The sequence below is a fragment of the Paenibacillus sepulcri genome (assembly GCF_042647105.1).
GTDB lineage: Bacteria > Bacillota > Bacilli > Paenibacillales > Paenibacillaceae > Paenibacillus_Z > Paenibacillus_Z sepulcri.
Map to the genome: position 1 here is coordinate 7,052,547 of NZ_JBHRUP010000001.1, position 922,746 is coordinate 7,975,292.

The 922,746-nt window shown below is 51.6% G+C and carries 779 protein-coding genes, 2 tRNA genes, 7 pseudogenes and 1 riboswitch (1 of these 789 cut by a window edge); of the genes and pseudogenes, 650 read left to right on the forward strand and 138 right to left on the reverse strand.

The features are described from left to right. Window positions 1–20: 20 nt before the first annotated feature. From ACFOLF_RS30635 to ACFOLF_RS30660, 6 genes are all read left to right on the forward strand, one after another. The gene (locus tag ACFOLF_RS30635; protein ID WP_379113749.1) at window positions 21–1,778 is read left to right on the forward strand and encodes a sensor histidine kinase; all 1,758 of its coding nucleotides are present in this window, start codon (window positions 21–23) and stop codon (window positions 1,776–1,778) included. A gap of 209 nt (window positions 1,779–1,987) precedes the next feature. After that, window positions 1,988–3,556: an extracellular solute-binding protein gene (locus tag ACFOLF_RS30640; RefSeq protein ID WP_210045724.1), complete on the forward strand. Its 1,569-nt coding sequence runs from the start codon at window positions 1,988–1,990 to the stop codon at window positions 3,554–3,556. 194 nt (window positions 3,557–3,750) lie between these two features. Then, window positions 3,751–4,425 (forward strand): HAD family hydrolase, encoded by a 675-nt coding sequence (locus ACFOLF_RS30645; RefSeq protein ID WP_210045725.1) that lies wholly within the window; start codon window positions 3,751–3,753, stop codon window positions 4,423–4,425. Between the two features lie 22 nt (window positions 4,426–4,447). After that, the gene (locus ACFOLF_RS30650; RefSeq protein ID WP_210045726.1) at window positions 4,448–5,182 is read left to right on the forward strand and encodes a metallophosphoesterase family protein; all 735 of its coding nucleotides are present in this window, start codon (window positions 4,448–4,450) and stop codon (window positions 5,180–5,182) included. A gap of 43 nt (window positions 5,183–5,225) precedes the next feature. Further along, entirely contained in the window at window positions 5,226–5,936 is a 711-nt protein-coding gene (locus ACFOLF_RS30655; RefSeq protein WP_210045727.1) for a PIG-L deacetylase family protein, read from the forward strand. A 31-nt stretch (window positions 5,937–5,967) separates the two neighbouring features. Beyond that, the gene (locus ACFOLF_RS30660) at window positions 5,968–6,918 is read left to right on the forward strand and encodes a 6-phosphogluconolactonase (RefSeq protein ID WP_210045728.1); all 951 of its coding nucleotides are present in this window, start codon (window positions 5,968–5,970) and stop codon (window positions 6,916–6,918) included. A gap of 85 nt (window positions 6,919–7,003) precedes the next feature. On the opposite strand, the gene ACFOLF_RS30665 is transcribed toward ACFOLF_RS30660, so the two are convergent. Further along, window positions 7,004–7,516 (reverse strand): DoxX family membrane protein, encoded by a 513-nt coding sequence (locus tag ACFOLF_RS30665; RefSeq protein WP_210045729.1) that lies wholly within the window; start codon window positions 7,514–7,516, stop codon window positions 7,004–7,006. Between the two features lie 337 nt (window positions 7,517–7,853). On the opposite strand from ACFOLF_RS30665, the gene ACFOLF_RS30670 reads away from it, so the two are divergent. From ACFOLF_RS30670 to ACFOLF_RS30695, 6 genes are all read left to right on the forward strand, one after another. Continuing rightward, complete coding sequence (locus tag ACFOLF_RS30670; protein ID WP_210045730.1) at window positions 7,854–8,339, forward strand: hypothetical protein; 486 nt, start codon at window positions 7,854–7,856, stop codon at window positions 8,337–8,339. A 33-nt stretch (window positions 8,340–8,372) separates the two neighbouring features. Beyond that, window positions 8,373–9,026: a response regulator gene (locus tag ACFOLF_RS30675; RefSeq protein WP_210045731.1), complete on the forward strand. Its 654-nt coding sequence runs from the start codon at window positions 8,373–8,375 to the stop codon at window positions 9,024–9,026. A 25-nt stretch (window positions 9,027–9,051) separates the two neighbouring features. Next, a complete protein-coding gene (locus ACFOLF_RS30680) occupies window positions 9,052–10,179 on the forward strand; it encodes a PAS domain-containing sensor histidine kinase (protein ID WP_210045748.1) in 1,128 nt (375 codons plus the stop codon). A 185-nt stretch (window positions 10,180–10,364) separates the two neighbouring features. After that, entirely contained in the window at window positions 10,365–11,114 is a 750-nt protein-coding gene (locus tag ACFOLF_RS30685) for an NlpC/P60 family protein (RefSeq protein WP_379113719.1), read from the forward strand. A gap of 243 nt (window positions 11,115–11,357) precedes the next feature. Continuing rightward, a complete protein-coding gene (locus ACFOLF_RS30690; RefSeq protein WP_210045732.1) occupies window positions 11,358–12,563 on the forward strand; it encodes a multidrug effflux MFS transporter in 1,206 nt (401 codons plus the stop codon). Window positions 12,564–12,672: 109 nt separating this feature from the next. Further along, window positions 12,673–14,013 carry an IS3 family transposase gene (locus ACFOLF_RS30695; RefSeq protein WP_379219578.1) on the forward strand — a complete coding sequence of 447 codons (1,341 nt, stop codon included), beginning with the start codon at window positions 12,673–12,675 and terminating at the stop codon, window positions 14,011–14,013. 169 nt (window positions 14,014–14,182) lie between these two features. On the opposite strand, the gene ACFOLF_RS30700 is transcribed toward ACFOLF_RS30695, so the two are convergent. Continuing rightward, entirely contained in the window at window positions 14,183–15,985 is a 1,803-nt protein-coding gene (locus ACFOLF_RS30700) for a histidine kinase (protein WP_210039625.1), read from the reverse strand. A gap of 15 nt (window positions 15,986–16,000) precedes the next feature. Continuing rightward, entirely contained in the window at window positions 16,001–16,729 is a 729-nt protein-coding gene (locus ACFOLF_RS30705) for a response regulator transcription factor (protein WP_210039624.1), read from the reverse strand. Between the two features lie 264 nt (window positions 16,730–16,993). Between ACFOLF_RS30705 and ACFOLF_RS30710 the strand changes: the two genes are divergently transcribed. The 28 genes from ACFOLF_RS30710 (at window position 16,994) to ACFOLF_RS30845 (ending at window position 44,581) form a co-directional block, all read left to right on the forward strand. Next, window positions 16,994–18,316 (forward strand): ABC transporter substrate-binding protein, encoded by a 1,323-nt coding sequence (locus ACFOLF_RS30710; protein WP_210039623.1) that lies wholly within the window; start codon window positions 16,994–16,996, stop codon window positions 18,314–18,316. A 45-nt stretch (window positions 18,317–18,361) separates the two neighbouring features. Beyond that, a complete protein-coding gene (locus ACFOLF_RS30715; protein ID WP_379113023.1) occupies window positions 18,362–19,306 on the forward strand; it encodes a carbohydrate ABC transporter permease in 945 nt (314 codons plus the stop codon). Beyond that, window positions 19,303–20,139 carry a carbohydrate ABC transporter permease gene (locus tag ACFOLF_RS30720; RefSeq protein ID WP_379113025.1) on the forward strand — a complete coding sequence of 279 codons (837 nt, stop codon included), beginning with the start codon at window positions 19,303–19,305 and terminating at the stop codon, window positions 20,137–20,139. The genes ACFOLF_RS30715 and ACFOLF_RS30720 overlap by 4 nt, the downstream gene beginning before the upstream one ends. A gap of 34 nt (window positions 20,140–20,173) precedes the next feature. Beyond that, on the forward strand, window positions 20,174–21,460 hold the full coding sequence (locus ACFOLF_RS30725) for a hypothetical protein (RefSeq protein ID WP_210039622.1): 1,287 nt from the start codon (window positions 20,174–20,176) through the stop codon (window positions 21,458–21,460). 145 nt (window positions 21,461–21,605) lie between these two features. Then, window positions 21,606–21,707, forward strand: a riboswitch (TPP riboswitch). Window positions 21,708–21,824: 117 nt separating this feature from the next. Beyond that, window positions 21,825–22,460 carry a thiamine phosphate synthase gene (locus ACFOLF_RS30730; RefSeq protein WP_379113028.1) on the forward strand — a complete coding sequence of 212 codons (636 nt, stop codon included), beginning with the start codon at window positions 21,825–21,827 and terminating at the stop codon, window positions 22,458–22,460. After that, window positions 22,444–23,598: a glycine oxidase ThiO gene (thiO, locus tag ACFOLF_RS30735; protein ID WP_210039621.1), complete on the forward strand. Its 1,155-nt coding sequence runs from the start codon at window positions 22,444–22,446 to the stop codon at window positions 23,596–23,598. Before ACFOLF_RS30730 ends, thiO begins: the two co-directional genes overlap by 17 nt. Continuing rightward, window positions 23,582–23,785, forward strand: a complete 204-nt coding sequence (gene thiS, locus ACFOLF_RS30740) for a sulfur carrier protein ThiS (protein ID WP_210039620.1) — start codon at window positions 23,582–23,584, stop codon at window positions 23,783–23,785. Before thiO ends, thiS begins: the two co-directional genes overlap by 17 nt. Window position 23,786: 1 nt before the next feature. Next, a complete protein-coding gene (locus ACFOLF_RS30745) occupies window positions 23,787–24,554 on the forward strand; it encodes a thiazole synthase (protein ID WP_210039619.1) in 768 nt (255 codons plus the stop codon). Then, window positions 24,551–25,567 (forward strand): thiazole biosynthesis adenylyltransferase ThiF, encoded by a 1,017-nt coding sequence (locus ACFOLF_RS30750; protein ID WP_210039618.1) that lies wholly within the window; start codon window positions 24,551–24,553, stop codon window positions 25,565–25,567. Before ACFOLF_RS30745 ends, ACFOLF_RS30750 begins: the two co-directional genes overlap by 4 nt. Before the next feature lie 115 nt (window positions 25,568–25,682). After that, a complete protein-coding gene (locus ACFOLF_RS30755) occupies window positions 25,683–27,038 on the forward strand; it encodes a uracil-xanthine permease family protein (protein WP_210039617.1) in 1,356 nt (451 codons plus the stop codon). Beyond that, window positions 27,035–28,174, forward strand: coding sequence for a LuxE/PaaK family acyltransferase (locus ACFOLF_RS30760; protein WP_210039616.1), 1,140 nt, complete (start codon window positions 27,035–27,037; stop codon window positions 28,172–28,174). The genes ACFOLF_RS30755 and ACFOLF_RS30760 overlap by 4 nt, the downstream gene beginning before the upstream one ends. Then, complete coding sequence (locus tag ACFOLF_RS30765; protein WP_210039615.1) at window positions 28,167–29,672, forward strand: acyl-CoA reductase; 1,506 nt, start codon at window positions 28,167–28,169, stop codon at window positions 29,670–29,672. Before ACFOLF_RS30760 ends, ACFOLF_RS30765 begins: the two co-directional genes overlap by 8 nt. A gap of 21 nt (window positions 29,673–29,693) precedes the next feature. Then, on the forward strand, window positions 29,694–30,461 hold the full coding sequence (locus ACFOLF_RS30770; protein ID WP_210039614.1) for an SDR family oxidoreductase: 768 nt from the start codon (window positions 29,694–29,696) through the stop codon (window positions 30,459–30,461). 332 nt (window positions 30,462–30,793) lie between these two features. Next, a complete protein-coding gene (gene thiD, locus ACFOLF_RS30775) occupies window positions 30,794–31,609 on the forward strand; it encodes a bifunctional hydroxymethylpyrimidine kinase/phosphomethylpyrimidine kinase (protein ID WP_210039613.1) in 816 nt (271 codons plus the stop codon). Between the two features lie 4 nt (window positions 31,610–31,613). Continuing rightward, window positions 31,614–32,252 (forward strand): thiamine phosphate synthase, encoded by a 639-nt coding sequence (gene thiE, locus ACFOLF_RS30780; protein ID WP_210039666.1) that lies wholly within the window; start codon window positions 31,614–31,616, stop codon window positions 32,250–32,252. A 304-nt stretch (window positions 32,253–32,556) separates the two neighbouring features. Beyond that, window positions 32,557–33,573: a fatty acid desaturase gene (locus ACFOLF_RS30785; protein WP_210039612.1), complete on the forward strand. Its 1,017-nt coding sequence runs from the start codon at window positions 32,557–32,559 to the stop codon at window positions 33,571–33,573. 200 nt (window positions 33,574–33,773) lie between these two features. Continuing rightward, window positions 33,774–34,478, forward strand: a complete 705-nt coding sequence (locus tag ACFOLF_RS30790; protein ID WP_210039611.1) for a cupin domain-containing protein — start codon at window positions 33,774–33,776, stop codon at window positions 34,476–34,478. 345 nt (window positions 34,479–34,823) lie between these two features. Then, window positions 34,824–35,039, forward strand: coding sequence for a hypothetical protein (locus tag ACFOLF_RS30795; protein WP_210039610.1), 216 nt, complete (start codon window positions 34,824–34,826; stop codon window positions 35,037–35,039). A gap of 28 nt (window positions 35,040–35,067) precedes the next feature. Then, entirely contained in the window at window positions 35,068–35,781 is a 714-nt protein-coding gene (locus ACFOLF_RS30800) for a hypothetical protein (RefSeq protein WP_210039609.1), read from the forward strand. After that, window positions 35,778–36,983, forward strand: coding sequence for a glutathionylspermidine synthase family protein (locus ACFOLF_RS30805; RefSeq protein ID WP_379113031.1), 1,206 nt, complete (start codon window positions 35,778–35,780; stop codon window positions 36,981–36,983). The genes ACFOLF_RS30800 and ACFOLF_RS30805 overlap by 4 nt, the downstream gene beginning before the upstream one ends. Beyond that, window positions 36,980–37,666: a signal peptide protein gene (locus ACFOLF_RS30810; RefSeq protein ID WP_379113034.1), complete on the forward strand. Its 687-nt coding sequence runs from the start codon at window positions 36,980–36,982 to the stop codon at window positions 37,664–37,666. Before ACFOLF_RS30805 ends, ACFOLF_RS30810 begins: the two co-directional genes overlap by 4 nt. Then, complete coding sequence (locus ACFOLF_RS30815; RefSeq protein ID WP_210039663.1) at window positions 37,666–38,058, forward strand: DUF350 domain-containing protein; 393 nt, start codon at window positions 37,666–37,668, stop codon at window positions 38,056–38,058. Before ACFOLF_RS30810 ends, ACFOLF_RS30815 begins: the two co-directional genes overlap by 1 nt. Window positions 38,059–38,168: 110 nt before the next feature. Next, window positions 38,169–39,185: an ion channel gene (locus tag ACFOLF_RS30820; protein ID WP_210039608.1), complete on the forward strand. Its 1,017-nt coding sequence runs from the start codon at window positions 38,169–38,171 to the stop codon at window positions 39,183–39,185. A 145-nt stretch (window positions 39,186–39,330) separates the two neighbouring features. After that, on the forward strand, window positions 39,331–39,894 hold the full coding sequence (locus tag ACFOLF_RS30825; RefSeq protein WP_379113036.1) for an NUDIX hydrolase: 564 nt from the start codon (window positions 39,331–39,333) through the stop codon (window positions 39,892–39,894). A gap of 508 nt (window positions 39,895–40,402) precedes the next feature. After that, the gene (locus ACFOLF_RS30830; RefSeq protein ID WP_379113039.1) at window positions 40,403–41,596 is read left to right on the forward strand and encodes an asparaginase; all 1,194 of its coding nucleotides are present in this window, start codon (window positions 40,403–40,405) and stop codon (window positions 41,594–41,596) included. 20 nt (window positions 41,597–41,616) lie between these two features. Next, window positions 41,617–43,413, forward strand: coding sequence for an asparaginase domain-containing protein (locus ACFOLF_RS30835; RefSeq protein ID WP_210039606.1), 1,797 nt, complete (start codon window positions 41,617–41,619; stop codon window positions 43,411–43,413). 167 nt (window positions 43,414–43,580) lie between these two features. Then, window positions 43,581–44,006: a GNAT family N-acetyltransferase gene (locus ACFOLF_RS30840; RefSeq protein ID WP_210039605.1), complete on the forward strand. Its 426-nt coding sequence runs from the start codon at window positions 43,581–43,583 to the stop codon at window positions 44,004–44,006. Window positions 44,007–44,119: 113 nt separating this feature from the next. Then, the gene (locus tag ACFOLF_RS30845) at window positions 44,120–44,581 is read left to right on the forward strand and encodes an NUDIX hydrolase (protein ID WP_210039604.1); all 462 of its coding nucleotides are present in this window, start codon (window positions 44,120–44,122) and stop codon (window positions 44,579–44,581) included. A gap of 112 nt (window positions 44,582–44,693) precedes the next feature. On the opposite strand, the gene pdxR is transcribed toward ACFOLF_RS30845, so the two are convergent. Further along, window positions 44,694–46,127, reverse strand: coding sequence for a MocR-like pyridoxine biosynthesis transcription factor PdxR (gene pdxR / locus ACFOLF_RS30850; RefSeq protein ID WP_210039603.1), 1,434 nt, complete (start codon window positions 46,125–46,127; stop codon window positions 44,694–44,696). Between the two features lie 249 nt (window positions 46,128–46,376). Here pdxR and ACFOLF_RS30855 point away from each other — a divergent pair, with 249 nt between their 5' ends. The 9 genes from ACFOLF_RS30855 to ACFOLF_RS30895 all read left to right on the forward strand — a co-directional run bounded on the left by ACFOLF_RS30855 (window position 46,377) and on the right by ACFOLF_RS30895 (window position 54,755). Beyond that, entirely contained in the window at window positions 46,377–47,507 is a 1,131-nt protein-coding gene (locus ACFOLF_RS30855; RefSeq protein ID WP_210039602.1) for an MSMEG_0568 family radical SAM protein, read from the forward strand. Between the two features lie 64 nt (window positions 47,508–47,571). Then, window positions 47,572–48,063 (forward strand): MSMEG_0567/Sll0786 family nitrogen starvation N-acetyltransferase, encoded by a 492-nt coding sequence (locus ACFOLF_RS30860; protein ID WP_210039601.1) that lies wholly within the window; start codon window positions 47,572–47,574, stop codon window positions 48,061–48,063. Continuing rightward, the gene (locus ACFOLF_RS30865) at window positions 48,020–48,970 is read left to right on the forward strand and encodes an amidohydrolase family protein (protein ID WP_379113042.1); all 951 of its coding nucleotides are present in this window, start codon (window positions 48,020–48,022) and stop codon (window positions 48,968–48,970) included. Before ACFOLF_RS30860 ends, ACFOLF_RS30865 begins: the two co-directional genes overlap by 44 nt. A gap of 51 nt (window positions 48,971–49,021) precedes the next feature. Continuing rightward, window positions 49,022–49,534, forward strand: a complete 513-nt coding sequence (locus tag ACFOLF_RS30870; RefSeq protein WP_210039600.1) for an MSMEG_0572/Sll0783 family nitrogen starvation response protein — start codon at window positions 49,022–49,024, stop codon at window positions 49,532–49,534. Window positions 49,535–49,575: 41 nt separating this feature from the next. After that, entirely contained in the window at window positions 49,576–50,499 is a 924-nt protein-coding gene (locus ACFOLF_RS30875) for a methylenetetrahydrofolate reductase (protein ID WP_210039599.1), read from the forward strand. Between the two features lie 32 nt (window positions 50,500–50,531). Next, on the forward strand, window positions 50,532–51,698 hold the full coding sequence (locus tag ACFOLF_RS30880) for an MSMEG_0565 family glycosyltransferase (protein WP_210039598.1): 1,167 nt from the start codon (window positions 50,532–50,534) through the stop codon (window positions 51,696–51,698). Beyond that, window positions 51,673–52,632: an AIR synthase related protein gene (locus tag ACFOLF_RS30885; RefSeq protein WP_210039597.1), complete on the forward strand. Its 960-nt coding sequence runs from the start codon at window positions 51,673–51,675 to the stop codon at window positions 52,630–52,632. The genes ACFOLF_RS30880 and ACFOLF_RS30885 overlap by 26 nt, the downstream gene beginning before the upstream one ends. Then, window positions 52,629–54,212 (forward strand): nitrilase-related carbon-nitrogen hydrolase, encoded by a 1,584-nt coding sequence (locus ACFOLF_RS30890; protein ID WP_379113045.1) that lies wholly within the window; start codon window positions 52,629–52,631, stop codon window positions 54,210–54,212. Before ACFOLF_RS30885 ends, ACFOLF_RS30890 begins: the two co-directional genes overlap by 4 nt. Before the next feature lie 3 nt (window positions 54,213–54,215). After that, window positions 54,216–54,755, forward strand: a complete 540-nt coding sequence (locus tag ACFOLF_RS30895) for an NADPH-dependent FMN reductase (RefSeq protein ID WP_210039596.1) — start codon at window positions 54,216–54,218, stop codon at window positions 54,753–54,755. Between the two features lie 108 nt (window positions 54,756–54,863). Here the strand turns inward: ACFOLF_RS30895 and ACFOLF_RS30900 are convergent, their stop codons facing one another. Continuing rightward, the gene (locus ACFOLF_RS30900; RefSeq protein ID WP_210039595.1) at window positions 54,864–55,112 is read right to left on the reverse strand and encodes a type B 50S ribosomal protein L31; all 249 of its coding nucleotides are present in this window, start codon (window positions 55,110–55,112) and stop codon (window positions 54,864–54,866) included. A gap of 306 nt (window positions 55,113–55,418) precedes the next feature. Here ACFOLF_RS30900 and ACFOLF_RS30905 point away from each other — a divergent pair, with 306 nt between their 5' ends. Both ACFOLF_RS30905 and ACFOLF_RS30910 read left to right on the forward strand, forming a co-directional pair. After that, window positions 55,419–55,676, forward strand: coding sequence for an AbrB/MazE/SpoVT family DNA-binding domain-containing protein (locus tag ACFOLF_RS30905; protein WP_210039594.1), 258 nt, complete (start codon window positions 55,419–55,421; stop codon window positions 55,674–55,676). A gap of 171 nt (window positions 55,677–55,847) precedes the next feature. Next, entirely contained in the window at window positions 55,848–57,047 is a 1,200-nt protein-coding gene (locus ACFOLF_RS30910) for a GTP-binding protein (RefSeq protein ID WP_210039593.1), read from the forward strand. Between the two features lie 142 nt (window positions 57,048–57,189). Here ACFOLF_RS30910 and ACFOLF_RS30915 read toward each other — a convergent pair whose 3' ends face one another. Next, entirely contained in the window at window positions 57,190–59,454 is a 2,265-nt protein-coding gene (locus tag ACFOLF_RS30915) for a stalk domain-containing protein (protein ID WP_210039592.1), read from the reverse strand. 315 nt (window positions 59,455–59,769) lie between these two features. Here ACFOLF_RS30915 and ACFOLF_RS30920 point away from each other — a divergent pair, with 315 nt between their 5' ends. The 19 genes from ACFOLF_RS30920 (at window position 59,770) to ACFOLF_RS31010 (ending at window position 74,364) form a co-directional block, all read left to right on the forward strand. Next, window positions 59,770–60,252 (forward strand): TcaA NTF2-like domain-containing protein, encoded by a 483-nt coding sequence (locus tag ACFOLF_RS30920; RefSeq protein ID WP_210039591.1) that lies wholly within the window; start codon window positions 59,770–59,772, stop codon window positions 60,250–60,252. A gap of 103 nt (window positions 60,253–60,355) precedes the next feature. Then, window positions 60,356–62,332: a hypothetical protein gene (locus ACFOLF_RS30925; protein WP_210039590.1), complete on the forward strand. Its 1,977-nt coding sequence runs from the start codon at window positions 60,356–60,358 to the stop codon at window positions 62,330–62,332. A gap of 98 nt (window positions 62,333–62,430) precedes the next feature. Further along, window positions 62,431–63,216, forward strand: a complete 786-nt coding sequence (locus ACFOLF_RS30930) for a GNAT family N-acetyltransferase (protein ID WP_210039589.1) — start codon at window positions 62,431–62,433, stop codon at window positions 63,214–63,216. 158 nt (window positions 63,217–63,374) lie between these two features. Further along, window positions 63,375–63,830 carry a VanZ family protein gene (locus tag ACFOLF_RS30935; RefSeq protein WP_210039588.1) on the forward strand — a complete coding sequence of 152 codons (456 nt, stop codon included), beginning with the start codon at window positions 63,375–63,377 and terminating at the stop codon, window positions 63,828–63,830. After that, a complete protein-coding gene (locus ACFOLF_RS30940) occupies window positions 63,808–64,536 on the forward strand; it encodes a YjjG family noncanonical pyrimidine nucleotidase (RefSeq protein WP_210039587.1) in 729 nt (242 codons plus the stop codon). Before ACFOLF_RS30935 ends, ACFOLF_RS30940 begins: the two co-directional genes overlap by 23 nt. Continuing rightward, window positions 64,509–65,375 (forward strand): HAD family hydrolase, encoded by an 867-nt coding sequence (locus ACFOLF_RS30945; protein ID WP_379113048.1) that lies wholly within the window; start codon window positions 64,509–64,511, stop codon window positions 65,373–65,375. The genes ACFOLF_RS30940 and ACFOLF_RS30945 overlap by 28 nt, the downstream gene beginning before the upstream one ends. Window positions 65,376–65,442: 67 nt before the next feature. Then, window positions 65,443–66,216, forward strand: a complete 774-nt coding sequence (gene hisA, locus ACFOLF_RS30950; protein WP_210039586.1) for a phosphoribosylformimino-5-aminoimidazole carboxamide ribotide isomerase — start codon at window positions 65,443–65,445, stop codon at window positions 66,214–66,216. A gap of 22 nt (window positions 66,217–66,238) precedes the next feature. Continuing rightward, window positions 66,239–66,742 carry an NUDIX domain-containing protein gene (locus ACFOLF_RS30955; protein WP_210039585.1) on the forward strand — a complete coding sequence of 168 codons (504 nt, stop codon included), beginning with the start codon at window positions 66,239–66,241 and terminating at the stop codon, window positions 66,740–66,742. 57 nt (window positions 66,743–66,799) lie between these two features. Then, window positions 66,800–67,603 carry a GNAT family N-acetyltransferase gene (locus ACFOLF_RS30960; RefSeq protein ID WP_379113050.1) on the forward strand — a complete coding sequence of 268 codons (804 nt, stop codon included), beginning with the start codon at window positions 66,800–66,802 and terminating at the stop codon, window positions 67,601–67,603. 53 nt (window positions 67,604–67,656) lie between these two features. Then, window positions 67,657–67,905, forward strand: coding sequence for a DUF2164 domain-containing protein (locus ACFOLF_RS30965; protein ID WP_379113053.1), 249 nt, complete (start codon window positions 67,657–67,659; stop codon window positions 67,903–67,905). A 25-nt stretch (window positions 67,906–67,930) separates the two neighbouring features. Next, window positions 67,931–68,695 (forward strand): class I SAM-dependent methyltransferase, encoded by a 765-nt coding sequence (locus ACFOLF_RS30970; protein WP_210039584.1) that lies wholly within the window; start codon window positions 67,931–67,933, stop codon window positions 68,693–68,695. 42 nt (window positions 68,696–68,737) lie between these two features. Next, window positions 68,738–69,040 carry an antibiotic biosynthesis monooxygenase family protein gene (locus ACFOLF_RS30975; protein ID WP_210039583.1) on the forward strand — a complete coding sequence of 101 codons (303 nt, stop codon included), beginning with the start codon at window positions 68,738–68,740 and terminating at the stop codon, window positions 69,038–69,040. A gap of 17 nt (window positions 69,041–69,057) precedes the next feature. Further along, window positions 69,058–69,693 (forward strand): HAD family hydrolase, encoded by a 636-nt coding sequence (locus tag ACFOLF_RS30980; protein WP_210039582.1) that lies wholly within the window; start codon window positions 69,058–69,060, stop codon window positions 69,691–69,693. A 101-nt stretch (window positions 69,694–69,794) separates the two neighbouring features. Further along, on the forward strand, window positions 69,795–70,244 hold the full coding sequence (locus ACFOLF_RS30985) for a GNAT family N-acetyltransferase (protein WP_210039581.1): 450 nt from the start codon (window positions 69,795–69,797) through the stop codon (window positions 70,242–70,244). A gap of 180 nt (window positions 70,245–70,424) precedes the next feature. Then, window positions 70,425–70,898, forward strand: coding sequence for a GyrI-like domain-containing protein (locus ACFOLF_RS30990; RefSeq protein ID WP_210039580.1), 474 nt, complete (start codon window positions 70,425–70,427; stop codon window positions 70,896–70,898). Between the two features lie 103 nt (window positions 70,899–71,001). Beyond that, window positions 71,002–71,802 carry a PhzF family phenazine biosynthesis protein gene (locus ACFOLF_RS30995; RefSeq protein ID WP_210039579.1) on the forward strand — a complete coding sequence of 267 codons (801 nt, stop codon included), beginning with the start codon at window positions 71,002–71,004 and terminating at the stop codon, window positions 71,800–71,802. A gap of 58 nt (window positions 71,803–71,860) precedes the next feature. Continuing rightward, window positions 71,861–72,583, forward strand: a complete 723-nt coding sequence (locus ACFOLF_RS31000; RefSeq protein ID WP_210039578.1) for a metallophosphoesterase family protein — start codon at window positions 71,861–71,863, stop codon at window positions 72,581–72,583. Window positions 72,584–72,712: 129 nt separating this feature from the next. Beyond that, window positions 72,713–73,045 carry a PadR family transcriptional regulator gene (locus ACFOLF_RS31005; RefSeq protein ID WP_210039577.1) on the forward strand — a complete coding sequence of 111 codons (333 nt, stop codon included), beginning with the start codon at window positions 72,713–72,715 and terminating at the stop codon, window positions 73,043–73,045. Next, window positions 73,042–74,364: an FtsW/RodA/SpoVE family cell cycle protein gene (locus tag ACFOLF_RS31010; RefSeq protein WP_210039576.1), complete on the forward strand. Its 1,323-nt coding sequence runs from the start codon at window positions 73,042–73,044 to the stop codon at window positions 74,362–74,364. The genes ACFOLF_RS31005 and ACFOLF_RS31010 overlap by 4 nt, the downstream gene beginning before the upstream one ends. A 93-nt stretch (window positions 74,365–74,457) precedes the next feature. Here the strand turns inward: ACFOLF_RS31010 and ACFOLF_RS31015 are convergent, their stop codons facing one another. Beyond that, window positions 74,458–75,717 (reverse strand): stalk domain-containing protein, encoded by a 1,260-nt coding sequence (locus tag ACFOLF_RS31015; RefSeq protein ID WP_210039575.1) that lies wholly within the window; start codon window positions 75,715–75,717, stop codon window positions 74,458–74,460. Between the two features lie 235 nt (window positions 75,718–75,952). Further along, window positions 75,953–77,155: a GGDEF domain-containing protein gene (locus ACFOLF_RS31020; RefSeq protein ID WP_210039574.1), complete on the reverse strand. Its 1,203-nt coding sequence runs from the start codon at window positions 77,153–77,155 to the stop codon at window positions 75,953–75,955. A gap of 233 nt (window positions 77,156–77,388) precedes the next feature. On the opposite strand from ACFOLF_RS31020, the gene ACFOLF_RS31025 reads away from it, so the two are divergent. From ACFOLF_RS31025 to ACFOLF_RS31035, 3 genes are read left to right on the forward strand one after another with little or no spacing between them, the layout of a single operon-like run. After that, the gene (locus tag ACFOLF_RS31025; RefSeq protein WP_210039573.1) at window positions 77,389–78,531 is read left to right on the forward strand and encodes a glycosyltransferase family 4 protein; all 1,143 of its coding nucleotides are present in this window, start codon (window positions 77,389–77,391) and stop codon (window positions 78,529–78,531) included. A 22-nt stretch (window positions 78,532–78,553) separates the two neighbouring features. Further along, complete coding sequence (locus tag ACFOLF_RS31030) at window positions 78,554–79,900, forward strand: metallophosphoesterase family protein (protein WP_210039572.1); 1,347 nt, start codon at window positions 78,554–78,556, stop codon at window positions 79,898–79,900. Beyond that, entirely contained in the window at window positions 79,897–83,421 is a 3,525-nt protein-coding gene (locus ACFOLF_RS31035; RefSeq protein WP_210039571.1) for an AAA family ATPase, read from the forward strand. The genes ACFOLF_RS31030 and ACFOLF_RS31035 overlap by 4 nt, the downstream gene beginning before the upstream one ends. A 14-nt stretch (window positions 83,422–83,435) precedes the next feature. Here ACFOLF_RS31035 and ACFOLF_RS31040 read toward each other — a convergent pair whose 3' ends face one another. Beyond that, the gene (locus ACFOLF_RS31040; protein ID WP_210039570.1) at window positions 83,436–84,476 is read right to left on the reverse strand and encodes a YkvI family membrane protein; all 1,041 of its coding nucleotides are present in this window, start codon (window positions 84,474–84,476) and stop codon (window positions 83,436–83,438) included. 100 nt (window positions 84,477–84,576) lie between these two features. Then, window positions 84,577–85,281 carry a hypothetical protein gene (locus ACFOLF_RS31045; RefSeq protein WP_210039569.1) on the reverse strand — a complete coding sequence of 235 codons (705 nt, stop codon included), beginning with the start codon at window positions 85,279–85,281 and terminating at the stop codon, window positions 84,577–84,579. Between the two features lie 191 nt (window positions 85,282–85,472). Between ACFOLF_RS31045 and ACFOLF_RS31050 the strand changes: the two genes are divergently transcribed. From ACFOLF_RS31050 to ACFOLF_RS31080, 7 genes are all read left to right on the forward strand, one after another. Further along, window positions 85,473–86,042 carry a xanthine phosphoribosyltransferase gene (locus ACFOLF_RS31050; protein WP_210039568.1) on the forward strand — a complete coding sequence of 190 codons (570 nt, stop codon included), beginning with the start codon at window positions 85,473–85,475 and terminating at the stop codon, window positions 86,040–86,042. 92 nt (window positions 86,043–86,134) lie between these two features. Beyond that, window positions 86,135–86,455: a hypothetical protein gene (locus ACFOLF_RS31055; RefSeq protein ID WP_210039567.1), complete on the forward strand. Its 321-nt coding sequence runs from the start codon at window positions 86,135–86,137 to the stop codon at window positions 86,453–86,455. Window positions 86,456–86,559: 104 nt separating this feature from the next. Continuing rightward, window positions 86,560–86,778 (forward strand): hypothetical protein, encoded by a 219-nt coding sequence (locus tag ACFOLF_RS31060; RefSeq protein WP_210039566.1) that lies wholly within the window; start codon window positions 86,560–86,562, stop codon window positions 86,776–86,778. An 81-nt stretch (window positions 86,779–86,859) separates the two neighbouring features. Next, complete coding sequence (locus tag ACFOLF_RS31065; RefSeq protein ID WP_210039565.1) at window positions 86,860–87,294, forward strand: NucA/NucB deoxyribonuclease domain-containing protein; 435 nt, start codon at window positions 86,860–86,862, stop codon at window positions 87,292–87,294. Between the two features lie 115 nt (window positions 87,295–87,409). After that, window positions 87,410–87,727, forward strand: coding sequence for a TFIIB-type zinc ribbon-containing protein (locus tag ACFOLF_RS31070; RefSeq protein ID WP_210039564.1), 318 nt, complete (start codon window positions 87,410–87,412; stop codon window positions 87,725–87,727). Window positions 87,728–88,044: 317 nt separating this feature from the next. Next, a tRNA-Leu gene (locus ACFOLF_RS31075) sits at window positions 88,045–88,131 on the forward strand. A 203-nt stretch (window positions 88,132–88,334) separates the two neighbouring features. Next, the gene (locus ACFOLF_RS31080; RefSeq protein ID WP_210039563.1) at window positions 88,335–89,258 is read left to right on the forward strand and encodes a haloalkane dehalogenase; all 924 of its coding nucleotides are present in this window, start codon (window positions 88,335–88,337) and stop codon (window positions 89,256–89,258) included. A gap of 6 nt (window positions 89,259–89,264) precedes the next feature. Here the strand turns inward: ACFOLF_RS31080 and ACFOLF_RS31085 are convergent, their stop codons facing one another. After that, window positions 89,265–90,179: a LysR substrate-binding domain-containing protein gene (locus ACFOLF_RS31085; protein ID WP_210039562.1), complete on the reverse strand. Its 915-nt coding sequence runs from the start codon at window positions 90,177–90,179 to the stop codon at window positions 89,265–89,267. A gap of 118 nt (window positions 90,180–90,297) precedes the next feature. Here ACFOLF_RS31085 and ACFOLF_RS31090 point away from each other — a divergent pair, with 118 nt between their 5' ends. Then, window positions 90,298–90,990: an O-methyltransferase gene (locus ACFOLF_RS31090; RefSeq protein WP_210039561.1), complete on the forward strand. Its 693-nt coding sequence runs from the start codon at window positions 90,298–90,300 to the stop codon at window positions 90,988–90,990. 165 nt (window positions 90,991–91,155) lie between these two features. Continuing rightward, a complete protein-coding gene (locus ACFOLF_RS31095; protein ID WP_379219581.1) occupies window positions 91,156–91,497 on the forward strand; it encodes a DUF1801 domain-containing protein in 342 nt (113 codons plus the stop codon). A 41-nt stretch (window positions 91,498–91,538) separates the two neighbouring features. Here the strand turns inward: ACFOLF_RS31095 and ACFOLF_RS31100 are convergent, their stop codons facing one another. Then, complete coding sequence (locus ACFOLF_RS31100; protein WP_379113056.1) at window positions 91,539–91,751, reverse strand: hypothetical protein; 213 nt, start codon at window positions 91,749–91,751, stop codon at window positions 91,539–91,541. A gap of 1 nt (window position 91,752) precedes the next feature. Here ACFOLF_RS31100 and ACFOLF_RS31105 point away from each other — a divergent pair, with 1 nt between their 5' ends. The 5 genes from ACFOLF_RS31105 (at window position 91,753) to ACFOLF_RS31125 (ending at window position 96,860) form a co-directional block, all read left to right on the forward strand. After that, entirely contained in the window at window positions 91,753–92,700 is a 948-nt protein-coding gene (locus ACFOLF_RS31105; RefSeq protein ID WP_379113058.1) for a sensor histidine kinase, read from the forward strand. Beyond that, entirely contained in the window at window positions 92,697–93,332 is a 636-nt protein-coding gene (locus tag ACFOLF_RS31110) for a response regulator (protein WP_210039559.1), read from the forward strand. Before ACFOLF_RS31105 ends, ACFOLF_RS31110 begins: the two co-directional genes overlap by 4 nt. A 157-nt stretch (window positions 93,333–93,489) precedes the next feature. After that, window positions 93,490–94,422, forward strand: coding sequence for an ABC transporter ATP-binding protein (locus ACFOLF_RS31115; protein WP_210039558.1), 933 nt, complete (start codon window positions 93,490–93,492; stop codon window positions 94,420–94,422). Between the two features lie 66 nt (window positions 94,423–94,488). Further along, complete coding sequence (locus ACFOLF_RS31120; RefSeq protein WP_210039557.1) at window positions 94,489–95,754, forward strand: ABC transporter permease; 1,266 nt, start codon at window positions 94,489–94,491, stop codon at window positions 95,752–95,754. Continuing rightward, the gene (locus ACFOLF_RS31125) at window positions 95,754–96,860 is read left to right on the forward strand and encodes an ABC transporter permease (RefSeq protein WP_210039556.1); all 1,107 of its coding nucleotides are present in this window, start codon (window positions 95,754–95,756) and stop codon (window positions 96,858–96,860) included. The genes ACFOLF_RS31120 and ACFOLF_RS31125 overlap by 1 nt, the downstream gene beginning before the upstream one ends. A 97-nt stretch (window positions 96,861–96,957) precedes the next feature. Here ACFOLF_RS31125 and ilvD read toward each other — a convergent pair whose 3' ends face one another. Both ilvD and ACFOLF_RS31135 read right to left on the reverse strand, forming a co-directional pair. Beyond that, window positions 96,958–98,649, reverse strand: coding sequence for a dihydroxy-acid dehydratase (gene ilvD / locus ACFOLF_RS31130; protein WP_210039555.1), 1,692 nt, complete (start codon window positions 98,647–98,649; stop codon window positions 96,958–96,960). Between the two features lie 21 nt (window positions 98,650–98,670). Then, the gene (locus ACFOLF_RS31135) at window positions 98,671–99,336 is read right to left on the reverse strand and encodes a GntR family transcriptional regulator (protein WP_210039554.1); all 666 of its coding nucleotides are present in this window, start codon (window positions 99,334–99,336) and stop codon (window positions 98,671–98,673) included. 171 nt (window positions 99,337–99,507) lie between these two features. On the opposite strand from ACFOLF_RS31135, the gene ACFOLF_RS31140 reads away from it, so the two are divergent. Continuing rightward, complete coding sequence (locus ACFOLF_RS31140) at window positions 99,508–102,846, forward strand: tetratricopeptide repeat protein (protein WP_210039553.1); 3,339 nt, start codon at window positions 99,508–99,510, stop codon at window positions 102,844–102,846. 133 nt (window positions 102,847–102,979) lie between these two features. Here the strand turns inward: ACFOLF_RS31140 and ACFOLF_RS31145 are convergent, their stop codons facing one another. Then, complete coding sequence (locus ACFOLF_RS31145; protein ID WP_210039552.1) at window positions 102,980–103,378, reverse strand: response regulator; 399 nt, start codon at window positions 103,376–103,378, stop codon at window positions 102,980–102,982. Between the two features lie 171 nt (window positions 103,379–103,549). Here ACFOLF_RS31145 and ACFOLF_RS31150 point away from each other — a divergent pair, with 171 nt between their 5' ends. The 9 genes from ACFOLF_RS31150 (at window position 103,550) to ACFOLF_RS31190 (ending at window position 110,506) form a co-directional block, all read left to right on the forward strand. Beyond that, complete coding sequence (locus tag ACFOLF_RS31150) at window positions 103,550–104,506, forward strand: glycosyltransferase family 4 protein (protein WP_210039551.1); 957 nt, start codon at window positions 103,550–103,552, stop codon at window positions 104,504–104,506. 81 nt (window positions 104,507–104,587) lie between these two features. After that, window positions 104,588–104,674, forward strand: a tRNA-Leu gene (locus tag ACFOLF_RS31155). A 306-nt stretch (window positions 104,675–104,980) separates the two neighbouring features. Beyond that, complete coding sequence (locus ACFOLF_RS31160) at window positions 104,981–105,349, forward strand: DoxX family protein (RefSeq protein WP_210039550.1); 369 nt, start codon at window positions 104,981–104,983, stop codon at window positions 105,347–105,349. 243 nt (window positions 105,350–105,592) lie between these two features. After that, the gene (locus ACFOLF_RS31165) at window positions 105,593–106,030 is read left to right on the forward strand and encodes an RrF2 family transcriptional regulator (RefSeq protein WP_210039549.1); all 438 of its coding nucleotides are present in this window, start codon (window positions 105,593–105,595) and stop codon (window positions 106,028–106,030) included. A gap of 172 nt (window positions 106,031–106,202) precedes the next feature. Then, window positions 106,203–107,351, forward strand: coding sequence for a serine hydrolase domain-containing protein (locus ACFOLF_RS31170; RefSeq protein WP_210039548.1), 1,149 nt, complete (start codon window positions 106,203–106,205; stop codon window positions 107,349–107,351). A gap of 500 nt (window positions 107,352–107,851) precedes the next feature. Then, complete coding sequence (locus tag ACFOLF_RS31175) at window positions 107,852–108,577, forward strand: N-acetylmuramoyl-L-alanine amidase family protein (protein ID WP_379113062.1); 726 nt, start codon at window positions 107,852–107,854, stop codon at window positions 108,575–108,577. Window positions 108,578–108,757: 180 nt separating this feature from the next. Beyond that, window positions 108,758–109,177: a MarR family winged helix-turn-helix transcriptional regulator gene (locus ACFOLF_RS31180; protein WP_210039547.1), complete on the forward strand. Its 420-nt coding sequence runs from the start codon at window positions 108,758–108,760 to the stop codon at window positions 109,175–109,177. Between the two features lie 62 nt (window positions 109,178–109,239). Next, complete coding sequence (locus tag ACFOLF_RS31185; protein WP_210039546.1) at window positions 109,240–109,878, forward strand: pentapeptide repeat-containing protein; 639 nt, start codon at window positions 109,240–109,242, stop codon at window positions 109,876–109,878. A gap of 22 nt (window positions 109,879–109,900) precedes the next feature. Further along, entirely contained in the window at window positions 109,901–110,506 is a 606-nt protein-coding gene (locus ACFOLF_RS31190; protein WP_210039545.1) for a pentapeptide repeat-containing protein, read from the forward strand. A 193-nt stretch (window positions 110,507–110,699) separates the two neighbouring features. Here ACFOLF_RS31190 and ACFOLF_RS31195 read toward each other — a convergent pair whose 3' ends face one another. From ACFOLF_RS31195 to ACFOLF_RS31205, 3 genes are read right to left on the reverse strand one after another with little or no spacing between them, the layout of a single operon-like run. After that, on the reverse strand, window positions 110,700–112,598 hold the full coding sequence (locus tag ACFOLF_RS31195; RefSeq protein WP_379113065.1) for an LTA synthase family protein: 1,899 nt from the start codon (window positions 112,596–112,598) through the stop codon (window positions 110,700–110,702). Window positions 112,599–112,637: 39 nt separating this feature from the next. Further along, complete coding sequence (locus tag ACFOLF_RS31200; RefSeq protein ID WP_210039544.1) at window positions 112,638–113,525, reverse strand: TIGR03943 family putative permease subunit; 888 nt, start codon at window positions 113,523–113,525, stop codon at window positions 112,638–112,640. Further along, entirely contained in the window at window positions 113,522–114,436 is a 915-nt protein-coding gene (locus ACFOLF_RS31205; RefSeq protein WP_210039543.1) for a permease, read from the reverse strand. Before ACFOLF_RS31205 ends, ACFOLF_RS31200 begins: the two co-directional genes overlap by 4 nt. Window positions 114,437–114,807: 371 nt before the next feature. Between ACFOLF_RS31205 and ACFOLF_RS31210 the strand changes: the two genes are divergently transcribed. From ACFOLF_RS31210 to ACFOLF_RS31220, 3 genes are all read left to right on the forward strand, one after another. Continuing rightward, complete coding sequence (locus ACFOLF_RS31210; RefSeq protein WP_210039542.1) at window positions 114,808–115,167, forward strand: MarR family winged helix-turn-helix transcriptional regulator; 360 nt, start codon at window positions 114,808–114,810, stop codon at window positions 115,165–115,167. A 28-nt stretch (window positions 115,168–115,195) separates the two neighbouring features. Beyond that, the gene (locus tag ACFOLF_RS31215; RefSeq protein WP_210039541.1) at window positions 115,196–116,830 is read left to right on the forward strand and encodes an MDR family MFS transporter; all 1,635 of its coding nucleotides are present in this window, start codon (window positions 115,196–115,198) and stop codon (window positions 116,828–116,830) included. A 138-nt stretch (window positions 116,831–116,968) separates the two neighbouring features. Further along, entirely contained in the window at window positions 116,969–117,796 is an 828-nt protein-coding gene (locus ACFOLF_RS31220; RefSeq protein ID WP_210039540.1) for a divergent polysaccharide deacetylase family protein, read from the forward strand. On the opposite strand, the gene ACFOLF_RS31225 is transcribed toward ACFOLF_RS31220, so the two are convergent. Continuing rightward, window positions 117,764–118,528 carry an N-acetylmuramoyl-L-alanine amidase family protein gene (locus ACFOLF_RS31225; RefSeq protein WP_210039539.1) on the reverse strand — a complete coding sequence of 255 codons (765 nt, stop codon included), beginning with the start codon at window positions 118,526–118,528 and terminating at the stop codon, window positions 117,764–117,766. The genes ACFOLF_RS31220 and ACFOLF_RS31225 overlap by 33 nt on opposite strands. Before the next feature lie 173 nt (window positions 118,529–118,701). On the opposite strand from ACFOLF_RS31225, the gene ACFOLF_RS31230 reads away from it, so the two are divergent. After that, window positions 118,702–118,890, forward strand: coding sequence for a YqzE family protein (locus ACFOLF_RS31230; protein WP_210039538.1), 189 nt, complete (start codon window positions 118,702–118,704; stop codon window positions 118,888–118,890). 21 nt (window positions 118,891–118,911) lie between these two features. Here the strand turns inward: ACFOLF_RS31230 and ACFOLF_RS31235 are convergent, their stop codons facing one another. The 3 genes from ACFOLF_RS31235 to ACFOLF_RS31245 all read right to left on the reverse strand — a co-directional run bounded on the left by ACFOLF_RS31235 (window position 118,912) and on the right by ACFOLF_RS31245 (window position 122,736). Further along, complete coding sequence (locus tag ACFOLF_RS31235) at window positions 118,912–119,808, reverse strand: hypothetical protein (protein ID WP_210039537.1); 897 nt, start codon at window positions 119,806–119,808, stop codon at window positions 118,912–118,914. Window positions 119,809–119,977: 169 nt separating this feature from the next. Next, window positions 119,978–120,928 (reverse strand): YqhG family protein, encoded by a 951-nt coding sequence (locus ACFOLF_RS31240; protein WP_210039536.1) that lies wholly within the window; start codon window positions 120,926–120,928, stop codon window positions 119,978–119,980. Further along, window positions 120,925–122,736, reverse strand: coding sequence for a DEAD/DEAH box helicase (locus ACFOLF_RS31245; RefSeq protein WP_210039535.1), 1,812 nt, complete (start codon window positions 122,734–122,736; stop codon window positions 120,925–120,927). Before ACFOLF_RS31245 ends, ACFOLF_RS31240 begins: the two co-directional genes overlap by 4 nt. A 254-nt stretch (window positions 122,737–122,990) precedes the next feature. Between ACFOLF_RS31245 and ACFOLF_RS31250 the strand changes: the two genes are divergently transcribed. From ACFOLF_RS31250 to ACFOLF_RS31260, 3 genes are all read left to right on the forward strand, one after another. Beyond that, window positions 122,991–125,390 (forward strand): glycoside hydrolase family 95 protein, encoded by a 2,400-nt coding sequence (locus tag ACFOLF_RS31250; RefSeq protein ID WP_210039534.1) that lies wholly within the window; start codon window positions 122,991–122,993, stop codon window positions 125,388–125,390. A gap of 355 nt (window positions 125,391–125,745) precedes the next feature. After that, window positions 125,746–125,904 (forward strand): hypothetical protein, encoded by a 159-nt coding sequence (locus ACFOLF_RS31255; RefSeq protein ID WP_210039533.1) that lies wholly within the window; start codon window positions 125,746–125,748, stop codon window positions 125,902–125,904. Between the two features lie 297 nt (window positions 125,905–126,201). Next, the gene (locus ACFOLF_RS31260; RefSeq protein WP_210039532.1) at window positions 126,202–130,956 is read left to right on the forward strand and encodes a DUF3320 domain-containing protein; all 4,755 of its coding nucleotides are present in this window, start codon (window positions 126,202–126,204) and stop codon (window positions 130,954–130,956) included. A 152-nt stretch (window positions 130,957–131,108) separates the two neighbouring features. On the opposite strand, the gene ACFOLF_RS31265 is transcribed toward ACFOLF_RS31260, so the two are convergent. Then, window positions 131,109–132,011 (reverse strand): AraC family transcriptional regulator, encoded by a 903-nt coding sequence (locus ACFOLF_RS31265; protein ID WP_379113068.1) that lies wholly within the window; start codon window positions 132,009–132,011, stop codon window positions 131,109–131,111. Window positions 132,012–132,145: 134 nt separating this feature from the next. Between ACFOLF_RS31265 and ACFOLF_RS31270 the strand changes: the two genes are divergently transcribed. After that, window positions 132,146–132,997: a sugar phosphate isomerase/epimerase family protein gene (locus tag ACFOLF_RS31270; RefSeq protein WP_210039531.1), complete on the forward strand. Its 852-nt coding sequence runs from the start codon at window positions 132,146–132,148 to the stop codon at window positions 132,995–132,997. Window positions 132,998–133,014: 17 nt separating this feature from the next. After that, window positions 133,015–134,055, forward strand: coding sequence for a Gfo/Idh/MocA family protein (locus ACFOLF_RS31275; protein ID WP_210039530.1), 1,041 nt, complete (start codon window positions 133,015–133,017; stop codon window positions 134,053–134,055). Between the two features lie 171 nt (window positions 134,056–134,226). On the opposite strand, the gene ACFOLF_RS31280 is transcribed toward ACFOLF_RS31275, so the two are convergent. Together ACFOLF_RS31280 and ACFOLF_RS31285 are read right to left on the reverse strand one after the other, a co-directional pair. After that, window positions 134,227–134,844 carry a TVP38/TMEM64 family protein gene (locus tag ACFOLF_RS31280; protein ID WP_210039529.1) on the reverse strand — a complete coding sequence of 206 codons (618 nt, stop codon included), beginning with the start codon at window positions 134,842–134,844 and terminating at the stop codon, window positions 134,227–134,229. A 90-nt stretch (window positions 134,845–134,934) separates the two neighbouring features. Then, window positions 134,935–135,297, reverse strand: a complete 363-nt coding sequence (locus tag ACFOLF_RS31285; RefSeq protein ID WP_210039528.1) for a MerR family transcriptional regulator — start codon at window positions 135,295–135,297, stop codon at window positions 134,935–134,937. A 116-nt stretch (window positions 135,298–135,413) separates the two neighbouring features. On the opposite strand from ACFOLF_RS31285, the gene ACFOLF_RS31290 reads away from it, so the two are divergent. Continuing rightward, window positions 135,414–136,346, forward strand: a complete 933-nt coding sequence (locus ACFOLF_RS31290) for a zinc-binding dehydrogenase (RefSeq protein WP_210039527.1) — start codon at window positions 135,414–135,416, stop codon at window positions 136,344–136,346. Window positions 136,347–136,749: 403 nt separating this feature from the next. Next, the gene (locus tag ACFOLF_RS31295) at window positions 136,750–138,144 is read left to right on the forward strand and encodes a hypothetical protein (protein WP_379219583.1); all 1,395 of its coding nucleotides are present in this window, start codon (window positions 136,750–136,752) and stop codon (window positions 138,142–138,144) included. Window positions 138,145–138,452: 308 nt separating this feature from the next. Here the strand turns inward: ACFOLF_RS31295 and ACFOLF_RS31300 are convergent, their stop codons facing one another. Next, the gene (locus tag ACFOLF_RS31300; RefSeq protein WP_210039525.1) at window positions 138,453–139,421 is read right to left on the reverse strand and encodes a quinone oxidoreductase family protein; all 969 of its coding nucleotides are present in this window, start codon (window positions 139,419–139,421) and stop codon (window positions 138,453–138,455) included. Between the two features lie 232 nt (window positions 139,422–139,653). Here ACFOLF_RS31300 and ACFOLF_RS31305 point away from each other — a divergent pair, with 232 nt between their 5' ends. From ACFOLF_RS31305 to ppsA, 24 genes are all read left to right on the forward strand, one after another. Further along, entirely contained in the window at window positions 139,654–140,577 is a 924-nt protein-coding gene (locus ACFOLF_RS31305) for an AraC family transcriptional regulator (RefSeq protein ID WP_210039524.1), read from the forward strand. Between the two features lie 239 nt (window positions 140,578–140,816). Continuing rightward, window positions 140,817–141,824 carry an SDR family oxidoreductase gene (locus ACFOLF_RS31310; RefSeq protein WP_210039523.1) on the forward strand — a complete coding sequence of 336 codons (1,008 nt, stop codon included), beginning with the start codon at window positions 140,817–140,819 and terminating at the stop codon, window positions 141,822–141,824. 211 nt (window positions 141,825–142,035) lie between these two features. Then, window positions 142,036–143,238: a macrolide family glycosyltransferase gene (locus tag ACFOLF_RS31315; protein ID WP_210039522.1), complete on the forward strand. Its 1,203-nt coding sequence runs from the start codon at window positions 142,036–142,038 to the stop codon at window positions 143,236–143,238. A gap of 394 nt (window positions 143,239–143,632) precedes the next feature. Then, window positions 143,633–145,384 carry an ABC transporter ATP-binding protein gene (locus tag ACFOLF_RS31320; protein WP_210039521.1) on the forward strand — a complete coding sequence of 584 codons (1,752 nt, stop codon included), beginning with the start codon at window positions 143,633–143,635 and terminating at the stop codon, window positions 145,382–145,384. Beyond that, a complete protein-coding gene (locus ACFOLF_RS31325) occupies window positions 145,381–147,174 on the forward strand; it encodes an ABC transporter ATP-binding protein (protein ID WP_210039520.1) in 1,794 nt (597 codons plus the stop codon). The genes ACFOLF_RS31320 and ACFOLF_RS31325 overlap by 4 nt, the downstream gene beginning before the upstream one ends. A gap of 378 nt (window positions 147,175–147,552) precedes the next feature. Further along, the gene (locus ACFOLF_RS31330; protein WP_210039519.1) at window positions 147,553–148,389 is read left to right on the forward strand and encodes a nucleotidyltransferase domain-containing protein; all 837 of its coding nucleotides are present in this window, start codon (window positions 147,553–147,555) and stop codon (window positions 148,387–148,389) included. Between the two features lie 215 nt (window positions 148,390–148,604). Continuing rightward, window positions 148,605–149,342, forward strand: a complete 738-nt coding sequence (pyrH, locus tag ACFOLF_RS31335) for a UMP kinase (protein WP_210039652.1) — start codon at window positions 148,605–148,607, stop codon at window positions 149,340–149,342. Window positions 149,343–149,550: 208 nt separating this feature from the next. Further along, window positions 149,551–151,683 (forward strand): GMC family oxidoreductase, encoded by a 2,133-nt coding sequence (locus ACFOLF_RS31340; protein WP_210039518.1) that lies wholly within the window; start codon window positions 149,551–149,553, stop codon window positions 151,681–151,683. Between the two features lie 184 nt (window positions 151,684–151,867). Then, window positions 151,868–152,593 (forward strand): Stf0 family sulfotransferase, encoded by a 726-nt coding sequence (locus ACFOLF_RS31345; protein ID WP_210039517.1) that lies wholly within the window; start codon window positions 151,868–151,870, stop codon window positions 152,591–152,593. 125 nt (window positions 152,594–152,718) lie between these two features. Continuing rightward, complete coding sequence (locus tag ACFOLF_RS31350) at window positions 152,719–153,246, forward strand: GNAT family N-acetyltransferase (protein ID WP_210039651.1); 528 nt, start codon at window positions 152,719–152,721, stop codon at window positions 153,244–153,246. A gap of 176 nt (window positions 153,247–153,422) precedes the next feature. Further along, the gene (locus ACFOLF_RS31355; protein ID WP_379113072.1) at window positions 153,423–153,746 is read left to right on the forward strand and encodes a nucleotidyltransferase domain-containing protein; all 324 of its coding nucleotides are present in this window, start codon (window positions 153,423–153,425) and stop codon (window positions 153,744–153,746) included. After that, complete coding sequence (locus ACFOLF_RS31360) at window positions 153,746–154,024, forward strand: hypothetical protein (protein ID WP_379113075.1); 279 nt, start codon at window positions 153,746–153,748, stop codon at window positions 154,022–154,024. Before ACFOLF_RS31355 ends, ACFOLF_RS31360 begins: the two co-directional genes overlap by 1 nt. Before the next feature lie 131 nt (window positions 154,025–154,155). Continuing rightward, window positions 154,156–155,256 carry a protein kinase family protein gene (locus ACFOLF_RS31365; protein WP_210039516.1) on the forward strand — a complete coding sequence of 367 codons (1,101 nt, stop codon included), beginning with the start codon at window positions 154,156–154,158 and terminating at the stop codon, window positions 155,254–155,256. Window positions 155,257–155,554: 298 nt separating this feature from the next. Continuing rightward, window positions 155,555–156,385 (forward strand): ABC transporter ATP-binding protein, encoded by an 831-nt coding sequence (locus tag ACFOLF_RS31370; RefSeq protein WP_210039515.1) that lies wholly within the window; start codon window positions 155,555–155,557, stop codon window positions 156,383–156,385. Then, window positions 156,382–156,546 (forward strand): hypothetical protein, encoded by a 165-nt coding sequence (locus ACFOLF_RS31375; protein WP_210039514.1) that lies wholly within the window; start codon window positions 156,382–156,384, stop codon window positions 156,544–156,546. The genes ACFOLF_RS31370 and ACFOLF_RS31375 overlap by 4 nt, the downstream gene beginning before the upstream one ends. Window positions 156,547–156,595: 49 nt before the next feature. Continuing rightward, the gene (locus ACFOLF_RS31380; protein WP_210039513.1) at window positions 156,596–157,162 is read left to right on the forward strand and encodes an FtsX-like permease family protein; all 567 of its coding nucleotides are present in this window, start codon (window positions 156,596–156,598) and stop codon (window positions 157,160–157,162) included. Between the two features lie 14 nt (window positions 157,163–157,176). Then, window positions 157,177–157,536: a YxeA family protein gene (locus ACFOLF_RS31385; RefSeq protein WP_210039512.1), complete on the forward strand. Its 360-nt coding sequence runs from the start codon at window positions 157,177–157,179 to the stop codon at window positions 157,534–157,536. 31 nt (window positions 157,537–157,567) lie between these two features. Next, complete coding sequence (locus ACFOLF_RS31390) at window positions 157,568–159,751, forward strand: M1 family metallopeptidase (RefSeq protein WP_210039511.1); 2,184 nt, start codon at window positions 157,568–157,570, stop codon at window positions 159,749–159,751. Window positions 159,752–159,876: 125 nt separating this feature from the next. Beyond that, on the forward strand, window positions 159,877–160,584 hold the full coding sequence (locus ACFOLF_RS31395) for a response regulator transcription factor (RefSeq protein WP_379113140.1): 708 nt from the start codon (window positions 159,877–159,879) through the stop codon (window positions 160,582–160,584). A 3-nt stretch (window positions 160,585–160,587) separates the two neighbouring features. After that, complete coding sequence (locus ACFOLF_RS31400; RefSeq protein ID WP_210039509.1) at window positions 160,588–162,000, forward strand: sensor histidine kinase; 1,413 nt, start codon at window positions 160,588–160,590, stop codon at window positions 161,998–162,000. A gap of 74 nt (window positions 162,001–162,074) precedes the next feature. After that, window positions 162,075–162,986, forward strand: a complete 912-nt coding sequence (locus tag ACFOLF_RS31405) for an aminoglycoside phosphotransferase family protein (RefSeq protein WP_210039508.1) — start codon at window positions 162,075–162,077, stop codon at window positions 162,984–162,986. A 274-nt stretch (window positions 162,987–163,260) separates the two neighbouring features. Then, on the forward strand, window positions 163,261–163,683 hold the full coding sequence (locus ACFOLF_RS31410) for a DoxX family protein (RefSeq protein ID WP_210039507.1): 423 nt from the start codon (window positions 163,261–163,263) through the stop codon (window positions 163,681–163,683). Between the two features lie 308 nt (window positions 163,684–163,991). After that, on the forward strand, window positions 163,992–164,585 hold the full coding sequence (locus ACFOLF_RS31415) for a YdeI/OmpD-associated family protein (protein WP_210039506.1): 594 nt from the start codon (window positions 163,992–163,994) through the stop codon (window positions 164,583–164,585). A gap of 262 nt (window positions 164,586–164,847) precedes the next feature. Next, the gene (ppsA, locus tag ACFOLF_RS31420; RefSeq protein WP_210039505.1) at window positions 164,848–167,442 is read left to right on the forward strand and encodes a phosphoenolpyruvate synthase; all 2,595 of its coding nucleotides are present in this window, start codon (window positions 164,848–164,850) and stop codon (window positions 167,440–167,442) included. Between the two features lie 229 nt (window positions 167,443–167,671). Here ppsA and ACFOLF_RS31425 read toward each other — a convergent pair whose 3' ends face one another. Further along, window positions 167,672–168,574: a manganese catalase family protein gene (locus tag ACFOLF_RS31425; protein WP_210039504.1), complete on the reverse strand. Its 903-nt coding sequence runs from the start codon at window positions 168,572–168,574 to the stop codon at window positions 167,672–167,674. A 486-nt stretch (window positions 168,575–169,060) separates the two neighbouring features. On the opposite strand from ACFOLF_RS31425, the gene ACFOLF_RS31430 reads away from it, so the two are divergent. The 5 genes from ACFOLF_RS31430 to ACFOLF_RS31450 all read left to right on the forward strand — a co-directional run bounded on the left by ACFOLF_RS31430 (window position 169,061) and on the right by ACFOLF_RS31450 (window position 175,936). Further along, complete coding sequence (locus tag ACFOLF_RS31430) at window positions 169,061–170,662, forward strand: extracellular solute-binding protein (RefSeq protein WP_210039503.1); 1,602 nt, start codon at window positions 169,061–169,063, stop codon at window positions 170,660–170,662. Between the two features lie 104 nt (window positions 170,663–170,766). After that, window positions 170,767–171,723, forward strand: a complete 957-nt coding sequence (locus tag ACFOLF_RS31435; RefSeq protein ID WP_210039650.1) for an ABC transporter permease — start codon at window positions 170,767–170,769, stop codon at window positions 171,721–171,723. A gap of 12 nt (window positions 171,724–171,735) precedes the next feature. Continuing rightward, a complete protein-coding gene (locus ACFOLF_RS31440) occupies window positions 171,736–172,614 on the forward strand; it encodes a carbohydrate ABC transporter permease (protein WP_210039502.1) in 879 nt (292 codons plus the stop codon). 142 nt (window positions 172,615–172,756) lie between these two features. Beyond that, window positions 172,757–175,063, forward strand: a complete 2,307-nt coding sequence (locus tag ACFOLF_RS31445; protein ID WP_210039501.1) for a helix-turn-helix domain-containing protein — start codon at window positions 172,757–172,759, stop codon at window positions 175,061–175,063. Between the two features lie 246 nt (window positions 175,064–175,309). Then, complete coding sequence (locus tag ACFOLF_RS31450) at window positions 175,310–175,936, forward strand: isochorismatase family protein (protein ID WP_210039500.1); 627 nt, start codon at window positions 175,310–175,312, stop codon at window positions 175,934–175,936. A 102-nt stretch (window positions 175,937–176,038) separates the two neighbouring features. On the opposite strand, the gene ACFOLF_RS31455 is transcribed toward ACFOLF_RS31450, so the two are convergent. Then, window positions 176,039–176,866: an alpha/beta fold hydrolase gene (locus ACFOLF_RS31455; RefSeq protein ID WP_210039499.1), complete on the reverse strand. Its 828-nt coding sequence runs from the start codon at window positions 176,864–176,866 to the stop codon at window positions 176,039–176,041. Window positions 176,867–177,014: 148 nt separating this feature from the next. Between ACFOLF_RS31455 and ACFOLF_RS31460 the strand changes: the two genes are divergently transcribed. From ACFOLF_RS31460 to ACFOLF_RS31500, 9 genes are all read left to right on the forward strand, one after another. Further along, entirely contained in the window at window positions 177,015–177,458 is a 444-nt protein-coding gene (locus ACFOLF_RS31460; protein ID WP_210039498.1) for an Lrp/AsnC family transcriptional regulator, read from the forward strand. Between the two features lie 185 nt (window positions 177,459–177,643). After that, complete coding sequence (locus ACFOLF_RS31465; protein ID WP_210039497.1) at window positions 177,644–178,195, forward strand: DUF5412 family protein; 552 nt, start codon at window positions 177,644–177,646, stop codon at window positions 178,193–178,195. Window positions 178,196–178,403: 208 nt separating this feature from the next. After that, window positions 178,404–179,807, forward strand: coding sequence for an alpha-L-fucosidase (locus ACFOLF_RS31470; protein WP_210039496.1), 1,404 nt, complete (start codon window positions 178,404–178,406; stop codon window positions 179,805–179,807). Window positions 179,808–180,148: 341 nt separating this feature from the next. Further along, on the forward strand, window positions 180,149–181,129 hold the full coding sequence (locus tag ACFOLF_RS31475; RefSeq protein WP_210039495.1) for an ABC transporter permease: 981 nt from the start codon (window positions 180,149–180,151) through the stop codon (window positions 181,127–181,129). A gap of 15 nt (window positions 181,130–181,144) precedes the next feature. Beyond that, window positions 181,145–182,044: a carbohydrate ABC transporter permease gene (locus ACFOLF_RS31480; RefSeq protein ID WP_210039494.1), complete on the forward strand. Its 900-nt coding sequence runs from the start codon at window positions 181,145–181,147 to the stop codon at window positions 182,042–182,044. 224 nt (window positions 182,045–182,268) lie between these two features. Beyond that, window positions 182,269–183,909 carry an extracellular solute-binding protein gene (locus ACFOLF_RS31485; protein ID WP_210039493.1) on the forward strand — a complete coding sequence of 547 codons (1,641 nt, stop codon included), beginning with the start codon at window positions 182,269–182,271 and terminating at the stop codon, window positions 183,907–183,909. 169 nt (window positions 183,910–184,078) lie between these two features. Next, window positions 184,079–186,292, forward strand: coding sequence for a helix-turn-helix domain-containing protein (locus ACFOLF_RS31490; protein ID WP_210039492.1), 2,214 nt, complete (start codon window positions 184,079–184,081; stop codon window positions 186,290–186,292). Between the two features lie 125 nt (window positions 186,293–186,417). Further along, the gene (locus ACFOLF_RS31495) at window positions 186,418–187,461 is read left to right on the forward strand and encodes a glycoside hydrolase family 18 protein (RefSeq protein ID WP_210039649.1); all 1,044 of its coding nucleotides are present in this window, start codon (window positions 186,418–186,420) and stop codon (window positions 187,459–187,461) included. 67 nt (window positions 187,462–187,528) lie between these two features. Then, on the forward strand, window positions 187,529–188,401 hold the full coding sequence (locus ACFOLF_RS31500) for a sugar phosphate isomerase/epimerase family protein (RefSeq protein ID WP_210039491.1): 873 nt from the start codon (window positions 187,529–187,531) through the stop codon (window positions 188,399–188,401). A 115-nt stretch (window positions 188,402–188,516) separates the two neighbouring features. Here ACFOLF_RS31500 and ACFOLF_RS31505 read toward each other — a convergent pair. After that, window positions 188,517–188,690 (reverse strand): annotated as a pseudogene (locus tag ACFOLF_RS31505) (arginase family protein); the annotation flags it as partial. Between the two features lie 48 nt (window positions 188,691–188,738). Here ACFOLF_RS31505 and ACFOLF_RS31510 point away from each other — a divergent pair. The 15 genes and pseudogenes from ACFOLF_RS31510 (at window position 188,739) to ACFOLF_RS31580 (ending at window position 206,803) form a co-directional block, all read left to right on the forward strand. Next, a pseudogene (locus ACFOLF_RS31510) lies at window positions 188,739–188,993 on the forward strand (winged helix-turn-helix transcriptional regulator). A 194-nt stretch (window positions 188,994–189,187) separates the two neighbouring features. Next, window positions 189,188–191,515: a helix-turn-helix domain-containing protein gene (locus ACFOLF_RS31515; protein ID WP_210039490.1), complete on the forward strand. Its 2,328-nt coding sequence runs from the start codon at window positions 189,188–189,190 to the stop codon at window positions 191,513–191,515. A 418-nt stretch (window positions 191,516–191,933) separates the two neighbouring features. Further along, entirely contained in the window at window positions 191,934–192,764 is an 831-nt protein-coding gene (locus ACFOLF_RS31520) for an ABC transporter permease (RefSeq protein ID WP_210039489.1), read from the forward strand. 1 nt (window position 192,765) lies between these two features. Beyond that, the gene (locus ACFOLF_RS31525; RefSeq protein WP_210039488.1) at window positions 192,766–193,641 is read left to right on the forward strand and encodes a carbohydrate ABC transporter permease; all 876 of its coding nucleotides are present in this window, start codon (window positions 192,766–192,768) and stop codon (window positions 193,639–193,641) included. Window positions 193,642–193,690: 49 nt separating this feature from the next. Beyond that, window positions 193,691–195,241: an extracellular solute-binding protein gene (locus ACFOLF_RS31530; protein WP_210039487.1), complete on the forward strand. Its 1,551-nt coding sequence runs from the start codon at window positions 193,691–193,693 to the stop codon at window positions 195,239–195,241. 77 nt (window positions 195,242–195,318) lie between these two features. Then, window positions 195,319–196,197 carry an MBL fold metallo-hydrolase gene (locus ACFOLF_RS31535; protein WP_210039486.1) on the forward strand — a complete coding sequence of 293 codons (879 nt, stop codon included), beginning with the start codon at window positions 195,319–195,321 and terminating at the stop codon, window positions 196,195–196,197. A 37-nt stretch (window positions 196,198–196,234) separates the two neighbouring features. Beyond that, the gene (locus tag ACFOLF_RS31540) at window positions 196,235–196,972 is read left to right on the forward strand and encodes a tyrosine-protein phosphatase (protein WP_210039485.1); all 738 of its coding nucleotides are present in this window, start codon (window positions 196,235–196,237) and stop codon (window positions 196,970–196,972) included. A gap of 133 nt (window positions 196,973–197,105) precedes the next feature. Continuing rightward, window positions 197,106–197,897 (forward strand): endonuclease/exonuclease/phosphatase family protein, encoded by a 792-nt coding sequence (locus ACFOLF_RS31545; protein WP_210039484.1) that lies wholly within the window; start codon window positions 197,106–197,108, stop codon window positions 197,895–197,897. A 419-nt stretch (window positions 197,898–198,316) separates the two neighbouring features. After that, window positions 198,317–200,557 (forward strand): helix-turn-helix transcriptional regulator, encoded by a 2,241-nt coding sequence (locus tag ACFOLF_RS31550; RefSeq protein WP_210039483.1) that lies wholly within the window; start codon window positions 198,317–198,319, stop codon window positions 200,555–200,557. Between the two features lie 500 nt (window positions 200,558–201,057). Further along, window positions 201,058–202,113 (forward strand): amidohydrolase family protein, encoded by a 1,056-nt coding sequence (locus ACFOLF_RS31555; protein WP_379113078.1) that lies wholly within the window; start codon window positions 201,058–201,060, stop codon window positions 202,111–202,113. A gap of 18 nt (window positions 202,114–202,131) precedes the next feature. Further along, window positions 202,132–202,527, forward strand: a complete 396-nt coding sequence (locus tag ACFOLF_RS31560; protein WP_210039481.1) for a Rieske (2Fe-2S) protein — start codon at window positions 202,132–202,134, stop codon at window positions 202,525–202,527. 25 nt (window positions 202,528–202,552) lie between these two features. After that, a complete protein-coding gene (locus ACFOLF_RS31565; RefSeq protein WP_210039480.1) occupies window positions 202,553–203,527 on the forward strand; it encodes an ABC transporter permease in 975 nt (324 codons plus the stop codon). A gap of 12 nt (window positions 203,528–203,539) precedes the next feature. Next, on the forward strand, window positions 203,540–204,439 hold the full coding sequence (locus ACFOLF_RS31570) for a carbohydrate ABC transporter permease (protein WP_210039479.1): 900 nt from the start codon (window positions 203,540–203,542) through the stop codon (window positions 204,437–204,439). A 59-nt stretch (window positions 204,440–204,498) separates the two neighbouring features. Next, window positions 204,499–206,280, forward strand: a complete 1,782-nt coding sequence (locus ACFOLF_RS31575) for an extracellular solute-binding protein (protein WP_210039478.1) — start codon at window positions 204,499–204,501, stop codon at window positions 206,278–206,280. A gap of 340 nt (window positions 206,281–206,620) precedes the next feature. Next, window positions 206,621–206,803 (forward strand): hypothetical protein, encoded by a 183-nt coding sequence (locus ACFOLF_RS31580; protein ID WP_210039477.1) that lies wholly within the window; start codon window positions 206,621–206,623, stop codon window positions 206,801–206,803. Between the two features lie 155 nt (window positions 206,804–206,958). Here the strand turns inward: ACFOLF_RS31580 and ACFOLF_RS31585 are convergent, their stop codons facing one another. The 6 genes from ACFOLF_RS31585 to ACFOLF_RS31610 all read right to left on the reverse strand — a co-directional run bounded on the left by ACFOLF_RS31585 (window position 206,959) and on the right by ACFOLF_RS31610 (window position 213,848). Continuing rightward, window positions 206,959–208,311, reverse strand: a complete 1,353-nt coding sequence (locus ACFOLF_RS31585; protein WP_210039476.1) for a family 4 glycosyl hydrolase — start codon at window positions 208,309–208,311, stop codon at window positions 206,959–206,961. A 76-nt stretch (window positions 208,312–208,387) separates the two neighbouring features. Then, the gene (locus tag ACFOLF_RS31590; protein WP_210039475.1) at window positions 208,388–209,248 is read right to left on the reverse strand and encodes a carbohydrate ABC transporter permease; all 861 of its coding nucleotides are present in this window, start codon (window positions 209,246–209,248) and stop codon (window positions 208,388–208,390) included. A gap of 66 nt (window positions 209,249–209,314) precedes the next feature. Next, a complete protein-coding gene (locus ACFOLF_RS31595; protein WP_210039474.1) occupies window positions 209,315–210,688 on the reverse strand; it encodes an ABC transporter substrate-binding protein in 1,374 nt (457 codons plus the stop codon). A gap of 16 nt (window positions 210,689–210,704) precedes the next feature. After that, window positions 210,705–211,649, reverse strand: coding sequence for a carbohydrate ABC transporter permease (locus ACFOLF_RS31600; RefSeq protein ID WP_379113081.1), 945 nt, complete (start codon window positions 211,647–211,649; stop codon window positions 210,705–210,707). A gap of 195 nt (window positions 211,650–211,844) precedes the next feature. Continuing rightward, on the reverse strand, window positions 211,845–212,621 hold the full coding sequence (locus tag ACFOLF_RS31605; protein ID WP_210039473.1) for a helix-turn-helix transcriptional regulator: 777 nt from the start codon (window positions 212,619–212,621) through the stop codon (window positions 211,845–211,847). A 423-nt stretch (window positions 212,622–213,044) separates the two neighbouring features. Continuing rightward, window positions 213,045–213,848, reverse strand: coding sequence for an IclR family transcriptional regulator (locus tag ACFOLF_RS31610; protein ID WP_210039472.1), 804 nt, complete (start codon window positions 213,846–213,848; stop codon window positions 213,045–213,047). A gap of 262 nt (window positions 213,849–214,110) precedes the next feature. Between ACFOLF_RS31610 and ACFOLF_RS31615 the strand changes: the two genes are divergently transcribed. The 16 genes from ACFOLF_RS31615 to ACFOLF_RS31690 all read left to right on the forward strand — a co-directional run bounded on the left by ACFOLF_RS31615 (window position 214,111) and on the right by ACFOLF_RS31690 (window position 232,818). Then, the gene (locus ACFOLF_RS31615; RefSeq protein ID WP_210039471.1) at window positions 214,111–215,271 is read left to right on the forward strand and encodes a mandelate racemase/muconate lactonizing enzyme family protein; all 1,161 of its coding nucleotides are present in this window, start codon (window positions 214,111–214,113) and stop codon (window positions 215,269–215,271) included. A 60-nt stretch (window positions 215,272–215,331) separates the two neighbouring features. Beyond that, a complete protein-coding gene (locus ACFOLF_RS31620) occupies window positions 215,332–216,324 on the forward strand; it encodes a zinc-dependent alcohol dehydrogenase (RefSeq protein ID WP_210039470.1) in 993 nt (330 codons plus the stop codon). A gap of 96 nt (window positions 216,325–216,420) precedes the next feature. Then, window positions 216,421–217,191 carry an SDR family NAD(P)-dependent oxidoreductase gene (locus ACFOLF_RS31625; RefSeq protein ID WP_210039469.1) on the forward strand — a complete coding sequence of 257 codons (771 nt, stop codon included), beginning with the start codon at window positions 216,421–216,423 and terminating at the stop codon, window positions 217,189–217,191. Between the two features lie 30 nt (window positions 217,192–217,221). Then, window positions 217,222–218,220 carry a sugar phosphate isomerase/epimerase family protein gene (locus ACFOLF_RS31630; RefSeq protein WP_210039468.1) on the forward strand — a complete coding sequence of 333 codons (999 nt, stop codon included), beginning with the start codon at window positions 217,222–217,224 and terminating at the stop codon, window positions 218,218–218,220. Further along, window positions 218,220–219,029 carry an SDR family NAD(P)-dependent oxidoreductase gene (locus ACFOLF_RS31635; RefSeq protein WP_210039467.1) on the forward strand — a complete coding sequence of 270 codons (810 nt, stop codon included), beginning with the start codon at window positions 218,220–218,222 and terminating at the stop codon, window positions 219,027–219,029. The genes ACFOLF_RS31630 and ACFOLF_RS31635 overlap by 1 nt, the downstream gene beginning before the upstream one ends. A 61-nt stretch (window positions 219,030–219,090) precedes the next feature. Then, window positions 219,091–220,437: an ABC transporter substrate-binding protein gene (locus ACFOLF_RS31640; RefSeq protein ID WP_210039466.1), complete on the forward strand. Its 1,347-nt coding sequence runs from the start codon at window positions 219,091–219,093 to the stop codon at window positions 220,435–220,437. Between the two features lie 122 nt (window positions 220,438–220,559). Next, window positions 220,560–221,489, forward strand: coding sequence for a carbohydrate ABC transporter permease (locus ACFOLF_RS31645; protein ID WP_379113085.1), 930 nt, complete (start codon window positions 220,560–220,562; stop codon window positions 221,487–221,489). A 2-nt stretch (window positions 221,490–221,491) separates the two neighbouring features. Next, a complete protein-coding gene (locus tag ACFOLF_RS31650) occupies window positions 221,492–222,331 on the forward strand; it encodes a carbohydrate ABC transporter permease (protein WP_210039465.1) in 840 nt (279 codons plus the stop codon). Window positions 222,332–222,399: 68 nt separating this feature from the next. Beyond that, complete coding sequence (locus ACFOLF_RS31655; protein WP_210039464.1) at window positions 222,400–223,164, forward strand: SDR family NAD(P)-dependent oxidoreductase; 765 nt, start codon at window positions 222,400–222,402, stop codon at window positions 223,162–223,164. Between the two features lie 252 nt (window positions 223,165–223,416). Next, the gene (locus ACFOLF_RS31660) at window positions 223,417–224,226 is read left to right on the forward strand and encodes a class I SAM-dependent methyltransferase (protein WP_210039463.1); all 810 of its coding nucleotides are present in this window, start codon (window positions 223,417–223,419) and stop codon (window positions 224,224–224,226) included. 323 nt (window positions 224,227–224,549) lie between these two features. Then, window positions 224,550–227,255, forward strand: a complete 2,706-nt coding sequence (locus ACFOLF_RS31665; protein WP_210039462.1) for a UxaA family hydrolase — start codon at window positions 224,550–224,552, stop codon at window positions 227,253–227,255. Window positions 227,256–228,074: 819 nt separating this feature from the next. After that, the gene (locus ACFOLF_RS31670; protein WP_210039461.1) at window positions 228,075–228,224 is read left to right on the forward strand and encodes a hypothetical protein; all 150 of its coding nucleotides are present in this window, start codon (window positions 228,075–228,077) and stop codon (window positions 228,222–228,224) included. Further along, window positions 228,224–228,400 carry a DUF2961 domain-containing protein gene (locus tag ACFOLF_RS31675; protein ID WP_210039460.1) on the forward strand — a complete coding sequence of 59 codons (177 nt, stop codon included), beginning with the start codon at window positions 228,224–228,226 and terminating at the stop codon, window positions 228,398–228,400. Before ACFOLF_RS31670 ends, ACFOLF_RS31675 begins: the two co-directional genes overlap by 1 nt. Before the next feature lie 1,057 nt (window positions 228,401–229,457). After that, window positions 229,458–230,759 (forward strand): 4-hydroxybenzoate 3-monooxygenase, encoded by a 1,302-nt coding sequence (locus tag ACFOLF_RS31680; protein WP_210039459.1) that lies wholly within the window; start codon window positions 229,458–229,460, stop codon window positions 230,757–230,759. A gap of 505 nt (window positions 230,760–231,264) precedes the next feature. Beyond that, entirely contained in the window at window positions 231,265–231,669 is a 405-nt protein-coding gene (locus ACFOLF_RS31685; protein WP_210039458.1) for a hypothetical protein, read from the forward strand. Window positions 231,670–231,828: 159 nt separating this feature from the next. Further along, window positions 231,829–232,818: a phage baseplate protein gene (locus tag ACFOLF_RS31690; protein ID WP_210039457.1), complete on the forward strand. Its 990-nt coding sequence runs from the start codon at window positions 231,829–231,831 to the stop codon at window positions 232,816–232,818. A gap of 27 nt (window positions 232,819–232,845) precedes the next feature. Here ACFOLF_RS31690 and ACFOLF_RS31695 read toward each other — a convergent pair whose 3' ends face one another. After that, on the reverse strand, window positions 232,846–234,150 hold the full coding sequence (locus ACFOLF_RS31695) for an ABC transporter substrate-binding protein (protein ID WP_210039456.1): 1,305 nt from the start codon (window positions 234,148–234,150) through the stop codon (window positions 232,846–232,848). A gap of 465 nt (window positions 234,151–234,615) precedes the next feature. On the opposite strand from ACFOLF_RS31695, the gene ACFOLF_RS31700 reads away from it, so the two are divergent. The 13 genes from ACFOLF_RS31700 (at window position 234,616) to ACFOLF_RS31760 (ending at window position 252,428) form a co-directional block, all read left to right on the forward strand. Then, window positions 234,616–235,737, forward strand: coding sequence for an ATP-binding protein (locus ACFOLF_RS31700; protein WP_210039455.1), 1,122 nt, complete (start codon window positions 234,616–234,618; stop codon window positions 235,735–235,737). A gap of 247 nt (window positions 235,738–235,984) precedes the next feature. Beyond that, on the forward strand, window positions 235,985–236,455 hold the full coding sequence (locus tag ACFOLF_RS31705) for an RNA polymerase sigma factor (RefSeq protein WP_379113142.1): 471 nt from the start codon (window positions 235,985–235,987) through the stop codon (window positions 236,453–236,455). Beyond that, entirely contained in the window at window positions 236,448–237,686 is a 1,239-nt protein-coding gene (locus tag ACFOLF_RS31710) for a hypothetical protein (RefSeq protein WP_210039453.1), read from the forward strand. The genes ACFOLF_RS31705 and ACFOLF_RS31710 overlap by 8 nt, the downstream gene beginning before the upstream one ends. A 584-nt stretch (window positions 237,687–238,270) precedes the next feature. Then, window positions 238,271–239,182: an ABC transporter permease gene (locus tag ACFOLF_RS31715; RefSeq protein WP_379113144.1), complete on the forward strand. Its 912-nt coding sequence runs from the start codon at window positions 238,271–238,273 to the stop codon at window positions 239,180–239,182. A gap of 73 nt (window positions 239,183–239,255) precedes the next feature. After that, window positions 239,256–240,134, forward strand: coding sequence for a carbohydrate ABC transporter permease (locus ACFOLF_RS31720; protein WP_210039451.1), 879 nt, complete (start codon window positions 239,256–239,258; stop codon window positions 240,132–240,134). A 39-nt stretch (window positions 240,135–240,173) separates the two neighbouring features. Then, window positions 240,174–241,685 (forward strand): extracellular solute-binding protein, encoded by a 1,512-nt coding sequence (locus ACFOLF_RS31725; protein ID WP_210039450.1) that lies wholly within the window; start codon window positions 240,174–240,176, stop codon window positions 241,683–241,685. 150 nt (window positions 241,686–241,835) lie between these two features. After that, a complete protein-coding gene (locus ACFOLF_RS31730) occupies window positions 241,836–244,292 on the forward strand; it encodes a helix-turn-helix domain-containing protein (RefSeq protein WP_210039449.1) in 2,457 nt (818 codons plus the stop codon). 201 nt (window positions 244,293–244,493) lie between these two features. Next, a complete protein-coding gene (locus ACFOLF_RS31735; protein ID WP_210039448.1) occupies window positions 244,494–245,429 on the forward strand; it encodes a carbohydrate ABC transporter permease in 936 nt (311 codons plus the stop codon). Beyond that, window positions 245,429–246,277, forward strand: a complete 849-nt coding sequence (locus ACFOLF_RS31740) for a carbohydrate ABC transporter permease (protein ID WP_210039447.1) — start codon at window positions 245,429–245,431, stop codon at window positions 246,275–246,277. The genes ACFOLF_RS31735 and ACFOLF_RS31740 overlap by 1 nt, the downstream gene beginning before the upstream one ends. Window positions 246,278–246,439: 162 nt before the next feature. After that, a complete protein-coding gene (locus ACFOLF_RS31745) occupies window positions 246,440–247,816 on the forward strand; it encodes an ABC transporter substrate-binding protein (protein WP_210039446.1) in 1,377 nt (458 codons plus the stop codon). A gap of 181 nt (window positions 247,817–247,997) precedes the next feature. Further along, on the forward strand, window positions 247,998–249,809 hold the full coding sequence (locus tag ACFOLF_RS31750; RefSeq protein ID WP_210039445.1) for a sensor histidine kinase: 1,812 nt from the start codon (window positions 247,998–248,000) through the stop codon (window positions 249,807–249,809). Window positions 249,810–249,833: 24 nt separating this feature from the next. Continuing rightward, entirely contained in the window at window positions 249,834–251,438 is a 1,605-nt protein-coding gene (locus ACFOLF_RS31755; RefSeq protein WP_210039444.1) for a helix-turn-helix domain-containing protein, read from the forward strand. A 24-nt stretch (window positions 251,439–251,462) separates the two neighbouring features. Continuing rightward, window positions 251,463–252,428 carry a GNAT family N-acetyltransferase gene (locus tag ACFOLF_RS31760; RefSeq protein ID WP_210039443.1) on the forward strand — a complete coding sequence of 322 codons (966 nt, stop codon included), beginning with the start codon at window positions 251,463–251,465 and terminating at the stop codon, window positions 252,426–252,428. Window positions 252,429–252,649: 221 nt separating this feature from the next. Here the strand turns inward: ACFOLF_RS31760 and ACFOLF_RS31765 are convergent, their stop codons facing one another. After that, complete coding sequence (locus tag ACFOLF_RS31765; protein WP_210039442.1) at window positions 252,650–253,936, reverse strand: hypothetical protein; 1,287 nt, start codon at window positions 253,934–253,936, stop codon at window positions 252,650–252,652. A 138-nt stretch (window positions 253,937–254,074) separates the two neighbouring features. On the opposite strand from ACFOLF_RS31765, the gene ACFOLF_RS31770 reads away from it, so the two are divergent. The 12 genes from ACFOLF_RS31770 to ACFOLF_RS31825 all read left to right on the forward strand — a co-directional run bounded on the left by ACFOLF_RS31770 (window position 254,075) and on the right by ACFOLF_RS31825 (window position 265,052). After that, on the forward strand, window positions 254,075–254,866 hold the full coding sequence (locus ACFOLF_RS31770) for an AraC family transcriptional regulator (protein ID WP_210039441.1): 792 nt from the start codon (window positions 254,075–254,077) through the stop codon (window positions 254,864–254,866). A 266-nt stretch (window positions 254,867–255,132) separates the two neighbouring features. Next, complete coding sequence (locus ACFOLF_RS31775; RefSeq protein ID WP_210039440.1) at window positions 255,133–255,993, forward strand: sugar phosphate isomerase/epimerase family protein; 861 nt, start codon at window positions 255,133–255,135, stop codon at window positions 255,991–255,993. Beyond that, a complete protein-coding gene (locus ACFOLF_RS31780; protein ID WP_210039439.1) occupies window positions 255,993–257,012 on the forward strand; it encodes a Gfo/Idh/MocA family protein in 1,020 nt (339 codons plus the stop codon). Before ACFOLF_RS31775 ends, ACFOLF_RS31780 begins: the two co-directional genes overlap by 1 nt. Before the next feature lie 28 nt (window positions 257,013–257,040). After that, the gene (locus ACFOLF_RS31785) at window positions 257,041–257,904 is read left to right on the forward strand and encodes a sugar phosphate isomerase/epimerase family protein (RefSeq protein ID WP_210039438.1); all 864 of its coding nucleotides are present in this window, start codon (window positions 257,041–257,043) and stop codon (window positions 257,902–257,904) included. 27 nt (window positions 257,905–257,931) lie between these two features. Then, window positions 257,932–259,017, forward strand: a complete 1,086-nt coding sequence (locus ACFOLF_RS31790) for a Gfo/Idh/MocA family protein (RefSeq protein ID WP_379113090.1) — start codon at window positions 257,932–257,934, stop codon at window positions 259,015–259,017. A 60-nt stretch (window positions 259,018–259,077) separates the two neighbouring features. Next, on the forward strand, window positions 259,078–259,956 hold the full coding sequence (locus ACFOLF_RS31795; protein WP_379113093.1) for a sugar phosphate isomerase/epimerase family protein: 879 nt from the start codon (window positions 259,078–259,080) through the stop codon (window positions 259,954–259,956). Window positions 259,957–260,153: 197 nt separating this feature from the next. After that, window positions 260,154–260,585, forward strand: coding sequence for an NUDIX hydrolase (locus ACFOLF_RS31800; protein ID WP_379113096.1), 432 nt, complete (start codon window positions 260,154–260,156; stop codon window positions 260,583–260,585). Between the two features lie 201 nt (window positions 260,586–260,786). Next, the gene (locus ACFOLF_RS31805) at window positions 260,787–260,945 is read left to right on the forward strand and encodes a hypothetical protein (RefSeq protein ID WP_379113100.1); all 159 of its coding nucleotides are present in this window, start codon (window positions 260,787–260,789) and stop codon (window positions 260,943–260,945) included. 69 nt (window positions 260,946–261,014) lie between these two features. Continuing rightward, complete coding sequence (locus ACFOLF_RS31810; protein ID WP_210039436.1) at window positions 261,015–261,593, forward strand: hypothetical protein; 579 nt, start codon at window positions 261,015–261,017, stop codon at window positions 261,591–261,593. 209 nt (window positions 261,594–261,802) lie between these two features. Further along, a complete protein-coding gene (locus ACFOLF_RS31815) occupies window positions 261,803–263,038 on the forward strand; it encodes a Ger(x)C family spore germination protein (RefSeq protein ID WP_379113103.1) in 1,236 nt (411 codons plus the stop codon). 283 nt (window positions 263,039–263,321) lie between these two features. After that, on the forward strand, window positions 263,322–264,260 hold the full coding sequence (locus ACFOLF_RS31820) for a hypothetical protein (protein WP_210039434.1): 939 nt from the start codon (window positions 263,322–263,324) through the stop codon (window positions 264,258–264,260). A gap of 189 nt (window positions 264,261–264,449) precedes the next feature. Further along, the gene (locus ACFOLF_RS31825) at window positions 264,450–265,052 is read left to right on the forward strand and encodes a YjgB family protein (protein ID WP_210039433.1); all 603 of its coding nucleotides are present in this window, start codon (window positions 264,450–264,452) and stop codon (window positions 265,050–265,052) included. 195 nt (window positions 265,053–265,247) lie between these two features. Here the strand turns inward: ACFOLF_RS31825 and ACFOLF_RS31830 are convergent, their stop codons facing one another. Then, window positions 265,248–265,907, reverse strand: a complete 660-nt coding sequence (locus tag ACFOLF_RS31830; protein ID WP_210039432.1) for an NADPH-dependent F420 reductase — start codon at window positions 265,905–265,907, stop codon at window positions 265,248–265,250. A gap of 203 nt (window positions 265,908–266,110) precedes the next feature. Here ACFOLF_RS31830 and ACFOLF_RS31835 point away from each other — a divergent pair, with 203 nt between their 5' ends. The 5 genes from ACFOLF_RS31835 (at window position 266,111) to ACFOLF_RS31855 (ending at window position 275,165) form a co-directional block, all read left to right on the forward strand. Further along, window positions 266,111–267,550: an ABC transporter substrate-binding protein gene (locus ACFOLF_RS31835; protein WP_210039431.1), complete on the forward strand. Its 1,440-nt coding sequence runs from the start codon at window positions 266,111–266,113 to the stop codon at window positions 267,548–267,550. 230 nt (window positions 267,551–267,780) lie between these two features. Next, on the forward strand, window positions 267,781–269,499 hold the full coding sequence (locus tag ACFOLF_RS31840; protein ID WP_210039643.1) for an RNA polymerase sigma factor: 1,719 nt from the start codon (window positions 267,781–267,783) through the stop codon (window positions 269,497–269,499). 228 nt (window positions 269,500–269,727) lie between these two features. Further along, window positions 269,728–272,829: a GNAT family N-acetyltransferase gene (locus ACFOLF_RS31845; protein WP_210039430.1), complete on the forward strand. Its 3,102-nt coding sequence runs from the start codon at window positions 269,728–269,730 to the stop codon at window positions 272,827–272,829. Window positions 272,830–272,892: 63 nt separating this feature from the next. After that, a complete protein-coding gene (locus ACFOLF_RS31850; RefSeq protein WP_210039429.1) occupies window positions 272,893–273,774 on the forward strand; it encodes an amidohydrolase family protein in 882 nt (293 codons plus the stop codon). A gap of 149 nt (window positions 273,775–273,923) precedes the next feature. After that, window positions 273,924–275,165, forward strand: a complete 1,242-nt coding sequence (locus ACFOLF_RS31855) for an aminopeptidase (RefSeq protein ID WP_210039428.1) — start codon at window positions 273,924–273,926, stop codon at window positions 275,163–275,165. A 91-nt stretch (window positions 275,166–275,256) separates the two neighbouring features. On the opposite strand, the gene ACFOLF_RS31860 is transcribed toward ACFOLF_RS31855, so the two are convergent. After that, window positions 275,257–276,459 (reverse strand): MFS transporter, encoded by a 1,203-nt coding sequence (locus ACFOLF_RS31860; RefSeq protein ID WP_210039427.1) that lies wholly within the window; start codon window positions 276,457–276,459, stop codon window positions 275,257–275,259. A 278-nt stretch (window positions 276,460–276,737) separates the two neighbouring features. Between ACFOLF_RS31860 and ACFOLF_RS31865 the strand changes: the two genes are divergently transcribed. The 32 genes from ACFOLF_RS31865 to ACFOLF_RS32020 all read left to right on the forward strand — a co-directional run bounded on the left by ACFOLF_RS31865 (window position 276,738) and on the right by ACFOLF_RS32020 (window position 320,443). Beyond that, window positions 276,738–276,923: a hypothetical protein gene (locus tag ACFOLF_RS31865; RefSeq protein WP_379113106.1), complete on the forward strand. Its 186-nt coding sequence runs from the start codon at window positions 276,738–276,740 to the stop codon at window positions 276,921–276,923. Between the two features lie 139 nt (window positions 276,924–277,062). Then, complete coding sequence (locus tag ACFOLF_RS31870) at window positions 277,063–277,968, forward strand: helix-turn-helix transcriptional regulator (RefSeq protein ID WP_379113146.1); 906 nt, start codon at window positions 277,063–277,065, stop codon at window positions 277,966–277,968. 140 nt (window positions 277,969–278,108) lie between these two features. After that, a complete protein-coding gene (locus ACFOLF_RS31875; protein ID WP_379113109.1) occupies window positions 278,109–279,080 on the forward strand; it encodes a hypothetical protein in 972 nt (323 codons plus the stop codon). A gap of 97 nt (window positions 279,081–279,177) precedes the next feature. After that, the gene (locus tag ACFOLF_RS31880) at window positions 279,178–280,155 is read left to right on the forward strand and encodes a hypothetical protein (protein ID WP_210039425.1); all 978 of its coding nucleotides are present in this window, start codon (window positions 279,178–279,180) and stop codon (window positions 280,153–280,155) included. Between the two features lie 150 nt (window positions 280,156–280,305). Beyond that, entirely contained in the window at window positions 280,306–280,731 is a 426-nt protein-coding gene (locus ACFOLF_RS31885) for a MarR family winged helix-turn-helix transcriptional regulator (RefSeq protein ID WP_210039424.1), read from the forward strand. 16 nt (window positions 280,732–280,747) lie between these two features. After that, complete coding sequence (locus tag ACFOLF_RS31890; protein WP_210039423.1) at window positions 280,748–281,716, forward strand: ring-cleaving dioxygenase; 969 nt, start codon at window positions 280,748–280,750, stop codon at window positions 281,714–281,716. A 755-nt stretch (window positions 281,717–282,471) separates the two neighbouring features. Beyond that, entirely contained in the window at window positions 282,472–284,118 is a 1,647-nt protein-coding gene (locus ACFOLF_RS31895) for a response regulator transcription factor (protein ID WP_210039422.1), read from the forward strand. A 380-nt stretch (window positions 284,119–284,498) separates the two neighbouring features. Next, a complete protein-coding gene (locus tag ACFOLF_RS31900) occupies window positions 284,499–286,295 on the forward strand; it encodes a sensor histidine kinase (protein ID WP_210039421.1) in 1,797 nt (598 codons plus the stop codon). 102 nt (window positions 286,296–286,397) lie between these two features. Further along, window positions 286,398–287,501, forward strand: coding sequence for a beta-galactosidase BglB (gene bglB, locus ACFOLF_RS31905; RefSeq protein WP_210039420.1), 1,104 nt, complete (start codon window positions 286,398–286,400; stop codon window positions 287,499–287,501). Then, window positions 287,498–289,414, forward strand: coding sequence for a heparinase II/III domain-containing protein (locus ACFOLF_RS31910; RefSeq protein ID WP_210039419.1), 1,917 nt, complete (start codon window positions 287,498–287,500; stop codon window positions 289,412–289,414). Before bglB ends, ACFOLF_RS31910 begins: the two co-directional genes overlap by 4 nt. 58 nt (window positions 289,415–289,472) lie before the next feature. Further along, window positions 289,473–290,630, forward strand: coding sequence for a trans-sulfuration enzyme family protein (locus ACFOLF_RS31915; protein WP_210039418.1), 1,158 nt, complete (start codon window positions 289,473–289,475; stop codon window positions 290,628–290,630). Between the two features lie 432 nt (window positions 290,631–291,062). Then, a complete protein-coding gene (locus tag ACFOLF_RS31920) occupies window positions 291,063–292,025 on the forward strand; it encodes an ABC transporter permease (protein ID WP_210039417.1) in 963 nt (320 codons plus the stop codon). 63 nt (window positions 292,026–292,088) lie between these two features. Beyond that, complete coding sequence (locus ACFOLF_RS31925; RefSeq protein WP_210039416.1) at window positions 292,089–293,012, forward strand: carbohydrate ABC transporter permease; 924 nt, start codon at window positions 292,089–292,091, stop codon at window positions 293,010–293,012. Between the two features lie 415 nt (window positions 293,013–293,427). Then, on the forward strand, window positions 293,428–295,116 hold the full coding sequence (locus tag ACFOLF_RS31930; RefSeq protein ID WP_210039415.1) for an extracellular solute-binding protein: 1,689 nt from the start codon (window positions 293,428–293,430) through the stop codon (window positions 295,114–295,116). A 104-nt stretch (window positions 295,117–295,220) separates the two neighbouring features. Beyond that, a complete protein-coding gene (locus ACFOLF_RS31935) occupies window positions 295,221–297,944 on the forward strand; it encodes an alpha-L-rhamnosidase (RefSeq protein WP_210039414.1) in 2,724 nt (907 codons plus the stop codon). Window positions 297,945–297,964: 20 nt separating this feature from the next. After that, window positions 297,965–300,160, forward strand: a complete 2,196-nt coding sequence (locus ACFOLF_RS31940) for a heparinase II/III family protein (RefSeq protein ID WP_210039413.1) — start codon at window positions 297,965–297,967, stop codon at window positions 300,158–300,160. A gap of 45 nt (window positions 300,161–300,205) precedes the next feature. Beyond that, on the forward strand, window positions 300,206–301,027 hold the full coding sequence (locus ACFOLF_RS31945) for a phytanoyl-CoA dioxygenase family protein (RefSeq protein ID WP_210039412.1): 822 nt from the start codon (window positions 300,206–300,208) through the stop codon (window positions 301,025–301,027). 131 nt (window positions 301,028–301,158) lie between these two features. After that, window positions 301,159–301,584, forward strand: coding sequence for a DUF1284 domain-containing protein (locus ACFOLF_RS31950; RefSeq protein ID WP_210039411.1), 426 nt, complete (start codon window positions 301,159–301,161; stop codon window positions 301,582–301,584). 343 nt (window positions 301,585–301,927) lie between these two features. Further along, window positions 301,928–302,737 carry an HAD-IIA family hydrolase gene (locus ACFOLF_RS31955; RefSeq protein WP_210039641.1) on the forward strand — a complete coding sequence of 270 codons (810 nt, stop codon included), beginning with the start codon at window positions 301,928–301,930 and terminating at the stop codon, window positions 302,735–302,737. Further along, window positions 302,734–303,882, forward strand: coding sequence for a sn-glycerol-1-phosphate dehydrogenase (locus tag ACFOLF_RS31960; RefSeq protein WP_210039410.1), 1,149 nt, complete (start codon window positions 302,734–302,736; stop codon window positions 303,880–303,882). The genes ACFOLF_RS31955 and ACFOLF_RS31960 overlap by 4 nt, the downstream gene beginning before the upstream one ends. Window positions 303,883–304,094: 212 nt before the next feature. Next, a complete protein-coding gene (locus ACFOLF_RS31965; protein WP_210039409.1) occupies window positions 304,095–304,856 on the forward strand; it encodes a DeoR/GlpR family DNA-binding transcription regulator in 762 nt (253 codons plus the stop codon). A 49-nt stretch (window positions 304,857–304,905) separates the two neighbouring features. Then, window positions 304,906–305,961: an ABC transporter ATP-binding protein gene (locus ACFOLF_RS31970; RefSeq protein ID WP_210039408.1), complete on the forward strand. Its 1,056-nt coding sequence runs from the start codon at window positions 304,906–304,908 to the stop codon at window positions 305,959–305,961. Continuing rightward, window positions 305,951–306,829 carry a carbohydrate ABC transporter permease gene (locus ACFOLF_RS31975; protein ID WP_210039407.1) on the forward strand — a complete coding sequence of 293 codons (879 nt, stop codon included), beginning with the start codon at window positions 305,951–305,953 and terminating at the stop codon, window positions 306,827–306,829. Before ACFOLF_RS31970 ends, ACFOLF_RS31975 begins: the two co-directional genes overlap by 11 nt. A gap of 41 nt (window positions 306,830–306,870) precedes the next feature. Further along, window positions 306,871–307,704: a carbohydrate ABC transporter permease gene (locus ACFOLF_RS31980; protein ID WP_379113111.1), complete on the forward strand. Its 834-nt coding sequence runs from the start codon at window positions 306,871–306,873 to the stop codon at window positions 307,702–307,704. Window positions 307,705–307,763: 59 nt separating this feature from the next. Beyond that, window positions 307,764–309,116 carry an ABC transporter substrate-binding protein gene (locus tag ACFOLF_RS31985; RefSeq protein ID WP_210039406.1) on the forward strand — a complete coding sequence of 451 codons (1,353 nt, stop codon included), beginning with the start codon at window positions 307,764–307,766 and terminating at the stop codon, window positions 309,114–309,116. 15 nt (window positions 309,117–309,131) lie between these two features. Beyond that, window positions 309,132–309,890, forward strand: a complete 759-nt coding sequence (locus ACFOLF_RS31990) for a glycerophosphodiester phosphodiesterase family protein (RefSeq protein ID WP_210039405.1) — start codon at window positions 309,132–309,134, stop codon at window positions 309,888–309,890. Window positions 309,891–310,407: 517 nt separating this feature from the next. Then, complete coding sequence (locus ACFOLF_RS31995; protein WP_210039404.1) at window positions 310,408–312,765, forward strand: helix-turn-helix domain-containing protein; 2,358 nt, start codon at window positions 310,408–310,410, stop codon at window positions 312,763–312,765. 227 nt (window positions 312,766–312,992) lie between these two features. Continuing rightward, the gene (locus ACFOLF_RS32000) at window positions 312,993–313,961 is read left to right on the forward strand and encodes an ABC transporter permease (RefSeq protein ID WP_210039403.1); all 969 of its coding nucleotides are present in this window, start codon (window positions 312,993–312,995) and stop codon (window positions 313,959–313,961) included. Between the two features lie 14 nt (window positions 313,962–313,975). Further along, entirely contained in the window at window positions 313,976–314,854 is an 879-nt protein-coding gene (locus tag ACFOLF_RS32005) for a carbohydrate ABC transporter permease (protein ID WP_210039402.1), read from the forward strand. 150 nt (window positions 314,855–315,004) lie between these two features. Then, window positions 315,005–316,564, forward strand: coding sequence for an ABC transporter substrate-binding protein (locus ACFOLF_RS32010; RefSeq protein WP_210039401.1), 1,560 nt, complete (start codon window positions 315,005–315,007; stop codon window positions 316,562–316,564). Window positions 316,565–316,917: 353 nt separating this feature from the next. After that, window positions 316,918–317,982, forward strand: a complete 1,065-nt coding sequence (locus ACFOLF_RS32015; protein WP_210039400.1) for a Gfo/Idh/MocA family protein — start codon at window positions 316,918–316,920, stop codon at window positions 317,980–317,982. A 361-nt stretch (window positions 317,983–318,343) separates the two neighbouring features. Continuing rightward, window positions 318,344–320,443 carry an Ig-like domain-containing protein gene (locus ACFOLF_RS32020; protein WP_210039399.1) on the forward strand — a complete coding sequence of 700 codons (2,100 nt, stop codon included), beginning with the start codon at window positions 318,344–318,346 and terminating at the stop codon, window positions 320,441–320,443. Window positions 320,444–320,485: 42 nt separating this feature from the next. Here the strand turns inward: ACFOLF_RS32020 and ACFOLF_RS32025 are convergent. Further along, a pseudogene (locus ACFOLF_RS32025) lies at window positions 320,486–320,575 on the reverse strand (ParA family protein); the annotation flags it as partial. 124 nt (window positions 320,576–320,699) lie between these two features. After that, window positions 320,700–321,725 carry an aldo/keto reductase gene (locus tag ACFOLF_RS32030; protein ID WP_210039398.1) on the reverse strand — a complete coding sequence of 342 codons (1,026 nt, stop codon included), beginning with the start codon at window positions 321,723–321,725 and terminating at the stop codon, window positions 320,700–320,702. Window positions 321,726–321,960: 235 nt separating this feature from the next. Between ACFOLF_RS32030 and ACFOLF_RS32035 the strand changes: the two genes are divergently transcribed. The 11 genes from ACFOLF_RS32035 (at window position 321,961) to ACFOLF_RS32085 (ending at window position 335,769) form a co-directional block, all read left to right on the forward strand. Continuing rightward, complete coding sequence (locus ACFOLF_RS32035; RefSeq protein ID WP_210039397.1) at window positions 321,961–322,872, forward strand: AraC family transcriptional regulator; 912 nt, start codon at window positions 321,961–321,963, stop codon at window positions 322,870–322,872. A gap of 637 nt (window positions 322,873–323,509) precedes the next feature. Continuing rightward, window positions 323,510–324,526 (forward strand): LacI family DNA-binding transcriptional regulator, encoded by a 1,017-nt coding sequence (locus ACFOLF_RS32040; protein ID WP_210039396.1) that lies wholly within the window; start codon window positions 323,510–323,512, stop codon window positions 324,524–324,526. 13 nt (window positions 324,527–324,539) lie between these two features. Then, window positions 324,540–325,412, forward strand: a complete 873-nt coding sequence (locus ACFOLF_RS32045) for a carbohydrate ABC transporter permease (protein WP_210039395.1) — start codon at window positions 324,540–324,542, stop codon at window positions 325,410–325,412. A gap of 12 nt (window positions 325,413–325,424) precedes the next feature. Further along, window positions 325,425–326,252: a carbohydrate ABC transporter permease gene (locus tag ACFOLF_RS32050; RefSeq protein ID WP_210039394.1), complete on the forward strand. Its 828-nt coding sequence runs from the start codon at window positions 325,425–325,427 to the stop codon at window positions 326,250–326,252. A 139-nt stretch (window positions 326,253–326,391) separates the two neighbouring features. Then, window positions 326,392–327,744, forward strand: a complete 1,353-nt coding sequence (locus ACFOLF_RS32055) for an ABC transporter substrate-binding protein (protein WP_210039393.1) — start codon at window positions 326,392–326,394, stop codon at window positions 327,742–327,744. Between the two features lie 149 nt (window positions 327,745–327,893). After that, entirely contained in the window at window positions 327,894–329,159 is a 1,266-nt protein-coding gene (locus tag ACFOLF_RS32060; RefSeq protein ID WP_210039392.1) for an amidohydrolase family protein, read from the forward strand. 16 nt (window positions 329,160–329,175) lie between these two features. Then, on the forward strand, window positions 329,176–330,531 hold the full coding sequence (locus ACFOLF_RS32065) for a sedoheptulokinase (RefSeq protein ID WP_210039391.1): 1,356 nt from the start codon (window positions 329,176–329,178) through the stop codon (window positions 330,529–330,531). A 21-nt stretch (window positions 330,532–330,552) separates the two neighbouring features. Continuing rightward, on the forward strand, window positions 330,553–332,976 hold the full coding sequence (locus ACFOLF_RS32070; protein WP_210039390.1) for an alpha-mannosidase: 2,424 nt from the start codon (window positions 330,553–330,555) through the stop codon (window positions 332,974–332,976). 361 nt (window positions 332,977–333,337) lie between these two features. Further along, window positions 333,338–333,481, forward strand: a complete 144-nt coding sequence (locus tag ACFOLF_RS32075; RefSeq protein ID WP_210039389.1) for a hypothetical protein — start codon at window positions 333,338–333,340, stop codon at window positions 333,479–333,481. A gap of 404 nt (window positions 333,482–333,885) precedes the next feature. Further along, entirely contained in the window at window positions 333,886–334,542 is a 657-nt protein-coding gene (locus tag ACFOLF_RS32080; protein WP_210039388.1) for a GntR family transcriptional regulator, read from the forward strand. Between the two features lie 57 nt (window positions 334,543–334,599). Then, window positions 334,600–335,769 carry a helix-turn-helix domain-containing protein gene (locus tag ACFOLF_RS32085; RefSeq protein WP_210039387.1) on the forward strand — a complete coding sequence of 390 codons (1,170 nt, stop codon included), beginning with the start codon at window positions 334,600–334,602 and terminating at the stop codon, window positions 335,767–335,769. Window positions 335,770–335,844: 75 nt separating this feature from the next. Here ACFOLF_RS32085 and ACFOLF_RS32090 read toward each other — a convergent pair whose 3' ends face one another. Further along, window positions 335,845–336,750, reverse strand: coding sequence for an RraA family protein (locus ACFOLF_RS32090; protein ID WP_210039386.1), 906 nt, complete (start codon window positions 336,748–336,750; stop codon window positions 335,845–335,847). A 313-nt stretch (window positions 336,751–337,063) separates the two neighbouring features. Here ACFOLF_RS32090 and ACFOLF_RS32095 point away from each other — a divergent pair, with 313 nt between their 5' ends. The 4 genes from ACFOLF_RS32095 (at window position 337,064) to ACFOLF_RS32110 (ending at window position 341,292) form a co-directional block, all read left to right on the forward strand. Beyond that, window positions 337,064–338,023, forward strand: coding sequence for a carbohydrate ABC transporter permease (locus ACFOLF_RS32095; protein WP_210039385.1), 960 nt, complete (start codon window positions 337,064–337,066; stop codon window positions 338,021–338,023). Beyond that, a complete protein-coding gene (locus ACFOLF_RS32100) occupies window positions 338,020–338,853 on the forward strand; it encodes a carbohydrate ABC transporter permease (protein ID WP_210039384.1) in 834 nt (277 codons plus the stop codon). The genes ACFOLF_RS32095 and ACFOLF_RS32100 overlap by 4 nt, the downstream gene beginning before the upstream one ends. Window positions 338,854–338,890: 37 nt before the next feature. After that, window positions 338,891–340,231 (forward strand): ABC transporter substrate-binding protein, encoded by a 1,341-nt coding sequence (locus ACFOLF_RS32105; protein ID WP_210039383.1) that lies wholly within the window; start codon window positions 338,891–338,893, stop codon window positions 340,229–340,231. A 98-nt stretch (window positions 340,232–340,329) separates the two neighbouring features. Further along, entirely contained in the window at window positions 340,330–341,292 is a 963-nt protein-coding gene (locus ACFOLF_RS32110) for a mannonate dehydratase (protein ID WP_210039382.1), read from the forward strand. A gap of 312 nt (window positions 341,293–341,604) precedes the next feature. Here the strand turns inward: ACFOLF_RS32110 and ACFOLF_RS32115 are convergent, their stop codons facing one another. The 4 genes from ACFOLF_RS32115 to ACFOLF_RS32130 form a co-directional block, all read right to left on the reverse strand. Beyond that, entirely contained in the window at window positions 341,605–342,993 is a 1,389-nt protein-coding gene (locus ACFOLF_RS32115) for a mandelate racemase/muconate lactonizing enzyme family protein (protein WP_210039381.1), read from the reverse strand. A gap of 33 nt (window positions 342,994–343,026) precedes the next feature. Then, window positions 343,027–343,764 carry an SDR family NAD(P)-dependent oxidoreductase gene (locus ACFOLF_RS32120; RefSeq protein ID WP_210039380.1) on the reverse strand — a complete coding sequence of 246 codons (738 nt, stop codon included), beginning with the start codon at window positions 343,762–343,764 and terminating at the stop codon, window positions 343,027–343,029. Window positions 343,765–343,806: 42 nt separating this feature from the next. After that, window positions 343,807–344,601 carry an SDR family NAD(P)-dependent oxidoreductase gene (locus ACFOLF_RS32125; RefSeq protein WP_210039379.1) on the reverse strand — a complete coding sequence of 265 codons (795 nt, stop codon included), beginning with the start codon at window positions 344,599–344,601 and terminating at the stop codon, window positions 343,807–343,809. 160 nt (window positions 344,602–344,761) lie between these two features. After that, window positions 344,762–345,802 (reverse strand): ParB/RepB/Spo0J family partition protein, encoded by a 1,041-nt coding sequence (locus tag ACFOLF_RS32130; protein WP_210039378.1) that lies wholly within the window; start codon window positions 345,800–345,802, stop codon window positions 344,762–344,764. A 202-nt stretch (window positions 345,803–346,004) separates the two neighbouring features. On the opposite strand from ACFOLF_RS32130, the gene ACFOLF_RS32135 reads away from it, so the two are divergent. Beyond that, window positions 346,005–346,682, forward strand: a complete 678-nt coding sequence (locus ACFOLF_RS32135; protein WP_210039377.1) for a TetR/AcrR family transcriptional regulator — start codon at window positions 346,005–346,007, stop codon at window positions 346,680–346,682. Between the two features lie 200 nt (window positions 346,683–346,882). Here the strand turns inward: ACFOLF_RS32135 and ACFOLF_RS32140 are convergent, their stop codons facing one another. Further along, on the reverse strand, window positions 346,883–347,509 hold the full coding sequence (locus ACFOLF_RS32140) for an FMN-dependent NADH-azoreductase (RefSeq protein ID WP_210039376.1): 627 nt from the start codon (window positions 347,507–347,509) through the stop codon (window positions 346,883–346,885). 166 nt (window positions 347,510–347,675) lie between these two features. On the opposite strand from ACFOLF_RS32140, the gene hprK reads away from it, so the two are divergent. The 10 genes from hprK to ACFOLF_RS32190 all read left to right on the forward strand — a co-directional run bounded on the left by hprK (window position 347,676) and on the right by ACFOLF_RS32190 (window position 357,713). Next, window positions 347,676–348,584, forward strand: coding sequence for an HPr(Ser) kinase/phosphatase (gene hprK, locus ACFOLF_RS32145; protein ID WP_210039375.1), 909 nt, complete (start codon window positions 347,676–347,678; stop codon window positions 348,582–348,584). A gap of 122 nt (window positions 348,585–348,706) precedes the next feature. Continuing rightward, complete coding sequence (locus ACFOLF_RS32150) at window positions 348,707–349,381, forward strand: MBL fold metallo-hydrolase (RefSeq protein ID WP_210039374.1); 675 nt, start codon at window positions 348,707–348,709, stop codon at window positions 349,379–349,381. Between the two features lie 146 nt (window positions 349,382–349,527). After that, window positions 349,528–350,232 (forward strand): winged helix-turn-helix domain-containing protein, encoded by a 705-nt coding sequence (locus tag ACFOLF_RS32155; RefSeq protein ID WP_210039373.1) that lies wholly within the window; start codon window positions 349,528–349,530, stop codon window positions 350,230–350,232. Next, the gene (locus ACFOLF_RS32160) at window positions 350,233–351,387 is read left to right on the forward strand and encodes a sensor histidine kinase (protein ID WP_379113115.1); all 1,155 of its coding nucleotides are present in this window, start codon (window positions 350,233–350,235) and stop codon (window positions 351,385–351,387) included. 357 nt (window positions 351,388–351,744) lie between these two features. Next, the gene (locus tag ACFOLF_RS32165; protein ID WP_210039372.1) at window positions 351,745–352,524 is read left to right on the forward strand and encodes an ABC transporter ATP-binding protein; all 780 of its coding nucleotides are present in this window, start codon (window positions 351,745–351,747) and stop codon (window positions 352,522–352,524) included. After that, window positions 352,499–354,421: an ABC transporter permease gene (locus tag ACFOLF_RS32170; RefSeq protein WP_210039371.1), complete on the forward strand. Its 1,923-nt coding sequence runs from the start codon at window positions 352,499–352,501 to the stop codon at window positions 354,419–354,421. Before ACFOLF_RS32165 ends, ACFOLF_RS32170 begins: the two co-directional genes overlap by 26 nt. A 135-nt stretch (window positions 354,422–354,556) precedes the next feature. Further along, window positions 354,557–355,375 (forward strand): hypothetical protein, encoded by an 819-nt coding sequence (locus ACFOLF_RS32175; protein ID WP_210039370.1) that lies wholly within the window; start codon window positions 354,557–354,559, stop codon window positions 355,373–355,375. 128 nt (window positions 355,376–355,503) lie between these two features. Next, window positions 355,504–355,854: a PH domain-containing protein gene (locus ACFOLF_RS32180; RefSeq protein ID WP_210039369.1), complete on the forward strand. Its 351-nt coding sequence runs from the start codon at window positions 355,504–355,506 to the stop codon at window positions 355,852–355,854. 181 nt (window positions 355,855–356,035) lie between these two features. Beyond that, window positions 356,036–356,674 (forward strand): HD domain-containing protein, encoded by a 639-nt coding sequence (locus ACFOLF_RS32185; RefSeq protein ID WP_210039368.1) that lies wholly within the window; start codon window positions 356,036–356,038, stop codon window positions 356,672–356,674. Between the two features lie 118 nt (window positions 356,675–356,792). Further along, a complete protein-coding gene (locus ACFOLF_RS32190; RefSeq protein ID WP_210039367.1) occupies window positions 356,793–357,713 on the forward strand; it encodes a LysR family transcriptional regulator in 921 nt (306 codons plus the stop codon). 74 nt (window positions 357,714–357,787) lie between these two features. On the opposite strand, the gene ACFOLF_RS32195 is transcribed toward ACFOLF_RS32190, so the two are convergent. Next, complete coding sequence (locus ACFOLF_RS32195; RefSeq protein WP_210039366.1) at window positions 357,788–359,377, reverse strand: FAD-dependent monooxygenase; 1,590 nt, start codon at window positions 359,375–359,377, stop codon at window positions 357,788–357,790. A 139-nt stretch (window positions 359,378–359,516) separates the two neighbouring features. Here ACFOLF_RS32195 and ACFOLF_RS32200 point away from each other — a divergent pair, with 139 nt between their 5' ends. The 6 genes from ACFOLF_RS32200 (at window position 359,517) to ACFOLF_RS32225 (ending at window position 364,314) form a co-directional block, all read left to right on the forward strand. After that, complete coding sequence (locus tag ACFOLF_RS32200; protein WP_210039365.1) at window positions 359,517–360,155, forward strand: TetR/AcrR family transcriptional regulator; 639 nt, start codon at window positions 359,517–359,519, stop codon at window positions 360,153–360,155. 355 nt (window positions 360,156–360,510) lie between these two features. Beyond that, window positions 360,511–360,999: a MarR family transcriptional regulator gene (locus ACFOLF_RS32205; RefSeq protein WP_210039364.1), complete on the forward strand. Its 489-nt coding sequence runs from the start codon at window positions 360,511–360,513 to the stop codon at window positions 360,997–360,999. A gap of 218 nt (window positions 361,000–361,217) precedes the next feature. Beyond that, window positions 361,218–361,619: a RidA family protein gene (locus ACFOLF_RS32210; RefSeq protein WP_210039363.1), complete on the forward strand. Its 402-nt coding sequence runs from the start codon at window positions 361,218–361,220 to the stop codon at window positions 361,617–361,619. Window positions 361,620–361,646: 27 nt separating this feature from the next. After that, window positions 361,647–363,152 carry a monooxygenase gene (locus ACFOLF_RS32215; RefSeq protein WP_210039362.1) on the forward strand — a complete coding sequence of 502 codons (1,506 nt, stop codon included), beginning with the start codon at window positions 361,647–361,649 and terminating at the stop codon, window positions 363,150–363,152. Between the two features lie 44 nt (window positions 363,153–363,196). After that, window positions 363,197–363,778, forward strand: a complete 582-nt coding sequence (locus ACFOLF_RS32220; protein ID WP_210039361.1) for a nitroreductase family protein — start codon at window positions 363,197–363,199, stop codon at window positions 363,776–363,778. Window positions 363,779–363,831: 53 nt separating this feature from the next. Continuing rightward, window positions 363,832–364,314: a nitroreductase family protein gene (locus ACFOLF_RS32225; RefSeq protein ID WP_210039360.1), complete on the forward strand. Its 483-nt coding sequence runs from the start codon at window positions 363,832–363,834 to the stop codon at window positions 364,312–364,314. 159 nt (window positions 364,315–364,473) lie between these two features. Here ACFOLF_RS32225 and ACFOLF_RS32230 read toward each other — a convergent pair whose 3' ends face one another. After that, the gene (locus ACFOLF_RS32230) at window positions 364,474–365,301 is read right to left on the reverse strand and encodes an oxidoreductase (RefSeq protein ID WP_210039359.1); all 828 of its coding nucleotides are present in this window, start codon (window positions 365,299–365,301) and stop codon (window positions 364,474–364,476) included. Between the two features lie 259 nt (window positions 365,302–365,560). Here ACFOLF_RS32230 and ACFOLF_RS32235 point away from each other — a divergent pair, with 259 nt between their 5' ends. The 10 genes and pseudogenes from ACFOLF_RS32235 (at window position 365,561) to ACFOLF_RS32280 (ending at window position 373,434) form a co-directional block, all read left to right on the forward strand. Further along, entirely contained in the window at window positions 365,561–366,121 is a 561-nt protein-coding gene (locus ACFOLF_RS32235) for a TetR/AcrR family transcriptional regulator (RefSeq protein ID WP_210039358.1), read from the forward strand. A gap of 203 nt (window positions 366,122–366,324) precedes the next feature. Beyond that, window positions 366,325–366,666 (forward strand): annotated as a pseudogene (locus ACFOLF_RS32240) (YugN family protein); the annotation flags it as partial. 24 nt (window positions 366,667–366,690) lie between these two features. Continuing rightward, a complete protein-coding gene (locus ACFOLF_RS32245) occupies window positions 366,691–367,095 on the forward strand; it encodes a CBS domain-containing protein (protein WP_210039638.1) in 405 nt (134 codons plus the stop codon). 109 nt (window positions 367,096–367,204) lie between these two features. Next, window positions 367,205–367,906 (forward strand): metal-dependent hydrolase, encoded by a 702-nt coding sequence (locus tag ACFOLF_RS32250; RefSeq protein ID WP_210039357.1) that lies wholly within the window; start codon window positions 367,205–367,207, stop codon window positions 367,904–367,906. A gap of 285 nt (window positions 367,907–368,191) precedes the next feature. Further along, a complete protein-coding gene (locus tag ACFOLF_RS32255; protein WP_379113117.1) occupies window positions 368,192–368,581 on the forward strand; it encodes a DoxX family protein in 390 nt (129 codons plus the stop codon). 23 nt (window positions 368,582–368,604) lie between these two features. Then, the gene (locus ACFOLF_RS32260) at window positions 368,605–369,207 is read left to right on the forward strand and encodes a TetR/AcrR family transcriptional regulator (protein WP_210039355.1); all 603 of its coding nucleotides are present in this window, start codon (window positions 368,605–368,607) and stop codon (window positions 369,205–369,207) included. Window positions 369,208–369,213: 6 nt separating this feature from the next. Then, window positions 369,214–369,675, forward strand: coding sequence for a DUF2269 family protein (locus ACFOLF_RS32265; RefSeq protein WP_210039354.1), 462 nt, complete (start codon window positions 369,214–369,216; stop codon window positions 369,673–369,675). A gap of 167 nt (window positions 369,676–369,842) precedes the next feature. Then, window positions 369,843–370,820 (forward strand): aldo/keto reductase, encoded by a 978-nt coding sequence (locus ACFOLF_RS32270; protein ID WP_210039353.1) that lies wholly within the window; start codon window positions 369,843–369,845, stop codon window positions 370,818–370,820. Between the two features lie 127 nt (window positions 370,821–370,947). Next, window positions 370,948–371,616, forward strand: coding sequence for a fructose-6-phosphate aldolase (gene fsa / locus ACFOLF_RS32275; RefSeq protein WP_210039352.1), 669 nt, complete (start codon window positions 370,948–370,950; stop codon window positions 371,614–371,616). 186 nt (window positions 371,617–371,802) lie between these two features. Continuing rightward, on the forward strand, window positions 371,803–373,434 hold the full coding sequence (locus tag ACFOLF_RS32280; RefSeq protein ID WP_210039637.1) for an NAD(P)H-hydrate dehydratase: 1,632 nt from the start codon (window positions 371,803–371,805) through the stop codon (window positions 373,432–373,434). A gap of 213 nt (window positions 373,435–373,647) precedes the next feature. Here ACFOLF_RS32280 and ACFOLF_RS32285 read toward each other — a convergent pair whose 3' ends face one another. Continuing rightward, window positions 373,648–374,505, reverse strand: a complete 858-nt coding sequence (locus ACFOLF_RS32285; protein WP_210039351.1) for a hypothetical protein — start codon at window positions 374,503–374,505, stop codon at window positions 373,648–373,650. Between the two features lie 212 nt (window positions 374,506–374,717). On the opposite strand from ACFOLF_RS32285, the gene ACFOLF_RS32290 reads away from it, so the two are divergent. The 6 genes from ACFOLF_RS32290 to ACFOLF_RS32315 all read left to right on the forward strand — a co-directional run bounded on the left by ACFOLF_RS32290 (window position 374,718) and on the right by ACFOLF_RS32315 (window position 381,340). After that, window positions 374,718–375,869, forward strand: coding sequence for a type III polyketide synthase (locus ACFOLF_RS32290; RefSeq protein ID WP_210039636.1), 1,152 nt, complete (start codon window positions 374,718–374,720; stop codon window positions 375,867–375,869). Next, complete coding sequence (locus ACFOLF_RS32295) at window positions 375,862–376,587, forward strand: methyltransferase domain-containing protein (protein ID WP_379113119.1); 726 nt, start codon at window positions 375,862–375,864, stop codon at window positions 376,585–376,587. Before ACFOLF_RS32290 ends, ACFOLF_RS32295 begins: the two co-directional genes overlap by 8 nt. Window positions 376,588–376,599: 12 nt before the next feature. Continuing rightward, entirely contained in the window at window positions 376,600–377,742 is a 1,143-nt protein-coding gene (locus ACFOLF_RS32300; RefSeq protein ID WP_210039350.1) for an NAD(P)/FAD-dependent oxidoreductase, read from the forward strand. Between the two features lie 25 nt (window positions 377,743–377,767). Next, the gene (locus tag ACFOLF_RS32305) at window positions 377,768–379,819 is read left to right on the forward strand and encodes an MMPL family transporter (RefSeq protein WP_210039349.1); all 2,052 of its coding nucleotides are present in this window, start codon (window positions 377,768–377,770) and stop codon (window positions 379,817–379,819) included. A 182-nt stretch (window positions 379,820–380,001) separates the two neighbouring features. Beyond that, window positions 380,002–380,946, forward strand: coding sequence for a DnaJ C-terminal domain-containing protein (locus tag ACFOLF_RS32310; RefSeq protein WP_210039348.1), 945 nt, complete (start codon window positions 380,002–380,004; stop codon window positions 380,944–380,946). Between the two features lie 184 nt (window positions 380,947–381,130). Beyond that, complete coding sequence (locus ACFOLF_RS32315) at window positions 381,131–381,340, forward strand: cysteine-rich CWC family protein (RefSeq protein ID WP_379113121.1); 210 nt, start codon at window positions 381,131–381,133, stop codon at window positions 381,338–381,340. A gap of 173 nt (window positions 381,341–381,513) precedes the next feature. On the opposite strand, the gene ACFOLF_RS32320 is transcribed toward ACFOLF_RS32315, so the two are convergent. Next, entirely contained in the window at window positions 381,514–382,146 is a 633-nt protein-coding gene (locus ACFOLF_RS32320; protein ID WP_210039347.1) for a GntR family transcriptional regulator, read from the reverse strand. Window position 382,147: 1 nt separating this feature from the next. Beyond that, a complete protein-coding gene (locus ACFOLF_RS32325; protein WP_210039346.1) occupies window positions 382,148–382,963 on the reverse strand; it encodes a sugar phosphate isomerase/epimerase family protein in 816 nt (271 codons plus the stop codon). Between the two features lie 476 nt (window positions 382,964–383,439). On the opposite strand from ACFOLF_RS32325, the gene ACFOLF_RS32330 reads away from it, so the two are divergent. The 8 genes from ACFOLF_RS32330 (at window position 383,440) to ACFOLF_RS32365 (ending at window position 392,563) form a co-directional block, all read left to right on the forward strand. Beyond that, window positions 383,440–385,074 (forward strand): extracellular solute-binding protein, encoded by a 1,635-nt coding sequence (locus ACFOLF_RS32330; protein WP_210039345.1) that lies wholly within the window; start codon window positions 383,440–383,442, stop codon window positions 385,072–385,074. A 190-nt stretch (window positions 385,075–385,264) separates the two neighbouring features. Continuing rightward, entirely contained in the window at window positions 385,265–386,125 is an 861-nt protein-coding gene (locus tag ACFOLF_RS32335; protein ID WP_379113148.1) for an ABC transporter permease, read from the forward strand. Window positions 386,126–386,137: 12 nt separating this feature from the next. Next, entirely contained in the window at window positions 386,138–387,022 is an 885-nt protein-coding gene (locus ACFOLF_RS32340; protein ID WP_210039343.1) for a carbohydrate ABC transporter permease, read from the forward strand. Window positions 387,023–387,062: 40 nt separating this feature from the next. Further along, window positions 387,063–388,397 carry a glycoside hydrolase family 140 protein gene (locus tag ACFOLF_RS32345; protein ID WP_210039342.1) on the forward strand — a complete coding sequence of 445 codons (1,335 nt, stop codon included), beginning with the start codon at window positions 387,063–387,065 and terminating at the stop codon, window positions 388,395–388,397. Window positions 388,398–388,511: 114 nt separating this feature from the next. Beyond that, window positions 388,512–389,366, forward strand: coding sequence for a phosphogluconate dehydrogenase C-terminal domain-containing protein (locus ACFOLF_RS32350; RefSeq protein ID WP_210039341.1), 855 nt, complete (start codon window positions 388,512–388,514; stop codon window positions 389,364–389,366). Next, entirely contained in the window at window positions 389,366–390,439 is a 1,074-nt protein-coding gene (locus ACFOLF_RS32355) for a Gfo/Idh/MocA family protein (protein WP_379113123.1), read from the forward strand. The genes ACFOLF_RS32350 and ACFOLF_RS32355 overlap by 1 nt, the downstream gene beginning before the upstream one ends. 181 nt (window positions 390,440–390,620) lie before the next feature. Next, on the forward strand, window positions 390,621–391,892 hold the full coding sequence (locus ACFOLF_RS32360) for a hypothetical protein (RefSeq protein WP_210039340.1): 1,272 nt from the start codon (window positions 390,621–390,623) through the stop codon (window positions 391,890–391,892). 248 nt (window positions 391,893–392,140) lie between these two features. Then, window positions 392,141–392,563: a VOC family protein gene (locus tag ACFOLF_RS32365; RefSeq protein WP_210039339.1), complete on the forward strand. Its 423-nt coding sequence runs from the start codon at window positions 392,141–392,143 to the stop codon at window positions 392,561–392,563. Window positions 392,564–392,690: 127 nt separating this feature from the next. Here the strand turns inward: ACFOLF_RS32365 and ACFOLF_RS32370 are convergent, their stop codons facing one another. From ACFOLF_RS32370 to ACFOLF_RS32380, 3 genes are all read right to left on the reverse strand, one after another. Next, entirely contained in the window at window positions 392,691–393,059 is a 369-nt protein-coding gene (locus ACFOLF_RS32370; RefSeq protein WP_210039338.1) for a c-type cytochrome, read from the reverse strand. A 30-nt stretch (window positions 393,060–393,089) separates the two neighbouring features. Then, the gene (locus tag ACFOLF_RS32375; RefSeq protein WP_379113125.1) at window positions 393,090–393,716 is read right to left on the reverse strand and encodes an SCO family protein; all 627 of its coding nucleotides are present in this window, start codon (window positions 393,714–393,716) and stop codon (window positions 393,090–393,092) included. Between the two features lie 263 nt (window positions 393,717–393,979). Continuing rightward, window positions 393,980–395,161 carry an FtsW/RodA/SpoVE family cell cycle protein gene (locus ACFOLF_RS32380; protein WP_379113127.1) on the reverse strand — a complete coding sequence of 394 codons (1,182 nt, stop codon included), beginning with the start codon at window positions 395,159–395,161 and terminating at the stop codon, window positions 393,980–393,982. Between the two features lie 276 nt (window positions 395,162–395,437). Here ACFOLF_RS32380 and ACFOLF_RS32385 point away from each other — a divergent pair, with 276 nt between their 5' ends. The 5 genes from ACFOLF_RS32385 to ACFOLF_RS32405 all read left to right on the forward strand — a co-directional run bounded on the left by ACFOLF_RS32385 (window position 395,438) and on the right by ACFOLF_RS32405 (window position 399,596). Beyond that, window positions 395,438–395,938 carry a GNAT family N-acetyltransferase gene (locus tag ACFOLF_RS32385; RefSeq protein WP_210039337.1) on the forward strand — a complete coding sequence of 167 codons (501 nt, stop codon included), beginning with the start codon at window positions 395,438–395,440 and terminating at the stop codon, window positions 395,936–395,938. Between the two features lie 152 nt (window positions 395,939–396,090). Further along, window positions 396,091–396,396 (forward strand): ArsR/SmtB family transcription factor, encoded by a 306-nt coding sequence (locus tag ACFOLF_RS32390; protein ID WP_210039336.1) that lies wholly within the window; start codon window positions 396,091–396,093, stop codon window positions 396,394–396,396. A 161-nt stretch (window positions 396,397–396,557) separates the two neighbouring features. Continuing rightward, window positions 396,558–397,352, forward strand: a complete 795-nt coding sequence (locus ACFOLF_RS32395) for an SDR family NAD(P)-dependent oxidoreductase (protein ID WP_210039335.1) — start codon at window positions 396,558–396,560, stop codon at window positions 397,350–397,352. A gap of 113 nt (window positions 397,353–397,465) precedes the next feature. Continuing rightward, complete coding sequence (locus ACFOLF_RS32400) at window positions 397,466–398,566, forward strand: SDR family oxidoreductase (RefSeq protein WP_210039334.1); 1,101 nt, start codon at window positions 397,466–397,468, stop codon at window positions 398,564–398,566. Window positions 398,567–398,837: 271 nt separating this feature from the next. Continuing rightward, window positions 398,838–399,596, forward strand: coding sequence for an SDR family NAD(P)-dependent oxidoreductase (locus tag ACFOLF_RS32405; RefSeq protein WP_210039333.1), 759 nt, complete (start codon window positions 398,838–398,840; stop codon window positions 399,594–399,596). On the opposite strand, the gene ACFOLF_RS32410 is transcribed toward ACFOLF_RS32405, so the two are convergent. Further along, window positions 399,585–400,502, reverse strand: a complete 918-nt coding sequence (locus ACFOLF_RS32410) for a helix-turn-helix domain-containing protein (protein WP_210039630.1) — start codon at window positions 400,500–400,502, stop codon at window positions 399,585–399,587. The two genes, ACFOLF_RS32405 and ACFOLF_RS32410, sit on opposite strands and share 12 nt — an antisense overlap. Window positions 400,503–400,675: 173 nt before the next feature. On the opposite strand from ACFOLF_RS32410, the gene ACFOLF_RS32415 reads away from it, so the two are divergent. The 4 genes from ACFOLF_RS32415 to ACFOLF_RS32430 all read left to right on the forward strand — a co-directional run bounded on the left by ACFOLF_RS32415 (window position 400,676) and on the right by ACFOLF_RS32430 (window position 405,911). After that, complete coding sequence (locus ACFOLF_RS32415; protein ID WP_210039332.1) at window positions 400,676–402,811, forward strand: glycoside hydrolase family 52 protein; 2,136 nt, start codon at window positions 400,676–400,678, stop codon at window positions 402,809–402,811. Window positions 402,812–402,866: 55 nt separating this feature from the next. After that, window positions 402,867–403,829: a hypothetical protein gene (locus tag ACFOLF_RS32420; RefSeq protein ID WP_210039331.1), complete on the forward strand. Its 963-nt coding sequence runs from the start codon at window positions 402,867–402,869 to the stop codon at window positions 403,827–403,829. A 303-nt stretch (window positions 403,830–404,132) separates the two neighbouring features. After that, window positions 404,133–405,101, forward strand: a complete 969-nt coding sequence (locus ACFOLF_RS32425; RefSeq protein ID WP_210039330.1) for a 2-hydroxyacid dehydrogenase — start codon at window positions 404,133–404,135, stop codon at window positions 405,099–405,101. A gap of 162 nt (window positions 405,102–405,263) precedes the next feature. Next, complete coding sequence (locus ACFOLF_RS32430; RefSeq protein WP_210039329.1) at window positions 405,264–405,911, forward strand: hypothetical protein; 648 nt, start codon at window positions 405,264–405,266, stop codon at window positions 405,909–405,911. Here ACFOLF_RS32430 and ACFOLF_RS32435 read toward each other — a convergent pair whose 3' ends face one another. Genes ACFOLF_RS32435 through ACFOLF_RS32450 form a run of 4 tightly spaced genes read right to left on the reverse strand, consistent with a single transcriptional unit; the run spans window position 405,912 to window position 409,948 of the window. Further along, window positions 405,912–407,009 (reverse strand): GerAB/ArcD/ProY family transporter, encoded by a 1,098-nt coding sequence (locus ACFOLF_RS32435; protein ID WP_210039328.1) that lies wholly within the window; start codon window positions 407,007–407,009, stop codon window positions 405,912–405,914. It abuts the gene before it with no gap. A gap of 29 nt (window positions 407,010–407,038) precedes the next feature. After that, a complete protein-coding gene (locus tag ACFOLF_RS32440) occupies window positions 407,039–407,284 on the reverse strand; it encodes a hypothetical protein (RefSeq protein WP_210039327.1) in 246 nt (81 codons plus the stop codon). A 4-nt stretch (window positions 407,285–407,288) separates the two neighbouring features. Further along, window positions 407,289–408,416 carry a Ger(x)C family spore germination protein gene (locus tag ACFOLF_RS32445; RefSeq protein WP_210039326.1) on the reverse strand — a complete coding sequence of 376 codons (1,128 nt, stop codon included), beginning with the start codon at window positions 408,414–408,416 and terminating at the stop codon, window positions 407,289–407,291. Between the two features lie 5 nt (window positions 408,417–408,421). Next, entirely contained in the window at window positions 408,422–409,948 is a 1,527-nt protein-coding gene (locus ACFOLF_RS32450) for a spore germination protein (protein ID WP_379113130.1), read from the reverse strand. A gap of 186 nt (window positions 409,949–410,134) precedes the next feature. On the opposite strand from ACFOLF_RS32450, the gene ACFOLF_RS32455 reads away from it, so the two are divergent. The 6 genes from ACFOLF_RS32455 to ACFOLF_RS32480 all read left to right on the forward strand — a co-directional run bounded on the left by ACFOLF_RS32455 (window position 410,135) and on the right by ACFOLF_RS32480 (window position 414,785). Next, window positions 410,135–410,875, forward strand: a complete 741-nt coding sequence (locus tag ACFOLF_RS32455) for a GTP pyrophosphokinase (protein WP_210039325.1) — start codon at window positions 410,135–410,137, stop codon at window positions 410,873–410,875. Window positions 410,876–410,971: 96 nt separating this feature from the next. After that, entirely contained in the window at window positions 410,972–411,385 is a 414-nt protein-coding gene (locus ACFOLF_RS32460; RefSeq protein ID WP_210039628.1) for a DUF2203 domain-containing protein, read from the forward strand. Between the two features lie 121 nt (window positions 411,386–411,506). After that, complete coding sequence (locus ACFOLF_RS32465) at window positions 411,507–411,881, forward strand: hypothetical protein (RefSeq protein WP_210039324.1); 375 nt, start codon at window positions 411,507–411,509, stop codon at window positions 411,879–411,881. Next, window positions 411,794–412,714: a membrane protein insertase YidC gene (gene yidC / locus ACFOLF_RS32470; RefSeq protein ID WP_379113132.1), complete on the forward strand. Its 921-nt coding sequence runs from the start codon at window positions 411,794–411,796 to the stop codon at window positions 412,712–412,714. The genes ACFOLF_RS32465 and yidC overlap by 88 nt, the downstream gene beginning before the upstream one ends. 149 nt (window positions 412,715–412,863) lie before the next feature. Further along, window positions 412,864–413,079: a thiol-disulfide oxidoreductase DCC family protein gene (locus tag ACFOLF_RS32475; RefSeq protein WP_210039626.1), complete on the forward strand. Its 216-nt coding sequence runs from the start codon at window positions 412,864–412,866 to the stop codon at window positions 413,077–413,079. Between the two features lie 374 nt (window positions 413,080–413,453). Next, window positions 413,454–414,785: an arsenic transporter gene (locus tag ACFOLF_RS32480; protein WP_210039323.1), complete on the forward strand. Its 1,332-nt coding sequence runs from the start codon at window positions 413,454–413,456 to the stop codon at window positions 414,783–414,785. Window positions 414,786–415,028: 243 nt separating this feature from the next. On the opposite strand, the gene ACFOLF_RS32485 is transcribed toward ACFOLF_RS32480, so the two are convergent. Beyond that, window positions 415,029–415,772 carry a phytanoyl-CoA dioxygenase family protein gene (locus ACFOLF_RS32485; RefSeq protein ID WP_210039322.1) on the reverse strand — a complete coding sequence of 248 codons (744 nt, stop codon included), beginning with the start codon at window positions 415,770–415,772 and terminating at the stop codon, window positions 415,029–415,031. 93 nt (window positions 415,773–415,865) lie between these two features. Further along, on the reverse strand, window positions 415,866–416,933 hold the full coding sequence (locus ACFOLF_RS32490; protein ID WP_210039321.1) for a Gfo/Idh/MocA family protein: 1,068 nt from the start codon (window positions 416,931–416,933) through the stop codon (window positions 415,866–415,868). Between the two features lie 121 nt (window positions 416,934–417,054). On the opposite strand from ACFOLF_RS32490, the gene ACFOLF_RS32495 reads away from it, so the two are divergent. From ACFOLF_RS32495 to ACFOLF_RS32550, 12 genes are all read left to right on the forward strand, one after another. Next, complete coding sequence (locus ACFOLF_RS32495; RefSeq protein ID WP_210039320.1) at window positions 417,055–417,948, forward strand: helix-turn-helix domain-containing protein; 894 nt, start codon at window positions 417,055–417,057, stop codon at window positions 417,946–417,948. A 58-nt stretch (window positions 417,949–418,006) separates the two neighbouring features. Further along, entirely contained in the window at window positions 418,007–418,906 is a 900-nt protein-coding gene (locus ACFOLF_RS32500) for an aldo/keto reductase (protein ID WP_210039319.1), read from the forward strand. A gap of 35 nt (window positions 418,907–418,941) precedes the next feature. Next, window positions 418,942–419,925: an amidohydrolase family protein gene (locus ACFOLF_RS32505; protein WP_210039318.1), complete on the forward strand. Its 984-nt coding sequence runs from the start codon at window positions 418,942–418,944 to the stop codon at window positions 419,923–419,925. A 249-nt stretch (window positions 419,926–420,174) separates the two neighbouring features. Beyond that, on the forward strand, window positions 420,175–420,819 hold the full coding sequence (locus ACFOLF_RS32510; protein WP_379113134.1) for a restriction endonuclease: 645 nt from the start codon (window positions 420,175–420,177) through the stop codon (window positions 420,817–420,819). A gap of 81 nt (window positions 420,820–420,900) precedes the next feature. Next, window positions 420,901–421,629, forward strand: a complete 729-nt coding sequence (locus ACFOLF_RS32515) for a nucleoside triphosphate pyrophosphohydrolase (protein ID WP_210039316.1) — start codon at window positions 420,901–420,903, stop codon at window positions 421,627–421,629. 447 nt (window positions 421,630–422,076) lie between these two features. Beyond that, a complete protein-coding gene (locus tag ACFOLF_RS32520; RefSeq protein ID WP_379113136.1) occupies window positions 422,077–422,523 on the forward strand; it encodes a hypothetical protein in 447 nt (148 codons plus the stop codon). A 126-nt stretch (window positions 422,524–422,649) separates the two neighbouring features. Further along, the gene (locus ACFOLF_RS32525) at window positions 422,650–423,294 is read left to right on the forward strand and encodes a response regulator transcription factor (RefSeq protein WP_210039314.1); all 645 of its coding nucleotides are present in this window, start codon (window positions 422,650–422,652) and stop codon (window positions 423,292–423,294) included. 22 nt (window positions 423,295–423,316) lie between these two features. Beyond that, window positions 423,317–424,426: a sensor histidine kinase gene (locus ACFOLF_RS32530; RefSeq protein ID WP_210039313.1), complete on the forward strand. Its 1,110-nt coding sequence runs from the start codon at window positions 423,317–423,319 to the stop codon at window positions 424,424–424,426. 143 nt (window positions 424,427–424,569) lie between these two features. After that, complete coding sequence (locus ACFOLF_RS32535; RefSeq protein WP_210039312.1) at window positions 424,570–425,505, forward strand: ABC transporter ATP-binding protein; 936 nt, start codon at window positions 424,570–424,572, stop codon at window positions 425,503–425,505. Window positions 425,506–425,531: 26 nt separating this feature from the next. Continuing rightward, complete coding sequence (locus ACFOLF_RS32540) at window positions 425,532–426,650, forward strand: ABC transporter permease (protein ID WP_210039311.1); 1,119 nt, start codon at window positions 425,532–425,534, stop codon at window positions 426,648–426,650. After that, a complete protein-coding gene (locus tag ACFOLF_RS32545; RefSeq protein WP_210039310.1) occupies window positions 426,651–427,802 on the forward strand; it encodes an ABC transporter permease in 1,152 nt (383 codons plus the stop codon). Window positions 427,803–428,025: 223 nt separating this feature from the next. Beyond that, window positions 428,026–428,367: a hypothetical protein gene (locus ACFOLF_RS32550; RefSeq protein ID WP_210039309.1), complete on the forward strand. Its 342-nt coding sequence runs from the start codon at window positions 428,026–428,028 to the stop codon at window positions 428,365–428,367. 113 nt (window positions 428,368–428,480) lie between these two features. On the opposite strand, the gene ACFOLF_RS32555 is transcribed toward ACFOLF_RS32550, so the two are convergent. After that, complete coding sequence (locus tag ACFOLF_RS32555; protein ID WP_379219578.1) at window positions 428,481–429,821, reverse strand: IS3 family transposase; 1,341 nt, start codon at window positions 429,819–429,821, stop codon at window positions 428,481–428,483. A gap of 458 nt (window positions 429,822–430,279) precedes the next feature. Between ACFOLF_RS32555 and ACFOLF_RS32560 the strand changes: the two genes are divergently transcribed. From ACFOLF_RS32560 to ACFOLF_RS32730, 35 genes are all read left to right on the forward strand, one after another. Continuing rightward, a complete protein-coding gene (locus ACFOLF_RS32560; protein ID WP_210044039.1) occupies window positions 430,280–431,836 on the forward strand; it encodes an extracellular solute-binding protein in 1,557 nt (518 codons plus the stop codon). Between the two features lie 28 nt (window positions 431,837–431,864). Beyond that, window positions 431,865–432,923, forward strand: coding sequence for a TolB family protein (locus tag ACFOLF_RS32565; protein WP_210044038.1), 1,059 nt, complete (start codon window positions 431,865–431,867; stop codon window positions 432,921–432,923). 216 nt (window positions 432,924–433,139) lie between these two features. Then, the gene (locus tag ACFOLF_RS32570) at window positions 433,140–435,470 is read left to right on the forward strand and encodes a helix-turn-helix domain-containing protein (protein ID WP_210044037.1); all 2,331 of its coding nucleotides are present in this window, start codon (window positions 433,140–433,142) and stop codon (window positions 435,468–435,470) included. Between the two features lie 196 nt (window positions 435,471–435,666). Beyond that, window positions 435,667–437,865 (forward strand): beta-galactosidase, encoded by a 2,199-nt coding sequence (locus ACFOLF_RS32575; RefSeq protein WP_210044036.1) that lies wholly within the window; start codon window positions 435,667–435,669, stop codon window positions 437,863–437,865. Further along, window positions 437,862–438,950 (forward strand): mandelate racemase/muconate lactonizing enzyme family protein, encoded by a 1,089-nt coding sequence (locus ACFOLF_RS32580; protein WP_210044035.1) that lies wholly within the window; start codon window positions 437,862–437,864, stop codon window positions 438,948–438,950. Before ACFOLF_RS32575 ends, ACFOLF_RS32580 begins: the two co-directional genes overlap by 4 nt. 20 nt (window positions 438,951–438,970) lie before the next feature. Then, window positions 438,971–441,610 (forward strand): hypothetical protein, encoded by a 2,640-nt coding sequence (locus tag ACFOLF_RS32585; RefSeq protein WP_210044034.1) that lies wholly within the window; start codon window positions 438,971–438,973, stop codon window positions 441,608–441,610. A 109-nt stretch (window positions 441,611–441,719) separates the two neighbouring features. Then, window positions 441,720–443,828 (forward strand): hypothetical protein, encoded by a 2,109-nt coding sequence (locus tag ACFOLF_RS32590; RefSeq protein WP_210044033.1) that lies wholly within the window; start codon window positions 441,720–441,722, stop codon window positions 443,826–443,828. Between the two features lie 50 nt (window positions 443,829–443,878). After that, window positions 443,879–444,046, forward strand: coding sequence for a hypothetical protein (locus ACFOLF_RS32595; RefSeq protein WP_210044032.1), 168 nt, complete (start codon window positions 443,879–443,881; stop codon window positions 444,044–444,046). Window positions 444,047–444,272: 226 nt separating this feature from the next. Next, window positions 444,273–445,064 carry a DUF817 domain-containing protein gene (locus ACFOLF_RS32600; RefSeq protein ID WP_210044031.1) on the forward strand — a complete coding sequence of 264 codons (792 nt, stop codon included), beginning with the start codon at window positions 444,273–444,275 and terminating at the stop codon, window positions 445,062–445,064. A gap of 548 nt (window positions 445,065–445,612) precedes the next feature. Next, on the forward strand, window positions 445,613–446,578 hold the full coding sequence (locus ACFOLF_RS32605) for an ABC transporter permease (protein WP_210044030.1): 966 nt from the start codon (window positions 445,613–445,615) through the stop codon (window positions 446,576–446,578). A 17-nt stretch (window positions 446,579–446,595) separates the two neighbouring features. Next, window positions 446,596–447,477 carry a carbohydrate ABC transporter permease gene (locus ACFOLF_RS32610; protein WP_210044029.1) on the forward strand — a complete coding sequence of 294 codons (882 nt, stop codon included), beginning with the start codon at window positions 446,596–446,598 and terminating at the stop codon, window positions 447,475–447,477. A 44-nt stretch (window positions 447,478–447,521) separates the two neighbouring features. Continuing rightward, a complete protein-coding gene (locus ACFOLF_RS32615; RefSeq protein WP_210044028.1) occupies window positions 447,522–449,084 on the forward strand; it encodes an extracellular solute-binding protein in 1,563 nt (520 codons plus the stop codon). A gap of 172 nt (window positions 449,085–449,256) precedes the next feature. Further along, window positions 449,257–451,275 (forward strand): alpha-amylase family protein, encoded by a 2,019-nt coding sequence (locus ACFOLF_RS32620; protein ID WP_210044027.1) that lies wholly within the window; start codon window positions 449,257–449,259, stop codon window positions 451,273–451,275. A gap of 158 nt (window positions 451,276–451,433) precedes the next feature. Beyond that, on the forward strand, window positions 451,434–453,452 hold the full coding sequence (locus ACFOLF_RS32625) for an alpha-amylase family protein (RefSeq protein WP_210044026.1): 2,019 nt from the start codon (window positions 451,434–451,436) through the stop codon (window positions 453,450–453,452). 42 nt (window positions 453,453–453,494) lie between these two features. Further along, the gene (locus tag ACFOLF_RS32630; RefSeq protein ID WP_379112665.1) at window positions 453,495–454,679 is read left to right on the forward strand and encodes an iron-containing alcohol dehydrogenase; all 1,185 of its coding nucleotides are present in this window, start codon (window positions 453,495–453,497) and stop codon (window positions 454,677–454,679) included. Between the two features lie 269 nt (window positions 454,680–454,948). Next, on the forward strand, window positions 454,949–455,923 hold the full coding sequence (locus ACFOLF_RS32635) for an ABC transporter permease (RefSeq protein WP_379112597.1): 975 nt from the start codon (window positions 454,949–454,951) through the stop codon (window positions 455,921–455,923). A 26-nt stretch (window positions 455,924–455,949) separates the two neighbouring features. Beyond that, window positions 455,950–456,849, forward strand: a complete 900-nt coding sequence (locus ACFOLF_RS32640) for a carbohydrate ABC transporter permease (RefSeq protein ID WP_210044024.1) — start codon at window positions 455,950–455,952, stop codon at window positions 456,847–456,849. A gap of 123 nt (window positions 456,850–456,972) precedes the next feature. Continuing rightward, window positions 456,973–458,730: an extracellular solute-binding protein gene (locus tag ACFOLF_RS32645; protein WP_210044023.1), complete on the forward strand. Its 1,758-nt coding sequence runs from the start codon at window positions 456,973–456,975 to the stop codon at window positions 458,728–458,730. A 221-nt stretch (window positions 458,731–458,951) separates the two neighbouring features. Beyond that, the gene (locus ACFOLF_RS32650; protein WP_210044022.1) at window positions 458,952–461,252 is read left to right on the forward strand and encodes a helix-turn-helix domain-containing protein; all 2,301 of its coding nucleotides are present in this window, start codon (window positions 458,952–458,954) and stop codon (window positions 461,250–461,252) included. Window positions 461,253–461,447: 195 nt separating this feature from the next. Beyond that, on the forward strand, window positions 461,448–462,371 hold the full coding sequence (locus tag ACFOLF_RS32655) for an ABC transporter permease (RefSeq protein WP_379112668.1): 924 nt from the start codon (window positions 461,448–461,450) through the stop codon (window positions 462,369–462,371). Window positions 462,372–462,426: 55 nt separating this feature from the next. Then, a complete protein-coding gene (locus ACFOLF_RS32660; protein ID WP_210044021.1) occupies window positions 462,427–463,305 on the forward strand; it encodes a carbohydrate ABC transporter permease in 879 nt (292 codons plus the stop codon). A gap of 24 nt (window positions 463,306–463,329) precedes the next feature. Continuing rightward, window positions 463,330–464,856 (forward strand): extracellular solute-binding protein, encoded by a 1,527-nt coding sequence (locus ACFOLF_RS32665; protein WP_210044020.1) that lies wholly within the window; start codon window positions 463,330–463,332, stop codon window positions 464,854–464,856. Between the two features lie 73 nt (window positions 464,857–464,929). Further along, window positions 464,930–466,015 carry a mandelate racemase/muconate lactonizing enzyme family protein gene (locus tag ACFOLF_RS32670; protein ID WP_210044019.1) on the forward strand — a complete coding sequence of 362 codons (1,086 nt, stop codon included), beginning with the start codon at window positions 464,930–464,932 and terminating at the stop codon, window positions 466,013–466,015. A gap of 338 nt (window positions 466,016–466,353) precedes the next feature. Continuing rightward, window positions 466,354–467,688, forward strand: a complete 1,335-nt coding sequence (locus tag ACFOLF_RS32675) for a Gfo/Idh/MocA family protein (protein ID WP_210044018.1) — start codon at window positions 466,354–466,356, stop codon at window positions 467,686–467,688. Between the two features lie 52 nt (window positions 467,689–467,740). Continuing rightward, window positions 467,741–468,601: an ABC transporter permease gene (locus tag ACFOLF_RS32680; RefSeq protein WP_379112671.1), complete on the forward strand. Its 861-nt coding sequence runs from the start codon at window positions 467,741–467,743 to the stop codon at window positions 468,599–468,601. 21 nt (window positions 468,602–468,622) lie between these two features. Next, window positions 468,623–469,501: a carbohydrate ABC transporter permease gene (locus ACFOLF_RS32685; RefSeq protein WP_210044017.1), complete on the forward strand. Its 879-nt coding sequence runs from the start codon at window positions 468,623–468,625 to the stop codon at window positions 469,499–469,501. Window positions 469,502–469,568: 67 nt separating this feature from the next. Beyond that, complete coding sequence (locus ACFOLF_RS32690) at window positions 469,569–471,086, forward strand: extracellular solute-binding protein (RefSeq protein WP_210044016.1); 1,518 nt, start codon at window positions 469,569–469,571, stop codon at window positions 471,084–471,086. 134 nt (window positions 471,087–471,220) lie between these two features. After that, the gene (locus tag ACFOLF_RS32695; protein ID WP_210044015.1) at window positions 471,221–473,512 is read left to right on the forward strand and encodes a helix-turn-helix domain-containing protein; all 2,292 of its coding nucleotides are present in this window, start codon (window positions 471,221–471,223) and stop codon (window positions 473,510–473,512) included. Between the two features lie 23 nt (window positions 473,513–473,535). Beyond that, window positions 473,536–474,756, forward strand: coding sequence for a mandelate racemase/muconate lactonizing enzyme family protein (locus tag ACFOLF_RS32700; protein ID WP_210044014.1), 1,221 nt, complete (start codon window positions 473,536–473,538; stop codon window positions 474,754–474,756). 75 nt (window positions 474,757–474,831) lie between these two features. Further along, window positions 474,832–475,869 carry a dienelactone hydrolase family protein gene (locus tag ACFOLF_RS32705; protein ID WP_210044013.1) on the forward strand — a complete coding sequence of 346 codons (1,038 nt, stop codon included), beginning with the start codon at window positions 474,832–474,834 and terminating at the stop codon, window positions 475,867–475,869. Window positions 475,870–475,958: 89 nt separating this feature from the next. After that, window positions 475,959–477,404, forward strand: a complete 1,446-nt coding sequence (locus tag ACFOLF_RS32710; RefSeq protein WP_379112600.1) for a serine hydrolase domain-containing protein — start codon at window positions 475,959–475,961, stop codon at window positions 477,402–477,404. 460 nt (window positions 477,405–477,864) lie between these two features. Beyond that, window positions 477,865–478,917, forward strand: a complete 1,053-nt coding sequence (locus ACFOLF_RS32715) for a FecCD family ABC transporter permease (protein ID WP_210044012.1) — start codon at window positions 477,865–477,867, stop codon at window positions 478,915–478,917. Continuing rightward, entirely contained in the window at window positions 478,918–479,943 is a 1,026-nt protein-coding gene (locus ACFOLF_RS32720; RefSeq protein WP_210044011.1) for a FecCD family ABC transporter permease, read from the forward strand. A gap of 28 nt (window positions 479,944–479,971) precedes the next feature. Then, window positions 479,972–480,973: an ABC transporter substrate-binding protein gene (locus tag ACFOLF_RS32725; protein WP_210044010.1), complete on the forward strand. Its 1,002-nt coding sequence runs from the start codon at window positions 479,972–479,974 to the stop codon at window positions 480,971–480,973. A gap of 175 nt (window positions 480,974–481,148) precedes the next feature. Then, window positions 481,149–481,460, forward strand: a complete 312-nt coding sequence (locus tag ACFOLF_RS32730; RefSeq protein WP_210044009.1) for a hypothetical protein — start codon at window positions 481,149–481,151, stop codon at window positions 481,458–481,460. A gap of 12 nt (window positions 481,461–481,472) precedes the next feature. On the opposite strand, the gene ACFOLF_RS32735 is transcribed toward ACFOLF_RS32730, so the two are convergent. Next, window positions 481,473–482,426 carry an alpha/beta fold hydrolase gene (locus ACFOLF_RS32735; RefSeq protein WP_379112603.1) on the reverse strand — a complete coding sequence of 318 codons (954 nt, stop codon included), beginning with the start codon at window positions 482,424–482,426 and terminating at the stop codon, window positions 481,473–481,475. 72 nt (window positions 482,427–482,498) lie between these two features. Beyond that, a complete protein-coding gene (locus tag ACFOLF_RS32740; protein WP_210044008.1) occupies window positions 482,499–483,407 on the reverse strand; it encodes a helix-turn-helix transcriptional regulator in 909 nt (302 codons plus the stop codon). Window positions 483,408–483,504: 97 nt separating this feature from the next. Between ACFOLF_RS32740 and ACFOLF_RS32745 the strand changes: the two genes are divergently transcribed. The 5 genes and pseudogenes from ACFOLF_RS32745 to ACFOLF_RS32765 all read left to right on the forward strand — a co-directional run bounded on the left by ACFOLF_RS32745 (window position 483,505) and on the right by ACFOLF_RS32765 (window position 491,413). Continuing rightward, window positions 483,505–484,386 (forward strand): SDR family oxidoreductase, encoded by an 882-nt coding sequence (locus tag ACFOLF_RS32745; RefSeq protein WP_210044007.1) that lies wholly within the window; start codon window positions 483,505–483,507, stop codon window positions 484,384–484,386. Between the two features lie 314 nt (window positions 484,387–484,700). After that, window positions 484,701–485,312, forward strand: a complete 612-nt coding sequence (locus ACFOLF_RS32750) for a GNAT family N-acetyltransferase (protein ID WP_210044006.1) — start codon at window positions 484,701–484,703, stop codon at window positions 485,310–485,312. Between the two features lie 299 nt (window positions 485,313–485,611). Then, window positions 485,612–486,480: pseudogene (locus ACFOLF_RS32755) on the forward strand (AraC family transcriptional regulator). Between the two features lie 243 nt (window positions 486,481–486,723). Then, the gene (uvrA, locus tag ACFOLF_RS32760; protein WP_210044005.1) at window positions 486,724–489,228 is read left to right on the forward strand and encodes an excinuclease ABC subunit UvrA; all 2,505 of its coding nucleotides are present in this window, start codon (window positions 486,724–486,726) and stop codon (window positions 489,226–489,228) included. 967 nt (window positions 489,229–490,195) lie between these two features. After that, window positions 490,196–491,413 (forward strand): MFS transporter, encoded by a 1,218-nt coding sequence (locus tag ACFOLF_RS32765; protein WP_379112606.1) that lies wholly within the window; start codon window positions 490,196–490,198, stop codon window positions 491,411–491,413. 142 nt (window positions 491,414–491,555) lie between these two features. On the opposite strand, the gene ACFOLF_RS32770 is transcribed toward ACFOLF_RS32765, so the two are convergent. Then, window positions 491,556–492,113, reverse strand: a complete 558-nt coding sequence (locus tag ACFOLF_RS32770; protein ID WP_210044004.1) for a PadR family transcriptional regulator — start codon at window positions 492,111–492,113, stop codon at window positions 491,556–491,558. A gap of 139 nt (window positions 492,114–492,252) precedes the next feature. On the opposite strand from ACFOLF_RS32770, the gene ACFOLF_RS32775 reads away from it, so the two are divergent. Continuing rightward, window positions 492,253–493,713 carry an MDR family MFS transporter gene (locus ACFOLF_RS32775; protein ID WP_210044003.1) on the forward strand — a complete coding sequence of 487 codons (1,461 nt, stop codon included), beginning with the start codon at window positions 492,253–492,255 and terminating at the stop codon, window positions 493,711–493,713. Between the two features lie 139 nt (window positions 493,714–493,852). Here ACFOLF_RS32775 and ACFOLF_RS32780 read toward each other — a convergent pair whose 3' ends face one another. Further along, window positions 493,853–495,022 carry an MFS transporter gene (locus ACFOLF_RS32780; RefSeq protein WP_210044002.1) on the reverse strand — a complete coding sequence of 390 codons (1,170 nt, stop codon included), beginning with the start codon at window positions 495,020–495,022 and terminating at the stop codon, window positions 493,853–493,855. Window positions 495,023–495,331: 309 nt separating this feature from the next. On the opposite strand from ACFOLF_RS32780, the gene ACFOLF_RS32785 reads away from it, so the two are divergent. The 17 genes from ACFOLF_RS32785 to ACFOLF_RS32865 all read left to right on the forward strand — a co-directional run bounded on the left by ACFOLF_RS32785 (window position 495,332) and on the right by ACFOLF_RS32865 (window position 514,478). Further along, entirely contained in the window at window positions 495,332–495,529 is a 198-nt protein-coding gene (locus tag ACFOLF_RS32785) for a hypothetical protein (RefSeq protein ID WP_379112609.1), read from the forward strand. Between the two features lie 341 nt (window positions 495,530–495,870). Continuing rightward, window positions 495,871–497,001, forward strand: a complete 1,131-nt coding sequence (locus tag ACFOLF_RS32790) for a stalk domain-containing protein (RefSeq protein WP_210044000.1) — start codon at window positions 495,871–495,873, stop codon at window positions 496,999–497,001. Window positions 497,002–497,142: 141 nt separating this feature from the next. After that, window positions 497,143–498,384, forward strand: a complete 1,242-nt coding sequence (locus ACFOLF_RS32795) for a winged helix-turn-helix domain-containing protein (protein WP_210043999.1) — start codon at window positions 497,143–497,145, stop codon at window positions 498,382–498,384. 91 nt (window positions 498,385–498,475) lie between these two features. Continuing rightward, window positions 498,476–498,757: an ArsR/SmtB family transcription factor gene (locus ACFOLF_RS32800; protein WP_210043998.1), complete on the forward strand. Its 282-nt coding sequence runs from the start codon at window positions 498,476–498,478 to the stop codon at window positions 498,755–498,757. 71 nt (window positions 498,758–498,828) lie between these two features. Then, a complete protein-coding gene (locus ACFOLF_RS32805; RefSeq protein WP_210043997.1) occupies window positions 498,829–500,034 on the forward strand; it encodes an MFS transporter in 1,206 nt (401 codons plus the stop codon). 333 nt (window positions 500,035–500,367) lie between these two features. Then, window positions 500,368–500,931 carry a 5' nucleotidase, NT5C type gene (locus tag ACFOLF_RS32810; RefSeq protein ID WP_210043996.1) on the forward strand — a complete coding sequence of 188 codons (564 nt, stop codon included), beginning with the start codon at window positions 500,368–500,370 and terminating at the stop codon, window positions 500,929–500,931. A 39-nt stretch (window positions 500,932–500,970) separates the two neighbouring features. Further along, window positions 500,971–501,618 carry an HAD family hydrolase gene (locus ACFOLF_RS32815; protein WP_210043995.1) on the forward strand — a complete coding sequence of 216 codons (648 nt, stop codon included), beginning with the start codon at window positions 500,971–500,973 and terminating at the stop codon, window positions 501,616–501,618. A 102-nt stretch (window positions 501,619–501,720) separates the two neighbouring features. After that, entirely contained in the window at window positions 501,721–502,710 is a 990-nt protein-coding gene (locus ACFOLF_RS32820; protein WP_210043994.1) for an MsnO8 family LLM class oxidoreductase, read from the forward strand. A 78-nt stretch (window positions 502,711–502,788) separates the two neighbouring features. Further along, window positions 502,789–503,856 (forward strand): undecaprenyldiphospho-muramoylpentapeptide beta-N-acetylglucosaminyltransferase, encoded by a 1,068-nt coding sequence (locus tag ACFOLF_RS32825; protein WP_210043993.1) that lies wholly within the window; start codon window positions 502,789–502,791, stop codon window positions 503,854–503,856. Window positions 503,857–504,200: 344 nt separating this feature from the next. After that, entirely contained in the window at window positions 504,201–505,538 is a 1,338-nt protein-coding gene (locus ACFOLF_RS32830) for an extracellular solute-binding protein (RefSeq protein ID WP_210043992.1), read from the forward strand. Between the two features lie 87 nt (window positions 505,539–505,625). Beyond that, a complete protein-coding gene (locus ACFOLF_RS32835; protein ID WP_379112613.1) occupies window positions 505,626–506,930 on the forward strand; it encodes a sugar ABC transporter permease in 1,305 nt (434 codons plus the stop codon). Between the two features lies 1 nt (window position 506,931). Continuing rightward, on the forward strand, window positions 506,932–507,774 hold the full coding sequence (locus tag ACFOLF_RS32840; protein ID WP_210043991.1) for a sugar ABC transporter permease: 843 nt from the start codon (window positions 506,932–506,934) through the stop codon (window positions 507,772–507,774). 69 nt (window positions 507,775–507,843) lie between these two features. After that, complete coding sequence (locus ACFOLF_RS32845; protein ID WP_210044056.1) at window positions 507,844–508,419, forward strand: cupin domain-containing protein; 576 nt, start codon at window positions 507,844–507,846, stop codon at window positions 508,417–508,419. 270 nt (window positions 508,420–508,689) lie between these two features. Beyond that, window positions 508,690–509,091, forward strand: a complete 402-nt coding sequence (locus ACFOLF_RS32850) for a GNAT family N-acetyltransferase (protein ID WP_210043990.1) — start codon at window positions 508,690–508,692, stop codon at window positions 509,089–509,091. A gap of 129 nt (window positions 509,092–509,220) precedes the next feature. Then, window positions 509,221–510,696, forward strand: coding sequence for an ABC transporter substrate-binding protein (locus ACFOLF_RS32855; protein ID WP_210043989.1), 1,476 nt, complete (start codon window positions 509,221–509,223; stop codon window positions 510,694–510,696). A 924-nt stretch (window positions 510,697–511,620) separates the two neighbouring features. Further along, complete coding sequence (gene ltrA / locus ACFOLF_RS32860) at window positions 511,621–512,787, forward strand: group II intron reverse transcriptase/maturase (protein ID WP_210043988.1); 1,167 nt, start codon at window positions 511,621–511,623, stop codon at window positions 512,785–512,787. Between the two features lie 482 nt (window positions 512,788–513,269). Continuing rightward, the gene (locus ACFOLF_RS32865; protein ID WP_210044055.1) at window positions 513,270–514,478 is read left to right on the forward strand and encodes an MFS transporter; all 1,209 of its coding nucleotides are present in this window, start codon (window positions 513,270–513,272) and stop codon (window positions 514,476–514,478) included. Window positions 514,479–514,656: 178 nt separating this feature from the next. Here ACFOLF_RS32865 and ACFOLF_RS32870 read toward each other — a convergent pair whose 3' ends face one another. Next, a complete protein-coding gene (locus ACFOLF_RS32870) occupies window positions 514,657–515,529 on the reverse strand; it encodes an AraC family transcriptional regulator (protein ID WP_210043987.1) in 873 nt (290 codons plus the stop codon). Between the two features lie 230 nt (window positions 515,530–515,759). Here ACFOLF_RS32870 and ACFOLF_RS32875 point away from each other — a divergent pair, with 230 nt between their 5' ends. The 3 genes from ACFOLF_RS32875 (at window position 515,760) to hmpA (ending at window position 520,387) form a co-directional block, all read left to right on the forward strand. Beyond that, window positions 515,760–518,150 (forward strand): glycosyl hydrolase family 95 catalytic domain-containing protein, encoded by a 2,391-nt coding sequence (locus ACFOLF_RS32875; RefSeq protein ID WP_210043986.1) that lies wholly within the window; start codon window positions 515,760–515,762, stop codon window positions 518,148–518,150. A gap of 2 nt (window positions 518,151–518,152) precedes the next feature. After that, on the forward strand, window positions 518,153–519,022 hold the full coding sequence (locus tag ACFOLF_RS32880) for an NAD-dependent epimerase/dehydratase family protein (protein ID WP_210043985.1): 870 nt from the start codon (window positions 518,153–518,155) through the stop codon (window positions 519,020–519,022). Between the two features lie 108 nt (window positions 519,023–519,130). Continuing rightward, complete coding sequence (gene hmpA / locus ACFOLF_RS32885) at window positions 519,131–520,387, forward strand: NO-inducible flavohemoprotein (protein ID WP_210043984.1); 1,257 nt, start codon at window positions 519,131–519,133, stop codon at window positions 520,385–520,387. On the opposite strand, the gene ACFOLF_RS32890 is transcribed toward hmpA, so the two are convergent. Further along, entirely contained in the window at window positions 520,384–520,893 is a 510-nt protein-coding gene (locus tag ACFOLF_RS32890; RefSeq protein ID WP_210043983.1) for a Crp/Fnr family transcriptional regulator, read from the reverse strand. The genes hmpA and ACFOLF_RS32890 overlap by 4 nt on opposite strands. A gap of 235 nt (window positions 520,894–521,128) precedes the next feature. Here ACFOLF_RS32890 and ACFOLF_RS32895 point away from each other — a divergent pair, with 235 nt between their 5' ends. The 6 genes from ACFOLF_RS32895 (at window position 521,129) to ACFOLF_RS32920 (ending at window position 530,734) form a co-directional block, all read left to right on the forward strand. Next, window positions 521,129–522,478 carry a PDZ domain-containing protein gene (locus tag ACFOLF_RS32895; protein ID WP_210043982.1) on the forward strand — a complete coding sequence of 450 codons (1,350 nt, stop codon included), beginning with the start codon at window positions 521,129–521,131 and terminating at the stop codon, window positions 522,476–522,478. Between the two features lie 201 nt (window positions 522,479–522,679). Further along, entirely contained in the window at window positions 522,680–523,363 is a 684-nt protein-coding gene (locus ACFOLF_RS32900; RefSeq protein ID WP_210043981.1) for a response regulator transcription factor, read from the forward strand. Next, the gene (locus ACFOLF_RS32905) at window positions 523,356–524,735 is read left to right on the forward strand and encodes a sensor histidine kinase (protein ID WP_210043980.1); all 1,380 of its coding nucleotides are present in this window, start codon (window positions 523,356–523,358) and stop codon (window positions 524,733–524,735) included. The genes ACFOLF_RS32900 and ACFOLF_RS32905 overlap by 8 nt, the downstream gene beginning before the upstream one ends. A gap of 534 nt (window positions 524,736–525,269) precedes the next feature. Next, window positions 525,270–526,502: a Ger(x)C family spore germination protein gene (locus ACFOLF_RS32910; protein ID WP_210043979.1), complete on the forward strand. Its 1,233-nt coding sequence runs from the start codon at window positions 525,270–525,272 to the stop codon at window positions 526,500–526,502. Between the two features lie 293 nt (window positions 526,503–526,795). Continuing rightward, window positions 526,796–527,533 carry a hypothetical protein gene (locus tag ACFOLF_RS32915; RefSeq protein WP_210043978.1) on the forward strand — a complete coding sequence of 246 codons (738 nt, stop codon included), beginning with the start codon at window positions 526,796–526,798 and terminating at the stop codon, window positions 527,531–527,533. A 153-nt stretch (window positions 527,534–527,686) separates the two neighbouring features. After that, on the forward strand, window positions 527,687–530,734 hold the full coding sequence (locus tag ACFOLF_RS32920) for an efflux RND transporter permease subunit (RefSeq protein ID WP_210043977.1): 3,048 nt from the start codon (window positions 527,687–527,689) through the stop codon (window positions 530,732–530,734). 296 nt (window positions 530,735–531,030) lie between these two features. On the opposite strand, the gene ACFOLF_RS32925 is transcribed toward ACFOLF_RS32920, so the two are convergent. After that, a complete protein-coding gene (locus tag ACFOLF_RS32925) occupies window positions 531,031–531,396 on the reverse strand; it encodes an ArsR/SmtB family transcription factor (protein ID WP_210043976.1) in 366 nt (121 codons plus the stop codon). A gap of 215 nt (window positions 531,397–531,611) precedes the next feature. Between ACFOLF_RS32925 and ACFOLF_RS32930 the strand changes: the two genes are divergently transcribed. Beyond that, complete coding sequence (locus tag ACFOLF_RS32930; protein WP_379112616.1) at window positions 531,612–533,042, forward strand: MFS transporter; 1,431 nt, start codon at window positions 531,612–531,614, stop codon at window positions 533,040–533,042. Between the two features lie 100 nt (window positions 533,043–533,142). Here ACFOLF_RS32930 and ACFOLF_RS32935 read toward each other — a convergent pair whose 3' ends face one another. The 5 genes from ACFOLF_RS32935 to ACFOLF_RS32955 form a co-directional block, all read right to left on the reverse strand. Further along, entirely contained in the window at window positions 533,143–533,610 is a 468-nt protein-coding gene (locus tag ACFOLF_RS32935; RefSeq protein ID WP_210043975.1) for a hypothetical protein, read from the reverse strand. A 164-nt stretch (window positions 533,611–533,774) separates the two neighbouring features. Continuing rightward, on the reverse strand, window positions 533,775–534,629 hold the full coding sequence (locus tag ACFOLF_RS32940; protein WP_210043974.1) for an SDR family oxidoreductase: 855 nt from the start codon (window positions 534,627–534,629) through the stop codon (window positions 533,775–533,777). A 4-nt stretch (window positions 534,630–534,633) separates the two neighbouring features. Then, a complete protein-coding gene (locus ACFOLF_RS32945) occupies window positions 534,634–535,614 on the reverse strand; it encodes an electron transfer flavoprotein subunit alpha/FixB family protein (protein ID WP_210043973.1) in 981 nt (326 codons plus the stop codon). Beyond that, window positions 535,611–536,381: an electron transfer flavoprotein subunit beta/FixA family protein gene (locus ACFOLF_RS32950; protein WP_210043972.1), complete on the reverse strand. Its 771-nt coding sequence runs from the start codon at window positions 536,379–536,381 to the stop codon at window positions 535,611–535,613. The genes ACFOLF_RS32945 and ACFOLF_RS32950 overlap by 4 nt, the downstream gene beginning before the upstream one ends. 41 nt (window positions 536,382–536,422) lie before the next feature. Beyond that, a complete protein-coding gene (locus tag ACFOLF_RS32955) occupies window positions 536,423–537,007 on the reverse strand; it encodes a TetR/AcrR family transcriptional regulator (RefSeq protein ID WP_210043971.1) in 585 nt (194 codons plus the stop codon). Window positions 537,008–537,176: 169 nt separating this feature from the next. Here ACFOLF_RS32955 and ACFOLF_RS32960 point away from each other — a divergent pair, with 169 nt between their 5' ends. The 8 genes and pseudogenes from ACFOLF_RS32960 to ACFOLF_RS32995 all read left to right on the forward strand — a co-directional run bounded on the left by ACFOLF_RS32960 (window position 537,177) and on the right by ACFOLF_RS32995 (window position 553,491). Then, the gene (locus ACFOLF_RS32960) at window positions 537,177–539,354 is read left to right on the forward strand and encodes a heterodisulfide reductase-related iron-sulfur binding cluster (RefSeq protein ID WP_210043970.1); all 2,178 of its coding nucleotides are present in this window, start codon (window positions 537,177–537,179) and stop codon (window positions 539,352–539,354) included. Window positions 539,355–539,383: 29 nt separating this feature from the next. Further along, window positions 539,384–541,780: a 3-hydroxyacyl-CoA dehydrogenase/enoyl-CoA hydratase family protein gene (locus ACFOLF_RS32965; protein WP_210043969.1), complete on the forward strand. Its 2,397-nt coding sequence runs from the start codon at window positions 539,384–539,386 to the stop codon at window positions 541,778–541,780. A gap of 29 nt (window positions 541,781–541,809) precedes the next feature. Further along, window positions 541,810–542,994 carry an acetyl-CoA C-acyltransferase gene (locus ACFOLF_RS32970; protein ID WP_210043968.1) on the forward strand — a complete coding sequence of 395 codons (1,185 nt, stop codon included), beginning with the start codon at window positions 541,810–541,812 and terminating at the stop codon, window positions 542,992–542,994. 24 nt (window positions 542,995–543,018) lie between these two features. Continuing rightward, window positions 543,019–544,800, forward strand: a complete 1,782-nt coding sequence (locus ACFOLF_RS32975; protein ID WP_210043967.1) for an acyl-CoA dehydrogenase family protein — start codon at window positions 543,019–543,021, stop codon at window positions 544,798–544,800. A gap of 31 nt (window positions 544,801–544,831) precedes the next feature. Then, window positions 544,832–546,514, forward strand: coding sequence for an AMP-binding protein (locus ACFOLF_RS32980; protein ID WP_210043966.1), 1,683 nt, complete (start codon window positions 544,832–544,834; stop codon window positions 546,512–546,514). A 56-nt stretch (window positions 546,515–546,570) separates the two neighbouring features. Continuing rightward, a complete protein-coding gene (locus tag ACFOLF_RS32985) occupies window positions 546,571–546,990 on the forward strand; it encodes a PaaI family thioesterase (protein WP_210043965.1) in 420 nt (139 codons plus the stop codon). Between the two features lie 997 nt (window positions 546,991–547,987). Continuing rightward, window positions 547,988–553,270, forward strand: a pseudogene (locus ACFOLF_RS32990) (X2-like carbohydrate binding domain-containing protein); the annotation flags it as partial. After that, window positions 553,180–553,491, forward strand: a complete 312-nt coding sequence (locus ACFOLF_RS32995) for an S-layer homology domain-containing protein (RefSeq protein WP_379112673.1) — start codon at window positions 553,180–553,182, stop codon at window positions 553,489–553,491. The pseudogene ACFOLF_RS32990 and the gene ACFOLF_RS32995, both read left to right, overlap by 91 nt. 83 nt (window positions 553,492–553,574) lie before the next feature. Here the strand turns inward: ACFOLF_RS32995 and ACFOLF_RS33000 are convergent, their stop codons facing one another. Together ACFOLF_RS33000 and ACFOLF_RS33005 are read right to left on the reverse strand one after the other, a co-directional pair. Beyond that, entirely contained in the window at window positions 553,575–554,186 is a 612-nt protein-coding gene (locus tag ACFOLF_RS33000) for a hypothetical protein (protein ID WP_210043963.1), read from the reverse strand. Between the two features lie 38 nt (window positions 554,187–554,224). Then, window positions 554,225–554,497, reverse strand: coding sequence for a hypothetical protein (locus ACFOLF_RS33005; RefSeq protein ID WP_210043962.1), 273 nt, complete (start codon window positions 554,495–554,497; stop codon window positions 554,225–554,227). A gap of 68 nt (window positions 554,498–554,565) precedes the next feature. Between ACFOLF_RS33005 and ACFOLF_RS33010 the strand changes: the two genes are divergently transcribed. The 20 genes from ACFOLF_RS33010 (at window position 554,566) to ACFOLF_RS33105 (ending at window position 578,451) form a co-directional block, all read left to right on the forward strand. Next, the gene (locus ACFOLF_RS33010; protein WP_210043961.1) at window positions 554,566–554,844 is read left to right on the forward strand and encodes a hypothetical protein; all 279 of its coding nucleotides are present in this window, start codon (window positions 554,566–554,568) and stop codon (window positions 554,842–554,844) included. 202 nt (window positions 554,845–555,046) lie between these two features. Beyond that, window positions 555,047–555,886, forward strand: coding sequence for a phytanoyl-CoA dioxygenase family protein (locus ACFOLF_RS33015; RefSeq protein ID WP_210043960.1), 840 nt, complete (start codon window positions 555,047–555,049; stop codon window positions 555,884–555,886). Between the two features lie 75 nt (window positions 555,887–555,961). Further along, window positions 555,962–556,948, forward strand: coding sequence for an aldo/keto reductase (locus ACFOLF_RS33020; RefSeq protein WP_210043959.1), 987 nt, complete (start codon window positions 555,962–555,964; stop codon window positions 556,946–556,948). Window positions 556,949–557,236: 288 nt separating this feature from the next. Further along, the gene (locus ACFOLF_RS33025) at window positions 557,237–557,665 is read left to right on the forward strand and encodes a MarR family winged helix-turn-helix transcriptional regulator (protein ID WP_210043958.1); all 429 of its coding nucleotides are present in this window, start codon (window positions 557,237–557,239) and stop codon (window positions 557,663–557,665) included. A gap of 110 nt (window positions 557,666–557,775) precedes the next feature. After that, on the forward strand, window positions 557,776–558,327 hold the full coding sequence (locus tag ACFOLF_RS33030; protein ID WP_210043957.1) for an NAD(P)H-dependent oxidoreductase: 552 nt from the start codon (window positions 557,776–557,778) through the stop codon (window positions 558,325–558,327). 177 nt (window positions 558,328–558,504) lie between these two features. Next, window positions 558,505–559,287, forward strand: a complete 783-nt coding sequence (locus ACFOLF_RS33035) for a sugar phosphate isomerase/epimerase family protein (RefSeq protein ID WP_210043956.1) — start codon at window positions 558,505–558,507, stop codon at window positions 559,285–559,287. A gap of 537 nt (window positions 559,288–559,824) precedes the next feature. Next, window positions 559,825–560,922: an NlpC/P60 family protein gene (locus ACFOLF_RS33040; protein WP_210043955.1), complete on the forward strand. Its 1,098-nt coding sequence runs from the start codon at window positions 559,825–559,827 to the stop codon at window positions 560,920–560,922. 648 nt (window positions 560,923–561,570) lie between these two features. Beyond that, entirely contained in the window at window positions 561,571–562,905 is a 1,335-nt protein-coding gene (locus tag ACFOLF_RS33045) for an ABC transporter substrate-binding protein (protein WP_210043954.1), read from the forward strand. Window positions 562,906–562,987: 82 nt separating this feature from the next. Further along, entirely contained in the window at window positions 562,988–563,923 is a 936-nt protein-coding gene (locus ACFOLF_RS33050) for a carbohydrate ABC transporter permease (protein ID WP_210044053.1), read from the forward strand. Further along, the gene (locus tag ACFOLF_RS33055) at window positions 563,920–564,798 is read left to right on the forward strand and encodes a carbohydrate ABC transporter permease (protein WP_210043953.1); all 879 of its coding nucleotides are present in this window, start codon (window positions 563,920–563,922) and stop codon (window positions 564,796–564,798) included. The genes ACFOLF_RS33050 and ACFOLF_RS33055 overlap by 4 nt, the downstream gene beginning before the upstream one ends. Before the next feature lie 78 nt (window positions 564,799–564,876). Next, a complete protein-coding gene (locus ACFOLF_RS33060; RefSeq protein WP_210043952.1) occupies window positions 564,877–565,542 on the forward strand; it encodes an aspartate/glutamate racemase family protein in 666 nt (221 codons plus the stop codon). Continuing rightward, window positions 565,539–567,119, forward strand: coding sequence for an FGGY-family carbohydrate kinase (locus ACFOLF_RS33065; RefSeq protein ID WP_210043951.1), 1,581 nt, complete (start codon window positions 565,539–565,541; stop codon window positions 567,117–567,119). The genes ACFOLF_RS33060 and ACFOLF_RS33065 overlap by 4 nt, the downstream gene beginning before the upstream one ends. After that, window positions 567,097–568,026, forward strand: coding sequence for a class II fructose-bisphosphate aldolase (locus tag ACFOLF_RS33070; protein ID WP_210043950.1), 930 nt, complete (start codon window positions 567,097–567,099; stop codon window positions 568,024–568,026). The genes ACFOLF_RS33065 and ACFOLF_RS33070 overlap by 23 nt, the downstream gene beginning before the upstream one ends. Window positions 568,027–568,092: 66 nt before the next feature. After that, complete coding sequence (locus tag ACFOLF_RS33075) at window positions 568,093–570,522, forward strand: alpha-mannosidase (RefSeq protein ID WP_210043949.1); 2,430 nt, start codon at window positions 568,093–568,095, stop codon at window positions 570,520–570,522. 62 nt (window positions 570,523–570,584) lie between these two features. Further along, window positions 570,585–571,244 carry a class II aldolase/adducin family protein gene (locus ACFOLF_RS33080; protein WP_210043948.1) on the forward strand — a complete coding sequence of 220 codons (660 nt, stop codon included), beginning with the start codon at window positions 570,585–570,587 and terminating at the stop codon, window positions 571,242–571,244. Next, window positions 571,244–572,539 (forward strand): four-carbon acid sugar kinase family protein, encoded by a 1,296-nt coding sequence (locus ACFOLF_RS33085; protein ID WP_210043947.1) that lies wholly within the window; start codon window positions 571,244–571,246, stop codon window positions 572,537–572,539. Before ACFOLF_RS33080 ends, ACFOLF_RS33085 begins: the two co-directional genes overlap by 1 nt. Window positions 572,540–572,619: 80 nt before the next feature. Then, window positions 572,620–573,411 carry a DeoR/GlpR family DNA-binding transcription regulator gene (locus tag ACFOLF_RS33090; RefSeq protein ID WP_210043946.1) on the forward strand — a complete coding sequence of 264 codons (792 nt, stop codon included), beginning with the start codon at window positions 572,620–572,622 and terminating at the stop codon, window positions 573,409–573,411. Window positions 573,412–573,673: 262 nt separating this feature from the next. Next, window positions 573,674–575,851: a Sip1-related alpha-galactosidase gene (locus ACFOLF_RS33095; RefSeq protein WP_210043945.1), complete on the forward strand. Its 2,178-nt coding sequence runs from the start codon at window positions 573,674–573,676 to the stop codon at window positions 575,849–575,851. Window positions 575,852–575,947: 96 nt separating this feature from the next. Next, on the forward strand, window positions 575,948–577,153 hold the full coding sequence (gene nagA / locus ACFOLF_RS33100; protein ID WP_210043944.1) for an N-acetylglucosamine-6-phosphate deacetylase: 1,206 nt from the start codon (window positions 575,948–575,950) through the stop codon (window positions 577,151–577,153). 221 nt (window positions 577,154–577,374) lie between these two features. After that, window positions 577,375–578,451: an NAD(P)H-dependent flavin oxidoreductase gene (locus ACFOLF_RS33105; RefSeq protein ID WP_210043943.1), complete on the forward strand. Its 1,077-nt coding sequence runs from the start codon at window positions 577,375–577,377 to the stop codon at window positions 578,449–578,451. Between the two features lie 52 nt (window positions 578,452–578,503). On the opposite strand, the gene ACFOLF_RS33110 is transcribed toward ACFOLF_RS33105, so the two are convergent. Beyond that, on the reverse strand, window positions 578,504–579,607 hold the full coding sequence (locus tag ACFOLF_RS33110) for an aminotransferase-like domain-containing protein (RefSeq protein ID WP_379112676.1): 1,104 nt from the start codon (window positions 579,605–579,607) through the stop codon (window positions 578,504–578,506). Window positions 579,608–580,015: 408 nt separating this feature from the next. Here ACFOLF_RS33110 and ACFOLF_RS33115 point away from each other — a divergent pair, with 408 nt between their 5' ends. The 4 genes from ACFOLF_RS33115 to ACFOLF_RS33130 all read left to right on the forward strand — a co-directional run bounded on the left by ACFOLF_RS33115 (window position 580,016) and on the right by ACFOLF_RS33130 (window position 582,957). Further along, entirely contained in the window at window positions 580,016–580,828 is an 813-nt protein-coding gene (locus ACFOLF_RS33115) for a TolB family protein (protein ID WP_379112623.1), read from the forward strand. Between the two features lie 255 nt (window positions 580,829–581,083). Further along, window positions 581,084–582,097: a peptide-methionine (S)-S-oxide reductase MsrA gene (gene msrA / locus ACFOLF_RS33120; protein ID WP_379112626.1), complete on the forward strand. Its 1,014-nt coding sequence runs from the start codon at window positions 581,084–581,086 to the stop codon at window positions 582,095–582,097. 59 nt (window positions 582,098–582,156) lie between these two features. Further along, window positions 582,157–582,474: an ArsR/SmtB family transcription factor gene (locus ACFOLF_RS33125; RefSeq protein ID WP_210043941.1), complete on the forward strand. Its 318-nt coding sequence runs from the start codon at window positions 582,157–582,159 to the stop codon at window positions 582,472–582,474. Beyond that, on the forward strand, window positions 582,475–582,957 hold the full coding sequence (locus ACFOLF_RS33130) for an SRPBCC family protein (RefSeq protein ID WP_210043940.1): 483 nt from the start codon (window positions 582,475–582,477) through the stop codon (window positions 582,955–582,957). It abuts the gene before it with no gap. 118 nt (window positions 582,958–583,075) lie between these two features. On the opposite strand, the gene ACFOLF_RS33135 is transcribed toward ACFOLF_RS33130, so the two are convergent. Continuing rightward, a complete protein-coding gene (locus ACFOLF_RS33135; RefSeq protein WP_210043939.1) occupies window positions 583,076–583,873 on the reverse strand; it encodes a polysaccharide deacetylase family protein in 798 nt (265 codons plus the stop codon). A 791-nt stretch (window positions 583,874–584,664) separates the two neighbouring features. On the opposite strand from ACFOLF_RS33135, the gene ilvB reads away from it, so the two are divergent. The 3 genes from ilvB (at window position 584,665) to ACFOLF_RS33150 (ending at window position 588,334) form a co-directional block, all read left to right on the forward strand. Further along, window positions 584,665–586,380 (forward strand): biosynthetic-type acetolactate synthase large subunit, encoded by a 1,716-nt coding sequence (gene ilvB, locus ACFOLF_RS33140; protein ID WP_379112679.1) that lies wholly within the window; start codon window positions 584,665–584,667, stop codon window positions 586,378–586,380. Continuing rightward, window positions 586,377–586,907, forward strand: coding sequence for an acetolactate synthase small subunit (gene ilvN / locus ACFOLF_RS33145; protein WP_210043937.1), 531 nt, complete (start codon window positions 586,377–586,379; stop codon window positions 586,905–586,907). The genes ilvB and ilvN overlap by 4 nt, the downstream gene beginning before the upstream one ends. 194 nt (window positions 586,908–587,101) lie before the next feature. Then, window positions 587,102–588,334, forward strand: coding sequence for an MFS transporter (locus ACFOLF_RS33150; RefSeq protein WP_379112629.1), 1,233 nt, complete (start codon window positions 587,102–587,104; stop codon window positions 588,332–588,334). Window positions 588,335–588,375: 41 nt separating this feature from the next. On the opposite strand, the gene ACFOLF_RS33155 is transcribed toward ACFOLF_RS33150, so the two are convergent. Continuing rightward, window positions 588,376–589,257, reverse strand: a complete 882-nt coding sequence (locus ACFOLF_RS33155; protein ID WP_210043936.1) for a LysR family transcriptional regulator — start codon at window positions 589,255–589,257, stop codon at window positions 588,376–588,378. A 166-nt stretch (window positions 589,258–589,423) separates the two neighbouring features. On the opposite strand from ACFOLF_RS33155, the gene ACFOLF_RS33160 reads away from it, so the two are divergent. The 6 genes from ACFOLF_RS33160 to ACFOLF_RS33185 all read left to right on the forward strand — a co-directional run bounded on the left by ACFOLF_RS33160 (window position 589,424) and on the right by ACFOLF_RS33185 (window position 594,966). Then, window positions 589,424–590,227: an SDR family oxidoreductase gene (locus ACFOLF_RS33160; protein WP_210043935.1), complete on the forward strand. Its 804-nt coding sequence runs from the start codon at window positions 589,424–589,426 to the stop codon at window positions 590,225–590,227. Between the two features lie 46 nt (window positions 590,228–590,273). Continuing rightward, on the forward strand, window positions 590,274–590,597 hold the full coding sequence (locus ACFOLF_RS33165; RefSeq protein WP_210043934.1) for a nuclear transport factor 2 family protein: 324 nt from the start codon (window positions 590,274–590,276) through the stop codon (window positions 590,595–590,597). Between the two features lie 333 nt (window positions 590,598–590,930). Further along, window positions 590,931–592,433, forward strand: a complete 1,503-nt coding sequence (locus ACFOLF_RS33170) for a spore germination protein (protein WP_210044049.1) — start codon at window positions 590,931–590,933, stop codon at window positions 592,431–592,433. Next, a complete protein-coding gene (locus ACFOLF_RS33175; RefSeq protein ID WP_210043933.1) occupies window positions 592,426–593,520 on the forward strand; it encodes a GerAB/ArcD/ProY family transporter in 1,095 nt (364 codons plus the stop codon). The genes ACFOLF_RS33170 and ACFOLF_RS33175 overlap by 8 nt, the downstream gene beginning before the upstream one ends. Further along, window positions 593,517–594,755 (forward strand): Ger(x)C family spore germination protein, encoded by a 1,239-nt coding sequence (locus ACFOLF_RS33180; protein WP_210043932.1) that lies wholly within the window; start codon window positions 593,517–593,519, stop codon window positions 594,753–594,755. Before ACFOLF_RS33175 ends, ACFOLF_RS33180 begins: the two co-directional genes overlap by 4 nt. Before the next feature lie 10 nt (window positions 594,756–594,765). Further along, a complete protein-coding gene (locus ACFOLF_RS33185) occupies window positions 594,766–594,966 on the forward strand; it encodes a CLC_0170 family protein (RefSeq protein WP_210043931.1) in 201 nt (66 codons plus the stop codon). A gap of 12 nt (window positions 594,967–594,978) precedes the next feature. Here ACFOLF_RS33185 and ACFOLF_RS33190 read toward each other — a convergent pair whose 3' ends face one another. Both ACFOLF_RS33190 and ACFOLF_RS33195 read right to left on the reverse strand, forming a co-directional pair. After that, window positions 594,979–595,641 (reverse strand): NAD(P)H-dependent oxidoreductase, encoded by a 663-nt coding sequence (locus tag ACFOLF_RS33190; RefSeq protein ID WP_210043930.1) that lies wholly within the window; start codon window positions 595,639–595,641, stop codon window positions 594,979–594,981. 107 nt (window positions 595,642–595,748) lie between these two features. Continuing rightward, the gene (locus ACFOLF_RS33195) at window positions 595,749–597,173 is read right to left on the reverse strand and encodes an MFS transporter (protein WP_210043929.1); all 1,425 of its coding nucleotides are present in this window, start codon (window positions 597,171–597,173) and stop codon (window positions 595,749–595,751) included. Between the two features lie 200 nt (window positions 597,174–597,373). Here ACFOLF_RS33195 and ACFOLF_RS33200 point away from each other — a divergent pair, with 200 nt between their 5' ends. The 8 genes from ACFOLF_RS33200 to ACFOLF_RS33235 all read left to right on the forward strand — a co-directional run bounded on the left by ACFOLF_RS33200 (window position 597,374) and on the right by ACFOLF_RS33235 (window position 605,023). Continuing rightward, window positions 597,374–597,736, forward strand: coding sequence for a winged helix-turn-helix transcriptional regulator (locus ACFOLF_RS33200; RefSeq protein WP_379112635.1), 363 nt, complete (start codon window positions 597,374–597,376; stop codon window positions 597,734–597,736). 467 nt (window positions 597,737–598,203) lie between these two features. Beyond that, window positions 598,204–599,052, forward strand: coding sequence for an oxidoreductase (locus ACFOLF_RS33205; RefSeq protein WP_210043928.1), 849 nt, complete (start codon window positions 598,204–598,206; stop codon window positions 599,050–599,052). A gap of 211 nt (window positions 599,053–599,263) precedes the next feature. Further along, window positions 599,264–600,259: an acrylyl-CoA reductase family protein gene (locus ACFOLF_RS33210; protein ID WP_210043927.1), complete on the forward strand. Its 996-nt coding sequence runs from the start codon at window positions 599,264–599,266 to the stop codon at window positions 600,257–600,259. 379 nt (window positions 600,260–600,638) lie between these two features. Continuing rightward, complete coding sequence (locus ACFOLF_RS33215; protein ID WP_210043926.1) at window positions 600,639–601,946, forward strand: ABC transporter substrate-binding protein; 1,308 nt, start codon at window positions 600,639–600,641, stop codon at window positions 601,944–601,946. Next, window positions 601,939–602,061 carry a hypothetical protein gene (locus ACFOLF_RS33220; protein ID WP_379112638.1) on the forward strand — a complete coding sequence of 41 codons (123 nt, stop codon included), beginning with the start codon at window positions 601,939–601,941 and terminating at the stop codon, window positions 602,059–602,061. Before ACFOLF_RS33215 ends, ACFOLF_RS33220 begins: the two co-directional genes overlap by 8 nt. Beyond that, the gene (locus tag ACFOLF_RS33225; protein WP_210043925.1) at window positions 602,058–602,939 is read left to right on the forward strand and encodes a carbohydrate ABC transporter permease; all 882 of its coding nucleotides are present in this window, start codon (window positions 602,058–602,060) and stop codon (window positions 602,937–602,939) included. The genes ACFOLF_RS33220 and ACFOLF_RS33225 overlap by 4 nt, the downstream gene beginning before the upstream one ends. A gap of 14 nt (window positions 602,940–602,953) precedes the next feature. Continuing rightward, window positions 602,954–603,832 (forward strand): carbohydrate ABC transporter permease, encoded by an 879-nt coding sequence (locus tag ACFOLF_RS33230; protein ID WP_210043924.1) that lies wholly within the window; start codon window positions 602,954–602,956, stop codon window positions 603,830–603,832. A gap of 45 nt (window positions 603,833–603,877) precedes the next feature. Further along, window positions 603,878–605,023, forward strand: a complete 1,146-nt coding sequence (locus ACFOLF_RS33235) for an efflux RND transporter periplasmic adaptor subunit (protein ID WP_210043923.1) — start codon at window positions 603,878–603,880, stop codon at window positions 605,021–605,023. Between the two features lie 19 nt (window positions 605,024–605,042). Here the strand turns inward: ACFOLF_RS33235 and ACFOLF_RS33240 are convergent, their stop codons facing one another. From ACFOLF_RS33240 to ACFOLF_RS33250, 3 genes are read right to left on the reverse strand one after another with little or no spacing between them, the layout of a single operon-like run. Then, window positions 605,043–606,215, reverse strand: coding sequence for a PD40 domain-containing protein (locus ACFOLF_RS33240; protein ID WP_210043922.1), 1,173 nt, complete (start codon window positions 606,213–606,215; stop codon window positions 605,043–605,045). Beyond that, window positions 606,208–607,683 carry a sensor histidine kinase gene (locus ACFOLF_RS33245; protein ID WP_210043921.1) on the reverse strand — a complete coding sequence of 492 codons (1,476 nt, stop codon included), beginning with the start codon at window positions 607,681–607,683 and terminating at the stop codon, window positions 606,208–606,210. Before ACFOLF_RS33245 ends, ACFOLF_RS33240 begins: the two co-directional genes overlap by 8 nt. Continuing rightward, complete coding sequence (locus tag ACFOLF_RS33250; RefSeq protein ID WP_210043920.1) at window positions 607,680–608,378, reverse strand: response regulator transcription factor; 699 nt, start codon at window positions 608,376–608,378, stop codon at window positions 607,680–607,682. The genes ACFOLF_RS33245 and ACFOLF_RS33250 overlap by 4 nt, the downstream gene beginning before the upstream one ends. 350 nt (window positions 608,379–608,728) lie before the next feature. Here ACFOLF_RS33250 and ACFOLF_RS33255 point away from each other — a divergent pair, with 350 nt between their 5' ends. Further along, window positions 608,729–609,562, forward strand: a complete 834-nt coding sequence (locus ACFOLF_RS33255; RefSeq protein ID WP_210044047.1) for a helix-turn-helix transcriptional regulator — start codon at window positions 608,729–608,731, stop codon at window positions 609,560–609,562. Between the two features lie 190 nt (window positions 609,563–609,752). Here the strand turns inward: ACFOLF_RS33255 and ACFOLF_RS33260 are convergent, their stop codons facing one another. Beyond that, window positions 609,753–610,922, reverse strand: a complete 1,170-nt coding sequence (locus ACFOLF_RS33260) for an MFS transporter (RefSeq protein WP_210043919.1) — start codon at window positions 610,920–610,922, stop codon at window positions 609,753–609,755. 199 nt (window positions 610,923–611,121) lie between these two features. Continuing rightward, window positions 611,122–611,616, reverse strand: coding sequence for a C40 family peptidase (locus ACFOLF_RS33265; protein WP_210043918.1), 495 nt, complete (start codon window positions 611,614–611,616; stop codon window positions 611,122–611,124). Between the two features lie 239 nt (window positions 611,617–611,855). On the opposite strand from ACFOLF_RS33265, the gene ACFOLF_RS33270 reads away from it, so the two are divergent. The 11 genes from ACFOLF_RS33270 (at window position 611,856) to ACFOLF_RS33320 (ending at window position 637,348) form a co-directional block, all read left to right on the forward strand. Beyond that, entirely contained in the window at window positions 611,856–614,099 is a 2,244-nt protein-coding gene (locus ACFOLF_RS33270; RefSeq protein WP_210043917.1) for a helix-turn-helix domain-containing protein, read from the forward strand. 306 nt (window positions 614,100–614,405) lie between these two features. Beyond that, window positions 614,406–615,317, forward strand: coding sequence for an ABC transporter permease (locus ACFOLF_RS33275; RefSeq protein WP_379112641.1), 912 nt, complete (start codon window positions 614,406–614,408; stop codon window positions 615,315–615,317). 18 nt (window positions 615,318–615,335) lie between these two features. Continuing rightward, complete coding sequence (locus ACFOLF_RS33280; protein ID WP_379112644.1) at window positions 615,336–616,265, forward strand: carbohydrate ABC transporter permease; 930 nt, start codon at window positions 615,336–615,338, stop codon at window positions 616,263–616,265. 87 nt (window positions 616,266–616,352) lie between these two features. Beyond that, window positions 616,353–617,918: an extracellular solute-binding protein gene (locus ACFOLF_RS33285; protein WP_210043916.1), complete on the forward strand. Its 1,566-nt coding sequence runs from the start codon at window positions 616,353–616,355 to the stop codon at window positions 617,916–617,918. A 197-nt stretch (window positions 617,919–618,115) separates the two neighbouring features. Beyond that, complete coding sequence (locus ACFOLF_RS33290) at window positions 618,116–622,738, forward strand: Ig-like domain-containing protein (protein ID WP_210043915.1); 4,623 nt, start codon at window positions 618,116–618,118, stop codon at window positions 622,736–622,738. A gap of 430 nt (window positions 622,739–623,168) precedes the next feature. Next, window positions 623,169–624,122, forward strand: coding sequence for an ABC transporter permease (locus tag ACFOLF_RS33295; RefSeq protein ID WP_210043914.1), 954 nt, complete (start codon window positions 623,169–623,171; stop codon window positions 624,120–624,122). A 17-nt stretch (window positions 624,123–624,139) separates the two neighbouring features. After that, window positions 624,140–625,015: a carbohydrate ABC transporter permease gene (locus tag ACFOLF_RS33300; RefSeq protein ID WP_210043913.1), complete on the forward strand. Its 876-nt coding sequence runs from the start codon at window positions 624,140–624,142 to the stop codon at window positions 625,013–625,015. 142 nt (window positions 625,016–625,157) lie between these two features. Next, a complete protein-coding gene (locus tag ACFOLF_RS33305) occupies window positions 625,158–626,834 on the forward strand; it encodes an extracellular solute-binding protein (RefSeq protein WP_210043912.1) in 1,677 nt (558 codons plus the stop codon). 298 nt (window positions 626,835–627,132) lie between these two features. Continuing rightward, the gene (locus ACFOLF_RS33310; protein ID WP_210043911.1) at window positions 627,133–634,500 is read left to right on the forward strand and encodes an Ig-like domain-containing protein; all 7,368 of its coding nucleotides are present in this window, start codon (window positions 627,133–627,135) and stop codon (window positions 634,498–634,500) included. A 188-nt stretch (window positions 634,501–634,688) separates the two neighbouring features. Further along, window positions 634,689–636,527 (forward strand): cache domain-containing sensor histidine kinase, encoded by a 1,839-nt coding sequence (locus tag ACFOLF_RS33315; protein WP_210043910.1) that lies wholly within the window; start codon window positions 634,689–634,691, stop codon window positions 636,525–636,527. A 14-nt stretch (window positions 636,528–636,541) separates the two neighbouring features. Next, window positions 636,542–637,348 carry a response regulator transcription factor gene (locus ACFOLF_RS33320; protein WP_210043909.1) on the forward strand — a complete coding sequence of 269 codons (807 nt, stop codon included), beginning with the start codon at window positions 636,542–636,544 and terminating at the stop codon, window positions 637,346–637,348. A 194-nt stretch (window positions 637,349–637,542) separates the two neighbouring features. On the opposite strand, the gene ACFOLF_RS33325 is transcribed toward ACFOLF_RS33320, so the two are convergent. Next, window positions 637,543–638,616: a M42 family metallopeptidase gene (locus ACFOLF_RS33325; RefSeq protein ID WP_210043908.1), complete on the reverse strand. Its 1,074-nt coding sequence runs from the start codon at window positions 638,614–638,616 to the stop codon at window positions 637,543–637,545. Window positions 638,617–638,915: 299 nt separating this feature from the next. Between ACFOLF_RS33325 and ACFOLF_RS33330 the strand changes: the two genes are divergently transcribed. From ACFOLF_RS33330 to ACFOLF_RS33390, 13 genes are all read left to right on the forward strand, one after another. Continuing rightward, complete coding sequence (locus ACFOLF_RS33330; protein ID WP_210043907.1) at window positions 638,916–640,115, forward strand: serine hydrolase domain-containing protein; 1,200 nt, start codon at window positions 638,916–638,918, stop codon at window positions 640,113–640,115. Window positions 640,116–640,387: 272 nt separating this feature from the next. Further along, window positions 640,388–640,837: a YdeI/OmpD-associated family protein gene (locus ACFOLF_RS33335; protein WP_210043906.1), complete on the forward strand. Its 450-nt coding sequence runs from the start codon at window positions 640,388–640,390 to the stop codon at window positions 640,835–640,837. Window positions 640,838–640,878: 41 nt separating this feature from the next. Further along, window positions 640,879–641,625 carry an MOSC domain-containing protein gene (locus ACFOLF_RS33340; protein ID WP_210043905.1) on the forward strand — a complete coding sequence of 249 codons (747 nt, stop codon included), beginning with the start codon at window positions 640,879–640,881 and terminating at the stop codon, window positions 641,623–641,625. 145 nt (window positions 641,626–641,770) lie between these two features. Beyond that, entirely contained in the window at window positions 641,771–643,609 is a 1,839-nt protein-coding gene (locus ACFOLF_RS33345) for an assimilatory sulfite reductase (NADPH) flavoprotein subunit (RefSeq protein ID WP_210043904.1), read from the forward strand. Window positions 643,610–643,645: 36 nt separating this feature from the next. Continuing rightward, complete coding sequence (cysI, locus tag ACFOLF_RS33350) at window positions 643,646–645,370, forward strand: assimilatory sulfite reductase (NADPH) hemoprotein subunit (RefSeq protein ID WP_210043903.1); 1,725 nt, start codon at window positions 643,646–643,648, stop codon at window positions 645,368–645,370. Window positions 645,371–645,744: 374 nt separating this feature from the next. Next, complete coding sequence (locus tag ACFOLF_RS33355) at window positions 645,745–646,443, forward strand: MgtC/SapB family protein (RefSeq protein WP_210044044.1); 699 nt, start codon at window positions 645,745–645,747, stop codon at window positions 646,441–646,443. 120 nt (window positions 646,444–646,563) lie between these two features. Next, window positions 646,564–647,196: a spore coat protein gene (locus ACFOLF_RS33360; RefSeq protein ID WP_210043902.1), complete on the forward strand. Its 633-nt coding sequence runs from the start codon at window positions 646,564–646,566 to the stop codon at window positions 647,194–647,196. 162 nt (window positions 647,197–647,358) lie between these two features. Continuing rightward, window positions 647,359–649,032 carry a ribonuclease J gene (locus ACFOLF_RS33365; protein ID WP_210043901.1) on the forward strand — a complete coding sequence of 558 codons (1,674 nt, stop codon included), beginning with the start codon at window positions 647,359–647,361 and terminating at the stop codon, window positions 649,030–649,032. Window positions 649,033–649,217: 185 nt separating this feature from the next. Next, the gene (locus tag ACFOLF_RS33370; protein ID WP_379112647.1) at window positions 649,218–649,403 is read left to right on the forward strand and encodes a DUF2524 domain-containing protein; all 186 of its coding nucleotides are present in this window, start codon (window positions 649,218–649,220) and stop codon (window positions 649,401–649,403) included. A 98-nt stretch (window positions 649,404–649,501) separates the two neighbouring features. Further along, a complete protein-coding gene (locus ACFOLF_RS33375) occupies window positions 649,502–650,083 on the forward strand; it encodes a TetR/AcrR family transcriptional regulator (protein WP_210043900.1) in 582 nt (193 codons plus the stop codon). A gap of 104 nt (window positions 650,084–650,187) precedes the next feature. Beyond that, window positions 650,188–651,282 (forward strand): oxidoreductase, encoded by a 1,095-nt coding sequence (locus tag ACFOLF_RS33380; RefSeq protein WP_210043899.1) that lies wholly within the window; start codon window positions 650,188–650,190, stop codon window positions 651,280–651,282. A gap of 158 nt (window positions 651,283–651,440) precedes the next feature. Further along, window positions 651,441–651,848, forward strand: a complete 408-nt coding sequence (locus tag ACFOLF_RS33385) for a MerR family transcriptional regulator (RefSeq protein WP_210043898.1) — start codon at window positions 651,441–651,443, stop codon at window positions 651,846–651,848. 140 nt (window positions 651,849–651,988) lie between these two features. After that, complete coding sequence (locus ACFOLF_RS33390; protein WP_210043897.1) at window positions 651,989–652,396, forward strand: nuclear transport factor 2 family protein; 408 nt, start codon at window positions 651,989–651,991, stop codon at window positions 652,394–652,396. A 58-nt stretch (window positions 652,397–652,454) separates the two neighbouring features. Here the strand turns inward: ACFOLF_RS33390 and ACFOLF_RS33395 are convergent, their stop codons facing one another. Both ACFOLF_RS33395 and ACFOLF_RS33400 read right to left on the reverse strand, forming a co-directional pair. Beyond that, the gene (locus tag ACFOLF_RS33395; RefSeq protein WP_210043896.1) at window positions 652,455–653,621 is read right to left on the reverse strand and encodes an MFS transporter; all 1,167 of its coding nucleotides are present in this window, start codon (window positions 653,619–653,621) and stop codon (window positions 652,455–652,457) included. Between the two features lie 274 nt (window positions 653,622–653,895). Next, a complete protein-coding gene (locus ACFOLF_RS33400; RefSeq protein ID WP_210043895.1) occupies window positions 653,896–654,270 on the reverse strand; it encodes a winged helix-turn-helix transcriptional regulator in 375 nt (124 codons plus the stop codon). 263 nt (window positions 654,271–654,533) lie between these two features. Between ACFOLF_RS33400 and ACFOLF_RS33405 the strand changes: the two genes are divergently transcribed. From ACFOLF_RS33405 to ACFOLF_RS33515, 23 genes are all read left to right on the forward strand, one after another. Further along, window positions 654,534–654,821 carry a DUF1330 domain-containing protein gene (locus ACFOLF_RS33405; RefSeq protein ID WP_210043894.1) on the forward strand — a complete coding sequence of 96 codons (288 nt, stop codon included), beginning with the start codon at window positions 654,534–654,536 and terminating at the stop codon, window positions 654,819–654,821. Between the two features lie 17 nt (window positions 654,822–654,838). Next, window positions 654,839–655,942: a DNA alkylation repair protein gene (locus ACFOLF_RS33410; RefSeq protein ID WP_210043893.1), complete on the forward strand. Its 1,104-nt coding sequence runs from the start codon at window positions 654,839–654,841 to the stop codon at window positions 655,940–655,942. 1,145 nt (window positions 655,943–657,087) lie between these two features. Then, the gene (locus ACFOLF_RS33415) at window positions 657,088–658,155 is read left to right on the forward strand and encodes an ABC transporter substrate-binding protein (protein WP_210043892.1); all 1,068 of its coding nucleotides are present in this window, start codon (window positions 657,088–657,090) and stop codon (window positions 658,153–658,155) included. 15 nt (window positions 658,156–658,170) lie between these two features. Further along, entirely contained in the window at window positions 658,171–659,136 is a 966-nt protein-coding gene (locus ACFOLF_RS33420) for an NHLP bacteriocin system secretion protein (RefSeq protein ID WP_210043891.1), read from the forward strand. A gap of 21 nt (window positions 659,137–659,157) precedes the next feature. After that, entirely contained in the window at window positions 659,158–661,332 is a 2,175-nt protein-coding gene (locus ACFOLF_RS33425) for an NHLP family bacteriocin export ABC transporter peptidase/permease/ATPase subunit (protein WP_379112650.1), read from the forward strand. Window positions 661,333–661,353: 21 nt separating this feature from the next. Beyond that, window positions 661,354–664,266 carry an NHLP bacteriocin export ABC transporter permease/ATPase subunit gene (locus ACFOLF_RS33430; protein WP_210043889.1) on the forward strand — a complete coding sequence of 971 codons (2,913 nt, stop codon included), beginning with the start codon at window positions 661,354–661,356 and terminating at the stop codon, window positions 664,264–664,266. A 61-nt stretch (window positions 664,267–664,327) separates the two neighbouring features. After that, window positions 664,328–664,741: an NHLP leader peptide family RiPP precursor gene (locus tag ACFOLF_RS33435; protein ID WP_210043888.1), complete on the forward strand. Its 414-nt coding sequence runs from the start codon at window positions 664,328–664,330 to the stop codon at window positions 664,739–664,741. A gap of 29 nt (window positions 664,742–664,770) precedes the next feature. Next, the gene (locus ACFOLF_RS33440; protein ID WP_210043887.1) at window positions 664,771–665,166 is read left to right on the forward strand and encodes an NHLP leader peptide family RiPP precursor; all 396 of its coding nucleotides are present in this window, start codon (window positions 664,771–664,773) and stop codon (window positions 665,164–665,166) included. Window positions 665,167–665,289: 123 nt separating this feature from the next. Then, a complete protein-coding gene (locus ACFOLF_RS33445) occupies window positions 665,290–666,585 on the forward strand; it encodes a dicarboxylate/amino acid:cation symporter (protein ID WP_210043886.1) in 1,296 nt (431 codons plus the stop codon). Beyond that, window positions 666,582–667,496 (forward strand): GNAT family N-acetyltransferase, encoded by a 915-nt coding sequence (locus ACFOLF_RS33450; RefSeq protein ID WP_210043885.1) that lies wholly within the window; start codon window positions 666,582–666,584, stop codon window positions 667,494–667,496. Before ACFOLF_RS33445 ends, ACFOLF_RS33450 begins: the two co-directional genes overlap by 4 nt. Next, window positions 667,493–669,748 carry a beta-ketoacyl synthase N-terminal-like domain-containing protein gene (locus ACFOLF_RS33455; RefSeq protein ID WP_379112653.1) on the forward strand — a complete coding sequence of 752 codons (2,256 nt, stop codon included), beginning with the start codon at window positions 667,493–667,495 and terminating at the stop codon, window positions 669,746–669,748. Before ACFOLF_RS33450 ends, ACFOLF_RS33455 begins: the two co-directional genes overlap by 4 nt. Next, window positions 669,745–670,038, forward strand: coding sequence for a phosphopantetheine-binding protein (locus tag ACFOLF_RS33460; protein WP_210043884.1), 294 nt, complete (start codon window positions 669,745–669,747; stop codon window positions 670,036–670,038). Before ACFOLF_RS33455 ends, ACFOLF_RS33460 begins: the two co-directional genes overlap by 4 nt. Then, window positions 670,035–670,778, forward strand: coding sequence for an SDR family NAD(P)-dependent oxidoreductase (locus tag ACFOLF_RS33465; RefSeq protein ID WP_210043883.1), 744 nt, complete (start codon window positions 670,035–670,037; stop codon window positions 670,776–670,778). The genes ACFOLF_RS33460 and ACFOLF_RS33465 overlap by 4 nt, the downstream gene beginning before the upstream one ends. Next, entirely contained in the window at window positions 670,775–671,503 is a 729-nt protein-coding gene (locus ACFOLF_RS33470; protein WP_210043882.1) for an SDR family oxidoreductase, read from the forward strand. Before ACFOLF_RS33465 ends, ACFOLF_RS33470 begins: the two co-directional genes overlap by 4 nt. Before the next feature lie 87 nt (window positions 671,504–671,590). Beyond that, window positions 671,591–672,508, forward strand: coding sequence for an ABC transporter substrate-binding protein (locus tag ACFOLF_RS33475; RefSeq protein ID WP_210043881.1), 918 nt, complete (start codon window positions 671,591–671,593; stop codon window positions 672,506–672,508). A 215-nt stretch (window positions 672,509–672,723) separates the two neighbouring features. After that, complete coding sequence (locus ACFOLF_RS33480; protein WP_210043880.1) at window positions 672,724–673,680, forward strand: carbohydrate ABC transporter permease; 957 nt, start codon at window positions 672,724–672,726, stop codon at window positions 673,678–673,680. 15 nt (window positions 673,681–673,695) lie between these two features. Further along, window positions 673,696–674,538, forward strand: coding sequence for a carbohydrate ABC transporter permease (locus ACFOLF_RS33485; RefSeq protein ID WP_210043879.1), 843 nt, complete (start codon window positions 673,696–673,698; stop codon window positions 674,536–674,538). A gap of 85 nt (window positions 674,539–674,623) precedes the next feature. Further along, window positions 674,624–676,135 carry an ABC transporter substrate-binding protein gene (locus ACFOLF_RS33490; RefSeq protein WP_210043878.1) on the forward strand — a complete coding sequence of 504 codons (1,512 nt, stop codon included), beginning with the start codon at window positions 674,624–674,626 and terminating at the stop codon, window positions 676,133–676,135. Between the two features lie 24 nt (window positions 676,136–676,159). Continuing rightward, the gene (locus ACFOLF_RS33495; protein WP_210043877.1) at window positions 676,160–677,524 is read left to right on the forward strand and encodes a sulfatase-like hydrolase/transferase; all 1,365 of its coding nucleotides are present in this window, start codon (window positions 676,160–676,162) and stop codon (window positions 677,522–677,524) included. A gap of 6 nt (window positions 677,525–677,530) precedes the next feature. Further along, a complete protein-coding gene (locus tag ACFOLF_RS33500) occupies window positions 677,531–678,523 on the forward strand; it encodes a LacI family DNA-binding transcriptional regulator (RefSeq protein ID WP_210043876.1) in 993 nt (330 codons plus the stop codon). 30 nt (window positions 678,524–678,553) lie between these two features. Further along, the gene (locus tag ACFOLF_RS33505) at window positions 678,554–679,897 is read left to right on the forward strand and encodes a sulfatase-like hydrolase/transferase (protein ID WP_210043875.1); all 1,344 of its coding nucleotides are present in this window, start codon (window positions 678,554–678,556) and stop codon (window positions 679,895–679,897) included. A gap of 539 nt (window positions 679,898–680,436) precedes the next feature. Continuing rightward, the gene (locus tag ACFOLF_RS33510) at window positions 680,437–682,608 is read left to right on the forward strand and encodes an amidase family protein (RefSeq protein WP_210043874.1); all 2,172 of its coding nucleotides are present in this window, start codon (window positions 680,437–680,439) and stop codon (window positions 682,606–682,608) included. 139 nt (window positions 682,609–682,747) lie between these two features. Next, window positions 682,748–684,409, forward strand: a complete 1,662-nt coding sequence (locus tag ACFOLF_RS33515; protein WP_210043873.1) for an S-layer homology domain-containing protein — start codon at window positions 682,748–682,750, stop codon at window positions 684,407–684,409. A gap of 91 nt (window positions 684,410–684,500) precedes the next feature. On the opposite strand, the gene ACFOLF_RS33520 is transcribed toward ACFOLF_RS33515, so the two are convergent. Then, window positions 684,501–685,487, reverse strand: a complete 987-nt coding sequence (locus ACFOLF_RS33520; protein WP_210043872.1) for a tetratricopeptide repeat protein — start codon at window positions 685,485–685,487, stop codon at window positions 684,501–684,503. Between the two features lie 180 nt (window positions 685,488–685,667). On the opposite strand from ACFOLF_RS33520, the gene ACFOLF_RS33525 reads away from it, so the two are divergent. Then, on the forward strand, window positions 685,668–686,276 hold the full coding sequence (locus ACFOLF_RS33525) for a TetR/AcrR family transcriptional regulator (protein WP_210043871.1): 609 nt from the start codon (window positions 685,668–685,670) through the stop codon (window positions 686,274–686,276). Window positions 686,277–686,395: 119 nt separating this feature from the next. Here the strand turns inward: ACFOLF_RS33525 and ACFOLF_RS33530 are convergent, their stop codons facing one another. Next, on the reverse strand, window positions 686,396–687,274 hold the full coding sequence (locus ACFOLF_RS33530) for an NmrA/HSCARG family protein (protein WP_210043870.1): 879 nt from the start codon (window positions 687,272–687,274) through the stop codon (window positions 686,396–686,398). Between the two features lie 175 nt (window positions 687,275–687,449). Between ACFOLF_RS33530 and ACFOLF_RS33535 the strand changes: the two genes are divergently transcribed. The 5 genes from ACFOLF_RS33535 to ACFOLF_RS33555 all read left to right on the forward strand — a co-directional run bounded on the left by ACFOLF_RS33535 (window position 687,450) and on the right by ACFOLF_RS33555 (window position 690,521). Beyond that, window positions 687,450–687,800, forward strand: coding sequence for a winged helix-turn-helix transcriptional regulator (locus ACFOLF_RS33535; protein WP_210043869.1), 351 nt, complete (start codon window positions 687,450–687,452; stop codon window positions 687,798–687,800). A gap of 169 nt (window positions 687,801–687,969) precedes the next feature. Continuing rightward, window positions 687,970–688,734, forward strand: coding sequence for an SDR family oxidoreductase (locus ACFOLF_RS33540; protein WP_210043868.1), 765 nt, complete (start codon window positions 687,970–687,972; stop codon window positions 688,732–688,734). A 169-nt stretch (window positions 688,735–688,903) separates the two neighbouring features. Continuing rightward, complete coding sequence (locus ACFOLF_RS33545) at window positions 688,904–689,482, forward strand: class I SAM-dependent methyltransferase (RefSeq protein WP_210043867.1); 579 nt, start codon at window positions 688,904–688,906, stop codon at window positions 689,480–689,482. A gap of 167 nt (window positions 689,483–689,649) precedes the next feature. Next, window positions 689,650–689,976, forward strand: a complete 327-nt coding sequence (locus ACFOLF_RS33550; RefSeq protein ID WP_379112655.1) for a PadR family transcriptional regulator — start codon at window positions 689,650–689,652, stop codon at window positions 689,974–689,976. Next, window positions 689,976–690,521, forward strand: coding sequence for a DUF2812 domain-containing protein (locus ACFOLF_RS33555; RefSeq protein WP_210043865.1), 546 nt, complete (start codon window positions 689,976–689,978; stop codon window positions 690,519–690,521). The genes ACFOLF_RS33550 and ACFOLF_RS33555 overlap by 1 nt, the downstream gene beginning before the upstream one ends. An 80-nt stretch (window positions 690,522–690,601) precedes the next feature. Here ACFOLF_RS33555 and ACFOLF_RS33560 read toward each other — a convergent pair whose 3' ends face one another. The 3 genes from ACFOLF_RS33560 to ACFOLF_RS33570 all read right to left on the reverse strand — a co-directional run bounded on the left by ACFOLF_RS33560 (window position 690,602) and on the right by ACFOLF_RS33570 (window position 693,769). Then, the gene (locus ACFOLF_RS33560; protein ID WP_210043864.1) at window positions 690,602–691,444 is read right to left on the reverse strand and encodes a carbohydrate ABC transporter permease; all 843 of its coding nucleotides are present in this window, start codon (window positions 691,442–691,444) and stop codon (window positions 690,602–690,604) included. After that, window positions 691,441–692,352, reverse strand: a complete 912-nt coding sequence (locus tag ACFOLF_RS33565) for a carbohydrate ABC transporter permease (RefSeq protein WP_210043863.1) — start codon at window positions 692,350–692,352, stop codon at window positions 691,441–691,443. Before ACFOLF_RS33565 ends, ACFOLF_RS33560 begins: the two co-directional genes overlap by 4 nt. A 76-nt stretch (window positions 692,353–692,428) precedes the next feature. Continuing rightward, complete coding sequence (locus ACFOLF_RS33570; protein ID WP_210043862.1) at window positions 692,429–693,769, reverse strand: ABC transporter substrate-binding protein; 1,341 nt, start codon at window positions 693,767–693,769, stop codon at window positions 692,429–692,431. Between the two features lie 246 nt (window positions 693,770–694,015). Between ACFOLF_RS33570 and ACFOLF_RS33575 the strand changes: the two genes are divergently transcribed. After that, on the forward strand, window positions 694,016–694,795 hold the full coding sequence (locus tag ACFOLF_RS33575) for a response regulator transcription factor (RefSeq protein WP_210043861.1): 780 nt from the start codon (window positions 694,016–694,018) through the stop codon (window positions 694,793–694,795). Beyond that, window positions 694,792–696,573, forward strand: a complete 1,782-nt coding sequence (locus ACFOLF_RS33580) for a sensor histidine kinase (protein WP_210043860.1) — start codon at window positions 694,792–694,794, stop codon at window positions 696,571–696,573. The genes ACFOLF_RS33575 and ACFOLF_RS33580 overlap by 4 nt, the downstream gene beginning before the upstream one ends. 97 nt (window positions 696,574–696,670) lie before the next feature. On the opposite strand, the gene ACFOLF_RS33585 is transcribed toward ACFOLF_RS33580, so the two are convergent. Continuing rightward, complete coding sequence (locus tag ACFOLF_RS33585; RefSeq protein ID WP_210043859.1) at window positions 696,671–697,624, reverse strand: TIGR03943 family putative permease subunit; 954 nt, start codon at window positions 697,622–697,624, stop codon at window positions 696,671–696,673. A gap of 124 nt (window positions 697,625–697,748) precedes the next feature. After that, entirely contained in the window at window positions 697,749–699,227 is a 1,479-nt protein-coding gene (locus ACFOLF_RS33590; protein ID WP_210043858.1) for an MDR family MFS transporter, read from the reverse strand. Between the two features lie 232 nt (window positions 699,228–699,459). Here ACFOLF_RS33590 and ACFOLF_RS33595 point away from each other — a divergent pair, with 232 nt between their 5' ends. Then, complete coding sequence (locus ACFOLF_RS33595) at window positions 699,460–700,053, forward strand: TetR/AcrR family transcriptional regulator (protein WP_210043857.1); 594 nt, start codon at window positions 699,460–699,462, stop codon at window positions 700,051–700,053. Window positions 700,054–700,068: 15 nt separating this feature from the next. Here ACFOLF_RS33595 and ACFOLF_RS33600 read toward each other — a convergent pair whose 3' ends face one another. The 4 genes from ACFOLF_RS33600 to ACFOLF_RS33615 all read right to left on the reverse strand — a co-directional run bounded on the left by ACFOLF_RS33600 (window position 700,069) and on the right by ACFOLF_RS33615 (window position 706,166). After that, window positions 700,069–700,920 carry a carbohydrate ABC transporter permease gene (locus ACFOLF_RS33600; RefSeq protein ID WP_210044042.1) on the reverse strand — a complete coding sequence of 284 codons (852 nt, stop codon included), beginning with the start codon at window positions 700,918–700,920 and terminating at the stop codon, window positions 700,069–700,071. Window positions 700,921–700,993: 73 nt separating this feature from the next. After that, window positions 700,994–701,914, reverse strand: a complete 921-nt coding sequence (locus ACFOLF_RS33605; RefSeq protein WP_210043856.1) for an ABC transporter permease — start codon at window positions 701,912–701,914, stop codon at window positions 700,994–700,996. 68 nt (window positions 701,915–701,982) lie between these two features. Further along, the gene (locus tag ACFOLF_RS33610; protein ID WP_379112658.1) at window positions 701,983–703,626 is read right to left on the reverse strand and encodes an ABC transporter substrate-binding protein; all 1,644 of its coding nucleotides are present in this window, start codon (window positions 703,624–703,626) and stop codon (window positions 701,983–701,985) included. A 212-nt stretch (window positions 703,627–703,838) separates the two neighbouring features. Further along, window positions 703,839–706,166, reverse strand: a complete 2,328-nt coding sequence (locus tag ACFOLF_RS33615) for a helix-turn-helix domain-containing protein (protein WP_210043855.1) — start codon at window positions 706,164–706,166, stop codon at window positions 703,839–703,841. Between the two features lie 261 nt (window positions 706,167–706,427). On the opposite strand from ACFOLF_RS33615, the gene ACFOLF_RS33620 reads away from it, so the two are divergent. From ACFOLF_RS33620 to ACFOLF_RS33635, 4 genes are all read left to right on the forward strand, one after another. Beyond that, the gene (locus ACFOLF_RS33620; RefSeq protein ID WP_210043854.1) at window positions 706,428–707,522 is read left to right on the forward strand and encodes a glycosyltransferase; all 1,095 of its coding nucleotides are present in this window, start codon (window positions 706,428–706,430) and stop codon (window positions 707,520–707,522) included. Next, the gene (locus ACFOLF_RS33625; protein ID WP_210043853.1) at window positions 707,519–708,139 is read left to right on the forward strand and encodes a glycerol-3-phosphate acyltransferase; all 621 of its coding nucleotides are present in this window, start codon (window positions 707,519–707,521) and stop codon (window positions 708,137–708,139) included. The genes ACFOLF_RS33620 and ACFOLF_RS33625 overlap by 4 nt, the downstream gene beginning before the upstream one ends. A gap of 112 nt (window positions 708,140–708,251) precedes the next feature. Beyond that, a complete protein-coding gene (locus ACFOLF_RS33630; protein ID WP_210043852.1) occupies window positions 708,252–708,728 on the forward strand; it encodes a heme-degrading domain-containing protein in 477 nt (158 codons plus the stop codon). Between the two features lie 416 nt (window positions 708,729–709,144). Then, window positions 709,145–710,128, forward strand: coding sequence for a phosphotransferase enzyme family protein (locus tag ACFOLF_RS33635; RefSeq protein ID WP_210043851.1), 984 nt, complete (start codon window positions 709,145–709,147; stop codon window positions 710,126–710,128). A 130-nt stretch (window positions 710,129–710,258) separates the two neighbouring features. Here ACFOLF_RS33635 and ACFOLF_RS33640 read toward each other — a convergent pair whose 3' ends face one another. The 3 genes from ACFOLF_RS33640 to ACFOLF_RS33650 form a co-directional block, all read right to left on the reverse strand. Then, window positions 710,259–711,053, reverse strand: a complete 795-nt coding sequence (locus ACFOLF_RS33640) for an SDR family NAD(P)-dependent oxidoreductase (RefSeq protein WP_210043850.1) — start codon at window positions 711,051–711,053, stop codon at window positions 710,259–710,261. 44 nt (window positions 711,054–711,097) lie between these two features. Continuing rightward, window positions 711,098–711,688 (reverse strand): TetR/AcrR family transcriptional regulator, encoded by a 591-nt coding sequence (locus ACFOLF_RS33645; protein ID WP_210043849.1) that lies wholly within the window; start codon window positions 711,686–711,688, stop codon window positions 711,098–711,100. Window positions 711,689–711,918: 230 nt separating this feature from the next. Continuing rightward, window positions 711,919–712,344: a VOC family protein gene (locus ACFOLF_RS33650; RefSeq protein WP_210043848.1), complete on the reverse strand. Its 426-nt coding sequence runs from the start codon at window positions 712,342–712,344 to the stop codon at window positions 711,919–711,921. A gap of 237 nt (window positions 712,345–712,581) precedes the next feature. Here ACFOLF_RS33650 and ACFOLF_RS33655 point away from each other — a divergent pair, with 237 nt between their 5' ends. The 12 genes from ACFOLF_RS33655 (at window position 712,582) to ACFOLF_RS33710 (ending at window position 725,522) form a co-directional block, all read left to right on the forward strand. Further along, the gene (locus tag ACFOLF_RS33655) at window positions 712,582–713,160 is read left to right on the forward strand and encodes a TetR/AcrR family transcriptional regulator (RefSeq protein ID WP_210043847.1); all 579 of its coding nucleotides are present in this window, start codon (window positions 712,582–712,584) and stop codon (window positions 713,158–713,160) included. A gap of 105 nt (window positions 713,161–713,265) precedes the next feature. Continuing rightward, window positions 713,266–714,027 (forward strand): SDR family NAD(P)-dependent oxidoreductase, encoded by a 762-nt coding sequence (locus ACFOLF_RS33660; RefSeq protein ID WP_210043846.1) that lies wholly within the window; start codon window positions 713,266–713,268, stop codon window positions 714,025–714,027. Window positions 714,028–714,316: 289 nt separating this feature from the next. After that, a complete protein-coding gene (locus ACFOLF_RS33665; protein WP_210043845.1) occupies window positions 714,317–715,090 on the forward strand; it encodes an IclR family transcriptional regulator in 774 nt (257 codons plus the stop codon). A gap of 199 nt (window positions 715,091–715,289) precedes the next feature. Next, complete coding sequence (locus tag ACFOLF_RS33670) at window positions 715,290–716,168, forward strand: fumarylacetoacetate hydrolase family protein (protein ID WP_210043844.1); 879 nt, start codon at window positions 715,290–715,292, stop codon at window positions 716,166–716,168. Window positions 716,169–716,231: 63 nt separating this feature from the next. Then, window positions 716,232–717,698 (forward strand): alpha-ketoglutaric semialdehyde dehydrogenase GucD, encoded by a 1,467-nt coding sequence (gucD, locus tag ACFOLF_RS33675; RefSeq protein WP_210043843.1) that lies wholly within the window; start codon window positions 716,232–716,234, stop codon window positions 717,696–717,698. Between the two features lie 23 nt (window positions 717,699–717,721). Beyond that, the gene (locus tag ACFOLF_RS33680; protein WP_379112662.1) at window positions 717,722–719,713 is read left to right on the forward strand and encodes a YjhG/YagF family D-xylonate dehydratase; all 1,992 of its coding nucleotides are present in this window, start codon (window positions 717,722–717,724) and stop codon (window positions 719,711–719,713) included. A gap of 110 nt (window positions 719,714–719,823) precedes the next feature. Next, window positions 719,824–720,669, forward strand: coding sequence for an AraC family transcriptional regulator (locus tag ACFOLF_RS33685; RefSeq protein WP_210043842.1), 846 nt, complete (start codon window positions 719,824–719,826; stop codon window positions 720,667–720,669). Between the two features lie 216 nt (window positions 720,670–720,885). Beyond that, complete coding sequence (locus ACFOLF_RS33690; RefSeq protein ID WP_210043841.1) at window positions 720,886–722,064, forward strand: Gfo/Idh/MocA family protein; 1,179 nt, start codon at window positions 720,886–720,888, stop codon at window positions 722,062–722,064. A gap of 36 nt (window positions 722,065–722,100) precedes the next feature. Beyond that, window positions 722,101–723,348 carry a DUF6807 domain-containing protein gene (locus ACFOLF_RS33695; protein ID WP_210043840.1) on the forward strand — a complete coding sequence of 416 codons (1,248 nt, stop codon included), beginning with the start codon at window positions 722,101–722,103 and terminating at the stop codon, window positions 723,346–723,348. An 89-nt stretch (window positions 723,349–723,437) separates the two neighbouring features. Next, a complete protein-coding gene (locus tag ACFOLF_RS33700; RefSeq protein ID WP_210043839.1) occupies window positions 723,438–723,890 on the forward strand; it encodes a VOC family protein in 453 nt (150 codons plus the stop codon). A 104-nt stretch (window positions 723,891–723,994) separates the two neighbouring features. Beyond that, the gene (locus tag ACFOLF_RS33705) at window positions 723,995–724,450 is read left to right on the forward strand and encodes a VOC family protein (RefSeq protein WP_210043838.1); all 456 of its coding nucleotides are present in this window, start codon (window positions 723,995–723,997) and stop codon (window positions 724,448–724,450) included. A gap of 148 nt (window positions 724,451–724,598) precedes the next feature. Further along, window positions 724,599–725,522: an aldo/keto reductase gene (locus tag ACFOLF_RS33710; protein ID WP_210043837.1), complete on the forward strand. Its 924-nt coding sequence runs from the start codon at window positions 724,599–724,601 to the stop codon at window positions 725,520–725,522. Window positions 725,523–725,699: 177 nt separating this feature from the next. On the opposite strand, the gene ACFOLF_RS33715 is transcribed toward ACFOLF_RS33710, so the two are convergent. Together ACFOLF_RS33715 and ACFOLF_RS33720 are read right to left on the reverse strand one after the other, a co-directional pair. Further along, a complete protein-coding gene (locus tag ACFOLF_RS33715; protein WP_210043836.1) occupies window positions 725,700–726,155 on the reverse strand; it encodes a MarR family winged helix-turn-helix transcriptional regulator in 456 nt (151 codons plus the stop codon). Window positions 726,156–726,203: 48 nt separating this feature from the next. Beyond that, window positions 726,204–726,560: a DoxX family protein gene (locus tag ACFOLF_RS33720; RefSeq protein ID WP_210043835.1), complete on the reverse strand. Its 357-nt coding sequence runs from the start codon at window positions 726,558–726,560 to the stop codon at window positions 726,204–726,206. Between the two features lie 263 nt (window positions 726,561–726,823). Between ACFOLF_RS33720 and pgsA the strand changes: the two genes are divergently transcribed. The 8 genes from pgsA (at window position 726,824) to ACFOLF_RS33760 (ending at window position 741,058) form a co-directional block, all read left to right on the forward strand. After that, window positions 726,824–727,402 carry a CDP-diacylglycerol--glycerol-3-phosphate 3-phosphatidyltransferase gene (gene pgsA, locus ACFOLF_RS33725; RefSeq protein ID WP_210043834.1) on the forward strand — a complete coding sequence of 193 codons (579 nt, stop codon included), beginning with the start codon at window positions 726,824–726,826 and terminating at the stop codon, window positions 727,400–727,402. A gap of 48 nt (window positions 727,403–727,450) precedes the next feature. Further along, window positions 727,451–728,314: a phosphotransferase gene (locus tag ACFOLF_RS33730; protein ID WP_210043833.1), complete on the forward strand. Its 864-nt coding sequence runs from the start codon at window positions 727,451–727,453 to the stop codon at window positions 728,312–728,314. A gap of 136 nt (window positions 728,315–728,450) precedes the next feature. Beyond that, entirely contained in the window at window positions 728,451–729,392 is a 942-nt protein-coding gene (locus ACFOLF_RS33735) for an aldo/keto reductase family protein (protein WP_210043832.1), read from the forward strand. A gap of 303 nt (window positions 729,393–729,695) precedes the next feature. Then, complete coding sequence (locus ACFOLF_RS33740) at window positions 729,696–735,527, forward strand: sugar-binding protein (RefSeq protein ID WP_210043831.1); 5,832 nt, start codon at window positions 729,696–729,698, stop codon at window positions 735,525–735,527. Window positions 735,528–735,603: 76 nt separating this feature from the next. Further along, window positions 735,604–737,529 carry an S-layer homology domain-containing protein gene (locus tag ACFOLF_RS33745; protein ID WP_210043830.1) on the forward strand — a complete coding sequence of 642 codons (1,926 nt, stop codon included), beginning with the start codon at window positions 735,604–735,606 and terminating at the stop codon, window positions 737,527–737,529. Between the two features lie 309 nt (window positions 737,530–737,838). Continuing rightward, complete coding sequence (glmM, locus tag ACFOLF_RS33750; protein WP_210043829.1) at window positions 737,839–739,179, forward strand: phosphoglucosamine mutase; 1,341 nt, start codon at window positions 737,839–737,841, stop codon at window positions 739,177–739,179. A gap of 112 nt (window positions 739,180–739,291) precedes the next feature. Beyond that, window positions 739,292–739,756 carry an SRPBCC family protein gene (locus ACFOLF_RS33755; RefSeq protein ID WP_210043828.1) on the forward strand — a complete coding sequence of 155 codons (465 nt, stop codon included), beginning with the start codon at window positions 739,292–739,294 and terminating at the stop codon, window positions 739,754–739,756. Window positions 739,757–739,825: 69 nt separating this feature from the next. After that, entirely contained in the window at window positions 739,826–741,058 is a 1,233-nt protein-coding gene (locus ACFOLF_RS33760; RefSeq protein ID WP_210043827.1) for an aminopeptidase, read from the forward strand. A 52-nt stretch (window positions 741,059–741,110) separates the two neighbouring features. Here ACFOLF_RS33760 and ACFOLF_RS33765 read toward each other — a convergent pair whose 3' ends face one another. After that, entirely contained in the window at window positions 741,111–742,400 is a 1,290-nt protein-coding gene (locus ACFOLF_RS33765) for a glycosyltransferase (protein ID WP_210043826.1), read from the reverse strand. Window positions 742,401–742,787: 387 nt separating this feature from the next. On the opposite strand from ACFOLF_RS33765, the gene ACFOLF_RS33770 reads away from it, so the two are divergent. The 8 genes from ACFOLF_RS33770 (at window position 742,788) to ACFOLF_RS33805 (ending at window position 754,284) form a co-directional block, all read left to right on the forward strand. After that, window positions 742,788–743,264 carry a DinB family protein gene (locus ACFOLF_RS33770; RefSeq protein WP_210043825.1) on the forward strand — a complete coding sequence of 159 codons (477 nt, stop codon included), beginning with the start codon at window positions 742,788–742,790 and terminating at the stop codon, window positions 743,262–743,264. Window positions 743,265–743,270: 6 nt separating this feature from the next. Then, window positions 743,271–743,762 carry a GNAT family N-acetyltransferase gene (locus tag ACFOLF_RS33775; RefSeq protein ID WP_210043824.1) on the forward strand — a complete coding sequence of 164 codons (492 nt, stop codon included), beginning with the start codon at window positions 743,271–743,273 and terminating at the stop codon, window positions 743,760–743,762. Window positions 743,763–744,131: 369 nt separating this feature from the next. Beyond that, a complete protein-coding gene (locus tag ACFOLF_RS33780) occupies window positions 744,132–745,523 on the forward strand; it encodes a sialate O-acetylesterase (RefSeq protein WP_210043823.1) in 1,392 nt (463 codons plus the stop codon). Window positions 745,524–745,563: 40 nt separating this feature from the next. After that, the gene (locus ACFOLF_RS33785) at window positions 745,564–748,845 is read left to right on the forward strand and encodes a cadherin-like beta sandwich domain-containing protein (RefSeq protein ID WP_210043822.1); all 3,282 of its coding nucleotides are present in this window, start codon (window positions 745,564–745,566) and stop codon (window positions 748,843–748,845) included. Window positions 748,846–749,128: 283 nt separating this feature from the next. Then, window positions 749,129–750,763: a hypothetical protein gene (locus ACFOLF_RS33790; RefSeq protein ID WP_210043821.1), complete on the forward strand. Its 1,635-nt coding sequence runs from the start codon at window positions 749,129–749,131 to the stop codon at window positions 750,761–750,763. Between the two features lie 5 nt (window positions 750,764–750,768). Then, window positions 750,769–751,743 (forward strand): ABC transporter permease, encoded by a 975-nt coding sequence (locus ACFOLF_RS33795; RefSeq protein ID WP_210043820.1) that lies wholly within the window; start codon window positions 750,769–750,771, stop codon window positions 751,741–751,743. 11 nt (window positions 751,744–751,754) lie between these two features. Continuing rightward, window positions 751,755–752,636, forward strand: coding sequence for a carbohydrate ABC transporter permease (locus tag ACFOLF_RS33800; protein WP_210043819.1), 882 nt, complete (start codon window positions 751,755–751,757; stop codon window positions 752,634–752,636). A gap of 58 nt (window positions 752,637–752,694) precedes the next feature. Next, on the forward strand, window positions 752,695–754,284 hold the full coding sequence (locus ACFOLF_RS33805) for an extracellular solute-binding protein (protein WP_210043818.1): 1,590 nt from the start codon (window positions 752,695–752,697) through the stop codon (window positions 754,282–754,284). Window positions 754,285–754,322: 38 nt separating this feature from the next. Here ACFOLF_RS33805 and ACFOLF_RS33810 read toward each other — a convergent pair whose 3' ends face one another. Beyond that, complete coding sequence (locus tag ACFOLF_RS33810; protein WP_210043817.1) at window positions 754,323–755,948, reverse strand: response regulator transcription factor; 1,626 nt, start codon at window positions 755,946–755,948, stop codon at window positions 754,323–754,325. Between the two features lie 27 nt (window positions 755,949–755,975). Next, window positions 755,976–757,733: a sensor histidine kinase gene (locus ACFOLF_RS33815; protein WP_210043808.1), complete on the reverse strand. Its 1,758-nt coding sequence runs from the start codon at window positions 757,731–757,733 to the stop codon at window positions 755,976–755,978. 425 nt (window positions 757,734–758,158) lie between these two features. Between ACFOLF_RS33815 and ACFOLF_RS33820 the strand changes: the two genes are divergently transcribed. Both ACFOLF_RS33820 and ACFOLF_RS33825 read left to right on the forward strand, forming a co-directional pair. Continuing rightward, window positions 758,159–761,377: a hypothetical protein gene (locus tag ACFOLF_RS33820; protein ID WP_210043798.1), complete on the forward strand. Its 3,219-nt coding sequence runs from the start codon at window positions 758,159–758,161 to the stop codon at window positions 761,375–761,377. 127 nt (window positions 761,378–761,504) lie between these two features. Beyond that, entirely contained in the window at window positions 761,505–762,845 is a 1,341-nt protein-coding gene (locus tag ACFOLF_RS33825) for an IS3 family transposase (protein ID WP_379219592.1), read from the forward strand. A gap of 150 nt (window positions 762,846–762,995) precedes the next feature. Here ACFOLF_RS33825 and ACFOLF_RS33830 read toward each other — a convergent pair whose 3' ends face one another. Continuing rightward, entirely contained in the window at window positions 762,996–764,615 is a 1,620-nt protein-coding gene (locus ACFOLF_RS33830; protein ID WP_210046467.1) for a response regulator transcription factor, read from the reverse strand. After that, window positions 764,590–766,437: a cache domain-containing sensor histidine kinase gene (locus ACFOLF_RS33835; protein ID WP_210046466.1), complete on the reverse strand. Its 1,848-nt coding sequence runs from the start codon at window positions 766,435–766,437 to the stop codon at window positions 764,590–764,592. Before ACFOLF_RS33835 ends, ACFOLF_RS33830 begins: the two co-directional genes overlap by 26 nt. Before the next feature lie 99 nt (window positions 766,438–766,536). Here ACFOLF_RS33835 and ACFOLF_RS33840 point away from each other — a divergent pair, with 99 nt between their 5' ends. The 5 genes from ACFOLF_RS33840 (at window position 766,537) to ACFOLF_RS33860 (ending at window position 774,018) form a co-directional block, all read left to right on the forward strand. Further along, entirely contained in the window at window positions 766,537–767,970 is a 1,434-nt protein-coding gene (locus tag ACFOLF_RS33840) for an ABC transporter substrate-binding protein (RefSeq protein ID WP_210046465.1), read from the forward strand. A 97-nt stretch (window positions 767,971–768,067) separates the two neighbouring features. Next, on the forward strand, window positions 768,068–769,627 hold the full coding sequence (locus tag ACFOLF_RS33845; protein ID WP_210046464.1) for an ABC transporter substrate-binding protein: 1,560 nt from the start codon (window positions 768,068–768,070) through the stop codon (window positions 769,625–769,627). Between the two features lie 187 nt (window positions 769,628–769,814). Next, the gene (locus ACFOLF_RS33850; protein WP_210046463.1) at window positions 769,815–770,735 is read left to right on the forward strand and encodes an ABC transporter permease; all 921 of its coding nucleotides are present in this window, start codon (window positions 769,815–769,817) and stop codon (window positions 770,733–770,735) included. A 267-nt stretch (window positions 770,736–771,002) separates the two neighbouring features. Beyond that, window positions 771,003–771,947 (forward strand): carbohydrate ABC transporter permease, encoded by a 945-nt coding sequence (locus ACFOLF_RS33855; protein WP_210046462.1) that lies wholly within the window; start codon window positions 771,003–771,005, stop codon window positions 771,945–771,947. A 4-nt stretch (window positions 771,948–771,951) separates the two neighbouring features. After that, on the forward strand, window positions 771,952–774,018 hold the full coding sequence (locus ACFOLF_RS33860) for an MGH1-like glycoside hydrolase domain-containing protein (protein WP_210046461.1): 2,067 nt from the start codon (window positions 771,952–771,954) through the stop codon (window positions 774,016–774,018). Window positions 774,019–774,294: 276 nt separating this feature from the next. Here the strand turns inward: ACFOLF_RS33860 and ACFOLF_RS33865 are convergent, their stop codons facing one another. Further along, on the reverse strand, window positions 774,295–774,528 hold the full coding sequence (locus ACFOLF_RS33865) for a spore germination protein (RefSeq protein ID WP_210046460.1): 234 nt from the start codon (window positions 774,526–774,528) through the stop codon (window positions 774,295–774,297). A 300-nt stretch (window positions 774,529–774,828) separates the two neighbouring features. Between ACFOLF_RS33865 and ACFOLF_RS33870 the strand changes: the two genes are divergently transcribed. Beyond that, window positions 774,829–775,449, forward strand: a complete 621-nt coding sequence (locus tag ACFOLF_RS33870) for a DUF7010 family protein (RefSeq protein ID WP_210046459.1) — start codon at window positions 774,829–774,831, stop codon at window positions 775,447–775,449. 227 nt (window positions 775,450–775,676) lie between these two features. Here the strand turns inward: ACFOLF_RS33870 and ACFOLF_RS33875 are convergent, their stop codons facing one another. Further along, a complete protein-coding gene (locus tag ACFOLF_RS33875; protein ID WP_210046458.1) occupies window positions 775,677–776,018 on the reverse strand; it encodes a winged helix-turn-helix transcriptional regulator in 342 nt (113 codons plus the stop codon). A gap of 185 nt (window positions 776,019–776,203) precedes the next feature. On the opposite strand from ACFOLF_RS33875, the gene ACFOLF_RS33880 reads away from it, so the two are divergent. The 7 genes from ACFOLF_RS33880 (at window position 776,204) to ACFOLF_RS33910 (ending at window position 785,842) form a co-directional block, all read left to right on the forward strand. Beyond that, the gene (locus ACFOLF_RS33880; RefSeq protein WP_210046457.1) at window positions 776,204–777,259 is read left to right on the forward strand and encodes an LLM class flavin-dependent oxidoreductase; all 1,056 of its coding nucleotides are present in this window, start codon (window positions 776,204–776,206) and stop codon (window positions 777,257–777,259) included. Window positions 777,260–778,035: 776 nt separating this feature from the next. Next, window positions 778,036–778,923, forward strand: a complete 888-nt coding sequence (locus ACFOLF_RS33885; RefSeq protein WP_210046456.1) for a LysR family transcriptional regulator — start codon at window positions 778,036–778,038, stop codon at window positions 778,921–778,923. A gap of 106 nt (window positions 778,924–779,029) precedes the next feature. Continuing rightward, window positions 779,030–779,467 carry a rhodanese-like domain-containing protein gene (locus ACFOLF_RS33890; protein ID WP_379113633.1) on the forward strand — a complete coding sequence of 146 codons (438 nt, stop codon included), beginning with the start codon at window positions 779,030–779,032 and terminating at the stop codon, window positions 779,465–779,467. 432 nt (window positions 779,468–779,899) lie between these two features. Further along, window positions 779,900–780,643 (forward strand): glycosyltransferase family 2 protein, encoded by a 744-nt coding sequence (locus ACFOLF_RS33895; RefSeq protein WP_210046455.1) that lies wholly within the window; start codon window positions 779,900–779,902, stop codon window positions 780,641–780,643. A gap of 204 nt (window positions 780,644–780,847) precedes the next feature. Continuing rightward, window positions 780,848–781,312 (forward strand): MEKHLA domain-containing protein, encoded by a 465-nt coding sequence (locus ACFOLF_RS33900; protein WP_210046454.1) that lies wholly within the window; start codon window positions 780,848–780,850, stop codon window positions 781,310–781,312. 433 nt (window positions 781,313–781,745) lie between these two features. Further along, window positions 781,746–782,372, forward strand: coding sequence for a TetR/AcrR family transcriptional regulator (locus tag ACFOLF_RS33905; RefSeq protein ID WP_210046453.1), 627 nt, complete (start codon window positions 781,746–781,748; stop codon window positions 782,370–782,372). A gap of 308 nt (window positions 782,373–782,680) precedes the next feature. Continuing rightward, complete coding sequence (locus ACFOLF_RS33910; RefSeq protein ID WP_210046452.1) at window positions 782,681–785,842, forward strand: glycoside hydrolase family 9 protein; 3,162 nt, start codon at window positions 782,681–782,683, stop codon at window positions 785,840–785,842. A 171-nt stretch (window positions 785,843–786,013) separates the two neighbouring features. On the opposite strand, the gene ACFOLF_RS33915 is transcribed toward ACFOLF_RS33910, so the two are convergent. Beyond that, complete coding sequence (locus ACFOLF_RS33915; protein ID WP_210046451.1) at window positions 786,014–786,790, reverse strand: DeoR/GlpR family DNA-binding transcription regulator; 777 nt, start codon at window positions 786,788–786,790, stop codon at window positions 786,014–786,016. A 310-nt stretch (window positions 786,791–787,100) separates the two neighbouring features. Here ACFOLF_RS33915 and ACFOLF_RS33920 point away from each other — a divergent pair, with 310 nt between their 5' ends. The 9 genes from ACFOLF_RS33920 to ACFOLF_RS33960 all read left to right on the forward strand — a co-directional run bounded on the left by ACFOLF_RS33920 (window position 787,101) and on the right by ACFOLF_RS33960 (window position 796,188). After that, the gene (locus ACFOLF_RS33920) at window positions 787,101–787,880 is read left to right on the forward strand and encodes an MBL fold metallo-hydrolase (RefSeq protein ID WP_210046450.1); all 780 of its coding nucleotides are present in this window, start codon (window positions 787,101–787,103) and stop codon (window positions 787,878–787,880) included. 13 nt (window positions 787,881–787,893) lie between these two features. Then, complete coding sequence (locus ACFOLF_RS33925) at window positions 787,894–788,679, forward strand: MBL fold metallo-hydrolase (protein ID WP_210046449.1); 786 nt, start codon at window positions 787,894–787,896, stop codon at window positions 788,677–788,679. Window positions 788,680–789,266: 587 nt separating this feature from the next. After that, window positions 789,267–789,896: a YkoP family protein gene (locus ACFOLF_RS33930; RefSeq protein ID WP_210046448.1), complete on the forward strand. Its 630-nt coding sequence runs from the start codon at window positions 789,267–789,269 to the stop codon at window positions 789,894–789,896. Between the two features lie 109 nt (window positions 789,897–790,005). Further along, the gene (locus ACFOLF_RS33935) at window positions 790,006–790,632 is read left to right on the forward strand and encodes a YqaA family protein (protein ID WP_210046473.1); all 627 of its coding nucleotides are present in this window, start codon (window positions 790,006–790,008) and stop codon (window positions 790,630–790,632) included. Then, window positions 790,610–791,131: a phosphatase PAP2 family protein gene (locus ACFOLF_RS33940; RefSeq protein ID WP_210046447.1), complete on the forward strand. Its 522-nt coding sequence runs from the start codon at window positions 790,610–790,612 to the stop codon at window positions 791,129–791,131. The genes ACFOLF_RS33935 and ACFOLF_RS33940 overlap by 23 nt, the downstream gene beginning before the upstream one ends. Window positions 791,132–791,348: 217 nt before the next feature. Further along, window positions 791,349–792,458 carry an MGDG synthase family glycosyltransferase gene (locus ACFOLF_RS33945; RefSeq protein WP_210046446.1) on the forward strand — a complete coding sequence of 370 codons (1,110 nt, stop codon included), beginning with the start codon at window positions 791,349–791,351 and terminating at the stop codon, window positions 792,456–792,458. Then, on the forward strand, window positions 792,455–793,699 hold the full coding sequence (locus tag ACFOLF_RS33950) for an MFS transporter (RefSeq protein ID WP_379219594.1): 1,245 nt from the start codon (window positions 792,455–792,457) through the stop codon (window positions 793,697–793,699). Before ACFOLF_RS33945 ends, ACFOLF_RS33950 begins: the two co-directional genes overlap by 4 nt. After that, entirely contained in the window at window positions 793,677–794,333 is a 657-nt protein-coding gene (locus tag ACFOLF_RS33955) for a DedA family protein (protein ID WP_210046444.1), read from the forward strand. Before ACFOLF_RS33950 ends, ACFOLF_RS33955 begins: the two co-directional genes overlap by 23 nt. Before the next feature lie 790 nt (window positions 794,334–795,123). Continuing rightward, entirely contained in the window at window positions 795,124–796,188 is a 1,065-nt protein-coding gene (locus ACFOLF_RS33960) for an LLM class flavin-dependent oxidoreductase (RefSeq protein WP_210046443.1), read from the forward strand. 171 nt (window positions 796,189–796,359) lie between these two features. On the opposite strand, the gene ACFOLF_RS33965 is transcribed toward ACFOLF_RS33960, so the two are convergent. Next, window positions 796,360–796,944 (reverse strand): collagen-like protein, encoded by a 585-nt coding sequence (locus ACFOLF_RS33965; RefSeq protein WP_379113636.1) that lies wholly within the window; start codon window positions 796,942–796,944, stop codon window positions 796,360–796,362. 225 nt (window positions 796,945–797,169) lie between these two features. Here ACFOLF_RS33965 and ACFOLF_RS33970 point away from each other — a divergent pair, with 225 nt between their 5' ends. The 6 genes from ACFOLF_RS33970 to ACFOLF_RS33995 all read left to right on the forward strand — a co-directional run bounded on the left by ACFOLF_RS33970 (window position 797,170) and on the right by ACFOLF_RS33995 (window position 802,934). Then, window positions 797,170–797,976, forward strand: a complete 807-nt coding sequence (locus ACFOLF_RS33970; protein WP_210046442.1) for an NAD-dependent epimerase/dehydratase family protein — start codon at window positions 797,170–797,172, stop codon at window positions 797,974–797,976. Window positions 797,977–798,094: 118 nt separating this feature from the next. Further along, window positions 798,095–799,159 (forward strand): phosphotransferase family protein, encoded by a 1,065-nt coding sequence (locus tag ACFOLF_RS33975; RefSeq protein WP_210046441.1) that lies wholly within the window; start codon window positions 798,095–798,097, stop codon window positions 799,157–799,159. Window positions 799,160–799,248: 89 nt separating this feature from the next. Then, window positions 799,249–800,196 carry a hypothetical protein gene (locus tag ACFOLF_RS33980; protein WP_210046440.1) on the forward strand — a complete coding sequence of 316 codons (948 nt, stop codon included), beginning with the start codon at window positions 799,249–799,251 and terminating at the stop codon, window positions 800,194–800,196. Between the two features lie 12 nt (window positions 800,197–800,208). After that, window positions 800,209–800,817 carry a DUF1349 domain-containing protein gene (locus ACFOLF_RS33985; RefSeq protein WP_210046439.1) on the forward strand — a complete coding sequence of 203 codons (609 nt, stop codon included), beginning with the start codon at window positions 800,209–800,211 and terminating at the stop codon, window positions 800,815–800,817. A gap of 136 nt (window positions 800,818–800,953) precedes the next feature. After that, window positions 800,954–801,784, forward strand: coding sequence for a serine/threonine protein kinase (locus ACFOLF_RS33990; protein ID WP_210046438.1), 831 nt, complete (start codon window positions 800,954–800,956; stop codon window positions 801,782–801,784). A 469-nt stretch (window positions 801,785–802,253) separates the two neighbouring features. Beyond that, window positions 802,254–802,934: a serine/threonine protein kinase gene (locus tag ACFOLF_RS33995; RefSeq protein WP_210046437.1), complete on the forward strand. Its 681-nt coding sequence runs from the start codon at window positions 802,254–802,256 to the stop codon at window positions 802,932–802,934. Window positions 802,935–803,137: 203 nt separating this feature from the next. Here ACFOLF_RS33995 and ACFOLF_RS34000 read toward each other — a convergent pair whose 3' ends face one another. From ACFOLF_RS34000 to ACFOLF_RS34015, 4 genes are read right to left on the reverse strand one after another with little or no spacing between them, the layout of a single operon-like run. Continuing rightward, entirely contained in the window at window positions 803,138–803,803 is a 666-nt protein-coding gene (locus tag ACFOLF_RS34000) for an ABC transporter permease (protein WP_210046436.1), read from the reverse strand. 11 nt (window positions 803,804–803,814) lie between these two features. Continuing rightward, the gene (locus tag ACFOLF_RS34005; protein WP_210046435.1) at window positions 803,815–804,708 is read right to left on the reverse strand and encodes a glycine betaine ABC transporter substrate-binding protein; all 894 of its coding nucleotides are present in this window, start codon (window positions 804,706–804,708) and stop codon (window positions 803,815–803,817) included. 14 nt (window positions 804,709–804,722) lie between these two features. Further along, window positions 804,723–805,382: an ABC transporter permease gene (locus ACFOLF_RS34010; protein ID WP_210046434.1), complete on the reverse strand. Its 660-nt coding sequence runs from the start codon at window positions 805,380–805,382 to the stop codon at window positions 804,723–804,725. Between the two features lie 3 nt (window positions 805,383–805,385). After that, on the reverse strand, window positions 805,386–806,540 hold the full coding sequence (locus tag ACFOLF_RS34015) for an ABC transporter ATP-binding protein (RefSeq protein ID WP_210046433.1): 1,155 nt from the start codon (window positions 806,538–806,540) through the stop codon (window positions 805,386–805,388). A gap of 154 nt (window positions 806,541–806,694) precedes the next feature. On the opposite strand from ACFOLF_RS34015, the gene ACFOLF_RS34020 reads away from it, so the two are divergent. Next, window positions 806,695–807,195 carry a GNAT family N-acetyltransferase gene (locus ACFOLF_RS34020; RefSeq protein ID WP_210046432.1) on the forward strand — a complete coding sequence of 167 codons (501 nt, stop codon included), beginning with the start codon at window positions 806,695–806,697 and terminating at the stop codon, window positions 807,193–807,195. Window positions 807,196–807,440: 245 nt separating this feature from the next. Here the strand turns inward: ACFOLF_RS34020 and ACFOLF_RS34025 are convergent, their stop codons facing one another. Further along, window positions 807,441–809,003, reverse strand: coding sequence for a DUF4127 family protein (locus ACFOLF_RS34025; protein WP_210046431.1), 1,563 nt, complete (start codon window positions 809,001–809,003; stop codon window positions 807,441–807,443). Window positions 809,004–809,263: 260 nt separating this feature from the next. Between ACFOLF_RS34025 and ACFOLF_RS34030 the strand changes: the two genes are divergently transcribed. The 24 genes from ACFOLF_RS34030 to ACFOLF_RS34145 all read left to right on the forward strand — a co-directional run bounded on the left by ACFOLF_RS34030 (window position 809,264) and on the right by ACFOLF_RS34145 (window position 831,800). Then, the gene (locus tag ACFOLF_RS34030; protein WP_210046430.1) at window positions 809,264–810,133 is read left to right on the forward strand and encodes a MurR/RpiR family transcriptional regulator; all 870 of its coding nucleotides are present in this window, start codon (window positions 809,264–809,266) and stop codon (window positions 810,131–810,133) included. A 133-nt stretch (window positions 810,134–810,266) separates the two neighbouring features. Continuing rightward, window positions 810,267–811,331: a Gfo/Idh/MocA family protein gene (locus ACFOLF_RS34035; protein ID WP_210046429.1), complete on the forward strand. Its 1,065-nt coding sequence runs from the start codon at window positions 810,267–810,269 to the stop codon at window positions 811,329–811,331. 342 nt (window positions 811,332–811,673) lie between these two features. Then, window positions 811,674–813,014: an ABC transporter substrate-binding protein gene (locus ACFOLF_RS34040; protein ID WP_210046428.1), complete on the forward strand. Its 1,341-nt coding sequence runs from the start codon at window positions 811,674–811,676 to the stop codon at window positions 813,012–813,014. A 93-nt stretch (window positions 813,015–813,107) separates the two neighbouring features. Next, on the forward strand, window positions 813,108–814,010 hold the full coding sequence (locus ACFOLF_RS34045) for a carbohydrate ABC transporter permease (RefSeq protein ID WP_379113638.1): 903 nt from the start codon (window positions 813,108–813,110) through the stop codon (window positions 814,008–814,010). 2 nt (window positions 814,011–814,012) lie between these two features. Continuing rightward, window positions 814,013–814,843, forward strand: a complete 831-nt coding sequence (locus ACFOLF_RS34050; RefSeq protein ID WP_210046426.1) for a carbohydrate ABC transporter permease — start codon at window positions 814,013–814,015, stop codon at window positions 814,841–814,843. 83 nt (window positions 814,844–814,926) lie between these two features. Further along, a complete protein-coding gene (locus ACFOLF_RS34055; RefSeq protein ID WP_210046425.1) occupies window positions 814,927–815,640 on the forward strand; it encodes an N-acetylmannosamine-6-phosphate 2-epimerase in 714 nt (237 codons plus the stop codon). Beyond that, window positions 815,637–816,476, forward strand: a complete 840-nt coding sequence (locus tag ACFOLF_RS34060) for a sugar phosphate isomerase/epimerase family protein (RefSeq protein ID WP_210046424.1) — start codon at window positions 815,637–815,639, stop codon at window positions 816,474–816,476. The genes ACFOLF_RS34055 and ACFOLF_RS34060 overlap by 4 nt, the downstream gene beginning before the upstream one ends. 54 nt (window positions 816,477–816,530) lie before the next feature. Next, on the forward strand, window positions 816,531–817,493 hold the full coding sequence (locus tag ACFOLF_RS34065; protein WP_210046423.1) for an ROK family protein: 963 nt from the start codon (window positions 816,531–816,533) through the stop codon (window positions 817,491–817,493). Between the two features lie 34 nt (window positions 817,494–817,527). Next, window positions 817,528–818,721, forward strand: a complete 1,194-nt coding sequence (locus ACFOLF_RS34070; RefSeq protein ID WP_210046422.1) for an acyltransferase family protein — start codon at window positions 817,528–817,530, stop codon at window positions 818,719–818,721. Between the two features lie 233 nt (window positions 818,722–818,954). After that, entirely contained in the window at window positions 818,955–819,602 is a 648-nt protein-coding gene (locus ACFOLF_RS34075) for a DapH/DapD/GlmU-related protein (RefSeq protein WP_210046421.1), read from the forward strand. A gap of 88 nt (window positions 819,603–819,690) precedes the next feature. Then, complete coding sequence (gene phnF / locus ACFOLF_RS34080) at window positions 819,691–820,425, forward strand: phosphonate metabolism transcriptional regulator PhnF (RefSeq protein WP_210046420.1); 735 nt, start codon at window positions 819,691–819,693, stop codon at window positions 820,423–820,425. A gap of 33 nt (window positions 820,426–820,458) precedes the next feature. Next, window positions 820,459–821,427: a phosphate/phosphite/phosphonate ABC transporter substrate-binding protein gene (gene phnD, locus ACFOLF_RS34085; RefSeq protein ID WP_379113640.1), complete on the forward strand. Its 969-nt coding sequence runs from the start codon at window positions 820,459–820,461 to the stop codon at window positions 821,425–821,427. A gap of 108 nt (window positions 821,428–821,535) precedes the next feature. Further along, a complete protein-coding gene (gene phnC / locus ACFOLF_RS34090; RefSeq protein ID WP_210046419.1) occupies window positions 821,536–822,324 on the forward strand; it encodes a phosphonate ABC transporter ATP-binding protein in 789 nt (262 codons plus the stop codon). Then, window positions 822,299–823,087 carry a phosphonate ABC transporter, permease protein PhnE gene (gene phnE / locus ACFOLF_RS34095; RefSeq protein WP_210046418.1) on the forward strand — a complete coding sequence of 263 codons (789 nt, stop codon included), beginning with the start codon at window positions 822,299–822,301 and terminating at the stop codon, window positions 823,085–823,087. Before phnC ends, phnE (ACFOLF_RS34095) begins: the two co-directional genes overlap by 26 nt. Then, on the forward strand, window positions 823,084–823,920 hold the full coding sequence (gene phnE, locus ACFOLF_RS34100) for a phosphonate ABC transporter, permease protein PhnE (protein ID WP_210046417.1): 837 nt from the start codon (window positions 823,084–823,086) through the stop codon (window positions 823,918–823,920). The genes phnE (ACFOLF_RS34095) and phnE (ACFOLF_RS34100) overlap by 4 nt, the downstream gene beginning before the upstream one ends. A gap of 17 nt (window positions 823,921–823,937) precedes the next feature. After that, a complete protein-coding gene (gene phnG, locus ACFOLF_RS34105) occupies window positions 823,938–824,378 on the forward strand; it encodes a phosphonate C-P lyase system protein PhnG (protein ID WP_210046416.1) in 441 nt (146 codons plus the stop codon). After that, entirely contained in the window at window positions 824,362–824,982 is a 621-nt protein-coding gene (phnH, locus tag ACFOLF_RS34110; protein WP_210046415.1) for a phosphonate C-P lyase system protein PhnH, read from the forward strand. The genes phnG and phnH overlap by 17 nt, the downstream gene beginning before the upstream one ends. A 31-nt stretch (window positions 824,983–825,013) precedes the next feature. Continuing rightward, entirely contained in the window at window positions 825,014–826,171 is a 1,158-nt protein-coding gene (locus ACFOLF_RS34115; RefSeq protein WP_210046414.1) for a carbon-phosphorus lyase complex subunit PhnI, read from the forward strand. Further along, complete coding sequence (locus ACFOLF_RS34120) at window positions 826,134–827,018, forward strand: alpha-D-ribose 1-methylphosphonate 5-phosphate C-P-lyase PhnJ (protein WP_379113642.1); 885 nt, start codon at window positions 826,134–826,136, stop codon at window positions 827,016–827,018. The genes ACFOLF_RS34115 and ACFOLF_RS34120 overlap by 38 nt, the downstream gene beginning before the upstream one ends. Beyond that, window positions 826,996–827,886 carry an ATP-binding cassette domain-containing protein gene (locus ACFOLF_RS34125; protein WP_446686459.1) on the forward strand — a complete coding sequence of 297 codons (891 nt, stop codon included), beginning with the start codon at window positions 826,996–826,998 and terminating at the stop codon, window positions 827,884–827,886. Before ACFOLF_RS34120 ends, ACFOLF_RS34125 begins: the two co-directional genes overlap by 23 nt. Before the next feature lie 15 nt (window positions 827,887–827,901). Next, complete coding sequence (gene phnL, locus ACFOLF_RS34130) at window positions 827,902–828,633, forward strand: phosphonate C-P lyase system protein PhnL (protein WP_210046413.1); 732 nt, start codon at window positions 827,902–827,904, stop codon at window positions 828,631–828,633. Window positions 828,634–828,730: 97 nt separating this feature from the next. Continuing rightward, window positions 828,731–829,921, forward strand: a complete 1,191-nt coding sequence (locus ACFOLF_RS34135) for an alpha-D-ribose 1-methylphosphonate 5-triphosphate diphosphatase (protein ID WP_210046412.1) — start codon at window positions 828,731–828,733, stop codon at window positions 829,919–829,921. Between the two features lie 12 nt (window positions 829,922–829,933). After that, window positions 829,934–830,905, forward strand: coding sequence for a sugar phosphate isomerase/epimerase family protein (locus tag ACFOLF_RS34140; protein ID WP_210046411.1), 972 nt, complete (start codon window positions 829,934–829,936; stop codon window positions 830,903–830,905). Window positions 830,906–830,924: 19 nt separating this feature from the next. Then, entirely contained in the window at window positions 830,925–831,800 is an 876-nt protein-coding gene (locus ACFOLF_RS34145) for a PHP domain-containing protein (RefSeq protein WP_379113644.1), read from the forward strand. Between the two features lie 86 nt (window positions 831,801–831,886). On the opposite strand, the gene ACFOLF_RS34150 is transcribed toward ACFOLF_RS34145, so the two are convergent. Then, window positions 831,887–832,522, reverse strand: coding sequence for a TetR/AcrR family transcriptional regulator (locus ACFOLF_RS34150; protein WP_210046410.1), 636 nt, complete (start codon window positions 832,520–832,522; stop codon window positions 831,887–831,889). A gap of 142 nt (window positions 832,523–832,664) precedes the next feature. Between ACFOLF_RS34150 and ACFOLF_RS34155 the strand changes: the two genes are divergently transcribed. Further along, entirely contained in the window at window positions 832,665–833,804 is a 1,140-nt protein-coding gene (locus tag ACFOLF_RS34155; protein WP_210046409.1) for an MFS transporter, read from the forward strand. A 265-nt stretch (window positions 833,805–834,069) separates the two neighbouring features. Here the strand turns inward: ACFOLF_RS34155 and ACFOLF_RS34160 are convergent, their stop codons facing one another. The 3 genes from ACFOLF_RS34160 to ACFOLF_RS34170 all read right to left on the reverse strand — a co-directional run bounded on the left by ACFOLF_RS34160 (window position 834,070) and on the right by ACFOLF_RS34170 (window position 836,233). Continuing rightward, the gene (locus ACFOLF_RS34160; RefSeq protein ID WP_210046408.1) at window positions 834,070–834,354 is read right to left on the reverse strand and encodes a DUF4183 domain-containing protein; all 285 of its coding nucleotides are present in this window, start codon (window positions 834,352–834,354) and stop codon (window positions 834,070–834,072) included. Between the two features lie 86 nt (window positions 834,355–834,440). Next, a complete protein-coding gene (locus tag ACFOLF_RS34165; RefSeq protein WP_210046407.1) occupies window positions 834,441–835,067 on the reverse strand; it encodes a DUF4183 domain-containing protein in 627 nt (208 codons plus the stop codon). A gap of 45 nt (window positions 835,068–835,112) precedes the next feature. Next, a protein-coding gene (locus ACFOLF_RS34170) for an IS3 family transposase (protein ID WP_210047218.1) occupies window positions 835,113–836,233 on the reverse strand; the annotation gives its coding sequence in 2 pieces (ribosomal slippage) (window positions 835,113–835,984 and window positions 835,984–836,233; 1,122 coding nt in all). Window positions 836,234–836,968: 735 nt separating this feature from the next. Between ACFOLF_RS34170 and ACFOLF_RS34175 the strand changes: the two genes are divergently transcribed. After that, complete coding sequence (locus ACFOLF_RS34175) at window positions 836,969–837,490, forward strand: sugar phosphate isomerase/epimerase family protein (RefSeq protein ID WP_210045440.1); 522 nt, start codon at window positions 836,969–836,971, stop codon at window positions 837,488–837,490. 2 nt (window positions 837,491–837,492) lie between these two features. After that, window positions 837,493–837,723, forward strand: a complete 231-nt coding sequence (locus ACFOLF_RS34180; protein WP_210045439.1) for a hypothetical protein — start codon at window positions 837,493–837,495, stop codon at window positions 837,721–837,723. Between the two features lie 140 nt (window positions 837,724–837,863). Here the strand turns inward: ACFOLF_RS34180 and ACFOLF_RS34185 are convergent, their stop codons facing one another. Continuing rightward, the gene (locus tag ACFOLF_RS34185) at window positions 837,864–838,646 is read right to left on the reverse strand and encodes a cytochrome c oxidase assembly protein (protein WP_379113420.1); all 783 of its coding nucleotides are present in this window, start codon (window positions 838,644–838,646) and stop codon (window positions 837,864–837,866) included. A gap of 7 nt (window positions 838,647–838,653) precedes the next feature. Next, window positions 838,654–839,151 carry a DUF2243 domain-containing protein gene (locus ACFOLF_RS34190; RefSeq protein ID WP_210045438.1) on the reverse strand — a complete coding sequence of 166 codons (498 nt, stop codon included), beginning with the start codon at window positions 839,149–839,151 and terminating at the stop codon, window positions 838,654–838,656. 163 nt (window positions 839,152–839,314) lie between these two features. On the opposite strand from ACFOLF_RS34190, the gene ACFOLF_RS34195 reads away from it, so the two are divergent. The 4 genes from ACFOLF_RS34195 (at window position 839,315) to ACFOLF_RS34210 (ending at window position 842,615) form a co-directional block, all read left to right on the forward strand. Further along, complete coding sequence (locus ACFOLF_RS34195) at window positions 839,315–839,896, forward strand: GNAT family N-acetyltransferase (RefSeq protein WP_210045437.1); 582 nt, start codon at window positions 839,315–839,317, stop codon at window positions 839,894–839,896. Between the two features lie 30 nt (window positions 839,897–839,926). Next, window positions 839,927–840,787, forward strand: a complete 861-nt coding sequence (gene ant(6), locus ACFOLF_RS34200; protein ID WP_210045436.1) for an aminoglycoside 6-adenylyltransferase — start codon at window positions 839,927–839,929, stop codon at window positions 840,785–840,787. A gap of 65 nt (window positions 840,788–840,852) precedes the next feature. Continuing rightward, on the forward strand, window positions 840,853–841,725 hold the full coding sequence (locus ACFOLF_RS34205; RefSeq protein ID WP_210045435.1) for a helix-turn-helix domain-containing protein: 873 nt from the start codon (window positions 840,853–840,855) through the stop codon (window positions 841,723–841,725). A gap of 113 nt (window positions 841,726–841,838) precedes the next feature. Then, window positions 841,839–842,615, forward strand: a complete 777-nt coding sequence (locus ACFOLF_RS34210; protein WP_210045434.1) for a phytanoyl-CoA dioxygenase family protein — start codon at window positions 841,839–841,841, stop codon at window positions 842,613–842,615. Between the two features lie 90 nt (window positions 842,616–842,705). Here ACFOLF_RS34210 and ACFOLF_RS34215 read toward each other — a convergent pair whose 3' ends face one another. Next, complete coding sequence (locus ACFOLF_RS34215) at window positions 842,706–843,086, reverse strand: LysM peptidoglycan-binding domain-containing protein (protein ID WP_210045433.1); 381 nt, start codon at window positions 843,084–843,086, stop codon at window positions 842,706–842,708. A 128-nt stretch (window positions 843,087–843,214) separates the two neighbouring features. After that, window positions 843,215–843,922 (reverse strand): DUF421 domain-containing protein, encoded by a 708-nt coding sequence (locus tag ACFOLF_RS34220; RefSeq protein WP_210045432.1) that lies wholly within the window; start codon window positions 843,920–843,922, stop codon window positions 843,215–843,217. 384 nt (window positions 843,923–844,306) lie between these two features. On the opposite strand from ACFOLF_RS34220, the gene ACFOLF_RS34225 reads away from it, so the two are divergent. The 34 genes from ACFOLF_RS34225 to ACFOLF_RS34390 all read left to right on the forward strand — a co-directional run bounded on the left by ACFOLF_RS34225 (window position 844,307) and on the right by ACFOLF_RS34390 (window position 881,555). Beyond that, window positions 844,307–845,188, forward strand: coding sequence for a sugar phosphate isomerase/epimerase family protein (locus ACFOLF_RS34225; protein ID WP_210045431.1), 882 nt, complete (start codon window positions 844,307–844,309; stop codon window positions 845,186–845,188). 31 nt (window positions 845,189–845,219) lie between these two features. Then, entirely contained in the window at window positions 845,220–846,212 is a 993-nt protein-coding gene (locus tag ACFOLF_RS34230) for a zinc-dependent alcohol dehydrogenase (protein WP_210045430.1), read from the forward strand. A 4-nt stretch (window positions 846,213–846,216) separates the two neighbouring features. Continuing rightward, window positions 846,217–847,068: a sugar phosphate isomerase/epimerase family protein gene (locus tag ACFOLF_RS34235; protein ID WP_210045429.1), complete on the forward strand. Its 852-nt coding sequence runs from the start codon at window positions 846,217–846,219 to the stop codon at window positions 847,066–847,068. A gap of 6 nt (window positions 847,069–847,074) precedes the next feature. Further along, complete coding sequence (locus ACFOLF_RS34240) at window positions 847,075–847,878, forward strand: alpha/beta fold hydrolase (RefSeq protein ID WP_210045428.1); 804 nt, start codon at window positions 847,075–847,077, stop codon at window positions 847,876–847,878. Window positions 847,879–847,898: 20 nt separating this feature from the next. Further along, window positions 847,899–848,795: a sugar phosphate isomerase/epimerase family protein gene (locus ACFOLF_RS34245; protein ID WP_210045427.1), complete on the forward strand. Its 897-nt coding sequence runs from the start codon at window positions 847,899–847,901 to the stop codon at window positions 848,793–848,795. Window position 848,796: 1 nt separating this feature from the next. Next, on the forward strand, window positions 848,797–849,600 hold the full coding sequence (locus tag ACFOLF_RS34250; protein ID WP_210045426.1) for a sugar phosphate isomerase/epimerase family protein: 804 nt from the start codon (window positions 848,797–848,799) through the stop codon (window positions 849,598–849,600). Window positions 849,601–849,636: 36 nt separating this feature from the next. Next, window positions 849,637–850,599, forward strand: coding sequence for an ABC transporter permease (locus ACFOLF_RS34255; RefSeq protein WP_210045425.1), 963 nt, complete (start codon window positions 849,637–849,639; stop codon window positions 850,597–850,599). 21 nt (window positions 850,600–850,620) lie between these two features. Then, window positions 850,621–851,517, forward strand: a complete 897-nt coding sequence (locus ACFOLF_RS34260) for a carbohydrate ABC transporter permease (protein WP_210045424.1) — start codon at window positions 850,621–850,623, stop codon at window positions 851,515–851,517. Between the two features lie 23 nt (window positions 851,518–851,540). After that, window positions 851,541–853,160, forward strand: a complete 1,620-nt coding sequence (locus tag ACFOLF_RS34265; protein WP_210045423.1) for an extracellular solute-binding protein — start codon at window positions 851,541–851,543, stop codon at window positions 853,158–853,160. 76 nt (window positions 853,161–853,236) lie between these two features. Continuing rightward, window positions 853,237–855,444: a helix-turn-helix domain-containing protein gene (locus ACFOLF_RS34270; RefSeq protein ID WP_210045422.1), complete on the forward strand. Its 2,208-nt coding sequence runs from the start codon at window positions 853,237–853,239 to the stop codon at window positions 855,442–855,444. A 66-nt stretch (window positions 855,445–855,510) separates the two neighbouring features. Continuing rightward, the gene (locus ACFOLF_RS34275) at window positions 855,511–856,575 is read left to right on the forward strand and encodes a Gfo/Idh/MocA family protein (RefSeq protein WP_210045421.1); all 1,065 of its coding nucleotides are present in this window, start codon (window positions 855,511–855,513) and stop codon (window positions 856,573–856,575) included. A 420-nt stretch (window positions 856,576–856,995) separates the two neighbouring features. Then, window positions 856,996–857,853 (forward strand): ABC transporter permease, encoded by an 858-nt coding sequence (locus ACFOLF_RS34280; protein WP_210045458.1) that lies wholly within the window; start codon window positions 856,996–856,998, stop codon window positions 857,851–857,853. A 36-nt stretch (window positions 857,854–857,889) separates the two neighbouring features. Continuing rightward, window positions 857,890–858,768, forward strand: coding sequence for a carbohydrate ABC transporter permease (locus tag ACFOLF_RS34285; RefSeq protein ID WP_210045420.1), 879 nt, complete (start codon window positions 857,890–857,892; stop codon window positions 858,766–858,768). A gap of 54 nt (window positions 858,769–858,822) precedes the next feature. Continuing rightward, window positions 858,823–860,331 carry an extracellular solute-binding protein gene (locus tag ACFOLF_RS34290; protein WP_210045419.1) on the forward strand — a complete coding sequence of 503 codons (1,509 nt, stop codon included), beginning with the start codon at window positions 858,823–858,825 and terminating at the stop codon, window positions 860,329–860,331. A gap of 35 nt (window positions 860,332–860,366) precedes the next feature. Next, complete coding sequence (locus ACFOLF_RS34295) at window positions 860,367–861,461, forward strand: amidohydrolase family protein (RefSeq protein ID WP_210045418.1); 1,095 nt, start codon at window positions 860,367–860,369, stop codon at window positions 861,459–861,461. A gap of 25 nt (window positions 861,462–861,486) precedes the next feature. Continuing rightward, entirely contained in the window at window positions 861,487–862,533 is a 1,047-nt protein-coding gene (locus ACFOLF_RS34300) for an amidohydrolase family protein (RefSeq protein WP_210045417.1), read from the forward strand. A 70-nt stretch (window positions 862,534–862,603) separates the two neighbouring features. Next, complete coding sequence (locus ACFOLF_RS34305; protein ID WP_210045416.1) at window positions 862,604–863,692, forward strand: amidohydrolase family protein; 1,089 nt, start codon at window positions 862,604–862,606, stop codon at window positions 863,690–863,692. Window positions 863,693–863,718: 26 nt separating this feature from the next. Continuing rightward, complete coding sequence (locus tag ACFOLF_RS34310; protein WP_210045415.1) at window positions 863,719–864,144, forward strand: Rieske (2Fe-2S) protein; 426 nt, start codon at window positions 863,719–863,721, stop codon at window positions 864,142–864,144. A gap of 458 nt (window positions 864,145–864,602) precedes the next feature. Beyond that, the gene (locus ACFOLF_RS34315; RefSeq protein ID WP_210045414.1) at window positions 864,603–866,885 is read left to right on the forward strand and encodes an AraC family transcriptional regulator; all 2,283 of its coding nucleotides are present in this window, start codon (window positions 864,603–864,605) and stop codon (window positions 866,883–866,885) included. A gap of 37 nt (window positions 866,886–866,922) precedes the next feature. Then, window positions 866,923–868,026, forward strand: coding sequence for a mandelate racemase/muconate lactonizing enzyme family protein (locus tag ACFOLF_RS34320; protein WP_210045413.1), 1,104 nt, complete (start codon window positions 866,923–866,925; stop codon window positions 868,024–868,026). Window positions 868,027–868,194: 168 nt separating this feature from the next. Then, entirely contained in the window at window positions 868,195–869,148 is a 954-nt protein-coding gene (locus ACFOLF_RS34325; RefSeq protein ID WP_210045412.1) for a D-2-hydroxyacid dehydrogenase family protein, read from the forward strand. 187 nt (window positions 869,149–869,335) lie between these two features. Beyond that, window positions 869,336–869,911, forward strand: coding sequence for a TetR/AcrR family transcriptional regulator (locus tag ACFOLF_RS34330; RefSeq protein WP_210045411.1), 576 nt, complete (start codon window positions 869,336–869,338; stop codon window positions 869,909–869,911). 93 nt (window positions 869,912–870,004) lie between these two features. After that, window positions 870,005–870,406: an Rrf2 family transcriptional regulator gene (locus ACFOLF_RS34335; protein ID WP_210045410.1), complete on the forward strand. Its 402-nt coding sequence runs from the start codon at window positions 870,005–870,007 to the stop codon at window positions 870,404–870,406. A gap of 304 nt (window positions 870,407–870,710) precedes the next feature. After that, a complete protein-coding gene (locus ACFOLF_RS34340) occupies window positions 870,711–871,604 on the forward strand; it encodes an AraC family transcriptional regulator (RefSeq protein ID WP_379113422.1) in 894 nt (297 codons plus the stop codon). A gap of 247 nt (window positions 871,605–871,851) precedes the next feature. Further along, window positions 871,852–873,162 (forward strand): ABC transporter substrate-binding protein, encoded by a 1,311-nt coding sequence (locus ACFOLF_RS34345; protein WP_210045409.1) that lies wholly within the window; start codon window positions 871,852–871,854, stop codon window positions 873,160–873,162. Between the two features lie 21 nt (window positions 873,163–873,183). Beyond that, window positions 873,184–874,113, forward strand: a complete 930-nt coding sequence (locus ACFOLF_RS34350) for a carbohydrate ABC transporter permease (protein ID WP_210045408.1) — start codon at window positions 873,184–873,186, stop codon at window positions 874,111–874,113. Beyond that, window positions 874,110–874,955 carry a carbohydrate ABC transporter permease gene (locus ACFOLF_RS34355; RefSeq protein WP_210045407.1) on the forward strand — a complete coding sequence of 282 codons (846 nt, stop codon included), beginning with the start codon at window positions 874,110–874,112 and terminating at the stop codon, window positions 874,953–874,955. The genes ACFOLF_RS34350 and ACFOLF_RS34355 overlap by 4 nt, the downstream gene beginning before the upstream one ends. 39 nt (window positions 874,956–874,994) lie before the next feature. Further along, window positions 874,995–877,148, forward strand: coding sequence for an ADP-ribosylglycohydrolase family protein (locus ACFOLF_RS34360; protein WP_210045406.1), 2,154 nt, complete (start codon window positions 874,995–874,997; stop codon window positions 877,146–877,148). Between the two features lie 149 nt (window positions 877,149–877,297). Beyond that, on the forward strand, window positions 877,298–878,401 hold the full coding sequence (locus ACFOLF_RS34365) for a Gfo/Idh/MocA family protein (protein ID WP_210045405.1): 1,104 nt from the start codon (window positions 877,298–877,300) through the stop codon (window positions 878,399–878,401). 32 nt (window positions 878,402–878,433) lie between these two features. After that, window positions 878,434–879,288, forward strand: a complete 855-nt coding sequence (locus tag ACFOLF_RS34370; RefSeq protein ID WP_210045404.1) for a DUF6807 domain-containing protein — start codon at window positions 878,434–878,436, stop codon at window positions 879,286–879,288. Window positions 879,289–879,290: 2 nt separating this feature from the next. Then, a complete protein-coding gene (locus ACFOLF_RS34375) occupies window positions 879,291–880,331 on the forward strand; it encodes an NAD(P)-dependent oxidoreductase (protein ID WP_210045403.1) in 1,041 nt (346 codons plus the stop codon). Window positions 880,332–880,808: 477 nt separating this feature from the next. After that, window positions 880,809–881,006, forward strand: coding sequence for a hypothetical protein (locus ACFOLF_RS34380; protein WP_210045402.1), 198 nt, complete (start codon window positions 880,809–880,811; stop codon window positions 881,004–881,006). Between the two features lie 53 nt (window positions 881,007–881,059). Then, window positions 881,060–881,296 carry a DUF2651 family protein gene (locus ACFOLF_RS34385; protein WP_379113457.1) on the forward strand — a complete coding sequence of 79 codons (237 nt, stop codon included), beginning with the start codon at window positions 881,060–881,062 and terminating at the stop codon, window positions 881,294–881,296. 28 nt (window positions 881,297–881,324) lie between these two features. Then, window positions 881,325–881,555, forward strand: coding sequence for a DUF5316 family protein (locus tag ACFOLF_RS34390; protein WP_379113424.1), 231 nt, complete (start codon window positions 881,325–881,327; stop codon window positions 881,553–881,555). Window positions 881,556–881,622: 67 nt separating this feature from the next. Here ACFOLF_RS34390 and ACFOLF_RS34395 read toward each other — a convergent pair whose 3' ends face one another. After that, window positions 881,623–882,633, reverse strand: coding sequence for a LacI family DNA-binding transcriptional regulator (locus tag ACFOLF_RS34395; protein WP_210045399.1), 1,011 nt, complete (start codon window positions 882,631–882,633; stop codon window positions 881,623–881,625). Window positions 882,634–882,963: 330 nt separating this feature from the next. Here ACFOLF_RS34395 and ACFOLF_RS34400 point away from each other — a divergent pair, with 330 nt between their 5' ends. From ACFOLF_RS34400 to ACFOLF_RS34410, 3 genes are read left to right on the forward strand one after another with little or no spacing between them, the layout of a single operon-like run. Continuing rightward, entirely contained in the window at window positions 882,964–883,878 is a 915-nt protein-coding gene (locus ACFOLF_RS34400) for an ABC transporter permease subunit (RefSeq protein ID WP_210045398.1), read from the forward strand. Between the two features lie 16 nt (window positions 883,879–883,894). Further along, complete coding sequence (locus ACFOLF_RS34405) at window positions 883,895–884,776, forward strand: carbohydrate ABC transporter permease (protein WP_210045397.1); 882 nt, start codon at window positions 883,895–883,897, stop codon at window positions 884,774–884,776. A 52-nt stretch (window positions 884,777–884,828) separates the two neighbouring features. Beyond that, window positions 884,829–886,436, forward strand: coding sequence for an extracellular solute-binding protein (locus tag ACFOLF_RS34410; RefSeq protein WP_210045396.1), 1,608 nt, complete (start codon window positions 884,829–884,831; stop codon window positions 886,434–886,436). Window positions 886,437–886,551: 115 nt separating this feature from the next. Here the strand turns inward: ACFOLF_RS34410 and ACFOLF_RS34415 are convergent, their stop codons facing one another. Next, window positions 886,552–887,661, reverse strand: coding sequence for a GerAB/ArcD/ProY family transporter (locus ACFOLF_RS34415; RefSeq protein ID WP_210045395.1), 1,110 nt, complete (start codon window positions 887,659–887,661; stop codon window positions 886,552–886,554). A gap of 192 nt (window positions 887,662–887,853) precedes the next feature. On the opposite strand from ACFOLF_RS34415, the gene ACFOLF_RS34420 reads away from it, so the two are divergent. From ACFOLF_RS34420 to ACFOLF_RS34435, 4 genes are all read left to right on the forward strand, one after another. Further along, complete coding sequence (locus tag ACFOLF_RS34420) at window positions 887,854–888,444, forward strand: acyltransferase (protein WP_379113426.1); 591 nt, start codon at window positions 887,854–887,856, stop codon at window positions 888,442–888,444. A gap of 137 nt (window positions 888,445–888,581) precedes the next feature. After that, window positions 888,582–889,355: a ChbG/HpnK family deacetylase gene (locus ACFOLF_RS34425; RefSeq protein WP_210045394.1), complete on the forward strand. Its 774-nt coding sequence runs from the start codon at window positions 888,582–888,584 to the stop codon at window positions 889,353–889,355. 143 nt (window positions 889,356–889,498) lie between these two features. Continuing rightward, entirely contained in the window at window positions 889,499–890,503 is a 1,005-nt protein-coding gene (locus ACFOLF_RS34430) for a stalk domain-containing protein (RefSeq protein WP_210045393.1), read from the forward strand. Window positions 890,504–890,550: 47 nt separating this feature from the next. After that, window positions 890,551–890,994, forward strand: coding sequence for a hypothetical protein (locus tag ACFOLF_RS34435; protein WP_210045392.1), 444 nt, complete (start codon window positions 890,551–890,553; stop codon window positions 890,992–890,994). Between the two features lie 164 nt (window positions 890,995–891,158). On the opposite strand, the gene ACFOLF_RS34440 is transcribed toward ACFOLF_RS34435, so the two are convergent. Beyond that, the gene (locus ACFOLF_RS34440) at window positions 891,159–892,490 is read right to left on the reverse strand and encodes an MFS transporter (RefSeq protein ID WP_210045391.1); all 1,332 of its coding nucleotides are present in this window, start codon (window positions 892,488–892,490) and stop codon (window positions 891,159–891,161) included. A 371-nt stretch (window positions 892,491–892,861) separates the two neighbouring features. On the opposite strand from ACFOLF_RS34440, the pseudogene ACFOLF_RS34445 reads away from it, so the two are divergent. From ACFOLF_RS34445 to ACFOLF_RS34460, 4 genes and pseudogenes are all read left to right on the forward strand, one after another. Further along, window positions 892,862–895,579, forward strand: a pseudogene (locus tag ACFOLF_RS34445) (rhamnogalacturonan lyase family protein); the annotation flags it as partial. Between the two features lie 39 nt (window positions 895,580–895,618). Then, window positions 895,619–896,047 (forward strand): dockerin type I domain-containing protein, encoded by a 429-nt coding sequence (locus tag ACFOLF_RS34450; RefSeq protein ID WP_379113459.1) that lies wholly within the window; start codon window positions 895,619–895,621, stop codon window positions 896,045–896,047. 72 nt (window positions 896,048–896,119) lie between these two features. Then, the gene (locus ACFOLF_RS34455) at window positions 896,120–897,148 is read left to right on the forward strand and encodes an S-layer homology domain-containing protein (protein WP_210045389.1); all 1,029 of its coding nucleotides are present in this window, start codon (window positions 896,120–896,122) and stop codon (window positions 897,146–897,148) included. A 4-nt stretch (window positions 897,149–897,152) separates the two neighbouring features. Next, a complete protein-coding gene (locus ACFOLF_RS34460; RefSeq protein WP_210045388.1) occupies window positions 897,153–897,374 on the forward strand; it encodes a hypothetical protein in 222 nt (73 codons plus the stop codon). On the opposite strand, the gene ACFOLF_RS34465 is transcribed toward ACFOLF_RS34460, so the two are convergent. From ACFOLF_RS34465 to ACFOLF_RS34485, 5 genes are read right to left on the reverse strand one after another with little or no spacing between them, the layout of a single operon-like run. Further along, on the reverse strand, window positions 897,355–899,073 hold the full coding sequence (locus ACFOLF_RS34465) for a cache domain-containing protein (RefSeq protein WP_210045387.1): 1,719 nt from the start codon (window positions 899,071–899,073) through the stop codon (window positions 897,355–897,357). The two genes, ACFOLF_RS34460 and ACFOLF_RS34465, sit on opposite strands and share 20 nt — an antisense overlap. After that, entirely contained in the window at window positions 899,070–899,840 is a 771-nt protein-coding gene (locus tag ACFOLF_RS34470) for a response regulator transcription factor (RefSeq protein WP_210045386.1), read from the reverse strand. The genes ACFOLF_RS34465 and ACFOLF_RS34470 overlap by 4 nt, the downstream gene beginning before the upstream one ends. Before the next feature lie 21 nt (window positions 899,841–899,861). Continuing rightward, complete coding sequence (gene msrB, locus ACFOLF_RS34475; RefSeq protein WP_379113428.1) at window positions 899,862–901,013, reverse strand: peptide-methionine (R)-S-oxide reductase MsrB; 1,152 nt, start codon at window positions 901,011–901,013, stop codon at window positions 899,862–899,864. A gap of 44 nt (window positions 901,014–901,057) precedes the next feature. Beyond that, window positions 901,058–901,621 carry a TlpA family protein disulfide reductase gene (locus ACFOLF_RS34480; RefSeq protein WP_379113430.1) on the reverse strand — a complete coding sequence of 188 codons (564 nt, stop codon included), beginning with the start codon at window positions 901,619–901,621 and terminating at the stop codon, window positions 901,058–901,060. A 34-nt stretch (window positions 901,622–901,655) separates the two neighbouring features. After that, entirely contained in the window at window positions 901,656–902,366 is a 711-nt protein-coding gene (locus ACFOLF_RS34485) for a cytochrome c biogenesis CcdA family protein (RefSeq protein ID WP_210045385.1), read from the reverse strand. Between the two features lie 213 nt (window positions 902,367–902,579). Between ACFOLF_RS34485 and ACFOLF_RS34490 the strand changes: the two genes are divergently transcribed. From ACFOLF_RS34490 to ACFOLF_RS34560, 15 genes are all read left to right on the forward strand, one after another. Beyond that, window positions 902,580–903,770, forward strand: coding sequence for an LLM class flavin-dependent oxidoreductase (locus ACFOLF_RS34490; RefSeq protein WP_210045384.1), 1,191 nt, complete (start codon window positions 902,580–902,582; stop codon window positions 903,768–903,770). Window positions 903,771–904,041: 271 nt separating this feature from the next. Next, window positions 904,042–904,434 carry a VOC family protein gene (locus ACFOLF_RS34495; protein ID WP_210045383.1) on the forward strand — a complete coding sequence of 131 codons (393 nt, stop codon included), beginning with the start codon at window positions 904,042–904,044 and terminating at the stop codon, window positions 904,432–904,434. A 201-nt stretch (window positions 904,435–904,635) separates the two neighbouring features. Beyond that, window positions 904,636–905,193, forward strand: a complete 558-nt coding sequence (locus ACFOLF_RS34500) for a helix-turn-helix domain-containing protein (protein ID WP_379113432.1) — start codon at window positions 904,636–904,638, stop codon at window positions 905,191–905,193. Window positions 905,194–905,695: 502 nt separating this feature from the next. After that, window positions 905,696–906,691 carry a Gfo/Idh/MocA family protein gene (locus ACFOLF_RS34505; protein ID WP_210045382.1) on the forward strand — a complete coding sequence of 332 codons (996 nt, stop codon included), beginning with the start codon at window positions 905,696–905,698 and terminating at the stop codon, window positions 906,689–906,691. Between the two features lie 56 nt (window positions 906,692–906,747). Then, window positions 906,748–907,710 (forward strand): ABC transporter permease, encoded by a 963-nt coding sequence (locus ACFOLF_RS34510; protein WP_210045381.1) that lies wholly within the window; start codon window positions 906,748–906,750, stop codon window positions 907,708–907,710. A 25-nt stretch (window positions 907,711–907,735) separates the two neighbouring features. Then, on the forward strand, window positions 907,736–908,617 hold the full coding sequence (locus ACFOLF_RS34515; RefSeq protein WP_210045380.1) for a carbohydrate ABC transporter permease: 882 nt from the start codon (window positions 907,736–907,738) through the stop codon (window positions 908,615–908,617). A gap of 32 nt (window positions 908,618–908,649) precedes the next feature. Next, window positions 908,650–910,167, forward strand: coding sequence for an extracellular solute-binding protein (locus tag ACFOLF_RS34520; protein ID WP_379113435.1), 1,518 nt, complete (start codon window positions 908,650–908,652; stop codon window positions 910,165–910,167). Between the two features lie 24 nt (window positions 910,168–910,191). Continuing rightward, window positions 910,192–910,554 (forward strand): cupin domain-containing protein, encoded by a 363-nt coding sequence (locus ACFOLF_RS34525; RefSeq protein ID WP_210045379.1) that lies wholly within the window; start codon window positions 910,192–910,194, stop codon window positions 910,552–910,554. 47 nt (window positions 910,555–910,601) lie between these two features. Next, complete coding sequence (locus ACFOLF_RS34530; RefSeq protein ID WP_210045378.1) at window positions 910,602–911,372, forward strand: sulfite exporter TauE/SafE family protein; 771 nt, start codon at window positions 910,602–910,604, stop codon at window positions 911,370–911,372. A 19-nt stretch (window positions 911,373–911,391) separates the two neighbouring features. Further along, window positions 911,392–912,150: a sugar phosphate isomerase/epimerase family protein gene (locus ACFOLF_RS34535; protein WP_210045377.1), complete on the forward strand. Its 759-nt coding sequence runs from the start codon at window positions 911,392–911,394 to the stop codon at window positions 912,148–912,150. A 75-nt stretch (window positions 912,151–912,225) separates the two neighbouring features. Beyond that, window positions 912,226–913,446 carry a Tm-1-like ATP-binding domain-containing protein gene (locus ACFOLF_RS34540; RefSeq protein ID WP_210045376.1) on the forward strand — a complete coding sequence of 407 codons (1,221 nt, stop codon included), beginning with the start codon at window positions 912,226–912,228 and terminating at the stop codon, window positions 913,444–913,446. A gap of 8 nt (window positions 913,447–913,454) precedes the next feature. Next, window positions 913,455–914,303, forward strand: coding sequence for a phosphoenolpyruvate hydrolase family protein (locus ACFOLF_RS34545; protein ID WP_210045375.1), 849 nt, complete (start codon window positions 913,455–913,457; stop codon window positions 914,301–914,303). Between the two features lie 614 nt (window positions 914,304–914,917). Beyond that, window positions 914,918–916,654 (forward strand): ABC transporter ATP-binding protein, encoded by a 1,737-nt coding sequence (locus tag ACFOLF_RS34550; RefSeq protein ID WP_210045374.1) that lies wholly within the window; start codon window positions 914,918–914,920, stop codon window positions 916,652–916,654. A 208-nt stretch (window positions 916,655–916,862) separates the two neighbouring features. After that, complete coding sequence (murA, locus tag ACFOLF_RS34555; RefSeq protein WP_210045373.1) at window positions 916,863–918,158, forward strand: UDP-N-acetylglucosamine 1-carboxyvinyltransferase; 1,296 nt, start codon at window positions 916,863–916,865, stop codon at window positions 918,156–918,158. Between the two features lie 23 nt (window positions 918,159–918,181). Continuing rightward, window positions 918,182–920,797 carry an HAD-IA family hydrolase gene (locus ACFOLF_RS34560; RefSeq protein WP_379113437.1) on the forward strand — a complete coding sequence of 872 codons (2,616 nt, stop codon included), beginning with the start codon at window positions 918,182–918,184 and terminating at the stop codon, window positions 920,795–920,797. A 51-nt stretch (window positions 920,798–920,848) separates the two neighbouring features. Here ACFOLF_RS34560 and ACFOLF_RS34565 read toward each other — a convergent pair whose 3' ends face one another. Beyond that, window positions 920,849–921,946 (reverse strand): GerAB/ArcD/ProY family transporter, encoded by a 1,098-nt coding sequence (locus ACFOLF_RS34565; RefSeq protein ID WP_210045372.1) that lies wholly within the window; start codon window positions 921,944–921,946, stop codon window positions 920,849–920,851. A 44-nt stretch (window positions 921,947–921,990) separates the two neighbouring features. Continuing rightward, on the reverse strand, window positions 921,991–922,746 hold the 3' portion of the coding sequence (locus tag ACFOLF_RS34570; protein WP_210045371.1) for a Ger(x)C family spore germination protein. Its footprint extends 396 nt past the window's final position; 756 of the gene's 1,152 nt are visible here — the last part of the coding sequence; the start codon falls outside the window, past its right edge — the gene reads right to left on this strand; the stop codon is at window positions 921,991–921,993.

The window sequence follows — 922,746 nt, forward strand, 5'->3', positions numbered from 1 at the left end:
CATCGTCTTTTCGCAACAGGATGATTTTGATCTTTTTTATGATCATTATCGTCCCTTTTTTGCTGTTCGCTTATTACGCGCATATCAAGTCGATCGAAGGGATTTCCCATGCCAATACGACCATGTCCATGAGCTATCTGCAGCAGGCCAGAAAAAATTTCGAAATCTATCTGAATTCTGTCAACGACCAGGTGAATGATCTCATCGGCAACAAACAGCTCCAGGAGCTGCTGGAGAAGGAGCCCGGCAATCAGGCCGAGGAGGAAGCGTTCACGGTTAACCTGTTGACGATCCTGTATCCGAGTACGCCCCTGATCGATGCATTCCGGGTGCATGTGTACCCCATCAATCCCTCCCACTATCCCTCTTATATGAGCACAATCGGTGAATCCGTAGAGGTTGGAGAAGAGGAATGGTTTCTGGAATCCAAAGCCTCGATCAGTCCGACATGGCATTTGTCCATGCCCCAGCGGGGCAAATATTCCAAGCCGCTGCTTTCTTACGTAAAAAGATTCTCGGGACTCTACGATCAGATTCCCCGCGGAATCATTGCGACCGATTTGTCCGAGGACCAGTTGAAGCGTTTCTTCTCGCCATCGGATCAATTGATTGAGCAGAAGCTGCTGCTTCTCAATGATGAGGGCATGATTTTCTTCGATTCCGGCCGTAATGAATGGACAGGCAGCCTGCTCCCTTCGCCGCGGTTTAATGAGCTTATTCATTCAGGAAGGGAGGGCTCGCAGTCCATTACCATGGAGGGCACAACCTATCTGGCCACTTTTGTCAAAATGGATTCCGTTCCCTGGTCGATTGTCAGCCTTACCCCTCTTCAGGAATTAACGGGAACGATTGATGAGATTAACCGGCTGCTCATTATTTTTCTCATTATCTATTTAATCTGCTGCCTGGGCGTAGTCGTCTATATTACGATTAATTATACGCAGCCTATTGCCAAGCTGGTCCGGCTGATGAGAAGAATGGAAACCGGGGATTTCAGGCAGCTTCCCTATTCGTCCCGCGGGGATGAGGTGGGCTGGCTGTACCGGGGGGTAAACAGTCTTACGCAGCGGATAGAAGGATTGGTAGAGGAGGCCTCCCGGTCCGAGAGGAAGAAGAAGGAGCTGGAGTTCCAGGTGCTCAGTCATCAAATCAATCCGCATTTTCTGTACAACACGCTGGAGTCCATTCGTTGGAAGGCCGAGAGCCACGGGCGGAGCGATATCAGTGAAATGGTCTCGGCACTTGGCAATTTGCTGCGGCTGAGCTTGAATCAGGGGAATGAAATTACGACGTTGGCGCGTGAAATCGAGCAGGTCAAGGCCTATGTCCTGATCGAGCAGGCCCGGATGGGCCAAACGGTGCGAATCCTGTATGCCTGCGACAGCGAAGCGATGTCGAGTCCGTTTCTGCGCCTGCTGCTTCAGCCACTGGTAGAGAATGCCATCCAGCACAGCATACGGGACAATTTCGAGAAAGGCAAAATTCTGATTTCCGCCCGCAGGGAAGGAAAGGATATGGTCATCGATATTGTGGACAATGGGAAAGGCATTCCGGAAGAGACGCTTTTACAGCTGAACAGGGACATGGATCATGGCGGCAAGCCGGTGCATAGAGGCGTCGGGCTGCGGAATGTGAATGACCGCCTTAAGCTGTATTTTGGTGACAACTACAAGCTGAAAATCGAAACAGGCCCGGAAATCGGGACGAAGATCACCCTGCGGCATCCGATTCTTGAAGAGGAGACGCTGCGGGGGGAGGTGGCGGAAGCCGTCCGATAGGGGCGGCTTTTGCCGTTATTTGCGTACGGCACCACGACTAAGGAAGCTTAAGAATAGTGTGCGCCTTCCCTCAAGCAGAAGCCTGGTCAACAGGCTAATATCGCACCGCAAAGGATAAGATTAGCTCATAGTAACCTTTTGCCCCCAAACTTATGATAATACTATCAAGATTTGCAACATCATTCGATCAAGTAAGGGGAGAAGTCCAGATGTCAGGAAGAAAATCAAGAATACCGCTGTTCATGGCCGCGCTGCTAATTGTAATGCTGCTTGCTGCGTGCAGCAGCAGCAATGAGGGCAATCAGCCGAATCAGTCGAATCAGCCTGCCAATACGTCCGAAACAACCGACGGAGCGGCCGAACCGGCGCCGGAGCAGGAAGACGAGGTGCTGCTCAAGTTTTATTTTGGCGGGGACAAGAAGGCGGCGACCGATGAGGTCTGGTCTGCAATCAGCGATTATGTGAAATCCAAGGGGCTTAATATCCGCTTCAACGTCAACTTCATTCCTTTCGGCGATTTCAAGGATAAGATGCTGGTCATGGCCGCATCCGGGGACGACTGGGATATGAACTTCGACGGCGATTGGCTGTCTTATAAGCAAATGGCGGCTAAAGGCTCATATATGGCTCTTAATGACCTGCTTCCGAAATATGCTCCCAATCTGAACAAAAAATATGAAGAGCAGGGAACGCTGTCCGCGGCTACCGTAAATGGTCAAATTGTCGGGCTTCCGTGGACGATGAAGATGAATGAACGCAAGTTCGCCGGGTGGCGGGCCGATCTGGCCGAGAAGGCCGGAATCACGATAGCTCCCGATTCCATCAAAACGATAGAAGATATCGATAAACTGCTGCGGGATTTGAAGAAAGCGTATCCGAACGAGAAGCTGTCGCGGACGACGCCGCTGTCCATTTATATGATTCGTGATGAGTGGGTGGATCTTAATTTTCACGGGCTCGGCTTCTACCTGAATGATCCGGCTATCAAGATTCAACCGATTGAGCAGCAGCCCTTCTTCAAGGAAGCAGCGGCGCTGGCCAAGCAATGGTATGACGATAAGCTGATCAACCGCGATGCGATGATCGACAAGGAGGACGGAGCCGCGCAGTGGAGAAACGGCAAAACGCTCTTCACCGTCACCTCCCATGAATGGGCGAATGCTGATCCGGGCTTCGCCGATCCGAACTACAAGCAGCAAACGTCGCTGCTCTATCCCGATAAAAAGTTTGTTAACCGGACTGCACTGGCGAATGTAGTCGCCATCAACCGGAATTCGAAGCATCCCGATCGTGTTCTGCGTTTCCTGGATATGATAGAAACCGACAAGACGCTGTACGACCTGGTGCAGTACGGCATTGAAGGCAAAACCTATGTGCTTAGTGGCGAAGCGACCGAGTATCCGGAAGGCATGACGACAACAACCAGCAACTATATGGAGTGGGGCGGACAGTGGGCTTTCTGGAAGCCGCAGTTCATGCGTCCGACGATGACATACGGCCAGGATTTCTGGTTGAAGGAAGCGGAATTCGCCAGCCAGCCAAACAATGTGAACTCCCCGATTGACGGTTTGTTTATCGCCGAAGATGCCATGAAGAATGAAATAGCCAAGCGCGATCAGGCGACGGAGGAAATCAGCAGACCGATTGAATTCGGGATGGTCAAAAATGTGGATGAAGCTGTCGCGGATTATATTGAGAAGCAGAAAAACAATGGTCTTGACAAGATTCTGCAGGAGACGCAAAAGCAAATCGATACCTATCTGGCAAGCAAAAAATAAAAAGCCAGGCGTAAAACAGGGATGTTCCAAAATGGAGCATCCCTGTTTGCATGGATCAGCCGTAAACGCGCATAAAATGATTCTATTGATAAGTTACACTTGCCCATCAATCTGTTGTATGATTTTGAGTAGGAGCCCGGTGAAATGGATCTCCGTTAAAAGACAGACATCCTGACAGAAAAGAGTGATCCTGCATGATTCGAGCAGTTGTATTTGATTTTGACGGATTGATTATTGATACGGAAACGCCATCCTATCATGCATTTTGCGAGGTATACCGCGAATATGGAGCGGAGCTGCCCCTGGCGGAATACGCCAAATGCGTAGGCACGAGCCATGATCTTTTCAATCCCTACACGTACATATCCGATTGTCTTGGAGAAACCATTGACCCGGAAATCGTCCGTACGAAGTTTCAGGCTATTTATTCGAAGCTGCTGTTCGAATCGGCTCTGCGTCCCGGTGTGATGGATTATTTAAAGGCGGCACGGAAGCTGAATTTAAAGACGGCATTGGCGACAAGCTCCACCATCTCATGGATTGAGCCTTTCTTTCATCAATTTCAACTGACGGAGTACTTTGATTATGTCACGACAGCGGATGAGGTATCGAAGGTTAAACCGGATCCCGAGCTCTACCTGAAAAGTCTGGGCAAGCTTCAGGTTGCGGCGGATGAGGCGATTTCTTTCGAAGATTCCCTGAATGGCTTCAATGCCGCCAGGACGGCCGGACTTCACTGCGTGGTCGTGCCGAACGAAATGACCAGACAGTTTGCGTTTGCGGATTATGATCTTCTGATCGACTCCATGACAGATAAGAGTCTGGAAGAAGTCATCGCATTTCTGAGTGCGCGCCACAAGGTCAATTAAACGAAAACACTGAGGTGATTTCATGGATCGAATAGCCGTTATTTCGGATATTCACGGGAATATCCCAGCATTGGACGCGGTGGTAGCGGATATTCATAAACGGGGGATCTCAACCATTTATTGTCTGGGCGATCTGGTTGGCAAAGGTCCAAGCGGGGATAAGGCAGTTGACCGCGTCAGAGAGGTCTGTACGATCGTGGTCAGAGGAAATTGGGATGAGAATATGGCTAAAGACAGCGAATACCCCACAATCATCTGGCATCAGAACAATCTGGGCCCGGGGCGGCTGGATTACCTCCGGAGTCTGCCGATGATCCTTGAGTTTGAAATGAGCGGCAGACATATCAGACTGTTCCATGCCTCACCCCGCAGTGTGCATGAACGGATTCAGCCATGGGATACCCATGAGTCGAGACTGTCCTTATTCCGGCATTCCGAATATTGCGAGTATGCGGGCGATGCGGATGTTATTGGATATGGCGATGTTCATAATGCTTATGTGCAGAATTTCGAAGGAAAAACATTGTTTAATGCGGGAAGCGTGGGCAATCCCCTGGAGATTAACCAGGCTTCTTATGCGATATTGGAGGGGGAGCTGCATAGTGCGGAGCTGTCCCCTTTTGGCATCCAACTGGTGAGAGTGCCGTATGATATTGAACTTGCGATCCGGCAGGCGGTTGAGGCGGAGATGCCTGAATTGGAGTCTTATTCGCTGGAGCTCAGAACGGCTGTGTACCGGGGCAGACAGAAGAGATGAATGGATAACAAACGATCTGGCTAAGGCAGGAGGAGGAATCCACGTGAATGTGCTCGCTGTCGGGTGTCACCCGGATGATCTGGAAATCGGCTGCGGCGGAACATTGGCAAAGCTTGCTTCACAGGGGCATGGAATTACGATGGTGCATGTGGCGAATGGGGATAAAGGGCATAAAGTCATTGCGCCTGCGGATCTGATCAAGCTTCGCGAGCAGGAAGCCTGGAATGCGGGGGGCTTGATCGGCGCTCAGGTCATCAGCCTGGATAGGCCCGATTTGACGGTCAAGTCGGATGAGGCCGATCTGATCGGGCGGCTGGCCGGGGTGATCCGCAAGGTGAAGCCCGATTATATCATCACGCACCCGCCCGAGGATTATATGAAGGATCATATGGAGGTATCCAGGGCGGTGTTTGATGCCAGCTTCGCAGCAACCGTGCCCCATTATACAGTTGAAAACGGATTGCCCGCACATGAAAAAGTTGCCCCGATTTTCTATATGGATACGCTTGCGGGCGTAGGCTTTCTGCCGACCGAATATGTGGATATATCGGATTTCATTGATGTTAAAATTCAAATGAACGACTGTCATCAGAGCCAGATCAAATGGCTGTATGAGCATGACGGCATCGATTTTCTGGATTTTGTCCGGACCGTTTCCAAATTTCGCGGATTGCAGTGCGGCAAGGCGTACGCGGAAGGCTTTCAGCAGTGCCAGGCATGGCCGCGTCTGACAACGGAGCGGCTTCTCCCTTAACGGTTAATAGAAGAACAGGAGCGTGACGGCGATGAATTTTATGCGAACGCTGAAGGATTCCATGCTGGAAGGCTTCTATCCTGCGGGCTGGGATATGGACAGAATCGACCAATGCTGCGCGAACAGCCCGGAAAGCATTCAGGAGCCTCAAGCCTTTTGGCATGCGGACTTTCAGCCGGTTTCCTGTGAAGAAGTGCAGGAGCTGGATGTGAAGATGGGCCATGAAATCGCCCGGGAAATCCGGATAAGCAAAGAAGCGGGCCGCAAGCTGGCGATCATACTGCCGGCTGGACCGATGGGGATGTATAAATGGGCGGTCTATTTTCTGAAAGAGTGGCAGGTGGATTGCTCGCATGTCCACGGCTTTAACATGGATGAATGGAGCGACGGGGATGGGCGCACGCTGCCGCCGGAGAATAAAGGATCTTTTCAATACGCGATGGAGCAGGCATTCTACGGCCCGCTTGGCGAGCTGACGGTTCCGGTAAAGCAGCGAAATTTTGCTACTGCGGACAGCTTGCCGGCTTATGCATCCAGGATAGAGAGGCTGAGGAAGGAGGGAGCCGAGCTTATCACCGTCTTCGGGATCGGCCGCATGCTGCATATTGCTTTCTGGGAGCCGCATTTCGCTGCGGAATTCAGCACTGAACAGCAGTGGCGGGAAGAGACGCACCGGCTTGGCGCGAAGCTCCATCCTCTGACGATTGAACAAAATGCCATCACCAGCTTCAAAAGCCGCACAACGCTGGTGCCCTGCCGCGCGAATACCATTGGACCAGGATTGTTTCTCCAATCCGACAGGGTCATCGGCGGCTGTGACGGCGCTCTGGGGCGCGGCATGCAGTGGCAGGGGCTTTCGCTCTGGACAACGCTGCGCTACGGCCCCGACATGTGGCTGCCTTCCACCTATATGCCGACACTTCCGGGCAAATTGTTTTTCCTGAGGGAACTCGCCGGTCCGCTTGATGCGGAAATTAATTGAGATCCGGCTTGAGGAATGGGCCCGGCTTTGCTTGGCTCCATACATCTGCAAAGCTGATCGGGATTCGCTGCGGCGTTATCCGGTTTTAGCTTTGTTGTTTGGCGCCATGAAATGAATTTTTATGGAACAGCTTCCGGACAAAGGGGGCCGCATAATAATCAACACCAAGCCGGCCTCCATTGGCACCCGCAATCATAATAAGTCCGCCAAGCAGTATCAACCATGGATTTGTGCTGACCGTTCCGGCAAACATGAACATGAAATTCATCAGAAGGCCGAAGAACGCAGCCGCTGCTGTCAACGCGCCAACGATAAATCCGAGACCGATCAACACCTCGCCAAGAGGAATAAGGATATTGATCAGCTTGACATTGGGCAGGGCGAAATGCTCCAGAAAGGCAGTAAAATTCGGGTAGATGAGTTCTCCGCCCTGATCTGTTACCGGCTTGCTGATTGCGCCCGTCAAGAATCCCTTGGCGTCGAAGCCGTCCATCAGCTTATGGTATCCGGCTGTCAGCCATTCCCAGCCGACATAAAGGCGAAGCAGCAGCAGAAGCCCGGCGGCATAAACGTTTTCTCTTAAAAATGTATGGATCATCTTCAATCATCCCTCTCCCTGTCTATGTTTCACATTCTGTACAGCCCGGCAGAACAGTCGGCTTCCAAGCGGTTCGGATCTAATCCATGCAGCCATTTTCACATGAAATACTCCCAAGCTTCTCTTGGCGCCTTCATGTCAGGTCGTGTCTTCATCATAGAGGAAACGGCCAGCTCCCGTAATCGGGGGATGACCCTATTTATGGGAGGGGAATTCCCCGAACCTTCTTCGTCCTGGAATTCAGGGAGTTCCCCTACTTACAAACAAGGACTCCTTGTTTACAATGTAGAGTAGCTGACAAACGGACTATGAACGCCGTTGTAGGAGGAGGGACTGCATGATGACTCATCCGGCAGATATTGAGATCAGGCGCGAATTGAACAGGCTGTGCACCCGCATGTCTGGCGATTTTGCCGCGCTGGCGGTGCTGCTGCCCGGTGTCCGGCAGATGAAGTGGCAGTATCTATGGGGGAGCCGGAGCGTGCGGACTTGTCGGTTGACGGTGGCTCCCGGCGTCGGTCTGGCAGGTATGGTACTCCGCCACGGAACCACCTGCCGGATTGACGGTTCTTCAGGGGGAATGAAGGCCGCTGAATGCCCTGTCATGCTCGCGGAGAAGCTGACCGCAGCCATTGCTTTTGCACTCCCGCCTGTGCGGCAAAGGATTCCCGGGGGTGTTCTGTTGGTTGGAAGAAGAACAGGCCGACCGTTTGGAGTCCAGGAGATCGGGGAGGCAGCGGCACTGCTGCCGAATATTCATCAGCTGCTGCAGAGCAGCCGGAGTGAAGAACAGACCAGTGAGGTTTATCCCGACTCCTATTAAGAGAATACATTGCCGAAGCGGCTGGAGGTGCCTATGATCAAAATCATCATTGTCGACGATCATGTGATGGTTCGTTCGGGGCTGCGCATGCTGCTCAGCGGTAAAGACGACATAGAAGTGATCGGAGAGGCCTCAGAGGGAGATGAAGGAATCTGCAAGGCGGTGGAGCTGCGCCCTGATGTTGTGCTGATGGATTTGAGCATGCCAAGCGGCAAGGACGGTCTGACCTCGGCCGCAGAGTTGAAGTCCAGGCTGCCTGATACCGCGATTCTTATTCTCACCATGCATGACGACGACGAATATTTGTTCCGCGCCATTCATGCCGGAGCATCGGGTTATGTGCTTAAGAGCGCGCCACATGAAGAGCTGCTTGGCGCAATCCGCGCCGTTTCCAAGGGAGACGCTTACCTGTACCCGACTGCGACCAAGCGGCTGATGAAAGAGTATATGGATCGGATGAAACGCGGAGAGAGCATGGACCAATTCGATACGCTGACGGAACGGGAGCGGGAAGTGCTGGCGCTGACCGCGAAGGGCTATGCCAATAAAGATATCGCCGAGCAGCTGTTCATCAGCGTAAAAACAGTAGAAACACATAAAAGCAATGTGATGGAAAAGCTGGGGTTCAAATCCCGGCCCGAGCTGGTCAAATATGCGTTGAAGAAAGGACTGTTGAGCTTTGAGTGATCAGCCAAAAAGCCATGAGTCCGAAATGATTGGTCAGCATGTGGAGGCATTGCTGTCCAGCCTCGATCATGTGATCCGGGACGAGCAAAGCCGCGGCGTCATCAAGCAATCGCTCAAGCAGCTGGCCGATGTCAAATTTGCTCTTGATGAGTCCTCTATCGTTGCTTTGACCGACCATCGTGGACGCATCCAGTACGTGAACAAGAAATTTTGTGAAATCTCGCAATATGAGCGGGAAGAGCTGATCGGACGTGATCATCGGATCATTAATTCGGGGTATCATGATAAAGCGTTTATGCAGGAATTGTGGCAGACGATCAGCTCCGGCCGGGTATGGTTTGGAGAAATCCGCAACCGTGCGAAGGACGGCAGCTATTATTGGGTAAACACGACCATCGTTCCGTTCGTGGATGAAGAGGGCCGGCCTTATCAATTTCTGGCCATCCGCAATGAAGTAACAAGGCTCAAGAAGGTGGAGCAGGAGCTTCAGGAAATGATTGCGAATGTGATCCGAATTCAGGAGGATGAGCGGCGCCGGTTTTCCCGGGAGCTTCATGATGGAATCGGCCAAAGCCTGTTCTCCCTGCAAATCCAGCTTGACCGTTATATTTCCGGTCTAGAAAAGGGACAAGAGGAACTTCAGGGCATCCGCGAAATGGTTTCCGGTCTTATGGCGGATGTCCGCGGTCTGGCCTGGAAGCTTCGTCCTTCGGTGCTGGATGATCTCGGCGTGGTGCCGGCGATTCGAACCTATATCGAAAATTATTCCTCGCATTACGGCATCGATGTAAAGTTTACCTGCAATCTCCGCAAAAGGCTTGATATACAGGCAGAAACAGCGATCTACCGCATCGTTCAGGAAGCGCTGACCAATATCGCCAAGCATGCCGACGCGGCTGAAGCCGAAGTGTCGATGCTTGAGAACGATGCCGGAATCACCGTGCAAATCAGGGATAAAGGTCATGGCTTCGATGCGAAATCTCACACCAAGGGCGTGGGATTGTTCAGCATGGAAGAGCGGGCACGTATCGCAGGGGGCCAGGTTCAGCTCGCAACAGAACAGGGTCTCGGTACAGTGGTGACACTTATATTGAAGCGGGAACAAACGCAGTTCGATAACGGCAGCTCTGCAGAGGAAGGTTTCAGGGACTGAGATTTATGTTGTCTAGTTTGTCAAGGCTAATCTGCTGAGCAAATTCTCATCAATCTCTCATAATCGCAGGGAAATGCAGGTGGTGAAAGGGTTTTCTTAACCAATGGGAAATGGTGGGCGTTTAAAGTTGTGTTATGGTGGTATCAGGTGATCGCCAAATCCAACTTTCCTATTGGGAGGGAGACATGGACAACATGAAAAAAAACCACATGGTCAAAATGATCGCAGGAATCGGCTTCAGTCTCACGGTTGCCTTTTCCGGCAGCATACTAATCACACCCCAGTCAGCTCAAGCGGCTGTTTCCTCCAGCGCCTCAACTGCGGACAACGTGATTGCAACAGGAAAGCAGTTTCTGGGCGTTCCTTATAAGTTTGGGGCAAAATCGGGAATAACCAGTTCATTTGATTGTTCCTCTTTTGTCCAATATGTATTCAAGCAAAATGGGATTGATCTTCCCCGTTCCTCACGCGAGCAGGCGAAGGCTGGAACCAAAGTAGCCAAAAGCGATCTGCAGGCCGGCGATTTGGTATTCTCCGATACGAACGGAGACGGAACGATTAATCATGTCTCGATTTATATGGGTGACGGACAATTACTCCACACTTACCGGGTCGGCATAGGCGTTACAATTTCCGATTTTGCGGGAAGCACGTGGGATCATGATTTTGTTACGGCACGTCGTGTCATTTCGGAAGATCAGGCATCCCAGCCTGTTGATGATGGTTCGCAGCCCGCTGTGAATGCTCCGGCAGATCAGCAATCGGATGATCAGACAACTCAGCCCGCAGACGATAGCTCACAGCCTGCAGATGATAGCTCACAGCCAGCGGTTAAGGCTCCGACGGATCAGCAAACGGGCAATCAGTCATCTCATTGGGAACATAACGAAGGATGGAAATCCGGCAACCGGCACGGAGACCGCCACGAGGACTAATACAACTTTATATTTTTTCGAACAGAGCTGCCTTCATGGCGGCTTTTTTGCCGTGTTATACCGGCTGCAGGTTCAGTACGGCGGAAGTTTTGAAAATTTAATATTATTTCATTACTCTACGAAGCAGAAGGATGTGTTATTATAGAATTCAGCCGTTTTTTACAATAAATGATAGCCAATATAAGAAAGGAAGATACTAACCTTTTTACCAACTTCCAGTAGCAGTTAGGAGAAGCAGCAGCAATGACAACAGTAAAAAAGAAGCAAAATTCAATACGGTTTGCCTTGATTTTAGGCGCATTTTCAGCGCTTGGTCCGCTTACGATCGATATGTATTTGCCCTCATTCCCTGAGATTGCAGCTGATTTTGGAACAAAAGCATCGCTGGTTCAGTTGAGCCTGACCGCATGTCTGGTCGGATTAGGTTTGGGACAGCTCATTATGGGACCTCTGAGCGATGTTCATGGAAGACGCAAGCCTTTATTGATTTCACTTGTTTTCTATTTAATCGCTTCGTTTGTTTGTGCGGTCGCCCCGAATATTATTTTCTTCATTGCGGCCCGGTTTATACAGGGCTTTGCAGCCTCGGCTGGCATTGTCATTTCCCGTGCCGTCGTGCGGGATCATTACAGCGGCCGTGAATTGACCCAGTTTTTCTCCATACTGATGCTGGTGAACAATGTGTTCCCGCTGATTGCTCCTGTAGCAGGCAGCGGCGTCATCTCCTTTACATCGTGGAATGGCGTGTTTATTACACTTGGCATCGTGGGGATTCTTCTGGTTGTCACGGCTGCCTGGAAGCTGGAGGAAAGCCTGCCGGTAGACAAACGTGTACCCGGCGGACTTGGCGAGCTGTTCAAAAATTTCCAGGTCCTGCTGAGGGACAGGCAGTTCATGGGATATGCGCTTGCGCAGGGCATTATGATCGGCGGGATTTTCGCCTACGTATCCGGCACGCCGTTTATTTATCAGAACATTTACGGAGCGTCTCCACAGCTGTTTGCCCTGTTATTCGGAACTAATGGGATCAGCCTGATTCTAGGCTCCCAGGTGGTTGGCCGTTTGGCCCATCGGGTATCGGAGAGCCGCTTCCTGACGATCGGTCTGCTGCTCGCGGGGACGACCAGTATCGGGGTTCTGCTCGTCATTCTTTTGAAGGGCCCGTTGTTTGCGCTGGTTGCGCTGCTGTTCATATTTGTCGCGTCAATCGGCATCACATCGACGGCTTCCTTCTCACTGGCGATGGAGACGCAGAGTCATATCGCGGGGAGCGCATCGGCCCTGCTTGGATTGTTCCCGTTCGTAATTGGCGCCATCGTTTCCCCGCTTGTCGGGGTTGCCGGCGAGTACACGGCTGTTCCTATGGGCGTTATTCTGCTGTCGACTAGCTTCCTGGCCCTCCTTGCTTACTTTGGACTCGTTAGAGTGCCCAAGACAAGGCTTGCTTGAGTATCAGTGAACTGTGACCCGTAAGATGGACACTTTGAAAAAAGTGCCCCTCTTACGGGTCATTTTGTGTTTTAATCGAACTATATAACGACGAGCGAGGTATGGGATCATGGGAAAAGCTAGGGGAGCATCAAGAACCTTTACGGAACAAGAGATGAGGCAGCTGGAGTTAAATCCGAATGTACGCCGTGTATCGGACACCACCATCACGTACGCTCCAACATTTAAAACCGCTGCTGTTCAGGCCTATCTGGAGGGGCAGACGCCCATGGAAATCTTCTACGCAGCCGGTTTTAATATGGACGTCATCGGGCATGAGAAACCCAAAAAGTGTCTGTTACGTTGGCGACAGGTCTACGCCTCTCAGGGTGAAGCTGGCTTATTGGAGGAAAAGCGTGGAAAAGAAAGTACGGGGAGAACAACTGCCGGGGAATTATCGGTTGAAGAGAAACTCAGACGCGCGGAAGCCCGAATTAAGCTTCTTGAGGCCGAAAACGATCTTCTAAAAAAGCTCGAAGCGCTCGAAAGGCAAACCAATAAGGCCTTAACGTCTTCCGGGCGCTTTCAGATCATTAACCAAACCATTCGTAGGCATAGCTTGCGGCGTTTAACCCGCTTTCTGTGTCAGGCAGCTGAGGTCAGTACAAGTGGCTATTACCGCTGGTGCAGAGCCGAAGAAGAGCGTCAACTTCGAGAGGTTGTAGATGAATACGATGTGCAGCTTATTCAAACCCACTTTAACCAGCTCAATGGCAAAGCCGGTGCATTGGTGATTAAAATGCGGCTTGAACGACTTAACGGTGTTGTCATGAACCACAAGAAAATTCGTCGTTTGATGCGAAAATTCAAGCTAAGGGCCACGGTACGTCAAGCCAATCCTTATCGCAAAATGGCCAGAGCGACGCAAGAACACCGGACGTGCGAAAACCTTTTGAAACGGCAGTTTAATCCGGGCGAACCCGAAAAGGTGCTGCTCACAGACATTACCTATATGCGTTATGGTGGAGGCCAATGGGCGTATTTGTCCTGTGTGAAGGACGGAGCAACAAAACAGATCCTGGCGCATTGCTTATCTTCGACCTTGGAGCTTTCTATTGTGGAACGAACGCTGGAAAGATTGCAAACGCGATTGGATGGAACCCTCCACCCCGAAGCCATCCTTCACTCGGACCAGGGCATGCACTACACGCACCCTAAAATCCGCCACCTCATCCAGCAGGCGGGCTTCCAACAGTCGATGTCCCGTAAGGGCAATTGCTGGGATAATGCTTCTATGGAGTCCTTCTTTGGCCATATGAAAGACGAGCTCCTGTACAGCGACTGTCAGACGTTAAAGGAACTACGAGTACGTGTGAATGAATACATCTTGTACTACAACTCCGAACGCTATCAGTGGACATTAAAAAAAATGACTCCTGACGAATTCAGAAGTCACCTCTTGACGGCTTAGGGTTATAGGTCTTTTTTCAACATGGTCCATAAATCGGGTCACAGTTCACAGCGTCAGCCAGCATGCAAAAAAGCCTGCACCCTTTCCTTACGGTGCAGGCTTTTTTGTCAGGACTGCCGACTGTCTGTGGCGAGTTGGTGACTTGCAGGTTTTTACCTTTGCGGCCTCATTAAGACTGCCGGGCTTCGATCGGGATGGTGATTTCCACACTTGTTCCCCATCCGTCCTTGCTGAGGATGCGCAGGCCATGCTCTCTTCCATATGAGAGAATCAACCGTTTGCTGCTGTTAGACAATCCGATATGACCGGAGCCGCTCCGGGAGGAAGCGTCCCCGCTGTGCACGGACAGCACTTCTGTGCCTTCAAGCCTATCCCGTACTTCTTTAAGGCGCCGCTTGGTCATCCCCCTGCCATTATCGATTACCCGAATCCATATGTTGGGGGATTTATGATGGATTTTAATCTTGATTGCGCATCTTCCCGTCTTCTCCTTAATTCCGTGATAAATACTGTTCTCGATCAAAGGCTGCAAAATCAGCTTCAGGATCGGCAGATATCTGGTATCGTCATCCACATCCCAAATAACCGAAAGCTTGTCTTTGTTTCTGATTTTCTGGATTTCCAGATAAATTTCCGTGTAGCGGATTTCCTCGTTTACAATAACCGTTTGCTTCGGGCTGCTCAAGGCGTATTTCAAAATATCGCTGAGATGCTCGATCATCTTGCTGGCGTCATTAGGTCCGCCGGACAGTCCAAGCGTCTTCCAGTTGATAATTTCCAGGGTATTGTACAGAAAATGGGGATTGATCTGCGATTGCAGCGCCAGCAGCTCCATGTATTTCAGTTCATAGCTTCGATTGGACAGCTGTGTTTTCAGAAAATCCTGCTCGATAAACGTTTTGATAAAATTTTGCAAAATAAAGCCGTATTCATCCGAAACCTTATTCAACTGCATCGGAAGAGGCCGGTCATGCTTGGCTGCTGAAATAATCGACACAATGTTCTTTAAGTTATTGTAGTTGCGTTTGGTCAAAATATAGGTGATGGCAATCCCGATCAGAAATGAGCCGATCAGCAGAATGAAAGTAACCTGCCGCAGCAGCGTAGGCACGCGGTACAAGACATCCTGCGGAATAAGCAGGATATAATGAAGCTCATGCTGCTCGGACTGAATATGGGATACCGCAAAGCTTTGAGTGCTTGTCCGAAGCGGCAGCTGGTCCGCAGGGGAAGCGCTAATCTGCTGCAGATCGGTCGCAGATAAATCCGGTGTCCGGTTGCTGTGAAAAAGAATCCGGTCCTGCTGATCGGCAATGAGCAGCGTTTGCTCCTTGGAAGGAGCCAGATCCTGCAGCAGGCTGTCGATATAGGCCGGTGATATATTCAATACCAGAATACCGGTCGCCTGCTTCGAGCCTGGTGTATACAGCTTGCGGTAAATGGTGACGATCCTGTTCTTCCCGAGGCCGAAGCGGTCGATATTGCGTTCTTCGATCCAAGTATCGTCGCTATTTCCTGCCTGATAGGAACGGAACCAGTCGGTATCGTAGAAATTGCCGATCGTGGCAAGCCCCTCGGTCGAGGTGAGTACCCGTCCGGCGGGATTGTCGTAATAGACATAAATCGAATCGATATAAGGGCGCGCATTAGCCGGAGAGCTCAGGAAATTGATGAATAATTCCAGCTGCAGAACCTGTTCGTACTCCAGACGGGTTGCGTTCAGGATCGATTTAAGGCGCACGGAGATGTTGTGATTGGCCTGATAGCTTAATGACAGCGTATCCATCTCATTGAGGATCAGCTCCAAAGAGTCTCTCGTTTGCGCCAGCAGATTCCAGTTTTTCTGGTTTACGTCATTTTTGATGAAATGCTGGGTGATCAGTATCGAAAAAGCACCAAAAATAAGAATAGGCACCATTAAAGGCACCAGAAAGAAAAGAAGATTTTTGAACATATATTTCTGCTTCCACATCGTAGGTTTCCTCTCTTACTGGCCGCTTCGAAATTGTCTCGGATTTCTTCCGTAGAAGGCCTTGAACGCTTTGGAGAAGTTCTTGGGATTGCCGTATCCCACCAACTCGCTCACCTCATACGTCTTGTACTGCGGGTCCGACAAATACTGTGCAGCCTTCTCCATCTTCACGGAAAGAACATAATCGCTGAAGGACTGTCCGGTCTTCTTTTTGAAATAGGTGCTGATATAATACAGATTCATATGGACAATCCGGGAGACGTCTTTTAATTGAACGGTCTGAAAATGCTCCTTCACATAGTCTTTCATTTTTCGGATCATGATATCGCTGTCCTGGTCATCCTCATGAACAGGTTTGGATTGCCGCTCCTGATCAAGCTCGATTTTTAATTTCTGGAACACCTGGGCCAGCTCCTGGTATTTGGTCGGCTTTACGATATAATCTCTGGCACCGTAAACCAGCGCCTCCTTGATGAGCTCGAATTCCTTGTGTCCGGTCAAAAATACGATCCGGGTCGGATCGCCTATCGCTTTCAGATCCTTCGCCAGCTCAAGTCCGGATTTGACCGGCATCTTAATGTCGCATAATATAACATCCACCGCATGGCCGCGGATAAAGTTGAGCGCTTCCAGTCCATTCTCCGCTTCACCCGCGACGTGGAATCCCAGCTCGTCCCATGGAAAATAGCTGCTGATGCCATGCCGGATTTCATATTCATCGTCCACGATAAGCAATTGATACATATTCGGGTCTCCTTATCGTATTATGCAAGCGTTTTAATCTGATTATATCATGGGAGGGAGAATGCTTTGCGGATTATCTATAGCTGGCATCCCTTTTCTTAAAATAACGCCCCTTTATGGGGAACGATTCCCAAAGCTTCTAAAACAAAGGGGTATAAACGCGAGTCCGGTGCATACCAAATCGCGCCATGAATTGATAAAGTGTCACTAAGAAAACGTATATGCTGCTGATCAATCAAAAAAAGAAAAGGGGTTGTAAGCAATATGATGAAAAAAGGGATGGCTTTACTGCTCTGCGTCTTTCTGCTTGGTTCGTTTGCGCTTGCCGGATGCGGCAATTCCGGTTCGTCAACCGGTAATGGGGGAGGCGAGCAGGAGAAGGTGACGCTTCGCTTCCTGTGGTGGGGCAGCGATGCCAGGCATGAGCAGACACTGGCCGCACTGGACAAGTATATGGAGCTGAATCCGAATGTCAAAGTCGAGGCTGAGTACAGCGGATACGAGGGCTATGAGCAGAAGCTGAAAACACAGCTGGCCGGCGGGACCGCCCCTGATCTCATTCAGGTGGATCAGCCCTGGATTTACGATTTTTCCACTCAGGACGATATGTTCGCAGATTTGAATACGTTCAAGGATATAATCGACCTGTCCACCTTCGACGAGAAATTTCTGCAGGATTATTCAGTTCTGAACAATCAGCTGCAGGGCCTTCCGACGGGGTCGACCGGAATGATCATTTCCTACAACAAAAGCTTTTTTCAAAAATACAACATCCCGGAAGACACCCAATTCGATTGGGACAATCTGCTCGAAATCGGCAAGAGAGTCCACGATGAGAGCGGCGGTGCGGATGTGCTGCTGAATGCCGGGCCGAACACATTCCTGGCCATGTTCAAATCCTATGTCAGGCAGAAAACAGGCAAGCAGTTCATTCAGGACGATTATACGCTGGGCTTCGATAAACCGCTTGCCGTTGAAGCGCTGGGATATCTGGAGAAATATCTTGACGCCGGTGTTGTTCAGCCTTTTGCGGAATCCGCCCCTTATCAGGATAATCTGGACAAGCATCCGAAATGGTTCAAGGGAGAGTTCGGCATGACGAAGAACTGGCCTTCAACCATTCCCTCACTGCAGGATGGAGTCGATTTCGAAGTGGGGGCACTGCCTGAAATTATGATGAAAGGCGCGCTGACGACGGCGGTGGTCAATCGTCCATCACAGCTGCTCTCCATTGCGAAGAGCTCCAAGCATCAAGAGGAAGCGGCCAAATTGATGAATTGGCTGCTCAATGATAAAGATGCGGCCGTTATTCTCGGAGATGTACGCGGCGTGCCGGCAAGCTCAGCCGCTCTGGATGCGCTGGAAGGCGCGGACAAGCTTGATTCTGTTATCGTGGATGCGACGGAGCTGGCACTGAAAACAAGCGGCGAGCCGGAGAACGGAATTACCAACAATGCCGAGCTGATCAAAATTGCCACCGACATCATGCAGAAGCTTGGTTATCACAAGAGCACACCGGAAGAAGCGGCCGATGAGATTATCAAGGAACTGACTGCCAAGCTGGAGGAAATCAAAAGTCATCAATAATTCACTGGACTCATCCATGAACGGGCAAAGGAGGGAACAGAGCTTGTGAGTGAATCAGTATCCAATGCCGCTGCAGCGAATGCGAAGCTCAAGTCACCCAAAAAAAGCAGGAACCGCAGATGGAAGTATATGGGCTTTCTCTATATCGGTCCATGGCTGCTCGGGTTTGCTATTTTCGAATTATATCCGTTTATCTCATCCCTGCTGTATTCGTTTACAGATCTGAATATGTTCAAGAGTCCCAATTTCGTCGGTCTTCAAAATTACATCGAGATGTTTACCCGTGACAAGCTGTTTCTGCAATCGTTGAAGGTTACCTTTATCTATGCCGTCATCGCGGTCCCCTTGAAGCTTGCTTTCGCTCTCTTGATTGCCATTCTTCTGAACAGAAAGCTGAAGGGGATCAATTTCTTCCGCACCATTTATTATCTGCCGTCCATTATGGGAGGCAGCGCCGCGGTAGCTCTGCTCTGGAGATATCTCTTCTCCAGGGAAGGGCTGGTCAATCAGATGACGGGGAAGCTGAGCATCGCTCCGATCGATTGGCTGGGAAGTCCGGATATTGCCCTGTATACGATCAGCGCGCTGACAGTGTGGCAGTTCGGATCGTCCATGGTCCTGTTCCTCGCGGCGCTCAAGCAGGTGCCCGGTGAGCTATATGAAGCGGGGCGGATCGACGGGGCATCCCGGTCCCGGATGTTCGTCAGCATCACGTTTCCGCTCATTACGCCAATTATTTTCTTTAACCTCATCATGCAGATGGTGAACGCTTTCCAGGAGTTTACCGCGGCGATGGTGATTACAAGCGGCGGACCGCTGAATTCCACCTACCTGTACGGGCTGCTTATTTATGAGAACGGGTTCAAGTATTTTAAAATGGGCTACGCGTCGGCACAATCCTGGGTGCTGTTCGTCATTATAATGATTTTTACACTGGTTATTTTTAAATCCTCATCCAAATGGGTGTACTACGAAGATGGTGGCAAATGATGAAGAATCTGTCCAAAATCGGCGCTTACCTGGTATTGATCGTATTCGGCTTTATTATGATCTACCCGCTGCTCTGGATGGCGGCGGCTTCCTTCCGGTCCAATGCAGAGATTTATACTTCAATCGGATTAATTCCGAAGCGGGTGATCTGGGACGGTTTTGTGGAAGGCTGGAAGGGCTCCGGTCAATTCACGTTCGGAACGTTCTACGCCAATTCCTTTCTGCTGGTCGTTCCCACTGTCATCGGTACGGTCGTCTCAAGCGTTCTTGTCGCTTACGGATTCACAAGGTTTCAATTTCCGCTGAAGAAGGTGCTGCTGGCAGTCATGATAGCAACATTGATGCTGCCCCATGCGGTGCTGATCATTCCGCGTTACCTGCTGTTCCGGAATTTCGGATGGCTGGACAGCTATTTGCCATTTGTCGTTCCGGCTTTCCTCGGGGGATATCCGTTCTTCATCTTTATGATGGTTCAATTTATACGCGGTCTGCCGAGCGAGCTGGATGAATCGGCGAAAATAGACGGCTGCAATTCCTTTACGATTCTGACCCGGATCCTGATGCCGCTGTGCAAGCCTGCGCTGTTCTCCGTCAGTATTATTCAATTCATCTGGCTGTGGAATGAATTTTTCAACACGCTGATCTATGTGAACAGCGTCAGCAAATTTACGCTTCAACTGGCGCTGAGGATGTCTATCGACGCCACCTATGATATTCAATGGAATCAGATCATGGCGATGTCATTACTGACGATGCTGCCCTGCATGATTATCTTTTTCCTGGCGCAAAAGCATTTTGTAGAAGGAATTTCTACAACCGGATTGAAGGGTTAATAGAGTACTTTTATTTGCGGGGAGGAATATTTATATGCTGCATCCATTTATGGGAATCAAGGATTATGGCAAAGTAGGCATGTCGGTAGCGGAATCATCCCACAAATTGCATCGAATCGGCTATGTGGACCGCAGATTGATGAAGCTTGAGGCCGGGCATATGGTGGCGCGCCCCGAATATGAGGTGAAGGGGGCGCTCTCCCGCCTCATGTGGCAGGATGCCTCGCATTGCGATCAGCTGCGCAGCCGCTGCAAGCAGCTCCGAATGAGCTCGTCGGCCTTCGACAAGTCGCCGGACCCGAATCTGGAGCTGCTGATGGACGAGGTGCTGAAATCCGCGGATACGCTGCAGCTGATGAGAGCGTTGTTCGAGGTGGTGAAACCGGATCAAATCCGCTCTGCGCGGGCATATATGGCAAGCGCCCAGCCCATTGTCGATGAGCCGACGATTCATTTATTGAAGCATCAATTGATGGACCGGGAGGAGCAGCTGGAGTGGGGGAATGAGGCCGTACGGCATTTCACGGCCGATGCCACTGAGAAAATGGTGGCCGATGCCGACCGCTGGGTCGAATACCTTCGTAATTTGCTGGCTGCAGCCGGAGGGATTGACGGGGATCTCGCCAAGGAGGAGCCCGATCCCGAGCTTGCGGTTGCCGCCCAGCTATTCGAGCTGCCTGCTTCCAGCACGCGCGACGAGCGGTTCCGCAGCGCAGTGAGCAAATTCAAGGAATTTCAGTTCGAGGACTCCGAGGCGGGCCGATTCGAAATGATGATGTTTACGCGCTTCTTCGAGATGTCTCCGGCGGAAGCGGTTGCCTGCGTCCACTTTCAATCCGAAGGCAAGCCATGGGAGTTCTACCTCGATACCGCCAGGCATGCCTGGGACGAGGTCAGACATTCCTGGTTCGGCGAAGCGGCGCTGCGCGTCAAGGGCTATGATATTTACGACAAGCCGAACTGGACGGGCTGGCTGGACATGACGCTGCAGCTGTTCGAGCCGGACGAGGCCTATACGCATCTGACGATTGCCATTGAGAAAGCGGCGATGAAATATCCGCCTGGCAAGCGCGAGGAATGGGAATTTTGCCGCGACATTGCCCGGGATCCGCTCATGACGACCTTCCAGGACTTCGACTGGGCCGACGAAGTGGTGCATGCCGGTTTCGGACAGCGCTGGATCGTGAATGACGTGCATAAAGGGGATCTGAAGCAGGCGATGACTTCCTCGGCAGAAACAGTCGAGAAGAGAGGGGCCTATATGGCGAAGTTCGACCATCAGGGAGCAGAGCCGAAAAGCCCGTATGCCGGCGGGTATTGAGAGGGAAATAATGTCTTAACGCTTGCCCTTTCAGATGCGGCTTCTTCCTGGCCGCATAAGGTTGGACCCGCATATTTGCAGCCTTCCAACAGATTTTTATTTGCTTTTTCTAGCATTCGTGATAGTATAAAGCCAATTGCATAGGATGTATCACTAGGGGAGCCGAATGGCTGAGATTGAAGATGAATTCAAACCCTTTGCACCTGATCTGGGTAATACCAGCGTAGGGAAGTGGTCTCACGATTGGTCTATCGGCATATGAATAAGTATGCTATTGCCTAGTTGAACAGGGCCGCCTTCTTATCTGGAGGGCGGTCTTTTTTGTGTTTTTATCCATACCGTAGTCTGGGAGGGCGGTGAACGTTTGACGGCATTGGAATTACATATAATTTCGGATGGCCGGCAGGATCTGGAAGCCTATGCGAAGACTGCCGGGAAGATTCATCCGTATGTGACTTCCTTTCATCTGCGGGAACCGGCGAGGAATGCTTCCGAGCTGTGGCAGGGGGTGCAAGCTCTGCTGGCCGAAGGCGTTCCGGCCGGGAAAATAATGATTAATGACCGGATCGATGTAGCATGGGCCGCCCGGCTGCAGGGCGCTCAGCTATCCTTCCGCAGTCTGGGCGTACGGGAAGCCAGAATGGCTTTTCCCGGACTTCGGCTGGGCTGCTCCGTGCATGGAATAGAGGAGTCTGTCGTGGCCGGGCAGCAGGGAGCGGATTTCCTGATTTATGGTCATATATTCGCAACGGCTTCCAAGCTGGGGCAGGAGCCGAGAGGGATCGGTGCTCTGGCGCATATGGTCCGGAGCGCAGATATACCCGTAATCGCCATTGGCGGAATTAATCCGGAGCGCGTGCAGCAGGTCCGGGCAGCAGGAGCAGCGGGTGTAGCGGTGCTGTCGGGCATTATGCAGGCGGCGGATCCTATGGGAGCCGCCTTGCAGTATGCCGAAGCTTTGAACAGACGAGGAGACGAATCAGATGACGAAAATGTTTGATGCGATCATTGTGGGCGGAGGGGTGATTGGAAGCTCGATCGCTTACCATATGGCGGCAAGAGGCATGAAGGTTGTGCTGCTGGAGCGTGACCGGCTTGCCGGGCAGGCCTCCAATGCCGCTGCCGGCATGCTTGCCGCACAGGCGGAAATCAACGAAGCGGGGCCTTTATTCGAGCTGGCCCTCCGCAGCCGCGCGCTCTTCCCCTCACTTGCCGCCCAGCTTCGAGAGCTCAGCGGAATTGATATCGGACTGGAGCGCAAGGGGCTGCTGCGCATCGCCACAACCGTCGCGCAGATGAACGAGCTTCAGCATGCGATCGAATTTCAGCGCAAAGCGGGGCAACAGGCAAGCTGGCTGACCGGTCGTGAGGTTCGCAAGCTCGAGCGGGCGCTTGCCCCGGATATTCTGGGCGCCATGCTTGTTGAAGAGGACGGGCATGTGCTGGCCCCGGAGCTTTCCCTTGCTTTTGCCAAGGCGGCCGCGGCGCTGGGAGCGGATATACGGGAATATGCGGAGGTTCAATCGCTTGTTCTGGAGCAGGGCTCTGTATGCGGAGTCCGCATTCGGGACACAACCTTGTACGGCAGCCGCGTCGTCATTGCCTCCGGCACCTGGAGCGGGCCGCTTATGGAGCAGGCTGGACTTTCAAGTCCTGTTTTCCCTGTTCAGGGAGAATGCTTCTCGGTGCTTACCCATGCTCCGCTGGTGCAGGCGACGATCTTCGGCGATGATTGTTATCTCGTTCCCAAGAAGGGCGGACGGCTTATTGTCGGAGCCACGATGAGAGAGCATTCCTATGACCGCAAAGTCACGCTGGGGGGGATTGGCAAACTCCTCGAAGCCGCCAAGCTGCTGGTTCCGGATATTGTGCATGCGGAATGGGAAAAAGCCTGGTCGGGACTGCGGCCGCAGACTGCGGACGGATTGCCTTTCCTGGGGGAGCATAAGGAGCTGCGGGGCTTGTACGTGGCGGCCGGCCACTATCGCAATGGCATACTGCTTAGTCCCATTACCGGGCAATTGGCCGCTGATTGGGCGGAGGGTAAAGCGGCAGAGGCCGATTATCTCGACGCTTTTCGATTGGACCGGCAGATGGACATGAAAGGAGCGATGAACCAGGATGAATTTGCACATTAATGGCGAGAACGTTGAAGTGCCCGGTACTTTAGCATCCGTGCACGACCTGCTCCGTCATTTCGGTTTGGAGGAGAAGGTAGTAATTGTAGAGTGGAACCAGAGCATTCTGGAAAAGTCCGCTCACCAGGATACCCGTCTGTCGGACGGAGACCGTATTGAGATTGTCCATTTTGTAGGAGGTGGCTGATATGTTGAAGATTGGAGCGCATGAATTTCATTCCCGGCTGCTGCTCGGCACAGGGAAGTTCCCGGATTTTGAAATCCAGAAGCAGGCCGTCGAGGCTTCGGAATCGCAGATTCTGACGTTCGCCGTGAGAAGGATGAATATTTTTGAGGCGGGCCAGCCTAATTTTCTGGAGATGCTGGATGTGAGCCGCTACACGTTGCTGCCGAACACGGCAGGGGCCAAGACCGCGGAGGAAGCGGTGCGTATTGCCAGATTGGCGAAAGCTTCCGGGCTTTGCGATATGATCAAGGTTGAGGTGATTGGCGACTTCAAGACGCTGCTGCCCGATCCCATCGAGACGCTGAAGGCGTCCGAGATGCTGCTTGCCGAAGGGTTCACCGTTCTGCCTTATACGTCAGATGATGTTCTGCTGGCCAGACGCCTGCAGGATTTGGGCGTGCATGCCATCATGCCGGGCGCATCGCCGATCGGCACAGGGCTTGGGATTATCAATCCGCTGAATCTCGGCTTCATTATTGAACAGGCGACCGTTCCTGTCATCGTGGATGCGGGAATCGGTACACCGTCGGATGCTGCGATTGCGATGGAGATGGGCGCTGATGGCGTGCTGTTGAACACGGCGGTCTCCGGCGCCAAGGACCCTGTCAAGATGGCTTTGGCAATGAAGCTTGCCATTGAGGCGGGAAGGCTGGGCTTCGAGGCGGGAAGAATTCCGAAGAAACGGTATGCGTCGGCCAGCAGCCCGATGGAAGGCTGGAGCTCCAATTGAACGGGCGTTATTCCAGGCAGGAGCTGTTTCCTCCCATTGGCACGGCCGGGCAGGAGAAGCTTGGAAGCAAGCATGTTCTGCTCATTGGAGCAGGAGCGCTGGGCACGGGCAACGCCGAAGCGCTCGTGCGCGCGGGTGTCGGGAAGCTGACGGTTGTGGACCGCGATTATGTGGAGTGGAGCAATCTCCAGCGTCAGCAATTATTCAGCGAAGACGACGCGAAGCGGCGGATGCCCAAAGCGATTGCTGCGAAGGAGCGGCTCCAGTCGCTTAATTCGGAGGTTGAGATCGAGGCGTTGATCATGGATGTGACGACCCGCGACATTGAGCTGCTGGTCCGGGGAGTGGATGTCATTATCGATGCCACGGACAATTTCGACACGCGGCTGCTTATCAATGATATTTCCCAGAAGCACCGTATCCCCTGGATTTACGGGGCTTGTGTGGGCAGCTACGGCATCACCTACACGATCCTTCCGGGCGAAACGCCGTGCTTGAACTGTCTGCTCGAAACCGTCCCGCTTGGGGGAGCGACCTGCGACACGGCAGGCATTATCAGCCCTGCGGTGCAAATGGTAGTCGCCTATCAGACGGCGGAGGCGCTCAAGCTGCTCACAGGCGGGCGCGAGGCGCTTCGCGGCAAGCTGACTTCCTTCGATCTGTGGAACAACCAGCACTCCTCCATCGCGGTGGAGAAGCTGAAGAAGGAGCACTGCCTCTCCTGCGGGAGCAGGCCGACCTACCCGTTCCTGTCGGCATCGAACCATACGAGAACAGCGGTGTTATGCGGAAGAGATACCGTTCAGATTCGTCCGCCCGCTCCCGTGAAACGCGACCTGGAAGCGGAAGCGGCCAAGCTGGCGCAGCAGGGGCGCGTAGAGTTCAACGGATATTTGGTCACGCTTCATATTGCCCCTCACCGGCTTGTGCTCTTCCAGGATGGAAGGGCGCTGGTGCACGGCACCAGCGATGAGGCCGAAGCCAAAAGCCTTTACCACCGCTATCTTGGATAGCCTGAGAAGGCGATGAACAAGTTATCGTCAGCGCTTCAGACGAATCCTGTCTGGTTTGGGAAGCAAGCTTCAAGTGTCATTCCAAGGTTAATGCAGGAAAGGGAGAATTATGAGCATGCAGGAACGAGAACGCGCGCAGGACTTGCCCGATCAGGAGCCGGTCTATCTGAGTGTCGGAGTGGAAGAGAAGCTTCCGGCGCATAAAAATATTCTTTATGGCTTGCAGCATGTATTTGTATCCAATGTATGGCTGGATCCCGTATTTGTGGCCGCATTGATCGGTCTGCCGATGGCCCTTGCCGCCAATATGGTCAACGCGATATTTATCGCGGCAGGGCTGGTCACGCTGGTCCAGGCGACACGCCTGGTCAAGCTTCCGGTTGTACAGGGGCCATCGGCCGCCTTCGATTCCCTGATGATTTCCGCAGGCAAGGATAACGGTCTGGCGGCGGCGGGCGGCGGCATTATTTTGAGCGGACTTATCGTCTTTGCATTGGCCGTTACAGGCGTGCTGGGCCGGTTGAAATCGATCTTCTCTCCAGTGGTTTCCGGCTCCGTGATTCTGGTTGTCGGGATTGCGCTCTCAGGTTTTACGCTCTCCGAATTTCTGGGCGGGTCGCCCGGCACGGATACCTTCGCGACCGCTCCGGTGCTGACCATGTCGATCGCAACGGCGCTTGTCGTTATTTTGCTGTCTGTATTTGCAAAAGGGGTCCTGCGTTCCTTCGCTTTCCTGATCGCGCTGCTGGTTGGCGATCTGATCGCGTTCGGATGGGGCCAGATCGACTTCTCCTCTGTTGCGGAAAAAAGCTGGTTCGGACTGCCGCATTTTCTCCCTTACGGCTCTCTCACCCTGGACCTGCCAACCTTCGCAACCTTCTTCTTCGCGTATGTGGTTGCAGTCATCGAAGCGATGGGCGTCTATCACGCCGCCTCGGATATGGTGCGCATACCGCTGACCGCCAAGCGGATCCGGTACGGATTCTCCGGAGAAGCGGCAGGCTCGGTGGTATCCACGCTGATTGGCGGGTTCCCCACAACCGCTTATGCGCAAAATGTCGGGCTGCTGCGCCTTACGGGAATCGGTTCACGGCATGCGGTTACGGCTGCGGGCGTGATCTTCCTGATTCTCGGTTTTGTGCCTAAAGCCGGGGCGATTCTGGTCGTGACGCCTGGCGCCGTCGTGGGAGGCTTATTCCTGCCGGCCGCCGCTTCGCTGATCTATTCCGGTGTCGGCATCCTGGGCCGCATGGCCAAGACGGAAGCGAATTTCACGATTGCCGGCCTCTCCATCCTGCTGGCAATTTCACTGCCTCCTATTTTTGAGGGCGCCGCAGGCTTTGCCGGCAAGTTCCTGTCCAACACGATCATGGTTGGCGCATTGTCCGCCATTGTTCTGCAGCTGCTGCTTGTCAACATACCCGGCTGGTTCCGGATATTCAGGCCCAAGCCAAGGGAGCTGAGCTCATGAGAAACGAATCCGCAGGCATCGTACAGGAAATTCTGGCTTTTATGGAGCGGTTCGGTGACCGATCGGCTGCCGAGAGCGGCGAACCTGCACTGGAGGAAGCCTACAATAAGCTGGCGCTGCAGCTTTTTCAGTACCAGTTTCAATATAATATCCCTTACCGGAAGTACTGCCAGGCGCGCCGGAAATCACCGCTCAACGTCCGGGAATGGAGAGAAATTCCGCCGCTGCCGATTCAGGGCTTCAAGGAATTGACCTTGTCCTGCGAGCCGCCGGAAGAGGCGGAAGCGGTATTTATGACCAGCGGAACGACGAATGCGGACAAGAAGGGGCGCAACTACCACCCGACCCTTCAGGTGTGGGACAAGTCGATGGCTTTGTCGTTTGCCGAATTCGTGCTGCCGGATACCCAGCGGATGACGACTTGGGTTATCTCGCCGGGCAGCGATCTGAATCCGAATTCCTCGCTGTCCCGTTATGTCAGCCGGGCTGTAGAGCTGTATGGGAGTGAGGACAGCCGTAACTTCTATCATGCCGGATCAGGGCTGGATATGGAGGGGTTGGCTTCGGCAATGCAGGCTGTTCAGGGCCGCGTGGAGCCGGTTCTGATCCTGGGAACCACCTTCTCCTATGTTCATTTTCTTGATTATTGCCAGGAGCGCTCGCTTCAGTTCACATTGCCCGCAGGCAGTATCGTGTTCGATACCGGCGGCCTGAAAGGGCAGGCGCGGGAAGTGACGGTGGAGGAGCTGCATCAGGCTTTTACAGCTGCGTTCTGTCTGGACCGCAGCCGGTTCGTGAATATGTACGGGATGACGGAGCTGAGTTCCCAGCTCTATGACCGGACGGTGAGCTCGAGTGTTTCGGATGCGCAGTCCATGTATGTGAAATCGGGACCGGCATGGATCAGAACGCTGGTGCTTGATCCCGATACGCTGGAACCGGTCAGCCAGGGTGAATCCGGTGTTCTGGCCCATTTCGATCTGGCAAACTGGAATTCGAGTCTGGCTATATTGACCGAGGATACTGGCTGTATGACTGACAGGGGATTGATGCTGGAGGGCCGCCTTCAGGGCTCGGAGGCGCGCGGCTGCTCGATCGCTGTCGATCAATTGAAGCAGGCGGCGTGGAATGGATAGGGAAGAAGGAGCCGTGGGGTGGGCGAGTCGGGAATCAGCAGCAGAGCCCCCTGTCTATCCGGCTTATGCCGTGCCCCGCGGAATTATCTTTGACGGCTTCACGGAGCGGCGGCTTGAGACATCCGAGGGAACCGTCATTCTGTCATTTCCAATTCTGAGCCGGTCCAAAATAGAAGAAATTGCCGCGAAGGTGACAATGAATCGCATCGCTTACCTGGCTGGTCTGCGAACCGGCGAGATTGTGGATGTTATCGATGCCGCCGTGCAGCTGTGGACGAATCCGGATTATGAGCTGCGGAGGAAGGCGGAGAGCTGGCTTCCGGCTCTGACCGGCTATGACCGGGATATGATCAGGCTGGAGCTCAAACGATTCATGCGCTTGTTCCGCAGGAAAGAGCTGCTCCGTTTTCTGGAGGAGGAATTGGACTCAAGCGCCGTGCTGGATGAATTCCGGCCCCGCAGAACCGGCGGGATGGGCAGAGCCTATGGACCGGAGCTCATCTATCAGGTAGGCTCGGGCAATGTTCCGGGTCTGCCGGTCTGGAGTCTGGTCATGGGGCTGTTGGTCAAATCTGCCATCCTCTCCAAGACCGCCTCGTCCGAACCTGTCATGGCTGTTCTGTTCACCGAGTCGCTGCGGCAAATCGACCCGAAGCTGGCCGATTCCATTGCTGTTCTTCCCTGGAAGGGCGGCAGCCTTGACCTGGAGGCTCCGGCAATGGAGGCCGCGGAGGTCGTGGTCGCCTATGGCTCGGATGAAGCGGTCCGGCAAATCCGCAGCAGGCTGCCGGAGTATAAAAGGCTGGTCAGCTACGGACATAAAATCAGCTTTGCCATGGTGGGAAGGGAGGCGCTGACCCCCGACCGTTATCAGGATACGGTGCACCGGCTCGCTCAGGACGTAAGCACCTATGATCAGCAAAGCTGCCTGTCTCCCCACTCGGTGTTTGTGGAGTCGGGCGGTTCGGTGCCGCCGCAGCTGTTTGCCCAGCTGCTCGCAGCCGAGCTTCAACGCTTCCAGCTCAGGAAGCCGCGGGCGGCTGTCACCAGGGAAGAAGCGCAGGCTATCCATGCGCTTCGGAACCAGTACGAGCTGGCAGCCTTGAATGGAGCGGGAACCGCCGTTTATGGCAGCAAGCAAGGCACGGAATGGACGGTGATCTATCATCCCTCCGGAGAGATGCAGGCTTCTCCCTTGAACCGGACGGTTCATGTCATTGGCTGTCTGTCGCTCGAAGAAACGATACCGGCCATGCCGCTTCACCGGCGATACTCCCAATCTGTGGGGATAGCAGTGGGGCCGGCCCGGCTTCAGCGTCTTGCGGGGTGCCTTGGCGCAGCGGGGATCAACCGGATTTGCGCCGTGGGCCAAATGACGCGCACGCCTGCCGGCTGGCATCATGACGGCCGGTACAATCTGCTGGATCTGCTGCGCTGGACAGATATGGAGTGGAGCGCAGAGCAGGGAGCGGAGCTGTATGATCCCGATATGGAATAAGCAACAGGGGAGGGGAGCGATATGGATTTCCGGAATAAAGTCGTCCTCGTAACCGGAGCCAGCCGCGGCATTGGCGCAGCGGTCGCTCTGGCTTTCGGAGCTTTGGGCGCAGTTGTGGTCGTCAATTATTTGCACAGCGGGAAGCTGGCGGAAGAGGTCGTGTCCAGAATCAGGGAGAGCGGCGGCGATGGAGCGGCGATGCAGGCGGATGTGACGAATGGGGATGAAGTGCAGCGGATGGTAGCAGCCATTGCGGATGGCTTCGGAGGCATTGATATCGTGGTGAACAATGCGCTCAGCCAGTATTCCTTCAATCCGAAGACGCGCCAAACCGCATGGAGCCTTGACTGGGCGGATTATCAGCGTCAACTGGACGGCAGTCTGGGCGGTGCTTTTCATATTTGCAAGGCCGTGATCCCGATAATGAAGCAGCAGGGTGAAGGGCGGATCATTAATATCGTGACGAACCTGATTGATTTCCCCGTTGTGCCTTACCACGATTATACGACGGCGAAGGCCGCCCTGCTCGGGTACAGCCGGAATCTGGCTGCGGAGCTTGGGGCATTCGGCATCAACGTCAACTGCGTGGCAGCCGGCCTGACGCAAGGAGCCGACTCCAGCCGCGAGACACCGGAGGATGCGCGCGAGGCGATTATTCGGCTGACCCCGCTTGGGCGGCTGGCTGTGCCGAAGGATATTGCCGGAGGCGTCTTGATGCTGGCGTCCGATTGGGGCTCATTCATAACCGGACAATGTCTGAGAGTCGATGGCGGATTGGTTATGGTCTAGACGTATGGTGAATAACAGGCGGAGCAGGCGGAAATAGTCTGGAGAGCGTAAGCTGAAAGCTTTCGTAAGAAGGCTGCTTCTTAAGCATCCAATTACGACCTTTGTACCCCGAATTTAACAAATAGGGTGCAAAACCATCCACATCCATACCGTGGATGGTTTTGCACCAAAGCTATCCAAAATTAAAAAATTCAAGTGTACAACAGCTCCACGACAAGTGACAAGCGGCTAACCCGCTTGCAGCACTTGCGAGTATCAGAAGACGTTTCCGCATGCGCAGCCGGTCTTTTTCACCGGACTTCCAGACCGGCGCCGAAGAGGAGGAGTGGACAATGACGATTCGCAAAGTATTAACGATTGCCGGCTCGGACAGCGGTGGAGGGGCCGGCATACAGGCCGACATCAAAACCTTTCAGGAGCTTGGCGTTTACGGCATGTCGGCAATCACGGCCGTTACCGCGCAGAACACGCTTGGTGTTCAAGGGGTTTTTCCGCTGGACGCCTTGGCTGTTGCGCGGCAGCTGGATTCAATCGGAGCGGACTTGAGACCGGATGCGCTCAAGACCGGCATGCTGTTCAGCGCAGAGCTGATCAGGGCGGTTGCCGATAAAGTGAAGCATTACGAATGGCTGCAGCTGGTGGTTGATCCCGTAATGGTGGCGAAGGGCGGCTCCCCGCTGCTGCAGGCGGAAGCAATCGAGACCATGATCAGCCATCTGATTCCGCTGGCGATGGTGGTAACGCCGAATATCCCGGAGGCTGAGGCGCTCACCGGCATCCGGATCAGCAGCAAAGAAGACAAGAAGAAAGCCGCAAGAGCGATCTGTCTTATGGGCGCGAGCTATGCGGTGATCAAAGGCGGGCATGAGGAGGATGCGCTGCACACGGTGGATTTGTTCTCGGACGGGGAATACTGCGAGGAATTTACCGGAGAGCGGATTGCGACCCGGCATACTCATGGTACCGGCTGCACCTTCTCGGCTGCCATAGCCGCGGAGCTGGCCAAGGGTAATCCGGTACGCGAAGCGGTGCGTACCGCCAAAGCCTTCATCCAGGCGGCTATTGCCCATTCACTGGACTTGGGCGGCGGTAACGGCCCGACGAATCATTGGGCTTACCGGCAGGAAAGAGGGGCTGTTCTTGAATAACGGGATGACGGATATCCGCCCGCAGCTTCGGCTGTATCTGGTAATGGGGAGCGTTAATACGGGAGGAAATCCGGTTGAAGTGCTGCAGGCGGCGATCAGAGGCGGAGTCACAATGTTCCAGCTCCGGGAGAAAGGAACCGGCTGTCTGACGGGTCAGGCCAAATTGGAGCTGGCCCGCCAGCTGCGGCTGATTTGCCGGGAGAGCGGCATTCCTTTCATCGTTAATGATGACGTCGAGCTTGCCCTCAGTCTGGATGCGGACGGCCTCCATATCGGTCAGGAAGACGGAGAGGTGCCCTGGATCCGCAGCAGGCTGGGAAGCAAGCTGCTTGGGGTATCCGCGCATAATGTGGAGGAAGCACGGCTTGCATTGGAGCAGGGAGCCGATTATCTCGGCGTGGGACCGATGTATCCTACAAGCACGAAGCTCGACGCCAGGGAGGTTCAGGGGCCGCAGATGATTCGCCAGATCAGGGATGCCGGAATAACCGCTCCGCTTGTTGGCATTGGCGGTATCGGCATAGCGAATGCGGCGCCGGTTCTCCAGGCGGGTGCAGATGGAATTGCCGTAATCTCTGCGGTCAGCCAGGCTGCGAACGTGGAGGAAACTGCCCGAGAGCTGATTGCCATGACTGCTGTGTAATGAATAGAAGTGTACTGAAAACCGGCCAATGCTGTCCGGTTTTCTTCGCGTTCAGGAATATGTAAACAACCATAAGTCGTGGGAAATGATCCGCCCAGCGGATGAGTGATTTTCGTTCTGCAGACAGTTTGTCGCTTTCATGGATTTCGTTATAGTAGAGCTAGCCATAGAAGACGTAAGCGATTGGGGTTGTAATCACAGATACAGCGACTCAGGTAAAGGCAATTAAAAGGGACCTTTGTATTTTAAATTTTGACTGAATTGTTCAATCATCAATAATTGAAGCATGATCAGGAGGATTGCTATGAGCGCACAGGCTAAGCTGCAATTGAAGAAAGACGTGGCTCCATTTGAAAAATCAAATCTTAGGTCCAGCATATGGCAGATTTGCAATACGATTATTCCTTTTTTTCTGCTATGGTATTTCGCCTATGCCAGCCTCGGCGTTTCCTATTGGCTTACGCTCGGGTTGAGCATTGCAGCTTCGGGATTTCTGATCCGGACGTTTATCCTGTTTCATGACTGCTGCCATTATTCGTTCTTTAAAAGCCGGTTGGCCAACGAGATCCTCGGAACGCTGACGGGAATTCTGACCTTCTTCCCTTATCATAAGTGGAAGCACGAGCATGCCATACACCACGCAACCAGCGGCAATTTGAGCAAGCGGGGAACGGGTGATGTGTGGATTCTGACGGTTGACGAATATAGGGCCAGTCCGGTTCTTACAAAGCTCGCTTATCGTCTATACCGCAATCCGTTAGTCATGTTCGGCCTCGGTCCCTTCTATATTTTCATAATTGCCAACCGGTTTAATAAGAAGAAAGCCAAGCTGAAAGAGCGCCTCAACACCTATCTCACCAATGCGGCCGTCATCGGGATTCCGCTCCTGCTGTGCTTCACGATTGGATGGCAGCCGTTTCTGCTGATACATGGACCGATATTTTTCATATCAGGGGCTGCGGGCGTTTGGCTCTTCTATGTACAGCACCAGTTCGAGGATACCTATTTCGTCAAGGAGCAGGAATGGAGCTTCGTGAGCGCGGCTGTGGAGGGGAGCTCCTATTACAAGCTTCCCGGGTGGCTGCAATGGCTTACAGGAAATATTGGCTTTCACCATGTCCACCATCTCAGTCCCAAAGTGCCCAACTATTATTTGGAGGCCGCGCATGATCACACACCGGCGCTTCAAAAGGCCACGACGATCAATATTGCTGCAAGCCTGCACACATTCCGTTACCGGCTCTGGGATGAGAAAAATGTTAAATTCGTCAATTTCAAGGAGGCAGCAAGGAGCGGTTCTGCCGATCAACAATACCAGTAGGCGGGAATCACATTTAACAAACGACGAATATGGGCGCAGCGCCAGTGAGGCTGGCCGGCATAACTGGAGGATGAGCGCAACGTAATGGGATTGAAAAAGGAGGGGAAGTAACGAATAATGGGCGCACCCGGTTCTAGGCATTCACATACCCTATCCAATAAGGCAAATGTCTAGAACGATCATGAAGGGAAGGGCTTATATTGGCGATTTCGTATATGGACTATGCTTCACCTACCGCACAGTTTTCTTATGATGTAAGCAAGAATAATTTCTTCACAAAGGATTCGCGGAATTTAATCAACGCATTATCCATCCAGCAGTTGAACACACTCGGAAATACCTCTTTGCTTGATATCTATTTGAGTACGGGGAATGTTATAGAGCCGCATACTCATCAAAACGCTTCAGAGCTGGTATACTGCATTTCTGGTGCTGCCGTTGTATCCTTGATCAACCCGTTCACCAAGGAGCTGCGCAATTTTCCGATACAGCCCGGACAGGTGGCGAATGTGCCGCAGGGATGGTGGCATTACGAGGTTGCGACCGTCGACGACACCCATCTGCTGGCAATATTCGATGCGCCGATTCCGGAATTCATTCCGGGCTCCGATCTCCTGCGGTTGACGCCTGCGAATGTATTCGCGCACACTTATTGTCTCAATGAAGCTGCAGTAAAGGCTACACTGGCGCCTATCACAGAAACAGTCGTCATCGGCCCCCCTGCCAATTGCAATAAGAATCAATCCCGGGAACAAGCCGAGTCAGCCTATCCTCAGAATTATTCCTATCAACCGGTCCAGCAGCAGTCCTATAATAACCAGGGCCAGGGATTTGTCCATCAAGGACTTCCAAGCTACTATCCGCAGCCGCGGCCTGTCATCGGCAATGGGGGAAATTCCTTTTAAATATTAACCATACAAGAGCCTCGGGAGTCTTTAAACCTCTGAGGTTCTTTTTTTTTGTAAAATTTCTGCAATCGATGTCCGGCTGTGCATTTCAGAAAGCGGCATACCGATAACAAAGGAAGGAAATCCAGTATATACCACAGGAATCAGGAGTGTTATTATGGAAACCGGGTATAAACAAGAATAAGGATTCTGCTCTTTTTGTTTATGAAAGCGAAGAAAAATGGATATAGGATGCATGCTCTGTTTTTCAACAAATTATGACAATTCTTGGATTGACAAGTCTTTCCGGATTCAGTTACTGTAAAATATGGCAGACACTCCATAGTGAAAGGGTGTACAGATGTGGACAACGGAATAGCAGTCATCTTATATGAGAAAGAACCCGAAGGCAGCTTGCGCCAGATCGACGAACGGACATGGTCGACGAGCATGATCGCCTCGCTTGAGCATATTAATTATATAACGGTGAGCGGCCGCGAGTACGAGACGCTGGAGGGCAGATTGAATCTGGATAACGGAAAACTGGAGATATTGGTCGTTCCGATGCAGAACATATAAGAAATGTCAGCGACAGGGGGAACAGCAGTTGAAGTGGGAAGAGAAACCGGATGAACCGGTCAAATTCAAGCTTTTTACCAAAGACGGCAAGCCGCTTCGGATATTGTCGACCTCGCTTGGGATCGCGCTGCTGGCTAATGCGGCTTTCGGCTCTGCTGCTTTTGCGGCCGATGATACAGGCAGCGGGCAGCCCAAGCTGGTAGAGTGGTCGACAGATGAAGTGAAGCAATATTTCGACCCGGCGGTCGATTGGAACATCCCGCTGCTGGATGAGGGAGCCGGCGCTGTTGCGGGAACTGACAGCATGGGAACGCTGGGCGGAGACTCGCCTGATACGGTCATCATTAATAACGGGGCGACATCCGGCTTTGGCTGGGATGATCTGATTCTCTATCATTTGCTCTTTAATAGAGGCTCTTCTTATTCGGCTTCCGGATGGTCTTCCTCGCATACGACCTATTACGCCGGAACGACCAAGCCGTATAAGTCCAAGACTTATACGAGCGATACCTTTCAGAACAAGCCGGTGGTCGGCTCCACCATCCGCCCCAAGACGACCAATACGACCGGTTCGGTCACCCGCCGCAGCACATCCTCCAAGCCCGGCGGAATCGGCGGCAAGTCAAGCGTGCTGAGCTCATCCAGCTCCGGAAGCACAAGCTCGTCCAGCAGCAAGTCGAGCAGCGGCTTCAGTTCATCATCGAGCAAAAGCTCCGGTTCGTCCGGAGGGTTCGGCGGTTGACCGCTTCGATATTCGAGGTGCTGGGTCAGCCGCATTCCGACCGCGCCGCCCGGGTTGCCCAGCTGAAGGAAATCGGCTTCGCCTGGGCGGATCTGGAGGATGAGGCCTACTGGATCGACCAGCTGATTGTCATGCCGGAGGCTCTATACAGCGAGCTTGCGCGCGCATCTGCAATACTGTGGCTCGTTCTCGACAAGACAGCGCGTTATCTGGCGGGCAAACGCGAGCTTTATGTACTGCTTGGCATCCCCGAGATACTATGGGATACGATCGATCAGCTGCCGCTTCCTCCCGAAGGCAGGATCAGCCGGTATGCCAGGTTCGACTTTGCCATCTCCCACGATGGAACGATCAAGCTGCTGGAGCTCAATGCAGACACGCCGACAGGTTATGTGGAAGCTGCGATAGCGACGCCCTGGCTGTTCAAGCTGGCCGGGCTCGAATCCCCTAATGCAGGCATGGCGCAGCTGGTTGCCGCAGCCTGGGCGGAGGAGCAGCCGGAGGCTGCCGCATGTGTGGGCTATGGCGCCCATGTTGAGGATTCCGGGACCATCGAAGCGCTTGTGCGGCACAGCGGACTGGATGTCCGCTGTACGGATTGTCTGGAATTATGGGTGGACGACGGGGTATTGAAGGATGGGGAAGGAGCCCCGATCAACCGGTTGTTCGCCCTGTACCCGAAAGAGTGGATGGCAGTCGATGAGGGCGGAGACGCTCTTGCCTATGCGATTGAGAGCGGCAGCCTTACGCTGTTCAATTCCCCGCACAGCATTATTCTCCAGTCCAAGGGGCTGCAGGCCGCCGCATGGGGGCTGTACGAATTGGGTCTGTTGTTTAATGAGGAGGAACGGGAAGCGATCAGACTGTATATGCTCCCGACCTACAACAAGCCGGTCTTCGAAGGCAGCTTTGTATCCAAATCAATGTTCGGCCGCGAGGGCGGCTCGGTCAGGCTGTTCGACACGCAGGGCCAGCTGGAGCTTGCAGATGAACACGGTTTTGATACAAGCGAATTATTTCCTGTGGTGTATCAGAAAAGAGCAGAGCTTGCCCGCATCGAGACGGCGGCAGGCGAATTTCATCTGCTGACAGGCATGTTCATGCTTAATGGCGCCCCCTGCGGGCTGCTCGGCAGAGCCGGAGGGCCGATTACCGGAAATACGAGCCATTTTATCGCGTTGGGAGTGAAAGAAAGAGAATGATAGAAAACAGAGCAAGCGATTCAGCAGCAGAGCGCGGAGTGATGCGCCGCCGCGGCCGCGTGAAGCTGATCGGCATCCTGATGCTGGCTGTCTTCGCCAGTCTGCTCCTCAGCTCGTGCTCGTCCGATCAACCGTCCGTATTCCATACCACCTCCGATACAGCTGCGGCTTCCGGCGAAGATGCGCAGCGGATTCCGTGGGATTACAGGATTGTTGAAGGTACGGTCGGCGATTTGATCGGCAGCGACATGACCGTTCTGCCTGACAATACACTTTTGCCCAATGACGGGAACTACGCAACAGGCGCCAAAATCTGGACGCTGCAGTTCATGAGCGCGGATATGGTGACCAACGAAACCGGCAGCAATGAAGTCAAGCTGTCTGCCTGGAATACGCTCAAATCCTATCCGGATCAGACCAAGGCGAAGGCGGATCTCGACAATTTGAAGATTTCGCTGAAGACGAATGTTCCGCTGGTCGGGGTATACAAGACGGAGTACCAGGGCAAGACGCGGAACTTTGCGGTCCTGACGCTGCCATCGGGCAACCAGCTCAAGCAGCCGATCGACGAGGACCGGTACAAGGCGCTCAAGAGTGTGACAAAAGTAATGATCATGGTGGAAGAAGTTCATGATTACAGCGACTATGATATGGTCTATGCAAAATTCAGGGGGTGGGCATGATGACCATTGTGATCAATATTGTGGTAAGTGTTGCTGTCATTATCCTGCTGCAGACGCTCGGCATGCTGATCTTCAGCTGGATGACTCCATTCCGCGACATGGATGAGCTGCGCAAGGGGAATATGGCGGTAGGGCTCGCGCTGGGCGGAAAGTTTCTGGCAACGGCAATTATTCTGGGCGTTGCCGCCTATACCAATACGTCCATTTGGTTTATGATGATCTGGTTTGCGGTGGGCTATGTCTGCCTGATCGCCGCCTATTGGATTTTCGAGCTGGTCACACCGGGGCTGAAAGTATCCGAGCATCTGCAGAAGGGCAACACTGCCATCGGCATTCTGCTGTGCTTCGTATTCCTGGGTACGAGCTTCGCCGTAAGCAGCCTGATCGTATAGCAAGATCCTATATAGCTTGCATGATGCTCTGTCCGTTCCCATTCCGGCAGGGCAATCTCTTTTTTTTATGCGGCATTCGCCGATCTGAGCGGAAGAGGATGAGGATCAGCATGTATTTCTTTCTTAGAGTGCTTAACAAAACCATGCGTTTCAAAAATACGTCGATTATCCTGACTGTTATCATTTTCATTCTGATCAGCGCCTCCATCGCCTACTTGCTGGAACCGGCAACATTCACCTCATGGTTTAATTCCCTGTATTGGGTGCTGACGACGATGGCTACGGTTGGCTACGGCGATTATTTTGCGAAGACGGTACTGGGCAAAGTGTTTACGATCTTTCTGTATATTTTCGGAATCGGCCTGTTGAGCTTGTTGATCGGCAAAGTCATCGATTCCGTGGCAGGCATTCAACGGCAGAGGGAGGCCGGTCAATTGAACTTTCAGGGCAAGGATCATATCATCATTATCAACTGGAGCAAAAAGGCGCACTACGCTGTAGAGGAAATTATGACCTACCTGCCGGGTGCGGAAATTGTTATCGTCGACGAGACTGATAAGCATCCGCTGCTGAACCGCAGCAATGTCCATTTCATCAGCGGCGATCCCGCATCCGATGAAGTGCTGGAACGGGCTATGCTGCAGAAGGCGCGGTCAGCAATTGTGTTTGCGGATTCGCGGATTGACGAGGCGGCGCTGGCTGACGGAAAGTCGCTGTTGATTACCTCGAGCATTGAAAGGACTGCTCCGCATGTCCATACGACGGTGGAGATCGTCCAGGAGAAAAACATTTTGAATTTCCGCTATATCAATGTAAACGAGTTCGTTCTGTCCCATGACGCCATATCCAGACTCGCCGTCCGGGCTGCGCTTCAGGAGGGGAATTCGGAAATCTTCAGCCAACTGCTCAGCCGTCAGCATGGCGATGATATCTTTGAGGTTCCTGTAGAAGCAGGTTGGCGGACATACGGGGATGCTTTTCAGGATCTGTTGAGCCGGGGAGCGACGTTGATTTCGGATCGCGGCGATCTGGGTGTTAACCGCAAGCTGAACACGCCGATTCCCGCCGGGGCGCGGCTTTATATTATCGCTGACACTGCTACCTACCAGGCTATCACCGGGAAATAAAACGGAACAAGAACGAAAGCCAAGTGAAGCAAAAGGGATGAATCAGCGATGCAGAAATAGACAATTCATTGGCCAAAGAAGGCACCCTTATTTTGTAAGAGAGGGCGGGGCGATACGCATAGAAGCAAATGAGTGGAATCATCCAGTGGAAAACAACCACGGCACGAACCGGAGGCGAGCATACCTAAGCGGTCTGCCAACCTTATCCGGATGGATAGATTGGGACATCGTGAAGTCCCGGTTTACCGTAGAATCACCGACCGATGAATCGTTGATCAGCAATATCAGCATAATCCCTACCGTCGGGAATCGATATGTCATGATCCAGTCGGATAACGGTAGATGGGAGCTGCCTGGCGGGACGCTGGAGCCGAATGAACACTACCGGGAAGCTCTGCGGCGGGAAGTTCAGGAGGAGCTGGGGGCCAATCTGCTGGATTATGAAATATTCGGTCATTTCAAATGCCGGTCATTCGCAGAGAACCCTTTCAGAGCCCATATTCCCCATCCCCATTTCATCAGGCTGGTTGGATATGGGGAGGTTGAGCTCGTCGGAAAGCCGCTTAATCCGCCGGATGCCGAGCAGATTGCCGTCGTAGACGTTGTGGAAATTGAAGAAGCTGTGCGAAGATTGGAGGCCTCTGATCGTCATGATATCGCGGAGCTGTACAAGCTGGCGCATCTGATCCGATCGGATGCTCCGGAATGAGACAAAATGGCGGCATATCTGAAGATGTCAAGTGATCCTTATCAGGAGCTGCTGGAGATGTATGAGTGGTCAGATAATAAGCTGAGAGAGTTCCTTCTTGAAAGAGTGCCGGTTAGCAGATAACAGTGATTACAGATTAGATAAAAGGTACTTAAGCATACACAGTGTTTGCGTGTGTGTCCTTACGTATCTTTTTTTCATATCCATAATTTTAGATAACTTTCCACTTGTTGAATGACTAAAAGGAAAATTCATATCAAAGTGCTAGGAGTACATGACAAGTTTTGGGCAAATAAAAGCCAAAAGCAACCAAATAATGAAACAAAGCATCTACAGGATGCTTAGAAATTGCGTCATTTAAACGTAATAAAAACTAACATAAATATTGCTGATAACTCTATTTCTTGCGTGGTTGCTTTAGCGTGATAAATTTATCTTGTAATATAATATGACATGGACGTATAATGAGCATGCGGAAATTCATATATTACATTAGGAGGTAGTTTAAGTGACTTTAATCAGCAGAAAAAGATTGGCCAGATTCTTCCTCGTCCCTTTCGTAGTAATGGCTTTGCTAAGCGTAACGGCAGTAGGTGCCTTTGCAGCGGATGCTCCAGCAGCCGGGACTACCTTCTCCATTCCTGATGTAAAAGTAAAAGATGCATCAACGAAGTCGAACGTTCTTGTTATCGGAACGGGCGGTACCATTTCGGGACAAGCAAACGATGGAGATCCTACTAATTTGCAATCCTATAAATCCGGAACATATAAAATCGAAGATATGGTGGCCCAGCTGCCGAAAAAGGAAAAAATCGCCGATGTGTCCACGTACCAATTCGGCAACAAAGGATCAGGCAGCTACGCGATCAGTGATCTGTATGATTTGTCGCTGACGGTTGACCAAGCGCTGAAGACTTACGACGGCGTCGTTGTTACGTCCGGTACGGATACGATGGAGGATATCGCTTACTTCCTCGATCTTACTGTCCAAAGCGAGAAGCCGGTTGTCATTACCGGCGCAATGCGCCCGTGGGATGTTATCGGCACAGATGCTCCTGCCAATCTGTACAACGCCATTAAGCTTGCAGCTAGCGGCAAAACCAAATGGTTCGGTACAGTGCTTATGCTTAATGACATTGTACAAGCAGCCCGCGATGTAACGAAAACCAACGCGCAGCGCCTGGACACATTCCAATCACCGGTTCTTGGAGCGCTGGGCTATATCGATCAAGACAACATCTCCATCTATCGCGCACCGGGCAGAGTGAGCAAAGCGGGCAAACCAGAGTGGAAAACACCGTTTGACCTGACCAAAATCAGCAAAACGGATCTGCCGCAAGTTGAAATTGCTTACGCTTATCAGGATGCCGGCGCAGGCGCAATTAATGGGTTTATTGCCGACGGAGCGAAAGGCATCGTTACAGCCGGTACAGGAGCAGGCGGAATTTCGCCGAAAATGAGCGCAGCGCGCAGCGAAGCGATCAAAAAAGGTATCCTTTTCGTTACGACGACAAGAACAGGCTCGGGAACGATGTATCCTTCCGATAGCGACGGCATTATCGCCGGCGATAGCCTGAACGCGACGCATGCCCGTATGCTGCTGCTGCTTTCGATGGGCTTCTCCAAGGATCAGCCGACGATTAAAAAATGGTTTGCCACATACGGCACGCAAAATGTTGTTGTTGATGCGCCGAAAGCATAACACACAGGAGGTAAGGCTACATGATATCAATGTCTAGCGGCTTATTTGGAAAAAGACTGCTTCTTCCGTTTCTTGCACTTCTCCTTCTCAGCTTGTCGATTCCGGCTGGAGGCTTGGTTTCTACAGCCTCTGCCGCAGACGAACCGGCCGCATTGCCTCCGCTTCCTGCTCTCAGCGATGCGTCCAAAACTTCTGCAATGCCAAACGTCCTTGTTATCGGGACGGGCGGTACGATTTCCGGGCAGGCCAACGACGGAGATCCTACCAATTTACAAAACTACAAGTCGGGCACCTACAAAATTGAAGATATGGTGGCCCAACTGCCCAGAAAAGATAAAATTGCCGATGTATCCACGTATCAATTCGGCAATAAAGGTTCAGGCAGCTATGCGATCGGCGATCTGTACGATCTGTCGCTGACTGTTGATCAGGCGCTGAAAACCTATGACGGCGTTGTCGTCACATCCGGTACGGATACGATGGAGGATATCGCTTATTTCCTCGATCTGACCGTTCAAAGCGAGAAGCCGGTGGTCGTAACGGGTGCAATGCGTCCTTGGGACGTTATTGGCACCGACGCTCCGGCCAATCTGTACAACGCCATTAAACTGGCGGGAAGCGGCAAGACCAAATGGTACGGCACAGTGATTATGCTTAACGATATGATTCAAGCTGCCCGGGAAGTAACGAAAACAAACGCGCAGCGTCTCGATACGTTCAAGACGCCGATACTCGGCTCGCTGGGCTATATCGATCAAGACAATATTTCCATCTACCGTCTGAATGATAGAGCTTTGAAAGCAGGCAAGCCAGACTGGAAGACGCCTTTCGACCTGAGCAAGATCCAGAAGACGGATCTGCCGATGGTCGAGGTCGCATTCGCTTACCAGGACGCCGACGGCGGGGGTATCAAGGGAATGGTAGCTGACGGTGCGAAGGGGATTGTTACCGCCGGTACAGGTGCAGGCGGAATCTCGCCGAAAATGAGCGCTGCACGCACCGAGGCCATCAAACAGGGTGTTATTTTCGTCACAACGACGAGAACGGGTTCGGGAACCATGTATCCTTCGGATAGCGAAGGCATTATTGCCGGGGATAATCTGAATGCCCAGCATGCCCGGATGATGCTGCTCGTGTCACTGGCTTTCTCCAAGGATTTCCAAACGATTAAAGGCTGGTTCGCCACATATGGCAGGCAGGATATCAGCACGGCGGATGTCGAGGGTACAGCAGATCCAGTGGATATGCCTCCAGCTACACCGCCGGTTGCTCCGCCAGTGCCTGTTGCATTAAAGGATATTGCCGGGCATTGGGCAATGGCTTCCATTGAGGAGGCAGTTGCTGAGGGCATCGTCAGCGGCTACAGCGACGGCACGTTCAAGCCGAATCAGAAGCTGACCCGTGCTGAATTTGCGGTTATGCTGATCAACGCCCTGAAACCTCAAGGAACAGGAGCGGAGCTTGCTTTCAAAGATAACGCCAAGATCAAGGGTTGGGCAGCAGATGCTGTTGCTCAAGCGGTAAAAGCCGGGATCGTCAGCGGCTATTCCGACGGTACATTCAAGCCGGACGCGACAATTACACGCTCCGAGATGGCTGTTATGATTGCGAAAGCGATGAAGCTGGACACGAGTGCCGGCACAGCGACGGGATTCGCGGATGACGCCAAAATCCCGGCATGGGCCAAAGGCGCGGTAAAAGCGGCCAAGGACAACGCCATCATCGGAGGCCGCAGCGGCGGCATGTTCGCTCCGAACGATACGGCAACCAGATCGGAAGCAGTGGCCATACTCGTCAAGCTTCCGGCTGCCTCCTAAAGCCGGATTCATACAGAACCGATAGATTGAAAGACCATGCCTCTCGCGGATTTTTCCGCAAAGGGGCATGGTCTTCTTTTATGATATATTACAATAGGGAGTGTATTCCATTCCTGGAATAATGGATTGCTGCTCTCCAAAGGGGAGCGTAAATGGGAAGGTGAGGGATGCTTGTGGAGAATGAATATCTGATCAGCGAGGATAAGGAACTGCTTGATTTGGCAGTAATCAAGGGCTTTCTGGCGAGAAGCTATTGGGCCAATAAGCGGTCGGAATCAGTTATTGAACAATCTATCCATCATTCGCTGTGCTACGGGATCTATAAAGAGAAGCGCCAGGTTGGTTTTGCGCGTGTGGTGACAGATAATGCGACGATGTACTGGTTATGCGATGTATATATTGATGAGAGCTTCCGTGGACTGGGACTGGGCAAGAAATTGATTGAACATATCACGGCGTCCGACCGTTTGAAAAATTTAATGGGATTGCTGGGAACAAAGGATGCGCATGAATTATATGAGCAGTATGATTTTGTGAGGGACAGCGAGAGATTTATGAGAAGAGCGCCTGATTTGCTAAGGGTCAAAAAGTAACGGAAAGGGATCGTTGGCTGACTTGATTGACCTCGTATACGCGGGCAAAGGACTCGGATTATAGATTAAATTCTGGGATTCATAGTTAATTAAAGAAGAAGGAGTACGGCCTCGTGGGATATATATCGGATTTGAGAAAATATGTCGGCACACAGCCTTTGATTATGGCAGGTGCCTGCGTGCTGGTATTTAATGAGGAAGGCCAACTGCTGCTGCAGAAAAGAACCGACAGTCTGGACTGGGGAACCCTTGGCGGGGCGCTGGAGCTCGGCGAATCCCTGGAGGAAGCGGCGGCACGCGAATTATATGAAGAAGCCGGATTAAGGGCGGGCTCTTTTCGTTTTATAACCTTGTTGTCCGGCAAAGATATGTATTATAAATACCCTCATGGCGATGAAATTTATAACGTTATGGCCGTTTATGAAGCTTTGGATGTCACAGGGACTCCGTCCATTCAGGACGACGAGGGATTGGAGCTGCGCTATTTTTCGATTGACCGGCGCATTGACGGGATTAATCCGTATGCCGAGATGACGCTTAGAAAAGCGGGATATATCAAGTCAGGCTGGGCATAGGCCGGCTTAGAGTCTTCTTCGCCCGAACAGCTCTTCTTATGCGAATCTGGCATTCGTTCTCGTGCTGGCCCAATATTGATTATCCTTAAGTCCTGGAATCAGGGCTTTTTTTTTATAATCTTGAAGCTGCTTCTGCCAGTCTCCGTATTCCTTCCTCAATCTCATTATCGTCCGCGCGGCTGAAGGTCAGACGGATATGACATGTAGAAGAGCCAAGCGTGGTGCCCGGCGCAAATACAACCCCCTGCTTGACCGCCTCCTTGAACAATTGATGTTCAGTTCCTTCGATGGCGAGCTTGCACCAAAGATGGATTCCTCCTTCGGGCACGAAATAATCGGCGCTGCCCTTAAAATATTTGTCCAATGAGCGGATGATCCTATCGCGTTTGTTCCTAAGCCCATGCCGGAGCTTCCGGATATGTGCATCAAATTGCTCGGAAGAGAGCAGCTGGGCGGCAATCCACTGCGGGTAGTTGGGATGTCCATAATCAATCTGCTGTTTGGCGTCGGCCATTCGGTTGACGATCGACCGCGGCCCCAGAATCCAGCCGATCCGCAGGCCTGAGGCGATGATTTTGGACAAGGAGCTGATATAGATGACAGTTCCGTCTTTATCCATGGATTTCAAGGTTTGCACGCTGCGGCCTTCATATTCGGTCAGGCTGTATGGGTCATCCTCCACGATGGGTATTCCGTATTTGGTTGAAATATCAAGCACCTTCCGCCTTTTTTCCATGCTAATCAGGGTGCCGGTCGGATTTTGGAAGTTCGGATTGAGAAAAATCATTTTGATCCTGTGTTTCTTGTGAAGAGCAAGGATTTCGTCCGGATCAATACCATCCTCGAATGTCGGCAGGGGGAAAGTCCGCAGTCCCGCAGAATGGAAGATTGGCAAAGAAAAGGCATAAGAAGGATCCTCAATGATAACGGCATCCCCCGGATTCAGCAGACTTTGGATAATCAGATGCAGGGCTTGTTGGGCCCCCGATGTAATCAGGAGCGAAGAGGATGCCGAATCAATGCTGCGGTAAGCTTTCAGATGCGCGCAGATGGCATCGCGAAGCTTGAGATTTCCTTGTATATGCTCATACCCCAAATACTGACTGATCTCCATTGTATGTTGTATATGCTGCATGAAGGAAACCGGAAGCAGATCGGGGCTCAGTTCCCCGACAGCAAAATTCACAATATCGTCCCCGGAGTGGACGAGCTGATAGATTTGCCGGTTGATCGGATTGTTCAGCTGAAAGAATCCGCCCTTGACGTAACTCTCCCAATCGGGAAGGCGCTTATCCGCATCATTCCATAACTCCGTACTGACAAGAGTCCCGGTGCCTTTCACCCGTTTGACAAGCCCTGCCGCGTGAAGCTCGTCATAGGCGGAAATGACGGTGCTTCGGTTGACATTAAGCCGGGCGGCGAGCAGCCGTTCGGAAGGCAGCCAGCTTCCAGATGGAAACTCGCCGCTTATAATCCGGTGCTCAATATCATTCGCGATTTGCTTATAAACGGCTATGCCGGACGACTTTGCAGGTTTCCATTCCATGCCCCTTTGCTCCCTTCCGACTATAACATGACGATTTGGTCAACATCTGATGATTATGTGAACAAAAGTACCATATATGGACCATGATAGCATAGAAATACGTCCCAGACCTGACATAACAAGCTGGATGAGCAAATTAACGCTCCAGTGGATGAGGTGCACACGCAAATTTTCCTCTATTATTTGTTATATAAAGTGACATGAACAATTATTCATACAGAAGACCAACAGCAGGAAAGGTGGATGAATATGAAGGATTCCTTGGAACGGGCAGGGGACGGCAGCGGATTTCCGTCTTCCGAGATTGCCTGGCGGCTGGTCGATCTTCAGAATAAGGGCATTCGAACAGAAAGCAGGATGGAAGCCGGCCGCCGGGGAGGAGCGGGGCCATCGGATGATGCAGCCTTTCGCATGGGAAGCACGACGGTCATGCTGCCCGCCTTTAATGGACCGGCGGAAAGCTCGCCTTATACGCTGGTGGAAGGGGATGATGGATACGCCCTTCAGTTTGAAGGCAAGACGTTAATGTATCTCGATCCCGTCAGCCGTCCAAAGTTTTATGATCTGACAACGAAAGACGGCATTGCGTATAACAAAATTGCGGTGCGCCACAGCTCGGATGTGCTGGCCAGTACGGTCATCCAGAGCTGTATCCGGTGGAGTCCGAATGACCGGTGCAAATTCTGCGCCATCGGTCATTCGCTGGAGGCAGGCGCTACCATTGCCAAAAAAAGTCCGGAGCAGCTCGCAGAGGTCGTCCAGGCAGCCGAACGATTGGATGGAATCACGCAGATTACCTTGACGACCGGCACCCCGAATGAAACGGACAGGGGGGCGCTTCACCTGGCCGCTTGCGTGAGAGCCATCCGTAAGATCAGCAATCTTCCCATACAGGTGCAGTGCGAGCCGCCTGATGACGATGGGCTGTATCAGGTTCTGAAGGATGCCGGCGCAAACACGATCGGACTTCATGTCGAATCGTTCGATGAGCGGGTCCGGCGTGAGATGATGCCCTCCAAATCCGCCATAAAGCTGGAGACCTACTTCAGCGCATTTGAAAAAGCGGTAACGGTATTCGGCAAGAACCAGGTCACCACATATGTCATCCTGGGGATGGGGGAGGACCCAGAGCTTACGCTTGCCGGCTGCGCGAGAGCTGCAGCTATGGGCGTGTACCCCTTTGTCGTGCCGCTTCGCCCTCTGCGCGGCACGCTGCTTGAGCATGCGGAACCGCCGTCATCGGTGTATATGGAGCAGATGTACCGCAATGTTGCCGGTCTGCTAGCCGAGGCCGAGCTGACTTCCGCAAGCAGCATGGCAGGCTGCGCCAAGTGCGGCGCCTGCTCCGCTCTGCCATCCTTTGAAAAGCTGCAGGTCTAGAAACCAAGGTGATTAACTGGCGGAGCAGGCGGAAATAGTCTGGTGGTCTAAAGAGGAGGAGTCCATGAGAAATTGCGATGTGAGGCTGGCTGCCAGCGGCGAGGAAATGGAAGCGGCATTGCTGCTGCGGCGCCGGGTTTTTGTAGACGAGCAGGGCATGTTTGAGCAAACCGATGAGGATGACGAAGACTCCTCCTCCATCTATCTGAACGCCTGGGGCAGCGGGTCTGTCCTGATGGGGACTGTCCGCTGCTATCCCGACAGACAAGAGGAGGGAGTCTGGTGGGGAGGGAGACTGGCTGTCCATGAAGCCTATCGCCTGAGAGGCATCGGGGTTTATCTTATCGAGGCTGCGGTCGAAGAGATGAGACGGCGTGGTGTCCAGCGGTTTTTGGCCCAGGTGCAGGAGCAGAATGTGAAGCTGTTTGAGAAGCTGGGATGGCGCAAGGCCGGGGCTCTATATTCGATCCGGGACCATCCACATCAACGAATGGAGGTGGATTTAGATGTGCATGATGCACAATCACGCAAGCGCCGGCAAACTGCCGGCAGCTGAAGGCCAGGGAATGGGCGAGCCTCTGATTCAAGAGGCGAAGCCGCTTACGATGGCGATTGGAAGAAGAGTATACAGCGTGCACAATCACGTCGGCTGTTTGGACCCATGGCCCTTCTATGAATCGGAGGTGCCGGTTTCGCCGGCTGATCCGGGCCCGGAAACCAGGGAAGAATTGGACCATTTTATGAAATGCCGGGGAATTGAGAAGACGCTGATTATCCCGAACTATGGCATACCCGTGCAGGAGCAGCCGTTCAGCCATAATGAACTGGTCGTGAAGCTGGCCGGGCAGGAAGGCGGCAGGGTGGCTGGAGCATTGTGGGTATCCGGCCTCCCGAGAAATCGCGGGCTGACCGATTCGGCCCTGCAAATGCTTGATCAGCCGGGAATCATCGCCATGAAGATGAGTTATTTGCTCGGAGGCACATCGGATCCGGATAAATGGGATGAGCCGACGCTCCGGCAGCATGAAGCCATTTTCCAGGCAGCGATCGACCGGGATATCCCGATTCATTTTCACACAAGCCCAGGTGAAAGCTCCGATATTACGGGATTTTTCAAAATCATCAAACGCTGGGGCAAGGAACTGAAAATTCATCTGGTTCATATGGGCGGCGGAGTAAGCGGTCATATCCGGCTTTTGTCGCAGTGGAAGGATCTGATCGAAGGGCATTACCGCGTCTATCTTGATACCAGCTGGGCCATCGGATTTGCGGTCCGCAAGCTGCTGCAGGAGCTGGATCGGACAGGAATCGGTCTGGACCGGGTTATGTTCGGCTGTGATGAGCCTTGGAGCGATTTTGAAAGTGAATTCTGGAAAATACAGGGCGCCAGGGTATCGGACGAAATTAAGGAACGAATCTTCTGGGGCAACGCCGAGCAGCAGTATTTCAGCAAGCTGGCATAAGAGCTTTACGCTCTTTTCCATATAAAAATATCTTTTGGAGGATGATGTATAATGGCTAATTTTACAGAACTTGAACTGAAATCGATGAATGAGATTCCCCACCCGACTCTGCCTGCCGGCTCCAGGCTTTACGGAGAAACGAAGGTGTTCCCGGATTACAAGGCGAATGAGGGCGACAAGTTTCTGTCTCTCGTCCACGGTATCGCGCATGAATCCTCATTGTCCTACGTTGCCATTCTTCAGGCGATCCGGGCGCAGCGCAAAGGCTTCGAGACGGCGATTTATTTCTACGGCACCGGGGCGATGAATGCGATAGCCACGCGCGGCTTCCCGGCAGTCGGCAGCTCCGCTTTTGCAGGGCAAATGAACCATAACGACAGTCTGGCCACCTTCATCAAGGAGGGCGGAAAAGTATATGTATGCCGCTTTGGCCTTGGCCTGCACGGCCATCGCGAGGAAGACCTGATTGAAGGCTCTATCCCATGCCATCCGCTTGACCTTCAGGATTGCCTGATCGAATATTCCCGCGCCGGCGCCTTCATCTTGAGCACATTCCAAATTTAACAGCTCCATGCCGCGCAGCATGAAGAAAGGGAAGGTACGATATGACATTATTATTGGAAAAAGGAAAGCTCGCGCCGGAGCATTTTATCGTTACGGCTGAATTGATCCCGCCCCGCAGCTGGAATCCGCAGCCCCTCGTCGAGCAGGCGATCCGGTACCGCGGTGCCGTCGACGCGGTCGACCTCAGCGACAATCTCCTGGCAATCGCCCGTTTGTCACCCGTAGTCGGCGCATTCTTCGTGCGTCAGGTCGGGGTTGAACCGATTGTCCAGATTAACCTGCGCGACCGGAACCGGATGGCTATACAAAGCGATCTGCTGGGCCTTGCGGCCATCGGAGTAAAGAATATTGCGATCCTCGGAGGCTACCCCGCGAAGGTCGGGACAGAGCCTGATGCCAAGGAGGTATATGATCTTCAGACGATGGAGCTGGTTAGCTATGTGCGTAAATTTGTCGATGAAGGCAGACTCTTCGACGGCACGCTCATGGAGGAGAAACCGGTATTCACGATCGGTACGGTGGAGAATATCGCGGGTAAGCCAATCAAGGAGCTGATTGACCGCCTGGAGGCCAAGGCGGACGGGGGTACGAACTTCGTGCGTACCCAGCTGGTGTTCGATATGGACCTGATCGGAGAATGGATGGAGGAGGCAAGGCGCCGCGATCTTCATAAACGCATCACCATTATGGCCAGTATTCTGCCTCTGCGGGATGCGGCGCATATCGATACGGCCCTGCGTATTCCCGGCATCGTTATTCCCGACTCGTTCAAGGCTCGTCTTTCGGAGACCGAGTCCAAGGAGGAAGGGCTTGCGATCGCCGCTGAGCTGATCGGAAAGCTGCGGGAAATTGAAGGAATCAAGGGCATTCATATCCGTCCCATCGGAGGGGCGGAAGACAGCGTGAACAAAGTCGTTCGACTGGCTGGGCTGAATGCAGCTCATCTGATGGATGCGGGCGTATAACGCTATGCTTCCTGAAGAGAAGGAGGCTTCCGATGAAAATTGCTCTCTATACGTATAATACCAAACCTCGCGGCGGTGTCGTGCACACGCTGGCTCTGGCGGAAGCCATGAACCGGCGCGGGTGCCAGGTCAAGGTTTTCGCTCTGGGTCTTGGCGGCACAAGCGGATTTTATCGGCCGATAGAAGCGGAAGAGAGAGTTATACCGTTCTCTGCAAGGGCCGGCGAGACGTTCGAGTCCCGGGTTATCCGGTACATCGAGACCTATACGGCAGGCCTGGAAGCAGAACCGCTTGAGCAGTTCGATATTCATCATGTGCAGGATTGCATCAGCGCAAACAGTCTCAGCCGGTTGAAGGAGAAGGGGAGAGTCCCCTTCTTCATCCGGACCGTTCATCACCTGGACGATTTTACGACACCCGCTCTGGTGGATTGCCAACAGAAATCAGTTATCCGCCCTGAAGCCTTAATCACGGTCAGCGATTACTGGCGGAAACGTCTGAGCGACGATATCGGTCGCAACTCAACCGTCATCCACAACGGCGTGGACCATCGTTTCTTCAAACCTTGCGACGATAAAAGGGAATTGAAGAAAAAATATGGCTTGGCTGACAAAACGGTATATTTCACGCTGGGCGGCATCGAACCCCGCAAAAACACGATTCGGACGCTGCGCGCCTTCGCCGAGGTAAAACGCTCCATACCGGATGCGGTCCTGGTCATTGCTGGTGGAACAACGCTGTTCGATTACCGCTATTATCTGGATGACTTCCATCAGGAATTGAACGGCCTGGACAAAGCTGTCCGGGATGATATTCGAATAGCCGGTTCTCCGGATACGGACACGATTCAGGACTACTACCAATTGGCCGATTGCTTCGTGCAGCCGTCCGTGAAGGAGGGATGGGGGCTTGCGATTATGGAAGCGATGGCTGCCGGAACGCCGGTGGTCGCCTCCACGATAGAGGTGTTCCGGGAGTTTCTCATCCATGAAGATCATGCGCTTCTTGCCGATCCGGAAGATGAAGGCTCCATTGCCGCAAGCATGACCCGCATCGTGAAGGATCGCGGATTAAGCTATAAATTGAGCCGGAATGGGAAGGAAGCCGCAAAGGCCTACAGCTGGGAGTCTGCGGCAGACCAACATCTGGCTTTATACGAGAGGATGGTGCAGAATGGGCGAGCTGGCGCTGCTGATTGAAGGACTGGTGAAATCATCCGGCATCAGCCGAAAAAAAGACATTAAGCCGCTCCTCCAGACGTTTCCCTGGGATCGGGCAAGCATGCTGGATCCCATTGGAGATGATGCGGCCGTGCTGTCTGTACCGGACGGCTATCTGCTGATGTCCTGCGACGGCATTATGCCAGAGCTGGTGCGGGCCGAACCGTACTGGGCCGGCTACTGCGCGGTGCTGGTCAGCGTCAGTGATATTTATGCGATGGGCGGAAGACCTACGGCCATGGTTAATCTGCTCAGCGCTCCCACAGATGAAGCAGCCACCCTGATTGCCGAAGGGATGGCCGAAGGCTGCCGGAAGCTTGATGTTCCGATGGTTGGAGGCCATTTTCTCCCCGGTGAGGCGGAAGGGGTCGGAACCGCCATATTGGGCAAGGCGACGCATCTTCTGCGCGGGACGCAAGGGAAGCCGGGGCAATCGCTGATCGCGGCGATCGACCTGGATGGGCGGCCGGTGAAGCATTACGCCCAATGGGATTGCACCAGCTTCCGCGAGCCGGAAGCCCTTCGTGCCAGGCTGGAGCTAATGCCCAGGATCGCGGAGATGGGAGCGGCCTCAGCCGCGAGGGATATCAGCAATGCAGGCGTGCTGGGTACCATCGCTATGCTCGCGGAGAATGCAGGCTGCGGAGCAACCGTCAGGCTTGACCACATTCCGAAGCCGGAATCGGTGGAATGGGAATGGTGGCTGCGCATGTTTCCCGGCTATGGCTTCATCCTCGCCGCGGATCCGCAGCAGTGTGGTGAGATCATCTCCATGTTCGCTGCCCAGGGTATTACGGCGAGTATCGTCGGGGAGCTTACAGCGGATTCCCTTATCCGCGTCCGCAAGGATGAAGAAGAAGCGGTGCTGATTGATTGGAGCAAGGAAGCATTGGTTGGGAGCGGTCGGGAGTGAATATTAACAATCATGAGCAGGAAATTATCGTCGCTGCCGTACAATTTAATCCCGAACATGGCAATGTAATGCTTAACCGGTCGCGTATGGCCGATTACCTGGGAACAGCTGCCGAGCAAGGCGCCCGGCTGGTTGTATTCCCCGAAATGGCGTCAAGCGGCTACGTGTGGGACAGCAGGGAGGAAATCAGGCCGTTCGTGGAAACGATACCCGGACCGACGACAGACAGGCTGCACGCCGTGGCGAGCCAATACAATTGCTATGTTGCCGCCGGATTGGCGGAAATTGACCCGTCAAGCGGAGCTTATTATAACAGTGCCGTGTTGATTGGACCGGAAGGCATCATCGGCTCATACCGTAAAACGCATTTGTTTGCTGCCGATCCGAGATGGGCGCGTGAGGGCAAGGAAGAAATTCCGGTGTTCGAGACTCCGATCGGGAAAATTGCGCTGCTGATTTGCATGGATGCGATGTATTTCGAACCAACGCGGATCGCGGCGCTAAAAGAAGCGGATATCATTGCGTTCCCGACGAACTGGGTAGGCGGAGGGAACAACCCGCCTAGCAGGACCTGGTGCCTGAGAGCCAAAGAAAATGCCTTGTACTGGGTGGCGGCTAACCGGTCCGACCGGGAGAGAGGGGCGCAATTTACCGGCGGCAGCGGTATTATCGGACCGGATGGAGATGTTCAGGACATGCAGATCGCCGGCGAAGGAATTGTTTTCGGAACAATTATGTTAGATGCAGAGAAACGCCGTCATATCTTGAATTCGAGACGGCCGCATGCCTATCAGGAGCTGCTTCTTCACCCCTATCTGTGGAAAGAAGGGGAAACCCGAAATTTGCCGGTCCCGGCATCCTTTGAGATCATCCTTGTTCCTTGCAAGCCGGATAACAGCCCGCTCCCGGAACGGTTGACATCAGCGTTTAAGACGCTCGAAACGCCGCAAGAAGCGGCAGCAAACCGTGTTTATGTGCTTCCGGAGCTGGAAATCGGTACGGGAATAGCGCTTGGGGAAGAAATTATACAACAGCTGCAGAAATTGGCGGCGGATGTATCTGGGTTTATCGTCGCAGCTTTGGCTGAGAAGGATACGCGAAGAGACCAGCGGATCGTTTATTTAATCGGTCAGGACGGTATCGTCGGTCAAGCCGATTCTGTTCATGGAAACCGGCTTAATCCTCATCTATTCCGTACCTTCGAGCTGCCATTCGGCAGAGTCGGCATTCTGGCAGGAGAAGATGCCCGCTACCCGGAATCGTATCGCGTTCTCGCCAAGCAAGGCGCAGACATCATTGCGGTCAGCAGTAACGGATCCGAGGCTGGAGCAACCTGGATGCGCCGCATTTGGGCGTTCGAGAACGACGCGATCATTGCGGCAGCGGCTCCCTGGGGTTCGAAGGAAAGCTTATTGTTCCTGCACCGCCAGGTCCATCAGGAGGGAGACACTGGAGAGGAACACTTTGGCCAGACCTTTCATCCGGAAATGCTGGAGGCTGTGCGCAGCCGGCCCTTTATGAAACGTTTGAATACACATCTGTACGATCGTTTGGTGCAAGTCCGATGGAGAGGTAGATGAGAAATGAAGCTGCTCGGGATTTCCGGAACGTTAATAGGCGACAAGACATTATCCGTTGTTAAGAGCGTGGTTGATCAGGCGTCAATATTGGATCCTGAGCTTAAGACGGAATTGCTGGACTTAAAAACCTGTTCGATTGAATTTTGTGATGGGCGCAATTTCGCCGATTATAACGATGATACGCGCCGGGCGGTTGAAATTGTGCTCGCTGCCGATTGTTTTGTGATTGGAACTCCGATATTTCAGGCTTCTATGTCCGGCGCTCTCAAAAACTTATTCGATCTTCTTCCCATAACCGCTTTCCGCAACAAGATTATCGGGTTTATCGGTACAGGCGGAACGTATCAGCATTTTCTTGTGATCGAAAATCAGCTGAAGCCCATTGCCGGCTATTTCAGAGCATTTACAGCGCCAGATTACGTATATGCACATCGTGAGCATTTCAATGAACGGAACGAGATTGTCGATGCCGGCATACTGGAGCGGATTGAAGCGCTGGCGTCACAGATCGTTCGGATGTCCAGAGGGCTGCGGGCCAATTAATGCGATTGAAAGCGCAGCGCGCAGTGCATTGGATTTCGCGATGCAGAGGGAATAACAAAAGCAGCGGTCTTCCGAATCTCTCGGCGGCCGCTGCTTTTTGCTTGCTGCTTATTGTTTGGCTTTGAAACGTTGATTAAAGCGATCAACCCGTCCGCCAACTTCCGTGTTGCGAAGCTTACCGGTAAAGAAAGGATGTGAAGCAGAGCTGGTATCGATCCGCAGAACCGGATAAGAATTGCCGTCTTCCCATTCCATTTGTTCATTGGAGCTTTTGGTTGAACCGCTCAGAAATTTAAATCCGCTGCTCGTATCAAAGAAAATAACACGCTGGTACGAAGGGTGTATGCCTGGTTTCATTTGAATCATCCCATCTATTCGATATTTTTTGTAATTTTTACGGATATTTCTTCTTCCTATAATAAAGATATGTATCCGGTATGTCAAACTAAGGCGAGGTTGACTGTGCATGAATTAATATTAGTATTCCAAATCGAGGATTATTTATTTGTCGAAAACAAAATGAATTTATCGTATAATGTCGAAAAAAATTGACACCGAATATCGTAAAGGTTACAATTAACTCAAAATGTAATAATTACGAAATTTGGATGATAAGAATGCGATAATTATTGCATCACACTTGTTGAAGGGTGAGTTGTTAACATGTTGAAAGCAACCGGAATTGTCCGGAAAGTGGATGAGCTGGGACGAATTGTGCTGCCAATTGAATTGCGCCGTACGCTTGGGATCGAGGAAAAAGACGCGATGGAGATTTTTGTGGATGAAGGAAGAATCATTCTGAGAAAATATGAGCCAACCTGCATATTTACCGGAAATGGGGATAATTTGGTATTTTTTAGAGGCAAGATGGTCAGCAAGGATGTTTTGGGCGAGCTCATCGATGTCTTTAACAGGGCATAGCCATTATACAATAATAAGATAACTATCACGGCTCTGAAGAGGTCCTCTCCTCTTTGGAGTTTTTTTGTACCCGGATCAGATTTCGAGTTGACTTTGCGATGGAGGAAGAGTTATTCTGATTTTAAATAGTAATAATTACGATTTAAAAAAATTTGAAAGAGGTTGTGCCTGGTGAGTATTGAGCTTTTGGATAAAAAGATTCCGGTAACCGTATTAAGCGGTTATTTGGGTGCGGGGAAAACAACGATTTTGAATCATGTGCTGAATAATCGCGAAGGCATGAAGGTGGCTGTAATCGTCAACGATTTGAGCGAGGTTAATATTGACGCGGATTTGGTAAGGGATGGCGGAGGTCTTAGCCGTACGGATGAGAAGCTGATTGAAATGTCGAACGGCTGTATCTGCTGCACACTCCGCGATGATTTGCTCCTGGAGGTGGAGCGGCTGGCCCGGGAGAATCGGTATGATTATATTCTGATTGAGTCGACAGGGGTCGGGGAGCCTCTCCCGGTAGCCCAAACCTTCCCCTACATCGATGAGGATAATCATGTTGACCTGTCCAAGCTTACGCGGCTTGACTGCATGGTGACTGTGGTTGACGCCTGTCATTTCTGGAAGGATTACAATACGTCTGAGAGTTTGCTGGACCGCGGACAGGAAGCGGGAGAGGAGGACACGAGAGGCGTCGTGCACCTGCTTATTGATCAAGTTGAATTCTGTGATGTGCTGGTGTTGAATAAATGCGATATGGTCTCCGGGGAAGAGCTGCAAAAGCTGGAAACTGCCCTGCGTGGACTGCAGCCACGCGCCAAAATCATCCGCACCAGCCATGGCAAGGTGGATCCGAAGGAAATTTTAAACACCCATCTGTTTGACTTTGAGGAAGCGAGCCAATCGGCAGGGTGGATACGTGAGCTGCAGAAAGAAGCGCATACACCGGAAACGGAGGAGTATGGCATTGCTTCTTTCGTGTATACCCGCAAAAGACCTTTTCATCCCGAACGTCTGGCCCAGTGGCTAAGTGCATGGCCTGCTTCCGTGGTCCGCTCCAAAGGATTGATGTGGCTGGCCACCCGCAACAACATGGCAATTTCCTTCAGCCAGGCCGGTGTTTCCAGGCAGCTGTCACCTGCCGGACTGTGGGTATCGGCCTTATCCGAGGAGGAACGTATGGCCTACTTCGGCAGCGAATATCCCAAATCGCCCGATTGGGACGAGGAATGGGGAGACCGGGTGACCAAGCTTGTCTTTATCGGAATCGAAATGAACCGCGAGGAAATCGCCCGTTCACTGGACAAAGCTCTGCTTGACGATGAAGAAATGGCCGCGAATTGGCGTACGCTGAAGGATCCGCTGCCCCGCTTTCAATAGAATTCCCTGACATTCGAAAAAGCCCCGGAATCCACGTCAATAGTGGTTTCCGGGGCTGTTTTTGTCAAGCTGGGCTATTCCTAAACAATCCTTTATAAGGGATTGTTTGGGAGAACATTTTACAGACTGCCCTTGGAGTCGTTTATAGCGTTACTGTGCCGGAAGGATCGGACAGGGCGTTGGAAGACGTATTTCCGCTGGCCGCAACCGAGAGGACATAGACTTTATACGAGCTGCCTCTGGTCAGGGGCGCGCCTGTAATATCCTTGTCATTGTCATTGGTCGTTGTTCCGGTGCCTCCGTTAACCTGTATAAAATACGCGGCATTGTTTGCCGACTTCACATCAAACGGAACACCAGCGGGCACGATCATCACGGCATAATACGAAATCCCGGTTTGGTTATGCGGCTTGTCAAAATTGATGTCAATTCTGCCGCTGTCTGTTATCTTCGCCGATACATTGGTTGCGGCAGAGATGGAGTCTGTCAATACAACCTCTCCGGATGGAGCGGACAAGGCATTGTTTCCATTATAACTACCGCCGCCGACAGAGAGAATAAATACGCGGTAGCTGACGCCGTCTGAAATTTTTGTCCCATCCACGTCCCGGGAGCCTGCTGCGAGATTCAAGCTGAGATTGCCGCCGGTTTTGTTAATGGCGGTATAGTTGGAGCTTGCAACTTCATTCGCTTTGCCCAGTGTAAAGCTGCCTGCATTGGCTGCTTTGACGATCAGCACGCGGTAATGGGCGATGTTGGTTTCATCATAGGCTTTATTGAAAGTAACCAGCATGTCGCGTGCGTCATTATAATCGCTGCTGTCGCTTGCTTTAACATCGGTTGCTGCAAGCAAGCTTGAGTTGTTCGTTAAAACAACGTTAGGGGACGGAACCGATAAACGGTTGGCGCCCACCGAAAGAACGAATACGCGGTAGCTGACGCCGTTCTTGATTTTGTCCCCGCTGGTATCTTTGGCACTGGATGCCAGGGCTTGCGAAATATTATTGCCGGTTTTATTCGCAACGGTATAGAAAGAGCTTGGAAGAGCATTGGCTGTCGTAAGAGTAAAGCTGTCCGCATAAGCGGCTTTTACCACGAAAATACGGTATTGGCTGATCCTGCTTTCATCGCTTGCTTTATTAAAGTTAACCCTCAGGTCGCGTGCGTCATTATAATCGCTGACATCGAATGCGACTACATTGCTTGCTGCAGCATTGCCTGTATTAGTGGACAACACGATTGGAGCAGAGCCCTCTGATAACGTATTATTGCCGGAATTGTTGTTGCTTGCTGCCGACAGGACAAATACCTGATAGCTCATACCGCTTACTATGGCTGCTCCGTCCACATCGCGTGTACCGGAAGCAAGAGTCTGGGTAATGCTGCTGCCTGTCTTGTTGACCAACGTATAGTTGGAGCTTGCTGTGGCATTGGCTTTCGCCAGATTGAAAGTGCCGGCATTTGCCGTTTTGACAACAAACACGCGATAGGCGCTGATCTTCGATTCGTCGGATGCTTTTGTAAAGCTGAATTGCAGATCGCGTCCGTCACCATAATCATTAATGTCACTTGTTTTTACATTCGTTACTGCCGGCGCAACCGCGTTTACAGTTATCGTAACCTTCGAGGAAGGCTGCGACAGCGCGTTTTGGCCATTTGCTTTGCCTACCGCCAATACAAAGGCTGCATAGGATTGATCAGCCCGGATCATTTCTCCATTTACATCCCGGGCTTGCGCAGACAACGAGATGGTTTGATCTCCGCTTTGGGTCAATGCGGTTGTATAATTTTTGGACGTTACGGCTTGTGCCGCCGCCAGGTGAAAGCTTGGCACGTTAGCTGCCTTTACGATCAGAATGCGATAATGATCGATCGTCGATTCATTTGGCGATTTGATAAAGCTGACGACCAGATCACTGCCGTTTCCTTTATGTCCGACAACCTGTGCATACACATTCGGAACCGGATTTACTTCACCTGAAGTTTTGATGAATACGCTCTTGGACCCGGCGTTCCAATCCACTTCCGCGCCCATGGCCTCACTGACAAACCGGACCGGAATCATGGTTCTGCCATTAATCGATTGAGCGGCAACATCCAGCGTCACGGCTTCATTATTAATGGTCGCCGTTTTGGAGCCCAGTTTCAGAACGATGGTCGTGTCATCCTTGGTTGCGGTGACTGTCTTTGCTCTCGCATTCCAGTCCACCGTTGAATCCAATACTTCGAAAATAGCCCTTAAAGGCAGAAGAATGCGGCTTCCGACTGTTATCGGCGCCTGATCCGTAACCAGCTTCACACCATTAATATAAATGGTTGTTGTTGGAGCCGCGGCCTGTACTTGCGTCTGCAGTACCAATGAGAACAACAGCAAGCTTGCTGCCAATGTAACCAATAATTTTTTCAACTATACTCACCCTCCAGATTTATTTGTCTTTATCTCTTCGAGTCTCAGACGTACAGGGGCCGATTAATGTTTCCGGGTTTCAAACTTTTTTTCGTACCGCGGCTTTTTTTTGGAAAAATCCGCATAGGCATAGGATGGACTTGTCAGGTTTTTGGCGGTTTATGAGGGAAAATGGAGGCGATATTTTACAATTCGCAATCGTTGCCTTCGCTAATCTAAAATTAATATTTTAAGCTTATTTTAATGGCTTAATCCATCATTTAAGCTTTATAATAGTAATGAGCTAATTAAAAAGAAGACTGGAGAATCCCAAGGATGTACAGAATTGTAATCTTCTGTTTATTAACCTTATGCCTCCTTCTCATGTCAGCCTGCGACGACGGGAAGACCGGTGCCGGTTCTGTGAATGTCGATAGCGGGGGGCCGGGAAAGCCTGCGGGCTATTATGCGCATGAAGTGATGATTGCCTACGAGCAATCTATTATAGAAGCGATAAACAAGAATAAATTTTCTCTTGTAGAAGGTCTGCTTGATGAGGAAGGGCCGCTGTATCAGGACCAGAAGAAGCTTGTTGCGCACCTGAACGACAAGCAGGTCAAAGAAAAGCTGATCCGCTATGAAATTCGAAGCATTCAGGGAACGAATGGAGTATACAAGTTTTATGTGGTTGAGAATACGGAGCTGTATCATCCTGACAGGGCTCCGGAAGTGTTCGAATACGAATGGGTATATACAGTGAAGGAAAATGCCGCCAAGGGCGAAGCCAAGGTTTACAGCATTGAAAGATGGACGCGCTGAACATGGGAATATTCATACCCCCGCTTCGACTGCGGAAGCCAGGTCTCAGCCTGTACATGAACTGCGAAGAAGCCCCCTGCTGCTGGAAAAGGAGCTTAACCTTATGCCGGACTGGTCCTATCAATCCCTCTTTCGTCCCCTCTTGTTCAAGCTTCCGGCACGCGTCGCGCGTGCCGTCACGCTTCGTGCAATGGGAGGGCTGAGCGCAATACCCGGCGGATCCCTTGTTATCCGGACGCTGGGACATATGGAAGTTTCACCGCTTCTCAGGCGGCGGCTGAATGCTATTGATTTTACATATCCCGTTGGGCTCAGCGGGGGAACTGACCCCCATGGAAACGCCCATGGCGCTTTGGCCCAGTTTGGACTGGGCTTCCTTGAGATTGGACCTGTTACTGTACAGCCAATTCTGCATAAGGAAGCCATCAGCAGAGATTCCGCACGTGAAGCATTGGTCTATCCCGATAGGCTGGAGAATGACGGACTGGAGGCAATAGCCGCCAGAATGAAGCGAAAACAGGGTCATAAGCTGCCTGTTTTTTTTCGCATCTGTGCGATGCCTGGCTCCTCAAGAGACCAAGTGCTGACGGAATTCGGGCAGCTCCTGGACAGACTGGGACCTTATGCTGCGGGGTTTTACCTTGATTTCCTTGATGAGAGCCGGCTGCAGCAGGAGATTGGGGAAGCCGGGAGCTGCACGCTTGAGATCATGCGTTCCGCCCGGTCACTTGTGCCGGGCAAGCCTCTATTTATATATATTCCGCTCGCGCTTCCGGATGGGAAGCTGACCGCGCTGGTTCGTCTGCTCGGTGAGCATGGACTGTTGAGCGAGGGTATCGTCCTTGGTGACGGGCTGCGTACAGCCCAAGGCTATGAAATTGGAGCAAGCGCCAAGGCGCCCACCATAGACAAGCTGAATCTGTTGAAGCGTGAGCTCCCAGACAGTTTTACGCTTATAGCTGCCGGCGGCATTCACGAGCCGCAGGATGCGCTTGATTGTGTAGATGCCGGAGCGGATTTGGTGCAGCTTCACAGCGGTCTTGTCTATTCCGGGCCGGGCCTGCCCAAACGTATTAATGAAGCGCTGCTTCACCGCATTGTCACAACGGAAGAAGCAGAGGCAGCTCCTTCCTTCTGGTCCGGCTGGGGCTGGATGTGTCTGCTCGGTCTGGGAATGATCATCAGCGGAATCATCGCCTGGATCATCGCGGCGACTACCGTTGTTCTTCCTTATGATACGGCTTTTCTATGCATCACTCCGGCGACAATGGAGTCGATAAACAACCGGCTGCTGCCGTTTATGTCGCATGACCGCGTGACCTTGGCCGGAACGATGATATCGATCGGCATCCTTTATGGCCAGCTGGGCTGGCATGGTCTCCGTAGCAGGCTTCACTGGGCGCGGACAGCGCTCTTGACCTCCGGAATTGTCGGCTTCAGCAGTTTCCTGCTGTTCCTGGGCTACGGTTTCTTCGATCCGCTTCACGCGGCTGCGGCTGTAATTCTCCTGCCCATGTTCCTGTTCTCCATGCGCGACCGGATCGAGTGGCCTTCACGCAAACCAACGAATGTCCGCAATGACTGGGTCTGGCGTATGGCCCAGCGGGGACAGCTGATGATGGTAGCGCTCGGGTTTGCACTGGCAATCGGCGGCATTACGATATCGGTAATCGGTGTAACCCATGTATTCGTTCCCGAAGATCTGGAGTTCCTGATGACAAACTCCGCTTCGCTTAGCAGCGCGAACGGCAACCTGCTTCCCTTGATCGCTCATGACCGCGCCGGATTCGGAGGGGCGCTGCTGTCCGATGCCATCGCGCTGCTGGCTGCGTCATTGTGGGGGATCGGCCAAGGGCAGCGATGGCTGTGGTGGACCTTTCTTGCAGCGGGTCTGCCCGCCTTTATTGCCGGCTTCAGCGTGCATTTGCAAATTGGCTATACGGATCTGCTGCATCTCTCGCCGGCTATTGTGGCGCTGCTGCTTTATGTCCTGGGCCTGATCTGGCTTTATCCCTATATGGTGAAATCTGCGACACCTTATGCAGGAAGCCGCCGCATTGCAATTGAAGGAGCCGATTGATACTGGAGATTATCTCGTTTCAATAGCTTATCTATTGAATAAAATTGCATGTGATTGTATATTTATTCGAAACACACCTGAATGGGAGGTTCGAATATATGTACAGAAAAATAGAAGAGCTGACCCTTAATGGCTGGCCGGCGCTGCAAACCTTGGTGATGGACGGTTGGCTCCTGCGCACAGCGGATGGATATACAAAACGCTCCAACTCCGTCAGTCCGATCTATTCCTGTGACGGTGATTCGCTTGCGGCAGCCTGGAAGCGAATCCGGGATGTGGAGCATTTCTATACATCAGCCGGACTGGATGTGATCTTCAAAATCACGCCTTTTGCGCAGCCGGACATTCTTGATTCGCTGTTGGAGCAGGATGGCTATGAGAAGGTGGAACCCTCCAGTGTCATGCTGCTTGATTTGGAAAAGCTCCCCAAGCCCGGCTCATTACCGGCACTGGCTGATATCCGGATTGAGGAAACAGTGACGGATCGCTGGCTGCAAACGCTGGCGCACGTAAGTTCGCTATCCGCAGCTGCTCTGCAGACCGCCCGTAGTCTGATTGAAGGCAGCAAGCTCCGGCAGGGCTTTCTCGCCTTGTCCGTTCAAGGCCGGCCTGCCGCTTGCGGATTTACCGTTGTAGAGCGGGGATATATGGGGCTGTATGATATCGCGGTGCATCCGGATTACAGAAACCGGGGCATAGGGAAGGAGCTTGTTGCCCGGCTGCTTCAATGGGGCGGAGCACAGGGCGCCGCCGCCTGTTATTTGCAGGTTGTCCAGAGCAATGCGCCGGCGAACCGGTTATATGATAAATTTGGCTTTGAGGACATTTATACGTACTGGTACAGAGTCAAACGAAGAGCACCGGCAGACTCCGGCGGGGATTGATCTAAATACTGCCGCAGCTGCTAACCGCAGGAATTAATCGTGATAATTACGAGCCAGAACATGACATTAAGCGACTTTATTGATAGTTAATTACATATATCTTTCATATTTTACAACTGCAGGCTATGCTGGTTTGTCCGATAGGAGTCGATTCATACATGATGAAACCGCTTGTTGCATTAATCACGCTGCTTTATACGATTCTGCTGATTTACTGGATGTTTATCGGTTTTGGCCGTTCCCAGCATCTGTCGGGCGGTTATCATTATAATCTTGTTCCGTTGAAAACGATCAAAATGTATATGGAATACGCTGACAAGTTCAATGTCCGGAACTGGCTTGTCAACGTGGTTGGCAATGTGGCGGTTTTTGTACCGTTTGGCATAACTCTGCCCTATATCTTCCGATGCCGGCTGCTCTCAATGTTAATGATCACTGTAATGGGACTTGTAATCCTGGAATCTTTGCAGCTGACCCTGCGTCGCGGAACCTTCGATGTTGACGACGTCCTGCTTAATACGCTGGGTGTCATGGTTGGTTTTTTTATTTACAGATTTGGCGGCTTGAATGGACAGAGGAGGCGCAAAAGAAATGTACAAAGCGATTCTTTTTGATCTGGACAATACATTGCTGGACTATGATTTCAGCGAACGGGATGCGATGCAAAGAGCGGTAGAGCATCATCGTCTGCCGGAGATTGCGAATTTTGAATGGGACAGCTTCCGGAGCGTATTTGCACCCATTAACTGGACCTACTGGATCGAACGGGTGCAGCGCAATTTGACTATTGGGGATGTCCTGTATCATTCGTTCCGCGACACATTGGAGCAATTGGGACATGACTATCGCATATCCTCAACTCTTGCCAAGACGTATTGGGAGTTGTTCTGCGCCTCTTGCCATCCTATGGAGGGTGCGAATGAGCTGCTGGGCAAGCTTCACGGCCGCTACCGGATGGGGATTATCTCCAATGGAATCGGTGAAGCACAGCGGGGACGCTTGAAGACAGGCGCGCTGGATCACTATTTTGACCATCTGTTCATTTCCGATGAAGTCGGCTATTACAAGCCGCAGAGGGAAATTTTTGATACGGCGGTACGGACGCTTGGCGTGGATCACACAGAGGTGCTGTTCGTCGGCGATTCCCTGCAGGATGATTACCACGGCGCTGCCGGAGCGGGGATTGACTTCTGCTATTACAATCCACTGGCGAAGCGGCTTGATGAATCATTCATGCCGGCTTATATGATTCACAGCTTGTCCGAGCTCATTCAGATGGATGTCCAGAATCAATGGATAAAGCGGGTGCCGCTGACATGAGCGCTACCTTGTACGTGTCGGATCTCGACGGAACGCTGCTGAACGAACACCAGCAAATAAGCGATGAGACCAGAGATATTCTCAATCAGCTGATCAGTCAAGGGATGTGGATCACCTTTGCCACCGCCAGGTCGCAGGATTCGGCCGCCAGGCTGCTGCAGGGCATTCATTTCCATTTACCGATGATATTCTTCAATGGCGTATTCATTTACGATCCGGCAGGCGGCAGGCTGATACAATCCAATCTGCTTGGAGCGGAGACTGCTGCGCAGATCATCGCCTCTTGCGAGTCCGACGGGCTTCATCCGCTGGTTTATACAATGGACAGCGCGGGCAGCTCGCATGTTTATTACAAGGGTATATTTAATCCGAGCGAGGACCGGTATATTTCCGACCGTTTGAGCGCGGGAGATTCCAGATTCAGGCTTGTGGATCATTACCGGGACGCGCTGAAGGAGTCGATTGTCAATGTCATTACAGTTGGCGCGCAGGAGCAGTTGGACCCGGCCTATATGGCTTTTCATCAACATCCCGAATTAATATGCCATTATGGGCCGGATATCTACGCGCCAGGCTATCATTGGCTGGAAATCGCCAACAGCCGCGCGAATAAGCGTGAAGCCGTAGAATTCGTAAAACGCCGCTTGAAGGCGGAGCGCCTTGTGTGCTTTGGCGATAATTTGAATGATCTTCCCATGTTCGAAGCGGCGGATGAGAAATATGCAGTCGCCAACGCCCATGAGCTGGTTAAAGCGGCCGCAACGGGCATGATTTTATCCAATATGGAGCATGGAGTGGCGGTCTATTTGAATTCCCTCCAGCATATGATCCGCCCATAGCTTCGATCAGCGTACCGATATCTGCTACAATGGTAGGATAGAATGCCAGAAGGAAGAGGGATTTTTCATGAAATTCAGGCCTTGCATTGATTTGCACAGCGGTAAAGTAAAGCAGATTGTGGGCGAAACTCTGGGAACAGACCAGCAGCAGGTCGTTGAAAATTTCGTCTCGGATCATGACTCGGCTTATTATGCCCAGATGTTCAGACGTGACGGACTTACGGGCGGTCATGTCATTATGCTGGGCGGCGGGAATGAACAAGCCGCGCTTGAAGCGCTTCGTGCTTACCCCGGCGGACTGCAGATCGGCGGCGGCATTACAACGGATAATGCGCTGCGGTATCTGGAAGCCGGAGCCTCGCAGGTTATCGTCACCTCCTACATATTTCCAGAGGGCAAGCTGGACAAGAACCGTCTGGACAGTCTTGTCGCTGAGGTCGGCAAGGACAGGCTGGTTATCGATCTTAGCTGCAAGCAGCAGGGAGATAGGTGGTTCGTCGTTACCAACCAATGGAGAACGTTCAGTGATTTTGAAGTCAATGAGACCAATCTTAACGAGCTTGCCGGCTGCTGCAGTGAATTTCTCGTTCATGCCGTCGATGTGGAAGGCAAACGAACAGGGATCCTGGAGAGTCTGGTGGAACAGCTGGCGAAATGGGTAACCCTGCCCACAACCTATGCCGGCGGGGCGAGATCGTTCGAGGATCTGGCGCTCTTTCACCGCCTGACGGCGGGGCGTCTGGATATCACCATCGGCAGCGCGCTCGACATTTTTGGCGGCAATCTTCCGTATTCCGAAGTAATCGCCTACTGCGAGCGGCTGGATAATGGTTCGATCTAATACCAATTAACAGGGGGAAGTCATGACTTATCATATTCGCGTTCGTCCAACTGCCCTTATTATTGAAAATGATGCCGTCCTGCTGGTGGAATATGAAGATGAGGACGGCATTCATTATAATTTGCCCGGAGGCGGCGCGGAGCCGGGAGAGACGGTTATCGACGGGGTGCTCCGCGAGCTGATGGAAGAGACGAAGGCGGAAGCGGACGTAGGTCCGCTTGCATTTGTTTATGAGTGCGCGCCTCACAAGCAATCCGGCGAATACCCGGCTGATACGCCGCATGCGCTGAATTTAATTTTTGAATGCAAGCTGAAGCCGGGCTCCGTTCCGGGTCTGCCGGAGATTCCGGACCCCGATCAATCCGCTGTGCGCTGGGTTCCGCTCTCGGAGCTGGCTTCCATTATACTTTTTCCGAATATTAAAGAGCAAATCATTCATTATGCGGCTCAACGGCGATCCATCGAATTGATCGAAGATCATCAGCTTGACTGTTATGTGCATAATAGCCAGAAGCGTAGTGATTAATAGGCGGAGCCCGTCTTTTTCACCCTATATTCCAGACCTCCAAAGGAGGATACTAATTTGTCGATCTTGACAAGAGAGCTTGCAGATCAAATCGAAGGCTCTGAAATCCGCTATATGATCGACCGGATGACCGCGATCCGGCAGCGTGATGGCAACCCGGAGGGGATCCGGATCCGCCGGTTTGGCCGGGCAGCTGCTTTCTGCAGCCGGACGATGCCATGGCCGGCATTCAACTGCGTCAAAGGATTGGGCGAGGAAGAAATTCCACTGCTCCCTGGAATCCTGGATTTCTATGAAGAGCAGGGCCGCACGCCGCAAATCGAGATTGTTCCAGCCAAGACCACGACTGCGCTGATGCGACGGCTTGGCGAGCTCGGCTTTGCCGCGAGCGGATTTCATGCTTCCTTTTATATGAAGCCGCAGCTCCCGGATTTCACAGCGGAACCAAATATCAGGATAAGAGCCCTCACGAGCGATGAATTTGACATATATGCCCGCATTCATTGTCTGGGGTTTGGTCTCGGAGAGAACGGCATTCCGGCCATCGCGGCAAACAATCTAGTGCTGGATCAGCGGCCAGGCTGGCGTTTCTTTCTTGGATTTGTGGACGAGCAGCCTGCTGCCGCCGGTGTTATGCATATGGAGGATGACGTTGCCTCGTTCACCTTCGCGGCTACTTTGCCTGAATACCGGTCCCGCGGGCTGCAGCTGGCCTTGTTGAAGCAGCGCCTCAGGGAAGCTGCGCGCAGCAGCTGCCGTTTGGCGGTTGGTCAGGCGGCGTATCTTTCTCCCAGCCACCGGAACATGGAGCGCCTGGGCATGAAGCTTGCTTATACAAGGGTCGCTATGACCCGGTTGTAGACGAATGGATGTGGAATAACAGGCAGGTAACAGCTGCAAGAAAGGAGATCGGGATGATGATTCCAATTAAGCTGCCGCGCGAAGAGAAAGAGCAGATCATCGAGCAACTGGTGAATTTCTATGCGGAAGAGAGGTCAGAAGAGCTGGGAAGCATCGGAGCGGAGCAGATTATCGATTTTATGCTGCGCGAGATTGCTCCCTATGTGTATAATCGAGCTATAGAGGATGCACTAAAAGTCGTTATGGAGAAAAGCTCTTCCATTGAAGAGGAATTGTATGCCCTGGAGCGAAGAACCAGGTAAATGAGTGAGAGAGGGTTGATGAGGAATGGACAGTAAAACACGTTTTTCCAATCGGGTGGATGCTTATGTGAAATATCGGCCCAGTTACCCAAGCGAGGCGCTGGACTTTCTGTATACGAAAGCAGGCTTCCCGCAGGATGGGAAAATAGCGGATATTGGTTCAGGAACCGGGATTTTCTCGCGTCTTCTGCTGGAGAGAGGCAGCACTGTTTATGGAATAGAACCAAATGACGAGATGAGACAAGCATCCCTGGAGCTTTTGGCGGACAGTCCGCTTGGTGAACGATTTATTGCAGTCGAAGGCTCGGCGGAGCACACCACCCTGCCGGATCAATCCGTCGATTCCGCCGTGTCCGCCCAAGCCTTCCATTGGTTCGATATCGGTCAGGCAAAGTTGGAATTTGCGCGGATTATGAAGCCCGGCGGGATCGCGGCGCTGATCTGGAACAGGCGCCGGACGGACAGCGATGACTTTGCCGCCGCTTACGATGAGCTGCTGATGCGTTATGCCAGCGATTATGACAAAGTCAAGCATACCCGGTTGGGACCTGAGCAATATGCCTCCTTTTTCCGGGACGGCCAATATAATCTTGAGCTTTTTGCGTATCAACAGCTTTTCAATATGGAAGAACTGGAGGGGCGGACGGCTTCTTCATCCTATACGCCTTTGCCGGGTCATCCCGATCATGCTTCCTTCAAAGCGCAGCTTCAGCAGTTATTTAATGATTATCAGAAGGATGGCAAGGTTGCTTTTAAATACAAGACAGAGGTTTTTTACGGAGCCGTTTAACACGAAGAGCGATCCGCGCCACAGAAAGAGAGGGATGCCGGCATGATATTGGAAACAGCCGTTTTGCATGTGAAACCAGAACTGAATCATACTTTCCTCTCAAGCTTCAAGCAGGCTTCGGCGATAATTGCCTCCATGTCCGGCTATATCAACCATGAGCTGCAGCGGTGTGTTGACGGGAACCGGGAGAATCAATATCTGCTGCTGGTTTGGTGGGAAACGCTGGAGGATCATGTGACAGGCTTTCGCACTTCTCCCCAATATCTGGAATGGAAGCAGCTGCTGCATCATTATTATGAGCCGTTTCCAGTGGTCGAGCATTACGAGAAACTTGATCTTCTATAGAGGGGCTGCGGCTTGCTGTGAAATTCCGGACCTGCGAAAACTGGCTGTTTGATCTCGACGGCACCCTAACGGATCCCAAGGAAGGGATTACCAAGTCCGTCCAATATGCATTATCCAGATTCGGTATTCCCGCTGATGATCTGGATGTGCTGATTCCCTTCATCGGTCCGCCGCTTGCGGTCACGTTTCGGGAGGAATACGGGTTTTCCGCGGATGATACGAACCGGGCTATTGCCTATTACCGGGAATATTTTACCCGCCAGGGCATGTTTGAGAATAAGCTGTTGCCCGGCATCCCCGAGCTTTTGTCAACTTTATCCAATCAGGGGAAGAGACTGTTTGTCGCTACCTCGAAACCAATTGTTTTCGCCCGGCAGATTCTGGAGCACTTTGGTCTGGACCGATACTTCGAACAAATCTGCGGCAGTGAGCTGGATGGAACACGCTCTGACAAAACCGAGCTGATCGCTTCTATCATCCAGCAGTATGGCATTGATCCGTCCCGGACGATCATGGTCGGAGACCGCGAGCATGATATAATCGGCGCCGTTAATAACGGCATTGCCGGAATCGGAGTCGGTTACGGGTATGGCACTGAGACGGAACTGATGAATGCAGGCGCTTCGTATTTTGCGCCCACAGTAATGTGGTAACAGCCTTATGCGAGCCGATAGCTATTCTGATTCTCCAGCCCGATGAAATTAAGTTGATTCATCAGGTTGACCGTTCTGAATGGATTGAGCGGATTTACAGGATGGAACAAGGCGTCTTGATTCATCAGCCAGCCGCTCATGAATGTCCCGGGTGGGATGAGGAGCAGCTGAAGGACTTGCAGAACAGGATGCTGAGCGAAATGCGGCATGGTGGAACGGCATGGGGTGCCTTTGACGGAGAGCCGCTTGTCGGCTTCGCCGTACTTGGGCATAAACGAAGGGGCGAGCGGCGGGATCAACTGCAAGTGGATCTGATGTATGTCAGCCGCAGCCACCGACGGAGGGGAATCGCCTCACGATTCATGCGGCTGATGGAAGAGCAGGCGCGAGCGCAGGGTGCCCGCTATCTGTATATCTCCGCTACCGAGACGGAATCCGCCGTGTCCTTCTACCAAAGTCTCGGAAGCGCGCCAACAGAACATATCGATGACGAATTGTTCATGCTGGAGCCTGAAGATATTCATCTGTTGAAAAGTTTGTACAGCGAATAGACAAACTAAACCTCCGATCCGACAGGGATCAGGAGGTTTTTCTTTCCATAAGTATGGTGGTAAAATAATATATATCCCATTGGAGCATGAACATGTTACACTGAAAAAGATATATTTTCATTGAAGGCGCCTGTCAGCGAGCGTAGTCTCTTCACCAATTTATGCGGGAGGTTATTCGCGATGGATAATTGTACAGTGGTTACAAAACCAGCGTTAAATCTGGTTGGAATCAGTTACTGCGGACCGTATTCGACATTTCCGGATGAAGCCATTCTTTTGCAGAGCGAGTTTCTCTCGAGAAAGCACGAATTAAACGGAGAGGTTAGATCCACCGCGCTGTACAGTCCTTATTTCGGCAACGAAGTGTTCGCCACTTATTGGGCGAGTTTCGAAACCGCGCATATGGAAACGGTCCCGGATGGAATGGTGCAGTTTATTATTCCGGAGCATACGTACGCCATGGTGACATGCACGAACAAGCGCATTGGCGAAGGCTACGAACAGTTATCCGCCTGGATGAATGAGCAGCAGCTGAAGAAGCGGGATAATGCCGTATCCATCGAAATATTTTATATTGATGAGCATCTGGAAGAAGAAGCGGTCGACCTGCTCGTTCCTATAGAAGATCAGGGTGGACTGGGAGTTTTTGAATAAACGTGAGAGGTTTCGTATAGATCAAACTTAAGTGGGTGCTGTGATTTTAGGGAATGAATATGTTCCCGGATCGCACTGGCCCATTTTTATTTAGGAGGTACCCATGTCCATTCCCATTCATATTATTGATGCCTTCACCAATATAATGTTTAAAGGCAATCCGGCTGCGGTATGTTTGGTGGAAGCGGAGCTGGAAGAGGTGCTGATGCAGCAAATCGCGGCAGAAATGAATCTTGCGGAGACCGCCTTTTTGCATCCTCTAGCAGACGGTAGCTATTCCCTCAGATGGTTTACCCCTCAGGCAGAGGTGGATCTATGCGGTCATGCAACACTGGCAAGCGCCCACCATCTGTGGGAAATCGGTCATTTGGGCGAGGCTGAGCAAGCACGCTTTCATACCCGCAGCGGACTGCTGACTGCAGAGCGCTCCGGGCAAGGGATTATGATGAATTTCCCTGCGGAGCCCGCTGTTCAAGCGGCAGCACCCGACGAGCTTATACAGGCTTTGGGCCTGATTCCCCGTTATGTGGGCCGCAACCGGATGGATTATTTGGTTGAAGTGGACAGCGAGGAGACCGTCAGGACGCTTCGTCCTGATTTTGCCCTGATCGCCAGAGTGGACGCGCGCGGAGTCATCGTAACAAGCCGCTCATCAAAGGATACGCGTGAGGAATATGATTTTGTATCCCGTGCCTTTTATCCGGCGCAGGGTGTGAATGAGGATCCCGTTACAGGCTCCGCCCACTGTGCGCTTGCTCCTTACTGGCAGCAAAGGCTACGCAAAACGGAGCTTCGCGGTTATCAGGCTTCGGATCGTGGCGGATATCTGCATCTTCGGAATGCGGAAGACCGCGTGTTTATAACAGGTCAGGCCGTCACTGTGCTGAGAGGAAGCTTGTCTTAGGTAATGAGTGATTATCTTTAAGAGTTGATCCATTTTCCTGAAAGGCGGCAATCCCATCATGAAGCGAAAACTGGTTATTAGCGATATCCACGGCTGCTATGAAGCATGGTTAAGCTTGTTGGAGAAGGTGGATTACGATAAAGAAAGGGATCAATTATTAATTCTCGGCGATTATGTGGATCGTGGACCTAACAGCAGGGAAGTGGTCGAGCATCTCATTTATTTGCACGATGTGCACGGAGCGGTTGTGCTCAAAGGCAATCATGATCAGAGGCTTGTCGATCTGATGAGATTCAAGGATGAGGCTGTGATCAGGAAATTTCTGTCCCATGGGGGCAGGGCGACTGTGAAAAGCTATCTTCAAACGGATCTGAGTGACCAGGAAGTGACGACTCAGACCGTGCACGAAATGATTGCTGCAATAAGCAAGCATTATGAGTATCATATCGCTTTTCTGAACAGTCTCCCCTACTATGCGGAGGACCGCCATCATATTTATGTTCATGCAGGGCTGAACCCGGAGTACCCGGATTGGAAGAAGCAGCCGCAGCGTGAATTTATGTACATCAAGGAACCCTTTCTGAGCAAGCCGACCGTTGTCGGCAAGACGGTTATTTTCGGTCATACCCAAGCGGAAGATATTCATGGAAGCCCGGACGTATGGTTTGGCGAAGGAAAGATCGGCATTGACGGCGGATGTGCTTTTGGGCAGCAGCTTAACGCCCTGGAAATAGACGCAAGTGGACATTACCGGACGTACAAAGTGGGCTTTCACTCTTAGGTGAAGGCTCTCTTTTTGTTAAATAGAGAAATTATGCGCCGGGGATCAGTTGTTTCTTCCTGTATATTTCTGTATAATACCTAGTAAATCTATACATAGATTTACTAGGTATGGAAGGAGATAAAATCCATGAAGATCAACAAGGAATTATTAAAGGGTAGCACGGTCATCATGATACTGACGATGCTGAATCGCAGAGCCATGTATGGCTATGAAATGATTAAGGAAATGGAGCAGCAGTCGGGGGGCATCTTCAGTCTGAAGGAGGGTACGCTTTATCCCATTCTGCATTCACTCGAAGCGGAGAGCTGGGTAGAGGCTTATTGGAGCGAGCATGATGGCCGCAAGAGGAAATATTATCGTATAACCGATAAGGGCGGCAGGCAGCTGCAGAACAAGAAACAGGAATGGGTCGTATTTCGAACCGCTCTGGACCGCATGATTGGGGAGGGGGGAGCATGAGGTCTATTGAATCCTATCCACAGGTGCAGAAATTTCTGCAAGCGGTTTGTCAGCAGGTGAAGGCGGTTGAGCTGCATGAGGAGATTAAAGAAGAATTAATCGTACATATCGCTGATCGGGCAGAGGAATTGTTTCTTCAAGGACAAGAGGAAGGACAGGCAGTTGAGCAGGCTATTCAGGCAATGGGTTCTGCGGCGTCAATTGGGGACAAGCTGCACCATATTCACAGGCCAAAGCTGGATTGGGGATTGATTTGCCTTCTGGCTCTTATAGCAGGAATGGGCATAATTGCGATCTGTGCGGTTCAAGCTGTAGATAATTCTTATATGAACGATGGCCGTTATGTTGAGAAAAAGCTGGTATTTACAGGGCTTGGCTCAATTGGACTCGCCGCGTTATGGTTTTTCGATTACCGTAGGCTGAACCGGTTTTCGCTCGTTTTATTTCCGGTGACGCTGACGGTGTTGGCGGCAGGCATTGCTGCAGGCCGACCGATTAACGGTATGCCCTATTTAAACTTTTATGGAAAAAGCATTGATGTGGTGACCATCTGCACCTTTATGCTGGTCATCTCGCTTGCGGGAATGAAACTGCCAAAGTATTGGACCGTACGGGAGACCTTCCTGCGAAGCATCTACCTGCTCGGCATTCCTACAGTGATGTATATGAAAGGAAACAGCTTATCCGCAGGAATCTTGTATCTGGGCGCAGCCTTCGGATTTTTCTGGTTGTATCGCCGTTCAGTATACCAATTTTTGATTATTATTGGAGCTTATGTTATTGCTGCTGTATCTATTGGTATGCTGAATCAGATGTATTCCCGTTATTTTCTCGCCAGGTTGACGTCATTCCTGTCCGATGACAAATTTGGGGCGGGATATATGACCTATCAGTCCCTGCAGGCTATTCACGCCGCTGGCTGGTGGGGGCACGGCTTTGCAGCCTCCAACACGCATCTGCCTTATCAACACAGCAATATGGTGTTCTCGTATTTGATATACAGCTTCGGCTGGGCAGGAGGTCTCATCATTGCAGCGGTTGCCGTGTTATTTATTGTGAAGATAGCGGAGCTTGCCATTTCCATTCGGGATGAATATGGCCGGCGTTTAGTGGGGCTGCTGCTGATCGTCATAGGAATTGAATTTGTGCTGCCCATGCTGATGGCAATGGGACTAGCTCCGAATGTCGAGGTTCTGCTGCCGTTTCTGAGTTACGGCAATACGCTGCTGCTGCTTCATTTTGGCGCTGTCGGTTTGATTCTCACGGTATACAAGCGAAAGAACATGATAAGCAGCCGACAAGTCTGGTACAGGCAGTAGGCAGAAACCAAAAAATGAGACTGCTTGCGGGCGCTTCCGCCGCATGCAGTCTCATTTCCTTGTTCAAGCCCAAATAGACGGCTTGAGATTTATTCACTTTAAAGCGATTGTTTGCTCCACCTTCTGAATGACGGCATCACCTATGATCCCGATCCGCCAGAGGGCAACCCCCTTCAGATCGTAACGTTTGGCCAAACCGATTTTGCCGTTAATGGTGCCGGCATTCTCACTGCCCATGGAGATGCCCAGGAGGATCTTGTCTTTGGGCACCTGATTCAGTGCCAGATGAATTGCTTCATCCACACGCTTCAGCGGCTCAGGTCCTTTCTCATAGGAATAATCGTAAGCCATTATGACGAATTGATCGGCATATGCGGCCAATTTCTTGTAATCATAGCCTTTGTAAGAGCCATTAAGCGGATGCAGGGCAAGGGTGAGCTTCAGATCCCGATTTTGGGCTTGTTCATCCAGGAGACGGACAAATTCGGTGAATGATTGCTGGACCGTACTGGCCTCCCCTGTCAATCCAAGACCTTCAAAGTCCAATGTAATGCCATCGAACTGCTTGTCCGCAGCCAGCGCAACGATATTATCGATTGCCTTGCTGCGCAGCTGAGGATCTCCAAGAAGTCTGGTCAGCTCTCCCTTGACATCGGTTGCCACCACCATGAGTTCAGGGGAGGTTCCTGCCTGGGATGCTCCTGTAATAATGGATTCCGGCGTTGTGTCGCCTGCAGCCTGGGGCCAGTAATAATCTTTTCCCTGCAGCGTTAATTGGCCTTGTTCATCAATTCGTGCCCAGCCAAACGAGACGGAATCGAATTTACTGATAAATCTCCGCTCATCGAACGAGGAAATAGCATAAAAGCCCATGGTGTACAGGTCTTCCTTGGGGGAAGCAATCGATACGGTCCTGCTCTTGGCATCCCAGCCTACGGAAGCGCCGAACTGGCTGCTGAAGAAGCTGAGCGGAACAAGCACCGATCCATTGCGGACAAGCGGAGCAACCGCCAGAGGAAGCGAGTTCCCATTAACTGTCGCGTTCTTGCTGCTTACGCGGAGAATCACGGTTTTGCTTGCTCCCGCAATGGACTTGGTTGCCTCTATCTGTTGGGTTTTCGCCGTCCATTGAACCGAGATCTGCATGGCCTCGGCAATTGCCCGGAAAGGAACCATCGTTGTGCCTTGGATGACGACAGGATCAGCAGGGAACGGCAGCGGATAGCTGTCCAGCATTATGGAAAGAGGTGCGGGCGCGGCTGAAGCGGCCTGTGCCTTTGGAGCCAATCCGTAGCCGGAGATAAGCATGAAGGAAGAGCAGAATATAAGGGCTATCTTTTTGGATTTTCTCATCTTGATAATTCGTCTCCTGTCCAAATCTATTAATCTATTAAGTATAGCAGGTCGTTTTCACAGAACAAAGAAGATGGCCCAAAACAGCACCTAAAGAATTGTTAAATCCGATCGATCGCGGTACAAGCGCTTCCACAGCAGCATATGCAGACCGTTGATTACCGGATCGACGAAACAAACCGAAGCAGAGGCTTCTGTTTGTTCGAGAGAGTTGGATTGCTGAAGCAGAGATAATTCAAGCGTGGATGTTTTGCTGGGAATCTTCTCCGGCAGAGCGGCTCCGCGAGCGTTTCATCGAGGCATGGAGAGTCACTTTATTCTTGCCGGACGTCTTCGACACGTACATGGCTTCATCCGCCTGCTTCACGACTTCCTCGGCAGAAACGCCGTCGCGGGAGCAGCTCACGCCTATGCTGATCGTCACGATGCTTTCTTTCTCAACGCGGCTTCGAATGGTTTCCGCCACTTTCTCAGGCTTGACGCCAGCAGCGGCTACCAGTCCCAGCAGCTCCTCGCCTCCGTATCGCCCGGCCGCTCCGATACCGGCGGTTTCTTCTTTTATAATATCAGCAACTTGTTTGAGTACGCCGTCGGCACGATGATGGCCTTCCGTGTCATTCAGCTTCTTGAAGTTGTCTATGTCACAGAAAATAATGGCGATCCGTCTTGCCTCGCGCAGCATCTGCTCTGCTTTCTTATTGAAATGCCTGCGATTATACAAGCTGGTCAGGCCGTCTGTAATGGAGGATTGAAAGGTCATCAGCAGCCTCTCCAGCACCCAGTCAAACAAAAGCAGAAACAACAGGGCATAATAGACAATAGGAAGCAGGTGGGAAAGAATCACAAGCATCGGCTCGCTTCCGTGAAAAACATAGCTGTCTGCGAGATCCGAGAGCTGATAAATGAAATAAACAATCAGACTGGCAGAGTAGCTGAAGCGTTGATCGATGCCGCGCAAATTCAGCAGTATGATAAAGTTGATGACGAGGCCATAGAAATCCATAGCGAGTGCGGACAAGCCTTCAGCGCCTACCGGATGAGTGAGAATATCCGGGTCCAATGCGATCTGAAGCGCCGTAATCCCGACCAGGCCGATAACCATAAGAAGAAACGGCATTCCTTTCAGACGTGTTGAGGGCTGTGTATACAATTTCATGAAAACAAAGTTTATAATAATAAAGGAGAGCAGACTTGTAACGGAATAGGACAAGTTCAAATAAGGCGACTGGGATAACCCGGGAAAAGCGAGACTGACAAGCGCTGCTTGCTGTAGAATAACAATAGAAAGAACAACAATCAGCAACCGGTGGGTTTTGTTCCGGCGGTAGCTTTTGTACAGGCGAATCGACATAAAGAGCGTCAGGACCAGTATGGTCAAAACACAAGCGGAAGCGAAGGTTTGACCGGTCGGACCGGCAATCCACTGCAAAATCGTCATATGATACCCACCTAGCGAGGTTGAAGTTATACCCGATTAAACTTCTTATGTATGGTTGAAACTTGCCGGGGGAATAAACTTTACAGAAACATATGTTCTAGTATATCATGATTTTGTTCAGTCGAAAAGTGTCGAGGACGACCGTATGAAGAAATGTTTTCTTGACGGAAACCATCATTTTTATGCTTGCGATGATATGTTTTCTTAACAGAATACATTTGAGGAGGACAAGAATGAACATATTACAAGCTTTGTTTTTTCCGCCGGATCAGCCCGGTGGTGTGTCCTCAATGGTTCCGTATATCCAAGAGCGGTTCAATAAGATGGGTTGGCAGATGGAGCTGTTCTCTATTCCCAAGAGGGTCAGAAGCAAGGGGCAGGACGCTGTCAGCTTCGATACGTTCGATATACGACAGTACGAAGGCAACCCGATTGTTGATAAATATATTCAGACCTATCGCGACTACTTGTGGTGGACGCGAATGCGGATTAATAAATCATACGACCTGATTCACGCGCATCACCCCATAGCGGCGCTTGCGATGAAGAAGCTGTATCCGGAAATGCCGCTTATGATGACGATTCATTCCAGCTATGAGCGGGAGCTCATATTGAACGGCAGGATCCGGGAGGGCGGACAGGAGCATCAATTCCTGACATCCATCTACGGTGAGCTGGAAGCCAAGGTTGACCGGATTCTGACAGTCTCCGAATCCTTCAGAAGCTATATAAGCCCCTATATCAAAAATCCCGATGCGATCAAGGTCATACCGAATGGCTTCGATGAGAAGCGCTTCCGGCCGATCTCCCATGAGAACGAGGTTGTACAGCTGATTACTGTCTGCCGGCTTGTGCCTGCCAAAGGTCTGGATATTCTGCTTCATGCCTGTGCAGGACTAAAGGCAAAGGGGCATGCGTTTGTCCTGCATATCATTGGCGATGGCCCTATACGGACGGAGCTGGAGCAGCTTGCCCTGCAGCTGGATTTGTATGACGATATTATTTTTTATGGCTACATGCTTCATCCGGAGGAATTCATGCCGTTCTTCGACGTGTTCGTGCTTCCGTCGCGCGCCGAGGCGTTCGGATCGGTGTTCGCGGAAGCCGCGCTCTGCTGGCTGGCTTTGATCGGCACGAATGTAGGCGGCATCGCAGAGCAAATCGATGATGGCGTCAATGGCCTGCTCGTTCCTTCGGAGGACCCGGAGGCCCTCTGCGAGGCGCTTGAGAAAGTCATCAGTGATCCCAGCTTCCGCTACAACCTGGCCCGGGCAGCCTGGAATAAAGCGAAGAAGGTATATTCGCTGCAGCGCGTCATCGCGCAATTGAAGGAAGTTTACCTGGAGATTAATCCGGAACCGGAAGTGAAATCTTAATACCGGCAGGAGGAGTTTGCGAATGAGCGTCCCGTTCCGTTTTATTCATGCTGCCGATTTGCATGTGGACAGTCCCTTTCAGGGTCTCCCGGACGCGCCTCATCATGTGCGTGAAACACTTGCGGACTCAACCTTCAGGGCAGTGGAGAAGCTGGTGGAAACGGCAATAACGGCAGATGTGGATTTTGTGGTGATCGCCGGTGATTTGTTTGACTCGGCAGACCGTTCCTTGCGCGCGCAGCTGGCGCTGCAAAAACAATGGCAGCGGCTGCACACCCATGGTGTGCAGCTGTTTGTCATTCACGGCAATCACGATCATCTGGGCGGCGGCAGGGCTAACTTGCAATGGCCGGAATCCATGACCATTTTCGGTTCGAAGCAAGTGGAACACTCGCCGGCCTACCGAAAGGACGGCGAGCTTGCCGCATATGTGTACGGCATGTCGTATGGAGCGCGAGCCGTGACAGACAACATTGCCCGCGGCTATCGTCCGGATCCGGAGGGCCCCTACCATATCGCGCTCCTCCATGGGAATGTGGACGGCAACCCGGCTTATGATCCATATGCGCCCTGTTCGCTCACTGAGCTTGCTTCATCCGGTTTTGATTACTGGGCTCTCGGGCATATACATACCCGTGCCGTTCTCCATACATATCCCCATGTTGTTTATCCGGGAAATACACAAGGGCGTCATTTCAGAGAAACAGGCGCCAAAGGATGTTATATCGTCGATGTAAAGCCCTCCAGGGAAGCGGAGCTCACCTTCGTGGCTCTGGATACCGTCCGATGGGAACGCATAGAGGCGTCCATCGAGGGGGTTGAAAATGAGCAGGCTATGCTGGATCTGCTGGAGCGGGCGCTTCTCGCCGGTATGACGGGAAGCGGCGGCCGGCCGCTTGTCGTCAGACTGCGGCTTACAGGCAGGGGGCTCCTGCACAGTAAGCTGATGGATCCTGTTTTTGCAGCAGAGCTGCTGGACGGATTGCGCCAGCGGATGGAGAGCGGATCGGCTGGCTGGCAAACCGGCGAACAGCCGTGGTGCTGGGTCGCCGGCTTTGATCTGGCGACAGGGATCGTTCTGGATCTGGAGGCTGCTGCAGGTGAGGACAGCTTTACCGGTGAACTTCTGCGCGGCGTGTTAGGGATTGAAGCTGACGAAGCGGGCCGCCTGGAGCTGTTGGAGGAAGCGCTTGCGCCGCTGCTTGCCAATGCCCGGATGCGCAAGCTGGTAATGGAACGCATGGAAGGGCATTCGCTTTCCTGGCTGCAGCAGGCGAAAGAGCTGGCAGCCGGTTTACTGACGGAGGAGAATGAAGCTGTTCCTTCATCCTCTGCGATGGAGACAAGTGAAGGAGGAGCTGTGAAGTGAAATGGATAGGTCTGCATGTGGAAGGCTTCGGCAAGCTGAGCGATTTTCGCTGCAGCTTCGATGCGCCGGTAACGGTCATTTACGGGCCGAATGAAGCGGGGAAAAGCACGATGCTGGGGTTTATCCGCTCGATGCTGTACGGGTTTGCAACGAGGGCCAATCCCTCCGAACGGCAGGAGCCATCCGCTGGAGGCCGTCATGGCGGCAGGCTGCTATTCCGGGATTCGCTCGGGCGAGCGTATGTATTGGAACGGCTTGCCAAGACGGCAGGGGGGAAGTTATCTGTCCGTCCCTATGAAGGCCAGCTGGCAGAGGGGCAGCAGAATGACACGGACGTGCCCGCGGCGCCAGACCTGCCGGAGCTGCCGGAGCTGCTCCTCCAAGGCGCTTGGGAGCAGGTGTTTCTCGGTGGAGTCAATGAGAGAGTATATCGTCAATTATTCGCTATTACGCTGACTGAGCTGCAGGCCGTAGGCATGCTGGAAGGCGATGAGCTGGGCAAGCAGCTGTATCACGCAGGCTGGGGCGGAGGGCAGGCGATTGCCAGGACGGAGAAGCAGTTGAACGCCCAATTGGATGGACTATTCCGTCCGCGCGGGAGCAATCAGCAGATGAACCGGCTGATCAAGGAATTGGACGATACGGAAACGCAGCTGCGACGTCTGGAAGACGAGATCAGCTCCTATAATGATCTGGCGGATGAACTTGTACAGACGCAGAAGCAGCTTCAGGAATTGGAAAGCCGCCTGCCTGCAATGCGGGAGCAGGCGGCGCTGCTGGCACGAGCCCATGAAACAAGACCGCTGTGGATCGGGCGCATGGCGTTTGTGCGCGAGCTTGAGGATCTGAATGCGGCCGGAAGGCTGCCTTCGGATATGAGAAGAAGATGGGAGCTGTGGACGGTTGAACATGACCGCACGGCTGCTGCGCTTCGCGACATTAAACTGAAGGCCGACGGACATGAACGGGGATCAAGGTCCCTGATCTATGATGAGAAGCTGATCGAGGCTGTTGAAGAGATCGAAGCTCTATTGATGTCAGTGGAACGGATGAATGCGGTTCGTCTCGAACGCAAGGCATTGGAGGCAGAACTGCGCGAGCATTCCGAAGCGCTGTCCCGATTGTTGTCACGGATTGCTCCGGATTGGACAGAGCATCAGCTGCGCCTCTTCCGTTTCACTGTCGCCGACCGTGAAACGGTGAGGGCGGCAAGAGCCGCGATGACGGACGCGGCGAGAGCCAGCCATCTGGCGGAGGCGGAGCTGCGTTCAACCCGCGAGCAGACGCAGGAGGTGGAGGCGCAGCTGGCCGAGATTGAAGAGACGGCTGGGGGAAGGGAACTGTTCCGGCGGGGCGGGTCTCCAGCCGGAACAGGCAGTCAGCAGCGCGGGCAGCTGCATGGGAGCGACCAAGAGGCAACGGCTGCTGTCCGCATGGCGGACTTTGGCGGCGCTGAGCTGCTGCCGGCAACGCCGGAGGGGCTGCGCCATGCTGCGCGGACGTTCGAGGACGCGTGGCGGGAGCTTGAGCTTGAGCAGCTGCGCGCTGAGCAAGCGCAGCAGGGGGCTGCTAGCGCCAGCGCCGCCGGGCACCGCGGCGGCGCGGCGCTCTGGGCCGCGGCCGGCGCGCTGGCTGCGGCCGCGGCTGCGCTGCTCGCGGCCGGCTGGCCCACGGCCGCGGCAGCCGCCGCCAGCGCCGCGCTGGCTATCGCGGCGCTGGCGCTGCTGCGCCTGCGCGAAGCGCGGCAGGCCGCGCCGCGCGCCGGCGCAGCGCCGGCCCGCGCTCGCCGCGGCGGGCCGCATCGCGCCGCGGCAGGCCCGGCGCCTTCCGCGGCCGCGGCGGCGATGGCCCCGCTTGCCGCGGCGGAGCGCCGCGTTGCGGCCGCGCTGCGCGGGCTCGTCAGCGAGCCGGAGGCACTGCTCGCCGCGCTGCTGGCAAACCGTGAAGCTGCCACCGGGCGAAGCTTCGCTCCGGACAGCGAAGCATACAGCCCCGCCGCTGCGGCTCCCACAGGCGCTGACAAGCAGCACGCCGCATCGCGGGCTTACATCCAGGAAGCCGCGGCTGCCGGCGCAGCGGTCAGCCGGGCGGTAAGCGGCGGCGGGATGCACCGCCAGCCTGTCAGTCCTTCAGCGCTGCTGGAGCAGCTCAGGGCGGCGATAGATGCCCGCCTGGATCAGCTGCGCGCGGGCCAGCACAGCGCCCAGCGCAGAAGAGAGCTGCAGCGCCGCCTCGCTTCGCTCGCGGCTCAGGAAACAGAGCAGCGGCTCCAGCAAGCGCAGGCCGCCGAACAGGAGCAAGCCGCGGCCGCCAATTGGCATAGCTGGCTTGCCGCGCAGGCGCTGCCGCTTACATTATCCCCGGAGGCGGCGATAGAAACCGCCGACCTGGCTGAGCAGGCGGCGCTTCGGCTTCAGGCACGCGACCGCCTGATAGCGAAAGCTGCCGATATGGATACGCAGCTTGCGGACTTCGAGGCGGCGGTCAGGACACTTGGCTCAAAATTTCCGGATGTCAGAGGGACCGCGTCTGCGGAACCTGGACTTGCCTTGAAGCTGATGCACAGCGAAGCGGGGAAGCAAACGGCAGCGCAGGCGCGACTGAACGAATTAACAACGGAAATTGCGAGGCTCCGCAACGCAGAGACCTCGCTTGTGGAAGCACTTCACAAGCTGGATGATGAGCGGGAGACGTGGTTTGCGGCAGTTTCCGCGGACAATGAACGCGGTTTTCTGGAAGCGGTCAAGAAATCCGAGCGCCTGCAGGAAATTGAGCCGGAGCTGTATAAGCTTGCGGCAGAGCTGGATGCGGGAGTCACCTCTGCCCAGAGAGAGCGTCTGGAGCAGTGGTTTCAATTTGTCGATGCCGCCCGGCTGGCAGCGATGAAGCTGGAAGCGGAATCGGCCTTGGCAAGCGGAGAGCGGCTGAGAAGCGAGCTGCTGGAAACAAGCGGACGCCAGCGCCAGTCGATGGAGCAGTTGATGCAGGCCGGCAGCCGTACGCGTCTTCTGGCGCAGCGGGAAGAGACTTCAGCGGCGCTGAAGCAGTTGATGGACAGGTATGCGGTAGCCGCATTGAGCATGACCATGATTCGAAGAACAAAACGGCTGATGGAGGAGCAGCGGCAGCCCGCCGTTCTGAAGGAAGCCTCGCGCTATATGGCAAAGATGTCGAAGGGGAAATACACCCGGATTTCCGTGCCGGAGGGGGAACAGACAATTCGGCTTGAGACGCCGGACGGTCAGTTCGTCGACAGCATCTTTCTCAGCCGGGGGACGGCTGAGCAGTTGTATCTGTCCATGCGGTTTGCTCTTGCGGATGAAGCGGCGATGACGACGGAATTGCCGATGATCCTGGATGATTTATTCGTCAATTTTGACGGCTCCCGGCTGGAGGCTGCCATAGATATCATTGGAGAGCTGTCCAGCCGCAGACAGCTTGTGCTGCTTACCTGTCATGATCACATTCGGGACAAGCTGATGGAGCAGCTTTCCAGTGCCAGGCTTGTCCACTTATCCTAAACGATGAACAGGGTTTATTTGCCCAGGGGAGCAGACTGCTTGATCAGAAGTGCGAGCCATCCGAGACTGACAAGGCCGAATATCGGGTAAAGCGTGGACAGCAGCGGTCCGAACCCGATTTGACTGGCAGCATAACAGATAACGAGTACGATTAAGGTGATCCGGGTATGCGACATCTTCATCCGTTCTTTAAGCTGAAGCGTCAGTCCATAGATATCTGCGACCAATGTGGTGAAGATCTCGGCAAAAATCAGGCCGATATAGATCCACTGCATGCCATGTCCAAGCTCGCGGGCGATACCGCCCATCGGAATGGCATACTGCTGAATACCGGGCATATAGAGGGATAAGGCCATATGTCCGGCAATCAGCATGAAGCCAATCCCGATTCCGCCTATCCATGCACCGGCGATGATGGTCTTGCGGTCCCGCACCTGCGCTCCGAGAGGGACAAGCACAGCCTGGGACATGGACAAATTGAATGCGGCGTACAGCAGGGGCGAGGCCCACACGGCAAAGGGAGAATAATCGCTGGTCAGCAGCATCCAGCGGCTTGAGCCAGGCGTATTCAGCGTGTCTACAACGATAATCAGCGTAAAAACAAGCATCAACGGCACGACAATCGAATTGATTGTCAGTATGGCGCTCATTCCTTTGCGGACAAGAAAAAAACAGCCGATCAGCGTCACAAGCAGTCCGGTCTGATAGGAAACATTCCAGTTTTCTGTGAAGATTGTCCCCGCGCCGGCTAGCATAACAGCATTGACTCCAAGAAGTACAATGAGCATAAAATGGCTGACCCAACGCCCGAAACGCGGGCCAAACAGCTTTTTGTTGACATCCTCGTACGACTTGGCGGATATGTCGCTTGCAATCAGCATCATTTTAGCTCCAAGCCAGATGAACATGGCGGTTGCCAGGAGAATAGTGGCTGCGCCCCAGTAGCCGAAACGCGTGAAGAACTGCAATATTTCCTGTCCGGTCGCGAAGCCGGCACCAACTATGGTGCCCATATACGTGAACGCAATCTGCAAGACTTTTCCAAATTGTTTCATGACGGTTCCGACCTGCCTCTCGTTCGCACTTATCTACAAGATATGTGAGAAGAAGGACAGGCATGACAAGTCCCGGCATGAAAATCGTCTTGTTCGGGTTTTACTCGGAATCGGCAAAGAGCTTAATGGAAATGATTTGGTTGTTTTCGGGGTCCAGATCAAGCTTCAAGAGGGCGCCAGATGCTTTGTAGGCGATAACGCTTGAGGTGTGTGTTTCCGGCTTGCCAAGCAGCGTCAGGGCTGTTTTTTCACTGTCTCCGACGCGCAATCCGTTGAGATCGGTGACGGCATCGCTCTCGAACACTTCGATGAATTTTACTTTTTTGCTCGCGTCGAAGCCGATGGAGTAGCCTTTATATTCGTGGACTGTCAGTTCATCGCCGCCATCATCCAGACTGTAGCTCTCGGAAGGCTGGCCGAGCAATTTGTCCAGGGAAGCCTGGGAATCGGCGATGGAGATCTGGCGCAGCTTGGGTGCCTTCGGATCCCATTTCAACTCGGCCTTTCCTTCTTTGGCCGTATTCTTTAAAGCGGTTGATTCGGTTGTGGCATCCGCTTCGGATTTCGCGTCATCACCGGAAGCAGGAACAACAGGGCTATCTCCGTTGTTCTTGTCCTTATTGAAGGTTTGCTGCGGACCGTTCGTGCGTTCTGAAGAGTTTCCGTCAGCTTGTCCCTGAGGCTGGGCGGCGCTGTCGCCGGTGGAGGACGGATTGCCTGACTGCATCTGGCATCCGGCAATGACAATGGAGAGCAAAGCGACAGCCGCCCCGCGCGCAGCCTTGCGGGATCTCGGGTTATTCAATTGTACGTACACCTCCTGCATTTTGATGCTCTAGTGGCCCTAAAGCATCCGACAACTATTAGACGTAAAAACCTGGCAAAAAGTTGCATTAAAGCTTGTGGAATTTGAATCCTTCCTGCTTGTCCAGCTTGCGGAGTTGGCCTTGCATATGGTACTTTAGACGTAAAAAGGTGTTTGGTGGAGGGAAAGCGATGGAACTGTTAAAAGAACGGATTTTACGCGAGGCTTCCGTCATCAACAATGATGTGTTAAAGCTCGATGCACTGCTGAATCATCAGGTTGACCCTCAGCTGACGATGGCGATGGGCAATGAATTTGCCAGACGTTATTCAGAGCATTCGATTACGAAAGTGATTACGGTTGAATCTTCCGGCATACCGGTTGGATTTACAACCGCCCTGGCATTGGGTGTTCCACTGCTTTTTGCAAGGCGCAAGAAGACGCTGATCGCCGATCCGGATGCGCTGACGGAGCGGGTGCCCTCATTTACGAAAGGAATTGTAACGGATATTATGGTATCCCGCCAATTTCTGACCGGGAGCGATACGGTCCTGTTCATAGACGATATCATAGCCAATGGCGATGCAGCCCGCGGACTCATAAAAATAATTGAACGCTCCGGCGCGAAGCTGGCCGGTCTTGGAATCGTAGTTGAGAAATCCTTTCAGGCCGGGGCGCGAACCATACGGGAGCAAGGGATTCGTGTGGAATCGCTTGTCCAGATTGCCTCCTTGGAAGGCGGGCATATTCAGTTCCTGTAGCTTCATGAACGAAATATTCCACAATCAGTACCTTTTCGATTCAGCCGTTTTGCCTTATAATGTTCTTATTGACCGAGGGGAGGCACAAGAGCATGGGGAATCTTTCTGCAGATTTTTTAGAAACCAAATTGTCCGACGCCAAGAATCACTTTGAGCGTGCACTCGATTGCAAGCATACGGAATTCGATGACTTGTATCCTTATATGATCGAGCATCCACAATTTTTTTGGTACAAACGCTATGTTGCCTGGTCCGAGTTATTAACCATTGTCAAATTGTCCGAAGAGCTTGAGATGGATTGGAAAACACAATTCACAGCCAAGCAGGCTGATTATATTTCAAGTCGTGTCATGTCGTCGCGCGTACTTGATGAGTGGTATGAAACCATTGATTCGAACGAAACGGTGAGCTGACAACAGCATAGATTGGGTAAGAGACCTCAATGAGCAAACTTGGGCATTGGGGTCTTTTACATATAGGGATACATGATGAGAGGGTTAGGGGGCAAACGAAAACCGTGATATCAGAGGAACAACTGGATGCATATCGGGTGGAAGGCACACGGATTCGTGTGGTCCGTGACGGCATAGAAGACAATGACGTGATCGGAATTGTAGTGGCCTGGGACGATGAAGTTGTAGCAATCCGCCGGCCGAACAGACGGATCGTGAAGGTGAAGCGGAATTATATCATCGAGCCGGCATCTGAGCCCCGGAGCAGCAATTGGGAAGTCTAAAGCCAAAATGGAACCCGGCAGGATTGCTGTTTTTCCTTGGCAGTAAGCATCATTGACCACAACCAGGAGGAAGTTCAGACTTTGAAACGGAAGAGCAGCATATTCGCCCTATTATTAGCAGTTATCGTCCTATTTATTATTCCCCGTCTGGATTTTCTGAAGGAACAGACGGAAGCGCCGGTATACGGAGAAGCGGATTATTCCATTCATTTTCCTACCGACCGTTTTCCGAAGACAGCCAGGCACATCAAAGAGGCTATTGAAGCGGGGAAGTCGCCGGTCTGCACCATTGACAGGGATGGAGCGGATGAGAATAGAAAAGCCTCTCTGAAGGGCATTGATACGAAAAAAGGTTTTGACCGCGACGAGTGGCCGATGGCCATGTGTGCGGAAGGCGGCGAGAATGCCGATATTGCTTACATAACCCCATCGGATAACCGGGGAGCGGGCGCTTGGGTCAGCAATCAGCTGGAGGACTATCCGGACGGGGCAACGGTGATGTTCATTATGAAATAGAACGCTCGCTGGATTCATCTTCTTTACGCTGCGTAGGACAAAACATGAAACCTCAGCCCCATTCAAACGTAGAAAAGACCGAGCAACGACATGAATTGAATGGAGGATATTCATAATGAAATGTCCCGTATGTGATGATGCGCGTATGCGTGAGGTGGAGAAGAACGGCGTGGTCATCGATGTCTGTCCCGAATGCAAAGGCGTTTGGCTTGACCGTGGTGAACTGGACAAGCTGACGAACGGAATTCGCGAGGTCCGCAGCGAATATGACCGTTTGGAGCGTCAGGTCTCCTATGATAATCAAGACAGCCGCGGCTATAGGCAGGATGATCACTCGAACGATGCTTACGGTTCAAGAGGCTACGACAAGAATGGCAAACCTTATAAAAAGAAGAAAAACATGATGGACGTGTTCGGCGACTTGTTTGAATGAGTCAAATAGGAATTCAATAGCAGGCTTCCCGGCTTTGCGGGGGCCTGCTTTTTTAAAAGCCTGGAGATGAACCCGCTGCATGATCCTTTGTGAATCATAACTATATTTACTGTTTAAGTAACATTACGATAATAAGACTCCGGCAAGTTGGCTGGAGTTTTTTGCTTTTTAGAGGGGAGGAATGAACAGCGTAAAAGCTATTAATTATTGAGTATTTCGAATTGTGGAACTTTATCCCGGATGATTGACTTCGGATTGTACGGATGATAAGATAAATCTCGTGGTTAAGAGATATGCCACAAGAAATACCAACTTATGCGGTCGTGGCGGAATTGGCAGACGCGCTGGATTCAGGTTCCAGTGGTAGCAATGCCGTGGAGGTTCGAGTCCTCTCGACCGCACCAAACCCTCAAGCCAAACTCTTCTTGATGAAGAGTTTTTTTATATGTAATAGAAACCGAAGAACCATTTAAAGAAGTATTCCCTGACAGCGGAGCGGGGGAATACTTCTTTTTTCGATTCGATCGTGTCGCATTTTTACAATGAGCCTTCGGGCAAGGATGTTAAGATAACAGCAGAACTCAAGCATAAAGGAGCTGCATCACAAATGTCCAATCTTGAAACGCTGCCTGTTGGAGAAGATTTTCCGTTCGAATCCCGTTATCTTGATGTGAATGGTCATCAGCTGCATTATATCGATCAGGGGACCGGGATCCCTGTTGTTTTTCTCCACGGCAATCCCACTTGGGGTTACACGTTCCGGAATGTGATCCTATATATGCAGCAATCCGCCAGATGCATTGCGGTCGATCTGATCGGAATGGGCAGATCCGACAAGCCGGATATCGGCTACACCTTTCTGGAGCATGTCGATTATATAAGCCGCTTCATCGAAAAGCTCGGATTGAAGGATATCGTCCTGGTGGGTCATGATTGGGGAATGGCAATTGGTTTGCAGGTGGCGGCCAACCATCCGGATAATGTGAAAGCCGTAGCGATGATAGAGCCGCAAGCCTTGTATCCGAATGCGTCCTGGTCGGATTTCTCCCCGCCGGAATCCAGAGAGCTGTTTCAGAAGCTGCGCGATCCTGAGGAGGGGTGGGCGTTCATGCGGGATAACAGTGTATTTATCGAAGGCATGCCTCATATTATCATCAACCGGACGCTAACGCCGGAAGAACATGAGCAGTATCGGGAACCGTTCCGAAATCCGGATCAGCGGAAGCCGATGTGGGTGTTCCCGAATCAGATTCCCGTTGAAGGCGAGCCAAGCGATGTTGTACAAGCCGTGGAGGAGCGCAACGTGTGGTTTACAGGCAGTGACATTCCGAAAATTTTGTTCTATGCAACGCCCGGCTGCACCGTACGCGAGCCTCAATTGAACTGGTGCCTCTCTAATCTGCGGAACTTGTCGTTGTTCCATATCGGCACGGGCTTCCATCATCTGCTGGAGGAGAACCCGCATGCGATCGGACAAGAGCTTCTGAGGTGGTTTCGTCAGATGAGCGAGGTTTCCCATCGGGTGCTGTAATGGGATTTAAATAAAATCAGAATAAGCTTTGGTAAAAGGATTCCGGCGGATCATTTGAATGAGATTGGATGCGGCAGCGGATAAGGGTTCGTTTTTGCGGGTACAGATGGCAATGCTGTTTACTAGGTGGATTCCTTCTACATACACGCGGCATAACTCCCCGCGCGCCACATAATCGCGGACGACCAATGAAGAAACGAAATTCGCGCCGTATCCGGCAATAACCGCTGTGATTGACTCATGCAATCCATTGAACTGTAATGCTATCCGTGGAGCCGATGAGATGTATGTCCGGCATAAGGCAAATAATCTCTCGCGTGTGGAGCTTCCCTCCTCGCGCATAACAAACGGCTCCTTCATCATCTCCAGTAAAGAAACATGCTGATTCGCAAAACGGTGATTCGGCGCCACGACGAACCATAATTCGTCCTGAAACAATTCCTCGGTCTGAACCGTATCCGGATATTCTTCCGGCAAACCTCCATAAATCGCCAAATCCGCCTCCACATTCAAAAGCTGCTTCAGGGCATCGCTGGAGTTGGTTGTCGTAATCGTCATTTCCACTTCTTCATACTGCTGTTTGAACTTGGCAATCCAGGCCGGGATCAGAAAATGGGCAGGCAAATACGTCGCAGCCAACCGGATGTGACCTTTGGCGCCTGTACGGTAATCCTGGGAGAACTGTTCGATCTGCTGTTCAACCGCAAAAAGTCTCTTGGCGAGCAGAGCAAGCTTTTCTCCCGCATCGGTTAAAGCAATTCCCCGGCCATGCGGCTTAAGCAGGGTGAGATCCAATTCTTTTTCGAATTTTTTAACCTGGGCGGTAATGGCCGGCTGGCTTATGTTCAGTAATTCCGAGGCACGAGTCACACTTCCGGTCGCAGCTACCAGATGAAATAAACGCAGGGCGTGAAGATTCATAGCGGCACTCCTTATCTCGATTCATATATTTAAATTATAAAGTGTCTAAAAAGATATATTATATCTATGATTATACTTCAATTACAATGGAGTTGAAAAATAAAAAGGAGTGATAACGATGAATCAAATGAACACGTGGACCCAAGTAGACCGGTATATTACAGAGCGTCTTATTCCGCATGATCCCGTTCTGGAAAAGGTGTTGGCCGCCAATCAGGAGGCTGGGCTGCCGGCGATTGACGTAACGCCGAACCAGGGAAAGTTATTGAACATTTGGGCTCAAATGCAAGGCGCAAAACGGATTCTGGAAATCGGCACATTGGGTGGCTATAGTACCATCTGGCTCGCAAGAGCGCTGCCGGCAGGCGGACAACTGGTCACGATAGAATTAGACCCTCATCACGCCGAAACAGCTCGGGCCAACATCTCGCTTGCCGGGTTGGATGATATTGTGGAGCTTCGGGCAGGGGACGCGCTGGAGCAATTGGCCCTGTTGGAGAAAGAGCAGGCAGCGCCATTCGATCTAATATTTATCGATGCCGATAAGCCGAGCAACCCCGCCTATCTGAAGTGGGCGCTTCATTTTTCACGCAAGGGAACGGTCATTATTGGTGATAACGTCGTCCGTGATGGAGAAATCATAAATGAAAATAGCAGCGATCCGCGCGTCATAGGAGTAAGGGAATTCTATGATTTGCTGGCTGAAGAACCGGGAATTACGGCTACTGCCATTCAGACAGTGGGAAGCAAAGGCTATGACGGGTTCGCAATAGGGATTGTGAATCGCAATTCGGAAGAAACCGCGGGTTAAATTATATGCTACTATTGCTATAGAGAATCTCATTCGCATAGAATGTACAGCTGCGGCTCGACCATTTAACGGGGGGAAGAAATGGAGACAACCAACAAGAACCAATCGGGAACCAACGGGAAGAAGGCAATGGCATTGTCTGGCCATCAGCAGGTTAATGAATATATGAACAATCTCGAGCATCCCCTGAAGAAGGAAATAGAAGCAGTACGAACGATCATTTTAAGTGCGGATAAGCAAATCAGCGAACATATAAAGTGGAATGCACCGAGCTTCTGTTATGGGAATGAGGATAGAATGACCTTTAATCTTCACGGTAAGGGATTTTTCCGGCTTGTTTTTCATTGCGGGGCCAAGTTAAAAGATGGCACTGCGCAGAAGCCTATGTTTGAGGATGCCACAGGATTATTGGACTGGGCTGTCAGTGACAGGGCGCTCGTGAGGTTTACTGATATGAATGATGTGGAGGCCAAGAAAGAAAAGCTGGTGGAGCTTGTAATGAAATAGCTGGAAGTGACGAGCCCGCGGAAATGATAAAGGTACATGGTTTAGGGCAGGGGGTGTAGCATGCGCTCATATTGGGTTTGGTTTTCGTTTCTGGCGATTGCCTGGATTTGCAATTTTGCTTCTTTTTCAATGAGCCCCGTGGAAATGCCTTGGCGTATCCTTATGAGCGCACTGTTCTTCGCCTTGTATTTCATAACTCCTCTCTTCCGGCAGAAACCAATTGCGCTGACGGTAATTTTAAGCGCTGCTGCCATAATGGCTGTCACTGCTCTTTGGCCGGAAGGCGGAGGATTCCCCAATCCTTATCCGCTGCTTGTTTTCTCGCTGATCGCAGGGGAGGCGGTTTACCGGCTTCCTGCCCCTCACGCATCGGTAATTAGTGTTATTCTGTTGATTGGGGCGATTTCGCCAGGATACTGGGGATATTCCACCCTTTCACCGCTGTTTATTTGCTTGTATGGCTTATTGCATGGTGCAGCCTTTATGGTCTTTCGTGGAATCTGGAAGAATGAAGAGGAAATGACTGCCCGGAATGAAGCGCTGCTGAGCGAATATCGTAAAATGAAGCGGCGTATCGTCTCAGACGAGCAAGCGGCGCGTCAGGAGGAGCGGGTACAGGTTGGACGGGATATTCATGATTCTGTCGGGCATAAATTGACGGCGCTGTTAATGCAGCTGGAGGTATTCCGCATGGAGGCAGACCCTGCAGCGGCGGGCCGCATGCAGGCGCTTAAGGTTCTGGCCAAGGAAAGTCTCGATGAGACGCGAAATGCGGTCAAAGCCTTGAAGCAGCATGAGGCAGGCGGGTTGGCCGCCATTCTGAGCTTGATCCGCAAGCTGGAAGCGGAGAGCTTCATCCGGGTTAATTTTTCTGTGAAGCATGGCGCTCTTTCGGCGCCCTTGAGCAATACCCAGTCCATTGCCGTCTACCGCGCTGTGCAGGAGGCTCTGACGAACATGATGAGGCACAGCAATGCCCGCGATGCCGATATATTGTTTGAAGCGCCCGGCGGAGGCGTATTCAGATTTGAAATTATCAATACACGCAAAGAAAATAAGCCATTCCGGGAAGGCTTCGGACTCCGCTCCATGCGGGAGAGAATCGAGTCTGCCGGAGGACAGCTGGATATCCTTGCCTACGAAGACCGGTTTATCGTGCGGGGGACATTATCGATGGTGAAAAAGGGTGAGGTGGAGGCATGATCAGAATTCTGCTCGCCGAGGATCAGGCAATGGTACGCCAAGGACTCAAAATGATGATCGAAACCGACAGCGAAATGCGGGTCACCGGTGAGGCCGGCAGCGGGAAGGATGCCGTGAAGCTTTGCGAGTCCCATGCCTTCGACATTATCGTGCTGGATATTCGTATGCCGGAGATGAACGGTCTGGAGGCGGCGCGAATAATCCGGACACGCTGGCCTCAGTGCAAGGTGCTCATGCTCACCACATTCAACGATGAACAGTATGCGCTGGAGGCGCTGAAGCTTGGGGCAAACGGATATATGCTCAAGGATGCCGAGCCGGAAGCGCTCATCCGCTCCATCAGAAGCTGTCTGGCCGGCGGGCTTGCCCTGCAGGACGACGTGGCGGCCAAGATCATTCCGCAGCTGCTCAGGGGAACCGGAGAAAAGCAGCAGGTCGATGCATCCATTACACCGCGTGAGCTGGCGATCATCCGCCAGGTAGGGGTCGGAAGGAGCAACCTGGAAATCGCAAGCGAGCTGGGGCTATCCGTCGGTACGGTCAAGAATCACCTCAGTCAGGTCATGGATAAGCTGGACCTGCGCGATCGGACGCAGCTGGCCATCTATGCGATCCGGCACGGTATCGTTTGAATAAAAGTGACGCAAGTCATGGTTTGCCAAACTTGAAATGACCGAAGGCAGTGGGAGCACTGTCTTTTTGTATATAAACTTTAAGTATGCCATCGGGATAATAATGAGTGCTTAAACGGGATGAAGGATCGCCATAACTCGAAAGGGGGCAAGCAACATGCTGGAAACGGTGGAGCTGCGCAAGGTTTTCAAAGGGAAAACCGCTGTTGACGAAGTCAGCTTGTATTTGGATCAAGGCGAATCGGTCGGTCTGCTCGGACCAAACGGAGCGGGGAAATCGACGACCATCTCGATGATTTCATCACTTCTTAGACCAACGGGCGGAGACGTGAGGCTGAACGGGAAAAGTGTCGTGAAGCATCCGCAGGATATCCGCAGGGTGCTGGGTGTGGTGCCGCAGGAAATCGCCTTGTACGAAGAGCTGTCGGCCTATGAGAATCTGAAATTTTTCGGCCGCATTTATAAGCTGAGAGGCAGCGGACTGGAACTGAAAATTCAAGAAGTGCTGGAGATGGTCGGTCTTCGTGAGCGGCAGAAGGAATTGATCAGAACGTTCTCGGGCGGTATGAAACGTCGTATCAACATTGCCGCTGCCCTGCTGCATGATCCGCAGATTGTGATCATGGATGAGCCGACTGTCGGAATTGATCCGCAGTCCCGCAATCATATTCTGGACACCGTCCGGCTGCTGAACAGGGAGAAGGGCACGACCGTTCTGTATACGAGCCATTACATGGAAGAGGTCGAACAATTATGCAGCCGCGTATACATCATGGATCACGGCCGGATTATTGCTTCGGGCACCCAGGAGGAATTGCGGCGCATTTTATCCGGGGAAGATACTCTGCTTATCGAGCTTAACGAGCCGAGCCCGGAGCTTGCCCGGGAGCTTCAAGCATTGAAGCCGGTCAGAATGGCCGAAGAAACGGAAAAAGGGCTGAAGCTGATTGTCATGAAACAAAGCGGCATTCTCTCCGAGGTGGTCAAAGAGGCTGAGCGGCAGCATGTGCAGATTGTAAACATCCACGTACACACGCCAAGTCTGGAAGATGTATTCCTGCATCTGACCGGCCGCAAATTAAGGGATTAGCTTCTCAAAAGAATAAACGTGCGAAAGAAAGTTTTGCTGCTGCAAAACGTGAGGGAGGGGACCTGGTTGGGACCATTTATTAGAAAGGATTTCCTGGTTTTGTGGAGAGACCGCACGGAAATGATCATCTCAATCCTGACATCTCTCGTTATTATTGTCATTCTGGGATTCACCACCTCATCCTGGGTGGAAAAATCGGATGTTCCGCTGCAAATGACCGTGGCCATCGTTAATAAAGACAACGAAGCGGCTGCTCTGGCACAATTCCGGAGTTCATCCGCATCACTATCTTTGTCTGGGAAATTCACATCGTCGCTTGAGAATCAGCCGGAACAAATACTGCCGGCCTCACTGCTGATGCAAAGAATGAAGGAACAATCCTTCATCACAACCAATGTGATGGATAGCGAGACCGCCCGTAACCAGCTGCAGCATAAAGATATAGAAGCGATAATTACCATTCCCGAAGGCTTCACTCTGGCGGCACTGAACAAGATGCTGCTGAATGAAGGGGGCGGCGCCGCTATCACGCTAACGGCAGATCACCGTTCATCGATGCGGATTGACGTGCTGCAGGATCTGATCAACGAATTTATGCAATCATTGAATCTGCAATCGGCGATCGATCATACGCTGGATACGCGTACAGCAGCGCCAGACCTGACTGAAGCGGTATCTCCGGCTGGCGGACTGGAGACGATAGCCGGTGTAAAGCCGCTCACTTCATTTCAATATTATGCCATCGCAATCAGTATCGTGTTTGCCCTGTTTATCTCCATCACAACCGCTGTGAAAGCGATAACCGAGAAGAGGGAGCATGTGTTTCAGCGAATCCTGCTAGCAGGCAGTCACCCGTTCCAATATCTGGCCGGGAAAGTTGGATCGACCTTCTGTATGTCACTGCTGCAATTATCGATCCTTATTCTTCTGTCCCACTTTATTTTCAATTTGTTCCCGGGACGCTCGCTTCAATTTTGGTTGGGTATGGCAATGATTACGATAGCGACCTCCCTGAGCGTGGCAGCTTTCTCCGCATTGTTCACCTCCATGACCTTTCGGATGAAAGACTCGGCGGCGAGCGGATTGTTTTCCCTCATCATCGGAATACTGGGGACGATCGGAGGGAGCTTTATTCCCAAATACATTCTGCCTGATTGGCTTAAACAGGTTGGAGAATGGACGCCTAACGGCGTTTCCTTATCCGTCTTCATCCAGTGGATCGGGCAGGATTCGTTTACTGTTCTGACGACGCCATTTCTGAAAATGGCGGTTTTCTCGATCATGTTGATCGTATTGGGATGCTTGCTGTTTCCGAGAAGGGGGCGGATCTGATGTTTCCGGTATTTTTGGCGCAATGGATGAAAGACAGGCGGTCCCCGGTTCTGGTTCTCGTTTTTCTTGCGATCAGCATTGGGGCTACTCTTCTATCCAGCAGCTTGATGGGCTCCAATAAAATGAAGATCGATGTCTTCGGCGATCAAGGGCTCACTAAAGCGGAAGCCGAGTCATGGATAGACCGGTTAAATCAAAGCGAGGCTTATCAGTTCAAGCTACGGGACGAAAAACAGGCCCGGCTGGACGTCCGCGAAGGCAGGGTGGATGTCGCGGTCAAGCTCATGGCGGAGGATTACCGGATGATTGCGGCGGTTGACGGTCCTAATGTTGAAATCGTGGAAAGACAAGTACACGCGGTCTTCGAGAAGGAGCTGAAGCTGCGTGCCGCCGCAGAACAAGCAAAGGACGCAAGCGGATTCAGGCAGGCAGCGGATCATGATCTCCAGCAGCCGGCTCTTACCCTGCGGACACAATCATTGAACGGGCAAGCTATCGCCAAGTATGATATGAGCGTACATTATTTATTCGGGTTCACCCTGTTCCTGGTCATTTTTACCATCGGATTCAAGGTCAGTGCGCTGACATCTGAAAAAGCCTCCGGCATATGGAACCGGGTCATTCTGTCGCCAGTACGCAAAACGGAAATGTATCTGGGACATCTGCTATACAGCTCTCTGGTCGGATTCGCGCAAATTGCAATTGTCTTTCTCGTCTTCCGTTATGGATTCGGCTATCAGCTTGGCGAGCAATTCGGCATGCTGCTCATTCTCGGGGCCTTGTATACCTTTGCAATGGTGGCGTTTGCCATGCTGCTTGCAGGCGTGCTGAGAACACCGGAGCAATTCAACTCGGTGCTGCCGGCTATCGTCCCGATTATGCCCATGCTCGGCGGAGTGTATGTCCCGCCCGGCACGCTGACGAATCCAATCATTCTTGGCTTGGCGCAGATTTTCCCGCTGACCCATGCACTGCAGGCATTAACGGGAGTGGCAATTTATGAGGATGGATGGTCCGATGTGCTGATGCCTGCCGCCAAGCTGTTGTTGATAGGCGTGGTATGCCTCGGAGTGGGAATTAATTTAATGGAACGCCAAAAGGCTTAATCGTTGTGATGACCGTGTGAGCCATAATAACTGCACGATGCAAAAAAAGATCCTCAAAACCGATGCGGTTGAGGATCTTTTGGCAATATTGGATGAGCTATTCGAATAAATCCGTGACCGCGCCTTTGGATGCCGACGATACCAGCCGCGCGTATTTGGCAAGCACGCCTGTCGTAAATTTCAGCGGCAGCGGAGTCCATTCCCGGATCCGTTTCTTCAGTTCCTCCGGGGTAACCTGGAATGAAATGTCCTGTGTTTCACTGTCGATAGTCACGGTATCCCCCTCCTGCAGCAGGGCAATGGGGCCGCCTGTCTGCGCTTCCGGCGCAACATGTCCCACGACGAAGCCATGCGATCCGCCTGAAAATCTTCCGTCGGTGATCAGGGCAACCTCACCGCCAAGACCTTTTCCTACAATCAGAGCCGTGACGGACAGCATCTCGGGCATACCCGGTCCGCCCTTGGGACCGCAGTACCGGATGACCAGCACATCCCCTTTATGGATTTCATTGTTCAAAATCGCGGCTGTTGCCGCGTCCTCGCTGTCGTATACCCGGGCAGGGCCGGTAAAACGCAGCTTTTTCATCCCGGACATCTTGGCAATGGCTCCCTCAGGCGCCAAATTTCCACGCAGCACGACCAAGGGGCCGCTTTGCTTCAAAGGGTTATCGAACGGACGGATAATATCCTGATTCTCCTGCAAAGGCGCAGCCTCCGCCAGGTTCTCAGCCAACGTCCTGCCTGTAACGGTCATGCAGTCCCCATGAAGAAAGCCTTGGTCGAGAAGAAGCTTCATCACGCCGGGAACACCGCCGATATCATTAAGGTCCTGCATGACATATTTGCCGCTCGGCTTTAAATCCGCAAGATGAGGAACTTTGATTCGTATGCGCTCGAAATCGTCATAGGTCAAATCAACCTGCACCGAATGGGCAATGGCGATCAGATGGAGGAAGGCGTTGGTTGAACCGCCAAGAGCCATGACAACGGTGATCGCATTCTCGAATGCCTTCTTGGTCATGATATCCCTGGGATAAATCCCCTTCTCCAGGAGCTCGAGCACGCTTCGTCCCGCTTCCTCGCATTCCACCGCTTTATTGGCGGAGACAGCCGGGGTGGAAGAAGAGCCGGGCAGACTCATTCCCATCGCTTCGGCGGCTGAGGCCATGGTGTTGGCCGTATACATGCCGCCGCAGGCACCGGCTCCGGGACAGGCATTGCACTCGACCTTATGCAGTTCTTCATCGGTCATTCTGCCGTCATGATATTGGCCGACTGCTTCGAAGGCGCTGACAATATCGATATCTTTGCCATCCAGCTTCCCAGGCTGGATCGTTCCTCCATACACGTAGACAGCCGGCAAATTCATGCGCCCGATGGCCATGAGGCAAGCAGGGGTGTTCTTATCGCACCCGCCCACGGCAACCAGGCCGTCAAACCGTTCCGCGTTCGTTACGATTTCAATGGAGTCCGCTATCGCTTCACGGCTGGGCAGCGAATACAGCATGCCTTCATGTCCCATTGAAATCCCGTCCGAAACGGTAATGGTATTGAATATCAGCGGGGCGCCGCCATGCTCCTGAATTCCCTTTTTGGCCCGGACGGCCAAATCATTAATATGGATATTGCACGGAGTGACCTCGCTCCAGGTGCTTGCCACGCCGATCATGGGCTTCTTGAAATCCGCATCCTGAAATCCGACTGCCCGGAGCATGGCGCGGTTAGGGACGCGGTTCACGCCCTCGCTGATGACTTTGCTGCGAATTCTCAAATCTTTTTTTTCAGCCATTCTTGTTCATTCCTCTCATCGTCAGATTAACGCATACAGTTCATGCATCGGTCTGATCAGGTTTTGTTTCATCATTGCGGAAGCCTTGTCCGGGTCCTGCTTCTCCAAGGCCGCAATGATGGAGGCATGCTCTTCCACCGAGGTTAAAGTCGCGGCGACCGGCTGCTTCAAAAAGACATATTTGAACCTTCTGATGTGAATCTGGAGCGATGCGCTGAAGGAAGCGATAAAGGCGTTGTCCGAAGCCTCAACGATCAGATTATGGAATTGTTCGTCAAGCTCCATCGCCTGGTATGGCTGGCCGATCCCGATGGCATGGGCGAACTGTCCGTTCAGATCCTTCAGCAGCTCAATCTGCTGCGGCAATAGGAGTCTTGACGAATATTCGGCAGCGAGCGCATGCAGCGCGGCAAGAGTCGGATACATTTTGAGAATATCGTCCTTCTCGATACGGGTAACCCTGGTTTCTTTGCCGGGATGCATGGAAACCAGTCCCTGGACTTCCAGCAGCTGAAAAGCTTCCCTGATCGGCGTTCTGCTGACAGCCAGAGATTCTGCCAGCTCGGCGTCGATTAATTTCTCGCCCGGTCCAAGGGTCCCGTCAATGATCCATCGCTGGATTTGCGAGAAGGCTCTTTCTTTGGCGGACATTCGAATGGGAGAGGGAAAATTCGCAGGTATGGGCATTTGCATCATCCTTGTTCATAATGTTATATGCAATATATCGCATACATATATCGATTGCAAGTAAAATCGGGATGGAGCCGAATATTGTCCATCATAAACCGTCAATGGTCAATTGTTCTCTCCCTTGCTCCCTTGTAAAGTTAAAGCATATCAGGAAAGGGGCACGAGGCAATGGACAAGAAGATTCCACAGGCAACAGTCCGTGAGGAAATAGTCGAAATCCCCACTTACGGGGTCGGCAAGCCGGATAAAAACCCGATGTTTCTGGAGAAACGGGTTTATCAGGGCAGTTCGGGGAAGGTCTATCCCCATCCGGTAATTGATAAAATAAACGATGACAAGGAGCTGCAGGCTTACCGGATGGTTATTCTGGAGAATGAGTTTCTGCGGATTGAAATCATGCCGGAAATCGGCGGACGAATCTACCGTGCAGTAGATAAGACGAATAACTATGATTTTGTTTATTATAACCGGGTCATCAAGCCTGCCTTGGTCGGCTTGGCGGGGCCGTGGATTTCGGGCGGGATTGAATTTAACTGGCCGCAGCATCACCGGCCCAATACGTACGGAGCGGTGGAATGTACGTTTGGCGAAAATGAGGACGGCAGCGCAACGGTATGGGTCAGCGAGATCGACCGGATGTACGGCACCAAGATGACTGCCGGATTCACGCTCCATGCGGGAGCGGCCTATCTGGAGATCAATGCGCAGCTGTACAATCGCACACCGGAGCCGCAAACATTCCTGTGGTGGGCCAATCCGGCGGTAGCGGTCAATGACCACACCCAATCGGTATTCCCACCGGACGTCCATGCCGTATTCGATCATGGCAAGCGCGATGTATCCCGTTTTCCTATAGCGACTGGAACCTATTACAAAATGGATTATTCCGCAGGCGTCGATATTTCCCGGTATGCCAACATTCCGGTTCCCACCTCGTACATGGCATATCACTCCGACTATAATTTTGTCGGCGGTTACGATCACGCGGTTCAGGCGGGTCTGCTGCATGTCGCCAACCATCATATTTCACCGGGCAAAAAACAGTGGACATGGGGCAATGGGGAATTCGGCCAGGCGTGGGACCGCAATCTGACAGACGAGGATGGTCCTTACATTGAGCTTATGACGGGAGTCTACACCGATAACCAGCCCGACTTCACCTGGCTTCAGCCTTATGAGGAGAAATCCTTCACCCAATATTTCATGCCTTACAAGCAGATTGGCGTCGTGAAAAATGCTTCCAGGGATGCCGCAGTCAACCTGGAGGTGGATTCCGCGGACCGCAGCATCCGGATCCAGGTCTATGCGACGTCCCGGTTCGAAAATGCCACGGTAGAACTGTCCAGCGCCCGCAGCCGTTATCTGCTGCAGAGCGTGAGCCTGTCGCCGCTTGAATCGTTCACGCAGACGATGCAGCTTCATGAAGACGATCAGGCCCACGACCTCATGCTTACTGTACGCGATGCGGCAGGACGTACGCTGGTCGGCTATCAGCCCAAAAAACCGGCAATCGAGAAAATGCCTGAGGCCGCACAGCCGATGCCTGCACCGCAGGAGCTGCTTACGGTAGAAGAGCTGCTGCTGGCCGGTCTTCATCTGGAGCAGTACCGCCATGCGACATTCGAGCCGGAGGAGTATTATCTGGAAGGATTGAAGCGCAGTGCCGGCGATATCCGCATCAATGTTGCCTATGGCACGCTTCTGCTGCGCAGAGGCCTGTTTACAGAGGCTGAGACGCATTTCCGGCGAGCAATCAAGACCTTGACAGCGCGCAATACCAATCCGTACGACAGCGAGGCCTATTACCAGCTGGGCGTTTCGCTCAAGCTGCAGGAACGTCACGAAGAAGCCTTCGAAGCGCTGTACAAATCGGTATGGTCCGCCGCGTGGCAGGACAGCGGATATTTTACGCTCGCTCAAATCGCCAGCGCCAGACAGTCCTATGAGGAAGCGCTGGAGCTGACAGAACGCTCGCTTATCCGCAATACGCGGAATTATAAGGCGCGCCATCTGAAAGCAGCGCTGCTGCGGAAGCTTGGCAGGTATGAAGCGGCTGTAAGCGCGGCAGTGGAAACATTGAACCTCGATGTTGCAGACTTCGGCGCAAATTATGAAAAATATTTAAACCTCGATGCAAGGGGCCTGCATGAAGAAGCGGCTGCCGCCCTGGACAATTTCAGGTATTTGCTGCGCGGCGATGCGCATAATTATTTGCAGCTGGCCGCTGACTATGCGGGATGCGGGCTGTACGAGGAAGCCGCTGACGTATTGCATGGAGCCCTGCCGGATCAAGCCGGGGATGTATATCCAATGCTGCATTACACATTGGGGTATTTATATGGGAAGCTTGGAAGACAGGACGATTCCGCGAAACAGTTACGGGCGGGGCAGGCAGCCACTTCAGCATACTGTTTCCCTAACAGCCTGCTCGATATGCAGGTGCTGGAATATGCTTTGGGGCAAAACCCTGGCGATGCACGGGCTCATTATTATCTGGGCAACTTATTATATGATAAGAAAAGGCATCAAGAGGCCATCCGGCATTGGGAAGCCTCAACAGAGCTGGATTCTTCGTTTCCAACGTCCCACCGCAATCTGGCGCTGGCCTATTTCAACAAACAGAACGATCCCGGGAAAGCCCGGACCTGTCTGGAGCTCGCTTATGCCGCAGACCAGAGCGACGCGCGGGTGCTGTACGAGCTCGACCAGCTGTACAAAAAGCTCGGCATCAGCGCGCAGCAGCGTCTTGAACATTTGAGCAGCCATCCGGATCAGGTGAGAATGCGCGATGATTTATTTGTAGAGTATGTCACTCTGCATAACACGGTACTCAGGCATGAGGAAGCGATCGGTCTGTTGAATTCCCGCAAATTCCATCCATGGGAAGGAGGGGAAGGCAAGGTTACCGGTCAGTATGTGCTGGCGCATGTGGAGCTGGGCAAGAAGCTTCTTGCTGAACAGGCATACAAGGAAGCGGAGAAAGTGCTGCTGCGCGCGCTCGTGTATCCGGATAATCTGGGCGAGGGGAAGCTGGCCGGCGCACAGGAGAACAATATTTACTATTACCTGGGATGTGCGCTGGAAGCGGATGGACGCAATGAAGAAGCAAAGAAGGCATTCCGCCTTGCCTCGCAGGGTATTGATGAGCCTGCGGGAGCGATGTTCTATAATGATCAGCCGCCGGATACGATTTTCTACCAGGGGCTTGCCTGGTCCAGGCTGCAAGGGGATAAGGAAGCGGCTTCCCGCTTCAATAAACTGATTGATTATGGGGAAACCCATTTGTTTGACAAGGTTAAGCTCGATTATTTTGCTGTTTCGCTTCCCGATTTTCTGGTGTTCGATGATGATCTGAACAGACGCAATGAAATCCACTGCCGCTATATGATCGGCCTCGGTCATCTGGGGCTTGGCCGCCTGGCTGAATCGCAGGCTCAATTAGAGGAAGTGCTCCGCCTTGAACCCAATCATCAGGGGGCAATCATTCATTTGCAAACCGCGGAGTAAACGAGAATAATGGCAGGGGAGAAAGGCAAGAAAGCCATATCTTCACCATAAGATTCAAAATGGGCTGGAGAGGAACATAAAAAGCGGTTGAGCAGAAAATAATCTGTTCAGCCGCTTTTTCACTGGAGATTCACTAAATATGGCCACCCCCGGCTGAATTTGCGAAGGTCTGGAAATGATTGGATATCGCCTCGGCCAATCGTTCCTTTTGCACCGGTTTGACGACAAAATCGCATGCGCCGCTTCGAATGGCCTCAAGGACCATTTCCCGCTGTCCCATCGCAGAGCACATAATAATTTTAGCTGCCGGATCGACCTGCTTGATATTTTTGAGGGCGCTGACTCCGTCCATTTCGGGCATCGTAATATCCATGGTCACAAGCTGGGGTCTTACTCTTTTATAGAGATTAACAGCTTCAATGCCGTTGCCGGCTTCCGCTACAACCTCAAGACCCAGACTCTCCAGAAGGCCGCGCATCATCATGCGCATAAATGCGGTATCGTCGACTACCATTACTTTGATTCCATTCATGGTCATCGCCTCCTTGTCTTAAGCCGATCATATCAGGGCAGTCTGAACAAAAACTGAACGGACCGCTGGCTAAAAAGCGTGAACAGCGCAAGCTCCTGTGTAAGGATTGCATTTAAGCGGGGGGATGATTATAATTTCAGATAGGTTATCATGATCGATAAGGAGAATGATATGAATTATATTATCGCTTTTGTGTTTGCTATTGCTATTGTTATCGCGCTTATACCGCCGCTTCGCAAGCTGGCGCTCAGGATCGGATTTGTGGACAAGCCCCAAACCAACAACGAACGCAAAATTCACCGGGAACCGATTCCGCTGACCGCAGGCATTGCGATTTATGCTGCCTTTGTCATTTTATATCTGATATTTGTTCACGATAATTGGATCAAGACCGGGGCTATTCTCGGAGGCGGCCTGATCATTCTGGTCATCGGCCTTGTCGACGACTGGTACAAGACGCATGGCAAGGAATTTGCCTCGCTGCCAAAATTTGTGGTTCAGATGGGTGCTGCCATTCTGGTCTACAGCTCGGGGATTGTATTCAGCGGCTTTGAGAATCCCTTCACGGGAAGCTATTACGTACTTCCCGAGTTGTTCCAGTTCCTCTTCACCGTCTTATGGATTTTTGGCGTAACAACGGTAATTAACTTTACAGATGGGATTGACGGCTTGGCCAGCGGATTATCCGCTATATCGGGAACAACGCTTCTGGTGGTCGCGCTTGTAATGGGACAGGGCGAGTCGGCGATGATGGCTACGATTCTTGTGGGCGCATCCCTGGGTTATCTGAGATACAACCGGCCGCCGGCAAAAGTGTTCATGGGCGATGCAGGGGCTACTTTTCTTGGCTTCATCCTTGCCGTTATTGCGCTAGACGGAGCCTTCAAGCAGGCGACAGTCCTGTCCTTGTTCATTCCGATTCTTGCGCTCAGCGTTCCGATCCTGGACAATGTCCGTGTTGTGATCTGGAGGATGATGAAAGGCGTTCCCTTCTATAAGGCAGACGCTTCCCAAGCGCATTATGTATTGTTAAAAACAGGCATGAAACCGGTTCAGGTGGTATCCTTCCTGTATTTAATCAATATTTGCACCGGTTTATTCTCCATCATATTGTTGCTGATTCAATAATTAAGGAAAATAATGTTGACATTCTCATAGATAAACGGTATAGTATTGAATATTGAGCGAAAATGATTTTCTCGCTAATATGCGGTCGTGGCGGAATTGGCAGACGCGCTGGATTCAGGTTCCAGTGGTAGCAATGCCGTGGAGGTTCGAGTCCTCTCGACCGCACCATACCTTTAAACTAACTCTTCTCAGGAAGGGTTTTTTTGTTTGTTCAGAAGCGGCTTCGTCCGGTTACTGCTCTTGGCGTTTTGCTCCTCTCCATGAAAGGCATACATTTGGAGACTATCTCATAGTTTAATTCAGTATTGCATTCATTACGCTTTCGTTCTATAATGTGCCTACATCAGTTGCAATTAAATCTGAGGATTGCTGAAGGCTGGCAAGGGGAGATGAGTATTGATGTATTGCGCTTTATGATTACAGCCATGGTCATGAACATTGTGTTAAAAAAAGAACATGCGGGGAGAGATCGATGTGGACGTTTTAGTCATGATTATTGAAATCCTATTAGGTCTGATGTTTCTGATGGCGGGTTCAATGAAGGTTTTTGGCACCAAAATGCAGGTGGATAGTTTTGCGCATTTGAAGCTGCCGCAATGGTTTCGGGTCTTTACCGGTCTGACCCAGTATATAGCGGTGATCGCGCTGGTCATCGGCTTCTGGGAGCCGAGCTGGTCGGCGTGGGCAGGCATCTGGCTTGGATTTATCATGCTGGGCGCTGCCGCCGCCCATATTCGGGTCAAGGATCCGGTAACCGCGTTATTGCCCGTAATTGTGCTGCTGATTCTATCCGTTGCGCTTACTCTGCTGCAAAGCTCGGAGCTGGCGAATTTCCCGGGTTAATGACGGCTGTTCTGGTATCCAAATTATCAGTCGTCAGCTTCAACAGGCAGATGTGTACAGGCGATACTATAGAAATCAAATCAAAGAGAGCCAATCACGACTGGCTCTCTTTTTCTAATAGATGCACCAGAGGAAACAGGTTGAATAGAATTTGCCACAGACGGGTAAAAAACATATAATGTGCCTATATTACACACATATTGAAACTCTGACATGCTGTAATGAAGAAGGGAGTGAGCGGTAATGAGCACAGCGAATAAACGAATCGATTTCGGGCCGCCGCATTTCAAAATCGCCATTCATGCCGTTGTCTGGCTAGCCCAAAGCAGGGGCATTTTATCAAGTGCCATGATTGCCAGCCAGGTGGATTCCCATGCCACTTTCCTGCGAAGAGTTCTTCAAGCCTTGGCCAGCGCCGGAATCGTGGAATCCAAGGGTGGTCGTGAGGGAGGATATATTCTCAAAAAAGATACTGCCGCGCTTACGCTCGGAGATATATATGATGCAGTCAACACGGGAGGAAAAGAGCCCGCACAAGAAGCGGATTGCGGGGAGGCCGGGGAGTTTCTGGATCTGGAGCTGGAAAAAATTCTCCACAATGCGGAACAGAACACCATTGAGTATCTACATCAATTCACCATTGATCATGTCATGTCCAAGGTCGACTTCTTCAACGTTTAGGGTATATCGCACCAAATAATAAGTCCGGCAAGATCAACAAGAAGCACGTTTGGGGCCACTCATTCACGAGGACCCAAATATTTTTTTTGGGAAGGAGGCCCCGTCTTAATTTACACCTGCCAAAACCGTGTGCTACTATGATGGTAAACGTTTTCAGAAAGGGGATGCATTAATGAACCGGATACAACGATTGACTCCGATCCTTAAGAGCTTTGTGGAAAAAGGACCGGCCGGCTGCGCCTTAACCGTTGTCCGCCGCGGGGAAGTATTATACCAGGACAGCTTCGGTTATGCGGATCTGGAGAAGAAGAAGGAAATCAGCACGGATACCATTTACCGAATTTATTCGATGACCAAAGTGATTACCTGCACCGCGGCGCTCATGCTTTACGAGAGAGGACACTATCTGTTGAACGATCCGCTTGAGGAGTATCTGCCCGAGTTCAAAAATCCGATGGTGTACCGCTACAACGAATTTGGCGATATGACGGTATCTCCCGCGGCGAACCCGATTCGCGTCAAGGATCTGTTCACCATGTCGTCCGGTCTTACATATGGCGGGATCGGGACGGAAACCGAACGGCAGACCCGCGTTATGATGGAGAACGCCGCCGCCACGATGAATATGCGGGAGCTGTCCAAGCAGCTTGCGGCCATCCCTCTTGCTTTTGATCCCGGCACGCATTGGAAATACGGCACAAGCCATGACGTCCTGGCCGCTTTGATCGAGGTGCTGTCCGGCCAAACCTTCGAAGAGTTTCTGAAGCAGGAAATTTTCGGACCGCTCGGGATGAACGATACCTCGTTCAGAATCTCAGATGACAAGCGGGACCGGTTATGCGTGATGTACGACAGTGCAGAAGACGGCAAGCTGACGGTCAACGACAGGATGGATACCCCTTTTCAGCCAGGATGCAGATACGAAAGCGGCGGGGGCGGCCTTCTGTCGACAACCGGCGACTACAGCCGGTTTGCGCAGGCTCTGGCGAGGGGCGGCGAATTGGATGGCGTGCGGCTTCTCAGTCCGAAGACGATTCAGCTGATGCGGACCAACCATTTGAGTCAGCAGCAGCTCAAGGATTTCAGCTGGGCGCATATGAACGGATACGGTTACGGCCTTGGAGTCCGCGTGTTGATGGATCCGGCGGCGGGCGGAAACAACGGCACGATCGGTGAGTTCGGCTGGGCAGGTCTGGCTGGCTCATGGACGCTGATTGATCCGCACGAGGAATTGTCCGTCGTTTATATGCAGCAAATGCTGCCAAGCCGCGAGCCTTATTTTCATCCAAGGCTGCGGGCCGTTATATACGGAGCGCTGTAGCAGGAAATATAGCCGACAGTGCGGCACTTTGACAAGTGCTGTTTGTATGTGACTTTAACACTCCACGCAATAGATACTATATGGTAATAGAACAGCAAAATCCAAAAACCAGTCTATCACGTTCAATCCGTGATAGGACTGGTTTTTTATTTTTCCCGGATGGTTCAGAGCGTTCTATACGGTTCCGGGCGAGCTGATGCGCATGTCAGGCTGACCGCTTTTCTTCCAGATCAAGAAATATGTTTGCTTATACGATTTTAAATGGATACAAGTCGATACACTTTGTTTACAATTTTCAGAAGATTTGTCTATATCCATCTTTTATAACTAAGAGAGCAGGTGATAGCGAAGAGACAAGGAACAAGGAGAGGAAGACAGCATGATAAAAACAGGATTATTTCTGACAGGATTCATGATAGTGTCCGACCCCGGCGTGGCAGCAATAGCAAATCTGATCCATCATAGAGCTTCGCTCTATTTGCATGAATGAGGTGGCTGCCATGCAAAAACCGATGAGGCCGGCTCGCACAGGACGCAGAATCGTTACTATCTTCATATTATTCCTGCTGTTCTGCACATTTGCAATCTATGAAATCAATCATAATTCATCCAAGGTCGTAGGGATGCTCGCAGGTCCCGAATCACCGTCCGCCACATCTTCAGTTGACGACAAGCAAACGGGGAAGTATAAAATTGTCATTGATCCAGGCCATGGCGGGCATGATCCTGGAGCTCCCACAATCAGCGGATTAGAGGAGAAAGCCTATACGCTTGCCCTTGCACAGGAGGTGTATGATCAGCTGAAGCAGGACCCGATGTTTGATCCTTATCTGACCCGCAGCGACGATACATTCGTCTCATTGGATGACAGGGCGAAATTTTCGAATGACTTGGAGGCGGATGCCTTTATATCGATTCATGGGAACACCTATGATGACCCGGAAGTCAGCGGAACGGAAACCTATTATTATTCCGATAGCAGCATACAGCTTGCTGATGTCATCCATGAGCATATTCTCGCGGCCAACGGCTTTAAGGACCGGGGCGTGCGCTATAATGATCTGAAGGTTCTCCGGCTTAACGAGGTTCCGGCCATCCTGACTGAAGTCGGCTACTTGTCCAACGCAAGCGATGAAGCTTTGCTGCTGGATCATGACGGACAAGCCCATATCGCCCAAGGGATTATAGACGGACTCGAGGACTATTTTGGCGGACAGGCTCCGTGATGCAGTCGACCTTCCGGCTTATGGCAGCCGGGGGTCTTTTTCTTATAAGTTACAGTATGTACAGGTTGCCGCGGGAGAGCGGAGCTAGCTGTTTCTTCTTGTAAGTGCTGCATTGCTGCCTTATAATAGTTAACATATCAACTAATGGGCTTCTTGATGGTCAGGAGGAGATCAGCTAAGATGGTTCTGCCTGATAATGTTGTGAAATTGATTCATGATGTCAATTTGGAAATTGCCTTTCGTATCAAGAAAGATCTGGCTCCTTACGGGATTACGCCCGAGCAGGCGTTGATCCTGATCCTTCTGCAGGAAAGGGACAAGCTTTCCCAGAATGAGATTGCCGGCAGGTTAAACAAGGATAAATCAAGTATAACGAGGATGATCATAAGTCTGGAACAAAAGCGGATTATCCGCAGGATGGTCCGGGAGAATGACCGCCGGTATTTTATCGTCTCTTTAACGGAGACAGGGTTGCGGCTTGCTGAGGACATATTCCCTATTGTGGACCATATTCCGGGTCTTGCGGTCAAAGGAATAGCAGATCATGAGATGCAAGAGCTGCGCAGACTGCTTGCCAAGATTCGGGAGAATGTGCACTAATCCAGGTTATGAACAAGCGGCTGATGAATCAACTATTTTAACTGCGGAGGTGTATGCACAGTATGAAGAGCAAGCTGGAGCAGCCCAAAATCCCGTCAGACCTGCCAGATATCTCCGGCCGGATGCATGCGCTGATGACCAAAGATGAATTCAGTCACGGATGCATTGAAGATATCACCATACATAGCCAGGAAGCGGCCCGGGTTTCATTTGAAAAAATAGTGTTCAGGAATGTGACCATTGCAGAGTCGTCATTGCCTGATGCTGAACTGACGGACGTTATTTTTGAGAAGTGCGATCTGTCGAATGTCGATTTCGCCGGGATTTTCCTGCACAGGACAGAGTTCAGAAACTGCAAATTGATGGGCACGGACTTTACAAAGAGCAGGCTGCAGCATGTTTCCTTTCTTAGCTGCCTGAGTGATTACGCCTTGTTCCGGTTCGCGAATTTCAAGCAGGTTGATTTTGAGGATTGCTCTTTGGTCAGCGCCGACTATTATCAGTCTTCTCTGAACAAAACCGGCTTCATCCGCTGCAAAATCGATCAGGCAATCCTGTCGGGGGTCAAGCTCAAGGGGATCGATCTGAGCGACTGCGATTTCGATGAATTGATGGTGGAAATCGATGACTTGAGGGGCTGCATCATTTCGGCGGGGCAGGCTTCGACATTCGCGGGCCTTCTGGGCCTGGTCATTAAATAGCCAATGATGATGGGGGCAGAAAATGTATCAATATACGGATCAACACTACGAAGCAGTGGATTTCAGCGATCGCGATCTGCGGGACGGCGAGCTGCTGCGCTGCATATTTGAACGCTGCACATTCACGAATGCTTCCATGGAGGAAATGACGAGCACCGGCTGCCGGTTTATTGAATGCAATTTTCACGGTGCGATGCTGAATGCTTCGATCCATACGGAATCGGCTTTTTTGAATTGCAATTTTGTCGATGCCAATTTGTTTGTTTCCAAATTCAACAATTGCAAAATGACGGGCTCGGACTTTTCAAAGGCTCAAATGGATGGCATTACGCTGCTCCGGGGCGATTGGTCTTATACGAATCTGAGATATACGAAGCTGAATAAACAGGATCTGCGGGAAATCCGCTTTCTTGAGGCTGATCTCTTCGGCGCCAATCTGGAGAAGGCGGATTTGCGGAACAGCGACCTGACCCGGGCGAATTTGGCGCAAACGAAGCTGAACGGGACCGATTTGCGCGGCGCCATCATGGATGGGGTCAACTGGAAGTCGCTGGATGTGAAGGGGGCCAGGATGGACACCGCGCAGGCCGTTGGTTTCTTGCGCTCGTTTGGCGCCAAGGTTGATTGAGGCTTCTCAGATAGCTTTGCGTAAAATGCATGCGGATCAAAAAAGCAGCGGGCTCCTCAATCAGGAGCCGGCTGCTTTTTTGAACTAGAATTCCCCAACACACGCTGCGAGGGAAGAAACTTACTCTGCCGCCGAGGAAGGCAAAGTGAGCTTCTTCCTGTTTGGCGGCGTGAAACTTTTTGTTATCTCCAGCTTATTTGCTTTCCTGACCTGGAGCCGTCTTGTCCCCGCTCCCGCTGACAGCAGGCAGAGAAGAGACGAACTCATCGGACATGCTGATGAGCCTGTGGGCCTTGTCGTATTCGCTCTTGGCATCCAGCGGCTTGGCGACCTTGCCGCCTTCCAGCGGGTAAGTGATGCCGTCCGCGTAACCGGAGCCCGGGACAAATGCGCCTTTGGCTGTAATGAAGGAGCCTGAGGGTAGGTAATAACGCTCTGGAAGCACATTTGCGGTCTGGTTCAGTATATCCCGGCCAAAAATCACCTGATCCTTAAGCGGGACGCCGATCAGATTCGCCACTGTAGGATAGATATCCGACTGTCCTCCGACCTGCTGGAAGACCTGCGGCTGTTCATTGGGCACGGAGATGACGAGCGGAATGTTCATCATATCCGGAAGACTGTAGTCGCGGCTGTAGATTTCCTTCATCAGCTTTTTTTCCTTATTGTTGAGGGAATAGATCGGCAGCCCCTGGTGGTCGCCGTAGAGCACGATAACGCTGTTGTCCCAGACGCCGTTCTTCTTCAGCTCGTCAATAAATTGACCGAGTGCGTAGTCTGCATAATTTTGCGACTGGATATAATCGCCGACGAGAGTTCCCTTGTAACGCTTCGGCAGCTCCATCTTGAATTTGGCGGCCGGGATGCGGAATGGATGGTGACCGGACATCGAGATGATTTGGGCGTAAAAGGGCTTGCCGCTCTCCTGGAAGCGAGCCAGCTCTTCGGCAGTTTTGGCATAAAGCACTTCGTCGGAGGCGCCGAACGAGACCAGATCGCTTTTGCCGAAAAACTTGTCGTCATAATACTTGCCCCAGCCAAGCGCCTTGTACAGCTGATCCCGGTTCCAGAATATGACGCTGTTTGTATGGAACGTAGCCGTTTGATAGCCGTTTGCTCCAAGCAGCTTGGGCATGCTTGGCAGCGCCCGGTCCGCATAGATCTCAGAGGCTGCGCCGTTCGGCGGAACATAGAGAGAGGTGTTGACCACAAATTCGGCATCGGCCGTATTGCCCTGACCGACCTGCTGGAAAAAATGCGGGAAATAAAAATGGTCGTGGACGAGAGCGTTCATGTTGGGCGTAATTTCCTTTCCGTCTATCTTCAGATCGACCAGAAAGTTCTGGAAAGCCTCCAGCTGAACGATAATCACATTTTTCCCTTTGGCGGAATTCCAGTATGCCGGCTGCTCCGGCTCCGCGGCGCCCTTCACCTGCGCAACCATAGCGGGGGTCACCGACTGTGGTTCGATCTTCAGGTCCTTGGAGGGGGCAAAGGCCGCATAGGCTTCATAGTTGATGATCCCCATGCTCTGAGCCTGCTGGAACTCATTCATGCCGCCATGGTAAGGAAGGACGGACAATACGCATGCGGCAAGCGCGAGCACCTGGCCGGCTGCAAACCAGCTGCGGCTCTCCCGTACGGACAATCCCCGTCCCCAGACGCGAAAACGCCGGTTGGTCAGCATCAGGATGAACAGGACTATAATATCCGTGAAGATAAACAGATAATAAGGGTCCATCAGGGAGATGACGCTGCTGTTGACCTCCGATACCTGATTTACCTGGCGAAGCTCGTGGTAGGTGACAATGACGCCAAAATATTTGTAATACATGATCACCGCAAAATAAACGATGGTCAGGACGAGATCGACAGCCAAATAGGTACCCAGCTTCTTCCGGTAAGCGAAGCTCTCGATCAGGCAAAATATAAACCAGATCGACGGAATGCCGGTCAGCAGCGTCATGCCGAAGCTGCCGCCGGTTTCTTTGAATACGACGCTCCAGACAAGCAGCATTTTCAAAATCATCAGGATGGAAAAGAAAATAAAGGGCTTTTGCAGAAGGACGCCCCATCGAAAACGATTAACCAAAACCAATCCTCTCCTCTTTGGCAAAGCTTATTATAGGCGTTAAAAAGTACGATAAACATAAGGATCGGATGGCGCCGCTATATCGTTCCAGGACAAGGTCCTGAGCACCGGAACGGTCTGCTTGAAAGGCTGGTACAGCTCCGATGTCAGCGTGCCGGATACATGAACCCATTCATCGTCCTTCAAAACGGTTCCCTTCGGAAACTCGACAAGCATGCCGAAGACGCCGGAATCCGCAACACAATGGATGAAGCCGAAGCGGAACACGAAATAATGGTTGTCGTCCACCTGCTCGTCTTTATACACGAACCCGTCAAAACCGATCGATTTTCCCGAAAAGCTTATCGGATAATTATAGATTGCCTCCAAACCGGTCAAAAAATTTTGATCGGTCAGGATAATTTTACGTTGATTGGCGAAATTGGACAACTCCGCCTGCGAAACCTTCTCGTAGCCCGCTTTACCATAGAACACACTCGTATCCGGCTTTAGAAACTGATGATAACCCGGATTTTCCGCCGAAACATTGAGACTCGGGAATGAGAAGCCTTTGGCCTTTACGAAGCTTGAATCAAGTGTCTGAACCGGAAGCAAAAGACCGGTCAAAATCGGGAAGATCAGCACGATATAGCCGAGCGTACGCTTCAGCCTGGAGGATTCGCCGTGAGAATGGCCGTGATCGTCATGATGTGAATGGGAATGTCCTTCATGGCTGGTATGGCTGTTCTCATGGGCTTTCGCGCGTTTTTCCGCCCGCTCCTGCCGGTTTAACCGCAAGAACTCGAAGATAAACAAGACCGCGAGCAGAACGATCGCGCTGACCGACAGGTAGGCATATTTCATATTGATATATTTGTTCAGGCTCCCATTCAGGTGAAGCTGCAGAAACATCAGGGCGAAGCCTGCCAAAACATACAGCCGCGTCATCCGAACAACCTCCCGACCAAGAGGGAGGTCAGCAGCGTGCTGACCGTCACAAGACCGATCAGCGCTGCGACGAATCTCCCATTAAATACGCCCAGCAGCATCATCGTATTTTTAATATCGATCATAGGTCCGAAGACGAGGAACGCCGAAATAGATCCGATCGAGAATGTACTGCGGAACGAGGATGCGATGAAGGCATCCGCCTCGGAGCACAACGACATGACGAACGCGAGCACAATCATGACAAGAATCGATGTAACCGGATTGCTGCCAAGATGAATAAGAGACGAGGTCGGAATAAAAGTCTGCATGGAGGCCGCGATAAAAGCGCCCAGCACGAGGAACTTGCCGACCGAGAAGAATTCCTCGACCGCATGCTGCATCACGTCGAGCAGCTTCAGATGCAGCGGCGGCCGGGCGGGGGCTGCAGCAGGCTGCTCGATCGCGGCAGCCACGAGTGAGCTTGCCGGAACGCCGCCGCGGAACGGCAGCTCGCGAAACAGGAACGAAATGGCGATCGAAACCGTGAAAGCGACCACAATCGCTGCACCTGCGCGAATCGCGGCCATCCGCCAGTCGTTGCCGAATGCGATATAGGTGGCGAACAGCACAATGGGGTTAATAATCGGCCCGGTCAGCATAAAAGCGATGCCGGCATTAAGCGGCACGCCCTTGCCCAGGAGGCGCCTTGTAATCGGCACGATTCCACATTCGCAGGCCGGGAAAAAAATCCCGATGCCGCAGCCAAGCAGCGTGGAGAAGAAACGGTTCCGCGGCATGATGCGGGCGATCCATTTTTCCGTCAGAAAGCTCTGAATAAGTCCGGAGACGATGACTCCCACCAGCACGAACGGTATGGCTTCCATAATCATGCTGAGGAATATGGTGTTCAGCTGCAGAAATGTTTTCACAAGTACCTCCCGCCAGGCTTCGTTTCTTACAATATTTGTTGAGTCTGCAAAAGCTCGTCTCTTTATCTCAATATAATAGTAAAAATAACTGTTAGTAATTTAAACATAGGGATAAAAGAATTGCAAGAAATGAGAGTAAAAGCAGGCAAAGCGTCAGCTAAAGCAAATAAAGGCCATCTGAAAATTTTTTTTTAATTCCCGGTTGACTTTATTGGGCTTCGGATTTAATATTACTTAAGTTATCTAAAGTTTTCATTGTTTAAATATTACATGACCTAAGTAAATTGACGGGGGGTTCAAAACTTATAGAAACCAATATGAATGCGCACGCTGAACGATTCAGGGGTGTGCTTCAAACACTCAGAAGGAAAATGGCGCATGAATTTGCAAACAACTACAAATCGGAAATGACCATACCCCAATCTATAATTTTATTTATAATCCGGGATAACGGACCGCTTAAAGTAACCGCATTGGCTGAACAGATGGGCGTCAAGCCGAGCGCGATCTCCGTGATGATCGACAGACTGGTGCTTCTGGATTTTGTCGTTCGTCTTCCTGACCATAACGACCGCCGCGTTGTTTTGCTGCAGATCACAGATGCCGGCCGGGCTGCGAGCAAGCGGCTTGAAGAGCAGAATAATGAACTGATCGGGCAATATTTCAGCAAGCTGAGTGTGGATGAGATAGAGAATATGCTTGTTACGCTTGAGAAGATCATCAAGGACTAGTTTGACAAGGTTAAAAGGAGGAGCAAGAATGGAAACAACTGGCGCTGTAAAGAGCGAAACTCCCACGGATACAGTCCGAAAGGGGAAAGGATTATTGATTCTCGGTTTGATGATTGCCATGCTGTTTGCGGCATTGGATCAGACCATTGTCGGTACTGCGATGCCGCGGATTGTTGGGGATCTTGGTGGACTTGGTCTCATGGCATGGCTGACGACAGCTTATATGCTGACCTCCACTGTCGTCGTTCCGATAGCAGGCAAACTGGCGGATTTGATCGGAAGACGGGTCGTCTATGTGACTGGCCTTGTCATTTTTATCGGCGCATCTGCTTTGTGCGGAACCGCGCAGGATATGACCTGGCTCATTATTTTCCGCGCGATGCAGGGAATCGGCGGCGGTATTATTATGCCGATGGCCATGATCATTATCGGAGACATCTTCACCGGTAAGGAACGCGCCAAGTGGATGGGAGCTTTCGGAGCCGTATTCGGATTATCGTCCGTCATTGGACCTCAGGTCGGGGGCTGGATCGTCGATTCGCTGAACTGGCGCTGGGTGTTCTATATCAATCTTCCCGTAGGACTTCTTGCCGTCGTTCTGATCGCTCTGGCACTTCCCAAGCACAAAACAGAAGGCAAGGTTGTTTTTGATATACCGGGCATGCTTACCATGATTGTCGGGGTTGTCAGCCTGCTGCTGGCCTTGACATTCGGCGGCGTGGATTACGCTTGGGGTTCGTGGCAGATCATTGGATTGTTCGCACTGGCTGCTGTGGCTATCGCCGCATTCCTTATGATTGAAGCAAAAGCCCAGGAACCGATTCTTCCGCTCAAGCTGTTCAAAAACCGGGTATTCAGCACAATCAACGCGATTGGTTTTCTGATGTCCGTGGGCATGTTCGGCGCGATCATGTTCGTTCCATTGTTTATGCAGGGTATTGTGGGAATCAGCGCTTCCGCATCCGGCACGGTCATGACGCCGCTCATGATTACGATGATTATTACCAGCATTATCGCAGGGCAAATTGTATACAAGATCGGGATCAAAGTACAGATGATCCTTGGTATGATTATTATGGCGGTAGGATTCATGCTGCTTACAACCATGGACATTGATACAACCAAGCTCAGCGCATCGGGCATTATGATGGTGATGGGCTTCGGCATGGGATTCGTAATGCCGCTTCTGACGCTGGCATTGCAGGAAAGCTTCCCTAAATCGGAGCTGGGCGTCGTAACCTCCTCCAGCCAATTTTTCCGCTCCATCGGGGGTACGTTTGGTATGACGGTGCTTGGCGCTGTGATGAACAGCCAGTCCGGCAAGCTTCTGACGAAGGATCTGCAGCCGGTGCTCACCGGCATGGATGACCAGACGGGTACTGCCGCCAAGATGATTGACGGCATTCACAGCGATCCGCAAAGCGTCTATTCCATGCTGCTCAGTCCGGATATTCTCAAAGCGCTGCCGGCGTCTTTTGTCGAGAAGGTATCGCCTATATTAAAGCACACGCTGATCAGTTCGCTGCAGCATGTGTTTTGGGTCGGTCTTGCTTTTATCGTATTGGGCGTTGTGATGAGTCTGATGATCGGCAAGATCAAGCTGTCGCAGCCGGATAAGAAATCCCGCAAAGAAAGAAAAGAAGCGGCACCCATGATGCACTAAAGGAAAATGTCTGGAAAAGCAACCCTTCCCAGTTATGGGAGGGTTGTTTTTTTGTGTTTACGTCCGTCATCCGCACATATTTTGCCCTTCGCACACAAACAATGAGTGTAACTCGAAGGGAAAGCAGGCGGTTCTAAAATGATGAACAACCGGATAAAACGGATGGCGCTGATCCTGTTGCTGCTGATCAGCGTACAGATGAGTTACCATACGGCTGCCGATGGGCTTGAAGGGGCAATAATCCAAGACGCTGGAAGCCCTGAGGACAGACAGGTTGCCATCGTCATTGACGACTTTGGCAATGGATCGGATGGAACGAAGGAAATGTTGAATTTGCCTGTTCATTTCACCGTCGCTGTCATGCCTTTCATGCACATGACCAGACATGACGCGGAAATGGCGCATAAACGCGGCCATGATGTGCTGGTGCATATGCCGATGGAACCGAACAGCGGCAAACGGGAATGGCTTGGTCCCGGAGCCATTACCTCGGCCTTAAGCGACAAGGAGGTGCGCCATCGGACGGAAGCGGCCATCAGGGATGTTCCGTATGCCATCGGCATGAACAATCATATGGGATCGAAGGTAACAGCGGACGAGCATATCATGCGCATCGTCCTGACAGTAGTGAAGGAACACGGGATGTTCTTCCTGGACAGCCGCACCACCTACAAGACCGTAATTCCCAAGATCGCTGCGGAGCTGGGTGTGCCGCTGCTCTCGAATGATGTTTTTCTCGATGATGTATATACGGAAAGTCATATCGCCAAACAGCTGGGCATCCTGCACAAGCATATGGATTCTCATGCGACAGGCGTTGCTATCGGGCATGTCGGTGTTCCGGGCAAGAAAACAGCCGCAGTACTCAAGGTTACCATCCCGAGGCTGCAGCAAAGCATGAACTTCGTCCGGCTTTCCGAGATGCTCACCCCCTCATCGGAGAAGGACATAATTCCGCACCCCTGATGCGATCGCGTCGGCAATTTCCTGCTGCCGGCCGGGATCTGTCAGCATCCGGCGGTCTCCGGCGTGGCTGATAAAGCCCATTTCGACAATGACGGCCGGTTGTTTGACAACATTGAGCAGATAGAAGGGTTTGCCGATCACGGGCAATCTGTTGGTGTTCTGCTGGCGGTTCAGGGCATCTTGGATGCAGAAGGCGAGCAGTGCGCTTTCCCCTTGGTCCTGATGGAGAACGAGAGGACCATAGCGTTTTGGATTCTTGGTCCAGTTGACATGCAGGCTCACCATAAGCCGGCTGTGAATCTCGCCGGACAATTGGCTGCGCTGGGACAAATCGCGCTTATGCCGGGAGCGGCTCGAATGCCAGCGGTTGTCATCGCTTAAGGCGTAATCGCCATCCCGGTTAAGGACGGTACGGATACCATAGCCCCGCAGCAGCGAATAGAGCTTCTTCGCTACAGCAAGGTTGATATCCTTCTCGAGCAAGTCTTCATAATGGGCGCCGCCGTCTATGCCTCCGTGGCCTACATCAATAATGACGTCAGTAGTCGGCAGTGCTCTGTGGTATTCCGGAACAGCGGCGGTCTTTTGCTCTTCAGGTACTGGCTCAGCACCCGCGGAAACTTCTTGTTGAAAACCGAGGCAGCAGAAGCTGGCCAGGCAGATCGCAGTTGTCCGGAACAGCCATTTTTTGAAATAATGCTTCTTTGTCAGATAACGCGGTCGTTGGAGCATCTTAGTCATTCCTCCACTATCAGGTTCACTCTCCTTAGACTGGCACAGATGAAGGAAACTCATTCATGTTTGAGCGAAACAATTGAAGGGGAGACTAAAGGTAATGAATGAACATGCGGTGAAGGCGTAAACGCAGGAATGAATATATACGTAGAAGAAAGGAGGCGAAGAAGATGGCAGATAGCGATGAGTGGGTCAAATATGTGACCGAGCAGTTTGTTCAATACGTGGAAACATCCAAGGATGAACGCAAACAGTCACGCCAAACAGCCAAAGCTTCACGCGAGCCTTGGCTGACGAAATGGTTTGGAATCGCGCCTCTCGGCGTCGCGCTCTGGTGGCGCAGCCGAAGCGGAAGATAAAAATCAAGCTTCAAATCGCCATTATTGATAGAAAAGACCATTGCCAACCAGCATTTCCAGCGGGACATAACGCGTGCCCTGCTGATCGAAAGCTACGTATACGTTTTGGTCATTCCATGTGTGGTACCCGACGGCAGGCCAGACATGGAGAACAGTCTGATCGAACAGCTCGGCTGTGTATCGTAATTTCGCCTGATCATCCAGAAGCTTGAGCAATGAGCCTGGCTGTTCAATCATGAGCGGAGATTTTGTCAGCCACGGCATGGTTTCATAGGGATCGAATGAGCTGTTTAAACGGGACCCGGACAGGCCTGTAAGTGTGCTTGCCTCCACGTCCGCAGCAAGGCCCAGCGGCTTGACTGACAGCTGCTTCTGCCACATGGCATCATTGACCGGAAGCGCCCCGCCGGTCCAGGCATCCAGATAATAGGCTTGTCCATCAGGGGCATCCCATTTCCAAACAGCCAGCAATGGATGGACGTATATACGTTCCAGCCGGAGCGGCTTTTTTGTTGCTTCGGCATAAGATTCAATAAGTCCTTGCCGTACCAATGAAAGGTACAGCGTATTGGGATCAAAAATTGGGTGGCGCCCGACACCGTATTCACCGAGGGCATATCCGCCCTGCTCAGTGGCATTGACGATCATGTAGCCGATGGGCTGGCGGTCCAGGATGATCGTGACAAGATAGCCATGTGTGCCCGGACCAAGCGGAACAATGGCGGATTCAGCGTTTTTCCAGGTATGAAATTGCTGCTGCTCAGACAAAATATCCATCCATGCTCGTACCTGCGTCTGCAGCTGTGATGGATTCTCAAGAGATAAAGAAGCATTCGCTTCCGCTGCGGCCGCTGCTGATACATGACTGCTGACCATAAGCAAAATAATGGCGGCGAATAACGGAGTTCGTTTGTGCATGAGCTATCACCTGCTTCTTTCATAGGTTTGGGTCATAACGTCATTGTAAACAAGCCTGTCTGAAAAGGGTGTTGGAACCTGTCGCGCCGAAGCGGACAAGCTCCGTTCTATTTTTGCCGTATTGCTGCGAAGAAACCAAGGATCCTCCGGTTTCCTGTCGTTTCAGGTGTCAGCCGATTCCTTCCAGATAGAAGATTCCGCAGTTTATGGCGGATACACTCACCCGCGGCTCGTACTGCCAGCGGATTTCATCCTGCCTCCGCTGAAACTGCTCGGTAATGAGCGTACGCTGCTCCTCGTCAATGGAAGCAAGCAGAGGCTCATAATAGTGATGGAGAGTGACAAGCTCTTCATCGAGCCTTGCCGCGGCTGCAGCCGCCCAGGCGTAATCGTAGGTCTTCAGCTTCCGCTCCAGCGTTTGTTCCGCGATGGTCGCCGCTTTGTTAAGCGTTAATGCGTTTTTGGCGGTGTGTATATTGGGCGGCAGCTTGGGTGTCATCCGATGCTGCGTAATCCGGTCGTAAAAGCGTTCCACGCATTGTCCGGTTGCCAGTGAAACGCCAAAGGAGTGAATTTCCTCCCGTTTCATATCGCAGGCGAATTCCACTTTCAAATTCACTCCAAGCCACGCGGTATAAGCCGTAGATTGGAGAGGGTGGGCGCTGCGCTTCTCGGGCTCCTGGAACAGACAGACGTAGCTGCCGTTATGCCGGGCGGAATCGAACAGCTGCTTCAGCTTGTGAGAGCCGTAATGCAAATCCTCGCGCGGCACTCTCGCCGCCGTATTCAAGGTGCCGTGAAGGAAGCCGCGCGTGCGGCTGAGCGCCGCTTCCGCCGCCTGATCCGCTTCGGATGGAGCGGCAGCTTTCTCGGTGCGGATTTTCTCCTGCGCGGCAGCCTCGTCATATTTCTGCTTGTCGGTAACAAGCAGCAGCGACATTGTTTCGGGCTCAGCGCCGGTTCGGTCGATGAACCCCCAATAATAGGTCCGGTTCATGAGCTCCCGGTCCGCTTTGGGCGAAAGCTTGACCAGGTAATGAGCAGGCGATTTCTCCATTACATGACAATTTGTTGCCTCCAGATAACGCTGGACAAATTTATGGACCTGACGCTCGTTCAAGGTCTCACCTCCTGGCCTACTGCATCCAGCATGGCATCAATGGCTTCAAGCCCTTGGGACGATTCGGATTCTACTTCGCTGCGGATCCGGTTCAGGGAATTGCCCAGATCGTCGATCTGTTTGCGCAGCTCCGCGGAGTTCCCGGACTCCAGCATGACGCGCGCCAGCTTCTGTTCGAGCGTTTCTTTCTTGTCGAAACGTTCCAGAATATGATCCAGCTCGCCGATTACCAGCTCGAAGAGATTGATTTTCTCATGCAGCAGGGACACAATATGCTCCTCGATCGTTCCCAGCGTACACAAGTTGAAAATGTTCACGTCGCTGGTTTGACCCAGCCTGTGGACCCGGCCGATCCGCTGCTCAACCCGCATCGGATTCCAGGGCAGATCAAAGTTGATCATGTTATGGCAGAATTGGAGATTGATCCCTTCGCCCCCGGCCTCGGTTGCAATCAGCACCTGGGCGCGGCCGCGGAATAAATCCATCATCCAATCTTTCTTACCCCGATTCATGCCTCCGCGATACGGTACGGCGGTAATATTTTGCGAACGGAAATACTGCAGCAGGTATTCCTGCGTTGCGCGGTACTCCGTGAAGACAATGACCTTGTCATCCATGGCGCGTACGAGCTCCAACGTTTTCTCCGCCTTGGTGTTGGCCTGGATGCCGCGGATGACTTCTACCAGCTCCCAAATCTTGGCGCGTTTAGGCGAATCCTCCGGCGTCTTCTTGAACATATTCACCAAGGTGAGGAAGACGGCATCGCGGCTGCTGCACACCTCGCGCTGGAGCGTGACCAGCGAAAGCATGCTGCTCAGATCGCCATCGCTTTCCTCATAGCGTTCTTTTACGAATCTCGTCACGGCATCATAAAGCGCCTGCTCTTCATTAGAGAGCGAAAGCGGGATATTTTTGACGATCCGTCTCGTAAAGTTGATTCCGCCGTCGCCGCGGCGATTGCGGATCATAACCGTGGACAGCGTTTCCTGCAATTGGCCCTCATTCTTGGGAATGCGCTTATCCACGACAAAATTGCTGGCGAATTCGCTTTGACCGCCAAGCTGTCCGGGCTTGAGCAGCGTAATCAGGTTATACAGCTCGTCCAGGTTGTTTTGTACGGGCGTTGCGGTCAGAAGCAGGCAATACTTTTTGCGGAGCAGATTGACGAACTGGTAGTTGGTTGTCTTTTTGTTCTTGAGCTTATGGGCTTCGTCTATAATGAGCAGATCGTAATCCTGGCTCAGCAGCATATCCCGGTGCGGATCTCTTTTCGCCGTATCGATGGAGGCCACGACAATGTCATGCTGCCAGGTATGCTCTTTCTTCTGGGCGATTGCGGCGATACCGAATTTCTGATTCAGCTCGCGCACCCACTGGAGAACGAGTGAAGCGGGAACCAGAATAAGCGCGCGGCGGACGAGCCCCCGAACAAGATACTCCTTGAGGATGAGACCGGCTTCGATCGTCTTGCCAAGCCCCACCTCATCAGCGAGAATGGCACGGCCGCTCATCTCGTGCAGCACCTTGCGGGCGGTGCTGATCTGATGCGGCATCGGCTCAAGCGCGGGCAGGCTGCGTAGGCACTGGAGATCGTCGAAGCTGCTGATCAGCTTGGTCTGCTCGGCTTCGACAGCCAGCTGATACATGGTCCAGTCGTCCCATGGACCATTGCGGTCGACTTTGTCCTGAAGCTGATCGAACCAGCTGCGGTCAAAATAAAGCGGAGCATTCGGATGCAGTTTGCGGCCTGCAGGACCAGGACCGGAAGTGGACTCCGACTGCTGCGGATGGTTTGTAGAGTGGGCCATGAAGGACTCCTTTCCGGGGAAGGAATTGGATTGATTGTCCTTAGTATGACCTTCAAGCCGGCAATTCATAAGAGGGTCGGAGAAATAATGACAGAAGGTGCGTCCGGCGCAAGGGGCGCACCGTCAATCCTATGGATGCGGAGCCGGATGATGTCTCGTAAGTCAGCTTAATCAGCGGACGTTATTACTCTTGCAAACCGACTCTGAACGATCTATGATTTAGATGATATTGAGCGAGAGGAAGGAGAATAACCATGAAGAAGCTTCATTACAAGCAGCCGGCTCATTCCTGGGTGGAGGCGCTTCCAATAGGAAATGGCCGGCTCGGGGGAATGATCTTCAGCGGGGTGGAACAAGAACGGATTCAGCTGAATGAGGATACGTTATGGTCCGGAAGCCCGAGAGAATTCAATAATCCTCACGCGCTGGAAGTGCTGCCGGAGGTCAGACGTTTGCTCGCCGAAGAGAATTTCATGGACGCTTACAAACTGTCCAGAGAAATGCTGGGCCCGTATACGCAATCATACCTTCCGCTTGGCGATTTGCATCTTCAATTCTATCATGGCGATATTGCAGGTTCATATGAACGCAGCCTCGATATAGAGAGAGCGCTTTCTTGTTTGACCTATCAGATTGGAGAGGTGACCTATACCAGGGAGACCTTCGCCTCCTACCCGGATCAGGCGATCATTATGCGTTTGCAGGCCGACCGTCCCGGTATGATCAGCTTCAGCGCCCGTCTGACAAGCCAGCTGCGCTCCCGTACGAGTCAGGAGGATCAGCAGCATGTTCTGCACGGGACAGCTCCCGAGAATGTGGATCCCAGCTATTATCCAACCGACCGGCCAATCGTGTATGGGGATAGCGCGTCGAACAGAGCGATGAGCTTCACAGGACGTCTGGGCGCAGTAAATACAGGGGGCACACTCCATACCGATGCCGACGGGCTGCATGTGTCGGATGCGGACTCCGTTACGCTATTCTTTGGCGCCGCAACAAGCTTTCAGGGCTTTGACAGGATCCCTTCGGTCGAGGGGAGAAATCCGGCAGTAATCACGAAAGAGCAATTAAGCGCTGCTATGATCAAATCATATGAAGAGCTTCTTAAGTCCCATGTTGATGATTACCGCAGACTTTTTGATCGTGTAGACATTCATTTGGGAAATTCTTCAGCTGCCGCAAGTGTGCCGACCGACCGGCGAATTGAAGAATTCGGAGCCGCTGATCCGGCGCTGGTTGAGCTGTTGTTTCATTACGGGCGTTATTTGATGATTGCCAGCTCCCGTCAGGACAGCCAGCCTGCCAACCTGCAGGGGATATGGAATCAGGAGGTGAGGCCGCCCTGGAGCAGCAATTATACGATCAACATCAATACGCAAATGAATTATTGGCCGGTGGAGAGCTGCAATTTGTCGGAATGCCATGAACCATTATTGCAGATCATTGAGAATTTATCGGTTAATGGTGCCTCAACCGCCAAGGTCAATTATGGGGTCAGGGGATGGACGGCTCATCATAATACGGATATTTGGTGCCTGACATCGCCGGCTGGGGATTACGGCCATGGCGATCCATTGTGGGCGTTGTGGCCGATGGGCGCCGCGTGGCTGTGCCAGCATCTATGGGAGCATTACAGCTTTACGCAGGACGATTCTTTCTTGCGCGACCGCGCGTTTCCGGTGCTGAAAGAAGCAGCCCATTTTTACCTGGATTGGTTGATTGAAGATGAACAGGGCAATCTGGTTACAGCCCCGTCAACCTCGCCTGAGCATAAGTTTGTAGCGCCTGACGGTTCGCTTGCTGGGGTCAGCCGGGCGTCGACCATGGATATGGCGCTCATTTGGGAGCTGTTCACCAATTGTATCGAGGCTTCTCTGAGGCTGGATGCCGATGAAACCTTCCGCGAGGAATTGACCAAAGCGCGCGAGCGGCTGCTGCCTCTGCAGATCGGACAATACGGCCAGCTTCAGGAGTGGAGTCTGGACTTTGAGGATGAAGACGTGAATCATCGCCATGTGTCCCATCTTTACGGTGTTTTTCCTGGCCGTCAGCTCACTGGAGAAGATACGCCGGAGTGGTTCGCCGCAGCGGAGCGTTCGCTTGAGCGGCGGGGGGATGACGGAACCGGCTGGAGTCTGGCGTGGAAGGTGAATTTGTGGGCGCGGTTCATGGACGGCAATCGGGCGTTTGCCCTGATTTCCAATTTGCTTCGTCTGGTCGAAGATAAAAAGCATACGAATTATCACCATGGCGGGGTGTATGCGAATTTGTTCGACGCCCATCCACCATTTCAGATCGACGGCAATTTCGGCGTTACCGCCGGCATTGCGGAGCTGCTGCTGCAATCCCAGAAGGGATTTATTCACCTGCTGCCGGCTCTTCCGGATGTTTGGGAAAGCGGCTGGGTAAGAGGGCTCAAGGCAAGGGGAGACTTCGAAGTGGATCTCGCTTGGGATAGCGGCCGCTTGAAGGAGGCTGCCATAACTTCCGGACAAGGAGGGCGTTGTCTGGTGCATGCAGACTCGTCCGTTATTGTGTCGGAGAATGGCAGAGAAATCGCTGCGGAGCTTATGCCGGGCAGCTTGATTTCATTTGATACCGAACCAGGTAAAACGTACACGCTTACGGCCGTCGAAAGCTCTGTTGTTTCCTGATGGTTGCGTAGCGGCTGGGATGAAAGCAGGCCTTCTCTCAAAAGGGAAGGCCTGCTTTACGTAAACCGGGCTGTAATGGAATCCTTCCATGGAGGACGAAATCTGTATTCAAAGGACAAATTATAAAAATGAACTTAATAAAGGTTTTTTTTACAATTAAAACCTTTATAATGGATATTAATCCAAGAGGAACCAGCTATCGACGCCCTTTGGCGGCAAAGCGCGTTATTCCGACAAAAAAACTTATAGAAATTTATAGCGCTGAACATATAAAAATTCTATACGTTTATAACTCAACTTTCGCAGCCGCGAAAATTGAGTTTATCAATACACGATTCAGGGGAGGTGTTTCATTATGACTTATTCATTTTTGATGATGCCGCCAACCGTTCGATGGATAATCGTTATACTGGGTGTGCTGCTTTTTTCGCTTCTGTTTTATTTGGATCATAAGGAAAAGAAGAGGAGGAAGATGAAGGAAGTAACTGGAAAATCAAATAAGGATGTGGATTGATAAAGCCGAATGCTCTGTTAAATGTAATGCAATGCGATGCAATGAACCACTCTCCTTGTAAGGAAGGTGGTTCAGATGCAGGGCGGCAGCATATTGCCGCATGAATCAATAACGGGCGTAATGCCGATCCCCGAAATAGATGTCCCCTTGATTGATATTTTGCAGCCGCATTGGATCCCCCACTTTTGCTTCACGTCTTCATGGTCTAATCTCTGCAGTTCTTTTATAATAGGGTCATGAAAGAAATAAAGTTCGTTCATGCAGCAAGTCACATACATAGCAACTGGAGGAAGCCGCATGGTCCCGAAAACCAGTATTCATAGGAAACTAGAGCTTGCGAGGCAGGAACTGCTCGATCTCGGACTTCGCAATCCTCTCCTTAATTACCGGACACTCAAAGCCAGAGGACTCGATATTGTGCAGGAGAAACCGGAGGATTTATACCGCCTTATGGTTGAAGAGAAGCGTAAGTTGACTTTTCTGGCTGCTTCCGAGGTAAAGCCTGCTAATGTGGAGTCAGACGAAATTACAGCTGATGCATTAGCCATGGAGTTCGTGGAAACGGAGCATTTAGGCCAGCAGGATCAGCAGTATACGGCAGCGTTGGATTTGCAACAGAGGGAAGGATATACGTCGGGTACCAGGCTTCAAACCAATTATTCCGATAAGCAGCTTGAGACCCGTTTGCTTGGTACCTATCATGCGGCCAGAACGCATATTGAGGAGCAGGGGGTCAATGTTCTTTATCTAGCGCTTGGCATGCTGCATTGGCATGAGACGGAGATAAGCGCAGAAGAACGCAAAGCGCCTCTTGTTCTGATTCCGGTTCAGCTTGCGCGTGTAAGCGCCCGCGAACGGTTTACGATTGCCTACACAGACGATGAGCTGGGGCATAATCTGTCTCTTGCGGCCAAGCTGAAGACCGACTTCGCCATTGAATTGCCCGAGCTGCCAGAGGAAGAAGGGCTGGATGTTCAGGCTTATTTTTCCGCAGTAAAGCAGGCTGTTTCCGGTCAGCAGCGCTGGAAGGTAGACATTGAGGCGATATCCGTCGGTTTCTTCTCCTTCGGTAAATTTCTGATGTACCGGGACCTTGATGCGGCTAACTGGCCTGAAAATTCTTCGCCTGAGGGGCATCCCATTATCAGTGCACTGCTTGAGGATGGATTCAGGGAGCAGCCATCCCTGATCGGCGATGATGAACCTATCGATCGTTATTTCAAGCTGATGGAAGCCCATCATATTATGGATGCCGACAGTTCCCAGATCATGGCTATTCTTGATGCCAATCAAGGGCGTAATATGGTTATTCAAGGACCGCCCGGCACCGGTAAGTCACAGACGATTACCAATCTTATCGCCGAAGCGATTGGAGCAGGCAAGAAGGTTCTGTTCGTATCCGAGAAAATGGCTGCACTTGAGGTCGTCAAGCGGAGGCTGGATGCCGCCGGCCTTGGCGTCGCGTGTCTAGAGCTCCATAGCCATAAGACCAATAAGAAAACGCTGCTGAGTGAGCTGGCCGCCACATTGGATCTGGGCAAGCCCAACTATCAGGAAGATGGGAACCTTACACTTCTGGAGGATTTGCGTACCCGGCTGAATGACTACAGCAATGCGATCAATACTCCCGTTGGACAGTCCAGAGTCACGCCTTACCAGGCTCTGGGCAGATTAGCTGAGTATCAATTGGCGAACAAGGATATCACGCTGCCCAAAGTCCTTATGCCTAATATGGAAACCTGGACGGCAGAGCAGTTTACCAAAAGGCAAGCTTTGGTAGAGGAGCTGCAAAAACTCATGGAGTCAATGGGCCTGCCTGCCCTTCATCCGTTCTGGGGAAGCGGGATCAAAGTTGTGCTGCCTTTCGAGATTGAAACTCTCCGGCAACAGGTGCTCGCCGCGGATGAAAACCTTCAAGCTCTGCTTGACAGCTGTCGGGAATATACGCTAAAGCTTGGCAATCCGCCTGTGAAGGACGCAGCGGAGTTGTCCGTATATATTCAACTGCTGGACAGAACTGTCCAAGCACCTGATCTGAAGGGAGTGCTGGCAGATTCGGATAAGTGGGTCAGGGAAGCGGGGACGCTGGATAAGCTTGGGGAGGCAGGGCTTGCCTATTCACGAATCCATGAGCAGTATGATGCCCATCTGCTGCCGGAAGCCTGGGAGCACGATTGGATTGAAGAAAGGCAGGCTCTTGTAACTTATCAGGGCAAGTGGTGGAGATTTCTTTCTGGAACCTACCGTAAAGCCAGAAACAAAGTTCTTGGACTATGCAGGAATCTGAAGGATACCGGTTCGCTGCTGCCTCTTTTGGATGCCGTTATCGATGCGCGGCACCACGAGGTATTTATAGGGGCACACGAAACACTTGTGAGGGATCTGTTTCGAGAGGACTGGAAGGGAGCCTTCTCCAACTGGGAAAAGATAGCTGCCACCAGTAAATGGATGACTGCTCTTCATCAGGAAATTATTGCAGGCAGCCTGCCCCATTGGATGCTGGAGCTTCTGCGGAGTTCACAGAGCCCCGACGGTTTGGCTCTTGAGCGTCTGCGGGTTGCGTCTGCCGGTTTGAGCCGCAGCCTGACTGAGGTGAGACGTCAGATTGATTCGCTGGAGGAAGCGTTGGAATTCAATATGTCCAAGAGGATGGAAGACAGTTCCAAGCTGATTCAGCTGGATTTCTTTATGCTCGCCGAGCTATTGAATCTCTGGAAAGACCGTACCTCGAGTCTTCAGCAGCTGGCTTCCTATAATAATCTGGCCCAACTGTGCAGGGTGGAGGAACTGGACCCTTTCCTGCGGCTCATGGAGCAGTACACGGGGGAAGACCCTCCCCATTTAGTAGATTGCTTCCGTTGGAACTGGTATCAGGCGCTGGCCTCCCGCGCGTTTCTTGAACGCGATGTGCTCCCGCAGTTCGAAGGCAACCGGCATGAGCATGCCATAGTCAAGTTCCGGGAACTGGACCGGAAGCTGGTTGAGCTTAACCGTTTCAAGCTGGCGGATGAGCATTGGAGCAAGCTTCCCAGGCACGAAGCGGGAGGACAGCTGGGGGTTTTGCGCAGGGAGTTTGAGAAGAAAACCAGGCATCTGCCGATTCGTCAATTGATGGTCAAAGCCGGCCATGCGATTCAGGCGATCAAGCCCGTGTTCATGATGGGACCGCTCTCGATTGCCGCCTATATACAGCCGGGCAGCCTGGAATTTGACCTAGCTATTTTCGATGAGGCTAGTCAAGTCAAGCCGGTTGATGCCTTCGGCGCCATTATCCGAGCGAAGCAGGTCATTGTGGTCGGGGACAGCAAGCAGATGCCACCGTCAAACTTCTTTGACTCGCTTGCCAAGGAGGAGGAAGGCGATGAGGACTCTTTCATTGCCGATATCGAGAGTATTTTGGGACTTTTCGTCGGCCAGAACGCCCCGCAGCGCATGCTCAAATGGCATTACAGAAGCCGGCATGAATCGCTTATTACCGTGTCTAATCATGAATTTTACGATAATAAGCTGGTGGTGTTTCCGAGTCCTGATGCCAGTAAAAGCCATTCCGGTCTGATTTATAACTATTTGAGCGATACGCATTATGATCGCGGGCGGACGCGCACCAATAGGATGGAGGCCAAAGCTATCGCCGCAGCCGTGCTGCAGCATGCCCGCTTTCATCCAGAGCTGACGCTGGGGGTGGCTGCGTTCAGCATGGCTCAGATGCAGGCGGTTCTCGACGAGATTGAAATCATGAGGCGTTCAAACCCGATCTGCGAATCTTTCTTCAGCGCACATCCCCATGAGCCTTTCTTCGTCAAGAATCTGGAGAATGTGCAAGGAGATGAACGGGATGTGATCCTCATCAGCATAGGCTACGGAAGAACCTCCGAGGGTTATCTTGCGATGGATTTCGGTGCACTTAACCGCGAGGGTGGGGAGAGAAGGCTGAATGTTCTTATTACCCGTGCGAGACTACGATGTGAAGTATTCACGAATCTCAAATCTGACGATATCGACCTGAACCGTACGGGTGCGCGCGGCGTCAAGGCGCTCAAGACCTTCCTGAAATATGCGGAGCTAGGCATCCTTGACGTGCCAATGGAGACAGGGGCCGCGATGGATTCGCCGTTCGAAGAGGCGGTTTGCCGATCTTTGATAGAACACGGCCATGAGGTGAAGACGCAGATCGGCTCAGCAGGCTTCTTCATTGATTTGGCTATCGTTGATCCGCTTGTTCCGGGACGATTCCTGCTTGGTATCGAATGCGATGGCGCAGCCTATCACAGCGCCCGTTCCGCGCGGGACCGGGACCGTCTCAGGCAGGAGATCCTGGAGGGACTTGGCTGGACCATCCACCGGATCTGGAGCACGGATTGGTTCCGGCATCCGGATCGCGAACTGAAGCGGGTCATTCAAGCCATCGAACAGGCGAAATTCGCCGCAGCCGCCCCGGATACGGAGAAGACAGCCAGGGAGACACAAGGGAATTACGAAATCAGTCGTGATGAGGCAAAGGAGCAAGCGTCAGTGAGCGGGCTTGCAAAGTATAAAGCGGCTGAGCTTTCTATTGAACTTGCGGGACAGGAGTTTCATATGGTTCCTGTAGCGACAGTAGCTTCCTGGATCGCTCAGGTGGTTGCTGTTGAAAGTCCGGTTCATATCCAGGAGACCATGAAACGCATCAGTGAAGCATTAGGCATCAAGCGGGTCGGCAGCCGCATGCAGGATATCTTTGAGAAGTCGTGTTTTATAGCGGCCAATGTTGACCGCAGAGGAGATTTCCTATGGCTTCGGGATATGGATACCCCCGTTATCCGCAGCCGCAGTGAAATGAAGACAGGCAAGAAGCCGGAATGGCTCTGCGATGAGGAAATAACGGAGGCCGTGATGAAAGTGGCTCGGGACAGCTTCGGCATTGAACAAGATAAGGCGATTCCCCAAGCTTATCAACTGCTCGGTTTCTCGCGGGCGACCGAGGAAATGAAGGCACGCTGCCATGAGATTATCGAAGCTTTATTGGGCAAAGGGGAGCTGGCATTGAAGGGCAGTATCCTGGTTACGGATTAGATGACCACTGTTTGTAATGAAAGGTAAAGGGATCCGCTGTTGTTATGTGGGTTCCTTTTTTGACATGATTGCACGAAGCATTCCATCCCCATAGGCGCCGGAGGGAGGAATTTACCGCCTGCAAGGTACCCTTACCATCAAGCCGCCCCGTCCTACAGAATACGGGCCAGATTCCGGTAAGCCTTCGGGGGTATTCCTTCGCTGCTGCGGAATAAGCGGCTGAAATAATGAATATCCGGATAGCCAACCTGCGCTCCAATCTCTCCTACCGACAAATTCGTCTCCCGCAGCAGCCTTCTTGCCTCCCTGTGCCTGAGCATCTGCACATATTCCCCCGGCGGCATGCCTGCGACCTTCTTGAAGACCTTGATCATATGATCCTGATTCATAGCAAGCTGCTCGGCCAGAACCGGATTGGACCATGAAGCAGCCGGGTCGGCCTCCATGGCCGTCATCACTTCCAGAATCCGGTCGCCCTGAAGCGGCAGGTTGACGGGATTGTAAGTTCTCTGCGAGCGCAGCAGCAGCCCCAATACCTGCAGCATCAGCGCTTTGCAGAGCAAGTGATAAGCGGGCGGGCGCATCGTAAATTCATGCACGATCTGCTCCATCAGCTGGACGCATAATGGGGTAGGCGTGTAGACGAGCTTCTCCGAAAGCGGCTCGAAGCCCTCGGCCAGCGCTTCCACTCCGAACTTGATCTCCTGGACGGCCGCTTCGTTCACGACCATATCCACCTCGCTCACAATATCCAGCTCATCCTGAAAATCAAAATGAATGCCCATAAACTGCGCATAGGAAGAAAGCACCTCGTTGCGGTGGTAAACACCCGCCGGGATAAAGATTAATTGTCCGGGCGCAATATCGTGGCGCTCGCCGCCGATCCAGGTGGCAGCTTGTCCCTGGCGGACATAAAGCAGCTCAAAGTCATAGATCCGCCTGCCATCGAGCGGACCCTCCGGCATTTTTTGAAATTTGGCATAATGCACGCTGGGTGACCAGTCGCGAAAGGGAACCTGCTTGCGAAGAGGATATAGGAAACCGGAATTGTCCAAAAATTGATCTCCTTTCGCTAAATATTTCAGGCTGTTCTATTGTTAAAATAGCTTTAGCTATTACTTATTTAACATAAATGACGTTTCGTTGGCAAACGGTATTGTCCAAATACAGGTTATGGGAGGTTTTAATCATGAAAAAAGGAATCAATATTTGGTCGTTTCCGGACGGCATGCCCATTGCAGAATGCATCCGGATCGCCAAGGATGCCGGGTTTGACGGCATTGAACTGGCTTTGACCGAGGGCGGCGAGCTGGGTCTTGACATTACGGACGCCAAAATCAGCGAAATCCGCCAATTGGCTGTGGATGCCGGTATTGAAATTAGCGGGCTCGCGACAGGCTTATATTGGGATTATGCCATGACAAGCGACGACGGGGCGATTCGTGACAAAGCGGTCTCCATTTGCAAAAAACAGCTGGAGCTTGCGGCAGCTTTTGGCGTTGACGCTATTCTCGTTATTCCGGGCGGCGTTGGCGTTGATTTTATCCCCGGTTACCCGGTTGTACCTTATGATATCGCTTATGACCGCGCACTGGCGGCGATTAAGCTGCTGGCCGCGGATGCCGAAGCCGCAGGCGTTCACATCGGTATCGAGAATGTCTGGAACAAGTTTTTGCTGTCGCCGCTGGAAATGAGGGGCTTTATTGATGCCGTGGGTTCGGACTTTGTCGGCTCCTACTTTGATGTAGGGAATGTGGTTTATTCCGGTTATCCCGAGCATTGGGTGCGGATTTTGGGCAGCCGGATCAAGAAGGTGCATTTTAAGGATTACCGCAGAGAGGCTGGAGGCCTGGTCGGTTTTGTGGATTTGCTGGCTGGCGACGTCAACTACCCGGCTGTGGTCGAGGCCCTTCGGGAAATCGGCTATACGAACTATGTGACGGCGGAAATGATTCCTTCGTATACTCATCATTCCACACAGATTATCTATAATACGTCCCGTTCCATAGATGCGATTTTGAACGATTCGGCAAGAGCTTAAGGGAGGATGAAGAGACGATGCTAAAGGTTGGACTGATCGGCTTCGGATTTATGGGCCACATGCATATGGAGAACTATGTAAGGCTTCAGGCAGAGGGAGTGGAGGTGGAGCTTGTCGCCATTTGCGATCTTCTGATCGAGGAACTGAAACATCAGAAGGTGGAGGGCAATATCGCGACGGATTCCCAAATCACCGATTTGTCGAAATACCGTCTGTATGCGGACATTGAAGAGATGCTCAGCAGCGAGCAGCTGGATATGGTCAGTATCACGCTTCCTACTTATTTGCACGCCGACTTGACCTGCGATCTGCTGGGCCGCGGTTATCATGTGCTCTGCGAGAAGCCGATGGCGCTGAATTCCGCGGATGGCAGGCGGATGATTGCAGCAGCGGAGCAAAGCGGCAAGAAATTGATGATTGGTCAATGCCTGCGCTTCTGGCCGGCTTATGAATATTTGAAGGAAACGGTGGATTCCGGACGTTTCGGCGCAGCTACAGGGGGATACTTCTTCCGCGGCGGCGCGACGCCGGATGGCTGGTTCCGGATTGGGGAGAAAAGCGGCGGCGCGATGCTGGACATGCATATCCATGACACGGATGCCATTCACTGGATTTTCGGCAAGCCTGAGAAGGTATTGTCCATGAGCCGTAATGTGGTGCCGGGCAGCGGCTACGATATCGTATCGACCAACTACAGCTATGCGGACGGTAAAGTTATCAATGCCCAGTGCGATTGGACCTTGCAGGGGGATTATGGTTTCTCGATGGTGTACAGGGTTAATTTTGAAAAGGGCAATATCGTATTCGAGAACAATCAGGTGAAAGTAAATCCCAATGACGCTCCTGGCTTCATCGCCGAGCTGTCTCCGGATATGGGCTACTACCGGGAAATTCGTTATTTTGTGGAATCGGTCATGAACGATACTCCGATCACGACTGCGGAGCCTGTGAGCACGCTTGGTTCGCTTGAAATCATTGAAGCCGAGATCCTCTCTGCCGACCGCAGGGGAGAGGCGGTAACGCTGGGGAGCAAGAACGAACCGTCACCGCAGGTTTAATAGTAAGAAGAAACCGGCTGAATACCGTCCATCGGAGGCGGGTTTCTTCGGTTTTAGTACCACAAGGAGTGCAAAGATGTAAATTCATACGTTCTTGGTGTTCCAAAAAGGCGTTGAACTTCCAACGCCTTTTTTGCTATTTTCCGCGCTTAACATCCTCTCAATTGAAAGCTATACCAGTCGGTTTTTCAGCCATAGACGATATATGAGATAGACCAGCAGCAGGAAAGCGCTGTATATGCCAATGACCAGGAATGCGTTTGAGAGATCGGAGAATATATTTTTTCCAAGGTATGAGAATACCAGCATCGCCGGTATTTTGCCTAAAGAGGAAGCGGCCGTGTAGGTGAGGAGATTAATGGACAGAAAAGCAGGATAGATATTGACGATGGCTTGCGGAAATACAGGAATTATTCTGGCCAGGAAGATGACCAGAAACGGATTCTTTTCCATCAAAACCGTCCATTTCTCAAGCCTTTTATATTTAGCCAGGTAGGCTCTGCCCTTCTTCTGAAAATATATGCGCACAACCAGATAAACAATGACTGATGCGGTGGAAGCCGCAGCCCAACTGATTGCAGCGCCAATAAGCGGTCCGTAGATAAAGCCGAGCATGCCGATAATAATCTTGAAGGGCAGCACAGGGAACAGCAGAAAGCACAGGCTGAGCAAAAACATAGTCAGGTAAGATGGACGGCTGTACATCATCCAATCGGTTATTTCCTGCCTGTAGATCAGCAGGCATATAATTGCGGCCGCATAGATCAGTAAGGTCTGCCATAATTTCATTGCAATCTCCTTATAGGTTGAAGAGTTGAGTTTATCTTATCTTCGTACAACTCAATATCTATCTGTGGAGCATATCAAATCGGCTTATTCCTAAGCTTCCATCAACGCCAGCTTATTCGCCAGCATTCGTGAGATATGCGTTTGAACTTGTTCCAATTCGTTTTGTTTTCTTTCAATCTCCTGCATTTTTTGACGGAGAATCTCAACCTTCCTTGATAGGGATAGCTCATTTGCCTCATCGGCTTGAATCACTTCTTTTATCTCCGATATCGTAAATCCTGCAGTCTGAACCTTTTTGATCAACTGAAGATGCTCAACTGCCTCCTGGCAGTATTCACGATAGTTATTTTCTCCTCGCTGTACATGGCGTGCATCCAGAAGACCTTCCTTTTCATAAAATCGGATGGCGGGAGCCGTTAAGCCTGTTTTTTGTGCCAACGTATTAATTCTCATGAGAATCACCCCAAAAAAGGATTGACCTTCAACTATACTTTATACTTTATAGTTTATACTCTACTCGTCCAGCAGCACCATGTCAAAATGCAAGAAGAAGAGAAGGAGATGCATAAATGAGTACTATTCGAGCCATTGTTGTTTGTCCAGCAATCGAAGGACGTCTTAAGATTGACTATGTGAAGTCTCCCCGCCCTGCTTCATCTGAAGCACTTGTTCGTGTCTCTGCCGTCTCGCTCAATCTTGGCGAGGTCCGCACCTCGATGAGAGCGGCTGCGGGATGGCGGCCAGGGTGGGATCTGTCAGGAGTAATCGAACAACCGGCAGCAGATGGATCTGGACCGCCAATCGGAACAAGAGTCTTTGGCATGGTCCCTTCCGGATCATGGGCAGAATTTGTGGCTGTTCCAACGTCCTTTTTAGCGGAGATTTCCGAAAATGTCACTTTTGCTCAAGCTGCGGCGCTGCCCGTCGCTGGCCTCACAGCTTTATATGCTCTGGAGAGAGGCGGGTTTCTACTTAATCGCAATGTCCTGGTCACCGGAGCATCGGGCGGTGTAGGCCATTTTGCCTGCCAGCTGGCTCATCAAGCAGGCGCTGCAGTTACTGCGCTTGTACGGCGCGAAGAACGCGCCGCGAGTCTCCGAAAGACAGGAAGACACAATATAGTCGTTGGAGAAGACGCTGCTGCAGCTCATTCATCAGGACCTTACGATTTCATCGTGGATACGTTGGGTGGAAAATCGTTAAGCATTGTTTCGTCTTTTCTCGAATCCGGCGGCCGCTGTGTTAACGTTGGAGCTGCAACAGAGCCTGAGATGACATTAGAAGCCCGGCTAAAGTCCGTACCCGATGGTGTACTTGTCCTTGATGGGATTGGAGACCGGCAGGGTGTATCGAAGGATCTCGGCCGATTAGCTCAGATGGTTGCTGAGGGACGATTGCATCCGCAAGTGGCCCAGGAGTCATCCTGGACTGAAATTGCTGAGGTTGCCCAAAGCCTCTTAAACCGTCGTATCGCTGGCAAGGCGGTGCTTTCTGTTTCTTAATATGACATTTTACAATCACTGGAATGGAAGAAATGATCATTGGTACCGGGAGTGGCTGCATGGTTTATTCCGGATTTGGATTTAGGGTAGAGTGGAGCAGCTGTGCAGACAGCTGCTCCTTTCTTATTATAGACCCGGCACTCGAGTCACTCCAGGGCCGAAGGGAGCAGGCGATACTTCCCCTTAACCAAGGAAAGGCATTCACCACGAGCGGGAAATTTCGAATAACCGGGATTTTGTGAGTGTTCGCTATTGACACATTAAACTGTAGAGAATATTATTCGATTAATCAATCAAAAAATTATATGTATAATCAAATTTCGTGATGAAGGAGGGATTCACTCCGTTGAAAAAGCAAATAGAGAGGTTAAAGAAATGGCGGATAGCAGCTTTGCGTACAGATATGCCGCTGGTGCTGCTTATGGTGTTGGCTGCAATCGCGATTCCCCGCGTGGTCATTGAAGACTTGCAGCTGCTTTCGCTGGAGTCGCCTCTATATAAGGCGCTTTCTGCGGGTCCGTTTGTGATCTACCTTGGTATTGCCTTGTTACGGAAGAACAAAAGGCCGTTTTATGACTTTATCGTTCTAGGTACGCTGCTGGGCCTGTTTGTTGCGGTAACTCATCAGATCACCATGGACAATAATTTGCCTGAGCTCAAGGGAAATTTGAAAGATTTCTTCAGCCCGGCAGGGGAAGAGATAGTTATTCGCTTTGTGATCTTTATCAGAATACTTGCTGTCCGTTTCATGGGAGGGGTTATTATTGGCTTGATCGCAATCGCTGTTTGCAGGATTCGGGAGAGAGGAACGAAGAATCCATCCGGCAATTCAATCCTGTCTTCAGTACGGCTCCGCCGCCTTGCTCCAGCGCTGGGCCTGCTCCTTCTTGCACCATGGGTGGGTGAATTTTTACTGGGAGTCAGTCCGCTCCGGAACCTTCCCGGATTTCCGCTTATTGTGCCGCTGTACGGCGGAGGTGCCCTGCTCATTCGAGAGCTGGTCCGTCGTACCGGCCGCGGTTGGCCGTCCCTCTTCCTCTTGGCTGCGGCATATGGCGTTATTGAGGCGGGTCTGGTGGATCAATCGCTCTTTAACCAGGCCTTCTTAGGCCTTGAATCCCAGAAAGTCACACCTATTCCCGTGCTGGGGATCAGCGCCTACAACACCCTGGCTTTTGTGATGGGGCATGTCATATGGAGTATCGCCGTTCCTGTTGCACTTGTAGAGATGATGACGCCTGCCAGAATGACGGTACCCTGGTTAGGAAAGGCGGGTCTGATCATAACCGGCGGTTTGTATCTTATGGGTTGTGCCATTGTTTTCAGCTTTATATACGCCGATGAAAAATTCCTGGCTTCGCCAATGCAGTTGATGTGTGCAGCCTCTGCGGCGCTCGCGCTGATTGCTGTCGCCTTTGTTATTAAAAAGAAAAGGAGTCCTGATGTTCCTTCGGCCCGCCCGGTGCCAAAGCCATGGCCTCTTGGTGTGGGTGCATTTGCAGCGGCCAGCCTGTTTTTTATGAAGCCCGAAAGCTGGGCTGGTCTGACGATGGGCATCTTCATCTTATGCATCGTGTCGCCGCTCGTTGCCCATTGGTCACAGCAGCAGGAGTGGCGCTTGCGGCATCAATTCGCCTTGGTTGCCGGAGCTTTGCTGACGTATGCATGGGGAGGCTTTGCTTTGACATCATTGTTGTGGCCGTATGACTCTTTGGCTTGGACCGGAAATGTACTTTTTGCGTTAATCGCCGTAATGCTGCTGTTTGTGACCGCAAAACGAATACGCCAAACCCTTTAAGCAATCGAGACATAACGTAACTTTAGTTAACTGCAGCAAACGCCCCGCGGATACAGCCGGCATCCCGATCCCTGTTGCTTCAAGAATGTCCGGGCAAGCATGATCGCTAAATTCCAAGCCGAATGACCGTTTTTCCGAAGGATCTTCAAGGCTCCGGCTCCAGGTAATAACCAGATCATGTGTTTTTGAGCATCTGAAGAAAAGGGGTATTATTAAGCTGCCCGGCACTTTGAGCTTGATACGAAACATAAACAGGCAGCCGAAATGAAACGGCTGCCTTTTCCATACTTGATCCTGTTCCGAAACTTTTAAAATTCATTTCGAAGGACGATTCTGCCTATTATTTCTTTTGCATCCATCCTTCGATGCGCCTCAGACGCATTTTGCAGCGGAAGAAGGGTCACCGGAAAATCTATCTTTCCTTCCTCAAGTAATTGGAGAACAGCCTTCGCGGCCGGACGGCCGGCAGATGGGTTTCCACTCAAATAACCACCAACATTAAATCCCTGAACCCCTATATTTTTTAACCACAATGTGTTGCTCGAAATATCCACGGCATGCTCGCTTGCATTGCCTACAAGCAGAGCACGGCCGAGTGGAGCCATTAAGTCCAAGCTTGAAGCAAGCATATCTCCGCCTACCGGATCGACGACGATATTAAACTGTTCATCTGCTATTGCTGATGGAAAATCTTCGGCCAGTACAACATCGTCATAGTCTAATTCACGCGCAGCTTCCAGTTTGGAGGCAGTTCGAACCGTTCCAACGATGCGGGATGCTCCAAGTGAACGCGCAACTGCAGGGTACGCAGATGCCAGTCCTCCAATAGCGCCATGGATTAATACATTCTCACCTTTTTGAATGTGGGCCACCTTTGTCAGGGACAAATACGCAGTCACAGCGTTCGGGAGCGCCGACACGGCAAGCGCCGGGTCAATCTTGAATCCATCGAGAGATATGGTAAGAGCGGAATCGGCAACTGTAACAGTCGCGTACCCACCCAAACTCATCAAAGAAAGTGTAACGACAGGCTCGCCGATTCGAAAGTCGGTGACACCTTCTCCCAATTCACGGATAGTACCCGCAACCTCCAACCCAGGCACGTAGGGCGGCGAAAAAATAGGAATCGTACCGCGGCGAAGGAAAGAATCAATCAATCCGACTGCAGAGTGGGTTACATCAATGCTGACCTGCCCCGGTCCTGGATGAAGGTCTGGCGTTTCGGATTCCGAGAAGACGTCAGGACCTCCGTATTGTGTGACAACCATAGCTTTCATGTTGATTTCCTCCTTAAGACTGGGAATGGGCTTGCTTTTTAGTTTGTCAGCTCGCTGACTTCTTTATTTTCAATGATTTTCAGATGCAATAATAGTCCGATTATGCTTAAATATTGCCTAAGACTGCGAAAAAGGGACATAATACAATCCGAGAACGCAAACTATCAATCCCATAAATCAAAACGCTGGTCTATTTATTTTGTGCAAATTACTCGTAGGGAAGGAAGATGAAATGATAGAGAACATCTCTGCTGATACTAAACGTTGTCTGAGTAGAATTTTGACTCTGACTTCACAATTTTCTTTTTACGATGGAGTTTATCATACAAATATTCCGTTTTTATCCATACTTAAGGAAAACAAATCTATGCCCGTCGCACAAGGGGTTCTTGCTCCTTCTGTTTGTGTAGTCATTCAAGGGAATAAAGTATTGCAGGTCGGGCGGGAAGCAATTGAATACGGAGCGGGGAATTATCTTGCTTCAAGTATCAACATGCCAATCAAGGGGCAGGTTCTGAAAGCGACAAAAGAAACACCATATGTTGCGCTGCAAATTAATTTTACCTCTGAGGAGGTAGCATCGGTTGCTTTGGAGGCAAATGTTAACATCAATTCGTATAAAAGCTTAAGCACCGGCGCATTCATTGGGAAAACAAATATTGAAGCGCTTGGGGTATGTGAAAGGCTTCTTCGGCTTTCCGTTGACTCCCAGGCGGTCGCCTTTCTTGCTCCCGCCGCGAAGCGTGAGCTTATTTATCGCCTTTTAACTGGCGAGGAGGGTGATGTTTTTTATAGTAAAATGCTTTTGCATCAAGAGGCTGCCGGGATAAACCATGTAATTAATTGGATTACAGCTCATTTCGACAGTCCGTTTACGATCAGTCAATTAGCTGATTTGGGAAACATGAGCGTTTCCAACCTGCATCACAAATTTAAAGCCGTAACGACTATGACGCCGCTTCAATACCAAAAGCGGATCAGACTTCAAGAGGCACGAAGACTGCTTATGGGAGGTACGGTTGATGTAACCAGAACGGCATCGCAGGTTGGTTATGAAAGCTCGACACAGTTTATACGGGAATACAAACGTCTATTCGGACTTTCGCCCTTAAGGGATGTTCGAGCCATGCGGGCAGCAGGGGGCACAGAAAAGTAAGGAGATAGTCTGCTTTATATTGTTGCAGGTTCGATTGCTGCCGGGTCCGCCGAAATGATCCAAGCCAATAAAGGAATTAAATATGCCCATCACGAACAGTTTACTATTCCAGATATAGAGATTGCCCGACAGAACGAAAATGAAATAGAAGGGTGGGTGCAGCCTCATCCCGGCGGTCCATGGTGGCAGGTGCGGGCCGTCAGAGTCACTCATAACGAACAGACGGGAGCGTGTGTAGGATGAAAGTGTTATTTATTGGCGGAACCGGCCTGATTAGCTCGGCGGCTTCCAAACTGGCGATCGAGAAGGGCTTTGATCTTTATTTGTTAACCCGGGGAACCCGCGATCAGTTGGCGCCTGAAGGTACAACTGTACTTCATGGAGATATCAACAACCGTGCGGAAATGGAAACGCTTTTGAACAATCAGCATTTTGATGTCGTGGTTAATTGGATCATTTTTGAGCCGGATGGCATTGAGCGAGATATTCAGCTGTTCGCGGGAAAAACCAATCAGTATATTTTCATCAGTACGGCCGCTACTTATCAAAGGCCCCCGAGCTACTACATCCTGGATGAATCCACACCTCAGCACAATCCCGGATGGCCTTACGCCGTTAATAAAATAGCCTGCGAGGAAAGGCTCGTCAAGGAATATCGGGAACAGGGTTTTCCCATCACGATCGTAAGGCCTTCCCACACTTACGGTCCGACCAGCATTCCGTTTGCGATCTCAAGCGGGGCTCATCCCTGGACGCTTGTGGACCGCATCCTTAAGGGAAACAAGATTATTGTTCCGGGCGACGGCACTTCGCTCTGGACAATAACCCACAATACCGATTTTGCAAAAGGTCTGGTAGGGCTGTTAGGAAATACGCAGGCCATCGGCCAATCTTTTCACATTACCTCCGATGAAGTTAAAACATGGGATCAGTACTTGACTATCATCGGCCAAGCGGTCGGTGCGGAACCAAACATCATTCACATCACCTCGGAATGCATCTCGCTTGCCATGCCGGAATTCAAAAGCCAATTATTCGGGGATACGTGCAACAGCTACGTTCTGGACAACAGCAAAATCAAAGCTTTCGTTCCCGGCTACATGGCGACAACCAGGTTCGAGCACGGGATTCGTCAATCCATTGCCTATTTCAGCGAGCATCCGGAACGGCAAACCGTGGATGTAGCGCTGAACGCAAAAATGGATCATTTAATCGCGGCTTACGAGGCGTTTTTGTCGAAGATATAAAGACAAGCCACCGCAACTTTGTCCAGATGAGTAAAATGTTATTCCGGACGGGCGAATATTGCCAAGCTAAAAGACCTGTTCGCGGGAATCGTTCATGTGACGGAAAATTGAACTTTTTATCTATTAACCATAATCTAGAAATATTCGCGGGCCTTTTTTTGACTCTCCCTTCCTTCTTGGACTACCATTAGGTGGAAGGGAGTGATGGATCATGGGAAATGTTTTGTTCATTGGTTTTCCCGGAGAAGGACATGTCAACCCGACGGTAGGATTGGTTAAGGAGCTTACTAGCAAAGGAGAGAAGGTAACGTATTATTGCACGGAAAAATTCAGGGAGCGAATGGAAGGAGCCGGAGCTGAAGTCCGAATATATGAGGATTTCGTTGAAGAGCTGCTGAGCAAGGCCGGCCAAACGGACAGGGACCCGTTCATGTTCATGGAGTTTTTGCTGCGAAACTCGGAGAGGCTGTACGAGTCGATTCTGCCGCAGGTGCAGCGCGAAAACTACGATTATGTCATTTACGATCACATTTTTCTGGCCGGCTGGATGCTTGCCGAGACACTGCAGGTGCCAAAAATCGCCTCGTGCACGACGTTCGCCTTTCATCCCGAATGGGAAAATCCGATGAAGGATTTGATTCCGCCGGCCAAGCTTGCGGAATTTAGAGGCAAAATCGATGACTGGTCGGAGCAGATGCAGACCCAGTATCAATTGGACCTCAGCTTCCTTAAGCAGCAGATGGGAATCATGTGCCACCCGGTCGACATGACGATCGTGTATACTTCGACGTATTTTCAGCCGAAAGCGGATCGGTTCGACGGTTCGTTTCATTTCGTCGGGCCGTCCATCGCCGACCGCGCGGATGCACCTGATTTTCCGCTGCATAAGCTGAAAGGGCGCAAGGTCGTCTTTATTTCCATGGGCACCGTATTTAACCAGCAAAATGCCTATTACGAGATGTGTTTCGAGGCGTTCAAGGATCTGGATGCGGTCGTCGTGATGTCCGTCGGCAAAAAGACGGATTTGAGCGACCTCCCGTCGATTCCGGATCACTTTATCGTCCGGAATTATGTGCCGCAGCTCGAAGTGCTGCAGTACTCCGACGTATTCTTTACCCATGGCGGGATGAACAGTTCGAGCGAGGGCCTGTTCTTTGATACGCCGCTTGCCGTCGTGCCAGTCTCGGCGGATCAGCCTATCGTGGCCGGACGGGTTGCCGAACTGGGAGCGGGAATCGCGCTCAAGCTGAGCGAGATCTCTCCCGCGCAGCTGCGCGAAACGGCCAAGAAGCTGCTGAGCGATCCATCGTATAAGCAGCAGGCCGCCAAAATCGGGGCATCCTTCCGCGAAGCGGGAGGGGCGCGGAAAGCGGCGGAGCTCATTATGCAGTGGCGGCATCTTACGGCCTTATAAAGCGGTCGGTCTAGCATCCGGGGTTTGAAGGAGACCGATCAAGTTCCAAAATTTCTTGAGCAAGCCATACTGATGATGCAAAGGCAAAAAAAGTATCATCCAGATTCTGGTTGACGCTATTCGTAAGCCCATGATATAGTTTCCTTATTCAAGTTCCAATTAATGATCTAATAAAGGAGGTCACCAAGATGGCAAGTCCAATTATCCCAATCCAATTCAACTTCATAGGCTTGTATCCATCGGCTGGCCCTGCCGTGCGTCTGCATTAATTCCCCCATGTACCTCGCTCCAGGCGGTTTCGCCTGGAGTTTTTATATTTCATCTCCAGGTTCCCGTCTGCACGGTCACGGTCACGCCGCGATTGCTTTAAGTCAGAAAGGGGCTCTCCGCCACCATGCCGCAAACACGCAAACCAAAACAATCCATGTCCTGGCTCCTCCAATACCTGCGTCCCGTCAAATGGCGGATGCTCGCGCTGATGCTCTTGCTGTTATTGACGACGGCGCTCCAGCTCCTGAACCCGCAGATCGTCCAACGGTTCATCGACCAGGCGACCGGCTCGGGAAGCGTCTCCAGCCTGCTGTCTCTGGCAGGGCTGTATCTTGTCGTTGCCGTGCTCAATCAATTGTTCACAGTATCGGTCGACTACCTGGGGAATGACGTCTCCTGGCGTGCGACCAACCAGATTCGGGCGAACCTGCTCAAGCACACTTTACGGCTTGATATGCGGTTCCACAACGTAAAGACGCCGGGCGAGATGATTGAACGAATCGACGGAGACGTGACCCACATGTCGAACTTCTTCGCGATGTTCATCGCCAAGATCGTGGGCAGCTTCGTCCTGCTCGCGGGTATTCTCGGATATATGTTCGTCTATAACTGGCCGATCGCCGCGACGATGACGGCCTTCACCTGCCTATCCATCGGCGTCATGATCGGAATCCGTGACATGGGCGTGAAAGCCTCCCAATCGGAACGCCAAGCGAATGCCGCCCTCTTCGGCCTTATCGAGGAGCGGATCGCAGGCATTGAAGACGTACAAGCGAACGGTGGAGTACCGCATCTCATGAATCGCTATCACCGGGCAATGCGGTCGGTCTTCCTCTCCGGCCGCAGGGCTTGGATGCTCCGAATCATGCCTTGGAACGTCACGGTTGTGATGTTCACGGTCACCGTCACCATCGTGCTGATGATTAGCGTCCGCTTGTTCCTGCAGGGGCAGATCACGCTCGGCATGCTATTCCTCTTTTTTCAATACACCCAAATGCTGAACGACCCGATCGAACAGCTCGGCGATCAGCTGCAGGAGTTCCAGAAGGCGAAGTCCGGCATGCGCCGCGCCCAGGAGCTGCTCTCGCTGCGAAACGAGATCGTGGATGGCGATGACGACGAGCTTCCGCAAGGCCCGCTCTCCGTGTCGTTCGAGCAGGTGAACTTCAGCTACAACGAGGATCAGCGTATCCTGCACGACATCAGCTTCAAGCTGAAGCCGGGGGAACGGCTGGGCCTCATCGGACGGACCGGCAGCGGCAAGTCGAGCATCAGCCGGCTGCTGCTCCGTCTGTATAATTTGGACAGCGGCGTCATTCGGGTAGGCGGGGTGGATATCCGATCCCTGCGCCTGGAGTCGCTGTACCGCAGGGTCGGCATGGTCACGCAGGATGTGCAGCTGTTTGACGGCACGCTTCGCGACAACCTGACGCTGTTCAATCCGCACCTCTCGGACGATGAGATCCTCAAGACGACCGAACGGATCGGGTTGCAGCCCTGGATTGAGGCGATGCCCCAAGGGCTGGATTCACGCCTCTCCGCCGGAGGAGCATCGCTCTCAGCGGGGGAAGCGCAGCTGTTCGCGCTGACGCGGGTGTTCCTGACCCAGCCGAGTCTGGTCATCCTCGACGAACCGTCCTCGCGGCTTGACGCCGCGACGGAGGCGATCCTGCAGACGGCTGTGGATCAACTGCTGGAGCGGTGCACGGGGATCGTGATCGCCCATCGGCTGGCCACGCTGGACCAAGTCGACAAGATCATGGTGCTGCGCCAGGGCCGCATCATCGAGTTCGGCGCGAGAGCTGCCTTGGCGCAAGATCCGTCATCGGAATATGCCCAGCTGCTGCGAGCCAACCGACAGGAGGAATTGGCATGACCGTCACGCAATTCATGGGGAGATTGTTTCGTTACAACCCCGTTCTATATCTTGTAAATGGCCTGCTATGGGGGCTCTTCCACGCGATGCCCGTCGGCATCGGGCTTGGGATGAAATGGTACTTCGACCGAGCGACGACCCAGTCCCACGATTACCTGTGGCTCGCGCTGCCGCTGATCGTCGTCGCGCTGATCCGATTCTCCAGAGTCGGCATGTTTTTTATCGCCTTTTTCAAATGGGTGACGTACATCTATCACCTCCAAGCCGTTCTGCGCCGCAATATGCTGGCCGGGATCATGCGCTGGCCCGGACGCAATCTGCCGGCCTCTCCCGGGGAAGCGATGACCCGCTTCCGGGAAGACGTGGACGAAGTCGTTGAATACGTGGAGTCCTGGGTCGACTTTTGGGGCCGCGTGATCTACGCAGTCACCTGTATCGTGATTATGGCCCGAATCAATTGGCAGATTACGATGGTGGCCATCCTCCCGCTCGTCGTCGTCACGTTGTTCAACAACTTGTCTGGCAACCGGGCGAGACGGTATTCCCAGCTGAACCGGGAAGCGACCGGCCGGATCACCGGCTTCATCGCGGAGACGTTCGGCGCAGTGCAGGCCGTGAAGCTCGGACGGGCAGAGGATTACGTGCTGAACCGGTTCCTCCAGCTGAACGAGAGCCGGCGGAAGGCGGCCTTGCGGGACAATCTGTTCAAGCAGTGGATGAGATCGCTGAACCAGCATGTGCTCAGCATCTGCACTGGCGTCATCCTTCTGATGTGCGCCGCGGAGATGAAGGAGGGCCGCTTCACCGTAGGCGATATCGCTCTCTTCACCTCCTATCTGAGCACGTTCGCGTTCAGCGTTTCACTATTCGGCTACATGGTCTTCCAACACAAGCGGCTGCGCGTTGCGCTCGACCGGATGCGGATTCTGTTCCGTCCGGGAGAGGAGGACCGCATCGCGGATCATAGCGAGATCCATCTGTATGGCGATCCCCCGGAGATCGAAGCCACGGTCGCGAGCGAGGATGATCGACTACAAAGCCTGGAGGTTCGGGGTCTGTCCTATACGTATCCGAATTCGAAGAACGGAATCCGGGACGTCGGCTTCCGCCTGGAGCGCGGCAAGTTCCTGGTCGTTACCGGCCGGATCGGCTCGGGCAAATCAACGCTCGTCCGAACGCTCCTCGGCCTCCTGCCGAAGTCAGACGGCACCATCCTATGGAACGGGCGGTTGATAGAAGACCCGGCTGCCTACTTGAAGCCGCCGAGGACGTCGTATACGCCTCAAGTGCCGCGGCTGTTCAGCGACACTCTGGTCGAGAACATCACGCAAGGCAGTCCCGTCCCGCCGGACGCGCTGGACCGCGTCATCCGTTTGGCTGTAATGGAGCAAGACCTTCGAACGTTGGAGAACGGGCTCGAGACGTTCGTCGGCCCCCGCGGTGTCATGCTCTCCGGCGGACAGATTCAGCGTGCCGCCACGGCTCGGATGCTCATGACGCAGTCGGACGTATTCCTCTTTGACGATCTGTCTAGCGCGCTAGACATAGAGACGGAGAAGGTTCTGTGGGAGCGGCTGTTCCAGGAACGGGATGTGACCTGTATCGCGGTGTCTCATCGCAGAGCAGCGCTGGCGCGTGCCGACCACATCCTCGTGATGAAGGACGGACGGATCGAAGCCGAGGGCTCGTTGTCCGAACTGTTGGCGACCAGCGCGGAGATGCAACTGCTGTGGCAGGGCGAGGAGTCGAGGGTGGACGTCGAGGAAGAAGAGGCCGAACAGCCGGCGTGAGGTGCGAATGGTTGGACGCCGACAAGCGCTTAGCCAGGCTTATCTAACGGGACATAATAGCTCATTATATGAGGCAGCCGGTCAGATGGATCGGCTGCCTTTCTTTGTGTTCGCAATTGCTTTACAAATTTATCTACGGCAAATGACCTCTGGAAGAATACGACGTGTTTCTGAAGGAGCTCGAAACCACCTTTAAATATAACATTTATATGGATGCCGCCCGGCAGCAGTTGAAGGAACAAGTTGTCATTCTTTTTATTGATATAACAGGTAATTGAACTTAATTAATGTGTTCGTTTTCAGATATTCCCTGTTACAATAAAGGCATCATTTTCGCTAATATTTAATAGATATTTTTTAACAGGGAGTGATATTGAAATGACTGAAATATTACCGGAAGCTGTTAACCGATCTATGCGGAAGTTATGCGAATCGCTGGAAATTCGGATACCGGATACCGTAGAGTCCGTTTATGTATATGGCTCGACCGCTCTCCATGCTTTTATTGAAGGCTCAAGCGATATAGACTTTCTCGTATTTGTTAACCGAACGTTAGCGCCGTCTGACATCCGATTGATTATGGAAGCGCACGAGGATGTTGAACCAGCGCTCTCTGGAATGGATATTATGGGCTCCTATATCCAACGGGAGGATGCGGGTAAGTCCGTCGGAGCGATCTCTCCCGTTCCCACATATTTCGATAAAAAAATGCAATCTGACGGGGACGGGGATTTGAATCCGGTCACATGGTGGATCCTTCAAAGACATGGCATCTGTGTGTATGGCCAGCCTATGTCCTTCAATTATGAGCTGTCATCCGATGAGCTCACCCAATACGTTATTGAAAATATGAATTCATATTGGGCCGGATGGATTGACCGATTGGAGCAAAAACTTAATTCGCCGGGTATGACTGAGCAGGCAGTCTCAATGGAACGGAATGACTTTGCAGTTGAATGGTGCACCCTCGGTATGCTGCGGCAATTTTATACGATTCGAGAGCATGACGTGACCAGCAAAATTGGTGCCGGCGAGTATGGCCTTACACGATTACCCGAACGCTGGCATGGACTTATCCGCGAGGCCATCGCGATCAAGCGTGGAGAGCATCCAAGAGAATATGCTTCGCAATTGAAACGGATGCATGACCTAGTCGAACTGCTTCGCCTGATTCACACGGAGAGTAACAATGTCTACAAAACGAAGATTTCTTGAATCGTTCTTTAATACCGCCGAACAACACAACTAGAATCCATTGATTTTTACAGTCATTATGTATAGAATTAAATGACGAAAAATTTCCGGAAGGAGTGGGGATATGAGAGTAAAACAGAAGCCAATCCATTTTACATTTTCATATTCTTCTCCTTTCATCAGGACACTAAAGCGTTCACCGCTTTAGTGTTTTTTATTTTTATGGAGGTGTAATGATGACGAAATACAAAAGAGTGCTTATTAAACTAAGTGGCGGAGCAGTCGCAGGAAATACTGAATTCGGTTTTGCGCCGGAAAGATTGGATTACATCGCTAATGAAATTATGTCCGTTGTGAACCTGGGTGTAGAGGTATCCTTGGTTATAGGCGGCGGAAATATATTTCGGGGAAATATGGCGGAAAGTTGGGGAATCGAAAGAGCAGAAGCTGACAACATCGGTACCCTTGCAACTGTTGTCAATAGCTTAATGCTCCGTGGAGTACTGAAGGCCAAAACAAATAAAGAAGTTCGAGTAATGACAGCAATACCGATTACATCAGTTGCCGAGCCGTATATCAGGCTAAGGGCCGTTCACCATCTGGAAAAAGGGTACATTGTCATTTTTGCGGGAGGAAACGGGCAGCCTTACGTAACAACTGACTATCCTTCGGTACAAAGAGCGATTGAAGTTAATTGCGAAGCGCTTTTAGTTGCAAAACAAGGTGTAGACGGCGTTCTCAATGCAGACCCAAAGTACGATAAAAATGCCAGAAAGTTCAAATCCCTTCATTACAACGATGTTTTACAACATAACTTGAAGGTGATGGATCAGTCGGCATTCATATTGGCAAGAGACTATAATCTGCCAATGTATGTGTTCAACTTTGACAAGCCAGGTTCAATGAAAGAAATTTGTGAAGGGGAAAACATCGGAACGATCATTAGCGGTGAATCAGTTCTGGAATTGGAATGAATAGAATATTGTTGCCGCGGGTTTCTTCACAAGTACGACGAAGACGCCCGTTTATGTTTTTGGACAAGGAATGGAAAGTACTTGAACAACTCTATGAAAAGTATAATATGGATAGTAAGCTGTATTTCATAGACAAAGAAAAAGAGGGAGTGTTCATGAGGGTGAGTCAATATGATGCTGCTGAATATCATGGGGTGGTGGAATTTAGATGAAGAATGGCGATCAGAAGTATTTTACTAGCGAGGTCACTCTGACTTTGAAAGCGGTTGCCGACCGGATGATTCCGGAAGATGCATGGCCTTCGGCGACCGGTGGAGGAGTCCTGACATACCTGAAACGCAGTGCCGCACAGGATGCTGCTGCCTGGACGGATGTGATAGAACCTGGACTTCGCTCACTGGAGGCAGAAGCATCAGCTCTCCATAACCGACCATTTTCGGAACTGCCGTCTCATGAGAAAGATAGCCTGCTCCACGACGCCGAGCATGATTCCTTTCGGGACTGGCCTGTTTCGTCTAAACGCTTCTTTGACACTTTATTGTGTCTGGTCATCGAAGGCTACTATGGCAGTCCTGAGGCGGGCGGGAATATTGAAGGCAAGTCTTGGGACATGATCGGATTTCGCCCGGGCCCGGTATCCGAAAGCCATGTGCCGGCCACGGAAACCGATCTGCCGCAAAAATCCTTCGATCAACTTCGTGATCAGTATGATGTGATCATCGTTGGAGCTGGGGCTGGCGGATCGGTAGCGGCGGCTGTATTGGCTGAATCCGGACTTCACGTTCTTGTCGTTGAGCGCGGAAGCTGGCTTCGTTACAGTGAGGTAGGCAGCGATCACTTGCGTAACCATCGTTTCAGCAAGTATGGCCATAATACGGGACCAGGATTGGAAGGCAACCCTCGTACGATTCTATTGGCGGGCGGAGACGAGCGGATCACCGCGCCTTTTGAAGGCGACTATCATAATAACGCAATGACGCTGGGTGGAGGAACACGGATCTACGGGGCGCAGGCATGGCGATTTCATCCGGATGACTTCCGTATGGCAAGTCGCTATGGGATACCAGACGGGAGTTCGCTAAGCGATTGGCCGATTCGCTATGAGGAGCTCGAACCTTATTACATGCGTGCCGAGTGGGAAGTCGGTGTCTCCGGTGATGGGAATGCCCACCCTGGACGCGGGAAGCGGCAACGCTCTTATCCAATGCCGGCGCTGCCGCGTACGCTGGAAGCAGAACGCCTGGCCCGGGCGGCAGAGAAGCTGGGATGGGAAGCGGGGCCGGTTCCTCTCCTCATCAACTCCATCGACCGGGACGGTCGGCCGGCTTGCGGCCGGTGCGGCCAGTGTGTCGGATTTGCCTGCCCGACCAACAGTAAGAATGGCGGGCACAATACGATGTTAGTAAGGGCTGTTGCTACCGGCAACTGCGATCTGATCTGCGATAGCACAGTAGAGCGCATCGATACCGAGGGAGGAAGACATGCCACCGGGGTTCGTCTTGTGCAGCAATTGGACGGCGCTATCCAGCGGCGGCAAGTGCGGGCTGGGCATGTTGTGGTTGCCGCCGGAGCCATCGAAAGCGCACGCCTTCTTCTCAACTCGGCAAGCGTTTCGGAACCGCATGGAATCGGCAATCGGAACGGACAAGTAGGAAGAAACCTTCAAGGCCATGTCTATTCTGGCGCTTACGGCCTCTTTGATGAACCGATTCAAGATGGTCTTGGTCCGGGGGTGAGTATTGCCACCTTCCGTTTTGACCATCGCAACGAAGGCGGAATAATCGGGGGCGGATTGCTTGCTAACGAGTTTACTCGGCTGCCGCTTATTCACTGGTATCGGGCGCTTGCGCCGGATGCTGCACGATGGGGGAGCGCAGGCAAGGACACGATGCGCGAGAGTTACCTGCGCACCAGCCAAATTCAGGGACCGATTCAAGAGATCCCGAGCGCCGAGTCCAGAGTGCGGCTATCGAAGACGGTCAAGGACCGCTTTGGCATACCTGCAGCCCAACTCTCCGGAAGTGTCCATCCCGAGTCTCTTCGAGCTTCAGCCATGCTGGCTGAGCAAGCGGAGAAGTGGCTCTGGGCCGCCGGCGCAAGCGAGGTATGGCGAACTCGGCCAGGTGGCGGGCTTAGTGCCGGTCAGCATCAGGCGGGTACACTGCGCATGGGAAATGACCCTTCGACATCCGTCACTGATCCCATTGGCCGCATACATGGATACGACAATCTCTGGGTGAGCGACGGCTCTGTGCACGTGACCAATGGCGGCGTTAACCCGGTGTTGACGATTCTTGCCTTGGCTTTCCGCACGGCAGAAAATCTGGTGAAACAAGGGTAGCGAGATGATGGGATATGCGTGACCAAGGCACTTTACCTAATAAGGCAGAGACAGTTTGCTGTGTCCTCGTTCGTGTACTCCGTTTTGAACCAAATCATCATGGCTGCTTTTGTATGAATACTAACAGACAAGGAATTGTCTTGCTTTGGTATTCCAACGAAATAACCCTTAAGGAGTATGTTCAATGAAGCCTGTACTCAGTTATACAATCTGGTTTTCACAGCGGACCGGAAGTACCTTGCTGTATAAAGCACTCGAATCGACCGGGGTAGCAGGAATTCCAGGGGAGTGGCTGACGGAACCAGATCCCGCTACATTCGGCTACCAGGACATACGGCAAATGTGGCAGAATGGTATGACTCCAAATGGCGTATTCGGGCTCAAGATCTCGTCAGTCAAGTTGGATGAATGGTTGCGTACATTCCAAAAGGAGTTACTTCTGCCTGACGGGTTGTCCGGGCCAAAGATTTGGGAAGAAGCTTTCCCGGCTTGTAAACACATCTTCATGACCCGTCGTAATAAAGTGAGGCTCGCGGTGTCGTGGTGGAGAGCGATCATAACCGGTGAATGGCATCGGGTACATGGCTTGCAGCCGCATCAAGAGGAGATAGTGGAAAAGTATTCCTTTGATGCAATCAATCATTTGCTTGTGGAGTGCACGTTGCGTGAAGCTGCCATGGAAGCTTTTTTCGCAGAAGAGCATATTGTACCCATGACGATTGTATACGAAGACTTTATCCGGAACTACAATGATACGGTTATGAAAGTTTTGAGCTTTCTGAACATATCGACGGAAGCTATTCAGGTCGCTTCTCCCTTCTATGACCCAATCGCCGATGATATCGCTGAAATCTGGGTACAACGTTTTCGCAAGGAGCGGCAAGCGGGCTGGGACAACATAGCCTGGTGATTTCATTGAGCAGCATATATCTGGTTATGGGGATGAAGGTGATGCAACGCAAAATGATCTTAGTTTTGATGGCAAAAGTGCCTGTTTTGCATACACTCCAAATAAAGGCGCAGGAGGGAGAATCATTGTACATAAGAAAAGCTTGTTTAGAGGATGCAAAGGGTATTGCAAAGGTTCACGTCGATAGTTGGATATCTACTTATAAAAACATTATTCCAGATGAGTTTTTAAAGAACCTGTCTTATGACCAACGAAAGGACCTGTGGGAACGTAATATCTCTAAAAAGGGGAATTATGTGTTTGTCTCATTAAATAATGAGGGAGAAATCGTAGGATTTGCAGATTGCGGAAAAAGAGAAAGCAATAATATCGATAATTCTGGTGATTTGACATCTATATATTTGCTTGAAGAATTTCAAGGAAAAGGTGTAGGGAAGAAACTTTTAAAAGAACTTTTTCTTCAATTTGAAGAACTCGGTTACAATAGAGTCTTTGTTGAGGTATTAGAAGATAATAAAACCCGTTATTTCTACGAATATTATGGTGCCGATTTATTTAAATCAGAGATGATAACAATTGCCGGTAATGAATTGAATCTCCTTATATATGAGTGGAGTAATATTGGCGAGGTATTATCTAAATTAACAAGGTGAGGAAGGTTTGTTGCAATCAAAAATGGCAAAACATTAATTTGTCGTGATTGAGCTGACTGGGCACGTTAGTGAGGAGCTTGCCGCGCGGCAGCTCCTTTTCGTTTGTTGAAGTAACAGGCGGGATAGCGCAGGATGGAGAAACCTAAAAGCTATAAAAGTAAAAAGGAGGAATGGATTTGAGGACGGATATAAGTAATTGGATGCCAATAACTGTGTCGGAAATAAATAAAATGTTTTCGGACATGCCTCTTTACTGGTGTATCGCTGGAGGTTGGGCTTTAGATTTGCATCTATGCAAGCAAACAAGGGAACATAGCGATATTGATGTTATTATCATTCGAGATGAGCAATTAATCGCCTATCAGTATTTAAAACGTGATTGGAAGTTATACAAGGCGGAGGATGGTAAGCTTGATCTTTGGGAAGATGGAGAATATTTGAACTCGACAATGACATATGGATTAGTAGGAGCAGCGAGACGCCTTGGGCTTTTCAAATAATGATAATTGATACCGAAGAAAATTCTTGGATTTATAAGAGGGATAAATCAGTTAGAAGACCACTTGATGAAATTTTTTTGAGAACTGTTGAAGGCATACCTTATTTGAGACCTGAAATCCAACTTCTCCATAAAGCGGGTGGTTCGCAAGTACGCGAAAAGGATTATAATGATTTCCAAACCATGCTTCCGTCACTTCTACCACAAGAAAAAGCATGGCTGAAATCTTCTTTAAACCGGCAATTTCCAGAAGGTCATGCCTGGGTCAAATTTCTATAAATTGTATAACCTAACTGCTTGTTGCTGCTATTAACAAACGGGTACGATAGGGTGAAGCAGCTGCTCCATTTTTTAGAATTAATAGCTCAAACGCCAAACCACGACATTCGAGCGGAAGGATAGATATCCCTATGAAATCATCCATGACAGAGCTTTATGTGTCGCACGAAACTCGACTTGTCCGCTATGCCGATGTGTCCACTGCCTTATCGTTGCTCAGCGATGAACGGCTTCGAGAGCGAGTGGAGGATGCTGCGGTTCTTAGTACAGATATCGGTGGCACAACGGCGTTGTTGCAACTTGAAAACATGTCCATCTTCGTGAAAATAGTACCGCTTACGGAATTAGAAAGACGCACCCGGAATGTCATGTCTACTGGAAACGCGTTTGAACTCCCTCCGTTTTGCCATTATGGCTTAGGTTCACCAGGTGGTGGAGTTTGGCGAGAGGTCGCCGCCCACACCATGACCACCAACTGGGTGCTGGCGAAACAGTGTGAGAGCTTTCCGTTAATGTATCACTGGCGGGTGTTGCACAGTCCGAAACGACGTGCGCCACTCCCGGAGGAACTGAGAGATGTTTCCCGTATGGTTGAGTTTTGGGGTTCCCAGGCAGTTCGGGATCGTATCGAGGCAATTGAGCAATCAGTGGACAGTGTTGTACTGTTCTGCGAGTACATACCCTATAACCTGCACGACTGGCTTACAGAACAAGTCGCTATTGGCGAGGATGCAGCCGCCTCAGCATTTAGATTGGTGGATTCTAACCTGCGGTCTGCTGTCTCGTTCATGAATGTGAATGGGTTACTACATTTCGATGTTCACTTTAGAAACGTTTTAACCGACGGACACCGTGTTTATATTTCGGACTTCGGTCTTGCAACGTCTTCTCGGTTTGAGTTGTCCGATTGCGAATTGGAGTTTCTCGAATTGAATAAGGCTCATGATGGATGTTATGTGGTAACAGAGCTTGTGAACTGGCTTGTAACGGCCTTAGGCGGTACTGTGAATCAAACAGAACGTATAAACTTCATACGCCAATATGTTGAGGGTAACGAGTCGCCAGCGGTGATGGATTCAGCAGCCGGGATTATCGAGCGGTACGCTCCAATAGCCTTAGTGATGAATGATTTCTACACGAATCTCGTTTCGGTGAGCAGAACTACGCCATTTCCAGTCAAGGAGATTCAACGTATCTGTGCAACAATCGGGTTCGAGCCGGGATTGAGCTAACCGGGCATGATAATTTAATAAAAAGGTGTGCCGCGCGGCAGACCTTTTGCTTAGCAACCAGGCAGACTGCGGCAGCTTTAATGACCGCAGAACATCCATAATAACCCCAGAAAGGCCGCGGAATCCGCGGCTTTTTTTGTTTCAAAGCGGCTATTCTCTTTCTCGTGACGATGCGCTGCAAGTGATTAGTAAGCGGTACATATTTAAGGTTTATGTAAGGTTCGGATTAAAATCCTGTAAGGTGGGGCTGTTACGATGTGTTTAGCGACATAATTCGTTTCTTTAAGGAGATAGACAAATGAAAACCATTCTGCAAGCTGTTGATTTGCAAAAGACGTTCGGAACCAAAGAAAATGAATATCCGGCCTTGCAGGGCATCGACCTCGATATAAAGGAAGGGGAATTCGTCGGGGTGATGGGCCCTTCCGGGACAGGGAAATCGACATTGCTGAACATTCTTTCGACCATCGATACGCCGACCTCCGGCAAAATCACGATCGACGGCCAAAATATCATGTCCATGAGCGAGGTGGAGCTGTCCGATTTCAGGAGGAATAAGCTGGGCTTTATCTTCCAGGATTATAATCTGCTCGATACATTGACGGTACAGGAAAATATATTGCTTCCGCTCGCCTTGTCCAAAGTGCCGCCGGCGGAGATCAAGGCGCGGGTGGGCAAAATCGCGGATACGTTCGGTATCGCTCATATTCTCGGGCAGTATCCGTATCAAATTTCGGGAGGCAGAAGCAGCGGGCGGCGGCGTCGAGGGCAATGGTTGCGTCAGCCTCGCCTTATTTTGGCGGACGAGCCTACCGGCGCGCTCGATTCGAAATCGGCAGCCGGCCTGCTGGAAAGTTTGCAGGAGCTCAATCTGTCCGAGCATTCAACCATTATGATGGTGACTCATGACGCTTATGCCGCCAGCTATTGCCAGCGGGTCCTCTTTATAAACGATGGCCGGCTCGTTAGGGAGCTTCATAAGGGTCAGGGGACGCGCAAAGATTTTTTTCAGCACATTCTGGAAGTGCTGGCGTCGCTCGGAGGTGGCTATCATGAGGTTTGTTTAAAATCGCCGGAAAAAATATCCGGAAAAATTTCGCCCATTATTTCCTCTATTTTGCTTCCATGATTTTCAGCATTGTCATTTACTTTACCTTCGTGTCCTTAAAATACGACAGCACGATTCAGTCGGTATCGGACGGAGCGATCCAGATCAGGTCCGCTTTCAGCGGCGCGGCAGTCGTGCTGGTCGTATTCGTCGCCATATTTATCTGGTGGGGGGAGCGATAAGCTGACCTTCAAGGAACTGAAGAAATACAATGTTCTGAACCAGCGAACGGTGTACTTCACTATCGTCGTCAGCGATGAAATGTATGCGAAGCTGAAGACCAAGTCCCCGGCAACGACCGTCGAGGCTTACGGCATCACCCGCCAGGACAATGCCAAGCCGCTGACGCAGGAGCTGGAGGGCATTCTGCCGGAGAAAGCCAATTTTACAAGCTTTTACAGCGATTACTCCCTGGGAATGCAATCGACCGGCCTGATCATGTTTATGGGCGGATTCCTGGGCCTTGTCTTCTTGGCGGCGACAGGCAGCATCATTTACTTCAAGCAATTGACCGAAGCGAATTCGGATAAAGCGCGGTACCGGATTTTATATCAGATCGGCTTTAATAAGAAAGAGATCCGCCGCGCGGTCGCCAAACAGGTCAGGTTTATTTTTGCCCTGCCGCTGGTTGCCGGAATTGCTCACTGTGCGGCGGCCTTATCGGCAGTGTCCCATCTGATGCAGTCGGGCTTGGCCATTCCGGTTGCCATCTGCATGGGGGTCTATACGTGTATTTATCTTATCTACTATTTGTTCACGGTGAATGCCTACTGCAGAATCGTAACGAACTTCAACTAAAGGAGCGATTGGTGATGAAAGCTTTCCTAATCACAATTATAACCGTACTTGTCTTGCTGTTCGGATCCGTCCTGCTGCTTCAAAACGTGAATCTGAACAGGCTGGGCACACACCAATATTATGTCCAAGTCGGCAAAGGCGTGAAAATGGAAGATAAAGCGGACAACGGCATGACCTATGTGTATTACCAATATACGCTGGACGGCTTCGACAAGGACGGCAAAGAGAAGAACGTTATATTTACCGCAAACAAAGAATTGCGCAAGGATGCTTACTTGCGCGTATATCTGAAAGGCGGCAAGGCGAGCTCCTATCAGGAGGTTCAGGAGCAAGAGCTGCCGGAGCCGGCCAAGCGGGAGCTGGAAGGTCATTAATACGGAATTTTGATCATAAGGAGAGCTGAAAATGAAAAAAACAGTTTTTGCGTCCGCAACCCGAAAAGCCGTGACTTATTCCATTGTATTCACACTTGCGGCTTTCCCAGCCGCCATTGCAGGGACCGCCTCGGCAGAGCCGGCAGCGGCTGCCCGGCAAGCCGCGAATATTGGCGAAGCGCCCGCGCCTGTTCAATATCGGATCGATGCCCGGCTGGATGAAACGAATATGCATATCCTGGGAAGCGAAACAGTCACGTACCGGAATACGTCGAAGGATACGCTGCGGGAATTGGTCTTTCACACGTATGCCGACGCCAATCGCTCGGCATCCACCCAGTCTGCGACTTTTGCAAACAGCAACAAAGAGATTCTGAAGAATAATCCGGCATTGAAGTCCGACGACTTTCTCGGAGGCATCGATATAAAGGAGGTGGCTGCCGATGGTCAGCCTTTGACATACAACAATGCCAATCAGGCGTTCACCGTTCAGTTGAAGCAGGAGCTTAAGCCGGGCGAGGCGGCGAGCGTGCAGGTCAGCTTCGATGTCACAATTCCGTATGGCCAGGAGCGCTTATCGCATTATAAGGACATCATCAACGGAGCGCATTGGTTTCCCGATATGTCCATCTATAATGATGGCACGCATCAATGGGATCGGGCGCCGTACAGCACAACTTTCGAATCCGACTATTACATTTCCTCCGACTTCCAGGTACATCTCAATGTGCCGGACTCGTATCAAGTATTGATGCCGGGAACGATTACCACCGAGGAGGACCGGGAAGAAGCAGGGCGAAAAACTGTATCCGCCGCTGCTGCAAACACACGGGAGTTCGTCTTTTTTGCAAGTCCTGACTATAAAGTGGAGAGCGTGACGAGGGATGGGTTGACCATCGAATATTATTATTTCGACAATCAGCCGGATAAGAAAAAGCTTGTAGACCGGTATATCGATCAAGCCTTTCAAGCGATCGGGTTTTTTAACGAAAAGTACGGCAAATACCCGTATCCCGAATTCCGGATTGCCGAGTCGTACGTTGAAGGAGCCGCGGTCGAATTTTCCCGGGCTATTCAGATGGGCATTCTGCAAAGTAAGGCTGACCCGACGAAAGATACGGTATTCGTCCATGAAATCGCGCATCAGTGGTTCCATTCGCTAATCGGCAACAACTCGGAGAAGGAATCGTTTCTGGATGAAGGCTTTGCCGATTTTTCCAGCGCTTATTTTTTTGAGAAACAGGGAGATGCCTTAAACGGCTTTCAAGCTGTTCGATTCGATGAATCGTCCTTCGATGCGCCCGTCACCTCATCCAACAGCGAAGTTGGCGATTTGGCGAATCCGGTCTTTTATGTGAAAGGCCGGCAGGCGATTTACCAGCTGTACCGCACGGTGGGCGAAGAGAAGTTCGATGCGTTCATGAAGGAATATTTCAATAGGTACGAATATAAAAACGCATCGATTGACGGGCTTTTGCAGACGGTTAAGGATACATTGGGGAGCGCGGCAGCCGATGAGATGGACAAGTCTGTGCATGAACCGAACTTTGTTCTGAAGCAGGAATACCGGCTCACGGACTCAGAGAAAGCCGCATACACCCATAATGTTTTCCAGCAGGCATACGAATCTTCCCTGGAAGTGCCGGATCTTCCCTTTGAAACAATGAGCCGGATCATAAGCAAGGCACTGCAGGGGGAACCGGTGGCCATCGTCTTAAGCGACGATGCGGGCGATAATGAAGGGCAGGAAAAGTTCGTCACCGATCTGAAAAGCATGCTGGCCATCTTCGGAATTCAGCCCGAGGTCATCACAGGCCGCCGGCAGTTGAAAAGCGAAATGGGAAAAGAACTGGCGGTCAGCAATATTATCGCGATCGGCAATGCCGAGTCGAACGGGCTTATTCAAGCGCTGAAGCCAGGCATCATCCAAAATTCCGGGGACATCGGCTTTGCCTGGAAAGACAGGATGGGCAAGCCGGAAGCGGAGGGAGCCTATATTATCAAGCACCCCTATAATCATGATCGCCTGCTGCTCCATTTTTATTGGAACCGGGATAAATTAAACGGGGAAGCCGAGGGGCCGATTGCGGCGCAGATGTCGAAGGTCTTCAATTTTACCTCCGATTTTTATCAATATTATGAAATGGGAAAGACGGGAAAAATCATCTCGGAAAAGAAGCTTGTCAACCCCATTTCGAAATTTTTCGCAGAGTAGCAAAGGCATACCCCTTGCGGCCGGACATTTGTATAGTAACCTGTTGGGAGGGTAATATGAGGGTATGTCCCGGGTTCGTCTGCCTCGGCAGCGAATCCGACCCAGGCAAGGAGGCTGTGAACGGTTTGACGCTCAATCATAAGGTGCTCATTGTGGACGACGAGGCGGACATTGTAAGGTTGCTGCAAACGGTACTGATCAAGGAACGGATCGGACACGTATACACGGCGGCTACGGCGGAAGAGGCTTGGCTGGAATTTCAGAGAAGGCAGCCGGATATTGTCGTTCTGGACATCATGCTTCCGGACGGAGAAGGGTACGACGTATGCAAAAAAATTCGCAGCGTCTCCAATGTACCCATTTTCTTCTTATCGGCAAAAACCGAAGAGATCGATAAAATTCTGGGCTTCGCGATCGGCGGCGATGACTATATTACCAAGCCGTTCAGTCCGAAAGAAGTAGCCTACCGGATCAAGGCCCGCTTCAGGAGAGAGGATTTCTCTCAGGAAGGGGAAAAAACGGGGCATTTGATCAAGGCAGGACCGTTTGAATGGGATGAGCAAAAAGTCGAATTAAAAAAGAACGGAATGCTCCTTGAATTGAAGCCGAAGGAGCTGGGCCTCTTTACCTATCTGCTCAAGCATCCAAACCGGATTATAAGCAAGGAAAGCCTGTATGACCATGTGTGGGGCGAAGAGTTATTCGGATTCGACAATACGGTGATGGTTCACGTCCGAAGGCTTCGGGAAAAGATCGAAGACGATCCCTCCAATCCGCGGTATCTGGTTACGGTTAAGGGATTGGGATATAAACTGGCCGTAAAGGATGATTGACCGATGAAATGGCAGTTGACCGGCAGATACCTCGTATCCATCGTACTCATTGTCGTCATTGTGATCGTCATGAACATCACGGCGGTTATTGCGCTGCTGGTGATGAACAGCGGCTTTCTGGCTCAGACCGAAGGGAACTTCGCCGAGTCGATGACCCGTTCCTTCGGGCAATATATTCAAGTTTCGCCGTCCGGAATCTCGGTATCGGACGGGGGAAAGGAGCTTCTCGTCCGCCATCAGGCATGGATTCAGGTTTTGGATGAAGACGGCAGGCAGCTGTACAGCTACCGCGCTCCGGAGGGGGCAAAGACCAAATATACGCCGCTGGATATTATAGATATTTACAAATACCTGGAGGTTAACTACCTTTCAACGGTTTTTGTGGGGGAAAAAAAGGTTCAGAATCTTCGCTACAGCTACTTGATCGGGTTTAAAGATCCAAATCTGCGGCGAGTGGTCGTAGCGCTCGATATCCGCAACACCGGTCAAATTTTGAAAAACGGCAGCCTCGTTCTGATTGTCCTCGATGGGTTGATCGCGCTGTTCATCGGCTATCTGTTCAGCAAACGGCTGACGCAGCCGCTGTATGTGCTGATCGAGGCCATCAAGCGTATGGCGAATAAAAATTACAAGGTCCAGTATAAGCCCGAGGGTGTATACAAGGACGTTTTTCTGAACGTCAATTTGCTTTCCAGTGAGCTTCAGGCCAACGAAATCGAAAGAAAAAAGCTGGATCGGATGAAGGAAGAATGGATCGGCAATATTTCGCATGACATCAAAACGCCCTTGTCTTCCATTCAAGGATACGCGGAGATGATCAAGGACAGCGACTATCAATTTTCCATCGAGGAAATAAGGGAATATGCAGAAATCATTGAACGGAAATCGCTGTATTTGAAAGAGGTCATCGAGGACCTGAACCTGTCCACCCGATTGAAGAATAAAGAGCTTGCACTCAAACTGAAAAATGTAAATATCGTCAGTCTTGTCCGGAATATCGTCATTGACATCCTGAACGATGCCATGTACGCGAGCCGCAATATCGATTTTCACTGCAGCGACGAGGTCATCGTCGCGGAGGTGGACGACATTCTGATCCGGCGGGCGGTCGCCAATATCATTTATAATTCGATCGTCCATAACGACGAAGCCGTGCAGATTCAAGTAAGCGTGGAGACAAGCGGCAGCGATGCCATCATCCGTGTCGAGGACAACGGAAAGGGAATCAAGGAGGAAGAAATTGAACGCATCTTTGACAGATATTACCGTGGCACCAACACAGGCGAGCTTCATAAAGGCTCCGGTTTGGGCATGGCCATCACGAATGACATCATTGTGGCGCATAAAGGAAAAATTCAGGTCAGCAGCGCGCCTCACCAGGGAACCCGCATTGAAATCCGGTTAATCTTGCCGTAGCGAAACAGGATTTTACAGTACCTCATGTCGAAGAAGAGAAGAAGCAGACTACTCTCTGAAAGGAGACATTGGGCATGATTGTGATCCCTGATAATTTTATTGAAAGAATGCACGAGCTCCACGGTAAGCAAGGCGTAACATGGTCGGAGGCGCTGCCTGGGTTGATTGCCGACAGTGAAAGCCGTTTCAATTTTATCGCAGAAGCTCCATTTGCCGATTTATCCTATAACTTCGTGCTTCGAGTAAAGCGCAGCAACGGGAAGCCAGCCGTCCTTAAATCATCTTTTATGAAAGATGAGCTTTCTAGGGAAGTCAGTGTGCTTCGTGCCTATGAGGGCCGGGGGGCGATTCATGTCCTGGATGCAGACGAGGAGTGGGGCGTGGCCCTTCTGGAGGGTGCCAACCCTGGCACACCGTTGTCATCAATTCAGGATGATGCGCAGGCGACGGATCTCTTTTGTGAAGTATTTCGCCGTCTTCACCTTCCTACACCAACCGGGAGTATGTACCCGTCTATGAGGCAGCATTTCGCGGCAATCGAGCGATATAGAGAGCGATTCGATGATGTGAACATTGCCGCGCCGCTGCCTGTGAGCTGGGTGGAAAATGCCGAAGAATGTCTGGCGTATCTCATAACGACCACAAGTGAGAATCTCCTGCTGCATGGCGATCTGCATCATGAAAACATCCTTCGCCAAGGCGAAGAGCAATGGGGTGTCATTGATCCCAAAGGCATCATAGGTGACATCCATTTTGATACGATCCAGTTTCTGCTTAATTATGAGGATCGAGGCGGTAACTGCGAGCAGGTTCTGCGGGGCCGGATTGCGATAATGGCCGATCGACTCGGCCTGGATCCTCGCCGAATTGCGATGTGGGGTGTGGCGCGAGGTGTGCTTGAGGCGTGCTGGACGATTGAAGACGGAGGAACGGATTGGCACAGAGGCATCCAAATTACAGAGCGCTTTGCCAAATGCCTGGACTGAGAGCTATCCAAAAAGAATGGAGTCGTGATCAAAAGCTTTGGCATTATCGCGCCGAGGCTTTTTAACATGCAGTCAAACAACCAAATGGCATAAAATGTTGTCACACATTGCTTACAGACGTTTTCAGCGGAACTTAAAAATGTGTTGACATGACACTTAATGGTGTCCTATAATCAAATCGTCACCATATGGTGTCCAATTGGGAACCAGTCATTGGAAAGTTTGGAGCAAGAAGATAGTTCGCTTGAATCAACCATTATGAGGAGGAACCAAAATGAGTACGATCATTGGTAGGGAAACAACCGCGATAGTACAAATCCGGCCCCGAGGAAAAATGCTTGCTTATTGGTCAGTCACAATACTGCTTGCAGCAGCTCTTATGTTAAGCGGTATCGGGCAACTGATGCAATATGGGGGAAACGTCGAGTTAGTGACGAATATTAATTACCCATTGTACATCTTGACCATTCTCGGGATTTGGAAAGTGCTTGGAGTCATCGCTCTCGTCGTGCCGGGTTTTCCTCAGCTTAAAGAATGGGCTCACGCTGGTATCTTCTTTCTAATGACTGGTGCGGCTTTATCTCATGTGTTTGCTGACGATTATGGTGATTACGGGTTTAACATTATTCTACCGCTTTCATACGCTGCACTAAATATCTCCTCTTGGGCGCTGCGTCCGGAGGGCCGCAAATTTTAGGGAGGCGGTGAAATTAACGGGTGTCCATTGGTATCGCCAATAGATTTCTACTACAGAATGAAGAGGGTGTTGTGAGCGAGAACAACCAGCTGCAACAAGCAAGCTTGGCAAGTGGGCGGTCAACATCCATAATGGTCAGGCGATGGAAAATGATTTTGAGCCCGTCGTCGGACACTGGAGTAAATGGTGCGGCAAGCTTGAAAAGGCATTGGCAACAAGGGCCGTATGAAGCCCTTGAGAACCGCGGCTTTTGATTTATCGGACCGCAATCAAGCAAGTGAAAACAAAAAACTGAAGGAGGTACCTTTATGATACAAGGTGAAAGGAATCCTAAGATTGATCCTTATTTTAACAAGCTTAAGAAGTGGAAGGAAGAATTCGAGCTATTGAGAGAAATCGTTCTTGACTGCGGGCTGACCGAGGATTTTAAGTGGATGCATCCTTGTTACACGGTTGACAATAAAAACATCGTTTTGATCCATGGTTTTAAGGATTACTGCGCGCTTCTGTTTCATAAAGGCGCGTTGTTAATAGATCCCCATGGGATTCTAATCCAGCAAACGGAGAATGTTCAGGCAGCGCGCCAGATTCGGTTCACCAAGGTTCAAGATATCGATGAAATGCAGCTTATGTTGAAAGCATATATTGATGAAGCCATTGAAGTTGAGAAAGCCGGCTTGCAAGTGAACTATAAAAAGAATACGGAATATATCATACCTGAAGAATTAGATAATAAATTCGTTGAAATCCCCGACTTAAAAACGGCTTTTGAAGCACTGACGCCGGGACGGCAAAGAGCATATATTTTGCATTTTTCTACACCCAAGCAATCCAAAACTCGAGAATCAAGGGTTGAAAAATATATTGTGCATATCCTCAATGGAAAGGGATTAGATGATTAGGATTTCGTTAGGCTGCAGTGACGGAGTTCAGCTCGAACCATGGTTTTTGATGTGACTAATGGTAGCGGGAATACAAAAAAGAACCTGGGTAGTTTAATCAGGTTCTTTTATATTGCATATAAACAGTCACGATGATATAATCAGATCACGACTCCATAAAATCATATGGACATAATTGTTTCATCCTACACCCTTAGTGTACCATGCCGGTAAACTCTTGTCAAATGTTTTTTCTCAATTTAACAGTTAGGAGAGATGTTGAATGAGTTCTTTGGTTCTCGATTTTCAGGAAATGGAAAAAACGCAGCTTTGGCTTGTTGGCGGAAAAGGGTTGAATTTAGGGGAATTATCAAAAATTCAAGGGATACAAGTACCGGAAGGATTTTGTGTTACAACAGCGGGGTACCAAAAAGCCATCGATCAAAACGAAAGGTATCATGCTTTGTTGGATCGACTAACCATGCTAAAAGTAGAGGATCGAGATCAAATTGGTGAAATCGGCAGGAAGCTGCGTCAAATCATTACGGAGATAGAAATCCCTTCCGATGTTGTGAATGCCGCTGCTCTCTATCTATCCCGGTTTGGCGATGAACATGCTTATGCCGTGCGTTCTAGCGCTACTGCTGAGGATTTGCCGCATGCTTCTTTTGCCGGTCAACAAGACACCTATTTAAATATCATCGGCAAAGATGCGATCCTGCAGCATATCAGCAAATGCTGGGCTTCCCTGTTCACGGAGCGCGCGGTAATCTACCGTATGCAGAATGGATTCGATCACGGTCAAGTTTATTTATCCGTTATCGTTCAAAGGATGGTTTTCCCGCAGGCTTCAGGGATTTTATTTACCGCTGATCCCATTACTGGAAGCCGAAAGCTGCTATCCATCGATGCCAGTTTTGGACTTGGAGAAGCGCTGGTCTCCGGCTTGGTCTCTGCCGATTGTTATAAAGTGAGGGAAGAGGAAATCGTCGATAAGCGAATAGCAACCAAAATGTTGGCTATCTATGGAAGGAAAGAAGGCGGAACAGAGACAAAGCAGATCGATCCTGATCAGCAGAATTCTCAAACACTTACTGAGCAACAAATTTTACAGCTGGCACACATCGGAAGACAGATCGAAGCTTATTTTGGTAGCCCGCAAGATATCGAATGGTGTTTGGCTGATGATACATTTTATATTGTCCAGAGTCGGCCGATCACTACTTTATACCCGATCCCTGAAGCGAAGACCCAAGAAAATCACGTCTATCTGTCTGTTGGTCATCAACAAATGATGTTAGATCCCATAAAACCATTGGGGTTGTCTTTTTACCTGTTAATTACGCCTGCACCTATGCGTAAAGCCGGCGGGAGGTTGTTTGTTGATGTTGCACCCAGGCTGGCTACACCTGCCGGCCGGGAAGCTTTATTAAATACCCTGGGATCCGATCCACTCATAATAGGCGCACTCATGACCATAATAGAGCGAGATTTTATAAAATTGTTACCAGATGATCAAACAGCTCCGATTCTGGGTAGAAGTAATACAGATATGCTGCCACAATTCGAGAACGATCCGACAATCGTTTCTGATTTGATTAAGCGCAGTCAAATATCGATAGAAGAGTTAAAACAAAACATTCAAGCGAAATCGGGATCGGAATTGTTTGATTTTATTCTGGAAGATCTCCAGCAATTAAAGAAGATCTTATTTGACCCACAAAGCTCGGCTGTGTTTATGGCTGCTATAAATGCTACATCATGGATCAATGAAAACATGAACGAGTGGTTAGGCGAAAAAAACGCAGCAGATACACTTTCTCAATCTGTACCCAATAATATTACTTCGGAAATGGGTCTGGCGCTATTGGATGTCGCGGATGTGATTCGCCCTTATCCGGAGGTGATTGATTATTTGCAGCATGCAAAAGAAGATAACTTTCTGGATGAACTGGTTAAATTTGATGGAGGAAGGGAAACCCAAGACGCTATCTATGAGTATCTCAGCAAATACGGAATGCGATGTACCGGAGAAATCGATATTACGAGAACACGTTGGAGTGAGAAACCAATTAAACTTGTCCCCATGATTCTTGGTAACATCAAGAACTTTGAGCCTAATGCCGGCAATCGAAAATTTGAGCAAGGGCGCCAGGAGGCTTTGGAAAAAGAACAAGAGTTAATAGACCGATTGAAGCAATTACCGGATGGTGAACAAAAAGCCAAAGAAACAAAACGAATGATCGACCTCATCCGGAATTTCATCGGCTACCGGGAATATCCAAAATACGGCATAGTAAGCCGCTACTTCGTTTATAAGCAGGCTTTGCTGAAAGAAGCCGAACAACTCGTTCAAGCTGGCGTTATCCATGACAAAGAAGATATATACGATCTCACTTTTGAAGAACTTCACGAAGTCGTACGCACAAACAAACTTGATGATCAGATCATCAACAAACGAAAAGAGGATTACAAATTTTTCAAAAAACTAACTCCCCCGCGTGTCATGACGTCTGATGGTGAAATCATTGCAGGTGAATACAAACGAGAAAATTTGCCGGCTAATGCGATTGTAGGTCTGCCTGTTTCTTCCGGAGTAATAGAAGGAAGAGCGCGTGTCATTTTAAATATGGAAAATGCCGATCTGGAAGATGGAGATATATTAGTCACCTCCTTTACTGACCCTGGCTGGACACCGTTATTTGTATCCATAAAAGGCCTGGTCACCGAAGTTGGCGGACTGATGACCCATGGAGCAGTTATCGCGCGTGAATATGGCTTGCCGGCCGTTGTCGGAGTGGAAAATGCTACCAAACTGATAAAGGATGGGCAACGAATTCGCGTGCATGGAACAGAAGGGTATATCGAAATATTGTAATGGCTGAATACGTCAAGTAAGAGCCTCTATTATAATGGACGGCATTAAATGCATCGTGTCATGGATAAAAGGGCGGTTACCCTGTTCGTCCTTTTATCTACCCATCTTAGTTAGGTGATTGGCAGCATAATAAACATCTTCCTCCATGAGAAGCGAAAGCTGTCCAGAAAATCTGAACAGCTTTCATAATGAGATTTGAGATGATAAGAGCATATTCATATGGCTGTGGCTATTCTTTAATATTACCGGCTAATTTAAGTCGTTTGGCTATGGCTTTAAAATCATCTTCGGAGATTCCGGGTGCAAATTCCTCTTCGGCGGAAGGGGCTTCTGGAATGGGTACCCCTTTTGGTACGCCTTGGATAACCTCAAGCGGGAGTCCATCTTCGGGGTGCGTTCCTTTCCAGATCTGATCAATCGCATTAAAATCATTATCGCTCCACGTGTACAGTTTCGTGTGAACACCCTTTTCCTCGTACTTTCTGGCTTCATTAAACGATTTATTGCTCAATGACGGTATTGGCACCAATTTCGTTACATTGACCCCTGTTGCGATTTCCAGTGCTTTGGCATACGCCACAACATGAACGCCCCCTCTTACAAGGAGAAATCCAACGACTGCACGGGCAGCAGGATGATCCGTCATTTCATATACCTTCATTTTGTGTGTTCTGGCGCCACACTCAAGGAAAAAGTTATGAAGCAGGTCTTCCACTAAATTTCCGCTGTTAAAGACATTGGCGCCTGTCCAGGGATTCCCCATGGAGTCAAATGGCATCGCACCTTGCGCTCCGGCTAAAAAGTGGTAATACAAGCGCGAGTCTTTGACCGGACCGAGAGGAGTCTTGTCCGGCTCTTTATAATCGGTTGAGCCTCTCAGACAGTTATTAATAGCATGAGAAACCAGCTCGACGTGGCCAAGCTCTTCCGCCGTTATGCTCATAACTAAATCATAGAAAGGTTTTAGTTTTTCTTTTGAACGAAAATTAAAGGATTGGTAGAGGTAATTGTTTAACGTCGACATTTCGCCGAACTTCCCGCCTAACAATTCTTGAATGGCTGCAGCAGCATTGGGATCGGGTTTCTCGACAGAGGGTACCTCGATCAATATTTCATCCATACGCTTGAACATAATTTTTCTACCTCCCAAAATGATTGTGAGATGCTAAGGGCTATTAACCTGGAATCACTAGTAATAAGCATTTATTATGATTATCGAGAATTGGATATCCTGAAAATTAGGATTCATGAGGCTAAACCAGTCCCCTGAAGGGGGCTGGTTTTTTTCGGTACATCAGATAAGTTAGCTTATTGGATGCTGCCAATATTGCGATCAGGCTGCTTGTATTTACTCAACTTTCGCAGACCGGGAATCAGCTCACCATGAGGTGGGCTTTTCTTGTTTTTTGAATCGATTTTTTGCTCTAAACCTTTAGTTTTAACAGCCCGGATGAAAAAAAGCATGTTCAAAATTATAAAAATAGAGGTCGACATTAAATATCGTTTATAGCCTAATTCAAGCGTTGCGATTACGCTTATGTGACACCAGGTATCTAATCCTTACAGCTTTGAAAAGTGTTTGATTTCCGGGTGATAAGAAAAAGGAGGTAATAGATTCATGACGAAAAAGAAACAGGTTTCGAGTTTTCTATTCATTACATGCTTGGGAGCAGCCATTTTGGCTGGATGTAACTCATCCAGTCCTGTGCAAGAAGCAAATACCGATCCGGCAGAGGTTCCAAAGCTGACCAGTCTGACGTATTGGACTGGTATGGCCGGTCAAGCGTCCGCAACTATGAAAAGTTATAACGAAATCGAACTATATAAAGGACTGGAACAAAAGACCGGAGTCAAGGTCGACTTCCAGCATCCGCCTCAAGGACAGGATGCAGAGCAGTTTAACTTAATGATTACATCGGGCAAGCTTCCTGATGTCATTGAATATCATTGGACGACGAGCTTTCCCGGCGGTCCGGAGAAGGCGGTCAAAGACGGCACTATTATTAAATTGAATGATTATATCGATAAATACGCTCCTAACCTTAAACAACTGCTCGACTCGCATCCGGATTGGCGTAAGCAAATTACTACAGACGACGGCAGCATCATATCATTCCCGTTTATCCGGGATGGAAGAGAGCTGCAGGTGTTCCAGGGACCAGCAGTCCGGCAGGATTGGATGGATAAGCTCGGGCTAAAAACGCCAACGACGATCGACGAATGGTACAACGTTTTGAAAGCGTTTAAAGAGAAGGATCCGAACGGCAATGGCAAGCCGGATGAGATCCCTCTGCTGCTGCGGGTTGCAGAGCTCGGAACACATGCATTCATTGGCGCATACGGCATTACCAACGGCTTCTACCAGGACCAGGGAACCGTCAAGTTCGGTCCGGTTCAGCCCGAATTCAAGGAATTCCTGATGATGATGAACAAATGGTATAAAGAAGGCCTGCTGGACCGTGATTATGCAGCGACGGATGATAAGCTGTACGATGCCAAAATCACGGGCAATCAAGTCGGATCCGCCGTACTCCTTGTTGGTGGGGGAATCGGAAAATATTCCAACCTGATGAAGGATAAAGATCCGAACTTCAAGCTGGCGGCCGTGCCGTATCCCGTGTTGAATCCGGGCGACAAGCCGGAGCTCGGGCAGCTCGATTTTGCGTTCAACGGAAGAGGAGCGGCGATTACAACAAGCAACAAGAACCCGATCGAAACGGTCAAATGGCTCGATTATGGTTATTCCGAAGAAGGACATATGCTGTTCAACTTCGGAACGGAAGGCATAAGCTACAATCTGGTTGACGGCTATCCCAAATGGACGGATGACATCTCGAAAAACGCTGACGGGCTGCCGGTACAGCAAGCTATGGCCCGCCATAACAGGGCGTCCTGGGATGGTCCGTTCATTCAGGACAAGCGTTATTTGGAACAATATTTAGCGCTGCCAGAGCAGAAAGATGCGGTTACGGTATGGTCCGGGCCGAGCAACGAGAAGAAGATGCCGCTCGTAACCCCGACCAAAGATGAAAGCAGCCGGTTCGCGTCAATTATGGCGGACATTAATACCTACAAGGACGAAATGTTCAACAAGTTCGTTATGGGAGCCGAACCGATCGAAAGCTTCGATAATTATGTCCAAACCATACAGGGTATGGGCCTCGATGAGGCTCTGAAAATCCAGCAGGCCGCCCTGGAAAGGTACAACAACCGTAAATAATCAGCCGTTCGATTCTCCGGAGGATGGGGCACACGTTTTTAGCTCCCGGCAGTTTTAGGGAATCATCGGAAGCGATCGAGAGGAAGTGAATATTCATGTCCGTCATGCAAACGGAGCCTGCGGTACACAAAACCACAGTATTGAAAAAGGACAGTGCCTGGCGCATCATACGAAAGGATCTAAAGGTTAATAAACTGATCTATCTGATGGTGCTGCCCGTTGTCGCTTATTACGTCATCTTTCATTACGGACCCATGTACGGCTTGCAAATCGCCTTCAAGGATTTCAGTCCTGGACAAGGGATTGCCGGCAGTCCCTGGATCGGATTCAATCACTTTCAAGAGTTTTTCAGCAGTTATTATTTTGGGCGTCTTGTCCGTAATACGATCCTGATTAACATTTATGAGCTGTTGTTCGGTTTTCCGGCGGCTATCCTCATGGCCCTTCTGCTCAATGAAATTCGCAGCACCCTATTCAAACGTTCCGTACAAACGATTTCGTATTTGCCTCATTTCATATCGATCGTTGTCGTGGTCGGGATGATGGTTGATTTTTTGGCCCGTGACGGACTTATCAACCAAATAATGGGGTTTCTGGGCTTTGACTCAATCGCTTTTTTCCGGGAGCCCGGATGGTTTCGTTTCTTATATGTTTCATCCGGCGTCTGGCAAGGTGTTGGCTGGGGATCCATCATTTATTTGGCCGCCATTGCCAATATTGACCCAACGCTTTACGAAGCCGCCAAAATCGATGGGGCAGGCCGATTGAAGCAGGTTCTGCATATTACCATACCCGGCATTATGCCGACCATCGTGATTTTACTGATCTTGAATGTGGGATCCATGATGAGCGTCGGCAGCGAGAAGGTCCTGCTTATGTACAACCCCCAGACCTACGAAACCGGGGACGTCATCTCGACATTCGTCTACCGCAAAGGGATTCTGGAGGCCAACTACGGGTATACCGCTGCCGTAGGTCTCTTTAATTCAATCATAAGCTTTGCACTGATTGTCATCTCGAATACCGTCAGTAAACGAGTGAGCGAAAATAAGCTCTGGTAAAGGAGGGAACTCATGATTAAAAGGAGTTTAGGGGAGAAGAGCTTTGACGTGTTCAACGTCATTCTCATGCTGCTGCTTTGCTTTATAACGCTTTATCCGTTTCTTTATGTCCTCTTTGCCTCCTTCAGCGATCCCTCGGAGGTCGCTCAGCACCGTGGACTCTTGTTCGCACCGCGCGGATTTAATTTGTCGGCATATAAAGCGGTATTCGATAATCCCATGATTGCCAAAGGTTATCAAAACACGCTATTTTACGTGCTGGCAGGTACCGCGATCAACTTGTTCATGACCTCGCTGGGGGCGTATGCGCTCTCTCGCCGCAATTTGTATTTTAAAAATCACATCATGTTCATGATTGTCATTACGATGGTATTCAGCGGAGGCCTAATTCCCTCTTACCTGCTGATCGGCAATCTCGGTATGTTGAATACGCCTTGGGCGCTGCTCATTCCAGGGGCGATCAGCACTTTTAATCTGATCATCATGCGGACGGCTTTTCAAGCAATACCCGTCAGTCTGGAGGAATCCGCCAAAATCGACGGAGCGAACGACTTGACCATATTGTTCCGGGTCGTTATCCCGCTGTCCATGCCTGTCATTGCCGTGATGATATTATGGTACGCGGTCGGACACTGGAATTCATACTTCTCCGCATTGATCTACTTGCGTGACCGCGAGTTATATCCGCTGCAGCTTATTTTGCGGGAAATATTAATTACAAACAGCACTGACGCGATGATGACGGGCGCCTCCGTCGGGGACAAAATGCCGATTGGGGAAACGATCAAGTATGCGACCATCATTGTATCGACCCTGCCGATTTTGTGTCTCTATCCGTTCTTGCAAAAATATTTTGTCAAAGGCGTCATGATTGGAGCGATTAAGGAGTGAAAACATGGATGAACAGAAGGAAATGGGACGGTTTTCCACGAATTAGTGAGGAAAGGCATACTAAGTGAAGAAAGGGACCCCTATGATTCCTTTTGTCATTCAATTTCTCCGGTTAAAGAGGCGCAGCCGGAGAAGCGTGTTCATGACTTTGCTGATTTCTTACATTTGCTTTCTTGTGTTTCCCGTTGTAATCGGAGGCGTCTTGTATTCACGGGTGGAAAAGGCGATGGTCGATCAGGCCAACCGTTCCAACCTTGCCATGCTGGAGCAGCTCAGGCTGTCCATGGACAGCAGCGTGAAAGAAGTCGATCAGTTGTCGCAGCAAATCGCGTTGAACCCCAAAATGGATCTGCTGCTGAACAACGACCTGGCGGACGAATCATCGTACAAGTACATTGAATTTATTTCGGATTATTTAAACCGCTATAGAAGCTTCAGCGGGCAGTTTATCGAGGATTACTACGTTTTTTTCAAAGGAAGCGATACCATTCTTAAACCGGGAGTCCGCACGGATTCCCGAACGTTCTACAATAGTTACTACAGCTATAAGGACATGAATTATGAGTCCTGGCGCAAGGAGGTGCTGGAGAGCAATCACAATAGGGATTACTTGCCTTCCCAAACACTTATCCAGGACGGAGGTCTTCCTCTCACGGCAAGCCTGGAACGGCAACCCATTCAAGTGATCACGTATGTTCAGTCTCTCATTCCCATACAAGGCACGTCAGACGTCAAGGGAAGTCTTGTCGTGCTGATTAATGAAAAGCAGGTCAAAGAAATGATACGGCAAATCGAGTCAGCCAACCGAAGCAACATCTACATTATCGACGCCAATCAAAAGGTGCTGACCGGGACAACGGATCAGGTTCCACTCAGCAAGCAGGTTTTTGGGCAAATGCAGGATAAACCCGGGTTTTTCCCCTATAAGAAAAATGGACTGGATCTGATGGTTTCCTACACATCCTCCAAACAAATCGGTTGGAAATACATTTCCGTCATGCCGCGGGACCTGTACATGCAGAAGGTCAATTCGGTCAAGGTAACCGCGATTTGGCTGTTCGCGGTTTATTTGGCAGGGGGGCTGGTGGCCTCGTATTTGATGGCTTACCACAACTACAGACCGGTAAAGCAAATGCTCAAGGCTTTCGTAAAAGGCCGCACTGCAGCACATTCGCATATATCCAACGAATACGAATACATTCAGGAATCTTTTGAAAGCGTACTCATTGAACAGAAAAATTTACAAGGGATGCTGAAACAGCAGACGCCCGTCATGCGGGCGAACTTTTTGTCCCGGCTCATAAGGGGGCTTGTGGATCACACGGAAGATTTTAGCCATTCGCTCGACTTTATGAACATCCAGTTTGTGTCCGGGTCATTTGCAGTTATTCTGATCCAGGTCGATCAGGCCGGGAAATTTTCCAAAGAGCATTCCGAACGGCAATGGGCGTTGACCCGTTTTGTCATTTCGAATATTTGTACCGATCTGATTCACGAGCATCATGCCGGATATTGTATTGAACTCGACCGCGATCGTCTCGTCATTCTGCTTAATTTCAAGGAAAATCGCCTGAACGAAGCCATGCAGGATACGGAGAAGCTCGTCAGTACACTCAAGGAGGTGGTGGAGCACCAATTCAAAATCGCCATTACCCTGGCCGTCAGCAACGTTCACGAAGGATGGCAGCGGATCGGGAGCGCTTATGTTGAGGCGCTCGCGGCTATGGAGTATAAGATGATCAAAGGGAGCGCGATTATATATTTTCACGAAATAAACTGCAAAGATCAGAACTACTATTATCCAATGGAGACAGAAATACAATTGATGAACTATGTCCGCAGCGGTGATGCAGAAAGCGTCGGCAAGCTGTTGAATAATTTGTACGCGGTCAATTTCACTTCTAATCCGATTACACCCGGACTCGCCCGGTGCCTGTTTTTTGATTTGGCAAGCACGCATTTGAAGCTCATTAACGTAACAAGGGCACGGCTCGGAGAGCAGGTTGACGGTCAATTCGAAGCCATCACAACCATATTGGCCTGTGCAACGGCCGAAGAGATGCATGTACAGATGAAGCAAATGTTTCTGTCGCTGACCCTTTCGCTCAAAGCCGACCGGGGCTGCCATAGCGATCAGCTGCTTCAGGAAATGACTGCTTTTATCGATAATCATTACGCCGATCCGTATATGGGACTTAATATGATTGCCGAACAATTCAACCGGACACCACAGTATGTCTCGACTTTTTTCAAGAAAACGAGCGGGCAGAACATCACCGATTACATTGCACAATGTCGTATCCATCAGGCAAAAAGACTGATTTCCACAAAAGACTTAACGATCGCCCAAATTGCCCAAAAGGTTGGCTATGCGAACGATCTCGTCCTGATCCGCGTATTCAAGAAGGTAGAGGGCATTACGCCGGGCAAGTACCGCGACAGCTGCTGATGATTCATCATAATTATTGCGGTGCGACAAGAGTATCTTGATGCTTTAATAGTGGAGGGGCTTGCTACGCGGCAGCTCCTCTTATCCATTAAAGTAACGAATAGATATAGGTGTCATTCGACTACCTTTCCACACTAACGGGCGGAAAGTAGAATCCTATGTTAATATTGGTTTTGAGCATTATATTGGGGAAATTAGCAGTACGGTATCTTTCAGCACAAAAGGTATGATCTACGGAGGTGCAATATGTCAGTCGTTTTCCTGTCTATTGATTTGCAGAACGACTTCGCCACTGCAGGTGGCGCCCATTACAGCCGGCGCCCGTGCGTGGAATTCATCAGGGACACAGTATTCCCTTTTGTTCGCGAGCGAGGTTGCACGATTGTTGAGATTATCTCGGATTATCGTGCTAGCGAGCCTGGAAAGGATACTTCTGTATGTGTCCCGGGTATGTGGGGGTATGAATCTCTCATCCCCGACGACATCAAACACCCGTCTACATGGGTGAAGTCCGAACCGTCGCCGATGTGGATTCGTGAAGGTGCCGGTAAAGCGAATGATCTTCCGGGTATCCCGTATCCCTCGCCGAATGGTTTCAGCAAGTGGTTGTCCGAAACAATCGGACCACCGGACTCCGGGCAAGACATTGTCTTGATCGGACTGGTGCTCGAAATCTGTGTTCTGAGCACTCTTCAGGAATTGCATCATCGCGGCTATCGTGCCAAGGTCCTGTTTGAAGGCGTGGACACTTATTCGGGTAATTTGGAACAGAAGAAGGTGTTTTTCGAGACGCTCTTTCCTTTCTGGGGTACGCCTATTTATTGGGACGAGCTGGAGATAGTCAGAGATATACGTCATAACGAAGAATTTTGACCGTATTTAACGGATAAAGCGGGCTGCCTCTTGGGCAGCCCTTCGTCAAGCTGAACGGGTAGGATCGTGCAATAATATGTAATAGCTGATAACAGCTTTTCCTTATTTCGATTGCAGGAATTCGAACACGGCGCTGAGGAATTCGGCTTGATACTCCACATTCGACAGGTGAACTGCGGGCAGCATGACGAGTTTTGCGTTTGGCACCGTCTCAGCGATCAATTCGCTGTGGCTGGGAAGCGTCACTGTATCATACTGGCCAGCAATGACTAGTGTCGGGCTGCTGATAAGGGCGACCGTCCGGCGCATATCCATGTCACGGATCGCAGCCCAGCTTCCTGCAATTCCCTGCGCACGAGTTGCGAGCACCATCTTGCGAAACGACGTGACGAGCGGATTCTGCGGCTCCAGCATATGCGAAGGGAACCAGTTCTTCATGAACATATCGGCGAATTCGGTCCGTTTCTCTGGTTGCTGCACAGAGGCGATCAGACTCTCCCATTGCCCGGCCGGCCCCAGGTAGGAGGAGGTATTGCTCAGAATCAGCCGGTCGACCCGCTCGGGAGCGTAGATACCGAGCCATTGTCCGATGACACCGCCCAGCGACAGCCCGAGGAAATGCACACGGTCGATTTGAAGCGCGTCGAGCAATTCGATTACATCCCGTCCCAGTCTGTCGAATGAATACGGACCGGCGGGCGTATCCGATTCGCCATGCCCCCGATAGTCGTAGCGAAGCACGCGGAAATGCCGAGAAAAATCAGCTATCTGGCCATCCCACATGCTCATTGAGGTGGCGATGGAGTTTGCAAGCATCAATATCGGTTTACCGGCTGATCCGTTGATTTGATAAGAAATCCGAACTCCGTCACCGGTTGTGAAAAAGTTTAACCCTTCAGCCGCTCTGGATTCGTTTGATGTCATTGTCATCGTTTTCATTCTCCCTCACTGGTTGTTAGTGACATTTTATTGGAATTGCCCTACAATTTAAATGAGATTATTAAGGAGTTTATGGCCTGGAAACTTAATTCTATCGTTGTTTTCCGATCCTGACTTATAAAAATGAGGTGTTCTGATCATGGATCACATTGATTATAAAATATTGTCAACACTTCATGATAATGCCAGAATTACGATCTCCGAGATGAGTCGAATAATCGCCATGTCGCAGCCTGCTGTAACGGAACGGCTTCGGAAGCTGGAGGATCAGGGCATCATCACGGGCTATCGGGCAGAGCTTTCCCCGTCTAAGCTTGGCAAGTATACAACCGCGTTTGTACTGTTTAAATCGAATAAATGCAAGGAGTTTGAAGCTTTCGGCGAAACTGCTCCCGAGATAGTCGATTTCTACAGAACCAGCGGAGAGTATAATTATTTATTAAAGGTTGTAACCGAAACAAGCGAAACCTTGGAAACCTTCCTGGAAACGTGCAACACATTCGGATTTTCGTCGACCCTCGTTGTTCTCTCCACGCGATTCGAGGATAAAAGCATTGTCGCAAGCCATGATGGACTTATTTAAAACAAACTGGGCAAGGACGTCAGACAGTCGTAATCTTAAAGAATAAAGAAAGCAGCGAAATATTATTCTAACAAACAGAAGGGCTGCCGTATGGCAGCCCTTTGAGACGTTAATCGGCAGTTGTGGTAGGGGGGGATATGCAGTCTGAAGAATATAGATAAACAAATACAAGGAGGAAAATAAAATTGAAAAATCGGCAATCAAAGTATAATCTCGTTTCCTTCTGTTTAAGTTTATTTTGTTCCCTGACAACAGCATATTCTGTATATTCGAATGTTCGCGACAGTTGGTTGATTGCCCCGCCTAATTATATGATTTTATTACTGTCCATTCTCGCTTTGATCTTAGCTATTAAAGGTTTTAAAGATAAATCCAGCTGGTTTGCAAGAATGAGAAGTTGGTTAAATGTGCTTCTTTCAGTAGCATTATCCTTCGTTCTTTTAATTGCCCTATCATTCACAACCATATTTTCAGGAGCAAAAGTGCTTTTGAAAACGGCACACTCCCCAGACAACCATTATACGATCGATTTTTACTATACCGATGCAGGGGCCATGGGGACGTTCGGAATATTGGGCGAATTAAACGGACCTCTCTGGTTTAAGAAAAAGATTTATAGTGAACGAAGAGTGGATCAAGCTGATATTGAATGGGCAAATAACCATATCATTTTGATTAATAATCATGAATTGGATTTAAAGGAAGGCGGAACTTTATTTATATTTGACGGATTGTAATATGAAGTGCGACAGCAAGAAAAACAGAGAGGCCCATATATGGATTCGTGTAAAGTGAAAGTCACCACAACACCCCTGTCTTTTCACCGGTTTCAGGAGGAGCAAATGGAAAATAGCATAGCAAACGATTATTGAGAATTGTGCTGTTCCGGGGAAAAGGGTATACGTTGGTTGTGAACATCAGCGTAGTGGGAAGGGAATGAATGCGATGAGCGAATCGAAGGATGCACTGCCGGATCAGGAAGAACAGGTGGTTGAATCCGGCGTGCACAATTTCAGCAAAGAGGAAGAATGGGTCAAGCCGGAGGATCCGCTGCTGAATGAACGCCTGGAATGGTTCAAGGATCAGAAGCTCGGCCTCATGATGCATTGGGGGCCGTATTCGCAGCTTGGACTGGTAGAATCCTGGGCGTTAAGTGATGATGACGGGGATTGGTCCCGCAATGACGTCGACTGGATCGACGACATGGAGCAGTTCAAGCGCCAATACTTCGATCTGAACAAAACCTTCAACCCGATCCGGTTTGAACCGGAGAAATGGGCAGAGCTTGCCGCCGACAATGGCTTCAAATATTTTCTGTTTACCACCAAGCACCATGACGGGTTCTGCATGTGGGATACGCATACGACCGATTATCGCATTACGGGACCGGACACACCGTTTCATACCCATCAATATGCGGATATTTGCCGGGAGCTATTTGACGCTTTCCGCGCCAAGGGATTGGGAATCTCGGCTTATTTCTCGAAGGCGGACTGGCATACGCCCTATTACTGGGCGCCCGGTATGGAGCGCGGGCGGCATATGTGGCGCGGCCCTTCCTATGATCCGGAACAATATCCCTGGATGTGGGAGAAGTTCGTGGAATTCACGCATGAGCAGATTATGGAGCTGTTGACCAAATACGGCCGGATTGAATGCTTGTGGCTGGATGCGGGCTGGGTGCGGGCGGGCCGAAGAGGCCAGGATATCCGGCTGGGTGAGGTCGTTGAGAAGGCCCGGAAGACGCAGCCCTGGCTCTTGGCCGCGGACCGTACGGTCGGAGGTCCCTACGAGAATATTGTAACCCCGGAGCAGACGATCCCGGATCGGCCGATGAATATCCCGTGGGAGAGCTGTATTACAGTCGGGAATTCCTTTGCCTTCGGATTCGATGACCGTTATAAGACGGCAAGACAACTGGCTCACATCCTCCTGGAGGTGGTAGCCAAGGGCGGGAACCTGGCGCTGAACGTCGGGCCGCAGCCGGACGGTCGCCTTCCGGGAGGCGCGGTTCGGAGCATCAAGGAGCTTGGCGCATGGCTCAACGTATATGGTGAAGGAATATACGGAACAAGGATTTGCGGCCCTTATTTCACGGGAGCATGGGCATTCACCTGCAAGGCAGACACAACCTACGCTTTCCGCCTGTACAAGAATGAGAAGGAGCCTGTGCGTCAGCAGACGGTCATTCCTTACACAGGAAGTGCAGCACGGATTGAGCTCGTCGGAACGGGCGGGCGTCTGGAGTTCAATCGCACGGACGAAGGGCTGTTGGTTGAACTTCCGCAAGCGGCCGTTACGGAGCAAGCGCCGATTACCCATGTATTTCGATTGATTGCAAACGAATAAGCAGGTTCAGGAATTCCGGGGGTTAGCAGTACCCCCGGTTTTTTTATTGTGCAAGGGGTTGCGGGCGGAACGCAAGCGATTCAGGCAGGCTATCAGGCTCAAAACAGCGATTTTTCCTTGTCGGACAAGGGTTTATGGAATATGGAGAGGTATGAGAAAATTGCAAATTGCTTAAAGAACGCCTCTCAAGGTACTATCAATTCATACCACTCAAGAAAGCGTTTCCTGACATGTATCTTTACATAATAAATCTTTAAAAGAGAGTTCCGGAAACAAAAAAAGATAAATAATGATGGTTTATGTAAAGTATTATGACACAATACGCATAAGGAGTGACATGAATGAGTCAAGTTACAGAAAGCATACCCGCACAGATGAAGCTCCAGAAAGGAATGAATCCGCCCAAACGCAAAAAAGAGCATCCTTTCATTAAAAGCATCAAAAAACATTGGGAGCTCTATTTATTGGTGCTGCCTCCGGTAGTGTATCTATTAATCTTTAAGTACATTCCCATGGTGGGCGTGCAAATCGCCTTCAAAGACTTTAGTGTGGTTAAAGGCATTTGGGGGAGCCCGTGGGTCGGCTTCAAGCACTTTGAAGCCTTCTTCAACTCTCCTAACTTCTGGCTGCTTATCAAAAACACAATTGGAATCAGCTTCTATTCCTTGCTGGCCGGTTTTCCGGTTCCGATCCTGCTCGCTCTAGCTTTGAACGAAATTCGCACGGGTTATTTCAAAAAGACGGTGCAGATGGTAACGTACGCCCCGCATTTTATCTCAACGGTCGTTATGGTATCCATTATTATTCTGATGCTGTCTCCTCACGTAGGGATAGTAGACAGGCTGTTCTCCTTTTTTGGATTCTCGATGACCAACTTTATGGGCATTCCGGAATATTTCAAATCCATCTATGTATGGTCGGGTGTGTGGCAGGGGATGGGCTATTCTTCCATTATTTATATCGCGGCACTGGCAGGGGTGGACCCTGCCCTATATGAAGCCGCCCGGATAGACGGGGCTTCCCGGCTCAAGAAGATCTGGCATATCGATATTCCGAGCCTTATCCCGGTGACCGTCATTATGCTTATTTTGAGCCTTGGCAGCATTATGGGAGTCGGCTTCGAGAAAATTTATTTGATGCAAAATCCGTTGAATACGAGTGCTTCTGAGGTTATTTCGACTTATGTGTACAAAGTGGGTCTGATCGGGGCGAACTTCAGCTTTTCCTCGGCTGTAGGGTTGTTTAACTCCATCATTAACCTGATTCTGCTTATCCTTGTCAATGCCGTTTCCCGAAGAGTCTCTAAGAACAGCCTGTGGTAAAGGAGGGGGATATTTATGTTTAAACGAAATCAGATCAAGGATCCGCTTGGCGACCGCATCTTCATGGGTTTCAACTATGTATTTCTGATTATTGTGCTGTTGGTCGTCTTTTACCCGCTGCTCTATATTGTCAGCTCCTCCTTCAGTTCCTCCCGGGCGGTCACGTCGGGGCAGGTCTGGCTGTTTCCGGTCGATTTAAACTTCAAGGCGTATGTTTCTATTTTTAAAAGCTCGCAGCTGATGCTGGGTTTCTACAATACGATCATCTACACCGTCGTTGGGACTTTGATCAATGTGGCGCTGACCGTTATGCTGGCGTATCCCTTGGCCCGCAAGACGTTTTATGGCCGGAGCGGTATTATGATCCTTATGATGATCACGATGTTCTTCGACGGAGGTCTCATTCCGACCTACCTGCTCATGAAGGATATTCATTTGCTGGATACGCGATGGGCGATGTGGCTGCCTGGAGCACTGGCTGTATTCCAGGTCATCGTGGCGAAAACGTTCTTCCAGTCTTCGATTCCGGAGGAGCTGGGGGAGGCGGCGGAAGTGGATGGCTGCCGGGATACCCGGTTTTTGGTCAGCGTCGTTCTTCCGTTATCGAAGCCGATCCTGGCCGTCATGACCCTGATGTATGCGGTCGGCCACTGGAATGCTTACTTCGATGCGCTGATTTATCTGCGGTCCGAGAATTTGTTCCCGCTGCAATATGTGCTGCGCAATCTGCTGATCCTGAACGCCGCCGATCCGGCGATGTTGGCCAATACGAGCCAGCAAATCCGCGATCAGGGGTTCGAGCAGGTGCTTAAATACGCATTGATCGTTGTAGCCAGTATCCCTGTTCTCATCATGTACCCGTTCGTTCAAAGGCATTTTGTCAAAGGGGTTATGGTGGGCTCCCTGAAAGGATAGAACATCCGTGGTATCCACCACGATCCACAAAAACGGCTTGAAGGGAGGTGCGGGGAGCGTCGTGGATTTCGGGAAGGGATTAATAGCGTACATTAACATGAGTGTATGCCGCGTTACAAGGTGAAACGGCTTCAGCCGTCCTTTGGCGGCGAGGCGCGTTTCATTTCGGCAAAGTATGGCGGAAATTCATACTTTCTTCTATTTTACAAAAGGAGGAGTCAGGTTTGAGAAAATCTTGGATTTCGATGCTGCTGGTAATCATGGCTGCGGTTTCAGTGCTCACTGCTTGCAGTACATCAGAGGAGAAAAATACAGAAAGCAGCAGCGGAAGCGGGGAAAGCGCCGGCCCCGTAACGATGACCTTCTTTGCTCCGCAGGGCAAGGCCCCTATGGAAGACAACGACTTCACGAAATTTATCGAAGAGAAGTTTGACGTTAAGCTGAAATGGGATCTGGCTCCAACAGACGCGCTGCAGGATCGCAGGCAATTGCTGCTCGCGAGCGGTGACTATCCCGAAGTGTTCCTTCACGGCAAGTTCACAACCTCGGATCTCCAGACTTACGGGAAACAGGGAGTTTTCCTCCCGCTGAACGATTTGATTGCCAAGTATGGACCGAACCTTACGAAGATAATGGAAGAGAAGCCGTATTTCAAAGAGGCAATCACCGCACCGGACGGCAACATCTATGCGCTGCCTATATTCAATGAATGCTACCACTGTACGTATGCGCAGAAATACTGGATCAACACAGAGTGGCTCGACAAGGTGGGCCTTGCAATGCCGACGACGACGGATGAGCTGTACACGGTGCTTAAGGCGTTCAAGGAAAAGGACCCGAACGGCAACGGCAAGGCGGATGAAATCCCGCTCACCGGCGCACCGAACAAATATGTATGGAACGGGAGTATTGATGCTTATTTGATGAATAGCTTCATCTATAATGACAACGATAAGTATTTGATCGTCAAGGACGGGAAAGTGGAGTTTGCAGCCAACCAGGAGGGTTGGAAGAAGGGACTGGAATACATGAACAAGCTGTATGCGGCAGGTCTGGTTGATCCCGCTTCATTCACGCAGAACGATCAGGCGGTTTCGCAGCTGGGCAGGAAGGAAGGCGATGAAATCGTCGGTTCCATTACAACGGCGCTCGTCAGCTATTTGGTTGATACGTATGACAAGAAGCTTACCCGCCATCAGCACTGGGACATTGTGCCTCCATTGAAAGGGCCGGACGGCGTGCAAACGACCGGCGTCACGCAAAGCGTAGGGGAATTCGAATTCGCGATCACCAACAAAGCTTCGGAAGAACAGCAGATAGCCGCAATTAAAATTGTCGATTACATGTTCAGCGAAGAAGGCGCCCTGTATGCGGAATATGGGCCAACGGAAGGAAAAGGCTGGAAATTAGCCAGTGCGGATGAGAAGAACATCAACGGCGAACCAGCCAAATACACGTACTATAATCTTCCGGAACGCGATCCGAACGTCATAGTCAACGAGAGCTGGTCGCAAATCGGAGCGCATGACTTGTCCAACACGTTCCGCAACCTGTTTGCAGAAGGACAGGATCCTTTATCGGCGGAAGGCTACGGCACGCGTCTGGCGCAGGCAACCAATGTCTACAAGCCGTTTGCTCCGCAAGAGGCGTACCCTTCGAATGTATTTATTCGCCCGGAGGACACCGAATCGGCAGCGCAGCTGACCACGGCAGTGAAGGATTACGTGCAAACCAACATGGCTCAGTTCATTATCGGCAGCAAGAGCATCGAGAAGGATTGGGATGCGTACGTAAAAGGCTTCGACGGCTTGGGCCTTGGCAATTATCTTGATATCTATCAGCGTGCGATTGAGAAAACCCAGTAGCAACACAACGTTTGTTCACAAGGGCTGCTCTGCCTGTCAGACATGACGCGGAGCAGTCTTCTCTTTTGACAACCCCACTTCATCCTATATAATAAAATGGATCAAAATTAGCGGCCTGGTCAGAGGGTTGTCGTCTTACGAATAAACAGTGGTGGGGGGCACTTCGGAGATGAACAACAATTGGTTTAGACGTTTGCTGCTATCTTATCTGCCTGTCTTTTTTATTGTGACAACGATTTTGTTTATTATCTTTTTCCAGGTATTCAATGAACAGAACCGGAAAGAAGCGCTGAAGGCGAATGAGTTCCTGGCATCGCAGGTCATGCAATATTTGGATAATTCATTGCGCTCCATTGATTTTAAAGTGCTGCGTGAAATCTTGACGAATTCCAGCCTGAAGAACTATTTTGCGGTATCCGGCAGCCATGACGTGTATGCCGGCATTCAGGCTGTTCAGGTGATTGATGATTTAAAAATAGATTTTCCATTAATTGATTCGATTTATTTGGTGCGCTATACGGACGACACGGTATTCAGCAACGGCAAGGGGGTCCCGATCGGGGAGTTTCCGGATGCGGCGTTCATCGGGGAGAGCCGTGCCGCGAACAGCCAGAAGTGGGTGGGGTCCAGAGATTTCAAAGCCTTCGATGAGGCAGCGCAGCCGGCCAAGCATGTCATTACGCTGGTCCGCAGTGTGGGGAGCGGCCAAGGTCTTATAGTGGTTAATGTCGATTTGCAGACGCTGCGCAAATCTATTATGCAGATGTACGATCCGGAATTTACATTCGTAAATGTATTCAACCGGTCCGGCGATAGTTTATGGGAGAATAATAGGACGGGCCGTGATAACGCAAGCCTTGCTTCAGGCGAAGTGTTCTCCGAATTCACATCAGGCTACAGCGGCTGGAAAGTAGAAACGGGTCTTAATAATGGCAAGATCATTAAATTTGCGCTGAAGTTTTATGATATTTGGTTTGCTTTTGCGGTGGCAGTCGTGTTCATCGGGGTGATATGGGTAATCTATGTGACCCGAAGAAACTATAAGCCGATAGAGCAGATTGTGACGCTGATCCAGACCGTCTCCTCCCAGACACAGCTGGGTCCTGTGAAGGAAAATGAGTTTCGCTTTATCCAGAACACGCTGGAGCGTATGATTGATCAAACGAGGCAATATCAGGAGGAATACGAAGAGAATCTGCTTTTGCAAAAAAAATATTTCTTCCAGGAGCTGCTGGAAGGCGCGCGGGAGTTCGCCGACAGTGATTTGCAGTCGGAAATGAGGAAGTTCAACCTCCCGGAGCTTGCGGACAGGTGGACTGTGGCAGTGGTGGAGATTGACCGCTACCCGCAATTTGCAGCAGACTATCATGAGCAGGACCAATCTCTGCTCAAGTTCGTACTAATCAGCATTCTGCAGGAAAACACGCGGCAGGAGGGGAATGAGGTATGGGCGGAATGGATTTCAGACCGCCGGCTGTATGCGATCCTGTGGCTTCCTGAAACGATGCAGCCGGAAGAGGTTGAACATCAGGTGCTTTCCGGGTATCTTGATAGGGTAGAGCAGTATCTCAATTTCACCGTCACGATCGGAATGGGTCAGGCTGCGACTGACCTGCGCGGTCTCAGATCCTCCTTGAAGGGAGCGGTTCGAGCCCTTGATTACAAAGCGGTTCTGGGGGTGGGCCAAATCATCTGGTTCGCGGATGTGCCGGATTCCAAAAATGATGTCTACGAGCTCTTGAAGACGATCTCTCTCCTGGTACAGGCTATGCGGGTATCCGACGAAATCTGGGAGAAGCATTTTGACCGGTTGTTTGCACAGATCACGGCATCCGTGTTGTCCCGTCAGGAAATGATCAATACGGTTCAATTGTTGTTCCAGCAATATAAACGCGAGTTCGCGGAGCTGCCCCGCGAATATCTGGAGTTATGGACCGCGCTGCTCGGCCGCCTGCTTAACCAGCTGGACGATTGGGAAACGGCGGATGACCTCCGGCTGCTTTGCTGGGAAACGTTCCGGGAGCTGGCCCAGCAGATGCAGACGCTGCGCTATGCCAAGAAACATCGGACGCATATTTTGCGAATCCGCAAATATGTCGAGGAAAACTATCATAATCCCGAGCTTTCACTGAACTACTTGAGCAATCTGTTTGATATCAATCCGAAATATTTGAGCAAGCTGTTCAAGGACGAGATCGGAGAGAAGTTCGTGGACCTGCTGATCACCCACCGCATCGAGAAGGCCAAGCAGTTGATGATGGAGACGGATAAGCCGATTCAGGAGATCAGCGAGGAAGTAGGCTACACGAATTACAACTCCTTCAATCGGGCGTTTAAGAATGTGGTCGGCATCGCTCCGAGCGATTACAGAAAGGCCATATAAAAGTCAAACCCATGGGGAGAGTCTGCAAGAGGATTACAAAAACGCTTCGATTCCCGCTCAGGCAAGGGATTAGCAGTAGGAAAGCGGCGTCATAGGAAACCATTTGAGAAAGGGAGGAACGGATGATGAGTCAGAAGTTTATTGTGGGGTATGCGGGCGACCGGGCGCTTCCTGACATCACGGCAGATGCAGCCGGGAAGCTGACCCATCTGAATGTCGCGTTCGGGCATGTGGAGCAGGATGAAATTCGCATTGGCCATCTGAAGCAACTTGACAGTCTGGACCGGTTGAAGGGCGATCATCCAAAACTGCAGATTCTATTATCTGTCGGAGGCTGGAGCGCGGGCGGCTTCTCCGAAGCGGCCTCCACGCAGGAAGGCAGGGAGCGGATGGCCCGGTCGGCGGTTGAGGTGCTGGAGCGCGGTTCTTTTGACGGAATCGACCTCGACTGGGAGTATCCGTGTTATGCCGTGGCCGGGATCGCGGCGTCCCCGAATGACAAAGTAAACTTTACGCTGCTATTGAAGGAAATCAGAGCGGCGCTCGACCGCAAAGCGGCTGAGGATGGCCGGCATTACTTGCTGACGATTGCTGCGGGGGCGGATCAGTATTACCTCGACGGCACGCAGATGGATCAAGTCCAGCAATATCTGGATTACGTGCAGCTCATGACCTATGATATGCGCGGCGGTTTCCAGACCTTGACGGGCCATCATACGAATCTGTATGCATCGACAGGGGATTTATTCCGGATCAGCGCGGATGCCTCTGTCCGCATGTTCGAGAAGGCGGGCGTCCCCCGCGATAAATTGGTGATTGGAGCCGCGTTCTATTCCCGGATGTGGAAGGATGTTCCGAACCATAACTGCGGTCTGCATCAGATGACTGGCGGGCCGGGAGGATATGGTCCCGATTATACGAATCTGGCAGCGGACTATATGAATAAGAACGGGTACACGCGCTATTGGGATGATGAGGCGAAAGCGTCGTACCTGTTTGACGGGACTTCGTTTATCACGTATGAGGATGAGGAATCCATTCATCACAAATGCAGCTATGTCAACAATGAGGGGCTAGCCGGCATCATGTTCTGGGAATACGGATGCGACACGACGTTGACACTCCTGAACGCTATAAGCAAGGAATTCACGCGTGGCAACCAATCATGATCAACCCGCGTCGTTGTCGCCTGGCCGTGAGTAGTTCATACGAAAATATAATCTGGGAGCTGAGAAAATGAAAGTAGGCCTTAGCACGTATAGTTTGTTAAATGATTTGAAATCCGGCGAAATGACCGTTCTGGACGTCATCGACTGGATTGCCGGGAATGGCGGCGAGCATATGGAAATGGTTCCCTACGGGTACACGGTGGAGGATAATCCTGAACTTGCTGACGCCATTCGCGAGCGGGCAAAGTCCGCAGGCATTGAACTGTCCAACTACTCTATGCCCGCGAATTTTGTTCAAGAGACAGAGGACGCTTTCGAAGGGGAAATGGCCCGGGTCAAACGGCATGTAGATGTGGTGCACCGAATGGGCATGACCCATATGCGCCATGACGTAACGGCATTTACGCTGCCGCAGGAGAAAATGACGATAGCCTGGTTCGAGGACAGCCTGCCCCTGATCGTCAAGGGGAGCCGGATCATTGCCGATTATGCCGCACAGTTCGGCATTACGACCACGATCGAAAATCACGGCTTCAGTGTACAGGCGAGCGACCGTGTCCAACGGGTTCTGCATGCGGTGGATCGCCCCAACTTCAAGACAACGCTCGATATCGGCAATTTCATGTGCGTGGATGAGAACCCGGTTATCGGAGTGATGAAGAATCTGCCGTATGCGTCTCTGGTTCATTTCAAAGATTTCTATTTCCGCCCCTACGACGAGCATCCGGGCGAAGGGGAATGGTTCAGAACGGCGCATGGCAATTTCCTGCGCGGAGCAATCGTCGGGCACGGCGACATCCCGATCCGGAAAATTGTCAAGCTCGTCAAGGATTCCGGATACGACGGCAGCATTACAATAGAGTTCGAAGGCATGGAGGAATGCAAGGCAGCGTCCAAGATCGCGATGGACAACCTGCGGCGTTTTTGGGAGGAGGCATAGGGGAGTCTGAAAAGAAATTCCCCATGCTCAGGCAGCCAGCAAGCCCGGAATCTGAATTGGTCCCGGGCTTGCTGCACCAAAGACAACCGCTTTTATCGCAATCTCCTCGCCCTTTATTTAAAATAGGAATTTCTCCAAGCAGTTTCTTCAGGTTGATTGAATCCCACGGCATATGCTCCGTTATACCAAATCCAACTACATCTGTTTCTTCAGACCGTACTTTAATCAGCTTCATTAGTTGAGGCATTTGCATTGTTCCCGGAGGAGAAAGATCGTAAGGCGTTTTAGGGTAGTACGCACTTTATTGACAGGTACTACCAGAAAGGATAGCGCAAATATGAGTATGGCTGAATATAAAGGTAAAGTTAAAAATATTCAAGATACACCTTTTGGCTATACAGTTTATAGGAGCTATTACTTATAAAACATTGAGTTCACAACTAAAAGAATTGGAAGCGGATGGTCTGGTGAATCGCAAAGAGTATCCTCAAGTTCCACCTAAAGTCGTGACAGTCTCACGGATACAGCGGAAACATTATTACCCGTTTTGGAAGAGTTATGTGAGTGGGGAGTAAAAAACCAAAATAATTGAAAGGGGATTTGCAATTCCTTCTTAAACAGGTGACACTACGATAACAATTGATTGGTATTATACGTCCGGGAAGCGTCAAGCTCGTCCGTTTATTTAGCCTGCCTTGAATTGCGGTCAGACCGACAGCAAAATATGACTAAGCACTGAGGCGCCAATTATCGTTAAAGGAGGAGGGCGCTATCAACTCCTGGTTTTTGAGTCGAATTATCCGGGCAGGGAGGAAGCGGACAGAACGCGGACGGCTTTTTCGCAAAAATCTTGCGATCGTCCTGTTCATCTCCAGCCTGCCGATGGCGTTGATTGCCGTCAGCACGTACCTGATCAGCGCGAGACAAATCGAGCGGGAAGTCGATTATACGCACCAGCTGAGACTGATCCAGACGGCGGAGCAGCTCAATGAGCAATTCTCTCAAGTGGAAATCATTGCGAACCAGTATGCGCAGCAGGATTTGTTTCAGAATCAGCTGAACGAGGATTCGTATAACGATAATTTTCGTCTGGCGCAAAATATGTTCGAGCTGCTTACGCGCCTCAACTCCGCCGACCGGATGATCAAGCGGGTTCAGCTGTACGTCAAACGGAACAACGCGCTGATCTCGCCCTATCAAGGCGCGATGGCCATTACGGACCGGCAGGAGCAGGAGAAGTATGCCGCGCTGCTGCGGTCCGGCGACGGGTTCTTCTGGAAATTCGGCGTTACTTCGGACCGCGGGGCTCCGCTGTCTTCGATGACGCTCATTCACAAGCTGCCGGTGATCAGTGCGAATCCGTACGGCGCGTTCATTATCGATCTTGATCCCGAGGAAATGAACAGCCTTCTGCGCGTATTAAATCCCGAGAATTCGGGAGCGGCGTTTATTTTGAACGACAGCATGAATTGGGTCGCAAACGGCGCGTCGAAGGAGACGGAGATCAGCCCCCTTGCCGCCGCATTGCGGGAGGAGATTGCGAAGGGGAAAATAGGCGAAGCGTTCAAGTTCGACTGGGACGGTCAAAAGTATGCGGTAGGGCAGTATGAGATGTCCAAGGTCGGCTTGACATTCGTGACGGCGACGCCGCTTAGTCTGCTGAGCCGGCCAATCATCATTACGTCCCGGCTGATGCTTGCTGCCAGCTTCTTCGGACTGATCATCGCATTCCTGTTATCCTGGGTCGCGACGAATCAGCTGTACCGGCCGATCAGCAGGATCGTCGGACTGTTTCGCGGCAGGCGGATCGGAGCGGGACCGCACGACAGCCGGGACGAGCTTGCATTTATCGAGAAGCAGTGGCGGCATCTGACGTACGAGAGCCGGGAGTTCCAGACGCGGTTCGAGAACAGCCTGCCGGCGCTCCGCAATGCATTCTTGATTCAGTTCGTGGATGGGCATTATTATTCCATGTCGGAGCAGGAAATCCGGGAGCGGATGGAATCGTACGGTTGGGATGTCGATGGCAGGAGCTTTTCGTTCTCCACCATCGAGCTGTTCGATCTGGCCGGCCGGGAGAGCGGATTTTCCGAGGGGGACAAGCAGTCGGTGGCCTTCGCCGCGGCCAACATCGTGGAGGAGCTGGTGCGCAGCCGGGACGTGGAGGTGAGTGTCGTCAGCTTCCAGGGCATGCTGCTGGGCGTGTTTTTATCCTTCGCGTGCGACGGGGACAAGGAACGGACGAAGACGAAGCTTATGCAGCTTTCCGAAGACATCATCCACTATCTGCACACGATGCTGAAGGTGAATGTGACGATTGGCGCGGGGAAGCTGACCGACCAGCTGAAGTCGATTCCGGATTTGTACGCGCAGGCGAGGAAGGCGCACAGATACCGCGACCTGGAGGCGGTCAATCAGATTCTCGATTTGGACGGCTGGTCGGATATCGAATACGACGGTTTTACTTATCCGGTCACGGCCGAGAAGGAGATTTTGCAGGCCTTGCGGATGGGCGGAATTGAGGAAACGATGCGCCTGATCGAAGCGTTCATTGCGGAGCTTCATCATAATTCCACCAAGGAATTTTACGTATTGCAGGGGATGCATCAACTGCTGGGCAGCATTCACCATACGCTGATCCAATCCGGCTGCAATCTTCACGAGATTTACGGCGGCGTCAATCTGTACGAGGAGCTCGCCGGGCTGCGCAATTTGGGGGAGGTTCTGACATGGTGCCGCTCCAGGCTGATCGAGCCGTATATGCAGTGGGTCGAGGAGACGCAGGGGATCAAGCTGAAGCAGCTGGTGGAGAAGGTGGTCACGGTCATTCACCGCGATTATATGACGGACATTACGCTTGAGTCATGCGCCGATTTGCAGGGCACCTATATGAAAAAGCTGAGCCTCGGCTTCAAGCAGATTACGGGCATGAATTTTATCGATTATTTGACCAAGGTTCGCCTGGACAAGGCGAAGGAGCTGCTGCGGGAGACCGACAGCAAGATCCACGACATCGCCGAGCAGGTTGGCTACCAGCCGTCGTATTTTACGCGCATCTTCAAAAAGTACGAAGGAAAGACGCCTGGCCAGTACCGCGGCGCGTTGGGACAATAAACGGATCACAACTAAAAACTGCGGGCTGGCTTGTGGGCAGCCTGCGGTTTTTTGTTTTTATTGACCGTTCTCCCGCCGCGCCGGGAGCTGTCGGAAGCGGCTTGCCGCTCCATACCTGTTTTTCCGGCAATGGGACAAATATTCTGTTGGAATTGTAAAGGCGAAGAGGGGGTCAAAACCCGCATAACAGAGGGCTTCCCGGGCGAGAACGGCGGGGAAAATATGTCTCATTGCCGGAAACAGTGCCTCTGCTTACAATAAACCCGATGAAAGGAGGAGAGGCGCGATCAACGATTCAAATTCAATATCTAACGCAGCCGGGCAGGCTCAGCAAAGTAAGACGAGCCGGAAAATTGTCCTCAGCCGGATCGTTCGCGAACGGCAGCTGATTGTACTCGCTCTTCCGGGGCTGGCATTTATGATTCTGTTTAAATACGTGCCGCTGTGGGGCTTGATTATCGCCTTTATGGATTACTCGCCTTATTTGGGAATTCTGCACAGCGAGTGGGTGGGACTGGAGCATTTCCGGCGATTTTTCGCGGACTCGGATTTTATCGTTCTGTTTCGGAACACGATGGGAATCAACCTGCTCAGTCTGATCTTCTTCTTCCCGCTGCCAATCGTCCTGTCGCTGCTGTTGAATGAAGTGCGGAACAACGTGTTCAAACGTATCGTGCAGTCAATTGTGTACCTTCCGCATTTTCTGTCATGGGTGATTATTGCCGGGCTGTGCTTCCTGCTGCTCGGTTCGGAGGGCGTGATCAACAGGCTGATCATGGCTTCAGGCATGCAGCCGGTCGACTTTCTGACCAATCCCAAGCTGTTCTGGGTCGTGCTTACGGCGCAATCGATATGGAAGGAAGCGGGATGGGGCACGATTATCTTCCTCGCGGCGATCGCGGGGATCGATCCGGGACTGTACGAGGCGGCGAAGATCGACGGCGCAGGCCGGCTGCGGCAGGCGTGGCATATTACGCTGCCGGCCATCCGCAATGTCATCGTCATCCTGTTCATCCTGCGGATAGGCCATATCATGGACGTCGGATTCGAGCAGGTGTACCTGATGGCGAACGGAGCCGTCGCCGATGTGGCGGATGTATTCGATACGTATGTATACCGGCTGGGCATCCAGCAGAGCCAGTTCAGCTTCACATCGGCCGTCGGCATGTTCAAATCCGTGATCGGATTCATCTTGGTGATCGTCGCCAACAGCTTGTCCAAGCGTTTCGGGGAGGAGGGTGTGTACTAAGATGAGAGAGCTATGGGGAAGCAGGGCGTTCAACGCGGGCAATCTGATCGTGCTTGCCGTCCTTGCGGTGGTTACGATATTCCCGATCTATTACGTGTTCGTCATTTCCTTCGTCACCCCGGAGCAATATTACCGCGGCGGCCTTATCCTGTTTCCGGAGAGGTGGACGCTCGATTCCTACCGGTATCTGCTTTCGACCGGCGCTTTTGTCAGAGCGGCGGGAGTCAGCGCGTTTCTCATGGCGGCGGGGACGGCGTGCAGCCTGGTGGTGACCTCATCGTTTGCCTATGCGCTGTCCCGCAAGCGGATGCCGGGCAGAAAGGCGCTGCTGCTGCTCGTACTGCTGACCACGCTGCTCAATCCGGGCATCATTCCGCAATATTTGCTGGTCCGCGATCTTGGATTGGTGAACAGCTTGTGGTCGCTCATCATTCCTTCGCTCACCAGCGGTTGGTATATTTTCCTGATGAAAGGGTTCTTCGACAGCGTGCCGGCCAGCCTCGAAGAGGCGGCGAAAATCGACGGCAGCTCGGACATCGGCGTATGGGCGAAAATTATTCTGCCGCTCTCGCTTCCGTCGATCGCCGCAGTCGGCCTGTTTTATGCGGTGGGCTACTGGAACACGTTTTTTAACGCGGTCCTGTATATCAACGACGCCGGCAAATACCCGCTGCAGGTGCTCCTCCAGAACATGCTGATCGACTCGTCTACGGCCATGGGAGGCGACGCGTCCGAGCTGAGCCTGCAGAAGCGGATGCCCCCGGAAATGCTGAAGATGGCTGCCGTTATTGTGGCGACCGTGCCGATCCTGTTCGTCTATCCGTTCCTGCAGAAGCATTTTACCAAAGGCGTCATGCTGGGCTCGGTAAAGGAATAGCCCGCAAGCCTTTTATTATAAATGAGATTCAATACTAAGGAGGATATTCATGAAATTGATGGGAAAGAAATGGCTGCTTCCGCTTCTGGCGCTTGTGCTGGCTGCGGCGGGCTGCGGCAAGGAAGCTGCGAATGACGCAGCTTCTGGCTCCACCGCTTCAGGTGCTGCTGCTACGGATGCTTCGCAAGAGATCACCGAAATATCCGTCATGTCGCCGTACTATCAGCCTGAGCCGTTTACCGACGATAACGTGATCAAGAAGGAATACGAGAAGCGTACGAACATGAAAATGGACGTAACCCTCATCTCCAGCAACAATTACGAGGAGAAGGCCAACGTCACGCTGGCATCCGGAGACATTCCGGATCTGATGGTGCTGACGGACCCCTTCACGCCGAACGTGCTTACCATGATGGAGCAGGGCGCCTTCTGGGATCTTACGCCTTACATCAAGGACTACCCTAATCTGTCGGCTTACCCGCCGGACGTATGGAACAATACGAAGGTCAAGGGCAAGAACTACATGATCCCGCGGGTGCGCGCGCTGGACGGCGACAGCTTCCCGATCATCCGTCAGGATTGGCTGGACAAGCTCGGGCTGCCGGTGCCGCAGACGCTGGACGATTTTTATAACGTGATGAAGGCTTTCACGGAGAAGGACCCGGACGGCGACGGACAGCAGGATACGTACGGGTTTACGGGGAGCGTAGACTCGGATTCGATGGGCAACTTTGTCATTTTCCAGAACCTGTTCAACAATTCCAACGGCAAATGGAAGCTGGACGGCGACAAGCTCGTCGATACCGATCTGCTGCCGGGCACCCGCGATATGCTGGTGTATCTGAACAAGGCGTTCGCCGAGGGATTGATTCCGAAGGATTTTGCCATTATGAAGACGTCGCAGCACGAGGATCAATTGAAATCCAACAAGGCGGGCAGCTTCAACAACACGCTCAACAATATCAACAACATCGGAGTCGATCTGGTCAAGATAGCGCCTGATGCGCAATTGATGTCGCCGCTGTATATGATCAGCCCGAACGAAGCGAAAATGTCGATTCGGGGCACGGGGATGACCGGCGGACTGGTCATTCCGAAGAAGACCGTTTCCGAGGAGAAGCTGAAGAAGATACTGGCCATGCTGGACTACGGCTCTTCACCGGACGGGCTGATGCTGAAGAAGGGGCTGCTTGGCGTTCACATCAAGGAAGCCGAGTGCGGATACGAGGATTTGCCGCAGAAGAAGACCGACAACTTCGGCGACATCGGTCAAATTTTCAACGGATACGACAAGTACGGCCGTGTGCCTGCGGCGGGATCGTTCGTCACCTGCAAGCAGTATGCGGATATGCAGAAGCTTATCGATGACCGCGAGCAGTACAGCATAGGCAGCCCTGCCGTCGGCTTGCAGAGCGAAACGTTTAATCAAGTGGGACCGGAGTTTATGAAGAAGATTCAGGACTTGAAAATCCAGGTCATCATGGGCAAGCAGCCGATCGAGGCATGGGACAAGCATGTGAATGAATTGAAGGCGGATACCAGGTACCAGCAGATCATCACGGAAATGAATGCGGCTTATAACGAACGCTTCGCCAAATAAAGGCGCCCGCCGCGCCGCCTGCCGCTTGAGGATGCAGGCGGCTTGCGGCGGACGCCGCTTCGTGGAGGACCAAGCGAATGAACATGACATTTCTGGGGACGGGCGCAGCCGAAGGCGCGCCGTCATACTTCTGCCGCTGCCAGTTGTGCAGCAGAATCAGGGAGACGGGCGGCCCCAATATCCGCAGCCGTTCCTCGTTTCGCATCGATGCGCAGCATCAGATCGATTTTAGCCCGGATATTTTCTATCAGATGACCAAGCTCGGACTTGATATGTTCGATTTGGAGCATCTGCTCGTCACGCATACCCATAAGGATCATTTTGACGTCGGGGAGATCATGTCCAAGCTGAACCGTATCGAGCATAACCATAAGCCGCTGCATATCTACTTGAGCGAGCCCGCGGCCGAGTGGAGCGGGAAATTGCTCGACGTGTACGGTCTGGACGCGGCTCCCGGCAGGTCGGACTGGGGCGGCCGGTTTATCATTCACCCGCTTCGTTATTTCGAAAGCTATGAGGCCGGCAGGCTGAGGGTAACGACCGTGCCCGGCAATCATTACGCCATGGGCCGGAACGAAATGGCCATCAATTATCTCATTGCTCTGCCGGACGGCAGGAAGCTGCTGTATGCATCGGATACCGGCTGGTACACCGAGGAGACGTGGCGGTTTCTTGAGGGAAAGTCGGTGGATTTGCTCATTATGGAGTGCACGTTCGGCAATCGCGAAGGATATCCGAAATATGCAGACTCCCATCTGGACATTCCCAATTATGTGCTGATGCTTGAGCGCATGAAGGAGATCGGACTAGTGAACGAGCGGACGCCTGTATGGGCGTCGCATATTAATACGGCCCATCAATTGCTGCACGACGAGATGCAGGAGGAATTCGACCGCACCGGTCACCGTGTCGTCGTTGCGTATGACGGGCTGTCCATCGACGAAGAGGGCGCTTGATGTGCAATATGAATCTCAATAAAGGCGGTTATCATTCATGGATATGCAAACGGCAGATCAACAGCGCATTCTTCAAATAGAAGGCGCCTACAATGTGAGGGATCTCGGCGGGTATAAGACGAAGGAAGGCAGGACGACCCGCTGGGGCTTGCTGTACAGAGCGGACGGCCTGCATGGGCTTAGCGAGAAAAGCCGACAAAACCTCGTGAACAGAGGGGTCTGCACGGTCATTGACCTGAGGTACAGCAGCGAGCTGGCCGAGCAGCGGGACGTATTCGCCGATTCGGGAGATGCGGCCTACCATAACATCAGTCTGATTCATGCCGATCAGGGCGACTATCTGCGCAGCCTGGGAGAGCTCTATATTGACATTATTGAAGGCTCCCGGGAACCGATGCTTCGCGTATTCTCGCTCCTGGCCAGCTCCACCGGGAGCGGGGCGACTTTGTTTCACTGCAAGGCGGGCAAGGACCGCACCGGCATAGTCGCGGCTCTGCTGCTAGATCTGGCAGGCGTGCCGCACGAGATCATCGCGGAGGATTACGCCCTCACGGCCGTATGTCTCGCCCCCTTGATGGAGGAACTGCGCAAAGGCCGTCCAATGACGGTGAGCCCGGAACAGTACGAAATTCATCTCGGTTCTCCTCCGGACAATATGATCGTGCTGCTGAACCATATAAAGTCGGCCTACGGGGATGCCGAGGGCTACTTGCTGTCGATCGGTCTGAAGACCGAACAGATTCAGGCGCTGAAGCAGCGGATGATTGAAGACTGAAGACTCGCAAAAGGCTGGTGAAGAAGTTGCGGAAAAGTCGGCAGGGGAGTTGGAACAGCGAGTGGAATACCCTGTCGACCGCAGGTAACTGATCTTTCGCTGGGTTTGTATAAAAAAGGAGAAGTGATATCAGATGGAAATGACAGTGATGACATTCAACCTGCGGACAAGTACGGCGAGCGACGGCGACCATGCCTGGGTCTACCGCTGCGACAAGGCAGCCCGAATGATTCGCGAGCATGCTCCTGCCATCCTCGGGACGCAGGAAACCCGCGCTCATATGCTGGAGGAGCTGCGGCTTGATGAATACGACTGGGTCGGAGCGGGACGCCGCGGGGGCAATGAGGACGAGCATTGCGCGATCTTCTATAAGAAGGACGAGCTCGAGCTCATCGAGGACCATACCTTCTGGCTGTCGGAGAATCCCGAAGTGGAATCCAGCAAAGGCTGGGACAGCTCACTGCCTCGCATCTGTACGTGGGCACATATCCGTCATAAGGCAGATGGTACCGAATTCCTCGTGTTCAATACGCACCTGGATCACAAAGGCCGGACGGCGAGAGTGAAAGGGATCGAGCTGATCTGGAGCCGAATTCGCGAAGTCCGCGCCCGGAAGCAGCTTCCAGCGATGCTGATGGGCGATTTCAATTCGACGCCGGATGAGCTCGTCGTGCAGATCATGCGCGGAGAAGTCCCTGCGGCGGACGGCATGGTAGAGATGAAGGACGTATATGCGGCCATAGACGGCCCGATCGGCACTTCGGCCAACCATCAATTCTCCGGTAATCTGGAGGGAGGCGTGATCGATTATATTTTCGTTACTCCCGAGGTGGAGGTGCTCTCCGCCGAGATTGACCGCCGCCGGATCGACGGCATATTTCCTTCGGATCATTATCCGGTAACGGCGCGTCTGCAAATTACGTAAATGGTATTTATTGTTAATCATTTTTTTTAAGCAGATCGCATTTTGCAGTCTCCTTGGTTTGTTTTTGGTCCGGCAGCTAGTCAGCGCCTGGGACCATAAATCATACCAAGGGGCTTTTTTTTTCTCAAACCTTGTAGTCGTGCATAATAGAATGCTGCCCGCTCAATAAAGGGGGATCATGGTCAAATGCGGGAGAGCTGAGCCTTTCCAGGGTATGGCCGCTGGAGTCAGCTTGATGTTAGCCGCCCCATCCCCCGGTACGATTAATAAGGGAAACGAACGTTTTTAAGCCGCCGTAGAACTTTATTTTCGGCGGTAAAATGAACTTGACGGTAGGCAAGCTGAAGAATACCATGAGAGTGGGACATATTGGAAATCGTAGTTGCAGTGATAAATTTAGTTATGGGGAGGAGATGAACATGAAAAATACCAGATCTTGGTTTTACAAAATGCTATTTTCTTACCTTCCTGCGTTTTTCTTGCTGTCTTGTGTATTGTTCTTGATCAGCTTTCTGGCAATTAGTGAAAATATTAAAAAAACGACAGTTAAATCCACTTATGTATTCAGCGAACAGGTTAGCCAGGTCTTGGAGAATTTTTTGCAGCCGATTGAAAGAATGGTGACTAAAGACATATTGGTTGATACCACCTTCATCCAATATTTCAAAGATCACAAATATGGAACATATGAAAATTATGAAATTGTTCAAAAATTAAGAAGTCTTTCATTGGATTTTCCGGATATTGACTCCGTTTATGTTTTTCGTCAAGCCGACCATATGGTATTGAGTGAAAATATGTATTCGGATTTTAATCAGTTCGCTGACAAGGATTTCATCTTATTGCAGTTAAATCAGAATCTGAATGCTTCCTGGTCGGAGAAACGAATGTACTACGACCAGAAAGCAAGAAAATCCAGCGAAGTCGTGTCACTGGTAAGAAAAGTTCCCTTTCTGACCGGAGATCAGGGGATCGTTGTCGTGAACATAAGCGTGAGTACGATTCGAAGCTTGGTTATGAATATGTCCAGCCACAATATCAATTTTGTCAATCTGTACGATAGAGCAGGAAGTCTGATTTTCAGCACGGCGGTTGAACAAGGCAAGGAAGATACCGCCAAAGGCAAAGAAATCGTAAAAGTAAAATCCGATTTTACCAATTGGATAATAAGCAGTGGAATTAAAAACGCGGAAAGCTTTAGTTTCTTTTCGGGCTTTGCTTATTTTTGGGTCGCTACCTGCTTTTTAACGTTGCTGGTCGGCGTACTCTGGATTGTTTATGTGACCCGAAAAAACTACAAGCCTATCGAATCGATTATGAATCGGATCAATGAGTTCTTCCTCAATAAGAACTATGATATTTTTGGAAAAGGCAAACCGGACGAAATGAGATTTATCTCTATGGCCATCGATAATCTTCTGGAACAATCCAATATTTTTCAAAACCAATACGCCGAAGATCTTATTCACATACGCCGGCATCTCTTTATGGAGCTGATGAGCGGGCATCGCGCTTTTACGCTTGAAGAATGGAAAACGAACATGAGACGGCTTGGGCAGGAAAAAAACTTTGATGAGGTATCCTTCGGCATATTAGAGATTGATAAATATCCAGAATTTTCAGTCCAGTATTCGGATCGGGACCAATATTTGCTTAAATTTGTCATTCAGAGCATGGTTAATGAAATGGCTCAGAATCATTTCATCTCTATATGGTGCGAGTGGATTACCCATTCAAGGTTGGGCATTTTATATTTCTTGAACAATAAGCATGAACAATTTGAAGAGCAATTGAGCAGCTCCATCCCGCAAATGTGCGGCACAGCGATTGCCTGGGTCAATGATAATTTGGATTTTACGGTTACGATTGGCATGTCAGGCTACACTGACAATCTTGCTGATTTGCCCGGGCTGCTTGAAAAGGCATCGGATAATCTCAATTACAAAGCGATATTGGGGAATCAACGGGTTATTAACAGCTCGGATATTATTCTCAAACCCAAACAGGACATATTCACTCATTTACAGCTTGTCCATCAGATCGTCAAGGTTTATCGTATGGGTGAGGAATGGGACGCTTTATTCTTGCGTTTTTTTGAAGAAATGAAGATGGCCTTACTTTCGAGTAAGGATATAACAAGCTTAATGAATTACTTCATTTTTTATTTGGACAAAGAAATGAATGCGGTTTCATTGGAGGTTCAGAGCATTTGGACAAAAACCGCGTTGTCTGATTTGACCTTAATGCTGCAGAAAGTTGAGATGCTCGATGAGCTTCAAACCCGTACCCATCAAATCATGAAAGCATTCGAGATGGAGCTGCGTTCTCTGAGGGAAAGCAGGGCCAACTACCAACTGATTCACGAAGTTAAAAAATATATTGAAGAGTGTTATGCGAATCCCGATCTTTCCCTTGCTTATTTGAGCGATGAATTTAATATCAATTCCCGCGCTTTAAGCGAATTGTTTAAGAAAGAGTATGGGGAAAAATTCGTTGACTACCTGGTTCGAATTCGTTTGACTCGGGCTAAGGAGCTTCTGCAAAGTACGATGGAGCCCGTGCAGGATATCGCTGTAAAGGTTGGTTATGTGCATCCGTTTTCCTTTATTCGGGTATTTAAGAAAGTGGTTGGCATGACTCCTGGCGATTTCCGCAAATAAGGCGAGCCGTATCCTTTGTCTATTGACATATGATGATGGACGCTGCCTTCACATTATACCGGTCAAAGCTCAATTTCGTCTGGAAATTAAGGACGAATTGGGCTTTTTTTTCGTTGACGCGCGGTTTGCCTCCGGTGGGTTCGCTGCTGCGGCTTATCATGCACCAACGGGCATATGGACTGCTGTAATGGTGTATTACGCATGAATTGTGTATCGCGTGGCTGGACACTTTTGAGGATTATTCATGAGGAACGATGCTGCCGGCGGGTCAAGCAGGGAGCGGTGGTTATAAAATACTGTGCATTCAGCATAATTGTGGATCAGCACATGGTACTGCCGGGCCGCATAAGGGTGCATGGCCGGAAACATGTTTATTGCATTCGCATGTTCGTATGTTTACATTGTAGATGCATTCACACAAAATTCACAAATACAGGAAGGGACACTGAGCTCAGACGTTAACGATGAAGCAGATGAAGTCATTTAAGGAGGAAATTCAAGTGACAAAAGAGACTGCAGTGAAGAAAGGTATTATTGATTGTGATGTACATGTGTACCCCAAATCAAGAGAAGAATTGAACAAGTATTTGCCGCAGCCATGGCAGGACTGGTATCGTCCTCTGAGTCGCGCGTACGGCAATATTCAGGGAAACCGGAAGGATGCGGCGCCGCCGGGAGGCGGGGGAGCGGGCTCCGACCCCGATTTTTTGCGGGAGCAGCTTATAGATGAATACGATGTCGATTTCGCTATTTTGCTGCCTCGCGCTATGCTGAACAACCTGCCTGATCCCGATATGGCTTCGGCGGTAGCAGCAGCCTACAACGACTGGCTTGCCGACACGTGGCTGGACAAATACAATCATGACGGTAAATTTAAAGGCTCCTTATATATTGCCACTCAGGACCCCATCGGAGCTGCCAAAGAGATTGAGCGTTGGGCGGGACATCCGCATTTCGTGCAGGTCATGACTGATTCCGGCGCCCGCGCTCCGTTCGGTCAACGACAATATTATCCGATTTACGAAGCTTGCGAGAAATACGGGTTCCCGCTCGCTATCCATCCCGGTACCGACGGAATGGGCATCAATCATCAGCCGACTCCGGGTCATCCCAGCCGGTATATTGAATTCCATACCTGTTTGTCTCTTGCGTTCCAGGCGCATTTGGTCAGCTTCTTGACCGAGGGAGTGTTTGTTAAATTTCCCAACTTCAAGATTGTACTCGTGGAAGGCGGAGTTTCCTGGCTGCCTCCATTGATGTGGAGACTGGATGCGGAATATAAAGGACTGCGTTACGAGGTGCCATGGCTCGAAAAACGTCCAAGCGAATTTTTACGGGATCATGTCCGGTTGACCAGCCAGCCGATCGAGCGTCCTGATAATGATAAGTATTTGCTGACGCTGCTCGAAGCTATGGATGCAGAGCATATCCTGATGTTTGCCAGTGACTATCCTCACTGGGACTTTGATTCGCCCAGACGTGCTTTTCCGAAACTGCCGGATGAGCTGCAGCGGCGTATCTTCTTCGAGAACGCGAAGGCATTCTATAACTTATGAGTAAAGGAGCACTTGTTTATGGAACGTTTGGTGGTATGTAAAACAACTGAAATGGAGCCCGGTCAGCGGAAGATCGTCCAGGTTGGGGGGAGGTCTGTTGGCGTGTTCAACGCAAACGGCAGCTATTATGCCCTGCGCAACAGCTGCCCGCATCAAGGAGCGCCTTTATGCAAGGGCAGACTTACCGGGACGACTTTGCCATCTTTACCTGGCACCTACCGTTATGGGCGGGAGGGAGAAATACTCGCTTGCCCCTGGCATGGATGGGAATTTGATGTAACAACGGGCAAATCGCTCTTCAACCCCCACAAGTGTCTGGTAAAGAGTTATGATGTGGCGGTCGAGCCATTAGAGGAGAATCTCGAAACCTACCCGGTAGCCGTAGAAGAAGGTTTGGTCGTTCTATATGCGTAGCCGTCAAGCTTAAGGAGGAATTCAGGTGTCAAAACCTTGGGCGATCACTCGCGAAAACGGGAAATTAAGACATAAGAATGCCGCAAATTCAAGGCTTGCTGTATTCATTAAAGAATGCCGGAAATCGAAGCTTCTGCTCTTGTTTTTATTGCCGGCGTTTGTCTGGTATTTCATTTTTTATTACATCCCTATGTATGGCCTGACGATCGCATTCAAGGACTTTCAAATTATGGATGGTATATTGGGAAGCCCATGGATCGGTTTTGAGAATTTCAATCAGATGTTCCACACATACGAATTTATAAGAGTATTGAGAAATACGCTGATTATTAGCGGTTTGAAGCTCCTATTTGTTTACACGTCCGGCATCGTTCTGGCTCTTGTATTAAATGAGATATTTCATGACAAGTTTAAGAAAATCGTCCAAACGATCAGTTATCTGCCTCACTTTCTATCATGGGTGATTATCGGAAGCATCATGATCGAGCTGTTATCTCCCGTCAGCGGACTTGTGAACAATATCATTAAGGCGCTGGGCGGCAAGGCGATCTACTTTTTGGCCGATCCTAATTGGTTCATACCCGTACTGATCGTCTCGGATATTTGGCAAAGCGTCGGATGGGGCTCCATTATTTATCTGGCAGCTATTACTGGCGTGGATCCGCAAATTTATGAATCGGCAACCATAGACGGAGCGGGCAGGTTCACGAAAATCTGGCGTATTACGCTGCCTTCGATTATGAATGTCATTATTATTATGATGATATTTAATATTGGCAACCTGATGAATGCCGGCTTTGACCAGATTTTCAATCTGTATAATCCGAGAGTATATGAGGTCGGCGACATTATTGACACGTATGTATACCGCGTGGGCCTTACACAGATGAATTACAGCTTTTCCACGGCTGTGGGTTTATTCAAGAATGCGATCGGCTTAGCGCTGGTTCTCCTGGTGAATCGGGTCGCGAACAGATTCGGCCAAACCGGATTATGGTAGGAGGTGACGGAAATGCCCGTCGAAAGAAGAAAGCGCTTCACCGTGTTTGATTATTTCAACTACACAGCGCTTATCTTATTATGCGTTTCAATCATTTATCCGGTCGTATACTTGATTTGCTTGTCGTTAAGTACCCGTGAAGGGTTGGCCGCAGGCGGGACCAGTGCCACTGTATTATTGTGGCCGCAGGGATTTACTCCGGAGGCGTACACGGCATTTTTCAAGACAACCTTTATTTATACCGGTTATTTCTATACGATTTGCCGAACCGTAATCGGCACGATTGCAGGCGTATTTTTAATGGCGTTGACAGCCTATGCGCTTTCAAAAAAAATACCATTAAAAAAAACGTTCACCTTTTATTTCATTTTTACCATGTTTTTTACAGGCGGCTTGATCCCTACCTTTATCTTGATTAAAAGTTTGGGGTTATTGGATAATCCGCTGGTTTATATTCTGGCTCCTCCATTTTTATTCAACTCCTTCTTCATTCTGATTCTGCGGAACTTTTTTATGACGATTCCCGAGAGTCTGGATGAATCGGCCAAGATGGACGGGGCAAGCGATTGGAAAACCTTCTTTTATATTATTGTCCCCCTGTCGGGGCCGGCGATCGCGACAATCAGCCTATGGGTGGCCGTTGCGCATTGGAATTCATGGTTTGATTCACTGATCTATGTTCAGTCACTGGATAAACAAGTGATTCAGGTTCTGATTAGAAAGCTCGTTATTGAACAAAGCCAGATGTTGATGGCCAGCACAATCGGATTCGCCAATATGGATAGTGTTCCCACCGCAGAGAGCATCAAGGCGGCAGGGATCCTGATCACGATGATTCCCATTGTGTGCGTCTATCCGTTTATCCAAAAATACTTTGTCAAAGGAGTGGTTATGGGAGCGGTTAAAGGCTGATTCACATGACGATTTATAAGAGCAATTTGAATCGTAAACGAATATTGGGAGGTTAAAGGATGACATGGAAAAACAGACCCATGACGGCAGCCTTGATAGTGTGCCTGGTTGCCGCAATGCTTGCGGGCTGTACGGGCAATCAGCAAAATCAGGAGGAGAACAACACCCCAAAAGCAGATACAGCCACGGATAGCACGGACCCCTTTTCCTTATCGGCCGACAACAAAATGATCGCAGATGCTCTTGCCAAGGTGGAGACGCCTGAATACTTTAAGAACACGCCTACGTACGAGTATACCGTTCAATTTCCGACATCTCCGGAGAAGGAGGGATCGTTTGGCCAGCAATATTTTGAAAAGAAGTTTAACGTCAAGCTCAAATTTGTCCCGCTTGACAGTACGAATCGGAACGAGCAGTTAAATACGATGTTTGCCACCGGCACGATTCCCGACTTCTTATCCTATATCCCATTGTTGAATGTAAGCGAGTACGCCAACCAAGGTCTCCTGGCGGAAGTTCCCATGGATATGATTGAGAAAAATATGCCGAACTATTATCCTCAAATCGAGAAGGCTGATTTATTTCAAAGCGTCCAGATCGATGGTAAAAACATGGCTCTGCCCTTCTACGCAGCCAAAGGCGGAGTACCGCTCACTGCAAACATTCGGGCAGACTGGTTAACGAACGTAGGAATTAATAAGGTCCCGCAAACGTTGGATGAGCTTGAAGAAGCCTTCAAACGATTCAGAAACGATGATCCCGATAAGAACGGCAAGAAGGACACCTATGCGCTTTCGAATGCAAGCACTGAAGACGGCGAAATCTGGTTTCAATCCATCTTCGGCGCCTACGGAACCAATCCGTTCCTCTGGGTTGAGCGTGACGGCAAGCTGCAGTTTGGTTTCACAACTAATGAAACCAAAGAAGCCTTGAAGAGGCTTCATAGCTGGTATGAGATGGAACTGATTTCGCCGGAATTTATTACCGATAACGCAAGAAGCACAGAAGTTGAAGACCTGGCGACCAAATTCTCTGAAGGCAAGATCGGATATATGGATAACCTTGGTTTTGAGGACAGCCAATGGGATAATGACGGCCATATTAACTACAGATGGGTCAAAAATAGTCCGGAGTGGCAAAAGTTCTTTGAGGATAATAAGAACAATCCGGACACTATGTACGCGACTAAGCTGTTCACCGACTTTAATGATCAAGTGCCCCAGCCGATTTATATCAACTTGCCTTCATTAACAGGACCAAACGGAGCCAAAGGTTTTTATCGTTCCGGTTTTCAGGGCAGTCCAATGGTGTTTGGAAAACAAATGGAGAAGGATCCTGAGAAGCTGGCCAAATTACTAAGAATCGTCGATTATATTACAAGCGATGAAGAAGCCTATCTATACCTTAGTTACGGGATTGACGGATTGGAGTGGAAAAGCGACGAGAAGGGACGAAGGCTGCTGAATCCGGATTGGGTCAAGCATGCTTTGTATGATCCCGGTTACAAGAAATTAGGAGATTGGATCTTGAATCCTGTACAGAATACGAATCCGGAATTTTTCAGCGTCATTGGCGGACCGCGCGCAGACCAGCGCTATAAGCTAACCATGGATGTTATCAATACTTTTCCTTCCTATGAAAATAAGTTAGGAATTGTGTTGCCATCTGCGGCCAAATATTCGGAGATTACCGATACCCGGATTAAGGAGTATGTGGTGAAGGCTATAGCCGGCGATATCGATATTGACGGCACATTCAACGATGCCGTGAATCGTTGGTATAAGGATGGAGGAGATCAACTAACCAAAGAAGCAAACGATTGGTTACAGAGCGTCAAATAATTCGTCACGAAAGAGAGTGAATGAGCGCATAAAGGGCAAGCAAACAACAATCAAGCCGCCAAACTTGGCGGATAGGGAATTGGAAAGAATAGGAGATCGTGGTCTGGATCATCATTGCGAGGCGTATTATGGCGATTTCGCAAATGTCCGGCATGACGCAAGGTAAGCGGGAGCTCCCGCATCTGTACGTGGGCACATGTCCGTCATAAGGCGGATGGTACCGAATTCCTCTTGTTCAATACGCACCTGGATCACAAAGGCCGGATGGCGAGAGTAAAAGGGATCGAGCTGATCTGGAGGCGAATCCGCGAAATCCTTTTAATGGAAAAATATTCCATATATGCTGATGAGCGATTTCAATTCAACGCCGGATAAGCTCGTCGTGCAGATCATACGCGGAGAAGTCCCTGCGGCAGACGGCTTGGTAGAGATGAAGGACGTATATGCGGTCATAGACGGCCCAATCGGCACTTCGGCCAACCTCCGATTCTCCGGTAATCTGGAGGGAGGGGTGATCGATTAAATCCAAATAAGGTTAAGGAAAACGTTAGTTCAGTAAAAAAGGTAAAGCTGCCGGTTTATCCTGGCAGCTTTACCTTTTATTCAAGCGGGCGTATCTCGGGGCACCGCGTAACCAGAGAAAGTGAATCTTCATATTGGATAGCCCTTTTGTTTTTATCAGTTCAGGGCGTAACGTTCGGTGATTTTATCCTTCCAGTACCACTCGAGCAGGTCGCCTTCGGCCTCCCACATCTCCTCGAACATCTTGCGGATATTATCCAGGGACAGAATGGAAGCGGCATTGGGATCCAGAGCGAACGCATAGAAGGCCTTCTCCTTATCTTTCTCGAGAATGGACTCAACGGTCAACTGCACGCAAGTACCGTTAGCATGATTGAAACCAGCCAGATGGGTGGGCAGGTCGCCAACAACGGACGCGTTGATGCCATGTCTGTCCGCAAAGCATGGAACCTCAACACACAGCTTGCCGGGCAGGTTGGTAATCAGGCCCTTGTTCATCACATTGCCAATGAAGCGGAAAGGGCGATCGGTTACGATACCCTCCATAATGCCCGAGGTGTACTCATTGGACATACGCAAATCGCCGGACAGCTGGTGCTCGCTATCCATGCTATCCTTGAGCCACTCGCGGGCTTTTTCGCCAAGTGAATCCCGGACAGGATCTCTGGGCTTGAGGAAGTACTGCTTCATCAGATCCGCATTGCGGCGGAAATATGGCAAATACTCGGAATCATGATGGTTGCTCTCTGTCGGGAAGTAACCGAACTTGCGCATGATTTCGACACGTACGGCTTCCTTCTTCAGGAAATCCCTCTGCTCATCCGTTTGAGGATTATCCAGCATGTCGCGCAGCATAGGATACAGATCCTCACCGGTGTCAGTTCGCTGATACTCCAGGAACCAGGCAAGATGGTTAATCCCGGCGACCTTGTAAGTGACATCCTCATCCTTCAATCCGATGAATTTGGTGATTACGCTGCTCGTATGCTGCACGCCGTGGCAGATGCCCACATTCTTAATGCTGCTGGCCGTGGAATGCAGCATCGTAAGCCCTGCCATCGGGTTGGTATGGTTAAGCAGGTAGGCATCAGGGCAGTACTGTTCCATCTCGCGGCAAATTTGCAGCTGAACAGGGGCGGTACGCATCAGACGGAATGCTGCACCGACTGAGTAGGTATCGGCAACCGTTTGTTCAATGCCATATTTGCGGGGTATCTCTACCTCTATGTTATAGGGGAAGCCATAATAAGCTCCGCCGCCAACTGAAACAGAGGTGATGACAAAATCAGCGCCGGGCAGCAGCTTGGTCCGATCTGTGCTGCTCTCAAGCTTAGTGGGCAAGTTATACTTATCAATCGTGTTCTGAATATAAGCGGTAACTTTCTTCAGGCGCTCCTCGTGCAGGTCGCACAAACAAATAGTAGCCTCCCTTAGAGACTCTCTGGACATGATGTCAATGCTCAGTCTGCTGCCAAAGCCGCTGCCGGCTCCGATAATAACGATTTTCATACTAACCCTTCCTTTCGCTTGCGAATGTGAGCAGGTCTTTTATATCTCTATACAAGCTATGATTCACATCAATCGCTTATCCCTTGATTCCCGTAGTCGATACGCCCTGGATGAAGGTCTTCTGTGCAAAGAAGAACAGAATGATAATAGGCAGGGCAGCAACCGTGGAAGCAGCCATAAGCATGCCCCACCGCGTTCCATATTGACCGATGAACTGCTGCAGACCAAGCGAGACGGTGTACATGGAATCGTCATTCAAATAAATGAGCGGACCGAGAAAATCATTCCAGGTGTTCATGAATGTGAATAATGCAACCGTGGCAAGGGCAGGTCTTGCGAGCGGGAGTATCACCTGCCAGAAGATGCGGAACTCGGAGCAGCCGTCGATCTTCGCCGCTTCCGTCAGCTCATGCGGTATGGTGAGGAAGAACTGGCGAAGCAGGAAGATAAAGAACGCTCCCCCGAAGAAAGAGGGGATAATCAGCGGGTTGAAGGTTCCGACCCATCCGATCTGCTTGAACAGAACGAATAAAGGAATCATGGTGACCTGGTACGGAAGCATCATTGTGCTAAGCATGATGATGAACAGAAGATTCCGTCCCGGCCATTGTATTCTGGAGAAGCCATATGCCACCAGAGCGGAGGACAGGCACGTACCCACCACACACCAGAAGCATATGATCAGCGTGTTCTTGACATAAGAGCCGAATGGAACAAAGGTCAGCGCTTCCGGGAAGTTCGACCATATGAACGGTTCGGGAATCCACTCGGGGGGCCATTTGAATATCTGTGCTTCGGGTTTAAGGGCTGTTGAGAGCATCCATATGAAAGGAAACAGAAAGGATAAGCCAAGCAGTATGAGAATGATGTGACCTATTCCTTGTCTGAGCATTTCCTGTTTTTTTCGGGTTGACGTCCGATTACCGATCGCAGCCATCCGGTTCTCCCCTTTCCTGGTGAAGGGAAGGAAGAGACGCGTGCCCTTCCTTCCACCCGTTATCAGTTATTTTGTATTTTTGGAAATTTCATTTTCAATTTCCTTTTGCAGATCTTCAAGCGCCTTCTTGGGGTCCTTCTTCCCGGTCATGACATCCTCTTCAGCTTTGACCGCGCGGTCCCAATAGTACTGCTGGTCCGGAATTAACGGCGTTATGACCGCATTCTCACTGCTGAGCAAATCGACAAACGACCGTCTTGCCGGAATCTCATTCAGATAATCCTGATACGGCTGCTGCTCGGTGATCTTCGGCGACGCGGGAATCCATCCGCCTTTGCTCAGCATGGAGGCTGCCCACTCTTCGTTATGATAACCGGTCAGCCACAGGATGAATTCCCACGCTTCCTTGGGATGTTTGGCTTTTGCAGGAATGATATTGTAGTTGCCGTTGACCCAGGTTGCGTTTGGCTTCCCGTTCTCGACTGGATAAGGGAGCGGTGTGACCCCATATTTCAGGTCAGGCGCATATTTCTGAAGATCGACCAGCCTCCACATTCCGTCGACGGCGAATACCTGCTTGCCGCTGAGGAATGGCCATGCAGCATTCACGTTGGAGGTATTGCTTTTATTAAAAGCGGCCACCTTGGTGGGATCGAATTTCTCCGCATAGGATTGAAACCATTCCAGCGCAGCCAGGTTGTTCGGATCGGTCGCAGTTGGATTTCCTTCGGCATCCGCCCAGCTTCCGCCAAATGGCGCGGTCCATTGCGTCAGCCAGCTCGGCATGAATCCGACCCGCTGAATAAAGCCGCGATCATCCGTTTTCCACAGCTTATCCTGCATCGCATCCAGCTCTTGGACAGTTAACGGCGGCTTCTCCGGATCGAAGCCCTCTGCTTCCAGCACATCCTTGTTATACAACATGGCAAAGGTGTTCATGGAGAAAGGAACGGCATACATTTCGCCATTATAGGTACCGATCTCGCGGACGATGGGATACATCCAATCCCCCAGATCGGGAGCCGAGCCGTCGATGTAATCCTTGAGGGACAGGATCGCGCCCTTCTCCGCCCAGGAAGGGATAATCTGATTCCATTGCGTCATGACATCCGGCGGATCCCCACCCGCCTGCGCGGTCAGGAATTTGGCATTCGCATCGCCGGTAATCGACAGTGCATTGACTTTGATATTGGGGTGGGTTTCGTTAAACTCCGCCACGAGGCTGTCGATCAGCTTTTTCCAATCACTTGTCCACATATGCCAATACGTTACTTCTACTACTTTACCGTCCGCCGAAGAATTAGCAGGCTCCTCATTGGCTGAAGCATCGTCGGTTTCACTTGTGCCGGCGGGAGTAGAAGAAGAGGAGCATGCGACAACGCTGATAGCAAGCAAGACGGCAAACAGCGGCAATACCCAGGATCTGATTCGGACTTTCATATACACACCTCCAAATTTATTTGTCGCCGCCATAGAACACCCAGCGGGCTGAACTTTTGAAGACGATCAATGTTGCGGCCATGATCAGCAGGAACAGAATCCATGCCATGGCCGATGCATATCCCATATGAAAGTAGGAGAATGCATTATTGTAGAGGTAGAGAGAATAGAACAGGGTTGAATCGTTGGGACCGCCCGACGTCACAATATAGGCCTGCGTAAAATATTGAAAAGATCCGATCAGGCCCATGATGAGATTGAAGAAAATGACGGGAGTCAGCATCGGCAAGGTGATATACACAATTTTGTGCCACCATACGGCTCCGTCCAGCTCGGCCGATTCATACATTTCCTGCGGTATATCCTGAAGACCAGCCAGATAAATGATCATGGCACCGCCGATTCCCCACAGGCCCATCACGATAAGCGCTGGCTTGGACCAAGCCGGATCAACAAGCCACCCCGGCCCTCGAATGCCTATGGCTTCAAGCATGCTGTTGATCAATCCGAACTGGGGATCGAACAGCCAGAGCCATAGAATCGAGGAAGCTACCAGCGGAACGATGCTCGGAAGATAGAAGATGGTACGATAGAATGCCATTCCCCTAATCTTCAAGTTCAGCAGGAGCGCGAGTGCAACACCGATCACAATGCTCAGCGGGACCGAAAATACCGTATAAAATAAGGTGTTGTAGATCGATGTCCAGAATATCGGATCCTTCATCAGCTGAACATAATTCTGAATTCCGGTCCAGTCTGGCGCCGCAACCACATCATAGGTGGTGAAGCTGTAGTACAGTGACAAGACAAAGGGAACCATCGTAAGTGCAATGAATCCAATCACCCAGGGCGAGACGAACAGCATTCCGTTTACGACATTTCGCTTGGTTACTTTAGTCATTTTTTTCCTTGACGATTCACTTGGAACGGGCTGACCAATCTGTGCAGGTGAAGTCGACAAATAAACACCCCCCATGCTTGATAAAAACGTATGGTGAAACGGGTCGAAACTTGGTGATCATTCTCAGCTTTTCCGCGGATACGTTGAGTTTTAAGCGCTTACAGGCCTCAGGAATGATTATATATATATCGCCAATTGAAGTATTTACAAAAAAAAATAAACCTTTTATAAAAAACACAACATTCCAAAATTCCCTTATTTTTCTTTACGATAAGTGGAAGGAGACTTGCCTTCAATATTCTGAAACCATGCAGAGAAGGCGTGGATGCTGGGGAACCCAACCTGCTGGCCTATTTGTTGAATTGATTTGGAGGAGGACTCCAGCAGGAGCTTGGCTTGGGACATGCGGTATGCTTGGAGATATTGTTTCGGGGACTGGCCAAACTTCTTTTTAAACCCGGATCGAAAACCATTCTCGGACATATTCGCCATCTTCGCAAGCTCCGAAATACGGATGTCCTTATCATAATTATTGTGGACATAATCCGCGGCGCTTTGCAAAGAGCCCTTGTCTTGAACGTTCTCGATGGAATCGTTAATGAACAGCAGCAATAATTCGATCCATAGCTTGATCACCCGCTCGCTGCAGTTCAAGGATTGCACGACCACGACCGAATTGATCCAGTTGTTGAATAACGCTTCATAACGTTCCAGCTTGATATAGCTCAGGGAATACAAAAAAGAGTTTCGGGTCATGCGAAAAAAGATGGCTTGAAGTTCAGCGGGCAAATTCTGAATCTGCAGCACGGCGAAACGGATGGAAGTGGAGGAAGTAAAGTTATGGGGGACGTTTGGCGGAATAAGAATGATATCGCCTTCATGAATCGGATACGCCTGGTCATCATTGTGCATGAAGAAGGTACCGGAGCCAAATACAACGACAGATATTTCAAAATGCGGATGTTCATGAAATCCCATCACCCATCCGGATATATGAGTCTTGAGTGCGGAGTATAGACATGATTTATCCATAAAAATACCTCCTCTTCTAATAGATTTCCTGGAATCCCGGGCAGCGGACCCTTTAGTCAGGCGGCGAATATTGCAAGACTTAACCCCCCCCTCTGTCATCAAATAGCCATTTGACCAATTGGCTTACCTACTTTTTTATACCTTTATTGAATTTTTGTCTATGCGAGCAGCGGCTCTCTGAATGGGTTGCTGGGCTTGTACAGCAGGGAGCAAAAAATGTCGGACTGTGACCGCTTCGGTTCATCCCTCCATACACTTTTTAATGCAAAAAATCCCCGCCCAAGGATGAAGGGTGGGGATTTCTTAAGTTAATTCCAGGCGCGAAAATGAGGTCCTGAGAACTATACAAATAGTGATATGAATGCTCCTGGAGACAGGAGCGGTATGTTTAGGTCAAAAGGAGCAGCGAGGACAGGGCAGCTATCAGCCGTTATAACCAAAACGTGCGGAAATCTCCGCGGAAATCTCTCTTATCATGTCTCCGATCTCGTCAACGCGTTCATCAAGCAGGCGCCACTTCGGACAGGCGACGCTGAAGGAAGCGATCGGTTCCTTCAGGTGGTTTAAGATCGGAGCCGCAACACAGCGGACCTCACTTTCGTGCTCGCAATTATCGATCGAATAGCCGCGTGCCCGGATTTGTTCCAAGTCCTCAAGGAGAGCTCCCCGGGAGGTGATGGTCTGGGGGGTAAACGGAATGAGGCCTTCCGTCACGACCGCATCGACGAGCGAAATGGGCGAATAAGCGAGAATCGCTTTGCCAACGCCCGTGCAATAGAGCGGGTTGCGCAGCCCGATTTCGGAGTGCATGCGAATCGTTTTGGACGATTCGACTTTATCGATGTACACCACCCGGAGTCCCTCGCGAACGACTAGGTGGATCGTTTCGCCAACCCGGTCGGCGATTTTACGAAGATAAGGGGAGACAATGTCGCGAATGGACATCGATTTCAGGGCCGAGGTGGACAGACGAAGCGCATAGATCCCGATCCGATAAAGCTCCGAGTACGGATCCTGCTCGACGAGCCCGTACTGCTGAAAGGCGGCCAAATGCTTGCAAACGCTGCTTGGGCTTTCCCCGGATTTCTGTGAAATTTTACTGACGGAAGCGCCTTGGGGATTATTATCGCATAAATCAGCTAACGCCTGCAGCACGTGGAGCGCTTTGAGCACCGTAGAGGAAGCGACCTTGTCCTTTGAAGGTTTTGTCTGAATTCGGCGTGTCATGATGTTTCCCCTTCCTGATTCGAAATTTCATTTCCGATTTAGTTGTCGTGTTATCAAGAATACAGCATGAAGAGTCAACGTGAGAATGGAGATGCTGCGGCAGCTTCGAAAACAATAGAGTATATAGTTATTTTATAGCTCAGCACGAGATTCAGTCAATCTGCACAAAAACAATTGACAGACTATTTACTCTTCACATACACTATAGCCATAAAATTAGAAACATTGTTTCTAATATAGAAATGAAGTGAGGTGATCATGAGTGATTATTTCCGATGTGGAAACGTTTATCGTGGGCAATCCCTGGAAGAACTGGCTTTTCGTCAAGCTGCATACGAAAGAGGGAGTGTACGGCATCGGCGAAGGAACGCTGAATGGCTTTGCGAAGACGGTCGAGGCGGCCATCCATGAACTGAAGCATCTGTTCATCGGCAGAAGTGCCTTCGATGTGGAGACAATCTCCTTGAAAATGCTGCGGGATGTTTATTCGAACGGAGGACAGATTCAAGGATCGGCTCTGGCTGCGGTTGAAACCGCTTGCTGGGATATCATCGGCAAGGCTTCCGGCCAGCCCCTCTACAAGCTGCTTGGCGGTCAATGCCACGATAAGCTTCGCTGTTATGCGAATGGTTGGTACCGCGGCCCGAGGACCCCGGACAACTTTTACGAAAAAGCCAAGGTCGTTGTTGAAAGGGGTTACACGGCGCTGAAATTCGATCCGTTCGGCAGTGCCTGGAGAACCGTGGAGAAAAAGGATTTCAACCTCGCTCTTGACATCATCGAAGCTGTCCGCGACGCAGTCGGCCCGGACACGGATATCCTGATCGAAGGCCATAACCGCTTCAGCGTCCATACAGCACTGCAGTTCGCCGAAGCCATGCGCTCTTTCAATCCGACCTGGTTCGAAGCGCCCGTGCCTCCGCAGAACATCTCCTCCATGGTGGAAGTGGCCAGGAGAAGCCCCGTGCCGATCGCCTGCGGAGAGGATTACTACTGCAGAGAACAGTTTGCAGAACTGCTCAAACACGACGCCGTGCATATCATTCAGCTTGAACCGCAGTTTCTCGGGATCTCGGCATCCAAGCAAATTTGCGGTATGGTTCACGCCCATAACGGCGTCATTGCGCCGCACAGCGCGCAAGGGCCGCTCTGTTCCGTCGTATGCGCGCATTTGAATATGGCGACGCCGAACTTCTATCTTCATGAAATTTTTGACGAGTTTAACGAGCCCTGGGAGGAATTCGTCCTTGAGCCGGCTTGCAGGGTTGAACGAGGTTATATCAAACCTCCGGAGCTGCCAGGTCTCGGCGTTGATTTAAACCTGGAAGAGATCGCGAAGCATCCGTACCATCCCGGTCATTATCTCCCGCTATTCAAGCAGGGCTGGGAGAAGAGAGCGCTGGTGGATGAAAGAAGCCAATGAAGATAATAAGCAATGCTTACGAAGCAGCGTTTCCTTCGAAAACGCTTTAGGAGGTACGGCATGAAAGCACTGATATATGAGGGACCGAAGCAGATGACTGTCCGCGAAGCGGCGGTTCCCGAACCGCGTGAAGACGAGGTGCTTATCCGGGTCGCGCGCGCAGGTATCTGCGGATCCGAATTGAGCGGCTATTTGGGACATAATTCCTTGCGCAAGCCCCCTCTTATTATGGGTCATGAATTCTCCGGGACAGTTGAGCGAATTGGCAGCGGCGTAAGTCTTGTCAATGTGGGCGACCGGATTACCGCCAATCCGCTTGTCACATGCGGCAGGTGCTTCGCATGCACGGCGGGCGCGGCGCAGTTATGCATGGAGCGGAAGCTGCTCGGCGCTCACCTTCCTGGCGCGTTTGCCGAGTTCGTCGTCGTGCCGGAGCGAAATGTCCATTTGCTGGAGCCTCATGTATCGTTTGATGAAGGCGCCTACACCGAGCCCTTTGCATGCGCGGTCCACATTTGCAATCTGATTAAGCTGTATCCCAGCGACAGGCTGCTGATCATGGGCGCAGGTCCGATCGGGCTTCTTGCGCTGCAAGCCGCCCGAATCTTCGGTTTGCAGGATATTACGGTCATTGACCTCAATGAAGAGCGCCTGGAGATCGCGAGGGAGCTTGGCGCCTTAACGGCGACCCGAATAGATGCCAGAAGGGGGATCAACGACTTTGATGCTGCGGTAGATGCGGTCGGTCTGCAGATTACCCGGAACGGATGCATAAGCGCGGTTAAACCCGGCGGCAGTGTAGTCTTTACAGGCTTGCACGAGGATAAAAGCCAGCTGCCGGTCAATGAGATGATCCGTGACGAAATCAGGACTTACGGCGCTTTCGCCTATAATCAGGCCGATTTTAAAGATGCGCTGCAGTGGATCGCCCAGGGAAAAGTACGGCTGAGCCCATGGACCAGTCTGGCGACGCTTGAGGAGGGAGGCGTTTGCTTCGAGAAGCTGATTTACGGCCCGGGCAAAACGGCAAAAATTTTGCTTGCACCCGGCTGATGTTAACGGCTGGAGAAGGAAAGGACGAAGCGAGGTTCATAATAACTGTACACGCCTGCATAAACCGGGAATCTGCTATGAATGGAGGAATATAAATTGGGTTATTCAGACCTATTCAATTTGGACCGCAGGGTTGCGCTGATCACCGGAGGAACTGGTGGATTGGGCCTTGTGATGGCGCAGGCGCTTTCTGAAGCAGGGGCGGCCGTCGTCATAACGAGCCGCACGGAGGAGAAAGCGGTAGAAGCGGCGGCGAATCTGGCACAGGCAACAGGCAAAGAGACACTCGGACTTGCGGCCGATGTAACGAATGCAGAAGATGTTGAAGCGATGGTGCGATCTGCAACGGATGCTTTCGGGCGGATCGACATTCTGATTAACAATGCGGGAATTAATATTCGAAAGCCGATCGAGGAGTATGACGAGGCAAGCTGGGATTTGGTGCAAAGCACGAATCTGAAGGCGCCGTTCTTGTGCTCCCGGGCGGTGGCCAGGCAAATGAAAGAACAGAAATACGGCAGAATCATCAATATTGCATCCATGCTGGGCGTCGTAGGACTGGCGGAACGAAGCGCTTATTGTTCAAGCAAAGGCGGTGTTATTCAGTTGACCAAGGTACTGGCGCTCGAACTCGCGGCCCATAACGTGACGGTTAACGCGTTATGCCCGGGTCCGATTGCGACGGAGCTCAATACCGCAGTCATAAACAATCCGGAAGCGAACCGCATGTTTTTGGACAATATTGCGATGGGCCGTTGGGGCAAGCCTTCGGAAATCGCGGGCCCGATCCTTTTCCTGGCCTCCGAAGCCTCAAGCTTTATGACCGGATCGGCGCTTACTGTGGACGGAGGCTGGACGGCAAAATAGTTCTTCAATAAAGAAGAAGAGGTGAACAGCATGCGAGTTGGTTTGTCTATGTTCGGCACCACTTATGCGATGGGGCTGCATCCCCGTTCCGGCAGATCGCCCCTTACGCCGGGCCAATTATTGGATCAGGCGGAGAACTGCGGATTGCGGGGCGTGGAGCTGCCGCCGTACCTTCTGGAAGGAGCCGATCTATCCGCGATTGCAAAGAGGGCGCGCAGGAGTGATATGTATATCACGATCGCATCCGGCGGCTATGATCCGAGCAAGCTTTCGGAAATATTCGATTTATCGGTTAAGCTTGGTGCGGCAACGGTTAGAACCGTAGTCGGCGGAGCAAAAATTGGCGGCGACAGAAGGGAAATGGCCGGCAAATGGAAGCCGTTTCTCCAGAACGTATTGAGTGGGCTTGAAGCGGCAACGCGAATGGCCGAGGAGAAAGGGGTCGTGCTTGCTGTCGAGAACCATCAAGACCTTGCCTCCGAAGAATTGATCTGGCTGTGCGAAAGAATCGCCTCACCCCATTTCGGTATTACGCTCGACACCGGCAATCCGCTGGCTACGGCCGAAGTGCCGGTTGATTTTGCCGAGAAGATCCTGCCTTATATCAAGCATGTGCACTTGAAGGACTATAGGTGCTTCCTCAGCAGCGAAGGATACAGGCTCGTTCGGTGCCCGATCGGGCAAGGCGTGTTGGATTTTCCGGCGCTCCTGAATGTGTTCCGGAAATCACCGTTGAACGATCTTACCATGTCTATCGAGATCGGCGCTCTCGAAGCGCGGCATATACGCGTGCTCGCCGACGACTATTGGCCGGAATATCCGCCCCGCTCGGCACATCAGCTGGCCAAGACGATCCAGTATGTTCAATCAAATGCAGAGACGTCACACGCCGAATGGCGGACACCATACGAGCAAGGCGAGCCGGCGGAAGCGATTGCCGCTTATGAGAATGAGGAGCTGCAGGCAAGTCTGGATTATATGTATCAGCTTATTCGGGACCAGAACATTTCGAAGAAGGGGGCTTCTTAATGAATATCAATTTGAGCGGCAAAGTGGCCGTCATAACCGGTGCGGGAAGAGGGATCGGGAAGGAAATAGCATGTACACTCGCCAATGAGGGCGTCATCACCATTTTACTGGATATGAACAGGTCCCTGGTTGAGGTCGCTGCAAAGGAGCTTGCCGATCAAGGATTCCAGGCCTATCCGTACGAGTGCGATGTGCGGGATTATGCCCGCATCGAAGAGGTGATCGAGGATGTGATAAAGCAGCGTGGGCGTATCGACATTCTTGTCAACAATGCGGGAGTTGCAAGCGGGGGACCCATAGATGCACTGAAAATCGAAACCTGGGATCTCAATATGGATATCAACCTGAAAGGCACCTTCCTGATGTGCAAAGCAGTCGCTCCGGTCATGAAGCGGCAGCGATCGGGGAGGATCATCAATGCGGCTTCCTTCGCGGCCATCATCCCTTCCTATGGAAGCGCCGCCTACGCCGCTTCAAAATCGGCGGTTCACCAATTCACGCGCGTGCTGGCAGGGGAGCTGGGTCCCTGGAACATCACGGCGAACTGTTACTCCCCGGGGATGATTCCGACCGATATGAACCATTTTGCCGATTTGCCGCAGGACCGCAAGGAACGTCTTCTGGATACATTAACTCTGCGGTACTGGGGGAAAAAGGAGGATGTCGCTTATTTGATTTGCTTCCTCGCATCCGACTATGCAGGTTACATTACCGGAACGATGATCGATATCAGCGGAGGCAAACTAGCGACCCAAATCCCGAGAGCGGCCTATGAGTTCGCCGCCAAGGATGGCAGCTACGAGTTTTGAGGAGGGCCGGTACATGTTGCAGGAATAGGGCACTTCATTACCTGGAGGAGGTTTTATGAAGATGATCGGACTATACGTACAGCGCGCATTGACGATTTCGCTCATGTTCAGTCTGGTTTTCCTGGCGGCGTGCGGCGGAGGAAATACCGGCTCCGGCACGGAAGAGAATGGCAGCGGGAAGGCGAATGAAGAGGAGAGTGGCGAACAATCGGAAGCAAAGCCCGTCACACTGCGGATCATGTGGGGCGGGTCGCAGGAGCGGCATGACAATACGTTAAAGGTGCTTGACCTCTATTCGCAGAAATTTCCGAATGTGAAGTTTCAACCGGAATATGCTGCCGTCCAAGGTTATTTCGATAAATTGGTAACGCTTTCAGCCGCCAAGAACCTGCCCGATATCGTCCATATGGACATGGCGATCATGGAGCAATACGTCAAACGCGGGCAGTTGATGGATGTCTCGAGTGTCGACCTGTCCGGTCTCGTGGACAGCAAGCTGCTGGATGCGATTAAATTCAACGGAAAGCTGTACGGCATTCCGACCAGCTTGAATGGCGGCGGATACATTTATAATAAAGCCGATGTCGAGAAGTTCGGCCTGACGCCGCCGCATAAGAATTGGACTTGGGATGAATATTTCGAGTTTGCGGAGGAGGCGCGGCAGAAGCTTCCGAAAGACCGGTACGGTATTCAGGATCTCTCCCGGCTATGGTTCCCCTTCCAGACCTACCAGATGGCAAATGGCAAAGGCCCCGTCTTCCCGGGAGACGGCACGGTGCATATTGATAAAGACCTGTGGATGAGCCTGCAGCAGCTGTACGCGAAATACCGCGAAGAAGGAGTCGTTCCGCCGCCCGACAAGACGATCAGCTTTAAAGAAGGCGACCCGCAGCTGGATCCGGTCGCTTCCGGAGCCGTGCTTGTAACAGGAGCCACCGTTGCCTCGGCGGGCGTCGTGGAGAATTTGATGCCCGGGAAAATTGCTGTCGTAAATGATCCCACAGCGGCGCAGGGCGGCGGTTGGTCGCAGCCGACGCTGTTCTGGAGCGTAGCGGAGAATTCCAAAAACAAAGACGAGGCCCTTAAGTTCGCCAAGTGGTTCCTGGAGGATCCGGAAGCGGGCAAAATCATGGAGACGGCAAGGGGCATTCCCTTGAACGAGGAAGTTTGGAAAGCGATCGAGCCCGGACTCGAGCCAGGACAGAAGCTTGGCAAAGAGATGCTGGACGTCGGGCGTGAGATGGGCCAGAAGTTTTATCCGCTCCCGGCTGGCGCGCAGGACTTTGAGAAAGTATATCTATCGGAAATGGAAGCCGTCATGTTCAATAAGCAGACGATTGAGAAGGCTTTCGATAGAATCATGGCCGCCGCGAAGGATGCCGAGGGTAAGATGGCCGAAGTGAATTAAGCAGACACAAGCCTACAGAAGGAACAAATCGGGCCGGACCGGGAGTTTGCAAGTCTTGGTCCCATCCCGAATCTTATCGAGAGCAGGTGATACGCAAATTGAACTCGACAAGGACAAAAAAGTTGGCTTCAGGTCGCTGGTATGCTTTTTTCAAACGGAAGCGGATATCGGACGAAAACAATTTGGCCGGCTTCCTGTACATCTCGCCTTGGCTTGTCGGCTTTCTGCTTCTGACTTTATGGCCGATTATGCAATCCTTCTATCTTTCCTTCACGGACTATCCGCTGCTTCGCGACCCGGAGTGGGTCGGTACGGAAAATTACGGCCGTATATTTGGCGAGGATCCGATCTTTATGAAGTCGCTGGGCGTCACATTTGCATACGTTCTGTTCTCCGTTCCACTGAAATTGTTCTTCTCTCTCATGGTGGCGATTTTGCTTAACCGGGAAATTCGAGGCATCTCGTTCTATCGGACCATGGTATATATCCCCTCGTTAATCGGCGGGAGTGTCGCGGTGGCGGTGCTGTGGAAGAACATGTTCGGCATGGACGGTTACGTCAATCATATGCTGGGATGGTTCGGGATCACAGGAATCGGCTGGGTCTCCAATCCGAATACCGCGCTGGGCACGCTTATTCTGCTCGCGACATGGCAGTTTGGCTCCACCATGATCATTTTCCTGGCCGGCCTAAAACAAATACCGCGGGATTTATATGAATCCTCGGGCGTGGACGGCGCATCGAAGATTCGTCAGTTTTTCCATATTACACTGCCAATGCTGTCGCCGGTTATGTTCTTCAATCTCGTGCTCGGCATTATCGGCTCGTTCCAAATGTTCAACTCGGCGTTCATCATTACGGGCGGCGGACCGGCAAACTCGACCTATACGTATGCGCTCATGCTCTATGACAAAGCGTTCAAAAACTTTGAAATGGGTTACGCATCGGCATTGGCCTGGCTCTTGCTGTTTCTGATCGCTCTCTTGACTGCCGTCAATTTCTACGCCTCGAAATACTGGGTATTCTATGAATCGGAAGGAGGCAGGAAGTAAAAATGACCTTCGCTATCCGACGCGGCTCGCTCCGGTACCATATCATACTGCTCGTGTTTTCCTTCCTGATGATGTATCCGGTATTCTGGTGGGTTGGCGCGTCGCTAAAAACCAATGCCGAGATGCCGCTTCCCACCATCTGGCCTTCCAAGCCGATGTGGGAAAATTTCTATAACGGCTGGACATCATTTCCGTCCTTCACATTTACGAGATTCTTTGGCAATACGCTTTGGCTTGAATTCTGGTGCGTGCTGGGAGCCGCGATCACAACGCCGCTTGTAGCCTACGGGTTCGCGCGGATCAATTTCAAGCTCAAGGGCTTGATGTTCGGCCTGCTGATGATGACCCTCATGCTGCCCGGACAAGTGACCATCGTACCGCAGTATATTATGTATAACAAACTGGAAATGGTAGACTCGTTCCTTCCGCTCATTTTGCCCCACTTTTTCGGCGGAGGCGCGTTTTTCGTTTTCCTGATGGTACAGTTCATCCGCGGAATACCGCGCGAGCTGGATGAATCCGCAAAAATCGACGGCTGCTCGTCCTTGGGCATTTTTCTGAGAATTATACTGCCGCTGGTTAAACCGGCGCTGGTGACCGTTATCGTGTACACGTTTCTGTGGAGCTGGGATGATTTCTTCGGGCAGCTGCTGTATTTGAGCTCAGCGGAGCATTATACGGTCAGCGTGGCGCTGCGGGTTTTCATCGATTCCGAGTATAAAGTTGAGTGGGGTCAGCTGCTCGCCGTCTCGCTCGTATCCGTCATCCCGTCCATCCTCGTGTTTTTCGTCGCTCAGAAACATTTTGTGGAGGGCATTTCGACAACTGGCATAAAAGGTTAATGGTGAGACATAGGTATTGGTTGGACTGACAAGCGGGATCGAAAAAGGGGGAATGCGCTATTCGCCAAATGGATTGGAATTTTGAGGGGAAAACGGTGGTCGTAACAGGCGGCTCGAAGGGAATCGGACGCGCGATCGTGAAACAGTTCGTCCGGTACGGTGCACGAATAGTAATCGCCGATGTGGCTGAAAACGGGGAAGAGGATGCTGCGCAATGGGTGCAAGCAGGCCGCGCAGTCCGGTTTATTCAATGCGACGTTTCCGTTCCGGAGGAGGCGGAGAGCGTTATCCGTAAAGCTGAGCTGGAATTCGGCGGTGTGGACGTACTGGTAAACAATGCGGGAATCTTCCCCAGGGCAGACCTGCTTGGCACCGATGAGGCATTCTGGGATAAGGTGCTCGGCATCAACCTGAAGGGAGCATACCTGATGAGCCAGGCGGCGGTGCCCGGAATGATACAGCGCGGCGGCGGCTGCATGGTCAATATCGGGTCCCTCCACGCCAGGATGGGCGAAGAAACGACGATGGCTTATGCCGTCTCCAAAGGCGGCATCATCACCCTGACACGCAATTTGGCCCGGGCACTGGCCAAGCATCGTATCCGCGTCAATTGCGTCAACCCCGGCTGGGTGATGTCCGATGGGGAGCTTGAGCGCTTGAAAGCCTTGGGCATGGATCAAGAAGAAATCGACAAGCGCGGTGACCGTATGCCGCTTGGAAGGATGCAGACCGGGAAGGATATTGCCGGCGCGGTCGTGTTCATGGCTGGGGATTTGGCAGGTCAGATAACGGGCCAAATCCTGACCGTGGACGGGGGAGCCAGCCTTCGGTGAGAAGCGTAAGCATGGGGTTTGCACATCCGTGTCAACTATTCCGGCATCCCGATAAAACAGATCTGGGCTAAAAAATAACTATATGGAATGGCTTTAATTTCGCTAGCTGACAACATAATGGAGGAGCTTGCCCAGAGCAGCTCCTCTTTTTTAGTCTAATGATGTAACGAGCAGCATGGTTTGAGTTAAATAAATTTCTGCATATGAATATATGATAAAATCTATTTGATAATGATTTTAGGAGGTGTCGTAATGAAAGATGATGTCTATTTATATAATCACGCCCGCTGGGAAGCTTTGGCTGAAGCCAATGCCTTATTCACGCGACCAAAGCTAGATCTTGATAAAAAGACAGCCCGTGATTATTTGGGATTGGATAGGCTGGGAGTTGATGGGGATTTATCCGGAAAGACGGTTCTTTGTCTGGCAAGTGGTGGAGGACAACAGTCAGCAGCATTTGCCTTGCTGGGCGCTTTGGTCTCGGTTTTTGACATTTCCCCATCCCAATTGGAACGTGATAAAGCTGCAGCTGAACATTATGGGGTCAGAATTGATTTATATCAAGGCGATATGCGGGATTTATCCTGTTTCGACGCTGATTCATTTGATATAGTCTGGCATCCGTATTCTCTTACGTTTGTTCCGGATTCACGGGTTGTATTTCATGAAGTATCCCGTGTTCTCAAAGCGGGCGGACTCTATCATCTGATGTGCGCTAATCCTTTTTTCTCAGGAGTAACCCACAAGGATTGGAATGGAGATGGTTACACATTAAAACATCCATACGAAGATGAAGCAGTGACTTCTTATCCAGATCAAGAGTGGGTGTATGATCAATCCAAGTCTCCTGTTAAAATACAAGAACCGAGAGAATACAGGCAAACATTAAGCAGAGTGATGAATGGATTAATTAAAGAGGGGTTTCTTCTTGCTTACTTCTCCGAGATTAAAAGCAACGATACTGAGTCATTGCCTGGCAGTTGGGGACATTTTGCAAATATAGCACCGCCTTGGATTGAGTTTATTTGGTATAATTATCCAAATATATTAAAGCAGATATAAAAATTTACACAGAGTGTCAATCCCGACGATCAGATGCTGAGCCTTAATGAGTTGATTTTGTTTGTCTGCGATTTAAACTTCATGGGAGGAATGGATTTGAGGACGGATATAAGTAATGGGATGCATGATGAAAATATCAGCTAGTTATTTCAATTTATGATACAATATTTGCATGAACATGCGTCGTTGCGAAGTTTCGATTTCGACTTTTTGTAATCGGTTTCATCTCTTCCCGCTGGTGATCAGCGAGCTATTCAAAGATCAGTGCGGCTACGGATTTATATTTAATTCAAGCGAAAACTTAAATAAGGAGTTAGAAATCTATGAACGCATCTTATAACTTTGACGAAGTGGGTAGACTTCCCTTACCCGGAGATAATGTCGCGGTAGCGACCCGACAACTGGACGCTGGCACCATCATTCATTATCAAGGCCAAATCCTGACCTTGGATTATACGGTCATGGAAGGCCATCGCTTTGCGGTGAAGGCGATTGCTCCTGGTGAAGCCTTATTCTCGTGGGAATTACCATTTGGTGTGGCTCTGCAATCCATACAACCCGGCAATTATGTGATCAACAAAAGCGTGCTGGAGGCGCTTAGTGTACGTTCGTTGAAATTTGCGCTGCCGGCGGCGCCCAATTTTTCTGATCAGGTTCCTCCGTATGTTCTCGACGAGATGAATTTCCAACCGGCTGCAGCATTGCCCGCATACCAAGAAACACGCACCTTCATGGGTTACCGGCGCAGCCAAGCCCGCGGTGTCGGTACCCGCAACACGATTGTTTTGTTGGGCACAACCTCACGCACGGGCAGCTATGTCAAGCAGCTTGCCGCTCGTCTGCAAGGGCAACTGAAGAACTTTCCCCAAGTGGATGGGATTGTCCCCGCAGCGCATACTGAGGGAGGCACTGAACAGCCTAATAACCTGGCGCTATTGCTGCGCACGCTGGCCGGATTTATCGTCAATCCCAACGTAGGCGCGGTCTTGATAGTAGATTATGGCATTGAATCCGTGACCAACCAGATGGTAGAAACGTATTTACGCGAACACAATTATCCATTGGATGAAGTTCTGCATCGGTTTCTGTCAATCAAAGGCGGCTTTCAGGATAATCTGAACATAGGGGAAGCTATTGTGCAAGATTGGCTGCCAACGGTCAATGACATGGAGCGGACTCCTGAATCCATTAGCAATCTAAAAATCGGATTACAATGCGGAGGCTCAGACGCCTTTTCCGGCATTTCTGCTAATCCGCTGCTGGGCTGGATTGCGCAGGAATTGATAAATTACGGCGGCAGTGCCAGTCTGGCTGAAACCGATGAATTAATTGGCGCAGAGCCCTATGTCTTGAAGAAGGTACGCGACGTGGAAACCGCCCGTAAATTCTTAACGTTCTTAGAAGAATTCAAGGAGCGCACGTCTTGGCATGGCGCTAACGCTGAAGGAAACCCATCCGGTGGTAATAAATATCGCGGCCTTTATAATATTTACCTCAAGTCCATTGGCGCTGCCCTCAAGAAAGACCCGTCCACCCGCCTTGACTATGCGATAGACTATGGTGCGCCCATGAAAGAATCCGGATATTATTTTATGGATAGCCCGGGTAATGACCTCGAGAGCATTGCCGGTCAGGTGGCTTCAGGCTGCAACCTGATTTTCTTTACGACAGGCAATGGCTCGATCACCAACTTTCCTTTTGTACCGACAGTCAAGGTGGTAACAACAACGCGTCGTTTCGAATTATTAGCCAATGATATGGATGTCAACGCCGGTCAGTACCTAGAAGGTGTATCCATGGATGAGTTGGGCAAGCAAGCCTTTGAACTTTCGTTACAAATAGCCTCCGGTCAGCGCAGTGTTGGCGAGAAGGCTGGCCACTCACAGGTGCAGATCTGGCGCAACTGGCGGCAAACCGATTCCAGCCAACTTGATATATTGCTCCATGCACCTCTGCCGACAGGGGAACCTATTGCGATTCAAACGGATGCAGCCGCGGATCCAAATCCCTTCCGATTCACATTAACACGTCACAACGGCCATCGAGCCAGTGACCACATTGGCTTAATCCTGCCCACAAGTCTTTGTGCCGGGCAGGTAGCGAATATGATTGCTCTGAAGCTGAACAAACAGGGGCTTGGGCAACCTGAGCACCTCTCACGCTTTGTGGCCTTGGCTCATACGGAAGGATGCGGTAATTCGGCCGGGCAGCCCGAACAGTTGTATGCCCGCACTATGATTGGCTATATTACCCATCCTCTGGTTCAGCATTGTCTGTTGCTGGAGCATGGCTGTGAGAAAACCCACAATGACTATATGCGTCACGAGATGGAGGAGATGGGGGTTGATCCCAGCCGTCTTGGCTTTGCTAGTATTCAACTTGACGGCGGAATTGATAAGGTAACTCGGAAGGTGGAAACGTGGTTTGCTGATCAATTGTCCGCGACTGGGCCAACCACGAAGGAGACTGTCGGCCTGGAAGCATTACGCATTGGCATCTTAAGTGATGGTTCCGTTACAGACGCAGATGGTGAACAATTGGCGAAGTTGACAAGGATGATTGCTGGCGAAGGCGGTATGGTGGTTATCCCCGAGAACAGCGGGTTGCTTTCAAAGCCAGCCTTCCGTAATAATTTATTTAATGCCTCCAATGTCCCGCCGTCATTGGCATATGGCGAACATGCCCGCCTCACAGGTTGCCACATCATGGAAACCCCGACCGAGCATTGGGTGGAGACCGTAACGGGCCTAGCAGCCACGGGTGTAGAGTTAATTATTGCGCTCGTCCACAATCGCCCAATGCAGACACATCCGTTCGTGCCGATGCTGCAAATGGCATCGGAGCCGGCTATGCAGCAAACCTATCCCAATGATTTGGATCTGTTGCTTACCGGGAATCCGGCCGCTTGGACCAATCAGATTCTGGAAGCATCTAAGCAAATCATTGAGCATAGCTATACTCCGCGTCTCTATCAACAGGGTAATATTGATTTTCAATTAACACGCGGATTTTTGGGTGTTTCGTTGTGAATGGGACCTCAGGTGAGGTTTCAATATTGGATAAAATGATATTGGCAAATAGATTGATGGGACTAAATCCGAGGGAGTGTTTTCAGCAACCTTTTTCCTCTGATTATCCCTGGTAGTTTGATTCTAAATTAAGTTGTTGGGGATTGAGTATGCCAAAGCTAACGTTATAAATTTGATAAAAGAGTCGAGTATTGGAGTACTCGACTCTTTTTGTTTTGATGATCTAACTATTGATATAAATTTGGATCCGTTTTATATTGGGTTTAAAGCAACACCAACTTATTTGCTCGAAGCTTCGTCAAGCAATGATTATTGAAACAATTGAAAATCATTGAATTCAAATAATTCAAGGGGGATGTTTAAATTTGGAAAATACAAGACAGTATTATATAGACCGCATCATTCACTGTGCAGCGAATAATAACCTGTATGACTATACCGTCATTCGTCTTCATGAGTTGGATACTAACGAACTTATTGCCACTTGGGACGGTCTCAGATTGGCTTATGGGGACATAAAGAGTATTAAGCAATAGGATTATCATATCATGAGCGGGACTGAAATGTATTACCAGATCATCGAGCAGCGGTTTCGCTCCCATATTAAATATTGGGAGACGCCATACAAGCGCAGCGTCAGAGGATGGCAGCCCGCCTGGACCTGAAGGGGGGATTGCAGTATGATGTCCCCTTAGATCAGCTAAATCTCCCATTAACAAAACGAGCCTAATCTTCAGTCCAAAACTGAAGATTAGGCTTTTCTGTACTTGGCGCACATTGACTAAAGAAACAATCCGCACGATAACGGAGGTAATGAACATGCTGCAAAATCACGGTCTAGGCTTCGGTTTATCCACCGCCCCATTAAGGACGAACGGCAAATCCCGCTCCATCTCGGCCGAGAATCCGAAGGGCGAAGCAGGCGCAGGCGGAAAAGAAGCAAGCCATATCTGTATCGCTGGCATCTGATGGACCCGATCCGCTTCGACAGCGAGCTGCGGGTTACGATTCAGCAGATGGGCCATAACAGCCGCGCCCTGTACGAACGAACGGATGATGTGTCTTCCGTCGCGTACTGGTACCAGGCCGAGCCGCATGCTTCATTCCCGCAGCTGCTGCCTGTGAACAAGCGTTGGCCGAGGTAAAGCCAACTCATCCTGATTATATTTAATTCAAATAAAAATTTACGGGGCAGAGGTAAGGATAAATATTATGGTTTGGTGTCGCGCAACTGCGCGACTTTTTTTATCGGTACAGGTTCTTGTCAGTTCCTGATAAGAACCCGTATTGATTGTCGCAGACTCAGGTCATTTATTGTAAAATAGCCGGAAACACATGCCACTCACTTCTGCTGAAGAAGCAAAAAGACTGCAAAGACATAAAGAACAAGGGTATGCGAAAGAAGCTGCCCCGCTATTTAAATACTTCTTTGCCGGTACATGCGTTTAATTTTTTTCCTTCCGATCTAGGAGTGTTAGGTCCCGATATCGACGAGCAGCGGATTCAGCGCTAGTAGCCAAAGCTGCAGAGGCATTCGAAATAAAACCGTATGAAATTAGACTCCTAATGATTACCTTTCGGAGGAGTTCCGCACTGTCACAGTGGCGCTATCGCTCTTCCAGAACGAATTTGGTACCAATTACCCGCTGCTTATGACAGTTTCTCAAAGGTATACTTTAATCCTCATTCTTGAGGGCTTTTTTATAGGAAATCCTTTAAACCAAATGTTGGGAATGATAAAATGGTGGGGGAAGGGTTCGGGAAGAAGACGGAGAAATGCAGGAGCACATTTAGTCCTCTCGTACTTGAAGAAAGAGCTCTAACGAGTAATTGCGGCATGAGTAGATAAGGGGCTATTTGCTACTCAGTTTTCTTCAACGATCGAGTTTAGAAGCCCCATTACCCTCATCGTGGCAAGCTTTATATCTATATGAAAAACTGGAGAGGGATTCAATTTCACTGAGCATTCAGCATTTGGAGAAGGCTGTCTTTGAATTATTGTGGCGTGTTGCCACACATAGAGATACGAATAAAACAAATTAACCGCAAGTCGCCAAAAATACCAGTAAACGCCTTAATGCCATCGGTTCACGAACAAATGTGAGTGATTTTATATAATCGCTTGAACTGATGATAGAGCACAAAAAACAGTAATGGCCCTATAAAAATCAGAATTGTTTGACAATAAGGGAGGCTGTTCTAATGGCGAAGCGGTACTTTCATTACGACGAGATTGCTAGTGAACAATCTGCAGGCTATACCAAAGCGTTGGGTGAGGAATTTGTGCCCGGCCCGGTAGATGGCGAGGATCTGATACGCTCACGCACGCAAGTGGCTATCGTCGGAGCGGGGCCAGCCGGTCTCGTCCTGGCCCTCCTGCTGCAGCATGAGGGCATTGATTGCGTCGTCGTCGAGCGTCAGACCCAGGCATACGTGGAGACCCGTGCACGAGCCGGATTTATCGAGCACCGCGTAGTGGAATTCCTGCGCCAACATGGCCTCTCGGAGGGACTGGACCTTCGAGGCGTACCCCACACGACATGCGAGTTCCGCCATGGAGGGAGCCAGTACATAGTTCCATACGGTGATCTCTCCGGCGGTGCCCACGTCGTCTACCCGCAGCAGTTCTTGGTGAGGGACCTGCTCGAGCTGTTTACGTCCCGAGGCGGGAAAGTGCTGTTCTCACACCCAGCTGTCAAAATGGAAGGCATGGAGGACAATCGGGCAGTGGTCACCTGTGTCGTGCAGGACTCTTCTGACAGTCCGCTCCAATTGGAACTGGAATGTGACTTCGTCGCGGGGTGCGACGGGTTCCACGGCCTGTCCCGCACATCGATCCCCTCGACCCATGTTATGACATTCACTAAGCAGTACGGTATCGGATGGCTCGCTCTCCTCGCTGAGGTACCATCATCGATGAAAAGGATCGTGTATGCACTGCACGATTCCGGCTTTGCCGGGCAGATGCCTCGAACCCCACAGGTCACAAGATTTTACCTGGAGTGTCTGCCCGGGGACCTGGAATCAGAGTGGCCTGATGATCGCGTCTGGAGAGAGCTGCGCAAGCGTATGGCTATCGACGGTGAAAACGACTTGATCACAGGCCCGATCATCGAGCGCAGGGTACTCGACATGCGTAGCGTAGTAACTGAGCCGATGCAGTATGGAAACCTCTTCCTCGCCGGCGACGCTGCCCACATCATCACTCCCGTCGGAGCGAAGGGCATGAATCTCGCCATTGCCGACGCCGAAGTCCTCGCACGCGCGCTTATCGCTCACTACCGAAAGAGGGATGGAACGCTGCTAAGGGAGTACTCCAAGACACGCCTCCCGCATGTGTGGCGGGTACAAGAGTTCTCCGACTGGATGTTGCGGTTGATCCACAGCACCGATGGAAGTAACGAACAGGCGTTCTCCGAGCGCCTGCGACGGGCGAGACTTGAAAGGTTGTGCGGATCCAACGCCTATGCGAATCTGTTCGCGGAAAGCTATGTCGGTCGATAACGATCCTGCTAATCGGGTAGATCATCGTCTCAGGGGCAACGAATCTGAAAATGCTTTTTAAAACCAGACGAATGTCTGCCATCGATCGTACTGCAGTGAATATGAGAAAGTATTCTGCCCCTGGGGACTACGCACAGGGGTCTCGTTATGTGAACCGTGTCGTGAAATAATGTAAACCCGGTGAAATACATGGAAATGGAAATGGGTCATTGATAGCGATCCCTTTGATCTGTCCATCTCCTATTAAACTACAAAAAATAATACCAAATCCATCCATTAACTGGAAGAAATAACTTGGAAGGATTTTCAAAGAAGCGCATTAGAACGGGCACGAAGAGTGCAGATAATGCTCAACATTCTGCGTTTCATTGTTCACAATTGACATTGCATGGGAATCCTTTCACACTTTGGTCAATAGGTTAACCTGGCAGGGTGCAACTTATAAGCGTATGAATACGTCTCTTATAGTAGTAATATTATACTAATAATGGAAGAAGGTACGAATGTGAACCGAAAAAAGCGGCCTATTCTTCTGTTAATTTCAGCGTTTTCTTTTATACTATTAGTTATTTTAGGTTTCAATTGGCTTCAGGACAATATACTTTACCAATTTCAGAGCTTTTCAGTAACCATACATAATAAATCAGACTATGAGATTGTTTCAGTGGAGACTGGAATAATAAAAGGGACCTCGAAAGATATTCATACAAAGAAAATCAAGAGCGGGGAAACCATGAAAATAAAGCCTAAACTTACCTTAAGTGGTGAAGGGGCAATATATATAACATATATCGATTCAAGAGGAGTTACCAGTAAGGAAACGGTTTGTGGCTATACGGAATATCTGGCGGGAAATTCGAAAGTGACAATTAGTAATGATAAGGTAAATATTATAGGAAAGTGCGCATAACCATCTTCATATACAGAATGTTAACATTTTTTGGTTCTAAATGACCATTCTAAGATTAATCCTAATACTGGATAATCTAGTTGTATTTATAAACCAGTTATAGATTCAGTTTTCCGGAGCCGTACAACGATTTTAGTCCAAAACAATGGAGGTATCATTATGTTTCAAGTTCAAGCGCTCAGTCTTATCAAAAGCCAACTAAGAATACTCACATCTTTTTTTCTCGTCATTCTTATTTTTGGAATGTCTGTTTTGCCCGTATTTGCCGCATCTCCTGAGAAAACAGTAAACGCTTCGGCAACACTCGCATACAATCTCAAGGGACTTAATCACAACCTGGCCGTTCAGAAAGCTTACATCGCTTCAACGTATCTGTACGTTACTCAGCGGTCAGGGGGGACAGTCTATCTTTCCAGATTGCTCATGAACGGAAGTGACGCTACTTACGTGGATGAAATGACCATTACCAATTCCGGTCATGGCCAAACCCTGGATATGTACACGTATAATGGTATAAATTACTTTTATTTCAGCTCAAAAGCGGATCCCTCAACAACGTATAACTGGTCGCTTCAGGTAGCAAGACTTCAATACTCGGCTGGCGCGACCTATGATTATACGGATCTTCATCGGTTTACCTATATGAACTACGCCGATAAGACCGGCTCAAGATTAGGTGAGACATACCGTGTTGATGGCGGCGGCAACAGCACCTATACGATTTTACGCATACAAACTGCAGAAGGAACTGTTACCTGGTCCATTTATGACACGGCAGCATTGAACCGGCTTCTTGACAGCAATGAGCAGGTGCGGATGGACAGTGCTGCGGCGGTCAGCGCCTGCGTTACAAGCTTTACCCAGTCAGGCAGTGCAATTGTCAGACCGAACGGATCTTTCCAGGGTCTTGATATGCTCGTTAATACGGAAATCTATACATCAGGCGGAGCCGAAGGCGATACTCCCCAGATTGCAATGATGTCAAACACAGGAGCGTACAAAACCCTTGTGAATATCACAAATGTGGGAACCCATGAAATCGAGGGAGTACAGACAAAAGACGGCAACGTTTATTTTAATATCGTTACAGACCCCGTGAATAAAAAAAATACGCAAAAAATTTATTACGTTCCTGATAGCGTTTTTTAAATAGCGCCAATAAAAGGCATTCTCATTCTACTCATTAAGGAAGAGAGTAACTTTGTTCTGAATCAGCTTGGCAACATCCTGCGCCGTTTTTTGGCCGGTGAAGAATGCTTCGGATTCCTGAATAATCGTATCTTCAATTTGTGAGGATTTGGGCGCGGCGGAATGAAACTCTCCGTTTACGATGGCGTCCAATTGATCGAGCGCAGCGGCATCAACCGCAAACGGCTTTCCTTGAAGAGGTCCTTCCTTATCGGGCTGCACCGTCCCTGCGTCCTTCAGCTGCTGGATTTGTTTCTTGAAGACGTTTTTGTTGAAGGAGAATCCAGCAGACTGCAGATTGGTACGGGTCTGTCCTTCTTCCGAGATCAGGAATTTGATGAATTCCCAGGCTTCCGGCTTCACCGAGGAGCTGGCGTTCATTCCTATACTTCTGTAGGGAGTGAAATAACCTCCATTTCCTGCGTCTTGCGTATGTGGTGTGACGTACAGCCTGGCGCCCTCTCCGAATTCCTTCAGGGAAACGAGGTAGTCGCTGGGAGAATTGAATTGGGACTGGTTAAAATAAGAGAAGGACCCATTCGCGCCCAAAACGCCCGGGCCTATGACTCCGTCGTCGAAGAGTGTTTTGACCTGCTGCATCAGACCGGTAAAGGACTCCGAGTCGAAATTTGCCTGTCGCTTCGTCCGGTCCACAAACCGGGAATAATTATCGTTCACCATCTGAAGCAGCATATAATTCGGAGTGCCGCCAAACCCGATTTTGTTCTTGTCACTGCCCTTTTCCTTGATTTGCTTCGCGGACTCGGCAAATTGGCTCCATGTCCAGTTCTTATCGTCCACCTTAATTCCGCTTTGGCTGATTGCTTCTGAATCGCTGACCAGCGCATGCAGCTGGAAAGAAAGCGGCATTCCGTACAGACCTCCATCCAGCTTCAGCTTATCGAGAATATTGGTGAAATAGTCTTCCTCCGGAAAGCCCGAATCCTGCTGCATCATAAGGTTCAGATCGGCAAGCAGCTTATGATCCACATACTTATCAATCGGCAAATCATCCATCATGATCAGATCGGGACCTTTGCCTGCCAGCATAGACGTGTTCGAGGTCTCCACGAATTTTTCAAGATCGGCTGTAAAATGCTCATTATCCGTCTTCACATACTTCAGATCGATATCAACATTGGGATGCAGCGCCTCATATTTCTTTACGGCTCCCTGAAGATTGGCGTCCTCCCAGAACGTCGAGAAGACGATTGTGGCTTTCCCCTCTGCCGGAGGAGACTGCGGATCTGTTCCTGTTCCCGTCTGGTTTGGCGGGCTGGACGGATCTTCCAAGCTTCCCGTCTCCTGCGTGGCGGGGGATGCTGCGCTGCCTGAACTGTTATTGCTGCAGGCGGCTAAAAATTTAAAAAGGATACTTAGAAATAATGCTAGGGCTGTTTTTTTCATTGTGGACACCTGTCTTCCTATTTGTGGATTCAGAGTTCTGCATCATTTAATGTGAAGGAAGCTTGTGACCAAAACTTAATGAAGTTGTAAACAAAATATAAACGTTTGTATCTGCTCGAATTAACCTCCATCAGAATGAGAGCGAGCGATACCTGACTTAACGAAAGTCATTTGACGAAGGGGCTGCTGCGGCAGCTCCTTTTGTTTTTTATGCCTATTGGCATTTACAACGAAGGATATATTTGTTATTATATATGTAATAACGTAATAACGTAATTACGTAATTACGTTAAACGCGAATGAATAACTTAAATGATCGCAGCATTATTGAATAAAAGGAGTGAGGAGACAATGGATCGGGATTACGGAGTTGAACTGGATGCCTTGAAAGCGCAGTTGTCAGAGCTCGAGCGGCTTGTTCGGCAAATGGGAGGAACAGAGCGGAAAACGGCGGCTGAAGGAGGGAACGAACCGCTCTCAACGGAAGCGTTTCTGCAGGATGGTAACATGGAACATGGCGCGATTTACTTCTCCGGTTATTATCGAAGCGGGCAGCAAACCGTAAGATGCGGGCCGCAGGAACGAAAATCTGACGATTTGCTCGGACTTGACAGAGGCAAGGCGGCGAAAGTAATTTCCGCACTCGGACATAAACAGCGTCTGGATTTGCTTCTTGAGGTTTGGGATGAGCCACGTACTGGAACGGAGCTTGTAGAGCGGCTGAATATGGGGACAACCGGACAGCTGTATCATCATTTGAAGGCATTGTCTGGCGCGGATTTATTGACTCAGGAAGAACGCGGAGGACGCTATACCATTCCGGCTCACCGCCGTTTTCCGATTCTTCTTCTGCTGTCAGCGGTTTCGGATTTGATCGATACCAGTGATTTTATCGATATGACCGAAGCCCGTAATGAAGCGCATGCCTATTTGGGCGCTCCAACACAGTCAGGATATGATATACATCATCTGCTTTGGCCTATTCTCGACAATTCGATCGATGAGCATCGGGCCGGATATTGCAGCGAACTGGGTATCTATCTGCATGACGACGGAAGCATAACGGTAACGGATAACGGACGGGGGATTCCGATTCGATTGCTGCCGCAAACCGGCAAGCCTGTGGTGCAGACTGTCTTGACCGAAATCGAACAGATCAACGCTTCCAAAGAAGGCACATCGTTTTTCGCTCCAGGTGCGGAGAAAGAAATCGGGATGGCGTTCATTAATGCGCTATCTCGCGTGTTGAACGTGGAAATTCGCAGAGAGGGCGGAATTTATCGGCAAGAGTATCGGCACGGGATACCGCAAACCGGCTTAATGATGGTCGGTGAGACGAATGAAACGGGCACGAGCATTACCTTTAAGCCCGAACGGGATCTGTTTGCGAGCGGTTTTGACAAAGCAGTTATAGAAGCACGAGTCAATGAGCTCAGAGAAGACAATCCAGAGCTGCGATTCAGCATTCAATAGACGATCCAGGGGTCAACCGTTTCGATGGTTGGCTTTTTGGCGTGCTTTTCAAATATGTCATTACCCATATACAATCTACTGGATACTGTTGCTCCCTGCCAGTCTCAAATTTCAAGGATTGTGCTTCCGGAAAAGAAAGTTCGCGCATTGCCCAACACTTTTCCCCGCCCGAACGTTATACATGCGAAGGACGGATGGAGCTGAAATGGACGGAAATTGAAAGGGGGCTGCCGCGATCATCGAACAACTGTATACCGTGCATTATGCCGAATTGAACCGCTTTGCCAGATCCATCGCCGGCAACGACAAGGAAGCGGAGGATCTGCTGCAGGAGACGTTCGTCCGGGCGCTGGCCCATTCCGTAACCCTCGAACGGCTGGCGGCATACGAGCGCAGGGCTTGGCTCTATAAGGTGATGAGGAACCTGCTTTACGACCGGCGCCGGAGAACGAAATTCGAGACCGCGCTGCCCGAAGGGTACGACCCCTGGACCGACTTCGATTTCCTGGCTGGTCTGGAAACGGAAGAGCTGCTGCAGTGCCTTCCTTCCCAGCTTCGCGAAATCATCCGACAGCGTTACATTCTGGGCATGACCGGCAAGCAGATCGCCGATCGGTCCGGCGTCCCCCACGCCACCGTCCGCTATCGTATTCATACCGCCTTACGCTTATTGCGAAATAAGCTGAATCAAGAACAGGAGGATTCCCGCCATGAATAAAGTAATCCAAAATGTTAACGTGCTGGACATCACAACGGCAGCCGAACAAACGATGGACGACGTAAGCATGATCAGGAATGTGAATTTACTGTTGTACAGCACAGCGACTGTCGGCTTGCTGGCTAACGTCGCTCAGAATAACATCAACGTACGGGTCGAGATTCCGGAAGGCGTCAAGCTGCATATGGTGAACGACCGGTACGAGGTCGGAGCCGCCGCGGAGGGAGACTGTCCGCAATATCTTCTGGTCAACGGGACGATCGTTATCCGGCCGGAAGCCGATGCCGAATCATTGGAGCGCGGCATTGCCGGCATCATCGTGAATGGCACGATTTTTTGCCCCGAGGGCGTGCTCAGCGTCGTTCAACGGAAGATCATACAGCACAACGGCCGTCTCGCTTCATACATGGATAACGCGCTTCTGATTAACGATCCGGTCCATATCGACGACCTGTTCCTGCGCAAGCTGCCTTCCGGCTCCAGGGTCTCCTTCAGCGGAAAAGCTGTTCTGCTGGATGCTGTCGACACTGCCCTGCTGGATGAAAAGCTGCACAATGCGGAGTTCACGGGCGAGCTTGTTATCCGCGAGGAGCTGCTGGCCGCGCTGTCCGGCAGGCTGGTCAATCCGCATAAGGCGAAGATCGTCACTATTCCTGCAGATACGTACTATATCGACCGCGACCTGACGCTGGATGCGGGCGTGCTGCAGAGACTGCCGCATAGACGCATTCATGCGACCAGTATGCTCCGGTTCGAGCGCGACGTAACGCCGGAGCGGCTTGCCGCGTCAGTCGACCGTCTGCACACTGACAGAACGATCCTGTGCCCCTTGGAACTGAAAGACGGCGTGCTGGCCGTAACGACCGATCCCGCCGTGGAGGTGCTGAGCTACGCTGGCAAGCTGCGCGTCGTTGAAGGCGAATACCGCTTAACAACGAGCGAGCTGAATTATACGCCGGAACCACTCTCTTTCATTGTACACGGGGTGCTTGATGTTGCGCCGGAGATCGATCCGCAGCTGCTGTTCGATTCGCTCGGATCTATCGTAAATTATGGCGTCATCAGCGTCGAGGGCGAACAGTATGGCATTGTCCAAACGAAGCTGATCAAGAATGAAGGCGTGATCGATGTTCGGCGAGCCGAAAAGGATCATGACGAACCAGCCGGGGCTGCAGCTGCGGATGCGGATGATACGGTTTATATCAGCAACGTTAATTATCTGAAGCTGTAACAGGCATATTCTGACGATACCGCTCCAATTCAGACCGTTCGGTGAATTTTGCAAGCCTGGCGGCTTATATCTTGAATTCAAACAGGCCCTGAATAAGAGTTGAATGATTAGATCTGGGAGCATACGGCCGGGATGGGAAATTCTCGTTCCCGGTTAAATGGCTCCATATAACGGCGGTAGTCCAGGACATTCTTTCGTCCAGGGCTGCCGTTTTTGTCATTCTAATAACCGCGTGGAATCAGCATCCCCATTCAACAATTTGTATTTTCAACGAGCAGTTTCACGTCCGGACAGTCATTATGCAAGAAAAGTCAACTGGTGGAAATCCATGGCGAAGCCTCCCGGGCTGCGGGAGGGGTCAGGCTGGAAACCCCGCAGCCGAGGGCATTCAGGCACCTGCAGGCCCGCTTTGCAAAAAGTTGCGATTGCCGGAAATGACCGCATATCGTAAAGTGGCCTTACCCGAACCCTGGGCGGCGGCTTGGGTTCATACAGTCAAGGAGGTGGCAGGAAGAATGTCTTCGTATTATAAGGCAAACCGGAAGCAAAGTGATGAAACCGCATACATCTCTGCCGTGAAACAAATGCGCAAGCAGAGCATATGGAACGGAATCAAGCGGGACAAATTTCTTTACCTGCTGGCGCTGCCGGGAATTGTCTTCTTTATTTTGTTCAAATATGTGCCTATGTGGGGAATCATCATTTCATTTCAGAATTACTCGCCGTATCAGGGGATGTGGCGCAGCCCGTGGGTGGGCTTCGATCATTATGTACGGTTCTTCTCCAATCCCGGTTTCATGATGCTGTTCCGCAATACGATGGCGATTAACCTGTTGTCGCTGCTGCTGTTTTTTCCGCTTCCCATACTTATTTCGGTCATGCTTGCCGAGGTTCGCAGCATCGCCTACAAACGGGTCATTCAAACCATCGTCTATCTGCCGCATTTTTTATCCTGGGTCATTATTGTCGGCATCACGTTCCTGCTGCTTTCCACAGGCGAAGGCGTTGTGAATCAGCTGCTTGTGGCGGCGGGTCTGAACAAAATAGAATTCCTCACGACCCCGAACTACTTCTGGGGGCTGCTGACGGCACAATCCATATGGAAAGACGCAGGTTGGGGGACGATTATTTTCCTTGCCGCTATGGCGGGGATTGACCCGCAGCTATACGAGGCGGCGAAGATTGACGGAGCGGGGAGGCTTCGGCAAATCTGGCATGTCACGCTGCCCGGCATACGGCCGGTTATCATCATACTGCTGATTCTCCGCATCGGCCATATGATGGATGTCGGCTTCGAGCAGGTATTTCTGATGATGAACGGAGCGGTGTCCGAGGTTGCGGACGTGTTCGACACCTACGTTTACCGCCTGGGGGTCAAGCAGGGACAATTCAGCTTCAGTACGGCAGTGGGTGTATTCAAATCGGTCATCGGCCTGCTGCTGGTCATTGGCGCCAATCGCCTGGCCAAAAAATTCGGCGAGGAAGGCGTTTATTGAATAAGCGTTCGAAAGATTGTCCGCGTAGATGCCTGGGCTTGTAATTACGCAAGAATGAAAGGAGGAGTCGATTATGAAAAGAGACTACGGTGACCGTATGTTCACCTTTGCCAATGCGGCTCTGCTTGCCGTTGTCGGCCTGGTCACCTTGTTTCCGCTTTATTATGTATTCGTGGTATCTTTCACCGATCCGTCGGAATTCATCAAGAACCGGGCAACGCTGTGGCCGGCGCACTGGAGCCTGGTGTCCTATCAATATTTGATGTCCACGGACGCGTTCCTGCGGGCCATGGGCAACAGCGGATTTCTCGCCGTTGTCGGCACGGCCTTAAGTCTGCTCGTGACATCGGGGCTTTCCTATTCCCTCTCCCGCCGAAGGCTGCAGGGCCGGCGCATCATGATGCTGCTGATCCTGCTTACCACCCTGTTCAATCCGGGAATTATCCCGCCGTACCTGCTTGTCCGCGATCTGCATCTGATTAACAGCACCTGGTCGCTCATTCTGCCTGTGCTGACAAGCGGCTGGTATGTTCTCTTGATGAAGGGCTTCTTCGACAGCATCCCGCCGAGTCTCGAGGAAGCTGCAAGGATTGACGGATGCAACGATGTCAGCGTCTGGTGGCGGATCATTTTGCCATTATCCCTGCCGTCTATGGCTGCCTTCGGCCTCTTCTATGCCGTCGCCTACTGGAACACCTTCTTCAGCGCGCTGCTGTACATTAATGATTTTGACAAGCAGCCCATGCAGGTGCTCCTGCAGAACATGCTCATTGACTCTTCCACGGCTGCGGGCGGCGCTGCGGCGGCGGAGATGGTCTCGGAGCAGCAGATTCCGCCGGAGACGCTGAAGATGGCGGCGGTCGTCATTGCGACGGTTCCCATTCTGCTGGTCTATCCTTTCCTGCAGAAGCATTTTGCGAAGGGCTCGATGATCGGGGCTGTTAAAGAGTAAGCAACTGGACCATATAAACTATTGGGAGGCTATGAAACTATGAAACGTTTATCAAAAAAACGGTTGACCCTTGCCGTCGTTCTGGTAATGACCATGATTATCTCCGCCTGCAGCGCGGGGAATTCGAACGATGAAGGAACAGGCAGCGAGGCTCCATTGAAGGTCAATATTATGACCATGTATTACACAGCGGAGCCGCCTGGACCGGACAATGTCGTTGTGCAGGAGTTCGCCAGGAAGACCAATACGGAGCTTAATATTACCTGGGTCTCTCCCAACAGCTATGGAGACAAGGTTAATGTCACGCTCGCTTCGGGCGATATCCCCGATCTGATGCTGCTGGATGACCCGTTCACGGCACAGGTGAGAACCATGGTCCAGCAGGGCGCATTCTGGGACTTGACTCCCTTCCTGAAGGATTATCCCAATCTGATGAAATTCCCTGAGGATTCCTGGACCAATACGAAGCAGGCGGATGGCAACAATTACGGCATTCCAAGGGTCCGTCCTGTGGAAGGCGGAGGCTTCCCCTATATCCGCAAGGACTGGCTGGACAAGCTGGGCCTGGCGGCTCCGACTACAACAGATGAGCTGTACACGGTGCTGAAGGCTTTTGTGGAGCAGGATCCCGACGGGAACGGCAAGAAGGATACAATAGGCTACGCAGGCTTTGTGGATCAGAACGGGATGGCCTACTTCAGCACCCTTGTGAATGCTTTCACCCATACCACCGGAGATTGGAAGGAAGTGGACGGCAAGCTGGTCAATGTGAATCTGCTGCCGGAGATGAAGGAAGCGCTCCAGTGGCTGAACCGGGCTTATAATGAGAAGCTCATCCCCGAGGATCTGGCGGTGCTGAAGAACAGTCAGGCCAAGGACATGCTGAAGGCCGGCCGTGCTGGCGGATTCCAGGATACGGTAGAGGCGGCTTGGGAGCCGACGGAGGAGCTTCGCAAAAGCGACCCGAATGCGGATTTCCTTCCCTTGGTGTCGCTAAACGGTTATGTGAACAAGGACAGCGGGTTTTTCGGCATGTTTGCCATCCCGAAGACGGTGCCCGAGGAAAAAATGAAGAGGCTGCTGGAGCTGATGGACTACGGAGCTTCCGATGAAGGCAGCGATTTGGCGAGCTTCGGCATCAAAGGAACCCATTATACGGAAGAAAACGGCGTCAAGACGGTGACGGAGCAGGCGAAGAAGGACATCGTCGCCCAGCAGGCGCTCGGACAGGTTTTCATCAAATATGACAAATATCTGAGAGCTTACCGCAGCGGCATGCCAAACGATATGCTGGAGCGCAACAAGAAAATCATCGACGAGCGCGAGAAGGTCAGCGTTCCCGATCCGTCCACCGGCCTGTATTCCGAAACGAATGTGACGGCAGGTACGGAGCTTCGCAAGAAAATTCAGGATACGAAGACCAAAGTGATTCTCGGCAAGGTGCCGATGAGCGACTGGGACGACTATGTGAACAAACTGAAGTCCGATCCCGACATGCTGAAGATTACCGAAGAGATTAATGCCTCTTATGCGAAGCGCCAAGAGGGGTAAGCGTAACCGTCGGTTTCACAATTGAACATGTTAAACTGGTAGTCAAGCCAGAAGGCAAGCATCAAAAAAACTGGCTAATCATGCAGGTTCAAAAAGTTCCCCGTGATCCTATTTGGACTTCTTGATCCCTCTAAAGGAGCGCATGTTCAGATGATCAAACGTGGCTGGAATATGGGAAACCGGTGGTGGAAACAGCGGACAGGCCGTGGACGTTTCTATCAGAAAAGCCTGATCCTCGTCTTATGCATCACGAGTTTGCCGACTGCTGTGATTGGAATAGCCTCCTATGTGCTTGGTGTAACCAATATCGAACGGGCGGTGGCAAGCGCCCATCAGGTGCTGCTCGGGCGAACAACGGCGAGGATGGACGAGACCCTCTCGCAGCTGGAGCTGGCTGCTTCCCAATGGGCATTGGATCCCAGAATGGATGCCAGCCTGAAGGAAACGGATCTGAAGCGGGAGTACAATACGTCCTATGCGTTATTCAGCTTCCTCGGTCTGATTAAAGCGACTTATCCGTTTATCGGGGAGGTGCAGCTGTATCTCAAGCAGGATCTGCCCGTTGTCCTCTCCGATAGCGGCGGAATCAGACAGATTGCCGGCAAGGAAGAACAGGATCAGCTGAATCGGCTGCTGGACAATACGAGAGGCATCTATTGGCTTACGCACTTTAGTCAGACTGCAGCCGGTCCGCAGGAGAAAGTGGTGCTGGTCAACAGGCTTCCGGTGTACGGCAAATCATACGGAGCATTATTATTTATCATGGATCGCGCCAAGCTGACGGCGATGGTGCAGGAGACGGCGCTTGAGAAGGAAGGACCCTCGCTCCTGATTGACGATGCCGGGGAATTGATCGTTCAGGAAACAAGTGCTGCCGAGGGCTCGGAACCGTTCAGGGCCGCATTAATGACAGATGTCAGAAAACGGCAGGGGGAAAATAAGGAGAGGGGCGCGAACAGCAAAGCAGCGAAGAGCGGCTCCTATCTGTTCAAGTGGGATCATGAAAGCTATTCCGTTTCTTACAGCAAACTCGCCAGATCCGGAACCTCGTGGACCTATGTAACCGCTTCGCCGCTGTCGGCGATGACAGGTCCGATAATTTTATTATCCCGGTCGCTGTTTGCCGTCAGTCTGACGGGCCTGCTGCTGGCTGTACTGCTGTCATGGCTGGGATCCCGCCGCTTGTACCGGCCTATCCACCGGTTGGTGGCGCTGGTGAGAGAACCTCGGCGGGATGCCGCTTCCATGGAGCAGGACATCGGGTATGGCGATTCTGCGAATCATCCGGGTTCCAGGAAACAGGACAGGAGTACAGGCTACGACGGAGATGAGATGGGCTATATCGAGAGCCGGTGGCGTGATATGTCCGATGAGAAGCAGGCTATTCAGGCAGAGCTCAAGCGTGCTTATCCGTCGCTGCGGGCGGGCTTTCTGATGCAGCTTGTGAATGGCCATTACCATATGCTGAGCGAGGAGGAGCTGATGGAGAGAATGGCAGGCTTCGGTTGGCCGCTAAACGCAGGGGACCGGATTGCCGTATTGCTGCTCCAGATCGGGCGCTTGTCTTCACCAGAGCGGAGGTTCCGTGAGAATGAAGAACAATTGATGACGTTTGCCGCGGCCAATGTCGCCCAGGAATTTGTTCAGGGAAAAATTCAGCAGGCGGAAGTGATTAATTTTCAAGACACGACCGTGGCGATTCTGATCCCGTGCCCGGCGTGGGAAACGCCGCAGCAGACGAAGGAGCAGCTGCTCACTTTGGCAAGGGAGTTGGCTCAGATGCTCCGCTCGCTGCTCAAGCTGCAGGCGGTGATCTGCTATGGCGGTCCCGACAGGGTCCAGGAGGTTCCAGTGCTGCTGTCCTATCTGCGCGGAGCAATCCGTCACCGCGATCTCAAGGAGGATTGGCAGGTGATGGAGCTTGCAGATATGCTTCCTGCGGGCGGTGAAGCCGGAAGCTATCCGTTCTCGCTGGAGAAGGAGCTGATCCAGTCTGTACGGTTGGGGCATGCAGAGGAGTCTGCAGGCAGGATGGAAGCCTTCTTCCGGGAGCTGACCCACAGATGCGTCACGGAGAAGGCGGTGCAGGAGGGCGCGCTGCAGCTGCTTGGCAGCCTGCTGCACACGATGATGGAGGCGGGTTTCCAGCCTCCAGGCCAGCAGGAAGGAGGCAACCTCTACGAGCAGCTGCTGTCGATCCGCGAGCCGGAAGCGATGCTCCAGCTGCTGCAGAATAAAGTATTGGGCGCTTATATGAAATGGATCTTCCTGCAGCAGGACAGGGAATTGAAGCAGATCGTCGACAGAGTCAAGGAGGAGCTGGAGAGAAGCTTCGCAGGAGACATATCCCTGGAGAGCTGCGCGGAATCCTGCGGGCTTAGCACCTTCTCCCTGAGCCGGGCGTTCAAGCAAATTCATGGAATCAATTTTATTGAATATCTCGCGGCCGTGCGTATTGCCAAGGGCAAGGAGCTTCTGCGCACAACGGATTTGCGGGTGAACGAGATTGCGGAGGCTGTCGGTTATCAGCCTTCGTATTTCATCCGCGTCTTTCGCAAGGCGGAGGGGCTGACACCCGGTCAATACCGCGATCAAAGAAGCGGATGAAGACCTGATAACCGACAGCGATTTCTATCACAATTTCAGAATTGCCCGGGATCCTTAGATTCCGGGTTTTTCCCTGTGTCTCTCTGAAATCGCTTGCATCAGTCAAAAAAATTACAAAAGAGTCATAATCCTGCCTTATGTGCGCATTCTGATGAATCCTATAATAAGATATGAGTTCGAATAGGGTTGGAGGGCGATAAAATGGGGCTACAGGAAAAGAGCGCGGCAGTCCCCGGCGTCAGGATAAGGTCAAGCAGCGCCAGGAGAAGGCGCGAGACGCTTGCCGGTTATTTATTCACAGGTCCCATGCTTCTGGGCGTCATTGTATTCACATTAATTCCGGTTATTATGCTGTTTACGTTAAGTCTCACGGATTGGTCATTCGTAACCGGTTACAGTAAAATCCGCTTCATCGGAATGGATAATTTCATCAAGCTGTTTCAGGATGAGGCGTTCATCCAAACGCTGCTGCATAATCTGTTTCTGATCCTGGCGGTCCCGATCGGAATGGCCATAGCGCTGCTGTTTGCTGTTATTTTGACGAAGCATGTATACGCGCAGAGCTTCTTCAAAATCATTTTTTTTATGCCGCAAATTTCCAGTGTCGTTGCGGTGGCAGTCGTATGGCAGGTGCTGTTTCACCCGTCCTACGGGCCAGTGAACGGGCTGTTGATGTCGCTCGGTATGGACAACCCGCCCAAATGGCTGGCAGATACTCATTATGCGCTGCCTTCGGTGATGATGCTGATGATCTGGATTGATATGGGCGTATCGCTGATTATTTATATCGCCGGAATCAATAATATTCCGCATGATTTGTACGAAGCAGCGGATATTGACGGGGCAAGGGCCTGGAACAAGTTTAAAAGCATTACGTTCCCGCTGCTTACGCCAACCAGCTTTTTTCTTCTGATTACGGGAATCATCGGCAGCTTTAAAGTATTTGCGCTCATTAAGGTACTGACCGACGGAGGACCGGCAGATTCCACCTCTGTTATTGTCACCCGGATGTTTCAGGAGGGCTTCGTTAATTTGAAGACCGGCTATTCCTCCTCCATGGCCGTCGTGCTCTTCTTCGTCGTATTGCTGATTACGTTTTTGCAATGGATTGCGCAGCGGAAGTGGGTGCATGATTAATGGAAAGAATCGCGGGTTCACGCAAAGGAAATACCGGGAAAATCATTATGACGGTCATGATGTCCATCATTGGACTCCTGTTTCTGCTGCCGTTCTTCTGGATGCTGTCCTCATCCTTCAAGCCGGAGACGGACATCTTCAACTATCCCGTGGAATGGATTCCGAAGCACTGGCAGATCATTGATAATTACCGCGCCGTCTGGGCGGGCAAAGCGAACTTTGCCTTGTTTTACTGGAACTCTATAAAAGTAACGCTGCTCACCACCTTGCTGTCCGTTATTGTTTCCAGCCTGGCCGCCTACGGGTTTACAAAAATTCATTTTCGCGGGCGGAATATTCTGTTTTTCTTCATCCTGGCGACCTATATGGTTCCTGCCGAAGCCACGCTGGTACCTCTGTTCGTCATGTTCCGCTCTGTGGGTCTTTACAATACGCATACCGGACTTATTCTGCTGGGCGGCTTCAGCGTCCTTGGAACTTTCCTGCTGCGCCAGTTCTTCCAGGGGATTTCCAATGAATTTATTGAATCGGCGCAAATGGACGGCGCAGGCCATTTTACAATCTTCACGCGTATTATGCTGCCGCTTGTAAGACCGGCCCTGGCGACTTACGGCATCCTCCGCTTTATCTGGACATGGAATGATTTTCAAACGCCTTTTATTTTCCTGAGCGACAAGCAGCTCTTCACGATTCAGCTGGGGATGAGCGCCTTTGCCGACCGCAACGGACAGTTCTATTCCTTGATTATGGCAGCTTCGGTATCTGCGATTATTCCGCTGTTGATCGTCTTCATTATCGGCCAGAAGCATGTAATCGAAGGAATCAGTTTTGGCGGTGTGAAAGGATAGGAGTGGAAAAATAATGAAAACTGCCGAAAAATGTAAAAATAATTTTAAACCAGTCAATTTTTTTCGCTTCTTAATAAAAAGCTGAATGGTAGGATTAGCTAAAGCGGATAATCCAGATGCTAAACGTAAAAGAGCTACGCAAAAGACATGAGGAGGAATCATATGTTTAAGAAAACATGGGGTATGTCGGTTACGATTGCGCTTGCTGTCGGATTGTTGGCGGGATGCGGCGGTAATTCCGGCAATAATGCGAATTCAACATCTGCCGATGCGAACAAGCCCGCGAACTCCACGAACGCGAATACAGGGGGCAATGCTTCCTCTGAACCGGTTACGATTAAAATGGCTGCGTGGTTTCCGGAGGAGCAGATGGCGCCGGCTATCGAAGCGTATAAACAGGAGAAACCGGATGTGACAGTGGAATATGTTCCGCTTGTTGACAATAACGATTCCGTGGCGGGCATGCAGAAGCTCGATCTGCTGGTGGCTTCCGGGGAAGATATCGATATCGCCCTGTTCCCCAATTCAAGCGAATATTCGAAACGCGCGAGTCTTGAATTGCTGGCCCCGCTCAATGATATGCTTACTGCCGAAGGAATCAGCGTAACCGACGAATATATCGTTGATCCTTCCATCAACGGCAAAGTGTATGCCCTTCCAGACACGTACGAGAATTATTTTGTACTGCTGAACAAGGATATGCTGGACAAAGCCGGTCTGCCTATCCCGACCAAATGGACGTGGGACGACTATCTCGACTATTCCAAAAAGCTTTCCAGCGGGGAAGGTGCCAATAAAATATTCGGTACGTACTTTCACTCCTGGCCGTTGTACTTTGAGCTCGGCTTGATCAACCAGCCGAAAGATAACAACCTGATCAATAACGGCGTGCTCAAAATTGACAGCCCGGAAATCCGCAAATCGCTGGAAATCCGCGATCAGGCGGAGAATGTGGATAAGAGCGCAATTCCGTATACCGACACGATTTCTCAAAAGCTGGCTTACCGCTCCGTTTATTTCGCCCAGAAAGCAGCCATGATTGTTACCGGCAACTGGATGATAACCGAAGCAGGAGGCTCGGATGAGTTCCCTGCAACCTTCGTCTCGGCGTTTGCGCCAATGCCATCCAGCTCGGCGGACGGGCAGACAGGTCTGAGCCCCGCGAACGGCAACTTTATGGCGGTGTTGAACAAATCGGAGCAGAAGCAGGCCGCTTATGATTTCATCCGCTGGTACACGACCAAAGGCGAGCAGCTGAACAATGTTTATTCGGCATGGAAGAACCAGGATGTTGATCAATTTATTGCGGGCGTCAAGGGAAAAGTCCAAAGCCCCGATAAAATCGATGCTGATTCCTTGTCGTATGTCATCAAGAACAGCCCGACCTCACCGCTTAATATCCCGCCGGCGTATCAAACCGAACTGGATGATGCGTTTGTGAAGGAAGCGGAGAAATTCATACTGAAACAGCAGGATCTCGAAACCACGGTCAAGAGCGCCAATGCGGCTTTGCAAAAAGTAGTCGACGCTAACAAATAATCGCTCAAAATATGTTAAAATAGAATAAGCACGACATCCTTTCCCGAACTTTATTTTATCCGCAGCTTTTCGGGAAAGGGTGTTTTTTCTAATTATAGGAAATCCTATGAAATCACTCCATTTAGTTGTTCTCCATGCTCGCACAGTTTCCTTACATTTGAGAGCGCTCAGGGGGGTAATCATGGCCGGGTTTTTTCAAAATAAAAGCTGGAGAAGAAGTCTGCGCTACAAGCTCGTCGTTACTTCTGTGCTTTGTTTGCTTTTGCCTTCCCTGCTCACCTTGTGGGCCAGCGATTATTTGACCAAAAATATTGTCCGGGCCCAGGTTGTTGACAATGAGAGAAAATCGCTTGAGCTTGCGGATGTGTATATATCGGGCTTGTTCAACAGCATGATCCGGATCTCCAATTCGATTATGTTTGAGAATGATATCAATGTATCCCTGAAAGAAATTTGGCAGCGCAGCCGTTCCAAACAGCAGGACTATGCGAAGGATACGCTGGCGGCCAAATATTTTATCGATGACAAGCTCGAAAATATTGCTTACGCTATGGATAATGTATATATCACGCTGATGACGACAGAAGGACAATACTTTACCAGCACGCTTAAGCTGGATGACGCATTCAAGCCATCCGACATCGAGAATGAACCATGGATGGAACGGCTGAGGGATCTGCCGGCATTCGAGGTGGACTGGGTGGGTCTGATCAAAAGAACCCCCGATTCCAGCCGTTCCGGCATTCCCTTCTCAATCGCCGTCGCTCGTAATTTGCGTATGTCCTCCAATGAGACTTACGCTTATCTTATCGTCAGTATCGGGGAAGATCAGCTGAGTCAGATTTTTCGCCACGATGTAGGACGCCAGGAAACCGTTCTGCTTGATAAACAGGGGATGATTATCGCCAGCAAGGACAGCAGTAAAGTCGGCAAGCCGTTTCGATTCAGCAGCAAAGTTCAGAATCCCGATTCCCGCCTGGTTGAATATGAGAATGAATCCTTTCTTCTCAGCAGACATAGCCTGTCTTACGGCGGGTACGAGCTGGCAAGTCTCAAGCCCTACAAGGAAGCGGTCAGCCAGATTCATACCGTGTACAGACTAAGCTTTGCCATTCAAATCGCGGCGGTGCTGCTGTTCCTCGTTCTGTTTATTTATATGGTGAGACAGTTCACCAAGCCGGTGATCAAGCTTGGGCAGGTTGCGGCGCGGGTAGAAGCCGGCGATCTGACCATCCGCTCCAACATCCGGGGCCGTGATGAAATCGGCCATCTGGGCAAAATGTTCGACCAGATGCTCGAAAGCATTGAATGGATGATGGCGGAGGTCACGATGGAACAGACGCAAAAGCGCAAAGCGGAGCTCGCCATGCTTCAGGCCCAGATCAACCCTCATTTTCTGTTTAACATCCTGAATTCAATCCGGCTCCGTATTCTCATGAAAGGCGACAAGGAGAATGCCGAGCTCCTGTCCTCATTATCCGGTCTCCTGCGGATGACGATTCAGCGGGACAATGAATTTACGCCGCTTCATGAGGAACTGCATATTGTAAAGAAGTATGTGGAACTGCTGAATTTCAGACAGTCCGAGAAGGCCGATTTGGAGATTAATGCGGCATCCGATTGTCTGGCTGTCCCGATTCCGCGATTCCTGCTCCAGCCTATAATCGAGAATGCATATATTCACGGGCTGAATCAGAATGCGGGACTGATCCGCATCAGCGCCCACAAGTCGGACAAGCTGCTTACCATTATAATTGAGGATGACGGGGAAGGAATCGCTTATGAGAAGCTGGAACTGCTGCGGCATGAAATGAGCCGTATCCGGGATATTAAACCGGCTGCGCCGTCAGTGAAGCTGTCGAGTATTGGCATCTCCAATGTATATGAGCGTTTGTATCTGATTTACGGCAATCAATTCAGGCTGACGATTGACTCCAAGCCTGGCATAGGGACTGTACTGCAAGTGATGATTCCGATTCTGACGACGGAATAAACAACCTTGAGAGGTGATCCGCTGATGTACTCCGTTATGTTGGTTGACGATGACTTCCCGGTATTGGAGTTTCTCTCCGGCATGATTCCATGGCAGGAGCTTGAGCTCAAGCTCCACTCCGCCTGCAAGAACGGCGCCGCCGCGCTTGAGAAAGCCCGGGCTCAGCCGCCGGATATTGTGGTGACCGATATTGGCATGCCGCAGATGGATGGCATTCAGTTGATAGCCGAGCTCAAGCAGCTTAAACCGGATATCCGGGTTGTCATTCTATCGTGCATGGATGATTTCAGCTATGCGCAGAAGGCGGTCCGCCTGCAGGTTGACGATTACGTGCTGAAGGAAACGATGAATCAGCAGCAAATGATTGAGCTGTTGACGAGGATCCGCAGCGAGCTTGCCGACAGGAGCCGGATTTCCGCCCAAATAGACAGCTTCAAGAGCATTGCCGAAGAGAATGAGATGGCCCAGAAACAAACGCTGCTGCACAAGATGCTTCATGGGACCGAAACAGCAGTCCCGGCCTGGATCAGGGAAGCGGAGCTGCTTGGCATCGCGCTTGAAGGGAAGAGCTACTTGCCGATTATGTGCTATCTGAATCCGGATGCCCAGGTCCGCGAACGTCTGATTCAGGATTCTCCGATGATGCTGGCGTTGATGACGGCTGTGACGGAAGTCATGCAGGCCCAGCCTGGCGTCCTGCTCCTTCCGAATAATGTGAGGGAATATATTATTCTGATTCCCTATCGCCGGACGCTAAAGGAAAATGCCTACGAGGCGTTCAGACCGTTGATCCAGGAGCTGCACTTGCAGTTGAAAAGGCAGTTCGGAATGGTGGCGACCTTTATCTATGGGAATGCGGCAGGTGATCCTCTTGAGCTGAGCGCGGAAATTTCCTGGCTGCTCGGCGGGTCGGCCTATCGTTTTTATCTGGCAGAGGGCGGCATATACCCGAGATCGGCGTTTACTGAATTTGCAGGCGGAGATTTGTACGAGCATTACCCCGATGCGCTCGGGGAAATCCGGGATGCGTTTCTGGAGGAAGAGGAAGACAGGCTCGGCGGCATCATTATCCGGTGGATGGCGCTGATCCGCAGCAGACGTTATCCCCCTGAAATCGTGAAGGAATGGACGCTTAAGATACTCTACGATATTCAATCCAGGCTTCTGGCCCTGCAGCATTACCAGACGACCTTCTCCCTTGAAGTGCTGCACCAGACCATTGCGGATATCAGTACGCTGGATGAGCTCGCCGCCTGGGTGCAGAAGTTTTTCCGCGAGCGGATACCGCTGGTCCAGCTGATTTACAGCCAGTCCAGACGCTCGGAGATTCTTGAGGCGCAGCAGTATGTGACCAAGCATATCAACAAGAAAATCACGCTTGAGGAAGTCGCGGATATTCTTCATATCAATTCCAGTTATTTCAGCAGGCTGTTCAAAAAAGAAACCGGCCACAATTTTATCAATTATGTCACCTTCGCCAAGATGGAGCGGGCCAAGGAGCTGCTGGATAAAACCGGCATCAGCGTAGAGAAGATTGCAGAGAAGCTGGGCTACGATAATAAGAGCTATTTCACCAAGCTGTTCAAGAAGCATACCGGCTCGACGCCAGGCGAATACAGGGGAGCTTGACCTTCAGGAGGGAAATGGATTAATATGGTTCGATTTATACCTTTGGCAGAATTGAAGCTTGAGGCTGCGGCTGACTTGTGGAACGAAGAGCTCGGCAGCGACTTTCCGATGCGTCTGCGGCTGCTCCGGCAATGCTGGCAGGAGGATGGCAATATGCTCGCTGCCGGTTCCTGGGCGGCGATCGATGAATCCACGAACCGACTTGCCGGATTTGCAGCCGCGAAGAAATGGATGGATCCCATGGAGGGTATCTCATTCCCGGCTGATGAAGGGTGGATCAGCGCGCTGCTGGTTCATACGGACTTCCGGGGGCAGGGGATCGGCAGCCAGCTGCTGCAGAGAGCGGAGCGGGCGCTGCGTGAAGCGGGCGTGGCCAAAGCCGATCTCGGGAATGATCTTCACAGACGCATATTCCCCGGCCTTCCGGATCAGGGAGACGCTGCGGCGCAATGGTTCGAGAGCAAAGGCTACCGCTCTACAGGCAGTCTGCAGGATTTGCTGCGCCAATATCGCTCGGATGAACCCATTCATATGCCTGTTCTCAAGGACGCTGTAATCCGCGTTCTCCGTGAAGACGAGCGGGGCCGCTTGGAGAGCTTCATGAGAGAGCATTTTCCGGGAAGATGGGAGTATTCCACCCGCCAGTATTGGGAGGAAGGCGGCAGCGGACGGGAATTTGTCATTATGGAGCGCGGGGACCGTCTAATCGGTTTTTGCCGCATCAATGACGCGGCTTCGCCTCTTTTGACACAAAATATATACTGGTCGCCCTTGTTTAAAGAGGAGCTGGGAGGCGTGGGACCCTTGGGCATTGACAACGCTTACCGCGGCCTCGGCTATGGGGCGGCGATCGTACAGGCGGGCATCGCCATGCTTCGCAGCCGCGGAATTGACAACATTGTCATTGATGCGACGCCGATTGCCGCCTTCTATGAGAATATGGGCTACCGGCTGTGGCGTACGTATGCGATGTACAGCAAGCTTCTTTAGACCAGTATAGGGCACAGGAAGAAACGACTTCGCCGTCCATTGAGGGCAAAGAAGAATCGTCTATTGCGTCCTTTGGCAGCTCATCAAGTATTTTCAGCAGCCTGCAGTCCAGTTTCATGTTCTATATATTTGCGCAAAAACAACGCCTGGCCGGCATTCTGCGTTCTGAAGCGGCCAGGCCTGTCCTAATACTTTAGGGCTGTGGTGCGGCAACGCGGCAATCAATAATTTCCGGCGAAGGGACTTTGCGGCTTGTCTTCCCTGTCGGACACCTGCTCCATAAAGCGGTTCCTTTTCTCCCATGTCAGATCGGCGTCCCTGCGGGCTGCTTCCATATTGCCGTCATAGACGGTATCGATCACCCATTTCTTGCCAAAGCCTGCATGGACGACTTCATCGGCCCAGTCGAAATCCTGAAAGGTGGTCATAAGCGGGTCCTTGGCAGTATCCCGGGCAAATTCCCATTCCTCGCGCTTGCCGGGCGGGTATTTCATGGCTGCCTGTTCAATGGCTACCGTCAGATGCACATAAGCTTCCTCTGCGCCGAACAGATTTTTGGATACCTCATAGAACCCGGTCCAGTTAGGAGCTTCATATACGTCATAGCCAAGCTTCCGCAGCGCGGCCTCGCCGAACCAGGAGTGGCGCACCTCATCCCAGAGATGACGCGCCGTATCCAGGTAGAAGGCCCATGGCCTGCCGGTTGTCTCGAAGAGTACAAAGGCTACGCCTTCCGCAGGCGACATTTCAAAGTAACGGGAATACATCATCATCTTGAAACGTCCTTCATCGCTGTCTTCAAAATGAATATCTCTGAATTTGGTTACCGAGGATGTGTAGCGGCTGTCGCGCGGGCTATGGTCTGGCAGTGCAAAAGGTTCGTTCTGAAATTCTCCTGCTTCGGGCAGTGCTGACTGCGGACCGGTTCCGTCGGCTCCGCCTGCTGCGCCTAGAAGCTGCTCCAGATAAGCGTTCCATCGCTGCACCTTATCGAGCTCCTCCCGGCCGGCAGCAGAAGAGAGATAAGCGATCGCTTCCTGCCCCCAGGCGATTTCATCCTCGCGATCGATCAGCTGGTGGCGCAGGATGTGAAGGGTCGGCTGATCGACGATAGGCTGGGCAAGCTCCATATAGTCGCGGATCGCTCGTATCTGCGCCGGCTTGATCACGGTGAACAGGGCGCTGAGCAGCTCAAGCGTGGTGCCGGAATCAAGAACGGCATCCATCAGCTTATCCAGCGATGGTCCGGGGCTTTTGTCGAAGGCGGACGTACTCATGCGGAGCTGCTTGCAGCGGCTGCGCAGCTGATCATGATGCGTGGCGTCAAGCCATGCTATACGGGCTAGAAGCCCCTTGATTTCGTATTCCGGACAAGCGATCATCCGTCCAGCGGCTATCCGCGTAATTTTCCTGTCGAAGCAGGCGATGCGGCGCAGCCGTTCGGCCGAGTCGGCGACAGACAGCCCGATTTTATCCCAATCCTTGATACCCATAAATGGATGCAGCATGATATCGATTCCTCCTGTTTTTTTTTCATTTAGTGATTCTTAATTTTCAGATTATCGAATCCGGGTGTGGAAATACATTCACGTAAAGACAAACTTTTTATACGATTTGGCCTATCTGGGAAGGAAGGTGCTTCAGCAATGTCTTTTACAGTTGAGGATTTGAGGCTTACACCATCATTCGGCAAAGTGTTCTGCGAACCGAGCTGGAGGTGGAATACGGTTGGCCGTCCATTTGACGATTATGATCTGTGGTATGTTTGGAGCGGTGAAGGCGAAGTGATCTTGAATGGGGTGCATCGTCCCGTTTCTGCGGGCAGCTGCTTTTTGTTTCGGCCGGGTGACGAGACGGTCGGCCGCCATGATGAGCGATCTCCGCTCACGATATCCTATATTCATTTTCAAATGCCATTGGAAGCTTCATGCCATTATCCTTTCTACCATCAGATTAAGGATCGTCTTACCTTTGAAACGTACATGACCCGCTACGCCCGCACGCTGGTGGAGAACCAGGCGCGCAGTGAGACAGAGGCTGCACATCTGCTCTATCTGCTGCTGCTGCAATACGCTGGCGAGGAGACATGCGAGGAGGAAGCCGGGCTGAGTGAGAATCAGGAGCTGCTGTCGATCATTCATGAGGTTGCCAGCCACATCCGTCAATTTCCCGGGATGAAGCATACGGTATCCTCTCTGGCGGAGCGGGCGCGTTTGTCCGAGCGGTATTTCTCCCGCAAGTTCCGCGCGATTATGGGCCGAACGCTGGAGGCTTATGTGATCGATATGAAGATTGAGCGCGCCGAGCATCTGCTTCGCTACTATGGCATGAATGTTAGCGAGGTTGCCGATGCCCTGGATTATGGCAGCGTCTATTATTTCAGCCGGCAATTCAAGCAGTACAGAGGCGTAGCACCGTCCGAGCTGCGCAAGCGCTAATAGTCGTAAAAAGAGTGTGGCTGCTTATAATTCGGCTTATAAGGCGCTTGTATTTGCAAGGTGGAGAGAAGTCGGCTGAGCCGCCAAAGAACGGCGCAGCCGGTTCTGCCTGACCTTATGGCATATATAAAACCATTTCTGCTTACATGAAGGAACCAACGTTAAATTGTCAAATAAGTTAATAAATCAGTCAATTATTTTTCAGTCAAGGTTGATATAGTTCTAGGTACAGTTCTTGTAATGGGCGGCAAAGGAGGCGTTAGAAGATGCTAAATAATCGACTGGGTGTTCTGACCGATGAGGTCTCGACGGATTTGACGGAGGCGCTGAATTGGATTGCCGAGCAGGGGCTGGCGCATGTCGAGCTGCGAGTGATTAATGGACGGAATATTGCGGATCTGGAAGATCACGAGGTGCATGATGTACGCGAGATGGTAGAATCGCGCGGGCTGTATGTGTCCGCGCTGGCATCGCCCCTGTTCAAATGCAAGCTGGACCCCAGCCGTGCGGCTGCTACGGGGGATACCTTCGGACAGCAGGAGGAAAGCGTAGACGCGCATTTCCGCAAGCTCGACCGGATGATTGAAATCGCTCTCTTGCTGGGCACCAGGCGGATCCGCGTTTTCTCGTTCTGGCGTGAAGCGCAGCCTGAGCTGTATCTGGACGAAATCGCAGCGCATCTGGGGAGAGCTGCCGGAATTGCCCGGCAGGCCGGTGTGGTCCTGCTGCTGGAGAACGAGCCGTCCTGCAATGCCGGCTTCGCTGGCGAGGTAGCCGAAATTGTCGGCAGGATCGGCTCTCCCGCCCTGCGCGGTTTGTGGGATCCCGGCAATGAGGCTTACGGCGGCAGGGAAGCCTACCCGCTTGGATACGAGCGGATCAGGAATGCCGTAGGTCATGTTCATTTGAAGGATGCCTATATAGGCATCAATGGAGTCCCGAGATGCGTGCCGCTCGGCTCCGGCGATGTGCCCGTTATCGCGCAGTTGAAGGCTCTTGCCGAGGATGGCTACGAGGGGCTTTTTACGATCGAGACGCATTTCATTCCGGCAGGAGGTTCACAAATGACCGGCACGCGCATGACCCTGGATGCGCTGCGGGCGCTGCTTCGCGAGGTGAGCGATTGATGAAGCGGTGGCGGTTCGGCATCATCGGCTGCGGGGGGATAGCGGATTTTCATATCAAGGCCATCCACGAAATTGAACATGCGAAGCTCATCGCGGTATCCAGCCGCAGCAGCGGCAGGGCCGCAGCGGTCGGAGAGCGTGAAGGCTGCGCCTGGACGGAGGATTACAAGGAACTGCTCGCAAGAGAAGATATCGATATTGTGTCGGTGACGACATCCAGCGGGAGCCATTATGCTGTTGGCAGGGATGTGCTGCTGGCGGGCAAACATCTGGTAATCGAGAAGCCGATGGCGATGAATGATGCCGAAGCCGCAGAACTGACGGCAATCGCCGAAGCGGGGGGATTGCTGTTATCGGTCATCTCGCAGCGCCGGTTCGAGCCGCAGCATCAGCTGCTCAAGCAGCTGGTGGAGCAGGATGCCTTGGGGTCGCTGCTGTTCGCCGAGGTTTCGGTTCCCTATTACCGCACCCAGGATTATTATGACAGCGCCGCCTGGCGCGGAACCATCCGTGAAGACGGCGGTTCACTCATGAACCAGGGTATCCACTCCATCGATCTTCTCTTGTGGCTGATTGGCAGGCCGGTTTCCGTCTATGGAAAAATCGCCACGCAAACCCATCAGATGGAAGCGGAAGATCTGGGAGTGGCAATCGTCAATTTCGATAATGGCGCTTTCGGGACGATTATGGCGTCAACCAGTATCAAGCCGGGCTTTCCGGCAGGACTCAATCTGTACGGCGATAAAGGAACCATAAAAATCCTCGGCACCGATATTACATACTGGTCGGTGGAAGGACTGGAGGAGCCGACTCTCCAGCAGACAGGTACAAGCGGTGGCGTATCCGATCCGTTAAGTATCCAGCATACCTGCCACCGGCTGCAGATTGATGATATTCTGGATGCGCTGGAGAAGAACCGGGAGCCTCTGGTCACGGGAAAAGATGGCTATACCAGCTTGCTGCTGGTGCGGAAAATTTATGAGAGCTCGAAGCTTGGAATGGAACTATGGCTGGATTGACCGCTTTCATCGGATGGAGGGATTAGTTATGAAAATTGCTATATTCAGCGGCGCTTTAATCGACTACAGCATTCATGAGGCACTGCAAATCGCGCATCGGATTGGCGTGGATGGCGTGGAAATTGCCGGCCGCGAGCCGCATTTGTCGCCAACCACCAGTGTTCTTCGGGTCAAGGAAATCAAGAGGCTTGCCGGGGAGCTGGGGCTGGAAATTCCCGCGATCGGGGGATATATGGGGCGTTTTTCCGAGCTTGGAGACAAGGAAAGCACCGGGGAATTCGAGAATTTCAAGCGTATGCTGCCAATGGCGGCCGAGCTTGGAGCTTCACTCTTCCGCGTTCAGCAGGGAGGGCCCAACGGGTTCCTGGCTCAGGATTACCATTACCGGAAGGCCGCTTATTTTATTGACCGGTGCGCCGAAGAAGCCGAAGCCTATGGAATCCGCGTCGCCCTTGAAATTCATAATCAGTCGATTCTGGAGACGACGGATGATTGCAAGCGGCTGCTGCAGTATATCCGGCAGGACAATGTCGGATTTATTCATGATGCCGGGAACATGTACATCACGGACACCGATTACGGCCGTGAATCCGTACTTCAGCTCGGCAGCCGACTGCTTCATGTGCATGTGAAGGATGAACTTCGGATCGCAGAAGCCGGAGCGGCAGGCAGCTTTAATAATTTGACCCGTCACGGGGAAGAAGCGTTTATCCAATGCAGGCTTGGCGACGGGGCCGTCGATCACAAGCCTTTATTCGCGGCTCTCGCCGAAACCGGTTACGAGGGCTGGGCAACGCTGGAATGCTTCGCTCCGCTGCCGGTTGAGGAGCGTTTCGAGCATGATTATAAGGAAGTCAAAAGCTGGCTGGCTCATCCTGGCGGCCTGGCATAACATCCTACCACTGAAAAGGGGAAATCCATGATGAATCGGGGACCATTAAAGGTTGGTATTATCGGGCAGGGCCGGAGCGGCCGGGACATACACGGGAATTTGCTGCAGCAGATTCCGGATTTCTATCGGATCGCTGCCGTTGCGGATGCGCTCCCGGATCGCCGGCAGCTGGCAGAGAAGGAATATAGCTGCCGCGCTTACGGGAGCTGGGAAGAGATGGTCGCGAATGAGGAGCTTGATCTTGTTGTCAATGCCTCGCCTAGCGATCAGCATTACAGCATTTCGCTCGATCTGCTGAACCGCGGCGTGCACGTTTTGTGTGAAAAGCCTTTGGCGAAAACGCCGGAAGAGGTAGACCGCCTGATTGCCGCTTCGCAAAGCTCCGGCAAAGTGCTGGCTGTCTTCCAGAACTCGCGTTATCAGCCGGCCTTCGTACAGATCCGCAGGATCATCGCTTCCGGCGTGCTGGGCAGAATCGTACAGATTGATTTGACGAGCAGCGGCTTTGCCCGCAGATGGGATTGGCAGACTCTGCAGAGCAATAACGGCGGGAATTTGATGAATACGGGTCCCCATCCGCTCGATCAGGCTCTTCAGCTGTTCGGCAGCGGCACGATGCCGAATGTCACCTGTATCATGGATCGCGCCAATACCTTCGGAGATGCCGAGGATTATGTCAAGCTGCTGCTGCATGGTGCCGGGCATCCCTCCATAGATATCGAGATTTCCTCCTGCAGCGCATTTCCCGGCGAACCCTTCGTCATACAGGGAACGCATGGCGGCCTTCATGGCAATAACCATCGTCTGGAATGGAAATATTACAAAACCGCGGAGGCGCCGCCCCAGCAGTTGATCAGAGGACCGCTGCTTGATGCGAACGGCAAGCCTGCGTACTGCAGTGAGCAGCTGATTTGGCATCATGATTCATGGGACCTGAAAATTGAGGACGGCAAGTCAGCCTTTGATCATATGACGGAGCAGGTATACCTGATGCTGTACAGGACGCTGACGGAAGGGGCGGAGCTTGAGATAACGCCGCTTCAGGTCAGAGCGCAGATGGAAGTTATGGAGCAGTGCCGCCGTCAGAATCCGCATATCTATTCTATTGAATAGGAGATACAGGCTTCAGCAATGGGGGCTGATGAGGCCAAGATTAGGGAGGAGGGCGTGAAATTGACAGAATGGAATATGCCGCGTAGCGAAGACAGTCGGACTGATCAGGAGCAAGCTCCGAGGCTCGATATCCAGCAGTCCTGGTGGGCCATGCACGGCTATGGGGAAGGCGGTAAGGAATGGAGCGCCGAGCAGAAGTTCGAGCATATCGCGAAGGCCGGATTTACCGGCATCCTCGGACGTCTTCCGGAGCCCTCGGAAGCCCGGCGCTGGCGCAGCCTGCTGGATCAGTACCAGTTCAGCTTTGGCGTACAATCTTTTCCTGGCAGCCGGGAGGAGCTTCGTCTGTTCCTCAAGGAGGCCGAGGCATTTGGCGTCAGCTATGTCAATTCCCAGGTGGCGGACGCCTTCGTCACCGGAAGCGAGGCTGTATCGCTGCTTGAGGGGTTGTGCGAGGAAGCGGCTGCCGTGCAGATTCCCTATTACGTGGAGACGCATCGGGGCAAGCTGACGCAGGATCTGATCCGGACCGCCGGCTATGTGCGCGAGGTCGAGCAGCTTCGCCTGACGATTGATCTGTCCCATTATGTGGCCGCCGGAGAGATGATTGATGTGCAGCAGCAGGCTGAGCCGCTGTTCGATCAGCTGCTGCAGCGAACCTCCTCCATCCATGCGAGAGTATCGAACGGACAGCAGATTCAGGCGGATATCGGAGAACGGGGCGAGCATCCCATGCTGCCTCATTTCAAGCGCTGGTGGTCAAGCGGAATGTCCTATTGGAAAAGCAAGGCGATGCCTGGTGATGTGCTGCCATTTGTAACCGAGCTTGGCCCTCCGGGATACGCAATTACAGATAGTGACAGCCGGGAACTATCGGACCGCTGGCAGCAGGCGCTGCTGCTCAAGGAAATTGCTATGCAGCTGTGGAATGAAGCTTAGCTTGATAATACGAGGAGCCTTTGCATCAGCCGGGTAAACCGGTTGTTGGCAAAGGTTTTTTTCTTGAACGTTAAGAAAGGTTTAATCCCTCCATACTTTGTCGTACCGCCAGGGGGATGCGGCAGCCTCTTCTTGCAGTTGAAAAATGTTATGATCAATGAGGAAAGAATTTTGCAGGCACGAAGGGGAGAATGGCTGTGAAAGTAACCTCGGTCGGTATTCTAATAACGGATGGACATTCATTTCTGGCATGCCATTCAACAGGCAATGCCTTCTACGATCTGCCCAAAGGGCTGCAGGAAGCAGATGAGCAGCCGATTGACGTATGCTGCAGGGAAACGCTGGAGGAAACCGGAATAATCCTCGAACCTGGCAAACTGAGGGACCTGGGCGTTTATGAATATTTGAGAAACAAGAATCTGCATCTGTATATGTGGATAACGGACGACCTGCCTGATGTTAAGGATATGGTGTGCACATCATATTTTGAACACTATAGAAGCCGAAAACTGCTCCCCGAGGTTGATGGTTACCGTTATGTGCTTTTCCATGAAACGGATGAATGGATGACTGCGAGCATGGCCCGGATTATCGGTCGGATTGCAGGGGAATATGGCTTTTTTCGGTAAGGCAAATTAAAATGAACGGGCAGGAGTGAAGACCACATCAATTTATTATTTGTATGCAGCCGAAATAGATGGAGGAGCCTGACGGCCGAGACGGTTTTCCAGGGTAAAGGCGGCCACGTTGTACGCTCGGCAGGTACGGAAGAGAATGCCCGGATCAGGATAACGGAAGGGCATGTCGGCTGGGCGGACATCCTGTTCGCGATGGAGAAGAAGCATGTCCGCAGACTGCAGGAAAAATTCAGCGGTGCCCTTGCCGGTAAAAAGCTGATCTGCCTGCATATACCGGATGAGTACGAGTATATGAACGATGAGCTGATCGGCTTGCTTCAATCGAGCGTAGGGGAATATATTGAGTTGTGACATAATTCGTCACGAAAAGAGGAAATTTATCTTCTTTTGTTGAACAATGTATGTAAAGGGGGACATGATATGAGTTTTGTTTCAATTGTTGCGACCACAGGCTTTGTTACCGTAATGAGTGATGGAAGAGTAAAGGACATCGTGTCAGGAGAAATCATTCAGGAAGATTTCCAAAAGTTCATAAAAGCCAACGATTCGAAGGCTTTTATTGCTTATGTGGGCAATAGAGAATCGTGTGAACCAATCGCGTTAAATCTTAAAAACGCCATTGAAGAAGGAATAAGCTTTGACATTGTTCAGACCATCTTAATATCCGCTGTAAAGAAGCTCATACCTGAACACCTGACGGTTATGTTTGCGCTTGGCGGTCTGAACAGTGACAATGAGATTGAATTTTATAGCTTCAATTCCCGGGAAAATACGAATTCGCATTTTAAGCCCGCTAACGATGTCATTTCTTATACCTTTCTCAACAACACAAGCATTGCCAGGAAAGATTTTGAAGGTGAATTTGTGAGAAATCTGCGAGAGACCGGATTTCAGTCACCTACGTCCACGATTCAGGCCCAGAAGCTTCTCAACAGGTATATCGCAAGCCGAGACGAAACCGTTAATAATACAACCTTTCGTCTCAGCATAAAAAAATAAAAAAAATTGCCAAGAAGCACTCTGAAGCACCCTTGCCGGTGCTTTTTTTTTGCGAACAAACGACGGGCGCCATGAGCTCTCACATAACAACAGGAATCAATGGGAAGAATATGCATTATTAATATTGTCATGATAAAAAAACGGAGTGTGTTGATATGATTATGACCTCAATACCAAGTTTGATATTATGCTCTGCAATGGTGTAGAAAGTGTCGGCGCAGCTTATTAAAAGAACCTGCAGCTCTATTCTGCTTGCATGCATCTTCTGCCCGTTGCTGACAGGTTGCTGGGACCGCCTGGAAATCGAAGAAAGGGCTGTTGTTCTGGCTATTGCTGTTGATGTTGCAATCCCAAACAGGGGTGGAGAGCAAATGGAGGTCACGCATGTGGAGAAGTCCTTTCCGGAACCGCAGGGGCCAGATTTTCAGATTACCGCGCAAATTGCCGTGCCGGGGCGTATTCCTCTGGGTCCCGCCAATGAGGGAGGGGGAGGCGGTACATCGCCGGTCTGGGTTGTATCGGCAAGCGGACATACCTTGGATGACGCCATGAGCGTGCTGCAGCAGCAGCTGGCGGATAAGCTGTTTCTTGGGCATCTTCGTGTCATCATGGTCTCCGAGAAGGTCGCCCGTACAGGACTTCAGAATTTGAACGATTATTTAAGACGGAACCCGGAGGTGCGAAGGCTCGCATGGCTCGGCGTGGCCAAAGGCAGGGCGGAGAAGGTGCTTCGAGCGGCTCCACAGCTGGAAAGGGTTCCTGCGCTTTATTTGCTGGGCATGTTTGAACAAGCTGTCGAGAGAGGGGAATATCCGAATGAATTTATCGGGGTTTTCTGGAGCAAGAGAACGAGCAAAGGGATAGACCCGATTCTGCCGCTGTTCAAACTGAATAAAGAAGAAGGAAGCATTGAAGTAACGGGACTTGCCTATTTTAGCGGTGATAAAATGGTTGGAAACACCAATTCCCTCGAAATCGGGTTTTATATGGCTTTAACCGGCAGGCAGCGGGGAGGATATACAGCCTTTATTCCAAGATACCCGGGGAGCCGCGAGATGGTGATGATCAGCGCCACCCATCGAAAAACAACAACAAAAATCTCGTTGAAAAATGGGAAGCCGCAGGTGCAGGTGCAGGTGCTGCTGGAGGAAAACATCGATGAGAATCCAAACGAGAACTCCAAAATCAGAAAACAGAAGGATCTGAAGGAGCTGTCCCAAATATCTGCCTCCATGACAGATGAAGGAACCACGAGATTAATTAAAAAATTGCAGCTCGCAGGATCGGACATACTCGGATTTGGCGAACAGTTTCGGGCGAAAATGCCGGATTACTGGAACCGCAGCATTCAAACGGATGAGAAATGGATTGAGGTCTTCAAGACCTTGACCGTTGATGTGGACTGCAAGGTGAGCATTCGGCGGGTTGGAATGAAGGCAAGCTAGAAATCCCGATTGTTTGCTACTTCCTGACTCTCTACACGCAAGGGGGGCCAGCATTATATTCTGGACCGCATTAACGGGCCGATGCGTTAAAATTTCTATTTCTCCATTTGTGCCAGTATGTTAATGTTTATTTAATCCATATGAAAGCTCAAAAACAGCCGGGAACAAGAAATCTGTTTATGAAGCTGTCTGGGTTAAATAACAGCTGTGCAACTAAGATTAAGGCGCCCTTTTCTGTTTAACGGTTAAGGGCTTCTTTGTCAAATGGAGGGAGTTGCGTCGTATGGGACCATCGAAACAGCCTGACCTCACGAGGATCTTACGCAAGCTGGGTACGCAGGATATCGTAGAATCACTGTCCGGGCGCTTGTCGGGAAGCGAGTTGAACACGCTTCTTCTTAAAGTGTTCCAGGAAAAAGCGGAAATGTCCTCTGCAGGCGACCTGCTCAAAAGATACGGCGAGAACCGTTTTGTCCAACCGGCAAATGCCGATGCGATTTTGTTGAAGCAGCTTGAACTGGATATATTGAAAATGGCGGCAAGGCATACCGTTTCAGCGGTTCAATTATCGCCCGTAGCGCCGCTTGGGAGCTCTTCGGTGGTCGCGGCCGTCGACCAGAATAAAATCATTTCCGCTCTAAGAGGAACGGAAGTGGTGTCGGATGCGACCAATCTTCTGGCACTCTATATTAGTGACATGATCAAAACACAATCCGTGAATAACCGCGATGATTATATCCGGTTATGTACGACGCACAGGCATGTGAGAGCGCAATATTTTGGAAATATCCCCGGGATGCTGCCGCATTTCCATCTGTTTTGTATGGTCACAGCAGGCGAGGATAAAGGCTCCTATGGTTTTGAGAAGCAGTCATTTTGGGAGCAAATCATGGTTTACAGAGACCTGTTTCAATCCTTGTTTGGTTCTGAAATCGAAATCATTCTCAGCGGTCGTGCCGGCTACCCGGACACGGAGGGACTATTGACAAGAGTTGTGCAGTTCGCCCAGGAGCAATACGTTAAATTAAATATAACCGTATCGGAACCAAAGATGGATAATCAGTATTACAAAGGTTTTCAGTTTACAATCAAGACTACGATTCAGGGGAGAGAGCTCAATATCGGTGACGGAGGTTTTGTGGACTGGACCCAACAGCTATTGGGCGCGAAGAAGGAGCGTCTTTTGATTAGTGCGATTGGTTTGGATAGACTCCTTGTGTAGAAGATTTGATTAATATTCAGCAGATCCTGATTATTTCTAAAATATTATATTATGGAAAATATTACTTTTATTAAGGGAATAACTGCTTAATACCGGCAATGACAATGTTACTTTTCTGTAACTCTTTAAGAATAAAACTCCATTATGATTGCAGTAGAAAAACAAATTCTACTCATCGAGGTGTTCATCATGTACAACATAAAAAAAACAACGCTGCAAAAATGGACCAAGCTGAGCTTGGCTGCGATCATCTCCGTAAGCTCGATTACGGCTGCAGCACAAATTGCAAATGCGAAGGCTGCCAGCACGCAATCGATTTCTTCATCAACGGTCAAAAATAGCTCCAGCGCCTATGTGAAAAGCTTGTATGCTCTTGCCAAGCAGGGCAAAATACCAGGCTCCGATTTTGTATCCGGAAAAACATTAATCAAGGATGTTCACAAAAAATGGGGCGATCCCACTTTGGGGCCTTCCAACAAATATGAGTTTTACAATTTCGGAATGGGCACAGGCTCGTTTGCGGTCGGGGTGGGAAAAGGCGGTGTCGTGTTTGATCTCCGCACGTTCGGACAAAATATCGACCCGACTACCGGAATCAAATCATTGACCTTTACCTCCATCATTTCTGCGCTGGGCATGCCCAAAGAGGTGCGGTTCAGCGGCGAAGACAAAATTTATATGTATAATGCCGGCAGCTTCCAGTTGAAATTCGTTGGCCCCAAAAGTGTCGCAAAAGGGAGCATAGCCCATATAGATCATATGAATGTCTACTCTCCTAAAGCGGATAAATAGAGGAGTTCAAGCAGCAGGAGGCCAAAATGGTCTCTTGCTGCTGTATAATTGTGTTGATGCCAGTTATATATGTGAAAAAATATGTTGCTGATCACAGCCATGACGCCCTGTGACGCTTTATGTTATACATGGTATAAGTTTGAAATAAAACAGGCCAACCAGGAAATCGGCGGTTGGCCTGTTTAAGCATATATCTTAAGCGCGGAAGTTCGCGGGCCTCTCCGGGCTCGCTTCTTCCAGTTTGCGGCGAAGATCGTCACGGCCGGCATCCGCGCCGTAGGAAGGAGTCCCGGGCTGCTGCCGCCAGGACTCGTCGAGACCGCCCGCATCGACGGCATCAAATCCAAGCTCTTCGACAAGCTGCATCACGACAGCTTTTGCGGCTTGATCATCGCCTGCAACCGGCAGGGCGATGCGTCCCGGCGATCCTGCCGGCAGACCGCGGTCCAGAATGTGCTGGGAATAAATGCCGTTGAATACCTTGATGACTGGCCGTCCCAGATGCTGTTCCACCCAGCGGCTTTCGGGCAAGCCGGCCTCAATGGGCCCAATCAGACCATCGCGCTGCTGCGGGTAATAGTTTCCGGTATCAATGATGGCTGCATGACTGCTTGCTCCGTCAAGGACACCGGCAGGCAGCAAGGGGATATTCTTTTGGGGTATGGTCACGATCACAACGTCTGCTCCTTGTGCGACATCTGCCGCATATCCGGGCTTGGCTCCGGTTTCGGCAGCCAGGTCGGACAGCGTCTCAGGACCGCGGGAATTCGCGATGTGCACATCATGTCCCAGCTTCGTGAGGCGGCGGGTAAGGTTTCCTCCGATATTGCCTGTACCAATAATTCCGATTTTCATTAGTATCCCTTCTTTCGTCATAATGGGCTACTTACGACTTAACTGTAACCAATTTAATTACATATGTCAATGTGGTTTATTCTCGGAATCTGGAAATAGTGGCTTAAGAGTTTAAGGAAAATTTGGAATTTGATAGGCGGTAATATGTTACAATAATAGGAATTTGGAAGATTTAATAAGAAAATGGAAAAGGAGAGGATGAATTGAAAGGGTTAAAGCGTATTGGTGTGATTGGTGCCTTAGGTATATCGATCATACTGTCAGGCTGCAGCATGTTTGATGGGGGTTCGAAGCCAAGCAATGAAAAGTCGACGCTGAAAATTATGTATTATGATGAAAGATCTTTTTACAGCCAGTTGGGGATGGTTTATTCAGCTCTTCATCCGGATGTGGACATCACGGTCGTTACCAATCAACAAACAGGTCCCTATGATCCTGAGATGGATATGGAAGCCCAATTCGATACCTTTATTAAAGAAGAGCAGCCGGATATCATCATGCTGTCAGCGGATCAGCTGACCCGTTACGCGGAGGACGGCAGCCTGCTGGAGCTGGATACGATGACGGAAGAAAAGGATTACGACAAAGAGACGCTGATCCCCGGCCTGCTCGATTATATGAGAGAGCTTGGCGGAGGAAAAATATATGGCCTCTCCCCGAACTTCTACAGCCAGGCTATTTTCTACAACAAGGATTTATTCACCAAATACGGTATACCGCTGCCGGAAGACAAGATGAGCTGGGACCAGCTGTTTGAGCTGGCGCAGCGGTTTCCGACAGATGGCGCGAAGGACAAACGGGTCTATGGATTAAGCCTGGGCTACAATAGCGAGCTTTATCAGTTAGGCAGTCTGATTGGCAGCTCACAGAATCTGAGCATGTTCAACGCGACGAGCAAACAGGTTACCATTGATACACCGGCTTGGAAGAATGTATTTGAAGTCGCGATGAAGGGGCTGAAGTCCGGCGCATTATATACCGAAGATCCAAACGGGATGTCGTCGGGCTCAACTCAAACTTCCTATGAGGATTATCTTCTGCGCGATCCGTTCATCTCCGGGAAGCTGGCGATGAAGTTCGAAAGTGCCTATATCATGACCCAGATCAAGGAAGCGCAGAAGAATGCGAAGGACAAGGCTATCCAGAATTGGGATATTGTCACGGCTCCTGTCGATCCGCAAAGTCCGGACACCAGTTCAAATATGTCGCTTGGCCAAATTTTTGCAATCAATGCCAAGTCTGTGAACCAGGAAGCGGCCAAAGAATTCATTCGCTATATTACAAGCGATGATTATGCGAGAGTCACATCGAAGCTTCAAGACGGCACCTTCTCCGTCCGCACCAATTACTTGAAAGATGAGGAAAACCATAATTTTAAAGCCTTCTACAGTCTGAAGCCGGTAAAATCATCCATCTATAAAGACTTCGACAAGCTGCCGCAAAACTTCTTCGCGAAGTTTACCGGCATCGCCCAGGAAGAGCTCAAGGCCGCGTTCGACGGCAAGAAACCACTTGCTGAAGCGCTTGCATCGGCTCAGGTCAAAGGTCAGCAGGCGATGGCCGAGGAGCAGGCCAAGGTGAAGGAACAGCCTGAACAAGGATCCGGCACCGCGGCGGTGGAGGCCGAAACACCGGCGACGTGATATCCATACCAAGCCGTAAGGATATTGGCAGCGGCTCTATCGATAACGGTTTCTTTTGCTATAATCAACTTAAAAGTCCGATGACAAACCGCTTCTGCATGCGCAGCCGGAATTTTTTTATGGGATTTTTATGAAACTGTCAGAAATCCTGTTCCTTGTAAGTCAATAGAGGGAGTCAACAATCATCACTGCGAGGGGAGCTGCCCTTGGATAACTGGAGCGGCGAGATCATGAACTGGGAACTGCTGGAAGATGTGGAGCTGGTGCGGCACGCCCAAGCGGGCGAGCGGGAAGCCTTCGGAGAGCTGGTCAAGCGGCACCGGTCCAAGATGTATGGCTACGCCAGAGCCATTACGCAGGAATCCTTTCTGGCGGAGGATATTGTGCAGGACGCTCTTGTAAGAGCGTTTATGCATCTTGGGAAGCTGGTTGATATGGAACGCTTCCTGCCGTGGGTGCACCGGATCGTTCGGAACCAGGCCTTTACCCGGATGAAAAGCAGTCCAGCTGCCAGAGAGAGAACGTTCTCTGCGCTGCAGCCCGCTGGGGCGGAGAAGGCCGTACACGGTGAATGGAACAATCTGGATGCGATTCTTCATCGCCTGAGCCGGTCGGCAGAAGAGCGTTCTGCCCGTGAAGATGTCCCGGAAGAACAACTGCTGCGGCAGGAAACGCTTCATGTGCTGACAGGGATCATCGAATGCCTTAAGCCGCGGGAAAGGCTCGTTTTCGAGTCCCATTTTTTCGATCAGCTGTCTCCCCGGGAGATTGCGAAATTATTTGAGCTTTCAACGGCCAATGTCTACCAGATTATTTCGCGCTCCCGCAGAAAGGTTATTCAGGAGAAAATCCGTGTGACCGTTGACTCCTATATCAAGACGAGGAAGGATATGGGAAGCATGAAGAAAGTCATTTTACCGGATTCGGAGACGATCTCCGAGGTTAGAACCTGGAATACGGCAGTGGATGCCCTTTACACGATGCTGAAATACACGGATAAACGTTTATCCTACCCGATGGTCGCAGGGCTGACTGGCCAGGCTTTTCGCATCAACATTATACCGAAGACCGTTCATATCGCCGGCCCGACGGCATACAACTTTGGCGACAGCATGACAAAGGGGCTGCGAAACGCGGGATTTCACGCCAGGTTTGTCGATGGTCTGTCAGCTTCAATCGGCCTCAACACCAATTTGATCGATCCTTCTCTGCTTGCGAAAGAAGCGATGGGCAAAAGAGAGATTCATCATGCGCTGCCGGAGGCGCTCGATCTGATTCATCATTCGCTGGACCGGGGCTACCCTGTCCTGGCCTGGGATATTTTCTTCCCCGAGTTCGGGATTCTCTACGGCTATGATGATGAACAGCGGCTGCTGCTGGCGGAAGAATGCGGCAGACGGGATACGCTCCCATACGAGAATCTGGGCAGGAGCGTGCTCGAAGAAATATTCGTATTGGCGCTTGACACGCCAATTGAAACGGGCTGGCGCGATCAGGTCAGGAACGCCCTGCGCATGATCGTGGACCATTATGAGGGAAGAGAAACGAATACGCCTTCTGATTCCGTCAAAGGATTGAAGGCCTACGATGTATGGTGCGAAGCATTCCGGGAAGGTAATGTGGAACCGAACGGGAATGCCTATAACATCGCTGTCATCAACGACGGCCGCAGAAACGCGCTGGAATTTGTGAAGGAAGTCTTGTCGGGATGGCCTCAGCAGGATGAAGCGGATCAGCAGATACGGGGACTGCTTGGGGAAACGGCGGAATTGTATGAAGTGATTTCCGGTCATTACGGGGCACTGCATCAAATGTTCCCGTTCCCGGAAGGCGGAGATCCGAATAGTCCTGAGAATGCCCGGCAATCCATCGAACTGCTGCAGACCATTAAGACGTATGAGCAGGCAGGAGTATCGAAGCTGCTGAATATTCTGGACAAGTTGGGATAAGGAATAATCGCAATCGGGCATCAATCAAAAATGGCAGCAGGCTTGGAATTGGAGCGGCTGCCATTTTTCAATGATGCAGTTGTCGATGGACAGCCTAATAATCGTGGAACGGGGAATGATGGAATATATAGGCGGGGTGGCACTTTACCGAACTCTGAATATCCCTTACAATTTAGGAATAATTCAGTCAGTTGTCAGCCATTACACGGACAAGAGGTGAGAATAAGCTTGAGTCATTCACAAGAACATATCCAGATTATAGAATATACCCCGCAATATGCGCAGGCTGTTGCCGACATGTGGAACCGCAGCCAGGTAAGCTGGGGAGGGGGCAGCCGTATCCGCAGCTCGGACGGAGTCAAGCGGGAGCTTCAGAATGCCGGCAACCTGAAGGTGTTTCTGGCTGTAGACGGAGAAGAAGTGGTGGGCTTCTGCAGCTTTTCCCAATACCAGCATGACGAAGGCGCTCTGTATGTGCCGCTGCTGAATGTAAGGCCAGATTATCACGGAAGAAAGGTTGGCAGGGATCTCATTCTCAAAGCCGTTGAAACCACCGTGGAGATGGGCTGGCCCAGGCTGGATTTGTTTACTTGGGCAGGAAATACGAAAGCGGTCCCCATGTACAAGAAAACCGGGTTCTTCTGGGAGAAGAAGGAAGATTCGGTCCATCTGATGAATTTTATTCCGGCTGTCTTGATGACGGATGCTCTCCGGCCCTCTCTGGAGCGGCTCGACTGGTATGCCGACAGCAAACGCAAGCTGGAGATTCGCCCTGACGGGCGTTCAGAGAACGGCTTTGATTTCTTTGAATACGCCTGGGAGAAGGACGGGACATCACTGCGTGTGGAGTTCGAGAAAACAGGCAGGGGAATAAGCCTGATTGAAACCGGCGAATATGCGATACATACGGAAATTGACGATCACGATCTGGTGTTTGGCAGCCGTTATCCCGTTCGTTACCGGATTCGGAACAAGACGGGTGAGCCTCTGGAGTGTACGATTCGCGGACGCAATGACAAGACGGTTCAATTCGCGTTGGAGCAAACCGTCAAGGTTGCGGATACTGTTGTCATAGAGGGCGAGTTCGAACTCCTTCCGATCCAGGAAGACCAAAGCGACTGGCGAACGCATCCTGCGGTTGTATCGGATTGGACGATTAATGGGAGGCATGCGGAGCTTCGGACGGGGATCGCACCCAAGTTTCCGGCAAGAGTGAAGCTGGACGTGAAAAACCAGGAGCAGTACATTGGTGCCGGGGAGGAAGCCTTCCTTACCTTTGAGAACAATTTCAAGGAACAGGCGGTATTTGAGCTTGAATTTCCGCCATCCGAATTTATACAGTTTGAGAATCCCCGTATCTCGATCCGTATTCCGGCCAAAGGCAAGACCGCGGTAACGGTTCCTTACCTGTTAAAGGATTTCGGTATTTTCTCCGAGAATCTGGTGATCAAAGCGATCGCCGAAGGCTCGGAGCCCGTTTCATTCACCGCCCGTATCTGGGGTATTTTCAAAGGAAACACCGGCCGTTACGGGGGAGATATCGTGGACCATTGGGTCGCCGTGAACGGACCGTATACAATGGGACTGAACAAGAACAACAATGAGCTTTGGACCTCCCATTTTCAGAGAAGCCATCATACCAGCTGGACCTTCCCCAGAATCGGGAAGCCCTACTCCCCGGAATTCAGCAAGAAGAAAGCGGAAGAGGTCAGGATTTATCCGCAGGGAGATGCGATGGTGCTGGAAGCGGATTACCGGTCAGAGGATTTTCCGGGTATGGCTTTTACGGCCTTCAGCCGTCTGAATGCCAGCGGAATTGTGGAACGTTACTTTGAAGTGCGCAATGCTTCGGTTTCCGTGGATTCAGGCGGAGAGAGCTTATGCCTGATCGACGGGTTCTATCATCATTCGGATGGTCTGGTGCTTCCCTATGACGGGCGTTATTACGATCTGAAGGACCGTTTTGCCGCGCAGTACGACGACTGGGATATTAACCGGATAAGCGAAAACTGGCTGTTCAGCCGGAATGAGAAATTATCCCACGGATTCTGCTGGGAGCCCTCGGCAAGATTGGTGAAAATGGAATGGTATTTTGGTGTCGAGTATGAGCTCGGCGGGCTGGCAGCAGGTGAAACCGTCCGCACGGCCTCGACTTTTCTGGCGATAGGCACATTCCCGGATTGGTGGGATTTCCGTTCCTTCGCGCGCAAACGGAGAGATCCGGTTCAGCCTCTGCTGCAGGATCATTTTGAATTGAGCGTAAAAGGGGGAAATCCTTTCATCGTGCAGGATGCGGACGTGAATATCAAGCAGCACCGGAACCAGCCGCTTGCCGGCGAGATGACGTTGTCCCTGCCTGAGACCGCGCCGGAGGTTTTTCATAAAACGTTCAACCGTGATGACGCTCTTCATTCGGCAGTATTCGCGCTCAAGTCTTTCGTCCCTGGCTCAATCGAGCCGGTCCGGATGCGCTTCGAGACCGAGGAGCTGAGCATCGAACGCGGAACCGTACTGATTCCCGTCGGCCTTGCGCCCGTTCAACAGGAAATTCGCCAAGGCGAAGACGGCCAGACCTACCGCTGTTCGAACGGCACATTGACCATCGAAGCATCTCCGGCATTTGGCGCAGGTCTTCACTCGCTCAGGCATAACGGAGAAGAATGGCTGGATAGTTCATATCCCGAAGCAGGACCGCGTTCCTGGTGGAATCCATGGCATGGCGGCATTTCCGCTTCCGTTCAGGGTATATCACCGCTAAGCCAGCAGGATGAACGGCGAAGCGCCGCATTTGCTTCATTGACCGACAACCGGGGGAATGAGTGGAGCGGAATAGAGCTTCACACACATATCGAGAAGCATGAGCGGTACCGCGGGTTGGAGCTTACATTATTTGCGCTGCTGCTGCCGGGAGCTCCTGTGCTCTGCTGCGTTACCCGATTGACCAATAGAACGGAAATGGCCTACAATAGCTTCCAAAGCACGATCAACAGCTTTCTCCTCCCCGGCGAATCGTTGGAGCAGGGATGGATGGAGAAGGACAACGGGACCCGTTACAGATGCGGCAAAGCAGGAGCGGAAATCGAATCGGATGGCGTTATCCGTCTTGGCAGCGATAACCGCTCCGCCGCTTTGCATGCACTGAACCGGTATCCGGGGTCAAAAGCGTGGATGTATACCAATAATCTCGTTATCCATCACGGAGTTTCTCAGAGCAGCCTGATGCCGGCCGGGAGCACGGTATGGGCGGCTCCCGTATTTTACACGTTCTCCGGCACCCCGCTATCGTACACGGATATGCGGGCATTAGCCGAAATCACCTTTGGCGGGTAATGAACTGGCGGAGCATGCGCAGCCAGGTTATCACCGGCTATTTAAACGTAATGGAGGGTAGCTATGCCAATCATCGATATTCACATTCATTTGTCGGACATCGACAGCTTTCACCGTACGGCGCGCGAGCTGTCGGGTGTCGATTATTCCGCAGCCGGGCTTAAAGCGGAGTTTGACCGCAGCGATGTTGTCCTGGGCATCGGGATGGGCGTGCAGGAGAAAACGGCCGGGGCTTTCCCGGATTCTCTTGCCTCCAATCCAATGGGGCTGGATCTGGCCGAATCCGTCCCTCCTTTTCTGATGGAATGCGTCGGGATCAATCCGGTCAGGCTTGATTCTCCGGAGAAGAAGAAGGAGCTCGACAGGATCGAGAAGCGGCTTGCATCCTCCGATGTGGCGGGAATCAAGCTTTACGCCGGTTACTATCATTATTATGTAACGGACAAAACCTATGGTCCGATCTATGAGCTGGCCAAGCACTACGATGTTCCCGTGGTGATTCATACCGGCGATACGTATTCCATGAACGGCTTGCTGAAATATTCCCACCCGCTCACCGTCGACGAGCTGGCTTATCAGCAAAGAGGGGTGCGCTTCATGATCTGCCATCTGGGCGATCCCTGGGTTATGGATGCTGCGGAGGTCGTTTCCAAAAATCCGAATGTTTACGCCGATTTGTCCGGGCTGATTGTAGGAGACCAGCTCAAGTTCGACCGGTTCGAGAATGAGCCGCTGTTCATGGATCACTTCAGAAGAGCGCTCGTCTATGCGGACAATTATGAGAAGATGCTGTTTGGAACCGACTGGCCGCTCGCTCCCATCGGGGTGTATATCAATTTCGTCAGACAGCTGATTCCCGAGAAGTTTCATGAAGAAGTGTTCTATCATAACGCCTTTCGGGTTTTTCCACGGATCGGACAAAGGCTGGAACAGCTGACGAATTAAAGGAGATATCATGACCATTTCGTTAGCTTCACTACCCGCCCGGCTAAGCCTTATGAAAGCATGGGAAAGAAGTTTGTAAGGGCGGCAATTGTTTAGCATATCCGCTGCGGGTATAATGAATTAGTTCCAGATTATTGTGCAGGAGGTAGATGTCCTTGAAAAATTTCGAACAGCTGTTGGAAATTTATGCAGAGCTGATTGTGAAGGTTGGCGTCAATGTCCAACCGGGGCAAGAGGTGTTTATTAATGGAGCGACAATCGAAATCGCCTCATTTATCCGCCTTGTGGCAGGCAAGGCCTATGAGGTTGGAGCAAGCAATGTCCATGTGGATTGGACGGACGAGGCATTAGCCCGCTTGAAATATGAGAAGGCGGCTGACGGGGTGTTCACACGGTTTCCGGAATGGGAAACAGCCAAACGGCAAGCTTTTGTGGATAACGGCGCAGCCTTTATTTCCATTGTCTCTCCCAACCCGGATCTGCTGAAAGGAATCGATCCACAGCGGATCGGCAATTTCCAGAAGGCCTCCGGTCAGGGGTTGAAGGAATTCCGCAGAGCAATCCAATCCAATAAGGTCAGTTGGACCGTTGCTGCGGCTTCCACCAGGGATTGGGCGCAGAAGGTATTCCCGGCATTATCCGGGCAGGAAGCGATCGATAAGCTGTGGGCGGCTATTTTCGAGTCAGTTCGTCTTCATGCAGAAGATCCTGTCAGAGCCTGGGAGGAGCATAATGCAGCCTTACATAAGAAAGTGTCGCTGCTTAACGACAAGAAGATATATAAGCTTCACTACAAAGCGCCTGGAACGGATTTGACTATCGAGCTCAACGAGAAACATACTTGGGTGGGCGCAGGCAGTACGAGCCAGAATGGTGTCCTGTTCATGGCCAATATGCCGACGGAGGAAGTATTCACCGTACCGCAGAGGAACGGTGTGAACGGCATTGTATCAAGCACCAAACCGCTCAGCTACGGCGGCAATATCATCGACAAGTTCAAGCTGACCTTCGAGAGCGGCCGGATTGTCAAGGTGGAGGCAGAGGAAGGACAGGATATTCTGCAGCAGCTGGTGGATACGGATGAGGGCTCCCATTATTTGGGGGAAGTGGCTTTGGTGCCGCATGAATCGCCAATCTCCCTGTCCGGCGTGCTGTTCCTGAATACCTTGTTCGACGAGAACGCCTCCAATCATCTGGCTATCGGCAGCGGGTATGCGTTCAATATCGAAGGGGGCGCATCAATGCCGCCTGAGGAGCTGGAGCAGCATGGCGTCAACCACAGTATAGCGCATGTTGACTTCATGATTGGCTCGGATCAGATGGATATCGACGGCATCCTGCATGATGGTTCCACTGTACCCATATTCCGCAAAGGCGGCTGGGCAATATAAGGAAAAAAGCTGTTCACTGGACATTGGGGGTCAGTCCCATGATCCGGTGAACAGCTTTTTTTTCGTTTCGGGATGCATAGAAACCGATCTGTCATCTGCCGCGCAGTCTGTGACTGCCCCATACCAGGCATGCAGCGGCAATCAGGCTGCCTCCTGCCCAGCTGACCCCAGTCCACCCCCAATTATGCCAGGCATAACTTCCAAGGGTTGATCCGATGGCGCCGCCAATAAATGTGCTGACCATCAATACGGTGTTCAACCGGCTGCGGGCAGCGGGATCAAGGGCATACACGCGGGCCTGATTGGAAATCTGGGTTCCCTGCACGCCAAGATCGAGCAGAATGATCCCGACAATCAGCCCCCATAACGAAGTGCCGGCAAAGCCGAAGAAAAGGTACGAAACGAACGTAACCGCAATCAGCAGACCTGCCAGAACCTTCGGCTGAAATCGGTCCGACAATCGTCCGACAACCGGAGCCCCGGAGGCCCCGACGACCCCGACAAGGCCGAATAATCCGGCAACCTGGCTGCTGTAGCCATAAGTGCCGCCCTCCAGGAAGAAAGCCAGCGATGTCCAGAACACGCTGAAGCCCCCGAACATTGCAGCTCCAATCAGAGCGGCTTCCCGCAGCGTGGAGAACTGGCGGATCAAACCGCCGATCGATTTGATCAACTCCGTATAGGAGGCCGTCATACCCGGCTGGCTTCGCGGAAGCTTCGCACGAAGAACAATCAGCAGCCCAAGCATGAGCGCGGCGGCGATTGCATACATAGTCCGCCAGCCCCACGCTCCGCCGATCAGACCGGCAACGGTTCTGGCAAGCAGGATGCCGAGCAGCAGCCCGCTCATTACCGTGCCGATTACTTTGCCGCGTTCCTGGGGCGAAGCCATTTGAGCGGACAGGGGGATCAGAATTTGCGGCACTACGGTCGTAATGCCCACTGCCAGACTGGCGATGTAGATCCAGGTTAAGCTCTGAGCGGTGCAGACGCCAAGCAGCGATACGGTGACGGCAGCCAATAAGGCGGTGATCAAACCGCGGCGCTCTCTGATGTCGCCGAGAGGGACGAACAGAAACAAGCCGAGCGCGTATCCGATTTGCGTAAACATCGAAATAAGCCCGGCAGCGTCGGATGAAACGTGAAAAGTGCGCCCGATATCCGCAAGCAGCGGCTGGTTGTAGTATAAGTTTGCCACAGCCATGCCGGAGGCCGCGCTCATGAGCAAAATTAATCCTTTGGTCAGGGGCTGGCCGCCTGCAGCGATTTCGGGGGTAGTGGATGTCATTGCCATAATGTGTTATTCCGCTCCTTTGCTATTTCAATATAGCAGATAATCAGGCAGGCTTAAATACAAGCTTGCGCCGGGCGGCTTCGGCTTGGCCCGGATGTTTCTTTCCTGAGTGCAATTGAGATGACATTTTATGTCGCACCAGCTGTTTTATAATGAGTGCAAGTGCAGTGAAAGGCGTGATGATCCAGTCAAGCCAGCCGGATTGCCGGATGCCTGCCGGATACAGACCACTTGTGATAGTTAAAAAAAAGAGCTGAGGCATGAAATGGGGTTTACATGTGGCAAAAACAAAAAGAGGCCGTGTGCTGTGGGGTCTGCCCTCGCGCGGCCGGGGAACTTGCCCGGTCTGCAGCCGAACCAGAATAAAACTGCTTTATCCACGGACAAAATCCGATGGAACGCCGGTCAAGGTTTGCAAAAGATGCATCAACGCACCGCAGGAGAAAGTGGAAGCCATCAGCTAGGCTATCCGGAAGGACGGCCCGTTCCCTGGATGGGGCGGGCCTTTTTCCATAAATTCTGCTTGCAAGCAAAGACTGTTCAGTGCTGTAATGGAAGGAAACGGGCATCTGCCGTTAAGGAGGACTGCTGAAAGTGAGCAATATGCATCGGATTCAATGGTTTGACCAGCAGATTATTCTGGGCAGTTACCCGAACAGCACGAAGCTTGCGCAGCAGTTCGAAATTTCCAAACGGCAGGCGCAGCGCGATATTGAATATTTGGAAATGTCACTGCGGGCGCCTTTATTATATGTTGCCAAACACAGGGGCTATTGTTACGAAGACAAAGCCTACGTCCTGCCTCATCTCTATATGACGGGGGACGAGAAGAAGGTGCTGAAATACCTGGCCCACCGGTACCGGAATTACCATTACGATAATGCGGACGCCATCCGCCGGGTGGCGCAGCTGCTTGAGCGTTTTACGGATGAACAGGGGAGCGGCAGCAGCTTTCGCTTGCCCGTTTTTGAAGCTAATCCGCGCATGATGCATAATCTGGAGCTGCTCAGCCATGCCGTCCGGCAGAAGCTTGTCGTTCAGATGACTTATACCGATAATCAGGGAGCCGCCCGGCAAGCTCAACTCTATCCGTTAAAGCTGATTTCCCAAGTGAACGCTGATTATATTGCCGCTTATTGTGCCCGGCAGCGGTTGAAAATAACAGTGCGTCTGGATCAGATTCAGCAGCTCATATTGACAGAGTCGCATTACGAGTATTCCGAGGATATGGAGACGGACGGCACGGACAATCCGCCCCCTGTACTTAAACCTTATACAGCGCGGATACAGATGCTTCGTCCAGTCCATGGCGATACATGGAAGGGCTACCCGATCCTGTCCCGGGATGGACTCCTTTACCGGATATCCTTCTATGATACGGATGCCTTCCTGCAGTATTTGCTTGTAGCAGAATGGAAGGAGCTTGAGTCTCCGCAGTGGCTGAAGAAGAAATTGGCTCATTTGTGTCAACAAACGCTTCAGCGGCTGGGAGTTGTGAAGCGCGAGTGAAGGCGGCCGGTGACAATCCGGCTCAGAGATCCGATCAAGCGGAGAATATGTTAGACCGCCGCGATGCGGAGCCACAGATCATTGCCTGGTAGCTGTGAGCGATGCACGGTGCGCGGTGCGAAAAGAGGGGGCGGGGAATTTTGTCCGGTGTTTATTTGGACCATCTCATCATGAAGCGGGAATCGAAATCGTTCACAGACAGCCTCCATGCCGTATTGACCGCGACCAACCTGTTTACCGGCCCCAAATATATGCTCTCCGGCTATACCGGAATGGCGTTCAAATTCTCTGTTCACGAGCAGCTCCTGCCGATGTCCGTATCTGCTTACGGGCAGTGGGTGACGGAGCATAAGCCTGCCATCGATAATCTGGGCATATGGACAGCGATTGATGGAGGAAGAACGAGGCATGCTACCTTTTCCCATTACCGGCAGGAGGCCGTGAAATGGGTAAGAGAGAGCCTGAACAGGGGCCTAGGCGTTATTTATTGGATTCCTGAATTTGGTGTCATCCACGGGTATGACGATGAGGACGGGATCTTTTATGTACAGGATGGGAGGACGGATGAGGACCGGATTGTGCTGTATGATAATTTCGGCCTTAATTTCACACCCTTCTGGTACTGCCAGAGCTTCGGTGAGAAAGTGGAGATTCCGCAGGAGGATATGATTCTGGAATCCTTCCGGCTGGCAGTATATGACTGGGAAACGCCTTATAAAACGCTGCCTGGACGGGAAATTGCTTCCGGGAAGCTGGCTTATACCTTTCTTACGGAGGCACTTGCGACAGGCGGATATGATGAGCGGGGAGCTGTCTATATTCTGGATTCCTACCTCTATTCCAGGAAGGAAATCAGAGATTATTTGCATGATATTCTGGGGATTTGGCATGAAGCGGACGTGGCCTTCAGTCTCTATGATCGTCTTGTGGGTGAGACGGCCGCTATAGAGAACTGTATCGTGGAGAAGAGAAGCGTGGATCTGATTGCAGCGCTAAAGACTGCCGAAATGCTGGAGCAGCAGGCAATGGAGCTATTCCAGACATTATCCGCCCGATATCCGGATCTGAAACGAACTACAATCCCCAGGTGGGGAGCGCATTCCCCGCGATAATGCAATTTGGATAAGAAGGCCGGAGATAACCGGCGGAGCAGGCGGATATAGTCACGGGAAGCGTAAGCGGCAAGTTTTTAAGGAAGGAGTGATTCAAGTGGGAGCCGTATTATTAACCGGCCAGAGGATGATATTAGAATCCGAATCCTATATCGATGCCATGCACGGGATTTTGTTCCCAATGGGATGGATTGCCTGTTCCAAATCCATGCTTGCGGGGATGAGCGCGGCGGCCTTCCGTTTCACGGTCAACCGGAGGCTGACCCCGGAATCCGTGACAGCATACAACTGGATGGCGGAACATTTTCTGGCTGCGGATTTTCTGGGCGTAACCGCTTCGCAGAATGCCGGATTTTATTTTCAGCCCACGTTCCCGCTCTATCAGAGGCAGGCGGTGGCCGCTATCAAAGACTCCCTTGACCGCGGGACAGGCGCTGTTATCTGGAAAGATAAATTTGTGATAGCCGCGGGCTATGATGATGAGCGGGAAGTGCTCTATATCTCCGATGGCACCGCAGAAGATTATGAGGCGCTGCCGTATGGCGATTTTGGCTGTAACCGATCGCCTTATTGGTATGTTCAGACCTTTGAAACCCGAATCGAATCGGATGAGATGGAGATTTACTTGGAGTCTCTCCTGCAGGCTATCTATAAATGGGAATCCCATGACTTGATGCTGCCTGAGAAGGAGTACGCCTGCGGCCGTTCGGCTTATGGGGCGATCATACACGCTCTTCGCGGCGGTCATTACGATCCAGCCGGACTGAGGGAGATTATCCGCTGTTACGGAGCTGCCAAAAGAGACAGCCATGCTTACATCGCCGCTTTGGAGCGCTGGATGCCGCAGATCCGTGAAGCTGCGAATGCCTATGCGAGGCTGGATTCAATATTCCAACAGCTGGCGATGATTAATGCCGGCATGATGCCGGTCCGGAGATTGAATGCGAGCGAAGCCAAGGATATGATTGATTTGTTTGACGATGCCTTGATGGTGGAAGAGACGGCAATCCGGTCGCTGAAGGGGCTGATGCGTGAAACGGTGGATAACCGGTTCAATGATATCGCCTTGAGGTAATGACGGATAAAGGGATTCCGAAGCCGCCGGCGGAGGATGAGATGGATTGTCTTGTTATCAGTTTAGTTATATACTGACAACAAGTTTAGAAATTATTTTTGTCGGTAATGCTGCAGGAAAGAGGTGAAGCGGGTGCGTGAGGATGCGGACATGAGTGCATTAACCAGGAAGGAAGAACGATTGGGCATCCTGCTGTGGTTTCGGCTGTCCCGTTTTTACAACCGGAGCATCCGCGAAACCAATCACCACTTGAAGAAGTGGAAGCTGACTGCCGCACAGTTCGATGTCCTGGCTCAGGTAGGCGCAGCTGGCAGAATCAGTCAGCAGGAGCTGGCAGAGAAACTGGTCGTCACCAAAGGAAATATCACCCAGCTCATTCACAAGGCGGAGGAGCTTGGACTGATCGGACGTGAGCAGGAATGGAAGACCAAATATATTTCGCTTACAGAAGCCGGGCAGCTTCTTTACAATGAAATTGTTCCGCCCCAGGAGCAGTTTCAGGCATCCCAATTTCAATCATTGGACCAAGGCGAGCAGAAGCTGCTGCTTGAGCTGTTAAGAAAACTAAGAGCGTGAAAGGCGGGGCAATCTCATGAATGTAAAAGGAATTCATCATCTGTCAGCTATGACAGGAAGCGTAGCAGGCAACTATCAATTTTATACGGATGTCCTCGGCATGCGGCTGATTAAGAAAACAGTCAATCAGGACGATACCTCGGCTTATCATTTGTTCTATGGGGATGAACGGGGCAAGCCGGGCACGGAGCTTACCTTCTTTGATTTTCCCGGAATCGGGCCGAACAAAGAAGGGGTGAGCAGTATCTCGGGAACCTCGCTGCGGGTGAAGAATGACGACGCGCTGCGGTACTGGACCGAACGCTTCACTGAGAAAGGCGTCAGGCATTCACCGATTACCGGACATGCGGGCAGGAACGTGATTTTCTTCGAGGATCCGGAAGGCCAGAAGCTGGCGCTGATTTCGGATGAGCATAATGTTGGCGTGGAGGGCGGGATACCCTGGGACAAGAGCCCTGTTCCCATTGCCTACGGCATTACGGGACTTGGTCCCGTGAAGCTCACGGTCCGTAAGCCGGATGCTACGCTAGGGGCGCTTCGGCTTCTTGGCTTCACGGAGAAGAGCCGGGTGCCGGCGCTGGTTGAAGGGCAGGAGGATATTATCATTATGCAGGTAGGGGACGGCGGCTCCGGCGCCGAGGTGCAGGTCGAGCCGCGCAGCGATTTGTCTGCAGCCAGTCTGGGCAGAGGCGGCGTTCACCACGTTGCATTCCGGATTGAAGACAAGGAAGAGCTCATGGAATGGATCGGCATCCTGAATCAGGCGGGTCTGCATAACTCCGGTTTCGTGGAGAGATATTATTTCCGCTCCCTATATTTCCGCGAACCGAACGGCATCCTGTTCGAGCTGGCTACCGATGGTCCCGGCTTCGCGACGGATGAACCGTTCGAGACCCTGGGCGAATCGCTGGCGCTGCCGCCATTTCTGGAGAATCAGCGCCAATCCATTGAAGCCAAACTGAAGCCGCTGGACACGAAACGTTAATGTCCAGGCCTTCGCGTCCTGAGCCGCTTGCTGCGAGCGTTAAGGCTAGATCTCTTTTGTCCAGTCGGGGACTGTCCCAATAGACATTTTTGCTTTTTATGAATACCGGCTCTGATATTCCAATAGACGCTTCCACCGCCACTCTACCCGTGGTTTTGGAGGCGTCTTTGCGTTGTTGTGCGGGGCTAGAATTGCTTGCTGTTGTTTGGGGAGTCTTTTTGAGAGTTCCCCTTTGATGCGTGGAAGCGACGGCGATAGCGCCGGCCTTACTGCAGCGCCGAGTTGGCGCTCTCCCTGCCCAACCGGCAGCTCCAGGAAGGAAAAACCGGCTTACACGCTAATGAGCCCCGGCATCGGCCATGTAAGCCGGAAAAACCCTCACTACAGCACCGATTCGGCGCTCTCCCGGCCCAACTGGCAGCTCCAGGAAGGAAAAACCGGCTTACACGCCAATGAGCCCCGGCATCGGCCACGTAAGCCGGAAAAACCTCGCTGCAGCTCTTCCGATCGTCCCGGTGCGTCTCCAAACTTGTCAATCAAAGTTGTGGAAGAAGCTCATGTGACGGCAAAAAATTCTACTCTTCATATCAGACAAGGTTGATTTCACATGTAAGTCTTTCACTATTTTATTATTTTCAAAGGGGGGGACTATTCCGCTTCTGAGGGCGACAGGGCCATTTCTTCCCGAAGTATGGGAAAAAGCGGTTGACTTCGGTTATAATCGTGCTAACTGGTAAACGTGAGGAGGAAATCCTGTGAAAAAACGTGTGGTAGTGATAGACGACAAGCCGCTCATTCGGCAGGCAATCGTGCAGACGATCGATTGGAACAAGCTGAACTGCACGGTTGTCGGGCAGGCGGAGGACGGGATCGAGGGGAAGCAGGTCATTCTGGTCAACAAGCCGGATATATTGATCACGGATATCAAGATGCCCGGACTCAGCGGGCTGGACCTCGCCGAGCTGATGCAATCGTCCTTCCCGCTGTCCAAAACGATTTTGATAACCGGCTACCAGGATTTCGACTATGCACAGCGGGCTGTCCGGCTTGGCGCCTATGATTTTATCGTCAAGCCTGTGCGTAATGACGAACTGGAGCGGGTAATCGCGCTCGCCGTGATGGAGCTGGAGAACCGGCATTTGGAATTGAGCCTGAATGAGAATATGACCGAAGCGATCAACAGACTGGAAGAGCGTCATCAAAGCTCGCTGCCCTTCCTGCGGAGCAAATTTATTTCCGAGCAGATCGGCGGCGCACGGGCATCGGAGACGGAAGCGTATATCATCAGCGAGCAGTTGGGCATCTCATGCAGCCGCATCGCTGTTCTGATCGTGCGCTCCAAGCAGACATTCGCTACGCTGCAGGGTGCGGACAGTGCCAGAATCAGGCTGGGCATGCAGGCCAAGCTCACAGATATGGCAAGGCAGTCGGCAGCCAAACGGGACTTTGAGATCATCGAGTCGCTCCATCAGGATGACCTTGTATTAGCTGGTCTATTCCCCCGAGCACTGCCTCCGCGAGAGATCAAAATGAAGCTTCAGGCCGTATGCCAGGAGCTGATCGAGCAAGCCAGAGAACAGTACGGACTGCTGTGCTGTATTGCCGTCAGCTCGCAGTATAAGCAGCTGAGGGAGCTGCCCGAAGCGTTTGCCGAAGCATCAACACTGATGGACAGCAGCTTTTTTCGGGCGGAGGAGCCTGTTCTGTTCCCGGAAAACGGTCATGCGGCCGGGGAAATGGGCAAGCAATCCATTATCCGTGATTTGGAGCAGTTCAACCAGATGCTTGAGCATGCGACCAGCGGGGAAATGATCAAGCATCTGGAGAAGGTGCTTGAACAAATCAGGGGCTACAGCGAGGGCAATATCCTGGTTGCCAAGGGACTGCTGTCCGATGTCTGCCTCGTAGCGGCCCGTTATTACTTCCGTCTGACCGGAGATGAATTCGGGATGAACAAACGGATTGATGAAATCTTGGATGATGTTTACCGTCTGCCGAATATGCAGGCAGCTTCCGATTATTTGGCCTTATTCGTTAAGGGGATCAAGACCAAGCTGGAGAATGGCGACAAGGAATACAGTCTGGTCGTCAAGAAGTCCGTTGATTATATTAACAACCATTTCGCAGAGAACCTGAGTCTGACACTCGTAGCCGACCATCTCGGCATCAGCTCCAGCTATTTGAGCCGCCTGCTGCGCATGGAAACGGGCATTAATTTTGTCGATCTGGTCTATAAAGCGAGAATTGAAGCGGCCAAACGGCTGCTCAAGGATCCGAAGAACAAAGTCAACGAGGTCGGTGAAATGGTCGGCTACAAGGAATACGCCTATTTCTATCAGGTATTCAAAAAAATCGAGGGCATCTCTCCCAAGGAATACAAGAACAGGGGCAGCGAGATGTAGATGGGCGGCTGCTTGCAGCACAGGGGCTGTGAGATGTAGACCAGCGGCTGCTTTGCCGCATGAGGTTGACAGCCAACACGCACCGTCACACCTAGGGCAGAGTACCGAAAGTACCTCGTCAATGTATCATTATGAATATTTGATCTATTAGTCGCACCTAGTGCGAGGCACCGGAAATACCTCTCAGGACTGCACTGTTCCGTCCATACCCGCCACAGGTTTATAACTATCGAATCTCAATGACAAACAATCCAGCTAAATGATAACGTTTACATGAAATGCGTGGTAATTGTTCGTACCAAGCCAGCCGAACAATTTCGTACAGGAAAGCGGCAGCAGCCGCTGTCTGGATTCATATTCTTCAGCCGGGGGTGGCGCTGTTGCGCACCATCATCAATTATTTTATCAATGCCAAGCTGAGAACCAAATTTCTGATCTCGTTCACGGCGATCATCCTGGTTACGGTGCTCATGATCAGCGGAATCAATTATTTTGTCTCCGTCGGGGCAATCAAGCGGAATTCGGGGGAGTTCTCGGAGTATCTGATCGGCCAGATCTGCATCAATCTGGAGAAGCGCACGACGGATATTGAAGAAGTCGCGTTTCAGCAGTTCCGTAATTCCAGTCTGAATGAAAAGCTGGGCCAGAAGGCGGTCACGGCAGAGGAAATCTATGTGAGAGACAAATATGTGACGGATTTTCTTAGCGAGCTGCTGTTTACAAAGGATACGTTCTTATCCGTACTGATCCTCGATGTCAACGACAAGCGGTATTCGATTGAACGCAATATGTTCCAGAACTACAACGAGAAGCTCATGGAGCGGCTTGATATGGACAGCATCCGCGATAAACGGGGGAAAGCGGCCTGGTTTCAGGGCGATAACGGCACCATATTCATGGCCCGGGCGCTTTATGATATCAGCACCTACAAATATATCGGACTGATCGCGATCGGCCTTGAGAGCAGCTATGTCAACAGCATCATCACCAATGTCCATACGCTGATGGACGGTGATATTCTGATTTTGAATGAAAATAATGAGCTGTTTGTACCGGGGGAGAAGGACACTACGGAGCTCGCCCGATATTATCTGGAGAACAAGCTGTACCTGTTTGATTCAGCCAAAAATGGATTTACGTTCGGCGGCCGGCATTATATTTCCACGCTGATCTCAACGGTATACGACAAATGGAAAATCGTTCAGATCATCGATGTCGGCCAGCTGACCCGGGGCACCGACAGCATCAAATATTGGACCATCAGCACCATTCTGGTGTCGCTGTTTATCGCTTTTCTGATGGCGGCGTTCATCTCCAAGAACATTACGGCGAATATCAGGCTGCTGCTGCAGAGCATGTCCAGCTTCTCGCTGGATTTCAATCATCATGTCATTGTGCCAAAAAGCCGCGACGAGGTGGGGCTGCTTGCCGCCAAATTCAACTCCATGGCCGAGAAGATCAACGATCTGTTCAATTCGGTCTACCGCGAGAAGCTGCTGAAGCAGAAAGCGGAGTACCGGACGCTTCAGTTTGAGTACAAGGCGCTGCAGGCGCAGATGAACCCGCATTTTCTCTACAACACGCTGGAATCGATATACAGTATGGCCAAAATCAAAGGCGAGGACGAGATCGGCGAGATGGTTTATCTGCTGGGCAAGCTGCTGCGCGAAAGCATCGGCAAGAAGGGGGATGTGCTGGCGCTGCAGGAGGAGATTGCTTTTATCCAGAGCTATCTGTCCATCCACAAAATCATCTATGGGGACAAAATCGAGGTAATTTACCGGTTTGACGAGAGGCTGATGGATTCCCGCGTGCCCAAATTCATCTTGCAGCCGCTAATCGAGAATTCTATTATTCACGGTATCGAGGAGAAGCCGGGCAAAGGCATTATCGAGATAGACTGCTGGTCCGAGCAGGGTGATCTGCTGATTGAAGTGAGTGACAACGGCGTAGGGATGGAATCCGAAATGGTCGAGCGGCTGCTGGCCCCCGAGCTGTACGGTCACTATCTGGAGAAAAACAGGCATACCAATGTGGGCATCATCAGCGTCCATAAACGGATCCGGATTTTGTACGGCGATCAATACGGCCTGACTATAAACAGCGCCGTCGGTGAGGGAACGAAGATCCGGATCCGGCTGCCTGTACTGCACGAAAGTGAGGAGAAATCATCTTGACCCGTGTCAAAATAGCTAATATAAACGCAAGAATCTCCAATAGTAAACGCTTGCATTTCTTGTAAAATGGGAGTTGATCAAGCGTTGAAGGGAGTGGGATGAATGATCGGGGCTTTAACAAGGGCTGAAATTGAGGGCACGATCGATCACGTACTGCATGGCATGAGGAACCTGAAGCCGACCATCAAGGAGAACGTCAAGGACAGCATCATCTCGATGGATGTGTGGGACTGGTCTCAGGGCGTCGGCCTGTTCGCTCTTTATCTGTATTACAAGGAAACCGGCAGGAAAGAAATCCTGGACGAACTGACAGCGTGGTTTGACCGCCATATTGCGAAGGGGCTGCCGGGCAAAAATGTCAATACGATGTGCCCGCTGCTGACGATGAGTTATCTTTATGAAGAGCTCAGGCGGCCGGATTATCTGGAAATATGCCGGGAATGGGCCGAATATGTCCAGGAGGACATGCCGCGCACGCCGGAGGATGGAATCTCCCATCTGACTGTAACGAGCGCGAATGAAGGCCAGCTATGGGACGATACGCTGTATATGACCGTGCTGTTTCTGGGGCGGATGGGCGTGCTGCTGGGCCGGGACGATTATGTGCAGGAGAGCATGCACCAGTTTCTCGTCCACCTCAAATATTTGACCGATGTCCGCAGCGGCCTGTTCTATCATGGCTGGACTTTTATGGAGAACAATCATTTTGCCGGAGCCCTCTGGGGACGCGGGAATGCCTGGTATACCGCTGGTCTGGTGGATTATCTGGATATCGTGCCGGTCCCGGGAGGGGTGAGAAAGTTCCTGGTTACTTCGCTGGAGCGGCAGGTCGGGACGCTCGCCAGCCTGCAGACGGAAGAGGGCATGTGGCATACGCTGCTTGACGATTCAAGCTCCTATGTAGAGAGCTCGGCGACAGCGGGTTTCGCTTACGGGATTCTGAAAGCGGTGCGCAAGGGCTATCTACCGGCCAAATACCGCGAAGTCGGGCTGAAGGCGATGCAGGCGGTAATGAGCCGCATCGACATTGAGGGCATGGTGCAGGAGGTTTCCTACGGCACCTGTGTCGGCGATACAATGCAGGATTACAAGGATATTTCGGTCTGCCCGATGCCTTATGGACAGGCAATGACGTTATTGATGCTGGTGGAGAGCCTGAAGCACCGGGATCGGCAGCTTGAGCCCGAGAGGAGAACAGCCGAATGAAGGATACGATGAATCTGGTAGAGGACTGGCAGGTCGTGCGGGATAAAATCAAAACGCATTCATGGGCCCGCCAGATCGTAGACAGGATGAAGCCGGTCACCGACCAATGGGTCGCCCGCTACGAGGACGATGCCTCCCGGGTTGCCGGCTGGGGCCATCATTATTTCTGCGACCAATGTTTTGCTGCGCTTATCTTTGATCCGGAGAAGCCGCATGAGCATAAATGCAGCGGCTGCGGCCGCCTGCGCGCAGCCCAGGAGGTGGATGATGCCTGGTGCTATATGTACCGCGCAAACGTATGCTCGCAGGTGTTTTCGGCAGCCGTGCTGCACAACCTGTACGGCGGTTCTGCCTACATGGCGTTTATCCGCAAGGTGCTCGGCTTCCTCAGTGACAATTATGGCAGCTTCAGCGTCCGGACACCGCCAAGACAGGAAGGGCGTTTCTCCGGTACGGATCTGACGGACGGGGTATGCGTGATATGGCTGCTCAACGGCATGGAGCTGGTGCGGGATGAATTTACGATGGATGAGCTGGAGACGTACAAGCGCCGCTTCTTCCTTCCCGAGGCCGAGTTTCTGATCGAGAAGGTCGGCGTCACACCGAATATTATTTGCTGGATGAAAGCGGCGGCGGGTATGATCGGCCTGTTCTTCAATGAGCGCAAATGGTGCGAGCTGGCTGCGGAGGGCGAATACGGGATCAAGAAAAAGCTGTCCGACGGCCTGCTTCCCCAGGGCTTCTGGTATGAAGCCTCCTTCCATTATCATTTCTACTGCGCGGAAGGGATGACCTACTATCTGGCTTTCTGCAAACTTTATGGCTATGAATTTCCCGAGATGGAAGACGCCCTGCTGAGAATGTACCGGTATCCGGTCATGTATGCCTTCCCGAACGGCGAATTTCCGAACCCGAATGATGGCTGGCCGCTGCTGAAGTTCGGCAACTATGCCCATCAGTATGAATGGATTCGCAATATTCATGATGAAGCCGCCTATCGTTATGCCCTTGCCCAATGCTACGACAAGGAGGATACCGGCAGGGCGGATGCCAATATCGGCGGCGTATCCAGACTGCTGTTCGGCAGGAATTGGGAGGAGGAACGGTTCGACGGGGAGCTTCGGGGAAAAGGACTGCCGGACGCAGAGTCGCGGGTGGATCCGGATATACATTTTGCCCTGTTGCAAAATGGAGATGCGTCCGTCTTCCTCAAATATGGATTTGTTCTGCGGGGCCATTCCCATGCCGACATTATGAACTTTGAGCTGTTCTATAAGGACGAAGTCATCTCCCGGGATATTTCCAACAGCGGTTACGGCTCAGACTTGTTCCGTGAATGGCAGCGCAAAACAATCGCCCATAATTCAGTCATGGTCGACAAGCTGAATCAGCCGAACCGGCCGGTGGGCCGTATCGAGGAATTCGACAGGGAGAACAGCAGCTGTAGGGTGGCGGCCGATGATGTCTATGACGGCATCCATTACGCCCGCCGTCTCCAGCTTCATGAAGACCGGCTGGAGGACGAGTTTCAGGCGATCCCTGCGCCGGGACATGAAGAGGAGCATGTCTTCGACTGGCTTTTCCACTGCTCAGGCGAGCCGCAATCGGACCTGAACTTTAGCGAAACCGACCCGCCCGGCGATGCGGATGGCTATCAGCTCATGCTGGAAACCATGGTCTGCGATACGGACAGCGACTGGGAAGTAAGCTGGACAATGCCCGATAAACAGCTGACCCTGAAGATGGAGGGCAGTCCGGGAACAACCGTATATCTGTTCAGGGGATATGAGCACCGGCTTGATGTAATGCGCTGGGGCGTCATGGTCAGACGGCGCGGCACCGCTGCGGCTTATAAAGCGGAATACAGCTTTTCGAGCAGGATGAACGATTCCTCACAATTGCATATGAAATGACAGGAAGAAGGCGTCCCGAATCAACTCGGGCGCCTTTCTCGCGGAGGGAAGTGGAACAATGGACGATAACAGACCTGCTTTAACCAAGGAAGAGATATGTACGCATTATGGCGATGATTACGACCGGTATCTGGGAGCCATTGTCCCGCCTATTTTTCAGAACTCGCTCTTTACACGCAAAACGATCAACCATGGTTATACTTACACCCGCGTGTCCAATCCAACCACTGAGATCGCGGAGAAGAAGATCGCTGCACTGGAGGAAGGGGAGGAAGCCAGATGCTTCTCGTCCGGTATGGCTGCCATTACGGCAGCGCTGATGAGCGTATTGGAGAAAGACAGCCATATCATCTGTCCACGGAATGTCTATCCGCCGACGAAGGGGTTCCTGGAATCCTATATGACAAAGTTCGGCATCGAAACAACATTCGTATCCGGCGAGAGCACGGATGAGATTGAAGCGGCGCTTCGTCCCCACACCAAAGCGATCTATCTGGAAACGCCTTTATCGAATGTGTTTACGCTGCAGGATCTGAAGGCCATTGCGGGCATTGCCAAAGCCAGAGGGATTGTGACCATCGTCGACAATACATGGGCAACTCCGCTCTATCAGAATCCGATTGCCTTCGGGATCGATATTGTTGTACACTCCGCCACCAAATATATGGGCGGGCACAGCGATATTCTTGCGGGCGTGATGATCGGCCGCAAAACGCTTATGGAAGAAATCACCCACCGGGAGCGGGGGATGTTCGGCGCTGTGATGGATCCCCATCAGGCCTGGCTGCTGATCCGTGGCCTTCGGACCCTGCCTGTCCGGATGCGCCAGCATCAGGAGAATGCCGGGAAGGTGGCCGCATTTCTGGAGGGGCATCCCATGGTGGAGCGCGTGCTTTATCCGGGACTTGCGAGCCATCCGCAGTATGAGCTGGCGAAGAGTCAGATGTCCGGAACCTCGGGGCTGTTCAGCTTCGTGCCGAGGGGAGACCGGGAGCAGATTACGGGCTTCATGAAGCGGCTGCGGCTGTTCGAGGAGGGACCAAGCTGGGGCGGCTTCGAAAGTCTGATTAATTCGCCCGGCCTGTGGCTGAGCGAAGCAGCATCCAGGGAGAGCGGCATCCCTCAGGGCCTGGTGCGAATCTCGATCGGGCTGGAAAATGCGGACTCGCTGATGGAGGATTTGGATGCCTCATTAAACAAAATCACCGGTGTATAGAGAAGACCGGCGATTAACAGTCGCAGCAGATGGAGACAGTTTAAGAAGCGTATGCCCAAAGCTTTCTGCAAGAAAGCTGCCTCGGAAGCATCCACTTTCGTACCTTTCTACCCCGAATCTAACAGATAGGGTTCAAAACCAGTCATATTGACACCGTGGTTGGTTTTGAACCAAGGTGACAAAGCTGTCCACAACCCATACCGTTTATAGCTTTGCACCGGGCCATCCATAAACCAAAAGTTCAGGGGTACAACAGCTTTTCGGCAAGTGACAAGCGGTAAACCCGCTTATAACACCCTGCGCATATCGGAAGACATTTTCCGCATGCGCAGCTCACAGCAAGAAAACTAATAAAATGTAAAGATAGACTCATTTAAAACGCCTACGGCAGGCTTTACAATAAGACTATCCTATCAGGAAGGCAGGAATTCTATGGAAGCGCAAACAAAAGCAAATACTGAGCTGCCACTGGGCATAGCTGCGAGTAAACAGAGTTCTCTGTGGAAAAGAATCCGAAAAAATCTCGACCTCTATATCTGCTTGAGCCCCGGTTTAATCTTCTTCTTTATATTTGCCTATATACCGATGTTCGGTCTTCTGATTGCCTTCAAGGACTACAACATGTTCAAGGGCGTACTGGAAAGTCCGTGGAACCATTTTCAATCGTTCAGGGATATGGTCAATCTGCCGGATTTCTATAAAATCGTACGGAACACACTGATGCTCAATGTGCTGGGGCTGGTGTTCGGATTCCCGGCTCCGATTATTTTGGCCATCATGCTCAACGAAGTCCGGAACAAATATTTCAAGCGGATTTCGCAATCGCTGCTGTACCTGCCGCATTTTATGTCCTGGGTGCTGATGGGCGGGATGATCTATGCGCTGCTTTCGCCCAAGTACGGCATCGTTAACCAGGTGCTGCAGTGGATGGGCATGGAGCCGATTTATTTTATGGCCAGCAACAACTGGTGGGTCAGCGTCTTTGTCGGTTCCGGCATCTGGAGCGGAGTTGGCTGGGGAACGATTATTTATCTGGCAGCCATGACGACGCTTGATCCTCACTTGTACGAAGCGGCCTCGATTGACGGAGCAGGCAGATGGAAGAAAATGATCAATATCACCATTCCCGGCATCATGCCAACCGTCATTATTCTGCTCATTCTGAATGTCGGCCACATGGTATCCATCGGCTTCGAGCAGCCTTATGCCTTAATGAACCCGCTGGTCATGGATGTCGCTGATGTTCTCAGCACCTATATATACGATCTTGGAATCAGGCAGGGCGGATTCGGTCTGACGACCGCAATCGGGATGGTGCAATCGGTCGTTAACCTGATGCTGATCATTGCTGCAAACTATGCCGCCAATAAGATGGGCCGCGAAGGAATCTGGTAACGGAGCGGGCGGCAGCTGGAACATTTATGGAACTGGAATCAAGTCGTATAAAGGAGTGAGCCTATGGCAGAGCAAGCGGAGTCTACAGGTAAAAACAAATATCGCCGGACGCGAAAATACTCGTTCTGGGACGTTTCGTTCCATGTCATCAACTATTCTTTGATTACGATCATCGCTTTTGTCTGTATCTTTCCTTTCATCAATACCTTTGCCAATGCCTTCAGCAGCAGCCATGCCATTCAGTCAGGCAAGGTTATCCTGTGGCCGGTTGATTTTCAGCTGGATGCCATGAAATCGGTGTTCTGGGACAATAATGTCATCCGTTCGCTGCTGGTCACCATTTACGTTACGGCGGTCGGGACAACGATCAATATGGTGTTCACGATTCTTACGGCGTATCCGCTTTCCCGCAAGGATCTGGTTGGGCGCAAATATTTCATGAACTATATGATATTCACGATGATGTTCAGCGGGGGGCTTATTCCCGGCTACCTGCTCATCAAATATTTGGGCATGCTCAATACCCTCTGGGCCCTTATGATTCCCGGCGCAATCAGCGCGTTTAATGTCATCATAATGAAATCCTTCTTTCAAAATATGCCGGAGGAGCTGCGCGAGGCCGCCGTTATGGACGGCTGCGGAAATATCCGCTACATGCTGCGCATCGTGCTGCCGCTCTCCGGGGCCGTAATGGCGACAATCGGCCTGTTCTATGCGGTTGGACACTGGAACAGCTACATGAACGCGATTATTCTGATCGACAACTCCGATCTGTTTACGCTGCAGGTACGATTGCGCAACATTTTGCTCCTCTCGCAAATGGATACCTCGCTTGAAGTCATGCAGCAGCAGGGCAAGCTTCAGGTCATTGAGGAGTCCTTAAAAGCCGCCACAGCCATCTTCGCGACGGTGCCGATTCTGATCGTATATCCGTTCCTGCAAAAATATTTTGTCAAAGGCTCCTTTCTTGGCTCTGTAAAAGGGTAACCTCCCGATACGCCCGGCAGGACCGGACAGCTCCCCCAAGAGCCATCCGTCTCATACATGAAGAAACGGCTCTCGCCGTCCTTGGGGGCAGAGTTAGGATTCTTCCTCAGAAATATAAGCAAAGTATGATGGAGTCTGATGCTTTCTTATATTTCAAGAAGAAACGGCTCTCGCCGTCCTTGGGGGCAGAGTCAGGATTCTTCCTCAGAAATATAAGCAAAGTATGATGGAGTCTAATACTTTCTTATATTTCAAGAAGAAACGGCTCTCGCCGTCCTTGGAGGCAGAGTCAGGATTCTTCCTCAGAAATATAAGCAAAGTATGATGGAGTCTAATACTTTCTTATATTTCATTACTCCTGTGGCAGTAGACAGATGAAATGATGTTTTTACCAAATTCATGAGGAGGAAAGACAATGGTCAATGTACGTAAAGGGGTCAGGGTCAGCCTGACATGCTTCCTGGTGTTCACGCTTCTGCTGCTGGCCGCATGCTCGAATTCGGGCAAGAACGAAGGGAATACCAGCTCCGGAGCTGCCAATACGCCGGAGCAGACCAACACAAACACAGGGGGCACGGATGAGCCGGAGCCTTCGGATGAGCCCGTCAAGCAGGTCAAGCTGCGCGTTATGATATATGATCGCGGGAACGCACCGGAGGGCATGAAGCTGACAGATGCTCCGCTTGTCAAATGGGCCCAGGAGCAGGTGAAGCCGCTTGGCATCGACCTGGAGATGGTGCCTGTTGCACGGGCGGAAGCCGAGAATAAACTGAATGTCTGGCTTGCCTCCGGTGAGGCGCCGGATATTATATTCACCTATGACACCAATACGCTCTTCAAGTATGCCCAGCAGGGCGGGATCTGGGAGTTGGACGATCTGCTGAAGGAGTACGGTCCGCAGATTACCGCGAATAATCAAAAAGCGCTGGATCAAGCCGGCACCTACGAAGGTAAACGCTTTGCCATTACGGCGCTCAGAGCGAACCCGAATGTCGGAGCGGTTTTCAAAATCCGCCAGGACTGGCTGGATAAACTGAATATGAAGGCGCCGACGACTGTCGATGAGCTCTATCAGGTGCTCAAAGCGTTCAAGGAAAAGGATCCCGGCAACGTAGGCAAGGACAAAGTCGTGCCTTACGCCTTTCCGGCTATCGGCAAAGCATTCATGTATGCGCTGTCCTCGGCATTCGGGATTAATCCGAAGCTGATGAGCAACGGTACGGACCTGGCAGGAGGGGTATGGGAGAATGACAAGTTCATCTCCAATATTGCTGCGCCGGGCGCCCGTGATATGTTCAAATTCCTGAACAAGCTTTACGTGGAAGGTTTGATCCCCAAAGAGTTCGGTACGGATGTGAACAATCAGCAGCTTAATCAATATATTGCTCAAGGCGTGGCCGGCTTCATGGAGAACAATGACTCCGGCTGGGCATTGACCGACTCTACGATGAAAGCGGTGCCGGACGCCAGATGGATGCCGATCGACCCGCTCATCAGCTCGGATGGCAAACAATATGCCGGGGGCGCTGCGGACTACGGGATGTTCATAATGGTGCCCAAAGCCAGCAAAGAGGAACAAGCGATTGCCGCGATGAAATATTTGAACTGGATGGCGGATCCCGAAGTCATCAAGACCCTGCAATCCGGCATTGAAGGAACGCACTACACCCTTGATGCCGATGGCATTCAAATACCGATCGATCCCGAGAAAAACGCAAGGGAAGTGACATGGTATGCCGGAAGCGGGGATCTCGCGATTATCCAGCAGGGACAGCCGTTAAGCTCTTATGACACTTTGAAAATACTGGGCGAGAAAGGCAAGCTGTTCGATCCTGAATATTATGCGGCCGTGAACACCAAATATAATGATATTTTTGCCAAATACACGCCGAAGACGGTTGAGATTACGGATCCAAGGCCGTTTGCGCAGAAAAATCAGGAAACAATCAAGAAATTCATCAATGAATCGATAACCAAGATCATCGTTTCCTCCGATCCGGACAAAGAATACGATGCCATGATCGAAGGCTGGAAAAAGCTTGGCGGTGAAGAATACGACAACGAATTAACGGAAGCCTACAAAAAAGTCAACTACCAGCCGTAATCGCCGTCATGCAGGAAAGTGCCGTGAGACCGCTGACTTCTTAAGCGGTCTCTTCGCATCGAAGCACGGTGAAGAAGAGAATCAGGCCGAAGGAGGAGAAGCGAATGGTTTTGCATGCATATAATCTCCGCGCCGAATACCTGCTGAACCCGGCCGGAATCGATGTCCCGGAGCCGAGGCTCGGCTGGATGCTGGATTCAGCCGGACGCGGCTCGGGCCAAACCGCTTACCGCATTCTGGCGGCATCAAGCCGGCAGCAGCTGGACCAGGATACCGGAGATATGTGGGACAGCGGCAGGGTCCAGTCGGATCTGTCGAATCCCATTCCATATGAAGGCCGGGAGCTGGCTTCCGGCTGTGAATATGTATGGAAGGTGAAGGTCTGGGATCAGACAGGGCAGGAATCGCCATGGAGCGGGACGGCCCATTGGTCCATGGGACTGCTCTCCCGCAAGGAATGGCAGGGCGAATGGATCGGTCTGAAATCAGGCCATCAGCCGACTCATGAACGGCCCAAGCCGGCCGTTTATTTGCGCGGAACCTTCGAGGCCCGCCGGCAGATCAGGAAAGCCGTGCTGTATGCGGCGGCTCTTGGCGCTTACGAGCTCTATGTCAATGGAAGCCGCATCGGGGAAGACATCCTCGCGCCGGAATGGACGGATTATAATATCCGCCTCCAGTACCAGGCTTACGATGTGACCGCAGCGCTTGCCGGTGGCGAGAATGCGCTGGGTGTTCTGCTCGGACATGGCTGGTATTCCGGCTATATCGGCATGTATGGCTACCAGCGCTACGGCAAGGATCCGCGCATTCTGCTGCAGCTGAATGTGGACTATGAAGACGGTTCTTCGCAATCGGTCGTTTCCGGGCCCTCATGGAAGGCTTCGTTCGGTCCGCTGCTGGCAACCGATTTTCATATGGGGGAGACTTATGACGCCCGGCTTGAAATGCCCGGATGGGAGGACCGGGGCTATGATGATTCGGCCTGGAGCAAAGCGGATATTTTCTACGATTATAAAGGCCGGATCGTATCGGGTCTGTGTCCGCCAATCCGCAGTGTGAAGAAGCTTGCTCCTGTGTCGATGACGGTGATGGAAAGCGGCAGCCGGATCGTGGATATGGGACAGAACATGGTAGGTTATTTGCGGATTCAAATGCGCGGGAAAACCGGAACCACCATTATACTGCGTCATGGGGAAGCTCTGGATGCGCAAGGCAGACTCTATACGGAGAATCTGCGTTTATCCAGGCAAATTGATACTTATGTGCTGAAGGGCAGTCCGGATGGCGAGATTTATGAGGCTCATTTTACGCTGCATGGATTTCGTTATGCGGAAATAAGCAGCGATGATGACGGGGATCTGGAGCTTACGGATATTACCGGTATTGTGGTCCATTCAGACCTTGCTCAAACCGGGTTCATGGATACGTCCATTCCGCTGCTTAATCAGCTGCTGCAAAATATTGAATGGACACAGCGGGGCAACTTCGTCAGTGTGCCGACCGACTGCCCGCAGCGGGATGAACGACTTGGCTGGAGCGGGGATGCCCAGGTATTCTTCCGGACGGCTAGCTATCTGATGGACACCGCCCCTTTCTTCAGCAAATGGCTGACGGACTTGACGGATGCGCAGCGGCCGACGGGAGCTTTTACGGATTTTGCCCCGTTTATCGCGGGAGGCAAAACGGAGCATGGCGGGGATATGACCTATGATCACACAGCCTCTGCCGGATGGGGAGACGCAGGCATTCTCGTTCCCTGGATGATGTATCAGGTTTATGGAGATGCGGCCATCATCAAGCGGCAATATGATGCCATGACCAGCTGGATCGGGTTCCTGAGCGACCTGCATCCCGGTCATCTGCGTGAGGATCTGCCGCAGTTCGGCGATTGGCTCTCCATGGCGGAAGCGCGGGGAGCGGATGATTATCCCAATACCTCCATCCATTCCACGACCCCTTATGACGTCTTCGCGACGGCCTATTATGCCTACTCGGTGCAGCTGATGGCGCGAATGGCCACCCTGATTGGAAAAGCCGAAGACGCCTTGCGGTTTGAAAAGCTGCATACCGAAGTAAGAGCGGCTTTTAATGACGCTTATGTGAATGGAGAAGGGAAGATCAAAGGAGATACGCAGTCGGTTTACGCGCTGGCTTTATCCATGAATCTGCTGCCGGAGGAGAAAAGGGCGTACGCGGTCAACCGCATTCTGTACCTGCTGGAAGAGAGCGATTGGCATATGTCGACAGGCATTCATGGCACCAAATATCTGCTGACGGTGCTGGTGGAGGCCGGTCACGAGGAGATTGCTTACCGGCTGCTGAACCAGCAAAGCTATCCGTCCTGGTATTATTCCATTTTGCAGGGTGCGACGACGATCTGGGAACGCTGGGATGGCTGGACGGAAGCGAAGGGTTTTCAAAGGCCGGGAATGAATTCCTTCAACCATTATGCACTGGGTTCTGTAGGCGAATGGATCTACCGGTTCGTCGGCGGGATTGATCTGGATGAGGAGCAGCCGGGCTACAAGCATATCCGCATTCATCCCCGGATTGGAGGCGGGCTTGATTATGTGAACTGCCTCTACGAATCCGTCCGGGGACCGATTGTCTGCAATTGGCGGGTCAACGGATCGGAGCTGCATATGCATGTCCGCATTCCTGCCAACACGACCGCGACTATACGGATTCCGCGGCTTCCGGGGCAGCAGGTGCTTGAGAACGGAGCGGAACTGGAGCAGGCCGAGGGCATTGCCGTTGCCGGAGAACAGCCGGATCATCTTCTTCTGCAAGCGGGATCGGGACAATATCAGTTTGTTGTTTCTTAACTTGAAGAGAGGAGCCCGTTATGAACAAGCAAACGTATCTGGACTACATCAAGAAGGCGGTTCTGGAGGGGAGGAAGCAGTACGAGGCCGCTATTTCGCATTGGCGGGAATCGTATCGTCCCGACCAGTTTCTCGGCATGTACATCCCTCCGGGAAACCTGGCTATCCAGGCGCAGACTGAAGGTTTTCTGTATCATATTACCGGCGAGAAAGAGTACGGGGTGCAGGCAAGACAAATGCTGCTCGCCATCGAGTCGTTCAAGGAGATTGTGCCGGACGCTCTCCGGGACCGCCATCCGGAATATGAGAAGGGCATCACATCGTTTGATCCAATGTTCCAGGGGACCCATTACATCCAGGGGTATTTGTTTATGAAGGATTCGGCGCTGCTCTCCCGGGAGGACAAGCGCCAGATAGAGGATTCCATCCGCAGCTCCGTGCAAGCCGTCATGCATTATCCGGAGTGGGGGGCGCATAACCGCTCCATGCTACGGGCCTTCACGGTTTCTCTGGCGGTTGCGGCGCTGGGCGATACGGAAGAAACGCGGGAATGGGCGAAGCTTCGCGATTACCTGGCCCAGGAGTCCATGGGCGGCTGGTCCATCGAGGATGCCGAGCTGTATTTGCCTCTGTGGCTTGGATCCTGCATCATGGTTGTGCAGCATACAGACAAGGAAGAAGATTATTATGCAAAGCCGCAGACAAGGTATTATTTTGATTACATCACGCATATCTTGACGCCCTATGGTCAGCTGCCGGATTTCGGAGACGCCCATTACAATTCGTTCTGGTATTTGTGGCTGGCCTGTCTGGAGAAAGGGGCTGCCGTATACAGATGCGGTCATATGAAATATGCCGCCCGCAAAATCTGGGACTATGCGCTGTCCCATCAGGAGGGGCCGCCCTCGGTCTATCTAGCCGCTTATTTCTCAAATGCCTGTCTCTGGGCGGATGATGGGCTTGAGCCGGTCAAGCCGGATTGGCAGAGCGAGCTGGTGCTGGAGGATGTGATTGGGAAGAAAGTCGCCTTCCGCGACGGCTGGGAGGAGGATTCCACGTATCTCCTGCTTAACTATCGCGATGAAGGCGATTATGCCTATGTTGCCAGGGAATATTTGCGGCGGACGATTCAGGCGCCAGCAGAAAAGGCTCACCATGGACATGCGGATGAGAATTCCATCGTGTTTTTTGCCCGCGGGCCGCATATTTTATTACATGATGGAGGTTACCGCGATTCGGCCCCCAATGGCAAATACCGCGCCGATCTTTATCATAACCGGCTGGTGTTCCGGGAAGGCGAGCGGGATGCGGACGGCTCCCTCTATGATTTTATCCACGATGACGGTACGTACAGGCGTGTGGCAGCGGAGAAGCTGCATTTTCAGACCTTCGAGGAGCTGGTTTACAGCCGGACCCGGGTGACGGATCCCTGTCACGGTGTGATATGGGACCGGGCGGTGACTTATTTGAAGGAGGAAGGCGTAATCATTGTGGTGGATTGGACGAAGTCGCTGGGCAGCCGGCAGCTTAGTACGGCCAATCTGTGGCATCCGGGCGCGGTGCTGGAGGCCGGCGATGGCTGGTATACCGGTCAGGTGCAGCATATCCGCCAGCATCCTGGCGACACAAATCCCATCATCAACCGGAAGGAGCTGGCACTGCTGATCGAGTTCCCGGGAAGCGGCAGGCAGACGGGGCACGAAACGATCCGCAGATGTTATGCGGACAGTGAGATGGTCTATGAACTGGACAGCAGCCAGGTCCGGGCCGGAACGATGAACTGCTTTGTCACGGTGCTTACCCCTTTCGCACTGGATGAGCAATCGGCCCGGCTGAAGCGCAGGGTGAAGATTATCCGGCTCACGCAGGAGAAGGATTGCTTATCGCTTCAGTATGAGGCGGATGGCAGGACTTGTCATCTGGCATACAAGCTGGATCTGGATAAGGGGCTGATCAGCGGCAGCAGGGATTTTCCCAAATATGAATGGGACCGGAGCAGGCTGGATTACGGTCCGATCCATACCGATGCCGATTTTTCCTTTGTCCGCCAGGGGCCGGCAGGACCGGGCAGGTATGGCTTCGTCAACGGCTGCGGCATTTTATATGATGGAGCTTCCTTGTTCAGAACGCCGCAGATGTCTTCCTATCAGTTCCACAGCTCATCCTTTCGCACGGCCGATCATAAATGGAGAGCCTGGGACGGGAGCTTCGGCTGACGCAGTAAAGGGCAGCAGGCAAAAGGGTGAATGGAGGGTGATTGAATGTCAGCGGGAAACGACAGGTATTACTTGAGCGAAGCGGAGAAAAAACAGTTTCATGAAGAAGGTTATCTGATCGCCAAAGGTTTGTTTCAGCCAGACGAGGTTGCCGAGATTAAAGAGACGTTCATGCGCATACAGGCAGAAGGCGTGCTTCCCGGATATTTCGAGCCCGCTTCGCCGGAGGAGGCCAAGGGCGATCCGCTGAAGCTGTTTCCACGGATTTTGTATCCGCACAGGGTAATCGGCAGAGCCAAGAGCTATATGCTGCATCCTCCGGTCATGGCTTTGCTGAAGGAGCTGTTCCAGGAAGAGGCGCTGGCGGCGCAGAGCATGTTCTACTTCAAACCGCCCGGCGGCAGAGGGCAGGCGCTGCATCAGGACAATTACTATTTGCGCGTGGAGCCGGGGACTTGCATTGCAGCCTGGACCGCAATCGATCCGGCTGATCAGGAGAACGGCGGCCTGGTTATCGTACCCCGGACGCAGAATCTGGATATCGAATGCCCGCATGAGGCGGATCCCGCGCTTTCCTATTTTCGCGATGAGGTCAATCTGCCGGAGGGCGGCAGGATTGTGCCTGTTGACATGGAAGCGGGCGATGTGCTGTTTTTCAATGGCAGCACCATTCACGGATCGTATCCCAACCGGTCGGCTGAGCGTTTCCGGCGTTCTTTTATTTGTCATTATGTCGGGTCGTCCACGCTTCGCATCGGCTATCATATACATGATGATTTATATAATGGGCAGGGTGAGGTCGTTAACAGGGCGAAAACAGAAAGTCCGGGAGCCTGCGGGAATGAATTTGAAGGAGCTCCGCACTGAATACTGTTGAAAAGTTCTCAGAAAGTCCGCGCTTGCTTCTGCTCCCAGAAAAATTCCATATGATAGGTTAACCTCTCTTCTGTTATAATGGTTAACATATGAACAATCATGGGCAGGGGGAGTTGGGGACGATGGCGATCCGATTGCGCGGACATCACTTGCTATGCCTTCTCGGGTATCGTGGCATGGGCTATTCTGCGGATTTCTGCACGAATATGACAGCTATATATGAGACTTTGCGGACCGAGCCGGACTCAGTGGTGGAGCTTGTAACCGGTCCGGACGACATATGCCGGGCGTACCCGCCGGACGAATTGAATCATTGCAGCGGAACTGTTCATCAGCTGGATGATGCCGTTCTGGCCAAGCTTGGGTTTAAGACGGGAGAGAGCCTCAGCTGGCGGGAGGTATGCGACCGGATATCGCAGGAGGTGGTGCCAGCGGACATCGGACATTTGTGCACCAGCTGTCCTTGGCAATCCTATGGCGTCTGTCAGGAAGGCGTACAATATATAGCGGAAGGCAGGCCTCTGCCCGCCGTCGGCAATCTGCAATGATCGCAAATGTAAAACAGCTGATTAATTGCGCAATACAAAGCTGCAAAGACGAGCACACTATAATTGCATAAACACGCAGTGATGAACCGAAGCCGCTTGGGGCTTCGGTTTTTTTATTGCGGCCGGAAAGTCAGGCATACTGCACGCTGAAGACCATGAGGGATGGTGGCCGGTGCAAATTTACATATTCTAAACATGCTGATGACATTCGCATAACAGTATAACTTTATAGTGAAATTGAGCAAAAGAGAGCATAAGTAAGCAAATATAACGCTTGAATCTGCGCAAATGGAAGAAGTATGCAGATGGGCAAGCCATGCTCGTGAAAGGCTGGAAACGGATGATGAAAACAAGCATAGAGGGATTTGTTATTGATTTGGACGGGACGGTCTATAAGGGCTCGAATTTGATCAATGGAGCAGCAGAAGCCGTCGCCATGCTGAAACAACTCGGCAAGCGCATCGTCTTTCTGAGCAATCGCGGGAATATCTCCCGGAAAATGTGCCATGACAAGCTTGGCAGGCTTGGTCTTGATATCGACGAGGAGGAAATCCTTCTGACCTCGACGGTAACAGCCCGGTTTCTCAAGGACTATTACGAAAGCTCCCCCGTGTGGGTATTGGGCGATCAAGGTCTCAAGGATGAATTGGAGGCTGGGGATATTCTGATGGCGGAAAGGCCGGAGCTTGCGGAGTGGCTGGTTATTACCCTCCACGAGACATTAACCTATGAGGAGTTGAATGATGCCTTTCGCGCTGTGAGACATGGCGCCAGAATTATCGCGACGAACGCGGACAAGACGTTTCCGCGGGATGACGGCGACTCCATCGATGTGGCGGGGATGATCGGGGCGATTGTATCGGCAACAGGAAGAGAGGTCGATATCGTGATCGGCAAACCCTCGCAGCTGATGGCCGAAGCCGCATTGAACGTTCTGCAGCTTCCGCCCGAGCGTTGTCTCGTAATCGGAGACAGTCTGGAGTCGGATATCCGGCTTGGCAAGAAAGCAGGCATGCAAACCGCGCTGGTTCTGACAGGCTCGGTGAGCATGGAGGAAGCGGAGGCGAGCCATATTCAGCCGGACTGGATCTGGCCCTCGCTGGCCGATGTGACATCCATTCTGGCCCCGGCAGAGAAGGGATTACAACGATGACAGAACTGGATCTCATTCGAATTCATCCCGGCGCTGCCGGGGAAGTTGCTGCCTACCTGGAACAGAAATCGCACCATCAGGTGGTTCTCGCTGCCGACTTGGCAACCTATAAGGCTGCGGGCGAGGCATTGGCTTCATCGCTCACACGGTCAGGCATTAAGGTCCACATTACCTTCATCAAGCCGGATGCCCAGGATGATGTGATCGCCGATGAGGCGTCGCTCATTCAGCTGATACTGGATATTCAACGCCATCATGCCGAGGCAGTCATTGCTGTTGGAGGAGGGACCCTGCATGATATTGTCCGTTATTCGGCTTATACGACAGGGATTCCTTTTATCTCCGTGCCGACGGCTCCGTCCGTCGACGGGTTCAATTCCAAGGGAGCCCCGATTATCATCAGGGGCGAGAAAAAAACGATTCCGGCCATTGGCCCGGATGCAATCTTTGCCGATCTCGACATCCTGGTCCAGGCGCCGCCTGCCATGGTGGCTGCAGGCTTCGGCGATATGCTGGGCAAATACACTTCATTGTTCGATTGGCGGTTCGGAACGATCACCGCCGACGAGCCCTATCTGCAAGCCGCTGCGGATATGACGCGATCCGCCCTTATGGAATGCGTCAATCATGCACAGCTTATTGCAGACAGGCAGCAGGAAGGCATTCAGATTCTGATCCGCTCCCTGATCGATTCCGGGCTTGCCATGCTGCAGTTCGGTCAATCCCACCCGGCATCAGGGGCAGAGCATCATCTCTCGCATTATTGGGAGATGGAATATATCCGCCTTGGCCGCAGGCAGCTGCTGCACGGCGCCAAAGTAGGCGTCGCCTGCATGGAAATCAGCCAGCTGTACCACAAGCTTGCGGAATCTGGGCCGGAGCTGTGGCACAGGAACACGGTAGGGGAGCATGCGAACCAAAGCAGGCGAATTATTGCCGGTTGGAGCGAAATTACGCAGGAGATCGCACAGATCCCGCCTGCGGGGGCGCTCAAAGAGTTATTGCGGCAAGTTGGCGGTCCGCTGTCCGTGGAGGAGCTCTCCGTAAGCAGGGAGCTGCTTGAACGCAGCCTGCGCGAAGCCCATCATGTCAGGCCTGAACGCCGTACGCTGCTTAAGGCCTACAATGAACTGGAAAACCGTTGACTAAACGGTTGAGCAAGGCGGAATTGCTTCTGCATGCGCAGTTAGGCCTTCTATCGGATTCCCAGGATTTGCTCCCTTATCCTTACATGATCTTCATATGGATTTAACCTTCGTTTGATAGTCCATCCCTATAATCAAAATGAACGAATTTACGCAACGGTGGATATAAACAAACATTATAGTGAATGAACTTGCATGGGGAGGGACTTCGTTTGTTAGCAGCAGAGAGAAAAATGAGAATTGTGGAATATGTCCGGCTTCATAACAGCTCAACGATCAGTACGCTAGCCGGAGAATTTGGTGTCCACGAAGCAACAATAAGACGCGATCTGGCCGAGATTGAACAGGAGGGCAAGCTCAAGAGAACCCATGGCGGGGTTATCGTGGAGCAGTGGACGCATGACGAGCCTTCCTTTAACGAACGGTCAACCCAGAATCTGGAGCAGAAAATGAGAATCGGCAAAATGGCAGCAAGTCTCGTGGAGGACGGGGATCACATTATTATTGATTCCGGAACCACGACGCAGTATATTGCCAGAAATCTGGTGCACCGCTCGGATATTACGGTGGTGACCAACGATATGAATGTGGCCGCAGAGCTGCGGGATGCGCCCCGGATCAAAGTGATTCTGACAGGCGGAGAGCTGTATCCCTCCAGCTATATGCTGAACGGCATGTTCACGGAGCATGTGCTGCGTTCGCTGCATGCCCTCAAAGCATTTATCGGTACGCCGGCTCTGCATCCGCAGCACGGTCTGATGCATCCGGAGGCGCAGCTGGTTCCCGCCAAGCAGGCGATGATCCGGGCAGCGCGGGAAATCTTCGTCGTTACGGACGACAGCAAAATAGGCAAGCCCGCGCTTCATACCGTAGCGCCCAACAGCGCCATTCATACGCTGATTACCGGTAAGGAAGCTCTGGAACAGGATCTTAAGCTCTTCCGCGATGCGGGCATAACCGTGTATACCGTCTGATCCGGTCCAGCCATTACCTGAAATATATTTTGCAAGGAGGCATCAGCCCTTGGCGTCCATAGAATTTGTCCGCGTGACCAAGCAGTTCGAGAAGAATGTCGTCATTAAAGATCTGGACTTGAAAATAGAGGATGGCAAATTCACCGTGCTGGTCGGTCCTTCCGGCTGCGGGAAGACAACCCTGCTGCGCATGATTGCGGGCATTGATCCCCAGTCCTCCGGCTCGGTGCTGATTAACGGCAAGGATGTAACGCGAATTGCCCCCGGCCAGCGGGGAGTGGCGATGGTTTTCCAGAATTATGCCATTTATCCCACCATGTCGGTGAGAGAGAATATCGAATTCGGGCTGAAGAACAACAAGGTGCCCAAAGCGGAAAGAACGGAGCTGGTGGAGACCATCAGCGCAACGGTAGGCCTTGCCGAATATCTGGACCGCAAGCCGTCCACCTTGTCAGGCGGGCAGCGCCAGCGGGTTGCCCTGGCCCGGGCGATGGTGAAGAAGCCGTCGGTTTTCCTGATGGACGAGCCCCTTTCCAACCTGGATGCGAAGCTCAGGGTGCAGATGCGCATTGAGCTGATCGAGCTGCACAAGAAGCTCGGCACCACCTTTGTTTATGTGACGCATGACCAGGTCGAGGCGATGTCGATGGCCGATACGATTGTGCTCATGAACAAAGGGACCATTCAGCAGGAGGCTCCGCCGGATGTGATGTACCGCCAGCCGAACAATCTGTTTACCGCTCAATTTATCGGCGTTCCGCCGATGAATGTGGGAGAGCTTGGCAGAGGCGGAGTGAAATTCGGCTTCCGTCCGGAGAGCGCGGAGTTGACCCATGAGCACTCCGGGCTTCATTACGCCGCAAGAGGCAGAATCATCACCAGAGAGATGCTGGGCTCGGAGACGATTTATCAGGTGAGATGCGGCCAGCATGCTTTTATGATCAAATGCGTGGAAGACCGCTTCACTGTTGATCAAGACGTGCATCTGGGCGTAGCAGCAGATAAATTGGTATTCTTCGAAGCGGACGGAAGCCGCATCAGCACGGAGCACGCCTTGTTCAAGGATCATCTGGAGGCGCTGCGAGGTATTCCGCATGGAGCATAAAACGATAGGGCAGCGGCTGCGTCCCTATGCCATGATTGCGCCTGCGATGCTCGGTATTGCCTTGTTCGTTATTTATCCGATGCTCTATCTGATTTATCTGAGCTTCTTCAAATACAATCTGATGAACAAGGCCAAGAGCAAATTTATCGGTCTTGACAATTACAGCGAGATTTTCAGCCGGGGGGACTTCTACAAAGCCTTGGGCAATACCGCTCTATATACCCTTGGCGTTGTAGTGCTGACATTGCTCATTGCCCTGCTCATCGCCGTGTGGCTGAGCAAGAAAAGCAAGTTTAACGCAATTGTCCAGGCCGGCATCTTCACCCCGCATATCGTCTCTATCGTGTCGGTATCGCTGATCTGGCTGTGGATTATGGAGCCTAACCTGGGCATGCTCAATTATTTGCTGAAGGCGGTTGGACTGCCGACGTCGCAGTGGCTGCAAAGCTCGAAGACGGCGCTCATCTCGGTCATTATCGTATCGGTGTGGCAGGGAATCGGTTATTACACCTTGATTATCGTAGCTGCCCTGCAAAGCATCACGCCCAGCATCTATGAGGCGGCTGCGCTCGATAATGCCAGCAAATTCAAGGTGTTCTACAAAATCACCCTGCCGCTTATTTCACCGCAGCTGTTTTTTATTCTGGTAATCATGACGATTGGCTCCTTTAAAGTATTTGATACGGTGCAGGTGATGACCGGAGGCGGTCCCAATGACGCAACCAATACGATCGTCTATTATATTTACAGCTTCCGGACAACGAATATCGGTTATTCCTCGGCAACCGGCGTGGTTCTGATGGCGATTATTGCCCTGCTCACCTTCATTTACTTCCGTTTATTGTCCAAAAGGGTTCATTTTCAATAAACCGGCGGCTCATAAACCTGAAACGCAAAGGGGATTCCCACTTGAAGACATTTGATTTCAAAGCCGTGAGATACTCACTGGGATTTATCTTGAAAGCCGTTCTTCTGATGATATTTGTTTTTCCGTTCCTGTGGATGGTTTCCACCTCTCTGCAGACGTACAAAGAGACGCTGACCTTTCCGCCCACATTGATTCCGGCCTGGCCGCAGTGGGTGAATTTCGCCGAAGCGATGCAGGCGGGCCCGTTTCTGATGTACGCCAGGAACTCGGTCATTATCACGGTCTCGATCATCCTGCTCCAGCTGATTATTATGGTTCCGGCAGCTTATGCCTTTGCCAAATATAAATTTGCCGGAAACAAGCTGTTCTTCGGTATGGTTCTGCTGGCCTTTATGATTCCCGGTCAGGTCACCTTCATTCCGGTTTATATGATGATGGGCGACTGGGGGCTGATCAAGACGCTGCTGCCGCAAATCATTCCTTTCATGTCCAATGCCTTCGGCATCTTCCTGCTGCGTCAGTATTTCATGCAGGTTCCGGAGGAAATTATCGAGGCGGCCAGGCTGGATAATGCCAGCGAATTCAAATTGATTTGGAAAATCATGATTCCGATGTCCAAATCAGCGTTGGCGACGATTGCGCTGTTCAGCTTTGTCAGTCATTGGAACGAATATTTCTGGCCCTTGATCATGACGGATACGACGGCAATACGGCCGCTGACAATCGGTATTGCGATGCTGCGGGAAACCGAAGGGATCAGCCACTGGCATATTATTATGGCCGGCAATGTGGTATTGGTTGTACCGATTCTGATTATGTATATCATTTGTTCCAGACAGATTGTGAGAGCTTTCGTTTATTCAGGGATTAAATAGCGCATTTGATCCCTTTTAAATAAAAAAGATAATAAACAATTAATGGAGGGAAATCCAGCATGAAGAACAAATTTACTCTTATTTTGATGGTAACGATGCTTATCAGCATTCTGGCAGGCTGCGGCAGCTCGGCGAACAACACAAACAACGGGGCGGCCGCCAATACGACGAATGATTCATCCACAACCAACGCAGCAGATCCGGCACCGGCAGCAGAGACTCCGGCATCGGGCGAGAAAGCAACTGTTCAATTCTGGCACTCCCTGACCGGCAAAAATGCCGAATATATGGATGCGCTCATCAAACGTTTTAACGATTCCCATGAGGACATTGAAGTTGTCGGAACATTCCAGGGCAGCTATGATGACGAAGTGACCAAGCTTCAGCAGGCGATTGCGTCAGGTACCGCACCGGATGTGAGCATGCTCGAGCGCGCCTATGTTCAAATGTTCGCGGATTCGGATGTTCTGGAAGACCTGAACCCTTACATGGAAACCTCGGGTGTAAGCAAGGATGACTTTACGGAAGGTCTCATGGGCCATTCCATCTTCAACGACAAGCTGGTTTCGCTGCCGCTTAACCGATCCACGCCAATCCTGCATGTGAATAAAACGCTGCTGGACGAGAAGGGACTTGCCATACCAACAACCTGGGATGAGCTGAAGAAGGTTGCCAATGCACTGGTTGTCAAAGATAAAGACCAGGTAACGCGTTATGGCTTTACGATGCCTTATGATACCTGGTATCCGATTGCGATGATTTCACAAGCCGAAGGAACCTTCTTCAATGCCGACAATACCTCGATCGGGTTTGGGGATAATGGAGTAGGCGTCAAAGTATTCAGTTACCTGAAGGATCTTCAAAGCTCTGGCGCCTTGTATTATCCGCCGGCCCAGGATTCGGGCAATATCGTGACGCAAATGTTTGTAGACGGCAAGGTCGCGATGATGTTCGGATCGACCGGAAGCATCGGCTCGCTCGCGGATGCGGTGGACTTTGATTATGTGACGGCCTTCCTGCCGCAGGATAAAGTATTCGCCAACCCCACCGGAGGCGCCAATGTCGCTATGCTGTCGGGTTCCAAAAACAAGGAAGCGGCATGGGAGTTCATCAATTGGATGGAGACGGATCCGCAAGGCGCCCTGCCGTTCATTATGTCATCCGGTTATCTGCCTTTCACCAAGAAAATGGTAGAATCGAAGGAAATCCAGGATCTGTGGGCAAAGGAGCCGAACCGCAAAGTGGCTTACGATCAGCTGCAATATGCGACAGATACGAATAAAGATGTAGCTTGGCCGGAGGTTATGCATGAATTCTTCTCGGCGATCGAGGCGATTATGTATGACAGCAAGGATATTCCGTCTACGCTTGATACATTCAAGAAAGAAGCAGAGCGTATTCTCGCTGAGTAGGAGGGAATGAACCGTATGATCGAACGTATTGCGAATCAACCCGGCATTATTGTAGCGGCTCATAGAGGCTATAAATCGGATTATCCCGAAAATACGCTGCTCGCATTCCGCAAGTCCCTGGAACTGGGCGTGGATATGCTGGAGTTTGATCTGCGGCTGTCCAGCGACAAAGCAGTCATGGTGCTGCATGATGCAACTGTAGACCGCACGACGAATGGTTCGGGAAAAGTCGGCGGGTTCAGTCTTGCCGAGCTCAAGCAGCTGGATGCGGGCAGCTGGTTTGATCCCGAATTTGCCGGGCTTGACATCCCGACTCTCGCAGAGCTGTGCGAGCTGCTTCGTTCTTATCCGGATGTGCTGCTGAATGTGGAGATCAAATCAAATCATGATGCGATGGAAGCCGTTGATCTGACCGTTGCCATTCTGAAGGAGTACGGTTATCTGGAGCGCTGCGTGTTTGCGTGCTTTGATGCTGCGGTTATCGCGTACCTGCACGATGTTTACAAGCTGAGGACGCAGGGCTTCCCGGGGACGAAAATGTCCAATTTTGTCCCGGGCGATGCGGGAACCTATTCGAAGCTGTGGGCGATCGGCATTGAAATGGGACAGCTCACGCCCGAAATCGTGGAAGAATACAAGCATAAAGGGCTGCTGGTCTGGTGTTACTGTCCGGACAATGAAGCCCAGGTCCGCCATGGACTGGCATGCGGCGCCACTTTAATGACCTGTAACGATCCGGTGCCTGCCATGGAGATATTAAAGCAGCAAGCATGAGCATGCTGCCAGGATTACAAGGAAGCCTCCGCCCGACAAGGGAATGGAGGCTATTTTTTTATAGCAGCAAGAAAGAAAAGCAGCGGGCCGTCCCGGACAGCAATTAGTCCGCTGCAGCGAGGAAAATCCTTCTTGCACACGTGATAGCGCGGATCACGGCGCTATAAGCAGGAAAAACCTTGCTAGAGTATGGATCCGGAGCTCATCAGCACCAGGAAACGACTTCAGCGAGGAAAATGACCGGGATGTCGGGGATTATGAGCGGATCTGACAAGTAAGAAGGCGGTCCGGTTCCCGATCTTATTACGCCTGCCGTATACCATTCTTCTGAATACGACAGAAGCCATACTGAACCGGGACTTCGCCCGCTTGCTTTTTCAATGCCGTCCTAGAAAATCAATTGATATCAATCCGGGATTTCTTTATAATAGCTACATTAACAAGCCATATATTATCCAATGTAAGCGTTTTTATTATTGAGAACTGAGAACCTGGATAGCTGGGAGAGGACCGATTAATGAATATTTTTCATTTGTACAAGTCCAAGAAATATCTTGGGCGGATCATTGTGAGCTTCTCCATTCTGATTCTGCTGCTGCTTGCCCTGTTCTCAAGCGCGCTGTATTACAACTCCGAGAAGATCGTGCTGGACATGCAGCGGGAAGCCAACAAGAAGGTGCTCTCCCAGATCAAATTCAATGTCACATATTTGAATGACGTGATCCAGAAGCTGGTGACCTCGCTTTATTACGATAATGATGTGATTCCGCTGATGACCGCAACGGATAACTCCGATGTCTTCGAGATGCTCCGAAAACGGTCGAGAATTGATAAATTTGCCGACTACACGCCTTTTATTCACTCCATTATTATTTACAACGCCAATACGGACCAGTTCGTATGGGGCGGCGACCCTGTGCTGCAGGACCGCGATGCGCCGATTTATGCAGCGTTAAGGGAGATGTTCAAAGCCGGCAAGCCCATCCCCAAGCTGAAAATGCTCCCCATGAGTCTTGACGGCCAAGAGGGGGGAAAGGCCGATTTCTTCTCTATCTTCAATTATGATTCCATTGTCTATCAGCCGGGTCAAAGCGCTTTTATTCTGAATATCAAGCCGCAGTGGCTGTTCGATAATATCAAACTGATCAACCAGCTTGCCTGGGAGGAAAATGAAAATGTATTTATTATGAGCGATGATGGCAGCGTCATAACGCCCGACACCGACACGCCCGAATTAACCGGTGATTTCAGGCAAGCGATTATGGACCGGATTGATGCAGCGACAAGGGCAGACGATGGCAGCGGAGCCTTCAATTATTCGATTTCGGATAAGAAGAAAATCGTCAACTACTTGAATACCGGCATCAACGGCTGGACTCTCGTCAGCATCCAGCCCTATGAGACTTTGGTAAAGAAAGCAGAATCGCTCAAAAATACATCCATTGTCCTGACCTTGATTTTCGTCCTGCTGTCGCTGTTGACCATTCTTGGCGTATCCCATCGGCTGTACCGGCCGCTCGGCAAGCTGGTCAGCTTTATCCGGGGAGACGCAGGGGGAGAAGCCGAGACGGAACCGCCCGGCGGAGACGAGCTGACTTATATGTCCAGTGTGTACGAACAAACGATCCAGCGTCTGAAGGCCGCCCGCAGTGAGCAGCATACCACGCGCAGCATTGTGCGCTCCTATTATATCCGGAAGATTGTGACCGACAGCCAGGCTTTATCGAGGGAGCAGCTTCTGGAATGGATTCAACAGCATAAGCTTGCGATGAATCCTGCGGGTCCCTACATGCTAAGCGTCATGAAATTGGATGGATCGACTGATTCGGCCAACTCCGGGGATGAGAAGGAACGGAGCCTGCTGCATTTTGCCATTGCGAATATTGCTCAGGAAATGTTGTCCCGGACCTATCTTTGCGAGGCTGTCGAGATGAAAAGCGAGCATCTTGTCGCGGTTATCAGCACAAGAGACGAAGCGGAGCTGACTGAGACGGGGGTGCGCGGGGTGATGAGTCAAATCCAGGACGCGATCGCCCGGATGTACCGGGTGAAATTCTCCGCAGCTCTCGGGGAAGTGATTGCCGACTATGCTCCCTTGCATGATCAATATCTCGGCTGCCTGCAGCTGCTCCGCTACAAGCTGGTTTATGGAGGCCAGTCCATCCTTGTTCCTTCCATGATCAAGGAGAATGCGTCGCAGACGGAGGCGAGCCTTCCCCCGGAGCTTGAGAAGAAGCTGATGGAGAGCATGAAGTCGCTGCAGCCGGAAGCGTTCCGAAAGACGCTGGACAGGATTTTCGAGTATATCTCCACATTGAACTATGATTATATGGTTTATATGGCCCTGCATGTCTTCATTCTGATGAAGAATGGGATCAAGGAGATGAATGATAACCGGATTGTCCCTGTGACTATCCAGATGTCCGATATTGACCGCAAAATCATGGACAGTGATTCGCTTGAGGGCATGAAGAATATTCTTCTGGATGTTTACCGGGAAATCAATGTGAACAAGAAGAATCCGGAGCAGGAGCGCAATGAGATATTGGTAGAAACGGTGAAGGCTGTCATTGAGCAAAATTATTCCGACATCAGTCTTAGCCTGCAGAAAATCGGGGACGTGATGAAGCTCTCGCCCGATTATATCGGCAAGCTGTTCAAGAAGCAGCTCGGTATCGCGGTCTCCGAGTATATCAATGAGGTCAGGCTCCGGCAGGCCGTCCTCTATCTGGAAGAGGACAACTACACCATCAACGAGCTGATCGATAAGATCGGCTTCGGCACGCGCAGCAATTTCTTTCGTCTGTTCAAGAACAAGTACGGCACCACGCCCAAGGATTACCGGATCAAGAACAGCCTGAGCGTGGACAAGTAACGAACCGCCAGGTTTAACATTTTAGCTGAAGACAGCTCCTCGCAAGTCGGAGAAGCTGTCTTCTTTTTGTCTAAGGGGCTGATCAGGGCTGTTTTGGACTTTTTGCGGCATTTTGGATTGGAATTTGGGAATAATATCGGGATTTTGGACTTCTTATGACGACCGCAATCAGCGAAGATACAGGTAGAGCAAAGCGCAGCACAAGTAAAAGAGGAGTGAGCAAAAGAATGGCGGACAAAGAAACAGCTTTGGTTCAGACAGCTGCGGCGGGAAAGCTTGCCAAGAGAGAGAAGAAGGGATCAGGGTTCAAACAGAACATAGAATTGTTCGGTTTGTCGCTGCCGGGCATCGTCTATTTATTCATCTTTTCTTACCTGCCGATGTTCGGCGTCATCGTCGCGTTTAAAAATTACCGGTATGACAAGGGGATTTTGGGGAGCGAGTGGGTAGGGCTCAAAAATTTTGAATTTCTGTTCGCTTCGGAGAACGCATGGAGAATCACGAGAAACACGGTGATGTACTCTTTATCCTATATTATTATCGGGACGATAGCCGCACTGATCCTGGCCATTCTGCTCAGCCAGGTAAACAAACGGTGGGTTAAGGTCCATCAGACGGTATTGTTCCTCCCTTATTTTGTATCCTGGGTTGTCGTCGGCTACATTACGCTGGCTTTTCTGGACCATGCATCGGGATTCCTCAATCAAACCCTGTTATCCCTGGGGATGACGGCGCACAAATGGTACTTCGAATCCGGCCCCTGGCCGTATATTCTCATTCTGGTGCATGAGTGGAAGGCGATCGGCTTTGGAACCCTCATTTATTTTGCCGGGATAATGGGGATCAGCGGGGAGTATTATGAAGCGGCCCGGATAGACGGCGCCACCAGGCTGCAGATGGCCATGAAAATCACCCTGCCGCTGCTGACTCCGCTTATATCCATCATGCTGATCCTGTCCATTGGCGGCATATTCCGGGGAGACTTTGGCCTGCATTATTTTGTGCCGAACAATTCGCCGTTTACGTTCGCTTCGACGGATATTATCGACACCTATGTGTTCCGCGCCTTGAGGGAGCTGGGGGATATCGGAATGTCATCGGCTACCGGGCTTTACCAATCGGTCGTAGGATTCTTCCTGGTGATTACAGCCAACTATATCGTGAAAAAAATAAATGACGACAACGCGTTGTTTTAGGAAGGGGAAGAGACATGCAGCAGGCCAATAAATCCGCACCCTTCATCAATCTGTTTTTTATCATTTTAAGCCTATTGATGATTATCCCGTTCATTCTGGTTATCTCAGTCTCCTTGTCGAGCGAAGCATTTCTGACCAAATCCGGTTACCACTTCATTCCGGATTCCTTCACCTTATCGGCTTACCGCTATATTTTCAAAGTGCCGGATATCATCATCAGAGCCTACGGCATTACGGCGCTGGTCACCTTGATTGGCACGGCTGCGGGGCTGCTGATCACATCGATGATTGCTTATTCGATTTCCCGGCCGGATTACAAATACAAGAACGCCACGAGCTTTTATGTGTTTTTTACGATGCTGTTCAGCGGGGGACTTGTACCGTTCTATATTCTGATGACGCAGTATCTGCATACGAAGGATACGCTGTGGGCGCTGGTGCTGCCGGGGCTGCTGAATGCCTGGAATGTAATGGTGCTGAAAGGGTTCCTGTCCAAAATCCCGATGGAAATCATTGAGTCGGCGAAGATGGACGGGGCGCGGGAATGGCGTATTTTCTTCACCATCATCATGCCGCTGTCCACTCCGGCGCTGGCGACCATGGGCCTCCTGATTGCGTTCAACTACTGGAATGAATGGTTTCAGGCGCTGTTATTCATTGATAATCCCGATCTGGTTCCTCTGCAGCTGCTGCTGGTGCGGATGCTCAACAGTATGGAGGTCATTACGCAAAATCTGGACAAATTCGGCATCGGCCTGGATATGAACCAGTTTCCTACAATGTCGGCGCGGATGGCAATGGTGGTAATGGCTGCCGGTCCGATGATGCTGGTCTTTCCGTTCTTTCAGCGTTATTTTGTCCAGGGACTTACGGTAGGCTCACTGAAGGGCTAGCTGCCTGCCTTACTGAATACGCCGTTTCAGGATAATACATGAAGAGATCGCGCCAGAGGGAGGGAGAATAAGGAAGACAGGGCATGATCTCCATATTATTATATTTATAGATGATTTAGCGATTATGAGCGATTAATGGGAGGTTTACACATGAGACAAAACAACACGTATAAGCTTGGGCTGCTGGTATTGGCTTTGATGATGATCCTGGCTGGCTGCAGCAGCACGAAGAACGGCAATAACCGGAATGAACCCGCTGCCGCAAATAATCCAGCCAATGGACAAGACGCCGCTGCACCTGCCGGGAGCGACGCACCCGACGCACCCGAGGAGCTTCCTCAAGTAGAGCTGAGCTGGTATTACGGAACAAGCCAGCAGCAGCCGGATCAGCAGGCAGTCGAGGATGCGGTTAACCAGTATTTGAAGGATAATACGGACTTGAATGCGACCGTGAAGCTGAAGCCGGTTGACTTCGGCAGCTATGACCAGAAGCTTAATGTTTCGATTTCATCCGGCGAGCCGATCGATATCGTCTGGACAACAGCCTCCTGGCTGCTGAAGTACAACGAAAATGTCAAGAAAGGCGCTTTTCTGGCCCTTGACGATCTGCTCCCCAAATACGCGCCAAAAACATTCAACGATATGATGCCTGCCCGGTTCTGGGAAGATGTGAAAGCGGATACGGACGGCAAAATCTATGCAGTTCCGAGCTATCAGGTCGCAGCCACGGCGTTCGGCTTCGTCTTCCAGAAGCGGTTTACAGACAAATACAATTTTGATACAACGCAGGTGAAGTCGCTGGAGGATCTGGAGCCTTTCCTCGAGACGCTGAAGAAAAATGAGCCGGATGTCATCCCGTTTGCGTTCCAGGCCGGGAATAACGGTCCGCAGGATCCCGCTCTGAAGGATTACAGCGGAGGCATCACCTACAATCCCGATGATCCGTACAAAAATATCGACAAGTTGGCCACGCCGCAGTACAAATCCTATTTGGAACTGATGCACAGCTGGTATGAGAAAGGGTATATCTATCAGGATCTGGCTACGGTGAAGGACTGGAACCAGCTGCTCGCCAAAGGCAATGTGGCTGTCATTACAGATGTTACCTTCAAGCCGGGCGGAGATGTGTCCTATCCGTCCAAGAACGGAGGCAATGAAGTGGTGATGCAGCGCATTGCCGAGCCGCAGTTCACAGGGGTAACGGCCACGATGAACGCAATCAGCAACACATCGAAAAATCCGGAAAGAGCCTTGATGCTCCTGGAGCTGGTCAACAACGACAAGGAATTGTATAAGCTGCTCTCCTACGGCATTAAAGGCAAGCATTACGAAGAGGTCGACGGTGTATATAAACCGCTTGAAAACTCGGGTTATGCTCCCAATATCGACTGGGTATTCGGCAATCAATTTAACGGTCTGGTGCGCGAGAATCAGCCGGCCGATGTGTTCGAGCAGACGAAGAAGCTGAATGAGGAAGCCGCTGTTCCACCGCTCAGCGGATTTCATTTTAACGATTCCGACCTGAAAACGGAATCAGCAGCAGTAAGCGCGGTCAATGCGGAGTATAAGGTTCCGCTTGAGACGGGAACGGTCGATCCGGCAGAAATGCTGCCCAAATATCTCGAAGCGTTGAAGAAAGCCGGCTACGACAAAATCCAGGCTGCCATTAATCAGCAGCTGGCTGATTGGGTTGCCAAGAACGGCAAGTAATAATATCTTCGGGGTTCATTGGACGAACATTCGCCAAGCTGCAACGGGCGATGTTCGTCCCCAACAACGAAATCCGGTCGAACTGACCTTAAATGTGGACGGAACCGAAGTATTCAATCTGACGGATTCCAGCAATCCGATTCTGGACGAAGGCTACTTCCACCTTTATGCGTCTAGCCCGAGCTCACCACTCACGCTGGGTGCGGTTACACCTTAAATAATTCGCACAGGAACAGCATATATATGGATGAGTGAATTCATCTGGTTCATCTATTGGATCCGGGAGCTGCCTCTTGCTTTGATTCGGGGGGCGGCTTCCGGATAATTTGGAGTCATAGGGAGAGGTAAACAACATGGACAATCAAATCAAAGCAGCCATTATCGGAGCGGGTGGCATCGCGACTGTCGCGCATGCGCCGGCATGGACGGCGAACCGGGAAGCGGTCATCACGGCCGTATGCGATATCAACCGCGAGAAGGCGGAGCGGTTCGCGGAGAAATACGGGATAGCGGAGATTTATACCGATTACAGGGAACTGCTGGAGAAGGCGGACATCGACGTCGTTGATATTTGCACGCCCAATCTGTATCATTCCGAGATTGCGGTTGCAGCGCTTAATGCCGGCAAGCATGTCTTCTGCGAGAAGCCGGATGCGATCAGCCCGCAAGAAGCTCAGAAAATGGCGGATGCGGCAGCGCGAAGCGGGCGCACACTGATGACCATGCGCAATAACCGTTTCAGCGCCGCGACCCAATTTATGAAGAAGTACATAGAAGAAGGGAATATGGGCGAAATCTATACAGGCCGCTGCGGCTGGCTGCGCCGGCGTGGTATTCCCGGCAAAGGCGGATGGTTCACAACCAAGGAGCTGTCGGGCGGCGGATCGCTGATCGATCTTGGCGTGCATTTTATCGATGTCGCGGTCTGGTTGATGGGCAATCCCAAGCCGACCGCGGTATCGGGAGCCGTCTATACGAAATTCGCCGACAATACCCTCAGCGACTCGGTTCACAGCCAATTCGGCGAGAAGCGGGATGATGGGACATTCGATGTGGAGGATTTGGCAACCGGATTTATCCGCTTCGATAACGGCGCCACCCTGCAGATCGAGTTCAGCTGGGCCTCCAATGTGGAGGAGGAATGCAATTTCTATGAGCTGAGGGGAACCAAGGCAGGAGCAGCCTTCAAGAACGGCAAGCTGAAGCTGTTTACGGAAATTGCAGGTACCGTATCCGACGTAAGCCCCAGTCTGCCCGGCAAAGGGATGAATGATCACGCCAGCCATCTGTTCCACTTTGTCGATGTCCTGAAAGGCCGCGCGGAGCCAATTATTCTGCCGGAGCATGGCGTGGATATGATCAAGATTCTGTCTGCAATCTATGAGTCGGCGAAGCAGAACAAAGAAATACAATTATAGAGGCAGGTTTAATAATCCGGTAATCATGCCGGCTGCGCATGCGAAAAACGTCTTTTCGAAACTCGCAAGTGTTATAAGCAAGATATCCGCCTGTCACTTGTGTGGAATAGCTGTTGTACCCCCAGCTACTCCACACATCAGAATTTGATATAAGTAGTCCACAATAAAGCTGGCCAAACCGGATGGTCGTACCGGGGGGCCGGCTTTTTTTGCCGGCTGAAGATACTAATAATTATTTTATTTTCTCCGCTGATATCATGAAACATTATGTATCATTTTTGCGTAAAAAGGATGATCGAAATTTCACTGCATGCTTCGGGGTGGAAGCGTATAATATTTTATTCTTTGGGAGGGTTTGAAAGTGAGAAGATTACGAATGATTGTCCTGGCAGCACTGATTCTTCTGGCATACCTGCCTCCATTGCAAGCGGGAGCGGCAGAGCTCAATACGGAGCAGAAATTCCAGTTTCTGCGCGATAAGGGGATTTTCACAGGCTTTGCCGACGGGACGTCCCGTCTGGGCGACCCGATGTCCCGCGAACAGTTCGCTGCGGTTTTATTCCGTTTATGGGAGCTCAGAGAGGAACCGGCATCACCGGTCTACAGCGATGTGTTGAAAACCAGATGGTCCTTTGGCGAAATTCAGGCCGTCACCAAATCAGGCTTGATGAAAGGGATGGGAAACGGCAAATTCGCGCCCTTGACCAATGTGACTGTGGAGCAGCTGGCAGCTGTGCTTGTGCGGGCTTATGGGAATTCCAGCGCAGGCTCCACCGCCGTTTACGGTAAGGTATCTGCCTGGGCAAAGGCTGATGTCGGCACTGCTTTGTACAAAAACTGGATTCCCGAGCAATCGGATTATACAGTGGTAGCGCGGCGCTCAATGCTCGTTAACGCGTCTTATGCCGTTTATCTGGAGATGAATCCGGGTCAAAATCCGGAGCGCGAGGTTCTTCAGGTGGAATCGGTGGTTCCGGCATCCAGCACCACGGTTCAGGTCAAGCTGAAGGTTCCGGTCAGCAGCGTGTCGAAAGGGCAGTTCAGCATCGTGAACGCCAGTGGAAATACATTGATCATTCAAAGCGCCGCATTGAACAGCACCGGCAATGTCATCACGCTTACAACGAATAAACATATCGCGGGCACCGTGTACCGGCTGTCGGTTGAAGGAAGGACATGGTCGTTCACAGCACTGAGCGGCGATCTCACCAAACCGAAGATATCTTCATCCAAAATCAATGCCGATGCCTCGATCGACGTGGTTTTCAGCGAGCCGGTTGATGCCGTTACAGCTACGAACACCGCGAATTACCAATTCAACAATGGCTTGGTTATCCGAAGCATCAGCCTTTCTTCCGACAAGAAGAAGGTGACAATTCTGACCGTGAAGCAGGCATCGGGAACGCTATACACGCTTTCGGTCAACAATGTCAAAGATCTGGCCGGCAATGTGATGGACGCTGCCAGCGGGCTGCATTTTGGCGCTGTTGTGGACAATTCACCGCCGGTCATCACCAAAATTGCCGCAGGCACGAATAAGGTCGTGCTGACATTTAACGAGAAGCTGGATCCTTTATATGCCGGCAATCCCGTCTTTTATAACTTTGACGGCGGCCTTGGCCTGCCGATACAGGCTGTATACAAGGCAGCGGATTTGACGGTAACCCTGACCACAGGCGGCCAAATTTCGGGCCGGAGCTATAAACTGACCGTGAACGCGATCAGGGATTTATCCGGCAATGTCATTGCCGAGACACAGCGTTCCTTCTACGGCAACGGCAGCAACCCGGCAGCGACGCTGCTCGTGAATAATATTCTGCCAGTCAACGAAAATACGGTCGATGTCTATTTCAGTCAGCCCCTGACAGGCGTTAACCTGTCCGGACTCAAGCTGACTGTACTCACCCGGGATGGAGCGAACATCTCCACTTCCGGCTGGAGATATTATCTGCAGCGCAAACCGGGAGCCGATCATGTCATTACGTTTCAGATTCGCACTTCGGATGACGGCAATCCTTCATTGTTCCGGCCCGGTCATGTCTATACAGCAGCTGTCAGCGGCATTACGGGGCTGAATACATCCAATAACGCCAACAAGAAATTATTTGCCGGGACCGAAGTGCTCAATCCCCAGCCGTACGCGGCAACCGCGGTCGCAGTCAACAACAGGACGGTAACGGTATATTTCAGCGAGCCGGTGAAAAATGTAAGTGCATCCTTTATCCGCATCAGCGACTCTGACGGAAACCCGATTGCGATTGCCTCCGATCAATTGCAGGATAAGTCGAAGGTCGTGACGCAGGTTACCTTGAATCTGGGCAAGGCCCTTGAGGGCAGTAAAACGTACCGGATGGGCTTTGTCAGCGGCATCACGGATGCGGCAGGTTGGAACGGCCTCAAGACGAAAGAAGGAACCGGGACCTATCACGTCATATTTGGCGGCACGGATACAGCGGGTTAAGAGTTGAGCTACTTCTTCACTTTATTTGGCGGTTCCTGCATGTTTCCCGACTGATCCAATTCCAAGGTTGACCGCTGTTGTCGTTTTGCCCACGCCTCCTTTCTGATTTACGAGGGCGATCATCTTAGATATGTTTTAAACCTTTAATGCAAAAAAGCCGGTTACGCTGAATAATCAGGCAACCGGCTTTCTTGAAGGAATAGCTATATATAAAAGCTTGGCACGGGCATTACAATCGTGAATTTATTGAATGCTCTTAAGGCTCCAGGCGGTCTTTCTTTTGATGTTCAATCATCCAGCCTGGATATTCCGGCGGCAGTGCGCTCACTTCGTCAAGACAATGAACTTCTTCATCCGTCAACTCCAATTTTGCTGCTGCCAGATTTTCTTCCAACTGATTAAGTCGCTTCGCCCCAATAAGAACAGAGGTTACGACTGGTCTAGTTAGCAACCAAGCGAGGGCGACACTGGCAATACTTGTTCCATGCGCTTCCGCAATCGGCTTTAACGTATCAATAATATTCCAGGCACGTTCCTTGTCCACAATCGGGAAATCAGCTACCGAGCGGCGCGAATCCTCTGCGATCTGATTGTGCCGATCATATCTTCCTGACAGCAGGCCACCGGCGAGTGGACCCCACACCAAGAGTCCCATCTTCTTCGCTTTCATCATAGGTTCCAATTCCCGCTCCAAGTCTCGGCTGGCAAGCGAATAATATCCCTGCATCGTTTCAAAGCGGGCTAGATTTTTACGCTCCGAAATGCCAAGCGCATCGGCAATCTTCCAAGCTTGCCAGTTTGATACTCCAATATATCGCACTTTTCCTTGTGATACCAAATCATTTAGAGCACCTAAGGTTTCTTCAATCGGTGTCAAGAAATCATCGGTATGGATCTGATACAAATCGATGTAATCGGTTTGTAGCCTCTTCAGACTCGCTTCAACTGCATTCGTAATGTGTCCTCTTGAAGCTCCAATATCGTTACGTCCCATGCCAACTCGTCCAGCTACTTTAGTAGCGATCACAACATTTTTTCGCGCAATACCAAGATTGCGGATAGATTGCCCAAGCATAATTTCACTTTCACCATCAGCATAAATATCAGCCGTATCAAAGAAATTGATTCCTATATCCACACTTTTCTGAATCATCTTGTCAGCTTCTTCTTGACTTATAGAACCGACAACCTTAAAGTTATCCTTTCCGCCGGTGAACGTCATTGTCCCTAACGCAAGCTGCGAAACCAAAAGCCCTGTATTCCCAAGTTGTTTATACTTCATTAGGTATAACCTCCTTAAATATTTAACATTCTATACCTTGACGATAATGATCACTTAGTAAAAGCCGTACATGCGTTTTGTACCGGTACATTCGCAATTATGTTCTTTTTTCTCTTTGCTTGATAGTTAAATCATACAGAATGTATGCCTAATCATCCAAAGCAAATTGTTTTTTCAGCTGTAAAGTGTTCTAATATTAGCTAAGAATACATTCTCAAGACAAAGGAATAATTGCATGGACATGAATCAGGCGAACATCCAGGTCATGGAACGGCTTTTGAACCTGAGTTTACAAATACGTACAAATAAGCTTCAGACTGCCATCCCTTTTCTCCGTTTATTGAAGAAAAACAGTGCAACGGTCCTGGCAAAGGGCCCGTTGAAGGCTTCTCTATGCATTATTTTGCAGGGGAAGACGCACTTACAGTTTGGAGAAGACATAATTGAATACAAGCCAGGGAATTATCTCGCCACAAGCGTTAGTATGCCGGTTATGGGGCAGGTACTGGAGGCTACCGCAGATGCGCCATTTTTAGCACTGCAGATTGAATTACAATCAGGTGAGGTGGCCGCTGTCGCAACCGAGGCCGCCCTGAAACTCAAGCCGAAGGATGAACATTACCCGGGCATTTTTGTTGGAAGACCAAGACATGAGGTATTGGAGGGCTTCGAGAAACTGCTCCGGCTCGCGCAAAACCCCACGGCCGCCAGATACCTCGCTCCAGCTGTAAAACGGGAAATCATCTACTGGCTGCTGGATCACGAAGATGGCACACGCTTTTACCACAACATGTTATGGCATCAAGAGGCTTCTGGTATCAGCAGAGTGATTGACTGGATAACCCGTAATTTTGATCACGGCTTTAACCTTGAAAAACTGGCTGAACTGGGGAATATGAGTGTGTCCAGCCTACATTACAAATTCAAAGAAGTGACGGGTATGACTCCTTTGCAATACCAGAAACAACTTCGTCTTCAGGAGGCTCGCAGGCTTTTGCTTGGCGGCGCAAATGTAACAGAAACGGCGCTTAGCACGGGCTACCATAGCTCGACTCAGTTTAGCCGTGAGTACAAGAGGCTGTTTGGACTCTCGCCCGTGCAGTATATCCGTTCCCGCAGTGAGGGCGAGCAATTGGCAGAACAGTGAGAGAAACAGCTTGGAGTACAGCTTACCAAACTCGCATCCATGCAGCTTTGCAGAAGCTGAGTGCCGCAGCTCCAACTGCGGTATCTGATGCAATTTTGAAGAGGCCACTGCTCATTGTCTTTAATCGGCGTCCAAATGGCTGTGGCGAGGATTGACCGCTTCCATGACGGTCAGGGAGGAACCGCTTTTATTTTTATAAAAAGCATTGACATCTCATCGACTAGCTATTATTATCAACTTATAAATTTTTTTTCATTGTAATTTGGGAACGTTCCCAAAAAAAAGCCGCAGCATTCATTTCACAGACCGGGCGTTTGATGAAGCTGGGACTTTTTATTTCATCGAATTTGGGAACGTTCCCAAAATCTCGAAAATAGAAGAAAATATTCATCTCTTGCTTGTATATTTTCGAGAGCAGGAAGGTTGCCGGCAGCGCAAAAGTATAATACCGCGCCTTTAGATTTCAATCGTTTTTTAAAGAAAGGAACGAACCTGGCCGCCACAGGCTGCGCCATCCGCATCTATCCATGAAGGGAATTAATGCGTGGCATTGGACCATTTTCATGATAAAATGGGAACGTTCCCAAAAAAGCGCATTCAAGTTGGGAAACATCTCGCCGGAAAGCAGGTAAGACCAATGGGATCTACAATTCATGATGTCGCCAGGCTGGCCAATACTTCGAAAAGCACGGTATCCCGCTATCTGAATGGGCAAAAGGTAAAAAAAGCGACACAGGATGCATTGGAGAAAGCGATAGAGGAGCTGAACTTCCACCGCAATGCCAATGCCCGCAAATTAGTAATGAACAAGACCAATACGATCGGTGTCGTTGTAGACAATATCTCGAATATTTTCTACTCCGGAATCATTAGCGGCATTGAGCGGGTCGCCAAGAAAAAAGGCTACAACTGTATATTTTACAGCTGGACGTCAAATTATGAGAATGAGATATCTTTCCTTAATTTGCTGTACGAAGGTCAGGTGGACGGCATTATACTGGTCAGCTTCCTGAAACGGGAAGCGAAGGACTTGATCAAGATCAGGGATACGGAATACCCCATTGCTCTGATCGGCGATCATGGCGAGCTGGAGGGACTGTTCTCGGTGGATGTGGATAATGCGGCCGGCACCTCGGATATTGTGGCTTATCTGCATCGGAAGGGGCATAGAAGCATCGCCTACATTGCCGGTCCGGAGAACGCCGGCGCCAACAAATACCGGTTGAAGGGCTATAAGCAGGCAATGGAAGCCTTGAAGCTGGACTATCATCCGGAATGGGTGGTGGAGTCGAACTGGAGCAATCAAGGCGGATACCAGGCTATGAAAAAGCTGCTTCAGCAGCAGGGCTTCACCGCTGTTATTGCCTCCAATGACGAAACTGCAATCGGAGCGCTCAGGGCCATTCAGGAGCACGGCTTGAACGTACCGGGCCAGATGTCGATTGTCGGCTTCGACGATATTACGATATCAGAATGGGTATACCCGTCCCTGACAACGGTGCGGCAGCCCTTCGAAGCCATCGGCATTCATGCGGCTGAAGGATTATTCGGCAAAATCGATGGGTATGAAGAGATGAACCAGAGCAGTCATTTATTAAAGCCGCAGCTGGTCATCCGTGATTCCTGCGACAACTTGAACCATCATTCACAATAGGGGGTGGAGGCCTATGAACAATAAAATCAATAAATCCATGTACGGCTACTTGTTTATTTCGCCATTCTTTATCGGTTTTGCGGTTATCGGCCTTGTGCCGATTCTGTACACCTTGTACCTGAGCTTTACCAAATGGGACGGATTCTCCGATCCCATTTACGTCGGGGTGGCGAATTACACGAGGCTGCTGCATGACAGCTTTTTCTACCAGACGATAGGCAACACGCTGATTATATGGATATTATCCATTGTTCCGCAGCTGATTCTGGCCTTGATTCTGGCCCTGGTCCTGAATGAGAAATTCATCAGAGGGAAGCATTTCTTCCGGGCTGTGTACTATTTTCCGCATATTGTGACACCGGTTACATTGGGTGTCATGTTCAGCCTGATGTTCGACTGGCAGACCGGGAGCATCAATAAGCTGCTGCTTCAGATTGGATTGATCGACGATCCCGTCAACTGGTTTAACAGCCCCTGGTGGTCGCGGATTATCGTGGCGGGCGTCATTTGCTGGCAGTATTTTGGTTTTAATATGATCGTCTTCATCGCCGGACTGCAGGCTATCCCCGACGAAGTGTACGAGGCGGCTGCGATGGACGGCGCGACCAAACGCCAGACAGCGATGAAAATCACGCTGCCGATGCTGCGGCCCGTGTTTCTCTTCACGATGATTACCTCGGTCATCGGCGGACTGCAGCTGTTCGATGCGCCGTTGATGCTGGGAGACGGTCCCGGCAATGCGACGAGAACGATGATTATGTATTTGTATGAAACGGCTTTCAAAACCTTCGATTACAGCTATGGTTCGGCAATTGCCTTCGGGATCTTTGCCGTCGTCATGTTCTTTACCGCAATCACTACATTCGCTGCAAGGCTAAGGGAATAAGGAGGAATCAACATGGTTGCAAAAACAAAAATTTCCAGCTGGTTTCTCTACATTCTGCTGGTCGTTGTGGCGCTGGTCTGCCTGGTCCCGTTCTACAGCATGATCATTACGTCCACGCATTCCAATTCGGAAATAGCAAGGGAGCTGCTGCTTCTGCCGGGCGATCAGCTTGCGGATAACTACAACCGGCTCGTAGCTTCCGTCAATATTTGGCGGGGATTCGCCAATACTGTATTTATTACCGTCACTTCAACAATTATTAATGTGTATTTCGCGGCACTGGCCGGCTACGGCTTCTCCAAATATAATTTCCGCTTCAAAAATGCGCTGTTTCTGTTCGTTCTGGGCACGATGATGATACCGGGCCAGCTTGGCATTATCGGCTTCTACAAGCTGATGGATACGCTTCATATGCTCAATACGTACTGGCCGCTGCTGCTGCAGTCCCTCTACAATGCCTTCGGAATCTTCCTGATGCGCCAATTTGCGGACAATTCGGTGCCGACTGAAATTATTGAATCCGCCAGGGTGGACGGATACGGAGAACTGCAGATTTTTCACCGGATTATTCTGAGTTTGATGGGTCCGGCGCTGGCAACGCTGGCGATATTCTCTTTTATCGGCAAATGGAATGATTTTCTTACGCCGATGATTGTTCTCTTCGACGGTGATCTTCAGACGCTGCCGGTCATGATTGCCAGTGTGAAATCGCAGTTTTCATCCGATTTCGGCGCCCAATATGTCGGCATTGTCATTTCTGTCGTACCGCTGCTGATATTCTTCTCCATCATGTCCAAGAAGATTATAAGCGGCGTTGCTGCAGGAGCGGTGAAGGGCTGACCATAAGCGGGCAGCCGATTCCATTGAAAGAGGTGGTGCCAAGGGTTGGCAAGAGCTCGGATTGGCAAGAGTGTAAGCGCTTCGTACATGTACATGGGTCTGGACAGCAAGTTCAATAACTCTTAAAGGGGAGATCGTTTTGAACACGAAAAAATGGTTGTCATTGCTGTTTGCAGTTGTATTGGTGACGGGATTGCTGGCGGGCTGCGGCAAGAGCAATAATGCGAGCAACGGGAACGCGCCCGCGGCCAATGATCCCGGCGCAGCAGCCGGTGAAGGAACGAATGCGGGAACGACGGGCGATAACGGGAACGCGCCGGCCAAGCTTGAAGGCAAGCTGGTCATATGGACGTTCTTCGATCAGGTAAAGGATATGGCGGCCAAGTTTGAGGAGAAGAATCCGGGCGTCACGATAGACGTTCAATTATTCCCCGGCGACCAGTATCAGACCAAGCTGCTCTCTGTTCTTCAGTCCGGCAAGGGCGTTCCGGATATCTTCGATCTGGAGCGGGGCTATATCGGCAAGTTTATTGATTCCAAATTTCTCACCGACCTCTCTGCAATGGGTGCGGAGGATCTGCTCAAGGACTATATTCCTTATGTTCAGGCTCTGGGACGTTCCGCTGACGGCAAGGTGCGTGCGATTTCCGATCATTCCTCGCCAGGCGGCTTCTGGTATCTGCGCGACAACGCCAAGAAATATCTTGGAACGGATGATCCCGATAAAATCAGCGAAATGGTCAGCAGCTGGGACAAGATCATTGAGCTGGGCAAGAAGGTTGCCCAGGACAGCGGCGGCAAAGTCCATCTGATCGAGAGCTCCGGCGACCTGTTCGACCTTGCAGCTTACAACACCGAGCCTTGGGTCAAGGACGGCAAGCTCAATATCGACACCCGGTGGAAGGACACCTATGAAATACAAAAGCAGGTCGATGCGGGCAATGTGGATGCGAAGCTTCCGTTCATGTCGGCCGGCTGGGGCAATGCCTTGAATGACGGCAGCGTCATTCTGACTTCCATGCCTGCATGGGCCAGTTTCATGATAGATAACAAAGATGACAAGGCAGTTGGCAAATTCGGCGTTGCCAAAACGCCGGAAGGCTTCTATATGGGCGGTACGTACCGCGGTATCTATGAGAAATCAGAGAATAAAGATCTTGCTTACGAATTCATCAAGTATATCGCAAGTCCGGAATGGCAGGAGTACAATCTCGGCAAAACCGGAAACATGCCGGGGAACGCAACCGTTTATGAGAAAAATCTGGATTCCTTCAAATCGGGCTTTTTCGGGGATCAAAACATTCTGAAGCCTTATTATGAAACAATCAAGCAGATGCCTGCCGTGCAGGCGGACAAATACGGCGAAGATATTTTGAGCAGATGGAGAAAGGTCGCAGGCGAAGGGGTCACGAATAAATCCAGCTATGACGATGTTGTCGCGGCATTCAAGAAAGAAGTCAAAAATACGTTTCCTGAGCTTAGCGTCGACTAATATGCCTCACGCACTCAAATAATCCGTTTTACAAGGCCGGTGGTTAAGCGGACTGCGCATGCGGAAATTGTCCCTAACGCTTCTCCGGACAGTTTCCGCATGCTCCGCCGGTTAACCACAGGTCTAAAGGCTTGGAAGGAGAGACAACCATGAGCAGCATTCATGAATATATACAACAAATCCGTATGATAGACGGTCATGAGCATCTGGCAACACCCCAAATCAGAAAAAAAGAAAACCATGATTTTTTCTCATTGATGCATTATCTGGACTCCGATTTGGTCACGGCCGGCATGGAGCGCGGCATCCTGAGCAGGCGGAGCCAGCTCGGCGATGAAGAGAAAGCGGGTATTTTCTTATCATACTGGCAGCAAACAAGCAACACGACCTATGCGCGCATGTTCCGCACGGCAATGGAGGATTTGTATGACCTGCGTGACTGGTCCGTGGACGGGATTATGCAGGCCAATGACAAGGTGAAGCAGGCGACCCACGATCCCGATTGGTATCATAAAGTTATGGTGGAACGCTCGGGAATCGATCTGGCCTTCACGCTGATCCAGACGACAGAGCTGGATTACGATCGCTTCCGCCCCATCATGTTTATGGATTCCACCTTCAAGCTGCGATCCTTGCAGGACCTTCACGATGTGGAGAAGAACGCCGGAATAAATGCGCATGATTTGCGGCAGTACCTTGAGGCCGTGGATGCCTTGCTGCATAGATATGTGCAGGAGGGAATGGTGGCAACCAAGCTGGGTCACGCGTATTGGCGGACATTGGCAAGCTCGAAGCCGACGATGTTCGAGGCGGAGCAGGTCTTCAACCGGCTGCGTGCCTCTTCGCTTGCGCAAAGCTTGTCCCAGGAGGAAACACAGCCGCTTCAGGATTATTTGATTCATTTTATTATCCAGCGTTCCATCGCTTACGGGCTGCCCATTCAAATCCATACCGGGCATCATGAAACCAGTGTTTCGGGCAATGGCAATCTTATTTCGAATTCCAATGTGGAGGGATTGATCCCCCTGCTGCTTGAATACAGCGAAGCCAAATTTGTGCTGCTCCACTGCGGCTATCCGTATGCGATGAGCTATTTGAGCATTGCCAAAAATTTCCCCAATGTTTATGCTGATTTTACCTGGATGTATATCATTTCACCGACGGCGGCCAAACAGATCATGCATCAGATGATTGAAATGGTGCCGCAAAACAAAATTCAGGGCTTTGGCGGCGATTATAATTATATCGAGGGTACCTATGCGCATCAGAAGCTTGCCAGAAATCTTGTTGCGGAGGTGCTGACGGAGAAAATGGAGGAAGGCGCAATGGGAGAAAAGCAGGCCATGGCCTTCGCCGACCGGATATTCCGCAATAACCTGATCGATCTGTACAAGCTGGGTGATATGAAAGCTTAAACAAGGGGGATCCGTTATGTATACGGCGGGCATTGATGTGGGTACAACATCCATATGCATCCTGATCCGGGAGAAAATCAGCGGTGATGCGGTCAAGGTGGTCTCCTGCCCGAATGATGCCGCCATACAGGCAGCTCACAGCTGGGAGCAGCTGCAGGACCCGGAGCGTATTATCGCGTCCGTGGAGGAATTGATTGCGGCCTGCGCAGCCTATTGGCCGCAGGTGGAGGGTATCGGCATCTCCTGCCAGATGCATGGGATTCTGTATGTGGATGAGAGGGGGAAGCATGCAAGCCCCTTATATACATGGCAGGATGGCCGGGGGGACCAGCAGCTTGAGACCGGCCTTTCTTATGCGGGCAGGCTGAGGGAACGAACAGGCTATCCGGTCTCTACCGGTTATGGATTGGTGACGCATTTCTACAATGTGCGCAGCAAAATGGTTCCCGCGCAGGCCAGGCGCCTATGCACGATCGGAGATTATCTGGCGATGCGGCTGTGCGGCAGCTCTGCCCCGGTTATGGATGCGTCGAATGCCGCATCTCTGGGTCTCTTTGACCTCAGGAACAGGGAATTTGACAGGGATGCGGTCAACAAGACCGGCATTGATCCATCCATATTGCCGATGCTTGCGGGCAACGATAATCCCCTTGTTGGACGAACGGGGGACGGCAAGCCGGTATTTTGCGCAATTGGAGACAATCAGGCCAGCTTTATCGGAGCTGTTGCCAAGGCAGAGGATTCCCTGTTGGTTAACGTCGGTACGGGCTCGCAGATTTCGGTGTACAGCAATACTTATGAGAATATAGCAGGCTTGGACACACGCCCTTTCCCGGGCGGGGGTTATCTGCTCGTGGGAGCATCGCTCAGCGGCGGCAAATCCTATGAGCTGCTGGAGCGCTTCTTCAGGGAGATCTGCCATGCCTTCACGGGCCTGGAGATGAGTGATTCCGCATTGTTCGAAGCCATGAACCGGCTTGCGGCCGCTTCATTGGAGGCAGACGAGGCTTTGCCTCTGGTTGGAACGCAATTTTATGGTACAAGGCATAAGCCGGATGCGGCGGGAACAATTACAGGCCTGAATGCCCTGAATATGCGGCCGGGAGCGATTATTGCCGGGTTTCTGCAGGGCATGACGGAGGAACTGCTTGCTTTTGCACGGCTGCTGCCTGCTTCCCGGCTGGAAGCGGTAAGCTGCCTGGTTGGTTCAGGCAACGGCATCCGCAGGAATCCGGCTCTGCAGCGGCTGCTTCAGGTGAAGCTGGGCCGTCCTCTGCTGTTGTCCGGGGTGGAGGAGGAAGCCGCCTGCGGAGCCGCTGTTCATGCGGCTAATGGATTGATGAGATTGAAGGCAGACGATGCGGACTCATAATGATTGGGAGCTGATGAGAGAATGAAAGACAAGAAACTGTATATGATCGGCAATGCGCACCTGGATCCCGTATGGCTGTGGCAGTGGCAGGAAGGGTTTCAGGAAGCCAAGGCGACCTTCCGTTCCGCGCTCGACCGGATGAAGGAATCAGAGGATTTCATCTTCACCTCAAGCTCTGCGGCCATGTATGAATGGGTCGAAAATAACGATCCGGCGATGTTTCAGGAAATTAAAGAGCGTGTGCAGGAAAAGCGCTGGAATATCGTTGGCGGGTGGTGGATTCAGCCTGACTGCAATATTCCAGGCGGCGAGTCCTTTGTCCGCCAAGGACTGTATGGGCAGCGGTATTTCCACGAGAAGTTCGGCGTAACCGCCAAGGTAGGCTACAATGTGGACAGCTTCGGCCATAACGCCATGCTGCCGCAGATTTTGAAGAAGAGCGGCATGGACTATTATGTGATGATGCGTCCCATGCCCAATGAGAAAGGGCTTCCCGGCCGTTTATTCTGGTGGCAGTCCGACGACGGCTCCAAGGTGCTGACCTTCCGCATCATGTTTGAATACTTGTCCTGGGGCAAGGAGCTGGACAAGCACGTCCGCCGTACATTGGCTGAATTCAAGGAGCCCGTTAGCGACCTCATGCTGTTCTACGGTGTCGGCAATCATGGCGGCGGTCCAACGAAGGAAAACATCGCCAGCATCCGCAAGCTGAACGGGGAAGCGGACCTGCCGAAGCTGGAATTCTCCACGCCGGACCGTTATTTCCGCGACATGGAGGAGAAGGGACTGGAATTTCCTGTCGTCCATGACGATCTCCAGCATCATGCCAGCGGCTGCTATGCGGCCCATTCAGGCATCAAGCAGTGGAACCGGCAGGCCGAGAACCGGCTTATTGCCGCCGAGAAATATTCCGCTCTTGCCTCATGGATTACCGGCCAGCCGTACCCCAAGGAGTTCGACCGTGCCTGGAAAAACGTCTTGTTCAACCAGTTCCACGATATTATGGCGGGAACCAGTCTGGAGCCTGCCTACCAGGATGCCATGTATTTGTATGGGGAAGCCATGGCGATAGCCGACCGTTCGCTCAATTATGCCGTGCAGTCCTTATCCTGGAACATCGGCATTGAACAGGATGAAAGCATGAAGCCGATTGTCGTGTTTAATCCGCATGCATGGTCAAGCCTCGTAAATGTTGAGTTGGAAACAGGCGGGGTTACAGACAAGACAGTGCTGCTGGATGAAAGCGGTCAGGTTATCCCTTTCCAGACCGTGCAGTCACAGGCATCCGCGAGGGGACGTTACCGGCTCAGCTTCCTGGCCGATCTGCCTTCGCTCGGCTACAGGACGTACCGGCTTGTTCTGCAATCCGAGTCGCTGAAGCCTGTGGGAGTACCCATTCAAGCAAGCGATCTGGTGCTGGAAAATGACCGGTACCGGCTGGAATTCGACCGGGATACCGGATATATCGCCAGCCTGAGGGACAAGAAGGCAGGTCATGAGGTATTTGGGGGCGAGGCGGCCAAACCCGTAGTTATTGAGGATAAGTCGGACACATGGAGCCATGATGTCCTGCATTTCAATCAGGTCATTGGCGCCTTCAAGGCGACGAGAGTGTTCCGGGTAGAGCATGGACCGGTCAAGTCGGTCATCCGGGTTGTCAGTGAATACGGCAGCTCCAGGCTGATTCAGGATTTCTCCATGTATGCGGGACGTGACGGGATCGATGTCCATATCACCGTTGATTGGCGTGAGCAGTTCAAGATGCTGAAGCTGGTATTCCCGATGAATGTCGTGTTCAGCAAGCATACGTATGAGATTCCTTACGGTACGATCGAGCGCGAGCATAACGGGGAAGAAGAGCCGGGGCAGAGCTGGGTGGATTATACCGGACTTGTTCAGGGCACTAACCAGGTTTATGGTGTGAGCCTCATCAATGATGCCAAGTACAGCTACAGCATTCATAATAAGGAGCTGGCTTTAACCGTACTGCGCAGTCCCATCTATGCGCATCATGTTCCCTTTGTTCCCGATCCGGACGGCGAATATACGTTCATCGACCAGGGCGTTCAACGGTTCTCGTATTCGCTGCTGCCGCATGAAGGGTCCTGGGAGCAATCGGGTGTCGTCCAACGCGCAGCCGAGCTTAACTGCAAGCCGGTTGCGGTGATTGAAACCTATCATGAGGGCAAGCTGCCGCAAACGGATTCTTTTGTCACGGTCGACAGCAGCAATATTATCGTCAGCGCCATCAAGAAAGCGGAGGATAACGACGATCTCATCGTTCGCTGCTATGAGACGGATAAACGGGCCGTAACGGCCGAGGTCAGCCTTCCCAAGTGGGGAAGAACCATTCGCGCGTCGTTCCGTCCATCCGAGATCAAGACTTTCCGCATTCCCCTTGATCCGGAAGCGGCGATTGTCGAGACTAATTTGCTCGAATGGTAGAATGGGGGAGTCCGTTTGAAGGAAATGCGGCGGAACAATTTGGGCTTGCGATCGCTGTTCCAGCCGGATTGTCCCGATTGTATCACATCTTTCAGATGTAACAATCCGGCGGCAAAGGCGAACGCTGACGCCTCTCCAGCTCCAAACCGTCCTCTTGCATTTCTCCACGGACTAATAAGGGGAAGCGGCCGGCGGCGGGCCAGCATTCAGGCCTTGGCTCTTGAATTCTGAACACCGGCGCCGCTTTCCGGGCTGTGTCAGCCTGTTTGCCCGCGCAGAATTGTTAATCTTCTCTAATCTTGGTTAACCTATTACTGCCTTGCGAGATCAAGGCAAGCCGCAGTATCGGGAGGTAAGCAGCATGGCTCGTAAAAAGCAGTCTATTGACGCCAAAAACTTGGCCCTGGAGACCAGATCCAAGCAAGCGGAAGATCATCTGGCTGCCTCCACCTCGGAGAATCGCAACCAGAAGGGCCATGTGCCAAACAGTCCGTCAACGGGCTGACAAGGTCAGAAACCAAGGAAGAAGCGGCTGTATCCGTTCATTGACGGTGCAGCCGTTTTTTTCTTGACCTCATAGCAATTTCAAGTTTCACGCCTGTTAATGTCTATAAGGTTAGAGGGAAGAAACTAACTTTGCCGCAAAAGGACGGCGAAGTTAGTTTCTTCATACTCTCGCATGAATATCGGGAGATGTTTTCGCTTTGCGCAGCAGCTTTATTCGTCGGTTTCCGGGTAAGAACCTAATAATCATCTATCGCATTTTAAACGGCTGTACAATAACAATCGCCACTATTAGACGTAAAACGACAAAATACACCAAAAAACAACTGTTGTTTCCACCAGCAACAACCTCTATAATAAACCTAAGCGAAAGATTATCGATAATCGATAATCTTGAGAGGAGCAGTGAAAGCCATACGGGGCAGTCAGGTAGATTATCCAATCAACTCGATTAGTGAACATGTTTATGCGGATTTGAAGAGGGAAATTCTCGCAGGCGACCTTCAGCCGGGCACCCGGCTGATCGTTACGGAGATTGCCGGCAAATTCCAGATCAGCCAGGCTCCGGTGCGGGAGGCGCTGGAAAGATTGAAGCAGGAGGGCCTCATTACGGGCATTCCAAACAAAGGCTCGGTCGTATCCACGATAACGGCCAAGGAAATCAAGGATATCTTTGTCCTTCGCGAGATCATCGAGGGCTTCGCGGTCAGACAATCGATGCCGCTCATGACGGAAGGGGATTACAGTCACTTGAATACGATCATCTGCGAGATGGATAAAGCTACCAAACAAAATGAACTGCTGGCCATATTGGAGCTTGACATGGATTTTCACGGATTCTTCTATAAGCGATGCGACAATCACGCGGTTCTGGAGCTGTGGAATAATATGCGGACCAAAGTCATGCGGTTTATGGCAATTTCGAACAGGCATTATACAACCAATGTGCTGGCCGAGTGGCATCAGCTTCTCATGGACGCTCTGAGGTCGGGAGATGCGGATGCGGCGGAGGCCGCTTTTATCGAGCATATGCACGCCTACAAGCTGATTGATCTGGATTAGCTTCATGAATCTCATGCATCTTGCATTACCATCCTTTCATAAAAGGGGAAATGGAGCATGCTAAGCGAAGGGCTATTGTTCAAGGACGATGTAATCTTGACCTGGATGAGAGACCGTTTTCTTCAGGATCTTGTGCTGGGGCGGAAAAGCGCTGGCGCAAATTTGAAGGAGAGCCTGTCCCGTTTGAATTTGAATCCGTATTATACCTATCCGGCGCTGGCACTGCTGGAGCCGGTATCTCCGGATGGTGACGAGCACGAAATGGTGCTCCTGGTCGAAAGGATGAGGGATTATTTGCAGCAGCAGGTCTCCGGCGGAAGCGTCGTATTTATGGATGAACAAAACCGGATCGGACTGCTGTTCTCTTGGGTATCCAAGGAGTTCCTGGAAGCGATTCAAAATATGCTGAGCCAGCAGTTCAACCTTCCCGTGAATATCGGCGTAGGCAAGCCATGCAGCCATCTTTACGACATCAATCAATCATACAGGCAGGCTTCCCGCGCGCTGAAAAACAAATTTTATCGTGGAACGGGGCAGATTATCTACTATAGCGAGCTTCGCCGGTATGTGTCCATGAGCGATTATCCGGCTGACAGGGAGAAAGATCTGCTGGATTCCTTGAAAGCGGCCGATTCCACCGCGGAAATCGAAGAGGCCGTCAACGAGTTTTACGACAGGCTGCTTGAGAACGGTCCGATCGATATTAAGAATATGTATGAGTTGACAGTCCGCCTGCTTATTGAAACCGAGAAAAGATTGCTTGCCAATACCAATTATGTTAACGCTTACAACAAGTTTGAAATCATGTCCATCGTGAAGATGCAGACGCTCCAGGAAATTAAAACGTACGTCAGCCATTTCTTTTCGGGCGTCAGAGAAGTGATGTCGCCCGATCAGAAGGAGAGCCACCGCAGCATCATCAAGAAGACGATCCATCACATGGAGCAGGAATGCCAGGCGGTATCCCTGCAGAGCGTGGCACAGAAGGTTTACATGACACCGACCTATCTGAGCCTGCTCTTCAAGCTGAACACGGGCAGAACGTTCATCGAGCATCTGACGGACATCCGGATCGGCAAGGCCAAGGAGCTGCTCAAAACCACACATTACAAAAATTACGAGGTGGCGGAGCAGGTGGGGTATCAGGATCCCCGTTATTTCAGTCAGATTTTCAAGAAAAAAGTCGGTCTGTCCCCGACGGAATACCGGGAATCGGTCGGCAAATAAAACAAAAAAAGAAGGACTCTGGAAGCGGCTAATCCGCTCTTTCCAGAGTCCTTCTTGCGTCAGGCTGCTTGCCGATTAGAGCCGTACATCATGATTGGAGCCGCTGCTGTCCGATTTCTGCGCTTCCGCAAGCTCCTTCTCCCAGGACAAATGACGATACTCCGCAGCAGTCGGATCGTTATCGAACCAATTCATGAAGTCCTGCCACATATCCAATGTCCATGCGGTATCGATCTGGGCTGTAGAATAAACGCCTTCCTTGAGGCGAATGAAGCCGAAGATGTCGCGCACCTGGGATTTCTCCGCCTGTACGACAGTCAGCTCCGCAAGATGGGGTGGGATAAAGATAACGCCTGAAGGCGTGCCAAGCACAATATCGCCGGGAAGACAGATGGCCTTGCCGATGCGTGTAGGCACGTTCATGCCGACCATCGTCACATCCGTAATCGCAGTAGGATCGCTTCCCCGGTAGTAGATATTGATATCTTCAATTTCAACGACCTGCTGATTGTCGCGAATGCCTCCCCAGACAACCGCGCCTCCGCGTTTGGTGCGGGTGGAGATAGCGGTGGACAGATTGCCTCCTACATAAGTGCCCAGATGGACTTTATCGAACATATCCACGACAACGACATCATCCTCAACCAGCGAATCGATGACCCATTGATTGAAAAAGCCTTTCCGGCCTTCCTGCTCATGCCCGTAATTCAGCAGGGTTTCGTGCAGATCGGGACGCTTGGGTACCATAACGGCGGTAACCGCCCGGCCCACCATAATTTTATCGGGGTGGATGATTTTGAAATCTCCCTCGAACTGAAACGTATAACCTCTGTTCCAGAGCGGGCCCCAGGCTTCCTCCAGAGTTATTTTACGCATGCGCTTCAGCACATCCTCGGAAACCTTCGGACGCCCGTTAGAGAATCGTTCTCCTTCCCAAAGCGGTGTAAGCTGGATAATATCTTCCGGATTGTCAAATTTCATGTGGAGCACCTCTTCCAACAAGTATAGTGTGTATGCCGTGCAAAACCTTGAATCTGATGGCTCTAGCATCTATTGTTAGGGACATTCCCGATTTTGTCGATGCGAGTTTTTTAAGGCATTTTCGATGAGTATATAATTTTTCCACCCTTTTTCGGGGACATAAGCAGATGAAAAAGGGATGAAATGAGATCGTGAAATAAATCAAACAAATTCATAATTTCGTCACCTTTCGCAATGAAACCGCTTTCGTATACAGTATAGAAGTATTATCCGGCACGACAAACAGATTTAGATAAGAGGAGGAGATCCGTGGGTGACTGCTGAACCGTTATCTCAGACACCGTACGAAGAGACGGTAAAAGTTCCCGGAAGAAAGCGCAAAAACAAGGGAGAAACCAATTTAGCCGGTTATATATTCATTTCCCCATGGCTGATCGGATTTTTGCTGCTGACCTTATGGCCAATCGGCCAATCGTTTTATTTATCCTTTACGGAGTATTCGCTGCTTGAAGATCCCGTCTGGATAGGGACGGACAATTACGTCAACATATTCACCGACGATTCGACCTTCACCAAATCACTCAGCGTGACATTCCTGTTCGTACTGATCTCGGTTCCTCTGAAGCTCTTCTTCTCGCTGATGGTTGCGATGGCGCTGAGCAAAAGCATCCGTGGAATGAATATTTACCGCACGGCGATTTATTTTCCTTCGCTGATCGGCGGAAGCATCGCCGTGGCTGCCCTGTGGCGGAATATGTTCGGTCTGGACGGCTATATCAATCAGGTGCTGGCCTGGTTCGGCATTGAAGGCGTTGGCTGGATATCAAATCCCGACACCTCGCTTGGTACGCTGATCCTTCTGAACACCTGGCAGTTCGGCTCAACGATGGTTATTTTTCTGGCAGGCCTCAAGCAGGTTCCTCAAGAGCTGTATGAATCCGCATCCGTAGATGGCGCCGGACGCTTCCGCAAGTTTATCAGCATTACGCTTCCCATGCTCTCGCCGGTTATGTTCTTCAATCTGGTACTCGGAATCATCGGTTCCTTCCAGACCTTCACTTCGGCCTTCATCATCACCAAGGGCGGACCGGTTAATTCCACTTATATGTACGCGTTGTTTCTATATGAGAAGGCTTTTAAGCATTATCAGATGGGTTACGCTTCCGCATTGGCCTGGATATTGCTTGCGATTGTCGCTGTTCTGACCGTCCTTAATTTCCTGGCGTCGCGTTATTGGGTATTCTACGAGTCGGATGGAGGGAAGGCCAAATGAATACGACCGTTCGGGGGAAGCTCTCCAATCACTTGTTTCTTACGGCCTTCTCTCTCCTGATGCTGTATCCGGTCATCTGGTGGATCGGAGCTTCCCTGAAGAAGACGGCCGAGCTGAGCCTGCCCACGCTGTGGCCGTCAACGCCGATGTGGGAAAATTACAGCAATGGATGGAATTTCTCAAACGACTACACCTTCGCTCATTTCTTCGGCAATACGCTCCTGATGGAGCTTGGCAATGTAACCGGCGGCGTGCTGACTGCTGCCATTGTGGCTTACGGCTTCGGCCGGCTTAATTTCAAGTTTCGCGGCTTCTGGTTCTCGATTCTGCTGCTGACTATGATGCTGCCAGGCCAGGTCACAGTCGTCCCGCAGTATATTCTCTTCAACAAGCTGGGCTGGGTGGATAGCTATGTACCGCTGGTGCTGCCGCATTTCTTCGGCGGCGGGGCGTTCTTTATCTTCCTGCTGGTGCAATTTATCCGCGGTATTCCGCGTGATCTGGACGAAGCGGCCAAGATAGACGGCGCCTCTGTTTACGGTATATTCCTGCGGATTATATTTCCTCTGATCAAGCCGGCGCTTGTTACGGTTGCGATCTTTACCTTTATCTGGAGCTGGGATGATTTCTTCGCACAGGTGCTTTATCTAAGCTCTGTCGAGAAGTTTACTGTCGGTCTCGCGCTGCGCATGTTTATCGATCAATTCGATATTCAATGGGGCCAGCTGCTTGCCATGTCCCTGCTGTCCATTTTGCCTTCCGCGATTATCTTTCTTTTTGCCCAGAAGCATTTCGTGGAGGGCATAGCCACAACCGGGTTGAAGGGATAAGCGCATCATAATAAAAATTGAGAGGGGTTCAAAGGGAATGAGAAGACAAAGATCTGCAGTCCTGGCATTTATAAGTCTGGCGCTGCTGCTGCTGGTAACGGCTTGCAGCGGAGGAAACGGCGGCGGGAATGGCGCAGCCGAGAGTGAAAACGGGAACGCTTCAGGCAGCGAAACGGTCAAAGAGACCGGAGGCGCCAAGACGCTGAGCATTATGTGGTGGGGTACCGACGAACGTCACGAAGCGACCCAAAAAGCGCTGGATCTCTATTCCCAGCAGCATGCGGGCGTGACCTTCAAGCCCGAATTCATGGCCTGGGATGCGTTCTGGCAGAAGCTGCCGACCCTTGCGGCATCCAAGTCGATTACGGATGTGCTGCAAATGGATGCCGCTTACATTCAGGAATATGTGTCCAGGGGGCAGCTTGAAGACCTGTCGGATATTGACTTAAGCGGGATTGTGGATCCCAATGTCGTGGAGAACCTGAAGATCGACGGCAAACTGTATGGCATTCCTCTCACCCAAAACGCGCAGGGTATGGCGTTCAACAAGACGGAGCTGGAACAGTACGGCATCCCGCTTCCCCAGCAGAACTGGACCTATGACGAATATTTCCAATGGGCGAAGGACGCCCGCGCCAAGCTGCCGGAAGGTAAATATCCGATTGGCGACACGACAGCCTGGGACGGCTTCAACTATTACCAGACCTCCATGGGCAAAGATCCGATCATGTCCGATGGCGGCAAGAAATTTACGCTCGACAAGGATTTATTCATGACCTTCTATCAGACCTATGAGGATTTCCGCAAAAATAAAATCGTACCTCCGGCGGAGAAAGCCGCCTCGTTCCTGGAGAATGACCCGCAGGCCGATCCGATGGCGTCAGGCGTTGTTATGACGCGCGGGGCAACAACAGGCTCGGTCAGCGCATTGGAGCAGCTGATGCCTGGCAAAGTCGGGGTTGTTAATATGCCGACAGGGCCGGCAGGAGGGGGCTGGGCGCAATCGACCATCTTCCTGAGCGTCAGCGCCAACTCCAAGAATAAGGATGAGGCCAAAAATTTCGTCAAGTGGTTCATCACGGATCCTGAAGCAGGAAAAGCGCTGGGATTGACCCGCGGTATTCCGATTAATCCGGAAATCTACAAAACCCTTGAACCGACGCTCGGGGAGAAGGATAAGCTGGGCAAAGAAATCTATGATCTTTCGGTCGAAAAGGCGCTGCCGTTCTATTCGCCGGCTGCGGGCTTCTCGGAGTGGGTGGACACCTACAAGAAAGAGATGGATGCTGTAACGTTCGGGCAGCAATCAATCGAGGAAGCTTATAACAAAATCGATAAAATGGGCAAGGAACTGGCCGAAAAAGCAGCGGGGGCTTAATAATCTCTGCCGACTTAATGCAATGCGCAGCGTGTGCGGGAAACTGCCCGCGCTGCGCAGCAATGAACAATTTTGAAATACAGAGAGGAGCTTAAACTATGCAGTTGGCAGAATTTTTCTCTTCCCAGCCTACCCGCTTGTGGCAGCTTGCGAAGCAGATGAATGTGAATTACGCGGTTGGCGGCCTTCCGTGGGAGGAGAAGACAGATAAGCCGTGGGATTTGATGCCCCTTATCCGGATGAAGCAGCGGTATGCGGATCATGGCCTTACACTGTCTGTCATCGAATCGATGCCCCCGAGCAACAATATCAAGCTTGGCACACCCGAGCGGGACGCTGAGATCGAAGTCTTCCAGAAGTTCCTGATCAACATGGGTGCGGCCGGAATTCCGGTGCTGTGCTATAATTTCATGGCCCAGTTCAACTGGTTCCGCACTTCCACAACGACCCGTACACGGGGCGGAGCGCTGGTATCCAGCTATGATCACAGCTTGATGCAGGATGCTCCTCTTACAGAGGCGGGGATTGTGACGGAGGAACAGCTGTGGGAGAATCTGCACTATTTCATGGAGCGGATCGTTCCGGTCGCGGAGGAAGCCAAGGTGAAGCTGGCGCTTCATCCGGATGACCCGCCGATCACGCCGATCCGCGGAGTCTCGCGTATTCTGCGCAGCGCATCCGCCCTGCAGAGGGCGATCGATTTGGTGCCCAGTCCGTATAACGGCATTACGTTATGCCAGGGAACCTTGGCAACGGCGGGGGACGATATCCCCCAGGTCATTCGGGATTTTGCCGGGCAGGACAAATTATTTTTCGTGCATTTCCGCGATGTGAAGGGAACCCCGGAGAAATTCGAGGAAACCTTTCACGACGATGGCAAAACAGATATGCTGAAAGCGATGCGGACCTATTACGAGGTTGGCTACAGCGGACCGGCAAGACCGGATCATGTGCCGACCATGGAAGGCGAGAATAACGATAATCCCGGCTATGAGCTGCTGGGCAGGCTCTATGGGGTCGGTTATATCAGAGGCTTGATGGAGGCTGCTTCGGCAGGCTGATTTACCGGGACGATGAAGGAGGGGAGGGATGAATATTCCTCCTCTTTTTCCTTTGTTCTTATAGAATTCAGACGGCGAAGCCGTTTTGTCTTGCTGGACTAAATTAGCCGGCTTGTCCGGGAATGATCAGCAAAGAACCTGCGGATTCTCTCCAACTGGAGAGGCTGCAGGTTCTTTTTGCCCTTATGGAATTTATAAGGTTCGCGCCTGTAAATGACTATACGGTTTGAGGGAAGAAGCAGACTGCGCCGCCAAAATGACAGCATATGGTCTCTTCCCGCAATCGTTCATTAGTCAGGAACTGACCGGCCCTTAGCTCCAAAGACGGTCATTGGAATAAAATTTGTTCCAGTTGTCCGTCGGCTCCCATAGGCCTTTGATATCGGGATGGAGATGCTCTGCGAGCACGTCATCATTAAGATCGTCAATACCGAGTCCCGGCGCATCCGTCATCGTGATGAAACCGTTCTGCACCAGCTTCTTCGGCAGCCTGCTGCTGATGATAATATCATCCCACCACTCCACCTCGCAGGAATGATACTCGAGAGCGAGGAAGTTCTCTGTCGCTGCGGCGACGTGAGCGGCCGCCAGACAAGCAATCGGGCTCTCAGCCATATGAATCGCCATGGCAACGCCATAATCCTGCGCCATATCGCCGATTTTCTTCGTTTCCAGAATACCGCCCGTCGTCAGGACATCGGGGTGGATAACGGACACGCCGCCAGCCTGGAGAAGCGGACGGAAATTTTCCTTCAGATAGATATCCTCCCCGGTACAAATCGGAGTGGTTACCGCACGCGACAATTTTGCATACTGCTCGGTATACTGCCAGGGGATCATATCCTCCATCCAGGCCAGATTGAATTTTTCGACACGGCGGCCCAGCTTGATGCAGTCCTCAAGACCGATATGGCCAAAGTGGTCAACGGCAAGCGGAACCTGATAACCGATAACCGCACGGACGTCGGCAACATACTGCTCCAGCAGGTCGAGGCCTTTCTCGGTTACGTGAATGCCTGTGAAGGGGTGCGGGATGTTGTAAATGTCGTAGTGTCGGTTTGCGATGTCTCGAATCTGCTCATCCGACATTTCGTTAAAGTTTTGATTATAGCGGTTTCTGGACTTTGCTCTCATCTCTTCCAGGAAGCCAAGCGGGGCGCTGAGTGCGCCGGGTTCATTGATGATTTGCCCAATGCCAAGATCCATCTTGAGGAAGGTGAAGCCGGCTTCCATCCGTTTCTTAAGCGCATTTCCCATCGCCGTACCCGTATCCTTGCCTACGATCTCCGTATCGCAGTACATCCGTATGCTGTCGCGGAATTTGCCGCCAAGCATTTGATAGATCGGCACGCCGTAGGCTTTGCCTGCCAGATCCCACAGGGCGATTTCCAGCCCGCTTACGCCGCCGCCTTGGCGGGAATGGCTGCCAAACTGCTTGATCCGGCGGAACAGCTTGTCGATGTTGCAGGGATTTTCGCCCAGGATGCGGCTTTTGAGCATTTGCGCATAGACCTTTTCAGCGCCGTCGCGCACCTCGCCAAATCCGACGAGGCCCTGATTGGTGTAGACTTTGATCAGACTGCTGTGGAAAGGGCCGCCGACAATGTCGGTGAAACGGACATCGGTGATGCGAAGCTCAGATGGGCTTGAGCCCGTCCGCACGTGGGCAAGCGTTTCTTCAAAGGCTTGTTTATTAACCATGTCATTCGCTCCTTGAATAGTGGATTTGGTTTCTCACAACAGCATGCTGGCGCCGTCCAGACGGATGGCCGCACCGGACATGAATTCGCTTTCATCCGAGGCGATAAAGCAGACCAGCTGCGCCACATCGTGAGGTGTTCCTACACGGCCCAGCGGAAATCGCCTGCGTATTTCCGGTGCTCTGGAGGTGCTATACTTCCCGACATCGACAGCGCCGGGCTCAATCGTATTTACAGTAATACCATATTTACCCAATTCTATGGCACTTTCCCGCCCAAGCATCCGGATGCCGCCCTTAGTCATGGCATACACGGCATCGAAGTCGGTCGGACGTTTGGCATGCACGGAGGAAATATTGATAATGCGACCTGAGTTTTTGATTTTCATATAGGGCACGACAGCCTGGATGCACTGCCAATATCCTTTGAGATTAATATGCATCATCGTATCGTAGGTCTCTTCCGTATGATCGAAGAACCCGTGATTCAGCTGAAGGGCGGCGTTGTTGACGAGAATATCGATTCCGCCATATTGGTCAGCGACTTGCTGGACCATAGACTCAATCTCCCGCTTGTGGGCGACATTGCCCTGAACGATGAATGCCTGACCGCCGAATTCTTCGATTTGCTGCCTGGTATGGACGGCTCCGGCGCTGCTTTGATTGTAGTGGACGGCGACTTTGACTCCGCGCCGTGCCAGCTCTATGGCGACGCCTTTGCCAATTCCTGTTCCTGCGCCGGTGACCAGCGCAACTTTATCCGATATGGACATCCTACATCACCCCGCCAGTCGTTGTTTCCTCTATCCGTTTACTCAGCCGCCAATGGACGGTGCCGGCTTTTTCTTGTGATCCATATAATGCAGCAGAAAACCGCCGTCAAGTCGAATATCAGATCCGTTCATATAGCGGGTTTCATCGGAACAGAGGAATAAAACAAGGTGGCCCAGATCCTCATAGCTGCTTGGCAGCTCATTCGGGACTTTGCGCTCATAATCATCATAGAGAGCCGAGAATTCGCTTGAAAACCGTTCATTGTCACCCTTCACAGGACCAAGCTCAATGGTGTTGACCTGAATGCCTTGACGGCCCAGCACCAGCGCAGCTTCCTTGGAGAGCATCTTGACGGCTCCCTTGGAAGCGCTGTAGGCAAAGGAAGAGCCGGTCGGCTTCTCGGCATGAATAGAGGAGACATAAATAATTCTTCCGGATTGCCTGGCGGCCATTTGTTTTCCGACAGCCTGGGAGCAGATGAATGCGGATTTTGCGTTGGTGTCCATGATTTCCAGAAATACGTCTTCTTTGCAAGATTCCGCAAGCGCCGGTATCAGCAGATCGTTATTATGAATAAGAACATCTACCGGCCCGAGTATCTGCTCGGCCTGATTGAGCATGGCAGTCACGTCGGCAGCTCGGCACAGATCGGTATTGGTGACATAGGCTTTGGAGCCGGCTGCTTGTATCTTCGCAAGCTCCGCCTTGATGAGTGCGCCTTCCGACATGCTGTTCAGAATAAAATGAGTGCCTTCCCCTGACAACCGGTTAACAACCGCCTTGCCTGATGGACTGTCCGCATCCGTAATGAAAATTACTTTGTTGTACAGTTTCATAGATCCCCTCCGATCGCCACCCCATGAGATGACAATTAACCTTTGCCATTTAATCTTAGTGAACGGACCAACGGGTGGCGATGCCGTAAAGTTATGATTTTGTTTGTTTTCTTTGAAATCTTGTTCGGCTCGCCGCAATGGCTTGCTCGTGGGGGAAAGTTCAAGGTTTTGCCTGTTCCAAAAGCGTTTTGATCCTCGTCCATTCCTGCAGATGCTGCTCGATATGAGCAATAAGCAGGTTCACGTCGCCCAGCAATTTGTCTTGGCCGGCAGCTGCTATTTCTTCAAGGGAGGGCAGAGACTCAACCGCAAGAGTATCCGCAGCGGGTAGCGTGGCAAGAAGCTGCTGCAGCCGGACTTCCAATGGCGAGACCAGGCTTGCGGCATGAGCTTGCACATCTGGATGGGCTTCCTGCTGCTGCACAGCCTGCTTCTCCGGTTTCACTTTCTTCTCCGCAGCCGGTTTGGGCTCTGCGGGCTTGGTCCGCTCGGCTTTGTTCAGCTCCCGCACCGACCAGGTTTCCAGCAGCTCATGACCGGTTTTATACAGCAGCTTGTCCTTCGTTGGCGCGGAAATATCCTTATCCTTGAACAGGCGGGCGATCTTCTTCACATCGCTGACAGGAAGCTCGTCTCTTGCGGCAATTAAGGCGAGCGGATCGCGGTGCTCGATCGGCAGGTCTTTGAGCGGAAGGAGTTGATCCTCCGTCAGCTTGTCCTTCCGGATCTGGGTACCGCCCACAACCAGTTTCTTGACGGCTTTGCCGAATTTAAGAAGCTCCACTTTATTTTTGATATAGGATTCCGGCTTCCCCAGCTTGCTGGAGAGAAATTTGGCCGAGCTGCTGAACTTGGGATCGTGGAGCAGCTTGTTGAAGGCTTCGGCTTCCTCAATCGGCGAGAAGCCTTTCCTTGTCAAATTTTCCGCAATCTGTTCCAGGTAAATCTCCATCTCGTCCGTAACGGTGGAAACAATACAGGGAATAGCAGCCAGATTCAGCGTCTGGCAGGCCTTGTACCTGCGGTTTCCGTAAATGATTTTATATCGTCCGTCATTCGTTGTTCTGACTTTAATCGGGGAGAGCAGCCCAAGCTCCTCAATGCTCCTCATCAGCTCCTGCAGCGCTTCTTCATCAAACTGGTACCGGGGCTGATCGGTATCTTCGTCTATCAAATGTGTGGGAATTTCGATAATGTCCATGAGAGTTCTCCTATCCTTGAATTCAGCCGCCCGCTGATAAAGCATAAGCAGGGACATAGGTATTATATAACACGCTCCAAGCAATGGGATAGGGCTGCAAGGGCTAGTGCCTGTACCAAAGACGCTTTGGCTGATTGCCCGGAACAAAAGCAAACCGGCCCGCGAATTTGTGTATAATGAAGAATAGCATCAAGGAGGTTGAATGAAAGTGACGGAAAACATCGATCATCAACATAATAAAATAAGAGAAAAATTATTGAAAAAACTGATATCTGCCGCCTTGAAGGATGGTTTCCAACAATTAAGGATGGATGATATTTCCAAACGGATGGACGTCAGCCGTGCAACGATGTACAAGCACTTTTCATCCAAAGAGGAAGTGCTTGAAGGTGTTGTGGACGTCTATGTGGATTATATAAATTCGCTGGTCATTCAAACAGATGAGGAGGGTACGGAGATTTCATACGGCACACGCTTTCAATTCCTGTTCGAGCAATCCGTTCTGCTCATCAGGCATATCGGGAGTGGATTTCTGAAGGAGCTTCAGGCTATCTATCCGGATTCATACAGCCGTTTGAAAGACGCCATGCAGACGCGTGAGCAGCAGATCGCCGAATTTTATCGGGACGGCATGGCGCGAGGCATCTTTAATCAACTGAATGAAAAATTCATTATACTGCAGGACGATGTGCTGCTGCGGGAAATCATCCATGTGAAATATTTGATGCTCAATCAGGCATCAATCCAGCAGGTGCTTTATGATTACTACCAGTTTAAAAAGATTCAATTATTCAAAGCGGATAAACTGCCGCTCCTTGACGATTCCAGGATCGATCCCATTATCGATCATATCGTTCAAAAGTTTAACCGCGCCCTCTGATTGGCGGGATTCCTCAAGCTTAAATAAATGACTTGCTAAAATCCTCTGCGGGAATCCGGCGGGGATTTTGCATGTAATCAGCTTCTTCCTCAAAAATATAAGCAAAGTATGGTGGAACTTTATACTTTTCTAATAGTTCCAAAGAAAAAACCGCATCATCCCTGAATGGATGATACGGTTTCTGCATGAAGAGATTTTAATTAAAATGCTGCAGCAAGCTCGGCTGCTTTGGCGACGCCTTCCGAAACGATCGTTTCAGCGCGGTCAGGGAATTGATTATGGCCTTCAACCACAACCACTTCAGGATCTGTGATGCCCCAGAAGGACAGCGTGTTTTTCACATAGTTCAAGGACATTTCAAAGCTGGCCATCGGGCTGTCCGTATAAACGCCGCCGCGAGCTTGAAGCAGCGCGATTTTTTTGCCGCCGAGCAGACCGACAGGTCCTTGTTCGGTATATTTGAACGCTTTGCCGGCTTGATTCAAGTAGAAGAGGTAAGTCAGCAGCTGAGCCGGAATGGTAAAGTTCCAAAGCGGGAATGCAAATACGACTTTGTCCGCGCCAATAAATTGATCCAGATAAGTGTTGGCCAGATCAGCTGCTTTTTGCTCCTCAGGTGTCGTTTCGAAGCCTTTGGAAAGCTTGAAAAGACCGGTAAGCATATCGTTATCGTAGTATGGCAGATCGGCTTCGAACAGATTCAATTCGGTAACCAGATCGTCCGGATTGTTTTGTTTGTATGTTTTCAGAAAACTCTCATAAAGTTTAACTGAAACGGCTTGATCAGACGGACGGTTGTTAGCTTTAATAAATAATACATGTGACATTTAAACGCCTCCAGTGGTGTAATGTAATCAACTCACATTTATATAGTAACACATAATTGTGCGTTGTCTAGTCTAAAGTTAGGATAAATTATCAATACAAATTGGATTTTAATATTTTTCATCCTTATAATAGAAATAATAGAATTCAATGCTGGGGGGAAAGCTGATGAAGTCTGTTGCTGTGAAGTGTTTAATAGATTTATTCAAGCTGGAGGTGCTCACTGGGGAGGAGCAGCTGGGGCGGCTCATTACACGCTCAAGAGCGCATCGCCCAGGCCTGGAATTCGTCGGTTATTTTGACTTCTTCCCGATGGAGCATGTTCAGGTGCTGGGCAGGAAGGAAATCAATTATTTGCATAAGCTGACAGAAGAGGAACGGAACCTGCATGTCGGCAATATCGTGAAATACCATCCGCCTTGTTTTATTGTGACCTCAGGCCAGGAGGGCCTGAAATATTTGATGAAATACTGCCAGCAGGAAGGCATTCCGCTGCTGCGTACCGCTGAGCCAACGACCGAATTCATTACCAAGCTGGATGCGTATCTGATTCAGTCCCTGGCGCCGGAAATTGCCATACATGGCGTGTGCGTCAACGTATCGGGTATCGGCATTCTGCTGCGGGGCAAATCGGGCATTGGCAAAAGCGAGACAGCGCATACGCTGATCCACCGCGGCCATCGGCTGGTTGCCGATGATGTAGTAATGCTCAAAAAATTAAGTCCCCATACACTGCTGGGCACCCATAATGAATCCACCAAGGAATTCCTCGCGCTGCGCAGCATCGGCCTGGTTAACGTTGTCCGCCTGTATGGGCGCAAGGCATTCCAGGAACAGTCCCGGATCGTGCTTGATATTGAGCTGACCCAATGGAAGGATCAGGCTCTGAATAATGAGCTCGAGCTTACGCCCAAATTCTCCGAATATCTCGATGTGCGCATTCCATATATTGAAATTCAGCTGCAGCCCGGCCGGGATGTGGCCAGTCTGATTGAGGCGGCGGCCAACAACTGGTACCTGAAGCAGCAGGGCTACAGCGCTGCGGAAGAATTCATGAAGCGGCTGCAGAGCGAATAACAGCGGTAAATTAATAAAAACTTAACATGCCGTCTGTCACTCTGCAGTTTCGCCCGCATAATGACTTTGCACTATAATAGAAATTGCGAGATTCGATAACTATTGAAATTGGAGGGATAAGAATGGAGACAAGCTCGGGAATTAAACCCTTAAGGCTGGAGCTGAATGCCGGATTCGTTGTTCATGCGGCCCTCTTGCTTGGCGACGAGGAAGCGATCCTTGTCGACACAGGAACACCGGGCAAGCTGGACGTGTTCCGCCAGGCGCTTGAGAGCGAATCCGTGCCGCTCGGGAGATTGACCAAGATCATCATCACGCACCAGGACCTCGACCACATCGGAAGTCTGAGGGAGCTGCTGGAGGCATGCGAGGGCCGAGTGCAGGTATTGGCTCATGAAGCTATTATTCCTTATTTATCAGGTGAAACACCTTTGATTAAAGGCGGAGCCTTATTCACGCCTACGAAGGTCGACCGCATTCTTCATGATGGAGAAGTACTCCCTTATGCAGGGGGGATCCGGGTTATTTATACCCCCGGCCACTCGCCTGATCATATCAGCTTGTACCATGAACCCAGCAAAACGCTCATCACCGGGGATGCCCTGACCTCGCATAATGGAGTCCTTATGCCGCCGTCGCCGACACATACGCCTGAGTGGGATACAGCGATGGAATCGATTTCCAAGTTTCAGGCTCTGGATATCGATACCGTGATTACGTATCATGGCGGAATTGTTACAAACCGTATACAAGAACGGCTGAAAGAAATTGTGAACGGGCAAGATGCTGCAATTTAATTTATCGTTATAGAAGGTCAACCATCATCATCAAGAAGGAATCCGCTGCTATGGCGGGTTCCTTTTTGCTATGCCATTCCTTGAATCTTTTTACAGAATTTCTCCGTCATATATAATAAATGAAAAGTCAAAAAGGTGAACAGGCCATGTATCGAATTTTTATGGTGGAGGATGACCGCAAGATCGCGAATATTTTGGGTGGTCATCTTGAAAAATACGGTTATCAAGTCGTAAAGGCGGCATCGTTTCGCGATGTGAAGAACGAATTTATGACAAGCGGGCCGGATCTTGTTCTGCTGGATATCAATTTGCCCTATTACGACGGTTATTACTGGTGCCGGCAAATTCGTTCCATCTCCAATGTGCCGATCATATTCATTTCCGCGCGCGTGGGTCAGATGGACCAGGTGATGGCTATTGAGAACGGCGGCGATGATTACATTACCAAGCCGTTCCATCTGGAAGTGGTGCTGGCTAAAGTCAAAGGCGTCCTGCGGAGGACTTATGGCGAATACGCCGCAGAGCCCCAGACGAACAGGAATTTGTTTCATTTCGAGGGGCTTTATCTGGACCGGGGAAAACAGACGGCGGAATGGAAGGACAGCAAGGTGGAATTGAGCCCGATCGAATTCCGTTTGCTGGAATGTCTGGCGCGGCAGGCGGAGAGCATCGTTCCGCGGGAGGAGCTTCTGGAAGCTTTATGGGACAATATTGACTTTGTCGATGACAATACATTGACGGTGAATGTCACGAGAGTGAGGAAGAAGCTGGAGATGCTGGGCATAACCAGGGCGATCGACACGATAAGAGGACAGGGATACCGTCTGCAGAACAGCTGGAGGGATGCGTAAGTGAAGCTGAGCGCCTTTTTGGCGGACCGATGGGGCTATATGTTTTTGTATGTATTGAATACCGGTCTGATGGTGCTCGTTGTGGACCTGGACTTCCTGGAATTAGGCGTCTCGCTGCGGACGGGCAATATCATCTACATCTTCGTCCTGTCGTTTGCCCTGCTTGCTCTCTTCCTGACGATCGATTACCTGCGGCAGCGGCCCTATTACCGCCGGATGCTGGCAATTTCGCAGGAGCATGAATCCATTGAGCAGATTTTGAATCTTCAGGATGGGGCAACCCGGGAGCAGCGGGCGATGGAGCAGCTGGTTCTGGATAACTATGGGCAGTACGCCAGCCGGCTGGCCGCCTACCGCGAGCAGCAGGAGCAGCATCACCATTTTACGAACCAGTGGGTTCATCAGATGAAAACGCCGGTGTCCGTCATTCATCTGCTCATTCAGCAGGCGGAGGAGATGCAGCGGTTGAATATGCGGCAAAGCTCGGAGCGCGATGAGCGGAGCAGCAAGCGGGAACAGGCGGCCACCCTGCATACGCAGGAAATGAGAGAACTGCTGGACAGCCTCCATGAAGAAACGCAGCGCATCGAGAATGCGTTGGAGATGATGCTTCATACTGCGCGGCTGGAGAAGTTTGAGCTGGATCTTACCAGTCAGAGGGTGGATCTAATGCAGCTGGCGCGTGAAGTTGTCAATGAACACAAGAAAGTATGGATACGCAGCTCCATATTTCCAAAAATTATAACGGACGGTTCGAGCATGGTTGTGAAAACCGACGAAAAGTGGCTCCGTTTTGTGCTCAATCAGCTGCTCTCCAATGCGATTAAATACACAAGGGCGAATCAGGGAAGAGGGGCCCGCAAGCTCTTGATAACCCTTGAGAAGGAAGGTCATGGATGCAGGCTCTGTATCGCGGATGAGGGAATAGGTATTCCGGAGCAGGATTTGCCGCGAGTATTCGATCCGTTCTTCACAGGTGAGAATGGCCGGCTTGTCGCCGAAGCGACAGGCATGGGCCTTTATTTGATTCAGCAGGTATGCGCCCGTCTGGGGCACCGGATTACTGTCGAGTCCCGGCAAGGGGAAGGCACGGCCGTCACCATCCGGTTTGATAACCATTCGCTGATACATGACAGCATGCATCGGGAAATGTGACAGCGTTGTAAGGAAAACTGAAAGGTGAATCGATGGAAGCCTGTATTCCTTTCGCCTTATACTTCAGTCAAGAAGTTTAAAAAGTCCGGTAAAAAAAACTTGCTGCGCATGCGGAAACGTCTTCCGATCGCTGTTGTACCCCTGAATTTTTTATTTTGGATACCTTTGGTGCAAAATCATCCACAGTGTGGATGTGGATGGTTTTGCACCCTTTCTGTAAAATTCGGGCTACAAAAGTCGTAAGTGGATGCTTAAGAAGCAGCTTTCTAGCGAAAGCTTTCAGCTAACGCTTCTCCAGACTATTTCCGCCTGCTTCGCATGTATTCACCGTACTTTTAGGGCTGGGAGGAATAAAGAATGGCTGTGTTAGAAGCGCGTGCATTGACGAAAATATATGGCGCCAGGAATGGGAATGTTACGTACAAGGCATTGGAGAATTTTGATCTTCGCATCGAGGCGGGTGAATTTGTCGGGGTGATGGGACCTTCCGGAAGCGGGAAAACGACGCTGCTCAATTTGCTGGCGACCATCGACGCTCCTACCTCCGGCAGCATTGAAATCAACGGAACCGATCCAAGCCGGATGAAGAACGACAAGCTTGCGCTGTTCCGCCGCCGTCAGTTGGGATTTATATTCCAGGATTTCAATCTGCTCGATACGCTTTCAATCAAAGAGAATATCATTCTTCCGCTCGTTCTGGAGAATATCAGCAATCCGGAAATCGACAGAAGGGTTAACGAAATAGCTTCGCTGCTCCATATCAACCACATTCTGGACAAGCGTACCTACGAGGTGTCGGGCGGACAGCAGCAGAGGGCTTCAGCGGCTCGCGCCATGATTCATAAACCCGCTATTCTGCTGGCGGACGAGCCTACGGGAAATCTGGATTCGAAATCGGCCACAGACTTGATGGATGCGGTCAAAGATTTGAACGAGCAGCAAAAAGCGACCCTGATGATGGTGACGCATGATCCGTTTGCAGCGAGCTATTGCAGCAGGATCGTATTTATCAAGGACGGCGCATTCTTCTCGGAAATCAGAAGAGGGTCGAACCGCCAGGTGTTCTTTCAGCAAATACTGGATGCCGTCAGCCTGTTGGGAGGGAATTTTGATGACCTTTCGCCGGCTCGCTCTTAAGAATGTGCAGGGGAACTGGCATCAATATATCGCCTACTTCCTGAGCAGTACGTTTTCCGTCATGATTTTCTTTGTATTTGCGGCGTTTATTTATCATCCCGGCGTGGTGAACGGGCATATCGATGCAGCGAGCAAAATCCGCAGCGGATTGGTCGATTGTGAATATCTCATCATTATTTTTTCCTTCTTCTTTGTCCTGTACTCCAATTCGGCTTTCCTGAAGTCGCGCAAGAAGGAGTTTGGCTTGCTGTCCTTATTCGGCATGACGCACAGGCAGATTCGCCGTCTTGTTTTCTATGAGAATACGGTAATCGCACTGGCTGCGATTATTGCGGGCATCGCATTTGGCACGCTGTTCTCCAAACTATTCTTCATGGCATTGTCGGAGCTGCTGGATGTGACCAATCCGATTCCATTCGCGATTGTAACGAAAGCGATTATCATTACGGCAGCCGGCTTCTTCGTGCTCTTCCAGGTCATTACGCTTTTCACGTTGTCAAGGGTGGGCAGAAGCCAGATTATCGATCTGCTGAAGGCAGCCAGGAAGCCGAAGAAAGTACCTGTTTTCTCCCCATGGCTGATCGCGCTATCGATCGTTTGTCTCCTTGCCGGTTACGGTTTGGCCCTCATTACAACAAGGCTAACCTTTATTCTGCTGACTCTCCCGATTTTATTTCTGGTTGTTGTCGGAACGTATTTCCTGTTTACACAGAGCAGCATAGCGCTTTTTCGCAAGCTTCAAAAGACGCATGCCTTGTATTACAAACGCACGAATATGCTGACGGTATCGCAGATGGTGTTCAAATTGAAGGACAATGCCAGGGTGCTGTTCATGGTTTCAATACTGAGCGCGGTCATCCTTACGGCATCCGGTACTTTTTACATTTATTATCAGAGCGGGCAGCAGCAATTACTGGACTATTTCCCCCAAACCTTTTCTATTGAAGAGGAGGGCCTGAACAAGCATGATCTCATCCAGCCTAACAAGGTCAAAGAAATTTTGAACAATGACGGGGTATCCGTAAACTACCAGTTGGAAATGGTGAACATCCCCATAACGTATCACAACGGGCAGTTGAACGAGGATTCCGAAGCCGTTCTTATAGCACAGCGCGATTACAACAGCCAGGCTGCAAGGATGAAAGGCATTGAACCGATCAACGTTAACGAAGGTCACGCTATGTATATCTATCCCTTTAGCGGTGACTTCAATGAATCCATCCAGGAGGGCGATGTGATTTCAGCCTCTGCCGGTGATCTGCCGCTTTCCCTGAAGCTGGAAGGACAACGAAACAAAACAATCGTGAATCTGATCGGTATGGAGCTGTTTGTCCTTAATGATGCTCAATTTGATCAGGTTGCCGCCAAGCTGCCGGACCATGACAAGTCCGTATACTATGGGTATGAATTAAACGATTGGGAATCTCTCAATGCCACAGTGAAAAAAATCCATGACCAAATTCCGCAGAAGCTGCGCGGGGGCTTTCATGAAAGAGTATCGCAATATCTGGACGGCAAACAGCTGAGCGCTCTGACGCTGTTTATCGGTATTTTTATCAGCTTCCTGTTTTTTATCGCTTCCGGAAGCATGATTTATTTCAAGCTGTTCACGGAGCTGCAGGAGGATCAGGCGCAGTACAAATCGCTAAGGCGGATCGGGATGACCATCAAGGAATTGCGGAAAATTACCTCCTTGCAAATCGGCATCATTTTCTTCGTACCGTTCGCCGTTGGTGTCATTCATGCTTCCTTTGCCTATGTGATATTGGGGAATGTAATGGCAGTCAGCGTCTGGCAGTACGGAATGGTCGTCATCGGGATCGTCTTCCTCATGCAGCTCATTTATTTTCTGCTCACGAGAAGAGCGTATATGAACAAAATTACGAGCATCCAGTAAGCAATCCTGCGAAATGATACGAAAGACCATAAAACGCACAATATGGCATCAACCTGTCAAAAAGCAGGATTCTTAAGGAGTGGAAAATACGTTATACTAGAGTCAATGTAGAGGGAAACGAGGCATTGGCTCAAGATGAATTCAACACATCCACGATCTTCAAGGCAGCGCATTTGGATCGCGGCAGCCGTAATCGGCGGGTTGATCCTGCTGTTTGCGGTTATTTTCATGCTGCTCCTGCATCGGCTGCAATCCGACGGTTCACGCTCGACCGTATCCCATCCGGCCGCAAATTATGAGTATATGACAACAAAAGCGTCCAACGGCATCGAGCTTGATATCCTGAAAAGCCGTCCCTCGAACGTAACCCTGGAACGTATTGACCAGAATGTTACCCTGTCCGACTATTATGGTATTAACGGCGGATTTTTCTTCGAAGGCGATCTGCTGAGTATTGCGATGGTCGATGGATTCCCGGTAGCAGGCGCAGAGGAAGAGTATGGATCAGGTTATGAAAATGTCAAATACCCCCGCGGCACGCTTGCCTGGGATGGGGCGAAGGACGAGCTGAGCGTGCAGATCGTGGCCAAAGCGTCGGAGCTGAAGGTAACCGACCCCAACCGCTTCTGGGCGCAAGGCGGGATCAGCATGAGCATTGGTCACGATGACATCTGGCGGCAGCAGGCCGATCAAGAGAATGCGCCCTTCCCCGATGATAAGCGGCTGAGGTCGGCTATGGTGTATGACAGCAAAGGGATGATCTATCTCGTGGTCAGCGGGATGGAAGGAACATTATCGGATTTCCGGGACGCTATTCTGGAAACCGTCGGCGACGGGCAGCTGGTGGACGGAATTTTCGTCGACGGGGATGGATCCTCCCAGCTGCAGGCCGCCGAAGCGGTGCTGCCCGGCGATAACCGGCCGGTGATGCAGATGGTGCGTTTGATTAATTAGAAATTCCCGCCCTGCGTTTACAACAACTCCCGGCTTCTGGAAGGATACTGGAAGAGATACTCGTTGAGCTATACCGGCATCCATTGTACAATAAGAAGCATAATCATCCTATTCAGGGAGTTGTTGAGATGCCTAGCGAGAACGTCCTTTGGGAAGGGAAGCCATTTAATTTCGGGATTCCGAGCTTTACGAAGTATACGATCACAGACCGCAGAATTATCGTGGAGAGAGGAATGCTCACCAAGAAACGCGAGGAAATTCAGCTGTACCGGATTCGCGATGTTTCCTTGAAGCGGAATTTGTTTGAGCGAATGATGAAATTAGGCGACATTACCATTCTTTCCACGGACACAAGCTCTCCTACGTATACGTTGCGGAATATTAAAGACAGCATCAAGGTGATGGATACTTTGGGCCTCGCTGCCGAGAATGCCCGAATCAAGAACCAGACGCATGAGCTTACGGAAATTCAGGTCTGATCCAGTTTTTAGATGTATTATATTGCAGGGAGATGGAGCTGCCGGCTAAAGGCGAGCTTCTTTTTTTGTATGCTATCATGTGGATTATCTATCATAATCATAGAAATAATAATATTGATGAATCATTATCGCTTCCAGTATGCTTTAGAAGCAGCAACATGATAATGAGGGGGACAACCAAATGACGACAAGGATAGCGGATATAATCATTCCCGACAGCAAGCTGGCTTTGGAGGCGGCTGAGCTTCTGAGAGAACATGGTGATTCTCTGCTGTGGAATCACTCGCATCGCGTCTATCTGTTCGGTGCTCTCCAGGGCGAGCAAGCGCAATGGAAGTACGATGCCGAACTGCTTTACATCAGCGCGCTGTTTCATGATTTGGGTCTCACAAAAACCTACAGCAGCCCGGATAAACGATTTGAAGTGGATGGCGCCAATGCCGCACGCAGCTTTTTGCAGCAGCATGGCGTTCCGGATGATGCCGTTCGTTTGGTATGGGATGCCATCGCCCTGCACACGACAATCGGGGTTGCCCAGTACAAGGAGCCTGAGGTTGCCCTGATTTATTCCGGTGTAGGCTACGATGTCATGGGAGAAAACTATGAGGGTATCTCTGAAGAGGTGCGTGAGCAGGTGGTAGCCGCATTCCCGCGCGGCGATTTCAAGAACAAGATCCTGCATGCATTCCTGGAGGGCTTCAGACATAAGCCGGAAACCACATTCGGCAATATCAAAGCCGATGTATGCGAGCTCCTGCTTCCCGGTTATAAGCGGACAAGCTTCTGCGATTGCGTGCTTCATTCGCCCTGGAAGGAATAGCCCCAGAAAAGAATCAGCAGGACAAAAATCAGACAATCCCCGGTATCGGGGGTTGTTTTCCTGTATAGTGGGGATAGTTATTTTTTTGTACGGCAAACTGGATTGAGGGAGGGAATATATGGAAATCAGACAGCTGGAGTATTTTGCAGCGATATGCCAGGAAAAGCATTTTACGCGGGCCGCGGAGAAATTAAATGTGACCCAGCCTACGCTCAGCCATCAAATCAAAGCGCTGGAGGATGAACTGGGAGTTCCTTTGTTCGACCGGATCGGCAAGAAGATTGCCATTACGGAAGCGGGACAGCTGCTGCTGAAGCACTGCGGACAAGTCTTCAACAGTCTAAGCAGCGCACGCGAAGAGATCAGCGAGCTGCAAAAGATCAAGCGGGGCAGCCTTGCTGTAGGCGCGCTGCCGGGCGAGCTGAGCCAGCTTGTCTCATCGCTGCTGCTGGATTATCATCGGAGCCATCCCCATATTCTGGTCAAGGTTGTCAGCTCGGATGATGTGGCGGAGCGTATTCTTCGAAGCGAGCTTGATTTGGCGATTACGATCCTTCCTGTCGAAGATGAGCGGATCACCGAGATTCCTTTGTACGACGAAGAGTTATGTCTGGTTGTTTCCAGCGGCCATCCGCTGGCTGCACGGGATGAGGCTGATATGGACGAAATCAGGGATTTGCCCTTTATCTTGTTTCCGCAAAATTACCGCTGCCGGGAGCAGATGGATCTGGCTTGCCGCGCCGAGGGGATCCATATAACGCCGGTTATCGAGACGGATTCAGCCATGTCCATTATCAATCTGGTAGAGGAGCAGGCGGGAATCTCGATTCTTTCCAGGACGCTTCTGAATCTGGCCCATAATGATAAAATCAAAATTTTGAAATTGAATGCCCCCGCCTTACACAGAAAAATTGGCGTCATTCATCACCGGGACAGGTATACCGGGTTTGCGGCACGCGAGTTTATAGAGCTTTTGCACCGGGGTGCTGAGGTTTCGAGTCTTCCCGACCGCACCATACCAACATCAACAGAGCTATAAAATGCCTTCCGGCGATTTTACAACTCTGTTTTTGTATGCCAGTACTGTTATTCATAACAGTGTCGGCAGGATTTCTAAGCCCCGGGAATGACCAGGGCCAGGTAGTTGGTGATCAACGCTGCATCTTCACTCTTGCATCTCACAGCAATATAACCATCGGGACGGATCAGCACAAGCTCGTTGCCTTCCGGAGCATAGGCTCGGTAAGCATCTCCCCTGCGGTCGACGAATACATTTGCGGCTTTCATATCCGTTCCGGCAATCCGGTGGACGTGCAGTTCTTCACTTTCGATGCCCGGCAGAGGGGATTCGCTGCTATCCGTGAATGCGAGCAGCGTCCAGTGCGGACCCCGGAGAAGGTCGAAGATGCTTCCTGCAAAATCCTCGCCGTGCAGGCCTGAGGCATCAGGCGCACGTTCTCCGGGCCGGGGACCTTGTTTACTTGCTTCAGCCATTGGCCGAGTGAGGGAACTGGCTGGGTAGGCGACGAGGAGACCGCTCGTGAGATCGTCGCTGATCGTGCCGAGCGATTTTGACAGTTTGCCGCTTTCTGTGACGGTTTTCATCATGGCACCGAGCTTCTTCGTACTATCCTCGAGCACGGTTCGGGCGATGGGCCGGCGCTCTTCGTCATAAGTCTCAAGCAAAGCGGCATCAGCTCCCCGCAGTACAGCAGCAAGCTTCCATCCCAGATTGTAGGCGTCCTGCATCCCTGTGTTCATGCCCTGGCCGCCTGCCGGGGAGTGTACGTGTGCCGCGTCGCCTGCGAGAAAGACATTGCCGCGTTGGTAGTGGTCGACCATACGGACGTTGACCCGGTAGATGGAGAGCCAGGATGCGTGAGTGATCACGACATTCGCCGCGCCGGCACGGCGACTGAGCATGGCCTGGTAAAGTTCGAGCGACGGCTGCTCCGGATTCTCGATATCCGGCGGAATCGTGCTCTGAAGCTGCCAGATGTCTGTGCTCGGCAGCGGTGTAAGCCCAAGCATCCCCTCCGCTGACGCCCAAACATGCATCCGGCTGCGGTCCAGGCCCTCAATGCGGACATCGCCGAGGTACCACCGTTGATTTTCGTAAGTATCTCCGACGAGCTGTGCGCCGATGAACTTGCGGATGCTGCTCTTCCCGCCGTCGGCGCCAACCACGTAACGTGCCCGAATAGTTCGGATTCCATTGGGGGTATCGACGGTGACAGCAGCGCCGCCCGGGTCCTGGCTGAGGCCCGTTGCAGTGGTGTTGAGCTCAACCTGGCCTCCGAACTGAGCGTACCGATCACGCAATGCAGCTTCCACGTCGAATTCGGCGATCCAGATCGGATTCGTATAGGGAGTGGAGAGCTTCCCGTCTGCAGCGACAGCTAGGCCCTGCTTGTCGACAAAATTTCCATCGACATTGTAATAACGGGCAGGGAGGTCCACTAAACCTTTTATGAGGATGCTTTTCGCGATACCCAGATCGTCGGCGACTTCGAGCGCGCGGGGCTGGATGGTCTTTGCGCGGGATGCAGTACTGTAAGACTCGGAACGCTCGATAAGACGATGTGAGATGCCGCGGCGTGCAAGATCACAAGCCAGGGTGAGTCCCGTAGGGCCGGCTCCGACGATCAGCACCTCCACCTGCAGGTCTCCTGGAACGGTTGAAGTTGATGAAATTGGATTCATAGATATTCCTCCTGTAAGATTGATTTGGGATCGCACAGGTAGTATACTATACCGTGTAGTGTAGAAAGTAAACTAAAAAATTATTCATACGCCCATAACTTCTCGTGAAACAGATCAATCTAACAATGGAGGAACCGCGATGACAAACAACATGGAAACGAAGATACTGCGCGAGGGCTCTGCCCGGAAACGTGCGGACATACTTGCAGCGGCACGAAATCTCTTTCTTACGGAGGGGTTCGACCGCTCAAGCGTTGATGCAGTGTCGGCGCAAGCAAAAGTGTCCAAAAGGACGGTCTATGACTATTTCGGCGATAAGCGCACCTTGCTGCTCGCCGTCATCGACGAGGTGGGCCAGTCTCTCATTAACTCGATACAGCATGCGATCGACCACAGTCTCACCGATGTTAAGGACCTTGAACAGGCGCTCATTGCGTTTTGTGAACAAATTGTCGCTTCCACATTCGGGTCCTCGGACTACGCAGCGCTCATTCGGCTGGTAACGATGGAGGCTGCACATTTGCCGGAGTCGACCTACGACTGGTTGGACAGCGCTCCGGAGATAGCCATCGCGGAGCGCCTTGCAGAATTCGGACGCAGGGGACAGCTGGAAATTCCTGACCCTCTGCTTGCAGCCAGACATTTTGCCGCTCTGACTTTTCTCCTGGTGTTCAACAATATGGGGCCATCCCGCAAGACGGAAGCTACGGCGGTCAAACGGACGATCGATGAAGGGGTACGTGCGTTTCTCCGCGCATATGCGCCCCGAATCACGTAATCCAACGGTTGCATTTTAATGCGATTCGGGGCTGAACGGGGCGGGTAAACCAACCAACATACGTGACACCGGACATGATTCGGCCGATTTTCCGGTGACGTTTATCTGTATGGTGAAGGTCTGGACGATGGGGACAAGAGTTAGGGAAACGGGCGTCTTCGCCCTTGTTCCCTTGATTCCAAATTGGGAAAGAAATCAAGACCAGTGATTTGCGGGATGATCGCAAGATTGACTTTTCCTCATATGAAAACAATTGGATTGACGGCAGATGGAATCCGCAGTATATTTAAATTGTTTCAAATGAAACAAAAAAGCAGTTTTGAAAGGAACTGCGGAGCGAAGGAAAGATAGTGAAATGAATGATAATCTGAAGACCAAACAATATATTCATGGTCTCTTCATCCATTTTCTTCATCTGAAGGAGCAGTACGAGGAGAGAGAAAGCGGAGCTTTTTTAGGAGAAGTCCAAAAGGTTATTTCGTTCGAAGCCCCATTGAATATGACGGAAATTCATGTGATTGCTTGTATCGGCGAGCATGAACCGATCAATCTGACGGCTATTGCCGACAGGATGGATATAAGCAAAGGCAACATTTCCAAAATCTGCGCCAAGCTGGTGAAGCAGGATTGGGCGCGGAAAACTCAATTGAGTGATAATAAAAAGGAAATTTTCTTTCGCCTGACTTCAAGGGGCAAGAAGCTGTTTGACCTGCATGAAGAGCTTCATGTGAAAGCGCAGGAACAATTTATGAGTTTTTTAGGCCTTTACAATGAGACTGAGCTGGAATTTGCCAAGAGATTTTTGGGAGACATTATTCAATTTTATGATGCCGACAAATGGTAAACAACCGGATTAGACAGGTGTAGTCTTGTCTGTCAATCCGGCAAGCCAGGCTTAATGCGATTGTTTCGAATGAAACAATATTTATGATGCCATGCTGCCAAATAGACCATGATGAACGGATGGAGCAGTGGAGATAGACTGGGGGTTCGCGCCTTTCCCCAAGCACAGTCTGTTTTGTTCAACATGCGTACAATGACCACAATCAGGAGGTTTTTATTATGAAAAGAATCAACCCGGGGACGCTGACGAACAGCGTGACCCATCTCATCTCTCACATTACGGTGGCGTCTTCGTCCAGACTGGCTTTCGTCTCCGGACAGGTGGCGTTGAATGAGAAGGGGGAATTGATCGGCAAGGGCAATTATGAATTACAGGTGCTCCAGGTCTTTACTAATCTGAGCTATGCACTTGAAGCGCTGAATGCCGGTCCTGAACATATTGTTCAGATGAAAATTCATGTCGTTGACCATCAGCCGGAATTGGTGGAAGTTATTTTCAATGCGGGATTCCAACTATTCGGTACAGCCTGGCCATTGACGGCAAGCACCTATCTGGGTGTTCAATCGCTTGCGCTGCCTGATTGGCTCATTGAAGTAGATATGATTGTAGAATTACCCTGATTTTATAAAAAAATAGGAGGGATCTATATGGATTTTGAAGTCATTATTGCAGGCGGAGGACCTGTTGGCATGCTGCTGGCAGCTGAGCTGGCATTGGCGGATGTAAAGGTTTGTGTTCTTGAACGCTTGAGGGAAAACCTGCCTTATTCACGTGCGCTTACGGTGCACCCACGCACGCTGGAAATTTTAGATATGCGGGGGCTGAAAACAAAGCTGCTGCAAAAAGGAACGCCTATATCAAGGGGACATTTTGCCGGCCTGGACACTCCGTTGGATTTCTCGGTACTGGACTCTTCCTCCAATTACACGTTATTTTTGCCGGAAATTGAAACAGAAAAACAACTGGAGGAGCATGCCAGAAGCCTTGGTGTGGAAATACGGCGGGAGGAAGAGGTTGTGTCGGTTCGTCAGGATGAATATGGGACTCGGGTTGTTTCCAACGGTCCGAGCGGCGTATCGGAGCTGACCGCGGCTTATATTGTGGGTGCAGACGGTGCAGGAAGCTTGGTCAGAAAGCAGGCAGGCATACCGCTGTCGGGTACCGATTCGGCATTCACCGCCATGCTGGGCGATGTTGTGTTGCCGGAGCCGCCTAGAGAGCCGTTGACCCGTTTCACCGCTCAGGGTATGGTTCTGATCGCACCTGTAACGGCACAATTGCATCGGGTGGTGCTGGTAGACCCGCAGAGGATGCATGTGCCTAAGGAAGAACCGGTTACGTTGGAGGAGCTTCGTTCGTGCCTGGTGCGTATTCTCGGCAGCGATCTCGGGATTACCGATCCCTTCTGGATGTCCCGTTTCGGGAGTTCGGCGCTGCAGGCTGAGGTTTACCGGAAAGGTCGGATTTTCCTGGCAGGGGATGCGGCGCATATCCATTTTCCGGCAGGTGGACAGGGGATGAATGTAGGTTTGCAGGAAGCGATGAACCTGGGATGGAAGCTGGCTGGGGAGTTGAAGGGCTGGGCCCCGAATTGGCTGCTGGACAGCTACCATGGGGAACGTTTCCCGGTGAATACGGCTTTGCTTAGAAATACCGAGGTTCAAGCCCTTATGCTGTTTGAATTCTCGCCGAGGATCATAGAGCTGCGAGACATGTTGTCCAAACTCCTTCAAGTTCCCGAAGCCAATTATTTATTTTCCTCCCAAATTTCTGCATTTGATGTCCGGTACGAGCCGGATGGCGGGATGCCGCTTCACCCGCTGAACGGCAGGCGTTTCACAGAATTGAAGCTGCAGCTGGATGACGGTGCAATCCGGAATGCTTATGAGCTGCTTCGCTCCGGCAGCTTTCTCTTCCTTCAACTGACCTCAGATGACCGCATGGATGACGTCGTTGGATTGTGGAATTACAAGCATGTTCAGGTGGTTCGTGCAGCGCTTGTCGGGATGGCTTCAGATTGGGACGACGTTCATACGGCGTTGATTCGTCCTGACGGATATATCGCATGGGCGGTTTCCCGCTCCGAGCCGGATCCTGCCGCAGAGATAAGGAAAGGAATGATCCGGTGGTGCGGAGGCCGTGATGACTCCTGAACGATTGGCAAGAAGCACAATGAAACAGACAGGAGGAAGAGCAGATGAGTCTGTCGCAACTGGTCAGAGAACGAAGAAGCATCCGGAAGTTTAACAAATTGCCTGTATCACAGGAATTGATCGTGGAATTATTGGAAAAAGCAACGGAGCTGTATGAACCGGGGGAAGCTTCAAGCTGGCGCTTCATTTATGCGGGAACACCGGAATCGCGGCAGAGGCTGGCGGATTATATGATATCCAAAATGAAAGAAAACAAGCTGGTCAAGCTAGTTCCCAATAAAATGATGGACAGTATTGCGAAGCGGTTGGCCGAGGTGCCCGCCAGTCTAATCGTGGTTGCAGAAACCGATCCGGATCGCCGTAAAAACGATGAGATTTATGCCGGGGCCAGCAGTATCATGCAAATTTTTCAATTGCTCGGCTGGGAAAGGGGATTGGGCATGCTCTGGGATACGGAACGTTTGATCCAAAATGAGCTTTTCTTCAGCCGGATTGGAATCCATGAAGGCGAACGTCTCGTTGGCATTCTTCATATGGGGTATTTCGACAAAGCGCCGAAGGGACGGGGACGAACAGCTGCGGAGAAGAAATGGACTGTATCCGGTGGGGACGGAATTGTCCAATAACGGCAATCCAGAAGACAAATGAATCGAATAAATGTTGATGGGAGGCGGGCAAGATGCAATTAGCTGATATCCGGACGGGAATGAGGGATGCATCGCATTTTCAAAATCGTCCAGTGCCGCAGCAGCTTGTGCTGGAAATGCTTGATGACGCCGTTTGGGCGCCGAATCACGGACTCAGGGAGCCATGGAGATTTGTTTATGTGGATAACGGGAGCGGAGATGCCATGCAGAATTTGCAAGAACCGGCTCCGGCCTATCTCATTGTTGTGATGAAGGAGGATCCGAACCCTCACAAGCGGGATGAGGACTTTGCGGCCGTCTTTTGTCTGATTCAGAATTTCCGGCTGCTTGCCCGGGAGAAGAAGCTGGGCGTGAGACGGACGATGCATGAATGGATCTATGACCAGAAACGGTCCCGTCTATTTGGCGTCCGGGAGAAGGAGTGCATTGCGGCTGTCCTCGATCTGGGATATTTCGATCAAATGCAGGAAGCATCATTCACCCCTTTGATTGAGCTCAAATTCGAATTGCTTTAGTGTTTGCCGACCGGCACAGCAGAGATTGAACGATGAACGGGAAGGGTCACTCCATGGAGAGACCCTTCCCGTCTTGGCATGCATTTGCGTGGATAATCCAGCTTCGACACAGATTGAGAACCGCTATATAAAAGATAATTACCGCTGCGTGCCGCAGCTCTATTTTGCCATTCTGGTCGTAATGAACATATGAAAACGGTCATAGCCGCGGTCCGTCAATACGAATCTCATAAAAATAAAAAATCTCGCGAAGGAACCTGTCAAATAACGTGTTTTGGGCTTTTTCGCCAGGAGCGATTTCTCGATGGTCCGGGCCACGACATCCGGGTCGGAGGTGCTGCCGCCTGAAGAAGCCATCAGCTTGGCGTTCATGACCGCAAGCTTCCGGTACGCGGTATGTCCGGATACCTTCAGCAGTGAGTCGCTCGCGATCCCGCTCCATTCCGATTTGACGCCTCCGGGCTCAATAATAATGACATCGATTCCCATATCCTTAAGCTCGAGACGAAGGCAATCGCTCATCCCTTCAACCGCATATTTGGTAGCATGGTACCAGCTGCCCAGCGGTTCATGCGTTCTGCCGCCGATAGAGGAAATATTCACAATTTTCCCCGATTGATTATTCCGCATATAGGGCAGCGCCAGCTGCGTCAATCTGGCCAAGCCGAATACATTCACCTCAAACTGGTATTTTCCCTCCGAGAGGGGCACATCCTCCAAAGCGCCATATGAGCCGTATCCGGCATTATTGATCAAAACATCGATGCGGCCCTCCTGCGCAATAATATGCGCTACCGCATCCTGCATGGACCCGTCATCCGATACGTCAAGCGCCAGCAGATGAATTCCCGCCTGCTCCAGATGACGCATCTTCTCAACCCTTCTTGCACCCGCATAGACCGTGAACCCTTTTTTATGAAGCCGGATAGCGGCCGCTTCGCCGATTCCTGAAGAAGCCCCTGTAATCAGCACAACTTGTTTTTGCATGAGGATCACTCCATTCATTTTGGAATTTAAATTCCATAAAAAATGTATAACTTCTAAGCATGAATGTCAAGAATTTTTGTAAATAAGTGATAAATTCGATTGGTTTATCTCTTTTTGACTTTCGGAATCAGCATGGGTATAATAGATTTAGAACTAAACCGGAATTTAAATTCCAATACAGCAATTGATATATCTCGGGTCATTACAGGATATCGTTGGAATCTTTTTTCCAAAGCCATTTGCCTGGAAGGGGAAGTTGATGAGCAAGCTGGAAGATATTATGGAGGCTACGCTTGATTTGATTGTCGAGGAAGGGCTGGACTCTGTAACGTTCGCCAAAATATTCAAGAGGGCTTCGGTCGGCGCCGGGACAGTATATAACTATTTTGAGAATAAAGAGCAATTAATCAACGAGCTGTATAAGAAATCAAGATTGAATATGAGCAGCAGACTGCTGATTGATTACGATCCCGACTCAGGCTTGTATGCGAGATTCAAATGTCTGGTGCAGAATTACCTGAAGTATGCGCGGGATTTTTCACGTGAATTCATTTTCGTCGACAGCTATTCTTTCTCTTCATCGATACCTCCTGAAGTGCGAAATCTGAATGAGGACGGGGGAATCAGGGAGCTGCTATCCGTCATCCATGAAGGGCAAAGGCTTGGCATTCTCCAGGATATGGAGCCGTATATGTCGATTCAGATTGTGCATGGCATTATTTCTTCCATCGTCCGCGGGTTCCATATTCAGAAGTATCCGCTCAACGAGCTTCAGCTTCAGCAAACCGTTGATGCCTGCTGGAAGGCGATAAAATTCTGAAGCTGGACAGCCTTATCTTCAGCATGTGAGGCAGCTTATTTGCGTTTCCTTCTCCTCTTATCGAAAAATTCAAACAATAGCCATGAAAAGGGCACAGTTTAGCCCTAATTGGCCGCATACACAGGGATGATTCTAAAGTAATGTAGGAGTAGAAGGAAGTATTGGCGCGTTAGCAGCAAAAAATGCTTTAGGAGGTCTTTCGTATGATTATTGAAAATGCGGGCATTAAAGGAATTGTCAATGATCTTGCTTATCTGGACGAAGTAACGACGAAGCTTGGTTTCGTTCGTTGGCAGTGGGAATATACACGGGCTACGTATGATTTGAAAATAGAAGAAAAATCCGATGGCGAGGATTATTTTCTCCGCTTCAATGCCAGAGCCATTGAGGGCAAGCTGGAATCTCCTTATGCGGTGCTGCAGCTGGGAGACGCCTATATTGGCAGAGCCACTTTCCCGCATGGCCTGGATTATGAATCGCCGATTCCGGAGCCCGTCCTGAGGGTGTCCCGGCGCAAATTGTCGGAGCTGCAAAGTCTGCTGAGCCACTCTGAAGGCGTGAAGGAAATTATGACCAGAGACTGCGTCACGGTGCCGGTCCATGCCAGTCTGCATGATGCCGCCCTGCTTATGAAAGAACGCAATATTGGCTTTCTTCCGGTCATTGGCGAGGGCAAGGAACTGGCAGGCGTCATTACGGACCGCGATCTGGTTATCCGCGGCTATGCGGATCATCAGGACGAGTCGGTGACGGTCGGCGAGATCGTCAGCAAGGACATCACAACAATATTGCCAAGCGCGACGATAGAGGAAGCGGCCAGGATTATGGCAAAAGAGCAGGTCCGCCGACTTCCCGTAGTGGACAATGGACGGCTGCTCGGCATCGTAGCGCTGGGGGATATTGCCTCGCGTAAAATCCTGGCCCACGAGGCCGGAGAAGCACTGGGTCAAATCTCGCTGCCGGAGCAGGCCTGATTCATCATTCATGTAGAAATCGTGAAGCCCCCGGGATCAACTTGATCTCGGGGGCTTTTTATAGGTATGATTACGTTGAACCATAAGCAGGATGGAGGAATATAAAACAATGGAAATTATATTTCATGGACACTCTTGTGTACAGCTTGTAACGGAAGGCAAGTCGCTGCTGATTGATCCTTTCCTGAGCGGCAACCCGCTCACAGCTATCAAGCCGGAGGAGATCAAGACCGACGCGATTCTGCTCACGCATGCGCATGGGGATCATATTCTGGATGCGGAGCCGATTGCCCGCAATAACGACGCTCCGGTCGTTGCCATTGTAGAGCTTGCGACCTACATGTCCTGGAAGGGCGTCAAAACCGTTGGCATGAACATGGGCGGAACGTTCGATCTGGGCTTCGCGCAGGCCAAAATGATACATGCCTTCCACAGCTCGGGTATCGTGCTGGAGGACGAGCAGCGGATCATGTACGCAGGGATGCCGGCGGGTTATATCATCCGTGCCGAAGGACTGACGATTCTTCATGCTGGCGATACATCATTATTTGGCGATATGAAGATGATCGGCGAGCGTTATAAGATCGATGTCGCTTTTGTTCCAATCGGCGGCCATTTCACAATGGACCCGGAAGATGCTCTGCAGGCAGCAAAGTGGTACGGCGCCAAGCTGACCATACCTGTTCATTACGATACTTTCCCGCCTATCCGCCAGGACGGGAGCGCGTTCGTCAAGGCTCTGGAGGAACAAGGCTTGAGAGGCCAGGTGCTCGCACCGGGCGAGCGGATCGAACTCCACGCACAGAATTAAGCGGCCCCGAGAGGCGCTGCCGGTTTACAAGAGAGAAAGCCCTCAGGATCTTTGGATCCTGAGGGCTTTTTCCTTCCAGCTTTTGAAGAAGCTGTATTTGGAAACCGTAAACGATAAACGAAAGAAAAAGATGTGATTTCCTATTTACAAACCGATGATCGGTATATATAATAACGGTATAATAGGTTTCGATTAAGGATGGTGAATGGAAGCATGGCGCCGCTTATTGGTCTTATGGGTTCTTTTCTTGTTTTTCGGATAATCGGGTGGTTAGGATGGGAATATGTGAATGATTGGGGGATTGCCCTCCAGTTTGGGGTGGCAGTGATGTTTCTGCTGACTGCCCCGGGGCACTGGGGGAAGCTTCGCAGGGAGCTGATTGCCATGGTTCCTCCAAGGCTGCCCCGCCCTGCATTCGTGGTTACGCTGACCGGATGGATGGAAATTGCCGGAGCCATAGGGATGGTCATACCCGCGACGGCAGCCATTGCTGCGGCCGCTCTTGCGCTCATGCTGCTGGCTATGTTTCCGGCTAACGTATACGCAGCCAATCACAAGCTCACGCTTGGCGGGAAGCCGGTATTTTCGCTGGTGCCGCGTACGGTACTGCAAATTATTTTCCTGGCTGCCGTCATACTGGCCGGATGGCTTCCGCTGCAGGCTGTGACAACCTGACAATAGAAAGGACGGATTCAAGGATGAAACAGGAAGACCGGCGTGAACAGACCAAGCGGCTGCTGCTGGATACAACGGAGGAGCTGATTCTGGAACAAGGCTGCAGCAAAACGACCCTAAACGATATTATGCAGCGCTCCGGGCTTTCCAAAGGAGCCATATTTCATTATGTATCGGGAAAAGACGAATTGTTTGCCCAAGTACTCGAAACAAAGCTCGAACAGAAGAACGAGAATTTCATGAAAGCTGCAGGTACGAAGGAATTCGATGGACCGATGAATACCATTTCAAGCGGATTTGCGCAACTGGAGAACCGCAATAACGCGGCCAACCTCATTCTGATGTATTTAATCGGCAAAAGCGACCGGCCGGAGGTTGCCCAAATCGTCGGCAAATTTTATACCCAGGCGGTGGCAACCTCCAAAAGCTGGATAGTAACAGGCCAGAACGCCGGAGTTATTCCTGCTGGCCTTGATCCGGATCAAACGGCCGAGCTGTTTGAGCTGATTACTTTTGGACTGCGGATGCGGAGCTTCTTTGGGGCTGCGGATTCCGCTTTTGGCGCGAAAGAATATGCCGGGTTTATATCCGGGATTCTGCAGCCCGGACACAAAAAGGAGGACTGACAAGCCATGAAGCTTCTATTATTCATGCATCTTATCGGCTGCGTGCTGTTTCTGGGCAATATTATAACAGCGGCATTTTGGAAGGTCCGGGCCGATGTGAAGGGTGATGCGGCCATGATTCACCAGACGGCGAAGAATGTGATGCTGGCCGATTACGCTTTTACGCTGCCAGGACTTGTGCTGATCGTAGTATCCGGCATCATGATGGCTGTGAAGTCAGATTACGCAATGTGGGGGATGAGCTGGCTGACAGCCTCGTTGATTTTGTTCGTTATCACGGGCATTCTGTGGGCAGCGGTGCTGCTGCCGCTTCAGAGAGGAATGATCAGGCTCAGCGCGGAAGCGGTCAGCGGCGGCGGTGTTTCGCAAGCATACCGGAGAATGTCCGCGTATTGGGCGGTATTTGGCACATTGGCGACGCTTGCGCCCGTTGTGATTTTGTTTTTTATGATCAGCAAGCCTTTTTAAAAGCAGCCGCTAGCCTTTTGGGTATCATTTGATCAGCCGCGTATAATAATAGAGCCGATCGGATTGACGGTTTCGATTCTCAAGCAGATGTCTTCACTCGATCTGCCCAAATAGGGTATGATAAAGCTCTGGAGCTTTTTACATATCTGGACAGGAGTGTGGCTGGTATGGAATATCGTTATCTTGGGGCAAGCGGAGTGAAGGTCTCCGTTCTGGGGCTGGGCACGAATTCATTTGGTACAAGAGCGGACAGAGAGGCATCCATGGGAATTATTCATCATGCCCTGGAAAATGGAATTAATTTTATCGATACCGCGAATATCTACACCAAATCCGAATCCGAGAAAATAATCGGTGAGGCGCTGGAGGGGCATCGGCACCAGGTCGTACTGGCAACCAAAGCCGGGCTTGTAAAGGGTGACGGCCCCAATGAAAGAGGCTCATCCCGGCATCATTTGATGATGGAGCTGGAAGCAAGCCTGAAGCGGCTGAAAACCGATTATATTGACCTTTACCAAATCCACACATTCGATCCCAATACGCCGCTTGAAGAAACGCTGCGGGCTTTGGACGATATGGTGCGTGCAGGGAAGGTCCGATATATCGGGGCTTCCAATTATGCCGCCTGGGAGCTGATGAAGGCGATTGGCATCTCGGAGAAGTCGGGACTCAACCGTTTTGTATCCAATCAGGTCAGTTATTCCCTGGCGGATCGCATTCCTGAGAATGAGCTTGTCCCGATGTGCCTTGATCAGGGCGTGGGCATCATTCCTTATTTCCCTCTGGCGGGGGGCATTCTGACAGGCAAATATAATTCACCGGAAGCCGCGCCGGAAGGCTCGCGAGCGGATAAGGATCCCAATTTCAAAAGATATCTCGGCGGCGACAAGATCCGTTTGGGGCAGGAGATCGCACGATTGGCGGAGGCCCACGGGTACAGCCCCGGAGTGCTGTCGATCGCCTGGCTGATCCGCAGGCCTGCAGTCTCAACCGTTATTGTCGGGGCAACTAAAGCCGGGCAGGTTACCGAGAATCTGGCAAGTGTTCCGCTTGCCATCGGTGCGGAGCTTGCGGCAGAACTGGACGAGCTCAGCCGTTCATTCCGTTACGGCGAGCCCTTTGCTCTCTTCCGCCTGCCATCCTAGCGCCCTTACATTATTTTGGCATATGTTCTATAATAATTGATGATGCGACATTGTTCATGCAAGGTATTCTTGTGCTTGAATCCGTTGGACAAGCCGTGAGCAGACAAAAATACTGGAGGTTAGGGAAATGAAATTCTTTATTGACAGTGCAAATATCGAGGATATCAAGAAAGCATACAAAATTGGAGTTTTGTCCGGAGTTACGACCAATCCGTCCCTGGTTGCCAAGGAAGGCATCAAATTCGAAGACCGTATTGCTGAAATTTTGCAGCTTGTGCCTGAGGTTGAATCTGTTTCCGCAGAAGTAACGCCAGACGCGATCACTGCTGAAGATATGAAAGCCCAAGCCGATGAGCTGATCAAAATAAATGGCGGAGACAAGAACGTCACCATCAAAGTCCCTATGACCCTCGCAGGCCTGGAAACTTGCCGCTACCTCGCCAAAAAAGGCGTCAAAGTCAATGTAACGCTGATCTTCACCGTGAACCAGGCGCTGCTCGCCGCCCGTGCAGGCGCAGCTTATGTTTCTCCGTTCCTGGGCCGCCTGGACGATATTTCGGAAGACGGCGTCCTGCTGGTCGCAAAAATCGCCGAGCTGTTCCGCGTGCATAATCTGGATGCGCAAATCATCGCCGCTTCCGTCCGCCACCCGGATCACGTGACCCGCGTAGCGATGGCTGGCGCGCATATTGCGACTATCCCATACAGCGTCATCGAGCAGCTGACGAAACATCCTTTGACAGACCAAGGCATCGAGAAATTCGCTGCCGACTGGGTGAAGGCTGTCAAGAACTAAAACTCTCGGTTACAGCTTGGCAATCGTACTGAGCCCGAACCTTCCTGCCAGAAGGTTTGGGCTTTTTTGACCTTTGCCGCTTATGGATATAATGGAAGGAATCGGGCTGTACGGTTCATTTCAGCCGGAAACGGGGATGTATAGTTCAATGATGTAAGGAGGGATTATCCGATGACAGTAAATGAAATGTATCTGGTGACTGCAGCAGAGATGAGGGAAATAGACCGGCATGCCATTGAAGCGATCGGCCTGCCGGCAATGGTCCTAATGGAGAATGCCGGGCGGGCGATTGCGGAGGAAGCGGTGGAATTTGCACGCAAGCAGGGCCAGGAATGCGGCCGGAATGGACAAGACAGCGGGTTCCGCTGGCTGATTCTTGCCGGCAAAGGGAACAACGGCGGGGACGGGCTTGTCTGTGCAAGACATCTGGCTGAGATGGGGTATGAAGTTGGTATTGTTTACGCGGTGCATCCTGATGAGTTGAGGGCTGAAGCGGCGCTGCAGCGGGATATTGTACGGAAGCTCGGTTTGACTGAACTTCCGGAAGCCGTGAATGAAGACGGTTCCTGGGAAATTTCCTGGCGCAGCTGGGACGGCATTATTGATGCCTTGCTGGGAACAGGGACGACAGGCGAGCCCCGCGAACCGTACGCTTCGCTCATTCGGGCGGCAAATTCCAGCGGACTGCCCATTATATCGGCAGATATCCCAAGCGGGCTGGATGCGGATACCGGAGCGGTATCCGATGCTTGCGTGAAGGCGGATCTGACAGTGGCGCTTGCATATAGCAAGCGCGGTCTGCTGCTGCACCCGGGAGCCGAAGCAGCCGGCAGGGTTGTGGTTCGTTCTATCGGCATTACGGAGGGTCTGGCCAAGTTTATTGGCGTAAATACATATGTGCTGGATACCTCCGGGTTGACCCGCAAGTTAAATCTGCAATTTCCCCAAAACAGGCCGCAGGATTCCCATAAAGGCACTTATGGTCATGTGCTGGTTCTGGCCGGCTCCGCTGCAATGAGCGGCGCGGGCGTATTGTGCACGAAAGCTGCATTAAGAGGCGGCAGCGGGCTGGTCAGCTGGGCGCTGCCGGGGCGTCTGGCACCGGAAATGATAGGAGTGCTGCCGGAGGCGATGCTCCTCGGTCTTGACGATGGCGGGAGCGGCCAATGGGGAACAGGGCATATACCGGAACTGCTCGCAGCGGCCAAGGGAAAGCAGGCGGTCGTGATCGGGCCGGGTCTCGGCAGATGGGAGGGCGACGCGAAATGGCTTCAGGAGCTGTGGGAAGGCATCGAAGCGCCGATGGTTATCGATGCCGATGCGCTCAATATGTGGGCCGATTACAGGAAGCTCGCAAACGAAAGGTCACAGGATCTGTCTGTTGAAGCAAATGACAGTGTGCAGGCTCCGGCTGCCTGGCAGCGGCGGGAAGCAGCGACGATTATTACGCCGCATCCCGGCGAAATGGCGCGGCTGTGCGGGTTAAGCACGCCGGAGGTGCAGCGTGACCGGATCGGGATTGCGCGCAGATTTGCCAGGGAGCAGGATGTGATCGTTGTGCTTAAAGGGGCTCGCACAGTGGTGGCGGCTCCTGATGGGGATGTCTATGTCAATACGACGGGGAATCCGGGGATGTCTACCGGGGGTTCGGGGGATGTGCTTGCAGGTATAATCGGCAGCCTGCTCGCCCAAGGTCTGGATGCGATTCAGGCCGCTGCCCTCGGGGTTTACTGGCACGGTATGGCGGGAGATCGGGCTGCTGCATCCAGATGGTCCAATGCTTCGCTCATTGCGGGCGATATTATTGATGCTTTGTAAGCCGGGTTTCCCGTGCAGGATATGAAGCTAGGCAGCAGCGATGTTTGCACTCCCTGTCACAGGGTGCTCAATAACGTAAACCCACTGAATATGCCAAATCTTGTCGCAAAATAAGCATGGCGGGCTGCCTGCGAGCAGTCCGCCATGCTTATTTGCTATTCTTTTGGAGATTGATGCGGCAGCTGCAGCCATATAATTGGAAAGTCATACCGCTTACATTTTCCAAATCGGGGGTCCCTTCATCAAGTAGTTGCAGATTGCCTGAGTGATGGCGAGCAAGCCGAAATTGATCAGCAGGAAGTACCACTCATCCCACCAGACGAGGCTCCGCTGGATTCCCGCTGCCTTCAGAGCCATTTCCACACACATGATGCACAGCAGGGCGAACAGGTATTTCGACACCGCATGTTTCCAGTAGCGGGTTACAACAAACGTTATAAATAGACTGACGGCTATACAATAAACCGTTCCGAAGGCGGTTGTATCACGGGACGGATTCTGGAACCAGCCAGGCTCATAAACCCGGTTCGAGAAGGCCATAATAGGAACAATATTCAATGTATCGGAAATCGCCAACGCAATCAGAAAAAGCAAAAGTCCGAGAACAAATCCGCTCAGAGGGCGGAACATGCTGTGATACAACCATTTGGCAAAAGGGAAATAAACCAGAAGGCCAATAGCCGTATAGCCCAGCCGCCACCAGTTATCGGCATAGATATGAAGCTCCCGGAATAGCCACTCGATCCCGACAAAAATTCCGGTAAACACCAGTATCCAGATCCAGCCCAGCCGAAAAGTCGACAGGAATACGGCAATGGTAGGCAAAGCCAGGGCGTTGGAGGCGATAGCGCCCAAATTGCTGTCGAAATAAGCATTATCTTCAATGAATTTCGGATAATACTGATAGCTTCCCAGAAATGTATAGATAATGGTCTCAATTATATATCCAAAGCCGATCATGGCTATGAACAGCAGCACGCTTCGCACTTCTCTTTTTTTAATAAAGATATAGAGGAGAAGAGCCGCGCTTAGAATCGCCAAACCCAGGTACCAATAAGAATTTGCGCTCATAAACATATCTCCATAATCTTGTTTTACTTACCAGTATCGTACTTCTTCCTGTTTTTATACCTTTATCCATACCTGGAGCAAGCCGTCCTGCCTGTGATGACTGTCATATATGCGGGAAAAATGAATAGGAATAGATAGAGTTAGCGGCATGTCCAGCCTCTCTTAAAACACGGGGAAGGCATGCAAACAAGCAGGAGGGACTGATGCTGGTGATGGAGCAGGCAACTCCGGTTATTGCGATATTGGGGATCGGTACGGCCGTCCCGGACTATAAAATGGATCAAAATGACGTTTCGCAGCGGCTGTCCGATGCGCTCCGGGATCATTCCGATTCCAGACGCTGGGCCAAACGGATTTTTAAGCAGTGCGCTGTGGAAACACGCTATACCTGCGAGCCGAATTTGCTGCAGGATGCAGATAGCTGCCGTTATTTTCCGCATAATTCCACTGTTGAAGCGCCATCTACCGCCCAGCGGATGCAAATATACAAGCGGGAGTCGGTTCCTCTTGGTATGAAAGCCGCAAGGGCTGCCCTTCAGGACAGTGGTATAGCGCCGTCTGAGGTGACCCACTTGATTACAGTCAGCTGCACGGGACAGTTTCTTCCGGGTATGGATGCGGCGATAACCAAGCAGCTGGGACTCAGCTCTACTGTTAACCGGATTCCGCTCAATTTTCTGGGCTGCGCAGCCGGATTGAAAGCTATTTGCCTCGCGAGGCAGCTTGCTGCTGGAGATCCAGCGGCACATATATTAATCGTCAGTGTCGAGCTGTGTACGCTGCATATCCAGCCCTCCAGCAAGAGGGAAGCGCTTTACGCGGCTTCATTCTTTGGCGATGGAGCGTCCGCATGTATTGTCGGTCCGGCTCGTGCCGCCCACAAGGGGTTGTTCCAGCTGGGAGAGGAACTTTCCGCCTTGCTGCCGGACTCGTCCGAAGAAATGGTCTGGGAGGTTGGCGTTCACGGCTTCGATCTGTATTTGTCCACGGCTATCCCCAGACTGATCGGACAAGTCATTCCAGCGGAAGTGAAACGCCTGCTGCCGGATGACGTTATGCCTGAATTATGGGCGATCCATCCCGGAGGCCGGGGAATTGTCGATGCCCTGCAGGAGGCGTTCGAGCTTACAGATGAGCAGACAGCGCCGAGCCGGACCGTGCTTCGCGATTACGGGAACGTATCCTCAGCAACCCTGTTGTTCGTGTTGAACGAGATGAGGCGGACGCTGGAAGCAGCCGGTTCAAGCCGGGTAAGCGGGCTTGCGCTGGCATTCGGACCAGGGCTTACGGTGGAAATAATCAAATTCACCTACCTGCCGGCCACCATTATTGAAAAGCAGCCTGTTGTGAGTTCAAGTGTTTAAAAGGTTGAGGCAGCGCGCCGCCGAGCCGGAACTGATGGATGACTTCGCAAAAGGCGGGCCGGAGCTGCGCGAGGCGCTGCGGCATTTGCGCCGCTTGAACCGGATCTTCGCGGCTGCGGCGCCTACACTCCTCGGAGTCAGACGATTATGGATGGAAGCGGGAAGGCCTGCCTCCTTGTCTATTTTGGATGCGGGCTCCGGCTCGGGAGATGTGAACGCACATCTTCTGAATTGGGCGGACAGGAACAAGATTGCCATGACCATCACTTTGGTTGATCTTACGGAGGAAGCCTGTGTGGAAGCCAGAATACTCTTCCGGAACGAACCGCGGGTCAAGGTGATCCGGAAGGATTTGTTTGCCCTGCAGGAAGGCATTGCGGACGTGGTAACGGGAACGCAGTTTGTTCACCACTTTCCGGAGGACGAGCTCCCCGGGGTGGTCGAAAGGCTGCTTGACGTGTCGCGGCTCGGAGTTGTGATCAATGACATTCACCGCCATTTTATACCTTGGTCGGCGGTATGGCTTACGGCGCGGCTGATTTCCAAAAACCCGTATATCAGGCATGATGGACCATTATCGGTGGCAAAAGGCTTTCGCTCTTCTGATTGGAGGAAGCTTCAACTCGCTCTTGAAAATCCCCATATGACCTATTCCTGGCGGCCTTTGTTCCGATATGCCGTTGTCATTCAAAAGACAAGCCCTACGATCCTTCCATAGGAGTTGGAAAGTATGATGTATGACGCCATTGTGCTGGGGGCGGGAATTGCCGGAAGCAGCATGGCCCTGTCGCTGGCCAGGCAGGGCTGGAACACGCTGCTGGTTGACCGGCATTCGTTTCCCCGCCATAAAGTGTGCGGAGAATTTCTCTCTCCGGAATCCCAGAGCATGCTGAAGGCGCTGGGCCTGCAGGAAGCGCTGGATCAGATCGGTCCCGTCCTGATCACCCGGACGCGTCTGATCTTCAATCGCGGGAAGCAGCTGGAAATCCCGCTGCCCGGGACGGCGCTTGGAATAAGCCGCTATCGGCTGGACTCCGAGCTTCACCGCGGGGCGCTGCGGGCTGGTGTCCAGGTGCAGACGGACACAACCGTAACCTCCGTCTATACAAGCGGATCGGGATACCTCGTTGAGGCTATGCAGAGCAAGCGAAGGGTCGCCTATCAGGCGCGGATTGTCATTGCCGCATGGGGCGCTAATCCGCGCGCGGGTCTTCCCGGCAGCAGTCAGCCCGAGCGTTCCTTAAAGGACAGGTATATGGGGGTGAAGTCCCATTTTTCGGGAATCGGGAAGGAGCCGGTTGTCGAGCTGTATTTTTTCCCTGGCGGGTATCTGGGAATTTCGCCGGTCGAGAACGGCTATGTCAATGCAGCCGCTCTTCTGCGGCAGGGAACATTCGGGCATACAGAAGACAAATCCGTTCTCGGAATGATCCATGCCGCAGCCGGCAGAAATTCACGGCTGTCCGGGCGTCTGGCCGATGCTGTTCCGGCTGCGGGCACGCAAGCGGCTGTCGCGCCGGTCAATCTGAAGCGGGAGCTGCTGGCCTGGAATGTTGTTCCCCAGGTGGGCGACGCAACGGTCATGATTCCGCCATTATGCGGCGACGGCATGTCAATGGCTTTGCGGTCGGCAGAGCTGTGCGCACCTCTTGCTGGCGGCTATCTGCGCGGGAAAATTTCTCTCCAGGAGTGGGAGCATCTCTACACACAATCGGTTCTTCGCGAGTTCCAGCGTCCTCTGCGATGGGGAAGAAGGCTTCAATGGATGTTCGGCGTCCCTGTGCTGCCCCGGTTGGTATTGGGCGCAGCGCAATTTACGCCCCGGCTGGCATTCGGCATGGTTCAGGCAACGAGATTGAGCGATCATTCGTAGAAATACATCCGTTAGGAGCATGGTTATGGGCTTCCATCTGCTTGCGGTGATGTCGCTTCGCCATCCGAAAATAATCCTTCTCCTCTGGGCTGTCTTCCTGGCCTTTTTTGGGTCCTTTGCTTCCCGGCTGCCTGGTGTTCTGCAGGATCACGGTCTTTCTCCGACAGGAGCCAGTGAACAGGTCAAGCGGATTCTCGCAGCTGACTTTCATATCCCCGAGGAGCCTGTTATTCTCGTATTCGAGAAGAGAGCGTCGGTATCTCCGGAAGTATTCAGACGGTTCATTGAGCGGACGATGCAGCAGCTTCAAGCTGCAGAAGGAGTGAGTCAAGCATGGTCCCCGCTTGACGGGGCCGGAAGAATGAGGGGGAATTATGCCTACGCGCTGCTATCTTCCGATATCGGGATCGGCGATCGGGCCTCCGTTCTGGAGGATTTGCGCAGCAGGCTGCCGGTTGACCGGGATATGGCCGTTGGCATAACCGGGAAAGCGGCGGTGCAGGCCGATGTCAACCAGGCAAGCGAGCATGATATGAGACAGGCGGAGGCAATCGGAATCCCTGCCGCCTTTATCATTTTATTGCTCGCTTTCGGTGGCATCGCAGCGGCCGTCATCCCTGTGATGGTTGGATTAACGGTGGTTGCAGGCTCTATGGGGATCATGTACATGGCCGGAACCCAGATCGGACTGTCGAACTTTGTCCTGAACGTAATCCCGATGGTGGGACTTGCCCTCAGTATCGATTTTGCCTTGATGCTGGTCAGCCGTTTCCGGGAAGAGCTGACGAGCGGCGCGGTAGTGGAACAAGCGATGATCACAACGATGAAAAGCGCAGGGAGAGCAATCTTGTATTCCGCTCTAAGCGTGTTTTTTGGACTGCTCGGGATCTTGTTTATCCCGCTGCCTATTTTTACGACTGTCGCTATCGGGGCCATGACGGTGCTTGTTGTGTCGGCGCTGGCCGCACTAACGCTGGTTCCGGCACTGCTGGCCATGCTGTGGCCTGCGATTCAGGTGAAGCGGAGCTCTGCACGGACAATCCGCAGGACCCCTATCTGGCATGCATGGTCATCCTTTATCATGAACAGACCACGCCGGTCTGCTCTGCTGGCGTTCTTCCTTCTGGGCATCTGTATTCTGCCTGCTGCAGGTATGAAGCTCGCGGTCCCGGATGCCGGTTCCCTGCCGCCTGACTATAAGTCCCGCCTGGCCTTCGATGTTTATCAAGCCGAGTTTGTTTCCCCTTCCGTTTCAACTGTCTATATCGTGGACGGGGAGGAGCGGCAGGAGCAGGACAACCGGAATCCGATCGATGCCGGCCCGCTCACCCTCGCACTGAAAACCGATCCTCGTGTGCTGCGGGTGGATGAGCTCCAGGGGGAATATCCGTCGCTTCAAGTGATGCTCGCCGGAGAGCCTTCTTCACGTGAAGTGATGTCTTGGCTCAGGGAATGGGAGCGGCGGGGGGCTGCATCAGCAAGCCCGTTCCTGTTGGGAGGAGAAGCCAAGTATCAGCAGGAGGTATACGATGCAGTCTTTGACCATATCCATCAGGTTCTGGCATTTATCTTTGTTTCCAATTTTGCCGTGCTGTTCCTCGCATTCCGCTCCGTTCTGATTCCCCTCAAGACAATTCTGATGAATTTTATGAGCATTGGCGCTTCATTCGGCATTCTCGTCTGGGTCTTCCAGGGGGGATTCTCCGGCATGGGGCCGGGCAGCATTGCGATCATGATTCCTGTTTTTATATTCGGACTGGCTTTTGGCATCAGCATGGATTATGGCGTATTTCTGGTCTCGCGGATTTATGAGATCCATCGGCAAACAGGCGATAATGAGTACTCGGTAAGATGGGGGCTTGTCGCAACAGGCAGAATTATTACTTCGGCTGCCGCAATCATGGTTGCAGTCACTGCTCCATTTGCTTTCGGAGAGGTTGCCGGGGTGCGGCAGCTGGGTGTTGGCATTGCAGCGGCTGTTCTTGTCGACGCGACGGTAATTCGCCTGATACTGGTGCCCTCCCTTATGAACTGGCTTGGCAAATGGAACTGGTGGGCGCCCCGTTGGCTGAAATAATGGTATTGCCGTGCCCTTATTCAGAGGCGCTGTTTTGATTGATTTAGCCAAAAGATGTATAATAAAGACAATCACGAAGTACATGGATAACGCACAGGCAGCGGGTGGGATGACCGTTATGCCGTGTGCTTTTTATTAAAGATGGTTTGACCTTAACTGACCAAGTGTAGGGGGTGGAGCCGATGGCACAGGCAAAGGATTATTATGCTATTCTTGGCGTTGACCGCAAGGCAAGCAAGGAAGATATCAAAAAAGCCTATAAAAAAATGGCTAAAGCCAATCACCCGGATGTGAACAAAAAGCCTGAAGCGGAGCAGCGCTTCAAAGAAGGACAGGAAGCGTATGAAGTGCTATCCGATGATGAAACGAGGGAAAGCTACGACCGCTACGGGCAGCATTGGCGCGAACGGACTCATGCCGGACAGTCAGCAAGCGGAGGTTATGGGCAAAGCGGCGGCTTCAACGGGCAGGGGGCGGGAGGAAGCTTCCGCACGGCCAACTCCCAGGCGGGACAAGCGGACTTTGATGATCTGTACCGGCAGTTTTTTGGCGGATCGCAGGCCGGGCGCGGTTTTTTCAATGAAGACGGCTGGGATACCCGCGATGATCCGGCGGATCAGGATGCCACTTTATCCGTAACGCTGGATGAAATCGTCCGGGGAGGCAAGGTCCGCGTTCAAGTGGGGGAGAAGGAATTGAACATCACGCTCCCGGAATCTGTAGCCAGCGGCCAGCGTATCCGCTTGAAGGGAATGGGCGGCGTCACCGCAAAAGGCATTAAAGGAGACTTGTATGTAACCTTGCAGATCAAACCGGATCCGCAGTATGCGGTCGATGGTTACGATCTTGCCGCGAAGCTGCTGGTAGCTCCCTGGCACGCGGCGCTTGGCACGGAGGCGAAGATTCGCCTGCCCGGCGGGAGCATGCTGAGTGTGAAGGTGCCGCCAGGTATCGGCGCAGGGCAGAAGCTGCGGTTATCAGGCAAAGGGATGCGCAAGCCTGATGGAACTGCCGGGGACCTCTACATTACGGTGGAGGTAACCGTGCCCAGCGCAGGTTCGGAGAAGGTGAAGGAGCTGTACAGCGAGCTGGCCAAGGAGCAAAGCTTTGATCCGCGGCTTGCTTGATTGAGTGAGGCGTTTGCCCCTTGTGATGGAGCGCATGATGCGGAGAATGGTTTGCAGCTTCATTTCGCGGCGGTCTCATTCGCGCTTACAACCACCAGCTCATATTGACAGATCCAGTTATTGGAGAAAGGACGGGGAAGCCCGCAGATGTCCGTTCAGGGACTCGACAGGGGCCGAATAAGCCATGATACAAGAGGATGTTAAACGCTGCCCCATCTGCGGCGGGGACAACAAATGCAGAAATCCGGCGGGTGATCCGCAGGGCTCGTGCTGGTGCTACGGGGCTGTATTTCCAGAAGAATTATTGGAACGCGTACCGGCAAGCCAGGTGAGAAAATCCTGTATTTGCAGCACTTGTCTCGATAAACATTTGAAAGAAGCAGAGCAGGCGTGACACAAGATAAGGGATAAGGTGCTGTCATCTGCGGATGACGAGAACCTTATCCCTTTTCTGTGATTGAGAGCTTAGGCCAGAGCTGATTTTTATTAAGAGCGGCAGAATGGCGGCCGGCTCAAATCTGACCCAGCGGCGATCGGGGAAGCAGCTGCGGTACGGGGCAGACAGTTTTAGAAAACGAGAATTCTCGCGCCAAACTCCAGATGCTCGATCATTTTAGCCCGTGCTTCTTCCGGCTTATTCGCCAATATGAACTCGAAGATGTCGCAGTGGTCTTCATAGGAGCGTTGAATCCTGGCGTTATCCTTCTTCAGCACGCCCAAAGCGACGAGGAAGAGCTTGTCCTGGAGCTGCTCCATCGTCTGGACAATTTCCTGATTGTCGTAAAGAATCGCTAGCTGGCTGTGGAACAGTGTGTCCGCCTTGGTGAAGGCTGCGTAATCGAGATTCTGCTTATGCTCGTTTTGCTCCGCCAGATTGTTCCTGAACCAGGCGATCTCCGATTCCTCCCAGATGCGCGAAGCCAATTTATAAACAATATGACCTTCAATGGCGATCCGGAAATCAAAAAAATCAACGACTCTCCGGAAGGAGTGCTCAGGCAGGCTGAGTCCCTTGTTCGGCGAGTAGAGCACAACGCCTTCGGCAGCCAGACGTTCCAGCGCCGCCCTGATCGGGGTGCGGCTCATCTGGAGCAGCTCGACCAGATACTTCTCCGTCAGATGTCCGCTCGTGTGAATATCTCCGCTCATGATCAGCTCACGAAGCTGGGCATAAGCTTTTTCCTTCAGTGTAACGGCCATGTCAGTCCTCCCTTCCTTCCAGCTCCAGTGAATTCAAATATGCGATGCTTTCGGCCAGCCAGCGGTTCTCCAGGGCAATTGTATCCTCAACGGAACCTTGATAAGGCGTCCAAAGCTCCAATATGGCCGTCGGAATCCTGCCGCGGCGCATGATTTCCTTCCACAGTCCGGGAATATCCAGGCGTCCTGCCCCTGCCGGCGTACCGAGGATGACGAAGCCCATTTGGTGATCGACGCGTGTGATTTCGAAGTCCTTGATATGCAGGTTCACGATGAAGGGGGCCAGCCCTTGAATAACCATTTCCGGGCCTTCAAGCGCGCCGAAGGAATTGACGGTATCGAGACAGCAGCCGGCATAGGCGCTGCCGAGTCCCTGCAGCAGACCGGCAAGCTGTGCTGTTGGATGAAGCCCGTGATTCTCGATGGCAAGAGTCACCCCGGCCGCTTCGAAAGCAGGAAGAATGCTTCGAATTTCCTGCCCGGCCTCGTCGATGCCCGGTCTTGTAATCAGCGTGCGCACAAGGACAGCATCCAGCTGCTGCGCTATGGACAAGTACCGGAGAAGATGGGCAGGCTCTGTGCCGCGCGTTCCAATTTCAATCCGCACGCCGCAGCTTTCAGCCGCTTTCCGGATCGTTGCAAGCTCCGCGGCGCCGCAATGTTGAAGCGGCAGATTATCCGCAATCTGCACCAGCTCCAGACCGTGCGAGGCGGCAAGCTCGATCAGGCCAATTGCGTCAAGAGGACGGACCGGTGCGGAATATCCGGGTACGCCGATGGACCAAGTAAGCGTATACGTACTGAGACCAAATTTCATAAATGGCTCCTCCATTATTGAATACAATTCTAGATTAACAGCCGGAAAGAGCGGATGTCAATTAAATAAATATTTATTGTATACAATTTGAATACAATGTTGTATTGTGTATTCGTAAACGATTTTTGGTTGAGGCATATCCATGGGGCGAGTCAATCACTGGTGGACGGCTGCATCCGGCTCTAGCCAGCCAGAGGTGAGCACTGCAGGCGGCATTGCCGCCGGTCGGGGATAGGCTGCCGGTCAAAGATGATCATTACAGGTACAGGAAAAGGGGGATTGCCAAACGCATATCCGGGTAGGCCACTGCTTCCAAATGGACGGGATGCCCGAATCAATATGTATGGGGTTAATCACAACGAGATGTATTCGATTCGAGTTGTAAGCGCTTCATAAAAATCTGCCTGAGAAGATTCCCGAATCATGCGCAAGGCTGGCGTAATCGATACAAAATTAGATCTGGGAGGTTTGCGCAAGTGATAAAAAAATGGTCTCTATGGTGTCTATCCATGCTTATGATCGCCGCAATCGTTGGTTGTACCAATTCGAATGGTAACAACGCAGGTGGTAACGAAGGAGCAGCAGAGGGCAGCAATGCAGCCGACCCTTCAGGCAATGAACCAATCACCTATACGTTCGGCAGAAATTTGAATGAGAATGATGAGAATATCGCCAAATTGAAAGAGCAGACCGGAGAAACACTTACCGACAACCGCTGGACCCGCATGTTCAAGGAGAAGGTGGGGGTAACGGTTGAATACAAAATGTTGGCCCCTGATACTACGTCGTACGATCAGAAGCTCAAGCTGTCCATGGCTTCGGGGGATCTGCCGGATATATTCCAGGTCGACCAGCCAGCCGATATGAAGCAGCTGATGGATGCGGGAGCCGTTGAGGAAATGGGACCCCTCTACGACCAGTACGCCTCGCCGCTGCTCAAAAGCATCATCGAAAGTGAAACGGACCGGATCTTCGAGCCCGTCACAAGCGACAGCAAAAGATACGGCATTCCGCTGAAGATGCCTTCAACCAATGGCTATAATCATCTCTGGATCCGCGAGGACTGGCTGACCAAGCTTGGCCTTTCCCGTCCCAAAACAATGGATGACGTCCTTGCAATTGCAAGGGCATTCGCGAAGAACGACCCTGACGGCAACGGCCAGGACGACACCTTCGGTCTGGAAATCGACAATGATTTCCGGTACAACATGCAGGGGCTATTCTGGGCTTATAATGCTTACCCGCTCAATTGGATCGAGAAGGACGGCAAGGTGGACCGCGGTGTCGTACAGCCGGAAATGAAGGAGCCGCTTGCCCTTCTCCAGACGATGTTCAAGGAAGGTCTGCTCGACAAGGAATTCGGGTCGAAGGATAATCCCAAAGCAATGGAATCCGTAGCAGCAGGCAAGACAGGCATGTTTTACGGGCCGCATTGGATGGCGTTCACAGCGGAGAAGACACTTGCGAATGATCCGGCGGCCAAGTGGATCGTTGTTCCGCTCCCGACCAAGACTGGCGATAAACCGACTATTCCATTGAAAATTGCAGCCGACGGCTGGTTGGTTGTGAAGAAAGGAACGCAGCATCCGGAGAACCTGATCAAAATGCTGAATGTCTACGTTGAGGCCTTGTTTGGCGAAAATGCCGAATTCAATAAATACTTCGGCGAGAATGGCGTGGACGGGATTTGGTGGATGTCCCCGGTATACACGCTGGATCCGATGATTGACCTTAAGGGACATCAGGATATCAAGCAGGCGCTCAAGGATGGCACTACGGACAGCCTGAAGGGGTCAGGGCAAGGCTTCTACAAATCCATGGAGGACGGCAACTGGTCCATCTCGATGATGTTCGGCCCCACAGATACGCCGTTTGCGTTCATTGACGATACGTATCCGGATCAGGTCATGTGGGATGCGTACTTGGGTGCTCCGACGCCGACCGAGGTTACAAGAGGAAGCTCGATGGATGAGCTGATCGTCACGACGCTCACCGGCATCATTCTGGGCAAGACCGATGCGGACAGCGGATTTGACAATATGGTCAAGGAATGGAACAATCTCGGCGGCGAGCAGGTCGTACAGGAGGTAAACGCCGCACTGGGTAAGTAAAGACAGCAAATTTGCGTTGGATCCTACGCAGGTGCCTGGATGGCATTGCAAGGGCACCTGCAGCTGTTATCTATACTATAAGCTGGAATGAGGGAGCTGCATGCAAACTGAAATAACGGCCCCGAAGAAGCTGAAAACCGGCGCAGTCGGGGGTAAATACAGGAAGAAAAGAGAGCTGCCGCTCCATCTGATGCTGCTTCCGGGACTGGTTCTTGTTATTATTTTCTCATACATCCCGATGATCGGCGTTACGATTGCGTTTCAGAACTTTATACCGCTCAAGGGTCTTTTCGGTAACCAGGACTGGGTTGGATTTGGCAACTTCAAGTATGTTTTTTCGATGCCGAACATTTGGCAGGTGATTTGGAACACATTGTTCATTGCCATTATGAAGATCGTTATGGGACTGATCGTACCGATCACATTCGCCTTGTTATTGAATGAAATCCGCAATGTGCTGTTCAAGCGTGTCATGCAAACCGTTATTTATTTTCCTTATTTTCTTTCGTGGATTATTTTGGGCGGCATTCTGGTCGATATCTTATCCCCATCCGGAGGTATCGTGAACAGCTTCCTGGGCATTTTCGGAATCAAGCCGATTTATTTCCTCGGCGAGAACAGTTGGTTTCCATATACGATGGTCGCTTCCGACGTGTGGAAGACATTTGGCTTCAACACCGTTATTTATCTGGCGGCGATTACGAGCATTGATCCTTCCCTCTACGAAGCGGCTGCCGTGGACGGCGCGGGCAGATGGAAACAGACCTGGCATGTCACGCTGCCGGGCATGCATATGATCATCGTACTTTTGATGGTGCTCAGTCTCGGAAGTGTACTGGATGCCGGTTTCGATCAGATCTTCAATCTGTACAGTCCGCAGGTCTATGAATCAGGCGATATCGTCGACACGATGGTGTACCGCATGGGACTTCTGCAAGCTCAATTCGGCCCATCGACTGCCGTCGGATTATTGAAATCCTTCGTGTCCTTTATCCTGATTTCGATATCCTACCTGACCGCATACCGCCTGTTCAACTACCGACTTTTCTAAGGAGGGAAGACTATGCCCGCAAGACAAACGACAGGGCAAAAAATATTCAACCTATTCAACATTATCTTCCTGTCTCTGGTCTGTGTTCTTTGCTTCATTCCGTTCATCCATATTCTCGCGATTTCCTTAAGCGACAACTCTGCCGTAACGGGAAATCTGGTACGCTTCTGGCCCGTTCGCTTCACGTGGGAGCCCTATTCATACGTTCTCAACCGGGAGGCATTCTGGCGGGCCTTCGGCATCACGCTGGAGCGGGCGGCAATCGGTACCACCTTGAACGTCGCGCTTGTTATTCTGCTGGCCTATCCGCTGTCCAAAAGCAAGGAAAAATTCCGCATGAGAGCGGTGTATGTGTGGGTGTTCTTCTTCACCATGCTTTTCAACGGCGGTCTGATTCCGACCTATATTCTGGTCAAGGAGCTTGGCATTATGAATACGATCTGGGCGCTTGTGCTGCCTGGCGCCGTGACGGTATTCAATGTTATTCTCATGTTGAACTTCTTCCGCCAGGTTCCGGAGGAGATGGAGGATGCGGCCAATATTGACGGCGCCAGCCACTGGAGAACGCTCTGGCAGATTTACGTACCCGTCTCCACGCCGGCAATCGCCACGATAACGCTGTTCTGTCTGGTCGCACACTGGAACTCCTGGTTCGACGGATTGATTTATATGCAAAATGCCAAGAACTATCCGCTGCAGAGCTATTTGCAGACGATTGTTGTAAAATTCAACTTTGCCACCATGTCGGCCACCGAAGCTGAGCGATTAGCCAAACTGAACGACCGCTCCGTTAAGGGCGCGCAGATGATTGTTGCCGCTATTCCGATCCTGCTGGCCTACCCGTTCCTGCAAAAGTATTTCGTCAGCGGGATCCGGCTCGGCAGCGTGAAAGGTTAATTGCAAACATAAATCCCAATAAGAGAGGTTGATAGTAAACATGACGACAAGCAGCAAATTTAAGAAGTTGAAAGTCAGCGACAACCGGCGTTATCTGGCGCAGGAGGACGGCACTCCGTTCTTCTGGCTGGGTGATACAGCATGGGAGCTATTTCACAGATTGAATAAAGAAGAGGCGCTGGAATATTTGCAAAACCGGGCGGAGGCAGGCTTTACCGTTATTCAGGCTGTAGCCCTGTCAGAGTTCGAGGGTCTCACCGTTGAGAACGCATACGGCAGATTGCCCCTCCTTCAGAACGGCCAAGGGAAATACGATCCGCTTCTGCCCGATCTGCCGCAAGACGGAGCATACGGCTATTGGGAGCATATGGATTTCATCATTAATGCGGCAGCGGAGCTGGGACTCTATATCGGGCTTCTGCCCACCTGGGGGGACAAGTACAACCGCATGTGGGGCAAAGGTCCGGAAATCTTTACGAAGAGCAATGCCAAGGCATACGGGGAGTGGATCGCCAGCAGATACAAGGCAAACAGCAATATTATCTGGATTCTTGGCGGGGACAGGCCGCTAGTGACCAGCAAGCATTTCGATGTTATCCAGGCCATGGCGGAAGGGATTAAACAGGCGGATGGCGGAGAGCACCTGATCACGTTTCATCCTATGGGCGGAAAATCCTCATCGCAGCAGCTTCATGACGAGAGCTGGCTTGATTTCAATATGATTCAATCCGGTCACGGTGCGCTTAACACCGCCAATAACGAGCATGTTAGCCACGATTATGGATTGGCTCCTGTCAAACCGACCCTGGATGCCGAGCCATGCTATGAGGATCACCCGATCAATTTCAAGGCGGTGAACGGCTACTTCGATGCGGCGGATGTCAGACAAGCGGCATACTGGGCTTTATTCGCCGGCGCATTCGGACATACGTACGGACATCACAGCATCTGGTCGATGACTACGGAGCAAAGCGATTATTTTATTATGCACTGGAGGCAGGCCATCGTCCGTCCAGGTGCCATGCAGATGCGTCATGCCCGCAGGCTGATCGAATCCAGACCGTTCTTTGACCGTATTCCGGATCAAAGCCTGGTTATCGGCAATGATAGCGGCGCCAATCATATCCAGGCAAGCCGCGGCGCCGACTATGCCTTCTTCTACAGCCCGAACGGACTCCCTTTCCAGGTCAGGATGGGAATCATTGCCGGAGAGAGTATCCGTGCGAGCTGGTATGATCCACGGACCGGCGAGACGCAGCCGGCAGGCCTGTACAAGAACGAAGCGGAGGTCAAATTTTTCCCGCCATCAAGCGGAAGAAACGATGACTGGGTTCTGATCCTGGACGATGATTCCAAGGGCTATGCGGCACCTTAAGCTCAGGAGTTGAAGGACAGGGACATTCGACTTAGCCATATTCAGGATACCACCGGCGCGATTCCCGGTTTGCACATCCGGCATACTCAAATTCATCTATAATCAGGAGGATTTATGCGTACACAAACGATCGCGCTAATCGGCGCCGGCGGCAAGATGGGATGCAGAATTGCCGATAATTTGAAAAAAGGAACATTAAATGTTCATTATGTGGAAATCAGCGAGCAGGGTGTCGAACGGCTCTCCGAACGGGGACTTGCGACAACTCCCCGGCAGGAAGCGCTGATTGATGCGGATATCATTATTCTGGCCGTGCCGGATGCCGCTATCGGCGACGTGTCGGCCTCCGTCGTGCCGGCTATGAAGAAGGGCGCTATCTTAATGATGCTCGATCCGGCGGCAGCTTATCTAGGCAAGCTTCCAGAGCGGGGGGATATCACCTATTTTGTCACGCACCCCTGCCACCCGCCTGTATTCAACGATGAAGTAACGCCCGAGGCAAAACGGGATTTCTTCGGCGGCGTCGCTGCGAAGCAGGCTATCGTATGCGCTCTGATGCAGGGACCCGAGGAGCATTATCAAATTGGCGAAGAGTTGGCCAGGGAGATGTACGCCCCTGTCATGCGGTCGCACCGGATAACCCTGGAGCAGATGGCCATGCTTGAGCCGGCAATGGCGGAAACGATCGGTTCAATGGTGGTGACGATTCTGGGCGAGGCCATGGAGGAAGCGGTGAAGAACGGGGTCCCCTACGAGGCGGCGAAGGATTTCATGCTGGGGCATATCAACATCCAGCTTGGCATCGTATTCGAGAAAGTAAATCCGTTCTCCGACGCTTGTCTGATCGCAATCGATTACGGGCGCAAAGCCATGATCAAGGAAGGCTGGCAGGACCTCTACAAGCCCGAGAAGATCTATGAGCAGGTCGACATGATGCTTCATCCGGACAAAGCGGAAGGGCTGAAATAATGGCAGCGGAACAGGAGGCGCATGGCATGTATAAGGTTGGACTGGTCGGCACCGGCTTCTGGTCCGGGAAGCATCTGAAGGCATGGAGCCGGATTCCCGGCGTTCAGATTCATGCCCTGTGCAACAGAAGCACGGAGAAGCTGGTGAAAAAGGCCGACGAATACGGGGTTCCCCATGAACGTCTCTACAGCTCGCTTGAAGAGATGCTGGCGAGTGCGGATATTGATATTATCGATCTCGTCACCCCTCCCGAAACGCATCTTGCCATGGTTAGAACGGCAGCCGCGGCGGGCAAGGCTGTCATGTGCCAGAAGCCCTTCGCACCGAGCTATGAGGAGGCGGAGGCGATAGTTGCGGCCGCCCGGGATGCTGGCGTACGCTTGATGGTGACCGAGAACTGGCGCTGGCTGCAGCCCATCCAGACTATCAAGCGGGTGCTGGATTCCGGCGCTCTTGGCGATATTCGTGTCGCCCGGTTCATTCATTCGGATTTCTTCACTGAACGAATGGTGCCGGGGGCGAGCCTCCCGCAGCCGTTCCTGGCGGAAATGCCCAGGCTGATGTTTTATGAAATGGGCCCGCACTGGTTCGATACGTGGCGTTTTCTCTTTGGGGAACCAAAGAGGCTTTATGCGGAAGCCGGGTCGTTCAGCAGCCATGTAAAAGGGGAGGACTCCGGCGTCGTCACGCTGGGATACGACGACTTTTACGGAATGATGGACCTATGCTGGGTATCGCGCCGGGAATTGACGGGACCCATCATTGAAGATCAGGTCGATGCCCGTTTCGTCGAGCATTTCGTTGTCGATGGAAGCAAAGCGACGCTTAAGATGTATGGAGATCAAGGGAAAATCGTTATCATCGATAATAACGGCTATGAAACGGTAGTGGCGGAACAGACGGAGCTTGATCATGAGGAAAGCCACTTCCGGCTGCAGACGCATTTTATCGACTGTCTTACATCGGGCAGTCCGTTTCAGACCTCGGGAGACGACAACCTCCGAACGCTCCGGCTGGTATTCGATACGTACCGCAGCATTGAAAGCCATCAAGCGGTTCAAATTGAACCGTAGAACAGCGTAAGCGCGCCATTCCAGTCATTGCAGAACGAATTCTTTGAACTTGAAAAAGGCCGCTGCGGCAGCAGCATATCGGGAAAGCCCATATATTCGGGTTTTCTTTTTTTTTGGACTATTTTGTCTGATTGGGTGATTTATACTATAGTTATGCTATAACTTTCACTTGATCGTTGAGGTGGGCAAACTGTCTGGTTATTTTGAAAATACAACGGAAGTGGAAGCCGGGAATAGCGGGCGGGATGTGATCAGCTTGTACCTGACAGCCGCTGACGGCCCCCATGAAGAGGACGGACGCGATACGGACGAGCTGGTGGCAGCTCTGCAAGCCGTTATCTACTCCCTCGACGAGCGCTGGAAGAGGGGTTCAAGAAAGCCGCCGGCTTCCATTGTCGCAGATAATACCTTCAAAATAAGGGAGCGCGGCGATCATGCCGTCCGACTTGCCTCCCAGGGTACTGCGGATCTGTTCGGAGTGACTTCAGCAACGCGTGCGGCAGGGAGTATGGTCAGGCTGCTTGGCGATACCGGGGACCTGAAGGCGCTTCAGGAGCGGCTTGGAAAGCTGTCCCTCATAACTGCCGCTGCATATGAGCATTTTTTGCGCGTTTTGCTGGACCAGTCTGCTTCCGTAAGCATCGAATGGGCTGCGCCGGGCGGTGAGCGGAATTCTGTGGATCTGAGCATGTGCCAGCTTCAAGCAGGCTGCGGGTTGATCAATGAAACAACCGAATCGGCGGATAGGTTTCGCGTGAAGGGGAGCTTGATCTTGTTGAATCCCGCCAGACGAATATTCCGGATGGAATCCGAAGATGGCCGCTTATATAAAGGCAAGCTGTCAGACGCGCTCAGGCTGCAGTACAGTTTCAAAGAGGTCAATGTCCCCGCGCTGCCTGTCAGGGCGGAGGGGCTTATTGAGAGACAAACGGTCGTGAAACCAAGGCTCGATGTGAAAACGGTGACGGATACCCTTGTCGAGATTGACATGCATCCAGGTCTGGATGTCGGGGAAACCTTGTATTCTCTGAAAGAGCTGTACGGAGGACTGGCTGTTTCCGCTGGCCGTGAAACGGAGTATATGGCACATCCCGGCATATCAATGGAAGATTACAGCGGACTTGCAGAATTGCTGGATCAGCTGATGGACAGCAGCCCGTTGAAGGGAGCGCGCGGCGTGATGGACGCTGCCGACGTATCAGCCGTATACGAGCTGCTGGCCCAGGGAAGGCCGATCGGCAGACTCGCCCAGTTCGACACGCATTCGCTTCTTGCCGATGATGACTATGACCGGAGTCCGGCAGAAAGGGCGGCCAGTCAGAAAACCGCCGCGGAGCTAATGAGGCTGACCGCAGCCGCGTATTCCGATATCGGCCAGCTGCAGAAGAGGCTGTCCAGGATGATCCGGGCGCTGGAAGAGGCAGAAGCCCCGCAGGAACCCGATAACGCCTGAAGTCCCCGCAATTAGCGGATTATTTCAATGTCCGAGCTGTCTGTTCAGAACCTGGGAAAATAGCAATCCATAAGAAATCATCTCATATTCTCTATGCTATACTCAGATCGAATATAGAGCTAAACAGTTCAGGCACTGATTAAGATGCTTGTAAGGGAGGGCGCCAAATCAGCAACGGTGTTCAATGTCCGGGAGCGTAAGATCAAGGGAAAGAATGGCAAGCTACTAAACCATAGAGGTGATCGGTTATGGCAGTGACGGCAGATAAAATTTTTGTGAATTTACCGGTTAAGGATTTGAACAAAAGCGTCGATTTTTTCAGTACCATCGGTTTTGAATTCAACCCGCAGTTTACCGATGAGAATGCAACATGCATGATTGTCAGCGAAAATATATTTGTTATGCTGCTGGTTGAAAGCTTCTATAAAACCTTCACCACCAAGGAAATTGCCGATACAGCAAAAAGCACGGAAGTCATTGTGGCATTGTCGGCGGCCAGCAAGGATAAGGTCGATGAAATCGTAAACCGCGCTCTGGCAGCAGGCGGAACGCCTTCCAATGACCCGGTGGATCTTGGATTTATGTACCAATGGAGCTTCCAGGATCTTGACGGTCATCTCTGGGAGTTCGTGCATATGGATGAAAATGCAGTCAACCCGGAACAAGGCTAAGGTTTGAAAACGGGTATCCTCATAGCTGGCAGGCAACGGCTGGCTGCCAAAAAACCATCGCAAACGCTTGCGATGGTTCTTTGGTTTATTCAGAACGCCTGCACAATTTAAACCATTTTGCGGTGGATCATTTTTTCGCAGCCAGCCATTTTGCCAAATTGGCAATTTCCTCATCGGTCAGCTTTCCCTCAAAGCCCGGCATCCCATTGCCGCCCTGCACGATTTGGGTATAAATGCTCTCTTTGTCCATGCTGCTTCCGACGGCTGTCAGATTGGGACCCATTCCGCCCTGGAGCTGATCGCCATGACAGGCGACGCAGTTGCTCTTGAACACTTCTTCCGCCGCCTGGGCATCCACCGGGGTATCAGGTATGGAAACAGCAGGCGGTTCATTCCCCGCTGTCTCCTCTTCCTTGGCAGGAAGGTTGAACAGCAGCAAACCGACACATAATGCGCCTGCGATACATACTAAAACAAACATCGTCCATTTTTGCATGGCCATCTCTCCTTATGGTGTATTCGAAAGTCAGGCTCCTTTCTCGTTGATGAGCGTACGGATATCGTTGAGAATCAGCTCATTGTCCATATCATTACCCATCCGGTAGACCTTGCGAACGCGCTGCTTGTCGTCAATCAGCAGCAGAGAGGTGGCTGTATGTACGAATGTGCCGTCGGGCATCTTCGTGATGGAAATGCCAAACTTCTCCGCGAGCTTCTTTGTGTCTTCTTCCTTCCCGGTGAGAATGGACCAGCCGGACATGTCCATGCCAAGCCTGTCGGCATATTTGCGCAGAACCTGCGGCGTATCGTTGGCAGGGTCGAAGGAGATCGCCAGGAAATTCACTTTACTGCCGAACAGGGCCTCTTTCTTGAGCTCCTCCTGTATTTGCACGAGATTGTAGGTCGTTGCGGGACAAATATCCGGGCATTGGGTAAACATAAATTCAATGATATGAACATTCCCCGTGTTGTTCGCGCTGTAGGTGAATGGATTTCCGTCCAGACCCTGAAGAGTGAAGTCCGGTGAATCCATGACAACGGGCAGCTTGCCGGTATGATTGCCGAGCATACTGTAAGCGAAATAACCGGCCATGACGATAAGCAGAATGACTACAGCGACAACAAATTTCCGATCCGATTGTTTAATTTTCAAAATCAAGGCCCCCAGACGCTTGCAAGATGTGTTTCATTCTAGCAAACCCTCCGTTTCCGTGCTATGACCCGTTTGGGCTATGTGCTGCGGCAGCCCGAAGTCTCCGCCCCCGCAGGGAGCGGAATTCAGCCATGATTCGGATTTTTTCGTTTCACACAATATTCACAAACGGACAGGGTTAAGGGCCAGAAAAAAAACGCGCAAACCACGTGGGCTGCGCGTTTTATATACTCGTGCGGGTTGAGAATGGGCCTTGGGGTCAGTCAGGATACTGAGGGCTGGCCGACGGTCATCGCTTCCGTCTCCACATCGTCATAGATCCGGATGTTCAGCACAAGTCCGATCGAAATCATGTTAATCAATAAGGATGTGCCTCCATAGCTGATGAAAGGCAGCGTGATCCCGGTGATGGGCATAATGCCGATCAGCATTCCGATGTTCTCAAAGATTTGAAACAGGAACATGGCGGAGATTCCGGCTATAATGTAGATGCCCCTTTTGCTTGAAAGGCTTAGAGAGATGATGGTCATCCGGTAAATCAGGAAGAAATAGAGCATGAGCAGTATGGAGCAGCCGAGGAATCCGAATTCTTCCCCGATGACGACAAAGATAGAGTCGGAATAGGTATACGGGACGCGTCCGCTTTGAATCGAGCTTCCCTTGAGATAGCCGTCCCCTTCTAGCGACCCCGAGCCGATGGCGATGACCGCGCGTTCCATATGGTAGGTCGCTTTCTCGGATGCCTGCTCCGGAAGCAGCACGGCATCGATCCGATCGAGCCAATATTCTTTGTCGTAGGAAGCCATGAAGGTCTTCACTTGTTCATGGTATGTGATGTAGCTGTACAATGAAGCGCCGCTTACCACGGCGACAACGACAAGACCGATCAGGGCATGCCGGTAACGGATATTCCCCATCCAGCAAACCACGATGAAGATGATGACATATCCGATAGAGTTGCCCAGATCAGGCTGCATCAGCACCAGCAGGAACGGAACGAAGGTGATGACGCCCATCGGGATAACTTCCTTAAGCAGACTGAGTGATTCCACCTCGCGCTTGGAGAGAAAATAGGCCAGGAACAGAATCAGAAGCAGCTTGCAAAGCTCGGCGGGCTGAAAGCTGAACTGGCCGACGGTGAACCAGCCCTGGGCATTGTTAATGGTTTGTCCCCGAAAAAACAATAAGACCAGGAGACCAAGCCCAATTAAATATAAAATAGGGGACAGCTTCAACAAAATTTTATAATTGAAAAACAGCATGCCAAAAACGACGGCGAAGCCCAGTACATAAAAATAAATCATTTTTATATAGGAGCCGGCAAAGGCGGGATCCTTCCATGTTGCGCTGTATATGCAGAATATACTGATTGTCATAAAGACAAGCAAAAGGAGCAAAATCATCCCGTCCAGCTTGCCTAGTATTTTTTTAAGCAAAAAAACCATCCTTGACCTCCCGGAAATACAGCGATATAAAATAGACGATTGAGCAGGGCATAAAGTTACGATTTTTAGCTGCTGCAATTATCCGAATACCCATTAAGCAATATTATCATAATCCAACTGTTTAATCGAACTTTGCAGACGCTGATATTTGCACAAGCTTGTATAGGCTTATAGAATAAATTGATTAGCCGCGGGGAAGAGATGATGATAAAGTTGTTTTACTATTCCGATTAAAACAATGCGGATATGTCAACATTACACAGCAGAGGTGAAACCATGAGCGAAATATATCGTCTGGCCGTCCTTAAGGATGCTCCGAGACTGCTTCACATTATCTACGAAGCCTATGCAACGATTCGGGAGCTTGAGCTTCATTGGCCCGCGGCGAATGCGGATCTTGCCCTGATTGAGGATAATATAAGGCATAATGAATGTTATGTGCTGGAAATTGACGGTCTGATCACAGCCACGGTGACGCTGTCCAAAAACGGCGAAATCAAGTCCATAACCGATCTTCCTTTCATCAAGTGGTTTGCCGTGGATCCGGCTTATCAGGGCCGGGGCTTCGGAGGCAGGCTGCTCACATGGGTGGAGGAAACGGTCATAGGCGAGCGCCTGGGCGCATCTGCGGTAACTTTGGCGACGGCGGAGAAACATCCCTGGCTTTTGTCCATGTATGAACGCAGAGGGTATGAACGTTTTCATGCCTTCGAAACCGATAATGGGGACGGAACGATGCATCTGCTCCGTAAAGCCATTCATCCCGGGGCGCTTTGAACGCCATCCCGGAAGCTAACGCGGCGATAGCCGTTTCACCTCTTCCTTCAAGAGTCAAAAAAAACGCTGCAGGCTTGAATGGTCCATTCCAGGATCATTCTTTTTTTGCAAATAGATATTTACAAATCTATAAATATAGATATAATATGAATATGGAACATCTACTTGTTTTCAAAGCGCTGTCCAATGAAACCCGACGTCAGATTTTGTTATGGCTCAGGAATCCCGCTGAACATTTCGGCAGGCATTATGAGACGGACACCCAAACCAAACCAGGCGTGTGCGTAAAAGATATTCAGGAGAAGGCGGGGCTTGCCCAATCCGTCATCTCGAGTTATTTGCATACGATGCAGAAGGCAGGTCTGCTGGAATCAGAGCGGGTCGGGCAGTGGACGTATTACCGCCGCAACGAACAGACGATTCGCGAATTTGCCGAGTACATAGAGAAGGAGCTTTAGCAGCCAGCCTTCCGTCCCATTTTTTTTGAGCTTATATATCTAGAATATTAGATATCTGGATTTTCGTAAGTATGATTAGAGGGTTAAAGGAGAATATAGGAAGAGCACGCCTTTGGTTTGGGAGCTATTTTAATTACTTAAACAATTAGGAGGAAACAATCATGGATTTGCAATTAAAAGGCAAGACTGCGCTGGTAACCGGATCAACCGCCGGAATTGGCAAGGCGATTGCGGCCGCATTGGCCCGTGAAGGAGCCACCGTGTTAATTAACGGACGCCATCCGGATAAAGTGAATGCTGTCATTCAGGAGATCGGAGCGCAATATCCCGGTTCCATGCTGAAGCCCGCGGCGGCTGATCTGGGGACGGAGCAGGGCTGCCAGGACATTATCGGACAGTTTCCCGAGATTGAGATCCTGGTCAATAATTTGGGGATATTCGAGCCTGCTGATTTCTTTGAGATCCGGGATGAGGACTGGTTCAGATTTTTTGAGGTCAACATAATGAGCGGAGTCAGGCTGAGCCGTCATTATCTGAATGGTATGATCGGGCGCGGAGAAGGAAGGATCATCTTCGTGGCAAGCGAATCGGCTATTGTGCCGGCGCCGGAGATGGCCCACTACAGTGCGACCAAAACGATGCAGCTCGCCGTGTCGCGCAGCTTGGCGGAGCTTGCCAAAGGAACCAATGTGACTGTCAATGCCGTCCTGCCGGGTTCTACGCTGACTGAAGGGGTGGAGCAGATGCTGGAGACGCTGTATCCGGAAGGGAATTTATCCGTTGCCGAGGCGGAAAGAAAGTTTATGAAGGAAAACCGCCCGACTTCCATCATTCAAAGGCTGATCCGCCCTGAGGAGATCGCTGATTTTACCGTGTTTGTTTGCAGTCCGTTAGCCTCTGCCGTTAATGGAGCCGCCTTGAGAGTGGATGGCGGATTGGTCCGAAGCGTTATTTAATGGTCATCTGAAAGCTTGCATCATTGCTTCAGTCATAATGAGCGGAGATGCAGGCTTTCTTTTCTACTGCTTATATCTATAAATCTATATAAATAGAAAAGAGGATAATCACAATGGATAACCGTTCTCAATATGCGGCATCGGAGCCGGGCAGCCAGGCAGCAAAGAATAATACAGCTCTTGTAGTGGGGGCACAAGGTGTTATAGGCCGCAATCTTATTAATCATCTTGAGGGAACGGGAGATTGGGATATTATCGGGTTGTCCAGGCGGGGCGGGGCGGCGGCAGGCCGTGTCAGGCATGTGGCGGTGGATTTGCTCGATCAGCAGGATACCCGTGAGAAGCTGGGAAGCCTCAGTCAGGTTACGCATATTTTCTACGCGGCTTATCAGGACCGTCCGGGCTGGGCTGAGCTCGTGGAACCGAATCTCAGGATGCTGGTCCATGCGGTTGAAGCGATTGAAGAGGCTTCTCCCCACTTGACGCATATAAGTCTGATGCAGGGCTACAAGGTGTACGGCGCGCATCTGGGCCCGTTCAAGACACCGGCCCGTGAGACGGATGCCGGCCACATGCCGCCTGAATTCAATGTCGATCAGCAGAACTATCTGGAGAACCGGCAGAAGGGCAAAAACTGGACCTGGTCGGCTATCCGCCCTTCGGTTGTCGGAGGCTTCGCGCTTGGCAACCCGATGAATCTGGCTGTAGCGATCGCCGTCTATGCCTCAATCTGCAAGGAACTGGGACTGCCGCTGCGTTTTCCCGGCAAGCCGGGGGCCTATGACAAGCTGCTCGAAATGACCGATGCCGGCCTACTTGCCAAGGCAACCGTCTGGGCTGCCACAGACATACGCTGTGCGAATCAGGCCTTCAACATCAACAACGGCGATTTGTTCCGATGGAGTGAAATGTGGCCGAAAATCGCCCGCTATTTTGATCTGGAGACGGCGCCGCCCCTGCCCATGCAGCTTGATGTCGTCATGGCCGACAAAGCGGGCTTGTGGGATTCGATGACCGGGAGGCATGGCCTTGAACGGCATGCCTATAAGGATGTATCCTCCTGGGGCTTCGCTGACTTTGTCTTCTCCTGGGATTATGATCTGTTCGCAGACGGATCGAAGGCGCGCCGCTTCGGCTTCCACGAGTATGTGGAGACGGAAACGATGTTTATGGATATTTTCGACGATTTGCGCAGGCGCAAGGTGATTCCTTAAAGAAGGAACGTACGGACGAACTGCATCATGCACTCTTCTTTGTTTTATTCTTGCTGCGCCGGATATGGCAAACCGCTGTATAATAGCCGGCCTCAGGCAGGAAAGCAGGAGGCGAAGTAGAAGTAATTCTAAGATTAGCAATCGCTTTCAGCATGAAGAATCCTGTTTTCGTCCCATGGCGGCAAGCAGGCTTCTTCGCCAGGAACTTATAGAAGGATATAGATGTGAATCATTATATACCTTCTATAAGGTAAAAAAGGAGAGTGCGTGGATGTATACGTTTGCCGGAAAAGTCGTTTGGGTGACGGGAAGCAGCACGGGCATCGGCAGAGCCGCGGCTGTCGAATTTGCGAGGCATGGAGCCGATGTTATCGTTCATGGCAACAGCAATATGCAGCAGGCGGAGGAGGTCGCTGCGGAAATTACCGCGTTGGGACGCAAGGCCATGCTGGTCGCCGGCGATGTGGGAAGCCGTCCGGAGGTGGAGCGGATGGTGGCGGAGATCAGGGGAAGCTGGGACCGCATCGATATATTGATGAACAATGCGGGAGCATTGATTAAACGGGCCCGTCTCGGCGATCTGGATGAAGAGTTATGGGATGAAGTGATGAATGTAAATCTGAAGTCGGTATATCTGGTGACCAAGGCGGCGCTTCCGCTGCTCAGAAACTCCTCCGCGGGCAAAGTAATCAACGTCACATCGATAGCCGCCCGTAACGGGGGCGGCTTCGGCTCGGCTGCCTATGCCGCCTCCAAGGGAGGAGTCAGCACACTGACGCGCGGGCTGGCCAAGGATCTGATCGAATACGGCATTACCGTGAATGCGATTTCTCCGGGTGTCATTGCAACGCCCTTCCATGACCGCTTCACGCCTCCGGAGATCAGGAGCAAGACGCTGGCAACCATTCCTATGGGCCGCGAGGGAACGCCCCGGGAATCGGTTGGCGCGGCTTTATTTCTCGCTTCGGATTTTGCGAATTACATCACGGGCGAAATTATCGAGGTCAACGGCGGGCAGCTAATGGATTAATTCGCCTTGAGCCGACTGCCGGTAATCGCTCGGCGAAACCCCCGACCACCGCTTGAATTGGCGGCTGAAGTGGGCGATGTCCCGGTAGCCGAGGACGGAGGAGATCTGCTGTACGGTCAGCAGCGGATTGGACAGCAGCAGCTTGGCCTCGTGCAGAACGAGTCCGGACAGATACGCGCGCGGGGAGATGCCGTATACGTTCCGGAATACACGGTTGCAATGGGAGACGCTGATGCCAAGCTCCGCTGCGATATCGTCAATGCCGTAATGCCTCTGGGCATCGGCGCCCTGTTTGAAATGCTGGCCCATCAGGCCCTGCAATCGATTGCGGATCTGATGGGCCAGTTCTGCTTTCTCATACGCAGACGAAGAGAGCAGATCGGCCTCATTCGATACGGCTTCCCACAGTGTCCCGAATAATTCGAAGATCGCCGAATGCAGCCGCATCCTCTGGGTCATGGTTGCGCTTCCGGCCACACGGACGATGTCGATCAGCCTGGACAGGACAGGCTCCACTTGACGCGTCAGCATGCTGTCGCGGCGGAAGAGCGTCTGCCTGATCCTGCTGAGCATGGACAGGAACAGCTGGTCGTCAATATTGAAATGGAGACAGAAATAGGTGAACGGCTCGTCATTGCCGCTTCTGCTGGAATGGGCATATCCGGGCCGGAACAGGATCAGATCGCCCGCCTCCTGCAGCAGTCTGCTCCCGTCCGCATTCATAAGCTGCTGGCCTTCCAATACATAATTGATCTCGAATTGCGTATGCTCGTGAAGCGGATATTCCCACTCCCCGCTGACGCGGCGCAGGTGGATAGCGAACAGGTTCACGGTGGTATTCACGTCGGGCAGTATCGTTTCTTCGATAATATGGCCCAGAGTCGGCGGAGGAAAGGAGCCGGCCATCATAGTTATCCCCTTTGGCTTGCTGATTTGGTTGGTCCCAGTATAGCATGAATAGCCCGATTTGGGTAAATTATTGATCGATTTGGCAATGGTCACCCCTAATCGATTGTGCTAGGATGAACGTGACTCGCCACGTCAGCATGGCGACCATGGAGATGAGGGGGATACGACTTATGGCACAGTCTAATAAATTTTTTAACGCGCATCATTCGCCGATCGGCGCTTTTGCCAGCTTTACATTGGGGTTCCGCGGCAAAAGCGGAGGGCTTGGACTCGAGCTGGGCAGACCGGCCGACGAGAATGTGTATATCGGTTTTCAGGCCAGCGGCGGCGATTATTATGAAGCGCTTCCATTCTTCGGCTCGGTAGAGGACGAGAGCGCCCGCTATGATGTTGAGAAGCAGGGAGAAAAGGATAAAACAACCGGAATCGTTCACTTTTCCGAGAAAGCGATTACACGTGAATTCAGGACCGGTACCGACACCTGGCAGGCGGGGGATTTGACATTCCGCATCTACTCGCCTGTCCGTCCCGTGCCCGAGCCGGGTAAAGCGGATGAAGCCGCAATGAAGGAGGCGATCGTGCCCGCCGTGTTTGCTGAGCTGACGCTCGACAATACGCATGGAACGTCCGCGCGCAGAGGCTTCTTCGGCTATGAAGGAAGCGACAGGTACAGCGCCATGCGCCGCCTGAGCGATACGGGCGGGGACCGCTTCACCGGGATTGGCCAAGGACGCTCCACCGCCATCGTTTCCGATGATGACGGCGTGACGCCGGCGCTCGGCTTCTCGCTGGAAAAAATTCTGGGAGAGAGGCTTCCCCATAATCTGGCCTTTGGCCTCGGCGGCACAGGGGCGCTGCTGATGGAGGTGCCGGCCGGCGAGAAGCGGACCTACCGGTTCGCGATATGCTTCTACCGCGGAGGGCTGGTCACTTCCGGCATCGACGCGTCTTATTACTACTCGCGTTATTTTGCGAGCATCGAGGATGTGGCGGACTTTGCTCTGGACCGCTTTGCCGGACTGACCGCGTCCTGTGAGGCGGCCGACCGCTGGATCGAGGCGGAAGCTCTGAGCGAGGATCAGCGGTTCATGCTGAATCATGCGATTCACAGCTATTACGGCAGCACCCAGCTGCTGGAGGCGGCGGATGAGCCGATCTGGATCGTCAATGAAGGCGAGTACAGGATGATGAATACGCTGGATCTGACGGCGGATCAGCTGTTCTATGAACTGAAGATGAATCCGTGGACGGTCCGCAATGAGCTGGAGCTGTTCGTGAAGCGCTACAGCTACGAGGACAAGGTGCGTTTCCCCGGCGACGAACGGGAATATCCCGGGGGAATAGCATTTACCCACGATGTCGGTGTGGCGAACGTCTTCTCGCGTCCCCAATATTCCGCCTACGAGCTGGCTGGTATTGACGACTGCTTCTCATATATGAGCCATGAGGAACTCGTCAACTGGCTGCTCTGCGCCCTTGTGTACATCGAGCAGACCGGAGATGCGGGGTTCAGGGAGGAAATGCTGCCCGTAATCCGCCAATGCTTCGACAGCATGCTGAACAGGGATCATCCTGAAGCGGAGAAGCGCAATGGTCTGATGGGACTTGACAGCTCTCGCACGCAGGGAGGGGCGGAGATTTCCACCTACGACAGCCTGGACGTTTCTTTGGGCCAGTCGCGGAACAATATTTATTTGGCCGGGAAATGCTGGGCTGCCTATGTAGCGATGGAGAAGCTGTTTGCAGACGAGAAGCTGGCGGAGCTTTCCGAAGAAGCGGGCCGGCAGGCCGACCGCTGCGCGGCGTCCGTAACGGCACAGCTGACAGAGAAGGGATACATTCCTGCGGTCATCGGCGAGAATAACGATTCCCGGATTATTCCGGCAATCGAAGGTCTGATCTTCCCGTACTTTACCGGCTGCGAGGATGCGCTGAGTCCGGGTGGACGCTTCGGCGGTTATCTGGAGGCTCTGGCGACACATCTGAAGACGGTTCTTGAGCCGGGCGTATGCCTGTTCGGGGACGGGGCGTGGAAGCTCTCGTCGACGAGCAACAATTCATGGCTGAGCAAAATCTATTTGGCCCAGTACATCGCCAGAGAAATTATGAATCTGCCATGGGAGCAGCAGGGCGCGGCGGCCGATGCGGCCCATGTCAACTGGCTGCTGCATCCGCAGCTCTCCTACTGGTGCTGGAGCGATCAAATTTTGTCCGGGGAAATCATCGGCAGCAAATATTACCCGCGCGGCGTCACGGCGATTCTTTGGCTATTTGAGAAAAAAGGAAACCGGCTCGTTCACCAATAAGAAGGCCGGAGGCTGCTTGCAGGGCATTATCAATCGCGAAAAGTGAGGGATCGCTATGACAGGCAAGGTGTTGAATAAAAGCCAGATCGAACAGTTTATTGAACTCGGCTGGGTGAAGCTCGATGAAGCATTCCCGCGCGAAACAGCGCTTGCCGCGCAGGATTATTTGTGGAACAAGCTGGAGGATCGGGGAGTAAGGAAGCAGGATCGCGCAACCTGGACGCAGCCGCTGATCCGGATCAACGAGAACTATTCTACAGAGGAATTTCAACGCTGCAATACGCCTCGGCTGGCTGACGGGATTGAGGATTTGGTAGGAGCAGGGCGTCTGGTGAACCGAAGCGTATACAGGGAAACGGAATTTCAGGCTGCTTACGGCTGGTGGCCGGTCAATTTTGCTCTTGATGCCGATAAACCATGGGATGTTCCGGTCAAAGGCTGGCATTGGGACGGCATCCACTTCCGTCACGCGGTCGACAGCCCGGATCAGGGGCTGCTCTGTTTATGCTTGTTTTCGGAGGTTGGCCACCGCGGGGGAGGCACATGGATTGCAGAAGGCTCCCATAAAGTCGTCGCCAGGCTTCTCTCCCGGCATCCCGGCGGTCTGGAGCATAAGGATGCGATCGCGTTGGCGAACCGGAGCCATCCGTGGCTGGCCGAATTGACGGGTACATCCGCCCCGGATTCGCTTCCGCTTCATAATGGGCTTAAAGCCGGGGACGAGAGGGAGAGCGATACCGCCGGCAGCCGGATTGAAACTTTTATGAAGCGCTGGTATACCGATGAAGACGGTGTGCAGCTGAGAGTGCTGGAGACAACCGGCTCACCGGGGGATGTCTTTTTGTGCCACCCTTTTCTGTATCATGCTTCATCGCAGAACCATTCGGGAGTCCCGCGGTTCATGTGCAACCGGACGACGCCGCTGCAGGAACGCCTGCAGCTGAAGAGGGACGGAAGCAGCGAATATTCGCCGCTTGAGCTTAGCATCAAGGAAGCGGCAGGGCAGTTACAGCAATGAAACCAGGAATGTATAAAGATAGAGCCTGCCGGAATCAGGGCTCTATTTTTTTGACCTTATAGAATGTATTGGTTTCACACCTATAAATTTCTGTAAGGTTTGAGGGAAGAAACTAACTTTGCCGCCAAAGGACGACACAGCCATTTCTTCTTACCGATTCCTGTTACAGCAAATACATAATGCGGCAAAATCAAGCAATGATCGTATAATTTTGCCCCTCATGGCTTTTGTAATCAGCCGTTTGGTTCTATAATTGGATCATACCGCAAGTTATGCGGGCAGGATCCTGAGAGGAGAATCAGTATGAAACCTGGCATATTTATCGACCGGCGCATCCCGGACGAGGTAGAAGCTTACATAGCCGAGCATTGCGAGATTGAGAAATGGGACGGTTCGGAACCGATACCGCGTGAAACGCTGCTGTCCAAGGTTGGACATGTGAAGGGGCTGCTTACGGCAGGCACGAAAATTGATGCCGAACTGCTTGAACATGCGCCTCATCTGAAAGTAGTGAGCAGCATCAGTGTCGGTTACAATCATTTTGATGTCGGAGCGATGAAGGAACGGGGCATTATCGGCACCAATACGCCCGATGTCCTAAACGATACTGTTGCTGACCTGGTGTTCGCACTCATACTGGGAACGGCCAGAAGAGTGGCGGAGCTGGACCTTTATGTAAAACAGGGGCAGTGGAAGCCGGAGGTTGGCGAGAAATGGTTCGGTACAGATGTGCATCATGCCACATTGGGGATTATCGGGATGGGGAGAATTGGAGAAACCATTGCCCGGAGGGCAAGATACGGCTTTGATATGAATGTGCTCTATTATAACCGCAGCCGGAAGCCGGAAGCGGAAGAACAGCTTGGGGTCAGCTATGCGTCTCTGGAGCAGCTGCTCGCTGAATCGGATTTTATTGTGCTGATGGCACCATTGACGCCGCAGACAGAAGGCTTGATTGGGCGGGACGAATTTCAGCTTATGAAGCGCTCAGCGATCTTCATCAATGCGTCCAGAGGGGGAACCGTTGACGAGAAAGCGCTCATTGAGGCGCTTCAGGAAGGACGAATCAAGGGAGCGGGTCTCGATGTTTACGCGAAGGAACCGGTCGAGGTCTCCAATCCACTGCTTCAAATGCCGCAGGTGCTGACACTGCCGCATATCGGTTCGGCTACCGCCAGGACCAGATTCGATATGGCGATGCTAGCGGCGCAAAACCTGGTCGCGGCATTAAGCGGTCAAACCCCGCCGAATATCGTAGAAGAATTAAAATAATCAGCTTGTCGGCTAGTTGCAATCTCTGACAAAAAAAGGTCGTCTGACGGATGAATGGCAAGCAGTGCAAAAAAGCCATTTCCGAAGCAGGCGATCTTATTGTCATGTCTACCAATGTCTACTCTATTTGAACGGATGTGATTTTCAGAAACTATGCGCAATTTGAATCAAGTAGAATTAAAGAATATCTCATTAAAATGCAAGCCTGCCATCATGAATTTTGATTCCTGGCAGGATCAATTGAGTCATTTTTCATACACATTTACCGCAGGTAAGATTTATGCCGTAGTATGCAAGCCCGGAGAAGGAGGTTGGGCATTATCTTATCTGCTCTCAGGGAAAACCCAGGCTTACAAGGGTGAAATATTAATTGACGGTGATATAATAAACCGCCGATCATTGCAATCATACGGGTGGTACATCGGTGAAGAATTGCCCAAGAAAACTTTACTGGGGATCAGATACCGTAAGGAATTGACAATCCGTGAACAGCTGGAAAGCGCAGTATCAAGCCAATACACTGTGAGCGAGCTGGTTGATCTGTTTGAGCTGGCTCCCACCCGTATGGAACGGGTAATGAGATATATAAGCAATGAACGCTGGAATGCTTCAACAGCAATCGGACATGCGCATGGGAAGCGTATATTTTGTTTTCCTTGGCTAGAGGATTCTATTAAGGCTCTTATTGGTTATAGAGTGCAGTATTGTTGTGAATTCTTAAAGCAAAACAAATGTATTTCGATAGTCCCGGTTCGAAGCCAGTCTATTATCGAAGATTTTGCTGATGAAATTATTTTTTTAAACCGATAATCAGCTCCCTTTAAACGCGTTCTTGATCAAGGTGACAACCGCTGCCAGCACAATAGGGATCGTGGCGCAGGTCGTGATGGCGGGCCAAATCAGCGTCCAGAAGGTGTTGGATTCCATTTCCGTCGAGAACATGCTCATAGAAATGAAAAACATCAGCAGCGAGACGGGAAGGATGACCGTCCTGCTGTCCTTCAGCTTGAAAATATGGGCGAAGCCCGAGCTGAGCGCGAGCAGCGCTATCGTCGATTTGATATAGGATCCGGCGATCAACGTAATACCGGCAATCATTTCAATCCTCTCGAAGACGCCGGTGATTTCAATAACCCGCGCCATCTCATACAAGGTGAAGTTGCGTGTTCCCGCCGCTTTTCCAAAGATCATACTGGCGCATAATACGACTCCAAGAAAAATAATCATATTAGCGAAATAGGCGAAAAACATAAACTTGCCGGTCGATTCGTTTTTGGCGGGCCGTATAAAAAAAAGCAGCGCGGAGAAGACAAACATCTCGGAATAAGGAAAGCCGTGGTTAATTATGGCTCCATGCATAATCGGAGAGATGCCCTCAGCGAGCTGCGGCAGTAAATTATCCGGATGGTATTTCCCAAGGTCGAGGAACAAAATAACGAAAATCGTAGCCAGCATCATCATAAGGAACAGGACAAATAAACGGGCGGTTACTTCGATTCCGGCAAGAGCTGTCAGTGCGCAGACCATCAGAATGAGGAAATTAAATACATAGGTAGGGGTCTCCAGCATCATGGTGCTGGAGAAGAAGGACCCTACACCGACGGTAATATTAGAGATCATCAGAATGAGTACAAACAGGATCAGCAAGGAGAACAGCGTACCCATCCATTTGCCGAAAACGTCTCCAAGATATTGGAAGGAAGATTTGCTCGGGTAAATATGATGCAGATACAAGATGCTCAGAAGCCCGGGAATCCCTGCGGCTCCCGAGATGATTACCGACAGCCAGGCCCCGTTGCCGGCAGCTGCGATGACTGGACCAGGAATAAAAACAATCGAGGAGCCGAGCGTAAAGGCCAGCAGCAGCATGGCAATTTGGGATGGGCTTACCCATTCTTTTTCATTCATTTACTGGCCTCCTCCAACGGATAAACAGGTTAATACGAATGCACATTAATCAACTGCATAATCGTTTTCATGGGCTTAAGCAGAAGAGCGACTGCCAGATCATCAATACCCGGCCAGGTCTGACCCAGAATAAAGCTGAGTGAAAAATATAGCGAACAGCACAGCAATACGATAATAACCATGTTCTCTTTGCGGGTGTTCGCATGTGATCGTGCATAAATCCCCACCACAGTGACGAGATAAAACAACAGCGAGATCATGATTCTGATTATCAACTGCTTATCCTCCTTCATCCAGCGCCGATTTGCCATCTTCCAGTCCCGTGTTGGATAAAGAGACCTTGATATCAAATTTGAATTCTGCCTGCTTTAAATGATCGCCCCAATCTTTTTTCATGGTTTCCCACTCCCGGGGATGATGCTGATGGATCCCGTTTCCAATGCCAAGAAGATCAATCTTGCTTTTCTTCATGGCTTGCGTGAAGGATGTCAGCTGTTTTTCAATTTGTTTGACGATTTCACCCTGGTAAGCGTAGGCTTCGGCGGTTGTTGCCAGTGAATGGCAGATAAGCTCGCGCACGGTGACATTGACCTTGATAGCTGCATGAACCTGTGGTATTCCCTGCTTCAGTCTGGTGGAGAGCTTGGTATGGAAGGAAACGACTTCAATGGAATCCCCTTTATCCGATTCGCCGCAGGGAAGAACAATAATTCCTTCACGATAGGTATTTTTGAGCATGTGATAGGCTTCAACCTCATTCGCCTTGAGAAGCTCAATCATTTTGTTTTTATTGACCACGGCTGCTCCTTTGAAATACGGATTCTTCCGCGGGACATCATCAAAGGTCATATAAGGCAGAACCGCCGTCTCTACAGCGCTGTCCAGCTCCAGTCTGAGATCAAGCAGCGACATCTGGATCGTCTTGCCCGAATAGTAATAGGACGATCCTTCAACCTCATGGGTTTGCCGGCTGATGGTCGTTTCCATATAGGGTTTGGCGTACAGGTATGAGCTTGCATCTCCTTTTGTGACTGCAATCCGCGTTGTAAGCCTCGGTTCATCGTCGCGGTAGAAAAAATCGAGAACTTCTTTCCATCTTTCGGACTTAACCATTTTCTCACCGACCAATATGGTCTGCATATGGCTCCATTGCGCTTTACGGCCCAGACGCATCGTAATGTTGCGCGCTGCGTCAAACATGGTGCTGCCCCCCGTGCGGATATTGACATAGGAGCCGGATGGATCGGTTTCACCTCTCGACGGCTTATAGAATTGTGAAGTCAGAATGAGGTTGTCGTTCTCATCCAGATCCAGAGCAACCCCCAGAATGAATCCCCGCTCAATCAACTCTTTCCCGCTGCAGCCGCCAAGCAGACAGGCGCATAGAAGCAAGGCTATCCATCTCACCCTCATCATTCCTTTGCTGTATTAAGATCCGCAGCCCGCTTTGCCTTAGCAGCCGCTCTCATTCTCAGTTTGGTCGGGACGCGCACGAAAACGTCGAGCATCTGCATCATCCGCATGGGAGCAATAGGGGAGAAGAAGGGTTTTCCTAAGGTCCGGAGCGTCGCCAAATGAAGAAAAATGAGGATGTAGCCGATCATCAGACCGAAGCCTCCCCACATAAATGCAAGCACCATAAGCGGAAATAACAATATCCGCAGCGCGATTGCAAGCTCATACTGCGGCATGGAGAAGGACGCCATCCCTGTCAGCGAAATAATGATAATCATGATGGGGGAGGCAATTCCTGCCCGGATCGACGCCTCGCCGATGATCAAGCAGCCTACGATGCTGACCGCAGAGCCGATGGGACGAGGCAGGCGTATGCCTGCTTCGCGCAGCAGCTCGAAGAAGAACTGCATGATTACAGCTTCGATAAAGGCCGGGAAGGGAATGCCTTCTCTCGTATCAAGAATCTTGAGCAGCAGGGTAGTCGGTATCAGCTCCGGATGAAAATTGGAGAGGGCGATATAAAGGCTGGGCAGCGTGAGCGCAATAAAGAATGCGGCAATCCGCAGAAAACGTATCAACGTCGAGATCACGGGGCGCTGATAATAATCCTCGGCAGACTGGAACAGCTCGGTAAAGAAGGTCGGACAAATCATGGCAGATGTGGTCCCGTCGGCCATCAGGATGATCTTGCCTTCCAGAAGCGAGCCGACCGCTACATCCGGACGTTCTGTAACACGGTATTGGGAAAAGGGAGAATAGACGGAGTCCTCCACAAATTCACGGATGTAATTGGTATCCAGAGCATCGACTTTGTCTGCGCCCTCAAGGCGTTTTTTCAGCTCTGCCAGAACCGAAGGATCAACCTTCCCGTCCACATACCCCACCAAAAATCTTGTTTTGGTCAGAGTGCCAGCCTGATACATTTCAATCTTCAAATCCGGTGTTCGCAGGCGCAGACGAATCAGTGCAATATTCTTGTCCAATTGCTCGACCATTCCTTCACGCGGACCGTTGACAACGGCTTCGCTTGTAGGCTCCTCTACCTGTCTTCTCTCGACGCTGCCGGCGTCCAGGCTGACGACTTTGTCCCAGCCGTCGAAAATCAGGATAGCGTAACCGTCCAGCACAGCCTCGGTAATCTCGTTATAAGCAGTCAACAGCTCGTAAGACTGGAAAGCCGAGCTTCTGCGCTCGAAGAACTCGCGTATATTTTCAATCTGTATGCTTTCCATGTCCCCAGATTCCGGAACCAGATCCTGCAGAGCGGAGTTCAACTGGCCGCCATCCATCTCCTGCGTAAGAGGCGCACAATAAATCATGGCTGCAGAGCCCTCGTAGGACGGTCCGAAATGGAAGCGTTCATAAATAATGTCTTGGCAGTTTGCAAATATTTCTTTGATATGCTGCTCACTGGTCTTAAGATCAACGGAAATCCTATCGGCATTATTCTGTTGTTTTGTATGCTCCTCAAAGTTCATTTCCATTAAGAATCCCCCTCATCCAAGGAAGAGCTGATATTCGATCCATGGTATTATTTGCCGAAGCATGATATTTATGCAGGAGCGTATCCGGTTAATTGTCTGTTTTGCTTTGTTCCTACCGGCACGTTATGATGAAGGAATGATAGAGTTTGCTTTTTAAGGCGCATATTCGAAAGGAATGACAGAGGAATGGATTTTCAACAGATTACGCAGATCAAAAATTTTAAACAAGAGATTACGAGATTCCTGATGATGTATAAATTTGCTTTGAGCGAGATCGAGACCCGAATTGAAATTTTGCAGGAAGAATTTCAGATGCTGCATGACTACAACCCCATTGAGCATACCAAATCACGGCTGAAATCCCCGGAAAGCATCATGAACAAAATCATGAGGAAGAATTGCGATATTTCGTTTGCCAGCATCAGGCACCATATCAAGGATATTGCGGGGCTGCGGATTACCTGCTCGTTTATTTCGGATATTTACAGGGTCAGCGATATGCTGAGGAAACAGCATGATCTGGAAATTCTGGATGTGAAGGATTATATTCAAAAGCCCAAGTCAAACGGCTATCAAAGCCTTCATTTGCTGGTCAACGTGCCCATCTTCATGTCCGACCGCCAGGAGCATGTATGCGTGGAGGTCCAGATCCGCACCATTGCCATGGATTTCTGGGCCAGCCTGGAGCATAAAATATTTTATAAATACAATCAGTCCGTACCCTTGGAGCTTCTGCGGGAATTGAAGGAAGCCGCGGAATCGGCCAATGCGCTGGATCAGAAGATGGAACGGCTGCATAAGGAAATCGGACTCATAAAGGAAGAGCATCGTCTGGATGAAATGGATGAGTTAGAACGGCTGGTGATCAACAATCAGCAGTTCCAGCTTCCTCCGGCTTTTCTTAGGCTGATGGAAGACAAAGCCTGATTCCTGTCCGTTGATCATGCCATAAGCCTGGCCTGACCAGGCACATATTCGTTGAAATCAGCATGAACGTATACTTGCACGAAGGAGAGGATTAAACTGGAGAAGAGAGGGTTTACGCCTGATGAAGCAAATGCGCTTCTGCCGCAGTTGAAGGAGGACTTGCTCCAGCTGCAGGAATTGACGAAACGGTTTGAAGAGCAGTATTCCGACCTGCAGAAGAGGAAGGCGTTACATAAGCAGGCAGCTGCCCCGGCAGGAGGCGCACAGGATCCTTTTTTTGAGCGGGAGGGTCGGCTCGAATTTCTCAAGATGGAAGCGGAAATGCTGATTGAGAACTTCACGAGAAAAGGCGTGCTGCTGAAAATGATCAACCCGGGGTTGATCGATTTTCCCGCCGTTCTGGATGGGGAGGAAGTGCTGATATGCTGGAAGGAAGGGGAGCCGCGTGCCTCGCATTATCATGGCTGGCATAATGGATTTGCCGGACGCAAGCCGCTTCCCGGTGAATGAGGCTTTGCAGCTGCAGAAGCAGGTATTCCGACAAGGATCTGCAATCGGCCTTCCGACCGATTCTTTCAGCTTCAAATTGGTTTAGAATGAACGGATAATACTTGAATGGGGGTGATTGTCATTGTTCGAGCTTCATGATGCGCTTGCGGATATTATGTCCATTTGTATTCTGTGCTCTTTTGCTTATCTCTATTTATTCTGGGTCCCGGCGGCAGCCGGGATGAATTGGACAAAGGTCGGCGAAGCGGCATACCCGCTGCCGCGCCTTGCGCAGCCTTCCGGAATCGTTCAGGCCCGGAGACAGCGGCTCACGCGGCAGACCAAGCGCAAGGAAGCGCCCGACGATGATTCATCCCCGTGTACGACCCTGTTGAATACGTGCATACACGATCAACAGGGAGGATGGTTATGGAAACCATGGAATTGGATAAGAAAACAACTGCCATTCACAATAATCGCCGCGAAGAGCGGCGCAATGAGGCTGCAGGCGGCATAAAGAAAGGCCGCCGTAAATGGCAGCGAATCCTGCTGCTTGGCGGTGGCTTCGCCATGATTCTGCTGCTTGCCGGCTGCGGAACAGGCACAGTGGATGCCAACACGCCGGGATTTTTCAATCATTACGTCGTATTTCCGTTCTCCTGGATGATTGAACATTTTGCCGACTGGTTCGGCGGCAGCTTCGGCCTAGCGCTGATCGCGATCACGGTGCTGGTTCGTCTGGCGCTGCTGCCGTTCATGATATCCCAGTACAAGCGCCAGCAAATCATGAAACGCAAGATGAGTACGATGCAGCCGGAGATCAATGCGATCAAGGAAAAGTACGCCAAACACAAGGATGCCGAGTCGCAGCGCAAGCAGCAGCAGGAAACGATGGCGGTTTACAGCAAGCACGGGTATAATCCGCTTGCCCTGGGCTGTCTGCCGATGCTGCTGCAGATTCCGATTCTGTCCGGACTGTATTATGCCATACGGATGACCCCGGACCTGGCCCAGCATACGTTTTTGTGGTTCCAGCTGGGAAGTCCGGATAAGATCCTGCCGTTCCTGGCGGCAGCCGTATATCTGCTTCAGGCCAAAATAACGCAATCCGCCAACCCTCCGATGAATGGACAGATGGGGATGAGCTGGATCATCTATCTTTCCCCGGTGATGATGGGATTTTTCTCGTTCTCGGTTCCTGCCGCCATCCCGCTTTACTGGTGCGTTGGCGGTCTGATCGTCGTCCTGCAGACGATGCTGGCCAAACGGCTGTATCCGCCGGACATTCTTCCAGCGGTGATACCTGATCCGCCCAAAGCGCATCCGCCCAAACGCAGATTGAAAGCATAACGATCAGCATGAACATCATAGGAATGAACAGCCCCGGAGCTTGTGCTTCGGGGCTTCTTCGTTTTCGTCGCCAATAGACGGCACCGACCGTTTTTTCAAATTTGCGCTGAACGCTAGGATGCGGCTGGACAAAGAAATGAAACGCCGCTCTGCGTGTACTGCGGAGGCTTGGCGGCGGATGGCCGCTTCTTTATGGAGGGATTGTATTCCCGGCTTTTATCAGAGACAAGGTGTATGACATTGTCGCGGGCAGCCGCTACCGCTTATTTGGCCGAAGGGATGCCTGCTTGCTGCCTTCGGCAGAGCTTGGAAGCAGGTTTGCCGAAGACGAGGATGAAGATCAGGACATTCTCCCGAAAAGGTAAAACGGAAGCCGATTGTGACAGGCCGATACAGCCGTCATGAGACATACGCCTTGGCAGAGCTCTTGAAAAAGGGCTTTTTTTGGCATTCTGGGTCCAGCAAATATAGGTAATCATCTATGCTCTGCATCTATCACTGAGAGATAAACATCAAGGATTGATACTAGCAGATTTTCATAGAATAGAGGTTATTGACCAGTACGAGCCATCTATCTTGCACGTATACATACAGTACATCCTTGAATATCTAAAGCATGTTAAGGGGGGGAGACCATCTATGAGAGGCCTTGGGAGAACGTAATGAATCTGTGAAATAACATTAAAGGCAAAGGAGACTGGATAAATAGTAAACTCGTAATCTGAAAAGAGGTTTAATCATGAATGACTTAATGGTCATTATTACCGTCTGCTCCTTTCTGCTGACGATCGGCTTTATATTCTGGCGTCCGAATGTGAATGAGGCTATACCTGCAACGGTGGGAGCTTTTTTTGTAATAGCAAGCGGAAGTGTTTCATTGGCTGACCTTGGAGCCATCACGGGTACCATAAGCGGTGCTGCCGTTACTATTATAGCCACCATTGTGATGGCAATTGTGCTCGAGAGCTTCGGCTTCTTCTACTGGTCCGCCGAAATTCTGACTAGAAAAGCGAAAGGATCAGGCATCCGTCTTTTCTGGTACACCAATTTGTTTTGTTTCCTCATGACGCTGTTCGTGAACAATGATGGCAGTATTCTGATCACGACCCCGATCCTCCTGATGCTGCTGCGTAATTTGGGATTAAAGAATGCACAAAAAATCCCTTATTTGATATCCGGCGCATTGATTGCTACGGCCTCAAGCGCCCCGATAGGAGTAAGCAACATCGTGAATCTGATTGCGCTCAAGATCGTCCATATGGATCTTTACATGCATTCCGCGATGATGTTTATCCCCGCATCGCTCGGACTTGTTCTGCTGGCCGTTCTTCTGTTCGCGGTGTTCTACCGGGTAATTCCCTCCAAAATACCTACAATGACGACATGGAATTTTATGCCGGGCAGCCATCCGTTAAAGGGGGACGCACCAAAAGAGAACCGGAACAGATTTATGATCAAAATTCTGATTTTTGTATTTCTCGTTCGGCTAAGTCTGTTCGTCGCTTCCTACATTCATTTCCCCGTCTCTGTCATGGCGGTAATCGGATCAACGCTCTTGCTGCTGTGGAGATGGAGGTATTTGAAAATTTCACCTGCAGATATGTTAAAGAAAACACCCTGGTATATCCTCATTTTCGCGTTCGGTATGTATGTAATCATCTACGGCTTGAATAATATTGGTTTGACCCAGTGGCTGATCCAGCTTCTCCATCCCATTGTTACGGGAAGTCTGCTCAATGCAAGCGTATCGATGGGCATTCTGCTGACGGTTCTATCCAATTTATTCAATAACCATCCGGCATTGATGATCGGGACGATTACCCTGACGAATATCGGACTCGATCCGCTTATGCTGAAGATTTCCTATCTGGCGAGTGTGATCGGCAGCGATGTCGGTTCGCTGCTCCTGCCAATCGGTACACTTGCTACCTTGATGTGGATGCATATTGTCAAGAAGGGCGGCGTGAAAATAAGCTGGGGTCAATACTTTAAGGTGACTTCAATCGTTATTCCGATCACTCTTATTTTTACACTGGTTGTGCTGACCTATTGGGTCGCTTGGCTATTTTAATCCGGGAGGGAATGAAATTGAACAGGCTGGAAGCTAACTTTGGATTACTCAATCAGAATCACCCCAAAAAAAAGACCTCCAAAGAGAAGGTCACAAGAAGAGAGTAAAGCACAACACATTCTATGTAAGTATGAATCGAAAAGCATGGGTATTCGTGTGCAGCAAGAAAAGGAGGCGAAACGGAACCTTCCGCCCGCATAGAGGCCGGGAACCTGCAGGTTCCCGGCCTTGCTGTGCGACAATTCACTTGACCCCTGGCCAATGAAGCCAAATATCGGTCATAGGAGCCCGCCAATCCTTGTGATGATCCACATGCGTCACACGAAAAAAGATAGCGTATCTGGGAAACGGCGAGACATTAGGCGCAACGCTATGCGCCAGCTGGTAGTGTACAAGAAACACATCTCCAGGTTCCCCCGTCGTCTGAACAGGCTGCGGAAGCTCAACCGGCGGCATCCCCTTAAGCAGCGAGTCCGCACCATGCTCGCGAAAATACTGCTCGTACATCCGGTGTGTTCCCGGCCAAACGGTGAAATTGCCTGCTTGCTGCTGCCGGACAGGCGAGAGCAGCACCCCGACGAGCATGGTGAAGTTGCCGATTGTGCCTTCGGGAACGCCGTTGTGCGGCGAATACATGCCATCCAGATGGGGGGAGGAAGCTCCCGGCGGATCCTGCAGCGAAGGAAAACGGATGGCGATCTGGCCATAGTTGACCGGACGGGCGTTATTCGCACCGAGCAGCGAATCGACCATACTTTTGACAGGCGTTTGGTTAAACAAATCGACGATCGGCGCTTCACCCTGCAGCTCCGGGCAGTAGGACTGTGCGCGGTACCTTGTGATGTCTTCGACATTCATCCCGTTCCCGATGGAATGGTTGATATGACGCATGGCATGATCCACCATAATAGGCGGGATGACACCGGGAACTTTAAGGAAACCCTGATTGACCAAGGATTGCTTCTGCTCTGATGTGAGCAAACTCATGGGCTGTACCTCCTTATATATCAAGAATGCACCGCCGCTTGGAGACCGGCGGTGCTTATTCTTGTTATCGTTCAAGTCCCAATAGGAAACGGATTAAATGGTCCAGTCCAGCTTCACTTCTTGTCCGGTGCGGGAGGATTCATAGATCGCATCGAGAACCAGATTGCTTGTAAATCCGGTCATGGCGGTTGTCAGCGGCTGTTTGCCTTCCCGAATGCACTCCAGAAAGTGGCGGCTCAGGCGAAGGCGTGCGCCTTCATCGTTTTGCGGCGTACCCAGCTCGGTATCAATCGGACGCATGAATTTCTCTGTCAGCAGCTTGCCTGCATCGCCCCGGTAGCTGGCTCCGCCTTCCGTTCCCATCAAATGAATGAACGGTGAGTTGTCGGTATCCATATGAACGGCCCAGCTGACCTCCAGCGTCAGTGTGCTGCCATCCTCCATCCGGATCATCGCCGTTCCCAGATCCTCTACATCATAGCGGCCATCCCAATCCGGGGTTCCCCATGTGCCGATGCCTTTGCGCTCCGGACCAAATTTGGCATACGTTGCACCCGAGACGGCAATCGGCTTCGGACTGCCCATCAGATGGAGAGCCAGATCGAGCAAATGTACGCCGATATCGATAAGAGGGCCGCCGCCGGACTGTTCCTTCTGGGTAAACCAGGTTCCCCAGCCGGGAATGCCTTTGCGGCGGAACCAACCGGCTTTGGCGGTATAGATGTCGCCGAGTTCTCCGGCTTCAACCTGCTGCTTGATCTGCATGGGAACCGATTCCCATCTCATCTGATGGGCGACCATCAGCGTTCTGTCCGATTCGCGGCTGGCTCTTACGATTTGACGGGCTGCGTCCACATTCAGTCCCATCGGCTTCTCCAGCAGCACATGCTTTCCTGCAGCCAGCACCTGAACAGCAAGCGGAGCGTGGAATTGATTGGGCACTCCAATAATGACAGCGTCGATGTCCGGGCTGTTGATCAGTTCATCGTTCGTTTGGAATACTCTGGGGATGTCGAACTGCGCCGCGCGCTGCTCCGCGCGTGCCAGATTAAGATCCGTTACGCCGGCGATCTCGCATTCCTGCGGGAGCTTGGAGAATTCCCCCATATGAACCCCTCCGATATTGCCTGCGCCAATAATCCCGATTCTGATTTTACTCATTCGTATTTTCGCTCCTTTGGCTTGTACGTAAACGCTTCATTTCATGTTAAAATAGATTCGGAAGAAATGTATGCCAATTGTTTCGAAGAATATCCCAATATTTCGATAGGGGAGTCCTTACATGACCTATTTCCCTAAAAATTTAAAATCGTACCCGAACATGGATTCATCCCTTCCGCTGCATATCAAGATCAACCGTCTAAAAAACGGCTATCCGAGCCACCGGCATGATTTTCTCGAATTCTCATATGTCATCGAGGGGAGGGGGCACGAGACCATTAACGGTATCCCGCATCCCATGATTCCGGGTACCTTCACGTTCATTCTGCCCTACCAGATTCATGAGATTCATACCGATCCGGGCCAGACGCTTGTCCTGGTCAACTGCATGTTCAGCATGAGTCTGCTCATGGAAGCGGGAGGGCAGACGGAGCTGGACCGTCTGCTGACGGAAGATGAGGATCTTACTTCATTCGTGCAGCTTGGCGGACGCGATCATGAACGCTTCTGCAATCATCTTCATGATATGCTTGATGAATATGAAGGAAGCGAGCGCCTGCGGGCCTCGATGCTCAGAGCGAAGCTGACGGAGCTCTTGGTACTCTTCGACCGGAAGCGAAGGGCAGGCCAACTGGCGTCTGCCGAGACCGCAAACGGCTCCGGCAAGCTCAATCCCACATGGCGCATCATTCATTATATTCAGAGTCATTACCAGGAAAGCCTTACCCTGTCCGACCTGGCGGTGAAATTCTCCATGAGCATGTCGCGGATCAGCGAACGGATCAAGGAAATGACGGATTTGACATTCGTTCAATTTTTGAACGATCTGAGGATACGCCATGCCTGCAGCCTTCTGGTCTCGACGATGATGAATATTACGGAGATTGCCTACGAGGTCGGATACGGATCGTACAAAACCTTCTCGCGTCTGTTCAGGGAGCAGAAAGGGGTCGTACCCACCGATTACCGCAAGCTGAGGATGCAGCAGGCCTATGCGAAAGCCGGCCAGCTGTAGCGGAGTCCCGGGCTTGTGGGCACGATCTACCATTGATACATACAAGGAGGAGTAAACCGTGAAGTATACGACATTAGGCAAAACAGGGCAGAATGTAAGCCGTCTGGCCGTGGGCGGCTATCCGTTCTCGGGCGTCAACAAAGCGCAGGGCTGGGACCCGTACAGCAAGCAGGGAAGAGCGGATGCGATCGGCGTCGTTCATGCAGCGCTGGATTCCGGCATTAATTATGTCGACACGGCTCCCGCCTATGGCAGCGGACACAGCGAAAGCATCATCGGAGATGCCCTGCAGGGCAGACGCAGTCAATGCCTGGTGGCTACCAAGGTGACATGGCCCGATTCCTGGGCGGGCATCGGCAAGGAAGGCGTTATTCGCGGTGTGGAGGACAGCCTTGCGCGGCTGAAAATGGAGTATGTCGACGTGATCCAGTTTCATGGCGGCGTCTTTTCGCATGAAGACTCGCAGGCTATCCTGAACAGCGGGCCGATGGAAGCCCTGCAAACACTAAGAGAGCAGGGCAAGGTCAGATGGCTGGGGATCACGACAGAGGATGCCTGCTCCATTCTGGAATTGATCGATACGGATTTGTTCGACGTCATCCAAATCAATTACAACCTGATCTATCAGAATGCCGCGCTTCATCTGCTTGACAGGGCTGCGGAGAAGCAGCTCGGCGTTGCCGTTATGAGACCGATGACCTCGGGGATTTTACAGCGGACGCTGGAGCATCTGGCTCCCGGGCTGCTTGCAAGCGAGGATATTTATGCGCTCTGCCTGAAGTTTCTGCTTTCGGATTCCAGAGTCCACATGCTGAACGTCGGTGCGAGATGGCCGGAAGAAGTCGAGCGCAACGTCCGGCTTCTGGACGAATTTGTACCGGAGTTCGATATTGCCGATCTGCCGCGTTTTACGGGCAAAATCTATGAGTCGGATGACAGGAGAAACGGACTGCTATGAGCATGAGCCAAACACAAGGAGAGAGGATTGATCGCATGAATTACGCAGCAGATGCCTACTCGCATATCGGTCTGCCCCGTTACGGCGGGATTGAGGACTTTGTGAACAACATGAAGCGGTTCGGACTGCGGAAGTCGGTCATGGTGCTGTTCAACGCCGTTCCCGAGTTCGCCAGCCTGTTCGCAGGCATCCGCGACTATCCGGAGTCGATCCGGGGAGTCGGAATCCCGTTCGGTCAAACGCCGGAGCAGCGTATGGAGCTTGTTCTGCTGCAGCTTCAGGCGGGCGTCATCGGCATCAGAATGGAAGCCGGCGAAGCGCTTGGCAATCCCGACATTCTCAAGCTGCTCGGGGAGCAGGGAAAATGGGCGTTCGCCCTCACTCCCTTCCAGTCGGAGGAGCTTACCCGGATTTATCTGGATTGGCTGGAGCAGTATCCGGCCGGGAGGATCGCCTCGCCCCATCTGCTGTACACCGAGGCCGCATCCGCCGGTTTCCGGGACAGGCCGTCCGTCAAGGAGCTGCTGGGCCATCCAAGATTTCACGCCATCTTCTCCAGACATGGAGGGCATGGGAGCGCGCTTCCATATCCGCATCGGGATTTTCTGCCCTGGATGTCATTCGTCCTGGAGTGGGCCGGCTATGAACGGACCATGTGGGGGAGCGAATATCCGGTCATCTATTCGCGCAATGAGACGATGCCTGCCTGCATCTCATGGCTCGCGGAAATCGGCGCAGGGCTGTCGGAGCAGCAGCTGAGGAAGGTCATGCACGACAACGCGGAGCGTGTCTTCTTCTCAGACCCGGCACCGGACAGCAGACCTGTCATCATCCCGGACTGGGTAGCCGGGCAATTCAACCATGAGCAGACGGTGAGAATTTACAATCAGGACGGCTACGAGCTGCCCCTTGACGTATACGGCAAGCTGATCAACGGATATTTGCAGTCGGAGGAGCTGACCGCGGGCATATCCTTCGCGGATTATTTTGTGAAACGGATTGCTTCATCCTTGAATTAATCCTGAAATAGTATAGTTAAATTAAAATTCAATTCTTGCAGGTTAGAGCTATAGTTTGTTAACCTGCATTTCATTTATGATATGAATCAGCCACTCTCTATAAAGGAGTGGTTTTTTATGATGTTGATAATGGATTCAACTTTTTTGTTGTTGAGTTTTTCCGATGCGTGGTAGAATTTAACTATTCTCTCAGCTGTTTTAGTTCTATAGGCTTAATCCAAAGAAAGAGTAAAGATGGAGGTCCTCAGTTTGTTTGCATACATAATCCCCACATTCGTAATTATATTTGCAATAACATTTATTTGGTTTGTAGCGAGGCATAAAGGGAAAAATCAGACTCGAAGTTTGTCAGTACAAGAGGATTATGACCTTAAAGAGATTGATATTGCAAGAATTGATAGAATGGAAGATGGTTCTGAATTTGAGATGTATCTGTACAGATTATTTCTTGAACTAGGTTATCAAGGCGTGTATAAGACAGTAGGGGCCAGAGATTTTGGCGCAGATGTTGTTTTTACTGACCGAGAGGGTGTAAGGAATGTGGTACAGGCGAAGCGTTACACTGATTCAGTTGGCATAAGCGCAGTGCAGGAAGTTTTCTCTTGTATGAGGTATTACAAAGCAAAGAAAGCTATTGTGATAGCATCCGCCAAGTTTACAGAGCCTTCTGAAACACTTGCAGGAATAAATCATGTGAAGCTGCTGGATCGTGATGATTTAATAAGCATAATTGAAGCTTTCAAGAAGGATGATATTCAAGCGGTCAAAGACAGAATTGAAGCCGAGCCAAGGATGATCTTGGAATCATGGAGAGAAGCTAATAGCCCCGTACTTCATGAAATTAAAAAGGATTATAAAGCGGAGCAGTATGTGAAGAAAGCAATGGGTAAATGAGTTGGAGACGGCGATTGAAAACAATCTTGAAGAAAGTATTGGATTCCCTGTAAGGGATAGAATGAAAGGAGTTAATAGTTCATGTTTACTTATAATAAGTTAATAAGAGACAAAATTCCTGAAATCATTGAAACTAAAGGCAAAAAAGCCGAAGTAAGAGTTCTTGATGATGTTGAGTATAAACAGATGCTTGATGTAAAGCTTCAGGAAGAACTTGATGAATATAGAGCCGCGATTAATGATGAAGATCAAGTTGAGGAATTAGTTGATCTAGTTGAGTTGGTCTATGGGATTCTGGAGAGTAAATGTGTAAGTATTGAGGAATTTGAGAAATTGAGATTGACGAAGAAGGACAAGCGTGGTGGTTTTAAGGAGAAGTTATTTCTAATTGGCGTTAATGAAAATGAAAAGGAAAATATCTTCAAGCAATACAATTCTCAGGAAGAGAAAATTGCAAGAGAAATAGATAGATACATAGAATCACAGTTTAATGGAATTAAAATAAAATCGCCTGTAACTGATTGTATTGGTTATAAAATTCTTGATACTAAAAAATTCGCAAGCTTGACAACCCAAGATAAGCACAGTTTGATTTTGCATATTGGAAAGAAAAACGAGAAGAAAGGTACAGAGTTACAAAGAGAAATTGATAAGGTATTAGGAAAATCCTTTCCAAGAACGAAGTCTGATGACACTAGATACACTCATCAAGCATTTATTAAGCTGGAATGGGTTGATGATCTTGATCAAATAAAGTCTTTCATAGATAAAGTATACGAGTCGAGAAAGCAAAGGGAAGCTAATGAATAACAAGTTAGGCATCTGGAGAGAATTCTGTTCCCATCATAAAATATCTGAACGATGTGTTCCAATATTTCAATCTAATTGTAATAATGTTCAAGTGTTTTCTTTAAACAAAAAAGTATTTGAAGTGGGCTGAAATGTTGTTCGAAACAATCCAAAGCCCAATTCCAAAGTTAAAGCAACCAACCTACTTCATACGCTACTACATTCTTTGATAATTGGGTCATCCTTTCAGCAAAATATGGTTTTTTGTTATAGAGCCGCCAGCGACGATCGAGTAGGAATAAAGCAGCATCCATCAAAAGGGGTACTACACCATGTAGTACCTCTTTTGGCTATGTCCTATGAAAGTTGGAACTAAGCAGATACCCCTGAGGCACCTAGAATGGAATATAGAAGGAAGGCCAAGGGGGAGAAGGCTTTGACGTTAACGGTTATGATTGTGCTGGAGAGTTGTATGCAGCCGCGCGGCGGTGTTTATTTGGTTGGGGATTGGCTGCCGCCATCGCTGCAGTTGACCGGCTGCTCCCGGGTGAATCGGCCTGGTTCAGAATGGTTTCTATTATCGCGGCCCTGCTGTATGCGATGAAAACGGTCGTTTATGTTGAATATTGCATTCGCGAGAATCGAAGACTCCCGCTGATCCGATGGATCTTCTTTCACCGATCCACCGGGGGATATGGAGGGCCGCTATTGTATTTTCTCATTCATGGCATGGTGATGATGATGATGATTGAGCATGCTCTGGACAGGCAAGGGCATCCTATATCCGGGATTCCGTGGCTCGGCCGGTTATGGACGCTGGTCTGGCTGGTTGTCCCGGTTAAGCTGCTGCTCCCGGATGCTTTTCTCCACTCGCTGATTTGGCCGCTTGCCGGCATCTGCTCCTCCAGCTGCTGATAGATGCGGCTTGAACCTCCTCTTCGACGGATCCTACTTTTCCCTGCATGAAGGTCTTCGCTATACTCTTGTTGAACTAAATAGATAACCTGACCGCAGATGGATATGATTATAGGGAGTGTGCAGATGAAGATCAGAGTGTTAATCGCAGACGACAATTCGTTCATCCGCGAAGGGATGCGGATTATTTTGCATTCCTTTGAGGAGTTCGAGGTTGTGGCAACCGTCGGAGACGGAGCGGAAGCGGTTGAATTTTGCAAAGCCAACGAGGTGGATGTGGCTCTGCTTGACGTCCGTATGCCCCATATGAACGGAGTAGAGGCAACCAGACGGCTGACGGAGGAAACGAAGACGAGACCGCTCATCCTGACCACCTTCGACGATGATGAATATATTTTGGATGCGATCCGTTTCGGAGCCAGAGGCTACCTGCTCAAGAACAATGATCCGGAGCGGATCCGCGACGCCATCAAGAGCGTGCACAACGGCCATAATGTTCTGCAGGATGTCGCACTGGACAAGCTTAAATCCAGTATGGGCGCGCCGGCGCCGGCCGATTCCGGCACGCCCTTCGACCGCAGTCCGTTCACGGAGCGCGAGCTTGATGTGATGGCGCTCATTGCGAAGGGGTACTCCAACAAGGAAATCTCCAAGGAGCTGTTTATTTCCGAAGGTACCATCGCCAATTACATTACCTCCATCCTGAGCAAGACCACACTGGAGCACCGCACACAGATCGCCATTTATTATTTGACGGGTAAAATCCGCTGAACGAAAGGATTCGAAGAAACACATGGAATTATGGACTGTCGGCAATAAAACCATTTTGCTTCTCTATGTCATCGCGGCTTCATATTTTGCCGTCTCAGAGCCGATCTCCTGGCTGGTGCTGTACTACCTGATCTATTTGGCGATGAATCTGGTTGTTCATATTGTAAAGGACCCTCGCGTCAAGCAAGGCATCATTGGGGGCATTATCCTCTATCTCATCGGCTGTGCAGCGTATGTGCATCCGTACTTTATTCTGCTCCTTCCGCTCAGCGCCTATGAGCTGTCCTCGTTCCGGATCCAGAACCAGGTGTATGTGCTGATGCTTGTTCTGCTGCCTATGCTCTTCATGCGCAACTCCATGCTGGCGCTGTATGGGTTTACAGCGGTGCTGAGTTTCTTCAATTACGTCATGATCCGCAAGTATATGGCCAGAGTGAACAAGCAGGAGGACAGCCTGGAGCGGATGCGCGGCGATCTTCACCGGCTGTCGAAGAAGCAGAATGAGAACCGGGATTTTCTGCGGACTACGGAATATACGGCCAAGCTCGAGGAACGCAGCCGGCTGTCGCAGGAAATTCACGACGGCATCGGTCATGCCATGACGGGGGCTCTGATTCAGATGGAGGCGGCCAAGCGGCTGATGGCTGACGATCCTGCCGCGGCAGCGACGCTGCTGCAGAACGCTATCGGCATCTCCAAGGAAGGAATAGAGCAGATCCGGCTGACGCTCAAAAACACCAAACCCCTCAAGGAGCAGCTTGGGCTCAGCCGTCTGAAGTCCATCGTGGAAGCCTTCGGAGGCCGGACAGGGCTGTTGACAAGCGTTGTGCATGAAGGGGATATGGAGGTCATTACGCCTCTGCAGTGGAAAATCATTCACGAGAATGTGACGGAATCGTTGACCAATGCCGCCAAATATGCCAGCGCAACGGCGATTCATGTGGAAATCAGGGTGCTCAACCGGTTCATCAAAGCGGTGGTATCGGATAATGGACAGGGGGCGCCGAAGGTTGTAAAGGGACTGGGGCTGATCGGTATGGAGGAGCGTGCGGCCGCCATGAACGGTACGGTAATCGCCGACGGAACAAGAGGATTTATTGTCACGACCCTGCTTCCGAGCGGCGCGCAGTGAAGAATCTCACCCCCGGCCGGGGGAGCATTCATCATAAAAACATGAGAATTCTCATTCCGAAAGGATGAACTTATGCACTGGCATGAGGGCATCCTTTTTTCTTACAATAAGGTCATGAAAGATGACGAAACGGAGTGAACCTCATGAATGTATTGGATATCCGCAATCTTACGAAGAAGTTCGGCGATTTCATCGCAGTCGATAATATCTCGCTTTCAATCCGCGAAGGCGAAATATTCGGTTTTCTTGGAGCCAACGGCGCCGGCAAAAGCACGACCATCAACATGGTGTCGTCACTCCTTCGACCGACCAGCGGAGAAATCCGCATCCTGGACCGGGACATTATGAAGCAAAGCCGGTTCGCGAAGGTCAACCTTGGAATAGTGCCGCAGGACCTGGCGATTTATGAGGATATGACGGCCTATGAGAATGTAAGCTTTTTTGCCGGGCTATATGGTCTTCGGGGTTCCCGGCTGAGGGAACGGGCAGAGGAGGCGCTGGAATTCGTCGGTTTGAGCGATAAGGCGAAGACCTTCCCGAAAAATTTCTCAGGCGGCATGAAGCGCCGGCTCAACATCGCCTGCGCCATCGCGCATAAGCCCAAGCTGATTATTATGGACGAACCGACGGTCGGCATCGATCCCCAGTCGCGCAATTATATTCTGACCTCCGTGCGCAAGCTCAATGAATCGGGCTGCACGATTATCTACACAAGCCACTACATGGAGGAAGTGGAGGAGATCTGCTCCCGCATCGCGATCGTCGATCACGGCAAAATCATCGCGGAAGGGACCAAGGAGCAGCTCAAAGCCACCATAACCGATGTGAAGGACATCCGGATCGAATTGAAGTCGGCCCAAGGCTCGGAAGGCGAGCGGCTGCAGGGGATTCCGGGGGTGCGCAAGGTTCTTCAGGAGGAAAATATTCTCCGCATTCACAGCGATGCCGCCGTTGACAATCTGAATCTGATTCTGAAGCGGCTGATGGAGGACAATATGGAAATCCGCGCTGTCGAGGAACAGGAGCCGAACCTCGAGATGGTATTCCTCACCTTGACCGGGCGCAAATTAAGGGATTAAACATCCATAGAGAGGAGGTTATGGCTATGAATACGTTATCGATTGCCCTGAAGGAAATCAAAAGGGATTTTCGCGACCGGCGCACGCTGTTCTTCATGCTGGCTTTTCCCATCGTGCTTATGCTGATTCTCGGCATGGCTCTGACCAATGCTTTCACCAGCAATGCAAGCATTGGCAGTATGAAGGTGCTCGTCAAGGATACAAGCAGCGGCATGCTGTCCCAGTCCTTCCAGGCATTCGCCAAGGAAATTGGCTCAACAGGCGTCCAGTTCGAGACGGCCAAGGCAGACATTGACGGACGGGAAGAGGTGGCGGAGAACCGTTACCAGGGTTATGTGGAGCTAACGGATAGCGGCATATCGCTGTACGGCAGCGACCGCAGTGCCCTCGAAGGCAATATCGTGCAGGGGATGCTGAGCGCTTTTACGGATAAATATAATGCGGCCGCAGCCGTAGAAAAGAGCGATCCCGATAAAATCGGTCTCGTATTCGCGGGGAGCGGCGGAGGTTATATTCAGGAAACCTCGATCATTGCCGACCGCAAGGCGGGATCGATGGATTACTATGCTTTGGCCATGACGGTCATGATCGCCTTATGGAGCGCCATGTCAGCGGGAGAGCTCATCCGCAGTGAAATCAAACGCGGTACGGTGGCCCGGCTTGTTGCGGCTCCGGTGAGCAGAAGCGAAATTTTTATCGGCAAGATTATGGGCAATATTGTCATTAACATGCTATGTGTCGTGATTATTGTATTCTTCAGCAAATTTGCGTTTAAAGCGTATTGGGGCGATCATCTGGGCCTGGTGCTGCTCGTACTGCTCACGGAGGTGGTAATGGCGGCCAGCTTCGGGCTCGCGGCAAGCTATTTGCTGAAAGGGACCTCATCACGCGGACTTGTTAATCTGCTCGTACAGCTGTTTTCCTTTTTCGGCGGCGCTTATTTCCCTGTTGATGATGTCGGCGGTGGCATAATGAGCTTCGTGACGGAACTGTCCCCCATTCGCTGGGCGAATCGGGGATTGACAGAAATTATCTATTCCAACAACTTATCGGCGGCTTGGCCGGTTATGGGGTTGAACCTTGGTCTTGCAGTATTGTTTCTCGTCATATCGGCAACAATTATGAAACGCAGGGAGGGCCTGTAAATGTGGAAGGATTTTTGGTTTCTGGTCCGGATTACGCTGTGGACCACATTTCGTAAGCCCTCCAACCTGATCTTGTATTTCGGTCTCCCGGTTGCCGGAATTCTGCTGTCCACCCTTCTCTACGGGTCCCCGGGACAGACGGTGCTCCGGGTTGGGGTCGCGAACGGGGATGGATCAGAAGCAATAGCGGCGGATACGGCAGGCTTCGTTCAGGGGCTGGATAATGTGAAAATCGTAAGCTTAACAGAGAGCGAGCTGAAGAGTCAGCTTGCAGCGGGGGAGCTGGACAGCGGAATTGTCATCGGCGCAGGCTTCTCGAAAAGCGTGCTTGAAGGCAAACCCGGTCATATCGGAATCCAGTCGCTCAAGGGCGCCCAGGTGACCGCTTATATGAAGTCTATGCTGGCCGGCTACATTGACAATATCTCCGCCATCGGCAAAATATCAGCAGGAGATACAGCAAAGTTCGAGCAGCTGTACGATTCGTATCGGGGAACGGACTTCAAGCTGTCGGCACAGTCCGTGAATGATACATCCTCCACCAAGGATATGTCCTACCAGTCGATTGGTTATCTGATCATGTTTATGATGATGTCTGCGGTCAACCTCTCGGAGTTGATTCTCAAAAATCGCGAGAACCGCACTTATTTCCGCATTTTGTCTTCACCGGTAGATGCCAGAACCTACGTCATGTCTAATGTATTTGTGAATTTGTGCATCATGATGGCTCAGATTGTGGTTGCACTGTTCTTCATGTTCGTTATCTTCGGACTCGAGCCCGGTATTCCTGCAGTTGAGATGCTCGGCATCATGTCCCTGTTCGCCCTGGTATCGGTTAGTCTCTCGCTCGTTGTCGTCGCTTTCTCCAAGAATACGGCTATGGCAGGAGCAATGCAGAACCTGATTGTAACACCCACCTGCCTGTTATCCGGCTGCTTCTTCCCGATCAGCATCATGCCGGAGGCCATCCGCCGCATAGCGGATTTCCTGCCTCAGAACTGGGTGCTGCAGTCGATCAGCAAGCTGCAGTCGGGAGGCGCGCTCAGTGGCATCTGGTTCAACCTTGCGGTGCTGCTTGCGTTCGCCGTAGTATTCTTCCTGATTGCAACCTACAAGTTCGGACGAAACAACGATACGAGAAATTTTGTTTAACATAAGTATAAGATTCCCCTATACTTTGCTTCTATTTCTGAAGGAAGAAACGGCTGCACCGCCAATAGGACGGTGAAGCCGTTTCTTCTTGATAACGGAGTAACGGTGTTTATTTTGCATCTACTGGTGGGAAATTGCCTAAAGTGGGTAAAATAATACAACAACCGTGGAGCGGCGGTTCTGACCACATAAACAATCCGCTTCAGTCCTGGAGGAGATACGAATGATGACATTATCACGGCAATCGCTAGTCGACTGGCTGCAGAGCCATACCGGCCAGGAGCTCCTGATCCGAAAACAGGAGCAGGAGGATCTGGACGAGGTTCGCCTGGAGCTGAGCGATATCGATTATCGAAGCAGCCGAAGCGATTCCATCGATGAGTATACATCGGACAGCGCGCTGCTGCTTCACGGGCGGGGTACTGTAATAACGGAAGACAGCGAAGAGGAGCTTCCTTCCCGCACCTTCGAGATTCCGCTGCAGGGATTAAACTATGCGAAGCAGGAGAACGATGCATTGGTTCTGGAGACCGAGCGGGCCAAATACCTGATCAGTGTTTTATAATCCTTACCCTGAAGTTGCTTGAGCATCAAAGGCATATTGCCCAAAAAAGGACCCGGCTGCATGCATGAACTGTGACCCGATTTATGGACCATGTTGAAAAAAGACCTATAACCCTAAGCCGTCAAGAGGTGACTTCTGAATTCGTCAGGAGTCATTTTTTTTAATGTCCACTGATAGCGTTCGGAGTTGTAGTACAAGATGTATTCATTCACACGTACTCGTAGTTCCTTTAACGTCTGACAGTCGCTGTACAGGAGCTCGTCTTTCATATGGCCAAAGAAGGACTCCATAGAAGCATTATCCCAGCAATTGCCCTTACGGGACATCGACTGTTGGAAGCCCGCCTGCTGGATGAGGTGGCGGATTTTAGGGTGCGTGTAGTGCATGCCCTGGTCCGAGTGAAGGATGGCTTCGGGGTGGAGGGTTCCATCCAATCGCGTTTGCAATCTTTCCAGCGTTCGTTCCACAATAGAAAGCTCCAAGGTCGAAGATAAGCAATGCGCCAGGATCTGTTTTGTTGCTCCGTCCTTCACACAGGACAAATACGCCCATTGGCCTCCACCATAACGCATATAGGTAATGTCTGTGAGCAGCACCTTTTCGGGTTCGCCCGGATTAAACTGCCGTTTCAAAAGGTTTTCGCACGTCCGGTGTTCTTGCGTCGCTCTGGCCATTTTGCGATAAGGATTGGCTTGACGTACCGTGGCCCTTAGCTTGAATTTTCGCATCAAACGACGAATTTTCTTGTGGTTCATGACAACACCGTTAAGTCGTTCAAGCCGCATTTTAATCACCAATGCACCGGCTTTGCCATTGAGCTGGTTAAAGTGGGTTTGAATAAGCTGCACATCGTATTCATCTACAACCTCTCGAAGTTGACGCTCTTCTTCGGCTCTGCACCAGCGGTAATAGCCACTTGTACTGACCTCAGCTGCCTGACACAGAAAGCGGGTTAAACGCCGCAAGCTATGCCTACGAATGGTTTGGTTAATGATCTGAAAGCGCCCGGAAGACGTTAAGGCCTTATTGGTTTGCCTTTCGAGCGCTTCGAGCTTTTTTAGAAGATCGTTTTCGGCCTCAAGAAGCTTAATTCGGGCTTCCGCGCGTCTGAGTTTCTCTTCAACCGATAATTCCCCGGCAGTTGTTCTCCCCGTACTTTCTTTTCCACGCTTTTCCTCCAATAAGCCAGCTTCACCCTGAGAGGCGTAGACCTGTCGCCAACGTAACAGACACTTTTTGGGTTTCTCATGCCCGATGACGTCCATATTAAAACCGGCTGCGTAGAAGATTTCCATGGGCGTCTGCCCCTCCAGATAGGCCTGAACAGCAGCGGTTTTAAATGTTGGAGCGTACGTGATGGTGGTGTCCGATACACGGCGTACATTCGGATTTAACTCCAGCTGCCTCATCTCTTGTTCCGTAAAGGTTCTTGATGCTCCCCTAGCTTTTCCCATGATCCCATACCTCGCTCGTCGTTATATAGTTCGATTAAAACACAAAATGACCCGTAAGAGGGGCACTTTTTTCAAAGTGTCCATCTTACGGGTCACAGTTCAGCAGCCGGGTCCCTTTTTTTGAAAATATAAGAACGTATAAAATTTCATCATACTTTGCTTATATCTCTGAGGGAAGAAACTAACTTTGCCGCCAAAAGACGGCGCAGCCGGCTCTTCTTGCTTTGGCGAAAGAAGAATAATGGAACGCAAACGTTACAAGGCACGCCACAACCAGGCGGTCTTCTGTTTCAATCATAGAACAGACAATTTATTAACGGAAGGGACAAAACTTGCGATTCTGCAAAGGAGCAAGAACTGTCGCTAACCTGCGGCTGGTGAATGGGCTACTATATGAATGGAAAGCGCCGCCAAATGCTGTGGCGCCCGAAAAGAATTCATATTTGAGGAGGTTTTGCATGATTGCAGGAAAGCTGTATGGTTATGCCCTGTCCATGGTCCTGTTCATAGGTCTGCTTGCAGGATGTTCAGGTGGAAACGGGAACGAGCCCGCTGTTGACAGTAGCGAAGAGGGGACTCCGAATGCCGCGGAACCAGCCGCAGCTGCAGAAGCGTTGAAGCTCCAGTTTATGGTGCCCTCGTTTGCAGAGGTTCCCGACATGAACGACCAGTATTGGACGGAATGGCAGAAGCGGACGAACACATCGCTTGACGTCGAGTGGATCCCGTCCGGAGATTACGATACGAAGTTTGACCTGGTGCTGGCGTCCGGCAATCTCCCGGAAATCATTGTCGCCCAGAATGTGACACGGCCGACGCTGCAGATGGCCATCAAGCAGGGTGCGTTCTGGGATCTTACGCCGTTCCTTGGCGACTTCAGCAAGTACCCTAACCTCAAGAACAACAGCGAGCAGAATGTCTGGACGTATATGAAATCCGACGGGAAAATCTATGGGATTCCCCGCAACCGTCCTGTCATTGATCCCGGCATCAAGATAAGAAAGGATTGGCTGGATAAATTAAATCTGCCCATACCCAAGACACTCGATGAGTATGCCGCAGCCCTCAAGAAAATTGTAGACGGGGACCCCGACGGCAACGGGAAAAAGGATACGATCGGCATCATCGGTCACGGTTACCTGCTGGCTGATGGGGACGGCTCTTATGAGGCTGCTTTTGGCGCACTGGACCCTTTTTACAATCAGGAGGGCGGATTGGTTCGCGATTTATTAACCCCTAATTACACGGATATGGTGGAATGGTTCCGTAAGCTGTATGCGGACGGCATCCTGGCGAAGGAATTCACGACGATCAAGAAAACGCAGGCGGAAGAAATGTTCGCCACCGGCCGCGCAGCCTCCTATACCCGGAATATTTGGCGCGATTACACATGGGAGCAGGAGAACAAGAAAACGCAGCCTGATGCCGAAATCATTACGCTTCCTCCCATGCAGGGTCCCAAGGGGGTCAGCGTGCAGCTCGTGCCGCCATTCTTCGGGGCGAATTACATTTCCAAGAAGGTGCCGGAGGAGAAGGTTAAACAAATTCTCGATTATTTTGAGGAAACGACCACAATGGAATACACGGATTTCAACTATTTTGGCATCGAAGGCGTTCATCACACATTGGTCGACGGACAGCCGCAGCTGACCGAGCTTGGAATCAAAGAGGTGACTACAAACGCCAACCAGGTATTCGCATTGGCCTTCAACAATAAAATGAAGGTGTTTAATGCCTCGGCCCCCAAAGCCTATAACGACGCCAAGCTGAAAGATGCCGAGGTGTACGGCGAGGTTGGCAAAACCAATGTGTTCAATATTATCGCCTCGGTCAAGTGGACGGAGGTCTGGCCCAAATATGAGAAGGAGTGGCAGTCGATGGCCACCAAAGCTATTGTGGGTCAAATCTCCATGGACGAGTACAAAGCCTATGTCGATAAGCTGAACGCCATGCCGGAATTCAAGCAGGCGTACCAGGAATATGCCGCGATGTACAAAGAGTATTTCGGAGAATAAAACCGCATGAACCAAGGAGGAATTTGTTGTGCCCATCTATAACACGGACAATAAAGCCTATGAAGGAGAGCATGTGCTGGATAACCCTCCCCCGTTTCATGAGAAGCTGCTTGATTACGGCGAGCGCCCGTACTGGTCTCCGGACGGCAAACGGCTTGCCTTTATCGAGCGGAATTACGGGGATGTTTGCGAAATGGATATGGCCACCAGAGAGGTCCGCAATTTGACCAAAAATCTGGGAAACCATCATTCCTTCCTGCGGGTTCTGTTCCTCGCAAACGGAGATTATCTGCTCATCGGTCCCAAAGAATTCAAAGACCGCCGCACCAGCAGATATCTGGAGTCAGAGCTTTGGATCATGGATAAGGATGCCAGCTCTCCGCCCAAGCCGCTGGGCCGGAGAATTTCCGAAGGAGCGGGGGTATCGGCAGTAGCGAACCGGATCACATACTCCATGCATGGAGGACATGATCCGCGTATCGGCACAACCGAGGACTACGAATGTCATGTGACGGACATCGTTTATGGACCGGAGGGTCCGGAGCTTGGGGATGACCGGGTCATCTACCGCAATGTGCGCGGCTTCCATCCGGAGCCTCAGGATTTTCGCCATAACGATACGGAAGTGATCATGGCCGAATATATCGGCAGTCCCTACAGGACTCCGGATAATTGGAAGGCTGTAACAAGGGGCATTAATCTGAAGACCCTCGACGTCCGCACTTATATCACAGAGGAGCAGACGCATAATGAATGCGAAGGAATCTTCCCGGATCACGAGCATATTTGCCTGGAATCCTCCTGCGATCTGGTGAATCAGTTCCCTCCCTTTGATTTATGGAAGCTGAAGCTGGACGGTACCGGCAGGCGGGTTCGGATGACGCGCTTCTTTGACCGCTCTCCCTGGAGAGCCAGCAATTCCAATGTAAGTCCGGACGGCAAATGGCTGGCATTCATGGTCAACACCTACACGAGCGAGCCGGGATTTGGAATGGGTCTGGGACTGATGAATTTGGAGGAGTGGGAAAAAAGCGAGTATGCGGCGCAGTGGGAAACACCGGAATCCAGAGCTGCGACGCGGCAGTAAGGGCAAAAATCAGCTTGGGCGGTTCGATGAAATTCGGGGTTAACAACAAAAACGGTTCTCTCGCAAACTTGCGAACAGGACCGTTTTTTATCGGTTATTCCGCAAGTCTCTGCCTGCATCGTCAAAAATAGTGCAAATTCTCCCAAGGATTCGACAATGCGGGCATCGAATTGTAGTAGGATAGCGGACGAAAATATTATCGTTTGGGGGGTCATAATGGTTAACTGGATTGAAGCCCTGGTACGCCAGCCGGGTTCCATGCTTGCTGCCAACCGCGGAAAATATTTATACAAGTTAATTTGGCTTGGATGCATATCCGTCTGTGTTCCCGTCCTATTGGCCAGCTTGGTTTACTATCAATTTTCCATGAACCGGATGAATCAGCAGATGCTCAGCGAAAGCCGGTCATCCCTCACGATGATGAAAGACAGGTCCGAACGCATTCTGCAGGGGATAGAGCAGGAATCGCTTCAGCTGGCGCTCGATCCTGCCCTTACGAACTTTTTTACCAAGCCTGATCAGGAATCCGGCATCATCTGGCATCAGAATATTTTGGATAAAATCGCCATGTTCAAAAATACCAACAGCTTTATCGATGAGATTTTTTTTTATAACAGGGCGGAAGAAACTGTGTTGTCCAACCGCTACGGCACGGTCGATAAGGAAAAATATCCATACGGGGAAGACATCGACCGGCTCATCCTGGACGGCAATCTGTCCCAGTGGACGATTATGCCTGCCGGGAAGAAGGACGGCTACATCACATTCGCCCGGCTGCTGCCAATTTTGGGGAGCGGGAAGGCGCAGGGAGTATTGGCGTTTGAAATTGAAACCTCCGCAATCAGCAAATTTTTGCAAACGGATACAATTATAGTTCCGAAGGAAAAGGACTTATTCGTACTGAATTATCAGAAGCTTTTCCAAAACGGCAGTACAGGTTCGGAAGACATCTATTCAAAGCTTAATCAGATGGAAAGCCTCGAGAAAATCCGCACCTCCGGCAAAACGACCGACAGCTTCTTCGCGGAAGGGATTGACGGGGACCGGGCGCAGTATCTGTACCAGAAAAATGTTTTCGGACGCACCTACGTGACGGTGATTCCCGAGAAAATCATCGCCGGACAAATCAACTGGATCCGGGGAGTTACGCTGCTTGTGCTGTTGTTTTTCATTGCCGTGGGCGTTCTGCTGACTTACTTCAATACGAAGAAAGCGTACAACCCGATCGGGGAGCTGATCAAGCACAGCAGAACCTTAAGCTTCGGAAGAATCCAGAATAAAGACAATGAGTTCGACTATATCAAGGAATGTCTGGACTTCTTGAATAACGAGGCCGAAAAGCTGGGCACCTTCATGGAGCAAATCGAGCCTTCGCTTAGGGAAAAATGCTTGCAGCAGCTGCTGAGCGGCGATTATGTCAGAAATGATTCTCTCATTCGCGATTCCATCACGTACGGGATATCCGTTGATTCCACCAATGTGGTGCTGATTGCAGAAGTGGAGAATATCTCGAAGGACAAACGTTTCCTGCCTGATGAGAGAAGCATTATCGCGTTTGCCATCGCCAATGTCATGCAGGAGCTGCTTCAATCGGATGCCCGTATTCAAGGCTATGTCATCCCCTTTCAGGGAAGGGGCGTCGCCCTTCTGCAGTTCGGTCAGGATACCGAGCTGTCGGTTATGCGCAGTCAGACTCTTGAGTATGCGAACTCTGTATGCGCCTCGCTCAAGAATGTCCTGTCCTTTGACGTGTCCGTAGGCGTCGGGCGGTTTTACTCCCATACAGCGGATGTCCCGGTTTCTTACAAAGAGGCGGAGATCGCGCTGCAGAACCGGATTTTTCGTTTATCCGAGCATGTCTTGTTCATTGACGATATGGAACGCAGCAAGAAACAGGCGTTGTTCCGTTATCCGCAGGAATTGGAAACAGCCATTGTCGAGGCATTGGAAACCGGAGATCCTGGAGAAGCGGGCCGCCATTTATCCCAATTCTCCGAAACGCTCCGCAGCTCCCATTCCTATATATTAGTCTATCAGAGCTATTATGTGCTGCTGTCCGCCGTGATTCATTCTCTGGAAAGGCAGGGGGGCAGCCTCGTTGACATCCTGGAGCATAATTTATTCGGACATCTCAAGAACAAGCAAACATCCCGGGAAATCTACGAGTGGTTCGTCGAGAGCATCTTTCCTCTCTACAAGTGGCTGGCGGAAAACTACAGGAGCGAGACAGGCCAATCGGCCGTCAAGCAGGTTTGCCGGCATATCAAGGAGAACTGCAACAACGACCTCTCGCTGGTGAGCTGTGCGGATATGGTGGGGATGAGCCCTTCTTATTTGAGCCGGCTGTTCAAAAAAGAAATGGGCATGAATTTTCTCGATTTTGTCGTCGACTGCAAGGTTGTGGAGGCGAAAAGGCTGCTGCTCGAATCGGATCGGACCGTCAGCGATATCGCGACGGCGATCGGATATTCGGAGCGGAATTTAAACCGTATCTTCCAGCGATATTCGCGCATGACCCCCAGCGCATTCAGGTCAAGAAACCGGTAAAAAGGGAGGGTTGGACAGTTTTTGCTCTTGCCGGACGGAAATTGTGAACCGGCCGGAAACGGGAAGTTGGTCAAGAATTGTCCCTTACATGCAGACGGAGGTATCGATAATATCAGGTTAGCAGCGAGCAGCATAATCGTTAAACGTGGAATGAAGCGCTGTTCCTCGTTTGTGGATGGAAGGAGGCCGAATGGCTATGGTTCAAAAACGAAAACCGCAGCTGCCTTACGGTGCGGTATATTTCCGCAAATCGAATCCGCCCGGCGAAGAATGGCAGCGCGATTATGCGGTCGCCGGTGAAGACGGAATGAATATGTTCCGGCACTGGTTCATGTGGGGAGCGATCGAAACGGCCCCCGGCGTGTATGATTGGACCGATTACGACCGGCAGATGGATTTGGCGGCGCAGCACGGCATTCAGACCATCGCCGCCGAGATGATCACATCCGTTCCGGAATGGGCGGTACATGCAATGCCGGAAGCGGTGCATATGCGATCGGACGGAAGCCGTCTCAAGACACAATTGAGCGGCAGCAGCGCCACTGGAGGCTTCGGTGACGGCTCCTCGGGCGTCTTGTGTCTGGATTGTCCGGAAGCAAAGGAGCTTGCCGGGCGCTTCCTGACGAATCTGGTGCTCCGCTACAAGGATCATGAAGCGCTGGCCGGTTATGACGTATGGAATGAGTGCAATTATTCTCCGCATATTTGTTACTGCCGTTTTACGAAGGATAAGTTCCGTCAATGGCTCAAGGACAAATATTCAAGCCTGCAGGAATTGAATCAGGTCTGGCACAGGTACAGCTATACCGCCTGGGAGCAGGTGGAGCCTCCGGCGCAAACCGCCCCTTACCCGGAATGTATGGACTGGTTGGCGTTCAAGAAAGACAATTTCTACGAGCATATGCAGTGGAGGATCGATCTGATCCGCAGCCTTGATAACCAAAATCTGATCACGGCGCACGGGATTGCCGGCAGTCTTCACATTATGGCGTCCATGGGGGCGGATGACTGGCTCGCAGCCTCTAAAGTGGACGTTTACGGGTTTACCTGGGTAGCCTCCCGCAAGGGCGGCGAGCCCTGGAAGCAGTGGCATGCCGTCGATCTGGTGCGCTCCGCCTCGCGCGGCAAACCGTTCTGGCATGCGGAGGCTCAGGGCGGTCCGCTTTGGCTGCAGCCCCAGGTTATCGGCCGTCCGAGAGAGGATGGAAGAATGACAGAGCCGGAGGATATCCGGATCTGGCAGATGATCTCGTTTGCCGGAGGCGCCCGCGGGCTTTTGTTTCCAAGGTGGCGTCCGCTGCTCGACGGCCCCCTGTTCGGTGCCTTCGGCGCTTATGCCATGGACGGCTCACGGACGGACCGCTCGTCTATGGCAAGCAGGCTGGCCCGTTGGACAAACGATGAAGCCCAGAAGGATTTGCTCGAAGCGGAGCCTATCCGAGGTGATATAGGGATTCTGGTCATGCCGGAAACGCAAACATTCGATTATTTGCTGAATCGTGAAATGCGGGGCGAATGGTACAGCCAGTCGATGTGGGGAGCCTATCAGGGCTTCTTCGACAACAACATCCAGGCAGACTGGGTGCATATCGATCATATTGAAGATTACAAGGTGCTTTATTGGCCTTATCCGATTATGGCGACCCGGCAGCACTCGCAAAGGATACAGGAGTGGGTGCGAAGCGGGGGGATATTGATCAGTGAAGGCTGTCCGGCTTACTTCGGAGAAAGGGGCAGAGCGGGAGCGCAGCAGCCTAATTACGGGCTGAATGAACTGTTCGGAGCCGCTGAAACACATGTCGAGTTTATGCCGGATATCTCGGGCACGCTGGAGCTGGATTGGGATGGAAGACGGGTGCGCGGAGGGATCTATTCCCAGTCCTATGCCGCCCTCTCCGGCGGGCAGGTGCGGGGGCGCTATGGGGATGGCAGCGCGGCGGTCATCGAGCATGCTTATGGCAGCGGAAGAACGCTGCTCATCGGAACATTCCCTTCAGAGGCTTATTACCGGACGCAAGATCCGGTAAACCGCAAGTATTTCCTGGAGGTATTAGCCTGGGCAGGCGTCGAACAGCATGTACGGGTCTCCGATCACCGGCTTCAAGCCCGGCTCTCCGCAGGCAGGGACGGCGGATTGTATCTGTGGATTCTTAATCCGGATAGGGAAGAACGGACAGCGGAAGTGGAGCTGTCCCAAGGCTTGGATGGTCTTGCTGTCATTTGCAGGTATTGGGGAGAAGCGGTTTATGCGCGGAAAGAACAAAGGCTGCAGATGACGCTGCATGGCAGGGATGCGCTGGTGCTGAAACTGGGATCGGGACCGGGATCGGGATCAACTCCCAGGGAATCCACCTCTGCTGATGCGGCGGAAGCGAACGGGAGGATAGAGCCATGAAAATCAAAAGCATTGAAACCTTTACCAATAAGCAGATCAGCTTCGTGCGGGTGAGAACCGAGGACGGGCAGGAGGGCTTCGGGCAAATCGCGCCCTATCATGCCAATATCTCGGCATTGGTGCTGCATCAGCAAATTGCTCCGCACGCGCTTGGCGCGGATGCGGAAGACATTGCCGCGTTGGCGGAGCGATGCGTGGAAGCGGAGCATAAGTTCCCGGGCTCCTACATATGCAGAGCCGTCGGCGGGCTGGATACGGCTTTATGGGATTTGAAAGGGAAGAGGCTCGGGAAAAGCGTATGCGAGCTGCTTGGAGGCCAGCCGCGGGCTGTTCCGGTCTATGGCTCCAGCATGCGGCGGGATATTTCCCCCGCAGAGGAAGCGGACCGGCTGCAGAGGCTTCAGGATGCGCATGGCTACCAGGCGTTCAAAATCCGTATCGGCAAAAATTTCGGCAGCGATACGGACGTTTACCCGGGCAGGACGGAGGAGATCGTACCGGCTGTCCGCAGAGCCATTGGAGACAGAACTGATCTTTATGTAGACGCGAACAGCGGATTTACACCGGCCAGGGCCATCGAGGTCGGACATATGCTGGAGCAATACGGCGTCTGCCATTACGAGGAGCCTTGTCCCTACCCGCAGCTGGAATGGACGAAGCAGGTGGCCGATGCGCTGGAGCTTCCCGTTACCGGCGGGGAACAGGATACGGATCTGGCGCAATTTCAGAGGATGATCTCCATGCATGCGGTGGATATCGTTCAGCCCGATATTTGTTACATCGGGGGCTTGAGCCGGGCCTTGAAGGTAGCACAGATGGCGGAGGCGGCCGGAATGACCTGTACCCCCCACGCGGCCAACTTGTCGATGGTGACTATTTTTACCCTGCATATGGCTGCTGCTGTACCTAATGCTGGCCGGTTCGTGGAATTTTCCATCGAGCCCGATCACTGGACGGAAGGGCTGTTCACCTCCGGGCTTAAGGTGGAGGAGGGCAAGGTGCATGTGCCGGACGGTCCCGGATGGGGCGTCACCATTCATCCCGAATGGCTGGCCAAAGCTGAATATAGAATCAGTCAAATCTGATTATATGAGGAGATGTTCTTATGGATAATCATGCGGAAATGACGCTGTCACTGGTGAGGCATTCAGCGGATTCTGCCGCCCATGACCGCTCGGTGGATTGGGCAATCGGATACTTGGCGGAGACCTGCCGTCAGCAGGGCATTACTGTAACTGAAATGAAGGGAATCGATGCATTGTCCGGGCACGGAGCGGGCCTTTGCATCCTTGTTTCCGGCCCTGATCCGGAGCATGGGGCTGACAAGGGAAGCAGCGTGAACGTCCCGCAGGAAGCGGAGTCATTTGGTCTGTCCTGGCAGAATGCAGAAGGCAGACCGGTTCTTAACGCTGCCGGCAGCGACCCTCAAGGGATTGTATATGCCATCCTGGAGCTGGCGGATATCGTGAAGTATTCCGCAGATCCTCTGGCCGGGCTTTCGCAAATCAAGCCTTATGCGGAAAAGCCCGCTGCACCTGTCCGCAGCATCAACCGTTTATTCGTGAGCGAGGTCGAGGATAAACCATGGTTTTACGATAAAGCGTTCTGGCTTGAGTATTTGACCGAATTGGCCACACACCGGTTCAACCGGCTCCACCTTGCTTTGGGCATGGGGTACGATTACGGGCATGATCCCGGGGTCAAGGACAATTATTTCTGCTTTGCCTACCCCTATTTGCTGGATTTGCCAGGCTATGATGTCAAAGTGAAAGGGCTGCCGCAGGGAGAAGCGGAGCGGAATTTGGATATGCTGCGCTTTATCAGCAAGGAAGCCAGGCTCAGAGGCGTTCATTTTCAGTTAGGCATCTGGACACATGCCTACGATCCCAGCGATAGTCCCGACGCCAATTACCTGATCGAAGGGGTTAACCCTGACAACCATGCCGCTTATTGCCGGGATGCGCTTGGGGCCTTGATTCAGGCTTGTCCGGACGTGGAAGGCATTACGATACGCACCCATTATGAGGGCGGCATCCCCGAGCCGGCCCATGAGTTCTGGAAGATTGTGTTCTCCGGTATTCTGAAAGCCGGCCGCCCGGTGGAGCTTGATCTGCATGCCAAGGGCGTAGATGACCAGATGCTGCAGGTGGCGATCGAAACGGGTCTTCCCGTCGTCGTGTCGCCGAAATATTGGGCGGAGCATATGGGCCCTCCATACCATCAGGCGGCAATCCGTCAGACCGAGCTTCCAGCCGAGGATACGGACCGGCCGGACTTGATGGCGATTACCGCCACGTACAGAAAATTCACCCGTTACGGTTACGCGGATTTCTTGAAGGAAGACCGCAAATACGGCGTGCTGTACCGGATTTGGCCGGGCACGCAGCGGGTGCTGCTGTGGGGCGATCCCGCCATGGCTGCCGGATATGGGCGGCTCGGCAGCTTCGGCGGCGGATTGGGCGTGGAATTATGCGAGCCATTAGCCTTCAAAGCCAGAAAAGGAACCGGATCGCCGGGAGGACGCGAGCCTTACGCCGATGCTTCGCTCGGACTTGCAGGCGCAGAATGGAAGAAATACCTGTACACCTACAGGCTGTGGGGCCGGCTGCTGTATAATCCGGATGCCCGGCCCGACTCCTGGCGGCGGTATTTGCGGTTTGAATTCGGTGAAGCGGCTCCTGCCGCCGAAGAGGCGCTGGCGCATGCCAGCCGGATTCTGCCGCTTGTGACGGCAGCGCATCTGCCTTCTGCGGCCAACAACCATTATTGGCCGGAGATGTATGCCAATATGCCCATTGCCAGGTCTGCCGGCAAGCTGGTCCAATACGGAGACACGCCGGAGCCCAAAACGTTCGGAGCGGTCAGCCCGCTTGATCCGGCCATGTTTTACCGGATTGACGATTTTGCTGATGACCTGCTGCAGGGGAACCGCAGCGGCAAATACTCCCCGCTTGATGTTGCCGCCCAACTAACCGGCTTTGCGGATAGGGCCATGACTGAGCTTGCCGAGGCGGTATCCATGATTAACGAGCATGAGTCCCATTCATTCAGGCGTTGGAAGATAGACGTATCGGCGCAGGCGGGCCTGGGTCATTTCTTTGCCGGCAAGCTTCGCGCAGGCGTTGCCTATGCCTTGTTCGAACGAACCGGAGACCCGGCCCAGCTGCGGGAGGCGCTGCAATTCTACCAGTCTGCCAAAGAAGCCTGGGTGAGTGTCATCGAAAGCACACAAGGGATATACCGTGAAGACATCACCTTCGGATATGTGCCTTATATGAGAGGGCATTGGGCTGACCGCCTGCCTCTAATCGAGGAGGATATCGCGGCGCTGGAACAGGAGCTGGAGGATGCCGGCCCTGCCGTCCCGCAGGAGAAGGAGACAGCAAGCGCGGGCGTATTTACGCCATCCGCTGCCGAAAAACCGGCGGTGGAACATACCCCGCCGGCGGTGTTCCGCAAGGGGGAGGCAGTTAAACTGTTCTTATCCGTACCGGAGGCTTCGGCGGAGTGGCAAATTCAGCTTCATTACCGGCATGCGAATCAAGTAGAGAGCTATCAAGTGACCGATATGAAGAGGGAGGGAGAACAGTATGTCGCGAGTATACCGGAAGGGTATACGGACACGCCTTATCCGATCATCTATTTCTTCGAGCTCAGGGATGGTTCAGGGCATGCATGGCTCTCCCCCGGCTTCAACGAAACACTGTCCAACCAGCCGTACTATCTTCTAAGGCAGGAATCATAAATGGACCAGACCGCAGCACAGACATGTGCGCTGCGGTCTTTCCTGTGGCTTGCCACGCAAAACAGAGTGGACCATCAGCGTTAGTACTATTAATTGGAGGGAACCCACATTGAAGCTCATATACGATCATAAAGACCCGATCATTTCATTCGGCGCAGAGCAGCTTAAGCAAAGTCTCGAGCGGAGCGGTTTGTTTTTCATCGAGCAGTTTTCCGGTCATGGGACGGTACGGCTGCCTGAAGAGGGCATTCTTGCCAGAAGAGTGCCGGCACAGCGGGGGAAGGCCCCCCGTTATGAAGACCAGTCGTTCCGGATATACCGGGAGGGCGGGCTTGTTTATATAGAAGGCTCCGATTCGCGCGGTGTGATGTATGGTTGTCTGGAATGGGCCGAACGGCTTGCGACAGGCACGGAGCTTGCGGATGGCGAGGAAATCAGCCAGAAGCCTGCGCTTGGCATACGCGGGATCAAATATAATCTGCCGTATGTCCCGTTCGATTCCGGAGATCCGTTCGTGCTTAATGAACAGACCTGCATGGATATCGCCTTTTGGAGATCCTATCTGGATATGCTGGCACTTAACCGTTATAACTGCCTGAGCCTGTGGAGCGAGCACCCCTACCATCTTATGGTCGTCTCGTCCAAATACAGAGCGGCGAATCCGTTCAGCGATGTGGAGATCGACCGGAATATCCGGTTTTTCCGCGAGCTGTTCCGGCATGCGGCGGACAGGGGCATTGACATCTATCTGTTCACCTGGAATATCCGTCTGACTCCCGAAGCGGCGCGCGGTCTCGGCTTGCCGGAGAACGTAGGGGATTTCGGCAATATGTATGATGACCTCATCCATCGGGTCGGTCTGCCGCTCAACCGGTTCCGCGGGCAGTCGGAGTTAATCAGGGACTACATCCGCGAGATGGTGCTGCAGCTGTTGATTACGTACCCCGAGCTGAAGGGACTGGGCACCTCCGCCAGCGAATGGATGGACGGCAGCGGCTATGAGCGGGAGAACTGGATTGTGGAAACCTATGTGGAAGCGATCAAGCAGTCCGGCAGAGCCATTCCGTTCATTCACCGCACGAATATGCAAAATGCGGGCAAGGAAATCAAAGACATGGTGCAAAGCCAGTTTGATCCCAAACTCTTTTATATCAGCTGGAAATATTCGAACGCCCACTGCTACTCCCACCCGGTGCCCCGATTCGAGGAGCTGTGGGGAGCCTGGGAGGGGATCGATCTGGAATCGACCCAAGTGCTGTTTACGGTGCGCAATGACGATGTATTTACACACCGCTGGGGAGACCCGGACTATGTCCGTTCCTATGTAAAGGGCATGCAGAAGCCATACGTCAAAGGTTTCTATTGGGGATCCGATGGTTATGTATGGGGCCGGGATTTCCAGCATGTCGATCATGGGCATAAGACGTGGACCTACGATTACGAGCGGCATTTGTACCAATTTCAATTATGGGGACGGCTTTCCTATAACCCGGACACGGATGACCGGGTATGGACCTATTTGCTCGAAAAGCAATATGGCCCCCGGCACGCTCCTCTTTTCCTGCAGGGACTCCGTCATGCCTCGCGGATCATCCCGGCGGTCAACCGCTTGTTCTGGATCGATTATGACTTTCAATGGCATGCGGAAAGCTGCTTGTCGCAGGTTACCGGATTTAAGACCATTCTTGATTTCGCAGACGGTGTTCCGATGCCGGGAGTCGGCGTGATGGGAATTTCCGAGTATGCAAAAGCGGAGCATGAAGGCATATTGGAGCAAGCGGCGGGAAGCTATGAGGAAACGCCGATTAACATTATCGGAATGTTAAGAGAGTCATCCGCGCAGGCCGAACAAGCCGCAAGCAGGCTGGAATCGGAGCTTGGAGGGCTGCGCGGCGGACATGCGGAATGCACGTTATATGATCTGATGGCATATGCGCAGATGGGCCGTTACTACGAGTGCAAATTTGCCGCCGCGCTGGAGCTGAACCGGTACAGACGAGACGGCAACGGGCAGCGCAGGGAGCAAGCGGTTGCGCTGCTGGAGCAGGCCGCCGGGCATTGGGAGCGCTTGGGCCATTATTGGAGTCTGCACAACAAGCCCTATTATATGGCTAGAGTCAAACAAACATTCGGCTATCCGTACTATCTGGAGGATGTGCGCCAGGATATTGAGCTGGCAAGAGGGTTCGCCGGTCCGCAGGATGCGGCCGAAGAATAGGTAATCATATGTACAGCCGCGAGAATGAGTTGAGTTGAGTTGATTGTCAGATGAACGAAGCCTGCGACCGCAGTTTACCAAGCGGCCGCAGGCTTTTTATTGAGCTTGCGGCATTTATAATAGTCGAACGCGGTCAATTGGCGGCCCTCTGTCAACTCGGCTGGTCGACGCTTGCGATCGGCCAGCGATTGGGCGTCATCATGGGCCATTGCCCGTAAGATAGACGTGGTAATACATTGTATAACAACTAAAATATATTGTAAAACGATAAATCATGTGTTAAATTCAAATTATCACTAACTAATTGAGGTGTACTTTATGGAACGAGGAACAACACTTTTTTAAACGGTCTGAGGTGAACAACTTGGCGATTAATCTAGACTTTCGAAACAGCCGCTCCGCTTTCCTTTTAAAAATGGCAAGCCATCCGGGGAGATAACGTCAATGAAACCAGTTGTACAACTGCTGCATTTTGGCTATCATCAGGCGATGAGCTGCATATTTCCTGTTGCGGTCTTCGGAACTTTAGCACTCTCCAGCGTAGTAGAGCTGCCCGTCATTTACCGTTATGATGCCATTCTTCTCATCCTGCTTGCAGTGCAGTACGTGATGTACCGCAGCGGATTGGAGACACGCGATGAGATTAAAGTGATCTGTGTCTTTCATGTTATCGGCCTGCTGCTGGAAATCTACAAGGTAAGGATGGGATCATGGTCATACCCTGAGCCCGGGTTTACGAAGCTCCTCGGTGTACCGCTCTATAGCGGATTTATGTATGCAAGTGTAGCAAGCTTTATGTGTCAGGTATGGCGCAGGCTTAAGATGGATATGACCGGCTGGCCGGGGCTTGCTTCTGCGGGATTACTGGGAGGAGCTATTTATCTGAACTTTTTCACCCATCATTTTATTCCTGATTTTCGTTGGTGGCTGACGGTGCTTGTACTTCTTGTTTTTTGGAAAACATGGATCATCTATCGGGTCCGGACCACTACTTATCGAATGCCCCTGACACTTGCTTTTTTCATTGTCGGTTTTTTTATCTGGTTAGCCGAAAATATAGCCACATTTTTTAATGCCTGGAAATATCCTGACCAGCAACAAGGCTGGCAGATGGTGGGCTTCAGTAAAATCAGCTCATGGTTCCTTCTGGTCATTATCAGCGTCATCATTGTCGCCCAGCTCAAACATGTCAAGGCTGGCAGGAAAACGAATGATTCACGGCACAGCGAAGATTAAGCTGATATCGAACACTGCTGGCTTTATGTACTTAACTACCATGAAATTCACCAAAGGGGTAAGAACCTGGTTCAACCATTGATTTCTGCAGCTAACCCTGAATGTTAACGAGCTTAAAAACAGGTGGGATAAGCATCCTCAAATTGGCACAGAAGTACCCAGCTGCACAAGATATGGCCAAGGCAACTCAGGACCCGGTTTCGCCGTCAATGGACGGCGGAGCCGGTTTTTTTTCGTTCATTTTATCTTGTAAGTATCGATGGGATTTTTCGTTCGATAGCAGGTCATATACAAACGACAATGCAAGGGCGGCCGGACATTTCTTGCTCTGCTCTGCCTGCAGCTGTCCGCTTCACGTCCGCTTGAACCGCAGTATAGAAGAGTTTCCGGTATTATCGGACTGGACAGAAATTTCGGATCGGCCCCGCAGCCCCTCACTTCAAGATTTGTCTCTTTTATGCCCATAACCGCTGCCTTATGATCAGGGCACAGGAGGTTTAGATGGAAGGTTAACCAACATATCCGTGATGAGAGAGAGGTGTAAGGCTATGAAGGACCCAGCGGCTGCGGCGCAAGCCGGTTTGCCGAACCGCGTCATGAAGAGTGGAAACTCCCGTCTATGGGTGCGAATATTGCAGTACAAATATTTATATTTGCTTGCTTTGCCCGGAATCCTTTATTTCCTGATTTTCAAATTTCTGCCGATGTGGGGACTGCTGATCGCCTTTAAGGATTACAATCCGTACAGCGGCTTCTGGGGCAGCGAATGGACCGGGATGAAGCAGTTCAACGACCTGTTTGCAGACCATAATTTCTATTTGATGCTCCGCAATACCTTAACGATTAATATTTTCGGATTAGTCTTTATGTTCCCTGTGCCGATCATTCTTGCCGTGATGTTGAACGAGGTCAGACATGAGGCCTTCAAGCGGTTTAACCAGTCCATTGTCTATATGCCGCACTTTTTATCCTGGGTGGTCGTAGCCAGCATGACGTTTTTTGTGCTATCCACGGATGTCGGCATTGTCAATAAGCTGATAACGGAGTCGGGCCGCGAAAGCGTCTCGTTTCTATCGAACCCGAATTACTTTTGGGGGCTGATGACGGCTCAGAATATGTGGAAGGAAGCAGGCTGGGGCACTATAATCTTTCTCGCGGCGATGGCCGGGGTCGACCCGCAGCGGTACGAGGCGGCCGTTATGGACGGTGCGAGCCGCTGGAGGCAAATCTGGAATATTACGCTGCCGGCTATTCGGCCCACCATTATTATCCTGCTGATTTTACGGCTGGGCCAAATGGTGGACGTCGGCTTCGAGCAGGTGCTGCTGATGCAGAATCCCCTGGTCATGTCGGTGGCAGAAGTATTCGACACGTATGCGTATACGCAGGGTATTCTGAGGGGGCAGATCAGCGCCGGGATTACCGTGGGCATGTTTAAAGGCGTTGTCGGGCTCGTGCTGGTCTTATCGAGCAATTATATAGTCAAACGAATGGGGCATGAGGGCATTTATTAACGGTGGGAGGTACGGTTATGAGTTTTGTCTCGCGCAAGAAACTGACGCTGTTCGATTGGGTTAACTATTCGCTGCTTTCCCTGATCTCGCTCATTTGCATTTTCCCTTTCATTTACGTATTCAGCGTTTCCTTTACCGATCCCAAAGTGTATGTTCCCCTGAAGTTCTATGTGTTCCCGGAGCAGTGGTCGCTTTCTTCCTACAGGTACATTTTATCGACCAACAGCTTCATCAATGCACTGAAAAGCACCGTGTTCATTACCGTGGTGGGTACCGCGCTGAATGTCATCGTATCATTCTCGCTGGCCTATGCGTTGACGAAAAAGGCAATGCCAGGCCGGGGGATTATGATCAGCGCTGTCATCTTCGCCCTCGTGTTTAATGCGGGCATTATTCCCAGCTATTTGCTGATCAAGGAATTGGGGCTGCTGAATTCCTACTGGTCCTTAATCTGGCCGGCTTTAACCAATGCCTGGAGCCTTATCGTCATCAAAAGCTTCCTGGAATCACTGCCTGCAGAGCTTGAGGATTCGGCGCGGATCGACGGCTGCTCGGACCTGGGCGTGTTTCTGCGCATCGTAATTCCGCTCTCCATGCCGGCGATTGCCGCGTTTACTTTGTTTTTTGCGGTCTCGCACTGGAACACCTATTTCAACGCGCTGATCTATATCTCCGATTCCAAAAAATGGACGCTGCAGGTATTGATCAAGACGCTCGTCATCGACTCCGATTCGAATGGGGTGGGCCAGGCAGGAGCAGGCGGGGACGACCGGGTCATACCCCAGGAAACGATCCGCATGGCGTCGATTGTGCTGGCGATGGTTCCCATTCTGATCGTTTATCCTTTTTTGCAAAAGCATTTTGCCAAGGGAGTGATGCTGGGCTCGGTTAAAGGATGAGTTAGTATGTTGACCATTTCATTGATCAGGGAGGATGGAAAAAGATGAAAAGAACAAAAGCCAGGGCGGTATCCGCGGGGGTGTTCTTCCTGCTCATTCTCTCGCTGCTTGCCGGCTGCGCCAGCGACAATGCGGGGACGGCCAATACGGACGACCCCGCTTCCGGCAATAACCCAAGCGGAGAAGCCAGCGGGGACAGCGAGCCCTTAACGATCCAGATGTTCGCCGGCCTCTATAATGAAGTTCCGGACATGAACAATGCCTATTGGACCGAATGGCAAAAAAGAACGAACACGAAGCTGGATATCGAGTGGGTGCCCGACGGCGATCTCAAAACGAAGGCCGACCTGCTGTTTGCTTCCGGCGATCTGCCCGAGGTTATCTCATCGCCGGATTTCAGCTGGCCCACCTTGCGCAGCGCGGCCAGGAACGGCGCTTTCTGGGATCTGACGCCGCTGCTGGGCGATTTCAGCGAATATCCGAATCTGAAGGAGAATCTGGCGAAGGACTGGGAGAAGTATTTGTCGATCGACGGCAAAATTTATGCGGTTCCCCGTTCCCGCTCCCGCATCGACCTCGGTGTCAAAATACGTGCGGATTGGCTGGAGAAGCTTGACATCCCTGTACCAAAGACATTGGATGAATACGCGGCGGCTTTGAAAAAAATCGTGGAGGGCGATCCGGACGGCAACGGGAAGAAGGACACGCTCGGCTTGATCGGACACGGCGTCATTGTGAATGACGGCGACGACGCCTTTGCCGCAGGCTTCGGTGCGCTCGACCCCACCTATAATGAGGATGGCGGACTTATCCATTCGCGTTTGACCCCGCAGTATACGGATATGGTTGCGTGGTTCAAAGGTTTGTTCGATAACGGGGTACTATCCAAGGAGTTTTCCGTCATGAAGAAAACCCAGGCGGAGGAAGCCTTCAAAACCGGCAGAGCAGCTTCGTATGCAAGGAGCATCTGGTGGGATAAGGAGTTCGAGGATTCCATCGCCAGAACGCAGCCCGATCCTGAAATACTCAACCTGCACCTGCAGGGACCAAGCGGCGACGATGCGATTTCCCTCGAAACCGGAGTGTCCGGCGGTTATTATATTTCCAAAAAGGTGCCGGAGGAGAAGGTCAGGCAGCTGCTCAAGTATTTTGACTACACCGCTTCCGATGAAATGATGGGCTTCGCTTACTATGGGCTCGAAGGCATTCACCACACGGTGGTGGATGGACAGAAAGTGCTCACGGAGCAGGGTGTGAAGGAGGTCAATACGACCAGCAAGGGCGCAGGCGTACTTGCCTATTCCATGTGGGGCAAAGTGGAAAGCGCTTCCGGCAGCAAGGAGTATAACGACGCGAAGAAGAAAGCCGTGGAAATTTTCGACCAGGTCGGCAAAGTAAGTCCCTTCAAATACTCGTTCTCCAATACCTGGAATGATACATGGCCCAAATATGAGAATGAATGGAAGACGATGGTGACCAAGGCCATAGTAGGGCAGATCACAATGGATGATTATCGGGCCTATGTGGATAAGTTGAACAACCTGCCGGAGATAAAGCAGGCGTATCAGGAGTTTGCCGAATCCTACAAAGCCTTCAACGGGGAATAGCCCCGCAAACCGCAAAGCATACCAACCATTCGGTGGCCTCTGCGCCACCTTTTTTTTCAGATATAAGAAGGTAAAAAAGTCTGAGCTATACTTTGCTTATATTTCCAAAGCGAACAACTTGCTGCTGCAAAACAGCGTCATCCATTTCGTCCCGGGAGGGGAACTGAAACATATGAACAGAAAAGCATGGTGGCGGGAGCCGCTCAGAGTCATTCAACCGAATCTTCAGATCAGGGACACGGGGGCGATCGATCCCGAACGTCTTGCTTCCCAAATGAAGGAAATGGGGGCAAATACGATCGTGTTCAACGTCGGGGGCATTTACGCCTGGTATCCGACCAAGGTGGCCCATCATACCGTGAACGAGTTTCTGCCGACGTCCTTCGATTTGCTTGAAGAGGTTATACAGGCCTGCCATAAACAGGATATCCGCTTTATTGCCCGTTTTGACTTCAGCAAAGCGGAGGACCGGATATTTCTGCAAAGACCGGAGTGGTTCGTCAGGAAGCCCTCGGGAGAGCCGGAAATTCTCGGCTCGAAGCGGCCGGGGAGCTGGTCGCTCCTGATGTCGACTTGCATTAACGGGGCATACCGCAACGAGTCGGTGGCCATTCCGGTTCTTGAGGAAGTCATCAACCGATACGGAATCGACGGTATTTTCTTCAATGCGCCGGGATTTATTCCCTGCAGCTGTGAGGGCTGCCGCCGGAAATACCGCGAAGCCTACGGCAGGGAGCTCCCGGCGGACCGCAGCGAGTATATGCCGGAATGGGCATCCTCTTGTATGCGCGACAACATGGATAAGATCTATTCCTTCATTAAGCAGAAGAAAGCCGATATCCCCATGATACTTTATTACAATCTGTATCGGGATAATCTGTTCGACCGTGAGCGGACAACGGATATGCTCTGTACGGAGCCGCAGGATGTATTGTCGTTAGGCCATCAGCATATCCCTGAATTCTGGAAGCCGGCGCTGAGCATCAAACTGGGGAGATCGCTTCCCGAACGTCCGGCGCCCTTCGGCATCGTCCATTCCAGTCCCGGAATGGATTGGCGCCATACCGGATTGCCGCCTGCGGAATACAGGTTCTGGCTCTCGCAAATCCCCGCTCATGGCGGCAGCATCTGGCACTCTTTGACGGGAATCCCAGATACGATCGAAGATAAACGGATTCTGGAGACCGTGTCCGACTTCAACCGGAATGTTCAGAAGGTCGAAGCCTTCATGGACGGTGCGCTGCCAAGATCGCAGACGGCCTTGATGTGGACGGCCGAAGCCTCGGCAGAGGGCTGGGCGGATGGGCTGATCAACAATCAGATACCGTTTGATGTCCTGCTTCAGGAGCAGGCGACATTGGAAAGACTCTCCCAATACGGGGCGCTTATTATTCCCGGTGGCATGAATCTTACGGAGGATTGGGTGGCCGTCTTGACCACTTATGTGAAGCAAGGCGGGAATATTGTCATCGAAGGAATCGTTCCGGAGCAGGAGGAACTGCTTGCGCTGCTCGGCATCTCCGGCGAAGCTTCCGTCAGCGAGCCTCTCACGGCCTCTTATCTGCGCTTCGAAGGGGATTCGAATCCGCTGCAGAAAGGAATGGAGACCACCGGACTGATCGCCCACCGCGGAAGGGTGAACTATACGAGGGTATCCAGCTCCAGCGCACAGGTGCTCGCTACGCTGGTTCCTCCCTTCTCGCCGCTCGAAAGCGTTGGCGCGCCGCCGGAGAGAGCCAGCCTGCCCGTGAGCCATACGGATATCCCCTTGGCTATCAGCAATAAAACAGGTCAGGGAGGTTCCCTGTATTTTCCTTTCTCACTTAGCGCACTCATTAATGAATACAAGCTTGGCGAGCATTACCAATTACTGAAGAATGCCATTGATATGACGCTTGGTCAGGGCCGGTTTATTGAAGTGACCCCTATTCAGGGTCTCCAGGTGACTTTGTTCGAGAATAACAACAAGCTGCTGATTCATCTGGTTAACGGAGTCGGCCGAAGGCCGCTTGCCCATTCGGTACCGCTCCTTGATCTCGAAGTGAAGCTGGGCGTAAGCGATTCGCCGGCGAAGGAAGTGAAGTCGCTGATCTCGGGTCAGACGCTTCGCTGTATCTCCGATCAAGAGCGGCTGACTATTACCCTCCCGCGTCTGGATGTATGGGAATGTATAATGGTTGAACTTGAATGACGGTACAGGTAGACATATATGCACACAGCCGGGAAATTGCGACCGCTTACAGGTCTCATCGTCGGCAGTGGCGAATAAGTCAAGGAGAGTCCCGTATGTAAGCAGGATAAGCAGAAGGACCTTTGATAAACTCTACTAGCGAGAGGCCGGGTGCATCGATGGAAGCTTCGTGGTGGACAGCTAACAATCTGAGACTGATTCAAAATAATCTTAGAGAAACAGACGCTAACCTGGACGTGGACCGGTTAATCGGGGACTTGAAGAAGCTATCGGCCAACGTCCTGATGATGAATGCGGGAGGGATCGTCGCCTTTTATCCCACCAAGCTGGACTATCATTACAGGGCGATGGGGCAGCAGAAGGATTTGCTGAAGGAAGCCATAGATCAAGCCCATGCCAACGGGATGAAATTCATCGCCAGATTTGATTTCAGCAAAGCGCATGAATCGATCTTCAGGAAACAGCCGGAATGGTTTTACCGGACGAAGGAGGGGCGGGAAGTCAATTACTTCGGCATCGTCCATACCTGCATCAACGGCTATTACCAGCGCGAGTATTCGCTGAAGCTCATTGATGAAGTCATCAGCCATTACGATGTGGACGGCATATTCTTCAATATGTTCGGCTATCAGACCCGCGACTACAGCGGCCGGAACTACGGGATTTGTTACTGCGGCAGCTGCCGGTCACGCTTCAACGAAGCATTCGGGATGGAGCTGCCGGAGACGGAGGAGCAAGGCGATCCCGCATACCGGGCATACAGGGAGTTCCAGGAGCAGACGACCAGAGAGATGCTGGACCGGATTCACGCTTTTGTGAAAGGGAAGAACAAGGAGATCGCCATCTCCACTTATCATGAGCATAAGGTGGACATCGTCCGCAAGGAATCCAACACCGATAAAGGCCGGGCGCACCCCGTATGGCTGTACTCCGCATCGGAAAATGTCCAGTCGCTGGAGGATGCATGGGACGACAAGCTGGTCAGCAACTGCTGTATCAATGCCGTCGATCTGGTTCACCGATTCGCGGGAGTATCCCGGCATGAGGTGAATATCCGGCTGAAGGAGAGCCTGGCCAGCGGTTCGGGGCTGGATTTCTGTATCATTGGCGTATTTGACGATTACCCGGAAAGGGACAATCTTGAGACTGTAGCCGACATATTCCAGTATCACCGGGAGAATGAGCAGTATTACGGCCATTTCCTGTCCATGGCCGATGCCGCATTGATCAAGCCGGGTAACGTCCGGCAAAAAAACAGAACAGAGTATTTGGGCCTGTATAAAATGCTGAAGGAGGATCATATTGTTTTCGATGTGATCCACCAAAACAATCTGGCCGCCAAAAAAGAGGCTCTCCTTCAATATAAGCTGCTGATCATCCCCGATATCGCCAGCTTTACGGAAGACGAGCTTCATATTCTGGAGGAGGTTCATGCCCAAGGCGTGAACCTGATCAGCACGGGGCTGTCGTTTACGGAAGACGACGCCAACAAGGGATTTCTGGAGCGGGTATTCGGTGCAAAGCCCGAAGGAGGCCTTCGAGTCCTGAACAGGGAAGCAGCTTATTTGCAGACAGGGGACAAGCAGCTGTTCCCGAGCTTTGAGAGCCGCGACTGGGTGTTTCTGGATGGAGCCTTCTATGATGTGGAATACGGACCTCATATTCAGAAGCAGCTTCCGCTCGTCAGTCCGTCCACCTACGGTCCGCCGGAGCGGGCGTCCGGACACCGGATCTCCGGGACGCAGTTCGGAGCGGGGATTCGTGCCGAATCAGGTCGTCTGGCCGTTCATTTGCCCTGGCAGCCGGGAGAACTCTATTATCGCCACGGCTTCGCGGATCATAAGAGCATCGTGTCCGATCTGTTGAAGCACAGCCTTGACGGCAGCGTCAGATTAACGACGAATGCGCCGCCCCATGCAGAGATTTTCTTTCATCGTCTGGATGACCGCAAGTTCATTCTTCATCTATTGAATCTCTCCGGATTTAATGGCGTCTCGTATTTCGAGCCGCTTCCCGTCCATGACATCCGGATTGAGCTTCACGGAATTGGCTCATGCCATGAAGCTCTGAATCTGGTTGATCAAACCAGGCTCAGCGTGACCATGAACAAGGAGGATGCGCTCCTTGCGCTTCCGGTGTTACATGATTTTGCGGCTTTCCTGATTTCGGTGGAATGAGGATAATGATCTGTTCATGACTTTGAAGGGAGGTTCAAGATGATAGGTTCGTTATTGGTGCCTCAGCAGGTAAAATACGGTCCCGGCGTATTTGATAGCGTTGCGGAGACTGTGGGATCATATGGGAATCATGCTCTGCTTGTCACTGATCCGGCCATGGTTGGTCTGGGGATTGCCGACCGTTGCATGGGGATGCTGCGGTCAGCAGGCTTGTCCGCGGCGTTGTACGCCGACATTCACACGGAACCTACGCTCATCCATGTAGAGCAAGGCCTTGATATCCTCCGGCGGGAAGGCTGCAACGTAATTCTTGCCGTTGGAGGGGGAAGCTGCCTGGACACGGCCAAAGCCATCGCGGTGATGGCCGGGAACCCGGGCAGCCTTAGGGATTATTGGAACGGAGACCGGTTCAAGTCGCCGCCGCTGCCATTGGTGGCGGTACCGACCACGGCCGGGACTGGCTCTGAAGTAACCCAGATCACCGTCATCATCGATCCGGACAATGAGGTGAAGATGATGATCAAGCAGCCGGAGCTGCTTCCGCGCGCCGCTTTCGTCGATCCGCTGCTGACGGTTTCCTGTCCGCCCGCTGTTACGGCCGCAACCGGCATCGACGCATTATGTCATGCGATTGAGGCGTATCTGTCCCGCCAAGCGCATCCATTAACGGATTCGCTTGCCGTTGGGGCTATAACATTCATTAAAGAGGGTTTGGTTAAAGCTTTCGAGGATGGTACGGATGCCCAAGCCAGAGAACAAATGGCCGTTGGCTCGATGATGGCGGGAATGGCCTTCTCCAACGCCTCGGTTACCCTCGTGCACGGGATGTCCCGTCCGGTCGGAGCCCTGTTTCATGTGCCCCACGGACTAAGCAATGCCATGCTGCTTCCTGCCGTTATGGAATTTACAAAGCCAAGCGCAGTGGACCGTCTGGGCGGCATAGGAGAATTGCTTAATCCTGCGCTTGCCGCTCTGCCTGCCGGGGCCAAAGCGGATGCGGCTGTCGAGGAGTTGAAGCGGCTTTGCCGCAAATTGCGCATTCCGAATATGAGCGGCTGGGGGATCGACCGGGAGCTCTTTGAGCAGAACTTGTCCAAAATGGCCGGCGATGCGCTGGCAAGCGGCAGCCCGGCTAATAACCCGCGCATACCTGAGCATCATGAGCTCGTGGAGCTGTACCGGATTTGTTTTGATTATGATATATCCGGGGAAGAGAGGCAGGGCTAGGAGAGGAAAGCGAATTGGATACTGAATCTCATGTCTTTCTAATAGAATGGAATCTTAATAGAATCCTTGTATCGCGGCTGGCTGCGGTATAAGGATTTTTTTGTATGTATACGGCCCTGCAAGCCGAAATGATAAGGAAATAATTGGATGACGCGAAAATAGTTAAATAAATCCATCAGTTTCATAATATTGTCTACTATTACCGCGAAACCGGTTTTGTATATAGTATAGAAGTGTTATTTGATTACAAATAGTGGAGATGAGGGGCATTGAAATCGACAAGTATCAGCAGTGAAATGAAAACGGTTACGAACCCGGGCCAAAAGCCGAGGATCTGGCATGATATTCCCGGCAAATACAAATTGTTTTTGATGGCATTTCCGTTCATGATTCTTGTTTTTTTATTTTCCTATTTGCCATTGTATGGATGGGTCTATTCCTTCTATAACTTTCGTCCGGGGATTCCGCTATCTGAAACCGAATATGTAGGCATGCAGTGGTTCAAGTCCATGTTCAGCAATCCTACACAAACGGCCGAGGTCATGCGCGTCTTGAAAAATACGATGGCCATGAGCTCGCTTGGCATCCTGACCTCTTTCCTTCCGGTCATTTTCGCAGTCTTTCTTTCCGAAATGCGATCGGCCCGCTTCAAGAAATGGGTGCAGATTCTCACTACGCTCCCCAATTTTATCAGCTGGGTGCTTGTTTACTCCTTCGCTTTTATGCTTTTTTCCGTTGATAACGGTCTTATCAATCATATCCTGATCAACCTTGGCCTGACCGACAGAGGGATCAATTTTCTCGCGTCCGACAGCCATACCTGGCTTTCGATGACACTATGGGGCCTGTGGAAAGGGCTGGGCTGGGGAGCGATTCTGTACATCGCCGCTATTTCCGGCATCGACCAGGAGCAATATGAAGCGGCAAGGGTGGACGGCGCAGGGCGGTTCCGCTCGATCTGGCATATTACAATTCCAGGTATCATGCCCACCTATTTTGTTCTGCTGATGCTGACAATCGCCAACTTCATCAACAACGGGCTGGACCAGTATTTTGTATTCCAGAATGCCATTAACAAGGATCATATCGAGGTTCTGGACCTTTACGTATATAATATCGGCCTGCTTGGCTCCAACTTTTCATTCGCTACGGCGGTCAGCATGCTGAAGTCGATCATCAGCATCATCCTGCTCTTTTTTGCCAACACACTATCAAAAGTCGTCCGCGGCGAGAGTATCGTCTAATCCCGAACAGCCAGGAGGTCGTAACCATGCGGAATAAACGCTCAGCGGGAGATCTGACGTTTCATACGCTCAACTATCTCGTATTTGCAATCCTTGCACTGCTTTGCATCTTTCCTTTTTATTATTTGTTCATCAATACAATCAGCAACAACGACCTCAGCAGTCGCGGGTTGATATCTTTCTATCCCAGAGAGCTGCATTTCACGAACTACATAGAGGTGCTGCAAATTCCCGGCTTCGGACAGGCTGCGTTTATGTCGCTGTCAAGGACGGTCCTGGGTACCGTGCTCACAGTGGGGGGCTCCGCTCTGCTCGGATTCATATTTACAAAGAGGGAGATGTGGGGACGGACGTTCTGGTACAGATTTGTTGTCGTCACCATGTATTTCAATGCCGGTATTATCCCGTGGTATATCACGATGATGAACCTCCACATGACCAATAATTTCCTTGCTTACATCATACCGGGCGTCGTATCGCCGTTTTTCGTTATTCTGGTCAAAACCTTTGTCGAGTCGCTCCCGATAGCTCTGCAGGAATCGGCGATGATCGACGGTGCGGGCTACTGGATTATTTTTACCCGGATCGTTTTCCCGCTTATTACTCCCATCCTGGCAACGATCGCCATCTTCTCGGCAGTCGGCCAGTGGAATTCCTTTACCGATACATTGTTCCTGATGGCAAATCCGAAGCTGTATACGCTGCAGTTTGTGCTCTACAAATATATTAATGAGGCTAACTCGCTGGCAGCGATCATCCGGAATTCGCAGGGAGGCGGCCAGGCGATCGATCTGTCCAGCATGCAAACGCCGACGTCGATCCGCACTACGGTAACCATGATAGTCGTGTTCCCGATTCTGCTTGTGTATCCCTATTTCCAGCGCTATTTCGTCAAGGGGATCATGATCGGAGCCGTCAAAGGCTGACCATTTCGTTGAAGGGCCGGCATGAGAAAAGGAGTGATGTCTAATGCGCCTTGCCGCATGAGAGCGGAAACGGAAGTTACCTGTTAAACCATTATTGAATTTATTGGGAGGTCGAGTAAAGACATGAAAAGCATTATAAAAAAAGCATCAACCGTGCTGATGGCATCCATCCTTCTCGTGGGTTTGGCTGCTTGTTCCGAAGGCAATAACAATGCGGCAAACAATGCAGGCAGCGGCACGGACGCCGCGAATGGCACGAAGCCGGCGGACACGAAGGAGCTTTATAAAATCAATGTTTACTCTCAACTGGCAAACTTCTCGGGGAAGCAGGGCGGCTGGTTCGCCAAAGTTCTGAAGGACAAGTTCGGCCTTGAAGTGAACATCATCTCGCAAAACCTGGAAGGCGGCGCGAACAAATTTGCTACGACGATGGCATCCGGCAACCTCGGCGATCTCGTTGTTTTCGGCTCGGACGGCCAGGACTACCGCGATGCGATCAAAGCGGGCATGGTGCTCGATTGGACACAGAACGGTCTGCTTGACCAGTATGGCAAAGATCTTATGGCGAATGTGCCCAAAGCGATCGAAAAGAACAAAACGTACTTCGGAGACGGCAAAGCCGTGTATGGCGTCGGCTTCGATGCAGCGGCGGATGGTGCAACAGGCTCTGCTGACGGAAACACAATGACGTATCAGTCCGACATGCGCTGGGATCTGTATCAGAAGCTGGGAAGTCCGAAAATAGAGAACATGGAAGCCATTCTTCCCGTACTCAAGAAGATGCAGGAGCTTGAGCCCAAGAGCGACAGCGGCCGTCCGACATACGCCTTCTCCCTCTGGGCCGATTGGGACGGCAACATGATGACGTTGGCGAAGCAATTTGCGGCCATGCAGGGCTATGACGAGAGCGGTCTGCTCCTCGTATCGGCGGATGAAGAGAAATACCAGGACCTTCTGTCTGAAGACGGCTACTATTTGCGGACGCTGAAGCTGTATTATGACGCGAACCAAATGGGTCTGGTGGACCCGGACTCCCTGACGCAGAAGTTCGATGACGTCAGCAACAAGTTCCGCGACGGACAAGTGCTGTATTCCTGGTTCCCGTGGCTCGACAGCGCATACAATACGCCGAATCATACCGATGCAGGAAAAGGCTTCGCAATGGTAGGCTTTGATAATCAGAAGATTTATTCGTACGGACAAAATCCATATGGCGGCAACCGGTTGTGGGCGATCGGCTCGAAGGCGAAGCAGCCGGAACGGATCATGGAATTCCTGAACTGGATGTACTCTCCCGAGGGCGTGATGACACAAACGAATGGCCCGGAAGGCCTGACGTGGGAAATGAAGGACGGTAAAGCGGTGCTGACGGACTTTGGCAAAAAGGCGTTGAAGGATACAACGACGCAGGTGCCGGACGAATTCGGCGGCGGCCAGTACAAGGACGGCACGAACCAAATGAACAACACTTCGCTCAAGGTCAGCAATATCAATCCAAACACGAACGAGCCGTATGACTGGAACAGCTGGTCCTCGGTGCTGGAAGACAACCCGAATCCGGTTGACAAATCGTGGCGGGAAGCAGTAGGAGCTTTGACCCCGCATGAGCTGCTGGAGAAAAACGGTCAAATTGCTGTGAATCAGCAGCTGCCCGAGCCGGCTGCCATTATGGATCAAACATTGAATCAAAAGCTGAACCAGGTGGCAACCGTCATCAAGCAATACTCATGGAGAATGGTCTTTGCCAAAAACGACCAGGATTACGACAAGCTGAAAACCGAAATGATCAATAAAGCAAAAGGTCTGGGCTATGACGAGCTCATCAGCTGGCAGGCTGATCAAACCAAAAAGGTTTTCGAGCAGCGCAAACTAAATTCTTGAGTAAACAGGGGATTGATGCCCGGGAAGGTAATGGCTGCTGCGTTCAAGAATAAGGTCCGAATGAAGTCCGCTATCATAGCGGGCTTTTTTTATATGTAAAGGAAAAATTTAAGACCAGCCGCCCACAAACTTAAAGTGATGTAATCTCCTATTTATCGTGACTAGATTTTTAGAATGCGATAGAATGATAAAATCCGACAGTTAAAGCAGGTGGCGCTGGAATGTACCGGTTAAACAGATATCAAACCAAGCTGCTGATCTTCAGCACATGTGTTTGTACGATTCCAATTATCGTACTCGGGATTTTGTTTTATTATGAGTTCTCGCAGTCGATCCAGGATAAGGTAAACGAAGGCAACCGGCATATATTGGAGCAAACCCGGCTCCGGGTGGAGCAGGTGCTGCAGGGGGTGGACTTATCCCTACAGAGGCTTGTTGATGATGATAACGTGGTTCAGTCCATGAGCCGGGATTTATCTCCAGCGAATTTTCAATTCACGCTGGCCTTGTCCTCGAGGTTGAATCAGGTACAGCGGTTTGATTTCGGTCTTCAGGATGTCGACTTGATCGGACTGCAAAACGGCTGGATATTGAGCAATTACGGACTTCAGCGTGTAAGCGCAATCACGAATAAGGAACGCATCAAGCAGTATGTCAATCTATCGGGCAACTCTTTCTGGACCACCGATAAGGGCAGTCTGGCCAGGAACACAATGAGCCCCGGCGAGAGTACCGTCAGTCTTGTCAAAAAAATCCCCCTGATTTCGGATAACCCGGACGGCTTGCTCATCGCCGAAATTTCAACTCATGAATTGTACCGGTTCATATCGCAAAACAATTCATTAGGCGAGATCTTTATTTTTGACGCGGCGGACCAATTGCTGGTCAAGCAGAACAAAAAAACGCCATATCCCGCCTCGGAGATTGAGACGTTCATGCACAGCATAGATCTGGAGAAGCAGTCGTCGGGCCATGCGACAGCGGAGCTCAATCATCACAAGGTAGGGATCGAATTTCAAAAGTCCTCCTACAACCAGTGGCTCTATCTATCGCTTATTCCGCTCGAGGACATCAAGAAAGAGTCATGGAGAACAAGCTGGATGATTCTGCTGGTTTGTCTGGGACTGCTCGTCCTGGCCAATGTAACCGCATTCCTGTTCACGCGGCGCTTGTACTCGCCGATTCAACGCCTGTATGAGCTGTGCTTCAACAATATCGGCAGAACGCATGGTCATAAAGTCAACGAATTCGATATTATTAACGAAAATATCGTGCGCCTGCAGGATGTGCAAATCCAGATGACGCAGCAGATCCAGGGCCAGGTCAGGCAGCTTCAGGAATTGTTCGTACTTAAGCTTGTGCAGGGAGAATTCCATCCCTCGGAAATCGACGGCAAGCTCTCCGTCATGGTCCACAATCCGCCCGCCGATCTCAAATGGATGGGCGTAATCGTCCTGCAGATCGACACGCTCGAAGGAACCCGGTTCGAAGAGAAGGACCGCGAGCTGCTGCTTTTTGCCATCAATAATATGGTCGGCGACATTATTCCGGGCAAGCAAAGCCTGCTGCCCATTATCGTCAAGGAGAATCAGGTGAACGTTGTGCATACGCATCACGAATCCCTGGAGCTGTTTCAGACGTTTATCGCCGCGATGGCGGAAAAAATAAAGCTGGAGGTTCAGCGTTACTTGAGCCTTCCTGTCAGCATCGGCGTCAGCCGGGCTTATCCGCAGCTGAAGGATGCGGTTCAAGCTTATGCCGAAGCCAAAGAAGCGCTCAAATACCGGCTTCTCTCCTTTGACAAGATGATCCTCTATTATGAAGACATCAATCTGGAGGATAACAAGAGCATTTCATTTCCCGAGGAAACGGAAAAGCAGCTGATCCAGGCGATCAAATACGCCGAAGCCGAAACGCTGGATCCGCTCATCGAGCAGCTGATTCAGGATATTACGAAGCAGAGCGGCAATTATATCGATTATCAGGTTTCTTTTATCCGCTTCTTTGCCGATCTCGCCAAGCTGCTGCAGGAATCCGACCTGTCGCTGCACGCCATATACGGTGAGAACAAGCTGCCGCTTCAGGAGTTGTTCGAGCTTCATACGGTCGATGAAATCCGGGACTGGTTCCGGAACAAAATCATTAAACCGGTGATTCCGCTGTTCGAAGAACGCAAGAAAACCAAATTTCAGAGCCTTTCCTATGAAATCGTTCACATGATTCAGAACGAATACGATACGGACCTCACGCTGGAAATATGCGCTTCCCGTCTCCATTATCATCCCACTTATATAAGCCGGGTGCTGAAAAATGAAGTCGGCCTGAACTTCAGCGAATGCCTCGCCCGTCACCGGCTGGACGTCGCCAAAAAAATGCTGGAGGAAACCGATTTGAAAATTTCCCAAATCGCTGAGAAGCTGCGCTATCATAACTCGCAGAATTTCATCCGGTATTTCCGCAAAATGGTCGGCATGACCCCGGGAGCCTACCGCGAGCAGCATCTGAAGGGGCTCAGCGGATAATCCGCAGGTTGGCTCCTGATTACCGGCAGTTCATCTAGTGATTATTCCCTTGCCCGGTATGCGGTAATACCGGGGTATTTGCGTTGGTTATCCTGTGAGCCTATGAAGTTATCCGGCCCAATGGTAGGGTAGACGGGTGAACGATAACCTGCATAGCAAAGGGGGATTAGCTTGATCAGTGAAGCATCCAGAGAATTGAAAGCCTACCGTCCCAACTCCGCATTGGCAAAAAGATTGCTCAAGAACCGCTGGCTTTATCTCATGCTGCTTCCGGGAGTGCTGTACTTTATTATCTTCAAATATTTACCGATGTGGGGCGTGCTTATCGCCTTCCAGGATTATTCGCCGTTCTCGGGTTTTGCAGGGAGTCCATGGGTAGGCTTTGACAACTTCCTGCAGTTTTTCAAGGATGACTCCTTCGCCCTCATTTTCCGCAACACGATCATCCTGGCGGTTTATAATCTGGTTTTTTTCTTTCCGCTGCCGATTATTATCGCGTTGATGCTCAACGAGCTGCGTATCGAGGTTTTCAAACGCTTCATACAGACCTTGATCTACATCCCGCATTTTATTTCCTGGGTTGTGGTCGTAGGCATCGCCTACATTTTGTTTACGCCGGAAAATGGACTAATCAACAACCTCCTGATCGGGATGGGCGGCGAGAAGATCAACTTCCTGCTCAGCAACGAATGGTTCAGACCGATGATTATCGGCCAGGTTCTCTGGAAGGAAACGGGCTGGGGAACGATTTTATTTTTGGCAGCGCTTTCAGGCGTTGATACGCAGCTGTATGAAGCGGCCCGCATGGACGGCGCCAACCGATGGAGACAGCTGTGGCATATTACGCTGCCGGCGATCAAGAGCACGGTCATTATTCTCCTGATTCTGAGGCTTGGCAGCTTCATGGATTCCGGGTTCGAACAAGTGTTTCTGATGCTTAATCCGATGAACCGCGAGGTAGGAGAAGTGTTCGATACGTTCGTTTATACGAGCGGCCTGCAGCAGGGGCATTTCAGCTATGCGACGGCGGCGAATCTGTTCAAGTCGGCGGTGGGCGTCGCACTCGTCCTGGGGGCGAATTATCTGGCCAAGAAGGCAGGCGAAGAAGGCATCTACTGATGCGGTTGCGGTTCATCTGCGATAAGTTAGTTTACTCGGAAAGAGGTGACCACGAATGAAGGATCGAACGCTGGGAAGCCGGTCATTTGATGCTGTGAATTATGCGCTGTTATTATTTTTTGGCCTATGCACGCTGCTGCCCTTTATTTATATTATCGCCGGTTCGTTTACTGCGCCGGAGGAGTTTATCTCCAAGCCTATCATTCTGTTTCCGACGCATTTCTCATTGGCAGGCTATCAGTATATTTTTTCATCGAGTATTATTTTCAGAAGCCTGGGCGTCACAGTCTTCATTACGGTTGCGGGAACGCTGATCAATCTGCTTTTTACCTCTCTGATGGCGTATCCGCTGGCGAGGAAGGAGCTGGACGGCCGCAGGACGATTATGCTGATGGTGACATTCTCGATGCTGTTCAGCGGCGGGATGATTCCGACATTTCTTATTGTAAAATCGCTTGGCCTGCTGAACAGCTACTGGTCCTTGCTGCTGCCTAACGCGATCAACGCCTTCAATCTGATCGTCCTGCGGAATTTCTTCCAGCAGCTGCCGGAAGGACTGGAGGAGGCGGCCAAAATCGACGGATGCAACGATTTGAGAATCCTGTGGCAAATTATCATTCCGCTGTCGCTCCCCGCCATGGCGACATTCACGCTCTTTTATGCGGTGGGGCATTGGAACTCCTTTTTCCATGCGGTGCTGTACATCAATGATAATTTGAAATGGCCCGTTCAGGTCTGGTTAAGACAAATCGTCATCTTATCGCAGGGCGGCATGGGCGATTCCGCCGCTTTCGACAGCACCTATATAACACCGCCGTCGCAAATCGTGAAGATGGCTGTCATTGTTGTTTCAACCGTACCGATCCTATGCGTGTATCCGTTTCTGCAAAAGCATTTTGCCAAAGGCGCCATGCTGGGTTCCGTTAAAGGTTAATAAAATTGATGCAGGGGGTAAACCATGTCCAAATTAGGAAAAAGATTGAGAAAACCGTTCCTGGCAGCAGCAATGGCCAGCATAATGGTGGGGGCGGCGGCCTGCAGCGGCGGCACGGACAGCGGGCAAGCCCCGAATCAGGGCGCTGCCAAGTCCGCGGAGCCGTTCGAGATTACGATGATGAATCAAAGCATCGTGGCGGAGCCGCCAAGTCCGGATGATCCCATCATCAAGGCGATCGAGGACTATACGAATACGAAGCTGGATATTCAATGGGTGCCCGGCACGACCTATCCCGACAAGCTGAACGCTACGATCGCCTCCGGTTCGCTTCCGATGGTGGTTCTGCTTCAGGACAGGCAGGAGTCCGTGGTCAATGCGATGCGGTCGGGCTATTTCTGGGAAATTGGTCCATTCCTGAAGGATTATCCGAATCTGGAGCGGTCCTTGAACAAGCAGGTATTGAAGAATGTCTCGCTGGACGGCAAAATTTACTCTATTTTCCGCAGCCGTTCGCTCGTCGGGGACGGGATGATTTTCAGGAAGGATTGGCTGGACAATCTGGGGTTGAAAGCGCCGACCACGACGGATGAGCTGTACAATACGATAAAGGCATTTACGCTAGACGATCCGGATAAGGACGGGAAGAACAACACGGTCGGCGTCGCCGAAGAGTCCCTGCTGCGCGGCTTTAATTTCATCCTGGCGGCCTTCGGGGGCGGGAATTTGTGGGACGTGAAGGACGGCAAGCTGGTGTCGACCCTATACAGCCAGGAGTACATGGACGCCTTGAATTTCTACCGCAAGCTGTATCAGGAGAAGCTGATCAATCAGGACTTTGCGATCGCCACCCGGCCGCAAAATATAGACAACATGGATAAGGGCACATACGGCATGCGGCTGGGCGATCCGGACCAAATCACGCGCCATTCGCAGCTGCTCAAGATCAACCCGAAGGCGGAGCTTGACGTTTCCGCTTCAATTAACGGGAGCAAGGGCGTTCGCATGCTGATGAGCACAGGCTATACCGGGGAATTCGTATTTCCCAAATCCAGCGTGAAGACGGAAGCGCAGCTTAGGCAAATTCTTGCTTACTTTGACAAAATTTCCGATGAAACCGCTCAAAATATTTTTGAATGGGGAATTGAAGGCATTCACTACACGATGAAAGACGGCAAACCGGTGCGGACGCAGGAGCAGACGGACAAGTACAATGCGGAAGTCGTCCAGCTTGAGCAAACGCTGGAGGTAGCGGACGGGTCAAGAGCCATGCAGGGCAGCATCGATCCTTACGTTCAGAAATACAAAGACGCGAAGAACGCGGTTGCGGGCAATCTGGTGGTCAATCCGGCAGCTGCCTATATTTCCGATACGTTTAACCAGAAGAGCGCCGATTTGAACAAAATCATCAACGATGCGCGCATTAAATACATTATGGGCCAGCTCGACGAAGCAGGCTGGAAGGACGCGGTGTCAAGCTGGGATAAGGCCGGCGGCGGCCAAGTGACGGAGGAATTAAACGAACAATACGCCAAGGATACAGACAAGTAGTCGGGGCAAGACCTGCACGCTGCCGTCCCGACGGCAAGCTGGCGGAATAGAAGTCCAATGGGAGGAAAACACAATGAAGGTTAAGGATTTGACCTGTTATGTGGCAAGCGGACTGCTGTATGTAAAAGCGGATACGGATGAAGGGGTCTCCGGATTCGGGGAATGCAGCCCGATGCGCCCGGAAATTCTGGTGGAGATTATCCAGCAGATCATCAAACCGCAAATCATCGGCAGCGATCCTTTCAACATCGAGAAGATCGAAGAGAACGTGATGCGCAAGCATTATAAAATGTCCGGCCAGATGCTGGCAGCCGCCTACAGCGGAGTGGAGATCGCGCTCTGGGATGCGAAAGCGAAATTTTTGAAGCAGCCGTTGTATAATTTGCTCGGCGGCAAATACCGGGAGACGATTCCGCTCTACGGATCCAGCATGAGCCGGGATCTCACCCACGACCAGGAGGTCGAGAAGCTGAAGGAGGGGATTGCCGACTATCATTTCGGCGCCGTCAAGATCAAGGTTGGTCCGAGATTCGGCAGCGGACTGCCTGTCGATCTGGACGAGGATGCGGAGAAGGTGCGGAGAGTGCGGGAGGCCATCGGGCCGCATGTCCGGCTCATGATCGACGGCAACAGCTCTTATACTTATATTCAGGCGGTTCAGCTGTACGAAAAAGTGAAGGATTGCGATATTCATCATTTCGAGGAGCCCTGCCCCTATTTCGATATCGAAGCCTATGTGAAGCTGGCGCAAACGATACCTGTACCGATCCATGTAGGCGAACAGGACTGGAATATCTTCACCTTCCGCGATTTTATCGCCCGCGGCGGCTGTCATCTGTATGCGGCCGACCCGATCAAATGCGGGGGGCTGCTGAGCGCGAAGAGAGCCGCCACTTTGTGCAGAGCGTTCGGCATCCATTATGTGCCGCATAATACGACCCGCGGCATCGGCTTTGCGGCAGCTCTGCATCTGGCGGCCAGCACGCCGGAGTGCACCAGCTACTATGAGTATTCAATCGAGAAAAGCAATCTGCGCGGCCAAATGCTGAAGACGGAATTCAAAGTAAGCGAAGGACGCATTCATGTGCCCGATGGACCGGGTCTTGGCATTGAGCTGGATGAAGAGAAAATGAACAGCATGCTTACTGTCGTGAAATAGCGCCGTATGTGTAAGATATGGAGCATGTGCCCATATCATATCCGATTCGTGAAGGAGCTGCAGCAGATGCAGCTCCTTTATGTTTTTCAACCTGAAGCTGCGATGATGGCGTACAGGAAAACTGTGAATGAGAGATATCGCGTACTCTGCGGGTATCTCTAAGGATTATGCTGAGTAGCTTTAAGGATTATCGGGATTATAAAGTCTGAATATAGAGGTCCGAATGAGCGGGGAGGGCAATTGTCGCTTTCAGGATTGTAGTCATTTACCGGGCTGTACGGAATAATGAAAAGGCCGGTCACGGGTATGGCTCACAACTATCAACAGCGGGGTGAAATATGAAAAGAAGATATGCGATTTGCGGGGTCAGCAATCGAAGCATGAAGATGTTCATCGGTCCCATGATAAATACCTTCTCCAATCAGGCCGAGATTGTCGGATTGCTTGATATCGATCCAAGGAGGTTCGAGGTCTGCAAGCAAAAATTTCCCGGGCTTGGGCCTGTCCCGGAATTCGGTCCGGATGATTTCGGTACGATGGTGGAACAGACCAGTCCCGATGTGATTATCGTAACGGGGCGCGACGATACCCATGCTTCTTATATTGTTCAGGCGCTGGCGTGCGATCTGGATGTGCTGACAGAGAAGCCGATGGCGACAACCGGCGCCGATTGCCGCCGGATTATTGAAGCTGAGAACAGGAGCAGAGGGAAAGTGACGGTTGCCTTTAATTACCGCTTTACGCCCATACACAGCCGGATCAAAGAGATGGTGCTGGAAGGAAAGGTGGGCAGAGTGACCTCGGTCGATCTGAACTGGTATATCGACACGTATCACGGAGCCAGCTATTTCAAACGTTGGAACCGCTTACGCGAGCAATCCGGAGGGCTTTCCATCCATAAAAGCTCCCATCATTTCGATCTGGTCAACTGGTGGATCGGCCAGCAGCCGACAGAGGTATTCGCTTTCGGGGCACTCAACTATTACGGTCCCGGGGGAGAGATGAATCCGAAGAAAGAGGACGGCCGGCATTGCGGGACCTGCGAGGTCAAGCAGGATTGCCGTTATTATATGCGCTGGTCCTCGCGCAGCAAGGAGGTTCATGTGAAGGACGACCATATTGGTTCGCCGGATTCCGGCGGAGCAGAGGCACCGTACAGCCACTATCGGACAGATGCCTGCATCTTCGATTCCGAAATCAACATCGAGGACACCTATTCGGCGAACGTGAAGTATAACGGAGGGGCGCTGCTCACGTATTCCGTCAATTTCTCCCTTCCCTATGAAGGCTATCGGCTTGCCATAAACGGAACCCGCGGGCGCATCGAAACGATGGAATACCACTCTTCCGGCAGAGTCCCGTTTCCTGTTCCGGCGCAGACCATCGATTATTTTCCTCTGTTTGGAGCCAAAGAAACCGTGCATGTCGTTCACAGGGAAGGCGGGCATGGCGGCGGCGACCCGGCGCTGCTGGAGAATATATTTCTGGGTCCCGATCCGAATCGGACCTTTGACATTCTGTCCGGCTCATGGGACGGCGCTTATGCGGTCGGTACCGGTGAAGCGGTCTGGAGATCGGTCAGGGAGAATCGGCCGATCCGGATCGATGATGTGCTTGAAGGAGGCGTTGCGCTTGAAAACGCAAGTGACGCACGCGGCGCAATCCGTCCGTAACCGCAAAGCCGGAGTGCTCTGGGGCCGATTCGTCAAGAGCCGTTATTTGTATATGATGGTGATGCCAGGACTGCTTTATTTTGCCCTGTTCAAATATTTGCCGATGTGGGGGATCCTCATTGCCTTTAAGGACTATCTGCCCTTTCGCGGCTTCTGGAACAGCCCGTGGGTCGGCTTCAAGCATTTTGACCGTTTTTTCCACGATCCGGTATTCTGGACTCTGTTCGAAAACACACTGATTCTGGCCATTTACAATATCATCTTTTTCTTCCCGTTCCCGATTCTGATTGCGCTTATGCTTAATGAGCTGCGCCGGGAATGGTTCAAGAGAAGCATACAGACCTTCATCTATATTCCGCACTTTGTGTCGTGGGTAGTCGTTGTCGGCATGGCCTATACCTTCTTCTCGTCCGAAGGCGGCATCTTCACGGATATGCTCGTTGATGCAGGGATGAACAAGGTTAACTTTCTGATGTCCAACAGCTGGTTCAGGCCGATGATTATTCTTGAATCCATCTGGAAGGAATCAGGCTGGGGAACCATTATTTTTCTCGCCGCCCTGTCGGGGGTCGATCCCACGCTGTATGAGGCAGCCAAGATGGACGGCGCGGGACGGATCAGACAGCTGTGGCATATTACGCTGCCGGCGATCCGCAGCACTATTATCATTTTGTTCATTTTGCGGCTGGGCACTTTTCTGGATACGGGGTTCGAGCAGATCTTCCTTATGCTCAATTCCACCAACCGTGAGGTTGGCGAAGTGTTTGATACTTACGTGTACGCGACCGGCGTTCAGCAAGGGCAGTTCAGCTTCAGCACCGCTGTCGGCCTGTTCAAGTCGCTTGTGGGTCTGATGCTGGTGCTGGCAGCCAATAAATTAGCCAAGAAGGCAGGAGAACAAGGTGTTTACTAACGAAGAAAGGAGGCTGCTGCCATGATCCGCTCATCGCTTGGTTCGCGTTTTTTCGATCTGGTGAATGCCGGGGTTCTGATCGTTTTCGCTTTGATTGCCATCATTCCGTTCTTGTTCGTATTGTCGGGTTCCTTCACTGCTTCCGAAGAGCTGTTGAACCGGGGGGTTGTCCTCTTTCCGACCAAATTATCGCTCGAAGGCTACCGCTATATTTTCTCGGCGGAGACGATTCTGAGAAGTCTGGGTGTGACGGTCTTCATTACCGTTGCAGGGACGTTCATCAACCTCTTCTTCACGACGCTGACCGCCTATCCGCTGGCCAGGAATGAATTTATGGGCCGGGGACCCATCATGCTGCTCATCTTGTTTACGATGCTGTTCAGCGGGGGGATGATTCCGACATTTCTCGTAGTCAAATCCTTCGGCATGCTCGACAGCTTCTGGTCGCTGTTAATCCCGAGCGCGATCAGCGCGTTTAATCTGATTATTCTGAGAAACTTCTTTCAGCAGCTGCCTGACGGGCTGGAGGAATCGGCCAAAATTGACGGCTGCAACGATTTTCAGATTTTGTTCCGCATTGTGCTGCCGCTTTCCCTTCCGGCCATGGCTACCTTCGCGTTATTTTACGCGGTAGGCCATTGGAATACGTTCTTTAATGCTATCCTGTATATTAACGATAATGCGAAATGGCCGATTCAGGTATGGCTGCGGCAAATTGTGATCTTGTCGCAAGGAGGTGTCGGAGACTCGCAGAATATGGGGAGCGACTATGTGGCTCCTCCCGGCGAAGTGATCAAGATGGCGGTAATTGTAGTCTCCACCGTACCGATTTTGCTGGTTTATCCGTTTCTGCAAAAGCATTTTGCCAAAGGGGTACTGCTCGGCTCCGTCAAAGGATAGGATGGAAGGCTGGAGCAACAAGCTGCTCATCAAACTATATTCAGGAAAATGGGAAGGGGAATTATTCATGGCTATTCCGCGTTATCTCAAACAAGGCCTGCTCGCTGCAGGAGTTCTGTCCCTGGTCATCACCTCGGCATGCGCCAGCAGCAATGGGGAAACGAACGAGGGCGCTGCCTCTGCGCCTGCAGAATCGTCAAGCCCGTCAGAAATTACGATGATGAATCAATATTTAACGGCAGAGCCGCCAAATATGGACAGCGAGCCGATGAAGCTGCTCCAGGAATATACGAATGCCAGCTTGAATGTGACCTGGGTTCCCAGTTCAAGCTACAGCGAGAAAGTCACGGCTTCGATTGCGGTTGCCGGAGATTTGCCGAAGCTGCTGCTCGTGAAGGATGACCGCAACCCGGCTATCATCGATGCGGCCCGGGCAGGCTTGTTCTGGGAATTGGGACCTTATCTGAAGGACTATCCGAATCTGCAATCCTTGGATCCCGCACGGTTATCCAACATTTCCATAGACGGTAAAGTATACGGTGTCTACCGCTGGAGAGCCATTGCCCGCAACGGAATCATTATCCGCAAGGACTGGCTGGATAACCTGGGCCTGCAGGAACCCAAAACGATCGACGAGCTGCTGAACGTTATTAAAGCGTTTACTTACGACGATCCGGACAAAAACGGCAAGAATGATACATTCGGCATCTCGTTCGACTCGAACAGCGCACAGTTTAACCATTTCCTGTCCATCATGGGAGGTCCGAATCTCTGGGCCTATGAGGACGGGAAGATGACTCCGGATTTCATGACGAAGCCGTATATGGATACGCTCAAGATGCTCAAACAGATGTATACCGATAAAGTGTTCAACAGTGATTTTCCTGTTGTTAAGGACCGTACGGTACTGATTAATCAAGGTAAGGCGGGTGTCTATATCGGAGCCTACGATGATTTGAACGCACGGTTTACCGATTTATTCAAATTGAATCCGGATGCCAAGCTGGATCCCATTCCGAATGTCAGCGGACCTGACGGCATCAGAGTACAGGGGGGAACAGGCTATAACAGCGTCTTCATGATTCCGAAGACGAGCGTCAAAACCGAGGACGATCTGAAGGAGGTATTGTCCTTTCTCGATAAACTCGGCGACGAGAAGGTGCAGAACCTGATGTCATGGGGAATCGAAGATAAGCATTACAAGGTGGAAAGCAGCAAAGCGGTGCGTGTCGACGAGCAAATTTACACCAATGAGGTCTATAACGAGTTGTTCCAACTGATGGTGTTTGACGGCAAGAAGGCTCTTGCCGGCGATCTGGATCCGAATGTTGCGAAATACAACAAACTGATTCAGGATAACGAGCAATACGCCGTTCCAAATCCGGCGCTGCCGCTCCTGTCGCAAACGTATATGGAGAAAGGGAGCCAGCTTGAGCAGATTATTATGGATGCCCGGACCAAGTTCATCATTGGCGAATTGGATGAGAAAGGCTTTGAGCAGGCGATAGCGAACTGGCGGAAAAATGGCGGCGACCAGGTGATTTCCGAATATGAAAGCGATTATGCCAAAACAATGAATAAGTAAACGGCGGGGAATACCATTGCTTGTTCGTCTTGCTCTCTGCAGATTGCGGCTTTGAAGATTTATAGAATTTCATCGCATCTTTATGCGATAATGTAAGCGGTTGTAATACTCGGCTTAAAGAAAGAGAGACCGACATGAAGCTGCTGAATTTGTCCCGTTATCAAGTGAAACTGTTTACATTATGCTTGCTGCTCGGCGCCATTCCCGTCGTGGTGCTGGGCATTTTTTCATATGCCAAATCATCGGGTTTGATTGAAGATAAGGTGCTGCAGGGAAATGACCAGCTGCTGCTCCAGATCCAGACCCAGCTTGAGAATACGTTGAAGGTCGTCGACTTCTCCATCTTTCAATTTGCGAATTCGCAGGAGGTTGGCGATGTCCTTCAAAAGCCGATTCAAGCCAGGGATTTTCCGCTTGTCGATAAATTGCTGGATATGCTGCAGCGCATCCAGATCTACGAGCTGGGGATCCGTGACATCCATCTGATCAATATCGATCATCAATGGATGATCAGCAACAAGGGATATGCCAGGCTGGACGAATCCGCAGATGCGGACCGGATCTCATCGTTCTCGGCGATCGATAAGCCCTTGGCGTGGACAACGGAATTATCGGATGGCAGCGGCGGGAAACCGGGAAGCTCGGATATATACCTGGTCAAGCGGTTTCCGAGCTATTCGGGAAGCCCGCATGCGCTGCTTGTGGCGGAAATGTCGAGCCAGGAGCTTTTCAAGCTGCTGCCGACAAGCAGCAATCTGGGATTCATGGTCATCTTGGATGATAAAGGAAATCTGATCGCCAGCAGTCCGAAGTCAGGAATGAACAGGTCTCTGCAAGATTCGCCTCCGCTCGCAGACATCAAGCTGGCAGCTGAAATGAGCGGCTACCGGACGGGTCAAATCGGCCAGGAAAAATACGGATTTACATTCCGGAAGTCATCCTATAACGGCTGGACTTACCTGCTGATTGTTTCGCTGGACAGCATTGGCCGCGAATCGCAGGCTATCGGCTGGGCGACAGTATGGGCTTGCGTTATCATTATCGCCATGATCATTATCCTGTCTCTGCGGGGGACCAGTAAGCTCTATTCGCCTCTTCGCACGCTCTATCAGAAGATGGCCGATCCGGCCGAGGTATTGGATCCCCAGGAGCGGAACGACGAGTTCAGGGTCATCGAACGGCGGATGGAGAGGATGTTCCGAAGCAATATGGATATGACCAGCAGCGTTCAGAAGCTGCAGCAGCAGTTAAAGCCGTTCATGATTTTCAAGCTGGTGCAGGGCGGATTGCCGGCCAAGGAAATCGAGGAGCAGCTGCAGCTGTTCGGCTATTCGCAAGGCTTCAACTGGCTTGCGGTAGTGACCATACAGATCAATGCGCTGGAAGGTACCCGGTACCTGGAAGGCGATCGCGATTTGCTGCTGTTTGCAATCAGCAACATCGTCGAGGAAACGGTGCCTTTCGAGCATCGATTGAGCCCTGTCGTCATCGAGCAATCGCAGGTTACGGTCATCAGAGGCGATCAGGAATCCACGGATGGATTCAAGGCATTCCTGCTGGACATAATCAGGCAGGTTCAACAAAATATACAGGCGTATCTGGGGCTATCCGTCAGTGCGGGAATCAGCCGCCCTTACAAAACATACGGTGCCACGCCAAAGGCGTACGCGGAAGGGCTCGATGCGCTGAAATACCGGATTACGAAGGATACCGAAACGATCCTCTTTATTGAGGATGAGGAGCCTGAGCTGCAGATGGTGTTTTTTCCTGAGCATTTGGAGAAGCAGCTTGTCGAGGCTGTGCGATTTTCGGATGAGAGACGGGCCGCAGTCTTATTGGGTGAGTTTCTGCAGATTTTGTCCAACAGGGAGCTTACGCACAATCAGATGCAGAACTGGCTGATCAAGCTGCTGCTCGATTTGCTGTATATTACGGAGCAGTCCGATGCTGCCTCCTCCCAGCTCAATGCGAATGCGATTCAACTGTCTGAACAGCTTAAGAGGCTTAATACGGTGCAGGAAATCGAGCTTTGGTTCCTCCGGCAGATTGTCGAACCCGCCATTCGCATGGGGGAAATGAGCAACGAGGGTCCGTTTCACAAAATAGCCAATGAAGTTGTCCGCATTATACAGAGCGAATACGACCGTGAGCTGACCCAGGAGGAATGCGCATCAAGGCTTAATTATCATCCCAGTTATATCCGGCGCGCTTTGAAGAAAAGCATGAATACCAATTTTACCGATTATTTGCTGGCATACCGGATGGAGGTCGCCAAGAAGTGGCTGACCGACACGGAAATGAGGATTGCCGACATGTCCAAAAAGCTTCAATACAATAATCCGCAAAATTTCATCCGTTATTTCAAGAAGGTTACAGGCATGACGCCGGGCCAATATCGGGAAATGTGCTGCAATGACAACGAATGAAATGATTCAGGGAGGAAACAACGATGAAGAACAGTTATTCGGACTTATCCTATTTGCATTTGGACGGCTCTCTTAACCAGGGCAAGATCAGCGTGGGCACTGACGAGCTGGAAGCGGCGGCCAATTCACGGGTGCTGCAGGTGGATGATATTCAATCGCCGGTCATTATAGAATCCATGGAGCTTCTCTTCAATAATGGGCTGTATTTCCTCAGGGCCCGGTCCAAGGACGGCTCGGAAGGCGTGGCAGTGGCAAGCGAACGCGCCGAATATCTGCATCCTCTGCTCAAGCAGCTGATCATTCCGTATTTTATAGGCAAAGACGTGCGTGATCTTGAAAAGCTGCTGGATGGCGTTTACGTTCATGAGAGCAATTATAAGCTGTCCGGTCTTGCATTATGGTGCTGCATCTCATGGGTCGAAGCGAGTCTGCTCGATATGCTGGGCCGCATAAGCGGCAAGCCGGTCGGAGACCTTCTGGGAGGCGTTATCCGCAGCGAGGTGCCCATTTATGTAGCCAGCGGCAACAGGGGAACGACGCCCGAAGAAGAAATCGAGGTGCTGCAGGGCAAAGTGGCAGAAACGGGCGCAAAAGCGATTAAGTTCAAGGTAGGCGGCCGAATGAGCAAAAACGCCGATTCGATTCAAGGGCGCTCGGAAAGCCTGATCTACCTGACGCGAAAAGTATTTGGCGAGGACATGACCATTCATGCGGATGGGAACGGCTCTTACGACCCGCCCAAGGCAATCGAATACGGCAAAATGCTGGAGGAAATCAACGCATTCTTCTATGAAGAGCCCTGTCCCTTCGAGCATCTGGAGGATACCAGGGAGGTTGCGGACGCCCTTGCTGTCCCCCTGGCATTCGGAGAGCAGGAGACAAGCATGCGGCGGTTCAGGTGGATCATCGACAATGACGCCGCTCAGGTCGTGCAGCCGGATCTGCAGTATAACGGAGGCTTTATCAGAAATACCAGGGTCGCCAGAATGGCCGCTCTGAAGGGGATCGCCGTCACTCCGCACATATCCAGCGGGTACGGCTACGTATATGTGCTTCATTTTGCTTCCTATATCCCGAATATCGGGAAATTTCAGGAAAACAAAACCGGGGTTAAGGAAACCGGCAGCCTGTTCACTCCGCAAATGGAAGTCAAGGACGGTGTGATGAAAGCGCCGACAGGCCCGGGGCTGGGTATGGACCACACCGAGGTTAACCGCGTGCTGCGTAAGGCTTTCCTGGTTTAACCGGAACAACTGTTAAAAAGATGAACGAAGTCCGCAGGTTTTCACCGGGACTTGAAGGGAGAAGGAGCATCTGTCATGTGGACCCCTGACGCTTTCCTCGAACAAATCTATGAGCGTACTCCCGATTATTCTTTCAAATCGGGGACGTATGCAGAATGGGCGGATTGGAGGCCGGCACTTGTTAATGCTTTGAAAAGGGCCATCGTTCTGCCTGCTGCAGAAGCTGTCAATCCGGACCCGGTTGTTCTCGGGCGGGAGGATTATGGAGCATACGTCCGGGAGCATTTACTGCTCCGTACGGCTCCCCATTTAACAATGCCGTGTTATTTGCTGATACCTAAAAATGCGGTGCCGCCTTATCCGGCAGTGATCGCCTGTCCCGGTCACGGATACGGTTATAAACAGCTGATCGGCCTGCTCCCCGACGGAAGCGACCGGGCCGGAGAACCGGGAAGCTACAAGGATTATCCCGTCGAGCTGGTCAAACGGGGAATGCTGGTAATCGTTCCCGAATTATTGGGACTCGGGGACAGGAGGCTGGAGCAGGACCAGGCCAAGGATCCCAAAGAAAATTCATGCTTCCGGCTGGCGACGAACCTGCTGATGGCCGGAAAAACACTTGCCGGGTACCGTGTGCATGAAATGATCTGCTGTGCCGACTATTTAGAATCCCGCAGCGACACGGTCCCAGGCAGAATCGGAAGCATGGGATTCTCTGGAGGAGGGCTGGTCACGGCATTAACGGCTGCCATCGATGACAGAATCGGCCCGGTCGTTATCAGCGGGTATACCAACACCTTCAGAGACAGCATTCTGGCAAAGCCTCATTGTGCCGACAATTACATTCCCGGGCTTCTGCAATATGCCGAAATGCCGGATATTTGGGGCTTGATCGCGCCCAGGCCGCTGCTGATAGAGGCGGGCCAGGAAGACAGCGGATTTCCGATTCAGGGAGCGGTGAAGGCGATAGAACATTTGCGTTCCATTTATCGTGCAGCGAATGCGGAAGAAGAGCTGGTTCAGGATATTCATTCGGGAAAACACGAGGTTTCCGGCCGCCTTGCATTCGACTGGCTTGAGACTAATTTGAATGGAAGGCCGGAATGCGGATAATGCGTACAGCATGATAATGAAAGCGCACACAAAAATGCTTGCCATTCCTCTGGCGCTGCAGTACGTTAGTAGTATAAAGGAGGAATGAAATGATGGAACGGACAAATCTGCATCTACCCAGAAGTCAGCCGGAAGCACAAGGAATTCCCTCCGCAGCTGTAATTGATTTTTTGAATGCCGTGCAAGAACGAGATCTGGAGCTGCACAGTCTGATGATACTCAGGCACGGCCAGGTAATAGCGGAGGGCTGGTGGGCTCCCTATGCATCCCATCTTCCCCATATGCTGTTCTCGCTCAGCAAAAGCTTTACCTCCACCGCCATCGGCTTCGCCGCTGCGGAAGGGTTGCTGTCAGTGGATGATGCTGTTCTATCGTTCTTCCCGGACGATGCCCCCGCGGCAATCGAACCGAATTTGGCGGCTATGCGCATCCGCCATTTGCTCATGATGGGAACGGGCAATGACAAGGACACCACAAGCGGGATGCAGCAGAGCGAAGACGGCAATTGGGCCAAAGCCTTTCTTGCGGCTCCCGTCGAGCACGAGCCCGGTACTCATTTTGTTTACAATAGCGGAGCTACCTATATGCTCTCCGCCATCCTGCAGAAGGTTACAGGCCAGACCCTGCTGGAATATTTGCAGCCGCGCCTGATCGAACCGCTTGGCATAAAGGGAGCGGCCTGGGATGTCTGTCCCCGGGGAATCAATGTCGGAGGCTGGGGATTAAACGTTACCACAGAGGATATCGCCAGGTTCGGCCAGTTATATCTTCAGAAAGGGATGTGGAATGGACAGCGTCTCCTGACGGAGGAGTGGATCGCGGAAGCGACGTCCAGCCAAATATCCAACGGAGACGGCGGAGTTAATGATTGGGCGCAGGGCTACGGCTATCAGTTCTGGCGTTGCAGGCATGGGGTATATCGCGGTGACGGCGCATTCGGGCAATTCTGTATCGTGATGCCGGAGCAGGACGCCGTTATCGCAATCACAAGCGGCACCAACGATATGCAGGGTGTCATGAACGCCGTCTGGGATCACTTGCTCCCTGCGATGCAGCCGTCGCCGCTTTCTCCGGAACCGCAATCGCAGGCGCAGCTTGAATCCCGACTGGAGGCGCTGGCCATCCAACTGCCGCGGCTGCAGCCGGATTCCCCTCTGGAAGAAGCTTTCTCCGGCAGGGAATATGAGCTTGAAGATAATGAACAGAAGTGGAAGAGCCTATCCGTTTCCTTCGAAGACAAGGGTGCAACCATCGTTCTCCGTAAACAGGACAATGAATACAGCATTAACCTGGGCCGGGGCGAGTGGGTGGAAGGCTCCACGCGGCTGCTTCAGGATCAGGATAAACGCCTCGCTGCGAGCTTTACGTGGCAGCAGCCGGACACGCTTCAATTGACGCTGAGGCTTGTCGAAACGCCATTTTCTATTAACAGCCAGATCCTGTTTGACGGGGACAATATCCTGTTGAAGCAGAATTCAAACATTTTATCCGCCGCTCAGGCTGAAATCCGCGGACGGTTAACGGAATTGGCGTAGAGGTCCGGCGACTGTGCAGGCGGAAGACGGTTCAGCAATGCGCGGTCCTGGATTTTGCTATTAGTTTACCTTATCGAATGTATACGTTTCACACCTATAAATTTCTATAAGGCTGACGGAAGAAACTGGCTTTCCCGCCAAAAGGACGACGAAGCCGGTACTTCTTAACCTTATAGAATATAAATTTCACATATATCTATTTCGATAAGGTCCCAGGGAAGAAGCCTGCTGTGCCGCCAAAAGGACGGCGGCCTCCGTTTCTTCTTGAACAATGGAACAAGGCTGCCGGAGCAATCCGGCGGCCTTTTCGATGTCTCTGTCATCAATTTGCCACAAAAAAGCGGCTCATTTGGCTGATTTGTCCCATATCGGCTGCCGCCCGTAAAAAAAATTGCGGATTACAAAGCTTGATTAATGCGGGCCAACTTTTTCTGTGGTAAGATAGAAAAAGTCATTGATAATGATTATCAGTATTATTGCTAGAGGGAGGCCTTCCGACTCGTCCGCTATGAAATGGAGTAAAGGATTCATCACAGGAATATGGTTTGCCGCTGCAGCGGCAGTATTGCTTCTCAGTATGTTTTTTGCTATATCCTACGGCGCCAAGGATATGACGCTTGCCACTGTATGGGCGGCCGTTTTTCATTATGATTCCACCGTGACAACCCATCAGATCATTCATGAATTCAGGCTTCCCCGCGTATTGGGGGCCATGATTACAGGCATGGCTTTTGCGGTGTCGGGTGCGCTTATGCAGGGTGTCACGAGAAATCCGATGGCGGACAGCGGCATCCTTGGCGTCAATGCGGGGGCAGCGTTCGTTGTTGCGCTCTGCTTTGCTTTCCTGCCCGGCTTATCCTACTCCATGCTGATGATCTTCTCATTCATCGGGGCGGCGCTGACTACCTTGTTTATAATGGGGCTCGGCTCGGCTGCGAAAGGCGGACTTACTTCCCTGCGGCTCACGATAGCCGGAGCGGTTGTCGCAGCCATGCTTCATTCACTCAGTACCGGAATTGCGATCTACTTCGACTTGAGTCAGGATCTGGCTTTCTGGTATGCCGGAGGGGTAGCGGGTGTCACCTGGGAGCATCTGAGGGTGCTGGTTCCTGTGATTATGCTTACTTTGATCTGGTCCGTTACGATGGGACGCTCCATTACCTTCCTGTCGCTAGGGGAGGAGTCGGCTGTGAGTCTGGGTGTGCGGACCGGGAGAATCCGTCTGCTCGGTATGACGGCTGCCGTCATTCTGGCCGGAACATCCGTATCGGCGGCAGGCTCCATCGGGTTTGTCGGCCTCGTTGTTCCGCATATCGCACGGCGGCTGATCGGAGTGGATTACCGGATATTGATACCCTTATCCGCTATGCTGGGAGCGGTGCTGCTCATTTGGGCGGATTTCGCGTCCCGGATGGTCAGCCCTCCCAGAGAGTTTGCGATCGGGGCAATGGTTTCACTTGTAGGTGTGCCTTTCTTTCTTTACCTGGCACGTAAAGAAAGGAGAGATTTGTAGATGGACATCGAGGCGCAGGCCAAAAAAAGAACAAGACGCGCATTTTATGCCAGTCTTATCCTGTTCCTGGTTGCACTGGCGGTTGTGCTCATCAGCCTGAATACCGGCACGATCCGCTTATCCCCGTTAGCCGTGGGACGGACGCTGCTCGGGAACGGCTCAACGGATGAAACGATGATCATGTTCGATTTCCGGCTTCCCCGTATCCTGATCACGATGCTTGCAGGCATTGGACTTGGCATCTCCGGCGCTGTGCTTCAGGGGGTTTCCCGAAATTCGCTTGCCGATCCCGGCATACTCGGTATTCATGCAGGAGCGGCATTCGGACTTATGATCTTCGTGTCCTTCTTCCGCACGATGGAGGGCCCGTCCGCGCTGATGATTCCGATGTTTACCTTTGCAGGGGGAGCAGTGACGGCTGTTATCATTTTCATATTCGCCTATGACCGGTACAGAGGCTTGCTGCCGATCCGCCTGATACTGGTTGGAATCGCCGTTGCGGCCGGAATCAGCTCCGTTACGCTGCTGTTGTCCTTGCGGCTTGATGAGGATACCTATTCCTTCGCGGCCAGCTGGCTGGCCGGCAGCGTCTGGGGAAGAGACTGGATTCATGTATGGGCTCTGCTGCCGTGGATTGTACTGATCGTTCCCTTCATCTATATGCGCTCCCGGACACTGGATATCTTCGCCTTGGGCGACGATGTTGCGTCAGGCGTAGGCAGTCATGTGACGAAAAACCGGCTGCTCATGCTGTCGCTTGCGGTGGCGCTCTCCTGCGTCAGCGTCTCGATGGCAGGCGGGATCGGCTTTATCGGACTGGCGGCGCCCCATATCGCCAAACGGCTCGCCGGTCCGCAGCATCGGCATTTTCTGCCGGTCGCGGCGCTGGTGGGTCTGGTCATTCTCGTCGCAGCCGACACCATAGGACGATCGATTTTTCATCCCAATGCGATTCCGGCGGGGGTTGTGGTCGCAGCCATTGGAGGACCCTATTTTCTCTACCTGCTCTTCAAAACAGACAAATAAATTACACATCAATGGAGGAAAATCGACAATGAAGAAGGTTTTGGTACTCGTATCCATGATTATGATAATTGGTCTATTGGCCGCTTGCGGGCAATCGGCGGACTCCAACCAACCGGCACCGCAAAATACAGCAGGAAACACTACTGAAGGCGCGACGAATGAAGGAGCAGCTCCTGAGAACACCTCGACGGATACGGAGGCTCCGGCACCGGACTTTATCGTGCACGATGCGAACGCAAAAATTGCTTCTTTGTCCATCCATATTACCAGCAACCTGCTTGCTCTTGGCATCACGCCAATCGGTTCGGTGGTGGGCGGCGATGTGAAGGATTTTCTGCCCCATGTCGCGGATCTTCTGAAGGGTGCGACGAAATATGGAACCGTCTCCGATCCGGATATGGAAGCTCTGCTCGCCTCGAAGCCCGATTACATCTATCTCGATGAAGAATATTCAGGCAAGGACGTCTCCAAATTCGAGAAAATTGCCCCGACGATCGTTGTGGATATGAATAAAGGCACATGGCGCGACCATCTGAAGCTCCTTGCCCAGCATGTGGGGAAAGAGAAGGAAGCGGAAGCCTTTATCGAGGATTATGCTGCCAAAGCGGAGCGGGTTCAGACGCTGGTTCATAGTGAGCTCGGCGCGGACGCCAAGGTAATGGCCATTCGCATGACAGCCAAGGAGCTGCGCGTCATGAGCACCGGAAATCCTGTAGGGCCGATTATGTTCGATGATCTGAAGCTGAAGCCGGCGAGCGGCGTGGAGAAAATTGCCGCGGATAAGCCTTTCGAGGTTATTTCCAAAGAGGTCCTTCCGGATTTTGACACGGATGCGATCTTCGTGATTATCAGTGTCGGAAGCGAAGCGAAGAGCAATTTCGAAGAGATGGAGAAAAACGCGGTGTGGCAAAACCTGAAAGCCGTCAAAAACAAACATGTTTATATTCTTGACGGACAAAGATGGCTGGATTATTCCTCCATGGGTCAAAGCATGGCTCTGGATGACGCCGAGAAGCTGTTTGCCAAGTAAACGTCAGCGAAAGCGGCATATAAATGATGGGCTGTTTCAAAAGGCAGGATCTTATGGAGTCAGCCAGAGTCCGCCGGAGACAACCGATAAAACAAATGAAAGCACCATCGGAACCACGTATAACGTGGAGACGAGGGTGCTTTTTTTGACCATAAAGGGGCTATAAGTTTCACTAATGATACGAAGCAGCCAAGTCCTCAAGCTGAAATTCAAGGACCCCGCGGAGATGGACATGATCCAGCAAATGATCGCAAGCGTGGGCAATGTCACATCCGTCTATGCGCTTGGGGCGAAGGAACGGGCCGAGCTGATGAATGATATCAAGAAATACCGCGAGGAAATGATGGCCAAATTCATTTATGGCACGGTCTCTCCTGACGATGCGGGCTGGAACGAATATGTCAAAACGCATGACGAGAAGTATAAAGGCAATCAAGTGCGCGAAGCGATGCTGGACGATTTGAAAAAAGCGGGCGTCATTCAATAATTCCCCGGAAGCTTAATCCCTTCCGGCTTCATAGATCCGGGCAGCTACGAGGCCCGGGTCTGTTTTGGCTGTGGTCAAATGGTCGCCTTGGCCCTTGAGGAGACGGAACAGCCCCAGCCTGCTGGACATATGGGGATGCCAGCCGTACTCGCTGTTCCCTTGAGGCAGCACATTATCCTCCGTAAAGTATACATAGCTTGCCGGGAAATTCTGCGAGTAAAATTTCTTGAGGTCCAGCTTGTCGTAAGAAGGCTTGGCCGGTTCGGGCGCAATGCCGCTGTAAATACGGCGGGCTGTTTCCAGGCTGGCCAGATTGACGAAGGTTTCGCGAAAGAAGGGAAAGGGAAGCATAATCGTATCGTCCATTGAGCTTTCTCTCAGCTTCCGGAAGACCTCGAGCGCAGCGGGCGGAAACTCATCGGCTACCGCTTCTCCGTCTTTGATAATGAAGGCGTTGTAGAAGACCAGCCGCTTGATGCGTTCCGGCATAAGCTGGGCAACGGTTTGGACGACCGAACCGCCGAAGCTGTGTCCCACAAGGACGATATTCTGCAGATCTCTTGACGTGATGAAATCGGCAACGGATCGGGTAATCATCGCATGTGTGACATCTTTATTGGTGTCCGGGCCACGACCCGGATTGTCAGGTGTATAAACCGTGTGGCCCATTTTGCGAAGATGCGCGGCAATCCCGTTCCAGAAGCCCGCATCGGCCCAGGCTCCATGAATCAGTACAAAAGTAAGGCGCTGCGCGGACCATTTCTCCTGGTATGCCGCAGAGGGCAGCGATTCGGGAACCGGCGCAGACCACGTCGGCATAGGAGCAAAGGGAAAGCGGGAATTGAGGCGCAAATCGCCGGGATATAGCGGGTAGTATGGATACGGCCAGAAATATGGAGAAACAGGCAGCGGCATCAAAGAATTCCGGTGATAGCCGCCGTACCCTGATGGTACATTTCGATTCATAAGCTTTTAATCCCTTCGCGGATAGATGCTTCAATATATGCGGCGATCGCCCAGTCGGTTATTCATATTCTCTTAACGCAGATATTGACTCAAATTACGCTGGAGCATATCCACAACAAGCTCTTGAAGCTGTGTTGGCAGAACAACTTTCACTTCAGGTCCGAACTTGAGCAGCTGACGTGCCAGGAACGGCAGCTCCTCGAGAGGCACATCCTCCCGCCACTTGCCGCTATCGCCCACTGTATGAAAAAGCTGTTCGAATTGGGCGAGCCTTGCTCCTTCGGCAGTAAAATGCAGCAGAACCTCAACACCTGGACGATTATCGCTGGAAGCCATCCATTCCGTAAGCGTGGGAAGGCTGTCATCCGTACCGGCAAGCACGGCGGCTTGTTCAATTCGATCAACGCGGTAGAGGAGCACCCGCTCCTTATTCCGGGCAGGCATGTACCACAGTCCGTTTTCATAGTAGATGCCCAGCGGATACACTTGCGTTATCTTCCTGCCTGCCCGGGAATGATAGAGAAACTCGATGGATCTCTTGTCCATGGCTGCCTGCAGGAGCACTGTCGTAAACGGGGATGCGGCAGGCGGCCGCTGCTGATTGAAGACAATATGCTTTCTCATCCGATCAATGCCGTCCTGGGTATCGACCGGGAGGCTGGCATAATACTGCTCCGCCAAATGGGAGCGGGTGGACTCGAACGGGAAATCCGGTATTTTTTCCAGTGCCTGGAGCATCAGGAACAAGCCGAAGGCTTCATTTTGCGTAAGCTGCAGAGGAGGCAGAATCCGGTTCGGCAGGGCGCGGTAGCCACCGTGGGGTCCAACCTCCGTGTAAAGTGGGAAACCCATTTGCTGCAAATGGTCGAGATCCCGCTGAATGGTGCGGACCGATACGTCAAAGCGCTCAGCCAGCTCTCTGGCGGTGAATTTTTTCCGGGAATCGATGATCTGCATCATGGCTATTCTTCTTTTGTTCATTTCCATCACCTAATTACGTCATAATTTGTCGTAGATATACTGTAACATAAATTTCTGAAGGGAGCGATGAAGGATGAATATGAAGGAGGACATGCCGATGAAACCTTTGCATGGTAAAATAGCCGTAGTGGCCGGTTCGACCCGCGGGGCGGGGAGGGCGATCGCGGTGATGCTTGGAGCGGCGGGTGCGACGGTGTATTGCACGGGCCGCAGCGTCAGAGGAAATCCGTCGGACATTAACCGGCCGGAAACGATTCAAGAAACGGCGGAGATGGTGACGGCTGCCGGCGGTACGGGAATTCCCGTTCGGGTGGACCATACCGTGGAGGAAGAAGTGAAGTTATTGTTCGAACGGGTGAAAGCAGAACAAAACGGTGTTCTGGATATCCTCGTTAATGATATCTGGGGCGGGGAAAAGCTGTTTGAATGGAATACGCCCTTCTGGGAGCATTCCTTGTCCAACGGTTTGTTAATGCAGGACCGCGGAGTACGCACGCATATGATTACCAGTTATTATGCCGCACCGTTAATGGCTGCGAGAAAACAGGGATTAATCATCGAAGTGACCGATGGGATTGGCTATGGGTACCGTGTGAATTTATATTACAGCCTGGCCAAAATCTCGGCTATTCACCTGGCGGCTGCAATGGCTGAAGAGCTTCGTCCCTACCAGGTCACTGCGCTTGCAGTCACCCCCGGATTTCTTCGCTCGGAGCAGATGCTGGAGCATTTTGGGGTACAAGAAGCGAACTGGATGGATGCGGTTAAGCAGGAGCCCCATTACGCGGAATCGGAAACGCCGTATCTTCTCGGACAAGGAGTCGCCGCGCTCGCTGCGGATCCTGACGTATCGGAAAAGTCCGGGAAGGTCTTTGGCAGCTGGCAGCTATCCGACGAGTATGGCTTTGTTGATGTGGACGGCAGAAAACCCCATTGGGGGAACTATGCCAAAAAGCACGGCTTTCCTCATACGGAGTAGACTCGAGCCAGGAGCAGCCTGAACGATAAAATTCCATTAACCTTTGCTTATATTTCTGAGGGAAGAAACTAGCGGCTCCACCTTAGGACGGCGGAGCCGGTTCTTTTTGACTATATAAAATGTATAGGGTTCACGCTTATAATGTTCTATACGGTTTGAGGGGAGCAACTAACTCGGCCGTCAAGGACGGCTTCAGCGGTTTCTTCTTCTAATTGCAGCACAAACCCTCCAGGATCTGGGAAGGCCGATGATAAACCGGAGTCTTCATCTCACTCGACTTTTATTAAAAAAAAGGTAATACAAGGGGGTTCCATATGAAGGGAAAGCATCCTGTTATCCAATTTGGCGGCTCGAAGGTCGGACTGGGACCGCTGCGTGCGGAGTATATAGAGCTGTATTACAGATGGAACAGGCATTTTGTCCATGACCGGAACATCGACAAACCGGACCCGTTAACGCCGGAGGAGCAGGAGGAAGCCTTCCGTGATTTCTCGTCCAATCCGCGTTACATATTCTTCACAATCTATGACAAAGAACCCGCGCTCCCGGTCGGAATTGCGTATCTGGAAAGGGAAGATGCTCTCGCGGAGTTTGCTATTATTATTGGCGAAGAACAGCATCAAGGCAGAGGAATTGGTACGGAAGCCGCTCAATTAGTACTGGATTATGCTTTCACGGTATTGGGATTGCGGCAGGTTTCATTAGTCGTGGATGAATCCAATCCCGGGGCTATTCAAGCATACAAGAAAGCAGGCTTCAAAGAGGAAGGTAAACGAGCACCAGCTGGGGATATCGATGGACAAGCGTCCTATCAACTTACGATGAGCTGCCAGGCAGCGGACTTTGTGAGTCCGGTGCTGAAGGATTTGCTCGGGAAACGCAGTATAAAACCGGAATCTGCGTTTGGCGGTAACCATCAGGATTGAGCCGGTTTTGAGGCTGAACCAGAATCGACTCGTACACTCTGGGCAGCTTCGTCGGCGCGGAGCCGAAAATTAGTAGCTCTGATATTTTGACTAAATGGGCAAAAATTGTGTTCCCGTGACGCAATACCGCAATCCACAAGAAATCTTGGCACCCTTTGTGAGTGAAAATAGGGAGACAGGATTTTTTTGTTTATCGTAAAGAAGCTTCATGCTTGTGGAAGCCGAACCGGTTCGCGGAAAGCAAGCAATGACAGGCATGCCCGATAAGTCGGTGATAGAATGAATAACAAAGGGAGGTTATGCGGTTGGATTGGCTGACACGGATGAAAAATGCTCTGGACCTGATGGAGAATAGAATAGAGGAGCCTCTGGGAATCGAAGAAATTGCGAAAGCGGCTTTTTCATCCCCGTTTCATTTTCAGCGCATGTTTCATATGTTGACGGGAATGACGGTGGCCGAGTATATGCGTAAACGCAAATTGACCTTAGCCGCGCAGGAGCTCGCGGTCTCATCCTCGAAGGTAGTGGATGTAGCGCTCAAATACGGCTATGACTCGCCCGAGTCCTTCGCCAAGGCTTTCCGGAAAATTCACGGCATCGCTCCATCGGAGGCACGTAATCCGGGTGTTGTTCTTAAAGCATTTCCCCGCATTTCCTTCCAATTATCACTGAAGGGAGATACGAACGTGGATTATCGCATTGAGGAGAAAGAGGCTTTTGCTGTTGTGGGAAAGTCTGCTGCTGTCACATGCCAGGATAATGAGCATATGCGGCAAATCTCGAGCTTCTGGGAGGATGTCAACGGGACGGCACCGTTCACAGACTTGCTTCCATGAGTGAGGACGGAATCCTGTTTGGAATTATGACGGGTATGGAAGCGGGTAAAGAGGATTATCATTACATGATTGCCACCAAAGCAGCAGACAGCGCATCACCTGCAGAAGGGTTCACATTGGGGGAAATCCCCGCTTCCACTTGGGCGATATTCGTTTGTGTCGGGCCGGTGCCCGGAGCGATTCAGGATATGTTCGGCCGAATCTATCAAGAGTGGTTTCCGGCCACGGGATATGAACATTCCGGGGCGCCGGAAATGGAGGTATATCTGCCGGGTGATGTGGCTGCAGATGACTACCGCTGCGAGATTTGGACCCCCATTGTGAAAAAATAGGATCGCTTCAGAACAGCATTACAAGACCAGGGATGGCTTCGGCCTTCCTTGGTCTTTGTTTTTTTCGGCTCAAGCATAGAGAAACAGTATAGAAAAACCATAAAGTCCTATGACAGGGTTCCCAGATCATAACTGGATTGTATTTAGGGAAATCAATCCTTACCTTCTCACTTGCATTAGTGTTATAAAATGGACTCTGTAGGTGAAGATCGAAACAATACAACTGGAATGGAGGATTTACTGATGAACAGCGCCATCGAGATCCGGGGAGCCCGGGAAAACAATTTGAAGGATATTACGCTCCGCATCCCGAAACACAAGCTGGTTGTCCTGACCGGCCCATCCGGTTCAGGCAAATCGACGCTCGCCATGGATACGCTTCAGCGGGAATGCCAGCGGCAGTACATGGAATCGATGGGAATGACTTCGGAAGCCGTGGCCAAGCCGAAGGTCGACGCGATTGTGGGCTTGTCCCCTTCAATCAGCGTTGGGCAGCATGTTACCAACCGGAATCCGCGGTCGACGGTCGGCACGATAACGGATATCCATACGTATCTGCGCGTCATCTACGAGAAGCTGGGCGAACGGCTTTGTCCCCACTGCGGCAGCCGGTTTGTTCCCGGTCCGGAGAGCGGTGCGGCCGGCGCGGCAATCGGGGATGGGGAAGAGGATGAGAGGCAGTCCTCCATTCGCTGCCCCTACTGCGGGGGAGAGACGGAGCGTTTGACGCGCAGGCATTTCTCCTACAACACGCCGGAAGGCGCATGCGAAACATGCGACGGACTCGGTCACACCGTCACACTGAACCTGGAGGCCATCTTCGATGAAGAGAGGAGTCTCAGCGAAGGCTGCGTCACGATCTGGTACGACATGATCACCAAATACAACAGCTCCATCCTGAAGGCGGCTGCCGATTATTACGGTTTTGTATTCGATGCCGACCTTCCGCTCAAAAATTTTGACGTTGTGCAGCGCGATCTGCTGTATTACGGCGTCGAGAGCGAGGCATTCTCCGCTCATTATCCCGGCGTAAAACCGCCCAAGTCGGTTACAGGGGGCAAATTTGAAGGTGTTATTACCGGAATCTGGAGGAGGTACAAGGAGAAAGGCGGCGAATCAGGCGAAGCGGCATTGTTCCGCGAGCAAATATGCGGGGCATGCCAGGGCGCGCGGCTGAAGGAGGAAATCCGCCGGGTAACGGTGGGCGGCGCTTCCATCTCCGATATTTCCGGTTGGGCGCTGCAGGACGCGCTCGTCTGGCTGGACGGACTGATGGGGAGGCTGCAGTCTGATGAAAGGGAGCAGGTGGAAACGCTGCTGCATGATCTGACCGTCCGAACGAAGCGGATCGTCGATGTGGGACTCGGCTATCTTTCGCTCAGCCGCCAGTCGGTGTCCTTGTCCGGCGGTGAGGCGCAGCGGCTTCGGCTCGCTTCCATTCTCGGATCGGGTCTTACCGGGGTGCTGTATATTCTCGATGAGCCGACCGCCGGGCTGCATCCCCGCGATACGGCGGGCCTGATTCATGTGCTGAAGCAGCTGCGGGATTTGGGCAATACCGTGCTTGTGATCGAGCATGATATCGAAATGATGCAGGCTGCCGATCATGTGATCGACATGGGGCCGGGCGCGGGCAGCTTTGGCGGGAGCGTCGTCGGGGAAGGGACGCTGCGCGAGCTGATGGACAATCCGAAATCGGTCACGGGCGCTTTCCTGCGGGAAGCGGGAAGCCGGACAGGACCGCGTGAAAGACGGCCGGGAAACGGCACATTCCTGAATGTCCGCGATGCTTATGAACGGAATCTGAAGCATATCGACGTCAAGTTTCCGCTTGGCTGTCTTGTCGCTGTCACGGGCGTATCCGGCTCTGGCAAATCGACGCTGCTCTTCGATCTTGTGGCTGCGGGCGGTCGCGACGATCAGTTGCGCAGCGGGTGCGGGAGCATCACCGGCTTTGGCGGCATCGGCAATATTGTGACGGTTGACCAGTCGCCGATTGGGCGGATGAGCCGCTCCAATGTTGCGACTTACACGGACGTGTTCACCTCCATGCGCAGCCTGTACGCAGGCTTGCCCGAAGCGAAGCGGGCTGGGCTTACTCCCAAGCATTTCTCGTTCAACACGCCGGGCGGACGATGCGAGCATTGCCTCGGGCTTGGCGTCGTGCCGATGGATATGTTCTTCATGCCTGGGCTGGAGGTCCGCTGCCCGGTTTGCCGGGGCAAACGTTTCAAGGAAGAGGTGCTGCGCATCACCAGCAGCGGGCTTTCGATCTCCGATCTGCTGGACATGACCGTCCAGGAGAGCCTGCCGCTGCTTCAGGGCCTGATCAAGATGGACGGGCAGATCGCTTTATTGAACGAGGTTGGGCTCGGATATTTGCATTGGGGCCAGTCGGTCCGGACGCTGTCGGGAGGGGAAGGCCAGCGGATCCGGCTCGCCAAGGAGCTGGGCGGCAAAACCAAACGCCACTCGCTGTATTTGCTGGACGAGCCGTCGACCGGACTCCATCCGCGCGATACCCGGCAGCTGCTGGTGCTGCTGAACAAGCTGGTCGACGCTGGCAATACCGTGATCGTCGTGGAGCATAACCTCGATATTATCCGCGAATGCGACTGGGTCGTGGACATCGGCCCCGAAGGCGGAGACGGGGGCGGTGAAGTCGTTGCCTCAGGCACGCCTGAAGCGGTTGGAGCCGTCAGCGCCTCTCATACCGGACGCTTTCTGCGTGAAGCCTTGCTTCAATAACAATCCTTGTAAAGCCCACGTTTCCGGCATCCGACGGAGCGGGGGCTTTATTTTATTGTGAGAGTACGACGAAATGCGGGGCCGGTCGAAGTCTTGTAATTCGGGTACCGTCAGCTCCTGCCCTGAGAGGCGTGAATTACGAGCATATGGGAAAACCAGTCCTGCTGTTCAACTGGTCCGCCTTGCCGCTCTTGATTGAACGAAGTTTGGTTAAGCTTTGTTGAAATTCCCTTTTTAAGGAATACTAAAAATAGGAATAGTAAAAGGCGACGTCTGATGGGCATTATGCGGGACAAGATCGGTGTGCGCGTTATGTGCGATTTTACGTGCAAACAAGGAAACAGCGAATGTAGCGGCGCTGGAGTAAGGTTTTTCCTTGTTGGAGTCGCCCGGACCGGGGGTGGAGAGAGTGCAAGAAGGATTTTGCTGGCTGGAGCAGTCATCTGGGCATTGCGGAAGCAATAACTGAGCTGGAGTAAGGTTTTTCCTTGTTGGAGTCGCCCGGACCGGGGGTGGAGAGAGTGCAAAAAGGATTTTCCTGGCTGGAGCAGTCATCTGGGCATTGCGGACGCAATAACTGTGCTGGAGTAAGGTTTTTCCTTGTTGGAGTCGCCTGGACCAAGAGCCTGTGTCGCCAAGACCGGAATTTGGATATACGTTAAGTAAGTGAGTGTGCACGAAAAAAAACGGGAGCAGCGGGTTCGTTTGCGGTTGTAAACACATGATGTGTTTGTTGGGTTCTTCTCAAAGTTGTCCGGCCTATGGCAGGAGCGAAAGCAGGGATTTCCTTGCCAAAGTGGTATTCCAAGCAGTGAGTCAGGAAATATGAAATTTGTTTCAAGCATCGTCCGAATAGAATGGCGCTAAATTTTTCGGTGATGAATTTTGAATTAAAGGCTGTCCACCATTGCAGCGACCGGCAAATGGACGATAACCGTAAATCGCGTTTAAGGGGGAATGATGCGGCTTGAACCAACCAACTCTGCTTCAGGATAAAAAACAACGCAATCTGCTGTTCAGTGCAGGCTTGAGCTGGCTGTTTGATGCGATGGATGTGGGCTTGCTTTCGTTTATCGTAGCCGCGCTAAGCGTAGAGTGGCAGCTTGGAGCCCAACAGGTCGGTTTATTGACGGCCATCAATTCCATCGGGATGGCTGCAGGCGCAGCCGTGGCCGGTTCACTGGCGGACCGTTTCGGGCGCAGGACGATTCTGCTGTGGACCCTGCTTATTTTCTCTGCCGCCAGCGGGCTATCCGCGCTCGCGACGGGTTTTGTGATGCTTTGTATTCTGCGCTTCGTTACAGGCTTCGGGCTTGGCGGGGAGCTTCCGGTAGCCTCGACTTTGGTATCCGAATCGGTTCCCGCAAAGGAAAGAGGAAGAGCTATAGTCCTGCTGGAGAGCTTCTGGGCGGGCGGCTGGATTCTGGCTGCGCTGATATCCTATTTCATCATTCCGGTATACGGCTGGAGAATCGCATTGGTCATCGGCGCATTGCCCGCGTTGTATGCTCTCTACCTCAGAAGAGCTATTCAGGACTCGCCGCGTTTTTTGGAGCAGCGGAACAGGAAGCTTTCGCTAAAGGAAAGGATGAGCTCCTTATGGTCGCAAAAATACAGAAAATCGACGATTGCGCTCTGGATTTTATGGTTCACTGTCGTCTTTTCCTATTACGGGATATTTCTATGGCTGCCGACCGTTATGGTGCTGAAGGGCTTTGATCTGGTCAAAAGCTTTCAATATGTCCTGATTATTACCCTCGCCCAGCTGCCCGGTTACTTTACAGCCGCTTACTTCATCGAGAAATTCGGACGGAAATTCGTACTCGTTACATACCTGCTGCTGACGGCTGTGAGCGCTGTATGGTTCAGTAATGCGGATACAACCGGTATGATTCTGGGGGCCGGCATCAGCCTGTCCTTCTTCAATCTCGGGGCATGGGGTGCGATGTATGCCTACACGCCGGAGCTGTATCCGACCTCCGTCCGGGCGACCGGAGTAGGCTTTGCCGCCTCCTTCGGGCGTATTGGCGGAGTGATCGGCCCTTATCTGGTCGGAATTCTCGTGGCCGGCGGGACTGCCATTACGACGGTGTTTATGATATTTTTCATCGCCATTGTCATCGGAGCTCTTGCGATCTTGTTCCTGGGGAAGGAAACGAAGGGGACGGATCCCGATACAGTATAAATCTTGGAGGTCTTTTCGAGGGATGGGGATGTATTCACTTTCAATCATCCTGTTCCAGACTCAATGGGCATCGAAGCGGAGACTTCGTCGGAAATTTATTCATCATTGCTTCCATAGCAAAAAGAGGGCCGACAGGCAGCCCTTATATCCCCTGACGTATGGTCTCCAATGCCCAATCACACCATTGCAGCTCCGTTTGCGCATTTCGTATTTCCCGGTCGAACAGAAAATAAGCGCCTAATACATGCGATCCCGGCTCGTTTCCTTCCTCGGCGAGCCTTGCGCGCTTGATCCTGATCTTCTCCGCTGTTTCTTCCAGCTCCGCCAACCGCTGCTCATACAGCGTGCGCCTTTCCTCCAGCAGCCGCACAGCCTGTTCGTCGTCAAACATCCGGATGCTGTACATTTTCAAAGCAAACTCATCGCGGATCACGGGCTCGGCTGTTGGTTCAGCCATCCAATTTCTCAAGACTTCCGAGCCGCTGTCGGTTATAAAGTATATTTTTTTGTCCGGTTTACCGGTTTGCTGCATGGTTTCAAAACGGACATAACCCTTATCCACCAATTTGGCGAGAAGGGGGTAGATCTGACTATGGTCAGCTTTCCAGAAAAGCTTCATTCGCGCTATAAGGTCATACCCGGAGCATGAATCGGTAGAAATCGCGCTGAGCAGGCCATATGAAAGTGTGTTTATACTCATACATTCATCCCCTAATAAAAATTTTAGCTTGTAAAGGATATGTTAATATTGACATAACAGTAGATATGGAGTTATGATGTTGCCTACAGTTGATTATATGTGAAAATCAACATACTAACAAGGGCGAGGAGAGTATCCGATGCATCAGGAAGAAGGCAGGCAGATCAAGACTACTCCCATTATTTTGGCTATATTTTTTGGCAGTTTTGTCTCTGTCCTGAACGTTAGTACGATCAATATCGTTATTCCGGTGCTGCAGCAGGAATTTGCCTCTGAGCTCAGCGTTGTCCAATGGACGCTGACCGGATTTATGCTTGCAATGGGCACTTTCGCTCCGGTGACGGGATATTTTGGCGAGAGGTTCAGCTATAAACGTTTATTTCTAACCGCGCTCATCGGGATGACGGTTGCTTCCATACTTTGTGCGATATCGTGGAATGCTCCGGTGCTGATTGCTTTCCGAATTCTGCAGGGTGCTTTCTGCGGCGTGGTTATTCCAACCGCCATGGCGATCATTTATCAGATTATCCCGCGGGAAAAACAGCCGGTCGCCATAAGCCTTTGGGCAGCTGCAACGAGTCTTGCTCCGGCAATCGGGCCGACTTTCGCGGGGTGGATGCTCCAGCATTTCACCTGGCAGTGGCTGTTCTGGGTGAACGTGCCGTTCGGACTGATTGCCATCACCATGGTTCTTGTGTTTATACCTTATTACCGGCTTAATGTTCCCAAGAAGCTTGATCTCATCGGACTGATTACGGTCATTATCAGCAGCTCCACTATTCTTGTTGCGTTGTCGCAAGGAAATTCATGGGGTTGGGGCTCGGCGAAGACCTTGCTGCTGCTTGGAGGGGGCCTTGTATTTCTGGTCCTGTTCATCTGGCGTGAGCTTACTGCGCAATCGCCGCTGCTTCAACTGCGTGTACTGAAGAATGCACGGTTCACCTTAACGTCGGCCATTCTGTGCATTACGACGATCAGCTTTTATTCCGGCACGCTGCTGACACCCGTTTTTCTGCAAAATGTACAGAAGGTCACACCGCTTGACACAGGTCTTGTTCTGCTTCCGGCCTCGCTTATGATGGCGGTCATTACGATGTTTACCGGCAAGCTGTACGCCAAAATTGGCCCGCGGGTGCTGTTAATTGTCGGCACCGTGCTGCTCGCAGGCGGCAGTTTGCCGCTCAGCTGGCTCAGCGTCGACATCTCGCATGGCTATATTCTGTTCTGGATGATCGTACGCAATGTGGGAGTTTCGCTGATGATCATGCCCGCAAGCAATGCCGGCATGGAGGAGATTCCGCCGGAACTCAGCGGTCACGCATCTTCCATCTCCAACTGGCTGCGCAATGTATTCGGTTCGTTCGCAATTGCGCTGTTTACTTCGCTGCTTTCCTCCCAATCCGGCAAACATGCTTCGGAGCTTGCAGCCGGCGGCACGACCGACAAGCTGCAAATCCCCGGTATGGCTTATACGATGAGTATCGACGACGTCTATCTCATCGCTACCGTGATCGTGCTTGCCGCTCTGCCGCTCAGTTATTTTATCCGGCAAAGCAGGGCCAAGTCGGTATTGAGTCAGAAGAAAGCTGTTCAATCATAAGTTTCATATCATGAAGATAAGGCCGTTCCAATTGAGGAACGGCCTTTATTTTGTGGGATGTCAGGAAGACAATAAGGCGATTTCCTTATGAAATTCAACCGGATAGTGAAGGGAAATACTGATTTGCCAAGATGATGCTTTAAACGGTTTTCACTTTTTTGGGATGATAAATCGAGGTTCTCAGCATAATGGTCAATAAACCAAGCACAAGGAAAATCATTCCGGCCCATATGACATGCCGTGTTCCCATTCCTGAAATAAATAAACCGCCGACCGACGTACCGACCGTAACGCCTAAATTAGCGAAAGCGACGAACAAGCCGTTCGAGAAATCCGGTGCTTCCGGAGCTGCAGAAGTAATCCAGTATTGCGAAATATTGAGTCCAAAGGTGAATAGAACGCCCCAAAACGCAATAAGAACCGCCATCGGAACCGTGAAATTCCCCAAAAAATAGACGAGCAGATAGATGGCTCCAAACACGAAAGGAAATACAATTGCTGTTTTCATGGCATTGTTAGTCAGCAATTTACCGGCAAGAATATTGCCCGCAATGCCAGTTGCGCCGAATAAAACCAGCATAAGGCTGACTTGACCTCCGGTCATGCGGGTGACGGCATCCATGTACTCGGCAAAAAAACTGTAAACAGCATACATGCCGGAATTAATAAAAATGACGGTTGCAATGGCAATCCAGGTAAGAGGTTTTTTCAAGACGCCGAGCTGTGTCCCGTAGGATAGTCTTTCTGTTACCGGCATAGACGGAACGAAAATAAGGATGGCCACAAACGCGGCCGCATTAACGATCGCAAAGAATAACATGGCTATTTCCAGCGATGATACTTCTGCGATTAAAGACGTGATCGGTATCCCGATTACCATTCCGGCAGTAACGCCCATAAATACTCTGGATATGGCCTTGGGAGCCTGATCCTTGCTGACGGAACTGGCGGCTGCCGTAAAGGCTACCGAGAAATATACGGGATGCAGGAATGCAGGAATAACTCGGGCGATCAAGGCAATGGTAAAGTTAGGGGCAAAAATAGAAATGACATTGGTGGCGACGAACAATCCGAGTACCAATAACATGGCCGACTTGCGGTTCATTCCCGAGAAAAGCAATGGCAGGAACGGCCCGGCTATAGCTACAGCCAGTGCGAAAAGACTGACAAGCAGACCTGCCTGGGATACGCTTATCTCAAAGTTCTCGGCAATCAGAGGCAGAATGCCGATTATGCCCATCTCAGTATTGATAATGCCGAAAATACCGAAAGCGAGAATGTATACAATTAAAGCTTTAGATTTAATCACGTTTTTATTTCATCTCCTGGAGATCTGGAATGGTAAAACAAGTCAGGGAAATCCCGGTATGATCAATTTGATCGCGTGCAGAATGATTCCTTTGGTTATGGCGCCAGCTCTTGAAGTCGCTAACGCTGTACAAACAGCTTGATCACGTCGAGACATCCTCCTTTTTTGTCAGTTAGATAACCGTATAATTGTTAGATGCATGTATAACTATCTCATTGAAAAAAAGATTCGTCAAGTGCATTTTTAATGCAGCTCACCAAAAAATCGGTATGCCTGAATGCGGCACAAAAAAAAGGAGCCGGCGGCTCCTTGAGGTATTACGAAGTATACGTATTAAATTTCCGAGAGTTGATCACGGTAGGCACGAAGCACGTCGTGCTGGAGGATGAGGCTCTTGAACTTGCCTTCGCGAATGCATTGTATCAGGCCCGCGGTCTCCAGTTCTTTAATATGGTGAGAGATGGTGGGGGCACTCACCTGGTGGGATTGCTGCAGCTACTGCAGTGAAGCGGCTCTTTGGAGGCTCCTATTTCTTTGAGCATTTGATAACGCCGCGGTTCGCCAGAGCGCGGGAGATCCTCGAAAACTGCTGGTCAGATAAGGTATCTATAAATAATCTCCTTTCCTTCCAATCATAAACGGCGGCACCATTGCAGGATTATTTGTATCATATCATACCTGGTTAACCTCAAGAATCCATCCGGGGATCGTTTGCACTAACGTCGAAGCCGGAGGTGTTCTTCCAAATAATAACTTTATTATCGAGTGAAACCTTTTTCCGGGCACTGCCGTCTGAGTGTTTGTTACCATAAAAAAATAACCCTTAAGGGGTAGGAGGAGCAATAACAATGAACACCAAGAAGAAAGTTGCACTCATTACGATGATTGGGTTGCTCGGGGTTACGACGGCTGCGAGCGCCTCAGGTTTTTTCTATAAAGTAAGCGGATTGCTGCGCAGTGATATTAAAGTCTCGGTTAATGGACAAGCTACTTCCATGAAACCGGTCATTATCAACGGCCAAGTTTATCTGCCTGCCAAAAGCGAGGCTTCAGCGCTCGGATATACGTTGAACTATGATTCGCGTCACCGTTCTATAACAATCAATAAAACGGATGTGGTCGCTCCAGTGAAATATTTGCGCAATACGGGCGTAATCGTTGACGTCAAGCAAACAGCTGACGGACAATACCGGATCGAGATGCTTGGCAAAGGCGACAACAGCTGGGCAATCCTTTATGCGGACAAGGATACGGTCATTAAGAATAGTGCCGGTAAAGCCATCAGCGCCAAAGACCTCAAGAATGGTCTGAAAATCGATGTACAATACGGTCCGAATGTAGCGATGACCTTTCCGGTCGAATCCCACGCCGCACAAATTAATGTCGGCAGCCAATCTCTGATCCGTGAAGATGTTATTCAAGCGGTCAAGCATACCGCTGATGGATGGGTCGTACAGTTTGGCGAAGCCAAAGGCGGCACATTGATTCCAACATTGACCGTAAATTCCGGCAAGGAAACAAGTGTATTGTCTCCAGACGGGCAAGCGGTTAAATGGGAAGATGTGAAGGTCGGAAACAAAGTACGTGTCTACTATGGTCCGAACTACACCGACAGCAAAATGCCGGAAGGCCCGCTCTACTATATGGTTGTACTGGACAATCATGTGATGGACAACACGAATGTTTTGACCGCGGACGCGATCAAAGCGTACCGGGGAATGGCATGGCATCTGGTTAAAGACAAATCCCATCTGACCACGAAGCAAAATGAAGCCAAAGTAGAACTGGTGGATGCTCAAGGCTCGGGAGTTCTTGCCGCTACAGATGCACAGAAGAAAAGTCTGGAAGCTCTTCAAGCCGCGGGCGGCAAGCTGGTAACGGTAACGTACAACACGGATCAGGATGCCCTGCTGGGTCCCGTTACACTCGCCTTCAACTTTAATACGAAGGAATTTATCGGATATTTTCCAAGACGTTAATTTTAGAATGTCAGCACTATAGTTATTATGGATCAGAGGAAGATCACACATGCGGCAAATGCCTGCTGTGTGGTCTTTTTTTATTTGCAGAAATCGATAACATACCGTATTGTAAAAAATATGCGATTCGGAGGTGAAGGGATGAAACCGATACAGACGACAAAACGGGCGCTCAGGCGATTTTTGCTTGAGAAGCAGCTTTTGCTTTATCCCCGGGAAGAACGCGCAAGCTCTGCGGAAGAGTTGCGCAAGCGTGTTATGGATGTGATCAGACAGCTGGAATGCGTTCAAATCGATCCGGTGTCTGCCGTCAGTCCCAATCAGCACTTGACGCTGGCAGCAAGAATTGCCGGTTATGAGCAGGGAATACTAAACGAGCTGCTGCGGGAAAACGAGGTTTTTGAATATTTTGCAAACGCGGCCTGTATTATTCCGATGGAACATTATCCTATTTTTGAGCCGGTCCGGCAGCGTCTGCGGGAGCGGACAAGTGCTTCAATCGACATGATTCAGCCGGTCATTGAACAAGTGCTGCATAAGCTGGAGAGCGAAGGCCCGCTTCCGGCAAAGTCGTTCGAATCCGAACAGCGGGTATACGGGTATTGGGATAATGTGAACGCCAAGACCAAGGCTACGTCCCATGCGCTTAATTTATTAATGGACGCCGCGCAGATCAGAATTGTCGGCAGAGAAGGAAACCAGCGCCTTTTCGATGTGACCAGCCGCAGTATCCCTGCCCCGCTGCAGCAACTGGCCGACCAAATCAACCCCGCGGAAGCGCATGCGCATGACAGAATGCTGCGCAAATATTTTCAAGCCTATAGAGTATTTGAACCAAGCGACCCGCGTCTTGGCTGGCAGCGGTTAAGCGCAAAAGAACGGCGGGAAGCCATCGACCGGTACATTGAATCGGGAGAAGTTGTACCTGTCGAGGTCGAAGGGCTTAAACGGCACTATTACCTGTTGGCTTCGGATGTAGAAAGCTTCTCCGTGCATCAGAAAGAAGATGGCGTGCGGACAAGCGGGGAAGATGATGATGTGCCCATTCACTTTCTTCCGCCCCTGGACAACTTATTGTGGAGCCGCAAGAGGCTGGAGGATTTATTCGATTTTGAATACCGGTGGGAAATCTATACGCCAGCCATCAAGCGTAAATACGGTTATTACGCGATGCCGATATTAGCCGGCGACCGCTTGATCGGACGCATGGACCCGCGCCTGGATAAAAAGCAAAGACATTTATCGGTTCAATTATTGCAAATCGATCCGGAAATTGACTTTACGGAACGTCTTAGCCAACACCTGCACAGGGAGCTCGAAGCGTTTGCTCATGCACACGGGGCATCAACCGTATCGGTAGAGCGGTTTTTCCGGGAAAATTAATAAACAAAAGCTATTTACTTGCACCGTCCGGATGTGCTATCTTATTTCTATGCTTTTAGAAATATAGGCTTAGACAAAGGAGGAGATATTTATGCTTGAAGATACGGAGGAAGTACGACAGGCTGTACGGGTATACAAGGCTCTTGGCGAACCGACCCGTCTCAAAATCGCCATGCTGCTTACAGAAGAGAGAAATTTATGCTGCTCCGATATTGGAAGCAAGCTGGAGACGGTCGCCGGCTCGACGCTCTCGCATCATCTGAAGCAGTTGACCGATTGCGGCTTGTTGAATCTCCGTAAGGATGGAACCTATATTTATTACAGTGTAAACCACGAGATGGCCCATAAATATGCGCCGTATCTGCTGGCATAATTTTTTTTATTCCTAATTTCTATATTTTTAGAAATATAAAAATCAACAAAGTGGAGAGAGGTACTTAAAACATGTCGAATACATGGAAAATATACATGCTGGCGATTGTAAGCTTTCTGGTTGGCACATCCGAGTTTATCATTGCGGGCATACTGGATAAAGTGGCATCGGATATCGGCGTTTCATTGTCCGCAGCCGGACAGCTCATCACCGTTTTTTCCCTTGCTTATGCTTTCGGCACGCCGCTCCTGATGGGCGTTACGGCCCGAATGGAGAGGCGCAAGCTGCTCCTGTACTCGCTGCTTGTATTCGTGATCGGAAACGGAGTAGCCATCGCCTTCTCCGGGTTTGGCTTTCTGATGGGCTCACGCATCATATTGGCTCTTGGAACCGGGGTATTCGTCGTAACGGCGCTGACTGTGGCCGCCAAGATAGCTCCCGCAGGAAAGCAGGCAAGCGCGATTGCCACTCTCGTTATGGGCTTCAGCACCGCACTCATTATCGGCGTTCCGCTGGGTAGGGTAGTCGCCTCCGCTTATGACTGGAGGTTGATCTTCGGAGGCATCGGCATTCTTGGGCTGCTTGCCATGCTCATGATTTATTTCACCATTCCGCAAACGGAGAGCGAGCAGCCTGTCCCTATCCGGCAGCAGCTGGCGCTCTTGAAGCAGCCGAAAATTGCTATCGCTCTAACCGTGACCTTCTTCTGGATTGGCGGATATTCCATCGTTTACACTTATATTTCACCATTTTTGCTTGAAATAACAGGCATGAGTGAAAAGTGGGTCAGCATCGGCCTGTTCGCTTTTGGTATCTTCAGCTTGATCGGATCCAAGCTCGGAGGCTTCAGTACGGACAGATGGGGAGCTCCCCGTACCCTGATCGGCGGAATGCTGTTTCATGCGGCGGCTCTGGTGCTGCTGACGCTCGCAGCCCATTCTCCCGTTATCGTGTTCATGCTGCTTATGCTCTGGTCATTCTCGGCATGGTCTTCAGGGCCGACCCAGCAGTATCACTTAATTTCGCTTGCTCCGGAGGCTTCCGGCATTATGCTTAGTCTGAACAGCTCCGTGCTGCAGCTGGCCATGGCCGCAGGTGCAGGAATTGGGGGAGTCATCGTCGAGCAGAGCTCACTTGCCTCCATCAGCTGGATAGGAGCAGCGGGAGTCGCCGTCTCTGCGGGTATTGCCACCATATCGCTCAGACTTTCCCGCAGCCGGTCAGCTTCCCTCCAGAAGACTGTGGAGGAGAAAAGCCTGCAGGAGCTGGGCGCCTGATTTTCATCCACCGGACAAGAAACCTTGAACAAGGTCCAGCCGTTCAAACGGCTGGGCCTTGTTCCTTGAAATCAGCGGTGTCGCCCTTGGCACACAGGCGGCGGAGGTCGTCATTTATGATCAGGATCATTTGTCGAATCGAAAAATAACGATTGGCGCACTTTTAGAGCATGCATGCCATTTTCCTGCGAGATGGCTGCATGCTCTTTTATTGCTGATGAAGACTGGAGGTATTTGACTATGGTTCCACTTACGATACTAAATGGAAAAGAGTTCTGATAAGATAACAGTATGACCTTAAATGGAAAAGAAGCAGAAGAAGGAGAGCCCTGCATGAAATTTGGCTTTGACGTTGACGACACACTCATCAATTTAAGGGAACATGCCTTTCATCTCTACAATAAGAAGCTGAACAGGCAGGTAGCGCTGAACAAGTTTCAGACTTTGAATATGATTCCCATCCATGAGCTGTTCGGCATGACGGCTGAAGAGGGAAAACAAATGTGGAACAGCAGCAGGGAAGAAATTTATTATTCCTCTTGTCCGCCTTTCCCGGATGCGGTAGAGGCTCTGCATGAGCTCGTACGCCAAGGCCACGAGGTCTATTATATTACCGCACGGACGGCCGAGCATTGCGAAAGAACGAAGAAATGGCTCATTCAGGCGGGGTTCCCGGTACAGGAGGGCCGCTTTTATTGCGGCATGAGCGACACCGAGAAGGTGCATATTATCCGCAGGCTGGGATTGGATTATTATTTTGACGATAAGCCTGCCGTGTTGGAGACACTCACAGATTTAGCAATGAATGTCTATGTCAAAGACAATTCCTACAACAGGCATGTAGATATTCCACGGATTACGAATTGGGATGAATTGAAGAGCCTGCTGCCCGAATAAGGTCCATGGTTCACGAAAGACGATAAAGTGAGGCTGCTCATGAAGTCAAAATATAAAGGCATTGCGTTTGATATGGATAATACCCTGCTGCGGTCACATATCGACTTTCCATTAATGAAGGCGGAGACCTTCCGGTTCCTCGCTAGCCAAGGAATTCTTCCGGAAGATTTTCCGCTGGCACTCCATACGACCGCAACCCTGATCCAGGCAGCTGTCCGGACATCGGCAATGAGCGCAGCGCTTATGGAGGAGATGTGGAGCACGGTCAGCAGACATGAATGGATTGGGATGGAGGGCGCCGAGCTTGAGCCGGGAGCCGCGAAGCTGCTGGAGGAGCTGCATGGCCGGTTCCATTTGGCCGTCGTCACCAACAATGCCTGCCAGGCTGCGCATAAGGCGCTCTCGGATCATCAAATTTTGCATTTTTTTGATCATATTGTAGGCAGGGAAATGGTAAACAGCCTGAAGCCGTCGCCGGACGGTTTTCTCTATCTTCTGAACGCTTATCCGGATACGGAGCCGCAGGAATGGCTGTCCGTTGGAGATGCATGGATAGACGGGAAGGCTTCGGAGCAGGCGGGAATGACCTTTATTGCCTATCAGACGGAGCTGGAACATATGAATAAAGCAGGCGTCTTCCCGGAAGGATGGATCGGGCACATCCGTGACATTCTTCAATTTATATGATGGAAAGGAAGCGGGAGCTCCCCTGGACTGAAAGTATAAGAAAACCGTTTCTTCTTAACGAAGACGGAATACGAAGATGGAAGAACAGGAGGGGTGAATACCATGCCATCCATCAAGCTTAGTGTGCTGGACCTTGTACCTTTATTCGAAAATAAGGACGCCGCTTATGCGCTCGGCCAGGCGGCCGAGCTTGCCCAAACAGCCGAACGGCTTGGCTTCACCCGCTACTGGACAGCCGAGCATCATGATATGCCGGGTCTGGCCTGCACCTCGCCGGAGGTGCTCCTCTCCCATATCGGAGCGAGAACCGGGCGCATCCGCATCGGCTCGGGAGCGCTGCTGCTGCCGCATTATAAGCCGCTCAAGGTGGCGGAATCCTTCCATATGCTGGCCAGCTTGTACCCCGGGCGTGTCGATCTCGGTATGGGCCGGGCACCTGGCGGCCAGGCGCATGCAAGCATGGCGTTAAGCGGCAATTTCATTGAGAATATAGCGCAGATACCGGATAAGCTGAGAGCGATAACCGAGCTGCTGGAGCAGAATTATGAATATGACGGCTATCCGGTAACCGCAAGACCGATCCCTCCGGAGCCGCCGGAATTGTGGATGCTGGGAACGAACAGCAAGAGCGCGGCTTATGCGGCCGAGTTTGGAATGGGTTATGTGTTCGGCCAATTCATGAGCGACCGGGATGGAGCAGAGGTTCTGCAGTCCTACCGGAATGCGTTCAAGCCTTCCCCCAGATGCCCCGGACCCAGAACGATCGTAACGGTCGGTTTTGTTTGTGCGGATACGGAAGAAGAAGCCAGGGAGCTGGCAGCTGCCGGTATGAGCTTGTTCCAGAGTAATATCAGCACGGAAGAGCTTGCTGCGCTTGCAGCCCGCAAATTATTGGCAGGCACGCCCGAAGCTCTGACAATGCGGCTGGAGGAGATGTCGCTCCAGTACGGGGTGGATGAATTTATGCTGGTCACGATGATTCCCGATTACCGTAAGCGGCTCCGGTCGTTCGAACTGCTTGCACGCAGTATGTGGAGCAGTGGCGGGTTGCAGACTCAAGACAAAGAGAGAGGTGGATTTAATGGCCGGTAATTCTGAGCCGGGTGGAGTTGTGCCGGAGGATTCAAGTTCATGTTACGAGGGAATTAACTTCTTCACAGGTGAACGCGGTTGAAAAAGATATTGTTTACCGGCGGGGGTTCATCGGGTCATGTTTCGGTAAATTTGGCGCTTATTCCGCGTTTTCTTGAATCAGGCTGGTCTGTCGAATACATGGGCTCGGAGACGGGAATCGAGAAACAGCTTGTTACTCCGATTCAGCATGTCACGTATTATGCGATCAAGACCGGCAAGCTGAGGCGTTATTTTGATTTGCAGAACCTGAAGGATCCTTTCAAGGTGGTAAATGGCGCGTATCAGGCGTATCGGTTGATCCGAAAAAGCAAGCCAGATGTCCTATTCTCCAAAGGCGGCTTCGTATCGGTGCCCGTGGTGTTCGCCGCCTGGCTGAACAAGGTTCCGGTTATTATTCATGAATCGGATATTACGCCGGGATTGGCGAACAGGCTGTGCATGCCTTTTGCCGACAGGATTTGTACGACCTTCCAAGAGACGGCCGGCCACCTGAAGAGCGGCAAGGCCCGGTATGTCGGCGCTGTTATCCGTGAGGAGATCAAGCGGGGGAATGCCCGCAGGGGAAGGGATTTCTGCGGCTTCCGTACGAATAAGCCCGTTATGCTTGTCATGGGAGGCAGCCTGGGGTCCAGAGCCATCAATCAAGCCGTGCGCGAATCGTTGACAGAGCTGGCCCAAACCTTTAATATCGTGCATCTCTGCGGCAAAGGACAGCTTGATCCATCCCTGCAGATTCGCGAGTACAGACAATATGAATACATCAATCAGGAGCTGGCAGATGTTCTGGCTATGTCGGATGTGGTGGTTTCCCGGGCAGGCGCGAATTCGATCTTTGAGTTTCTGGCTATTCGCAAGCCGATGCTGCTTATCCCCCTTACACGGAATCAGAGCCGCGGAGACCAGCTGCTGAATGCGCAATCGTTTCACCAATCCGGCTTCAGTAAAGTGCTGTACGAAGAACAATTATCCGCAGAGACCTTAACAGCCGGGGTCAAGGAATTGTTTAATGAACGCCGTCTGTTCATCGACAGAATGAATGACTATCCCGAAAGGGATGCTTTAGCGGACGTATTTGGTTTCATTAAGGGAATTGCCAAGAGCTGATCGGTCCGGTAAACATCTAGGGAATTTTAGGGAAAGGTTTTTTTTGAAACAGCAGTATCGGTGTCATCCAATTATCCAACTGCATCATGCCATATATCATTCTGCTCTTTTTTTAAGCCGCGAGAAACCAAGGCGCCAAAAGCCTGGGTTTCCCCGGCTTTTTTCTGTTTCATGGCAGCGGAGTTCGATATCCATCGACAAGTCACAATCTTAGCCTTTCAGGTCACGAGATTGGTGGTTTGGGGGTTCGCCAGGGTCTTACAATGATATACAAGAACTCCGGCAATGACCGGGGAGCGACAACATCAACGGGTATGCAAAGAGAAGGGAGCCCCAACATGTTCATGAAGAAAAAGATGATTGTAACACTGTGCCTGATGCTCGTCGCGTTAACGCTGGCGGCTTGCGGCGGAACGAACAACAATGCCGAATCCGGCAGCAGTCCCCAGGAGCCTGCGAATACGGCAGAGGCTCCAGCCGAGTCCACGGATGCGAATGCCGCCGGGGCCGGGACCGAGGCTGAGAGCACCGGGCCGGCTAAGCCTGCTGAGCTGACGATCTGGCCGGATGACAATGCCGACAAGGTTGCCGTTATCGAAGTGGCGGCCAGGAAATACACGGAGCAGACCGGCATCAAGATCAATATCAAGCCGGTGGCGATGAACGACCAGCCGGATGTGCTGGCGCTTGACGGGCCGGCCGGCAAAGGTCCGGATCTGTTCTATCAGCCCGGAATTGGCAGTCTTGTGGTGAAAGGCCTCGTGCAGGAGGTCAAAACGGATGATGCCGCCAAGGAGTTGTATACGCCGGAAGCTCTGCAGGCGCTAAGCCAGGAGGGCGTGCTGCATGGTCTTCCGCTGGTGACTGAAACCTACGCGTTATTCTATAACAAGAAGCTGATCCCGCAGGCTCCGGCTATGATAGCCGAGCTTGAAACGATCATGAAGGAGAAAACGGACGCCAAGAAGCAAGAGTACGGCTTCCTGTTCGCCGCGACTGACTTCTACTTTGCCTGGGGCCTTCTGGGCGGCAGCGGCGGCTATATTTTCAAGGACAATGCAGGCATATTTGATATCAGCGATATCGGCTTGAACAAGGAAGGAGCCGTCAAGGGCGCCAACCTGATCCAGAGCTGGTTCACGAAAGGCTATCTGCCTAAAGGCATCAACGGCGATACGGTCGGCGGCCTGTTCACGCAAGGCAAAGTGGCTGCCGTTGTCAACGGACCGTGGGCCATTACGGATTACAAGAAAGCATTGGGCGACGACCTGGCGGTAGCACCGCTTCCGACGCTTGAAGACGGCGCTCACCCGACCTCCTTCATCGGCGTCAAGGGCTGGATGCTGTCCAAATTCTCCAAGAATCCGGAATGGGCAAGCGACTTCGCCGCATTCCTGACGAACGAAGAGAACGCGCTCGAATACTTCAAGAAGACGGGCGAGGTACCTCCCGTGAAGACTGTGCTGAACAACCCTGTATTGACGGGAGATCCCCTGGTTTCCGGATTCTCCAGCCAAATCCAATACGGCCAGCCGTTCCCGACCGTCCCTGAGCTCGATCATGTATGGGATCCCATGGCGAACGCCCTGAAATTCATCACGGACGGCAAGGATACACAAACTTCGCTCGATGATGCGGTTAAATTAATTAACGACAAGATGAAGATGGCCGGCGTGAAATAACGTTACTGCGAACCGCAGGCGGGGAAAAGGGGCTCTTTCGCAGTCTCTTTTCCTCTAACTGCGAAAGCTATGAAAGGTGCAACCATCATGAACATCAAGCGCGCAACCGGTCAGAATACGCTCACTTATAACCAGCATAGTCCGGCAATGGCCGCGATGCTATCCCTGATTCCGGGTCTTGGGCAGCTGTACAACCGCCGCTGGATCAAGGGGATTCTGCTCCTCATACTGGGCTTGAGCCTGATCTATTCTCTCTCTGTACCGGTATTCAACGGCATCGCAGGCTTAATAAGTCTTGGCGATAATCAGGAAACGGACGATTCCCGCAGTCTGCTTGTTCAGGGCATTTTATCCGTAATACTGCTTGTCATTGTCCTGGGGCTGTATGCGCTCAATTTATTGGATGCGCACAAGGACGCCAGGAAGCGGCAGGAGGGTATCCGCACCCCGTCCGTACGGCAGGCGTTCCTGGACAGCTGGGAGCACGGCTTCCCGTATTTCGTCGTTATCCCCAATTTTATTATGATGGCGCTGATCGTTATTTTCCCTCTGCTGTTTATGATCTCGCTCGCTTTCACCAACTATAACCTGTATAACTCTCCGCCTGCGCATCTGCTGGATTGGGTCGGATTCGCCAACTTCAAGGCCTTGTTCACGGAAGCGGTCTGGAGTAAAAGCCTGCTCTCCGTATTATCCTGGACGGTCGTCTGGACCCTGGTCGCGACAACGCTGCAAATCACGCTTGCCTTCTTCCTGGCCGTGCTGGTCAACGACAGCCGCGTGAAATTCAAGCGGGCGATCCGCACCGTTCTCATTCTGCCTTGGGCGGTGCCTTCCTTTATGACCGTCCTCGTGTTCACGGCGATGTTCAACGATACCTTCGGCGCCGTCAACCGGGATATTTTCTCCCGCTTCGGGTTGGTCATTCCGTGGCTGTCGGACCCGTTATGGGCGAGATTTGCGATAATCGGCATTCAGGTATGGCTGGGCTTCCCTTATGTATTCACCCTTATTACCGGCGTGCTGCAAAGCATCTCCAAGGATTGGTACGAAGCAGCGGATGTGGACGGGGGCTCCCGCATCAAAAAATTCCGCTATATCACGATGCCGCATGTTCTATATGCGACTGCGCCGCTGCTCATCACGCAGTACTCGTTCAATTTCAACAATTTCAATCTTATTTACCTGTTCAACAAAGGCGGTCCGCCTGTCCCGGGCCAGAACTCGGGCGCCACGGATATTCTGATTTCGTGGGTGTACAGTCTGACCTTCAATGAGAACAACTACAAAATGGCAGCGGCCATTTCCATTATAATGGGCCTCGTCGTCGCGGCGTTCGCCTTCTACCAGTTCCGCAAAACCCGCTCTTTCAAAGAGGAGGATATGTACTGATATGAAGCGCTCCTTGAAATCCGCTGTGGAATTATCGGGGATTTACCTGGTGGTCCTGATTATGTTCGCCGTTATTCTCTATCCCCTGGTGTGGGCGTTCAGCATGTCGCTGAATCCCGGCACGAGCCTGTTCGCCTTGAAGCTTATTCCCGACAACTGGTCGCTGGAGCATTACATTTGGCTGTTTGCAGATCCGCAGAGCAACTACACCCTCTGGTATAAAAACACGCTGATCGTAGCCTTCGCGAACGGCCTGGCTTCGGTCTGTCTCGTGTCCATTATCGCTTATGTATTCTCGCGATTCCGGTTCGTCGGCCGGAAGAACAGCATATATACATTTCTGCTTCTGCAGATGTTCCCAGTGCTGATGGGAATGGTGGCGATTTATCTGCTCTTCAATACGGTGAATCTGCTGGATACGTTTACCGGCCTGATTCTGATCTACGTATTCGGCGGGCTGCCGATGAACGTATTCCTTGTAAAAGGGTACCTGGACACGATTCCCCGCGACCTGGACGAATCCGCCAAAATGGACGGAGCGGGCTATCTGACGATATTCTTCCGCATACTGGTCCCGCTCGCAAGGCCGATCATCGCGGTCGTCGCCCTGTTCACCTTCATGGCGCCGTTCTTCGACTTTCTCACGCCCCGGATTATTATCCGCAGTCCGGAGAAATTCACTTTGGCGCTGGGATTGTATAACTTCATCAATGATAAGTTCGCCAACAACTTTACTATTTTCGCGGCGGGAACGATCCTGATTGCCATTCCGATTGCAACGGTATTCCTTCTGCTGCAGCGGTTCCTCATCTCGGGTCTGGCCGACGGGGCCACGAAAGGTTAATGTTGTTTCGTTTTAACCCTTCCGGGCATACATTGGATAGACGGATACCCATTAAGGAGGAACACCATGATGACAGATGCAATTCTGCAATCCCCCGACTTAAGCCTGGCGGCCGATTCCAACCGGGTGCTCAATTATAAACGCGATCCGCAAAATTATATAACCCAGCTGTTCGGCCCGCAGTTTCCCGCGATAAAAAACGGTTTTTTCAACGTCCATGTGAGCAAGGGGATTATAGTCCAGCCTCATTGGCATACCAATGTGACGGAGATGGTTATTGTCATTAGCGGAGAAGTGGTTACATCGGTTTTCAACCCCTTTACACAAAAGCTGATGACCTATTGCCTGAAGCCGGGACAGGTGTCCTTGTTCCCCAAAGGCTGGTTCCACTGGATTATTTGCGAATCCGACCACGCTCATATTCTTACTGTTTTTGATCAGCCAACTCCTGATATTGTCTATGGATCGGATTTCCTGCGCAGTATACCCAAGGAAGTGATGCAGCGGGCTTATTGCATCAATGAGGAGGATTACGCCAAAGCGGTAGCGCCAATCAGGGAATCTGTCATTCTGGGGCCTCCCCCCGGATGCTTCCAGAATACGATGGGCGTCCAGCAAGCAATTTATACCGGCCCCTACGCATAGAAATCATCTATACGGGGGAGGTAGCAATCCGAATAGGTCTTGAGAGAGAAACGAATCTCGCCGTCAGGCTGATTTTCGTTTCTTTTTCATTCAAGCCGGATAATCTCTGCAGAAAAAGCTTAAAGTGCCTCGATAAACTTATTTCATCTATTTACATGCAGCTTCAGGCAGCGCGGAGCGGAATCTTATCACTTGCATGAGTGTTGTAGAATAGAGGCAGCAGGGCAAAAAAGAGCAGAAAAAAACTTTGGGTAAAAAGGAGAATGCCAAATGAAACTTTATTATGAAGCTCCGGACGTCAAGGAATATCATGCGTTAAGAACGGCTGCTGGCCTCAGCACAAAGGACGACTCCGCGGCGGCGAGGGCTTTAAGCCATTCGCTTTTTTCAATAGTCATAAGAAGCAACGAATCGGAGCTTATGGGGATGGGCCGGGTCATCGGCGATGGAGGCTGTACCTTTCAAATTGTGGATATTATCGTCAATCCCGCATTCCGGGATGTGGCGCTGAACGAGCTCATCATCCATGAGATCAAGGGATACTTGAATCATAACGCTCCGAAAGATGCCGATATTATCGTAATGGCTGATGCGGCGAACCTTGGCTTTTATCAAAAGCATGATTTTAAGCTTGTGTATCCGGAATTATACGGCATGTCACTAACGTTGTAGAACAATAGCCGGCAGCACTTGGCGAAAGTCACAATCTTAGCATATGGAGTTACAATTATAGTAGCCGTATCATGAAGGGGCATTGTATGATGGGTGGATGGAGCGAAGTGATATAAGGGCGGGATCGTGATGTTCAACAGGACTAAAAGGAAAACGTTTACATATGCGATTGCGATGGTGCTTATCGCTTCAATCCTAACCGTTTATTTCATGCTGGGCGGGCAGTGGCCCGGCTCCGGCAGCGGCAGACAACCGGCGATGACGTCAGGCGCTCAATCAGCCGCCGCATCGGTCGCGAATGGGACGGCAATCCATTCCGCAGGTCCTCCGGACAATCTGGTCATGGTATTTCCCGCCGGCAATGAGCCGAAGGATCTTGCACTCGTCGAGCAGACGATTAACCGGTATTTGTTGAAAAAAATCAATGCAGCACTGGATATCCGCACGATTGACATGGGTGCCTGGTGGGACAAGACGGGCCTTATGTTCGCTTCCGGCGAACAGATCGATATCCTCTTCACGGCGGGATGGATGCGCTTCGGAGATGAGGTGGCGAAGGGCAGGTATCTGCCGCTTGATGACCTGCTTGACCGGTATGGGGAAGGGATTCGCGAAATTCTCGATCCTTCCATTCTGGAGGCGAGCAGAATCAATGGCAGCCTCTACGGGATCGTGACGAACAAGGAGTTCGCCTCCAGCAAAGGGCTGGTCCTGCGGCAGGATATCGTGGATAGGCTGGATCTTGACCTGTCGCAGGTCAGGAAGCTGGCTGATCTGGGCCCGGTCTTCGAAGAGGTCAGGAGGAAGGAGCCGGTCATGGCTCCCCTGCAGGTGCGGGCGGACAGAAGCCCGCTCACCTTCATGATGCAGTACGGCATATTCGATATGCTGGGCGAAGGCCCCGGCGTGCTGCACCGCAGCGGCAATACGACGGAGGTTGTGAATATGGCCGAGACGGCCGAATTCAGGGAATACGTGAAGCTGATGTATGAATGGAACCGTGCCGGCTACCTGAACGCGGATGCAACCACGTCCAAGGACAACGAGTACGATGCCGTCAAGGCAGGCAATGCATTCTCTTACGCGGAGTCGATCAAGCCCGGCTTTGAGATCCAAGCTTCGCGGGATACGGGCTACCCGATGGTGAGCGTGGAGCTGACCAAGCCGTACACGACAACAGCCGATACGACCAGCGCCATGTTCGCTATTACCCGAAGCGCCAGGTTTCCGGAGAAAGCGATGATGCTGCTGAATTTGCTGTATACCGATCCCTATCTGTTGAACCTGCTCGACTGGGGAGTGGAGGGCGTCCATTATATCAAGAAAGATAACAACGTCATCGAATATCCTCCCGGCGTGGACGCCAAGACGGTCGGCTACAATTTGAACCAGCCATGGATGTTCGGCAATCAGTTGAACTCCTACTTATGGGATAACGAGAATCCGGGCTTATGGGAAGAATACCGCCGCTTCAACGAGCAGGCCGACAAATCCAAAGCGCTCGGGTTCGTCTTCAATCCCGGGAAGGTCAAGGCGGAGATTGCGGCTTCCATCCTGGTCGAGAAGGAATTTATGCCCGACTTTTCCGCAAGGTGCACGGCGTAACGCCGCATGATTACCGCAAGCCCTTCAGAAGATCATAAATCCCGAAGCCGCCGCTCATGGTGGCTTTTTGTTGTGCGCCTCACAGTCGCACAATCTAAGTGGTTCAAATCCACTCGGTAACTTTACCCTTTAAAGTGCCGTAGCCGAAGAAGAAGTCCTACTCCAGTGGAGTAGGATTGGCAGGGTGTCTCTCGCGAGGGGGAATCCGAAGGGCCTGCAGGCAAAGTCCAGCCCGGAATGCGGTGAACCAGAGGTGGCGGCGATGCAGGGTGACCCGCCAACAAAACGGGGAAGCCTATGCAAATGTGCATATCTTGCAGGGAAACAAACAAAGGGAAATGACCTGTAAGACTCATCGACGTGATTAGGGTCGGGATGGATGGAATAGAAGGTGCAGATAACTGAGGGAAGTCTCGTAGATTCCTTGACGCAAACGCGACAAGGTAGGGGAGGTATAACCCTAAAGGGGAAAGCCGAATCGATGGGCTGCGAGATGGCGGATCGTCCCGTAGTAGCGAGTAAATCCGAGCCGATGAAAGCTGGTAACAGTCTGGAGGGGAAAACTCGGATGAGTATGCGCAAGCGATGGAAAAAAATCGCAGTCGCATAACCTGCTTCCACTTCAAAAGAGGGAAGACAGCGGCAAAGGGGACGTGCTTCGTCAAAGACTGTGCGTTTGCGTGAGTGGAGATCGTAAGCGCCTTAAACCAACGAGGGCAGCTGCAAGTGGGTGCGTCCCGCCAATGGCGCAAGAACGCCAACGGATAGAGGGCTGCTGGCGACCTGAGTACACGGCGGACAAACAGGAGCGATTGGCAAAGCGCCTAAGACGCATTTGCTCGGCCGTGGAACAAGCAAGGAATCGATCATCTGTAGCGGAAACAATACCAGCTTGGTGAGTAGCGGCAAAGGTGGTGAAACACCATGAAACCGAAACGACGATACTACACCCTGATCGACAAAGTATACCAAATGGACAACCTGTACAAAGCATGGCTGTCGGTGAAGAAGAATCAAGGAAGCGGCGGAATCGATGGCGTAAGCATGGCGATGTTCGGGAAGAACGTGAGCCTGAACCTGAGGGAACTCCAACGGCTACTGCAACAAGGGCGGTACAAACCCGACCCGGTGCGACGACACTTCATCGAGAAGGAAAACGGGAAATTAAGGCCGCTCGGCATTCCCACAATCCGAGATCGCGTATGTCAGCAAGCGGTACGCCAAATCATCGAGCCAATCTTTGAGCAAGACTTCTACTACTACAGCTTCGGCTTTCGAGCAGGATACTCGGCGCACCAAGCAATCCATACAATCCGACGTGCAAAACGCGGCGGATATGAATACGTGGTAGACCTGGATATCATGTCTTTCTTCGATGAAATTCCGCATGAATTACTGATGGAGAAAGTACAGGAGAGAATAACCGACGGCAAAGTACTGACGCTCATTCGCGGCTTTTTGACGGCGGGATTCATGGAAGATGATCAGTTCCATGAAACGGAAATCGGGTCTGCACAGGGCGGCAATTTATCGCCATTGCTTGCGAATGTGTACTTGAACCATTTCGACTGGGGGATGAAGGAGAAGGGCTTCGCCGTGGTAAGGTATGCAGACGATGCCGTTATTCTTTGCAGAACAAAGGAACAGGCAGAAGAAGCATATGCAGCGGCAAAGACCATCCTGGAGGACGAATTGCAATTGCGGATGCACCCGGAGAAAACGAAGGTCGTGCATTTCGATGACGGATTTCGTTTTCTGGGATTCGACTTCTGGAAGGATTATCTGATCGTGCCCGATACGAAAGTGAAGAAGTACAAGGATAAAATCCGGCAAGCCACCCGAAGACAACAAGGAAACAACCTTGAAGAAATGCTCAAGAAACTCAATGAAAGTGCCCGAGGATTTGGTAACTATTTTGGCATAGGGAATGTAAGGAAAAAGTTTCAACGGCTGGACGAATGGACGCGAATGAAGGTTAGAGCCTTTATGCGCAAGAAGAAGTCCACGGTTTCAAACGCGCTGATTCCCAATAAAGTTTTGGAAATGGCGGGAATGGTATTTCTGACAAGCCTGCTCACCACGCGTTCCTAATTCAGGAGTGAAATATGCAATTCGGTGACGGATGATGAGAACTCACTCCTGAAGATGGGGAACTGACGAAGGAAAGCCGTGTGCGGGAAATCCGCATGCACGGTTTGACGGGGAGTCCGGGGGAGTAATCCCCCGTCTTACCCTACTTACGTTGAGCAAAAAACCAAACAATAGATGGAGTTGTTTGTTGTTTTACTGAAAAATGTGAATCGTTTTCTTGTTTATTGATCGGGAAAACAGGTAAATATATAGACAATATAACAAAACGTCTATATAATTTACGTTATATCGAATCGATTGTTTGGTTTTTGTGAACTTCAATTTTCCGGGCGTGTCCTTTATTTGATCATAAGTCAGGAGGGCACAGCGAATACAGGGACACAGCAATGAAACGAAGTGCTGATCCGGAGCAGCATAAACTTAAAAAGAATAGATGTCGGCCGCCGATGTCTGTTAAATCGAAGAAAAAGGGAATGAAAAGAATGCTTCAAAACAGCTATGTACGAACCATCATCCTGTCCAGAGTACTCTTGCAGCTTGGAATCTGGATCAGAAATTTTGCAATCTTGCTGTATGTAACGGATTTGACAAATAATAACCCGCACTATGTAGCTCTCATTTCCGTTGTTGAATTTGCGCCGATCTTTATATTTGCCATCATTGGAGGAACATTCGCTGACCGATGGAAGCCCAAACGAACGATGGCAGGAAGCGATCTCATCTCTGCTCTGTCTGTATTCATCGTGCTGCTTGTACTTGAGAGCGGCGCATGGTATGCGCTGCTGGCGGGCACGTTTGTTTCCGCAAGCCTCTCCCAATTCTCGCAGCCTTCCGCGATGAAGCTGTATATTAGGCATGTGCCTGCTGAACAGCTGCAGGGCGTTATGGCGATGTCCCAGTCCCTGGTGGCTGTGTTTACGGTTCTGGGACCGGTTATCGGCACTTTTGTTTTTTTGCAGTACGGCATTCAGGTTTCTCTCATCCTGACGGCTATCATGTTCCTGGGATCGGCTTTAATATTGTCGCGGCTGCCGCGGGATACGGATGAACCGCAGTCAAACGGATCCGGGGGTTTGATGCAGGAAATGATGACAGGCCTTCGATATTTATGGACCAATCGCCCGCTACGAACGCTGAGCGCAACATTCGCAGCTACGGGACTTGCAGCAGGCATGATCCAGCCGTTGATGCTGTTTATATCGATTGAGAAACTGGGACAAGGCAAGGAGTTCCTGCAGTATCTGCTTGTGGCGAACGGTGCGGCGATGCTGGCGGGCGGGATTGTCATCATGGGTATCGCAAAAAAGGTCAAACCGCAGGTTTTGCTTGCGGCCGGTCTGCTTGTGACTGCCTTTTGTACAATCGGAGTTGGTGTATCGACATTCATTGCATTGACATTGGTGCTGCAGATCATGAATGGATTATTTTATCCGTGTATTCAAGTCGGCATCCAGACGCTTATTATGACCAATACAGAGGGTGCGCTGATCGGCCGTGTCGGGGGAGCGATTACACCGATATTTATGGGGATGATGGTAGTGGGCATGGCTGCTTCGGGCTATTTGAAGGATGCATTTTCTCTCCTTGCGGTGTTTGCCGCAAGCGGCTGCCTGCTTGTAATGGGTGCCCTTCTGTTAGCTCCCCTCATTCAAAAAAAACGTACCGCTCAAAATCATTCACAAACGCTGTAGCTCATATGGAAGAGGCATTCCTTGAGCCATATATATGGTATCTAGTGCATATTCATTGAAAGCAAAGATTTGCAGGTGAACAAAATAAACTGCACATATATGCTCTATCCCTGTATCTGACCGCATGCCTGGTATCCGCATGCGGTCTTTGTTATGGCGCAGCGGGAGAGGCTGATTCTCATTTATTCAGCTTGCCCGCTGCACGGAATTCCCGCGGAGATTGTCCGGTTTGCTTGTGAAACAACCGTGAGAAGTAATGTACGGAGCTGAAATGATACTTGTCGGCGATTTCCGTAATGGTTAACGAGGTACGGAGCAAATCCTCCATGGCCCGGCCGATCCGGAACCCGTTCATATACTGGACGGGGGAATATCCGGTCGCCTGCTTGAATAGCTCGAAGAAATGCCCCCGGCTCATATTCAAGCTGCTGTAATACTGCTCCAGCGGCTTCGGCGGAACGCTGAGCAGATCTCTTTCCATTCGATCCAGCATATGGCTGATTCTGGGGTCCGGGATATGGCTGTCCTTCAGCATATGCTGCAGGAAATAATCAATGAAGCTTTGGAAATTCCGCTGTGTCGTCAAGCTCCTCATGAAGGTCCGATCGCTGGTGTAATCACCGGACTTGTAGAAGCTCTGGAACAGATCGATCCACGGGCGGAGGGAGTCCACGGCAGCGGCAACGGGAATTGGAAAAGGGAAGTCCGGGCCAATGAAAGCCGTCTGCAGCTCTTCCGGGTTGTAGCAGATGGGTGTGGACCAATCGGAAAGAGCTCTTCTCTCCACATAACTCCAGTCAAAATAACAGCAGACATGCACCATCGGATCGATGGAATCCGCTACCCACTCATGCGGCTGCCCGGCAGGCACATACATCAGCGATCCCGGTCCGGCCTGGTAGGCTTCTCCTCCTGTCAGCAGAACGCCAGAGCCCTCGCTGACCAAATAAATGGAGCTGGAATAGCAGATCCGGGGAGCGCTGGACTGGCCCCTGGAGAACGGATAGCGGGATGCATAATAGACATACGGATGGAATGCGGAAAAATTCATGCGGCTGCCCCCAGATGGTTGAAAATCTGAATTGATCTGACTATTGTGCAATTAAATGACCGGCTGCTAAATACATTGTTCTGCAGTTCAGATAGATTAAATACTGTACTGCAAGACTATCGTAGATGGAGTACAGATTGCAAGCTTACCGGTAATCGTGGACTGGGGAACAAATCCATGACAGCGCTTTAAGACAAATTTATATCCAGTTAAGAAAGGCAGATGCTTAGATGAAGCCATTTGAACAAGCCAGGAAGCATCCCATTACGTTCACCGGTCCCGCACCGGATTTCTTCGAAGGAGCGCTGCTCGGGAACGGCGGACTTGGCGTAGTGGTTACCACCCGGCCCGATGCCGTCATGATCCACTTCGGGCATAATAATGTATGGGATATCCGTATAGCGGAGGATCACGCCGATGAGATCGGCACCTTCCAGGACGTATACAACAGGCTTAAGGACATTCCGGACCATTTGTCCTCGCTGACAGAGGATTCCTGGTACCGGGAATACTGTGAAATGACCGGAGAAAATTACCGGAAATCCTATCCGAGACCCATGCCCTGCGGCTCGCTGCTGCTCCAGTTCGACCGGCGCGAAACCGAGGTGCTCGGACATACCCTTGATATTTCCAATGGGCGGTGCAGGATTGATTTTCTGGTCGGCGGAAATCCCGCGCAGCTGGAGTTATTCGTGGAGCAGGAGCATGACCGCCTCTGGCTGCGAACGGCAGATACGGCAACGGGAAGAGAGATTCCGTTGTTCCACGCGTTGACGCTCATTCCGGATCCCGAGACGCCGAAGGAATTCCCCAAAGCGGCTTCCTTCGTGGACGGAGATGCTTGCACTGTTGCCTTTACGCAGCATCTGCCTTATGTGGAGAAGCCTGGCGCTGATTACGGAGGACATGTTAAAGACAAAGCGTTCCGGCTGGCAGTCAGGACATCCGGCGGTTTCGCTGCTTCCTCCAAGGATCAGCCGCTATCGCTGAAGCTGGACACGAAAAACGGCTTCTCCGCATGTGTCGAGCTGTGGGAAGGGTTGAATTCCGAAATCGCTGCTGTTTCAGACAAGCTGCCCCCCGGTCAGGATGCCTGGAACGACGCCGAATCCGGCACGGAGGAAAGCTGGAGAGATTATTGGAGCCGTTCCGCGGTTGCGCTGGAGGATGAACTGCTGGAGCGCACCTGGTATTGGAATCTGTATTTCTTCAATTGTTCGGTAAAAGAGGGCGTGACCTGTCCGGGGTTGTTCGCCAACTGGAGCTTCAGCTCGATCGGCTCCGCCTGGCATGGCGATTATCATATGAACTATAATACGCAGCAGCCGTTCTGGCTGGCTTTCTCCAGCAACCATCTGGACAAGCATCTGCCTTATGTCGATATGGTTGATCATGTGCTGCCGGTCAGCCGCAAATGGGCGCAGGAATATTACGGCTTGCGCGGCGCTTATTATCCGCACTCCGCCTATCCGGTTGACATGACGATGATGCCTTATCCCGTGCCCCACTGGGGATGGGAGATCTGTGAAACGCCATGGACGGTGCAAAGCCTCTGGTGGCATTACCTGTATTCCATGGACGAGACCTTCCTGCGCGAGCGGGCTTTTGTTCCGATTAAGGAAGCGGCCTTGTTCATGGTTGATTATATGAAACGGCCCGAAGCCCGGGGCGGGCGCTGGGGGGATGACAACTATCACATTTTCCCTACTGTGGTACCGGAGCTGTATGAGCTGTCGCCCGGATTTGCCAAGAACAGCGACTGTCTCGTGGACCTGACTTTGACGAAGTTTCTGTTCCATGCCTTTGTCCGGGCCTGCGGCGTTCTTGGCGAAGAGGAAGCCGAGACTGCCTTGCTGCACGATGTGAAGGACATTCTGGCGAACTTCCCGGACTATCCGACAGCCGAATCCTCCAGGGGGACCGTATTCGTCTCCGTAACAGGCGAGGATGCCGAGGTGGTCTATAATGTTCCGAATCCGATCACGACGGTATTTCCCGGGGAAGAGCATGGGCTGCATTCCGATCCTGAAGCGTATCAAATTGCCGTCAACTCCTTCCTGAATCACCGCAACGAAGGCGGGAATGAGCTTGTATTCTATAATTTTGCCGGAGCCAGGCTTGGTATCCTCGATCTGGAACGGTTCAAGCGGCAAATTCATTACTGCCTGCTGCCGAACGGCACCTGCACCGACCGGGTGCTGATGACCGGGGGGCGCTACGCCGCTACAACCAACTTTGATTTTATGTCGGGAATGGGAATCTGGTTTGAGAATTTTGCCCTACCGGCGGTCATTAATGAATGCCTGCTGCAAAGCTATAACGGCGAGCTGCGTTTGTTCCCGAACTGGCCCAAGGACAAGAGGGCGGAGTTTCATACGCTCCGGGCCGTTGGCGGTTTCCTGGTGAGCGCGTCTGTTGAGGCAGGCGAAGTGCAGGCTGTGGAGATCATCAGCGAAGCCGGCTCCACATTGACCTTTCACATTCCTTGGCCGGAAGGGGCATTCTGCACCGGTTCCTTCGGCGAGAAGCGCATGAGCGGTGAAATCGGCGAGCTTCCGACAACGGCAGGCGAGACCATCCGCATCGTGAAACACAGCCAATCTGATTCAAGGGGAGCATGAAGATGAAAATTTTGATTACAGGCGTAAGCGGATTTATCGGCGAGAGACTGGCCCGAAGGCTGGCCGGAACGCACACGGTTCTGGGAATGGCCCGAAGTCCGATTGAGGAGCCGGCTTCCATGGAATTCGTGCAGGGCTCCTTCGATAATCCGGAGGATTTGCAAAAGCTGGACGGCGAGCAGATCGATGCCGTTATTCATCTGGCCGCCGTGACCGGGGGCTGCTCCGAAGAGGATGGCCTGGCCGTCAATGTGCAGGGCACAAGAAGATTGTACCGGTATCTGATCGGTCAAGGCTGCCGGAGATTTATAACAGCAAGCTCGATTGCAGCGGTGGGATGTCTGGACGCCGGTTTTATTCCCCAACAGCTTCCGATACCTGATGATCACCCGTGCCTGGCCAAGGATGCCTACGGACTGAGCAAAGCTATGGTGGAAGAGGTGACCCGGTATTTCCACCGGATCACGCCGGTGAGCGAGTTCATCAACCTGCGTTTTGGCTCAGTCGTGCCTGACGAGAGCTGGACTCCTCCCGTGATCGGAACGGATACCAGGCTGAATGCTCCGTATGTGCTGCTTGGACGGGTCTTTGCCAGCGATATTGTGGAGGGGCTTGTCCGCATCGTGGAGGCGCCGCCTGCAGACAGGGTGCTGAATTGCAATTTTGTTGGTCCCGACAGCGGATCAACCGTCTCATCGATTGAGATGCTGGAGGCGCTGCTTGGGGATCATGCGGCGGATTTTGATCTTTCCGCGTACAGGGAGCCGGATGGCAAATATTTGCCCTTGTATGATATGCGCCGGATGAAGCAAGAGTTTGGCTTCTCTCCGGTGAAGCTGACACGGGCCATTGAAGATAACAGCATCCTGTAATGTCACAGATCGTTGACTTTTGATGTGATCTCGATCACAGGGCATCCCTCGCTTGCTGCCTATAATGGGTTTAGAAAGATCAGCCCAATCAAGTGAGGAGAATGCAAGATGCTGAGCAATGAGAGCATAGCCATAATCAAGTCGACGGTACCGGTATTGGAAGTCCATGGAACGGCAATTACGACCCGGTTTTATCAATTATTATTTCTGAACCATCCGGAGCTGCTGAATATCTTCAACCACGCGAACCAGAAAAAGGGGAAACAGCAGGCGGCGCTTGCCAATGCGGTGTATGCCGCAGCGCTTCATATTGACCATCTGGAGAACATTCTCCCGGCGGTCAGACAAATTTCGCACAAGCACCGCAGCCTTGGCGTACAGCCGGAGCATTACCCGGTCGTGGGGAAATATTTGCTGGCGGCGATCAAGGAGGTGCTTGGAGCTGCTGCGACGGATGAAATTTTGCAAGCCTGGTCGGAAGCCTACGGCATGATTGCGGACGCCTTCATCGGAGTGGAACAAGCGATGGTTGAAGAGACGAAGGCGCAGGTTGGAGGCTGGGAGGGGTTCAGACCCTTCGTAGTGGAAAGCAAGGTGAAAGAGAGCGAAGTCATCACCTCATTATATCTGGTACCCCGGGACGGGGGTGCCATTGCAGCTTTTGAGCCCGGGCAGTATGTCAGCATCAAGACGGATGTCCAGGAAGACGGGTTTACGCATATTCGCCAATTCAGCCTGTCCGATGCGCCGGGGAAACCCTATTACCGGATCTCCGTAAAGCGTGAGGATGCCAATAAGGATAGGCCAGCAGGTAAGGTTTCCGTGATGCTGCATCAGTCGTTCCAGGAAGGGGATGTGCTGTGGCTGTCGGCCCCAGCCGGGGATTTTACACTGGACCGCGAGGACCGGCGCCCTGTGGTGCTCATCAGCGGGGGCGTTGGGCTGACGCCGTTGATCAGCATGCTCAATACCTTGGTGCACCATGATCCGCAGCGTCAGGTCACGTTCATCCATGCCGCATTGAACGGGGACGTTCATGCCATGAAGGAGCATGTCTCGGAGCTCGCCCGCCGTCATCCTCAGCTGACGGTTCACTATTGCTATCGCCAGCCGACGGAGCGGGACAGGGAATCGCAGGACTATCACCGTGAAGGCGCTATCGACCTGCCCTGGCTGAAATCCGTTATTCCTACGATGGATGCGGGCTTTTACTTCTGCGGTCCGCAGCCGTTCATGAAGGTGGTGAACCAGGCGTTGACCGCCTGCGGGGTGGGGGCCGATGACAGGCATTATGAGTTTTTTGGACCTTCCGGAAGCCTGGAGGAAACAGATGAGCAAGAGCCTCAATCCGCAGTCAGTTCTTAACGGCCGCCAGCAGCTTGCGCCCGCAGCAGGCGGTTGACCGTTTCCCGGCGGAGTCCAATCAATTGGCCGATTTCGTCCTGGGTGAGGACATCCTCCAAAGCCGCCGGGCCAATATAAAGTTCAAACCATTGCTGAAGGCTGCGCAGTTTTTCGGCAGAGGAGGTTTGGGTCAATTGGTCGATCCGCTGCTGCATCATCCGGAGCTTGTTCTGCAGGAGCAGCGCGATATCCAGGCATTTTTGAGGATTTTGCTCCAGGGTATCATACCAGTCCCGGGACGGAATGACGTCGATTTCACAGGTGACCAGCGCGATTGCTGTTCCATGATACTGCTTGTGTGTAATTAAGGAATGATGCGGGATCATTTCATCGGCTACAATAATATTCATGAGGATCGGGCTGCCGTCCTCGTGAATGCGGATAATTTTGAGCAGGCCTTTCCTTACATGATAAAGCGGCCCGGTCTCTCCTTGGCGAAAAAGGGTTTCCCCTTTGTGAAGCAGCATGCCAGTGCTCACCTTCCTCATAACAGAACGCTCAGCGCTTGATTGCGCCGGGCGTTTTTCTTTCTATACTAGTACATATGGACGAAAATAACCAAACTATTGAATGACTCCTGAAGCGGACAGGCACAGCATCGATTCCTCAACCCGCCGCGTTTTGGCTGAAATCATCCGGGGTATTAGTATGTCAGCTCCGATCATGATACATTTAATGGATAGAAGGGGGAGTATGGTGAAGATGGGAAAGCGCTTGTACATCGCCGGATACGGCCTTGCCGCCATCATATCCGTTATCGGTGAATTGATTTGGCTGGGGGACCCGATCCGCTCGGGAGATATCTATTGGATTGACCGGATCGAATGGCTGGTCAACCTGCTGGCGCTGATTCCCCTGCTTTGGCTGCTTGGCGCTGCGGCCGGCATTGCCGCTGAACGCCGCGGGCATCTGTGGCAGCTGGCGCTCAGATTCCTGATCGCAGCCGGCAGTATAGCCTCGGGAATTGCCATCTTTCAGATTCCGAACCATTTGGCAGCCGCGCTGCTGATCATTCTGATTACCCTGCTGCTGACTATGCTCGATATTATCGTCACGGAGAAGCGCCGCGGTGTTCGATGGCTGCGGCGGATCACAGCTTTGCTGGTTACCTTTGTAATAATCGCGGCAGGGTTGTTCTGGCCAACGCCTTACGGGATTACTTCGCCCGGTTTTACATTGAATATGAACCGTTACGCCCATGTGGAGGGCGGTGTGCCCCAAGGCTCCATCGAGGGTGTTCTGGTCATTGACCGCCCGGCTTTTCCAATCGATTGGCTGTACGCAGCCCTGCTTCCCCATATTCAGATCGGGAAAAGGGATACGAGCATCTCGCTTGGCGAAATGCAGCGGGCGGCAAATGACCAGCGGGCCGATGCAAACCAGATTAGCAGCGCGGTGGCGTTCCGGAAGCTTGGAATTGGACGGGGCATCATTCCGACCGGTGTCCAGATTGCACAAGTGATGCCGGAGAGTCCGGCCGAAGGGCAGCTCAAGCCTGGCGATCAGCTGCTGGCGATCGATGGACATCCGGTTCGGTCCGCGGCGGAGCTGACTGCCCGTATGGGGGAAGTGAACCCGGGCGCAGAGGTGGCCGTGAAGCTCAAGCGGGACGGGAATACCACGGATGCAGCCGTGAAGACGATGGCCAGTGCAGACGATCCGAAGCGGGCGGTATTCGGCATTCAGGTAGAGGACCGGGTTCAGGCCGATCTGCCGAAGAAAGTTGATTTTCGCTCTTACCTGGTTTACCAGGGAGGTCCTTCGCATGGCGCGATTCTGGCCCTTACGCTGATCAATCAGCTCACGCCCGGCGGTGTGACCTACGGCAATCGGGTAGCGGGTACGGGCACGCTCGACGCGGCAGGTGCGGTCGGGCCTATTGGTGGAATTGAACAGAAGGCATACGCTGTCGACCAGACGGACGCCGACGTCTTCTTCGTGCCTGCCGGTCAGGAGCAGGATGCGCGCAAAGGCGCGCCGGACCTGAATATTGTGCCTGTTCACAGCCTGGATGAGATCCTGAATTGGCTGAAATCACATCCAAGGGCATAAAATCACTCATGCTTCAAGCTTATAAGCAATCTAAATCTTTTTTTCGGATTTGGACTGCTTTTTTATTGCCATGCTTGGCCGCCGGAGGACTCGCGAAGCTGTTTCTCCTTGTTCGTACCGCCTTGCTTGCATCGTCTGTTCAAACTATGTACAAATTCAAGACGTATAATGGAGATACTGAAGGTTCAAGGGGGATTTGTCATGACGACGGTTATGGTGGTGGATGATGAGAAGCATATACGCGAATTGGTCCGCTTATATCTGGAGGATGAAGGAATAGATATCATTGAGCAGGCCAACGGGGAAGAGGCATGGCACTATTACACCAAACATACCGTAGATTTGATCGTGCTTGATGTCATGATGCCGCGGATGAACGGATGGGAATTATGCCGGAGGCTGAGGGAGGCGGGGGACAAGCCCATTCTGATGATTACAGCCAAGGGTGAGCCTCTGGACCGGATCAAAGGCTTCCAGCTTGGCACAGACGATTATCTGGTCAAGCCTTTTGAGCCGATGGAGCTCGTCATGCGGGTAAAAGCTTTGCTGAAACGATACCGGATCTCCATTTCGCAAACCATCAAGCTCGGTAATGTGACACTGGACAAAACCAATTACGAGATCCGTTATAAAGATACCGGTGAAGGCGAATCGATTCCGCGCAAGGAATTTGAGCTGCTCATCATGCTGGCAAGCCATCCCGGCAAGCTGTATACGCGGGACGCGCTGATCCGGAATATTTGGGGATACGGCTATGAAGGCGACGAGCGGACCGTCGATACGCATATCAAACGTCTTCGGGACCGGTTCTCCGCATTCGAGAAAGACTTCCGCATTGTGACGCTCCGCGGGTTGGGGTACCGTCTGGAGGTATACCGTGATTAAATACCTCTATATCCGGCTGATCATTACGTTCCTCGCGACTATGATCATCAGCATGATATTCGGATTTATCATCAACGGGAGGCTCTACGGCGATCAGCTCAGGAATTATATACAGGATAATGTGGTCATTAATGTCAAAGCAATCGTTCAGTCGTACCAGCAATCCAATCCCGACAATGTGGATGCCTTGATGAAAGGCATGATGTCGCTGCCCAACTATTCCATTCGCGTTTTTGATCCCGACGGCAGACCGCTTGAAGACAGAAATGAAGGCGAATCAACGGACAGGCCGATGGAAGTCAGCGCGGACCAGATTAATATCGTATTAAACGGCGGTGTTTATCGCGATCTTGAAGGACACGGTTTCCAGGATATGATGGTGGGTCTGCCTTTCAGCATTAATGATAAGCCCTATGCGTTATTCGCGGCGTCGGAATTCGGGAGCGCCATCGATTTAATTAGCGGATTTCTGAAAAAACAGCTGTTCATTGTCCTGCTGTTCGGTATTGTTTTCATTGTGATCTCCGCCCGTTATATCGTCCAGCCGATCCAGCATTTGACCAAAGCAACACGAAGAATGGCAAAAGGCGATTTCAGTATCCGGCTGACCACCAGACGTAAGGATGAAATTGGCCAATTAACCGCAAGCTTTAACCAGATGGCGCTTGAACTGGGGATGCTGGACAACATCAGGCGGCAGTTCATATCGGATGTCTCACACGAAATTCAATCGCCCTTAACATCCATAATCGGATTTACCCAGGCGCTCCAGCATAAACAGATGGATGAATCCAGCCGTATGCGGCTGCTACGCATCATAGAAGAGGAAAGCAACCGCTTGTCCCGATTAAGTGAGAACCTGCTTCAATTAAACGCGCTGGAATTCGAGCATCTCCAATTAAACCGGAGCGAGTACCGCCTGGATGAACAAATTCGCAATGTCGTTATTGCTTACGAACCGCAGTGGTCGTCCAAAAGATTAAACTTTGAGCTCGAATTGGATGAAATTCTTATCGAAGGGGATCAGGACAAGCTTAATCAGCTGTGGAGCAATCTTATTGGCAACAGCATCAAATTTACAGAGGAACGAGGCGGCATCTGGATTAAAGCCAAGAGGGACAACAATGCCATAGAGGTATCCTTGACGGACGATGGCCATGGAATTCCGGAAGATGAGATCCACCATATATTCAAGCCGTTCTATAAAGCGGACAAATCCAGAGACCGCACCATTCCGGGCAGCGGCATCGGCTTGTCCATCGTCAAGCGGATCGTCGATCTCCATCAGGGAGAAATTGACGTGAAGAGCCGGATTGGTCAGGGAACGACCATTACTGTTACCCTGCCTCTCTTCCATAAAGGAAGAAAATAATTTCTCTTTCTCTCCGTAATCAAGGATCGATCAACTGGCAGAAAGTCAAAGCGGCAGGTGTTCAGGGGGATTTATTAAGGCGACAGAAGGCAAGCTGGCATTGATTTTACATTTGCGGCCACAAACCGGCGGCAGCGGTCAGTGCAAGCCTGAAAGTGGGATATTACCATTACGCCAGACCGGAAAATAACAGCCCAGAAGATGTGGCTGCTAATTTTTACCGGGATGTCAAAAGCTACGGGGCGGATTTCCCTCGTGAGAGACGTTCAGCCTGATCGAGGGAATAACGTTCGTAAGTATTCGAGCTGCGGCGGGACGGCCTGTACGGGAATAAAAAAATGAAGACCCCGCTGGCCCTGTGGCTGGCGGGGTTATTTTTTTTATATAGGGTTTAGTGTCTTCATTTAATTGCAGCTGGTCTTCTTATTTTTCAGCTCGCTGCCCGACATTAATACATAACAGTAAATATCACGGGAAGAATATGGATTATAGATAAGCCCCTTTAAAAATAAAACGTTTATCTGGAGTGTGGCAATGTTCAAGACCATATCAATTCGCTTGATTTTATGCATTCTGCTTGCATGCATTTTATGTCCGTTGCTAACAGGCTGTTGGGACCGTCTGGAAATTGAAGAACGGGCTGTTGTTCTTGCAATTGCTGTTGATGCTGCGACCCCAAGTGGCTTGGAGGAGGAGTCGGAGGTAACGAGTGTGAAGAATTCCTTTCCCGAACCAGCGGGAATAGGCTATCAGATTACCGCGCAGATTGCCGTGCCAGGGCGTATTCCTCTGGGTCCCAGCAATGAAGGAGGGGGAGGCGGTTCATCGCCGGTCTGGGTTCTATCGGCATGCGGGCATACCTTGGATGATGCCATCAGTGTGATGCAGCAGCAGTTGGCGGATAAGTTGTTCCTTGGGCATCTTCGTGTCATTATCGTCTCCGAGAAGGTCGCTCGTAAAGGACTTGAGGATTTAAATGATTATTTAAGACGAAATACAGAAGTCCGAAGACTTGCCTGGCTTAGTGTCTCTAAAGGCAGGGCGGAAAAGCTTGTGAGGGCCTCGCCCCAACTGGAAAGGGTTCCTGGACTTTATCTGCTCGCTATGTTTGATCATGCTGTCGAGATGGGGAAATACCCCGAAGAATTTATCGGGATGTTCTGGAGTAAGAGTACAAGCAAAGGGGTAGAACCGATCCTTCCGTTACTCAATATGAATAAGGAAGGAAGCATTGAAATCGCGGGCCTTGCCTATTTTATAAAGGATAAAATGGTTGGAAAGACCAAACAGCTTGAAATCGGGTTTTATATGGCGGTAACAGGCAAGAAACAAGGGGGATACACTGCCTTTATTCCAAGACATCCGGGAAGTAACGAAATGGTTATGATCAGAATTATGCGGCGGAAAACAACGACGCAGGTGTCAATGAAGAATGGAAAGCCGCAGGTGCGGGTGCATGTGAGCCTGGAAGAAAACATAGAGGAAAATCCTAATGAAAAATTCAGAATCGACAAAGAGGAAAACCTGGAGGAGCTTGCCAAAACATCCGCTGATATGGGAGTGAAGGGCTACAATGAATTAATTAAAAATTTGCAGCTCGCAGGATCGGATATATTCGGCTTTGGCGAACAGTTTCGGGCGAAGATGCCGGGCTACTGGAATCGCAATATACGGACGGATGAGAAATGGACGGAGGTATTCAGAACATTGTCCGTTGATATCCAGTGTGAAGTACATATTCGGAGGGTCGGGATGAAGGCAAGCTGAATAAACTTGAATCAGCAGGACTAATCATTAATCAGTGTGCCTCTGGGACTTTGAAGAAATGCGGGTGCGCGTGAGCCCGAAATCCAGCTAGGTTCTCAATCAAATAATTACTTCCGCTTCCGTTTGGATTTCATCCAGCAGGAAGCTTTTTTTGTTCTGACTTAATGAGTAGGTGCTTAAGTGACAAAATCGTAAGCTTTCGGCGGCATAATGTAAGCCGTGACGGGTATCATCAGTCCCGCCGGATTCCTATAATTATGGCATATCCCAAAAAGAAAGAGGAGAAGATCAGAATGTCCGACACAACCCAAGAGCAAAACTTAAAAAAAAACTATGATTTTCCGGGTCGATGGCTTGGTGGAGCGGCGCTAATTTTTGGTCCGCTGCTTATGCTGACCGGAGTCGCTCTCCGCTATCGTTTCCACTTTTTCTTCCCGGATCAACTGGCGGCGTTTCAGGATTATCCGGCTTTATTGACAGCTTCATACAACGCGTTTGCCGCCGGCAATGTGTTGATGTTGCCGGCGGTCATTCTGCTGGCCAAAAGAATCGCCGGCCGCAGACCGCATTGGGCGTTCTGGGGAGCGACGTTCTCGGTCTTCGGTTTATTCACTCGCACCTTTCACGCCGGCGTCGACCATCTGGCTTTCCAACTTGTTCGCCAGCAAAGTGCGGATGCCGCGACCCAAGTCATCGCGGATTCCTACAGCGCGTTCCATATTTTTAAGACGTTTAATTTGGCCGTTATGTTAGGATGGATTGTCCTTGCGATTGGCTCCTATTTATCCCGCGCATTAACAATTTACCAATGCATTGGCTTAGCCCTTATGTCTTCTCTTCCGCTGGGCGTGCTGAAGGGCAGTACCGCATTGTCCGTCGTCGCAACAATCGGGTTGTGCGCCGCGTTGTTGCCTTTCGGCGTCAAGGTACTGCGAGACGGTCCCAAACCTTCGGCCACTGCCTTGTCGTGTGGGATCGCCCTTTCTGCCGCGCTGATCGGCTTCTTTTACTTCTTTGGTCAGGCCGGATAACCGGTTGCGCCGCCGCTTATCCGCAGTAGATCACGATAGGCATATTAATGAGGTGGTTAACAATAAGACTGGTCAATAAATGTTCTCTCCGTACACAGGGAGTACAAATTCAGGTTATATACTGAATTCAGTTACGGAGGGAGAGAGAAAAAAGTGAGTGGATTAACGAGGATCAGTTTGAAAAATAGCGTTGCCGTCGTCATTCTTTGCATACTTGTATTAGGCTATGGTTTGTATTCTGCCACACAGATCAAACAGCAGACGTTTCCGGATCTGGAGTTTCCGGCCGTGTTTGTGCAGGTTGTTCAGCCCGGCGTATCCACAGAAGAAATAGAGTCCGGTGTTACGAATCCGGTGGAAGACAGCTTGAAAAACATCAAGGGCTACGATTCCATCACCAGCACTTCATCGGAAAATGCCGCCAGCATCGTGATTCAATTCCCGTTTGGCTCGGATATGGACAAGCTGTCCGGGGAAATTGAATCAGCGCTTAGCAAGGTGAAGCTGCCGGATAAGGCGGCATTAACGGTCCAGCGCCTGTCGGCCGGGGCGCAGCCGATCTATCAGGCGGCCGTGTTCACCGAAGGCGCACAATCGCAGGCCCTGTCCGAGAAGCTGCAGAGCGAGATTGTACCCCAGCTGCAAAAGCTCGACGGAGTCAGCTCCGTCAATCTGAAGGGAACAGGCTCCGAACAACTAAATATCACCGTCGATAAATCAAAAGCTGCCCAGCGGGGCATCACCTTAAGCGCCATCCAGAGCGCCCTGCAATCGCTCGACTATGCGCTTCCGCTCGGAACGATCCAGCAGGAGGAGACGGCGATTCCGATTCGTCTCAACGGCAAAGTCAGCTCCCTCGACCAGATCAAGTCGTTGAGGCTGGTCACGGGTGCCGGCGGCGCGGCGCCAGGCGTTACCCTGCTGTCGGACATAGCCGAAATTAAAACCGTATCGACCCATGCTGAGATTACCCGTTTTAACGGCGAACCGAGTTTTGTCCTGGAGGTCGTCAAGAACCAGGACGCGAACACGGCGGATGTCTCGGATGAGGTTAAGGAGGTTCTGGGCACATATCAGGATAAGGGAGAGCTGAATGTTCACGTTATCCAGGATCAAGGCGAAGATATCAAAGAGTCGGTATCCGGGCTGATCAACGAAGGCTTGTTCGGCACCTTGTTCTGCGTCATTATTATCTTCCTTTTCCTGCGGAACGTGAGAGCTACGATTATCTCGATTCTTTCACTGCCGATATCAATTTTTGCAACGATTGCCATCATGAATCAAATGGGATATACGCTCAATATCATGACGCTTGGCGGTATCGCAATTTCGGTCGGTCGAATTGTGGATGACAGCATAGTCGTGATCGAAAATATCTTCCGCTGGCGGCAGGAAAAAGGGGAGCAGCTCAAAGGCAAGGAGCTTGCTTACCAGGCTACACGGGAAGTCATCAGCGCCGTCTCTTCGTCCACGGTCGCGATGGTTGTCGTATTTGCGCCGCTCGCTTTTGTCAGCGGAATTATCGGGGAGTTCTTCCGGCCGTTCTCCCTGGCGGTCGTTATCTCCATTCTCACTTCGCTGCTCGTTGCCATGATGCTTATTCCCATATTGGGAGCGGCGTTTTTCAAGAACATCAAGCCTCACAAGCAGGGCGGAAAGCTTGCGGACAGCTTCGAGAAAATCATTCGCAGCTCGCTTAAACGCAAAGGCATCGTCATCAGCTTGTCCGTACTGCTGCTGGTCGGGTCGCTTAGTCTTATTCCGCTTCTCGGCGTGGCTTTTCTGCCGGCGGGCTCAACCCCGACGGCTTCCATCGAGCTTACTTTGCCGACGAAGAGCAGTCTTGCCCGTACCGATCAAGTCAGCGGCAAAGTGGAGGATTATGTGAAAAACATGGACGGGGTGGAGCGCTATGATACGTCCATCGGCAGCTCATCGGGCAATCCGCTCCAGTCTTCAGGAGCCAGAAACAAGGCAACCATAACCGCACAGTTCGTGAAAGAAACGGATATGGATATGATCGTCGATCGTATTAATGCCGAGCTGCCGGCTATTGTGGCGGCAGAGGAAGCGGGTTCAACGATCAATGTGAAGGCAGGAGAGCAGCAAGGACCTCCTACTGGCAATACGATTGATGTGAGTGTGTATGCCGACGATCCGGATCTGCTCGCGAAATCAGCCCTGCAGATTGGCGATCTCATGAAGCAGAACAGCGACCTGAAGGACGTTACGAATAATATGAACGAAGTGACGCCAAAATGGGTGCTCACGCTCAACCGGCAGGGGATTGACGCGAATGTAAATCCGCTCATGGTCATGCAGCTTGCAAGCGAACAGCTGCGCCCGCTTGATGCAGGCATGTATACCATTGATAATGAAGCCCGGGAGATTATGCTGTCTTATCGGCAGCAGATCACATCCAGGGAGGAATTGGAGAACATCCCGATCATGACGTCAAGCGGAATGAAGAACCTCAAAGACGTTGCCGACATCACCGAGCAGAATGCCTGGGTTAAGGTCAATCATGATGACGGCAAGATGGCCGCGCAGATCAGCGGCACGGTCAAGAACCCGGATAATGTTTCAAGCGTTACGAATCAAGTCGAAACGGCGATCCACAGCATGTCGTTTCCGGCAGGCGTGGAGGTGAGTATCGGCGGCGGGCAGCAGATGATCCAGGAAGGCTTCGTGAGCATCGGAATTGCGATGGCCGTGGCTATTGGGCTTGTTTTCCTCGTCATGAGCATGACATTCGGCGGGCTGGTTACGCCGCTGATTATATTATCCTCTCTCGTATTCATCCCGGTCGGATCGCTGACCGCGCTGCTCGTAACCGGTCAGGCATTGACGATGAGCGCCATGATCGGAATGCTCATGCTCGTCGGAATTGTCGTCACCAATGCGGTCGTTTTGCTTGACCGGGTGGAGAAAAACCGCAAATCCGGCATGCCGATAACCGAATCGATAGTGGAGGCATCCAAAACGCGCCTTCGCCCGATTCTGATGACGGCGCTGGCGACGATGCTTGCCCTGGTTCCGCTCGCGCTGTCCGGATCGACGACCAGCCTGATTTCAGGCGGTCTGGCCGTTACAGTCATAGGCGGATTGTTCACCTCGACATTGCTTACGCTGATCGTTCTTCCGGTTATTTATGAATTAGCCTGGAAGAAGCGGAAAGTCAAGGAAGTGGAAACATTCTAGACCATTATAAGGGGGCAGCTTCAAAAGAGTAACAGTGAGCGCTTCTGTCCTGATAAACATGCAAAGACGCTTCCAAAACCACCTTGTCGGTGGGGATGGGAGCGTCTTTTTTGTAAATGACCTTGCAGATCTTTCTGAAGGGGAAGACATCTTCTTGAGCAGCCTGGGGACGGCTTTAGCCGTTCCTGCTTACTGCGAATTCATGTCAGTGGGAATGGTTAGCAAAGGCAAAAAAAAGCTTTCCGGCCGAAGCGCATCCATAATGGAATCCATCTTGGTGCAGGGGCAGTCCTTGATTAATGCTGCCGGGGATGCGCGTCGACATCTACCGGTTCGGGATCGGCACTCAAATTCCGGGAGAATTCGGTAGAGCGGAGAATTGCGGAGAGGACGCCGGGAAACCGCTGCTCGAGTTCAACGTCCCGAAGCGTCACCAGGCGCTGCGTCCCCTGGCTGCGGACCCGGACCACTCCCGCTTCCCGAAGGGTACGCACATGATGCGACAACGTCGATTTGACAACCGGAGCAGACAGGCCGCCACAGGCCATTTCCCCGTAAATGCTCAATTCCTTCGCAAGGTTCAGCCGGATCGGATCGCTTAAGGCATTAAGGACCGACGACAGCTGTATATCTTCGGGCACAGGATGGAATAAATATTTCATGGCTGCGGCCACCTTTCGTATAGAAGAGGATTAATCATGATCAAGCGTTTGGATAAATCAATACTTGAATGATACCATATTCCATGCTATATTTCTATTGTTCGTTAATTATCGAACTTTACATAAAGGATCATGACCTTTATGAAATCAGACTGCCCGCCTAGAGGGCGGCTGAGCGAATTGGAGAAGAGAACCAATCTGGAGGTGGGTTTGACATGTCACAGACAAATGCATCGGCAGAAGCGGAGACGATCGCGTCTCGCACAATGCCGGCTGAAGAGGCCCAGGCACAGATGGGCAAGCGGATTTTTAATGAAAAATGGACGGTGCCGCTGCTGGCATTGACGGTCATGATTGTTATTATGAATACGATGATGTTCAATCTGGCGCTGCCTTCCATTACAATGCAATTCGAGCTTACGGCAACCGTGGCCTCATGGATTGTAACGGGGTACTCAATTGTATTTGCCATATCGTCCATCACCTACAGCCGGCTTTCGGATTTTGTTCCATTACGGACGCTCTTTACCATCGGTTTATTGTTATTGGGCCTGGCGTCGCTGATTGGTTTGTTCAGCAGCAGCTTTCCCGTGCTGCTGCTTGCCAGATTGCTGCAAGCCTCCGGCGCGGGCTCCATTCTCAGTATGTCCATTATTCTGATAACCCGCAACGTTCCGGAGCAGCGAAGGGGAAAAGCGATTTCGTTCGTCATCTCCTCAAGCTCGCTCGGCTTTGGTCTTGGTCCGGTGCTGGGCGGCGCAATTATGCAATTCTGGGGCTGGAATGACTTGTTTGCAGTCACAGCGCTCGTGCTGCCCCTAATTCCGCTGTACCTGATTCTGCTGCCGCGGGAAAAGGCGGGGAGCGGCACATTCGATGCGTGGGGCGCTCTGCTGACGGGTATTGGAACAACGGGCCTGCTGTTGTTTTTGACGACGCAAAGATGGGAAATGCTTGTTATCGGCCTTGTTGCAGTAGGATTGTTCATTCTGCGCATCCGGAGCGCCAGCAACCCGTTCGTCGCTCCATCCTTATTCGGCAACCGTCCATATCTGAGCCTCGCGGCGCTTGGCATGGCTTCCTATATGAACAATTTCGCGGTGCTGTTTCTGATGCCGCAAATTCTGGTGCATCTGTTTGGCCTGTCTTCCCTGCAATCCGGACTGATTATATTTCCCGGGGCCATCCTCTCGATGCTGGCTGCCAGAAGCATCGGCCGGATAATCGACCGCCAGGGCAATGGTGTCATGCTGCGGTTCGGACCGTGGCTGCTGACGGCCTCCGCCATTTTGCTGGCTACACTGGCCGTTCATGCTTATATAGCTATTCTGATCATCTATATTCCGCTCAGTCTCGCCGTGTCAGCCCTGACCGCAGGAGTTTCCAACGAGATGTCCGTGCTGCTGACGGGAGGGGAAGTCGGAGCAGGCATGGGATTATTCCAGTTGGCCCAGTTCTTCAGCGGGGCGTTGACAACAGCCATAATCGGGACCGCCCTCGTGTGGATGGGCTCGCTGCCGCTCTCGCAGGCCTATACCGATATCTTTTGGGGAATGTCGCTCGTGTCGGTTCTCGGTGTTCTGTCTTCGTTCCTGTACCTGAGACAGCGCGGAGGCAGGCGGCAAAGAAAAGCAGCTGCAGCGTGAAGGATCAACCCGCCCTGGACGATTGTCAGGTCTGAAAAACAAAAATCCCCGCCGGTTTCTGTTTCTGCCGGCGGGGATTTTTTGCGGACACGGAACTATTTTACACAGCTGTTATTAAGGCTGTTGTTTCCCTGGCTTTCGTTTTCCATTCCAGCGTCTGGCTGATTACTTGCGTGAATGCGGGCTGATGCAGCGTCGGAATCACCCATACGGTCTTATCCTGAATAGCGGATCTGGGGAGACGATAGTGATGCTTGTGGATGTTTTCTTCATACGGCTCCTCAGCATGACTGAGGCGCAGTGCAAGGCGGAAATGTCCGATGACCTTGAATTGATCGCAGAATTCGGAGGACTCGGCAGCCATCCAATGAATGAATTCCACATGCTCGACCTTGAGCAATCTTTTCATTCCCTGATCGTTTACCAGCTGGATCCGATCCAGACTGATCGTCTCTTCATTGAGTTGAAAACGGGCCATGTCGAGGGCATGTACTTTGCTTTTCGCCTTAACCAGATAAGAAACGGTCACATTCAGCGCTGCGTGCTCCATCATTTCATTTTTCATCATCGTGTGGACAACAAACTCCTTCGGCTGCGTATATTTTTTGATCCGCTGTTCATTCTATATAACTATGCCTGAAAAGTTTGCTGTATTCTGGATAATGATTATAACTTTTTTTGTCATTAAACACGGGAAAATGTTCAGAGTTCCGCTGCCGTAACGGAAAAAGGTTATCTCCCGCGTTTGGTGAGCTCAGCCAAGCTGTCCCACTGCTCCTTCGTAACACCGCTTAGCCCATTGAATTCACCGGCTCCCTGCAGCCATTCACCGCCGTCAATCGTGATTACCTCGCCATTAATGTATCCGGCATATTCAGAGATCAGGTACGCCGCAAGATTCGCGAGCTCATCCGGCTCTCCGGCCCGCTTCAAGGGAACGCGGTCAATCAGCTTTTCCGCGAGCTCTGGCGTGGGGGAAAGCCTCGACCAGGCGCCTTCCGTGGGAAAGGGTCCCGGAGCAATAGCAACCTGGCGGATGCCGTAGCGGGCCCATTCCACTGCAAGGGAGCGGGTGAGGGCCAGTACGCCGGCTTTGGCTGCTGCAGACGGAACGACATACCCCGAGCCTGTGGAAGCATATGTGGTCACAATATTCAGCATCGTGCCGCCGATCCCCTGTTCAATCCAGCGTTTTCCGACTTCCAGCGTCATATAGAAGGTGCCGTGCAGCACAATATTCAAGACAGCGTCCACTGCGCGCGGGGACAGACGCTCTGTCGGGCTAATGAAATTTCCCGCCGCATTATTGACAAGCACGTCGATACGGCCGAACCGCTGCTCCACCGCATCGACGAGCTCATGGATTTGAGCCGGGTCCCGCACATCGCAGCTTTTATGAAAAACCTCGCCGCCCATTGCGGTCATGTCTGCCGCAGCCGTCTGCAAAACCTCTTCGCGGCGGCCGGCTATCGCAAGCTTGGCCCCGAGTGACAGGAACTTCTCGCCCATCGCGCGGCCCAGGCCGGTAGCGCCGCCGGTGATCAGTACGACCCTGCCGTCCAGAAGGTCTTTATCGAATGGTCCCATTCCGTCAGCCCAAAACTTTCCGGAATTCCTCGGTCAATAGCGGTACAACCTCGAACAAATCACCCACAATCCCGTAATCCGCCACTTTAAAGATTGGGGCTTCCGGGTCCTTGTTGATCGCAACAATGACCCGCGATTGGCTCATCCCGGCCAGATGCTGGATCGCCCCGCTGATGCCGCATGCAATATAGATTTCGGGCGTGACCACCTTGCCGGTCTGGCCGATTTGCAGCGCGTAATCGCAGTAACCGGCATCGCAGGCTCCGCGCGATGCGCCGACCGCGCCGTTCAGGACGCTCGCCAGCTCTTCAAGCGGCTTGAAGCCATCGCGGCTTTTGACGCCGCGTCCGCCGGACACGACGATTTTCGCCTCGGTCAGATCGATTTTGCCGCCGGTTTGTCTGACAACATCCTGTACGATCGTTCGCAGTGATGAGGAGGGTGCATAATCGGCCTTGACTATCTGGGCCGGTTGCGGGGATGAGGAGGGAGGCAGTGCAGGGAAATTGTTCGGGCGGACCGTGACGACCCAGGGGTAACCGTTAAACCGTTTCTTCTCGAATGCTTTGCCGGCAAAGATCGCTCTGGTGAAAACTGTATCCTCGCCGGTACCAGTAAGCGTAATGACATCGGAAAGCTGGCCCGCTTGAAGCTTCGCTCCCAAGGCAGGCGCAAGGTCGCGTCCCAGAGCGGTATGACCCAAGAACACCGCGTCGGGGCGGATATTTTCTATGACGGGAAGGAGCGCTGCCGTATAAGACTCAGGGTTGTAATACTGCAGACCTGCATGCTCAATCAGATGAATTTCGGATAAAGGGTAGGCGGACAGCTCATTTGCCATGGAATCAAGTCCGCTTCCGATGAGGACGGCGGTCATCCGGTCCCCGTCTGCGGCTGAGCTTGCAGCGGCTTGAAGCGCCTCCAGCGTCACTTGACGAATTTTTCCTTCCCGTTGCTCCGCAACAATCAAATATATTCTGCTCATAAATGAATTCCTCCTTCACTGTGAAGCATCCGGACGAGCTCGGCCGCCTGCTCCGGCAGCTCGCCCTGCAGAATCCGGCCCGCTGCCCGCGCCGGAGGAAGGCTCAGATCGATCCGCATTGTTTTCGGCGCCAGCTGCTCAGGGGTGATTCCAAGATCATCCAGCGTGAGCTGCCGAAAAGGCTTCTTCTTTGCTTTCATAATGCCGGGGAGGGAGGGATAACGGGGTTCATTCAGACCCTGCTGCGCCGTGAACAGCGCGGGAAGGGAGATCTCGAGAAGCTCAAGATCGCCTTCGGCATCGCGCTCTGCTTTCGCGTTCCGGTCCGATAGAGCAAGGCTGGTGATGGAAGAGGCATGGGGAATGCCAAGCAGTCCGGCCAGACGGATAGCAACCTGCCCTGCGCCATTGTCCACGGAGAAGTTGCCGCCCAGGATAAGGTCATACGATTGACCGGCAAAATAGGCCGAAAGCACGGATGAGATTGAATACTCGTCAGCTGGAATGCGCTCATCGCAGACCAGGACGGCTTCATCCGCCCCCATGGCCAGAGCGGTTCGCAGCGCCTCGGCGCTTCGCTGCGGGCCTACGGAAACGGCAACAACAAGCCCGCCTTCCTGCTCCTTGATCCGGATGGCTTCCTCAACTGCATACTCATCATAGGGGTTTATGACAAATTTCACCCCATCCTCGGATATCCTGCCGTCCTGAATGGTGATTGTCTCCTCGGTATCGAAGGTTTGCTTCAGAATCACATACACATTCATTAGGGATGCTCCTCTCCAATTTGCGAAAATGGGCAGATCGTTTAAGGGCGCAGCGCCATCAGAAAGAACTCTACGGACTTATCCACCTGGGCGCTGAGGGAATACTTCCGGCCGGAAATTAGCCAGGAGGTAACGGCTTCGTCCATGGCGCCGAATATGAGCAGACGGGTTAATTTAACGTCCAGCCCCTTGCGGAAGGTTCCTTCCTCCATGCCTTGAATCAGAACGGTTTCAATCAATTGAATATACGGTTTGACCGCCTGGCCGATCGATTTGCGAAGCTCAAGGGAGCTTTGGCGAAGCTCAATCTGGGTGACATAAGCCAGATCCGGATTTTTCTCAAGCTCGGTATAATGAAGCTCGCAAATTTTACGGATCGCATCGGCTGCGGTTGCGGAGTCCGCAACGCTTTCCTTGAGCTTGCCGATAAGCTCGCCAAGACGCTCGCGGAAAAGCGACACAAGTATATCTTCTTTACTTTTGAAATATAAATATATGGTTCCATCCGCAACGCCGGCTTCACGGGCGATCTTCGATACCTGGGAGCCGTGAAAGCCGGTCTCGGCGAACACCTTGACGGCGGCGCCGATAATCCTTTCGAATTTATCCATTTTTTTACTTGTCATGCCTTCACCCCGATGCTAGAATCTAAGCAAAACTGAATGAATCGTCATTCATTTTCTGGTTCCATCTTATGAAATCCTTCGCGTATTGTCAACGCCTGAGAACATAAGATTTTTTTGAAGCCCGATTCTAAGCGCTTACATCCATTATTATGCGAAAGGACGTGTGCTCATGTTCTGGTCGTGGCTGCATTATCTTTTATTTTTGATTGTTGTCGGGGCTGCCCTTTCTTTCTTTTACAGAGCGGTTTATCACCGTTATTTGTATGTGAGGCTGGGGCAGCCGGAGAACCGTCCTTTTGACTGGAAAAGCAGGGTGGGGGATCTTGTTTCCCAGGCTCTGGGTCACCGCGTACTCCTGAAGGACCGGAGGAGCGGGATCATGCACCTGATTATTTTTTACGGCTTTATTATTTTGCAGTTCGGGGCGCTTGATCTGATCTACACGGGGCTGTCCGGGGGGCATCCGCTTCCGATTCCCGGTCACGCCGTCTTTGGGCTTTCGCAGGAAATCACCGTTTTGCTTATTCTGCTTGCGACCGGTTACGCCGCTTATCGAAGATACGGCGAGAAGCTGAAGCGGCTGAAGAAGGACTGGAAGCCGAGCATCGTTTTGTTTCTGATTTTTTTTCTGATGCTGTCGGTCCTGCTCAGTCTTGGCTTTCACCGCGTTTGGCTTGGTTATGAGGCTTCCGCATATGCACCGGCATCCTCCTTGATTGCTCAGCTTGTTACCGGAATTTCGCCGGGGGCGGCCAAGGCTGTATTCTTCCTGTTCTGGTGGGCGCATCTGATCATTCTGCTTACATTCCTCGTCTATATTCCGCAGTCCAAGCACTTTCATCTCATTACCGCGCCGCTCAATCTGTTTCTTGGCCGCAGCCGGCCTCCGGGAAGACTGCGCAAGCTTGATCTGGAGGATGAGGAGGCAGAAGCGTTCGGCGTTGGCAAAATCGAAGATTTTACCCGCAAGCAGATGCTGGATTTCTATGCCTGTGTGGAATGCGGGCGCTGCACGAATGTCTGTCCGGCCTCAAATACCGGCAAAGCGCTGTCCCCGATGCATCTGATCGTGAAGCTCCGCGACCATCTGACGGAGAAGGGCGCAGCAATCACCTCCAAATCGCCTTGGGTTCCTGCTTTCGCCTTCCCGGCAGGAGGAGGAGCCCATGCCGTTGCCGCAGGCGGACAGGAAGGAGAGCATCCGCGCTTCATGATGGATACGGCCGAAATAACGGATATCTCCCCGACTATGGACTGGCATAAAGAAAGCTGGCAGCACTCGGAGAAGAAGCCGGAGGAGCTGGCATTGATTGGCGACGTAATGACGGAGGAGGAGATATGGGCCTGCACAACCTGCCGCAACTGCGAGGATCAATGCCCGGTGGGCAACGAGCATGTGGATAAAATCATCGATCTGCGCCGTCATCTTGTGCTCATGCAAGGGAGCATCCCCCAGGAAGGTCAGCGCGCGATGCAAAACATCGAGCGGCAGGGGAATCCATGGGGAATCAGCCGCAGCGAGCGGAGCAGATGGGTGGAGGAGCTTGCAGGGATAGCCGTCCCGACGGTTAAGGATGCTCCGGATTTCGAGCTGCTTTTCTTTGTCGGTTCCATGGGCTCCTACGATAACCGCTCCCGCAAGATCACGCGCGCGCTGGTCCGGCTCATGCACAAGGCAGGCATCCGTTTTGCCATTCTCGGCAATGAGGAGAAGAATTCAGGCGATACGCCGCGCAGGATGGGCAATGAGCTGCTGTTCCAGCAGCTATGCGCCGAGAATATAGAGACCTTCCGCAAATACGGCGTCAAACGGATTGTCACCGCCTGTCCGCATACCTTCAATACGCTCAAGAATGAATATCCCGAATTCGGGATGGAGGGGGTAGAGGTGCTTCACCATACGCAGCTTCTTGACGAGCTGATTCGTGCCGGTATCCTGAAGCCGGAGCATGCTGTGCATGAACGGATTACTTACCATGATTCCTGTTATCTGGGCCGCTACAACAATGTTTACGACCAGCCGCGGAACATTCTGCGGGCGATTCCCGGCGTGGAGCTGATTGAGATGGAGCGTTCGCGGGAGAACGGGATGTGCTGCGGAGCGGGCGGGGGCATGATGTGGATGGAAGAGACCGCGGGCAAGCGGGTGAATTTGGCCAGGGTCGAGCAGGCGCTAGTAACCAGGCCGACGCTTATCAGCAGCGCCTGTCCATTCTGCCTCACGATGCTGGAGGACGGCACCAAGCAGAAGGAGGCGGATGAGCATGTAAAGGCGCGGGATATCGCGGAAATTCTGGAGCTGGCCGTTTTCGGGCCTGCGACTAACCAGACTTTGTTGCATCAGTGACCAAAACTCTATAAGGAGGCAGAGAACATATGACAGCCAACATCACCAAAGCCGCCGTTATCGGCTCCGGCGTTATGGGCGCAAGCATAGCGGCACATCTGGCCAATGCCGGCCTATCCGTCCTGCTGCTTGATATCGTTCCGACCCTATTGACGCCGGAGGAGGAGGCCCGCGGCTTGACGCTTGCGCATCCGGAGGTCCGCAGCCGGCTGGCGGCAGGCGCGCTGGCGAAGCTCCCGGGGATCAAACCGTCCCCGCTGTATGATGATTCATTGGCGAGCCTGATAACACCCGGGAACATCGACGATCATCTGGACCGGATCGGGGAAGTGGACTGGGTCATTGAAGTCGTTATGGAGAATCTGGCCATCAAGCAGGAGCTGCTGCGGAAGATTGAAAGCCGGTGGAAGCCGGGAATCATCGTCAGCTCCAACACATCGGGCATCTCCATCCATGCGATGGCGGAAGGCCGTTCCGAGGCATTCAAGAGCCATTTTCTCGGCACTCATTTCTTTAATCCTCCCCGGTACATGAAGCTGCTGGAGGTTATTCCGGGTGAAAGCACCGATTCCGATATTGTGAGCCGGATTGTGGAGTGCGGGGAAAGAACGCTTGGCAAAGGGGTCGTCATCGCGAAGGATACGCCTAATTTTATCGCCAACCGGATTGGAACCTATGGTCTGCTTGCGGCGATGCAGATTATGGAGGAGAAAGGCTTTACCGTCGATGAAGTGGATGCCGTGACCGGCCCGGCGATGGGACGGCCCAAGAGCGCCACTTTCCGGACGCTTGACCTGGTTGGGCTGGATACCTTCGTGCATGTGGCCAATAATGTGGCGGAGAGAACGGGCAGCCAAGCGGAGAAGACAGCTTTTGCGCTGCCGCAGGTTTTGAAGGATATGGTGGAGCGCGGCTGGATCGGCGAGAAGGCGGGAGGGGGCTTTTACAAGAAAATCAAGGGGGAACAGGGCAGTGAGATCCTGTCGCTCGACCTGGGCACGATGACGTATGCCAAGAGCAGGAGGATAACCTCCGCTTCTCTGGAAGCGGCAAGGGCTGCCAAAGGAGCCGGCAGCAAGACGAAGGCGCTGCTTGGCGGGAAGGACCGCTACTCCGGCTTGGCATGGGAGATTCTGAAGCAGACGCTTGTTTATGCCGCCGAAAGGGCCAATGAAATTGCGGGCTCGATTGCCGATGTCGACAAGGCAATGAAATGGGGCTTCAGCTGGGAGCGGGGGCCATTCGAATTGTGGGATGAGATCGGCCTCATTCCATCCGCTGCCCGTATGGAGGCCGAAGGGACGGCTGTACCCGCCTGGGTGAAGGATTGGATTGCGGCGGGCAACAGCTCCTTCTATCGGCAGGAAGCGGGAGTATCTTTCTATGTTCATGAAGGACGGTACCGCCAGGAAGAGCAGCCTCCGGAAATCATTTCACTTGCCCGCCTCAAGCAGCAGAACAGGGTGATCCTGGGGAACAGCGGAGCCAGTCTGATCGATGTGGGCAGCGGCGTGGCTTGTCTGGAATTCCATTCGCCGAACAATGCGATTGGAGCTGACATTCTGATGATGATCCAGCAAAGCGTGGAAGAGGTCCGCCGCAATTATGATGCGCTGATTATTGCCAATGAAGGGCGCAACTTCTGCGTCGGAGCCAATATTATGCTGCTTCTGATGGAAGCGCAGGATGAGGAATGGGATGAGGTCGATCATATCATCCGGTTGTTCCAGGACACGATGATGAAGCTCAAGCATTTTGAAAAACCGGTTGTTGCCGCGCCGCATCGCATGACACTCGGGGGAGGCGTCGAGGTCTGTCTGCCGGCGGACGAAGTATGCGCGAATGCGGAAACGTATTACGGGCTGGTCGAGGTCGGAGTCGGACTCATACCCGCCGGAGGCGGCTGCAAGGAAATGGCTCTGCGCATCAGCCAGGCTCATCCGCAGCCGGAGATCGATCTGCAGCCTTACGTCAATGAGATGTATATGAACATCGGTATGGCGAAGGTCTCTACCAGTGCCCATGACGCGAAGAGGCTGGGGTATTTGCGCCCAAGCGACCGGATTGTCGCCAATCAGGATTATCTGATTCATGAAGCGAAGCAGTCTGCGGTGCGGCTGGCGCAGTCCGGCTATCGGGCAGCCCGGCCGGAGAAGATCAGAGTCATCGGCGAAGACGGGAAAGCCGTGCTGAAGCTGGGTGCGATTGCCATGAAGCAGAGCGGAACTATCAGCGACCACGATCTGCTCATTGCGGGGAAGCTGGCCCATGTCATCAGCGGCGGCAGCGTTCCCGCCGGAACAATGGTAACCGAGCAGTACCTGCTGGACCTGGAGCGTGAAGCCTTCCTCAGCCTGTGCGGGGAACCGAAGACGCAGCACCGGATGCAGCATATGCTTGCGAAGGGCAAGGCTCTCCGCAATTAATCCACTTAAGAAGGAAGGTGAGTTCATAAATGAGAGAGGCTGTTATCGTATCCGCTGTACGAACCCCGGTAGGGAAGGCGAAGAAAGGAAGCTTCATTCATACGAGAGCGGAAGACCTGGGGAAAATTGTGCTTCAGGCCGTCATCGACCGCGCTCCGGGCGTGAATAAGGAGGACGTGGAGGATATTATGATCGGCTGTGCGATGCCCGAAGGGGAGCAGGGCCTGAATTTTGCCCGCATCATGTCGCTGTATGCCGGATTTCCTTCAACCGTACCGGCTCTGACCATTAACCGGTTCTGCTCCTCCGGCCTTCAGTCCATCGCATTCGCAGCAGAACGGATCATGACGGGAGGCGCCGATATTGTCATCGCCGGAGGTGTGGAAAGCATGAGCCATGTGCCCATGACGGGCTTCAAGCCATCTCCCCATCCGGCTATCGTGGATGAGATGCCGGAGGTATACATCGCAATGGGCCACACGGCGGAAAATGTTGCCGAGCGGTTCGGTATTTCCAGAGCGGATCAGGATCGTTTTGCGGCGGAAAGCCATCGGAAAGCGGCGGCGGCTCTGAGGTTGGACATTTTCCGGGATGAGATTATTCCGGTGTCCACATCTCTGAAGGGCTTCGGCGAGGACGGGAAACCGTGGGTGAGACCGCTTGTTCTGGAGAAGGATGAAGGCGTCCGTGCAGATACAACGCCTGAAGGATTGGCAAGGCTGAAGCCTGCCTTCAAGGAGAGCGGCACGGTTACGGCAGGCAACGCCTCCCAGATGAGCGACGGAGCGGCAGCCGTATTGGTGATGAGCAGGGAGAAGGCCGAGGAGCTTGGTCTGAAGCCGCTGGCTGCCTTCAAGTCCTTTGCTCTGGCGGGCGTAGACCCTGAAATCATGGGAGTTGGACCGGTGGAGGCCATTCCGAAAGCGCTCCGGCGGGCAGGACTGCGCACAGCGGACATCGGTTTATTTGAAATCAATGAAGCGTTCGCATCGCAGTGCCTGCATATAATCAGAGAGCTTGAGCTTGACGAGAAGCTGGTCAACGTGAACGGGGGAGCCATCGCGCTAGGCCATCCGCTGGGATGCACAGGCACGAAGCTTGCTGCAAGCCTTATTTATGAGCTGCGCCGCCGCGGAGGCGGATTTGGCGTGGTCTCCATGTGCATTGGCGGGGGAATGGGCGCGGCGGGCGTATTTGAAGTGTATCCCGAATAACCATAGAAGGGAGACGTGAAAAGGATGGAACAAACAGGCAAGAAAGTAATAGGCGGAAGCTTCGTCATTGACGATCTGGATTACAACCTGATCGTTACCCCGGATGAACTGACGGAGGAACAGCGCATGATCGCGCAGACGACGTCCGATTTTGTGGAGGGGGAGATCATTCCGGTCGACGGTCAAATCGAAAAGCTGGATTACGAGCTGACCGTAAAGCTGATGCGAAAAGCCGGCGAGCTCGGCCTGCTGGGCGCGGATGTGCCGGAAGCCTATGAGGGGCTGGGCCTGGATAAGGTCAGCTCCACGCTGATCAGCGAGCGCTTGTCCAAAGCGTCATCATTCGCGCTCACGATCGGCGCCCATGTGGGAATCGGAACATTGCCGATCGTCTACTTCGGTACGGCAGAGCAGAAGAAGAAATATTTGCCGGATCTGGCGGCGGGCACGCGAATCGCCGCTTACTGCCTGACAGAGCCCTCCTCGGGATCGGATGCGCTTGGCGCCAAAACAACGGCGCGTTTGTCCGGGGACGGCACTCATTACGTGCTGAACGGCACGAAGCAGTTCATTACAAACGCCGGCTTTGCGGATATTTTCATCGTCTATGCGAAGGTAAACGGCAAGGATTTCAGCACCTTTATCGTGGAGCGCACCATGGAGGGTGTCAGCTTCGGTCCCGAAGAGAAGAAGATGGGCATCAAGGGCTCGTCAACGCGTCCGCTTATTCTGGAGGATGTGCATGTGCCGGTCCAAAACCTGCTGTGGGAGGTTGGCAAAGGCCATTTGATCGCCTTCAATATTCTGAATATCGGGCGCTTCAAGCTGGCTGCCGGATGCCTCGGCGCATGCAAGCAGGCGATTGAGATCAGCGCCCAATATGCCAATCAGCGCACGCAGTTCGGCAAACCGATTTCCTCCTTCCCGCTGATCGGCAAGAAGCTGGCCGAGATGAATATCCGAACCTATGTGCTGGAAAGCATGGTTTACCGGACTGCAGGCTTGATGGATGCCGGACTCAGTCAAATCGATCACGACAGCCCGGAGGCCGGTGTCCAGTCCGCCAAAGCCATTGCCGAGTATGCGCTGGAGTATTCGATCAATAAGGTGTTCGGTTCCGAAACATTGGATCAAATCGCGGATGAAGGCGTACAAATTCATGGCGGCTACGGCTTCATTCAGGAATATGCCATAGAGCGCATCTACCGCGATTCTCGCATTAACCGCATTTTTGAGGGCACGAATGAAATCAACCGTCTGCTGATTCCGGGGACGCTGATCAAGCGGGCGATGAAGGGCGAGCTTCCACTGCTCCAGAAGGCGCAGGCGCTTCAAGCGGAGCTGCTGCAGCTGGTGCCGGGACAAACGTTCGATAGTCTCCTGGGGGAGGAAGTCCATCTGGTCTCCATGGCCAAGAAAATTTTTCTGATGACAGGCGGAGCGGCCGTTCAGAAGTTCCAGACGAAGCTCGAGGAGGAGCAGGAGGTGCTCAGCCATCTGGCGGATATGATGATTCAGCTTTATGCCATGGAAAGCGCGCTTCTTCGGACGCAGCAGAGAATCGCCAGGAGAGGCGAAGAGAAGTCGGCCGCGGCAATCCGGATGACCCGGATCTTTATTCACGAGGCCTTCCAGGCAATTGAAGGTTATGCCAAGGAAACCTTATCCGCCATTGAGGCGGGAGATATGCTCCGCACCCAGCTCTCGGTTCTCAAGAAGCTGACGCGCCGCACATCCCTGAACACCATTCAGGAGAAACGTCAGATCGCAGCCCTGGTCATTCAGTCAGAAAGCTACGTGCATTAACCCGAATTCCATACCAATGAGGTGAAGGGGCATGGCACATAGACCGTGGTTGTCTCATTATCCGAAGGAAGTACCGTCAACCTATCCGTATCCCAAAAAAAATCTCGCCGACTTTCTCATTCAGTCAACGGCCAATTATCCGAATCATACGGCGCTGCATTTTATGGGGAAGGACATGAAATATGCCGACTTGCTCGAGGGGGCGTACCGGTTCGCTCATGTCGTCCGCAAGCTGGGTATCGCACGGGGGGACAGGGTGGCCATTATGCTGCCCAATTGTCCCCAGCTGGTTATTGCCTATTATGGCGTTCTGCTGGCCGGAGCCGTCGTGGTGATGACCAATCCCCTCTATATGCCGCGGGAGCTTCAGCATCAGCTGCGGGATTCCGGCGCTTCCGTCATTCTGACGCTGGATCTGCTGCACCGGAAGGTGAAGGATATTTTACCGCAAACGGGGCTTCGGCATGTTATTATCACATCGATCAAGGATTATCTGCCGTTCCCGAAGAATCTGCTGTACCCGCTCAAGGCGAAGAAGGACGGAATGAATCTGGATGTCGCCTATGAAGACGGGGTCCATTCCTTCGTCAAGCTGATGCATGATTCCTCCCGATCGCCCTTGCATACGGATGTGGATGCCGAGAATGATTTGGCCCTGCTCCAGTATACGGGCGGGACGACAGGGCTCGCGAAGGGCGTCATGCTTACGCATTACAATGTAATCGCCAACACGATTCAAACCAGTCTGTGGGCTTACCGGAGCAAGCCCGGCAAAGAACGTTACCTGGCAGCGCTTCCATTCTTTCATGTATTTGGCCTGACGGTTCTGCTCAACCAGTCCGTCCTGCTTGGGGGCAGTCTGATTCTCGTACCGCGTTTCGATGTGAACCAGCTTCTGCCGCTGATTTCCAGGATGAAACCAACCGTATTTCCGGGAGCGCCTACCATGTATATTGCGCTTATTAATCACAGCCGGATTCATAATTACGATCTGTCCTCGATCAATATGTGCATCAGCGGCGCGGCTTCCCTGCCGCATGAGGTCCAGCAGCGCTTTGAGGAGATGTCCGGCGGGCGTCTCATTGAAGGCTACGGGCTGACGGAAGCTTCCCCGGTGACGCATGCCAACAATGTGTGGGAGAAGCGCAAGACAGGCTCGGTCGGTATTCCGTTTCCCGACACGCTGTCCAAAATCATTGATCCCAAAACTGGGGATGAGCTCCCTGCCGGTGAAATCGGCGAGCTTGCAGTCAGCGGTCCGCAGGTGATGAAGGGCTATTGGAATGCGCCGGACGAGACTGCGAAAGTACTCAAGGGCGGTTGGCTTCACACCGGGGATATGGCGCGTATGGATGAAGATGGGTTCTTCTATATGATGGACCGCATCAAAGACATCATTATTGCCAGCGGCTATAATATTTACCCCCGGGAGATCGAAGAGGTCCTGTTCGAGCATCCTGATATTGAAGAGGCGGCGGTACTGGGCATCCCGGACAACTACCGGGGAGAAACGGTCAAGGCTTTCGTTGTATTGAAGCCGGGGGCCAAGCTGGATGAAAAGGACTTGAAGGAATGGTGCAGGCAGCGGCTTGCGGCCTATAAGGTTCCTCATCTGGTTGAATTCCCCGCAAGTCTGCCCAAAACATTGGCAGGCAAGGTGCTGCGCCGCAAATTGATCGAGGAAGATGAGGAGCGGCAGGATAAGAGAGACTGACAATCTGGGTGATAGAGCGCTGCATATGGAGTAAGCCGCGGCCGGGGAGGAATTCGATGAGCATGATGAATGATCGGTTGGAAAAGTTGTCGGAGCAGGCCCGGCATACCTTCTGGGGCTATCTGGGCTGCGAGCTGGCTTCTATGGACGAGAACAAGGTTATTGTCACCCTGGATGTCAAGGAGCACCATTTGAATTTGATCGGCATCCTTCATGGCGGTGTGCATACCGCGCTGCTCGATTCGGCGATGGGACTTGTGGCTATGGCCGCAAGACCGGAGGAGGATATGGTCACTTCAAATCTGAATATTCATTTCACCTCGCCGGCCGGGCCGGGAATTGTGACGGCTGAGGCGGAAATCGTGCATATGTCGGGTAAAATGATCACAGCGCAGGGTACCATCCGAAGCGCGGCGGATGTGCTTTGTTCCATGGCGACGGCATCCTTCCGCGTCATCGAGAGAAAATCCAACTAAAAAGGCGATGCGGGCTGCCGCATTCAAAACTCCACGGGCTGACTTTAAGCCTGTGGAGTTTTTTTGTCAGGGCATTCAACCTGATCAACAAGGCCGCAGCGGCGGTTGAACCTTTTTCACAGTCTGAAACAATCGAAAGAAGTGTTTCGCAAGCGCAGCCTGTCTTTTTCACGGGACGGACTTTTTAGAGGGTGCAGCAGCTAACTTTGCCGCGATGAGCGGCGGGAGCGTGTTTCTTTCTCGTCCAATCTGGCACAATCAGGAGAATTGGTCGCTGCGCGAGAGATTGAACCCTGTGAAATGGGGAAAGTTGTACCTAAATGACGTAATTGTACCTACCTCATGGAAGAGAAACCCATTATGATTGGACCTGAAGAAAGCGCTGTCAAATGGATGGCTTGATGCCGCGTGACAGGAGAGGGGGACCCGAGGTGCGGCGAAAAAGAAGCCGCTTTGAAACGCAGAGCATCAGAGCATCCAATAAATGAAGAGCGCCACCCATTCCACAAGCAGAAGGAGTAGAATAATGCAAAGTTGGAAGAAAAGAACCCGTTTGGCCTTACTCGCCCTGATCATTGTTATTGTCCAGATTGGCGTCTTGACGCCGCAGCCCCGCCCCGTCGAGGCCGCTGACAACGGACTTGGCGCGAAGCCTTATATGGGCTGGAGCAGCTACAGCATGCAGGTCTATACGACGGGCTCATGGATTACCGCTGCCAATATCAAAGCGCAATCCGATGCCATGCACGAGAAGCTTCAACCCTATGGCTACAACTACATAAATGTTGATGCAGGCTGGAATGGGGGCATGGACGGGTATGGCCGGCCTGTTCCCAGTACGACCTTATATCCGGACGGGCTTCAGGATGTAATTGATCATGTTCATAATAACGGTCAAAAATTCGGTCTTTATATGATTCCGGGCTTGTCTCCCCAAGCGCTGGACGATAATCTGCCGATTTACGGCACCGCCTGCCACATGCAGGACATTGTGAAAATGCCGCTCGAAAAGGCGGATTATTGGGGCCTGGGCTATAAAATCGATTTCTCTCAGTCCTGTGCGCAGAGCTATATTACTTCCATAGCCGATTTGCTCGGCTCGTGGGGCGTTGATTTCCTGAAATTCGACAGCGTTACGCCGGGATCGGGCATCTCCGATCTTTCCCTTGATGCCCGCGATGACGTCAAGGCGTGGTCAGAGGCGCTGGCTCCGCATCACATTTGGCTTGAGCTGTCATGGGCGCTCGATATCAAATATGCGGATACCTGGAAAAAATACGCGAACGGATGGCGGGTGGACTGGGATATTGAATGCTACTGCGGAACCGGCGGATTGACCGCATGGCCTAGCATTGCCCGTCTGTTCCCGAAGGCGGAGCAGTGGTGGCGGCATGCAGGAGCGGGAGGCTGGAATGACTTTGACTCCCTGAATATCGGGAATGGAGCGATGGACGGCATCACCCCGGATGAGCGGAGGACAGCCATGTCGTTATGGGCGATGTCTTCAGCGCCGCTTTATATCGGCAATGACATGACGAATCTGGACAGCTACGGCATTGAGCTATTGACCAATGAGGAAGTCATCGCGGTTGATCAGGCCGGCAAACCGGCGCATCCTGTTTCGACGGCAACCGACCAGCAGGTATGGTATGCCAATAACGGTGATGGAACCTACACGGTGGGGCTGTTCAATCTTGGAAGCTCCAGCGCAACGGTAACTGTGAACTGGAACGATATCGGCCTTACAGGTCCGGCCTCCGTACGCGATTTATGGAGCCATACCGAGCTGGGATCGTTTGATACCGGCTACAGCTCCGTCGATTTGCCATCGCACGGCTCACGTTTGTTTAAAGTGACTGCCGGAGGCGGTACATCGCTGGTCAATGACGATGATACCGGAATTTCGTATACTGGCTCCTGGCAGCGCAATGGCGGCAGCGAGCTGGCGGCAGCCTCCCAGAATCTGGCGGTTGAGGTTGGTGACCCCAATGCTCCGAACAGCACCATTAATCCGTCTGCGGCCGACTTCGACAAGAAGGAATCGGAGCAGTCCGATGTGACGACAACGGTCGCCTTGAACGGAAATGAATTGATCCGTATTACGAATGGCGCTGCGGCATTAACGGCCGGCACCGACTATACGATTGCGGATAATGAGGTTGCGATCAAGAAGGAGTATCTGGCAGCGCAGCCGCTTGGAACAACCAATCTGACCTTCTCCTTCAGCGGCGGAGCAGCAAGGACGCTCGCTGTCACAATCAAGGATACGACGACCCGGAACAGCGCCGTCAACCCGCCGACAATCAGCTTTGACAAGAAACAATCGGTTCAGGCTGATGTGTCAACGACGATGGAGCTCAGGGGAAATCAACTGGACAGTATCGCCATGAACGAATCTGCGCTGGAGGAGGGCACCGACTACACGGTTGCCGGCAGCGTGGTCACCTTCCAGAAAGCATTCCTGGCAAGCTTGCCGGAAGGAACGACCAGCCTGGCCTTCAGCTTCGACAAGGGAGCTGACAAGAACGTAACCCTTGTTATAAAAGATTCTTCCGCAGGCGGCTCCATATCCGTCAACGATGACGATGCGGGAATCCGTTATGAAGGAGCCTGGAACCGCAGCTACAACAGGGGACTCGGGGATTACAAGGACGATGTGCATTTCCTGGAAAACAACGGTGAATATATGGAATATCCGTTTACGGGAACCGGAATCGAATTATATTCGGAATTGGATCCATCCCAGGGCGATATCGATATCTACGTGGACGGGGACTTCAAGCAAACGCTCAGCACTTCAAACGCGGGCCGGTTGGCCAATCAAAGCGTCTATCATATTGCGGGGCTCACCGACGGGCCGCATACGCTCAAGGCGGTGAAGAAATCGGGTGTCTTTATGCTTGTGGATCAGCTGAAGGTCACATTGCCTGATCTGATTACCCCGCAATCCGCTAATTTTGACAAGGCCGCTTCGGAGCAGGCTGATGTTACAGCTGCCATCGCGGCCGGCAGAACGTTAAGCGGCATCTCCGGTAACGGGACTCCATTAGCAGCTGGCAATGACTACGCTGTGACGGACGATCAGGTCACGATCAAGAAAGGGTATCTGGCTGCCAGGCCGGTCGGAACCGCCAATCTCATCTTCTCCTTCAGTGGCGGAGCCGAGCAGGTTCTTGCCATCGAAGTAGCGGATTCTGATGCTCAGAACAGCACGATCAGCCCGGCTGAAGCGAGCTTCGACAAGAACACGGCGGAACAGGCTGATGTCACGACAATGCTGACACTGGCTGGCAATACGCTGGCTGGCATTACGAGCGGCGGTACTCCGCTGGTAGCGGGAACCGACTACACGACAGACGGCAATCTGGTCACGATCAAGAAGGAATATCTTGCAGCGAGACCGCTGGGAGCAGCCAGGCTGATCTTCTCCTTCAGCAGAGGCGCGTCGCAAACGCTGTCCATCTCCATCAGCGATACGACTGCCCAGAACAGCACGATCAGTCCGGCAGCCGCGAGCTTCGATCAGAAGCAGCCGGCACAGTCCGATATCACGACGACGCTGACACTGGGAGCGAACAGCTTTAGCGGAATAGACAATGCGGGAACGCCGTTGATAGATGGCACTGATTACACGGTCTCCGGCAGCGTGGTTACGATCAAGAAGGAATATCTGGCCGCCCAGCCGATCGGAATGGCGAATTTGACCTTCTCCTTCAGTGCGGGCCAGCCTCATACCTTGGCGGTAACGGTTAGGGATACGGCGCGCGGCCGTTATATTCCGGTTAACAATGATGATCCGGACATATTCTACGACGGCGCGTGGCAGCTTGGCCGCAACAGAGGTCTCGGCGATTACAAGGATGATGTGCAGTACACCGAGGTTACCGGCGATTCCTTCGAATATGCCTTCAAGGGAACCGGTATTGAAATCATTACCGAGAAGGATTCTTCACAGGGCGATATGGATATTTATGTGGATGGCGAGCTGCAGCAAACCGTCAGCGCCTACAGCCCGAGCAGGCAGGTTCAGCAGCCCGTGTTCAGCATTGCGGGCCTTGCCGATGGTCCTCACACCATCAAGGCCGTGAAGAAAAACGGCTACTATATGCTGCTGGATCAGCTGCGGGTACGGGTCTCAGACCTGATCAGTCCGGATACGGCCAGCTTCGACAAGTCGGGACCGGCACAAGCCGATGTGACGGTGGCGCTTGCCATCGACGGAAGCGGCCTGCTTGGCATATCCAATGGCAATGAGGCGCTGGTACCGGGAGAGGACTACACGGCATCCGGCAATCAGGTCACGATCAAGAAAGAATACCTGGCTTCACAGCCGGTGGGCACCACTTACCTGAGCTTCTCCCTGCGCGGAGATTACCAGAATGATGTGCATGCCACCGAAGCGAATGGCGACTATTTTGAATATCCCTTTACCGGTACGGGAATTGATTTTATCTCGGCCAAAGACTCTTCACTCGGGGACATCGATATTTATGTGGACAATGAATTCAAGCAGACGGTGAGCGCGCAGAGCGACAGCCGTCAGACCCAGCAAGCATTGTTCAGTATTTCCGGATTGACCAATGGTCCGCATACGGTCAAGGGCGTGAAGAAATCAGGAGCCTACATGCTGGTGGACGGCTTGAGGTTCAGCGTAACCTCGGTCGAAGATGAGGATTTGGCGGCAGTGGAGCAGGATAAGACGGAGCTTGCGGTTGGGCTGGCAGAAGGTGATCAGGCCGATCGCGTCACCCGGCCGGTAACGCTTCCTGCTCTGGGAGCCGCCGGCTCCGAGATCACCTGGACTTCATCCCGGCCGGATATAATCAATCCGCAGACGGGGAACATTACCCGGCCGTCCAGAACGGAAGAGGATGCTGTTGTCACTCTGGAGGCGTTGATCAAGAAAGGAGCAGCGGCAGCAAGCAGGACCTTTGAGCTGACCGTTCCCCGCTCCGATTCCGCACAGCTGGGGATCGCGTTCACCGAGAATGATTATTCGCTGCAGGTCGGACAAACGAAGCCGACTGTTGTAACGGCGACCTATGAGGGCGCAAGTCAGGTTGTGATTGCGGACGGCATCGTGTATACGATGGCTGATCCAACGGTTGCACAGGTGAGCGCAGACGGCAGCATAAGCGGCGTTTCGCAAGGGGAAACGGTCATTTCCGCCGTGTACAATGGATTCGCTGCTCAGGCGGCGATTCATGTAAAGGCTGGAGACACTCCGGAAGCCCCGCAGCTGTCAGGCTTAAGCTTCTCGAAGCCGGAGTATACCATCATGAACGGTGAATCGCTGAATGCGCAGGTGGCGGCTGTCTACGATGACGGGACCGAGTCCGATGTTTCTGAATATGCGCAGTATCAAATAGCGGATCCGTCGGTTGCGCGCGCAGAGACGGGCGGCAAGCTGACAGGAACGGCCGGCGGCAAAACCGTTGTGACCGCCACCTATGGCGGACTTGCTGCCGAGGCCAGTATTGTCGTAATCCAGTCCGGTAATCCGGACTCCGGAGGGAACGGTTCTGTCTTGCCGGACCCGGGCACGGATGATTCTGCATCCGATTACACGCTGGATCTGATTGATCCGCAGGGCAATAAACAAACCGTCAAAGTCAACATGGAGCGGGTCAAGGAAGGCATCGTGACCCTGGCGGCAGGAGAGGGCGGGGGAAGATTCCAGCTGACCGCAGAGCTTCTGAACGCAATCCGAACGGCAAATCCGGACAGCATCGTGGAATTCCAGCTCCCAGCCGCCGCATTCAAGCTTCCGCTTGGCGAGCTTGATTTGCAGGAGCGGCTTGCCGCAGCCGGTCTGGAAGGATCGCAGTGGCATTTGGAGGTCGTTGCCCAGCAGATGGACTCTTCGGACGAAGCCGGATTGAACAGCGGATTCCAGACGGATAAACTGTCGCAGCCCGTTCGTTTCCAATTATTTATTGCTGATGGAGAAGGCAAGTCCGTTCCTGTGACTGCCTTTGATAGCTATGTGGAAAGAACAATCACTGTGGACAAAACGGATATCCCCGATTCGGCATCGGCGGTTTGGTTCGATGAACAGGGAGAATACCGCTTTGCGCCAGCGACCTTTGAGGCCGCTAACGGACAAACAACCGTCACGATCAAGAGCAAGGGAACGGGGACGTTTGCTCTGATCCAGCATCCGGTCAGCTTCCCGGATATGGATCAGCATTGGGCAGAGCAGGCTGTAAATCTCCTGGCATCCAAGATGGTCGTCCAAGGCCGGGATGCAGAGGGCTTCGACCCCAAGGGAGCCATCACCCGTGCGGAGGTTTCCGCGCTGCGGTCAATCCGGCACAGCCGGGAACCTACAACGATTCCGGCAAAATCTCCGCCTGGGCACAGGAGGCTGTCAATGAAGCCACAGGCCTTGGCATTATTCAAGGGGATGAGGACGGGGCCTTCAAGCCGGATGCCTTATCCACCAGAGCGGAGACAGCTTTGATGCTGTACAGAATGCTGGATAAATTATCGTTTATTTAAAATGGCATTGACGAAGACAAAAAAGCACCGATCCGAAGGGATTGGTGCCTTTTTGCATCTTCGCATGAACATCTGAAAGTGATCTAGCGGCGTCTCTTTCTCAATAATATTAGCAATGTGCCGCCAATCAATATCACAGCCGCTGTCAGGATTATCAATGTGGAGGAGAGGTTACCAGGTATCTCCGTTTGATCGCCCTCTTGTCCAAGTATTGCGGATTCTGGCGCGCTTACAGGAGACGGTGGATATCCGGTTCCCAGAACCGCCAGTTGCTTGGTTGCCGATGATAAGGGGAGAGTCATGTCGCATATTGTGGTTTCCAGATGCCCCGATTTCTCGTAACCGGAAATGAGGTACTCGCTGCCGACCTGAAAACCCTCATATCCGCAGCTCGCCGAGCTCATTGCCGTGTAGACGGCTGTGCGGCTGCCAACCTTGCCCTTCCACGCTTTGGTTACCTCGAACACGATCTCGACCAGATCTGCCGAAGACATCATTCGTTTTTGCTTTGGCGGAGTAACCTTCGTCACTTTGCCTGCAAAAATTGCTGATTTGCGTTCCAGCTCATCCTCTACCTGCTGATCAGCGGGTGAAAAGGCGCAGGAGCAGGCAAAGACGGCTTCCGGTCTTGCAGTAATAGCAGCGCTTAGCATGATAACCAAGCCAAGGACAATAACTACGCATTTCTTGAACAAAATCATCACCCCTTAAGCCTATAGACGGCAGAGGGATCCTATTTGTTTCCAGTACCTTTGCGGTAAACAGCAAAGGAGACCTGATAGGATTCCAGGAATACTTTGCGGTAAACAGCAAAGGAGACCTGATAGGATTCCAGGAATACTTTGCTGTAAACAGTAAAGAGATTCTGATAGATTTCCAGGACTCCTTTGCTGTAAACAGCAAAGGAATACTGATAGATTTCCAGGATTCCTTTGCTGTAAACAGCAAAGGAATACTGATAGGTTTCCAGGATTACTTTGCTGTATTGGAATCTTTCCCTGTCCAATGTCTTTCCTCCGGCATGACCGATATGTTAGGATGAAGGAATTAATCCGTGTTGAATGGAGTGTCTCTATGAGTAAAGGACGAGTATGGAATAAAGGCAAACATAATGGCGGAGGCGGGAAGTCAGACAGGAGCGGCAGCATAGCCCCGGCAGCCTCCACGGAGGCAAATGCCGTTTCGGGCATCCAGACGGGCGCAGCCGAAGGGGCCAGCGAAGTTCCGGATACACGGGGAAACCGCGTCATGCGGATGAACCGCGAGAACTGGGTGGAACGGCCTGCCCGGGTCGTCCCGAGGAAGAAGCCTGATGCCGGCGGTTCTGCTCCTGATGATAGCAAGAATCTATAAATATTGATCAATACTGGATGTTTATACACGAACAGCAGCCACCGCTCATTGCATGAGTACGGTGGTTTTAAGCATGAATTTATGATGGTTTGCCTCTTGCGAATCCGAAGGAAAAGAATATTATTCATGGCAATACATATCGTTCTGTGAAATAATAGGCAGAGTATGGATGGATTACAAATTTATTAGGAGGTTGTTTAAAATGCCAATGGATTCAAGCTCACTCCAGTATTCGCTGACGGAGGAAGAACGCCAGACATTTAATGAAACCGGTTACCTGATAATTGAAAACGTTCTCTCGGAAGATCAAATCGCAGCTTTGACCGAACAAGTTGACCGCATTCACGCAGATAGTCTGGAGAAGGGGCTGGAACCGAACAAGGCCATGTTCCATCCTGATTTTATTCCGGATCATCCATTATTTCTGGATCTCGTTGATTATGAGAAAATTTTGCCCAAGGTGTGGGGATTGCTGGGCTGGAATATTTATTTGTACCACTGCCACCTGATCGTCACCCCGCCAACCGGCCAACCGAAAAACAATAAAACCTTCGGCTGGCACCAGGACAGCGGCAGGGTGAACAAGGATATCGAGACTCACCCGCGTCCGCGGCTCTCGCTCAAGGTCGCTTACTTCCTGTCGGATATGTCGGAGCCGGACCGGGGGAACTTCTGGATCATCCCGAACAGTCATCTGAAGGACGAGATGCCTCTCCCGCAGAATGGCGACGGACAGCCCGAAGGTGCAATACCGGTGCGGGTGAAGCCGGGAACGGCGGTGTTTTTTGACCGGCGTCTGTGGCATTCGGCAAGTCCGAACTGGTCGGAGATTACCCGCAAGGTGCTTTTCTATGGCTACGCTTACAGATGGATTCGCACGAAAGACAATATGACGGTCGCAAGTCTCCTTGCCCAAAGCGATCCTATCCGCCGTCAGATGCTCGGGGATGGAGTGAACTGCAACGGCTATTTTACGCCTACGGATGAGGATGCCCCGCTTCGCGTCTGGCTGAGCGAGAATGATCCGAATTTTGAGAAATAGGGAACGGCGGTACTGTTCGAATGGTCTGTGCAAACCTCGCGGAACAAACAAATATAATTTCTGGAAGGTGAACTCATGGATTACCGCACATTAGGCAGAACAGGCATTCAGGTGTCGAGCCTTTGTTTTGGAACGATGTCCTTCGGCAGCATTGCGGATGAAGCAACGTCGATGGATATGTTCAGGAGCTGCCGGGAGGCGGGAATCAATTTCTTCGACTGCGCGGATGCTTACGCCGGTGGCCGCTCGGAGGAGATACTGGGCAAATGCATAGCTGGGAGCCGGAACGATCTTGTCCTTACCTCCAAATTCTATTTCCCGACGGGAAAGGATGTGAATGCCGGGGGGATGTCGCGGCGTCATATGATGCTGTCGATTGAAGGAAGCCTCAAGCGGCTGGGGACCGACTGGCTCGATATATACTTCGTGCATCATTTTGATTCGCGTACAGCTATGGAAGAGACGCTGCGCGCATTGGACGATTTGCAGAGGCAGGGCAAAATCCTCTATCCGGCTGTGAGCAACTGGGCCGCCTGGCAAATAGCCAAGGCGCTTGGCATCTCGGCACAGAAGGAGCTGGCCCGTTTTGAATGCATCCAGCCGATGTACAATCTGGTGAAGCGCCAGGCCGAGGTGGAAATTCTGCCTCTGGCGCAGTCCGAGCAGCTGGGCGTTATCAGCTACAGCCCGCTGGCCGCCGGACTGCTGACAGGAAAATATAACAGCGGCCAAAAGCCCGAGCAGGGAAGGTTCATCGAGCAGGTCGGCACACAAAAAAGGTATGAAGGGCAGGCTTATTTTGATACGGCTGCCGACTTCAACAAGTACGCTGCAGAGCACGGAGAGCATGCCGCAGCTTTGGCTATTGCATGGGTCATGGCGCATCCCGGCATTACCGCTCCGATCATCGGCGCCCGCAATATGGAGCAGTTGAATCCGCTGCTTGGCTCCGCCGATATCGTCATGACTCCCGAACGCCGGGCGGAGATCTCCGCTTTGTCCATTGCCCCGCCTCCGGCGACTGACCGGAGCGAGGAATTGCAGGCAGGCGGGAAGTCCTGACAAGAAATCATGACCCGCTTGCGGCCCAGGAGAGCAAGACGGTTGCCGGTCCAGAAAGGGTATACCTCGCGTCGGATAAGAAAACATATCATGTTAGATGCATCCTAACAGGTGGATTTTGCTGAAATTCAGGAAGAAATCTGCTCAGCCGTCAATGTCGGCGAGGCAGGTTTCTTCCTTTTTCATGCCAAACCGGAGGGTCGGCAGATCCTATTGACAAGATGAAGGGATTCATTTATATTCGTTGTACATACAATGATATTTGGAGCGACAGGAGGGCACCGAAACATGACAGACGATAGTTTCCTTCACGATTGCTTGTTTTTCACGGCTAACCGCCTTAGCCGCGCCATAACCAAACTGGCGGAGGACGAATTCGCGATGACGGGCCTGACGCCGATGTACGGGTATCTCATCCGCCTTGTAATTGGCACACCCGGCATCTCTCATAAGGAATTGTCAGAGAAGCTGTCCATCACATCTTCCACGCTTACCCGCTTTATAGATAAATTAGAGAGCAAGCAGCTGGTGGAACGGAATGTGCAGGGGAAGAATGTATTTCTGTATCCAACGGTCAAAGCCAAAGAGCTCGAGGGTACAATCCGCCAGGCATCGAAAAACATGCATATGCGATATGAGGCTTTAATTGGTTTGGAAACCTCCAGGCAAATGACTAAAGAAATTGAAGCCATGAGTGTGCAGCTGGAAGAACATTAATTTTTTTATTTATAATGATGTATGTACATACATCATATGAAGAAACCAGAGTATGATTCCAGTTTTTTGTAAATATCAAAATAAACTTAATTAAAGGAGTTTTTTTAAAAATGACGACCATAGGAAAAGTTCTCGCAATCATCGCTCATCCCAATCTGGGCCAGTCCAGAATCAACAAACGACTGGCGGAAGAACTGGAGGCAAGGGGAAATGTCACTGTGCACCGGTTGTATGAGGCATACCCGGATGAAATTATTGATGTTGAACAGGAACAGGAACTTCTGGAGACTCATGAGCGAATCGTGCTCCAGTTTCCCTTCTACTGGTACAGCTCGCCTTCCTTGCTGAAGAAATGGATGGATGCTGTGCTGCAGCGAGGATGGGCTTACGGAACAGGCGGGGATAAGCTGCATGGGAAGGAGCTTGTTATTGCCATTTCCTCGGGAGGGGGGAGCGCCTCTTATCAGGCAGGAGGGTTCCACCATTATTCCTATAGTGAGCTGCTGCGGCCTTTTCAGGCAACGGCCAATCTGGTGGGTATGCTCTACAGGACTCCTCACATTGTCAGCGGCATAAGGGGCATCAGCGATAGCCAGCTGGAACAGTTCGCCTTGGAGTATGCTGAATACATTGAGCGACCGATTGATACAAACGAGAAGTAATCCAGCGGCATTACGTTGCTGCGGATGAGGGTGAAATTCTTCGCAGCTGGTGGGAAAAAGCTAACAAGGGATAAAAATATGGCTATATCCAGCATATCTTTGCAGGTCCGTCAGAGGTAAAGTGGATGATAACGGCGGACATGCTCCGCCGATCATCCAAATACGGGAGGATTAACCATGAAATTGGGCATCATTGCCTCTCCTGAGGCAGCCAGCTTTCATCAGGCGAAGGAAATCGGCCTTGAATTTCTGGAATTCTGCATCAATATCGGGTCTGACCTGGACGCATTCATCGCCAGCGTACCTGTATTAAAAGAAGCAAGCGGGCAGACGGGGGTGCAGGTGGGCTCTGTCGGGCGATGGGGTACCGACAGGATTGCCAAAGAAGGCATTGTGGAAGAGGAGCTTCAGGCATCCTATGCGCTGATCGATGCGGCGTCAGAGCTTGGCTGCCGGAATTTTGTATGCGGCGTCAACTATGTGGAAGAATTGTCCTATTACGAGAACGTGACGCTTGCCATCGACTATTTCCGGAAACTGATTGAATACGGGACGCCAAAAGGGGTCGTCATATCCTCATACAACTGCAAATGGAATAATTTTGTCGATAATGATATGGCATGGACGATCATCCACGGCCATCTGCCTGAGCTCGGCATCAAATTCGATCCGTCGCATTCCCGCTACGCGGGCCGCGATTATCTGGTGGAGGCGGGCAAATGGGGCAGCCGGTTCCGCCATGTTCATATCAAAGGCTCCGTCATCATTGACGGCATGCGCTTTGACGATCCTCCTGCCGGGCTGGATCAGACGGACTGGGGCACGTTCATGGCTGTTCTGTATGCAAGCGGCTATGAGGGCGGCCTTAGCATCGAGCCGCATTCCAAGGTGTGGCACGGCGAGCTTGGCGACAAGGGCGTGAAATTTACGATAGGCTATATGAGATCCATGATGTTCTGAAAAGGAAAGAAACCTGATTAATCAAGGAAACGGGACCCTTTTGGGTCCCGTTTTTGTTCTAAAGGTCACGAAAAGGTCACATTCCTTGCAAAAAAGCGCCTTTTAGAAGACCTGGGAAATGAACATTCATCTTTCCTGATGCGTTCTTTTGCATCGTCTCAGTGATGTGCAAATAGATTTTCAGCGTATCATAGCCAACGCGCGGGGACCATCGGGCTTTGGGGTCAATACCCATGAGGTCCAATTTTCATATGCTCTTACGATCAGTAGTGTCGGAGCTTAGCTGGCAGACGTTTATCATAGCCAATAAATTATAGGCTGTCCCCCAAAGTTGTACGAATTGACAGGGTACATTGGTCCAGACATTTAAATTAGTATTTCCATATACTTGGGAGTAGGGCATATAGCTTAATAAAAGAACCTGTGGAGCAGGATTATAAGTGATTTTCAGCAGTTCGGCTCCCCCCATAATAAACTGTGAAATGATTAAACGGCTATTATATTTTTGTTCTGTGAACAAGCCTCGGAGGTCCTCTTATGCCTGAATATAAGAATGGAGATAAGAATAACAAAAAAGTTCGAAGGAAAGTAATCAGTTTTGCGCGATCTTATAAAGGTAAACTGATGTATATCTTTGGAGAAAAGGAAATTAATATCGGTTATGGCGATTGCTCAGGCTTTTGCAATTATGTATTTAGTAAGACCACTGGAATCGATATTGGTGACAAAACTTCGCTCCAGATAAAGCAAGGTAAAAAAATTCCGAAAAACGAGGCACGTACTGGCGATATCATTTTTTTTAAAAATACGTACAGAAAAGCTGTATCCCATGTCGGAATTGTTACAAAACCCGGTTATTTTATCGGCCTTCAATCAAGAGGAGGCTGCAGAGAGAGAGGCTACCTTAACGGATTCTGGAAAAATAAATTTATGCATATAAGAAGAATATTAAACTTATCAAAAAGTGAGATGGGGAAGCTGAAAATGGTGAATAATAAAGCTTCATCTACCAAAAACAGCCCTTTAATAGTAAATGTACACGTCGTGACAAGTACCGGAAATCCAATCAAGGATTCAATAATCAAAAAGGATTTAAACCGGGCGAGTAAGATATGGGAATCAAGCGGAATCACCTTCCGTTTAAAATCCATAACCAGACATACAGATGAATCCTATAAATTTAAAAACGGCGAATTTTCAGGTGGCATTCTCTTGAATAAGCAGCCCAAAAAAGTGCAAAAATTAATAAGGTATAGCCCAAAAGGCAGCACTCGAAATGATGTGGTAGTCATTTATATGAATTCCAAATCATTTAAGGATGTTGAGGCGAAGAGAACAACAACCGGAGCAATTTATTTTTTTGGCAAAAAAACAGGTCCAAGAGTTGCAACAATCCTGCTTGCTACGAATTCCAGAGAACGGGCGCAGATGCTGGCGCATGAATTAGGTCATGCTTTGTTTGTAAATCCCGTTACAGGCAGATCTATTAATCCTAGCCGAACAATGGACCCCAACGAAACGTCACATGACTCGGATAAAAAAAATCTGATGTATCCCAAACCTCCGTCAAAACCGCATATCAATCAAACCCAACGTGAAAAAGCCAAAAAGAGTACGTTAATAAGAACGGAATAAGGAAAAAATTTCTGATCATGATAACGACAACCCCATCCGTGTCAAAAATGAATGCAAAGCATTCTGATACAACTATACCCCGCTGGCAAAATACCATCAAAGTTCTCAGGTCCAACTCTGATCGTGCTCAGCAAGTTGGAAGCAACAAAGGCCGTATACGTCAACTGTGGTGTAATCGGCGGATTGATGTCATCGGCAGAGAACGTAATGACTTGGAGAGCGACCACAGCCAGGCTAAAGGTTGATGTGGCCTTGTAACGAAGGTTTATATTCGCTGCATATGAAAAATCCTGCCGATCTCGTAACTGGCGGGATTTTTTTGCTCCGCTTTTTAATGTTGGGCTTACCGTTCAAGGCTTGCCGATGCTGGAAATACAGGAAATAACTGCAAAAGAACCATCCGCAAATGTCATTCACTGCGGATGGTTCTTTTGCAGTTGAAAAACAGGCAGGGCAGCTCAAGGCGTCATAATCCTTCGCCAAAGTGGTGGTTTATATGGTTTTATAGAAAAGAAAGCGTTGACAATAAGCTATTAATTGGTTATCTTAATTCTAAAGCCACGTAAAACAACAATATTAGCGAAGAAAAGCGTCATAATCCGTCAATATTGTTGCCGGATGGCTTGGAAAAAGGGGAGGAAGCTGTAAATGAAGCTAAAAAAATCAATGTTTGTTCTTCTCGCGACCATGCTCGGCGCCAGTATATTCTTGTCGGCGTGCGGCAGCAACACAAGCAATACCGGCACAGGCAATACCAACACCTCTGCGGATTCAACCGGATCTGCGAAGGACAAAGTCACAATCGACTTCTGGACGTTTTGGGGATCAGAGACGCGCAAGCCAATCATCGAGAAAATTATTGACGATTTCAACAAATCGCAGGACCGCATCACAGTCAAACATACTTATTATCCGTTTGGCGACATTTGGACCAAAGAGCTGGCAGCCGTGGCCGCGGGGAATCCGCCGGATGTGATCGTGAATGACATCAACGCCACAAGCCAGCGCGCGGATAAGAACCAGAATACGAATTTGAGCGAATATTTGAAGAAAGACGATATTAAAGACCGCTTCTTCCCGCAATTATGGGATACCGTTATTTATAAAGACGAAGCTTACGCACTTCCTTTTACGACAGACACGAGAATGATGTTCTACAACAAGGACCAGTTCAAGGAAGCGGGCCTTGATCCGGAGAAGTTCCCGAATACATGGGCCGAGCTTGAAGAAGCAGCGATGAAGCTCGACAAGAAGGATGGCGACAAATACACCAGAATCGGATACTCGCCGCAGTATGGAGGCTTCGATTGGGGCAGTATCGCGATGAATTTTGACAAGGGCGTCAACTGGTTTGATCAGGACGGCAAGCCGGTCATCAATGACAAGGCGCATCTGGATGCGATGAATTATGTACTGGATAACGCCAAGCGGATCGGGCAGAAGAACCTGGATAATTTCAAAGCGTCATTCGGCAGCAAGCAGGCGAATCCTTTTATCGCCGGTCAGGTATCGATTTGGCCAGAGGCCACAACGTTCTATACGCAGATCCGCGATTACGGCCAGAACCTGAACTACGGGGTTGCTCCGATCCCTGAGGTGGAGGACGGCTCCGGGCATTACAGCGTCGGCGGCGGCTTCGTCGTGGAAATTCCCAAGGGCGCGAAGCACCCGGACGAAGCATGGGAGTTCATGAAGTATCTCACCGATAAATCGGCTCAAACCTACTGGGCGGAAAAGAACTTTGACAGTGTAGCGAACAAGGAAGCGGCTAACGATCCGGAGCTGATGAAGAATCCGGTATATAAAGCGGCTGTCGACAATATGGAAGTCACCAAAATATTTCCGACGCCGGTCAATGCGCCAGACTTCCTGAACCTTATCAATCCGAATCGGGATGCGGCCATTCTGGGCCAGGTGCCTCCGCAGGAAGCGCTGGATAAAGCTCAGAAGGACGTTGAGAATCTGTTGGAACAAAATCAATAGCCATACTCTTGAGGGGAGTGGTTGCCAAACAATCGCTCTCCTCATTCATTGCCTCCCGACTCAGGCAGAAAGGGGAATGACCATGGCCTCAGCCGCCAATAAGAATAGAATGGGCTTGCAGCAGCGCAAGGAAGCAAGACAGGGCTTCATATTTGTATCTCCGTGGATCATCGGTTTTCTGGTGTTCACGGCCGGTCCGCTGATTTTCTCGCTTTATGCGAGCTTTACCAATTACGATATCACCTCGCGGCAGGAATGGATCGGAACGCAAAACTACACCAATATGTTCTTCCATGATCCCTTGTTCTGGAAGTCGCTGTACAACACGTTATATTATGTCGTCATCAGTGTGCCGCTTACCACGCTCGGCTCGCTTTTGCTGGCCGTTATGCTGAATCAGAAGATTCCCGGCATGAAGGTATTCCGGACGGTCTTTTATTTGCCTTCCATCCTCTCTGGCGTCGCTTTATATATCCTGTGGCAAATGCTTCTGACCCCGGGGACGGGTCTGATTAACGTCATGATCGGATGGTTCGGCGTGGACGGCCCTGCCTGGCTGGTGGATCCGGTCTGGACGAAGCCGGCGATTATTCTCATGAAGCTGTGGAGCGTCGGCGGCGGGATGCTGCTCTATCTGGCAAGTCTCCAAAATGTGCCCGAGCAGCTGTACGAAGCATCCGAGATCGACGGTGCGGGTACGATCCGGCGCTTCTGGCATATTACAGTTCCCATGATCACGCCCGTGCTTTTATTTGAGCTCATCACCCACCTGATCGGAGCCTTTCAGATTTTCCAGGAAGGTTATGTGATGTCCAATGATATGAACGCTCCGGGTTCTCCCGTGAACTCGCTGTTATTCTTCAACCTGCATATGTTCCTTAAGGCATTCAAGGTGTATGACATGGGCTATGCGATGGCAATGGCCTGGTTCCTGTTTGTGGTGGTTATCGTAATGACGATTGTCAATATGCTGCTGTCGAAATATTGGGTTCATTACGAAGGGGGGGATAACCGATGAGCGTCAGAACCGCTGCTCCCGATACCCGTTACTTTCAAAGCCGCAGGACTAAGCAAAGAATAGGGAGGACCATTCTGCTGCTCGTACTGATCGGTTTCTCCATCATCATTCTCCTGCCTCTATGGTGGATGATCTCGACCTCGCTTAAATCGCTGACCGAGATTATGTCGTTCCCGCCGACCTGGCTTCCGAAGGTGATTCATTGGGAGAATTACGAGCTCGCCTGGAGCAAAGGCAATTTTGCCCGTTATACGCTCAATACCCTGTTTTTGGCCGCTGTCGGCGTTATATCGCATGTATTGTCCAACACGTTCATCGCCTATGGCTTTGCGAAGATCAAGTTCCCCGGGCGGGGCTGGTTGTTCTCGGTCATGCTGGGAACCATGATGATTCCAAGCTTCGTAACCCTGATTCCGCAATATATCATGTTCTCCAAGTTTCATTGGGTGGGGACCTATCTGCCGCTGACGGTTCCCGGTTTTTTCGGGGCGGCTTATCAGATATTCCTGATCCGCCAATTCTTTATGTCGATACCGAATGAATTGATCGAGGCTGCCAAGATCGACGGTGCAAACCATTATTATATCTGGTGGAAAATTATGATACCGCTCGCCAAACCGGCGGTTGTCGTTATTGCAATTATGACTTTCCAGGGCGCATGGAACGATTTCCTCGGACCGCTCATTTACATTAACCAGGAATCGATGTTCAATCTGCAAATCGGCCTGCAATCGTTCAAAGGGCAGGAAACGACGCAGTGGCATTATTTGATGGCGGGCTCGCTCATGGTCATGCTGCCGGTGATCGCGTTATTCTTTTTCTTCCAGCGTTATTTCATTGAAGGGATGAATATATCGTCCGGGACCAAGGGCTAGCAAAGCCTTTTGCAAAAAAGAAATTTCTGCCGGACATCGCATAGCAATCTGGCGGGATACAGGATAGGAGCTGTTGATGTGAAAAAGCTTGCCATTATTCATACGACGCCCGTGACAGTGGAGCCGCTCAAGGAGCTGGCCCGTCAGGTGATCGGTGAAATTGAAATCTTCAATTTCGTGGATGATTCGATTCTGCCGCAGCTTGCCGGCAATGACGGGGATCTCTCGGCGGTTGAATACCGCTGGATGCATTACGCGCAGTTTGCTGAGCAGGCCGGGGCCGACGTCATTCTGAGTGCCTGCTCGTCTGTAGGTCAGCTGGCCGATCGGGCTGACTCCCGAATGAGTGTGCCGGTCCTCCGGATTGATGAGGCGATGGCCAGCGAGGCTGTACGGCGCGCAGACCGGATCGGAGTGGCGGCCACGCTGCAGACCACGCTCGGTCCGACGATGCAGCTGATCAGAGAGAAAGCGGCGCAGGCGGGCAAAGAGGTGGAGCTGGTTCCAGGTCTCGCCGATCGGGCATACGGGAAGCTCATGCAGGGAGACCGCGAGGGGCATGACGAAGAGCTGGCGAAGACGCTCATGGATCTCGCTGGCCGCACCGATGTCGTTGTGCTGGCCCAGGCTTCAATGGCGCGGGTTGTGGCGAAGCTGCCGGATGCTGCGCGGAGCAAGTTTCTGTCAAGCCCCCGGTCCGGCATGGAAAGCGTGAAGAAGCTGCTGGCCGGAGACGGGAAATGAGCCTGCTCGGCATCGATATAGGCACCACCAACTGCAAGGCGGGCCTGTTCCGCGAGGACGGATCCGTTATTCGGATCGCAGGCAGGCCAACGATTACCGGCCACGACCGGAATGGCATGCCGTTCTTTGATCCGCAGGAGCTGTGGCAGACGATTGCCGCTTGCATACGCGAGGTCGCCGGAGCTTTTGATGGAGGACGAAGCGGCAACGGGGGGCGAGGGCTCAATAACGAGCTTCCGATTTCAGCGATCGGCATCGCCAGCATGGCGGAAAGCGGCGTACTGGTGGATGCCGGCACGGGTGAGCCGAAAACCATGTTCATCCCCTGGTTCGACCGCCGCTCTGCGAAGGAAGCGGAGGATATCGCCTCAGAGGATGACGCCTTCGCCCGGTTCCAGTCAACCGGTCTGACGTCCAGCTTCAAGTATGGTCTGGCCAAGCTGCTGTGGCTGCGCCGGAACCAATCGGCAGTTCTTCAACATTCGGTATGGCTGTCAGCCGCGGATTATATCGCGTACCGGCTGACAGGCGTAATGGCGACGGATTATTCGCTTGCCGGACGCACATTTGCCTTCGATATTCGGAGCAAATGCTGGGATGAGGACTGGATCAGACACTTTGGCATGAGCCCGTCGCTTTTTCCGCAGCCGCTTCCGGCTGGAACCGCGATAGGGCATACAAACGGACCGGGCGCTTCACAAGCGGGCCTTCCAGGCGGCATACCGGTGGCGGTCGCCGGCCATGATCATGCTGCGGCGTCGATCGCTGTCGGCGCTGTGAACGAGGGCGATACCTACGATTCCATCGGGACAGCGGAGACGCTTGTCGGCATGGAGACGGACCGGCCTCTGACGAAGGAGGATTTTGCTTCGGGTCTTTCCTATGGACTTCACATCGTGCCCGGCTTGTCCTTTTGGATGGGCGGCATTTCCGCTTCGGGCGGGTCCATTGAATGGATGAGAGGCATTCTGGGAGAACAAGTTCCCCTTTCTTATGAGGACGTTATCCGTCTGGTGGATAAGGCGCCGGATGGACCGACGAATATTATGTATTTCCCATACTTGTCCGGCTGCGGTGCGCCGATGCCGGACGCGAATGCCCGCGGCGCCTTCATCGGATTAACCGCAGACCACGGTCAGCCTCATCTGCTGAAGGCTGTGCTGGAAGGCGCGGCATTCCAGATGGAAGCGATCCGCAGAGCGGCGGCGCGTGCTTCGGGCACAGCCGGCGGACGTATTGTCGCTGTTGGCGGGGGCACCCGAAACGAGGCATGGATGCGCATTAAAGCGGATATATCCGGGTGCCGCATCGACGTGCCCGATCTGGATGAAGCGACGCTGCTGGGCGCGGCTTTGACAGCCGCCATCGGCACAGGCATCTACCGGGATGCAGCGGATGCAGTCCGCTGCGCAGTGAACGGCAGGCCGGCACGGGTATATAAGCCGGACAATAGGCGCCGCGAGGCGTACTGCCGGATTTTTGAACATGGATATCTAGCCATTCAGCAGCCGCTGAGGGATATATATAGACAATTGACGAAGGAGCTGGAGAAAGATGAAGAGAGAGAAACCAATTAATGTTATTGTGCTGAAACAAGGGATGGAACAGGCAGAGAAGGGGGGCTACGCACTGGGTTCATTCTCGCCCCGGTATACCCCGATGATTGCTGCCGTCCTGCGGGCAGGCCAAAAAACACAGTCGCCGCTTATTGTTCAAATTTCGAGCAAGGAGCTGGTGCGCTACAGCATCACGCCCAAAGAGTTTGCAGATGAATTTTACGCCTGCATCGAATCCGAGCAGATTACCGTTCCTGTTGTGCTTCATCTTGATCATACGAAGGATATGGCAGTCATACATGACGCGATTGCCGCAGGCTTCACATCGGTCATGATCGATGCATCGGAGAAACCGCTGGAGGGCAATATCGCCGACTCCAGGGAAGCGGCAGAGTACGCTCACCGAAACGGAGTTTCCGTCGAGGCGGAGCTTGGGATGATCGGAACGACCGATTTTGTCGAGACGGATCATGACGAGGAACTGTACACGGATCCCCAGGAAGCGCTGCGGTTCGTCAATGAGACCAAGGTTGATGCTCTTGCTGTCTCATGCGGCACTGCGCATGGCGTCTATATGGTGAAGCAGCCGAGTATCGACTACAACCGGCTGCAGGCGATCCGCAAGCTGACCCCGGTTCATCTTGTGCTGCACGGCGGATCGGGAGTGCCGGCAGAGATGATGAATAAGGCGATTACTCTTCCCGGCGGCGGCGTCAGCAAGGTGAACATTGCGACGGACCTGGAGCTTGCGTTCCTGGGCGCGCTGGGGCGCGAAGAGCGCATGACGAATGAGGCGTGCAGGAGCCTCTCGCCTGAAGATCTGGAAAAAGGCCGCGCAGCGGTCGAAGCAGCCGTTACGGATAAAATGTTGAATTTCCTTGGCTGCGCCGGAAAAGCGGAATCGTTCGACTATCAGACAAACCAGTAATAGATGATCCGGCAGATATAAACAGGCTTTATCCCTATATATTCTTCCAGGAGTGTGAATGAACGCATGAAGCAGAATGAGAAGAAGCTGTATATGATCGGCAACGCCCACTTGGACCCTGTCTGGCTCTGGCCATGGCAGGAGGGGTTCCAGGAAACGAAAGCGACGTTCCGTTCGGCGCTTGACCGGATGAAGGAGTATGACGATTTCATCTTCACATCCAGCTCCGCACAAAATTACGAATGGGTGGAAGAGAACGATCCGGCCATGTTCCGGGAGATTCAAGGCCGTGTCGCCGAAGGGCGCTGGGTTATTGTCGGCGGCTGGTGGGTTCAGCCGGATTGCAATATCCCCGGCGGCGAATCATTCGTCCGGCAGGGCTTGTACGGCCAGCGGTATTTCAAGGAGAAGTTCGGCGTGACCGCCAAAGTCGGATACAATGTGGACAGCTTCGGCCATTTCGGCATGATGCCGCAAATCCTCAAGAAGAGCGGCATGGATTATTATGTGATGATGCGCCCGATGCCCAATGAGAAGGGGCTGCCCGGCCGGTTGTTCAAATGGGAAGCGGATGACGGTTCGTCTGTGCTGGCCTTCCGCATCCTGTTCGAATACTGCTCCTGGGGGAAGGATCTGGAGAACCACATCCGGCGCTGCGAGAGCGAGCTCAAGGCCCCGTTCGACCAGCTGATGAGCTTCTACGGGGTTGGCAACCACGGCGGCGGCCCGACAAGGGAAAACATCGACAGCATCAAGCGGCTGCAGAAGGAGGACGACGGTCTGGAGCTTGTATTCAGCTCGCCTAATGATTTCTTCGAAGATATGGAGAAGCTGAATCTGCCCTTTCCTGTCGTCCACGACGACCTGCAGCATCATGCAAGCGGCTGTTATGCGGCCCATTCCGGGGTGAAGCAATGGAACCGGAGAGCGGAGAATCTGATGGTGACAGCGGAGAAGCTGTCCTCGATCGCCGCCTGGACGACTGGCCAGCCTTATCCGAAAAATTTTGACCGCGCCTGGAAAAACATCCTGTTCAACCAGTTCCACGACATTCTGGCAGGGACGAGCATCGAATCGGCTTACGACGATGCGCGCAACGAATATGGCGAATCTCTTGCTATTGCTGCACGAGGCTTGAATTATGCCGTTCAATCGCTGTCCTGGAATATCAATATCGAGGAAGAGGAGAACATGAAGCCGGTCGTCGTCTTTAATCCACATGCCTGGGAGAGCCGCGTTCATGTTGAAGTTGAAGTCGGCAGCTTCAAGGACGAGCATGTGCTCGTGGATGACGAGGGACGTCCGGTTGCGTTTCAGAAGGTTCAACCGGCAGCCACCAGCAACGGGCGCTTCCGCCTGAGCTTTATCGCGCAGCTTCCGGCGCTTGGTTACCGGGTCTATAAATTCACAACAAATCCGTCAGCACCGAGGGCAGCGGCAGCGCCGATCAAGGCGAATGATTATTCGATGGAGAATGACCGTTTCCGGATCGAATTCGACCCGGCAACCGGGTACATCGTCTCGCTCCGCGACAAGCGCAGCGGGGTTGAAGTATTCCGGGGAGCAGCGGCCAGGCCCGTCGTCATCGAGGACAAGACGGATACATGGAGTCATAACGTGTTCCATTTCAACAATACAATTGGTGCGTTTGGCGCCGCACGCGTTCAGCTCGTAGAGCATGGTCCGGTCAAATCCGTGATCCGCATCACGAGCAGGTACGGCAGCTCCCATCTGGTGCAGGACTTCACGATGTACAGGGAGCTTGACCAGATTGACGTGAAGGCGACGATTGATTGGCGCGAGCAGTTCAAGATGCTCAAGCTTGTATTCCCGGTCAACCTCATCTTTACCCGCCAGACGTATGAGCAGCCGTACAGCTTTATCGAGCGGGAGCACAATGGCGAGGAGGAGCCGGGTCAATCGTGGATTGACTACTCGGGCATTGCGAGAGAGAACAACAAGCTGTACGGCGTCAGCCTGATGAATGATTCCAAATACAGCTACAGCATTCATAACAAAGAGATGGCGATTACGATGCTGCGCAGCCCGATATATGCCCATCACGATCCGCTTGTTCCATCGGAGACGGGACATTATTCGTTTATCGACCAGGGCATTCAAACCGTGCATTATTCGATTCTCCCGCATGAAGGCAATTGGGAAACGGCAGGAACCGTCAAGCGCGCCGCGGAGCTGAATCAGCGTCCGGTCACGGTGATCGAAACCTATCATCAAGGCGATCTGCCGCAAAAGGATTCGTTCCTGTCGGTCGACAAGGATAATGTGCTGGTCAGCGTTGTGAAGAAGTCCGAGGATAACGACGATCTCATTGTCCGTGCGTATGAAACGACCAGAACGGGTACAAGGGCGGTCATTTCGCTGCCGAAATGGAATCGGACCATTGAAGCGGATTTCGGTCCATGCGAAATCAAGACATTCCGTATTCCGAAGGATGCTGGCCAGCCGGTCACGGAGACCAACCTGATCGAATGGTAAGCGTCGAAGACATAGCAGGGCAGATGTCCGGACTTTGGTGTGATTGAAGGGGAGGAATGAATATGATTGCGAAAGCAGACGGAGTAAAGGAGCTGCAGGAAGTCGGCCGCTATCTGATGAATTATGAGCTGGCCTGGGGCAATGCCGGCAATATCAGTATCAGAACCGCTCCCGACCGTTACCTGATCTCCGCCAGCGGAACGTACCTGGGCGAGCTTGCGGATGACGATCTGGTAGAGGTCGACCTGGGAGGCAAGCCCGTCGATCCCATGGGCAAAAAACCGTCCAAAGAAATGCCGATGCATGAGGCTGTCTACCAGACGAGGCCGGAGATCAATGCCGTCCTGCATGCATCGCCCTTCCACAGCACATTGATAGCATGTGCGGATGTTGATCCTCCCGGCGATCTGTTCGTCGAGACGATGTATTATTTGGAGCGGACCGCACGTGTGCCCTATTGCCATCCCGGTTCCAGAGAGCTGGGAGAGGCGGTGCGGGAGCAGGCCTCCAAAGCGAATGTTCTGCTGCTGGAAAACCACGGCATTCTCGTATACGATACAAGTGTCAGGGAAGCGAGGATGTCGCTTCACACCCTGGAGATGGCTTGCCGTATGGTTATTACGGCCCGCAGTGCGGGAATTCCGTTACAACCGCTTACGGCAGAAACGGTACAGGATTTTATGGCAAGCTCCGGTTACAAGCCGGTAAGGGAGTGGCCGTGATGATCGGTGTTGTGGCAGACGATATAACAGGTGCCGGCGATATCGGCATCATGTTCGCCAAGTCAGGTCTCCGGGCAGATGTCTACGCCTATGACGCAGCCGGGCTGCAGCCCGAAGCCGAGGCGGATGTGTACATTATTGATACGGATTCCCGTTTCGATGAACGTGATGCCGCTTATGCTAAAGTGAAACTAGCCACAGCACAGCTTCAGGCGCTTGGCTGCACCGCTTTTTTCAATAAAACCTGCTCCGTATTCCGCGGCAATATCGGCGGGGAATTCGATGCGATGCTCGATGCGCTGGAAGCGGATTTTGCGGTGGTCGTGCTTGGCTTCCCCAAGAATGGACGCACCACATTGGGGGGCATCCATTATGTCAACGGTATGAAGCTGGAAGAATCCCATTTTCGGCATGATCCCGTTCATCCCATGCTGGAATCGGATCTGGTCAGTATCCTGCAGAGTCAGACGAAGCGAAGGGTGAGCCTGATTGATTTTGAGATAATCGGACAAGGAGCAGAAGCGCTTCGGGAAGAAATCGGCAGGCGCCGGGCTGCAGGAGGCTATGTTATTCTCGACGTTGCCGAACAACGCATGCTTGCCGTAATTGCGGAAGCCATCAGGGATGAACGGATTATTTGCGGCGCTTCCGCGATAGCGGAGGAACTTGCCTTGTTGATGAAAGAACGCGAGAGCGGCGGAGCGGATTTGCTGCCGGTTCCTTACCGGCCGGATCTTGGCATACTAATCGCTGCAGGCAGCCTGACCCCACAGACAGCGGCACAGGTTGAAGCCTACTTGAGCTCAGGAAGGCCGGCATTCCGCCTGGACCCGGAGCAGCTGCTTGAGGAAGGCGGACGCCCGGAAGAAACCGGACGCTTGTCGGATGCAATTGAGCGGACGATTCTTTCCGGAGAAGATGTGCTGCTGTATTCGGAGAACCGGCCGGGCAAGGTAGCACACGCCAAGCGGCTTGCCGCTGACTTCGGAATGTCCAATACGCAGGTATCCAGGCTTGTATCCGGGACGATAGCCGAAATCGCCGACCGGGTGCTGCGAGGCACGGGGCAGAACCGCATCCTTGCTGCCGGAGGTGATACATCGGCGGCCATATGCTCGCGCCTGGGTATAAGCGGAATGCGGATATACCGGGAAATCGAGCCGGGTCTCCCATCGAGCCTGTCATTGTCACGGAAACGCCCGCTCATGCTCGTGCTCAAATCCGGCAGCTTCGGCGGACCTGATTTTTTTGAAAAGGCAATTGAACATATGAAGAGCCGACAGGATCGGTTATAATGGGGTAAATTACCAGCCGGACAGGGATACTGTCTTTCACTAAACCGGTAGGTCCGATTCAATCGCAAGGGGGAATGACAATGATCGTCGTCGAGAGGCGCAACCGAATCAAAGAGCTGCTCATAAAAGAAAGAAGCGTCAAGGTGGCCGATCTTGTGCGTGAATTCAATGTATCCGAGGAAACGATCCGGCGTGATTTGAATCAACTGGAGCAGGAAGGCCTCATCGTCAAAAATTACGGCGGCGCGATACTCTCGGACGATTTGCAGGTGGCCTTCAATCAAATTCCTCCGGTGCAGCAGCGGAAATTCGAGCTGTTCGAGGAGAAGGACGCGATTGGCGCCGCCGCTGCGTCGCTTGTTGAGGATGAGCAGATCGTTATTCTCGATTCCGGCTCCACTACATGGTGCGTTGCCCGCCACATGAAGCATCTGAAACAATTGACGATTGTGACCAATGGGGTGAATATTGCGGAGGAATGCGCTAATTCGGAAGAAGCGGATATTTTCCTGCTTGGCGGCAAACTTATTAAGAAATCGATGAGCCTTGTCGGTCCCCAGGCGGAAGCGGAAATGCAAAAATATAATGCCCATTATGTCTTCCTCGGCACATCCGGCATTTCACTCAAGAAGGGATTTACAAGCTCTGACCTGTATGAAGCGGAAATCAAGCGGGCCATGATTGAAACCGCCCAGAAAGTCGTAATTGTTGCCGATCACAGCAAATTCAACCGTCAGGCCCTTCTTTCCTTCAGCAGCTTCAGCCAAGTCGATATTCTCATAACCAGCGACCTCGTGGAACCGGCCATACTTAAAGCGATTGAATCCCATGGCGTCAAGGTTATCGCCGTTCCGGTTGGACAAGACCACTGAAGAAAGTCCTGATCCTGGCCGCATACCAGGGTTGCCTGCTGGAATAAGACCACTATGGAGCGAACGCTTAAGCCCAATGCTCCACGAATACGATTGGCGGAAGGCAGGGACAGCGCGGGTTGTCGGCTCGGCGATTACGAAATGATCTGAAATCCGAAAAGCAATATGGGTGGGGGCTTAGGAAGGGGTGGCGATTTTTTATTTCATGCAATTTGGGAACGTTCCCAAAAAAGATTAAGCCATTTTTGAAGGAGGGCTCGGCATGTTCCATTTCAATGAAGCAGGTCTGGTTGAAGTCAGCGAAGAGAGAGTGGTTATTGGAGATTTTCGTATACAGGTTAGACTGGATTCAGACCCACAGCCGCAGGAGCTTGCGAAAGCCGGAGTGACAAGAAGCGAAGGGAAAGACCAGCATGGTGCTTACCAGGAATTCCTCCATCTGTTTCAGGATGAGGAGCAAACAATTGGAGTCGAGCTTAAATTCCGCAGTTACGGGCGTTATGCGCTTTGCTGGGTAAACGGGGAGATCAGAAATGCGAATGCCTTCGGCAAGCAGACCTGTTTTGCCGCTGATTGCGGGATCGTCATTCAGACAGGGCCGATTCGGCAGGTTGACGGGTTGATGGCCAATTATCAGCATAAGGATTGGTGGACAAGGCCCCACTTCGATACCCGCATGTCCACGCTTCCCGCCCGTACGCAATCTCTGCTCTGGCGTTCGTCACTCCCGGATTATATTCATATTCTCCCGGTTTGCGGACCGGTCATACGAACAGAGCTGTGCGGCGGTGAGAGCGACAGCCTGCTGTTTCGTCTGTCCTCCCATCAATCCGGCAGGACGAGAAATGATACGCTGTGTTTTGTCATGGGGAGCGGAACTGACCCTTACCGGATCATCGAGGACCATGTCGAGGCCGCAGCCAAGCAATTGGACGGCCAGTTTCTACCGAGGGAGCAAAAAAAATACCCCGAAATTCTCGATTATCTCGGGTGGTGCAGCTGGGACGCCTTTTACCATCAAGTGAATGAAGAAGGATTGTTGACCAAGGCGGAGGAGTTCCGCAGGTCCGGCCTGCCGGTCAATTGGGTGATGATTGATGATGGCTGGTCCTCCGTTCACGATGGTAAATTATCGGCTTTTGAAGCTGATCCCGTGAAATTCCCCCGGGGTCTGGGCGCCGCGGTAGATGACTTAAAGAATCGTTCCGGCGTCCGCTGGGTAGGCGTCTGGCACACGGTTGCCGGCTATTGGGGAGGAATCGATCCTGCAAGCGAACTGGCCGGACAATATGCCGAATATTTGCGGGCGAATGTCCGGGGTGATCTTCTGCCGTCGCCGGACGGCGGACAAGGCTTTGGTTTCTGGCATGGCTGGCATTCTTTTCTGGAGCGTCAAGGCGTTGATTTGGTGAAAGTGGACAGCCAGAGCGCAGTTACGAATTTTTGGAGAGGCCAGCGTTCTATCGGAGAAGCGGCATCAGCCGCCCATACGGCGCTAGAGGCATCCGTTGCGCTGCATTTTGACCATACGATGATTAACTGCATGGGCATGGCGGCCGAGAATGTTTGGCACAGGCCCAAATCCGCCGTATCGCGGAACAGCGATGATTTTGTTCCCCAGGAGCGATACGGCTTCGCCGAGCATGCGCTGCAAAACGCTTATAATTCGTATTATCACGGGGCGTTCTATTGGGGCGACTGGGATATGTACTGGACGAAAAATCATGATGATATCCAGAATGCGGTTCTTCGTTCCATTAGCGGGGGACCCGTGTATTTTAGCGATGCCCCGGGCAATACCGATCCTTCCAGACTGTGGCCGCTGATCTACCAGGATGGTAAAATCATTCGCTGCGATCGGACGCCCAGCCCAACCGGGGATTGTTTGTTTCTTGATCCGACCGTTCAGCATGTGCCGCTCAAGCTGTGGAACACAGCGGGCGAGGCAGGGGTGATCGCAGCCTTTCATATCGGCAAATACGACACCCCGGTCGAAGGAACAGTCGGACCGCAGGATGTTCCGGGGCTTGAAGGTGACCGTTTTGCCCTGTACGAGCATTTCTCCCGCGAGTGCTTGTTCCTGGCGCGCGATGAGCGGCATTCATTCAAGCTGAAGGCAGAAGAGTATGCCCTCTATACGATTATTCCAGTCCGGCATGGTGATGAAGATGCAGAAGCCAGCGGCGGAATCATCCCGATCGGGTTAGCCGGGAAGTATATATCATCTCATGCCGTTACGGATGTATTCTTGGACGGGAAGTCAACGGGAATTGCGCTGCGGGAGGGCGGTGTCTTTGTTTTTGCCGCCGGGAAGCCTCCGCTGGAGGTCTACGTTCAAGGCAGCCCGCGGCCATTCGCGAAGGTCGGCGATTTCTTGTATGAAGTCATTGCCGGAGAGGCTACGGGGAAAGTCGCGGTAGAAATTATGCATGGAAGATGAAGTGTGCCCATTGGCATTATTTGATAAGATGGAAAGTATCCCGGGATTAGATGCGCCGTGATGCAATTATAAAATAATGTTCTAAGGAGCCAAGAGATGACGGTTACTTTGATTCGGAACGTGCGTTTGACAGGCAGTGATGAGCCGACGCCCGGAAATGTTCTTATTCGCGATGGGCAAATAACAGCCGTTGATAGAGATACGGGACCTGGCGGTTACAAAGCGGATGTGGAAATCGACGGTAATGGCCAGCTGCTTATCCCGGGAATGATTGATGTGCATATCCACGGAGCCGATGGCTTCGATATGATGGATGGTACAATCCGAAGCGTCGAGGCGGTGTCTGAGGCTTGCGCCAGAACGGGCTGCACCTCCTTCCTTGCTACCTCCGTATCCTCGTCGCTGGAGAGCCTCTTTGGCATGATCTCCAGTGTTTCCAGGGTCAAGGGACGCGAGAGCGGAGCGAGAATCGCAGGCATGCATATAGAAGGGCCCTTTCTGAACGTGAAGCGCAAAGGGATGCAAAATGAACAGTTTTTGCGCCATCCGGATCTGGATGAAATGAAGGCGATTCTGCAGAACGCGGGATCCTTGATACGTATGGTCACCCTGGCTCCAGAGCTTCCAGGCGGACTTGAAATGGTCGCTTTTCTCAAAGCTCGCGGCATTATCGTATCTGTGGCGCATTCGGACGCAACCTATGAGGAGGCTAAACAGGCATTTCAAAGCGGAGCCAGCCATGTGACGCATTGCTTCAACGGCATGCGCCCGATTCATCACCGGGATCCCGGGATGATCGTCGCGGCTTTTGAAGAAAATCATGTCAGCGTCCAGGCCATAGTCGATGATGTGCATCTTCATCCGGCCATTGTACGCATGCTTTACCGTGAGAAGGGGGCGGATAAGATGGTTCTGATTACCGATGCCCTGCAGGCGATGGGAATGGGAGACGGAACTTACTTATTCGGCGGCCATAAGGTGACAGTCACGCAAGGCGTCGCCAAGCTGGAGGACGGGACGCTAGCATCCAGTACAGTGACGATGAATATGGCTTTGGCCAAAACCGTGCGTGCCGGGATTCCTTTGAACGACGCTGTTCTCATGGCGACAGAGACGCCGGCGAACGTGCTTGGCTTGTCCCGGAAAGGGAGGATTGCGCCAGGCATGGATGCGGACCTCGTCCTGCTGAACGAACAATTCAAGGTCCTGTGGACCATTATTGACGGAAAAATCGTATATCGCCGTTCAAAGGGCGGCGATGAGGCTCTGAAGGAAACTGGCGGCAGCGGGGTGCCGGAATAATGGAAACGGGGGAACAGCCGCCTGCGAGGGAGGCTGTTTTCTTTTTCCCGGCAGGCCTGTGAATAACCGGTTCCCATGCTCCGCCTGCTAATCACCGGAATTCTCAAGCGGCAGGCTGACTTCGCCGGCCGGCTTTTGGATCGCAGGACATGTCCGATGCTATAATAATTCTGTCAATATCCGGTTCTGCAACGAGCCAAGAGAGCATGAGGTGAAAGAGGATGGGCATTCAACTGGAGACATCTGTTTGCGGGCTGTTTCAAATCCGTTACCCGATTTTTCTGGCGGGCATGGCAGGGGGACCGTCAACTGTGAAATTAACGGCCGCCGTTTCTGCCGCAGGGGGGCTGGGTACGCTTGGAGCCGCTTATATGGAGCCTGCAGCAATCCGCAAGGCGATTCAGGAAATTCGTGAGCTGACGGATTTGCCGTTTGCTGTCAATTTGTTTGCCATTGAGGTCCGTGATGATAATACGAGAATCGGAGAAGCCCAGCAGCAGCTCAATTTGCTGCGGGACAAGCTTGGCATTCCCCATGCAGAGGATGGGCCGGTGCTCACACCGAATTTGTTCCGGGAACAGCTGGCCGTACTGCTGGAGGAGAAAGTGCCTGTCATCAGCACGGCGTTTGGCGTTCTTCCTCCGGAATACATGGGGCAGGCCAAATCGGCTGGTCTCCGGGTAATCACAATGGTAACGACTGTAGAAGAAGCTGTCCTGGCTGAACAGTCAGGCTGCGATGCCGTTGTTGCCCAAGGGAGCGAAGCGGGCGGGCATCGGGGGACATTTGACGTCTCGCAGCATCCTTCAGGAGCGAATATTGGAACATTCGCTCTGGTTCCGCAGATTGTGGACCGCGTAGGGGTTCCGGTCATTGCCGCCGGCGGCATCATGGACGGCCGGGGAGTGGCCGCCGCCCTTGCGCTTGGCGCGCAGGGCGTGCAGATGGGTACGCGGTTTCTGACGGCGGTTGAATCGGGAGCACATGCCTCCTACCAGCAGGCTTTGCTGGCAAGCACGGAGGAGAGCACCGTCATCACGAAGGTGTTCTCAGGGCGTCCGGCAAGGGGCATTCGCAATGACTTTATCGCACAATGGGATGCGGGCGGGTTGGAGCCTCTTCCATTCCCAACGCAAAATACGGCGACGCGGGATATCAGAAATGCCGCTCAGCGGGGGAGCAATGCGCAGTATATGTCCCTGTGGGCCGGTCAGGGTACCAGAATGCTGACCTCGGGGCAGAAAGCGGCGGACATTGTGGCTGAGACGGTCCGCCAGGCTCTGGCGATTTTGTCCTGATTCAAGACGGACCAGCTTTCATAACTGGAGAGGCAAGCAGGCAGAGAGCGGATCAGCGCCTCGTCCTCATGCCTCTCATTCTTTTGATTTCATCGAAAATCCGGCTCACGCCTTCCTCGATCTGCTCCTCCCGGACCTGCGTTATACTCAGCTTCAGCATCGGTCGTACCGCAAAGCCGTCCAAGTAAGAGTCATCCAATGCCTTCAGTACAATTTGCTGCTTGCCAAGCCGGTTCAGCAGAGTTGGAATCTGCAGCTCATCCGGCAGGAGGATATGGGTATGAACGCCAGATTGAACCGGGACAGGGCGGATATCGTCCAAATCATTGTAAAGGGCAAGCGCGCGGTTCAGCTGCAGCATCCGGTTGTGGTAGGTAGCGACGATCCGCTGCTTGCGCCGCTCGAACATGCCGCTTTGGATATAGATTTCCAGGGCGGCCTGCGAGAGCATCGCGCTGTCGATATCGGACAGCTGCTTATACGAGCTGAATATGGGCTGAAGCGAGTGAGGAAGGACAGCCACGCCAACCCTGAGCCCGGGAAACAGTATTTTCGAATAGCTTTTCAAATAGATAACATGGGACGGGCCATAAGCAAAGATAGGGTCGGATTTGCTGTTCGTCTCCAGATCCGCCAAATAATCGTCTTCGATAATATAGACATCATAGCGTTTGGCCAGCCCGGCAATCGCTTTTTTGGTATCCTCCGTATACGAGGTGCCCAGCGGGTTATGAAACCGGGGAATCGTATAAAACAGCTTGATGCTGCCGGTTTGGAACAATTGCTCCAGTTCATTCAGATCTATGCCCTTCTCCGTTCTGGTAATCCCCCGGGCGGGGATGCCGTAGCAATTCAGCAGCCGGACGAACAGATGGTAGCTGGGCTGCTCCAGCAGCACGGTATCCCGGCCGCTCGGGAAGGGCATCGTGGTCAGAATGGCCAGCGCCTGCTGAACGCCCGATGTGACCATGAGATGCTCCGGCCGGGTAAAGACCTGATAGTCCGCCAGATGCCGGATCAGCACATGAAGCAGCGAAGGGAGGCCTTGAGCGGTTCCGTAGGTGAACAAATCGGTCCGGTATCTGTCGATTGCTTTGTTGAGGCAATGCTGAAAATCCAGATAGGGGAACAGCTCGGGATCGGGCGCCGTACTGATCGTTGGCGGCGTCCTGGGAGTTCATTACCGGAAACGAAAAAAAGCGGATTATACGACAGAAGTCAAAGCAGGATGATCTTGGCGGCGGCAGGCGCACTCATGAATGAGGGAGCTGGTCTGCCCTGCTCCGATACTATAATGTCTGCTTCGGGAAGCTGAAGAAGCGGCTGCAGGCTTGCTTTTTACCAAAACTTCAAGAAAGCCCGCTGTAAACTGAATGGCCTTCTTTACAGAGCGTCAGCAGGCGATAAGTGTTTCCCTCCCCTGGCTGCTATTTCAATTCCGGAGCATTTCGTATTATACTGGTATTGTTTCTAATACCGGAAGGGGAGAACTATCATTAACACATTAAAGAAGCCCAACGAATTTCATTCCCGTGATGTCATCAGCCTCCTGGAGACAATAAATGTGCAGACAGGCGAGCGTACGGTCCTGGCTCAATTTGATTATCTCATCGAAGCCCCCAACTGGACACGCGACAACAAGCGGCTCATTTACAACAGTTTTGGACGCATCCATTCTTACGACATCGCCTCTGGCGAAAGCACGGAGATCGAATCGGGCTACGCCTCGCACTGCAATAATGATCATGTGCTTTCTCCCGATGATTCCCAAATCGCGGTCAGCCACCATACGCGCGAGGATGGTCAATCCCGCATTTATGTGTTCCCGCTTGCGGGCGGCGCTCCGGAGCTGATTACTCCAATGGCACCGAGTTACCTGCACGGCTGGTCGCCGGATGGCGAAACATTGGCCTATTGCGCGGAGCGCAACGGTCAATACGACATCTTCACCATTCCGCGGATTGGCGGCGTTGAGACGCAGCTGACCGATCTTCCCGGACTTGATGACGGACCGGAATATTCGCCGGACGGCCAGCATATCTGGTTCAACTCGGTGCGTTCCGGACTTATGCAGGTATGGCGCATGAAGGCCGATGGCAGCGAGCAGACGCAAATGACCTTCGATGAAAGCAACAACTGGTTCCCGCATGTATCGCCCGATGGCAAATCGGTTGCTTTTATAGCCTACCGCAAGGGCGACGTCGCTCCAGGCGATCACCCCGCGAACAAGGATGTCGAGATCCGGCTGATGTCAAGCGATGGCGGCGAATTCAGCACGCTGGTCAGTCTGTTCGGTGGACAAGGCACGCTCAATGTCAACTCCTGGTCGCCTGACAGCCAGCAGCTTGCATTTGTAAGCTACCGGCTGAAGGACTAAAGATGCAAACAGCAACAAACAACAAAGAGGCTTCCGTTTATCGGAGGCCTTTTCATTGTGTTCGATATCAGGGATGCATCGTGCCGCGCAATGGACTGCCCCACAGGAGTGCGAAAAACCGCGGCGGCGGCAGTGCACGTCACCGCGTTCTTCTCTGTGCTTGTGATGATTCGCTATCTATTCTTAAGGTATACTAAAAGTGAACTGCGGGCTATTGCCGCAAAACAACCCAGTAAGATTGAAGGTGTGAATCCATTGAAGGTAACAGACAAGAAGGAGCAGCTCGCCACATTCGCAGGCGGCTGCTTCTGGTGCATGGTGAAGCCGTTTGACGAGCTGCCGGGCATTGTCTCGATTATTTCCGGCTATACGGGCGGTCATACCGTGAATCCGACCTACGAAGAAGTATGCACCGAAACGACAGGACATGCCGAAGCGGTGCAAATTACGTTTCAGCCGGATATATTCCCCTACGAACGGCTGTTGGAGCTGTTCTGGCAGCAAATCGATCCTACTGACAAGGGCGGACAATTTCATGACCGCGGTTATTCATACCGGACGGCGATATTTGTCCATAATGAGGAGCAGCGGGAGAAGGCGGAAGCCTCCAAGCGGGCGCTGAAGGCAAGCGGCCGGTTCAAAGGTCCCATCGTGACGGAGATTGTGACCGCAGGACCGTTTTATCCGGCTGAGGAGTACCATCAGGATTATTATAAATACCATCATGTGGATTATAATATGTACCGGAAATATTCGGGTCGGGATGATTTTGCCCAGCATAACTGGAATACCGCGAAGGATAAGAAGCAGCTGCGCAAGCAGTTGACTGCGCTGCAATACGAAGTCACCCAGAACGGGGCAGCCGAGCCCGCCTACCGAAATGAATACTGGGACAATGACCGGGAAGGGCTGTATGTGGATATTATTAACGGCGACCCGCTGTTCAGCTCACTGGATAAATTCGATTCCGCGACCGGATATCCCAGCTTCTCCAAGCCAATTGAAGAAGGCTTTATCCGCGGGGAGGGGGATTTAAGCAGCGGGCAGGTCCGAACGGCAGTACGAAGCCGCTTGTCCAATTCCCATTTGGGCCACCTGTTCAACGACGGTCCGGGGCCCACGAGATTGCATTACCGCCTGAATTCCGCTTCTCTGCGTTTCGTTCCCAAAGAGATGTTGGAGCAGGAGGGGTATGGCCGTTATGTAAAGTTATTTACTACGAACGAGTCCTGTTATCTGCGAGAAATAAACCCGGAATATCTGCGTTGAGATATAACTCATAAGAAATATAACTTTACGGAAATATAACTGTATAGTAATATATAGACATGAAACCGGATAATCTGTTTGAAATATTGGCCGAACCGAACCGGAGAACGATTCTCGACTACTTGCGGGTCAAGGAGCGCTCGGTCGGAGAGCTGGTCGCTTTGTCATCCCTTAGTCAACCTGGCGTATCCAAGCATTTGCGGATTTTGCGGGACGCCGGTCTCGTGTCCGTACGCAAAGACGCGCGGAAGCATCTGTACATCCTGAGCGCGCAGCCCCTTGCGGAAATCGACCATTGGCTGGAGCCGTACCGGCAGTTTTGGTCCAATAAACTGGACGACCTGGTAAGGCAATTGGACGAGGAGGAGGAGTTGTAAATGTTAGCTGTCATACAGCAAACCGAATATGGCTACACAGCCCGATATGAGCGCCGGCTCAAGCATTCCGCACAGAAGGTATGGTCCTATTTAACGGAGAATGAGAAGCTGGCCAAATGGTTTTCCGAGCTGAGTGTTGAAGATTTGCGGGCGGGCGGGATCATTAAATTCGACATGCAGGACGGCACGTTCGAGGAAATGAGCATTCTTGAGCTGAAAATGCATTCCGTGCTGGAGTATACTTGGGGAGAGGACCGAGTCCGCTTCGAGCTGTATCCCGAAGCGGATGGCTGCCGGCTCGTCATGATTGAGAAGATCAACAAGCTGACCGATCATACGCCAAGGGATCTTGCCGGCTGGCATGTCTGTCTGGATGTGATTGAAGCGCTTCTGGAAGGCCAGACGATTGAGAACAGACAGGACTATTGGAAGACATGGTATGAGAAATATGCTGCTGCCATCGGGAACCTGACCCATCAGTGATTCACCGTGGCATAGTTAGCTAAAATAAGGGAAGCTGCCAGCATGGTGGCAGCTTCCCTTATTTTTGTGAAGACGGTTTCGCATGTGCGGCCCGTTTTTCACCAGACGTTTAAACAGATCATTCAGCATGGCGGGTATGAAGCTGATCGATGAACTGCCGCATGCTTTCGCTTCTGGAGATGACCAGCCGTTTCAGGGACAACGGGTTCTGATTCGATGTCGTCAGGCCGTTATCGAACGAAAAGGCATAGGAATATCCCGCTTTTTGCAGCAGCTCCATCGTTGTTTTGCTGCGGTGCCCGTAAGGGTATGCGAAAGCGTTCGCCGTGCTCCCGAGCTTTTCTTCGATGGTCGCCCGGGAGCCCGAGATCTCATCGAACTGCCGCTGCGGTGACAGCAGAGGCAGCTGCGGGTGAGTACGGGAATGGGGCATGATGCCCCAACCCGCCAGCTGAAGATCCCCAGCCTGCTGCCAGCTCATGAAATCATGGCCGCCGAGCCAATCGGTTATGACGAATGCCACAGCCGTGAAGCCGTATTTCTGCAAAATCGGAAAGGCTGTCTGGTACGCATTGGCATATCCGTCGTCAAATGTGATCAGCACAAGGTTCGCCTTCACGGCTTTCTTCTGTTCCATCAACACGGAGAACTGAGCCAGATTGATGGTTTGGTAATGGTGATCATGCAGATATTTCATTTCCTCCTGAAATTTCGCAGGCGTGGTGACATAGGCATTATGGGGATGATCCGCAATGGAATGATAAGTCAGGACCGGAATGGTAAATTCATCAGCCAGCGGACCGGATGCAAAGGCATGGCCCCCGGTGAACCAGAACATATCCTTGACCGTAAACAGGGTAAAGGAAAACAAAAAGACGGCAGCAGTAAGCGTTAGTCTTCCCATGGTGATTCTCACCGTCGCATTCCTCCGATTATGCTCATATAGGATCACTATAACATGAAAAAATTTGGTTTGAAATTCTTCTTGTCTCTGTGTTATTATAAAAAACATCAAATATTTCAGGCGTTGAAGAGAAAAAAGTACGAAGGCGCTTATGTCCAGAGAGCAGAGGGAAAGCTGAAACCTTTGCCATAATCCTTGGTATGATGTCCTCTCAGAGCTTTTGACCGAAAACCGGAGCCCTGTTGGTTCAGGCGTGTAGACTCGAACGGAATGGCACACGATATCGTGCTGAAGGCAAGGTTTCCTTGCCTCATGAGGCTGAAGAATCGCAAGATCTTCGGCAAATCAGGGTGGTACCGCGAAAATCAACCCCTTTCGTCCCTTTAATCCGGCAGCAGGTCTGCCAGGGTGGGATGAGAGGGGTTTTTATATATTCAGGCAGGCGATGAAGAGAAAAAAGTACGAAGGCGCTTATGTCCAGAGAGCAGAGGGAAAGCTGAGACCTTCGCCATAATCCTTGGTATGATGTCCTCTTGGAGCTTTTTGACCGAAAACGGAAGGTCCCGCACTATAGGACCGGTGTGTAGGCTCGAACGGAATGGCACACGTTACCGTGCTGCAGGCAAGCACTCCTTGCCTCATGAGGCTGAAGAATCGCAAGATCTTCGGCAAATCAGGGTGGTACCGCGAAAATCAACCCCTTTCGTCCCTTCAAACCGGCAGCAGATCTGCCTGGCTGGGGATGAGAGGGGTTTTTATATTCGGAGGAGGAGATCACTATGGGAAAATCGTTAGCGACGACAATGTCCGCGAGTCACACGGAGAAGCAAACAGAGAACCCGATAACCGGATCGGAGGCTCTCTTGCGCGGCCTGCTGAGCGAAGGTGTCGAATGCGTATTCGGCTATCCGGGTGGCAATGTCCTTTATATCTATGACGCGATGGTCGGCAATCCGGACTTTAAGCATCTGCTGACCCGCCATGAGCAGGGGGCGATCCATGCTGCGGACGGTTATGCCCGGTCAACCGGGAAGATAGGGGTGTGTATCGCTACATCGGGTCCGGGAGCGACAAATCTGGTGACGGGAATCGCCACCGCCTTTATGGATTCGGTTCCTCTCGTTATCCTTACAGGTAATGTTCCCACAACCGTGATGGGTACGGATGCTTTTCAGGAAGCGGATATCGTAAGCATCACAATGCCGATTACCAAGCACAGTTACCTGGTCCGGGACGCCAACGACCTGCCGCGCATCATCCATGAAGCCTTTTATCTGGCGGGCACCGGAAGAAAGGGACCGGTGCTGATCGATATTCCGAAGGACGTATCCAATCAGCAAATAACCGCACAGCCGGTTGAGCGCATCAATCTGCGCGGTTACCATCCGGAACCAGCCCTTAATCCGGCGGAAATCCATTCGATTATCCAGGCTATTGCCGAATCCGAGAAGCCGGTCATTATCGCGGGCGGCGGGGTTATTTATTCCGATGCATCCAAGGAACTGCTGGAATTCGTGGAGAAAACGCGGATTCCGGTAGCCGCCACTCTGCTTGGATTGGGCGGATTTCCAAGCTCCCACGAGCTGTGTATGGGCATGCCGGGCATGCATGGCACCTACACGGCGAATATGGCGATCCAGCAGGCCGACCTGATTATCTCTATCGGTTCACGGTTCGACGACAGGATCACGATGAAGATAGACGGCTTCGCTCCGCAGGCCAAAAAAATTGCCCATATCGATATCGATCCCGCCGAAATCGGCAAGAACGTACACACGGAGCTTTCATGTGTAGGCGATATTAAAGCTGTATTGGCTTATGCCATACCGGAAGCCAAGCCCGCCCGGTCAGACAGCTGGATCAGGGAAATCCTGCAAAACAAAGCGGCTTATCCGCTGCGCTACGACGATTCCGGATCGGAATTGAAGCCGCAATATGTCATTGAAATGATCAGCGGCACAACAGGCGGCGAAGCCATCATTACGACGGATGTCGGGCAGCACCAGATGTGGACCGCACAGTTCTACAAATTCAAGCAGCCGCGTTCACTGCTCACTTCAGGGGGACTCGGCACCATGGGATTCGGTTTTCCGTCTGCAATGGGCGCGCAGATCGGCAATCCGGACAGACTGGTCATTTCCATTAACGGCGACGGCGGAATGCAGATGTGCGCGCAGGAGATGGCCGTTTGCGCAATCCACCAGATCCCTGTGAAAATCGTGGTTATCAACAATCAGGTACTCGGGATGGTCAAGCAGTGGCAGGAACTGATTCACGAACAGCGCTTCAGCCACATCGAGCTTGCGGGAAGTCCGGACTTTGTCAAGCTGGCAGAAGCCTATGGAATCAAGGGGCTGAGGGCAGAGACCAAGGCTGATGCCGCCCGCGTCTGGCAGGAGGCGCTGGATACGCCCGGTCCGGTACTTGTCGAATTTGTGGTTCCGAAGGAAGAGAAGGTTTATCCCATGGTTTTCAGCGGAACGGCGTTAGATCAAATGGTAATGGGGGAATTCCAATGAATGAACAGCACACAATTTCCATACTGGTTCATGACCAGCCGGGTGTACTGCAGCGCGTTTGCGGATTGTTCGGCCGACGCGGCTTCAACATCGACAGCATCACTGTCGGGAGCAGCGAAGAGAGCGGCTTATCGCGGATGATTATCAGGACAACAGGCGACGAAAGGACGGTCGAGCAGGTGGAAAAACAGCTGAACAAGCTGATTGACGTGATTCGCGTCGTTCCTCTAAGTGCAAGTCCTATGGTTGCCAGGGAGCTTGCCTTGATCCAGATCAAGGCGGAACCGCCGCTGCGTCCGGAGATTATGGGTGTTGTCTCGGCTTTCCGGGCATCTGTCGTGGATATTGGACATCACAGCATGATCATTCAGGCTGTAGGCGAAACCGACAAAATCAATGCAATCCTGAAGCTCCTTGAGCCCTATGGAATTATGGAAATATCGCGTACCGGCACGACCGCCATGACGCGCGAAATCCCGGTTGAGACGCAGCTAAGCCGGAGCAGCCAAGCGGCAGACGCAGTCTGATGTCCGCAATCTATCGGAGGAACATAAATCCTATCCCTTGCAAGGGTAGGATTTATTTTTTTGCCGGGCTGCAAGAGTATAAAATGTTCGCTATCCCCGCACCTGCAAGGTGGTATAATAGCCGTATTGGCTGCTTTATGGCCGCCGCTATGCTGATTATTGATTATGATAGACGAAAGGTAAGTTGACCACCAATGGGCATGGGTTTCAAATCATACTTCAACAACCTCAGACTTCAATTAGGACCCCGTGCATGGCATAATTTCTGTTACGATGCCGGCGCTTCCGTTCTGTTCAGCTTCTTTAATGTGGTATTTAATCAATTTTATGTGCCTATGGCGATTCAGGAAGGCGCAAGCAATATTCAGGTCGGGCTTCTGTCAGCCTCGCCTGCGATCGGTCTGCTGTTCTCGCCGATATGGGCAGGATGGATTGAACGGTCCAATCCCAAGCCTTTTATGGTCATTCCCAATTTAATCGGAAGAGCACTGATCGTACTGCCTGCTTTTTTTGGGGTTCCGGTCGTGTACGTGGCGGTAGCGCTGCTGTTTCAGCTGATGATGGGCATACAGTCCCCGGCTTACGCTTCGCTGATTGTCCGGATGTATCCTCCCCAGCATCGCGGGAAGCTGATGGGCAATGTCCGGGTAGCGATGGGGGTTCTCATGATTCCGCTTGCTTTCGTGGTCGGGAGCTGGACAGATGCATCCGGGCCGCGCGGGCCTTTGTTATTTGCAGCCGCAGCCGGAGTAGTCTCCATTCTGGTATTCACCCGCGTCCGGGCCAAGAAAACGGCGCCTGTCAAGGCGTTGTCCGTCAAACGCTCCTCGCTCAGGGATCAGCTGCAGCTGATCAAGCATAACCGCGAGCTTGCCATGTTCTTTCTGGCCTGCACCTTCACAGGGTTTGGCAATATACTGGCCATGCCGCTCTATCAGATCATTCAAGTCAAGCAGCTTGAACTGACCAATACGGAAATCGGACTTACCCGCGTAACTTATTTCAGCTGCCTGCTCATTACTTACTTCGTGGTCGGCGTCGTTATTGACCGGTTATCGGCGAAGCATACGGTGGCGTTCGGGTTTGCCGCTTTTTCAATGGTGCCGCTGTTATATGGCCTGTTCGGGAATTATCCGGCCGTTCTTGTCGGCAGCGGAATTCAAGGTGTGGGGGATGCAATCTGGGATATCGGCTTTCTGGCCTATGTCTTCCGGCTGGCACCGGGCAGGGAAGCCGTTGTGTTCGGCCTTCACCTGATGCTGTTTGGCATACGGGGCACCATCGGTCCTCTTCTGAGCACCTATCTGTCCGATTCTCTGCCTGTGGCCGACCTGCTCTATGGCGCCTCTGTATTTGGCTGGATGGGATTTCTCTCTTTTGCCATCTATGCCTGGAAAACGAAAAAACAGCCTGCGACTGCCCTGTAGTCGCGGGCTGTTGGTTTTATCCTGCTGCACACAAGCGCGGATCAAGCTTGAAAAGAAGAACTTTCTATATAGTCGATAAAACGTTTGGACGCGGGGGATTGATAACGGTCTTTCCTCCAGTATAAGCCAACCTCCCAAATCCACCCCTCCTCCTCGATAGGCAGCCATGCCATGCCCTTAACCGCAAGCCCTTCAGACCGCGGCAGAACGGATACTCCAAGACCTGCGGCGACAAACCCGGCGACGGTGGTCAAATCTTCCGCGTCATAGGTCGCAGTCAGAGTGAATCCCATATGCTGAAAACGGGTTAATAAGGAGCTTTTAAGTCCGCAGTTTTTATCGAGCCCGACGAAAGGTTCACCAGTCAGTTCAGTCAGACTGAGTGAAGCGCGGTCAGCGAGCCGGTGGGTGTTGGAAACAACCGCATAGAGCGGGAGACTCTTAATGAGCCGCCATTCATAATTATCAGTGGCTGGACGCTCGGATGTGATCATCAAATCGGAATAACCGTTGTCCAGCTGATTGTATATTAATTCGTAGTTGCCCTGCGTCAACTCAAACCGAACCTGCGGGTGCTTAAGCTGGTAGTCCCGGACAAGCTTGGGCAGCAGATCTGCTCCGAGAATATTCAAGTAAGCAATCCCGATCACGCCTGTCTCCGGATTGGACCACTCGTCGATTTCCTGCTTCCCCTTTGTTATTTCCTGTATCGCCCGCTCCACCCGTTTGGCGAACATGCTCCCGTACCGGTTGACCTGAACATTCCGGCCTTTCCGGTCAAACAAGGGAACGCCCAATTCCGTTTCGAGCTTGGATATGGCATGGCTGAGCGCAGGCTGAGTAATGGATAATGCTTCTGATGCCTTGGTCATATGCTGAAGTCTGGCCACGGTCAGAAAATAGTCCAGCTGGGTAAGTTCCATCTTGTCACCTCATTCATTATTATTATTCATGTGTTTTATTATTATTATAAATTAGACGCGTTTGATATTCAAAGCTAAGATATAAATAACCGCATAATACCCCATACTTTAATGGAGGATATAAGTGGGGCAAACGCGCAATAAATCGAAAAGGAGACTCTATCAAATGACAGCATCAACAGAATATACTGTGGAAAATAACGAATTCAAGGGCAAACGCATATTGGTCACAGGCGGTACCAAAGGAATGGGCGAAGCGATTGTGAACCGCCTTTCACGGGCTGGAGGGACGGTTCTCACCACTGCCCGGTCCATCCCGGGCGATCCGCGATTGAAGGACAGGTTCATTCAGGCCGATCTCAGTACTGCGGAAGGCGTGGAGAAAGTGGTTGCGGAAGTCATGAACCGTCTTGGCGGCGTGGATATCCTGGTCAACAATATCGGAGGTTCGTCGGCGCCTGCAGGAGGTGCGCTTGCCCTGAGCGATGAGGAATGGCAGCGGGCTATCAACAATAATCTCTTCGCAGCTGTCCGTCTGGACAGAGGGCTGCTCCCCTCCATGCTGGAGCAGGGGTATGGCGCTATTGTTCATATTACGTCCATCCAGCGCCGCCTGCCGCTCTATAATGCGACTCTGGCTTATGCTGCGGCCAAGGCAGCCTTGACCACATACAGCAAAGGCTTGTCCAACCAGGTAGCGCCCCATGGAATACGAGTCAATACCGTCGCACCCGGATTTATTGAGACGACTTCCGCTGAGAGGCTGATCGAACGGATTGCCGAGGAAGCAGGTACTGACATTGCCGGCGCCAGGCAAACGCTGATGGACTCGCTTGGAGGCATTCCGCTGGGGCGCCCGGGCAGACCCGAGGAAGTGGCTGAACTGGTCGCTTTTCTCGTTTCCGACCGGGCCGCATCCATTGTCGGCAGCGAGCATGTCATAGACGGCGGAACGATTCCCACGGTCTAACCGTTCAGAATGCTCTGACTCTATAATGAAAAGGAGACGAGGTATTATGCAGCCGAAGCCTATTGACGCATTTATCCAGGCAACCCATACTGAAAATATCAACGCTTTGCTTGACTGCTTCACGGAAAGAGCGGTTATTGCCGACGAGGGGCGAGAATTCCGCGGGCCTGAACAAATCAAAGGATGGAGCGATACCCATTATATCGGTGCGCGGGTTCGACTTGATATCCTTGACGTCAGGCAAACCGGCCATGAAGTCGTCTTAAATTGCAAGGTCGACGGGAATTTCCCGGGCGGACCGTTTCAGTTTACATTTTATTTTACCCTGATGGATGATAAAATCGCTTCATTAGCTATAAAGGAGAATTAAGGAATCCTCAAACCGCTCATCAGCCTGCACCTTTCATTCCATAAGGAATGAGGGGTGTTTTTTTGCAGGACCGGACCATTTGGGCATAGGCAGTGTCCGGCCATACAGATTTTGCACATAACCGTCATAATGTTGGACAAAATAACAAAGCAGGAAGAAATATAGGTTAATGTCTGATAACTGGAAGGAGGCAGGAGCTTGCGAAATTGGAAGCAGCACTACCGATCTTATAAGAAAAAGTTAAACAATGATTCATCTTCCGCGGCTCCTGACCGCATCAAGGAAAAATATAAGGATCAGGAACCCGCAAAGCAGCTGGAAAAAAAGCTGGAAATGTTTCGGGAAGTTTTCGGCGAGAGCGACGATTTGGTCATCCGTGAATTCAGAATTTCCGGTCAGTTCGATGCAGCTATCGTTTTTTTCTCAACGATGGTAGATACCGCTCTCATCAACGATGACATTATGAAGCCGTTGATGAATCCGGCAACAGACCAGCAAAACATCGATTTGCAGGGCCGTGATCTGATCAAGTTCGTATGGAAAAATTATGTGTATGTCGCAGAGTGTTCCATGGAAGACACGATAGGCATCATGCTGGAAGGGGTCAATCTGGGAAATACGCTGCTTTGCATCGACGGGTGCAGCGACGCGCTTCTGCTGGAGAGCAGGATGGTTGAGAAGAGAGCCATCGAGCAGCCGCAAACGGAGATGATGATCAGAGGGGCGCGGGAAGGCTATATTGAAGTGCTGGATACGAACCTGAATCTGCTCAGAGGACGGCTGCTGACCGTCGATATGCGGGTCAAGCTTGCCGCTACGGGCAACAGGGCGAAATCCCAGGTCGCTGTCTGTTATCTGGAAGGCGTAGCAGATCCCAAATTGGTCGAAGAAGCCATGAGCCGGTTGTCGAAGATCAGCACGGACGCTATTCTGGATGCCGGATATATCGAGCAGTTTATCGAGGATTATCCGCTGTCGCCGTTTCCGCAAATTCAAAATACGGAACGGCCCGATAAAACGGCCGCGGCTCTGCTGGAAGGGCGTGTAGCCATACTCGTGGACGGATCTCCTTTTGCGCTTATCGTTCCAGCCATATTCAGCCAATTTTATCAGACTTTGGATGATTATACAGAGCGTTTTCTAATGGGCACCCTGGTCAGGATGATCCGGCTTTTAGCCCTTATATTTTCGCTCGTTTTTCCGTCTCTTTATGTCGCCGTTATTTCTTATAATCCGGAGCTGCTGCCTACCGACTTTGCCGTCGCTGTCGCCGGCGGCCGGGCGGGAGTGCCTTTTCCAGCGGTCATTGAAGTGCTGCTGATCGAGCTTTCCATGGAAGTGCTGCGGGAAGCCACCATACGTCTTCCCCAGTTGATCGGCGGCGCCTTGTCCATCGTGGGCGTGCTGGTCGTGGGACAAGCAGCCGTATCTGCTGGATTTTCAAGTCCGATCACGATTGTTATCGTTGCGCTGACGACGATAGGGTCATTTGCCACGCCTGCCTACAATGCCGCGATTGCCCTGCGCATGCTGAGATTTCCTATACTCATTCTGGCAGGAACGTTCGGATTGTACGGCGTCATGGCAGGGCTGATCTTAATCATGAACCATCTTCTGTTCCTGGAATCGTTCGGCGTGCCTTATATGTATCCGATCGTTCCCGGGAATTGGCAGGCAATGAAGGATACGCTCATCAGGGGTCCTTTGTGGTGGATGAACAAACGTCCGAGCTACCTTCAACCAGGTGATCGGGACCGGCTGCCAAATGATCATGCCAAGGTAGCTGGCAGCCATGCCCTTCATTATATCGACAAGGAGGAGTCTGAGCATGAATAATGCCTACCCGGTCACGGTGATCCGGGCCTGCACCGTCATTATAAGCACCATTCTCGGAATAGGCGTATTATCATTTCCGAATTTTGCGGCCAAAGCCGTGGATAGCGGTGCTCCCCTGTTAACGCTGGAAGCAATGGGAGTGTCAATGTTCAGTCTGGTTATCCTTGCTCTGCTTGTCCGGAAGTTTCCCCGGGAAAATATTATTCAGTTCAGCGAACGCCTGATTGGCAAATGGCCGGCGCGGTTCTTCAATTTGCTGCTTATTATTTTTTTTGTTATCTGTTCCGGTCTGTCTACGAGGGACTTTGGAGAAGTGGTCATTGCCGTTCTGCTGCCCAAAACGCCGATCGAAGTATCCATCATCATCATGTTGATTGTGGTGGTCGCTTCTTCAAGGCGGAGCGTCGTGAAATTCTCGTTTATTCATTCCTTTTATTTGCCATTCATCATCATTGTTGCTTTGGTGATATTCCTGGCATCACTGAGAGATTACGATATGGTCAATCTGCTGCCGGTGATTGGCAATCATCCTTCCCGCGTGGTGTACGCTGCCTTGTCGATCGCTTCCTTGTTTCAGTCCGCATTCGTATTGACCCTGCTTGTTCCCTATATGATCAGACCCCGGAAAATCCTTGCATCTGCGGTATGGGGAGTGATCATATCCGGAATCGTGTACCTGATGATCATCATTTCCACTATTGCTCTATTCGGTTCTGAGGAAACCAAGCTTCTGGCATATCCGACATTGGATGCGGCAAGATCTGCCGTTATTCCCGGCGGGGCATTCGAGAGATTGGATGATATATTCATTATCGGTTGGGTTGTTTCCGTGTACACCACGATATATTCCAATTACTATTTCTCTGTCATTGCAGCCAAAGATCTGTTCCGAATCCGCGATCACCGGCTGTTTGTTTCTTATCTAATTCCTATTGTGTTTGTGATCGCTATGATTCCGCATGATACGAGACAATTTTTTGTTTATGGAAATCTGATATTTATATACGGCATGATATTAACCACAGGATATCCCTTGCTGCTTCTGCTGCTTTCATTAATCCGCGGGGTAAAGGAGAGCAGCCAATGAGTAAAGCGGTTAAAGGCTGGCTGGTCCTGTGCCTTGTGCTGCCTGCCCTGTCCGTGCTTTTATCCGGATGCTGGGACAGGATCGAGATCGAGAACCGGGCCTTGATTCTCGCCATGGCCATCGACGAGGCTTCCCCGGAGGACATGAAGGATGAGATGGTAACCCACTCCAAAGTTCCCCCGTCGCTCAAAGACAAAATGATCCGCATAACGGCGCAGATTGCCGTGCCCGGCAGAGTGCCGCTCGGCCCTGGCGGAGACTCCGGCGGAGGAGAAGGTTCATTCAGTCTTCCTGTTTGGGTCGTCAAAGTGGTCGGCTATACCATAGATGATGCGCTGGACAACCTGCAGCAGCAGATTGCCGATCCCCGAACCTTGATTCATCTTCGCATCGTCGTGATAAGCGAGGCCATTGCCAGGAGAGGCCTCCGGGATCTAAACGATTATTTCCGGCGGGAAACACAGGTGCGCCGCACGACCTGGCTGCTCGTATCTGACGTGGAGGCAGCCCGTCTAATGGATGTAGCGCCGCCTCTGGAGCGGGTCCCGGCCTTATATTTGCTGGCCATGATCGAGAAATCGCATCAAATGGGCAAGTTCCCGACTGATTATATTGGAAAATTCTGGAGCGCCGAATCGAAGCTGGGGCAGGACGGCTATCTTCCCTATGTGTCCATACGGCAAAAGGAAAATATTTTGCTCAAAGGCATGGCTTATTTTAATGAGGACAAGATGGTCGGTTACACAACACCGATCCAGATTGGTGTCTATATGGGCATCATGGGCTTAAATCCGGGAGGCTACTCTGCGCTGTTTGATGTGCCTGGTGTCGGCGTCGTTATGGTGAACACATTGAAACGCTCTTCCCGGGTTAAAGTGAAAATTAACGACGGCATACCTCATGCGGAAATCGATATACAGCTTGAAGCAACCATGAAGGAGAAAATCGGAGAAGCGGGTTCCTTCGACAGCCAGGCAAAACTTCATGAGGTGGAACGGGTTTTTGAGCAGGAGGTTAAAAAAAACGCCATACAGCTGATTAAGGAGACCCAGTTGAAAAAATCGGATGTGTTCGGTTTCGGCGAGAAGATCCGCGCCCATGAACGCTCCTTCTGGAACCGGAATATCAAAAGCGAGAAGGACTGGGAGAACCTGTATGCCAAGCTTACGGCTGATGTCCATGTCCACGTCGATCTGCGGAGATTTGGATTAGTTGCACAAAATAAATCAGAATAGGGGCTGCGCCATGCTGAACATCCATCATGCTGCCTATTTCGTCAGTTTGTTTTTGATTTCGGGAATATTCATGCTTGGTGTGGATCGGAAGATTTATCAATCAGACGGCATGGCGAGAGAACAGCTGATATCCCGCGTGATGGGATGGTCCAATCTGATCGTCGCTGTCTTGGTGTTTCTTGGTTATCTGATTTATTATTTAACCCGCTAGGGGTACGCGGTATTACACGAACTGAACGAGGTCTTCCATCGGCCGTCTCGATTTGGCGCGCCCCGGCTCTCTGGACCGATAGCCGAACGCCGTCATCACGCTCAAGCCGAATTCGTCGTTTCCGAGCAGCTTTTTTTTGTCGAGCAGCTCGTTGACGGCATCCATATCGAAGCCCTCGATCGGACATGAATCGACGCCGATATGCGCCGCCGCCGTCATCATATTGCCCATCGCCAAGTATGTTTGCTTCGAAGACCAGTCCAGCAGTGCCCGCTCGGAATCCAGATGAAGGTCTTCGTAGAATTGCGCGTAGGCTTGCTGCATGCTTTTATAAACTTCTATAGGCATACCCTTTACTTGGGTTTGCTGTTCCAAGACGTAAGATGAGTCATGAGTAAGCCCTTTTCTGGCCAAAATAATAACGAAGTGGCTCGACGTAGGCAGCGACCGCATTGCTCCGGATACGAGCGGTGCGAGTTCCCGTCTGAATTCCGGACTTTGCACGACGACGAATTTCCAAGGTTCATTGCCTCCTGAGCTCGGAGAAAGACGTCCTGCCTCGAGAATGAAGCGGAAATCCTCATCGGATATTTTCTTCGTCGGATCGAATTCTTTGGTTGCATGCCTGAAATAAAATGTGGACAATAACTCCGTTTTTTTTGCCTCGATATCCATCTGTTAAAGTTCATCTCCCGTGAGTCGATTTTGGTTGTTAGGCTTCTTGAATAGATGATACAACGAGCAGGAGGCCATTTATCGGGATGAAGTCCGCTTCTCCGACTTTATACATGCACCTCTAGAGGAACGGAACCGGCATTCTGACTCTTGCTCCCGCTCATGAAAGCAAGGATCAAGGCAATGATCGCGAAACAGCCGCTAACGATCAGCGCCGTGTGGAAACCCGATAATAAAGCCGTGCTTGCCTGTTCATTGTGCGCCGAGACGGTAACCGTAGTCGCGATCGTCGCCAGAATGGATAAGCCCAAGCTCCCTCCTAATTGCAGGAACGTATTCACGATACCGCCGGCGATTCCGTGTTCCTCGGGTTTAACATCCTGAACGGAACCGACGATAACAGCCGTAAACGATGTGCCGATCGACAAACCGAGAACGATAAAAGCCGGGAGAATAAACGATGCGTAACTTTTATCCATATCCATATTGCTTAACCAGAACATTCCAAGCGCGTTGATGGCCTGCGTCATGATCAGAACCTTTTTTGCCCCGAATTTGCGCATGAAGAATGGCGTGATTTGCGTTACGACGATCGATGTCAGTCCCAGCGGCAGGAATGCCAAACCGACAGCTAAAGACGAATAGCCAAGCTCGTGGAAGTATAAGGTCGAGAAATACATGAATCCGGTCGTATAGGAAAACATCAAGAACCCGATAATATTGGAAGTAACGAGCGAACGAAACTTGAACAGACGAAGCGGCAGCAACGGATTTTTAGTATAGCTTTCAATTAAAATAAACACGGCTAATACCAATATCCCGATTATCAACATGGTGATTTTCGCCGCCGACCAGCTACCGTCGACATCCGGCATGGAAATGCCGTAGACCAAAACAAAATTACCCGTCAATACTAAAATCAATCCGAGCCAATCGACGGATTGTTTCTCCGCTTTGGCCGACGGGCTAACTTTAATGAATAACAATCCGATGATGAGCAATAATCCCAGCGGAACGTTCAGATAGAACAACGATCTCCAGCCCGCGGAATCCGTCAGCAGACCGCCGACGATCGATCCGGCAGCCGCCCCGCCGGATCCTAAGGCGCCGAATATTCCCAATGCTTTGCTGCGCTGCGGTCCGGCCGCGAAATTATTGCTGATGAGCGACATCGCCGCCGGGATGGAGAGAGCCGCCCCGATCCCTTGCACGGCTCTGCTGGATATCAGCCAGACCGGATTCATCGCCAAGGCGCCAGCCAACGAAGCGAGCGCGAAGACGGTTAAACCAAGCATTAATACGCGTTTTCTTCCGAGCAAATCGCTCGCTCGTCCCCCGATCATCAGGAAGCAGGCGAACGTGAGGACATAAGAAGTCACAATCCATTGCAAATCGTTAGTCTGCATGTGAAACGCCGTTTGAATGGATGGCAGCGCGACTACGACCGTCGTACTGTTCATGACCTCGATAAATTGGGCAAAGCAGACAATAATAAGCAAGAACATATTCGCTTTGGAGATGCGATCGCTCACTTTATCTCCTCTCCTGTCTCTATCTGTAATATAAATGAGTACATGACAAGTTCCCTCGTTCTTCGATTACGGAACGGAAATGACCAAATTTACCTGGTGTTTCCAGTGACATTTCGAATGTTATTTACTATACTGCAATTCCAATCACTGACTTTATTTTTCAGTCTAATTATTATAAAAATGAATGCGAGTTGATAAAATTGGAAAAAAACGAATGCGAGCCGATAAAATCGGAAATGTCGAAGTTCGATATTAATTGCGTTGAATCGATTTCCGAAGTTTTACAATTTTTTTCGGGAAAATGGACTTTTTTAGTCATAACAGAGCTTTTAAAGGAGCCCCAGCGTTTTAATCAATTACGAAGAAATTTAGGCAACTTGAATACAAAAGGTTTAACCGATACTTTACGAAATCTGGAAGAACATCAAATTATTAATCGTCAAGTATTTCCTACCGTTCCAGTAACAGTCGAATATTCGATTACCGAAAAGGGAAAAGCTTTTTCGGAAGTTTTTCTAGAAATAAATCGCTGGAAAAAGGAATGGGATTCTCCTGTTCAATAATAGGGAAGCGGCTTGCAATCTGTGCCTACATATCTGAATGACCTCTTCTCGTTTATGATGGCGACCGAAGCTTCGATTGCCTTGGAGTCCACTATATCAGGGATCAAACTTTTTCATAAGGACGCGATTTTTTTATATATGCTTTATAAAAGTAAAGTCATGCTCCTGGCCTCAAACCGTATAAAGTTCTTGAACCGAAACAGAAGAACGGCCGTCAAAAAAACGCCTACTCCACGAAAGGAATGGCGTTTTTCTTTTCTTACTGATGATTAGGTGCCCATGATCATGTAGATCCTCCATTGGTAGGGAATAATAATCATACGGAGTCGGCTTAATATGCGTGACTTTACTTTTCTACAGCATATTTAAAAAAATATCCTTCTTCTGGAAGGGAATCATACCTGCTATAGTGGACACCGAGGCCATTCGAACCTCAATAAAACGTATTGAAAAGAGGTTGTTCAAATATGCAGGTACAGTCTAACAATCCCGTTTGGCTTATTACGGGTACTTCGAGCGGCGTTGGAAGGGTTTTGGCGGAGGCCGTTCTGAATCATGGCCATCGCGTCGTGATGACGGCCCGGAATCCCGAATTTCTTAAGGAGCTTACGGATCGTTTTCCGAATACAGCCCATGTCGCTGCACTTGATGTTACCAACTCTAAACAGGTCCTGGAAGTCGTTGAGGAAGCAGAGAAAAAATACGGGAAGATCGATGTTCTTGTAAACAATGCAGGGATCGGATACAGCTCCGCTATCGAAGAGGGAGAAGACGATGCTATTCGATCCGTATTCGAAACGAACTTTTTCGGAGTTGCTTCGATCATACGCGCCGTCCTCCCGGGGATGCGCGAAAGAAAACAAGGAACGATCGTGAACGTCTCTTCTCTCAACGGAGTAGTCGCTATGCCGTCGCTTGGCTATTACAGTGCAAGCAAGCACGCTCTTGTAGGATTGACGGAAGCGCTCTGGCAAGAAGTAGAGCCGCTTGGTATTAAGGTTTTACTCTTAGAACCGGGTGGAATGAAAACCGGAATCATGCAAAAAAATCGTCAAAGCGTCCGAAATCCGGCGTATGACAAAACATCCGGCGCCGTGAAGGATTTGTTGGAAAAACAAGGGGAATCATTTTTGACTGGCGATCCAGAGCGAATAGCGCAGGTGATAATCAAGCTGGTCGAGCAGGAGGACAAGCCTCATCGGCTTATCCTGGGCAATGCTGCCTATGAACAGCTCGTGCAGAAGCTCGATGCAATGAAGGCCGAGTACAGCGCATGGGAAAGTATATCTCGCAGTACGGACTTCCCAACCAACTAACGCAGAACGAACCAGGCTGCCGGCAAGATCGGCAGCCTGTTCAATTAGGTCAGGCAAAACTTCATGAGGTGGAACGGGTATTCGAGCAGAAGGTAAAAGAAAGCGCCATACAGCATGTGAAAGATGCCATTTATCGACTATACTGATCCTGTGGTCCATAACGGATGATTGCGATTGCACGGTCGCATGATCAAGCTAGGAGGGCTTTAGGATGTCGGAACGGTTTCAGGCACTGCTTGTGGAGCATGAGGCAGCCTTCACAGTCGCGGTAAAGCAAGTATCAATGGAGGATTTGCCTCCAGGGGATGTTCTGATCAGGGTATCTTATTCCAGTGTGAATTATAAAGACGGCCTTGCCGGTACCCCGGATGGAAAAGTCGTAAAATCGTATCCTTTTATTCCCGGCATTGATTTGGCCGGGCATGTTGTGTCCTCTGCGGATGAGAGGTTTCATGAGGGACAGCCTGTGCTGGCAACCGGTTACGGGATCGGCGTTTCCCATTATGGCGGATTCAGCGAATACGCGCGTATCCCGGCAGAATGGGCCGTTCCGCTGCCGGAGGGCCTTTCTTTGCGGGAGGCCATGATCTATGGGACCGCCGGCTTCACAGCGGCGCTATCCATTCAGCGGCTGGAGGAGAATGGCATGTCCCCGGAGAAGGGCAGGGTTCTGGTAACCGGCGCGACCGGCGGAGTCGGCGGCTCGGCTATTGCCATGCTGAGCGCTTTGGGCTATCAGGTTGCCGCAAGCTCCGGCAAGGCTGCCGAGACGGATTATTTGAAATCCATTGGCGCAAGCGAGGTTATTCACAGGGATGCGATATATAGCGGAGGCAGCATCAAGCCGATGGACAAGCAGCTGTGGCAGGCTGCCGTAGACCCGGTGGGGGGAAGCTCGCTGGCCGCTGTTTTGAGCCATATTGCTTACGGCGGTTCGGTCGCCGCTAGCGGACTGACGGGAGGGACGGCTGTTCCGACCACTGTGCTCCCTTTTATTCTGCGGGGCGTGAATTTGCTCGGAATAGATTCGGTATTGTGCCCCGCGGACATTCGTGAGAAGCTCTGGAAGCGGATGGGGACGGATTTGAAGCCCGCCGTGCTCGAGCAGCTCGTGGACCGGGAAATAACGCTGAACGAGCTGCCTCAAGCGCTGACGGATATTCTGAAATCGCAAACCAGGGGAAGGGTGCTCGTTCGGATATCCTGATGCCTGGCTGTTCCTAAACTCATTTACAAACGAAATCCGTCATGAATCCGGAAGAATGCCGCTTTGCTCGTGAAGCGGCGTCTTTCGGATTTTTTGCTGCCCGGGGAGAATCCACCTCGGGCTTCCCTTATTCCTGAGCATTTGAGTTTGGATACAATTTGTACATAAATCGGAGAAGTTATTTTAACATCTATGTTTTACATTTAGCAGGTCGCAAGAGAAAGCCTTGATCGGGACAAGGAGGAGAGGGGCGTTATGAACATAAAAGGACTATGGATCGTAAGCTGCCTTGTTCTATTCATTCCAGCTGCCTGCAGCAGCGGAAATTCCGATATAGAGGGGCCAACTCCGCCTCAGGGAACGGGGGACACTGACGGTTGTGAGCGAACAGACGAAGCGGGAAGCGGACGATCCGTCAATGGCGGAGCACAGTGGAAAGGCGAAGCTTGTGATCTCAACCTACAGCCGGAATGAGCAGATCCAAACAGCCGTGAAGAAATATGAAGCGCTCCATCCCAATATCGAGATTGATCTGCAGGTCGCCCAAACCGATGTCAATGATCCCGATAAGCAGCTGGCAGATCAAGAGAAATTCGTTGCCGCTGCGAACACGGCCATGCTTGCCGGCAAAGGACCTGACCTGATTGAAATGGATTTGCTGCCCACGGAGAAATATGTGAACCGGAACCTGCTGGTGAATCTGAGCGACTTGATGCAGCAGGATCCAACGTTCAAGAAGGAAGACTATTTCACCAATATCCTCGATAACTCGCAGATTAATGGAGGGCTTTACGCCATGCCGTTATCTTTCTATCTCAGCGGATTGATCGGGGATGAGGGCGCGCTGGTGAAGGCCGGCGAGCAGGTGAACGACCAGAACTGGTCATGGAGCGAATTTGCCGAAATGGCGAAGCAATTATCCCAAAAAGGCGGGTATGAGCATGCATTCGGCAGTTCCCCGGATTATATGCTGACCGAGATGGTTTCCGAGAACTACGGTCTGTTCGTGGATGAAGCGAATGGCCGGGCGAGCTTCGATTCGGCATCGTTTACCGGATTGATGAAGCAGGTCAAGGCCATGTTCGACGAAGGCGTGGTCTATGATGCGCTTGCCGGCGGCCGTAAAAATATTAAAAAAACATACTTCGAAGAAGCTCAGATTCAGTCACCGGCGGATTATCTGTACGTATTGGAGGCCTATGCCTCACAGGCGAAGTTTTATACCAAGCCGCATGCGCAGGAAATGGGAGATGGAGGCTATTTTAGGGCCCGCCAGACTCTCGGTATCAGCGCAAGCTCGCCCGTCAAGAAGGAAGCCTGGGATTTCATCCATTTCCTCTTGTCCGAGGAGGCCAATTCCATTCCCGGCAATACCTCGGTTAGCAGTGGTTTTCCCATCGACAAAAGCGCATACGACAAACAAATCAAGCAGCTTCGGGACGAGGGGGTTCAGGCCTACAAGAATGGCCCGGCGAACAGTTCTGCGATCAAGCCCGACAGTACAATGCTGAAACGGCTTGATCAGCTGGAAGCCAATGTGACGGGGGCGGTGCACGCTCTCGGGAAACCATCCAGAATTGACGAGATTGTCACAGAAGAATGCCAAGCCTTCTTCAGCGGTCAGAAGTCGGCGGAGGATGTCGCCAAGCTGATTCAGAACAAGGTTGTGCTGTATCTGAATGAATAAGCTGCAGGCGGCCAAATCAACGATAAGGAGGAAGCGGCACTATGAAGAAAGCGAGCATAAAGAAGTTGATCACGGCTGCCAGCGCGGCTGCGATGTCGGATGGGGAGCCCGATGAATAGGCTCCGGCTTCCCCGTTTGCTGCGCAGGGACGGGATGGCCGCGCTTCTGTTTCTGGCTCCCAGCCTGGCCGGGTTTGCCGTATTCTTCGTGATCCCGTTCGCCATTGGCATCTATTATTCGTTCACAGACCAGACGATCGGCGGTTCATTTGTCGGCTTCGACAACTACAAAGAGCTGCTCGCCAGCGGCTCGTTCCGTAAAGCAGCGAACAATACGCTTCTATTCACCGGCGTGAGCGTTCCGCTTCTCCTCGCGCTGTCCCTGATTCTGGCTGTGCTGCTCAATCAGCGCGTCTGGCTGCGCAACTGGCTCCAGACCGCCTTTATTCTGCCGCTGGTTGTGCCGGTTGCTTCCGTCGTTATGATCTGGCAGATCCTGTTCGACTGGAACGGAAGCCTGAATGCCTGGATGAACGGTCTCCACTGGGGACGGATCGATTGGCTGAAATCGGACGGGTCCATGGTGGTGCTGGTGATTATGTATATCTGGAAAAATATCGGCTACGATATGATCCTGTTTCTGGCCGGGCTGCAGTCGATCCCGCAGGATTACTACGAGACCGCCCGCATTGAAGGGGCAGGCAAGCTGCGGCAGCTGTTTCATATTACGCTCGTTTATTTGACGCCGACCCTGTTCTTTGTATTATTAATCTCGATTATCAATTCCTTCAAGGTGTTCCGGGAGACCTACCTGCTCGCAGGCGATTATCCCTACGACCGCATCTATATGCTGCAGCATTATATGAACAATATGTTTTTTACACTGGATATCCAGCGCCTGACCGCAGCCGCCGCGCTCATGGTGGGATGCATCGTCCTGCTGGTGACGGTGCTGCTCTCGGTAGAGCGCCGATTCCGGGAATTTATGGAGTAAATGAGGGAGGGCCTATGATAAAACCACGATGGCTGCCCCGTTTGGCGCTGACTCTCCTGCTTGGGATCATAGCCGTGGCAACGGTGGCGCCGATCCTTCTTACCTTTACAAATTCACTCATGACGGAGCAGGAGATCGGCCGGAATTATGATTTAATCGGCAAGATGTTGGACGCGGCGGCAGGAGGGAAGGACCTCTTCGTGAATCTGAAGATCCTTCCGGATTGGCTTTCGTTCGAGCAGTACTCGCAGGTGCTGATCCAGAATCCGAAGTTTATGAAAATGTTCTGGAATTCGGCAGGAATGGTCGTGCCGATTATCGCCGGCCAAACGGTAATCGCATCACTGGCGGCCTATGCCTTCGCCAAGCTGCGCTTCAAGGGAAGGGACAAGCTGTTTCTGGTCTATCTGATGACGATGCTCATGCCGTTTCAGGTCACGCTGGTTCCGAATTATATGGTGGTGGAGAAGCTGGGATTATTGAATACGACAGCTGCGATAATACTGCCGGGAATATTCAGCGCATTCGGTGTATTCATGCTGCGCCAATTTATGACGCATATTCCGTATTCCTACATGGAAGCGGCCAAAATGGACGGAGCCGGGCATCTGACCATCTTCATCCGGATTATTCTTCCGCTTGTTCAACCGGGACTTGCCGCATTGACGGTTCTCCTGTTTGTCGATTACTGGAATATGGTCGAGCAACCGATCATATTTCTGCAGGATTTGGATAAGCAGCCGTTATCGCTGTATCTGGCGCAGATTAACCAGAATGCGCGGGGTGTCGGATTCGCAGCATCCGTGCTGTATATGACGCCGATGGTTCTGTTGTTCCTGTATGCTGAATCCTATTTTATTCAAGGCGTGCAGCTGTCGGGAGTTAAAGGATAGAAGGTTGGATCAAGATTTCCGTGGAGAGCCTTAGGAGTGATGAAAGTGGACAATCAGACTGATGAACAAAAGCTTGCGGCACGCAAACGCAGGATCCGGTTGATCGCCATACTGTTTTTCGGCATGCTTATCGTCGTTACCCTGTACAGCAACACGCTGCTGAACCTGACGCTGCCCAAGGTGATAACCGGACAGCCGGCGGCGGGAAATCTGGCCCATACGTATCAGGGCAATGCAACCGTCCGGCCTGTACAGGAGGCGGACCTGCAGAACCCGGCGGGCTGGAAGGTAAGCAAGGTGCTGGTGAAGGAAGGCGATGCGGTTCATAAAGGCCAGGCGCTCGTCAACTATGACAGCAGCGATGCCCAGAGCCAGCTTGAGGATGCGCAGGCCGCCATGAAGAAGTTGAAGCTATCCGTCAGCATGCTGCAGTTTAACTATATTCAGGCTGCTCAAAGTGAAGATCAGGCGGCCAAGCTGAACGCTCAAAACGCCCTGGAGAGCGCCCAAATCGATATCGCAACACAGGAGCAGCATCTGGAAGCGCTGCAGAAGACCATAGGGGAAAATCAGCAGCTGCTCGCGCCATTCGACGGGATCGTAACTCATGTCAATGCCATGGAAGGCCTGTCAGGGTCTCCTGCAGGTCCGGATATCCAGCTCTCCAACACCGGTCTTGGCTTCCAATTCGAACTGCAGGTGCCCGCCGCTATTGCATCCGGGCTCAAGCTTGGAGATAAGCTTGAGGCGAAGCTCTCTGAAGATGGCAACCGGGCCATCCAGGGCAGCATCGCGGAAATTAAAGACACCGTCGTGCCGGATAATGGCGGCCAGAACGCTTCCGGAGAAACGCAGACGCCCGCTGCGGCAAACCAGCTCGTGATCAAGGTTCAGGACAAGTCTCTTCATGGAGGCGAGCGGATTCAGGTGGATATTTCACAATCCAGCCAGGATGATGATTCGCAGCTCGTTCCAAGCCAGGCCATCCGGGAGGACAGCTCGGGAGCGTATGTCTATGTGGTTGAAGAACGGCAGGGGCCGCTCGGGAACGCTTTTTACGCAGCGCGCAGGTCCGTTAAGGTCACCGATTCCAATGAGTTTCAAACCGCTGTGAGCGGGTTGTTCGACCAGGAGCAAATCATTATTGAGAGCAGCGAGCCGATTCAGGAAGGCAGCAGGGTGAGATTGTAGGAAGCCGGCAGGCGAGGGATCAGGAGGCGAATTGAAACTTGTAAACCTCCGTCCCTTCAAGGCCTTCTGCGGTACAGATCAACGCTTTGCCATCGCTGCTCCACTGCAGCAGCCCGACATAGCCGGGATCGCCATACACGGTAATTTCGGAGGTCAGCCGATTGCCGTCCAGTTTTCCGGCCAATAGCTTCGGACGCTCATCCCCTGTGCGGGTGAGATAGGAAACGGCATCCATCTGAGAACTTGCCGCCAGATTGCTGAACATGCCTTCCTTCAGCAGAACGGGAGCGTCACCGCCGGAAGCGAGATAGAGTCCCTCGACACCGTCAATACGGCCGGATATGAGCAGTCTGCCGTCCCGGAGCGTTGTAAATTCATAAATTTCCATCTCAACCGTATCAGATGCCGTATCATCGTCCAGCTTAATGGTATGAATGGCCGAGAGACCCGATGTCATCATCAGCTGAATGGAGAGATAATGGCCACCGGGGGACAGCATTGGCTTTAGTGTTTTGGCTGCCATCTTCTTTTGGTATTCAATCGATTTGTCAATCGATTGGGCGTATTTTGCATAAATAGAGTCGTTTATCATGGCAATTGTTTTATACTTTTTTGGTCCTGTTTTTAAATCATACATTCTGATTTCTGATTTATATCCGTATCCAGATAAATCAATATACCGGTTATCGTTCAGCAAAGTCGCCCAATACGAGTATCCATCCCAGATGTCGATGGTCTTGTCGTTCACAAGATCATACCAGACGGTAATGATGTCTTTGCCGCCCTGGACAGAGCTGTAAATAAGCCTGGTCCCGTCAGGGGACAAGCTGCTGGATAGAATCGGCTGATTATGGACGATATCGCGGATCTGGTTGTTGTCGATGCTATAGACGGCGAGTGCGGTCGGGTCATTCGTTTCTCCGCTTCCGGTAGCGTGGAACAATATCTGATCCCCGTCCAGCAGCTTGGCCTCCTTCATGGGGCTGTCTACATGGCGTTTGATGATGGTATCGATACGCAGGCCTTCGCCGGCGGCTTCCTGAAACAGCGAAGGGTCCAGCACAACCGTCTTGTCGCCGTCAATCGTTCGTAAGGCAAGCTCCCCGACCCCCAGAAAAGCTGCAATGATGACGGCCATCAGAACGGCCAGCGCCATCATTCGGAAGAAAGGTGCTCGGCTGCGCTCACTCATGATCATGACCTCCCAATTCAATCGTGACTGTCGAACCCTGATGAAGCTGACTGTCAATGGTTACATGCCCGTTATGACGTTCCGCGATCGTCTTCACGATCGCAAGGCCAAGTCCGGCGCTTCCGCGTTCTTCTTTTTTGGTGCCCGCAACACGATAGAACGGATCGAACAGACGATGAAGATGCTCTTCGGCAATGCCCGGCCCCTGATCCTCCACCCGTATGCGGATCCGGTTATCCGCCGCTTGTTCGGCGGTAACATGAATGGTCGTGTTCACGCCTCCGTATTTGACCGCGTTATCCACCACATTAATGAGCATTTCCCGTAATTTGACCTCATCGCCGATAAGCTGAAGACCCGGCTCGTCGGCGCAATCAATACGGATCCCGTATTTTCTGGCTTTGACCCTCATGTCTTCGCAGACGTCCCTAACCAGATTGGACAAGTCGACCTCCTCCAGCCGGTAATCAAAACCTTCCGCAGCGGCAGTCGAAAATTCAATGATCTGCACGACCTTGTCGTTCAGCCTCTGACTTTCGTCCAGAATATATTTCATGCCCTTGTTGAAGAAAACGGGATCCGTAAATCCGTTCTCCATCATGATTTGCGCATAGCCGCGGATCGTCGTAAGAGGCGTCTTCAGTTCATGGGTTACATTATCGAAAAAGGTTTTGCTCATAGCCTGGGTTTCCTGCAGCGTATCCCGTTCCCGCTCAATAATGGCGATCTGCGCTTTAATCTGCTTGACCATGATCATAAATGAACGGGATAAATCGCCAATCTCATCGCGGCTGAGGGCCGGGGGTGCAGTCTCATAGATCCCTTCGGAAACACGCTCAAGACTGCGCGCAAGCTTGCCCAAGGGCTTCGTGATCCGGACTGCGAGCAGGGCGGCGGTCAGGAAGACAAGCAGGAAAATTCCGACGGCAAACCATCTTACGGTCGACAGGAAGCGGCTTGTAAAATCATACAAGCCCGAGTAATCCTTTACCATATGGATAACGCCGATCAATTTACCGCCGGACTCTACGGGACTTGACAGACGGACAGTGGTTTCCGTGCCGGATTGCCGCAGGGAATAGGCGATTTTGCCATGCAGGGACTCGGCGAAGTCGTTGGTTGCAGGCATCAAATCCGCGTTCAGATCGGATAAACCCTTGCCTGCGGGATCGTACACCGATATCGGGCTGCCGACGGCAGCGCTCAGCTCCTTGACAAGACCATCCGCTTCGAAGCCGATAGAGTCCTGATCCATTGATATATTTCGGGTCAGAAAATACTGTTTGACATAAAGCTCGATCGTCTTGTTGGCCTGAATCATGTCCTGATTGATGATGCCCGAGACATTCTGCTCCGTGATTCTCACAGATACAAGGAGCAGGGCGGACAAGCCGGCGAATATAACGACGGTAAAAGACAACAGGAGCTTATGCCGGATGGGAAACCGGATTCCGCCGGTACTGCTCATGGCATCCGGTACCCTACGCCGAACACGGTTTCGATAACGGAATTCCCGTCGCCGTCGTCAAGCTTTTTGCGCAGCCGCTGGACATGGATGTCGACGGTGCGGGTATCGCCGGCAAAATCGAATCCCCAAACCTGATCCAGCAGCTGTGGACGCGTGAATACGATGCCCCGGTTATCGGCGAGAAACAGCAGCAGATCAAATTCTTTGTTCTTCAGATCCGTTTCCTCGTCGTTCTTCCACGCTTTCCGCTGCCTTCTGGCGATTTCAATTTGTCCGCCGATCGCGAGGCGTTCCGCTGCATTGCCCTGGGATTGCTTGATAACAAGGCCGATTCTGCGGAAGATCGCTTTGATCCGCACAATGACTTCGCGCACGTCAAAGGGCTTCGTAATATAATCGTCGGCTCCGAGCTCCATTCCCAGGATCTTGTCCACCATATCTGATTTCGCTGTCAGCATGATGATGGGGATATTCCAATCCTCCTTCGCCGCGATTTTGCATAATTCGAATCCGCTCCCGTCGGGGAGCATCAAATCAAGCAGGATCAGATCCGGCCGGCCGGAACGGCCCATCGATTCCGCTTCATTCCCGGTGCTTGCGCGCATGACGGAGAATCCTTCTCTCTCCAGGGCATAGACAAGCAGCTCCGCGATGGCCTCCTCATCCTCTACGACAAGAATCTTTTGCTTAAGCATTTATGCTGCACTCCTTAATTTCGGCGCCTCGCGAGGGGACCCTTCGAGTTGCTGAAGTAAATGATCGGGTTGTCTGTCTTTTATTATTGTAGCAAATGAACAGAGGCCATAGTTTCTTTGACAGAGTTTACCGGCTGATTTTACATTTTGGATACATGTAAGCGGGAGCCGGATACATATTCAACAGTTAGAGAAAGGTTAAGGCGGTGTGCCATTGCCTCCTCCATTTTTTACAATTAAACTAAAAATAGACAGTTCCCAGGGAATAAAATATGTGTTATCATTTAATGAGAACAAATGTTCTGATCAAGGAGATGGACAAATAACGGAAGGAAGATGCAGGTATGGCAATGGATCGGTACGCAGAAATAGACGAGGTGATCGCATTCATACATCAGAACATCTATGATCCGCTTCCGCTTTCCTTATTGGCCGGCCACATAGCTTACAGTCCTTATCATTTCACACGCATTTTCAAGGAAAGAATCGGTCTGCCGCCCTTATATTATGTCTCCTCGCTCCGGCTTCAGAAGGCCAAGGATCTGCTGCTGCGCACAAATTTGAGCATACGCGACATCGGTCTGGAGATTGGACAGCAAAGCCTGGGAACCTTTACCACCCGTTTTACCGAGAAGGTAGGCATGACACCGTCCGATTTCCGCAACTCGACGCAGCAGGCGAACAGCCATTTTAATTCCCTGGAAAAGCTTAAAGATTGGCAGACGGCGCAGCTTGTTTCCGATCGGCATGACCGGGTAGAAGGGTCCATTCAAGCGGAGATTCCATTTGAGGGCATCATTTTGATCGGCTTGTTTGCCAAGCCTATTCCGGAAGGATTCCCGCTGTACGGAACCGTGCTGCCGTCACTAGGGGGCTTCTGCTTTACCGGAGTCAAGCCGGGAACCTATTATTTGATGGCAACTACGATTTCCTGGGGAACGCAGGGGGTGGATCTTCTGCTTCCTCAAGCTACTCTGCGAACCCGCTCGAAGAAGCCTATATTCGTCGGCCCCAATACGATCGTCCCCCATCAGCAAGTCATGCTCCACGTTCCCCGTCTGGACGATCCGCCCATTCTTATTTCCCTTCCCTTGTTGATGAATGTGTTCCTCAATCGGGTTCATCAGAACAATGATCAACAAGAAAACAATACCAATAAATCCGGTTTAATCCATATCAAATAAAACAAGACTGTCTTCCTGCATGCTCAGCGCAGCAGCCCGCCTGATAATCCTCATCGCATCCGCGCAGCATTCATCGAACGAAACAAAGAACGGCCTTCGTTCGCATGGATGCGAAGAAGACCGTTCTTTGTATGCCGGAAGACATAAGGATCAGCTGCGCCTTATTCGGCTGGCTTGCTGATCCTTACGTTCAGGAGCCAGCGCCGATACTGGCTTTCTCCCGATTGCCCTGCAGCCAGAAGACAGCGGAGAAAACGACGATGCAGACCAGCGCGACAATGAAATTATAGAAGAACACGCTGCGCATGCCGAAGGCTTCGCTGGCAACGCCTCCCGCAATGCTTCCTATGATCCGGGCAATTCCCAGGCTGAGCAGGCCGTTAAATGTTTGACCGCTTGCTTTCAGCTCATTCGGTACTTCCTTGTTAATAACGGTTACCATGGTCACGGACAATACGATAAAGATCAGTCCATGCAGAACCTGAACCGGCAGGGTCCAGTAGGGATTCTGAATGACGGAGAACAGATACCAGCGCAGTGCGGCAGCAGCTCCAGCCCCCATCAATATATAAGGAATCTTGACATGCTTGAAGATTCGGTTCGACAGAAGCAGGAACGGAATCTCGCTAAGCGAAGAGATCACCATCGACCATCCCAGCCATGCGCTGCTTCCTCCCAATTCCTTGAAATAAAGGGGGAAGAATCCATAATAATAGCCGAGAGTGATCTGAAGAACAAAATTGGCAGCCATATAAACCACAAGCTTCCGGTTTTTTAACAGCACCCAAACCCTCATTTTCCTCCCTTTGGATTGATGTCCCTCTATTGCGGGAAAACGCAGAACCAGCAAAAAGCAGACTGCAAGAATGGCAGCGTAAATGCCGAACATCAGGTCAATGCGCTTCTGCGCGATGAGACCGAACAGGATAGACATGATCGCATAACCGACTGTTCCGCCCAACCGGATATGGCTGTAATTGCCCCGCTTGCGCTTGTCCAGAACCTCCAGCGTCACGGCGTCGCTGACAGCAAAAATCGAGGTCTGAAAAAAGGTAAACAGACAGATCATGATCAGAAGATAAACGAAGTGATTGGACAAAGGATACAGCAGCATGGATATTCCGCTTCCGGCGATCAGCAGCAGCAGGATGCTGTTCTTGGTTCTGGCGCGGTCGCTCAGCGTACCCCAGACCGGCTGGGCGAGAATGGCAATCAGCGGACCGAGACTGAGCAGCGTTCCGATCTGCGACTGTGAGAATCCGACATGTTGAAAGTACAGCGGAATGAACGTACCGTATACCGCATTGCTCATATAGATAAAAACGTAGAAAAACAGAAAATACGCAAGATTAACAGGCATGCTCTCCATCCTTTACTCGTATTGACTTCATCCTGGTGCTATAAGACGGGCTCTTAGAGTAGTTCGATGAATGTTTCAGGATTCCTCTACAAAATTACGCCAGTCAGCCGGAGCTGGGAGGAGGCCGGAGAGCCGGCAACAAAAAAAGAACCCGGTCCGTGCAAACGCTGCACGGATCGGGTTCTACGTAAGACTGAAGTTACAGCACACGTCGTGCGGTAACGTATTTGCTCTGCCAATAGGTTGTGTTCATGCTCGCAATGGTGACCCCTTTGGTGCTCGAGCTGTGCAGGATTTTGCCGTTGCCCGCATAGATCGCAACATGGCTGATTCCGGCGCCTCCCGTATTGAAGAATACAAGATCGCCTGTACTGAGATAGCCCTTTGCCACTTTCTTCCCTGCCGTCGCTTGCGCGACCGATGTGCGGGGAAGCTTGATGCCGCTGGCTTTAAACACATATTGAATAAAAGACGAACAGTCAAATGCGTATGTAACGCCTGCCGGCGCGCCGAAACGGTAAGGAACACCAAGAAATTGGGTACCCGAGCTGATGAGACTTAGAGCCGCGGGCGTAGCGGCATGCGCCGATGGTGTTTGGACGGCTGCGGTAGCTGAGAATCCGATCGCAGCGCAAATGGCTGTGACCATAATGTTTTTCAGGAATGGTTTCTTCTTGAGATTTTTCTTGGTCATGATCGTATGCTTTCCCTCCAAGCGTAGGTGTTAATAAACTGTAAACTGTTTCTTACTATAGCACACTTATTTTTCACCAGGATTTCCCAAAAAGAAGGAAACCGCTGTATCTTCAACGGAATAAACCCGATTATGAGAAGAGAATGAAAAACCTCTCATCTCTTCGGACATGCCGAAAATGATTGCGTTTACAGCTTATTGAATATAAAATTTGATCGAGTGGACGAAGGGGGAGCCATATGAATCGTTTTATTCCTAAGCAGGCGTACATCCGGATTTTCTTGAGTTTATGCATTCTGTTCACGGTCGTCTCCGTACCTTTTGTGTACATGATGACCCATCAGTTCTCCATCTACGCGATGAAACAGATTGATCAGGTGAATGAGACAGAGATAGCACATTCACGGGATAATGCCGAATTTATTTTCAACAAGATGATTGCGTACGGATTTAATATGTATGCGGACAAAAGCATCAGCACCTGGCTGATGGCAAGCGAAGAATCCCAGGGGACCCAGGTCGACGCCATTGTGGCGGCCAATAAATATATGACAACGGAGCCCTTTCTGGACAATGTCTATTTAATTAACATGCGGACTGAGCATACTATCGACCTCAAATATGGCTTATCCTCGTTTCAGCAATTCCGGGACCAGCCCATGCTGGAGATGGCGAAACAAAAAAGGAGCTCTTATCAGCGGTTCTTCGTTCATCAGGTCAATGGCACAACGAAGCTCGCGATGATCATTCCAACCGTCCCATCCGGGCAGCAATCGTTCGGGTATCTGGTCCTGCTCCTGAATGATGCCTTGATGAAGCAGTATTTGCTCAAGGGGGACGCCAATTCGGAGATCCAGTCGTTTATTCTGGACAATGAAGGTAATCTCATGCTGGGAGCTTCCGACTCCACGCAATTGAATATGGAGCTGGCTGCGACTGCGGTGAAGGGTTCAGGCAGCTACACGAAGGATCATAAGGGCGAGTCCTGGTCTGTTCAATATGCGCTGATCGAGCCGCAGGGCTGGTATATCTATCATATGGCCAAGCTGGAAGGCATCCGGGCCGATTTTATTTCCTTCCGTTTGAAAATGATCATATTTGTCTCCTGCCTCGTTGTCGTGCTGATCGCCATCCTGTTCTGGAATTCCCGCCGCACCTATAAGCCATTCTCGCAGCTTGCCGATCAATTGGAGATGAAATTCGGCCTTCATTTGAAAAATAATCAAAAAGACGACAGCTCCATGGCTGAGTATAAAGTCATCCGCTACGGGATCGAAATGCTGGAAGACCGGATGGGGCAGCTTGACTCCTCCATGCGCGAGCACCGGAATGTCATTAAGACCGAATATCTGAGGCAGTGGATTCTGCAAGGAAAGCTGATTACGCCCGTGGAGCATTATCTCCGAGAACAATCCAGTCTGTTCGAGCACGAGGAGCTCTATGTCAGCGTCATCCGGATCAATGAATTCAGCCGGTTCAAGGAGCAGTATAATTTTGCCTCGAGAAAGCTGATGAAATATGCGATCGGCAATATTGCCGAAGAGGTTATCAACCGCAGCTGGTATGCGGAATCGGTCGACCTTGGCGGCGACCACCTGGCTCTCTTGATATCGGGAAATCATGTTCCCATGAACGAATTGACCGGGGTATTGGAGGAAGCCAGAGAACAGATCAGACAGTGGACGCAAATACATATCACTGCTGCCGTGAGCGGTCAGAAGTCGTTGAGCGACGATGTGCGCAGTATTTATCAGCATATTCATGAGCTGACCATGCTCAATTTTATTTCGGGCGCGGAGAAAATCTTTATCGAACGGGATTTTGAAGACTATATGCAGCGCGTTCAACCGCTGGCCGACGATAATTTGCTCGATGAGCTGATCAAGAAGGTGCGAATGGGAAGGCCCGAGGAAATTGCGGCAAGCCTGGACCTGATATTCGCCCATATGCAGACGATGCATTATACACAAAGCAAATTTCAGCTTTCCTTAATGCTCTACACGCTGTTCAAAACGTTCAATAAGCTGCCTTCCGTGGAATCGGTTGAGGGTATTGAGAATATTCTGGAGTCGTTCGACAAGCTCAGCGGAGTAAGGGGCTGGCTGGAGCAGGAGCTGCTCGGCATCATCGACGATATGAGCAGCAAGAAGGGCGCGAGCCGCCGCGATGAGGTCGTTACGGAAATCGTGGAATACGTAAAGAACCATCTCCATGATCCGATGCTGACGATCGAAGAAATATCCGGGCATCTTTCCTTGTCGACACGGCATGTGCGGCAGCTGTTCAAGGAGGTATTCGACAAGACGCTTTCGGATTACATCCTTCAGGAACGGATTGTCAAGGTGAAAGAGCTGCTGGTATCGACGGACTGGACGGTGACGGATATCGGGGAACGGTCCGGTTTTCAGACGAAAAGCCATTTCTTTACGGTATTCAAGAAAGCAACCGGGATGACGCCGAGTCAATACCGGGAGAAGCAGTGATGATGCGATTCTGACAAGGGACTTCCGGCTGAACCAGCCGGAGGTTTCTTTGTCGTTACCAGCAAACAAGTATCCTTAAGCCTATAAGATCCGATCACGCAGGAGCCTGGTCCTATGTGCAGTTCTGCCCCCGACAGCCTGTCATTTCCGGTTTACGCACCTTACTTCCGTATTGAGAACCTTGATTCCATGCGGTTTCAGTACCCGTATTCCATTATCAGAACTATACAGGGGAGAGGCCGGCATCATAAGCTTGGTCGTAGAAAAACAAATCATCTCACACCAGGAGAGGAGACGAAAGCAAAGGTGGCCATACTTAGAGAAATCGTGAAGAACAAGTATTTGTATGTTCTCGCACTGCCGGGATTGCTGTTTTTGATCGTGTTTGCCTATATTCCTATGGCAGGGCATTTGATTGCTTTCAAAAAATATCGCCTGGCCGATGGATTATGGGGGAGCGAGTGGGTCGGGTTTGATAATTTCAAGTTTTTCTTTATGAGCAGCGACTGGTACAAGGTTACGTTCAATACGATTTTTCTGAACGGCTTGTTCATCGTATGCGGACTTGGAATCGCCCTGATTCTTGCGATCTTTCTGAATGAGATCCGCAATCTGGTATTCAAGAAGATCGCCCAGTCCTTCATTTTCATGCCGTATTTTATTTCCTGGCTCGTTGTCAGCATGATGGTGTTCGCTTTTCTGAATACGTCGGACGGCATATTGAACCGGACCTTAATGTCTTACGGAGTAGAAGGGGAGAACTGGTATTTGAAGCCCGGACTCTGGCCGGCCATTCTGACCATTATCTATATCTGGAAGTTTGCGGGGTATTTCTCGATCATCTTTCTGGCCGCGATCACGGGCATTTCGGGCGATTATTATGAGAGCGCGCGGATTGACGGGGCAAGCCGGTTTCAGCAGATTATTCATATTACGATTCCGCTGATCCGCAACGTCGTCATTGTTCTTGCACTGCTTGGCGTCGGACGGATTTTCTATGGCGATTTCGGCATGATTTACGGAATAGTGGGCGACAACGCTCCGCTGTATCCAACAACCGATGTTATCGACACCTACTCGTTCAGAGCGCTTCGCCAATTGGGAGATTTCAGCAAATCATCGGCTGTTATCCTGTACCAGTCCGTTATGGGACTCATTACGATCGTGGTCTTCAATGCCATCGCCAAAAAAATCGACAAGGACTCCAGCTTGTTCTAAAAGAAAGCAGGTAAGCGAATGGAAAATTCAATCCGTCAGGTTAAAACGATGAAAGCGATGAGGGTCAAGACGGACAGATCCCTCTCCGAAAAAGTGTTTATTATTTTCGTTTATGCCTTCACCGGCGTATTTGCTCTAATCTGTCTGCTTCCGTTCTGGCTGGTGCTGATCAATTCATTCGCCACGGAGATAACGATGAAGCAGCATGGCTATCAATTGATTCCGAAGGACTTCTCTCTCTCGGCTTATCAATTTCTGCTTGAGGGCAGGCAGGTGTTCAGCAGCTACGTCGTGTCCACAACGGTGACGGTCGGCGGAACGGTTCTCGCCCTTCTGCTCACCTCCATGTATGCCTACGTGCTGGCTCATCCGAAGGTAAAGTACCGCAACATTCTGAGCTTTCTCACTTATTTTACGATGATTTTCGGGGCTGGTCTGGTCGGCTTCTATATCCTCATCGCCAATTGGCTTGGTCTGAAGGACTCCCTGTGGGCGTTAATTCTGCCCTATATGCTGAACCCGTTTTTCGCTTTCATCATGGTATCTTTCTTCCGGACTCTGCCTTATGAAATCAATGAGGCGGCAACGGTTGATGGCGCGAATGACTTGACGATATTCTTTAAAATCATTATCCCGATTTCCAAACCGGTTATTGCCACCGTAGGGCTGTTCTACGCGCTTCAGTACTGGAATGATTTCTTCCTGGCGCTGCTGTTCATCGACAATTATAAGCTTCATCCGCTGCAAATGATGATCCGGCAGCTCATTTCCAGCATCAACATCAGCGCTTACGTAGGCGGCAGTCAAACGACTTATACGCAGCCTTTGCCGACTTATGGGGTGCAGCTGGCGACCGTGTGCCTGACCATCGGGCCGATTATCTTCCTGTACCCGTTTATTCAGCGGTTTTTCGTGAAGGGGATTACGATCGGCGCGTTGAAAGGATAGTCTTGATCCGGAATCTTCCGGTTAAGAATACAACTTCCGATAAACTTCATACGGGAGTCAGACAATCATTATAGGAGGGTCAAGTCAATGGGAATTAGAAAGATGCTGGCAATGATTATGGTTATATCGCTGATGATGGCGGTGGCGGTCGGGTGCGCATCCAATGCGAAAGAATCCGGCAGCGCAGCCGATCCGGCACCGGCGAACACGGGAGGGGAACCGGCTGAGGGCACCAAGCTTGATCCGGTGACGCTGAAGATTGTGATGCCAGGGGACCGTCCGGCGGATATGGACCTCATTATCAAAGAAGCCGAGAAAAGAATGGCGGATACGCTTAACGTCAAGCTGGATATCGTATTCGTGCCGTTCTCCGATCTTGCCCAGAAAACACAGGTTATGCTGGCGTCCGGGGAGAATGTCGACCTGATCTTTGATGCGCCGTGGCTTCATATGGAGCAGATGGTCAGTGCCGGTTATTATGAACCGCTGGAAGATCTGCTGGCCAAATACGGTCAGGACGCTGTAAAGGTCAGATCCCAGCAGATGTTTGATGCGAACAAGTTTCAAGGCCAAATTTATGCCCTGCCCCTTGGCAACACGCATCTGGCAGGAAGAACGTATGTGGTCCGCAAGGATCTGCGAGAAAAGTATGGCTTGCCGCCCATTAAAACCTATGATGATCTGATTAAATTTGCTTACAAGGTAAAAGAGAACGAGAAGGATGTTATTCCGCTTCTCGCATATGGCCAGCCTGGACAGAAGGATGTTTCCTGGGGCGCGTTCAGAGCCTTCACGGAATACGATCCCCAATTCCTGAGATCGGACGCTTTGGGCCAAAGCCTTGTCCTGTATTACAAAAACAACGACGGCAAAGTCTACAACCTGTTTGACCAAATGGAGCCGCGAATCTGGTCCTGGATTGAAGAAGCCAGAAAGCTGTATCAGGATGGGCTGATTCACCCGGATATTCTCGCACTGAAGGATATTGACTCCGTCATTAATTCCGGTAAAGTGGCGGTGGCTGTCTATAATGAATTCGGCGTGCCGTCCAGTCTGGGCAGCGCTGTAGCCCAGAACGTTCCGGGCGCAGAATTGGAAGCGGTAACGTTCATTAAAATGGAAAAGGGCCAAAACATCACCAACTTCAAGCAAGCGAACTTCCAGGCGATCCCGAAAGTCAGCAAAAACAAGGAACGCGCGATGATGTTCCTGAACTGGACCGCACAGAAGGAAAATTATGATCTCCTGGCTTACGGAATCGAAGGTACGCACTATGAAACGGTTGGCGAAGATCAATACAAGCAGATCGGATCGAACTATTCCTATTTCCCGTACGCCTGGATCTGGAATCCGACGATGGACCGTCTGAATGCCGGGTTTGATGAGGATACGCTCAAGCACTATGAATTCAACAAAAATGCCGATAACTTGACCTCCAGCATTTTGACCGGCTTCTCGTTTGATCCGGGACCGGTTATGAATGAAATTTCCTTGTACAATGCCGTTGAGGACAAATATTATAATGCCTTGTTCGACGGCGTTCTTGATCCGACCGAGCAGTGGAACAAGCTGAAAAGCGAAGGCGAAGGCTACGCCAAGAAAATCCAGGTTGAGCTGCAAAAACAAATTGATGCGTTCCTGGCCAAGAAGTAAATAAGGATTCATCCTGTTGCACCAGGCAAGCCGGAGAGGAGGTGATGATTGATCGCGCTTGCCCGGTGCAATTTTTTATGAGGATTGGTTGGAATCACAAATCGCTTTTCATTATCGAAGGAGGAGTCTGAAATGAATCATGATTTACTTTTTCGGAAGAAATGCAAACGCTTACCTGAATGGAGGTTGATTAGAAGATGGCAGTAAGGAGCAAGAAGCTCATAAGTTTGTTTCTGGTTCTGCTGATTTCACTGGGCAATTTGCCCGTCCTGCATGCAGACGAGGACGATGAAGTGCAGCTGGTCAATTTATTGGCAGCGGACATGGATACTCATTTTGACAGCGGTGTCAGTCCCTTTACACAGGATGCAAGCACAAGCGGGGGGGCGCAGCAAATTGTCCAGGTTAACGGCAACAACGCCCTCGAGATCAGGGACGCTTCGCTCGGCACGAATGCGGCAAGCAGCTTCTATTACCAGTTGAACAGCGGCAGCCTCAAGGACCGCATTAATGCCATCTATAATATGCCGGCAGGCAGTTCCCCGGTCGAGTTTGTTTTTGAATACAAGGTCAGGCGGAGCGCAGCCAGCGACAAGGTGGTAGACAAGGATGTTTATGCCTATCTTCAGTTCGGCAACTTCGACAATAACCTGATTCCCCGTTTCCCGGCAGGCACACCGAGCATCACGGGGACGGCAGCTTATCTCAACACGGTGCCGGATACACTGCAGACGGTTAATGATGCCGATCTTCCCGGATACCGGTTTCAAGTCATACCGAATGGCGGGCAGCGCAGCATTACGAATATCAGGTTGGGGTTCACCGCCCGCGTCAATAACAACGGGACGGATGAAGCCTATATCGTCGACGATCTGGCGGTGTATGAAGTCAATACGGGACCGGCGCAGGATACCGAAGCGCCGACAGCGCCTGCAGGTTTGGCGTCAACCGGGAAGACGGATACTGACGTCAGCCTGTCCTGGACGGCTTCGACAGACAATGTGGCGGTTACCCGCTACGACATTTATCAGGATGGTATTCTGGCATCCTCTGTAGGCGGTGCCACGACTGCTGATACCGTAGTCGGATTGACGCCGAATACGGCCTATGATTTTACCGTAAAGGCAAGAGACGGACTGGGAAATTTGTCAGATGCAAGCAACGGGGTCACAGTGACGACGGATCCATCGGCAAACGGACTGCCTGAGCCGTTCGGCGACCGGGATATCGGCACGGTTGCGGTTCCAGGCGGCGCAAGCTACGACGAGGAGACCGGCACGTTCACCGTTCAGGGCTCCGGCAGCGACATCTACGGAACGGCGGATGCATTCCATTATGTGTACCGGCCTTGGACGGGCGACGGCCAGATCGTTGCGCGCGTTGCAAGCATCGGCAATTCGGTGGCTTGGACGAAGGCCGGCATTATGATCCGCGGGAACATATCGGCACAATCGCCCTATGCCATGATGGCTGTAACGCCATTGAACGGGGTTAATTTCCAGGATCGCCTGCAAGCCGGGGGAGCTTCGACCCTGACGGCAGGAATGAGAGCGCCGGCGCCGGCCTGGGTGAAGCTGGCGCGTGTGGGCAATGTGATCAGCGCTTACGAGTCGACTGACGGAGCAATCTGGACGCTGGTTAAGAAAGAGACGATTAACCTGCCGAATACCGTCTACTTCGGGCTTGCTCTTACAAGCCACGAGAATTCCCGGCTAAGCACGGCTGGTTTTGACGGGGTTACAATCGGCGAGGTTCCGCCTGAGGAAAGCAACTATTCGCCTTACCCCGGCACAATTGACAGCAGGAAGCAATGGCTGTGGGATAAGACGAAAGCGGTTTCCGAAATGGGGGGCCTGCCTCTGAATATTGCCCAGTATGTTGCGCAGATTCTGGATGGGCAGAATGTAGCGGGCAACCTCCAGAAGCTGGACAATATGTACCAGACCTATGACTGGGAGCAGTATAAAACCGTCTCCAAAATGTATGCCTATCTGATGGTGGGCGATCTGTTCAGCAGCACGATGCTGGAGCATGTAAAATGGTATTTCTCCCAATATGCCTATACCAAGCTGTCGCAGACCGAGAACCTGCGGATGAGCAATTATACGGCGGGCTATCTGGTAGGCCAGTATTTTCCGGATCTGGTCGACTTGAACGGCAACTCCGGAGCTGCTCTGAAAAGCATGAACAGGGCGAATATTGAGGAAATGATCGAAGCTGCCGTACATGAAGGCTGGGCTGAATATGAAAGCGCCGAATACACCTTCATGACCTATTTCTGTCTGAATGCCATCTATCAGTATACGGATGAGCCGGACTTGAAGCAGAAGGTCAAAATGGCCATGGATGTCATGTGGTTCGAGTGGGCAAATGACTGGACGGACGGCAATATCATCTCCACTACAAGCCGGGCAAAAGGGGACAGCGTTACGGCGAACGGCCCGTCATGGAGAGGGGCGGACCACACCGCTTTATCCTGGGCGTATTTTGGCCAGCACCGCGCACAGCAGGGAATAGGCGATTCCGATGCCATGGTTCCGGCGGCCTATCGTCCATATCTGGAGTATCTGGGCATGGTGGTTTATCGCGGAATGGATTACACGCCGCCGGAAATGGCTCTGCGGATCGGGCAGTCCACGCACAAGGACTACTCTTCCCGCAAGACCAATCTGCAGAATTCAAGCGGCAATAATTTGAAGACCTACCGTCAGGCTTTGGTGAAACCCGACTGGGGCCTTTCCACCGAGGTGACATACAACCGGGTCGATAACTGGATTGAGGATCTTCCTATGGTTCTGCGCTGGAAATCGGATTCGCCTGCCTCTGTTTTCAGAGTGAATGCCGATCAGGGCGACCTCCCGATAGGAAATTATGATCAGCCAGCCAATCACCGCGTCATGCAGGATGGCAAAGCTGCCGTGGGCGTGTATAAATTATTGAACAGCCCAACCATGAATTATGTGAATGCGATGTTCCCGGATACCGGTTCGATTAAAAGCAGGCAGGAGCAATCAGGATGGATATTCAGCGATACGGGTCCCATGTATTTTGCCTTCAAAATGGTGAAGCCGTACTCCTGGTATTACCAGACGCCTACCGACCCGGCGAATAAAGTCAAAACAACAGCGAGGCTGCATCCGACCAATCAATTGAGCTACAGCTACAATATTCTTCGCAGTCAGGCTGACACGAACGGCTGGATTATCCAAACCGCGGACGTTTCCGAGTATGCCGACTTGAACAGCTTCAAGAACGCCGTTCTGAGCAATACGACAGTGGACGCCACCCATATCAATGACGCAAACCCGCGTCTTATCTATACCAGCCTGAGCGGGGATGCCATGGATATTACCTTTGATCAGGGGGCGGCTGCATATACCGGCACACACAAAATCAACAATACACCGATCGATTACGCTTCATTCAAGCTATTCGATACGCCTTGGCTGCAGCAGGACCAGAACTCGGATATCTTTACCGCCTCTCAGGGCGGCGAGGTATGGACCTATAACTTCGCCAACTGGACGACCACCAAGACTGGGGTTCCCGTGGCTGTTCCAAACAACAGCTTTGAGAATGGCGCAGCAAGTCCCGATAACTGGACGGCAGGCACATTAAGCGGAACACCCGTCCTGACCAAGGACACGGTAACCTCCCGAACTTATGGAAGCTCTGTGAAAATCAGCAGCGCAAATGCTGCAGACAATGGCAGCTGGAGTCTGTCAGGCAGCAATATGATTAATGTTGATCCGGGAGCGGCCTATACGCTCCGGGCATGGGCCAAGACCGATAGCGTCAACCAGACCGACGGGGCGACTGCGGACATCACCTACTATAAGAGCGACGGGACGACTGTCACCGGCAGCACGTATTCATCAAGCAGCTTGAGAGGAACAAGCAGCTGGACACAAATCGTGGTAACCGCTGCGGCGCCTGCCGACGCGGCCAGGATCAGTCTTGGCTTGAGCCTGAAAGGAACGGGAACGGTCTGGTTTGATGATGCGGAGCTGATAACACAAGCCAATATTCCAGTAACCGGCATAACTCTCAACAAGGAGACGCTCTCCATGGGATCAGGCACAAGCACGAATCTGACGGCTCTATTTGCGCCTGCGGACGCATCGAATCAAACAGTGAGCTGGAGCTCGGACAATCCGGCGGTCGCCACCGTTGACCCGACCGGCAAAGTATCGGCAATCGCGCCGGGAACGGCTGTAATTACGGCTGTGACGGCAGATGGCGGCTTCACGGCAGCCAGCATCGTAACAGTCACGCTGCAGCCTCTGTATGAGGACGTCTTTGCCGGCGGACTGGGCAATTGGGACTTGTTCGGCACGACCGCCTGGCAGGTGCAAAATGGGGAATTGAGCGGAACGACGACGGCGGGCTCCCCTCAGCGTGCAGTAGTGAAGTCATCCGTGCTTCCTTATTCCTCCCAGAACTACAGCCTGAATTATAAAGCCAAGGGAGACCGCTACCGGACGATGTTCCGTTATACGTCAGGCACTAGCTATTACTTCCTGGAATTCAAAAATACGAAGGAAGTAGAGATGTGGAAATATCCAAATTCATCGACTCCTGCGCAGGTTGGAGCTTTGGTGGACATCAGTGCGGCCATACCGGGCTTCGATCTGAACGTCTGGCATGATTATACCCTCGAAGTCGACGGAAATGTATTCAATCTCTTGATCGACGGCGCCCTGGCGGCTGCCTTCACGGACTCCGATGTAACGCTCGGCGGAGTCGGCTTCTCCATCAAAAGCGTAGGGCCAGCCGTTACGGTGAATATCGATGACGTGAAAGTGAATCCAATCAGCTAGCACAGCTTTAATAGTCCGGTGATTGACTGGCGGAGCAGGCGGAAAGTCTGGAGAAGCGAAGCGCTCGCCTTTGTACCCCGAATTTAACAGATAGCGGTGCAAAGTGATCAACGGTATCTATTGTTGATCGCTTTGCACCAGCGGTATCCAAATTAAAAAAATTCAGGGTGCAACAGCGATCGAAAGACGTTTTCGCATGCGCAGCCAACATGTTTCACCGGACTAATAAAGCAAAGCCCGATCGCGCAGTGCGGCGGTCGGGCTTTGCTTTTCCATGGCCTTCAGCCATTTAGCAGTCCAATGCGACTTTTCCCGGGTATAATTGTACTTTGCTCCGGTTTTCCACTCCTTAGATATCAAGTAAGCTTACTGATGTAAGCACTTTCTTGAAGGAAAGTGGATAGAGAGAGAAGGATCGGAGGAGGGAAAGATGGAACTGGCAACTGCTGTAACTGCCAAGAAGAAAGGAGAGGCGCCTCTCAAGAGGCAGCTGAGAAGGATATGGAAGTTCAAATTGCTTTATATCCTGCTGCTGCCCGCTTTTGTATGGGTTTTCATATTTGATTACCTTCCCCTTTACGGGATTAGCATCGCCTTTATGGATTACAACGTGATTCAAGGCTTCTCCGGAAGCGAGTGGGCGGGGCTGAAATATTTCCGGATGCTCTTCGAATCCGAGATGTTCCGCAATGCCTTCGTGAACACCCTGCTCATCAGTCTGTACAAGATGATAAGCGGATTCATTTGTCCGATTTTGCTGGCGCTTTCACTGAACGAAATCCGGGCCAGATGGTTCAAGAAGACTTTGCAGACCGCCGTTTATTTGCCAAGATTCGTGTCATGGGTTGTGTATGGAGGCATCATCACCGTACTTCTCTCGCCTGAAACGGGAGTCATCAACAAGATCATTGAATGGTTCGGCGGGGAGCCGGCCTATCTGCTTGTTGAACCCGGTTACTTCCGGACCATTCTCGTCGTCACGGATGCGATGAAAGAGATGGGCTGGGCCGCTATCATCTACATGGCTGCGATTGCCGGGCTTAACCCGGAGGTTTATGAAGCGGCTATTGTGGACGGTGCGACGAGGTTTCAACGAATCATCCATGTCACCCTGCCGGGAATTACGGGGACCATCGTAGTCATCTTCATCCTGAGAGTCGGATACATCATGAGCGCAGGGCTGGATCAGGTTATCAATCTGTACAACCCGATGGTATTCGAAGTGGGGGATATCCTCGATACCTATATTTACCGGGTTGGTATTGAACAGTTCAACCTCAGTCTGGCGGCAGCGGCAGATGTCATCAAAGGCGTTATCGGCCTTGCAATGGTGCTCATTGCCAATCATCTTGCCAAGCGGATCAATGATTCCGGCATTTTCTAAAGAAGGGGAAGCGGACTATGAAGCTCACGAGAGGCGAGACCGCCTTCGTCACAACCAACTATATCGTTCTCACCATCTTGACCTTGATCATTATTATTCCATTCTGGTACGTCCTGACCGTATCGATTACGCCTTATCATATCTTCAGTGAAAAGGACGGACTGATCCTGTTTCCGACTTCGATCAGCTTCGAATATTACGAGTACCTGCTAAGCAAAGGATCCCTGATTTACGGCGCTTACGGAATCACTCTCCGCAACACGCTGGGCGGCGTCCTGCTGGCTTTGCTTCTCACCGCTACCGCGGCCTATGCGCTGGCGGACAAGAAGCTGCCCGGACGGCGGATCATTATTTTGTTCTTTGTATTCACCATGCTGTTCAAGGGCGGGATGATTCCCACCTATCTGACCATCAAAAATCTGGGGCTGCTCAACTCCGATTACGTTCTCATTCTCGTCATGGCCTACAGCGCCTTCAATATGATCATTATGAAATCATTTTTCGAGGGCATTCCCGAGAGCTTGAAGGAGTCCGCCTCCATTGACGGGGCTTCTGAATTCAGAATCCTGTGGCAGATTGTGCTCCCGCTTTCGATGCCGGTTATCGCTTCCGTCGGACTGCTTTACCTGGTGACCTACTGGAACGATTTCTTCAATGCTCTGCTGTATGTCACGGATTGGCACAAAGCGCCGGTACAGCTCGTGCTGCGGACCATAATCGCAAGCTCCAGTCTTCCGCCGGAGCTGCTCGAAGCGGCAGGCTCCAAACCGCCGCCAACAATCGGCATCCAGATGGCCGCCATCATTATCGTCGCTCTGCCAATGGTGATCATCTACCCGTTCATCCAGAAATATTTTGAACAGGGTATGCTGATCGGCTCGGTCAAAGGGTAGACGAAAGATCGTCCATAACCATCGGTTTACACCTAAAAGACGCATGCTCAAAAAGTGAATTCACCTATGACAGGGTTGGACTTTTCGAACGGCTTCTCCAGGGTAAATATAGATCAGATATTTTGAAGGGGGATTATCGCTCATGTCAAAGCAGAAGAAAAAATGGTCATTCGGAGTACTTGCAGCCGTAATGATCGGAACTCTGGCAATTTCAGGGTGCGGCAGCAACAATAACGGGGCAAATGGAGGAACGAATGATCAGCCGGCCAATACAACAACATCGGCGGCAGCAGCGGAAACCACAGATACACCGGAAGCCACAGCGGATTCACAGCCTTACGAGCTCAAATGGCTGAAAGGCCAGGATATTTCCCTGCCGTACGACCCATCGAAGGATGTTATCAAGCAAGCGATCGAGAAGAAGCTTAATATCAAAATTATTCCTGAAATGGTGGATGTTCAGCAGTATAAAACCAAGCTGAATCTGAAAATGTCCAGCGGCGACATTCCGGATGTCACCCGTATCGATTTTGCCGATGACTTCCAAAAATATGCGCAGCAGGGCGCTTTTGTCGACCTTACCGATATGATCAACCCTACGGATACGCCGAATATTTTGAAGGAAGTGCCGATGGAAATTTTCGAGCAGGCGAAAGTAAACGGCAAGATCTACGGGATTCCTTATCAAGGAGGACCGGGCGCGGGCTACCGTTGGGATCTGGCCATGCGTACCGATTATCTGAAAGAAGCAGGCGCCACTGTGCCGAAAACGCTTGATGAGTATTACAATCTGCTTAAGAAAATTAAAGAGGCAAAACCGGATGTAACTCCGCTTGGAGGCTATACGGCTCAGATCGGGCAGCAGAAATATGCCAACAACTCCTTTGACAATATTTTTGGCGCATTCAGCGTAACACCTGGATATTTCACCGAGCAGGATGGCAAGTTCAGCAATTATGATATTGATCCAAGAATGAGGGAAGCGCTGTTATTCCTGCAAAAAATGTATGCGGAAGGCCTGATTGACAAGGAGTTCGCAACCATCAAGGAAGAGCAGCTGCGTGCGAAGCTGTACAGCGGCAAGCTGTTCTCCTACATGGGCTGGTGGTCAACGCCAAATGATTACGATATGCAGATCGAGACGAACGAGCTGATTAAAAGCGGCAAGCTGGCTGCAGACGGCAAGCTGGAAAACCAGGCCGAGCAGCCATTCAAGTATCTAACGCTGACTGGATCGCTTGTCGGGGCAGATGGCAAGGCGGTTGCACCATCTGGCGCTCCTTTCTCTCAAATGAGCGCGATCAGCGCGAAGACCAAGGATCCGAAGAAAGTGCTGTCCATTATTGAAGAATCCTTGTCCCCGGAAAATCAGATGCTGACCGTCTGGGGAATCGAAGGCGAGGATTACACGATTATAGATGGCAAGATGAAAAACGTAACGGTAACCGAACTGGTAGATCCCAAGACACAGCAGGATAAGAATGGCAATTTCCGGGGCGCACAAGCCTACACCTTCGCACCTGGATTAAACGGCTGGCCGCGTTATCTGGAGTCTCTCCCGCTTCGCTTCTCCGAGGCGCTGGGTGTAGCAATCAACAATCCTTACCAGATCACGGACGCATCCAACTATCTGGATTCACCTACGAAAATCGCCAAGCTGGTTGAACTGAACACGATGCGCGACGCTGTATTTACGCAAATCATCATGGGCGGCGACATCAAGAAATTCGATGAATTCGTGGAAAAATGGAAATCCCAGGGCGGTACGCAAATTCTTGCAGAGCTCGAGGAATCCTTCAAGAAGAAATCGGGCAAGTAAGTCGGCTAGTCTTTTAAGCCCCGGTGAGGAAGAGTGGCTGCGCATGCGCAAACGTCTTCCAATCGCTGTTGTACCCCTGAATTTTTGAATTTGGATATCTTTAAATGGTAAATTCGGGGTACAAAGGTTGTAAGTGTAGGCTTCCGAAGCAGCTTTCTTACGAAAGCTTTCAGCTTACGCTTCTCCAGACTATTTCCGCCTGCTCCGCCGGTTCATCACCGAACTTTTAAAAACCCCCGCCAATACAGTTGAACTGTATTGGCGGGGGCTATATTGCCATTTTCGGAGGGATTCATGAATGGTCATGAGGGTCAGAAATATAAGCTTATTGTTGATTGCAGTTATGCTGCTGCAGTTGTTTCCCGCACCGGCGGGAGCGCAGAATTCGACAGTGCTGTTTGAGGACAGTTTTACCGGCGGGCTCGGCAAATGGGATATGTTCGGCAGTACGGCCTGGCAGACGCAGGGCAGCGGCGCCGAAGCCCGCATGATCGGCACAACGACATCGACCGGGGCTCCGCAGCGTGCGGTCGTGAAGGCATCTGCGCTGCCATACAGCACACAGGATTATACCTTGTCGTTTGAAGCCCGGTCCGACCGCTTCCGTACGCTGTTCCGGTACAGCTCCAGTACGAATTATTATTTTCTGGAATTCAAAAATGCTAGATCGGTTGAATTCTGGAAGTTTTCCAATTCCTCAACCAATGTGCAGGTAGGAAGCCAATTTGATATCAGGACCGTGCTGCCGAGCTTCGACATGGCGGATTCGCATCAATACGAATTGGAGGTTAACGGTGCCGAATTCAAGCTTGTTATCGACGGGACACCCGTAACCGTTTTCAATGATTCCGATCTCACGGCCGGCGGAGTCGGCTTCTCCCTGAAAAGCGTCAGTGGCGCTGTCAATTTGAGTGTCGGCGATGTGGAGGTCAGAACGATTGCCACTCCGAACACGTTCACTATCAATCATACACCGGTTGCCAGTGTGCCATACAATACGAACCTGCCTGTTTCCTTCACACTGGGGGAGAGCACTTCCTCCGTGACGGCATCGGTCTACTATGGTTACGGGGAGGATGCGCCTGCTCAAGTTATTGAAGCGGAAGAAAATGGAAGCGCTTCTTTTACGGCAGTTATTCCGGGAACGAACCGGGCGGGACTTATCCGCTATTATATTTCCGCGCATGATGAGGACGGCAGCACAGCCCGCTATCCGCTGTCCGGGGAGGCTGCCGTCGTCGTTGATGAGATCCAGCCTTATGTGAATAATTTTGAAGGGGAGACGACCGGTTCCGCTCCCGCAGGCTGGACGACCGGAGGCAATACAAGAGTGATCCAGCTGCCGGACGGCGGCGGCAAAGTCTTTAATCTGAATGGATCGGGCAGCGCCAAGCTGAACCTTCCCATGTACCTGAACGCAGATAATTTCGTCGTCAAATTCAAGGCGAAATATGAACGGACGAGTACGGCGGTACAGAACACATGGCGGTTTCGATTCCGCGCTGTAGACGATATGAACAACAATGCGATGGAATGGGCTACGCATAACTCCAAGTACTTTCTGATGAGAAAGACGACGCTTGGAGGCAACTACTATATCGCCAACCATGTAAAGTCGCTGCTCGACGACTGGCATGATTATGAGCTGCGCATCAGCGGCATCACGCATGAGCTGTTTATTGACGGCGTAGAAGTGGCAAGCGGAGACGATTCCGATCCGCTGGCTTTGCAGAAAGGTTATTTTCAATGGAATGTGGTAGGCGGAATCAATCTGATGATTGACAATTTTTCGATTGATCCGATACCTGCGCCTTATGTATTGGATCTTCAGCCTTCGGGCAATTACGCCGGCATCTACACGCAAGAAGAATCACCGGGACTATCGCTGGCATTGGATGCAGGCGCCAAAGCGCGCGAGTTCCGGATGGATTATACCGTACGCAGGGCAGAAGGAGACAAGGCTGCTGTTGCTTCGGGAACGAAAACCTATAACGTGGCCAAGTATGCGAAGAGTGCGGATGAGTTTCCTTTTGACCCTGCATTGCATGATATTGGCACCTATGAGGTGTCAGCCGAATTTACCGTGGACGGGGTGGCGCAGCCTGACAAAGCGAAAAAAATGCGCCTCGTCGTTGTGAAAAAAGCCGCAGAGGTTCAGGGCCTTGATCTCGACAACGAGAGTAAATTCGGTCTCAATACGCATTATGCGCTCAATTGGAAAGATGATATTATCGACGGTGCGCGCAAGCTTGGTGCCCGTCATCACCGCTCAGGCATTACCTGGGAGGAGGCAGACCGCAATGTGACGGATACGTCGGGAAACAAGGTGTACGATTACACGAATGTCGATGCCAGGCTGGATAAGCTGTTCTCCTACGGATTTAATCAAATTACAGTGCTGGGCATTGACAGAAACCCGTACTATCAGGAAGGTACCGTCAATACGACCGCTGGTCTGAAAGCGATGGGCGATTTCGTTTACAATACCGTCAGCCGTTATAAAGGAAAGATCCGTCAATGGGAGATGCCGAACGAACCCGAGATTTTCACCAAGCCGTATATTCCGGCGGAGTTCGTGCAGATGCAGAAGATCGCGTACCTGAATATGAAAAAGGCGGACCCGGACGCCATGCTGCTCGCCGGTGACCATACCTCCAGCGTGCGCAGCGTGCTGCCGAAGGAATTGGAGCTTGGCTCCTACGACTATGCCGATGCGTATTCCTATCACCCGTATGTTTACAACTCCATGCCGGATGGCAATCTGCAGAGCATGATGGACGGAGTGAAGGATCTTGTCAACGCCTATGGGGGCTGGAAGGACTATTATTTGACAGAGGGAGGCTGGCCGACGGCCAATGCTGGATATCCCTCCGTTACGGAGGAAACCCAGCGGGATTATGTCGTCCGCGCCTTCCTGAATTACCTGATCACAGATCAAGTAAAGGCTTATGAATATTACAACTACAAAAACGATGGCACGGATGACAGGTACTATGATATCTTCTGGGGGATCACGGACAACGACGGCAGACCGAAGCTGGCCTACGCCGCCGTCAATAATCTGATGACCACCCTGGATAAATCGCGTTATATTGGAACCATGGATACCGGGAATCCGGATGTGGCCGTACATGTATTTCTTAATGACGGCGAGCCGGTTATTGTGGCCTGGAAGAAGGTCGACCACAAGGATAATCCAGCCGTCAAGCCGCTGACAAGCGAGATTACGCTTCCTTTCGGAGCAGCGGGACTGCAGGTCAAAGATATTAACGGTATGGAGATTCCGGTAACGGGAGCGGGCGGCAGCGTTCAGCTTACGGTATCCGGCTCACCCGTTTATATTACGGGAGCGCCTGCCGGTTTTGTATTCGACTCAGCGCTAACGCTTCTTCAAGGAAAAGAACAGGAAGCCGCAGCCAGGCTTACGCAGCTGCGGACGCCGGAGAACGCCCAGCTTATCGACGCTGATCTGACAGAACTTGGCCGTATCCGTTCATCTCTTGCGGCAGCTGCTGGGGAGCGCCCGGCTGCGGGATTGGAGCAAGGGATCAAGGATATTTATGCGCTGATGGAACAGATCGCCGGCCAGATCGGTGCCGGATCATTGGAACCGGCTCCCGGCTACGTCGCATTGGAAACGCTGTATAATATGGCGGAAAATGCATCCGTCGCGTTGTCCTACGCCTATGAAGGATCCGGTGCCAATATTCTGGATTATGCTGCAGCAGCGCAAGCCGCGACAGATTCATTCAATGTCAAGAAAGGCGGCTACAATGTTATGCCCGTAACCGCGTCTGCAGTGCTGCGGATGAACCGGTACGGCAGATTGGCGGAAGACGCATTCGCACGGGGAGATTACGCAAACAGCTATGCCTATAATTTGCTGGCCCGGGAATTTGCCGGTGCGGCTGAGGCGATTTCCGCTTCAGAGACGCCCAAATTCATCGGTGTGATGGTGAATGTCGTTCCGACGCAGGCAACTGGAGAAGCGGGTTATGTCAACACATTCAATCTTTCGCTCGTTAACGATACGGATGCTCCCATGCAGGTATCAATAGAGGCGAGGCTGCCGGAAGGCTGGGACGCTGCACAGACCGGTCCAACGCCGGGTGAATGGACGCTTCCTGCGCATGGCTCGCTGGATGTCCCTTATCCTGTGCTCGTACCGGAAGGCACGATCAAGGGAAGATACGATATCGGGTTCGATATCATGCACGAGGGAGCCGTATTCGACACGAAGGATGTTCAGCTCACGGTCGAAGATGGCCTTCAAGTCCGGCTCGTCCCCGTCAAAAAGACGATTCAAGAGCTGGATGTGCTGACGGTACAGCTGACCGGCACCTCATCAGCTGTCAAATCCGGCAAGGTGACCGTTAAAGGTCCGGACGGGGCACTGCTTGCGCCGGTTACGACCGATGCTTTCAGCGGATTGAAGAAGGGCGATGTCATCGGGATGGATTTCCATTGGACGTACCATACGCAAGCCGCGTTCAATGAATATTCAGTGGATCTGCAGGTTGATGAAGCGGCAAGCAGCAAGATGATTTTTCACGATTCGCTCATGCCGGTTGAATTCAACCTGGTACAGCAGGCGTCGGCTGTGACGGTCGACGGCAGTCTGGGCGAATGGCAGGACGCATTTCCGTTCCACCTGCGCACGAAAGCCCAGAATGCGAGCGGATTCCACGATCCCGCCAATCTGGAAGCGACCGCTTACGCCAAGTGGGCGGAGGATGGCCTCTATTTTGCGGTAGCGGTTCGCGATAACGTGCACAAGCAATCCGAGAATGCGGTGAATATGTGGAAGAACGATTCGGTCCAGGTGACCTTGGATCCTCTGGGCAACCGTGAGGCTCCTTACGGAGTCGACGATGTTGAATGGGGCTTTGCCCTGGCGGATGACGGCAGGCTGCTTACGAATATCTTTAACTCGACGCCGCCGAATCCTAGCGGTGAGGTGAGCGGCCAGACTCCCTTCAAAGCGGTTCGTGATGAAGCGGCAGGCAGAACGCTGTATGAGTTCAAGATTCCAGCGGCTCATGTCAAGGACTTGAATCCGAAGCTGGGCGGAAGCATAGGCTTTAACATCGCCATTAACGATGCGGACTTCCAGAACGGAAGAGATAACTTTATCCAATGGACCAACGGGACGGCTGATGCCAAGAACACCTCCTTCTATGACTCGTTTGCTTTCATAGATGACGACTCGCAGATACCGGTTGCCGGCGTTTCTCTGGATTCCACAGAGCTGGCGCTGAAGCCTGGAGAGGAATTCCCGTTATCGGTTATTTTGGAGCCCATGGATGCGGCGAATCAAGCGGTGACATGGAATTCGGATAATGCCGCTGTCGCAGCCGTCGATGCGGCTGGCAAAGTGACGGCGGCAGGACCGGGGACTGCGGTTATTACAGTCACAACGGCTGATGGAGGCTTCTCCGCAGCCTGCGTGGTGACCGTAACTCCTCTAGCGATTGGAGTCACCGGCATTACGCTGAGTCCATCGACACTTTCGTTGGTGCCCGGTATGACCGCTGATTTGACAGCAGCCATCGAACCGGCAGATGCAACGAATCAAACGGTGACGTGGAGCTCGGATAACACGGCGGCCGCAACCGCTGACCCTGCGGGCAAAGTGACGGCAGTAGAGCCGGGAACGGCAGTCATTACGGCAACGACGGCAGATGGTTCCATGACGGCAGTCAGCACCGTTACTGTAACAGCGGAGCCAATCAGCGTAACTGGCATTACCCTTGATCCGGGCACACTGTCACTTACGGCGGGCGGAACCGCAGCGCTGCTTGCAGCGGTGAGTCCGGCGGACGCGACGAACAAGGCGCTGACCTGGTCATCGGACAACGCAGCTGTTGCCATAGTGGACAGCAGCGGAAATGTAACAGCGGTGGGAGCAGGTACCGCCATAATTACGGCAGCAACGCAAGATGGCGGCTTCACTGCAGCCAGCGAAGTAACGGTATCGGAGGCGGCAATGGTCAGCGTCACAGGCGTTACGCTTGATCCGGACACACTGTCACTTACAGTTGGCGGTACCGCAGTGCTGCTTGCAGCGGTGAGTCCGGCGGACGCGACGATCAAGGCGCTAACCTGGTCATCGGACAACGCTGCTGTTGCCGCAGTGGACAGCAGCGGAAATGTAACAGCGGTGGGAGCAGGTACTGCCGTAATTACGGCAACAACGCAGGATGGCGGCTTCACTGCAGCCAGCGAAGTAACGGTGACAGCAGCAGCAGTCAGCGTTACAGGCGTTGCGCTTGATCGAAGCTCGCTGCCGCTCACTGTTGGCGGAACCGGCGTATTGCTTGCAGCGGTCAGTCCAGCGGACGCGGCGAACAAGGCGTTGACCTGGTCGTCGGACAACACGAATGTCGCAGCTGTAGACAGCAGCGGCAATGTGACAGCGGTAGGCGCGGGTACAGCCGTTATTACTGCCGTGACAGCAGATGGCGGTTATACCGCAGCAAGCACGGTAACCGTGACGAATGCTTATATCTACTTTCCGCCGCCAGCGGCAGTTACACCGGTCGAGCCTGCTGCTCCAGCTGCCGGGACTGTAATTGTACCGCCGGAAACGTTCACAAACTTATCTGAAGGCACCGTTACAGTGGAAGTTCCGGCGGATACAACAGCAGTCCAGCTGCCGGCCAATGCCGCCGAGCTGCTGGCGCAGAATAAGCTTGAAGTGAAGACGGATAATCTGGTTCTTGAGATTCCGTCCGAGCTGATCAGGAAGCTGTCCGGTCAGCTCCCGGCGGAGAAGCTGGAGGGCAGTGTAATATCGCTGAAGCTGGAGCTGCTCACGCCGTCTGCGGTGAACGATATTTTGGCAAAAGGGCAGCAGGACCCTAATATGGCGGTCAAGCCGGGCGGCGAAACCTATGAAATAAGCCTTACCATCACAGCTGCCGACGGCACGACCGGGAAGCTCACGCAGTTGGATGAGCCGGTTACGATCAGCCTTAAGGTCGATGATTCCATAAATCCAAGGCTTGCGGGTATTTATTTCATTCCTGATGAAGGCAGGCTCGAGTACATCGGCGGGGAATATGCCGACGGCCGATTAACCGCGCAAATCCATCATCTTAGTAAATATGCGGTTCTGGAAGTAAAGAGAGATTTCTCCGACCTCTCAGCGGGTCATTGGGCTTACAATGTGATTGAAGAGCTTGCCGCAAAACAAATCGTTCAGGGAACAAGCGGCATGTTGTTCGAGCCTGGCCGTCCCATAACGCGCTCCGAATTCACGGCCATGCTGGTCCACGCATTGAAGCTGTCGAAGCAGGGCGAGGTGAAGTTTGCCGACGTAACGGAGGGCGATTGGTATAGAGAGGCGGTTTCCATCGCTTATGAGGCCGGAATTGTCACAGGCAGGAGCGCCGGAACTTTCGATCCGGAAGCCCTTATCACACGGGAAGAAATGGTCACTATGCTGATGAAGGCGCACAAATTGCTTCCAGATGCGGAAGTGACTCCGTCCGTACCAGCGCTGTTCGCGGATAGTTCCGAGATTTCGGCCTGGGCCGCACAATATGTGCAGGAAGCGGCAGAACTCCATTTGATCCGCGGCCGTGCCGAGGGCATATTTGAGCCAAAAGGAATTTCAACGCGTGCGGAAGCCGCACAGGTCTTGTACAATTTAATCAGCCCTTAGGCTGAATTGCCGGAAAGGGTTCTATCAGTCTGATATCCTGCTCGCGCATAAGCCTATCATTAAGCCTCAGCAGGATTTATCGAAGTTTTACAGAAGCCATAGCTATCAGGGAGAGCCCCTCGGACTTGCATGCCGTCTGAAGGGGCTTCTCCCGGCAATGGCCTGATGTCCGGCAGAAGGAGGGGACAATGCTCATCAGGAAACGAATGCGGAGCGGCAGTTCGAGCTTGCTGTCAAAGCTCAGTCTTCCGATCTTTGTACTCATCGTCACCTTCATTGCGCTATTTGCAACAGCGGCGAGCTACATTCTTATACGGGTACAGAACGACCATACCCACAAGATGGCGGAGCAGTCGATGAAATTTGTTTACCGGAATGTATGGTATCAATTCGATACGATGAATAATGTGGCAGCTTTCGTGTCCACGAACCAATCGATTGAAAGCCTGCTGGAAAACAATTATGAGGAATCCTTCGAGGCCGTAGGCGATTTCTTCGCGCTGCAGTCCAATCTTCAAAATCTGTCCCTGCTGTCGCTTCTCAATGATTTCGGTTCCCGCAGAGACGCGCAGCAGTCCTATGTGGTCTCCCTGGCGCTCGATCCGGGCGTCGGACTTTATGAGATGGCGACGGATCACTTCTACCCGGTGACCGGGATATTCAAATCCGGGGATCTGCAAAGCGAGCCATGGTACCGCAGCCTGGGTGAAGGAGAGCAGCGGACCGTCTGGTGGGGTCAGAAGTCAGGCCAGGCCAACGCCGCCATGATTTATTCAGCGAGAAAGAAGAGCAGCATCAAGGACGGGCGCAGCATTGGGACGATAATCATCGGCGCGGATACCGGGAGCATCAAGAGCGTGTTCGATAATGCTCCGCTGGAGAAAGGGTATCATTTGCTGCTGGACGAAAGCGACCGGGTTATCTTCAGCGAGCGTTACGATTTTCTTGAAAATGTAAGCGGTCTTCCATACATGCAGGCATTGACAGGCGCAAGCGGGTCGCTTGTCGCGAAGGTGGACGGGGAAAAGGACCGGGTCATGTTCGAAACGCTGGAGAATGGCTGGAAGCTGCTGACTGTCGTCCCGGAGAGCCATTTCAGCCGGTATACCATTGCGATTTCGGCCATCGGCGCCGCTACCGCTGCTGCTGCGCTGCTTGTTGCAGGCTTCTGGCTCCGCAGAATTGTCGTGCGGGTCACGGTTCCGATCACCAGACTGGTCAGCGCTGTTCAGCGTCCGGAGGTAGTGGAATTCAAAGAACCGCTTCCCAATCAAAATTCGGGGATCTACGAAGTAGATGAGCTCCACCAGAAATTTGCTTCCATGCTAGTGACCATTCACGGTTTGATCGAAAAATCGTTCGTGGAAGAGATGGAGCGCCGCCAGCTCCAGCTGGAGCTGCTGCATGCCCAGATCAACCCTCATTTTCTGTACAATACGCTGGATCTGATCAACTGCCGGGCGATAATGGCGGGAGATGTGGAAGCAAGCCAGATTGTCCGATCCCTCGCCAATGTATTTCGTTACGGCTTGAATCGAGGGCAGGCCTGGATCACCGTGGAGCATGAAATCAGGCAGGTGGAAGCTTATCTTCATATCCAGCAGATGATGATGGATAATCTGCAGGTTGCCGTAAATGTGCCGGACGAGCTTTTATCCGCGACAATCGTGCATCTATGCCTGCAGCCGCTGGCGGAGAACGCCATCATCCATGGATTTGCCGACCAGCCGGCCGATTGCCGGATTGCGATTTCAGCCCGACTGGAAGGAAAAGCGCTCGTACTTCGTGTCGAAGACAACGGAAAGGGCTGCGATGCACAGCGGATGAACCACGCTCTGCTGGAACAGCCAGCCGGTGATGCCGGCGGTAAATTAAGCGAAAGCGGAACCGGATACGGCACCATGAATGTTCATCGGAGAATCCAGCTGCACTGCGGGAAACCGTTTGGTTTGCGTTACGTGGAGGTCAATGAAGGAACCTGCGTCGAAGCTGTTATGCCCTTTCGCCCGGATCTGGTTTTACAATGATAGGAGGCATTGGCATGTTCAAGCTGCTTATTGCGGAGGATGTAAGAACGGTCCGCGAAGCTCTGATCCGTTCCATCCGCTGGGAGGAAATCGGAATCAGGCTGCTCGGCGCCGTGGAGAACGGGGAGGAGGCTCTCATCTGGCTGGAACGGGAGGAGCCGGACCTGCTCCTGACCGATATCGGGATGCCGAGGATGAACGGTCTGGAGCTGATTGAAGCTGTAAAAGCGAGAAAGCCTGATATCCGCTGCATCATCTTGTCCGGATTAAATGAATTTGAGCATGCGAGGCAGGCGATCAAGCTGCAGGTGCTGGAATATATTCTGAAGCCGATCGATCCTGCCGAGATCGAACGGGTGATGTCAATTGCGGTGCAGGAGCTTCGCAAAGAGCGGGAAGAACGCCGGGGAATGGCGCTGGCGGAGCAGGCGGTGAAAGAAACGCTGCCCAATCTCTCGGAGGCGCTGTCTCCCGATGATTGGTCCGGCAGCCTCAAGAAGAAGAAGCTGGTGGAACAGGCAATCCGCTACGTGAAGGAAGGGTATACGCGCAAGGAGCTGGCGCTTTCGGAAGTAGCGGCTGCGGTTGGCTTAAGCGATAAATATTTGAATCTGCTGGTCAAGGAAGTGACCGGCACGACAATCAATCATGCGATTATCCGGCTTCGGATGGAAGAAGCGGCGCGGCTGCTGAAGGACCCCGCGAATAAAATCTACGAAATCTGCGACTGGATCGGCTATGCGGACCAGGATCATTTCCGGGAAACCTTCAAGAAGCAGTACGGCTTGACGCCAACTGAGTACCGCAACAAGTTTTTGTAAGCCTGATGAATCTCTCGTTGCTGCAATCAGTATCGCGTCGGCGGCTGAACCATTTATGAAAAAAAATGGATAAATTAATATTCGTGTGGTCCAGATACGAACTTGAAATGAAAGAATGACTGCATAACAAACAAGAGACCCCCGGTTCTTCAACCAGGGGTCTTGTTTGTTATGCGTGAGGGGACAAGTCTTGATTAAGAACGCTCCAATATGGTTTGGAAAGTAGTCGCATCGCAGGTCTGCACCAGCTTGACGAGCAATTCCTTCGAAGCGGCATAGTCATCGACATGGAGGATCGAAGCTGCGGTATGGATATACCGCGCGCAGACGCCGATGACAGCGGAAGGAATGCCGATTCCCTCCACATGGACTTGACCGGCATCTGTCCCGCCTGCAGAGAAGAAGGGCTGGACGGGGATCCTGTGGGTGGAGGCCGTATCGCGGACGAATTCGAGCATCCCGCGATGCGTAATCATCGTAGGATCGAAGATGCGCAGCAGCGCTCCCGCACCCAGCCGCCCGAACGCCTGGCGGTCGCCTGTCATGTCATTCGCTGCGCTGGCGTCCAGAGCGAAGAACAAATCAGGCTTGATCATCCGAGCAGAAGTTCGCCCACCGCGTATGCCCACTTCCTCCTGCACAGTGGCTCCTGCGTACAGCACATTCGGCAGCTTCGCGCCTTGAAGTTCTTTGAGCAGTTCTATGGCAAGCCCTACGCCGTAACGGTTGTCCCAGGCTTTAGCCATGATCTTCTTCGGATTGGCAAGCGGGGTAAAGGGGCAGACAGGCAGCGCCGGCTGTCCGAGCCGAATGCCGATGTCCTCGGCGCCCTGCCGGTCGTCCGCACCGATATCAATATACATCTGTTTGACATCCAGCGGCTTCCCGCGCGCAGCTTCATTAAGCAGATGGACAGGAGTTGTGCCGATTACGCCGTCAATCGGACCGCGATCAGTGATGACCTGCACACGCTGGGCAGGCAGCACCTGGCTGAACCATCCGCCGAGCGTCTGGAATTTGAGCATCCCGGTGTCCGTGATGCCATTGATAATGAAACCAACCTCGTCCATATGACCGGCTACCATAATGACCGGACCTTCCGAATTGCCGCGGACCACACCGAAAATGCTCCCAAGCCGGTCCTGTACGATCTCATCCGTATATTTCCCCAGCTCCCCCCGCACAAACTCCCTGAGCTCGCGCTCAAAACCGGGAGCGGACGGCATTTCGGTCAGGGTACGGAATAATTCCAATGTGTCCTTATCCATATCAATTCCACCTCGCATTTATTGTTGGGCTATCTTATAACCTTATAGCATTTTTAAGATTCGCGTCTATAAATTTCTATTAGATTGACGGGAAGCAGCCTGCTTCAGCCGCCGGAGTGCAGCGAAGCCGGTTCTTCATTTGCCTTTTATATTGTAAGCAATTGAATAATGCCTATGCAACAGAACCGGTGATGTAGCTTGCAGTTGACCAAGGCAGCAATTGAAGAGAAATGGGTGCTTCGCCATTATGATAAAATGAACAGCAGGAAATATCAGTAAAAGATTGGGGGCAGCAAACGATGAGCAATGGCGGATTATCGAAAGAGCGGCTCGGCCGCATGCGCGGCGTCATGACCGGCTATGTGGAACGGGGCGAACTTCCCGGTATGGTTACGCTTGTCAGCCGGCGGGGAGAGCTTCGTGTCGAAGCAATCGGAATGAAGGGGATCGGGGGCAGCGATCCGATGCGCCGCGACACGATCTTTCGCATCGCCTCGTTGACGAAACCGCTCACAGCTGCAGCAGCCATGATTCTGGTCGAGGAATGCAAGCTCAGGCTGGACGACGCGGTTAATGAATTTCTGCCTGAACTGGCTGACCGCAGGGTTCTCAGGCTGCTGGACGGGCCGGTTGACGATACTGTTCCCGCGAGCAGGCCCATCACCCTGCGTGATCTGCTGACCCTCAGATTGGGAATAGGAGCTGTTATGGCTCCCCCCGGCAGGTACCCGATCCAGAAGGCGATTGCGGAAGCGGGACTTGCTCCGGGGCCCAATCCGATATCCATCGCTCCGGATGAGTGGATGAAGCGTCTTGGCAGCCTGCCGCTGATCCACCAGCCGGGAGAAGCCTGGATGTATCACACCGGATCCGATGTCCTGGGCGTCCTGATATCACGGGCAGCTGGCCGGACGCTGGAAGATTTCACCCGCGAACGCATCTTCGAGCCGCTTGGAATGAAGGATACCGGATTTCATGTGCCGGATAGCGAGCTGGACAGGCTGCCCCCAAGCTACATGACCAATCGTGAAACGGGAGGGCTGATGGTCCATGACGAACCGCAAAGCAGTCTATGGAGGTCGCCGTCCGTCTTTCCATCCGGCGGTGGCGGGCTTGTCTCAACCGCTGACGATTATCTGGCCTTCTGCCGGATGATGCTGAACAAGGGGAGCAGCGGACGTATGCGCATCCTGTCACGCCCATCGGTCGAACTGATGACCATGGATCATCTGACGCCGGAGCAGAAGGCGGAGGCCCATGTTTTTTTGGGCGGCAGCAGCGGTTGGGGTTTTGGTGTCGGCGTCTCTGTCCGGCGCAATGATCTGGCCGGGGTCCCCGGGAGATTCGGCTGGGATGGCAGCACGGGCACATCCGCATATTCGGATCCCAAGGAAGACCTGATAGGGCTCTTGTTGACCCAGCGTTTGATGGATAATCCGGGTCCCCCCAATGCACTCCTCGATTTCTGGACCTCGGCATACCAGGCCATTGACGATTGAGACGGTTTCAAACGGCATGCCTTTTCAAATGCTTCGCCAAACAAGGGGATATCCCGAAAGCTGTAGATATGGCTTTTGGGATATTCCCTTTTAACTTATGGATTGAGGGAAGAATCGAACTCTGCCCTCGCGGCAAATAATTTTACAATACGATATCGCTGGACAGGATAATCGCCATTATTCACGAATAATGACAAAATAGGGTTTTGGATTTTAGCTTTGTTCCGTGTTCAACCTTTCAAACGATGACCAGAATGAGGGGGCAATCCAGAATGGCTGTAACGTTTAACACCATTATAATGAAAGCGGAAGGGAAGAACGCTACCGGAATTCAGGTGCCTGCGGAAGCAGTAGCTGCGCTTGGCAAGAAGATGAAACCGAGTGTTACAGTCAGTTTGAATGGCTATACCTATCGCAGTACTGTCGCGGTTTACGGCAGTGAGTTCTTTCTCCCCTTGAACGTGGTTCACAGGGAAGCGGCGGGAGTAGCTGCCGGCGACAGGGTAGAAGTGACGCTTGAGCTTGATTTGGAGCCTCGGACCGTCGAGGTTCCGCATGATCTCACAGCGGCGCTGTCAGCCCAGACCGGTGCGGTGGAGGTCTTCAATGCTTTGTCGTACTCGAAACGCAAAGAATTTGTCAGGCAGGTGGAGGATGCCAAAACGCAGGAAACCCGTGAACGGCGGATCGCCGGCATTGTTGAGAAAATAATTGTTTCCTGAGATTTGCATATACGATCGCGCGAGCAGAGAGAGGCGAGAAAATGAACCGGCAGACTATCGGGCATGTCGCACAGATCACAAGATATCCGGTAAAATCGATGGCCGGTGAGCATCTGAATCACACGCATATTGCAGCTTACGGATTATATGGCGACCGGAGCCATGCTTTTATTGATGATTCCAAGGAAGGCTGGGACAGGTATTTCACTGCACGGCAGCTCCCCGTTTTGTTGGGATACAAAGCAAGCTTTACAGCAAGCACCGCGCAGGACGAATTTCCTCCATTGCGGATAACCTCGCCTGACGGCCGTGAATTCAGCTGGGATGGGCAATTGCTGCAAGAGATCCAAAGCGCCTCCAGACCCGGATTATCCATGATTCGTCATGAACCGGACAGCCGGGAACTGCTGGCAGTGGACACGGGCGGAATTTTAATCATCACGGACCGCACTCTGCGTAAGCTGGGGAAGCTGCTGGGCAAGGAGCTGGATCCGCGGCGGTTCAGAGCCAATCTGATGATCTCCTTGAATGATGATGACTGCCGGGATGATGCATCCTTGATAGGCAAACGTTTGTCAGTGGGGAGCGCCGTTCTGGAGGTCGCTCAAGAATGCGAGCGTTGTTCCGTGATCACCATTGATCCCGACACTTACGAACGGGAAGTCCGGATTCTAAAGACAGTGAAAGAAGAGATGAACCTGAAATTCGGCGTGTACGCGTCGGTCGTTCAGACTGGCGGGGCAAGCAGAGGCGATAACGGTGTACATTTCAGGGTGAAATTGTCATAAATTCATGCTTTATCAGGATAGCTGATAGAAGTTATAAGATCATTCTTGTTGACCCCGTCTTCCCGCTCTGATAAGTTCAAGAGAGCGAAAATTGCTTCAGATACGATAATAAGAATATCATTGCATGCTAACGGGGTGGAAATGGGTGGAATTTCAAGTATTTAACAGTCCTTTTAATGAGGAACAGGCAGAGCTGCTCAATCGATTGCTGCCTTCGCTGACAGAATCACAACGGATCTGGCTGAGCGGTTATCTGGCGGCTTCTTCTCAGACAGCAGCAGCAGCAGTTGCGGCGCCGGCAGCAGTGCCGACAGCAGCTTTGGCAGCGATTGCAGAGCCGGTCGCCGCCAGGGAGGTAACCGTGCTTTTCGGGTCTCAAACCGGGAACTGCAATGGACTTGCCAAGAAATTGTCCAAGAAGCTGGAAGAGCAGGGCCTCACGGTCTCACTCTCCTCCATGGCGGATTTCAAGCCGAATAACCTGAAGAAGGTCCAGGACCTGCTTCTGTTGGTGAGTACCCATGGGGAAGGAGATCCGCCGGATAACGCAATTTCTTTCTATGAATTCCTTCACAGCAAGAGAGCGCCGCAGCTGGAGGATCTGCGTTTCTCCGTGCTTGCTTTGGGAGATACCTCCTATGAGTTTTTCTGTCAAACAGGAAAGGATCTCGATGCGCGTCTGGAAGAGCTGGGCGGCAAGCGAATTATCCCCCGTGTCGACTGCGATGTGGATTTTGACGAGCCTGCTGCGGAATGGATCAGTAATGTTCTGGGATCCCTGAGCACGGCTTCTGCAGCACCTGCATCTGCAGCTAATGGAGCTGCGGCGGTTGTGAGCGTTACCGAATCGGAATCCGAATACTCCAGGACGAATCCATTCCAGGCCGAGGTTCTTGAGAATCTGAATTTGAACGGGCGCGGATCGGATCGTGAAACACGCCATCTCGAGATCTCCCTTGAGGGATCAAATCTGCAGTATGAACCGGGCGACAGCCTGGGCATCTATCCGGAGAACCATCCCCGCCTTGTGGACGAGTTGATCGGATTCATGGGCTGGAATGCGGATGAATCCGTGGCAATCAACAAGAGCGGCGAGACACGGTCATTGCGTGAAGCACTGCTCCGGCATTTTGAAATAACCGTTCTGACGAAGCCGCTGTTCGAGCAGCTGGCTAATCTGCCTTCAGGCAGCGTGATGAGAGAGCTTCTGGCTGCGGGACGCGAGCAGGAGCTTCGGGCTTATCTGAACGACAAGGATCTATTGGATCTGGTGCAGGATTATTCCCTTGCGGGTGTGCCTGCGGGCGAGTTCGTATCCCATTTGCGGAAGATTCCCGGCCGCTTGTACTCGATTGCCAGCAGTCCGAAAGCTTTCCCGGATGAAGTGCATGTTACCGTCCGGACGGTCCGTTACGAGGCACAGGGCCGCGACCGCTACGGCGTCTGCTCCGTTCAGCTTGCGGAGCGTGTACAGCCCGGCGATACGCTTCCGGTCTACATTCAGCATAATTCGAACTTCAAGCTTCCCGAGAATCCGGCTGCTCCAATCATTATGATTGGACCGGGTACGGGCGTCGCTCCGTTCAGAGCCTTCCTGGGCGAACGGGAAGAGACGGGCGCTGAAGGGGAATCCTGGTTGTTCTATGGCGATCAGCATTTCTCCACAGATTTCCTGTATCAGATTGAATGGCAGCGCTGGCTCAAGGACGGCGTGCTGACACGGCTGGATGTCGCGTTCTCGCGGGATACGGACAAGAAAGTATATGTCCAGCACCGGATGCTTGAGAAGAGCCGCGAATTCTATGAGTGGCTCCAGAAGGGAGCTTGCGTATACGTCTGCGGCGACGAGAAGAAAATGGCCCATGACGTTCATGCAGCTCTGGCGACTATTCTTGAGCAGGAGGGCGGCATGAGCCCTGAGGAAGCTTCCGATTATTTAATTCAATTGCAGCAGCAGAAACGTTATCAGCGGGATGTTTACTAGGATGCGCCCCGAAGATTGCGAGAGGAGATAGCAAGTATGGCACAAAATCAACTTCTTCACCCGCAGAATGCGCCGCACAGCGATGTTGAGGACATCAAACGCCGGAGCAATTATTTGCGGGGAAGCCTTGAAGAGACTTTGGAAAATGTCATTACGGGTTCCATTCCCGAAGACGATAACCGATTGATGAAATTCCATGGCAGCTACATGCAGGATGACCGGGATCTGCGCAATGAGCGGCAGAAACAAAAGCTGGAGCCTGCCTATCAGTTCATGCTGCGCGTACGCGCGGCTGGAGGTGTCGTCACGCCGGAGCAATGGCTGATGATGGACCGCATCGCAACGAAGAATGCCAATGGAACGATCCGGCTGACGACGCGCCAGTCCTTTCAGCTCCACGGGGTAATCAAGTGGAATATGAAGCAGACCATCCGGGAAGTGAATGATGCGCTGCTAACGACGCTTGCCGCGTGCGGCGACGTCAACCGCAACGTGATGTGCAATCCGAACCCGTACCAATCGGAGATTCATTCCGAGGTGTACGAGTGGGCCAGCAGAGTCAGCAATCACCTTGATCCGAAGACAAGAGCCTATCATGAAATTTGGCTTGATGGCGAGAAAATACTGGACAGCCAAAATGACGGGGAAGAAGTAGAACCGATCTACGGACCGGTTTACCTGCCGCGCAAGTTTAAAATTGGTATGGCTGTTCCTCCATCCAATGACGTTGATGTGTTTTCCCAGGATTTGGGCTTTATCGCTATTATTGAAGATGGAAAGCTGAAGGGCTTCAATGTGTCGGTAGGCGGCGGAATGGGAATGACGCATGGCGATTCCAAAACGTATCCGCAGGTTTCCAAAGTGATCGGGTTCTGTACACCGGAGCAAATCATCGATGTAGCCGAGAAAACGGTAATGATTCAACGGGATTACGGAGATCGTGCGGTCCGGAAGCATGCCCGTTTCAAATATACGATCGATGACCGCGGGATCGAATGGTTTATTAATGAATTAAGCGACCGTATGGGCTGGAAGCTTGAGGAAGCGCGTCCTTACCATTTTGACAGCAATGGCGACCGCTATGGCTGGGTAAAGGGAAATAACGGAAAATGGCATTTTACCCTGTTTGTCCAGAACGGCCGCGTCAAAGACGAAGCTGGCTATCCTCTGATGACAGGTTTAAGGGAAATCGCCAAGGTTCATACAGGCGACTACCGGCTTACGCCGAACCAGAATCTGATCATCGGCAATGTAACCAGCCATAAGAAGAAAAAAATCGAAGGTTTGATCAAGGAGTACGGACTTACCGATGGAGCCCATCATTCGGCTCTGCGCAGAAGCTCCATGGCCTGCGTGGCGCTGCCAACCTGCGGACTGGCAATGGCCGAATCGGAGCGATATCTCCCTTCGCTGATTGATAAAATGGAGCCGATGCTTGAGGAAGCTGGACTGCGCGACGAAGAAATCGTCATCCGTATGACCGGCTGCCCGAATGGATGCGCAAGACCAATGCTTGCGGAAATCGCGTTCATCGGCAAAGCACCGGGCAAATACAATATGTATTTGGGGGGCGGCTTTACAGGCAATCGTCTGAACAAGCTGTACAAGGAAAACATCGGGGAAGATGAGATTCTCGGTACTCTCCAGCCGATTGTGACGCAGTATGCAAAGGAAAGGCAAAGAGGCGAGCACTTCGGTGATTTTGTCATTCGCGCCGGCTTTGTGAAAGAGGTTCTGGACGGACAGGATTTTCACTCGTAAAGGTGCCTGCGCCGTAAAATAGGTATCAAGGCAGCAGAACGACCGCTTGAAAGGGCGGTCATTCTGCTGTTTCTATTTGCATACAGTCAGCTGTCTATGGATTCGTGCCGGTGAGGAGATTGATGGGAAACATCAGGCTAGTGGAAATTAAAGGACTGCCTCCGCATACAATCTACTATAGCCGCAGTTCAAGGAAAATAATATACAAAAAATGGAAATATAGTGGACGCCCTGCATGGAATGAACGACTCATCCAGTGAAGTATTGCGGTTAGGTCGGACGTTGATGCCGCAATCGCACATTATGTTGCCAGGAAAGTCCCTCTGTCATTTTCTTTTATCCGAAATATTTGTAAAGGAGGGATTGCTGTTACTATTCCTTTAGATTTCTTTCTGAAAGTAACCTTTGCCTTATTTCTGGGATTGCTGATTGGCATTGACCGTCAGTTAAAGCATAAGCCCCTTGGCTTGAAAACCTGTATGGTCATATCAGTGGCCAGCTGCCTGGTTACGGTGATCTCCATTGAGTCGATCGAAAAGTTCGGTGATCTCCTCACGACAAATCGTGATCCCATGCGGTTAGCGGCTCAAATTGTCAGCGGGGTCGGTTTCCTCGGCGCAGGCGTTATTCTGAGAAGAAACAATGATGTAATCTCGGGATTGACCTCCGCGGCGATGATTTGGGCGGCATCCGGAATCGGGATAGCGGTTGGGGCAGGATTTTATTGGGAGGCTTCCTATTCTGTTCTGATTATTATCCTTGCGGTTAACGTGTTGCCCTTCCTGATCCGGCGCATCGGACCTGAAAAATTAAGTCAAAAGGATATTTCCGTCAAGCTTATCGTGAATCCGACCTGCGATTTGACGCAAATCATTAAAAATCTCGAAAGCGAACGTGAGCTGACAGGGAAAAAAGGCGTGGATATCCGTGAGATTAAACTCAAGGATCTGGAATCCGGCAACCGGCAAATCGGTTTGATTCTATCCGCAACCCATAAACATTATGTTACCGATGTATACAATCTGGTGAAGCTGACGGATAACGTCATCACCGTTGAAATCGAGGAGTTATAACCTGAGTCATAAGCCGGCGCTTTGCTTTGCAAGCTGCATCAGATTGCATAAATTCTCCCTCAACCCTGCATATTAAAGTAGGTTGCCCAAAATGTTTTTACAACAAAGGAGAATATGACGATGCAGCAGCAAATACCATCAAATAATCGTTCGCAGAACGGATTGAACATGAATCATGGAGGTCATGAACTGCTTGATGTGCATCAGGTGTTGTCCTGTGCCGTCAATACGTTGGATCAATTCATGATTTTCAGGCAATTCGTTCAGGATCAGGAGCTTTTGGACATTCTGGACCGGCAGTATAATTTCATGCTCTCCCAATACAATCTGACGGCTGAATGCTTTAAGACCGGGCAGGAGCCAAACCAGAAAACAGCTACTTATATGATTAAACAAGTAACACAGCCGGTATACGGCATCAAACAGACCCAGCCGACAAAACCGAATCAATCCCTCGCTGACGTAAAGGATGCAGGCATATGCGATTATATGCAGGGGTTGGTTAAATCCCATGCTTCATTATTGACCATGTCAGCGGCAGAAGTTACAAATCCTGTCGTTCGCCGCGTGCTGGCATCTCAAATACAGCAGTTCATCGAAATGTCTTACGAGATTTTCATGTATCAAAACAAACATGGCTACTACCAAGTGCCGCAGTTTGATACTGCCGATATGCAAAAGATGCTGAATATGTACGCACCGGCAGCCGGAACGCCGCAAATGCCGGAACCTAACAAAGCGGCATTGCACTAACCCTGATTCAAAAAAAGCTTCCAAGAGCGCTCGGATATGCAAATGCATACCGGGCGTTTTTTTATTTAGTAAAATCCATTTGGAGGAATTATAACCGGGCAGCGGATAGTTGCATCTGCCCCGAACCATAATAAATGACAGCAATGTGAGGGAGGTTCAACCATGAATAGTAGCATTAATAAATTAACTATAGCCGCATTAGGCGGTGTCAACGAAATCGGTAAAAATATGTACATGCTGCAATATGATGATGATATTATTGCCATCGATTGCGGCTCCAAATTTCCGGATGAGAGCTTCTTGGGCATTGACCTGATCGTACCGGATGTAACGTATTTGCTCGCAAACAAGGATAAGGTACGGGCATTAGTCGTAACACACGGGCATGAGGATCATATTGGCGGAATTCCTTATTTGCTGAAGCAGCTTAATATTCCGGTTTACGCTACGAAGCTGACCATTGGCCTTATCGAAGTGAAACTAAAGGAACATGGGATTCTGAATGAAGCCCGTCTCAACATCATTGACGCGCAATCCAGACTGGATTTGGGAAGCATCCAGGCTTCCTTCTTCAGCACCAATCACAGCATACCCGATTGCCTGGGTATTGCTTTTCATACACCTGAAGGAACGATGGTGCACACCGGCGATTTCAAATTCGATATGTCTCCTGTGAATAAACAATATCCTGATCTTCATCGGATGGCGGAAATCGGCAATAATGGCGTGTTGGTGTTATTGTCGGAAAGCACGAATGCCGAGCGCCCCGGATTCACTCCATCTGAGCGTCTGGTTGGGGAACATATTACAGAAGCCTTCAGTAAAGCCGAGCAAAAGGTATTTATATCCACCTTTGCCTCCAATGTCCATCGCGTCCAGCAAATTATTGAAGCTTGCATTAATACAGGCCGGAAGCTTGTCCTGCTGGGCCGCAGTATGGCGAATGTGACGACGGTGGCGAATGAACTGGGGTACTTGAATATTCCGGAAGGTTTATTGATAGAGGCAGCGGATACAGACCGCTTCCCGCCCGGGAATATTGCCGTTCTGTGTACGGGCAGCCAAGGCGAACCGATGGCTGTTCTTTCACGCTTAGCCAGTTCGACCCATCGGGAAATCGAGGTCATGCCCGGAGATACGGTCATTATTGCGGCAACGGCAATTCCAGGCAATGAACGTAATGTCGCACGTATTATTGATAATCTATACTTGCTTGGGGCGAATGTCATCTATGGCTCAGGGAGTGCGACAGGCATGCATGTATCCGGGCACGGCAGCCAGGAAGAGTTGAAGCTAATGCTGACATTAATGAAGCCCAAATATTTTATCCCGGTTCACGGTGAATTCCGGATGTTGTATCAGCACCGGCTTCTTGCCGAATCTGTAGGTGTTGACCGCGAGAACATCTTTATTATTAACAATGGGGATCTTGTTGAATTTCGGGGGAATGCGGCACATAAAACCGGAAAAATACCAGCCGGGAATCTTCTTGTTGACGGATTAGGAATTGGCGACATCGGAAATATTGTACTGCGGGACAGAAAGCAGCTCTCCGCCGATGGCATTCTTGTCATCGTGATAACGCTCAGTAAAACAGAAGGGCATATTCTCTCTGGTCCGGATATCATAAGCAGGGGATTTGTTTACGTTCGGGATTCCGAGAAGCTGATGCAGGACATTAACCAGCTCGTACTAACGACCATTGATAAGCTCAAGGAAGAAAATATAAGCAGGTGGAGCATTATGAAACAAACTTTGCGTGATTCCATGGGAAGGTTTATATTTGCCCAAACTAGGAGAAGACCCATGATCCTCCCGGTTATTATTGAGGTCTAAAGCTCAGGTGAATAAAAAGAACTTAATCTTCGGAAAATAACCGGGGCAGATATGAAGGGAGGGATCTGTAATGGCTAAACAACAAGGGCATGCTGCACAAAATACAACCACCCGCACATCTGATAAAAAGGGCAACAAAGACAAAAAAGGCGGAGACAAATAGACCGGGAAAAGAGGGATTCCATTTGCTTAATCAGCTGGAAAGCAATTATGATTGCTCGAATGCAGGCGAGGATCTGCATCAATTAAAGCAGGAATTGGAGCAATTGATGTCCAAGAGCAGCAGCGAACACTCAACCGAGGAAAAGGAAACGTTAAACCGGCTTCAAAACCAAATACATTTTATCCATAACAAATGCGATATTCGTTAATTGAACTGAAATAATTGTAAGCCGGCCTTTGGGTCGGCTTTTTATATGCTGAACTTTAGATATTGACTACATAGTCAAGAATATGATAGGATTACATCATGAGCAGACCAAGAGAATTTGACGTGGATAAGGTTTTGAGTCAGTCGATGGAGGTTTTTTGGACCAAAGGCTATAAAGCGACCTCTTTCGAGGATCTGACGAACAAAACCAATGTGAAGAAACAGAGTCTTTATGGCGTATTTGAGGACAAACGCTCGCTTTTTTTAAAGGCACTCGCTCTTTATCGGACCCAAAGCCTCTCACAGCTTAGAGAAATGATCGACCAAGGCGGTTCGCCAACCCGTATTCTGGACGCTCTGCAATCAGCATCGCTTTGTTCCTCAAGCGAGGAGGCTCATAGAGGCTGTCTCATGGTTAACTCTGCGATGGAGTTTGGCATGGATGATCGGGAAGTTGCGAATGAGTTCGAACTTATGTTTAGTGAAGTACGGCTTGTTCTTGAGGAGGTCATTCGAAACGGACAAGCTGGAGGAGAAATCACAAACCGGTTCACAAGTCAGGAATTAGCGGCCTACCTGGCCAATACCTTGCGCGGCATCCGAATACTAGAGAAAACAGGCGCGCCTGCAGATCAGATCGAAATGGTGCTGAACACGGCATTCGATTTGATTAAAAACTAATTTTTTTTGTCTGATTTTTGACTTCGTAGTCAAAAATTTTTTATTCAATTATTGACTTCGCAGTCAATAAAAACACCAAAACAATACAAGAGGAGCTGTTCATCATGTCTACTTTCCCCCAAATCTTGTCCACGTATCAACTAGGCCGCCTCACGCTTAAAAACAGGGTGGTTCTTGCGCCCATGACAAGGGGATCCGCAGAGTCCGACGGCAGGGCGACGGAAAATATGGCCCGTTATTATGCCCGCTTCGCCTCTGGCGATTTTGGACTTGTTATTACGGAATCCGGCTACATGGATGATACCTTCAGTCAAGGATTGCTGAACCAGCCGGGTATTACGAAGGATTCACATATCCAGGCATGGAAAGGCGTTACGGAAGCGGTTCATGCACAAGGAGGAAAAATCATTTTACAGCTTGCCCATGCCGGTGCGCTGTCCCAAGTGAATCCTAATAGTGGACAAACGGTTGCTCCTTCCGCTTTGAAGCCGGAGGGTGAGAGAAGTCCGCTTTATGGCAAGGGAGGCGAATTTCCGACTGCCAGGGCTTTAGATATTGAAGAAATCAAGGAGCTGATCGGGAACTTTGCGAAAGCTGCTTCGAATGCGGAGAAAGCCGGCTTCGACGGTGTTGAAATTCACTCTGCGAGCGGCTTTCTGCCGGACCAGTTTTTGACCGGATACACGAATCAGCGGACGGACGAATACGGCGGATCCCTGGAGAATCGCCTCCGGTTTCTTATTGAAACTATAGAAGCTGTCAAAGCAGCAACAGGCGAAGATTTTGTTGTCGGTGTCCGCATTTCGCAAGCGAAAGTGAATAATTTTACCTACAAGTGGGAGCATGGGGAAGAGGATGCAAGGGTTATTTTTGAAAGCATCGGAGCAGCCAAAGCCGACTACATCCATACGTATGAATACCGCGCATTGGACCCTGCTTTCGAGGAGTCTGGTCCTACGCTTGCCGAGCTGGCGAAGAAATACGGCAATACTGCTGTCATTGCCAACGGCGGACTCGATCAGCCTGCTGATGCAGCGAAGATGCTGGAGAAGGGCTCCGATCTGATTGCGCTTGCCAAAGCGGCGCTGTCCAACCATGACTGGCCGAAAAAAGTGCAAAACGGGCAGCCAATCGAACCCTTCACGGGTGATGTGCTGACGCCGACTCCGACCCTGAAGGAAAAAGAACTATTGAACTGAAAATAGGAGCATCGCCCTGGTTTCTAGCATTAAAGCCAGAACCTGTATATCTGAAGCGTAAAAGCAGCATGATAAATAATGCTTGCTTTAAAGTCCACTTTAAGGTGTATAGTTAAAGCTCGAGAAATCATATCTGATGATCAGGGAGGTGTGGAGAGTTGTCATTTTCAATCAAAGAAGCCTCCGAACGGCTTGAGCTTCCTCCTCATACGATCCGTTATTATGAGAAAGAAGGGCTGCTTCCTTTTATACAAAGGGATCAGTACGGGAACCGGCTGTTTGAACAAAAGGACCTGGACTGGATCAACCTGATGACATGTTTCCGTGCGACGGGGATGACGGTAGCAGCCTTGAAACGGATTGTCGATCTTGCTATTATGGGCGATGAGACGATACCGGAAAGAAAAGAGATATTGGAAAATCATAAGCTGGAGCTTCAACGAAGACAGTTGGAGCTGGACAGGGCATTTGAAGCGGTTAATCAAAAATTGTCGATATACAACACCCGCCAAATTCCCGATTCAAGTCCCATGAACGAATTGATGCTGAATCCGCCGAGAAGCTGAAACCAGAAGACCGGATTCCCTTTTAATGAAGGGAGTCCGGTTTTTTTCTTGTTTTCTCTAAACAGGACATGAGCTGTCCAGTTCATATGGTACAGTCACTGATGAAACAAAAAACGGTAACCAGAAAGCGGGAATTTACGATGACTGACCGACAGGAAGAATTTGGAGTTACCCGAAGCAGCAGGGCTTTTCAAGCTTTTCGCCATGCAATCGAGGAGGGATCGCTGACAGAATTCCTTTTGATGGCTTCCGATGATTTGCGCTTCGCCGTTCCAATGCCCTTCGTCGAATGGAAGGGCATGCAGTACGGCAAGAAACGATTTGAAGAATTGGTACTCATGGAGCGTGAAGCCTTGGCTGTCCGGTTAACGTCTTTGCTGGAGCTCGAGGATGCCAATCATGGGATCGTGGTATTCAGCGCGGAAGGAACGTTGAACGGCGCACCCTACAGCAATGAGCTGACGATTGTTTTTGAATTCGAGAATGAAAGGATTCGATCATTCCGTGAATATGTCGGATCGACACAATATATGCTGTCCGCTGAATGATATAAGAATGGGATGAATCAACACAAGGAATATTATATTGCATATCGCATTTTTCTCCTCAGGCTGCGACAGCCTGGGGCTTCCTGCTCTTCCGGATAGAAACGGCGGCTGCGGCGAAGGACAAAAGCAGCGCAATGCTGGCGACCCACGGATTGTACAAGACGGTCGAATTCAAGGTGACGGCCATACCGCCGACTCCCGCTCCAGCTGCCAAACCGACCTGCGTCACGGAGGTGTTCAGGCTGATGATGAGATTGGCCGATTGCGGGGCCTTCTCGATGAAGTAGGTCTGCGTAGCAGGGCCCATAATAAACATGGACATCACCCACAGGGACAGGAGCATCATGGCAAGAGGAAATGAATGAACGGCCAGCGGCAGTAAAGCCAGCGTCAGGACATGACCGGTCAAGCTGATGACGATGATCCTTACGCTTCCCCATTTATCGATAGCGGAGCCGCCCAGCCGTGAACCCAAAGCACCGGCAATTCCGAAGGTGAGCATGATGAATCCGATATCCGATGCGCTGCGCTGCAGGATTGTTCCGAGATATGAGGTTACATACGTAAACATGACGGAGTTGCCGATTTCCCTGAACAGAACGAGCAGCAGCGCCGACAAAATGACCGGATTCGCAAGCACCGCGAACTGTTGCTTGAAGGCTACGGGAGCATCCCCTTCGATCTCCGGCAGCAGGAGGGCCATGCCAATCAGAATGAAGAGGCTGCCGGCGGCGAGGAAGAGAAAGATTGTCTGCCAGCTGAACATAGCGGTCAGCGCAATCCCGACGGGCACGCCAAGAATCATGGCGCTGCTGAAGCCGAGAATAATGGTACCGATCGCGCTGCCGATTTTCTCGGGAGGCACCATCTTGGCTGCAGCGCTGAAGGCGGCTACCATCAATACGCCGGAGCTCATGCCCAATATCATGCGGGCAGCCATCAGCAGGATGAAGCCGGAGCTTGCGAACGAGACGAGATTGCCGATAATAAAGACGGATAAGGCAATGAGCAGCAATTTTTTTCGGCCCATTCGCGCAGTCAGAGACACAATAACCGGAGTTCCTATCGCAAATGCGAGCGAATAGGCGGTTATGAGCTGTCCGGCAAGTGCGACAGAGATATGCATCTCTTCAGCCAGCACATTCAGAATGCCCGCCACGACCAATTCTGAAGTAGCCGTGAAGAAGACGGCTATCATTAAAATGTAAATGACAATTCGGTTCATAAACAACCATTCCTTTCCGTTTTCCTGGGCTTCTGTCTTGTTCGGAGCCCATTGCGATTGTATATGCGCTTGGCCGCGTCCGGATAAGCGGCTTAAACGAATTATAATCAAGCTGATTTCATAAAGTAAGAACGCAAATCATTTGGATGTAATCCATTTATTTGGACCAACTAACCTATTGTATAGTAAGTTGCAAATTGCGCGTCCAAGACAAATAACCGCCAAGGGCTAAGAGCCCTGGCGGTTAAACTTGTTATGATCTAGTGCTATGCGATTATGAGGATTGGACGGAAGTCTGGCCTGCTAATGCCGGATTGCCCCATTTTTGGACCCATTTGTCCATTTCCAGCAATGCGGTTTGAAAATCCTTGCCCTTCTCCGTCAGAGAATATTCCACTGTGACAGGCACAGTAGGAAAGACCTTGCGGAGGACAAGACCATTATTCACCAGGTGGCGGAGCGTATCCGTAAGGGATTGGGTCTTGACGATGGATACATTACGCTGAAGCTGGTTGAATCGCTGCGGTCCTTTCAGCAGTTCTTCAAGAACAAGGAAAGCCCATTTGGCACCCAAAATCTGCAGGACTTCGCAAATACTGGAGCCGGCACTCTCCTTGCAGTTGTTGTTCGTGCCGGTTTGTTCATCCATTACAATGAACCTCCTTATAAATTCACTTTGGCTATAACAGCAGAAGGATATCCGCTGCCTATTCTATGCTTACATTATGGTCCTGTTTCTTTGCTTATGTCAATCCGCGAATGTCCTGTGATGAGCGTATGCAGGGAATTGCGATATTCAAAAGTTTGATCCGCTAAATAAATATGACAGACAGTTGGCATATTTAATATGATACGCTGTCAGAGTATCGCATTCAGGAGACAGGCAAACAAATAGAGAAGGGACCAATAAATATGGCTGCATATATCGTTTTTATACGAGAGAAAACCCGCAATCCTGAGGAGCTGCAAATCTATTCCCGGAAAGCCCCGGCCGGATTGGCCGGTCATCCTGTCACGCCGCTGGCTGTGTATGGACGACATGAGGTGATTGAGGGAGAGGCTGCGGAAGGGATGGCGATTTTGCAATTCCCATCCTTCGAGGAGGCGAAGGCATGGTACAATAGTCCAGCCTACAGCGAGGCGCGCAAGCACCGGTTTAAAGGCGGCGATTATCGCGGAATCATCGTGGAAGGGTTATAACCAGGAGGAGAGAGAGAATGGCAGAACCATTAAAAGATATGTATCATGAACAATTTCTGCGTCAATTCGGCGAGAAAGTGCATGCTGTTTATAAGGCTTTCAATACGGAGGCATTCGTCGCGGCGGTCATGGAGGACGGCTGGTATGATTTAAAGCTGAAGGAGCGGATCAGGCGGATCTCCACGGTGCTCGGAACATATCTGCCGCCACGGTACGAGGACGCGCTCGACGTTTTGTATGCGATTGACGCGGCCTGCGTCGGTTTCCCCTATTTATTTTTTCCTGATTTCGTGGAAGTGTACGGCCAGTCAGAGGAGCATTGGGGTCTGTCCATGGAGGCGTTGGAGCGCTTTACTTCGAAGTCCTCGGCGGAGTTCGCCGTTCGGTCGTTTATTTTGCGTGAGCCGGAGCGGATGATGCGTCAGATGGAGGAATGGTCCAGGCATCCGAACGCTCATGTCCGGCGGCTTGCCAGCGAGGGCTGCCGGCCCAGGCTTCCGTGGGGACAGGCGCTGCCGCTTTTCAAGCAGGACCCTGCTCCATTGCTCCCCGTGCTGGAGCAGCTGAAGGCAGACCCTTCGCTGTATGTACGCAAGAGCGTCGCCAACAATCTGAATGACATCGCCAAGGATCACCCATCAATCGTGCTGGATACAGCCCGCCGCTGGCAGGGAGTCCATCCGGATACGGACTGGATTATCAGGCATGCCTGCCGTAATTTGATCCGCAAAGCCGATCCCGAGATCATGGCGCTGTTCGGCTATGCGGAAGCGGGAGAAGAGTCGGCGCTGACAACCTATGCCTCTTTGTCGGCGGAGCCGGATGTGCTGCCGATCGGCGGAAGCTGCGAGCTGAGCTACGAGCTTCATATCCGGCCGGGCGAACCGGTGCGTATTCGTATGGAATACGGAATCGACTTCGTGAAGGCAGGAGGACATACATCCCGCAAGCTATTCCTGCTATCCGACAAAGTGGTGCCGGGAGGTACGAGGCTCGCAGGTACCAGGAAGCACCGCTGGGCGGATCTGACGACCCGCCGTCATTATCCGGGCGAGCACCGGATTACGCTGACCTTGAATGGGGTTGAAACAGCATCAACGGTAATCAGGCTGGAAGCTTGATTATGGACGATCAGACAAAGGCTGCCTTTCACCCAGGCAGCCGCATTGCCGGAGCATCTTTAGGCATGAGATATTTTGGGCGTGCAAAAATCCTTCATATTACCGAAAGCAGAGACAGGCTTTACGAACAATACATCTTCCGATTCATCCATCGGTATCAATTCCGCTTCCGCGGTTAACTGTTCAGGAACGAAATAAAAGCGGATCTCTCTAGTATCCGGATTGGAAATCCGGGAAAGCAGCTGGTCAAAGTCGATGATAGAGCAAGCGTTTTAATAATGCGATATCTTCCTTCCGTGAACAATCCAGTTTAAGAAGTGATCCATCCTTTGCCGGCGGGCCGTCCAGCTGCAATATATCGATCCCCCCAATATCCCCTCTGGTACCATTCCTCAAAATGAATCCCAAATACAAGCTCCGCTAACCGGTTAAAGCTTGCCCTATATTTACTTTGATTCTTGAGCATTTGACTATCCAGCATAAGGATTCCTCCTAATGACCGGCAAGCAATCCGTGACCTGCCTGTTTAAAAGGATAGATTGGGCCATTTGAATTGTCAATCCGTTGTCCGGCGGCGGAAAAAGAAGAGCCGGGCACGTTCAGACGAGGTAAAGCTCGGATTATAACAGGATATTATCCGTCCAAGGAACTGGTCCTTATTTCCTATTTTCTACCATGAAAATTTTCTGCGAAAAATAATTTTTATCTTTCTCAAAACCGCAAAGGCTTGATGCTGCGCGGTTTTGGGCTTTTTTTTGCTAAAATCTTTCATTATTCTTTTATTGGCCGCTGGTAGACTTAAGTTGGTTGTCATCCTGGTCTCTGTCGGGATAGTAAAAACTAACCAGTGCAGCGCAATTCGACATTTAGCCGGGTTCCTTAATACCGCTACGGTTGCCTCTGCATGAGCTGAAAGAGGACTTGGCCCCGGTTTTCTGCCCGTTGATCGACATCATTTTCGAAATTCGACACATTCCTGACTTAATGCCGTGTTACTTTGAAACCAGCGTCTATATTTATACAATAACTGACATAATATCACGACTAAACTATGATACGGGAGCTATACACAAATGAGATTGAGAATGATCATCTTGGCTTCATGCCTGTTATTGCTGTTAACAGGGTGCGGAAGTTCCATGAGTATGAGCGCAGAAAGAGCAATGAAGCTGGGCAAATCATCGGATGAAATTGTAGTCGGCGCGGCGTGGCCTTTTGCCGACCGGAACGATGGATTTAAAGAGGGGCTTGAATTGGCTCTGGAGGAAATCAATCAAACCGGGGTAATAGGCTCAAAAATAAAGCTGGAGCAAAAGGATGATCTATCTTCCGTTACGGACGGTCTGACCATTGCCCAAAACTTCTCCAATGATTTGAATGTGACAGCTGTTATCGGCGACCGCAGCTCGGCCGTGACGGTGCCGGCTTCCAAGGTCTATGAACAAGCAGGCGTATTGTTTCTTGCGCCAACGTCGACTTCACCGAAGCTGACGGAGGGCGGGGTCAGCCATATTTTCCGCTTGATTCCGAATGATACACAAATCGGCGCAGAGATGGCGGATTACGCCAACTCCAAAATGTATAAGAACATTGCTGTCTTTTACGCGAATGACGAGTACGGCCGCGGCTTGGCCAATTCTTTTGAAGACAGTGCCAAAATAAGCGATATTCAAATCATAGATCGTGTCTCTGACTATAAGGACATCGATGATCTCCGCAGGCTGGTCAATAAATGGAACGCCTTGGGATGCGATGCTGTCTTTGTGGCGGAAGCGATGCCGGATGGAGCAAATATCATTCTGGAGCTTCGCAAAGCAGGATTGAACCTGCCGGTGATGGGTGGGGACGCCCTGGATTCGGACAGCTTGATTGAAATAGGTGAAAAAGCAGTAGAAGGGGTCGTTGTAGCATCTATCTTTAACCCCAATGATACGGATCCCAAGGTTCGTGATTTTGTTGAAAGCTATAAAAGCAGGTTCGGGGCAGAGCCGAATAAATATGCGGCGCAAGCCTACGACTCTCTGCATCTTCTGGCCGCTGCCATAACGGAGGCTGATTCACGCAAGCCTGCCGATATTGCGGCTGCGTTACGAAAACAGGAAACATGGCCGGGCGTGTCCGGTGACAGATCGTTTGACGCGAGCGGAGATGTGAATGATATGCACATTGTGATGAAACAGGTTAAACAAGGACAGTTCGAATACCTGAAATAAAGGAGCAACCCGGGAATGAACAATGACGTTTTTCGCAAGGTATCCATAGAAAGATTATCTTCGCCCGAGCAGCTCGACACTTTAATGAAGGTGACTTCGCCAAAGGGCTGGCTCGCTTTGAGCGCCCTCGGACTGCTGCTGGTCTCCGCGATAGTTTGGGGATTTTACGGAACGTTGAATACCAAGATGCAGGCACAAGGCGTCTTAATCCGGCCAGGAGGGCTGCAAAATATCTATTCCTCGTCGAGCGGCCCCATTACCGATATTCGCGTGGTGGAGAATGATTACGTACATAAGGGTGACGTCATAGCAAGAATTGAACAACCGGCCATGGTACAGCAGCTTGAGCAGCTGGCAGAGAGCCTCAAGGCTGCCGAGCTGGCCAATCAGCGTACGCCGTCTGCGGAATTAGAGGAGCAAATAAACAAGATCCGGAACGGGTTAGCGGCGCTCAAGACGGCCTACTTCAACGAATCGAGAGTCGTAAGTGCGTATACAGGACGGGTCCTGGAAGTAAAAGTCAAGAAGGGCGCTTCAATCGGCGTTGGATTGCCGATCATTACGGTCGAATCAGGCGAGGAGCAGGCCAAGGATTTGAAGACAGTGATGTATGTTCCGATCCAGGAAGGGAAGACCATTATTCCCGGGATGACGGTGGATATTTCTCCCAGCTCCGTAAATAAGGAGGAATACGGCTTTTTGATTGGACGCGTAACGTCGGTTTCGGAATTCCCGGTAACGGCGCAGACCATGCTGCTCACTCTTGGGAACGAAGCGCTGGTGCAGGAGCTTGCGGGAAGAGGCTCCGCGCTGCTTGAGGTTCTGGTCGATCTCGTACCGGACCCGTCAACAATAAGCGGCTACAAATGGTCTACGCCCAAAGGTCCGCCGCAGCTGATAGACAGCGGTACCTTTACCTCGGGATCCATAACGATAAAACGGCAAAAACCGATTACATCCGTAATACCTCAGATTAAGTAAGAGATGGAGTTGAACCTTAAGGTGAGTGCACCCAAACGCGTCAAGACGCCGACCGTTCTGCAGATGGAAGCGGTGGAATGCGGTGCGGCAGCTTTAGCGATTATTCTTGGCTATTACCGAAGCTATGTTCCTCTGGAGGAGCTGCGTGTGGAATGCGGTGTTTCAAGGGACGGGAGCAAAGCCAGCAATGTGCTGAAAGCAGCAAGGAAATACGGGCTGACGGCAAGAGGGCTGAAGAAGGAGCCGGAGGCGCTCCGAAGCATGAAGGGGCCGATGATTATTCATTGGAACTTCAATCACTTCCTTGTGCTCGAGGGCTTCAAGGAGAACCGGGTTTTTCTGAATGATCCGGTTTCGGGACCGCGGGTTGTCACTTATGAGGAATTCGATAAATCCTATACCGGCATTGTTCTAAGCTTTGAGCCGTCACCCGAATACAAGCGCCATGGCGAGAAAACGGGTATTGCCGGGTCTCTCAAGAAACGGCTGAAAGGCTCGGAAACGGCGCTGCTTTATGTCATTCTGGCGGGACTTTTCCTAATCATTCCGGGACTTGTCATTCCCACTTTCACCAAAATGTTCATCGATAATATACTGCTCGGAAATAATCAAAGCTGGCTGATCCCGCTGCTGGTCGGAATGGCCATTACGGCATTCGTCCGGGCGTTGCTGACCTGGCTGCAGAGATATTACCTGCTGCGGCTCGAAACGAAATTTTCGCTAAGCACGTCCAGCGCTTTTTTCTGGCATGTGCTGAGGCTTCCGATGGGATTCTTCTCGCAGCGCTTCAGCGGAGAGATTGGTTCGCGGGTGATGATCAACGACCGGGTGGCACAGCTGCTGTCCGGCGATCTGGCGGTCGCCGCATTGAATTCCGTAATGATTGTCTTTTATTTGATCCTGATGTTCCAGTACAGCATTATCCTGACCCTGCTGGCTGTTGCAACGGCTCTGATAAACGTGGTTTTTCTGCGGTTCGTTGCCAGGCAAAGAGTCGATCAGAATATGCGTCTGCTTCAGGAAGGCGGCAAAATGCAGGGCGTTACGATGAATGGTCTGCAAATGATCGAAACGTTGAAATCAAGCGGTTCCGAATCCGATTTTTTCGCAAAATGGTCCGGTTACCAGACGAAGCTCCTGAATTCCCAGCAGCAGCTCGGCGTCTCCTCCGGTATGCTGAGCGCCCTGCCCACTTTGTTATCCGGCATAAGCTCCGCGGTCATTCTGGCGGTCGGCGGATTTCAGGTCATGGATGGCGTCATGACGATTGGTATGCTGGTAGCCTTCCAAAGCCTGACGGCCAGCTTCATCGAACCGGTCAATAAGATGGTTCAGCTCGGCAGCTCCCTTCAGGAGGCGGAAGGCGGACTCAAGCGGCTTGATGATGTATTAAACCATGATGTGGACAGTCAGATCGCAGCAGCGGCCGAGCTTTATCCCTCGGATGAAGAAGAAGCGCAGCCGAAGAATGCCAAGCTGGCAGGGTTTGTTGAATTGCGCAATGTAACCTTCGGTTACAACAAGCTGGAGGGAGCGTTGATTGAGAACTTCAGCCTGCAGCTGAAGCCCGGCTCGCGTGTTGCCCTGGTAGGGGGATCGGGCAGCGGGAAATCGACAATCGCCAAATTGATTGCCGGCGTTTATGCGCCATGGTCGGGAGAAATTCTGTTTGATGGAATCAATCGCGATGAATTGCCGCGCACATTAATCAGCAACTCGCTTGCGGTAGTCGATCAGGATATTCATATGTTTGAAGGCACCATCAAGGATAATTTATCGCTGTGGGATTTGACGATACCGGAGACGGATATTGTCCGTGCCGCCAAGGATGCCTGTATTGATGATGATATCAGCTCGCGGAGCGGCGGTTACGATCATGTGCTTGCCGAGGGCGGCGGTAATTTCAGCGGCGGACAGCGGCAGCGCCTGGAAATTGCCAGAGCGCTCTCCGGCAATCCTTCGGTTCTTGTACTGGACGAAGCGACAAGCGCGTTGGATCCGAAGACGGAACAAATCGTGGATACCAGCTTCAGAAGAAGAGGCTGTACCTGTATTATTGTCGCGCACCGGCTGAGCACCATCCGCGATGCGGATGAAATTATTTTGATGCAGCGGGGAAAAGTGGCCGAGCGCGGCACCCACCATGACTTACTGCTGAAAAACGGCGCATATGCCAGACTGATACAGGACCACTAAAGCCGGAGGGGGTGAATGCATATGGATCGGACGGATGACGATATCTTGGAACAATGGTTTATAAAGAATGGGGAATGGATCGAGCTTGAAGGCAACAAACCGCTCATTGTTACGGATGAAACGTCGCTTTGGCTCATTATGAGCGGATCTGCGGATATTTTTGCCGTTGCCCTGCAAGGCGGTGCAGTAACCCGGCAGCCGCAATTTTTGTTCAGTCTGCATGCAGGGCGATTCATCTTTGGTTTCCATGAAGACGTTGCGGAAGCATCCGCAGGCATGCTCATTGCCGGGTTGTCCGGTACGCAGCTGATCCGCATGGACATGTCCTTATTTCTTCAAGCGAATTCCGATCATTCTGTTCACATGGCAATGGCGGATTCGATTGATGAGTGGGTCCAGGACTGGTCCTCCGCCCTGAGAAGGCTCAACAACGCAACAGATTTTATCGAGCTTGAAGCGGTCAGTCAGCTGGCAGCTGCCGAGGGAGCTGTCTTTCGTTCGTCCAACGTGCTGTGGATTGAAATGCATGCCGGAAAACTCCATTGGATGGATGATGAAAGATTTGCCGTCGTGCAGCCGGGGATGACTATGCCTTTGTCCTCCGTCAGCTGGATCTCGGCCGCCGAACCATCCGTAATTTCCGCATACGGCACGGCTGAATGGCTGAAGAAGGATGCCGAATTGCGCGGATTATCCGAATTTCATCGATTGCTCTACCGCTGTCTGCTTGATAACCGCAGGTCAGAGGGAAAAGTCGAATACGACCGTCTGAAACGGAAAACGGAAAATGATCATGCCGTCATGGATTTGGCTTTGAACCGTTTGGCAGCTGTTACAGGAGCATCCCGAAAAAAAGCAGCCGCTGAAACGGGCTCCACCGACCTGCTGTATATCGCCTGCAAGATTGTCGGCGAATCGCTCGGGATGGCAGTAAAGCCGGTTGCTGGAAAGAGTCTGCATAAGCTGCGCGACCCTGTGGGCCATGTTGCAAAAAGCTCCGGATTTCGTTCCCGCCAGGTAATGCTGAAGGATGATTGGTGGCGCAGCGATAACGGACCCCTGCTTGCCTATTTGGAGGCAAACAAACAGCCGGTTGCTCTGATTCAGAAGAATGCGTCGACCTATATTCTTGTCGATTCGGCGGACGGCACGGAACAGACCATAACGGAAGATCTTGCCCGCAATATCGCACCGGTCGCGTTTATGTTCTATCGTCCGCTGCCGACAAAACCGCTCTCTGTTATGGATATTATCAAATTCGGCTCACACAAAACGATCAAACGGGACTTATACATTATGGTGTTCATGGGGATCGCCGGGGGATTGCTCGGAATGCTGGTTCCCATAGCCAACGGCATCCTGTTCGATTCGATTATTCCGGCTTCGGAGAAAGGCCTGCTTCTGCAGATGGGGTTGATCTTGCTGTCGGTCATCCTCTCCATGTCCTTGTTCGAATTGACGCGCTCTATGGCGATGCTCAGAATCGAAGGGAAGATGGGGGGATCCATACAGGCGGCGGTATGGGATCGCCTGCTCAATCTGCCTGTTTCCTTCTTCAGGGATTATTCCTCCGGTGATTTGGCTTTGCGGGCCAACAGCATCAATACGATACGTCAGGCGGTATCGGGTGTGGCGCTGACGGCAATATTTTCCGGCATATTCTCCTCCTTTAATCTGCTTTTATTATTTTATTACAATGTGAAATTGGCTCTTGTGGCCACGGTTCTGGTCCTGATATCGATGGCCGTTACGCTTGGAGTCGGAATTCTGCAGGTCAAGCGGCAGCGGGTGTTGCTGGCGGTTCAGGGGAAAATTTCAACGACGGTTCTGCAAATCATTAACGGCATCAGCAAATTCCGCATGGCGGCGGCAGAGAAACGGGCATTTTTCCTGTGGGCCAAACAGTTCGGGGAGTTAAAAGAAACCGCGTTCCAAGCCAAGACATTGACGAATCTGCATGCGGTATTCAACGCTTTTTTTCCGGTTATTACTTCGATGACATTATTCTATATTATGGCTTCCGGCGGGGGTGCAATGAGCCCCGGCAAGTTCATCGCTTTTTTCTCCGCTTTCTCGGCTTTTCTGGGGGCGATGATTGCGATGTCGACGGCGGTTGTCTCGATTCTGAGTATTGTTCCGCAATATGAAAGAGCCAAACCGATTCTCCAGACGGTTCCCGAAGTACACGAGGCATTGGAAGATCCAGGCGAACTGACAGGAGCTATTGAAGTCAGACATATTCGCTTTCGCTATAGAATGGATCAGCCCTGGATTCTCAATGATCTGTCGCTCCAAATCCGCCCGGGCGAATTCATCGCGCTGGTTGGCGCATCAGGCTGCGGGAAGTCAACGCTTCTGAGGCTGCTGCTCGGTTTTGAAAAGCCCGAGTCCGGATCGCTTTACTTTGACGGGCAGGATCTCAAAACACTGGATGTCCGCTCCGTGCGCAGTCAGTTCGGCGTTGTCCTGCAGAATGGCAAGGTGACCGCCGGCGATATTTATGCCAACATTATCGGTTCTGCGAACCTGACGATGGAAGAAGCCTGGGAGTCGGCGCGAATGGCCGGCTTCGATGAGGATATCCGCCAAATGCCCATGGGCATGCATACGGTAATATCCGAAGGCGGCAGCACGTTATCCGGTGGGCAGCGCCAGCGCTTGCTTATTGCCCGGGCGATTGCCAGAAGACCTAAAATCATCCTGTTCGACGAGGCGACCAGCGCCCTGGACAACCGCACGCAGACGATTGTCAGCCAAAGCCTGGAGAAGCTGCACGCTACACGGGTGGTCATTGCCCATAGGCTCAGCACCATTATGAACGCCGATCGCATCTTCGTTCTGGAAAAAGGGCGGATCGTTCAAGCGGGGTCTTACAGCGATTTAATGAAACAGGACGGATTGTTCGTCGAATTGGCCAAACGGCAGCTTGCGTAGTTCATCTCTCGTTTTCATAACGAGTTATGATAAATATCATATTTTACAGGAGGAAACAATCATGGCATGGAGTAAAGAAGCAGTAGCAGAAGCGGTAAACAAGGTGGGCGCAAGAGCGGCTACGGATCTGGAGTACAGAAATTTGTGCGTGACCAACATTCACGAAGCCATTCAACAGGAAACAGGCCTTGAAGTGCCGTCTAGCTTCAAAATCGGCGTGCTTGACCAATCCAGCTATTCCTTGAGCATTGTCCTGCCTAAAGTTCAACTGGCCGACAATGAATTAACGGAAGGCGAATTGGACAGCGTTGCAGGCGGAAGCAAAGACGGAGCTACCGATTTCTTCGAAGGACTTGCAGGCGGAGCCGCTTCGATTATGGGCGCCGATAATACTTATGCGAACAATTCCGAAGGCGTTGCCGGCAATATCATTGGTCAAATCGTGGCATCTCCTTATCTCATCATCGGCAGCTAATCCAAACTTTCCAATCGGAGGAATCATACATGGCATGGAGTAAAGAAGCAGTAGAAGAAGCAGTAAGCAAAGTAGGCGCAAGAGCCGCTGCCGACCTGGAATTCAGAAATTTATGCGTGACGAACATTCACGAAGCGATTCAGCAGGAAACAGGTCTTGAGGTGCCGGCCAGCTTCAAAATCGGCGTACTCGATCAATCCAGCTATTCCTTGAGCATTATTCTGCCCAAAGTTCAACTGGCTGACAGTGAATTAACGGAAGGAGAGCTCGACAGCGTTGCCGGCGGAAGCAAACAGGGAGCCACTGATTTCTTTGACGGATTGGCTACAGGGCTGAGCGGCAATTCGGGCCCTCAGAATTCTGCTGAAGGCGAAGCCGGGAATGCGATAGGGTTAATTGCAACAATTCCCATGATTTTGTCTTAATATTGTTGTGAAGCGTCACTTGATGTGCGGAGAGAACCTCAGTTTTTTGAGGTTCTTCTTGTGATTTTCTCCTGCAAGCTATTCATCGATGCACAATATAAATATAGTGGGTGTGTTATCCGTATGCGGTGGTTAAAATCGATTTGGACGATATTAGGAAGCATCGCGGCAGGGGTCATGATCGGGATTTATCAGCCTCAGCTGGCAGAACAGCTTATCCCGTACGGTGGATTGTATTTGTCCTTTCTTAAAATGTGTGTCATTCCGATCATGGTCACGGCCATTGTCTCCAGTGTAGGCAGATTGTTTATGTCGACAGGCTCGAATAAGGTATTGAATAAAATGCTGCTTGTTTTTATCGTTGGGATGCTTGCAGTCAGTGTGCTGGGAATTACGGCAGGACTGCTCGGCAAGCCGGGCGAAGGCATCTCTGCCGGCAGTAAAACGGTGCTTGGCACGATTGTTCTGGATAATGAATCTTCCTCCGCAGATCAAGCAGACACGGCCTCTGCCAACGGTTTGATGGACTTTATATTCAAACTGATCCCGGATAATATATTTATTGCGCTGACTCAGGGCAACAGCCTGCAAATCCTGTTTTTTTCCGTGGTGGTGGGCATCGCGCTCGGTTTGCTGTCCGTCCATACAGGCGAACATTTTCTCTCTCTCGTGGATTTGATGTTTAAAGTCTTTCAACGGATTATCTCCTGGTCGATGTATGTGCTGCCGTTTGGGCTGCTATGCATTATGGCTGGGCAGATCGCAAGCACGGGTGCAGATCTCTTGCTGGCTATGGTGAAGTTCATCGCACTCGCCTATACGGTAGCGCTTGTTCTCATGATTGCAAGCGGCTGGATCATGGCGGCGAAGCTGAAAATCTCTTTTATCCAGGCGTTGAAAGGCTTGAAGGAAACGCTGATTATTGCTTTCGGCACGCAAAACAGTATCGCTACCATGCCCTCCGCACTCGATTCGCTGCGCAAGCAGTTCAAGCTTGACTCCGACTCGGTCAATTTGGTCGTTCCGCTTGGGGTCGTCCTGTGCAGGTACAGCATGGTGGTGGTGTACTCCCTGGGCATTATCTTTATCGCCCAATTGTATGGGGTTACGCTGGGTTTGCAGGATTTGTTCATCATCATGGCCGGAGCGGTACTGGCGGCAGTTGCCGGAGCTGGGACTCCCGGGATCGTGGCGATTGCGATGATTTCACTGATTGCCGATCCTCTGAACCTCCCCTCCAGCACGGGTATTATTCTGCTGATGGCTGTCAATCCCATTATCGATCCCATTCTGACAACGGCCAACATTCATCTCAATAGTATGGCGGCGGTTCTGATTGTGGATAAAGCGGAAGACAGCCAGAGGGAAGCAGCCGACTATGATCCGCTGCCACTGGGCAGCAGCGGTACTGCATCATGAGCGGCTGGATGGAGAACCGCTACAAAGTGAAACAGCTGGAAGCCGGCGATGCCGCTGCATATGGGCCATTAACGTACCAATATGTGCTCCCGCTGCTGCGTGATTCGCGAGGACATCCAAGCTATACCGCAATCGGAGCAGAGATGGCGGAGGGGGCGGAAGCTGCCGGATTAATCGTTATATACCGCCAGCCGGGAAGCGGCACAGCCGAAGTCGTCTCTCTGTTTGTAAAGCCGAATTACCGCAGAATGGGAATCGGCACCGCTCTTCTGCGCCAAACGGAAGAGCTTCTGCTTCGTGCAGGAGCAACGCGGATCCGTTTTGTGTATTATGCGGGCAACCGGATTAAGCCTGCTGTGGAAGCTTTTTTACAGCGTAATAACGGGTCTCCTCCCGTATTGGAAGGAAAGGTGTACACGGCCGATACCCGCATCGCCGACGCTCCGTGGCTGAAGAAGATTGAACTGCCGCAAGGACTGCAGTCTTTATTATGGCGCGATCTGGACAGCGAAGCCAAAAACAGATTAAGAGAAGGCGGTGGCTTTCCGCGGTTTCTATCTCCTTTCAAACCAAATCTGCAATTGGAAGAAAGCAATAGTCTCGCCATGATGGCAGGAGAAGAAATCTCGGGATGGTGCATGACGTACCGAATTGCCGAAGATACGATTCTGTATGACAGTGTCTATGTTCAGGAGCCCTACCGGTTATATGGCTGCGCCTTTATTCTGATGGCGCAATCCGTCCTGCTTCAACTGGAGCGGCAGATTCCGTTTGCGAAATTTGCCGTCAATGTCGAAACCCCTTCCATGCTGAAAATGCTGGATCGCCGGCTGGCTCCGTATGCGTGCCGGATCGTTGAAAAAAGAGCAGTTTGCATAACACTTGCACATCAGGGAGGAACGATTAAGTGACCAAGGGGAGACAGCGCGTTGCGGTAACGGGGATGGGGATTCTCTGCGCTCTGGGCAGCAGCTTTGAGCAGGTTTTTGCTTCCATGAAGGAAGGAAGAACAGGCATCGGAGAGATGCAGCGTTTTCCTACCGATAAATTTCATAGCCGGATCGGAGCGGAAATCCGCGACTATAACCCGGATGATTACTTCTCGGCATCCGAGCAGCAGCAGTATGATCTTTGCGCGCAGTACGCCATTGTCGCCGCCCGGAATGCAATGCGGGGCAGCGGAATCGTCACAGGCGGCAAGGGGGCGGAGCGGACCGGTGTCGCGCTGGGCACCTGCAATGGCGGTATTGTTTCGCTCGAAGAGCAGTGGACGGTTGCGGAGCTGGACGTGGCAAGAACGGCCCGCTACCCTTTCTATCAGCAGGGTGACGATGTTGCGCGATATTTTCAGGCGACGGGGCCGGTCGTTACGATGAATACCGCATGCGCGGCAAGCGGCAACGCGATCGGCTACGCCTACGATATGATTCGATGGGGACACGCCGATGTGATGCTGGCGGGCGGCTCCGATCCGATGTCCCATTCCGTTTATGCCGGATTTAATGTGCTGCGCGCCTTGAATCCGCAGCCGGCCTCCCCTTTCGCAAGCCGGTTTGGTCTTAGTCTGGGTGAAGGAGCGGCTTTTGTTGTGCTTGAACCGCTGGATATGGCTATTTTGCGGGGAGCAACGATTTATGCAGAGATTTGCGGGTACGGCCTAAGCAACGACGCGTATCACGAGACAACGCCTGACCCGGAGGGAAAGGGAATTCAAATTGCGGTGAACATGGCCCTGGCTAACAGCGGAATTGATCCGTCTGCAATCGGCTATATCAATGCTCACGGCACCGGTACGCAGGCCAACGATCACGCTGAGATTTCCGGTTTGCGGGCCGCATTCGGCGACAAGCTCGGTGAAATTCCGCTCAGCTCCAGCAAAGCGTACTTTGGCCATAATCTGGGAGCGGCTGCAGCTATCGAGTTCACCACTTCCTTGTATGCCATTCATCATCATTTGCTTCCCGCTGCTTTGCATTATGACAAGCCGCGGCCGGGCTGTGAAGACATCCGCATCGTAGCCAATGATATGATGGCGGGGAGACCGGATTATCTGTTAAACAATAATTCCGCCTTTGGCGGACATAATGCTGCGATCGTCGCCAAGACCCGCTATTCGGAGAACGAGCCGAAGCGGATCGAAACGGACCGTCATTTACGAAGAATAGCGGTCGTGGGAATCGGCGCGGTTATCGGGGACGGCGCAGACGGCAGGGCAGGAGCCTCGTCATTCCAGCTGAAGGATTTTGATAAAGGCTTGTATGAGAGAAGAATGAACCGCCTCTCCCAGTTCAGCATTGGCGCAGTCAGCCTGGCGCTGGATGATGCGGGGTGGAGCCGTGAAGCTGCCGCCGGACAAGATACGGGCTTCATATACGGAACTTCACGGGGCAGCACGGAGAGCATCGGCAAATTTCTGGGCAGCGTGTTCGGCAGCGGACCGGAGCTTGCCAGCAGCATCTATTTTCCCCATACCGTTATCAATTCAATATCCGGCAAGACGGCCGAGAAGATGAAGCTGAAAGGCTTCAGCAGCTCGCTCAGCACCGGCGGCACGGAGGGGCTTATGGCATTGATTTATGGCTGCGGCATTCTTCGCGACGGTGTTCATGACCGGCTGTTGGTCGCCGCAGGCGATGAGTTTTCCGAGCTGTCGGATAAAATCGATAGGGCCAAGGGGCTTGCGGAAAGCCGTTTTCATATGACAGAGGGCAGCGTGTGCCTGGCTTTATGCGACCTGGATACGGCTCAGCAAGAGGGGAAACGCGTCTATGCGGAAATGCTGGGCGGCGGGATGGCATTTGGCGATTTGGCCCAATCCATTACCGATGCCATCCGGAATTCCGGTTTGCGGCTGGAGCAGATCGATGGTGTTCTGATCGATTCCGCCGGGAGGCCGGGCGAATTGGAAGATCAAATGCGCATTATTGAAGAGCTGTTCGCCGGGTGCGGGACTCCGGTAACCTGCTTGAACGAGCAGTCCGGTTACGGCGAATCCATCAGTTCGCTCACTCCGGTCAGTACAGCAGCGCAGTGGATCCATGCCGGCTCTCAGCTTGGGATCCAGGGACAGAAGCGTGATTACTTCCTGACCGTCAGTATAGCGATCAATGGAAATACGGCTGCAGCGGTGATCGGCCGGATTAAAGAGGAGGAGAACAAATGAACGAGCAGGCTTTTACTTTGGAACAGATCAAAGACGTGGTCAAACGGAAGCTGATTATCGAGCGTCTGGAAATGGAAGACATCACGGCAGAGGATATCGATGACGAGATGGAGCTTTTTGGCGACGGGCTCGGACTGGATTCGATCGAGGCGTTTGAGGTGATGGTTGGTATGGAAGTCGTTTACGGCGTGAAGGTTGAAGGCATTCCCATCGACGACCTGAAAGTTCACTTGAGATGCGTCAATTCCATTGCCGGTTTTATCGACAACCGCCTTCGTGAGAAAGCATGAAGCTGCGTAATCAGGTAGCAATTGTGACAGGTGCCACGCGGGGAATCGGCAGAGCGGCATTCGAACGCTTCGCGGCGGAGGGAGCGGCGGTGATTGGCGTATATGCCGCGAATGTGGACCTGGCGCAGCAATTGCTCGGCAAGTGGAACGGAAATGGAGTGCCGCTGAGGATGGTTCAAGGCTCCGTTGACGATCCGGGCTTTGTACGTGAACTCATTCTCGAAGTGGTGCGGGAGTTTGGCCGTATTGATATTTTGGTCAACAATGCGGGAATCGTGCGCGACAGCTTGGCGGTGATGATGCCAATCTCTGATTGGGACGATGTGTTTCGCACGAATTTCAATGGAACCCTGCTGTGCGCTTCGGAAACGATTCCCGTCATGCTGCAGCAGCAAAGCGGTAGGATCGTCAATGTTGTATCGGTGTCAGGCATCTACGGGCGGGAGGCGCAGGCGAATTATGCGGCTTCCAAGGGGGCCGTTATCGGCTTGACCAAAATGCTGGCCAGGCGCTACGGCCGGGAAGGCATCCGAATCAATGCGATCGCTCCAGGCATGATTGAAACGGAAATGACGGCGTTGGTGCCTTCAGGGAAAATGGAAAATTTCATCAATCATACCAACATGGGGCGCATGGGCACGGTCCAAGAGATTGCGGATGCGATCTTGTTTTTGGCTTCAGGTCAATCGGAATACATATCCGGGCAAGTATTGAAGGCGGACGGGGGATTCCTGCGATGACCAGAACCATTTTTATAACTCAGGGAAGCCATAGAATCAATCGCCTGATTCTCGAGTGTCTGCTTGAGAGAGAGTATCAGGTATGCCTGCAATTTACCAAAAGGCAGGAGGCCGATGAGTGTCTTGCCGATATTTCTGCGGATTGCAGAAAACAGCTTTATATCTTTTACGGCCATGCGAATGAAGCATCTATTATGATCGATCAGGCTGTTTCCCGTATGGGCAGTCTGGATTACTTGATTCACGGGGTGGACACGCTCAATGAAGAGGAATTGTTTGAGGCCGATCCGCTTGCCCTGGGTACCTATACGGCCGATTTATTTCGCGATATTTTCCTGTTCAGCCGCAGCATCGCATCGCATATGGCCAAGAACAAACAGGGACATATCGTGTTTCCCCTTATGGCGGATGCGTTATATTATGACGGTTACCCGTCCTCTCCGATTATCAACCTTGGCAAGCTTGCTTTAATGAAATCTCTTGCCAAAGAGTTTTCGCCTTTCCGCATTGCCGTCAACGCCGTTACATTGGGTTATTACGCCCCGGAAGAAAGCTTGAACAGCAAGGAATTAAAGCAGCGCCTGGAAATTCACGCCTTAAAGCCATTGCTCCCCGGGCTGAAAGAGCTGGTATCGGCTTCAATCGATATGCTGTTTCAGACAAAATCACACTTGGTGAGCGGCCAGAACCTGCATGTAGGTCACGGTACCGATACATTCATCTGATGGAGGAACTATTCTTGATTGCCGGCATAGGCATGGCAACCACTGCGGGAGCGATGATTGTCATAGAACGGGAGGACTGGATGAGCGATGAACAAAATGTTGATTCCGCTGTTGGGGATGTTGGTTATCTGTTTATTGACAGCTTGCGGCAGCCAGCAGAATCCCCAAGCAGGCGCAGGGCCAAAGAGCGGAATGGAATCCGCCGGTCCCCGGCCGGCTGCTGCCGTGAAGGTTGAGGTTTCGCAAGAGGAACTGGCGAACTATGCCCCGGGAATGAAGAAAATCTATGAGCGTGGAAAGCTGCGTGTAGCGATGGTCTCCACGGATCGGGAGCCCTTCTTCTACGTCGATGCCGACGGCAAGCTTACGGGCAGCGATGTGGATATGGCAACGGACATTGCCGCCAAGTTCGGGGTAGAGGTTGAATTTCTGCGAACCGCCCAATCCTTCGATGAAGTTGTGAATCAGGTGGCGTCGGGGGAAGCGGACATTGCCGTTTCGAAGCTGAGCGCCACGTTATCCCGTGCGAAGAAGGTACTCTTCTCACAACCGTATGTTACCCTGCGCCAGGGACTGCTTATCAACCGGCTGAAGGCGGCGCAGCTGGGCGGCTCAAACCAGAATTTGCTGACTTTGCTTCAAACCGCTCCGCTGAAAATAGGCGTTATCTCTGGAACCTCCTATGTCGGGTTTGCCAAGGAATGGCTTCCTAAGGCAGAGATTCACCAGTATGAAACACCTCCCAAATCCATGGATGGAGCGCTTCAGGGTGAAATAGATGCAATCTTCTATGATGAATTGCAGTTGAAGCGATTAATCGAGAGCAACCCCAAATACTCCATTGAGCTTCAACTCATGCTGATTAAAGACCAGACTGATCCCATCGCCATAGCCGTACCGCCAAACGATATGCAAATGCTCGCATGGGTGAATCTGTATCTGGAAACCAACCGTCCGATCGTAGACGGACTCCTGCACAAATACGACATTGGTGCGGAGAAATAGGGTAATAAGTCATGGTTGACTCCCTTGGACCATGTTGCTATAATCAATTCATAGTATTCAACTTGGTATAATTTAATATTCTGTTTACCGGACCACCGGAGACACGTGATTGTTATAAGCGTAGTCTCTTTTGTTTTTTTTCGGTACTGTACCGGAATAGTTTCAAAAGTGGCCCTATATCCTTAAGTAATGCATCGATGGAAAGGAGTCGTGGTATGGACAATGCAGCGAGCGGGGGGAACGGCAGGGGTAAGAGAATGAGGATTCATTACCAGACTCGCAAGCAGTTATGGTGTTTGCTGTTTATAGCGCCGCAGCTTGTTCTGTTTTTGTTGTTCACCTTATATCCAATCATTATGAGTTATGTGTATGCCTTCTTCGACTGGAGCGGCTTCGGCAGGCTGGATGATTATGTGGGTCTGGACAACTTCAAGGAAACCCTGTATGACCCTATTTTCTGGAATGCGTTCGGCAACAGCCTGAGCTTTATGCTGTATGTTGTCGTCATTCAGGTGCCTCTGGCGTTATTGATGGCTTTGCTGCTTAATGCGCAGTGGTTCAAAGGGAAGACTGTTTACCGGGTGATTTATTTCCTGCCGGTAGTAACGACAACGGCTGTGGTCGGTTTGGTCATGCGTTTTATATTCGGAGCGTACAAGGGACTTGTCAACGAGGTTCTGATGCGGCTTGGGCTGTTGAGCGCTCCGGTAGACTTTCTCGGCTCCATCGATACCGCCTTTTTTATAGTCGTACTGGTCGGCATCTGGAAAAGCTTCGGAATGAAGCTGATCTACTGGCTCGCCGCCATCCAATCGCTGCCGAAGGATGTGTTCGAAGCGGCCAAAATCGACGGGGCAGGCCCTCTTCAAATGCTGCGTTACATTACAGTTCCGCTGCTGCTGCCGGTCGGAAGCGTCATTTTGCTTATGTCGGCCGTCAATGCCCTTCACGTATTCGATCTGGTCAAAGCGATGACGGACGGCGGTCCCGCGTTCAAGACGGATATGGTGGATGTTTATATTTACCGGTATGCCTTCTCGGGTTCAGGAGAAGCCAGGGTCGGCTTCGCATCGGCTGCCGGCGTTCTCTATGGAATCGTGGTTATGATCATATCGCTCGCTTTGGGGCTGTTCGTCAAACTGACCGGAGGCCGCAGAAACGGCAGCGTATAGATGGAGGAGACCAATATGACAAAAAAAATGAAAAAGCGGTCGCCGCTGATCCTGTTGGCTCATTTACTGCTGATTGGCCTCGGCATCGTGTGGATTTACCCCTTCCTGTGGATGATCCTGGCTTCATTCAAAACCAACACCGAGTATATCAGCTCCGGAATTTCATTATGGCCGGAACACTTCCAATTCGGGAACTATAAGCGCGCCTGGGACACGGCCCAATTCTCCGTTTATTTCTGGAACACCGTGCTGATTACGGTCGCGGTCGTCGTGATTGTGGTCGCTGTTTGCTCCATGACCGGCTACGCGGTCGGACGCTACCGCTTCAGGGGGCGGTTGATATTCATGTCCGCGATTACCGCAACGATGTTTATGCCGCAGGGTTACACGATCATTCCGATCTATACCCTCATTAACCAGCTTGGATTGAATAATACCCTATGGGGTGTCATTCTGGGCGAGGTTGGCGGAGCCCATGTGCTGTTCATCCTGCTGTTCGTCGCATACTTTCGCGGACTGCCCAAGGAGCTGCATGAGTCGGCTGAGGTCGACGGCAGCGGTTTCTTCCGGACCTTTGCCCAGATCCTGCTGCCGCTGTCCAAGCCAATCATCGCAACAACGGCTATTATGCAGTTTATGTTCACATGGAATGCTTTTCTGATTCCGCTTGTATTCACACTCGGGAAGCCTGAGCTGCGTACGCTTGGGGTCGGGATGTTCCAGTTCGTCGGTGAAAATTCGATGGACTGGACAGGAATGGCGGCGGCGGCGAGCATTTCCCTTGTCCCCATCCTCATTGTGTTCCTGCTGCTGCAGCGTTATTTTATCGAAGGTGTCTCAGGAGCCGTAAAGGCTTGATGGAGCGGTGGCTCAACGTTTGCACACGCGAAAGTCTGCTCTCTTACGGCGCCGTTAATAAATTTTAAATGGAGGAACAACGAACATGAGAAAATATAAGTGGAAATCGATATTGGCCCTTGCATTGGGAACGGTCATGCTCCTATTGGCAGGCTGCTCGAAGAATGCGCCGGAGAATGCGCCGAATAATGCTGCGGCGGCCGGAGACGGCGGAGAAAAAGTGATCTCGGTATGGGGCTTAAGCGATTTTCTGAAGGGCGATGAAAGCCCGGGCCAACGCATGATTGCGGAGTTCAATGAAAAATACAAAGGAAAGATCAGGGTGGAAGGACGTTACATGCCGGCCGCCGAATATAATACAGCGATACAAGCCGCGATTACGTCCAACGATATGCCTGATATTTTTCAGACGCCGTCCGGCTCCGATATCCGTACCTTCGTAGCCAATGGGCAAGCGATGCCTTTTGACGGGCTGGTGTCGGATACGTGGAAGGACAATTTTGTTCCGGGAAGCTTCGCTGAGGGCGTGAATGTCATTGACGGCAAAACCTACAGCTGGCCGCTTACCGGCCCGCAGCTGAACTATATTCTGTACTACAACAAAGACGTGCTGAGTCAGGCCGGACTGGACCCGGAGAAACCGCCCGCAACCTGGGACGAGCTGACGGCAATGGCCAAGACGGTTACGGACAAAGGCAAAGGCGACGTGTTCGGATTCGTCTTTGGCGGCGGAGAGTCCGGCGTCACGAATTTTGTCAATGCTTTTGCTGCGGGTGTAGCCCCGGAGGAGTCGGGCGGGTTTAACTATAAGTCCGGAAAATATGCTTATGATGGCAAAGCGACGCTGGATTCCTTCAATCTTCTTCAAAAGCTGAAGCAGGACGGCAGCATTCTGCCTTCCTCTTACACGATGAAGGGAGCGGAAGCAGCGACCCTGTTCGGGCAAAATAAAGCGGCTTTCCTGATTGACAGCCGGGCCCGCATGTGGCTGGTCAAACGGGATACACCGGATGCGAAGTTCGGTCTGGCCGCGGTGCCGACTCCAGGCGGCAGCAAACCGACTTACTATTATGTGCCGGCCAATCCTACGGGCTATATGATTTCGGCTTCAACCAAGAATGCCAAGGAAGTCGGAACCTTTCTGGAGAATGGATTCACGGGTCCGATGTTCTACGAGAAATATTTGAACAGCGGCGTGGCGCTCACCCCGATCGAGAGCATCAATAATAATGCGTCATTGTATCCATATCCGGAGTTCGATACCTTCATTCAGCTTCATAAGGACCTGCTCAAGGTAAGGCCTGATTATGCAGTGAGAAATCCGCTGACGGCCCAGGTCATCGTGGAGCTTGGATCCATCGATCAGCCGAAGATCAAACCGGGATTTAATGATATTCTCCAGTCCTTGCTGTCGGGTGCCCAGACAGACCCACAGGCTCAATTAAAGGCTTATACCGATAAATTGAACAAAGGACTTGGCGATGCGGTCGATAAAGTTAAGGCATCCGGCGTCAATGTGGGATTGAATGATTTTGCATTCCCGAATTGGGATCTTGCCAAAGATTACACGGCAGATGACTATAAAGCTTTGAAATGATGACAAGCTGGAGGGGATCGGAAAATGAGCAACAGCATCCTATTGATCTCGGATGAGCATAACCCTTTTTATTCGTCGGTTTACGGCCACAGCTTTCTCCGTACGCCGAATCTGGAGCGCTTGGCCAGGGAGGGCACGTTGTATGAGAATGCCTACTGCCCTTCACCGTTATGCTCTCCGAGCAGATCCGCGTTCATGTCCGGCAGGCGCGTGCATGAGCTGCAGGCTTACAGCAACTGCAACGTCGGGCTTCGGTCCGATTTTCCGACATATGGAGAAGTGTTGAAGGAACAGGGCGTCTACACGGTTCATTTCGGCAAAACGCATGTGTATGACCGGGCAGAAAATCTCGGTTTCTCGGAAATACATTACAGCAAGGACGTGAAGCAGCCCGGCGATACCAACTTTGTCCGCCGCCCGCTCGCCATCCGCGGGGATGCCGCAGAACGGGCACAGGGCTTCGGCATCAAGGAGACAGCCTTCGACGATGATCTGAAAGTGATGAATGCTGCGCTGGACTGGCTGAAGCATGCCGCGCCTGCCTTGAAGCAGCCCTGGAGCTTGACGATCAATCTGTTGAACCCTCATTTTCCCCAATGGAACACGCAGGAGTTCTGGGATCTGTATCCCGAAGGCGGGGATTTGCCGCGCTACAGCAAGGATGAGGACAGCGCTAGGCATCCATATGCCCAGGATCTGCGGGATCACTTCCAGACTGATCTGTTCACAGAAGAGCAGGTGCGCGGACTGCGAAGAGGGTATCTTGGCAATGTCAGCTTTATAGACCGGCAGCTTGGCCGGCTTATGGATGCCATGCAGGAGGGCGGCTGGAATGACAATACGAATGTCATCTACACCTCGGATCACGGGGAGATGCTCGGTAAATTCGGCATGTGGTGGAAATGCTCGCTGTATGAGGATTCCGTGCGAATTCCGTGCATTGCGGCTGGCCCCGACTTCGTCAAAGGAGAACGGGTGACCACGCCGGTAGATTCCCACGATATCCAGGCTTCCTTATTCTACGCCGCCAAGGCGGACAGACCGGACAATTGGTCCGGTCAGCCTCTGCAGACGATTCCTGCGGAGGACCGCGAGAGAGTCGTCTTCTCGGAATATCATGGACATGGAACCCGCGGAGGGGGATATATGCTCCGTAAAGGGGATTGGAAGCTGATCTTCAACATCGATGCGCCCAATCAGCTTTTCCAGCTTCGCGACGATCCGGATGAGCTCTATAATATGTATGGCGAGCATCCCGGCAAAGCGGCTGAGCTTGAGAGCGAGCTGCGGTGCATCTGCACGCCGGAGCTCGAAGACGACAGGGCTCATGAATTTCAGCGGGCACAGCAGCGGATTCTGCAAGCAGAAGGTCATTTGCCGGGGGGTTAAGCCGTATTGAATATCAAAAAAATCGCAGAAAATTGCGGGGTATCCGTCTCCACCGTTTCCCGGATTCTGAACAACAAGCCGGATGTGAATACAGTAACCCGCGATAAAGTCATCCAATTCATGAATGAGCACGGATTTCGGCCTACTGTGGTCACGAACCGCCAGGATACTATCGGTATTATAACTCCCGCTATTTCCTTTCCTGAATATATGGGAGAATTGATGAACGGAATTATGGAGACCGCATATTCGCTGGATATGCATTTGACCTTAATCCCTTACGCAGGCAAAGCTCTGCATGAATCCAAGGATATCGCGCACTTTTGCCGTTCGGCCGGCCTGCAGGGGCTATTGGTTATTAACCCGCCGCTCAAGTCCGGATTGCCTGACTCCCTCGTCCAATTCGGCATTCCGCATGTCGTGCTTGCCGCATCCTATCCGGACTCCGATATTACCTGGGTGGATATCGACAATGTCGGCGGCTGCCGGGAAGCGGTGCGGCATCTCATCCGGCTTGGGCATAAGCGTATTGCTTTGTTCCATGCCCCGATCCTTCATCCCTGTGACAGGGATCGGGTCAATGGCTACCAGGAAGCAATGCTGGCAGAAGGCCTGCAGGTTGATCCGAATTGGATACAGGAGCTTGATCCCCGTGAGGACCAGCTGCAAACCGTCAAACATATGCTGCATAAAGCCGGGCCGACGGCTATATTCTGCACGACATACAGGGGAACATTGGCTGTCAGCAGTCAGCTGCAAAAGCTGGGGATCCGGGTGCCGGACGAGATCTCTCTGGCGGGCTTCGGGGATTATGCGGTATCGCCCCTCATGAATCCTCCGATGACTACGGTGCATCAGCCGATTTACAGCATCGGCCAAACCGCAGTAACGGCTTTCGATCAATTGCTCCGGCAGAAAACCTATAAGAAAATCCAGACGACACTGCCGACAAGATTAATTGTCAGGGATACGACAAAAGAAGCTTCGGGATTGTCATAACAGGCCACCGGGCCAAAGGAGCAGCTGACTATGAGCAAACAAACCCGTCCAAATGTTATTGTTTTCTTCACAGACCAACAGCGCTGGGATACAACAGGCGTGCATGGCAATCCGCTGGGTCTTACGCCCAACTTTGACCGTATGGCGCAGGAAGGAACGCATATCACCAATTCCTTTACATGCCAGCCTGTGTGCGCTCCGGCCCGGTCATCTCTGCAGACCGGTAAATACGCCACATCGACCGGGTGCTACCGGAATTCAATTCCGCTTCCGGAGGACAGTCAGACACTGGCTCATTATTTCTCCGGCTCCGGTTACCGCACAGGGTATATTGGCAAATGGCATCTGGCTGATGAAGAGCCCGTTCCTGCGGGGAAGCGGGGAGGCTATGATTACTGGCTGGCTTCCAACCTGCTGGAATTTACTTCAGATTCGTATGACACCGTCATGTACAACAATGACAACGAACCGGTCAAGCTTCCGGGATACCGGGTGGATGCGATAACGGATGCCGCCATACGTTATATCGACAAGCATCAGGAGGATCCGTTCTTTTTATTCTTGTCTTATATAGAGCCGCACCACCAGAATCATCTGGACAATTATCCGGCGCCGATCGGCTATGAGAGCCAATATACAGGCAAATGGACTCCGCCGGACTTGACCGCATTGGGAGGAAGCGCTCCCCAGCATCTGGGCGGCTACTACGGCATGGTCAAGCGTCTGGATGAAGCTTTTGGCCGATTGACGGATACCCTTCGGAGTCTGGGGCTGTCCGACAATACCGTTGTTCTGTTCACCTCCGATCATGGCTGCCATTTCAAAACGAGAAACAGCGAATATAAGCGCTCCTGCCATGACAGCTCAATCCGGGTGCCGACGGCTATCACCGGTCCCGGATTTAAAGGAGGCGGACAGGTGCAGCGGCTGGTCAGTCTCATTGATCTTCCGCCGACGCTGCTGGATGCAGCAGACATCCCGATACCGGCTTCTATGCAGGGCTCGTCCATACTTCCGGCAATCAGGAAGGTCGAGGAAGAACGACCGGATGATGTTTTTGTGCAGATCAGCGAGTCGCAGGTGGGGCGTGCGCTGCGCACCCCGCGCTGGAAATACAGCGTATCCGCTCCTGATAAGGACGGGTGGGAGGATAGTGCCTCGGATACCTATGTGGAGCAGTTTCTGTATGATCTTGAAGCGGATCCTTACGAATTGACCAATTTGATCGGGCTCGACGCTTATGACCGTATTACCCGGGAGCTTCGCGGACGGCTCACAGAAAAGATTTTACAAGTCGAAGGATACGCTCCCGTTATTATCCCGGCGGAAACGAGGCCTTCTGTGCAGCGCCGTATATCGATACACGAGAAATAAACCTGGTTGTGACGCTGAGACAAGCTTGGCGAGCCATACCCCAAATAAATAAGCCTCCGGACTGCCGGGGGCTTATTTGTTTGGGGTAATTTGCCATTGCCGGGATAAAAACGGCATATGGCTGTTCGCTTCCAAATTACCAGTCAGACAAGCTGATCACGAAACTATATGAAAACGCTCTTTTATTATATTTAAACTAGGGTAACGAGATAATATTGAGGCTTTAATCTTTATGTAATATAAAATAACATAATCTAAAATCATATAGACTATATTTAGAGGAATCGAATGGAATGGAAATTGATGAAAACGGTTGTATGCAGCGAATTTAAACGGATTTTAAAATTTTTCTCTATTAAAAAATCTCATATACATCATATTATTTATGTGATATATTATGACAATATAAAAGGAGATGGTAGAAAACATGACATAATAGGGGCGGTTTATAAGAGTTGTTCCGGATTGATTTGTCGAACTTGAAAAACGTTATTTTTTATTACATTAAATGAGGTTGACGTACAACCAAGGAGGAAGCCATGATTAAACCCTTTTCTAAATATGCAAGCCCGCTGCTGCTCAGCGTCTCGTTGGCAGCTGCGATTTTCAGTGCTCCGTTCGGAGCCCGCAGCGTTTACGCCGAGGACATCGTTCCAGTCGTTTCCCCTGAGGTTTCGGCGGCCGTTCAACTGTCCGGTCCGACTGCAACCGTTGTCAATGAGAACTTTAATGTGAATGTATCCTTGACCGGCGCTGCAGGCGATGCGACAGCAGGGAAATTTATTTTTGAATATGACCAAACTTTATTTGATTACATACAGGCGGCATCTGCAAACCCTGCAGTAAGCATTGCCGGCGAGAACAAGGAAGCCGGCAAGGTTACGATCGTAGCGACGGATACGGCTGGAAGCCTGACTCAAACCGGCGCTGTGCTCTCGCTGACTTTCAAAGCGAAAGCGGCAATCGACATCAGCGGAATCACCGGTTTTGTAGAGCTTGGACTCTCGGACAGGGGTACAGTACAGACTCCTGAGCAAGCCCTTGCCTTGCGGATTTCCGGCACCGCTCCAGGCGACCTGAACGGCAACAGCTTTATCGACGTAGGAGATCTTTCTATTCTGATCAAATATTTCGGCATCGCTTCTCAGGACCAGAACTGGGCGCTGGTCTCGTCGGCGGATTACAACCATACCGGCACGATCGATCTGCCTGACCTGGCTGCCCTCGGCAAAATTGTTCTTTATGACAACGGCCTGCCGTTTGAGCTGATGGAAGCCGATATTATGAGCATTCAGAATGCGATGGCTGCAGGCAAGCTGACCTCGGTGCAGCTGGTGCAGATGTATCTGGACCGGATCGCTGCTTACGACAAGCAGGGCCCGACTATCAATTCGCTGATCACCATTAATGCGGATGCGCTGACAACGGCGGCGGCTCTGGATGAGGAGCGCAAGACAAGCGGCCCAAGAGGCCTGCTGCACGGTATTCCGATTATCGTGAAGGATAATTACGATACGACGGGCATGCCTACGAGCGCCGGCTGTACCTGCTTGAAGGACAATCAAACGCAAACCGAAGCTTTCATGATTCAGAAGCTGAAGGCAGCCGGAGCGATTATTCTGGCCAAAGCCAACCTGAGCGAATTTGCCATTAGCACCGATACGAATAGCTCCCTGGGCGGTCAAACAAAAAATCCATACGATTTGACCAAAAATCCGGGCGGATCCAGCGGAGGTACGGGAGCGTCCCTTGCTTCCAACTTCGGGGTTGCCGGTCTCGGTACGGACACGGGCGGCTCGATTCGGATTCCTTCCTCCTATAACAGTATTGTCGGCATCAGACCTACGATCGGGCTGACCAGCCGCGACGGGATTATTCCACTCGCCTTGACGCAGGATGTTGGCGGACCAATGGCCAGAACGGTATCCGATGCCGCTATTATGCTTGATGCTGTAAGCGGCTATGATCCGGCAGATGTCGCAACAGCGGCCAGCATTGGCAAAAAACCGGCCAGCTATACCCAATATCTGGTGAAGGACGGACTAAAAGGCGCCCACATCGGACTTATCAGAGACAAAGCGATAACGGGCAGCAACGAGGCAGTGCTAAACCTGCTGGATCAAGCGGCTGAAGATATGAGAGCGCAGGGTGCGACGGTTGTTGATGTAACCATACCGGAAATCGACAAGATTATGGGTTATTCAAGTCTCAGCGCATTCGAATTCAAGTTTCAGTTGAACGACTATCTGGCCAACAAGGCTGACCCCGCCGTCCGCTATCATACTCTTTCGGACATTATTGCATCCCGTACGGATTTCTTGCCGTCTCTGGCAGCTACTTTGAATACGAGAAATAATATTCAGGAGCTGTTCACGCCGGAGTATAAGGATATTGTGTTGTTCAGGCCGCAAACCACCCAGCAAAACCTGCTTAAAGTGATGGCTGACAATGATCTGGACGCACTGCTGTATCCGTCGACTTCTGGCCCTACAGGCTCAAACGCAGGCAGTGCGAACCGTCTGAGTCCATTCTCCGGCTTCCCGGCGATCAGCATACCGGCTGGCTTCGTTCCAAGCGGCACTCCGATTGGCATTGAACTTCTTGGCCGTCCTTACGCGGAAGGCGAACTGATCAAGCTTGGTTACTCTTATGAGCAGGCGACGCACAATCGTGTAGTGCCGGCAAGCGTACCTTCGCTGCCTGTCAATTAATCCCGGCATCGCGGCGGTAATCCGATTCAATTAGGAAGGGACGACGGAGGACGGAAGCGGTTGATCAGCAGCCCTTTATCGTCCTCCTCGCCAGAGCTTGTCGCCTGTTTCACCTATAAGAGAAAGGAAGAACCTGTATATGGCGCGTAAAAGACTGATCCTGATTACAACAATATGCCTGGCGATAGCCCTCATGCTGCCGCAATTCGCGATGGCTGCGGCCAGCTCCCCGTCCTTTTCCGTGGAAGCCTCCAAGAGCGCCTTGAAAAAAGGTGAAGAAGTCACGGTTACCGTAAGGGGAACGGGCCTCCAGGATGTATATGCTTATGAACTTCATCTTTATTTCAACTCCAGTCTGCTGGCATTCAAGCAGGGCAGCGAGACGTCGACCGTGGTCGGCTTCAGCGCTCCGGCCACCGTATCGGAAACAGGCGGAACCCATGTCGTGTTTGCCCATACCAAGACTGGAAGTGGGGCAGGCAACAGCGGTTCGGTCGATCTGGCAACGTTCACATTCACAGCGGTGAATGAAGGCGATGCCGAACTCAATCTCAAAGAGATCCAGCTCATTGATTCGAATCTTTCGACCTCATCGGTTGCAAATAATTTTACGACTTCTGTCGAGGTGGGATCGGGGAGCATTTCCAATCCCAATCCGGACAGCGGAGGCGTAACCGGTCCGACAGGTCCTTCCGGTCCTACAGGACCAACGACACCGGCAGTTGATCCCGTAACCGTAACTGCGGATCAATTAAAGGATGACGGAGAAGGCAAAGCAACTGTTGAGCTGACAGGTCCCGCAACAGCGCTCAAGCTGCCCGCCGACACAGCGGATTTGCTTGGGAGGACGCTGCTAAACGTGGTCGCTGGCAAGGCGAAGCTGGAAATTCCGGCTGCTGCCTTCACGCAGCTGAAGGGCCAGTTGACTGAGGCGCAATTAAAAGACGGCTCATTCCTCCTGACGATCAATCCTGCGGCAGCAGCCGATCCGGCCAAATTCGGAGCGGATACCACAATTGCCGGCTCCACTTACGAGCTTACGCTTCAGTGGATTGCAGCGGACGGCAGCAGCTACGATATCCATGAATTCAATGAGCCGTTGACCATCCGGTTGGCCGTTGACGCTTCGGTTAATCCGAAGCTGGCTTCCATCTTCTATCTGCCGGACAGCGGATTGCCTGAGTTCATCGGAGGCACATACGAAAATGGCGAATTCGCTGCCCAAATCACTCATTTCAGCTCCTATGCGGTGCTGGAGATCAACAAAATATTCTCTGACGTTCCAGACAGCCACTGGGCTTCCGAAGTCATCAAGGAGCTGTTCGCCAAGCAAATCGTTACCGGCATCAGCGACACCAAATTCGAACCGGCCCGCAATGTGACCCGCGCCGAATTTACGGCACTGCTTGTGCGGGCGCTCGGACTGACGGAGGAAGGCTCACCGGCATTTGAAGACGTTCCGGCGGATGCATGGTACGCCGCTGATGTCGCCGCCGCCTTCAAAGCGGGCATCGTTCAAGGCGTCAGCGAAGCGAAGTTCGCTCCAGGCGCCAACATCACCCGCGAGGAGATGGTGACACTTGCAATGCGTAGCTATGAAACGCTGAACGGCAAGCCTGCGGGAGCAGCGGTCGAATCGTTCAAGGATGAGGCTTCGATTTCCACGTGGGCTCTGGGCTATGTGAAAGAAGCAGCTTCGCTCGGTCTGGTTCAAGGACGTGCGGCTGGAGAATTTGTTCCACAGGGCAGCTCGACACGCGCCGAAGCCGCGCAAATGATTTACCGTTTGCTGAACAAATAGGATAAGGATCGCCAGTTAAGGCGATAACAGGCGTTCCCGTGGCGTAAGCCGGTTGAGGGATCGCCTGTTTTTTTGTATTCTTATGCTTTCTCTACAATTTAACGATACGTTCAAGACGTTCTTTCGCTCTTGAGATACCGAGTGGAAGCTGAAGCTCCTTCGCAAGCAGAAGCGCTTGTTTATAATGGGCAATCGCTTGATCCTGTTCATGCTGGAGGGCCAGGATATCTCCAATTGTCAACAAAGAAGAAGCGATTGCTCTTTTATATCCCATTTCTTGGGCGAGGACAGATGCCTGGGTCGCGTGCTTTAAAGCGCGCTCGATATCTCCTTGTTTCAGATATATGTCACTTACCAGCAGATGATCGAGAGGCTGGTAGGGCCTAAAACCGGCTTCCTCACGCAAGGTCAAAGCTTGCAAAGCATATTGGAGCGCCTCCTCCAGAGTACCTTGGCTCAAAGCATGATACGCCAAATGGCGGGAAGGCTCTGTTTTTTCATAGGTATGGTTGAACTGCTCGGCAATCCGGTAAGCCTTCTCATAATGTTCCAATGCTGCTTGCAGCTGCTGCCGGCGTTCATAGACGGTACCGATGAGAAAAGTGGACTCGCTTATTCCCCGCGTATCGCCCAATGCTTCCCGCAGCTCCAAAGCCTGCTGTTGGTTGGCAAGGGCTTCATTGTATTGTCCTGAGGAACTGTTTATGGAGGGACTGGAGTTTAAATCAACAAAATAATGAGCCATCCCGAGCAAGCTTAAGGCATCCGCTAATCCCTGACGATCATTCGCCTCCTCAGCGAGTTGCCTTGATTCAAGCAGCGTTGAAAACATCATCTCGGAATCTGAGTTCGTATACACATACTCGATCGCGAGAATTTTACCTTGCTTCAGCAGCAGCTTTAGCCGCTGCGGGCGCGCTTCATCTGCTGCTGCCAATTGAAGTGAAGTTTGCAGGAGATGTCTCGCATCTGATGATCGCCCAAATGCATGGTATGACTCGGCTATCTCACCAAGCGCTTCAAAGGCAGCTGAATATTTTTGACTGATTTCGCTGTAATAGGCCAGAGAGGCTTTCATATTGTGTTCCCCTTTCGAATTATGGTAAGTCGAGATACTATGATAGTAGAGCTCTATAACAGCGGGGACAATAATCAAATCCTTATATCTGTTGTATAATTAACATCCGGTCTATTTTGTTGAGAAAGCGGGATATGTCCAGAACATAGAGGAAGGATTTGGAAGAAAGGGGCGTGCGGGATGGCAGTCACAAGAAAAGGTGAGGATCGCCGCATACAGCGGACTTGTCAGCTGATAAGGACTGGTTTTGTTGAAATTATGCGCGAAAAGGGTTTTGCTGCGGTGACCATACAGGATATTGCCGACCGCGCCAACGTCAATCGGGGCACATTCTACATTCACTATACAGATAAATACATGCTGTTGGATGAGATCGTACGTGACAATTTTGGAAAAATGCTGACAGATGCGCTTCCGCCCGATCCGAATTGGGACAAGAGAACGTTGCAGATTATTATTTTGACCGTTTTGAGCTGTTTTGAGGGCAAATACCGGCATCAGCAGCCTTCATCGCGTTTCCCGGCACTTCTCCTCGAACGGACTATTAAGGAAGAACTGGAGAATTACCTCATCCAGCTGATCAAGCAGGATCGTGATGGCGATCCGCAGGAGCTTGCGCGATTGGAAGCAAGGGTGCAGGTCATCAATTGGGCGATTTTTGGGGCAGCAATCCAGTGGGGGCAGGAACCGGTCAGGATCGCCAAGGAGCAGATGGCTGACGCCATCCTCTCTGTCATTGTGGATGGCACAATCCAGCCGGTTTCCGCAGATGAAAGGCAGAATAGATGAACTATTTCGGTTTTTTTTCCGAAAGTATTGGATGCTGCGAGGAATTTAGAATACGGGTCGAGCAGAGGTAAACGGGGACATCCTCGAATGACAGGGCTGCCGCCAGCAGCCCTATCCTTTTATTCAACGGCCAGTTCCATGAATTTCTCCTTGCCTTTCTTCTCGAGCCAAGCGTCGAAGCTGGTAAGTCCGGAATATATCTGCCGCAAGGCCGGCAAATCGACTACATGACCGCCCCCGTTCAGCCACTCGTAGATCTGGGCCAGCGTTTCGCTCTGCCCGCGAAGAACTTCGATTGGAATGGGGGCATATTCAACCGGTTTTCCTGTCGCATATGTGATCGCAGAGGCGATTGCCGGCGGCGTCAGCGAGTCACTGGCGAGCTCGATCGTCCTGCCAATGAACTGCCCGGGATTCCGCAGCGTACGCTGGACGAATGCTCCGATATCATCAACCGCTATAAGATTGACAGGGATATCAGATGCGATTGCTTCTGCATAGATTCCATTGCGGATTGCAGAGAATGGGCTGATGTAATTCTCCATAAAGAAGGTGAGTCGCAGAACGGTAGAAGGCAGACCGATTGCATGAATATGCTTTTCGATTTCCCATTTGGCAACAGTCCGGAAATGCGATTGCGCCTCTGCTCCGCTTGCCGAAGAATAGACAAAATGCTGAACATTCTCCTGCTTGGCCATGTCGGCGACATTCGTTCCTAACCGGATCTCTTCGTCGACTGCAATCAGATCCCATTCGGGCGGCTGTACGCTAAAAACTCCATAAACGCCATGCATAGCTTCAGCCAGCGTAACGCGGTCTCCCATATCTCCTTGAAAAAGCTCGGCTCCTGCCGATAATAGCTCCTGCGCCGACTTGCTCGCTGCGTCACGGGTGAAAGCGCGCACCCGAAAGCCGTCCCTGAGCAGGTGGTTGACAACTGAACCTCCTTGCTGGCCCGTCGCGCCCAGTACCAGAATGGTCTGGTTTTGTGAATTCATATCCACTCATACCTCCTTGAGTTGATGTTCCGGCAGATGGCGTAAGAACGGATGGGCTTCGCCATCACCCTATTACGATGATAAGGCAAATGCTATACTTGCATAAGAATGCACTTTATTTTTATCTAAAGCAGTTTTGTAGAACAGCTTACTAAAAGTAAGGAGGTAGCGCTTCATGATGCAGCATGCTTTGTCTCCCTGTTTCGAGCCGATCAGTGCAGCCATTCAGGTTATCGGGGGAAAGTGGTCCTATTCCGTTATCGCTAATCTGTGCCAGGGAACTCAGCGATTTAATCAGCTTCGCAGAAATCTGGGCGATGTCAGCATCAAGTCATTGACTGATACCCTCCGCCATCTGGAGCAATGCGGAATTGTCAATCGTACAGTCTTCCCGACAGTCCCGGTGAGCGTCGAATATTCCCTCACGGACAGCGGCAGGGAGTACGGGGAGATTCTTTTTCAGATGCGGCAGTGGGGGGAGAAATGGATGTTGAACCCGGTGAAAGACTCCGGCAATTCTCTCTGATCGGGCTATTATCCGGCGAGGGTACCGGATGAAATAATGCCTTGCCGGGCAAGCAGCCATTTGATCAGCACCAGCCTGAATGAGAGAGCAACATGGCAATACCAGCCTCGTGTTATAACTGTAGTCAGACAGGTGCGCACTTGTTACACATAAGAGGAGCTGGGAAACTATGAGTAAATTGAGCGGCAAGGTTGCATTGGTTACAGGCGCAAGCCGGGGGATTGGGCGTGCCGTTGCGGCAAGGCTGGCGGAGGAAGGCGCATTGGTGGCCGTTCATTATGGCAAGAACCAGGATGCTGCGGAAGAGGTTGTCCGCGGGATCGAGCAAAGCGGAGGCTCAGCGTTCGCGCTTGGGGCGAATCTTTCATTTTCCAATGGATATAAGATTCTGTTCGAGAAGCTGGATGAAGCGTTGAAGGAACGAAGGGGCGCTACTCAGCTTGACATTCTGGTCAACAATGCGGGTATCGGTCTGTCTGCAGCGATTGAGGAGACAACGGAAGCCGCCTACGACGAAATAATGAGAGTCAATGTAAAAGCGCCGTTCTTCCTGACCCAGCAGGCGCTCCCGCGATTACGGGATGAGGGTCGCGTTATCAATCTGTCATCCGCTGTGACAAGAATTTCCCTGCCGGCTCTTGCTGTATACAGTATGACCAAGGGAGCGATTAATGCGCTGACGCTCGCATTGTCCAACCAGCTTGGACCGCGCGGAATAACGATCAATGCCATCCGGCCCGGCTTCGTTGCCACGGATATGAATGCCGCGGTGCTGCAGGATCCTGCGGGAGAGAAATTCGGTGCGGATTATTCGGTCTTTGGTAGATGGGGACAGCCTGGGGATGTCGCGGATATTGCTGCTTTTCTGGCTTCCCCGGACAGCCGCTGGATAACCGGGCAGCTGATAGACGCCAGCGGAGGGTCCCGCTTGTAATCATCAGGATGCTTTTGTTAAACCGTATGGAAGAGGAGCCCTTCTGCAGAGAAAGGCTCTTTTTTGTTGGCAAAACGGCGTTTCAGCGTACAAGCGCCGTCTCTAATTCTTTTTTGCTTCATAAAATATGTTTACAGGAATACCGTTAGATAACTTGGAGGGGATAACCATGATTCTGGAGACGTACGAGCGGGACTTTATGACGCTTTTGAACAGAAGAATAATTTACCGGGACAGTTTGCTTGATGTGGGCAGCGGCCTTTGCACATTGCTCGAATATATGAATTTCAATCATATTGTGGCGATGGATATCCACCGGCCGTATTTAATGAACCGCCAATATAACGGAAGTCATGTAATTCCGCTAAACGCCGACGCGAATCAGATGTCCCGGCTGTTCGTACCCGATTCTGTATCGGCGGTTTCGTTCATCGACTCGATTGAGCATTTCACGAAACAGGAAGGCCTGGCGCTGCTGCAGAGCGCAGATGAAATTGCCAGGCATCATGTGATTGTGTTTACGCCCAGAGGCTACTTCCCACAGGATGATGTGGACCATTACGGAATGAACGGGGAAATATTTCAGGCGCACCACAGCGGCTGGGAGGCGGAGGAACTGGATAGCCTCGGTTACGATGTGATCATCATGAAGCAGTTCCATGGCCCGGAGAACCTGGCCTTCATGCGGGCATTCGGCAGCAGCCATGCGCCGGTGGATGCTTTGCTTGCAGTCAAGACCAAGCTTTAGCCATTTTTACTCCATGAGTGACATTAGAAAAAGCGGAACTAAGTTTTCCCGGGACGCGGTTGTAGCATACAACCGTGTTTTTTTGCGCTTGACGACTATATCGGCATACGATACAATTACTACGTAAGCCGATATATTGGTAACCGTAATAGATGGAGGTGGCCGCATTGCCGGAAAGCACTGAAAGAGGCGCTTTAACTGAAGCTGTGTTCTATATTCTGCTGTCTTTGTTCACACCCATGCATGGGTACGGGATTATGCAGAACGTGAAGGATTTAAGTCATGCACGGGTCAATCTTGGTGCCGGTACGCTGTATGGTGCGATTAATACCTTGTCCGAGAAGAAATGGATCACACTCCTCGACAACGAGAAAGATTCCCGCAAGAAACAGTATGTCATTACTGACCTGGGAAAATTAATGGTTCGGGATGAAATAGCCAGACTTAGAGAACTGCTCATGAACGGAGAACAGATAGCAGGGGAGGAGCAATAATGGAACATATTGTACGCAAAGCCTTTTGGGATCACGAGAAGGAAGAGCAGTGGCTGAATGAAATGGCCGCAAAGGGATGGGCGCTTACGGGGTATTCCTGGTGCAAATATGTCTTTGAGGAAACTCCGAAGAACGAATATGTGTACCGGATTGAGTTTTTGGATAATCTCCCCGCTCATCCTGAGAGTGGTGAGTATATTGCTTTTCTGGAGGAGAACGGGATCGAGCATGTGGCTTCCTATACCCGCTGGATTTATCTCCGCAAAAAAGCGGCCGAGGGCGAATTTGAGCTGTACACCGATATCGGATCAAAAATAAAGCACTACGAGAAAATAAATACATTTTGGACAACATTGGCGTTGGCAGAGTTTGCAGTGTGTTTGGTGGAAATCGTAATTGGACTTAACCAGTCCGGCCGTTTATTCATTCTGAATCTCGTGCTCAGCTGTATGCTGGCCATAATGGGAATTCTGCTGCTGGGACTGGGAATCAGGATCAGGAAGAAAATCAGAAGGCTTCATCAGGAGAAAGCGATCAGGGAATAACCGGTTTTGGCGCAAAGCAAAGAGCATCGCCGCCTCGAATGGGGAGCGATGCTCTTTGCTTGTAGCTTAATCTATGCCCTCTAACCCTTGATGCCCGTCGTGGCAATGCCTTCCACAAAGTATTTCTGGGCCAGGAAGAAGACGAGAATACAGGGCAGAATCGCAACGACCGACATGGCGAGCACCTGATTCCAGGGGGCGCTGCTGGAATTGTCGAGCGCCATTCTGAGCGCAAGCGCAACGGTATATTTTTTGACACTGGTAATGTAGATCAAGGAGTTGAAGAAGTCATTCCAGGTCCAGATGAATTCGAAGATAGCAGCCGAGACCAAAGCGGGTTTGGCAAGCGGAACCAGAATCCGGACCAGGATGACAAAAGTGCCGGCACCGTCCATTTTGGCCGATTCGTCAAGCTCGCGCGGGAGCCCGCGAAGAAACTGCAGTATCATGAAGACGAAGAAGGCATTCGTCGCGAGTGCCGCCGGAACGATAAACGGATAATAGCTGTTCAGCCAGTCCAGATTCTTGAACAGAATATATCGCGGAATGACGAGCACGGCCTGGGGAAGCATCAGCGTCGAGATCATCAGCGTGAAGAAAAGCTTCTTCAGCGGAAAATTGAATCTCGCAAAGCCGTACCCGACAATTGTGCTTGAGACTACGGTCAGCAGAACCGTGGGAATCACGAGCTTCAAGGTGTTGATAAAATAAAGCGTAAAGGTATACTGGCCGGCGCCCATCCAACCCTTCCGGTAGGAATCCCACTGCGCGTGGCTTGTCCACAAGCTCAGCGAGCCGAAGATTTCCTGATTGGATTTGAGCGAAGCTCCGACCAGCCATATGAGCGGATAGACCATCACTAAACCGAACAGGCACATGAAAAGAAACAAAACCGTTTGCCGTGGCAGGACACCTGTTTTCATTTGCGGTCACCTCCGTCTTCATAATGCGTCCAATAGCTGGATGATTTGATGACAAGGGCGGTGATGGCGAAAATGATAAGAAACAAAATCCAGGATAGGGCGGAAGCATAGCCCATTTTCAGAAACTTGAAGCCTTCATCGTACAGCTTCATGCCATAGAGATAGGTGGACTTCAGCGGTCCGCCGTCCGGCAGAATAACGAATGCGCCAGTGAATTCCTGGAAAGCGTTCACGGTCTGCATAATCAGGTTGAACAGCAGGATCGGCGTCAGCAAGGGCAGCGTGACAGAGAAGAACATCCTGATCCTTGAAGCGCCATCCACCCGTCCCACTTCGTAAAGCTCGCCCGGCACCTGCTTTAATCCTGCGAGGAACAAGACCATTGAAGACCCGAACTGCCAGACGGCCAGCGTCGAAATGGTGAATAACGCGATATGCGGATTGCCCAGCCAGTCGATTGCCGGTATTCCGACATAGGATATCATCTGGTTCACGATGCCTTCCTTCATGAACAGAAAACGCCAAAGCACGGCGACGGCAACGCTGCCGCCGAGGATGGAAGGCAGGTAATAGACCGTCCGGAAGAAATGAACGCCTCTCATCTTCACGTTCAGGATAACGGCGACGAGCAGGGCGAAGGATACCTTCAAGGGAACGGCGATCAGACTGTATATGAGCGTCACCTTCAGCGACTGCCTGAACATATCATCTTTTGTGAACATAGTGATGTAATTATCGAACCCGATCCATTTGGGCGCGCTCATCAAATCAAACGATGTGAAGGAATAATACATGGAAGCAAAGAAAGGGTAGAGCTGAAAAATAAGGAAGCCGATTATCCAGGGGCTGATATACAGCAAGCCTTTATATTTCCCTGATATACGTTTTTGTCTGTTTACAGTTTGCATTTCTCTCCACCTCGGGTGTTCGTTATGAAAGCGCAAAGCCACTGTCCCGGAGCGGCATTGCGGCGATAACCATAGATTATGAGACTTCGGCGATTTTCTCGTTCAGGCGTTCGATCAGCTCATCCGCAGCCTTGTCCGGAGTCAGCGTTTTGAAAGCGACCTTCTGCAGGACATCCTTCAGCACTTCACTGAGCTGCGAATTTTGCGAAATGACGTTATCCGGTGTCGCCGGATGGGATGAAGCCACCTCGACAGCTGTGGAAACGTCCGGATCGAGTTTTTTCGCCTCGACGATGGCCAGTCTGGACGATTCTACGGCAGGTACGGCGCGTGTATCGCCAAGCACCACCGCAGCCTCTTTATCGGTCAGCAGCCAGTTGACGAATTTGACGGCTTCTTCCGTATTTTTGGATTCCTTGTTCACACTCACGACTTGCGAAGGACGGACTAGGGAGGCGCCGGTCAAGGCGTCGTCAAAAACAGGAGGGCTGACCGATTGCGATTCAACGTCCTCAGGCAGCACTCCCGCATACTTGGTGATTTCACTGCTCCAGGCTTCAATTCCGAGGAATTCCTGGTTGATCCATTTCGGATTTTGCTCCAGCTTCGCATAGAACAGCTGGCTTTCGCCGTAAGGCTGGAACACGCCGGCATCGTATGCGTCAAGAAGCCATTGGAAGCCTTCAATCGCCTGCTCTCTGTTGAAGGAGAGCGTGTTGTCATCCTTGACCATCGGAGCGTTGGTGCGCTGTCTCAGAATCGATTGAAACATCATTTGCACGATACCGGAGTCTGCGTTCAGCAAATAATACTTTTTATCCTGCTCCCTGACTTTACGGGCCGCCTCAAGCAGGGAATCCCAGGTAAAGGGCTGGTCCAGCGAAATGCCAAACTTGTCGGCAAGCGTCTTGTTCATTAGAAGCGCGCGTCCGTTGATGCCCATCGGCAGTCCAATCGTCTGATCGTTAACGGTCACGAAGTCCTTCAGAAAAGCAGCGTCGAATTTGCTGAGGTCAATGGATTTCTCCTGACTGAAATCGACGAGAAGCTTGCCGCTTTTGTTCAGCTCGGCGAGCCATGGGGTATCGAGCTGCATGATATCCGGAGCCGTGCCGCCTGCCAGCTGCGTTTTGATTTTCTGCTCGTAGCCGTCAAACCCGCCATATTCGGCTTCGATCGTCACGTTGGGATTGGCTTCCTGGTACAGCTTGATTGCAGCCAATGTCGCCTGATGTCTCGTTTCGTCTCCCCACCAGGAGAAGCGGAGCGCCACCTTCTTGCCGCTGTCGCCTGAACCTGCATTTTCTGTCCCGGATGAAGCATTGTTCCCTGTGTTTGCTGAGCTGCAGCCGGCGAATAGGACCGCAGCAGCGCTCAGCAGGATTGCCATGCGCGTCCAGCCTGCCCGTTTTTTCATTTTTGTTTCCCCCTGTTCATAGTTGTAAGCCTTTGCAAGTAATATAGTAACAAGGATCTGAAAGCGTTTAAATCCCTCAGGTTTGTCAAAAGGTTTCATCATTTAACCGTTATCATGCGCCTTTTCCTCCAAAAAAAGACGCTTCTTTTGTCTTTTAGCCCCAATTGATGGGATTGGGTTGTCAGCGCTGTCATATCCCCTATAATAGAAAGTATTCGTTCGATCAAGACTGGAGGGGTCAGGCATATGTACAAGCTGTTGATCGTCGACGACGAAACCAAAATCCGCAATGGGCTCAGAACCTTCTTTCCCTGGCATGAAATCGGTTTTGACGTGGTGTCGGAAGCCGCGAACGGGCTTCAGGCTCTTGAATATGTGGACAAACATCATGTGGACGTCATTCTCACGGATATCGTCATGCCCCGCATGACAGGCATAGAGCTGGCGAAAGCGCTTTACGAACGCAGGCACGGGGCCAAAGTCGTCTTTCTCACAGGGCATAAGGAATTTGAATATGCGCGAAAGGCGCTTGAGTACGGCGTCAGGCAGTATCTGGTCAAACCGACGCAATACAAGGAGATTGCCGGACTTTTCGAGCTCATCCGTACCGATCTTGACGCAGAGACGGCGGAGGTTTCCGGTGCAGGTGCAGGAATTATCCCGTCCGATTCATCCGCAGATAAAGCCGATCCGGAGGATAAAGGCTACCACGAGAAGAAAATCGCAGCGATCGAGCAATATGTCGCCGACCATTATGCCGACGCTTCTCTGGAGAGCATGTCAGAGGCGTTTCACATGAACAAGCACTATTTGAGCAAATACTTCAAGAAGTGGACCTCCGTCAATTTTTCCGATTATGTGCTTTCCATCAAAATGCGCAAGGCGGCCGAGCTGCTGCGGGATTACAACAACCGCTCCTACGAGGTTGCGCTGATTGTGGGATACGATAATGCGAAGAATTTCTCCAGGGCGTTCAAGCAGTATTACGGCAAGAGCCCCCGTGAATACCGCGATCATCCGTTATGAAGACGAAATTCTTCTACAAGCATCTGATCACCTTCATGCTGCCGCTGCTGTTCGCCTTGATTCTGATGGGCGCGCTTACAGTAGGGGTAACCCAGACGTATATCAAATCGAATCTGAACAACAGCTCGCAGAACCTGCTCCGCCAGACCAAGGAGAATGTGGAGCTGATTCTTGGCGAATCGGATCCCATGAGTCTGGTGTACGGGAACAGCAGCAAGGTGCTCCAGGCAGTGGGCTCCATACTCCGCAATCGTTCGCTTAATCCGGAGGAGCTGATCGCCTTCGACATTATCGACAGCTTCATGAGCGCTCCGGCCGATGCAAGGCCGTACATTGATTCCTTCTATCTGTATTTGTCCAATGGGAATGGCCGGTTCCTGTCTTCCAAGGACGGCCTATCCACATTCACGAATTTCTATGATACCGGGTGGTACAACAGCTATCTTCATAAAGCTTCCGACGTCTCGCAATGGATCGAGACACGTGAAGTAACCCCGTATTCGTTTGAGGACAGCCCGAAACGGATCATCTCCATCTTTCGGCGCATCGACGCTCCGAACGGGGTGCTCGTCCTGAATATCAAACCGGACTATATCGAGCAGCAGATGAAGGCCTTGTCCACCATGAAGGAACAAAGCGTATTGGTCATGGACAGCGACAACCGCGTCGTGTTCAGCGATGGAACAGGCGATTATTTGGGAGACGCAGCGCTGCGAAGGACCATTGTCGATTCGGCACAGCCATCCCTGACGGTTGCTACCGATCAGGATTCCTATGTGGTCTCCAAGCTGCATTCCGACCGTTACGGCTGGAACTATATCTCCATTGTACCGCAAAGCGCCTTGTACCAGGTCCCTGTCCTGATCATTAAATTGACGGTGGCGCTGCTCGTGCTCTCGGTCGTTATCGGGTTCACCTTCGCCTTAACCATGACGAGGCGCAACTATCGCCAGATATCGGGCATCATCCGCATTATACAGCTTGCCGAGAACGAGAGGCCGCTGCCTTCAACCGTCCCGCGTTATACGGATGAATACGGGCTCATCGTCCATAAAATCGTAAAAACCTTCCTGGAGCAAAGCTATCTGAAGGTGCAGCTCTCGGAGAGAAGGTACAAGCTTCAGGCTGCGCAGATGATTGCGCTGCAGTCGCAGATTAATCCCCATTTTCTGTTTAACACGCTGGAAACCTTGAATTGGGAGACGATTGCGCTGACTGGAAGGCCGAACCAGGCCAATTCGATCATTGATCATTTATCCCAAATCCTGCGTTATTCGCTGACGGACCCGCAGGAAACGGTGACGATTGATACGGAGCTTGAGAATTTGAGCCATTATATAGAAATACAGAAATTCCGATATGAAGATAAATTTGACATTATGTGGGAAATAGATCCCGACGTGGGGGATTTCCGTGTGATGAAGCTGCTGTTTCAGCCGTTGGTGGAGAACAGCATCTACCATGGGATCAAGGAGAAGGAAGCTTTCTGCAGGATCAAAATCAAGGTCAGGAGGGAAGTGAACCATCTGGAGATGGCCGTGATCGATAATGGCGTGGGGATGGATGAAGAGAAGCTGGCGATGCTTCGCCGGCGGCTGGCTATGGACGAAGACGCGGTTTCCCGGATTGGGCTTACCAATACCAACAAGCGTATCGGCCTGGTTTACGGCGATGAATACGGGATTCGGATCAACAGCAAGAAAGGGCTTGGAACGGCAGTATATATGAAAGTGCCGATTCCCAACGCGAAGCTGCCTGACGCTAATGGCAGATTATGAATAACGGGTCCAGTTCCAAACCATGAGAAATGGCAGGAACTGGACCCGTTCACTTGCGAGGGCGGCACGCTCGTACGAGCGCGACTCGGCGGAACAATCAGAAGGTTCGATATACATATGGATCGTCCGGAGCTGAAATCCGCTCCCACCGGCTTACCGTCAGCACAGGAATCGTTTGTTTGAACGGCTGATAAAACTGCCAGGTAAGCTTGCCTCTGACATGAACCCAGTCATCGTTTTTTAATTCCGTGCCGTCGGGGAAATCGACCAGCATCCCGAACACGCCGGAATCGGCTGCACAATGTATGAATCCGAAACGAAAGACGAAGAACTGATTCTCATTTATTTGTTCCCCCTGATAGGCAAAACCGTCGAAGGCGACGGTTTTTCCCAAAAAAGCGCCCGGGTAATTATAAATGGCTTCTATTCCTTTGAGGTATTCCTCGTCTCCCAGAATGACCTCGTCACGGTCAATAAACTCGGACAGCTCCGCATTCTTCACCTCTTTATATCCTTCGGCCCCATAGAAAACGCTGGTATTCGGCCTTAGAAACTGATGCTCTCCAGGGCTGTTGACGGATGCTTCAATCTGGGGGAAAGAGAAGCCCTTGGCTTTGACAAAGCTTGAATCCAGGATCTGGACCGGCAGAAAAAAGCCCGTAATAACAGGGAATAGCAGGATCAAATACGTCACGGTTCTTATTAGTCTGGAAGTGCCGCCATGGGAATGGCCATGATCGTGTCCATGCCTCTGTTCACCGCCGTGTTCATGCGTATGATCATGCCCGATTCCGTGCTCATGGCCAGGACCTCTAACCTGTTCATCCTTATGGCTGAGCTCAAGTGTCTGAGCATCGGCTTTTCTTTTTTCGATCGCTTTTTCATGGCGGTAGAAACGGATGAATTCGAATAAACTGAGCACCGAGAGCAGAACGATTGCACTGACGGACAAGTAGGCATACTTCGTATTAATATACTTATTCAGATCCCCTTGCGTATGTATGTGAGAGAACATCAATACAAAACCAACCAAAACAAAGAACCGTATCATCCGCCCAAAGCCTCCCCATCTATTGTTTGCCGTACGTTTCTATTTTATCACAAGTACCGGCATAAATAGGTAAAGGGACACCGGCTGAATAAATCCAGCGGCATCCCTTTTATATGAACAGCAATCAGATAAACATTTTGCTTGCTTCCAGCTGTTCGGCACTGGCTTCTTCCCCGGCTGCCTTCTTGGGCTTCTTAAGCATGATTCCCAGGATTACGCCGACAATTGCGATGTACACCAGCACTTTAAAGGTGCCGGAGAACGAATCGGTCCATGTCTCAATGGTCGGCTTGCCGTCCGCAGGCATAAATGTTTTCAAGTTGCTGGTAAGAATGGTCATCAAACCGGCGACCGCGAACGAGTTCATCACTTGTTGAGCGGCATTGGTGAGCGACGTGACGCGGCCAACCAGATTTGGCGGCGACGCCTGGATCAAATGCGTGTTCAGCGGCATCAGGGAAAGTCCCATTCCGGCTCCCAGCAGGGCGAGCGGAAGAATTAAGGTCGATACCCCGTCAGCTGCAGAGAGCCGGGTCAGCATAAAGGTGGCGACAGTGACAAAAGCCATGCCTGCCATAACTAACGGCCGGGCTCCGATTTTATCGAACAGAGCGCCGCTGATCGGCATGAATATTGCAGCCGCCAACGCCTGCGGCAGCATGATCAGGCCAGTGTCAAACGCGCTGTAGTTCTGGGCCTGCTGCAGGAACAGGGGAACGATGAACATGGAGCCGAACAGGGCGATTTGCGATATCCATTGAATGACGATCGCTTTGCTGAAATCCATGCTTTTGAAAACCCTCAGCTCGAGGATCGGCTGCTTATGGCGAAGCTCGACAATGACAAACAACACCAGGGCGATAATGCCGATTGTAAGTCCCGTCACCGTTTTTGTGGAGGACCAGCCGTGAACGCCTTCGCTGACCCCGTAAGACAATCCGGCAAAAGCGATCGGAGCGAGCAGCATCCCCCAAATATCCAGTCCTTTCACCGCTTGACGTTCAATGTTCGGCAGAGAACGGATACCTATAATCGTAGCCAGGATTCCAATCGGGATATTAATGATGAATATCCACTGCCATGTCGCGTAGTCGACCAGCCAACCGGCCAATAACGGACCAAGAGCAGGGGCCAGCAGGACAGGAATGCCCATGATCCCCATTACGGCGCCGACTTTGGCGGGAGGGGAGAGCTTATAGATGAACGCGAATGCGATAGGCATAACCATTCCGCCGCCTACCCCTTGAATAATGCGGTAAATGATTAATTGGGTAGGGTCTGTCGCAATCGCGCAGAGCAGGGAACCAAGGGTGAAGAAGCCAACCGAGAAAAGAAAAATCTGCTTTGCTCCAAACCGGTCCGACAGCCATCCGGCGAGCGGAATCACGGCTGCATTGGCAAGAACATAACCCGTTACCGTCCACTGCAGCGTATTAAGCGAGGAGTCAAAGGCCGTTGAAAGCTTGGGGAGCGCTACGTTCACGGCTGATCCATCGAGCACGACCATGAACAACCCCAGAATAATGGTAATGAGAGGCACTATGATTTCTTTGATCGTTTGCGGCTTGTCATTCGTCAAATCTTTTGCCGGTCCAGCTGACATATCCAACCTCCTGTAATTTAACAATAGATTATAAATGGCGTGTATCCGCAGCAGTGTGTACGACTCTCTTGACCCCGGTGGTCCTCGAGAGTACAATACGGCTATACAGCGGTACAAACCTGTTTATCAATATTCGGACATTTGTCCGTTTAATTGATTTCAATATACCGGACAAATGTCCACTTGTCAATTGATTTTGTCATGCACTTTTGGAAAAAGAGGTGTTGAATAAATGAAAGTCCGAAAAGAGCGCAAAGATGCGATCGAGCATCGGCGCATTATTTTACAGAAAGCGCAGCTGTTGTTCGCTGAATTTGGCGTTGATGGCGTTACCATGCACCAAATCGCAAAATCGGCCGGAATCGGCCAGGGGACTCTTTACCGCCGTTACGCCCATAAGGGTGAGATTTGCCAGGATCTGATGAAGGAAAGCAGCGAGGATGTATGCGAGGACATTCAGAATTATCTGGATAATAAGGATCTTCCATTGAGGGAACGTATCACCATGGCGCTGGAGATTGCTTTGAATTTCATCGAAAGCCATTCCGATTGGCTGGTTTCCATACAAGCCCCGACCTGTGAAGAACGACAAACGCTTTATTATCAATCGGATTTATACATCAATATGCATAAAGCCTTTCATGATTTGATCCTTGAAACCGAACCAGCCAAAGAAACCGCTAAAGATGCAGTTTTTATTGCGGATATGATTCTGGCATCCCTGAATCCTGAATTATTTCTTTTTATGCGAAACGAACGCGGTTATACAAAAGAAGAGATCAAGCATAAGCTGATCAGCTTATACATTGATCCCTTGTTTTGCTAATCAATCTCCATCCTGTTAGCCTTTCAAGGCTCCAATCATGACGCCCTTCACAAAAAAACGTTGAATGAAGGGGTAAATGCACAGGATCGGGAAAGTGGCTACCATGATCGTTGCGTATTTAATCGTTGCCCCGACCTGAAACTGCTCGCCAACCGCAGAGCCCGACGACATGTTGTCCGTTGAGCTTAGAATTAGAATCTCTCTGAGGAATATCTGCAGCGGATACAGGTTATGATCCTGAATGAAGATTGAAGCGTAGAACCAGCCATTCCATTTTTCCACCGCATAATAAAGTCCCATAACCGCAATGACAGGCAGGGAAAGCGGGATAATAATCCGGAACAATATAATAAAATGATTGGCTCCGTCGATCTTCGCGGATTCCTCCAGACTGTCCGGTATGGATTTGAATGAGGTCCGCATGATGATCAGATTAAAGGTCGAGATGGCGAACGGCAGTATGGTCGACCATAGGGTATTCGTCAGACCTACACCTTTTACGACCAGATATAAGGGGACAAGTCCTCCGCTGAAGAACATGGTAAAGGTAATCATCATCATGAACCATGCGTTCCACATGACATTCTTCCGGGACAGGACATAAGCGCCGAGCGCTGTTACGAACAGGTTCAAGGAAACGCCTATTACGACGATAAATAATGTATTCCTGTAGCCAATATAGATGCTAGGGTTGGCGAATACGAGCTTGTACGCCTCCAGGCTGAAGCCAAGCGGCTTCCACATCGCGCCTCTATGCGCAATAATTTCATTCGGATTGCTGAAGGATGCGAATATAACATGCAGGAGCGGATACAGGGTGATGATCATCAAGATGAACAGCAGGCAATAGATGACGCCGAGAAGCATTCTTTCCGACGGGGTAGTTTTCAAAGCGGTGGTTCCCTCCTTAACATGCAGCCAAAGCTTATAATTGAATACGCTACCACAGGCTGTTATTGCTGACTCTCCGGCTGATCCAGTTGGCCATCACGAGGAGCATCAGATTGATGATGGAATTGAAAACGCCGACTGCGGTGCTGTAGCTCCAGCTAAATTCGAGCAGCCCTTTGCGGTAAACGAAAGAGGAGATCACATCGGCATTTTCATAAATAACCGGATTATAGAGCAAAATGATTTTCTCGAATCCCACATTAAGCAAATTCCCCATCCGCAGGATGAACAGAATCACAATCGTCGGTAAAATGCCCGGAAGGGTTACATACCAGATTTGCTTCAATCGTCCAGCCCCGTCAATCCGCGCAGCTTCGTACTGCTCCTGGTCAATGCCCATCAGAGCGGCAAGATAAATAATCGACTCCCATCCAACCTTCTGCCAGATCTCCGACAGGATATAAATCGGGCGGAACAAATCGGGATGCTGCAGCATCGCAGTTCCGTCTCCGCCAAAAAACATATAGATGGTGTTGATAACTCCTCTGCTGTCTGTAAAATCGCGGATCAATCCGGCGATCACGATCATGGAAATAAAATAAGGCATATAAGTAACCGATTGAACTATTTTCTTATAGGCCTTGCTGCGAATCTCGTTAATCATCAAGGCCAATAGTATTGGAGCGGGAAATTCAAAGATAAGCGAATATAGGCTGATAACAATAGTATTCTTCAATACGCGCAGGAAATAATAGCTGTCGAAAAAGGCTTTGAAATGTGCCAAGCCTACCCATTCGCTGCCCATAATGCCTTTCATTGGCGAATAATCCTTGAAGGCGATCAGTACGCCGTACATGGGAGCATAATGAAACACGGCATAATAGGCAATAACCGGCAGCATCATCACATACAGGTATCGGTTGACGAGAAAATCCCTGACAAATCTTCCGCTGAATGTAGATTTATTCATAAATCTCCTTCCATAATGGAGGAGGGGGAGGCATCAAATCCACCCGCCCCTCCGTAATCATTTGCAGTTTAGCGCTTATTGTAGCGATCAAGAGCGGCCTGCTGGATTTCCATGGCCCGATCAATTTTGAGCGTTTTCAGTTTATCCATATAGCCGTCGTAAGCATCAACCGGTTCATTGCCCAAAATTATTTTCAATGCCATCTCATCCACAAGCGTATCAACGTCATTCATAATTTGCGCAAGCTCGGAGGCTTCCTCCGGCGTTGGCGTAACGAGCGGAAGCTTGTATTTGTCCACATCTGTTTTAGCCCAGGTTTCAAGAGCGGATTGCTGCTGGGGAAGACTCAGATACTGCAGGTTATACCGTAAATCCTGCACGAAAGGACCGCCGTAATTGGCGCGTATATACAGGGACATGGCCTGCGAGGGAGACAGTTTGTCCGGATTTTTCAACAGCAGGTCCGTGTAAATGGGGTTGCCGTCCTTCATTTCATAGCTGACGCCTTCCTGGCCGAAGTTGAAATACATATGTCCTTCATCACCGTAGCCCCAGTCCAGCAAACGGGCTGCGAGCTCTGCGTTTTCTGTTTTGGAGGTAATCGCGACATTCGTCCCGGTTGTATATTGGGGGTCTTTTTGCCCGAACATCGGTACATCGCCTTTATGGATAACCGGATAGGGAGCGGCTATCAGCTTGGCTTTGGGGTCCTTCTCTTCCAATAGCGGCGTCCATTTGCCGATGCCGCTTCCCGAGTTGTGAATGGTGGCGCCGGAAGCTCCCGTCGTGATGTTGGCGTCCAATGCCTTTCCATCCACATTGGCAATATTCTTGTCAAGCAGTCCCTCAGCATACCATTTGTGGAAGGTGCTCAGAAATTCCTTGTATCCGGGCTGCATCGGGCCGAACTTCACGACGCCGTTCTCCTGGAACCAGCCCTGGGTTGTGCCGAATGCGCCTACGAATGCGCCATTATCAAGGAAATTGTAATCAAATGAGAGCGGGGCGGCTGCGCCTTTCTTCTCCTTGAAGGCTTTTAGCACGTTATACCAGTCGTCCATCGTTACCGGTACCTGCAGACCAAGCTCGTTGAGCCAATCCTCACGGATAATGGGTCCTTGATAGACCTGCAGCAATGGGTCGCCGCGCAGGAACGGGAAGGTATAGTAGCTCCCGCTATCGGTTTTTACCATTTTGTCAATATCGGGATGATCCTGGAGATATTTCTTCAGATTCGGCGCATATTGATCGATAATATCATTCAATTTGAGGATATAGCCCTCCGCAATCGCCTTTTCCGGTCCGCCGGGGAAATTAAACCAGTCGTATTCAATCATGTCCGGCAGATCGCCGGATGCGAGCAGAATATTAAGCGCATCCTTGGATTGGCCTGCAGGGGGGCTGATGAATTTGAGCGGCACACCTGTGCGCTTCTGCCACTCCTGGAAGAATGGAACCTCGTCGATGGTCGCCTTTGTGGAGCCGTATTCGGCCCAGTAAGTCAGCGTTTTGTCTGTTTTTAGAGGATAGGCCGCGATTCCCCCCTGGTCCGCCGTTTCTGTCTGGTCAGGAGAGGCCGTGTCCGGACTGCTGCCGTTCGAAGAATTTGCGTTTTCCTTATTGACGGAGCAGCCCGTCATTATAATGAAGAGCATGATGGCGATAGAAGCCATTGAAACGAGTTTGATTCTGTGTGAACGTATTGAACTCATAATTGCTTGTAACCTCCCGATTTATTTTCTGATGTGTTCGAGGCGCCTCACGACTTATTATCCCGCTCTAACCCGCTGCCGGGAATCGTCAACAGATAGAATGGGATCGTCAATATAGCATTTGACATCCCTAATATCCCGAATTCCATCTGCAAAATATCAAATACCGGTAAAAAGGAACAAAAAAGAGGCTAAAAAGCCTCTGAGCCATGCTATAAATTCTTTTGATACTGTCCAGGAGTGACGCCCTCGAACTTCTTGAAAGTACGAATGAAGGTGTTGATATCATGGAATCCCGCCTGCGAGGACACATGCTTGATGGTATGTTGTTGATCCCGAAGCAGAGACTTGGCATGGTCCATTCTCACATGATTGATCGTGTCCAGCAGGCCTTTTCCTGTCTGATCCTTGAACAGCTTTGACAGATAGGTCGGGGTCATCCCGAAGTGTTCGCCAATCATGGAGATATTCAAATTGGCATTCTTGTAATTGTCCGCGATAAAAGCCACGATATCGGAGCTGCGCTGCTCAAGAGCCTGATTGCGGGAGGATTTCTGCTGCTGCTCCCGCTTGGACAGCATATATGCACAAACATCATGGACGACGATCGACAATTGGACCTCCATGTCCTTAATCGATTCGCAGTTCATCAACGCCGTGATTCGGCTTGTGCTATTCAGGAAGCCGTTTTCTTCCACATCGCCGATTTCTCCGATCGTCTTGATCAGTGTGCTGATCAAGTTAAACATCAGGCATTTAATCAAATAAACCGATATCTTGGACTGCTCCATGTTTTTGGAAATGATATCCTGAATGATGTACAGGGCTTTCTCTGCGTCTCCTGCCTTGAGGTGATTAATGAGCTGCTGTTCCACCTGTATCGGATAATAATAGCTCAGTTGGATCTGCTCCTGCTCTTCCCGGTGGAGCTCGTCATAAATGACGAGCTCCCGATTGCCGACTACAATCATATATTCCATGGTGTCGACGGCCTCCCTGTAAGCCTGAGAGATTCCTTCAATGGAATGGGCGATCCCGCTTATCGAAGCGATGGTATGGATGTTGAAATTATCTCTCAGGAACTGCCGCGCTTGTTCAGCCAGCATGCGAATGTCCTCCTGCAGACGCTCGGAGTCGCCCGGAGTGAAATTAATCAGACAAGCCATACTGTCATCAATTTCGCAAACAAATCCCTGATGCTTCTCTCCCGCCAGCTCTTCCACGATGTTGGTCACGATAAATTGCATCAGCTTCGGCTTGTTCAAGCTTGGAATTCCATCCAGATGCTCAATAAATTTCTCATAATCCATATAGAAGAGGATCACGGCAAAATGGTCCGATTGAAAGTGAATATCGAACGCGGCAAGTGATTCATCGAGGGGAAGCTGATTATCCAGCTTGTTCTTGAACATGCGGGCCAAAACATTCGCGCGCAGCATATAGGATTGCTGGGTCATCCTGATTTCAATCCTGCCTTTTTCGTTCAAGGTGTTCGATATGGCATGCTGTATATGCAGGAACTCATTCCCGGCAAGCAGCGGAGACATTTTCTCCTGGATTTTCAGCATCCTCAGCAGCCGCTGGATGGGACTGTAATTCCTGAACAGGAAAACAATCGTGAGAAGCAGCCCGCCGATCACACTGACAAGCATGCCGATATAGGTAATATTCCGCAAATAATCGGCCTTCTTCCAGAACAGGAAGCCTGGCACCACCGTAACATAGACCAGCTCTGAATTTCGGGATTTGATATACATGAATTCGGATCGGTTTCCTTCGTAATCACTGAAGTAAGAACCGGAATCGCCTGTGAGAGCCAGATCCGATAAGTATAAGGGATTGCTGTTTTGCTCCGTAGAAACAAGAACCTGCTTATTCTGATTCAGAACCAATACTTGTCCGCTGCTGAAATCCTGGACATTCCGGATTGTCTGCATCAGCTGCGAGGTGTCAAGCAGTACAACCGCCGCCCCCGGCGAGCTTCCCAATCTGTCGCTGGGGAAGGAATGAATGTAAGCAAGCGTGCTGGCGGAAGGATCTTTATTCTCCATTTTGACGAAACGTCCTGTATTCTTCTCCTGCAGCAGATTCAGCCATATCTCGTAGGATATCTTCTCATTCCCGTGAATGGTCTCATAAGCCAGCTGGCTGGTGCGGTAAACGCCGGGCTGGAATACGAGATCGTTCTCCTTCCAGTAGACATAATAATCTCTGATTGAAGGATAGAGCGACTGGTAAATCGATATTTCTTTGGCGGTTTGGTGCAGGTCATAGAGGTCCGAATCCAGACCTTCCGGTGTTTTGTATAAATTTGAATACATAAATCCCCGGATGCGGACATTCCAGGTAAGCTCTGTTGTCAGGCGCTCTGCGTTTTGGACCTGGTTATCGATAACTTCCCTTACTTCCTTCAATAAAACATTATTCGCCCGATGGATTTCACTCTTCAATGTTTCCTGGGATTCGTAATAAACGAATATACTAATCAAAATAGGCACTGTTAATATGGCCAAATAGGAGAACATCCACGTAAGAATCACGCTTCTTCTTCTCCTGAGAAACCGTTTCCACATTCTCTGCTCACTCCCGTTTTATGCCTTCTTAATATAAACAATTTAATAGTGATTGACAATCGAGAGTGGTACAATCTTTTGTACAGAATCGGCAACACCCACACATCGCCTCTATATCGATTGGTTGAATTCACCTTGTTTGCAGCGGGGCTTTCTTTTTTGGTTTTGGTTTTGGGCCTATAGACATATACTAAACTATATGTTGTTCAAATGGAGGAAGCCGCGTAAATGGGGATAATAATCTTAGTTGTAATCGGACTCTTGTCGGGCTTCTGGCTGTTCCGGAGTAACACGATTCCAGGCGGACGGGGGGAGTTATCTGCGCGCGGAAGGCTTTCCGTCATCATTCCGGCGCGGAATGAAGCAGCGAATTTGCCGCATCTTCTTGATTCACTTCGAAGTCAGACCTGCCTGCCGTACGAGATTATCGTCGTGGATGATTTCTCGCATGACCGCACGAGAGCAATAGCCGAAAGCTATGGGGTAAAGGTCATACGGAACTCCGAGCTGCCGGAGGGATGGACAGGCAAGAACTGGGCTGTCTGGAACGGTTATCAGCAAGCATCAGGCGATCTGATCGCGTTCCTCGACGCGGATATCCGGCTGGAGCCGAAAGCGCTGGAATTCTTATTACATGCAAGGGAGCGGGCAGGCGGCGTTATTTCCGTAGTCCCTTACCACTATACCGTTAAATTTTATGAGAAGCTGGCGATGATTACAAATATTTTGGGCGTCTTTGCTTTTATGTCGCCATTTGAGAATACAAACCCGAGGAAAGGTCTGTACGGCTCCTGCATCCTGACCGCAAGGGAGGATTATGAGAAGATTGGAGGCCATCAGAGCGTGAAGTCCGAGCTGCTGGACGATTTGAATCTGGGAGCCCGGTATGCACAGGCAGGAATTCCCGTCGTCAATTTTATCGGGTCCGGCCTGGTTTCATTCCGGATGTATCCGGGGGGCATTCGGCATGAAATCGAGGGCTTTGCGAAGGGAGCCGCTCTAAGCACATCCGCCCTGAAGGCTGGAACGATCACGTTGACCGCCGTTTGGGTTGCGGGGCTGATCGTTTCGGAGGCAGCCTTGTTCATGTGGCACACATCATGGGGGCTTCCGATGCTGATCGGTTACTTGCTGTACATGCTGCAAATCTTTTACTTCGTCAGACATGTCGGCCGCTTCGGCAAAGTAATGCCGGTGCTTCATGCCGTATCCGGTTTTTTCTTTCTATTCGTCATGCTTTATTCGGTTTACAGGGTTGTCTTCCACGGCAAGGTCGCCTGGAAAGGCAGACACATCAAGGTGGGAAGGAGAATGGATGAATGACCCTATGGTGGACGGCCGTCGCTTTTATATCGGGATCTCTGATGTTCTCCTACTGGCTGGGGCTTGCAGCCCGCAAGAACCTGAAAGAAATAGGCGACGGAAATCCGGGAGCGCTGAACCTGTGGCAGTCTTCGGGCTATCGGCTAGGAGCCGCGGGCGTAGCGCTTGATTTCCTGAAAGGGTATCTGCCCATTGCCCTCCTGATGGGGAGTGCAGCTGTGCAGGGCTTCCGAATTGTTCCCATTGCCGCGGCTCCCATTCTGGGACATGCGTTCTCTCCCTTTCTTAAGGGCAGGGGAGGCAAGGCGATTGCGGTCACCTTTGGCGTTTGGAGCGGCTTGACCGAATTCGAATTCGCTCTGGTCTATGCCATCATCCTGGCTGTACTGCTGATCATAGCCAAAACAGTTAGAAAAGGAAGGCCGACATCCTCGGAGGCCGACAGCTTCCAGGTCGTATCCGGCATGCTGCTGGCTTTCCCCTATTTATATATAAGGGACTTTCCCGCTCCGGTCATGTGGTGCTGGCTGGGTAATTTCCTGCTGCTCGTCTATACGCACAGACGCGAGCTGAGCACGTTCTTCAGAAGGATAAGGAATGAACCGGGAGCCCGTTAGCAGGCAGTGGAAGGAAGGCTGAAATGCTCCCGATTTCACTCGTTAAAACGGTCTTTTGCGTGTATAATGACAAACAGGAAACACCAATATACCAGAAACGGAAGGTGCCCCTTTGGAACAATACGATACTTTATTACAAACCTTACTGCAGCAGGAAGCTGAGCTTGTGTTCTCCGCGTTCACGAATGATACCGCCTACAAGGTTGGGAGCAGGATTATCGAAAAGGCGATAAGGGAAAACAAATCCCTCATTGTCGATATTCGAAAAGACGGCGAGCTGTTATTCTACAGCAGGCTGGACGGCACCTCCTCGAATAATGACAGTTGGGTGTCATGGAAAAACAACGTCGTCCGCCATTTCGGCCACAGCTCGTATTATATGCATGTGTTTCTGAAATCGACCGGATCAACGGTGGAAGCCTCGGGCCTCGACCCGGATGTTTATAAGGCTGAAGGCGGCGCTTTCCCGCTTATTCTGAAGGATGAAGGCATTGTCGGCACCATCTCGGTATCGGGGCTGCCCGGTGACGAGGACCACGGGATGATTACATCTGTGATTAAGGAATTTCTCCTGGAGACTGCGCAATAAAACTTGAAATGCGAAACCAGTCTGACACGTTATTCGTGTTAGGACTGGTTTTTTTAAAAATACCAGAAAGGTTCTATTGATGCACGCCTATCGACGAACGCGTCGGCGGGAAGGATGAGCTCCGTTTGAAAATTTAGTAATTGCTTCCACCGGAAGTCTGAGGTAGGATGAAAAGACTCGTTTTTTATGGAAGGGAGTGAGCGGCATGAAACGCCGGGCTAACAGGATGACTGATATTATAAAGGTGAACCTTAACTGAATAATGCGGGCAGAACTGATTGAGTCTGCTCTCGTATAAGGATAGCGCTGCTGATGATACAGACCGCAGGCTTTGCCCTTGCGGTTTTTTTGCGCGCAAAAATTGCAAAACCCGGGAAAGACGATTTTGTTGGTAAAATGATGAGGAGCTGTGTATATTGCTGAAGTTGAAATATCTTTTCGATAATGTGAATGCAGCGGAAATGCTGTTGAAAAATTGGGAATTCGACCGCGAATCTACGGATATGTTCAAGTATTACCGGATATCTTCAAATGCCATTTATCCTTTCTCATGGGAAGGCAAGACCCGGCTCTTAAGATTTGCTCCAGAAACGGAGAAGGATAAAGGCAATATTCGGGCTGAGCTTGCGTTCATTGCTTACCTGAAGGCCAACAGCTATGGCGTTCTGGAGGCGGTTGCCTCCAGAAATGGAGAGGAGCTGGTAGAGGCAAGCACTCCATGGGGTGTGTTTTATGCTTCCGTATTCAAGCGTGTAGCTGGCGTGCAGCTGAACAGGACCGATTTCAGAGACGATATTATTATCAGCCATGGCCAGGCATTGGGACAATTGCACCAGCTCTCCAGTCAATATGTGCCTGACGGGCATAAGAGATGGTCCTACCTTGATGTGCTAGATTGGATTGAGGAAATTCTATCGGATTTCCCGCACGAGACAGCAGCTCTTGCGGAAACAAGGCTGCTGCGGAATTATTTTGCTATTATTCCCGTAACAGATCGGAATTATGGGCTTATTCATTATGATTTTGAATACGATAATGTATTTTATGATGAAGCGACGAAGTCCTGCAATGTCATCGATTTTGATGATGCGATGTACCATTGGTATGCGATGGATATTGAGCAGGCGCTTGATAGTCTGCGGGACTATACTCCGGTTGAAGGTTTTGAGCATGCGAAAAAATGCTTCATGGACGGATACCGCACCAAATTCGATATCTCCCCGGACATGGAGTCCTTGATGCCGGCTTGCAGACGTTTTGCCAACTTATATGGATATGCGCGCATTCTAAGATCCGTTGCGGAGAAGTGGGAGAACGAGCCGGAATGGCTGATCCAGTTGAGAGAGAGACTGGCAGCGTCGATGGATAATGAATCGATTCAATTTGGATTGAAGATGTAAAGGAAGCACGCTTCGGTCGCATTTCTAAACAAGGGGCTGTTCAAAAAGTCATTTACATGGCTTTTTGGACAGCCCCATTTTAATCCGGAAATAAAAGCATTTTCATTCATTCCGGGGAAGCATATTCAAATCAGGCTCTCATACCGCCGTCGACCCGCAGCACAACGCCGGTCACATAGGAAGCGTTATCGCTCAGCAGCCAAGCCGCAGCTTGCGCGATCTCATCCGGTTCGGCTGCGCGGCGAAGCGGAGTAAGGTCGTTAAGACGATTGATGACATCGGGCTCCTGGGAGGCCCATCGGCGGATCATTTCCGTCATTGTGGTGCCTGGCGCAATAGCGTTTATCCGGATTCCCTCCGGACCATACTCGATAGCAGCCGACTCGGTCAGACTGTTTACCGCCCGTTTAGCGGCTCCATAGGCTGCCATTCTGGGATTTCCTCCAAAGCTTCCGACACTGCTGTTATTGACGATAGCCCCTTTGCCGGAGGTGGCGCGAATGGCTTTGATCTCGGCCACCATGGACAACCAGATGCCCTTATAGTTTGTATCGGTAACAAGATCGAAATCCTCTTCCTTCACATCGGCCATAAGTGACCGGCCGATTGAGATTCCGGCATTGTTGAAGGCGATATCAAGGCGGTCATGGCGTTCTACAGTCGTCTGTATCGCCCGCTCAATGCTCTGTGCATCCGCCAAATCGGCCACGACATAGTCGGCGTTCCCGCCTGCTGCCGTAATCTCATCCACGACTTCCCGCAGCTGGGACTCTGTCCTTGCCACAAGCGTCACAGTCGCGCCTTCTTGAGCAAACAACCTGGCTGCGGCTGCTCCGATTCCCCGGCCTGCGCCGGTTACCAGCGCATTCTTGCCTGCCAGCAAAGGTTTCGCGGTACGAATATCGTTTGAATGAACTGTTGACATGTGTATTCTCCTTTTGTTTCGTATTTTTGCGCCGGGCCACATGTTTATGATTTCTCGTGATCCGGGCTGCTGCCCTCACGCAAGAACGGCAAACATGTAAGAGCGTCAATCACCGCATCGCGAACAAGTGCCGACAGGAGCTCGGCGTCCTGCTGCTGCTTGTCGCTGCAAATCAGTATTGTCGTCCCGTACAAGCTGGCCCAGAGCGCGCGAACGGCAATATCTGCATGAAGCGAGGGCTGCAGCTGGCCCATTTGCTCGAGACGTTCCATTGCTCTGTGCAGCAGCGCAAATGATTTCTCCGCCGCTGAGGGAAGACTTTCTCTATTCGCTGAAGGGAACATCAGCTTATACAGGACGGGGTTGCTGCGGCCGAAGTCGACATGCAAATCCCAGCCTCTGCGCAGGTCCTCGACCAGATTGCCGGTAGAGTTTTTGTTCAGTTTCTCAGCCAAATAACGGTCGAACGCGTCAGCAACTGTCGCATCGATAAGGCCCTGCTTATCGCCGAAATGATGGTACAGGGTAGGCGCTGTAACCCCGGCAGCCTCGCAAACCGCTCTCATCGACAGCTCCGGTCCGGACTCCTTCAGTAATGCTGCGCTTACCCGGATTAATTTTTGCCTTGTATCCATAGCGCCTCCTCTAATTAAGCGATCATTGAACATGCAGTATAACGTCGTTATAGTGCTGGAGAGGAGTATAACACTGTTATAGTGAGAACGCAAGCAGGCTATTACGGTCTGGATCCTGCACGGGTACAGCAAAGAGGCTCCCCGGACAAGAAATGTCCGTGAGGGAGCCTCTTTGTATATCCGCCCGATACGCCGCACATTAAACACAGCGGTGAATCGTAAGTAAGAAATTACTGCTGCCGCTTCGTAAAAATCTGAAAGGTGATGCCGAATTTGTCCGTTACCATCCCATATGCAGGGCTAAAATAGATCTCCTGCAGCGGCATGATCACATGACCTTCCTGCTGCAGGGAACCGTAAACCTGTTTTGCCTGATCCTTGTCTTCCGTCGTCAAACAAATGGTAATCTGATTCCCGCCCCCAGGCAACAGGCCCGGCAGAAGGTCAGCGACATAAAAGTCCGTTTCTCCGACCTTCAGGACTGAATGGGCGATGCGTTTCTTTTCGTCCTCCGAATACGGGGAATCAGGGTTATCCGGTCCTTCGCCAACTGTTTGCTTGAACAGGACTTTGGCATTCAACGTTTGTGCATAATATTGAATGGCTTCCTCAGCATTTCCGTCCATCATCAAATAAGGCATTAGTGCCATTGTCATGATTAAACAGCTCCTTAAAATTATTGGTTCATTTATTCAATCCTGCGCTGCTCGCTGGCTCGGCTGAACCTATTTTCATTGTAGCCGTTAATAGTGACAGGGCTTGTCATCAATATAAAATATTCGCAAGAACATGATGCCCAAGTCCAAAGAAAATTATCGCGGTGTTGACATTCAGCAGCCGATCGTATATTTTCAATGTAGACCGATCTTCATAATTGGAGGAAGAATGAATCCATGGATAAATCCGCACGCGAACGTTTTATCGAAGCGACAACGCGTTTGATTGAAATGCACGGCTATCACGGCACAGGGCTGAATCAAATTATTAAGGAAGGCGGCGCTCCAAGGGGATCCCTGTATCATCATTTTCCTAATGGCAAAGAAGAGCTTGTATCCGAAGCCATCGATAAGCTTGGGCAGGGAGTTGCCGAACAAACGCGAAGAATCCTCAATAACGCCGACTCACTCACTGAGGGTGTTTATGCCATCTTTCTTTTTCTGGCCAAAAAGTTTGATGATTCCGATTGTGTGATTGCCGGGTCCATTGCATCCGTAGCGTTGGAAACCTCCCATATCAGCGAAAAATTACGGGAAACGTGCAAAAGGACTTATGATTCATGGAAATCTGCATATGAGGATATGCTGCTGGAACATGGATTTTCCGCATCCCGTGCTGCGCAAATCTCTACGTTTATTACAGCCTCGATCGACGGAGCGATCATATTATGCCGCATTAACCGGAGCTCGGAGCCGCTTATGCAGATTGCGCGGGAAATAAGAATCCTTCTCGAACATACACGGGACGTGGAGTAAACATAAAGCTTGGGAAAAGATGATTGCAGATGCATTCATTTTTGCAATAATTATGTAGATCGGTCTATTTAAAAAAGAAACTGCAATCGATAGGAGATGAACGCAATGAATATGGGATTAAAGGACAAAACAGTGGTGGTGACAGGAGGTTCCAAAGGAATCGGCAAGGCAGCAGCGAAGCAGTTTGCAGCGGAACAGGCCCATGTTATCATCACATACGCTCATGATCATAAAGCAGCGTCGCAGACAGTTGAAGAATTGCGGGCGCAGGGACTTTCCTGCCAGGCTGTAATTTTAAAGCTGGATAACAGCGAAAGCATCGAGAAGGCGATAGAAGGTGTGGGAGAAGAGTTTGGCGGAATCGATGTATTGGTCAATAACGCGGTTTTCTGGGGAGGAGCGGCACCGAAATTTCAACCGTTTGAGCATACGGTAACAGATAGCTGGTTCTCGGTAATCGAGCAGAATCTGAAAGGGACCTACCTCGTGACTAAAGCGGTTCTCCCTTATATGAGAAACAGGGGATGGGGCAGACTTGTCCATGTCTCGTCAAATCTAGCCGAGGATGGCATGGCGGGCGGAACCGCGTATACAGCCAGTAAATCCGCACTGCTTGGCTTCAGCAAATCATTATCGCTTGAGCTTGCTGAGGAGGGGATTTTTTCGAATGTGGTGATGCCGGGCTTTACTTTAACGGAAACGAATTCTTCGGTTTTTCCTGAGGAGGTTTTGAACAAACATGCGCAGACCATTCCTGCCAAACGCTTGGGCAAGCCGGAGGATGCTGCTAATCTCATTGTTTACCTCGGCTCAAAAGCCAATAGCTACGCAACCGGAGAAGCAATACGCGTAACCGGAGGGCGATGAGCAAGCAATAGTCATTCTTGTTCCAAGTTGACTATTAAGTATGTAAAGTACTGCTGTAAGAGGCCCGTTCAGGCCAATTGTCCCTGGTTTTATTTATCCCTTGGATGAATGGGCTGCTGTTGCATGAAGGATCATTTTTGTCAAATTTTCATTATTCCATATCGATCCGGCAAGCTAAATACAAAATTTGCATGTTCAGGCTGGACGCCAGCCGGTATCCTCTGCTAAGATTGAATTATATTATAGAATCGAGTTTTATAATATAGTACACAAGCAAAGGCTGATCATTGTGCCCATCATTCAGGCTCTGGACCGTGCATTGAAAATTATCGATTTGTTTGACGATCAGAACAAGGAATTGAAAATCACCGAAATCAGCGAACTGATCAACCTGCACAAAAGTACCGTTCATTCTCTGCTCAAGACCTTGAAGCTGCATGATTATATCGACCAGGATGAGGAATCGGGCAAATACCGGCTGGGTATGAGGCTTGTAGAGAAGGGGCAGCTGGTGCTGCAGGGTCTGGATATTCGCGGAACGGCAAGGCCGCATCTGAGCAGACTGTCGGAGCTGACGGGGCAAACCGCCCATCTGGTCGTGCTGGACAGAGCGGAAGGGGTTTATATCGACAAGGTGGAAGGCGAGAAAGCGGTGATTCGTTATTCCCGGATCGGACGCAGAGTTCCGCTTCACAGCAGCGCAGTCGGCAAAGTTCTTGCGGCCTTCCAGCCGCCGGGCATGCTGGCCAAACTGATGAAGGGATATTCCTTCAACCGGCATACGCCTCTCACGATCGTGGATGAGGAAGCTTTCATGGCGGAAATCGCCAAGGTGAAGGAGGAAGGGATCGGGTACGACCGCGAAGAGAACGAGCCGGGCGTACGCTGCGCCGCAGTTCCGGTATTCGACCACAGCGGCCACGCTGTTGCATCTGTAAGCATCTCCACGCTTGTATCTCATGTTGATGAGGCGAAGCTGTCGGAATTCGTCACCCTTTTGCTGGAAGAAGCCAGGCAGATCTCGGTTCAGCTGGGTTACCGCTCCTGGGCATCCCATGTGTAGGAGCATCTTGCGGGGTTGGAAGAGATTTATGATAGCCGGTATCTTTTCTGAAAACGCTTCATATGATTCTTGAGACTTTTGACGGTTGTTTGGCTTGCGATTCGATTCATGGGAATTCATTGGCGAAGTCATCCGGCGGAACTGTTTTCCCTATACTATAGAATCGAGTTTTATAATATCAAACAAAGGAGCTGGATGTATGAGAGTGATCCGTTTTATGAAAGATGGAGTTCCGGCACTTGCCGCTGTGACAGACGAGAATAAAGTGTACCCTTTGCCGGACCCTGATTTTATGGCATTGGTGCGCCGGGCGGACCGGGAGGGGGAAGGGGTATCCGAAGCGGTAAACCGGAATATTGCGGGAGCTTCGCCGCTGAATGTGGAATTCGCCTCTCTGCAGCTGATTGTGCCGATCGAGGCTCCTGAGGTATGGGCAGCCGGCGTCACTTACGAGCGGAGCAAGGAAGCGCGCAATTATGAAGCGACGGGCGGGCGGATGGATGCGTCAACGTTCTACGATAAAGTGTATGACGCGGAGCGGCCGGAGCTGTTTATGAAGTCGACGGCCGCGCGGACAGTAGGGCCGGGGGACAATGTATGCCTGCGGAGCGACTCTTCCTGGCAGGTGCCTGAGCCTGAGCTTGCTCTTGTGCTGGACAGCGGCGGACGGATTGTCGGGTATACGGCCGGCAACGATATGAGCTGCCGCGACATCGAAGGCGAGAACCCGCTTTATTTGCCGCAGGCGAAAATATGGCGCCAATCCTGTTCCATCGGCCCGGCGATACGTCTTGTTGAAACGCTGCCGGATCCCTATAATCTGACCCTTACATGCCGGATTTACCGGGATGGGGCCAAAGTCGTCGAGGAATCGGCAAGCACGGGCCAACTGAAGCGCAGGCTTGATGAGCTTGTTGGATATTTGGCCAAGGACAATGTGCTGTTCGACGGGACCGTTCTGCTGACGGGCACTTGCATCGTCCCGCCCAACCAGTTTACGCTGGCTGCCGGCGACAGGATCGAAATTGAGATTACAGGCATCGGCACGCTTGTGAATACGGCAATCGCCGCATCTTAATACGTTATCCTAAATGATCTTCATACATTTATCCTAAAACAATAATTCGAGGAGATGGATACGATGAGCTCCAATCAAGACGCAAAGAATATTGGCAATTATATTAACGGACAATGGAAACCGTCTGTCGGCGGCGGAAGTCAAGCCAGCATTAATCCTGCACGGAAGAGCGAAGTCGTCGGATATGTGCCGGATTCGCAGAACGCGGATCTGAATGAAGCTGTGGAAGCGGCCCAAGCAGCCAAGCGGCCATGGAGGAAGCTCGCAGGATCACAGCGCGGAGCTCTGCTGTTCAAAGCCGCGGATATTATGGAGAGCCGCCTTGACGAGATCGGGGAGACGATGTCGCGGGAGATGGGCAAGACGTTCCCCGAGGCGAAAGGCGAGACGGCGCGCGGCGTGGCGATTCTCCGCTATTACGCCGGAGAGGGAATGCGGAAGATCGGCGACGTCATTCCTTCGACCGACGCGGATGCATTCATGTTCACGACACGCATGCCGCTCGGAGTCGTGGGCGTTATCTCGCCGTGGAACTTCCCGGTGGCTATTCCCGTCTGGAAGATCGCTCCGGCTCTGATCTACGGCAATTCGGTCGTATGGAAGCCTGCAACCGAGACGGCGGTGACTGCTTCGAAGATCGCGGAATGCTTCCATGACGCGGGATTTCCTGCGGGTGTGCTGAATATGGTCGTCGGCAGCGGAAGCACGATCGGGCAGGGCATTGCCAGCCATCCCGGCATCCACGGCCTAACGTTCACCGGGTCCAACGAAGTCGGCAAGCAGGTCGGCCAATCCGCATTGAAGAGAGGCGCCAAATATCAGCTGGAGATGGGCGGTAAGAATCCGATCATCATTGCCGCGGATGCCGATCTCGATCTGGCTGTGGAAGCGACGATCAGCGGCGGGCTTCGCTCCACCGGGCAGAAATGTACGGCGACAAGCCGTGTGATTGTGGTTCGTGACGTGTACGAAACCTTCAAGGAGAAGCTGCTGGAGAAGGTCAAATCGCTCAAGGTCGGGGACGGCATGGATGCTTCCACATGGCTTGGACCATGCGCGAACGAGAAGCAGCTCGAAACTGTTCTTTCCTATATCAAGAAGGGCAAGGAAGAGGGAGCTGTGCTGCTGTACGGCGGAGACCGCCCGGATGAAGCCGGACTGGCGGACGGCTTCTATGTCACTCCGGCCGTATTTGACCGGGTGACCAGCCGGATGGCGATCGCCCAGGAAGAAATCTTCGGTCCTGTGCTGACTCTTATCGAAGCGGCTGATTTCGAGTCTGCGGTTGACCTTGCGAATGATACGGACTTTGGGCTCAGCGCTTCCATTTATACACGGGATATCGGCAACATCCTGAACTTCGTCCAGGAGATGGACGCGGGGCTTGTCCGGGTCAATGCCGAGACGGCTGGCGTGGAGCTGCAGGCACCGTTCGGCGGCATGAAGCAGTCGAGCTCGCATTCCAGAGAGCAGGGGCAGGCGGCAATTGAATTTTTCACCTCGATCAAGACGGTGTTCATCAAGCCGTAATAAGGCCATAGGGGGAATGAAGGATGGCTGTGGATTCAAACTTTGAACATATCATGGGCGATCAGAAGCAGCATTTTCGCGTGCAGACTCACGCTCCGGGACCGGCAGGCTCGCTTCCGCTGACCCCTGAGCTGCTCCGGGAATCGCCGAGCGGCGATCTGTTCGGCTGGACGCAAAATGTCGGGATGGGCTGGAGCCCGTCCCGGCTTCTCGGCAAGCAGGTGCTGATACTCGGCACGCAGGGCGGTATCCGCAATGAAGACGGGACGCCGGCGGCGCTTGGCTATCATACCGGACATTGGGAGGTCGGCCTCTTGATGAAGGAGGCCGCGGATGAAATTACCGCCGCTGGCGGCATTCCGTTCGCGGGCTATGTCAGCGATCCCTGCGACGGGCGCTCCCAGGGAACGAGCGGCATGTTCGACTCGCTGCCGTACCGCAACGATGCGGCAATCGTCATGCGGCGGCTGATTCGCTCGCTGCCGACAAGATCAGCGGTGGTCGGCGTCGCCACCTGCGACAAGGGACTGCCGGCGTCGATGATTGCCTTGGCCGGGATGCGCGGGCTCCCGGTTGTCGTGGTGCCCGGCGGCGTGACGCTGCCGCCGGAGAATGGCGAGGATGCCGGCAAAATCCAGACGATCGGCGCCCGTTATTCGAACGGGGAGCTGTCGCTGGCGGAAGCGGCCGATCTTGGCTGCAGGGCATGCGCCACACCAGGCGGCGGCTGCCAGTTTCTCGGCACGGCCGGAACGGCCCAGGTCGTTGCCGAGGCGCTCGGCTTGACCGTACCGCATGCGGCGCTTGCCCCATCCGGGCAGCCGGTCTGGCTGGAGATGGCCCGCCAGTCGGCGCGGGCCGCGCTTCATCTCGCGGAGGCGGGGCTGACCTCCGCAGCGATATTGACGGATGCCGCCATCCGCAACGCGATGGTCGTGCACGCTGCGTTCGGCGGCTCGACGAACCTGCTGCTGCACATTCCGGCAATCGCCCATGCCGCAGGGCTCCGGGTGCCGACCGCAGAAGACTGGGCGGAGGTGAACCGTGCCGTGCCGCGCCTCGTGAGCGTACTGCCCAACGGGCCGGAATACCATCCGACCGTCATGGTGTTTCTGGCAGGCGGAGTGCCCGAGGTTATGCTGCATCTGCGCAAGCTCGGACTGCTGGATGAGCAGGTGCTCACGGTTACGGGACAGACGCTCGGCGCGGTGCTCGACTGGTGGGAAGCATCGGAGAGGCGCGCCGGGATGAGGCGCTACCTGCTCGAGTCGGAGGGAATCGACCCCGACACCGTCATTTATACCCCAGAGCGGGCGCGCGCTGCCGGCATGATGTCGACGGTGACATTCCCGACCGGCAACATCGCTCCGGAAGGCTCCGTAATCAAGTCTGCGGCGATCGATCCGTCTGTGGTGGACGGCAGCGGCGTCTTCCGGCATATCGGAAGAGCCAAGGTATTCACGACGGAACGGGCGGCCATCCGGGCGATCAAGACGGGCGGCATTGAAGCCGGAGACGTGATGGCGCTGATCGGACGGGGCCCGCTGGGAACGGGTATGGAAGAGACCTACCAGCTGACCTCGGCGCTGAAGCATCTTTCCTACGGGAATCAGGTGTCGCTGCTGACGGATGCCCGTTTCTCCGGCGTATCCACCGGCGCATGCATCGGCCACATCGGTCCCGAGGCGCTGGCGGGCGGTCCGGTCGGCAAATTGAGAGATGGCGACTGGATCGATATCCGGGTTGATTTGCAAAATCTTGAGGCGTCCATTCATATGGTTGGCAGCGCCGAAAATCCCGGAACGCCCGAACAGGGGGCAGCCGAGCTTGCCTCCAGAACCCCGCATCCCGGGCTTGCGGAGGACCCGGATCTGCCGGACGATACCCGGCTGTGGGCGGCGCTTCAGTCTGTCAGCGGAGGAACCTGGCGAGGCTGCGTATACGATACGGAGCTCATACTGCGTACACTGGAGGCCGGCAAGCGGGCGTTGGCCGCTGAAGAACCGGCGCTATAACCGTCTGCCAGGCTTTTTTCCCCCGCCGTCAGAGATTTTCAACAGCGGAATGCACGCATGATCATTTTTTGGTAAAGCAAATCCAAATTGTTTACTGAGGATGAGGGTGTATGAAAGCAATCTATGAAAATCAAAGCAGCTACGAATTAATTCCTTTGAATGCCATCAAAATGCAAAATTTAAATTTTCTGGCGCACTGGCATGTCGATGTCGAATTTATGCTGGTTCTGGAAGGCACGCTTCAAGTGGGAATCGATACGGAGAGACGGACTCTGCACGCAGGGGATATCGCCATTTGCGGCAGCAACAGCATGCATTATTATACTTCTGAAAGCGCTAACTCCGTCATTCTGATCAAATTCTTACCCGACAGCATCGATAAACAGGGGACCTGGCAAAAAAATATGTTATGCCCGTTTATCGAGAAAAAGTCCATTTTGCAAACGGGAGACCAGGGTCAGAAGCTGTACGATGAGATCGCGGCGCTCTTTCATTGTCTCTATAATGAAGTGACGCGGCAGGAGGATTACTACAAGCTTTATATCCAGGGGAAGTTTCTGGAGCTGTGCGGCCTTTTTCTCAGGCATCTTCCCAGGCAGGAAGGCGATCGGAAATTGGAGAATAGCTCTCCCAGCATTCAGCTGATCAAGGATTCACTCCTGTTTATCGAAGAAAACTACATGAACCATATATCGCTGGATGAAATCGCCGGTAAAATGAACGTCAGTCCGTATTATTATTCGCGGATATTCAATAAGGTTATGGGAATGAATCTCAAAACCTATCAGAACATACTCAGGATCAATAAAGCGAAGGACATGATTATCAGCGACGAAATGCCGATTGCCGAAATTGCGTATGAGTGCGGCTTCAACAGCGTCAGAACCTTCAACCGTTTTTTTCGGCTGGCCAAGGGATACACACCTTCCCATCTGCGCAAAACCTTATATCATTAACCGGGCGCCGACCTCCATATCCGAAAGCTTGAACAGCTTCCTCTGCCATGCCGGATATGGAGTTTTTGTGCTTTTTACGTTCCTGATACAGCAAATTATGTCCATAATCAAACAAGGTCTGGCGAGTAATCATGCCTGACTTCTTTATAATTAACACATAAGGGAGAATACGTTTCTTAATCAAAGCAATTATGGATAAGACAAGGGGTTGAGCTGATGATTCGCATAGCTGTAATCGGAGTGGGCGGAATTGCCGAGACACATTTGAAGGCCTATATATCGCTTGGCGACCGCTGTGAAATTGTTGCTTTAAGCGACATCTATCCTCAAAAAGCGCAGGCGCTTGGAGAAAAGTACGGCCTTGTTTGCAGAGTTGAGAGCGATTACAAGGAGCTGCTGAAAAGCCCGGATATCGACATGGTTTCAATCTGCACGCCGCCGTATACCCATGCCGACATTACGATAGATGCGCTGGAAGCCGGCAAGCATGTTCTGGTGGAGAAGCCAATGGCTTCGTCGCTGGAGGAATGCGACCGGATGCTTGAGGCGGCCCGGAAATCCGGGAAGATTCTGTCTGTCGTCGGCCAGAACCGCTTCAATGATTCCATACAGAAGCTGAAGCAGGTGCTGGATTCGGGAATGCTGGGCAAGGTCGTGCATGCGCAGATCGAATCGTATTGGTGGAGAGGTTACGTCTATTACGATCTATGGTGGAGAGGGACGTGGGAGAAGGAAGGCGGCGGCTGCACACTCAACCATGCGGTCCATCACATCGACATGTTCCAGTGGATGATGGGGATGCCGGAGAAGGTACAGGCCGTCATGAGCAATACCTCCCATGACAATGCAGAGGTGGAGGATCTGTCGATCGCCATCCTCACCTATCCCAACGGGGCACTGGGACAAATCACCAGCTCCGTCGTGCATCACGGACAGGAGCAGCAGCTGATTTTCCAGACGGAGAAGGCCCGGGTGTCGGCGCCGTGGAAGCTGTATGCCTCGTTGTCGAAGGAGAACGGATTCCCGGTGAGAAACGAAGAGCTCGAGCAGCAGATCGAACAGTTCTACCAGGCGATACCGGAGCTTGCTTACAGAGGTCACGCAGGACAGATCGACAACATCTTTACGGCAATCGGGAACGGGACGCATGAAGTGCTGGTTGACGGGCATGAAGGCCGGAAAACGCTGGAGCTGATTACGGCGATTTATCAGGCGGCATCGACAGGCCAGACGGTTTCCCTGCCGCTTGGTCCGGACAGCCTGTTCTATACAAGAGAAGGCATTCTGGCCAGTGCGCCGCATTATTATGAGAAGAAAAATTCAGTAACCGGGTTCGCGCAGAATGCGATCACACTCGGCAGCGATTATACCAAATCAGGCGATGGCCGCGCATAACGGAACCAATCGATGAGACAAGGAGGGACTTTACAAATGAATTCAGTGAATGGCACGACCGAATCCGGACTTGAATACCGGTTTGTACTGAGTGGCGCGGAGCTTGCGATTCAGCCGACTGTATTGGAAATTCCTCTGGAAGAGAACGATTATGAGAAGCTGCTGCAATGGCAGGGTGAAGGAGGAGCGTTCTCAGCCGTTGCAAGCGCAGGCGGCTTCTCGCTCCCCTGTCAGCTGTCAGGCTTCGGCCTCGACGGAAATACGGAGACGCTCACGCCGCGCCGCTCTCTTTTTGTATTGGTGCAGAATGTCCCGGATGCGGGAACAGACGGGCATCTCTTCCAGCTTGAACGGCATGAGGAGCCGGATGACGCGGATGAGCCCCTATCCAGGAAACAAGGCGTCTATCTGGACCATCAGCCGGAGAATGCCAGGGTCGTGGTGCGGATCGAAGGCAAATTATTTACGCGGTATCTGTATTCCCGGGATATGATGAAGCCTTATTTCTACCCGATGATCGGACCACATGCGAAGACGCTGATTCAGGACGCTCCCGACGATCATCTGCATCATCATGGCTTGTGGTGGGGCCATGACCAGGTGAACGGCCACCAGGCCTACCATGAATTTGCCAAGGAAGGCAGGCAATCCCACAGCCGTTTCCTGCATCTGACGGGAGGGCCGGTATTCGGTCAGCTGTCAGTCTGCATTGACTGGCTGTCCAATAAAGGCGAGCGGCTGCTGCAGGAGGTCAGGACGATGCGCATCTTCAATCTTCCGCCGGAGCAGCGGTATGTCGATGTGCACAGCGAGCTCCTTGCAACCGACGGTACGGTCGTATTCGGGCCGACCAAGGAGGGCGGATTTCCTTTCATCCGTGTCAATGAGCAAATGTGCGCCTTCCTGTCGGGTACGATAACTTCCTCGACCGGCAAGAAAGGCGAAGGGGAGATTTTCGGCACCGAGGCGGATTGGGTGGATTACAGCGGCAGCATTCTCAATGTCTCCTGGAATAACGGCATACCGGACAAAGGATTTTTCAACGGTGGAATCGCCATAATGGTCCACCCGGATTACCGGGCATTCTCTACCAAATGGTTTGTGCGGGATGCGGGTGCGTTCACATCTTCGAACTTTCATTTCTGGGGCGGCCACACCCTTCCATCGGGTGATTCGCTCGGATTCCGGCAGCGTATCTATCTGCATCTGGGAGATGTGGAGGCAGGCAAAGTGAAGGATCGCTACCGGGAGTACGCCAACCCGGAAGTGCCGGATTGGTGCTAGTCAAGGGAGACAAACCATTTTATAGTAACGGCACAGCGCATGTTATTGACTATCAAGTATGGAGCACTGCAAGACGAGGAGGAATTGACTTGGGAATCATCAATAAAGATGCCGTATGCCAAATTGCGCTGGTCGTGAAGGATATCGAGCGGACAGCCGCCAACTATGCCGAGCTGTTCGGCATAGAGGTGCCGCAAATTTTCAGCACGCTGCCGGAGGAAGAATCGCACACGCAGTATAGAGGCAACCCGACCAAGACCCGCGCTAAATTGGCCGTCATTGATTTGGGTCAAATCGTGCTGGAGCTGACCGAGCCTGACGATGAACCAAGCTCCTGGAAGGAATTCCTGGAGACGAACGGCGAAGGGGTGCACCATATCGGGTTTACGGTCAGCGACCGGGTGAAGGTCATCGAATATTTTGCCAGCAAGGGCGTCCCGATCAGACACTACGGCGAATACCCGGGAGGCAACTATACGTTTATGGACAGCGTGAAGGAGCTTGGCGTCATTCTCAATATCAAGCCCGGCGCGCAATCATAAGACCATTGACGGGCAAGCGTCTGAAAGTTTTTGGATTCACCGGATTCTGGAGCTTATTAATCATCTAATCTTGAATATAACCAATAAAGGAGACTGAGCTTATTATGGGAAATCCACTTATCGGAACAAACACGGTGACACAAATCGGCATTCTGGTGCATGATATCGAGAAGACGGCAGCGGCCTATTCCAAATTTCTGGGAATCGAACCCCGTTTCGTTACAACAGGGACGTATGAGGAAGCGCAGACGGAGTACTTGGGCAAACCGTCACAGGCCCGATCGAGGCTTTGTTTTTTCAAGGTGGGTCCATCGCTTGAGCTTGAGCTGATTCAGCCGGATCTTGAGCCGAGCACGTGGAGGAACGACCTGGATCAGAACGGGGAAGGCGTTCATCATATTGCTTTTGTGGTGGAAGGAATGAAGGAAAAGATACTTGTGCTGGAGAGAAATAATATGCCGCTTCTGCAAAAAGGCGAGTATACCGGGGGCAGATATGCATATATCGATGCCAATGAGGATTTGAAAGTCGTGCTGGAGCTGCTGGAAAACGACAAGTAAGGTCTTTTTCAAAATATAAGAAAGTTAAAATTCCTCTATACTTTGCTTCTGTTTCTGAGGGAAGAAACTAACTTTGCCGCCATAGGACGGCGAAGCCGTTTCTTCTTGTTGATCGCATATATCGGCATGGAAGAGGGGGGAATCCGTCATGGAGAAGAGAAGATACGGCAATACGGACATGGACGTAAGCGTGCTCGGATTCGGCGGCGGCGAGATCGGCGGGCTGGGCGGTCCTGAGCGGGGATCGCCTGGAGCAACCGTCGAACAGGTGGGGAAGCTGTTGGGCATCGCGCTCGATTCGGGCTTGAACGTGATCGATACGGCGGAATGCTACAATAACAGCGAAGAGCTTATTGGCAGCGCGGTGTCGCACAGGCGCCAGGAATATTACTTGTTTACAAAATGCGGCCACAGCAGCGGCTTCGACCTCCCGCATTGGGACCCGAAGCTGCTGGAGCTGAGCATTGACCGGAGCCTGCGGCGTCTGCGGACAGACTACATCGATTTGCTCCATCTGCATACCTGTTCGGAGGAGCTGCTGCGCAGCGGTGAAGTAATCGAAGTGCTGCAGCGGGCAAAAGCGAAAGGGAAAATCAGGTATATGGGCTACAGCGGAGACCAGGATGCCGCGCTGTACGCCGTAAAGTGCGGCGCATTTGACTCGCTCATGACCTCGGTCAATGTCGCAGATCAGGAAGCGGTCCAGCTGACCATTCCGGAAGCGTTGAAACGAGGTCTCGGCGTTACCGCCAAAAGGCCGATTGCCAATGCCGTATGGAAATTCGCCAATCAGCCGGATAATCCGTATCTTCACGCCTACTGGGAGCGGATGCGGCAGTTGAACTATGACTTTCTCGAAGCGGATGAGCAGGAATCCATTGGAGCCGCGCTTCGGTTCACGCTGTCTGTACCCGGCGTTCATACCGCTATTGTCGGTACCGTCAATCCTGCACGGTGGGCTGTGAATGCAGCTCTTGCCAGTCGGGGGGATTTGCCGGAGAATCAGTTCCAGTCTATTCGCAGCAAGTGGGAGGAGACAGCGGTTGGCGCCGGCTGGCGCGGATTGGAGTGAAATAAGCGAAGGCAAGCAGCATATCGGAATTGTACGATGAGATATAAAATGCCGGGCAGGACGAAGAGCGCGCATCCGCGAGCTTCCGTCCTGCCCGGCATTTTCGGCTATAGTACCGGTAAAAAGGACAATATCGGGTTCATCGATCGTGACAGAAATCCTGATAGCAGCTGCCTGCTAGCCGGATAGCTTATCCGCGGCGTTAAGGCCCATTTTTTTCAGCAATTCGGTCAACTGATGTTTTTCCTCATCTGTCAAGACCGAGAACACGTTGGCAATTGAATCTGTATGTCTGGGAAAAATATCATCGAATAGAGACTGCCCGGCATCCGTCAGCTTGGCGATGATGACTCTTCGGTCACACGGACTTGGCTCTCTGCGGATGAGGCCTTTTTTCTCAAGCTTATCGACAACGTAAGTTACACTGCCGCTTGGAATTGCGAACTTCTCGCCTATTTTTTGAATGGGATGAGGGCCTTTATTATAAAGAAATTCCAGTATTTGAAACGTATCGAGATCAAGACCATAGTTGTTGACGTCAGACTTTATTAATTCGAACAAGGATTTTGATGAATTCATCAATACCCGAAGCAACCGCAGGTCAAGCTCAGTTTGCTTACCGCTTTGATTCATTTCGTACACCGCCTCTGCCAGGAGCTAAAGGGGCAAATTAAGCTTCGATTAGCCGAATAAAGCACCCCAATTTAAAAATAATACCACAAGTGCGAGAATGAGCAAAATAATAGGCATTCCTGTTTTGGACGCAGGATCCTTAACACGCAGATGGGTAATAATTGCTCCGATCATCGTGACGGTCAGTACCAATCCGCCTATCGCAGCGATCTGATCGTACCAGATGCCGATAATCATGAGCGCCGCGCCTGCAACCTCAACCAGCCCCGTAAATACGCGGAATCCGGACGACAGCTGATAGCGTGCGAATTCATCCACCATTTGCTTCGAACCAAATTTCATAAAACCAAACATGAGAAAACCCAATGCCAGAACGATCTGCAGTACGATTGAGAAAATATCCATAATTAATAACTCTCCTTCATTTCGGTAATTTTATTTTAAATATGTTTATTTATAATAATATTAGTGTAAAAGGCAGAAGTCAATTGTTTTATTTTGAAGGGATGGCACAGGAATCCGATGACAGGTATGGAATACATTTTAAAACCTGCATGTGATAAAATACAGGAAATTAGATCCGCCATTCATGATTTCAACGGAAGAACGCATGATTGAACACTGATTTGACACCTCATTTGCAAATTAGCGCTCCAAGGAGGAATCCTATGAATACAGCCAATAAAATTACGATTGCCAGAATATTATTAATTCCTGTTTTTATCTTGTTTTTTCCCCTGTATCCGGATTGGCTTGCCCAAAAAGCGGATTTCATACAGCATATTGATTCCTATGGGTTATATTATGCTTCAGCCGTATTTATACTCGCCTCGGCAACGGATAAGCTGGATGGGCATATTGCCAGAAAATATAATCAGATCACCAACCTCGGTAAGCTATTGGATCCTTTGGCGGACAAGCTGCTCATCTCGGCTGCTTTGATTCTGATGGTAAGCCAGCATCTGGTTTATTCCTGGATTGCGTTTGCGATTATAGCCCGGGAGATTATAATTAACGGAATCCGGATTGTGGCCTCCTCCCGGAAGATCGCTCTGCAGGCGGATCAATACGGGAAAATAAAGATGGTATTTCAAGTCGCAGCCATTGCAGCTGTATTGTTGAATAACCGCCCATTCAGCTTTTTCACAGACATTCCCATAGACCAGATCCTTATGTACGCCGCGTTAATCCTTACCCTGTATTCGGGCTATAACTATATCAAAAATAATTATCGCATTCTGGAATAAACAGATGATTAGCTGCAGGCTCCAATAAATGCGGAATAAGGAGACCCAATGAAAGATATCTCCGGCATCATCAGTGATCTCATTAAAAAGGGTGTGATAGATAACTCTCTCTATGCAGCCAACAGTGTGGCTGGAACAACGGATGGGCTTGTTTATATGCTCACAGCAAATAAGATAACTAAATATGTGTTGAAGCTTGATCTTCCACAGCAAATCATCCCGGTTGAACAATTATTCCAAACATACCGGAGCAGCCCGCTTCTGCCCAAACTTCTCTACACCGATCCTGCAAAAGACTATATTGTCTATACCTATATCGAGGGTACGACGCATTATGAAAGAGGAGCAAAATTAAACTGGCTGACAATATTAATCAACGGTCTACTTAATCATTATGAGAACAATCTGCAAACGAAAGAATGGGGCTTCTGGCTGGAGGATCCTTGTCAGACCTGGCGGGATTTTATAGATAAAGGCGTGGAATATGCCCGGACTGCTGTTGGAAACCTGTTGCCGGTTGAGGATTATGATCAAGTGAAGGCTTTGGTTGGTAATATTGCGGAAGGTGAGGATGGACACCGGTTCCTGCTTCACGGTGATTGTGGCGTGCATAATTTCGTGTTTCATAGGAATGCATTGGCTGGAGTTATCGATCCATCCCCGATTGCCGGACCTGTTATCTATGATTTTATTTATGCTTTTTGCTCCTCGCCGGACGATTTGAACCTGGAGACTCTGCTGCCTGCATTCGAGCTGCTAAATCATAGACAAATAGAAAGATCGGGCCTTATTGAAGAGGTGATTATCCAGCTTTATTGCCGCATCGGAGTCTGTTTGAAACACCATCCGCATGACCTGAAGGAGTACCTGAAAGCATGGGATTACTGGAAAGCCCTTGCGCCTGAAAACTAGTCTGAATGCGTTCACACTAACCTTTAGGTAACTTACGCTAAAGCATTTCAGTACTTACCAGAAGCAGGATTCTATTCTATACTATCGAGGGATGGATACTATGCAAAAGATTCGAAAATTATAGGAGGTGTTTTTCTTGAAATACCGGAAATTGGGGAAAAGCGGGTTAAAGGTAAGCGAGATAAGCCTCGGCAGTTGGATGACTTACGGCGGATATGTGGAAAATGAAAAATCAATTCGATCGATCGAGCAAGCCTATGATCTCGGCGTAAATTTCTTCGATACCGCCAATGTGTATGAACGCGGCGAAGCGGAAAAAGTCATGGGCGAAGTGCTTCAAGCCTATCCGCGCGAATCCTATGTGCTGGCTACGAAAGTATTTGGGCAGATGGGCGACGGTCCGAATGACCGCGGTTTATCCCGCAAGCATATCTTTGAACAATGCCATGCCAGCTTGAAACGCCTTCAAACCGATTATGTGGATCTCTATTATTGCCATAGATTTGATACCGAAACTCCACTGGAAGAAACGCTTCGCGCACTGGACGATCTGGTTACACAAGGTAAAGTATTGTATGTTGGCGTAAGCGAATGGACGGCAGCGCAGATGGTCGAAGCTCTGGCTATTGCCGACAAATACCTGCTGGACCGGATCGTCGTCAACCAGCCGATATACAATATGTTCAACCGTTACATTGAAAAGGAAGTCATCCCGACCGGTATTGAAAAAGGGATCAGCCAGGTCGTTTTCTCACCACTGGCTCAAGGCGTACTTACGGGCAAATACCGGAGAGGGCAATCCATTCCATCCGATAGCCGCGCGGCCAGCAAAAGCTGGGGCGAGGAACGCCTCAAGGAAAGCCAGCTGATCCAGGTCGAGGAGCTGGAAAAAATCGCAGGCGAGCTTGGCATCAAGATTTCCCAATTGGCGCTTGCCTGGATCTTGCAGCAGGACAATGTGGCCAGCGCGCTTGTGGGTGCGAGCCGCCCCGAGCAGGTCATTGAGAACTGCGCCGCTTCCGATGTTGTCTTGTCGGCCGATGTTCTCGGTTCGATAGAGGCTATATTAAAGGCGTAAAAGTGAGTCGACTTTTGAGTCGGCCTTAGAGCGGATCGCCGCTCTGAGGCCTTTTTCATGTCCTCTTAAAAAAACATAGATTTAAGTCTGGCCATATGCAGGGAAGACGGATGACCTCCAATTTTTTCAATCTTATACTGGAATGGCCTTTTTTTATATTCGATTGCCTTCACCAAGAATAGCATTCTATGAAAATAGAGAGAAATTTGAACGTCGGCATAGATTATTTTATGTTTTGCGGACAACGAAGCATCTACAATGATAGTTGTCAGACCATTTGCAGGAAACGGGGGAAGAATGTTCATGAAGAAGACGTTAATGAAGACGGTCAGTATGGCGATCTCAATCGCGATATTGTTGTCGCTCGTACCTTTCCGGCATGCCAGCGCAGACGCGGCACAGCCAGTATACGACGTCAACATTTCGGATGTCGATCAGCAGACAGTTAAGGGGTGGGGGATATTCCCGTCCTGGAACCGAGCGGACTGGAACCGGAGTTTTATTGATAAGACCGGAGCGCAGCAGGCGCTGTTCAATGATTTGGGCGCCACGATGTTCAGGGTAATGATCCCCGCCGTTACCGGCGACGGAAACGGGAATTTGATCGATGCGAAAATGCAGGAAATTTATGATCTCGTCCATGTCGGCGAAACAAAAGGAATGCATGATTATATCATCTCCGTCTGGTCTCCTCCGATTGGAATGAAAACGCTTCCGACTGTAAACGGGTGGACAGGCAGCGAGCATGTGAGACTTCGTACTGACAAAGAAAGCGCATACACCACTTATCTAGTCGATGCGATTCATTGGCTGACGGATAAGGGAGCAAGTGTGCCCAAAGCGATAAGCTTCCAGAATGAGCCGTTGTCGCAAATCATCAGCGAGTGGTGCTACTGGGGAGGCGACAACGGAACCCAGTACCAGCGCGTAGCCAAGCTGCTGCGCTCCAAGCTGGATGCAGCCGGACTCACCGACGTTCAAATTCTCGGTCCGGAGGGTGCAGCCTATCACGAGAATGAGCTGCTGATCGGTCAGAATTTTTCTGCGCTCAATCAGGATCCGGAATTGAATGAGGCCATTGACGGGCTGGCATCGCACAGTTATTTTGCCAAAGGGTACGATAACGACGGCGTGTACCAGGCCTATAAGCAGGTTGTTGATCTTTTCCCGGAGAAGGATAAATGGCAAACGGAGTACAGCACGCTGATAAGCGGAATATCCGAAATGGATATGGCGATCAACGCTGCCCAGCGTCTTGCCGGCGATATGGCGCTGATCGGGAACAATTACTGGTTCTGGTGGCTGGGCTGGGCCAACGGACGGCATCCGACCGATGTCGGCGAGGTGCTGCTTGACGGAGACGGATATACCGTAACGAAATCGAAGGCATTCTATGCGCTGAGCAATGTTTTCAATAATGTTCCCGTCGGCTCCAAAGTAAGACGGGTCAGCGCAGATCCTGCTTCCGGCCTCAATACGTCGGATGCGGTATGGATGGATGCGGTCGCTTTTGTGGACGGCGATTCCACTGTTGCCATGCTCGTTAACCCGACTGGTGAATCCAAGACGGTGAATGTGAAGGGTCTGACCGGAACAACCGCAAGCGTTCATCAGCTCACCTCGGATATCCCGCTCGGACAGGATATGAGGCTTGCCGGTCTGAGAAATATCCAGAACGGAACGGCTTCGGCAATCAATCTGCCGGCGAAAAGCGTATCCGTTATCGTGACCACCAATTCGGATACTTCACCACCGCATATTACGTTCGATCAATCGGGAAGTTCATCCACGCCTGATGCCGATTACGCGGTGCGCAGTTCGCAGTTTACGGTTTCCGGTCGCCTGGATGAAGCAGGCACACTGCTGATCAACGGGCAGCCGGCAGCTATTGCGGCCGATCTGAGCTTCAGCGCGACGGTTGCCCTGCAGCCTGGCAGCAATACGATTACGGCAGTCGCCACGGATGAACTCGGAAATGAAGGCGACCCAGTGCAGCTGATCATCCGGCATGACCCGGCTTATTTGGGCCTGACGCTGGATCAGGATAGCCTGACTTACGTCAGGGAGACCCCCTTTACCGTTTCGGGCAGGACGAACGGCTCCGCCGCGGTAACGATCAAGCAGCAGCATAACGGCGAGACGGTGACAGAAGCAACCTACCCTGTCACAGGCGGGCATGAGAGCGGCCATCAGGCAGGAGATATTATCCGGGCCATCATTGATGACAATTATGTCTCCACGACAACCGGACTCACAAGCGCTCAAGGCGGCTTCACCACCAACGCGCAGGTCGTTTGGGACAACAGCGCCACCTTTGCGCCTGCCGAAGGAGCCAGATCATTGCGATTGAAGCTATCGCCGGGATTTGCCCGCGTCGGATTCAATTTTGTCGATGCTGCGAACCGCGCCGCATTGGAGAACTTCTCCGCCAGTTCGTCCGATGCCGGACTTCAATTCTGGATTTACACCAAAAACCGGGAGGACAGCTTGTCCGCGGTTGTGCAGTCGGATAATAACGGGACGGTTGTGGAATCCAGAGTTCCGCTGTCGAATTATATCGCGGCGGCCGATTACGGGGCGAAGTGGGTGAAAGTGACGGTTCCGCTCTCCGATTTTGATGCGGCCCCGCATATCAATGCCGCAACGAACGAGGCCACCGATCTGCCGGTCGCGTGGAGCCGGATCAAGGGATTCGGGCTTTCCAGCTCGGCAGCCGCTTACTATGATCCCCATATAGACAGCATGCAAATTGTATATACCAATACTTCAGAGGAGTCCGGCGATCCTTCGGCACAGCCTCTGTTCAGCAGACAATTGAATTTGAGCGTCGGCGAGAATACCGTTACGGCGTCGGCTTACAACGATTATGGCCAACAGGCTGTACCTGCGACAATCGTGGTGATGTATGATCCCGATGCTCCGGTGTTGAGCGTACCTTCCGACGGAGAGACAACAGGCACCAGCTATGTATTGAACGGCAGCGTAAATGAAGATGCCGCGGTCACCGTTAACGGAGTTGCTGTCACACTGAAGCCTGACCGTACATTTACTGCCGTTGTACCGGTCGTTAAAGGAGTGAACGCGATTACCGTTGCGGCAAAGGATCCTGCCGGAAACGTATCGCAATCCGTCGTAAACGTGACTTCCAATCCTGTCGAGGACGGCTCGCTGTCTCCGGGAGTGACGACTGCCGACCAAACGGCGGCTGCCCCCGCGATTGACGGGGAGCTGACGGAATCGGGCTGGAGCATCGATAACCGGGTGGAAAGAAGGATTACCGGCACCTCCGACAACAATATTACGTTCGGAACAATGTGGGATGCCGATAAGCTGTACGTGGCAGTGAAGGTGCTGGACGCCAATCTGGTCAACGATTCGGACCCGGCACAAACCCATCAGGACGATTCCGTGGAAATATATGTCGATGGCGATAACAGCAGGAGTGCGGTGTACGGTACGGATGATCATCAAATCACCTTGGGCTGGCATGACCAGCAGCTCTCTGTGGGCGGCGGTATCGCCGGAATCCAGTACGCCCAGCATGATATCGAAGGCGGATTTACGGTGGAGATGGCCATCCCCTGGAGCGGCATGGGCATTGAACCGCCTGCAGCCAATACAGTAATTGGTTTCGACGCCGCATATAACGACGATGACGGCCACAATAACGGTTCCCGCGAAAGTCAATTAATGTGGCGCGGCAACGGGGACAACTGGCGCAGCACCGCCGCATTCGGAAGCCTTTATTTGAACGACGGCAAGAATACGGCTGTTGCTCTGGAGCCCTCCGGCGCATTGACGGTGGACGGCGCGCTTGACGAACCGTATTGGGCGCTTAGAAGCCAGGTAACCAAAGCGATTACCGGCCCGTCCAACAACAGCGTCAGATTCGGTACGCTCAGCGATACTCAGAATCTGTATGTCGGCGTTGAGGTGCTGGATGCAGACCTCCATAATGATTCGGCGCTTAGCTACCAGGACGATTCGGTGGAGGTCTACCTGGATGCCGACCATAATCAAGGCACGGCTTATGATGCGAAGGATCACCAGATCACGTTGGGCTGGCATGATACCCAGCTTTCCATAATCGGCGATCTGGCGAATATTCAATTTGCACAAAAAGATATCGCCGGAGGCTATACGGTGGAGATGGCTATTCCCTGGTCCAGTCTGGCGGTTGCGCCGGCCCGCGATATTACGCTGGGGCTGGATGTGGGCGTCAACGACGATGACGGTCATAACGCCGGAAACCGCGAAAGCCAGATGATGTGGAATGGAACAGGAGATAACTGGAGAGATACGTCCGGCTTCGGAAACTTGTTGAACCACAACCTGAGTCTTTCTCTGCCGGATGAGACGGATCCGGAACCGGATGGGCTGACGGCGTTTACGGATACGGCGCAAGACTTGTCCAAGCTGTTCGCAAAATCGGAGCATATCGTTAATTCAAGCGGGCACCCGGAGAATTTCGCCGACGATTCCGGAAGAATGACGCATAGCAACGACGTCGTAACAAGTCCGGAATATGTTGTCTATCAATCGCCGGTCGGAGACATCTATTCCTTCGATATTACAACGGGATTATTCTCGGGCACGCCGCAATTCACCATTTACGGCTCGGCCGATGGCGTGAATTTTGCGAAAATAACAACGAAAACCACGCTCACGGGCGGGGCAAACGGATATTCCGTCTTCAGCAATACGGCGAGCGGTCTGACAGCGGGAACCAGATACCTGAAAATCGAATTCCCTGGTCTGGAAAACTGGAAGGAACAACTGCTCCATACTTCCTTTAAGTATTTCGGGGATACGACAGTACCGCCTGAAGAAGGTGAGACAGCGGTATTTACGGATGAAGCGGGAGACTTGTCCAAGCTTCACGCCAAATCGGGACATATCGGGAATTCGCTTGGCGGCCAGTTGGACAAATACGCCGGCGACGGCACCCGTATTATTCACACCAATGACGACAGTCTGGAGCCGGAATACATCGTTTACAAGTCTCCGGATGGCGACATCCGCTCGTTCGATGTTAACGTAACCGCCTGGACCGGATTGCCTGCAACCGTGGATTTTGCCGTATACGGTTCAGCCGATGGGACGAATTTCACCAAGGTTCCGGTAAGTCCGGCTTTCCTGAGCACCTCGTCGGGGTATGATACGCTCAGCATCAAGGCGGATAGCCTGGCAGGCGGCATCAAATATTTGAAGATTGAATTCCCTTACGGGGACCCGGCCTGCGACAATTGGACCAGCACGATCAATAAGGTAACGTTCACCTATGGCGTTACGGATACAGATCCGGAGGAAGGGCCGTTGTCGGCATCAGCCACATTGACCGGACAGCCGACTGCTGCCGCAGGGCAGCCCTATGAGCTGACGTTCGGACTTGCTGATGTTGCAGGCCGGATTGTTGCAGAAGATTTGAAGCTTCTCTACAATCCTGACGTATTTGAGTTCGTTTCGGTGAATGAATTGAAGGATGGATTCAGCGTTATCGGCCAAACTCAAGCTCCGGGGGTCGTCCATCTCATATTGGCCGGACCCGAAGCTGCCGATGCGGTAAGCGGCGATGGCGATCTGCTGTCGTTCAGCCTAAAAGCCAAATCGCTTGCCGAGCCGGCCGATTCAACCCTGTCGATTACGGACAATGTGATCTCCGATATCGAAGGAACCGAAGCACAGGTTCAGGCGGCAGCGCTCTCTGTTCATGTTGCTACAACCGACAAATCCGTACTGACAGAGCTGATTACGGCGGCACAAAGCGCATTCGCAGCTGCCATTGAAGGAACGCAGCCAGGCCAATATCCGGCAAGCGCCAAGGCTGCGCTGCAGACGGCAATCCAAGCAGCGCAGTCTGTCAAGGAAAGCGCTGCTGTCGATCAGCAGCAGGTAGATCAGGCTGTAGAGACGCTTCAAGCAGCTGTTGACGTTTTCGCCCAATCGGTGATTCAGTTGGGAGATCTGAATGGAGACGGAAGCTTCAGCGTCGGTGATCTGGGCAGACTTATCGGCTATTACGGCAAAGAATCGACAGATCCTGATTGGGATGCATATAAAGGTGCGGATATCAATCAGGATGGCGTGATTGACGTCATTGATTTGGCCGCGGTGGCAAGTAAAATATTGGATTAGTCATATTGGCGGCAGGGAGGGCGGTTCGATGCGACATGGGCCGGCCCTCCCTTTCATTTTATGGAGGTTGTGAAAGATGACAGGTAAAATGATAGGGGTCCTAATACTGCTGCTGATGATTCCGCTAGGGCATCCGCAATCCGCACAAGCGGCGGTTACACCTATGTTTTCATTGACAAGCGATGATACGAATTTGACACCAGTGGGCGGAAATAAGAGAATCGATATCGACGTAGACGGGGCAAGAGACTTGATCGCGTACGAGTTTACGCTTGAATATGACCCCATGCTTTGGGAATTTGTCGCGGCCACCACGGATCTTGCCGGCTACAAGGCAACGCCGCTCAAGGAATTGCAGGCAGATGGCATCGTTACATTTGCTTTTGCGAAAATTGGAAAGTCGGCTGGAGAGAACGGCAGCGTCCATCTGGGCCACGTGACTTTGAAAGCGAAGGCGCCCGGAAACGACCGGATTCAATTGGCAGGCGTCCGCCTGGTGGATTCCCGTTTTGCAGCCTCGAATTATACGCCTGACACGGTACTGGCGTCAGCTGTTGATGCGATTGGCAATGGGAACGGGAACGATGGCAGCAGCGGTGATAACGGCAGCAGCAACGGGAACGAGGGAACCGGCGGCAATAACGGAAGCAGCAACGGGAACGATGAGACAAGCGGCAGCAACAGCGGGAACGATGGATCCAGCGGCAGTAACGGCAATGACGATGGCGCAGTCAAAGACAATAGCCAAGGCAGCCCGAATGGCAGCGGAAATAACCTTGGCAATGGCAACAGCGACGGCAGCAATGGCGAACAAAACCCGCCTCCAAGGACGCCGGATAGCAGTGAAATTACCGCCGACGGAAAAAGCGGTCAATCAGATGAAGCACATCAGCAAGCTGTAACAGAGGAAAGCATGAAGCCGGATGAAGAGGGCAGCACCGTTGTCCAGATTGCAGACGGAATCAAGGAAATATTGCTTCCGGCCAATACTGCAGACATCGCGGGAATTAAGAAGCTTGAGCTGAGAAGCGGGACGTTCTCCCTCGCGATTGACTCGATTGTGCTGAAAGAGCTGACGAAGCTGGTCGGCGGCGGCGAGTTAAGCGATGCCGCTATATCGATAACGATTGAGCAGGCTTCGCAGGAGGAAGCCGTTTCTTTGCTTGCCGGAATGGAAGAAGGTATGGGGACGTTGAAAGCAGCCGGGACAATCTATCATTTTGGCCTGTCGATTGTCACGAAGGACGGGGCAGCGAGAAAGCTTGCCGTGTTTGAACAACCGGTTGAACTGGCCTTGCCTTATGATAACGAAGCGGACGAAAGCACGCTGGGCGTTTATTTCTTGAACGAGAACGACAAGGTCTGGGAATATGCAGGAGGAACTGTCGACGGGGACGGCAAAGTGATCAAGGTGAAGCTGAGCCATTTCAGCACTTATGCCGTGCTTGAATACGATAAAGCATTCCAAGACCTGCCTGCAGCTCATTGGGCCTTCAATGCGGTCCGGACGCTGTCTGCCAGGCATGTGGTGAATGGTGTTTCAGCAACGCAGTTTGGTCCGGGCACAGAGGTGTCCCGGGCGGAATTTGCGGCGCTTTTGTCGCGCGCGCTTGGATTGAAGCCTGCAAACCCCGTATCATTTGTTGATGTTGACGATAAGGCGTGGTATGCGCAAGAAATTGCGGCCGCCTACGATGCAAAGCTGATTCAAGGCAGATCTGCTGAGGTCTTCGCCCCGAATGAGCGCATCACCCGCGAAGAAATGGCCGTCATGATCGTTCGCGCTTTTGAATACGGATCAGGCAAAGTCACAAGTGACACGATGTCATCTTTTGACGATTCCGGTTCCGTCTCTCTCTGGGCGGTCAAGGATGTCCGTACAGCAGTCAGCTCCGGTCTCATGAACGGAATCGGTGGTGGAAAATTCGCTCCCGGCATGTTCACCACCCGGGCTGAAGCAGCCAATGTCATCTATAAGCTGCTGACAATGACCGGATCATAAACAAAACGGATCAATCAGGACAAAGAGAAGACTTATAGAGATGACTTTCTGGGCGTTTCAGGAGTCATCTCTTTTGTATTTTTACTAATTCCGGCGTCGGGCTTCCGTCTATTCCCAATAATATCCTCATATTATCATTATGTTATGATTCTTTTTCCATTGAACGAAGAGACTGGCTGCACTATGATAGGTTGAACAAAATGCCCGGGGCTTCATTCCGGGAATACCTTTCTAACCTTAGAACCTGGCGGGCAAACAGTGAACAACATTATTCCAATCCTTCAGGATATGAAAGAGGAGAATTCAAATATGGGAAAATATTTTGGAACAGACGGAGTGCGATTTGTGGCGAACGGGGTGTTAACCCCGGAGTTGGCTTTTAAAATAGGCCGCTGCGGCGGTTATGTGCTGACGAAGCAATCCAGCGCGCCGAAGGTCGTCATTGGGCTTGATACCCGGATTTCCGGGCATATGCTGGAGGCTGCATTAACTGCGGGACTGCTGTCCATTGGGGTGGAAGTGGTCAAATTAGGCGTCATTACATCACCGGGTGTGGCGTATTTAACGCGGCAGCTGAAAGCCGATGCAGGCATTATGGTATCCGCTTCACATAATCCTTTTCAGGATAACGGGATCAAGTACTTTACGGGCGATGGCTATAAGCTGTCCGACGAGACGGAGCTTGAGATCGAGCGTCTGATGGACGCAGCGGCAGATGAGCTGCCGCGTCCGACAGGCAGGGCAATCGGCAGAGCAACAGAGCTTCCTGAGGCGAAGTGGCAGTATGGCGACTACTTGAGGACGACGATTGGAAGCCGGTTTGAGGGTTTGCGAGTGGTGCTGGATTGCGCGAACGGAGCTGCATTTGAGATCGCTCCGCAGCTGTTCAGAGAACTGGGGGCGGAGATTGTCACAATCGGTGCAAGCCCGGATGGATATAACATCAATGAGAATTGCGGCTCCACTCATCCGGAGGTGCTGCAGGCGGTTGTGTTGAGCTGCAATGCTGATCTTGGACTGTCCTTTGACGGAGACGCCGACCGCCTGGTCACTATAGATGATAAGGGCGAAGTGCTGGATGGGGATTTTATTCTCAGTATTCTTGGGAGTGCTTTGAACGAAGCCGGCAAGCTGAATCACAGCACCATTGTAACGACCGTAATGAGTAATTTGGGATTCCTCAAAGGCCTGGATAAAGCTGGACTGAAAGGCAAGCAGACAGCCGTGGGCGACCGCTACGTCATGGAAGAGATGCGAAGGGGCGGCTACAATCTGGGCGGAGAGCAATCCGGACATGTCATTTTCCTGGACCATAGTACAACCGGTGATGGGATGCTAACCGCCCTGCATTTGATGGAGACGATCGTTCAGACCGGGCGCAAGCTCAGCGATTTGAAAGGAATCATGCGCAAATATCCGCAAGTACTTGTGAATGTTCAAGCAGCGGACAAAAGCAGGCTGAAAGGCAGCCTTGCGGTGAGGGAAGCGATCCGCAAGGTAGAGACGGAGCTGGGCGACAATGGCCGTGTGCTGGTTCGTCCTTCGGGGACGGAATCTCTGGTTCGGGTAATGGTCGAAGGACCGGACAAGAAGCAGGTGGAGGCATACGCGAACGATATCGCAGAGGTGATCAGAAGAGAGCTTGTGTAATAGTTGAACGGAGAGAGGCCTTCGCTGAATGAGGATTCAAGCGGAGGTCTTTTTGGAGTTGGTATGCTATGCTATGATAGAAAAAACCTATAATTCGAAAGGGGAAATGATAATGACAACCTTGAATCACATACCGGCTGTAAAGGCCGAAATGCTAATTAGAAAACCGGTTGAAGAGGTGTTTGAAGCATTTATCGACCCGGCAATTACTTCTAGGTTTTGGTTCACCAAAGGCAGCGGGAGATTGGAAACGGGAAAGCGCGTGCAGTGGGTCTGGGAGATGTATGGTGCTTTGACAGAGGTGGATGTCAAAGAAATCGAGGAAAACAAGCGGATTCTCATCGACTTCGGAGGCACCGCGGCCGAGTGGATTTTTACTCCTCAGTCGGAGAACGAAACTTTCGTCACGATTACAAACACAGGGTTTGAGGGAGATGGCGATGACATCGTAAAGCAAGCCTTGGATTCAACGGAAGGGTTTACGATCGTTCTGTGCGGTCTGAAGGCGTTTCTGGAGCATGGCATCGCATTAAATCTTGTATCGGATAAAGCTCCTTACGCCCACGTAAAACGTTAGGACTCCCTTGCAGCTCATCCTGGTAAATCAAAAAAACTCATATATCAAAATGGAGGCGGATCGGTTTATATGTATCCTACACAACAGCAATTAGAGAATTACGCGGCGCTTGCAGTCAGCGTCGGCGTCAATGTTCAGCAGGGGCAGACGGTTGTCGTCATGGCGCCGATTACCGCCGCACCGCTTGTGCGTCTTATCGCATCTAAGGCTTATGATGCGGGAGCAAAAAACGTGCATGTGGAATATAACGATGAGGAGCTATCCCTCATTAAGTACAAGCAAGCGCCGGAGGAGGCTCTCACGGAATATCCGATGTGGCGCGCCAAGGCTTGGGAAGAATTCGCGGAGAACGGCGCAGCGTTTATCCAGATCTACTCTCCGAATCCTAACCTGCTGAACGATGTAGATCCGGCCAGGGTCGCGGCTGCGTCCAAGGCAGCATCTGCTGCTCTCAACGGCTACCGCGGTTTTCTGATGAATCATACCAATGCCTGGTCGCTCATTTCCTATGCGACACCGGAATGGGCGGCCAAGGTATTCCCGGATGTTACGCCGGAAGAAGCCGTTCAGAAGCTGTGGAAACTGATTATCGATGCTACCCGTATCGACCTGGAGGATCCGATTCAAGCGTGGAAGGAGCATAACGCGAAGCTGCTCCAAATGGTTGATTTGCTGAACGGCAAGCGCTACAGACAGCTGCAGTACGAAGCGCCGGGAACGAGCCTGACCGTTGATCTGCCGGAAGGCCATATTTGGCTCGGGGGTTCCAAAGCGAACGCGAAGGATGTCTTCTTCAACCCGAATATGCCGACCGAAGAGGTATTCACGATGCCCCATAGGGATGGAGTGAACGGGACTGTTCGCAGCACAAAGCCGTTAAATTACAACGGTCAGGTTATAAGCGGTTTTTCCTTAACCTTCAAAGACGGCAAAGTCATCGATTATTCCGCTGAGCAGGGCTACGAGGCGCTGTCCAATCTGTTGAACACGGATGAAGGGGCAAGGCATTTGGGTGAAATCGCTCTGGTCCCTCATGACTCACCTATCTCCAATTCCAATGTGATCTTCTTTAATACGTTGTTTGACGAGAACGCCTCCTGCCATCTGGCGCTGGGTCAGGCATATCCCGTTAACATCAATGGCGGCACCGCCATGTCGCCGGAGGAGCTTCTCGCTCATGGAGCAAACAGAAGCCTGACTCATGAAGATTTCATGATCGGATCACCGGCAATGAATATTGACGGTGTGACGCAGGATGGCGCTCGAGAGCCAATCTTCCGGAACGGGAATTGGGCCATCTAGCAGGTCAAGCCATCAATCAAAGCCTGCCGGAATCGGCAGGCTTTGATTGCTGTTATCTTTTACGCCGTTTGGATTTAACCTTGCTGCGGACAAGCGAATGATAGATGCGTTCATAAGCTTCAGCTTCCTCTTCAATCGCAGGAATTTGAACCTGTTTCATGTTGGCTTTAAATTCATTCAATAACATAGGGTTATCCAGTATTTCGAGTATGCGTTCAGCAAGGTGGCCGGCGTCCCCGACACGGAAGGTGAAGCCGTTGAAACCGTCCTTCACCTTCTCAGCCATGCCTCCTATATCGGATACCAGAGCCGGTACCCGGCTTGCAAGGGCTTCATGAAGGACCAGCGGATAATTCTCATACCAGATCGATGGAACAACGGCGATATCCACTTCCTGATAGAGCTGCTGGATATCCTCTTCTGAATAAAGTCCGCATAAGGCGGCGCGGTTGTCCGCAGCAGCGGCCTGCTCAAGCAGCTCCGTATAATCTGAAGGTCCGGATCCATAGATCTTCAATTTGAGCCGATCAGTCGGAATCATAGACATAGCTTCGAGAATCAGGTGAACGCCTTTATGGGGGCTGAGAGATCCGCCGTAAAATAAAGTAAGCGGGTCGCCCGCCTGGTATACCCGTTCATTAGCACGAATGGTTTCATATTTCATCCCATGATTCAGCACCTCCACGTCAAGATCCGGCAAGCTGTTTTGAAACAGGCTGGCCAAGGATGCGGAGGGGGAGATGACTTTGCTGGCTGATCGCAGCAGCGGGATGTGGGTGCCAAGCCGCTGCTGAGCATCAGGAAGCAGGCAGTGGATGCGGCAGTTTTCACCCATTTCAGGTCCTGGGCAAAGCGCGTTGCTCGTTTGCAGCAAAGTGCTCTTGGGACATATGAACCAAAAGTCGGTTAAGGTGATAACATATTTGATCCCGAGAAGTGCGCTGGTTTGCATGAATTCCATTGCCCGCATCGGATGTCCGAAATGAATAAGGTCGGGTTTTTCCATCTCAATCACTTTTTTCGCGAATAAAGTTAAATCCGGATTGCCGGTCTCGAAAGTATCAGCAGGGTCCATATGCTGATGGCGGTAAGCAAGAACAGGTATCCCTTCATGGTCATACTCCCGATAAACCACTTCACCGACAGCATGCGGGTAACTCTCCAGAGCACCCTTACTGTAGGTGACAACTTTAACACGATGCCCCTTGCTTTGCATCGATCTGGCCATATTGAAGACGAATTTTTCGGTTCCTGTATAGGATTCGGGATAAAAGGAATGGACGATGTACAGGATGTTCAGCAGTTTTTTCCTCGCAGGCTTACCAGTCCGATTCCTTCTCATCCGAGGTGACTTTCTTCTCTTGAGAAGCCGGTTGCGTACCGCCGATTTCTTCTTTCTTGATCCGTTTCGCTTTATCTTCTTATTCCTTGCACGGCCGGGTTTTGGTTTTCTTGAAGGTTTCCTTTTTTTCCTCAGGGACACGGTTCTCCTCCTTCAACCATCCATAACAGCTTTAAAGGCATTCGTTTATGCATCATATGTCAGGAGAAGGCTAATTTCGTGGGTGATTTCATTAACTATGTGCGTTTACGTCAGGCGGGCAGAGCAGCAAACCGCAGGAATGATTCAGAGCCATTTTGCTGAAATGTAATTGGCATAAGTCGGAGCAGCTGAAGTATTCGAAATAATATGGTAAGTAATGTAAAAAAATAATCAGGAGTGATGAAAATGGGGAATTTCGTATTCAATCAGTTGGCATTCGTACGGGGTCAAACCTTGAAATTAATGGAGGGAGTCACGGAGGAGACCGCAGACCGGGTTCCTGAAGGATTCCGGAATACGATCCGCTGGAATTTGGGCCATATCTATGTGGTCCTGGAGCGGTTCGCCCTTCAACACATGGGGCTTCCGCAGCATTTGCCCGAAGGGTTCAAAGAGCAGTTCGAATACGGCACTTCACCGTTAAACACTCCTGCTGACGCAAACGTCCCGACACTTCCCGAGCTGGAAGCTTTGCTGAAAGAGCAGCAGGAACGGATTCGCGAGGTGCTGGGAGACCGCCTGTCCGAAAAGATTGTTCCGCCTTACACGACGTCTTCCGGCATGACTCTGGAAACGCCGCAGCAATTTCTCAGCTTCAATCTGTATCATGAGGGGATGCATCTGAGCGTCATCAAACTTTATAAATCTCTGTTATCCCGGTGATTATCCATGTATAATTTTGTTCCCATGACCCGGCAGACGGCTGAAATCATATCGGGCTGGACCTATCCGCATCCGTACTCCATCTATAGTATGGATGGAAGTGAGGAATGCATAGGGGAATTAATGAACGGTGATTATTTTTACGCAAAGGATAAGGATTCGTTCAATCCATTGGTTGGTTTTGCATGCTGCGGCCATTCCGCACGTGTTCCGGGCGGGTATGCTGCAGGGATTTATAACGATCCGGACAGGCTTGATATCGGACTGGGTTTACGCCCCGATCGAACCGGAAAGGGACTCGGAAGCGATTTTCTTGCGCAAAGCGTTCAATTTATGAGCAGACAATTTGAAATCTCGAAATTTCAGCTGGTTGTCGTGGCTTTTAACGAACGAGCCATCAACGCCTACGAGAAGGCCGGGTTTCAGCAGGAAGAATTATTTGAAAGCGGCGCTGATGAGCATCAGATTCCTTTTGTGGTGATGAGATGTTCGATATAGAAACAGCTGCGTTATTTGGCTCAAGTTAATGAACCTTCGGAAGTCATCCGCAGGAGTATTCATATATAAATAGATGATGAAGAGCCCTGGCAGGCCGATGGAGGGCATTGCCAATTGTAAACCTTGACGCCATGCGCGCCAAGGTTTATTTGCTGTGAGCGTAAAGCAAGGAGTGACCACTTCCTGGAGCAGCGGCTGCATCTCATACTGAATGCTGTTTTCTTCATGCTTATGCGTCAAAACAACCACTGCCGCTCAATAGTTAAACATTTCGTGGCATTGTTGATAGTGAACTTTAAGTGCTGTCGCTATACTCATAGTCAAGTCTTAAACATGATTCTTATTCCCTAACAAGGAGAGAGAGAGCTAATGGAGCAATGCTTGCAGGTGGAAGGGCCGGCGTCCCACCGTGTGTACCAGCGTAATGGAGAGGGTACTGCAGATATTTCATATACACTGCTGCTGCAGGGAGCGACAAGTGGGGAGATCATGCAGAGGCTGGAGCGTTCGACAGAGCAAACTCCATGGTTGTCCGCAGGCACGATAACAGGTTCAAATGTACTGCGGGGCATCATCGGTGATGTGCCGACGGGAGAATGGACAATCCACTTTCGGATCGTTGGCGAAGCCGATACTGGCTTTGCTTCGGAGACGACGGTCGGACCTATTTTTGTTGGCGATTTATGGCTGCTTGCCGGGCAGTCGAATATGGAAGGATGCGGGTACCTCGCGGATTTGGAAGAGCCGCTCAATGGAGTCAGCTGCTTTTATTTGGGAGACCGCTGGGACATTGCGGCAGATCCGCTTACATGGCTGAAGGAATCCGTCGATCCCGTGAATTGGGGCGATGTGATGCCCGAAGCAAGAGAGGCGGCTGCTCTTGAGGAGAGACGGATGCGGGTGAAGGGAGCCGGCCTCGGTATAGCCTTCGGGAAGGAGCTGCTGCGGCAAACGGGGGTGCCGGTCGGACTTGTCATGTGCGCCCATGGCGGAACGAGCATGGAACAATGGGACCCGGCGCGAAAGACGGAGGGAGGAAACTCCCTGTATGGCGCTTTGCTGAGAAGAGTGCGGGCGGTTGGCGGAAAAGTCGCAGGCTGCTTATGGTATCAGGGAGAGAGCGATGCCAACGAGCGGTCGGCTCCGGGTTATGCGGAGCGGCTTGACGAACTGCTGCGCCAGCTGCGTCACGATCTGAACGATGCCAGGCTGCCCTTTCTCTATGCGCAGTTATCGCGATTCCATACTTGGGAGAAGGGGGCGGTCTGGTGGAACCGGATTCAGGATGAGCAGCTTCGGTTCGAGGGCAAAGATCCGTACATCGGGATGGTGCCTGCGATTGACGCCGCATTATCCGACCCGATTCATCTGGACGCTCTTTCCTTAAGAAGAATCGGACGCAGGTTTGCAGCGCGGGCATTAGCTATGGTTCACGGCATTCCATCCGGCCGGGGGCCGCGGTTGTCGGGCTATGAATGGAACGATGGCCGAACGATCCTTTATTTGCATCTGGACAAGACGGCTTTGAACGGTCAGTTGCGGCCAGTGGAGCGGATCTACGGATTTCATGTGGAAGCTGAAGAAATGGTGCTGGTTCCGCAAGCTTCGCTGTCTGCGGAAAAGACCGGAATCGTTCTCGAATTTGACCGTTCCGTCCCGGCGGGCGCTTTATTATTCCATGGTTCAGGTTATCATCCTCATGTGAATACGGCAGATGAAACGGGAATTCCGCTCCCGGTCTTCGGCCCGCTACACGTATAAGGCATGCAATCAGCAAGCAAATACGGAAAGGGGAATGGCGATGAGATTTAAACAATGGTTCAGGAAATCATTAACCTTTGGTCTGGCCGGATGCATCTGTCTGGTATCTGTCCTGGGCGGTACGGCGGGGAAGGCGGCTGCGGAGGAAGCGGCGCTGCAAACGTTTATAATTGATAATGACACGAATGGAACGAAGGACGGCTTTCCGGTATCTACGGCAGGCTTCGGACAAACCGGGTTCAGCTACGCCGCGACAAGCACGGTTAACGGTTATGCGGGCAAATCGCATTTTACATCGGCTGGCGCACCGGAGGCCAAATGGACGCCAGCGGATAGCGGACAGCCATTCGGAATCGGTACATACCGGGTATCCATATTCATCCCGAAACGCCCGGCAGCCTACGGAATTGCCTCGGTGGAAGTTTACCGCGACGGTTCATCCGACGTGCGGCAAATCAACCTGGCAGGTATCGCTAACCCGTCGGGTGAATGGGTAGAGCTTGGCGTCTATGATTTTATGGGCGGCGCTCATGTGGAATATGTGCGATTGACAAGGGATGCTTCCTCGCCCGCCAGTACGTTCGTTCATGCGGATGCCGTCAAATTTGAACGGTTGTCCTCACGAATTACCGACCTGTCGTCGCTGCTGCTCGGCAGCACCCCGATATGGGAAGCTGACCGGACAGCCTATGCGAATATCGTCCCCGGTGCGACGCAATCGGTAACGGTGACGCCGACCGCTCTCGATCCGGAGGCAGCCGTATCGGTCAACGGCCTATTAAGCGCTGGCTCCAGCCCGGTCTCTATTGCATTGGCGCAAGGGAGCAACACCGTAGAGATTGTCGTAACGGCACAGAATGCCTCTTTCGAAAAGACGTATACGCTTACAATCATCCGCCCTGCTTCCTCCAGCAGTAATACAGCGCTCGAGGAGCTAGAGATCAATGGAGCGCCAGTTCTCCTGACGCCGTCGGGACAGATCGGGCACCAGGTAGACGGAGATACTGATTCGGTGCAGTTGACTTTAGCTCCGGAGGAGCCTGAAGCATTCGTTACGATAGGCGGCACTTATGTACCGAACGGGACCGCATCGGAGCCCATTCATGTGAATGAGGGAAGCAATACCATTGAAGTGAAAATTATCGCTCCCGATGCCGCGACGGTTAGAGTCTATACGGTAAACCTCTACAGGGAGCGGACAGACGCGACGCTCGCTGGTTTGCATGCGGGAATGGTTAGTCTGGTCACGCCAACGGCCGATCCGTCTGCTCCTCCTGTATTCGATCCTGCCGTTCATGTATACTCCTACGAGGCGCCCGCCGGAGCCTCAAGCGTTACGTTCCAGCCGACAGCAAGCGACCCCAATGCGGAAATTTATGTGAATGGCGAGCTTGTCGGCAGCGGTTCCGCTTCTTCTCCCATTCCATTGTCAAGCGGCGTCCAGGCAATTCCGATTCTGGTGAAGGCGGAGGATCGCTCCTATACGGCGGCATATACCGTATATGCGGGCGCGGGCGATTATGCGGCGGACAAGCCGGTGACCGCCTCCCAGTCCTATCTGTTTGCTCCGGCTGTACAGGCAGTAGACGGCAGCGGAAGTACGGCATGGCGGAATCTCTCCTTCGACGCGCACCCTTATGTGTGGCTGGAGGCGGATCTCGGTGATCGGCAGACATTCAATCAGGCCGTGTTGAATATATACAATTCGGCGGATGCGAGCCGGTTTAAGCTGCAGACATCCGATGACGGGCAGCAGTGGAATGACATTTATGTAAAAAGCAGCACGCCGGAAACGCTTGAAATCGTCGATTTTGCTCCTGTGACAGCCAGATACGTCAGATATTATGCAGAAAAAGCGAGAGCATCGGCCTATACGGGATTATATTCGATGGAAATCTATGGCGCTGACCAGCCCTCCGGTTCCTTTGCCGGCAATTATGAACGGCTTGCTGATCTGAACGTCTCGTCAGGTACGCTGACATTCGATCCTTATGAACGGCGTTATGTCGTCGTAGCCGACACTGACGTAACCATTACGGCAGTGAAAGCCGATCCCGGCCAAACGGTAACGATGAACGGCACAGGCGCAAATACGCTGACGGTGAACAGAACGTCCATGCCGGAAACCGCTGCGATCGGCGTAACGTCACAGGACGGAACAAGGACGATTGAATATGAGATTTCCTTGGAGCTGCCGCCTTTGGCAGCAGGCTCGGGTTTTACGCTTGCGTTCGCGGACGAATTTGAGGGCAGCGCCGTCAATGAGCAGGAATGGTACTACCGTTACGGCGTGTCCGGTCACAGCGACAACCGCAAGGAGAACTTGACAGTCAGCGACGGCAAGCTGCATATCAACTTGAAGAAACAGCCGTCCGGTGGCGCCGAGTATACAGCTGGCGGAGTCATCAGCAAGAGAGAGCTTGGCTATGGTTATTATGAAACGCGGGCAAAGCTGTGGGGGGAACCGGGATTTCACACATCCTTCTGGCAGGCGGGATTAAATGAACGTGTGGCAGTGCTGGACGGCAATACGGTCGTATATGGGACGGTGGACAATCAGGTGAATGAAATCGACGGCTTCGAGATTGATTCCCATGATCCCGGAGTGGTACGTACGGCCGGTCATCATTGGTATCCGGACGATGCCCATGTCGTGTTCGGAACCTATGATGAGTATCGCGGCATCAACTCGGCTGACGGTTATCATGTGTACGGATATGAATGGACACCAACGCATGTGAAGTTTTATGTAGACGGTGAGCTGACGCGCATTATGACTTACCCGGGGCCGCATGCCGATGGGCAAAATGTATGGTTGACGTCGATTGCCTATACGCTTCCCGTGACAGAGACGAATTTGCCGGGCGAATCGACCTTCGATTATTTCCGGTATTACAAGAAGGATTATCAGACCGAGGCGCCCGCGGAATCGATCATTGTTAACAATGGGGGTACGGGCTATACGGATTCCGGGGCGTGGACGACCCTAACGGATGCATTCGGCAGCAGCGACAAGGATACGCGGCGTTCTGTAACGCCGGGTGACTGGGCGCAGTGGACGCCGGATCTAGCGGAAGCCGGGGAATATGAAGTTTATGTCTGGAACCCGGCATTTTACAATAATACGAATCAGGCGCGGTATACCGTGACGTCGGCCGCAGGCTCTGCCGAGATAGAGATCAATCAGGCATATGGAGGCCAGCAGTGGATCCAGCTGGGAATCTATAATTTCGAAGAAGGGACAGCCGGGAACGTACGACTGGCCGTAACGGAGGCTATGGCGCACAGAGCGGATACGGTCATGTTCATACCCGTGCCGTAAAGTAGAAAATCAAGTGGGCTGCCTCAGCACTATGCGGATCAATCATCCCAAAATCGGATTTGCCGCAGCGTGCGGTGAGAGCGCCATAGCTCTTGCTGCTGCTTTTATGACGGCGGTCGATCCACGATCATGATGATGGTCATGAAGGGTGGATGGATACATGAACCTGCCGCTACGCCGTATAACGAAACTTTTCGTCGTATTATGAATGGCTCCATGTCTGCCGCACCGTTTATACTGGGTACGTAGCCACAAGAAACAGCATCGGCAAAGGAGAATTTGGATGGTTGAGGAGGCAAGCCAAGCAGAGGACAGTGTGCATGTACGTGATTTCGGCGCATCCGCCGATGACCCCGGGGACCAGGCGGGGGCGATTCGGGAAGCTATAGACTATGCGATAACGCACAGGCGCTCCAAAGTTATTTTCGATGCAGGCACATACACACTCACCAGCGCAGTTACCAATGAGGGGACAGCGAACCGCGATTGGAGCAGCAATCATCTCTTCATTGGCGGCTGCAGCGGATTGACGCTGGAAGGGCAATGTGATGCAGAGGGCAATCCCGCTACCATACTGGAGGGATATAACGGAGGAGAGAATCAGGTGTATCTGCCTTCGATTCTATGGGTCAGTCATTGCGATGACTTTGCTTTAAGAAATGTGAAGCTGACCAGAAGCCTGCCGTATTCCAGCGCCGGCGTCATCACGGACAAGGGCGGGCATTACGTCGTTGTCGAGGTGTTTGAAGGCAATCCGGTTGTAGACGGCATGGCCTGCTATTGCGCCAACCGCTTCGATCTGACCTCGGGAACGCTTGTCGGTGAAAGCGTCACTTACGGAACCGGTGCAGGCACGAACTGGTACCGGACCGGCAGCAGCTCAGGCAGAGCCATGCGGCTTGACAGCAGTGAAGTCGCGCGGCAGGTCGCCGTCGGGGAAGGGCTGTCATGGCACTTCGGCTCCCTGACCGATTTTCAGCTGCAATTCGAACACTGCAGCCGGCTGACGATTGACAATATTCATACGTCCAGCGCAAACGGGTTCGCCATGCAGACGGAATGCTGCTCCGACGTGAAGGCAGCGCGCGTCGTGTTCAAGCCGGAGGGCAGCCTGCTGTTCACCGCCCCCAGGGATGCCTGGAAGATTTATAAATGCAGCGGCGATTTTACCATAACCGATATGCATGTGGAAGGCGTACGCATGGACGGTCAAAATATGCACAGCACATTTCTTGTGCTGAAACGGGTTATCGGCCGGAGGACTGCGGTTTTTCATGCCAAGTGGAACTATGCTCCGCTCAAGCGGCATACCGGATTCGAGTTCTGGATCGGCACGGATACAGCCAGGCGGACGGTCGACACGTGGCGGCATGACGGATACCGGAATGGCGTGAATGTCTATACAGTTTCGTTCACGGACGATTTGCCGGACAACGTATCCGTGGGCACGAATGCGGTGCCGCAGTGCTGGAGCTTAAGCTCTTATTCTCTTGATGGAGGCCAATTCAGGAATGTGGCGGGCTGCGGACATGTGGTCCGGTACGACAATGTGAGGATAAGCAGCGTAACTTATGCGAACCTGATGAATCAGGCGATCTTCATCGGCTGCGAATACCCGGGATTTCATGAAGCGGGACATCCGAAGAATGTACATATCCGAGGCTGCAGCTTTGACAACTGCGGTTATACGCCGCGAATGGGAGCCGTTGGCGCGATCGGCATCAATGCGGACGGTTTCGATGGGCCGTATATGGATGGAATTGTCATTGAAGATTGTCTGTTCCGCCATCTCGATACCGGCACCGATATCAGCGACGCCAAACGGGTAACGCTGCGGCGCAATCGTTATGAAGACGTCCGTACAAGGTACAGGCTTGATGACAACACGACGTCGGATCTTGTCTTCGAAGACGATTAAGAAAGATGGAAAGGCTGGTGCGGCCCATGCAGGCAAGCGTCGAAAGCATTATGAAGGAGAAGCCGCGCTCGCTCAGGCGGGATTCACTGAAGAAGTATATGATCCGCAATAAATGGCTGTACATTTTTCTGATCCCCGGTTTTTTATATTTGCTGATATTCAAATATGTGCCCATGCTGGGCATTGTCATTGCTTTCAAGGAATTAAGCCTCGTCAGAGGGATTTGGGACAGTCCCTGGGTCGGATTCGAGCATTTCGAATATTTATTCCAGGCCAAGGACTTCTATAAAGTGCTGCGGAACTCGCTGCTGCTCAGCCTGTACCAGCTGCTCTGGGAATTTCCGGCACCGATCATTCTGGCAGTTATGCTGAATGAAGTCAGGGGTATGGTGTTCAAGCGCGTATCACAGACGATCATGTACTTGCCGCATTTCATCTCCTGGGTCGTACTCGCGGGCATGATCGTCAACTTCCTGTCCCCTTCGACCGGCATGGTCAATTATGTGATCAAGTCTTTGGATATGGAACCGGTCAATTTTCTGCTGGACCCTGCTTATTTTCGTTCGATCATCATTTCGGCGGAGGTGTGGAAAGGGGTCGGCTGGGGCACAATCATTTACTTGGCGGCCATGACCGGAATCGATCCGACGCTGTACGAATCGGCCAAGATGGATGGCGCAGGCCGGCTGCAGCAGATCCGGTTCATCACGCTGCCGGGCATTGTGACAACGATTATCGTGCTGCTTATTTTGCGGATCGGCAATATTCTCGACAATGGGTTCGAGCAGGTATTTCTACTGTATAATCCGCTGACGTACGATGTGGCCGACGTCTTCGAAACCTATACGTACCGGATCGGCCTGATCGACGGCAGATTGTCGTTTGCGGCTGCGGTCGGCTTGTTCAAATCGCTGGTCGGATTTGTGCTGATCATCATTGCGAACCGGATCGCGCGTATATTCGGAAATCAGATATGGTAGGTGGGAATTCAATGCACAGACGCAGACGTCTTGAATGGTTCGATGGTGCAAATTATACGCTGCTGGTCATTGTTTGCATTATCATGCTGTACCCGTTTGTTAATGTGGCAGCTGTTTCGCTCAGCTCTTACAGCGCCTTTGTCGAGAATCCGATGATGGTCTGGCCGCGTCAGCTTAATTTCTCCGCATATGAACAAATATTGTCGCATCCGATCCTGCTGAGCAGCTATACGAACACCATTATTGTTACGATCAGCGGGGTCGTGCTCGGCATGTTTCTGTATATCATTACGGCATACCCCTTATCGAAAAAGCATCTGAAGGGCCGCAATGCTTTTCTGCTGATCGTTATCTTCACCATGCTGTTCAACGGCGGGCTTATCCCGAACTTCTACCTGTTCCGGGAGCTTGGCTTGATCGATACGCTGATGGCGCTCATTCTGCCGCTGCTGCTATCGGGTTTCAGTCTTATTCTGATGAAAAACTTCATGGAAAGCCTGCCCGAGGAGCTGGAGGAGGCGGCCAGAATCGATGGAGCGTCCGATCCGTACATTCTGTTCCGGATTGTCGTACCGCTGTCCAAGCCGATTATTGCCACATTATGCCTGTTTGCCGCGGTCGGCTACTGGAACAACTTTTTTAACGGCATTATCTATATACGGAGCGTGGAGAATTGGCCCTTGATGCTTTTCCTGCGTGAAATTATCGAAGGAACGCGGATGCAGGAGATTTCCGGGGGCGGCAATATGGCGGAGGCGGGGAGGAACGCGGTCGTGCCGGAAACGCTCAAATACGCGACGCTGATGGTGGTCATGATCCCGATTCTGTGCGTTTATCCCTTTGTGCAAAAATATTTCGTCAAAGGCATTATGCTTGGATCTGTAAAAGGTTAGAATGACTCCGACAGGAGTGTTCTTATATATTTTTTCAATCAGGAGAGGGGTAGTACAAATGAACAAGACCATGAGGGGAACGCTGCTTGCGCTCATCGCGGCGGTGCTTCTGTTTACAGCGGCCTGCAGCGGAAGCGGCAACGGAAATGGCGGTACCGGAACGAATGAGGACGGCAGTGCGGGAAGCAGCGGCCAGACGGAAACGGGAAGCGGCAAGGAGGAGCCGGTCAAGATCAAAATCATGGCGAACCACGAGCAGGCGAACCTGTCGGCTACAGACAAGAAATGGGTGGAGCAGGTTCAAAAGGATCTGAACGTGGAGCTGGAATTTGATATCCCGCCGGTTACCGGATACCAGGAAAGGGTACAGCTTATGCTGGCGTCCGGAGATTACCCGGATCTGGTGTATTTCCCGGCCACCAATGATCAAAGCTTCCTCAATGCTGTCCGGGACGGCCTGATTGTGCCTGTGAACGATTACATTAAAAATGAGGAAAGCCTGATGAAATATACGTATGATGTGTCCTGGAATGCGCTCAAAGTGCAGCAGGACGAGAAGATCTACGGCATTCCGAGAACGACGGTGATCCGTAATGACGCATTCTGGGTGCGCAAGGATTGGCTGAAAAATATCGGCTTTGCCATTCCGGACAATTCGGAAATTACAATTGATCAGTTTACGGAAATTTTGACGAAATTCACGAAGAATGATCCCGATGGCAACGGCAAGGACGATACGTACGGATATGCGGCGTTCGCCGATCCGAACAAGGTGCTGCAGCCTATTCTGACGAGCCAGTTCGGCGAGCTTGGCTGGCAGAAGTCGGAGGGAGGCGACTTCGAATATATGGATGCGATGTTTGACCGCAGCAGCGGCGCCTACAAGAACTCGCTTGCTTATACAGCGCAGCTGAGCAAGGACGGCCTGCTCGATCCCGATTCCGCCGTCAACAATTCAACAACCTCGCGCGAGCGGTTTATCCGCGGTATTACAGGTGTGATGTCCGGCTTCGCTGGTCATTATGGGTGGCATGCGGACGAGCTGAAGAAAATTAATCCGGATGCGGACATCACCTACCTGTTCGTAAAAAACGAAAAGGACGACAAAGTGGAAGGCGTTGGTTACGGAGTCGGCCTGTGGGGATTCTGGGGATTGACCAAAAACGCGAAGAATCCGCAAAAGGTAGTCGATGTGCTGAATTACTACTTAAAGGATGATGTGTATCCGACGATGCTGATCGGTTACGAAGGGCTCGACTACACGAAACAAGACGGCAAGATGACGGCTGTCGAGGATAAGGAGTTAGCGCCGGTCCGGCTCAATACGATGCGTCGCGCGGGCGACACGGAAATTTACTTCTCGCTCACGACGCCACAGGACATTATCGACATGAGCACACCTTGGCTGAACAAATCGGTCGAATCTGTCGTATTGTCCAAAAATCTGGATTTTACGCCGGAGGCAGCGAAGAAACCGGATTATATGGATTACAAAAAGGTTTGGGATCAGACGATTATGAAGATTGTCCTCGGCCAAACGCCGGTCGATGAATTCGATAAGCTGCTTGCCGGATGGTATGACAACGGCGGCGAGGAATATGTGAAGGAGATGAATGAATTCATCAAAAGCACGGATAGCGGCCAATAAATCGCTTGAAAAGGGAGAAAGAGAAAGGGTGACGGGAGTCACCCTTTCTCTTTCTCGTATGCGAGGGGGAGGATGGAGGTTTTCACCGAGCGCCGGTATTCATTCGGCCCCATTCCTGTCATTTTCTTGAACATGGTGGAAAAATAGGAATAATGGCGGAAGCCGACCTTCTCTGCCAATTCGTAATTGCGGAACCGCGCCTCTTCCAGATATCTCTTGGCTAATTCGATCCGCTGCTCCAGCACATAATCGATTACCGAAGTGCCGACCTCCTTCTTGAACAGATGGCCGAGGTGGGATGGACTGAGCTCCACCTCCTGCGCAATTGTGTCCAGCGACAATTCATCCTGCAGATGCAGATGAATGTACTGCATGGCGCGGGCAATCTCGGGACGAATGGAGAGCTTGCTGCTCTGGATGCGCAGCATCCGCTGGAACCAGCCGTCAAGCCTCAGGATGGCGTCGAATAAGCTGCCCGCTTCCCGGAAGTCCGGCCATGGCGGAAGATGGCTGTCATTCACAAAAATCGTCTTCAGCTCTGTAAGCCAATCGGTAACATCGCCCGGCTGCTGCTTCATCTGCAGAAAAAAGGTTTTCGCTTTATTCAGAAACCGCTGGAGCGTTTTCGGATTCGGATCGGACGCGGTTTGTGCGGCCAGCCCGTTCAGCCATACGGCGTCTTCGCGTGACAAAGGCTGAAGCGGGAAACAATCCTCCGCATGAATGATGCGCGGACGTTCGTAATAGAACCGGTAGATCATTTGCCTGGCGGTCTTCTGATAGACGGCTTTCAGCTTGTGCAGCTCACTGAAAGGAGGACTGGCCGCAATTGCAAGCTGCAGCTTCAAATAATTCGACAGCGGCTCCTCCAGCCGCTTCTCGATCTGACGGCACACCTGCCTGTAATGGTCCCGGGTAGTTACAGGACCGTTAAAGGTGATCAGAATAACGAATCGGCCGAAAAAGGCGGGAAGGATCTCGAACTGGCCGGGCAGCAGCGGCAGCAGCGATTCGCGCACAATCTCCAGCATGCTGTATTCCACAAGCGACTGGTCGTTTTCAGGATATTTGGCGACGAACAGGGGCAGCGGATCGGCCTGGCACACAAGCATCAGGAAATGATCGGCCGTAAGCGTAATTCCGATTCCGCTGCTGCGCTGCATGATTTCCTGGTCCTGGGTCAGCACGGAGGTAAGCAGCTGCTGGAAAAAGTGTCTGCGCAGCGGGTACCGGCTTGATTCGACCAGCCGCCTTTCGCGGTCCAATGCCACAACCCATCTGCGCTCCTTCTCCAGCTCCATGGAGGCGCGCTCCAAAGCAGCCTTCGTCTCAGCCAGATCGATCGGCGATTTCAATATATACCCGAAGGCGCCCTTCTGTACAGCTCTCTGCGCATAGGAGAAATCCCGGTGCGCAGTGAGGATGATGCATTTTGTATCCGGGAACGAAGCAGCCATATGGTCAAGCAGCGTGAGGCCGTCCATGACAGGCATCGTAATATCGATCAGTGCCATATCGGGCTTCAGGCCGCCGCATAATTCAAGCGCCTCGGCCCCGTTCCCGGCTTCTCCAACGATTTCGTAGCCCCAATCCGTCCACGGAAAGCTTTCCCTCACGTGCTGTCTTGCGATTGGCTCGTCGTCGACCAGTATGATTCGTTTCATGCAAGAGCCTCTCCTTTTTCGTGCCAATTAGGTATGCTGCGAAGGGCCGATCGGCAATCTGATTGTAATACGGCTCCCCCGGTGTGCTTCGCTGCTTATTTCGATGCGGTATTCGACCCCGAACATTAACCGAAGCCGCTCATGTACATTCGTCAGACCGATATGTTCGCCCGTCTGATCCTCACGTCCACGGTAATGTATGCGGGCCTTCAGCTCATTCAGCGATTGTTCGTTCATGCCAACGCCGTCATCCTCGATGAGCAGCTCCCAATAATGGTCCTCAAGGGCAGTGCTGATAAACAGCAGGCCTTCATTTTTGCTTGGAACAAGACCGTGGAAGATGGCATTTTCAACGAGGGGCTGCAGAATGAATTTGGGCAACTGCCGGTCAAGCGACAGCGGATCGATGTCCATGTCGAATTCGAATTTGCCGGGATACCGGCTCTTCATAAGCTGAACGTAGTTTCGGGCCGCATTCAATTCTTCCCGCAAGGAGACGGGAGCCGGGGACGCATCAAGCGTATAATGCAATTGATTCGTCAAAGCAGAAATCATCCGGTCCATTTGCTCGGACTTCCCCTGCCTGCCCATCATGCTGATCGTGTTCAGCGTATTGTACAGGAAATGCGGTTTAATTTGCATATGCAGCGCTTTGAAGTCGGATTGTTTCTTCTGTTCCTCCGTTTCCTTCAATTCATCGATAAGATCGCCGATTTTATGGGTCATTTTGTTGAAATGCATGGCCAGAAACCCGATCTCGTCCTGGCGGTTCAAGCGGACCTCGGCGTTCAGGTTGCCTGAGCTTACCTCGTTGATCGAGGCTGCGATCCTGCGGATTGGACGGCTGATGTAGCTGGAGATGAAAAACGATAGAGCAGTCGAGAGCAGCAGGGAAGCAAGCGCCAGCCACCAGGATAGCCGGACGGAATAATCGAGGGGCTTCAGCAGATCGCTTTTGTTCATGATCCAGACGATTTGCCAGCCGGTAATGTCGTTCAGTCCGCGCGTTATAATAATCTCCCGTTCTGCCGCATCCTCCGTCTCGGTCTGAATCCAATCCTGCTGGAATAAAGCCGGATAGATGCCGCTCAGCGAGAAGCTGTGCGCCCGGTAGTCATACTGCATGTACGGCTCCCTGCCAAAGACCGGGCTGCGCTGACTGTCCAGCAGGACCAGCTCGCCGCTTGCGGAAGGGGTGTCGGTTGGAAGCAGCGCCTGGTACAGGCTGTCCAGATCGACGTCGAACATGAGGATATCGTGATTTCCTGCGGCGGAAGGAATGGCCAGCGCAGCAGTAAGCGTATGCCGGGAGACGTTCGAGAAGTACGGCCCGATCCAGTAGATGCGGTTGAATTCCGTCATCTGTTCAAGCTGTTTCATTAAATACGCATTTTTAGGCAGCTCCCAGCTGTTTAGCGATGTGCTGGCCCGAACCTCCCGGCCGGACATGACGTGAATATTGCTTACGTTTGGAATGAAATGGATCAGATTGCCGTTCAGCCATTGATTGATTTGCTCGTACTGCGCTTCGGCAAACCTCGTATCGTGGGCAATTGTAAGCAGGTTGGTGCGGATATGCTGCATATTCATTTCCAGGTAGCTGTCCGCTTTTTGCACCATCTGCACGGCATAGTTCATTTGTGAATCGACAAGGATGGCTGAGGAATATTTGTGATAGGAATAGCCCAGCAGCAAAATGAGAGACTCGAAGCAAACGAATGTGATAAGAAACACCTTGGGCGTAATCTGCAGCTTCTTGAGCCATTTCAAGTTCAGTAGGGGCATGTATTCTCTCCTTGGACATTCTCTTGCTTCTATCATAATAAATAATACCGCCTGCATGGTAGAAAAAGCGGGATTGTTTAATTTTTCGTCGGATTGTGCAGGAGAAATCCGGATATTCCAGGAGCTTGTGGTTTAAATGCACCCATCTTGGCTGCTTTTGCCCGATAGCCGATAGAAAATGAAATGTCGCCGTAGATTATTTTATTTACCCTTTGTTGTAAGCGGATACAATAAAGCTTGTAATGGAGAGGCCAGGTCACTTGATAAACAAAGTTGAGAGTGGTCTCTTGCCCGCAAAAACCGGGGTTAAGACAGGCAGCATCTTGCCCGTTTTTTTCTGAAAGGAGGCGATGAAGCGGATTAACGGATTGGCAAGCGGTAGGGCAGAGAGGTATTCGATTTTTAAAAGAACGGGAGGAAGTTTAATGAAAAAGCGAAAACATATCAGGTTAGCGTGGATCGGCGCGGCAGTCATTTTGTTCTCAAGCGCACTCGGTTTACTGGATGTACAGCCGTCGCATGCCGATGGTCCGGCTGACACGCTGCGGGACATTTACAGCACGCAGGCGGGCAACGATTTATTTTATCTGACGTCTGCTGCCGGCTTCGAGAATGCCCAGTCGGTATCGAACAGCACAACGACGTTTCACAGTGCGCCGTATGCCCTGCGCTTGAAATTTACTGCGGGCTTTGACCGCGATATTGTCGGTTTACGATTTATCAAGCCTGATTCGACGGCGGATACATTCGCTGTAACGCCGCAAATGAAAATCACCGGGGGGCTGGAGTTCTGGGTGAACCCGAAAGCATCCCCCAGGGTGCCGAGCTTCTCGGTCGGACTCGTCAGCGACAGCGGCGGGAATCTGATCGAAACGCGGCTTCCGGTTTCAAAATATTTGAAGAGCGGCGACTATGCGGACAAATGGACGCGGATCGTCATCCCGTTCCAGGACTTTTCCGATACCGGCTTTTATTATGATCCCGTTACCCATCTGTCCACCCCCGCGGCGTTTGACTGGAGCCGAGTACGGGGATTGAATTTCTTCGCGGATACGACTGCGAGCGGGTACTATGATCCCAGCGTCGATAATATCCGTTTTATTACCTCGACTATCAAGCCGGTCACTGTTCAAGGGGAGCATATGGTGACAGATGCCGGAGATCCGGTACGCTTCTGGGGGATGAATCTGGTATCGACCTACCCGACCCACGAGCAGGCGGACCATCTGGCGGCCAATCTGGATTCCCTCGGAATTAACGTCGTCCGGCTTCATCATCTGATGAGAAACAGTCTGGACTGGAACCCGATTTCCAAAATCGGCGCCCTGACGACGTATACCACGAATACGCGTGACCCGAACCTGGAAGCCTGGGAGCGGTTCGATTATCTGAATGCGCAGCTGCGCGCCCGCGGCATCTATATTCAGCTGAGCCTGGATTCATCCAGAAAATATCTGCCAGGCGATGTGGACATTATGCAAACTACCTCCCAGGACCGTACGGATTGGATGGCGGCCATGGATGCTCTGAACAAGATGCCGAGCAACGTTGATCTGGTGCGCCTTCTTCCGATGATCGACGAGCGTGCGGCACGGCTCATGGAGGAGTTTGCGGGGAATCTGCTGACACATGTCAATCCCTATACGGGCATTGCCTATGGCAGCGATCCGCAGGTGCTTTATCTGGAGACGATGAATGAGACCTCATCGGAATACGGCGTCACTGCCGGCAACAAGTTTGAGAGTACGGCGTTTCCGGCCGTTTCATACTGGAAAACGATTCTGAATACGAAGTGGGCGGCTTATACCGCGGCTCACGGAGTTGCGCCATGCGACTTTTATACCCCGACGACGACAGCGCAGAAGCTTGCACGCGGCGATTTCCTGCGGGAGCTCGATCAGAATTATTTTAACCGGATCAAAAGTTATGTGACAGGCTTGAATGTCCAGAAGCCAATGATTTTCTCCAATCTGTGGCGGGGAGAAAGCTTTCAGAAGATGCAGGCCGGCGTATCGGATTTGATTGAGGACCACAATTATGTCAACCCGCTGATTGTGAAGGATTTCGACGATGTATTCAATTCATTTACCAAATCCACAATAGCAGGCAAGCCGTTTTTTATCGGTGAAATCAACCAGCAGGAAGCGGCAGCCAGCCTGCCTGTGAATGCGCCGTACCGGAGCATGCTTTTACTGGCTGCCAGTGCATACGGATCGTTTAACGATTGGAGCGGCGTCGATTGGTTCGCATGGGAGCACGGCGACCGCATGCTCGGCAAGGACGGATGGTCGATGTGGGAGGAGCGCCAGCCCAATGTCCTTGGCGATATGGTCGGCGAAATGCAATCGGACGGCATGAATCTGGATCATCTTCGCACATCGGGCATCCTGTTCAAGCAGGGTTTGACTGCAAAAAGCACAAATCCGAAGACGATTTATGTGGATGATCCGACGGGGGCGACAGACTATAATTCGCTGATGACGCCCAAATATTCCATCAAGCCGGGATGGCAAAATATAAACAGCTTCCGGCGGACATTTGGCCCTGTTCCGGCTTCTCAGCCCACGGCTCCTTATATGACAACTGCTCCTGCGAACCCGCTTGTTTCCGATACGGGGCAAATCGTCAAGAATACGCAGCGCAAACAGCTGACTATCGCTGCGCCGCAGGCGGAAGCGTTCAGCGGATTGCTGGACAGCCAGCCCCCCGCGCTGTTAAACCGGCTGCAAATTACAGGCAGCAGCGGGTCCGCCACGGTGATCATGGTTTCGAACGACGGGAACGATTTCCCGGATGCTCAGAAGCTGATCGTCAGCAGAACAGCTCTGGATGCGGCGAATATTGAAATTACCGGCCCGCAAATCAAGCTGAAGCAGCTTAAAGCGTCTACCGGCACCAAGGCCTGGTATATCAAACGGACGCGTCCGCGGGGCGAGACGGGCTATGAGCAGCTGGCCATGACGACACCGGGAGAGCTGAACCTTCCGGCCGACGCCTGGCATGAAATCGAGCTGGAATACGCGCCGATCGGAAGCCTGCCAACCCGTCAATCCACCGCTCAACCCGGCGATCTGATCCGTCCGGTGTTTGACGACAGCTTTCTCATCTCCGGCGTTCTGGGGACCGCCCAAGGCGGATATTCGATGAATTCGGGATACGCGATCGACAGCAGTACCGTATTTACCCCGGCGGAAGGAACCAAGTCGCTGAGATTGAAATTTACGGCAGGCTTCGATCCTTCGCTTGTCGGCATTAATTTTACAAATTCGGCTTCCAAATCGGTTCTCATGGATTATACATCGCTTGAAAATACAGCGGGCATTCATTTCTGGGTGTACACGAAGCGAAAAGTCGACAGCTTATCGGTTGAGCTTACAAGCGACAATAACGGGAAGCTGGTGGAGAGCAGGGTGCCGCTTTCCAATTATTTGACAGCAGCCGATTACGGCAACAAGTGGGTGGAAGTGACGATTCCGTTCTCCGCATTCCCGGATACGGGCGTTTACTATGACAGCGCGACAGGCCTGCCGACAACGATGCCTTTCCTGTGGAATCGGGTCAAGGGCATAGGATTCTATGCTTCAACTGTTACAGGCGGCTATTATGATCCATACGTCGATGATATCCGTATTGTAAACAATTAACAAAAAAAGGCCGGGTGTCGATCAATGAACTGTGACCCGTAAGATGGACACTTTGAAAAAAGTGCCCCTCTTACGGGTCATTTTGTGTTTTAATCGAACTATATAACGACGAGCGAGGTATGGGATCATGGGAAAAGCTAGGGGAGCATCAAGAACCTTTACGGAACAAGAGATGAGGCAGCTGGAGTTAAATCCGAATGTACGCCGTGTATCGGACACCACCATCACGTACGCTCCAACATTTAAAACCGCTGCTGTTCAGGCCTATCTGGAGGGGCAGACGCCCATGGAAATCTTCTACGCAGCCGGTTTTAATATGGACGTCATCGGGCATGAGAAACCCAAAAAGTGTCTGTTACGTTGGCGACAGGTCTACGCCTCTCAGGGTGAAGCTGGCTTATTGGAGGAAAAGCGTGGAAAAGAAAGTACGGGGAGAACAACTGCCGGGGAATTATCGGTTGAAGAGAAACTCAGACGCGCGGAAGCCCGAATTAAGCTTCTTGAGGCCGAAAACGATCTTCTAAAAAAGCTCGAAGCGCTCGAAAGGCAAACCAATAAGGCCTTAACGTCTTCCGGGCGCTTTCAGATCATTAACCAAACCATTCGTAGGCATAGCTTGCGGCGTTTAACCCGCTTTCTGTGTCAGGCAGCTGAGGTCAGTACAAGTGGCTATTACCGCTGGTGCAGAGCCGAAGAAGAGCGTCAACTTCGAGAGGTTGTAGATGAATACGATGTGCAGCTTATTCAAACCCACTTTAACCAGCTCAATGGCAAAGCCGGTGCATTGGGGATTAAAATGCGGCTTGAACGACTTAACGGTGTTGTCATGAACCACAAGAAAATTCGTCGTTTGATGCGAAAATTCAAGCTAAGGGCCACGGTACGTCAAGCCAATCCTTATCGCAAAATGGCCAGAGCGACGCAAGAACACCGGACGTGCGAAAACCTTTTGAAACGGCAGTTTAATCCGGGCGAACCCGAAAAGGTGCTGCTCACAGACATTACCTATATGCGTTATGGTGGAGGCCAATGGGCGTATTTGTCCTGTGTGAAGGACGGAGCAACAAAACAGATCCTGGCGCATTGCTTATCTTCGACCTTGGAGCTTTCTATTGTGGAACGAACGCTGGAAAGATTGCAAACGCGATTGGATGGAACCCTCCACCCCGAAGCCATGCTTCACTCGGACCAGGGCATGCACTACACGCACCCTAAAATCCGCCACCTCATCCAGCAGGCGGGCTTCCAACAGTCGATGTCCCGTAAGGGCAATTGCTGGGATAATGCTTCTATGGAGTCCTTCTTTGGCCATATGAAAGACGAGCTCCTGTACAGCGACTGTCAGACGTTAAAGGAACTACGAGTACGTGTGAATGAATACATCTTGTACTACAACTCCGAACGCTATCAGTGGACATTAAAAAAAATGACTCCTGACGAATTCAGAAGTCACCTCTTGACGGCTTAGGGTTATAGGTCTTTTTTCAACATGGTCCATAAATCGGGTCACAGTTCACAATTCGACACCTGGCCTTTTTCGCTTTGAGCCAGAAAATCTGGTGACAACAGCCATTGGAAGCAGCTTCCGAACGCTTAGCCCGCCCTTGAATTTTCTCTTCTAAGGCGACTGAATAAGCGTCCTGTATTTCTGCGGATGCATACCGGTATACTTCTTGAACACGGTGCTGAAATAAGTCGCATTCTCATAGCCGACCATTTCGGCGATTTCCAGGATTTTCAGATCGGGCGACTTCATCAGCTCCTTGGCCGCTTCCATCCGCACCTTCATCACATATTCCGTAATGTTTTCACCGGTCTCCTGCTTGAAGATCAGGCTGATATAGTTCGGAGACAGGAAGACCTCCTCCGATAACCGCGCAATCGTGATGTTTTCCATATAATTTTGGGAGATGATCGCTTTAATTTTATTGATCATGTGGCTGTTCTTCTGGTTATGCTTGGCGGCAAAATAACCGGTCAATTCCCCGAACAGCGACAGCAGCATCGCACGCAGCTCCGAAACATCGCGTTTCGCATAAACCTCGCCGAATCTGGCGGAGAAATCGGCCCCGGCCTGCTCGATGCTTTCGCCCATTTCGTAGAACGATTTGGAAGCCATATTAATCAGCTCGATACAAACGCTTTGCACATATCCGACAGGGCAATTGCGGTCTGCGCATACGGAATCAAAAATATCGTTCACCTTAAGCGTCGCCTCTTCCCGGTTGCCCAGCTTCATGGCATTGATGAGCTTGTTCTGGTCGTCGTACAGCTTGGGATATTCTACGACAAAGCGGTTCGACTTGAAATCGCTGATTTGCAGAATTGAATTTTTGCCGGTAAAAAATTTGTATTCGATGGCCGAGCGGGCTTCACGGTACGAATAGTGCAGTTGAAGCATGCTGTGCACAGGCTCGCCAATCCCTGCGGATATGGGAATTTTCAAATATTCATTGATGGAACCGATCATCTCCTGGCAGATATCGAGATGCCGGCTGGTGCCGGAGGCGACCGGATCGAACAGGACGACAAACTCATTCTCGTTCATGCAAAAAGCAATCCCCGCATCATGCCGGTTGACGATTTCCTCCATGATGTTGTTGATGGAGAAGCTCAGCAGCTGCCTGTTTTCCTCGTTGTACCGCTCGATCGCCTTCTCGTATTCGTCGATTTGGAACGCCGCCACGCAGCGCATGCTGGACAGATCGAGAGGAAGCTCGAAAAAATTCAGCTTGTCAAGCACCTCCTGCTCGCTCTTGTACATGCCAAGCATCAGATTGGCGAAGAATTTCTCCCGCAGCGCAGGCATATTTTCCTGCAGCTGACGCTTGAGGCGAATGGCAAGCTCCTCCCGGCTGCGCTCGGCCGCTATGGAGGCGACGACCTTGCTGACCGTTTCCTGCAACTCGGGAATTTTGATTGGCTTCAGGATATATCCGTCCGCCTTCAGGTTGAGCGCGGTCTGCGCATAATTAAAATCCTGCGCCCCGCTGATAATAATAATCCGGACCGGATCGCCCAGGTCCTTCAGCTTCAGCGCAGCCTCGAGACCGTCGATCATCGGCATGCGGATATCGGTGAGCAGAATGTCCGGCTTCAGCTCCAGGCATAGATCGAACGCTTCCTGGCCGTCTGCGGCGACTGCCGCGATTTCGATGCCCATCTCATCCCACGGAACGACTTCCTTCAAGCCTTCTCTTACATTGTATTCGTCATCCGCTATAATCATCTTCAGCATCTTCCACTATTCCCTCCAATGTCGTCAGACACGGAAACCTGACCGTGACGGTCACTCCCGGACCCTCATGACGGCTGTAATGAATCCCCGATTCCGCGCCGAACAGCTGTTTAATCCGGCGGTTCACATTAATCATGCCGAATGAGCTGCCGCTTCTTTTGCCGTCGTCTTCAAGCATGGCATTCAGCGCATCGACATCCGCTCCAATGCCGTTGTCGCTGATTTCGATGATGATCCAATTCTCCGACTTGCGGGCTTTAATGGCGATCATGCCTTTCCCGCGCCTTCTCTCAATGCCGTGAAGGAGAGAGTTCTCAACAAGAGGCTGCAAAATCAGCTTGACGGCATAATGGCCGTACACCTCCGGCTCCACCTCGATCGAATATTCCAGGCGTTCCTTGAAGCGCACCTGCTGGATCGACAAGTAGCTCTCCACCTGGCGGAATTCATCCTCGACACGGATTACATTGCGCCCTTTGCTCAAGCTGTAACGGAAGAAATCGGAGAGGGAGGTGACCATCTGGCTGATTTCCGGCACCTTGTGACGCAGCGCGATCCAATTGATCGAGTCCAGCGTATTGTACAGGAAATGCGGATTGATCTGCGCCTGCAGCGCCTGCAGCTCCGCTTCCTTCTTCTTGACCTCGCTTACGTACAATTTATTGATCAGTTCCTTGATTTGCTTTATCATCTTGTTATATTGACTGAATAAGTAGGTGAATTCATCCTTTCGCGAATATTGGATTTGCAGATCGAAATTGCCTTCCTGCGCATAGGACATCGATTTGATAAATTTGCGGATCGGACTCGTGATGTTATTGGACAGCAGCAGAGCGATCAGAAAGGCCAGAATCATGCACAGCGCCAATACGACATACATCACCTTGCGGAAGGAGACAAGCTTGCCGTTCAAGTCGTTGATGGGGGATATGGATACGACCGTCCAGTCGAACTCTCCGATATGCCGGTAAGAGACGAGCATTGTCTTGCCGTCCATCTGCTCTTCGAAGGATTCGGACTGTTGGCCAAGCTTATCGTTCATCAGCTTGCGGATATATGGCTCGGAGGACAGGTTGCGGTTCAACAACGACATATCGGGACTTACGACGACGCTGCCCTTGCTGTCGATGATAAGCACCGAGCTATTGACGGATGGCTTCAGCTGGTCGAGTATATGGTTGAAATCATCCACGTCGTCTTCAATGGTAAGCAGGCCGACGTAGGGAATGATCGCATTGTTCAGGCCGAACAGCCGCTTGGCCAGCATGATCGTGTACACATTGGGCTGTGCGGGTGAATTGGCATGAAGTCCGATAATGGAATAACGCGATTTTTGAGGCAGCTTGACGTACCACTGCTCCGTCTCGATTTGACTGATGATGGACACATTCCGGGAGAAATTGTACTGCAAATATTCCGGCCTGTCCATCATATACAGCTTTGATATATATTGATGCTGGTCATCTCTGGGCAAATCGTAGCTGTTGATGATTTTGTTCAAATTGGTCAGCTCATTCAGGATCCCGACTTGATCGATGGGTCGTTCGGCGGAAAGGATGTCGGTCATATCCGGATTCAGATAAATGGAATCGGCGATGCCGTTCATCTCTTCGAATTTTTTGAGCAGCATCGTTTCGACCATATTCAAGTTTTTTTGCACGGATACCTTGATGTTTTCCGTTATCGTCTGGTAGGATTCGTTGTAGATCGTCACGGAGATTATGGATGTCGGAAGAATGACCAGCAGCAGGAAGTACAGCAGCAGCCGGTATTTCAAGCTGATCGGGTAGAATGGATAATAGGCGGCCAATTTCCGGAACATATGTAATGCCTCCTTCGTCAGTAGATAAGCAATTTTATGCTGATTGAAAGCGTTTTACCGTCAGCTTGTCTCCATATTATAAGAGAAGGGACCGAATAAATGAACAAAAGCTTTCGTATGCGATTAACGAAATGGTTCCTTGCCGTCATTACGGCTGCTGTCCTATTGAGCGGATGCTCACAGAAGGAGAACGCCGTTCAGCCGGCAGATCCGGCAGGAGCGGACGAGCAAAGCAAAACAATTACCCTTGCCATTCAATCGAATGTGGAGACGAAGCCGATGGAAAGCCTGATCAATCAATTCAATGCGGCTCACCCCGGCTATACCGTCCAGTTATTAAAGCTTCCGCTCGACCGGTATGACGAAATCCTGAACATGCGGATGACCTCAGGCGAAGGACCGGATGTGTTTCAGCTCGATACAGGGTGGCTTGCAACGTACATTTTCAAAAACTGGCTGGTCGATTTGTCGACTGTCGTGGACAGCCAATTTCTGAACGCATTCCCCAAATGGGTAGTGGATTACACAAGGGAGAACAGCCACTTCTATGCGATTCCATCGGAAATCATGACGCTCCGGCTTATTTACAATAAGGAGCTGTTGAAGAGCGCCGGGTTGAATCCGGACAGTCCCCCGACTACTTTACAACAATTGAGAAGCGATGCCAATCAAATTTCCAAGGTGGGAACGGGGTACCGCAGGTACGGCTTCGCCCTTCCGGCAGGCGATGACGGGGCATTCCGCAAGGCGCTGGAAATGGCGGGCACGTACAGCGGCGTCTATCATTATGATTTCAGCAAGGGAAGCTACGACTTCACCGTTTATGAGTCCTGGTTTCAAACCATGCTGGCGATGAAAGAAGAAGGCGGTTTGTTTCCCGGGGAAACATCGCTGCAGAGCGACACCGCATTAACCCAATTCTCGGAAGGGAACATCGGGATGATGTTCGTGACCGACCGCGACTTCGCGCTTCTAAGCGGCATGAGAACGATGGATTTTCCGCTCGGCATCGCGATGCCGCCGTTATTGTCAGCGTCGGATAAAGGAAAGGGAGCCCTGATGGTCTCGCCGGAGTCGCCGTTCGTCATCAATGCGTACACGGAGCATGAGAAGGAGGCGGCTGATCTGTGGAAGCTTCTCCATTCAAGCAAGTTCATGGGTGCACAGTATAAACAAGGCTATACCATACCGGTCCTGAAAGATATTATCGATGATCCCGGGTACCAGCCGACATTGGACAACTTTGATCTATTTTTGCCCGGCCGTGAAGAATCGCCTTATCCGAAGGAACCCAAGTTTATTTTGCAGAATGAAACGACCCCGTTCTCCCCGAAAAATCTGGGCGACGGGCTGCGCATGAAGGCGTACAGGGATATTTTGCAGGGGATAGGTCCGCCGGAGGAAATTCTGGAGGAGCTGTCGCGGCAATATAATCATTCGCTGGACGACGCCGTCTCTAAAAATCTGATCAGCTTTAACGAATATGTGAACCCCAAGTTCGATCCACGGCAGCCATTAGGCGAAACACAATAGATTATTAAAAGTAGTCATAGATTATTTAATTCAGTTTCCGAGGAAAACAACCTATACTGAAACCGTAATCATTTACATCATAGCTGGAGGGGTTCCAATGAAACAAAGAAGAAGGCTTTTTTCTAGTATGCTTGCTCTCGTAATCGTGTTGACGATGGTGCTTGCAGGATGCTCGCAGAATGGCAATTCAGGCAGCAATGCAAAAGAGAGCGGAACAAGCAATACGCCAAGCGACAACACGCAGAATAATGCTAATGCGCCAGCGGCTGAACCGGAGAAGCCGGTTCTGGAGCCGGTTGAGCTGTCGATTTACTATCCGGGTACCGAGCAAAAAGACACAGTAGCAGTCGAAGAGGAATTAAACAATCAACTGAAAGACAAAATCAATGCAACGATCAAAATCCATGCGATCGACTGGGGAAGCTGGGCTCAGAAAATCAACCTGATGGTATCCTCCGGCGAACCGTTCGATCTGATGTTTACAGCAGGATGGGATAATTTCAGCGGTAATGTGGCCAAAGGAGCGTTCCTTGAACTGAACGACCTGATCGATCAATACGCACCCGAAACGAAAAAGCAAATCAATCCGTTTTATTTGACGGGCACAGCGGTAAAAGGAAAAAATTATGCAATTCCGGTTGAAAAAGAGCTTGCCAGCCAGTTCGGCATCGTTCTGAATAAATCGATGGTCGACAAATACAAATTTGATTTGACTACAATCAAAACATTTGCCGACCTTGAGCCAATGCTCCAAACGATCAATGAAAATGAACCGGATGTAACGCCATTCTGGGCCAACCGCAACGTTGTCGGCGATCTTCCGATTGAAGCTGTCGGCAATAACCAGGTCCCTGGCGCAATCATGATCGGCGACACGAATGCGAAGATCATCAACCAGTTTGAAACGCCTGAAATGAAGGATTTACTGAACCTTATGCGCAGCTGGAACCAAAAAGGATTCTTCCAGGAGGACCCTGCTACGAAGAAGGACGCCGCAGCAGCGAATAAAGCAGGCAAAGTGTTCGCGCAGTGGCAGCAGCTCAAGCCGGGCAAAGCTGCAGAGCTTAGCACGAGCTTCGGACAAGAGCTCGTACAGGTAGAGCTCACCCCGCCTTATACGACCAATGGCGACCTTAACGGATCGATGACCGCGATTTCCCGGACATCCAAAAATCCCGAACGCGCCATGATGCTCATCAACCTGCTGCATACGGATGCGAAGCTGGTAAATACACTGGTTAACGGCGTTGAAGGCAAGCATTATGTGAAGTCCAGCGACAATATCATCAAACTGCCTGATGGCGTACAGGCAGGAGGAAGCGGTTATTCACCGGGTATCAACTATATGTTCGGCAACCAGTTCCTTAATTATCTGTGGGATAATGAAGACCCGCAAAAATGGGAGAAATTCCAGGCCTTCAATGACTCTGCAACGCAGTCCGCGCTGCTTGGCTTCAGCTACGATGCGGAGCCTGTAAAAAATGAAGAGTCGGCTATCGTTAATATTTTCGAAGCTTATATTGACGGCTTGACGACAGGTGTCATGGATCCGGCCAAAGATCTGCCGGTTTTCCTCGATAAAATGAAAAAAGCCGGTTCGGATAAAGTGCTGGCCGAGAAGCAAAAACAGGTTGACGCATTTATGGCAGCCAAATAAAATAATCCTTCATTGAGCATTCAAGCATCTCAGGCCGGCAGCCTACAGCCGGTTTGGGATGCTTGTTTTTGCATGCCCGGAAAGCCAATAGATATTTTAAAGCTTTCATAGATTGTTTTATTCAAGAACCTGACCGTGAATTATAAAATGAAAGTACAACATACAAAAAGAGGAGAGGCTTGACTGCATGAGACGCAATTTTCTGTTTAGAATCTTCCGATACCGCGCTTTATTTCTGATGCTGCTTCCTGCAGCGGCAATATTGATTTTCAACAATTATATACCGATGTTCGGGGTCATTGTCGCCTTCAAGAACTATAATTTCGACGGGGGCATATTGGGGAGTCCATGGGTCGGATTGGAGAACTTCAAATACCTGTTTCAGACGGAAGACGCCTGGAACGCGACCCGCAATACGGTCCTGTACAATGCGGTATTCATCTTCCTGAACACGGCAGTCGCCATTTTCCTGGCGATCGCGCTGAATGAATTAAGGAACCGCAAAATGGCCAAATTTTTTCAAAGCAGCCTGCTGTTTCCCTACTTCCTTTCGTTTGTCGTCGTCAGTTATCTGGTATATGCCTTTATTGGCGGAGGCTTCGGCTTTCTCAACAAAGCGATCCTCGAACCGCTCGGGTTTGATTCCATCTCCTGGTACAGCGAGCCCAAATATTGGGTCTACATTTTACCGCTTGTGAATCTGTGGAAAAACGTCGGCTACACCATGGTCGTCTATCTTGCGGCAATTGTCGCGATCGATCATGAATATTATGAGGCAGCCGTCATTGATGGCGCTTCAAAATGGCAGCAGATCAAGAAAATCACAATTCCGCTCATGCTTCCGGTTATTATCGTCATGGTCATTTTGCAGGTCGGCCGAATCTTCAATGCGGATTTCGGATTATTCTTCCAGGTTCCGCTCAACTCCGGACCGCTTTATCCAACGACCAACGTCATCGATACCTTCGTCTACCGGTCCTTCCTGCTGACCGGAAATGTAGGGATGTCGGCAGCAGCCGGATTCTACCAGTCGATCGTGGGCTTGATCATCGTCTTTGCGACCAACATGGCGGTACGTCGAATCAGCAAAGAAAACGCAATGTTTTAAATTCCGCTGAAATCGACAGGCTGCGCATGCGCAGCCGTCTTCCGATCGCTGTTGTCCCCAGATTTCCCTGAATTTATAAATTCTTTAGAGGTGGAAATCCCGTGGACAAAGGCGAACGCTTACGCTTCTCCAGACTATTTCCGCCTGCTCCGCCGGTTAATCACCGGATTTACAAACAAATGCTAATGAACGCAGCGCATGCGGAAACATCTTCCGCCCGCTTCGCTATCTGCTATTAGATCACAAGCTTTTAGGAGGAACAAGAGAATGTCTACCAACAGTCATGAAGCCGCAGGGCGCGTCAATGAATCGCAATCGTACAATTACAGCAACAAAATCTCGACAGGCTCGAATGTGGCGCTGAACGTTATGTTCTGGTTAATCAGCCTCGCATGTTTGTTTCCACTGCTGCTGGTGGTGTCCGTATCCTTCACGGACGAACGGTCCATTGTGGAATTCGGCTATAATATCATTCCAAAAGATTTCACCCTGTATGCATATGAGTACTTGTTCAAGGATGCGGAGAAGATCGTTCGCGGATACGGAATTTCGATCCTCGTGACCGTCATCGGTACGGTGATCAGCCTGATTGTTACTTCCTTGTTCGCTTATCCGATTTCCCGAAAAGATATGCCTTACCGGAACTTTTTGGCGTTTTTCGTTTTTTTCACCATGCTCTTCCACGGCGGACTTGTTCCCTGGTACCTGACGTACTCTGCTGCCGGATTGAAGGACACGTTGGCGGCGCTGATTATTCCGCTGCTCGTCGCGCCTTTTAATATCATCATTATGCGTATTTTCTTCATGAATACGATTCCGGATTCGCTTATCGAATCGGCCAAAATCGACGGCGCGGGGGAATTCAGAATCTATGCAAGAATTATTCTTCCCTTGTCCCTGCCGGTTATGGCGACGATTGGTCTTTTCCAGACCTTGGCCTATTGGAACGACTGGTATACGAGCATGGTGTTCATTAACGACGACAAATTGGTCAGCCTGCAGTACCTGATGTACAAAGTAATCACACAGATCCAGTATTTGAATTCCGGCATGGTGGATGCCTCGGTAGCCGGAGGAGAGCTGGCGAAGGTGCCTACAGAAACGGTGCGGATGGCGATGGCCATCATCGGTATCGGTCCGATCATATTCGTTTATCCGTTCCTGCAAAAATATTTTGTAAAAGGATTGACGGTAGGAGCGGTGAAAGGCTAGTACGGTGAATAGGTACACAACGATTGCGAACATTCATACGAAATGGAAAGGTGACACGATGAATTATCAATTAAACGACTTTGCTTTTGACCTGCGGGCCAGCCTGGCTCCGGAGAATCATATATGGGTCTGCAGCGGTTACAGCACCGTCGCTCCCATGGCGAATACCGTAACGGGAATTAAAGGCTTATATTCGCCTCCGTTTGCGGCTGGCGATGTGGAGCTGCTGCTGGATTTTGAAGCTGACGGCCATCTCGTCAGCGATACGGGAAACCGGGGGAAAGGGGACTGCGGCTTTCTGTATTCGGGCGCGCAGTGGCGTCCCGATCGGATTGAGCGTACCGGAACCTACCACTATTTTGTCGACGGCCGGTTAATATCGCTGTCTGCCCACAGTTCTCTGGTCCCGCTGGCGGACCGGCCGGGATTTATGATAACGGTGCGGATCGGCAATCGTACCGATCGAACGATAGAAGTGAGCGTCAAGCTGAAGCTTGTGCCCGGCCGACTCGGTTATCAGCCGCTTGGAGATTGGGATTATGGTCATCCTTCCCCAGGTGAGCCTGTCCAGGCAATCGATACGGGGATATGGGAAAATGAGCGGGTGCGAATGACATTATTTAATGAAGAAATACAACCGTCATCCCTGCTTCCCGGACAAGAGGCCGTCTTCCGGCTGGCGGTCGTATTGTCGGCCAGCGGCGAAGCATGCGCTACTCCCGACGATCTCTCCCGGTGGGAGCGGAGAACGGAAGCGGTATGGCAGGAACGCGTCGACCGAATGTGTGAATCCATCCCCCGGCTTACCAGCGATATTCCCGGGCTTGAGGATTATTACCGCCGTTCGCTGGTGAGCGGTCTGGTCTGCATGTGGGAGCATCCGGATTTTGCCATGCAGCCGTTTCCGGTCGTGTCGGGCATAGAGGGAGCCGGGATCTGCTGCTATCCATGGGATGCCGGAGGATATGCCGGCAGGACGCTGGCGATGATGCTGGGAAGCGATAAATTGCTGAAGTTTGCGAGGCTTATGGCTAATAGCGGGATTGCCCGGCATTCAAGATTTTCACCTGACGGCCAGGGCAGGGATGTCCCGTATGCATACAGTCTCTGGTCGTTCTTCAATTTGGTATGGAGCAATTTGCAGCAGCATGGAGAGGGACATGAGCTGTATGATATGCTGCGGAAGCTGCTGCTGGATGACGAAGAAAGGCTCCCTGTCTGGAATGAACTGCTGGATTACGGGAAGCAGCATAATTTGCTGGAAATGAGAAGCGCCGCACACGAGCATGTTGTCTCCAGTCCCAATGCCGAACGGGCATGGTGCTATGACCGGCTGGCGGATCTGGCGGAACGGCTGGGCGATGGGGAAGCCGCCCAGTGGCGTGAAAAAGCGGAACGGATCCGCAGCTCGATCAAGGAACATCTGTGGGATGAGAAAATCGGCTGGTTCCTCTGCCGGTATCCGGATGGACATATGGAAGAAGTATATTCGATCCAGGCTTACGATACGCTAAGAATGGGAGTATGCACCGAAAATATGGCAGATGCTCTGCTGACTCATTTGCGCGACGGAGCGTTTCTGGCTCCGTACGGCGTAAGCAGCATATCGGCGGAGGATACGGTTCATTACGAGCTGAATGATCCGGACTGGTCCGGCGGAGGCAGCTATACCGGGGAAAGCACTGTTCTTGCCCTTACTTTATGGGAAATCGGCAAGCCTGAGCTGGCTTGGGATGTGCTGAAAAGATTGTTCTGGATGGGGCGGCATCTGCCCTATTACCCTCAGGAGCATTATTGCGACCGTCCTGCCGTGCCGGGTCACAAGCGGGCAAACGTCATCGCAGGGCTGGGCGGAGCTGAAGCCATTTTGTTCGGTATGGCCGGCTTGACGCCCAAGCCTGACGGAGCGCTCACCGTGTTCCCGCAGCCTTCTCAAGAAGGAAGCATTTCGATTACAGGCTACCGTTACCGGGGACAGCTCATTGATGTTCATATGAGGCCGGGATATTGCAAGGTCGTCAAAGATGGCGTTACAACGTATGAAGGAGCGCCTGCTCCCTGCGAGATATAGAATCCACCGATTGAAGTGATGACGCCGGTTCCGTACCGGCGTCATTTTGCTGTCCAGGCGGTTTTTCATTGTCCGCTGAATGGGTTCTTGACCATCCCGCTGATGGAGGTATTTGATTGGCAACAAAAAAAAGCCCGAATGATATCAGACTTTCTTGAAATATCAGAAAGGATAAATTTGTCCACATCTTTTCTGATATTTTATGGGAAGAAACTAACTTTGCCGCCAAAGGACGGCTTCAGCCATTTCTTCTTAGGGATCTAGATGCAGTTCAAACTAATTTACACCGCTTGCTATTTCGCTCTGTGAGTTATCTATAACATCAGGGTCATTCGTGTTCGTGGCGCTTAAGGCGTTATTGGAAATGGCCACACAGCCGGTTAAAAATGCGCCGGAACCAGCATATGACTTTGATGTACTGGAGGGGGACAATTGAACAGCATCGCCGTATTGAACAACAGAACTGGAGCTTACGCTATTAATATTGGAAATTCCAATTACAACGGGCATTATTCTTCACTCCTTCTTCAACCGTTTGATATTCCATCATATGCTGCAAACGCCCAGCGGTTCCGTCTGCTTCAATTCGACTCTTCACCAAAGGCCTCCATATATTGGCGCCCGAAGGATTCGCAGATGCGGATCCTTTTTTGTCTGCCTTTCGTTATATGACATTTGTCATCCGCAAGACATTACATTCATGAATACCAGCCTGATGCTTGTTTCGGTAAGATGAAGTCAGTAAAGCGTCACCGCAAACCTGTTGATATAACGCGGGGAACACTTAAAATCGAAGGGAGATTTTCAATTATGTCACAACAAGCATCAAGTACCATCCCCGGAGCCGCAGTACGCGGAACTGCATCGGGCGTTCTATTTATGGCGGTTTTTGGCACACTCTGGGCGTACACGGGAATCATGGGGCTGCAAGGATGGGGAATGCCTTTGGTGCTGTTAGCTGCTGCCGTAACCGTAGGTATCGTGCTCTGCATTGGCGGCGGTTCGCTGATTCGCGCCTCGCGGAAACTAACGATTCAAGTCAAGAAGGGTGATTCCAGGGGAGGCAAGCGCGTAGGGATCTGGTTTAATATCATTTTCGCAGCCGAGGGTGCGGCAATCGGGATTTCGGCAGCCATCTGCAGTCATACCCATCACACGGATCTTATACCTCTTGTAACAGCCATTATTGTCGGTGTTCATTTCTTCCCGTTGGCTTCTCTTTTCAAGGTCAGACTCTATCATATTACAGGCGCACTTCTATGCTTGCTCGCTATTGGAACTTGGCTGTTTGTGCCGGTGAACGTGATGCTGGGAGATCATCAGATCAGTGCATTTATGTCTGTGGTTGGACTGGGCTCTGCCTTGATCCTCTGGGGAACCAGTGTGGTCATTTGGCAAATGGGAAGAAGACTGCTGGGAAGGGCAGTATGAAGCAAGAAGAAATGACTAAGGTCTGACGGCTAAGCCAAGTCACGACGCCACCAACATGCGCCATAATTTGCTCCGCGTGCCGTCTGAACAAATCTCAGCGATTTAGAATGCACGTTGGGGCATAGAAGTTTTCTTTCGAGGGATCAAGCAATATCTCAATGTATCACCTTATTTGGCATAATGGAGAATGTCGTTAAAATTTATACATAATTAAAAACCTTTAAACATCAATTAGAATTCATTTTATTTTTTTTGTGAAGTTCATGATTTGTTGCCCAATCATGCATAGCTGTTAAAATAGGTTCTAAAGTTTTGCCGTATTCGGTAATTGAATATTCAACTTTTGGGGGAATTTGAGGGTAAACTTTACGCTTGACAATATCTTCTTCCTCTAATTCCCGGAGTTGATTGGTTAACATTTTTTGCGTAATCCCGGGCAAACTACGTTTTAACTCGCTAAAACGCTGAGTACCTTCCACCAATAAATGCAATAAAATAAGCGATTTCCATTTACCGACTATTATGCTTAAACCATCCTCTACACGACATAATTCAAACTGTTTATCCATAACAGCATCTCACCTTTAGTATCTTTTTGTATACTATACCACTTTAAAGTACGCTCTTACATTATTGAACCGTATACTACATAGTAACATTGTGAAGGAAAGATTGAAAGACAGACGCATATGCTAGCATTCCTATCGACAAAAACGCAGAAACAACACAGGATGAATAGAGAGGCTGGTAAAAAGTGAAAAAATACCGTATCGATAAAAGCAAGGGATTGGAATTTGGTATTTATACGTTAGGCGATCACCTTCCTAACTATCACACTGGAAAACGAATATCTTCTGAGCAACGCATCCATGAAATCATTGAATTAGCTAAGTTAGCCGATCAAGCAGGCATTGATTTTTTTAGCGTGGGCGAAAGCCATCAGGAGTATTTTACAACTCAGGCTCACTCTGTTGTTATAGCAGCCATTGCTCAGGCGACAGAAAAAATTAAAATAGGAAGCTCCTCGACCATTATCAGCACGTCCGACCCCGTTCGCGTGTATGAGGATTTCGCGACCATCGATCTTATTTCCAAAGGACGCGCAGAAATTATTGCCGGTCGTGGATCCCGAGTAGGCCTTTTTGATTTATTAGGCTACAATGTTCGTGATTATGAAGAGCTGTTCGAAGAAAAATTTGAACTGTTAGTGAAGCTAAACGAGGAAGAGATTATTACATGGGACGGTCAGTTTCGTGCTCCCTTAAAAAATGCCAAGGTTTCCCCCCGTCCTAAAAACGGCTCACTGCCGATTTGGCGTGCTGTAGGAGGGCCTCCTGCAAGTGCAATTAAGGCCGGTTATGCCGGCGTTCCTATGATGCTTGCTACATTAGGCGGTCCTGCTTCCAGCTTTAAGTTATCCATTGATGCCTATCGGGAGGCTGCGAAGCAGAATGGCTTTGATCCAGAGCTTCTTCCGGTTGCAACAGCAGGCCATTTCTATGCTGCCGAAACAACACAGCAAGCGCTGAGCGAAGCCTATACACATACTAACGTTGGAGTTGAGCTGCTTACCGGAAGAAGCTTTCCAAAACAGCATTTTGCTCAGGGAACCGATATACGTGATGCCATGATGATTGGAAGTCCACAGCAAATTATTGAAAAAATGCTCTATCAACATGAGTTGTTTGGTCATCAGCGTTTTATCGCACAAATTGATTTTGGCGGTGTTCCATTTGAAAATTTAGCAAAAATAATTGAGCTGATTGCAACGAAAATTTTACCGGACGTACGAAAGCATACAGCAAAGTAGAATGGAATTAACCATGAAAATAGTTGGATTATCGGGTTCAAAAGTTGACACAAAAACGCGCACGGCAATGGGCTATACAATAAAATCATACGCTGAAAAAATATCCAGACTCAGAAATAACACTTATAGACTAGGCTTCGTATAACGATAATTTAGTGATAGGCACCAAGCCTGCTTCCATATATCTATCTATTAAAAAAGGGCTCTTGTAACTCCTGAAACAGCCATGGCGCATGAAACATGCTTTTCATATATATATTATCTGATGATATTATGAAAAGGACGTTGATGCTGCCATGAGTTGTCATATTGGGTTGGTGATAATCGGTAAGAACGAAGGAACGGTCGTTTTTGGAAATGTCAAAAACCTTTCTACATCTTCGAATTCCGGCTCCGAGGAAGAGAATTCGGATACAGATACAGATACGGATACAAGTTATGATCAGGATACCTGCTGCTGCACCAGTGGAGTTCCAACAAATAAGAAGAAGTGCCGGGCAAAAAGAAAATAATCTCTTAAACTTGATTCTGCAGCATCATTTTCAAATGGCGGGATTGTAGTATGATTTAACGAAACGCTCAGCAGCTGCCCTTGTTGTTGCTTCAACGGATATAGTGTGAGTCAATTGAGGGCTGCCGCGAGGCAGCTTTTTGCTTCTCTCAAAGCGGCAATTGCGATGCGGGAGAGACTCTTACAAAAACAGGTATTGCACCATGGATATATATCAATGGTATTATCTAATTACGTTAAAAGCTGCATGGAAGGGTGATTGCTGTTGGAATTTACGTATCTGAAAACCTTTCGCGAGGTAGCAAAATGGGGAAGTTATACACGCGCCGCCGAAGTATTGGGATACGCCCAATCGAGCATTACGATGCAGGTCCAGAAGCTTGAGGAAACCTATGGGACGGTTCTGGTAGAGCGATTCGGTCGAAATATGAAGCTGACGATTGCCGGCGAGGCTCTTCTGCTGTATGTGAACGATATATTAAGACTTCACGAGGAATCAAAGGAAGTTGTTTCACAACAATCCAGAGGGACACTCTCCATTGGAACGATCGAAACGTTGGCTGCTTATGTTCTTCCTCCCCATCTTCAATCGTACCGCCAGCAATATCCCGGAATCAGTGTGACGATTCAACCGGCAAACGAGCCCTTTATTATTGAAGCCGTAAAAGAAGGTGCTCTGGACATCGGAATTATTATGGATCCGCCTTTTGCCGACCCCGAACTTCACAGCAGCATCCTGAGAGAAGAGGAACTGGTCGTAATTGTTGCCCCAACCCACAGGCTTGCCGGTCATAGCGAAATTCAGGTTCAAGATTTCGAAAGCGAATCTTTGATTTTGACCGAAGATGGCTGTACGTATCGGGCATTGCTGCTCAAAACGTTAAAAAGCAACCAGGTAAATTATACATTATCCTACGAGTTTGGTAATCTGGAGGCGATCAAGCAGTGCGTCATTTATGGACTTGGGATTGCTTTGCTGCCTCGCGTCGTGGTTGTTGAAGAGATTCAGAAGGGTCAGGTTGCGGCCATCCCATTTGTCCATCCCGATTTTAAATTCTATTCACAGCTTGTTTACTCCAAAAAAAAGTGGAAATCCAAAGCTTTTCTCGGGTTTCTGGAAATTATTTTCGGAACCAATTATCAAAATCATTGAACTATGGCTTCGATTTCTATCGATAACTCCATTTGCAGGGGCTGTGCTATAGTTAATTCAAGTCATTCGCCGGCTTGAATGCAAATCCCTGACGGAGGCAACGAATATGAATAATACCCCCCATCTATCTCTTGTACTTGAAAAGCCCGCTGCTTTGCCGGAGGATGCCCATCGGCATTTTATGAACAAGCTATCGCTCGAAACGGACGCAGCAGATGTCCGCCATGATTTACAGCTTGGCATTAACGGCTTCCGGCTGATCGATGTCCGCAGCACCAAGGCTTATGAAGAATGCCATATTCCGGGTGCCATCAATCTTCCATCCAGCCAAATCAATGAAGAGACAACCGCATCTTTTTCCAGAGATCTGGTGATTGTTGTCTATTGCTGGAGTCCTGCTTGCAATGGCGGGACAAAAGCCGCTGCCCGCCTCTCCGGACTTGGTTTCAAAGTCAAAGAGATGCTCGGCGGGATCGAATATTGGCGGAGGGAAGGCAATGAGGTAGAAGGAAGTTTAGGACAAGCGGCTCCATTGATTGGATAGAATGAGATATAACTTTACCCGGACAAAATGGCGCATCTGGAAGGCTCTGCTCCTCACATACTGACAAGTGCACCGCTTAGAATAGACATTGGATTAATCCCATGGTTTATCCGATGAAATCTAAGGGGTGCATTTTTAATGCCAGTGAAAAAGAGACGCCACTATTTATTGAAGTTCCTAGTATGACTAGTTGTAAACGCACCAAGCGAATTCGTAAATCATGGGGGCGGCAGAACAGCGCCAACCTGTGCATTGCGTCCAGCATATGGTAAGATTGTTATAGAATTCGATTCAGTACAATTCATGAAAACCATTCTGATTCAAACGAAAACCTGCTCGCCTCGTGGCTGGCGAGGTTTATAAAAAATAGGACTCAAGTCATTTACATAAACTAGGCCATGCTAGATGTTTGGCTAAAAGGGAGGGCTTAGAATGGGCATATCTGCAGCAATGATCGTCAAGGATTCTGAGCGCTGCCTATTAAGGGCGCTTGAAAGTATTATAGACGCTGTCGATGAAATTATTATTGTGGACACCGGATCGACCGACCGGACAACTGACATTGCACGATCCTTCGCCGAACAGCATGAAAATGTCAAGCTTTTTCATTACAAATGGATCGAGGATTTTTCCGCCGCAAGAAACTTCTCTCTCTCTCTGGTATCACATGACTGGGTATTCGTAGTGGATGCAGACGATTATTTGCCACCGGAGCACCGAGATAAACCAAGAGCCTACACCGAACGAATGGATCGGACTGGAGATCGGGCAGCTTTATACATCGTCTATGACAACACAGTTGGAGGGCGGATTACATCGACTTACGAGGATGCATATCTCCGGATTTTTCCGGCTGGGTTGCGGTACATGGATCCGATTCATGAGTATGTTGATACCGGGCAGATCCGAAAGATGAAATCGGACATACATCTGCTGCATGATGGCTACGATCCTGATGTTACGGATACCATGCAAAAAACTAAACGAAACCTGATTCTTATGCAAAGAGCACTCAAGGCTGATAAGGATAACGCAAGACTCTGGATGCAGCTTGGCCGTGAGATGAAGCCGTTCGACAAAGTAAAGGCCCGACGATACCTGGACATTGCAGAGGAAAAATCCAGGGGTAATGCGTGGCTCATTAACTGGATTAACAAGTCACGTGAAGGGCTTTAATAGTAATTATCCTAATGTCAATCGGATTGACACGTTAAAGAGCAGGCCGCTGGGCTATTCACCACCGGAAATGATAAAACATTTGATTCTGCGGGATGAAATAGATTCGATGACGTTAAATCCTGTAATCTGGTCATTGGTTCATGAGTTAGGCTTGTCTTGAATAATGAGCAAATGCCGGCAAGGATAGGGAGGACAATAATAATGACGCAATATACCGGTGTTGGAGCAACGAACGAGCATGCTCGGTTAATCATAGACAGCTATGAGAGATTAACGGGCACTTCTCTCCTGGACGAAGCACCCGAATCCGGCAAGGAATTCGATCAGCTGTATAATCGGCCGTTCGTGATATTGTCCCATGGACTGGAGGCCGATCCAATCTTGAATTTCGGCAACCGGGCGGCACAGGAGCTGTGGGAAATGGACTGGGACATGTTTACAAGCACCCCGTCGAGACTGACTGCAGAGCCGATGGAGCGCGAGGAGCGGGCAAGCTTTCTTAAAGCCGTCAGCGAAAATGGCTATGTCGACAATTACACGGGAATCCGGATTTCCAGCAATGGCCGGAGATTCTACATCATGCAGGCGACTGTGTGGAATCTTATTGACGACAAGGGTATAATCCATGGGCAGGCTGCTGCTTTCCGGGAGCATCGTTTTATTTGATTTGAAGACTTGAAATAAACAGATACGATAAAAAGCAGCCAAATCGGCTGCTTTTTTGCTGGCAAGCTGACAAGAAGAGTCCAGCTCACCATGTTCATTCCGTTTTTGGATCGGCCTTATCAGCCGCCTTGTCCTTCATGAGGTGGGGTCATGTTTTATACTGGGAGATATTTTGTATAATAAGAAGGAGCTGCGGCGGGCTTGCTGAGACTGGAGTATAACAGCTTCCTTGTAGCGGAGGATCCTGATCTGATGCTGACTGTTTGTACACCTGATATTAAGTCGGATACCCAAGAGAAGGTAATGGGTTTGATGCAGTAGAATTTCAGCTGAACGATATAAGCATGTGCAGGGGGAAAACTGATGAATCTTGTAAATGGACGAAAGACCGGTTATGGACCAATACTATTATGCGGGAATGAGGTGCTCGCGATTGCTGGAACGTAAGGAGCGTGTAGAACGAAGGGATGCCCGGGAACGCAGGCAGCTGATCTTGCAGAAGGCGTCTGAGCTGTTTGCCGAACATGGAGTCGAAAATGTCAGCATGCGGCAAATCGCAAGGGAGGCAGGAGTAGGACAAGGCACCTTGTACCGGAGCTATGCCCATAAAGGCGAGTTGTGCCTGGATTTGATCGAGGAGCAATGCATTCGCAATCATGAGAAGATGGCAGGTTATCTCAAGGAGAACAACAATGAATCTCTCCGGGTGCGTCTGGAGGTTATTCTGGAATATCACCTTATATCCCTTCAGGAAAATTCCCATGTGCTGGCCGCCATACAAGCGCCGACTTCCGAGGAACGGCAGAACGTGACCTTTCATACCCTGCATTATGAATTGGTGCATTCGGTCATCCATGGCTTGTTTCAGGAGTATATCGAGACGGGCGGTGAAAAACAGCTTGATCCTGTTTATATGGCGGACTCCATCATGGCGACGCTTCGTCCGGATGTTTATCTGTTTCACCGGCAGCATCGCAACTATTCGGCGGAGGAAATCAGGAGCAAGCTGTTCCAGATTTATATTGATCCTATTTTTGGAGGGCACTCGGACCCCCAATAACAGCTGATTATATACAGAGATTAATGAAAGTCCGCATAAATGCGGGCTTTTTTTGCACTGAATGATCAAAATGGATCAAAAAATATTATAAAAAGATTATTAGATATTGTAAATTCAATCATTATTATTGAAACTTATTGTTTTGTTTGATATATTCTACTCGGAATTCAGCATTTATTATAAAAAATGGAAGGTTGTGATTGATATCGATCAATTTATTTGGATGTGACACCCTTGAGGAAAAGAAAGAAGGTATGGGGAAGAACTCGATTGGTGAGAAAATTCATTTATAGCGGGAGGAATCGTGAATGTTGATTAACCGGTTACTGAACTCATTAAGAAGACCTGTTATTTTCCTGGTTGTGCTTGCAGTAGGGGCAACAACCGTGCCTCTTAATGCCATGGCTTTGCAAGAGCAGGCAATGACGCAGCCGGATTTGGTAAGCTCCCAGGCAACTATCATGAATTCGCAGTGGATTGAAGTTTACCTGCGTGAGAATGAGTATAACAGCTCCAATGTATCCAATACCGCTTATTATTCGATCAGCAGCAGCACCGACCCTGATTTTTCATCCGCGATACATCCGGCTGCCGTCCAGAATCGTTACTACCCCGAGGATGCCCCATATCTGTCCACTACAGACACGCCGCGTCTGAACATGATCTATCGGATCTATTTGCAGATGCCGAGCGGAACGAATTTAAAGGAAGGCCACTCCTACAATGTAACGGTAAGTCCTGCTGTGGTTAATGTCCCGGGAATGTCGGCTGATTTTGACTTGTCTGAGCCGAATCCGGTTATTCATGTCAACCAGGTCGGTTATGGAGACGGAAGCCCGAAGGTAGCCTATATGTCCTGGTGGACCGGTCAAGGCTCCATTTCCTTCAATGACGCGATCCCGTTTCAGATCATCAATGAACAAAACGGCAGTTCTGTATACAGCGGCGACATTGCATTGAAGAAGACAGCCGCCCAGGAAAAATGGTCCAAAAGCGATGTGTATGAAATGGATTTCTCTGATTTTCAGCAGGAGGGAACCTTCCATCTGTATATTCCGGGTGTGGGCGTGTCTTTTCCTTTTGAGATCAGCAGCACCATCTATTCGGACAATATCGGTTACACCCTAATCCGCGGTTTGACCATGCAGCGTGACGGCGACCATGGCTTGGACGATCCGGCTGTCACCCATTGGACCCGTCCCGCTGCGCATCTGGACGATGCTGTCGACCAGGCAACGGGGCAGCGTGTCGATCTGGTAGGCGGTCATATGGACGCAGGAGACCGCGGCAAATATCCCATCAATGTAGCGACAACTTCCAGCACGCTGCTTGCGGCGGCCCAATTATTTCCTGATCAGATCGAAACGCTTGGCGAGTCTCTGGAAATTCCGGAATCGGACAATGGCGCTCCGGACTTCCTGGATGAGCTTGTGTACGAATTGGATTATTTGAGAAAAGCCGTCATGAACACCTCCAAAGAAGGCGCACTCCCGCGTTTTCTGCGTCCGGCAGGCGGGGGATATGAACAGGGCTTTGCTCCTGAAGGCGCGACAGGCCGGGTGTTCTTCTCCGCAACCGAAGGTCCTTTGAAAGCCGAAACGTTGTACGCTGCAGGTGCTCTGGCTATGGCCTACAACACTCCGCTGCTGCATGAATATTATCCCGCTGCCAAGCTGGAAGGTTATAAACAAGCGGCCTTGAAGGCCTTTGGGGCTTTTGAAAATCATGCAAACGACAACGCATTCTGGAACAGCAATCTGGGTTATGACGTTTATACCGCCGGTATTCACACCTGGTCCGATGAAATGCTGTTTGCTGCTTCCAATCTGCACAAAATAACCGGAGAGAGCAAATATTTGGCATGGATCAACAGCGAGCTTCCCGCTAATCTCGGCGCTGAACAAAAACGTTGGTCCTGGGATAATCAAGGACCGTGGTTAGTTGCTTTTCTTGGGTTGTACAACGATTCCAATTTGAGCGGTGCTGTCCGCCAGAACGCTTACAATGCCATTCTGGAATGGGCTGATACGATCATGAGTGCGAACAATCAGGCTCCATACGGGGTGCCGATGGTGGATTCCACGTATACGAGCGTAGGATGGTATTTTTCAGGCAGTCAAATTGCTTTTCCCATGAGTGTGGCTTATGGTGTCAGCCGGCTGCAGAAATATAAAAACCAAATCGCGACGACGTGGAATTACCTGCTCGGCTCCAATCCGCTCAGCGAGTCTTTCATAAGCGGAATGGGCGACCCTGAGCACAGGCCGCGCTGGCTGGTGCATGAAATATCCCAATACAATTATGCGCAATATTCCTTGGGCAACGGCGGATGGAGCGAGATGATTCCGGGTATTCCCAACAGCGACCTGCAGCAGGGCAATTTCCCGGCATATTTCGCAAATGACCCATGGAACAATGCGCGCCGTGAAAAATGGTTTCCGGCACTTGGAAGTTATCCTGCTCTGTACCGTTATTCCGACTCCTGGAATGTACAAAATGAATTTGTTATCGCCAATGTTGCCCATAACGCGGCTTCCATTATTCCGCTTATCGCTGTTGATGGGGGAGACCCCGGAGATACGACGCCTCCGGCGGTACCGACCGGACTTACGGCAGATGCTGGAGATTCTCAAATCACGCTGAGCTGGAATGCGAGTAGCGAGAGCGATCTGGAAGGATATAATGTGTATGTTAATGGTGTCAAAAAGAATACCAGCCCGTTAACAGCAACCGGTTATACAGCTGCTGGGCTTGCTAATGGTACGACGTATGCCTTGACCATAACCGCCGTGGATCAAAGCGGCAACGAATCGGCGCATTCTGCGGCAGTACAGGCTGCACCGGAAGCGGATATTGGCAGCACGGTGTCCAGCAAAGATATCGGGACAGCCGCCGCCGTGCCCGGAACGACTTTCGTGAACAGCGGCGAATACACAGTAACCGGAGGCGGGGAAAGCTTCGCAACAATACCGGATGGCTTGCGCTACGTCTATCGGAGTGATTTGACAGGCGCCTTCTCCATCTCGGCCAAGCTTGAATCGGTCAATGCTGACAATCCGGCGAAAGGCATGGCAGGTGTCATGATACGGCAGGGTACCGGGGTCGATGATGTATATGCGGCACTATTCGTTCGCAATGGGCAGCTCATCGCCCAGTACCGCAAAGGCGGGCCTTGGTCGGAGGAGGTACTGAACAAGGCGGTCACGGGGCCGATTTGGCTCAAAGTCGAACGTCAATCGGCATTAAATCTGATACGGACGTATACTTCTTCTGACGGAATCAACTGGACGTTGAACGTCACGACCAAGTCCGGCGAAACACAGGATACCACGGCTAACTTCTGGGCATGGCATGAAGCCGGTACGGAGCTGAATGCGGGTGTGTTCGTCTCAGCCGCGGAAGCCGGTAAATCGGTGTCGGCTGTATTCAGCAACATTAAGGATACAGCATCCTGGCCGAATACGCCTTGATCATCATCTCATTTTGATATCCAAATGATTGCGTAATTAAGACTTTGACCCGGGCTGCGATTTTCGAAAGCAGGCTCGGGTCAAAGCTCTATATTAAGCGGTGCGCGAGAAAAACCGCAAAAAAAAGAGCCCGACCGGGCTCGCAAAGCGCAGGAAAACCGTATCATGCAATCAGACAAGCGTCACCAAAATGCCCCTGCTCCTGAGAGTCCGGACGTCTTCCTCGGGCGCCGAATTGTCGGTAATAATATGGCCGATTTTATCGATGCTGCAGACAAATGCGGCAGTAATAACCCCGAATTTGCTGTGATCGGCAACGAGATGCACTTTGTTGGAGTGTTCAATCATGTTTTCCTTGATCCGTGCCGTCGAGAGATAGGCATCGGTAACGCCTTGTTTGATGTCGATACCGGAAGTGCCAATGAAACAAATATTGGCGCGAAACATCGAGATCATTTTTTCGGCGACCGGACCCACAATACTGTCCATATTCGTCTCGCCAAGCGTCCCTCCGCAAATCACGACGGAAACGTCCTTCTTATCTTTAACGGAATGCAGCTTGTAGGCGATCTCCAGGCTGTTCGTTATAACGGTTATATTGGTCTTGCCTACAAGATGCTCGGCGATTTGCCGATTGGTCGAGCCTGCGTCCATAAAGATGGTGTCGCCATCCTTAACCAGCTCTGCTGCAGCCTTGGCAATCCGGATTTTTTCGTTCAGGAAGGGCAGGGGAGGCTTTTTTTCGTCCAGACGGCCGTCTTCCGCCTTTTTCTTATAGATCGCCCCTCCATTGATTCGAACGATATCACCGGATTGTTCCAGTATCGTCAAGTCGCGGCGCACGGTTGCAGGTGAAACGCTCAGCTCGCTGCACAGCTCTTCAATGGTTTTGAACGGTTCATGCTTCAAAATCCCGATGATTTCTGTATGTCTGGTTCTTGTTTTCATTTCGTGGCTGCTCCTAATTCAATAAATGGATTTCAAAACGATTGATCGTTACCGAATTTACAACAGATTAATTAAATATACCATTGCCATGATGAAATTCAACTGATTTATGCCGAATCATCGAGGGAAAAATGAATTTTTTGAAAAAATGATTATTAATGATCAATAAATAAAAATATTTGACTCTTATACATCATAAAATGCATTGACTTTTGATCGGATGTTAACTAATCTAAGGATCATGCGGGGTGAAAATCTTTAGCTCAGACTCGTAACGTCCAGCAAAATACCGACGAAAGTGGTGGAGGCCATGCCGGAATTATTGATATTGGGTACAAGCGCGGGGGTGTCGACGGCCAACCGCCATCATTTCAGCATGGCGATCAAGAAGGACGGCCGGCTGTATGTGATCGATTGCGGCTGCCCGGTGAGCATGCTGCTGAAGAAAATGGGAGAAGATCCGAAAAATATCGAAGCGGTGTTTCTGACGCACTGGCACCCCGATCATGCAAGCGGCCTGCCGATGCTGCTTCAAGATCTGCAGCTGACGCACCGGTCGGAGCATCTGCCGGTTTACGGCCCTGAAGGCACGATCCGCAAAGTGAAATTGCTGCAGAACATATTCATCATTCCTCAGGATATTTATCCTTATCAGCTTGAGGCGGTTGAATATAATGAGGATACGTTATTCGAGCGCGACGGGCTGAAAATCAATTTTTTCAAAACGAAGCATCTCGCTCAAGATGCCTGGAGAAAAATAGATGATAAGCATGGCAATGAAATTGCTCCAGTCGCATACGGCCTGGTGATTCATATAGACAACAAAAAAATAGTCGTCAGCGGGGATGTATTGTCCTCCCAGGACCTGGTTCACGTCCTGCATGATGCCGATCTGGTCATTCATGAGTTTGGGCATATTCATCCTGAGAAGCTGAATCATTTCCTGAAAGAACAGCAAATTTCCAACCTGCTCATTACCCATATCCATCATGAGTGGGATTTGAAGACGGAAGAGCTGCAGCGAATCGTCGGGGCGGGGCACCCAGGCGAAGTTCAAGTGGCTCATGATCTTATGAGAATCATCCTGTGACGGAGGGGAATTAATGATGATGCACGATGAGCAGACAAAGATTACTTTTTTTGGCACTTCCGGCGCTGTTCCCGAGGTTGGCGGGGACTCGCCGACCTTTCTGATCAACGACAAGTATCTGGTCGATACCGGCTGGTCGGTTATCGACAACCTGCGAAGCAGAGGCCATGACCCGCTGCAGCTGGAGTATCTGATTTTCACTCATTTTCATCATGATCACTACATGTCGCTGCCGTCCCTGCTGTTTTATTATCTGATGCGCGGCAGACCGCTGGAAGAGCTCAAAATCATCGGACCGGCGGAAGATTTGCATCTTATCGTGAGACGGGCGATCGATTTTCTGCATGCCGAACGCTATGGCTGGGCCAATCTCTCTCCGGTCTTGATCCCGCTCACGCCGGGAGAAGCCTATGAAGAGGAGAACTTCCGGCTCGATACATGCTCGACTGCTCATCCTGTTCAGGGTTTATGCTATCGCTTCCTGGATAAGAAGAGTGGACGGATGTTCTCTTTTACCGGAGATACGGCGTTCCATCCGCCGATTATCGAACATGTAAGAGGAAGCGCCCTGCTTATTCACGAATCGGCGCTTGGACCCATTGCCGCAAACCCGGATAAAAATGACTACATGCATTCCGGTGCTATCGATGCGGCTGCGATCGCGGAAGAGGCCAAGGTCGGCAAGCTGCTGCTGCTTCATGGATCCGCCCAAATCGCGGAGCCATGCGTCCAGGCCGCAAAGCAAATTTTTTCTGGAGAAGTGCAGTGGCCGAAGGACGGACAGACGTACATAATTTAATACGCGATAGGGAGCAGCGTGCCGCGGGGCAGCTGCTTTTTTTTCTACGTTTGCCCAATTAACGATCAAGTACGTTGTTCGAGACACTGCAGGTACATGTTGGGATTCCGGCGGAAGCGAAGTCGGTTTGTTCCTCCGTAATTCGAGTCTCCCAATGCGTACGCTCCTCAAGATAGGCGGCGTACTCCACTTGTCGGAGTCGCTTCAGGGGATGATCTTGTTCCAGTGCATCGTCGACCAAGACTACAAATTTTCCATTGCGCCAGATATAGCGGCGGTTCCAACTGCGCAATCCGGTCATTCGGCGTACCAGACTCCGTCTTTAGACGGGGCACCATTCAGTACCTCAGTCTGTTTGCGCTTCCTAATATATCATCTATCATGAAATTAACAAAAAAAAGGATTTCGAATAGAAAGAGTATGCTCTTCTAGACGATTTCAAATAAATAAGTCAATCAAGGTGAAACGGCTGTCGCCGTCTTTTGGCGGCGGAGCGCGTTTCATTCCGGTGAAATATAAGCAAAGTATAGGCCGGAATATATACTTTCTTAATATTTTAAAATAAGAATGAGGGAAGGTTGGTATTCATGTTGCTACGTTTACGCAAATCCTCACTGCAGACTGCCTGGATGATGTGGGAAAGAGGGTTCGAATGGATTTCAAATTTCCGCAGCTCGCATACATCGCACTTTGGAATTTGCAAAGTAATGATTAAGAAGCATCACGGAGAGAGTATCGTATGTGCGGACTCCACCATCATCCATAAAGGAAATTGGGTTGGGGAACTCCATCTCAATAATAAAGCGATCCTGACTCTGATCAAATCCGAAGGCTCGGACCGCGCGGCGCTCATGACGGCCCGGCTTGCACGGAAATCCATGCAGCAAATTAGTGATGCGTTTGCAAGTCAGCCGGAGTTCAATGAAGTTAAAGCGTTAATCGGAATTACGCTTCTTCACCGTGGTTTGACACATGGTCTTGGTTTTGAACAACAACCCATGAAATCCGATTTGTTCCAAAGAATCACAACCGTCTATCTTCGATTATTGTTATCCGTTATGCACCCTGAGGGCAAGAAGCGGATTGGCCGAAAGACCGAACAACTGATACCGATGATGCTGATTCATTCCCGCGCATCGCTCAAGAACCGATTTGCGGCGGTGAAGAGGTTGCCCATTCAAGATGAGACAGGTTTACCCGAAGCGAGCTCCTGTTAATTTGATTACAACGATAGACACTAAAAGTATGGTGAATATATTGCCGTAGGCAACCTATTTTCATCACGCTTCTGATACGAGGGCGGGGATAAGCATCATGGATAAAATCATGGACTTTTTACAGAATTTCGGAGCGACGGGACTTTTCATTCATGCCATGCTGGATGCGATTATTTTTCCAATACCGGCGTTCTTCCTTCAACTTTCTCTAAGCGCCATGCAGCCGGAATCGGCTTTATGGCTCGCTACCCTTGGTTTTGCCGGAAGCCTGCTTGGAACGCCAATCGGTTATGGGATCGGCAAAGTGTCGGGAAAGCATGTTCTGGGCAGGGTGATGAAGAAAAAATGGCTGGACTCGGCAACCGAATTATTTTCCCGCCGTGGCGAGGCTGCAATCTTGATCGGATCTTTTACTCCGATCCCGTTTAAAATATTTACGATTTTATCGGGATGCATGAATTATCCGTTATGGAAGCTGCTCAGTTATGCAGCGATTGGACGGTCAGTGAAGTTTTATGCAGTCGGGTTTCTTTTCTATATGTATGGCCGCGCGGCAGAGCACATGGTTGATCGCGTTCTCACGATCACGCTGGTGGCAGTTGGAATACTCATAGCGGCAGGATGGTTCTTGATACGGAAGCTGCGTGAGCGGAGGAAGATGAATGACGAGAACCAACTGATCGATAAAGCAGGGGACGGAGGCGGGAAACAGCATGCAGTGGATAAGGCGGTTTGATCAAACGATGTTCTTCTGGTGCAACCAGCGGCTAAGCAGTCGGGCCCTGGATCGGTTGTTCGGATGGATTACCCATTTGGGCGGAGCTTTGTTTACAATTATTTGCGCAGTTTCCCTGGCATGGTTCGCTGCGGGTGAGTTCAACGGAGCCGGGCTGCAAAGTTTGATTGCCTTGGCCGTTAGCCATATAGTTGCCGTCCTTATTAAGAAAAAGGTGCGCAGAGCCCGGCCTTTTCGCAAGCTGGAACATGTGAAGGTAGGCAAATTCCCGCTCAAGGACTATTCCTTTCCATCCGGCCATACAACCGCCATTTTCGCTCTTGTTACACCTTTTATACTGGCTTCATCGCCTGCGGTTATGCTTGTCTTGATTGGTCTGGCTTTGTTAGTTGCAATATCCCGGGTTTATTGGGGCTATCACTACCCGATTGATTGTGTGGCAGGAGGGCTGGTCGGGTTTATAACCGCGCTGCTGGTTGCCTGGTTCATGAATAGTTGAAATTTCATGAAGCAGTAGATTTTTGACGAATACCGCGATGGCGGCGCAGATGTATTGATCACCAAGCCGGGCAAACTCACTACATCATTTTTGAATATGCAGCGCAATATTCTGGAAGAAAGACGCTTTCCTTCTTGCAGCAATGTGCTAAAGCTTATACAACTTGCAATTCGTTCGTCTGGACGATAGAGCTTGACGAATGAAAGAGGTGACCGCAATGAGACAGGAACACCATATTTTAATTTTAACGGCCGATTACGGCGAAGGCCACCATCAAGTGTCCAAGGTACTGAAGCAAAGCTTTGTTCACCATGGTTATAACCAGGTGGAGATTGTCGACTTGTTCCGGGAAGCTTATCCTGTGCTGAACAAGCTCATCCGTTGTCTGTACCGGCAAAGCCAGTATGCAGCCAGCCTTGGAATTCCATATTACGGATGGTCCTACTATTTGACCAACCGGCTTCCCCTCAAAGGAAGGATCGCAGCCTGGATGAACAGTCTTGGCGGCGTTAGGCTCATGAAGATCATTCTCCAGTACAAACCGGATGTGATCATCTATACATTCCCATTCGGCAGTTTGCCAATCAGGGACGATGTATCCGCAATCCGTCCCCGGACAGCTGTTGTCATCACGGACTTTGACGTTCACCTCAGATGGCTGTTCTCCAGGCCGGACCATTATTTTGTCGCTGCCAGCGACGTGAAAGAGAGGCTGGTCAGGCAGGGCGTCCCTGAGAGCTATATTGCCGTTACTGGAATTCCGGTCCGGGAATCGTTTCACGATGCGGCAGTTATCGGTTCCGGCAAAGCAACAGACGAGAATGTCATTCTGCTCATGGCTAATGTTTGCGGCACATTGCGTTCGCTCATGAAGCTGATCGGCAAGCTGCTAATCTTGTCAAACGTCCGCATTCAAGTTATTTGCGGCCGACAGGAGGGTTGGCGACGGAAGCTTGCGGAAGTTTGGGCGGATGATGCAAGAGTATATGTATTCGGTTTTACCGATCAATTGCATGTGCTGATGAAGAGCGCATGCTGCATCGTCACGAAAGCTGGTGGCGTTACACTATCCGAGACGATTCAGGCCGGGGTCCCGATCTTTATATTAAAGCCGTTTCTGGGGCAGGAGAAGGAAAATGCCCTTTATTTGCAGCGCAGAGGAGCGGCAGTCGTATCCTTTACGATTCATGATTTGATCTTGCAGATCCAAACGATGATTTCCTCTGAGTCCATGAAACAGTCCATGAGGAATGGGCTGCTCTCGGCAAGACAGGATGCGGCTGCGGACCACATTGTCAGGCATTTGTTTCCCGAGGCAAGCTCATGAAGAAGGAGTGGAATATGATGAGCGGGAGGAGCGCGTTCAAGCTTTCTACTCTGACGCTGTTCACGGTTCTTTTCTGCACAGAGTTTGTTCGAAGCGCTTTCTTGTTCTCGTTCCTGCCCAATTTTGCAGTCAATCAGTCGGGGCATACCGTTGCTTTGGTCGGTCTCGCCGTCTCGCTTCATTATGCAGCAGATACGTTGATTAAGGCGATTGCAGGATATTTGCTAGACAGGTTTTCGCTGCGTTGGCTGCTGCCCGCTACTTTTGTCCTGATGCTGACGGGGCTGGCTGCCGTGTTCTTCAGTCCGCATGTCTGGTGGCTGGTTGCCGGGTCCGTTATGCTTGGAATGGGGGCGTCGCCAATCTGGCTTATTTGCATGGAAAAAATCCGAATGACGGAGCGCGCGGCCCAGATGGGGGCGATCTACACGGTTTGGCTTGCCTGTATGGGCCTGGGTCCGGTCACGATCAATCTCACATTCGATTATGGCTTCGAACCGGCGTTCCGGCTGATGCTTGCGCTTCTCGCCGTCGGCTGTATCGCATCGTTTGCGATTAACCGAGCAACCCCGTTACACCTCCTGAACGTCAGCTTTGCCGATCAGGCAGCAGGCCTGCGGAAGAAGCTCGTTCAGTTGAAATGGCTGCTGCCTGGCATGATCCTGCAGATGACCGCTGCGGGACTGCTGCTTCCGATAATGCCCGGCTTTGCCGCTGACCATCTCGGTTTAAGCCAGCCGCAATATTCTCTCATGCTGATGCTTGGCGGAGCCGGCGCGATGCTGTTTCTCGTTCCCATGGGGAAACTGGCCGATCGATGGGGACATAAGCAAATGCTGGTCGCCGGCTTTGTATCGCTTACGGCCATATTGGTTTTGCTTGCCGTATCCATGCCGCCGCCTGCGTTAACGATGCTGCTTGCATTTATGTTGGGCTTGTCTTATTCAGCGGTGCTTCCGGCTTGGAATGCGGTGCTGTCGTACCTTGTCCCGGATGATCAGAAAGGTACAGGGTGGGGAGTTCTTTCCGGGATTGAAGGGCTCGGCATTATGATCGGCCCGGTCATCGGGGGATGGGTGGCCAGTCAGTATACGAATGCCGCCGCCATCAGCATTAGCGCTGCTTTGCTCGCTATTCTTGCACTCTTTTATTTGATTTTACCGCAAAACAAGCTTGTCTCGGCTTGCGGGACTTCACAGCACAAGAAGGAGTATTCTCATGAGCCTGATCGGGGTAGTTGAACAGTTGTTTGCGCAGTATGGATATCTGGTCCTGCTCCTTGGCCTGCCGTTGGATTTTATCGCGCTTCCCATCCCGCCGGGAAACAGCACATTAACCTATACCGGTTTCTTATCTTATAAAGGAGTGCTGCAGGGGGGATCGGCTATTGCGATGGCTTTGGCTGGATCTATTATAGGGGTCACCATCACGTACATGATTGGGTACAAGGCAGGTATGCCTCTAATCGAGCGTTACGGAAGATGGCTTTTTCTCAAGCCGGAGCTTGTCGAGAGGACGCGACGCTACTATGACAAATATGGGGACCGATTGCTGCTGGTCAGTTTCTTCATTCCCGGAGTCCGGCAGTTTGTTGGATATTTTATCGGCATTATACGGGTGCCATATCGCAAAGTATGGATATATGGATATACCGGAGACGCTCTTTGGGTCATTGTGTTTTTTTCAATCGGCTACTTCTTTGGGGATCAGTGGGGATATATATTTCGTATCGTTGAACACTATTTAAAGGTCATCTTTATCGGATTGGCTGCCCTTGCGGTTGCGCTGTTGTTGATCAGGTATCGCATTATGAGGGGCAAACGCAAAAAAGACAAAAAAAGAAGCAGAGCGGGGGACCATTATCGGAGCGAATGACTGGTTTTTAGCGTTCGCATGACGTCACTTCCGCTCCCGCTACGAGTGCGCCAAACGCTGGCTTCGACCTCTTGCAAATGCCGCCCATATTTTGAGCGCTGCTTCGCCGGAGCAAACGGCTGACTCTGTTCGTGTCCAGATGCAGTGGCTGGGACGGGAACTAAAGAAATCCTACACGCGTAAAGAAGATGCCCTGATGGTTGAAAATTTCGAGCTACTCCACAGGATTTTGGGCAGGGTTAATTTGCATGCTACGACACGTCGTACTTGCCTGTAGTCCTGGTCGATGATGCACTGGAACAAGATGATCCCCTGAAGCGACTCCGGCAAGTGGAGTACGCCGCCTATCTTGAGGAACGTACATTGGGAAACTCGAATTACGGAGGGAACAAACCGACTTCTCTTCCGCCGGAATCCCAACAGTACCTACAGCGTCTTGAACAACGTACTTGTTCGTTAATTGGGCAGACGTAGTTTTTTTTGACAACTGAATTCAAATGTACTTATCATTACTTAGTTATATTAAGTAATTTACTTACTAATTATACAATACTATAGTTAAGTAAGTTTATGGACAGAAATGGTTTTAGCCATACTTTACCGGATGAGTGCATGAAGGAGGGAGGAAAATAAATACACACATTATCGTGGTTCACCCGCTGCGGCGGTCAACAGCTGGGAACTTGAAAAAAACATCGTGACCGATCAAAATATAGATAGCGGTTGTTGGACATTAGTCTGCTTACAAAGCTGCCGGTATGAATGGAACATTGATTAGGAGGTATTGTAAGTGGAGATTGGGATCAGTACTTTTGTAGAAACAACGCCGGACGTGGAGACCGGAGAAGTGATCAGCCACGCGCAGCGATTGCGTGAAGTCGTGGAGGAAATTGTGCTCGCCGATCAGGTCGGGCTGGATGTATTTGGCGTGGGCGAGCATCACCGCAAGGATTATGCCGCGTCTTCTCCTGCCATCGTACTGGCTGCGGCTGCGCCGCAAACCAGACGGATACTGCTGACCAGTGCGGTCACCGTGCTTTCTTCGGCAGATCCGGTGCGCGTGTTTCAGGATTTTGCCACACTTGACGGAATCTCGAATGGACGGGCAGAGATTATGGCTGGCAGAGGTTCTTTTATCGAATCCTTCCCGCTGTTCGGATATGATTTGGATCATTACGATGAGCTGTTTGATGAGAAGCTGGAGTTACTATTAAAGATACGGGAATCTGAGAAAGTTACCTGGAAAGGCGGGCATCGGCCGGCCATTCAGAATCTGGGCGTCTATCCGCGGCCCGTTCAGAATCCATTGCCAGTATGGATTGGCAGCGGGGGCAATTCGGAATCGGTGATACGCGCAGGGCTGCTTGGGCTTCCCCTCGTTCTGGCTATCATTGGAGGCAGCCCCGTACAATTTGCGCCGCTTGTGGAGCTTTATAAGAAGGCGGCTGCGCACGCAGGCCACGACGCATCGCTGCTGCCGGTCGCGTCACACTCGCATGGATTCATTGCGGAGAGCACCGAGCTTGCGGCAGACCAATTTTTTCCTTCCACCCGGCAGACGATGAACGTACTGGGGAAGGAGCGCGGATGGGGACCATACGACCGCTCAAGCTTCGATTCCGCACGCAGCTTCGAAGGGGCGCTGTACGTAGGCGATCCGGAGACGGTAGCCCGTAAAATCATTCATCTTCGCAAGCAGGTGGGCGTAACCCGCTTCCTGCTGCATGTGCCGGTTGGCACCATGCCGCATGAGCAAGTCATGAGAGCCATAGAGCTGTTGGGAACCAAGGTCGCGCCTCTGGTTCGCGAAGAGATAGCAAGATGGGAAGCCGCCGGGGAAGAGGCGAAGCAGTAATTTCTAGGCCTTAATTGGCCCCAGGGACCATGCTCCGCAAGAGAAAAGCACCTTCAAAACCACTATTATGGTGGAGTTGAGGGTGCTTTTCGTAATAAGTGATGTGCGGTTGGGGGAATTGAAGGAGTCTCAGGATGATGACGATCTGAGTATGACATCATTTTCTTTCCTCTATGCAAGCCGTGTGATAACAAGATGTGCAGAGACTGGCCTTGTTCCTCCAGCCAGAGGCGTGATGGTCAATGCCGCGGCATTGCCGGCAGGATTTCGTACAGTAAGGATCGAGTTGATGGCAGTTGTTTGCACGAGAGCCATCCCCACGATTTGAGAAGTGCCTGTTGCCCGCCCGACCACCGTGTAGGCCAGATCCGCGCCATTGAGTGTCAGAATAAGTTGGCCTGCTTCGCTGACACTCACTTGAAACAGCACCTGATAAGTACCAATCGCAGATAGGCTAAATGTACTTGGACCCGTACGGACAATTGCAGCCCCGCTTGTAGGCCCATTTTGCGGAAAACTTACATCTGTGCCTGGAGCAACCGTTGCTGCATTATCGGGAGGCATTAACGCGAAAAAATCTGCAAACCCCAATACGCCTCCGGCAGCTCCCGTTGCGCCCGTTGCGCCTGCCGGTCCGGCAGCGCCTTGTGGGCCCGGCGGCCCGGTCGGACAAGGGGGACATACGCCTTGTGGACCCGGAGGGCCCTGTGGACCTTGAGGGCCAGGAGGACCCGGGGGACCTGGTAATCTTCCCATTGAGCATGCACTCTCCTTTAACGGATAGAAGTCAAAGCTCTTTTTTGATTCAGAATAAGTTTATTCCCGATCGCGATGCTTCATGTGCGAATTGTAGTCTGGAACGGCCTTATAAATTAGATTTCGAAGCTATACGGAGGCTGGCGAGCCGTATTATCAGCATTGTGGTAAACTGAAATTACGTGTCTTGTCAGTTGAACGATTAGGAAACAGGAGGATGAAAGCATGAAAATCTTGATTACCGGAGCTTCCGGCAGTGTAGCCTCCGGCGTAACCGGGCAATTGGACCGGAAGCATGAAATCACCTTGTCCGATGTTGTTGCCGTTGACACGCCGCTCCCTTTCCACCGGGCTGATGTCCGTCAGATCGGCGCATTGGATCAAGCCTCTGAAGGGATGGACGTCATCATTCATACCCCTGCCTTTCATGGCATCCATATGGGCAAGCACTCCGAGCAGGAGTTCTATGATCTGAATATTACGGGCACGTTCCAAATGTTCCAATCGGCTGTCCGCAATAAAGTCCGGCGCGTCGTATGGCTTTCGAGCATGTCCTTCTACGGGGACGATTTCTATGCCTACACCAAAAAAATCGGCGAGCAGCTATGCCGGTTCTATCATGAATCCCATGGCATTGAAGTTATCATGCTGCGTCCTGCAGACTTCACGCCTTATCCGGATATCCGGCATTATGGCGAACGATTGCTGCATGGCGGCGTTGATCGCCGGGATGTGATCGGGGCTGTTGCCTTGGCCGTGGAGGGTACGGCAGCTTTCGGCGCATACCGCATTGTCCGTGAGGATCGTTTTACCAAGGATGATGTGGAAGCCTATCCGGAATCTCCGTTGGAGGTGTGGGACAGGCTTTACCCCGGCGCCAAAAAGATCATTGAAGCTTACCATTTACAGCTGCCATCCGAAATCCGGATTCCCGATTTGTCCAAGGAAAAACAGGAGCTGGGCTACTCGCCGAAATATAATTTTGGCACTTTCATGCAGGAATACATAAGAGATGGTGTGATTGCCCCATAGGTGACAGCATCCGCCGAAGCTGCAAGAGATTAATAGACAACCAGATGGCTGCCGATGATTGTTTCCGGCGGCCTTTGTTGTACCGGAATCCAATATATCACTTGAGGGAGTGAAAAATTTGGAGGTTAAATATCAGATCGAAGACAGCGTTCTTATGATTCACCTGAATAAAGAGTACGGCATTGAAATTAAAAGTATCGATTTTATTCCCGCAGGGGATTCGGCATACTCGTATGGGATCAGCTGTGCGGACGGACAACGGTATTATATGAAACTGTTTGATCATCATCATGACCGGCAAAAGGCAGGTATGGATCGGCTGGATTACTATCTGCCGCTGACTTGGAGCATGTATGAAGAGAAGCTTTTTACCAATCTTACTTATCCGATCCAAACATTAAACGGTGATTTTAAAACAACGCTGTACAATTTTACGGTGGTATTGTTTAATTTCATCGAGGGGGAGACATTGGCAGAGTCATATCCGTTCTCGAAAGAGATCCTGGAAGCGATTGCGGAGTCATTGGCCGCCATTCACCGGATTACGCCTTACATCGACCATTCCATGCTGTTGACCGAAACATTTGATATTTCCTTCGCGCCAGAACTTGAGAAGTGTCTTGCAGCGCTTGAAAGCATCCAAATCGCAGACAGCTCTATGAAACGGGAAACAAGAGCGCAGGTATTGCCCAGGAAAGAGCGAATTCTTGCCCTGTTGACGCTCGTTCGTGAACTTCGCGGCAGAGCAGTATCGGAGACCAAAGCTATGGTGTTATGCCACGGTGACATTTGGGGAGGCAATTTGATCCGTCATGATAACGGGCTTTATTTTCTGGATTGGGAATCCGCCATTCTGGCCCCGCCAGAATTGGATCTGATTGGCTACATTGGTGAGGAGTTCGATGTTTTCCTGGCCGCTTATGAACAGCATCTCGGTCAACCGGTGACAGTAAACCTTGACTTATTACGTTTCTACTCCTACCGCCATCATCTCCGGAATTTGGCCAACTGGTTAATGAATATCCTCTATCGAAATACGGAAGAAGCCCAGAATGAAAATGATTTGGAAATGATTGTGCATCATTGTATGGACCGATGGGATCGCATTGAAAGCAGGGTTCATGCTGTGGATGCCAGGTTGAGAGCAAGGGGGCAGTGGGCGAAGCATACTGGTAATCCATGAAGCGATCTATGAAATTATGGTACCAGCCTGCCTGATCATGGTATAACAAGTAGGGATAGGAGAATATGTGCGGCGGAGGAGAATGCGAGATGTCGGTACCCTTATTGTTTGGTCCATATGGAAGCGGGCAGCTGCCTGCCAACATTAAAGATTATGGTGTCAACGCCAGATGGTTTCACGGGTTTAACGAAGAATCCTTCGCAGCCTGTGCGGAGCAGAAATTGGAAGCCTGCGTAGAATTCAAAACGTTTCGCGCCGATTTTGAAGAGCATCCCAAGCTCATACCTATCGGGGCAGACGGAAAACCCATCCGATACGGCCGGTTGGTCCAGGGGATCTGTTTATCGCAAAAGGACTATTTGGCTGAAATCGAAGAGCAGCTGCTGGCCGGCATGAAGCAATTCAAACCTGGAGGTATATGGCTCGATTACCTGACCTATGCAGGCTGGTTCGAAACATCCCAGCCCGATCTGCAGGAAAGCTGCTTTTGCCGGGACTGTATTGCCGATTTCTGTGATTTTGCAGATGTTGACGCCCGTACACCGAAAGAAATATTGACCGGCTATCCGGAGGAATGGACGAATTATAAATGCCGTAAGATTGCCGGCCTGGCGCTTCATTATTCAAAACTGATCAAGGCCGTTAATCCGGATTGCGTAGTGGGTGCGTATATGTGTCCATGGACTCCTGATGAATTCAATGGCGCCTTGACCAGAATATTCGCCCAGCATTATGAATGGCTGGCAGAAGCTATTGATGTGTATACCCCGCTTATTTATTGTTCAAAAAGCGGCCGCAGCCCGGGCTGGGGGCGCTGGTGGCTCGAGCAGTCGGCCGGATTCGTCCCGGCACAACGCAAGGTTCAGCTGATTCTGGATGCCTTGGATTATCCAGAGAGCCTGACGGATGCTGCGGCTTCGGAGGTGCCATCATGGGGTATTCAGCTGTTTGCAGGCGCCCCGCTGTTTCATGATCCGGAGAAAGCGCTCACGTTCAAGCGTTCGGTTGAGGCTATTTCGGAAGCTTTGCAAAAATGAGGAGGTATAATAATGAATCTTTTTGAAAATCAACAGGGTGAGCAATCAGCAGCAAGCTTTCACTGGATTAATAAACCTGAATCCTGGGGATTTGACGGTGACGGCAAGCTGACAATAATCGCACCGCCTCTGGCAGATTTCTTCCGCGACCCGAAGGGAGGAAATGCGAGGGAATCGGCTCCTTACCTTTACACCGTTCTAAAGGGCGATTTTACAGTATCGACCCGGGTCGAGGTGGACATGATTGAAGATTTCGATTCCGCATGCATCATGTTCATGGTCGATGACCAAAACTGGGCAAAGCTGTGTTTTGAATATCCCAATAAAATTCCGACCATGGTAAGTGTAGTGACGAAAGGTACTTCGGACGACTGCAATTCGGAGACAGTAAGCGTGAAGAAGCCATATCTCAGAGCTACCCGGTTCGGGAATTGTTTTGCCTTCTCCTATTCAACAGATGGAAACTACTGGACTCTGGTCAGATATTTCTATATGGATGCTCCGGCCGAAATCAAGGTTGGAGTAGCAGCGCAGTCGCCTGCTGGCAATGGCTGCAGAACAGCCTTTGATTACTTCGAATATTCCCCTGTTCCGGTAACAAATTTAAGATCCGGGGAATGAACCAGCTTTTACGGAGATAAATGAAACCAGCAAGCCGCATTTTCCTGTGCCAAGGGAAATTCGGCTTGTTGTGCTTCCATCCGCAACCTGCGTGCCGCCGCTACGTATTGCTTTGTGTGAAGGAGGCACGGCAAACGTGTTGGGAACCTTTAAGGGCTTATATGGAGCTTGGATCGACCATCCCGAACGGGAAGGGAAGCTGCTTCACGGAGGCAAATATCGGATTTGCCGTTTTCTCGGGATGGGAAGCTACGGGTTGACCTACTTGTGTCATGATGTGGAGTCGGGTGAGGAGATTGCAGTCAAGCAAGCCAGACCAAGCAAGGGGCAATTGGGCCGGGAGCTCCTGCGCCGCGAGATTGAGATTATGGGACAGCTGGAGCATCCGGCCATTCCGGGCTGCCTGTCATCATTCGTCCATAACAGGCGGCTGTATATGGTGACCGAATATGTGAAGGGACGGACTGTGGAAGATTTGATTTTTGAGAAGGGAGCGGTCTTCCAGGAAAGCGAGGCGCTTGGCTTCATTCGCAGACTGATGGAGATTGTGAGCTTTATTCACGGAAAAGGAATTGTCCATCTGGACATCCGGATTCCCAACGTCATGCTGCAGGGGGAACAGATCCGCCTCATTGATTTTGGTCTGGCCTCGCGCTTGTCGGAGCCGTCCCGTGTGGAGCCCGGAGCGGACGAGGAAACAAGGCTGAGAAGAACCGCTGATGTGACGAGCGATCTGTACGCCATAGGCCATTTTTTGCTTTTTATGCTGTATTCCGCCTATGAACCGGACGAACCGGACACGGATTCTGCAGCCGGATGGGAGGAGGAGCTGAGCATATCGGCAAAGACCAAGCAGATGATCCGTAAGCTGCTCCAAATCGATCAGCCCTATGCGGATGCCCCAGCGTTTATGCGGGAATTGGATGATTCGTTGATGATACAAGATGAAACGGCTGCGCCGTCGTGAAACTTATACATTCTATAAGGATAGAAAAAAAGCCGCTTAGCGCGGCTTTGCATCAGGAGCTGGATCTTTTGTATCTGTTTTTGTAATAGCCTTGACCCTGATTTTTGTGTCCGTAACCAGATTGGTGGCCGGATGAGTAGGAGCGGCCGCCATGGCGGTTCGTTCCACTGCTGCTGTTATAGTGTTGGTTGTGTCTGGAATGGTGAACGGAACCAAAGATTTTACTAAGCAAACGCCTGAGCATTTCTCATTCCTCCTTTGGTTTTTGTAAAATATAACAAAGTATAAGCTTCTGTCTACTTTGGCTATATTTTTTTGAAGTGAGGAAACTTGCTTCGGCCGTCAAAGGACGGCGAAAGCCGTTTCTTCTTACACTTTACGAAATAAAAGACGAGTGGTTTCGAAAGTATACGCCCAAAATGGACGATAACTTCAACCGCTGCATGTATTCAAGGGGGTAATCCTTAAGATGAGTCAGGATTGGATGAAGGCGGATGATCCGCTCCAATGCATAACGGTGACCGGAAGCGAGCGGAATGATATGGTTGTTATTTCCGGCTATTCGGAAGGTCTTCACTGCATTGGGGTAGGGACGGATGCGGCAGTATTCACATATGAGCCTGCGCCGGGATTTGCATATAAAGTGTACTCGGATCTGGCGCTGGAGAAGAAAGCGGCCGAGAGGCATGTATACGAACGGCTTGAGGGGATACCCTATTTTCCCCAGTATTACGGGGAGGGCCGGAACTACCTGGTGATCAGCCATGAACCGGGCGTCACGCTGCAGGATTGTCTGCTGCAGGGCATTCCGGTGCCAGAGCAAGTTATTCAGGATGTGGAGGAGGCGCGCGCAGAGGTGCGCCGCCGCGGATTGAACCCGCGCGACATTCACCTGAAAAATGTCATCCTGCAGAACGAGCGCGGCAAAGTGCTGGATGTATCCGAATATGTACTGGAGGGCGACGACAAGCGCTGGGAGCACCTGGTGTGGGCATACCGCGTCTGTTATTCAGGCTTTGAAGGCAAGAAAATTCCGGCCTGGCTGCTTGATGCGATCAAGAACGGATACGCCAGACTGGATCAGGCGAACCTTAGCCTTGACGATTTCGCGCAGCGAATCAGTCAGCTGTTCTCCAAATTTCTGAAATAAGTCCGGGAAATTACGGGAGCTGATTCTCAGTTCCGTAAGAAATCCATAGTACCCATGTACGGCAGGCAATGTAAATGCAAAGCCGCAGCCCATAATGAATATCGTGAGGGGGACCGGCTGAACATGCCAAACAAAACGAGCCTTTCGGAGTTTGTCCCAGGCTCGTTTTGTTTGTTCCGGGAATTCCCGCCAATCCAATTCCGTTATTTTCCCGACAGCCGGTTTTCCAGGCGAAGCTTCCTCTGCAGTATGCCGAGAATGATGTCCGCCACAATGGCAAGCAGAGCGGCAGGTATCGCTCCGGCGAATATCCGCAGCGGATTTTGGCCGTTAAGGCCGGCATATATTTCGCGCCCCAAGCCTTCGCCGCCGATCAGCGGCGCGATGGTCACGACCCCGATGGCGATGACTGCGGCAATTCTGAGTCCGCTCATGATATAAGCGAGCGAGAGCGGCAGCCGTACTTTGAGCAGGATTTGCAAGGCGCTCATGCCGACGCCCTGTCCGGCTTCCACATAGCTCGGATTGACCTGCTTCATGCCGACATAAGTATTGCGCACGATCGGGTTGAGCGAATAGAGGAACAAGCCCACAATGACGGTATCCGATCCCAGGCCAAGCCAAAGCATCAGGAGCACAAGCATCGCCAGGCTGGGCAGAACCTGAAGAACTTTGGTTATCGTAAGTACAATTCTCGCCAGAATCTCGTTTCTGGCGCATAACACGCCGAGCGGAACGCCGACGACGAAAGCGAGCCCTACCCCTGTCAGCACCATGCTGATATGCTGAAGCAGATATTCCCACAGCAAGCCGATGTTGCGCCCCATATAATCAAGCAGATCGACGATGGTCAAGTGGTTGTCTTCCATGTCAGTTCCCCCTATTTCAGCAGACCGGTCTGTTTCAGGTATGCCAGCGCGACTTCGCGTTCGCTTTTTTTCTCGATGTCCATCTGGTAGTTCAAATCGATCATCTTCTGCACGCTGAGAGTGCCGATGAGAACAGACACGGCTTCTACCACATCAGGATGCTTTTCGGCCAAATCATTGCGCATAATGGTTGAGGCGTCGTACGGCGGGAAAAACTGCTTGTCGTCCGCAAGCGTCTGCAGGTTGTAATATTTCAGATGCGGATCGGTGGAATACGCCAGAACGATGTCTACCTGATTATTCGCTGCCGCCTGATAAACGAGACTTTGCTCCATTGGAAAAGTACTCCCGAACTTGAAGCCGTAGGTTCTGGTAAAGCTTCCGTAACCGTCCTCGTCGCGCTCCAGCCATGTGGTGTCGACGCCGAGACGGAGTTTGGAGGCATCCGGGCCGACGTCGGATATTTTCTCATAACCTTTCTCATCGGCCAGCTTTTTGGAGACCGTGAACGCATAAGTATTTTCGAATCCGAGCGGATCGAGCCACTTGAAATGAAAATATTTGTCAAAACCCTGCTTGGCCTGCTCCAGGACCTTCGCACGGTCCTTCGTCTGCTCGATCGGAAAATGATTATTGAAAATTTCCCCCGTGTACAAAGTAGCCATCTGCAGCTCGTTTCGTTTCATCGCCTGTATGACGACAGGGCTCGCTGCCAAATCGGGTATGACCTCGGCACTGAGATCAGTGCGGTCTTCAATTAGCGCCTTATACATCTCCGCCAGGATCTTGGCTTCCGAGTAGGTCTGCGCGCCGATAACGACCGTATTGCGGCTTGTGCACGCGCTTGCCAGCGTACCCAGAAGAAGCAGGCAGGCCAAGGCTGCGGACGCTCTTGCTATTCTCATTTGCCATACTCCCTTCACACCGTTATCCGCCCCGTTGACCGGTAGCGCTTCGTCAGCCATTTCTCCAATAGCCCCAGCAGCACATCGGCGACGAGCGCAAGCAGGATTGCCCCAAGCGCACCGGTCACGATCAGCTCCGGTTTGTTGACGCCGAGGCCCGATACGATCAGCTGGCCAAGCCCGCCGGCGCCGATAAGGGTGGCGAGCGTTGCCCAGCTGATGATATATACCGTCGTTACCCGGATTCCCGACATGATGTAAGGCAGCGACAACGGCAGTTGAATGCTCAAAACGCGCTGAAGCGTGCCATAGCCCATCCCCCGGGCCGATTCGAGGACGTTTGGATCGACGGAATGAAAACCGTCATAGGTGTTGCGGAGAATCGGCATGATCGCATAAAGCAGCAGGGCAAAGACCGCAGGCTTCGTACCGATACCCATCAGCGGGATCAGGATGGCCAGCAGGGCCAGGCTTGGCACAGTCTGCAGAATGTTGGCGATAAAGAAAACGATGCTGTTGATCCACGAAATCCTGTTATAAACAAGCACGATGCCGAGCGGTATGGCGACTACACTCCCAAGGGCGACGGCAAGCGCCGAAATAGTCAGATGCTCCTGTAAGGCAGTGGCAATTTGAGCCCATCTCTCATCGAAAAAAGCGATCAAGTCGTTCACCTGTTATACCTCCTCTACCGGCGATTCGGCGGCTTCCTGAAGATAACCGTCAGCCAGATGGCGCACGACGCTGCCCCTTGTGATCAGGCCCGCCAAACGGTTGTTTTCGTCGACAACCGCAAGGTTGGACAGTTGATGGCGGCTGAGCAGCTCGACGGCAGCGGGCAGCGGAGTTCCCGTACGGACAGAGTACAGCACAGGCTGCATGACATCGGACACCGTCTTGTTCTCCTCGCCGTATTGATCGAGCACGCGGTAAATGGAGACAATGCCCTGCAGCCGGTTATCCCTGTCCACGATAAAGAGGGAGTCAACCCTGCGCCGTTCCATCACGGTGATGGCTTCGGCCAGCCCGCGTTTGGGCAGCGCCGTCACCGGTCTTGTAACCATCACCTCGTCGACGAGCGGGATTTCATTCATACTCTCGGCTTGGAGCCGCTTTTGGCCGATAAAGGAACGGACGAAGTCGTTTGCCGGATGGCGGAGAATGGCTTCCGGCTTGCCGGTCTGAACCACTTCGCCATCCTTCATCAGAACGATGGTATCGGCTATTTTAATCGCTTCATCCATATCATGCGTGACAAAAATAATCGTCTTGTGCAGCTCCTGCTGGAGCCGGACGAGCTCGTCCTGCAGCTGCTCGCGGCTGATCGGGTCGAGTGCGCTGAACGGCTCATCCATCAGAATGACGTCGGGATCGGCAGCGAGCGCGCGGATAACGCCGATCCGCTGCTGCTGCCCGCCGCTCAGCTCCGACGGGTAGCGTTCCCGGTACACTTCCGGCGGCAGCCCGACAAGCCCAAGAAGCTCATCCACACGCCGGTTGATTCTGGCGGTGTCCCATTTATTCAGCCGGGGAACGACGGCAACATTCCTGCCTATCGTCATATGCGGGAACAGCCCGATGCTCTGGATGACATATCCGATACTGCGGCGCAGCTGCACGGGATCAATTCCCTTTACATCCTGCCCGTTGATCAGCACCGAGCCGCTGGAAGGGGCGATGAGGCGGTTGATCAGCTTCATCGTCGTCGATTTGCCGCAGCCGCTCGGACCGATCAGGACCGAAATTTCTCCTTTTTGAAACTCCAGATTAATATTTTTGAGGGCTTGAAAATCATCGTCGTATACCTTGTGAATATTTTTCAGAATAATCATGCTGTTCCCACCTTTCCTAAAATTTAGCATTTCCATTTCCGTATATTTTTACCCGGAATCCTTACATTCAGATTAAACGGCTCCGAATTTCGATTAAAACGCCAATTCATGCTGTATAATGGTTGCAAACAACATGGTGAGGGAGTTATGGATAATGGAAATTCGGGTGCTGGAACCAGCAGATGCAGAGATCTACCGTGAGCTGCGGCTCAATTCCTTAGTGGAAAGTCCGGAATCATTTTTAACCACGTATGAAATCGAGGGAGAAAGACCCATTGAACAAACCCGGCAAAGGCTTCAGGCAGCGGATAGCATATTTACGTTGGGCGCATTTAAGAATCACGATCTGATCGGGGTTGTCACCTTTGTGCGGGAAAGCCATATAAAAACAGCCCATAAGGGAAATGTTTACGCGATGTATGTCTCGCCTGAATATCGCGGGCAAGGAATCGGCAAGGCCTTGGTGAACGAACTACTTAGAAAGGCGAAAAATGGCGACGGTCTGGAGCAAGTTAATTTAACCGTGAATTCATCCAATACGCAGGCAAAAAGGATGTATGAATCAATAGGATTTGCTACATACGGAACGGAAAGGAACGCCTCAAAATGGAAGGGGCAATATTGGGATGAGGATTTGATGGTGATCAAATTATGATACTAACGAAAAGGGGTTGTTTCCCGGATAGTCAGTTGTCCCAATTAATGCGGAGATAAAGGTGGCGGACAAATAAGTCCTAACGGCTGTGGCATTTTATCATGCTTAGCTGTTTCGATTTTCAGTGGTTGGAAAGGGCCAGGTATTGCCCGGCAGAGGCCTGTTTATTAAATAAGCCCGCGCTTTCAGGCTATCTTAACCTGAAGAGCGGGCTTGTGGTCGACAAGGAACAATAATTCTTGAAGTTATGATTGCAGCTTGCGCAGCTCGAAATCCACTTCAAATGGGCGATGCCACGGGAGGCGTACATTTTCTATACTATAAGTCTCAGCCACAAGTGTTGCCAAATAACGATCATGAAACGCATTGAGCCTAGCCGTTATTAATTCGCAAACCCGTTGTTCATCATCTTCTGCAGGTTTTGCAAGGATGGGATTGCTCTCAAGCAGCTTAGCCGTGTTGATCTCTGCACGCACGACCGTCTGGTAAGCCCAGTCTTCAAGGAAACGGTACAAGAGAAAACGCTGGCTTCGCTGTGACCGCATGGCCCAGTCCATATCATGGCTGCGGTTGTAATAGGATAGTATCACGGCATGAGCGACAACGGTGCCTATTGTATTACCGGAGGTATTCCAACCCGCATAGACTGAAATTTCGCTGAGCTGCCCCAGCTTGTTAAGCAGTTGCATCAAAGTCCGGTCAGCGCCGTTGGAAACGGAGACATCCGCGAGTGCGACAAGCTTGCCTTTGCCGGCGTATGTATGAATAGCCTTGGAAAACTCCATGAGGTTGACTTCTGAGAAATAGGCGCGATGCCTCTCGTGGTACAAAGCATTGGATTCAGCGGCCTCGGCCTGGCTGACAGGGGGAGCATTTACCATCAGAATGAAATCCGCTTCTACAGAGGAATCGGCGATGAAAGCGCCAGCCGCCGTAAGATGCGATTTGATGCTTTCATTCAGCGTGCGGTCCTCATAACGCGGGAAAATAAGAGGACCTTGACTTGAGGAATAACGTACGAACGCTTCCGGGACATAATTTTTCTCCGCGCAGAAAACACGCGCAAGCAGCGTGCAGCCGATTTCATCGGCGCCCGGATAAATGAGGACGCGATCCATCAGATTCCATTCTTCGACCTGAAAGAGCAGCCTGCGCTGTTCCATCGATGTGAAGCCATAAAGGGAATTATCGTCGAGAGGAATAACGAGATGATCGATGATGTTCTCTTGTACGAAACGGATAGACATCGAATTTACCTGTGCGTTGGCCTGCCGTCTGCCGGTAAAATCAAGGAGGAGTTCTCCAGGAATATTTGCTTTAATTTCGCTGAATTGCGACGCTTCATCAGTGGACAGAGCACCGCGCTCTTCTTTGTCTGTCAACCATCCATATCGATGAATGTCGGCTCCGTGAAGTGCATAATAGTCAGGCTCCTCATCGCAGCTGTTGTAAGCAGGCGATCTCATGATCAGATTAAAGGCATAGATGCGGAGCCGCGGGTTGGCTGCTTTGCATCGCTTTAGCAGTTCCAGACGACCGATGCATTGGTCTTGACTGAGCGTATGCAGCCTGGAAGGCACAATCCCTCCGAATACCAGCATGTCGACCGATATAATCAAATAATCCGCATCCTGCGATTGCTCAAGCACCCAGTCCATTAGCGGGGCCGCCTGGGCCGGCTCCTTCTTGTCTCCAAGCATAGCCAAGGGCGGAACCGTCAGCGCCAAATCGCTTATACTGGCAAGCTGCTGCGGATATTTGATATTGCAGGGACGTTCGTCCAGAGGCAGGTAGATGATTTTGGCCATATATGAAAACCTCCTTGTCCGATGAATAAAACTAATTGTATCACAAAAAATAGAAATGGAGAAAAAATTCTCTTTTCATTAAAAATATAAATATTAGCTCTTTAAAGTAGGCTGTTTTGATGATATGATGGGGAAGATTGAGGGCCATGAGGAGCTTCAGATTCATCAACAATGGTTTGGCGCAGTTTTCCTTTCTTTGATTTAATAGAGCCAGCGATATCAATTCATGAACAATTTTTAGAAGAGACGGGGATTTTAGGATGAAAAAGTTTCGTAAGCTGATCAATTCGTCGAACGCGCTTCTTATGATTTCGAGCATCTATAATTCATTAACAAAAGCAGAGAAGAAAGTCGCCGATGCGGTTCAGAATGATCCGGAATACGCTGTAATGGCTACGGTGACAGACCTTGCGGAGAAGGCAAAGGTGGGGGAAACATCCGTCATCCGTTTCTGCCGGAAGCTGGGGTATCGCGGTTATCATGAGTTCAAGCTCTCCATTGCGCAGGATCTCGTGAACGTCCCTTCCCATATAGACGAGGAAATTGAGGAGGAGGATAACAAAGAGGTCATCGCGAGGAAGATTACGCTGAACCATACCAAGCTGCTCGAGAAAACAATGGAGCTGATCAGCTTTGCGGCGGTTGAGGAAGCGGTGGATGCACTGGCTGCGGCGAAACGCATATTCATATATGGCGTCGGATCTTCAGGCATCACGGCCATGGATGCCCATTACCAGTTTCTTAGAATCGGTCTGAACGTGGATGTGCAGCGCGACTCCCATATTATGGCGATGTCCGCCGCTCTGGTGCAGCCCGGCGACACGGTCTTCGGCATCTCGACCTCGGGTAGCACGAAGGATCTGGTCGATTCCATGAAGACCGCCAAACAGAACGGGGCAACGATTATTTGCCTGACCAGCCATGCCAAATCGCCTATTACCAACTATGCGGATATTGTCCTGCTTGTGCCTTCCAAAGAGATGCCATTTCAGGGAGGCGCCTTGTCAACAAAGATTGCCCAAATTCATCTTGTGGATATCATATCGACTCTGTTAACCTTTCAAAGAAAAGAAACCGCGTATGACGCGGTCAAGAAAACGGCCGATGCTGTGGCGGATAAACTGTATTAACAGTTGATGAATCCGTGCCCTTGATGGCCGGAACCACAATCGGTTTTTTTGTTTTATTTTGGAGGAATAATCCTCCTTTACATATAAATATAAAGAATTAATTTAATTTATTCGACATGGGAGGAAACAAAAAATGAAAAAAATCAAGGTTGGTGTCATTGGAATCGGGTCCATCGCGCATATGTTCCACCTGGGGAATTACCGGGATCATCCCGACGTTGAATTGACGGCGGTTGCAGATATTGATTTCAAAAGGGCGCAGCAGGCAGCTGCTGATTTCGGAGGCGCGAACGCTTATGCTTCAGCCGAAGAAATGTTTGCGACGGAGAGACTGGATGCGGTCAGCATATGTACGTTTAATGAATCCCATGTTCAGCTTGCGCTCACCGCACTAAGCCAAGGCGTAGATGTTCTGGTGGAGAAGCCGATGGCGCTTCATGCCGAGGAAGCCCAATTGCTGCGATCGGCTGCAGAAGCTTCGAACAATGTGGTAATGGTCGGCATGAGTCACCGGTACCGGTCGGACTCGCAGGTTATTCAGCAAACGGTGCAAAGCGGAGAGCTTGGCGATATTTATTTTGCCAAAACGAAAATTCTTCGGCGCAGAGGCGTTCCGATTGGCTGGTTCACGTCCAAAACCTACTCCGGGGGCGGGCCTATGATGGACATTGGCGTACACGTGCTGGATTTGGCCTGGTGGATGATGGGAATGCCTGAACCGGATAAGGTAATGGGTAAGCTGTTTCATAAAATTGCACCGTATAAAGCTGATCAATCGCAGGCTTATGTTGCCCATTCGAGAGAGAACAAAGAAGCGGCCGTTTACGATGTCGAGGATCTGGGCACGGCATATATTACATTCAAGAACGGCGCTGTCCTGACTGTGGAAGCGGGCTGGGCGGTCAACGGAAGCCAGGACGATGCGGTGAAGGTGGAGTTGTTCGGCACGAAAGGCGGTGCCAGCCTGGAGCCCTTTTCCCTGTTCAGGGATATGGAGGGCATACCCGTGGAGCATCACCTCCAGGTTCCTTCAAATGACTTGTATAAGCAAGAAATTGATCATTTTATCCACTGCGTACAACACCGGACAGAGCCGATTTCGGATGCAAGGCAGGGTGCTGAAGTGGTAAAGATGCTGGAAGCGATAAGGATTTCCTCGGAAACAAACGATGTCGTCAAGCTGTGGAGAGGTTATTAAGGTTATATTTATGTCATTATATATAACTTGATACTAACATACAGAATAGGGTTAGTCTGTGAAAGGAGCGACAGTGAGGCAATAGGGTACATTTGTTGAAGGACAAAATGTGCCCTTTTCTTATGTTTAGAATGGAGTATTCAGGATTTTTGGCGGCATCTTATTTAGACAGCGCTTTCATTGTGGATATAAAATCCATATGAAATGAAATTGGAGGAGATATTTATTTTTATAACGAATAAAAGAATAAATATCTTTACAGCTGAATGACGCGTTGTTATAATCGAGTCAGAAAGTATGACATGCTTTCTAATCCAGTATTTCGAAAAGGTGGGGGATATTTTGGTTAAGCGTTACAGCACGAAATCAATGGCGTTTGTGGTTGCGGCAATCCTTGTGCTCACGTTGGTATTATCAGGCTGCGGCGGCAGCAATACCCCGAATAACAGTGAAGCGGCATCAGGCGGAGACGGAGGCAATACACCGGCGGCCGCCGCAGAGAAATCCAAGGTTACCCTGTGGTACTTATGGGGCGGTGCGGAAGGAGAAGTGTTGGAAGGACTGATCAAGAAGTTTAACGAGAGTCAAGACAAATATGTGGTTGAAGGCTTGTCCGTTCCGGATGAGCAGAAGGTGAAAATTGCCATAGCGGGCGGAAACGGTCCCGATTTGACGGATTCCTTCGCATCCAATGTGGCGCAATACGCGGAGGAAGGGATTGCGCTGGAGCTTGACAGCCTGATTGAAAGAGATAAATACGAATTGACTGACTTCATTCCAGCCTCTCTGGAGCAGGGCAAATATAACGGCAAATTTTACGCTCTTCCGATGAACACCACCGTACAGGGCCTCTTCTATAATAAAAAGCTGCTTGCCGAAGCCGGGTACACCGAGCCTCCCAAAACAAGCAAAGAGCTTTACGATATGGCGGTCAAAATGACTAAAAAGAACGCTAACGGAACACTGGATGTATTGGGCTTTCCGAGCTATCCGAACTTTTCCTTCCAGGCTTTGGCTTACGGCTTCGGCGGCGAATACGTATCCAAGGATGGAGAACAGGTGCTGTTCAACAGCGATGCCAATCTGGCGGCATTGCAATCCATTTACGACTACAACAAGGAGTTCGGCGTTGACAGCATCAAACGTATTCAGGCCTCGGGCAAATGGCTCGATCCGACAGATCCTTTTATGACCGGCAAGCAGGCCTTCCGCATCGATGGCCCTTGGCTGTCGACCTTTATGAAAAACAACAATATTACCCTTGATTACGGACTTGCGCCGCTTCCTTACCTGGACGGCCATCCGGAGCTTGCAGGCAGCGGGGAGAATCAAAGCTCGATCTTCTATATTGCCAAAAACAGCAAAAACACCGACGGTGCATGGGAATTCATGAAGTTCTTGTTCAGCGCTCCGGAATTGGCCGAATTCACGGCCGGCCTTGGCAACATACCGGCTAATGTGAAAGCGATGGAGGATCATAGGTTCAAGGAAATCCAGGATGCGGATGCATTTATCGCATTATCCAAAAGCGGGAATGTCAAATCGCTCCCCAATATTCCGGCATTGAACGATATTCTCAACAAAGTCGTAAAAGAAGAGGCGGAAGCCGTAGCCAATCTGAAGAAAACGCCTGAAGAAGGTCTGGCAAGCATGCAAAGCCGGACTGAGGCACTGATTAAATAATTCGTCCCCGGCCCGTATCATCGGGCCGGTTCCATGCTTCCATCAGGATGGCAGGGTGGACGTTACGATATCGGGAGGGAAGAAGGGCTAAAGATGAGAATCAAAGAGAACTGGGCGGGGCTTCTGTTTTCAACCCCTTTCATCATCGGCTTTTTACTGTTTACGTTATATCCGACCGGGGCTTCACTCGTGTACAGCTTCACAGATTTCAATTTGTTTAAATCATTGAAATGGGTGGGACTCGACAACTACAAATGGATATTTGAAGATAAAGATGTTTGGATCAGCGTCCGCAATACACTCTATATGGTCGTTTTTGCAACGCCGGTCACGCTTATCGCAGGACTGTTGACTGCCCAATTATTAAATTTGAAGGTAAAGGGACTGCCCATCTTCCGGACCCTATTCTATATTCCTTCCATTGTTCCGGTCATTGCTTCTTCACTGGTGTGGATGTGGGTGCTAAACCCCGGAAGCGGGCTCATCAACTCCTTTCTGGGCATGTTCGGCGTACTGGGTCCGAACTGGCTGCTGGATGCAGCCTGGACGAAGCCGTCGCTTATCCTGATGCTTGCCTGGGGCTGCGGGGGAACGATGATCATTTTCCTGGCTGCGCTGCAGGATGTGTCGCGCAGTCTCTATGAAGCAGCGGATATCGACGGCGCCGGCTCCATCCGGAAGTTTTTCAATGTGACCCTGCCCAGCATCTCTTCCATTATTCTGTTCCAGCTGATTATGAGTCTGATCACCTATTTCCAATTCTTCTCCCAGGCTTTCATGCTTTCCTCGCTTTCGGCATCGGGGCCGGACCAGACGATGCAGGGGCCGGAAAAATCGCTGCTGTTCTATGCAATCCTGCTTTACCGTGAAGCGTTTGTCGACTTCCGCATGGGTCATGCCAGCGCAATGGCATGGGTGTTATTCGTCATTACGGCTCTGGTGACATGGCTTGTATTCAGGGGCTCAAAAAAATGGGTGACTTATGGAGGAGAGTAATCATGCACGCGCTGAAATTCAAAGTCTTTCCTTATACCCTTCTGGTAATATGCAGCGCTGTTTTTGCGGCGCCGCTGCTGTGGCTGCTGTCAACGTCCCTGAAACAGCAGGGAGAGCTGTTTGCTAATCCGCCCATCTACATTCCGAAAGTGCCGCAGTGGAAAAACTATGCCGATGTGTTTGATACGATCGATTTCTTTCGCCTGAGCGGCAATACGCTGTTTATTTCCGTACTGGTGATGGCGGGCGTGCTGATCTCGGCGCCACTGGCGGCTTATGCCTGCTCCCATATTGAATGGTTTGGCAAAAAAATGCTGTTCGCCGTCATTATGGCTACGATGCTGCTGCCCTATCAAGTCACTATGGTTCCACTGTATGTTACCTTCAGCCGTATGGGCTTGGTAGGGACTTATATTCCGCTTATACTGCCGGCATTTCTTGGTGCGGGAGCCGGCTATTATATCTTTCTGATGCGGCAGTTTTTTCTCACGCTGCCACATTCTCTGATCCAGGCGGCCAGAATTGACGGGGCGTCGGAACTCCGAATTTATATTCAAATCATACTGCCGCTTTGCAGGCCGGTGATTGCAACGGTTGGGGTGCTTGCCTTCCTGGCCACCTGGTCCGATTTTCTGGGGCCGCTGCTTTATTTGAACAATGAGAAAAACTATACGTTATCGCTTGGATTATATGCATTCATGCAGACCCACTACATCGAATGGGAGCAGCTTATGGCAGCCAGCGCGATGTTTACGCTTCCGATTATTATTGTTTTCTTTTTTGCCCAGAAACAGTTTATGGAAGGGATCGCTCTGACCGGCATTAAAGGCTGATGCCCGTAATCGTTAACCGACTGCTGCACAATGTCCCCAACGAGAAGAGTTTCACCAAATTTCATAGATAAGGGAGAAGTGCAATGACAGGTTTATTGAAGAGAGGAATTATCGTATCCTGTCAGGCATTGCCCGGCGAACCTTTGTACGGCGGAGATACGATGGTCAAGATGGCGCTTGCGGCAGAGCTCGGCGGAGCTGTCGGCATCCGCGCCAATGGCGCGACGGATATTGACGCCATCAAACACGCGACTGCGCTTCCTTTGATCGGTTTGATCAAACAGACGATACCGGGCTCCGACATTTATATCACGCCGACGCTGACAGAAGCGGCGGCCGTCGTCAATGCCGGGGCGGATATTGTAGCCATGGATATGACGAACCGGGAGAACAGATACATCCGGGTGCGCGAGCTTCTGGATTATGTGCATAGCAAGGGCCGCTTGGCGATGGCTGATATTTCCAATTATGCAGAAGGACTTGAAGCGGAGAAGATGGGCTTCGACTATGTGTCGACCACCATGTCCGGCTATACGCCTTACAGTCCGCAGCTTTCGGGGCCGGATATTGCTCTTGTGCGCCGCCTTAGCGGATCCTTGCGCGTGCCTCTGCTGCTGGAGGGAAGAGTATGGCGCCAGGAAGATGTGCGGCTGGCCCTGGAAGCGGGGGCGCAATATGTTGTGATCGGGAGCGCGATTACACGTCCGCAGCTGATTACGGAAATGTACTCATCGATGATGGATGGATGGTTGACTGAACATCAAATGATTGCGGAGAAAGAAGGAGCGCCCGAATGAAAACAAGTCTTAGTGTATGGAGTCTGCACCAGGCCATGTTTGCCAAAGAGATGGACAACGCAGCCTTCGTCGAATTTGCCGCTGCGGCGGGAGTCGAAGGCGTGGAGCTGCTCAGCGTCTTCTGGAATGATGACGGCGGGGAAATCGGGCGGATCCGGGATGCTCTTGCCCGGACGAACCTTGCCATGGCCTGTTTCGGCGCATGCAACAATCTTTGTGCGTCCGATGCCGATGAGCGCACCAGGCAGCTGGCGGACATTACGTCTTCGGTTGACCGGGCCGTAACGTTCAGGGCCAGGGTCGTGCGTGTTTTCTCGGGAGACAAGGCCGGAGATGTGTCTTATGAGCAAGCAAGCGACTGGATTATCGACGGTCTTAAGGAAGCATCGGCGTATGCCGCAAGCCAAGGGGTTACCCTTTGTCTTGAAAATCATGGTTTGTTCGCCGGCAAAGCGGAGCAGGTGCTGAATGTGATTCGTGAAGTGGGCTCGGAGCATCTGCGCAGCACCTTCGATACCGGCAATTTCCTGCTTGTTGACGAGAGCCCGAGCGAAGCAGCCGTGAAGCTGGCGGATCATATCTCGCATGTCCATCTCAAGGATTTTGCCCTCGTGGAGCAGGATTATGAAGGCAAGATCTATACCTCGCTGTCCGGTCAGCGGTATGCGGGTTTTGCGCCCGGTGAAGGCTCGGTGGATCTGCCTTTTATACTGGGGCATCTGAAGGATAACGGATATAACGGCAGGCTCACGGTGGAATATGAAGGAGACGAAGAACAGAAACAGGGCTCGGAGCGCTCCATACTCAATCTCCGCCGCATGCTGTCCGCTTTATGAGAATAGGCAGCAGCGGACTTCCGGCACTCCGGAAGAGAGGAAGGAGCGATTGGCATGATTCCTGCTTTTCCTGAAGGGGAGGTCGCGCTTGGGATCGATATCGGAGGCACGAAAATCCGGTTCGGTCTCGTTCAAAGCAGCTGCGACATTTTATATCAATACACACTGCCGACGATGGCTGCCGAACGGCGGGTCATGGAGCAGGTTTTTCGCGGTATCGAAATTATGCTCGCAGCCTGGGAGCAGCGTTGCGAGGGCAGGCAGCTGTCGGGGATCGGCATCGGAAGCGCAGGACAAATCGACTTTTCCGAAGGCATCGTCCATTATGCGAATGATTTGATTCCCGGTTATACCGGCACGCCGGTAAAAGCGCTGGTGATGCGGCGTTGTGGTCTGCCTGTCTTTGTCGATAACGACGTGAATGTATTGGCGCTTGCGGAATCCTTCTTCGGGGCGGGGAAGAACGCGTCCAACATGGTCTGCCTGGCGCTCGGCACCGGAGTGGGAGGGGCAGTCATCACAGGGGGCTCACTCGTTCATGGCATAAACGGCGGGGCCGGGGAAATCGGCCATCTGAGTGTCGATTGGCAGGGTCCGCGCTGCATGTGCGGCAATATCGGATGCCTGGAGCTTTATGCGTCAGGCACCGGTATTGTAAACCGGTATGTGATGAAAAGAGAGCTTGCAGGTCTTGATTTTGCGGGAAAAGATACCGCAGCAGGCGATGTTATTGCCCGCTGGCGGGAAGGCGAGCCTCTGGCGGTTGAGGTGATGAACGAGGCGATCGCCGCGCTTGGTACGGCTGTTACAAGCCTTATTCATATTTTCAACCCGGAGCTGATTATCATTGGCGGGGGTATTGCGGGACTTGGAGAGCCTCTGCTTGCTCCTCTGCGAAGGCTGATTGAAAACAGATCGATGCCGTCGATGCTGTCCTCAGTGAAAGTTGTCCCCGCCGAGCTGGGCGAAGCCAGCAATATGGTAGGGGCAGCCATCCAGGTATGGGCGTATTCCTGAGACGGGGCTTCATCCTGGGGAAGGGGGAAGGGACATGAACGGACGGAAAATCGCGTATCTGGACGGATTGCGGGGCCTGGCTGCATTAGCAGTTGTTCTGGCTCATTATTTTCAGGTATTTGTGCCAGCCATGTTCGAGAACAGAATGGACATTTCCCATTTTGCCTTTGACCGCGTTGTGCCCAAGACGCCGTTGAATGTGCTCTATAATGGCAATTTTGCCGTCTGCCTGTTTTTTGTGCTGAGCGGTTATGTGCTGAGCTGCCGTTTTTTTCGTGATCATGACCGGGGATTAATAGCAGGCTCCCTGATCAGGCGCTACTTCCGGCTAGCCGTGCCTGCTTTTGTGTCGGTGCTGCTCGCTTATACGGTTATGGCTCTGGGGTTGAATACGTATGGGGAGATTCAGGCGCTTACGCTTTCGCCGATGCCAGACCCCTATGCGGTAATGCCCGGCTTCGGAGAGATGGTTTGGCAGACGCTATTTCATACCTTCTTTACGTACGGGATGGCTTATAATCCCGTTCTCTGGACCATGACCTATGAGCTACTCGGTTCATTCATGGTTTTTGCGGTCCTGCTTCTGCTGGGCACCTCACCGATCCGTTTTGTCGTTTATGCGGCGGGGATCTGGTTTTTCCGGGATTCCTATTATCTGGGTTTCTGGTTCGGCATGCTGCTAAGCGATTTGACCAACAGCTCCACCGCAAGCAAGGTCCGTATCCCGTCCAGGGCGGCAGTTGGTCTGCTCACGCTCAGCGGTTTGTATTTGGGCTCTTATCCTTATGTCAGTCCGACGGGCTTTTTCTACCAATGGCTTCCCCTTGGCGGAGGCTTTCCGAATGCTATTGCCTACCGGACACTGGGCGCGCTGCTGGTTATTGTGTCCCTTCTTAACAGCTGCAGCAGCCAGCGATGGCTGGAGAGCCGGCCAGCCGTTTATCTGGGCCGGTTGTCGTTTTCGCTGTATCTTGTTCATTTTGCCGTATTATGCAGTTTGTCGGGCTATTTGTTCAAGTTATTCTCCGGCAGTTTCAGCTATGGCTGGAGCTTCGTACTAACAACGGTATTGTCCCTTCCGTTTATATTCGTATTGGCTCATCTTCTGTACGTAGGGGTGGACAGCAGGATCGTAAAGCTGCTTTCCCGCGTGCATGTTCCAGGGCACCGGCGGAGAGCGGGACGGCATGCCGTATCTGTCCCGGCGAATCAGACCAAAAATATGTGAGGACACCAAAATATCAATTGACCCAAACACGGACCCTTCGGTTTCCGTGTTTTTTTGTTCCCAAACAACGAATTTCAGGATAAAAAAGCAGCCAAGCCGCCCCGGTGGAATGACATTTACCAGGTTTATCCGTTTTCATAGACCCTTACATGAACTTAAGCAAACCTTAACACGCGCTACATATCGACAAGATAAGCTTGATTACAGGACGGAATGAGAGGAGAGAAACAGCTATGACGCTTACTTACATTAATCAAGAAGCGCGCAAGCGCAAGCCATTGTCCCCGGAGCCGGTTATCGATGAGACAGCGGTCGTCCAGCGCAGCCGTCTGGGAGAGTGGACAGCTGTCGGCGCAAGAAGCCGCATGATGGAGAGCACGATGGATGACTACAGCTACTGCGTAGATGAGGCGATTATCCATTACGCGAAGATCGGCAAATTCTGCAATATCGCCTCCCATGTCTGCATCAATCCGGGCAACCATCCGATGTGGCGCGTTACGCTGCACCATGCGACCTACCGCCGCGTTTCCTACGGCTTCGCCGAGACGGACGACGAGCAGTTCTTCGACTGGCGCCGCTCGCATCCTGTCCATATTGGCCATGATGTGTGGATCGGCCACGGAGCGACGATCATGCCCGGCGTCACTATCGGCAATGGCGCAGTGGTCGGATCGGGGGCGGTTGTGACGAAAGATGTGCCGGCGTTCACAATTGTTGCGGGCGTTCCCGCCAAGCCTATCCGCGAGCGTTTTCCGAAGGAAATTGTTGAAAAATTGGAGCGAATCGCCTGGTGGGACTGGACTAGAGAGCAGCTGGAGGAGCGCTTTGCCGACTTTTATGACCTCGAGCAATTTCTCGGAAAATATGCATCTTCATAAAAACGATATAAACATTTAACATTCACATGATGTTTACAAGTTAGGTTCAATGAAACAAGTCGTATCAAAAGGAGGTGAAACGCCAATCATGCAACGATTCGTTAAGCAGCAGGTTCCCGAATACCAGATCATTGCCGACAAGCTGTTCGCGGAAATTCAGGCCGGCCAATACCGCGAAGAGGGCAGGATGCCTTCCGAGCAGGTGCTCTGCAAGAGATTCCGCGCCAACCGTTATACGATCCGCCAGTCGCTTGATCTGCTCGTTCATACCGGAGTCCTGCGTCCGCATCAGGGAAAAGGCTACTTCCTGTGCGAGAAACCGCTGGACATTCAATATACGATTACTCCGGCGATGCGCTTCTCCGACGTTATCCGCCAGCTTGGCCGCCGTCCGGAAGCGCAGCTGCTGAACCGCGAATGGATGGCAGCACCGGCGGTTGTTGCCGAGGGACTTGATCTGCAGGAGGGAGATCCGGTATACCGCTTGCAAATATTGCGGCTTGCGGACGATGTGCCGCTCTCATGGAATGAAACATGGCTGCCGGCCGCTTATTTCCCGAAGCTGCTGGAGACGCTCGCCAATATGACTTCTTTGTATTACTTGCTGGAGCAGCAGTATGGCATGCAGCTTTTCCGCATTTGCTCCTCATTCCGTTCGGGGAACCCGACCTTGGCTGAAGCCGGCATGCTGCAAATTTCGCCCAACACAAGCATCCTTCATATCGAAAGCGTCATGAGAGATCAGCACGGCCGCCGGGTCGAATTGACCTCCGCCAAATATCGCGGCGATTTATGCAAGGTATCGATACAGTTTGAAGAGTAAGGATTGGTCCAAAAATTCGGAGGTGCTTATAAAGTGAAAAAGCGTTATACGAATATTTTTCTGACTATTCTGACAATTACGTCCATTTTATTGATGATTGCCGGCTGCGGCAAGGCCGATTCCACGGCAGATGCTGCAAACAGCGGCGGTCAGAACGCGGCGCCTGCTGCAGAAGACAGCAAGAAGGACTGGCCGGAGGTGCTTCGTCTGGGCGTGCTCCCCGGCGAGGAAGAAGGCAAATTGTCGCGGGGCAACAAGCAGTTTGCCGAGGATATGGGCAAAGCGCTAGGCATCAAGACGGAGCTGTATGTGGGCGAGGATTACACGGCGGTTATTGAAGCGATGCGCACGAAAAAAATCGATATCGCCGGATTCGGCCCGTTCTCGTACATCATTGCCGCCGAGCGCAGCGGCGCGATTCCATTCGCCGTGAAGGCTCTCAGCAAGGAATCAGCGTTCTATCACAGCCAGATCGTGGTTCCCGCTAATTCCCCGGCAAAGTCAATCGCGGATCTGAAAGGCAAGACGTTCCTGTTTGCCGACGCGGCATCGACCTCGGGCCATCTGTTCCCGCGGATGATGATGATTAAAGAGCTTGGCATTACCAATGATCAGGTTGAATCCTATTTCTCCAATGTATCGTTCTCCGGTGGTCACGACAAATCGATTATTGCCATTGCCAAAGGACAAGCCGATGGCGCCGGCGTATGCGATACCTGTATTCAACGCGTTGTCGACGCAGGCTTGGTCAAGGCGACGGATTACCGCGTCATCGGGACATCCGATCCGATTCCAGGCTCTCCGCTTGCGTATCGCGGCGATCTGCCGGCTGATCTGGTGCAGAAGATCAAAGACTTTGTGTTCGGCTATGACAAACAGAATCCGGATTTCTTCAAGGACAGCAACACCACTGCCTATTTCCCGGTGGATGACTCGGATTACCAGGTTGTCAAGGATACGGCAAAAGCGCTGAATATGAGCCCCGAAGAGCTGCTGAAATAAGATGAGGATTTGGCCTGGCGGCGAAGTTAGTCTCACTTTAAAAAGGTTCAGATTTGACGGCTTGGCTTGATCGATCTGGGCTTTTAAAAAAGGGCGGTGTGCGAAAGAATGTCTTCTTTACTGGAAATCAAAGAGCTGAGCAAGGTATATGCGGACGGAACGGCCGCGCTGAAGAGCGTCAGCTTCTCCGTAAGCAGCGGAGAGTTCGTGGCCATTATCGGTCCAAGCGGCGCCGGCAAAAGCACGCTGCTGCGCTGCATCAACCGGCTGGTCAAGCCAAGCGGGGGCGCGATCCGGTTCCAGAATATCGACGCCGCCGGGGCAACCCGCCGGCAGGTGCGCAATTTGCGGCGCCAGACGGGAATGATCTTTCAAGGCTACAATCTGATCGAGCGGGTTACGGTGCTGCGCAATGTGCTGCACGGACGGCTCGGCTATATGAACGCGGTCAGCGGATCGCTCGGCCTCTTCTCCAGGAAGGACGTGGAGGATGCCAAAGCGATTCTGCACCGGCTCGGCCTGTCGCAGCAGATCTACAAGCGGGCCGACGAGCTTAGCGGCGGACAGCAGCAGCGGGTCGGCATCGCCCGGGCGCTGTCGCAGAAGCCGCAGCTTATATTGGCCGACGAGCCGATTGCAAGCCTTGATCCGGTGACGTCCAAGACGATCATGGAGCATCTGAGCGCGATTTGCCGGGAGGACGGCATCACCTGTATCGTAAACCTTCATCAGGTAGAGATAGCCCGCGATTACGCGACAAGAATTATCGGCATCCACAAGGGCGAGGTCGTGTTCGACGGTGCTCCTTCCGCACTGACGGAGGATGTGATTCACCGCATTTACGGCGCTGCGCCGGATCGGAGGGAGCAGGATGGAGAAGCGCTTGCTCGAGCTTAGACGCCAAAAGAAGCTGCAGACGCTGATAGCCCTCGCTATTGGTCTGGTGCTTGTGATCGGCTCGGCCGTGCGCACCCATTTTACGGCGTTTACGCTGTTCGAAGGGATCGGCGAAATGTTCAAGTTCGTTTTCAACGACTTTTTGCCGCCCGATCTTTCGACACTGCATGAGCTGCTCGGTCCTGCGCTCGATACGATATATATGAGCTATATCGGCATGGTTATCGGTGCGGTCATCTCGCTTGTGCTCGCTTTTCTGGCTGCGCAGACGACTTCGCCGCATCGCGGCATTCAGGTGGCGACGCGGGCTTTCGCCTCGGTCATGCGCAATATTCCGACTTTGATCTGGGCCATCGTGCTTGTCGCCGCCTACGGGCTGGGTACGCTCGTCGGCACAATGGCGCTTATTATTACGGCTATCGGCACGCTGACGCGGGCCTACGCGGAAATCCTGGAAGAGATCGATATGGGCCAGGTGGAGGCGGTGCGCGCGACGGGCGCCTCGTATTTTCAAGTGCTTTCGCAGGCGGTGTTTCCGCAGTTTTTTCCCGGTTTCATCGCTTGGTCGCTGTACAAGCTGGAGCTTAATGTGCGGTCCTCGACGATCATCGGCATGGTTGGGGGCGGCGGACTGGGCTTTGTCATTCAGAAGGGACTGAAGCTGTTTCAGTTCAAGGAAGTGAGTCTGGCTATCATCCTGGTGCTGCTTCTTGTGGCCGGTACGGAATTTGTGACCAGTAAAATCAGGGAGAGGATCATATGAATACGGAATATGTGACAGGACCGAAGCTGCTGGAGCGGGAAGGACGGCTGGCTTCGCAGCAGGAAAGCAAGCCAACGCGCAAGAAACGCGATCCCGTGCTGGCGGCGGCGGCAGTGTTCGGCGCAGTGTTCTTCGTCTTCTGTCTGGTGCAGATGAATTTCGACTACTCGCTGCTGATGCATGGGACGGGCAAGCTGTTCTCGCTTCTTGGCCAGATGTTCCCGCCCAACGCGGCAGACTGGAATTATGTACTCGCAGCGGCGTTGGAGTCGCTGGAGATTGCGCTGGTAGGTACGGCGCTCGCAGTCGTTCTGGCGTTCTTCCTGTCTTTTGCCGCAGCGGCCAATGTGTCGCCGCGCACAGCGTGGGCGGTCAAGGGCGCGGCCTCGCTCATCCGGGCGATTCCGACGCTGGTCTGGGCGCTCCTGTACATCGTTGCCGTTGGCATGGGACCGCTCCCGGGCATTCTGGCAATCGGGACCCATGCGGTCGGGATGCTGGTGAAAATGTTCGCACAGTCGATCGAAGAGGTCAATCCCGGCGTCATCGAGGCGCTTGAGGCGACCGGAGCGGGGAAGCTGCAAATCATCGCCCAGGGCATTCTGCCGAGTGTTGCGACTTCGTTCGTGGCGTGGAGCGTGTTCCGGCTGGAAATCGATATCGGGGAGTCGACGATTCTTGGAGCGGTGGGAGCCGGTGGAATCGGCTTTGAAATCGCCAATGCGATGCGGATGTACGAATTCGACAAAACCTTTTTTGCGGCGCTGGTCATCTTCGTGATGGTATTCAGCGTGGAATGGCTGAGTAATCGGATGAAACTGAACGTCAAGTAGGAGAGTGGGGAGCAGGCATGAAAAAATCACAGATCACCCGCATTTTGATCGAGGGCTCGGCGCAGCTGCCGGAGAAGCTGGCTAAGTCCGTGGAGGAGCGCTACGCGGTTGCCGTCGTGAAGACGCCGGAGAACAGCCTGGTGCTGGCCAAAGCGCGCGATTCGGTCTCGCAGGAGCCGTTTTACCTGACAGAGGTGCTGGTGACGGAATGCACGGTGTCGATCGAGGGTACGTTCGGCTACGGTATTCTGATGGGTGACCGCCCTGAGCTGGCTTATTATCTGGCGATCGTGGACGCGGCGTTCAACAGGCAGCTGCCGGAAACGGAAGGCTGGGAGGCGCTGCTGCTGGAAGAGGAGCGGGCGCTATTGGACCGCCGGCTGCGCGAGCAGGAGCTGGCCATGGCCACGAAGGTGCAATTTGAGACGATGGAGGAATCGTATGATCGCGCAAAATGAGACGCTGTTCGATCCCGTTCATGATACGCAGCAGCTGTATCGGGAGCTGCTGGACGCATTTGCCGAACCCGGCAAGGTGAAGAAGGCCGCGCGGCTGACGGCCGGCGAGGCGGAGCTGAAGCCAGGCAGCCGCATGATCGCTGCGCTCGCGCTGACATTGCTGGACAGTGAGGTGCGCTTCGCGGTGGACAATGACGACGCGCAGCAGACTGTCGCTTTTATCCGCATGCATACTTTTGCAAGGGCGGTGCTGCCTGCCGAAGCGGATTACCTATTCGCTGACGGACGCGGTGCGCTGCCTGACTGGACAGCCCATGTCATGCTCGGCACTCTTCTGGAGCCGGAGCAAGGAGCTACACTGTTTCTGCAGGTAGATGAACTGACAGAGGATGAGGGAACCGGGCATGCCGCCAATATGCGGATGCTTACGCTGTCCGGACCTGGTGTGCCGGGAGAACGGAAGATGCTTGCCGCCGGGCTTGCAGCAGAGTGGCTGGAGCAGCGCCGGCTGTGGAATGCCGAGTACCCGCTTGGAGCCGACGTGGTGCTGTACACGGAAACGGGCAAGCTTGCCGCGCTGCCGCGGACGACGAAAGTCATATAAGGAAAGTTCCGATATGGGAGGTTGAGACCGCATGGCTTATGTTGCAGTAACGGGCGGAAGAGAAGCAATCGAGAAAGCAAACGAGTTGAATCATTATTACCGGCTGAAGGAATCGGAGACCGCGCTGACTCTCGGCATGATTGAGAAGCAGATGCGCCTCTTGATCGACCGGATCATGGGCGAAGCCGGTCTGTATGCGCCGGAATACGCGGCGCTTGCGCTCAAGCAGGCGGAAGGCGATCCCGCCGAGGCGGTATTTCTGCTCAGGGCGTACCGGTCCACTCTTGCGCGCAATCATGTGTCGCGTGTGACGGACACGTCGGAGATGCGGGTTATCCGCCGTATTTCCTCTTCGTTCCGTGATTTGCCTGGCGGGCAGGTGCTTGGACCGACCTACGATTATACCCACCGGCTGCTTAATTTCACGCTGCGGCAGGAGAGCAGCGAGGATATTCAAGCGTTTCTCGAGGATTTCGTGCAATCGGAGACCAGAGAACGTCTGACCGAGGTGCCGACCTTCCGCAAGGTCGCCGATCTGCTACGCGAGCAGGGGCTGATGCCGGAGATGAAGGAACGTCGCGACAGTGAGCCATTCGATATTACGAGGCGGAAGGTGATCCTTCCCGCGACGCGCTCGGCGAGGCTGCAGATGCTGGCCCGCGGCGAGACGGGGGCGATGACGGCGCTCGCTTACAGCTCGATGCGCGGCTATGGCGCGGTGCATCCGACAATCGGCGAGCTGCGCGTCGGTTACGCGGAGGTAACGATTGCCCATCCATATGGGGCAGGCGACCCGGATGACAGCCTGTATCTGGGCGAAATGATGGTAACCGAGGTCGAGTCGATCAATTCTTTCAAGCAAAACGCAGAGACGGGCGAGATTCATTTTGTGATGGGCTACGGACTGGTTCTGGGACAAAACGAGCTGAAGGCGATCTCCATGTCGATTCTGGAGCGCAGTCTGGAGACGGAAGGCACCTCGCCGACGCAGGATGAGGAATTCGTCCTTACGCATATCGACAGCCTGGAATCAACTGGCTTCGTATCGCATCTGAAGCTGCCGCATTACATCACCTTCCAGTCGTCGCTGGACCGGATCCGCAAGGCTCAGAATGAGAATCCAACGTCAACGAAAAGTACGGAGGTCGAAGATGGAAAAACAGAGCATAAAGCAGCCGTCGAAGTATAATTTTGCTTTTCTGGACGAAGGCTCGAAGCGCGAAATCCGCCGCAAGACGCTGAAGGCAGTCGCCATTCCCGGCTACCAGGTGCCGTTCGCATCCCGCGAGCTGCCGATCGGCCGGGGCTGGGGCACCGGGGGGCTGCAGCTGACGCTGTCGTTGATCGGCCGCGGCGATACCGTCAAGGTTATTGACCAAGGCAACGACGACAGCGTCAACGCTGTCAGCATACGCAAATTGATCGAGGATACGAGCGATATCGCAACAACCGAGGATACGGAGGAGGCGACGCTCATTCAATCGCGCCACCGCGTACCGGAGGAGAAGCTGAAGAACGGTCAGGTGCTGGTGCTGCAGGTGCCGCAGCCGGAGCCGCTGCGCAAGGTGGAGCGGAAGGAGCAGCTCACCCGCAGGCTGCATGCGGAGATGGATTACAGCGCGATCTGGCTGACGCTGTACGAGAGCGTCGTCAAGTGGGGCAGCATTACGCTCGGCGCCGATTATCCCGTACTCGTGCATGACCGCTATATTATGGCCCCCAGCCCGATTCCGCGCTGGGACAATCCGAAGCTGCACCAGGCCGAGCACCTGACTTTGCTCGGAGCGGGCCGGGAGAAGAAGATTTATGCCGTGCCGCCTTATACGAATGTCGTACCGCTGCAGTTCGAGGACTATCCGTTCGAGGTCGAGAGCTTCGAGGGCAAAGCATGCTGCCGCTGCGGCAGCGTCCATTCCTTCCTCGATGAGGTGACGGACGGCGCGACAGGCCAGATTCTGTACCAATGCTCGGATACGGCATTTTGCCGGAAAACGATAGAAAGAAGGGGATCCCATGCCGCTTCCATCCACGCTTGAAATGAATCAGGACACTGATGCAATCGCCGCCGCCAGTGAGCGGCCGATGCTGCGGGTGCGGAATATGAATAAACGGTTCGGGAGCGGCTGTGACCGCTGCAGGGACGCAGGCCCTGAAGACAAGAGCAACCGCTGCGAGCATTGCGGCTCGGTCATGGCCTGCATCGATCTTAATTTCGACCTGTATCCGGGTGAAATTCTCGGGGTTGTCGGAGAGAGCGGCTCGGGCAAGAGCACGATGGTGCGCAGCCTCTACTTCGATGAGGATGCGACATCCGGGGAGATGTTCGTGGATTCCTATAAGCGCGGGGAAGCCAATCTGCTGACTGAATCGGCTCAGCAGAAGCGTTATATCCGCAACCACGTTATGGGCATGGTCTATCAGAACCCTTATCTCGGGCTGCGCATGAACTACTCCAGCTCCGGCAATATCGCCGAGAAGCTGTTTGCCGCCGACTATTTCCACGTTGGCAAAATTCGCGAGCGGGCTGCCGAGCTGCTTGGACGGGTGGAAATTCCGCTTGGCCGGATGGACGAGCCGCCGAAGCATTTCAGCGGCGGGATGCAGCAGCGCGTGCAGATTTCCAAGGCGCTGGCGAATAACCCGCCATTGCTGCTGCTTGATGAAGTAACAACGGGACTCGACCTGTCCGTTCAGGCGCGCGTGCTCGATCTGATCCGCAGCCTGCGCCGCGAGCTGAAGGTCGCGATGATTGTCGTCTCGCATGATCTGGGCGTTATCCGCATGCTGGCGGACCGGACGATGGTGCTGCGTCAGGGAAGAATGATCGAGATGGGCTTGACTGATCAAATTTTGGAGGACCCGCAGCATCCGTACACGCAGCTGCTGGTTCATTCCTTGCTGTAAGGGAGGGCATCACAGATGCTGGAGGTTATCAACCTGACCAAGTCCTTCGAGCTTCACGTCTCGCAAGTCGGCAAGGTCTATCCGATTCGGGAATTGTCGTTCAATGTCCGCCAGAGCCGTTTTCTTGGCATTGCCGGTCCGAGCGGCATCGGCAAATCAACGATTCTGAAATGCATATACCGCACATATGTTCCAAGCTCCGGCCAAATCTGGTACGACTCGCTGCAGGAAGGCCGCATCGATCTGGCGCAGGCCGACGACCGGACAATGATCCGGCTGCGCGAGCGGGAGCTTGGCTATGTCTCGCAATTTCTCAAGGTCATTCCCCGCGTTCCCGCGCTTGACGTGGTCGCGGAGAAGCTGCTCCCTCTTGGCTGGTCGCAGACCGACGCCCGCAAGGAAGCGGAGCAGATGCTGGAGCGGCTTCGCATCCCGCAGAAGCTGTGGCAGGCTTTTCCCGCCACCTTCAGCGGCGGTGAGCAGCAGCGGGTCAATCTGGCGCGGGCATTTATCGTCCGGCCGCGGCTGATGATTCTTGACGAGCCAACCGCTTCACTTGACCGCGAGACCACTTCGGCGGTTATAGAGATGCTGCAGGCAATGAAGCAGGAAGGCACGACGATGGTCGGTATTTTTCACGATTGGGATGTTATGGAGCAGGTGGCCGATGACATTCTGGATATTAGCCGCTCCGCTGGCGATGACGCCGTGCCGGATGCGGTAACCGCGGCTGCCGGGGCGGAGTAGAAGCCCCGCTGCCTTGGCGGAGAGTGCGGAGTTTATACCCTTGCCGTTACGGCTAGCCGTACGTGAAACCGACTGACTCTGGAGAGGAGATCTGGCAATGAAGCGAACGCAACGGATTTACGGCGGAAACATCGTGACGCCGCAGGGTGTCATTCATGGAGGCACCATCACAATCGAGGACGATACGATCACCGAGGTGCGTGCGGGCACGGGAGGTCTGCCGCTGCCGGGCGATGTCGACGCCACGGGGCTGTGGGTGCTTCCGGGCATGATCGATTCGCACAGCGATGCCATCGAGCATGAAATCTTTCCCCGTCCGACGAGCTGTCTGCCCGTAGACATCTCATTTTATGAGCTGGAACGCAAGCTGGCCGGACAAGGCGTGACGACGATTTACCATTCGTTCAGCCTATGGGGCGACGAGCGCAATAACGAAGCGCGGAAGAATGCCAGCGTCCAGCAATATATCCGTAATATACGCGAGCTGCGCGAGGAGAAGCATATGCTCCGGCACTGCATCCACGTGCGCTACGAAATGACGAATCTGGCCGGTGTTCCCTTCGTAGAGGAGTTTCTGAACAACGGGGAGATCGAGCAGCTGTCCTTCATGGATCATACGCCTGGTCAGGGGCAATACCGCCAGCCTGACATTCAGGTCAAATATATCATGGGCAAGCAGAACAAGACCGAGGAGGAAGTGCTCCGCCAGCTGGAGGAGAGAAAAAAATTCCCCAAAGCCGATCCTGCGGATTTGCAGCGGCTGGCTGATTTGGCCCGCAGCCAGGGTATTCCGCTCGCTTCCCACGATGACGACACGCTGGAGAAGCTGGACCGCGTTGCAGGCTGGGGCGCGACGATCAGCGAGTTCCCGATCACGCTGGAAGTAGCGGTGGAAGCGAAGCGCCGCGGCCTGCATGTTGTCATGGGAGCGCCTAATGTACTGCTTGGCCGCTCCCACAGCAACAATCTGTCGGCGCTTGATGCGATCCGTGAAGGCGTGGTCGATATGCTGTGCTCGGACTATTATCCGCCATCGCTGCTGCAGTCGGTCTTTTTGCTTCACAGCCTGGGCTATGAGCTGCCTTACGCCGTCAATCTGGTATCGCGCAATCCGGCCGTCGCGCTTGGCATCGACAACCGGACCGGATCGCTTGAGCCGGGCAAGTCGGCGGATATTCTGCTTGTCGGTCTGCATCGCGACCGTCCGATGATTGAGAAGGTGTTTGTCGAGGGCAATATTGTGTGTCAGATGTCTTATCGCCAGGGACTGGCAGTCTCTTCACTGTAGGGAAGGAAGTGCATGAAGATGCATATAGAAGCGATGGGCGTCAGCCTGCTGTCCAATGATACGGTGAACGCTCCGGACCGCTTGGAGGCAAAGCTGGCGAAAATTCAGGAGCTCGGCTTCGGGGCCGTTGAGGTGCCCATTCATGGAATGAACATTATCGTCAACGGCCGGCTCAATACAGACAGATTGGACCGTTATGTCCGGCTGTTCAGGCAATTCTCCCTGCAGGTTACAACCCATGCCCCGTTCGAAATTAATTTGTTCCGCAGGGGCGAGCTGCTCAAGGAGCGGCAGGTGCTGCATGCCGCGATTGAGATCAGCGGCGCTCTGGGAGCTTCGGCGATGGCCTATCATCCCGCCCGCTTCGTCGGCGAGGAAGAGCTGGTATACCGGCATGAATGGCCGGCGTATACAGCGGGGGAGCAGGAGCTGCTGCTGGAGCGGGAGCGGGAGGAGCTGCGGATTGCCGGCGATCTGGCCCGCTCGAACGGCGTGAGAATCGGGATGGAGAATATGCGGCCGTATCTGGATTGCCCGCATTATTGCTATGCGGTGCGGCCTGCACTGCTGGCCGAGCAGATGAAGCTTATCGATCATGCCAGCGTCGGTCTTACATTGGACACGGGACATCTGCTGCTGGCAGAACGGATGTATGGGCTTGACTGGCAGAAGGAGCTTGAGGCGATGGCGCCTTACGTATTCCATCTGCATGTCCACGACAACTTCGGTGAGCCGAATTTCTCGCTGGAGAAGAACCAGTATGATCTGATTCCGCATGGCCGCGGCGATATGCATATGCCGATCGGCAGCGGCGAGGTGCCTTTCCGTGAAATTGCGTCGCATCTGGCTCCGTACTTCAAGGGCTTCCTGATGCATGAGGTGCGTGAAGTATATGAACAGGAATGGCCGCAGCTGATCGGACGGATGGAGCGGATGCTGCCCCAGGCGGAGCAAATGCCGGACCGCAATTCGGCAATCGGCTGAAAGGAGACTGTGATCGCTTATGATGAAGGCAACGACGGGTATAACGGACCTGCACTGCCACACCAATGCCTCGGATAATACTTTTTCCGTGGAGGAAGTGGTCCGGCAGGCTTCGGAAGCGGGGGTTGCGACACTTGCGATCACCGACCATGATACGACGGCCGCCGTTCCGGCCGCGCTTCGTCTTGGCGCGGAGCTTGGCGTGGAGATCGTGCCGGGCATTGAAATATCCGCCTACGACTTCGACCGCAAGCGGCGGGCTCATATTCTCGGCCTCTTCGTCCGGCCGGAGCATTCTTCGCTCGCTCAGCTGTGCGCTCCGACCGTGGAGCTGCGCAGCCGGTTGTCCCAGGAGATGACGCAAAGGCTGGCCGCTGCGGGCTACCGCATCACGTGGGAGGGCGTCCGCCGTTATGCGGCGGACGGCTCGTCCGTCTACAAGCAGCATATTATGAATGCGCTGGTGGATCTGGGCTATGCGGACGAGCTGTTCGGCGACCTGTACCGCAAGCTGTTCTCCCGCGGCGAGCGGGGCGAGCCCGGCATTGCCTATATGCCGATGCGCTACGTCGATGCGCGGGACGCGATCCGCGCCGTGCTGGAGGCGGGCGGGGTGCCGGTGCTCGCTCATCCGGGCCAGCTGGGCAATTTCGAGGCAATCCCCGGCTGGGTTGACTGCGGCCTGCAGGGCATCGAGGTCTATCATCCATCGCACAACGTGGAGGATCGGGGCAGGGCGCTTCATGCTGCTGCCGAGCATGGCTTGATTGTCACCGGCGGAGCGGATTTTCATGGCGGCTACGGCGATTCGGGATGGCCGCTTGGCAGCATCGACGCGGGTCCGGAATGTATGGCGGCGCTGCGCGGACAAGTGCAGCTGAATAAGGTTCGCTAGAATAGCGCATAAGGCATCAGCAAACAGGAGGGCGGCAATCAAGCCCTCCTGTTTGCTGATTTTTGCCATCGGCTGCAAGCAATATTCTATCCGTGATTTGTGTTCCCCAGGAATGCAGATACCGAGATAATATTCTTTCCTCCCAGCAGAGAGTCTACAATCTTTTCCAGAGCTTTATACTTCTTTGCTATTTCCTCATCGGACCATTTGAAGACCCCGCGATCGAATAAAAAGGATATGCCAACCAACAGAAACTCCGTAACCTCACCCGGATGGTCAAGCTGAAAAACACCTTCTCCGATTCCCTGCTGCACAATTTCCGTCAGATAAGGCGCAAAAGCGGTAATTTTGGCTGTCAGCCACTTTTGATGAAGGATACTGTTGCCTTCATCATGTACGTATTCCAGGATAACTTTGTCTGTCTCCGGAGCGGGAAATCCTTGCAGCAGAACCTTCCGCAGCTTATCCACGGCGTTCAGGTCCGGGTCGTCGACTGTATTTTTTACAAAATGCAGCCGCGCAGACAGGGAGCGCTCATGGGCTGCGGAGGCAATCTCTTCTTTGGATTTGAAATAGTAATAGAAAGTTCCCTGCGCGACGCCAATTTTTTTGACGATATCGCTGACCGAGGTGTGCTCGTAGCCTTTGGTCTGGAACAACTCCATGGCAGCATCCAGAATCTCATTTCGTCTCTCCTGCGGGTCTTTTGCTATTCGCGCCAATGATAACCCTCCTTGTTTAGCAGCTCTCTATGCTAAATATAATTACTGACTGATAGTCAGTCAATGGATTAAACTGTTTTTATAATTTGACTGACAGTCAGTCAAATAATTATTATTTGAACGAAAAGGAAGTGTTATCCCGATGAGTTCCCGATTCATTTTGTATGTGCTTGGCTTTTGCGCGGCTATCGTATCTTTGGCCCAGAACCTGTATGTTCCGCTTCTTCCTCAATTGCAGCACGACCTTCACACTTCTTTTTATCTGGTGAACATGACCGTATCATTATTTACCATTTCACTTGCCGTGATGCAAATTGTCCTGGGTCCGATGATCGATTATAAAGGGCGCAGAGCCGTTATGCTGCCAGGCATGATTATCTATGCTTTGGCGTCATTAGGCTGCAGTCTTGCCAGCTCCGTATATATGCTCTTATTTTTCCGTGTTCTGCAGGGAATAGGCGCAGCTGCCGTACCCCTGGTAGCTGCGACCATGATCGGCGACTTATTTGAGGGCAAGGTGCGGGCGGAAAGAATGGCGACCTACCAAATGATCCTGGGAATCGCACCTGCTCTTGGTCCGCTAATCGGGGGGATTATCGGCAGCTTCGCCGGATATGCCGGCGTGTTTTCCTTTTTGTCGGTTATGGGGATTGTGATGCTGGTGGTGGCAGCGCTCGTCCTTCCAGAGACCAAACCAGCCATAATGCAGGGCAAAGGACCCGGTTTCCGATCATTTCCGCAGATTTTTAAAAACAGGACCGGAGCTGCCGTTTTGCTGGTAGGATTTATTTTGTATTATATGTTCTACGGCTTCATTGTTTTTTTGCCCGATGTTTTGACCATTCATTATCGGCTTGATGCTAAACAAATCGGGTTGATTTTTCTGCTGCTTATGTCTTTTAGTTTCATTGGAAGCAAGATCAGCGGAAACGTGCAGGGAAGGATGGGGTCCGTCAACAGTTTAATATTTACTTGCGCAATCGCTTTGCTCAGTCTTGTGCTATTCATCCCCGCAGCCGGGCTCTCCTTGATCTGGCTGCTTGTTTCTCTTTCTTTTGTCGGCTTTACTGTCGGTCTGACGATGTCCGTTCCTCCCACACTCCTCGCTGAGGAATTTGTAGAGGAGCGGGCGACGGCCATCGGAGTTTATAATTTCGTACGCTATTTAGGGATGGCTGCGGCGCCGATGCTGGGAAGTTTGCTTTACCAAAGGGGCGGGGTCCTGCTGCTGTTTGGTTGTACAGCGTTTATCATGGGCGTCGCATTGTTGTTTGCCAGATAGCGGCTGAAAACAAGGACTGAAAACAGTAGTGAAAAATACTAGATATCCCAAGGCTTCAAGTCTTCTGGAAGCCTTCTTTCTGCCGGGAGCAGAAATAGCACGAAACAATGGGGAATTCAGTTAAGCGCAAGTCAAATTCTATCAACGTTAGATAGGGCTCGCGCCTGGGCAGCTGTCGGCAATTTGATTCACTTCCTATATTAGAAATGACAATGCCGACAATCCAAGGAAGCAGGAACTGTCGGCATCAGGTCATCACAAAAGACTAATTTACAATAAATTCGATTACTACAGGTGTTCCGGGATTAAGCGCATCACCGCCGGGAATGGTGATCGCAGTAACAGTAACGCTTGAAGTATCAGCTGTTTGAATCTGCGCATTGATGTAAAGATTGTAATAGGCCGATGCGGCAGGGAAAGCTGTTGCGGCAACTCCTTGGTCATTAATAGTGGCTGTTGCCGGAATATTGTAGGCTGCGCCTGCCCCGTTTCCGTCTCCTATTGTGGCACTGAATCTTCTTGCCGCCATAAAGGGTTTTGTAATTGGCATCAATCTCACCTCCTTCATCACCTCTATCAATAAATCCAGAGTTAGAATTAAAGGAAGTTCTGATGATAAGGGGCAACTGCTTGATTTTAAGAGATTATCCGGGCAAAGAACTGAATGATTTCAAGAATGATGGGCGTACCGGCAAAAATCGTTTGGTTATCCGCTTCTATACGCAAATCTATATGGCTTGCATGATACATACTGCTTTCCTGCATGATTCCGTTGATGTAGAGGTTAGCGTAGCCATTTTGACCCGCTTCAACGAATGCTGTCACGGAATCCTGATTGTCGTTTGTGAACAGAGCAGCTGGCAAAATGGCTGGAAGACCAGTATCCGTCTGCACAATATAAAAATATCGCTCAACGAGCGGAGTTATCGTGATACCTGGAACAGTTCCCGACCCGGGAGGTCCTTGGGGGCCGGTTGCCCCTTGAGGTCCAGGCGGCCCTTCAAGTCCAGGCGACCCCTGAAGCCCCGAAGGCCCTTGAAGTCCCTGAAGTCCGGGGGATCCTTGAAGTCCAGGAAGCCCCTGATGTTTGGCTGGGCCGGAAGTCGAGCCGACTTTTGAGGTTCCGGAGGCTTTGGATGATCGTGATTTTCCTGAAAGCCTTGGGCATGATGTACCTGCAGAATTTCTTTTCTTCCTTTTCGCAATAGCTTTTTTGCGTTCTTTTTTTCTTTCTAGGATGAGTGGTAACGGAGCTATGAGCATCCATCCATTTGTGAGAAATGGGAACAATGGATTGTCAACAGTAAATCAGACAACCTTTTTAAGGGCTTCTTGGCGATACTGAATAGGCGTCATATAGCCTAATGTTCCATGAATGCGATGCTTGTTGAACCAATTAACATAATCGTTTAATTCCAGTTCCAAGTGACGAAGGCTCTGGAAGTTCATCTGGTTTACGAACTCTGTTTTCATGATTTTGTAGGTGGCTTCGGCTACAGCATTGTCGTATGGACAGCCTTTCGCACTTAGAGATCGGCCGATTTCAAAGGTACCTAGAAGCTCGTCTATCTTTTGATTTTTAAACTCGCTGCCACGGTCCGTATGAAACCATTGAATATAACGCAAATCGCCCTGGACGCTCGCAAAGGCGCGGGAAATCAGAGCAGCGTCTTTATTCGGACCTGCACTGTGGCCAATGATCTCTCGATTGAACAAGTCGAGCAGCACACAGATGTAATGCCACCTGTTCTGAACCTTCACATAAGTCAGATCACTGACAACGAAGCGCTTTGCTTCCTCCTGCTCGAATTCGCGGCCCAAAACATTCTCTGTTGTTGCTTCATTAGGAGTGGTTTTATGGGGCTTATATTGAGCCACTGTGTAGGTCGAGACTAGCCCTTGCTCTTTCATAATCCTTCCAATTCTACGTCTGGAAACGACGATTCCGCGTTCCTGGAGCTTAACCTTAATCTTTCGTGTACCGTAAGCTTTTCGGTTATTGTGGAATATCTCTACAATCGCTTCGGTTATATCGTCTTCGTTCAATTGTTCTTTCGCGTCGTAGTAATACGTACTTCTTGCAATTTGCAGGACGTCGCACATTGCTGATACCGAGTATTTATCACGGTTATTCCGGATGATAGCTACTTTCGTCCCATGATCAGCGCTGCTTGCTTTAAAATATCCACTTCCATTTTCAGACGCTGGTTCTCTTTTCGTAAAGCGATCAATTCGTTCTCGTCTGACGAGCGATTGTCCTTCTCCTTGAAGGAACCGCTTGTCTCATCTTGTTTGATCCAGCGGTCTAAAGCAGAGGCTGTGAGGTCATATTCCTCCACAATCGCCGCTCTGGACTTCCCATTTTTATAGAGCTCCACCAGTTGTTTTTTGAATGCTGGAGTAAAGGTACGTCGTTCTTGTTTTGGCATTGTAGAGATCCGCTCCTTCATAATGATAGGTTCATTCTACAAGCCCTTATTTTTTCTGTCCAACTAAGTGTAGACGATCCACAACCTTTTGCCGTGAAGGTGTCCTGCCTGTGATTGGCGTCATGATAAAAACCTTATTTTTTCCTGTTCTTTTCGGAATGAAGATTTTGGAGCTCATTTCAGGGCACCTCCCTAAAAGATCTTGATGACTCCTCGGATTAAAATTCCTTTCCTGATCTTGCTTTAGAGCCGAAAACTGGTTAGAATTCCCACATTTTCTTATACTATGTCATTTGCGGAATAAAGGGATGTACATCCACCTAACAGATCCTAACTTTCTTTATTCTTTTATTGGCCTTGCGTACCTGAAGAGAGATATCAAAATACCATAAGTTGCATCAAAGTTATAGAAGAATTTTAATTAGAAAGATTATAGAATGAAAGCAATCCGCCATTTATCAAATGAGAGTTCGAAAGGGAGGATGCCCATAGAGAATGACTGGCCTGCCGTTATTGAAAGCGTCTTCAACATGGATCGCAACGATTGCCGGCTCTCATTTTGAATCGCGCCATGTTTCATCAATACACCATCCACGGCAGGGCTGCCCGGGATATATTTATGGAAGCGGCCACGCATTTATTGTAAACGTTTCCCTGAAAGTCGGGGGATTGCAGCAGCATCAAACTGCGGAGGCGGGCTGCTTGATAAAATAACCGATAAAGGAGGTCGTAAGCATGATCCCGGCATTGAATCCGGTGACAACCGGCAGAAACGTGCCTTTCCTGGAATTCCTGGACGCGGCTTCCGCAGCAGGCTTTCCCGCGCTCGATTATTACATCGCGCCTTTTGCCCGGATGGCAAAAGAGAAGTCGGTCGATGCGGCCATCCAGCTGCTGGAGGAGAGAAAATTAACGCTGGGCTCCTTTGGATTGCCCGTTGAATTCCGCAAGGACGAAGGCATATTTCAGGAGCAATTGCGTGAGCTCCCGGCCATGGCGGATTTGGCGCGGCGCATGGGGGTTACACGCTGCTGCACATGGCTGTATCCGGCGACGGACGAGCCTGTTGCCGAATACACAAGCAGATTCATCAGAAGGCTCCGCGAGTGCGCCAAGATATTGAATGAGTATGGCATACGGTTTGGCATAGAATGGGTGGGACCGAAGACGCTCCGGACCATGAAGCATGAATTTATTCATACGATTCCCGGGGCGCTGGAGCTTATTGGAGCCATTGACCAGCCTAGCGCAATGTGAATATGGAATTATGGAATTGGAAGGCAATTACCGTTATTAATGCGCATGAACGCAGGGACCACGTCCTGATCAGGCAGATGGAAGCGGGACTCAAGCTTATTGCTGGCGGCAAGCTGAACATGAGAGATCTGGTTACCCATGTTTACGGGTTGGACGAGGTCGATCAAGCCTTCGAAGCGATAAGAACGAAGCCGGAAGGCTTTATCAAATCGGTTGTGAAAATGGACGAGTAAAGGGAAGCTTCAGCCGTATTGTCCATTCCAAGCTATGATTCCAAGTGAGAACACAAGCTTACAAGCTTAATAGAGCATTCTGATGGCTGCCGGAGATTTCTTGCCGGCAGCCATTGCTGCGGGGGGACAGGGCAGCCATTTCATTGATTTCGGAGAACGGCACCTTTATACCACTGATAGCAAAAAATCGTGATCATCAGCAATTCGATGGCGTCGCCGCCGAAATACATGAATTGCGCACCATTTTTGACCTGCTCAATCGGCACTCCCTCCTGAGGGGAAGCATATATGATTTTCGATAGTATACTATGTCCGGCAAACGCCATAATCAGCATGGCTGCCCGGTATTTAAAGCTGAAACGATGAGAAACGGGATTCATATAAATAATCGAAGCGGTAAACAAATAACCGGCCAGAAAAACATGGATATGTACGGCTATATTAATAAGCATATTTTTATGCATGGCCTCGTACAAGCCGGTTGTATAAAGTACCCATAGTCCTCCAATGTCGAGGAGGGAAGCAGTAAAGGGATGCATAAAAAAATGCATAAACCGGCTTTTCAATATACGGGAGAACCGCCGGGCTGACGATATTTTTAATGAACGCAATACCAATGCAGCGGGAGCGGCCAGTACCGTAAGCAGGGGAGCCAGCATGCCCAGCAGCAGATGACCCGTCATATGTGCCGTAAAATCCGTATGCCCGCGATCAGCCAAAGGTCCGATAATAGCCAAGGCTGCACACCATACACCCGCACACCAGCAATAAATGCGGTACCTCGGCCATTTGCGATAATGGCGATTGGAAACAACAACAGCTCCGATATACAACATCGTAATGGCGAAAAAAATCAAGGCCACGAGCATCGGTTTATACGGAAAATCTCCGCTTTGCTCATGATGTTCGATCATAGTGTACATATTAGCATCATCCCTCCGGAGCAAGGGAGGCGTTTCTTGTTCGGACAATAAGCAGAATGCCGGTTACTATCAACAGCGCGGCAATGATGTTCCATGTCAGATCGTAAGGAATAATATCAACGTTATACCGAATTTGATGCAGTCTCATAAGCTTGTGCTGAATCAGTCCATCATAGAGTTGAAAAATCCCCGCACCAAGGAACACGCCGCCCCACCAGCGTTTGATCCGCAAGGCTTGATGCCGCCTGAGATCGGCCAGCATGAACAAAGAGGCTATCGTAGCGAACCAGCTGAATGCATGAAAGAGACCATCTGAAACCAGACCGGCCCCCGTCGTCGATTTATCGTAAAAATGATGCCAATGGAGGAGTTGATGAAATACAGTCTCATCCATAAAAGCGACAATGCCAAAACCGAATAAAACACCTGACCATAAGTTGCGGGCAGAACGTGGCGCATATGCTTTATCCTTTGATCGGGTTGACGGCGCAGGATCCTTAGACATGGCGTAAACAAGCTCCTTTATTGTCGATATTTTACTTTCCTATATTCTTTTATTGCCCTTAATCCATCCACCTATCCATAAAAGGGAAGAGGGTTTGCAGCTTCGATATTGAATTTTGTATAAATCACAAAATTACATTTACGATCCATGATCGGAGGAAGCCATGCGGGAAATACAATATGAAAGTTACTTCTGGCAGGATGAGGAAATCAGATTGCGCGGCATAGAGCCTGAAGACTGGGAGGGGCATTACATCAACCGGTTTGACACTCCGGCCAGGCGTCTGCTTGAGTGTGCCGTCGAGCTGCCGCCGACGATTGCCGAGGCGAGGAAATTCGCGGATTCCAACGCCGATTTCTCCCCGGACAATCAACGTATCATGTTTACGATCGAAACCTTGAACAATGAAAATGTTGGGGGCATCAACCTGAACAGCATCGATGAGAGAAACGGGACATTCAGTATCGGCATCCAGATTGACCGGGATCACCGCGGCAAAGGCTACGGCACGAGGGCGTTGATCATTCTTCTGCGGTATGCTTTTCTCGAACGAAGGCTGAATAAATTCAACGATTATGTGCTCCAGGGAAACGAAGCTTCAATCAAAATGATGACGAAGCTGGGCTGCTCGCAGGAAGGCATACGGAGGCAGGCCATCTATTCAAACGGCCAATACCTGGATGTCATTTTGTTCGGACTGACGAAGGATGAATTTACCGGGAAGCACAAGGACGTCCTTTATTGAAGTCCCGGTCATCGATGGAAGGTGAATGCAATGAGAAGTGAACAAGAAATGATGTATATGCTTGTTGATTATGCTGCGAATGATAACAGAATCCGACTGGTGACGCTGGAAGGATCGCGTACGAACAAAAACATTCCAAGCGACACCTTCCAGGATTATGATATTTCATATTTTGTGACGGATATGGATGCTTTCAAAGAAGATGATCAATGGCTGAATATATTCGGAAATCGCGCAATGATGCAAAAACCCGAGGATATGGAGCTCTTTCCCGCAGAATTAGGCAATTGGTTTTCGTATATCATTCTTTTTGAAGACGGCAACAAATTAGATCTGACCCTGATTCCAATAAACGAAGCCGAGGGTTATTTTACCAATGGCGACGGTTTAGCAGAGGTTCTGCTTGATAAGGATGGTGTCGTCCAAATGGGAGCGCCGCCCGTAAGTGACCGTCAATATTGGATCAAGAAGCCCACCGCAAGAGAATTTGATGATTGCTGTAATGAATTCTGGATGGTTTCGACTTACGTTGTAAAAGGTTTGGCGCGAAAAGAAATCCTTTTTGCCATTGACCACTTAAACGGGATTGCCCGGCCAAATCTGTTAAGAATGATGTCCTGGCAGATCGGTTCGGAGCAAGGTTACTCCTTCAGCGTGGGGAAAAACTATAAATTTATTGACCGTTATCTTCCCAAAGAAGATTGGGAAGCTTTGCTGTCCACTTATTCCGGGAACGGCTGCCAAAACATGTGGCAGTCTTTATTCACTTGTTACGGGTTGTTCAGAAAATACTCGAAAGCCGTTGGGGAAAGTCTCGGATATAAGTATCCGGATTATGATGAAGCCATTACCAGGTATACTGAACATATTTATCATTCATTGAACGGATAAAAACCATTTATGGACGGGATTACCCGCCTCTTTCAGCAGTCGGTTTAGAATGGAGCTGATTTGCAATGTCCATGAAGCGGATGGAATGGCTGCAGGGACCCTGGTCTGTGAAGCTTTATTCCGTCAATACCGCCTCTTATTCGAGTCTGGATTTGATTGACCGCCAATTTCCCAATTGGATCATCAGTTATATCAAGGAAGGCGGCGTCATTACGGGAACAGGAGGCGTATCGTATCCGGCGCGCGCGGGAGATGTGATGCTCCATCCACCCGATCTGCCGTTTACGGAGAAAGCGGAGACAAAAGGGACTCATTTGTGGATGCAGGCTGCTGTTTTCTGCTCGCATCATTTGGATCTGCTGCAGTTATGCCGAATTGCGCCGGTCATCACCCTGTCCGATCCCGGCCGGTTCGAAGCGCTGTTCCACCGGCTGCAGCAGATCTGGGAGAAGAAAGATGAGGCGTTCTGGGAGCTGAAGCTGTCTTCCTGTATGCTGCAGCTGACAGAGATGATACTGGCCGGCTGGGAGCGGGCCGGCTGTCCGGAGCGTCCCGAGGCTTACGATTCCGTGAAGGACAGGTTCGGCCGGCTCATCGGGCTGATGACGCACCGGCTGCATGAGAAGCTCGGGCGCGAGGAGCTGGCCGCGGCGGTGCGTCTCAGTCCCAATTATCTGGATAAGGCTTTCGGGCAGCGGTACGGCTTGACGCCGATGCAGATGCTCCGCGACATGAGGTTGAAACGGTCCAGGCAGCTGCTGGAACGGACCGAAGCCACGCTTGAATCCATCGCTTCGCAATGCGGAATGACAGACGCATCATATTTGTCCAGGCAGTTCAAGCGCGCATATGGGGTACAGCCCGGCGAGTACCGTGAATCCGTCCGCAGTTTGCAGGCGGAGAATCCATACGGGAATACGGGCGGGGGAGGCATGTAAAAGGAGGAAAAAATACAATAAGAGGCGGAACCGCTTCATTGAGAACAAAGAGGCAGGGGGAGATAATGAGGACATGAAACAAATTCTATCCATGACAAGGGAGCGAGCGCGCAATGGCATCAGTCGATCCAGGCAGGACCGTCAGCATTACGGATGAGCAGATGAAGCAGTACGAGGAGAAAGGCTTTATCATTTTTGACCAATTATTCTCAGGTTATGAAATGGATGAGATCCGCGGCATTATCGATGAGCTCGATGCGGAATCGGAGAAGGCGCTGCTCGAGAAGGGGCAGGACTTTATCAATGTGGCAGGCAAGATCAACTTTAATGGGAATATCAATTTTCTCCGCCCTGAGCTGCAGCGCTTCACAGCTGATCAACGGTTCGTCGATATTACAACAACGATTCTCGGGCCTGACACGAAGCTGTACTGGGATCAATCCGTATACAAAAGGCCGGAAGCCGACAAAGATTTTCCCTGGCATCAGGACAACGGGTACGTCCCGACCGATCCCGTTCATTATGTAACCTGCTGGCTTGCGCTCGATGACGCGACGATTGAGAACGGCTGCATCTGGATACAGCCGGGTACGCATAAGAAAGGGTTTGTGCCCCATATCAAAACAGATCTCGGCTGGATTTGCTACTATGGCGATATTGAGGGCGAACCGGTCGAGTTGAAGAAGGGCAGCATGGTGGTGTTCCATTCCCTGTTGTTCCACCGCAGCAGGCCCAATCTCAGCAGCGCAACCCGCAAAGCCTATGTCATTCAATACTCGGTTGACGGCGCGAAGAATCCGAAAACAGGCCATGTGTTTAATAACGGTCCGCTTATAGCCAAGGGCGGCAAATCCGTCTATACCGGTTTCGTTCCCCGCGAGCATTGCTAGAAACGGAGCCTTGGAGCATCTGATCCCTGAATCATGTCAAACAAGACTTGGCGGCAAGGTCTTGTTTGACATTTTCAGCGGGTCCGAATACTATCCTTGATTCATGGGAGTCGGCATCTCATTGTAGGTCTTCTGACAAACCATATGGGAGATACGGGGGATATTCACCATTTCGCCGGCCCTCAATTGGTTAGGATTGGTAATATGCGGGTTGGCTTCCTCCATAATGGAGTGAGGCATGTTGTATTTGTGGCCGACAGCGGCTAATGTGTCTCCAGGCTGAGCCTGATGCTGCGCGAACAACATGTCATCCGGGTTTCCGTCCCTGAAGAAAGGAAAGATGAACGGAGACAGGAAGAAGAACGGAAACAGGGAACGTCCAGGGAAAAAGGGATGAGGAAACGGACGAAAGAAAGGACGACGGCCAAAACCTCCACCAAAACCACCACCAGGAAAAAATCCACGATCCATTAAGATAACCTCCAAAAAATAGTCATTTGACTATATAAGATATTATCCTGGAAGCGATTCGTGACAATATTTTCAAAAATGGGCTTGTTCGGGCCAAGTCTTGCAGGAACCGCAGCCGGATGCTTAGGCTACTCTGTATCAACAGGATTCTTAATCCCGTCCCGATAGACATCCCAATAGAAATTTCCGCTTGAGCTCTTCACGGCATAGAAAATATCGGGGATTTTCAGCTTACGCTTCTTCAGCTCCTGATCCAGCCATGCCTTTAAGTCATTCTCCTTCAGATTCTGCCCGATCAGTTCCCCGTCCATAATCAATTCAATGGGGAAGTTTGCAGTCGGCTGGGGAGCAAGGGATAAATCCTTTTGGACAACCTGGCGGAATTCCGGCTTCTTCAGGACGGACAGCTCCCCGTTCAATTCAAGGACCGCGTACTCCACCTCCTCGATATTGAAGATATCCTTCAGTCTTAATTCCTGGTTCAGCGTGTCCAATGAATAATAGATTTTTTTCAGATTTTGTTCGAGAATCTTACCTCGCTCAATGACAACGGTCGGTTGTCCGGAAATCCATTTTCTTACAGAGCGGGATTTAATGATCCATAATGACAGCAGAAAGGACGCTGCGCCAAATGTGACCAAGGAAACAACGAAATACCATGTGCCTATTTTGAGGTTGAAGGCCAGGTTGCCCGCAATCGATCCCAATATGATGACAAAGGCAAAATCATAAGAGCCCATTTGGGATATGGCCTGTTTTCCCACGACCCGGGCTATCACGATGACGATAACAACGGTGAGGATGGTTCTTAAAATAACTTCAATGCTTGCCGGCAATTCCCGCTCACTCCTTGACAATCTTCTTAGAGGCTGCGGATACCGAAAATGTAGACGCAGATACCTCTACCATACATACAACATTTCCACTTGCACTTGGTTTCAGACCTCGACAGACATAATACGCTGACCGTTACAAAGAAACCGGGCTGCCTCCATTTCCGGAAATGATCTGCTGCTGCCGGACCCTGCTCGAGCTCCACGGATATTTTTGCCAAATTGTTAAGCGGCAGAAATCGGTTTGTTTGCCTGGGAAAGCCTTGCGCGGCAAGGTTTTGACTAATAGATTCGAAACAGAAAATTGATAATTGTTTTTATGCGGAGCTTCCCACTATACTCAATTTGCAAGCGGTTACAACGATATATAGGACTGGGGATGAGCGAATGCGATTAGGCGGTCCAATCTTCAAGCATGAAGAAAGAGATCCGGCCAGGCTTGTGAAGATTCACCAGCGGCTGGGCTATTCCGCCGCATACTGCAGCTACATTGCAGACGGTAACGAACGGGAAGAGTACAAACAGGCGTTCAGAGAGGCGGATATCGTGCTGGCGGAGTTAGGTGCGTATTGCATCAATATTTCCGATCCCGATATTGCCAGGCAGGAGAAGAACATTGCCGAAATCATGACCCGCCTCCGTCAGGCGGAGGAAATGGAAACGGTCTGCTGTGTCATGCACGGGGGCAGCTACAACAATATGGGATGCGTAATGAGCCACAAGGACAATTTTGCGGAGGCGAACATTGAGCATAACATTCGGGTGATCCAGCGCATCATCGATGAAGTGGAGCCGCGCCGGACCAAGCTGGTTCTGGAGACGGAGTCCTACGTTCTGCCGGATAATCCGGATCTGTATTTGCGGATGATGAAAGAAATTAACCGCGACGCATTTGCCGTTCATCTCGATCCGGTTAATATGACCTCCGACCCGAGAAGAGTTTATTACAATGGAGATTTTATCCGCGAATGCTTTGAAAAGCTCGGCCCTTACATTGTGAGCTGCCATGCCAAAGACACCAATCTGGTCCATCATGCCACAACTCAGATCACAGAAACGTATTTGGGAAATGGGACATTGGATTATGATGAGTATTTAACGCAGCTGAGCAGGCTGCCGCAGGAGCCGCCGCTCATGATCGAGCATTTAAGCGAAGATGAGCTCCCTGCTGCACTGGATTATATTTTCGGCAAAGCAGAGCAGCTCGGACTCACATTCAAGCATAGGGAGAAGCGGGAGCTCTTCGGCCAAACGCATAACACGGTATGAACCTGTCCGACATTAGGGGGAGTGAGAAAAGATGAAACAAGCGGCAATCATAAGTGAAAGGCAAGCGGTACTGGTGGATAAGGAAATGCCAGAGCTCCGTGAGGGGTGGGCGCTGGTCAAAATTCACGCCGCGCCGATGTGCGCCGAATATAAGGGCTTCGTTCACGGGCATGAGAGCGATTGTCTTGGCCACGAAGCAGCGGGCGAGGTCGTTCAGGCCGCTCCGGGGAGTACGGTGAAGCCGGGCGACCGTGTCGTCGTCATGCCGCAGTATCCATGCGGAGAATGCGGGCTTTGCGTGCAGGGGGATTACATTCATTGTGAGCATAATCTGGATGTCCATGCGGCAACCATGAGCCAGTTTATCGCCAAGCCTTCCGCGCTGCTGCCCAAAATCCCGGACGGCGTTTCTTATGAAAAGGCAAGTCTCGCCTGCTGCGGGCTGGGGCCGTCTCACGGCGCGTTCGAGCGCATGGGGGTCGATGCCTTCACAACGGTATTGATAACGGGGCTTGGTCCGGTAGGCTTGGGTTCTGTCCTGAACGCCAAGTACCGCGGGGCGACCGCCATTGCCGTTGAAATGCAGGAATACCGGATCAATCTGGCCAGAGAACTGGGCGTCGATCACATTATCGATCCGCGCGATCCTGAAGCTGTGCAGAAGATTAAAGCGTTAACCGGCGGCAGAGGGCCTGACTGTGGAATTGAATGCTCCGGCGTTGTCGCGGCGCACCGTCTGCAGATCGACGCCGTCAAGAGAATGGGCCAGGTCTGCTTCGTCGGGGAGTGCGGGGCGGAGACCCCGATCCGGATCAGCCCCGACCTGATTCGCAAAGGCATTTCCCTAACGGGCTCCTGGCACTACAACATCAATCATTTCCCGAAAATCATGCAGGTGATTCAAAACTCGCCGCTGCTGGATACGTTCATTACCCATGTCATTCCGATGAGCAATATCCAGGAAGCCTTCGAAGTGTCGGCTTCCCAGCTTAACGGCAAAATCATCCTGAAGCCCTGGGAGTGATTCGATGAAAATCGGCGTCAATTTGCTGCTGTGGACAGATTCGCCCGATGCGGTCCGGCATGCCCCATTATTTCGGCAAATCAAGGATTGGGGCTTCGACGGCGTCGAAATCCCGGTCGACGGATTGACTGATGAGACCGCCATCGCATTGGGTGCAGCGCTGGATGAGCTGGACTTGAAGCGGACCACGATCTCCGCTCTGGATGCGGCAGAGGCCGATCCGGCAAGCCGGGCTGCGCCGCTCAGGCAGGCCGCTGTGGATGCCTTGAAGCGAAGCATCGATCATACGAAAGCCGCCGGTGCGGATTTGATGTGCGGCCCTCTGTTTCAAGGGCTCGGACGCTTTACCGGACGCGCTCCGGAGAAGGACGAATGGGACTTCGCAGTGGAGACGCTGCGGGAAGCCGGCAAGTATGCCGATTCTCTTGGGGTTACGCTCGCCCTGGAGCCGCTTAACCGTTTTGAAATGTATCTGGTCAATACAATGGCGGAGGGAGCCCGGTTCGTCCGTGAGGTGGGTCTTCCGAATGTAGGCTTGCTGGCGGATACCCATCACGGCAATATCGAAGAGAATGACGTAGCCGAAGCCTGGCGAAACACGGGGCCGTCGATCAAACATGTCCATATATCGGAGAACAACCGCGGTGTACCCGGGAGCGGTCATGCCATCAGACCGGAGGTCTTCGAGGCGCTTGAACAGATTGGATACGATGGCTGGCTGACGATTGAAGCATTCGGGATGACCGTGCCCGGATTGATCTCCAGACTGCATCTGTGGCGCTCCTTCTCCGAGCATAACGATGACGCGGCAAGACTCGGAATTGACTTTATCCGCAATCAATTGAAAGCGAGGTGAACGGTTATGCCCAGAGTGAGAACGAATGGCATCGATATGCATTACGAGGAGCGGGGAAGCGGCGAGCCGCTGATTCTGCTTATGGGCTTGGGTGCGGACGGAACAGCCTGGGAGGATCATGTGAAGGCTTACGAACGACATTTCCGCTGCATCCTCGTGGATAACCGCGGGGCAGGCCGGTCCGGCAATCCGGAAGGTCCATACAGTACCCGGATGATGGCGGAGGACACCGCCGGTCTGATGAAGGCGCTGCAGATCGGGAAAGCGCATGTATCCGGCATTTCGATGGGCAGCGGAATTGCCCAGGAGCTGGCTCTGCTCGAGCCTGGCAGAATTCGCTCGCTTACGCTTATCGCATCCTGGGACCGTTGCGACATCTACACCCAACGGATCTTCGAAGCATTCCGCTCGCTTCGGGCCGCTTGCGATCCGGTCGCTTTCAATCGTCTGCTGCAGCTTTGGATCTTTACGCCTGAGTGGCATAATAACAGGCTTGACGATCTGCTGCAAAGAGAGAAAGCAGGCTTGTCCGATCCCAATCCCATACCGCTTCACTCGTTTCAGGCCCAATGCGACGCTTGTATCGCCCACGACACCCGGGACCTCCTGCATGCGATTGAGGCTCCCGTGCTGGTCACTTCGGGCGATATCGACCTGTTCACACCGCTTCATTATTCCGCAGCGATTGCATCGGGCATTCCCGGCGCCGAGCTCGCCGTATTCGCAGGCGCCGGCCACACCCACCACTGGGAGAGGCTGGACGAATTCAACCGGACCACGCTGACATTTCTTCTCAAGCACAAAGTATAACGGCAAAGGAGGTTAAGCTCTTGCATCCTAAACTATCAATCGGCTCGTGGGCATTCGCGTTCGGACCGTTCGCGTCGTCGCCCTGGCCGTTCAGCAGAATTCTGCAGTATGCCCGAGAAGCCGGCTTCGACGGCGTGGAAATCAACGGCTTCGCTCCCCATCCGACACCTGAGAGTCACCCCACCCGCGGGAGCCGGCTTGAACTGCTCGATGAAATCGAAGCTTGCGGATTGGGTATCTCCGGCTATGCGCCCGATTTTACCAAGGTTTCCCCGGCGCTTGTCTCGAAAGAGTCATACCTTGAGCGTTTGAAGAGCTATATTGATTTCTCCGGCGATTTGGGGATTTCGACCATCCGGGTCGATACGGTCAGCCCTCCCGGTCGTCTTGACGAGCGGGAATATGAGGAGCGGTTTCAGCGGCTTGCCGGGACATGGCGTGATTCGGGGGCACTGGCAGAGGAAGCGGGCATGCGGATCGTCTGGGAATTCGAGCCCGGCTTCTGGTTGAACAAGCCAAGCGAAGTCAGGCGGCTGGTGGAGATGGTGGATCACCCGGCCTTCAAGGTCCTGTTTGACACGAGTCATGCTTATATGAGCGGCACAGTTGGAGCCAGGCACGCTGGAGCGAAGGAGCTTCTTCCCGGCGGGATAGCCGAATATGCCCGGTTATTGAAAGGCCATATCGGACATTTTCACCTGATCGACTCGGACGGAACTCTGCATGACGATGAGACCAGTACGCATGCCGCCTTCGGCGCAGGCCTGATCGACTTCCCCGAAATCCTCGCTGAGCTGAAGCCTGCCATTGAGACTATGGAATGGTGGTGCGTGGACTTTTGCTTTAGTGCGGAAGTGGAAGAGTGGGGAAGGCAGGCAATAGCCTTCATCCGGGAACGTATCAGGGAGGCGGGATAAGATGCCGGTTCAATTCGGATGCCAGACCTATACCTGGCAGATGTCGTATGACAGATACAAGAATTCATTCGCCGAGATTTTGGATACCATCCAGAAATCCGGCTTCAGCGGAGTCGAAGCGGAGGTCTGTATGCTCGGTTCCTTCTATGAGGATCCGGGGCTGCTTCAAGAGGCATTGGGGAACAGAGGGCTTAAGCTCGCGGCTCTCACGCTGGCGCTTCCCTGGCTTCACCCCGAAGAGACGGAGGAGGAAGCAGCGGAGGCGGAGCGGCTGCTTGATTATTTGGACCATTTTCCGCAGGCCAAGCTCATTCTCGTTCAGCTTCCCGGCTCTGACCGATCCAACCTCGACGAACGGCGCCATAATGCGCTCCAGTGCATCAACGCTGTGGCCAAACGGGCCAGCGGCAGAGGAATTATCTGCGCGTTCCATCCCAATTCTCCGCCCGGCTCGGTCTTTCTCACGGAAGCGGATTATGCGGTCATGTTTGCCGGCCTGGATACCCGCTATGTGGGATATTGTCCGGATTCCGGTCATATTGCCAATGGCGGAATGGAGGTATTGGACATATTCCGCGCACATGCTTCTCTGATCCGCCATGTGCATTTCAAGGATATTTCGCTGGGCAGGCAGTGGCGGGCCATGGGAGAGGGCGTTATTGACCATCCCGGAATCACGGCTTTCCTGAGAGAGAGCGGGTATGACGGCTGGATTATGGTTGAAGAAGAATCCGAACAGGCGGAAGCAGATCCGGACAGGGCTGCTGTCCAGAATGGAAGATATATGCAAGAGGCGCTTCGCTAGGCCGGCCGCACAAGAAATTCTTCGAGAGGAGGAGCAATGGTGGCAGCAAATGCGGACCATGCCGGCATCACCGCCGTTAATCCCGGCACCGGGAAGACATATCTGATCCAGAAAAGGCTTGCGAGGTACTGGCAGCTATATCTGCTTGTGCTTTTGCCGCTGGCTTACATTATCATCTTCAAATATATTCCCATGCTGGGTGTACAGATCGCTTTCAAAAATTACAATATCGCCAAGGGGATGTGGGGGAGCGATTGGGTAGGGCTGCAGCACTTTCAACAGTTCTTTGGTTCCCCCAATTTCTGGCCGATTCTCAGGAACACCCTGCAGATCAGCCTGGTCACCTTGCTGTTCAATTTTCCGGCACCGATTATCCTGGCTTTATTTCTGAATGAAATCCGGACCGGTTTTTTCAAGAAAACCGTTCAAATGGTCACATACGCCCCTCATTTTATCTCAACGGTCGTCATGTCCGGCATGATTCTGCTCTTCCTTGCGCCAACGGGAGAGATCGGCAAGCTGTTCAAGCTGCTTGGCATGCAGGCGGTCAATTATTTGGGGCTGGCCCAGGATTTCAAATATGTCTATGCCCTCACGGATATGTGGCAGCATATGGGCTATGCCTCCATTATCTACCTGGCGGCACTATCGGGCATCAATCCCGATCTGTATGAGGCGGCAAGAGTGGATGGGGCGTCGCGTTTCAAAAAAATGCTTCATGTGGATATTCCGGGGATCATGCCGGCGATCATCGTCCTCCTGATCCTCAGTACGGGGGATGTGCTGAATGTCGGTTTCGAGAAGACTTATCTGCTGCAAAACTCGCTTAATCTTCCAGGCTCGGAAGTGATCGCAACCTACGTCTACAAAGTAGGATTAGTGAATGCCAATTACAGCTATTCCACGGCAATCGGCGTATTCAACTCGGTCATTACATTCATTCTTCTTATTCTGGTTAACTGGATCGCCCGGCGGTTCTCGGAGCACAGTTTATGGTAGATGGTGAAGGGAGGCGCATCGATGTCTGGCATTAAAATCAAGGAAAGCCCGTCTGACCGGATCTTTCTGGGATTGATCTATGCCGTGTTGATTCTGATTCTGATTATTGTTGCTTATCCGCTGCTCAATGTTCTCAGCTCATCATTCAGCGATTCCAATGCGGTTGTTGCCGGAAGGGTCTCCATTTTCCCGGTTGAGCCCACACTTGCCGCGTACAAAGCGATCTTTGCAAGCTCACAGCTGCTGACGGGTTATCTGAATTCTATTTTTTACACCATAGCCGGTTTTCTGTTTCAGGTTTCCCTGACCGTCATGGTCGCTTATCCGCTCGCCCGCAAGCAGCTTTATGGAAGGGGGCTGATCACGGGCTTGCTGGTATTCACCATGTTTTTCGGCGGCGGTTTGATCCCGACGTACTTGGTTGTCAAGTCACTTGGCATACTCGATACGAGATGGGCGCTTATTCTTCCGGGAGCGCTTGCGGTGTTCCAGGTTATCGTCGCCCGGACCTTCTTCCAGACGAGTGTTCCGGATGAACTATATGAAGCCGCTGAACTGGATGGATGCAGTGAAATCGGGATATTCTGGCGCATTGTGCTGCCTCTTGCGAAGCCCATTCTTGCTGTGCTCGTCCTGATTTACGGGGTAAATAACTGGAACGCCTATTTCGATGCGATGATCTATCTGAATTCGGATCATTTGTTTCCGCTCCAGCTGATTCTGCGGAATATTCTGATTCTGAACACGCAGCCAGGGAAGATAATGGCTGATCCCGAACGCATGATGGCTCTGCAGGAGATCGCGGCACTGCTTAAATATGCGCTTATTGTAGTGGCAAGCCTGCCTGTCCTGATCTTCTATCCGTTTATCCAGAAATATTTCGTCAAAGGCATGATGATCGGCTCTTTGAAAGGTTAATTCGAGAGGGAGGGTTACAGTTCATGACCAAAATATTAGGATTATTACTGGCTGCCATTCTGGTCTTAAGCGCTTGTTCAAATTCAGGAGCCGGCACCGGCGGGGACACAGGAGGCAATACTCCGGCTTCTGCAGAGGGCAGGATTTCGCTTCCCGCATTTACATTGCAGTCCTCCGCCATTCAGGATTATGATGATAATGACTTGACGAAGCTGATTGCGGAAAAATTCAATGTGGATATCAAATGGACCCTTGCGCCGGCCGATGCGGTGCTCGAGAAGCAAAATGTGCTGCTGGCCAGCGGCAACTACCCGCCGATTTTCTTCGGAGGCCAATTTAACCAGAACGATCAAATCAAGTATGGCCAAAGCGGTATCCTGCTTCCGTTAAACAAGCTGATTGAGCAGTATGGACCTAACATCCAGGCCGCATTCGAGAAATCGCCTTATCTGCTTAAGGGCGTGACCGCTCCGGACGGAAATATCTATGCTTTGCCGGGACTCGAGGAATGCTACCACTGCGATTACTCGCAGAAAATGTATATCAATAAAGAGTGGCTTCAGAAACTGAATCTGCAAATGCCGACGACGACCGATGAGCTGTACAAGGTATTGAAAGCGTTTCAAGAGCAGGACCCGAACGGCAATGGGCTCAAAGACGAAATCCCGCTTACCGGCGCCACGAAGTGGTGGCATGGCGAGCCTACCTATTACCTGATGAATGCATTCATCTATGCGACGGATGAGAACTTCCTGACCCTCAATGATGGGGTCGTGGATATCTCCGCCAACAAGCCGGAGTGGAAAGAAGGCTTGGCCTGTGTCAAGAAGCTTTACCAGGAAGGCTTGATCGACCCGCAGGCGTATACGCAGAATTTGGAAGGCCTGCAGAAGGTGGCAGACAATCCCGACACGATAATTTTAGGCGCGTTCACCGGCGGGTGCTGCGTTCCTACCATAACGGATGACGCCAGATGGACGCAGTACGAAGTCGTTCCTCCGATCAAGGGGCCGGGCGGCGTTCAGCTCACCGGTTATTTTGGCGGAAGTGTCGGCGACGCGCAGTTTGCGGTCACGAATATTGCCAGTGAAGAGCAGCAGATTGCCGCCATCAAAATCGTGGATTACTTCTACTCACAGGAAGGCGCGCTTGATTCCATGTACGGTCCCAAGGATATCGGCTGGTTCGACGCCAAGCCGGATGAGAAGGGAATTGACGGCAACCCCGCCATTTATCAAGGAATTGAGGCTTACACGCGCAAGGATAAACGCAGCGTAACCTGGGATAACAACTTGAAGTATACGCCTGCCGATCTCTTCAATGCCAACGTTCAGGGGCAGGATATCACCAAACCGGACGGTTTCGAGAAATATCTCGCCCTTCAGACCGACAAGCTCGTGCCGTTCAAGCCGAAGGAGACCTTCCCGCAAGCGATTTGGTACAATCCTGAGGAAGCGCAGAATATTGCACAGATGAAGACCGATATCATGAGCTATATCAGCACGAATGCGCTTCAATTTATTACGGGCAATAAGGATCTGGATAAAAGCTGGGATGACTACGTGAAAGGCTTCGATGGTCTCGGACTGGAGAAATATATCGAGGCCAATCAAAAAGCTTATGATGAGCAGTATAAATCATAACAGCAAAAAATAGAGATAACGGGTCTGCCGCGCGGCAGACTCGTTATCCGCATTCATTCCCTTATGAGGTGCGCCGATGAAACGACCCTGGTATTACCGCATGCTCTTATCGTATTTGCCGATCCTTCTCTTCATCTCATCCTTCCTGTTTTTTATCTTTTTTCAGGAACTGAGCGCGCAATCGAAGAGGGATGCAGTAAAGGCGAACCATGTGTTGAATCTGCTGGCGATGAATAAAGTCGAGAATTCGCTCAATGGAATCGATTATGCGCTTGTTGACTTTACGCTCAACAATAAGGTATTGAATCAGTTCTTTCAGTCGAAGAGCAAGCAGAATGTGGTATTGAATAAGGAAATGCTGAAGGAAATCGAGACGTTCAAAAGGCAGAATCCCCTTGTTGATTCGATTTATCTGGTGCGGTCCCAGGATGAGATCGTTCTGACGGAACGATATATGTTCAGTGAGGACGACTTCCCGGAAAACGCGTACATTCGTGAGATGGAGCAGTCCACAGGTTCCATGAAATGGACATCTCCCCATAGCTACCAGGAGTTTGCCCAGTCCGCGCCGAAAAATATGGTTACACTGGCAAGAAGCTATTTTACACCTCTTGGAGAGCGTTGTCTCGTCGTCGCCAATGTGAAGGTGGATACGCTCCGATTGCTGGTGGAGCAAACCTATAACCCCGAGGTCAGCTTCGTGTCCGTTACCGGCGCCGACGATACGGACATCCTTGGGAACAGAGGCAATCTGAAAGATCATCAGATGCTGTCGGAAACCAGGTCAGATTATCTGAATTGGACATTCCGCAGCGGATTGGTGAATGGCGCGTTTAGCAAACTTGCTTTCGAGGTATCGAAATTCTGGATTATCCTGGGTGCGATTACGGTCATTCTGGGCCTCGTTGCGATTGTCTATGTAACCCGGCGCAATTACCGGCCGCTGGAGAATGTCGTATCCCAAATCCAATCTCTTGGCACCGGCAAGCCGATCAAAACAGGAACCAATGAGTTTATGCTTATCGAATCCGCCATTGAAGATTTAAAGAAACGTTCCACAATAATGGAGAAGCAGCAGGAGGAAGAGATTACACTCCGCAAGAAGCATTTTCTATATGAAGTGATTGAAGGGATCCGCCACATCCGTGAAGACGAATGGGCTGACGAGATGGCCAAGTACAATCTGCCGGAGGCGCTACAGGGAGCCCAGGTGCTCGCCATTGAGATCGACAACTATGCCGTATTCAACCGCAGCTTTACCAAACGGGATCAATTTCTGTTTAAATACGCCATTCATAACAGCGCCACCGAGATCTTCCATAATTATTCCTTGTCCTGCTGGAGTGAATGGGTATCCGGCAAAAGGCTGATCTGCATTGTGCTCCAGTCCGAGCATGCGGGCACGGAGAGAACCCGGCAGGCCTGCGGGGAATTCCTCGAGTGGGTGACCCATCATCTGCCCTTAACCGTTACGGTGGGCATGGGCGCTATGGTGAGTCATCATGATCAAATCGCGGAATCGTACCAGGAAGCGCTTCAGGCGCTCAAAACCAAATTTTTCAGGGGGCTGGGCACGGTCATTCTGCTTGCGGAAACGAATGTCAGGCAGGGTGCCGAGCTGTTCACCTATTTGCAGCCGATCCGCTCGCTGGCCCAGGACTTTCGAATTGGCGCGGCCGGATGGGGCCAGACCTTCAAGCAGCTTTTTGATGATTTCCATTCCGATCACTTGTCGGCGGATGATGTGATCAGTCTGCTGAACTATCTGATTTTCCAGCTGGACAGAACAATCAGCGAGCTTGCTCCGGAATATCAGAAGCCACGGAGAGACAAGGGGATGTCGCTCCTTACGGATGTACTCGATACGGCAGAGACGCTGCAGGATATCCAGCTTCCGTTCTTCCGTATTTTATATGAGATCGGAGAGAAGATTGGCAGCGCCCACAGCGCGAACAATCATCATCATCTTCTGCTGGAGATGCGGGTATATATAGAAATGAATTTCACCAATCCGGATCTTTCTCTTGAGCGTCTGAAAGAAGAGTTCGGCTTGAATCCGAAATACCTCAGCCAATTGTTTAAAGAAAAGTTCGGTGAAGGCTTCATGGATTTCTTGATCCGCCTGCGGATTGAATATGCCAAGCAGCTGCTTCGGACTACGCCCGACCCGATCCAGTCCATCGCGGGAAAAGCCGGCTATCAGAGCGTCATTTCCTTTACGCGGGCTTTCAAAAAAGTGACATCGGTGTCGCCGGGTGATTACCGTAAACAGAAGGAGCAATAGCGGAGGTTCTGATTTTTTAGAAATGGATGATGCCAATCTGGTAATTGGGAAGGGAGCAGGACAAACATGAATAAATTAACTGCGTCTGTTGTCGGAGGGGGGCAGGGCGGACAGCTGAGTATGAAGGCGCTGGAATCGTCGGACAGATTCGAGCTCAAGGCGGCGGCCGATCTGAGGCCGGATGTCTGCGAGCGCTTGAAGGAGAAGTATCCGGGAATTCTTACGTTCACGAATCATAAGGAGATGTTCGAAGCATGCAAAACGGATATCGTCTGTGTCAGCACATTCCCGCCCTCCCATGAAGAGGTTGCGATGGATGCGCTGGCCATGCTGCCGTTAAGAGGGATTCTGGTTGAAAAACCGCTCGGCCACACGGCAGCTTCGGGCCGCCGGATTCTCGAGGCGATCAAGTCCCGGAGACTTCCTGTCGCGGTGCCGCATGGACTGCTGGCTAAGGCGACGCCAGTTGCGATTATCGAGCGGGTGCAGAAAGGGGAGATCGGAGCCCTTAAGCTGGTGGAAATCCAGAATGCCAAATGGGATATAATCAACGCCGGAATTCATTGGCTCAATTTCTTCGTCAAGCTGACTGGCAACGAGCCGCTGGACTGGGTGATGGGCCAATGCGACACCTCCACCCGCACTTACCGGGACGGCATGCAGGTGGAGACAGCTGCAATTACTTATGCGCAGACGCGCAGCGGCATCCGCGTTGTGATGAACACAGGCGACGATGTGCTCGTGGCCCGTGAAGGCAAAGAGACATTGTTCCGGCTTGTCGGTACGCATGGACTGATCGAATTCTGGGGCTGGGAAAACGGCTATTGGCTCCTCAACCATGAGCATCCTGCCGGGGAGCTGATTGAGCCCCATGAGTTTCCGGTAACGGGACATCAGCTTCATCTGGAGAATATGGCGGATTTGATCGCTGCAGGCAAGTCCGATTACACCTTGGCGGACAGCTCGCTGGCAGCGCTGGAAATCGTCGAAGGGGCATATCTGTCCGCCCGGACCGGATGCCGGGTCACGTTTCCCGTCGATAACTTTGAAGTTCCGGCTGGCGCCCGCGATTGGGAAGCGGGAATCCCTTATTCAGGAACAGGCGGCGGCCGGGACGGAAGATTGCTGTGAGCTTCATCCGTCTCAGCAGTCATCTGCGCCAGATTATTTCATTCACCCTGAACTGAAAATTGCCCCATAAACAAAACACGGACCATAGTGGCTTCCGTGTTTTTTTCTGTTGGAACGAAAGGCTCATAATCCGTTCCAACAGCCCAAGATCCGCAAATAGCTGCCGCTCCGGCCCTTTTTTGGGACAGCCTTCGCCAACAGGTTACCAGATGATTATTGACGATAATTTGGCATTTTGACTATGATGGACCAAATTCTTCCTTCAAGCAAAGCCCAGCTGTTCATTAGAAAGGGGGACCCGTATTGAAGAACGAAGCCGCCAATTTATCCTCGCAAGCTGCAGCTGTTTACGGCGGGGGACCGCAGCGTACTACCGGAAGAAAGCTCGCTGCCTTTAAGAAGTATTTTTGGCTTTACACCATGATTCTGCCGGGGTTGATCTATTTTCTGATCTTCAAGTATTTGCCGATGTGGGGGATGGTCATCGCCTTCCAGGACTATATCGCATTCCTCGGCGTGACGGGCAGCAAGTGGGTCGGATTCAAGCATTTTGTCAACTTCTTCAATGATCCCGATTTCATGCTGCTGTTCCGAAATACGATTTTGCTTGCCCTGTATAATCTGTTTTTCTTCTTCCCGCTGCCGATTCTGATTGCTTTGATGCTGAATGAGCTGAGGAATCAGATTCTCAAGCGCTGGGTGCAAAGTTTGATTTACATTCCCCATTTCATGTCCTGGGTCGTTATTTCTGGAATCGTATACATTTTATTGACACCCGAGGCGGGAATAGTGAATGAGCTGATTGCCTCCATGGGCTGGAACAAAATCAATTTTCTCGCCAGCTCCGACTGGTTTCGTTCTCTAATTATATTGGAGGTGATTTGGCGCGAAACAGGATGGGGAACGATTATCTTTCTGGCCGCTCTTGCCGGAGTTGACCCTCAGCTCTATGAGGCGTCAAGGATCGACGGGGCGGGCAGGATGCGCCAGCTATGGCATATCACCTTGCCCTGCATACGCAGCACCATAGTGATATTGCTTATTCTGAGGCTTGGGAATTTCATGGACTCCGGCTTCGAGCAAATCTTCCTGATGATGAATGCGATGAATCGGGAGGTGGCAGAAGTCTTCGATACTTATGTGTATACGTACGGCATCGTTCAAGGGCAGTTCAGCTACAGCACGGCTGTCGGCTTGTTCAAATCGTTGATTGCTTTGATTCTCGTCATTGGCGCCAATTATGCCGCCAAGAAGTTTGGCGAAGAAGGCATTTATTAATCTTTCCCGCTGTCTGTCGAAAGGAGGTCGCCGCAGTTGATCGAAAACAAGAACTGGAGCAGCCGGCTGTTTAATGCCGCGAACCAGACGCTGTTGATTCTCATTTCCCTGATTACGATCATCCCGTTTATTCATGTATTGGCGGTTTCGTTCTCGGACGAGAACGCTATCATTGACCGCAAATTCGTCTTATTCCCGGTTGATTTCTCACTGGACGCCTTCCGGTATATATTTTCCACCGATACGGTGTTCACCAGCCTGATCAATACCATTCTGATTACCGTGGTCGGCACGTTTGTCAATATTCTATTGACATCGCTTATGGCTTACCCGCTTGCCCGCAAGGACCTTCCCTTGCGCAGCACCATCCTGTTTCTTGTGACCTTCACCATGCTGTTCGGGGGCGGGATAGTTCCGACCTTCCTGATCGTCAAATGGCTGGGGCTGCTGAATTCGTACTGGTCACTGATCATTCCTACCGCCATCAGCGCCTTTAATCTGATCGTGCTCAAGAACTTCTTTCAGCAGCTGCCCGAAAGCCTGGAGGAATCGGCCAAAATAGACGGCTGCCATGATTACGGCATTTTATTCCGGATTGTCATTCCGCTGTCGATGCCGGCGCTGACCACCTTTTCTCTCTTCTATGCCGTAGCGCATTGGAATTCCTTTTTTCAGGCGATTTTGTATGTCAACGATTCGTCCAAATGGCCGATACAGGTGCTGCTCAGGCAGATCGTCCTTCTCTCTCAGGGAGGGATCGGGGATTCGGTCGCGACGACCAATGTCATGTATACGCTTCCGGATACCGTCAAGACGGCTGTCATTGTCGTAGCCACAGTTCCTATTTTGTGCGTGTATCCGTTTTTGCAGAAGCATTTTGCCAAAGGCGTCATGTTAGGCTCGGTAAAAGGATGACGTTGCTTGCGGACGGCATCATCTTTACGCATACCAATTAGGGAGGTTGTTCGTATGCCACGAAACCGATTCATGAGAAGTATTTGTTTGTTTATGCTGGCTGTCACGATGATGATTGCGGGCTGTTCAAGCGGGAACGGCAATGCGCCTGCGGAGGGGAATCAGCCCGCCGGGAAGAAGGGTCCGACGAAGATCAGCATGATGGTCATCTATTACGCGGCAGAACCGCCCAAGCCCGACGCAGCCGTATTCAAGAAGCTGCAGGAGCTGACCAACACTGAGCTGGATATTACATGGATTCCAAGCTCCGCTTATTCCGAGAAGCTGAATGTGTCCGTCACATCAGGGGATATGCCGATGGCGATGTTCGTCAGCCAGCCGATGAATGCAACCATCGTCAGCAGCGCGCGAAGCGGGATGTTTTGGGAGATCGGACCCCTGTTGAAGGATTATCCCCTGCTGAGCAAAATCGATCCGCTGGCTTATCATAATTTGAAGATCGACGGAAAGGATTACGGCCTTCCGCGCCCGCAGCCCATTGGAGTTGATACGGTCATTTACCGCAAGGACTGGATGAAGAATCTGGGGCTTTCGGAGCCGAAGACGATCGAGGATGTCTATCAGATGGCCAAAGCGTTTCAAACGGGTGATCCTGATGGGAATGGCAAGGACGACACGATCGGGTTTGCCACAGATACTTCGCTTGCCGGTTTGAATATTGTGCTTGCCTGGTACGGAGCGCCCAACAAGTTCAACAGGGACGAGAGCGGCAAATTCACGACTGATTTTATGACCCCGGAATATGTGGAAGCCTTGAAATTCTTCAAACGCATGTATGACGATAAAGTGATGAATACGGATTTTGTGCTGACTCAAACGGCGCAGAAGGTCGACCTGATCAGGAAGGGCATAGCAGGGATGTATTTTGAGGCCAACTTCAACTCCGCCGAGCGCCAGCTCGATATCAGAACCCATACGCCGGAGGCGGAGATCGACATCGCTTACCGCATCCAGGGCCCCAAGGGAGAACGGCTGCTCGCCGCGCTCGGCTACAACGCCAGATATATGTTTTCCAAAACAAGCGTGAAGACGGAGGCGCAGCTGCGGGATATTCTTGCCTTCTTCGAAAAGATGCAGACTCCGGAAGTGGTAACGCTGCTGAAGTGGGGCATCGAGGGCGTCCATTACAAGGTTGAGAACGGCAAGAACGTCAGCATTGATGAAGTGCTGTATAATAAAGAGGTCGAACCGCTCAAGTTTCTCAGGCTCGACAGCGAGAATGCCGATTTGACGGGCAATTCCCCGCTGGATACGAAGGTGAACGAGACTTATGCCGATATGGCGAGCATATCCGTGCAGGACCCGGCAATTGCGTTAATCTCGCAAACCATGACGGAAAAAGGAGCGCAGTTAACCAAAATTATCGATGATGCGAAGATTAAATTTATTCTCGGCGAGCTGGATGAAGCAGGATTTAAGCAGGAAGTGGATAAATGGTTAAAGAGCGGCGGACAAAATATACTTGACGAATATGCCGCTGAATATGCCAAAGAGAACAAATAAGGGTTGATTAACGAAGGAAGAAGGGATGTACCGGTATGAATCAGCAGACCGCTCATGAGCCTTCCGCGCCAGAGACCGTCACTCCGAAGAAGCAGGGAATAATCGATTGTGATGTACATGTTTCACCGCAGCATCCCGAACAAATCCGCAGGCATATTGCACCCGGATGGCAGGACCGCTTTGCCATGAGCGGACGGGATCTGTACGGACATCCCACCTATGTCAACCGGACAGATGCCAATCCGCCAAGCGGACTGCCAGTCGGCTCGGACCCGGATTTTCTGCGGAAGCAGCTGGTTGACGAATATGGGATGGATCATTTGATTCTGATCCAGCGACCGTTTACCAATCCGCAGCCGAATCCCGAATTCGCCACTGCGCTTGCGGCGGCATGGAATGGCTGGATTGCCGAAACCTGGCTTGATGCCTACAATCATGATCATGTGTTTAAGGGATCGATCTGTGTCTCGACTCAAGATCCGGCCGGAGCCGCGAGGGAAATCGAACGATGGGCGGGCCACCCGCATTTCGTGCAGGTCGTTACCGATTCGGCATCGGCAGCCGCATACGGTCAGCGGCAGTTCGATCCTATCTATGAAGCGTGCCAGCGGCTGGGTCTGCCGTTTGCCATGCATGCGGGCGCAGACGGAACCGGAATCACCTCCATCCCCTCATCGGGGTATCCGACGCATTATATCGAATGGAGCACTTTGCATGTTCTGTCCTATCAGACGCATCTTGTCAGTATGCTGGTAGAGGGCGTGTTCGAACGCTTCCCGGAACTGAAGGTCGTATTGGTGGAAGGCGGCGTGTCCTGGCTTCCGGCTTTGCTCTGGCGCCTCGATACGCAGTATGGGCGCTTCAAGAAGGAGCTTCCCTGGCTGAGCAGGAAACCAAGCGAGTATATACGCGATCATGTGCGCTTCACCTCGCAGCCGATTGAACGGCCGGAACAGGACCGCCACTTGCTGAAGATGCTGGAGCTCATGGACGCCGAGCATATACTGATGTTCTCCAGCGATTACCCGCATTGGGATTTCGACAGCCCGCGGCTTGCGTTCCCGAAGCTGCCTGAACCTTTGCGGAGTCGCATTTATTATGAAAATGCCCGTGAGCTTTATCGCTTGTAGGCAAGCGAAGGAGGGAGAACCAGCTATGAGCAGCAGCCCGTTGAAATTGATCGATTGCGATGTCCATGTCTGTCCGCGCAGCGCGGACGAGATCAAAGCGTATCTGGAGCAGCCATGGAAGCACCGATTCAGCATCCGTAAAAACACTTACTACAAGAACCCAAACCCGCCTGTCGATAAAATGCCCCCAGGGGGAGGCGCTGCGGGCAGCGATCCCGATTTTCTGAGGAGCCAGCTGATTGACCGGATGGGCATCTACAGGGCTATTATCATGACACAGGCGCATCTGACGGCGGATCATGATCCGGACTACTCAAGCGCGGTTGCAACCGCATACAACAGCTGGCTGGCCGATACCTGGCTGGGTGAGTACAATGCAGACGGCGTATTTAAAGGTTCCATTGTCATCAACCACCGGGACCCCGCGGCGGCGGCCAGGGAAATCGACCGTTGGGCGGATCATCCGCATTTCGTTCAGATCCAGATGGACACCGGCGCGATGGCACCGTTCGGACAAAGACAGTATCACCCGATCTTTGAAGCGGCAGAGCGGAATGGACTGCCGGTGGCGATCCATCCCGGAGGAGAGTCCATTGGTGTCAACAAGCCCGTATGGATCGGGTATCCCGCGCATTACACGGAATATTACACGGGTTTCAGCTTTGCGGTACAGTCCCATCTGGTCAGCCTGCTGACGGAAGGTATCTTCGAACGCTTCCCGAAGCTAAAGATCGTCATTGCCGAGGGAGGAGTCACCTGGCTGCCGGCTTTGCTGTGGAGGCTGGATCAGGAGTGGAAGGGGCTTCGTTCGGAGGTGCCCTGGGTGATGAAGGCGCCTTCGGAATATGTGCGGGATCATGTCCGGTTCACGACACAGCCATTGGAGCGGCCCGAAAAGGACGAGGATTTGATCGCGGTGCTGGACATGATGGATGCGCATAATCTGCTGATGTTTTCATCCGATTATCCGGAAAGCGACTTCGTATCGCCTGAAGCCTCGCTGCCGCGTTTGCCGGCCGAGTGGGATTCGAAGATGCTGTTCGAGAATGCAAGGCAATGGTATTCGTTGTAATTCTATTCGTTGTGTACGCGCTTGCAGGAATATGGTTGAACCCTATATTGATCAGGAGGTTGGGAATTCAATGGAGCAGCAGGTAGAGACCGGTGTGACGAAGAGAACAGAGAACAAGAAGTATGGCGTGATTGATTGTGACGTACATCCTTCTCCCAGAAATACAGAAGAAATTCGTTCTTACATGGCCCAGCCATGGAGGGACCGCTATCATGGAAGCACGCGCGGATTCTTCGGCAATCCGGTACATGGCGCGCGCCTGGACGCTACCCCGCCGCAGGGGGGCCCAACGGGATCGGATCCCGATTTCCTGCGGGAGCAGTTAATCGATAAATATGGCCACGCACATGCCATTCTGCTGCCGCGGGCTTTTTGCAACCTGCAGCCTGACCCTGATTTTGGAACCGCTATCGCGGCTGCTTATAATGACTGGCTGGCCGATACCTGGCTTAGTAAATACAATCATGACGGCGTATTCAAAGGCTCGATTACAGTCAATCACCAGGATCCGCAGGCGGCGGCACGGGAAATCGAGCGCTGGGCAGGTCATCCGCATTTTGTCCAGGTCATGACTGATTCCGGTGCGCGGGCGCCGTTCGGCCAGCGGCAGTATTATCCGATTTATGAAGCGTGTGCACGCCACGGCCTGCCATTCGCTATCCATCCGGGTACGGACGGAATGGGCATTAATATTCAGCCTACCCCCGGATACCCGACTCATTATATCGAATGGCATACCTGCCTGTCCTTGGGCTTTCAAGCCCATCTCGTAAGCTTCCTGACGGAGGGCGTATTCGAGAGGTTTCCGAACTTCAAGATCGTCCTGACAGAGGGCGGCGTCTCATGGCTGCCCGGCTTAATCTGGCGTCTGAATGCCGAATACAAGGCACTGCGGTTCGAAGTGCCATGGATGAAGCGCCGCCCCAGCGATTATTTGCGGGATCATGTACGGCTCTCCTCCCAGCCGCTGGAGCGTCCTGACGACGACAAGGAGCTTCTTCAAATGCTGCAGATGATGGATGCCGAGCATATTCTGATGTTTGCCAGCGATTATCCGCATTGGGACTTCGATTCGCCGACGCACGCTTTTCCGAGGCTGCCTGAAGCGATGCACAGACGGATCTTTTTCGAAAATGCCAGAGAGCTGTACAATTTATAATCAAACTGCAGGGAGGACGTTCAGAGATGGGAAGACATGTGATTGGAGCAGCAGCGGATTTGCCGCCTGGCACGAACAGGATTCTGACGGTCGAGGGACGCTCGGTTGGCGTGTTTAATGTGAGCGGTACGTATTACGCGCTCAAAAACAGCTGTCCGCATCAAGGCGCTCCGCTGTGCGCGGGCAAGGTAACGGGAATGACATTGCCGTCTGAGCCGGGACAATATCTGTACGGCCGGGAAGGCGAGATCCTGCGCTGCCCCTGGCATGGCTGGGAGTTTGATATTCAGAACGGCAAGTCCATTTTTGACCCGCATAAATGTCTGGTCAAGACCTATCAGGTTGCCGTCGAAGCAGACGCGGATGCGGATGCGGATGTGGAAGAGGAATCCCCTTCAGTAGAGACATACGAGGTGAAGGTCGAAGAGGCGAAAGTGGTCGTGTATATCTAGTAACTGCCTATTTAGATTAAAGTCCGGTGATAAACCTGCGGAGCAGGCGGAAATCGTCTGGAGAAGCGTAGGCTGAAAGCTTTCGTAAGAAAGCTGCTTCGGAAGCCTGCACTTACGACCTTTGTACCCCGAATTTAACAGCTAAAGGTGCAAAACCAACCACATCCATACCGTGGATGGTTTTGCACCGAGGTGACAATGCTACCCGCGGTGTTTATTGTGGGCAGCATTGCACCAAAGGTATCCAAAATCAAAAAATTCCCGGTACAACAGCTTCTCCGACAAGTGACAAGCGGTATAACACGCTTGTAACACATGCGAGTATCGGAAGACGCTTCCGCATGCGCAGCCGGATCTTTTACTGAATAATAATGTCTGAAACAGCTTGGAACTTGTCATGAGCAATATAAACAGGAAGATCAATGTCCAATGAGAAATTCTCATAATCGGAGACAATTATGAAAACAAGATCCAAATATCTCGTGAACATTTTTTTATTCAGTCTGTTTATAGGCATGACTCCGGTAATTATGCTCGGCTTCTTCTCTTATTCCAAGGCCTCCGTGGAAATTCAAAGGAAGGTGAACGAAGGGAATAGCCGGATACTCGAGCAAACGCAGTTCCGGGTGGAGCAGGTGTTGAAAACCGTCGATACGGTGACCAACCAGTTTATCCATTCTCCGCTGACGATTTCCGTCATGGAACTGGAAATGGAGAAGGAGCGGTATCAGGATTTTCAGCAAATCAGAGACGGATTATACAAGCTGCAGGCACAAGGGCTCGGAATCTTTGATGTCTTTCTATACAATATCGAGAAGAATTGGTTGATCAATAACAGCGGCTTCTTCAACAAGATCGATAAAGAAAGCCTGGATCTGCTGCAGGATTATGCACAAATGCCGGCGATTTCGCAGTGGACGATTAACAGAGAGCCCGTTTCCGGAGACGGTGATGATCTGGTCAGCGTGAAGACCGTAAATTTGATAAAGCGGATGCCGATCATCTCATCGAATCCGGATGGCTTCCTGGTCAGCAAAATCCCCATCCACGAGATCCGCAAGCTTCTGTCCAAGAATGTAATGCCCGGGGCAATGATGATCCTGGATGCGGATAAACGGGTCATTGCGCTTGACGGGGAGGATGTGGAGGATGCGGATATGCAGCCCGGACAAATTACGGAGCTGCTGCAAAGCCATACGGAGGAAATCGGCTCTTTCGAAACAGAGCTGGGACAAGGGAACGTGATGCTCTCGTACCGCCAGTCCTCTTATAACGGATGGGTATATGTATCCTCGGTCTCCATTGCGCAGTCAACCCGGGATTCCAAGGCCATCGGGTGGTTTACCCTGGTCGCGTGTCTGACGATCTGCGCCCTGACTTTAATTATTGCCTGGCTGGGCTCGCGTCGGATCTACCGTCCGGTGAGAAAGCTGTATACCTCTGTCCTTGCGGAGTCGGGCGAAGATTCGCTGCTTCACAAAAATGAGTTTGAATCGATTGAACTAAGCGTCCAGCGGCTCACGCAGTCCAAATTCAGAATGGGGAATCAAATTGAAGGACAAATCAAGCTGCTGAAGGAATATTTCTTTTTCAAGCTGTTCCAAGGGGACTTGAGGCGTAAAGAAATGGAAGAGGGCCTGGTGTTTCATGGACTCCCGGCGGAGCTTGAGCGTTCGATCGTACTGGCGGTTGAGATCGATACGCTGGAAGGCACCCGCTATAAGGAGCAGGACCGCAGCCTGCTGTTGTTTGCGATCGATAATATTTTGCGGGAAATTGTAGCGGAGCGGCAACGAATCGGCTCCGTCATCATTCAGGATACGGTTGGGGTGCTCATAGACAGCGCCAAGCCGGGCGACGGGGCTTTCAAGGACTGGATATTCGGGCTGGCGGTGAAAATTCAACAAGCGGTCCGCTCCTATTTGCATATTAAAATCAGTATAGGCGTAAGCCGCGAGATCCGCTCGCCGGGGGCAGCTCCGGCAGCCTTCAAGGAAAGCCAGGAGGCTTTGAAATACAGGCTTCAGCTCGGGCAGGAGGTGATCCTGTTCATCGAGGATGTGCAGCTCCGCTCCAGCGGCTCCATCCAATATCCGCAGGAGACGGAGAAGGAGCTCGTTGAAGCGGTCAAGAGCATGGATGCCGGCAGAGCGCAGGAGATCCTGCACCGGTTTATCTCTGAGGTAACAGATAACAAAATCGGCTGCAACCAATACGAAATTTCCTTGTCTCTGCTGCTCGGCGAAATGGTCCGGCTTGCGAAGGATTCCGGCTTGCCGTGGAATCTGATCGATGACAAGAACCGCTCATTATTCGGCGAGCTGCTGCATCTGAAGACCGGACTCGAGGTGGAGAACTGGTTTTGCGACAACATCATTTTCCCGGTTATCCGGTTCTTGACGCAGCGGGAGGAAACGCAATACCGCAGGATATCGGATGAGATTATCAAGATCATCCACGCCGACTATGATAAAATGCTGACCTTGGATGCATGCGCGGCCAGGGTGAATTACCATCCCCATTATGTGAGCAGGGTGTTCTCCCGGGAAATGGGCACGAGCTTCGCCGATTACTTGTCCCAATACCGGCTGCTCAAGGCCAAGGAGTGGCTGCAATCAACCGACTTGAAGATTGTTGAAATCGCTTTAAAGCTGCATTATACGAACCCTCAGAATTTTATCCGGTCTTTCCGCAAAATCGTTGGCATGACCCCGGGACAATACCGGACGTTGTTCAGGTAAGGGATCAAAAATTTAGCCAGGAAGCAGGTTTTCCAAAATGAAAATTGCCAGTATTGAGACCTTCACGACAAAGGAAATCAGCATTGTCAGAGTCCGGACGGACGACGGAAGAGAAGGCTACGGGCAGACGGCCCCCTATATTCATGCCAATATCGCCGCCCTGGTGCTTCACCAGCAAGTCAGTCCCTATGTATTGGGAGCGGATGTGAGCCGGGTGGAGGATATCGCTCCGCTGGCCGAGAAGTGCATTGAGGGCGAGCATAAGTTTCCGGGATCTTATATATGCCGTGCGGTAGGCGGGGTCGATACGGCCCTGTGGGATCTTCATGGGAAAATCCAGAATAAAAGCGTGCGGGAGCTGCTGGGCGGCCAAAAAACAGCTGTCGAGGTGTATGGCTCCAGCATGAGCCGGTCCATCACCCCCGAGCAGGAAGCCGAGAGGCTGAAGTGGTTAAAGCAATCCCATGGCTTCAAAGCGTTCAAAATCCGCATCGGCAATCCCTTCGGGCATGATGTTGACGCCTGGCCTGGCAGAACGGAAGCCATTGTTCCGGCAGTACGCGAAGCGATCGGTCCGGATACCCTGCTGTATGTGGACGCGAACAGCGGTTTCTCGCCTGAGCGGGCTATCGAGGTAGGGCATATGCTGGAGCAGTACGGCGTTTGCCACTATGAGGAGCCATGTCCCTATCCCGAGCTGGAATGGACACAGCAGGTGAATCAGGCTTTGAGCCTGGCAGTGACCGGAGGAGAGCAGGATACGGATCTGGCCCAGTTCCGGCGCATGATTGCCATGCGGGCCGTCGATATTGTACAGCCCGATGTTTGTTATGTGGGCGGATTGAGCCGCGCTCTGCAGGTGGCGAAGATGGCGGAGGAAGCGGGAATCCCGTGTACGCCGCATTCATCGAATCTCTCGATGGTCACGGTATTTACTTTGCATATGCTGGGAGCGATTCCCAATGCCGGTCGGTTTATGGAATATACGATAGAGTGGAACAACGCCTGGACAGACGGGCTTTTCAGCCCTCCGCTCAAGGTCGTTGACGGCTCCGTTGAGATTCCCAAGGGTCCTGGCTGGGGGGTTGAGATCAATCAGCAGTGGCTGGATAAGGCTGATTACCAGATTAGCCGACTATAAACCTGAGCCTGCAGAAGAATAGTTATGGCTGCTGTGCGGTAAGGGCGCATCCTTAAAGGATGTGCCCTTTGCTGTTATCTGCCCATGCCGCAGGTCGAAGGACGCTTGGCAAACGCCCGGCAGTATGCGATTATGAGAGCAGATCCGGTTGGGAAGGGGTAATATGAGATGAAATGCGCTGTGCTTGACGATTATCAGCAGGTTGCCATGTCCATGACGGATTGGACGGGGCTCGCCGATCGAGTGGATGTTAAAGTATTCCATACCCATTTCGAGAACGAGGACGAGCTGGCAGCTGCGATCGAAGATTGCGAGATTGTGGTCATTATGCGGGAGCGCACTCCTTTTCGGAGCGGACTCTTCAAGCGTCTGCCCCGTCTGAAGCTGCTGGTGACGACTGGAATGCGCAACGCTTCTGTCGATCTGGCCGCCGCGGCGGACAATGGCGTAGTCGTATGCGGGACGCGCGGGGGAGGCGAAGGCACGACGGAGCTGACATGGACGCTTATTCTGGGACTGGCGAGGAAGCTTGTGCAGGAGAATGAGGCGCTTCGTTCCGGAGGGCATTGGCAGAGTACGGTCGGCATCGATCTTCTCGGCAAGCGTCTTGGCCTGCTGGGGCTCGGTCATATCGGGAGCAATGTCGCGCGGATCGGACAAGCGTTCGGCATGGAGGTTGCGGCATGGAGCCAAAATCTGACCGCGGAAAAAGCTGCCGCCGCGGGTGTGAAGCTGGCTTCCTCGAAGGAGGAGCTGCTCGAGAGCAGCGACTTTGTCTCGATTCATCTCGTGCTTGGCGATCGCACAAGAGGACTGCTCGGAGCACGGGAGCTCGGGCTCATGCGGCCGTCAGCCTACCTCATCAACACCTCGCGCGCGCCGATCGTTGACCGGGATGCGCTGATTGAAGCGCTGCGCAGCGGCACAATTGCCGGGGCCGGACTGGACGTATTCGAGCAGGAGCCTCTGCCTGCGGATGATCCGCTCCGCACACTGCCCAATGTGCTGGCGACGCCGCATATCGGGTATGTCACTGAAGCGGCTTACCGCGGCTTCTTCCGCGGAATCGTCGAGGACATTGATGCTTATTTGAATGGATCGCCCGTGAACGTTCTCGGCTAGCGGGAATTCATTCCTCTCATCCGCTGAACAAGCGGCTGATGCCGGTTCCGGGGAATTGCCCTGAACGCCGGCGGGCAGCCGCTTTTTCGGATGGATCTGAACGGTCGCAGCTTGGAAGTATTGGATATTTCTTATTCTTTATCGATCGTTCTATATTGGGTATAATGGCAGTAAAGGAGCTGTTGGTATGTCCAGAAACAGAGAGTTTGAAGTTAACGATGTGCTTAATAAGGCAATGGATCTTTTTTGGTTTCAAGGATATGAAAAAACATCGATGAGCAATCTGGTGGAGACCATGGGCGTCCACAGGAAGAGCATTTATAATACCTTTGGCGACAAGCATTCTTTGTATATGAAAGCAATAGAACGCTATGATCAAGCTATAGGAGCAGAAACAAGGTCATTGATCAAAAATACCGCTTCCGCCAAACAGGCTATCCGGCAGTTGTTTGAATTTAGCGCGATGGCAGAAGCAGGGCCCAAAGGCTGCTTGACGGTCAATTCTGCCGTTGAACTTGCCCAGCATGATTCTGAAGTGGCAATCAAAGTGAATGAGAGCTTTGCCAGTGGCGAGAAGCTGCTGCTCGAGCTAGTCACACTCGGCCAGAATACAGGCGAAATTGCTGATCATCACAATGCCGAATCACTGGCTTATTACTTGAACAATGCGTGGATAGGCATGCGCGTTCTGGTTAAGACAACGGATGATAAAGAGAAATTGAAAGGGATTATCGACACAACCCTTGCAATATTGGAAAGATAAGAGGCTTTGATGCTTGCAGCAGCCCGTCCTTGAACATCTAAATTAAGTGTGCTGCAATTTGCATATTAAATCAAAGAAAGGAGCAGTCGCCCGATGGCTCAGTTGACCCGCTTCGGATTCGGGGTGCAGGCTCTTATCGCGCTCGCGTCGCGTCGGGACCAATGGTCCAGCGCCGAGATCGCCGGCCTTATCAGCTGCGAGCCGACGGCGCTCCGCAAGATTTTATCGCAGCTGGCGGAAGCGGGCCTGATTGATGTGAAGCAGGGCCGGTCCGGAGGCTACCGCCTGGTCAAACGGCCGGAGGAGATCACCCTGTTCGAAGTATACCAGTCCCTTCATAATGAAGACCCGCAATGGGGACGGATGGCCGACACGACCGGAGAAGGCTTGTTTGGCGCGAAAGTCCGGGAATCCTTCACGCGGATCATGACCGATATCAATGTTCAGGTCACGCAGGTGCTTGGGAACTATACGATCGCGGATTTGGTGGAATAAATTTTTTTTACTGAAAATGTGCAAATTATTGCACAAATAATTTCTTCCAGAAAGGTGAATGACTAATGAAGATCACAGGGTACGGTCAATCGGCATTATTATTGAGCGAATTATCGATTATGCGGGCGTGGTGACGTTTCAATACGAGCAATTGCGAACAAGCGGAAGCGATTAACGGTGGAGCGGCTGTTTTTTTATATTTTCAGTGTACTCCGGTGCAGTATTGCTTTGAGCTTGGCAGCCATACTATGATGGCATCATACAGACAAAGGAAGTCAATTTCGACGAAAAGTTGGGGATCGGCATGGAATTCAAATACGAGTTTGAAAAAGACCTTCCCATTATGTTCCAGGAGTGGACTCCAAGCACGATGGTCGAGACTTTTCATTGGCACACGCCGCTTGAGATCGGATACTGTCATACGGGTAAAGGCTGGTTTTATTTCGGCGAGAAAAAATTCCGCGTCATGCCCGGCGATGTGTTCGTCGTCAATAATATGGAGCGGCATATCGCCCAGTCCGATGGGGACGACCCCAGCCATTTTTCCTTTATGTATTTCGATCCCGAATTCATTGAACAGGGCGAGAAGGAGCTGCTCCTTCCTTTCGTATACAACCCGACCCAGTTCCATAACCACATTCCGGCCCATTCACCTGCAGCCAAAGAAATCGGCGGCTTGCTCCTGTCGATGGAGAGGGAGTACCGCGAGCGGAGGACAGGCTACAAAAATATGCTCCGCGGCGGCTTGCTCCAAATCTGTACGCTGCTGCTGAGGCACTATGGCAGCGACACGCCCAAGAGCGAGATTAACCGGGTCGTTAATCTGTATCATAAACTGAATCCCGCACTATCCTTTATGAAGGAGAACTTCCGTGATCCCATAGAGCTGGAGGATGTCGCGCGCGTGCTTATGCTCAGTCCGTCGCGGACGCGCCACCTATTCAAGGAAATGCTGGGCGAGGGCTTTAAGGAATACCTGACCCAGCTGCGCATCAATGAAGCCAAGCGGCTGTTGATCACCTCGGACATGCAGGTGATGACGATTTGTCTGCATTGCGGGTTTCAGAGCCTGACTCCGTTCTACCGGGCTTTCAGACAGATAGTCGGCATGACCCCGCAGGAGTACCGGGCTGAGGCGTCTGTGCTTGCCCTGACCAGAGAGAGAGCAATGGCGCTTTCCGCTGAATCCGATAAATGATGAACCCTTCTAAAGTTCCTGCAGGGAGGGTTATTTTTTTGAGGGATCCAAAACGGCAGGTCAAACATACAGCGGATATGAAATCCAGCCGTTTTTGACAAGGGAAGTGTGCTTATTAGCAAGACGGCCGATCAGCAGCGGTGGTATGATGGAAATGTAAAATGAAAGCGCTTTAATTAAAGATATGCAGGTGACAAGCGGAGTAAAAGAAGGAAGCAGCACACTCTTTAAAAAGGGGTTGAGGTTCATGGTGAGGAAAACAAACATTCATCTATTGATCGTATGTTTACTGGTGCTGGGACTGCTGGCAGGCTGTATGAAGGACTCCAATGGAAGCGGCTCGGGAGGGAAGACGGAAATCGTATTCTGGCAGCCGGACCTGGCGAACTGGCAGCCGCTGTACGAGAAGCTGGTCAAGAAATTTGAGGAGAGCCATCCGGATATCCGGATCAAGATGGCCAATATTCCGGAGGAAGGCTATTTTGAGAAGCTGAACACGGCGTTCGCCGCAGGCAAGGGTCCCGATATGTGGGTAGGCTGGTACCCCGGCAATGAATTCGACCGGGGCTACATTCAGCCTATCGACGAATTCATCGAAGCGAGCGGGTGGGATATGAACCAATATTTTCAGCCGATAACGGATCTTAGACTGAAGGGCGCGGACGGCCATTATTACGGACTGCCCCGCGACTATTCCAGTTCTGTTGTCCTGTACAACAAGGATCTGTTCGATGCGGCGCAGGTGCCTTATCCGACGGAGGATTGGACGGTTGATGATTTCCGCAGCATCGCGAAGTCCTTGACGAACGAGGAGAAGAAAGTGTTCGGCACCGATATCGCAACAGGCGACTCGCTGCTAACGGGTACGCCGCTCGTGTGGAATTATGGCGGCGATATGATCAGCGAAGACGGGCTTACGGTGAAAGGCGTGCTGGATTCGCCGGAAACGATGAAGGCTTATGAGCTCGGCCAGCAGCTGATGAAGGATGGGAGCGTGCTTCCGTCGTCCATCTCGGAGACGATGACCGGCGACAACGGCGCGTTCGGCTCGGGTACGGTGGGCATGACAATGGGGACGCTGTGGGGCTATAACTCGCTGAAGGATGTCACGTTCAAATGGGGAGCCGTATCGTTTCCGAAAGTGCCGGGCGGTGAGGATTACGCCTGGGCCGACATCGTCAGCTGGTTTATGAATGCCAAATCGAAGCATAAGGAAGCGACATGGGAATTCATGAAGTTCATGTCGAGCACGGAGATCGGCCAGGATGTGGCGGAGGAGCTGACATGGGGGCCGCCGATTCCGAAGATCTGGGAGGATCAGAAGCTGCTCGACAACGAGGCGCTGAAGGTGTTCTATGATCAGGGAGCGAAGCCGACGAAGAAACCGGTCTATGTCCGCAATAACGCCTACGATGATATTACTTCAGACATGACCCAGACCTATACGGATATCGTGAATCCGCTGAAGGGCGTCGAGATGAAATCGCCAGGCGACGTGCTTCCGCAAGCAGCCGAAGAGATGCAGAAAAAGCTGGATGAAGCCCAAACAGTCAAGTAACGAATCGGAGGTGGACATATCATGGTGAAGCTATCCAAAAGCGCCCGGCGGGAAGAAAGGCTCGGCTACTTGTTTATATCTCCCTGGATCCTCGGGTTTCTGGCATTCGCCGCCTTCCCGATCCTCGCGTCCCTGGCGCTGAGCTTCATGCACTGGGATATCTACGCCAGCCCTTCCTGGATAGGGCTGGACAACTTCAACCGCCTGTTCCGCGATCCGCTGTTTTACAAATCGATGAAGGTTACGCTCACCTACAGCGCGATGGCGATTCCGCTCGGTCTTGTGATCGGCCTGCTGCTGTCGCTGATGCTGAATCTTAAAGTAAAGGGCATCAATTTCTTCCGGACGTTGTTCTACCTGCCTTCGGTGCTTACCGGCGTGGCCGTCTCCATGCTGTGGCTGTGGATCTTCAATGCCGATTACGGGCTGCTGAATTATATGCTGTCCTGGGTCGGCATCGAAGGACCCCAGTGGCTCAAGGATCCAAGCTGGATACTCACGAGTTACGTCATCATGAGCCTGTGGGGGGTTGGAGGGAACGCCATCCTGTTTCTGGGCGGCCTCCAGAACATTCCGGAGCAGCTGTACGAAGCCGCCAAAATTGACGGCGCCGGTATGTACCGGCGGTTCTGGCGGATCACGATCCCGCTGTTGACGCCGACGCTCTTTTTCCTCCTGCTCATGGGCATCATCGGTTCCTTCCAGGTCTTCACGCAGGCGTATATCATCAACGGCCGGGGCGGAGGCGGTCCTGACAATGCAGGCTTGTTCTATATGCTTTATCTGTACCAGAAGGCCTTCAAATCTTTCGATATGGGCTATGCTTCGGCCATGGCATGGATTGGCGGCCTCCTGTCGCTGGTGCTTGCGCTGATTGTATATGCCACGCAAAACAGGTGGGTCTATTATGAGGCGGATGAGACGCAGGGAAGGAAGGCGGTGGTGAAATGACGAATGTGAATGTGTCGGCGAGAAAGCCTTTTGGCAAAATTGCCGCTTACTGCTTCCTTATCATCCTGTCGTTCGCCTGCATGGTTCCCTTCTTCTGGATGATATCGACGTCGCTGAAGACCAAAGCGACCACGTTTCAATTTCCGCCGCAGTGGATTCCGGCAGACCCGCAGTGGGCGAACTATGTGAACGCATTTTCGTTTGCTCCGTTCGCTACCTACATCACGAATACGCTTACGATTGAGCTCTTCGTCATTATTGGCCAGGTCGTGTCCTGCACGCTGGTCGCATACGGCTTCTCCCGGTTCCGCTTCCGCGGACGCGAGGTGCTGTTCATGATCATGCTCGCCACCATGCTCATACCGGAGCAGGTGACGATGATCCCGACCTTCCTCATGTTCAGCAAGCTGAATTGGGTGGATACGTACCTGCCGCTGACGGTCCCGGCTTACTTCGCGAATCCGTTCTTCGTCTTCCTGATGCGGCAGTACCTGCTCACGATCCCGAAGGACCTCGACGAGGCGGCCAAGATCGACGGAGCGAATGAATTGCAAATCCTGTGGAAGGTGCTTGTCCCGGTCCTGCGTCCCTCCATGACCATCATTGTCGTGTTTACATTCACGAATGTGTACAACGATTTCATGGGGCCGCTTATTTATTTGAATTCGCCGGAGAAATTCACCTTGGCCGTCGGCCTTGCCAACTTCGTTTCCAGCAGAGGCTCCGAGTGGAACCTGCTCATGGCGGCTTCGACTGTCGTCGTCGTGCCGCTGCTGCTCATCTACTATTTTGCGCAGCGCAATCTGATCGGCGGAATTGCCAGCATGGGGATTAAGGGATAAAACAAACACAAGCAACATAACCGAGAGGAGAATGGATACATGATGAATAAACAGATCCTGCCTGAAGATTATCCGGAACGCGTCTATGCGGGATGGCTGGGGAAAGTAATTGGCGTCCGCCATGGAGGCAATATCGAGCAGTGGACGTACGAACGGATCGCAAGAACATTCGGCGAAATCACGGGCTATCTTCATACGTTTAAAAATTTCGCGGCGGATGACGACACGAACGGACCCATGTTCTTTCTCCGCGCGCTGGAGGATTACACGCATACAAGCGAAATTACAGCCGAGCAGATGGGGCTGACCTGGCTTAACTATGCGCCCGATGGCCACGGCTTCTATTGGTGGGGCGGCTATGGCAAATCGACCGAGCATACCGCTTATCAGAACCTCAAGAACGGGATCATGGCGCCGCGCTCGGGATCGATCGAGCAGAATGGGGCTGCGGTGGCGGAGCAGATCGGCGGGCAGATTTTCATTGATGTATGGGGATTGATCGCACCGGGCAACCCGAGGCTTGCCGCAGAGTATGCGGAGAAAATCGCCAGTGTGTCGCATGACGGGAACGGGAAGTATGGCGGCATGTTTATCGCGGCCTGCATCGCAGCCGCATTCGACCGCCAGGATATGCATGAGATTCTGGAAGCGGGGCTGTCCGTGATCCCGGAGGATTGCGAATTCGCACGAATGACCCGAACGGTTATCGAATATCATGGGGGTCAACCGGAGGATTGGAGGGAGGCTTTCCTGTTCGTACGGGATAAGTTCGGCTACCATCTGTATCCGGGCGAATGCCATATCATCCCGAACGCGGCGGTCATTGTGCTGTCGCTGCTGTACGGCGGAGGAGACTTCTCCCGCTCGATCAATATCTGCAACATGTGCGGCTGGGATACGGATTGCAATGTCGCAAATGTCGGTACCATCATGGGCGTACGGAATGGCCTTGACGGCATTGATGATTCGTGGCGGAAGCCGATCAACGATTTCCTGTGCTGCTCCAGCGTCATCGGAACGCTGAACATACTGGATATTCCCTGGTGCGCTTCCTATATCGCAAGCTTCGGTTATAAAATCGCGAATGCGGACATTCCGGCCAAATGGCGTCCGATCCTCACCGGCGAACCGCCGCGTTTTCATTTCGAATATCCGGGGTCGACGCATGCGTTCCGCACGGACGCAGATGCAAGCGGAGCGCATGTTACCGGCGTTGTCTCGAACACGCCGGAAGCGGCGGCAAGCGGCGGACGCTCCCTGAAGGTGCTGTTCGACCGGGTGAGCGGCGGGTATGGCTATCGTGTCTATCACCAGACCTACTACCGCCCTCATGATTTCAACGACAGCCGGTACGACCCGAGCTTCTCGCCGCTGCTCTACCCCGGCCAGACCATCGAAGCCCAAGTCATGGTCCCTGAATTTGTGAACATCGGAGTGATTGCAAGGCTGTACGTCAAGGATGTCAATGCCGATGTGCGCCACTATGCCGACAGCATCGAGCTCGTGAAAGGCGAATGGATCACTCTGCGCTATAAGCTGCCTTCGATGGAAAATGTGTGCATCGGCGAAGCGGGCATCGAGTTCGTCCCTGCCGAAGGCTGGTCCGCGAATCTCGTAGCCTATGTGGATGACTTCCATTTCTCTGGCGCGCCTGACTACGCCATAGATTTTGGCTTCGAGCGGATAGAGCGCTGGCACGGACTGCATCAGGAGGTCAGCCAATTTACTTATTTGCGCGGATTATGGACACTGGAGCAGGGCGAATTGTCCGGCAGCTACAGCGGCGAATCCGCAGAATGCTATACCGGCGATCTGAAGTGGCGGGACTATGAGTTTGAAGCGGTCGTTCGGCCCGTATCCGGAAGCCATCACAGGGTGCTGGTCAGGGTGCAGGGCGGTATCCGTTCTTACGCCGCGGGTCTTGCCCCCGGCAATAAAGTGAGCTTTTACAAGAATGCTAACGGCTGCACGGAGCTCGCTTCTGCCGACTTCGAATGGGAGCATGGCCGGGACTATACGATTGCCGTCGAAGCGATGGGGAACCGGTTTACGGTAAGCGTGAACGGACAGCATGTACTTGAAGTGGAGGATGCGGGAGATAACGGCCTTCCTTATTGGACGGGGCAGGTGGGATTGTCCAATACGGCCGGCAGCCATACCCATTATAAGCGCTATCGCGTGTCAAGCCGCTGACGGAAAATCAGGGGCGCAGCCGGGGCCAGAGGATGAGAATGCATAATTGTTCATAAATCTGATTGGGGCGGATATCTTTGGAGAGAAGGCATGTCAGCATGGGTTATAGTGGATATCCGGACTATAAATTCAAAGCAGGAGGATAATTGATGACCCAAAAAATTCGTGTAGCCATTGTCGGTTTGGGATTTGGAGCCGAGTTTATTCCCATTTATCAAAATCACCCGCACGCAGAGATGTATGCGATCTGCCAGCGGTCGGAGGATAGCCTGCATCGGATTGGCGATCATTTTGGGATCCATGTAAGATACAGCAGCTTTGAGGAACTGCTTGAGGATCCGGATGTAGACGCCGTCCATATCAATACCCCGATTCCCTTTCATGCCCGGCAATCTGTCGCAGCACTGCTTGCCGGCAAGCATGTGGCCTGCACGGTGCCGATGGCCACCTCAGTGGAGGATTGCAGACGGATTGTCGAGGCGCAGAAAGCCTCTGGCAAGCACTACATGATGATGGAAACAGCCGTGTATACGCGCGAGTTTCTGTATGTGAAGGAGCTGCGCGACAGCGGGAAGCTGGGCAGGCTGCAGTTTCTGCGGGGCGCTCATCAGCAGGAGATGTCCGGATGGCCGGGTTATTGGGAAGGGCTGCCACCCATGCATTACGCAACCCATGCGGTAAGTCCGCTTCTTGCTTTGGCCGGGAAAGAAGCGGACACGGTGGTATGCTTCGGTTCGGGGCAAATTGCCGGGAACCTTGCGGCCAAGTACGGCTCGCCTTTTGCTGCCGAGTCCGCTCTTGTGCGTCTTCGCGATTCCAGCCTGGCGATGGAAGTGACCCGGTCCTTATTTGAAATTTCCCGTGAGTATATCGAGAGCTTTAATGTTTATGCGGACAAGATGAGCTTCGAGTGGCAGCAGCTGGAAAGGGAAGAACCGTTGATATTCCGCGGAGAGGACGGCGAGCGCGTGAAGATCCCGGATTATGCCCGCCTGCTTCCGGAGGGCATACGTAAATATACGGCCGAGGGAGTCTACAATGCAGACGAGAATCAGCATCTTTCGTTCAAGCAGGGGAATGGCCATGGCGGATCCCATCCGCATTTGGCGCATGAGTTTATTATGAGCCTCGTAGAGGACCGTCCGCCGTTTCCGGATGTGTTCGCATCCGCGAACTGGACGTGTACGGGACTTGTTGCGCATGAATCCGCCATGCAGGGCGGAATCCCCCTCAAATTGCCTGATTTCCGCTAAACCAAAAACTGAAGGACGGAGGCATGCCCATCATGAAATCTTGCGAAGCTGCGCTTCATGCCGTTAGTACCCCGCATTCTATTGAAATCTTCCGGGCGGGCGGAACGCGGCCGGTTCTCGTGCAAAACGCTGCAGCCAACAGCCGCCCCTATATTCATCCGATCCTGTCGCCCGACGGGATTGGCGAGCTTACCGAAAATGCTCCCGCCCATCATCCGTGGCAGCATGGATTGTATACGGGGCTCAATAAGGTTAATGGCGTCGGTTTCTGGGAGAAGGGCTTGCGGAATGATCCGATGGATGGAACCTTTCACCCGAAGCCTCTCCTGCCTCCTGTAGTAAACGGGAGTAAAGCGGAATGGGCAGTGGAGACCGACTGGCGTTCGCCTGACGGTACTCCCCTCCTTGCCGAGGAGCAGCGGTGGAACTTCTGTGACCGCGGGAACACCTATGAGCTGGACCTGGAATGGACGCTCAAGGCTCATACTGCCTTAACGTTCGGACGTTACGATTACGGCGGATTATTTATCAGAATGCCATACCGCGAGGCATTCGGCGGGAGCAGCATAAGCAGCGAGGGGCTCGCAAGGGAAGAGGCTGACGGCAAGCCGGCCCGCTGGATGGCTATCTCCATGCCGATAGAAGGCCGTGAATCGGCAGCCGGCATAGCGATAATGGACCATCCTGCTAATCCTGGCTATCCGGTTCCATGGCGCGTGGATGGCCAATTCGGGGCTGCCCCAAGCCTGTGCATAGCCGGAGATTGGCAGCTCGAAGCGGGCAGTACGCAATTGTTCAGACATCGGGTCTTCGTCTATACGGGTGAAATCGACTCGGCGCAAATAGAAGCGAATTGGAATGAATTTCGTAATGGGAGGAACAATTGACGATGAAAAGCGCTGTTGTCGTGCATCCGAATTTTGATACCGTATGGCCGTTTGCTGCAAATCATTTGCACAGGATGTGGAGCAGTCAAGGGGACACGCAGCTCATTCGGCTCCTGACTGGAGGTGAGGAAAAGCTCGGAGAGGTTGTCCCGAGCCCAGCCGAGATCGCCCGACTGGCAGTGCTTGGTGTAGACATTACAAGAGATTGTCTGGGAGCATTCACATCGCTTAAGGAAGCGGCAATATGTACCGATGGATACAATGAAGAGTTGGAGCCGGAAATTCGAGATGCTTGGGAGCGGGCCGGGGTTCAGATCTACAAGCATCCCTCGGAGGGCTTCTGGGGCCAATCCGTGTCGGAATTCGGCCTTGCTCTGACGCTTTGCGGCCTTCGGCGTATTCCGCAGTCCCATCATGCCATCATTTCCAGCCTGGCGCCGTGGGATTATAATCCTCCGGGAAATATGGGGATGCCGGAAACGAGGGGCCACCAATTTGGCGACGATCCGAACTTCACGAACGGCACCGTGTTCGGGAAGAAGGTACGGATTGTAGGAGCAGGCAATATCGCCAGCCGTTATGCCAGTTTTGTGAGCATGCTTGGGGCGGAAGCAGCGGCATGGGATCCATTCGCGTCCGAACCGTCGTTCCACCGTGCGGGCGCCCGCAAAGTATGGCATCTGGATGAGCTCGTCAAGGATGCGGATATCTTCGTGCCGATGGTGCCTTTGACCGCCAATACACAGGGAATTATCAACGCCGATCATATCCGTGCGCTTCCCAAGGGGTGCCTGGTAGTTCTGGCGACTAGAGCATTAATTTGCGACATGGCAGCGGTCAGGGAAAGGGTTTTGGCCGATGAGATCAGTCTTGCCGCCGACGTATTCGATATTGAACCGCTGCCGCTGGACGATCCTTTGCTCGGCAGGCACAACGTCGTTCACACTCCCCATAATGCAGGACGTACGATACACGCGAACGAGCAGTGGGCGGAGATGCTGATGGCGCAATTTCGTCCGGTGCATTCGATTAAAACGAGCTAAGGATGTGAACAGAAGCCGCTGTGCAGGCGGAATGCTCTACCAATCGCTGTTGTTCCCGGATTCCCTGAATATAAGGTTTATGGTCGAAATCAGGGAACCAAGACGAACACAAACCCTTTTGCACAAGCATTTTGCCTGCCTTGCCACTTGTTCATTTCTAAAGTGCGTTTTAGTAACAAACATACGAAGAGGGGGGCAGAAGTCCCCTTCTATTTTTTTGCGTAGTTTTTAGTTCGGCTTTATTTTACGATATCAATGGTGACAATTCGCTATCCTAAGGCGGCTGCTAAATGGCGGCTGAACCGGATTTTTATTGATGGACAGCATCCATCAGGTACCAAGTGGAGACGGGAATTCGGCCTACGGCTTACTTCAATCTGGAATAACCATCTGACTCTAACTGCTTATAAATGAATAAATCAACAAAACAGGTATAATATGTTACGATTAGAAGTAATCACAAAGGGAGGGATTGAAGTGAAAATAACGAAAAGCTTTGTCCTTGTGGTCGTGAATTTGATCGGCGACTTATGGTTGGGGACGATGAGAAAGCCGGAATTTTATGATAAACAGACCGCTGCGGTACGTACCAGACTGGGTTATGCTGGATTTGTTGCTGCGGCCGCGCTCATGGCGGCAGGGGCGGTTACATGGTTGTGTCTGAGAATATATTGAGTAACCAGAGGGGAATCAGGAGGTGAAAAATGATAAATGAGTTTTCTTTGATCATGATCATTTTCCCCATTATTTTCATTCTGCTTGGCTTTGTTGGGTACATCGTTCTAAAAAATATATTCATTGCTCCAACACTGACGTTTGCGGTTTCTGTTGTGTTGACTTTTACCGTATATAATACGACATTCCTCATTTGGTTGATAATTTACACATTGTTGTCTTTTGCTTCCAGCATGATTGCAAGGCTATTCGTCTATATGATCCAAAAATTTAAAATAGCCAATAAATAACGAAAACCGGCTGTCGACGACTAAGGAGATGGGGTATTTGTCGATATTCATATACATAGGTATTATTTCATTATTTCTGGCGGGTATTTTAGTTGGAGCATGGACGGATGGAAACAGGCAGAGAGGAAACTATTATTCCCAGAATCCGGATCCCAAAGAACGGAGATTAAAAGCGAAATTATCTACATGGTTTTTTCTGATTTCGCTGGTATCGTTTGCAATCGCAGCTATCTATTACTTTTGGATAAAAGGTTCCTAAACAAGTACTAGCCCGTTTTTCGAATTTGGGACGATCAAGCATAAAGGGCGGCGGACCGCCCCTTTTTTTATTTCAAGCGATGCTCGGTCGATCCCCGCAGGATCAATTCGGAATCGACCTTGAACACGCATTTGGCCGCGAACTCATCGGCGTTCATCTGATCGATCAGCTTCTCGGCAATGATCGCGCCCATCGCATATTTGGGCTGGTTGACCGTAGTCAAAGTCGGCGTCAAATACTTGCTGATCCGGTTGTTGTCGACACCCACAACGGCCAGCTGCTCCGGGATGCGGATGCCGGTTTCCCGGCAGGCCTTGTATACGCCGAGCGCCATCTCGTCATTCGCCGCGTATACGGCAGTGAAGGGGATATTTTTGGCAAAAAGCCTCATCATGGCTTCATATCCGCCGTTCTCATTGAAGTTGCCGTTCTCGACCAGCTCCGGACGGAACGGGATCTGATATTCCTTCAACCCCTTCAAGTACCCTTCAAGCCTCTCGAAGCTGTCCACCGCTTCGGCGTAGCCGCTCAGGAACACGATATTGCGGTGACCGAGGCCAACCAGGTGATCGACGACCTCCTTCGAGAACTTTACGTTGTCCGTATAGATGCACGGCACCTTTGGATGCTCGATATGTCTGCCAATCACGGCGATTGCATACCCCTTGTCCGAGAAGCGGACGATCTCCTCATCCGCAGTGGCGGGAGTCGCCAGGATCATGCCATCCACGGTGCGGCTCATAAGCAGACCCAGATAATCCAGTTCCTTGTCAGGCTGATTCTCCACATCGCAGATAATGACCTTATAGCTGCGGGAATAGGCCATATTCTCGATACCCTTGATGATCTCAGCAAAATAAGAAGCGTTAATATCCGGGACGATGACCCCGATTGTCATCGTTTTCTGTGACCGCAAATTCTTGGCCACCGCGTTCCGGTGATAGCCGAGGTCGGCGATCACCTTATTTACTTTGTCTTTGGTCTTCGCCTTGACGTAGGAATTGCCGTTCAATACACGGGATACCGTTGCAGGGGAGACGCCGGCCTTGTTCGCAACATCGATGATCTTGATATCCATAGTCATCCTCAACTTTGCTCTAAAAATTTGTTTGACAGAAGCTCGATATCAACACTATAATTCAAAATGAAATCGATTTCAATACTGAGACCGGACAAATCAATCCGCTTGCAACGAAAGTTTTTATTGAAAGCGGATTCTATGAATGCGAGGCGGGAGATCGGCCCCATATCAGCGTTTTGTGCTCAGATAGGTTAAGGAAACCCAAAACGGAACGACGTCATTTCATTTAGGAAATCGATTTCATAAATTGATGTGGGAGTGATGCATTTTTACAGTTAGTCAGTCCGCTTTGTCCATTACTCATTCATTCCGGTACGGAGGTGCACGATGGTCGGATTTTTCAGAGAACTGGGGAAGAATCGGGTCATGTTCCTCATGATCGCGCCCGCGCTGTTGTTCTTTGCCCTGTTCAGCTACGTCCCCATGGTAGGCGTCTATTACGCTTTTACCAATTACAGTTTTGACGGCGGCTTGTTCGGAAGCCAGTTCGTCGGCTTCGACAACTTTCAGTTCTTGTTCAGCTCCGGACAATTGGCCACGCTTACAAGAAACACAATTTTGTACAATATCGTCTTCATTCTGCTTGGCAATACGCTTCAGCTGTTTTGTGCAATCTTCCTGGCGGAGCTGCCCGGCAAATGGTTCAAGAAATCAGCTCAGTCCGTCATGTTTCTCCCGTTTTTCATTTCCTTCGTTCTTATAGGCGCTTTCGTTCTGAACCTGTTCAGCTCGCAGACCGGAGTTATCCCGACGCTGCTTGCGCAGATGGGCTTCCCAAGATACGACTTTTACATGCATACCGCGCCGTGGAAATACATTATCGTGTTTTTTCATGTGTGGAAAGGCCTCGGATACGGCACGGTCATCTACCTGGCCGCGATTATGAGCATCAGCGACGAATATTACGAGGCTGCTAAGATCGATGGTGCGAACATTTTCCAGCGGATCCGGAGAATTACGATCCCGATGCTGGTGCCGACATTCATTCTGCTGATTCTGCTCAGTCTGGGCGGCATCCTGAAGGGCCAGTTCGATCTGTTCTACCAGATTGTCGGCCAGAACGGCATGCTCTTCGAATCGACGGACATCATCGATACGTATGTGTACCGCTCTCTCGCCGTCAATTTCGATATCGGCATGGGGACCGCGGCAGGGTTGTACCAATCCTTGTTCGGACTCTTGCTCGTCCTTGGCGTCAACTACGTCATTCGCAGGACGCGCGAGGATTACGCTTTATTCTAGGAGGAGCCTACATCCGATGAAAATGGAAAGATCCACACTGGTATTCAACGTGGCCGGCTATTCGTTTCTGACGCTCCTGTCGGTGATGTGCCTGCTGCCCTTCCTGGTCATTATTACAGGCTCGCTCAGCTCGGAGACGGAGATCATCTCGGAGGGCTTCAAGCTCATTCCGGACCAATTCTCGCTGGACGCCTACCGGGCCATGTTCACGAACCCGATCCAGATCTACAAGGCGTACGAAGTAACGATTCTGATCACGCTGATCGGAACGGCGCTGGGCCTGTTCATGACCTCTATGGCCGGTTATGTTCTATCCCGCAAGGAGTTCAAGTACCGCAACGGCCTGTCGTTCTTTATCTACTTCACCACCTTGTTCAGCGGCGGGCTGATTCCGTGGTATATCCTGATCGTCAACTATTTGAGCCTGAAGGACAACTATATGGCGCTCGTCATCCCGAGCCTGCTCAGTGCGTGGAATATCATTTTAATGAAAAATTTCATGAAATCGATTCCAGATTCGATTGTCGAATCAGCCAAGATCGACGGCGCCGGCGACTTCAAGATTTACCTGAAGCTGATCCTGCCGCTCTCCACACCGGGTCTGGCAACGATCGGGCTGTTCATGGCGCTGGCATACTGGAACGATTGGTTCACCGCTAATCTGTTCATCACTACGGAGAGCAAGTTCCCGCTGCAGTTTCTGCTGTACAAGATTCTGGCAAGCGCCTCGGTTCTCAAGACCAGCATCGCGGGGAATCTGTCTCCGAATTTCAAGCCGCCGACTGAGACGCTCAAGATGGCGGCTGCGGTTGTCGTCACAGGACCCATCATTCTGCTTTATCCGTTCCTGCAGCGCTACTTCGTCAAAGGTCTGACGATCGGCGCGGTTAAAGGTTAGAACCGGATTGCCGGCTAACATACATTCAAGCCAATCAAAAGGGGGATATTACATGTTCTTCAAACGCATGAAATGGGCGACGGCTGCCATTTCGCTGACATTGACAGCGGCTCTTCTCGCCGCGTGCAGCAACGGCGGCTCAAACAATGGCGGTTCGAACGCCGCCGCAAGCGAGCCGCCTGACGGCAATGCTTCCACGACCAACGCCCAAAGCCAGGACCCGGCCAAGCCGGATACATCGAAGAAGGTCGAACTCATATGGTATCTGCTTGGAGACGCTCATGCGGACACGCCGAAGGTTCTGGATGAATGGAACAAAATGCTGGAGAAGGATCTGAATACGACGGTCAAATTGAACTTTACCTCCTGGAACGAATGGCAGAGCAAATATAATCTGCTGCTCGCCTCAGGCGAGAAGGTGGATATGCTGTTTGCTTCAAGCTGGGCGGATTTCTACAAATATTCCAAACAAGGCGCATTTATGGATCTGACCGACCTGCTGCCAACCTATATGCCGCAAACCTGGGAGCAAGTGCCCAAGGAGGATTGGGACACGGCAACCGTAGGGGGCAAAATCTACGCCGTGCCGAACACGAATCCGGAGTATACGCCGAACGGCCTCGTCTACCGTGAAGACTGGCGGGAAGAGCTGAACCTGCCGGAGATTACGGATCTGGATTCGATTGAAGCTTATCTGGACGGCGTGAAGGCGAACAAGAAAGGCGTCACGCCGATTGGCGGCAAAGCCTGGAATGAAGTATACACCCTGTTCCAGGACTACTATGACTTCAAGATTTACGGCGGCGAGAGCAGCGTCATTGCTTCCTCTTCCTATGACAATCCGCGGGATATCGTTGCCTATCCATTCACGACGCAGTTCGAGGAATATGTCAAACGCATGAAAACCTGGGCGGATAAAGGCTTCTGGGCTTCCAACACGCTGTCTTCCCAGACGGAAGCAGGGGACTTGATCAAGGCAGGCACGGGAGCCGTCTATTGGCGGAATGCTCCGGGAGCCGGCGGTTTTATTACGGACGTATCCAAAACGAACCCCGATTACAAGCTTGGCTACTTCCCGTTCACCAGATTCCACAATTATTCCATTCCGACGCTTCCGATGGCCAACGCCATGGCGATTCCGAAGAGCGCCCAGAACGCAGAGCGTTCGCTTATGGTGCTCGACAAGCTGCGCAATGATCCCACTTATTTCCGGCTGATGACATACGGCATCGAGGGCACGCATTATTCAATCGAGGCTGACGGCAAAACATTCGTCTCGCCTCCTGCGGGAGTAGCGGTGACCAAGGATTGGAAGAATTATGACATTACAAGCTGGGGCTGGCGCAACAAAGCGAACATGCTGGCACAAAAAGGCGGCTGGGACGGCATGCAGGCGCTGAATGAGGAGTTCGAGGCGGAAAGCAAGCCTAACATCTTCGAGCCGATCACGATGGACTATGAACCGGTGAAGGCGCAGCAGGCAGCCGTGAACCAGGTGATCAAGCAATACGGCCAGCCGCTCATGATGGGTCTTGTGGCCGACCCGGTGAAGGCGCTTGAGACATACCGCAGCAAGCTGAAAGCGGCAGGGGTAGATAAAATTCTGGAGTATGTGAAAGAGCAGGCAACCGCTTATTTCGACGAAAAGGGCATTCAATAAGAAAAAGAGCTGAAGCTCCGTAAGAGTTCAGAAATCTTAATCAGTCTAAACCTGTGTTATCCAAGGTTTAGACTTTTTTTGGTGCAGAGCAAGAAACCCGAAGCTTTCGTCTGTCCTAGCTGCTGCCGTTTTCATTGACGGCGACCGGTTTTCCGCGTTTTTTGCGAATTACCGCAATGAGCAGCAGCAAGATAGGGTAGCAGATCGTAATAAACAACCCTATCTTCCCGAAGAATTCGACGAACTCATACATTTGAAGCACGCTTTGCGGCAGCATGGCAATCAGAAAGATAAAAGGCAGCAAGCAAAAAGCGAACATTTTATGATTCTGCAAATGAAACATTTGGGTTATCGATTTAATCGTAAGGTAAAAAATCGACAGCAGTGTCGTGAACACATTGGTCACCCATACCGCCAGAATCGCTGCATCCAGCCGTTCCAAAATGTTAGCTGGGAGTGCGGTTGTTTTCGCCAATTCCAATGTCGGCCACATCAATAATTTGATTTCCTCAGGTCCGAATACGGCCACAGCTGAAATGACAGTGAGTACAAAGAAAAAGCTCGGCATAAACCAGCCCCAAATCATTGATAAATAGGCTTTCTTTGGTTTTTTCATGAACGGGATGACCATCGTGATGATGAAGGAGCCTTGAAACAAGGCAGCAATCGTTAATATTCCGAAGAACAGCTCATGATGCTCATTTCCCCATACAGGCAGCAGGTTCAGGACGCGGGAGTTTTTCAGAGACAACAATACAATGATCCAGCCTGGCACCATAATAAAAGGCAGGTAAAAAAGATGGATGCTGGCGAACGTCACGATATCCGTTCTGGCGAATACGGCCGCAAGCAGCAGCATCGCAAGGACGGTCACTTCCAATGGAGTCCTTTTTAATATGGAGGTGATGACCACTTCCCCGAATTCGCGGGAGATGAGTGCCATTAATATGCTAAAGAAGGAGACAATGCCCAAACTAGCCACAAATGCGATGCCTCTTCCAATAATATCTTCGCTGTACTGGATGATCGATTGGTCGGGAAAACGGATGCCGAGTACCGTAACAAGGAACAGCCCGAATAATGCGACCAGTGTTCCGAGCAATGTGACAAGCGGAGCTCCCGTATCTGCTGTGCGAACAGCCAGAAGGGGAACTGCGAGAACGCCGACTCCAATCGTGGAACTAGTCACAATTGCTGCTACCTGAACCGCGGTGATTGGACGCATTTGATCTTCTCCTCTCTGAATAAGCGATGATATAGGTAGGCTTCCATTTTTTTCATTCATTTATGTATCGCATTCCTTCCAAATTGAAGTTGTGACAGGCATTTCGTGCAAATAATGATTGCGGTATGAATGGTTGAAAGGGTTTCCCGGTCTTATAATGGAGTCATCATTCAAAACAGGAGGGTGGCGGCTATGAGCTTATGGACATTCCTGGACGGGGCGTACAGCATGCCCGATAAACAAACGCTGGGACGCAGAATCAGCTGCAAGGTGGGATACTGGCTCGCAAACCGGCATCGCAATGCGGTCATCCACCGTACCTGCCTGATTAGCCCCGAAGCCAAAATAAACCCGCGTGAAGGCAGGCTCGAAATCGGTGAAGAGTCCACCATCGCCCTTGGCGTGCTGCTTCAAGGAAATGTAACCGTCGGCAAACACAGCTCCATTCAGGCATATTCCAACATCGTCGGATACGGTCTGCCTGATGAGCAGCAGGGGAGGGTAGTCATTGGCGATGACGTCCGCATTGCTTCACATGCCATCATCATTGCCGGCAACCATCGCTTCGATGATCCCAACCGTCCGATCCGGGAGCAAGGACATGAGCTGCTGCCCATTACGATTGAAAATGATGTATGGATCGCGGGGAGGGTCAGCATAACCGCAGGAGTAACCATTGGCAGAGGCTCCGTCATTGGCGGAGGATCGGTCGTCACAAGAGATATTCCTCCCTACAGTATTGCGGTAGGGGTTCCGGCCAAAGTCGTCAAAAGCAGGAAATAAACAAATGATCAGCGCGGCTCGAAGTTAAAAATATAATAGGAGTTAAAAAACATAATATGGGAAACTTTTTCATTCCTGTTGGCGTCTAAAAATGTAAAGAAGGTTCTGAAAAATTCCAGTGAGGCAGGTGTGATTTCATGGGGAATGAACGGATACGGCTGATTACAAGAGGCGACGATTGCGGAAGCAGCAAATCTGCAAATCGCGGAATATTGGAAGCATATAAGGAAGGTATTCTGAAAAATACATCAGTGATGGCGGTCTGCCCCGCGCTTGAGGATGCGGCGGAGCTTTTGGCTGGCGAACGGGAATTATGCTTCGGCCTGCATGCCGTGCTGAATGCGGAATGGGACCGGGTCCGGTGGGGTCCGGTGCTGACACCCGAAGAGGTGCCGACCCTTGTTGCTGCAGACGGCACCTTCTTCCAGACGACAAGGGAGCTGTGCGATCACGGGCCGCGGCTTGAGGAAATGATGGCCGAGATTCAGGCTCAGCTCAACAAAGTGAGGCGGGCAGGATTCAACGTCCGGTATGCGGATCTGCATATGGGTTTTGATTGGGTGAATGACGGTTTCCGGGAAGCCTTCGCGATGTGGTGCGGTGCGGAAGGGCTGATTAACGATTTGGAGCTGCACCGCAGGCTGCCCAAGGTCGATTCCGTGCCTGGCGATCCCGTTGATCAGCTGATTGCCAAGCTCGCAGCGGCGGAGCCGGGGAGCTATGTGCTGGTCGGTCATCCGGCGTATGACAATGAGGAGATGCGGACTCTCGGACATTTTGGATACGATGGAGAGACTGTAGCGCGTGAGCGGGAATGGGAAAGGCGAATATTCACCGATCCGCGGGTTCTCTCATTCTGTCAGCTCAATGGTATCGTGCCGGCCCGGTATGATGAAGTGCATGTACCATGATCGGAATGATAAGCAGGCTTCTGTTGTGGTTCAGTGCATAACAAAAATGGAAGGGGAGCATCGTGCTTCGGCAGCTGCTCTATTCAATTCGATCGGCAGAGAGACCGCCGAAATTTCTGATTCCCGGGAGCGTGGTTGTTCCAATGAAAAGATTAACTTTATCGATAGTGTTCTTGTCATTTTGGTGTCTGACGCTTAGTTTTCCCGTACATGCCGGCCAAGCCGCAGCAGAAGATGGAATCATACATACTTTAATTAGAGGGGATAAGTCGATTGGGGGCAAGCTCATAGCCGGTCATATGTATGCGGATTCATTGGGTTTGCAGAACTGTTTGCCTTTTCTCGTCAATTCCAGGGGAGTTTCGTGGAACCCGGATTTGAAGACAGTATCTTATGACAGTGATATCGGGGATGGAGAGGAGCATCTGAAATTCCAGTTGGGAAAGAATTATTTTACGGATCATGGAGAAAAGATCATGCTTGCTTCTGCAATCATTTCAATGAACGGGAAAATCTATATTCCTATCAAAGAGGTGGCCCAATATTATGGGCACAGCCTGAAATGGGATAATCGGAGCATGACCCTGACGATCACCCCGAATATTAAATATGATGTACCTCCCGAAACCGGTGAGGTTCAGTTTGAGCATTTTACCGTGCTCCGCGAATTTGAAACCGATCTGAACCTGGATGGAGTGAAGGATGAAGCAAGGATGGTCACGAATTATGATGAGAACAATCCGGATTATTTCACAGCTCCTGTCTATTTCGAATATCGAACGAATGCTCACGAGCCGTTTCACCGGATCGCTTTGGATGTTCCCCCCATCGATTTGACCAAAGATAATTTAAAGGTCCGGACTGGTGATCTGGATGCCGACAGCAGGATTGAAATCGGTTATTCCATTGACTATCCCCAGATGGAGCATACCGAAAGATGGCCTCATATTCTGCAGTACCGGGATGATCGATTTGTCGACAGCAATCTCGCCAAAGAATATGATTTGCTCCTGGCCAATTGGGATATTACCCCTACAGACACAGGCGATGCGCAATTAGCTTTATATGAAAAGAATGAGGTGTTCGACGACCACCCCGCCATTCATTATTATAGGCTTGGACAGGATGGTGAGCTTGAACGAAATTAGTTCGCGGCAAGAGCAGGGGGTATGAAGGGGAAAGGAGTAGGATCGCTATGTTTATCCGAATGACTATCCTCGTCGGCTTAATGATTTTGATTACCGCATGTTCTGCTTCAAACTATGATCGGGAATGGGAACCAAGCGGAACCTTCGAAGCCGGTGGATTGACCATGTACGGAAAAGAAAACCGGTTGGGATTTGTTCCTCGAGGCAATAGCGTTATATCAAAAGGCGGACACTTCACTATTTATTTTTGGGGAAAGCCGGAAGAAATAGCAGATACGTTCAAGTTGATGGGTGTGCACCAGAAGACGGGGGCGATAGAGACATTGTACTCCGACTGGGAGGTCACAAGGACAGAAAACAAGGTTGGAGCAGACGCGCAGGGCGGCGTCAAGTTCAATCTTGACCAGGACGGCACCAAAAAGGGAAAGTGGCGGCTTGAGGTATACATGGGTGATACTTATTTTGACAGTATTGTTGTAGAAGCCGCGTGATTTCACTCAAATAAACATGCAGGTGGTTACATCGCGGCAGACTCGCATCGTTCGAATGAATCAAAAAGCCATGTTTCTCTACTCATTGGTAGAAACATGGCTTTTAGCAATTGGCTGGCAGCCCGTCATCTAACTGAAATTGTTACAGTTCGGGCAAGAATCATTCACAACGTCTTGGTTCCCGGCTTCGTCATCACATGATCGCCGGGCTTTAACGGATCTAACGGCTGCTTGGGTTCGATCGGCACGGTTGAGGGCTCTGCGCTTTCATCCAGCGGGTCCCAAATCCGCAGCGCCGGGCGGAACGCCAGCAGCAAAGCGGCTGCAACGATCATAAGCATCCCGTTGGTCCTTATGACATACGAAGAGCCAACGAGTTGAGCGACAAATCCAACCGTTAATGAGGATATGGGCTGTGTGCCTACGGCAATCATGACCTGAAGGCTCAATACCCGGGCCCGCATGTTCGAAGGGGCCAATACCTGAATCAGCCCCTTAACCGTAGTCAATACGACAGGCTGGGCGAAAGCCGCGCAGAAGATGGCCAGCAAGGAGAAAGGCAGCCAGCTGGAAAGCGAAAACGCGCCGAACCAAAAGCCGGACCAGGCAATGATGGCTGCAAGCGCCAGTCCGGTCCGCCGCACCCGCTGCAGGATTGGCGTCAGCAGCAGCGCGCTGAAGAATGAGCCTGCTCCGAAAGCCCCCATCATCGTACCCAGCGTTTCCGGTCCGCCGCGCAGCAGATGATCAGCGATTTCCGGAAAAAGCTGCGTATTGACGAAGCCAAACAGGGTTGTCATCGCCGTGAACAGAATTAAATCCTGAATCCGCGGCTTCCTTCGGACGAAGCTGAGACCTTCCCGAAAATCCATCAGCGGATTGCTTGCGCTGATCTGCCGCTCTTGAGTGGCTTTTACCGAGAACAAGCTCGCAATCACCGCCACATAGCTAAGCCCATTCAGCCAGAAGGCCGGGGCTTCTCCGAAACCGCCTATCATCAAGCCTGCCACCGATGGCCCGATCATCCGCATGACCTGTTCCATAATCGCGTTGAGGGTAAATCCCTTGCGGACATGCTCAACACCGGACAGATCGCCGATGAAGGCTTGCTGGGAAGGGATATCCAGGGCGTTCACGCATCCGAGAATACCCGCGAGAATATAGACATGCCAGATACGCACCTCACCCGTATATACCAGCCCGCCCATGATAACAGCGAGGATCATAGCCAGTATATTGGTGTAAATCAGCAGTTTTCGGCGGTCGAGCCGGTCTGCCCATACACCGGAGAACGGGCCGAGCAGAAGGACGGGAAGCGTATTCAGCATGGCAACGATTCCAAGTGCGGCCGTTGAGCCGGTCAACCGCCACACCACCCAGGCCTGGGCAGTGCCCTGCATCCAGTTTCCGAGCATCGATACGCCCTGACCGCCCAAATAGATCCGGAAATTTCGGCTGCGTAAGGGAGATAGAGTATCCATCAGAGAACGAAACAATTTGTCACCTCAGTATCCCATGTAATGGTATTGAAATCGCGCATTCATTTTGTCTATCGTCATCATAACATCATTGATGTCCACTGAGAATAAAGCTTAAGGCGCACGAAGGATTCGCCATCGCCGAACTATCACTGTTTTTTTTAAGTTTATCACTGTTTTTTCTATTTTGAGGCTCCCGTTGAAAATCTATAATGGAAACAAATCTCCTCGATTGTGGCGGTTAAATTTTTTGATAAGGGGTGAAAGCGGTTTCTTGAAGTTTGTAACCTGTTATAATCGTCTTCTCATCTATGCTTCGAAATTGAAGGGAGTATTTTGCAACCGCTTTATTGCAGGTATTCAATTAAAAAGATGGGCAGGTGATCGCTATGGTTTCAAGGAAATTCTCCTTCATCAAGAAAACGCTGACGACAGCTTTGGGGGCATCATTGATTTTGTGCAGCATCTCCGGCATTGCGGCAGCCAGTACACAAGTCAGCCAATCATCAGTCAAAAACGGGTATCAGCTGGAGTATCTGGATCGCGGACTGACAGCTGCCAAAGTATCCAATGGCGTGTTTTTGAGCTGGAGGCTGCTGGGCCACGAGGTAACGGGATATTCGGACAAGGGTCTGACAGGGACGAACTTCAACGTCTACCGGAGCGGTGAGAAGATCGCCACTGTCACAGACAGCACGAACTATCTGGATGCTGCCGGAACGGCGGCAAGCGAGTATTCTGTCGTTGCCGTCGTTGATGGCGAAGAGACGGATGCGAGCGGTATCGTAAAGCCGTGGGCAAGCAATTATCTGGATGTTCCGCTTAAAGTTCCGGCACCCGGCACGACGCCGAAAGGCGAAAACTATACGTATTCGGCAAATGATACAAGCGTTGGCGACGTTGACGGCGACGGCCAATACGAGCTTTTCGTCAAATGGGACCCCTCGAACTCGAAGGACGTCTCCCAAAAAGGCTACACGGGAAAGACATACATCGATTGTTATACGCTGGAAGGCAAGCTGCTCTACAGAATTGACCTTGGCGTCAATATTCGGGCAGGTGCCCATTACACCCAATTCAACGTCTATGACTTTGATGGCGACGGCAAAGCGGAAATTATGTTCAAGACAGCTCCCGGCACAAAAGTCATCAAATATGACGATGCGGGCAATGTCGCTTCGGAGAAATACATTACCATGCTGCCGGAAGATATCGCTGCCGGCTACAGCAATACGGACGACTACCGCTACAGCGCAGCTGACTACTACGACCATCTTGTCCGGATGTTCCAGGATTACCAGAACCATCCGGAGGTTGTCGCAGGCCACTGGCCGGCAACCATTGAAGAGGCATTCCGCCCGTTGGAAGCGCTCTTCACCGGCAGCCAGGCGCTGCCTCCTATGCCAATCCATCCATATCCGTTGTCAGTTGAAGATGCGCGGACCCTGGCGGATTATTATATCGATGTTCTTGCCCCTAAACGGAGTGCGAACAATCAATTGCGGACATTCGATGGCTTCATCCTGACAGGACCGGAATATTTGTCCGTCTTCAATGGCGCAACCGGCGATGAAATGGAGACCATCCGGTTCAAGACGGGACGCACGGACGACGGTCTCATGTGGGGAGACTATGCGCTTGGCAGAGTTGAACCAGGCAATCGCGTGGACCGTTTCATGAGCGGCATTGCGTTCCTGGATGGCAAAAAACCTTATTCTATTATGGTAAGAGGCGTATACACCAGAGTGACCATGGTTGCTTACAGCTGGAATGGCCAGCATCTGGAGGAGTATTGGAATGTCGACAGCGGCTGGGTGCCAATGACGAATCCATTCTTCGATACTCCGCATGGCAGACCGGGCACGAATCCCGGCTATGAAGGCTTGACGACGCAGGGCGGTCACTCCATGAGCGTTGCGGATGTAGATTTCGATGGCAAGCAGGAAATCATCTACGCCGCTTCGACCATTGATGACGACGGTACGGTCATGTACAATTCATCAGGCGCTATGCCTCCAGCAAGCGAGGCGCCGGGCGAGATTCGCAGAATTGGACATGGCGATATGCTGCATGTCGCGGATATCGATCCGGATCGTGCGGGACTCGAGATTTTCATGGTGCATGAGGGGGCAACGAGCGTGCCTTATGGCTATACCATGCGCGATGCCCGGACCGGTGAAGTTATTTATGGCGCTTATACGGGCAGAGACACGGGCCGCGGCATGATCGGCGACGTTAATCCCGATGTCAGAGGCTTGGAAACGTGGGCGGTATCATTATTGAGCGCGACTGGCGCACCCGTGAGCGGGGGGATGCCAGGAACGAACATGAGCATTAAATGGAATGCGGATATGACAACGCAGCTCATTGACGGCTCAGGGAACTCGACACCGACCATCCAGCAGCGTTATCCATCCGTCTCCACCGTATTGACAGCAGCAGGCACGAGAACGAACAACTCGACCAAAGGCAATCCAAACCTCGTTGCCGATATTTTCGGCGATTGGAGAGAGGAGCTGCTTGTCAGAACGGCGGACAGCTCTGCTCTGAGGATCTATATGAGCACAAGCGTAACCGATCACAAGCTTCATACGCTGATGCATGACGCTCAATACAGACTGCAGGTTGCCGGGCAGCAAACCGTCTATAACCAGGCGGATTACACCAGCTACTATTTTGCAGGCGATACGGATTTCTCCAAAGTCAAGGTACTCGATTTCTGGACCCCGGTGGTGAATGAAGTGTCCAGCGGCGGTGTGCTGAACGGTGTTGACGCTGCCGTGGCGGGCCAGCCATTCGATATTACGTTCAGTTTAAATAACGTCCAGGATGAGGTTGTCGCGCAGGATATCACCATTGCCTATGATTCAGATAAGCTGGAGGTTACTGCGCCGCCGGTTTCGCTGGACGAGCAGAAGGTTGTCATAGCCGGTTATGATGATAAGCCTGGATCACTCCGGATATTAGCTGTTCATCTTGGCGATAAACAAACGAATCCGAACGGTGATTTGATCAAGCTGAGCTTCAAAGCCAGGCAAACAGCGGGTGCGGGAATGACCAGCATTGCTGTCAGCAAGCTGATCAACTCGAACAGCTCGGGCGAAGAGTCCATACGCAGCGGATCCTCTCACGAGGTTCAAATTACTGTGATTGACAAGTCGGCGCTGACCACTCTCATTGCGGAAGCGCAAAATGTGAAGGACAATGCGGTAGAAGGCAGCATGGCCGGTCAATATCCTGCAGGCTCCAAAGCAACCTTGCAGGCCGCGATTGACAAGGCAGCGCAAGTTGCTGCTGACGCCGCATCGACGCAAACGCAGATTGAGCAGGCTGTGAGTAAGCTTAGCGAAGCTCTGCAAGCCTTCAAGGCAAGCGTTATCGTCGCAGCCCCTGGCGATTACAACAATGACGCTCAAGTGAGCATCGGCGACCTGGCTATTATGGCCAAGGCTTATGGTGCGACATCGGCTGACGCCAATTGGAATCAAGTGAAGCACCTTGATATGAATCATGACGGCGTGATCGATATCGCCGACCTGGTCGCACTCGCTGTGCTTATCTTTAACTGGAAATAAGCCGGGGAATAGGCCTGGCCGGGAGAGGAAGCCGCTTCTCTCCTCCCGGCTGCTTCCTGAAAGGACTGCTGCATGATAAATCGAAGATGGATTCATTTCAGTTTGATACTTCTACTGGGTCTTCCTATGTTTCCATTCACAGCTGCAGGCGCGGGCAAGCCTTCTTTTGCATTGTCATTGAACCAATCTACGATGGAAACCGGTGAGGAAGTGCTGGTTACGGTGAAAGGCGAACAGCTCGAGGATTTGTTCGGTTATGAAATTCGTCTGACCTATGATCCCGGTCGCATCCGGTTCAAGAGCGCTTCTGCCCTTTGGCCAGGCTTTTCTGTCCCGGATTCGGATGATGATGGCGAGGTCATTTTCGCGCACACGAAGCTCGGCAAATCACAAGGTGAGAAAGGCGCCGCCGATATTGCCTCATTCTCATTCGAAGCCAAAGGCGCGGGTGACGCAGCTATCACCCTGACAAGAATCAAGCTCGTCGATTCGCAGGTCCAATCTGTCGTAGAGACACCGCAGGCCAGAGCCGTGCTGCATATCACATCTGCACAGACCAGGTCCTTCAGCGACCTTGACGGCCATTGGGCAAAGTCAGCCGTAGAGGAGGCAGCCGGTATCGGCTTTATCAATGGCTATCCGGACAATACCTTCCGTCCTGACGCCAGGATCAACAGAGCGGAATTTGCCGCCATGCTGGCGCGTGCTGTTCCGTTGTCTGCCGAAGGGGAGACGATGTTGAGTTATGCCGATGCCGATCAAATTCCTGAATGGGCAGCACCGCATATTGCGGCTGCAACGGCTTCAGGCATCCTTATCGGTTATTCGGATCGCACGTTCCGTTGGAACAGCAGCATTACCCGGGCAGAGATGACGGTTATGATCGCTCGAACCGCGCATCTCGAGTTATCAGAAGACACACCGGCGGGCTTTGCCGATGACAGTGAAATTCCTGCATGGGCTTACCGGGAAGTGTCTACTGCCAAGGCTAGCGGCTTGATTCAAGGCAAGAATAACAATCTGTTTGATTCCTCCTGCAGCGCTACACGTGCTGAAGCCGTGACGATTATCTTGAATCTGCTGCATAAGTCGGAAGGGTAGCTGTTTGACTAATTCGCGGGGGATAGTCGAAGATAATAAATGGCAGGCCGCTTGCACGATGGTATTCATCGTGCAAGCGGCCTTTTTTCGGCAGATCGGAAACAAAGTATGGGGATGTTCAGGTAAAATGAGCGCGGCGAATGAAAGCAATGGCCGCCGCGGCGACAGGCCCGAGCTGCTTGAAGAAGCGGCAGTTGTGATCGCTATCACGGAATCAGGATCGTGACAGTCGTTCCTTCCCCCAGGCTGGATTGCAGGGTGACGCCATATTCCCTGCCGTAATACAGCTTCAAGCGGTCGTCCACATTGTTGATGCCGACGCCGCCCAATTTGGGCAGGGAAGACGACGTTCCGATGCCCGCAGCCTCTTTGCGCGAGTCCGGATCGAAGCCGACTCCGTCATCCTTCACAACGAATATTACATTCCCGTCAGCAGTGCTGCCGCATGTAATTTGCAGGAAGCCGGGGCCATCTTTTTCCCGGATGCCATGATAAATCGCATTTTCGACGAGAGGCTGCAAAATGATTTTCGGAATTACCTTTGCGGATAATGCCGGGTCAAAATGAATATCGTAATGAAGCTTTTCGCCATACCGTTCCTTCTGGATAAATAAATATTGGGCGACATGGTTCATTTCATTTTCAATCGTAGTCATTTCACTTCCGCCGCTCAACGACAATTGAAAAAATTTGGCCAGCGCTTTGGTCGTCGAAATCACGCGCTCGCTCTCGTTGAATTCCGCCATCCAGACAATCGTGTCCAATGTGTTATACAAAAAATGCGGATTGATCTGGCTGTGCAGCACGCTGAGCTCGTATGCATGCAGCGCCTTTTCCTTCGTTTCGATCTCCTGCATCAATCGCCGGATCTCCGACACCATCGTGTTGAAATGCTGCGCAAGCCCCTGGACCTCCGTCACTCCGGTCTCCGGTACGCTCACCTCCAGCGTGCCCGTCTCCACCTTCTGCATGGCCTGCTCCAGACGGTGGATCGGACGGGTAATGCTCTTCGCGATGAAGGGGGATACCACGATTATAAGCAGCAGCAGTCCCAGCCCGACAATGGCGAACGAACGCAGCAGCTGGTTGCGGACCTGCTGCAGGCCGTCCAGGGAACTGACGCCGACCAGCGTCCAGTCGGAATTTTGCAGCTTCGTTTTGTATACGAGCAAATTTTGCGTCTGGTCAAAGCCCTGCTCCGACATGCTGATCTTCCTTAGCTGCTCCTGCTTGTTCTGATCGGTGAAATAAGCGGGATCCTTGTGATAAACAATCTCGCCTTTACTATTGATAATAAAAGCAAAACCTTTGCTTCCAAGCTTCAAATCGTTCAAATAATCCTCGATGCCTTTATATTCGATGTCCAGAAGGACAACGCCGAGATTGCGGTTGTCCGCATCTTTAATTTCCTGGCTCATCGAGATGACCCAATTATTCTTGTCCATCGAAAATTTCTGCATCCGGGCAGAGGTGAGCGCGGGGTTCGTGCTGTTGATCGCCGCGACGTACCAAGGCTCGTTCATCATATCGGAAGAACGCCGCATATTCAGCTTTTTCTCATTGGACAGCACATACCCATCCTTGCCGATGACCACGACGGACTTGATATAGGAATCGGACAGCAGCACATTATTGATAAACTGCAGCTCGTCCTTCTCTCCGGCTTTCGTTTGCGAAGAGAGGGTCTGGATCGTTTGGGGACTGCGGGCAAGCAGGGTGGAGAGCACCTTCAGCCGGTCGATATACATTTCAACCAAAGTGCCGCTTTTTGAAATTGCCATATTGGATGATTGAATGGAATCATTCAGCACCACCCGGGAGATGCCAAAGTACAGAACGGCCCCGATGATTCCGATCGTCACGAAACTGATCAGCATATAGATCCAGGATATTCTAAACTGGAGGGAGCGGGGAAATCGCTTCACGAGTGTTTGGTCCTTTCCCGGTATTGCAGGGGAGAGAGCCCGAATTTCTTCTTGAAGGCGGCGCTGAAATAATTCGGGTTGTCGAAGCCTACGGCCGATGAGATTTCATACACTTTCAAGTCGGATATAAGCAGCTGCAGCTTGGAGCGCTCCAGACGGGCAGCCAGCAGGTAATCCTGAAAAGACACATTAAACAGCCTTTTGAACAGGACGCTCATGTACCCGGAGCTAAATCCTTTCTGACCGGCCAGCATGGCCAGCGAGAAATCCGGATTGGCTACATTATCCTCGACGATTTGGGCGATGGATGCTTTGCTGTCGGATTCGTCCGTCATTTGCAGCGTCGTTTTATACTCGGTGACCAGATGCTGCAGCTCGGATTGCTGCTGCTCGTTCTGGAGCTTTGCCACCAATTTGCGCAGCACCTCGTATACGTCGCTTTTGGATACCGGTTTCAGCACATAGTCATCAATGCCGATTTTCAAGGCGGCAACCGCGTAATCGTAATAATCATAACCCGTAATGACGGCGATTTTGACATTGGGCTTCAGTTCCTTGGCTTTTCTGGCAAAATCCAATCCGTTCATCTTGGGAATGTTAATATCCAGCAGTACGATGTCGGGACGGTGGGCGAGAAAGAGCATAAGCCCTTTCTCGCCATTATCCGCTTCCATGATTTCCGTTATGCTGAACGTCTCGAACGGCACGAGCCGTTTGATTCCATTCCTGACCAGTTCCTCGTCCTCCACGATCAGCAGCTTATACATCGGCTTTAGACTCCTTGAATTTTATTCGACTTCCGATTGCAAATATCCGTAGCCTTCTTTTTGCATATCGTCGAGCGGCACAAACCGGATGGAGGCGCTGTTGATGCAAAATCTTTTCCCGCCCGTCTCCTTTGGCCCATCATCGAACACATGGCCCAGATGAATATCGCCTACGCGGCTCCTGGCTTCCGTGCGGACCATATTGAAGCTCGTATCTTCATCATATGTTACCACATCCGGATCGATTGGCTTCGTGAAGCTGGGCCATCCGCAGCCCGCATCATACTTGTCGCGGCTGGAGAACAGCGGCTCGCCCGTTGCGACATCGACGTAGATTCCGGGATCGAATGTATCCCAGTATTCGTTGGAGTAGGCAGTCTCCGTATCCTCGAGAACCGCGACCTTGTACTGGATATCCGTCAGTTTTGTTTTCAGTACTTCGTCGCTTGGACGGGAATATAGAGAAGGATCGACTTTTACCGGTTCATCCAGAATGCTGAGGTCGACATGGCAGTAGCCGTCCGGGTTTTTCTCCAGATAATCCTGATGGTAGTCTTCAGCCAAATAGTAATTCGTTAACGGCAGCACTTCGGTGACGATTTTTTTATCGTATTTTTTCTGTTCCTTGGCTACGACTGCGTTGATGACGGATGCGTCGGCGTCATTGACATAGTAGATTCCCGAGCGGTAATTGATGCCTGCGTCGTTCCCCTGTTTGTTCACGCTTGTCGGGTTGATGACTTTGAAGAAATCGGTCAACAGGTCGGGCAACTGAATGCGTTTGGGATCATATTTTACTTCTACCGTTTCGGCAAACCCGCGGTCACCGCGAACCACATCTTCATAGGTCGGGTTCTCGCCTGTTCCGTTAGCATATCCCGAGGTTGCGTCCTGTACGCCAATAATGCGGGAAATGTAAGCTTCGATACCCCAGAAGCAGCCTCCCGCCAAATAGATGGTTTGCAGGTCGCTTTGGGAGTAATCGATCTTGTCATTCGGGTTTGCGGATCTGGTCGTTGTTGGTCCTGTCTCCGCAGCAGACGCGGTTGTAATGGAAGAATCCGCAGCCCCCGCCGCTTGCGAGGCGGATAGGCTGATCAATTCCTTCGGACTGCCGCAGGCTGTAACAAACAGAAACATCAGCAGTGAGACTGCACATAAAAGTCGTTTCAAGTTATTCCCTCCCTTTGAATTTGGATAAGTCTTTAAGCGACACGCTAGGAAATCGCTTTAAATGTACTGGTGATGATGTCATTGGAATTTTGACCCGGTGCTGTTTTGACGAGAACGCCGTCTGAGCCGATATAGAGTGAAGTGGGATATCCTCGTATCCCGAACTTCTGGGCCCATTTTCCGCCTTCATCCAGCAGCACGGTAATGTTCCTGCCCGTTTCCTCAGCCTGAAGCCCCTTGAACCACTGCGAAAAATCCTCCGTGGACTGTTCGCCTTTAAAATTAGGGCTGACGATCGTGATCACCTTGAAATCATTGCTCTGACCGGCCAAGGTGTTCAATTCGTCCATCCCGGCCAGACAAATCGGACACCAGGAAGCCCAATACTTCACATACACCTTTTGCCCGGCAAGGCTGGCCAATGTAACCTCGTTCCCGTCCAGATCCTTGAGATCGAACAACGGGGCTGCAGGTCCTTTGTTCACTACCGTCTGCGCTGCTTGTGCCGTCTGCGCATTCGGCGCGCTGTCCTTATTCCCGCAAGCGGCAAGGATCAGCAGCATGGAGAGCAGGCCAATGACGGCCGCCGGCCATTTTCCTTTACTCATGGGTAAAACCTCCTTCTGTTTGTGCGTACAGCCATTAAAACATCGTTGTAATCATGTTCAATTTATTCGTCATAAGCAGAACCCCCATCACAATAAGCAGGATGCCGGAAACCACTTTTAACATCGGCATATGCTTATTGAGCGATCTCAGCCTTCCTATCAGCAGATCTGAGAAGACTGATAGGACCAGGAATGGAATCGCCAAACCAAGCGCATAAATGAGCATATAACCTCCGCCCAGGGCGGACGAGCCTTCGCTGGCAGAAAGGCTGAGCACAGCCGCGAGTATCGGACCGATGCACGGCGTCCAGCCGAAGCTGAATGTGAACCCAAGCAGAAAGGAGGCGGCAAAGCCCTTTTTCCCACTTCGCCCGAGCGTCAGTTTCTTCTCGCGCTGCATGAAAAGCAGCTTGATAACACCCGTTTGAAAGATCCCGAAGACAATGACAATGATTCCGCAGATGACGATAAACCAGGAAGTATTAATGATGCTTCCGAGCGCCCCTGCGCCGAAACCAAGCAGCACAAAAACAAACGATATTCCGAGAATAAAAAACAGCGTGTTTCCGATCAGGAGGGGATGAATCCGCAGCTTTCCCCATTTGACCTCATTCATATCGTTTCCCGGGACAGCGCCTCCGAGCTGGGCGATATAAACAGGCAATAACGGCAAAATGCACGGTGAGAAAAAGGAAAGCAGACCTGCAATAAACACGCTTCCAATGAATACCTGCTCCGTCAACACGGCAACGACCTCCTTGCTGCTTCCAGTTTACGACTTTTCCAGCATGATTGGTATGTGCTCTGATAATCAGTTTCTGTGAAATGATGATGTCGTGATGTCATGAAAGTCACTTAATTGACAATAATAGATCTTAGAATGCAGGATAAACGACCTTAGTAAGGTTTATAATTTTAGAGTATTTGATAGAAGGAAATAACCAGGGAGGGGAAAACTATGAGCGCATCAAAACAAGACGAAACGCTTCTCTGGACACCCGGGGAACCGCAAAATTATCCGGAGAGCCCGCTGTCAAAGGCTTTCGCCCAACCGCTGATGCTGGGGCTTTTTCTGCCGCTCCAAACCGGAGGTTGGTCGCAGTCGACGCTGCCACGGGGAACCGATTGGTCATTTGACTATAATGCCAGATTGACGCAGCAGGCAGAGGAGCTGGGGTTTGACGTGGTTTTCGGTCTTTCTCAGTGGCTTCCGAAGGGCGGCTTCGGCGGTGAAACCGGATACCGGGAGAATTTTCTTGATCCTTTCGTGTCAACGGTCGCGCTTGCAGCCGTAACGAAGCGGATTCTTCTTCTGGGTACGATTCATATTCTCTACGGTCCATGGCATCCGATGCACCTGGCCCGTTTTTTGGCAACAGCGGATCATATCTCGCAGGGTCGTTTTGGCGCAAACATCGTGACAGGCTACGCAGAGAATGAGCCGCGCATGTTTGGGTCGACCAAGGCCGATCACGATAAACGCTATGTACAGTCGGCCGAGTTCATCCGAATCTGCAACGCCCTTTGGGCCGGTACCGACAACCTGACCTACCAGGGGGAATTTTATTCTCTCGAAGAGGCTTACGTTTCGCCCCGGCCGCGTTATGGCCGGCCTGTTCTGGCTTCAGCATCGGGTTCGCCTGCAGGCTTCGGCTACGCGGCCAAGTATTCCGATATCGCGTTCATCTCGAGTCCAGCAGGGGAAAAGCTCGCGGATGCGCTGCCGAAGCTTCCCGCTCATGTCTCAGCTGTCAAGAACGCCGCCGCCGCCGAAAACCGTCAGGTGCGCGTCATCATCAATCCGACCATCATTGTGCGTCCGACAAGCGAAGAGGCCTTCGCATACTACCATGCGATCATGGATCATGCCGATTTTGGCTCAATCCGCAATTTCTCTGCCCGCCATGCCGCCGGCGACAGCCAATCATGGCTGGAGCACTCGGACAAAGGCCGCGCGGTCGGCGGTCATCTCCATATTGTAGGCTCACCTGCCGAGGTCGTGGAGCAGCTGAAGCAGCTGCACGCGACCGGCGTCGACGGTATTCAGATCACGTTCTATGACTATGAACCGGAGCTGGCCTATTTTGGCGAGAGCGTCATTCCACTATTGGAACAGGCGGGACTCCGGCTGCCTCAAGAACAACTGTAATTTAGCGCTGACCGACATGAAACAAAGGACAAGTATATACCCGAACAGCCGTCACGCAACGCTGGACCGCAATCATCACCCAAGTGCGCGGTTCGAAAAAAAGTATTCTCCAAAGCCGCATAGCTGCGGCTTTTTTCTTTATAAGAAAGGCCGGCTATAGTCCAGGCGCAGCTGCACCTCCAAACACAGCAATCCATAAGAAATCCCGCCTGATGCGGTTTGCTATAATAAGAACGAACATAACAATAATTGGATGGAAGGATGATGGAGAATGGCAACGCTTAAACCTTTCCTGATTTCGGAGGACTCCAGAGCTCAAGCGGATTTCTATGTTGGAGCGCTTGGAGGGACAATCAATTCTGTCATGACGCATGCACAGGCTCCGGAGCCTAATGATGCGATTAAAGACAAAGTCATGCATTTATGCCTGGAGGCCGCAGGGGTAACGATCTTCATGGCCGATTCCCTCGGTCCTCTTACGCACGGGAACGGCATCAGCCTGAACCTGGAGTTCGAATCCGCGGCAGAAGGCCGGGAAGCGTTCGATAACCTGGCGGCAGGCGGCAAAGTAATTGATCCGCTCGAGCCGGTATTCTGGGGCGGCATGTACGGGCAGCTGGAAGATAAATACGGCGTCTATTGGATGATCAGCTGCGGAAGCTGAAGAAGGCGCAGCCCGACCGGAGCTGTGTGACTTAAATGAGGAAGAGTAGGGCTGGCGCAGCCCTGCTTTTTTTGCGTTTTATACTATATACAGATTTCTTCCCGATTCCTATTCAAGTTCCCGATACTATGTCTTGACTTGTACTGCTTCGTATCGGTATGATAAACAGAGTTGAATGCAGTTACACAGGAGATAAATAATATGATGGATTTAGGAAATAAAATCAAGAAATTGCGGATCGAGCAAAACCGGAGTCTAAGCGATATAGCCGCTGTTTGCGGATTCTCAAAAAGCCTGCTGTCTAAAATAGAAAACGGCAAGACCGTTCCCCCGATCTCCACATTGATCAAGATTGCTGATGCGCTGGGTACGAAGGTATCCATCCTGCTCGATGATCATCAGCAGTCGGGAACGATTTATACAACCAAAGAAACGAGTGAATCCAGATTAGTCAAGACAGATAAAGGCTACTCCTTTTTCACCTTTGCCGTTGAGCGCAGCGAGAAGCTGATGCAGCCGTTTCTTTTTGTATCCAGAAAAGAAGAAAGCGACAACAGAAATATATACAGCCATAACGGGGAAGAGTTTATCTATATTCTGGAAGGCGAAATGCGCTACAAAGTAGGAAATGTGGAATACACCCTGAAGCCGGGGGACAGTTTGTACTTCGATTCCATTGAAAAGCATAAATTAACCTCGATCACAAATGAAGTAAAATACATTGCTGTATTCACCCAATCAAAGCTGAACGAAGGATAGAATCCGCAGTGAACAGTCGACTTCAGTCCTCAAGTACCCCCGTCTTCTCCATAGTTAGTCAGATAACATGATGATTTTATCCTCATGTTATTTCCTCTGCTTTCCCGCCTTACAGTACCGCTTTACAGTTCTGCTTTACTAAAGTTAATCGCTATTCGGGGCAGGGTTCTCAAGAGGGAGCCCTTTTTCGGCTGTGTCTAAAATCCAGGCGATTATTTTTTTGAAATTATGCTGAGAAAGCGATTGCAAACCAGGAAAGAGTGTTATACAATAATCTCAATTCAACTAGGTTGAATTAAATACAACTTAGTTAATTATAATTCCATAACATTGAAGGATATTGTTCAGGTCATCAAGCTCCTCTCAATGGAAAGGAGATGAAATCAGCAGGAAGGCTGACAAGGCTGCAGCTTGGATGAATTTAAGAAACCGCTTTCAAAGTTTTCGAGGATTATGGCAGTAATTATATTCAATTCTAAACTTAGAGGAGTGACAATGAAGAATGAAAAAGTACAAAGTGGGTATTGTTGGTGCTGGCGGCGTAACCGAATTGCATTTTGTGGGATACAAGGATCATCCGGAACGTATCGAGGTTGTGGCCTTATGCGACAAGGATGAGGAAGCGCTCCATGCCAAGGCCGACAAATACGGCGTGCCGCAGCGGTTTACGGATTTGCAGGATTTTATCCAAAACAGCGGCATCGATGTTGCTGTCGTCTGTACGCCCACCTCCATCCGCAAGCAAATCGTATTTCCGCTCATTGAAGCCGGCATTCCGGTATTTGTGGAGAAGCCGTTCTCCGACACGCTTGCCGAAGCGGCAGAAATCACGAACAAAGCAAAGCAGTTTGACGTGCCGATTTCGGTTAATCAGAACTTCCGCGGCCATTTTCCTTTCAAGCTGGTTAAGGAGAAGGTTGCGGCGGGTTTGATCGGCGGTGTTACCTCCATATTGTTTTCCAATCTGTTCTTCCGGCAGGACGCAGGCTGGCGGCTGGATTGCGAGCGCCATGCGCTTTCGGTGATGGGGATTCACTGGTTTGACGGATTCCGGCAGATTCTGGGCAGCGAGGCCGTATCGGTTGTCTGTCAGACGCGTTCCTCCTCCGCCATTAACTGCGCGGGCGAGACCGATGCCACGGTGCAGATTGTCTTCGAGAACAATGCGGTAGCTACTTATGTGCAGAGCTTCTCCTCCACATTCAACAAAACGGAAATGATTGTCATTGGCGAGACGGGGACGATCGTAACCAGCCACAACAAGGCGGAACTGTATCGCAAAGGCGACAAGACGCCGTCCGAATCATGGGACAACTACATATCAAGGGAGGTACAGACGTACGAGGGGCTGAATCAGCTTCTGACCAGTCTGGAAACCGGAGAGGAACCGTCCAACAGCTCAAGCGATAATTTGAAAATCGTATCCATGCTGGACGCGGCTTATGTCTCCGCCAAGGAGAACCGCATCGTTCAATTGCAGCAAGGCGCTTTCGTGTAAAGAGGTTCACTTACGTTTGAGCATCAAAAAATCGATTGAAGTGGAAGGTAACGAACATGCGCGAACAATCTGCTGTTTTGCAGTCGTCCGTTTCCGTAGGTGAAAAGAGCAAATGGCATTCTCTCAAATCTGATCTCAAACGCGATAAATATCTTTATTTTCTCGTGCTGCCTGGCGTTCTCTTTTTTATCCTTTTCAAATATGTCCCCATGTGGGGGGTTATCATTGCCTTTCAGGAGTATTCACCCTATCTGGGTATTCTGAACAGCGAGTGGGTCGGTTTGGAGCATTTTATCCGATTCTTCTCCAATCCTGACTTCACGCTGCTGTTCCGCAATACGATGATGATCAGTTTCTTGAATCTGGTGTTCTTCTTTCCTCTGCCGATTGTATTGTCCCTGCTGCTCAATGAAGTCAAGAGTCAGGGCTTCAAAAGAGTCATACAATCGGTTGTGTATCTTCCGCACTTTTTCTCCTGGGTCATTATAGCCGGGATATCGTTCCTATTGCTGTCGGAGTCGACAGGCATCATCAATATGATGATGGCCGCTCTGGGGCTGCCCAAATACGATTTCCTGACCAACACGGACACGTTCTGGGGCCTCCTGGTGCTGCAAAATATTTGGAAGGAAACCGGCTGGGGGACGATCATTATACTGGCAGCCATTACGTCCGTTGATCCGCAGCTGTACGAGGCGGCTAAAATAGACGGAGCCAACCGGCTGCTGCAGGCCTGGCATGTCACGCTGCCCTCGATCCGCAGCGTCATTCTTGTCCTGCTGATCCTCCGGCTGGGCCATATTATGGATGTCGGCTTCGAGCAGCTGTTCCTGATGGACAACGGAGCCGTAGCCAAATTTGCGGATGTATTTGAAACCTATGTCTACCGCAACGGGATTCAGCAGGGACAGTTCAGCTACAGCACGGCTGTCGGATTATTCAAATCCGTAGTCGGCCTTGTGCTGGTCGTGCTTGCCAACAAGCTGGCCAAACGGTTTGGCGAGGATGGAGTTTATTAAGCACAAGACGACAAGGAGGCGGAATATGAAAGAGAGCTTTGGAGGCCGGCTGTTTAACGGAGTGAACGCCTTCGTACTGATTATAGTCGGCCTCGTCACGCTGTTCCCGCTGTATTATGTGTTTATTGTTTCGTTCACCGATTCGCATGAATATTTGCAAAAGAACGGCTTCGTGCTGTTCCCCCAAAACTGGACGCTGGCGTCTTACAAGTATTTGCTGGGTACCTCGGCTTTTATGGACGCCACCCTGGTCAGCACATTTCTGGCAACGGTGGGAACTGCTTTGAGCCTGATTTTCACCTCGGCCATGGCCTTCGGGATGTCCCGCAAACGATTGCGGGGAAGAAGAATCATGATGCTGATGATCCTGCTGACGATCCTGTTCAACCCGGGCATTATTCCCAATTATATCGTCGTCCGTGACTTTGGCCTGATCAACAGTGTATGGTCGCTCATCATTCCCGTGCTTATCAGCGGCTGGAACGTCATATTGATGAAAAGCTTTTTTGACAGCATCCCTGTTGAGCTTGAAGAAGCGGCCATGATTGATGGCTGCAACGATCTGGGGACGTTTTTCCGGATTGTGCTGCCATTATCGGCTCCGGCGCTCGCCGCATTCGGATTGTTCTACGCGGTCGCTTACTGGAACACATTCTTTAATGCCGTCCTGTACATTAATGATTTCGCCAAAGTCCCCCTTCAGATTGTGCTGAGGAATATGCTGATCGATTCGGACACCACCACCGGGGGCGCGGCAGCGGTCGAAATGATGTCGGATAACCAAATCCCGACCCAAACGATAAAAATGGCGGCTGTCGTCATTGCGACCTTTCCTATTTTGCTGGTTTATCCGTTCCTGCAAAAGCATTTTGCCAAAGGAGTCATGCTTGGTTCGGTCAAAGGTTAACAAGGGATACAAATCGCTAAGGAGGTTAAGGTGTGAAAAAAGCGTCTGTTCGGTTGTCCCTGGCTGCGCTTCTGGCTTTGAGCCTGGTGACGTTAGCAGCATGCTCCAGTGAACCGCAGGGCGGAGCAGCAGCAAACAAGCCGGTTGACGGCCAGTCGGAGGAGACCGTCACTCTGAATATTTTAAGCAATTTTTCTATTGCCCAGCCGCCCGGACCGGACAATCCGGTTACCAAGGAATTTGAAAAACGGACGAATACGAAGCTTAACATTACCTGGGTGTCAGACGGTGTATATAATGACAAATTAAACGTCTTGCTCGCTTCGGGCGATCTGCCGGATCTGATTAAGCTGCCGGATACGACGACGATTCCACAGTTCAGCACGATGGTCAGGCAAGGTGCCTTCTGGGATTTGACGCCACTGCTCAAGGATTACAAAAATTTGATGGATTCGCCTGCGCAAATCTGGGAAAATACCAAAATGGACGGGAAAAATTTCGTCGTTCCCATTGTACGGCCGCTGGAGGGGGGAGCCACCCTCGCCATCCGCCGGGATTGGCTGGACAAACTGCATCTGCAGATGCCGACAACGATGGATGAATTGTACACGGTCATGAAAGCGTTCAAAGAGAACGCGCCTGACGGCAAACAAAATACTTACGGGTATACGATGCGTACGAACGAAATTATTGATAATACGTTCAACGGATCGAACGGAAAGTGGAAAGAAGTGGATGGCAAGCTTATTGATGTTACCCTGGAGCCCACGATGAGGGACGCCATCCTGTACAAGAAGAAATTATTTGACGAGGGGCTTATCCCGCCTGATTTCGCCATTATGAAAGACGACCAGTTCTGGGACCTGGCAACGGGCGGAAGCGCCGGAGTGACGGGGGAGACCATTGAAGCCTTGTGGAGATGGACCTACGACCAGTGGAAACGCGATCCTTCTGTCGTCTGGGAGCCGCTGGTTTCGATAGCGGCTTCGCAGGGTCAATTTACCGCCCAAAACTCGGGATTTATCGGCGTGGCGGCCATTCCCAAAAGCGTTCCCGAGGCGAAGGTAAAGAAGATTTTGTCCCTGCTCGATTATGGAGCGTCGCTGGAGGGAAGCACGCTGTCCCAATACGGCATCGAGGGCGTGCATTACACCAAAGAGGATGGTTATTTTGTGACGAACGAGCAATCGGTCAAGGACAGTCTGGGTACGGGATCGTTCGGCAAGCTGTTCATGAAGCATGATCCCTATATGTATGCATTTGCTCCCGGAATGCCCAAGGATGTATTCGAGAGAAACAAGAAGATCATCGACGCCAAATCCAAGGTCAGCACACCGAATCCTGCCATTGGCCTGGCTTCCGAAACCAACGTGAAGCTCGGCGCCGAATATACGAAGAAGATCGACGACTTGAAAGTACAGGTCATCATGGGTAAAGCGGGCATTGACGCCTGGGACAAACTTGTGGCCGATCTGAAGCAGGACGCCAACTATCAGAAGATCATTCAGGAAATGAATTCCGCCTATAAAGAGCGTCTGGCATCCAAGTAAATATAAACAAAGGAGAATGAGAGAATGGCTACCATAACTGACTTAAGGAATCAGGATCCATCCCGCATACTGAACGAAAGCTGGGGTAAAATTCAATGGCTATGCGGGAAGGAGATTGACGAGGAAAGCGAAATGACCTTCGGCATGGTGTATATCAACGCGGGAGACGCCAATCCCAGGCATGTGCATCCCAACTGCGAGGAGATTATTTTCATTCTGTCGGGAGAGTGCGACCATACGCTGGGGGCAGAAACGTTTCATCTGGAGCCGGGCATGATGCTGCGTATTCCGCGCAATGTCCCGCATAATGCGACAACCACCAGCTGGGAGCCATGCCGGATGATAATTGCTTACTCCTCGGGCGACCGGCAGACGATTGGAGAGTAAGCGGGAATCCGGTTTATCATCACATCCCGCTCCATGAGGTATAACCTATGCTTGAGCTGAATGCTTTGCAAATCACCATTATCGTCGGAGTAAGCGTCCTGATCGGCTTTGCCAAAACGGGCGTGTCCACCATGGGCATTTTTAACGCCATGCTCATGACGCTTGTTTTTCCGGCCAAATTATCCGTAGGCATTATGCTGCCCATGTTAATCGCGGGAGATATAATAGCCGTTGCCTATTATCGGAAAAACGTCATCTGGAAGCATTTGATCAGCCTGATTCCATGGGTGCTGCTGGGCATTCTTGGCGGCTATTATGTGCTGCTGCTCGTGGACGATAACCAATTAAAGCTGCTCCTGGGAGCGCTCATCGTCGGTCTGATCCTCCTTCAATTCATTAGAGAGCGGCTGGGAACGAAGCTGGATTCCAGGTTTCCTTCCTCACTGTGGTTTATTGGCACAATGGGGTTCCTGGCCGGCTTCGCGACGATGGTCGGCAACGTGTCCGGTTCGATTATGGCGATTTATCTGTTTGCCAAGAGGGTCCCCAAGCAGGAGTTTGTCGGTACCGGGGCATGGTTTTTCCTGCTGGTCAATCTGGTCAAGGTGCCTTTTTGTATCCATCTGGGGATGATTACCTCCGAATCCCTGCTCTTTAATGTCTGGATGATTCCGCTTATTGCTCTGGGCGCTTACGCGGGGATCAAGCTGCTTCCATTAATACCGCAGGCCCACTTTCAACGGATTATCCTGTGGCTGGGAGCCATCGGGGGCTTGAATCTTCTGGGGGAGAGCCTGATTGCGTATCTTCATCAATAGATGTCAAAGGAGAGTTGTTATGGGCATCAAGCTTGCGTTTTCAAGACCTACAGCCGACGCAGAGGAGCAGAAGCTGCTCTTCCGGGAGTTTCATAAGGAAGGCTATGACGGTCTGCAATTGAAAAGCGGACAGTACGCGGCTTTTCTGGAAGAGCCGGCCAGGTTCACAGCAGAATGGGGAGAACTGCCGGGCATCGCCTCGGCGCTGATCGCAGGAGGACGACTGGAAGAGGCGGATATAGAGCAGCTTCGCAAAGTATTCAGCTTTGCCGCTCATGCGGGTACGGAGCTTATCGTCTACTGCCATGGAATCGGACGCGCGGAGGTTACGGAAGCGGATATCCGGCGCTATGCCGATGTATTGTCGGAGCTGGGCAATGAAGCGCAGCAGCAGTACGGCGTCAAGCTGTCGCTCCATCATCATCATAATAATCCGGTCATGTACCGTGAGGATTTTGATATCTTTTTTGACCGCGCCAGGGAAGGCTCCGTAGGATTGACGGTGGACACGGCGCATCTCGTCAAGTCCGGCATCACCGACATCGCAGAAGTTATCCGCAGCTTCGGCCACGTAATCGACAACTTTCATATGAAGGATTTCGAGCAGGGCGAATGGAGGGTGTTGGGTCAGGGCGCTATCGACTTCGGGCCGGTCTTCGGCGCTATTCGGGAAATCGGCTATAGCGGCTGGATCTCGGCCGATGAGGAGAGCGGGGGAGGAGTAATGGAAGGAATGAAAACCTGCTATTCGTATTTGCGCAACGGGCTGAAATCATAGGGTTGATTCGTCAAATGCAAGATCAACAAGTAACAACCTCTTAAAGGAGCTGGTACTTATGGGAAAAAAGCAGTATTGATCGGTGCCCTGGATACGAAGGGGCAGGAGTACCGGTTTGTACGGGATACTCTCGAAGCTTGCGGATTGGAGACCTATGTCATTGATACGGGAGTGCTCGGGGAGCCAGCGTTCCCGCCGGATGTGTCTGCCGGTGAAGTGGCGAGGGCAGGCGGGTCGAGCATGGAGGAGCTGCGAAGCGGGAACGACCGCGGCAGGGCCGTCGCCGTCATGACGCGGGGAGCGGCCAATATTGCAGCGGAGCTCGAGCGGCAGGGGTTGATCGGAGGCGTGCTGGGGATGGGCGGTACGGCGGGTACGACTGTTGCCGCTTCCGCATTGCAGGCGCTGCCGATCGGGATTCCGAAGCTGCTGGTATCTACCGTCGCATCGGGAAATACGAGGCCTTATGTAGGCGTGAAGGATATCATGATGATGTATTCCGTGGTCGATATTGCCGGGATCAACCGGCTGTCCCGACGAATTCTGAGCAATGCGGCCTACGCGCTCGCGGGAATGATTCTCCGTCAGCAGCTTGAGCAGCAGCAAGGAGCGGACGTTGACGACAAAGTAACGCTTGGCATTACCATGTTCGGGGTCACGACACCCTGCGCGACCCGGGTCCGCGAATTATTGGAGGATCGGGGATATGATCTGCTCGTATTCCATGCTACCGGAGCAGGCGGCCAGGCGATGGAAGAACTGATCCGGGCGGGCTATATCAAGGGCGTCGCCGATATTACGACAACGGAGCTTGCCGACGAGCTTGTCGGGGGGATCTTCAGCGCGGGAGCTGGCAGGCTGGAAGCGGCAGGCACAGCCGGCATCCCGCAGGTGGTCTCAGTGGGGGCGCTGGATATGGTCAATTTCGGTCCGCCGGAGACGGTCCCGGGCAAGTTCAAGGAACGGCTGTTCTACCAGCATAATCCTACAACTACGCTTATGCGCACAACAGCCGCGGAGAACCGCGAGCTGGGGCGGATTTTGGCGGAAAAGCTGAATCATAGCGCTGCCCCAACCGTTGTTGTGTTTCCCCGAGGGGGAGTTTCCTTATTGGATATGAAGGATGGTGCGTTCGAGGGCACGCAGGAGCGGCAGGCTTTATATGAGGGAATGAAACAGCATCTTCGGGCAGATATTGCCATGATTGAAATGGAAGAGGATATCAATCACACAGCGGTCGCTGACATCATCGCCGGCCAGCTGCTCAGTCTGCTGGAATTGACCAGGAAAGGATAGATCCAATAATGGCTATAGCGAGACAGGAAATAGTAGGACGGCTGCGTTCCCAACTGGAGCAGGGCCGCTTCATCGTAGGCGCCGGAGCCGGAACCGGCCTGTCTGCCAAGTGTGCGGAAGCCGGCGGCGCCGATATGATCATCATCTATAATTCGGGCCGGTACAGGATGGCAGGCCGGGGTTCTCTGGCCGGATTAATGCCGTACGGAGACGCCAATCAGATTGTGGTTGAGATGGGCGGGGAGGTGCTTCCCATTGTCAAGGATACGCCGGTGCTGGCGGGAGTGTGCGGTACGGACCCGTTCCGGCTGATGGATGTCTATCTGAAGCAGCTGAAGGAGCAGGGCTTCTCCGGGGTGCAGAATTTCCCCACCGTGGGACTGATTGATGGTGTGTTCAGACAAAATCTGGAGGAAACCGGGATGGGGTATGCTTTGGAGGTCGAGATGATCCGTCAAGCGCATGAGCTGGATTTATTGACGACTCCATATGTGTTCAACGAAGAGGATGCCGTGGCCATGGCACAAGCGGGTGCGGATGTCCTGGTAGCGCATGTCGGTCTGACAACCAAGGGGAGCATCGGGGCCAAGACCGCGCTCACGCTCGATGAATCGGCGGAGCTTATCCAACGCATTCATGATGCGGGCAAAAGCGTGAATCCCGGGCTTCTCGTCATTTGTCACGGTGGGCCGATCTCCGAGCCGGAGGATGTCGACTATGTGCTGGCGCGCACGCATGGCATCGCAGGCTTCTTCGGAGCATCCAGCGTGGAGCGGCTGCCAACGGAAATTGCCATTACGGAGCAGGTGAGGAAGTTCAAGAAGCAGGGTGTACGGGAGACCGCGCAGGAGTTATAAAAGAAAATATGCATCCCGTATCTGCCTCCGGAGAGGTTCAGGTACGGGATTTTTGGTTTTGCAGGCTGCTGCTGAAAGCGCTTAGATAATTATCATGCTGCTATGATTCTTTTTCTATTGAACGAAGGAAGCATGCTGCACTATGATAAGTGTGAACAAAAGCATTTATTCATCAAGTATACGGAATAAAAAGGTGATCAGCATGCAGTTTGAATATACGGTCTTAAAAAAGAAGGTTGATATTTATGGTGTCAAATACTTTCTGGACGAGAGGGATCACCTTCCAAAATTCAACGATATATCCTTTATACGAGTTTTAAATATTCTTGGAGATCAGGGATGGGAGCTTGCGGTTAAAGAAAGCCAAAATACATATATTCTTAAACGTCAGGTGACATCATAAAAGAATGATTCAAATCATACGCTAATATTCAGAATCTGTGGTAGGATATGGAGTATAGGCTTGCGCTTATGCCGCAGTTTTACTGCGATATAATAAATGATGACAGGAAGGGTGTTAAAAATGAAAAACACATTCAACGCAACTATAAACATGAATATAATCCGGAGGGTGACTCATGTTTAGCCCTCCAAAATAATGGAGGAGAACATATTTGAATTCCAGAATCAAGAAATTTTTATCTTATTACAAACCTTATTTAGGATTATTTTATGCAGATATGGCATGTGCGTTTATGATATCGGCCGTTACTCTGGTGCTCCCATTATGCATAAGATATGTCACTAAAAATATATTGGACGGAAATATGGCCAATGCGCACCAGCAGCTTTATGTAATGGGTGCAGTTATGCTCGTATTGGTTGCCATTCATACCATCTGCAATATGTTTGTGGATTATCAGGGACATACGATGGGCGCTATGATGGAACGCGACATGCGCAGGGAATTATTTGAACATTATCAGAAACTATCGAACCGCTTTTATGATGAACAAAAAACAGGTCAGCTGATGACACGGATCACCAATGATTCCTTTTCGCTTTCTGAATTGTATCATCATGGTCCTGAAGATATCGTCATTTCCATGTTGAAATTTGTCGGTGCCTTCATCATCCTGATCAATATTGACGTCAAGCTGACTTTAATTGTCTTTCTCTTCTTGCCGGTCATGGCCGTTTACTCCTTTTATTTTAATAAGAGAATGAACATTGCGTTAAGAAAAAGCAAGGATAGAATCGGCGATATCAACGCGCAGGTCGAGGATACTCTTTCAGGCATCAGAGTCGTCAAATCATTTACGAACGAGCCGGTGGAAGAGCGGAAATTCGCCTACGAGAACAACCGTTTTGTGCAAAGCAGAAAAGAAGGCTATAAAAGTGAGGCGTACTTTTCTGCGGGTTTGATTGCGTTCACGCAGCTGATTACCATTGCCGTCATCGTCTTTGGCGGAGCAGGTATGCTTCATTCTTCTCTGGATTTGGCCGATTTGCTGACATTTATATTATGTATCGGCATCCTCATCGAGCCCATTCAGAGATTGGTTAATTTCGCCAGGCTCTATCAGGAGGGAATTACGGCATTTGACCGGTTTATGGAAATGCTGGAGATCGAGCCGGATATCCAGGACTCGGCGGACGCCATTGAGCTTGCGCATGCTCAGGGAAATGTGGAATTTAAACAGGTCAGCTTCAAGTATAACGAAAACTACGACTATGTGCTGAAGGACATCTCACTGGATATAAAAGCCGGTGAATATGTTGCATTCGTAGGGGCTTCAGGCGTCGGCAAAACAACCTTATGTTCGTTGATTCCCCGTTTCTACGAAATAACCAGGGGGGCAATCCTTCTCGACGGCAAGAATATCAGCGATATCAGCTTACACTCGTTAAGAAGGAACATAGGCATTGTCCAGCAGGATGTGTATTTGTTTGCCGGCACCATCTCCGACAACATCCGCTATGGCAAAATGGATGCAAGCGAGGAAGAAATTATGGAAGCGGCCAAAAAGGCGAACGCCCATGATTTTATCATGGATCTGCCGGACGGGTATGATTCCGATATTGGTCAGCGCGGCGTGAAGTTATCCGGAGGGCAGAAGCAGCGCCTGAGCATTGCACGCGTTTTCTTGAAGAATCCGCCTGTTATCATTTTTGACGAAGCGACAAGCGCTCTGGACAATGAAAGCGAAAAGGCCGTTCAGGAATCATTGGAAAAGTTAACGGACAACCGGACCACGCTTGTCATTGCCCATCGTTTGTCCACGGTTCGAAATGCACAGCGGATTATTGTATTAACGGATAGCGGGATTGACGAGCAGGGAACGCATGAAGAATTGATTAAATTGGATGGCACCTATGCGAATTTATACAATCTGCAATTAAAAATATAAGACGCGAAGTCTTAACAGATGTCATTGGTGTTTACCAGTTATTTCTAAATAATAAAATATTCATGCGGTAGAGTTGTCTTTCAGGCTGTCGAGAAAGTCTCGACAGCTATCTTTTTGTTTAATTATTTGAAGAAAACAAATTAGCTGCAGCACTGGCATACGAATGGGCTATCGCCATCAGTCAGACAAAAGAAAGAAGGTTGCAATCATGAAATGGATTCAGGTGGAACGAACTTCAGGCTTGAATGGAACTGTGAAAATTCCCGGCTCAAAAAACAGCTCATTAGCCTTATTGGCTGCTTCCTGCATGTCGGACGAGCCTGTGAGGTTGGCAGGCATACCGGAAATTGCAGATTTTAAAGTGATTTGCGAAATTGCAGAAGATATCGGAATCCGAATCGTACGCGAGTTTTCAGGCGAGGTGTATATCGATCCAAGCGGGGTCCGGTCTGCCTCAATTGATCCGGACAAAGCATCCCGGTTTCGAACGTCCTATTATTTTGTCGGAGCCCTGCTTGCCAAATGTGGAAAGGTCATCGTGGGGTACCCTGGCGGGGATGATTTTGTAAAACGTCCCATCGATCAGCATATTAAAGCCTTAAAAGCATTAGGCGCCAAATTTACATTTCACAAGGAATATTATGAAGTGGAAGCCAGGGAATTAACAGGCTCGAATATTTATTTTGATGTGATTACTTCGGGGGCAACCATCAATGCTATGCTGGCAGCCGTACGCGCAAAGGGTCAAACGGTGCTGCGAAATGCAGCCAAGGATCCCGAGATTGTCGATACCGCAAATTTATTGAACCATATGGGCGCTAAAATCAGCGGTGCCGGGACCGATACGATTCGTATTGAAGGGGTCCGGTCTCTTCGGGGCTGTACCTATACGGCTATTCCGGACCGGTTAATCGCGGGAGCCTTTCTGATCTCTGCAGGTGTGACAGGCGGGATAATTACAGTCGAAGATGTAATACCGGAGCATCTGGGCTCATGCTTGGCGAAATTAAAGGAAATCGGAGTGGATATCGAAATCCATGGCAATGCGATCACAGCCTCATCTGCGGGAGCTTTAAAAGCAACACGGGTCCGGACCTCCATGTACCCCGGTTTCGCCACAGACCTTCAGCAGCCGCTGACCGCGCTGCTTACGCAGGCGCCGGGAAGAAGCATCGTTAGCGACAAGGTATATCCGAACCGGTTCAACCATGTTTATCAATTAAGGAGAATGGGAGCGGATATCGAGCTGCGTTCGGGAACTGCCTTTATTAAAGGCGGCGCTCCTTTGCGGGGCAATTTGGTGCATGCTACCGACATCAGAGCCGGTATTTGTCTTCTGTTGGCCGGTTTAGCCGCAGATGGAAAAACCAGCATCACCGGTATCCACCATTTTGAACGGGGATACGAAAATATAGTTCAGGAATTCCGCTCATTGGGAGCCAGAATTGAAGAAATGGATTCCAGTGAAGACAGTATGGAAATGCTGCATGTTGCAGAGAAATGAAATATCCGATAAAAGGGTGATGGATGTTGATCAAAGCTGTGCTTTTCGATTTGGATCTCACTTTGTTAGACAGAGACGCGTCGGTCAGGAAATTCGCAGCAGCGCAGCATTTGCGGCTTCATTGTTTATCCCATATCCCCATGGACACTTATGTATCACGATTTATTGAACTGGATGAAAGAGGATATGTCTGGAAAGACAAAGTCTATCAACGTTTAATTGTTGAATTCGGCATCGCAGGTATGACGTGGGAAGAATTGTTGGAAGATTACATATCGGAGTTTCATAAAAGCTGTATTCCTTATCCCAATCTGATTGAAATGCTGGACCGTCTAAAAAGGGAAAATTATAAATTAGGCTTAATCACCAATGCTGTTGGAGATTTTCAGTTCAGAAATATTCAAGCCATCGGAATTGACCCTTACTTTGAAGCTATTCTTATTTCAGGGTGGGAAGGGATTAGAAAGCCGGATCCGGAGATTTTCTTGAGGGCGCTAAAGAAGCTTGGCGTAGAAGCAGGGGAAAGCGTCTACATCGGCGATCATCCGGTTAATGATGTGCAAGCCGCGCGAAATGCAGGGATGAAGGGAATATGGAAGAAGGATTCCCAATGGGAGACACCGCAGGATGTTGACGGGATAATCAGCGACTTATCGGAAGTCCCGGACCTTATCCGGGCATTTGACCAAAGTGGCGTCAGAATAGCGGATAATGAACAGATTGTCCGGACGATCCGTTACGGTTCAACCGAGCCGCTGCCGCAGCGGCGCCTGCTCCGGGCAGGACCGCTGACCGCTGTTCTTGAAGACGGAGGATTAAGATACATCCGCTATGGCAGTCAGGAAGTCGTGAGAGGCATTTATGCCGCCGTGCGGGACCGGAACTGGGGTACGATCAAGCCGGTCTTCCGAGGATTCGAGGTGTCGGAAGGATCAGACTCGTTCGAGGTCCGATTTGTCGCCGAACACCGGCAGGATGACATTGATTTCGTGTGGGATGGTTCGATTAAAGGGTCAAGGGACGGTACGATCTCATTCACATTCGACGGTGCGGCCCGCTCGTCCTTTCTGAAAAACCGCATCGGGTTCTGCGTTCTGCATCCTGCGGAGCTGGCAGGCGCCCAGGCGGAAGTTGAGACGGCTGCCGGTACAATGGCTGGGAGGTTCCCGGACCGTATTTCGCCTCATCAGCCGTTCAAGGAAATGACGGGCATCCGCTACGAGATTCAACCGGGTTTGATGGCGGAGCTGCGATTTGGCGGCGAGCTGTTCGAAATGGAAGACCAGCGCAATTGGACGGATGCTTCCTACAAAACATACTGTACGCCGCTCCGGCTGCCTTATCCGGTCAATATGCGGCAGGGACAGCAGGTCCGGCAGACCGTAACGCTTCGGCTGATTGGTGAGGGGATATCCGCTGGGCATCCGGAGTCCGTTTCTTCAGAAGTGAACAGACCGCTTCAAGTAGAGCTTGAAGACCGTTCTGCCGGCCGCATCCCGCAAATTGGCCTGGCGGTAACACCCGGGCATATGATCAAGCCGGATGAGACGGAAGCGCTGCGGGCACTGCGGCTATCCTTCCTGCGGGCGACGATTCGGCTAAACGTCCCGGGCTGGGAGCGGGAGCTTGGCTATGCCGCGGAAGCCGCCAGAACACTGGGCATCGGACTGGAGCTGGAAACGGTTGGATGCGAGGATAACGGACAATTGAAAGCGCTAATTCGGTCGTTTGCCGAAAATCAGATTCCCCTTGAGGCCTTATTCGCCTTTTCCTCTTCTGAATATGTAAGCAATCGGGACATCATATCCACGTTGATTACGCTCAGGGACGAGGCTAAGCTCACCTTCCGCATAGGGGGCGGCACACGGGGATATTTCGCCGAGTTCAACCGGGCGGAGCTGCCAATCGACCGGATGGAAGCGGCGATGTACACAATCAATCCGCAGGTCCATGCTTTCGACTTATCGTCGATGGCGGAGACGGTGTCCGCACAGGCTGATACTGTGCGAAGCGCCCGTGCAATCATCGGCGCTTTGCCGCTCAGCATCGGACCAATCACGTTCAAGCCGCGCTTGAATCCGGATGCGGCAAGCGAGGAAGCGGTGCGCCGCTCGCAGGATCGCTCGAGCCATTTGGACCCGCGGCAGCAGTCCTTGTTCGGAGCGTGCTGGACGCTGGGCAGCTTGCGCAGCCTGGCGGAGGCCAGAGCCGAGCGAGCATGCTACTTTGAAACGGCAGGCCCGCTGGGAGTAATGCCTGAAGGCGGAGGAACGGCGCCCTATCCGCTATATCATGTCCTGGCGGCTTTAGCCCCGCTCGAGGGTGCAGAATTGCTTGTCTGCCGGGTGGAGGACCGGTTAAGCTGTGATGCGTTGGCCATTCGCCGCGGCGACGGCGGTATCACGATGCTGTTCGTCAACTATACAGACGAGATAAAGCGCATTCGGGTTCAGGCGCCGATGTTTCAACCAGCCCGTTTCAGGGTGCTTGATGAACGCGGCATGCAGTTGGCGGACAGGGGCGGTGAACGGTTCCCGCAGCTTCAGGAGCTGCCTGTCCCAGCAGTAGAGAACGGATGGTTCGAACTGGAGCTGTTTCCATTCGCCTTTGCCGCGACCGAGGGGGAGGGTATCCGATAATCGGGTACTCTATGCGATGAAACGAAAGAAACACAGCCGGCGCAGCAGGCGTTATATTTTCACAGATTTTCTTTTGACGACCGTTATGATCCATAACAAGAGGGGAATCGCAATACCGCAAACAGGGATTACCCCGAATTCCCAATACGTTTGAAAGAATGTAACTTTCGTTTCATTCGGGAACAAAACAATAGCTGTAATAAAAATCGCCGGTGCGCCGAACCAAATGAATTTGCGCCAATCCTTCACATTGAACAAGTTGGCGATTTCATAGCTGGTGATAAACAAATATAAGGATAACTTAACAAATACTCCGAAAATCCAAATAAAAATGACGAATATATCGACGTTTTGGATGAAGTCCAAAATATTAATAGATCTTACAAGCATGAAAAATGGGAACCTTAATTTGGCTGCTACATTCGGACCAAAAACCAGCAGCACCATGATTGTAGATATAAGAACCATAAGTGCGGTAATGCTTACGCCCAGAATGGAACGCGAAAACGCTTTTTTGGGGTTATGTGTGAAAGCAAGGATAACCATTAACATGAGCGATTCTGCAAAAAAAGAAGCAGGGGCAAACGCTCCATTTATAATGTTTGCCGCTCCGGAATCGGAATACATGGGCAGTAAATGGTTCCATTCCACATTTTCTGCGTTTAACAAAAAGCTGAGAACTAACGTTAAAAAAGTGATCGGGCCTGCGATTTCACAAAATCGGCCGATTCCCGTAATCCCCCCGGTATAAGTCAAATATGTCATTAAAACGATCATGAATGTCATGATCAACCAGACGGGTGTTTTGTCGAGAAGCGTGAGATGAATAAAGTCTGTGAATAAACGCAGTACATCAGCAGACAGCAGATACCAGGTAATGAAATAGGGTAGAACAATGAGTCTCCCGAACCATTTGCCAAGCAGAGCCTGGCTGAATTCGGTCAGGGTTTTGTTCGGATGGAGAAGGCTCAGATGTACGAAAAGAAAGGTTAAGGCTACACCTAGAACACCTGCTACAAGTATCGAAAGCCATGCATCTTGATTCGATATTTCAATTGAAGGCGAAATTCGCAGCATGACCGCAATAACGACTTCAACCGTTGCAACAATCCAAAAAATTTGCGATCCTGACAGCTTCATAAGCTTCATAAATCCCTACCACTCCCCATCGATGATTAACACCCCAACCAGGATTAGATCAAACTCTTAATAGGAGAGCTGGTTTGTCCCGGATCCTTGCATTTAATGTCTACCTGAACCTTAACTTGAACCTGGGGAAAGGTCCCATTCCATTCCCGTTTTATGGTTTTCCACTGACGAGGGTATTGTCGATGCACACTTTCACCAAATCCGAAAATGTCCGTCTTGTACTGCTTCTGGACTTTCTCAATCAGCTGTTGTGTCGATTTTTGAGCCAATTGACTGAATTTATCTTCTATGAGACGGAGCTCCTCTTTTTTGGCTGGATCCAATTTTGAATTGTTTTCGACAACGGTTCCCTTTCCCTTGAGGCGCACGTCAATCTCTATTCGTTGACCGGTTATTTTCACACGGATAAGCCGCTTTAATGACTGCAGTCTTAAGCTAAGGTTTTCATCTGCTTGATTCATGGAAGAAGTGATGATAAAACTGGATTGTCTATTCGTGATCCAATTGGCCAGGGCAGCTTCTTTAGCATTCAAGAATGCCACCAATTTCAGGCCTTCTTCCTTGTTTAGAATGGCAGCTCCACTATAAGCATATTTTTTTGAGGCAGTTAAGCTAACTGCCGGCAGCAGGGGCTGTGTTCCCTGACTTACAGCATCTGCCAGGAAATGCCGATAGTAATAGGGTCTCAAGCTTATTGCGATTTGCTCGCGCTCGAACGTCGTACCATTAAACGGGTCAAAAATCGGCTCAATAGCAAGAATGTCTTTTGCTTGCCCGCCTTTCACAACTACGACCATTGA

What these genes read in the sequence shown, in the direction of transcription:
- ACFOLF_RS33330 (WP_210043907.1), top strand. Translation starts at nt 638,916, where the DNA reads ATGAGCAATGGCGGATTATCGAAAGAGCGGCTCGGCCGCATGCGCGGC.
- ACFOLF_RS31765 (WP_210039442.1), bottom strand. Translation starts at nt 253,936, where the DNA reads ATGCTGCATCCATTTATGGGTATCAAGGATTGGGATAAAATCGGGCTG.
- ACFOLF_RS33890 (WP_379113633.1), top strand. Translation starts at nt 779,030, where the DNA reads ATGAATAATACCCCCCATCTATCTCTTGTACTTGAAAAGCCCGCTGCT.
- ACFOLF_RS32960 (WP_210043970.1), top strand. Translation starts at nt 537,177, where the DNA reads ATGTTCTGGTCGTGGCTGCATTATCTTTTATTTTTGATTGTTGTCGGG.
- ACFOLF_RS32775 (WP_210044003.1), top strand. Translation starts at nt 492,253, where the DNA reads ATGCATCAGGAAGAAGGCAGGCAGATCAAGACTACTCCCATTATTTTG.
- ACFOLF_RS34025 (WP_210046431.1), bottom strand. Translation starts at nt 809,003, where the DNA reads ATGGCCAAAATCATCTACCTGCCTCTGGACGAACGTCCCTGCAATATC.
- ACFOLF_RS32450 (WP_379113130.1), bottom strand. Translation starts at nt 409,948, where the DNA reads ATGGAAATGAACTTTGAGGAGCATACAAAACAACAGAATAATGCCGAT.
- ACFOLF_RS33955 (WP_210046444.1), top strand. Translation starts at nt 793,677, where the DNA reads ATGAGCCTGATCGGGGTAGTTGAACAGTTGTTTGCGCAGTATGGATAT.
- ACFOLF_RS34175 (WP_210045440.1), top strand. Translation starts at nt 836,969, where the DNA reads ATGATCCCGGCATTGAATCCGGTGACAACCGGCAGAAACGTGCCTTTC.
- ACFOLF_RS34505 (WP_210045382.1), top strand. Translation starts at nt 905,696, where the DNA reads ATGAAAAAGTACAAAGTGGGTATTGTTGGTGCTGGCGGCGTAACCGAA.
- ilvD (WP_210039555.1), bottom strand. Translation starts at nt 98,649, where the DNA reads ATGGCTGAAAAAAAAGATTTGAGAATTCGCAGCAAAGTCATCAGCGAG.
- ACFOLF_RS34300 (WP_210045417.1), top strand. Translation starts at nt 861,487, where the DNA reads ATGAGCAGCAGCCCGTTGAAATTGATCGATTGCGATGTCCATGTCTGT.
- ACFOLF_RS33580 (WP_210043860.1), top strand. Translation starts at nt 694,792, where the DNA reads ATGAAGACGAAATTCTTCTACAAGCATCTGATCACCTTCATGCTGCCG.
- ACFOLF_RS31700 (WP_210039455.1), top strand. Translation starts at nt 234,616, where the DNA reads ATGGATCGGGATTACGGAGTTGAACTGGATGCCTTGAAAGCGCAGTTG.
- ACFOLF_RS32895 (WP_210043982.1), top strand. Translation starts at nt 521,129, where the DNA reads ATGGGAAAGCGCTTGTACATCGCCGGATACGGCCTTGCCGCCATCATA.
- ACFOLF_RS32515 (WP_210039316.1), top strand. Translation starts at nt 420,901, where the DNA reads ATGTTTACTTATAATAAGTTAATAAGAGACAAAATTCCTGAAATCATT.
- ACFOLF_RS32965 (WP_210043969.1), top strand. Translation starts at nt 539,384, where the DNA reads ATGACAGCCAACATCACCAAAGCCGCCGTTATCGGCTCCGGCGTTATG.
- ACFOLF_RS33720 (WP_210043835.1), bottom strand. Translation starts at nt 726,560, where the DNA reads ATGGATATTTTCTCAATCGTACTGCAGATCGTTCTGGCATTGGGTTTT.
- ACFOLF_RS31805 (WP_379113100.1), top strand. Translation starts at nt 260,787, where the DNA reads ATGGAGAAGAAGCATGTCCGCAGACTGCAGGAAAAATTCAGCGGTGCC.
- ACFOLF_RS32955 (WP_210043971.1), bottom strand. Translation starts at nt 537,007, where the DNA reads ATGACAAGTAAAAAAATGGATAAATTCGAAAGGATTATCGGCGCCGCC.
- ACFOLF_RS34500 (WP_379113432.1), top strand. Translation starts at nt 904,636, where the DNA reads ATGATGGATTTAGGAAATAAAATCAAGAAATTGCGGATCGAGCAAAAC.
- ACFOLF_RS33450 (WP_210043885.1), top strand. Translation starts at nt 666,582, where the DNA reads ATGAGCGGCTGGATGGAGAACCGCTACAAAGTGAAACAGCTGGAAGCC.
- ACFOLF_RS33130 (WP_210043940.1), top strand. Translation starts at nt 582,475, where the DNA reads ATGTTAGCTGTCATACAGCAAACCGAATATGGCTACACAGCCCGATAT.
- ACFOLF_RS33325 (WP_210043908.1), bottom strand. Translation starts at nt 638,616, where the DNA reads ATGGATAAGGACACATTGGAATTATTCCGTACCCTGACCGAAATGCCG.
- ACFOLF_RS34240 (WP_210045428.1), top strand. Translation starts at nt 847,075, where the DNA reads ATGCCCAGAGTGAGAACGAATGGCATCGATATGCATTACGAGGAGCGG.
- ACFOLF_RS31100 (WP_379113056.1), bottom strand. Translation starts at nt 91,751, where the DNA reads ATGGCAGCAGCGCTTAAAATTACCGTCAGCGCAATTGGTTTCTGCCGG.
- ACFOLF_RS31260 (WP_210039532.1), top strand. Translation starts at nt 126,202, where the DNA reads ATGGTCCCGAAAACCAGTATTCATAGGAAACTAGAGCTTGCGAGGCAG.
- ACFOLF_RS34365 (WP_210045405.1), top strand. Translation starts at nt 877,298, where the DNA reads ATGACCCAAAAAATTCGTGTAGCCATTGTCGGTTTGGGATTTGGAGCC.
- ACFOLF_RS31235 (WP_210039537.1), bottom strand. Translation starts at nt 119,808, where the DNA reads ATGCACAAACGAACTCCGTTATTCGCCGCCATTATTTTGCTTATGGTC.
- ACFOLF_RS32600 (WP_210044031.1), top strand. Translation starts at nt 444,273, where the DNA reads ATGAAACCAGTTGTACAACTGCTGCATTTTGGCTATCATCAGGCGATG.
- ACFOLF_RS31955 (WP_210039641.1), top strand. Translation starts at nt 301,928, where the DNA reads ATGAAAACAAGCATAGAGGGATTTGTTATTGATTTGGACGGGACGGTC.
- ACFOLF_RS34325 (WP_210045412.1), top strand. Translation starts at nt 868,195, where the DNA reads ATGAAATGCGCTGTGCTTGACGATTATCAGCAGGTTGCCATGTCCATG.
- ACFOLF_RS32695 (WP_210044015.1), top strand. Translation starts at nt 471,221, where the DNA reads ATGAAGCTGCTGAATTTGTCCCGTTATCAAGTGAAACTGTTTACATTA.
- ACFOLF_RS32210 (WP_210039363.1), top strand. Translation starts at nt 361,218, where the DNA reads ATGAAAAGAATCAACCCGGGGACGCTGACGAACAGCGTGACCCATCTC.
- ilvN (WP_210043937.1), top strand. Translation starts at nt 586,377, where the DNA reads ATGAATGAACAGCACACAATTTCCATACTGGTTCATGACCAGCCGGGT.
- ACFOLF_RS31530 (WP_210039487.1), top strand. Translation starts at nt 193,691, where the DNA reads ATGAAATTGATGGGAAAGAAATGGCTGCTTCCGCTTCTGGCGCTTGTG.
- ACFOLF_RS34430 (WP_210045393.1), top strand. Translation starts at nt 889,499, where the DNA reads ATGAAAAGATTAACTTTATCGATAGTGTTCTTGTCATTTTGGTGTCTG.
- ACFOLF_RS33950 (WP_379219594.1), top strand. Translation starts at nt 792,455, where the DNA reads ATGAAGAAGGAGTGGAATATGATGAGCGGGAGGAGCGCGTTCAAGCTT.
- ACFOLF_RS34000 (WP_210046436.1), bottom strand. Translation starts at nt 803,803, where the DNA reads ATGGAAGACAACCACTTGACCATCGTCGATCTGCTTGATTATATGGGG.
- ACFOLF_RS31850 (WP_210039429.1), top strand. Translation starts at nt 272,893, where the DNA reads ATGCCAATCATCGATATTCACATTCATTTGTCGGACATCGACAGCTTT.
- ACFOLF_RS31670 (WP_210039461.1), top strand. Translation starts at nt 228,075, where the DNA reads ATGCTGCAAAATCACGGTCTAGGCTTCGGTTTATCCACCGCCCCATTA.
- ACFOLF_RS31735 (WP_210039448.1), top strand. Translation starts at nt 244,494, where the DNA reads ATGGGGCTACAGGAAAAGAGCGCGGCAGTCCCCGGCGTCAGGATAAGG.
- ACFOLF_RS31985 (WP_210039406.1), top strand. Translation starts at nt 307,764, where the DNA reads ATGAAGAACAAATTTACTCTTATTTTGATGGTAACGATGCTTATCAGC.
- ACFOLF_RS33400 (WP_210043895.1), bottom strand. Translation starts at nt 654,270, where the DNA reads ATGGATGAACAAACCGGCACGAACAACAACTGCAAGGAGAGTGCCGGC.
- ACFOLF_RS33290 (WP_210043915.1), top strand. Translation starts at nt 618,116, where the DNA reads ATGGCAGTAAGGAGCAAGAAGCTCATAAGTTTGTTTCTGGTTCTGCTG.
- ACFOLF_RS30675 (WP_210045731.1), top strand. Translation starts at nt 8,373, where the DNA reads ATGATCAAAATCATCATTGTCGACGATCATGTGATGGTTCGTTCGGGG.
- ACFOLF_RS33830 (WP_210046467.1), bottom strand. Translation starts at nt 764,615, where the DNA reads ATGCTGAAGATGATTATAGCGGATGACGAATACAATGTAAGAGAAGGC.
- ACFOLF_RS33295 (WP_210043914.1), top strand. Translation starts at nt 623,169, where the DNA reads ATGGAACTGGCAACTGCTGTAACTGCCAAGAAGAAAGGAGAGGCGCCT.
- ACFOLF_RS33620 (WP_210043854.1), top strand. Translation starts at nt 706,428, where the DNA reads ATGGGGATAATAATCTTAGTTGTAATCGGACTCTTGTCGGGCTTCTGG.
- ACFOLF_RS31890 (WP_210039423.1), top strand. Translation starts at nt 280,748, where the DNA reads ATGAATGTAAAAGGAATTCATCATCTGTCAGCTATGACAGGAAGCGTA.
- ACFOLF_RS31915 (WP_210039418.1), top strand. Translation starts at nt 289,473, where the DNA reads ATGGACGATAACAGACCTGCTTTAACCAAGGAAGAGATATGTACGCAT.
- ACFOLF_RS31330 (WP_210039519.1), top strand. Translation starts at nt 147,553, where the DNA reads ATGACTGAAATATTACCGGAAGCTGTTAACCGATCTATGCGGAAGTTA.
- ACFOLF_RS31550 (WP_210039483.1), top strand. Translation starts at nt 198,317, where the DNA reads ATGAAAAATACCAGATCTTGGTTTTACAAAATGCTATTTTCTTACCTT.
- ACFOLF_RS31935 (WP_210039414.1), top strand. Translation starts at nt 295,221, where the DNA reads ATGGTTTTGCATGCATATAATCTCCGCGCCGAATACCTGCTGAACCCG.
- ACFOLF_RS32640 (WP_210044024.1), top strand. Translation starts at nt 455,950, where the DNA reads ATGCGGAATAAACGCTCAGCGGGAGATCTGACGTTTCATACGCTCAAC.
- ACFOLF_RS33270 (WP_210043917.1), top strand. Translation starts at nt 611,856, where the DNA reads ATGAATCGTTTTATTCCTAAGCAGGCGTACATCCGGATTTTCTTGAGT.
- ACFOLF_RS31830 (WP_210039432.1), bottom strand. Translation starts at nt 265,907, where the DNA reads ATGAAAATCGGAATTATTGGTACAGGCAATATCGGAGGAAACCTTACC.
- ACFOLF_RS33070 (WP_210043950.1), top strand. Translation starts at nt 567,097, where the DNA reads ATGAAGAGAGAGAAACCAATTAATGTTATTGTGCTGAAACAAGGGATG.
- ACFOLF_RS33565 (WP_210043863.1), bottom strand. Translation starts at nt 692,352, where the DNA reads ATGCAAACTGTAAACAGACAAAAACGTATATCAGGGAAATATAAAGGC.
- ACFOLF_RS31575 (WP_210039478.1), top strand. Translation starts at nt 204,499, where the DNA reads ATGACATGGAAAAACAGACCCATGACGGCAGCCTTGATAGTGTGCCTG.
- ACFOLF_RS31650 (WP_210039465.1), top strand. Translation starts at nt 221,492, where the DNA reads ATGACCTTCGCTATCCGACGCGGCTCGCTCCGGTACCATATCATACTG.
- thiD (WP_210039613.1), top strand. Translation starts at nt 30,794, where the DNA reads ATGACGATTCGCAAAGTATTAACGATTGCCGGCTCGGACAGCGGTGGA.
- ACFOLF_RS31780 (WP_210039439.1), top strand. Translation starts at nt 255,993, where the DNA reads ATGAAGCGGTGGCGGTTCGGCATCATCGGCTGCGGGGGGATAGCGGAT.
- ACFOLF_RS32205 (WP_210039364.1), top strand. Translation starts at nt 360,511, where the DNA reads ATGAATGATAATCTGAAGACCAAACAATATATTCATGGTCTCTTCATC.
- ACFOLF_RS33570 (WP_210043862.1), bottom strand. Translation starts at nt 693,769, where the DNA reads ATGAAAAAACGGGCAGGCTGGACGCGCATGGCAATCCTGCTGAGCGCT.
- ACFOLF_RS34210 (WP_210045434.1), top strand. Translation starts at nt 841,839, where the DNA reads ATGGCATCAGTCGATCCAGGCAGGACCGTCAGCATTACGGATGAGCAG.
- ACFOLF_RS32890 (WP_210043983.1), bottom strand. Translation starts at nt 520,893, where the DNA reads ATGCTGCTTCACAAAGGGGAAACCCTTTTTCGCCAAGGAGAGACCGGG.
- ACFOLF_RS33745 (WP_210043830.1), top strand. Translation starts at nt 735,604, where the DNA reads ATGACAGGTAAAATGATAGGGGTCCTAATACTGCTGCTGATGATTCCG.
- ACFOLF_RS30810 (WP_379113034.1), top strand. Translation starts at nt 36,980, where the DNA reads ATGATAGAAAACAGAGCAAGCGATTCAGCAGCAGAGCGCGGAGTGATG.
- ACFOLF_RS32280 (WP_210039637.1), top strand. Translation starts at nt 371,803, where the DNA reads ATGTATCTGGTGACTGCAGCAGAGATGAGGGAAATAGACCGGCATGCC.
- ACFOLF_RS32060 (WP_210039392.1), top strand. Translation starts at nt 327,894, where the DNA reads ATGAGCAGCATTCATGAATATATACAACAAATCCGTATGATAGACGGT.
- ACFOLF_RS33775 (WP_210043824.1), top strand. Translation starts at nt 743,271, where the DNA reads ATGTATAATTTTGTTCCCATGACCCGGCAGACGGCTGAAATCATATCG.
- phnH (WP_210046415.1), top strand. Translation starts at nt 824,362, where the DNA reads ATGATCGCGCAAAATGAGACGCTGTTCGATCCCGTTCATGATACGCAG.
- ACFOLF_RS33795 (WP_210043820.1), top strand. Translation starts at nt 750,769, where the DNA reads ATGGAAAGGCTGGTGCGGCCCATGCAGGCAAGCGTCGAAAGCATTATG.
- ACFOLF_RS30760 (WP_210039616.1), top strand. Translation starts at nt 27,035, where the DNA reads ATGAGAAACGAATCCGCAGGCATCGTACAGGAAATTCTGGCTTTTATG.
- pdxR (WP_210039603.1), bottom strand. Translation starts at nt 46,127, where the DNA reads ATGGAATGGAAACCTGCAAAGTCGTCCGGCATAGCCGTTTATAAGCAA.
- phnL (WP_210046413.1), top strand. Translation starts at nt 827,902, where the DNA reads ATGCTGGAGGTTATCAACCTGACCAAGTCCTTCGAGCTTCACGTCTCG.
- ACFOLF_RS32345 (WP_210039342.1), top strand. Translation starts at nt 387,063, where the DNA reads ATGACGACAAGCAGCAAATTTAAGAAGTTGAAAGTCAGCGACAACCGG.
- ACFOLF_RS32200 (WP_210039365.1), top strand. Translation starts at nt 359,517, where the DNA reads ATGACAAACAACATGGAAACGAAGATACTGCGCGAGGGCTCTGCCCGG.
- ACFOLF_RS32410 (WP_210039630.1), bottom strand. Translation starts at nt 400,502, where the DNA reads ATGGCCGGCTCCTTTCCTCCGCCGACTCTGGGCCATATTATCGAAGAA.
- ACFOLF_RS31300 (WP_210039525.1), bottom strand. Translation starts at nt 139,421, where the DNA reads ATGAAAGCTATGGTTGTCACACAATACGGAGGTCCTGACGTCTTCTCG.
- ACFOLF_RS32615 (WP_210044028.1), top strand. Translation starts at nt 447,522, where the DNA reads ATGAAAAGAACAAAAGCCAGGGCGGTATCCGCGGGGGTGTTCTTCCTG.
- ACFOLF_RS33760 (WP_210043827.1), top strand. Translation starts at nt 739,826, where the DNA reads ATGTATCCTACACAACAGCAATTAGAGAATTACGCGGCGCTTGCAGTC.
- ACFOLF_RS32505 (WP_210039318.1), top strand. Translation starts at nt 418,942, where the DNA reads ATGAATTACGCAGCAGATGCCTACTCGCATATCGGTCTGCCCCGTTAC.
- ACFOLF_RS31940 (WP_210039413.1), top strand. Translation starts at nt 297,965, where the DNA reads ATGAACAAGCAAACGTATCTGGACTACATCAAGAAGGCGGTTCTGGAG.
- ACFOLF_RS33180 (WP_210043932.1), top strand. Translation starts at nt 593,517, where the DNA reads ATGAGTAAAGCGGTTAAAGGCTGGCTGGTCCTGTGCCTTGTGCTGCCT.
- ACFOLF_RS33900 (WP_210046454.1), top strand. Translation starts at nt 780,848, where the DNA reads ATGACGCAATATACCGGTGTTGGAGCAACGAACGAGCATGCTCGGTTA.
- ACFOLF_RS30785 (WP_210039612.1), top strand. Translation starts at nt 32,557, where the DNA reads ATGAGCGCACAGGCTAAGCTGCAATTGAAGAAAGACGTGGCTCCATTT.
- ACFOLF_RS31460 (WP_210039498.1), top strand. Translation starts at nt 177,015, where the DNA reads ATGGATCACATTGATTATAAAATATTGTCAACACTTCATGATAATGCC.
- ACFOLF_RS30945 (WP_379113048.1), top strand. Translation starts at nt 64,509, where the DNA reads ATGGATAAAGCGGGTGCCGCTGACATGAGCGCTACCTTGTACGTGTCG.
- ACFOLF_RS32525 (WP_210039314.1), top strand. Translation starts at nt 422,650, where the DNA reads ATGAAGATCAGAGTGTTAATCGCAGACGACAATTCGTTCATCCGCGAA.
- ACFOLF_RS32110 (WP_210039382.1), top strand. Translation starts at nt 340,330, where the DNA reads ATGCAGTTGGCAGAATTTTTCTCTTCCCAGCCTACCCGCTTGTGGCAG.
- ACFOLF_RS30725 (WP_210039622.1), top strand. Translation starts at nt 20,174, where the DNA reads ATGCTGCATCCATTTATGGGAATCAAGGATTATGGCAAAGTAGGCATG.
- ACFOLF_RS33875 (WP_210046458.1), bottom strand. Translation starts at nt 776,018, where the DNA reads ATGGATAAACAGTTTGAATTATGTCGTGTAGAGGATGGTTTAAGCATA.
- ACFOLF_RS33525 (WP_210043871.1), top strand. Translation starts at nt 685,668, where the DNA reads ATGGCAGTCACAAGAAAAGGTGAGGATCGCCGCATACAGCGGACTTGT.
- ACFOLF_RS32235 (WP_210039358.1), top strand. Translation starts at nt 365,561, where the DNA reads ATGAGCAAGCTGGAAGATATTATGGAGGCTACGCTTGATTTGATTGTC.
- ACFOLF_RS31115 (WP_210039558.1), top strand. Translation starts at nt 93,490, where the DNA reads ATGCTGGAAACGGTGGAGCTGCGCAAGGTTTTCAAAGGGAAAACCGCT.
- ACFOLF_RS33935 (WP_210046473.1), top strand. Translation starts at nt 790,006, where the DNA reads ATGGACTTTTTACAGAATTTCGGAGCGACGGGACTTTTCATTCATGCC.
- ACFOLF_RS31760 (WP_210039443.1), top strand. Translation starts at nt 251,463, where the DNA reads ATGGTTCGATTTATACCTTTGGCAGAATTGAAGCTTGAGGCTGCGGCT.
- ACFOLF_RS34510 (WP_210045381.1), top strand. Translation starts at nt 906,748, where the DNA reads ATGCGCGAACAATCTGCTGTTTTGCAGTCGTCCGTTTCCGTAGGTGAA.
- glmM (WP_210043829.1), top strand. Translation starts at nt 737,839, where the DNA reads ATGGGAAAATATTTTGGAACAGACGGAGTGCGATTTGTGGCGAACGGG.
- ACFOLF_RS33445 (WP_210043886.1), top strand. Translation starts at nt 665,290, where the DNA reads ATGCGGTGGTTAAAATCGATTTGGACGATATTAGGAAGCATCGCGGCA.
- ACFOLF_RS33220 (WP_379112638.1), top strand. Translation starts at nt 601,939, where the DNA reads ATGAATAAGCTGCAGGCGGCCAAATCAACGATAAGGAGGAAGCGGCAC.
- ACFOLF_RS31215 (WP_210039541.1), top strand. Translation starts at nt 115,196, where the DNA reads ATGGAAACAACTGGCGCTGTAAAGAGCGAAACTCCCACGGATACAGTC.
- ACFOLF_RS34270 (WP_210045422.1), top strand. Translation starts at nt 853,237, where the DNA reads ATGAAACGACCCTGGTATTACCGCATGCTCTTATCGTATTTGCCGATC.
- ACFOLF_RS32195 (WP_210039366.1), bottom strand. Translation starts at nt 359,377, where the DNA reads ATGAATCCAATTTCATCAACTTCAACCGTTCCAGGAGACCTGCAGGTG.
- ACFOLF_RS33485 (WP_210043879.1), top strand. Translation starts at nt 673,696, where the DNA reads ATGACAAAAAAAATGAAAAAGCGGTCGCCGCTGATCCTGTTGGCTCAT.
- ACFOLF_RS33840 (WP_210046465.1), top strand. Translation starts at nt 766,537, where the DNA reads ATGAACAAAAGCTTTCGTATGCGATTAACGAAATGGTTCCTTGCCGTC.
- ACFOLF_RS31770 (WP_210039441.1), top strand. Translation starts at nt 254,075, where the DNA reads ATGTCTTTTACAGTTGAGGATTTGAGGCTTACACCATCATTCGGCAAA.
- ACFOLF_RS34495 (WP_210045383.1), top strand. Translation starts at nt 904,042, where the DNA reads ATGGCAACGCTTAAACCTTTCCTGATTTCGGAGGACTCCAGAGCTCAA.
- ACFOLF_RS30895 (WP_210039596.1), top strand. Translation starts at nt 54,216, where the DNA reads ATGAAGCTGCTCGGGATTTCCGGAACGTTAATAGGCGACAAGACATTA.
- ACFOLF_RS32540 (WP_210039311.1), top strand. Translation starts at nt 425,532, where the DNA reads ATGAATACGTTATCGATTGCCCTGAAGGAAATCAAAAGGGATTTTCGC.
- ACFOLF_RS32915 (WP_210043978.1), top strand. Translation starts at nt 526,796, where the DNA reads ATGTCCGACACAACCCAAGAGCAAAACTTAAAAAAAAACTATGATTTT.
- ACFOLF_RS33105 (WP_210043943.1), top strand. Translation starts at nt 577,375, where the DNA reads ATGGGCATTCAACTGGAGACATCTGTTTGCGGGCTGTTTCAAATCCGT.
- ACFOLF_RS33020 (WP_210043959.1), top strand. Translation starts at nt 555,962, where the DNA reads ATGGATTACCGCACATTAGGCAGAACAGGCATTCAGGTGTCGAGCCTT.
- ACFOLF_RS34045 (WP_379113638.1), top strand. Translation starts at nt 813,108, where the DNA reads ATGAGAATCAAAGAGAACTGGGCGGGGCTTCTGTTTTCAACCCCTTTC.
- ACFOLF_RS30970 (WP_210039584.1), top strand. Translation starts at nt 67,931, where the DNA reads ATGGACAGTAAAACACGTTTTTCCAATCGGGTGGATGCTTATGTGAAA.
- ACFOLF_RS30880 (WP_210039598.1), top strand. Translation starts at nt 50,532, where the DNA reads ATGAAAATTGCTCTCTATACGTATAATACCAAACCTCGCGGCGGTGTC.
- ACFOLF_RS32950 (WP_210043972.1), bottom strand. Translation starts at nt 536,381, where the DNA reads ATGAATGTGTATGTGATTCTGAAGCAAACCTTCGATACCGAGGAGACA.
- ACFOLF_RS32065 (WP_210039391.1), top strand. Translation starts at nt 329,176, where the DNA reads ATGTATACGGCGGGCATTGATGTGGGTACAACATCCATATGCATCCTG.
- ACFOLF_RS31020 (WP_210039574.1), bottom strand. Translation starts at nt 77,155, where the DNA reads ATGACGATTTTGCAGTGGATTGCCGGTCCGACCGGTCAAACCTTCGCT.
- ACFOLF_RS31010 (WP_210039576.1), top strand. Translation starts at nt 73,042, where the DNA reads ATGAGGTCTATTGAATCCTATCCACAGGTGCAGAAATTTCTGCAAGCG.
- ACFOLF_RS33380 (WP_210043899.1), top strand. Translation starts at nt 650,188, where the DNA reads ATGTCTACTTTCCCCCAAATCTTGTCCACGTATCAACTAGGCCGCCTC.
- ACFOLF_RS32845 (WP_210044056.1), top strand. Translation starts at nt 507,844, where the DNA reads ATGACAGATGCAATTCTGCAATCCCCCGACTTAAGCCTGGCGGCCGAT.
- ACFOLF_RS33075 (WP_210043949.1), top strand. Translation starts at nt 568,093, where the DNA reads ATGAAGCAGAATGAGAAGAAGCTGTATATGATCGGCAACGCCCACTTG.
- ACFOLF_RS33965 (WP_379113636.1), bottom strand. Translation starts at nt 796,944, where the DNA reads ATGGGAAGATTACCAGGTCCCCCGGGTCCTCCTGGCCCTCAAGGTCCA.
- ACFOLF_RS31755 (WP_210039444.1), top strand. Translation starts at nt 249,834, where the DNA reads ATGTACTCCGTTATGTTGGTTGACGATGACTTCCCGGTATTGGAGTTT.
- hprK (WP_210039375.1), top strand. Translation starts at nt 347,676, where the DNA reads ATGAAGTCTGTTGCTGTGAAGTGTTTAATAGATTTATTCAAGCTGGAG.
- ACFOLF_RS34050 (WP_210046426.1), top strand. Translation starts at nt 814,013, where the DNA reads ATGCACGCGCTGAAATTCAAAGTCTTTCCTTATACCCTTCTGGTAATA.
- phnC (WP_210046419.1), top strand. Translation starts at nt 821,536, where the DNA reads ATGTCTTCTTTACTGGAAATCAAAGAGCTGAGCAAGGTATATGCGGAC.
- ACFOLF_RS32050 (WP_210039394.1), top strand. Translation starts at nt 325,425, where the DNA reads ATGGTTGCAAAAACAAAAATTTCCAGCTGGTTTCTCTACATTCTGCTG.
- ACFOLF_RS32340 (WP_210039343.1), top strand. Translation starts at nt 386,138, where the DNA reads ATGCCCGCAAGACAAACGACAGGGCAAAAAATATTCAACCTATTCAAC.
- ACFOLF_RS32190 (WP_210039367.1), top strand. Translation starts at nt 356,793, where the DNA reads ATGGAAATCAGACAGCTGGAGTATTTTGCAGCGATATGCCAGGAAAAG.
- ACFOLF_RS33415 (WP_210043892.1), top strand. Translation starts at nt 657,088, where the DNA reads ATGAGCGCAGAAAGAGCAATGAAGCTGGGCAAATCATCGGATGAAATT.
- ACFOLF_RS33685 (WP_210043842.1), top strand. Translation starts at nt 719,824, where the DNA reads ATGAAAGCAATCTATGAAAATCAAAGCAGCTACGAATTAATTCCTTTG.
- ACFOLF_RS33690 (WP_210043841.1), top strand. Translation starts at nt 720,886, where the DNA reads ATGATTCGCATAGCTGTAATCGGAGTGGGCGGAATTGCCGAGACACAT.
- ACFOLF_RS32670 (WP_210044019.1), top strand. Translation starts at nt 464,930, where the DNA reads ATGAAGGTTAAGGATTTGACCTGTTATGTGGCAAGCGGACTGCTGTAT.
- ACFOLF_RS31285 (WP_210039528.1), bottom strand. Translation starts at nt 135,297, where the DNA reads ATGAGAATTAATACGTTGGCACAAAAAACAGGCTTAACGGCTCCCGCC.
- ACFOLF_RS32605 (WP_210044030.1), top strand. Translation starts at nt 445,613, where the DNA reads ATGAAGGACCCAGCGGCTGCGGCGCAAGCCGGTTTGCCGAACCGCGTC.
- ACFOLF_RS31180 (WP_210039547.1), top strand. Translation starts at nt 108,758, where the DNA reads ATGGTTCTGCCTGATAATGTTGTGAAATTGATTCATGATGTCAATTTG.
- ACFOLF_RS34190 (WP_210045438.1), bottom strand. Translation starts at nt 839,151, where the DNA reads ATGTCTAAGGATCCTGCGCCGTCAACCCGATCAAAGGATAAAGCATAT.
- ACFOLF_RS31635 (WP_210039467.1), top strand. Translation starts at nt 218,220, where the DNA reads ATGAATATCAATTTGAGCGGCAAAGTGGCCGTCATAACCGGTGCGGGA.
- ACFOLF_RS31855 (WP_210039428.1), top strand. Translation starts at nt 273,924, where the DNA reads ATGTCCTTGAAAAATTTCGAACAGCTGTTGGAAATTTATGCAGAGCTG.
- ACFOLF_RS31570 (WP_210039479.1), top strand. Translation starts at nt 203,540, where the DNA reads ATGCCCGTCGAAAGAAGAAAGCGCTTCACCGTGTTTGATTATTTCAAC.
- ACFOLF_RS30925 (WP_210039590.1), top strand. Translation starts at nt 60,356, where the DNA reads ATGCCGGACTGGTCCTATCAATCCCTCTTTCGTCCCCTCTTGTTCAAG.
- ACFOLF_RS32225 (WP_210039360.1), top strand. Translation starts at nt 363,832, where the DNA reads ATGCAATTAGCTGATATCCGGACGGGAATGAGGGATGCATCGCATTTT.
- ACFOLF_RS34260 (WP_210045424.1), top strand. Translation starts at nt 850,621, where the DNA reads ATGTCTGGCATTAAAATCAAGGAAAGCCCGTCTGACCGGATCTTTCTG.
- ACFOLF_RS31990 (WP_210039405.1), top strand. Translation starts at nt 309,132, where the DNA reads ATGATCGAACGTATTGCGAATCAACCCGGCATTATTGTAGCGGCTCAT.
- ACFOLF_RS31055 (WP_210039567.1), top strand. Translation starts at nt 86,135, where the DNA reads ATGGGGAATCTTTCTGCAGATTTTTTAGAAACCAAATTGTCCGACGCC.
- ACFOLF_RS32090 (WP_210039386.1), bottom strand. Translation starts at nt 336,750, where the DNA reads ATGAAATTTGACAATCCGGAAGATATTATCCAGCTTACACCGCTTTGG.
- ACFOLF_RS31630 (WP_210039468.1), top strand. Translation starts at nt 217,222, where the DNA reads ATGCGAGTTGGTTTGTCTATGTTCGGCACCACTTATGCGATGGGGCTG.
- phnG (WP_210046416.1), top strand. Translation starts at nt 823,938, where the DNA reads ATGAAAAAATCACAGATCACCCGCATTTTGATCGAGGGCTCGGCGCAG.
- ACFOLF_RS33185 (WP_210043931.1), top strand. Translation starts at nt 594,766, where the DNA reads ATGCTGAACATCCATCATGCTGCCTATTTCGTCAGTTTGTTTTTGATT.
- ACFOLF_RS31480 (WP_210039494.1), top strand. Translation starts at nt 181,145, where the DNA reads ATGTTTAAACGAAATCAGATCAAGGATCCGCTTGGCGACCGCATCTTC.
- ACFOLF_RS30645 (WP_210045725.1), top strand. Translation starts at nt 3,751, where the DNA reads ATGATTCGAGCAGTTGTATTTGATTTTGACGGATTGATTATTGATACG.
- ACFOLF_RS30680 (WP_210045748.1), top strand. Translation starts at nt 9,052, where the DNA reads ATGATTGGTCAGCATGTGGAGGCATTGCTGTCCAGCCTCGATCATGTG.
- ACFOLF_RS32285 (WP_210039351.1), bottom strand. Translation starts at nt 374,505, where the DNA reads ATGAGCGCAAATTCTTATTGGTACCTGGGTTTGGCGATTCTAAGCGCG.
- ACFOLF_RS31545 (WP_210039484.1), top strand. Translation starts at nt 197,106, where the DNA reads ATGGAAATGACAGTGATGACATTCAACCTGCGGACAAGTACGGCGAGC.
- ACFOLF_RS32490 (WP_210039321.1), bottom strand. Translation starts at nt 416,933, where the DNA reads ATGAGTAAAATCAGAATCGGGATTATTGGCGCAGGCAATATCGGAGGG.
- fsa (WP_210039352.1), top strand. Translation starts at nt 370,948, where the DNA reads ATGAAATTCTTTATTGACAGTGCAAATATCGAGGATATCAAGAAAGCA.
- ACFOLF_RS34030 (WP_210046430.1), top strand. Translation starts at nt 809,264, where the DNA reads ATGAAAAAGTTTCGTAAGCTGATCAATTCGTCGAACGCGCTTCTTATG.
- ACFOLF_RS31325 (WP_210039520.1), top strand. Translation starts at nt 145,381, where the DNA reads ATGACCGTCACGCAATTCATGGGGAGATTGTTTCGTTACAACCCCGTT.
- ACFOLF_RS33800 (WP_210043819.1), top strand. Translation starts at nt 751,755, where the DNA reads ATGCACAGACGCAGACGTCTTGAATGGTTCGATGGTGCAAATTATACG.
- ACFOLF_RS31710 (WP_210039453.1), top strand. Translation starts at nt 236,448, where the DNA reads ATGAATAAAGTAATCCAAAATGTTAACGTGCTGGACATCACAACGGCA.
- ACFOLF_RS33710 (WP_210043837.1), top strand. Translation starts at nt 724,599, where the DNA reads ATGGAGAAGAGAAGATACGGCAATACGGACATGGACGTAAGCGTGCTC.
- phnE (WP_210046417.1), top strand. Translation starts at nt 823,084, where the DNA reads ATGAATACGGAATATGTGACAGGACCGAAGCTGCTGGAGCGGGAAGGA.
- ACFOLF_RS33045 (WP_210043954.1), top strand. Translation starts at nt 561,571, where the DNA reads ATGAAGCTAAAAAAATCAATGTTTGTTCTTCTCGCGACCATGCTCGGC.
- ACFOLF_RS33785 (WP_210043822.1), top strand. Translation starts at nt 745,564, where the DNA reads ATGAGATTTAAACAATGGTTCAGGAAATCATTAACCTTTGGTCTGGCC.
- ACFOLF_RS31920 (WP_210039417.1), top strand. Translation starts at nt 291,063, where the DNA reads ATGGAAGCGCAAACAAAAGCAAATACTGAGCTGCCACTGGGCATAGCT.
- ACFOLF_RS34160 (WP_210046408.1), bottom strand. Translation starts at nt 834,354, where the DNA reads ATGCCAATTACAAAACCCTTTATGGCGGCAAGAAGATTCAGTGCCACA.
- ACFOLF_RS33255 (WP_210044047.1), top strand. Translation starts at nt 608,729, where the DNA reads ATGGATCGGTACGCAGAAATAGACGAGGTGATCGCATTCATACATCAG.
- yidC (WP_379113132.1), top strand. Translation starts at nt 411,794, where the DNA reads ATGGAAACCATGGAATTGGATAAGAAAACAACTGCCATTCACAATAAT.
- ACFOLF_RS30665 (WP_210045729.1), bottom strand. Translation starts at nt 7,516, where the DNA reads ATGATCCATACATTTTTAAGAGAAAACGTTTATGCCGCCGGGCTTCTG.
- ACFOLF_RS30990 (WP_210039580.1), top strand. Translation starts at nt 70,425, where the DNA reads ATGGATAATTGTACAGTGGTTACAAAACCAGCGTTAAATCTGGTTGGA.
- ACFOLF_RS33310 (WP_210043911.1), top strand. Translation starts at nt 627,133, where the DNA reads ATGGTCATGAGGGTCAGAAATATAAGCTTATTGTTGATTGCAGTTATG.
- ACFOLF_RS33065 (WP_210043951.1), top strand. Translation starts at nt 565,539, where the DNA reads ATGAGCCTGCTCGGCATCGATATAGGCACCACCAACTGCAAGGCGGGC.
- ACFOLF_RS32405 (WP_210039333.1), top strand. Translation starts at nt 398,838, where the DNA reads ATGTATACGTTTGCCGGAAAAGTCGTTTGGGTGACGGGAAGCAGCACG.
- ACFOLF_RS32910 (WP_210043979.1), top strand. Translation starts at nt 525,270, where the DNA reads ATGTTCAAGACCATATCAATTCGCTTGATTTTATGCATTCTGCTTGCA.
- uvrA (WP_210044005.1), top strand. Translation starts at nt 486,724, where the DNA reads ATGAACAGCGCCATCGAGATCCGGGGAGCCCGGGAAAACAATTTGAAG.
- ACFOLF_RS33165 (WP_210043934.1), top strand. Translation starts at nt 590,274, where the DNA reads ATGCAGCCGAAGCCTATTGACGCATTTATCCAGGCAACCCATACTGAA.
- ACFOLF_RS31740 (WP_210039447.1), top strand. Translation starts at nt 245,429, where the DNA reads ATGGAAAGAATCGCGGGTTCACGCAAAGGAAATACCGGGAAAATCATT.
- ACFOLF_RS33050 (WP_210044053.1), top strand. Translation starts at nt 562,988, where the DNA reads ATGGCCTCAGCCGCCAATAAGAATAGAATGGGCTTGCAGCAGCGCAAG.
- ACFOLF_RS32865 (WP_210044055.1), top strand. Translation starts at nt 513,270, where the DNA reads ATGCTTCAAAACAGCTATGTACGAACCATCATCCTGTCCAGAGTACTC.
- ACFOLF_RS31375 (WP_210039514.1), top strand. Translation starts at nt 156,382, where the DNA reads ATGATTTTCAGCATTGTCATTTACTTTACCTTCGTGTCCTTAAAATAC.
- ACFOLF_RS31540 (WP_210039485.1), top strand. Translation starts at nt 196,235, where the DNA reads ATGGATATGCAAACGGCAGATCAACAGCGCATTCTTCAAATAGAAGGC.
- ACFOLF_RS32815 (WP_210043995.1), top strand. Translation starts at nt 500,971, where the DNA reads ATGAAGTCAAAATATAAAGGCATTGCGTTTGATATGGATAATACCCTG.
- ACFOLF_RS34195 (WP_210045437.1), top strand. Translation starts at nt 839,315, where the DNA reads ATGCGGGAAATACAATATGAAAGTTACTTCTGGCAGGATGAGGAAATC.
- ilvB (WP_379112679.1), top strand. Translation starts at nt 584,665, where the DNA reads ATGTCCGCGAGTCACACGGAGAAGCAAACAGAGAACCCGATAACCGGA.
- ACFOLF_RS32270 (WP_210039353.1), top strand. Translation starts at nt 369,843, where the DNA reads ATGGAATATCGTTATCTTGGGGCAAGCGGAGTGAAGGTCTCCGTTCTG.
- ACFOLF_RS30905 (WP_210039594.1), top strand. Translation starts at nt 55,419, where the DNA reads ATGTTGAAAGCAACCGGAATTGTCCGGAAAGTGGATGAGCTGGGACGA.
- ACFOLF_RS32150 (WP_210039374.1), top strand. Translation starts at nt 348,707, where the DNA reads ATGGAGACAAGCTCGGGAATTAAACCCTTAAGGCTGGAGCTGAATGCC.
- ACFOLF_RS32435 (WP_210039328.1), bottom strand. Translation starts at nt 407,009, where the DNA reads ATGAATGAAAAAGAATGGGTAAGCCCATCCCAAATTGCCATGCTGCTG.
- hisA (WP_210039586.1), top strand. Translation starts at nt 65,443, where the DNA reads ATGAAATTCAGGCCTTGCATTGATTTGCACAGCGGTAAAGTAAAGCAG.
- ppsA (WP_210039505.1), top strand. Translation starts at nt 164,848, where the DNA reads ATGAGTTCTTTGGTTCTCGATTTTCAGGAAATGGAAAAAACGCAGCTT.
- ACFOLF_RS33825 (WP_379219592.1), top strand. Translation starts at nt 761,505, where the DNA reads ATGGGAAAAGCTAGGGGAGCATCAAGAACCTTTACGGAACAAGAGATG.
- ACFOLF_RS32840 (WP_210043991.1), top strand. Translation starts at nt 506,932, where the DNA reads ATGAAGCGCTCCTTGAAATCCGCTGTGGAATTATCGGGGATTTACCTG.
- ACFOLF_RS34250 (WP_210045426.1), top strand. Translation starts at nt 848,797, where the DNA reads ATGCCGGTTCAATTCGGATGCCAGACCTATACCTGGCAGATGTCGTAT.
- ACFOLF_RS32185 (WP_210039368.1), top strand. Translation starts at nt 356,036, where the DNA reads ATGACGACAAGGATAGCGGATATAATCATTCCCGACAGCAAGCTGGCT.
- ltrA (WP_210043988.1), top strand. Translation starts at nt 511,621, where the DNA reads ATGAAACCGAAACGACGATACTACACCCTGATCGACAAAGTATACCAA.
- ACFOLF_RS32395 (WP_210039335.1), top strand. Translation starts at nt 396,558, where the DNA reads ATGGATTTGCAATTAAAAGGCAAGACTGCGCTGGTAACCGGATCAACC.
- ACFOLF_RS31145 (WP_210039552.1), bottom strand. Translation starts at nt 103,378, where the DNA reads ATGAATGGAATCAAAGTAATGGTAGTCGACGATACCGCATTTATGCGC.
- ACFOLF_RS32370 (WP_210039338.1), bottom strand. Translation starts at nt 393,059, where the DNA reads ATGCAAAAATGGACGATGTTTGTTTTAGTATGTATCGCAGGCGCATTA.
- ACFOLF_RS33865 (WP_210046460.1), bottom strand. Translation starts at nt 774,528, where the DNA reads ATGCCCGTTGTAATTGGAATTTCCAATATTAATAGCGTAAGCTCCAGT.
- ACFOLF_RS33460 (WP_210043884.1), top strand. Translation starts at nt 669,745, where the DNA reads ATGAACGAGCAGGCTTTTACTTTGGAACAGATCAAAGACGTGGTCAAA.
- ACFOLF_RS30640 (WP_210045724.1), top strand. Translation starts at nt 1,988, where the DNA reads ATGTCAGGAAGAAAATCAAGAATACCGCTGTTCATGGCCGCGCTGCTA.
- ACFOLF_RS30755 (WP_210039617.1), top strand. Translation starts at nt 25,683, where the DNA reads ATGCAGGAACGAGAACGCGCGCAGGACTTGCCCGATCAGGAGCCGGTC.
- ACFOLF_RS34070 (WP_210046422.1), top strand. Translation starts at nt 817,528, where the DNA reads ATGAACGGACGGAAAATCGCGTATCTGGACGGATTGCGGGGCCTGGCT.
- ACFOLF_RS31660 (WP_210039463.1), top strand. Translation starts at nt 223,417, where the DNA reads ATGAAAGATGATGTCTATTTATATAATCACGCCCGCTGGGAAGCTTTG.
- ACFOLF_RS32900 (WP_210043981.1), top strand. Translation starts at nt 522,680, where the DNA reads ATGACGACGGTTATGGTGGTGGATGATGAGAAGCATATACGCGAATTG.
- ACFOLF_RS34125 (WP_446686459.1), top strand. Translation starts at nt 826,996, where the DNA reads ATGCCGCTTCCATCCACGCTTGAAATGAATCAGGACACTGATGCAATC.
- pgsA (WP_210043834.1), top strand. Translation starts at nt 726,824, where the DNA reads ATGAATACAGCCAATAAAATTACGATTGCCAGAATATTATTAATTCCT.
- ACFOLF_RS31690 (WP_210039457.1), top strand. Translation starts at nt 231,829, where the DNA reads ATGTTTCAAGTTCAAGCGCTCAGTCTTATCAAAAGCCAACTAAGAATA.
- ACFOLF_RS34490 (WP_210045384.1), top strand. Translation starts at nt 902,580, where the DNA reads ATGAGCGCATCAAAACAAGACGAAACGCTTCTCTGGACACCCGGGGAA.
- ACFOLF_RS32750 (WP_210044006.1), top strand. Translation starts at nt 484,701, where the DNA reads ATGAAGGGAAAGCATCCTGTTATCCAATTTGGCGGCTCGAAGGTCGGA.
- ACFOLF_RS31255 (WP_210039533.1), top strand. Translation starts at nt 125,746, where the DNA reads ATGACTTATTCATTTTTGATGATGCCGCCAACCGTTCGATGGATAATC.
- ACFOLF_RS32420 (WP_210039331.1), top strand. Translation starts at nt 402,867, where the DNA reads ATGACAGGCAAGGTGTTGAATAAAAGCCAGATCGAACAGTTTATTGAA.
- ACFOLF_RS32875 (WP_210043986.1), top strand. Translation starts at nt 515,760, where the DNA reads ATGAAGCCATTTGAACAAGCCAGGAAGCATCCCATTACGTTCACCGGT.
- ACFOLF_RS31580 (WP_210039477.1), top strand. Translation starts at nt 206,621, where the DNA reads ATGCTGATGAGCGATTTCAATTCAACGCCGGATAAGCTCGTCGTGCAG.
- ACFOLF_RS30685 (WP_379113719.1), top strand. Translation starts at nt 10,365, where the DNA reads ATGGACAACATGAAAAAAAACCACATGGTCAAAATGATCGCAGGAATC.
- ACFOLF_RS33650 (WP_210043848.1), bottom strand. Translation starts at nt 712,344, where the DNA reads ATGACAATGGCACTAATGCCTTATTTGATGATGGACGGAAATGCTGAG.
- cysI (WP_210043903.1), top strand. Translation starts at nt 643,646, where the DNA reads ATGGCACAAAATCAACTTCTTCACCCGCAGAATGCGCCGCACAGCGAT.
- ACFOLF_RS31390 (WP_210039511.1), top strand. Translation starts at nt 157,568, where the DNA reads ATGAAAAAAACAGTTTTTGCGTCCGCAACCCGAAAAGCCGTGACTTAT.
- ACFOLF_RS33280 (WP_379112644.1), top strand. Translation starts at nt 615,336, where the DNA reads ATGGAAAATTCAATCCGTCAGGTTAAAACGATGAAAGCGATGAGGGTC.
- ACFOLF_RS33645 (WP_210043849.1), bottom strand. Translation starts at nt 711,688, where the DNA reads ATGGATACAAGGCAAAAATTAATCCGGGTAAGCGCAGCATTACTGAAG.
- ACFOLF_RS31425 (WP_210039504.1), bottom strand. Translation starts at nt 168,574, where the DNA reads ATGTTCAAGCGTATGGATGAAATATTGATCGAGGTACCCTCTGTCGAG.
- ACFOLF_RS32075 (WP_210039389.1), top strand. Translation starts at nt 333,338, where the DNA reads ATGGCTCGTAAAAAGCAGTCTATTGACGCCAAAAACTTGGCCCTGGAG.
- ACFOLF_RS30720 (WP_379113025.1), top strand. Translation starts at nt 19,303, where the DNA reads ATGATGAAGAATCTGTCCAAAATCGGCGCTTACCTGGTATTGATCGTA.
- ACFOLF_RS31785 (WP_210039438.1), top strand. Translation starts at nt 257,041, where the DNA reads ATGAAAATTGCTATATTCAGCGGCGCTTTAATCGACTACAGCATTCAT.
- ACFOLF_RS31680 (WP_210039459.1), top strand. Translation starts at nt 229,458, where the DNA reads ATGGCGAAGCGGTACTTTCATTACGACGAGATTGCTAGTGAACAATCT.
- ACFOLF_RS34255 (WP_210045425.1), top strand. Translation starts at nt 849,637, where the DNA reads ATGGTGGCAGCAAATGCGGACCATGCCGGCATCACCGCCGTTAATCCC.
- ACFOLF_RS31000 (WP_210039578.1), top strand. Translation starts at nt 71,861, where the DNA reads ATGAAGCGAAAACTGGTTATTAGCGATATCCACGGCTGCTATGAAGCA.
- ACFOLF_RS32415 (WP_210039332.1), top strand. Translation starts at nt 400,676, where the DNA reads ATGGCACAGTCTAATAAATTTTTTAACGCGCATCATTCGCCGATCGGC.
- ACFOLF_RS33260 (WP_210043919.1), bottom strand. Translation starts at nt 610,922, where the DNA reads ATGCCTGTTAATCTTGCGTATTTTCTGTTTTTCTACGTTTTTATCTAT.
- thiO (WP_210039621.1), top strand. Translation starts at nt 22,444, where the DNA reads ATGACGAAAATGTTTGATGCGATCATTGTGGGCGGAGGGGTGATTGGA.
- ACFOLF_RS32675 (WP_210044018.1), top strand. Translation starts at nt 466,354, where the DNA reads ATGAAAAGAAGATATGCGATTTGCGGGGTCAGCAATCGAAGCATGAAG.
- ACFOLF_RS31295 (WP_379219583.1), top strand. Translation starts at nt 136,750, where the DNA reads ATGCCGCTGGTGCTGCTTATGGTGTTGGCTGCAATCGCGATTCCCCGC.
- ACFOLF_RS33910 (WP_210046452.1), top strand. Translation starts at nt 782,681, where the DNA reads ATGTTGATTAACCGGTTACTGAACTCATTAAGAAGACCTGTTATTTTC.
- ACFOLF_RS30700 (WP_210039625.1), bottom strand. Translation starts at nt 15,985, where the DNA reads ATGTGGAAGCAGAAATATATGTTCAAAAATCTTCTTTTCTTTCTGGTG.
- ACFOLF_RS31245 (WP_210039535.1), bottom strand. Translation starts at nt 122,736, where the DNA reads ATGGCCCACTCTACAAACCATCCGCAGCAGTCGGAGTCCACTTCCGGT.
- ACFOLF_RS33465 (WP_210043883.1), top strand. Translation starts at nt 670,035, where the DNA reads ATGAAGCTGCGTAATCAGGTAGCAATTGTGACAGGTGCCACGCGGGGA.
- ACFOLF_RS33770 (WP_210043825.1), top strand. Translation starts at nt 742,788, where the DNA reads ATGGGGAATTTCGTATTCAATCAGTTGGCATTCGTACGGGGTCAAACC.
- ACFOLF_RS31820 (WP_210039434.1), top strand. Translation starts at nt 263,322, where the DNA reads ATGGGACCATCGAAACAGCCTGACCTCACGAGGATCTTACGCAAGCTG.
- ACFOLF_RS30635 (WP_379113749.1), top strand. Translation starts at nt 21, where the DNA reads ATGATTTTGATCTTTTTTATGATCATTATCGTCCCTTTTTTGCTGTTC.
- ACFOLF_RS33870 (WP_210046459.1), top strand. Translation starts at nt 774,829, where the DNA reads ATGTCACAACAAGCATCAAGTACCATCCCCGGAGCCGCAGTACGCGGA.
- ACFOLF_RS32720 (WP_210044011.1), top strand. Translation starts at nt 478,918, where the DNA reads ATGGACATCGAGGCGCAGGCCAAAAAAAGAACAAGACGCGCATTTTAT.
- phnF (WP_210046420.1), top strand. Translation starts at nt 819,691, where the DNA reads ATGCAACGATTCGTTAAGCAGCAGGTTCCCGAATACCAGATCATTGCC.
- ACFOLF_RS32485 (WP_210039322.1), bottom strand. Translation starts at nt 415,772, where the DNA reads ATGAGTTTGCTCACATCAGAGCAGAAGCAATCCTTGGTCAATCAGGGT.
- pyrH (WP_210039652.1), top strand. Translation starts at nt 148,605, where the DNA reads ATGACGAAATACAAAAGAGTGCTTATTAAACTAAGTGGCGGAGCAGTC.
- ACFOLF_RS33600 (WP_210044042.1), bottom strand. Translation starts at nt 700,920, where the DNA reads ATGCTTCTCGGCGTCATCTATTGCCTGCTGTTCATCTTGATGATCATC.
- ACFOLF_RS34035 (WP_210046429.1), top strand. Translation starts at nt 810,267, where the DNA reads ATGAAAAAAATCAAGGTTGGTGTCATTGGAATCGGGTCCATCGCGCAT.
- ACFOLF_RS33915 (WP_210046451.1), bottom strand. Translation starts at nt 786,790, where the DNA reads ATGAAAACAAGAACCAGACATACAGAAATCATCGGGATTTTGAAGCAT.
- ACFOLF_RS33985 (WP_210046439.1), top strand. Translation starts at nt 800,209, where the DNA reads ATGAATCTTTTTGAAAATCAACAGGGTGAGCAATCAGCAGCAAGCTTT.
- ACFOLF_RS32385 (WP_210039337.1), top strand. Translation starts at nt 395,438, where the DNA reads ATGAGCGAAATATATCGTCTGGCCGTCCTTAAGGATGCTCCGAGACTG.
- ACFOLF_RS31950 (WP_210039411.1), top strand. Translation starts at nt 301,159, where the DNA reads ATGGCGATCCGATTGCGCGGACATCACTTGCTATGCCTTCTCGGGTAT.
- ACFOLF_RS33655 (WP_210043847.1), top strand. Translation starts at nt 712,582, where the DNA reads ATGGATAAATCCGCACGCGAACGTTTTATCGAAGCGACAACGCGTTTG.
- ACFOLF_RS34120 (WP_379113642.1), top strand. Translation starts at nt 826,134, where the DNA reads ATGGAAAAACAGAGCATAAAGCAGCCGTCGAAGTATAATTTTGCTTTT.
- ACFOLF_RS32820 (WP_210043994.1), top strand. Translation starts at nt 501,721, where the DNA reads ATGCCATCCATCAAGCTTAGTGTGCTGGACCTTGTACCTTTATTCGAA.
- ACFOLF_RS32425 (WP_210039330.1), top strand. Translation starts at nt 404,133, where the DNA reads ATGAAACCTGGCATATTTATCGACCGGCGCATCCCGGACGAGGTAGAA.
- ACFOLF_RS31165 (WP_210039549.1), top strand. Translation starts at nt 105,593, where the DNA reads ATGAGCACAGCGAATAAACGAATCGATTTCGGGCCGCCGCATTTCAAA.
- ACFOLF_RS33540 (WP_210043868.1), top strand. Translation starts at nt 687,970, where the DNA reads ATGAGTAAATTGAGCGGCAAGGTTGCATTGGTTACAGGCGCAAGCCGG.
- ACFOLF_RS31560 (WP_210039481.1), top strand. Translation starts at nt 202,132, where the DNA reads ATGGAACGTTTGGTGGTATGTAAAACAACTGAAATGGAGCCCGGTCAG.
- ACFOLF_RS31490 (WP_210039492.1), top strand. Translation starts at nt 184,079, where the DNA reads ATGAACAACAATTGGTTTAGACGTTTGCTGCTATCTTATCTGCCTGTC.
- ACFOLF_RS31415 (WP_210039506.1), top strand. Translation starts at nt 163,992, where the DNA reads ATGATACAAGGTGAAAGGAATCCTAAGATTGATCCTTATTTTAACAAG.
- ACFOLF_RS32015 (WP_210039400.1), top strand. Translation starts at nt 316,918, where the DNA reads ATGGACAATCAAATCAAAGCAGCCATTATCGGAGCGGGTGGCATCGCG.
- ACFOLF_RS33240 (WP_210043922.1), bottom strand. Translation starts at nt 606,215, where the DNA reads ATGAGTGAGCGCAGCCGAGCACCTTTCTTCCGAATGATGGCGCTGGCC.
- ACFOLF_RS30690 (WP_210045732.1), top strand. Translation starts at nt 11,358, where the DNA reads ATGACAACAGTAAAAAAGAAGCAAAATTCAATACGGTTTGCCTTGATT.
- ACFOLF_RS30855 (WP_210039602.1), top strand. Translation starts at nt 46,377, where the DNA reads ATGAAGGATTCCTTGGAACGGGCAGGGGACGGCAGCGGATTTCCGTCT.
- ACFOLF_RS32535 (WP_210039312.1), top strand. Translation starts at nt 424,570, where the DNA reads ATGAATGTATTGGATATCCGCAATCTTACGAAGAAGTTCGGCGATTTC.
- ACFOLF_RS32035 (WP_210039397.1), top strand. Translation starts at nt 321,961, where the DNA reads ATGGACATGAATCAGGCGAACATCCAGGTCATGGAACGGCTTTTGAAC.
- ACFOLF_RS34425 (WP_210045394.1), top strand. Translation starts at nt 888,582, where the DNA reads ATGGGGAATGAACGGATACGGCTGATTACAAGAGGCGACGATTGCGGA.
- ACFOLF_RS31210 (WP_210039542.1), top strand. Translation starts at nt 114,808, where the DNA reads ATGGCGCATGAATTTGCAAACAACTACAAATCGGAAATGACCATACCC.
- ACFOLF_RS32690 (WP_210044016.1), top strand. Translation starts at nt 469,569, where the DNA reads ATGGCTATTCCGCGTTATCTCAAACAAGGCCTGCTCGCTGCAGGAGTT.
- ACFOLF_RS33305 (WP_210043912.1), top strand. Translation starts at nt 625,158, where the DNA reads ATGTCAAAGCAGAAGAAAAAATGGTCATTCGGAGTACTTGCAGCCGTA.
- ACFOLF_RS34415 (WP_210045395.1), bottom strand. Translation starts at nt 887,661, where the DNA reads ATGCGTCCAATCACCGCGGTTCAGGTAGCAGCAATTGTGACTAGTTCC.
- ACFOLF_RS30985 (WP_210039581.1), top strand. Translation starts at nt 69,795, where the DNA reads ATGGAACAAGGCGTCTTGATTCATCAGCCAGCCGCTCATGAATGTCCC.
- ACFOLF_RS31005 (WP_210039577.1), top strand. Translation starts at nt 72,713, where the DNA reads ATGAAGATCAACAAGGAATTATTAAAGGGTAGCACGGTCATCATGATA.
- ACFOLF_RS33660 (WP_210043846.1), top strand. Translation starts at nt 713,266, where the DNA reads ATGAATATGGGATTAAAGGACAAAACAGTGGTGGTGACAGGAGGTTCC.
- ACFOLF_RS31790 (WP_379113090.1), top strand. Translation starts at nt 257,932, where the DNA reads ATGATGAATCGGGGACCATTAAAGGTTGGTATTATCGGGCAGGGCCGG.
- ACFOLF_RS31230 (WP_210039538.1), top strand. Translation starts at nt 118,702, where the DNA reads ATGGCAGATAGCGATGAGTGGGTCAAATATGTGACCGAGCAGTTTGTT.
- phnE (WP_210046418.1), top strand. Translation starts at nt 822,299, where the DNA reads ATGGAGAAGCGCTTGCTCGAGCTTAGACGCCAAAAGAAGCTGCAGACG.
- ACFOLF_RS33190 (WP_210043930.1), bottom strand. Translation starts at nt 595,641, where the DNA reads ATGGATATCGAGGCAAAAAAAACGGAGTTATTGTCCACATTTTATTTC.
- ACFOLF_RS31945 (WP_210039412.1), top strand. Translation starts at nt 300,206, where the DNA reads ATGTCAGCGGGAAACGACAGGTATTACTTGAGCGAAGCGGAGAAAAAA.
- ACFOLF_RS33605 (WP_210043856.1), bottom strand. Translation starts at nt 701,914, where the DNA reads ATGAATAAATCTACATTCAGCGGAAGATTTGTCAGGGATTTTCTCGTC.
- ACFOLF_RS33230 (WP_210043924.1), top strand. Translation starts at nt 602,954, where the DNA reads ATGATAAAACCACGATGGCTGCCCCGTTTGGCGCTGACTCTCCTGCTT.
- ACFOLF_RS31220 (WP_210039540.1), top strand. Translation starts at nt 116,969, where the DNA reads ATGATGAACAACCGGATAAAACGGATGGCGCTGATCCTGTTGCTGCTG.
- ACFOLF_RS33925 (WP_210046449.1), top strand. Translation starts at nt 787,894, where the DNA reads ATGATGATGCACGATGAGCAGACAAAGATTACTTTTTTTGGCACTTCC.
- ACFOLF_RS32220 (WP_210039361.1), top strand. Translation starts at nt 363,197, where the DNA reads ATGAGTCTGTCGCAACTGGTCAGAGAACGAAGAAGCATCCGGAAGTTT.
- ACFOLF_RS30865 (WP_379113042.1), top strand. Translation starts at nt 48,020, where the DNA reads ATGATGCACAATCACGCAAGCGCCGGCAAACTGCCGGCAGCTGAAGGC.
- ACFOLF_RS33035 (WP_210043956.1), top strand. Translation starts at nt 558,505, where the DNA reads ATGAAATTGGGCATCATTGCCTCTCCTGAGGCAGCCAGCTTTCATCAG.
- ACFOLF_RS31090 (WP_210039561.1), top strand. Translation starts at nt 90,298, where the DNA reads ATGAATCAAATGAACACGTGGACCCAAGTAGACCGGTATATTACAGAG.
- ACFOLF_RS31370 (WP_210039515.1), top strand. Translation starts at nt 155,555, where the DNA reads ATGAAAACCATTCTGCAAGCTGTTGATTTGCAAAAGACGTTCGGAACC.
- ACFOLF_RS32355 (WP_379113123.1), top strand. Translation starts at nt 389,366, where the DNA reads ATGGCAGCGGAACAGGAGGCGCATGGCATGTATAAGGTTGGACTGGTC.
- ACFOLF_RS34140 (WP_210046411.1), top strand. Translation starts at nt 829,934, where the DNA reads ATGAAGATGCATATAGAAGCGATGGGCGTCAGCCTGCTGTCCAATGAT.
- ACFOLF_RS31185 (WP_210039546.1), top strand. Translation starts at nt 109,240, where the DNA reads ATGAAGAGCAAGCTGGAGCAGCCCAAAATCCCGTCAGACCTGCCAGAT.
- ACFOLF_RS30995 (WP_210039579.1), top strand. Translation starts at nt 71,002, where the DNA reads ATGTCCATTCCCATTCATATTATTGATGCCTTCACCAATATAATGTTT.
- ACFOLF_RS34275 (WP_210045421.1), top strand. Translation starts at nt 855,511, where the DNA reads ATGAATAAATTAACTGCGTCTGTTGTCGGAGGGGGGCAGGGCGGACAG.
- ACFOLF_RS33680 (WP_379112662.1), top strand. Translation starts at nt 717,722, where the DNA reads ATGGCTGTGGATTCAAACTTTGAACATATCATGGGCGATCAGAAGCAG.
- ACFOLF_RS34420 (WP_379113426.1), top strand. Translation starts at nt 887,854, where the DNA reads ATGAGCTTATGGACATTCCTGGACGGGGCGTACAGCATGCCCGATAAA.
- ACFOLF_RS33480 (WP_210043880.1), top strand. Translation starts at nt 672,724, where the DNA reads ATGGACAATGCAGCGAGCGGGGGGAACGGCAGGGGTAAGAGAATGAGG.
- ACFOLF_RS31140 (WP_210039553.1), top strand. Translation starts at nt 99,508, where the DNA reads ATGGACAAGAAGATTCCACAGGCAACAGTCCGTGAGGAAATAGTCGAA.
- ACFOLF_RS33085 (WP_210043947.1), top strand. Translation starts at nt 571,244, where the DNA reads ATGATCGGTGTTGTGGCAGACGATATAACAGGTGCCGGCGATATCGGC.
- ACFOLF_RS31870 (WP_379113146.1), top strand. Translation starts at nt 277,063, where the DNA reads ATGCATCGGATTCAATGGTTTGACCAGCAGATTATTCTGGGCAGTTAC.
- ACFOLF_RS32165 (WP_210039372.1), top strand. Translation starts at nt 351,745, where the DNA reads ATGGCTGTGTTAGAAGCGCGTGCATTGACGAAAATATATGGCGCCAGG.
- ACFOLF_RS32700 (WP_210044014.1), top strand. Translation starts at nt 473,536, where the DNA reads ATGAAGAACAGTTATTCGGACTTATCCTATTTGCATTTGGACGGCTCT.
- ACFOLF_RS31135 (WP_210039554.1), bottom strand. Translation starts at nt 99,336, where the DNA reads ATGCCCATACCTGCGAATTTTCCCTCTCCCATTCGAATGTCCGCCAAA.
- ACFOLF_RS33410 (WP_210043893.1), top strand. Translation starts at nt 654,839, where the DNA reads ATGGCAGAACCATTAAAAGATATGTATCATGAACAATTTCTGCGTCAA.
- ACFOLF_RS34515 (WP_210045380.1), top strand. Translation starts at nt 907,736, where the DNA reads ATGAAAGAGAGCTTTGGAGGCCGGCTGTTTAACGGAGTGAACGCCTTC.
- ACFOLF_RS32265 (WP_210039354.1), top strand. Translation starts at nt 369,214, where the DNA reads ATGAAGCTTCTATTATTCATGCATCTTATCGGCTGCGTGCTGTTTCTG.
- ACFOLF_RS31455 (WP_210039499.1), bottom strand. Translation starts at nt 176,866, where the DNA reads ATGACAATGACATCAAACGAATCCAGAGCGGCTGAAGGGTTAAACTTT.
- ACFOLF_RS33930 (WP_210046448.1), top strand. Translation starts at nt 789,267, where the DNA reads ATGTTGCTACGTTTACGCAAATCCTCACTGCAGACTGCCTGGATGATG.
- ACFOLF_RS31500 (WP_210039491.1), top strand. Translation starts at nt 187,529, where the DNA reads ATGAAAGTAGGCCTTAGCACGTATAGTTTGTTAAATGATTTGAAATCC.
- ACFOLF_RS33170 (WP_210044049.1), top strand. Translation starts at nt 590,931, where the DNA reads ATGTTTCGGGAAGTTTTCGGCGAGAGCGACGATTTGGTCATCCGTGAA.
- ACFOLF_RS33715 (WP_210043836.1), bottom strand. Translation starts at nt 726,155, where the DNA reads ATGAATCAAAGCGGTAAGCAAACTGAGCTTGACCTGCGGTTGCTTCGG.
- ACFOLF_RS33365 (WP_210043901.1), top strand. Translation starts at nt 647,359, where the DNA reads ATGAATAGTAGCATTAATAAATTAACTATAGCCGCATTAGGCGGTGTC.
- ACFOLF_RS33545 (WP_210043867.1), top strand. Translation starts at nt 688,904, where the DNA reads ATGATTCTGGAGACGTACGAGCGGGACTTTATGACGCTTTTGAACAGA.
- ACFOLF_RS32350 (WP_210039341.1), top strand. Translation starts at nt 388,512, where the DNA reads ATGCGTACACAAACGATCGCGCTAATCGGCGCCGGCGGCAAGATGGGA.
- ACFOLF_RS32300 (WP_210039350.1), top strand. Translation starts at nt 376,600, where the DNA reads ATGATGTATGACGCCATTGTGCTGGGGGCGGGAATTGCCGGAAGCAGC.
- ACFOLF_RS34295 (WP_210045418.1), top strand. Translation starts at nt 860,367, where the DNA reads ATGAATCAGCAGACCGCTCATGAGCCTTCCGCGCCAGAGACCGTCACT.
- ACFOLF_RS33320 (WP_210043909.1), top strand. Translation starts at nt 636,542, where the DNA reads ATGTTCAAGCTGCTTATTGCGGAGGATGTAAGAACGGTCCGCGAAGCT.
- ACFOLF_RS33055 (WP_210043953.1), top strand. Translation starts at nt 563,920, where the DNA reads ATGAGCGTCAGAACCGCTGCTCCCGATACCCGTTACTTTCAAAGCCGC.
- ACFOLF_RS34480 (WP_379113430.1), bottom strand. Translation starts at nt 901,621, where the DNA reads ATGAGTAAAGGAAAATGGCCGGCGGCCGTCATTGGCCTGCTCTCCATG.
- ACFOLF_RS31675 (WP_210039460.1), top strand. Translation starts at nt 228,224, where the DNA reads ATGGACCCGATCCGCTTCGACAGCGAGCTGCGGGTTACGATTCAGCAG.
- ACFOLF_RS34020 (WP_210046432.1), top strand. Translation starts at nt 806,695, where the DNA reads ATGGAAATTCGGGTGCTGGAACCAGCAGATGCAGAGATCTACCGTGAG.
- ACFOLF_RS31840 (WP_210039643.1), top strand. Translation starts at nt 267,781, where the DNA reads ATGAACTGGGAACTGCTGGAAGATGTGGAGCTGGTGCGGCACGCCCAA.
- ACFOLF_RS34165 (WP_210046407.1), bottom strand. Translation starts at nt 835,067, where the DNA reads ATGCTCATAGCTCCGTTACCACTCATCCTAGAAAGAAAAAAAGAACGC.
- ACFOLF_RS31825 (WP_210039433.1), top strand. Translation starts at nt 264,450, where the DNA reads ATGTACAACATAAAAAAAACAACGCTGCAAAAATGGACCAAGCTGAGC.
- ACFOLF_RS32105 (WP_210039383.1), top strand. Translation starts at nt 338,891, where the DNA reads ATGAGAAGACAAAGATCTGCAGTCCTGGCATTTATAAGTCTGGCGCTG.
- ACFOLF_RS31885 (WP_210039424.1), top strand. Translation starts at nt 280,306, where the DNA reads ATGAGTGCATTAACCAGGAAGGAAGAACGATTGGGCATCCTGCTGTGG.
- ACFOLF_RS33175 (WP_210043933.1), top strand. Translation starts at nt 592,426, where the DNA reads ATGAATAATGCCTACCCGGTCACGGTGATCCGGGCCTGCACCGTCATT.
- ACFOLF_RS33520 (WP_210043872.1), bottom strand. Translation starts at nt 685,487, where the DNA reads ATGAAAGCCTCTCTGGCCTATTACAGCGAAATCAGTCAAAAATATTCA.
- ACFOLF_RS31730 (WP_210039449.1), top strand. Translation starts at nt 241,836, where the DNA reads ATGATCAAACGTGGCTGGAATATGGGAAACCGGTGGTGGAAACAGCGG.
- ACFOLF_RS30965 (WP_379113053.1), top strand. Translation starts at nt 67,657, where the DNA reads ATGATGATTCCAATTAAGCTGCCGCGCGAAGAGAAAGAGCAGATCATC.
- ACFOLF_RS33335 (WP_210043906.1), top strand. Translation starts at nt 640,388, where the DNA reads ATGGCTGTAACGTTTAACACCATTATAATGAAAGCGGAAGGGAAGAAC.
- ACFOLF_RS32795 (WP_210043999.1), top strand. Translation starts at nt 497,143, where the DNA reads ATGAAACCGATACAGACGACAAAACGGGCGCTCAGGCGATTTTTGCTT.
- murA (WP_210045373.1), top strand. Translation starts at nt 916,863, where the DNA reads ATGAAATGGATTCAGGTGGAACGAACTTCAGGCTTGAATGGAACTGTG.
- ACFOLF_RS32790 (WP_210044000.1), top strand. Translation starts at nt 495,871, where the DNA reads ATGAACACCAAGAAGAAAGTTGCACTCATTACGATGATTGGGTTGCTC.
- ACFOLF_RS31585 (WP_210039476.1), bottom strand. Translation starts at nt 208,311, where the DNA reads ATGAAAATCGTTATTATCGGAGCCGGCAGCGGCTTTGGCAGCAGACTG.
- ACFOLF_RS34225 (WP_210045431.1), top strand. Translation starts at nt 844,307, where the DNA reads ATGCGATTAGGCGGTCCAATCTTCAAGCATGAAGAAAGAGATCCGGCC.
- ACFOLF_RS33940 (WP_210046447.1), top strand. Translation starts at nt 790,610, where the DNA reads ATGCAGTGGATAAGGCGGTTTGATCAAACGATGTTCTTCTGGTGCAAC.
- ACFOLF_RS31960 (WP_210039410.1), top strand. Translation starts at nt 302,734, where the DNA reads ATGACAGAACTGGATCTCATTCGAATTCATCCCGGCGCTGCCGGGGAA.
- thiE (WP_210039666.1), top strand. Translation starts at nt 31,614, where the DNA reads ATGACGGATATCCGCCCGCAGCTTCGGCTGTATCTGGTAATGGGGAGC.
- ACFOLF_RS33435 (WP_210043888.1), top strand. Translation starts at nt 664,328, where the DNA reads ATGGCATGGAGTAAAGAAGCAGTAGCAGAAGCGGTAAACAAGGTGGGC.
- ACFOLF_RS32880 (WP_210043985.1), top strand. Translation starts at nt 518,153, where the DNA reads ATGAAAATTTTGATTACAGGCGTAAGCGGATTTATCGGCGAGAGACTG.
- ACFOLF_RS34410 (WP_210045396.1), top strand. Translation starts at nt 884,829, where the DNA reads ATGTTCTTCAAACGCATGAAATGGGCGACGGCTGCCATTTCGCTGACA.
- ACFOLF_RS32850 (WP_210043990.1), top strand. Translation starts at nt 508,690, where the DNA reads ATGAAACTTTATTATGAAGCTCCGGACGTCAAGGAATATCATGCGTTA.
- ACFOLF_RS33815 (WP_210043808.1), bottom strand. Translation starts at nt 757,733, where the DNA reads ATGCCCCTACTGAACTTGAAATGGCTCAAGAAGCTGCAGATTACGCCC.
- ACFOLF_RS34280 (WP_210045458.1), top strand. Translation starts at nt 856,996, where the DNA reads ATGATTCTGCCGGGGTTGATCTATTTTCTGATCTTCAAGTATTTGCCG.
- ACFOLF_RS33025 (WP_210043958.1), top strand. Translation starts at nt 557,237, where the DNA reads ATGACAGACGATAGTTTCCTTCACGATTGCTTGTTTTTCACGGCTAAC.
- ACFOLF_RS34075 (WP_210046421.1), top strand. Translation starts at nt 818,955, where the DNA reads ATGACGCTTACTTACATTAATCAAGAAGCGCGCAAGCGCAAGCCATTG.
- gucD (WP_210043843.1), top strand. Translation starts at nt 716,232, where the DNA reads ATGAGCTCCAATCAAGACGCAAAGAATATTGGCAATTATATTAACGGA.
- ACFOLF_RS33505 (WP_210043875.1), top strand. Translation starts at nt 678,554, where the DNA reads ATGAGCAAACAAACCCGTCCAAATGTTATTGTTTTCTTCACAGACCAA.
- ACFOLF_RS33315 (WP_210043910.1), top strand. Translation starts at nt 634,689, where the DNA reads ATGCTCATCAGGAAACGAATGCGGAGCGGCAGTTCGAGCTTGCTGTCA.
- ACFOLF_RS33850 (WP_210046463.1), top strand. Translation starts at nt 769,815, where the DNA reads ATGAGACGCAATTTTCTGTTTAGAATCTTCCGATACCGCGCTTTATTT.
- ACFOLF_RS32835 (WP_379112613.1), top strand. Translation starts at nt 505,626, where the DNA reads ATGAACATCAAGCGCGCAACCGGTCAGAATACGCTCACTTATAACCAG.
- ACFOLF_RS31400 (WP_210039509.1), top strand. Translation starts at nt 160,588, where the DNA reads ATGAAATGGCAGTTGACCGGCAGATACCTCGTATCCATCGTACTCATT.
- ACFOLF_RS32705 (WP_210044013.1), top strand. Translation starts at nt 474,832, where the DNA reads ATGTGGACCCCTGACGCTTTCCTCGAACAAATCTATGAGCGTACTCCC.
- ACFOLF_RS31495 (WP_210039649.1), top strand. Translation starts at nt 186,418, where the DNA reads ATGAGTCAGAAGTTTATTGTGGGGTATGCGGGCGACCGGGCGCTTCCT.
- ACFOLF_RS32740 (WP_210044008.1), bottom strand. Translation starts at nt 483,407, where the DNA reads ATGAACAAAAGAAGAATAGCCATGATGCAGATCATCGATTCCCGGAAA.
- ACFOLF_RS31595 (WP_210039474.1), bottom strand. Translation starts at nt 210,688, where the DNA reads ATGAAAGTCCGAATCAGATCCTGGGTATTGCCGCTGTTTGCCGTCTTG.
- ACFOLF_RS32745 (WP_210044007.1), top strand. Translation starts at nt 483,505, where the DNA reads ATGAAACCTTTGCATGGTAAAATAGCCGTAGTGGCCGGTTCGACCCGC.
- ACFOLF_RS32800 (WP_210043998.1), top strand. Translation starts at nt 498,476, where the DNA reads ATGCTTGAAGATACGGAGGAAGTACGACAGGCTGTACGGGTATACAAG.
- ACFOLF_RS31190 (WP_210039545.1), top strand. Translation starts at nt 109,901, where the DNA reads ATGTATCAATATACGGATCAACACTACGAAGCAGTGGATTTCAGCGAT.
- ACFOLF_RS30875 (WP_210039599.1), top strand. Translation starts at nt 49,576, where the DNA reads ATGACATTATTATTGGAAAAAGGAAAGCTCGCGCCGGAGCATTTTATC.
- ACFOLF_RS34055 (WP_210046425.1), top strand. Translation starts at nt 814,927, where the DNA reads ATGACAGGTTTATTGAAGAGAGGAATTATCGTATCCTGTCAGGCATTG.
- ACFOLF_RS34395 (WP_210045399.1), bottom strand. Translation starts at nt 882,633, where the DNA reads ATGGATATCAAGATCATCGATGTTGCGAACAAGGCCGGCGTCTCCCCT.
- ACFOLF_RS33125 (WP_210043941.1), top strand. Translation starts at nt 582,157, where the DNA reads ATGAAACCGGATAATCTGTTTGAAATATTGGCCGAACCGAACCGGAGA.
- ACFOLF_RS34405 (WP_210045397.1), top strand. Translation starts at nt 883,895, where the DNA reads ATGAAAATGGAAAGATCCACACTGGTATTCAACGTGGCCGGCTATTCG.
- ACFOLF_RS31975 (WP_210039407.1), top strand. Translation starts at nt 305,951, where the DNA reads ATGGAGCATAAAACGATAGGGCAGCGGCTGCGTCCCTATGCCATGATT.
- ACFOLF_RS33625 (WP_210043853.1), top strand. Translation starts at nt 707,519, where the DNA reads ATGACCCTATGGTGGACGGCCGTCGCTTTTATATCGGGATCTCTGATG.
- ACFOLF_RS31150 (WP_210039551.1), top strand. Translation starts at nt 103,550, where the DNA reads ATGAATTATATTATCGCTTTTGTGTTTGCTATTGCTATTGTTATCGCG.
- ACFOLF_RS33010 (WP_210043961.1), top strand. Translation starts at nt 554,566, where the DNA reads ATGAGTAAAGGACGAGTATGGAATAAAGGCAAACATAATGGCGGAGGC.
- ACFOLF_RS34015 (WP_210046433.1), bottom strand. Translation starts at nt 806,540, where the DNA reads ATGATTATTCTGAAAAATATTCACAAGGTATACGACGATGATTTTCAA.
- ACFOLF_RS31475 (WP_210039495.1), top strand. Translation starts at nt 180,149, where the DNA reads ATGAGTCAAGTTACAGAAAGCATACCCGCACAGATGAAGCTCCAGAAA.
- ACFOLF_RS31310 (WP_210039523.1), top strand. Translation starts at nt 140,817, where the DNA reads ATGAAAGTGTTATTTATTGGCGGAACCGGCCTGATTAGCTCGGCGGCT.
- ACFOLF_RS33405 (WP_210043894.1), top strand. Translation starts at nt 654,534, where the DNA reads ATGGCTGCATATATCGTTTTTATACGAGAGAAAACCCGCAATCCTGAG.
- ACFOLF_RS34315 (WP_210045414.1), top strand. Translation starts at nt 864,603, where the DNA reads ATGAAAACAAGATCCAAATATCTCGTGAACATTTTTTTATTCAGTCTG.
- ACFOLF_RS34235 (WP_210045429.1), top strand. Translation starts at nt 846,217, where the DNA reads ATGAAAATCGGCGTCAATTTGCTGCTGTGGACAGATTCGCCCGATGCG.
- ACFOLF_RS33855 (WP_210046462.1), top strand. Translation starts at nt 771,003, where the DNA reads ATGTCTACCAACAGTCATGAAGCCGCAGGGCGCGTCAATGAATCGCAA.
- ACFOLF_RS34370 (WP_210045404.1), top strand. Translation starts at nt 878,434, where the DNA reads ATGAAATCTTGCGAAGCTGCGCTTCATGCCGTTAGTACCCCGCATTCT.
- ACFOLF_RS34320 (WP_210045413.1), top strand. Translation starts at nt 866,923, where the DNA reads ATGAAAATTGCCAGTATTGAGACCTTCACGACAAAGGAAATCAGCATT.
- ACFOLF_RS31315 (WP_210039522.1), top strand. Translation starts at nt 142,036, where the DNA reads ATGGGAAATGTTTTGTTCATTGGTTTTCCCGGAGAAGGACATGTCAAC.
- ACFOLF_RS33810 (WP_210043817.1), bottom strand. Translation starts at nt 755,948, where the DNA reads ATGAAACGAATCATACTGGTCGACGACGAGCCAATCGCAAGACAGCAC.
- nagA (WP_210043944.1), top strand. Translation starts at nt 575,948, where the DNA reads ATGACGGTTACTTTGATTCGGAACGTGCGTTTGACAGGCAGTGATGAG.
- ACFOLF_RS32325 (WP_210039346.1), bottom strand. Translation starts at nt 382,963, where the DNA reads ATGAAATTTGGTCTCAGTACGTATACGCTTACTTGGTCCATCGGCGTA.
- ACFOLF_RS32735 (WP_379112603.1), bottom strand. Translation starts at nt 482,426, where the DNA reads ATGAATCGAAATGTACCATCAGGGTACGGCGGCTATCACCGGAATTCT.
- ACFOLF_RS30940 (WP_210039587.1), top strand. Translation starts at nt 63,808, where the DNA reads ATGTACAAAGCGATTCTTTTTGATCTGGACAATACATTGCTGGACTAT.
- ACFOLF_RS34360 (WP_210045406.1), top strand. Translation starts at nt 874,995, where the DNA reads ATGATGAATAAACAGATCCTGCCTGAAGATTATCCGGAACGCGTCTAT.
- ACFOLF_RS31280 (WP_210039529.1), bottom strand. Translation starts at nt 134,844, where the DNA reads ATGAAATTATGGCAGACCTTACTGATCTATGCGGCCGCAATTATATGC.
- ACFOLF_RS32625 (WP_210044026.1), top strand. Translation starts at nt 451,434, where the DNA reads ATGGAAGCTTCGTGGTGGACAGCTAACAATCTGAGACTGATTCAAAAT.
- ACFOLF_RS34290 (WP_210045419.1), top strand. Translation starts at nt 858,823, where the DNA reads ATGCCACGAAACCGATTCATGAGAAGTATTTGTTTGTTTATGCTGGCT.
- ACFOLF_RS32365 (WP_210039339.1), top strand. Translation starts at nt 392,141, where the DNA reads ATGGCAGTGACGGCAGATAAAATTTTTGTGAATTTACCGGTTAAGGAT.
- ACFOLF_RS31745 (WP_210039446.1), top strand. Translation starts at nt 246,440, where the DNA reads ATGTTTAAGAAAACATGGGGTATGTCGGTTACGATTGCGCTTGCTGTC.
- ACFOLF_RS33225 (WP_210043925.1), top strand. Translation starts at nt 602,058, where the DNA reads ATGAATAGGCTCCGGCTTCCCCGTTTGCTGCGCAGGGACGGGATGGCC.
- ACFOLF_RS32315 (WP_379113121.1), top strand. Translation starts at nt 381,131, where the DNA reads ATGATACAAGAGGATGTTAAACGCTGCCCCATCTGCGGCGGGGACAAC.
- ACFOLF_RS33895 (WP_210046455.1), top strand. Translation starts at nt 779,900, where the DNA reads ATGGGCATATCTGCAGCAATGATCGTCAAGGATTCTGAGCGCTGCCTA.
- ACFOLF_RS33590 (WP_210043858.1), bottom strand. Translation starts at nt 699,227, where the DNA reads ATGTCAGCTGGACCGGCAAAAGATTTGACGAATGACAAGCCGCAAACG.
- ACFOLF_RS34530 (WP_210045378.1), top strand. Translation starts at nt 910,602, where the DNA reads ATGCTTGAGCTGAATGCTTTGCAAATCACCATTATCGTCGGAGTAAGC.
- ACFOLF_RS31725 (WP_210039450.1), top strand. Translation starts at nt 240,174, where the DNA reads ATGAAACGTTTATCAAAAAAACGGTTGACCCTTGCCGTCGTTCTGGTA.
- ACFOLF_RS31105 (WP_379113058.1), top strand. Translation starts at nt 91,753, where the DNA reads ATGGCTGTCACTGCTCTTTGGCCGGAAGGCGGAGGATTCCCCAATCCT.
- ACFOLF_RS34455 (WP_210045389.1), top strand. Translation starts at nt 896,120, where the DNA reads ATGATAAATCGAAGATGGATTCATTTCAGTTTGATACTTCTACTGGGT.
- ACFOLF_RS33920 (WP_210046450.1), top strand. Translation starts at nt 787,101, where the DNA reads ATGCCGGAATTATTGATATTGGGTACAAGCGCGGGGGTGTCGACGGCC.
- ACFOLF_RS31995 (WP_210039404.1), top strand. Translation starts at nt 310,408, where the DNA reads ATGAATATTTTTCATTTGTACAAGTCCAAGAAATATCTTGGGCGGATC.
- ACFOLF_RS30835 (WP_210039606.1), top strand. Translation starts at nt 41,617, where the DNA reads ATGATATCAATGTCTAGCGGCTTATTTGGAAAAAGACTGCTTCTTCCG.
- ACFOLF_RS32125 (WP_210039379.1), bottom strand. Translation starts at nt 344,601, where the DNA reads ATGAAACTGTACAACAAAGTAATTTTCATTACGGATGCGGACAGTCCA.
- ACFOLF_RS34065 (WP_210046423.1), top strand. Translation starts at nt 816,531, where the DNA reads ATGATTCCTGCTTTTCCTGAAGGGGAGGTCGCGCTTGGGATCGATATC.
- ACFOLF_RS32725 (WP_210044010.1), top strand. Translation starts at nt 479,972, where the DNA reads ATGAAGAAGGTTTTGGTACTCGTATCCATGATTATGATAATTGGTCTA.
- ACFOLF_RS31040 (WP_210039570.1), bottom strand. Translation starts at nt 84,476, where the DNA reads ATGAAACAATTTGGAAAAGTCTTGCAGATTGCGTTCACGTATATGGGC.
- ACFOLF_RS34005 (WP_210046435.1), bottom strand. Translation starts at nt 804,708, where the DNA reads ATGAGAATAGCAAGAGCGTCCGCAGCCTTGGCCTGCCTGCTTCTTCTG.
- ACFOLF_RS31655 (WP_210039464.1), top strand. Translation starts at nt 222,400, where the DNA reads ATGGATTGGAATTTTGAGGGGAAAACGGTGGTCGTAACAGGCGGCTCG.
- ACFOLF_RS31025 (WP_210039573.1), top strand. Translation starts at nt 77,389, where the DNA reads ATGAACATATTACAAGCTTTGTTTTTTCCGCCGGATCAGCCCGGTGGT.
- ACFOLF_RS30710 (WP_210039623.1), top strand. Translation starts at nt 16,994, where the DNA reads ATGATGAAAAAAGGGATGGCTTTACTGCTCTGCGTCTTTCTGCTTGGT.
- ACFOLF_RS34545 (WP_210045375.1), top strand. Translation starts at nt 913,455, where the DNA reads ATGGCTATAGCGAGACAGGAAATAGTAGGACGGCTGCGTTCCCAACTG.
- ACFOLF_RS30765 (WP_210039615.1), top strand. Translation starts at nt 28,167, where the DNA reads ATGGATAGGGAAGAAGGAGCCGTGGGGTGGGCGAGTCGGGAATCAGCA.
- ACFOLF_RS34560 (WP_379113437.1), top strand. Translation starts at nt 918,182, where the DNA reads ATGTTGATCAAAGCTGTGCTTTTCGATTTGGATCTCACTTTGTTAGAC.
- ACFOLF_RS33285 (WP_210043916.1), top strand. Translation starts at nt 616,353, where the DNA reads ATGGGAATTAGAAAGATGCTGGCAATGATTATGGTTATATCGCTGATG.
- ACFOLF_RS32645 (WP_210044023.1), top strand. Translation starts at nt 456,973, where the DNA reads ATGAAAAGCATTATAAAAAAAGCATCAACCGTGCTGATGGCATCCATC.
- ACFOLF_RS31715 (WP_379113144.1), top strand. Translation starts at nt 238,271, where the DNA reads ATGCGCAAGCAGAGCATATGGAACGGAATCAAGCGGGACAAATTTCTT.
- ACFOLF_RS32320 (WP_210039347.1), bottom strand. Translation starts at nt 382,146, where the DNA reads ATGGCCGTTACACTGAAGGAAAAAGCTTATGCCCAGCTTCGTGAGCTG.
- ACFOLF_RS32335 (WP_379113148.1), top strand. Translation starts at nt 385,265, where the DNA reads ATGCTGCTTCCGGGACTGGTTCTTGTTATTATTTTCTCATACATCCCG.
- ACFOLF_RS33040 (WP_210043955.1), top strand. Translation starts at nt 559,825, where the DNA reads ATGCCTGAATATAAGAATGGAGATAAGAATAACAAAAAAGTTCGAAGG.
- ACFOLF_RS31085 (WP_210039562.1), bottom strand. Translation starts at nt 90,179, where the DNA reads ATGAATCTTCACGCCCTGCGTTTATTTCATCTGGTAGCTGCGACCGGA.
- ACFOLF_RS32770 (WP_210044004.1), bottom strand. Translation starts at nt 492,113, where the DNA reads ATGAGTATAAACACACTTTCATATGGCCTGCTCAGCGCGATTTCTACC.
- ACFOLF_RS32180 (WP_210039369.1), top strand. Translation starts at nt 355,504, where the DNA reads ATGCCTAGCGAGAACGTCCTTTGGGAAGGGAAGCCATTTAATTTCGGG.
- ACFOLF_RS34335 (WP_210045410.1), top strand. Translation starts at nt 870,005, where the DNA reads ATGGCTCAGTTGACCCGCTTCGGATTCGGGGTGCAGGCTCTTATCGCG.
- ACFOLF_RS32170 (WP_210039371.1), top strand. Translation starts at nt 352,499, where the DNA reads ATGACCTTTCGCCGGCTCGCTCTTAAGAATGTGCAGGGGAACTGGCAT.
- ACFOLF_RS34565 (WP_210045372.1), bottom strand. Translation starts at nt 921,946, where the DNA reads ATGAAGCTTATGAAGCTGTCAGGATCGCAAATTTTTTGGATTGTTGCA.
- ACFOLF_RS32400 (WP_210039334.1), top strand. Translation starts at nt 397,466, where the DNA reads ATGGATAACCGTTCTCAATATGCGGCATCGGAGCCGGGCAGCCAGGCA.
- ACFOLF_RS33585 (WP_210043859.1), bottom strand. Translation starts at nt 697,624, where the DNA reads ATGATACGGTTCTTTGTTTTGGTTGGTTTTGTATTGATGTTCTCTCAC.
- ACFOLF_RS34535 (WP_210045377.1), top strand. Translation starts at nt 911,392, where the DNA reads ATGGGCATCAAGCTTGCGTTTTCAAGACCTACAGCCGACGCAGAGGAG.
- ACFOLF_RS33835 (WP_210046466.1), bottom strand. Translation starts at nt 766,437, where the DNA reads ATGTTCCGGAAATTGGCCGCCTATTATCCATTCTACCCGATCAGCTTG.
- ACFOLF_RS32455 (WP_210039325.1), top strand. Translation starts at nt 410,135, where the DNA reads ATGGATTTTCAACAGATTACGCAGATCAAAAATTTTAAACAAGAGATT.
- ACFOLF_RS33970 (WP_210046442.1), top strand. Translation starts at nt 797,170, where the DNA reads ATGAAAATCTTGATTACCGGAGCTTCCGGCAGTGTAGCCTCCGGCGTA.
- ACFOLF_RS32555 (WP_379219578.1), bottom strand. Translation starts at nt 429,821, where the DNA reads ATGGGAAAAGCTAGGGGAGCATCAAGAACCTTTACGGAACAAGAGATG.
- ACFOLF_RS31125 (WP_210039556.1), top strand. Translation starts at nt 95,754, where the DNA reads ATGTTTCCGGTATTTTTGGCGCAATGGATGAAAGACAGGCGGTCCCCG.
- ACFOLF_RS31930 (WP_210039415.1), top strand. Translation starts at nt 293,428, where the DNA reads ATGGTCAATGTACGTAAAGGGGTCAGGGTCAGCCTGACATGCTTCCTG.
- ACFOLF_RS31385 (WP_210039512.1), top strand. Translation starts at nt 157,177, where the DNA reads ATGAAAGCTTTCCTAATCACAATTATAACCGTACTTGTCTTGCTGTTC.
- ACFOLF_RS33495 (WP_210043877.1), top strand. Translation starts at nt 676,160, where the DNA reads ATGAGCAACAGCATCCTATTGATCTCGGATGAGCATAACCCTTTTTAT.
- ACFOLF_RS32030 (WP_210039398.1), bottom strand. Translation starts at nt 321,725, where the DNA reads ATGAAGTATAAACAACTTGGGAATACAGGGCTTTTGGTTTCGCAGCTT.
- ACFOLF_RS33090 (WP_210043946.1), top strand. Translation starts at nt 572,620, where the DNA reads ATGATCGTCGTCGAGAGGCGCAACCGAATCAAAGAGCTGCTCATAAAA.
- ACFOLF_RS34135 (WP_210046412.1), top strand. Translation starts at nt 828,731, where the DNA reads ATGAAGCGAACGCAACGGATTTACGGCGGAAACATCGTGACGCCGCAG.
- ACFOLF_RS31345 (WP_210039517.1), top strand. Translation starts at nt 151,868, where the DNA reads ATGAAGCCTGTACTCAGTTATACAATCTGGTTTTCACAGCGGACCGGA.
- ACFOLF_RS31200 (WP_210039544.1), bottom strand. Translation starts at nt 113,525, where the DNA reads ATGACGCGGCTGTATGTTTTGGCAGGCTTCGCCCTGATGTTTCTGCAG.
- ACFOLF_RS32120 (WP_210039380.1), bottom strand. Translation starts at nt 343,764, where the DNA reads ATGTCCATATCGGATAAAGTTGCGCTGGTCACCGGCGCAGGAACAGGA.
- ACFOLF_RS32390 (WP_210039336.1), top strand. Translation starts at nt 396,091, where the DNA reads ATGGAACATCTACTTGTTTTCAAAGCGCTGTCCAATGAAACCCGACGT.
- ACFOLF_RS34115 (WP_210046414.1), top strand. Translation starts at nt 825,014, where the DNA reads ATGGCTTATGTTGCAGTAACGGGCGGAAGAGAAGCAATCGAGAAAGCA.
- ACFOLF_RS33395 (WP_210043896.1), bottom strand. Translation starts at nt 653,621, where the DNA reads ATGAACCGAATTGTCATTTACATTTTAATGATAGCCGTCTTCTTCACG.
- ACFOLF_RS31720 (WP_210039451.1), top strand. Translation starts at nt 239,256, where the DNA reads ATGAAAAGAGACTACGGTGACCGTATGTTCACCTTTGCCAATGCGGCT.
- ACFOLF_RS32940 (WP_210043974.1), bottom strand. Translation starts at nt 534,629, where the DNA reads ATGGGACCATTCGATAAAGACCTTCTGGACGGCAGGGTCGTACTGATC.
- ACFOLF_RS32000 (WP_210039403.1), top strand. Translation starts at nt 312,993, where the DNA reads ATGGCGGACAAAGAAACAGCTTTGGTTCAGACAGCTGCGGCGGGAAAG.
- ACFOLF_RS34330 (WP_210045411.1), top strand. Translation starts at nt 869,336, where the DNA reads ATGTCCAGAAACAGAGAGTTTGAAGTTAACGATGTGCTTAATAAGGCA.
- ACFOLF_RS31050 (WP_210039568.1), top strand. Translation starts at nt 85,473, where the DNA reads ATGGAACTGTTAAAAGAACGGATTTTACGCGAGGCTTCCGTCATCAAC.
- thiS (WP_210039620.1), top strand. Translation starts at nt 23,582, where the DNA reads ATGAATTTGCACATTAATGGCGAGAACGTTGAAGTGCCCGGTACTTTA.
- ACFOLF_RS33695 (WP_210043840.1), top strand. Translation starts at nt 722,101, where the DNA reads ATGAATTCAGTGAATGGCACGACCGAATCCGGACTTGAATACCGGTTT.
- ACFOLF_RS34350 (WP_210045408.1), top strand. Translation starts at nt 873,184, where the DNA reads ATGGTGAAGCTATCCAAAAGCGCCCGGCGGGAAGAAAGGCTCGGCTAC.
- ACFOLF_RS32975 (WP_210043967.1), top strand. Translation starts at nt 543,019, where the DNA reads ATGGAACAAACAGGCAAGAAAGTAATAGGCGGAAGCTTCGTCATTGAC.
- ACFOLF_RS34390 (WP_379113424.1), top strand. Translation starts at nt 881,325, where the DNA reads ATGGGGTATTTGTCGATATTCATATACATAGGTATTATTTCATTATTT.
- ACFOLF_RS34215 (WP_210045433.1), bottom strand. Translation starts at nt 843,086, where the DNA reads ATGGATCGTGGATTTTTTCCTGGTGGTGGTTTTGGTGGAGGTTTTGGC.
- ACFOLF_RS32140 (WP_210039376.1), bottom strand. Translation starts at nt 347,509, where the DNA reads ATGTCACATGTATTATTTATTAAAGCTAACAACCGTCCGTCTGATCAA.
- ACFOLF_RS31290 (WP_210039527.1), top strand. Translation starts at nt 135,414, where the DNA reads ATGAGTACTATTCGAGCCATTGTTGTTTGTCCAGCAATCGAAGGACGT.
- ACFOLF_RS32575 (WP_210044036.1), top strand. Translation starts at nt 435,667, where the DNA reads ATGGTTCAAAAACGAAAACCGCAGCTGCCTTACGGTGCGGTATATTTC.
- ACFOLF_RS33535 (WP_210043869.1), top strand. Translation starts at nt 687,450, where the DNA reads ATGATGCAGCATGCTTTGTCTCCCTGTTTCGAGCCGATCAGTGCAGCC.
- ACFOLF_RS32085 (WP_210039387.1), top strand. Translation starts at nt 334,600, where the DNA reads ATGCTAAGCGAAGGGCTATTGTTCAAGGACGATGTAATCTTGACCTGG.
- ACFOLF_RS31305 (WP_210039524.1), top strand. Translation starts at nt 139,654, where the DNA reads ATGATAGAGAACATCTCTGCTGATACTAAACGTTGTCTGAGTAGAATT.
- ACFOLF_RS32480 (WP_210039323.1), top strand. Translation starts at nt 413,454, where the DNA reads ATGAATGACTTAATGGTCATTATTACCGTCTGCTCCTTTCTGCTGACG.
- ACFOLF_RS33530 (WP_210043870.1), bottom strand. Translation starts at nt 687,274, where the DNA reads ATGAATTCACAAAACCAGACCATTCTGGTACTGGGCGCGACGGGCCAG.
- ACFOLF_RS33670 (WP_210043844.1), top strand. Translation starts at nt 715,290, where the DNA reads ATGAGAGTGATCCGTTTTATGAAAGATGGAGTTCCGGCACTTGCCGCT.
- ACFOLF_RS32250 (WP_210039357.1), top strand. Translation starts at nt 367,205, where the DNA reads ATGGAAATTATATTTCATGGACACTCTTGTGTACAGCTTGTAACGGAA.
- ACFOLF_RS30770 (WP_210039614.1), top strand. Translation starts at nt 29,694, where the DNA reads ATGGATTTCCGGAATAAAGTCGTCCTCGTAACCGGAGCCAGCCGCGGC.
- ACFOLF_RS31015 (WP_210039575.1), bottom strand. Translation starts at nt 75,717, where the DNA reads ATGAGAAAATCCAAAAAGATAGCCCTTATATTCTGCTCTTCCTTCATG.
- ACFOLF_RS32530 (WP_210039313.1), top strand. Translation starts at nt 423,317, where the DNA reads ATGGAATTATGGACTGTCGGCAATAAAACCATTTTGCTTCTCTATGTC.
- ACFOLF_RS33205 (WP_210043928.1), top strand. Translation starts at nt 598,204, where the DNA reads ATGCAGGTACAGTCTAACAATCCCGTTTGGCTTATTACGGGTACTTCG.
- ACFOLF_RS32685 (WP_210044017.1), top strand. Translation starts at nt 468,623, where the DNA reads ATGATCCGCTCATCGCTTGGTTCGCGTTTTTTCGATCTGGTGAATGCC.
- ACFOLF_RS30955 (WP_210039585.1), top strand. Translation starts at nt 66,239, where the DNA reads ATGACTTATCATATTCGCGTTCGTCCAACTGCCCTTATTATTGAAAAT.
- ACFOLF_RS33740 (WP_210043831.1), top strand. Translation starts at nt 729,696, where the DNA reads ATGAAGAAGACGTTAATGAAGACGGTCAGTATGGCGATCTCAATCGCG.
- ACFOLF_RS31605 (WP_210039473.1), bottom strand. Translation starts at nt 212,621, where the DNA reads ATGGATAAATCATGTCTATACTCCGCACTCAAGACTCATATATCCGGA.
- ACFOLF_RS34185 (WP_379113420.1), bottom strand. Translation starts at nt 838,646, where the DNA reads ATGTACACTATGATCGAACATCATGAGCAAAGCGGAGATTTTCCGTAT.
- ACFOLF_RS33510 (WP_210043874.1), top strand. Translation starts at nt 680,437, where the DNA reads ATGATTAAACCCTTTTCTAAATATGCAAGCCCGCTGCTGCTCAGCGTC.
- ACFOLF_RS31430 (WP_210039503.1), top strand. Translation starts at nt 169,061, where the DNA reads ATGACGAAAAAGAAACAGGTTTCGAGTTTTCTATTCATTACATGCTTG.
- ACFOLF_RS33155 (WP_210043936.1), bottom strand. Translation starts at nt 589,257, where the DNA reads ATGGAACTTACCCAGCTGGACTATTTTCTGACCGTGGCCAGACTTCAG.
- ACFOLF_RS30900 (WP_210039595.1), bottom strand. Translation starts at nt 55,112, where the DNA reads ATGAAACCAGGCATACACCCTTCGTACCAGCGTGTTATTTTCTTTGAT.
- ACFOLF_RS32215 (WP_210039362.1), top strand. Translation starts at nt 361,647, where the DNA reads ATGGATTTTGAAGTCATTATTGCAGGCGGAGGACCTGTTGGCATGCTG.
- ACFOLF_RS34375 (WP_210045403.1), top strand. Translation starts at nt 879,291, where the DNA reads ATGAAAAGCGCTGTTGTCGTGCATCCGAATTTTGATACCGTATGGCCG.
- ACFOLF_RS32380 (WP_379113127.1), bottom strand. Translation starts at nt 395,161, where the DNA reads ATGGTTTTTTTGCTTAAAAAAATACTAGGCAAGCTGGACGGGATGATT.
- ACFOLF_RS31435 (WP_210039650.1), top strand. Translation starts at nt 170,767, where the DNA reads ATGCAAACGGAGCCTGCGGTACACAAAACCACAGTATTGAAAAAGGAC.
- ACFOLF_RS34060 (WP_210046424.1), top strand. Translation starts at nt 815,637, where the DNA reads ATGAAAACAAGTCTTAGTGTATGGAGTCTGCACCAGGCCATGTTTGCC.
- ACFOLF_RS32100 (WP_210039384.1), top strand. Translation starts at nt 338,020, where the DNA reads ATGAATACGACCGTTCGGGGGAAGCTCTCCAATCACTTGTTTCTTACG.
- ACFOLF_RS32155 (WP_210039373.1), top strand. Translation starts at nt 349,528, where the DNA reads ATGTATCGAATTTTTATGGTGGAGGATGACCGCAAGATCGCGAATATT.
- ACFOLF_RS32260 (WP_210039355.1), top strand. Translation starts at nt 368,605, where the DNA reads ATGAAACAGGAAGACCGGCGTGAACAGACCAAGCGGCTGCTGCTGGAT.
- ACFOLF_RS32550 (WP_210039309.1), top strand. Translation starts at nt 428,026, where the DNA reads ATGATGACATTATCACGGCAATCGCTAGTCGACTGGCTGCAGAGCCAT.
- ACFOLF_RS34230 (WP_210045430.1), top strand. Translation starts at nt 845,220, where the DNA reads ATGAAACAAGCGGCAATCATAAGTGAAAGGCAAGCGGTACTGGTGGAT.
- ACFOLF_RS31030 (WP_210039572.1), top strand. Translation starts at nt 78,554, where the DNA reads ATGAGCGTCCCGTTCCGTTTTATTCATGCTGCCGATTTGCATGTGGAC.
- ACFOLF_RS33095 (WP_210043945.1), top strand. Translation starts at nt 573,674, where the DNA reads ATGTTCCATTTCAATGAAGCAGGTCTGGTTGAAGTCAGCGAAGAGAGA.
- ACFOLF_RS33375 (WP_210043900.1), top strand. Translation starts at nt 649,502, where the DNA reads ATGAGCAGACCAAGAGAATTTGACGTGGATAAGGTTTTGAGTCAGTCG.
- ACFOLF_RS33340 (WP_210043905.1), top strand. Translation starts at nt 640,879, where the DNA reads ATGAACCGGCAGACTATCGGGCATGTCGCACAGATCACAAGATATCCG.
- ACFOLF_RS30975 (WP_210039583.1), top strand. Translation starts at nt 68,738, where the DNA reads ATGATATTGGAAACAGCCGTTTTGCATGTGAAACCAGAACTGAATCAT.
- ACFOLF_RS34470 (WP_210045386.1), bottom strand. Translation starts at nt 899,840, where the DNA reads ATGTATAAGCTGCTGATCGTGGAGGACGAGGAACTGGTCAGGAATGGA.
- ACFOLF_RS31610 (WP_210039472.1), bottom strand. Translation starts at nt 213,848, where the DNA reads ATGACACGCCGAATTCAGACAAAACCTTCAAAGGACAAGGTCGCTTCC.
- bglB (WP_210039420.1), top strand. Translation starts at nt 286,398, where the DNA reads ATGATCGGGGCTTTAACAAGGGCTGAAATTGAGGGCACGATCGATCAC.
- ACFOLF_RS31750 (WP_210039445.1), top strand. Translation starts at nt 247,998, where the DNA reads ATGGCCGGGTTTTTTCAAAATAAAAGCTGGAGAAGAAGTCTGCGCTAC.
- ACFOLF_RS33470 (WP_210043882.1), top strand. Translation starts at nt 670,775, where the DNA reads ATGACCAGAACCATTTTTATAACTCAGGGAAGCCATAGAATCAATCGC.
- ACFOLF_RS31775 (WP_210039440.1), top strand. Translation starts at nt 255,133, where the DNA reads ATGCTAAATAATCGACTGGGTGTTCTGACCGATGAGGTCTCGACGGAT.
- ACFOLF_RS32945 (WP_210043973.1), bottom strand. Translation starts at nt 535,614, where the DNA reads ATGAGCAGAATATATTTGATTGTTGCGGAGCAACGGGAAGGAAAAATT.
- ACFOLF_RS32925 (WP_210043976.1), bottom strand. Translation starts at nt 531,396, where the DNA reads ATGAAATATTTATTCCATCCTGTGCCCGAAGATATACAGCTGTCGTCG.
- ACFOLF_RS34525 (WP_210045379.1), top strand. Translation starts at nt 910,192, where the DNA reads ATGGCTACCATAACTGACTTAAGGAATCAGGATCCATCCCGCATACTG.
- ACFOLF_RS32585 (WP_210044034.1), top strand. Translation starts at nt 438,971, where the DNA reads ATGGATAATCATGCGGAAATGACGCTGTCACTGGTGAGGCATTCAGCG.
- ACFOLF_RS33765 (WP_210043826.1), bottom strand. Translation starts at nt 742,400, where the DNA reads ATGAGAAGGAATCGGACTGGTAAGCCTGCGAGGAAAAAACTGCTGAAC.
- ACFOLF_RS32970 (WP_210043968.1), top strand. Translation starts at nt 541,810, where the DNA reads ATGAGAGAGGCTGTTATCGTATCCGCTGTACGAACCCCGGTAGGGAAG.
- ACFOLF_RS32930 (WP_379112616.1), top strand. Translation starts at nt 531,612, where the DNA reads ATGTCACAGACAAATGCATCGGCAGAAGCGGAGACGATCGCGTCTCGC.
- ACFOLF_RS33780 (WP_210043823.1), top strand. Translation starts at nt 744,132, where the DNA reads ATGGAGCAATGCTTGCAGGTGGAAGGGCCGGCGTCCCACCGTGTGTAC.
- ACFOLF_RS31665 (WP_210039462.1), top strand. Translation starts at nt 224,550, where the DNA reads ATGAACGCATCTTATAACTTTGACGAAGTGGGTAGACTTCCCTTACCC.
- ACFOLF_RS32980 (WP_210043966.1), top strand. Translation starts at nt 544,832, where the DNA reads ATGGCACATAGACCGTGGTTGTCTCATTATCCGAAGGAAGTACCGTCA.
- ACFOLF_RS31525 (WP_210039488.1), top strand. Translation starts at nt 192,766, where the DNA reads ATGAGAGAGCTATGGGGAAGCAGGGCGTTCAACGCGGGCAATCTGATC.
- ACFOLF_RS32805 (WP_210043997.1), top strand. Translation starts at nt 498,829, where the DNA reads ATGTCGAATACATGGAAAATATACATGCTGGCGATTGTAAGCTTTCTG.
- ACFOLF_RS30670 (WP_210045730.1), top strand. Translation starts at nt 7,854, where the DNA reads ATGATGACTCATCCGGCAGATATTGAGATCAGGCGCGAATTGAACAGG.
- ACFOLF_RS33210 (WP_210043927.1), top strand. Translation starts at nt 599,264, where the DNA reads ATGTCGGAACGGTTTCAGGCACTGCTTGTGGAGCATGAGGCAGCCTTC.
- ACFOLF_RS33420 (WP_210043891.1), top strand. Translation starts at nt 658,171, where the DNA reads ATGAACAATGACGTTTTTCGCAAGGTATCCATAGAAAGATTATCTTCG.
- ACFOLF_RS32175 (WP_210039370.1), top strand. Translation starts at nt 354,557, where the DNA reads ATGAATTCAACACATCCACGATCTTCAAGGCAGCGCATTTGGATCGCG.
- ACFOLF_RS31620 (WP_210039470.1), top strand. Translation starts at nt 215,332, where the DNA reads ATGAAAGCACTGATATATGAGGGACCGAAGCAGATGACTGTCCGCGAA.
- ACFOLF_RS32545 (WP_210039310.1), top strand. Translation starts at nt 426,651, where the DNA reads ATGTGGAAGGATTTTTGGTTTCTGGTCCGGATTACGCTGTGGACCACA.
- ACFOLF_RS33245 (WP_210043921.1), bottom strand. Translation starts at nt 607,683, where the DNA reads ATGAGCAGTACCGGCGGAATCCGGTTTCCCATCCGGCATAAGCTCCTG.
- ACFOLF_RS31365 (WP_210039516.1), top strand. Translation starts at nt 154,156, where the DNA reads ATGAAATCATCCATGACAGAGCTTTATGTGTCGCACGAAACTCGACTT.
- ACFOLF_RS33755 (WP_210043828.1), top strand. Translation starts at nt 739,292, where the DNA reads ATGACAACCTTGAATCACATACCGGCTGTAAAGGCCGAAATGCTAATT.
- ACFOLF_RS33015 (WP_210043960.1), top strand. Translation starts at nt 555,047, where the DNA reads ATGCCAATGGATTCAAGCTCACTCCAGTATTCGCTGACGGAGGAAGAA.
- ACFOLF_RS34385 (WP_379113457.1), top strand. Translation starts at nt 881,060, where the DNA reads ATGATCATTTTCCCCATTATTTTCATTCTGCTTGGCTTTGTTGGGTAC.
- ACFOLF_RS30860 (WP_210039601.1), top strand. Translation starts at nt 47,572, where the DNA reads ATGAGAAATTGCGATGTGAGGCTGGCTGCCAGCGGCGAGGAAATGGAA.
- ACFOLF_RS30695 (WP_379219578.1), top strand. Translation starts at nt 12,673, where the DNA reads ATGGGAAAAGCTAGGGGAGCATCAAGAACCTTTACGGAACAAGAGATG.
- ACFOLF_RS32115 (WP_210039381.1), bottom strand. Translation starts at nt 342,993, where the DNA reads ATGGTTAATAAACAAGCCTTTGAAGAAACGCTTGCCCACGTGCGGACG.
- ACFOLF_RS32855 (WP_210043989.1), top strand. Translation starts at nt 509,221, where the DNA reads ATGTTCAACAGGACTAAAAGGAAAACGTTTACATATGCGATTGCGATG.
- ACFOLF_RS32810 (WP_210043996.1), top strand. Translation starts at nt 500,368, where the DNA reads ATGAAATTTGGCTTTGACGTTGACGACACACTCATCAATTTAAGGGAA.
- ACFOLF_RS31320 (WP_210039521.1), top strand. Translation starts at nt 143,633, where the DNA reads ATGCCGCAAACACGCAAACCAAAACAATCCATGTCCTGGCTCCTCCAA.
- ACFOLF_RS33995 (WP_210046437.1), top strand. Translation starts at nt 802,254, where the DNA reads ATGAGTCAGGATTGGATGAAGGCGGATGATCCGCTCCAATGCATAACG.
- ACFOLF_RS33575 (WP_210043861.1), top strand. Translation starts at nt 694,016, where the DNA reads ATGTACAAGCTGTTGATCGTCGACGACGAAACCAAAATCCGCAATGGG.
- ACFOLF_RS33610 (WP_379112658.1), bottom strand. Translation starts at nt 703,626, where the DNA reads ATGAGTTCAATACGTTCACACAGAATCAAACTCGTTTCAATGGCTTCT.
- ACFOLF_RS32595 (WP_210044032.1), top strand. Translation starts at nt 443,879, where the DNA reads ATGAACGAAGCCTGCGACCGCAGTTTACCAAGCGGCCGCAGGCTTTTT.
- ACFOLF_RS34155 (WP_210046409.1), top strand. Translation starts at nt 832,665, where the DNA reads ATGAGTTCCCGATTCATTTTGTATGTGCTTGGCTTTTGCGCGGCTATC.
- ACFOLF_RS31095 (WP_379219581.1), top strand. Translation starts at nt 91,156, where the DNA reads ATGAACAATCTCGAGCATCCCCTGAAGAAGGAAATAGAAGCAGTACGA.
- ACFOLF_RS33980 (WP_210046440.1), top strand. Translation starts at nt 799,249, where the DNA reads ATGTCGGTACCCTTATTGTTTGGTCCATATGGAAGCGGGCAGCTGCCT.
- ACFOLF_RS30885 (WP_210039597.1), top strand. Translation starts at nt 51,673, where the DNA reads ATGGGCGAGCTGGCGCTGCTGATTGAAGGACTGGTGAAATCATCCGGC.
- ACFOLF_RS30815 (WP_210039663.1), top strand. Translation starts at nt 37,666, where the DNA reads ATGACCATTGTGATCAATATTGTGGTAAGTGTTGCTGTCATTATCCTG.
- ACFOLF_RS34205 (WP_210045435.1), top strand. Translation starts at nt 840,853, where the DNA reads ATGTCCATGAAGCGGATGGAATGGCTGCAGGGACCCTGGTCTGTGAAG.
- ACFOLF_RS32870 (WP_210043987.1), bottom strand. Translation starts at nt 515,529, where the DNA reads ATGAATTTTTCCGCATTCCATCCGTATGTCTATTATGCATCCCGCTAT.
- ACFOLF_RS33555 (WP_210043865.1), top strand. Translation starts at nt 689,976, where the DNA reads ATGGAACATATTGTACGCAAAGCCTTTTGGGATCACGAGAAGGAAGAG.
- ACFOLF_RS32650 (WP_210044022.1), top strand. Translation starts at nt 458,952, where the DNA reads ATGTACCGGTTAAACAGATATCAAACCAAGCTGCTGATCTTCAGCACA.
- ACFOLF_RS33595 (WP_210043857.1), top strand. Translation starts at nt 699,460, where the DNA reads ATGAAAGTCCGAAAAGAGCGCAAAGATGCGATCGAGCATCGGCGCATT.
- ACFOLF_RS32580 (WP_210044035.1), top strand. Translation starts at nt 437,862, where the DNA reads ATGAAAATCAAAAGCATTGAAACCTTTACCAATAAGCAGATCAGCTTC.
- ACFOLF_RS33160 (WP_210043935.1), top strand. Translation starts at nt 589,424, where the DNA reads ATGACAGCATCAACAGAATATACTGTGGAAAATAACGAATTCAAGGGC.
- ACFOLF_RS33475 (WP_210043881.1), top strand. Translation starts at nt 671,591, where the DNA reads ATGAACAAAATGTTGATTCCGCTGTTGGGGATGTTGGTTATCTGTTTA.
- ACFOLF_RS31535 (WP_210039486.1), top strand. Translation starts at nt 195,319, where the DNA reads ATGAACATGACATTTCTGGGGACGGGCGCAGCCGAAGGCGCGCCGTCA.
- ACFOLF_RS33945 (WP_210046446.1), top strand. Translation starts at nt 791,349, where the DNA reads ATGAGACAGGAACACCATATTTTAATTTTAACGGCCGATTACGGCGAA.
- ACFOLF_RS32730 (WP_210044009.1), top strand. Translation starts at nt 481,149, where the DNA reads ATGATACGAAGCAGCCAAGTCCTCAAGCTGAAATTCAAGGACCCCGCG.
- ACFOLF_RS34345 (WP_210045409.1), top strand. Translation starts at nt 871,852, where the DNA reads ATGGTGAGGAAAACAAACATTCATCTATTGATCGTATGTTTACTGGTG.
- ACFOLF_RS31175 (WP_379113062.1), top strand. Translation starts at nt 107,852, where the DNA reads ATGCAAAAACCGATGAGGCCGGCTCGCACAGGACGCAGAATCGTTACT.
- ACFOLF_RS34265 (WP_210045423.1), top strand. Translation starts at nt 851,541, where the DNA reads ATGACCAAAATATTAGGATTATTACTGGCTGCCATTCTGGTCTTAAGC.
- ACFOLF_RS30705 (WP_210039624.1), bottom strand. Translation starts at nt 16,729, where the DNA reads ATGTATCAATTGCTTATCGTGGACGATGAATATGAAATCCGGCATGGC.
- ACFOLF_RS32305 (WP_210039349.1), top strand. Translation starts at nt 377,768, where the DNA reads ATGGGCTTCCATCTGCTTGCGGTGATGTCGCTTCGCCATCCGAAAATA.
- ACFOLF_RS33430 (WP_210043889.1), top strand. Translation starts at nt 661,354, where the DNA reads ATGGATCGGACGGATGACGATATCTTGGAACAATGGTTTATAAAGAAT.
- ACFOLF_RS32665 (WP_210044020.1), top strand. Translation starts at nt 463,330, where the DNA reads ATGTCCAAATTAGGAAAAAGATTGAGAAAACCGTTCCTGGCAGCAGCA.
- ACFOLF_RS32070 (WP_210039390.1), top strand. Translation starts at nt 330,553, where the DNA reads ATGAAAGACAAGAAACTGTATATGATCGGCAATGCGCACCTGGATCCC.
- ACFOLF_RS31860 (WP_210039427.1), bottom strand. Translation starts at nt 276,459, where the DNA reads ATGGCAATGACATCCACTACCCCCGAAATCGCTGCAGGCGGCCAGCCC.
- ACFOLF_RS33705 (WP_210043838.1), top strand. Translation starts at nt 723,995, where the DNA reads ATGGGAAATCCACTTATCGGAACAAACACGGTGACACAAATCGGCATT.
- ACFOLF_RS32230 (WP_210039359.1), bottom strand. Translation starts at nt 365,301, where the DNA reads ATGCAAAAACAAGTTGTGCTGATTACAGGGGCTTCTTCAGGAATCGGC.
- ACFOLF_RS32985 (WP_210043965.1), top strand. Translation starts at nt 546,571, where the DNA reads ATGAGCATGATGAATGATCGGTTGGAAAAGTTGTCGGAGCAGGCCCGG.
- ACFOLF_RS31910 (WP_210039419.1), top strand. Translation starts at nt 287,498, where the DNA reads ATGAAGGATACGATGAATCTGGTAGAGGACTGGCAGGTCGTGCGGGAT.
- ACFOLF_RS33390 (WP_210043897.1), top strand. Translation starts at nt 651,989, where the DNA reads ATGACTGACCGACAGGAAGAATTTGGAGTTACCCGAAGCAGCAGGGCT.
- ACFOLF_RS33490 (WP_210043878.1), top strand. Translation starts at nt 674,624, where the DNA reads ATGAGAAAATATAAGTGGAAATCGATATTGGCCCTTGCATTGGGAACG.
- ACFOLF_RS31440 (WP_210039502.1), top strand. Translation starts at nt 171,736, where the DNA reads ATGATTAAAAGGAGTTTAGGGGAGAAGAGCTTTGACGTGTTCAACGTC.
- ACFOLF_RS33360 (WP_210043902.1), top strand. Translation starts at nt 646,564, where the DNA reads ATGCAGCAGCAAATACCATCAAATAATCGTTCGCAGAACGGATTGAAC.
- ACFOLF_RS33730 (WP_210043833.1), top strand. Translation starts at nt 727,451, where the DNA reads ATGAAAGATATCTCCGGCATCATCAGTGATCTCATTAAAAAGGGTGTG.
- ACFOLF_RS31925 (WP_210039416.1), top strand. Translation starts at nt 292,089, where the DNA reads ATGGCAGAGCAAGCGGAGTCTACAGGTAAAAACAAATATCGCCGGACG.
- ACFOLF_RS31410 (WP_210039507.1), top strand. Translation starts at nt 163,261, where the DNA reads ATGAGTACGATCATTGGTAGGGAAACAACCGCGATAGTACAAATCCGG.
- ACFOLF_RS32045 (WP_210039395.1), top strand. Translation starts at nt 324,540, where the DNA reads ATGAACAATAAAATCAATAAATCCATGTACGGCTACTTGTTTATTTCG.
- ACFOLF_RS32010 (WP_210039401.1), top strand. Translation starts at nt 315,005, where the DNA reads ATGAGACAAAACAACACGTATAAGCTTGGGCTGCTGGTATTGGCTTTG.
- ACFOLF_RS34340 (WP_379113422.1), top strand. Translation starts at nt 870,711, where the DNA reads ATGGAATTCAAATACGAGTTTGAAAAAGACCTTCCCATTATGTTCCAG.
- ACFOLF_RS32560 (WP_210044039.1), top strand. Translation starts at nt 430,280, where the DNA reads ATGATTGCAGGAAAGCTGTATGGTTATGCCCTGTCCATGGTCCTGTTC.
- ACFOLF_RS31270 (WP_210039531.1), top strand. Translation starts at nt 132,146, where the DNA reads ATGAAAAAAGGAATCAATATTTGGTCGTTTCCGGACGGCATGCCCATT.
- ACFOLF_RS31250 (WP_210039534.1), top strand. Translation starts at nt 122,991, where the DNA reads ATGAAGAAGCTTCATTACAAGCAGCCGGCTCATTCCTGGGTGGAGGCG.
- ACFOLF_RS34305 (WP_210045416.1), top strand. Translation starts at nt 862,604, where the DNA reads ATGGAGCAGCAGGTAGAGACCGGTGTGACGAAGAGAACAGAGAACAAG.
- ACFOLF_RS31590 (WP_210039475.1), bottom strand. Translation starts at nt 209,248, where the DNA reads ATGGCTGCGATCGGTAATCGGACGTCAACCCGAAAAAAACAGGAAATG.
- ACFOLF_RS33790 (WP_210043821.1), top strand. Translation starts at nt 749,129, where the DNA reads ATGGTTGAGGAGGCAAGCCAAGCAGAGGACAGTGTGCATGTACGTGAT.
- ACFOLF_RS31225 (WP_210039539.1), bottom strand. Translation starts at nt 118,528, where the DNA reads ATGCTCCAACGACCGCGTTATCTGACAAAGAAGCATTATTTCAAAAAA.
- ACFOLF_RS32310 (WP_210039348.1), top strand. Translation starts at nt 380,002, where the DNA reads ATGGCACAGGCAAAGGATTATTATGCTATTCTTGGCGTTGACCGCAAG.
- ACFOLF_RS33150 (WP_379112629.1), top strand. Translation starts at nt 587,102, where the DNA reads ATGGGCATGGGTTTCAAATCATACTTCAACAACCTCAGACTTCAATTA.
- ACFOLF_RS34355 (WP_210045407.1), top strand. Translation starts at nt 874,110, where the DNA reads ATGACGAATGTGAATGTGTCGGCGAGAAAGCCTTTTGGCAAAATTGCC.
- ACFOLF_RS33080 (WP_210043948.1), top strand. Translation starts at nt 570,585, where the DNA reads ATGATTGCGAAAGCAGACGGAGTAAAGGAGCTGCAGGAAGTCGGCCGC.
- ACFOLF_RS33560 (WP_210043864.1), bottom strand. Translation starts at nt 691,444, where the DNA reads ATGAAAACAGGTGTCCTGCCACGGCAAACGGTTTTGTTTCTTTTCATG.
- ACFOLF_RS34400 (WP_210045398.1), top strand. Translation starts at nt 882,964, where the DNA reads ATGGTCGGATTTTTCAGAGAACTGGGGAAGAATCGGGTCATGTTCCTC.
- ACFOLF_RS30935 (WP_210039588.1), top strand. Translation starts at nt 63,375, where the DNA reads ATGATGAAACCGCTTGTTGCATTAATCACGCTGCTTTATACGATTCTG.
- ACFOLF_RS32715 (WP_210044012.1), top strand. Translation starts at nt 477,865, where the DNA reads ATGATTATCAGTATTATTGCTAGAGGGAGGCCTTCCGACTCGTCCGCT.
- ACFOLF_RS31170 (WP_210039548.1), top strand. Translation starts at nt 106,203, where the DNA reads ATGAACCGGATACAACGATTGACTCCGATCCTTAAGAGCTTTGTGGAA.
- ACFOLF_RS30650 (WP_210045726.1), top strand. Translation starts at nt 4,448, where the DNA reads ATGGATCGAATAGCCGTTATTTCGGATATTCACGGGAATATCCCAGCA.
- ACFOLF_RS34310 (WP_210045415.1), top strand. Translation starts at nt 863,719, where the DNA reads ATGGGAAGACATGTGATTGGAGCAGCAGCGGATTTGCCGCCTGGCACG.
- ACFOLF_RS33300 (WP_210043913.1), top strand. Translation starts at nt 624,140, where the DNA reads ATGAAGCTCACGAGAGGCGAGACCGCCTTCGTCACAACCAACTATATC.
- ACFOLF_RS33030 (WP_210043957.1), top strand. Translation starts at nt 557,776, where the DNA reads ATGACGACCATAGGAAAAGTTCTCGCAATCATCGCTCATCCCAATCTG.
- ACFOLF_RS32005 (WP_210039402.1), top strand. Translation starts at nt 313,976, where the DNA reads ATGCAGCAGGCCAATAAATCCGCACCCTTCATCAATCTGTTTTTTATC.
- ACFOLF_RS32830 (WP_210043992.1), top strand. Translation starts at nt 504,201, where the DNA reads ATGAAGAAAAAGATGATTGTAACACTGTGCCTGATGCTCGTCGCGTTA.
- ACFOLF_RS31405 (WP_210039508.1), top strand. Translation starts at nt 162,075, where the DNA reads ATGATTGTGATCCCTGATAATTTTATTGAAAGAATGCACGAGCTCCAC.
- ACFOLF_RS33440 (WP_210043887.1), top strand. Translation starts at nt 664,771, where the DNA reads ATGGCATGGAGTAAAGAAGCAGTAGAAGAAGCAGTAAGCAAAGTAGGC.
- ACFOLF_RS31360 (WP_379113075.1), top strand. Translation starts at nt 153,746, where the DNA reads ATGATAATTGATACCGAAGAAAATTCTTGGATTTATAAGAGGGATAAA.
- ACFOLF_RS32610 (WP_210044029.1), top strand. Translation starts at nt 446,596, where the DNA reads ATGAGTTTTGTCTCGCGCAAGAAACTGACGCTGTTCGATTGGGTTAAC.
- ACFOLF_RS32620 (WP_210044027.1), top strand. Translation starts at nt 449,257, where the DNA reads ATGAACAGAAAAGCATGGTGGCGGGAGCCGCTCAGAGTCATTCAACCG.
- ACFOLF_RS33845 (WP_210046464.1), top strand. Translation starts at nt 768,068, where the DNA reads ATGAAACAAAGAAGAAGGCTTTTTTCTAGTATGCTTGCTCTCGTAATC.
- ACFOLF_RS31810 (WP_210039436.1), top strand. Translation starts at nt 261,015, where the DNA reads ATGAGTTTTGTTTCAATTGTTGCGACCACAGGCTTTGTTACCGTAATG.
- ACFOLF_RS30820 (WP_210039608.1), top strand. Translation starts at nt 38,169, where the DNA reads ATGTATTTCTTTCTTAGAGTGCTTAACAAAACCATGCGTTTCAAAAAT.
- ACFOLF_RS30840 (WP_210039605.1), top strand. Translation starts at nt 43,581, where the DNA reads ATGCTTGTGGAGAATGAATATCTGATCAGCGAGGATAAGGAACTGCTT.
- ACFOLF_RS31445 (WP_210039501.1), top strand. Translation starts at nt 172,757, where the DNA reads ATGACTTTGCTGATTTCTTACATTTGCTTTCTTGTGTTTCCCGTTGTA.
- ACFOLF_RS32660 (WP_210044021.1), top strand. Translation starts at nt 462,427, where the DNA reads ATGAAGGATCGAACGCTGGGAAGCCGGTCATTTGATGCTGTGAATTAT.
- ACFOLF_RS31450 (WP_210039500.1), top strand. Translation starts at nt 175,310, where the DNA reads ATGTCAGTCGTTTTCCTGTCTATTGATTTGCAGAACGACTTCGCCACT.
- ACFOLF_RS32680 (WP_379112671.1), top strand. Translation starts at nt 467,741, where the DNA reads ATGATGGTGATGCCAGGACTGCTTTATTTTGCCCTGTTCAAATATTTG.
- ACFOLF_RS30870 (WP_210039600.1), top strand. Translation starts at nt 49,022, where the DNA reads ATGGCTAATTTTACAGAACTTGAACTGAAATCGATGAATGAGATTCCC.
- ACFOLF_RS31470 (WP_210039496.1), top strand. Translation starts at nt 178,404, where the DNA reads ATGAGCGAATCGAAGGATGCACTGCCGGATCAGGAAGAACAGGTGGTT.
- ACFOLF_RS30930 (WP_210039589.1), top strand. Translation starts at nt 62,431, where the DNA reads ATGTACAGAAAAATAGAAGAGCTGACCCTTAATGGCTGGCCGGCGCTG.
- ACFOLF_RS33250 (WP_210043920.1), bottom strand. Translation starts at nt 608,378, where the DNA reads ATGCTTAAGCAAAAGATTCTTGTCGTAGAGGATGAGGAGGCCATCGCG.
- ACFOLF_RS31080 (WP_210039563.1), top strand. Translation starts at nt 88,335, where the DNA reads ATGTCCAATCTTGAAACGCTGCCTGTTGGAGAAGATTTTCCGTTCGAA.
- ACFOLF_RS34145 (WP_379113644.1), top strand. Translation starts at nt 830,925, where the DNA reads ATGATGAAGGCAACGACGGGTATAACGGACCTGCACTGCCACACCAAT.
- ACFOLF_RS32495 (WP_210039320.1), top strand. Translation starts at nt 417,055, where the DNA reads ATGACCTATTTCCCTAAAAATTTAAAATCGTACCCGAACATGGATTCA.
- ACFOLF_RS32935 (WP_210043975.1), bottom strand. Translation starts at nt 533,610, where the DNA reads ATGATGAAAAATGAAATGATGGAGCACGCAGCGCTGAATGTGACCGTT.
- ACFOLF_RS30745 (WP_210039619.1), top strand. Translation starts at nt 23,787, where the DNA reads ATGTTGAAGATTGGAGCGCATGAATTTCATTCCCGGCTGCTGCTCGGC.
- ACFOLF_RS34435 (WP_210045392.1), top strand. Translation starts at nt 890,551, where the DNA reads ATGTTTATCCGAATGACTATCCTCGTCGGCTTAATGATTTTGATTACC.
- ACFOLF_RS30660 (WP_210045728.1), top strand. Translation starts at nt 5,968, where the DNA reads ATGAATTTTATGCGAACGCTGAAGGATTCCATGCTGGAAGGCTTCTAT.
- ACFOLF_RS32135 (WP_210039377.1), top strand. Translation starts at nt 346,005, where the DNA reads ATGAAAGTGACGGAAAACATCGATCATCAACATAATAAAATAAGAGAA.
- ACFOLF_RS30920 (WP_210039591.1), top strand. Translation starts at nt 59,770, where the DNA reads ATGTACAGAATTGTAATCTTCTGTTTATTAACCTTATGCCTCCTTCTC.
- ACFOLF_RS31070 (WP_210039564.1), top strand. Translation starts at nt 87,410, where the DNA reads ATGAAATGTCCCGTATGTGATGATGCGCGTATGCGTGAGGTGGAGAAG.
- ACFOLF_RS32710 (WP_379112600.1), top strand. Translation starts at nt 475,959, where the DNA reads ATGATGGAACGGACAAATCTGCATCTACCCAGAAGTCAGCCGGAAGCA.
- ACFOLF_RS33265 (WP_210043918.1), bottom strand. Translation starts at nt 611,616, where the DNA reads ATGACCAAGAAAAATCTCAAGAAGAAACCATTCCTGAAAAACATTATG.
- ACFOLF_RS32130 (WP_210039378.1), bottom strand. Translation starts at nt 345,802, where the DNA reads ATGGACATTATCGAAATTCCCACACATTTGATAGACGAAGATACCGAT.
- ACFOLF_RS31640 (WP_210039466.1), top strand. Translation starts at nt 219,091, where the DNA reads ATGATCGGACTATACGTACAGCGCGCATTGACGATTTCGCTCATGTTC.
- ACFOLF_RS33640 (WP_210043850.1), bottom strand. Translation starts at nt 711,053, where the DNA reads ATGTCAACAGTTCATTCAAACGATATTCGTACCGCGAAACCTTTGCTG.
- ACFOLF_RS31520 (WP_210039489.1), top strand. Translation starts at nt 191,934, where the DNA reads ATGATTCTGTTTAAATACGTGCCGCTGTGGGGCTTGATTATCGCCTTT.
- ACFOLF_RS31340 (WP_210039518.1), top strand. Translation starts at nt 149,551, where the DNA reads ATGAAGAATGGCGATCAGAAGTATTTTACTAGCGAGGTCACTCTGACT.
- ACFOLF_RS33820 (WP_210043798.1), top strand. Translation starts at nt 758,159, where the DNA reads ATGAAAAAGCGAAAACATATCAGGTTAGCGTGGATCGGCGCGGCAGTC.
- ACFOLF_RS31110 (WP_210039559.1), top strand. Translation starts at nt 92,697, where the DNA reads ATGATCAGAATTCTGCTCGCCGAGGATCAGGCAATGGTACGCCAAGGA.
- ACFOLF_RS32040 (WP_210039396.1), top strand. Translation starts at nt 323,510, where the DNA reads ATGGGATCTACAATTCATGATGTCGCCAGGCTGGCCAATACTTCGAAA.
- ACFOLF_RS33805 (WP_210043818.1), top strand. Translation starts at nt 752,695, where the DNA reads ATGAACAAGACCATGAGGGGAACGCTGCTTGCGCTCATCGCGGCGGTG.
- ACFOLF_RS32570 (WP_210044037.1), top strand. Translation starts at nt 433,140, where the DNA reads ATGGTTAACTGGATTGAAGCCCTGGTACGCCAGCCGGGTTCCATGCTT.
- ACFOLF_RS34180 (WP_210045439.1), top strand. Translation starts at nt 837,493, where the DNA reads ATGGAATTATGGAATTGGAAGGCAATTACCGTTATTAATGCGCATGAA.
- ACFOLF_RS32245 (WP_210039638.1), top strand. Translation starts at nt 366,691, where the DNA reads ATGACCAGAGACTGCGTCACGGTGCCGGTCCATGCCAGTCTGCATGAT.
- ACFOLF_RS32290 (WP_210039636.1), top strand. Translation starts at nt 374,718, where the DNA reads ATGGAGCAGGCAACTCCGGTTATTGCGATATTGGGGATCGGTACGGCC.
- hmpA (WP_210043984.1), top strand. Translation starts at nt 519,131, where the DNA reads ATGCTGAGCAATGAGAGCATAGCCATAATCAAGTCGACGGTACCGGTA.
- ACFOLF_RS33515 (WP_210043873.1), top strand. Translation starts at nt 682,748, where the DNA reads ATGGCGCGTAAAAGACTGATCCTGATTACAACAATATGCCTGGCGATA.
- ACFOLF_RS31275 (WP_210039530.1), top strand. Translation starts at nt 133,015, where the DNA reads ATGCTAAAGGTTGGACTGATCGGCTTCGGATTTATGGGCCACATGCAT.